The 922,746-nt window shown below is 41.6% G+C and carries 647 protein-coding genes, 8 tRNA genes, 11 pseudogenes and 1 riboswitch (2 of these 667 only partly in view); of the genes and pseudogenes, 327 read left to right on the forward strand and 339 right to left on the reverse strand.

From position 1 onward, the window contains the following. A protein-coding gene (locus IPJ86_14880; protein ID MBK7888507.1) for a putative DNA binding domain-containing protein crosses the window boundary here: on the forward strand, positions 1–280 show its 3' end. Its footprint begins 1,049 nt before the window's first position; only the last 280 of its 1,329 coding nucleotides appear in the window; its start codon lies beyond the left edge, outside the window; the stop codon is at positions 278–280. Between the two features lie 231 nt (positions 281–511). Further along, positions 512–3,400, forward strand: coding sequence for a DEAD/DEAH box helicase family protein (locus IPJ86_14885; protein ID MBK7888508.1), 2,889 nt, complete (start codon positions 512–514; stop codon positions 3,398–3,400). A gap of 169 nt (positions 3,401–3,569) precedes the next feature. On the opposite strand, the gene IPJ86_14890 is transcribed toward IPJ86_14885, so the two are convergent. After that, a complete protein-coding gene (locus tag IPJ86_14890; protein MBK7888509.1) occupies positions 3,570–3,911 on the reverse strand; it encodes a hypothetical protein in 342 nt (113 codons plus the stop codon). Between the two features lie 880 nt (positions 3,912–4,791). Here IPJ86_14890 and IPJ86_14895 point away from each other — a divergent pair. The 47 genes and pseudogenes from IPJ86_14895 (at position 4,792) to IPJ86_15125 (ending at position 48,527) form a co-directional block, all read left to right on the forward strand. Continuing rightward, positions 4,792–6,540 (forward strand): hypothetical protein, encoded by a 1,749-nt coding sequence (locus IPJ86_14895; GenBank protein ID MBK7888510.1) that lies wholly within the window; start codon positions 4,792–4,794, stop codon positions 6,538–6,540. Positions 6,541–6,827: 287 nt separating this feature from the next. Beyond that, the gene (locus tag IPJ86_14900; GenBank protein ID MBK7888511.1) at positions 6,828–7,523 is read left to right on the forward strand and encodes a hypothetical protein; all 696 of its coding nucleotides are present in this window, start codon (positions 6,828–6,830) and stop codon (positions 7,521–7,523) included. 462 nt (positions 7,524–7,985) lie between these two features. Next, positions 7,986–8,495 (forward strand): hypothetical protein, encoded by a 510-nt coding sequence (locus IPJ86_14905; GenBank protein ID MBK7888512.1) that lies wholly within the window; start codon positions 7,986–7,988, stop codon positions 8,493–8,495. Positions 8,496–8,549: 54 nt separating this feature from the next. Then, positions 8,550–9,755, forward strand: coding sequence for a DUF4407 domain-containing protein (locus IPJ86_14910; GenBank protein ID MBK7888513.1), 1,206 nt, complete (start codon positions 8,550–8,552; stop codon positions 9,753–9,755). Further along, positions 9,745–10,704, forward strand: coding sequence for a DUF4407 domain-containing protein (locus IPJ86_14915; GenBank protein ID MBK7888514.1), 960 nt, complete (start codon positions 9,745–9,747; stop codon positions 10,702–10,704). The genes IPJ86_14910 and IPJ86_14915 overlap by 11 nt, the downstream gene beginning before the upstream one ends. After that, positions 10,697–12,331 carry a hypothetical protein gene (locus IPJ86_14920; protein ID MBK7888515.1) on the forward strand — a complete coding sequence of 545 codons (1,635 nt, stop codon included), beginning with the start codon at positions 10,697–10,699 and terminating at the stop codon, positions 12,329–12,331. Before IPJ86_14915 ends, IPJ86_14920 begins: the two co-directional genes overlap by 8 nt. Beyond that, on the forward strand, positions 12,328–12,831 hold the full coding sequence (locus tag IPJ86_14925) for a hypothetical protein (protein MBK7888516.1): 504 nt from the start codon (positions 12,328–12,330) through the stop codon (positions 12,829–12,831). The genes IPJ86_14920 and IPJ86_14925 overlap by 4 nt, the downstream gene beginning before the upstream one ends. Positions 12,832–12,985: 154 nt before the next feature. Continuing rightward, a complete protein-coding gene (locus IPJ86_14930) occupies positions 12,986–13,477 on the forward strand; it encodes a DnaJ domain-containing protein (GenBank protein ID MBK7888517.1) in 492 nt (163 codons plus the stop codon). A gap of 5 nt (positions 13,478–13,482) precedes the next feature. Then, positions 13,483–14,208 carry an SH3 domain-containing protein gene (locus IPJ86_14935; protein MBK7888518.1) on the forward strand — a complete coding sequence of 242 codons (726 nt, stop codon included), beginning with the start codon at positions 13,483–13,485 and terminating at the stop codon, positions 14,206–14,208. A 982-nt stretch (positions 14,209–15,190) separates the two neighbouring features. Then, the gene (locus tag IPJ86_14940; GenBank protein MBK7888519.1) at positions 15,191–15,421 is read left to right on the forward strand and encodes a hypothetical protein; all 231 of its coding nucleotides are present in this window, start codon (positions 15,191–15,193) and stop codon (positions 15,419–15,421) included. A gap of 5 nt (positions 15,422–15,426) precedes the next feature. Next, on the forward strand, positions 15,427–16,176 hold the full coding sequence (locus IPJ86_14945) for a hypothetical protein (protein MBK7888520.1): 750 nt from the start codon (positions 15,427–15,429) through the stop codon (positions 16,174–16,176). A 34-nt stretch (positions 16,177–16,210) separates the two neighbouring features. Further along, a complete protein-coding gene (locus tag IPJ86_14950) occupies positions 16,211–17,560 on the forward strand; it encodes an SPFH domain-containing protein (protein MBK7888521.1) in 1,350 nt (449 codons plus the stop codon). A 20-nt stretch (positions 17,561–17,580) separates the two neighbouring features. Continuing rightward, positions 17,581–17,940 (forward strand): DUF4339 domain-containing protein, encoded by a 360-nt coding sequence (locus IPJ86_14955; protein ID MBK7888522.1) that lies wholly within the window; start codon positions 17,581–17,583, stop codon positions 17,938–17,940. 1,121 nt (positions 17,941–19,061) lie between these two features. After that, positions 19,062–20,435: a hypothetical protein gene (locus IPJ86_14960; GenBank protein MBK7888523.1), complete on the forward strand. Its 1,374-nt coding sequence runs from the start codon at positions 19,062–19,064 to the stop codon at positions 20,433–20,435. Between the two features lie 11 nt (positions 20,436–20,446). Beyond that, entirely contained in the window at positions 20,447–20,845 is a 399-nt protein-coding gene (locus tag IPJ86_14965) for a hypothetical protein (protein ID MBK7888524.1), read from the forward strand. Position 20,846: 1 nt separating this feature from the next. Next, a complete protein-coding gene (locus tag IPJ86_14970; protein ID MBK7888525.1) occupies positions 20,847–21,035 on the forward strand; it encodes a hypothetical protein in 189 nt (62 codons plus the stop codon). Positions 21,036–21,394: 359 nt separating this feature from the next. Then, on the forward strand, positions 21,395–23,002 hold the full coding sequence (locus tag IPJ86_14975; protein MBK7888526.1) for a type I restriction-modification system subunit M: 1,608 nt from the start codon (positions 21,395–21,397) through the stop codon (positions 23,000–23,002). A gap of 106 nt (positions 23,003–23,108) precedes the next feature. Continuing rightward, positions 23,109–24,173, forward strand: a complete 1,065-nt coding sequence (locus IPJ86_14980) for a virulence RhuM family protein (protein ID MBK7888527.1) — start codon at positions 23,109–23,111, stop codon at positions 24,171–24,173. Positions 24,174–24,232: 59 nt separating this feature from the next. After that, positions 24,233–24,379, forward strand: a complete 147-nt coding sequence (locus IPJ86_14985) for a hypothetical protein (protein MBK7888528.1) — start codon at positions 24,233–24,235, stop codon at positions 24,377–24,379. Positions 24,380–24,602: 223 nt separating this feature from the next. After that, a complete protein-coding gene (locus IPJ86_14990) occupies positions 24,603–24,920 on the forward strand; it encodes a hypothetical protein (GenBank protein ID MBK7888529.1) in 318 nt (105 codons plus the stop codon). Between the two features lie 12 nt (positions 24,921–24,932). Next, on the forward strand, positions 24,933–25,151 hold the full coding sequence (locus tag IPJ86_14995) for a hypothetical protein (protein ID MBK7888530.1): 219 nt from the start codon (positions 24,933–24,935) through the stop codon (positions 25,149–25,151). 42 nt (positions 25,152–25,193) lie between these two features. Continuing rightward, a complete protein-coding gene (locus IPJ86_15000; protein ID MBK7888531.1) occupies positions 25,194–25,421 on the forward strand; it encodes a restriction endonuclease subunit S in 228 nt (75 codons plus the stop codon). Positions 25,422–25,544: 123 nt separating this feature from the next. Further along, positions 25,545–25,897, forward strand: a pseudogene (locus IPJ86_15005) (four helix bundle protein). Positions 25,898–26,219: 322 nt separating this feature from the next. Further along, the gene (locus tag IPJ86_15010) at positions 26,220–27,764 is read left to right on the forward strand and encodes a Fic family protein (GenBank protein MBK7888532.1); all 1,545 of its coding nucleotides are present in this window, start codon (positions 26,220–26,222) and stop codon (positions 27,762–27,764) included. After that, positions 27,765–30,639: pseudogene (locus IPJ86_15015) on the forward strand (type I restriction endonuclease subunit R). A gap of 194 nt (positions 30,640–30,833) precedes the next feature. Continuing rightward, positions 30,834–31,718, forward strand: a complete 885-nt coding sequence (locus IPJ86_15020) for a T9SS type A sorting domain-containing protein (GenBank protein ID MBK7888533.1) — start codon at positions 30,834–30,836, stop codon at positions 31,716–31,718. Positions 31,719–31,879: 161 nt separating this feature from the next. Beyond that, positions 31,880–32,329: a GNAT family N-acetyltransferase gene (locus tag IPJ86_15025; protein MBK7888534.1), complete on the forward strand. Its 450-nt coding sequence runs from the start codon at positions 31,880–31,882 to the stop codon at positions 32,327–32,329. Positions 32,330–32,617: 288 nt separating this feature from the next. Continuing rightward, a complete protein-coding gene (locus IPJ86_15030) occupies positions 32,618–33,061 on the forward strand; it encodes a hypothetical protein (protein MBK7888535.1) in 444 nt (147 codons plus the stop codon). A 224-nt stretch (positions 33,062–33,285) separates the two neighbouring features. Further along, positions 33,286–33,816, forward strand: a complete 531-nt coding sequence (locus IPJ86_15035; protein MBK7888536.1) for a transposase — start codon at positions 33,286–33,288, stop codon at positions 33,814–33,816. 821 nt (positions 33,817–34,637) lie between these two features. Then, positions 34,638–35,423, forward strand: coding sequence for a hypothetical protein (locus IPJ86_15040; protein MBK7888537.1), 786 nt, complete (start codon positions 34,638–34,640; stop codon positions 35,421–35,423). Positions 35,424–35,504: 81 nt separating this feature from the next. Beyond that, a complete protein-coding gene (locus IPJ86_15045) occupies positions 35,505–36,080 on the forward strand; it encodes a helix-turn-helix transcriptional regulator (GenBank protein ID MBK7888538.1) in 576 nt (191 codons plus the stop codon). Positions 36,081–36,582: 502 nt separating this feature from the next. After that, positions 36,583–36,807 carry a hypothetical protein gene (locus tag IPJ86_15050; protein MBK7888539.1) on the forward strand — a complete coding sequence of 75 codons (225 nt, stop codon included), beginning with the start codon at positions 36,583–36,585 and terminating at the stop codon, positions 36,805–36,807. A gap of 80 nt (positions 36,808–36,887) precedes the next feature. Beyond that, positions 36,888–37,454, forward strand: coding sequence for an NfeD family protein (locus IPJ86_15055; GenBank protein MBK7888540.1), 567 nt, complete (start codon positions 36,888–36,890; stop codon positions 37,452–37,454). 10 nt (positions 37,455–37,464) lie between these two features. Then, positions 37,465–38,994, forward strand: coding sequence for a flotillin family protein (locus IPJ86_15060; GenBank protein ID MBK7888541.1), 1,530 nt, complete (start codon positions 37,465–37,467; stop codon positions 38,992–38,994). Positions 38,995–39,218: 224 nt separating this feature from the next. Then, positions 39,219–39,614, forward strand: coding sequence for a DoxX-like family protein (locus IPJ86_15065; GenBank protein MBK7888542.1), 396 nt, complete (start codon positions 39,219–39,221; stop codon positions 39,612–39,614). Beyond that, positions 39,611–40,345, forward strand: coding sequence for a DUF2071 domain-containing protein (locus IPJ86_15070; protein MBK7888543.1), 735 nt, complete (start codon positions 39,611–39,613; stop codon positions 40,343–40,345). The genes IPJ86_15065 and IPJ86_15070 overlap by 4 nt, the downstream gene beginning before the upstream one ends. Then, positions 40,336–41,091, forward strand: a complete 756-nt coding sequence (locus IPJ86_15075; protein MBK7888544.1) for a methyltransferase domain-containing protein — start codon at positions 40,336–40,338, stop codon at positions 41,089–41,091. The genes IPJ86_15070 and IPJ86_15075 overlap by 10 nt, the downstream gene beginning before the upstream one ends. After that, on the forward strand, positions 41,075–41,470 hold the full coding sequence (locus IPJ86_15080) for a hypothetical protein (GenBank protein ID MBK7888545.1): 396 nt from the start codon (positions 41,075–41,077) through the stop codon (positions 41,468–41,470). The genes IPJ86_15075 and IPJ86_15080 overlap by 17 nt, the downstream gene beginning before the upstream one ends. A 194-nt stretch (positions 41,471–41,664) precedes the next feature. After that, complete coding sequence (creD, locus tag IPJ86_15085) at positions 41,665–43,050, forward strand: cell envelope integrity protein CreD (GenBank protein ID MBK7888546.1); 1,386 nt, start codon at positions 41,665–41,667, stop codon at positions 43,048–43,050. Between the two features lie 194 nt (positions 43,051–43,244). Beyond that, positions 43,245–43,943, forward strand: a complete 699-nt coding sequence (locus IPJ86_15090) for an SDR family oxidoreductase (protein ID MBK7888547.1) — start codon at positions 43,245–43,247, stop codon at positions 43,941–43,943. 28 nt (positions 43,944–43,971) lie between these two features. After that, entirely contained in the window at positions 43,972–44,688 is a 717-nt protein-coding gene (locus IPJ86_15095; GenBank protein MBK7888548.1) for a DUF2071 domain-containing protein, read from the forward strand. Between the two features lie 10 nt (positions 44,689–44,698). Beyond that, the gene (locus IPJ86_15100; GenBank protein MBK7888549.1) at positions 44,699–44,968 is read left to right on the forward strand and encodes a TIGR03643 family protein; all 270 of its coding nucleotides are present in this window, start codon (positions 44,699–44,701) and stop codon (positions 44,966–44,968) included. Between the two features lie 210 nt (positions 44,969–45,178). Beyond that, on the forward strand, positions 45,179–45,919 hold the full coding sequence (locus IPJ86_15105; protein ID MBK7888550.1) for a hypothetical protein: 741 nt from the start codon (positions 45,179–45,181) through the stop codon (positions 45,917–45,919). Between the two features lie 249 nt (positions 45,920–46,168). Next, entirely contained in the window at positions 46,169–46,531 is a 363-nt protein-coding gene (locus IPJ86_15110; protein MBK7888551.1) for a hypothetical protein, read from the forward strand. A 17-nt stretch (positions 46,532–46,548) separates the two neighbouring features. Beyond that, the gene (locus tag IPJ86_15115; protein ID MBK7888552.1) at positions 46,549–47,055 is read left to right on the forward strand and encodes a hypothetical protein; all 507 of its coding nucleotides are present in this window, start codon (positions 46,549–46,551) and stop codon (positions 47,053–47,055) included. Between the two features lie 137 nt (positions 47,056–47,192). Further along, positions 47,193–47,924, forward strand: coding sequence for a hypothetical protein (locus IPJ86_15120; GenBank protein MBK7888553.1), 732 nt, complete (start codon positions 47,193–47,195; stop codon positions 47,922–47,924). A gap of 96 nt (positions 47,925–48,020) precedes the next feature. After that, the gene (locus IPJ86_15125) at positions 48,021–48,527 is read left to right on the forward strand and encodes a hypothetical protein (GenBank protein MBK7888554.1); all 507 of its coding nucleotides are present in this window, start codon (positions 48,021–48,023) and stop codon (positions 48,525–48,527) included. Positions 48,528–49,191: 664 nt separating this feature from the next. Here IPJ86_15125 and IPJ86_15130 read toward each other — a convergent pair. From IPJ86_15130 to IPJ86_15170, 9 genes are all read right to left on the reverse strand, one after another. After that, positions 49,192–50,847, reverse strand: a complete 1,656-nt coding sequence (locus tag IPJ86_15130) for an SBBP repeat-containing protein (GenBank protein ID MBK7888555.1) — start codon at positions 50,845–50,847, stop codon at positions 49,192–49,194. Positions 50,848–51,049: 202 nt separating this feature from the next. Then, complete coding sequence (locus IPJ86_15135; GenBank protein MBK7888556.1) at positions 51,050–52,636, reverse strand: O-antigen ligase family protein; 1,587 nt, start codon at positions 52,634–52,636, stop codon at positions 51,050–51,052. Positions 52,637–52,757: 121 nt separating this feature from the next. Then, complete coding sequence (locus IPJ86_15140; GenBank protein ID MBK7888557.1) at positions 52,758–54,452, reverse strand: S41 family peptidase; 1,695 nt, start codon at positions 54,450–54,452, stop codon at positions 52,758–52,760. A gap of 10 nt (positions 54,453–54,462) precedes the next feature. Then, on the reverse strand, positions 54,463–54,684 hold the full coding sequence (gene yidD, locus IPJ86_15145) for a membrane protein insertion efficiency factor YidD (protein ID MBK7888558.1): 222 nt from the start codon (positions 54,682–54,684) through the stop codon (positions 54,463–54,465). Further along, the gene (locus IPJ86_15150; protein ID MBK7888559.1) at positions 54,665–55,075 is read right to left on the reverse strand and encodes a ribonuclease P protein component; all 411 of its coding nucleotides are present in this window, start codon (positions 55,073–55,075) and stop codon (positions 54,665–54,667) included. Before IPJ86_15150 ends, yidD begins: the two co-directional genes overlap by 20 nt. Before the next feature lie 8 nt (positions 55,076–55,083). Beyond that, positions 55,084–55,884, reverse strand: coding sequence for a uroporphyrinogen-III synthase (locus tag IPJ86_15155; protein MBK7888560.1), 801 nt, complete (start codon positions 55,882–55,884; stop codon positions 55,084–55,086). Between the two features lie 51 nt (positions 55,885–55,935). Then, entirely contained in the window at positions 55,936–56,823 is an 888-nt protein-coding gene (locus tag IPJ86_15160) for a DUF4271 domain-containing protein (protein MBK7888561.1), read from the reverse strand. A 112-nt stretch (positions 56,824–56,935) separates the two neighbouring features. Then, entirely contained in the window at positions 56,936–57,499 is a 564-nt protein-coding gene (locus IPJ86_15165) for a YceI family protein (GenBank protein ID MBK7888562.1), read from the reverse strand. Between the two features lie 149 nt (positions 57,500–57,648). After that, positions 57,649–58,374: a YdcF family protein gene (locus IPJ86_15170; protein ID MBK7888563.1), complete on the reverse strand. Its 726-nt coding sequence runs from the start codon at positions 58,372–58,374 to the stop codon at positions 57,649–57,651. Positions 58,375–58,569: 195 nt separating this feature from the next. On the opposite strand from IPJ86_15170, the gene IPJ86_15175 reads away from it, so the two are divergent. The 5 genes from IPJ86_15175 to tnpA (IPJ86_15195) all read left to right on the forward strand — a co-directional run bounded on the left by IPJ86_15175 (position 58,570) and on the right by tnpA (IPJ86_15195) (position 62,514). Beyond that, complete coding sequence (locus tag IPJ86_15175) at positions 58,570–60,426, forward strand: M1 family metallopeptidase (protein MBK7888564.1); 1,857 nt, start codon at positions 58,570–58,572, stop codon at positions 60,424–60,426. A 464-nt stretch (positions 60,427–60,890) separates the two neighbouring features. Further along, complete coding sequence (locus IPJ86_15180; GenBank protein MBK7888565.1) at positions 60,891–61,190, forward strand: hypothetical protein; 300 nt, start codon at positions 60,891–60,893, stop codon at positions 61,188–61,190. A 16-nt stretch (positions 61,191–61,206) separates the two neighbouring features. Next, positions 61,207–61,755: a hypothetical protein gene (locus IPJ86_15185; GenBank protein ID MBK7888566.1), complete on the forward strand. Its 549-nt coding sequence runs from the start codon at positions 61,207–61,209 to the stop codon at positions 61,753–61,755. Then, the gene (locus IPJ86_15190; protein MBK7888567.1) at positions 61,752–61,958 is read left to right on the forward strand and encodes a hypothetical protein; all 207 of its coding nucleotides are present in this window, start codon (positions 61,752–61,754) and stop codon (positions 61,956–61,958) included. The genes IPJ86_15185 and IPJ86_15190 overlap by 4 nt, the downstream gene beginning before the upstream one ends. 112 nt (positions 61,959–62,070) lie before the next feature. Next, positions 62,071–62,514 (forward strand): IS200/IS605 family transposase, encoded by a 444-nt coding sequence (tnpA, locus tag IPJ86_15195; GenBank protein ID MBK7888568.1) that lies wholly within the window; start codon positions 62,071–62,073, stop codon positions 62,512–62,514. Between the two features lie 317 nt (positions 62,515–62,831). On the opposite strand, the gene IPJ86_15200 is transcribed toward tnpA (IPJ86_15195), so the two are convergent. After that, positions 62,832–63,617 (reverse strand): M48 family metalloprotease, encoded by a 786-nt coding sequence (locus IPJ86_15200; GenBank protein MBK7888569.1) that lies wholly within the window; start codon positions 63,615–63,617, stop codon positions 62,832–62,834. A gap of 95 nt (positions 63,618–63,712) precedes the next feature. On the opposite strand from IPJ86_15200, the gene IPJ86_15205 reads away from it, so the two are divergent. Beyond that, positions 63,713–64,702, forward strand: a complete 990-nt coding sequence (locus tag IPJ86_15205) for a bifunctional phosphoglucose/phosphomannose isomerase (GenBank protein MBK7888570.1) — start codon at positions 63,713–63,715, stop codon at positions 64,700–64,702. A 1-nt stretch (position 64,703) separates the two neighbouring features. Then, a complete protein-coding gene (locus IPJ86_15210; GenBank protein MBK7888571.1) occupies positions 64,704–65,132 on the forward strand; it encodes a DUF4907 domain-containing protein in 429 nt (142 codons plus the stop codon). Positions 65,133–65,669: 537 nt separating this feature from the next. Here the strand turns inward: IPJ86_15210 and uvrC are convergent. From uvrC to IPJ86_15235, 5 genes are all read right to left on the reverse strand, one after another. After that, positions 65,670–67,469, reverse strand: coding sequence for an excinuclease ABC subunit UvrC (uvrC, locus tag IPJ86_15215; GenBank protein MBK7888572.1), 1,800 nt, complete (start codon positions 67,467–67,469; stop codon positions 65,670–65,672). 7 nt (positions 67,470–67,476) lie between these two features. Beyond that, positions 67,477–68,571, reverse strand: a complete 1,095-nt coding sequence (locus IPJ86_15220; GenBank protein MBK7888573.1) for a glycosyltransferase family 4 protein — start codon at positions 68,569–68,571, stop codon at positions 67,477–67,479. Next, entirely contained in the window at positions 68,568–69,323 is a 756-nt protein-coding gene (locus tag IPJ86_15225) for a glycosyltransferase family 2 protein (protein MBK7888574.1), read from the reverse strand. The genes IPJ86_15220 and IPJ86_15225 overlap by 4 nt, the downstream gene beginning before the upstream one ends. A 156-nt stretch (positions 69,324–69,479) precedes the next feature. Continuing rightward, positions 69,480–72,500: a PKD domain-containing protein gene (locus IPJ86_15230; GenBank protein MBK7888575.1), complete on the reverse strand. Its 3,021-nt coding sequence runs from the start codon at positions 72,498–72,500 to the stop codon at positions 69,480–69,482. 245 nt (positions 72,501–72,745) lie between these two features. Beyond that, positions 72,746–74,221: a hypothetical protein gene (locus tag IPJ86_15235; protein MBK7888576.1), complete on the reverse strand. Its 1,476-nt coding sequence runs from the start codon at positions 74,219–74,221 to the stop codon at positions 72,746–72,748. A 94-nt stretch (positions 74,222–74,315) separates the two neighbouring features. On the opposite strand from IPJ86_15235, the gene IPJ86_15240 reads away from it, so the two are divergent. From IPJ86_15240 to IPJ86_15275, 8 genes are all read left to right on the forward strand, one after another. Further along, positions 74,316–74,999 (forward strand): T9SS type A sorting domain-containing protein, encoded by a 684-nt coding sequence (locus IPJ86_15240; protein ID MBK7888577.1) that lies wholly within the window; start codon positions 74,316–74,318, stop codon positions 74,997–74,999. 314 nt (positions 75,000–75,313) lie between these two features. Then, complete coding sequence (locus tag IPJ86_15245; protein ID MBK7888578.1) at positions 75,314–76,321, forward strand: hypothetical protein; 1,008 nt, start codon at positions 75,314–75,316, stop codon at positions 76,319–76,321. Between the two features lie 25 nt (positions 76,322–76,346). Next, on the forward strand, positions 76,347–76,541 hold the full coding sequence (locus IPJ86_15250; GenBank protein ID MBK7888579.1) for a hypothetical protein: 195 nt from the start codon (positions 76,347–76,349) through the stop codon (positions 76,539–76,541). Then, positions 76,538–76,978, forward strand: coding sequence for a hypothetical protein (locus tag IPJ86_15255; GenBank protein ID MBK7888580.1), 441 nt, complete (start codon positions 76,538–76,540; stop codon positions 76,976–76,978). Before IPJ86_15250 ends, IPJ86_15255 begins: the two co-directional genes overlap by 4 nt. Then, positions 76,953–78,230: a radical SAM protein gene (locus tag IPJ86_15260; GenBank protein MBK7888581.1), complete on the forward strand. Its 1,278-nt coding sequence runs from the start codon at positions 76,953–76,955 to the stop codon at positions 78,228–78,230. The genes IPJ86_15255 and IPJ86_15260 overlap by 26 nt, the downstream gene beginning before the upstream one ends. A 514-nt stretch (positions 78,231–78,744) precedes the next feature. After that, positions 78,745–79,146, forward strand: a complete 402-nt coding sequence (locus IPJ86_15265) for a hypothetical protein (GenBank protein MBK7888582.1) — start codon at positions 78,745–78,747, stop codon at positions 79,144–79,146. Between the two features lie 149 nt (positions 79,147–79,295). Continuing rightward, positions 79,296–86,306: a T9SS type A sorting domain-containing protein gene (locus tag IPJ86_15270; protein ID MBK7888583.1), complete on the forward strand. Its 7,011-nt coding sequence runs from the start codon at positions 79,296–79,298 to the stop codon at positions 86,304–86,306. A gap of 8 nt (positions 86,307–86,314) precedes the next feature. Next, entirely contained in the window at positions 86,315–87,850 is a 1,536-nt protein-coding gene (locus IPJ86_15275) for a T9SS type A sorting domain-containing protein (GenBank protein ID MBK7888584.1), read from the forward strand. 167 nt (positions 87,851–88,017) lie between these two features. On the opposite strand, the gene IPJ86_15280 is transcribed toward IPJ86_15275, so the two are convergent. From IPJ86_15280 to IPJ86_15385, 22 genes and pseudogenes are all read right to left on the reverse strand, one after another. Then, positions 88,018–88,665 carry a DUF2238 domain-containing protein gene (locus tag IPJ86_15280; protein ID MBK7888585.1) on the reverse strand — a complete coding sequence of 216 codons (648 nt, stop codon included), beginning with the start codon at positions 88,663–88,665 and terminating at the stop codon, positions 88,018–88,020. A 69-nt stretch (positions 88,666–88,734) separates the two neighbouring features. Next, positions 88,735–89,268, reverse strand: coding sequence for a GNAT family N-acetyltransferase (locus IPJ86_15285; GenBank protein ID MBK7888586.1), 534 nt, complete (start codon positions 89,266–89,268; stop codon positions 88,735–88,737). A gap of 20 nt (positions 89,269–89,288) precedes the next feature. Continuing rightward, the gene (locus tag IPJ86_15290; protein ID MBK7888587.1) at positions 89,289–89,657 is read right to left on the reverse strand and encodes a hypothetical protein; all 369 of its coding nucleotides are present in this window, start codon (positions 89,655–89,657) and stop codon (positions 89,289–89,291) included. Between the two features lie 368 nt (positions 89,658–90,025). Continuing rightward, positions 90,026–90,241, reverse strand: coding sequence for a hypothetical protein (locus tag IPJ86_15295; protein ID MBK7888588.1), 216 nt, complete (start codon positions 90,239–90,241; stop codon positions 90,026–90,028). Positions 90,242–90,273: 32 nt separating this feature from the next. After that, positions 90,274–91,425 (reverse strand): IS4 family transposase, encoded by a 1,152-nt coding sequence (locus IPJ86_15300; protein MBK7888589.1) that lies wholly within the window; start codon positions 91,423–91,425, stop codon positions 90,274–90,276. A 547-nt stretch (positions 91,426–91,972) separates the two neighbouring features. Further along, positions 91,973–93,733 carry a T9SS type A sorting domain-containing protein gene (locus IPJ86_15305; protein MBK7888590.1) on the reverse strand — a complete coding sequence of 587 codons (1,761 nt, stop codon included), beginning with the start codon at positions 93,731–93,733 and terminating at the stop codon, positions 91,973–91,975. 235 nt (positions 93,734–93,968) lie between these two features. Continuing rightward, positions 93,969–94,397 carry a ribose 5-phosphate isomerase B gene (rpiB, locus tag IPJ86_15310; GenBank protein MBK7888591.1) on the reverse strand — a complete coding sequence of 143 codons (429 nt, stop codon included), beginning with the start codon at positions 94,395–94,397 and terminating at the stop codon, positions 93,969–93,971. Positions 94,398–94,776: 379 nt separating this feature from the next. Beyond that, the gene (locus IPJ86_15315) at positions 94,777–95,388 is read right to left on the reverse strand and encodes a flavin reductase (GenBank protein ID MBK7888592.1); all 612 of its coding nucleotides are present in this window, start codon (positions 95,386–95,388) and stop codon (positions 94,777–94,779) included. Between the two features lie 48 nt (positions 95,389–95,436). Beyond that, complete coding sequence (locus tag IPJ86_15320; GenBank protein MBK7888593.1) at positions 95,437–95,826, reverse strand: hypothetical protein; 390 nt, start codon at positions 95,824–95,826, stop codon at positions 95,437–95,439. A 225-nt stretch (positions 95,827–96,051) separates the two neighbouring features. After that, positions 96,052–96,930: a T9SS type A sorting domain-containing protein gene (locus IPJ86_15325; protein ID MBK7888594.1), complete on the reverse strand. Its 879-nt coding sequence runs from the start codon at positions 96,928–96,930 to the stop codon at positions 96,052–96,054. Then, positions 96,906–97,481 carry a peptidylprolyl isomerase gene (locus IPJ86_15330; GenBank protein ID MBK7888595.1) on the reverse strand — a complete coding sequence of 192 codons (576 nt, stop codon included), beginning with the start codon at positions 97,479–97,481 and terminating at the stop codon, positions 96,906–96,908. The genes IPJ86_15325 and IPJ86_15330 overlap by 25 nt, the downstream gene beginning before the upstream one ends. A gap of 143 nt (positions 97,482–97,624) precedes the next feature. Beyond that, positions 97,625–98,098, reverse strand: a complete 474-nt coding sequence (locus IPJ86_15335; GenBank protein MBK7888596.1) for a hypothetical protein — start codon at positions 98,096–98,098, stop codon at positions 97,625–97,627. Between the two features lie 126 nt (positions 98,099–98,224). After that, on the reverse strand, positions 98,225–98,665 hold the full coding sequence (locus IPJ86_15340; protein MBK7888597.1) for a hypothetical protein: 441 nt from the start codon (positions 98,663–98,665) through the stop codon (positions 98,225–98,227). A gap of 19 nt (positions 98,666–98,684) precedes the next feature. Next, positions 98,685–99,080, reverse strand: a complete 396-nt coding sequence (locus IPJ86_15345) for a DUF255 domain-containing protein (protein MBK7888598.1) — start codon at positions 99,078–99,080, stop codon at positions 98,685–98,687. Between the two features lie 196 nt (positions 99,081–99,276). After that, positions 99,277–102,553, reverse strand: a pseudogene (locus IPJ86_15350) (glycosyl hydrolase). Between the two features lie 248 nt (positions 102,554–102,801). Then, positions 102,802–103,437, reverse strand: a complete 636-nt coding sequence (locus IPJ86_15355; protein ID MBK7888599.1) for a carbonic anhydrase — start codon at positions 103,435–103,437, stop codon at positions 102,802–102,804. An 11-nt stretch (positions 103,438–103,448) separates the two neighbouring features. Continuing rightward, a pseudogene (locus IPJ86_15360) lies at positions 103,449–104,470 on the reverse strand (multidrug transporter). Between the two features lie 77 nt (positions 104,471–104,547). Beyond that, positions 104,548–104,949, reverse strand: a complete 402-nt coding sequence (locus tag IPJ86_15365; GenBank protein ID MBK7888600.1) for a hypothetical protein — start codon at positions 104,947–104,949, stop codon at positions 104,548–104,550. Between the two features lie 36 nt (positions 104,950–104,985). Then, positions 104,986–105,582 (reverse strand): TlpA family protein disulfide reductase, encoded by a 597-nt coding sequence (locus IPJ86_15370; GenBank protein MBK7888601.1) that lies wholly within the window; start codon positions 105,580–105,582, stop codon positions 104,986–104,988. Positions 105,583–105,681: 99 nt separating this feature from the next. After that, entirely contained in the window at positions 105,682–107,412 is a 1,731-nt protein-coding gene (locus tag IPJ86_15375) for a M4 family metallopeptidase (GenBank protein MBK7888602.1), read from the reverse strand. Between the two features lie 5 nt (positions 107,413–107,417). Continuing rightward, complete coding sequence (locus IPJ86_15380) at positions 107,418–107,966, reverse strand: hypothetical protein (GenBank protein MBK7888603.1); 549 nt, start codon at positions 107,964–107,966, stop codon at positions 107,418–107,420. Positions 107,967–107,986: 20 nt separating this feature from the next. Then, the gene (locus IPJ86_15385) at positions 107,987–109,588 is read right to left on the reverse strand and encodes a hypothetical protein (protein ID MBK7888604.1); all 1,602 of its coding nucleotides are present in this window, start codon (positions 109,586–109,588) and stop codon (positions 107,987–107,989) included. Between the two features lie 132 nt (positions 109,589–109,720). On the opposite strand from IPJ86_15385, the gene IPJ86_15390 reads away from it, so the two are divergent. Then, on the forward strand, positions 109,721–111,682 hold the full coding sequence (locus tag IPJ86_15390; protein ID MBK7888605.1) for a histidine kinase: 1,962 nt from the start codon (positions 109,721–109,723) through the stop codon (positions 111,680–111,682). Continuing rightward, a complete protein-coding gene (locus IPJ86_15395; protein MBK7888606.1) occupies positions 111,679–112,431 on the forward strand; it encodes a response regulator transcription factor in 753 nt (250 codons plus the stop codon). Before IPJ86_15390 ends, IPJ86_15395 begins: the two co-directional genes overlap by 4 nt. A gap of 18 nt (positions 112,432–112,449) precedes the next feature. Here the strand turns inward: IPJ86_15395 and IPJ86_15400 are convergent, their stop codons facing one another. Next, positions 112,450–113,667 carry a TCR/Tet family MFS transporter gene (locus IPJ86_15400; protein MBK7888607.1) on the reverse strand — a complete coding sequence of 406 codons (1,218 nt, stop codon included), beginning with the start codon at positions 113,665–113,667 and terminating at the stop codon, positions 112,450–112,452. 124 nt (positions 113,668–113,791) lie between these two features. On the opposite strand from IPJ86_15400, the gene IPJ86_15405 reads away from it, so the two are divergent. Further along, a complete protein-coding gene (locus IPJ86_15405) occupies positions 113,792–115,489 on the forward strand; it encodes a hypothetical protein (protein ID MBK7888608.1) in 1,698 nt (565 codons plus the stop codon). Between the two features lie 27 nt (positions 115,490–115,516). Next, positions 115,517–117,298 carry a T9SS type A sorting domain-containing protein gene (locus IPJ86_15410; GenBank protein MBK7888609.1) on the forward strand — a complete coding sequence of 594 codons (1,782 nt, stop codon included), beginning with the start codon at positions 115,517–115,519 and terminating at the stop codon, positions 117,296–117,298. An 84-nt stretch (positions 117,299–117,382) separates the two neighbouring features. Here IPJ86_15410 and IPJ86_15415 read toward each other — a convergent pair whose 3' ends face one another. The 4 genes from IPJ86_15415 to IPJ86_15430 form a co-directional block, all read right to left on the reverse strand. After that, positions 117,383–118,024: a DUF1579 domain-containing protein gene (locus IPJ86_15415; protein ID MBK7888610.1), complete on the reverse strand. Its 642-nt coding sequence runs from the start codon at positions 118,022–118,024 to the stop codon at positions 117,383–117,385. Positions 118,025–118,111: 87 nt separating this feature from the next. Beyond that, a complete protein-coding gene (locus tag IPJ86_15420; protein MBK7888611.1) occupies positions 118,112–118,456 on the reverse strand; it encodes an MmcQ/YjbR family DNA-binding protein in 345 nt (114 codons plus the stop codon). A 19-nt stretch (positions 118,457–118,475) separates the two neighbouring features. Further along, positions 118,476–119,303 (reverse strand): cytochrome c, encoded by an 828-nt coding sequence (locus IPJ86_15425; GenBank protein ID MBK7888612.1) that lies wholly within the window; start codon positions 119,301–119,303, stop codon positions 118,476–118,478. A 254-nt stretch (positions 119,304–119,557) separates the two neighbouring features. Continuing rightward, entirely contained in the window at positions 119,558–120,820 is a 1,263-nt protein-coding gene (locus IPJ86_15430; GenBank protein ID MBK7888613.1) for a DEAD/DEAH box helicase, read from the reverse strand. A 432-nt stretch (positions 120,821–121,252) separates the two neighbouring features. On the opposite strand from IPJ86_15430, the gene IPJ86_15435 reads away from it, so the two are divergent. After that, positions 121,253–123,448, forward strand: a complete 2,196-nt coding sequence (locus IPJ86_15435; GenBank protein MBK7888614.1) for a T9SS type A sorting domain-containing protein — start codon at positions 121,253–121,255, stop codon at positions 123,446–123,448. 97 nt (positions 123,449–123,545) lie between these two features. On the opposite strand, the gene IPJ86_15440 is transcribed toward IPJ86_15435, so the two are convergent. The 6 genes from IPJ86_15440 to IPJ86_15465 all read right to left on the reverse strand — a co-directional run bounded on the left by IPJ86_15440 (position 123,546) and on the right by IPJ86_15465 (position 131,938). Continuing rightward, positions 123,546–124,499, reverse strand: coding sequence for a T9SS type A sorting domain-containing protein (locus IPJ86_15440; GenBank protein ID MBK7888615.1), 954 nt, complete (start codon positions 124,497–124,499; stop codon positions 123,546–123,548). Positions 124,500–124,737: 238 nt separating this feature from the next. Then, on the reverse strand, positions 124,738–126,945 hold the full coding sequence (locus IPJ86_15445; protein MBK7888616.1) for a T9SS type A sorting domain-containing protein: 2,208 nt from the start codon (positions 126,943–126,945) through the stop codon (positions 124,738–124,740). A gap of 164 nt (positions 126,946–127,109) precedes the next feature. Further along, positions 127,110–128,033: a family 20 glycosylhydrolase gene (locus IPJ86_15450; GenBank protein ID MBK7888617.1), complete on the reverse strand. Its 924-nt coding sequence runs from the start codon at positions 128,031–128,033 to the stop codon at positions 127,110–127,112. Positions 128,034–128,036: 3 nt separating this feature from the next. Next, a complete protein-coding gene (locus IPJ86_15455) occupies positions 128,037–129,308 on the reverse strand; it encodes a beta-N-acetylhexosaminidase (GenBank protein MBK7888618.1) in 1,272 nt (423 codons plus the stop codon). A 198-nt stretch (positions 129,309–129,506) separates the two neighbouring features. After that, positions 129,507–130,952 carry an MFS transporter gene (locus tag IPJ86_15460; GenBank protein ID MBK7888619.1) on the reverse strand — a complete coding sequence of 482 codons (1,446 nt, stop codon included), beginning with the start codon at positions 130,950–130,952 and terminating at the stop codon, positions 129,507–129,509. A 470-nt stretch (positions 130,953–131,422) separates the two neighbouring features. Then, on the reverse strand, positions 131,423–131,938 hold the full coding sequence (locus IPJ86_15465; protein MBK7888620.1) for a transposase: 516 nt from the start codon (positions 131,936–131,938) through the stop codon (positions 131,423–131,425). A 209-nt stretch (positions 131,939–132,147) separates the two neighbouring features. Between IPJ86_15465 and IPJ86_15470 the strand changes: the two genes are divergently transcribed. From IPJ86_15470 to IPJ86_15490, 5 genes are all read left to right on the forward strand, one after another. Further along, positions 132,148–133,419 (forward strand): ATP-dependent DNA helicase RecQ, encoded by a 1,272-nt coding sequence (locus IPJ86_15470; protein MBK7888621.1) that lies wholly within the window; start codon positions 132,148–132,150, stop codon positions 133,417–133,419. After that, entirely contained in the window at positions 133,412–133,747 is a 336-nt protein-coding gene (locus IPJ86_15475) for a RecQ family zinc-binding domain-containing protein (protein MBK7888622.1), read from the forward strand. Before IPJ86_15470 ends, IPJ86_15475 begins: the two co-directional genes overlap by 8 nt. Positions 133,748–133,819: 72 nt before the next feature. Continuing rightward, on the forward strand, positions 133,820–134,356 hold the full coding sequence (locus IPJ86_15480; protein ID MBK7888623.1) for a dihydrofolate reductase: 537 nt from the start codon (positions 133,820–133,822) through the stop codon (positions 134,354–134,356). Between the two features lie 122 nt (positions 134,357–134,478). Next, positions 134,479–135,189 (forward strand): hypothetical protein, encoded by a 711-nt coding sequence (locus tag IPJ86_15485; GenBank protein ID MBK7888624.1) that lies wholly within the window; start codon positions 134,479–134,481, stop codon positions 135,187–135,189. A 272-nt stretch (positions 135,190–135,461) separates the two neighbouring features. Then, positions 135,462–136,304, forward strand: a complete 843-nt coding sequence (locus IPJ86_15490) for an OmpA family protein (GenBank protein MBK7888625.1) — start codon at positions 135,462–135,464, stop codon at positions 136,302–136,304. A gap of 155 nt (positions 136,305–136,459) precedes the next feature. Here IPJ86_15490 and IPJ86_15495 read toward each other — a convergent pair whose 3' ends face one another. From IPJ86_15495 to IPJ86_15505, 3 genes are read right to left on the reverse strand one after another with little or no spacing between them, the layout of a single operon-like run. Further along, positions 136,460–137,767 (reverse strand): TolC family protein, encoded by a 1,308-nt coding sequence (locus IPJ86_15495; protein ID MBK7888626.1) that lies wholly within the window; start codon positions 137,765–137,767, stop codon positions 136,460–136,462. Further along, positions 137,764–140,844, reverse strand: a complete 3,081-nt coding sequence (locus IPJ86_15500) for an efflux RND transporter permease subunit (protein ID MBK7888627.1) — start codon at positions 140,842–140,844, stop codon at positions 137,764–137,766. Before IPJ86_15500 ends, IPJ86_15495 begins: the two co-directional genes overlap by 4 nt. A gap of 2 nt (positions 140,845–140,846) precedes the next feature. Then, positions 140,847–141,905 carry an efflux RND transporter periplasmic adaptor subunit gene (locus IPJ86_15505; protein MBK7888628.1) on the reverse strand — a complete coding sequence of 353 codons (1,059 nt, stop codon included), beginning with the start codon at positions 141,903–141,905 and terminating at the stop codon, positions 140,847–140,849. Positions 141,906–141,971: 66 nt separating this feature from the next. Here IPJ86_15505 and IPJ86_15510 point away from each other — a divergent pair, with 66 nt between their 5' ends. Then, a complete protein-coding gene (locus tag IPJ86_15510) occupies positions 141,972–142,229 on the forward strand; it encodes a hypothetical protein (protein ID MBK7888629.1) in 258 nt (85 codons plus the stop codon). Between the two features lie 487 nt (positions 142,230–142,716). On the opposite strand, the gene IPJ86_15515 is transcribed toward IPJ86_15510, so the two are convergent. The 3 genes from IPJ86_15515 to IPJ86_15525 form a co-directional block, all read right to left on the reverse strand. Continuing rightward, positions 142,717–143,418, reverse strand: coding sequence for a twin-arginine translocation signal domain-containing protein (locus IPJ86_15515; GenBank protein MBK7888630.1), 702 nt, complete (start codon positions 143,416–143,418; stop codon positions 142,717–142,719). Positions 143,419–143,590: 172 nt separating this feature from the next. Then, positions 143,591–144,556 (reverse strand): NAD(P)-dependent alcohol dehydrogenase, encoded by a 966-nt coding sequence (locus IPJ86_15520; GenBank protein MBK7888631.1) that lies wholly within the window; start codon positions 144,554–144,556, stop codon positions 143,591–143,593. 103 nt (positions 144,557–144,659) lie between these two features. Then, positions 144,660–145,142, reverse strand: coding sequence for a biotin/lipoyl-binding protein (locus IPJ86_15525; GenBank protein ID MBK7888632.1), 483 nt, complete (start codon positions 145,140–145,142; stop codon positions 144,660–144,662). A gap of 112 nt (positions 145,143–145,254) precedes the next feature. Here IPJ86_15525 and IPJ86_15530 point away from each other — a divergent pair, with 112 nt between their 5' ends. Further along, positions 145,255–148,956, forward strand: coding sequence for a GHKL domain-containing protein (locus tag IPJ86_15530; protein MBK7888633.1), 3,702 nt, complete (start codon positions 145,255–145,257; stop codon positions 148,954–148,956). 56 nt (positions 148,957–149,012) lie between these two features. Here the strand turns inward: IPJ86_15530 and IPJ86_15535 are convergent, their stop codons facing one another. Next, on the reverse strand, positions 149,013–149,465 hold the full coding sequence (locus IPJ86_15535; protein ID MBK7888634.1) for a MarR family transcriptional regulator: 453 nt from the start codon (positions 149,463–149,465) through the stop codon (positions 149,013–149,015). 194 nt (positions 149,466–149,659) lie between these two features. Between IPJ86_15535 and IPJ86_15540 the strand changes: the two genes are divergently transcribed. Then, positions 149,660–149,881: a (4Fe-4S)-binding protein gene (locus IPJ86_15540; GenBank protein MBK7888635.1), complete on the forward strand. Its 222-nt coding sequence runs from the start codon at positions 149,660–149,662 to the stop codon at positions 149,879–149,881. 185 nt (positions 149,882–150,066) lie between these two features. Here the strand turns inward: IPJ86_15540 and IPJ86_15545 are convergent, their stop codons facing one another. Next, on the reverse strand, positions 150,067–150,945 hold the full coding sequence (locus IPJ86_15545) for a fructosamine kinase family protein (protein ID MBK7888636.1): 879 nt from the start codon (positions 150,943–150,945) through the stop codon (positions 150,067–150,069). Between the two features lie 74 nt (positions 150,946–151,019). Here IPJ86_15545 and IPJ86_15550 point away from each other — a divergent pair, with 74 nt between their 5' ends. The 4 genes from IPJ86_15550 to IPJ86_15565 all read left to right on the forward strand — a co-directional run bounded on the left by IPJ86_15550 (position 151,020) and on the right by IPJ86_15565 (position 154,778). Next, positions 151,020–152,183: a methionine aminotransferase gene (locus IPJ86_15550; GenBank protein ID MBK7888637.1), complete on the forward strand. Its 1,164-nt coding sequence runs from the start codon at positions 151,020–151,022 to the stop codon at positions 152,181–152,183. 78 nt (positions 152,184–152,261) lie between these two features. Continuing rightward, entirely contained in the window at positions 152,262–153,071 is an 810-nt protein-coding gene (locus tag IPJ86_15555; protein ID MBK7888638.1) for an amidohydrolase, read from the forward strand. Positions 153,072–153,375: 304 nt separating this feature from the next. Next, positions 153,376–154,002, forward strand: a complete 627-nt coding sequence (locus tag IPJ86_15560; protein ID MBK7888639.1) for a hypothetical protein — start codon at positions 153,376–153,378, stop codon at positions 154,000–154,002. Between the two features lie 398 nt (positions 154,003–154,400). Further along, positions 154,401–154,778: a hypothetical protein gene (locus tag IPJ86_15565; protein MBK7888640.1), complete on the forward strand. Its 378-nt coding sequence runs from the start codon at positions 154,401–154,403 to the stop codon at positions 154,776–154,778. 248 nt (positions 154,779–155,026) lie between these two features. Here IPJ86_15565 and IPJ86_15570 read toward each other — a convergent pair whose 3' ends face one another. After that, positions 155,027–165,973 (reverse strand): gliding motility-associated C-terminal domain-containing protein, encoded by a 10,947-nt coding sequence (locus tag IPJ86_15570; protein MBK7888641.1) that lies wholly within the window; start codon positions 165,971–165,973, stop codon positions 155,027–155,029. 523 nt (positions 165,974–166,496) lie between these two features. Then, a complete protein-coding gene (locus tag IPJ86_15575) occupies positions 166,497–167,486 on the reverse strand; it encodes an NAD(P)H-dependent glycerol-3-phosphate dehydrogenase (protein MBK7888642.1) in 990 nt (329 codons plus the stop codon). A gap of 151 nt (positions 167,487–167,637) precedes the next feature. Here IPJ86_15575 and IPJ86_15580 point away from each other — a divergent pair, with 151 nt between their 5' ends. Then, positions 167,638–168,639 carry an SRPBCC family protein gene (locus IPJ86_15580; protein ID MBK7888643.1) on the forward strand — a complete coding sequence of 334 codons (1,002 nt, stop codon included), beginning with the start codon at positions 167,638–167,640 and terminating at the stop codon, positions 168,637–168,639. Positions 168,640–168,776: 137 nt separating this feature from the next. Here IPJ86_15580 and tatA read toward each other — a convergent pair whose 3' ends face one another. Continuing rightward, complete coding sequence (tatA, locus tag IPJ86_15585) at positions 168,777–168,983, reverse strand: twin-arginine translocase TatA/TatE family subunit (protein ID MBK7888644.1); 207 nt, start codon at positions 168,981–168,983, stop codon at positions 168,777–168,779. Positions 168,984–169,393: 410 nt separating this feature from the next. After that, on the reverse strand, positions 169,394–170,386 hold the full coding sequence (locus IPJ86_15590; protein ID MBK7888645.1) for a hypothetical protein: 993 nt from the start codon (positions 170,384–170,386) through the stop codon (positions 169,394–169,396). Between the two features lie 138 nt (positions 170,387–170,524). Here IPJ86_15590 and IPJ86_15595 point away from each other — a divergent pair, with 138 nt between their 5' ends. Continuing rightward, the gene (locus IPJ86_15595; GenBank protein ID MBK7888646.1) at positions 170,525–172,291 is read left to right on the forward strand and encodes a hypothetical protein; all 1,767 of its coding nucleotides are present in this window, start codon (positions 170,525–170,527) and stop codon (positions 172,289–172,291) included. 265 nt (positions 172,292–172,556) lie between these two features. Beyond that, positions 172,557–173,198 carry a response regulator transcription factor gene (locus IPJ86_15600; protein MBK7888647.1) on the forward strand — a complete coding sequence of 214 codons (642 nt, stop codon included), beginning with the start codon at positions 172,557–172,559 and terminating at the stop codon, positions 173,196–173,198. Here the strand turns inward: IPJ86_15600 and IPJ86_15605 are convergent. The 7 genes from IPJ86_15605 to dut all read right to left on the reverse strand — a co-directional run bounded on the left by IPJ86_15605 (position 173,179) and on the right by dut (position 178,650). After that, the gene (locus tag IPJ86_15605) at positions 173,179–173,319 is read right to left on the reverse strand and encodes a hypothetical protein (protein ID MBK7888648.1); all 141 of its coding nucleotides are present in this window, start codon (positions 173,317–173,319) and stop codon (positions 173,179–173,181) included. The two genes, IPJ86_15600 and IPJ86_15605, sit on opposite strands and share 20 nt — an antisense overlap. Further along, entirely contained in the window at positions 173,301–174,539 is a 1,239-nt protein-coding gene (locus tag IPJ86_15610) for a peptidoglycan DD-metalloendopeptidase family protein (GenBank protein ID MBK7888649.1), read from the reverse strand. Before IPJ86_15610 ends, IPJ86_15605 begins: the two co-directional genes overlap by 19 nt. Next, on the reverse strand, positions 174,523–174,699 hold the full coding sequence (locus IPJ86_15615; GenBank protein MBK7888650.1) for a DUF4292 domain-containing protein: 177 nt from the start codon (positions 174,697–174,699) through the stop codon (positions 174,523–174,525). The genes IPJ86_15610 and IPJ86_15615 overlap by 17 nt, the downstream gene beginning before the upstream one ends. Then, positions 174,700–175,359: a DUF4292 domain-containing protein gene (locus IPJ86_15620; GenBank protein MBK7888651.1), complete on the reverse strand. Its 660-nt coding sequence runs from the start codon at positions 175,357–175,359 to the stop codon at positions 174,700–174,702. Beyond that, complete coding sequence (locus IPJ86_15625) at positions 175,352–177,106, reverse strand: tetratricopeptide repeat protein (GenBank protein ID MBK7888652.1); 1,755 nt, start codon at positions 177,104–177,106, stop codon at positions 175,352–175,354. The genes IPJ86_15620 and IPJ86_15625 overlap by 8 nt, the downstream gene beginning before the upstream one ends. A 2-nt stretch (positions 177,107–177,108) precedes the next feature. Beyond that, a complete protein-coding gene (locus tag IPJ86_15630) occupies positions 177,109–178,110 on the reverse strand; it encodes an NTP transferase domain-containing protein (protein MBK7888653.1) in 1,002 nt (333 codons plus the stop codon). A gap of 108 nt (positions 178,111–178,218) precedes the next feature. Further along, positions 178,219–178,650, reverse strand: a complete 432-nt coding sequence (gene dut / locus IPJ86_15635) for a dUTP diphosphatase (GenBank protein MBK7888654.1) — start codon at positions 178,648–178,650, stop codon at positions 178,219–178,221. 210 nt (positions 178,651–178,860) lie between these two features. On the opposite strand from dut, the gene IPJ86_15640 reads away from it, so the two are divergent. The 4 genes from IPJ86_15640 to IPJ86_15655 all read left to right on the forward strand — a co-directional run bounded on the left by IPJ86_15640 (position 178,861) and on the right by IPJ86_15655 (position 184,443). Continuing rightward, complete coding sequence (locus IPJ86_15640; GenBank protein MBK7888655.1) at positions 178,861–179,712, forward strand: T9SS type A sorting domain-containing protein; 852 nt, start codon at positions 178,861–178,863, stop codon at positions 179,710–179,712. 400 nt (positions 179,713–180,112) lie between these two features. Continuing rightward, on the forward strand, positions 180,113–180,856 hold the full coding sequence (locus IPJ86_15645; protein ID MBK7888656.1) for a polysaccharide biosynthesis/export family protein: 744 nt from the start codon (positions 180,113–180,115) through the stop codon (positions 180,854–180,856). A 2-nt stretch (positions 180,857–180,858) separates the two neighbouring features. Further along, positions 180,859–183,159, forward strand: a complete 2,301-nt coding sequence (locus IPJ86_15650; GenBank protein ID MBK7888657.1) for an AAA family ATPase — start codon at positions 180,859–180,861, stop codon at positions 183,157–183,159. A 9-nt stretch (positions 183,160–183,168) separates the two neighbouring features. Continuing rightward, on the forward strand, positions 183,169–184,443 hold the full coding sequence (locus IPJ86_15655; GenBank protein MBK7888658.1) for an oligosaccharide flippase family protein: 1,275 nt from the start codon (positions 183,169–183,171) through the stop codon (positions 184,441–184,443). On the opposite strand, the gene IPJ86_15660 is transcribed toward IPJ86_15655, so the two are convergent. Continuing rightward, the gene (locus IPJ86_15660) at positions 184,440–184,739 is read right to left on the reverse strand and encodes a hypothetical protein (protein MBK7888659.1); all 300 of its coding nucleotides are present in this window, start codon (positions 184,737–184,739) and stop codon (positions 184,440–184,442) included. The two genes, IPJ86_15655 and IPJ86_15660, sit on opposite strands and share 4 nt — an antisense overlap. Positions 184,740–185,045: 306 nt before the next feature. Here IPJ86_15660 and IPJ86_15665 point away from each other — a divergent pair, with 306 nt between their 5' ends. From IPJ86_15665 to IPJ86_15675, 3 genes are read left to right on the forward strand one after another with little or no spacing between them, the layout of a single operon-like run. Next, positions 185,046–185,459 carry a hypothetical protein gene (locus tag IPJ86_15665; GenBank protein MBK7888660.1) on the forward strand — a complete coding sequence of 138 codons (414 nt, stop codon included), beginning with the start codon at positions 185,046–185,048 and terminating at the stop codon, positions 185,457–185,459. Between the two features lie 20 nt (positions 185,460–185,479). Next, positions 185,480–190,750: a T9SS type A sorting domain-containing protein gene (locus tag IPJ86_15670; GenBank protein ID MBK7888661.1), complete on the forward strand. Its 5,271-nt coding sequence runs from the start codon at positions 185,480–185,482 to the stop codon at positions 190,748–190,750. Further along, complete coding sequence (locus IPJ86_15675) at positions 190,713–192,170, forward strand: hypothetical protein (protein ID MBK7888662.1); 1,458 nt, start codon at positions 190,713–190,715, stop codon at positions 192,168–192,170. Before IPJ86_15670 ends, IPJ86_15675 begins: the two co-directional genes overlap by 38 nt. A gap of 367 nt (positions 192,171–192,537) precedes the next feature. Here IPJ86_15675 and IPJ86_15680 read toward each other — a convergent pair. The 3 genes and pseudogenes from IPJ86_15680 to IPJ86_15690 form a co-directional block, all read right to left on the reverse strand. Then, positions 192,538–193,265 (reverse strand): annotated as a pseudogene (locus IPJ86_15680) (ATP-binding protein). Positions 193,266–193,276: 11 nt separating this feature from the next. Beyond that, positions 193,277–194,059: a hypothetical protein gene (locus IPJ86_15685; GenBank protein ID MBK7888663.1), complete on the reverse strand. Its 783-nt coding sequence runs from the start codon at positions 194,057–194,059 to the stop codon at positions 193,277–193,279. Then, the gene (locus IPJ86_15690; protein MBK7888664.1) at positions 194,053–194,769 is read right to left on the reverse strand and encodes a transposase; all 717 of its coding nucleotides are present in this window, start codon (positions 194,767–194,769) and stop codon (positions 194,053–194,055) included. Before IPJ86_15690 ends, IPJ86_15685 begins: the two co-directional genes overlap by 7 nt. A 513-nt stretch (positions 194,770–195,282) precedes the next feature. On the opposite strand from IPJ86_15690, the gene IPJ86_15695 reads away from it, so the two are divergent. The 14 genes and pseudogenes from IPJ86_15695 (at position 195,283) to IPJ86_15760 (ending at position 213,226) form a co-directional block, all read left to right on the forward strand. Further along, the gene (locus IPJ86_15695; GenBank protein MBK7888665.1) at positions 195,283–196,398 is read left to right on the forward strand and encodes a glycosyltransferase; all 1,116 of its coding nucleotides are present in this window, start codon (positions 195,283–195,285) and stop codon (positions 196,396–196,398) included. 17 nt (positions 196,399–196,415) lie between these two features. Beyond that, positions 196,416–197,717 carry an O-antigen ligase family protein gene (locus IPJ86_15700; protein MBK7888666.1) on the forward strand — a complete coding sequence of 434 codons (1,302 nt, stop codon included), beginning with the start codon at positions 196,416–196,418 and terminating at the stop codon, positions 197,715–197,717. Beyond that, on the forward strand, positions 197,671–199,035 hold the full coding sequence (locus IPJ86_15705) for a phosphotransferase (protein ID MBK7888667.1): 1,365 nt from the start codon (positions 197,671–197,673) through the stop codon (positions 199,033–199,035). The genes IPJ86_15700 and IPJ86_15705 overlap by 47 nt, the downstream gene beginning before the upstream one ends. After that, a complete protein-coding gene (locus IPJ86_15710) occupies positions 199,032–200,336 on the forward strand; it encodes a hypothetical protein (GenBank protein ID MBK7888668.1) in 1,305 nt (434 codons plus the stop codon). Before IPJ86_15705 ends, IPJ86_15710 begins: the two co-directional genes overlap by 4 nt. A 24-nt stretch (positions 200,337–200,360) precedes the next feature. Then, positions 200,361–201,116: a class I SAM-dependent methyltransferase gene (locus IPJ86_15715; protein ID MBK7888669.1), complete on the forward strand. Its 756-nt coding sequence runs from the start codon at positions 200,361–200,363 to the stop codon at positions 201,114–201,116. A gap of 84 nt (positions 201,117–201,200) precedes the next feature. After that, positions 201,201–201,851, forward strand: a complete 651-nt coding sequence (locus IPJ86_15720; GenBank protein ID MBK7888670.1) for an acyltransferase — start codon at positions 201,201–201,203, stop codon at positions 201,849–201,851. 15 nt (positions 201,852–201,866) lie between these two features. Continuing rightward, positions 201,867–203,123, forward strand: coding sequence for a glycosyltransferase (locus tag IPJ86_15725; GenBank protein ID MBK7888671.1), 1,257 nt, complete (start codon positions 201,867–201,869; stop codon positions 203,121–203,123). Further along, on the forward strand, positions 203,124–204,035 hold the full coding sequence (locus IPJ86_15730) for a glycosyltransferase family 4 protein (protein ID MBK7888672.1): 912 nt from the start codon (positions 203,124–203,126) through the stop codon (positions 204,033–204,035). It abuts the gene before it with no gap. Further along, a complete protein-coding gene (locus IPJ86_15735; protein ID MBK7888673.1) occupies positions 203,981–204,229 on the forward strand; it encodes a hypothetical protein in 249 nt (82 codons plus the stop codon). The genes IPJ86_15730 and IPJ86_15735 overlap by 55 nt, the downstream gene beginning before the upstream one ends. A 252-nt stretch (positions 204,230–204,481) precedes the next feature. Further along, positions 204,482–205,675 (forward strand): DUF1972 domain-containing protein, encoded by a 1,194-nt coding sequence (locus IPJ86_15740; protein MBK7888674.1) that lies wholly within the window; start codon positions 204,482–204,484, stop codon positions 205,673–205,675. Further along, on the forward strand, positions 205,672–208,620 hold the full coding sequence (locus IPJ86_15745) for a gliding motility-associated C-terminal domain-containing protein (protein MBK7888675.1): 2,949 nt from the start codon (positions 205,672–205,674) through the stop codon (positions 208,618–208,620). The genes IPJ86_15740 and IPJ86_15745 overlap by 4 nt, the downstream gene beginning before the upstream one ends. After that, positions 208,617–210,719, forward strand: a complete 2,103-nt coding sequence (locus IPJ86_15750; GenBank protein ID MBK7888676.1) for a PorP/SprF family type IX secretion system membrane protein — start codon at positions 208,617–208,619, stop codon at positions 210,717–210,719. The genes IPJ86_15745 and IPJ86_15750 overlap by 4 nt, the downstream gene beginning before the upstream one ends. Before the next feature lie 7 nt (positions 210,720–210,726). Next, positions 210,727–211,815 carry an undecaprenyl/decaprenyl-phosphate alpha-N-acetylglucosaminyl 1-phosphate transferase gene (locus tag IPJ86_15755; GenBank protein MBK7888677.1) on the forward strand — a complete coding sequence of 363 codons (1,089 nt, stop codon included), beginning with the start codon at positions 210,727–210,729 and terminating at the stop codon, positions 211,813–211,815. Between the two features lie 80 nt (positions 211,816–211,895). Then, positions 211,896–213,226: pseudogene (locus IPJ86_15760) on the forward strand (M20/M25/M40 family metallo-hydrolase). Between the two features lie 1,236 nt (positions 213,227–214,462). Here the strand turns inward: IPJ86_15760 and IPJ86_15765 are convergent. Beyond that, complete coding sequence (locus IPJ86_15765) at positions 214,463–216,403, reverse strand: TonB-dependent receptor (GenBank protein ID MBK7888678.1); 1,941 nt, start codon at positions 216,401–216,403, stop codon at positions 214,463–214,465. Between the two features lie 25 nt (positions 216,404–216,428). Next, positions 216,429–216,623, reverse strand: a riboswitch (cobalamin riboswitch). 190 nt (positions 216,624–216,813) lie between these two features. On the opposite strand from IPJ86_15765, the gene meaB reads away from it, so the two are divergent. From meaB to IPJ86_15790, 5 genes are all read left to right on the forward strand, one after another. Then, positions 216,814–217,740 carry a methylmalonyl Co-A mutase-associated GTPase MeaB gene (meaB, locus tag IPJ86_15770; protein MBK7888679.1) on the forward strand — a complete coding sequence of 309 codons (927 nt, stop codon included), beginning with the start codon at positions 216,814–216,816 and terminating at the stop codon, positions 217,738–217,740. A gap of 132 nt (positions 217,741–217,872) precedes the next feature. Beyond that, entirely contained in the window at positions 217,873–220,239 is a 2,367-nt protein-coding gene (locus tag IPJ86_15775; GenBank protein MBK7888680.1) for a glycoside hydrolase family 2 protein, read from the forward strand. 174 nt (positions 220,240–220,413) lie between these two features. Continuing rightward, a complete protein-coding gene (locus IPJ86_15780; protein MBK7888681.1) occupies positions 220,414–223,329 on the forward strand; it encodes a GH92 family glycosyl hydrolase in 2,916 nt (971 codons plus the stop codon). 237 nt (positions 223,330–223,566) lie between these two features. Continuing rightward, positions 223,567–224,559, forward strand: a complete 993-nt coding sequence (locus IPJ86_15785) for a N(4)-(beta-N-acetylglucosaminyl)-L-asparaginase (GenBank protein ID MBK7888682.1) — start codon at positions 223,567–223,569, stop codon at positions 224,557–224,559. 86 nt (positions 224,560–224,645) lie between these two features. Next, positions 224,646–225,329: a copper homeostasis protein CutC gene (locus tag IPJ86_15790; GenBank protein MBK7888683.1), complete on the forward strand. Its 684-nt coding sequence runs from the start codon at positions 224,646–224,648 to the stop codon at positions 225,327–225,329. Between the two features lie 32 nt (positions 225,330–225,361). On the opposite strand, the gene IPJ86_15795 is transcribed toward IPJ86_15790, so the two are convergent. From IPJ86_15795 to IPJ86_15815, 5 genes are all read right to left on the reverse strand, one after another. Further along, on the reverse strand, positions 225,362–226,237 hold the full coding sequence (locus tag IPJ86_15795; protein ID MBK7888684.1) for a virulence RhuM family protein: 876 nt from the start codon (positions 226,235–226,237) through the stop codon (positions 225,362–225,364). A gap of 30 nt (positions 226,238–226,267) precedes the next feature. Beyond that, positions 226,268–227,155 carry a T9SS type A sorting domain-containing protein gene (locus IPJ86_15800; GenBank protein ID MBK7888685.1) on the reverse strand — a complete coding sequence of 296 codons (888 nt, stop codon included), beginning with the start codon at positions 227,153–227,155 and terminating at the stop codon, positions 226,268–226,270. Between the two features lie 133 nt (positions 227,156–227,288). Continuing rightward, the gene (locus IPJ86_15805) at positions 227,289–227,765 is read right to left on the reverse strand and encodes a hypothetical protein (GenBank protein ID MBK7888686.1); all 477 of its coding nucleotides are present in this window, start codon (positions 227,763–227,765) and stop codon (positions 227,289–227,291) included. Between the two features lie 75 nt (positions 227,766–227,840). Then, positions 227,841–228,071: a hypothetical protein gene (locus tag IPJ86_15810; GenBank protein MBK7888687.1), complete on the reverse strand. Its 231-nt coding sequence runs from the start codon at positions 228,069–228,071 to the stop codon at positions 227,841–227,843. Positions 228,072–228,173: 102 nt separating this feature from the next. Beyond that, entirely contained in the window at positions 228,174–228,833 is a 660-nt protein-coding gene (locus IPJ86_15815) for a murein L,D-transpeptidase catalytic domain family protein (protein ID MBK7888688.1), read from the reverse strand. A 356-nt stretch (positions 228,834–229,189) separates the two neighbouring features. Between IPJ86_15815 and IPJ86_15820 the strand changes: the two genes are divergently transcribed. The 5 genes from IPJ86_15820 (at position 229,190) to IPJ86_15840 (ending at position 233,368) form a co-directional block, all read left to right on the forward strand. Beyond that, positions 229,190–229,411: a hypothetical protein gene (locus IPJ86_15820; protein ID MBK7888689.1), complete on the forward strand. Its 222-nt coding sequence runs from the start codon at positions 229,190–229,192 to the stop codon at positions 229,409–229,411. Further along, positions 229,412–230,623 (forward strand): hypothetical protein, encoded by a 1,212-nt coding sequence (locus IPJ86_15825; GenBank protein ID MBK7888690.1) that lies wholly within the window; start codon positions 229,412–229,414, stop codon positions 230,621–230,623. Positions 230,624–230,767: 144 nt separating this feature from the next. Further along, a complete protein-coding gene (locus tag IPJ86_15830) occupies positions 230,768–231,295 on the forward strand; it encodes a hypothetical protein (GenBank protein ID MBK7888691.1) in 528 nt (175 codons plus the stop codon). Between the two features lie 35 nt (positions 231,296–231,330). After that, complete coding sequence (locus IPJ86_15835; protein MBK7888692.1) at positions 231,331–231,852, forward strand: hypothetical protein; 522 nt, start codon at positions 231,331–231,333, stop codon at positions 231,850–231,852. A gap of 4 nt (positions 231,853–231,856) precedes the next feature. After that, on the forward strand, positions 231,857–233,368 hold the full coding sequence (locus tag IPJ86_15840) for an amino acid adenylation domain-containing protein (GenBank protein ID MBK7888693.1): 1,512 nt from the start codon (positions 231,857–231,859) through the stop codon (positions 233,366–233,368). A 72-nt stretch (positions 233,369–233,440) separates the two neighbouring features. Here IPJ86_15840 and IPJ86_15845 read toward each other — a convergent pair whose 3' ends face one another. From IPJ86_15845 to IPJ86_15940, 20 genes and pseudogenes are all read right to left on the reverse strand, one after another. Next, positions 233,441–235,207 carry a VWA domain-containing protein gene (locus tag IPJ86_15845; GenBank protein MBK7888694.1) on the reverse strand — a complete coding sequence of 589 codons (1,767 nt, stop codon included), beginning with the start codon at positions 235,205–235,207 and terminating at the stop codon, positions 233,441–233,443. A gap of 5 nt (positions 235,208–235,212) precedes the next feature. Continuing rightward, positions 235,213–236,040, reverse strand: a complete 828-nt coding sequence (locus IPJ86_15850; protein ID MBK7888695.1) for a CbbQ/NirQ/NorQ/GpvN family protein — start codon at positions 236,038–236,040, stop codon at positions 235,213–235,215. 8 nt (positions 236,041–236,048) lie between these two features. Next, positions 236,049–237,380 (reverse strand): annotated as a pseudogene (locus tag IPJ86_15855) (hypothetical protein). A 4-nt stretch (positions 237,381–237,384) separates the two neighbouring features. After that, the gene (locus IPJ86_15860; GenBank protein MBK7888696.1) at positions 237,385–237,981 is read right to left on the reverse strand and encodes an SCO family protein; all 597 of its coding nucleotides are present in this window, start codon (positions 237,979–237,981) and stop codon (positions 237,385–237,387) included. Beyond that, positions 237,978–240,131, reverse strand: a complete 2,154-nt coding sequence (nirK, locus tag IPJ86_15865) for a nitrite reductase, copper-containing (GenBank protein MBK7888697.1) — start codon at positions 240,129–240,131, stop codon at positions 237,978–237,980. Before nirK ends, IPJ86_15860 begins: the two co-directional genes overlap by 4 nt. 28 nt (positions 240,132–240,159) lie before the next feature. Next, a complete protein-coding gene (locus IPJ86_15870; GenBank protein ID MBK7888698.1) occupies positions 240,160–241,500 on the reverse strand; it encodes a cbb3-type cytochrome c oxidase subunit I in 1,341 nt (446 codons plus the stop codon). A 6-nt stretch (positions 241,501–241,506) separates the two neighbouring features. After that, on the reverse strand, positions 241,507–241,947 hold the full coding sequence (locus IPJ86_15875; protein ID MBK7888699.1) for a cytochrome c: 441 nt from the start codon (positions 241,945–241,947) through the stop codon (positions 241,507–241,509). A gap of 60 nt (positions 241,948–242,007) precedes the next feature. Further along, complete coding sequence (locus tag IPJ86_15880) at positions 242,008–242,442, reverse strand: Rrf2 family transcriptional regulator (protein MBK7888700.1); 435 nt, start codon at positions 242,440–242,442, stop codon at positions 242,008–242,010. A gap of 446 nt (positions 242,443–242,888) precedes the next feature. Next, positions 242,889–243,452: a hypothetical protein gene (locus IPJ86_15885; protein MBK7888701.1), complete on the reverse strand. Its 564-nt coding sequence runs from the start codon at positions 243,450–243,452 to the stop codon at positions 242,889–242,891. A gap of 30 nt (positions 243,453–243,482) precedes the next feature. Continuing rightward, on the reverse strand, positions 243,483–243,896 hold the full coding sequence (locus IPJ86_15890) for a DUF4907 domain-containing protein (protein MBK7888702.1): 414 nt from the start codon (positions 243,894–243,896) through the stop codon (positions 243,483–243,485). Positions 243,897–243,948: 52 nt separating this feature from the next. Beyond that, positions 243,949–247,239, reverse strand: coding sequence for a hypothetical protein (locus IPJ86_15895; protein MBK7888703.1), 3,291 nt, complete (start codon positions 247,237–247,239; stop codon positions 243,949–243,951). Positions 247,240–247,320: 81 nt separating this feature from the next. Beyond that, positions 247,321–250,224, reverse strand: a complete 2,904-nt coding sequence (locus IPJ86_15900; GenBank protein MBK7888704.1) for a hypothetical protein — start codon at positions 250,222–250,224, stop codon at positions 247,321–247,323. 778 nt (positions 250,225–251,002) lie between these two features. Then, positions 251,003–252,547: an AMP-binding protein gene (locus tag IPJ86_15905; protein ID MBK7888705.1), complete on the reverse strand. Its 1,545-nt coding sequence runs from the start codon at positions 252,545–252,547 to the stop codon at positions 251,003–251,005. Beyond that, on the reverse strand, positions 252,531–253,331 hold the full coding sequence (locus tag IPJ86_15910) for a hypothetical protein (protein MBK7888706.1): 801 nt from the start codon (positions 253,329–253,331) through the stop codon (positions 252,531–252,533). The genes IPJ86_15905 and IPJ86_15910 overlap by 17 nt, the downstream gene beginning before the upstream one ends. Next, positions 253,300–253,536, reverse strand: a complete 237-nt coding sequence (locus IPJ86_15915) for a hypothetical protein (protein MBK7888707.1) — start codon at positions 253,534–253,536, stop codon at positions 253,300–253,302. Before IPJ86_15915 ends, IPJ86_15910 begins: the two co-directional genes overlap by 32 nt. After that, entirely contained in the window at positions 253,533–254,225 is a 693-nt protein-coding gene (locus tag IPJ86_15920) for a phosphatidate cytidylyltransferase (GenBank protein ID MBK7888708.1), read from the reverse strand. Before IPJ86_15920 ends, IPJ86_15915 begins: the two co-directional genes overlap by 4 nt. After that, complete coding sequence (locus IPJ86_15925; protein MBK7888709.1) at positions 254,222–255,313, reverse strand: DUF3419 family protein; 1,092 nt, start codon at positions 255,311–255,313, stop codon at positions 254,222–254,224. The genes IPJ86_15920 and IPJ86_15925 overlap by 4 nt, the downstream gene beginning before the upstream one ends. Then, positions 255,310–257,922, reverse strand: a complete 2,613-nt coding sequence (locus IPJ86_15930; GenBank protein MBK7888710.1) for a phosphoenolpyruvate synthase — start codon at positions 257,920–257,922, stop codon at positions 255,310–255,312. Before IPJ86_15930 ends, IPJ86_15925 begins: the two co-directional genes overlap by 4 nt. Continuing rightward, positions 257,919–258,893 carry a UbiA family prenyltransferase gene (locus IPJ86_15935; GenBank protein MBK7888711.1) on the reverse strand — a complete coding sequence of 325 codons (975 nt, stop codon included), beginning with the start codon at positions 258,891–258,893 and terminating at the stop codon, positions 257,919–257,921. Before IPJ86_15935 ends, IPJ86_15930 begins: the two co-directional genes overlap by 4 nt. Further along, positions 258,890–260,167, reverse strand: coding sequence for a hydroxymethylglutaryl-CoA reductase (locus tag IPJ86_15940; GenBank protein MBK7888712.1), 1,278 nt, complete (start codon positions 260,165–260,167; stop codon positions 258,890–258,892). The genes IPJ86_15935 and IPJ86_15940 overlap by 4 nt, the downstream gene beginning before the upstream one ends. Positions 260,168–260,585: 418 nt before the next feature. Here IPJ86_15940 and IPJ86_15945 point away from each other — a divergent pair, with 418 nt between their 5' ends. After that, positions 260,586–261,185: a hypothetical protein gene (locus IPJ86_15945; protein ID MBK7888713.1), complete on the forward strand. Its 600-nt coding sequence runs from the start codon at positions 260,586–260,588 to the stop codon at positions 261,183–261,185. 198 nt (positions 261,186–261,383) lie between these two features. Here the strand turns inward: IPJ86_15945 and IPJ86_15950 are convergent, their stop codons facing one another. The 25 genes from IPJ86_15950 to IPJ86_16070 all read right to left on the reverse strand — a co-directional run bounded on the left by IPJ86_15950 (position 261,384) and on the right by IPJ86_16070 (position 295,480). Then, entirely contained in the window at positions 261,384–264,611 is a 3,228-nt protein-coding gene (locus tag IPJ86_15950; GenBank protein ID MBK7888714.1) for a putative metal-binding motif-containing protein, read from the reverse strand. Between the two features lie 280 nt (positions 264,612–264,891). Next, complete coding sequence (locus IPJ86_15955; GenBank protein ID MBK7888715.1) at positions 264,892–270,066, reverse strand: T9SS type A sorting domain-containing protein; 5,175 nt, start codon at positions 270,064–270,066, stop codon at positions 264,892–264,894. A gap of 490 nt (positions 270,067–270,556) precedes the next feature. After that, positions 270,557–270,985 (reverse strand): hypothetical protein, encoded by a 429-nt coding sequence (locus tag IPJ86_15960; protein ID MBK7888716.1) that lies wholly within the window; start codon positions 270,983–270,985, stop codon positions 270,557–270,559. Positions 270,986–271,015: 30 nt separating this feature from the next. Beyond that, the gene (locus tag IPJ86_15965) at positions 271,016–271,558 is read right to left on the reverse strand and encodes a hemerythrin domain-containing protein (GenBank protein ID MBK7888717.1); all 543 of its coding nucleotides are present in this window, start codon (positions 271,556–271,558) and stop codon (positions 271,016–271,018) included. Positions 271,559–271,572: 14 nt separating this feature from the next. After that, complete coding sequence (locus tag IPJ86_15970; GenBank protein MBK7888718.1) at positions 271,573–272,508, reverse strand: FAD binding domain-containing protein; 936 nt, start codon at positions 272,506–272,508, stop codon at positions 271,573–271,575. A 2-nt stretch (positions 272,509–272,510) separates the two neighbouring features. Continuing rightward, a complete protein-coding gene (locus tag IPJ86_15975) occupies positions 272,511–275,306 on the reverse strand; it encodes a molybdopterin-dependent oxidoreductase (protein ID MBK7888719.1) in 2,796 nt (931 codons plus the stop codon). Positions 275,307–275,393: 87 nt separating this feature from the next. After that, the gene (locus IPJ86_15980; protein ID MBK7888720.1) at positions 275,394–275,729 is read right to left on the reverse strand and encodes a hypothetical protein; all 336 of its coding nucleotides are present in this window, start codon (positions 275,727–275,729) and stop codon (positions 275,394–275,396) included. Between the two features lie 32 nt (positions 275,730–275,761). Further along, entirely contained in the window at positions 275,762–276,190 is a 429-nt protein-coding gene (locus IPJ86_15985) for a hypothetical protein (GenBank protein ID MBK7888721.1), read from the reverse strand. 153 nt (positions 276,191–276,343) lie between these two features. Beyond that, complete coding sequence (locus tag IPJ86_15990) at positions 276,344–277,078, reverse strand: SDR family oxidoreductase (GenBank protein ID MBK7888722.1); 735 nt, start codon at positions 277,076–277,078, stop codon at positions 276,344–276,346. After that, positions 277,044–277,868, reverse strand: a complete 825-nt coding sequence (locus IPJ86_15995) for an XdhC family protein (GenBank protein ID MBK7888723.1) — start codon at positions 277,866–277,868, stop codon at positions 277,044–277,046. Before IPJ86_15995 ends, IPJ86_15990 begins: the two co-directional genes overlap by 35 nt. Continuing rightward, a complete protein-coding gene (locus IPJ86_16000; GenBank protein ID MBK7888724.1) occupies positions 277,861–278,481 on the reverse strand; it encodes an NTP transferase domain-containing protein in 621 nt (206 codons plus the stop codon). The genes IPJ86_15995 and IPJ86_16000 overlap by 8 nt, the downstream gene beginning before the upstream one ends. After that, positions 278,478–280,478, reverse strand: coding sequence for a 3-hydroxyacyl-CoA dehydrogenase/enoyl-CoA hydratase family protein (locus IPJ86_16005; protein ID MBK7888725.1), 2,001 nt, complete (start codon positions 280,476–280,478; stop codon positions 278,478–278,480). Before IPJ86_16005 ends, IPJ86_16000 begins: the two co-directional genes overlap by 4 nt. After that, positions 280,475–281,263: an enoyl-CoA hydratase/isomerase family protein gene (locus IPJ86_16010; GenBank protein MBK7888726.1), complete on the reverse strand. Its 789-nt coding sequence runs from the start codon at positions 281,261–281,263 to the stop codon at positions 280,475–280,477. The genes IPJ86_16005 and IPJ86_16010 overlap by 4 nt, the downstream gene beginning before the upstream one ends. Further along, positions 281,260–282,357, reverse strand: a complete 1,098-nt coding sequence (oah, locus tag IPJ86_16015; GenBank protein ID MBK7888727.1) for a 6-oxocyclohex-1-ene-1-carbonyl-CoA hydratase — start codon at positions 282,355–282,357, stop codon at positions 281,260–281,262. The genes IPJ86_16010 and oah overlap by 4 nt, the downstream gene beginning before the upstream one ends. Positions 282,358–282,377: 20 nt before the next feature. Then, positions 282,378–283,436, reverse strand: coding sequence for a 6-hydroxycyclohex-1-ene-1-carbonyl-CoA dehydrogenase (gene had, locus IPJ86_16020; protein MBK7888728.1), 1,059 nt, complete (start codon positions 283,434–283,436; stop codon positions 282,378–282,380). Then, a complete protein-coding gene (locus IPJ86_16025; protein ID MBK7888729.1) occupies positions 283,433–284,701 on the reverse strand; it encodes a thiolase family protein in 1,269 nt (422 codons plus the stop codon). The genes had and IPJ86_16025 overlap by 4 nt, the downstream gene beginning before the upstream one ends. A gap of 11 nt (positions 284,702–284,712) precedes the next feature. After that, complete coding sequence (locus tag IPJ86_16030; GenBank protein ID MBK7888730.1) at positions 284,713–286,524, reverse strand: 2-dehydropantoate 2-reductase; 1,812 nt, start codon at positions 286,522–286,524, stop codon at positions 284,713–284,715. Beyond that, positions 286,521–287,741 carry a 2-hydroxyacyl-CoA dehydratase gene (locus IPJ86_16035; protein MBK7888731.1) on the reverse strand — a complete coding sequence of 407 codons (1,221 nt, stop codon included), beginning with the start codon at positions 287,739–287,741 and terminating at the stop codon, positions 286,521–286,523. The genes IPJ86_16030 and IPJ86_16035 overlap by 4 nt, the downstream gene beginning before the upstream one ends. Before the next feature lies 1 nt (position 287,742). Then, positions 287,743–288,153, reverse strand: a complete 411-nt coding sequence (locus tag IPJ86_16040; protein MBK7888732.1) for a hypothetical protein — start codon at positions 288,151–288,153, stop codon at positions 287,743–287,745. Then, on the reverse strand, positions 288,131–289,501 hold the full coding sequence (locus IPJ86_16045) for an AMP-binding protein (protein ID MBK7888733.1): 1,371 nt from the start codon (positions 289,499–289,501) through the stop codon (positions 288,131–288,133). The genes IPJ86_16040 and IPJ86_16045 overlap by 23 nt, the downstream gene beginning before the upstream one ends. Before the next feature lie 88 nt (positions 289,502–289,589). After that, the gene (locus tag IPJ86_16050; protein ID MBK7888734.1) at positions 289,590–290,432 is read right to left on the reverse strand and encodes a benzoyl-CoA reductase subunit D; all 843 of its coding nucleotides are present in this window, start codon (positions 290,430–290,432) and stop codon (positions 289,590–289,592) included. A 64-nt stretch (positions 290,433–290,496) separates the two neighbouring features. Then, complete coding sequence (locus tag IPJ86_16055) at positions 290,497–291,918, reverse strand: benzoyl-CoA reductase subunit A (protein MBK7888735.1); 1,422 nt, start codon at positions 291,916–291,918, stop codon at positions 290,497–290,499. 11 nt (positions 291,919–291,929) lie between these two features. Then, positions 291,930–293,231 (reverse strand): benzoyl-CoA reductase subunit B, encoded by a 1,302-nt coding sequence (gene bcrB, locus IPJ86_16060; protein MBK7888736.1) that lies wholly within the window; start codon positions 293,229–293,231, stop codon positions 291,930–291,932. A gap of 22 nt (positions 293,232–293,253) precedes the next feature. Further along, entirely contained in the window at positions 293,254–294,417 is a 1,164-nt protein-coding gene (gene bcrC, locus IPJ86_16065; GenBank protein MBK7888737.1) for a benzoyl-CoA reductase subunit C, read from the reverse strand. 925 nt (positions 294,418–295,342) lie between these two features. Then, a complete protein-coding gene (locus tag IPJ86_16070; GenBank protein MBK7888738.1) occupies positions 295,343–295,480 on the reverse strand; it encodes a hypothetical protein in 138 nt (45 codons plus the stop codon). 1,052 nt (positions 295,481–296,532) lie between these two features. Here IPJ86_16070 and IPJ86_16075 point away from each other — a divergent pair. Together IPJ86_16075 and IPJ86_16080 are read left to right on the forward strand one after the other, a co-directional pair. Beyond that, complete coding sequence (locus IPJ86_16075) at positions 296,533–298,758, forward strand: hypothetical protein (GenBank protein MBK7888739.1); 2,226 nt, start codon at positions 296,533–296,535, stop codon at positions 298,756–298,758. Positions 298,759–298,952: 194 nt separating this feature from the next. Then, positions 298,953–300,527, forward strand: coding sequence for a T9SS type A sorting domain-containing protein (locus IPJ86_16080; protein ID MBK7888740.1), 1,575 nt, complete (start codon positions 298,953–298,955; stop codon positions 300,525–300,527). Positions 300,528–300,732: 205 nt separating this feature from the next. On the opposite strand, the gene IPJ86_16085 is transcribed toward IPJ86_16080, so the two are convergent. Beyond that, entirely contained in the window at positions 300,733–301,962 is a 1,230-nt protein-coding gene (locus tag IPJ86_16085; protein ID MBK7888741.1) for a DEAD/DEAH box helicase, read from the reverse strand. Positions 301,963–302,051: 89 nt separating this feature from the next. On the opposite strand from IPJ86_16085, the gene IPJ86_16090 reads away from it, so the two are divergent. The 11 genes from IPJ86_16090 (at position 302,052) to IPJ86_16140 (ending at position 319,171) form a co-directional block, all read left to right on the forward strand. Beyond that, on the forward strand, positions 302,052–302,351 hold the full coding sequence (locus tag IPJ86_16090; protein MBK7888742.1) for a hypothetical protein: 300 nt from the start codon (positions 302,052–302,054) through the stop codon (positions 302,349–302,351). Positions 302,352–302,571: 220 nt separating this feature from the next. Further along, entirely contained in the window at positions 302,572–303,159 is a 588-nt protein-coding gene (locus tag IPJ86_16095) for a nitroreductase family protein (GenBank protein ID MBK7888743.1), read from the forward strand. A gap of 188 nt (positions 303,160–303,347) precedes the next feature. Further along, positions 303,348–303,929, forward strand: a complete 582-nt coding sequence (locus tag IPJ86_16100; GenBank protein MBK7888744.1) for a PhnA domain-containing protein — start codon at positions 303,348–303,350, stop codon at positions 303,927–303,929. A gap of 368 nt (positions 303,930–304,297) precedes the next feature. Beyond that, the gene (locus tag IPJ86_16105; GenBank protein ID MBK7888745.1) at positions 304,298–305,248 is read left to right on the forward strand and encodes a hypothetical protein; all 951 of its coding nucleotides are present in this window, start codon (positions 304,298–304,300) and stop codon (positions 305,246–305,248) included. Positions 305,249–305,297: 49 nt separating this feature from the next. Then, positions 305,298–307,163, forward strand: coding sequence for a T9SS type A sorting domain-containing protein (locus IPJ86_16110; GenBank protein MBK7888746.1), 1,866 nt, complete (start codon positions 305,298–305,300; stop codon positions 307,161–307,163). A gap of 664 nt (positions 307,164–307,827) precedes the next feature. Next, positions 307,828–308,847 (forward strand): hypothetical protein, encoded by a 1,020-nt coding sequence (locus IPJ86_16115; protein ID MBK7888747.1) that lies wholly within the window; start codon positions 307,828–307,830, stop codon positions 308,845–308,847. Positions 308,848–308,914: 67 nt separating this feature from the next. Continuing rightward, positions 308,915–317,095 carry a thrombospondin type 3 repeat-containing protein gene (locus IPJ86_16120; protein MBK7888748.1) on the forward strand — a complete coding sequence of 2,727 codons (8,181 nt, stop codon included), beginning with the start codon at positions 308,915–308,917 and terminating at the stop codon, positions 317,093–317,095. A gap of 348 nt (positions 317,096–317,443) precedes the next feature. Then, a tRNA-Asn gene (locus IPJ86_16125) sits at positions 317,444–317,517 on the forward strand. Positions 317,518–317,709: 192 nt separating this feature from the next. Further along, positions 317,710–318,003, forward strand: coding sequence for a GIY-YIG nuclease family protein (locus IPJ86_16130; GenBank protein ID MBK7888749.1), 294 nt, complete (start codon positions 317,710–317,712; stop codon positions 318,001–318,003). A 166-nt stretch (positions 318,004–318,169) separates the two neighbouring features. Then, positions 318,170–318,559, forward strand: coding sequence for a GIY-YIG nuclease family protein (locus IPJ86_16135; GenBank protein ID MBK7888750.1), 390 nt, complete (start codon positions 318,170–318,172; stop codon positions 318,557–318,559). Between the two features lie 21 nt (positions 318,560–318,580). Beyond that, positions 318,581–319,171: a heme-binding protein gene (locus IPJ86_16140; protein MBK7888751.1), complete on the forward strand. Its 591-nt coding sequence runs from the start codon at positions 318,581–318,583 to the stop codon at positions 319,169–319,171. A 294-nt stretch (positions 319,172–319,465) separates the two neighbouring features. On the opposite strand, the gene IPJ86_16145 is transcribed toward IPJ86_16140, so the two are convergent. Further along, the gene (locus IPJ86_16145) at positions 319,466–320,380 is read right to left on the reverse strand and encodes a sterol desaturase family protein (GenBank protein MBK7888752.1); all 915 of its coding nucleotides are present in this window, start codon (positions 320,378–320,380) and stop codon (positions 319,466–319,468) included. A 493-nt stretch (positions 320,381–320,873) separates the two neighbouring features. After that, positions 320,874–323,990 carry a glycosyl hydrolase gene (locus IPJ86_16150; GenBank protein ID MBK7888753.1) on the reverse strand — a complete coding sequence of 1,039 codons (3,117 nt, stop codon included), beginning with the start codon at positions 323,988–323,990 and terminating at the stop codon, positions 320,874–320,876. Between the two features lie 84 nt (positions 323,991–324,074). Between IPJ86_16150 and IPJ86_16155 the strand changes: the two genes are divergently transcribed. The 10 genes from IPJ86_16155 (at position 324,075) to IPJ86_16200 (ending at position 337,750) form a co-directional block, all read left to right on the forward strand. After that, positions 324,075–324,236: a hypothetical protein gene (locus IPJ86_16155; protein MBK7888754.1), complete on the forward strand. Its 162-nt coding sequence runs from the start codon at positions 324,075–324,077 to the stop codon at positions 324,234–324,236. Between the two features lie 347 nt (positions 324,237–324,583). Then, complete coding sequence (locus IPJ86_16160; protein MBK7888755.1) at positions 324,584–324,796, forward strand: helix-turn-helix transcriptional regulator; 213 nt, start codon at positions 324,584–324,586, stop codon at positions 324,794–324,796. Beyond that, positions 324,786–325,121 carry a HipA N-terminal domain-containing protein gene (locus IPJ86_16165; GenBank protein ID MBK7888756.1) on the forward strand — a complete coding sequence of 112 codons (336 nt, stop codon included), beginning with the start codon at positions 324,786–324,788 and terminating at the stop codon, positions 325,119–325,121. The genes IPJ86_16160 and IPJ86_16165 overlap by 11 nt, the downstream gene beginning before the upstream one ends. Continuing rightward, positions 325,121–326,062: a HipA domain-containing protein gene (locus tag IPJ86_16170; GenBank protein MBK7888757.1), complete on the forward strand. Its 942-nt coding sequence runs from the start codon at positions 325,121–325,123 to the stop codon at positions 326,060–326,062. Before IPJ86_16165 ends, IPJ86_16170 begins: the two co-directional genes overlap by 1 nt. A gap of 204 nt (positions 326,063–326,266) precedes the next feature. After that, a complete protein-coding gene (locus tag IPJ86_16175) occupies positions 326,267–327,190 on the forward strand; it encodes a sugar kinase (GenBank protein MBK7888758.1) in 924 nt (307 codons plus the stop codon). Between the two features lie 169 nt (positions 327,191–327,359). After that, entirely contained in the window at positions 327,360–328,673 is a 1,314-nt protein-coding gene (locus tag IPJ86_16180) for a carboxypeptidase-like regulatory domain-containing protein (GenBank protein MBK7888759.1), read from the forward strand. A 382-nt stretch (positions 328,674–329,055) separates the two neighbouring features. Beyond that, the gene (locus IPJ86_16185; protein MBK7888760.1) at positions 329,056–329,445 is read left to right on the forward strand and encodes a hypothetical protein; all 390 of its coding nucleotides are present in this window, start codon (positions 329,056–329,058) and stop codon (positions 329,443–329,445) included. Between the two features lie 30 nt (positions 329,446–329,475). Then, positions 329,476–330,711 carry a hypothetical protein gene (locus tag IPJ86_16190; protein ID MBK7888761.1) on the forward strand — a complete coding sequence of 412 codons (1,236 nt, stop codon included), beginning with the start codon at positions 329,476–329,478 and terminating at the stop codon, positions 330,709–330,711. Further along, on the forward strand, positions 330,708–336,776 hold the full coding sequence (locus tag IPJ86_16195; protein ID MBK7888762.1) for a T9SS type A sorting domain-containing protein: 6,069 nt from the start codon (positions 330,708–330,710) through the stop codon (positions 336,774–336,776). The genes IPJ86_16190 and IPJ86_16195 overlap by 4 nt, the downstream gene beginning before the upstream one ends. Then, entirely contained in the window at positions 336,776–337,750 is a 975-nt protein-coding gene (locus tag IPJ86_16200) for a T9SS type A sorting domain-containing protein (protein MBK7888763.1), read from the forward strand. Before IPJ86_16195 ends, IPJ86_16200 begins: the two co-directional genes overlap by 1 nt. An 810-nt stretch (positions 337,751–338,560) precedes the next feature. On the opposite strand, the gene IPJ86_16205 is transcribed toward IPJ86_16200, so the two are convergent. The 3 genes from IPJ86_16205 to IPJ86_16215 form a co-directional block, all read right to left on the reverse strand. Beyond that, positions 338,561–339,694, reverse strand: a complete 1,134-nt coding sequence (locus IPJ86_16205; protein MBK7888764.1) for an efflux RND transporter periplasmic adaptor subunit — start codon at positions 339,692–339,694, stop codon at positions 338,561–338,563. Position 339,695: 1 nt separating this feature from the next. Continuing rightward, entirely contained in the window at positions 339,696–344,057 is a 4,362-nt protein-coding gene (locus IPJ86_16210; protein ID MBK7888765.1) for a CusA/CzcA family heavy metal efflux RND transporter, read from the reverse strand. A gap of 112 nt (positions 344,058–344,169) precedes the next feature. Then, entirely contained in the window at positions 344,170–344,562 is a 393-nt protein-coding gene (locus IPJ86_16215) for a hypothetical protein (GenBank protein ID MBK7888766.1), read from the reverse strand. Between the two features lie 237 nt (positions 344,563–344,799). On the opposite strand from IPJ86_16215, the gene IPJ86_16220 reads away from it, so the two are divergent. From IPJ86_16220 to IPJ86_16230, 3 genes are all read left to right on the forward strand, one after another. Then, positions 344,800–345,207 (forward strand): cobalamin B12-binding domain-containing protein, encoded by a 408-nt coding sequence (locus IPJ86_16220; GenBank protein MBK7888767.1) that lies wholly within the window; start codon positions 344,800–344,802, stop codon positions 345,205–345,207. A 90-nt stretch (positions 345,208–345,297) separates the two neighbouring features. Continuing rightward, a complete protein-coding gene (locus IPJ86_16225; protein MBK7888768.1) occupies positions 345,298–346,077 on the forward strand; it encodes an enoyl-CoA hydratase/isomerase family protein in 780 nt (259 codons plus the stop codon). Between the two features lie 89 nt (positions 346,078–346,166). Further along, entirely contained in the window at positions 346,167–346,328 is a 162-nt protein-coding gene (locus IPJ86_16230; protein ID MBK7888769.1) for an acylphosphatase, read from the forward strand. A 396-nt stretch (positions 346,329–346,724) separates the two neighbouring features. On the opposite strand, the gene IPJ86_16235 is transcribed toward IPJ86_16230, so the two are convergent. Then, on the reverse strand, positions 346,725–347,435 hold the full coding sequence (locus IPJ86_16235; GenBank protein MBK7888770.1) for a hypothetical protein: 711 nt from the start codon (positions 347,433–347,435) through the stop codon (positions 346,725–346,727). A 157-nt stretch (positions 347,436–347,592) separates the two neighbouring features. Here IPJ86_16235 and IPJ86_16240 point away from each other — a divergent pair, with 157 nt between their 5' ends. From IPJ86_16240 to mnmD, 8 genes are all read left to right on the forward strand, one after another. After that, positions 347,593–348,591 (forward strand): OmpA family protein, encoded by a 999-nt coding sequence (locus IPJ86_16240; GenBank protein MBK7888771.1) that lies wholly within the window; start codon positions 347,593–347,595, stop codon positions 348,589–348,591. Continuing rightward, positions 348,578–349,681, forward strand: a complete 1,104-nt coding sequence (locus IPJ86_16245; GenBank protein MBK7888772.1) for a hypothetical protein — start codon at positions 348,578–348,580, stop codon at positions 349,679–349,681. Before IPJ86_16240 ends, IPJ86_16245 begins: the two co-directional genes overlap by 14 nt. 9 nt (positions 349,682–349,690) lie before the next feature. After that, positions 349,691–350,275, forward strand: coding sequence for a hypothetical protein (locus IPJ86_16250; protein MBK7888773.1), 585 nt, complete (start codon positions 349,691–349,693; stop codon positions 350,273–350,275). Further along, positions 350,226–351,350, forward strand: coding sequence for a hypothetical protein (locus IPJ86_16255; protein MBK7888774.1), 1,125 nt, complete (start codon positions 350,226–350,228; stop codon positions 351,348–351,350). Before IPJ86_16250 ends, IPJ86_16255 begins: the two co-directional genes overlap by 50 nt. Positions 351,351–351,680: 330 nt before the next feature. Then, positions 351,681–352,748: an undecaprenyl/decaprenyl-phosphate alpha-N-acetylglucosaminyl 1-phosphate transferase gene (locus IPJ86_16260; protein MBK7888775.1), complete on the forward strand. Its 1,068-nt coding sequence runs from the start codon at positions 351,681–351,683 to the stop codon at positions 352,746–352,748. A gap of 296 nt (positions 352,749–353,044) precedes the next feature. Then, a complete protein-coding gene (locus IPJ86_16265; GenBank protein ID MBK7888776.1) occupies positions 353,045–354,694 on the forward strand; it encodes a LysM peptidoglycan-binding domain-containing protein in 1,650 nt (549 codons plus the stop codon). 235 nt (positions 354,695–354,929) lie between these two features. Next, positions 354,930–355,005 (forward strand) — tRNA-Gln (locus IPJ86_16270). 1,042 nt (positions 355,006–356,047) lie between these two features. Beyond that, positions 356,048–356,713, forward strand: coding sequence for a tRNA (5-methylaminomethyl-2-thiouridine)(34)-methyltransferase MnmD (mnmD, locus tag IPJ86_16275; GenBank protein MBK7888777.1), 666 nt, complete (start codon positions 356,048–356,050; stop codon positions 356,711–356,713). A gap of 24 nt (positions 356,714–356,737) precedes the next feature. Here the strand turns inward: mnmD and IPJ86_16280 are convergent, their stop codons facing one another. After that, a complete protein-coding gene (locus IPJ86_16280) occupies positions 356,738–357,061 on the reverse strand; it encodes a thioredoxin fold domain-containing protein (protein MBK7888778.1) in 324 nt (107 codons plus the stop codon). Between the two features lie 169 nt (positions 357,062–357,230). Continuing rightward, positions 357,231–358,691, reverse strand: a complete 1,461-nt coding sequence (locus IPJ86_16285) for a polysaccharide biosynthesis protein (GenBank protein MBK7888779.1) — start codon at positions 358,689–358,691, stop codon at positions 357,231–357,233. A 646-nt stretch (positions 358,692–359,337) separates the two neighbouring features. On the opposite strand from IPJ86_16285, the gene IPJ86_16290 reads away from it, so the two are divergent. Beyond that, positions 359,338–359,820 (forward strand): hypothetical protein, encoded by a 483-nt coding sequence (locus tag IPJ86_16290; GenBank protein MBK7888780.1) that lies wholly within the window; start codon positions 359,338–359,340, stop codon positions 359,818–359,820. Positions 359,821–359,924: 104 nt separating this feature from the next. On the opposite strand, the gene xth is transcribed toward IPJ86_16290, so the two are convergent. Then, a complete protein-coding gene (gene xth / locus IPJ86_16295) occupies positions 359,925–360,698 on the reverse strand; it encodes an exodeoxyribonuclease III (protein ID MBK7888781.1) in 774 nt (257 codons plus the stop codon). 113 nt (positions 360,699–360,811) lie between these two features. Between xth and IPJ86_16300 the strand changes: the two genes are divergently transcribed. Continuing rightward, positions 360,812–364,309, forward strand: coding sequence for a hypothetical protein (locus IPJ86_16300; GenBank protein ID MBK7888782.1), 3,498 nt, complete (start codon positions 360,812–360,814; stop codon positions 364,307–364,309). Between the two features lie 529 nt (positions 364,310–364,838). Here the strand turns inward: IPJ86_16300 and IPJ86_16305 are convergent. Continuing rightward, positions 364,839–365,756, reverse strand: coding sequence for a hypothetical protein (locus IPJ86_16305; protein ID MBK7888783.1), 918 nt, complete (start codon positions 365,754–365,756; stop codon positions 364,839–364,841). A gap of 523 nt (positions 365,757–366,279) precedes the next feature. Between IPJ86_16305 and IPJ86_16310 the strand changes: the two genes are divergently transcribed. From IPJ86_16310 to IPJ86_16320, 3 genes are all read left to right on the forward strand, one after another. After that, positions 366,280–372,057 carry a SprB repeat-containing protein gene (locus IPJ86_16310; GenBank protein MBK7888784.1) on the forward strand — a complete coding sequence of 1,926 codons (5,778 nt, stop codon included), beginning with the start codon at positions 366,280–366,282 and terminating at the stop codon, positions 372,055–372,057. A 330-nt stretch (positions 372,058–372,387) separates the two neighbouring features. Continuing rightward, positions 372,388–373,653: a hypothetical protein gene (locus IPJ86_16315; GenBank protein ID MBK7888785.1), complete on the forward strand. Its 1,266-nt coding sequence runs from the start codon at positions 372,388–372,390 to the stop codon at positions 373,651–373,653. After that, positions 373,638–382,973 (forward strand): right-handed parallel beta-helix repeat-containing protein, encoded by a 9,336-nt coding sequence (locus IPJ86_16320; protein ID MBK7888786.1) that lies wholly within the window; start codon positions 373,638–373,640, stop codon positions 382,971–382,973. The genes IPJ86_16315 and IPJ86_16320 overlap by 16 nt, the downstream gene beginning before the upstream one ends. An 82-nt stretch (positions 382,974–383,055) precedes the next feature. Here the strand turns inward: IPJ86_16320 and IPJ86_16325 are convergent, their stop codons facing one another. Both IPJ86_16325 and IPJ86_16330 read right to left on the reverse strand, forming a co-directional pair. Next, positions 383,056–383,694: a response regulator transcription factor gene (locus IPJ86_16325; GenBank protein MBK7888787.1), complete on the reverse strand. Its 639-nt coding sequence runs from the start codon at positions 383,692–383,694 to the stop codon at positions 383,056–383,058. Between the two features lie 70 nt (positions 383,695–383,764). Further along, a complete protein-coding gene (locus tag IPJ86_16330; protein MBK7888788.1) occupies positions 383,765–386,902 on the reverse strand; it encodes a hypothetical protein in 3,138 nt (1,045 codons plus the stop codon). Between the two features lie 619 nt (positions 386,903–387,521). Here IPJ86_16330 and IPJ86_16335 point away from each other — a divergent pair. The 3 genes from IPJ86_16335 to IPJ86_16345 are packed head-to-tail and all read left to right on the forward strand — an operon-like array spanning position 387,522 to position 396,629. Further along, entirely contained in the window at positions 387,522–389,978 is a 2,457-nt protein-coding gene (locus IPJ86_16335) for a hypothetical protein (protein MBK7888789.1), read from the forward strand. Further along, a complete protein-coding gene (locus IPJ86_16340; GenBank protein MBK7888790.1) occupies positions 389,975–390,433 on the forward strand; it encodes a hypothetical protein in 459 nt (152 codons plus the stop codon). Before IPJ86_16335 ends, IPJ86_16340 begins: the two co-directional genes overlap by 4 nt. After that, positions 390,363–396,629, forward strand: a complete 6,267-nt coding sequence (locus tag IPJ86_16345) for a hypothetical protein (protein ID MBK7888791.1) — start codon at positions 390,363–390,365, stop codon at positions 396,627–396,629. Before IPJ86_16340 ends, IPJ86_16345 begins: the two co-directional genes overlap by 71 nt. Before the next feature lie 87 nt (positions 396,630–396,716). On the opposite strand, the gene IPJ86_16350 is transcribed toward IPJ86_16345, so the two are convergent. Beyond that, positions 396,717–396,902: a class I lanthipeptide gene (locus IPJ86_16350; GenBank protein ID MBK7888792.1), complete on the reverse strand. Its 186-nt coding sequence runs from the start codon at positions 396,900–396,902 to the stop codon at positions 396,717–396,719. A 459-nt stretch (positions 396,903–397,361) separates the two neighbouring features. Between IPJ86_16350 and IPJ86_16355 the strand changes: the two genes are divergently transcribed. From IPJ86_16355 to IPJ86_16375, 5 genes are all read left to right on the forward strand, one after another. Continuing rightward, positions 397,362–398,513, forward strand: coding sequence for a cystathionine gamma-synthase (locus IPJ86_16355; GenBank protein ID MBK7888793.1), 1,152 nt, complete (start codon positions 397,362–397,364; stop codon positions 398,511–398,513). 534 nt (positions 398,514–399,047) lie between these two features. Beyond that, on the forward strand, positions 399,048–402,092 hold the full coding sequence (locus IPJ86_16360; GenBank protein MBK7888794.1) for a hypothetical protein: 3,045 nt from the start codon (positions 399,048–399,050) through the stop codon (positions 402,090–402,092). Between the two features lie 66 nt (positions 402,093–402,158). After that, positions 402,159–402,809, forward strand: a complete 651-nt coding sequence (locus IPJ86_16365; protein ID MBK7888795.1) for a response regulator transcription factor — start codon at positions 402,159–402,161, stop codon at positions 402,807–402,809. Between the two features lie 382 nt (positions 402,810–403,191). Further along, positions 403,192–406,620, forward strand: a complete 3,429-nt coding sequence (locus tag IPJ86_16370; GenBank protein ID MBK7888796.1) for a hypothetical protein — start codon at positions 403,192–403,194, stop codon at positions 406,618–406,620. Positions 406,621–406,849: 229 nt separating this feature from the next. Continuing rightward, complete coding sequence (locus IPJ86_16375) at positions 406,850–407,869, forward strand: T9SS type A sorting domain-containing protein (GenBank protein MBK7888797.1); 1,020 nt, start codon at positions 406,850–406,852, stop codon at positions 407,867–407,869. A gap of 214 nt (positions 407,870–408,083) precedes the next feature. Here the strand turns inward: IPJ86_16375 and IPJ86_16380 are convergent, their stop codons facing one another. From IPJ86_16380 to IPJ86_16390, 3 genes are all read right to left on the reverse strand, one after another. Continuing rightward, a complete protein-coding gene (locus IPJ86_16380; protein MBK7888798.1) occupies positions 408,084–410,540 on the reverse strand; it encodes a ribonucleoside-diphosphate reductase subunit alpha in 2,457 nt (818 codons plus the stop codon). A gap of 462 nt (positions 410,541–411,002) precedes the next feature. Then, the gene (locus IPJ86_16385) at positions 411,003–413,492 is read right to left on the reverse strand and encodes a hypothetical protein (GenBank protein ID MBK7888799.1); all 2,490 of its coding nucleotides are present in this window, start codon (positions 413,490–413,492) and stop codon (positions 411,003–411,005) included. Between the two features lie 185 nt (positions 413,493–413,677). After that, positions 413,678–414,658 carry an aldo/keto reductase gene (locus IPJ86_16390; GenBank protein MBK7888800.1) on the reverse strand — a complete coding sequence of 327 codons (981 nt, stop codon included), beginning with the start codon at positions 414,656–414,658 and terminating at the stop codon, positions 413,678–413,680. Positions 414,659–414,742: 84 nt separating this feature from the next. Here IPJ86_16390 and IPJ86_16395 point away from each other — a divergent pair, with 84 nt between their 5' ends. The 3 genes from IPJ86_16395 to IPJ86_16405 all read left to right on the forward strand — a co-directional run bounded on the left by IPJ86_16395 (position 414,743) and on the right by IPJ86_16405 (position 421,406). Continuing rightward, positions 414,743–415,984, forward strand: a complete 1,242-nt coding sequence (locus tag IPJ86_16395; GenBank protein ID MBK7888801.1) for a PKD domain-containing protein — start codon at positions 414,743–414,745, stop codon at positions 415,982–415,984. Positions 415,985–416,155: 171 nt separating this feature from the next. Further along, positions 416,156–420,235, forward strand: coding sequence for a M4 family metallopeptidase (locus IPJ86_16400; protein MBK7888802.1), 4,080 nt, complete (start codon positions 416,156–416,158; stop codon positions 420,233–420,235). 82 nt (positions 420,236–420,317) lie between these two features. Beyond that, entirely contained in the window at positions 420,318–421,406 is a 1,089-nt protein-coding gene (locus IPJ86_16405) for an AI-2E family transporter (protein MBK7888803.1), read from the forward strand. Between the two features lie 617 nt (positions 421,407–422,023). Here the strand turns inward: IPJ86_16405 and IPJ86_16410 are convergent. The 11 genes from IPJ86_16410 to IPJ86_16460 form a co-directional block, all read right to left on the reverse strand. After that, positions 422,024–422,779: a hypothetical protein gene (locus IPJ86_16410; protein MBK7888804.1), complete on the reverse strand. Its 756-nt coding sequence runs from the start codon at positions 422,777–422,779 to the stop codon at positions 422,024–422,026. Between the two features lie 11 nt (positions 422,780–422,790). Then, a complete protein-coding gene (locus tag IPJ86_16415; protein ID MBK7888805.1) occupies positions 422,791–423,876 on the reverse strand; it encodes a M20/M25/M40 family metallo-hydrolase in 1,086 nt (361 codons plus the stop codon). A gap of 826 nt (positions 423,877–424,702) precedes the next feature. Beyond that, positions 424,703–426,424: a lysine--tRNA ligase gene (lysS, locus tag IPJ86_16420; protein ID MBK7888806.1), complete on the reverse strand. Its 1,722-nt coding sequence runs from the start codon at positions 426,422–426,424 to the stop codon at positions 424,703–424,705. A 474-nt stretch (positions 426,425–426,898) separates the two neighbouring features. Further along, positions 426,899–427,528: a hypothetical protein gene (locus tag IPJ86_16425; protein ID MBK7888807.1), complete on the reverse strand. Its 630-nt coding sequence runs from the start codon at positions 427,526–427,528 to the stop codon at positions 426,899–426,901. Between the two features lie 348 nt (positions 427,529–427,876). After that, positions 427,877–431,611 carry a tail fiber domain-containing protein gene (locus IPJ86_16430; protein ID MBK7888808.1) on the reverse strand — a complete coding sequence of 1,245 codons (3,735 nt, stop codon included), beginning with the start codon at positions 431,609–431,611 and terminating at the stop codon, positions 427,877–427,879. Positions 431,612–431,623: 12 nt separating this feature from the next. After that, a complete protein-coding gene (locus IPJ86_16435; protein ID MBK7888809.1) occupies positions 431,624–432,616 on the reverse strand; it encodes a T9SS type A sorting domain-containing protein in 993 nt (330 codons plus the stop codon). 210 nt (positions 432,617–432,826) lie between these two features. Further along, positions 432,827–433,030 carry a response regulator transcription factor gene (locus IPJ86_16440; GenBank protein ID MBK7888810.1) on the reverse strand — a complete coding sequence of 68 codons (204 nt, stop codon included), beginning with the start codon at positions 433,028–433,030 and terminating at the stop codon, positions 432,827–432,829. Positions 433,031–433,632: 602 nt separating this feature from the next. After that, positions 433,633–435,165, reverse strand: a complete 1,533-nt coding sequence (gene rpoN / locus IPJ86_16445; GenBank protein ID MBK7888811.1) for an RNA polymerase factor sigma-54 — start codon at positions 435,163–435,165, stop codon at positions 433,633–433,635. A 391-nt stretch (positions 435,166–435,556) separates the two neighbouring features. Continuing rightward, positions 435,557–436,942, reverse strand: a complete 1,386-nt coding sequence (asnS, locus tag IPJ86_16450) for an asparagine--tRNA ligase (GenBank protein MBK7888812.1) — start codon at positions 436,940–436,942, stop codon at positions 435,557–435,559. Positions 436,943–437,063: 121 nt separating this feature from the next. Continuing rightward, on the reverse strand, positions 437,064–437,633 hold the full coding sequence (locus IPJ86_16455) for a nucleotidyl transferase AbiEii/AbiGii toxin family protein (protein MBK7888813.1): 570 nt from the start codon (positions 437,631–437,633) through the stop codon (positions 437,064–437,066). Between the two features lie 20 nt (positions 437,634–437,653). Continuing rightward, the gene (locus IPJ86_16460; protein ID MBK7888814.1) at positions 437,654–437,914 is read right to left on the reverse strand and encodes a hypothetical protein; all 261 of its coding nucleotides are present in this window, start codon (positions 437,912–437,914) and stop codon (positions 437,654–437,656) included. A 133-nt stretch (positions 437,915–438,047) separates the two neighbouring features. On the opposite strand from IPJ86_16460, the gene IPJ86_16465 reads away from it, so the two are divergent. After that, positions 438,048–439,973, forward strand: coding sequence for a 1-deoxy-D-xylulose-5-phosphate synthase (locus IPJ86_16465; protein ID MBK7888815.1), 1,926 nt, complete (start codon positions 438,048–438,050; stop codon positions 439,971–439,973). A gap of 365 nt (positions 439,974–440,338) precedes the next feature. Then, positions 440,339–441,853, forward strand: coding sequence for a T9SS type A sorting domain-containing protein (locus tag IPJ86_16470; protein ID MBK7888816.1), 1,515 nt, complete (start codon positions 440,339–440,341; stop codon positions 441,851–441,853). 142 nt (positions 441,854–441,995) lie between these two features. Here IPJ86_16470 and IPJ86_16475 read toward each other — a convergent pair whose 3' ends face one another. The 3 genes from IPJ86_16475 to IPJ86_16485 all read right to left on the reverse strand — a co-directional run bounded on the left by IPJ86_16475 (position 441,996) and on the right by IPJ86_16485 (position 443,136). Beyond that, entirely contained in the window at positions 441,996–442,568 is a 573-nt protein-coding gene (locus IPJ86_16475; GenBank protein MBK7888817.1) for a phosphoribosylglycinamide formyltransferase, read from the reverse strand. 60 nt (positions 442,569–442,628) lie between these two features. Next, positions 442,629–442,862, reverse strand: coding sequence for a hypothetical protein (locus IPJ86_16480; GenBank protein MBK7888818.1), 234 nt, complete (start codon positions 442,860–442,862; stop codon positions 442,629–442,631). A gap of 103 nt (positions 442,863–442,965) precedes the next feature. Then, on the reverse strand, positions 442,966–443,136 hold the full coding sequence (locus tag IPJ86_16485; GenBank protein ID MBK7888819.1) for a hypothetical protein: 171 nt from the start codon (positions 443,134–443,136) through the stop codon (positions 442,966–442,968). Between the two features lie 232 nt (positions 443,137–443,368). Between IPJ86_16485 and IPJ86_16490 the strand changes: the two genes are divergently transcribed. Next, a complete protein-coding gene (locus tag IPJ86_16490; protein MBK7888820.1) occupies positions 443,369–443,923 on the forward strand; it encodes an HNH endonuclease in 555 nt (184 codons plus the stop codon). 140 nt (positions 443,924–444,063) lie between these two features. On the opposite strand, the gene IPJ86_16495 is transcribed toward IPJ86_16490, so the two are convergent. The 3 genes from IPJ86_16495 to IPJ86_16505 all read right to left on the reverse strand — a co-directional run bounded on the left by IPJ86_16495 (position 444,064) and on the right by IPJ86_16505 (position 446,733). After that, complete coding sequence (locus IPJ86_16495) at positions 444,064–444,837, reverse strand: nucleotidyltransferase domain-containing protein (GenBank protein MBK7888821.1); 774 nt, start codon at positions 444,835–444,837, stop codon at positions 444,064–444,066. Between the two features lie 23 nt (positions 444,838–444,860). Further along, entirely contained in the window at positions 444,861–445,631 is a 771-nt protein-coding gene (locus IPJ86_16500; GenBank protein MBK7888822.1) for a PorT family protein, read from the reverse strand. A gap of 907 nt (positions 445,632–446,538) precedes the next feature. Further along, on the reverse strand, positions 446,539–446,733 hold the full coding sequence (locus tag IPJ86_16505; GenBank protein MBK7888823.1) for a hypothetical protein: 195 nt from the start codon (positions 446,731–446,733) through the stop codon (positions 446,539–446,541). Between the two features lie 138 nt (positions 446,734–446,871). Here IPJ86_16505 and IPJ86_16510 point away from each other — a divergent pair, with 138 nt between their 5' ends. The 3 genes from IPJ86_16510 to IPJ86_16520 all read left to right on the forward strand — a co-directional run bounded on the left by IPJ86_16510 (position 446,872) and on the right by IPJ86_16520 (position 449,109). Further along, positions 446,872–447,108, forward strand: coding sequence for an acyl carrier protein (locus IPJ86_16510; protein MBK7888824.1), 237 nt, complete (start codon positions 446,872–446,874; stop codon positions 447,106–447,108). 21 nt (positions 447,109–447,129) lie between these two features. Next, positions 447,130–448,383, forward strand: coding sequence for a beta-ketoacyl-ACP synthase II (gene fabF / locus IPJ86_16515; GenBank protein MBK7888825.1), 1,254 nt, complete (start codon positions 447,130–447,132; stop codon positions 448,381–448,383). A 63-nt stretch (positions 448,384–448,446) separates the two neighbouring features. Further along, the gene (locus IPJ86_16520; GenBank protein ID MBK7888826.1) at positions 448,447–449,109 is read left to right on the forward strand and encodes a ribonuclease III; all 663 of its coding nucleotides are present in this window, start codon (positions 448,447–448,449) and stop codon (positions 449,107–449,109) included. A 648-nt stretch (positions 449,110–449,757) separates the two neighbouring features. Here IPJ86_16520 and IPJ86_16525 read toward each other — a convergent pair. Continuing rightward, positions 449,758–451,389, reverse strand: coding sequence for a T9SS type A sorting domain-containing protein (locus tag IPJ86_16525; protein MBK7888827.1), 1,632 nt, complete (start codon positions 451,387–451,389; stop codon positions 449,758–449,760). 329 nt (positions 451,390–451,718) lie between these two features. Here IPJ86_16525 and IPJ86_16530 point away from each other — a divergent pair, with 329 nt between their 5' ends. Both IPJ86_16530 and IPJ86_16535 read left to right on the forward strand, forming a co-directional pair. Beyond that, positions 451,719–452,237 carry a hypothetical protein gene (locus IPJ86_16530; GenBank protein MBK7888828.1) on the forward strand — a complete coding sequence of 173 codons (519 nt, stop codon included), beginning with the start codon at positions 451,719–451,721 and terminating at the stop codon, positions 452,235–452,237. A 99-nt stretch (positions 452,238–452,336) separates the two neighbouring features. Further along, entirely contained in the window at positions 452,337–454,544 is a 2,208-nt protein-coding gene (locus tag IPJ86_16535; protein MBK7888829.1) for a TonB-dependent receptor, read from the forward strand. Between the two features lie 214 nt (positions 454,545–454,758). Here IPJ86_16535 and IPJ86_16540 read toward each other — a convergent pair whose 3' ends face one another. Beyond that, entirely contained in the window at positions 454,759–456,345 is a 1,587-nt protein-coding gene (locus IPJ86_16540) for a sodium-dependent transporter (GenBank protein ID MBK7888830.1), read from the reverse strand. Positions 456,346–456,471: 126 nt separating this feature from the next. Between IPJ86_16540 and nhaD the strand changes: the two genes are divergently transcribed. Beyond that, positions 456,472–457,743 (forward strand): sodium:proton antiporter NhaD, encoded by a 1,272-nt coding sequence (gene nhaD, locus IPJ86_16545; protein MBK7888831.1) that lies wholly within the window; start codon positions 456,472–456,474, stop codon positions 457,741–457,743. Positions 457,744–457,793: 50 nt separating this feature from the next. Then, positions 457,794–458,795, forward strand: a complete 1,002-nt coding sequence (locus tag IPJ86_16550; protein MBK7888832.1) for a sodium:calcium antiporter — start codon at positions 457,794–457,796, stop codon at positions 458,793–458,795. Between the two features lie 206 nt (positions 458,796–459,001). On the opposite strand, the gene IPJ86_16555 is transcribed toward IPJ86_16550, so the two are convergent. The 7 genes from IPJ86_16555 to IPJ86_16585 all read right to left on the reverse strand — a co-directional run bounded on the left by IPJ86_16555 (position 459,002) and on the right by IPJ86_16585 (position 465,523). Beyond that, on the reverse strand, positions 459,002–459,523 hold the full coding sequence (locus tag IPJ86_16555) for a response regulator (GenBank protein MBK7888833.1): 522 nt from the start codon (positions 459,521–459,523) through the stop codon (positions 459,002–459,004). A gap of 7 nt (positions 459,524–459,530) precedes the next feature. Then, positions 459,531–459,893 (reverse strand): Hpt domain-containing protein, encoded by a 363-nt coding sequence (locus IPJ86_16560; protein MBK7888834.1) that lies wholly within the window; start codon positions 459,891–459,893, stop codon positions 459,531–459,533. A gap of 124 nt (positions 459,894–460,017) precedes the next feature. After that, positions 460,018–461,595: a response regulator gene (locus IPJ86_16565; GenBank protein ID MBK7888835.1), complete on the reverse strand. Its 1,578-nt coding sequence runs from the start codon at positions 461,593–461,595 to the stop codon at positions 460,018–460,020. Positions 461,596–461,941: 346 nt separating this feature from the next. Continuing rightward, positions 461,942–462,631 (reverse strand): hypothetical protein, encoded by a 690-nt coding sequence (locus IPJ86_16570; protein MBK7888836.1) that lies wholly within the window; start codon positions 462,629–462,631, stop codon positions 461,942–461,944. Beyond that, complete coding sequence (locus IPJ86_16575; GenBank protein ID MBK7888837.1) at positions 462,624–463,007, reverse strand: response regulator; 384 nt, start codon at positions 463,005–463,007, stop codon at positions 462,624–462,626. Before IPJ86_16575 ends, IPJ86_16570 begins: the two co-directional genes overlap by 8 nt. Before the next feature lie 18 nt (positions 463,008–463,025). Continuing rightward, a complete protein-coding gene (locus IPJ86_16580; protein ID MBK7888838.1) occupies positions 463,026–464,987 on the reverse strand; it encodes a tetratricopeptide repeat protein in 1,962 nt (653 codons plus the stop codon). A gap of 275 nt (positions 464,988–465,262) precedes the next feature. Further along, a complete protein-coding gene (locus IPJ86_16585) occupies positions 465,263–465,523 on the reverse strand; it encodes a hypothetical protein (GenBank protein ID MBK7888839.1) in 261 nt (86 codons plus the stop codon). A gap of 333 nt (positions 465,524–465,856) precedes the next feature. On the opposite strand from IPJ86_16585, the gene IPJ86_16590 reads away from it, so the two are divergent. Beyond that, positions 465,857–466,720: a sigma-70 family RNA polymerase sigma factor gene (locus IPJ86_16590; protein MBK7888840.1), complete on the forward strand. Its 864-nt coding sequence runs from the start codon at positions 465,857–465,859 to the stop codon at positions 466,718–466,720. 459 nt (positions 466,721–467,179) lie between these two features. After that, a complete protein-coding gene (locus IPJ86_16595) occupies positions 467,180–468,160 on the forward strand; it encodes a ribonucleotide-diphosphate reductase subunit beta (protein MBK7888841.1) in 981 nt (326 codons plus the stop codon). Between the two features lie 243 nt (positions 468,161–468,403). On the opposite strand, the gene IPJ86_16600 is transcribed toward IPJ86_16595, so the two are convergent. Then, positions 468,404–469,102 carry a hypothetical protein gene (locus IPJ86_16600; protein MBK7888842.1) on the reverse strand — a complete coding sequence of 233 codons (699 nt, stop codon included), beginning with the start codon at positions 469,100–469,102 and terminating at the stop codon, positions 468,404–468,406. A 185-nt stretch (positions 469,103–469,287) separates the two neighbouring features. Next, positions 469,288–470,442 (reverse strand): cysteine desulfurase, encoded by a 1,155-nt coding sequence (locus tag IPJ86_16605; protein MBK7888843.1) that lies wholly within the window; start codon positions 470,440–470,442, stop codon positions 469,288–469,290. A gap of 211 nt (positions 470,443–470,653) precedes the next feature. Between IPJ86_16605 and IPJ86_16610 the strand changes: the two genes are divergently transcribed. Continuing rightward, entirely contained in the window at positions 470,654–472,216 is a 1,563-nt protein-coding gene (locus IPJ86_16610) for a glycine--tRNA ligase (protein MBK7888844.1), read from the forward strand. A gap of 345 nt (positions 472,217–472,561) precedes the next feature. Here the strand turns inward: IPJ86_16610 and IPJ86_16615 are convergent, their stop codons facing one another. The 4 genes from IPJ86_16615 to IPJ86_16630 form a co-directional block, all read right to left on the reverse strand. Beyond that, positions 472,562–472,873 (reverse strand): type II toxin-antitoxin system RelE/ParE family toxin, encoded by a 312-nt coding sequence (locus IPJ86_16615; protein ID MBK7888845.1) that lies wholly within the window; start codon positions 472,871–472,873, stop codon positions 472,562–472,564. 5 nt (positions 472,874–472,878) lie between these two features. Beyond that, entirely contained in the window at positions 472,879–473,115 is a 237-nt protein-coding gene (locus tag IPJ86_16620; GenBank protein ID MBK7888846.1) for a hypothetical protein, read from the reverse strand. Positions 473,116–473,450: 335 nt separating this feature from the next. Then, positions 473,451–476,216, reverse strand: a complete 2,766-nt coding sequence (locus IPJ86_16625) for a T9SS type A sorting domain-containing protein (GenBank protein ID MBK7888847.1) — start codon at positions 476,214–476,216, stop codon at positions 473,451–473,453. Positions 476,217–476,404: 188 nt separating this feature from the next. Beyond that, a tRNA-Pro gene (locus IPJ86_16630) sits at positions 476,405–476,477 on the reverse strand. Between the two features lie 227 nt (positions 476,478–476,704). Here IPJ86_16630 and IPJ86_16635 point away from each other — a divergent pair. The 5 genes from IPJ86_16635 to IPJ86_16655 all read left to right on the forward strand — a co-directional run bounded on the left by IPJ86_16635 (position 476,705) and on the right by IPJ86_16655 (position 483,769). Then, positions 476,705–478,792 (forward strand): DUF349 domain-containing protein, encoded by a 2,088-nt coding sequence (locus tag IPJ86_16635; GenBank protein ID MBK7888848.1) that lies wholly within the window; start codon positions 476,705–476,707, stop codon positions 478,790–478,792. Positions 478,793–479,011: 219 nt separating this feature from the next. Beyond that, positions 479,012–481,117 carry a T9SS type A sorting domain-containing protein gene (locus tag IPJ86_16640; GenBank protein MBK7888849.1) on the forward strand — a complete coding sequence of 702 codons (2,106 nt, stop codon included), beginning with the start codon at positions 479,012–479,014 and terminating at the stop codon, positions 481,115–481,117. An 81-nt stretch (positions 481,118–481,198) separates the two neighbouring features. Beyond that, positions 481,199–482,230, forward strand: a complete 1,032-nt coding sequence (locus IPJ86_16645) for a hypothetical protein (GenBank protein MBK7888850.1) — start codon at positions 481,199–481,201, stop codon at positions 482,228–482,230. Next, positions 482,199–483,278: a T9SS type A sorting domain-containing protein gene (locus IPJ86_16650; GenBank protein MBK7888851.1), complete on the forward strand. Its 1,080-nt coding sequence runs from the start codon at positions 482,199–482,201 to the stop codon at positions 483,276–483,278. Before IPJ86_16645 ends, IPJ86_16650 begins: the two co-directional genes overlap by 32 nt. An 83-nt stretch (positions 483,279–483,361) precedes the next feature. Continuing rightward, positions 483,362–483,769, forward strand: a complete 408-nt coding sequence (locus IPJ86_16655; GenBank protein ID MBK7888852.1) for an SRPBCC domain-containing protein — start codon at positions 483,362–483,364, stop codon at positions 483,767–483,769. Positions 483,770–483,825: 56 nt separating this feature from the next. On the opposite strand, the gene IPJ86_16660 is transcribed toward IPJ86_16655, so the two are convergent. From IPJ86_16660 to IPJ86_16680, 5 genes are all read right to left on the reverse strand, one after another. Beyond that, the gene (locus IPJ86_16660) at positions 483,826–485,619 is read right to left on the reverse strand and encodes a carboxypeptidase regulatory-like domain-containing protein (protein ID MBK7888853.1); all 1,794 of its coding nucleotides are present in this window, start codon (positions 485,617–485,619) and stop codon (positions 483,826–483,828) included. A 96-nt stretch (positions 485,620–485,715) separates the two neighbouring features. Beyond that, positions 485,716–487,458 (reverse strand): carboxypeptidase regulatory-like domain-containing protein, encoded by a 1,743-nt coding sequence (locus tag IPJ86_16665; protein MBK7888854.1) that lies wholly within the window; start codon positions 487,456–487,458, stop codon positions 485,716–485,718. 36 nt (positions 487,459–487,494) lie between these two features. Then, a complete protein-coding gene (locus IPJ86_16670) occupies positions 487,495–488,577 on the reverse strand; it encodes a hypothetical protein (GenBank protein MBK7888855.1) in 1,083 nt (360 codons plus the stop codon). Between the two features lie 57 nt (positions 488,578–488,634). Then, a complete protein-coding gene (locus tag IPJ86_16675; protein MBK7888856.1) occupies positions 488,635–489,258 on the reverse strand; it encodes a carboxypeptidase regulatory-like domain-containing protein in 624 nt (207 codons plus the stop codon). A 47-nt stretch (positions 489,259–489,305) separates the two neighbouring features. Then, a complete protein-coding gene (locus IPJ86_16680) occupies positions 489,306–490,526 on the reverse strand; it encodes a hypothetical protein (protein ID MBK7888857.1) in 1,221 nt (406 codons plus the stop codon). A gap of 108 nt (positions 490,527–490,634) precedes the next feature. On the opposite strand from IPJ86_16680, the gene ispG reads away from it, so the two are divergent. The 3 genes from ispG to IPJ86_16695 all read left to right on the forward strand — a co-directional run bounded on the left by ispG (position 490,635) and on the right by IPJ86_16695 (position 493,328). Continuing rightward, positions 490,635–492,623, forward strand: a complete 1,989-nt coding sequence (ispG, locus tag IPJ86_16685; protein ID MBK7888858.1) for a (E)-4-hydroxy-3-methylbut-2-enyl-diphosphate synthase — start codon at positions 490,635–490,637, stop codon at positions 492,621–492,623. Between the two features lie 72 nt (positions 492,624–492,695). Beyond that, positions 492,696–492,920, forward strand: coding sequence for a hypothetical protein (locus IPJ86_16690; GenBank protein ID MBK7888859.1), 225 nt, complete (start codon positions 492,696–492,698; stop codon positions 492,918–492,920). A 33-nt stretch (positions 492,921–492,953) separates the two neighbouring features. Beyond that, positions 492,954–493,328, forward strand: a complete 375-nt coding sequence (locus tag IPJ86_16695) for an energy transducer TonB (GenBank protein MBK7888860.1) — start codon at positions 492,954–492,956, stop codon at positions 493,326–493,328. 313 nt (positions 493,329–493,641) lie between these two features. Here IPJ86_16695 and IPJ86_16700 read toward each other — a convergent pair whose 3' ends face one another. Together IPJ86_16700 and IPJ86_16705 are read right to left on the reverse strand one after the other, a co-directional pair. Continuing rightward, positions 493,642–494,808, reverse strand: coding sequence for a T9SS type A sorting domain-containing protein (locus IPJ86_16700; GenBank protein MBK7888861.1), 1,167 nt, complete (start codon positions 494,806–494,808; stop codon positions 493,642–493,644). Positions 494,809–495,618: 810 nt separating this feature from the next. Continuing rightward, positions 495,619–495,861 carry a hypothetical protein gene (locus IPJ86_16705; GenBank protein ID MBK7888862.1) on the reverse strand — a complete coding sequence of 81 codons (243 nt, stop codon included), beginning with the start codon at positions 495,859–495,861 and terminating at the stop codon, positions 495,619–495,621. Positions 495,862–495,923: 62 nt separating this feature from the next. Here IPJ86_16705 and lipB point away from each other — a divergent pair, with 62 nt between their 5' ends. The 5 genes from lipB (at position 495,924) to IPJ86_16730 (ending at position 502,701) form a co-directional block, all read left to right on the forward strand. Beyond that, entirely contained in the window at positions 495,924–496,691 is a 768-nt protein-coding gene (gene lipB, locus IPJ86_16710; GenBank protein ID MBK7888863.1) for a lipoyl(octanoyl) transferase LipB, read from the forward strand. A 133-nt stretch (positions 496,692–496,824) separates the two neighbouring features. Then, positions 496,825–497,970 carry a serine hydrolase gene (locus IPJ86_16715; GenBank protein MBK7888864.1) on the forward strand — a complete coding sequence of 382 codons (1,146 nt, stop codon included), beginning with the start codon at positions 496,825–496,827 and terminating at the stop codon, positions 497,968–497,970. Positions 497,971–498,225: 255 nt separating this feature from the next. Beyond that, positions 498,226–498,636: a hypothetical protein gene (locus IPJ86_16720; protein MBK7888865.1), complete on the forward strand. Its 411-nt coding sequence runs from the start codon at positions 498,226–498,228 to the stop codon at positions 498,634–498,636. A gap of 345 nt (positions 498,637–498,981) precedes the next feature. Further along, positions 498,982–499,719, forward strand: a complete 738-nt coding sequence (locus tag IPJ86_16725; GenBank protein ID MBK7888866.1) for a 3'-5' exonuclease — start codon at positions 498,982–498,984, stop codon at positions 499,717–499,719. A 168-nt stretch (positions 499,720–499,887) separates the two neighbouring features. Beyond that, positions 499,888–502,701 (forward strand): DNRLRE domain-containing protein, encoded by a 2,814-nt coding sequence (locus IPJ86_16730; protein ID MBK7888867.1) that lies wholly within the window; start codon positions 499,888–499,890, stop codon positions 502,699–502,701. A 6-nt stretch (positions 502,702–502,707) separates the two neighbouring features. Here IPJ86_16730 and IPJ86_16735 read toward each other — a convergent pair whose 3' ends face one another. Then, complete coding sequence (locus IPJ86_16735; GenBank protein ID MBK7888868.1) at positions 502,708–503,064, reverse strand: diacylglycerol kinase family protein; 357 nt, start codon at positions 503,062–503,064, stop codon at positions 502,708–502,710. 29 nt (positions 503,065–503,093) lie between these two features. Then, positions 503,094–503,660, reverse strand: coding sequence for a MarC family protein (locus IPJ86_16740; protein ID MBK7888869.1), 567 nt, complete (start codon positions 503,658–503,660; stop codon positions 503,094–503,096). Positions 503,661–503,829: 169 nt separating this feature from the next. Here IPJ86_16740 and IPJ86_16745 point away from each other — a divergent pair, with 169 nt between their 5' ends. The 3 genes from IPJ86_16745 (at position 503,830) to IPJ86_16755 (ending at position 507,386) form a co-directional block, all read left to right on the forward strand. Further along, positions 503,830–505,605: a T9SS type A sorting domain-containing protein gene (locus IPJ86_16745; GenBank protein MBK7888870.1), complete on the forward strand. Its 1,776-nt coding sequence runs from the start codon at positions 503,830–503,832 to the stop codon at positions 505,603–505,605. A gap of 124 nt (positions 505,606–505,729) precedes the next feature. After that, on the forward strand, positions 505,730–506,212 hold the full coding sequence (locus tag IPJ86_16750) for a hypothetical protein (protein ID MBK7888871.1): 483 nt from the start codon (positions 505,730–505,732) through the stop codon (positions 506,210–506,212). Next, on the forward strand, positions 506,187–507,386 hold the full coding sequence (locus IPJ86_16755) for a T9SS type A sorting domain-containing protein (protein MBK7888872.1): 1,200 nt from the start codon (positions 506,187–506,189) through the stop codon (positions 507,384–507,386). The genes IPJ86_16750 and IPJ86_16755 overlap by 26 nt, the downstream gene beginning before the upstream one ends. A 187-nt stretch (positions 507,387–507,573) precedes the next feature. Here the strand turns inward: IPJ86_16755 and IPJ86_16760 are convergent, their stop codons facing one another. Continuing rightward, on the reverse strand, positions 507,574–508,011 hold the full coding sequence (locus IPJ86_16760) for an SRPBCC family protein (protein MBK7888873.1): 438 nt from the start codon (positions 508,009–508,011) through the stop codon (positions 507,574–507,576). Positions 508,012–508,117: 106 nt separating this feature from the next. On the opposite strand from IPJ86_16760, the gene IPJ86_16765 reads away from it, so the two are divergent. Beyond that, entirely contained in the window at positions 508,118–513,238 is a 5,121-nt protein-coding gene (locus IPJ86_16765; GenBank protein MBK7888874.1) for a gliding motility-associated C-terminal domain-containing protein, read from the forward strand. 501 nt (positions 513,239–513,739) lie between these two features. Here IPJ86_16765 and IPJ86_16770 read toward each other — a convergent pair. From IPJ86_16770 to IPJ86_16805, 8 genes are all read right to left on the reverse strand, one after another. After that, complete coding sequence (locus IPJ86_16770; GenBank protein MBK7888875.1) at positions 513,740–514,252, reverse strand: YdeI/OmpD-associated family protein; 513 nt, start codon at positions 514,250–514,252, stop codon at positions 513,740–513,742. A gap of 262 nt (positions 514,253–514,514) precedes the next feature. Beyond that, positions 514,515–515,852 carry an acetyl-CoA carboxylase biotin carboxylase subunit gene (gene accC, locus IPJ86_16775; GenBank protein MBK7888876.1) on the reverse strand — a complete coding sequence of 446 codons (1,338 nt, stop codon included), beginning with the start codon at positions 515,850–515,852 and terminating at the stop codon, positions 514,515–514,517. Between the two features lie 368 nt (positions 515,853–516,220). Then, complete coding sequence (gene accB / locus IPJ86_16780) at positions 516,221–516,703, reverse strand: acetyl-CoA carboxylase biotin carboxyl carrier protein (GenBank protein MBK7888877.1); 483 nt, start codon at positions 516,701–516,703, stop codon at positions 516,221–516,223. A 271-nt stretch (positions 516,704–516,974) separates the two neighbouring features. Then, entirely contained in the window at positions 516,975–518,924 is a 1,950-nt protein-coding gene (locus IPJ86_16785; protein MBK7888878.1) for an Omp28-related outer membrane protein, read from the reverse strand. Positions 518,925–519,264: 340 nt separating this feature from the next. Further along, positions 519,265–520,254 (reverse strand): ketoacyl-ACP synthase III, encoded by a 990-nt coding sequence (locus IPJ86_16790; GenBank protein ID MBK7888879.1) that lies wholly within the window; start codon positions 520,252–520,254, stop codon positions 519,265–519,267. Position 520,255: 1 nt separating this feature from the next. Continuing rightward, a complete protein-coding gene (gene plsX / locus IPJ86_16795; protein ID MBK7888880.1) occupies positions 520,256–521,209 on the reverse strand; it encodes a phosphate acyltransferase PlsX in 954 nt (317 codons plus the stop codon). A gap of 56 nt (positions 521,210–521,265) precedes the next feature. After that, on the reverse strand, positions 521,266–521,451 hold the full coding sequence (rpmF, locus tag IPJ86_16800; protein ID MBK7888881.1) for a 50S ribosomal protein L32: 186 nt from the start codon (positions 521,449–521,451) through the stop codon (positions 521,266–521,268). A 32-nt stretch (positions 521,452–521,483) separates the two neighbouring features. After that, positions 521,484–522,023: a DUF177 domain-containing protein gene (locus tag IPJ86_16805; GenBank protein MBK7888882.1), complete on the reverse strand. Its 540-nt coding sequence runs from the start codon at positions 522,021–522,023 to the stop codon at positions 521,484–521,486. Positions 522,024–522,264: 241 nt separating this feature from the next. On the opposite strand from IPJ86_16805, the gene IPJ86_16810 reads away from it, so the two are divergent. Then, complete coding sequence (locus IPJ86_16810; GenBank protein ID MBK7888883.1) at positions 522,265–525,882, forward strand: T9SS type A sorting domain-containing protein; 3,618 nt, start codon at positions 522,265–522,267, stop codon at positions 525,880–525,882. A gap of 287 nt (positions 525,883–526,169) precedes the next feature. Further along, positions 526,170–529,784 (forward strand): T9SS type A sorting domain-containing protein, encoded by a 3,615-nt coding sequence (locus IPJ86_16815; GenBank protein MBK7888884.1) that lies wholly within the window; start codon positions 526,170–526,172, stop codon positions 529,782–529,784. A gap of 70 nt (positions 529,785–529,854) precedes the next feature. On the opposite strand, the gene IPJ86_16820 is transcribed toward IPJ86_16815, so the two are convergent. The 8 genes from IPJ86_16820 to IPJ86_16855 form a co-directional block, all read right to left on the reverse strand. Next, positions 529,855–531,342, reverse strand: coding sequence for a glycosyltransferase family 39 protein (locus IPJ86_16820; GenBank protein ID MBK7888885.1), 1,488 nt, complete (start codon positions 531,340–531,342; stop codon positions 529,855–529,857). Positions 531,343–531,354: 12 nt separating this feature from the next. Further along, entirely contained in the window at positions 531,355–532,668 is a 1,314-nt protein-coding gene (locus IPJ86_16825) for an agmatine deiminase family protein (GenBank protein ID MBK7888886.1), read from the reverse strand. Beyond that, positions 532,655–533,104: an agmatine deiminase family protein gene (locus IPJ86_16830; protein MBK7888887.1), complete on the reverse strand. Its 450-nt coding sequence runs from the start codon at positions 533,102–533,104 to the stop codon at positions 532,655–532,657. The genes IPJ86_16825 and IPJ86_16830 overlap by 14 nt, the downstream gene beginning before the upstream one ends. 90 nt (positions 533,105–533,194) lie before the next feature. Continuing rightward, positions 533,195–533,617, reverse strand: coding sequence for a response regulator (locus tag IPJ86_16835; protein ID MBK7888888.1), 423 nt, complete (start codon positions 533,615–533,617; stop codon positions 533,195–533,197). Between the two features lie 231 nt (positions 533,618–533,848). Then, positions 533,849–537,577, reverse strand: coding sequence for a response regulator (locus tag IPJ86_16840; protein ID MBK7888889.1), 3,729 nt, complete (start codon positions 537,575–537,577; stop codon positions 533,849–533,851). 6 nt (positions 537,578–537,583) lie between these two features. Beyond that, positions 537,584–538,141 carry a YfiR family protein gene (locus IPJ86_16845; GenBank protein ID MBK7888890.1) on the reverse strand — a complete coding sequence of 186 codons (558 nt, stop codon included), beginning with the start codon at positions 538,139–538,141 and terminating at the stop codon, positions 537,584–537,586. Between the two features lie 15 nt (positions 538,142–538,156). Then, positions 538,157–540,145, reverse strand: a complete 1,989-nt coding sequence (locus IPJ86_16850) for a TonB-dependent receptor plug domain-containing protein (protein ID MBK7888891.1) — start codon at positions 540,143–540,145, stop codon at positions 538,157–538,159. 102 nt (positions 540,146–540,247) lie between these two features. Continuing rightward, the gene (locus IPJ86_16855; protein MBK7888892.1) at positions 540,248–545,719 is read right to left on the reverse strand and encodes a gliding motility-associated C-terminal domain-containing protein; all 5,472 of its coding nucleotides are present in this window, start codon (positions 545,717–545,719) and stop codon (positions 540,248–540,250) included. Positions 545,720–545,854: 135 nt separating this feature from the next. Here IPJ86_16855 and IPJ86_16860 point away from each other — a divergent pair, with 135 nt between their 5' ends. Beyond that, the gene (locus IPJ86_16860; protein MBK7888893.1) at positions 545,855–547,114 is read left to right on the forward strand and encodes a geranylgeranyl reductase family protein; all 1,260 of its coding nucleotides are present in this window, start codon (positions 545,855–545,857) and stop codon (positions 547,112–547,114) included. Positions 547,115–547,320: 206 nt separating this feature from the next. Further along, the gene (gene nifJ / locus IPJ86_16865; protein MBK7888894.1) at positions 547,321–550,896 is read left to right on the forward strand and encodes a pyruvate:ferredoxin (flavodoxin) oxidoreductase; all 3,576 of its coding nucleotides are present in this window, start codon (positions 547,321–547,323) and stop codon (positions 550,894–550,896) included. 378 nt (positions 550,897–551,274) lie between these two features. Here the strand turns inward: nifJ and IPJ86_16870 are convergent, their stop codons facing one another. From IPJ86_16870 to IPJ86_16925, 12 genes and pseudogenes are all read right to left on the reverse strand, one after another. Further along, positions 551,275–551,658 carry a hypothetical protein gene (locus tag IPJ86_16870; protein MBK7888895.1) on the reverse strand — a complete coding sequence of 128 codons (384 nt, stop codon included), beginning with the start codon at positions 551,656–551,658 and terminating at the stop codon, positions 551,275–551,277. Positions 551,659–551,674: 16 nt separating this feature from the next. After that, positions 551,675–553,063 (reverse strand): NADH-quinone oxidoreductase subunit N, encoded by a 1,389-nt coding sequence (locus IPJ86_16875; protein ID MBK7888896.1) that lies wholly within the window; start codon positions 553,061–553,063, stop codon positions 551,675–551,677. Positions 553,064–553,097: 34 nt separating this feature from the next. Next, positions 553,098–554,600: an NADH-quinone oxidoreductase subunit M gene (locus IPJ86_16880; protein MBK7888897.1), complete on the reverse strand. Its 1,503-nt coding sequence runs from the start codon at positions 554,598–554,600 to the stop codon at positions 553,098–553,100. A 6-nt stretch (positions 554,601–554,606) separates the two neighbouring features. Further along, positions 554,607–556,544 carry an NADH-quinone oxidoreductase subunit L gene (nuoL, locus tag IPJ86_16885; protein MBK7888898.1) on the reverse strand — a complete coding sequence of 646 codons (1,938 nt, stop codon included), beginning with the start codon at positions 556,542–556,544 and terminating at the stop codon, positions 554,607–554,609. Positions 556,545–556,561: 17 nt separating this feature from the next. Next, positions 556,562–556,876: an NADH-quinone oxidoreductase subunit NuoK gene (gene nuoK, locus IPJ86_16890; GenBank protein MBK7888899.1), complete on the reverse strand. Its 315-nt coding sequence runs from the start codon at positions 556,874–556,876 to the stop codon at positions 556,562–556,564. After that, complete coding sequence (locus tag IPJ86_16895) at positions 556,873–557,394, reverse strand: NADH-quinone oxidoreductase subunit J (GenBank protein MBK7888900.1); 522 nt, start codon at positions 557,392–557,394, stop codon at positions 556,873–556,875. The genes nuoK and IPJ86_16895 overlap by 4 nt, the downstream gene beginning before the upstream one ends. Continuing rightward, positions 557,391–557,861, reverse strand: coding sequence for a 4Fe-4S binding protein (locus IPJ86_16900; protein MBK7888901.1), 471 nt, complete (start codon positions 557,859–557,861; stop codon positions 557,391–557,393). Before IPJ86_16900 ends, IPJ86_16895 begins: the two co-directional genes overlap by 4 nt. Before the next feature lie 20 nt (positions 557,862–557,881). Then, positions 557,882–558,957: pseudogene (gene nuoH / locus IPJ86_16905) on the reverse strand (NADH-quinone oxidoreductase subunit NuoH). Between the two features lie 236 nt (positions 558,958–559,193). Then, positions 559,194–560,309 carry an NADH-quinone oxidoreductase subunit D gene (locus tag IPJ86_16910; GenBank protein ID MBK7888902.1) on the reverse strand — a complete coding sequence of 372 codons (1,116 nt, stop codon included), beginning with the start codon at positions 560,307–560,309 and terminating at the stop codon, positions 559,194–559,196. Between the two features lie 2 nt (positions 560,310–560,311). Then, entirely contained in the window at positions 560,312–560,767 is a 456-nt protein-coding gene (locus tag IPJ86_16915) for an NADH-quinone oxidoreductase subunit C (protein MBK7888903.1), read from the reverse strand. Between the two features lie 14 nt (positions 560,768–560,781). Then, on the reverse strand, positions 560,782–561,318 hold the full coding sequence (locus IPJ86_16920; protein ID MBK7888904.1) for an NADH-quinone oxidoreductase subunit B: 537 nt from the start codon (positions 561,316–561,318) through the stop codon (positions 560,782–560,784). Next, positions 561,309–561,659 carry an NADH-quinone oxidoreductase subunit A gene (locus IPJ86_16925; GenBank protein MBK7888905.1) on the reverse strand — a complete coding sequence of 117 codons (351 nt, stop codon included), beginning with the start codon at positions 561,657–561,659 and terminating at the stop codon, positions 561,309–561,311. The genes IPJ86_16920 and IPJ86_16925 overlap by 10 nt, the downstream gene beginning before the upstream one ends. A gap of 482 nt (positions 561,660–562,141) precedes the next feature. Here IPJ86_16925 and IPJ86_16930 point away from each other — a divergent pair, with 482 nt between their 5' ends. The 7 genes from IPJ86_16930 (at position 562,142) to IPJ86_16960 (ending at position 569,262) form a co-directional block, all read left to right on the forward strand. Continuing rightward, positions 562,142–563,284 (forward strand): ATP-binding protein, encoded by a 1,143-nt coding sequence (locus tag IPJ86_16930; protein MBK7888906.1) that lies wholly within the window; start codon positions 562,142–562,144, stop codon positions 563,282–563,284. Positions 563,285–563,434: 150 nt separating this feature from the next. Beyond that, positions 563,435–563,998 carry a YeeE/YedE family protein gene (locus IPJ86_16935; protein MBK7888907.1) on the forward strand — a complete coding sequence of 188 codons (564 nt, stop codon included), beginning with the start codon at positions 563,435–563,437 and terminating at the stop codon, positions 563,996–563,998. Positions 563,999–564,008: 10 nt separating this feature from the next. Then, positions 564,009–564,524, forward strand: a complete 516-nt coding sequence (locus IPJ86_16940; protein ID MBK7888908.1) for a YeeE/YedE family protein — start codon at positions 564,009–564,011, stop codon at positions 564,522–564,524. A gap of 10 nt (positions 564,525–564,534) precedes the next feature. Then, positions 564,535–566,256 (forward strand): 5'-nucleotidase C-terminal domain-containing protein, encoded by a 1,722-nt coding sequence (locus IPJ86_16945; protein MBK7888909.1) that lies wholly within the window; start codon positions 564,535–564,537, stop codon positions 566,254–566,256. Positions 566,257–566,405: 149 nt separating this feature from the next. After that, complete coding sequence (locus tag IPJ86_16950) at positions 566,406–567,347, forward strand: c-type cytochrome (protein MBK7888910.1); 942 nt, start codon at positions 566,406–566,408, stop codon at positions 567,345–567,347. Positions 567,348–567,418: 71 nt separating this feature from the next. Then, positions 567,419–567,874, forward strand: coding sequence for a DsrE family protein (locus tag IPJ86_16955; GenBank protein MBK7888911.1), 456 nt, complete (start codon positions 567,419–567,421; stop codon positions 567,872–567,874). Beyond that, positions 567,847–569,262, forward strand: a complete 1,416-nt coding sequence (locus IPJ86_16960; protein ID MBK7888912.1) for an outer membrane porin, OprD family — start codon at positions 567,847–567,849, stop codon at positions 569,260–569,262. Before IPJ86_16955 ends, IPJ86_16960 begins: the two co-directional genes overlap by 28 nt. Before the next feature lie 254 nt (positions 569,263–569,516). Here IPJ86_16960 and IPJ86_16965 read toward each other — a convergent pair whose 3' ends face one another. From IPJ86_16965 to IPJ86_16990, 6 genes are all read right to left on the reverse strand, one after another. Then, positions 569,517–570,656 carry a T9SS type A sorting domain-containing protein gene (locus tag IPJ86_16965; protein ID MBK7888913.1) on the reverse strand — a complete coding sequence of 380 codons (1,140 nt, stop codon included), beginning with the start codon at positions 570,654–570,656 and terminating at the stop codon, positions 569,517–569,519. Between the two features lie 155 nt (positions 570,657–570,811). Next, on the reverse strand, positions 570,812–572,725 hold the full coding sequence (locus IPJ86_16970; GenBank protein ID MBK7888914.1) for a tetratricopeptide repeat protein: 1,914 nt from the start codon (positions 572,723–572,725) through the stop codon (positions 570,812–570,814). Between the two features lie 373 nt (positions 572,726–573,098). After that, on the reverse strand, positions 573,099–575,519 hold the full coding sequence (locus IPJ86_16975; protein ID MBK7888915.1) for a T9SS type A sorting domain-containing protein: 2,421 nt from the start codon (positions 575,517–575,519) through the stop codon (positions 573,099–573,101). Further along, the gene (locus IPJ86_16980) at positions 575,500–579,123 is read right to left on the reverse strand and encodes a hypothetical protein (protein MBK7888916.1); all 3,624 of its coding nucleotides are present in this window, start codon (positions 579,121–579,123) and stop codon (positions 575,500–575,502) included. The genes IPJ86_16975 and IPJ86_16980 overlap by 20 nt, the downstream gene beginning before the upstream one ends. 218 nt (positions 579,124–579,341) lie before the next feature. Further along, positions 579,342–579,881: a DUF4199 domain-containing protein gene (locus IPJ86_16985; protein MBK7888917.1), complete on the reverse strand. Its 540-nt coding sequence runs from the start codon at positions 579,879–579,881 to the stop codon at positions 579,342–579,344. A 23-nt stretch (positions 579,882–579,904) separates the two neighbouring features. After that, positions 579,905–582,073, reverse strand: coding sequence for a SpoIIE family protein phosphatase (locus IPJ86_16990; protein MBK7888918.1), 2,169 nt, complete (start codon positions 582,071–582,073; stop codon positions 579,905–579,907). Between the two features lie 493 nt (positions 582,074–582,566). Between IPJ86_16990 and IPJ86_16995 the strand changes: the two genes are divergently transcribed. Continuing rightward, positions 582,567–583,127 carry a hypothetical protein gene (locus IPJ86_16995; protein ID MBK7888919.1) on the forward strand — a complete coding sequence of 187 codons (561 nt, stop codon included), beginning with the start codon at positions 582,567–582,569 and terminating at the stop codon, positions 583,125–583,127. Between the two features lie 18 nt (positions 583,128–583,145). Then, a complete protein-coding gene (locus IPJ86_17000) occupies positions 583,146–583,523 on the forward strand; it encodes a DUF1987 domain-containing protein (GenBank protein ID MBK7888920.1) in 378 nt (125 codons plus the stop codon). 1 nt (position 583,524) lies between these two features. On the opposite strand, the gene IPJ86_17005 is transcribed toward IPJ86_17000, so the two are convergent. Both IPJ86_17005 and IPJ86_17010 read right to left on the reverse strand, forming a co-directional pair. Next, positions 583,525–586,560, reverse strand: coding sequence for an ATP-binding cassette domain-containing protein (locus tag IPJ86_17005; GenBank protein MBK7888921.1), 3,036 nt, complete (start codon positions 586,558–586,560; stop codon positions 583,525–583,527). 66 nt (positions 586,561–586,626) lie between these two features. Next, complete coding sequence (locus IPJ86_17010) at positions 586,627–587,502, reverse strand: hypothetical protein (protein MBK7888922.1); 876 nt, start codon at positions 587,500–587,502, stop codon at positions 586,627–586,629. A 310-nt stretch (positions 587,503–587,812) separates the two neighbouring features. Between IPJ86_17010 and IPJ86_17015 the strand changes: the two genes are divergently transcribed. Further along, complete coding sequence (locus IPJ86_17015) at positions 587,813–588,205, forward strand: SRPBCC domain-containing protein (GenBank protein MBK7888923.1); 393 nt, start codon at positions 587,813–587,815, stop codon at positions 588,203–588,205. Positions 588,206–588,376: 171 nt separating this feature from the next. On the opposite strand, the gene IPJ86_17020 is transcribed toward IPJ86_17015, so the two are convergent. From IPJ86_17020 to IPJ86_17040, 5 genes are all read right to left on the reverse strand, one after another. Next, entirely contained in the window at positions 588,377–588,529 is a 153-nt protein-coding gene (locus IPJ86_17020; protein MBK7888924.1) for a hypothetical protein, read from the reverse strand. Further along, positions 588,529–588,834: a hypothetical protein gene (locus IPJ86_17025; protein MBK7888925.1), complete on the reverse strand. Its 306-nt coding sequence runs from the start codon at positions 588,832–588,834 to the stop codon at positions 588,529–588,531. Before IPJ86_17025 ends, IPJ86_17020 begins: the two co-directional genes overlap by 1 nt. 144 nt (positions 588,835–588,978) lie before the next feature. After that, on the reverse strand, positions 588,979–589,332 hold the full coding sequence (locus tag IPJ86_17030) for a hypothetical protein (GenBank protein ID MBK7888926.1): 354 nt from the start codon (positions 589,330–589,332) through the stop codon (positions 588,979–588,981). Positions 589,333–589,763: 431 nt separating this feature from the next. Beyond that, on the reverse strand, positions 589,764–590,645 hold the full coding sequence (locus IPJ86_17035) for a hypothetical protein (protein ID MBK7888927.1): 882 nt from the start codon (positions 590,643–590,645) through the stop codon (positions 589,764–589,766). A gap of 461 nt (positions 590,646–591,106) precedes the next feature. Next, positions 591,107–591,177, reverse strand: a tRNA-Cys gene (locus IPJ86_17040). A gap of 208 nt (positions 591,178–591,385) precedes the next feature. Here IPJ86_17040 and IPJ86_17045 point away from each other — a divergent pair. After that, complete coding sequence (locus IPJ86_17045) at positions 591,386–591,739, forward strand: TerB family tellurite resistance protein (protein MBK7888928.1); 354 nt, start codon at positions 591,386–591,388, stop codon at positions 591,737–591,739. A gap of 252 nt (positions 591,740–591,991) precedes the next feature. Here IPJ86_17045 and IPJ86_17050 read toward each other — a convergent pair whose 3' ends face one another. The 15 genes from IPJ86_17050 to IPJ86_17120 all read right to left on the reverse strand — a co-directional run bounded on the left by IPJ86_17050 (position 591,992) and on the right by IPJ86_17120 (position 605,630). Then, positions 591,992–592,261, reverse strand: coding sequence for a type II toxin-antitoxin system RelE/ParE family toxin (locus tag IPJ86_17050; protein ID MBK7888929.1), 270 nt, complete (start codon positions 592,259–592,261; stop codon positions 591,992–591,994). Continuing rightward, the gene (locus tag IPJ86_17055) at positions 592,261–592,455 is read right to left on the reverse strand and encodes a hypothetical protein (GenBank protein ID MBK7888930.1); all 195 of its coding nucleotides are present in this window, start codon (positions 592,453–592,455) and stop codon (positions 592,261–592,263) included. Before IPJ86_17055 ends, IPJ86_17050 begins: the two co-directional genes overlap by 1 nt. A gap of 322 nt (positions 592,456–592,777) precedes the next feature. Continuing rightward, positions 592,778–593,956, reverse strand: coding sequence for an acyl-CoA dehydrogenase family protein (locus IPJ86_17060; GenBank protein ID MBK7888931.1), 1,179 nt, complete (start codon positions 593,954–593,956; stop codon positions 592,778–592,780). Positions 593,957–594,086: 130 nt separating this feature from the next. Continuing rightward, positions 594,087–597,404 carry a T9SS type A sorting domain-containing protein gene (locus tag IPJ86_17065; protein ID MBK7888932.1) on the reverse strand — a complete coding sequence of 1,106 codons (3,318 nt, stop codon included), beginning with the start codon at positions 597,402–597,404 and terminating at the stop codon, positions 594,087–594,089. A gap of 215 nt (positions 597,405–597,619) precedes the next feature. Continuing rightward, positions 597,620–598,048, reverse strand: coding sequence for a hypothetical protein (locus IPJ86_17070; protein MBK7888933.1), 429 nt, complete (start codon positions 598,046–598,048; stop codon positions 597,620–597,622). 134 nt (positions 598,049–598,182) lie between these two features. After that, entirely contained in the window at positions 598,183–598,833 is a 651-nt protein-coding gene (locus IPJ86_17075; protein MBK7888934.1) for a hypothetical protein, read from the reverse strand. 62 nt (positions 598,834–598,895) lie between these two features. Beyond that, positions 598,896–599,342, reverse strand: coding sequence for a hypothetical protein (locus IPJ86_17080; protein ID MBK7888935.1), 447 nt, complete (start codon positions 599,340–599,342; stop codon positions 598,896–598,898). 156 nt (positions 599,343–599,498) lie between these two features. Continuing rightward, complete coding sequence (locus IPJ86_17085) at positions 599,499–599,930, reverse strand: hypothetical protein (GenBank protein MBK7888936.1); 432 nt, start codon at positions 599,928–599,930, stop codon at positions 599,499–599,501. A gap of 354 nt (positions 599,931–600,284) precedes the next feature. After that, the gene (locus IPJ86_17090) at positions 600,285–600,911 is read right to left on the reverse strand and encodes a phosphoribosyltransferase (GenBank protein ID MBK7888937.1); all 627 of its coding nucleotides are present in this window, start codon (positions 600,909–600,911) and stop codon (positions 600,285–600,287) included. Positions 600,912–600,936: 25 nt separating this feature from the next. After that, positions 600,937–601,572 (reverse strand): alpha/beta hydrolase, encoded by a 636-nt coding sequence (locus IPJ86_17095; GenBank protein ID MBK7888938.1) that lies wholly within the window; start codon positions 601,570–601,572, stop codon positions 600,937–600,939. Positions 601,573–601,708: 136 nt separating this feature from the next. Continuing rightward, positions 601,709–602,302 carry a CDP-alcohol phosphatidyltransferase family protein gene (locus IPJ86_17100; GenBank protein ID MBK7888939.1) on the reverse strand — a complete coding sequence of 198 codons (594 nt, stop codon included), beginning with the start codon at positions 602,300–602,302 and terminating at the stop codon, positions 601,709–601,711. 8 nt (positions 602,303–602,310) lie between these two features. Next, positions 602,311–603,156 carry an Omp28-related outer membrane protein gene (locus IPJ86_17105; protein MBK7888940.1) on the reverse strand — a complete coding sequence of 282 codons (846 nt, stop codon included), beginning with the start codon at positions 603,154–603,156 and terminating at the stop codon, positions 602,311–602,313. A 57-nt stretch (positions 603,157–603,213) separates the two neighbouring features. Then, a complete protein-coding gene (locus IPJ86_17110) occupies positions 603,214–603,867 on the reverse strand; it encodes a hypothetical protein (protein MBK7888941.1) in 654 nt (217 codons plus the stop codon). A gap of 101 nt (positions 603,868–603,968) precedes the next feature. Next, entirely contained in the window at positions 603,969–604,853 is an 885-nt protein-coding gene (locus IPJ86_17115) for a hypothetical protein (protein MBK7888942.1), read from the reverse strand. A 273-nt stretch (positions 604,854–605,126) separates the two neighbouring features. Beyond that, positions 605,127–605,630 (reverse strand): TlpA family protein disulfide reductase, encoded by a 504-nt coding sequence (locus IPJ86_17120; GenBank protein MBK7888943.1) that lies wholly within the window; start codon positions 605,628–605,630, stop codon positions 605,127–605,129. A gap of 457 nt (positions 605,631–606,087) precedes the next feature. Here IPJ86_17120 and IPJ86_17125 point away from each other — a divergent pair, with 457 nt between their 5' ends. Together IPJ86_17125 and IPJ86_17130 are read left to right on the forward strand one after the other, a co-directional pair. Then, positions 606,088–606,813, forward strand: coding sequence for a T9SS type A sorting domain-containing protein (locus tag IPJ86_17125; GenBank protein ID MBK7888944.1), 726 nt, complete (start codon positions 606,088–606,090; stop codon positions 606,811–606,813). 177 nt (positions 606,814–606,990) lie between these two features. After that, positions 606,991–609,288 (forward strand): NADP-dependent malic enzyme, encoded by a 2,298-nt coding sequence (locus tag IPJ86_17130; GenBank protein ID MBK7888945.1) that lies wholly within the window; start codon positions 606,991–606,993, stop codon positions 609,286–609,288. Positions 609,289–609,488: 200 nt separating this feature from the next. Here the strand turns inward: IPJ86_17130 and IPJ86_17135 are convergent, their stop codons facing one another. Next, positions 609,489–610,931, reverse strand: coding sequence for a gliding motility-associated C-terminal domain-containing protein (locus IPJ86_17135; protein ID MBK7888946.1), 1,443 nt, complete (start codon positions 610,929–610,931; stop codon positions 609,489–609,491). A gap of 418 nt (positions 610,932–611,349) precedes the next feature. Between IPJ86_17135 and ruvA the strand changes: the two genes are divergently transcribed. From ruvA to IPJ86_17180, 9 genes are all read left to right on the forward strand, one after another. Further along, on the forward strand, positions 611,350–611,937 hold the full coding sequence (gene ruvA / locus IPJ86_17140) for a Holliday junction branch migration protein RuvA (protein MBK7888947.1): 588 nt from the start codon (positions 611,350–611,352) through the stop codon (positions 611,935–611,937). Positions 611,938–612,057: 120 nt separating this feature from the next. Further along, complete coding sequence (gene sprA / locus IPJ86_17145) at positions 612,058–619,326, forward strand: cell surface protein SprA (protein MBK7888948.1); 7,269 nt, start codon at positions 612,058–612,060, stop codon at positions 619,324–619,326. Positions 619,327–619,361: 35 nt separating this feature from the next. Further along, the gene (gene gcvH / locus IPJ86_17150; GenBank protein MBK7888949.1) at positions 619,362–619,742 is read left to right on the forward strand and encodes a glycine cleavage system protein GcvH; all 381 of its coding nucleotides are present in this window, start codon (positions 619,362–619,364) and stop codon (positions 619,740–619,742) included. Then, positions 619,714–620,145 (forward strand): VanZ family protein, encoded by a 432-nt coding sequence (locus tag IPJ86_17155; protein ID MBK7888950.1) that lies wholly within the window; start codon positions 619,714–619,716, stop codon positions 620,143–620,145. The genes gcvH and IPJ86_17155 overlap by 29 nt, the downstream gene beginning before the upstream one ends. 201 nt (positions 620,146–620,346) lie before the next feature. After that, positions 620,347–624,297, forward strand: a complete 3,951-nt coding sequence (locus IPJ86_17160; protein MBK7888951.1) for a VCBS repeat-containing protein — start codon at positions 620,347–620,349, stop codon at positions 624,295–624,297. A 116-nt stretch (positions 624,298–624,413) separates the two neighbouring features. Next, positions 624,414–626,321, forward strand: a complete 1,908-nt coding sequence (locus IPJ86_17165) for a hypothetical protein (protein MBK7888952.1) — start codon at positions 624,414–624,416, stop codon at positions 626,319–626,321. A 318-nt stretch (positions 626,322–626,639) separates the two neighbouring features. Further along, positions 626,640–630,743: a hypothetical protein gene (locus IPJ86_17170; GenBank protein ID MBK7888953.1), complete on the forward strand. Its 4,104-nt coding sequence runs from the start codon at positions 626,640–626,642 to the stop codon at positions 630,741–630,743. Positions 630,744–631,554: 811 nt separating this feature from the next. Further along, positions 631,555–637,029, forward strand: coding sequence for an HYR domain-containing protein (locus IPJ86_17175; GenBank protein MBK7888954.1), 5,475 nt, complete (start codon positions 631,555–631,557; stop codon positions 637,027–637,029). Beyond that, entirely contained in the window at positions 637,022–638,518 is a 1,497-nt protein-coding gene (locus IPJ86_17180) for a putative metal-binding motif-containing protein (GenBank protein ID MBK7888955.1), read from the forward strand. The genes IPJ86_17175 and IPJ86_17180 overlap by 8 nt, the downstream gene beginning before the upstream one ends. Before the next feature lie 141 nt (positions 638,519–638,659). On the opposite strand, the gene IPJ86_17185 is transcribed toward IPJ86_17180, so the two are convergent. The 11 genes from IPJ86_17185 to IPJ86_17235 all read right to left on the reverse strand — a co-directional run bounded on the left by IPJ86_17185 (position 638,660) and on the right by IPJ86_17235 (position 657,193). After that, the gene (locus IPJ86_17185) at positions 638,660–639,739 is read right to left on the reverse strand and encodes a branched-chain amino acid aminotransferase (protein MBK7888956.1); all 1,080 of its coding nucleotides are present in this window, start codon (positions 639,737–639,739) and stop codon (positions 638,660–638,662) included. A 254-nt stretch (positions 639,740–639,993) separates the two neighbouring features. Beyond that, positions 639,994–640,683 carry a T9SS type A sorting domain-containing protein gene (locus IPJ86_17190; protein MBK7888957.1) on the reverse strand — a complete coding sequence of 230 codons (690 nt, stop codon included), beginning with the start codon at positions 640,681–640,683 and terminating at the stop codon, positions 639,994–639,996. Beyond that, the gene (locus tag IPJ86_17195; protein MBK7888958.1) at positions 640,631–641,563 is read right to left on the reverse strand and encodes a hypothetical protein; all 933 of its coding nucleotides are present in this window, start codon (positions 641,561–641,563) and stop codon (positions 640,631–640,633) included. Before IPJ86_17195 ends, IPJ86_17190 begins: the two co-directional genes overlap by 53 nt. Positions 641,564–641,862: 299 nt before the next feature. Continuing rightward, positions 641,863–645,408: a T9SS type A sorting domain-containing protein gene (locus IPJ86_17200; protein ID MBK7888959.1), complete on the reverse strand. Its 3,546-nt coding sequence runs from the start codon at positions 645,406–645,408 to the stop codon at positions 641,863–641,865. 31 nt (positions 645,409–645,439) lie between these two features. Further along, the gene (locus tag IPJ86_17205) at positions 645,440–646,927 is read right to left on the reverse strand and encodes a T9SS type A sorting domain-containing protein (GenBank protein MBK7888960.1); all 1,488 of its coding nucleotides are present in this window, start codon (positions 646,925–646,927) and stop codon (positions 645,440–645,442) included. Between the two features lie 303 nt (positions 646,928–647,230). Next, positions 647,231–647,566: a bacillithiol system redox-active protein YtxJ gene (ytxJ, locus tag IPJ86_17210; GenBank protein ID MBK7888961.1), complete on the reverse strand. Its 336-nt coding sequence runs from the start codon at positions 647,564–647,566 to the stop codon at positions 647,231–647,233. Positions 647,567–647,679: 113 nt separating this feature from the next. Further along, entirely contained in the window at positions 647,680–649,167 is a 1,488-nt protein-coding gene (locus IPJ86_17215) for a SusD/RagB family nutrient-binding outer membrane lipoprotein (protein ID MBK7888962.1), read from the reverse strand. Positions 649,168–649,433: 266 nt separating this feature from the next. Continuing rightward, positions 649,434–652,352, reverse strand: a complete 2,919-nt coding sequence (locus tag IPJ86_17220) for a SusC/RagA family TonB-linked outer membrane protein (protein MBK7888963.1) — start codon at positions 652,350–652,352, stop codon at positions 649,434–649,436. 152 nt (positions 652,353–652,504) lie between these two features. Beyond that, entirely contained in the window at positions 652,505–653,770 is a 1,266-nt protein-coding gene (locus IPJ86_17225) for a HipA domain-containing protein (protein MBK7888964.1), read from the reverse strand. Next, positions 653,754–654,089 (reverse strand): helix-turn-helix domain-containing protein, encoded by a 336-nt coding sequence (locus tag IPJ86_17230; protein MBK7888965.1) that lies wholly within the window; start codon positions 654,087–654,089, stop codon positions 653,754–653,756. The genes IPJ86_17225 and IPJ86_17230 overlap by 17 nt, the downstream gene beginning before the upstream one ends. A gap of 503 nt (positions 654,090–654,592) precedes the next feature. Further along, complete coding sequence (locus IPJ86_17235) at positions 654,593–657,193, reverse strand: T9SS type A sorting domain-containing protein (protein ID MBK7888966.1); 2,601 nt, start codon at positions 657,191–657,193, stop codon at positions 654,593–654,595. 407 nt (positions 657,194–657,600) lie between these two features. Between IPJ86_17235 and IPJ86_17240 the strand changes: the two genes are divergently transcribed. Further along, positions 657,601–660,030, forward strand: coding sequence for a T9SS type A sorting domain-containing protein (locus IPJ86_17240; protein ID MBK7888967.1), 2,430 nt, complete (start codon positions 657,601–657,603; stop codon positions 660,028–660,030). Between the two features lie 171 nt (positions 660,031–660,201). On the opposite strand, the gene IPJ86_17245 is transcribed toward IPJ86_17240, so the two are convergent. Both IPJ86_17245 and ppsA read right to left on the reverse strand, forming a co-directional pair. Then, positions 660,202–660,286 (reverse strand) — tRNA-Ser (locus IPJ86_17245). Positions 660,287–660,686: 400 nt separating this feature from the next. Next, positions 660,687–663,068, reverse strand: coding sequence for a phosphoenolpyruvate synthase (gene ppsA / locus IPJ86_17250; protein MBK7888968.1), 2,382 nt, complete (start codon positions 663,066–663,068; stop codon positions 660,687–660,689). 314 nt (positions 663,069–663,382) lie between these two features. On the opposite strand from ppsA, the gene IPJ86_17255 reads away from it, so the two are divergent. Further along, on the forward strand, positions 663,383–663,802 hold the full coding sequence (locus IPJ86_17255; protein MBK7888969.1) for an OsmC family protein: 420 nt from the start codon (positions 663,383–663,385) through the stop codon (positions 663,800–663,802). 439 nt (positions 663,803–664,241) lie between these two features. On the opposite strand, the gene IPJ86_17260 is transcribed toward IPJ86_17255, so the two are convergent. Both IPJ86_17260 and IPJ86_17265 read right to left on the reverse strand, forming a co-directional pair. Continuing rightward, on the reverse strand, positions 664,242–665,246 hold the full coding sequence (locus IPJ86_17260; protein ID MBK7888970.1) for a type I asparaginase: 1,005 nt from the start codon (positions 665,244–665,246) through the stop codon (positions 664,242–664,244). Continuing rightward, a complete protein-coding gene (locus tag IPJ86_17265) occupies positions 665,243–666,010 on the reverse strand; it encodes a TatD family hydrolase (GenBank protein ID MBK7888971.1) in 768 nt (255 codons plus the stop codon). Before IPJ86_17265 ends, IPJ86_17260 begins: the two co-directional genes overlap by 4 nt. Between IPJ86_17265 and IPJ86_17270 the strand changes: the two genes are divergently transcribed. Next, positions 665,990–667,039 (forward strand): glycosyltransferase family 9 protein, encoded by a 1,050-nt coding sequence (locus IPJ86_17270; GenBank protein MBK7888972.1) that lies wholly within the window; start codon positions 665,990–665,992, stop codon positions 667,037–667,039. The genes IPJ86_17265 and IPJ86_17270 overlap by 21 nt on opposite strands. Before the next feature lie 99 nt (positions 667,040–667,138). Here IPJ86_17270 and IPJ86_17275 read toward each other — a convergent pair whose 3' ends face one another. Continuing rightward, positions 667,139–667,660, reverse strand: coding sequence for an acyl-CoA thioesterase (locus IPJ86_17275; protein MBK7888973.1), 522 nt, complete (start codon positions 667,658–667,660; stop codon positions 667,139–667,141). Positions 667,661–667,892: 232 nt separating this feature from the next. Here IPJ86_17275 and IPJ86_17280 point away from each other — a divergent pair, with 232 nt between their 5' ends. From IPJ86_17280 to IPJ86_17290, 3 genes are read left to right on the forward strand one after another with little or no spacing between them, the layout of a single operon-like run. Further along, positions 667,893–668,540 carry a cupin-like domain-containing protein gene (locus IPJ86_17280; GenBank protein MBK7888974.1) on the forward strand — a complete coding sequence of 216 codons (648 nt, stop codon included), beginning with the start codon at positions 667,893–667,895 and terminating at the stop codon, positions 668,538–668,540. Then, positions 668,540–668,773, forward strand: a complete 234-nt coding sequence (locus IPJ86_17285) for a hypothetical protein (GenBank protein MBK7888975.1) — start codon at positions 668,540–668,542, stop codon at positions 668,771–668,773. Before IPJ86_17280 ends, IPJ86_17285 begins: the two co-directional genes overlap by 1 nt. Before the next feature lie 36 nt (positions 668,774–668,809). After that, positions 668,810–669,598 (forward strand): FkbM family methyltransferase, encoded by a 789-nt coding sequence (locus tag IPJ86_17290; GenBank protein MBK7888976.1) that lies wholly within the window; start codon positions 668,810–668,812, stop codon positions 669,596–669,598. A gap of 81 nt (positions 669,599–669,679) precedes the next feature. Here the strand turns inward: IPJ86_17290 and IPJ86_17295 are convergent. Continuing rightward, positions 669,680–669,752, reverse strand: a tRNA-Arg gene (locus tag IPJ86_17295). Between the two features lie 303 nt (positions 669,753–670,055). Between IPJ86_17295 and IPJ86_17300 the strand changes: the two genes are divergently transcribed. Further along, positions 670,056–671,687 carry an ATP-binding cassette domain-containing protein gene (locus IPJ86_17300; protein MBK7888977.1) on the forward strand — a complete coding sequence of 544 codons (1,632 nt, stop codon included), beginning with the start codon at positions 670,056–670,058 and terminating at the stop codon, positions 671,685–671,687. 191 nt (positions 671,688–671,878) lie between these two features. Next, a complete protein-coding gene (locus tag IPJ86_17305; GenBank protein ID MBK7888978.1) occupies positions 671,879–673,801 on the forward strand; it encodes a hypothetical protein in 1,923 nt (640 codons plus the stop codon). Positions 673,802–674,034: 233 nt separating this feature from the next. On the opposite strand, the gene IPJ86_17310 is transcribed toward IPJ86_17305, so the two are convergent. Together IPJ86_17310 and IPJ86_17315 are read right to left on the reverse strand one after the other, a co-directional pair. Further along, entirely contained in the window at positions 674,035–674,619 is a 585-nt protein-coding gene (locus IPJ86_17310; GenBank protein ID MBK7888979.1) for a DUF3109 family protein, read from the reverse strand. 170 nt (positions 674,620–674,789) lie between these two features. Next, the gene (locus IPJ86_17315) at positions 674,790–680,303 is read right to left on the reverse strand and encodes a T9SS type A sorting domain-containing protein (protein ID MBK7888980.1); all 5,514 of its coding nucleotides are present in this window, start codon (positions 680,301–680,303) and stop codon (positions 674,790–674,792) included. Between the two features lie 426 nt (positions 680,304–680,729). Between IPJ86_17315 and IPJ86_17320 the strand changes: the two genes are divergently transcribed. From IPJ86_17320 to IPJ86_17440, 25 genes are all read left to right on the forward strand, one after another. Then, the gene (locus tag IPJ86_17320) at positions 680,730–682,112 is read left to right on the forward strand and encodes a hypothetical protein (GenBank protein MBK7888981.1); all 1,383 of its coding nucleotides are present in this window, start codon (positions 680,730–680,732) and stop codon (positions 682,110–682,112) included. Between the two features lie 33 nt (positions 682,113–682,145). Next, positions 682,146–682,631, forward strand: a complete 486-nt coding sequence (locus IPJ86_17325; protein MBK7888982.1) for a hypothetical protein — start codon at positions 682,146–682,148, stop codon at positions 682,629–682,631. A 76-nt stretch (positions 682,632–682,707) separates the two neighbouring features. Further along, positions 682,708–683,385 carry a response regulator transcription factor gene (locus tag IPJ86_17330; GenBank protein MBK7888983.1) on the forward strand — a complete coding sequence of 226 codons (678 nt, stop codon included), beginning with the start codon at positions 682,708–682,710 and terminating at the stop codon, positions 683,383–683,385. Positions 683,386–683,462: 77 nt separating this feature from the next. Then, a complete protein-coding gene (locus IPJ86_17335; GenBank protein ID MBK7888984.1) occupies positions 683,463–686,393 on the forward strand; it encodes a histidine kinase in 2,931 nt (976 codons plus the stop codon). A 60-nt stretch (positions 686,394–686,453) separates the two neighbouring features. Continuing rightward, positions 686,454–687,182 (forward strand): response regulator transcription factor, encoded by a 729-nt coding sequence (locus IPJ86_17340; protein MBK7888985.1) that lies wholly within the window; start codon positions 686,454–686,456, stop codon positions 687,180–687,182. A gap of 183 nt (positions 687,183–687,365) precedes the next feature. Next, complete coding sequence (locus IPJ86_17345; GenBank protein ID MBK7888986.1) at positions 687,366–689,333, forward strand: hypothetical protein; 1,968 nt, start codon at positions 687,366–687,368, stop codon at positions 689,331–689,333. Between the two features lie 344 nt (positions 689,334–689,677). Next, complete coding sequence (locus IPJ86_17350) at positions 689,678–695,113, forward strand: PKD domain-containing protein (protein MBK7888987.1); 5,436 nt, start codon at positions 689,678–689,680, stop codon at positions 695,111–695,113. Further along, positions 695,067–702,980 (forward strand): T9SS type A sorting domain-containing protein, encoded by a 7,914-nt coding sequence (locus IPJ86_17355; GenBank protein MBK7888988.1) that lies wholly within the window; start codon positions 695,067–695,069, stop codon positions 702,978–702,980. Before IPJ86_17350 ends, IPJ86_17355 begins: the two co-directional genes overlap by 47 nt. Before the next feature lie 474 nt (positions 702,981–703,454). Then, the gene (locus IPJ86_17360; GenBank protein MBK7888989.1) at positions 703,455–704,093 is read left to right on the forward strand and encodes a response regulator transcription factor; all 639 of its coding nucleotides are present in this window, start codon (positions 703,455–703,457) and stop codon (positions 704,091–704,093) included. A 103-nt stretch (positions 704,094–704,196) separates the two neighbouring features. Further along, on the forward strand, positions 704,197–706,263 hold the full coding sequence (locus tag IPJ86_17365; GenBank protein MBK7888990.1) for a sensor histidine kinase: 2,067 nt from the start codon (positions 704,197–704,199) through the stop codon (positions 706,261–706,263). Between the two features lie 275 nt (positions 706,264–706,538). Then, positions 706,539–708,593: a sensor histidine kinase gene (locus IPJ86_17370; GenBank protein ID MBK7888991.1), complete on the forward strand. Its 2,055-nt coding sequence runs from the start codon at positions 706,539–706,541 to the stop codon at positions 708,591–708,593. Between the two features lie 41 nt (positions 708,594–708,634). Next, complete coding sequence (locus IPJ86_17375; protein MBK7888992.1) at positions 708,635–709,306, forward strand: hypothetical protein; 672 nt, start codon at positions 708,635–708,637, stop codon at positions 709,304–709,306. A 326-nt stretch (positions 709,307–709,632) separates the two neighbouring features. Then, entirely contained in the window at positions 709,633–711,348 is a 1,716-nt protein-coding gene (locus tag IPJ86_17380) for a T9SS type A sorting domain-containing protein (protein MBK7888993.1), read from the forward strand. Positions 711,349–711,557: 209 nt separating this feature from the next. Continuing rightward, complete coding sequence (locus tag IPJ86_17385) at positions 711,558–716,591, forward strand: M4 family metallopeptidase (GenBank protein MBK7888994.1); 5,034 nt, start codon at positions 711,558–711,560, stop codon at positions 716,589–716,591. A gap of 412 nt (positions 716,592–717,003) precedes the next feature. Then, complete coding sequence (locus IPJ86_17390) at positions 717,004–718,452, forward strand: hypothetical protein (protein ID MBK7888995.1); 1,449 nt, start codon at positions 717,004–717,006, stop codon at positions 718,450–718,452. A 35-nt stretch (positions 718,453–718,487) separates the two neighbouring features. Beyond that, the gene (locus tag IPJ86_17395; protein MBK7888996.1) at positions 718,488–719,912 is read left to right on the forward strand and encodes a T9SS type A sorting domain-containing protein; all 1,425 of its coding nucleotides are present in this window, start codon (positions 718,488–718,490) and stop codon (positions 719,910–719,912) included. Between the two features lie 55 nt (positions 719,913–719,967). Continuing rightward, positions 719,968–720,162 carry a hypothetical protein gene (locus IPJ86_17400; GenBank protein ID MBK7888997.1) on the forward strand — a complete coding sequence of 65 codons (195 nt, stop codon included), beginning with the start codon at positions 719,968–719,970 and terminating at the stop codon, positions 720,160–720,162. Between the two features lie 5 nt (positions 720,163–720,167). Beyond that, positions 720,168–721,658, forward strand: coding sequence for a peptidoglycan DD-metalloendopeptidase family protein (locus IPJ86_17405; protein MBK7888998.1), 1,491 nt, complete (start codon positions 720,168–720,170; stop codon positions 721,656–721,658). Between the two features lie 119 nt (positions 721,659–721,777). Next, positions 721,778–721,861 (forward strand) — tRNA-Leu (locus IPJ86_17410). A 547-nt stretch (positions 721,862–722,408) separates the two neighbouring features. Continuing rightward, positions 722,409–724,118: a multicopper oxidase domain-containing protein gene (locus tag IPJ86_17415; protein ID MBK7888999.1), complete on the forward strand. Its 1,710-nt coding sequence runs from the start codon at positions 722,409–722,411 to the stop codon at positions 724,116–724,118. Positions 724,119–724,230: 112 nt separating this feature from the next. Continuing rightward, a complete protein-coding gene (locus IPJ86_17420) occupies positions 724,231–724,863 on the forward strand; it encodes a DUF2202 domain-containing protein (protein MBK7889000.1) in 633 nt (210 codons plus the stop codon). Positions 724,864–725,145: 282 nt separating this feature from the next. After that, positions 725,146–726,081, forward strand: coding sequence for a ribose-phosphate pyrophosphokinase (locus IPJ86_17425; GenBank protein ID MBK7889001.1), 936 nt, complete (start codon positions 725,146–725,148; stop codon positions 726,079–726,081). Between the two features lie 14 nt (positions 726,082–726,095). Beyond that, on the forward strand, positions 726,096–726,674 hold the full coding sequence (locus tag IPJ86_17430; protein MBK7889002.1) for a 50S ribosomal protein L25/general stress protein Ctc: 579 nt from the start codon (positions 726,096–726,098) through the stop codon (positions 726,672–726,674). 118 nt (positions 726,675–726,792) lie between these two features. Further along, positions 726,793–727,356, forward strand: coding sequence for an aminoacyl-tRNA hydrolase (locus tag IPJ86_17435; GenBank protein ID MBK7889003.1), 564 nt, complete (start codon positions 726,793–726,795; stop codon positions 727,354–727,356). A 48-nt stretch (positions 727,357–727,404) separates the two neighbouring features. Next, complete coding sequence (locus IPJ86_17440; GenBank protein MBK7889004.1) at positions 727,405–727,767, forward strand: T9SS type A sorting domain-containing protein; 363 nt, start codon at positions 727,405–727,407, stop codon at positions 727,765–727,767. Positions 727,768–728,373: 606 nt separating this feature from the next. Here IPJ86_17440 and tnpA (IPJ86_17445) read toward each other — a convergent pair. Next, positions 728,374–728,844, reverse strand: coding sequence for an IS200/IS605 family transposase (tnpA, locus tag IPJ86_17445; protein ID MBK7889005.1), 471 nt, complete (start codon positions 728,842–728,844; stop codon positions 728,374–728,376). An 887-nt stretch (positions 728,845–729,731) separates the two neighbouring features. Continuing rightward, positions 729,732–731,486, reverse strand: a complete 1,755-nt coding sequence (gene aspS / locus IPJ86_17450) for an aspartate--tRNA ligase (protein MBK7889006.1) — start codon at positions 731,484–731,486, stop codon at positions 729,732–729,734. A gap of 39 nt (positions 731,487–731,525) precedes the next feature. On the opposite strand from aspS, the gene IPJ86_17455 reads away from it, so the two are divergent. Next, positions 731,526–733,940, forward strand: a complete 2,415-nt coding sequence (locus tag IPJ86_17455; GenBank protein ID MBK7889007.1) for a hypothetical protein — start codon at positions 731,526–731,528, stop codon at positions 733,938–733,940. Between the two features lie 16 nt (positions 733,941–733,956). Here IPJ86_17455 and IPJ86_17460 read toward each other — a convergent pair whose 3' ends face one another. From IPJ86_17460 to IPJ86_17470, 3 genes are all read right to left on the reverse strand, one after another. Then, positions 733,957–735,036 carry a hypothetical protein gene (locus IPJ86_17460; protein ID MBK7889008.1) on the reverse strand — a complete coding sequence of 360 codons (1,080 nt, stop codon included), beginning with the start codon at positions 735,034–735,036 and terminating at the stop codon, positions 733,957–733,959. 2 nt (positions 735,037–735,038) lie between these two features. Beyond that, the gene (locus IPJ86_17465) at positions 735,039–736,448 is read right to left on the reverse strand and encodes an MBOAT family protein (protein ID MBK7889009.1); all 1,410 of its coding nucleotides are present in this window, start codon (positions 736,446–736,448) and stop codon (positions 735,039–735,041) included. 109 nt (positions 736,449–736,557) lie between these two features. Then, positions 736,558–736,740, reverse strand: a complete 183-nt coding sequence (locus tag IPJ86_17470; protein MBK7889010.1) for a hypothetical protein — start codon at positions 736,738–736,740, stop codon at positions 736,558–736,560. 57 nt (positions 736,741–736,797) lie between these two features. On the opposite strand from IPJ86_17470, the gene IPJ86_17475 reads away from it, so the two are divergent. After that, a complete protein-coding gene (locus IPJ86_17475) occupies positions 736,798–737,781 on the forward strand; it encodes a hypothetical protein (protein MBK7889011.1) in 984 nt (327 codons plus the stop codon). A gap of 90 nt (positions 737,782–737,871) precedes the next feature. On the opposite strand, the gene IPJ86_17480 is transcribed toward IPJ86_17475, so the two are convergent. The 4 genes from IPJ86_17480 to IPJ86_17495 form a co-directional block, all read right to left on the reverse strand. Further along, positions 737,872–738,387, reverse strand: coding sequence for a hypothetical protein (locus tag IPJ86_17480; GenBank protein ID MBK7889012.1), 516 nt, complete (start codon positions 738,385–738,387; stop codon positions 737,872–737,874). Next, positions 738,380–740,782, reverse strand: coding sequence for a DUF3458 domain-containing protein (locus IPJ86_17485; protein MBK7889013.1), 2,403 nt, complete (start codon positions 740,780–740,782; stop codon positions 738,380–738,382). Before IPJ86_17485 ends, IPJ86_17480 begins: the two co-directional genes overlap by 8 nt. After that, positions 740,694–740,999, reverse strand: coding sequence for a hypothetical protein (locus tag IPJ86_17490; protein MBK7889014.1), 306 nt, complete (start codon positions 740,997–740,999; stop codon positions 740,694–740,696). Before IPJ86_17490 ends, IPJ86_17485 begins: the two co-directional genes overlap by 89 nt. Before the next feature lie 211 nt (positions 741,000–741,210). Further along, the gene (locus tag IPJ86_17495) at positions 741,211–742,023 is read right to left on the reverse strand and encodes an energy transducer TonB (protein ID MBK7889015.1); all 813 of its coding nucleotides are present in this window, start codon (positions 742,021–742,023) and stop codon (positions 741,211–741,213) included. A 211-nt stretch (positions 742,024–742,234) separates the two neighbouring features. On the opposite strand from IPJ86_17495, the gene IPJ86_17500 reads away from it, so the two are divergent. The 5 genes from IPJ86_17500 to IPJ86_17520 all read left to right on the forward strand — a co-directional run bounded on the left by IPJ86_17500 (position 742,235) and on the right by IPJ86_17520 (position 747,543). Next, positions 742,235–742,693, forward strand: coding sequence for a cytochrome B (locus tag IPJ86_17500; protein MBK7889016.1), 459 nt, complete (start codon positions 742,235–742,237; stop codon positions 742,691–742,693). Positions 742,694–742,820: 127 nt separating this feature from the next. Continuing rightward, a complete protein-coding gene (gene hflX / locus IPJ86_17505) occupies positions 742,821–743,975 on the forward strand; it encodes a GTPase HflX (protein MBK7889017.1) in 1,155 nt (384 codons plus the stop codon). 735 nt (positions 743,976–744,710) lie between these two features. After that, positions 744,711–745,409 (forward strand): ComF family protein, encoded by a 699-nt coding sequence (locus IPJ86_17510; protein ID MBK7889018.1) that lies wholly within the window; start codon positions 744,711–744,713, stop codon positions 745,407–745,409. A 23-nt stretch (positions 745,410–745,432) separates the two neighbouring features. Beyond that, positions 745,433–745,936, forward strand: coding sequence for a GAF domain-containing protein (locus tag IPJ86_17515; GenBank protein ID MBK7889019.1), 504 nt, complete (start codon positions 745,433–745,435; stop codon positions 745,934–745,936). Beyond that, positions 745,933–747,543 (forward strand): Ig-like domain-containing protein, encoded by a 1,611-nt coding sequence (locus IPJ86_17520; protein ID MBK7889020.1) that lies wholly within the window; start codon positions 745,933–745,935, stop codon positions 747,541–747,543. Before IPJ86_17515 ends, IPJ86_17520 begins: the two co-directional genes overlap by 4 nt. Before the next feature lie 58 nt (positions 747,544–747,601). Here the strand turns inward: IPJ86_17520 and IPJ86_17525 are convergent, their stop codons facing one another. The 5 genes and pseudogenes from IPJ86_17525 to IPJ86_17545 form a co-directional block, all read right to left on the reverse strand. Then, entirely contained in the window at positions 747,602–748,018 is a 417-nt protein-coding gene (locus IPJ86_17525; protein MBK7889021.1) for a RidA family protein, read from the reverse strand. A gap of 157 nt (positions 748,019–748,175) precedes the next feature. Then, positions 748,176–748,931, reverse strand: coding sequence for an ATP-binding cassette domain-containing protein (locus tag IPJ86_17530; protein MBK7889022.1), 756 nt, complete (start codon positions 748,929–748,931; stop codon positions 748,176–748,178). Next, positions 748,928–749,799 (reverse strand): annotated as a pseudogene (locus IPJ86_17535) (ABC transporter permease). Before IPJ86_17535 ends, IPJ86_17530 begins: the two are co-directional and overlap by 4 nt. Positions 749,800–749,902: 103 nt before the next feature. Next, positions 749,903–750,880: an ABC transporter substrate-binding protein gene (locus tag IPJ86_17540; protein MBK7889023.1), complete on the reverse strand. Its 978-nt coding sequence runs from the start codon at positions 750,878–750,880 to the stop codon at positions 749,903–749,905. 163 nt (positions 750,881–751,043) lie between these two features. Next, entirely contained in the window at positions 751,044–752,537 is a 1,494-nt protein-coding gene (locus IPJ86_17545; GenBank protein MBK7889024.1) for a hypothetical protein, read from the reverse strand. A 104-nt stretch (positions 752,538–752,641) separates the two neighbouring features. Between IPJ86_17545 and IPJ86_17550 the strand changes: the two genes are divergently transcribed. Both IPJ86_17550 and IPJ86_17555 read left to right on the forward strand, forming a co-directional pair. Beyond that, a complete protein-coding gene (locus IPJ86_17550; protein MBK7889025.1) occupies positions 752,642–755,680 on the forward strand; it encodes an amidohydrolase family protein in 3,039 nt (1,012 codons plus the stop codon). Then, positions 755,673–756,980 carry an amidohydrolase gene (locus IPJ86_17555; protein MBK7889026.1) on the forward strand — a complete coding sequence of 436 codons (1,308 nt, stop codon included), beginning with the start codon at positions 755,673–755,675 and terminating at the stop codon, positions 756,978–756,980. The genes IPJ86_17550 and IPJ86_17555 overlap by 8 nt, the downstream gene beginning before the upstream one ends. Positions 756,981–757,058: 78 nt before the next feature. Here IPJ86_17555 and IPJ86_17560 read toward each other — a convergent pair whose 3' ends face one another. The 3 genes from IPJ86_17560 to IPJ86_17570 all read right to left on the reverse strand — a co-directional run bounded on the left by IPJ86_17560 (position 757,059) and on the right by IPJ86_17570 (position 758,781). Next, the gene (locus IPJ86_17560; GenBank protein ID MBK7889027.1) at positions 757,059–757,349 is read right to left on the reverse strand and encodes a transcriptional regulator; all 291 of its coding nucleotides are present in this window, start codon (positions 757,347–757,349) and stop codon (positions 757,059–757,061) included. 11 nt (positions 757,350–757,360) lie between these two features. Next, positions 757,361–757,966, reverse strand: a complete 606-nt coding sequence (locus IPJ86_17565; GenBank protein ID MBK7889028.1) for a hypothetical protein — start codon at positions 757,964–757,966, stop codon at positions 757,361–757,363. Between the two features lie 143 nt (positions 757,967–758,109). Further along, complete coding sequence (locus IPJ86_17570; protein ID MBK7889029.1) at positions 758,110–758,781, reverse strand: hypothetical protein; 672 nt, start codon at positions 758,779–758,781, stop codon at positions 758,110–758,112. A 612-nt stretch (positions 758,782–759,393) separates the two neighbouring features. Between IPJ86_17570 and IPJ86_17575 the strand changes: the two genes are divergently transcribed. Further along, complete coding sequence (locus tag IPJ86_17575) at positions 759,394–760,638, forward strand: T9SS type A sorting domain-containing protein (protein ID MBK7889030.1); 1,245 nt, start codon at positions 759,394–759,396, stop codon at positions 760,636–760,638. A gap of 149 nt (positions 760,639–760,787) precedes the next feature. On the opposite strand, the gene IPJ86_17580 is transcribed toward IPJ86_17575, so the two are convergent. The 8 genes from IPJ86_17580 to IPJ86_17615 all read right to left on the reverse strand — a co-directional run bounded on the left by IPJ86_17580 (position 760,788) and on the right by IPJ86_17615 (position 768,547). Further along, positions 760,788–761,123 carry a DUF86 domain-containing protein gene (locus tag IPJ86_17580; GenBank protein ID MBK7889031.1) on the reverse strand — a complete coding sequence of 112 codons (336 nt, stop codon included), beginning with the start codon at positions 761,121–761,123 and terminating at the stop codon, positions 760,788–760,790. Beyond that, entirely contained in the window at positions 761,116–761,409 is a 294-nt protein-coding gene (locus IPJ86_17585) for a nucleotidyltransferase family protein (protein ID MBK7889032.1), read from the reverse strand. The genes IPJ86_17580 and IPJ86_17585 overlap by 8 nt, the downstream gene beginning before the upstream one ends. Before the next feature lie 208 nt (positions 761,410–761,617). After that, positions 761,618–762,571 carry a tryptophan 2,3-dioxygenase gene (locus IPJ86_17590; GenBank protein MBK7889033.1) on the reverse strand — a complete coding sequence of 318 codons (954 nt, stop codon included), beginning with the start codon at positions 762,569–762,571 and terminating at the stop codon, positions 761,618–761,620. A gap of 105 nt (positions 762,572–762,676) precedes the next feature. Then, the gene (locus tag IPJ86_17595; protein ID MBK7889034.1) at positions 762,677–764,656 is read right to left on the reverse strand and encodes a hypothetical protein; all 1,980 of its coding nucleotides are present in this window, start codon (positions 764,654–764,656) and stop codon (positions 762,677–762,679) included. 328 nt (positions 764,657–764,984) lie between these two features. Continuing rightward, positions 764,985–765,665, reverse strand: coding sequence for a zinc metallopeptidase (locus tag IPJ86_17600; protein ID MBK7889035.1), 681 nt, complete (start codon positions 765,663–765,665; stop codon positions 764,985–764,987). A gap of 120 nt (positions 765,666–765,785) precedes the next feature. After that, positions 765,786–766,856: an ABC transporter permease gene (locus IPJ86_17605; GenBank protein ID MBK7889036.1), complete on the reverse strand. Its 1,071-nt coding sequence runs from the start codon at positions 766,854–766,856 to the stop codon at positions 765,786–765,788. A 303-nt stretch (positions 766,857–767,159) separates the two neighbouring features. After that, a complete protein-coding gene (locus IPJ86_17610) occupies positions 767,160–767,924 on the reverse strand; it encodes an ABC transporter ATP-binding protein (GenBank protein ID MBK7889037.1) in 765 nt (254 codons plus the stop codon). A 302-nt stretch (positions 767,925–768,226) separates the two neighbouring features. Further along, on the reverse strand, positions 768,227–768,547 hold the full coding sequence (locus IPJ86_17615; protein MBK7889038.1) for a hypothetical protein: 321 nt from the start codon (positions 768,545–768,547) through the stop codon (positions 768,227–768,229). A gap of 245 nt (positions 768,548–768,792) precedes the next feature. Here IPJ86_17615 and dprA point away from each other — a divergent pair, with 245 nt between their 5' ends. Continuing rightward, on the forward strand, positions 768,793–769,899 hold the full coding sequence (gene dprA, locus IPJ86_17620) for a DNA-protecting protein DprA (GenBank protein ID MBK7889039.1): 1,107 nt from the start codon (positions 768,793–768,795) through the stop codon (positions 769,897–769,899). Positions 769,900–770,177: 278 nt separating this feature from the next. Here dprA and IPJ86_17625 read toward each other — a convergent pair whose 3' ends face one another. The 8 genes from IPJ86_17625 to IPJ86_17660 all read right to left on the reverse strand — a co-directional run bounded on the left by IPJ86_17625 (position 770,178) and on the right by IPJ86_17660 (position 785,523). Next, complete coding sequence (locus IPJ86_17625; protein MBK7889040.1) at positions 770,178–771,785, reverse strand: T9SS type A sorting domain-containing protein; 1,608 nt, start codon at positions 771,783–771,785, stop codon at positions 770,178–770,180. A 219-nt stretch (positions 771,786–772,004) separates the two neighbouring features. Further along, on the reverse strand, positions 772,005–775,499 hold the full coding sequence (locus IPJ86_17630) for a T9SS type A sorting domain-containing protein (GenBank protein MBK7889041.1): 3,495 nt from the start codon (positions 775,497–775,499) through the stop codon (positions 772,005–772,007). 253 nt (positions 775,500–775,752) lie between these two features. Beyond that, the gene (locus IPJ86_17635) at positions 775,753–777,189 is read right to left on the reverse strand and encodes a hypothetical protein (protein ID MBK7889042.1); all 1,437 of its coding nucleotides are present in this window, start codon (positions 777,187–777,189) and stop codon (positions 775,753–775,755) included. Between the two features lie 147 nt (positions 777,190–777,336). Then, positions 777,337–777,822 (reverse strand): tetratricopeptide repeat protein, encoded by a 486-nt coding sequence (locus tag IPJ86_17640; protein MBK7889043.1) that lies wholly within the window; start codon positions 777,820–777,822, stop codon positions 777,337–777,339. 325 nt (positions 777,823–778,147) lie between these two features. Continuing rightward, positions 778,148–780,412 (reverse strand): T9SS type A sorting domain-containing protein, encoded by a 2,265-nt coding sequence (locus IPJ86_17645; protein MBK7889044.1) that lies wholly within the window; start codon positions 780,410–780,412, stop codon positions 778,148–778,150. A 227-nt stretch (positions 780,413–780,639) separates the two neighbouring features. Then, positions 780,640–781,773 (reverse strand): T9SS type A sorting domain-containing protein, encoded by a 1,134-nt coding sequence (locus IPJ86_17650; GenBank protein MBK7889045.1) that lies wholly within the window; start codon positions 781,771–781,773, stop codon positions 780,640–780,642. 108 nt (positions 781,774–781,881) lie between these two features. Further along, positions 781,882–784,227 (reverse strand): MMPL family transporter, encoded by a 2,346-nt coding sequence (locus tag IPJ86_17655; protein ID MBK7889046.1) that lies wholly within the window; start codon positions 784,225–784,227, stop codon positions 781,882–781,884. A gap of 1,104 nt (positions 784,228–785,331) precedes the next feature. Continuing rightward, positions 785,332–785,523, reverse strand: a complete 192-nt coding sequence (locus IPJ86_17660) for a hypothetical protein (protein ID MBK7889047.1) — start codon at positions 785,521–785,523, stop codon at positions 785,332–785,334. 450 nt (positions 785,524–785,973) lie between these two features. On the opposite strand from IPJ86_17660, the gene IPJ86_17665 reads away from it, so the two are divergent. From IPJ86_17665 to IPJ86_17710, 10 genes are all read left to right on the forward strand, one after another. Beyond that, the gene (locus IPJ86_17665; GenBank protein ID MBK7889048.1) at positions 785,974–786,276 is read left to right on the forward strand and encodes a hypothetical protein; all 303 of its coding nucleotides are present in this window, start codon (positions 785,974–785,976) and stop codon (positions 786,274–786,276) included. Beyond that, positions 786,276–787,679: a hypothetical protein gene (locus tag IPJ86_17670; GenBank protein ID MBK7889049.1), complete on the forward strand. Its 1,404-nt coding sequence runs from the start codon at positions 786,276–786,278 to the stop codon at positions 787,677–787,679. Before IPJ86_17665 ends, IPJ86_17670 begins: the two co-directional genes overlap by 1 nt. Next, on the forward strand, positions 787,585–791,496 hold the full coding sequence (locus IPJ86_17675) for a PKD domain-containing protein (GenBank protein MBK7889050.1): 3,912 nt from the start codon (positions 787,585–787,587) through the stop codon (positions 791,494–791,496). Before IPJ86_17670 ends, IPJ86_17675 begins: the two co-directional genes overlap by 95 nt. A 198-nt stretch (positions 791,497–791,694) precedes the next feature. Continuing rightward, positions 791,695–792,894 carry a glycine C-acetyltransferase gene (kbl, locus tag IPJ86_17680; protein ID MBK7889051.1) on the forward strand — a complete coding sequence of 400 codons (1,200 nt, stop codon included), beginning with the start codon at positions 791,695–791,697 and terminating at the stop codon, positions 792,892–792,894. Between the two features lie 66 nt (positions 792,895–792,960). Then, a tRNA-Ile gene (locus IPJ86_17685) sits at positions 792,961–793,034 on the forward strand. A gap of 335 nt (positions 793,035–793,369) precedes the next feature. After that, positions 793,370–798,664 carry a hypothetical protein gene (locus IPJ86_17690; protein ID MBK7889052.1) on the forward strand — a complete coding sequence of 1,765 codons (5,295 nt, stop codon included), beginning with the start codon at positions 793,370–793,372 and terminating at the stop codon, positions 798,662–798,664. A gap of 15 nt (positions 798,665–798,679) precedes the next feature. Then, complete coding sequence (locus IPJ86_17695) at positions 798,680–799,525, forward strand: T9SS type A sorting domain-containing protein (protein MBK7889053.1); 846 nt, start codon at positions 798,680–798,682, stop codon at positions 799,523–799,525. A gap of 199 nt (positions 799,526–799,724) precedes the next feature. Continuing rightward, positions 799,725–801,812 carry a T9SS type A sorting domain-containing protein gene (locus IPJ86_17700; protein MBK7889054.1) on the forward strand — a complete coding sequence of 696 codons (2,088 nt, stop codon included), beginning with the start codon at positions 799,725–799,727 and terminating at the stop codon, positions 801,810–801,812. Between the two features lie 121 nt (positions 801,813–801,933). Continuing rightward, a complete protein-coding gene (locus IPJ86_17705) occupies positions 801,934–802,566 on the forward strand; it encodes an HAD family phosphatase (GenBank protein MBK7889055.1) in 633 nt (210 codons plus the stop codon). A gap of 405 nt (positions 802,567–802,971) precedes the next feature. Then, positions 802,972–804,969, forward strand: coding sequence for a T9SS type A sorting domain-containing protein (locus IPJ86_17710; GenBank protein MBK7889056.1), 1,998 nt, complete (start codon positions 802,972–802,974; stop codon positions 804,967–804,969). Positions 804,970–805,261: 292 nt separating this feature from the next. Here the strand turns inward: IPJ86_17710 and mce are convergent, their stop codons facing one another. From mce to IPJ86_17730, 4 genes are all read right to left on the reverse strand, one after another. Beyond that, a complete protein-coding gene (gene mce, locus IPJ86_17715) occupies positions 805,262–805,663 on the reverse strand; it encodes a methylmalonyl-CoA epimerase (GenBank protein ID MBK7889057.1) in 402 nt (133 codons plus the stop codon). An 87-nt stretch (positions 805,664–805,750) separates the two neighbouring features. Further along, positions 805,751–806,818 (reverse strand): rhomboid family intramembrane serine protease, encoded by a 1,068-nt coding sequence (locus IPJ86_17720; GenBank protein ID MBK7889058.1) that lies wholly within the window; start codon positions 806,816–806,818, stop codon positions 805,751–805,753. 103 nt (positions 806,819–806,921) lie between these two features. After that, a complete protein-coding gene (locus tag IPJ86_17725) occupies positions 806,922–807,365 on the reverse strand; it encodes a T9SS type A sorting domain-containing protein (protein MBK7889059.1) in 444 nt (147 codons plus the stop codon). After that, complete coding sequence (locus IPJ86_17730; GenBank protein MBK7889060.1) at positions 807,353–808,669, reverse strand: hypothetical protein; 1,317 nt, start codon at positions 808,667–808,669, stop codon at positions 807,353–807,355. Before IPJ86_17730 ends, IPJ86_17725 begins: the two co-directional genes overlap by 13 nt. A 162-nt stretch (positions 808,670–808,831) precedes the next feature. On the opposite strand from IPJ86_17730, the gene IPJ86_17735 reads away from it, so the two are divergent. Beyond that, the gene (locus IPJ86_17735) at positions 808,832–809,734 is read left to right on the forward strand and encodes a WD40 repeat domain-containing protein (protein ID MBK7889061.1); all 903 of its coding nucleotides are present in this window, start codon (positions 808,832–808,834) and stop codon (positions 809,732–809,734) included. Between the two features lie 162 nt (positions 809,735–809,896). On the opposite strand, the gene IPJ86_17740 is transcribed toward IPJ86_17735, so the two are convergent. The 4 genes from IPJ86_17740 to IPJ86_17755 all read right to left on the reverse strand — a co-directional run bounded on the left by IPJ86_17740 (position 809,897) and on the right by IPJ86_17755 (position 822,949). Next, the gene (locus IPJ86_17740; protein ID MBK7889062.1) at positions 809,897–814,585 is read right to left on the reverse strand and encodes a T9SS type A sorting domain-containing protein; all 4,689 of its coding nucleotides are present in this window, start codon (positions 814,583–814,585) and stop codon (positions 809,897–809,899) included. A 463-nt stretch (positions 814,586–815,048) separates the two neighbouring features. Further along, the gene (locus tag IPJ86_17745; GenBank protein MBK7889063.1) at positions 815,049–815,690 is read right to left on the reverse strand and encodes a hypothetical protein; all 642 of its coding nucleotides are present in this window, start codon (positions 815,688–815,690) and stop codon (positions 815,049–815,051) included. Positions 815,691–815,718: 28 nt separating this feature from the next. Beyond that, on the reverse strand, positions 815,719–816,495 hold the full coding sequence (locus IPJ86_17750) for a putative metal-binding motif-containing protein (GenBank protein ID MBK7889064.1): 777 nt from the start codon (positions 816,493–816,495) through the stop codon (positions 815,719–815,721). Positions 816,496–817,234: 739 nt separating this feature from the next. Continuing rightward, positions 817,235–822,949: a hypothetical protein gene (locus tag IPJ86_17755; protein ID MBK7889065.1), complete on the reverse strand. Its 5,715-nt coding sequence runs from the start codon at positions 822,947–822,949 to the stop codon at positions 817,235–817,237. A gap of 343 nt (positions 822,950–823,292) precedes the next feature. On the opposite strand from IPJ86_17755, the gene ruvB reads away from it, so the two are divergent. Beyond that, positions 823,293–824,327: a Holliday junction branch migration DNA helicase RuvB gene (gene ruvB, locus IPJ86_17760; GenBank protein ID MBK7889066.1), complete on the forward strand. Its 1,035-nt coding sequence runs from the start codon at positions 823,293–823,295 to the stop codon at positions 824,325–824,327. A gap of 50 nt (positions 824,328–824,377) precedes the next feature. Then, positions 824,378–825,316, forward strand: coding sequence for a tRNA epoxyqueuosine(34) reductase QueG (gene queG, locus IPJ86_17765; GenBank protein ID MBK7889067.1), 939 nt, complete (start codon positions 824,378–824,380; stop codon positions 825,314–825,316). Here the strand turns inward: queG and IPJ86_17770 are convergent. The 3 genes from IPJ86_17770 to IPJ86_17780 form a co-directional block, all read right to left on the reverse strand. Continuing rightward, positions 825,282–825,473 (reverse strand): hypothetical protein, encoded by a 192-nt coding sequence (locus IPJ86_17770; protein ID MBK7889068.1) that lies wholly within the window; start codon positions 825,471–825,473, stop codon positions 825,282–825,284. The two genes, queG and IPJ86_17770, sit on opposite strands and share 35 nt — an antisense overlap. Positions 825,474–825,572: 99 nt before the next feature. Then, a complete protein-coding gene (locus IPJ86_17775) occupies positions 825,573–826,139 on the reverse strand; it encodes a UbiX family flavin prenyltransferase (protein MBK7889069.1) in 567 nt (188 codons plus the stop codon). 5 nt (positions 826,140–826,144) lie between these two features. Further along, on the reverse strand, positions 826,145–826,804 hold the full coding sequence (locus tag IPJ86_17780) for an outer membrane beta-barrel protein (GenBank protein ID MBK7889070.1): 660 nt from the start codon (positions 826,802–826,804) through the stop codon (positions 826,145–826,147). A gap of 114 nt (positions 826,805–826,918) precedes the next feature. Between IPJ86_17780 and IPJ86_17785 the strand changes: the two genes are divergently transcribed. The 6 genes from IPJ86_17785 to IPJ86_17810 all read left to right on the forward strand — a co-directional run bounded on the left by IPJ86_17785 (position 826,919) and on the right by IPJ86_17810 (position 836,635). Next, on the forward strand, positions 826,919–827,314 hold the full coding sequence (locus IPJ86_17785) for a hypothetical protein (protein ID MBK7889071.1): 396 nt from the start codon (positions 826,919–826,921) through the stop codon (positions 827,312–827,314). A 10-nt stretch (positions 827,315–827,324) separates the two neighbouring features. Then, positions 827,325–827,597, forward strand: a complete 273-nt coding sequence (locus IPJ86_17790) for a hypothetical protein (protein MBK7889072.1) — start codon at positions 827,325–827,327, stop codon at positions 827,595–827,597. Continuing rightward, positions 827,531–831,733, forward strand: coding sequence for a hypothetical protein (locus IPJ86_17795; protein MBK7889073.1), 4,203 nt, complete (start codon positions 827,531–827,533; stop codon positions 831,731–831,733). Before IPJ86_17790 ends, IPJ86_17795 begins: the two co-directional genes overlap by 67 nt. A 66-nt stretch (positions 831,734–831,799) precedes the next feature. After that, positions 831,800–832,180, forward strand: a complete 381-nt coding sequence (locus IPJ86_17800) for a hypothetical protein (GenBank protein ID MBK7889074.1) — start codon at positions 831,800–831,802, stop codon at positions 832,178–832,180. Between the two features lie 19 nt (positions 832,181–832,199). Further along, complete coding sequence (locus tag IPJ86_17805) at positions 832,200–834,113, forward strand: hypothetical protein (GenBank protein MBK7889075.1); 1,914 nt, start codon at positions 832,200–832,202, stop codon at positions 834,111–834,113. Continuing rightward, positions 834,002–836,635, forward strand: coding sequence for a T9SS type A sorting domain-containing protein (locus tag IPJ86_17810; protein ID MBK7889076.1), 2,634 nt, complete (start codon positions 834,002–834,004; stop codon positions 836,633–836,635). The genes IPJ86_17805 and IPJ86_17810 overlap by 112 nt, the downstream gene beginning before the upstream one ends. 21 nt (positions 836,636–836,656) lie before the next feature. Here IPJ86_17810 and IPJ86_17815 read toward each other — a convergent pair whose 3' ends face one another. Both IPJ86_17815 and IPJ86_17820 read right to left on the reverse strand, forming a co-directional pair. Further along, positions 836,657–837,916, reverse strand: a complete 1,260-nt coding sequence (locus IPJ86_17815; protein MBK7889077.1) for a M20/M25/M40 family metallo-hydrolase — start codon at positions 837,914–837,916, stop codon at positions 836,657–836,659. Next, a complete protein-coding gene (locus IPJ86_17820) occupies positions 837,913–838,659 on the reverse strand; it encodes a hypothetical protein (GenBank protein MBK7889078.1) in 747 nt (248 codons plus the stop codon). Before IPJ86_17820 ends, IPJ86_17815 begins: the two co-directional genes overlap by 4 nt. 470 nt (positions 838,660–839,129) lie before the next feature. Between IPJ86_17820 and IPJ86_17825 the strand changes: the two genes are divergently transcribed. From IPJ86_17825 to IPJ86_17865, 9 genes are all read left to right on the forward strand, one after another. Beyond that, the gene (locus IPJ86_17825; GenBank protein MBK7889079.1) at positions 839,130–841,355 is read left to right on the forward strand and encodes a TonB-dependent receptor; all 2,226 of its coding nucleotides are present in this window, start codon (positions 839,130–839,132) and stop codon (positions 841,353–841,355) included. Continuing rightward, positions 841,352–842,374, forward strand: coding sequence for an HmuY family protein (locus IPJ86_17830; GenBank protein ID MBK7889080.1), 1,023 nt, complete (start codon positions 841,352–841,354; stop codon positions 842,372–842,374). The genes IPJ86_17825 and IPJ86_17830 overlap by 4 nt, the downstream gene beginning before the upstream one ends. A gap of 83 nt (positions 842,375–842,457) precedes the next feature. Continuing rightward, the gene (locus IPJ86_17835) at positions 842,458–843,318 is read left to right on the forward strand and encodes a hypothetical protein (protein MBK7889081.1); all 861 of its coding nucleotides are present in this window, start codon (positions 842,458–842,460) and stop codon (positions 843,316–843,318) included. Further along, the gene (locus IPJ86_17840) at positions 843,299–843,643 is read left to right on the forward strand and encodes a T9SS type A sorting domain-containing protein (protein MBK7889082.1); all 345 of its coding nucleotides are present in this window, start codon (positions 843,299–843,301) and stop codon (positions 843,641–843,643) included. Before IPJ86_17835 ends, IPJ86_17840 begins: the two co-directional genes overlap by 20 nt. 135 nt (positions 843,644–843,778) lie before the next feature. Next, positions 843,779–844,381 carry a thymidine kinase gene (locus IPJ86_17845; GenBank protein ID MBK7889083.1) on the forward strand — a complete coding sequence of 201 codons (603 nt, stop codon included), beginning with the start codon at positions 843,779–843,781 and terminating at the stop codon, positions 844,379–844,381. A gap of 9 nt (positions 844,382–844,390) precedes the next feature. Then, complete coding sequence (locus IPJ86_17850; GenBank protein ID MBK7889084.1) at positions 844,391–846,886, forward strand: bifunctional UDP-N-acetylmuramoyl-tripeptide:D-alanyl-D-alanine ligase/alanine racemase; 2,496 nt, start codon at positions 844,391–844,393, stop codon at positions 846,884–846,886. Between the two features lie 80 nt (positions 846,887–846,966). Continuing rightward, positions 846,967–847,509 carry a hypothetical protein gene (locus IPJ86_17855; protein MBK7889085.1) on the forward strand — a complete coding sequence of 181 codons (543 nt, stop codon included), beginning with the start codon at positions 846,967–846,969 and terminating at the stop codon, positions 847,507–847,509. A gap of 26 nt (positions 847,510–847,535) precedes the next feature. After that, positions 847,536–848,132 (forward strand): hypothetical protein, encoded by a 597-nt coding sequence (locus IPJ86_17860; protein ID MBK7889086.1) that lies wholly within the window; start codon positions 847,536–847,538, stop codon positions 848,130–848,132. Between the two features lie 36 nt (positions 848,133–848,168). Next, on the forward strand, positions 848,169–849,347 hold the full coding sequence (locus tag IPJ86_17865) for an amidohydrolase family protein (GenBank protein MBK7889087.1): 1,179 nt from the start codon (positions 848,169–848,171) through the stop codon (positions 849,345–849,347). On the opposite strand, the gene IPJ86_17870 is transcribed toward IPJ86_17865, so the two are convergent. The 8 genes and pseudogenes from IPJ86_17870 to IPJ86_17905 form a co-directional block, all read right to left on the reverse strand. Continuing rightward, positions 849,348–849,908, reverse strand: a complete 561-nt coding sequence (locus tag IPJ86_17870) for a DUF4468 domain-containing protein (protein MBK7889088.1) — start codon at positions 849,906–849,908, stop codon at positions 849,348–849,350. Positions 849,909–849,940: 32 nt separating this feature from the next. After that, a complete protein-coding gene (locus tag IPJ86_17875) occupies positions 849,941–851,563 on the reverse strand; it encodes a LysM peptidoglycan-binding domain-containing protein (protein ID MBK7889089.1) in 1,623 nt (540 codons plus the stop codon). 213 nt (positions 851,564–851,776) lie between these two features. Then, positions 851,777–852,439: a 2-C-methyl-D-erythritol 4-phosphate cytidylyltransferase gene (locus tag IPJ86_17880; GenBank protein ID MBK7889090.1), complete on the reverse strand. Its 663-nt coding sequence runs from the start codon at positions 852,437–852,439 to the stop codon at positions 851,777–851,779. After that, positions 852,439–853,492, reverse strand: a pseudogene (queA, locus tag IPJ86_17885) (tRNA preQ1(34) S-adenosylmethionine ribosyltransferase-isomerase QueA). The gene IPJ86_17880 and the pseudogene queA overlap by 1 nt, the downstream one beginning before the upstream one ends. Positions 853,493–853,675: 183 nt before the next feature. Beyond that, positions 853,676–854,392 carry a tRNA pseudouridine(55) synthase TruB gene (truB, locus tag IPJ86_17890; GenBank protein MBK7889091.1) on the reverse strand — a complete coding sequence of 239 codons (717 nt, stop codon included), beginning with the start codon at positions 854,390–854,392 and terminating at the stop codon, positions 853,676–853,678. Positions 854,393–854,396: 4 nt separating this feature from the next. Then, a complete protein-coding gene (locus tag IPJ86_17895; GenBank protein ID MBK7889092.1) occupies positions 854,397–855,191 on the reverse strand; it encodes an undecaprenyl-diphosphate phosphatase in 795 nt (264 codons plus the stop codon). A gap of 5 nt (positions 855,192–855,196) precedes the next feature. Then, positions 855,197–855,433 carry a DUF3098 domain-containing protein gene (locus tag IPJ86_17900; GenBank protein MBK7889093.1) on the reverse strand — a complete coding sequence of 79 codons (237 nt, stop codon included), beginning with the start codon at positions 855,431–855,433 and terminating at the stop codon, positions 855,197–855,199. Positions 855,434–855,490: 57 nt separating this feature from the next. Beyond that, positions 855,491–856,363, reverse strand: a complete 873-nt coding sequence (locus IPJ86_17905; GenBank protein MBK7889094.1) for a cell division protein FtsX — start codon at positions 856,361–856,363, stop codon at positions 855,491–855,493. Positions 856,364–856,472: 109 nt separating this feature from the next. On the opposite strand from IPJ86_17905, the gene IPJ86_17910 reads away from it, so the two are divergent. From IPJ86_17910 to IPJ86_17925, 4 genes and pseudogenes are all read left to right on the forward strand, one after another. Further along, positions 856,473–858,386, forward strand: a complete 1,914-nt coding sequence (locus IPJ86_17910) for a leucine--tRNA ligase (GenBank protein ID MBK7889095.1) — start codon at positions 856,473–856,475, stop codon at positions 858,384–858,386. A gap of 468 nt (positions 858,387–858,854) precedes the next feature. Further along, positions 858,855–859,450: pseudogene (locus tag IPJ86_17915) on the forward strand (class I tRNA ligase family protein). Positions 859,451–859,520: 70 nt separating this feature from the next. Further along, positions 859,521–860,252: an SMC-Scp complex subunit ScpB gene (scpB, locus tag IPJ86_17920; GenBank protein ID MBK7889096.1), complete on the forward strand. Its 732-nt coding sequence runs from the start codon at positions 859,521–859,523 to the stop codon at positions 860,250–860,252. Further along, the gene (locus IPJ86_17925) at positions 860,249–861,031 is read left to right on the forward strand and encodes a DUF3108 domain-containing protein (GenBank protein ID MBK7889097.1); all 783 of its coding nucleotides are present in this window, start codon (positions 860,249–860,251) and stop codon (positions 861,029–861,031) included. Before scpB ends, IPJ86_17925 begins: the two co-directional genes overlap by 4 nt. Before the next feature lie 91 nt (positions 861,032–861,122). Here IPJ86_17925 and IPJ86_17930 read toward each other — a convergent pair whose 3' ends face one another. Then, on the reverse strand, positions 861,123–862,133 hold the full coding sequence (locus IPJ86_17930; GenBank protein ID MBK7889098.1) for an aspartate-semialdehyde dehydrogenase: 1,011 nt from the start codon (positions 862,131–862,133) through the stop codon (positions 861,123–861,125). 155 nt (positions 862,134–862,288) lie between these two features. On the opposite strand from IPJ86_17930, the gene IPJ86_17935 reads away from it, so the two are divergent. From IPJ86_17935 to IPJ86_17950, 4 genes are all read left to right on the forward strand, one after another. After that, entirely contained in the window at positions 862,289–864,874 is a 2,586-nt protein-coding gene (locus tag IPJ86_17935; protein ID MBK7889099.1) for a lamin tail domain-containing protein, read from the forward strand. A 12-nt stretch (positions 864,875–864,886) separates the two neighbouring features. After that, a complete protein-coding gene (locus IPJ86_17940) occupies positions 864,887–865,504 on the forward strand; it encodes an ORF6N domain-containing protein (GenBank protein ID MBK7889100.1) in 618 nt (205 codons plus the stop codon). A gap of 112 nt (positions 865,505–865,616) precedes the next feature. Next, positions 865,617–866,645: a hypothetical protein gene (locus IPJ86_17945; GenBank protein MBK7889101.1), complete on the forward strand. Its 1,029-nt coding sequence runs from the start codon at positions 865,617–865,619 to the stop codon at positions 866,643–866,645. A 578-nt stretch (positions 866,646–867,223) separates the two neighbouring features. Next, positions 867,224–868,282, forward strand: coding sequence for a SpoIIE family protein phosphatase (locus IPJ86_17950; protein ID MBK7889102.1), 1,059 nt, complete (start codon positions 867,224–867,226; stop codon positions 868,280–868,282). Positions 868,283–868,386: 104 nt separating this feature from the next. Here the strand turns inward: IPJ86_17950 and IPJ86_17955 are convergent, their stop codons facing one another. From IPJ86_17955 to IPJ86_17965, 3 genes are all read right to left on the reverse strand, one after another. Next, positions 868,387–869,949 carry an Rne/Rng family ribonuclease gene (locus tag IPJ86_17955; protein ID MBK7889103.1) on the reverse strand — a complete coding sequence of 521 codons (1,563 nt, stop codon included), beginning with the start codon at positions 869,947–869,949 and terminating at the stop codon, positions 868,387–868,389. Positions 869,950–870,240: 291 nt separating this feature from the next. Then, positions 870,241–871,077: a tetratricopeptide repeat protein gene (locus tag IPJ86_17960; protein MBK7889104.1), complete on the reverse strand. Its 837-nt coding sequence runs from the start codon at positions 871,075–871,077 to the stop codon at positions 870,241–870,243. Between the two features lie 6 nt (positions 871,078–871,083). After that, entirely contained in the window at positions 871,084–871,389 is a 306-nt protein-coding gene (locus IPJ86_17965; GenBank protein MBK7889105.1) for an integration host factor subunit beta, read from the reverse strand. Positions 871,390–871,488: 99 nt separating this feature from the next. Between IPJ86_17965 and mutY the strand changes: the two genes are divergently transcribed. The 3 genes from mutY to IPJ86_17980 all read left to right on the forward strand — a co-directional run bounded on the left by mutY (position 871,489) and on the right by IPJ86_17980 (position 873,783). Next, entirely contained in the window at positions 871,489–872,541 is a 1,053-nt protein-coding gene (mutY, locus tag IPJ86_17970; GenBank protein ID MBK7889106.1) for an A/G-specific adenine glycosylase, read from the forward strand. Between the two features lie 116 nt (positions 872,542–872,657). After that, positions 872,658–873,080, forward strand: coding sequence for a single-stranded DNA-binding protein (gene ssb / locus IPJ86_17975; GenBank protein ID MBK7889107.1), 423 nt, complete (start codon positions 872,658–872,660; stop codon positions 873,078–873,080). A 127-nt stretch (positions 873,081–873,207) separates the two neighbouring features. Then, a complete protein-coding gene (locus IPJ86_17980; GenBank protein ID MBK7889108.1) occupies positions 873,208–873,783 on the forward strand; it encodes a gliding motility lipoprotein GldD in 576 nt (191 codons plus the stop codon). A gap of 372 nt (positions 873,784–874,155) precedes the next feature. Here the strand turns inward: IPJ86_17980 and IPJ86_17985 are convergent, their stop codons facing one another. Further along, positions 874,156–874,920 carry an alpha/beta fold hydrolase gene (locus IPJ86_17985; GenBank protein ID MBK7889109.1) on the reverse strand — a complete coding sequence of 255 codons (765 nt, stop codon included), beginning with the start codon at positions 874,918–874,920 and terminating at the stop codon, positions 874,156–874,158. A gap of 41 nt (positions 874,921–874,961) precedes the next feature. Between IPJ86_17985 and IPJ86_17990 the strand changes: the two genes are divergently transcribed. The 3 genes from IPJ86_17990 to IPJ86_18000 all read left to right on the forward strand — a co-directional run bounded on the left by IPJ86_17990 (position 874,962) and on the right by IPJ86_18000 (position 877,854). Continuing rightward, positions 874,962–875,432, forward strand: a complete 471-nt coding sequence (locus IPJ86_17990; GenBank protein MBK7889110.1) for a GNAT family N-acetyltransferase — start codon at positions 874,962–874,964, stop codon at positions 875,430–875,432. Positions 875,433–875,516: 84 nt separating this feature from the next. Continuing rightward, complete coding sequence (locus IPJ86_17995) at positions 875,517–876,797, forward strand: aspartate kinase (GenBank protein MBK7889111.1); 1,281 nt, start codon at positions 875,517–875,519, stop codon at positions 876,795–876,797. 19 nt (positions 876,798–876,816) lie between these two features. Further along, positions 876,817–877,854, forward strand: coding sequence for a COX15/CtaA family protein (locus tag IPJ86_18000; protein MBK7889112.1), 1,038 nt, complete (start codon positions 876,817–876,819; stop codon positions 877,852–877,854). 51 nt (positions 877,855–877,905) lie between these two features. Here IPJ86_18000 and bstA read toward each other — a convergent pair whose 3' ends face one another. Then, positions 877,906–878,439 (reverse strand): bacillithiol transferase BstA, encoded by a 534-nt coding sequence (bstA, locus tag IPJ86_18005; GenBank protein MBK7889113.1) that lies wholly within the window; start codon positions 878,437–878,439, stop codon positions 877,906–877,908. Positions 878,440–878,660: 221 nt separating this feature from the next. Between bstA and IPJ86_18010 the strand changes: the two genes are divergently transcribed. Beyond that, positions 878,661–879,275, forward strand: a complete 615-nt coding sequence (locus IPJ86_18010) for a DUF3267 domain-containing protein (protein ID MBK7889114.1) — start codon at positions 878,661–878,663, stop codon at positions 879,273–879,275. An 89-nt stretch (positions 879,276–879,364) separates the two neighbouring features. Further along, positions 879,365–881,443, forward strand: coding sequence for a thioredoxin family protein (locus tag IPJ86_18015; GenBank protein MBK7889115.1), 2,079 nt, complete (start codon positions 879,365–879,367; stop codon positions 881,441–881,443). A gap of 35 nt (positions 881,444–881,478) precedes the next feature. On the opposite strand, the gene IPJ86_18020 is transcribed toward IPJ86_18015, so the two are convergent. From IPJ86_18020 to IPJ86_18050, 7 genes are all read right to left on the reverse strand, one after another. Next, positions 881,479–882,246: an ABC transporter permease subunit gene (locus tag IPJ86_18020; protein ID MBK7889116.1), complete on the reverse strand. Its 768-nt coding sequence runs from the start codon at positions 882,244–882,246 to the stop codon at positions 881,479–881,481. A gap of 153 nt (positions 882,247–882,399) precedes the next feature. Beyond that, positions 882,400–883,137, reverse strand: coding sequence for an ABC transporter ATP-binding protein (locus IPJ86_18025; protein ID MBK7889117.1), 738 nt, complete (start codon positions 883,135–883,137; stop codon positions 882,400–882,402). Then, positions 883,137–883,718: a fasciclin domain-containing protein gene (locus IPJ86_18030; protein MBK7889118.1), complete on the reverse strand. Its 582-nt coding sequence runs from the start codon at positions 883,716–883,718 to the stop codon at positions 883,137–883,139. Before IPJ86_18030 ends, IPJ86_18025 begins: the two co-directional genes overlap by 1 nt. After that, positions 883,715–885,043 carry a nitrous oxide reductase family maturation protein NosD gene (locus IPJ86_18035; GenBank protein ID MBK7889119.1) on the reverse strand — a complete coding sequence of 443 codons (1,329 nt, stop codon included), beginning with the start codon at positions 885,041–885,043 and terminating at the stop codon, positions 883,715–883,717. The genes IPJ86_18030 and IPJ86_18035 overlap by 4 nt, the downstream gene beginning before the upstream one ends. Before the next feature lie 10 nt (positions 885,044–885,053). After that, positions 885,054–886,079 (reverse strand): nitrous oxide reductase accessory protein NosL, encoded by a 1,026-nt coding sequence (locus IPJ86_18040; protein MBK7889120.1) that lies wholly within the window; start codon positions 886,077–886,079, stop codon positions 885,054–885,056. Positions 886,080–886,244: 165 nt separating this feature from the next. After that, entirely contained in the window at positions 886,245–888,242 is a 1,998-nt protein-coding gene (nosZ, locus tag IPJ86_18045; protein MBK7889121.1) for a Sec-dependent nitrous-oxide reductase, read from the reverse strand. 39 nt (positions 888,243–888,281) lie between these two features. Then, complete coding sequence (locus IPJ86_18050) at positions 888,282–888,746, reverse strand: cytochrome c (protein MBK7889122.1); 465 nt, start codon at positions 888,744–888,746, stop codon at positions 888,282–888,284. Between the two features lie 244 nt (positions 888,747–888,990). Here IPJ86_18050 and IPJ86_18055 point away from each other — a divergent pair, with 244 nt between their 5' ends. Beyond that, positions 888,991–889,428 (forward strand): Rrf2 family transcriptional regulator, encoded by a 438-nt coding sequence (locus IPJ86_18055; GenBank protein ID MBK7889123.1) that lies wholly within the window; start codon positions 888,991–888,993, stop codon positions 889,426–889,428. 112 nt (positions 889,429–889,540) lie between these two features. On the opposite strand, the gene IPJ86_18060 is transcribed toward IPJ86_18055, so the two are convergent. The 5 genes from IPJ86_18060 to IPJ86_18080 form a co-directional block, all read right to left on the reverse strand. Beyond that, positions 889,541–891,229, reverse strand: coding sequence for a T9SS type A sorting domain-containing protein (locus IPJ86_18060; protein ID MBK7889124.1), 1,689 nt, complete (start codon positions 891,227–891,229; stop codon positions 889,541–889,543). A gap of 213 nt (positions 891,230–891,442) precedes the next feature. Then, positions 891,443–892,849, reverse strand: a complete 1,407-nt coding sequence (gene lpdA, locus IPJ86_18065; protein MBK7889125.1) for a dihydrolipoyl dehydrogenase — start codon at positions 892,847–892,849, stop codon at positions 891,443–891,445. 57 nt (positions 892,850–892,906) lie between these two features. Next, on the reverse strand, positions 892,907–894,505 hold the full coding sequence (gene lnt, locus IPJ86_18070) for an apolipoprotein N-acyltransferase (GenBank protein ID MBK7889126.1): 1,599 nt from the start codon (positions 894,503–894,505) through the stop codon (positions 892,907–892,909). A gap of 117 nt (positions 894,506–894,622) precedes the next feature. Next, positions 894,623–895,714, reverse strand: a complete 1,092-nt coding sequence (locus IPJ86_18075; GenBank protein ID MBK7889127.1) for a glycosyltransferase family 39 protein — start codon at positions 895,712–895,714, stop codon at positions 894,623–894,625. Between the two features lie 247 nt (positions 895,715–895,961). Continuing rightward, on the reverse strand, positions 895,962–897,149 hold the full coding sequence (locus tag IPJ86_18080) for a PQQ-dependent sugar dehydrogenase (GenBank protein ID MBK7889128.1): 1,188 nt from the start codon (positions 897,147–897,149) through the stop codon (positions 895,962–895,964). 69 nt (positions 897,150–897,218) lie between these two features. Here IPJ86_18080 and IPJ86_18085 point away from each other — a divergent pair, with 69 nt between their 5' ends. From IPJ86_18085 to IPJ86_18130, 10 genes are all read left to right on the forward strand, one after another. Beyond that, a complete protein-coding gene (locus tag IPJ86_18085; protein ID MBK7889129.1) occupies positions 897,219–898,265 on the forward strand; it encodes a dipeptide epimerase in 1,047 nt (348 codons plus the stop codon). 72 nt (positions 898,266–898,337) lie between these two features. After that, on the forward strand, positions 898,338–898,823 hold the full coding sequence (locus tag IPJ86_18090) for an N-acetyltransferase (protein MBK7889130.1): 486 nt from the start codon (positions 898,338–898,340) through the stop codon (positions 898,821–898,823). Between the two features lie 46 nt (positions 898,824–898,869). Next, positions 898,870–900,246, forward strand: a complete 1,377-nt coding sequence (gene radA / locus IPJ86_18095) for a DNA repair protein RadA (GenBank protein ID MBK7889131.1) — start codon at positions 898,870–898,872, stop codon at positions 900,244–900,246. A gap of 79 nt (positions 900,247–900,325) precedes the next feature. Beyond that, positions 900,326–901,369, forward strand: a complete 1,044-nt coding sequence (gene rlmN, locus IPJ86_18100) for a 23S rRNA (adenine(2503)-C(2))-methyltransferase RlmN (protein MBK7889132.1) — start codon at positions 900,326–900,328, stop codon at positions 901,367–901,369. A 108-nt stretch (positions 901,370–901,477) separates the two neighbouring features. Next, on the forward strand, positions 901,478–902,281 hold the full coding sequence (locus IPJ86_18105; GenBank protein MBK7889133.1) for an MOSC N-terminal beta barrel domain-containing protein: 804 nt from the start codon (positions 901,478–901,480) through the stop codon (positions 902,279–902,281). A gap of 115 nt (positions 902,282–902,396) precedes the next feature. Beyond that, positions 902,397–902,792, forward strand: coding sequence for a VOC family protein (locus tag IPJ86_18110; GenBank protein ID MBK7889134.1), 396 nt, complete (start codon positions 902,397–902,399; stop codon positions 902,790–902,792). Positions 902,793–902,935: 143 nt separating this feature from the next. Then, entirely contained in the window at positions 902,936–903,892 is a 957-nt protein-coding gene (locus IPJ86_18115) for a phosphotransferase (protein MBK7889135.1), read from the forward strand. A gap of 45 nt (positions 903,893–903,937) precedes the next feature. After that, positions 903,938–904,432, forward strand: a complete 495-nt coding sequence (locus tag IPJ86_18120) for a DinB family protein (GenBank protein MBK7889136.1) — start codon at positions 903,938–903,940, stop codon at positions 904,430–904,432. Positions 904,433–904,617: 185 nt separating this feature from the next. Continuing rightward, the gene (locus IPJ86_18125; GenBank protein MBK7889137.1) at positions 904,618–905,169 is read left to right on the forward strand and encodes an MFS transporter; all 552 of its coding nucleotides are present in this window, start codon (positions 904,618–904,620) and stop codon (positions 905,167–905,169) included. Beyond that, complete coding sequence (locus tag IPJ86_18130; protein MBK7889138.1) at positions 905,160–905,813, forward strand: MFS transporter; 654 nt, start codon at positions 905,160–905,162, stop codon at positions 905,811–905,813. The genes IPJ86_18125 and IPJ86_18130 overlap by 10 nt, the downstream gene beginning before the upstream one ends. A gap of 33 nt (positions 905,814–905,846) precedes the next feature. Here IPJ86_18130 and IPJ86_18135 read toward each other — a convergent pair whose 3' ends face one another. Then, positions 905,847–906,431: a riboflavin synthase gene (locus IPJ86_18135; GenBank protein ID MBK7889139.1), complete on the reverse strand. Its 585-nt coding sequence runs from the start codon at positions 906,429–906,431 to the stop codon at positions 905,847–905,849. Between the two features lie 139 nt (positions 906,432–906,570). Between IPJ86_18135 and IPJ86_18140 the strand changes: the two genes are divergently transcribed. Next, entirely contained in the window at positions 906,571–908,724 is a 2,154-nt protein-coding gene (locus IPJ86_18140) for a S9 family peptidase (protein ID MBK7889140.1), read from the forward strand. 258 nt (positions 908,725–908,982) lie between these two features. Here IPJ86_18140 and IPJ86_18145 read toward each other — a convergent pair whose 3' ends face one another. The 3 genes from IPJ86_18145 to IPJ86_18155 form a co-directional block, all read right to left on the reverse strand. Then, positions 908,983–910,293 (reverse strand): deoxyribodipyrimidine photo-lyase, encoded by a 1,311-nt coding sequence (locus tag IPJ86_18145; GenBank protein ID MBK7889141.1) that lies wholly within the window; start codon positions 910,291–910,293, stop codon positions 908,983–908,985. Further along, positions 910,283–911,179 carry a TIGR01777 family protein gene (locus tag IPJ86_18150; GenBank protein MBK7889142.1) on the reverse strand — a complete coding sequence of 299 codons (897 nt, stop codon included), beginning with the start codon at positions 911,177–911,179 and terminating at the stop codon, positions 910,283–910,285. The genes IPJ86_18145 and IPJ86_18150 overlap by 11 nt, the downstream gene beginning before the upstream one ends. A gap of 101 nt (positions 911,180–911,280) precedes the next feature. After that, entirely contained in the window at positions 911,281–912,276 is a 996-nt protein-coding gene (locus tag IPJ86_18155; GenBank protein ID MBK7889143.1) for a hypothetical protein, read from the reverse strand. Between the two features lie 43 nt (positions 912,277–912,319). Between IPJ86_18155 and IPJ86_18160 the strand changes: the two genes are divergently transcribed. Both IPJ86_18160 and IPJ86_18165 read left to right on the forward strand, forming a co-directional pair. Further along, positions 912,320–912,658, forward strand: coding sequence for a hypothetical protein (locus tag IPJ86_18160; GenBank protein MBK7889144.1), 339 nt, complete (start codon positions 912,320–912,322; stop codon positions 912,656–912,658). A 62-nt stretch (positions 912,659–912,720) separates the two neighbouring features. Next, positions 912,721–913,611, forward strand: a complete 891-nt coding sequence (locus IPJ86_18165) for a MerR family transcriptional regulator (GenBank protein MBK7889145.1) — start codon at positions 912,721–912,723, stop codon at positions 913,609–913,611. 155 nt (positions 913,612–913,766) lie between these two features. Here IPJ86_18165 and folE read toward each other — a convergent pair whose 3' ends face one another. After that, complete coding sequence (gene folE, locus IPJ86_18170; GenBank protein MBK7889146.1) at positions 913,767–914,498, reverse strand: GTP cyclohydrolase I FolE; 732 nt, start codon at positions 914,496–914,498, stop codon at positions 913,767–913,769. A gap of 272 nt (positions 914,499–914,770) precedes the next feature. Between folE and IPJ86_18175 the strand changes: the two genes are divergently transcribed. After that, positions 914,771–915,298: an RNA polymerase sigma factor gene (locus IPJ86_18175; protein ID MBK7889147.1), complete on the forward strand. Its 528-nt coding sequence runs from the start codon at positions 914,771–914,773 to the stop codon at positions 915,296–915,298. A 177-nt stretch (positions 915,299–915,475) separates the two neighbouring features. On the opposite strand, the gene IPJ86_18180 is transcribed toward IPJ86_18175, so the two are convergent. After that, positions 915,476–916,471 (reverse strand): AI-2E family transporter, encoded by a 996-nt coding sequence (locus tag IPJ86_18180; GenBank protein MBK7889148.1) that lies wholly within the window; start codon positions 916,469–916,471, stop codon positions 915,476–915,478. Positions 916,472–916,537: 66 nt separating this feature from the next. On the opposite strand from IPJ86_18180, the gene IPJ86_18185 reads away from it, so the two are divergent. After that, a complete protein-coding gene (locus IPJ86_18185; protein MBK7889149.1) occupies positions 916,538–918,241 on the forward strand; it encodes a S41 family peptidase in 1,704 nt (567 codons plus the stop codon). A gap of 18 nt (positions 918,242–918,259) precedes the next feature. Here IPJ86_18185 and pheS read toward each other — a convergent pair whose 3' ends face one another. Next, the gene (gene pheS, locus IPJ86_18190; GenBank protein ID MBK7889150.1) at positions 918,260–919,306 is read right to left on the reverse strand and encodes a phenylalanine--tRNA ligase subunit alpha; all 1,047 of its coding nucleotides are present in this window, start codon (positions 919,304–919,306) and stop codon (positions 918,260–918,262) included. Between the two features lie 93 nt (positions 919,307–919,399). Continuing rightward, on the reverse strand, positions 919,400–920,080 hold the full coding sequence (locus IPJ86_18195) for a peptidylprolyl isomerase (GenBank protein ID MBK7889151.1): 681 nt from the start codon (positions 920,078–920,080) through the stop codon (positions 919,400–919,402). 79 nt (positions 920,081–920,159) lie between these two features. On the opposite strand from IPJ86_18195, the gene IPJ86_18200 reads away from it, so the two are divergent. Further along, complete coding sequence (locus IPJ86_18200; protein ID MBK7889152.1) at positions 920,160–920,558, forward strand: hypothetical protein; 399 nt, start codon at positions 920,160–920,162, stop codon at positions 920,556–920,558. Positions 920,559–920,973: 415 nt separating this feature from the next. Here IPJ86_18200 and IPJ86_18205 read toward each other — a convergent pair whose 3' ends face one another. Continuing rightward, positions 920,974–922,746: the final stretch of a hypothetical protein gene (locus IPJ86_18205; protein MBK7889153.1), read on the reverse strand. It continues 3,255 nt past the right edge of the window; only the last 1,773 of its 5,028 coding nucleotides appear in the window; its start codon lies beyond the right edge, outside the window — the gene reads right to left on this strand; the stop codon is at positions 920,974–920,976.

Consider the following 922,746-nt stretch of genomic DNA (forward strand, 5'->3'; position numbering starts at 1 on the left):
AATAAAGGAATTTCAAGGCGGTTTTTTGGTAACCCTTTTCAAAGACAATTTAACGGGAGACCAATTAGCAAAACTTGGACTGAATGGCCGACAATTAAAAGCAGTGAATTTTGTGAAGGAGAAAGGGAAAATTACGAATAAAGAATATCAGGAATTAAACGACTGTTCAAGAAATACCGCAAGTAACGACCTTGGGGATTTAGTTCAGAAGAATATTCTTCTTGGTAGTGATATTAAGGGAGCTGGGGCATTTTATCAGCTAAAATCAATTGCACATTAATTGCACAAATTGCACATTGATTGCACAATAATTGCGTCACAATTGACCCAAAATCGCGCCAATTGCCAAGTAATCGACTGCTATAGAGAATGAACCAAGACACAACCTATTCTTCAAACTTCAATGACCGCAGCCACACAGCAGGAACAAATAACATTATTCCGGTCTTTATTCAAAGGCAGGGAAGATGTGTTCGCCATCCGTTGGGAAAAGGAGAATAAAGGCGGCTATATGCCCGCATATTTTTATGACCCTTATAGGTTAAAGGCGCATAAAATGAAAGGCGGAACTTTCCAGAATTTTACCGAGAAGAAATATTTACCCTTTACCGATTTAGAGCTTTTGAAACACCTTGCAGGAGAGCAGTTTGCCGGAGTTTATCCTTTAATGCCGGATAACACTTCTTGGTTTATTGCTGCTGATTTTGACAAAGATAACTGGCTGGAACAATGTAAACAGTTTCAGTCTGCCTGCGAAGCAAAACAAATTCCGGCATATTTGGAACGTTCCCGTTCCGGAAAAGGAGGACACGTATGGATATTCTTCGATCAACCTTACCCGGCTTTCAGAAGCAGAAAAATTATCATATCCATTTTAGAACAGATAGGTCTATTTTCAATATTTGACAAAAGTTCAAGTTTTGACCGGCTATTTCCGAACCAGGATTTTTTATCAGGTAAAGGCTTCGGGAATTTGATCGCACTTCCTTTGTTCAAAAAAACGCTGGAACTTGGTAATAACTGCTTCATTGATCCGGAAACTTCTGAACCTTATAAAAATCAATGGGGATTTCTCGGGAGCATCAGGCGAATTTCAACAAAAACACTGGATGAATTATATCAAACCTATTCCGGTTCAGATGTAGATTTTAAATCGAAAACAATTTCCGGAAAATTGACCATAAGCCTGAACAATTGTGTACGCTTGAGCCGCGAAGGATTAACCACACCTTTGATAAACTTTTTAAAGGAAGAACTGAATTTTGCCAACACGGAGTTCATTATTAAGAAAAAGGTCGGTAGAAATACTTTCGGAACAGAACGCTATTTTAGGCTCATAGAGGAAACAGAGGGTGAATTAATAATTCCCAGGGGATTTGTCGGAAAGTTGATACGATTCTGCAAAATGCATAACATTGAATATGAGTTTCAAGATGAGAGGGAAAAACATAAGGAAATTCCTTACTTGTTCAACACCAATTTAAGAGAACACCAGCAAAGCGTAATAGAAATAACCAAAAAGAAAGACCTTGGAATTATCGTAGCTCCTCCCGGATCAGGTAAAACAATTGTAGGGTTAAAAATAATTGCCGAGAAAAAACAACCAGCCCTGATCATTACACACCGCAAACAAATTGCCGAGCAATGGATTGAAAGAATTCAAACTTTCCTGGGTATTCCAAAACACGAAATAGGGAAAATTGGACTTGGGAAAACAAGGGCCGGAAAAAATGTAGCAATCGCTATGATCCAAAGTCTGGCTAAGGAACTTGAAAAACCTAATAGCGAATTCACAAACGCCTTTGGACTTGTCATTATAGACGAATGTCATCATATACCAGCGGAGACTTTTCGGAACACGGTTAGCAAGCTAATGACTTTTTATTCCTATGGCCTAACTGCAACACCTTTTAGAAAGTACAATGACGTAAAACTCATGTTCATTTATTTAGGTGAGGTGATCAGCGAAATAAAACAGAATGAAATCAAAGATTCCGGGAAAGCCAGGATTGTTATACGAAATACGGAATTAGATATTCCATTCAATCCAAAAACCGATCAATTTGAAACTGTTTCTAAAATACTCGTGCATGATTCGACTAGAAACAAACTGATTCTTTCCGATGTAATCACTGAATTGAAAGCTGGCAGGAAAGCGGTAATAATTACTGAACGAAAGGAACATATTGACACTCTTTATCAATACCTCAAACAGTCTTATGAAACTGTTACACTAAGTGGCGATGATTCTGAAAAGGATCGCAGTACCAAATGGAAACTTTTGAGGGATGGAAATTACCAAGTTTTGATACCCACTGGTCAGTATTTTGGAGAAGGAACCGACCTGCAAAATGTTAATTGCCTGTTTCTCGTTTATCCATTTTCATTCGAAGGCAAGCTGATTCAATACATAGGCAGAGTTCAACGATCAGAAATAACGCCCACAATTTATGATTACCGTGACATAAAGATAGACTACCTGAATAAAATGTTTCTGAAAAGAAATACGTACTATAAGAGGATTGAAAAACAATCAACTTTGTTTGACGACCCAATTGAAGAAGATATTTTACCTACAAAGACTTTTGCTATACAACGAAAAGTAAAAATACCATTTGAAAATCTTGAATTCCGTTATGGAAGCATCGCATTCATTTATCTCATACCCGAAATTAATAAGGAAATAGAATTTGATATTGAAAATCTTGAGATCAGACCTGAGTTTGAAGTTTTAAAACCCTACTTTTTAAAGATACTAAAGCTGAAAAGTGTTGAAGCAGAAATTCAGGCTGAATTTGAAGATGGGAACCTACTTTCTCAATTAGCGAGCTCGAAGGATATTCAAAAAATAAATCGAGAAGTAATTGAGGGTGTAAAATTCAGATTTATCACAAAGAACTTTCTTAGCAAGTCAAATACTGAGCCACAGAATGGTTTGCAGGATATTCGCCAGTTGCAAACGGGGAACGACAAAGTAGTACAACTTTATAGCTCCGGGGAAGACTTATTGAATGATTTTATTAAGAAAAAAAATTATAAACACCGGAAGCACTTGCAATACCTGGCATTGAGACATACAAGAGCAATTATGAAAATTCGATTTGTTTTGAGCCCGTTTTCTTTTGTGTTTTTACTAACCGGTAAAGATCATTTTCACATTGTAATGGAAACTCTGGACACCGAGGAAGCTACTTATGTTTGGCATATCGAAAATGACATAAGGAAACTTCCTGACAATTTGAGATTGGTTGACCAACATTTAAACTTAATCAGAAACAAGGGACGTCAGGGATTTCTTGAGAATAGCCCGGACAATTTCAGCAGAATAGTTCATGACTACTCAGACGAAAGGAAGGGATTTATATTATGGAAACACCTACTTGAAGAAAGGCTGACATAGCCTATGTGCCCAATTTGTAAAGGGAGAATCAGGGGAAATTCGCTGCTGTCAAAATTCTTCGCAATCACTTCCAAAGACGGTACCTTAATGTGGTAGTGTAGGAATAGGATTTATGTAGTCTTTCATTTAGACACATTAAATACGCCTGCTTTTCCAACTTCATATGCTATCAACGATCATTATGCCATGATAATAAATACATTGCTGTTAATTTATTATTCTCTGGCAACTCCAACATTTGACATTTACCTCCATTTTCTGTCTTTTGTTTGATTTCAAGAATAGCAGCCTGACGCATCGCGATACGGAAAGCCTCCTCGGCGGCGGTGAAATCGGCAAGGTGGTGGAGATAAATGCTTCCCAACATCGCCTGCGCCTTCCCTTGCTCCGGATAGCGGGCGATGATCACCTGCAACTCAGCCCCACCTTCCCTTGCTCCAAGAGCTGCTGAATGACGAGTAACTGCGTTGCGATATTGTCTGACATTGATTAACGATCCCTTCGGACCCACTTCCTCTCCTGCAAAAATGCGGTGTTCTCACTCCATATCCCCTCAGAAGGTGGCGAAAATAGATGAATTTCGGGTAAGAAGGGCAGGGGGGAGGGTGAAAGGGGTGGGGGGAGAGGGTTTGAGGGGAGAATAGGAGAGATGTGGGAGAAGTTGGAGTGTGTGAGGGGAGGAGATTTTGGAGGGGAGGAAGGTGTGAGAAGATTTGTGCAGGGAGTGAAATATAAGACTTTGATTAGCATATTTATACGCAACAAGATGTAAATTTAGGTGAGTTTCCGATTTTTTAAAGAAGTGGGGAGAATTGTATTTCAAATAATTTAATATATTTGGTAAGACGATTCATGGTTTAGTGAACTATTTAGAGTACATAAGTTATTAAATATATCAGTTTATTGTTTCGAGATCTTTAGTCATGTAAAATATAAATCCTGATTCTAAGTGATAGAGCATTTAGGTTGTTGTTATGCAAAAACAGTGCGACAATAAGTTGCGAGTCGAAAAGCTTGTCGCATTACTTCAATAGAATATAACTAGCGCTAATACTAATACTGCCCAATTAGGAGAGTGTTGGAGTTAATTTTAAGGCTGCGAGTTACGCAAAAAAGAGACCGTTAGCAGCAACCAAGTATTTAAGAAGAAATATTAAATCAACTAAGATGAAAAATTATTTACATAAAAAATTAAAATGTATTTTGATTTTACTGCTTTTTACGACCACTACTTTTGCACAATACGATGAAGTATGGGAACAAGCATTTCCAAGTGATTCGATTTCCAACAACTCGAATGGAGCACGTAGCATTAAAAAGATGCTGCCGGAAATATTTATGTTACTGCTAGATCTTACTATGCTCCTATTAACAATCACTCTGTTTTTGTAATGAAATACGATAGCAACGGGGTTTACCAATGGAAAACAAATTTTTACCATCCGAGTAGTCATACAGGTCCTTACAATGTATTTCAGGTGGACCCCTTTGGCAATTCTTACATGATCTGTAAGGGAGTCGGATCTAATAATACCTATTACCTTATTAAGGTTGATCCTAATGGTGTTATTAGTTGGCACATATCACAAACTGCGTACCAGTACACGTGCATTGCATTAGATCCTAATTACAATATTATTATTGGGAGTAATAATTATATCATGCCTCCCGGCAATGATTGGATTTATAACACTAACCATAGTGTAATAACAAAAGTGGCCAATAATGGAGTTACCATGTGGGAGAAATTCGATCATCAGCTTTTTTACTTTCCTTATTCCTTTTACAGCAGTAACATCAGTGATATTGCCACTGATAATAATGGAAATATTTATACTGTTGGTAATGAAACTGTAGGCTATCAAAATACGGGTTATCAATCATGGTCTCCTCTATCAAGAAAATTTACCATGAAATGTGATGGTAATGGGGTCTTTTTATGGAATCAATTTGATCCCTTAAATGGTACGATTAACGCTGATCAAGCACGAAGAATTATTGTTGCAAACAATTTGATTTATGTTGCAGCAAGTAATAGTAGTAATAGTAATGGAGTATCGGTACATTCTTACGATTTGGCAGGTAACCAACAATGGATTGTATCTTCACTTGTCGGCTCATTTGAAGAAATGGTGGCGGATGGTTCTGGAAATATTTATGTGGCCAGGAGCTTTTATATTGCAAAAATTTCTTCTGGCGGAACTATACTTTGGAACAACCCAGTTAATCCCAATATCTCCAGTGAAACATTGCACTATCAAGGTCAACATTGTATAGCGCTGAGTGATGGAGGGCAGCTTTTTGCAGCAACTTATAATGCAGGATATCATATTAATAAGTACAATGCTTTAAATGGTCAGTTAGAATTAGCTATTAATAATCCACTTGGTTCCGGCAGTCAAAGTTACTCCAAATTGTTAGGAGGGAGCTTTGCAAGTTTTTATTTTTTCTTTATGAACTATCCTTCACAAGTTATTACCGAGAAATATATGCCCTGCACCACAGCAACACCGTTTGTTATTATTGAGGCACTGGCAGGTACAACTATTTGCAATTCTGATAGTATAAAATTAAAAGCAATTCCAGTTTTAGGTGGGCTGCATCCAACTTACAACTGGTACAAAACCTATTATTCAATGGGCATACCTTATTTCGGCTATTTTGCCACAGGCGAAACCATAAAGTATCCTGCTTCATTTTTTACTAATAATGACACCATTCAATGCCGCATGTTTAGCAGTTACGGTTGTTCTTCTTTTGCACCAAATATCCCTGCCATGGATAGTGCGGTAGTAAAAAAGGTTTCCTATTGTTCCATTACTGTTAATTTAAATACAATCATCGAGGGCTATTATATTGGTAATGGGTTAATGAGGGCAGTAATTGACCCCCTCAATCATCCCCTTTTTTGTGACAGTATTGTTCTTGCTCTCGCAGATACCTCGGTCGGGTATGAAATAAAATACAATTCAAAAGCGATTTTAAATACCGATGGCACATCAACGTTTACATTTCCTCTTGGTGTATTAGGTAAATCATATTATTTAGTCATTCGTCATCGTAACTCCATAGAAACATGGAGCAAGTATCCTGTACTATTCACTAGCGAAACATTATCCGCCGATTTTGTTTCTCCATAGAAAGAAAAAATATGTTTCCTTTAATGGCAGGTGCTATCAACTAAGATTACGTTGTTGAGAGCACGAACTATTAAACCACTGTTGCTCGGAAGTCCGAAAGACCATTTTATGGGAAATGAATAGGGTTATGATTGTTCAATCCGATTTAAAGGACAGAGAATTCAAAGGAAAATTAGTATTAAAAGCACTTAATTACTCTTGTGATTTTCAAATAGAATAAATTTTATCGTAGTTGTGTTGTAAAGCAAAGAAGCTTTTAAAAGAGTTATTGCAAACTAAACCAACTCATGAACCCACCCACCGAAAACGACAAACTCACCTACCGCCGTATCCGCTCTGCAATAGGTATATTGGGAATGGGCTTGCCGGTAGTTCTTTTGATTTTGCCTCTGATTCCTTTCTTTGAAACAAAAGTTCAAAATTCAATAAGTCATTATTACTATACGAACTTCCGGGAGTTGTTTACAGGAGTTTTGTGCGCGGTGGGATTATTTTTAATACGGTACAAGGGCCATAAAAACCCGGTGTTTTGGAAGAATGATAGTCTGCTCACCAATATAGCCGGAGGTATGGCATTTGGTATTGCATTATTCCCTACCGATCCCGATGATTGTCTGCAAAAGATTTATACGATTATACCGGTATGTCATCCCTACCTTGGTACAATACACTATGTTTTCGCCGGGATGTTCTTTGTGGTTTTAGCCATAGTTTCCATCAAGGTATTTACGATAGGACAAGAGGAAAATGTAGATATTCCCGTAAGTATGATTAATGAAAATAGGATCTACAAAATCTGTGGGTTCCTGATGCTGTTCTTCATTCTTCTTGTTCCAATACTGGCGTACACCGGGCTTCCCTATACCACACTTATTTGTGAGGCCCTAGCCTTATTTTCCTTTGGTACTTCCTGGCTGATAAAGGGCCGGGCATTAGGTGATAAAGGGAAGATGGGGGAGAAGATTTATAGGGAGAGGAATTGAATTTGATTTAAGACTATTCCGGATTCCGATAATTTGATTCCGTCACCAGTGAGAAGACCATAGATTCCGGTGAAAGGACCGGTATGGAGCTTGACTTACTGGTGTATATGTACCACTTAATTAGATATGGCTTGATTGAAAATAGTGAATCAGGCAAGGTTTTAAATTATTAATACTTTGATAAACAGTTGTTTGCAAATTCCTTTTGGATAGTCTTTCAATTGCCGCTGCTTTATTTTAAGAATTGGGTTGGCAATTTTTGTTTGTCAGAAAATTTTATATTTTTGAAAGGACGATTCATTGTTTAGTAGAACTATTTAGAGTACATAAGTTACTTAGTATTTTAGTTTATTGTTTCGAAATCTTTAGTTAAAAAAATCAAGTACTCTTCTATTTGTAAGACCAATTGCAAAACTTTATGCAACATCAGGGCAATAGCAACTTTCAGTTAGGAATGATTCAATGAAAAGGAAAGCATCAATACAAATTAATAGAGCATACAAAAACTTAGGCTTACAAGTCCATTGCTTTATTTTGCTATTGAAAAACTTGTTACTTATTAGGATGTTACGAGTAAAAGATGTTTCACTTTTAGATAGCATTGTAATTGAAGGAAACGAAGCAACATTGTTTTGGCGAGTTATAGGCTGTCATAGAATTAAAATTGAAGGAATTGGATCAGTAAAAGGCAACGCAAGTGGAATCAAATTCAGAATGCAAGATATTGACAAATCTATTCAGGTTTGCTTTTATGGAATAGCAAGAAGAAGAACAGTAAGCCTTTCGTTTAATGGATCAAAGGTTAGTTTGCGGAATAAATTTTATTCAGATTCGGGTTTGCAAAAGAAACTAGGAAGTAAATATTCAAGAACACTCTTGAAAGTCAATTTTCATTATCAAGACTGGAAACCAATTTTGATAACATCTCTTGTGAATTTGATTTATTTGACCAAGACAAATATGAACCTCTAAATACTAAACAATGACAAAAGAGACTTTTACACTACGCCAAAATCAACTCCACTAATGAGATTCCTTTGGAGTGCATCGGGAGGCGACCGATTCATTTTGGAGCGGGCTACATACTCTGACCAAATCAAGTATATGTGTTTAGGTGGAATCATTGCGGCTACCGGTCTGATGGCCGGTATTGCAGGAGGTTATGCTTTCTACACAATCTTTGAACCACGAGGATCGGCAATTGAAAGTGTTTTTAGTCCAACCGTTGCATTAATCTCAATTGTATTCGGATGCATTTGGGGGCTAATGATTTTTAATCTTGACCGCTTCATTGTTTCAAGCACTGGTAAAGGAGACGGAACTGAAGCTATTACAATGGAAGAATTCAAAGGAGCAATTCCAAGAATCCTTATGGGGGCAATAATTGCACTTACCATTTCAAAACCTGTTGAAATACGTATGTTCAAAACGGAGATTGATGTGGAACTTCATAAGGCTCAAATGGAAAAGCAAAGAGAATATCTGTCACAAATAGATTCTATATATATGGGCAGAATAGAGAGTGAAAAGGAGAAAATTGAAACATGGGAAATTGAAATTCAAAATAAGGAAAAACACTATGTTGAACTTGAGAAGTTATTTACTGATGAAATGGCTGGAAAACATGGCGGAGATCCAGGGGTAGGTAGTCAAGCAAGAGAGATTCAATCACAGATGCTACGCCTTGACAATGAAATTTCATTGGTAAAACAAAATAACGAACCTTTGATAAGAGAAGGATATGAAAACTTAAGAAAGTTTGAATCTAAGAAACAAAGAGAAATTGAAAATGGAGAAGTTGTTGCAGCAGGACTTGATGGACTTCTAGAACGAATTAAACTCTGTCATCATATTGCAGGTTTTTGGATTTCTCTTTTCATCACCTTGCTTTTTATGGCTATTGAGTTGACACCAATTTTCTTTAAGCTGATGTTAGTAAAATCGCCTTACGATTTCTTGAAAGACAACGTTGAGGAGATGATGAAAGCTGAACAAGGAATACACATTGAATACAATTATCACAAAGACAAGGAAGGACAGGAAAGAGATTTGATTACACATTTGAATAAAGAGAAATTGATAGTTGAGAAGAAGGAACTTTATGATGTCCAGAAAAGATTAACGCAATACGCTATTTCAAAATACGAGGAGGAAATGAAAAGGAAAATCGATGCAGATCCCAATGAATTTATAAAAAGTCAGAACAACGCAACCTTAGAAAATGAATCTTAGAAAATTTCTTTGTACATTGTCGGGAGATGATTATAGTATTATTAGCCAATGCGATAATGCGCAACAAAATCGCTTTGCAGCAATTGGCGGGTTTGTTTTTTGCATTTTTGTTTTATGCTTCTTAAGTAGTTATATCACTTTCACGATGTTGTTTCAAAATTATTATATTGGAGTTCTAGCATCAATTTTCTTTTCCTGGATGATTACCAATATTTATTTATTATTGCTTTATACATTAACGAAAAATGTTTTGCCACATTTAAGAAACGACAAAGCACGGGTTTATTCAGCGGGAGTAAGATTAGGTTTTATTTGCTTTCTTGCAATAGTTGTTTCAAAACCATTAGAATCTTGGCTTTATTCAGATCAATTGGATATCGAAATTTCTATTTATAAGCAAGCAAAAATTAAGAAGTACACAAAAATCACTTCTGATTATTTTGAACAAGAAACCGAGCAGCTTAAACTCATTATAGATAGGCAGACGAAACTATATGGCAGTAGTCCTACCGGTAAAGTTGACCTATACGTGAAACTTCTTGAAAAGAAGGAAGATCAAAGACAAGAATTAATTGCCCGAATGGAAAATCTGGTTGAGCATTCCAACTTCTACATTAGAAGTATAATTATGCTCAATACAAAGCATCCTTCTTGTTGGTTGTTTACTTTTGTAAGTATTATAATTTTTATGATCCCTGCTTATCTAAAGAATTTTTTAGGCGAACAAAGTTCTTATTACGATTTAAAAAGGAGAATTGAAATAACGCTGATTCAGCAGGAATATGCTACGTTCAAAAGCCATTACAACAGGATATTACAGTCACTCCATAGTACGAACAAAACATTTAGTGAGTGTTATATTGATGCACCTTTCAATACAATCCGTAAGAAGGACGGTCGACAATTCTTAAAAGAAGATGATTTAATTTCCGAGTTGTATAATGACTGAATATGTAACAATACAAAGGCAAATTGAGCGTAGGACTTACCTAAAAGGTATGTTTAAAGGAAAATTTGTTGGCTATCTTGATTACGTAAAGTCTGATATCAAACACGAAAATTTTTATGACCTTGAAGTTTTAAGCGGAGAAATAAGTACAAGTAGATCAAATTTTAAAATTTGGAGAGAAGGGGACGAGTTTGAAGAATATATTGGAGTTGAAAAGTTTCTAACTAAACTTCCTGATTCATTACCATGCGAAGTTTTATATCCGGATGGAAATATTAAGCATTTTCAAGTAAATTTAAATGAACCGAAACTTAGTAACTATACACTTACAAATCAGCATTATGACGGCAGTAAAATCTATGGTGATATTGTAGGAGAAATTTCGGGATACTTAAAACACTATGACATTGAAGATCATGAAATAGAGGTTAACGATAAAGAAGAGCCAGATGTTAAATTAATTTCCATTAAAGTTAAAACTGATAAGCAGACAGGAAAGACCGAAGCAAAGGGAGAATACAAGCGATGGGAATATTATTATGCCGATAAGTCAACCTATTGGGGAGATTGGACACATCAAGGCAGAACAGATACCGGTTTATCTTTTTGGAGCATCATTTTAGGTTTATTGCAGTTTGCCTTGTTTTTGTTGTTTCTAATCCCAATTATTGTCGCAGGTTGGCAAATTATTTTACCACTGCTTATAATAGGAGGAGCTTTCTATTTGTTTTCAGTTCTACAATCACTTTTACCTTTTATTTGGAAAGGGTTGATTCGTTTATTCAGTTATGCTTTAGTGTTTTCTTTTGTTTTTGGAATCATTTCACTTTTCCGAGATCCTATCAATACAAATGTAAAGAAAGAATTATCAATTGATTCCGCAGATGAAATTCAAACACAAATAAGAGACGAAGAAAATATTACTGACAGCATTATTTCACATCATAGAGTTTGGGAGGATTACAACAACAATATTTACAGTGGCGATATTGAAGTTAGAGTTTCACACTTAAAAAGTGCAAGTATTTTTAGAAACAATCTTTCTTTTCCTGTTCAGGAACCTTCACAATATAATTACCTTGTTTCAAGAATTACCGAATTTGATAAAGGCAAGTTGTCTAGAATCTACAATATGTTTGATTCTCTCAAAATGAGCAACGCAATGACTGAACTTGAGTTTGCGCAAGTTATTACGTGTTGTATTCAGGACATACCGTATACTTTAATTTTAGACAACGCATGCGATTCAAGAAAATACAATGATGATTTTATTCGCAACTACTTAACTGAAGGAGGAAAATGTGAGGGCTATATAAAGTTCGGGCTTCTTTCACCGATCGAGTTTATGGGAAGTTTAAATGGTGATTGCGACACAAGAACTTTATTACTCTTTACTATTTTGAATCATTATAACTTTGATGTAGCAATGTTAGGAAGTGAATTATATAGACACTCCGTAATTGCAATTAACTTACCCTTTACCGGATTGTCAAAAACAATAAATGGAAAGCAATATGTAATTTGGGAAACAACAGAAAAAGGGATTCGACCGGGAGTTTTACCAAGAGAAATATCAGATATGCGTTTCTGGAATGTTAACTTAATTTCAAACAATCAATCAATATGACACTAAACATCATTATTCTTGTAGCAGTTATAATTAGTGGTATGCTTACTGTTTTCCTTCTCAATTCGATTGTGAATGCAAGAATGAAGGGAAAAATTGCAGACAACGAGCACCCAATTGCAGGTGACATTTTGAAAGGAATTTTGTTTCTATGTGGAGGTTTGATCTTAAGTGAAGTTGTAATTTCTTTCCAGACAATAACAAAGGTTTTGCCTTCAAGTTTTACCGGAAACGACTTGCTCTTAAAGGATGTAATGTATTACAGCATTTTCTTTGGAATTGTATTATTGATATTGATAGCGAACATATGGCTTTCAGCAATCATGTTTAGTATAACTTCCAAAGGGAGAAGCATTTTCATGGAGACAGCCAACAATAATCTTAACGCCGTAATTATTTTTAGCGGAATTGTTTTGGCGTTGACTCTTGCGGCCAAAGCAGGTCTAGCTCCATTGCTTGACCAATTTATTCCATATCCGACAATGCCAGTTTATCATTAATCTTCTGAAAAGTAAATATAAATTAACTAATACTTCTATGTCAAACAAATTGCTCCAATTTCGTCCATATGGATATATTTCGCGAAGTCATATTGTGTTGGTGTTGCAGAAATATAACGGTGTGATGAACCCTTTTGGACAGTTGTGATTTCAAATGAAAAATTATTACGAGATATTGCAAATTAAAAATTTCGCGACTAACGAAGAAATTAAGAAATCCTTTAGGATGCTTGCCATTAAATATCACCCTGACAAGAACAAAGGTCGAAAGGACTTTGAAGAAAAGTTTAAAGAAATTGCCAATGCCTATGAGGTTTTAACAGATTCAATTAAAAAAGGAGACTTTGATTTAAGATTGAGTCGACAAAACCTAAATAAAAAAGCAACAGAACCAACAACACGGACAAACTATTCCGAACCAAACCGACCAACATATACCGAGGGTAAAAAAGTTGAAAAAAAGGAAGAAGGATTTAAAAACTCAATATTTTGGATTGTCGCCATTGTCATATTTATTATTTACTTACTAAGCAACTCGAATTCTGACAACAAAACGACAACAGGAAACACTAAGGCTGATAAAGAACTTGAAAAAAGGGAAAACGCGAAAAAGCCAAAGACAGGAGAAATAGACTTTAAAAAATAAGTAATATGAAAATTTCAGTAACACTTATAGCAATATTAATGATGTGCTTCAAAGTTTCTGCACAAACCGAAAAATATACGGTAGTATCAGAAGTATTAAATGTAAGAAGCGGACCTGGAACTCAATTTCAAGTAGTTCACAAACTGACGGCAGGAGATGAAGTTGAAGTAGTCGAAAGAAATCAAACAGGTTGGTGGCAAATCCAGTATGTAGACATTTCTGGGTACGTTTCAGCTAAGTTCTTAAAGAGGGATCAATATGCAGACTGGGAAAAAAGAAATTATTCAAGTGGGACAACTCCAGACTGTGAAAATGTTACACCTGAGTATGACTACAATCTGGACAATCACCTGAAGATTCAGGTTGGCTCAAATACTGACGTGGTAGTGAAAATGATGCGAAAAACTGGTTATGGAGATAAGTGCATAAGAGTTGTATATGTAAACAGCGGTGACACATACTATATGAAGAACATTCCTGAAGGAGTTTATTATTTGAAAATAGCCTATGGAAAGGACTATAGACAGAGTATTATAGACGGCAAATGTTATATCAAATTTGTTAAAAGTGCACAATACGAAAAAGGAAAAGACATAATGGACTTTAACCTAATAGAAACTGCCCGAGGGACAAGTATACCATATTTCGAATTGTTTCTTGACGTAATTACAACTGCAAGAACAAATGAGTTTAAAAGTGGAGACATTTCAGAGGCAGAGTTTAACCGCTAAAAGTGGAGAATACGCGCAAAGAACCCCATTCATTCCGCATACAACAGGTCCACCCATTCATCGGCAAAGTGACCCGCCTATTCCGGGTCAAAGTGACCCACCTATTCTGCGGTAAAGTGACCCCCTATTCCACGGTAAAGTGACCCCCTATTCCATTCAGCTCCACTTCACCACTTTCAACCAATAATAACGCTTCCCCGGGGGTCAGTCGCGTAGTCTCCTTTAGACCGGAATCTCCGGATGATGAGCCGGCCGGGTTTTGTGAGTAGAGAAAATGAGGGCAGATGCGGTTTTGCCGGGAGGCGGGGAGTTTAGAAGCATCCGGTGGAGGGGTGATTTTTAAGAGATTGATTTACAGTTTTTGCTTTAAAAAATGATCATTTAGATTAGAATCTTTGGGCAAAGTTCTTTTTAAAGAAGGGGATTAAAGATAATTTTATAGTTTTGGTAGGACGATTCATTATTTGGTTGAATTATTTGGAGTAAATAAGTTATTAGGTATATCAGTTTATTGTAATGAGATCTTTAGTTAAAACGTAGTTCCCACTGCTATTTAAAAGAGAATTCCGGAATATTATAATACAACATCGAACCGGCAACATGCCTTGCAGTAGGATTGGCGTAAGTCTGCAATTACCGGAAAGCTGAGTCAAGGATATTGGGTTGTGGGAGTTGGGTGAAATTTGGGAGGAAGGTGGGTTGCACTAAAAAGAAGTTGTCAGCAACTCGACAGTTTCGATTGAAGGATACAACTAACTGAAAAAAATGACGGCAAAGCCGATTGGCCAACGCTTCGTAAAAATGAAAGAGCTACATTCTCTACTTATTTTAAAATTTGGTATGCAGCACCTTCATTTTTACCCCTCCGCGCCCGCCCGATTAAGTATTGCGCACTAAGGGTACTTTTAATGAGAATTTCTATATTTGCCTTCGACGTATGGAAGAAACATGTTTAAGGGCGTTAAAAAGTTTAAGCGCGAAATTGGGAAATCAAAAGAATGCATTGGAAAATGCAAACGCAGTTTTAGATTTAAAGGAAATTTTAGAACTATCGGAAAGTATTAAACATAGGTGCGCTAAGAAAAATAAAGAAATTCTTCCTTTGGCTGAAACGCTTGAATATTTTAAAAAAGATTTGAATGCCGAAATTCAAAAAAGACTGCAAGCAGCAATTGACAATGTTGATACGATTATAAAAAATAATGAAATATAGTTTTTATGAATCCTGAACTTGAAAAATTTATTGACTTGGCTCTTGCTACTGGAACACTTTCCGAAAAAGGAAAGCAAATACTTTACAAAAAAGCAAAGGAGCTTAATGTTGATATTGATGAATTAGAATTGGTATTAGAAGGTAAATTGCATCTCCGCCAAAAGGAAATGCAACAATCCTCTAATTTGGATGTTGCAACTTCAAGCCCGCCACCATTACCAATACAGCAACAATCAAATAAAGAGGGAAGTATTAAAAAATGTCCTTCTTGTGGTGCTTCAATGGGAGCATTCATTAGTAAGTGCAAAGAATGTGGACATGAGTTTAGAAATGTTGAAGCATCAAATTCAATTAAAGACTTGAATAAACAGCTTCAAGATGCTGCTGAAAAAGTGAGAGTCGAAAAGGAAAAGATGGTTGTTACATGGAAAAATGCTCACTTAAAGCATCCCGCTAATATTGACAAGGAAATATCTAATCTGCAAGTAAGCATTGTAACTTCTTTTCCTATTCTCAACACAAAGGAAGATATACTTGAATTTTTAGCTACAGCAGTACCCCAATCGAATATTGAAATAAGGAAGTTTGGACCATTTAATCAAATTTACCCAGGCGAAGAAGGAAAAGTAGCTTTGAAGAACGCATGGCGTTCCAAATGCGAGCAAATAATAATGAAGGCAAGGTTTCTTTTAAAAGACGACCCTAAAACGTTAGAGGATATTGAGCATTATGCAAAGCAATTGGGTATAAAATAATAACAGGAATATTATTAGCATAAAAAAAAATATCATGGGACTATTCAGCAGTAAAACCGAAGGCGGATTAATGGACGTAATCCGTTGTGATGAAGAAGAGTATTTAGTTTGGAAGTGGAGACCAAGCGGAGAAGCTAACTCAACTAAAAAGGAAAACTCAAGTCGTTGGGGAAGCAGTTTAAGAGTGAAAGATGGCGAAGTAGCCGCTTTTATTTATAAACAAAAAGATGGAACAATGCAAGATTTTATTGAAGGCCCTTATGACCAAACAATAAAAACTGCAAACTTTCCAATCTTAACAAGTTTGATAGGACTGTTTTGGGATGGTAAATCTCCGTTTCAGGCAGAAATATATTATATCAATCTCTCGGGGAATATCCAGATAAAATTTGGTATTCCATACTTTGATGTCTTTGACCCACGATTTCTGGATTTCGCTGTACCTACGGCAGCAAGAGGTTCTATAACATTTAATATTACTGATTACAAAGGTTTCGTCAAGCTACATCGCATGATAAACTTTGAAATGGAGGATTTCAAAAATCAAGTTAAAGATGCTGTATCAAAATACGTAAAAGGAATTATTACGAATGTCCCTGCTGCTAATGGAATGCCGGTTTTACAATTAGAAAGAAAAATTTTGGAAATAAATGATTTGGTTCAACCCAAAATTAAGGAAGCGTTAGAAAATAGTTTTGGAGTAAATCTAAAAAGATTTGATTTATCGGTTATTGAGGTTGATAAAGAAAGCGATGGCTATAAGGAACTGAGAAAAATAACAGCGGAACAACAAACTAAAACAATCGAGGCGCAAACAATTGTTGGGATAAAAAATTTAGAAGACACTCAACAAATAAATGCTGATAATGTTGCAGAAAGTTTACGAGTACAGAGAGAGGAAATGCAACGGAACCAGAAACTGCAAACAGAAACGCAACATCTCGATGCATTTAAAGTAAATGTACAAGGTGACGTTTTAAAAACTGCTGCTGAAAACTTAGGCACTATGGGTAATATGGACTTAGGTAGCGGAGGAGGTGGCGGTGGTGGTTTAAATCCTGCGGGCATGATGACGGGAATGATGGTTGGTGGTGCGATGGGTGGTCAAATGGCCGGAATGATGGGTAATATAATGAATCAGCAACCGAATCAACAAACTCCTCCGCCTGTGCCAACAATGGCTTATTTTGTTGCAGTAAACGGACAGCAAAGCGGGCCATATAATAAGGAACAATTACAGCAGTTAATTCAAAGCGGTCAATTGAAACAAGATTCGTTAGTTTGGAAACAAGGTATGCCAAGTTGGTTGGAAGCAAAACAAGTGCAAGAGTTAACAAATGTATTCAATGTAGTTCCTCCACCAATTCCGCCGCCATTACCTTAATAAAATCTAAATAATTTACAATGGAAGATAATAATTTCATTTCCGTAGATAAGCTCATTGAGTTCGGAATGAGCTTAGCAATAGCTCAACAAATGGTTAAAACCATGAATGAAGCTACAACCAATATGAGAACGTCCGGGACATTTCCGGATTTTCTACAACCAAAATTATCACAACTCTATGTAGCAATTGATGGAAAACAAAATGGGCCATTTTCAGAACAAGAACTAATTAAGTTAATTCAAGATAAAAAGCTTACCAAGCAAACCTTTGTTTGGAAGCCAGGAATGGCTGCCTGGGAAATTGCGGAAAAGGTAACTGATGCTTTAAATTTATTTTCAATGTTACCGCCGCCTTTGCCATCGACTATTAAAAGCTAATCGCATGAACTTAAAGATTAATTTCGTTACTTCATTAATCGCCGTCGCAATAAGTGCATTGATTGCTTACGGATTTTATTCATATTGTTTTGATTCACATTCAATCCATCATACAATAATAGTCAGTTCTATATTTTTTTATTCTTCAATTACACTTATCGGAACTATAGGTGCAAATTTTGAAACAAGTCGAATCACAACTGTTATCAGAACTGTTTCTATCACATTTTTTCTTGTAGGTCTCATTGCTACTTTTTTCTTGAATGTCTTTACATTTAGCCTTCCATTATTTATAATCATAATGGGAATTTTATTCTTGATTTTCCTTCTGGTTATTTATTCTGTGTCCAAGTCAGGTCAATAGAATCATTTTTATAGCTATGAAAGCCAACGCACATTGCAATCACAAGACAAGCGTAACGGGAGACATGCTAACTCGACACGCCACCACCACGAACGAGAGACGAGTATGCTGACAACAAACAGATTTAATGAAAGATTTTTTTGAAGGGGTTTTATTGGTTCATCAAGTGATGTGCTATTTATATACATATATGGTAGGTGAAAGAGTATAGCTATCTAATCCCTTCAAAAAAATCCTTCATAAATCTGCCAAATGTCAGACTGTGCAAAAACCGTTGATAAATCAGCCGAGTATAACTTTGATTTTCTTTTCTGTTGTTTTACCTTTCTGCTGAATTAAAAATATAATTACATGGCTTACGTTTCCGGATTTGATCGCACCCAGACAGCTCTTTTCCCTGTGACCGTTGATGAAATGATTGATGAGAACAATGTGGTCCGTTTAGTGGAGCTATACATCAATGGTCTTGACTTCTAAAAGAAAAAGAGCAACGGCGAATCTGAATTAGCCTTCCTATTTACAAATTTGACCGGGCATTACAGATGTTAGGGCTTTCGGGGCTAAAAAGCGCCTGGAGAGGAGTTTTTTGATCGTTTTGAACCTTTGGCGCTCTATTGAGGCTATTACAAACCAATTATTTTATTCATCCTATCCGGCTCCATAGATCGCAATAGGATAAATCCGAATTTGTATATTTGTTTTTGCAGTGCCTACCTCGCAAGTCGGGGAACTGTCGTTACCCAACATATAAAAACGAATGAGTATAATACGACCAAGATTGACAGATTTTCACAATATTCCTTTAACACAAGAGGAAGTCGATTTTGCTATTCCATTTATTGACGAGGACATACCTCTATATGTTGACCCTTTTTTGCTTTGGAAGTCCCCATCAATCCAAGACAATTCTTTACACCTTTTAATTACTAATAGCTTTAATCATTTAGGATATTTATTTACTAGCGGTAGAGAAAAAGAAGCCTTAGAATTGCTAATAAGTGCTTCGGAATGTAACGAAGTTGGACTTGGAAATTCTAAAAGCAAAACAGGAAAAAAGATTGGTGAGAAGTTGGCAAAAAATATATTAAGCCCTTTTACTTTAATTCCTGAATTGAAGAAAAGTGGCTTTACTCATTTTGAAGAAATCCAGCTATTGATTGATAACTTTTCAAAAGACCGAGTTAGTGATATTGCTTGTAATTTTATTCAATCTTTCTTAATTGACTTTACAATTGAACAATCTGAAAAATATGGGATACCAATAGAAAAAGTTACACTTAACAATATTTATAATCCCAAAACTTATATGTTTAGTGAGGAAGTCACTGACTTACCTGTTAACCCAGAAACCCAATCACCAATTCTATTTGTGCCTAAACGATGGTTAAAATATATTCCTTGGATAAACACAGATGATTATTTTACTGACTATTACATTAAAAATATTCATAATCCAAATGAGGGATTTCCGGACAGAGTAAAACTTTTAAATTTCAATCGGCATAATTATGACATTGTCAAAACTTATACAGCAATAAAGGAGAAGACTTTTGACAATTGTAAAAACGATCCATTATATAATCAGATACCAATAACTTCTGCTAAAAGAAAGATATCCACTATAACGAAACTACCTACAGGAAAAACAGATAATGCCGATAGAAAATATGAAGATAATGTTTGTCCATTAATGGCATCTTTATTTTACCCTCATTTAGATTTCGCACAGGAGCAAAGCAGAACAGATTCAGGTGTGCAAATAAGAGATATGATATTTTATAACAATATTACAAGTGACTTTCTAAAAGAAATTTATGAAACGTATGATTGCAGGCAAATTGTTATGGAATTAAAGAATGTAAAAGAAGTAAAGCAAGAGCACATTTTACAGTTGAATAGATACCTTAAGGAGCAGTTTGGAAGATTTGGAGTAATTATTACTAGAAATCCACCTCCTGCTAAAGTTGCAAAAAATATTATAGATTTATGGTCAGCTCATAGAAAGTGTATTCTTATACTCGATGATTCTGATTTAAAAATGATGACGAGTGTATTCGAGAGTAAACAACGAAATCCAATTGAGGTATTAAAGAAAAAGTACATAGAATTTACTAGAGCTTGTCCATCCTAAAAAGCATAGCTATGACAAAAGAAGATGTGAATAAATTCGAAAAAGTACAAAGCCAAATAGAAGGGTTACTACTTGAGGTGACTAATCTTGTAAAAAAATCTCCTAATGATGCTGTAAACAAGTTTAAATTAAAATTTATAAACGAGATATTAATAGAGGCTAATGCGGTACTTGGCAAGACTTACAAGCCCTTAAGTTCCTTTGAAAAATTTGATGAAGATGATTTGCCATCAAATAGTGATGTGTCATTCATTTTATCACAATATTTAAGTTGTTTTGAGAAACTTAGAGCAGACAATATTTTTCGTAAAAAAGAATATGATGGTAACAAATATTTCTATGAATGGTATTGGGTTATTGGTAACTCAGAATCTACAATAAAAACAGCTCCACCGAAGAAGATTAAATAAGATGGCAAAAGAAAAAATACCGACTGATGCTCAAATTACGAAATTTGAGATGTTGAATGAGCTTACCGATTCAATTTACACAGAAATGAAAGAGTTTTCGAAGAAAAAACCTGATGATGCGTTGAACTCTTTTAAAGTGAAAAATGTGAATAGAGTATTGACCCAGATTAAAGAATTTTTTAAAAGATGAATCTACGATTTCGTTTTTAGATTTACTGGATGATGAAGCATTGCCATCATATAGTGATGCAATTTTAATTATAGGACAATTTAAGGCTGCAATGGGTAATTACAGAAGGAAAATACAGACGGTTACAGAAGATGGAAAACTGTAGAGAATCTGGAAGGGAAATCAAGAGAATAAAAAACTAAAAACGTTGGGTGGCAACTAAGGTTTAGTTGCGTATGACATCACGTCTCGTTAGGAAATGACGAGCCGGTATACCCCCTACCATCTCCACCCCGCATCCTGCTATAGAATCCGTTTTTTAAAGTTCAATAATAAACCCCATCCAAAAAACCCCTATTTTAGCCCCGACCCCACCCACCATGTCCACCGACAAAAAACAACCCATACGCCAGGCGCAGGGCAAGCAGCTCGAACAAAAACTCTGGAACATTGCCGATACCCTGCGGGGTAAAATGGATGCCGATGATTTCCGCGACTATATCCTTGGCTTTATTTTCTACAAATACCTCAGCGAGAAGATGCATAGCTATGCCAATGCTATCTTAAAGCCCGATAAAATTACTTACGATCAGGTGGAAAAGCACAAGGAGAAAAAAGCATTGCTGGCCGCGATTAAGGACGAAGCCCTGGATAAACTCGGTTACTTTCTCTTGCCCTCTGAACTTTTTAGCGAAATGGCGCGCAGAGGGACATCGACAAGCTCAGTCCAGGGTAATAAATTCATTCTCGATGATCTCTCCAGGGTGCTTACCCATATAGAGCAAAGTACGATGGGCAGCGAGAGCGAGGAAGATTTTGGAAACCTCTTTGAAGACCTCGACCTCACCAGCAGCAAGCTCGGCAAAACCGAGACCGACAAGAACGATTTGATTGTAAAAGTGCTCTCTCACCTGAATGAAATTGATTTCGATTTGGAAAATACCGAGAGCGATGTCCTGGGTGATGCCTACGAATACCTCATTGGAAAATTTGCCAGCGGCGCCGGTAAAAAGGCCGGGGAGTTTTATACTCCTCAGCAGGTAAGCAGCGTGCTGGCGCGATTGGTGACCGTGGGCAAAACAAAATTGAAGAGTGTGTACGACCCCACCTGCGGCTCGGGCTCCCTGTTGTTGCGCGTGGCTAAGGAAGTGAAAGAAGTCGGCGGTTTCTACGGACAGGAAAGCAATCCCACCACCTACAACCTCTGTCGCATGAACATGATCATGCATGATGTGCATTATAAAAAGTTCGACATTAAAAATGACGATACCCTCGAGCGCCCACAGCATCCTGACCAGCGCTTCGAAGCCATTGTAGCCAATCCGCCTTTCTCGGCCGAGTGGAGTGCCAGCCCCTTGTTCATGAGCGACGACCGCTATGCCCCCTACGGACGTCTCGCACCCAAGGGCACTGCCGACTTTGCCTTTGTGCAGCACATGATCCACCAACTGGCCGACAATGGCACCATGGCCTGCGTATTGCCCCACGGTGTATTGTTCCGGGGCGGAGCAGAAGGACATATCCGCGAGTATTTGATAAAAGATAAAAACCAATTGGATGCGGTGATCGGTTTACCCGCCAACATCTTCTACGGCACGAGCATACCTACTTGCATTTTAGTGTTGAAGAAAGACCGACACAAGGACGCTGAGCGAAGTCGAAGTGTATTGTTCATTGATGCCAGCCGGAATTTTGAAAAAGTAAAAACCCAAAACGTATTGCGGCCCGATGACATTAACAAAATCATCAGCACCTACAAAGCCCGCACTGCCGAAGACAAATACAGTTACGTAGCTCCTTTAGATGAAATTGCCGGGAATGACTACAACCTGAACATCCCCCGCTATGTGGATACCTTTGAAGAAGAAGAAGCGGTGAACTTAAAAAACGTAAGTAATGAACTCCGCGCGGTGGCTGAGGCTCTCGAAGCCACCGACAAAGAAATTGCAAAGTACTGTAAGGAGTTGGGGATAGATACTCCGTTTTAATTGAAGGAGATTCATTAAAATTGTAACCGTTATCATTTGTCACGGTTTGGAAAATGGGAGTTAACGGAAGATTTAATTTGAATAGTGAAAAGATGGCCTTCAAACAATGAGTGCAGAAAACAATATCATCATCTACAACGCTCCGGATGGCAAAGCCTCTGTATCCTTAATGGCCAAGGAGGGCAAGGTATGGCTGAACCAAAACCAACTGGCGGAACTTTTTGACACCTCTGTACCCAACATTAGCATGCACATTACTAACATTCTAAAAGAGAATGAGTTGGGATCAGATTCAGTTATTAAGAATTACTTAACAACTGCCGCTGACGGGAAAAAGTATGATGTAACATTTTACAGTCTTGACATGACCCTCGCCATAGGCTTCCGCGTGCGCAGCAAACGAGGCACGCAGTTCCGCCAGTGGGCTAACCAAAACCTGAAAGAGTTTATGGTGAAGGGTTTTATGATGGATGATGAACGCCTGAAAAACCCCGATGGCCGCCCTGACTATTTTGATGAACTCCTTGCCCGCATTCGTGATATACGCGCATCTGAAAAGCGGTTCTACCAAAAAGTGCGCGATTTGTTTTCCCTGAGTAGCGACTACGATGCAACCGACAAGGCCACCCAAATGTTCTATGCCGAAACACAAAATAAATTGTTATTTGCCATAACGGGTAAGACAGCAGCCGAATTGGTGATGAGCCGTGCCAATGCCGGTGCTCCCAACATGGCGCTCACTAATTGGAAGGGAACTGTTGTGCGCAAGCAGGATATATACATCGCAAAAAATTATCTAAACGAAGATGAACTGGACAGCCTGAATAGATTGGTTACCATATTTCTGGAAACAGCCGAACTCCGGGCTAAAAACAGGCAAGATTTTGTAATGCACTTTTGGCGCGAGAATGTAGATAAAATCATTGCCATCAGCGATAAGCCATTGCTTGCCGGTGCCGGTAGCGTGAGCCATGCCCAAATGGAAGAATGGGTGGACGCGCAATACAATAAATTTGATGTCGAACGAAAACGATTTGAAGCCGAACAGGCCGATGCTACCGACCTCGAAGAACTCAAAGCTTTGGAAGAAAAATTAAAGCCATGCCCAAAACAAAACCAGATGCGCAATAGAAATACAATTGAACTCCCGGGATTTTGGGAGTATTTATAATCCGGATTTTAATTATGGCGAATTCGCTATAATTAAACCGTTTCATCCTTATGCGAAATATGAGCAATGCCATAACAAATACCGAAAAGGAAAAAGGACTTGCTCCTAAATTGAGGTTTAAAGAGTTTGATGGAGAATGGAAAACACAAAAGCTTGGAGATGTAATTAATAATAAGTCGTCAAAATATAATCCCGAAAAGATATGATTAGATCATGTATTTAAGAAGTTAGAACATCTTTCAAACACAAGCCTGCTTTGCAATTTAAATAGTATTAGTTCAGCAAGCATCAAAAATAAATTTGAAAAGGGTGATGTTCTATTTGGTAAACTTAGACCATATCTTAGAAAATTTCTACTAGCACCATTCGATGGAGTGTGTTCTTCAGAAATTTGGGTGTTAAAAGGAGAAGGAATAAAAATGATTTTCTTTGTATTGTTCAAACGAATTTTTTATTGATATAGCAAATCTACTGGGTCAAGAAGCCGGAGAGCAGATTGGAATGTGGTACCAAAGAATCTTTCATCCCCACCCTCCCGAACAACAGAAAATCGCCTCCTTCTTATCGGCCATCGATGAAAAGATACAGCGGCTCACGCGCAAAAAAGAATTGCTGGAGCAATACAAAAAAGGGGTGATGCAGCAGTTGTTCCCTTCGGCAGGCTCAGGGCAGAGTTCGGGGAAGTTGAGGTTCAAGCATGAGAATGGAAAGGCGTATCCGAAGTGGGAGGAGAAACTTGGGAGGTAAGTACATTTATAAATGGTAAGGCATAAACAGGAAGAGTTGTTGAAAGAAGGATATGTATCGGGATTACGTGTTGGCAACCTTATTATTAACAATGAATGGTATTTATCTGATCTAGAATTAGAGGAAGAGAAATATATTGAAAAGGGTGATTTGATTTATGCATGGTTATTAATTTGGGCCGAGATTCTGGGTAGAATGAGAAGTGATTTAATTATCATATTTGGAAGCTAATCAAAACAAAAGTTGATAATAGGTCTATCTTTTTATGCTTTTATGTATGATGTCGAAAGGATTAAAGGCAGTTTGCTCAAGGTGGCACCATGTTCAATATTAACAAAGGGGAATATCAAAACTATAAAATTCACGATTCCATCTATTGAAGAACAACAAAAAATCGCCAACTTCCTCTCCGGCATCGATACCAAAATAGAAAGCGTGGCCAATCAAATTGCGCAAACGCAAACGTTTAAAAAAGGGCTGTTGCAGCAGATGTTCGTTTGAAGTTAGTTGTTGTTAATGGTTAGTTGTTAATGGGTAGGTGTTAATGGTGGGGTGTATTGTTTATGTGAGAGTTCAGTTTAAAGGAATTATTATAAAATAGGAACTTGAAAAAAGGACAATGTAATTAAGAACAAGAGTTTTGCTTTCGCGGTGCGTGTGGTGAAGCTGTATAAGTATTTGGCAGAGGAAAAAAGGAGTATGTATTGTCTAAACAATTATTGCGTAGTGGGACAAGTGTTGGTGCGTTGGTTCGTGAAGCAGAGCATGCTGAATCAAAAAGTGATTTCGTTCATAAAATGGCAATAGCACAAAAAGAAATTAATGAAACTATTTATTGGCTTGAATTACTAAAAGAAACAAATTATTTATCTGAAATTGAATTCGAAAATATAAATATCGATGCAGTGGAAGTGATTAAATTAATTACCTCTATAATCAAATCAACCAAAGCAAACCAATTAATGGTTAGTTGTTAATGGTTAGTTGTTAATGGATAATTAAGCTGAATTAACAATTAACCATTAACAATTATCCTCACGCAATCTATAATACAACCAAAGTGAATGGAATTAACAATTAACAACTAACAATTAACCATTAATAAAATACCTGTTTTTCACCGCATAGGATAAAAAATACCTGTATTTCACGTAAAATACCTGTTTTTCACTATTCGGCAGATAGATTTTACCCAGACCTTTGCGCCTATTTATTTTTAAAATGCCTGAAATGCGCCTATTATTTTAGAAATGCGCCTGTTTTTTTGTTATATTTGAGCATCAATCCGATTGAGAAGCAATGGCGAAAACCACGTTTTCTATTCAAGTTACCAGCTTCCATGGCCGAACAGTACCTGAAAAAGGTAAAATAGTTGGCTATGGAGCGATAATAGAAAGCATGCGTTTACCGGTACCCATACCCGATACCTTAGCTTTAATTCAGGAGAAAATTAATAAATACAATATAAACGGTTGGCGCGTTTTTTCTCCGGCTTATCAGCCTGAAGAAAGCTTATATAAGCAGTTAGTTTTTGCACTTAAGTACGAGGGAATAAATCTGTTGGTTTTTAAAGCCTTATTTAAAAAGCTTTCTAAAAAAGAAATTAAAGCACTTTTACAAATTGAACCATCGGGGATGTATAGCCGCAAAATTTGGTTTTTATATGAGTGGTTAATGAATGCTGAAATTGATTCAAATGTAGATTTAAAAAAGAAAACATATGTACCCCTGCTTGACGAAAAAATTCAATTTACTATCAGCGGAATTGAATCTCCTCGTCATCGCATCATCAATAATTTACCGGGCACGGTAGATTTTTGTCCCCTGATTTTTAAAACCGAGAAATTAAATGAACGTATAGCAGGTAATTTATCCGAACAACAAAACAATTATTTAAAAAAGGTGCATAAGGATGTGTTGCAAAGAGCTTCCTCATTTTTACTATTAAAAGATTCAAAAGCATCCTTTACCATTGAAGGGGAGAACCCGCCAAACGCAAGAGCTGCCCGCTGGGGAAAAGCCATTGGACAGGCAGGAGGCAAACCCTTAAGCACCGAAGAGCTGAACCGCCTGCAACAAATAGTTATTGAAAACGGACGCTTTATGGAAATGGGCTTCCGAAAAAAGGGAGGCTTTGTAGGGGAGCACGACAGAACAACAGGCGAACCCATTCCGGAGCATGTTTCAGCCAGATGGCAGGATATTGATCAACTCATCACCGGTTTATTAAAAACGAACGAATTATTAGAATCAGAAGATGATTTTGATGCCGTATTGGCAGCAGCCTTGATTGCATTCGGCTTTGTTTTTATCCATCCTTTTGAAGATGGTAATGGCCGGTTGCATCGCTACATTATCCATCACGTGCTTGCAACCAAAAAATTTACGCAACAAGGTGTTATTTTTCCTGTCTCCGCTTCTATACTTGATAAAATAGATGATTACAGAAGAGTATTGGAATCGTATTCTCACCCGCTGCTTGATCATATAAAATGGAAAGAAACCCCCGATCATAATGTAGAAGTATTAAATGAAACGATTGATCTGTACAGATACTATGATGCCACCAAACAGGCTGAGTTTTTATACGATTGTACGGAAGACACCATTAAAAGAGTTATTCCGGAAGAGGTAAATTATTTGATCCAATACGATGCATTTAAAAAGTACATGGATAACCAATTTGAAATGCCGGATAAATTGATCGCCACATTGGTTCGTTTTTTACAGCAGCATAAAGGTGTTTTTTCGAAAAGGGGCAAAGAAAAAGAGTTTAATAGGTTAACCGAAAAGGAAGTACTTAAAATAGAAAAAGCATTTAAAGAAATTTTTACAACTGAATAGATGAGCCATCAAAGCGAAGCGATATTAGAAAGCAATCTCATCAGGCAATTGATCAGCCTCGGCTATGATTCTGTTCAGATTCATGATGGCGATGCTTTTGTTTCTAATCTTAAAACACAATTAGAGGCCTTCAATAAAACTAAATTCACTGCCAAAGAATTTGATGCCATCCTCAATCACCTGGCCAAAGGCAATGTCTTTGAAAAAGCGAAAACACTCCGAGATCGTTTTCACTTGGCAAAAGAAGACTCAACTTCATTTTATGTACGCTTCTTCAACAATGAAGATTGGTCTACCAATTTATATCAGGTCACCAATCAGGTGCAGCAGCAGGGTTCGTTTCTGAACCGCTATGATGTAACGCTATTGGTGAACGGTTTGCCCTTAGTACAAATTGAATTGAAACGTTCGGGTATTGAAATTAAAGAAGCGTTCAATCAGATTAATCGGTATCAACGTCATTCCTTCTGGAGCAATCACGGCTTGTTTCAGTATGTGCAATTGTTTGTCATCAGCAATGGCGTGAATACAAAGTACCTTGCCAACAATCGCCTGCAATCTGTAAAACAAACGTTCTTCTGGGCGGATGAAAACAATCGCAACACCACTGAGCTAAGTGCATTTGCCGCTGCATTTCTGAATACGGATCATCTGGGTAAATTCATTGCACATTATGTGGTCATGAATGAAACTTTTAAAAGCATGATGGTGCTGCGCCCGTATCAATACTTTGCCACCGAGGCCATCATCAGGCAAGTCAGCACCGGTAATGAGAACGGTTACATCTGGCATACCACCGGTTCGGGAAAAACATTAACCTCTTTTAAGGCCAGCCAGATCATCATGGATTTGCCCCAGGTCCACAAAGTAGTATTTGTGGTCGATCGCAAAGATCTGGATTACCAAACCATGCAGGAGTTTAACAGCTTTAAAAAAGGAAGCGTTGATGTTACCGATGATACCCGGTCCCTGGTCAAACAACTCACCGACGATACCAAACTGGTGCTCACCACCATTCAAAAACTGAACAACGCCATCACCAAAGCGCATTATGAAAACAAACTGGAGCATTTAAAGGACAAGAAAATTGTTTTCATTTTTGATGAATGTCACCGCAGCCAGTTTGGAGAGACCCGCGAACGGCTCACCAACTATTGTCACAAGAGTCAGTTGTTCGGCTTCACGGGCACACCCATCTTCGCCGACAACGCCAACAAAAACGAATTCGGAAAGCGCACCACCAGGGATTTATTCGGTAACTGCTTGCATAAATACGTCATCACCGATGCCATCCGCGATCAGAACGTATTGCGCTTTGGTATCGAGTACGTCGGCAAGTACAGACAAAAAGGAAATACGTTTATAGATATCGATGTCGAGGATATTGACAAAGCCGAAGTATTGAACGACACCAAACGCTTAGAGAAAATTGCCGATTACATCATTGCCTACCACGGACAAGAAAACATTTAACAAAGAATACTCCGCCCTCTTTGCCACCACCGGCATTGATACCTTAATCAAATACTACGAGATCTTCAGACGAAAAAAGCTGGCTGGAGAACACGACTTACGTATCGCCACCATCTTCACCTTTGGCACCAACGAAGAAGACGATGCGGCACAGGATTATTTACCCGATGAAGAATGGTCGATGGCTGCCCACTCCGATCCGGTTTACAAAGCAAGCCATACCCGTGATAAGTTAGAAGAGTTCATTGACGACTATAACAAACAATACGGCACTGCCTTTTCTACTAAGGACAGTCAGGCTTTTGAGAATTACTTTAAAGACATCAGCAAACGGTTAAAAGAACGCGAGAAGGAAAGTTTCAACGATGAAAAAGATCGTCTGGATTTAGTGTTGGTGGTAAACATGCTCCTCACCGGTTTTGACGCGAAGAAGGTCAATACACTTTACGTAGATAAGAACTTAAAATACCATGGATTAATTCAGGCCTATTCCAGAACCAACCGAACACTAGGCGAACAGAAATCGCAGGGCAATATTTTATGCTTCCGCAATCTGAAAGCAGCCACCGATACAGCCATCACACTTTTCTCGAACAAGGAAGCGATTGAAGAAATCATTCTGCCTCCGTATGCATCTATAGCGGAAAAGTTTAATGAAGCCTTAAAAAATCTCTTAACGATAGCGCCCACCTGGCAAAGCGTGGCGGAGTTGGTGACCGAGGAAGAAGAGTTGGCATTTGTGCAGGCCTTCCGCGCATTATTGCGGGTGAAGAACGTATTGGCCTCCTACACCGATTTCACTTGGGAAAGCCTGGGCATTGATGAACAAACCTTTGAAAACTACAAAACCAAGTACCTCGACTTATACGAAAAGGTAAAGCAAGACAACGCCAAACAAAAGACCTCCATTTTAGACGATATCGATTTTGAACTGGAACTCATTCACCGCGACCTGGTCAATGTCGCATACATCATCAAACTGCTGGCCAAGCTGAAGCAAACCAAAACCAGCGATGCCCAGAAGCAAAAAAATGAAATCCTGAAATTATTAGGTGGCGAAGTGCAACTGAGAAGCAAACGCGAGCTGATTGAAAAATTCATTGAAGAAAATCTCCCAAAGATTGACGATGCCGACAACATCCAGGATGAATTCGAAAAATACTGGCAGGAACAAAAAGTATTAGCCCTCGCCAAACTCTGCGAAGAAGAAAGCCTGGACAAAGAACAATTTAATGCCCTCATCGAAACCTACATCTTCAGTGGCCAAACTCCATTGCGGGATGAAGTATTAAAGTGCTTAGGCAACAGACCAAGTATTTTGCAGGCACGGGAAATCGGCGAGCGGATTATCGCTAAGATGAAAGAATTTGTAGAAGTGTTTGTGATGGGGATGGTGGCGTAGATTCTTTCCTATATCCCCGTATGGGCGACCCTCAGTCATTTAAAATGAATAATGAAAAGGAATTAATATATTTACAAAACAGGAATACAGAGAATATAAATACTAAAATAGCCACTTATGTTTTCTGGCACTTTTCCAAAGTCTCATGAATCAAAATAATCCTATCTTGCAAATTACTTCAACCTCCTCTACCAATGAAAATCCTATTCTCCCTCTCCCTCTCCCTCTCCCTCTCCCTCCTCCTCCTCGCCTTCCATCTCCCCGCCACCGCCCAGCAGATCAACAATGGCGGTTTAGAGTCGTGGCAGACATTTACCAATTTCGAGGTGCCGGATTCTTTTTATACGTTTGATCAGAACATTTTTGTTGGAACTGCTACCACCAGCAAAACTACGGATGCGCATTCGGGTCAATATGCGGCATTGCTTCAAACTCAGGCCGGGCCGACTTCTACCAACTTCTCCGGCACGATGAGCTATGGTTCGTTTTCGGCGGGTCCTGTTAATTATTTTTACGGGTGGCCATTTGCACAACGTCCCACAAAATTGAAGTTTTGGTATAAGTACATCAACCCGGGGAATGATACAGCCCTTTGCGGTATATTTTTATCTAAATGGACTGGTTTGCACACTTCCATTGGCTCAGGAATATTCTATCTTTCTGCCAACACTCCTAACTATACCCTCGCAGAAATACCTGTCAACTATACTTCCGGAGTCCTACCGGATACTTTAAGCATTGGATTTATGAGCAGCGTTAATGCTAACCCCACCTCAGGCACCATGCTCTACATTGACGATATCTCGCTCGATTATTCCACGGCACTTGAAAGTAATCCGGCGATAAATGCCATCCGTGTTTATCCTAACCCGTGTAGCAATGCTATGTACATCACCATTCCCTCGCCGGGCAATCATCACTTAACCATTAGAGATGTATTGGGGAGTACCGTTTATCAGAAGGATAACTACAGCAGTCAACTTGCCATAGATTGCAGTCTGTTCAATGCTGGGGTCTACACGATTCATCTTGAAAATGGTGCTTCGACGTTTACAGGAAGGGTGCTGAAGATGGATTAAAGAGTTCGCTTTCCTTCCTGGACGCTGGTATAGTTCCTGTTACCCGGCAGGAAGCTTCAGAAACTTTCCATGTTGCATTCAAGAATCAATTATCATTCAGGTGGTTTTAACTTCCTTTGTATAAGATTTTACAGGCAATCTTGAAAAACGAAGTACCAACAATGATAACATTAACACGAACGAATTCCGAAAACAAAGATTTCCAACGGCTGGTTATAGCACTCGACAAAGATCTGGCGATAAAAAATGGAACCATGAATGATTTCTTTGTACAATTTAATAAAATCGATTTAATCAATAATGTTGTAATTGCTGTAAGCAACAATGAAGCGGCGGGATGTGGTGCCATGAAAAAGTACAGTCCTTCCACCATGGAAATAAAAAGAATGTTTGTGCCGGTAGAAATGCGTGGCAAAGGAATCGCTGTAGCCGTTTTAACGGAGTTGGAAAATTGGGCAAGAGAATTGGGTTTTGAAAAATGTATTTTAGAGACAGGCGATAAAATGCAGGAAGCCATCGGATTGTATAAAAAGTGTGGGTATCATATCATACCTAATTATGGTCAATATGAGAAGGTAGAGCGTAGTATATGCTTTGAAAAAATGCTATGATTTTTGTTAGCCTGCATTGAAATAAAAAGCGTTGCTAACATTTGATTGACAAAAAATTTGTAACAAAGTACATTGCCGGATAAACATGCCGGATGAATTTAATTATTTTTGAATGACGACTAATTGTACTATCACACGGTGGCACTTGTTACGAGCAGGTATAAAATACCATCCCTGCAAAGAATATAAAATTACTAAAGTGGAGACCAGAACCCACTCCAACAAACGGGGCATATACTCAACAGCCATAGGAGTAGAAAAAATTAATACAACGACCATATGAAAAAAATGAAAGGACTATTCATTGTAATGAGCTTAATGGCTACCTTGACTGTTTCAGCACAGGAGTACAAAGTGGTAACGATAGTGGAGTCAATTGTGCCAATGGGTTTAGGACGTTCAAGAATTGTGGATGCACAGGGCACCATGGATGTGAATGCTCTTACTACCGTTCGCGAAGGAAAAAAATCGAAACAAGATGAGGTGGACAGAGAAGATGTGAAGGAAGGAGGATTGAACCTGAAGGAAACAAAATTGTTAAACTTCTACAGCATGATGGGAATAAATTTTGGTAATGTGGCATCCAACGACGCGGTAATTGCAGCAAAAATAAACGAAGTAGTGAAAGAGGGTTGGTCCGTTGCATTTATCACAAGTGGTGTTGAATCCGACGCAGGAAAAGACGATAGTAAAGGGATATTTATAACGAGAATATTTTTTGTTAAGAAGTAAGATGTAAAAGAGATCAGCCAATCGCGGGAGTAGGAATTACATTTTTTTGTATTCATAGCAGTAAAATCAACTCACCGTGTCAATTCATAAACTCACCAACGTTTTCCAAAACCACATTTAGTAACCGTGAACGTGAACCGAAATTCCGCAGCGAAGATTATAGCCTGGGACATATCCTGGTGAAGGGATTCACCCGCATTGCATATCACCACAAGTAAAGTACTATGCCCTACATTCCACACCTCCATCATCGTAGAAGCATCCGGCTGAAAGGATATGATTATTCGCAAGAGGGATTATATTTCATTACCATCTGCCAGCAGGACAGAGAATGTTTATTCGGCGAGATTGTGGATGGCGAAATGCTATTGAATGATGCCGGAAAAATGGTGGATGATGTATGGCTAAAAATCCCGGAGCGCTTTCCCCATGTGCTCTTGCACGAATACATCATCATGCCCAACCATTTCCACGCCATCCTGGAAATCCTGGGCTCTGCCCCCGCCGTACGGGCAACCCTTGTGGTAGCCCCTGATAAGGCCGCGGCTCTCGGAGACATTTTAGGCGCCTTTAAATCTATTTCAACAGTGGAATATATTCAAGGTGTAAAAAAATGCGGATGGCCCACCTTCAATGGCAAATTATGGCAACGCGATTTTTTTGACCATATCATTCGTAATGAACGATCCTTTCATCGGATATCCAGATACATCCTCAACAATCCCAAAAATTGGAAGGGAGATAAATTTTATTGATGCATTAGCATTCCCCGTACGGGCGACCCATGTGGTCGCCCTTTTTGTTGGCACCCCACGATTTTTTCTGCACCGGGCACCCCCATTTATCGCCGGATATGGCTGCAAAATTCTCTCTATGCATATCCCTCTTTCTGCAAAAGGGGCGACCACAAGGGCCGCCCCTACCAAATCCCCGTACGGGCGACCCTTGTGGTCGCCCTTTTTATCGCCGCCCCATTTATCGCCGCCCCCATTTATCGCCGCCCGATTTATCGCCGCCCGATTTATCGCCGCCCGATTTATCGCCGCCCGATTTATCGCCGCCCCCATTTATCGCCGCCCCATTTATCGCCGCCCGATTTATCGCCGCCCGATTTATCGCCGCCCGATTTATCCCCGCCCCATATATCCCGCCCCATATATCGCCGCCCCCTCTATCGCCGCCCCATTTATCGCGCCCGATTTATCCCCACCGATTTATCCCCACCCGATTTATCCCCACCCGATTTATCCCCACCCGATTTATCGCCGCCCCATTTATCGCCGCCCCATTTATCGCCGCCCGATTTATCCCCGCCCCATATATCCCGCCCCATATATCGCCGCCCCATATATCGCCGCCCCATTTATCGCGCCCGATTTATCCCCACCCGATTTATCCCCACCCGATTTATCCCCACCCCATTTATCCCCCCCCCATTTATCCCCGCCCCCTTTATCTCCCCCCCATTTATCGCCGCCCGATTTATCCCCGCCCGATTTATCCCCGCCCCATTTATCGCCGCCCCCATTTATCCCCGCCCCGATAAATGAATCTGATACACTACATTTGTAAAAACATGAAATATCTCCCCTCCCTTATCACCCTCACACTCGTGTACCTCCTTGCAGGCTGTTCAAACGGAAACCTTGATGAAAAAGGATTTCAGGTGAGCAAAATTACAGACGATACAGACAGTCCGGATACACTTGGCTTGAATCGCGATTCTTTAAAGATAGAAACTAAGCCCAGCAATGTATTGTTGACAGGCATACCTCATATACGGCTGACCACAATCTACAAAGTAAATCTGAACAAAAGGGATAATTCTACATTCATTGGTGGAAACAATTTTCATAATGGATACGAAGAAGCTGATGTGGTTTCAGGGAACAATTGGAATTATAATATCATTCCCGGACTGGAAGCTGTTTATGGGTATAATATGGTAAACATCTCCCACTACACTATCATCGAAAACAAGCAAAAGAATTTTTTTGAAAAACCGGTCTTGATCAAGACGTTATATTATCCGACATTTTCCAATGATACCCTGAACCATATCCCTGTACATAGATCCTTTTTTATTGTTACTGTCTACAATGATGACACCAATAAAGACGGTTTTATCAACACAAGGGATCTTCGTCGCATTTATCTCTTTAATATCAATGGCGAAAGACAAATGGCATTGGTGAATGAAAATTATTCGGTATTCAAGTCCGAATACGATGCTGCTAACGACTACATGTATTTGTTCGCTCAACTAGACAGTAATAACAATGGACAAAAGGAGGAGGGTGAACCCATTCATATTTTTTGGGTAGACCTGAAAGATCCGGTTAAAACGGGCAGGTTGTATTGAACCAGAGGGAATACAATTTTTAATTGTTAGTTACATTCAATTCGTCTCTATCTTTGCTTACTAAACAGATCGCCCCCTTTTATGACGCCTCATCTTCTTCTTGTTAAAAACATGGTCTGCCATCGTTGTGTTCTGGCAGTTGAAGATATTTTAACAAGAAATCATATCCCTTTTCTAAAGGTAATTTTTGGAGAAATTCATTTAGTAAATAAACCGGATACCCGGCAAAAGGAGATCCTTTCCAAAGCTCTTGAAAATATCGGGTTTGAATTGATCGATAACCATATGAGCGGGTTGATCGAAAAAATTAAACAGTATGTTATCCGGAAGGCCAGAAACGAAGAGAGTAGCGAAGAAAAAAAAATAAACCTTTCGAATTACCTTTCTAATCATCTGAATTATGAATACACCCACCTCAGCAGTTTGTTCTCATCAGTAGAAGGACGTACAATAGAGAACCTGTACATCGAGCAGCGGATTGAAAAAGCAAAGGAATTGCTGATCTACGGTACATTGACATTATCTGAAATTGCTTTTGAACTGAATTATAGCAGTACAGCGCATCTTTCCAGTCAGTTTAAAAAGGTAACAGGTCTTACACCTTCATATTTCAAAAAGGTAGGTGCTTTAAAACGTAAAGCGTTGGATAAGATTTAAACCCAAAATTTTATAATTCTTACCCAAAGTAGTGTAACACCAATGATCGGTGTCGGCTCTACTTTTGTAGTATCAATTTCAATTAACAGATAAACAAAATGAAAACAAAAATCGCAATGAGCCAAAGCGCTCAAAACAGCAACAATTCTTGCTCTAATCCAAACTGTACATGTAGTCCATGTCATTGCACATCAACATCAACATGTGGTGCATCAACCAGATGCGAAAATTGCAATTGCGGAACCGCATGTAATTGTAAAGAAAGCTGTAACTGCTAATCCCGAGAGCCACTCTTTCGGGGGTGGCTCTTCATTTTAATTAATTTGTTCAATACAGAGCATTGATTCAAAATCGACTATTTTGAGATATTGAAGGAAATAAATATATTCCAAAGTACTACCTGAAAATCCGAAGCCACTAAGATGTTAATAGCATCCTGGTGGCTTCGTTTTTTTTAAAAACAGGAAAAGGAGCCTCCATTTTTTAGTGTAGCAAGTATTTTATGAATACTGCCTGCAAGAGCGCTCCCTCAAGAGTTCCGGTAAGTATATTTCACGATGTTTCGGAATTTGAAGTGGAAATTGAAGCGGTTCAAAAGCGAATGAAAGTAGTTGCAACTGACCCCTCTCCTACACGGATGGCTGCTGAAGATTTGGACATCATTGATGAATCGGTATATTTGTCAAGTACAGAAAACCGATTGAATAGAGACTGTTGTGGCCCATAGCCCATTAGGAGAACCTGAGCCGGTTGTTCGGTAGAAAGAAGGTATAGAAATATTTAAAAAATCATGTAGATTTGACAACTATGGAAATATTCGAAAACTTAGAACCCTTGCTCAAATCCTTTTGGTTTGTAGCAATTCCGGCCAGTTTAATTTTTGTCATTCAAACAGTTATGACCTTTATGGGGACAGACTCTTCCGATGGATTGAGTGCCGATTTTGATGGGGACCTGAGTGGAGGCGATGCGCCCTTCCAACTCTTTTCCTTGAGGAACCTGATAAATTTTCTTCTGGGGTTTAGTTGGACAGGCATTTCGCTTTATACTGCCATTCCTAACAAACCGGTACTCATCATTATTGCATTTTTTGTGGGAGCTTTATTTGTCTTTTTGTTTTTTATCATCATTCGACAAGTACAAAAGTTAGCGGAAGATAATTCTTTTAAAATCGCAAACACATTAAATAAAACAGCCGAAGTTTATTTGACCATTCCTGAAAACAAAAAGGGTAAAGGAAAAATAATGGTAAGCGTTAAAGGGGCATTTCATGAATTGGATGCTATGACTGAAAAAGATAGAATACAATCGGGTTCAATAGTAAAAGTTGTAAAAATCGAAAATAACAATATCCTCATCGTAGAAACAATCTAATTAAAAAAGTATGACCCCCATATTCATTATTGTCGTTGCAGTAGTAGTTGTTTTCGTTACCATATCAGCATTAATTTCCAGGTATAAACGTTGTCCTTCCGATAAAATATTAGTCATCTATGGACGAACAGGTGGTACCTCCGCACGATGTGTCCACGGCGGCGGTGCTTTTATCTGGCCCGTGATTCAGGATTTTGCATTCCTCGATTTAAAACCCTTATCGATTGAAGCCAATTTGACCAATGCATTGAGTCGTCAGAATATACGGGTGGATGTCCCCTGTCGATTTACTATTGCAATTTCTACAGAGCCGGACAGTATGAATACTGCTGCCGAAAGGTTGCTGGGTTTATCGTCAGAGCAAATTCAGGAGCTGGCAAAGGATATTTTATTTGGTCAGTTGCGTTTGGTTATTGCTACCATGACCATTGAAGAAATCAATTCGGACCGTGATAAATTTCTGGATAACATTTCGAAAAATGTCGACAGTGAGCTGAAGAAGATCGGTTTGAAATTGATCAACGTGAATGTCACAGATATTAAGGATGAGTCGGGGTATATTGAAGCGTTGGGTAAAGAAGCCGCGGCAAAGGCGATCAATGAAGCCAAGATAAGTGTGGCGGAACAAGAGAAAATCGGGGAAACCGGAAAGGCATTGGCCGATCGGGAAAAGGATACACAGATTGCTGAAACGCATAGAGACAGAGATGTAAAAATTGCCATTACTCAAAAAGACAAGGAGATCAGCATTGCTACTGCGGTAAAAGATGAAACCATTGGTAAAGCCGAAGCACAGCGGGATACACGGGTGAAAACATCTGAAGCCAATGCCATCGCCATCAAAGGAGAAAATGAAGCAAGAATCGCCATTGCACAATCAGAAGCCAATCGAAGAGAGAAGGAAGCGGAAGCGTTGAGAATTGCATTGGCATCCGAAAAAGTGCAACAGGCAAGAGCTTTGGAAGAATCCTATCTGGCAGAGCAAAAAGCAGAATTGGCCCGTTCGGAGAGAGAACGCTCCACGCAGATTGCCAATATCGTTGTGCCTGCTGAGATAGCCAAACAGCGAGCTATCATTGAAGCACAGGCTGCTGCGGAAACGATCAGAGAAAATGCAAAGGGGGAAGCAGATGCTATCTATGCAAAGATGGAGGCTGAGGCAAAAGGATTATTTGAAATCCTCACGAAACAAGCAGAAGGATATAAGGAAGTAGTTGCAGCTGCAGGAGGGGATCCAAACAAAGCCTTCCAATTATTGCTGATTGAGAAATTACCGGAACTGGTGAAGACGCAAGTGGAAGCAGTGAAGAATATTAAAATTGATAAGATTACCGTTTGGGATTCAGGAAACGGTCAAAGTGAGAATGGCAATTCTTCTACTGCAAATTTTGTTGCCGGTATGATGAAAACTGTTCCACCGCTCAACGACTTGTTTAATATGGCGGGATTGAACTTACCTGCCTATTTAAAAGGTCCTGACGATGAAAAAACTACCGGAAAATCAGAGAATAAAAAAGAAGATCCCGGCACCATCAAATAAAGTCACGGGTTGATCGTAAATGAATTTTCCGCTCCGAAAAGCCAGGAAAAAGATCACCTGTCCTTCACTGTGAGGTACTATCTTCAACAGGAAAAATAAGACAAGTGATGCATTGAAAATTCCATCCGGTGAGAGGGAATAGTAGGGTAGGGTGCGCTACCGGTTTAAAAGTGAAATTGATTTACAGTTCCTGAAGTATGGAGTGAAAAGGTGACTCAACAAGATTGACAGCAAGCCATAAACATAGCGCCATCACCCTTTTAATTGCGACAGTTTGGCTCGCGAATGGACTTTTATGTAAAGTGCTTCATCTTGTCCCTCGACATGAGCAAATTGTTGCAAGAATTTTAGGAGAGGAATATTCAAAACCATTGACGGTCTTCATCGGTGTTTTAGAAATTGGAATGGCGATATGGATTTTGACAAAGTACAAATCGACATTGAATGCGATGGTTCAAATACTAATTGTCGCGACGATGAATGGTTTAGAATTTAGTTTGGTTCCGGACCTGCTGTTATGGGGACGGTTCAATTTAGTTTTCGCTTTACTGTTTATTGGAATGATCTATTACAATGAATTTGTTTTGATGAAGAAATTAATTCAACAACGCATACAATGAAGTGCTTAAAGAATCACCCCTTCGCCGTGGATGCATTTTTTGAGCGTTCACTCGTGCTGACATTTGCGGTTCCTAAAGAACAATTGCAACACCTGATACCTGAATGCCTGGAATTGGATACCTTTCATGAGAAATGGGGGTTTATTGCAGTAGCCATGGTGCAGACAAAGGATTTACGTCCGGCAGGATTTCCAAAATTTATGGGCAACGATTTCTTTTTGATCGGCTATCGGATTTTTGTACGCTTCACCGGCAAGGATGGAAAATCAAAAAGAGGATTATACATCATTAAATCCGAAACCAACAAAAAGAAAATGGAGTTCTTCGGAAATATATTTACCCATTACAATTATACCACTACCGATATTCATCAGCGTACCGAAGGAAATTCGCGAATCATCTCCTCACTAAAGTCAAATTTTCAAATAGCGATAGAACAAACTACAGGAGAAGTCCATCTTCCTGATCACTCGCCCTTCACCGATTGGAAAGAAGCCCGAAGATTTGCCGGACCATTGCCCTTTACTTTTACTTACAATGCAGAGGATAAAAACATATTGATCATAGAAGGTGTACGGCAGAATTGGAAACCGGAACCGGTTAAAGTCAGCAATTACCGCTTTGAATTTTTAGAGGCACTACATCTGAAGGAGATCGCACTCGCCAACGCGTTTGAAATTGAGAATGTCCCCTACTACTGGAAAAAAGGTGTACTGGAAAAATGGAACTGAAACGGAAGCCCTTTCAAGGGGTATTGAATATCATTCGTTTTAATTGGCATTTTTATGTGATGGCCGGATTGGTTTTACTTGCAGTGTTCTTTTTCAAGAATTATTTACCGGAGCAAATTCAGGGTTTTGTATTATTGATTTCAATACTGGCAGGCTTGTCTATCATCATCTCATTGCTCACTTCATTTTATATTTACGACCTATCGAACCTCTACCAACTCCAATGGCTTCCAACACCGGGGAACAAGCGCATCTTAACCATCAATGCAGGCTTTGATGAGACGACAGAAATTATTAAAAGCAAATTTCCAAATTGTAACATCACGGCATGTGATTTTTATGACCCTTCCAGACATACCGAAGTATCCCTTCAGAGAGCAAGAAAAGCTTATCCATCTCCACTGAATACCATTCAAATTAATACAGACCGGCTTCCCTTTGCGGATAATTCCTTCGATTATACTTTGACGATCTTTTCTGCACATGAAATCAGAGCTGAGCAAGAGCGGATAGATTTTTTTAATGAGTTGCATCGGGTGACCAGCGTCTCGGGAGAAATATTCGTGACGGAACATCTGAGAGATTGGAATAATTTCTTCGTTTATACACTTGGTTTTTTTCATTTTCATTCCAGGAAAAGCTGGATGCGCACTTTTAGTCAGGCTAACCTGAAATTAATTCGTGAAATAAAGTCCACCCCATTTATCACCACATTTATACTTACCAAAAATGGAAATACACTATAAGATCATCGGAATATTGCTCATGCTATTGGCCTTGATTCATATCATATTCCCGAAGTACTTCAACTGGAAGGACGAACTGAAATCGCTGAGTTTGATTAACAGGGAGATGATGACGATTCACACTTTATTTATAGCTGTGGTTGTTTTTCTGATGGGTTTGCTTTGCCTGACTTCTGCCACTGCACTTATTGAAACCGATCTCGGGAAAAGGATTTCTCTTGGTCTGGGCATTTTTTGGGGATTACGACTCCTCACTCAGTTTTTTGGATACTCTTCTGCATTGTGGAAAGGGAAATCCTTTGAAACGACGGTGCATATTTTATTTTCGTTATTTTGGACCTACCTCACGTTCGTATTTATGTATACAGCAACATGTTGATTTAACAAAATTTTAAGAAACAGAAAGCACAATTAGTTCAATGCGATGTCCGTTTGTAAGTTTCGATTACGTGAGAAGAAGGAATGGCTGATAGAAATTCACCTGGTAAACTTCTCAAGCTACTGTACCCATCATTGCCACTTGAAGTTGTTACTACCTTAAAAATTTACCAAATTAAATAACCCCACCACATAATGACAAACATCCCCTCATTTTTCGAACGAGCAAATATCTGGCTCAAGCAATCCATCACCATCAGATTGTTCACCATTGGAATACTCATTCTACTATTATTGATTCCGGTTTCTATGGTAGAAAGTCTGATCCGGGAGCGGGAAGGCCGACAATCGGAAGCCATGGTGGAAGTAAGTTCTAAATGGGGTGGACAACAAACCATCACAGGGTTGTTGCTTACGGTTCCCTATAAGACCTATGCTAAGGTCTATGAAGGAGAGAAGACGGATAAATTTAAATTGGTAGAATCCAGAGAGTACGCACACTTTTTGCCGGAAGAGCTGAATATAAGCGGGGAGATTTCACCGGAAGTGAGATACCGTGGGATTTATGAGGTGATCGTATACAATTCAAAAATAAAATTGAATGGAAAATTCTCTCCTCCGGGTTTTGAAGAATGGAAAATCGACAACAATGATGTGATATGGGAAGATGCCTTCATCTCATTAGGTCTTTCGGATTTAAGAAGTATTCAGGAAAATATTTCGGTGAACTGGAATGATAAGCAGTATTATTTCAATCCCGGCATTGAATCAAATGACGTCATTTCAACCGGTATCAGCTCTCGTCTTCCTGTTCAGCATTCAGATTCCTCAGACACTCAAATGAAATTTTCGCTGGATCTGAATTTTAACGGGAGTACCAGTCTTAATTTTATTCCATTGGGGAAGATGACAAAAGTGGATATAAAATCGAAATGGGAGAATCCGAGTTTTATAGGGGCCTTTCTTCCTGACAACAGAGTAATTGATCATTCCGGATTCTCTGCCAATTGGAAGATACTTCATCTTAATCGACCCTATCCGCAAAGTTTTAAAGGCGCGGTACAGGGAATTAATGAATCTTCTTTTGGCGTAAATCTGATCGTACCGGTGGATGAGTATCAGAAAAGTATGCGTTCAGCAAAATATGCAGTTATGTTCATTACGCTCACTTTTTTGATTTTCTTTTTTGTACAAATTTTGAATGGAGTAAAAATTCATCCCATTCAGTATATTATTGTGGGTCTCGCACTATGTGTTTTCTATACCTTGTTAATTGCATTATCAGAACACATTGCGTTTAAGTTTAGTTATCTGATCTCGAGTCTTTCCATCATTAGTATGATTACACTTTATGCGAAGACCATTTTCAACGATAAAAAACTAACGACACTGATTGGTGGGATACTGTCTATTCTCTATCTGTTTATATTTTCAATTATACAGATGGAAGACTATGCCTTGTTAATGGGTAGCATTGGTTTATTTATCGTATTGGCAACCATTATGTATTTATCAAGGAAAATCAACTGGTATGCGATAAAGACGAAAGGCGAAGATAATTCCTCTTCCACCACTGTATAGCCTCGGATTTATGTGATGCGATTAGTGATTGCAGCCTGCTATTAAGGAATCTTCTTAGAATAAATCAGGTGGAGGGACGAATTACAAAAGCGAATAGGGTACATCATGCAGGAAGGAATGGAAAAATCTCGCTGTCAGGTATATTTAACAAATTGCTGAATATATTGTTGTAACTCTGTATAACAAAATTCAGCATGCAGCATTACTTAATTATCGGAGCTTCCGGAGGAATTGGGAAGGAAATAGCACTACAACTCGCCAATTCCGGAAAGCAAGTGATGGCTATCTTTAATAAGAACACTCCGGATTTCGTGCATCCAAATATGCGTTTTCATCAATTGGATGTACTGGAGGAAACCATTTCTGTAGATGATTTGCCGGAGGAATTAGCGGGATTTGTGTATTGTCCGGGGAGTATTACGCTCAGACCGTTCGAAAGAATGAAACCTGCGGATTTTGAATCCGACTATAAACTCCAGGTAACCGGAGCCATCAAACTTCTTCAATTGGCCTTACCTCGTCTGAAGAAATCTTCAACCGCTTCCATTGTTTTATTTTCTACGGTGGCTGTCCAAACCGGCTTGCCTTTTCATACGCAGGTCAGCGCGTCTAAGGGTGCTATCGAAGGCTTGACCCGGGCTTTAGCCGCGGAATATGCTCCGAAGATCAGAGTCAATTGTATTGCACCCTCTTTAACCGATACACCTCTGGCAGCTTCCCTTCTAAATACGGAACAAAAGAGAGAAGCCAATGCCTTGCGCCATCCGCTAAAAAGAATTGGTACTCCTGAAGATATCGCCAATATGGCCACATTTTTACTTTCCGAAAAATCAGGTTGGATGACCGGACAAGTTTTACATGTAGATGGAGGAATGTCTTCCGTCAAAATTTAAAGGCTTTTTTTTAAGATGATGAAATATCATGACCGATAATTTTCTTTCCGCCCGTTGGGAAAACCTGATTATGGCAAATTATGCCATCGACCCGGATATTTTAAACCCTTATCTCCCAAAAGGTGTGGAGTTGGATTTTTATGAAGGCAACGCCTATGTGAGTCTGGTGGGATTTATGTTTAAAAAAACGAGCTTGTTTAATATTCCGATCCCTTTTTTAGGAACCTTTGAAGAAATCAATCTTCGTTTTTATGTGAAGAGAGTGGAAGGAGAGACCATTAAGCGCGGTGTGGTTTTTATTAATGAAACTGTGCCTTATAAATTAGTAGCATGGCTGGCCAATAAATTATATAAAGAACATTACATCGCCATTCCAACAAAGAATCAAATTGAAGTTACTCCTCTTTCCAGAAGTGTAAAATATTTATGGAAGACCAACGAGGAATGGAATCATATATCCGTAAATACCGCCGTTGAAAAGGAGGGGATGTTACCCGGGAGTATGGAAGAATTCATCTTTGAACATTATTTCGGTTATACTAAAGTAAATGATCAGATTTCGCAAGAGTATGAAGTCAATCATCCGCGGTGGCTGGTGAATAAGGTACATGATTATTCTATTCACTGCGATTTTACCGCCATGTATGGCAGTGACTTTTCATTTTTGAATACTCAATCACCGGATTCAGTAATCATTGCTGAAGGTTCACCGGTGACAGTTAAATGGAAAAGAAATTCATTCTAAAAGGATACTAATGGAGGCAAGAGAAATTGACAGAATCATTGAAATGGCATGGGAAGACCGCACTCCTTTTGAAGCAATAAAAGCGCAGTTTGGTTTTTCAGAGAGCGATGTGATTGCCATGATGCGAAGAGAATTAAAGCGCAGCAGTTTTAATCTTTGGCGTAAGCGGGTAAATAGTGGCATCAGCCAGAAACACGCGCAAAAAAGAAATCCCGACATCACGCGATTTAAATGCAGCCTGCAAAAATCCATATCCTTGAATAAAATCAGTAAGCGATAAATGGAATTGTACTTTCTAACCGACTGTACATCGAAGTGAATACTGAAGCGCGAATTCCGGCTTAAAAATCGACAGGCTGATCTTAAATTATTATATTTGTAATTAATCGATGGGTCCGGAGGAAGAGAAATCAGCCTCAGTTTTACGAGACTGACGTCCTGATCATCGAGAAAGATTTTCAAAGGTGTATGGATGAAAATATAATTTTAGATGTCAATCGTGTTATCAGAAATCATAGAACAATCCTACTCACTTTTTGCAAAATACCATCCGTCAAGACCTCTTGACATATGTACCGATTGCTGTATGACACCTGAAGAGGAAGGTAAATTGGCGGGATTGCCGGTGAGAGAAATCCCCCGGGATCTTTTATCCTGCTATAACGATGGCGCGAAACCCGAAAAGACAAGGATTGAAGAAATTAAGCATTTCCTGCCACGATATTTGGACTTGATCGGACATTTTCAATTTCCTACGCACTCTACTGAATTGTCATTCTCCAGACTTATACCCTTTGAAAAGAACGAATGGTCAAAGGAAGAGCTGGATTTGCTCCTTCGCTTCAATAGTAGCTTTTTTAAACATTGTCTTACAATATACCCGATACCTTCTTTTTCGGATGAAATCGACACCATTTTAATAATGTTTTGGAGAGCCGGTTTTAACATTGCGGATTTGCTTACAATATGGGAAAACGATAAAACAGTAGTTGGCACATTGCATTTTCGCGACTTGTACTTTCACGGTTTTGAAGAATACAACCCTACAAAACTCTCCAGTGCGTTTGCCGATAAAGAACTTGCGGATATCTTGTTGACGTGGCGCGCTTCCGATAAAGTCAAACAAAACTTTGCCGGAAACATTGAACAAATAATAATCGAAAAGAATGATCTCGATATCGACGATCTTAATGAACTGAATTTACTCTATGATATACTTCGTGCAAAGTAAATAGAGTTAAATTTAGAATTGCATAAGTTGAAATGTCAAATCGGGAGTATATCGCTACCGGAAAGCAAGAATTTGGAATGAAAAATATACAATGATGAAATTATGATTTTAAGTTCGTTTCTCTTTCTGATAATTCCTTTGATTGTCCTGTTGCTTATAGGCTATTTAGTGATCAGGGCATATAGCAGGAATGCTGACGCGATCTTAGATCGGTTGTTAAAGCAGACAGCCCACCTGAGACACGTTGATTTGAAGGATATACACCTTACCTATCATGTTTCCAATGGATCAATGATGTATCCTTCAATTAACAACAGTGCGGATATCTACCTCTTTGATAATTTTATGATTTTAGCAAGAAGACAAAATTTTATTGTACAAATTGATTTTAAACCAACCCTCATCAGCAAGGACCCGATAGAAATCCAACAATTTTTGGGCCTTATAGATATTGATAAGATAGAGAAAGTATCCGAAGCTATTGAAAAAGGAGAATTTAAAATTCATCTAACCGCCCTTCATTTCAATTATTATAAAACGGTATTGACCTTAAAAGGCCTGACTGTTGAACAACTACAGCAACTCTCACACATTAAAAATTGGAGCAATTAAGTTATACTTACAATTTTATGAAGCAAACACCGGGGATTGAATTATTTAAAAACAGAAGTTTAGTTGTTGGCATTCTCATACTATTTATATTTAGTTGTCAGACGCATACAACCATCGAATACCGCCTGGATACGAGTCAGGAGTATATAAGGCAAGATGGCTATGCTTTGAGTTGCCAAGTAGACGGAGATGTGCTCGTTGTCGGCACCTATACTCCGGAAAGTTGGGGTCCGGGGTTTTATTATGATTATTTAAAAGGAAAGAAGTCAGAAAAAAGAATTAAAATCGTCAATGTGAAAGTGAGTTTTATAGAGACGGCGGATACTCTGAAATTAAAAGAGGTTCGTAAGGAGAGAGAATACATTTTTTCAGAGCAACATTTGGCAGACATCATCAACAACAATAAGCAGCTGCAGCTTACCATCTATTTTAAGGAAAGTGATTCACCCATCATTGTAGAAAAGGAATTTACACTTGTTAGATTAAAAAATACGGAATCGACCGGTACAATGCCGCATTCATAAAGAAGTTTCATTCCGGATGGGTATTGTAAAGGCAGGTTGGCAGGTAGGGCGGGCGATTAGCATACGTTCCATTGAAGTACGAAGCACCGGCTTCCGTTTTTTGGTTAACTTTGGGATATGTTATTAAACGCAGAAGTGTGAAAAATCTTCTCTTGATTTTCTTTCTTTCAGTTTCGCCACTCGTGTTCGCGCAGAAGTTTATGATAAAGGGAGGAGATACGCTCCTATATAAGGAAACAATGGAAATTCGTGAAAATGGAGATACCCTCTACCTTGGTGCCTGCCGGACATTTGAAAAGGTGAACGATAGAATAATAAACCAATCGGATGATCAATGTTTACGACAAGGACTTTGGGTGATCACCGATTCTTCGGGAAATTATTGGTCAGGAAATTATCACAACAACCATCAAGTGGGAATCTGGAAACACTTTGACAGGAAGAATACACTTCTCAAAGAGACAGAAAAAGTTTCGATTGGCAAAGAAACGTATAAGGTTAAGGAGATTGATTATATAAATGGAAAACCTGTTATTCGGGTGGACAGGAAGTTTTTAGCTTTCTATATAAAGAATCTTGTCGCCATCATGGTAATTTTCTTCGGTACATTTTTCGGACGGGTATTCGTCAATAGCCGCATTTATAATTTAGAGAATGGAACAAACTTTTCTCCAATTGTTGTTTATTTTCCAGGATTTAACAGAGGTAATTTGAAGCATAGCCTGCTTTCTACATTTACATTTTGGTTCTATCACTACAAACCTGAAAGCAGACCACTAGTTTTAATTAGCAATTCCATGTCAGCAATTGCACTAACCATATTCATCGGGATTATTGCGGGACTTATAATTAGTGGAGGTTTAAGTTAGTGCTGTACGTATGAATCACCAAAGACAAGATCAATATAAACTTAGTTTTACCCATTGCATAGATTTACCGTACCTTGAAATTCTGTATAAAATTAAATGCTAAAATTGCTTCGAAATATTTATTCAAATTTTTCTTCCCAAAAGGATAGGCTGAAGTATGGATGGCTTTCAGCACTCTTTGCTTTTATGTTCGGGATCTATGGCTATACTCTTTCATTTGCCGGAGAACATATCTGTTTTTTTATACCGGCGCCGATAGCAGCATTTATTGTAAACTACCTGCTATGGCATTGGACATTTAAAACAAAATCAGATTTTAAAATGGGAAATGTGGTCAGCATTGGAATTATTGGTGTCCCTGTCATTCACTATTTCACTTTTTTACTTATGGGTTTCGGCAGAATTATTTGTTATCGCCTCACCGGAAATTGTACGGATTATACCGGTCAACCGGACAGCATTCCAGGGGTGTTGGGTTTTAGTGTAGTACAGATGCTCATCGCTATTTATAAAACAGGAATTATTACCATTCCAATGGGGATCGCAATCGGTATTTATGTTTTAAAAACGTCGAAGGTGAAGAACACTGAAATTTTGAAATGAAAATCTGCTCCGGATGGATTTTTACTGTTCTTCGTTAACTCTTGTCACCAAAAAGAGATATTCAAATCAAAGGCGATCTAAACTTCAATCTTCAGAATAACGTAGTAAAGCTATGAATTGTAGTTTTATATCACAAATAAAGATATATAAGATCAGTATACGGAAGACCTAATTATTTAAATACTTTGAATAAGGATATGTTTCCTTTTTATGTATCTTAAATTTATAAGAGGATACTGGACAACGCCCTCAGCGCTAACCAGACTATTTGCTTACTTCCGCATTAGGAATTCTACACTAGCGCTATAAAGGCGGTATCTCTGTAACCTGACCCTTTCCTGACTTCCGCTTTGGGACTTCTACAAAAGCCCTGTAGGGGCGGTATCTCTGTAACCGACAAACTCTCCTCTCCTTTCAACCGCCGGTACCCGACCTAAGGTCGGGTACCGGCATTGGTGGGAGAAGAGGATATCCTTTTTTACAGAGATGCCGCCCCTACAGGGCTCTAATAATTTGTTACGCATACTCGTATTCTTTCTGTAAAGGAAGATTTACAAATAGTTAAAAACATCCTTATCTATCTGACTCTTTCAAATAGAAATCCTCAATTCAGGACCGGTCATTTATGCTACAACATTGCCCTATTGCGGATTTCACCTGCACATCACCAACGGTTCACCACAATTTTCTTCACTGCCTGCTGCGCACCGGATTTTACATGGATAAAGTAAACGCCATCCGAAGCATTGAGTGTAAACGTTTCAGTCGAAGAAGAAGCTATGGATGATGAAATTATCTCACCAACAAGGTTGTACACGGACACCGTGGCATTCATTGATAAACCGGATATGGTAAATGTTTCATTCGAAGGGTTAGGAAATACGTTTATACCATCAGAGAAACTACTTTCTTCCAATCCAGTCACCTGGCTTAATTTTGCTATGAAAATATCTGATTGAACTGAATTAGTAGGTGCTGCTTTGGTAAGTAAAGTTGATCCAAATGAAATGTTAGGGGAGAAGAAAGATCCTGTAATATACACATTGCTATTCGTATCAGTTACGATATCATATCCTTCATCCCTTTTTATTCCTCCTGCACTTGTAGCCCAGATATGATTTCCGCTTGAGTCATATTTCGCAATGAAAATATCATTAATACCTGAATTGATAAGTGTAGTTGAACCAAAGGTAATGGTAGAACTCCAAAAATACCCTGTTACATATACATTCCCGGTCCCGTCTGTAGTAATGCTGTTTCCATTCACTTGACTTGCCGCCCCCTCACTTTTCGCCCAAAGAACATTTCCATTTCCATCGTATTTCACTATAAAAAGATCCCAACCTCCTGAATTGATGAGTGTATAAGCACCAAAAGTAATGGAGGAGCTCTGAAAATAACCCGTTGCATATACATTTCCACTACTGCTGTCCACGGTGATGCTCATCCCCTCATCCATATTGGTTCCTCCGGCGCGTTGTGCCCATAAAACATTTCCATTGATGTCATATTTCACTATAAAAAAATCAGAAATACTATTGCTGATGGCATTGGGTAATGTTATTGAGTCAAAAGTAACAACAGGTCCATCAAAATAACCTGTTATATATACGTTTCCACTCCCGTCTGCCCCTATACTATGGCCTTTCTCATAATCTAATGCCCCTCCTCCTCCGGCGCTTTTAGCCCATAGCACATTTCCATTGGTATCATATTTCACTATAAAAATTTCAGGAATACCGTCAAAGCCGGTATTAGTAAGTAAGGTTGGACCAAAGACAATTGAGGCACTCTCATAATATCCCGTTACATATACATTTCCGTTAATGTCTGAATCGATGCTATAGCCTGCAGCTCTATCCCACCCTCCTGCGCTTTTCGCCCAAAGCATATTTCCATTGGTATCGTATTTGGTAATGAAAACATCATGGGGACCTGTACCGGTGAGCGTGGTTGAACCAAAAGTAGTATTAATCCAAAAATAACCTGTAACGTATACATTTCCGCTTCCGTCTGTGGTTATACTTAAACCCGCATCTGAATAAATTCCGGTCGTTGTTCTAGCCCAGAGAACAGTTCCATTAGCGTCATATTTCACTACAAAAAGATTACTAGAAGAACTTCCATAGAGAGTTAATGTCCCAAAGGTAATAGAGGGATCATCAAAATACCCTGTTACATATATATTGCCGTTTCCATCAATGGCCATGCTTGTACTAGCATCATAGGTTGTTCCTCCCGCGCTCTTCGCCCATTGCCAGGTTTGTGCGTTTGTAATCATTGAGACAATGAGGAAGAGGAAAGTAAGAAATTTCTTCATAGCAGGTAATTTTAAATTAAAAGCAAAAGGTTGAATACAGTTGGTAATTCAACTTTTTGCAGAAATAAAGATATGGAATTATAATATATATCTAACCATTATGGTCTTAAAAAATACGTTTGCGAAAAAACATAATTTCATATCAATAAAAGCAAACATTTACAGAAATTACTTAAAAGTATCACCGGCAAAAGTTTCCGGATTAAAATTCCTTTTCTTTCCTAAACAAAAACATCCCATTCAAAAATGCATAAAACGTTACTCCCGCCTGTGTTTCCAGCGTATCTTCGTTTAAGAAGGATCCTGCGGCGATCAAAAGGAAGGCGAAGTACACGAGATCTCTTCTTTGAAAGGAAATTTTGAAGGTGTAGAGGAGTACAACGATGAAGAGTAACATCCCCGGCCAGCCAAAGGCTACACCTAAACTCAGGTATTGGTTATGGGCACGAAGCCTCCACTCTTTGGTGAGCGAGGAGTTGCGGCTTTCATAAGCCTCCTGAAATGCCGACGGAACATCTCCTGTTCCTACACCGGTGAAGGGATGTTGGGTGATGATCCAATAAGCCGTTTTCCAGTATTCGAGTCGCTGTGCCAGGGTATGTCCGCTGCTGACATTATTGAAGTAGTAGTTGCGGTATTCTCCACCGAGTTCTTTGAAGCGAAACAAAATGTTATTTTCTCCCCGTACGTATTCGGGAGTGGGATATCCGGCTTCTATGTTTTGCACATCAGCAGCACTTAACTGTTCCACACCTGCTGCATCTTTGCTGTATCCTTTGTAAGTCAGATAACGCATCAACGTCACCAGTTGCATCCGGCCCCGTCCATCACTGTACCATACCCGTTGCTTGCTTCGCTTCATCCAGGCCGTATCTATTTCCAGATCGTTGTACTGTATCCAAACGTATCTTCCTTCTTCAACATCTTTCCGGTCCCAGTCGTTTTTGCAGGTATTTCCTCGTGCTGTAAGGTCGTGTAACTGTTCCTTGTGAATGACCGGTTCTTGTATGGATTGAATGAAAATGTAATCATAGATCTTCCATCCCGAGAAAATGAAGAGCAGCAACACTAAACCGGCGAGACTACGCCCTATGTTGTTGGTGGATGTAAGGACAGCATATATTAATCCCGCTACGAGTAAAATACTCAATAGAAAGATGCCGGTAATGGATTGAAGTAAAAGTAAAAAGTATAAACACCAGCAGATAAATGCGGTGAACAGGATTTTCTGCAAAATAGATTTGCTCTGAGAAAGAAGATAAAAAGCCATCACCAGCGCGACATCAATCAGCAAACTCAAACGAATATGTGAAATAAATATACTCAACTGCCGGTAGTTGGTCACCGGTTCGCCCATCAATCCCCATCGGGCAAACATCCCGGCTCCTGTCGATAGAAGTACGCCCACCATTAAACCGTAAAATAATTTACGTAACTGCTCAGCCGTTAGTAATGGTCCGGCCGCGAAAAGTAATGGCATTAACAAAAGAGGAAGCTTGACACGAATGTCTTTAGATGCATACTTGAAATCTTCCGTATTCCATAGCCCTGTAAGATGCACCAGAAATAATCCCGTGAGTAACCAAAAGACCGGTTGCCGGATGGCGTTGTGCAATCTTCCTTTCAGATTCCCGGCCATCAACCATCCGCCTGCCATCACAAATTGCCCCAGACTCATTCCCAGGTTCCAGAGTGGCAAGGAAAAAGCAATCAGCAAGGCTCCGGCAAAAAAGATAATCTCTCCGGCACGATGGATAGACGATATTCCGGTTTTAAAATTATTTTTCAAGAGATGCAGGTTCCTCCGACCTAAGCTTAGCCGGATTATTATTTATAGATGACTGAAATAAACATTCAGAAAAAACGGATCAACCGTCCTTGTTGTATTTTTCCGGATGGATATATTTTCCTTAAGGCTTATAACTCCTGTTCAGGATCGCCTGATAGACATTTTGATCTTTCAATGCTTTTACCGCTAAAAGAATATCCGGATCATCATCAAAGCTGGTTTCAATACGGCCATTCTGATAATAATAGCGGGAGACGATTTCATTTTCCAGAAGTTCCTTTACTTCTTTCTTGTTCAGGCGAAGATCAGTGGCTTTATCGTGCGTAAGCAATGTTTTGACTTTTTCATACTCCGCCTTGATATGATCAAAATATTTTTCCTTCTCGGCTTTTTCTTTCAGCTCTGTCAATTTCTTTTCACTGTCAGTGATGTATTCATACTTCTTATCATTCTGCCAGGCAATGAACTCTTCGTATTCGGCATCTGAAATTTTAAAGTCGCGAGCGCCGGCAATGACAGGATGCTTGATTTTATACAATGTAGCGAAATCAAAAAGGATGTAGTTGTTGATGAGCGACTGTGAGATGCTGCTGATGTCAGGTGTCTCGGTCGTATAGTCCGGATTGACACCGCCACCGTCGTATACTTTTCTGCCGGCACGGGTTTTAAATTCAGAGATCAGCGAGTCGGGGACTTTGCCTACACTGCCATCCGGATTGCGGTGTGAGTAATCCAGGGCCTGTATGCATCGTCCACTCGGAATATAATATTTCGCAGTGGTGATTTTTAATTGGGTATTGTAGGTCAATGGTCGCGTGGTCTGTACAAGTCCTTTACCAAAAGTGCGTTGTCCGATGATAACGGCGCGATCCAAATCCTGTAATGCTCCGGAAACAATTTCTGCTGCTGATGCAGAACCGCTGTTGACCAACACGACCAATGGGGTTTTTGTATCTACCGCAGGATTCAGTGAACGGTACATCTTATCCCACTCTTTCACCTTGCCCTTGGTACTCACTACTTCTTGTCCCTTATCTACAAAAACATTGACAATGTTCACCGCTTCGTTGAGTAAGCCTCCGGGATTTCCGCGAAGGTCGAGGATGATGCCGGTAACATTTTTCTTCTGTACCAGATCTTCTACCGCACGTTTCATCTCCTGACCCGCATCATCTGTAAAACCTCCTAAACGGATATAGCCAAGATTATTACTCAGGGTACCGTAATAGGGAACACTGTTGATGGTAATCTCTTCGCGTGTCAGTGTTTTTGTAACTGGAGCAGATTCGCCCATACGCTCCACCGTTATAGTGATGGTCGTATTCGGTGCGCCCTTTAACATCTTACTGATCTCATCGTATTTTTTCCCCGCCATCACTTTCCCGTCAATCGACCGTATGATGTCGCCCGCCTGCAAACCGTTTTTCTGTGCCGGAAAACCCTCGTAAGGATCGGTGATGATCACATTTTCATCCCGCTGTCCGATCAGGGCACCGATGCCACCATATTGCCCGGTAGTAATGAAACGGTAATCATCCGCTTCTGCTTCGGGAATGAACTGCGTATACGGATCCAGACTCTCCAGCATGGAGTTAATGCCCTCCTCCACCAGCAACTTGGGATCAGTGGGATCTACATAGTAAATGGTGAGCTCGCGCAGTATGGTGGTGAAGATGTCAAGGTTGCGTGATAACTCAAAGTAATTATCATCCGGACTTCTGAACGAGAAAATGCCAAGACCGGTGGCGAGTGCCATGATCCAAAGGGTAGCCGCCTTACCAAAGCGACGAAAGTAGTGAGTCAGTTTATATTTCATATTTTAATTTTCAGGGAACAGGATCATACCCATGTCCGCCCCAGGGATTACAGGAGAGGATTCTCTTTAGGGTGAGCCAACCGCCTTTAAAGGGTCCGTGTTTTTGAATGGCTTCAATGCCATATTGCGAACAGGTGGGATTATAACGGCAGGCAGCTCCGAGATAGGGTGAGATCGCATTTTTATATAAGCTGATCAGGGCAATCATAAATTTACTGAGCAGCTTTTTCATGGGTAAGAATTAGTCGATTCAAAAGTAGAATAATTTTCTCTTCAGTAACGCTATACACGGCGGGGGTATTGCTTTGAGCAATCAACAGGAGGGCGAAACTTTTCTGCTCCTTCCGGCACCAGTCCACCAAGGCATGTTTGTTCTTCCTGTACCCTTCCCGCATCAATCGCTTGGAACGGTTGCGGTCATGCGCCAGCTTCATCCTTCGCTTGGGGGCACTGAAAGCGATCTTTACGGGATAAATGGTGTCAAATTCAACTTCTTTAAACACCAGACGGAAAGGAGCAGCAACCAACGCCTTTCCCTCTTCAAATAAGGAATCCAATAGCTTCCGGCTCTTCAGGCGTTCGTTGGCCGAAAGGGTGTTTTTGGGAGCGGGTGTAGTTGACATTGAGGCGATTAAGGAGTATCAGCTCTCCCGGAAGAGAAACGTAGCCCCATAAAATTAACAGAAGAGGGATTACTTATTCTTTTGATGTAATTCTCTATGCTCATGGTCATAGATGGCGCCTCCGGAACAGGTGCCTGAATATCAAGTCGAAGTCCGGCTTCCACCACGGCCTGCGATGTTTGTGAACCGAAAGCGGCAATGAGCGTGGTATTCTGCTTAAAATCAGGGAAATTCTTAAACAAGGAGGTGACTCCGGCCGGACTAAAAAACACGAGCATATCGTATTTCACATCTGCCAGATCGCTGAGATCAGAACAAACCGTTTTATAGATGATGGCTTTGGAAAAGTTAATTCCCTGTGTGCTAAGAACATCGGCTATCTCCTGCTTGGCAATGTCCGAACAGGGAAGCAGAAAATTTTCCTTTTTATGTTTCTTTAAGACTTCCAGAAGGTCATTCATGTTTTGCTTTCCGGCGAAAATTTTACGCTTGCGGAAAGTGATGTACTTCTGCAGATAAAAAGCCGTGGACTCTGAAATACAGAAGTACTTCAGCTCTTCCATATTTGTAATTCGCATCTCGTTACAAATACGAAAAAAATGATCGGCCGCGTGACGGCTAGTTAGAATAACAGCAGTGTGATCAGGAATATTGATCCTGTCTTTTCTAAAGTCTTTGGCAGGAATTCCCTCGATATGGATAAAGGCCCTGAAGTCAATTTTCAGGCTGTACTTTTTCGCTAGATCGTAATAGGGAGACTTCTCTGACTCTGGCTTCGGCTGTGTAACTAGTATGGATTTTACTTTCAAGGGCTAAGTTGGGATATGGTAATTTCCAAACAGTTTTTCGATCCTGCATCGCTACAGAGTAGCCGCCTTCCAAATGATCAGAAGGGGTGCTATTTCGAAAGCGCAAAGGTATAAAAACAAATAAAACAGTGAGAAGCCCGGAATGCCTGTCCAGATTAACACCGCTCTGACGATCCTGTACAGGAATAGCAGGCCGATAACAGCAATGGAAATGACGACTACAATCTCCCTGATAATCCCCGGTGAATAGGCTAGTAATATATTGACAGGCAATAGTAAAAGCCCTATCATCATGACCATCAGGAAGACATTAAAAATGTAAATGGCCACCGATCTTTCCTGATCAAAGATGACACTCAGAAAGCGCAGAAAGATCATTTTTATGGAATAAGCAGCGGCTATCGCCACGGAAAACATGACGAAACGGAGGAGTCCGCCATCCAAAATACCTGTATCCCAGTTAAAAATCACGCTCAACTGGTAGACGAATAAACCCATGAGCAGGTAAGAAATAATGGAAAGCACCAGCGAGGCGCGTTGCAGCAAGACACTCTCATCCCTCACAATCTGGTTAGTGGTGGTGGTGTTAAAGAAGGCTGAAAAAAGTTGCCGGAAGATGCGATAGTAGAAAAAACGGAACCAGGTGAAAAGGGAGAGTAGAATGAGCAATGAAATCGTGAACCAGTCGCCCATGTTCGGCACAATGGGTTGGGCCTTCGATTGCCTGACCTGTAAGAGATGTCCTTTGAAGATGCCCGGGCCTTCGAGCGATTGAGAGTTAATCGTGATCGTGTCAGAGGATGTGGTTCCGGAGATTTCTTCTTCTTCCTCATCTAAAAAGCGAAAAGTGGAGGGTTTTTCCTGCACAGGAGACGCGGCAACACTGCTGTCGGCAAGTGCTGTTGTTGGTGTTGAAGTGTCCTGTGGAGTGACTGACATTTTTTCGATGGCGCTTTCGATGCAAATTTAGTAAATAGGGTCTCGTCATTACTCATCTCGTCTGCGACGATTTGAATCTGACGAGATGGGGAGGAGACTGCTTGTTTGTGCCTTATTTACTTTTTTTGACGTAGGGAATGTAATCACAACTCAGATCAATTTTGATGTTTTCGGCTATGCTCTTCGTTACAATTTTCGGGATATCGATGTTGTAGTCTTTCAAGGCAATGGTAAAACTTACCTCGAGGCGGATTGTACCTTCTTTGATAGTGATTTTTCCGGTTTCAGAAATAGCCTTTGTCACACCATGCAGATTAAAGTCGCCGCTGGCGGTAACTTGCATCACCGTATCCACAGTCCAGTTGAGCGTGTCAATGACTTTTCCTTTGAAAGTTGAAGTGGGATAGCGTTCACTTTCCACATAATTTTCATTGAAATGTTCCTCCATCAAGGCTTTCTTAAACTTAAAAGTACGAACAGGAACAGTGAAGATGATGTCGTTATTGCTTGTGTTTAAAACCGAGGACATACTTTCGGTATGCGCATCGATGTTTTCTACAGGTGTCTCAGAGAAGAAACTGACTTTGCCTCCGGTGGCAATATAAACATGTTGTGCATTGACCGGTGCAGAGATACACAGGATAAGCAAGAGTAATGCGGGAAGGAACATTTTCATAGGAACAAATATGTTGAATACCGGGAATGGTATAAGCAAGACCTTAACTTACTTATTCAGTCACTATTAACAATGGCCACTTCTGTTTCTAATATGAACAGTGATTGGAGTCTCTCTTGATATACTTTTTTAATGACCGGGGAGAAAGGCTATATCCACCCTTTCACTTTGTACCACATTAATCCCGCCAGTTCCCGGTAACAAATCACCTGATAACGGAGATGGTTCCAGAATTGATAACGCAATTGAACGCTGCCACCTACTTCCGGTAAAGGCATGGTGTTTCCTCCCAGTTGCCCGTCTTTATAATCCAGATCCACCGGACCGGAGGCATTGAAAGTAGACTCTCCGCCCACCTGTTTAAAGCCCATCTTCCGGAATGTAAGAACAGCGCGCCGCATATGTTCCGGTGCGGTGATGATGAGGCAGCCTTTGTTGGGCGCATCCGGAGCAATCTGAATCACTTCCATCGCTTCCTGACGGGTATTTCTTCCTTTAATTTCCAATAGAATGGCCGTGCTATCCACCCCGCGCAACACCAGATCATTTCTGATGGCCCATGCATCACTGAATTCCGGTCGCACACAAACAGCAGAGGGTTGAGTAATGATCACTGTTGCCTGCGGATAGGTATGCCATGATCGCGCAGCATACCAGGACCGCATGAGGGAAGATTCACTCGGGTGACCTGCTCCTCCCATGATGATAATATACTCCGGCTTGAATTTATAGTCGCTGACACTTGTCCCCAGCCAATGATAAATCCAAAAAGGTCCTGTCGTGAATGAAAAGAGAACAACCAGCATTAAAAATACAGAGAAAGTATAAAAGAGAATTTTGGTTGCTAAAAGTATATACGAGAGCAGTTTTTTCATAAGATCAAAATTATTCTTTGTATTCATCAGAATAATCCCACGCGGAGATTTTTTCAACAAACGGAGATGGAAATGTATTGGACCCGAAACCCAATTTTACCTGAAGGGCAATTACCTAAATGGGGGAACGTTCTGTAGATAAAGTAGAAGAAATTTTTTCTATAACAATTGAAATACGATTAACTTCGCCCTCCTATGCGTACCTCTGTCCTCTTTGCAGTAACATGCCTCGCACTATTGATAAATTATAGCTGCAACACCTCTGATAAAACCCCCGAAAATATGCCAGCCAAGGATCACCATTCTTTTGCCCATCCCGAAGAAGCCATAGTGCGCCATTTGGATTTAAATCTCCAGGTGGATTTTAAAGCGCAGCAACTGTCGGGTACCGCTACCCTACATATCGATAATCTGACAAAGGGCGATAAGCTGCATCTCGATACCCGTGACCTGCGCATTGATTCCATCTTGCTGGATGATGGCAGTGTGGCGAAGTATGATCTGATGCCTGCCGTTCCTTTTCTGGGAAGTGAGCTGATCGTTCACATAAAACCGAATACGAAGAAAGTCAAGATTACATATACCACTTCTCCGCAGGCAGCAGCATTGCAATGGCTGACCCCTGAACAAACTGCAGGAGGAAAGCAACCGTTTCTTTTTACACAAAGTCAGGCGATCCTGGCCCGTACATGGATTCCGCTGCAGGACTCTCCTGGAATTCGATTTACCTATAAAGCAGAAATCAGTTGTCCGCCCGGCTTGATGGCGCTCATGAGTGCAGAAAATGACACTATCGTACATCCTGATGGCATTTATAAATTCAATATGCCACAGGCGATTCCTTCTTATCTGATGGCACTCGCTGTAGGGGATCTGAAGTTTAGCGCCTACGATAACAGAAGCGGTGTTTTCGCAGAACCGGTAACGTTAGATAAGGCAACCTATGAATTTGTTGACCTTCCGAAGATGATTAAGACGGCTGAAGAATTATATGGTCCTTATGCCTGGGGAAGATATGATGTGCTGGTATTGCCTCCGAGTTTTCCTTTTGGAGGAATGGAGAATCCGCGTCTGACTTTCGCGACACCCACTATCATCGCCGGCGACCGTTCGCTGGTAGCCTTGATAGCGCATGAGCTGGCACATAGCTGGAGTGGCAACCTGGTGACGAATGCTACCTGGAACGACTTCTGGCTCAATGAAGGTTTTACCGTTTACTTCGAGGCCAGAATTATGGAGAAGCTTTATGGAAAAGATTATGAAGACATGGCGACAGTCCTTGCCGAAGGAGAGTTGCGCAAAACTGTGGCCGCCTTGGGTGAAGATAATCCCGACACCCGCCTCTATTTAAATCTCGAAGGCCGCGACCCTGATGATGGCATGAGCGACATCGCCTATGAGAAGGGTAGATTTTTTCTCCTGAATATTGAAAGAGCGGTAGGGCGTGAACGTTGGGATACCTTTCTGAAGCAGTATTTTGCCGAGCATGCCTTTCAGAGCATTACGACGGAGCAGTTCCTGAAGTACCTGGAAGAAAATCTGATTGAAGGCGACGGAAAATTACGCAATACAAAGATCCGCGATTCCAAATGGGTTTTTGGTACAGGCCTGCCCGATAGTTTTCCGAAAGTGCATTCTGTAGAATTGGAAAAGGTAAAAGCATTGGCCATTGAATTTGTAGAGGGCAGAACCATCGCTCCTCCCGGAAATTGGACGACACATCATTGGGTTTATTTTCTTCGCCAGCTCCCGCAGCAATTATCGCTTCCGCAGATGGCACAACTCGATCAGCAATTTCATTTCACGGAAAGTGGAAACAGTGAGATCCTTTGTCAGTGGCTGGAATTATGTATTCGCAGCAATTATACGGCGGCGGATACTTCACTGGAGAAGTTTCTAACGTCGGTGGGTCGCCGAAAATTTCTTAAACCGCTGTATGCCGCACTCATTGAAACTCCGGCCGGCAAGGAAAAAGCAAAGGCCATCTATGCCAAAGCACGCCCGGGCTATCACTCCGTCTCTTCGGGAACGATTGATGAGATGCTTCAATAGTGAATTCACGATTTAGATTCATTTCTGAAATTGAAATTCCAGCTCGTATGCCGGGCGAGATGTTCTTCGCATTTTATGACTGATAATTTTTTAATAAAATTTTTCATTCCCAACCTGCCTGAGCTGGCGATCGCTTAATTAACAGTGACCTGTTTAAAAGTACAGGCAGTTGGTAATGTATTCCGTAAGTTATGCCCATACTTTCGTCACCAGCAATACCGCTCAGCGCCGTAACGCTCTTTTTCATTCAACACTTGCTGACCAATTTTAGCCGGATCAACAGAACCCTACGAACGGCAACTAAAAAAACAGCGAGATGTATATGATCCACACTTGTGCCCCGGCGCATTTCAACCCATTATCTTCAGGATAGTACCCCACCGATTCGTCGGTCCAGCATTATTTCTATTCACATCATCACGCCGCTACTGCGGAGTAAAAATCTATTGCCTAATAAATCGGATATGCCTAACCGTTATATATCAACATGCATCTTCTTCCTTTTATCACTGCAATGCGCAGGGAAGGGCGATTCATTGTTGACAAAAACCCGGCTGGTGCGATTGGATCTGAGCGGCAGTTATACCACCGAAAAATCATGGTGGAACGATCGGCAAAGTTTTGTAGTGGTGAAAGGCCTGGCAGAGTCCAGATGGAGGACCACCTATGCTTCGGGCTGGAAAAGAAATCACTATGTATACAGTCAGGTAGGCTATACCATCTTCACCGACTCCTTCACCACGAAGAGTGCCGATGCCTTTTAAAATTCAGTTGCGATGGATGGAGAAAGGGAAGAGAAAACTAACACATACCTATTCCATCAACATGCAATCGCAATGGCTCAACAGCTGGTACAATTACGGTGATCATCAGGAGTGGAGAGGAGGATTTATGAACCCCGCCTTTCTGGAAGTGGGATACAGTTTCACATGGGAATTTTTAAGCAACAGTAATCTGATGCTCACACCGGCAACATTGCAGGTAAATGTACAACCCAAAAAAATGCAGTTGAGTCATCTCAGTGATAGTCCACTATTGACCTCTCGACATAGTCATATCTATTCCCGCTACGGCTTCAGCGGTTACCTCACCATCGATGAAAGTTTTTACAAGGAGCTGATTCTGTTACAGCATCAATCGCATCTCTTCTTCAATGCACTTACGGCAAAGCATATTCAATTTGATATCACCAACAGGGTTTGTATCCGCTTTTTAAAATATCTGCAATTACGATTGGAAACAAGCCTGATGTATTTCCCCGACCAAAGTCTGCAACTACAGTACAGGCAGGAAGTGTTACTGGGGATCTTCTACGAACACCGGAAATGACGCGCTACACTTTTTCAAAGCCATTTTATTCTGCGCTTTCAACGTCATTGGTTTTTCTCAAAATCCTTTTCGAAGATCCCCGTACCTGCTGGTGGTTGTATACAGTGGATATACAGTGGATATACAGTGGTGATAGAGGGGAGATGCAATGGAGGTGTGGTGTAGGTGCAGGAAGTACTGTTGAGGTGCGGTGCGAACCCTGAAGGGGTTCAACATCCCTAACGCCGGGTGAAACCCGGGGTTAGGGGGCACCCACCGCCAACAACCCCAACGGGGTTGAACATCGAAAAAGCAATATCTAACCAATAAACACCAATGAGCTACACACAAATTCTATATCAGATTGTATTCTCAACGAAAGGTCGCATCCCTTGTCTGATAAAATCAAATCGCGACACATTGTTTAAATACATTACAGGTATTATCCAGCAAAAAAATTGCTTTTTGTATATTATAAATGGCGTTGAAGATCATGTCCATATATTAATGGATTTGCATCCGGGCGTTTGTCTGGCAGATATGGTAAAGGACATAAAAGTATCCTCCAGTCGTTTTATTAAAGAGAACAATTTATTTCCGGAATTCAGAGGTTGGAATACGGGTTATGGTGCATTTACCTATTCGATCAGAGAAAAGAAGATCTTAATAAATTATATTCTTAACCAGGAATCTCATCATCACAAAACTAGTTCTACAGAGGAGATGGTTTATCTTCTGAAGGAGCATAAGGTTGATTTTAAGATGGAGTATTTGCCGTGAATAGCGATTTTCAATATTCAACCCCGTTGGGGTTGTGGGTTTTTTGCGCTACGCTACCCCGAATTGCATTCGGGGTTAGGGAGGTTCAACCCCGTTGGGGTTGTGGGTTTTTTGCGCTGCGCTACCTCGAATTGCATTCGGGGTTAGGGAGGTTTAACCCCGTTGGGGTTGTGGGGTTTTTGCGCTACGCTACCCCGAATTGCATTCGGGGTTAGGGAGGTTCAACCCCGTTGGGGTTGTGGGTTTTTTGCGCTACGCTACCCCGAATTGCATTCGGGGTTAGGGAGGTTTAACCCCGTTGGGGTTGTGGGTTACGATTAGGGGGATTGGATGTTGAGATTTTTCTTTAGTGTATTATATTCTTCTTTGTTGACCTTGCCTTTTTTGCTGCCTAGTCGTTTCCATTCGGTCATGATATTTTTTACGCGGTTTTCGGGGTTGGGATGGGTGCTGAGGAATACCAATGGTCCCAGGGATTCGCCGCGCTGCTCCATCTTCTCAAAGAACCGGGCAACACCGCGCGGATCATATTCCGTATCATAGAGATAGCGCACACTCTGAAGATCGGATTCCGTTTCATCATCGCGGCTGAAAGTTAATCCCGCAAGTCCTCCGGCAATGGTGCCTAATAATGTACCATCACCGAGGAAAAATTGTATGGCCAAACGCAAACCGTAATTTTTTGTCATCTGCTCTGTACTATGGCGCAGGTCGGCATGTGCAATTTCATGTCCCAAAACTCCCGCCAGCTGATCTTCGCTATCCAGATAATGAATGAGTCCGGTGTAAACATATATATAACCACCAGGAGTACAGAAGGCATTTAGTATGGTGTCATTTTCAAGAATCCTGACTTCCCAACTGAATTCTTCCTTGTGCAACATGGATTCGCTCTTGAGAATTTTACTGACCATGCCCCTGACTTGCTGATAAGCAGCCGCATATTCCACTTCATCCAATACGGGAAACTCCCCCGGCTGAGCGAGAATTTCCGTATTGTATCGGGCGCCCATATCCACATCATCCTCAGGACTGAAGAAATTCAGATCGCCATCTTTACTGGTGCAAGAAGAAAACAGGGAAAGAATTAGGATACTTATCATCAGGCGATTGAAGATAAGTTGTTGCCCGAATGTAAACATGGATGTGGTTTGTTCGTATATATTTGTCCTAACAAAAATAAAACATCCTTCGTGATATGTTAATGAAAGATTTAGTAGCCGCATTTACTCAGCATGTGCGTGAAGCCATGGAAATAGGCAGTACTGCCCAACATACAAAGTCAGCGCATCCGATTCGTAACGTATTGGTCACCGGCCTGGGTGGTTCGGGTATTGGTGGAACCATCGTTGCACAAGTGACCGATAAAGGCATGAAAGTCCCTTTGCTGGTGAATAAAGATTATTTCCTGCCGGGATTTGTGGATCAACATACTTTGGTAATCGTTTCTTCTTACTCCGGAAATACCGAAGAAACCCTGCAAGCACTCGATGCTGCAATGGCGAAAGGTGCAAAGATTACCTGCGTCACTTCAGGTGGAAAAATCGGTGCGATTGCGAAGGAAAAAGGTCTCGACCTGGTGACCATTCCGGGTGGTATGCCTCCTCGGGCTTGCTTCGGATATTCTTTTACGCAGATACCTTATATCCTCCAATTCCATCAACTCATCGACGATAGTTTCCGTCAGGACTTGAAAGATTGCGTGGCTTTGTTAGATAAAGAAGAAGAATCCATTAAGAAGGAAGCGAGAAGTATTGCCGAGAAACTTGTCGGGAAATTACCGATCATCTATTGTGAAGCCCGCTACGAAGGTGTTGCCGTGCGTTTCCGTCAGCAGATCAATGAAAACAGTAAAATGTTGTGTTGGCATCATGTTCTGCCCGAGATGAATCACAATGAATTGGTAGGCTGGACAGAGCCACATCCCGAAGCAGTGGTCCTTATGTTCCGTTGTGAAGATGATTATAACCGGACGCAAAAGCGTATGGAGATTTCACGCGATGTAGTGAAGAAACATGGCGCAGGTTATATCGAAATGCAAGGAAAAGGAAATAGCCAATTGCAACGTTCGTTGTACCTGTTACATCTTGGCGATTGGGTGACCTGGTACATTGCAGAAATTAAAAATATTGATGCGACAGAAGTGAACGTCATCGATTTTTTGAAGAATGAATTATCAAAGATGTAAGATGTGCAGACTCGTCTTCTGTTTTTCCGCCCTCTGGTTGTTGGTTTCCTGCTCAAGTCCTGAGTCGAGACAAGCAACAGAACTACCTACTGATTCGTTGCCCGGTGCACAAATGTCAACCGATCAACAGGGAGTTACAGCTACTACAGCAGCAGATAATATTGCTGATCCCCTTGCCGGAAGTAATGATTTTTCAATCGATGTGTTTGAGAACAAGGATGGCACAGGTGGATTTGGTTATGATCTTTTAAATGGTGGAAAGGTGACCATTCACCAACCTCATATTCCCGCCGTGAGCGGAACATCCGGTTTTTCATCAAAAGAAGATGCTGAAAAAGTGGGAAGCCTCATGTTAATGAAAATCCAAAATGGCATAATGCCGCCAACTATTACCGTTGAAGAGTTAGATAGTTTGGGTATTAAACATTGATGTACGTTGAGATACATTGGGATACATTGGGATACATTGAAATACATTGAGATACGTTGAGATATATTGAGATAAATTGATATGTTTTGATATTAATATTTATGAGAATTGTGATCTTGTAGCGAGGAAGTTTTCGAATCTGCGCCTCCCTTCTTCGGACTCCGAAGCTTTAGCGAAGGAGTCTTTGCGTCTCTCTCTGCGTCTCTGTGTCTCTGCGTGAAACCTTGTGGGTCTAAATTATCAATACCAAATTTTATTAAATGGCAGGTACTTACTATCTCAAGGTAATTTCTAAAGACCATGCTCTATTTACAACGTAACGACTATATTATAATCCTAAATTTCAAGGGTGTCTCGCAGATCCCGATAACTATCGGGAGCGGAGCCGCAGAGAAAATGAGAGACGCAGTATGTTTTTATTAGGCTATTCATCTTTTAAAAAGTACGATGGGAAATTAAAATCAATCCTATGCATTAATGAACCTTTAACGAAGTTGTTCTTATGGTTTCATAGCTTTTGCGAAGTAGTCCCTTGGACTACGTAGCTTCAGCGAAGTAGTTATATACAATTTTCGCTTTCGCCGTTCCGATGATGGCGGTGAGTTCGTCCAGCTTTGCTTCACGGATTCTTTTTACAGAGCGGAAGTGTTTGAGTAAAGTCTCACCTGTTGCGGCACCAATTCCTTTGATTTCAGAAAGCTCGGTTTTAATCAGACCTTTACTGCGTTTGTTGCGGTGATGCGTTATTCCAAACCGATGAACTTCATCCCGCAATTGCTGTATGATCTTTAAGGTCTCACTTTTCTTATCCAGATATAAGGGCAGTGGATCGCCGGGATAGTAAATTTCTTCCAGCTTCTTCGCTATTCCGATGATGCTGATTTTACCTCTTAACTCCAGTTTCTCCAAACTCGTCAATGCGGCCGATAATTGTCCCTTCCCTCCGTCAATAACGATGAGCTGTGGTAAGGGCTTCTCTTCATCCAGCAGCCTTTTGTATCGGCGGAATACTACTTCTTCCATCGAAGCGAAATCATCCGGTCCGGTGACGGTTTTAATATCGAAATGCCTGTAATCACTTTTGGAAGGTCGGCCGTTTTTGAACACACTCATAGCAGCGACGGCATAATCACCCTGAAAATTTGAATTATCAAAACATTCAATATGATGCGGCTTCACAGGTAAACGAAGGTCTTTTTGCATCTGCGTCATGAGACGGTCGATGCGATGTTCAGGATTGAGTTTGTCTGCTTGTTCCAGTTTGTCTTTCATGAAGTAGCGGACATTCTTCTCTGATAACTCCAGTAGTTTTTTCTTGTCACCAATTTTAGGCACTACAGTTTCTACGCCGGGAATCTCTTGCTCCGGTTCAAAAGGTGCAATGATTTCCTTGGCATCACTTTGATAACGTTGACGCAGTTCCGCTATCGCCAGACTCAGTAATTCTGCCGGACTTTCTTCCAGCTTCTTTTTCATCTCCAGCGTAAACGACTGCACCACGGCGCCACTCATCACTTTCATATAATTGACAAACGCTGAATTATTTTCATCGACATACGAGAAGACATCTACATTGTTGATGGTAGGGTGTACAATTACACTTCTTCCCTTATATTTTTCAAGAATTTCTATCTTTTCCTTACTCATCTGTGCCCCTTCAAACTCAAAGGCGGCGGCCTGCTTCTTCATTAAATCTTCCAGATGCCGAATGACGTTATTGATGTTTCCCTTGAGAATATCCTTAATGCCATCTATGGACGTATCATAATCGGCTTTCGATTGCAATCCTTCACAGGGTCCAAAGCAATTACCGACGTGAAATTCAAGACAGACCCTGAATTTTTTTTTGGCAATATTGGCCGGAGAAAGCACCAGGTTACAGGTGCGTAGCTTGTATAGGGTATTAATCAGTTCCAGCATGGTGTTAATCATGTACACCGATGCATAGGGACCGTAATAGGTGGAGCCGTCCTTGATATGTCTGCGGGAGTAAAATACACGTGGAAAATCTTCTTTCTTAATAACAATCCATGGATACGTTTTATCATCCTTTAAGCTGACATTGTACCGTGGCTGGAGTTTTTTAATGAGATTATTTTCTAAAAGCAAAGCATCGTACTCCGTTTCTACGAGGATGGTTTTGATGTCGGCAATTTGTCGCACCATCATCGTGATGCGGGAACTATCATGCGATTTATTAAAATAACTGCTGACCCTTCGCTTGAGGTTTTTTGCCTTGCCAATGTAAAGCAACGCCATCTCATTCGTATAAAATTGATACACTCCCGGTGTTTCGGGTAATGACTCTACGATATGTCGGATATTTTCGTTGGTAATAGCCACTTCAGGATCTCAATACTTCTTCATAGACCTTTCGCGTTTTCTCTGCCGTCGCCTGAAATGAAAAAGTATTCACTTTTTGACGGGCATTGTTCACCAGAGTGTTTCGCTGTTCAGGATCTGCAAAAATACGAAGTACAGCGTTCTTCAGTGCATCTAAATGACCAATACCCGCCAGTAATCCGGTTTTTTGATCTTCCACCAGTTCCGGAATTCCACCGGCGGCAGTTGCTACTACAGGCACGCCGGCAGCAAAAGCTTCCAGTACAATGGTTCCCAAGCCCTCGGTTCGTGAGGTGATCAGGAAGAGATCGAGCGATTTCATCAGCGCCGGAATATCTTTTCTGAAACCCAACAGGTGAATTCTACTTTGCAACTGATGCTTGCTGATAAAGGATTTTATCCTATGTTCCTCAGCTCCATCTCCGGCAATAACGAAATGAAAGGGATGTCCGGCTTCCAGGAGCAACCGGGCTACTTCCAGGAAAGTAGGGTAGTCTTTATGATCGGCCAAAGCGCTAAAATTGCCAATGATTTTTTCTTCCGGCTTTATGGAAAGTTCTTTCCGCAAAAGGTTTTCTTCCGGAATAAAATCATAAGCGTTTACCGCTATGCCGGAATGTATCACGCAGAGCTTTGATTTATCTTTTATGGCAGGTGCGGTAATTTTTTGAATCATCTCTGAAACGGAAATAATCTTTTTTACCGAGGCATGATTGTATTTCCAGGAGGAGAACAGGTGATTCGAAACCGGAAAATCAACCCTTCTGCTGACAACTATCGGTTTCGCATTACCGAAAATGGTTGCAGACAGAACCGCTGCACTATGCGCGTGGGAATCGTGTGTATGAATGATGTCGAAATTATTTTCGCTGCACATGGAAGCTATTTTTTTTGCCAGTAGGAGATCCAGTACCCCACGTTTGGAATAGGTAAATACCGGAATGCGGGCATTCTCCATCTTTCCTGCTAAAACAGAACCGGCAGGACAAACCACAGCGACTTCAATGCCGGCGGACTTCAATGCCATCATCAGAAAGGCTGCCTGCTGTTCTCCACCTCGCCACGACATGGGTGTTGACACATGCAGAATTTTCATATCGATTTCCCTTTTTGAAGATAATAAAGGCGGAGATATTTCAGGAAGACGGCATGTGCACTATTGACTCCAATAACAAATCCGGTCATGCCATCCATAAATCCTCTGCGCAAAATATAGTTGCGGATAAACCGGGCAATGGGTTTATAAATCATTTTCAGGATGCCGGAACGTTGTCCTTTTTGAAAGAGTGCCGTAGCACCTATACTGCTGAAACGATCAATCTGCTTCAAATGGTCGGAAATGCTATTGTAAGAATAATGCAGGATGTCGCCGTTGATATGTATAGCAGGAAGTTTGTCGTTTAACAGAAAGCGGTCGTGTGGATTTACTCCTGTCCAGGTGCCATATCCTCTATGGTAAAAACGTAATTTGGTATCGGGGTACCATCCACCATAGCGTACCCATGTACCACAGTAATTCGTGAGACGATTCATGGTATATCCCCTGGCTTTCGGGTCGCTGATAATAGCAGAGAGGGAGATTTTCAACTCCGGACTCAATGCTTCATCGGCATCGAGGCAAAGTATCCAATCGTTTTTAGCAGAAGCAGTGGCGAATTTCTTCTGTTCAATGTATCCTAAAAAATCCTGCTGAATAACAAGAGCGCCCATCTCCTTCGCAATGGCTACTGTGGCATCCGTAGAGCCGGAATCCACAACCAGAATTTCATCACCAAGTCCCTGTACGCTTTGAATACAGCGACGAATGTTTTGTTCTTCATTAAAAGTGATGATGATGACGGAGAGCATGGAAGTGATGGTCCTGCAAAGTAAAAGGATTTTAGTCAATCTGCTGCTTCTACGGCGAATGTTTACAATAACAGCAGTTTACGGGAGTTGCCGGTGGCAAAAAAAATGGCCGCCCCATAATAGAGACGGCCATCCGCTTTCCGGTCAACGTGGATTTTAATGCTGAATGATAAAACGAGAATTGGTTTGTTGTTCAGCAGTTCGTAGGCGGAGTATATACATTCCGGCATCCCACATAGACGGGTCAAGGCGTATTTCGGATAGGCCTGAGGGATAGTCCTGTTCTATGTGGTGGATCAAATGACCCTGTATACTCAGAATGTCAATGTTAAGAGATGTGGCGGCTTGTAAGTTGAAGCGTACTGTGATCGGACCGCTGGAAGGATTCGGGAAGATGGTAGTGGGAATCGCATTGCCGGGATCGGACAATCCGGTTGTGCCACCCAAACGGAAGGCGTACACACTATCGCACCAGGTAATGGTATTTCCGAAACTATCAAAGGCCGTAACACATACATAATACCAGCCGGTAGCATTGTATTGGTGGATAAAGGGCCCAACGCCGCTACCGTTAGTGCTGTCACCAAAGTCCCATATATATTGCCATCCGTTGCAGGAATTAAATACATAGAAAGTGACATTGCCATTGCCAAAGACAGAATCAGGAACGGCATAGAATTGCGGAATGCAGTTAACCCCCGATCCAATCACTATGGAATCACAATAGGAAGACTGACAACCGTTGTTATTAAAGACGGTGAGGCAAACGATATACGTGCCCGAAGAGGTATAAGTATGATTCGGGTTAAAGGAGTTGGAAGAAGTTCCATCACCGAATGACCACGTAACATTGGTGTAATTTCCCTGCGAAAGATTCGTGAAAGCAGTAGCAAAAGTGGTTGTATCCACTGAATAAGAGAAGTACGCCTGACATCCTGCCCCACTTCCGATAAAGATGGAATCGCACCAGGTATCGGAGCAGTTATTCAGACTGTCATAGATAGTTAAACATACCGCATAGCCTCCCGGGTTACTGTATATATGAGATGGGTTCGCTGCATAGCTGATCATTCCATCTCCGAATGTCCAGTAGTAATTATAGTTAGGACTACCATTCGAAAAGAAATAGAAGGTGTTCAGGCTATCGAAATACTGGAATTGCGCATTGCAGTTACCAATTATATTTCCAATGGTTACAGAATCGCAGTAAGTAGCCGTGCAGCCGAAAGCTGAATCAGTAATGGTAAGACAGACGAGATAAGTACCGTTTTGTGCATATTGATGAACCGGATTCATCTGCGTAGAATTCGCTGAACCATCACCAAAATTCCAGTAATAATTTGTTGGATTACCTACAGATTGATCGGTGAAATACACGGTATTGTTAGCTCCTAAATTAGAAGTAAAGTAAGGTTGACAGGCACTGATGGGTCCTGCAATATAAACTTGCTGACATGTAGAATCTGTACAACCGTTTGCGGTGGTAATAAATAAGCAAGCGGTCCAGTAACCGGAGCTCGGGAAGGTATGAACCGGATTTTGCCCTGTAGCTGTTGTGCCATCACTGAAATACCAGGCCCATGAGGTTACATTTCCGCCGGTTGCAGAACCTATGAAGGTACCGGTACCATTGAATGACTGATAGGTAAAGCTGGCATTGCAATTTGCGCTTCCTGTGATAGTAACGATATTACAAACTGTATCAATGCAGTTGTTATAAGTCACGATGGTAAGACAAACCGTATAGGTGCCGGGAGAAGCATATACATGTGAAGGAAACTCTCCGGTACCGCTGGTTCCATCACCAAAATCCCAGGAATAGGATTGTATGCTTCCTGAACCAAGGTTATAACCGTAGAAATATCCGGTTCCATTGCTTTGCTGGTAAGAAAATCCTGCCTGACAACCTGTAGGAGGAAGATTTGAAACCGAATCACAATATGTATCGAAACAATTATTCGCAGAATCAATTACAGTAAGACAAACCAGGAAGGTGCCAATGGTATTGTATTGATGAATAGGATAAGGTTGTGTGGAAGAATTGCCATCACCGAAATTCCAGAAATAATAATAGTTGGGATTATAGGAAGTAGGTTGGAACCATGTCATTCCTGAACTGTCAATCGCAGTAAATCCTGCATTGCAATTACCTGTTCCCTGAATAACAATTTGGGTACAGTACGTGTCATTGCAGTTACCTGAAGTATCACTCACTGTTAAGCAAACCGTATAAATTCCGGGTTGTGAAAACTGATGTGATGGACTGGTAAGCGTAGAAGTAGTTCCATCGCCAAAGTCCCAGAATACTTGTGGGGTAAGACCAGTTGAAGTATTGATGAATTGCACATTATTTCCCTGAATATTGGGAACGAAACCGGCCACCCAAGTGCCCGAACTGTTTATGGTGATCGAATCGCAATAGGTCGACTGGCAACCATTCAGACTATCAGAAATTGTTAAACAGGTCATCCAAATTCCCGGACCAAATGTATGTGTCGGATTTGAAGACGAAGAAAAGGTGCCATCTCCGAAATCCCAGAACATATTCGCGTAATTTCCGCTACTTGAATTGGTAAATGCTACGGTAGATCCTGATTGAAAGGTAAAGTTATAATCTGCAACACAAGGAGATCCGTTCTGTATAAAAACTCCTCCGCAATACGTGTCAGTACAACCGGTCCCTGTAGTAATTGTTAAACAAACTGTATAGGAGCCGGGTTGCTGAAAGGTGTGAATGGGATTTGCAAGAGTAGAGGTGTTCCCGTCATCAAAATTCCAGAAAAAAGTAGCATTCGCACCTACCGACAAATTGTCGAAATAGATCATATTGTTACTTAAATTATTTGGTGAAAAATAAGCCTGGCAACCGCTGGTATTGGCGATGACCAATGTGTCACACATATAGGACTGACATCCGTTAAGGCTATCCCAGATCGTTAAACATACACCGTAAATTCCGGGTGCATAAGTATGTGTTGGATTAGCAGCAGTGGAGGTGCTTCCATCCCCAAAGTACCAGCTTACATTTGCAAAGGTTCCTGTACTTGTATTCGTGAAAGCAACCGTTGTGGCGGTTTGCTGCGTCATTGTAAATGAAGCAGTGCATTGTGCCGAAGCATTTTGCCAAAAGCCGGATACCATCAGGGCAATCAGCAGGAGTAAATTTTTAGTTTTCATAATAAATGCGTGTTTTGGACTGTCAACGAAACAAAAGTACCGTTCTGTTACGTACCGGTAAAAGGCTTTTTAATAAAATATTACGTGTTCAATTTTAGAAATTGTCGACTTCAATAGAAAACTTCTGATTTTACCACGGAGATACAGAGGCACAGAGGTTCACGGAGACATTATTAAAGAATTTAATTTAAATATAACATTATCAAATATATATAGGTGATTCTTGAAGAAGTAGTTTGAAAAAATCAGGTTTTTATGGATTTGGGGAGTTTGGAATTGACCCAGTTTCCGTAATCGATGATGACAGCATCTTCACGGGAATTATTACGTGTCCAGTCCACAAATGACTTCATCTTTTCGAGCAGTTTGGGTTCGTTTTTATAGTCTGCCGTATTGAGCATTTTACGGAGGATGTCCAGAATTTCCTTTTCTTCCCGATGGCTTTCCTGCAGTAGAAGATTTTTATATTCCTTTTTAAGGCGTGTCATCTTATATTCAATCACGTCGCTTTGTTGCAATTCATATCTGTTGAGCAATTCACCCACAGAAATCTTTAAGCGAAGGGAAGGATCCGCGCTCTTAAATCCGTCCAGCAAGGCTAATTTCCCGAAATGCCGGATCGCCTCCTTATACTGTTGCTGGTCGAAGTGGAGGACAGCCAGATTCAGGTACACGAACCAATGGTAATAATCATTGGCCTTGATACGCGTCTGATCTTTCAAATCCTCCAGAATGGAGATGGCCTTTTCGGGTTCCAGCACGGAGTAATTTATCACCAGTGCATTGTAATAAAAGAAAAAGTACTTATCGAACAAGAGCTGATTGAATTCATCCATCGCCGTTTTCAAACGTTCTGCCCATTGCAGACTTTGCCGCAACTTATCCGTCTTAAACAGGGTGTTTACAATATAAGTGAGCATCTGAAGTTTGGTATCATGATTGCCACGATTAAACAACTTGTCTTTTTCGAATTCCTTGTAGGTTTTGAGCAGGTACTGTTCGAGAGGTTTATACTCGTGGCGTTGCAGCAATACCTGACTAACGGCTCGGTAGATACGAAAACGGAGTAAAGGACTGTTTTTAAGATCACGGTTCTTGATAAAATCATCAGTGGATTGCTTCAGCAGATCCAGGAGCGGGTTGGTGTCGTGAGAAAAATTTTGTGTGGTTTTCAGACGAAAGGTCACTACTGCCAGCAGGTCATCGATGGCACGGAGGTCTTCCAGTCGCCGCCGGTTTTCCTGCCGTTTTTCAATATAGACTTCCGGGTTGATTTGTAAAGATTCATGCGAGAGGCGGATGTACTCCCCGTAAATAATATCCAGCAATTCATAGTTCTCGATGGACCCGGCACTGCGTTCAGCACGACGCAGGTAATAGCGCGATTCCTCGAGGAGATTGCGTCCGAAGAAATGCTTGTATAGGGCCAGCATTTGACTGGCATGTATAAAATCATCTTCCTCATAATGCAGTACGGAAAGGGATTTATTTATATCGGAGAGCAAGCGGTTGCGCAATCGATACCAGACATTTTTAGACTCCACCGGATAGAGTTTTTGCAGAAAGAGTTCCTCCTGTTCCGGGCTTTTCTGAAGACGTAAAAAGTCGAAGAACCGAACATCCTTTCGATCGAAGGCTTGTTGTGTACGCGCGGCAAACAGCTTGTAAAAGCGAACCTCTTCCTTGTTCAAGGATTTTACCAGTTTGGCTAAATGATCCATCTTCCTTAGTTTGGACGCGTAAGATATTAAAAAAAATTGTTTTCACATACCATATCTTGTCCTTAGTTTTGATTTATACTTTACAAAACCAATTATGAAACGTCTGCTGAATCTCATTTGCTTAGGGCTGATCCTACTGTCAGGACAGGTTATGGCACAGCTTCCTCATTTGAGGGTGAGTGCACTTAACAACTGGCCGGATACAGTATATAACAATCAAAATGTGGCGGTCAGTGCCGTCGTGGAGAATATAGGCACCGCGGCATATCAGGGTCCGTTGCAAATCATCCTGCAAACAGATAGCGGGACGTTCTCCTATTTATATTTCAACCAAAGTACATCCGTTTTAATCTTACCGGGTGATACCATTGTCTTCTCCCCGCCTAACGGTTATATTTTCGACAGCACGGTTTTTCGTCCCGGAAATAATGTGGTGGTGGTTTGGCCGCATAGTGCACAAGCCATTCAGGTGGACACCTTCCTTGTGGATACCTATTTCATACAGAGCTTGTTCCAAGGAATTAATGACCCCAAGCCCATCCCCGGATTGAAATTATTCCCTAACCCTGCGCATAATGAAGCGGTAATTACCAGTCCTGAAATTGGGCTTGAGGGCGTAAGAATTTTAAATAGCTTAGGCAAGGAAGTATGGTCCTTAAGAGGAGAAAATATGTACAGTATAGCACTTCCTGTAGACCAATTACCTGTAGGGTTATATATGATAGAAATTATCGGCAACGAAGGCCGGCGTTCCGGATATAGATTGTTGAGGCAGTAGTTAGGTTAGATTACTTTTCAGTTTTAAAAGAGCCGTGGACGCCCCACACAGAGGTGTTCCACGGCTTTCTTGTGTTATTTTATGAAATGTTTCGAATATTTCTTATTTTTCGGGGATAATGGATTGAAGAATTAACCCGGTTTGAGTAGATCATGCTGTTCAAACCAATAAATTTTGCAAAATGAATTTATTTTGAGTTCAGCCTTACGCTATTGAAATGATCCAACAATTATTATTTGAAGACTTAATATCCTTTTTGGAAATGATCAAAAATGCGATTGTTCAGATAGATCCATCATTCAATTCAACAACTCATGAATACATTCCTTAGAAAAGTCAGGATTCCGGTATCACTGTTTTTGATTGCTGCAATTCTTAATTTAAGTATTGGTTGCAATTATTACAAAGTCCGGAGTATTGATGAACTAACGGCTTCCTTGAGCAAGGAAAAAATACAATCGTATCAAAAGCTGAACAAGTACATTATATTGCATACAGCTGAAACGAATTATCATATTACGGATATCAGCATTGACAGTACGAACAATTTCATGAAAGCGAAATTGCTTCCATTGGCTCAGTATCATATGCTCTACAGTAGTCCCTCCTATGCAAAGGGTAGATATAAATCACGAAAAGAACGCCAGGTACTTGATGAAGTCCATTTGTTTATTCAAAACAATGTTAAAGCAAATGAAGATGGCGAGATTACCATACCACTTACCTCTCTGGTTCGTATGGATATCGTTCAACCGGATTATGGAAGAACTATCGCCAGCTATGTATTTGGTGCGATTGGAATTACAGTTGGCCTGCTGGCCATTATATCAGTAATTATTTTACTTACGAAATCTTCCTGTCCTTTTGTTTATGTTGATAACGGTAATGGATATACGTTTATCGGGGAGATGTATGGCGGTGCTATTTTCAAGCCCCTTCAGCGGGATGATTATATGCGGCTCTGTACCGGCTCTGATACTACTGCCACTTTAAAAATTAAAATTGCAAACGAGCTGAAGGAAGTACAGTATACCGATCTGGCGCAATTGATTGTAGCCGAACGTGTGGATAATAAAGAAACAGTGATAGATTCGAAAGGTCACCTGTTTACGCTGGATCAGCCGGTCCTTCCCCGGAAAGCGATGTTGAATGAAAGGGAGAATGTTACCTCTTCCGTCACCTCCCTGGATAGTTCTTTCTGTCTGTTCAACGATGAATCTAAGGCGGACTTGCAGAATGATCTCCACTTGTCTTTTCGCGAAGCCGGATGCGGTTACTTCCGGCAGACTGATACTAAAAGCAAAAAATTCATGGTGGCTTGATTTCGCCTTTACCAAGTTCACCGAATTGTTTGGAAGCTACTATCCCACGTTTGTAGAAAAGCAACGTGCCTCTTCCCGCGAAAAGTTAATGAAATGGTCTGCGGATAACGGCATTCCACTTTCCGTTTATATCAAGACAGGTACAACATGGGAATTACTGGAGCAAATACCCACTTCCGGACCCATGGCCTTGCGCACATTTTGTGTCCCCTTGATTTGAAAACACATAAAGGGAATACGGTAGAGGTAAAAATAAGTTGTGGATTCCTCAATTGGGAATTGGACGAGGTCTCAATGGATTATTCAGAGCAACAACCTGTGGTTTATCATCAATTGAATCCGGAAAGTGCCATAGATCAGGATAATATAAATTGTACAAAGCAGTTGTTGAAAGCAGATCAGGACTATCTCGTACAACCACTGCCGGGACAGGAATGTGTACTCACCTATCAATTGCCCGCGTTAAAGAAAGGAGCTCACTACGATGTGTATTTACACAGCAATGGCTACTACGAACATGTAAGAGAATATACCGGTATCCCTGATCGGAAGTTACTGGAATCTTTTAAAGCTCCGGCCGCATTCAATAAATTTATGCATCTATTGTATAAGCAAATGGAGGCCAATCACCATGAAAGCATTGCAAATGTCCGTTAACGAGCAACAAGAGTCGACCATGGTCATTGAAAAAAGCGAGCTGCAACAATCCGTTTCAGATGTTATAGCTGATAAAGTATCCACTGAGCCGTTCCGGATTCCATCAGGTCAACACCATGTACATGGCTGGAACCTTTTTCTGTTGAAAAGAAAATTCCGCCTTCAATTCGCAAAGATGGTACTGCAACGGTATGGTTTCAGCAGAAAGGCAGTTGCAGTCATACGCAACCTAAAAAAGAAGAACATACAAATACACGGACCAACGGCATTTAGAAAATGGGTCCATGCTTCAGGGAAAAACTATTTCTACCTGTATGCTGCCGGCTATCCATCAGCGTCTCTTCAACGCATGATGCAACAGGAGATGGACCGACTGGATCAACCGGACACACTGCAGTTGCGGTTTGCGTTTTTGGCGATCACAAAAAAATGTGCGCTACGCTGTGAGCATTGTTTTGAATGGGATAATATTAACCAGAAGGAAGTATTGTCGTATGCGGATTTAAGAAATATTGTTTTGAAGTTAATCGATGCGGGAATAACGCAACTGCATCTGAGTGGAGGAGAGCCCTTACTCCGGGTAAAAGAGATCGTTCAACTGGCAAAGGAGTTTTCCTCTGTCCTTGATATCTGGGTCTTGACTTCCGGTTTTAATGGTACGGCTGAGAACATAGCACTTCTAAAAGAGTCCGGAGTGTGCGGTTTTGCTGTAAGTATTGATCATTATTTACCGGAAGAACATGATCGTTTCAGGAAACATTCAGGTTCTTTCGAACAAGCAACACAAACCATACATTTTGCCCGCGCACTGGACATGCCGGTAGCTCTTTCGGTTTGTACAACGAGAGCATTCTGTACAGAGGAGCATCTGCATAACTATCTCGAATTAGCAAGACAGCTAGATGTTTCCTTTGTTCAAATCCTGGAGCCCAAAGCTGTAGGAAATTATTCCGGAAAAGATGTGCTACTTCAAGAGCATCATATTCGCCAACTTGAATCTTTTTACCTGAAGTACAACAGAGACGTACAGTATAAGAACTATCCCATCATCGTTTACCACGGCTATTATCAACGCAGAAGCGGATGCTTTACATCTGGCAACCGGGCATTATATATTGATACCAATGGCGAAGCAATGAGTTGCCCTTTCTGTCACTGTTCTTCCGGCAATTTGTTAAGAGAAGATGCCAAGACGATCATCTCCAGGATGCGAATGAAAGGATGTTCTTCCTTTGGTACAAGTACTATTTGATTCGTTGACCATTGATGATTTGATGATTTGATCGCGAAGCCTCGCGATTTGATGATTTGAAGATGGGATGATAGGCTATTCAATTTGGCGGGAGACAGGTTTGATCTCTATGTCGCGCGATGGACTATTTTGCGAAAGCTACGAAGTCCGAAGAGGTCGAAAGACTTATCTTAAGTTAATCATAATCATCCCTCCTTCGCTGACTTTGTGCGCCAAAGCTTTAGCGACGGAGCAAGCTTTGGCGCACACAGTAAGCGATGGCGTAAGCTACGGAGGGCAAGCATAATACATCGCTCCTTCGCTAAAGCTACGGCGGACAAGTCTGTGGCCAATCAAGTTTGGATGCAACTGTCAATTTGTTATTACTGTTGGGTTCTATGAAAATCGGGATTTGAACTCCAAAACCAATCCGAAAACCGCTGATTTATCATTTATCCTTTAAAACTTAACATTAAAAATATTTTGTTATTCGAAATTTAATTCTACTTTTGATTCAATCTAAACTTTATTACCCATGAAAACTCAACACTTTCACCATGGTCTTTTAACAGTATTTCTCTCGGCAACGACACTCCTTTTACAGGGACAAACACCTTCTGATGCGTATGTGCTGATTTCACCTGATACCGGTAATAATGTAAAAGGTTTCATGCATATCACTTTACCGGATACCAATAACATTGCAGCCATAGAAGTAAAGTTAGGCAGTACCGATGGTGGCCACGACTTGGCGAATTATACTTTTAGTTATGATGTTACCGGATCATTGCCTGCGGGATATGTATGGATGAGAGATGGTTTTAAATTGATTCTTTCGCTTGGCTCTTATCCTGTCAGCGATCTTCAGTTTGGACGTGTGCGTTTGCAAAGGAGTGATGGTGGATGGGGGGATGAGTTTGCCTTTGTTAGGAATTGAGTTAATGCCTTCCCAAGACGTGAGATGGGTTTCAGGAAATTGAATAGTTGGCCGGCTCTCAATGGAGGTCGTCAGTTGATTATCATCATTAGTTTGTAATTGTATGTTCTAATACGTAATTGATATCACCCATCAAAAACATTTAACCCATGAATCATTTCGTCTCTTTCTTAAAAAAGACCTTGTTCCAAAGTGCTTTGAAATTTCTTGCTTGTGTAATTCTTTTGTTGTTCTTTTATGCTTCATTATTCGCGGGCAACTACTCCTGGAACGGAACGACTAATAATAACTGGGCCACAACCACCAACTGGTCACCCAATGGTACTCCCGGGGCTAACGACACCATCACCATCAATTCCGGAAAACCGAATCTTGAACTGGATCAGGATCGAACTGTGAACAGGATTGTTCAGAATGGAAGTACTATCGATTTAGACACCAACCAACTTTATGTGACCCAAAGAGCCAGCTTTAACGGGGGTGATGTCATAGGAGAGTCATTAAAATTACGGGGCACATACGTATATTTTCAAGGAACCGATTTTAATTGTACCTTAGATGTTGTGGTAGGACAAATAAAGTTTTCCGGCGGTACATTTGACCAGACCGGTTCCTTCGAGCAAAACGGAGGGGCCAGCGGTTGGGGTGCGGGCGGCTGTGTTTTTAATGATTCAGTAACTATTAAAAACTCGGGGGCTACCTATCTCCGTATGGGAGAAACTACCGGTGATATCTTTAACGACAAGGTTACTTTTATCAGTTCCGGCGTGTATGCCTTGCAATTGTCGTATGGCGATACCAGCAGGTACAATGGAAATGTATTTATTAATTGCACCGGCAATGGCGGCCTTAGCTTTTGTGCAGGAACCAATGCTGCTGCTATCATCGGTGCGGGGAAGACACTTTCAGCAGGAAGCAGTGGATTGACAGCCGGAGTGATTACACTTAAAAATATTGTGCAATCCGATTCAACCACCCAATCCATCGTCACTACCGGCACCAGTACATTAAGTATGCAGGGCTGTTCAATTACCGGGGCAATTACTGTTTCCACCCCGAGTCTGTTGGTGAAGACCAGTACTTTTTACAATGCAGCCACTTTCACTAAAACCGGTAATGCTACCAATCATTGGGAAGGCGGTAATGTGTTTTATGGAACCACCACCATCAACAACAATACTACCGGATCAGGTATACTGCGCATGGCATTGCAGACGGGTGATGTGTACGCGGAAGATGTGACTTTTAATACCAGCACAGGCTATATTCAGGTGGCCTTTGCCGATACCAGTACTTTTGGCGGAGATGTGACCACTAACAATTCAAAAGTGGGCTTCAGTTCAGGCAGCGGACTTCTGCAATTTAACGGAGGCGAAGATCAGGCCCTGACCACAGCAGCCATCATTTCTGCTCAGAAATTCATGTTAACAAAACCGGGCGGCCTGCTCACCACCAACCGACAAATTACCATCGATAGTGTACTCACCCTTAACGGAGGAATACTAAGTACCGATTCGCTTATCACATTAAAAGCACCGGCAATTGTAAATGGTGGCAGTATCGTGAGCCATATTGACGGACCCGTGAAAAAAATCGGGAATACGGGATTTGTTTTTCCAGTGGGAGATCAGGGGCAATGGAACCCCATTGAAATTTCAGCACCAACTCAAACTACGGATGCATTCACCGCCCGTTTCTATCTGGAAGGACAACCCTATGGTAGTGCAGCAGATACCACCATTCGTTTATTAAATACATGTAGTTATTGGAATTTAACCCGCACAACAGGCTCTAGTAATGTAAATGTGTCGCTTTACTGGGACAGTATTGCCTGCGGTTTATACGATACAACAGGTTTAATTGTAGCTGCATGGAACGGATCAGCCTGGAAAAATGTAGGTAAAGAAGGTATCACCGGAAATGTGATGTCAGGAAAAGTCAAGAGTCTTACGCTGACGAATTACTATGAAGCTTTTACTTGGGGCTTAACTCCGGCGCTGGGTCAACCTGGCATTATTCCCATCAATCCTGCCTTGAATATTAGTTCTTCTGATCCATCGTGGAATCATATCATCTCTGAAGATTATTTTGGATACAATGGTTCCAGTGTATTAGATGAAGGACAATATTGGTCTGATCTTTCTTCCAACGCTGTTTTATTGCATAATGGAATCAGCAGCATTCGGCATAATGGCGGAACCAATGGTAATTACTGGGATTGGCGAACAGGATGGTTTATTCCGGAAAATGAACTGCCCAATGATTGGTTTTACCTGAAACGATCGAATAAAAAACCGTTTCCTGATTTACTTCCCGATGGAACTTTTGTAAATGAGATGCAGTATTTTAAAATATGTAATGATGCGGTTGCCGGGCGACCCATTTTCCAATTCAACAATCTGACATCAGGCTTTAACTACGAACTGGCCAGCCTTTACAGAGCGCATGAGTTGAATCTACCGGTCAGGTATGTAGAACTTGGGAATGAATTTTATTTAAATGACGAGCAATACAAAGAAGTTTTTCCTTCTTCCTTCGATTACATTAACTATGCTAATGCATATACAGATGCTTTAAAAAGCATTGTACCTTTCGCAGCTATTCAGGTGGCAGTTGTTGGATCATCATTCAGTGAAAACTCAGCCGGACGTAGATCACTCTGGTTGGAAACTATTCTCTCAAATATCCATAATGTAACACACCGTCCTGATGCCATCACCATTCATGAATATTATTCCAGCGGACTAAATGAACCGGTACTATCCACATTTGGGAATGCAAACATTGGCAAAATGTTTATTAAGCCTTTTAATAAAGGAGATGATCTCATTGCAAATGAACTGAAGGCTGTTAATGACAGAAGTACAGCTTTAAGTTTGAATCCGCCTTTAGAAGTCTGGCTCACCGAATACAATATGAATGATGATGCCAGTAGTAATGTAGGAACATGGGCGCATGGATTGTTCAATGCGATTCAAACATTGAAGTATTTGGAATCACCGCTAATTACTCATCTGAGCTCACATGCAATGACGTCTGACGCGGTATATGGAAATATTTTTGAATCTGATCATGGATTCTCAAATCTTACAGCAGGACAACTTCCCTTTAATATTGGAAATCCAGCAACCTTTCTAACAACAAAGTATGGCTTTACAGCTTCCGGTGCCGCACAAAACGAGATCGCACTGGCTATGAAAGGTGCAAATGTGGTAGCCCATCGGATTGACTTTAGTGGTGATGCGACTGATATAGGAAATATAAGCTACTATGAAGCAAATGGAAGTTTGACTACGAGTATTAATTTGCTGAATTTATACGGATGGTCATTTGAAAAAGAGGAAGGCTTTGAAGCCATCATCTTAAATTTGGGCAATCTTGAATACGATATATCAGATGCTTGTAGCCTCGGCATTTTTTCAACTTCATCCAATTGCCCTCAGAGCATAGTTCAATTAAAAGCGATAGATCCCACAGCAGGGATAGGTTCCATTGATATTTTACCTGTTGGCAGCCTTAAGCAAGATAGATTGTATACTTCAGGAGAAATTCCAATTGCCATTCCTAATCATGTCTCCATTCCACCTTACTCGCTTACCCGAATCATCTACAGAAATCCCGGTACAATCACACTGCGTTTAACCGATGATGAAATCTGTAAAGGGACAACTACCTCTGTACTGGTTCAAGGAGCAAATTTTAATTCAACTATTACATTGGAGGTAAAACAAGGATCTACAACCGTTTATTCTAATAGCATTTCTGATTCACTCTTCAATCTTCCTACTAACCTGGATCCGGGTACATATACCCTTTTCGCCAATGATGGCAGTGTCACATCCGATCCTGTAAATTTAATTATTTATCCGGCAATGAGTGTAACTGCAGCTATTACTTCAGGAAATAACATTCCTTGTTTAGCAGATCAGGATATCACTTTAACTGCTGATATCAATACTACCAGCACTGCTACTTATTCCTACCTGTGGGTTCCTGATAAACATATACTCGATAATAATCCTTTTCAACAAAGTATAGTATTGGATAATGAAAACCTGACTACACAAGCCTATCAGGTTTTTGTATTTGATGGTCAATGCTGGGCAAGTAGTAATTTGATCACTTTTGACAGAGGGCCTTCTAGTGTTGATTTAGGTGATGATTTCACGGTTTGTGACAATAATGTAGATTTTGATTTGCGAGCGATAACTACTTATGCTTTTGTTGACAATAGTCTATTTCATTACAGGTTACTTCAAGACAATACAGAAATCGCAACCGGTCAACTTTCTGATTTTAACGTTCCGAATCCCGGAGTTGGCAATTGGACATATAGGGTGGAAGTATGGACGGACAATGGTACAATTAGCTCCGAAGATTGCCCCATCTGGGATGAAGTAGTTGTAAATGTAGTAGCTTGCTGCAGTTGCTCCAGTGCAATTGCATTAAGTCCTACTCCTCATGTTGTCGTGAATGAACCTGTTAACAATTATGCTGATGAGGGTGAGTTAATAGATCAGGCGATGGCATTAGGGAATGATTTTACTGTATTTCCTTCAAATGGCGATGCAACTACCGTCACAATAACTCAAGATGATCCTGCCTATAGTATCTGCATCAACGGTGAATTTTGGATCAGGAATGCTAATCGAGGATCCAACAACTTAGAAACGCTGGTTCTACAGAAATGTACGCTCCGATTGGGAGAAAATGGTAAAATAAAAATAAGAGGCAGAGTAAAACTGGTATTCAAAGGCTGCCTGGTTGAATCCTGCAATGGCACCACCATGTGGGATGGTGTCTATTCAGATATTACCAACCAGGCGATAAAAGAGCCTGAAATTGAAATAACAGATTATATCTCCACACGCACGATCATACGCCACGCCAGAAATGCCGTTGTGCTACGAAGGGATTCACCATTTATGATTGAAAAGTGTGATTTTGATAATAATTATGTGGATGTGCTCATGGAGAAGTATAATAAATCCATGAGCCAGGACAGATCTGGCAATGGGGTGAATGCCTTTTCTCAAAAAAACTATATTAGAAGTTGCAGTTTTTCAAAAACAGGCGCCTTGTTAGCCCCTTATACCGGCATCCAAAAACTGGCCGGAATCCGCTTACGTGATGTAGAACGTGTTGTGATTGGGGACAGTTCCATGCACTCAAGTGTTTCGGCGAATACTTTTTCCAATGCGAGCTATGGTATTATGGGGTACAATGCCGGTTTTGAGTGTTATAATAATACATTCAGCAATATAAATTATGATGTTGATGGAACGTCGGCAGAAGAAAAACATAAAGGATCCTGCATTTATTCCTACTCCGCCAGCGATTACAACGATCGTAAAACGATAATCGGCTGCAAGAATTTCAATGCAGGAGCACCGGCATCGCATAAAAATATTTTTACTTCATCTGTTAATGGCATTGTTTCAGTTGGAGAGATGAATCTGAAGGTGTTTAATAATGTGTTTGGTAGTGGTAGTACCAATGAACGACTTGTAAATTATGGAATATGGACACATGGTAGTAATAAAAAATCTGCTTACATCACTCGCGGAAATGAGTTTTATGATTACTATGTTGGCATCAGGAGTTTTGGGATTCATCCGGATGGTATCTATCATATAGGATTTAATAATTTTTTCAACGCCTATATCCCAAATTGGAGTGTAGTGAATTCTTTTCAGGGTACAGCTATTCATATGTCGAATAGTTATGTACCACCATCTTTTATTGGTCAATCAGAAGTTCCTCCAATTAATATTTACAACAATGAAATTGGACAAATAAATGATGAAGCTGAAATTGAACCAAGAATAGGGATTTTCACCTCTAATATTTATCAACCTATCATCCAAAACAACAATATTTATTATTTCAGAGCAGCACAGGTGTCTAAACCGCATAGCATTGGTATCTGGGCACAAAACTGTATTGCACCAAGAGTAGCAGGGAATTTAATTTTGGAGCACCAAAATATTAATCAAGGTTATGGTGCTAACCTCATTGGTATGAAGTTCGACCGAAATATTAATCCTTGTATTGGCAGCCAAAATATTACAGAGAATTTAGGCTACGGATTAAGTTTTTGGGACAATAACGGTCAGGTGGCCTTATCTACCAATCAATTTACAAACTGCGACAATGGCGTAAATTTAGACTGGGCAGAAATTGGCACTCAAGGTGACCCCGACAGAACCGATGACAATGGATGGACGGACAGAAATGTAAGTCCTGTACTTAACAGGGTGAATGGTCTTACTCTAAGTAATCTTCCGATTCGATGGTATTATCAACCTACACCTGCCGAATTTTCACCATTGCCTAGTGGTAGTGTAAACGCAACAATAATAAATTCACCCGGAAATCCTCCGATCGATTGCCCCATTATTCAAAATGTAGCCTCACGCAACCAGACATTCGGATATGTTATTGGCGACTCCGCCCGCTATGAGGAGAACTATCAGCCTAGTTTTAGCTATAGTGCAAAAATGATTACCCATAAAACACTGAAACGGGATACTTCACTTATGTATATGGATGATGAAACGGATGAATCGTTTATCGATTTTTACAATGCGATGAGTCAAAGCAATATTGAGAAATACGATTCCGTTGCGCTTTTAATTACACAAGGTGAGTTTGCTGTTGCTGCTGCATTACTGGCAGGTATTGAAGATACCAATGACCAGGAAACCTTCCTTACAAATTTTTATACACTCTACCTGACAAAAATTGTGTACGATTCTTTGCTGAGTAACGCAGATAGTTCATTGCTCATTGAAATAGCTTATTCACATTCACTACTTTATGGAGATGCTGTTTATTTGGCCCGTAACGCATTGTTTCTGGAAATACATGATGAAACACTCGAAAGCAATTTAAGAAGAGCTGTTTTTAGAAAACAACCGATTGAAAGAAATTTATCAGCTCAACCAAATCCGGCTTCTGAACGAACTCAAATAAAAATGAATGCTGAAGATTATTCAGGCAGAATGCAATTGCTGGATGGACATGGCCGGTTGATAATAGATCGAAACCTCCAAAATGGATGGTTAGACGTAAAGAGTTTGAATCCTGGAGTTTACTTTATAAAAATACCTGAAGAAGACTCTTCTTCGATACTATGCAAACTGGTTATTATCCGATAAGAAAGGTGATGAGAAAAGTTGTCATAATTGTCCTCTTACTTTTAACCTCCGCTTGTTTGTATGCCCAAAAATACAAAAGGGATGTATGGTGCTTTGGTGATTCGACTGGAATTGATTGGACAAATCCTTCAAATCCTTCTACATTTATTTCAATGAACAGAGGAAGAAGCGGAACGGTAAGTTTATGTGATAGTTCTAATCAATTATTAATCTATGGAGGATTCTATGCAAATGGATTAACTTCACAAATAAAATGTAGGGTTAACAACAGATTTCATACTAAAGTTGAGAATGGCGACTCAATCTTTTTAGAGGAATGGTACCATTCTTTAATTTTAATTCCAAAACCAGGTAATGATTCTGTAGCATTTTTATTCACAAATATTGTTGTAAATGCATTAGATCCTTACGGTCTATATTATTCAATTATAAATTATAAAGCGAACAATGATTCCGGAATTGTTACCCAAAAAAATATACAACTAAACAACCTGCCGGCATTTGATGGTTTAGCTGCTTTAAAGCATGGAAACGGCCGGGATTGGTGGGTAGTATTTAAAGAATACGACCCTACACCTCCTTACACTTTAACCAGTAAGTTTTATATTTATTTGGTTAATGAAACCGGGCCTGCACTTCATCATACACAAACAGTAGTTACTGTCTTTAGTGATGGAGGTGGGCATTCACTTTTTAATATAGATGGCTCTAAATTTTACTTGTGTACTTGGGGGGGCGTTATAGAGTACTTTGACTTTGACAGATGCACCGGACTATTTTCCAACCCTGTAGTAATTGAACCAACAAGAAGCGCTCAGCCTTATCCTTTTTATAATTCATTGGCATTATCTCCTGATGAAACAAAGCTATATGTGTCTGCTTTTTCTCAATTAAGCTCATTAGGAGGAACGGATTCTTTGTACCAGTTTGATTTAACAGCGGCTAATATTTCAGCCAGTAAAACACATATTTATGGAGCTCCTAATACCTATATTGGATTGGGAGGATTAAGAAAAGCACCGGACAATAAAATTTATCTTGCCGCAGCATATGAGAATTATTACCCATATCAGGACACCTCCTACAATGTCTATAACACCCACCTCTCCGTAGTCAACCAACCCGATTCACTCGGCCTCGCCTGCGATTTTCAGCCCTTTAGCTTTTACCTTGGTGGTGCCAGAACCTATTACGGTCTCCCCAACAATCCCGATTACGAACTCGGTTCGTGGGTGGGTTCGCCTTGTGATACGCTGAGCGTTGGGGTGGATGATAATGTAACGGAGCAGCAAACGTTCTTTCAAGCCTGGTATAATAGTGAGTGGAATATGATTCACGTCAACGCTTCTAAACTCAAAGGAAGAGCGGGGAGTTTACGGTTGTTTGATATGGAGGGAAGGTTGGTGTACGAGAAGAAAATTGAGGTGATTGCTGGAGGGTATGTGACGGGAGAGATACCGATGAATGGGGTGGCGAAGGGGGTTTATCTGGTGAATTTAATTTCCGATTCGGAAAGTGCCTCATCCAAGATTATTAAATTTTAGGTGGAGTTGAGATCCTCGTCTTGATAGAAATTATCCTTTTTACCACGGAGGTCACAGAGAGTTCACGGAGCAACACGGAGGAATTATCTAAAAAAACAACTCTATATTCATTTAAAACATTCATCAATTCATCAACTCATTAATTCATCAATTCCCTTTTGTGGTTTCTACTTCTCATACACATTAAAAACTCTTTTCACCACGGTCACAATTGTTGTCGCAAGTATGGCACCCGAGAAGGCCAGCATGATGTCTTTTTGTGCATCCCAGACATCTCCTTGTGTGCCGAGATAGGCATCGCCCTGTGCTTTGAAGAAGACATCGGCTACGGCCCATTCTATTAACTCATAGAAGGCGCTGATGGATAAGGTGATTTCGATGGGCAATACCCACGACACCCATTTCGGATAGGACAACCAGCGTAAAAACATCTCCCGCATGGGATACGCCAACAGAAATCCGAAACTAAAATGTACAATTCGGTCGTAATGGTTTCGTGAGCTGTTGAATGCTTCCTGTAACCAGTAGCCAAAAGGATTTTCGGCATACGTGTATTTTGATCCGTACACGTGCAGGCAGAGATAAATACAAAACAGCAGATAGCTGACATCGCTGAACTGGTAGCGTTTGTAGGTGATGATCAGAAAGGGGAGAAAGAGAAAGACCAGCACGTTCTCGAGAATCCAGTTGCTCATATCCGTGGTGCCAACAAATGTGCTGATCCAGATTAAGCCGAAGACCACTAGAAATAGTTTTAGCCAGATGTTTTGTCCGAAAGGAACACGTGTTTTGGAGATGGCAATAGTGAAGGGCATAATACAGCAGATTTTTATAGCGGTAATATTAGTAAAATCCTCTGGAATAGCAATGGTAACCAAGGGAAGTTAGCTTACTTCGCTCCCGGGATGAAATTGTATGGCATATTGCAATAATTCTTCACCGGTATTTTCATAGATGATACGCTTTTCATAGGACAAGCCGAGCTTTTCCAGAAGCCGGATAGAAGCCTTGTTTTCTTCCAGGGTGATTGCAATGATTCTTTCTAAATGATGTCTTTCTTTTCCATCAGCAAGGACTGCTGCAGCGGCTTCCATCGCATAACCCTTTCCCGTAAATTGTGGAAGAAAAGCAAATCCGATATCCGTCTCTTCCCAGTGATCACGCCGGATTAATCCACAAATGCCCACGGGTGTTTCTGTTTCTTTCAATGCAACAAGATACAGTCCATACCCATATTTTTGATAACTGCTTACGGGTCCGTTGTGAATGTACTTTACCGCATCCGCTATTGTGTGAACATGCCGGTCGCCAATGTAACGCAGCCATCCTTCGGTGTTTAAAAGTTCTACTATGAAGGGCGCATCATTTTCGTTCAATTCGCGAAGAAAAAGTCGGGTGGTATTTAAGAGGATGTTCATCTCAGAAAGGCTCACCGCATTTAGTATTCAATAAACAGTACCAGATTTCTACCACCCTCCCGGAACGCCGCATTCTTCCAATCATAATTATTTACGCCTGAATAGAGTAATGAATCGTTGCCGGGCTGTACCAGAGTGACTTGAAAAGTAGAAAAGAAATTGCTGGGTAATACATGTCCTCCCGAACCTTCAATCGCCGTAAAAATAAAGGTGGTGTCGAAGGGTGGAATGGTGTCCTCCGTTAATAAAATGGGGTTACCAATATAGGAAGCTTCCAGGCGAAGGAATTGATCTCCCTTGTTCACCACATAGTAATAGCCGGTAGTGACCGGTTCCTTGATGGTGGTACAGGCGGAAAAGATCAGTAGGAGTAGGAGAACAGGTTTCATTTTTCTTGCAGACAGTTCTAAGAAGTGATGAAAATAATAAAATTAAAATGAATATACCTTATTTTTCTACAGGTTTTTAAAATTGAAATATCGGAGCAATCCGATGACCAGGTCCTGACTTGTACCTGCATTCATGGGTGAAATTATAAGTTAACAGAATTCAGCCTTTTAGTAAATGGTTTTCTACTTTAACCGCACTAAGAGTAGATACAAAGGAAATTAGAGTAATTAAAACGCCATCCAGAGTAGTAACGATTCCAAACTTAAACTTACCTATGCTGAAGCTTCGGCAGGCAGGCGCTGCGTTCGCGGCGGGTTCGTGGCGGTCGCTGCGCCTGCCTGTCGGCAGCTACTGTTTGGACACATCTTTAAGTGTAATTTGAAGCCAATTTCCATCCTTCATAAATATTCTCAAATTTTTCTACGCCTTTTAGTAATATAATTGGGCCTGGTGGTCTTTGATTTGGATTTCCTTTCCAACCACCCAATCTTCCTATTATCCATGATGCCCATGCTAGTACTTTAGGAGAATATGGGTTTGTTGTGGCTTCAGTTACTTTTAATTTTTGCTCGATTTTTTCCAAGCATTCTATTTCTTTCTCGTCGAAGACGTTTGTTATGGGCTGGCTTTTTCCACTCCATATGCAAGGTAGAGTTGCATCACTTTTAGTGCAGATGCCAACACCAACAGATAGAGTTTTCTAATACCCCATCCATTTTTAAGTTGGGTTTGCTCTATTTTAAATCCTTGCTTCTTAGTCAATCGAAACAACTGTTCAATATACCATCTTTGTTTATAACGTTCAATGATTTTCTCTGCATCTTCACCTGTTCGTACTTCAATTGTAGTGAGAATTCGCCAGTGTATCGGATCCTTTATTTTTACATTACTTTTTTCCTGAACATTTACTACAAATAACTCTTTTGACTTTGGTAATTCCTTGTTAATATATTTCCCATGTGGTCGTTCTAACTCTACTTTGCATACTTTAATTTCGGCTTGTGCTATCCTTGCAATCTTTTGTTTTCTTAAATCTTTAATTATCGGAATGGATAATTGACCGAGCGACTTTGACTTTTTAATGGTTTCATCCATTGAACTTCCATCTGCAAGTTTCCTGTCACTTCTGCTTCTAATTATTAAATCAGTCCGGTCATCCGGCACAGTGCAAAACTGATCATAAATGTCACCTTCACGATCTTCTATTATCGTGATTGTTGCTGCTTCTGATAATATAGCTTTTGAGCTTTCACTCGCTTTTATCCACTTATAGGACTCCTTTTCTTCAATGGGTTGTTGCTTATAAATCCGTGTTGTATTGTTTGACTTATCTTCTTTTCGATGCCATAATTGTACATCGGAATAGCCCAACAAATCTTCAGTTTGGGCATCAAGTACCAAGCTAATATGAGTTAAAAAGCCTAACCCCATTTTGTTGCCAACTAATCCTAAACCGCTATCTTCTTCTATGCTTTCCTTTAGATGCCCTAAACCATAAGAACTACTATCTTGAATTACTAATACATCTTTTCCTTGAACATTTCTTTTACATCGTTTCGTTAGAGAACTGATGAGCTCTGCCTCACTAACGTTTTCATTATCCAAAAACCTGTAAAACCCTTTTTGATCAGCTTCAGTTAACGTGCTACCGTGAACAGAACTTGTTCGAGAAATTACTAAGGCTGAAACAACCTTTCTTGCCCTGTCTTCTAACCTTTTATCGCTCAGTTCGCCTTCGAAATCAATTATATAATTTGGTTTCTTCATAAGGCTAATTTAATACATTTGTGTCCAAACAGTAGCTGTCGGCAGACAGGTTTAAACAGAAGATTTAATTATCAGAATATTCATTTATTCAAAACTAAGATTATTTATAGTCGAAAAATAAAGTTGAATTTCCGGGAAAAACTGATTGTATTCATCTTCAAAAGCTGAGTATTGTTTTCTGCCCTCTTTGCAACCCTTGGACTTCGAAGCTTTAGCGAAGTAGTCTCCATATTACCCTTTGGACATCGAAGCTTTAGCGTAGGTGGGTTAAAAGCCGTAAATATTTTGTTCTTGTCAATCTAAATCCATAAGTAAATTGAAATTGATAACACTGCACTAAAGGTAAAAGTCAGGAAATAAAAATGTATTCATCTTTTATTACAGGTTTTTAAATGTCGTTGCCGGAGCAATCCGTTGACCAGATACCATGAAGAGTCTGCCAATAGATGCTCTGGATTTCGTACATTCATTCGGGCTTGAAAAAGCACCACCCCTTACAAATGATGTTGCAAGGGGTGGTAAGAGGTGTTTGTGGTGTATCCGGAATCTACTCGATAACGACCAGCTTTCTGGAAGTGGTGCTTCTGCCATCATTCACTTTGAGAATATAGATGGCCGGTGAAAGCATGGAAATGTTGATTTGATTGGGTGTTCCGGGATCGGTTGCATTTAATGTAAAAGCTTTCATGAGTTGGCCGGAGAGATCAAAGATGCTGATGTTATATTCGCCTTTTTCTTCAAAGGTGAGATAAACTTCCTTATTTGCCGGGTTGGGGTAGACATCAAAATTATTTTCCGGTTTGGTGGTTTCTTTCTCACTAATGCGGGGTGTACAAGGGCCGGTGATGAAAGTGGTTAGACTGGAGAAGGGAGAAGTTACATCCACGCCGGTCGTATCACAAACCGTGCGCACCTGCCAGATATAAGCGGTATTGCATGTCAGATTATTGATAGTAGTTTTTTTGTTCGTGGAATTCACGAAACGCTTTCTCCAATTGATGGCGGTGGTTTTTTTATACCATACTTCATATTGATCTGCTCCGGGTACAAAGTTCCATTGGAGTACTGCATTCGTAGAAGTGATATTGATGGTGCTGTTTCCGCCAGGACTCACACAGGGTGCAGGTTGATTGATTCTGGCAGTAGCGCCTCCTACAACATAAACATTGTAATCACTGCCCAATGCAAAAGCGGAGGAGTTGCTGCCGGCGGTGACGATGCTCCATGCTGAACTCCCGTTACTATTGACTTTACAAACGGCCATGCCTGTCAATACACCGGCTGCAAGGTAAGCGTTATTGTAACTATCCATCATCATCTGAGCATGGAGGAGAAAATTATAGGTGCTGTCGGCATTTGGATTTGCCCAAAGTATTGCACCGCTGCTATCCGTTTTGAGAAAGGAGGATCCTCCACTCCCTGTATTCGGGAAACCACAGGCAACAGGAGAATTGTCACTACCCACTTCAACACGGAAAGCAGTAAGCGGATAGTTGGATAACCAAATTTGTCCACCGGCAGGATTTAGTTTTCGCAATGCTGTTGAATTTGCAACGGTAGTACTCGCTGAAACCACATAAGTATTTCCGAAAGCATCGCCTGCGGCATCACCAACAGTAAGACTGTTTACACCTGCCAAACTCCATTTATGATTTCCGGATTTTGAAATCTTTGAATAGCCATTGATGTTTCCTGTGATTCCACGGCAAATAATCAGGATATTGTTATCAGGGGTAAATTTAAAATTTAGGGGAGCTCCAATACCGGCTGAATCCAGATAGGTCCAAAGGGTACTACCGGTGGGAGAGAATTTCTTGACTTTGGTTCGCTGGCCTGCAGCACCAATTCCAATACCCAGGACATAGATATTGCCTGAACCATCAATCAAACATTTCTTAGTGTACGATCCATCAAAACTATTTTCATATACATTTCTCCAGAGTAAAGTTCCTGCGGTATTAAATTTCATTACAATACTGGCAGCATTCACGGGATTGGAATAACCGGAGCGTGATGTTCCGGTAACGATAATATTTCCCTGTGGATCTACGGCCACCCATGTCGCTACTTCGTGACGGGTATTGTCGAGGTTGTCAAATTTGGCATCCCATTTAAAATTCCCATTGGCATCACGTTTCGTTAATGTAATGTCGCCGGCAGGATTATAATCCCAGTCAACGGTGAATACATTGTTGTATTTGTCGAGAGCAATACTCACCCCTCTGGTAGGTTCATTCCAATCCACTGCAGCTTGTGATTGTGCAAACAATGGACTCATCAGGATCAGGAGACTTAAGAATAGTTTCATTTGACGGTTATTGGTTAATAATTTCCCGCAAGATACTTGTTGAAACATATTCCGGTCAATGATTCAAAGCTGAATAGGGGTGATAAATATCAGATCGGGTGAAAATACCATCTGAACGGATTATATAAAGGCAATAGTAGCCCTGTTTTTCCAATATTTATTACAACTGCACAAGTATGCAAGAAGGATATGAACTAAAAGGCCCGGTATTTTTTATAAAAGCATGCAATCAAAATTAGCAGGCAATCTTATCCACGCGTTTTTTATGCCTGCCGCCTTCAAATGCCGTAGCTAAAAAAACAGCTACCATTTCCCTGGCGACATCTTCAGAAACAAATCTTGCTGGAATACAGAGGATATTGGCATCATTATGCTGACGGGCCAGTGTTGCAATTTCAGGTGTCCAGCAAAGTGCAGCCCGGATGCCTGCATGCTTATTGGCAGTCATACAAACGCCATTCGCACTACCACAAAGTAAAATCCCCTTGCCATTTTCTTCTGCTTCTACGGCCGATGCCACTGCATGCGCGTAGTCGGGATAGTCTGTACTTTCAGCGTTGTACGTTCCATAGTCGTGGAAGCTGTGGCCAAGGGTGGAAAGGTAGGTTTTTACTATTTCTTTCATTTCGAAGCCGGCGTGGTCGGAGGCGATATTAATCTTCATAGGTTACGAATATACGAATGTCCCATGAAGTGTGATTAGAAAGATGAGCCTTCTCATCTTTCTAATCTCTACTTCATGGGTACGAATATACGAATTGCGAATTGCACGAATACCCGAATAATACGGAAGTACGAATAATACGGAAGTACGAATAATACGGAAGTACGAATAATACGGAAGTACGAATAATACGGAAGTACGAATAATACGGAAGTACGAATAACCCGAAATTACGAATAATACGGAAGTGCGAATAATACGGAAGTACGAATCGTACGAATATTACTGAAGTACGAATTGTGAGTAGAGTGAATGATTGTGGATATGGGAGGCGAGCCTTTGTGCGGGTTGTTAGATAGAAATAAAACGGGTTAATAAATTATGGCTTTGCATAGGGGAGCCTTTTGAGGAAATCGGTTTTGTAATAGGCATCAATACCTAGTGAACAAATACTTCCCGCCTGTGTGAGATGGAGGAAACCATCTTCTTCCATTATTTCGGGAGGAAAGAGGAGATGTTGAATGGACCCGATTATTAAGAAAGTACTGTTGTGTTTGATGGGGATGATTTCCACTAACCCGAGACTATATTTTACTTTGCTTTCTTTCACAAAGGGCGCGGTAATTTCCGGTAAGAATTGGGGAGTGAGACCTACGGCATCAAATTCACTGATATCCTGAGCATATTTCGCACTGGTTTGGTGTGCTTTTTCTATGATGTCTTCCTGGATATGGTTGATGGTGTAGCTGCCTGTAGCTTCAATATTCGCCAGGGTATGAGGAGCTGCTTCTCTTGGACGATTTATAAAACCGACTAGTGCAGGATCCGCTCCCAAATGAATGATATTACTGAAAATGGCGAGGTTGGTATTTCCGTTTTTATCACAGGTTGCAATTAAACTTGCAGGCTTAAAACCACTGATGGAGTTGATCAGGTTGGCACGGTTAAATCGTGAAAAATTATTGAGGTCCTTTAGGGTTATAGTATGCATTCCGAAATGCTGAAACACTTAGATGACGGAATTGTTTCAGTGATAAGATTAATTATGATTACTATAGAATCCTGCATCAGTTGTAGACCCTACGTTCCCCGGCAACTTGATTAATTCAACATAGGGATGCCCTTCTCCTAAATGAGTTAGAATATACCGGTAGGCATTATTTGCTAACTCCGGTGGAAAACCGGTTACAACGCGAAGTTCAACGTGCGTCGTATTATCTTCTTCAGTTTCGATGAAGGCATATACCGCTTCGTAACCTGCAGGCAATTGAAATTCACTGAAGAAATTTTTTAATCCAACAAACTTCTCCCATTGAGCATCATTGGCATGAATGAAATTCTGATTATCACTGTTTTTTACTAACATAAAATGGCATGTCGCTATAGGATAATAGCAATTTTTAATTAAATTAAAGTAGTTCTTTTTCATCTCCGCTGTGTTCGGAGATTTGGATCCTTCCACACCAAAGGTATTAAAAATTGTATAGACAACAAACAAAGTGTCATAAAAGCAAATTTATTTTATAACTGAATATAAGACACTTGCAAAAGTCTCTGTGTCTTTTCCATTCCGAAGCCGAACGAAGACGATTAATCAGAATTGGTGAATGGTGATGGCGTTTACAGGTTAATGATGCATGAAACAAGTAATCGACTACTCTACTAGAAATTTAGCAGAAGAAAATTTATTGCCATTTTTTAGTTCAAGTATGTAGTATCCTTTTTGAAGACCACTAACGTCGATGGGGATACGAAGAACTGCAGACCATGATTTATTGTCTGTATAAACTGCTTTGCCGGTCATATCCCGAACAATAATCTGTACATCTTCCTTAACAGCTGATTTAATATCTGCATATACAAAATCAGTTGCAGGGTTCGGATAAATCGCAGTAATCATATCAGTTAATTCAAGATGTTGAATACCGGTTGCAGTGCCTGTAAGAAAGGTGAATTTCGTAGAATAATATCCGGCAATAGACCCGGTATAGCTTCTGACTCTCCAGTAGTAACGGGTGTTCGCATTCAATGCAGGAATTTGCTGTGAAGTATTCGTTAACCCACTCTGGTTATAGACAATACTGGGAAGAATAAAGGTAGAGGCGGTGGCTACCTGCAGTTGATAATTGTCGGCACCGGGGACAGCCTGCCATTCAAAGACGGGATTGATAAATACATTAACAGAAGAATCAGGAGGGGAGGTTAATGTGGCTGCTCCTGCAACAGTAGTAAATTTCCAGTAAGGGGAGTATACACTTTCATGTCCTCCATTATTTGATTTTACTCTCCAGTAATAAGTGGAAGAGCCGGGTAATGCACTCGCTGTACTGGAATTGGTGCCGGATGTTCTGGATAATACAATATTCGTGAAAAGTGAATCCGTTGCAAATTCGGCGGTGTAGAGAACAGCATCGGCCACCGTGGTCCAGCTAAAAGATTGAGTGTTGGAGATGTTCACAGAATTGTCAGCCGGCGCTGTTAAGTTAACCGGGTCCGGTATCGTATCATTCACCCCTGTAGAAGTGATGAACATGGAAATTTTTGCAGCGGCACATCATTCACATCCCTCGGCGAAAGTACAATGGTATCCACCACTGACATGCCGTTGGTCACCTTGCCGTAAACGGTATAATTTCCATCTAAGAAGGTTGAAGAAGCCACACAAATATAGAATTGCGAGGTGGCGCTATTGGGGTCCGTGTCACGCGCAGCTCCGAGGATTCCGCGCAGATGACGTACCGCGTTGAATTCGGCAGGAACAGTAGGTTGCCACGGTTGGCCCTGTCCCCAGGTGCTGATAGGCCCACTAATAGAGTTGGGGTCACCTCCCTGAATGACGAAACCGGGAACTACACGATGAAAGGCAGTACTGTCGAAAAAATTAACACCCGCCAGACTATCAAAATTCGCTACATGCAGTGGCGCAATCAGCGGGAAGAGTTCAATATGGAAGCTGCCTAAAAAGGTGGTGTCGCGGTAGGTATCAATCCGGTAAACAGGCTTGTCAATGCCGGTTTGAGTGAAGGCAGGTTTTGAAAGTGTAGAGAGAAATAGAATCGCGAGAATGCATTTTAGGTAATTCATGTGCAAGTAATATTTGTATCAAATATATACTTTTATTGGATAGGATGGGTATGAAAAGACCCTTCTGGCGTTCCTTTGTAGTAAAAACCATACGACTTTGTGAATGATTTCTTAAGTTGAAGCAAGTATTTGTTGTAAGATGTTTATTCTGCCGTCAAAGTACCGTCTCCTTCTTTTTTGATAGAAATTAACTTTATTAAATAAGGTTTTAATTTATATTCGTTTTCGAATAGTTGAAACTCAAAAGTCAGTTTGGGGTAGTGGATTTTTTGTTTCGAAATACCTTTTTCGAAATTATCCATAATTGAAACCGGGAATAAATGATCATAACCGGAATAACTTGCTTTTGCCAAATGTATAAGCGTGTCGGGATATAACTGCAATATTTTTGAGGCTAAATCTAATTGTTGGGTCATTGGTTTCCCATTAAAGTTAACGTTCGTAGGGGCTTCCGCATATCTTATATGTGCGATAGGTGTTTTATTCTTTATTTTAGTTATTTTCTTATGGACAGTATCTTGAGATATTTTTTGGTAGGTTATTGCAGTGTCTGCAGACACCGCTTGATTTACTATTTTTATACTAGTATCAGATGTATTAAAAGCAGTTTCATTCACTTTGTCCGGTGTTTGTGCACAAGAGTAAATTAGAAGTAAGGTTGCGATGCAGAGTATTCTCATATGTATTTTGTTCTCAAATTCTTTGCAAAAGAAATCAGATCGAGACAAAGTGATGTTTCACTTTCACTTCTCTTTACTTTTCTCTTTCTGAAAATCAGCCCAGCTTTTCTTTTTATAAATATCGTCTCCGTAAAAGGTGAGGATATCTGCTAAAACAGTTGCGGTAACAAAGAAAGGTATAGCATCAATTAAAACGCCTTGCTCGTCTAACAAGGTGACGGTTGGGAGTATAAAGTTGTTCTTCGTAAATTCGAGAGTGAGAGGGTGAAAAGGGAATTTATCATCCGGTAGTTTTTGATAGAGTTTGTTGTTCCAATATAGAGGTTTTGTATTTTCAGGATTGAAATCAATCAGGGTGAATTTCTCCAGAACTTTTGTAAGTACGGTATCGGTGAACACGGCCCGCTCCATCACTCTGCAGGAATTGCACCAGCCGGTATGCAGGAATACCAATGACTTTTTTGGTGTTTTAAAATTACCATCAAAGACGGCTTCCGGTTGCATCCATTTTAATTTTAAAATTTTATCGTTGACTGGTGGGATACATCAGTTTTCCCTGTAGTAATTTTATGGCCAGGGGATGCGCAGTTTTGGGTTTGGGTGAAGAAGGTACAAAGGTTTCACCTTCAAATGTAATCGTGTCCTTCCCCTCCGCATCAAATTTAACAGGATAGTAATTCTGATTGATGTATGCAGATAGCCCCTGATCGGCATATGTCGTAGCCATCATGCGCTTGCACCAACCACACCAATCAGTGTAAAAATCGAGCAAAATGGGCTTCGGTTGCTGCTTCACCGCTTCCACAGCTTCCTGCAAACTCATCCATTTTACCAGACTCCCATCCTTGTTCTGTGCGAAAGATGGTGAGCCCATTAAGAGGGACAATATTAAGAGAAGGATTTTTCGGTAAGGGGTCATTCTTTGTCTGATTTCTGAAACAAAGATATAAACAAGCTTCGCTTTTGGAAAATCAAAGTTTTGTTCTTTCTGACAGGAAGTTAAACCCTTCACCTTTAAATTTTCTTAAATCCGGTTCAGAAGCCAGTTGGTATAAAAAAAATCTCATCCACCCGCGAAGGAGTGAATGAGATTTTCCCAATTGTTCTTGTCTGAATTATTCCAGATTCCTTCCCGGTGTCCAGGGTGCCTTTAGAGCGTCCAATTGCTTTTCAATAGCAGTTATGTCAGCAGCAATGGATTTCAATTCAGCAATGGCACTTTGCAGTTGTTTGGCTGCAATATCAAACGATTTCATATACGTACCGGTAGGGGCCGTAGTGGTACTCCACATTCCCGATTCAATATTACCTATACGATCATTAATAGATGGTACAGTTTCGAATTCTCTTTTTGCCAAAGCACCATCACCGAAGAGTTTTACGGAAACATTGTTGATCTTTTCCTGAGCTCTCTGTACACTTTCTGTCAGGGAGGAAGGAGCAGCAGGTGTTTCAAGTAGCGCAGGTCGGATGTACTTGAGTTTATGGTGCAGCTCGTTTCTGAATTCAGAGGCAGCGCCTGCATTTCTGCGCAATTCGTTTACTTTTTTGCAGAAGTCATCGTATGCTTTTTATCCGTTGCGGTAAGTGTATTGAGGTTGAGCGAACGGAGTGTGAAGGGTTGTGCCGGGACCATTTCGGTAATGACACCATCTTCAAATTTCTGAATGGATACGGTGTAGTTGCCGGGCAAGGCCAATGGTCCGGGAGAAAGCTGATCCCATGGATTATTCGGGTCGGGAGTATAGAAGGTGATGGGTCGTAAAGGGGAATAACGGAGGTCCCAGGTGAGTCGCTTCAGTCCTTTTTTCCCCGCAGTTTTAATATTTCGTACAGGCTTACCGTTAGCATCGGCGATAGTGAAGAGAAGATAGGGTTCCGGTTGGTTGTCTTCCATACGGATGCTGTCCGCTGACGGATAATAAACAGGATCTCCTTTTTTGATTTTTTCCTTCTCTTTTTCCTGTCGCTTTTCCTTGATGGTTTTAATGTCTTCCTTCAGATAATAGGTGAATACCGCACCGATTTTAGGATTGGGTGTAGCGAAGAAACTCTCTCCGAGAAATCCCTTAAGCGGAAATCCATGCTCCTGATATTCGATAAACTGAAGTCCTTCTTTAACAGGAAAAAGTACAGCCGGACGGTTTACATCATCAGCTTTCAAATGACGAAGGGGAGTATAATCATCTAAAATATAAAACCCGCGTCCGAAGGTAGCCAGTACCAGATCATTTTCACGTTCCTGAATGGCAAGATCTCTTACTGCAACGGTAGGCAATCCTCCTTTTAACCGTATCCATTTCGCTCCACCATCAATACTGAAATAAACGCCAAACTCGGTACCGGTGAACAACAAATTTTTATTGACATGATCCTCGCCGATGCAATAGGTGCTTCCACGTTGCGGTAAGTTCGCAGTAATGGAAGTCCAGCTTAAACCGCCGTCGTTGCTTTTGTAAATATAAGGTTTGAAATCGCCATAACGGTGATGGTTGAACGTGGCGTAGAAAACATTTTTATCATGGCGGGAAGGAATGATTTGATTGACATACGTCCGCTCAGGAACGCCGGGAAAGGAGTTCGTTTTGGTCCATGTTTTTCCACCATCTTTAGTGACCTGAATGAGACCATCATCCGTACCTACTACGAGATGGTTTTCATCGAAAGGAGACTCGGCAATACTAACCAACTGTCCGTAGAAATCCGTAGATTGATTTTTCGCTACCGCATCCATGCTCCATACTTTACCCATAACAGGGATCTTATTGCGATCGATTTGAGCAGAAAGATCTCCGCTGATTGCTGTCCAGTTTTCACCGCGGTCATCGCTGCGAAAGAGTTTGTTGGCACCGAAATAAAGTCGGGTATTGCTGAATTTGGAAATAATCAGGGGTGCATCCCAGTTCCAGCGCAGGGCAGGTTCATTGTCTCCTTCGATGGGTTTGATGTCGAGGTTCTCTCCGCTTTTTTTATCGTAGCGCACGAGTCCACCGTATTGCCATAAGGAATAAACGATATTGGGATCTTTCGGGTCTACCACCGTCTCAAAGCCATCTCCACCCACGGTGAAATACCAGTCCATGTTATGAATACCATTGGCGCTCTTGGTACGTGAAGGCCCGCCAAGGGTATTGTTATCTTGCGTACCTCCATAAACGTTATAAAAGGGCTCTGCATTGTCAACAGCAACCTTATAAAATTGGGTGACCGGAAGATTGGCTTTGAATTCCCAGTTGGCCGCTCCGTCAAATGTTTCATAGAGTCCGCCATCACAACCGCTCAGCATATGATTGGTGTTGGAAGGATTCACCCACAGTGCGTGATTGTCGACATGTTTATACCGCTCTCCAATGGCTTTAAATGTCTTTCCTCCATCTACAGAAACATTGATCCAGAAATCCATATAGTAGAGTTTGTTTTCCTCTTTAGGATCAGCAAAAATTTCCTGATAATAATTTCCGGAGGTACTGACATCGCTTCTTTTTTCCCAACTTGCACCGCGATCTACCGAACGATAGGTGCCACCTTTTTTATCGGAAGCCTCAATCATACAATACAAAATGTCGGGATTAACCGGTGATATGGCCATGCCGATACGTCCCATATCAACTCCGGTAGTCCTTTGTGAATTTTATTCCAGGTGGCACCGGCATCGGTACTTTTGTAAATGGCAGATTCCGGTCCACCGCTGATGTATGTAAATACCTGCCTGCGTCGCTGATGAGCAGTCGCGTAAAGAATATTGCTGTTACGCGGATCCATATGCACTTCATTGCAGCCGGTGTTTTCGCTTACGTTGAGTACTGCAGTCCATGTCTTGCCTCCGTCGGTTGTTTTATAGATGCCCCGGTCACCGCCTGCACTCCAGAGCGGACCATAAGCAGCTACATAAACGATGTCAGAATTTTTTGGGTCTATAACGATCATCCCTATGTGCTCGGAATTCTTCAAGCCCATGTTCTTCCAGGTCTTCCCTCCATCTTCCGATTTATAAACACCATCTCCATAAGCTACACTGCGCTGGTTATTGTTTTCTCCGGTACCTACCCATACCACATTGGTGTTGTTAGGGTCAATGGTAACACATCCGATAGAATACGATCCTTCTTTTTCAAAAACAGGTTCGTAGGTAATACCCGCATTCACGGTTTTCCAAACTCCACCCGATGCAGCAGCTACATAATATTCGCTGGTGTTTTTTGGATTGACGGCAATATCTGCAATACGCCCTGAGGTAATCGCAGGACCAATAGAACGGAAGGTGAGTCCGGCAAAGGTGGTATCCGAAAAGAGATTTGGAGCAGAGGTACTTGTTTCAGCCTTTTTCTTTTGTGCGAAGGCGGATAGGGTGATGGTAAGCAGGCAAGCCAACAGGAGGTAATGTCGTTTCATAGTTTATTCTTAAGGTTGGTAAAGATGTATAAAAATACTTTTTAAAAATGGGAGGAAAAGAATCAAAACGACATTCGGTTGAAATTCATCGACAAAAGACGTCAAAAGAGCTATTTGCAATTGCAAAATTTGAAAAGAAGAGAGTTGTAAAAGGAAAGTTGATATTTAGTCAGGAAGGAATTAAAAAATTGAAGAAAGTCGAATACCGGCTGAAACGGTTTGCTGCGAGCAATATCCAAGACGAACTTCTAGCCCAAAGGCCGCAGGTCATAAATATTCCTGATAGATGAGAACTCCTCTTCCATCTTCAACTCCAGATCTTTGATTTTTCCGGTATGTACATCAAACACCCATCCCCATATTTGTGGATAGCCGGTTTTGTACCAGGAGCGTTGTACGTGATATATCTTAATGATATTGATGCATTGCTCCCGGACATTGAGTTCTACAAGACGATCAAACCGCTTTTGTACATCGGTAATGGCATCCAGTTCGCGTTGATGCAGCCGGTACACATCACGCAACGTTTGCAACCAGCTATTCAACTGTCCCATATCACTGGGATTTAATGCAGCCTTAACGCCACCGCATTCATAATGTCCACAGATGATGATATGTTTTACCTTTAAATGTTCAACAGCATACTGCACGACGGCATTTATATTATTATCCGTACTCACTACAAGATTGGCAATATTGCGATGAATAAAAACTTCGCCGGGTTCTACGCCCATCAGGTCTTCGGCAGTAACACGGCTATCAGAGCAACCGATATATAAGTATTCCGGATGTTGCCCTTGTGCCAGTTTGCTGAAATAGTCGGGGTCTATACGTAATTTATCAGCCACCCATTTTTCATTGTTCTTAAAGATCTTTTCAAACATGTTTGTTTCGCTTAAAGTAATATATTGTTTACGGGTTTCAAGGGTTGGGGAATATCAGGCATTTGAAACATCTCTTTTAAATCGATTTCAATGCTTCTGCTGATGGCTGTAATCGGTACATCGTTCGCGCTGCCTTCAAAAGGACTTTCCGTTGATTCCCCTATTTTCTCCATGGTGGTAAATATCCACGTTGATAATGCACTGAAAGGAATAGAAAGCCAGATCAGATCTTCACCCATGGAATCAAATTCTTTCAGCATGCCCAGTGGGACGAGCGCTACAAAGATGCGAATGAAGTATAAATTCAAAGTGGCAAATTGCCGGGGGTAGGGAAAATTTTTAATGCGTTCAGAAACGCCTTGCTGGTTATAAAATTCTACCAATAGCTTTTGCAATTCCATGTGTCGGAAATCTTCAATGAGTCCGCGGTCAAGCAATTCACGCAGGTGATCGGATTGTTTAGCTATCAACTGTGCTGCACGATTGGACGTCGTCATCACTTCTTCTATTTCTTCGTTGCTTAGGTAGTGTTGCAATTCTTCCTTCAGCACTTTATTATGTTCTTCCACGATGAACCACTGATCTTTGTACTCCTGATTGTGTTTTTTGTAAAAGCTTCCCATACCCGAGCCTCTCTCAGTTGGAAACGCAACGCTGTGAGCCATGCAAAATGATAGTTCATCAACCTGAATTTTAAAAGTTGAATTTCTTTTTCAGAGATTGCATCTTTCGCATGTTTATTCGTCACAAAATCTTTCACCATTATTCCCCAGCTCCTGCTGCCGTTGGTAATCGCGCCCCAGGCTTTTCGGGCTTCCCACATGCGATCATAGGAGGCGTTATTTTTAAAACCTACCACAAAAGCTACGGCAGTACCCAGCAATGCAATCGGCAACCAGGGAATAGAAAGCCATTTCCAATCCAACAATTCATATAAAACGACCGGAATGGCAGATATCAATAGTAGACCAAAGATGTCCCTTCGGGTCCAGTATAAAACCTCCTTTAACGAGAAGTTCTTTCCGCTATGCATAGTACTCTTTTTTTTGCGAATGTAGAAAATATGAATTACAAACCATATAGTGTACGGGTTAACATTTTTGTAAATCTTTACTGCTTACAATTCCTTTTAAAATGAGTACCGGCCATCATCAGCCATACACCCGAACCCAGACAGAAAAAATGGAGGAAATTAAAATCTCTGACCATAATGATTTGAATGGCAATCCAGCCGGTTAAAAGAAATCCTTGTAAAATGACGAACTGAGGATAATATTTAAACTTGAAGAGCATGGCTAACAAAGCCAAAATATTCATTACACCATTTACCCAAAAAAGGACGAGACCCGGAATCCAATAGTCGTTGAAAGGGGAGTAGCGCAGATATTCAATGGTAAGACCAATACCTGCCCCGGAAGGATCAGTCATAAAACTATAACCTGCGGGAAGAGCACTGAGTCCAATGATGGCCAGCACAAGAATCGTGAGTACATTCCACCACTTGTTTTTCATGATCGGATCATTTTTTGAAACACGCTATCGGTATCCTCATTTCAAATATCCATCCACCATCTTCACCATCTCCTGAAACGTCTCTTCTGCATTTTCTCTCATCGGGAATCCTTCTGTCGTCATCAGGATTTCTCCTCTTCCATTGATGATAAAGGAAGTGGGATACGCATTCACGCCAAACAATCGGGAAAGTGTAAAGCAACGGGATGCATTGCCGGAAGTGCTTTCATCGGTACATTCAGGTAGAATATCGTAGTGGATTTTTTCCGTTCGGTATCGGCTGATAATTTCTGTATTGGAACTATCTCCCGGATCAAATACTGCCAGTTGAGCCGGCGGATGTGACCCGATGGCGAGCAATTGAACCGGCTTCCCTGCATAATGTTTTTGAAGTCTGTTTAGAACAGGTATTTCTCTCATACAAGGCGCGCAACCGATATAAAAGAAAGAAATCAAGGTGAGTTTATCTTTGAAATAAAGACTATCTACGGGTTTATTGTCCAGCGTTTTTCCGGTGAAGGAGGGAATTTTAAAAACCGATTGAGCTGTAACTGTATTTATGCCGGTACACCAAATGAATAGATACAAGATGAGCGACAATACTAATTTTATTTTCAAGGGATCAGCACGCATACTTTCGGTAGTTTCTAAGTTGGTGTAAATATCTGAAAAATAAAAAACCCGACAAGAAAATTTCCTGCCGGGTTCCATTATTTAAAAAATCGGATTGTTTTATTTCATTTTTATCACTTTATTTCGGGCAAGTCGTCCGGTAACATGACTTACTTCCAGAAAGTAAACACCATCTTGCAGGAGCGATAACTCAAGGAGTTTCGAGTTCTGACCTGTGCTGATGGCTATATTTTCTTCTTTATAGACAATTCTTCCGTTAAGGTCGAATACGGTAATCGTAGCATCGTCCAGGGAAGCGTCGCTTTCGAAATCCAGGCGTAACATTTCCTTAAACGGATTGGGAGATGCAGTTATCTTTAATACCTCAGTCGTTTCTTTCACTTTTTCAATGGAGGATGGCATAACAGCCGGTGGAGGAAGAGTTCGCAAGGCAGTGTGCAAGGTGATGGAGCAGGGATTGATGTCCGCTAAAAAAGCAGTTCCACTGGCTGCGGTGAATCCCACATTTAACGTAACATCTACACCTGCAAGGAACCGTGCTTCGAAGAGGCTCCCGGATGTGGAAACAATTTCTACAGTTCCTGTTGTAATTACACTTTCAATGGCCTGATTGGTAGCATCAGCCACCAGCGCCACGATCGTGCCCATAACTAATTGTGTATTGAAAGGACTCTGCGCTCCTACACCCACGGCATACCATGCATTGCCGGTCTGAATAGCCTGACTGGAGCATGAGCCATAAATATCGCTTGCGGCCTCCAGCCATGCATCGCGTCCGTCGATATAATCTGCCGTTCCCCAAAGATATTGGTGAGCGAGAAAGGCGATTTCTTTGGCATCCGCAATACCTATGGCCGACACGTTGTAGTAGTCTCCATTGCTGTTGTAACCGCTTCCGCCTTCACACATCAGGTAGAAGCAGTGGTTCTGCACACCGCTATTCGTATGTACACCACCGTTATCATTTGATCCGGAGTACCAGTTGGTACCAAGATAGGTATCGGGATCGCCGAAGCTGATGGGATCGGCCATATTCCGTATGGATCCGGTGCTTTTATCGTTTCCGACTTTCCAGGCAACGCCTGCGGGTTGAGTGCCTTCTGTATAGACTTCCACCACTTCACCAAAGATATCTGCGAAGGACTCATCCATCGCACCCGACTCATCCTGATAATCAAGATCGGCTGTATAATCATCCACTCCATGCGTAAACTCGTGACCCACGATATCCAGTGTTGTGTAGGAATCAGTAGCGTCAGTTCCTGAAGTCCCATATCCAAAATCAAAATCTTCATTGAAAGAATCGTAACTGGCATTGTTACCTGTAGGATTTCCATTGTCGTCGGTGAATTCATATTTAATTCTGCAGTCGAGTGATCCACCGGCATCGTCATAACTGTTCCAGCTAAAATAGGAAAGGAAGAAATTATACGTTTTTCTCATTCCAAAATTTAACTGCATACCATCGCCTGCTCCGCCGGTATTTACCGGCCATGTATTGGAACTGCTGCTGTTACATATCGGCGTTTCGGTGCCGCCAAAATTATCATCGATGATTTCTATCAGCACACCGCAATCATCCGTCAATTCCCAATATTGAGAGTTGTTGCAAGTGTTTCGCTGCGACGTGTAGATCGTTTGCACACCGTTAAAGGGAGTAGTAACATTGGTGGGTCCACAGCTATGCGTAAGCGGTAGTTTGTTGATGATACTGGCATCCTCTGCATCTACAAAGACCGTATACGATGTGGATCTCGTCATCGGCACATCAAATTTCCAGCAAAGACGATAGTCTTCTGCACTATAACCCGAACGTTCTCTTTTATACATAAACATTAATTCACCGTGAGGCGAGGGTCGGCCGCCGGATCCTTCTTTGATTTTCTGTAGCGTTCAACATAGCGAATGTCGGTCCAGCCATAATCAGTTGCCGGGAGATGGGCCAGCGCTGAAGCCAGTGCTTTATCTTCTCCAATGGACGGGATGATGTTTTTATGGAGATCATGTACCAGGCGTCCGTTTGCTTTTACTACGATTCCATCTTTCAGGTAGAGATTGGCCACCGCACCATGCACTTTTATATTCTTGTAATATTGCTGGTATTTGTACTGTTGCATACCGGTAAGGTGCATCTCCATACTTCTGTCGAACCGCATTTCATCATCCGCATTTAAAGCAAAGGCTTGCTTGTGCTGATGAAACAATGCTTCCGGAGTAAGTTGCAGGTTGTCTTTAAAATAAATCCAGCCTGTAGCAGGATTGGTTTTTGTAATGGCAGCAAGTTCCGCACGGGGTCCCTTGCTCAGTTGAGCGCTGGTGATATGTGTTGACAGCAATACTATTCCGAATAGTAAGAGGGCTGCGCTATAATTTTTGTTTTTCATGGAGTTACGTTTTAAAAGGATTAATTCTTTTTTAACGCATCCAGTTCTGCTTTCAATGCTTTGTTACTGTCATTTAACTGAATGATATAGAGTGTAAGTTCTTCCACTTTTTCCAATAATTTTTGCTGCATTTCACCAACATGGTAGCTGCCTTCTTCTTCTATTTGAGAAGCGGAAGGGAGTCCGGGAAGATGATGGTTTTCTTCAACATTTTTCGCCAGCTCATCAATACTCATCAAGTTGTAGTTATCGCTGAACACATAATCCGGCCAGGAGTTTTCGAGACGAACGCGCAACTCTTCGCACATGACCTTACCTGCTACAGAGAGCATATATCCGCTTGCGGGAGAGTTGGTGCCAATCATTACATCACCATCTTCGTTGATACGGAGCGCATCCCCGGCATTTGTTCTGAAGATCAGATCGCCTGTGGTGTTTCCTGATGCGGTACCAATCTTCAAATCTGCAGTTGTAGACTGTATAAAACTCACTGCAACATTGCTGTTATTGTAAAATTGAAGGAAAGCGTCCGCCCCTCTTAATCCGATTGCTTCTGCATTGGTATGAATTTGCAATTTTGCAGTCGGACTTGCAGTACCTAATCCAAAGTTTCCATTATTCATCATCGACATTCTCACCACATTGTTGGCATAGAAGTACATGTTACCACTCGTATTGTTTGCACTTAAACCCAGATTCAGATTTCCCTGATCGCATTGCATAAATGCCTTTGCTACGTTGGAGTTATGAAAGGTCATGGAGGGAGCTGTAGCATTGAGGCGCAGTAGTTCACCGGTACCACTAAGATGAAGTTTCACCCCCGGAGACTGGGTGCCGATTCCCATATTACCGGAAGAGTTTACCAGCACCTTAGTAGTACTGTTTACTGATATACGGAAGGGACTTGTTCCTGATCCGGTATTTATATGTAACATGCTACTTGGATCCTCAATACCCACACCTAAACGGTCGGAGTAATAGCCACGTCCGTTGAAATAGGCTGCCCAATCTCCCGCTCCGCTTGCATTTCCATACACCCCAATATTTTTATAGCTGCCCATCGCAGATCCATATACACCGATATTCCTGTCCGTTAGAGCAGCGACACCACTGCTTATTCCTGTTGCCATACCATATACACCATAGTGAATATTTCCTGCATTGGTGTTTTTATTCCAACCCATGACACCTGCACCAACACTGCTATCATCTTCTTTTACACCGAGGACACCGACATACTTTAAACCCGTCGGAAAAGTGCCGATGCCTAATGTCGCATTGCAAAATGCACCTAAGTATCCATTGGCAGCGAGTGTACCGGTGGAGTTGGAGAAACGGCCGGTCACTGACCCATAGATCAGGTTCTGACTGGTGGCCAGAGGCAATTGATCGGCTACGAGTAGACGATATTTCGTATCAATACTCGTATTAATACCCAACTTACCGGTAGCGCCTACAGTTAATCTTGTACTGTTATTGGTTTTTATGCGTAGATCAAGATTGTCGCTGGTACCCAGATATTGGGAGGCGGTTGTTCCTGCATTCCCCGAGAGGGACCAGGACTGTGCATTTACAGCGTTCGACGCCAGTATTAATGCAGTGAATAGAAGTAGGTTTTTCATAGCTGTTTAAATTATTGTTCAAACTTATCCCTTTGGCCCGGCGATTTCACCTAACTTTTAGGGAACGGTATTTTGTTTGAGGAAACGGTCGGGTATTGCTATTTTTTGTAATTTGGGGAACTGCACAGCGTTATGAAAATCCGATTCCAATTGCTTGTTTTCTTCCTCAATCTGTTCAGTTTATCCTTTTCTCTTGCCGGCGAAGTGTTGCAGGAAAGACCTCAGGCAGCGCAGGAATCGCGTTGGAGCAAGGCATTGCTGGAGGCAAAAATGGATATCTATAAAAATGCCTGTGATGACGCCCTAAAGATTTTTCTTGAGCTCAATGCTCTTCCCTATCCTTCAAATGAGGAACGCAGTATCTTGATTCAAGTATTCAAAAGCGATTTGCTCTACTGTGCAAAAAATGCTGATTCCGCGCGCACTGTTTTTAATGCCATTCAAAAATATCAGGGCAAGAACAGGCTGGTAAACTATGAATACTTAATGCTGCAAAGTAAATTTCTGTTTGATGAGTTTAAAATCAAGGAAGCGAATCAACTGCTTCAGAAAGCTTTTAATCTGGCTCATGAAATGAAGGATGCTGTTCGGAAAAGTCTTTGCGCCAACATGATTGCAAGAAATCTTACTGCACTTGATTTTTACGAGGATAGCTACAATTATCGAAAAATAGCATTGAAATTTGCGGACGGAGACTCGCTGATGCGCTCTGTTGCTTATTCCGGCATTGCGAATTATCATTATGTGCATACACATCAATATGATTCGGCGATTCACTATTACAAGATAGCCAGAAAATTTTCACCCGGAAATAATAAAGTTTTAGAAACAACCGTGTTACTCAATTCGGCGGCCGCATTGCTGGAGTTGGGAAAATGGAAAGAGGCTGAGCAACAAGTTCGGGAAATAGAGAGTAGTCTCCCGTACCTCACTCCATTGATTATCGGAAATTATTACAATACACTTGGGTTTATTCTTATCTCTACAGGGCGAAATGGAGAAGCGATCGAAATTTATAAAAAGGGTCTTGCCTACAATGAAGAACATAAGGATTTGGATTTGCAGGTACAGTTGCTAGGATTTATCAGTGATGCCTATGCTGCATCGGGTAATTATAAAGACGCCTATCACTATCATTTTCGCTTAGAGCAAGCGAAAGATAGTCTGCGAAAACTTCAGACGGATGAACTGCTGATTGAGAAAGACAAGGAATTTCAAACGTCCATTAAGGAAGAGGAAAACGCACGTTTGACAGCCGAAAATGATCTGCAATTGCTCACCTTAAAAGCGAAGAACCGGCAGCTGATAGGCGGATCTGTATTGATCGCATTATTGTTTGTCTTGTTAGCGATGGTTTTGAATAATTACCGAAACAAGCAACGGCATATCAAAGCACTTGATGCACTTAACGGGCAATTAACGGAACAGCGCGATGAGATTCTGCGCATCAATCAACTGTTGCAATTGAAAGTGTTGCGTACACAGATGAATCCGCACTTCATCTATAATTGCCTGAACTCCATTTTACATCTTGTTCAGCAGGGAGAAAAAGAAAAGGCGGCCGATTATCTCCTTCGGTTTGCAAAGTTATTGAGACAAGTGCTGGATTTTTCGGACCGACAGTTTATAGAATTGGAAGAAGAAATCCAGTTCCTTAACCTGTATCTATCTCTTGAAAAAATGCGACTTGGCGATAATTTTAATTATTCGGTTACATGTGATATGGATACGGCTGAAGAAGAAATTTCAATACCTTCACTGGTCATTCAACCCTTCGTAGAAAATGCCGTTTGGCATGGATTATCTACTAAGGAAAATGATAAAAGAATTGCTATTCGTTTTTCTATGGTTGAAAATCATCATCAAATGCATTGTATTATTGATGACAATGGAATAGGCAGAGCGATGGCAGCACAAAAGAAAGAGAATACCTCTAAGCATGTTTCAAAAGGAATGGCTATTACCGAGGAAAGGTTGCAATTGTTACGGTATAAACTCGAGGATCATCAGACAATTCGTATTATTGATAAAATTCCGGAAGAAAATAGTAGTGGTACCATTGTAGAACTGACATTACCTGTGGCGCAATTATGATTAGAGCATTGATATTGGATGATGAAAAGGCATCACTGACCCAACTGCGTGAAAGCATTGAGCGGTATATTCCCGATATTACTCAGATATGGGCTACCTCTGATCCTGCTGAAGCGATGATGCTGATCAATGAACAACATCCGCAATTACTTTTTCTCGATATCGAGATGCCACAAATGAATGGGTTTGAATTTTTGGAAAAGATAAAGGAACGAAATTTTGCCGTTATTTTTACCACAGCATTCAGTCAGTACGCGATCAAAGCTTTACGTTTTAGTGCACTGGATTATCTCTTGAAGCCGGTTCAGGAGGATGAGCTAAAGAAGGCCGTAGAACGATTCCGTGAACAGCCCGTTGCATTGGAACAAATGCAAAAGTTGTATGAACAATTATTTGAAAATGTAAAAAGTGGTCATGAAACCGGTTTCAAATTATCATTGCAAACCGGGAACCGTATTTATTTTATTGCACCGGACGAGATCACCTGGTGCAAAGGTGATAATAACTATACCTTGGTGTATACAAAGGATGGCAGAGAGTTTACCATGAGTAAAACGTTGAAGGATGTTGACGAGATGTTGCAACCTTTCGGCTTTCTTCGGTCTCATAAATCATCGCTGGTAAATGCAAAGGAAGTGACTGCTCTTGACAATGAAGAACTGGTTTTAAAAAGTGGAGTACGCATTCCTGTTTCAAGACGAAGAATGGAGGATGTAAAATCTTTTTTGAGCGGAAAAGGTAAAGAATGAAAAAGAATTCATGGTGTTTCATTTCGAAAATCTTCCTGACAAACTACGCCAGGCCATAAATCCGCTGAGTGTAACCAGTAGTGACCCTGCCAGAAAGGCAGCACCGGGAAAATAAACGGGAGCATTTTCCCCTGTAAAGAAAGCGAAGAGGTTCGTCATCAGGAGTGGTCCGATGATAGAAGTGATGCTGATGAGACTTGTCAATGCCCCCTGCAGTTCTCCCTGCTCATTAGCCGGCACCTGATTGGAGATGATCCCTTGCAAAGAGGGTCCTGCAATTCCACCGAGGCAATAAGGAATTAAGAAGGCGAACATCATCCAGCCCTTTGTACTGAATGCAAATAAGGCGAGCCCGATGGCATATAACATCATTCCCACATATACGGAGCGGCTGGGTCCTAGTTTTGGATTGATGACGCGAACAAGTCCTCCCTGCACAATGGCGACACAAAGGCCGGCCATCCCCAGCGAATATCCTACCATGGCTTCGTTCCATTTGAAACGTTCCATTGTAAAGTAAGACCATGTGCTTTGTACTGCATGCGCTGCGATATAAACAAATACCAATGATGCTACTAAGCCAAGCACTACAGGGTAGCGTCCAAGATTTTTCAGCGATCCTATCGGGTTGGCCCTTTTCCAATCGAAAGCACGACGATTTTCAACCGGTAAGGATTCTGGCAGAATGAAATAACCATAGAGCCAGTTGAGAAAGGTGAGTCCTGCCGCAGCGAGGAAGGGAACCCGTGAACCAAATTGTCCTAATATTCCTCCCAGCACGGGACCGATAATAAATCCTATACCGAAAGCCATTCCAACGATTCCGAAATTTTGTGCACGCTTTTCCGGAGTGCTGATGTCAGCAATATAAGCAGTAGCTGTAGTGATACTGGCACCGAAAACACCGGCCAGCAAACGACCAAGAAACAGCCATGTGATAGTGGGTGCAAAGGCAAGAAAAAGATAATCGAGTCCAAAGCCAAAGAGAGATAAAAGCAATACGGGCCTTCTCCCATAGCGATCACTCAACCCACCAATGACGGGAGAGAAAAGAAATTGCATGATGGCATAGGAAAACATGAGCCATCCGCCATATGTAGAAGCTTCACTGATGGTACAGGATGTTAATTCCTGGATGAGCTTTGGTGTAACCGGAATAATGATACCCAATCCGATAATATCAATCAACAGCGTAATAAAAATAAAGGAGAGGGCGGGTGTTTTTGAACGGATCATTTTCTGTGAGGTCAAAATTATCATAAATATCTATCAATGAGTTAGGAATATTCACCGCATTTGGGGGTTGCACATGATTTATACGTTTTGTAGTTTGCGCCCCTAATCATTTAATCAACCTACTATGAAAAAGCTATTAATAGTGATGATGACAGGAGGTCTTATGACGCTTTCCGTCAAAACGAATGCGCAAAGCTGGTCGCTAACAGGTAATGCCGGAACGAATTCCGCGACCGATTATATCGGAACAAGCGACAGTAAACCTTTAAAAATTAAAACCAATAATCAGGTCAGGATGCTGCTCAAGACCAATGGATACGTCGGTATTGGTACACAGACACCTTCAACCAGGCTTCATGTGAATGGGGTAATTACTGCTACCGGTGGTACATCATCTGATTGGAACACTGCTTTCGGTTGGGGTGATCATGCGCTGGCAGGATATCTAACTTCATTTACTGAGTTGGATCCAAAGGTAGGCGCTAATGTGACCAATTTTGTTTCCAAATGGGATGGGTCGGCATTAGTAGGAAGTAATATTTTTAATTCAGGAAATAATTTTGGCTTGAATACTTCTACCATGATAGGATCAGCAAATTTTGTGGTGCAAAGTCCAAATGCAAGTGGTTTTGGTGGAATGTATGTGAATCAGACAGGAGCCGGTTTAAAGCCATTTTATGGATATGCTGTAAATGGGGTAGGTACTTGTTGGACTTCATTCGACCAAACAACAGGTAACTGGGGTGTTTTTAATGGAGGAGAGAGGTTGGTTGTAGATAATGCCGGTCAGGTGGGAATAGGAACATCTACTCCGGGTTATTTTCTGGATATTCAGGCCGGAACCGCATTGAGGGCATTAAATGCAGTTTCAAATGTGGTGGGAAGCACAGGACAAATTATCAACTTTGAGCGTACCAGTGCTCCTGCTTCAGCTAATGACATTGTTCAAATTAAAGTCCCTGCCGGCTCTCCAAATGATTTTCAGTTTATAGAAGCAGATAAAGGTGGATCTAATCGTTTTCAGGTGGATGGAGATGGAAGTGTGGGTGTTGGATTCAGCACATTGAGCACTGCACGTTTAAATGTGGATGGCTCCAATCCTGATAATAAAAAAATATATGGCATATATGCTTCTGCTGATAGCGCATCTTCTGTATCAGCCGCAATTTATGGTGAGCATACAAGCGCAACGAGCGATGGTCGCGGTGTTTATGGAAAGAGTTCTGGTGGTGCCGGTATTGGTTATGGGGTTTTTGGAGAATCCGGCTATATTGGTACAAGAGGCTTAGCTTCCGGTTCAACTTACACAGGCACTGCATATGGTTTATATGGTACAGCATCAGGTAGTACAGCCGGAACCCGAATTGGTGTTTACGGGTCAGCCAGTGGTGCGTCAACTGCAGAAGGCAATTGGGGCGGATATTTCCCTACAAAAGTATATACCTCTCAAATTCGCGTTGGAACTACAGGTGGCGCTACAGGATTTATTGCATGTATAGGTGGAAAGCTGATAGCAGAAGAAGTTCGTGTGGAATTGGAAGCAACATGGCCGGATTATGTTTTTGCAGACGGATATGATCTGATGCCGCTGGAGCAGTTGAAGAAAGAAATTAATCAGCATAAGCATTTGCCCGGTATTCCTTCCGCTGCTCAAATTGAAGAACAAGGTGGTGTGGATCTGGGTGCAATGCAAACCAAATTGGTGGAAAAAGTAGAAGAGCTTACACTCTACATCATTCAATTAAAAGAACAAAATGACAAGCTGCAGGATTTAAATGAAAAATTGCAAGTGCGTATGTCAGCGATTGAAAACAATAAGTAAACCGGTTAAACCCTCAATTCTTACTCTATGAAAAACAAACAACAAGTAAGGAAGATGGTGTTTAGCGGATGGATAGTGTTGCTGCTGATCTTAAACGTGTCACTCGTTTCTGCACAACAATTCATTCGTTATCTTGACCGTCCTCTGCTTACAGAAAAACAACAGCATCATGCGAATGCGCTTATACATGACGAAACAACAGCAGGGTACTGGTATATAGAAGTAGATGCTTCACTGATAAACAAGAAGAGCACCTCTTTAAACTTATCATTGCCTGATCATTCCAATCTGCTGATTGATCAGATGACCTATACCCAAAGTTTCGCTTCGATGGTTTCCGGTTCCGGAAAATTTGAACCGGGTGGTGATTTCATCGTTACCGAACACAATGGCATGATTACTTCCCGTATCGGGAATAATCAATACAGCTATATGATTTATCCGTTATCAGGTGATAAACATATTTTAATCCATCTAAACGTACAGGCTTTTCCGCACGATGAGTCTGATGAAGGTTACCAGCATATGCTGAAAGAAGGGCAGAAAGTAAAAGAGAGAGAGCACGTTGATCCCGAAACCGGTGAAGTTATTTTCGATGGTTCTCCCGAAGCAGGAAATTGTAAAGTACGTTGCCTCGTTGCCTATACGGATGATGTGGGTACTGCACTTGCAGATCCTATTGGTTTTGCGGAATCCTGCATTCAGGCCAACAACACGTCTTTCACAAACAGTGCTGTGAACTTTCAGGTGGAACTGGCCTGTGCCTTCCAAACCACCTATGCAGAAAGCGGAAATTCATTTACGGACAAAACAAATTTCCGTACTAACGGAGATGGTATTATGGATGATATATTTGACTGGCGCATTTATTATGATGCTGATCTCTGTCATTTGCTGGTGAACAGCCTTTCAAATGGTTGTGGTGAGGCTTGGGCAGTTTCTGTTTCTGTTTACGCAGATGCGTTCTGCGTTACGGATAGAACCTGTGCTGTAGGAAATTTGACTTTCCCACACGAGTATGGTCATCTGTATGGATGCCGTCATGATGTGTTTGTGGACAATACCAATACCCCTTATGCTTACGGGCATGGAAAGACAGTAACAGGAAACTATCGTACTGTAATGGCCTATTCGGATGCGTGTGGTGCTTCCGGATGTACCCGGGTGGCTTATTTCTCTAATCCTGCAATTACTTATAATGGTGTATCAACCGGAACGGCCGGATCAGCAGATAATGAAAGCGCGAGTGAAGCCTCACGTGTTGCTATCAGTGGGCTGGAGGTTTCCGGAACGAATAAGGCTTTCCCTTCCTGGACACATGATGATGGAGAGTTTGCCGATGTGTTGGCAATTAACTCAGTGATAAACAATACCACCTATGTCATGAATAGCGGCTCAGAAGTAGTTTGGAGAGCGGGTACGTTTCACACTTTGAATCCGGGTTTCTGGGCAAAGAGTGGTTCTAAATTCGTAACGGTGTTTGATAACTGTACAGTACTGGCACTGGCAGGAAATGTGGCTTCAAAGGTCAATGCTTCAGAGAATACCTTTGCATCTGTACGTGTCCAGCCCAATCCATTTAGTAGCCGCTTCGATGCTATCGTAGAAATGAAGGAAGCCGGCGCACTTAAACTGGAACTGCGCGATGCTACAGGAAAATTGGTTCAGGTAGTAGCCGAACAAAATGATGCAGAGAAAGGCAATTATCAATATTCCATTGACATGAGCGAGAATGCCGAAGGAATGTACTTCATGGTGGTGCGAATGGGAAATGAAATGAAAACGGTGAAGTTGATTAAAACAAAATAGGAAGATTTATCTAAATAGAAAAAGGCAACCTGGTTTATAGGTTGCCTTTTCTATTTTCAAAAGGAGATAAAATTTATTTTTAGCTTATTTCGTCATTCGAATTTCCATGCTTTTAAACTCTTTCCCACCGGCAGGAGTATTGTACATCTCCATAAAATGTTCGCTTTCACTTTTTACTGTATACACTTCACGAACTTTCATTAATTTTCCGGTTGTAGGATCAGTTTGCTCGCCAAAGAACTCTATACCACCCACTTTAGGATTGAAGGTCCCTGTACTGAATAACACACCGGTTCCCATATTGTCTATCCACGTAGAAACATATTTTTTTAATGCTTTATCATACCCGGTTATTCCTTGTCCATGAAAAGGCATACCGTTAAAGTCACCCTGATGAATAGACATTTGATAGCGTCCTTCTAAAATCATGCTGACCACAACAGTTGCAGTCGATTGCGTGGGCTCTGCGTCAGGTGACATCCACATTTTAATTTCTTCTTTCCAGTCTCCTTCAGCAGCAGCCAGTTGAGCATGTTCCTCACCGGGAGTCATGTATTCCATCCAGATTTTTTCTATTTCTTCCGGCGACTTGGCAGGTGCTTTTTCATTAGTAGCTGCTGCACGTGGTTTAGCCTCTGCCGGTTTTGCAGCATTTTCTTTTGTAGCCTGAGCCTGGGCTCCAACAAACCAGGAAGCAATGAATAGTGTAAGTACAATTTTTTTCATTTGATATTTTTTTGAGTATTCGAAGATACTAAAAATGAATGTATCTAATTTTGAAACAGGTGTCAATCATTTGTGCCGGATCTCTGCTCATATTTTATTCAGATGCTTTTCAGCAAGTTTCAACGGAGCTACATGACAATAGGCCGTGGTAAGTGCATCCAGAAACATTTCCTTAGGTACTTTTTTAAGATTGATTAAAGTCCAGCCATGTTTCCCCCAGGCATTGGGTACAGGATAGATGATGAGCGGATTATAGGAACAAAATACACTTTGATCAATGGCAGAAAGTTTGACACATGCACGATGATGCTCTTTGTTCAATGTGATAAAGATTTTATTTTTTACTTTGAAAGCAATTTTCTCAAAATGGGGAGTTTCTGTTGTTCCTTCAAACGATAGAGCCAGTTTACGAACCGTAGCAATGTTGATCATTTTCAAAAATACAATTAAATTATTTTACACTGACCAGCACCGGACCGGGGTCATTGGTTACAGGTGGAACGGTTTTCAAGAAACGGTAAATGGCTCTCAGGTCATCATCCGCTAATCTGCTGAAAGGTCCCCAGGGCATGGTGCTTTCATGAATCACTTTACCTTTTCGGAAGCGTTGCAAAAAATCATCTTCCGTCCAATTCGCCAGCTTGCCTGTTGTTGCATCAGAAGTAATGTTTGGAGTAACTACTTCCAATGATGCATTCACTTCACAAGGCATATGGAAACCTCCGGCATAGGGAGTGCCGATGTATTTCCCGGTTTTTAAATCACGTTCGGTATGACATCCTCTGCAATTCGCGACAGATTCCGCCAGGTATTTTCCATATTCGACCGTAGCACCTTGCGCCACATGTTTTGGAATTTCAATGGTGGGGCCGGTAGGTTCTATGACCAATGCTTTCAATACAGTGCCTAATAATTTCCATTCCGTCTCAGGCACTTTATTTTTTACAGGAAGTACTGTTTTTAAATAGCTGATGACAGCGGTGAGATCAGCATCACTCAAATGCTGGAAGGGCATAAAGTCGACGAGTGCACTTCCGGCATGTCCTACACCGTAACGAAGGGATCGGGCAATCACACTATCCGGCCAGGCGCCAATGCCTGTTTCTTTATCGGAGGTGATATTGGGAGTGTAAATTTTAGCAGGAGGGATATCGAATATATGTCCACCTGCCAATGGAACTATTTCCCCACGTTCAATAGCGTCCAACTCGGAAATGGGAGCATGGCAATGGGCACAATGCGCCGCACCATACACCAGCTCTTTTCCTCTCGCGATCACAGCAGAATCATTTACTGCACTTATTTTCGGATAGGGTGCGTCAAAGGTTCTGTCTTTTTTGCAAAGACAACAATACTTAAAATAAAAAGGAACAGTATCACTAAGAGACCTGTTCCTTTTATAATTTTCAGTGTAGTTTTCATGTGAATGGATTTAACACATGAAAAATAATTAATTTTCCATAATTACTTCCAATTTCACCAAAAAAAGCTAAACTTTTTAATTAATTGAATTACTATAAAATAGCGATTCGTTTACCAGCGCGAGCCACTACTTTTTTTACCGAATGAGGAGGATCGTGCGGGTTTTGCAGCCGGTGCAGGGGACGAAGGTCGCTTAAATCCGGGTCCGCGTTTGGGGGCATGTGCCGGATCAGGAGCTACCAATACACCATCGGGAAGGTGGGCATGTGATCGGATAATCTCCAGCTCGGCACCATACTTTTTTATGAGTTCCTTCTCTACATCTGTATCATCATAACCACGGAAACTGACAGAGACACCTGCTCTTCCTGCACGCCCTGTACGGCCAATGCGATGGACATACGTCTCGCCGTCTGCCGGCATATCGTAATTGATCACCAAATCCATTTCCTTGACATCAATTCCTCTGGAAGCAAGATCTGTAGCAACGAGGATTTTTAATTGTCCGGCTTTAAATGCTTTCAATGCTTTTTCCCGTTGACTTTGTGATTTATCTCCATGAATAGCGGAGGCAGAATGTCCTTCCTTTGTAAGTACTTTTGAAAGACGATCAGCACCACGTTTTGTACGGGTGAAGATGAGGGCCTGTTCAGCAGGTTCTTTTTCGATCACATCCAGCAATAAATCCTGACGACGATCACGGTTAACGTAGTACATCCGCTGACTGATTTTCGGAAGATTTTCTTCGTTGGTGACAATCTGCACTCTAACGGGATCGGACATGTGCTTTTCAGCCATCGCCCGGATATCGTCCGGCATCGTCGCACTGAAGAGCAGGGTCTGGCGTTCGCGGGGAAGAAGTGCGAGTATTTTGTTCAGGTCACGCGCAAAGCCCATGTCGAGCATACGATCACATTCATCCAGTACCAATGTGGTTATCGTGTTGAGTTTAATATGTCCCTGGCTGTAGAGATCAAGTAGTCGTCCCGGAGTTGCAATAACAATGGCAGGATGTTTTTTCAAGGCTTGTTCCTGTGGATTTTGTCCGACACCACCATACAACAATGCCATTCTGAAAGGAAGTGTTTTCCCATAGGCGCTGAAGTTATCGTGGATCTGTATCGCCAGTTCCCGGGTGGGTGCCAGTACCAATACACTGATACCCTTTGCAGGAGTCATTGTGCCGAGGCGGTGAAGAATAGGAAGAGCGAAGGCCGCTGTTTTACCGGTGCCTGTTTGTGCCAGTGAAAGTACATCACGGCCGCGCATTACCGCAGGAATGGTTTGTTCCTGTACGGGTGTGGGCTCGCGATAGCCCTTTTCGTGCAATGCTTCCAGAATTTGTGGGAGCAGTTGTAAGTCATTAAATGTCATTATTTTTTTAATTCCATAATCGTTTTTAGCCCATGGCAACATGCCACGACTGCGATACAGATGATCAGGCGTATGAAAACCGGTTTAATGTAAAACTGGATTCCGGATAGCCTTGATGTAATTTCTATTAAAACCGGGAGGGTTGCGTGTGACGCGTATAAGAACGCTGATCAACGATAGAAACCACGCTTTGATGGTACAAAGGTAGACTATTTGCCTTCCTAAACCAAGAGATTATTTTATCAAACGGTTTTGTAAGCGAAAAGTTACACCAGTATTCAGGTTCTCAATCACTGTATTTTGTTCTGCATACTGTTGATAAATAGCATCTTAAGAAAATGTAAATAGCGCTTTACACAACCGGTCGCCGTTGCTTTTTCTGAAACAAACCAAGCGGGTTTACGTATCTATGACGTAATAAAAAAGCCAGTAATGTCATACCGTTCAAAGAGGAGAAATTTACGTCAGGTTCAGAAGCAAAGTATTTCCATGAGGAAAGTGGTCTTGGCTTTTAGTTTTGCAGCGATTGCCGGTGCTACATTTTTTATCATTAATAATCTGGGCACTTCCGAATCCGCTTTAGCCAATCCCGGGAAGGATGGAACAAAAACGATTACCGCTTTAAATACAATAGTAAACGAATACACTACTCTTTCCTCCAATGTATCTGCAGGAGGTACCAGTTTGACTGTGGCATCATCTACATTGAATGCTAACAGTCGTTTTGCAGGTTCGCTCGCAGCGGGTGACCTGGTGCTTATCATTCAAATGCAGGGAGCTTCCATTTCCACATCTGATAATTCATCCTATGGTAGTGTTTCCAATTACAATAATTGCGGTCGTTATGAATTTGCAAAAGTAAGTGCACGACCTAATTCAACTACCATTACATTGGCCAATGGATTGAGGTATGGGTATACTTCTTCCGGCAAAGTGCAGGTGATTCGTGTTCCGCGTTACAGTGACTTGACCATTAACAATGGAGCCAGTATTACTTGTCCCGACTGGAATGGATCAACCGGTGGAATCGTAGCAGTAGAGTCTGCCAATAACATTGCTTTGAATGGTAGTGTCAATGTTAATGGAAAAGGTTTCAGAGGCGGATCAATAGAACAAAATTCAAATTTACCCGGCAATGCTTCCAAACGTCGTTCTTCCGATTCAAATGAAGGTGCCGAAAAGGGAGAAAGCATTGCAGGTCTTGCATCCGCTCTTAGCAGTGGTGCATATTGTAGAAATGCACCGGCTAACGGTGGCGGAGGTGGGAACGCTCATAACTGCGCCGGTGGTGGTGGAGCGAATGCAGGAAGTCCGGCAGCATGGAATGGAAATGGAAATCCGGATAATTCAGTAGCCAACTGGACAACAGCATGGAATCTTGAATCGGCAGGCTTTGCCAACAATACATCTACAGGTGGCGGAAGAGGAGGATATTCGTATTCTTCGAATGATGGAAACGAACTTACCAGGGGACCCGGTCATTCTGATTGGGGTGGCGACAACCGTTTAAATGGCGGTGGCTTTGGAGGACGTCCTTTGGATTATAGTGGAGGAAGAATATTTATGGGCGGCGGAGGTGGTGCCGGAGATTCCAACAATGGAACAGGCACTCCCGGAGCTGATGGTGGAGGAATTGTTTTTCTCCTTGTTAAAAACAATGTGAGTGGAACAGGATCCATACTCTCCAATGGAGATGCAGCACTGACGACAACAGGTCCCCAGGGGCGCGATGGAGCAGGCGGCGGCGGTGGTGGTGGTGCGGTGTTGATTTACAACCATACAGGTGCAACAAGTAGCATCAGCATTGAAGCGAAAGGAGGTGTTGGCGGTAGTCAGAATCTTACTACAGATGCTGAAGCAGAAGGTGCAGGCGGTGGCGGTGGCGGAGGTTATGTGGCCATTACAAATCTTCCGGCCATCAGTATTAGTGTTGCCGGTGGAGCGAACGGAACGTCTAATTCTTCTTCAGTAACCAACTTCACTCCAAATGGTGCAACGAAAGGTGGTCCCGGTGAAACGGCGACACTGCTCAGCACATTTAATCCCTACAGTGCGGGAAGTAGTCCACTGCCAGTAGTACTTACTTCATTTTCGTTAACGCCGGAAGAGAATGTAGTAAGAGTAAAGTGGACCACCTCCTCCGAAATCAATAACGACTTCTTTAAAGTGGAACGCAGTTGGGATGCATATTCTTTTGAAGAGATTGGCAGAGTGAGTGGAGCAGGGAATAGTTCTGTCGCCCGCTCTTATACCTTCACCGATGATGAACCTTTCAACGGCACAAGCTATTATCGCCTCATACAAATTGACTATGACGGACAATCAGAAACTTTTGCTCCGCAGTCCGTCACCCGTACAACAGTTTTAACAGAGTTGAAAATAAACACTATCGGTCCCAATCCTTTTATTGATGAGTTGAGTATTCTCATGGAATTTCCGGAGTCCACCACTTTGCGGGCGGAATTGTTTACACAAGATGGAAAGAAAGTATGGGAAACCATGCAGGAAGTGAGTCAGGGCCGGCAATCTTTCACGTTAACACCGGATGTCACTAACAGTGGCGTCTATCTGTTACGCCTTACCGACAGCAAGGACAATACTGTAGTGACGAGGTTGGTGAAGAAGTAGATTTCTACTGGATGAAAATCAATAGCACAGGAAGAAATGGGTTTTAGGAAACTGCAGGTTAAACGTTGAGAAACTCGAGTTTTTTATGGAGATCTGGCTATTCACGGATTTTTATACATTTATATATTGAACTATTGCGCCCATTAATAAATGTTGCGAAATAAATACCTTCGGAAAGTGTTTCCATGCCAATGCTCCCTTCTTTCGAATCAGTGGCCACGCTAAATAGTAGTTTTCCCATGTAATCATACAATCTGATTTCTTCAAAGCGTTGATCAGATTTATAGTTTAAAAATCCCTGAACAGGATTTGGCCAAATGTTCACTTCAGCAGGTGCACTGTATTGGATTCCTGTCCATGTTTCGTTATAAAGCGAATCAGTGGTTACACATACATCATCTATAAAATAATAACCGGCGTTCGGAAATCCGAAAACCACGGTGTCGGTATGCAATGAATCATAAAAATTTCCAAGACAGATGTACTGATAGGCAGAATCGGCAATGAACGAACCACTCAACCGCTGCCAGTTGATGGAATCAGTAACAATGGTATCAAATTTTAAATGAGCGAAGTTATCAATGGGCGCCGGATTAGCAATGGAATAAGGGTTTGTAAAAAGTCTTATTCCTAAATTATTGGTGAGGTATCCTGTACCAAACTCCGTTGCAACGGTATAAAAAGACAGATAATATGTTGTTCCGATTTGCAGTGGAGAGAGTAATTGAGCACCACAAAATTCTCTGTAATTATTAGTAATTACTGACGTGTTGTTATGATAAGTTGCTAATCCGATATACCCTATTCCATTGTGCGGAACCTGATTGCCAAATTGCACTTTTGGCGGAGATAAATAGGGATTGGTACTGCATTGATGGAAAAAATCCGGTGATGTACTGTAGGAAGACCATCCTGTGGCTTTATGCGTCTCTCCCAAATTAACCGGACATACTACATAATTCTCAAAACCCGGATTAGGAACAAGATTTGTTTGTGCATTTGCACAGCGATTGAAAACAACCAAACAGATAAAGATCACCAGGTTTTTCATAATTCAATAATACCTATACTTCAAAGGTACAACAATATCAGTAATGATGACCTACGAATACACTCTATACTGTTTCACTAACGTATTATATATTCCTGATTGCCACTTTATAAGAATCATCAGTTAACAATGCTTAAAGAAGTGTAAAAAGGGAATGCCTTTTAAAAACAGGAATCCCGCCTCCGGGAAATAGAGGCGGGATTGAAACCTGTAATCTAACCAATAAACAATAATTATACTATCTTACCAGACGACCGCTCCAGGCATTCTGTTCGTTTTGTACAATGATCATATAGGCCCCTGGTGCAAGGTTGGATACATCCATTGTAATGGCTCCTTGCTCTATGTTTTGCAGGGTCTCTTTTTTAACTATTCTTCCTTGTAACGTGTACACCTGTACTTCAAAATTTCCCGCTGCTGCTGATGGAAGACTGATATTGATGATGTCTTTTGCAGGATTAGGACTGATGTTTAAGGATGGTCCTGCTGTACTCAGTAATTCGGCTATTCCGGTGGTGGTGTTGCCAATCATCACTTCTGCCATTGGAGTTAAAATAGGGAGGTTGTTGTCGAAATAAATTCTTGCTTCATTGGAGATGAGCGTACCTACCGGAAGAGTTGGATAGGGCGTTGCACGCAGGATGATGTAACCCTTGCTGTTCACGGGATCAACACTATTTGGTGTGAGGTTGATGTTATTGAAGGAGAATTCTAACTCACGTGGGTAGAATATTCTGCTGGAATAACTATGACTGGAGGCAAGTACTTCAACCGTGTTCAGCATTAATTCGGTCGGTAAAACATCGGTAATGCGTACCGTTAGTGCATTGGCGGTTCCGGTATTTTCAAAGTCAATGCGGTAGGTGATGGGTTCCCCGGCAATGACGGAAGATTGTGGAATGGTGCCACTTGGGAATGCTGATTTTATATTGGGGTCGAAGGAATTAATAACTCGTGCCCAGCCATCTGACGTATTGTTCGAGATGTCAATATCTGTTCCCGGTGTTACTGTAAGTCCTGCCTGAAAATAAACAGAATCACCAATCACGAGTCCACTGTCTGCTTTTACATAAACGATGATGTCATAATTTTGTAACGGAAACAAAGTGGGCAATGTCCAGGTGAGTGTGTTTCCACTAACTGAAGATGGAGTGATGGAAGTACTATCCACCGCTACACTATCGGGCATGATAAAAGTAACCACCCCTCCGGCATTATCACTGCCGTTATTTTTTACATCGATGTTCACCAATGTGCGGATGGTGGGGCGAACGGGTGCCGCGTTCAATGTGATCTCCATTTCAGTGGTTCCCGGAACCGGCACTAGCGCAAAATCATTGGCATTGGAAATATTGCCCGCAGCACTAAAATTAAAATTATACGAATTCGGATTCACAGTAAACCATGCAGCGATATTTGCCAAATCCACCGTATGTGGTCCGGTGCCAATGTACATGGAGTAGAGTCCGGTGGGATCAGTGATGTTATAGGCGTAAAAAGGATTGGACTGCACAAACTCATTCGCAACGCCGTATTCATTCACATCCTTGTTTCCGTTATTATTAGCATCTACGTATACGGTACCCGTTACAATGCTGGGGTTGTTGATACCATCTACAATCATCACGTTGATGTCACGCATGGTGGTACCAATCAGCACTCCGTTTCTGTATTCAGAAGCCAGCACGACCAAAACACCCTGTTGAAGAAGAACGGGTGTGAATGAAGATACGCCGGTGGTTGAATCAAAAAAGATGGGTGCATTGGTAGCAATAAATTGATTCGGGGAGTAAGGCCCAAAATATCCAATGGGGAAGGGGTTATAACTGGATACGTTTTGATTATCCCTTGGACCAATCAGAGAATACACAATACTGTCTCCGTCTGGTTCAATAGCGGTGTTCGGATAAACTGCTGGCTGGTTGAGGCAGAAAATCGGAACATTCAATGTGTTGAAGTCAGGCAAACTATTCGTCGGATAATTGAGATTATCCAACGTAGCTTCGCAAAAGGCACCGGCACTAGTAGGATTATTAATCGTGCTTATGGCCGCGCTCCTGCAACATTCGGAAATCCAGAATTTCCAGTTGTCACTGGCATTGGGAAGGACAATGGTATCCGCAAATTCAGTGATCTGAATGCCAAAGCCATTCGAACAAAGGAAAGGAACGGTTGGCGCACAGGTAAAGACCGGCATGATCTGCTGATTAACGATCGGCAGAGTAACCCAATAGAGCGAGCTTCCGGTTCCCACTGAGTCTGAATAGAAGACTTGAAGACTGGTCGGAGAAGGAATCCCGGCACAATCGCGGTACATGTAACCCTTTAATACGTAGGTGTTTGGGCTACCGGCATACTGGAGCGTAATCGACTGACAGAGAATGTGTGAGGCATTGGCTTGCCAGCTTAATAGCAATGCCAGAAGAAGGAATAATTGTTTTTTCATAGGTGTTTTTTGGATTTTGGTCAACGTATAAGAGCAGATGCAAAATCTCCCGAAATGGTTGCATGTGATGTAAAATTCCCGTTAAAATGAAAGAAAAATCATATTAATCATTGTAAAGTACAAGAAGAAGTCTCCTGTTCCCGGGATCTAATCCAAGACATTCTCTAATACACAAGTATTTCCGAAACAAACATCCATCCGTCTTCTCCGGCTCCTGCACTGCCTTCAGGGTTCTTCCCAATGCTTTGGATAGTAAATTTCAGAAGTTGTGCTTCTCCATCCACCGGAATAACGGCTCGATTGACAGCTTTGTCTTTCGTGATTTGACGAAACTGCACTTCTTCCTTTCCAATGTTGTATAGAATAGCACCGGGAGCATGTATCCAACTCACGGGATCATGCAGGTAGACGAAAACAATACTGTCTATTTTTTTTGTGCTGCCCAGATCAATTTCAATCACTCCGTCTTTACCAATCCAGCCTACCCAGTGCTTTCCTGTCCAGGGATAATCGCCGGTGATGCCATCGCATAAAGTAGCTGCCGGATTTGCATAATTGCGATCGCCTTTTACGAGCAGTTGTACATTTGCACCGGTAGATTTTGAAAACTCAAAAGGAAAAATCAGTTCATGGGTTTTGTTTTTATAGCTGCTTCGCACAATAAAATCTCCACTCTCCTGAATGATCACCGGTTGTTGATACTTTTTAAAAGTCGTTAATCCATCACCGTTACGAAAGGCGGTTTCGATATCCTGCTGAATTCTTGAGACCAGACTTAATTCAAGAGAGGGTTTGTTTTTCCCGGAGGATATCTTCAAGGAGGGTCGCATCCAGGTGGTGGAGTAATTTACGTGAAACTGATCCAGCAAGGATTGATGGGATAACAATCTTTTATAAAATTTAGCTTCATCATGAAAGACCGTATCGGTCCAGAGGACTTCAGAGAGTGCACAAAGACGGGGCAAGAGCATATACTCCACCTGCTTTACATCGTACAAATACTCAGACCATAAATTTGCCTGCGCGCCGAGGATGTACTTTGCTTCTTCTATATTCAATGAATCGGGGATGGGGCGGAAGGAGTACACTTTTTACAATGGGGTGAATCCACCGAATGCCAATGGTTCTGATGCCCGCTCGCCCTGATAATGATCAAAATAGCAATGTGTGCCCGGCGTCATGATAGCATCATGTCCGGATTTAGCTGCGGCGATACCACCGCTGATACCCTGCCAGCTCATCACCGTGGCATTGGGTGCAAGGCCGCCTTCCAAAATTTCATCCCAGCCGATAATCTTTCTTCCTTTACTGTTCAGAAATTTTTCGATCCGCTGAATAAAATAACTCTGCAATTCATGTTCATCACGCAGGTTGTTGGCATAGCGCGTCTCGATGCATTTCGGACAGACCTTCCAGCGCGTTTTCGGACATTCATCTCCACCGATATGAATGTATTTTGATGGAAACAGTCCGATCACTTCCGTGAGAATATCTTCCAGAAAAGTAAATGTGGAATCTTTCACACAAAAGACATCGTCAAAAACACCCCATCCTTTGGCGACCTCTTTCACATCTCCTGTACAGGAATATTCAGGATAAGCTGCGAGTGCCGCCCTCGCATGTCCGGGCATTTCTATTTCCGGAATGATGTTGATCTTTCGTTGTTCCGCATACGCCACCACTTCACGGATATCATCCTGCGTAAAAAAACCACCGTATCGCAAGCTGTCGAACTGCTGGTTGCGGTAGGGGCCTACCATACTTCCGTTCCTCCAGCCACCGATTTCAGTCAGCTTCGGATATTTTTTAATTTCAATCCGCCAGCCTTGATCATCGGTGAGGTGCCAGTGAAAATTGTTCATCTTGTGCAATGCGATCAGATCGATGTACCGCTTCACAAATTCCTTCGGCATAAAATGCCGGCATACATCGAGGTGCACACCACGATAGGCAAACTTCGGTTGATCGACAATCACCAGACAAGGAATTTTATTTTCGGTTTTCCCGGCATGAAAGAGCAATTGCAGGAGGGTAGAACTGCCGCGCACAAGTCCTGCAGCACTTCCTTCCAGTACGATTCCGTTTTTCTTTACGGCAATGCGGTACTTCTCTGTAGTATCTTCTGCAAGAAGGGAAATCGCGATGTAATGATCTTTACGTCCTACTGTTTCAACTATCGGTAGTGCATAGCCGAGGGCCGTCTTCATCCAATCGTTTAACAGGACTGCAAATTGTCTGGATGAACTACTGCTCGCCAATAATTTTGTTTCCGGAGCTATTTTGAAGTGCCCTTTCTTATAGGCAATGCTGTTAGGAAGCGGTATTAAGTTTACTTTCTCTCCGGAATAAACTTTTGTATTCATGAGTACGAAAAGAAAAGTGACTGTCCACAGAAAACAATGAGAACTTCTATTTAATATTTCATTACACATGGTGTTTTATTTAACGCAACGTTCGCTACGGTAGAGCAGCGGACGCAACGGGTAGTTGGTATGTTTAAACCTGCCGGCAGGAAGGCGCAACGTGCTTTTCGGTAAAGCAGCGGACGCAATGGTTATTTCTTAATGTGATGCCTTAGCAGTGTCATAGTGAATTCCCCGGGCAGCGAGAATATGCTGTACTTTCCATCCATAGAAGGCGAGATAAGCAAAACAAAGAATTCCTACTATATAACTCCATTGAATCCCCAGCAGATCATCTGAAGCCAGCCATCCCTGCAACAAACTCACAAATCCGCCACCCATAATCATCATGATGAGGAAGCTGGAACCTTCGTTGGTATGTTTACCGAGTCCTGCTATCGCCAGCGTAAAGATACAAGGCCAGAGGGTAGAACAAAAGAGACCAACGCTGATAAAGGCATATACACTCGTGAGTCCGTCGCTGAGAATACCAATGAGCAAAGCGGTTATTCCGCAGAAAGAGAAAATCAACAATTGGCGGGCAGGATTACCTTTACTCAACAGATCAGCAATGATGATGATGATAATGACGAAAGCATACACATAAAATGGCGTAAGATCATTATTCGCGATCCTGTTGGCGAAGAGGAAGACACCGAAAGCGGCATAGGGAAGAATGAAATTCAGAAAGGTGCGGGTATTCTTCTTCAGATCAAATGCTCCTACTGCGCCTGTCCAGCGTCCAATCATCAGACTCGCCCAGAACAAGGAGACATAGGGTGCGATTTCGTTTGTAGGCGTATTCAGATGGATGCGCATGAATTCAGGAAGGTTAGAAGCTGTTGAAACTTCCACTCCCACATAGAGGAAGATCGCGATCATTCCCATCCATAACTGTGGGTAGGACAATGCGGATCCGGCTTCCTTCGCCGATTTATTTTGCACATCGGGAACTGTCTCTTCATGATGAATTTGATTCGGCAATGACGAGAAACGAAAAATAATGGCAACAATTACAAAGGCTGCACCCAGCATAAGGTAAGGTCCTTTCACAGCAGAAAGAGATTCCAGATGCTCCCCTGCTTTCAACGAACCGAAAATCGCAAAGCTCACGATGATGGGTCCGATGGTTGTCCCGATATTATTAATCCCACCGGCCAGACTCAACCGTTGCGCCCCTTTCTTAGGATCTCCAATGGTGATGGCGAGAGGATTGGCGGCTGTTTGTTGTAAAGAAAAACCCAATCCTACAATAAAGAGACCGGAAATCATCAAGCCAAAAGAAGAAGATTCCGCAGCCGGGAAGAACAACAAGGTGCCCAATGCAGAAATAACCAACCCCAGTGCAATGCCATTCTTATACCCAATGCGATTTAAAATATCACCCCCTGTCGCTTTCGACATAAAATAATAAATCAGCGATCCCACGGTATAAGCAACATAAAATGCAAAAGAAATCATCTGACTCTGCCATTGCTCCAGATTCAGTTTCTCTTTAAATACAGGAATCAGAATATCATTACTGGCGGCCACAAACCCCCAAAAGAAGAAAACAGAAATCAGAATAGGAAGGGCAGCAGCGGAACGGTTAGGTTGGTTATACATAATAGGTTTGAGGTGCTGAAAATAGAAAAAAATCTGTAATGACAGGTCGCGACCTGTCACCACACGACCTGTCACCACACGGCCTGTCACCACACGACCTGTCACCACACGACCTGTCACCACACGATCTGTCACCACACCCACGACCTGTCTCTACAACCACGACGTGTCACTACACCCCGGTCATCATCGTAAGGACAGGCCGCGACCTGTCCCTACAACCACCACCTCTCCCTACAACCACGACGTGTCACCACAACCACGACCAGTCACCACAACCACGACCTGTCCCTACACCCCGGTCATCATCGTAAGGACAGGTCGCGACCTGTCCCTACACCCACGACCTGTCCCTATAATGACCTGTGACCACCATCCTGATCATCGTTGTAAGGACAGGTCGCGACCTGTCCCTACACCCACGACCTATCCCTACACCCACGACCTATCCCTACACCCACGACCTGTCACTACAACCACGACCTGTCACTACCGCGACCTGTGACTACTGCGGCTTGTGGTATTTTTTCCATCCACCGTTTCGGATTTAACCGGATATAGTTTTTCATACAAATAAATGCTGATTCGTTTCGGACGATATGATCATGAAAGGAACGATGCCATTCAAAATCATGTACACCAGCCAGATGAATATATTTTGAGGTAGTGGTTTTATATGCACCCATCAATTCGGACAGGCTTTTGATCTTTCCCTGATAGGAAGGTTCATCGGTAATTTCAAGGATTCCATGAATATGATCGGGCATTACTATGAAGCCGTGAGATTTGAGGTAAGGGTAAGTTTTAAGCAACCAATCCCATTGCTGATCTACTATATGACCATAATCCGATAATACCATTTTGCTATCAAACACATTACCAAAGTAAGGCTTTCTGTATTTCACTATGGAAGTAATGAAGTACCGATTGCATGATGAATAGTCGAATCCGGGTAGCCGATTCTTTTTACGGGTGAAATATTTCATTAAATGGTTTTTATAAAATTGGTTTCGTTAAATATTAAATATGGATCTGTAAGTTTCCGTTGCAAAATTAATTGCGATTTCATGCAAATCTACCCTCCCTACCCCCACTTACCCTCCCACAAACGAATACAAATGTTTATTTCGGCTTATCCTGTATTTACTGTTATATATTTGCCTCATTCATTTTAAACACCTTTAAAATAATTGATATGAACAGGAAAGAGGCAGAAGTGCAATTGAAAAAGATTTTTGGATTTAATCATTTTCATGATGAACAGTGGACCACGATAAAACATGTATTGCATGGTGATCGGGTGTTGCTGATTGAACGAACGGGTTTCGGAAAGTCGCTCTGTTATCAGTTTCCGGCTGCAGTATTACCGGGAATTACGATCATTTTTTCACCGTTGATTGCCTTGATGCGCGATCAGGTGCAGAAATTGAATAGTTTAGGTATTGATGCCCGCTGCCTGAACAGTGAACAGAATTCATTAGAGAATTCAAAAATCCTGAAGGAAGCGAAAGAGGGTAAAATCAAAATATTGTACATCGCTCCCGAGCGTATGGATAATGTGGCCTGGGTGAAGACCGTAAAACAGTTAAACTTATCCATGGTGGTGGTGGATGAAGCACATTGCATTTCTGTTTGGGGTCATGATTTTCGTCCTGCTTTTCGGAGGATTATTGAATTAGTGAAAACATTGCCGGTGGGTATTCCTGTCCTGGCAACGACTGCTACTGCTACGAAGACCGTGGAGGAAGATATTATTCAACAGATGGGTGGCAATGCGAAGTCCATTCGGGGAAAATTGATGCGTGATAATTTGCAGTTGCAGGTGATTCAGGTAGGATGTCAGGATGATAAACTGATCTGGCTGGCTCAACATCTTGAAAAACTGGAAGGATCAGGAATTATTTATACAGGTACGCGAAAAGATGTTACCCGTTATACGAATTGGCTGAAACAAAATGATATTCCCTGTGCCGGATACCATGCCGGTTTATCGCCTGCAGAGAGGGTGAAGATCGAGAAAGGTCTCATGAACAACGATTGGAAATGTGTCATCTCTACTAACGCTCTGGGTATGGGAATTGACAAGCCCGATATTCGTTTTATTATTCACACTCAAATTCCGCAATCTCCGATTCATTATTATCAGGAAATTGGTCGGGCCGGACGAGATGGCGATACCGGAAGAGTGATTTTACTGTATCACTTTACAGATGTTAAGCTTCCGCAGATGTTTATCAATTTCTCTAAACCTGCTGTGAACAGCTATATGAAAGTTATTCAATTGTTGCAGGAGAAGCGATTTACAGAACAAGAACTATGTAAGAAAACAAATATTTTCGATGCAGCAATGCGTTCTATAAAAGCAGATCTTATCGAACAGGGACTCATTGCGGAAAAGCAAGTGGGACAAAAGAAATATTTGCAAATCATTACCAAGGGCACCACCCATGGATTTCCGCATGATTGATAAACTGCGTGAAATCCGGATGGCAGAACTGGATGAAATGGTGGCATACGCGGAGACCAGAGAGTCACGAATGAAATTTCTGTGCAGGTATCTGGGTGATGAGGAAGATAATTTATTTAAAAATTGTGACAACTCCGGTGTTAAACCCTTAACTTTAATGCCGGATTTGCGACTCGAGTCTGTACTCAGAAAATTCTATGGCGATATGCCGGAGGAAGAAATGGTTGAGAAGGCGATAGCAAAAAATACATTAGGTATAAAGATGAAAGGGATTGAAAGAATTAAACGAAAGGTTGTGGATAGTAATCTCGAAAATCCTTTTGGATAAGTGTAGAATATTTTCGGGCAAGTAGGGTGTTCCGACTATTAGTTTAAAGAAATAACATATAAGTAACAATGGATGGTGGGCAGAAAAGTAATAGTATATATCGCAGTTAGTTTAGATGGCTACATTGCCAAACCAAATGACGATCTTGGTTTTCTTTCAATTGTGGAGGAAGAAGGACAAGACTACGGCTACGCAGACTTCGTTGAAACTGTGGATGCAGTTATAGTTGGGCGTAAAACATATGATAAGGTACTATCCATGGGTGTTGACTTTCCACACGCGGATAAAGACGCCTATATCATTACAAGGACACCAAGGCCAACCATAGGATCAGTAAAATTTTACACCGGTAATCTTAAATCACTTGTTGACCGGCTAAAATCAGAGAATGGGAAAAATATTTTTTGTGACGGTGGTGCCGAAGTAGTCAATGAACTTCTAAAAGATAACCTTATTGACGAGTTTATTATTTCCGTTATTCCAATATTAGTGGGTAGCGGAACACGGCTTTTCAAAGATGGAAGACCGGAACAAAATTTAGAACTTGTTTCGGTAAAAAAGTTTGACAAAGGGTTAGTACAACTTCATTACAAGCGTTCAACTAAGTAATTAAAACAAAATTGAAGTTCAAAAATTCTAACTGCTAGCGATTTTGCAAAACGTCAGAAAGTAAGGTGACTATGTAGAGATGAGAGAAAGTTGCAAGAATGTTAAACATTAAAATTTAAAGTATGAATCCCCACAAACAAATAATTGAAGCCTTACTCAATGGCTGTAATCCTGTGACCGGTGAAGTCTGTTCTGATGAAATTCTGAACGAAGAGTCGGTTAGAAACATGCTTCAATGGGCATTGGCGAAAGCGGATGAGGATGATAATGCGTTATCCTCAGTTTCCGGAGCAAGTCTTGTGAGCACTGAGCAAATAGAAGAATTGAGAATGTTGATCAAAAACCAGGGATTAAAGGCATCCTCCGCCATGGTGACTAAATTTCTGCTGGGAAGTCACGCGGCAAAATTTAATGATATCAAAAACCACCACCTCTTTCAAAGTATCGATAGAAAGTTCAGAAATATTCTTCGGGTTCAGATCGATGATTATTTTGAGAAACATGTGGAGGAGGATTTCGGTGTTGATGTATCTGAGCATCCCTTCTTCAATCAGGCCGCTTACAATAAGCTATCCGATGCCGCGGTTAGAAGATTGGAAGAACTGATATTTTCAATTGGTATTATTAAGAAAGGAAATGATTTGACTCCTGCGGTGATGAAAATTCGTAAAGAACATCCCCGGTCGCATGAGCCCTGGTCGGAGCAGGAATTGGATCTTTTAAATACCTCACTCGCCTATACCAACGACCTTGATTTCTTATCCAAAACATTTCAGCGGGGACGAAATGCCATGTATTTGAAATCGCAGTTGTTATTGGAGAAGGACGAATAGGTTACTCCTCAAAGGACAAAGTGGTGTTTTGGTTTAATGTTTTATGGTGGTAAATCGATGCAACTATTCCGACATTTCTTAATTCAATGAGATTAATCATAGGGTCATGGTAGTGTTTACTCCTTTGATTTGTTTGTTAATTCTTGTTATAAAGGACTGTTTTGTAGTTTATTGAAACATTGCTTTGCTGTTGGTTTTTAGTTGAATTCATTTTGCAAAAGATGCTTTTCATTGTCGTAACTTTGCATTCTGATTTAAAAACCAAAAAAATTATGTTACGAATAGTATCAGTATTTATCCTCGTTGCCATTATGGCGTCCGGATGTGTAAGTCGTAAGAAATACAACAATCAAGTAGATCAATATACTAAATTGAAAGCAGATTTCGATACGACCGAGTCAAATTTACAGCGCTGTTTAGCGGAAAAAAACAAACAGATTGGTGATTTGCAGAAATTGGAGAAGGAATTGGCGGATGCAAAAGCAAATAGCACCACCATGTTGAAACAATTGAGCGATATGTCAGTGATCAGCGCATCACAGGCGGAGAGTATCCGTAAGTCACTGGAAAATATCAATTCAAAAGACACATACATCAAGGATTTACAAACAGCGATGGCAAGAAAGGATTCTTTGAATATGGCTTTAGTTTTGAATCTGAAAGGAGAACTTAAAGATGTTAATGATGAAGATGTAAACATTAAAGTAGAAGGAAGCGCGGTATTTATAAGCATTTCCGATAAAATGCTCTTCCGTAGTGGTAGCTATGATATTATGCCGAAAGCAAAAGAAGTACTTGGAAAGGTAGCTACTGTTATCAAAGGTCAGCCGGATGTTCAGTTTATGGTGGAAGGTCATACAGATAATAAATCCATCTCTACCGCCGCTATTAAAGATAACTGGGATCTCAGCGTTTTAAGAGCCACCGCTGTAGTGCGTGTGTTGCAGAAGACTTATGGTGTTGATCCTACCCGTATCATTGCTGCAGGTAGAAGCGAATACATCTCCGTTGCACCGAATACAAGTACCGATGGCCGTGCGAAAAATCGTAGAACGCGTATCGTTATTCTTCCTCAACTGGATCAGTTCTTTAAGCTGATGGAACCGAAGCAATAAACTTATTCTCATTTGAAAAGCCCTGTACACAATGGAGTGCAGGGCTTTTTCATTTATAGAATGCTAGTTTAAAAATTTTTCAGCACTGCAACAGAGTTCATCATGCTTGAAAATTAAAAGTTGTAATAATCCTTAAATGCATAACTTTATTGAAGTTATTTTAACAATTCACCTTTTAATCGTAAAATCTCCGTCTCTGCTATTTTTGCATTATATTTTGCTGACAGAAGTCTGCCAACCGCATCCTGATAACTGCGCTGTGCTTCCTGAATTTCGAGGGAGGTGCTTAGTCCTGAGCGTAATCGTTCCAAGACAATGTTAAGATTTTCAGCGGCCAGGGCACTGCTTTGTTCTTCCAATGCAATCATGCTTATCCGGTCATTGTATTCCCGCATTAATTTTTTCTCAGCTTGCTGGCGAAGACTTAATGCTTCCAGTTGTCTGGTTTCGGCAATCTGAAGGGTTAGCTGTGCATTCCTGATGAGTCGATCTGTTCTAAAACCATTGAAGATATTCCAACGAAAGTTTAATCCTATTCCGGGACCATAATTTTGATTTTCCAATAGAAAGCCTGCTTCATTTTCCGTTTTATTGAAACTATAATCTGCATTTAAAGTCAATACAGGCCATCGTGCTCCTTTGTTTTCCTTGATCCATTGAAAGGCGGTTCGTTTCTGCTGTTCTGCAAGTCGAAGCCGAAGATCATTGTTGCGGGAACTTTCATCTAAAGTAATGGATCCAACACTAATGCTATCTGTTGCAGTGAAGAGGGTGGAGGGATCTCTTCCAAGGAGGAGGTTAAGATTTTCCATTTGCGTTTGCAAAGCAGATTTTCTCTCTAGCTGTTGTGCCAGGTGGAGATTCTGCTCCAATTTGGCTTGCAATACAGCCGGTTTCGATCCATTGCCTGCTTCCAGACGGGCTTCAGCCAGAAGTACGCGAATGCTGTCTACTTTCAACAGGGCCTCTAAGGTTTTCAAATTTTCCTGTTCCACTGTTACTGCAAAATAGGCGGTGATCACCTGCTGAATAGCCCCTTCCATTTGCAATTTCATGGTGAGCCTGGATTCTTCAGCAAAGCTGCCGAGTCGTTCCTTCCTCGCGAACATGGTCAATCCATCAAATAATATCCAGTTCAGTCCCGCACTTGCATTGTATAACGTTGACGCAGCCCCGTCACGCTCAATCACCCTTCCATCTGCAAGTTTCTGTTTTAAATTAAGGTCCGTCTTGTTGTAATTACCATCCACAGTCACCGCCGGAAGCATGCCCGCTTCGCCCGCCGAATTATTTATCTCCGCTTGCCGGGTGGTCAACTTCGCTACCTGAACATCATAATTTTTCTCCAATGCTATGGTTATGGCATCTTTCAGTAGCAGTGATTCCTGAGCGTGAACAGTGGTGCCGCAAATGAACATGACTAGCAATACTGTTTTTTCGATATGTCCTTTTTTGTTCTTCATAAAATATAATTCCTAGCTATTTGACACATCTTTTTTCTACTTAAGTATGTATAAATTACCGGTATGACATAAAGGGTTAATATCAGTGCGAACAGCAGGCCACCAATGATCACCACGCCCAATGGGATTCTGCTTCTTGCCCCTGCACCTAAAGCCAATGCAATGGGTAGGGCGCCCAACATTGTAGCTAGACTTGTCATCAGAATTGGTCGCAGACGTAAAGCAGAAGCTTCAAGGATGGCCTCCATTTTACTTTTTCCGGATTCACGGATCTTATTCGCGAATTCCACAATCATAATTCCATTCTTGGTCACTAAACCGATGAGCATAATCATGCCTATCTGGCTGAAAATATTCAAGGTTAGATTAAAATACCATAAGGAGAAAACGGCACCTCCTAAAGCCAGTGGTACGGTAAGCATGATGATGAATGGATCAATGAAACTTTCAAATTGTGCGGCAAGGATGAGATAAATAATTACGAGTGCCAGCATAAATGCATAAAGGGCATTGGATGAACTTTCCGCATAGTCCCTGCTGGCACCGGTAAGTTCAGTACTAAAACTTTCATCCAGTACTTTCTCTGCAATTCTGTTCATGGCTTCAACACCATCGCCGATGGTACTTCCGGGCGCAAGTCCTGCACTGAGTGTGGCGGCCTTAAAACGATTATAGTGATAGAGTTGTGGAGGACTGCTTTGCTCTTCCAACTTCACCACATTGTCTAATTGTACCAATTCTCCTTTGTCGTTGCGGAGATAAATCATACGTAGATCAGTAGGCTCATCCCTGTTGGCGCGGTCAAATTGTCCGATCACCTGGTATTGTTTTCCCTGTCGTTGAAAATAGGCGAAGCGCTGTCCGCTGAACGCAAGTTGTAATGTTTGCGCAACATCCAGCATGGATACCCCCAGCATGCGTGCCTTCTCCCGATCGATACTCACCTGCAATTCCGGTTTGTTAAATTTCAGGTTGACATCACTGCCCTGAAATACGGGATTGCTATTTATTTCTTTCATGAACACCGGAATCACCGCTTTCAGTTTTTCAAAATCAGAATTTTGGATGACGAACTGAACGGGAAGGCTACCTCTCGGACCACCTCCTGCTGATAATGTCTGCTCCTGAACAACGAATGTTCGTGCTGCGGGAAAAGACCGCGTGAAAGCACTGACCTGATCTACTATCTCCTGCTGACTTCGCTTTCGTTCATCCGGAGTAGTGAGTACGATACGACCAAATCCCGTATTCACAGCACCTGAGCCGGCAAATCCCGGTGCAGTAACGGTAAGGCATATACGTCTTTCCGGAACAGAATCCATGATCATATCCGCAACGGAATTCATGAATTTGTCGGTGTACTCGAAAGAGGCACCTTCAGGAGCCGTTACGAGCAATCTAAACCAATTCCTGTCTTCCAGCGGGGCCAGCTCTTTCTTTAACATCCCGCCGAAAAGAAATATCATTCCGGTCACCAGGCCCAATATTACCCAAGCCCTATACCGTTTCTTCATGAATTGTTCTAAAGAATTCCGGTAGTTGTCATCCAATTTACGGAAAAAGGGTTCCGTCATTTCATAAAAACGACTATGTTTCTGGTTTTTACGAATGAGACGCGCATTGAGCATAGGCGTCAACGTGAGACTTACAAAAGCCGAAATCAACACTGCGCCGGAGAGAACAATCCCGAATTCACGGAACAGCCTTCCCACAAACCCTTCCATGAAAATCACAGGAAGAAATACGGCGGCTAATGTAATAGAGGTGGAGATGACCACGAAGAATATTTCAGCCGACCCTTTATGAGCGGCTTCCACGGGACTCATTCCTTTTTCCACTTTTTTGAAAATGTTTTCTGTAACTACTATACCATCATCAACTACTAATCCTGTAGCGAGAACAATTGCCAGGAGGGTGAGTACATTGATGGAAAAACCGAAAAGGTACATGATGAAGAAAGCACCAATCAAGGATACGGGAATATCAATCAGCGGGCGCAGGGCGATGAGCCAATCGCGGAAGAACAGGAAAATAATTAACACAACAAGTAAAATGGCGATGAGCAATGTTTCTTCTACTTCCTTTACAGAATTTCTGACAAAGCGGGTATTATCAAGCGCAATTCCCACTTTTAAATCGGAAGGAATATCTTTTTTGATTTGTTCCAGCCTTTTGTAAAATTCATCGGCTATTTCAATGTAATTTGATCCAGGTTGAGGTACAATGGCGCAGGCTATCATGGGAATACCATTGTTCTTCAAAATAGTTTCCTCGTTTTCGGGTCCCAAAGTAGCATACCCTACATCCTTGAGCCGGATAATGTTATTCCCTTCGCTTTTAATAATCAGGTCATTGAATTCGTCTTCAGAAGTGAGTCGACCAATGGTTTTCACAGTAAGCTCGGAGCTGTTTCCAACCACTTTACCACCCGGAAGATCTACATTCTCTTTTTCCAATGCATTTCGTACATCCAGAGGCGTTAGACGAAAAGAAGCAAGGCGAGCAGGATCCAGCCATAAGCGCATGGCATATCTCTTCTGTCCCCAAATCTGGATGGTGCTTACGCCGGGTATAGTCTGCAAGCGTTCTGCGATCACATTCTCTGCAAAATCACTTAATTCTAGCACATTTCTGGTATCGCTCTGAACTGTAAGGGAGATGATCGCATCGGAATTGGCGTCGCTCTTCGTTACGGTCGGCAATGCGTCAATATCCTGTGGGAGGTTGCGAACGGCTTGTGACACTTTATCGCGCACGTCATTGGCGGCAGCTTCGAGACCGACTTCCAGATCAAATTCTACAGTGATTACACTGTTCCCGAGATTACTGGCAGACGAGATGGTACGAATACCTGCAATCCCATTGATGGCTTTCTCCAGCGGCTCTGTTATCTGCGACTCCACCACATCCGCATTGGCGCCGGCATAACCGGTACGTACGGTGATAACAGGTGGATCAATAGACGGATATTCGCGGACGCCAAGGAAGTTAAATCCAATCCCGCCAAATAGAATAATCAACAGCGACATCACTATCGCAAGCACGGGACGGTTAATACTAAGTGAAGGCAGGTTCATATCTAAAGCGTACTCTTATTTCTCAATTTAATTTCGCTTCCCGGACGAAGCTGAAGAAGTCCTGTGATAATAACGGTATCCCCCGCAGTGAGCCCGCTAAGAATCTGAATGGCTGTATCATTCCTGACTCCTGTACTTACGCTAACGGTATCGGCTTTACCCGATCTTACGATAAAGAGTTGCTTACCCTTAAGTACAGGTACGATAGCTTGTGTGGGTACCAACAGGGAATTCGAAGAAGAAAGCCGGAGTTTTATGCGTGCAAAGGCTCCAGGCAGCACTTGAGTAGAGGAGTTGGAGCAATAGGCACGGATGTTTATACTTCTGCTTCCGGCATTCACAACAGGTTCAATGGCATAAACTGTTCCGATGTAGGAGGTGGTTTGTCCGCTAAGGCTGTATGTTACGGTATCTCCTGTTTTCACTCTGCCTAAATAATTTTCAGGAATGCTGAATTCCAGTTTAAGCGGATCTAATTGTTGTAAAGTAATAATATCCTGTAGGCTGGTGACATAGGCTCCTTCGCTAATTTGTTTTAATCCAAGCACACCATTGAAGGGAGCGCGTATTTCTGTTTTATCAATTTGAGCAAGGATCACATCTTTCTCCGCTTTAAGCGATTCCACTTCTGTTTGCAGAACATCGTATTCTTCACGACTGATTCCTTCAATCGTCAATAGTTTCTTATTGCGTTCTAATCGTTGCTCCGCCAGTTTTAAACCGGAGGCTACTTTTGAAAGTTGAGCACGAAGTTCAGCATCGTTAATTTTAACCAGTAAATCTCCTCTGTTTACTTTTCCACCTTCTTTGATAAGCAATTTGGTAATCCGACCTGCTACTTCTGCTTTCAAAGTCACTTCTTCATTGGCAAGAATTGTTCCGGTACTTTGCACCACTTCATCGAAAATCACTGGTGTAATGATCTTCACATCCACCGCCACCGGCGCACCTCTTCCCTGACCACCACCGGCCGGTGTTTGTTCAGATGGAAGCAAAAACTTCTTAATAAGGAACAAAGCCCCGATCACGAGTAGGATGATGATAAAAGTTTTGGCACGCATAATTATTCGTTTTGGCTAAGATAAGGAGAACAGGGGAAAAAAGTACAATGAAATACTTGGATATAAATGGATATACTTTGGGATACATGGATATACTTGGATATAATTGGGGATACCTGGATATACCTGGATATACCTGGATATACTTGGATATACTTGGGGATATTTGGGGAGACTTGGATATACTTGGGGATACCTGGATATAATTGGGGATACCTGGATATACTTGGGGATATTTGGGGAGACTTGGATATACTTGGGGAGATATGGATATATATGAGGAGACAAAGGGATAGATGGATTTATATGGGAGACAAGGGATAGATAGGGATATATGGAGAATCATAATGGAACTTTGGAAGACCTGAGGATTTATAGAGGTACCATGGAATACATGGAGGTGAGTGGTATAAAGTATAAAATGAAAAGTACATCCATGATAAAATATAAATATGTTTCGAAGTACCCGAACCTTTATCTGCAAACCCACACTAATGCACGCCAAGTATATTAATGTACATCGAACATCAACGAAGATCAGGGTATCTCAAGTATATCAATGTATCTCAAGTATATCAATGTATCTCAAGTATATCAATGTATCTCAAGTATATCAATGTATCTCAAGTATATCAATGTATCTCAAGTATATCAATGTATCTCAAGTATATCAATGTATCTCAAGTATATCAATGTATCTCAAGTATATCAATGTATCTCAAATATATCAATGTATCTCAAATATATCAATGTATCTCAAATATATCAATGTATCTCAAGTATATCAATGTATCTCAACCAACACCCACTCCTACATTCTTCCCGCCACTACATTCCAATTCACTACGTTCCACCAGGCGTTAACGTAATCCACACGTTTGTTTTGATATTTTAAATAGTAGGCATGTTCCCAAACATCAAGTCCAAGAATAGGCGATCCCTTAAAATCAGAAATGTCCATGAGTGGATTATCCTGATTCGCAGTTGAACCGATGGCCAATTTGCCATCAGGGGTTTTTACCAGCCATGCCCATCCGGAACCAAATCTGCTTTTTGCAGCCTCATTGAATAACTCCTTGAATTTATCGAAGTCTCCGAATGAGGCATTTATTGCGTCAGCAATTCTTCCTGTTGGTACTCCTCCGCCGTTAGGTTTCATCACTGTCCAAAAAAAGGAATGATTCCAGTGTCCTCCTCCGTTATTACGCACACCGGCCGGGAATTTTGAAATATTTTTTACAATATTATCCAATGAAGGATCATGAATATGCAGGTCACTGCATAGTTTGTTGAGGTTGTCAACATATGTTTTATGATGCCTGGAATGATGGATCTCCATGGTTAATGCATCAATATGGGGTTCGAGGGCTTTATAATCATAAGGAATTAATGGCAATGAAAAATTAGGGTCACCATGAGGAGTGGCCATTAGTCCTGATCCTAAAGTGACAGCTCCTGCAGTTGCAGCAGCGCTAATCTTGATGAAATCCCGACGGGTGAAGTTGTTGTCCATAATTATTGTTTTTTTATGTTTTGTTGTATAATTGGAATATTGTCGTTTTTGTTTTTTGGTAGTTTTGAAAGCCCGGCAGGTTTTAATTAAAGAGATGATTTTTCTAACTTACATTTTTCTTCATTCAACTCCGGATAGACGAATGAATGAATTACCAAATAAGATTCATCTTTCAATTGGTAACAATTAAAACTACGTTTCCGGTTTTTTGTCCACTTTCTACATATTTATACGCTTCTGTAATTTGTTCTAATGTATATTTTCGGTCAATGACAGGTTTGTAAATTCCTTTTTCAACCAGATCTTTTAGTAAACAAATGATTTCTTTGTTCATAGAGGGCAACGGGAACAGAACTCTTTTCCCTCCCATGAAAGGTGTGGTGAGGGCAAGAAAAACATTTTCTCCGTTTTTCCCCAGCTCTGTTGATATGTAAACGCCTTTTTCGGTTAACAAAGGCTTACATTGTCCAAATGAACTCTTGCCCACCGCGTCAAAAATGAAATCAAATTTTTTGTTTGTCATAGTAAAATCCCGGGTTTGATAATCGATGACAACATCTGCTCCCAGCGAAGCTACCAATGCTACATTTTTTGTATTGCAAACTGCTGTTACATTCACGTTAAAATACTTTAATAGTTGTACAGCAGCTGAGCCTATAGCGCCTGTTGCCCCGTAAACCATCGCCTGTTGTCCGCTTTTTATTTTTGATGCTTTTATACTGCAGAGAGCATAGTGGGCACCTTCGGTTATTGGTGCAGCTTCATCAAACGGTAGGTTGGCAGGTATATGAGCAATCGCATCATTTTCTGCAATAGTCAAGTATTCGCCATGACCACCAAATGATTTGTCATTAAACCCGAATACCCTGTCTCCTTTCTTGAAGGCACTAACATCCCGTCCAATTTCTTCGATACTTCCGGCAAATTCACATCCTAATATTGGATATTTTGGTCGTAATAGTCCGCTCCAAAAACGCGAAATGAAATATTCGGCACTGCGGAAGCCTGCATCTGTGCGATTGACGGTACTTGCATAAACTTTCACTAATATTTCATTGGCCTTTGCCACAGGCTTTTCTACTTCGGCCAGTTGAGCAACTTCCGGTGGTCCATATTTTTTATAAACTACCGCTTTCAATTTTAATATAGATTTAAATTATTTTAGATGAGAAGCTAAGTTTGTCATTTAAAAGGAGGCGGGCATTTAGCAAAAAGGGAGGTGGATTTTCAAGATAGATAGATCAGCACTTCATTTTTTCTACCGCTTGTCCCTTTTTTACTACAATCTTTTTTACTGTTGCGTCTGCGCTTGCCTTCAGGGAATTTTCCATTTTCATTGCTTCGAGAACAAGAAGAGTATCGCCTTTAAGAATGCTTTGTCCTTCTTCCACAGGAATATTCACCACAAGTCCGGGCATGGGTGCTTTGAGATCGCCGACGCGTAGAGCAGCTGAACTATCCATCCCTAACTCTTTTAGCAATTCATCGTATTTTGTTCGGAGATTAACTGCAACTTTTTTCCCATTAACTTTAATGAGAAATTCTTTATTGGCCGTATCACTTTCCAATACTTCCATTTCATATGAAACGCCGTTCAGTATAAGGTGATAAGATCCGGATTGAACATGATTCAAATCAAATTGCTGGATTTCACCATTTATAACTAGTTGCGCCCCCTTGTTTTCAATTTGCCATTCCGCGGCACCGTTAATGATTGCTTTCATAATGAAACAAAGGTAAATTATCCTGATGGAATTACATACTCAAACATTAATTCGTTAATAAATTCAGTCTGATTCCGGGATATCCATTCCCGGAGTGCCTACTTTCGCTGTAATGTCCTATAAACGCCGCCTACTTCTGTTCAGTGTGCTTGCCCTCTGTTTTTTATGCACAGGACTGTCATTACAGCTTTGGCAGGAAAATGCAGCGCAATCCATGGAAAAGCCGGCTCAGAATGCCGAAATTGCTTTAAATAGACTGATCAGCAATTTAAATTCAACGCTTGATCAACTTCAACAGGAAATGGAAGGTCCTCGGTTTAACGACCGGGCATTTTCGATGAAGGTGCAGCATATGGATCTGCCTCCTCTCTCCTGTATATTGGTATTTGAAGCCGGCAATCTCCGTTTTTGGACGGAGAATCAGGTGCTGCCGGATTCAGCAAAGATCAGCACATTGGAACCCGGTAAGATACATTTTGTGGGGAATGGCTGGTATTTTCTCCAGACAAGAGCGGTTGGTGATCGATTGCTGGCGGGTCTATTGCTGGTTCAACATCAGTATGTATTGCAGAACAAGTATCTGAATAACCAATTTCATCCTGCCCTCGAGCTACCGGAAAATACCCAATTTGAAACAAGTCCCGGTCCGGTGGGTTTTTCAATTAAAGATGAAAAGAGCGTGGAGTTGTTTAAGGTTTCTTTCAGCAAAACTGATATTGAAAATCGTTGTCCGCATTTTATTTCACTTTTATATGGTTCTTCCATTTTATTCTTATTGCTGGCTGCCTTTGATGCCTTACGACGATTAGGCAGGAAGAGATCAGTGTGGGGAATAATTTTGCTATTCGGAATAATAATAATTCGTTTTCTGATGGCATCCTTCCACTGGCCGGATGCATTATATGAGAGTGATTTGTTTAGTTCTACTTTTTATGCGAGCGGATTTATGCTGAACTCGCTGGGGGATTTGCTCATTTCAGTTGCTGTTGCTTCATTGATCATTATTTTCACCTATGCCTGGCTGTTACAAGGGAAGAGATTCAAGGAAGGTGTATTCAGCAGGATGCTGATCATATTGGTATTTTATAGCACTTTTTTGTTTTCAGTTTTAATCAATTACCTTTTAAGCGGATTGATCATCAATTCGCAAATATCCTTTGATATCAGTAATATATTTCAATTGACTATCTATACCGGAATTGGGATGTTGATAATTGGTATGCTGCTCGGTACTTTTTATCTGCTCTGTGACGGTGGTGTGCAGTTCATCCGTAAAACAGGTTTGAAGTTTTCCAACGTGGCCATATTATTTCTCATTTCGCAGGGAATTTTCCTGACTACATTATTGGTATATCGCGAAGATGATCTGTTCACCGACTATGGTGTCAGTGCTTTCCTCATGGCTAATATTTTGATATTTTTTATCGGTTATATCAGGAAAAGTGAGTTGCAGTTGTATTCATTATCCCGAACAGCATTGGTGATTCTGGTTTTCTCCTTGTACGCGGCACAGATTATTTACAGCTTCAATGAAATCAGAGAACAGCAAAAACGTCAATTGTTGGCAGCCCAGCTTGAAAACGAACAGGATGTTGTCGCGGAATTTCTCTTGCAGAATATAGAGCTGCGTTTACGAAACGATAAATCACTGATCCATCTCCTTTCCCTTTCCCGGCAGATTGTGATGAATTCACCGAATCTGATTGAGGACATTAGCAGACAGTTGACACGTCAGTATTTTAGCGGGTATCTTGGTCGTTATGAAGTGCGGTTTAAATATTTCAATTCCTCCGATTTACCTGTAAACAGAGCAGGGGATCCTTCATGGAATATCGACATTATTAATAACAGAAATCTCAAAGAAGGGAAACCTGTTGCAGGTAATAGTTTTTATTATTTCAGTGGAGAAAATGGAAGGGCAGAGTATGTTGGGCTATTGAAACCTGGCGGAAATGATGCTCCGGTGGGAACATTAGTCATTGAATTGAGGGCCCGTTCATCACAAGAAGAAAATGGCCTGCCCGAATTGCTTCTCAACGATAAAGTAGGCAGGACAAGAGATCTCACCAACTATTCCTATGCCAAGTATCAATTGGGCAAGCTGGTGAATCAATCGGGTGGGTATAATTATTATTTAACGGAAGCACCTTACCTGCAGTACATGAGAAACCTGGATGGAATGCGCTTTGTTTCTTTCGATAATCATTCGCACCTGTTTTACAGGTATGGTCGAAATCTGATTATATTGAGTACGCCGCGTCAGGGTTTATGGGTATGGGTCACTTTGTTTTCATACCTCTTTACTTTCTTTACATTCCTGTATATTTTTCTGGATATTTCTATTCGTCTTATTAGAGAGGGACTCCGGTTACAGTTGAATTTTAACAGCCGTATCCAGCTTACTATTGTATTAATTGTTATCGGAACACTTACGCTGATTGGTGTTGCCACGGTGACATATATTGTAGATAATTACGAGAAGGCGCAGACCACCAGGATAAGAGAAAAGATGAACAATGTAAGAGTGTTGGTGGAAAGTCAACTGAGATCCAGAGAAGAACTCGGATTTAGTATTACTGATGATTTATTGTATTCTTTCAGAAATCTCTCCGGCACTTTGAAAACTGATTTCAATCTGTACAAACCGAATGGAATATTGTTTTTTTCATCTCAGCCCGGTATATATGAACAGGAGATCATAGCGCCTGTGATGAACCGGACTGCATTTACCAGTTTAACTACTAACCAAAAGGCACATTTTATACAGAGTGAGAATATCGGAAATCTCAAGTATATAGCGGCCTATGAACCTGTGCGTAATGCCGAAAGTAAGGCTATCGGTTTTTTAAGTTTACCGTATTTTGACCGTGATACAGAGTTAAAGAGAGATATTTCCGGATTCCTCGTCGCGTTAATAAATCTCTACGTGCTTCTGTTTAGTATTTCAATTTTGGTAGCCTTTATTATTTCGAACCGCATCACTCAACCCCTTCGGATTATTCAGGAGAACCTTAAACGTACCACGCTTGGTTCCGAAAGTCAACCCATTATATGGAAGACAAAGGATGAGATTGGAGCATTGATTGGCGAGTACAACCGCATGCTGGATCAATTGCAGAAGAGTGCCGGCCTGCTTGCACGATCAGAGAGGGAAAGCGCCTGGCGGGAAATGGCCAAGCCAGTAGCACATGAAATTAAAAATCCGCTAACACCCATGAAATTGGGAATTCAGCACCTGCAACGGGCGATGGACGCGAAGCATCCTAATATGGATGAACTTGTCAGGAAAATCAGTACCACCTTGATTGAACAAATAGATACCCTCTCCAATATTGCAACGGAGTTTAGTCATTTTGCCAAGATGCCTAAGCCGGAATATACACGTGTAGAGTTGAAGGGAGTTTTGATTCATGCTTGTGATTTATACAATGAGGCAGGAAGTGCGACTGTCGTTTTTGAAGATAGAGCAGGAGAATTGTTTGTTCAGGCAGATAAGGACCAGTTGATAAGAGTGTTTGGGAATCTTATTAAAAATGCACAGCAAGCTATTCCGGATGATAGAGTAGGAGTTGTTAAATTGCGAATTGAAGAGAGTAGCAACGATATCACAGTGAGTGTAGAAGATAATGGTGTCGGCATACCGCCGGATCAGCTGGGGAAAATATTTGTTCCGAATTTTACTACCAAAACCAGCGGAACAGGACTGGGGCTCGCTATGGTAAAAGCAATGGTGGAAGGTATGGGCGGACAAGTGTGGTTCAATACCAGAGAAAACGAAGGCACAACTTTCTTTTTGAAGTTGATTAAAAATTAAACTGAAGTTTTTAATTACTAATAAACTGGCTATTCAGGATAGTTTCCCTGATATTTTTATCCCCTCAAGCGATCCAAAAGATCACAGAGTTGTCCGGCTTCTGCTTTAGATATTCCCTGTAATTCTTTAAGCCATTCATCCGCTTTCGCATCTAACTCTGTCAACAGATCTAAGCCTTTTTGCGTAATCCAAATATCCACCTGGCGACGATTATGTTTGCAGATCTCTCGTTTGACCAATGATTTTTGACGTAATTTTTCCACCAAACGTGTGGCGTTGGAATTTTTGTCAATCATGCGTTCTGTAATATCACTCAGACGGAGTGCATTCGGAAAAGAACCACGTAAAATGCGGAGCACATTAAACTGTTGCGGAGAAATGCCAAAAGGTTTAAAGCGTTGAATATTGTAGCTGTCCAGCCAACTGGCCGTGTAAAGTATATTCACTACGACTTTTTCGTGCTCGTTATTGAATTTACTTTGTTTTATGGCCTCCTCAATCGTTCCCATGGGTCAAAGATACAATTTGCAAAAGTGGTTTGGGCCAATAAATGACGAAATATCATCCTGTTCTTTTTCACTGATCCTTAATATAATCCATCAATAGATGTTCATTTTCTATTTCAGAAGCATAAAGGTTTATTTTCTGTGCAAAATTCGTATTTTAGCTCATGTTAATTCGTTAACCCCATTTGTCTGAATATATGAAAGAGATCACAAAAAAGTACTCGAACGGTGAAGTAACCATTGTTTGGAAACCCTCCTTATGCATCCATTCTGCCATTTGTTTCAAAGGCCTGCCTGCAGTTTTTGACCCGCGTAAACGCCCCTGGATCGAAGCAGAGAACGCCGGAACTACAGAAATAGTTGAGCAAATAAAGAAATGTCCTTCCGGGGCATTATCCTATATTCTTCCTTCCCCATAATTTTATAGAGAATTTGATTTTTAAAATCCTCATTTTCTTATTTCTCCCCTTCCCCCTCCCCCCAGAGAGCGTAGAGAACGATCCTCCCCGCCCCCTCAAATCTCCTCAGATTCATCTTGTCGCTAACAAGACGAGTAATGACGAGACCTTCCTCCAATCTCGTCAGTTGACGAGAGTTCCCCTGCTTATCGTATATATTTCCTAACGATGCTTCTCGCCTCCTGCACATAATGTCCTCCAAAAAGATTTACATGTACCAACAAGGGGTAAAGATTCCAGAGATCCATACGTTGTTCCCATCCGGTGAGAAGAGGATATGCTTGGTGATATGCTGCATAAAATTCCGGTTCGAATCCTCCAAATAATTTAGTCATTGCCATATCCGCTTCGCGGCAATTGTAAGACACTGCAGGATCTATCAGCCAGGCCTTACCGTCATTTCCGGTAATGTAATTTCCATTCCAAAGATCACCATGAATCAATGAGGGTTGCTCATTAGGAAGAAGATGTACGATTTTTTTGATGAGGTCTTTGAAATCTTTTTCATCCCCTTCGGTAAGTAAACCTTTTCGTACAGCTAATCTTAGTTGTGGCGTTATGCGGTGATGGATAAAAAAATAATGTAGTGATTTTTCCTGTTTATTATCTTGTGGAAGTGAGCCGATATAATTGTTGAAGGAAAGTCCAAATGTTTCCGAAGTATGACGATGCATGGCTGCGAGTTGTTCTCCAAAATGACTGTAAAAATGCTTTATACGAGGTGCCGGTTCTATGTATTCCAGTATTAAAACCTGATGCTGTTTTAATGCTGTAACCGCCACTATTCCCGGAACAGATACACTTCCTGTTTCCATGATCAATTGCAATCCTGCCGCTTCCCCTTTGAACATACCCGGATATCGTGACAAAGAATTCATCTTCATCACGAAGTGTCCGTCTGTAGTCTCTATTTTATATACGCTGTTAATACTTCCGCCTCCAAGCGGATGAATGGCAACCACATCAGCAAAGCGATGAAAGCATTCTTCCCAGGCCAAACGGAAGGCATCAGCAGGATTCATCATTTTTTTTAGGTGAGGATCAATGGCATCCAAAGATACTATTCCGGGATAAGAATGAATGCTTAAATTCGTCGGATATGCCGGAATTTACAGGAAATATACGCAGCAAACTCCCTAAAGCCGGGACAACCATTTTTGCCATAATGTCCGGTCTTGCCAATGAAGTGGGAGCTATCAATTTGAGTCAGGGCTTTCCCGGTTTTCCGGTTTCGCCGAAACTGATTGAACTTTATAACAGCGCCATGAAGGCAGGGCATAACCAATACGCTCCTATGCCGGGCATCCTGCCACTACGGGAGCGCATAGCCGAAAAGATGCAGGAGCTCTATTCTTCTGCCTATAACCCTGATACCGAAATCACAATCACAGCGGGCGGAACACAGGCACTTTATACGGCCATCTCTGCTTTCATTCATGAAGGGGATGAAGTGATCGTTCTCGAACCCGCCTACGATAGTTATGTGCCCGCCATCAATATGGCCGGAGGAATTCCGGTGCATGTACATCTTAAACCACCTGCTTATAAAATACCCTGGGAGGAAATAAAAAAGTTGATCAACCAACGGACACGGATGATCATCATCAATACACCACAAAATCCTACCGGAACTATTTTGACTGCTGCAGATATGCTCCAGTTGGAGAAGCTCACGGACGGCACTGATATTATTGTCCTGAGCGATGAAGTGTACGAACATATTATTTTTGATGGTTACGAACACCAGAGTGTAGCGCGCTTTCCAAAATTAGCGTCGAGGAGTCTGTTGGTATATAGTTTCGGGAAAACATTTCATGCCACAGGATGGAAGACAGGTTACTGCATCGGACCCGCCAACCTCATGAAGGAATTCAGGAAGGTGCATCAGTTTATGGTTTTTTCCGTCAATACACCCCTGCAATATGCTTTAGCGGAGTACATGAAGGACAAAAGCAATTATCAGGGCCTGCAGCAATTTTATGCCGAGAAAAGAGATTATTTTCGTCAACTCATCAACGGATCGGCCTTCAAAATACTTCCCTGTATGGGTTCCTATTTTCAGCTACTCGACTACAGCGGTATTTCAAAAGAGAAGGATACTGATTATGCCATTCGGCTCACCAGGGAAAATGGGGTGGCCTCCATCCCGGTTTCTGTATTTTATCATATACCTCAGGATTATCATCTCCTTCGCTTTTGTTTCGCCAAGGAAAATACAATGCTCGAGCAGGCAGCGGAGCGACTTTTAAAGATTCGTCCGTAAGTAATTACAGGTCGCGACCTGTCATTACATTACGGACGAAAATACCTATATTCGTCATCATTTCTAAAAAATCGGATTATGCCAAGAAATCTAAATATTACCCTCGTTCAATCTACCCTTGCATGGGAATCACCGGTAGATAATTTCAAAACCTTTAATAAATTACTTTCTAAGATTGGAAAAGGAGAGAGTGATGTTATTGTATTGCCGGAGATGTTTAGTACAGGATTTAGTATGGAGGCAAAGAAACTGGCTGAGGAAATGGAAGGTCCGTCTATGCAGTGGATGTTTGAAACTGCAAAAGGATTGAAAGCGGCAATTTGCGGATCGCTAATTATTAAGGAAGAAGGAAAATTTTATAACCGATTTATCTGGATGGAGCCGGATGGGCATTATGATCATTATGACAAGCGCCATCTTTTCAGAATGGCAAAGGAGGAGAAAACTTTTTCAAACAGTGCCGAAGGTTTGGTCATTGAATACAAAGGCTGGGGTTTTTGTCCGATGGTATGTTATGACCTGCGTTTCCCGGTATGGAGCCGTAACCGCATCATTGGAAAAGGCGCGAAAGCAAAGTATGATTACGATGTGCTGCTCTATGTGGCGAACTGGCCCGGTGCAAGAAGCTATGCCTGGAAGCAATTACTCATTGCCCGCGCTATCGAAAATCAAAGTTATGTGGCAGGTGTAAATCGTATCGGAAAGGATGGAAAAGATATTCCGTATAGCGGTGATTCAGTTGTCCTCAATCCACTGGGGGAAAGTATTAGTAATATCAAGCCCAACAAGACCGGAGTTGAAACGATTGAACTCAACTGGAAAGCGCTGCAGGATGTGCGCAAGAAATTTCCGGTGCTGTTGGATGCAGATAGTTTTGGGTTGATGTAGTGGGAAGGATGGAGCAGGTGATTGTTTTTTAAAAGTATGTTGAGGCGAAGAAATATTTTCTGATGGACATTAATTTTGAAAGTTGATATTGCCATGTTAAAAGCAATGTGTTTAATTTGCCGTGGAATTTATGCGGATTTAAGTACCTTGATGATTTAGCTCATTAAAAGATCCTGATTTAAAACTCTTATGCGTTAATTATATGTTGGCTGTTATTGGCATCTGCGATAGAGAGCATTAATGAATTAAAAAACGTGTCCCACTTACTTCTCTGTTTGGATGCGCTTAATGGAGGAACACAGATATGAAAAATACGCGACAACTTGGTTTTCTTTCTTCTTTAGGACTAGTTATAGTTGGAATGACATATGCTATAGTGGTAGGGTTCGGAATTGCACAAGTTGGTCTCGACAAACCAATCATTGACCCGACTCTGGCTGTGATGGAGGCTATTACCTTAGTTTCCGCACCGCTTATTGTTATTTTACTTGCCGCAGTAAGCGGCCTTGCCAGCCCAGAACGCAAGGTGTTTGGAGTACTTGCTCTAACGTTTGGGGCAATTATGGCAGGCTTGACAAGCGCCGTGCATTTCGTGACGCTTACTGCGGGGCGTCAGATGAACTTCACAACATTAGATTGGCCATCCACTTTATATTCTGTCGAACTCCTCGCTTGGGATGTCTTCCTCGGATTGGCTCTTGTCTTTGCTGCTCCCGCAGTCACCGGACGAGGGCATAGCGCCCGTGCCCGCTGGGCTCTTTTTGCAACGGGTGTTCTTTGTTTGCTTGGCGCTATTGGACCAATGGTGGGGAATATGGCTATTCAGCGAGTCGGAATCCTTGGTTATGGTATAGTCCTGCCGATCTCGTGTATTTTCCTTGCTCTAGTTTTTCACGAGGGAAAAGGGCACGAAAAGGCGGAAACACTATGAATGTTGAGTTTGAAGTACAACAAACGCCAACAACAACAGACAAAGGCTAACATCAAGAGGGCAGCTAGTAGTAATTTGAAGTGTAGTACAGCAAATAAACTTCATCGTAAGTTGACAGTAAAGTGCTTCGAATTGCCCGCAGGATTATAGCCTCAACCGTTTCAGGCAACTGCCATCCGATCCGACAGAACATTCTGTTAACCCAAAAACTGACACATCCTTAAAGTCAGCAAAGCCGATTTGCTATCACTTTTATAAAATAAAAAATGACAGGAATCATAAGTATTAGTGAACAGTGTCATTAATTTTCTAGTTGATGACATTCAATTTTACATTGAAAAATAATTAAACTGCAAATCATGAAAAAGTTAATTTCAATTTTACTTGCCATCGTAATTATTACCTTCTTCGGGGGATGTGCTTCAACTGGTCTTACGGCTTCGGCCCATCTTACCAATGTTGGTTTAACAAGCAAAAACTATCAAATTGTGGCCACAAGTATCAGTGGTGAATCCTCAAGTAAAGGAATCTTGGGCGTGAGTTTTGGCATTGGTTTGGGTGGAGGTCAATTCTCAATTATCCCATTATCATCCAATCGTACACTCTATAAGAATGCTATGGAAAACCTTTGGGCAAATTTTGAGGCAAAGAATGGAAGTGCTGTTGGACGGACGCTGGCGTTGACAAATTTGCGCTATGATTCAGAAACTTTCAATATGTTATTTTACACAAAAATTAAAATTGTAGTAATAGCTGATGTCGTGGAGTTTAAATAGATCCCAAGCCATTTAGCAAATGGCAAGGAGAGTACATCATTATTGGTCTTCTCTTACTGAATAATCCCGATATAGAATTAATTAGTGCTACCGGTGCCCTATTGATGTGCTCAGGTTACATTCCATGGGGAGTAAATATGCTAAAGAACTAGCGAAATGTTCGGATGCCATACAGAATAGTAGCATAACCTCAACTGCACTATTTCCACGTGCCGGTTTTGTAAAATTATCGAATGAATAATTTATGTCTATCTCACCAACGTCACCTTGCCCGAAAACTCTAACGGTGCCGGCTGTCCGTTGAATACCTTGAACAAATACACATAGGTGCCTTCGGGACACTCATCGCCGCTATTTTGATAGGTGCCATTCCAGCCCTTTTCTAAAGTATTTGACTGATAAACGAGTTTTCCCCAGCGGTCAAAGATGAAGAAATCCGCACGGATAATGCCGATGCCATAGCCGGTAAATGTTTCATTGTTGCCATCATTATTGGGAGTAAAGGCATTGGGAATGTAGAAAGTGGTTTCTCCTTTTACAATGATTTCATTATAGAAGGTATCTACACAACCATCGTTGCTGATCGCGATAAGTTCTACTTTGTAACGACCGGTATCTCCAAAAATATGTTCAGGCGACCAATCGAATGTCGCATTCGTTCCATCTCCAAAATCCCAGTGAGATGTAGCCGCTCCGGTGCTTCCGTTGATAAACTGAACGATGGGATGAAGTATACTTACCTCTTGCGGATCGCTGGTATAAAATGCTACCGGTAAGGGGAAGACAGTAACAAGGTTCGTTTGTGTCAGCGCATTAACACAGCCGTGTTGGTCAGTAACCTCCAGACTCACAGCAAAGGAACCGTCTGTTGTATAGGTGTGGGCAATGGCACTTCCGTTACCATCACTGTTATCACCAAAGTCCCAAATGTAAGTAGCACCCGGCGTCGTCTGACTGGTTGAAACGAAAGAAACTGTTACGGGATTACATCCTTCTGCAGTCAGAGGAGTAAAACTCACTATTGGTAATGGATGTACCACGACATATTGCTGTGCCACTGGTTCGAGTACCGTGCAGGCATCGCTGATGCTTACTGTATAGAGATAACTGCTATCAGGTGTTCCGGTAAAACCACTAACATTTCCCGAATTGGTGTTCCAGGTATACGTATAGGGACCACCGTTACCTCCACCTGCAATGGCACTAAGAAGAGTGCTTTCCCCCTCGCATAGGCTATCATCGGAAACAACGAGATAAACGGATAAAGCAGAATAAACGGCTACGTTGATATTATTTACACTGAGATTACATCCGTTGGCATCGGTAATGGTGAGTGCGTAAGAGGATGTAACAGCAGGATTGACCTGAATGGAATTGGTTGAATTACTATTGCTCCATTGGTAGCTGTAGGATGGAGTACCTCCATTAACAACAGCATTCAGTACTGCAGCTTGTCCGATGCAGATAGTATCCGGATTGGCCACTGCGGCTTGCAATGCGCTTGGTTGAGTTACAGTGTAAGTGGTATCGAAGACACAATTGTTCGCATCCGTTATGGTGATGGAGTACGTACCCGGAGAAAGTGAGGAGATCGCATTTGTATTTGCCCCGTTGTTCCAGACATAACTATAGGGTGCCACACCTCCTGATGTGTTAACAGTGATAGCGGCATTGTTCATCCCGAAGCAGGGAATGGTGTTGATGGCAGATTGAATACTGATCGCATCCGGCTGCAAAACACTCATCGTTCTTGTTTCAGTACAGGAATTCGCATCAGTCACTGTAACTGTGTACGCACCTGCCGCCAAATTGTTAAGCACCGCATTGGTACTTCCTGTTGACCATTGGTAAGCATAAGGTGCCAGCCCTCCTGAATTACTTACTGAAAGCTGGCCGTTATTACCATTAAAACAACTTACATTGGTGATGGATGGAGTATTAAAGAGGATAGCATCAGGTTCAGTGATGAGAACCGATGACGTGGTAACGCATCCTTTGTCATCGGTGACAGTAAGGTTGTAGGTGCCGGCGCTGAGTCCGGAAGTGTTTGCTGTTACTGCGCCATTCGACCAGCTGTAAGTATACGGAGCGGTTCCACCGGCAGCAGAAAATGAAGCCGTACCATTTGATTCGCCATGACAACTCACCATCGTTAAAGTTTGTTGTGTTGTTGTAAGCAAAGCAGGCTCAGTGATGACCGTATTTTTTATTTCGGTACAGCCATGTTGATCGGTGATGATGACAGAATACGTACCCGCAGCGAGATTGCCAGCAACCGCAGAAGTAGTTCCATTTGACCAGGAGTAGCCGTAAGGAGAAGTGCCTCCATTGGCAAGAGCTTCAGCATTTCCGTCACTACCTCCAAAACAGGATACCATGTTAACGGGTGTTGCAGTTAAACTGAGGGCGGAAGGTTCCTGAACATTGAAAGGTTTTGCGTCTGAACAACCGAAATTGTCCGTTACAGTTACTGTATAGGCTCCTGCTGCAAGTCCGCTGGTGCTTCCACCGGTACTTCCGTTGGACCAGCTCAACGTATATGGAGCACTTCCGCTGGAATACTGCACCTGTGCGCTCCCGTTAGCTTCTCCGAAACAGAGTGCATCAGTAATGGCTACATTATCAATCGTTGGACCGGGTAAGCCGGAAACGGTGAGGGTGCTGCTGGAGGTGCAGCCATTATTATCCGTGACAGTAACCGTATAATTGCCAAAAGTAAGACCGTTCACAAGATCAGTGTTGGCTCCTGTGCTCCAGTCATAGCTGTAGTTTCCGGTTCCACCACTCACTTGCACCTGTACGCTACCGTTAGAAGCATTACACTGTGTAGGTGTAGTAATGCTTTGCAGATTTAGCGCAGCAGGCTCCTGAATGATAATAGCCTGTTGTCCGGTACAACCATTCGCATCAGTGACGGCAACAAAATAATTTCCGGCACTGAGTCCGACAGCGTTTGCTCCATTGCCTCCTTGTGGACTCCAGCTGTAAGTAAAAGGTCCGATTCCGCTGTTCACTGCAATGCTTGCGCTTCCATCCGCAAATCCGAAGCAGGAAGCCGGTGTTACATTATTTACCGCAAGCAAAGGTCCGCCTGCATTGGAAACTGCAAGTGTAGCTACAGCAGTACAGTTATTCGCATCGGTGACTGTAACAGAATAATTTCCGGCATTAAGTGAATTAATAGCATTGCTTCCACTACTACCATTCGACCAGTTATATTGATAAGCTCCTGTTCCACCGTTAACAATTGCAGTTAACGTGCCATTGGCATTACCACAAGTGGCAAGTGTACTGTTGAGTTGAATGGCTAAAGCAACAGGTTCGTTAATGATGATATTGACATTCCCCACACAGCCATTGTTATCAGTGACGATCACCGTATAGTTGCCGGCAATTAAACCATTTGCCTGAGTACTTGTTCCACCGGCAGGTTGCCATTGATAAGTAAAGGGACCATTGCCGGAATTGACGATAATCTCAGCACTTCCGTCATTACCACCTGCACAGCTGACATCAGTATTGTTTTGTACTGTGGCTTGCGGACCACCAAGATTAGAAATATTAGCGATGCCGGTGGAAGTACATCCGTTTCCGTCGGTAGCGGTTACTGTATAGGCGCCCGCGGCAAGAGCGTTCAATGAAGTGGAAGTCTGTCCGCTGCTCCAGAGATAACTTAGCACTCCCGTTCCACCGTTACCGTTCAGCTGTACGCTACCGTTAGCTGCACCACAGGTAGCATCAGTAGTGTTTATAAGAAGATTGATTGCCGCTGCCTGATTCACATTTACCACGTCGATGAATGAACAGCCGCTCAAATCAGTGACGGTGACAGTATATGCTCCGGCGGGAATATTATTTATTTGCGAATTGACATCTCCATTGCTCCAGAGGTAGGTGTAGGGAGCACTTCCTCCATTCACATTTACAGAAGCACTGCCATCATTGCCGTTAAAACAGGTAGCGTCGGTTGATGCATTTACTACCGCAAGCGATGAAGGTTGTGTCACACTCGCGGTTGCATTGGAAGTGCATCCATTGGCATCCGTCACAGTTACATCATAATTACCTGCTGCCAGGGCATTGGCGGTAGCAGTAATATCTCCATTGGACCAGACATACTGATAGGCACCTGTTCCTCCATTAGCAATAACGGTAGCTGAACCATTGGCATTGCCACATGTAGCTTGTGTGCTGTTTGTTTGAAGAGCTAAAGCAACGGGTTCATTGATGATGATGTTTACATTACCGATACAGCCATTGACATCGGTTACAACCACTGTATAATTGCCCGCACTTAAACTATTTGCCTGAAGAGCATTGCCACCTGCAGGTTGCCATTGATAGGTAAAAGGACCACTACCGGAGTTGACGATAATCTCTGCACTTCCGTCGTTACCGCCTGCACAGCTTACATCTGTATTGTTTTGCAGTGTCGCCTGCGGACCACCAAGGTTAGAAATATTGGCAATACCGGTTTGAGAACAACCGCTGGCATCAGTAGCTGTCACGGTGTAGGATCCTGCGGCAAGTCCGTTCAGCGAGGTAGAACTTTGTCCACTGTCCCAGAGATAACTGAGTGCTCCTGTTCCTCCATTTCCATTCACCTGTACGCTGCCGTTAGCTCCACCGCAAGTCGCATCTACAGTATTTATGACCAAATTTATTGCCGGAGCTTCATTTACATTTATCACATCGATGAAAGAACATCCGTTTGCATCACTTACAGTTACCGTATAAGCTCCTGCGGGAATATTATTTAATTGAGAGGTGATATCTCCGTTACTCCAGAGGTAAGAATAGGGGGCATTTCCACCATTTACATTCACGGAAGCACTACCATCGCTTCCGTTGAAACAAGTTACATCCGTTGAAGCATTTACCACAGCAAGGGAAGAGGGTTGTGTAACGCTTACCGATGCACTTGTTGAGCATCCATTGGCATCCGTCACCGTAACATCATAATTTCCTGCTGCCAGAGCATTTGCAGTGGCCGTCAAATCTCCATTCGACCAGGAATACGAATAAGCACCTGATCCCCCATTGGCAAGAACAGTAGCAGAACCATTGGCATTACCGCAAATGGCTTGTGTAGAAGAAAGTTGCAGTACAATGGAAGCGGGTTCGTTAATTGTTACGTTCAGTGTGGAAAGACAACCATTGATATCAGTGACATCCACCGAGTAAGCACCGGCAGTAAGTCCGTTAGCGGCGCTGGCATTTCCACCGGAGGGCAACCATTGATAAGTATAAGGACCGTTGCCACTATTCACGGTGACTTCTGCATTTCCATCGGCTGAGCCAAAACACAATGCATCTGAGGAATTTAAAAGACTGATCGTAGGGCCGCCCATATCCGCTACAGCAGTAGTACCGGAGGCAGTGCAGCCATTGGCATCGGTAGCTATAACTGTATAAGCACCTGAAGAAAGGTTAATAATACTTGTTCCGGGGGTTCCGGTTGACCATTGATAGGTGAGTGCTCCGGTCCCGCCGTTTCCGTTCACCTGTGCACTGCCGTTAGCATTACCGCAACTGGCATCGGTGGCATTTACAACCAGATTGATCGCTGTTGCTTCTCCCACACTTACAGTTTCTTCCTGTGTGCAACCGTTGTTGTCGCTAATGGTGACTGTATAAGTTCCTGCGATGATATTTGAAAGTTGTGTACCTGTGGAGCCATCATTCCAGAGAAAGGTATAGGGTGCAGTACCACCGTTCGCGACAATGTCAGCACTTCCGTTTGTTCCCCCGAAACAGGTGGCGTCAGTCGGTGTAAGTGTTCCTGCTACTGCAGATGGTTCCGAAACAATTGCAGTAGTAATTTCTGTACATCCTTTACTATCAGTGACCGTTACATCATAATTGCCGGCCTGAAGATTAATTCTGTTTGCTGTTAATATTCCTCCGGGAGACCAGTCGTAGCTGTAAGGTAAAGTTCCTCCCTGCGCATCGATGTCTGCAGTTCCGTTATTGCCTCCGTTACAGGAAGCAGGCGTAGTAAGATTATTAACTACTAATGGATCCGGCTCTTCGATATCAAAATTTAAAGTGGTACTGCAACCGTTGATATCTGTAACACTGACTTTGTAATTTCCCGGTGTGAGCCCTGTAGCATTTGCCGTTATACCTCCGTAGGGAAGCCAGTCAAAAGTGAAAGGCCCATTTCCGGAAGAAACAATGACAGCAGCTGTTCCGTCCGATCCTCCTGCGCAACTGACGTCCGTAAATGGTCCCGCAGCAAGAACAGGTCCTCCGGCACTATTGATAATTGTACTTTCCGAAACACTGTAACTCCACAAATAAGAATATGGAGCAGTTCCACCGGCAGGGGTTACCGTCGATGTGCCGTTGGCATTTCCACAGGTAGAAGTAGTGTTGTTAAAAGCAAGCAGGATGGCGGCTGGTTCTGCTACTGTTGCCTGTAACGTAGAGGTGCATCCGAAATTATCAGTAACCGTTACAGTATAAGTCCCGGCAGATAAAATGGGATTTACAGCCGCTGCGGTTCCATTGGACCAGAGATAAGAAAACGGTGCATTGCCATTTACGGTAGCAACACCAATGCTTCCATCCGCGCCTCCGTTACAACTTACATCGTTCAGCGAAGCTACATTTAATGTTGGGCCTGTTTCATCCGGAATGTTGATAGAAGTTTGAGCTGTACAGCCATTGTCATCGGTTACCGTCACCGTATAACTACCGGCAGGCATAGCCGAAATTGTATTATTTGTGGAGGTGCCTGTTGACCAGGAATAAGAGTAAACAGGTACACCGCCATTTACAAGAACTTCAGCACTTCCGTCTGACTGTCCGCAGTGAGCAGTGTAGTCATTTCCGATGAGGGTCAGGGCAGTCGGCTCATTGATGACAGCCACTACGGTGGATGTACAGTTATTCGCATCAGTAACGGTGACCGTGTAATTACCGGCACTTAGGTTAGCGCCTGAAATGCCACTACCACCGGATGACCACACATAGCTATAAGGTGCTGCACCGCCATTGACGGCAATGGTAAGATCTCCATCATTACCTCCGAAGCAACTAACGTCGGTGGAGATGAGAACAGCAACAGAAGGCCCATTTGAGCTGGGAACAGTCACGTTGGCTTGCTCTGAACAACCGTTGTTATCTGTAACCACTACGGTATAGGCTCCTGCCGGAAGAGCTGCTGCATTGGCACCTGTACCTCCGGAAGGAATCCACGCATATTGATAACCCGGAGTTCCACCATTTACAACGACACCTGCACTTCCATTGCTGGAACCACAGGTCGCTGAAGTGCTGTTGGTAACCAGTGCCAGGGGTGCCGGTTCATTGACAGTAGCTTGTAACGTTGCTGTACAGCCGAAAGCATCAGTCACAGTAACGGTATATGTTCCGGAGGAGATATTATTGTTAAAATTTCCAACCACTCCATTTGACCAAAGGTAGGCATAGGGTCCTGTACCTCCGGCGATGTTGACGCGAATTCTTCCGTCAGCAAGACCAGGACAGGTGGCATCCAGGAGTGTATTGATACTTAAAACCGGCGCAGCGACATCAGGAACAATCCCCTGACTTTCGGCCGTACAGCCATTTGCATCTGTTACAGTAACTGTATAAGTTCCGGCTGTAATTGCACTCAGTTGATTCGTGACACTTGCACCATTTGACCAGACATAAGAATACCCCGGAGAACCTCCATTTACGAGTACGGATAAACTGCCGTTCGCTTGTCCGCAATGAGCGGTAACCGGAGTCATGTTAAATCCGAAAGCGGCAGGTGCTGTGATATTTACAGATAGAGCAGCAGAGCAATTGTTATCATCGGTAACTGTGAGTGTATAAATACCGGCAATGAGATTAGTAATAGTAGTTCCTGCCGCACCATTCGACCAGTTATAGGTATATGGAAGTGCACCACCATTCACAGAAATATCAATACTTCCATTAGTGCCACCCGGACAGGTGACCATTGTACTGGTATTTAGCGTAAGGATAGGTCCATCTGCACTGGGCACGCTGGCATTTCCAATGGCTACACAACCATTGGCATCCGTTACAACAACAGAGTAGTTTCCTGAGCCCAGACCTGAAGCAGTAGTTCCACTTCCCCCTGTTGGATTCCAGTTATAGGAGTAGGGTCCGGTGCCACCACTCACCGCTACACTTGCCGTTCCATTCGTGCTTCCACAAGTAGTTCCTGTAGAGGACATATTTAAAACCAGGGGTGTTGGAGCAGTAATGTTGGCTATGGTAACGGAAGTACATCCATTCCCATCCGTAACAGTAACCGTATAGTTGCCCGCTGCAAGTCCGGACACTAGTGTGCCTGCAGTTCCATTTGACCAAACAAAAGTATAAGCCGGTGTTCCTCCAACAGCTTGAGCAGTGGCACTTCCATCTGTTCCACCGTTACAGGCTGCAGGGGTTGTGGCACTTATGGAAGCCTGAAGTAAAGCAGGTGCAGCAACAGTAGCGCTTGTTGATGCTGTACAGCCATTTGCATCTGTCACAATAACGGTATATGTTCCCGGAAGAAGATTGTTGTCGGTTGCATTCACTGATCCGCCGCTCCAGGCATAACTATATGCCGGAACACCCCCATTTCCCTGGGCCGTTAAAGATCCATCATTTTCATTGCTGCAGGAAGCAGAAACGTTTGCGGTTACAGTGGCCGTTAGTTGAACGGGTTCTGTAATGATGACAGATGCGGAAGATGTACATCCGGAACCATCACTGACGGTGACTGTATAATTTCCTGCTGTCAGGTTTTGCGCAGTAACTCCTGCACCACCGGAGGGTGTCCAGTTGTATACTACAGGAGCAGTTCCTCCTGAAACATTTACGGTAGCATTTCCGTCAGCACCTCCAAAGCAGGTAACATTGCTGCTTCCCGAAATACTGGCAGTAGGACCGCTTGAATTGGTAACCACAACATTTCCCAGAGCAGTACAACCACGGCTATCCGTAACCGTTACATTATATCCACCGGCGGTGAGCCCGTTTGCTAACATAGCACTGCCACCGGAAGGAGACCAGGCATAGCTGTAAGCAGGAGTTCCTCCCAGTGCATTCACCGTAGCAGAGCCATTGGCATTTCCACAACTGGAGGGGGTGGAAGATAAATTAAGAACAATAGCAGTGGGTTGAACAATGGCAACTGTCATAAAACCGGTACAGCCACGGCTATCCGTAACCGTTACAGTGTATGCCCCTGCACTTAATCCGCTGATGGTGTTCCCTGCTGCTCCATTGGACCAGGCATAAGAATAAGCCGGAGTGCCCCCAACGGTAGTAACAGTTACCGCACCATCTTGTCCGCCATTGCAGGTGACATCCGTTTTTGATGAAACGCTGGCATTCAGAACAGCCGGTTGAGTGATCACACCGGTGGCTGTTGCTGTACATCCATTGGCATCAGTCACCGTAACGGTATAATTTCCTGCAGAGAGATTATTTGGATTATTTCCGCTACCGGAAGGAGACCATGTGTAGGAGAAAGCCGGTGCACCACCGTTTACTACAACTGTCGCAGTTCCGGTATTGTTTCCGTTGCAGGTAAGATTTGTTGTATTCATCACTGCAGAAAATGGTGCCGGTGTTGTGATGTTAATGGCAGCATTAGCAGTACAGCCCGTATTATCAGTGACACTTACAGTGTAATTTCCGGGTGCGAGGTTGTTGAGAGTAGATGAACCGGAGATATTGTTCTGAGTTAAAAGTATGGCACCCCCTGCATCACTCCAGACATAATCCCATGGACTTGCACCCATTCCCTGGGCTGTTGCACTACCTGTGTTCTGGTTAGGGCAGTCCGGTTGGGTGATATTTACGGTAGGTGCTTCACAGCAGGAAAGCGTTGCGAAAAAATTAGTGATCGGATCTTGTGTACAAGCCAGAGATCCCCATGAACCACTTTCTCCATCACCGAGTGTATTGATGTTGATATTTAAATTGGTGCCCTGTATGCAAGCACTTGGAGGCAGCGTATTGATGGTCCAGCAAAATGTCCAGTCACAGTTGTTGGTGCCATTGTTATCTCCAAAATTGTTTCCCGGATTACCATCAGCAACTGCGAATGGATTTCCAAAGGGAGATTCATAGTAAAAACCCGGACCTGTCACATTTCCGGTTGCAGAGCTGGTAATGTTTCCGGGATACCAACTCCAGGTGCCATCACCGGAACAGTCTGTTACCGCTGCCGGTGAAAAGGTACTCATGTCCCAGCCGGCACCAAACGTAGGAACAACACCGTGAAACCAGTTGGCGGATGTTTGGTTGTAATCGGAAACCGTATAGCAGAATGTTACGGATTGTCCTGCAGGATAAGAACCGTTTACAGGAGGAGGATTTGCTACCAATGTACTTTGAATGACGCAACCGGCACAATCGTAATTGTTTTGCAGTGTTAAGGTAAAATCACATTGATCGGCGAGATTATCTCCACTTACCTGTAGATAATAAGTACCTGAAGCTAATCCGCCAAATGTGGTATTTAATGATCCGTTACTACCAATTGCACAACCTCGTGGAATCAATCCCGCACAACTGGCGCCCTCGTATAGTCCAACATTCGGCGTGTTGATACCGCCTGAAATACTAATGTTAATACTCGGTCCTGTAATCGAAAACCTGTACCATACATCTGCAGCAGGGGAAGCCATGTTACCGGCCGGTTGACATCCGAGTAAGGAGGAATAAGGAGTAGCAGCAGTAGCACAAAGATTGGTGGTATTCGTAACGGATAAAGCACCTATTCCCCCCGGACAAGCGGCTGGTACAGGAAGAAGTCCTAAATTTTGTGCGCCGGTGCATTCATCATTTGCGGGGGGAGGCCCACCATTGCAATTGGTAGCACAAGTTCCTGTAGCGCAATTTACACAGGAGATAGTTGCTGCCCATCCCGGCTCGTTGAACACTCCATTTGATGTAAATACTACTGTGAGACAACCACTATTCGCTGTAATTAAACCCGGACTGTTATTTCCGGTAAACACTCCGATTAAGGGAGAAGCGGCAGATGGTCCATCATAAATTGTCATCTCATCAAAATTTGTTTCAAGTTCAAAACTTGTGAACAATAGTCGGACACAATTACCGGGCACCGACGAACAAAAGGTCATGGTCAAATTTTGATTGTTGCCATAGTTCCCTGCATTTCCACCATTATCATAAAAAGTTCCGCCGCAAGTATTCACAGACGAATTATTCATGGTGTAAACCTGCGATTGCCCTTCAGAAAAAACAAAAGCAATCAGCGCTAGTACTAAAAATATATTTCTTCTCAGCATCGTCAACGTTAGTAAATTATTATTGTCGGCAATTCACCCCGTATATTCCAGGAAGAACACTGCCGGCAAATTTTGGTGTTTGTTTTGGTGTGCCGATAACTATCGGCAGGTAAATGTAGTTATTATAATAGTAATAATAATACGTAAACGGCTGATTTTTTTAGGTGAATGAAGTTTATTTTTGGGTTAGGGAATGAAAGCTGTTTTTGAAGATGTATCCTTTGACCATAGATAGCTTCGGCAGTTCTAAAAATATGGGCTTTAAAAGTTCGAAAATTGGTCGGTTTGGGAGATGGAAGGGAGTTCACCTACGACTTTAGACCGATATTAGTGGACCCTTCCCTGATATTTGTAAGGCGGAAATCAGAGCAAAATCGTCCATGAATAGGAATATTCAAAGAAAAAGTTGACTTATTAATATAATTTATCGGATGAGGGCTGAAATTTAACTCAACTTCTCAGTCAGTAACTTCATTTCCAGACGGGCGGAAATTTTCTCATAAAGTATGTTGTAAACTGCCGAACAAATGGGAAGATCAGCCTTCAGTTCTTTGTTGATTTCATGAATACAGGCCACGGCATAATACCCCTCAGCGATCATATTCATCTCCAACTGCGCACTTTTAACCGAATAACCCTTTCCAATCATCGACCCGAAGGTTCGGTTTCTGCTGAATTGAGAATAGGCAGTTACCAATAAATCTCCCAAATAGGCACTGTCGTTGATGTCCCTTTGAATGGGATAAATGGCGTCCACAAAGCGTTTAATCTCACGGATGGCATTCGAAATTAATACCGCCTGAAAATTATCTCCGTAACCCAGACCATGGCATATTCCACTGGCGATCGCCATAACATTCTTGAGAACCGCGGCGTATTCCGTGCCGAAAATATCGTCTGATTCCACTGTTCGTATATACCTGCACGTTAGTAAAGAGGCCATTTTTCGGGAGATAACATGGTCATGGCAAGCCACCGTCAGATAACTCAGTTTCTCGAGCGCCACCTCTTCTGCATGGCAAGGTCCCGTGATCACACCCACTTTTTCATACGGGATATCAACAACTTTGTGCATGTAATCTCCAACAATCATATTGTGCTCCGGCACGATGCCTTTGATGGCAGAAAAAACAATTTTATCTTTGAAAATGGAGGGATGAATACCTGAAAGTGCAGTTTTTAAAAATGCAGCAGGGATAGCCAGGAGTATCATTTCCGATTGGAGAATGCATTCTTCTAAATTGGCAGAAGGTATAACTTTTTTCAAATCAATTTCAACATCACTCAGGTAATTCGGATTGTGCTGATACTGATTAATAAAGGCTACTGTTTCAGGATTTCTCAGCCACCAGTGAATGGTATCCGCATTGTTGCTGAGAATTTTCACCAGGGCTGTGGCCCAACTACCTCCTCCTACAACTGTGATTGATTGCATCCAACGAAAGTAAAGAAATTTTTATCGCGACATTTTTACAATTGGGGAAGGGGGAGAAATATGTCAGAAAATAGTTAAATGTTTTTCAATTTGTATTTGATTTGAGAAAAAGTTATACTTTCATCCTACAAACCTAAAAAACCTATTTAAGATGAATGTACTTAAAAAAATTCTGCTGGTCTTGCTTGTGTTGATAGTGGTAGCAGCAGTCATCGGCTGGATGATGCCTTCACAATTGCACGTTGAAAGAAGCTTAACAATGAATGCTCCGGTAGAGAATATTTATGATCAGGTTAATACTTTGAAGAATTGGGAAGGATGGAGTCCCTGGCAAAAAATGGACCCGGAAGTGAAGATCACCTATAACAATGTTCCTGCAGGTGAAGGTGCCAGTTATAGCTGGAATGGACCGAAAACCGGAGAAGGGACAATTACACTGACAGAGTGTAAGCCCAATGAACTGATTAAAATGGACCTCGCATTTAAAGGAGAAAAGCCGGCTTCCAGCTATTTTACATTTGCACCTGATGGCAATGGCACTAATGTGACCTGGGCTTTTGATAGTGAATTGGGAGCAAATCCCTTTGTCAGGCTATTTTGGTCTTTAGGTAAAAGCATGATGACAGATGCATTCGATCAAGGCCTTGCTGGTATTAGCGAAATGGCAGACAAAGCTCCCGTTGCATCGGCACCTTCTATTCCGGTAGAACTGAAAACCATGCCCGCCATGCAGTATCTCTTTATTCATGATTCGGCAAGTATTGCTACCATCGGGATGAAACTCGGGATGAACTATGGAAAAATTATGGAAGCCATGAAGAAGCAAGGTTTAGAGCAAAGTGGTGCACCTTTCGCTATTTACTATACAGAGTCCACTACGAATTGGGAAATGGATGTTTGCATCCCTGTAAACAAAGCCGGAAAAGAAGATGGCACCATTAAAGCAGGAAATTATGCAGGCGGGAATATGATAGTTGCTTCACATTACGGACCCTATCAGAATACCCCTGCGGCACATGAAGCGGCCGGAAAATTTTTGGAAAAGAACAACAAGAAATCTACCGGTGCTCCCTGGGAACGCTATATTACCGACCCAATGGTGGAGAAGGATTCTACGAAATGGCTGACTGAAGTTTGCTACCCGGTAGAGTAAAGTTCTCGACCAGGATTGAACTTTTCATTTGTTTAAAAATTGAATTCTATCCCTACTTTACCTGCTTCAAAATAGTATTTAAAAACATAAAAGAGGCTGTCCGGTAATAAGACAGCCTCTTTTAACAAGAAATTTTTTTATTTTCTTTCCTCTATTTTCTTTGATTCATCTTCACCGGCTACTCCTTTAGAAGCATCCTTGAATTCTTTGATACCTCTGCCAAGTCCTTTTGCAAGTTCCGGTATGCGCTTTCCTCCGAAAAACAAGAGGATAACCACAATTATCATAATAATTTCTGTTGTTCCCATGCCTCCAAGAAATCCAAGTAATATTGTTAAGTTCATTTTCAATTTATTACAATACAAAGATATTCATTTTAATTGCAAATTGAAGATAAATGATGAACACCCTTGCTTTATATACTTAATAATCAATACTATATATAAAAACTTAATTTTCCTGGTCAGTAGGAAATATGAGAAATAGCCTAAATAAAGAAGCGCTGAACACCCAAACCCAAGTGAACAGCGCTTTTAAAATGTGATGAAGTATATATTACTTCCGACCAAAGAAGTCTATATAGAATTGACTCTACAAAGATCGGTACTCACGTAACTGTAATCAATCCCCAATAGTGGTGGTATTTATCGCATCAAACAACCAATATTTGCCACCGGAATCAGGTTGACAAATTTTAAATCGCTGTTGTACACAGTACGCAAAGAAAATCCAAGCACGACATTGTTATTTATTTTCAGATCCCTCCATATGCAAAGATGAATCCTTCATTAACCACTTTAAATTTCTCTTGTAATTCATTGACCAGTTTATCCTCGGTTTTCTCATATATCGCCTCAGTAAAAAAACGAAACTTATTACTGCCATATCTGAAATTAATACCGTATTGCTGTCCGGTTTGTGTATCAGTGAGTTTCTGATATTTCACCAGTCCGCTGAAGAAAGTTTTTTTTCCTGCTCCGACGCCTCCTGTAATCCAAATACCATATCCTCTTCTGCTGAGGTCGAGACTATCCAGACTTTCGTTGATATAACTATAGGACTGTCCGAAAGCCAAATCAATACAAGCCGAATTCCAGTAACTTCTCAGGTACATTTCTCTCAATTCTTTTACCCTTGCGCGGGTATTGGCTCTCATGTTGATAATCTGCGACTCTGTATTCAGGATCTGGTTTTCTGTTTGAATGCGCTGATAGGTATCTGTGATGGTATCGAGCCCTTTTTTCATCTCTTCCATTTGTTGTTTAAGCGCGTTTTCCTGAGCCAGAACTTCCTGCATTCCCTGGCTCATGTATGAGGAATCCGTTAAGGGGTCTCTGCTTCGGAACAAGTTCATTTTAAGGGCATAGGCCACAATTCGAACGGTATCTAATTGTAAAGTTCCCAAGGAAACACTTAGGGTAGATAATTGCCTCATGAATCTTCCTGCTTTACGGTAAGCGGTTAACTCCGGCCGGTCATACGCAAAGAGAAAGATGGGTTGAGCTTCCACAGAAATATTAGGGCTTAAGCGGTAGGATCGAAAGGACCAATCCACTTTAAAGTCGCGGAGGACGCCCGGCATGGATACCAAAGCGGGATCGGCCCCCATCAAAGCGAAGGCAGGAGAGACGGGAACAGAAAATTCTGTTGCTTTAATTTCTTCCTTGGCCGCTTGTTGAGCCGGGAGGTTTTGGTAAATTAAAACTAGAAAAACGATGAGGAGCCGGGGAACGCGCTGAGTTTTCATAACTTATTTTGGTGGGGGAGGTGAGTTTTATCCTCTTCAAAAATGATGACATCACTTCAAAAATCCAATCCCCGAAAATAGGGATTTCGCTATTCGAAGTTTTTAAACTATTTTAGTTGAAGAATGAAATGGTGGGAGATGTTTGCTCGTTCGTTGTCGGAAACTATCCGTCTGACTTTAAGCGGTATACTGATCTTATTGCCAACTTTGACATTTGCTGACACTCTTTCTACTCGTTTTTTCTCCAAAGTGGCGGGAATTGAAATTTCAGCTCCATTGATACTTATTGACTCAGGAGGGAAGTGCAATTTTTTGAATTACAAAAGTGCAAGTCCTGTTTCCGTGTTGGACTCCTTAAAGGAAAATGGTGAAATCAATGAGGTCATCTGGATTAGTTTTTCGTTGAGCAATACATCCGACACGAAGCGTAAAATTGTCCTTGAACCTCCTTTGTCCGATTCTTTACTCTTTCTTCTAAAATATCCTGCCGGCGATAGCCTGAAGATAGCCGGACGTAATATCAATAATTCCGACCATCAGTTAAATACACAACGACGGACAACAGAGGTATATATTGGTAGAAAGGAAGTGGTTCACGTTATTCTTAAAATGGTTCCTACTTTAAAACCTATTGCCTATGATGATTTATTTGTTTTAGTAACAACAGAAGAAGATTTTTTGAAGGAATCGGTTTATGCTTATTTCAAGATAAGAAAGACGATTACTATAGCTGTCATTTTTTTAAGCATGTTGTTGTTTCAAGTGCTTTTTATCGGAGTACAGGGACTCTACACCCGGCGCATTGAATATCTATATTATTTGCTGTACGCATTCAGCATCGGAATGTATTATTTATCCAAATATGAACTTGCCTTAAACTGGGACATCTTTTTTACTTTTTTTCCGTCGACCAATTTTGTAAGAAGTAATATACTGCTGTATATACCCTACTTTTTTTATTACCGTTTTGCCCGTCATTATTGTGAAATCGAAAAGCATGAGCCAAAGCTGGCAAGGAAGATTAAAGTAGCGGAGAAAGGGGTATTAATGATTTGTATCTTGCTGTTCATTTGTATTTACTTAAATGCATCATTTGCTATTTTTCAATTCATCTTATTTTTTGGATTGATATCCTTACTGATAGCTTCTGTTTACTTCATCTTTAAAGTCTATTTACTCAGGAACATACTTTCCAGGATTCTGGTGGCCGGAAGTGTTCTGGCACTTTTCACGAGTTTGGTCGCCAACTTCGCTACGTATTCGAAATGGCTTTATGATTCGCTGCCTGTAACTCCGTTGGAGTTGACCATGATTGGAGTGATTGCGGAGATGATTGTTTTTAATGCCGGATTGGTAATTAAAGCGCGCCTGCTGGAGCGGGAGCAACGCATTTTTCAGGAAAAACTACACCAGGAAGCAGAGGAGAAACGTCGTTTGATTCTCCAGAATATTGAGGAGAGAGATCGTATTGCTGCGGATCTGCATGACGATATCGGTGCCACACTTAGCAGCATCAGTATTTACAGCGACTCCGCTGCACAAAAGTTGCGTCTGGGCGATCATCAACGGGCAGCGAAATTACTGGAGCAAATCGGAACCAATGCCCGCACAACGATGAATACTATGAGTGACATCGTTTGGGCTATCAATCCTGTCAATGATGATAACCGTCATTTAATTGCCAAGATGGAATCTTTTGCCAGCACGCTTCTTCAATCAAAAGGTATTGAATTCGATTTTAATATTACCAAAGTAAATCCATCAGGCGAACTACCCCCCGGTGCAAGAAAAAGTATTTTTATGATATTTAAGGAAGCGATAAACAATAGCACCAAATACTCCGGTGCTACGCGCGTTAGTGTGGAGCTGGAAGAGGATGAAAAGGGCGTGGATGATGAATATTAACGACAATGGATGCGGGTTTAATCCGGACGAGGTCAAATCAGGCAACGGACTTCGGAATATCAGAAACAGAGCTAAAGAATCAAGAGGAATAATTTTTATACATTCTGATAGTTCGGGTACGGTTGTATCTCTTAAAATCCCCAAATAAGGGGATTGTTTGCATGGATCAGATCTTCGTCCTTTGTATGTATATTTATTTCAAAAGGTATCAGCAGGCAAATAATTCTTTTTGTTTAATATCTTTCCAACGAAAAAAAAGCAATCCATGTCCGTTCGTGTAGCCATCTTCGATGACAATGCTCTCTTCCTCGATTCCATGTCTCTTCTTATCGAGGATGCACCGGAATTTTTTCTCTGCGGAGCCTATACCGATTGTGAAAATCTGGAGGATAAAATCAACACCAGCGAGCCCGATGTGGTCATGATGGATATCGAAATGCCAAAGGTGAATGGCATTGAAGCCGTCAAGATGATTAAAAAATCATTTCCGAAGTTAAATGTCCTGATGCAGACTTCCTTTGAAGATGATGATAAAGTCTTTAATGCCATTTGTGCAGGTGCTTCGGGCTATATTTTGAAAAACACCTTGCCCGCACGCATCCTTGAGTCTATCATCGAAGTGTATCAGGGTGGTTCACCCATGAGTCCTTCCGTTGCCCGAAAGGTGCTCGGATTTTTGCAGGCCCCTCCCGTGGTGAGCAAGATCATTCCCGATTATAATTTATCGAACAGAGAAAAGGAAGTTTTAAGTTGCCTCGTGAAAGGGATGAGTTATAAAATGATTGCAGATACCTGCCATATCAGCTATGAAACCGTTCGTTCACACATGAAAAATATCTACGAAAAACTTCATGTCGCCAGCATGACGGAGGCGGTGGCGAAAGCGATTAATCAGGGGTTGGTGTAGTAATGACAGGTCGCGACCTGTCACCGGCTTCTAATGACAGGTCGCGACCTGTCATTACTGAGACGGCGTATTCTGTGGGTGACAGGTCGCGACCTGTCATTACTACCGTTTCGCCAGCCAAACTTTAGGATCCAGTTTCGAGGTGTTTTTCCAGATCTCCAGGTGAATTTCTCCTCTTGATTCTTCGGAAGAGGTGCCAATGGTACCTATAGCTTGCTTGGTACTGACTTTGTCTCCGGAACTAACGGATACCGATTCCATATTGGAATATACTGTTAAGTAATCGCCATGCCGGATGATAACGGCTTTCCCTGCACCGGGGATGGAAACTATACCACTCACAGTTCCTTCAAAAATAGCGCGGGCACGTGCACCTTTTGCCGATTGAATATCTAAGCCGTTATTTTTTATGACAATATTTTTAAATTCTTTATGCGGATGTTCACCGAAAGTTCCTGTGATGATTCCCTGTTCCACAGGCCAGGGCAGGGCGCCTTTATTTCCGGAGAAGCTGTTTGAAAGTTTCGCGGCTTCAGGAGTTAACGTAAAGACGTTGCTGTTAGTAACATTTTTCTTTCCTGCAGCAGTAGCTTTCTTCTTCGCAGCTTCTATTTCCTTTCTGATAATTTTTTCGATGGCCCGGTCCAGCTTTTGTTTTGCCGCTTGCTTATCGGCTAATTCTTTGCGAAGTCGCTTTTCACGATCGGTGAGGTTCTTGAGTAATTTATCCTGATCCTGCTTTTCTTTGAGTAATGTGCTTTTCTGCTTTTGTTCCGTGTTTCTCAGACTTGTCTTCTCCTCCTTGCGTTGTTCCAGTTCGGTTTTCTTTCCGTTGAGTTGGTTTTGCGTGTTGGTGATTTGATCTGCCTGTTGTCTGCGGTATTCTCCATATTGCTGGAGGTATTTCATGCGCTTATACGCCTGATTGAAATCATTGGCGGCGAAAACGAACATGAGTTGCTGATAGACATTCCGGTTCTTCCAGGCGTAACGGATCATGCTCGCATATTCATTTCGAAGTTGCTGCAGTTGTTCCTCCAGATTATTTATTTCCTTACCGGTAGAAGCAATCTCCCCACCCAGGACTGATATTTCCGAGTTGATGGTTCCGATCAAAGCTTCCCGCAATTGAATCTTTTTTCTCAATGCACTGAGTTGTTCCGCTGTTGCATTTTTATTTTTCTCAACAATCTTCAGTTGCTTGTTGGTGAAGTCGATTTCCTTTTGAAGTTTGGCTTTTTTGTTTTCAAGCTCCTTTTTGTTTTGAGCAAAAAGAGTGCTTCCCGTCATCAATAACAGGATAGTAAGTAGAATAGAAAATTTCTTAACGAACGCGCTCATAGTTGGAAGGAACCGTGAAGGGGAACTCCTGCTCTTGTCCTACATTTAATTTTCCGTATTCGATTTGTATTTCAAAATCTTTTTCGGCAGTAATTTTTGTTTTCGATTTAAAGGGAAACTGTCCGGCATCTGTTATCCGGAAATCATCATACTCCGTCAATTAAGTTTTGCCGATTTTCTGATCTTCTACCGACATTTTAATTATTCTATAATACCCGCTGTTAATATAAACATCCTGTATCACCGGCTTGTTCAGATCTTTTTCTTCAAGAGAACGTTTCAGTTTTTTCTTGTTGAGAGAACTCAGGATATAATATTTATCTTCCAGATAAACGGAATTAAAGCGATTTTCATTTTTCTTGTACGCGAAGAAATTACCAAACATCAGTGCCTGTACGATTTCAAAATTCACTTTCAGTTGCAGGAGCTTGTTGATGGTTTCAAAAGTGTTTACCTGATACTTGCTGTGCAAACGGTCCAGGAATTTTACTGAATCGGCTGTAATGATCACCCTTGCGACTTCAATACCCAATAGGGGAGAGATGGAAATCCAGATGATACTGTCACGCTTTGCCCTTAAGGAAATATTGAAGGATGTTTCACTGCCTTCCTGAATGGTAGTGACACTGGCCTTTGCATTTATCCATTTCGCATTAAAAGCAGAGGAGTCAAGTCGATTCATGAGTTCCGCTACCGATTCATTCTCCATGGGTCGGACAGCCGTTCCGGGAACTGCAGGAAGTTTCTGCCTCGATTTACATGAAGCGGCCGTCAGCATAATAATGACTGCCAGCATGTGCAGCCACCGGTAATTACTCATAGAGTTTTTTATCGTTGATTTTTTTATCAAGAAGTTCCGTATGATCGCCGGTCTTCTTTGCGCGTGTCCAGTATTCGAGCGCCTCTGTTATTTTTCCGAGTCGGAAAAGAGTATCTCCATAATGCTCGAGAATAGTTCCGTTTTCCTGTCCTCCCGCCACTATCGCTTTATCTAACCAGATGAGCGCATCAGCATATTTCGCCTGCATGTATAGAATCCAACCGTAAGTGTCGAGGAAGGAAGGGTTATTCGGACTGAGTTCATTCGAGCGCTTCGACATTTCGGCGGCTTTCTCGAGTTGTTCATTTCTCAGACTCAGGTAATACGACCAGTTGTTTAAAACATACACATTATTCCCGTCTATGTTGATCGCCTTCTGGTAGTACTTATCCGAGTCTTCAAATTTTTTCAGTTTATCGTAAACATCTCCCAGATTCGAATAAAATTCCATGAGCTGCTGGTCATTGTCCACGACCAATTTACTTCCACTCAACAATTTCTTCGCTGCCGTTTCATAATTTTTATTCTGACTGGCAGCAATGCCACTGAAGAGATACAATACACTCTGATCCGGAAAGAGACCCAGTGCTTCTTCCGCTTCCTGCTCCATCGCTGCATAATCTCTCAACTCTGATTCTATGATCAGCAATTGTTGCCAGGCCTGCAGATTTTTCTTGTCGATAGCTAAACTTGCTCTGTATAATGTTCGCGCCTCACTGTATTGTTTATTGATATTTAAAAAGTCAGCGTAAACGGATTGTGGATTGGCTTCTGCCGGATGAGTTTGACTCAGCAGTTTACTTAGCTCTAACGATTGATCCATCATCTCAGGACTCGTCTCCACCAAGGGAAGATAACTGGTAAGAATTCGAATTTTTACTTCACTTGCCAACTGTGGAGAAGCAAATGCCTTTTTAAGTTGTTCAAAGGATGCGGCGCGATCGCCTTCACTGCGGAATTGCTCCGCCAGGGCAAGCGCAATACCAGGGTTGTCCGGATCAATCGCCTCCATTCTCTTGATAGTTGCGCGTGCTTTCTCCGGTTGATTATTGACTTGCCAGAGTTCTACCAGCAGTGAATAATTATCAAGATTTCCCGGCTCCGATTGAATCAGCTTCTCCAGCTCAGCCGCTGCCTCATTCACTTTTCCCATCTTCAGGTAGAGCCGCTGCTTTTGCTGAATCATCTCCCGGTTCACTCCAATTTTTTCTTCAATCTTATCGTAAAGTTTAATCGCCTCGTTGAGTTTGCCCTGCATGAGGTAGGCATCAGAAGCATTGAAAAGATATTCTACACGGTCGGGATGTAATTTGTAGAGCTGTTCATAGATGACAACTGCATCATTGAACTTGCCGCTTTTTTCGTAGGTATTGGCAAGCAAAAGTTGATACCATTCGTTTTTCGGATCCAGCTCAGCCGCACTTTTTGCAAAGAAGAGGGCATCACTGATTTTTGATTTTTGATTATAGATCGCCGCCAGCTCAAACATGGCTGCATGGTTTTTTGGATCTATCCGTAAGCATTGCGCGAATTTCTCTACTGCCTTCTGTTCATTACCGGTGACCTTTTCCTTTTGCCCTTCAAAAAATGCATAAGTAGCGTTGATCTTGTCGGTTTCCTTGAGATTGCTCCCTCCTTGCTTCGGAGCGGCCGCACTGCTTCCTGAAGTTTTTTTAGTCGTCCCGCATGCTGTCAGGAACAACAAGGGCAAAAGGAGCAGTAGGTAAAGATTTCGTATATGCTTCATTGTTATGATTCGGTGGTGTAGTCACCCATGCTTAAGTCACGGAGAACACCTTTATAATGAACGTGGCTCCCTATCAGTGAATTGTTGATGGCTGCTTCTTTTATCGTGCTGTGGTCGCGGACAATACTGTTTTTAACCAGACTCTGCTGTATCTTACTGTGCGCGCCGATACTGGTATGCGGTCCCACTACCGAAGCCTCAATCACCGCACCATCGCCGATATAGCAGGGTGGAATGACAATGCTATTGTGCACTTTGGCCGTGGAGGAGATGTGATTGTTCGGATATTTAATTTCAAGTACACGCAGGTTAGTAAATACGGTAGCATCCTTATTTCCGCAATCGAGCCATTCATCCACTTTTCCGGCTTTGAGTCGCTTTCCTTTGGCCTTCATGTTTTCGAGGGCATTGGTCAACTGATACTCCCCTTTATCCTTGATGTTATTATCGATCAAATACTGGAGTTCGTTGCGTAAATTTTCTCCATCTTTCAGATAGTAAATGCCAATAATAGCGAGGTCAGAAACGAAGTCTTGCGGCTTCTCAACAAAATCAGTGATGACTTCATCTGCACCTGTTTTCACCACACCAAATTGACGGGGATCTTCTATTTGCTTTACCCATATAACACCATCGCAGTCAGCGTCCATGCGGAAATCAGCACTGAAGAGTGTATCTGCAAAAGCTACCACGACCGGACCGCGAAGAGCCGATTCGGCACAAAGAATGGCATGCGCAGTTCCCAGAGGAGTATCCTGATAATGTATCGTTCCTTTTGCGCCCAGATCTTCTGCAATTTTGATCAGATTTTTCTCTGCCTCCTCTCCAAAATGTCCCACTACATAGGCGATTTCTTCCACTTTCTGATTGCACATGCGAATGATGTCCTCTACCAGATGCTGGACGATCGGTTTCCCGGCCACAGGTACCAGCGGCTTCGGTGTAGTAAGTGTGTGAGGACGCATGCGTTTGCCCATGCCGGCCATTGGAACAATAATTCTCATAGAGGGTTTAGTTGCGTGAGTAGTGAATTGAGCTGTTTTTCTTCAAGCGATATTTATATAATTCGAAAGCAATGATGTTTTTAGAAATCTGCTAATGCGGAAGATGCCTTATCGACCTGTGGAGCCAAATCCGCCTGCTCCTCTGCTTGTGTCTTGTAAATCAGAGGTTTCCGACCATTCGACTCTTTCGTGTTTTGCGATAACCATTTGGGCAATTCGCTCTCCATTCTTTATTTCGAAGGGTTCCTGGCTGAGATTGACAAGAATCACTTTGATTTCGCCCCGATAGTCGGCATCAATAGTTCCCGGACTGTTGAGCACGGTAATACCATGCTTCCAGGCCAGGCCGCTGCGTGGACGAACCTGAGCTTCGCAACCGACAGGCAATTCGATGAATAATCCGGTGGGTATGATTACTCTTTGCAGAGGAGAAACCATGACCGGTTCCTCTATGTTTGCACGAAGATCCATCCCCGCTGAGGCGATCGTTTCGTAAGCAGGCAATGGATGGCCCGATTGATTAATGATTTTTACTTCCATGGTTCGGGCAACGAAATTAAGGCTTTTCAGCGCAGCTTTATCACCTGAAATAAGGTCTTTTCCTGCCCCAATTGTTAAAAAACCTGCTTTTCAGCAGGGAGAGAGGAGAATAAACGGGAGATAGCATGAAAAAATGTTTTGAGGATGCATTAAGAATAGTACTTTTGAATTACAGTTTTAGCAAGATATTCCACTCTAAATCATATCACCATGAAATCAATTTTACTCAATCTCTGCTTAAGCCTTCCTCTATTTGCACTCGCACAAAATCCCGTCCCTAATCCGGGAATGGAAACATGGACGCAAGTTAATCCGAATAACTGGCTCACGAATAATGTAGTGGGAACAGCTATTCCGGTTACCCAAACAAGCGATGCACATGGGGGGTCATTAGCTGCAAAACTGGAAGTGTTATCTGCATTTGGAAATCCATTTCCCGGTCTGCTGACTTGCAATGCCGGAGGAGCAGGCTTCCCTGTGAGTCAGTCTTACGGTAGTTTAAGGTATTATTATAAGGCGGATCTGCTTGCAAGTGATTTCTTCAGTGGAACAGCGATCTTTTACGATGCCGCTTCCGGTACAACCGGTGGAGGATCCGGAACAATTACGGCAGCAAATAATTCAAATGTATATGTGCAGGCTGTGGTGCCCATCACTAATATTGGAGGAACACCTGTTACGGCAGCACTAAGCCTGACGATTTCTTCATTGGCGGGTTTAGCAACTGTAGGTTCATTTGTGCAGATAGATGATATCCTCCTCAGTACAAGCACGGGTATAGGAGAAGAATCCGACGTGATCAGACTGGATCTGTCAAGCCCTCAACCCAATCCCGCTTCCGGCATTTCATTATTGCCATTTTCATTGGAGGAACAAGGTGAAGTAGAGATCAATGTATATAATGTTCAAGGTGTTTTAGTGCAAAAGGTACTTCAGCAAGAGATGAATGCCGGCCGCTATAAAGCTGAAATCGATGCCCGTTCACTGCCCGCAGGTATTTATAATTGCGTCCTGAAAACCGGTGGTCAGCAACGGAATACCAGATGGGTGGTGAAGCATTGATTGGTGCTGTGAAGGGTAGCGCGCTCTTTATTTTCCGGGATGAGCGATAGGGGCATTATTAAATAATACATGGAAAAAGGAGCTGATGTAATCGTTACATGAGCTCCTTTTTTTGCGTCTAAACCGGTGCATTTTTTCCGGGAAATGCTGTAAGGTTCGGGTAAAATGAAGTCTTTACTGCTGAAACCTTTATCCGTTTTTTACGTTGTCTGACCTGGAAAAACCAACAGCCATTTTGATGTATATAATTAATTATTAACTATTTATAGTGTTTTATATGCCTGCTGCTTTGTAGGCGATCGCGTAATGTTATTTCATGAATTGAAACCCTTTTCCGCACAATACAGTTTAATTGTGATAAGAGTGTACCGTTAAGCGGAAATCAATCATTAAAACCACCATGAAAGTAAAAACCGATTTTTTTCTGAAAGCAGCCCTCCTCTTCGTTTCGGGGATGATCATGCTGCTGCTATTTAGTTCCTGTAACCGCTATGCCTTGTACCAGACGGCTGCCAAGCCCGGTGCTAAACAGGAGACTAACGTTCAGGCAGTGGAGAAAACACTGAGCTTTGGTGATAAAATCTCATTGAGCATCTGGGGTCATGACGATTTGAGCGTAGGTTCCATACATACCGTTTACAATTCGCCTGAAGAATCCGGAAAATGGCTGATGATTGATGAGAAAGGTGAAGTGAATCTTCCGCAAGTAGGAAAGGTAAATCTGGATGGCTTGACACTTCGAAAAGCAGAAGAGAAATTAATTGGCCTTTATAGTCAGTTCCTTCAAAAGCCGGTGTTGAATCTGCGCTTGCTGAACAATCAGGTGACCGTACTCAGTGAAGTACAGCGCCCGGGAAATTATGTTTTCCATACCGACCATGCCCGCCTCGTTGACATGCTCGGAAAAGCCAATGGTCTCACGGACTATGCACGAACTACAGAAATCAAAATCATCCGCGGAACGGAAACAATTAAAATAAATCTGACCGAAGCCATCAACAATGAAACGCTCGTCTACCCGCGCGACGTCATCTATATTCCTCCCGGCCGGAACAAAGCCTTCGACCGCTTTGCTTCCAAACTTATTCCTCTCGCCAGTCTGCTGACAGCATTAGCACTGGTTTATAGTGTATCAAACGATTAATCATGCGCAGCCCAGGTTCACTCCAGTCTATCCTCTATCCATTGCAAAAGCGATGGTATCTGATTGTTATCTGCATCCTCCTCTCCGGAATTGCGGCTACGCGTTACCTTTATATGGCCACAGCTCAGTACCAGTCAACGGCTACTTTGCGCATTGAAGATGCTCATGATGGGATGTCGGGCAGTAATTTATACCGCGACTTTGACGTATTTAAAGTTAACTCGAAAGTTCAAACAGAAGTGGAGGTGTTAAAGTCCCGCTCCCTTTTCGAAAGAGCCCTCGACCGTCTGGATTTCTATGTTGAATATTATCGTCAGGGTGAATTGAAGAAAGAGGAAGTGTATCATGCCGCTCCTTTCTATGTTGATTTCACTATCGCCGACTCTTCCTTCCGATCGCTTTCTTTTGATTTCAGATATGATACAGGAGAGAAATTTAAAATCAGCTATGAGTCGGGAGGACGTTCGATTGAGAAGGAAGGTCAGTTCGGTCAGCCGCTATGTGAGAAGGGATTATGTGTGACCATTAAGAAAGATGAGCAGCAATGGAAGTACCATCGCAGCAAGATGAATGAGCCCTGGAGTTTTACTGTGTATTCCCGCTCCGCACTCTCGGCTAAATTGATGGGCCCGCAATTCCTGGTGAAGGCCATTGACAAAGATGTAAATATTGTTAAGTTATATTATACGCATCCGGTTCCGGAAAAAGCATCCTTGCTTGTGAATGCCATTGCTGAAACGTATATCAGTCAGGGAATCGCCGATAAGCAAGACCTGGCAGGCAACACTGTCGATTTCATTAATCAGCAGATCGCTATCGTAGGCCGTGAACTGGAAGCAGCCAGAGATGCGATAAAAAGTTATCGGATAAAAAATGAAATTGTAAATATTGCGCAGGAAACCGAAGCGACCTATAAAACGTTGGGGCAACTTGAAATTCAGAAAGTCGATATCGGTATGCAACTGACTGTATTGGAGAATATGAGTGACTATCTGCGAAAAAATAAGGAGATAAAATTTTCCGGCCCTGAGTATGGAACTGTTATCGATCAATTATTTTCAGAAAGTGTCAGTCGCCTAAACGGCAAAATGCGGGAGCGCGATGACCTGATGCGAAAATATACCGCCGATAATGACAGGGTGCGAAGTGCTGAAGCAGAAATCGTTCAGCAGAAAGCGTATTTGGTGGAGAGCATTAACAATACCCGACGCAAACTTTTGCTGAAGCAGGATGACTTGTACCTTGCCATCGATGATCAGAAAGCCACCTTCAAAGGGCTTCCGGAGAAGGAAAGTACCTTACAGGAGCTCAATAGAAATTATTTCCTCTTCGAAAAAGTATATAATTTTCTCATCGAAAAGCGCACCGAAGCCATCATCACCAAACAGGTAAATGTTTCCTTCAATCGCATTTTAGAATCTGCCGATGTTCCGATCGAAGCCGTTGCGCCACGGAGAGATGTGATCTGGGGTGTGGCGCTCTTCCTCGGACTCATCCTTGGCGTTGTACTTGCCTACTTCCGTCATTATACCAAACCTTCTGTCAACACTCCGGAAGACTTGGGTAAAGATTCTACTATTTCGGTTATCGGACAAGTGCAACAGTTTAAAAAAGATGAACCGGCTTACAAAGCATTCACCGCATTGAGTACACGTATCCTGATGAACAAGCCGATGGACCAATCACTGGTCATAACGGTGACGAGTACCCGCAAAGGTGAAGGCAAATCCTTCATCGCTGCACAATTGGCACGTACACTTGCTGCTCAGGATAAAAAAGTCATTCTCCTCGATCTCAATACCCACTTTCCTCGTTTGGGAGAATGGTTTGATACCCGCAACAGCAATGGAATGAAGGAAATCTATCTCCACCAAAGTTCGCTGCAGGATGCCATACAGTTGACCTCCATTCCGAATCTGGATGTAGTTTCAGCAGGAGAATCGGATAAACCTATCGGACATTTAATTGCTACCACGCGCACCAGAGAAATCATCTCCGAACTACGCACACAATACGACGCTGTCATCATCGATACCCCTGAAGTAGGAGAGTACACCGACGCCATTCCGTTTATGAAGTGGAGCGATCTGAACTTATATGTAGTAAGAGCGGATAGCGATCGTACCGAGTTGGTAGCGAATGCGGAAATGGTAAAAGAAGAATACCGTCTCGAGGAAGTGTACTATGTCCTCAATGCCATGAAAGAAAAACGCAATCATACCGGATACATTTCGCCGGCAAAAGTGAAAACCATCAAAGGAAAAAAAGTACCCGCGCAACTGACGAACCTGTTTATGTGGTAAGCTGATTTTATGCAAATAAGTCTCACACGCCCGAAACAGTTCCTCCGCAGCGGAACGGCCATTATCTATGCTGATCAGGCATTGGTGAGCGGGTTGAATTTTTTATCAAGTGTGGTACTGGCGCGTTATCTGGGTTTAGAAGGATTTGGTATTTACAGCATCGCCTGGTTAGGTGTGTTGATTGCAAGCAGTATCAATCAGCCCTTCATCATTTCACCCATGCAAACGCTAAGTGGAAAAAAAACAGCGGAGGTACAGAAGGCCTATTTGCAGACTCTCGTATTTAAGCAGCTATTATTCGCCGCCCTCATGGGTTTTTTGGCATTCATGGCGGTAGTGGTCATGAGTTATATTTTAGATAAATGGAAAGTACAAAGTATCATTCTTGCTTTCCCGCTCGCGGTATTCTCTTTTTTATTGCAGGATTTCTTTCGTCGTTATTTCTTTGTCATTGGGAAACCGTATAAATCATTTTTAATTGATGCCATTGCTTATGGTGGAGTCTTGCTCAGCGCATTTGCCATTCACTTTGTACGCACCATGGATGCACAGTTCGTCTTATTGCTCACGGCGGTTTTCTTTCTCTATGCCTCGTTGGTAGGACTCTGGTCGCTGGATCAATTGCGATTCAATACCCGATTAATAAAAGCATCTGTCCTGGAACATTGGGATTTCAGCAAGTGGCTAACGGCTACGGCACTCCTCCAATGGTTTAGCGGCAATCTGTTCATCATCGCTGCCGGTGCCATCATCGGACCAATTGCAGTAGGAGCCACACGCATGGCCCAGAACATTGTCGGCATTACGCATGTGCTCTTTCTTGCCATGGAAAACATCATTCCGATACGGGCGGCAAGTCATCTGCGCACAGGCGGGAAAAAACAAATGTTCAACTACCTTAAGGGCTTCACCTTGCGCATGGGATTTTTAACCTTATCCTTGCTGGCGCTTATCGCCTTCTTCAGCAAGCAAATCATCTTCATGTTTTACGGTGCGGAGTTCATCGGCTATCAATACATGCTACTTGGTTTCTGCGGCTTATATGTCATCATCTTCATGGGTTATCCTTTGCGTTATGCCATCCGTACCTTAGAAAACACACGCCTCATCTTCATCTCATTCATCGCCAGCAGCGCCTTCAGCATCCTGTCCGCTTATCCCATCATCAAAGCCTTCGGTCTTGCAGGAGTTCTCATCGGTTTATTACTCACCCAACTCATCACTCTTTGCATTTATTTTGTGAGTTTAAGGCGAGAGTGGAAGGAGGGGTGGGGGGGTGATTAAAACTTTTTATCTCGCAACTGTGGTTTTAGCAGATACGCCTTTTGCGGAAACGCGATCTCTTTTTTTATTTGACCGCTCTTCATATAGGATTCAGCCAGACCGGAATAGGATTCGGCATAGTTGGACTTGTATTTGATAGCCTGTTCAAATAGCTGGATGGTGGCAACATACTTTTCTTTTTTTAGTCCTAAAAGATAATATGTTCGATAGTTATTGGGATTTACATTGATGGAATTCTCTAATGCAGCCAATGAATTGAGATTGTCCGGTCTAATCCGTAAAGAATTGGTTTTCAATACATATTAATTTTTTCAAACATGATGATTCAATGAATTTTTCATTTTACATTTGCTTTTTACAGAGTAGCGTTTAGTCGAATAATTTTGGTGTCAATAGTTTAAGTTCTGTTCAAAGCAATCGTTTTAGTGTTATTTATGCAGTAATGTAAGAGGTGAGATTCTATTTAAGGTAAAATTGATTATCATTAAATAAACCTTTGGTTTGGTGAAGTAAATAGGACAGATCGATTATGTCATTCGCTTTAATGTCTTAATGTATAATTAAACTACATATTATTTAACTAGTATCAATTTAAATGCTTTATGAAAAAAAAGACCCTAATTCTATTGTTCTTAACATTAACAATGTTTAATGTAGGAAATTCAGTCGCGCAACAATATGACCTGACTGATGTCTCAATCAATTTTACCAATTCGCAAGCTTTTGCAAATAAAGCTAATTGTAAATGGATAGTTGATTTTGAGGGATTGACGAATATAGAGAAAATTGAATTTAATCTTGGATCAACACCTTTAGAGAGTAATTTGATTAATCTGGAGGTAAATTGTATTGGAAGCAATTCATTACCTTTTAATTGTAGCTATTCTAGTCTAAGTGGGAATTTAAAGCAGCTTGTATGTGACAATATAGATTTAACATCTACTTTTTTTGCAAAGGTCCGAGTAAAAAACACTTCCGGAGTTTGGTCTAATTATTTTGAAATTGTTGTGAACTAAATCTTTTAAACTATATTATTATGAAATCAATAGCTAAAATTTATCTATTATTCCTGCTTGGATTTATATCGTTTAACAGTAACCTATACGCTGGTTCTTATACTTGGACAGGGGCAACTTCAACTTCGTGGAATACAAATTCTAATTGGAGTCCTAGCGGAACTCCTGGTACAAATGATACTGTTTCAATATCTAATCAAACGAACAACCCGGTTCTTGGAGCAAACACAACGGTTAAAAAGTTTACAATTAATTCCGGCACCTTAAACTTAAGTACTTACAGCCTTACTATTTCAACCGGTCTTGCAAAATTTTCGGGCGGTACTATTAGTGGTTCTGCTGCTTTAGCATTGAAGCCTCGTGGTTCTCGTGCTACGTTTGAAGGTACAGTTTTTGATGTGCAAGTGGATGCAATTTGTAGTGATATTCAACTAAACGGAAGTACTTTTAATTATAAAAGTGTATTCGAACAAACAGGAACAACTTCTGGCGTTGGACAAGGCAATAATGTATTTAATGATACGGTGACTTTTATAAATAGCGGTAGTGGGTTCTTTTTACTTGCCGATACATATGGTAATACGTTTAATAGTACTGTTTATTTGAATTGTAATGCGAGCAAAGAAATTGTTGCCTCAAAAATGAAATCATATTTTAATGGAAATATCTTTGTTTCTTCCACTGTTTCCGGCGGTGGAATTAATTTTGGAGCAGCTGATGGAGATACAACTTTCCTTGCAAGTTCAAAAACTTTAAATATTGGATTAGGTGGCTTTAGTGATGGGACACTTGCTCTCAGAAAGTTCTTTAAACAGTCTGATGACCCAATTAGTCTCACATTAAGCGGAAATGCTGTTTTGAATATTCAATATTCATTTTTTGAGGGTACAGTTAATGGCCAAGCCTCTTCAGTTGTTGTTAAACATACAATTTTTAATGATTCGCTTACATTGACTAAAACAGGAAACTCCGCATCATTAAGCGGAGGAGGAAATGTGTTTAATGGCCCTTCAGAATTTATAAATACTAGTACCTCGCAATGGAGGCTTGCAAATGATGTAGGTGATACGTTTAATGGCAATGTGAGATTTACTACCACAAGTACTGGACAAATTAGACCCAGTTATACAGGAGATACTTATTTTAATTCCAATATCTTATTAACTGGTAGTAAGATCAGTTTTGTTTCCGGTGACGGATGGTCTATATTTAATGGAAGTTCGAATCAAACAATAAATTCAAATTACCCAATTACATTAAATAAACTTAAAGTTAATAAGGCAAGTGGATATGTGAGTTATGATACTACCTTCACAATTGTTGATACATTGCAGTTCATAAAAGGTATTTTAACTGCTTCAGATTCTAATTTATTAGTTATTGATTCTTTGGGTAAAGTATTTGGAACTAGTGATTCTGGATATGTTGAAGGTTCGGTGAGTAAAATCGGCAGGTATGGATTTGAATTCCCTGTTGGTGAAAATGGCAAATATTATCCAATCTATATAGACGGACAAAAATCTCAGAATGATAATTTTATTTGTAAGTATATAAGTGAAGGTCAAAACATAGATACATTAATAGACAGCACTTTGGAATATATCAGCAGTTGTAGGTTTTGGTATTTAAATAGATTGGCTGGAAATTCTAAAATTAAAGCTTCATTTAATTGGAGGTGGGATGATTGTGAACTTAATAACCCAATAGATCTTCGCGTCGTAAAATGGGATTCATTAGTGTGGACAAGTTTAGATTCAATAAATTACTCTGGAGATTTTTCAATTGCAAATATAACACCAGTAGACTCTATCAATAATTTTGGTTATTTCACAATTGGTTCGGTACTTAAACCTTATACATGGGAAAATTATTGGATGAACGATGCTGTGGAAGCTGCGCCCTCTACAAGTTCAGTTTGCACAAACAATTCTACAGCATTTTCCACTAAATATAATCAGAATAGTTGGCACATTCCAGATGTAACTGATCCAATTAAAACAGTATTGGTGAATTTAATTATTATTCAAGATGCTAATGGACTTGGGAATTTTGATCCTTGGAACTCATTGAACCCACAACAAGCACAGGTCGATAGAAATCGCTTAAACAGTATAATGGGCTGGGTTAATACTGCGTTTTACTCAAACCACTGGGTGCATAATCTCAATCCGCCTAATGTAACCCCGCAATTTATTGACGATACAAGAATTCGTTTCGAAGTGGCTGGAATTTATGAATACAAGGATGCTACTATGTTTTTAGCAACTAATCAAAGTGCATGTGTTAATTGGTTGAATTCAATTGATCCTGATAAAATGAATCAAATGAATATCTTTTTTGTTGGTTCAAATGTCGGCAACTTAAGCGGTGCTGCCATGTTTCCAAGTTTTACTAATATGAATTATAATACTGGTATCATAATATATAACAAATATTTTGGAGGTAATCCTGTTGGTGATTTTAGCACAGCGGCGTCACTTGCTCATGAATTAGGGCATAATTTGGGTCTATATCATTCATACGGACCTACAACATGCACTGAGTCACACAAAGATTATTTATGGGATTTATTTGGATATAGTAGTGTGACTCCTCCCCTTAGTAGTTTATGCCCATTTCCCACTGGTGCATCCAATGATCTCATGGGTAGTCAGCAGGATTGTAGATACACAAGCGCACTTCAAATGGGATGGATGCATAGGGCATTAGCTTTGAGTAGTGTGAGAAAATATGTAAAATGTGATGTAAATTATGGAGGAGAATTTGAAATCACCACTGCAGAAGATTGGGATTTTGATATTAGAGTTTATAAAAACATAAGAATAAAGTCAGGAGGAGTAATGAATTTAACATGCAACTTAGTTATGTCGGAGAACTCTAAAATATTTGTTGAAGAAGGAGGAAAATTGAATGTCGATGGTGGTAAAATTAGTTCAGTATGTAATATGTGGGATGGCATAGAAGTTTGGGGCGATAGATATGCAAGTCAACTCCCGTTTATATCAACCACCCAAGGCGTGGTTGAGTTTAAAAATAATGCTGAAGTAAGCGATGCTCATGATGTTGCAACTACAATTAAATATGACCCTAACACTGGTAATTGGGATTGGGACAAAACAGGAGGAATCATCAGAGCAGAAAATTCATCTTTTTTCAATAATAAGAGGGGTTTTCAGTTCCTTTCTTACCATAATTTTAGACCTGGATTTAATCAAGCTAGAAACAATCTGAGTTATATTCACAATTGTACTTTTGAAGTAAACAGACTTCTACTCAATCCATACAAAAATCATTATGCAGATATAACAATGTATGATGTACATGGAATTTCCATTAAAGGAAATACATTCAGGAATACCGTTTCGGAAAGTGTTTATTATAATCAAAATTATAGAGGAGCTGGAATTATTTCAGTCGACTCCAGATATTCAGTTGTTCCATTAGGTTCAGATCGAAATAGTTTTGAAAACATGTATTATGGAATATATGCGGCAAATTCTAATTCCTTAAATCCCTTAATCATTAATAATAATGACTTTATAGGATGCTATAATACAATTTACGCCAGTAATATCAGTTTTTTAAACATTTCAAAAAACAATATTGAAGTTCCTGCCAGAGGACCATTAGGAAGTGCTGGAACTGCAACATGGGGGTTATATCTTGATAATTCACCATATTATTTGGTTGAAGATAATATTTTTGAGTCAGAAAATGTTGCGGATGCTGACTATGGTATTCAAGCAGTCAATTCAGGCAATGCATTAAATTATATTTATAACAATGTTTTTGATGGTTTTAAAGAGGTAGCTGTTTATGCTATTGATGACAATGATGGTCCCTTTATAAATGATGGGCTTTTAATTAATTGTAATGATTTTGATAATCAAGTATTAGATGAGATTTCTGTAGATCTTAGTCCAACAGGAACATCACATGGCATTGGTGAAAACCAAGGTACATGCGGCAATACTTTTATGACTTCTAGAAATAGATTTTATTCTAATGTTTGCGGGGGAATGGGATTGGAATTAAAAGTTAAAGCATCTCCTCAGCCTCTGTCTATTATTAATTATGCGTCAAGTAATTTAAATGCAGATGCAGTCTTAAGTTGTTCTACAAGCACGTGGGTAAATAATACTTTATGTACGTTAGATTTTGATAAAGATGCTGATTGTCCTCCTTTTGCCGGGAATTCAACCTCCCAGTTGCGAGCCATACTTGCAAGTTATGATGAGGAAATTGCCGATTACGAAAATGAATTGAATTCAGGATTAAGCAGTGATTTGGAATATATTATCAGATCAGTTGAATTAGATAGTTTAACATTAGCAGATATCATTAATGAATCTCCTTATATAAGTCAGAATTTGTTAATTGCAATTCTTGATCACATCGAAGAGTATGCTGAAGCAGGACTTCTTAATCAAATAAAAACACTCTTTATTCAAAATTGTGAATTAACTTCTGGATTATATAATTATTTAGCTTTTTGTAGTAATAATTCTGAATATGCAGGAGCAATAGTGGATACGGTTTCATATTATATGACTGGGGGCAATGAGGCTTTTGAAATAATCACTGGGTTAGACAATGCAATAAGCATGAGAGAATTTTATCTTTCACAGTATTTAAATTCTTGTTCTAGTTCTGATGATACCTTGTACCAAGCATTTTTTGCTGATACCTGCATTTCACTTCTTAATAATCAGTCAGGTTATTTATTAAAGCATGATTCATATCTTTTAAATGGCGATTTTACCAATGCACAATTAATGTTGGATTCTTTGGATACTTTAGGATTAGATGAAGGTTTTTATAGTTTTATTCATACATTAGATACGATAAACGAAAGATCTGGAACATACTTATTTGGAGCGAATCAGATAATTGAAGCACTATATACCAACAAAGACAATTTTACTAAAACTGCAGCAATTTCAAGGGGACTACTAACATTATTAAATGATTCAATTTACGAACCTCCAGTATTAGTGGAGGAGAGTGAAGAACGCATTGGAAATCCTTATACTTTTGTGGAAGGTGAATCATATATGGCATATTTATTCCCAAACCCAACATACAATTTATTAAATGTTACTGTTGTTTCATCAAAAGAAATTTCAATTCGTATGTTCATTTTAGATCTAAACGGACGAGGAGTATTAAATCAAGCCTTGTCAAATCCACTAAACATTATAGACGTTAGTAAACTCAATCCGGGTGTTTATATTGTAAATTTAACAGATGAAAATGGGAAAGTTAAAAATGAAAAGTTTATTAAGCTTTAATTCCATCCAGTTGGCGATTACCACCAGGAAAGACTTATTTTTTCTGGTGGTAATGATTTTTTCCTTGATTGACAATTGTAAGTCTCAGACTTGGGCAACAGTAGATACAACAGAGTTTGAATCTGTAAGAATCACATATTATGATTCTGTAACGTCCACCTATATTTTAGGTGGTAGATTTGATACTCTGTTTAATGTTGACGCTAATAATATTATTGCTTATGATGGGGTAAACTGGTTTCCCATGGGGGACGGTTTTAATAGGGTCGTCACTTCAATTATAAGATTCAATGGGGAACTTTTTGCTGCTGGTGCTTTTGATAGTTCGGGCAGTGTTCATTTGAGAGCACCTATCGCAAAATGGGATGGTGCGAATTGGGTTCCTGTTGACACATTGAGTCATTATGATGATAAATCACATGCCATAGGTCAGGTACCCAGTATTCAAGATATGTGTATCCATAATGGAGATCTATATTTGTGTGGTGATTTTTTGGCTTATCCCAACTTTTACCATCCTATGGGATATGCTGATTTAGCCAAGTATAATGGAAATTATATTGAAAGCGTGCTGTTTCATTATTTTGAACTTAACTGTTCAACCTGTAATATAGAATCTTTTAAGGGAAATTTGTATATGGCAAAAAATGCTGGTACTAAAGATACATGTTTAGGAACTCCTGTCTCATTTCCTACTGGATTATTAATTATGGACACCTTATGCTGGACTTTTAAACCAGTTGGTCAATGGCCAGTAACACGATTGTATGGAATGCTCGCAACAGATTCAATGTTATATATTGGGCTTGATTATCCTAGCACTACTTTCGGAAATTTTTTTACAGGTTATGATGGTGCAAATTATCACAATATCGGTGGTGGGTTAAATGGACCGGTTGGATATGTTCATACATACAATGGAAAAATACTCGTTTCAGGCGCTTTTTCTGCTGATTTTAACAATACTGTAAGTTTATCAAATTTTGCACTTTTAAATGGACTAAATTGGCAACCACTTGGTAGTACATGTAATCTAAATTATGGTCTCGGTTATGTATCTGTTTTAGATTCTTTCATTTTTGCATCAGGTTTTTTTGATTCTTGTGGTGTTAATCCTGTTGGTTACATGGTAACTTTCCCTAATTCTATTATTACAAGCATTAATGATGTAAATATTGAACCTCCCAACCCAAAAGTCATTATTAAAAACGGATATTTAAGTGTCGAATTTGATGCTTTCGAATATTCTAGAAAAGCGAAACTTTTTTTGTATGATGCGATGGGCAGAATGATTTCCGGAAATAATTGCTGTTCTATAAATTTAAATCCATACGGCCTTGTCAATGGAATTTATTTTTTAGAGATTATTGTTCCGGAGGAAAATTTTAAACGAGGGGTTAAATTTGTTGTAAATGATTAAGTAGGTACTCAACCAGGGTGTCTAAATGGTGATTTTATTTAGGAGAAATTGATTTTGAATCCTAGGGAATTCTGTCAAATTTAAGGCTGTCCAGGCTCAACTAGCAATCCTTCAAATAATCTCGTAGTATTTTAAGGATCGAGGATAAATTGAAGTTTCACGAAAAATTGTCCTCCAACTTCCGCATTGAATCTCCCCCCCCTTCTCCCAGCGAAGCAATCCTCCCAATCTCGTCAGATTTAGCTCATTGGATATTCCGGTGAAGCTGACCCCCTATTCCGGCGAAGCTGACCCCCTGAGGTAAGCTTAGATTACGAAGGAACAAAAGAACGATGGGATTAATAATACAAAGATACATTTTGTCAGTTTACGCTTCCATTTTGCGTAATGATTCTCCTTTTAGGTCTAGGCGGACTGCTTTTGCAGTCAATCTATCCATGATGGCATCAGCTACAGTAGGGTCATTAAGATATTCATGCCATTTGGCGACCGGTAGTTGGGAGGTGAAGATGATGGACCTTCTATTGTAACGATCTTCCAGCATTTGGAGTAGTGTCAGCCGAACATTTTGATCGATTGGTTGTATGCCAAAGTCGTCAAGAATGATAAGAGGTGTCCGATCCAGATGAGTGAGTAATTTTAGGTATGACCCATCCAACTTGGATAGTGTGATTTTTCAATGAATCGAGTCATGCTATAGTACTGTGTTCGATAACCTTGATGACAAGCCTGATGAGCTAAAGCACAAGCCAGATAACTCTTTCCGCATCCTGTTGGACCAGTTATCAAAACAGGTTGACCGTTCTTAATGTAATCGCCTTGCATGAGTACCGCCAACTGTTGCTTGGTCAGGTTACGTGCGGAACTGCATTTTACTTGTTCGGGTGTTGCGGGAATGCGCAGCTTTGCCAATTTAAGGTAATAGGATGTTCGCTCCTGCGATCTGGAAGATAATTCTGAATGAGTGAGCTGGGCAACCATTTCATGGGCCTCCAGGTGTTGATCCATTGGCAGATCAAGTTGTGCTTGATAGGCCATGGCCATGCCACGTAGTTTTAGTTCTGATAGTTGATGTAGTGTTTCTGATGTGTTCATGTTTTTAGATGTTATTGATAATGTTGTGAACCTCGTATGTTTTCATGGAAGAGTGAAGCTTGTTGCAATGGTGTATCCTGAAGTTTATCCATGCCGTTAAGCAGTATGTTTTTAATAAGTGTGTAATTCACCCGACTGCCCTTTAAAACCCTGCTACATGCAGCCTCTATTCGTTCTGCACCATATTTTTTCACCAGCATGAGTACTCCATTGCACGATTTAAAGTTTTGTTCAGGGTAGAAGGATGATTGAAGGATGAGTTGGATAGCCACTCGTGTTGATGGTCCGATTTTCTCGGCCCGAAGTAAAAATTCGTCTTGGGTAAACCCGCGTTGAGAGGCCACATGCTGATGGTTGGGTGGCATATGTTCCCCTTGCGTATGATAACAACTGCCCTGACCTGTACGATGATGAATGGCGATGCGTTTGTGATTGAGGTAGATCTCGATGGTTCGCTGATCATATAATACGTCCACCTTCTGGCCTACATGTATGTAAGGAACGCTATAATAATGATGATCCTCGCTCAACTGAACATGATAATTGCGTTGTACTTTCAGCGTTACTTTGTTTTTCATTACAAAAGCCGCTTGCGGGACTGGGATCATAAATTCTTTCTCTCTTTCCAGATAGATGGACCAGCGACATTGCGAACTATTTTTATAGGGCTTGTTATTGAGCTTTTCAATGTGATCCCGTAGAGCGATATTGAGTTCTTTCAGGGAATAAAATGTTCTCTTTCGAAGTGGTGCATATACCTGCTGATAAACGATCTTGACATGACCTTCTACCATGGCCTTGTCCGGGGTTTGGCAGGACGGGTAGCCTGAAAGACATTTCCATAGTGGGCACTTAGCTGATAACACAAGTCGGTAAAAAGAGGCTCATACCGATTGCTGCGTGTGACGAGTGTTTTCATATTATCACTCAATACTATTTTACTCACTCCGCCAAAATACCTTATCGCTTCACCGATTCCATAAAGCACATCCTGGAGGCGTTGGAGTACCGTTGCTATGCAAAAGGTAAGCCCACTATAAGGGAGCGTAGCAATAAAAACATTACAAGTAATTATCTCGCCCGTCTCCATGTCAATAAAACACATTTTGTCACCGGCATAGTCGATCATCATTTCCTGACCAGGAATATGTTCAAGATGCATCACAACATCTTTGCTATCAAGAAAGGTGCGCAGATGCTCACAATACTGGCTATATTCATACCCTTGAGGATGTGATTCTTTGTATTCAAGCCATAAAAGCTGTCGGGTTACACCAGTCTCTTTGAGCTCTGTGCTACAACTTTTGAAGTGCTCAATAAGTAGCTGATGACGCTTACTTTTAAGATCGGTATAGTCATTTTCATAAAGCAACTCAGCAAGCTCCAATGGAGACAAGGAGTCGATTTTGCGACCATTTAAACGGCGCAAATATTTTTTTATAGTGTTACGGGCTACGCCTGTATTCCGTTCAAGTACTTTGATTTTGTAGCCTAATTCGGCCAACTTTAGAACCTCCAGTAGGGTGTCCATTGATTTAGGTTTTGAAGCCATCTATTTGCTCTTTTTAAAAGCAAATGTTCTTCAGTTCCTGTTGCAATCAAACTCTTAGGGGGTCAAGATGTGCCGGAATGACACCCATAAAGGGGTCAACATACGCCGGAATGACAGCCCAAATTTAGGGGGTCAACATGTGCCGGAATGGCAGGCTCATTTTACCACTAGTAGCTTGCTCAGCCCCCTTGGTGGGGGTCAGCTTGGCCGGAATAGGGGGTCAACATGAATCGGAATCGGGGGTCAACATGGTCCGGAATCTCCAGCTCATCGAAGCCGAGATGAGTAATGACGAGACGTCAGTTTCAAATCGGCGAAGCCAAGATGAGTAATGACGAGATGATCCCCCAATCCCGTCAGTTGACGAATCACTCCCAAAATCTCGTCAGTTTCAAATCGGCGAAGCCGAGATGAGTAATGACGAGACGAAACCTTACATCAATCTTACACGTAGAAAGGTCATCTATGAAAGTGATCCATCTTGTTTTGGGTAAAGCCAATCCTGAACGCATGAACGGCGTGAATAGGGTCGTGCACTTTTTGTCGATGAGCTTGTATGAGAAAGGGGTGAATGTAGAAATCTGGGGCATTACTAAAAATGTGGAGGATACCGTTTACCCGCGTCCATTTCCGACCGTCCTCTTTCGCGCCCAACCCTTTTACCGCGACCTGGATCCGCAACTCATGCATCGCATTTCGAAACAGCAGAAAGGAACAATATTTCATATCCATTGGGCTTTCATCAATGATTTCTACAAAGTAGTGAGTTTGCTAAAGGACCTGAAAATTCCATTTGTGTACACTCCTCATGGCGCTTTTAACAAGGTGGCTTTAGAGAAGAACAAGTGGGTGAAGAAGGTCTATTTTAACCGTTATGAAAAGGTGATTCTGAAGGAAGCGAAGAAAGTGCAGTTCCTGGGTCAGAGTGAGTTTGACAATATGGCCAACCTGATGCGACTACAGAACAAAGTGGTTGTTCCGAATGGGCAGGATTTTAAAGAACTGAATTTCGAATTTCATAAAATGCAACGTCGCCAATCGCCGGTGTTTGGTTTTTGCGGGCGATTGGATATCTATTATAAAGGATTGGATTTGTTGGTAGAGGGTTTTGCCGCCTACTGTAAGAAAGGCGGTGAGGGGGAACTATGGCTGATTGGTGATGGTCCTGATCGTCCCAAGCTGGAAGCGCTATCAAAATCATTACATGTGAATGATCGTATTGTTTTCATGGGTGCCCGATATGGAAAGGATAAATTGAATCGCATTGCTAACATGGATCTCTTTTGTCATCCCTCCCGTTCAGAGGGTTCTCCTACAGCAGTATTGGAAGCAGGCGCTTTGGGGATAGCCCTTATGGTGAGTACTGCTACGAATGTCGGGCAGGAAGTGGAACAGTATGGTGCAGGATTACATCTCCGGAAAAGTACATCTAAAACAATTGAAACCACGTTGTCTACATTTCATGATCTTTATTTATCAAAGGAATACCTGAAGATGGGTGAACGTGCCCGTGAAATGGTGGCTGAAGAATTTAACTGGAATGCTATCGCGGGCAGAATGCTGGAAATTTATAAAGCCTGATTTACCAAACTCCCTCCATGAAACCGCAAAGTGTATTACGTGAACCGGCAAGCGGTTACAGGAACTTCCTGATCGCGCTACTGATTTTGCGTATTTGCTCTTATTTTATGCTGTCGGACTCCATTATGGTGGTACAGGCTATGAAGGCGGGATTACGTGCGGGATTGTCGCTGGTGATGCTCGCAGCAGTATTGTATCATTTGAGGGAGCACAATAAACAGACCTTTCGCATGCATCAGCCGGTAAGCGTGTGGATGTATGGCGTCTATTTAATATTCGGTATGGCCTCGCTGTTATGGACCAGCTCCTTTGATGTTAGTCTGCTGCAACTATTAATGGATATAGAAGGCTTTGCGTTCTCTTTTCTCTATATTTACCTCATAACGATTTACCGTCAACGGCATCCCGGAGGTTATTTTGATTTGCATAAATTGCTTGCGCCGGCTATCCTTTTTATCGGCTTGGGGTTTCTTGTCGGATTATTTCTCGACCCCGACCGCTTCTACCGCCTTACCCATGGTGGTGCTGTTAGTCGATTGGGAGGATTTATCATTAATCCCAACGAATTGGGGATGCTGCTTGTCATCGGAATTGCTTGCTACCTTCCTCTACTTGTGAAGGAAGGTCGTGTGCGGGTTTCAGTCATTCTTTCATTGTTATTGCTGATTCAGTTGCTCCTGCTTACCGGTTCGCGATCGGCATTCATCGGATTGCTCGCTGTAGTACTTGTTTATGGGTTAACCAATGGTAGCCGCTCACAACGAACTTTGATTTTTCTGGGTGGAATTGCACTTATCCCCTTGGCAGGCTGGTCCTTCTTTGTAAAACAGGATCAGTTAACGGAGATCTATACGCTCACCGGCCGACTTCCCTTTTGGAGGGATCTGCTGACCTACAACTTCCCACGTGAAGCATGGTTCGGATATGGTTATATGCGTATCGACTATGCGGATAAATTTGAGTCGTTGAATGCATATGCGGGTGCGATGACACACAATACATTTCTCCAGGTCCTCCTTGGCTTGGGAATGACAGGTTTGCTGCTTGTTCTTATTCAACTTTCTACTTTTTTATGGACCATAAAACAGGTGGCCGATAAAAAATACAGAATGGTGGTTGGGTTAATTTTCATTCCCCTTTTTGTGAACTCACTCACTGAATTTGGCATTTTCGGTGAGACGAATTATGGTATATTATTTTATTTATTCTTAGTATTTACTGCTGCTCTGGAACCTCAGACGGGTATTGAACGTAAAAACGCTTCCATCTCTAATGAAACCTCCGAAGCTATACCTTACCGATCTCCGGCTTTTACGTGATTTTTTCGCGGAGGGAAAAGAATTGTATTTGCTGGATAAGAATAGCAGAATTTCCGGAAATATAACAGAAGGTTCGTTGGTCAAGCAGGAAAACGTCATCGACCGTGATTATCCGGCTTGCATTGTTGAAGTACATAAAGCCGGTTTTGATATATTCCTGAATACTGCGTCAGATCATCAATGGGTCAGCTTTGATTACATCAACAACCCTGATGGGAGTATTCGCTGGTTCTATGGTTCCAATGGGGAACATGCCGGTCACTTGGATTTGTACAATGCTGCTACCACTAAGGCAAAGCTCTATAAAACGATCACGCGTCTGGTCTGGAAAGCAGGATATTCCCGCTTATTGGCTTCCGGGACCTTCAGAGTGCAACAATTACTTTTTGAAACAGTACAAAAGAGTTACGGAATTGATGCGGACGAGGTGGTGTCCTTCTTTACCGGTACCCGAGGAATTACGCGGAAGATGGTCATGGAAGTTCACAGACACCATCAATCGCAAGGATTTATTAAAGTGGCGTTTACAGAAGCAGCTAAGCTTTTGATTGAAAACGAATATAACATGGTCAACACACTGAATAAGTATGACTTTACCAGTCTGAGCATTCCAAAGATCTCCAAACGTATCAATGGTCATGCGCGACTTTCCAATATTAAACCTGCAGTGATTATTCCAGCTGATCGTATAACGTCGATCCATATACGTGCTTTGGCAGAGTTGTATGCCCTGAGCCGGGAGAAAAAAGCTGTAGCAGATACGGCGGCCTGGCAGAGCATTCTTTCCAACATGGATTTTCTAACGAAAGAGCTGGTTTTTATCAATGAGCTCGATAAGGAAAGTACCCGTCATCTGGTTCAACTCCTTAAGAAGTTATTTCAGGTGATTCCTGTCGGGGAATCCGTTCCCGTATCTGTTTCGCATGGCGATTTTACGCCCTGGAACATGTATTGCGATGAACAACGTCTCTACGTTTACGATTGGGAAATGGCCCGCAACGGAATGCCCATGTTGTTCGACTTATTCCATTTCACCTACCAGAGTTTAATACTTCAGCAACGGAAAGGTTATGCTGAAGTGAAAGATACCATCAACCAATGGACCATTCAACCTTTAGTACAGCAACTCGTGAAGAAGTACAGAATACATCTCTCGCTTCATCACGCCCTCTATCTCTTGTTCAATGTAAGTCATTACCTGCGTCAGTATCTCAGCGAACGCGAACCGCTGATGCAAAGTCAATGGATGATGCACGCCTGGACATTAGCGATAGAAGATTACCTCGAATCGACACAACGAACTGTAGGAAAATCATGAATCAGCGAAAGGCATTTTTAGCATATTTCTTCAAAGCGATAAAGCCTTTCCGCTATGCCTTGCTTAAGTTTATACATGAATCCATTGATGCACTCCCGGAAAATTCCGATGTGGATATGCTGATTGATGAGACGGAGAAACCGGCATTCCTGCAAATAATTCGCAAAGGACCCGGCATTGAACGCGTCCGTCTTCACCGAAAATCATTTGTCACTTTTGTAAGTATTTTCTTTCAGGATGGTTCCTACCTTGAAATTGATCTCATCAATCGCTTCGACAGAAAAGGAGCTATCTATCTCGATTCCGCCGAAGTGCTGGATCATGCGTTTGAAGATGCAACAGGACTGAAGCGGGCCGCGCATCACCATAATTTTGAGTATATATTATTATTCTATCAGTTAAATAGTGCTTCGGTACCCGAACGCTACCGAAAGTATTTTGCAGGATTCAACTTCGAACAACGGACAACCATTTTTACACATGTAACCGGAAAATACAAGGTGAATATTAATGTCCTTGATGAGTTATTCGACATGAACACACGCTTTTCAAAGCGAATTATCAGTCATGTCAAGGGCTTGAGCGTAAACCGTTTTCCCTTTAAACAAATGCATGCCTTACGGTATTGGAAAGATGCTACCGGTGATTTGTTGAATCATCGTGGTATCACCATCACCTTTAGTGGTGTAGATGGAGCCGGGAAATCAACCATGATTGCCGAAGTGGAATCTGCATTGCAACATAAATACCGTCAAAAGACGGTCGTTTTACGTCATCGCCCTTCTTTGTTTCCTATCCTGAGCAGCTTTAAGCATGGTAAAGTTGAAGCCGAGAAGAAAACAAGGGATAGAAATCCACGTCAGGGAACGAATACCAATACGATAAGTTCGTTTCTTAGATTCCTATATTACTACGTGGACTATCTCTTCGGCCAGTATTATATTTATTTCCGCTATACGCTGCGTGGCTATACAGTATTGTACGATCGTTATTATTTTGATTTTATTATTGACTCCAAGCGATCAAATATACTGTTGCCGAAAAGTCTGATGAAGCTGGGTTATCTCTTCATTTTTAAGCCACAGGTGAATGTATTCCTCTTTGCACCCACAGAAGTAATTAAGAGCCGCAAGAATGAACTTTCAGAGGAAGATATCAACGAACTTACTTCCGGTTATAAAAATCTGTTTGATGAATTCGGAAAATCATACTCCGGTCAACATTATTTAGTATTAAACAATATCAATTTCGACGAAACATTCAAACGTGTAATGAAGGAATGCGTTTCGGCAACTATTTAAAACGTATAAACTTATCTTGTTATCATGAATCGTAAAGCGCTTACTCCGCCCAATAAGAATAACATCACCGCTCGCTATGAAAATCCGGTGATTGATAAAGTGCTCGGCAGAACAACACTGGAATGGACCTGTGACGATGGAAGAAAGGAAGCGCTTAAAGCCAGCCTTCGCCTGACCGACTATGAAGGATATCGTCCATCATTGTATAGTGTTTTGCGATTACCCTATGTCATGAAGACCTGGATGCAGACCCGCACTTCGCCGATTTTAGATCAACCGGTCCCATTTATTGTACTTGACGCGATCCGGTTTCTTGAAAATATTGTTAAACCGGGCATGCAGGTACTGGAAGCAGGCGGTGGTAATTCTACATTGTGGTTTCTTGAACGAGGAACCCGGGTAACGACTTATGAGCATAACGAAAGCTGGGCCAACCATGTACTCAGTACCGTGAAATACAATCCGCTGCGCTACCATGAAAAAAATATTCGCATGAAGGTGTTATGCGGAGAAGCAGCAACGGGTGATATGTCCCTGATACCTGACAAGAGTCTGGATGTTGTTCTCGTGGATTGCATGAATGATTTCACAAGACGAAATGATTGCATACGTGTTTTGATGAGCAAAATTAAGCCCGGCGGTTGGTTGGTACTTGACAATAGCGACAATCCTGTCAATTGGGTCGGCGCTGAGTTACTCGAAGGAAAAGAAGTGCATCGTTTCAGCGGATTCGCGCCCATGGGACTGTTTGTGTGTCAAACTACTTTTTGGAGAATGTAAAAAATGTTGCGTCAACTCATCATAGCTCTTGCCCGTCGAAAGAATCCATCCTTTACACTCGACTCCTCCGTGAAGAGTAGGGTGATGGCCGGATTTTTATGGGCGAAGGTGAAAGCCTGGTGCCGTGCGCTGAAGTTTATTTCTTCAAACCGTTCGGTTCTTCTATTTTGTGGAAGGGATGTCCGCGTGGAAGGAACAAGTAATGCTCATTTCGGTAAGGGAGTACAGTTAGGAGATTCCTTGCATATTTCTGCCTGGGGTAGTGAAGGTTTATCGATTGGTGATTACTCATGGATCGGAGGTCACTCTTATCTGAAAGTGTCCTTTTCATTCAATGACCCGGGTAAGTTCATTCGTATCGGCCGTAATGTAGGTATTGGTGAATTCGCGCATTTAGGTGGAGCAGGTGGACTGGAAATTGGGGATGATTGTATCATTGGTCCATATTTCAGTTGCCATCCGGAGAATCACCTTTTTCCGGAAACGGATAGATTGATTCGGCTTCAGGGAACAGAACGAAAAGGAATTCATATTGGAAGAAATTGTTGGATAGGAGCAAAAGTGACCATACTGGATGGCGTGGAGATAGGGGCTAATTCTATCATCGCCGCCGGTGCTGTTGTGACGAAGAGTATGCCCGACAATGCCGTGATCGGCGGAGTACCTGCAAAGGTGATCAGATTACGGGAGAAAGAAAAACCGGAAGAAATATCACCGGGAAAAATGTTTGCCTGAGTAATCAATAGGAATATGGATACAAAAATAAATACCACTGTTTTACTGAGCGCCTATGCTGTGAATCCTTACCATGGTTCAGAAGATGGTATGGGCTGGAATTTTATCATGCAAATTGCACGATTCAATAAGGTGATTGCTGTGACACGAGAAAATACCCGTAAGGATATTGAGCGCTATATGAAGGAGCATCCTTCCAATTGCTATGGTAATATTCAATTCGTCTATTACGATTTACCCTACTGGGCACGTTTTTGGAAGAGGGGTGGACGTGGTGCCATGTTGTATTATTATTTATGGCAATTTTATCTTCCCCGATTTGTAAATAAGCGAAAACTCAAATTTGATATCGTACATAATCTTAACTTTCATAACGACTGGACGCCGTCTTCACTTTGGAAATTAAAGAAGCCATTTGTATGGGGACCCATAGGACATCATCCACGTATTCCTAAAGATTATGTACTTCATGTTTATGGTCTTGGATCGTATATCGCTGAGGAAATGAAATGGCTGATGAAGAAATATTTTTGGAAGGTGGATCCATTGCTGCGACAAACAGTGAATCATGTTGACACGGTTCTTACAATGAATTCAGGCGTAGAGCGGGTACTTCATCTTCCTAAAGACAAGATTGTACACATGACTTCGGTAAGTACCGAGGCGCCTTCAGAGTTAAAGGAAATCCGGAAAGGGCAGGGATTTACGATTCTCTCTTCCGGCAGATTCGTTCCTTTAAAAGGATTTGATATTACCATTCGTTCGTTCGCACGGTTTTACCATCAACTTCCTGCACATTTGAAACCCTTTGTTAAGTTGGTTTTAGTGGGAGATGGTCCGTATAAGAAATATCTGCAAAATCTGGCAAAGGAAATGGAGGTAGAAAGTCAGGTTAATTTTATCGCGTGGCTGCACAGAACAGATTATAAAAAACTCTACAAAGAATCGGATGTGTTTTTATTTCCAAGTCATGAAGGTGCTGGTATGGTGGTAGCGGAAGCATTGTCTTATGGTCTCCCTGTAATATGTTTCCGGAATGAAGGCCCCGGTGAATTTGTAAATAAGGATTGCGGTATAACGATTCCCTATAGCCGTTACAATACCAGCGTGACGAAATTTGCGGAATCACTGCGCCTGCTTCATGATAATACTAAATTGTATGCACAGCTTTCAGTGGGTGCCCGTAAGGCGTTCAATGAACGTTTTAATTGGGATTTGAAAGGCGAGGAATTAAAGAATGTCTATGATCATTTGTCGAGAAAAGCAGGGTAGATGATTTCCGGGGAAAAAAGTAAAATCGTTGCTGTTCATCTGTTGAATGATTTTAGCGGCAGCCCGCTCATCTTCATGCAGGCGTTGAAAGGCCTTCAAATGGCAGGACATGAAATAATAGTGCATACCAGTAAGAGCAGGGAAGGATTTCTGGGTCGACTGAATGCTCCTTTCGTGTATTTCCCCTATCACTTCTTTTCAAATGCCCTCTTAAGACTCTTCGCTTTTACTGCGAGTCAGCTCTTTCTCTTTTTTCAATTGTTGCGTTATCGGAAGGAGGATGTTGTTATTTATGTAAATACATTGCTTCCTTTTGGCGCGGCTCTTGCCGGAGCATGTATGGGAAAAAAGGTAGTTTATCATGTGCACGAGAGTTATATCAAACCTGCATTGCTTAAAAACTTTTTAAGATTTATTGCTGCAAAAACAGCGGATACTGTATTGTATGTTTCCCACTACCTGATGAATGAAGAGCGGATTAATGGAGTGAAAGGTCAGGTCATTTATAATGCCTTGCCCGATGAGTTTACAGCGCAAGCCGGAAAATTCAATTATCATGCTATTGCCGGCAATTCGTTTAATGTTTTGATGATTTGTTCATTGAAAAATTACAAAGGCGTACCGGAATATCTTCAGTTAGCAAAACGTCACCCGGGTATTCACTTTGAATTGGTTCTGAATGCTTCCTCTAAAAATATTGAAGATTATTTCATGAAAATGGAAGTTCCTGTTAATCTTCACATTTTTCCTGTCCAAGAAGATCTGGACCCCTTCTATCGTCGTGCAGGTCTGGTAATGAATCTTACGAATCCGGAATTATGTATTGAAACGTTTGGGATGACCATTCTTGAAGCGATGTGTTATGGAATTCCGGTCATCGCACCCCCCTGGGTGGACCTGCAGAACTGGTAGAAAGTGAAAAGAATGGCTTTTCAATAGATGTCCGCGATGCCGCTACATTGGATTTCCGTTTAGAATATCTCGCTTCAAATCCTGAGTTTTTAAAGAAATTATCAGCCGGTGCACGCGAAACTGCGCAAAAGTTTAAATCAGAAAATTTCAGGAATGCCGTTGTTCAGTGCGTTCAGGGTGACAAGCATCTGTAAGGTTTTAGTACATTTTGTCCAATTTCATTAGAGGGTTAAATTCTAATTGGTTTCTTTTCAGCCTTCTGGAATTGATTTATGCTGCAATTCTGTTTTTACGTCAATTTCAGAGTAGGCTTGACTTGCAAGGAGTGTCCCTTTCTTTGTTCCGTTTTCGCTAAACCTTAGATGTAAGATGTCGTAGAAATTGATGATATACCCACTGTGGTATGATGTAGATTAATGAATTCAGCAATAGAAAGGGAATTGAGTATGTCGAAGAAGCGTGTGGCAATTATCGGAACAACGGGTCTGCCTGCACGGTATGGCGGATTTGAGACGTTAGCACATCATCTGGTGGATCAGTTGGGAAGCAGATATGATATATCGGTGTATTGTAGCAGTAAGTATTTTGCGGACCGTGGCAAACGTCTTTCAGTGTATAACGGTGCCCGATTGATTTATCTTCCGTTGAATGCGAATGGATATCAAAGTATTCCCTATGATATTTTTTCCATCATTCATGCCATCCGTAAGAACGATGTTTTATTATTACTCGGTGTTTCCGGTGCAATATTGCTCCCCTTCCTAAAACTGTTTACTAACAAACCCATTCTGGTGAATATTGATGGACAGGAGTGGAAACGTCCGAAGTGGAATTGGCTTGCGAGAAAAGTGCTGGGCTTTAGTGAAAAACTGGCCGTAAGGTTCGCCGATGAAGTGATTGCCGATAATAAAGTTATTCAGCAATATGTAGAACAAAGTTATGGTCGTGACAACGCACGCCTGATTGAATATGGTGGTGATCATGTATCGAAACGTCCGCTTACAGATAAGCTTTTAGAAAAGTATCCCTTTTTAAATCAAAATTATGCTTTCAATGTCAGTCGCATTGAACCGGAGAATAATATTCATCTCATTCTTCAGGCATTCAGCAAGGCACCGCGTCATCAACTCGTTATGGTAGGGCTGTGGAGTCATGGTAAATACGGCATGAATCTGAAAGCACAATATAGTAAATATCCGAATATTCATTTGCTCGATCCCATTTACAATCAAGATGAGTTAAACGAAATCCGATCTAACGCCGGTGTATATGTGCATGGGCACAGCGCGGGAGGTACAAATCCGGGGTTGGTAGAGGCCATGTGTCTTGGTCTTCCCGTGGTGAGTTATGATATCAGTTATAACCGGGAGACAACAAATCACCGTGCCCGTTATTTTAAATCCGGAAGTGATCTCTTGTCCATTCTTGATGTACTCGATCAGAAAGAAAGAATGCGCATGGGTTATGATCTGGAACAGTACGGTCGTCAGTATTATTCATGGAATAGAATTGCAGCACTCTACGCAACAGCATTCGACGGTGATGATGATTCAACGGGTCGGTTATTGTACCGGTCCTCGCAGAATTTTGTAGAACAAATTCAGCTGTTAACAGGTGGTCAAAAAGTTAAGATAGCATGAGGCGAACACTTACCGGCTGTATTTTATTTCTTATATTTCAAGGTGCACTCTTTGCGCAGCAGGTGAGCACTGTGGCCGGTCTTGCAGGATTGACGGGAAGCGCGAATGGTACAGGGAGCTCGGCCCGCTTTAATGAGCCTCATGGATTGACGGCTGACAAGAATGGTAATATCTATATCGCAGACCGAATAAATAATTTAATCCGAAAGATTACGCCTTCAGGTACGGTTTCAACCTTTGCAGGTACAGGAGCAATTGGTGCAACGGATGGCCCCGCTTTAACAGCTTCTTTCAACGAACCATGGGATATTGCCTGCGATACACTTGGTAATTTTTACATCGCTGATACGAAGAATTATAAAATTAGAAAGATAGATGCGTCAGGAAATGTCACCACTCTTGCCGGTACAGGAGTATTCGGGACCAGTAACGGTCCGGGTGCAACTGCTCGTTTTGGAACCCCTGCAGGAATAGCAGTGACCAGGGACGGTCAAAAAATTTATGTCTCCGATTACAACACACATACTATACGTCTGATTGACGCCGGACAGGTCTTTACACTTGCAGGTACGGTATTTTTATCAGGTAGTGTTGATGGGAGTGGAACCGCGGCATCCTTCAATCATCCGTTTGGATTATCTCTGAATGCATCAGGCGACCTGTTGATTGCCGATGAATGGAATCATAAAATTCGTAAAATGACTCCGGCAGGAGTGGTATCTACCATAGCAGGAGATGGTAATCCTGGCACCACTGATGGAACTCCACTTACAGCCCGATTCAATTTCCCTGTTGATGTGGCTACTGATACAATAGGAAATATCTTTATTACCGATGGACAGAATCATACCATAAGAAAATTCTCTTCACAGAGCGGTCAGGTGACCACCTATGCCGGCTATGCAGGTCAGCCTGGAGCTGTTGATGGAAATGGATCTCTGGCACGGTTTAAAAATCCGGCCGGAATAGTATACAACAGAGCTAATCGCGCCCTTTACATTGGAGATACAGGAAATAATACAATACGCAAGATAGTATTTACTTCAAGTGTTACGCTGACTGTTGCACTAACGGGTAGTCCTACCGTTTGTGCCGGCACTCCGGTTACTTTTACGGTTACCCCCTCCGGTTTGAGCAATTATTCGATTACGGAGAATGGAAATATTTTGGGATCTTCCACCACTCCGTCAGTTATACTAAATAGTTTAACGCCCGGTAGTCATACCCTTCAGGCCACGGCTATAGATGCAGGTGGTGCCACCGCTTTTTCGAATACGTTATCACTAACCGTCCTGCCAGCTTTCATACCTGTCGTCAGCAGTAACGGTGGAACGGCCATATGCAATGGCGCCTCATTAACATTAACAGCACAAAGTGGTTCTAATTATCTCTGGTCAGGTGGACAAACAACTTCCTCAATTGTCGTTTCATCTGCAGGTTCATACAGTGTTTCCGTTACAAATGGAAGCGGTTGCCGGGGAACTTCTCAGCCGTTTGTCGTTACTGTACAAGCATCCCCGACTGCAGTCATCACTGCACTTACTGATACCGTTTGTCCCGGTGCAACCACGACATTAACCGCATCTGCAGCGAATACCTGGCTCTGGTCAAATGGTGCAACCACACAAGCAATCAATGTAGGTGCAGGAAATTATTCGGTCACTGTGAGTGGTGCCGGAGGATGTACCGCTACATCTCAACCAATGCCGATAAGTTCATATGTTGTCAATACACCCGTAGTGAATCCATCCGGAAGTGTAAACATCTTGCAAGGTGATTCCATTCTGCTTCAGGCCAGCGGAGGTACAAGTTATGTTTGGTCTACCGGTGCAACAGGAAGCAGTATCTATGTAAGCGCTACCGGAAATTATTCTGTTGTGACTACTGCTTCGAATGGTTGCACTTCATCATCAGCAATTGTTCAGGTGACAATAATTAGTTCTTCTACAATACTGACAGCACAGGGTGTCACTTCATTTTGTGATGGTGGCTCCGTTGTTTTGAGTTCCATTTTTTCTTCGGGAAATCAATGGTTTTACGAGGGAATGCCGTTGCCCGGTGAAACAGCACAACAATACACTGCGCGTGACAGCGGATGGTATTATGTAGGAGTATGGCTGAATAATAGCTGGATGTATTCTGATTCTGTATTAATTAAAGTGTATAGCGCTCCCGAAGTTCCCATGGCAAATGATACCGTCGCTTGTAAGGGTTCGTCAATAGTTTTATCTCCCGTGATTGTATCCGGGGTGAGCTACAGGTGGTACGATAGTGCGTTCAATGGTACGCTTTTGTATTCCGGAACGCAGTTTCCTACTCCGCCCATCATAGCCAATACCACTTATTATGTGGAGGCGGTGAGTATAAACGGCTGCCCCTCTGCCGGAAGAATGAATCTCAACGTGTCGCTGTTCGATATTCCGAAGGCGGCATTTACGTATTCGGTAACCACACAAAACGGATTGTATACCGCCAATTTTAGTTGCACGGCTGTGAATCCCTATAGTGTTACCTGGATTTTTGGAGATACTACTGTTGCGGGAAATGTAAGTTATAGTAATGATACCGTATTCACTTATTCTTCTGCCGGAACCTATGAGGTTATTTTAATTACTTCAAATGCGTTGGGTTGTACAGATACTTTGATTAAAAAAGTGTACATCGGTGCGAAGTATCCTGCATTTGTGCCAACTACATTTACTCCGAATGAAGATGGCAAGAACGATATTTTCCGAGTGAGAGGAGAGCAAATTACGCTGCAGGAAATGAAAATTTATGATCAATGGGGAACATTGATCTATACTACCGATAGTGCATTACCGCAATGGGATGGCAGAGTCAATGGCAAAGTGGTACCGAATGGTACGTATGTCTATCGGATTGTCATCCTGGATGCAGATAATATTTCAAAAGAAATGACCGGACCGGTTACCGTAATAAAATGAGGAAGTGGAAGGGATATCTGTTTTTATTACTGGCGATTTTATCGACCGGAAATGATCTCTTTGCGCAAGATCCGCACTATACACAGGCGCACCGCATTCCTTCCTGGTATAACCCTGCAGCAGCCGGTCATGGTGTAGAACATATTCGTTTGACTTTGCTCTACCGCAATCAATGGTCTTCGGTGACAAGTCCGTTTAAAACAGAAGGATTGTTTTTTGATAAGCAGGTGAGCAAGGTGGGCTTCGGTGCAAATTTGGTGAATAATTCAGCGGGAGAAGCCGGCATACGTCAGTTGTTCCTGAATGGACAATTGTCTTATAGGCTATCCTTCGGAAAAAATATGCTCGCATCCGGTGTGCAAATTGGATTAATACAGAAGAGTTTTGATCCTTCAAAAATGTCTTTTGATGATCAGTATACTCCCGACCAGGGATACAATCCTGCTAACCCTACCGCTGAAACTTTTTCATATACTAAGCTAACCAGACCTGATTTCGGTGCCGGTTTTTTATGGACCTATGGCAAAGCAGGTAAAGATAAATTGTTACCCTATGCCGGGTTGTCGGTCCAGCATATCAACCAGCCAAAGGAAAGTTTTATAGAAGTGAATAATACTATCCCTCGAAAAATTACAACTCAAGCAGGTGTCGGAATTCGCTTAAAGGAATCGGTCACCATTACCCCAATGTTTGTATATGCCAGTCAGCAATCAGCAAAAGAACTGATGGGCGCTGTGATGGTGAAGCTGCCGTTGGATGGAAGGGACAATGTGGAAGGCGGAATCATCTTCCGCAATAAGGATGCGGTGGCACTCTATGCCGCTTATCAATGGAACAGTTTTATGATGGGCATCAGCTATGATGCAAATATTTCAGGATTAACAGGAGGACCCGGTGCTTTTGAGCTCACGTTGACGTATATACCAAAAGCCAAAGTGAAAAAGGCGCCGGAGAAAAAGAAGGAGAACGACAAGAAGAAGGCACCTGAAGTGAAGAAGAAAGCTCCTGCAGCCAAAATTCCGGTATCCGACAATAAACCAAAAGTAGCTGTCCCTGTTGTCACTCCTGCACCAAAAGAAAAGCCGGTAACCGTGAAACCTGCTGCTCCGGAGGTGAAGAATGATGCAAAGGTTAAAGCAGTTCCATCTCAACCTGTGCCGGCTCCTAAAGCAAATGTACCAATACCGGCAGCGAAGAACGAGCCACCGGTTGACATTAGTACCGCGACTCCACGACCTCTTCCTGTTGGAGTAAAACAGGAGCTTTCGAAACCCACGCCTGTCAGAAAAATTGTAAATAAACGTTTGGGCTTGCCGTTGGAAATTAAGGAACCTGAAGCGCCGGTTGTTGTTGCAGTGATCAATGAAAATATTGACAAAGCGGTCGTTAAGCCACTGCCAACAAAAGTTAAATCAGAAGTAAATAAACTCATTCCGCAAAAGAAATCTGAAAATGCAGTTGCAGGCTTACCTCTAAATAATCCTGATCCGGATTCTGTTTCTGTTCCTGTTCCTGCTCCAGCTCCCGTTCCCGTTCCCGTTCCTGTAGCGGATGCAGATGGTGATGGAGTGGCGGATGCGAATGACCCTTGTCCTTATATTAAAGGAAGTGCGAAACATAAGGGTTGTCCGGACACTGATGGCGATGGAATCATTGATAGTAATGATGCTTGTCCATTGGAGGCGGGTACAAAAGAAACCAATGGATGTGCAGTGAAAGGAACGTTAACAGAGGAGGGTTCGCCCATCACACAGCATTTCGGAAATATTGAATTCAAAACATCAAGTGCAGAGGTGCATGGACTCTATAAGCTGGATATTATCGAACCCGCTATTGACTCCCTCTTCGAGCATGATGATTTGATGCTGGTGATTACCGGACATACCGATAGTGAGGGCGATGCACTTTTCAATATGAATCTTTCACAAGCCAGAGCAGATGCCGTTAAAGCAATCTTTATCCGAAAGGGTCTTCCGGAAGAAAAAATACAAACCGTTACTTACGGGGAAACAATGCCTTTGAAAGAAAACGAAACGGAATTGGGTCGTCAGCGTAACCGCCGTGTAGAAATTCATGTAATACAGAAAAAGAACCCGTAGATAAAATATGCTTTCAAACTCCCTGCTCATACTTTTATGTAGCCTTGTAGCCTTGGTCATTACCGCCATACTGATTCCATATTGGATAAATGTTTGCGTGAAATGGAATCTGTTTGAAAGAACAGATGATCGTAAGAAACACAAGACCAACATTCCTACCATGGGTGGTATAGCCATCTTTGCCGGAATTGTGATCAGCTTTCTTTCTTTTCAGGGCGTGCTGGCCGGTCATAATATGAATTTACTTGTGGCTGCTTCTATTCTGTTGTTTTTTACAGGATTCTTTGATGATCTCATTGACCTACCCCCATCCTCGAAATTAATATTTCAGTTTATTGCATCTGTACTTGTTATTGCAGCCGGTTTTAGAATCGATAATTTATTTGGACTGGTTGGCGTACATACCTTACCGTTAGTCATATCCTGGGGTGTAACGATTTTCTTTATTGTAGCGGTTACCAATGCTTTAAATCTGATCGACGGATTGGATGGTCTTGCAGGCAGTTTAACGCTGATGTCAAGTTTGATTTTCGGAATGCTATTTCTTCAGGCGGGAAACTTTACAATGGCCATGCTTTCAATGAGCATTTGTGGTGCTGTGTTTGGATTTCTTTTGTTTAATTTTCATCCGGCCCGGGTATTTATGGGTGACACCGGTTCATTGGTGCTCGGTTTTCTGCTCTCCGTACAGGCGATAGCTTTAATTCAACAATACTCCGGTGGGCAAGCTGATATTCCTACGCTCACACCAACTTTAGTCATCGCAGTACTTTTCGTTCCCATGTATGATGTCTTGCGCGTTTCTGTGATTCGTATATTGACCGGATATTCCCCCTTTCATCCCGATCGAAATCATGTGCATCATATGATCACAGGACAAGGATTCGGACAGCGAATAACTACGGTGTTGATTACAGGCATCAATTTGCTATATGTAGGAATTGCCATCGTTTTTCCGGAGATGGGTGTGAACAGCTTTTTGATTCTCTCGGTTTGTCTGGGGATGTTACTGATGAATACGCTGAGTATGTCATGGCTGGCACTCCTCTACGGCCGGCTAGGTGGCAGACTTTACGACCGTACAGTAAAAGTTTAGCGGACGCATTTGGCACGTAAAAGAAGATAGTATATTTGAGGCGTGAAAAATACATCCATGTATTATTTCCGAAACGCCTTATGAAAAAAATCGCTTATTGTTTCTTCCTCTTGTTCTCTTTTTCCGTTACCGCGCAGCAAAATGACTCCCTGACTATTCGTCGTATTTATGACGAAGCGCTTACCGGTAGTAAATGCTATGGCTGGCTGGATTATTTAAGTAATAAAATTGGCGGTCGGCTGAGTGGCTCAAAGGAAGCCGCGCAGGCCGTCAATTATGTGCACATGGAATTGACAAAGCTTTCACTGGATTCGGCTGTACTGCAGGAAGTCATGGTTCCTCATTGGGTACGCGGCGCGAAGGAGCAGGCCTGGATTGAAACAGGAAGCAGAAAAGTGATGTTGAATATTTGCGCACTCGGTGGAAGTATTGCCACTCCGAAAGGTGGTTTGGTTGCTGAAGTGGTGGAAGTTTACGACTGGGAAGAGATGGAGAAATTGGGAGCGGGGAGATTGAGTGGTAAAATTGTCTTCATGAATCATCCAATGAAACCGGAGTTCATCAATACTTTTGAAGCATACGGTGAAGCGGCTAAGTATAGATACGGAACGGCTATGCGTGCAGCGAAATACGGAGCTTTGGGTGTAGTCGTTCGTTCGATGACATTGGCCATGGATGATTATCCGCATACCGGGGCAATGGGTTATGTAGATACTATTCCTAAAATTTGAGCAAGATGTTAAAGAAGGAGCCGGCTGCAAAGTTCGGATTCTCCATGGCAACACAAATTTTGCCGGATACCCTTTCCCATAATGTTATTGGCGAGATCCGCGGAACCGAATTTCCGGATGAGATCATTGTTGTTGGGGGACATCTTGATGCCTGGGACAATGGAGATGGGTCACATGATGATGGCGCCGGTGTAGTGCAATCCATGGAAGTACTACGCATTTTTAAAGCGCTAAACATTCGACCGAAGCGAACCATTCGTTGTGTCGCATTTATGAATGAAGAGAATGGGGGGAAGGGAGGAGAGAAATATGCAAAGGCCGCGAAGACTTCAGGAAGAAAGCACATCGCCGCGATCGAGAGTGATGCAGGGGGATTTTCTCCGAGAGGATTTACTTTTAAAGGGAACAAAGAAGCGATGGAAAAAGTGATGTCATGGAAGGAACAGTTTTATCCTTATCTTTTAAATATCTGGCGCCCGGGATACGGAGGGGCAGATATCAATCATTTAGAAGATCAGGGAACATTATTGATTGGTTTTAGTCCCGACTCTCAACGTTATTTTGATTTACATCATGCCGAGACGGATACTTTTGATAAAATCAACAAACGCGAACTCGAGTTGGGCGCAGCCAGTATGGCCGCATTAGCCTGGATGATTTCGGAGTATGGAGTGAAGTAGTCTCGTCATGCTCATCTCATCTGCGATGAGTTGATTCTGACGAGATTGAGGTGACAACTCCTCTGGGGGGGACGCGGAGAATCGTTCCCGCCGTAGGCAGGATCTGCTTCTCCGCTTGGAGGAACGCTACGTTTGGGTAATGAGAGAAACGTCTCGGCAATAGTGATCTCTCCTGCGTCGGGTAGCTGCTAGCGAAATTGGAAGAGTGGAGGAGGATTTTAACTACGCTACAAATTCCCATGTTGTGAAAAGATGATTTTGATCTACCTCGACAATTTCAATATTCACGAACCCTGAAAGGGTTCAACCTTTGTAACTCCGGGTGCAACCCGGAGTTACAAAGCACAAGCAACCCCAACCCCAACGGGGTTGAATATGGAAGTCATAACCCGCAAAGGAATTTCCTTCATTAAGAGTATTTCATCTCTAAGTAGTTGTTCGCTGATACAATCGATTTTTTCGCTAAAAAAGAGTCGTTTCAAATCGGAACCCTGAAAGGATTCAACCTTTGTAACTCCGGGAGGAACGTTCTCTTGTCATTTTTCATTTCATCTTTGATACAATGAATCTGACGAGATCACTGGGAGGAACGTTCGCTTGAGAGTTGCTTCACTGAAATGATTAATCGCATGGCGAAAAAGTAGTATATTCACGATCGGAACCCTGAAAGGGTTCAACCTTTGTAACTCCGGGAGGAACGTTCGCTTGTCATTTTTCATTTCATCTTTGATACAATGAATCTGACGAGATCACTGGGAGGAACGTTCGCTTGAGAGTTGCTTCACTGAAATGATTAATCGCTTGGCGAATAAGTAGTATATTCACGATCGGAACCCTGAAAGGGTTCAACCTTTGTAACTCCGGGTGCAACCCGGAGTTACAAAGCACGAGCAACCCCAACCCCAACGGGGTTGAATATGGAGGTAATTACCCGAAGCAAAAGTTAGACAGTTAAATAGAATATTATCCGGATGATAAGAAATTGTATGCAGCAATAAAAATCCTATCCACACATCCCCGCCACCGTTAGCCTCATCTCCACTTTCATCAAGAGCGGTGCAGTTTCACAAAACGATAAATACTTCTAACAATAATAAAAAGAATTACCGCCGTCAAAAAGTACTGCATCTTCAACGTAGGTAGCGGTTGTAACCAGATTTTTATACCCGCAACAAGCGCAACTCCTGCCAATAATAAATGATAGTATTTATTCGAAAGAAAATTCATTTTTCAGATTTATTTTCCAAAAGTAAATAATAATCCACCATGAAAAGATCTTCCCGGCATCGCTCTCCAGGCAATGACCTGATAATTTTCTTCGTAAAGATTTTTTATTCCTCCCGTTAATGTCAAACTCCCTTTTCCTAAAGTACCCGTCCATGCCAGAATGAGTTCTGCACAATCGAACGGGTCCAGGTAATGTGCATGGTCAATGGTCGTATAACGGTAGCCGGTATAATTATGATAATAGCGTATGGAGAAAGTATGAAAAGTAATTTCTGCTTCAGATTTGTACATCAACCGCGGGGTGTAAATCATTTGTTTCCCGATTCCTGAATCGAAGGAAGGATCTGTCTTTGTGATTTTGGATGACACAACCGGAGTCGTCAGTCTTGCCCGGAATTTCCATTTTCCCGTGGTGTAGGCAAGATCAACTTCTCCCTCAAAACCTTTGCTTTCCATTTCATGGATGTTCTCAGCTGCATAAATTCCGTTTAACCCCGGGAGCCATACGATTGCTTTTTCAAGCTCTGAGAAAAATACGTTCGCCTGCATCTTCATGCTAAACTTTTCTTTTTTCAATAGCCATTGGATTCCTGTAGACGACGAAAATCCTTGTTCCGGTTCAAGATTTTTATTTCCTCCGGCTATCCAATAGCGATCGTTTAGGGTTGGTACACGAAAGACACGTGCTACATCTGCTTTCCACGACAATGTGGGTACGAAGTTGTACCGTAAATTCACCGCCGGCAGAAAGGGAATCATCTCCTCATCAAATAAACCTTGTCGTATGGAAGCATTGATATACCATTTATGATTTTCAAATACTCCCTTCAGCCCAAGCGACCATTGTTCCTGCTGTTGCTGAGTAGCATAACCTTCGCAATTGGCTAAAGCATGTATAGTAGCGAATTGAGATATAAGTTTGAAGTTTTTAGAGAAATGATGGCCGAGCTCCGCGGTAGCCTGAACAGTAGTAGCGGTGCTGAGTTCATCAAGTCTGGCTTCCGGATCAGTGTATTTTATTTCCTCACGATTTATGCCCCCGTTTATGTTCCAAAACCATTTATCGTGACTTACTGCCCATTCAGCCACTGCACGAAGCGATTTATCCTGCTGCTCTTGTAAACTCAGCTGTGCCAGCATATGTGGAGGAATTTCCCTTTCATTTTCAAGGTACCAAAGGTGCAGGTCAAGGTGATTGTCCTTCCTGCCGAAACGGATGTCTTCTGTAATACCTAATTGCCGAAAGCGGGCATGTGACTGTATTTTCGATTGTCCTTCAGGAGTTGTAAAGGAAAAATTGTTTTCTGCTCGTTGTGTATAAATTTTTGTTTTCGTTACCAGTTGACCGTTAGCGACCACTATCCCGGCGCCATATTGTTGCTGTCCAAAGCTTCCATAGCCCGTCATCACTTCTCCTGAAACACCCTTGGTAAACTCCGTTCCTGAATTCATATAAATAGCACCACCTACAGCACCTCCTCCGGCCAAGGGACCATTCCCCCCGCATTGAATGGAAACTTCATCGAGCAGGAATACCGGCAATAAAGAAAAATCATATATACCGTTCATGGGTGAATTTAGCGAAAGTCCGTTCCATAGTACTGCTGTATGCGCCGCTCCGGTGCCACGAAGAGAGAGCGTAGACAGGCTTCCCGGACCATACGACTTCATGAACAGCATCGACTCACGCCCAAGCCTATCCGCAAGTGTATATCCGGTTAGTTTGGAAATTTTAGAAGTATCGAGCGCATGTACCTGCATGCCGGGATCTGTGAAATGAAAACGCTCCGCACGGATATCCACCGGTTTCATCCAGATGATAGTATCCCTTTGCGCATGAGCAAGCGAAACAAAGAAAATATTGAAGAGAAGGATGACGAATCGTGACATGTTGTTGAAGCAGGTGGAAGAAAATAACAACAAGCCGGCGGAAATAGATCGCGCTGACATGTTCTCTTTCTTTTCACCGAAGACATTGAACTTATTTTCACCGGGCAGGTCTTCTGACTCACGATTGCCGCGACCCCTTCCCATCCTTTGCATTCGGACAGTGGTTAGTATCGCTCAACGGAATTTCCGTTATCGTTTACAGCAGCGGGAACTGTTGCCGGATTGCACGGCATTCCCTTTTCATCCTTCCGAAGAAGAAACCTGATGAGGGTGCAAAAGTAAGCAAATCAGCATTAGGTGATGGGAGTAGAGGCCATTTTATTGGTGCTCCGACTTCTATTCTAGAACTTGTAAATCAACTGTTTATTGAAAATCTTTCTCGTGATCTGTTATTCCGGTGGTAAATCTTTACTAAAAGCTTCTTTCTTCCGAAACAGGCCGTATTGAACATTCCTGACTATTTTCGCCGGGTGGAAATAGCGCAACTTCTTTCAGGAATTCAACAAGGTGATCGGCGGCTGATTGCCAAAGCGATCACCCTCGTGGAGAACGATCAGCCCGGTTATGAGGAATTGCTCAGCCGATTGACCTATGAAAGAAAGACACCGGTCATTGGCATTACAGGTCCTCCCGGTGCCGGAAAGAGTACATTGATCAACGCTTTGATTCATGAGTTGACACGGAAAACTAACGGTGAAGGATTACCGAATCAGGTCGCTGTGATAGCAGTTGATCCCAGTTCGCCTTTTACACATGGTTCATTGTTGGGAGACCGGTTGCGGATGCAGGAACATTTTAATAACCCTCATGTTTTTATCCGTTCATTGGCAACAAGAGGTGCGCTGGGTGGACTTTCTGCAAAGACAATTGAAATTTGTGATGTGTTGCGAAGTGCGCCCTTTGATTATATTTTTATTGAGACCGTAGGAATGGGACAGAGTGAGGTGGAAATCATCTCCCTGGCGGATACGGTAGTGGTTACCCTGGTTCCTGAAGCGGGAGATGAAATCCAGGCACTCAAGTCCGGCATCATGGAAGTCGGAGATATTTTTGTGGTGAATAAATCTGATCGTGATGGCGCAGATAAATTCGCCGCAGGATTGATTAAGACCTTGCATGAACGCCCGGCTTCGGAAGGTTGGAGTATTCCCGTTGTGAAAACAACAGCGAGTCGAAACGAAGGTGTTGAAGAATTATTGACAGCCATTCACCAACACCATCAACATCCTTTGCCCGGAAAAAGGCTGCAGCTGACAGCACAACGCGCTTACCGGCTTCTTCAACAGCAAAGGATGAAGGGAATTACCGTTCGTCAGTTGGAAGATAGGTTGAAAGCCCAATTGGCAATGCCGGAATTTAATTTGTACCGGTTCATAAAAGATTTCCAGGAGAAGTGATGTTGGCAGAGATACACCTGTATGTTTTTTCACTGCAACGGTTCGCGCCATAGTTATTTTTAAAGTGTAATTTCGGAGGCCATACATCCAATGATGAATACGGATCAGAAAATATTTCATAAACTAATAGTGGTGTTGCTATTCGTAGTAACAATGCCTGCTCTTACGATAGCACAATCATTAGTACTTACCGACTGGTCTTTTCGCCGGTTATCAAGCGATAAATGGTTGCCGGCTCGGGTTCCGGGTAGTGTGCATACCGATTTATTGCAGAATGGAATAATTACCGACCCCTTCAAAAATGATCATGAGAAAAAAGTGCAGTGGGTAGGAGAAAGTGATTGGACCTATCAATGCAAATTTAGTTGTCCCGATTCCATGTTGAACAAACCGCAACTGGAATTGATCTTTGAAGGTCTCGATACATATGCAGAAGTACTACTGAATGATGCGCTTATTTTACAAGCCGATAATATGTTTCGCTCCTGGAAAGTGGATGTAAAGAAGCTGATTCAAAAAGAAAATGTATTGCTGGTTCGGTTCAGCGCGCCGGAAACAGTGGCATCTGCAGCAGTTCAGAAATTGTCCTACACCTTGCCGGAGGGTTTTCGCTCCTTTACAAGAAAAGCACAGTATCATTATGGCTGGGACTGGGGTCCGAAAATCCTCTCTTGCGGAATCTGGAAACCGGTGAAGTTAACAGCCAGCGAGCCTTGTACAATTCTTTCTTTTCGTGTGGTTCAGGATCATCGCATAGACAAGCCAACCGGAGCTATTGCGTATGTAAAAATCAGATCAGAGAAACAGAGGAAGACGAATGTCACAGTGAAATCGGCTGGATTTCCAACTCAAATTATTCAGGAGGTGAATCTGCGTCCGGGAATTCAAACCATTCAGATTCCTTTTCTGTTTCCGGATCCAAAGTTATGGCAACCTAACGGTAAAGGAGAACCGAATCTCTATGAGTTCAGTTGTATCCTTGACGAAGATCGAAGTCGATCTTTAAAATGTTCAACAGGCTTTCGAAAAGTGGAGTTGGTCAGAGAGAAAGATGCACAGGGAATGAGTTTCGGATTTCGGGTGAATGGCAATGAACTCTTTGCGAAAGGTGCGAATGTCATTCCACCGGATCTGTTTTTATCCCGTGTGACTGACAACGAGTACGAGCAACTGGTGTTGAAGGCGAAAGTTGCAGGAATGAATTTGCTTCGGGTTTGGGGTGGAGGCGCTTACTTGCCTGATGTATTTTACGATTATTGCGATAAGCATGGCATTATGGTCTGGCAGGATTTTATGTTTGCCTGCAGTATGGTTCCGGGGGATAGCGCTTTCTTGGAGAATGTACGACAGGAAGCGATAGAGCAGGTAGAACGATTATCTCATCACCCTTGTCTTGTACTCTGGTGCGGAAACAATGAAAGTGATGAGGGGTGGCATAACTGGGGATGGCAGAAACAATTTAATTATTCTGTTGCCGATTCAATGAAGATTTGGAAGGATTATCAGCGCATCTTTCATTCGGTAATACCAGCTGTTATAGATTCACTGGATCCATCCCGCCCGTATTGGCCCTCTTCTCCTTCCATCGGGTGGGGACGTAAAGAGAGTATGACACAAGGCGACAGTCATTACTGGGGAGTATGGTGGGGAATGGAAGATTTTGAAGTGTACAAAAAGAAAACGGGACGATTTATGAGTGAGTATGGCTTTCAGTCTTTACCGGATGTGTCGCTTTGGAAGAATGTAGTGGATACCATTTCGCTTTCGTCATCGGGCTCGCAGTTGCAACAAGCCTATGGAATGAAGATGGCCATGGATGCACATCGGCGGAATTTCCCATATTGCCGGGGAACCCTCTTCTGGCAGTTCAATGATTGCTGGCCCGTGATTTCCTGGAGCGCCCTCGACAGCAAAGAGCGGGAAAAGCTCTTTTACTTCGAAGCGAAATGTAGTTTTGATTCACTGTTTATCTCCACTGTTGAAACGGAAAAGGGCCTGTCTACAACCGTGCATGTGGATGGGGTGGCCGATAAGTCGATCACCCTCCGGTTATATTATATTCGTACAGACAAAAATGCAGAGCCGGTGCTGATAGCGGAAAATTCTTTCAAGTTATCTCCGGATAGTATTATTCATGACGCCCTCGTTTTTCCAAATCTTGCCATGAGAAATCTGGATACTGCCAATGTGGTTTTTGTCACCGAAGCGGAAGATAATTTTACATTCAGAATTCTCAAAAGAGAATATTATTTTCGCTGCCGTCCTAAAAATCTCCTCTTGCAACCTGCGCAAATCCAAATGCTACAGCGCGATAGTACTACAATAACGCTTACTGCTGATGTATTTACTTATGGCGTGTATCTATACGATGATACCGGTGAATGCTCTTTCAATGATAACGGCTTCCATCTGATGCCCGGTGAAAAAAAGACAATTAAGTATACAGGTGATTTTTCGAAGATTAAAAGTAGTTCGTTTAATATTATTAAGAACCGGTAGGTGATTTATAAATACTGACAAGGATAATATTCTTAAAAACCGGAGTTGCGAACAGTTATTGATTCAACCTGTTCCTGTTATTTTAATACAAGTAAATCATAACAAATCTTAATAATCTTAATGAATCAGCGGCCCATCCCTCGTTTTATTCTCCCCAATTATTATTTTTATACCATGATTAAATATATAGTAATTATTTCGTGTTTATTTCAGACGATCGTTTCTGCTCAGGATCTCACCCGTTATGTAGACCCGATGACCGGCACAGGAGGAGTGGGGCATACCTATCCGGGCGCTACGGTTCCCTTTGGAATGGTGCAATTGAGTCCGGATACCCGTCGCGATGCCAGTTGGGAAGGATGTGGTGGATATTATCATTCCGACACGGTCATCTATGGCTTTACACATACCCATCTCAGTGGAACCGGTTGTTCGGATTACGGAGATATTTTACTGATGCCCGGCAACGGAACAGCTTCTTTCATCCCTGAACAGTATGGTTCAGCTTATAGTCATGAAAGTGAACGTGCTGAGCCCGGCTATTATGCCGTTTCTTTAACGGATGATCAGATAAAAGCGGAATTAACTACTACCATTAGAGCCGGGATGCATCGGTATACTTTTAGTAAAAAAGAGGAGCGCTACCTGATGCTCGATCTGCGTCATCGGGATAAAACACATGGCGCCTCGCTGCGATTTGTAAGTGATACCCGTCTGGAAGGATACCGGCACAGTGAAGCCTGGGCCAAGGACCAATACATTTATTTCGCAATGGAGTTTTCACAACCTATTGCCAGGATTGTTATCGACGGATTAATCCCTGAAATGAAACCGGAATCGGCAATCGAACAGAATGAAATTGCAGCTGCAGTGTATATCGGTGGCGGTAATCGGGAAACGGCTATGCCCCTATTGGTAAAAGTGGGAATTTCCACGGTGGATGCGGCAGGAGCACGTCGAAATCTGGATGCTGAAATGTCGGACTGGGACTTCGAAAAAGTAAAGTTGAATGCAAAGAATTCCTGGAACAAAGAGCTGTCAAAGATTCAGGTGTTTGGAAAGAAGGAGAAAGACCTGGTAAATTTTTATACCGCGCTTTATCATACGATGATTGTTCCAAATGTCATTTCGGATACGGATGGCCGTTACAGAGGACGTGATAATTTGATTCATAACGCGGAAGGCTATACTCAATATACGGTTTTCAGTTTATGGGATACCTTCAGAGCTGCTCATCCCCTTTATACACTCATCGACAGGAAACGTACACTGGATTTTATCAAAACTTTTCTTGCACAGTATCAGCAGGGAGGACGATTGCCGGTGTGGGAGCTGGGCGCCAATGAAACCGATTGCATGATCGGCTATCATAGTGTTCCCGTGATCACTGATGCCCTGGTGAAAGGGGTGGGTGGATTTGATACTTCCCTCGCCTTTGAAGCCATGAAGAAGAGTGCCACCTGGAAACATTTGGGACTTCCTGCCTATATGGAGCGTGGATATATCGGAGTAGAAGATGAACACGAATCCGTTTCGAAAACGCTGGAGTATGCTTATGACGACTGGTGCATTTCGGAAGTGGCGCGTATGTTAGGCAAGAGCAGCGAGCAGAGCACCTATCTGCGTCGGGCAGCCTCTTACAGAAATGTATATGATCCGCAAACAGGATTCATGCGCCCGCGTCGTAACGGTGACTTCATACCGAACTTTGATCCCCGCGAAGTGAACAATCATTATACCGAGGCGAATAGTTGGCAGTATTCCTTTTTTGTACCACAGGATATTCCGGGACTGGTGAAGTTAATGGGCGGTGATCAGCAGGCGGAGGCGAAGCTGGATGGTCTCTTCTCTGCCTCTACAAATACTACCGGAAGAACGCAGGCGGATATCACAGGTCTCATCGGACAATATGCACATGGCAATGAACCCAGTCATCATATGGCTTATTTATATGATTATATCGGCAAGCCGTGGAAAACACAGAAACTGGTCCGTCAGATTATGGATAGTCTCTACCATAAAGGTCCGGAGGGTTTGCCGGGTAATGAAGACTGCGGACAGATGTCGGCATGGTTCGTATGGAGTGCATTGGGTTTTTATCCTGTCACTCCCGGAAGTCCTTATTATGCGCTGGGGAGTCCCCTCTTCGATTCGGCGATGGTGAATCTTGAGAATGGTAAAACGGTACGATTGATTGCTAAAAACAATTCACTCACGGCCGTGTATGTACGAAGTTTAAGTATCGATGGGGTGGTACAGGATGTAAATCTCATCACACATGATCAGCTCACGCAAGCGAAGGAAGTGGTGTTTGAGATGAGCGAAACGCCTGCGACGAATCGGGGTGCTGTACCTGAAGTCAGAGGGACAATGAGCTTATATTATTTTTACAGGACACCGGTGATTAAAGCAGAGAGCAGAGTATTTGATGATAGTCTTCTGGTGACTATTGAATCTCCCGACGGCGGTATGATTTTGTTCGGTCCGCATCAGGGATTGATGATGATGGGGGAATACTACCGCGAGCCTTTTTACATTCATCAAACTTCCACTATTTATGCGCAGTGTGGTGATCAGAAAGGGAAGAGCGGAACAACGTCGGCAACATTTTACAAACGCCCCAATAACTGGAACGTGGTATTGCATACCAGTCCGGGAAAACAGTATTCAGCGGAAGGACCATTGTCAATGATTGATGGCATTCACGGCACCGACAACTGGAGGAAGGGAGATTGGCATGGTTATCAGGACGCGGATATGGATGCAGAAATTCAATTCGGAAAGGAAGAAAAGATTAGTTCGGTTACAGTCGGATTCCTGCAAGACAGTCGTTCCTGGATTCTCATGCCGAAGGAGATGATAGTGGAAATTTCATCTGACGGAAAAAAGTGGATCGCCGTGGGCCGAAAAGAAAATACGATTCCTGATAATGATTTGAATGTACAGACACAGAAGCTCACGATTGAATTTAAACCGGCAAAGGCTAAATTTATCAGAGTCAAAGCCGTAAACTATGGCACTTTACCGAAATGGCATCAGGGCGCAGGGTATGAGGCGTATATTTTTTGTGATGAGATAGAGGTGAAATAATAATTAGATTTATGTAGGATTGTGAATCTTCTTCCATGAAGTTAAACAGTTGTACATAATCAAAGGTCATTAAAAGGAAAATCTTTTTTGCAAGCTAAAAAACTATTCGCTCTCACAAAATCCGGCCCCCGCAATTAGGTAGAAGAGCTTAACTTTAATTTTAAGAAATATCTATATATTTAGGCCATTCTTTTTTGTCCCGCTAAACGAACAACAAATAATGATAAATCGTAGAAAATTTATAAAAGGCGCATTTTTTACACTGGTGCGTTATGGGCTGCATCACGAGTGAAGGGCGCAACATTTCCGGGCATAGATTCTCAGTTTCCACTAGTCATCTCTACCTGGGCTCCTAACGTCAAGGCGAATGCGGCGGCATGGGAAATACTAAGTAAGGGCGGAAAGGCGCTAGATGCGGTGGAGAAGGGCGTGATGGTGCCGGAAGCTGATCCGGAAGATACCAGTGTAGGTTATGGCGGACTCCCTGACCGTGACGGACGTGTTACTCTGGATGCCTGTATCATGGATGAACAGGGTAACTGCGGATCCGTTATGTGTCTGGAACATATTATGCATCCGATTTCAGTAGCGCGGCAGGTGATGGAAAAGACACCCCATGTGGTACTCGCAGGCGATGGCGCATTACAGTTTGCTTTAGCGAATGGATTCAAAAAGGAAAACCTGCTCACAGCAAATGCTGAAAAGATCTGGAAAGAATGGCTGAAAGAATCGAAGTATGATCCGATGGATACCCTGAAGCACATGAAGACGAAACGTGGCGCAGGTACTAAAGATAATCACGATACCATTGGCATGCTCGCCATCGATAAAACCGGCAATATCAGCGGTGCCTGTACCACCAGTGGAATGGCCTTTAAAATGCATGGCCGCGTAGGAGATTCTCCCATCATCGGCGCCGGACTATATGTCGATAACGAAGTGGGAGCTGCTACCGCTACCGGTGTAGGTGAAGAGGTGATACGGATTTGTGGTGCGCATACTGTAGTGGAAGCCATGCGCTATGGCAAATCTCCCAAAGATGCCTGCAAACTAGCCGTTGAACGCATGTACAAACTCCGCAAAAATAAAATCGAGGATAAACAAATTGGATTCATCGCCGTAAGCATTACTGGTGAAATAGGCGCTTATGCACTCCGCGAAGGCTTCACTTACACCTACCGTCTCGGCGATGGAGTGGATGTCATCAAATCTGCAGACTTTCTCATATAATCTTAAATAATCATAAAAATCATAATAAATCTGCGGCCCATCAATATTAATGTATTTAACAGCTTTATGGGCCACCTGAAGTTTGTATGCAATTAGAACTTGCTTGCTTCAATTTAGAATCTTCTCGTATAGCCGCTGCCGTGGGTGTCCACCGCCTGGAGTTATGCGAAGATTATCCCTGCGGAGGACTCACCCCTTCCATAGATTATTTCCTGGAAGCCCGCAAAATATTTCCACGAGACATCTTCGTCATGATCCGCCCCCGTGCCGGTGATTATATCTTCAGCGATGCTGAATTCAACCTGATGTTGCAAAATGTAGAAAAATTCAAATCCGCCGGAGCCAATGGTTTTGTAAGTGGATTCTTTACTGCATCCGGAAAAATTCATGAAGAGCAATTGAAACGTTTTATCCAGGCCTGTCATCCCTTACCGGTTACCTTTCATCGCTCCTTTGATCTCTTGCCCGACTGGAAATCCGGACTCGATCTGCTCATCCAATGCGGCTGCACGCGACTCCTCACTTCAGGAGATGGATCAACAGCGTTCGAAGGAAGGCTGCGATTGAAAGAGATGATGGACCATGCAGGAACAAAGCTCATCATTTTACCCGGTGGTGGAATCCGCTCTTCCAATATCCGGGAAATCATTCACACCTGTCACCCAGCAGAAGTGCACAGCGCAGCATTGAGTTCCACAGGAGTTTATAATAACAATTATACTGCTGACGAGAATGAGTTGGAGAGGTTGTTGGAGATTTTGGAAGGGTAGTGAGAAAGGGTGGAAATTATAGATTTTTAATTTTATTTGCCGTTCAGCTTTTTTATTTTCTCAATATCGTTTTCAATTTCTTTTAAACTCTGTTCTTTTTGGATTTGCTTTTTGTTGGCCTTGAATTTTTCAAATTCCGTTCCCGATTTTTCTAACGCCATTTCGTGACTTATCTTTCCGGCATGACTGAGTAATTCCCTACCGTTTAATTGTAAAATCGAATCTAATCGGCTAATCCAGTCGGCCATATACATAGGTGTTCGTTGTTGAGCCATTGTTTCGGCAAATGCTAAATACTGCTCTACCAATAAGCCCAATAATTTTATTTCATCTTCGTTCAGGTAATTTTTGGCAATACTTACATCGGTCTTTTTAACGGACGGTGGGTTCTTTTTACCTGCCTTGCCGGCAGGTGGGTCGAAAGATTGCATTCCCAACAATGGCAAGCTTGCGTCTACTCTGCGATAGACCAATTCGGCCGCTGTTTGCTCGCTAATAGCCCAAAGCAATTTATTTTGTACTACTTTAAAAAACTCAATTGTCTTTTCATCTTTAGCATCGTAATCAATACTGGTAGTATAAATGTCCTTTATTAGAAATTGTGTGCCTTGAGGCGATTTAACCCTGTAGCCTACTGAAATTATTACATCAAGATTGTAGTGGTCTATTTCTCTTTCTACTTCTCTATTACCTTCTTGCCGAACCTGTCGGAATTTCCGACAAGTTCGATTTTGCACCAACTCACCTTCTTCAAACACATTTCCGATATGCTCAGCTACGGTGCTCCTGCCTTTTCCAAACAAGGTTGCCATTTGGTCTTGCGTGAGCCAAACGGTTTCATCTTCCAGCCGCACATCAATTTTGATGTTGCCGTCAGGGTTTTGATATATGATGATTTCGCTGTTCATTTCTAACTCAATATAAGTGTGACCTACACATTAAAACTTACTCAATTTAATTTGCACTACTTCTTTCGGCAGTGTTACATTGAGTAAATACATGCCGCTTTCATACGATGTTAAATTAATGGAGGATGTTCTCCCTTTTAATGCGCCTTGTTGTATCAACTGTCCTTGTATAGAATACACAGTGTAGGTATATCCTTCTTTAGGAAGTAGATCCTGTTTTATATTAACTGTGAAAAGACCTGACGAAGGATTGGGAAAAACCATTAAAGGGATATTATCTTTTATTTCATTTAAGCCCACTGAAAGTGTATCGCATATGCTCCCGCTCAATGCGCCTAATGCCAAATTAACATCGTTAGGAAGACCCACATAAGTTCTAAATCCATTTAGGAATTGCCCCAGACCAGCATAATTACATGCCAGTCCAAAACTATCGGGTTGGTTAATGACACTTAAATGAGTGTTTACAGGTACATAAACCGAATCCAAAAATGGATAACAATTCCATCCATTTTGACACCACCAATTAGAGCGATATATTTTCCCATTGGGGGCTAAGCGGATGGCAGAACCTGTATTAATTAATGAATCAATGGAATCAATAACTATTTTGTTTTGATAGGCATTTGGATTTAACAAGTCAATCTGAAAAACATATTCAGGAACACCAATGGTTGTAACGTATAAAAATCGATTGTTCGGACTGATTGCTCCATCCCAAAAACTAAATGGTGGGCTCCCGGTTCCGTTATAAATTACTAAATGATTACCAAAATTTCCCGTACACCGGTCAAAAGAAAATTTTTCAATAGAAATAGATGAATTGCATAAGCCAACTATAGTACTTCCATCGGGTGAAGGAATTAATCTATAGAAGCCTCCGTTTGAGAAAGAAAGTCCAATATTCTGAGTGCTCACGGGACTCAATCCCTGTGGGGTAAGTAATATTTTATAAATAATATTATTGGTAAAACCTTTTTATACAATATCCACCAATCTCGCCCATTACCGTGCCTGATAGCAGTTATGCCATCGGCAATGTTTCCGGTATCTATAATTGTATTTTTATCAAACACTTTTCCCAACCCGTTATTATAGGAAAGATCAACTTTAGAATATGATATTTTCGTTCCGAGGTTGCCATACTTGAAATTACCATAAATTTATCAACACTATCGGGCCAGGGTAAAATGAGTAGTTCTTTATACCAATTGGAACAAAAAAGCGAATCACCATTCTCCATTTTAGCATGTTGTTTGTTATATACTCTTCCACGGTTTATCATGGTTGGCATTTGATACAATTCAAGATCGGGTGAAGCGACATAAAACAACAAATTTCCACTTGAGTGACTAATTGCTGCACAAGACACTCTAGCATTTACAGAAGTACGATAAATGGAATCAATACCAGTAGCGTTAAACTTTATTCCACAGCTATCACCAAATGTCCAATTAACATTTGTGAATTGTGCATTTAATTCAAGAAAACTTAAACATATTAAAATCGATACTATTAACTTTTTCATTGCTAATCATAAACTTTTATACAATCACCCAAATATAAAATTAAAGTTTGAACTTAGCTTTCTAAATTTATATTCTTAAATATTTTCCACATCATCTCTCTCACCATCGCCTCTAAAATAAAGTACATTCTCATTCGGCACCTCTAATTCCTTCTTATAACGCTCCATGATAAAAGCTGTCACATTTTGCAGGTGTTGTATACCGGAAATTAAGGCATTCTGACGGGCTTCATATTCTGCCGCCTCTTCAAGTGATTTGAAGACTTGAATATTTTCCTTCTTGTAAGGGTCGGAATTTTCTGTCACGGCTTTCTGAATTAGTGTTTGCTTTTACAAAGATAAATGAAATCAAATGGATTCACTGCATCAACACCGAAAGGCCATTCTCACGAGAGCGAAAAATATCATTCAGCAGGTACCTACACCCCCCGTATGAACATACAATAAACTTCCCGGAGTCAAAAGATGAATCGCTTTCGCCATTTCTTCTCTCGGCAATGCCGGACAACCATGACTTCTTCCGCAGCGGCCATGTTCTTCAATAAAGGATTCGCTTACATAATCAGCACCGTGAATGATGATTTCACGTGCACGTGCTTTGTCATTTAAACCTTTCTCGAGTCCCTCTAACAGCAAGGCAGGTCCGTGCTTGGGTGAAATGAATTCTTCACCGATACTATAAAATCCTTTGCTGCTCATGTGCGAAGCATCCTTGTTCGAGAAATGAATGGCGAAATTATCACCTGAGTTTTTACCGTGGGCTACCCATGTTTGCAAAATGACTTCTTTCTTTTTCAAATCAATAATATAAAAGCGTTGCTTCTCGGATCCCTGCGATAAGTCAGCAATCGCCAGCATGCGGGCATCCGGGTTCCATTTTTGTACTCCCTGATAAGCGATGTAGAAGGCGTCTTTTTTAATACATCCCTGCAATTGATCGAAGATCATGTCGGCATCATTCCGATGACTTTCAACTATCCTTTTATCTGTAACGGGTAATTCAGCGAGCCCTTCTCCAATAAACAATGATTGCACGTAGAAGAAGATGTGAATGACGAGTAGCACCATGCTTTAAGGTTTCAATAGAGGTTTATTAAACGGTAATTATCGGGATATGTTATTCAATTATAATTTTATTGGGAACGCTGATTAAACGGATTTAAGGGATGGTCACGGATGTTATGGTTGATGGTCGCGGATTTGTTTGAGGGACACATTGATTTCAACTGGAAGCGTGAATTCCGGCGGATGGTACTTTCACTGTATTTCAGGAACACTTACTTTTGTCCCTCTCATCTCAAAGATACAACAGGAATCAGCCATTCTATGTAACAAATGTTAGGGAGAGATGCTGAGAGAAATCAGTAGGCGATTCAGTTAAGTGTTTGGTATATAGTTGTTTAAATTTATTCCCGTTAAAAATCATGGAAGATCTTCGTCCTTTCTTACAGGAAACCATTGCCGACATGGCCTTTAAAAAGGTGGGTTTCGGGGATTCATTGATCGAATCAGGATTGCTGGATTCTATCACCCTCGTGGAGGTCATCGTGGCCATTGAGGAAAAATCGGTAAGTCGGTGCCCCAACATTTACTGCAATGAGAACTTTGAAACGATCGATACCATTGTCGATACGATTTCAAAATAGATGCCTGATGCGCCGGATTTTTACTTTATGTTTGATTCCTTTTTAATTGCAGTTTTTACTGTTGCCCTTTTATCACGAATTCCGGAAGTTAAATTTTTTCTCGATAAAGGTTTTGTTGTTCCCACACAGCACGAGGAGGATCTTCGTTACATCTACAATTTTCACGGCAACAAATACCTGGAAGATGAATTTTTAAAGCAACCCGATGATTCGACTACTATTTATTTACTCGGTTCTTCTGAACTGACCTCAGGCACTAAATATCTTTCCTATCATTTTATCAGCGATCGTTTTCCGGTGAAGGTGATGGGCGTTGGACATGAGGGCAATCAATGTTTCTCCATCTATTGTCAGTTGCTCGCGAAGTCAAATGTGCTGGAAGGAGCGCCGGTCGTGATTATCCTTTCTCCGGGATGGTTTGAAGCGAAACCGGCACGAGGCACCACCTCCGCCGTTTTTCTCGAATATAATTCAGAGGCATTTATAAGAGGACTGCATCACTACACTGTGGAAGATCGGTTTAAACAATATGCGTACGCCGGTATTTCACACTTTTATGATGAACTGAATGCGCCCTCAGCCGCTTACCGAAAAGCGAATATCGCCTACCGTTCTTCACTTTCGTTTTACCATCGTATTTGGTGTTCCCCCGTTTATACATGGAATACGATGATCGATAAAATAAAAGATTCTCCTACGCAGTATGCACCTCATCTTTATTATGGCAGAGGGTCTTTTGAAATTGAAGTTGAGCCGGTAGCTTGTGCCATTAACTGGGATAGTCTGCTAACGATCACGAAGGATTCCACATTGGCTCACGCAACAAACAATTCACTCGGAATTGAGAATGAATATTACTCCACCTACATTAACGGAAAGAAAGGAAAAATTCAACCGGTAGCAGAGCAATACAATACCGAGCTGAAGGATTTCCGCATGTTGGTGGAATTGCTAAAGAGTAAGAATGCAAAAGCCTCCTTCATCATCTCTCCGTTGAATCCATATTATTTTACCACACTTCCAAAATTGCAACCTACAGTTGATACGCTCGCGGCAGTACTGCAACGAAATGATTTTCCGGTGCTGAATCTATTCACGAGTGATACTACTAACTATAATAAGGCCCTCCTCAGTGATGTGATGCACATGAGCGATTATGGATGGCTACAGGTAAATAGATTTATCATCAACACCTACGGACTATGCAAATAAAATCTGATCGGCTACGGTATATACTTCGCCTCGTCCTGCACGTAGCGATTGGGGTGATGTTGTACGCACTGTACTCTCCGCATAACCCGCATCCCAATAATCAAACAGGGTCTTCCATTCAATTCGTTTACCAGCAATTCTGATATGATCCCTTTCAGCAGCAGCGATTTCTTTTTGGTGATGGCGATCTTCATCGCACTGCTGGCGCTGGTGAAAAAGATTGCACCGGAGAAAACCTATCGTGAATGTCTCTTTGTACTCAATGCCACTTTCCTGCTGGTGTTTTATCCCGATCCCTTGCTCTATTTTTCGTTCATCGTCTACTCGTATGCCATCACCTGGCTCTTCGGTAAGAAGTTGCATTTGCCCTTGAAAATATACGGTATCCTTGCCTTGTTGTTGCCCATGTTGCTCGTGAAGTTTAATATCCGTTTCTCTGCTTATCCTTTTGAATTGAATTATATCCTCTCCTTCGCCGGACTCTCTTATGCCAGCTTCCGTACGATGAGTTATTTTATGGATAAGGATCCTAAGGCAGACATGGCAGATCCGGTTTCCTATTTTAATTATTTATCATTTACGCCTACGTTACTGATCGGTCCAATCGATCGCTTTGCGCATTTCAAAGCATCACAGAACAAAGGATTCTCATTATTGACCGTTACTGGCTGAATATTTTTCCTGCTGATAGTCGTGCACTCCCGCACATGGCCAGCACAATGTATGCCTACTACGCCTATCTCTTCTTCGACTTCGCCGGTTATTCCTGCATGGCTATCGGTATCGGTAAGATGATGGGGATGCAGGTGCCGGTCAACTTTACGAATCCCTTTCTGGCCGTGAATCCCCAGGATTTCTGGAGAAGATTTCACATCACACTGGGTGCATGGTTAAAGGATTATTTCTTTACACCGCTCTTCTTGTGGCTAAGTCGTTTTAAATCATTGAAGAAGTATTCGCTGGCGAAACAAAATTTCACACTCACCATGACCTTCCTGCTGATGGGTTGCTGGAATGGGTTTAAGATGAATTTTATTCTCAGTGGATTACTTTTCGGGCTGTACTCCGCTTTTCATAACTGGTATCTGGTCACCTGTAAAAAACGCGGAAAAGATATTATCTTCGGTCAGTTGAATCCAACGGCGGTCAGGATACTCAGCATCTTCATCATGATTCATCTGGTTGCTATATCCTTGTATATCTTCAGCGGACGATGTCCCTATATTTAAACGCATGCGCTTCGACTTCCATCAAAGTAAATTCATAGAGACGGAGATTGCACCGGAGAAGCTTGCCTTGTCGGGCAGCGATGCCGATTGTTCCTGGCAGCAACTCTATGAAGAAACTGAGAAACTTTCAGAAACTCTTTTGCTGTTAAATATTCCCGCGGGTGAGCCGGTCATTATCTACGGTCATAAGGAGGCGTGGTTTGCTATTGCCATGCTGGCTTGTTATCATTCTAAAACCACCTATACACCAATTGATAAAATTTATCCGGAGGAAAGGGTAAAGCGCATCATGGAAATTACCAAGGCGCAGGTCGTCATCAACTGTACCGGTACTGCCTTACCGTTAGCATTGCCTTGCGCGATTGAGATCAGCACGAAGGGAGAAGTGATTCCTCATAAGTCACCGCAGCATAATCGTCCGAGGAAGGAGTTTGGCGAAGATGTACTCCAATACATCATGTTTACTTCCGGCTCAACAGGCGAACCCAAAGGTGTTCAGATATTGCGTTCTTCCGTGCTTACTTTTGTAGATTGGTCGACCACCGCTTTTGGTTTTAGCAGTAAAGATGTTTTCCTGAATCAGGCGCCGTTTACCTTCGATGTTTCCTTATGTGATTTACTCAACGCCTTTGCTTTGGGAGGGACCCTGGTATTAAGTGCGGCAGAGTTGACAAAGGATCAGGATGCATTTTTAAATCGGGTGATTCATTATAAATGCACCGTCTGGACCAGTACACCTTCCTTCGTCTTTATCTATCTCCGCCATCCCTTCTTCACCAGTGGTACCATGCCTGATTTACGCACTTTTCTTTTTATGGGAGAAGAGTTGCCTTCCCGTACCTGCACAACCCTACACACAAAATTTCCGGAGAGCAGAGTGCTCAATGCCTACGGACCTACAGAAGCCACCATCGTCACCACACTCGTCGAGATCACGCCGGAGATAGCTACACAGCAAGCATCAGTGCCTATTGGTTTTCCTATGCCGGCGAGTACATTGCTGATCGATAACGGTGGCGGAGATATCAGGGAAGGAGAACTCATCATTGTCGGACCCCATGTTTCACCGGGTTATTTCAACAGGGAGGATTTAAACGAGAAGAAATTTTATATGCATGAAGGTCAACGTGCATTTCGTACGGGTGATGTCGCTTATTATGAGCAGGGGATGATTTATTTTCTGGGAAGAAATGACGATCAGGTAAAGCTGCATGGCTTCCGTATTGAGCTGGACGAAATTTCTCACGTCTTATGTGAGCATGCAGAAATTGATGAAGCTGTAACCGTTCCATTGAAAAGAAACAATGAAGTAAAGAAGATCATCAGCTTTGTAAAGTCATCCAAACATACCATTGGCGTTGATCTCAGAGAAACTGTTTTACCGATGCTTTCGAGTCGTCTGCCCTATTATATGATTCCTGCAGAAGTGATCGTCATAGATGATTTTCCGTACAACGTCTCCCATAAAATTGACAAGAACAAGTTGGTGGAGATGTATATGGAAGGTTTGAGATAATATTATCGGTTGGATGGGACAGGTTACCAACAAGTACAGGGTATATTCGAAATATTTTATTTAAAGTAGTTGCTACTTCAACTCCTTAATACGCTCATACAATTTCACAAGTGAAGTGAGTAGTTCTTCAGTGGAGGATAGTATCTGGTAATGGTTCTGTCCGAACATTTGAGGGAGATAATATTTCGCCACAGCTTCTATGGCCAATGCATAGGAGTTGATGTTTACTGCGTTCAGTTCACGGAGGGATTGTTTGATATCTTCTATACCGTATTTACCTTCATAGCGGTCATAGTCGTTGGGTTTACCATCACTAAGAAGAATCAGCCATTTGCTTTTGGACGATCTTTCTTCCAGTAGTTTTCCTGCATGTCGTATTGCTGTGCCGATGCGTGTAAATCCTGCGGGTTCAATAGCGCCGATGTTATTCCTGGCTTTCTCCCAGTTCTTTTCAAATCCTTTCAATACCTGAAAGCTGGAATGGTTTCGCGTGTTAGAGTGAAAGGCGGAGATGCAGAAATCAATTCTGAATTCATGCAATATTTCGCCGAACAGTATGGAGATTTGTTTTTCGATGTCTATAACTCTGTTGCCATCCACATAACCATCACTCGACAGACTTGTATCCAACAGCAACAGAATTGAAATTTCTTTTTCTTTCTTTCGGTTGGAGAGATAAATATTTTCAGATGGGGTATGGCCGGAGATGATGTCCGTGAAAAAGTCAGTAACGCTGTCTATATCGAGTTCATTGCCCTGAGGCTGTCTGCGCTGCAACTGATACCTGTTGTTGACATTGCTGAGCATTTTACGCAGTCCGTTCAGGATCACCCTGTAGTCATGTATGGTTTTGTGGTAGTAAGCTTCATCAGCTGATTGTACCACTTGCGGATAAAGTTTACAAAACCCTGATTTGTATTTCTTCTTTTTATAATCCCATTCATCGTAAAGTATGGATTCGCTTTCTTCGTTATCAGAGGCACTTTCTGAGACATTAGTATTTTCTAAAAAATCCGATTGATAGACAGAGTGTACCATGTCATCCACACGAATTGTAAATTTGAGATTCAGTTCATCAAGTGCATCCTTATGACTCTCCAGCTCATCTTCGCCGTCAAAGTCACGCCAGGTACCGTTGAATTCATCCGCTGTATCTACCTTTTCAAAATTATGGGTCAGCACATAGTCTTCCTGCGCTTTTTTATCTACTGTAATTGTTTTAATTTCTTCTACCGCTTTTGATTTAATGATGGTTTGCGGTTTAACCGTTGTAGCACTCCGTATTTTATCGGGTAAATTCTGAAGCAGGTTTTTGTCGGTATTTTCTTCTTCATTGCGCATCAATCGTCCATAGAGCCAGGAGGTATCTATGACGTTTTCTCTATCAGCCTTTGCAGTCAGAATGCGTAAAAAATCACTATGCATTGTTTCACATACCGGATATTCTGAAAAAAGAGCGGGAAGTATATTTTCTGAGGATTTCAATGCTATTTGTCTTTCGTCGGTAACAACGGCATCTGTAAAAGTATGCAGGTTGACTTGGAGATGTTGCTGCACGGATAAATACAGTACCCTGAAATAGTAAAAGGCGAGGTTGATTTCTTTGTCGTCAAACAAGTCGCATTTAGCAGGAAGAAAGAAAACATTATTTTTATAGCCACCTTCACGCTCAGCAGGCAGGATTTCGACCGGATTTCCACTCACCGCTTTTGCGATTAAAGCCAGGCGAATATGAATCCGGTCGAGGTAAATAATGCGGTCACTGCGCGTTTGCTCATTCAGTTTTTTCAATCTGAAATACCTGCTGATACGCCCATAAAGAAATTCATCGAAGGCCATCGTACTTAGATCATCAGATTGGCAAGGTCACATAATGCATCAACTACTTCACGATCATCGGAGAGTGGTTCTATCATGGCCACCTTTACGGAGAGCCTTTTTGGGAGTCCGCTATGAATGAGTTTCGCACTATCAACCAGCAATCGGGTAGAGACAGTTTCTGTCAGCCCCATTTCTTTGAGGTTACGGATTTTATTCGCGATAGCAACGAGCTTTTTGGCACTGTCGGGGTCGACGTCGGTTTCCTGAGTGAGTATTTCCGCTTCCATATTTTCATCGGGATAGTTAAAGTGAAGCGCAACGAATCGTTGGCGTGTAGATGGTTTCAACTCTTTAAATCCCCTTTGGTAACCCGGATTGAAGGAGGCTACCAGCATAAAGTCTTCGTGTGCTTTAAATGTTTCTCCCAGTTTATCGATGAACAACTCACGTCGGTGATCGGTCAATGGATGTATAGCGACGATAACGTCAGGGCGCGCTTCGGCTACTTCATCCAGGTAGAGTATCGCGCCCTGTTTTACAGCAGTGGTCAACGGACCATCCAGCCAAATCGTTTCTGCTCCTTTAATGATAAACCTGCCGATGAGATCAGTGGAAGATGTTTCTTCATGGCAACTGATTGTGATTAATTTTTTCCCTAGTGTGCTTGCCATATACTCTACAAACCTGGATTTGCCGGATCCCGTAGGTCCTTTCAGCAAGACGGGAAGTTTATTTTTAAAAGAACTATTGAATACCTCGACTTCCTTTCCGGTCGATTTATAATACGGTAATGTTTTGATGTTGTCCAATGAGATAGGTGTAAGGAGTGCTTTTGAATCTATGTAATGCATATGAAGTTTTATTGAAGTAGTCCAATATATTTCTTGTCAGAGTCGGGTCTGATGATGAGCATCAGGTATGCCCAGTTCTGCAGGTTCTCAGCGTTAATTGTTTTGTGTAAAAATTCTATCGTTTCAGTGGATAAATAATGACTATAGCCACCCTGAACGGATACCGCAGAATTGATGATGAAACCAAAGCTAAAATCAATTTCATTACCAAGATTGCCGCTTAATTTTTTACTGCTTTTATATATGGCAGCATTGGCCGCGAAGGAATGCACATCAACGGAAGTAAAGAAGTTGACATTGATGTCAAACCGTAAACGAAAATAAATATCATTTAATCCTACAGATTTTTCATGACGACCTCCTACAAAAAAATAGTCCATGTACCCGTTGTGTGCATGATTAGTTCCATACATTGGTGAGAAGGATGATTTTTCTTTGGTCGTATCATTGTTATCTGTTCCACTTATTATTTCTATACCTGCAGTTAATCTTAAACTTTGTTTATTTATTTCATTCAACTTGAATAGATGGCTGATTTGGAAGTTGGCATCGTAGGCGCTTACATCATTATCAGCGATATCTTTTCCGGTTTGGTAATAGGCAAATGAAGAAAACGTTGTATTGGATAATTTGTATTTGAGGGTTGGGATACCGTAGGTTTGGGTCTACCGGACTTCTTTTTTTGTGATTTTGCTTCCTGTAGAATCATAAGCAACATATTGAAGACCATTATTCCAGAATAGCACCGAAATCTCCATCTTTGAAAGTTTTTTTTCATATCGGGCGAAGATGGCGTTCTTATATTGATTGGCCATCAGGTAAGTATTCCCTGAAAGGGCTTCTCCATCTTGATTGTATCCTGCACCAAAATGAAGTGCTGACGAATTTCGTTCGTATTTTATAAGTGCGAAATCATGCGCCCTTCCCTGCAAAGCCCAGTCAAGATTTCCGAGGAATCTTGCGTTGTCATAATTCAACTCCTGCCTTCCGAGTTTAAATGACCAGGAGCTGTCAACTTTTATTTCTCCCCATGCTTCGTGTACGGATAGGAATCCATCGCTAAGTTTGATCTGTGGCGTATTTCCCCAGGTCCTGATATCCTGAATGCTCATATAGAAGTTTAGATGATCCAACTTATATGAACCCTGCAACCGAAGACGTTGGCTGATGAATGTAGAGGGGCTTAGTGAATCTTCAATTAGTTTTCCATAGCCATGCCTGTATTCACCTCGTTGTACGAGCTGACCACCAATGCGAAACTGCGCAGTAGCGGTTGTCGATACCAATGGAAGGAGGAGAGCTGTTATACAAATTATATATAGACGAGAATAAATATTCATAAGTTTAATTTTTCACTGTTTCAATAATTTTATTGATCGTTTCTTTGTTATTTACTCCCAATCCTTCCTGCTGAAAGACCATTTCACCACTTCTGTCAATCACGCTGATTATATTTGAATGTGAAAAGTCAAGTGGTGAAATTTCCTTGTATTTTACTGCCATCACATTTGCAAATTCGCGGGTATCGCTTTCTGTTCCTTGCAGGAAAATCCAATGTGACGCATCCATTTTGTTGGCTTTTGCAAAACGTTTTAACCTTCCCGGTTTGTCGGTTTTTGGATCAATACTAATTAAGACAAAGGTTAGATCATTCAGATAGTTTTTTGGAATTTGGGATTCAATATCTCTCATGTCGGCTACTAGTCGCGGACAAGCCGCCTTGCAGGAAGTGTAAATCATCACCATGACCAGCACTTTTCCTTGCAGATCTCTTAACTTAATTTGTGAGCTATCTTGCGTATTCCATACGGTTTGCAAATTGAAAATCGAATTTTCACTAAGTTTCTTATCAATGTTAGTATTTGAATCATTTTGTATTTTACTACAAGAGCAAACTAATGCAAAGTAAAGCAAGACGAGTAAATAGTTTTTTGTTCTCATTTTGTGATAAGCGTATCTTTTACACATCTGAATCCAAGATTCTGAATGGAGTATTTTGCTTTCAAACTTCCACGGAAAGCGTAACGCATAAATGCAGCGTAATTCATGAGATCATTGGCTCCTTCTGATCCCGAACCACAGAATAGGAGGGGGTCGTTAGTAACATCTTTTCGTGACTCACCGGAGATCATTACGGAATTAAAGTCCATCGTCCATTCCCAAACTAAACCATGCATGTCATAAACACCCCAGTAGTTTTGGAATGTGCTTCCAACCTTCTTGGTATTTGTGCGTGGTTTTTCATACCAGTCAAGGATATACTGATTGAAGGTCTTCAAAGCTCTGGCATCGGGCATATCCTGATTGGCCATGGCAATATATTCCCATTCATCAACGGTTGGTAATCTTTCGCCACGACATTCACAATAAGCTTTTGCTGCAAACCAGGATATATTTGTTACCGGAGAAGTACTGTCAGTCATAAAGGGAAGAGTGGTGTCATTAGGCCATTCCACAAGGTAATTCTCATCACCATAAAGGGATTTTAATTTCGATTTGCGCCAGCGTTTATTTTTTTGGACATGTTCCAGAAAACGGATATTCGTGACCGGATGTACATCTACCAACAGATTACTGACATGTACAGTAATCGAATCTTTTCCATACAACGGAAAGTAGTCGCCGGCAGTAACTAGAACTTTTGCGCTGGAGGAACCGGCTACAGTTTTTTTGCTATTGCTCCAGGAGCTATAGACATAAGTCAACACATTGGCGATTTCTTCGTCGCTTAATTCCTGCTTGGTCATTACGCTGTTGTATTTTTTCCCATTTACAGTTATTTCACCGGTTTTGCCATGAAGAACAATATCAATAGCGCGTTCAACATCTGCATTCAGATAGTCGGAACCGGCAAGAGGAGGGAAGGCATTGGGTAAACCTTGTCCTTCGGCCTGATGACATGCGAAGCACGTACGCATATATGCTTGTTTTCCCATGGCAATTCGTTCTGTAATATTCGCTGCTTTTTTCGTCTCTGCCTTACCGTTATCAGATGGCATGGATTGAATGGCGCTACCTTCAGGATTGTAAATACCTTCCTGCTGTTTACCGGAGTAGAGAATTTTATTCTCATCACCACTTACTTTCAGCATGCCCAATGAGCCTTTATTAAATGTTCGGAAGATGGAGTGATCTACAATGATGAATGTGCCCGGTACATCTACTTTAAAATCAACAATGGCTGATCCTCCTGCAGGAATTAAAGTCGTTTGAACATCTTTGTTGATAAGTGTCCCTCCTTCAACATGTACATTATCAAAGATTTCTCCAATGACGTGAAAGGAAGAAACAAGATTTGGTCCACCATTACCCACGTATAGTCGTACACGCTCACCCACATTTGCAGTGATGGCTTTATCACCGGCAAGAGCTCCAACACTTCCGTTGAAGACCACATATTCAGGTTGCTCTTTTATTGCCTTCTTCATATCAAAAGATTGCAGACCGCTTTCACCATTTTCACCCTGCGTATAAAAATCGCCTTGCATGATATAATATTCCTTATCCACTTTTGGAAGTCCACCTGCAGGTTCAACCAGAATAAGACCATACATGCCATTTGCGATATGCATTCCGACCGGTGCTGTGGCGCAGTGATAAACATAAAGACCTTCATTGAGCACTTTAAATGAGAACACTATTTCATGACCGGGAGCGACAAAAGAAGAGGCAGCTCCTCCACCTGGTCCGGTTACAGCGTGCAAATCGATATTATGCGGTAATTTGTTATCAGGGTGGTTCTTGAGATGGAATTCTACTTCATCACCAATACGTGTACGTATAAAGCTACCGGGTACCGTGCCGCCATATGTCCAGTAGATGTAAGTAACACCGTCGGCCATTTGACCTTCTTTCTCCACGATTTCCATATTGACAATCAATTTCGTCGCTTCTCTGTTTCCAACAGGCTTTGGTACCAGTGGTGGAGAAGTCATTTCCGCTTCTGATTGACCAACAACCTTAATGTTTGCAGGATCCGGTTTGATTAATTCTGAATTTTCTTTTTGCGTACAACTGAAGAGGAACAATACTGTAAGCACTGTCATTGCCCTTAGCAGTTGATTTCTATTTACGATTGAATATATTTTCATATAATTTGGATAGGGGCTGAGAATGAACTTATTGTTTAACTATTTCAAGTGCTTCGTCGTTGGGTTGCCCGTATTTCACAAATTCAATAATATATAGAACAATACCGGTAGTGAACATCGTGGCGCAACAGACAAGAATGAAAAAATGCACTTCAATTTCCTTTTGTACCTCACCAAATTCTACGCCCATGATACGTTCCATATACACTTGCGCAACGCCTGCAACTCCAAATGCCACGGTCATTCCAAGCATACCGATATTGGATAGCCAGAAAGCGAGTACACCACGGTTGCTGTCGAATAATTTCCTTCCTGTGAGATTGGGCATACTGTAGCTGATAATCGCAAGTACGATCATGGCATATGCTCCCCAGAAGGCCAGATGGCCATGCATTGCAGTAACGAGTGTGCCATGGGTATACATGTTAACCTGTGGCAAGGTATGCGCAAGACCCAATAATCCTGCACCAACAAAAGACGTGATCGCCGTTCCAAGTGTCCAGTTGAGTGCAATTTTATTCGGATGTTTTTTTTCACCCTTTCTATACATCGAGATAGCAAATAGTGCCATCCCTAAAAATGCTAGCGGTTCGAGTGCGGAGAAAATACCTCCAACAATAAGCCATGTTTTTCCTGCTCCGATGTAGTAGTAATGGTGTCCGGTTCCAAGAATACCGGAGATGAATGTGAGCCCAACAATCACATACAGCCATTTCTCAATTACCTCACGATCAACCCCTGTTATTTTAATCAGAAGGAAGGACAATATGCCGCCCATAATTAATTCCCAAACACCTTCCACCCATAAATGCACCACCCACCAGCGAAAGAAAGAATCCATGGTTTGATTGTCAAACCAAATCATACCAGGGAGATAAAGTAAAGCCGCGAAAACTAAACCCATTGTTAGTACCATAGCTGTGGTTGTTCTTTTCTTGCCTTTGAATAGTGTGGCGATAATGATACCCAGAAAAGTAAGCACGTTTACGACTACCAGCCAGTCAAGTGGGCGGGGTATTTCAAGAAATTTCCTTCCTTCCCAGTAGTTGAAGTGGTAGCCGACAATGGCAATAACGCCAACTACTGCAAGTGAAATAAGTTGTATGTAGGCGAGTTTAACATTTACCAGTTCTTGTTCCGCTTCCTCGGGTATAATATAATAGGCCGCTCCCATAAATCCGGAAAGAAGCCATACAACCAATAGGTTGGTGTGAACGGCTCTGGCCGTATTAAATGGGATGAAATCATGTAAATTATCATAGCCCATATGTGCAAAGCCCATGATAAAACCATAGATGATCTGAAGTGACAGCAATAGCATCGACAGTGCGAAGAACCAGTAGGCTACTTTTTGTGATTTGTATTTCATAATTCTCTATTTTGAAGAAGGTGAAGTGTTGTATTTATGTTTTGCCGGGAATCCGTTTAAGTCTATTTCGCCGATCCATTTCAGGAAGGCGACAACATCTGTAGCATCTTCTTCGGACATATTATAGGCTACCATTTTTCTACCGCGTGGAGACCAGGGAACGGGTGACATTAATGCGGCTTTGATGTAGCCTTCACCCCTGCGTTCATAGACCTTTGTCAATTCAGGAGCATAGTAGGCGCCTTCCCCTAAAATGGTATGACATCCCATACAGTTGTTGGCTTCCCAGATTTGCTTTCCTCTAATGACCGAAGGTGTCAGATTTTCTTCATGGGTTCGCTTGGGAACCTCCTGGCTGAGCGTATTCCAGGATAAACCCAGGAATACGGCAAACGTTACCACGGTGCCACCGAGGAAGAACGTTTTTGCTTGACTTTTTGATAGCATTTTTTATTGGGTTAGGTAGTTAATAAGGACAAAAATGTCCGAAATAGGTTTAAATTTTTTTCAGGGTTTTATGAAAGTATTTAACATAGATAAATCGGTTACGACATCTTTTAACAATGTCTGATGTAAGAAGGCAACCAAGTCATTCCGTATGGGAAGAAATTTATGATGAACCGGGCAAGGGTGTGAATCTGTACACTTTTCCAGACCCAGAACGCAATGCGTCAAAACAGAACGACCATCAATGGTAATTACGATTTCCGCCAGCGAAGTTTTGTTTATTTTACGATTGGTTATTTCGAATCCGCCACGTGGTCCTTTTGTAGAAATAATTATTTCACCTTTAGCGAGTTTTTGCAGTATTTTGGCTGTAAATGCAACGGGAGAGTTGATGCCGTTTGCAATTTCATGTAAGTTCGCCCGTTCACCCTGAGATGATTTATCGGCAATGAAAATCACCGCTCTAATAGCATATTCACAGGCCTTTGAAAACATGGCATTGAAATTTTGAGCAAATTTAAATTATTTTACGATATTCGGACAATTTGGTCCGAATAAATGAATATGAGATTTGTCATATTTAATGAAAAGTAAACTCTAAAAATATCAGTGAAATAAAACACGTGATAAGTACTGAAGATGAGTCAATTAGTGCTATTGCATTTTCTTAAGATGAAGTAACTTTTATATAAAACCGAGAAATGGAAAGGCGCACCGTGTCGAATTTAATTTCCAACATGTGATAACGCTGCCGAAGGTGTGCGATTATAAATAGATATTCAATACATAAGAATTGAAGTTTGTTTTAGAGAAGAGTTTTAATGCCGGATTGATCCTTTTATAAAATACAAAAGTTGCAGCACTTGATAGTTGATTGAAACAAACAACAATAGTAATTTATTCTAAAACTCTTTACGGGCTTCTTATGGATTTGTATCGGATTAAGGCGCAGTAAAATCAAAACTAAGTATATTTCCATTAAACAGCAACGGTACTTTACTCCAGGTTTCAATGGAGTTGCGGTGTCGAAGTACAATGTAATAACTATCCTGTGGGACCGTGTTTGGGAATTGGACCAAAGCTGACCCGTCCGTGAGAAGCACCACATTTTTTGAAATCACAAAACCGTAGGGTGAACCGGAGTTATGCAATTCCACGCTCACGACATCACAGGAATTCGGTGGATAGTTCAAGGGGTCATTGTTGTGGAGGACGGCAGTCATTTGTCCGCCACCGATGTAGAAGCCTTCAATAAAAGCTTTCAGATTTAACAACCGCAGATTGATGTACGGCTGTTGTTCCCCTTGTGTGAGGATAATATTTCCGGCCTGGAGCGTGGAATGGCAAGTCTCACCAAGGGTCCATGAGAGCGAGCTCCCCCCTGCATTATAATAGCCTCCATCGGTTGTAATAGCAGCGGGACTTAGCGATTGACAGTAGATAGGGCTTGTTTCAATGAGCCAGGAGCCTGCCATAATTATCAAAATTCTATAGATTATTTTCATTGGTAGTTGGATATAATACGTGGAAATTATTTATTCTTTTGCAGTTGATATATGTAGTTGATTCAATTCTTCAATGGTGACTGAAGGTGGCATTTCACCCGCTTTCAATTTCGTAATAACAAGTCCTGCTACTTTAGTGGCATCTTCTCCATTTTTGAATCCCATCTTCCCTCCTACAGCAGGAATAGAACGTTGCTCTATGACCATATCACCGTCAATAAAAATGTAGTAACCATAGTTATTTGAATCGGTATGAATAATCATGTGGGTAATGTCTGAAGATGAAAGTTTCAATGCCAGTTCCTTTCGCTGATTTTCACTTGCTATTTTCAATGAATCAGCATGATTTGTTTGTCCAGGATCAGCTTGAGTTTGAGCATTGCTTTTTGTTAAGGAGCAAAGTATGAATAAAATTATTAGTGTGATACTGATAATTTTATCCATACTGCTCTCCTTCCCTAAATGATTTAGTGTATGGTTTATCATTTAATGAATATTATTGTATAGCAGTTATAAATAAATTAATTCCCGAATTCAGAGTTATACCTGCTCCTGTGGTGTTACGGTACGCGACTTCCACCGTTCCGAGAGCGGATACACGTGCATAGGCTATGATTAGTCCCGCATTTATAGCTGTTGCCGGTGAAACCAATACTGAGGCCGTAGTCACAGTATTAGAAATCGTATACGTTTGAACACTTGTTGTATTGGCAGGAATTAATAAAGAAGCTGTGGACACTGTTTCTTTAATCACAGCAGCAAGTACCGTTCCCGCACTTCCAAACTTCACTGTTCCATTTACATCCAAAGCAGCGAGAGGTTCAGCAGCATTACTATTGATACCAACATTTCCTCCGGAGTTTTGCAGAAAGAGACGGGAAGGTGCACCGTTATTGCGCGACATAATTTCATTGTCATCAAAAACCAGATTTGTAGTTCCGTTATTGCCAATCGTAAGATATCCTGAAGTGTTTGTAAAATCTGCATCAGTCCCACCATCAATATGTATTTTAGTCTGAGGTGAATTGATTCCGAATCCGGCATTACCATTTGCGTTAAAAACCATTCTTGAAGTCTCTAGCCCAGCTGTAGCTCCCGGTGAGAAGATGATATCACCATATTCACGGAACTCCATTTTGTTTTCAAATCGTCTGAATAGAATCCGATGGTTATTACTATAGCTACTGATTTCTCCATTGTCAGTAAACTTGATGTTTCCGTTTACTTCCAGTTTTTGGGAAGGAATATTGGTTCCAATTCCTATATTGCCATTATTTGACAGGAACAAAAAGTAATTCCCCGAGCCACTTGGGTTGGGATTTGGTTTCCAAAAATTCAATCCTCCATCAGTGGGTTCATATTCAATTCCCCACATACCGTTATAATCTGCGCCCGGGCCGGTAAGCGTGGTTCCTCCGCCAAACAAAATCATCGGACCTCCAATGGAAGTGCCACCTGTAACCATAAAATTTCCATTGTGTACATGAAAAGCGTGCAGGGGATCGGCAGTTCCTATACCGATTTTAGAACCGTTATCATGCATTATTCCATCCGTTAAACTACTTCCATTCCATTTTGGAATTTTATTTACTGAAAGTGTTCCAACTTTAGGATCGGTTTCAAGTGAATTTAAATTTGCCCATGAAGCCAATCCTGTTGCATCCGATTGCAGAATATAACCCAATCCCTGAGTACCATCTGTTAATTTTAAATTACCTGTAATATCCAGAGTTGCCGTGGGGGAAATAGTGCCGATACCCACATTACCGGAATTTAAAATAGTCATTGCCATTGGAGAAACTCCAACTGTAGCATTGCTTTTATAAAAATTAATTCTGCTTTGCGGCCGGAGTTCCAGTGCTCCTGTTCTGTAAGGGTAATGAATATCTTTTGCAATCTGACCAATAAAACCTGTTGATTCAACACTTAAGTCATCAATGGCTTTTAAAACCAGAATGGGTCCTGATCCAACATTAGTCGGGTTAGAACTGGATAGGGTAAGCATGTTATCCAAAAAAGATTTTATGGATAATTTGGTTTCCGGTGTAGTGGTACCTATTCCAACATTTCCATTATTACTGTTATATATATCGTTGTTGGAAATGGTCCAGGCGCCGTCAGAAAAAGTACTGTTCTGTCCGGTAAGAACTGTAGAAGAATAATTTATTCCAGTTACATTGTCATCCATGTATTCCCAGAAATCTATATAATACGTACCAGCTCCATTGTATCCACCTCCAATATATCCTTTATTGCCAATTGAAAATCCTATTGCTTTTAATCTGGGTATTCCACCAAAATTTGCTTTTTGAGTCCACCCATCATTTACAGGGTTGTATTCCCAAAAATCATTCATTGTAACAAAGCTATATCCTGTCCCGATGTATCCTTTATTCCCTATTGAAAAGCCAACTGCTCTTGATCTCGTGCCACTTGCAGTAAAATTGGCTTTTTGCGTCCAAGTATTTAAGGTCGGATCAAATTCCCAAAAGTCAGCAGGACTTATATTGGATCCCGTTCCAATATAACCTTTGCTACCAATTGAAAAACCAACGGCATCAGCGCGTGCCCCGGTCGGAAGACTTAAGCGAGATATCCAACTATCGTTGGTAGGATCGTACTCCCAAAAATCAGTTAAATAAATGCCACGATAACCTGTTCCAATATATCCTTTATTATTAATGGAAAACCCAACTGCTTTTTCTCTTGGTCCGGCAAGTGCAGGCAACGGAGCTTTCTGTGTCCATGAATCTGAAGTTGGATTGTATTCCCAAAAGTCAGACTTATAAGTACCATCATTTCCTGTCCCAACATATCCTTTGCTTCCAATAGAAAAGCCCACAGCGCTCATTCGGGCACTACCTCCAAAATTAGCAATTTGAGTCCATATTCCTGTAGTTGGATCATATTCCCAGAAGTCAGTTTTATATCCTCCGAAATTGAAATATCCTGTTCCAATATATCCTTTGTTTCCTATTGAAAAACCTACGGGTTCCAGTCGTTCTCCACCTCCGCAATTTGCTTTTAAAATCCAGCTATTGGGGGTTGGATGATTGGGATCAATGGTGGTGCTTGTGACTCTTATTCCACAATTTTTTATCCAGTCTGTACCATCATAAATATCTACACATTGATCATCTAAATTAAAAATTTGTAATCCTAATGCAGGTGATGCAATAGCATTGCGCTGCACCGTTGTCATTCTTGGCATGAGAAAACCTTTTGTTGTGGACGTTAAATCTAGAGTAGCAGATGAGCTTGGTGCTGCTGTTCCAATGCCAACATTACTTCCTGTATTCGTTACTGCATTATCTGCAATCCAGGTTGTTCCGTTCCATCGCAACGTATTTCCGTTCGCCGTTCCATCCGGAAGGTTTGCTGATTTCCCTGAATATAAAGCATAAGGGACACTGAGCAATTGCTGCGTGCCCATATCCGTGTAAGTAACTCCTGCACCGGTTATATCCAATTCTACCTGCAAGAATTTTGCATTGGTGCCCCAGTTGATGGCCGGGAAGGTACCTGTCACAGGAGTCCCTTGTCCGATATTTACTGTAAAGAGTCCAAGTGTATTAGTAGTTGCAGGTTGTGTTTCAGAATAGACAGTGGCCCCTCCCGCGCTAACATCGTGTATGCTGAAGCGGAGAATTATCGACTGGCTGATGTAAGGATTTCCAGTCAGGTCTCTTGCTACCGCCTGATAGGGGATGGCTTGCGGAACTTGTGCATGTAGCGTTTCAAAGGTGATACAGAGAAATAGGAGTAGTTTGATGATGGTAGATTTCATAACCTTATATTTTAATTAATTAGTATAGAATTATTTTTTATCTTAAAATTGAATTTATGAAACAAATCGACAAAATTGGTACTATTGAATTACGGTGATGTGATAATTCATGAGAGGAGGATCTATAGCTGCACCGGTGATATTTGTGAATTTTACTTCAACAGTATTCGCGACGGATACCCGGCAATAAGCTATCAATAGACCATTCCCCAAAGCTTGTTCAGGAGAAACAAATGCTGTTGCTCCAATGCTGGCGTTAGCAATGGAAAATGTTTGAATGTAGGTGGCGCCTGCTGCTATAGAAGGGATTTCCATAGACTGTGATTGTTTAATCAGGTTATTTATCACCGTACCAACGGTACCTAACTTCACTGTTCCATTTACATCCAAAGCAGCGAGAGGTTCAGCAGCATTACTATTGATACCAACATTTCCTCCGGAGTTTTGCAGAAATAGTCGGGATGGCGCACCGTTATTACGTGACATGATTTCATTGTCATCAATAACCAGATTTGTAGTTCCGGTGTTTCCAATCGTAAGATATCCTGAAGTGTTAGTAAAATCTGCATCTGATCCACCATCAATATGTATTTTTGTCTGTGGTGAATTGATACCAAAACCGGCATTACCCGCTGCATTAAAAACCATTCTTGACGTTTCTAAACCTGTTGTGGCACCGGGTGAGAAGATGATATCGCCAAATTCACGGAACTCCAATTTGAATTCAAATCTTCTAAACATAATACGATGGTAATTGCTGTAACTGCTAATTTCTCCATTGTCAGTAAATTTTATATTTCCGTTAACCTCGAGTTTTTCTGCAGGAGAAATAGTTCCGATACCTACATTGCCGCCATTGAATAATCCATCACCATCAAATCTGAATCCGCCCGATTGATCAGTTGCTGTTTGATTCTGTATATAACCACTGGCGCCGGCTGGAATATCGCTTGCCGTCAGGTTTGTGGCAATAGTAGCGCGCCCTGTGGCATCCACCGTAAGTTTAGTATAGGTACCGGCTGTTACACCACTATTGTCTAGACTAATTGTGCCGGAACCCGTAATAGGTCCACCTGTTAATCCTGTACCGGTGGCGATATTGGTAACTGTACCAAGACCTAACGTTGATGGAGGTACCCAATTTGCATTTCCACTTGCATCGCTTATGAGCACGTGACCATTTGCCGGTGTAGTGGTCAGTTGAAAGTTAGTGGTTCGTGTTGTTCCTGCTACGTCAAGTTTTTGAGTTGGTGAACTAGTTCCGATTCCAGTGTTTCCTGAATTGCTATTGTAAATGGTGTTTCCAAACGTAATCCAACTCCCATTATTTATGGAAGTGTTGTTCATAGTAGTTGGTATACTTGAATAGGTGGTTATTTGTTGACTTGGAGAATATTGCCAAAGCTCTTTTTTATACAACGAAAAAAATCGACCAGTACAATAGTATCCTTTCCCGGAAATTACAAAACTTATTGGGATATCAATATTTCCCCCACCCAAATTAGCTTTTTGAGTCCACACATCTAATGCAGGATTGTATTCATGAAAATCGGAGTAATTATATCCTCCTCCAAGATAACCTCTATCTAAAATTGAAAAGACTACCGGCGAAGATCGAAATACTCCTCCGGGAGTTCCAATGAAACTTGTTTTTTGAGTCCATGCATTGGTTAAAGGATCATACTCGAAAAAATTAGGATCTGAAAATTGAACCCATGAAATAAACATATACCCTTTGTTTCCAATTGCAAATCCCGCTCCATAATTGTTAGGAGATGATATAGGAACATTTGCTTTTGCACTCCAACTATTTAAAATTGGGTCGAACTCCCAAAAGTCGGTTGGTGCATTATTTCCACACCCTACATATCCTTTATTTCCTATTGGAAATCCGACAGCGGACATTCTAGCTCCTCCGGGGAAATTAGCTCTGATTAGCCAGGTATTATTAATAGGATTGTATTCCCAAAAGTCATTATAATAACCAGAGTTTCCGAATCCTGTACCTAAATAACCTTTTCCATTAATACTAAAACCGGCAGCATAATGCCTGGCCCCTCCGGGAAAATTTGCTTTTTGAGTCCATGAATTTGAAATTGAATTATACTCCCAAAAATCATTTAGAAAATTTGAATTAGCATCATTCCCTGTACCAATATAACCCTTATCTCCTATACTGAAACCAACTGCAGCAGATCTGGCTATACCCGTTAAGTTCGTTTTCTTAACCCATTCGTTGCTTCCGGATCCTGTTGGACTAGCTACTGTACCCGTTTGTTTGAACCCGCAATTTTTTATCCAGTTTGTTCCATCATATATATCTGTACATTGATCATCCAGATTAAAAATTTGTAATCCTAATACAGGTGATGCAATAGCATTGCGCTGTGTAGTTGTCATTCTTGGCATGAGAAAACCTTTTGTTGTTGAGGTTATGTCAAGTGAAGCAGAAGCATTTGGTGTCGATGTTCCAAGACCAACATTACTTCCTGTGTTCGTTACCACATCATCTGCAATCCATGTAGTGCCGTTCCATCGCAACGTATTTCCGTTCGCCGTACCATCCGGGAGGTTTGCTGATTTTCCTGAATACAAGGCAAAGGGTACACTGAGCAATTGCTGCGTGCCCATATCCGTGTAAGTAACTCCTGCACCGGTTATATCCAATTCTACCTGCAAGAATTTTGCATTGGTGCCCCAGTTGATGGCCGGGAAGGTACCTGTCACAGGAGTTCCTTGTCCGATATTTACGGAAAAGAGTCCAAGTGTATTAGTAGTTGCAGGTTGTGTTTCCTTATAGACAATTGTACCTCCCGCGCTAACATCGTGAATGCTGAAGCGGAGAATTATCGCCTGATTGATGTAAGGATTTCCAGTCAGGTCTCTTGCTACCGCCTGATAGGGGATGGCTTGCGGTACCTGTGCCTGGAGAGTTTCAATGGTTATGCTTAAGAATATGAGTAATCTGTAGAAGATAGATTTCATAATATGGTATTGAATATTTGATTTATTTGAAAGTGATTTTTAATGGATGTAAAGAGGCGTTTTTATAGAGTGAAGTAATTTAGTTGGATGCTTAATCTTGAACAGAATTGTTATGGTATAACTCAAAATCGGACGATCCATAGTAACATAGGGGGCATAACTGTTTTTTTCTAAATTATTTGTGTCTTATACCGGGGATCGTGTATTCATTATTTCATTTGTCAGATATTTCATGTTGTCCGGATGTGATTTCATATCGACAGTGAACGCAACAGGCTTGTGAAAAAATCAGAATCAGGAGTTGTAGTAAACAGGTTATTTTAATTACGTTTTTCATACGCTTAAAGAATGAAATGAATACAAACAGTTTAATACCTAAAGAATAATAACGCAAATGGTCAGTCAACTAAAAACGAAAAGCAGTAAAGAATCTGTGGTGCAATGCGCTGGCGAACAATATAAATCTGAACAAGGATATTAATAAATTGTTAATTCTGCAAGCTTTATTTTTTTATTTTGAAAAAAATTGTATGTTCAAAGTTAAAATTTATGATTTAACCATCATAACGATGATATATTTATATAAGGATGAATGGCTTTGACAACATTTCAAAACTGACAAGGATCATTTTTCTTCCGCAAATTAAAATGAATTATTATTCATCCACTGCCGAAATATGGCGATAGAATGTGAACAAAAAGGATTATGAAGGTTTGTATAAAACAGTCGGTAGTCTGAAAAATGGAATACTATTTACTATTACCGATTTACTTATTTTCATTTTACTAAGCACAGCTTAAACAATTTCGCATAGTCAATCTTCGAATTATGCCTTGGATCACGTGGAATTTTATTCATGAAAAGGATTTGCTCCGGCGGAATGGGGTGTTTGTGAATTTCCTGAGTGATCAATTCTTTATCAGCGAAAGAGTTGGCTTCGATGATCGCATAAAACCTTCCTTCCTTCAACATGATGGTTCCTGTTTCTACACCATTTATCGATAAGAAATAATTTTCATAAACGAAGGGTGCAAGCAGTTGCTCTTTAATATGTATCAGCGAATTGCATCTTCCCGTGAGATAGAGGTTTCCCTCGTCGTCCATAAAGCCACTGTCTCCTGTGCGATGCCAGCAAGTCCCCTGAATGAATATTTTATTTCGTTTTAATGCTTCTTCGTTGTTGATGTATTCTCTTAGTACATGTTTCCCGCTGACTATGATTTCGCCAATTACATAGGGCGGGGATTGCAATTCAGATAATTCTTCGTCAGCGTGCAGGTGAAGAGAAGCATCAGTGACCGGAATGATTTTTACAGAAGTGTTTTTATCAACTCGTCCGACAGGAAGTCCGCGAAGGGAATTTTTATTGTTTTCTTTTATTAATTGAAATGCTGAAATGGAGCTGATGGGTTCTGATTCGGTGGAACCATAAACGATTTCTATTGTAGCATCGGGAAACGCCTCACAATAGATGGTAGCTTCAGCCATAAATACCGGTGCTCCTCCGGTGATGATTCGCGTTAAGTTGGGTGTTTTTGCTTTTGTAGAAATAAGATGTTTGGCGATCTGTTTAATAAAGAAAGGAGAAGCAATTATTCGTGTCACCTGATATTTCTTTAGCTGTTTCAGAATGTTTTCAGGTTGTAGTGTATCCGGCTTTCGTGCATTGAAATCAGCAATGACAGAGGTGGTTCCTGTTCCAAAATTCATCAGTAAAACAATAGGAAGAACCGGCATGTCGATTTCATGGTCGTGGGTTTGTATCTTCTGAAGGAGTACATCAAACTGAGCCCTGAGAAAACCATGGGTTCGCTTCGCTGCTTTGGGAATGCCGGTGCTGCCTGTCGTAAAAGTGATAAGCGCAGTGTCGTCAGCCGTGGTCAGGGGTACTGCATATTTTTTCTCCGGTTGAACATACTTCGCACTTAGCATAATGGGTATTTTTCTTAATTCGGATGAAAGTAAGGAAAGAAGTCTTACTTTAAATCTACCTATCAATGCTTTGCACGGCGCTACCCGACAACAGGCTTCCATTCTGCTCTTGCTGACCCATTCATCCAGAAATACAGCCGTAGCTCCTATGCTGAAGATGGCAAGAACAGTTCTGTACAAATCTATACTCATCGGCAGAAACACCATCACCCGATCGCCTTTCGAAATACCTTTGCTTAATAAATATTGTGCGTAATCCGTTACTTGTTGCTCAAGCGCTGAAAAGGTGATGGCGTGGTCGCGATAGTGAAGTGCGGTTTTAGAGGGATGTTTACCCGCAGAGCTGTAAAATAGTTCGGTAATGTTAAATGCGTCAGAGTGCTTTTCCATACAGCGCATAATGTTTGAATCTTTCTCCGTTGAAATTCTTCGTGATACCAAGAGACGAACCTTCTTCATAAAGGAAAGCATGAATGACAGATTGAAATTGTTTTTCTTTCGCTGTTTCACTAACGATGTTGTACAGCGCATGTGCCAACCCTCGCCACTGTTGATCAGGATGTCTGGCCGCCGTTTTTATGATCAGCCTTTTCTCTGCGGGATAGTAGAAGTCTTCAATGCTGAAGAGGTAACCCATCAAATTTCCCTTCCGGTCTTCCGCCATCATGATCAATTCCGGTTGTATTATTTGCTGTATCGGCCGGTATTTGTTTTTAAATTCTTCCAACGTTATCGGCGTGTAAAGGAAATTATTTTGAAAGGCGAGTGTATTTAATGTGTAAAGCTTTTCCAGTTCCGAATCAAAATGATGGGGATCAATAGCACGAAAGGTGATCCCTTTTGCTTCAAATGCACTTTTTCTTTGATGGAAGTCTTCCGGTACCGGCTCAAGATGCGCCATACTGGAAAAATACTTTCCAATAACATGAAATCCTGCTTTCAGAAAATGCCTGTTATAATAGAGCGGATGCCAGGGTTCAAGGAAAAAATTCGGATGGTTATGGTCTGTACTAAAGCGATAGTTTTCCCAGGTGCTGCCGTTCATTGGTCCTATCAGATATTCCGATCCTGACGCCTTCGCATCTGCTTCGATTTGCTGCAATAAAGCCAGGCCATATTTATCGTCCTCTACCGCTTCGTAATTACCTATACAGAGTGATTTTTTTATGATCATAACTTAATAGGGGATTATGATACAAGGCGGCTCTGCATTTTACTTCTTCTCCCTCCATGAACAGATAACAAGCTTCAAGGAAATTACCGGGTTGCTTTTGGGCCTGTTTTAGCCGGATACTTTCAGCCGGGTATATTTTTGCAGGAAATTGCTCGTATAAATAAAACAATGGGTCTCCCGGCAACATACGTATGACGCGATTCATGTGAGTGCTATTAAAGTGAGCAATACGGATACCGGTATGGTGATATTGTCAAGACCTTTACTACTGATCGCCTCCGCAATACCTCCAATGATGGCTAACGGCAAGGATAGGAGAAGAATGTCACTTCCGGTTGTACCGGTTGCTGAGAAGGAGTATAGAACACTGGAAGTAATGATCAATGAGGAAAGAAAGAAGGCGGTCAATCCTGAAAGTGATTTTGTTCCACCCCAGACTTTGAATTTTCCATACGGAAAGTGCTTTCCGGCATAAGCCGCCATCGGATCACAAATCGCGAGCGTCAGAATAGGCAGATAGTAATAGAGAAGGGGATTGCCAATATGAGTTGTTTTTGATGAATAGAATTCATAGACTAAAAAGCAAAGGTACACCGCTATGGGATAACAAATACTTCCATGAGATTTTCTATCAATAGCGTTGATGGAAGGAAGAAAATTAAATCTAAGGCTCGCTAGAATAATTACCGCGAAGGAACCGCAGAGCATTAAAACATACCAGTGATGGATAAGGAGTAGTGGGAAAAGAAGTGTGAGAAGTCCGGTGCAGATATGGACCATTTTGCGCGTCAGCTCTGCCCGGATATGTTGCTTGTGGTAAAGATATTCAGCAAGACCAAACAGCACCAGAAATGAAAGTGCTAAGAGTAAGGAGTATTTTAAATCCGAATTCATGATTTACTATCGACTATAAATTGTTTGTAGAAAAACCCTTTGTCTATTTGACTTAATGATGATGATAGTTCCTGTTTATATTCAACCGTTCCTGATAGTAGAGCAGAAATCCTGCGGGGCACCATCAAATTCCAATAGGCCAATCGTCCGCCGCTATTGCTTCCGCTTATTAGGGCCTCAGCAGTTTCGCGAAAGAGTTGCTCATCCATGTATTCAAATATATTGGAAAGATTCATTCCATGAAACCTTCCGTAAGTACTGATGGCATCCTGTGCATAACCCTGCATGATTTTTAATCTTGAAATGTTTGAACGAATGAGGTCATAATTTTCTCTTTGAAGATAGTGCGGCAGTAAATGACCAAAATTTCCATTCAGGTTGAAATGAAGTATAAAATTCATTTGGGCATTTTTACTTTTTAAATGTAGTCCTGCTTTATTGTAAATATAATCTGCCACCGGCACATTTACCTCTTTTAAAAACGCGGGATCTCTCCCTAACTTGCCCATCACGTACTTGCTGAAAAACAGTTTGAACAGCAGTCGCCAGCGAAGTGTGTCCCATTTCTCTTGATAGAATATTTCCTGTTCCTGTTCCGTTTTAATTTTAAATAATTCATGTACCTTCTTTCGTGAATGAATCAATGGTAAGATGCGTTTACTGAATAATATAAAATATTTTTCAAATTTACCTGCGTAGATGATGCCATTGCTGATCAATTCCGGATTTCTTTCCCAATAGTTTCGTGCATCACCTGATAGTTCTTTTTTTATCTTTTGGAAAATAAGATCTCTATCTGTCGAAGCAGTGAAGCCGAGAAAGGAAATTGTTTCTTCGTATTCCAGTTGTTCAAAACAGCATTTTTTGAGTGCTACTACATAGCCCTGAATTTTATTGACGTCAACGGCAACAACGATTTCGGGATTTTGTGTGAGCAATGAAAAGCTATTGTCTCCTGCAGAAGCAATGGACAAAATTTTCTCACCGGGAGTAATGGCCAGACCTTTCAAAAGAATGTCAGCATCTTCCCAACAGTTCGCATATCGGATAAGATCAAAGTTGACTTTTTCAGTAAGCGTCTCACTCATGCAGTAATAATATTTATTAATCCCGTACTTCCATCCATTTCGATCAGATCGCCGCTTTTTAAGGTTTTTAAGAGGCCGGTCACACTAACTATACAGGGAATTCCCATTTCGCGCGATACGATGGCGGAATGACTCAGTAAGCTTCCCCGTTCTACAATGATTCCGGATGCGCTGGGAAAGAGTGTTACCCATCCCGGATCAGTACTTGTCGTTACAAGAATATCGCCATTCAACGAAGAGGTCTCACCCGGATCTGTGATGATTCTCACTTTTCCTCTGACTTTTCCCGGACTGCATCCAATTCCTTTTAAATCTCCCGTATGTATTTCCACTTTGGCGGTGCTGTAAAAGTCGTTGCCGTTGTAGACAATCCCATACGTCGCGAATCGTTCTGCTGGTGCCTCTTCTTTCTGATATCCTTGAAACTCATTCTTTCGGAGGTTTATCAGCTCCTTTAGATTTGTTGTAGCAGATGTCCCTTCAATATATGAGAAAATTTCTTCCTTGGTAAGATAGAAAATATCCCGAGGATGTTCAAGGACATTCCTGGATTGCAAGGCATGGCCCATGGCGGAGAAGATATTGCGCACAATTCCGAAAGCACGGGTTCGTTCGTAGCGTAAATTTTCACGTGCACTTACCATTGTTCTTGTTCGACGCAACGTCTTTTTAAGCATCCATAATCTGAAGGGTTGATATTTTAATCCCGCTTTCATCTCCTGCTCTGCTGTTTGTCGAAGCAACGCTTCGGTTTTGCCTGAAAGCATTTCACTGGTAGTCCCCGACTCCACATACGACTTCAGGATTTGGATGAATTTCACGGGATCCTGGGTATACGATACGGTTTCAAGTTTTAATTCTCCGATACAGCGTTCACCGAAATCGGAAATGTAGCCATCAATTTCTTTTTTTAATGTTTGTAGAGTAAATTCTTTTCCGGAAGAAATGATTTTCCAAATTTCAGTAGCACTGTGACCTGTAAAAATATTTTTTAGATCATTATTCGCTGCAATGGTTGTCGCTATTGCCATGCTTCTATGAATGGGCTGAGTAGAAATAATATCACTGCTGCCGCACAACAGATCATTGTGAATATTCGGATTCTTGCTAAAGGCGTATTTTTTACAACGCTTTTGCAGAAGCCCAAACCAGATCATCGCAAAAAAATCATTGATCAGGGGCGCTTTCCATTCTTTAAGGAGCGTACTTTCAAAACGGAGATACAAGTGCATCAGCTCTTGTGCGTCCTTTTCTCGGAAGTTGATTTCCTTATAGGATGAAATGGTCTTCTCCACCAATTGCATAAACGCTATGCGCTTTGATGGAAGTGTTATGAACCGAATGTACATCAACACCACCATCTTTATAATGCTCCACCAGGCTTTTCCTTTTGAAAGACGAAGGGATTCCGGAATATCAAAGCGTTCCTTTACACCCATCATGCTCTCCATAAAACGGGCATTGATACTGTAACCGGGAAGCATGGCCAGCATATGATACCATGTTCTGAGATTATAATATACCCTGCCCTTGATCAGGCCCAATGTATTCGCAAATACCCGTTCATTACTTTTAATGACGGAGGAAGACACACCCATATAGCTGCAAAATATTTTATAGGCCTCTTCATATGAACTGCTGATGAATGAAAAAGTGAGTGGCGTAGTTACACCGGGATAGGATTCTACGATGTTGCTATTGTCCCATAAGATGTATTCACCATTCGGAGTGTTCCTGGTGGTAGTAGTGGTTACCGGACGTGTTTGTAATAAGTAAAGTGTGTTATTCTTATAGGCGAATTCAATATCCTGTGGATGCTGCAAGGCTGTATTTAAAAGATCTAATAATTTTCCGATTTCAACTACCTGTTGATCGGATAGCGTAGGTTTCAGTTGAAGTTCCTTTTCTACATCTTTTAAAAGGGTTCCATTGCCGGAATGTTGGTCGAAGAGTACCTGTTGTTTTTTTTCAGCCAATTGAGCAATGACTTCCCCGTTTTTTAGAATAAAGTTATCGGAGTCCAATAGTCCGGAAACTAGCCCTTCCCCTAAACCATAAACTGCACTGATTACTTTTTCATCATTTTTGCCATTGACCGGATTTATACCAAAAGCTACGCCGGCTACTTCCGAGTCGATCATCTCCTGTACAATAACAGCCAACCCGAAATTATTATCCAGATGATTGGTTTTTCTATAGAGTAAAACCCGCTCAGAGAATGCTGAACACCAAACAGACTTTATTTTTTCAGCAAGGTCAGCTCTTGTAACATATAAATGACTTTCAAATTGTCCGGCAAATGAAAAAGCTGCCCCATCTTCGTCAATGGCAGAGGATCGCACCGCATAATATCCTTTAGAGGGGAATCCTTTAAGCAATTCCTCAATTTCTTCCTGACTGATGTGAATATCCCGGATAAATTTGCGAATAATTTCAGGATCGGAGTTGCGAATGCTTTCCGGAATAGAGTGGTGTAAAACTTCCTGAGGAATTACAATAAAGCGAGGCACATTTAACCCAAGTTCTTGCAAACGGAACAGATTACCGGCTTTTCCACCAATATGGAATCGCTGAAGGTCTGACTTATTTTCAGATGAAAGAGAAATCATGTACCGGAAAATAATTTAGACAACATAGGCGCCGCGCCCAGGGTCAGATACATGGCAATCGTCCAGATGCCGGAAGCTTTTTCAATCATTTTCGCAAAGCTTGCCGTTTTGTTTTTCAGGAAGAGCAAGGCCGGTGTTGCGCAAAATATGAAAACAATTCCCAGCACGATGAAGGCGGTGGTTCCAAATCCTGCATAGTTACAAGCGGCAATGCTTAAGAGCAAAGTGACCATTAGTGAAGTTAACCAAAGAAAAACACCACGATTCGTTCCAAGCATCGACGTATAGGTCAGTACACCTTCTGCTTCGTCTTCCGGTCGGCGTATTTTTCGTCCGGTTTCTATTACAATTCCGTTCATATAAGATACGGCAAAGAAAAACAATAATCCAACGGGTGCTTCTACACCTTCCAATAGCCAGTCAAGACCACTGGAATAAATATCGATCAGCGGAATGATAAACATATGAGAGGTTACATACCAAAATTGGTGTTTCTTGAGCCAGCTGGCAGCAAAAAACTCCTTACCCATCAATGAGAGGTAGGCAATGATGATAAAATAGATCAACAACATCTTTGGCAGGAAAATGAAGTTGATCGTGATTTGTAATAGTATCAAAATAGCACCTACAATTCCCAGTTCTTTCAGAGACACTAATCCCCTGGGTACGGGTAGATTTTTACGGTACTTTGCATCATCTTCCGCGTCTTTGAATTCATCAAAAATCCTCACGAGCAGGAAGAGGCTAACGGTGGTGAATATACCAATCAGGAACGTCGGCCAGGGAATAAATCCAACAGCTCCCCTGCAGAGCCTGGAATAGGCCGTAGCGGAAAAGCTAAAGGCGCTCACCAATAGGCCATGTCCAAGCAATGGAAATCGTTCTTTCTGATAGATGTAAAATCGTCTACCGAATGAAGCCGTGTTTTCAGCATGTACACTAAACTCATTCTGCATTTTATGGCCACTCATTTCTTTCTTCCGAATTTTTTATGAGCGGAAGTAAAATGACCGGCGGATAAAGCTGCTGCAATTGACAATTCACCTGCGAGAATCAATGCCCCGCAAATCTCCGCATATTTTCGGGCATTGCCCACACCATAACAATCCATGAGCTCCAGACATTCTTTTTGAGTAGGCAGTCCGGTTCCGCCACCCACAGTACCTACAATTAAATTTGGAAGGGTTACACTCGCATATAGATCTCCTGCAGCGGTGACTTCCATTCTGGTGATACCTATTGAAGCTTCAGAAACACAGGCTACATCTTGACCGGTAGCAAGAAATAAAGCGGCCAATCCATTCGCATAATGTCCCTGTGCACCGATAGCACCACTTTGAATAATGCCCAGTGTGGAGGAGATCCAATAAGCTGACATGGCCTGTGGCGAGGTCTTCAATACTTCAGTTACAATTTTTTCTGAAAGCGTAATCTCTGCGGTTACTTTTTTTCCTCTAACGTTACTGAATGACCGCGAAGTCGCTTTCTTATCGCCGGAATAATTGCTTTCAATAAACCAGAATACAGGCTGAACAGGGCTATTCTCAATGATATACTGGCAGATCGCATCGGTACACATCGTCACCATGTTCTGTCCGGAAGCATCACCGGTATGGTATTCAAAGGTGAGAATAAGTTGATTGCCTTCGATATTCGACTGCATGTCTGTCAATGACGCATACCTGCTGGTACTTCCAACGATTTTTTTGAATTCCTCCATTTGTGGCAAGAGCCAGATGAGAAACTGCCCGAGTTCAGCGATATTTTTAAACTTAAACAAAGGGCTTCGCTGTACACCTTCCACCAGACAAATAGAAGTAGCCCCTCCCGCAAGGAAGCAAGCTTTCGCCCCGCGGTGATAAGAAGCAACAAGAGCTCCCTCGCTCGTAGCAAGAGGAACATAGTAATCCCCATCTGCCGCTGAACCAATCACCCGCAATGGACCAATTACTCCGGTAGGTACCATCGACATGCCAATATAATTTTCAATATTGCCATTCAATTGTTCCAAAGAAGAAAATTGATTTTTGCCGCTGAGGTAAGTGATTGCTTTCCCTGTTTTATTACGGAGAAATTCATGACGGCTTTGAATACCTTCTGCTGAAGCAGACAATTCAACAGGCAAGGATTGGACAGTTAATTCCTGATCCGCCTTATGTTGAATTTCTTCAATCAATGTAGCCGGATTTCGCAAGGCTATGATGGCCTTTAATGCTGCGGTTGTTTTATCGGTAGAAGATGACATAAAATTAATTTGGTTGAAATGAATGGATTTTTATTAACTTTCGGATATGAATTGTCCGGTAAGAAAGAACGGAAAGGGACGAATGTTTTGACAATAACGCTTAATTCATCAGTAAATTTATGTAAATTTGATGAAAGCCGGAATTCAACGATCAATAGCATTGATTATCCATCACTAATATTTTGGAGAATCCTGTAAAGTATTTATTTTGTTAATGTCCAACTTTCTTTAGGGCCATTTAGTAGACGGATATAAATAGAAGAATATTAGCACCTAACAGAAAGGTTTTATGGTAAATTGCGCGATGTTATCCGATTTTAATGATGAATTTAATAGTTTGTATACTTTAGCAGTAATGAAATTTGGAGCAACTGAAGGAACTCATTCCAGTTTAAAGTACATTTAAATGAAATAACTTATGAAAAGGCGTACATTTAATCAAGTTCTATGTATTTTTTCCGGCTTCTTTATCCTCTCCATTTTTTCCTGTGAAGATGACACCCCGCCCTATTATCAAGTGGATGAGTCCATTTATGTGAAAGTAATAGAATTCCATACGGGTAATCCCATTCCCGATGCTAAAGTGGTGGTGAAAGGGTATTGGGGAGGAGGTTTTGGAACAGCGCCCTATGAAGCGAGGATTGATTCTTTTTACACGGATTCATCGGGTTACTGTACTTTTCTTAGAAAGAAATATATTGAACTTATGGCATCTACCTATACATCAATAGGTGTTTGTTGTAATGTGCCGAATATGCCTTACAAAGAATCCTGCAGTAGTTTAGGCGTGACTGGTTTACCCGGTATTGAAGTCACGCTACAACCCACCGGATGGCTTTGTCTTTATATCAATGATGTGTTGCCACTCCACCCTGAGTTTACACCTATTTCTCTTTCAGTAAAAGCATTTGCAACCCATTGGCCGTATTTAATTTTCCGGATAATTATGATCCGGAAATCGGTTCTGTTATGCCGCTGGATGGATATAAATTATCAGAAAGGAAGGCAACATTTTTAACTGAAAACGATGGCATCACGGGAAATGACATTGATTCCCTTATTTCCGGGATTGTCAACGGATTGGATACGGTGGATGTGAATATAAATTTTTGAGTATTTATGACATATGAGCTTAGGTTTAATGGAATTTCACTCCATTAGAAGTAGTATGACTTTTACACCGGAATAAGTTTAGCTTTTTCAAGACTTAGATTAATTAATCAGTAAAATCATAATTTAATACAGGGGAATCAAACAGGATAGGTAGCTTTGACCAGGTTGCAATGGTGTTCCTGTTAATTACTTCAATATAATACAATTGATTGTTTACTGCAGCGGGAAAGTTAAACACACCATTTCCATTGATATCGATGATGGATGATGTAGAATGAATGGGGCTGAAAGGTGCTATGGGTTCACGTAAAACAACGGTGATACTGTCACATATATTGGGTAGAGTAAATGGGTCAAGAACTGCGGACATTACTCCATTTCCCAAATAATAACCTTCAATATAGATTTTTAAGTGTAATGTTATACTTGTAAATTCATCCGTATTTCCATTGCAATTATCATCAATTCCATTGTTGATTTCAGAAGCGAGTGGATTAACACCCGGATTGGTATCATCACAATCGGTGGAGTCTGTTACATAACCTATAGGTGCTGTACAGGCAAATGTGCTTAAAGCCGGATTTCCGAAATTGTCCCCATCATTATCCGCAAAATAAATATTAGGAATATCCGCAGTTACTTGCATAGTATCCGTTGTTTGACAACCTTGTGGTATGGAGGTGATAGTTAAAATATATGTTCCATCAATCAGATTATTGAAGAATGTGGTCACTCCTGAAGTGTTATAAATGCTGTACAATAAATTCCCTGCACTATCCGATAAATTAGCAAGATGACCATTGCAGCTATTCGTTATTGAAGTGGAAGCTAAGATGGAAACCCCGCAACCACTAACAATGTTGTAAGTTGTTTGAATCGAACAACTCGGAGCAATATAGACAGAATCCCAAATATCGCAGGAGATGTATTGGCCATAGTAATTGGTATAACCTGCAGTTGCATTGAAGAAATACCATCCGGGAGGCAGTCCGGGATAATTGAATTCTTTATCAGGGTAATTGGCTAAGTACAGATAGGTGTAATAATTCTGCTTGTTGAATTGATAGATGCTAACTGTAGAAAAATTAGTGCAGTTTGTCGTCGTATCTCGGATAGTAAAACTTCCATCGTAACAGCCATATCCGCTTGCCGATGTAGCAGAGATGGTCCAGGGACTTACACAAGGAGCGTCGGCGATGGTGAAAGGGATAATTTCTTCGCAGAAAGTATCGTAGAAAGGAGATGTTCGGATGCGTAATAGATAGTTTCCGGGAGGAATGGTATTCCAGCTAAGTTCAACGCCGCTTGCTGCAGCTTGCTGGGCAAAGATAGTGGAGCTGTCAGTGGTACTTAAAATATCGGCTGAGTACCCATAACAGGCATTGGTAGTGGCGGTGACTTTTATCTCACCATTGAAGCAACCGGCCACGCTGGCAGGTGAAGTAGAATAGGTGGCTGTGAGGATGCAAGCAGGTTCAATGTAAATGGAATCCCATATATCGCAGGAGATGTATTGGCCATAGTAATTGGTATAACCTGCAGTTGCATTGAAGAAATACCATCCGGGAGGCAGTCCGGGATAATTGAATTCTTTATCAGGGTAATTGGCTAAGTACAGATAGGTGTAATAATTCTGCTTGTTGAATTGATAGATGCTAACTGTAGAAAAATTAGTGCAGTTTGTCGTCGTATCTCGGATAGTAAAACTTCCATCGTAACAGCCATATCCGCTTGCCGATGTAGCAGAGATGGTCCAGGGACTTACACAAGGAGCGTCGGCGATGGTGATGGGAATAATCTCTTCACATAGGGTGTCATAAAAAGGATTGGTTCGGATGCGTACTAAATAATTTCCGGGCGGAACAGTGTTCCAGTTAATGGCGACTCCACTTGCTGCAGTTTGTTGTGCAAAGATGGTAGAGCTATCTGTTGTGCTTAAAATATCGGCCGTATATCCGGAACAGGCATTGGTGGTAGCGGTCACATTAATTTCTCCGTTCGGACAACCGGTAACACTTGCAGGTGAAGTAAAATAGGAGGTAGTGAGTATGCAGGAAGGTTCAATATAAATAGAATCCCAAATATCGCAGGAGATGTATTGGCCATAGTAATTGGTATAACCAGCAGTTGCATTGAAGAAATACCAACCGGGTGGCCATCCGGGATAATTGAATTCTTTGTCGATGTAATTGAATAAGTACAGATAGGTATAATAATTTTGCTTAGTAAATTGATAGATGCTCACTGGAGAGAAATTGGTGCAATTCGTTGTAGTATCTCGGATGGTAAAACTTCCATCGTTACAGCCATATCCGCTTGCTGATGTAGCAGAGATGGTCCAGGGGCTTACACAGGGAGCATCGGCGATGGTGATTGCATTCCATCTGGTACAGGAACTGAGCGCATATGGATAATCTGTTGTTTTTATTAAATAATTTCCGGGAGGTAAAAACAAGAAAGAACAAGTATCACCGGAAACAGAAATGCATGAGGTTACCGTGACACTATCAGTGGTCATCAATGTGGACTGATAACCCTGGCAATTGTTTGTAATGGCACTGATTTTTATTTCGCCATTATTACAGCCAGCTATAAGAGGGTTATTAACAGAAGTACTAACATCCATTTGGCAATTATTTTGTCCAACGATGATCGAAGTTGTTGCTTGACAACCTCCGGGGTTGGAATAAGCCGTAATCAAATACGTTCCATTTTGAAGGCCACCCAGTGTAGGGTTTGATGAGTCTACATAGCCACTGAATGTCTGAGGGCCGAATTCATCATTTAAGCGTTCGATAAATGCATACCAACCATTACAGGCATTGGTGGAGGCGGACACTGTTATTGATCCAGGGGAACAGCCAAGACCAAAGCCGGATGCATCTGTTTTGGTTGCACTTACAGATATGTTACATATAGGCGCACTACCTGTAGTTACCTGCGTAGTCTGTTGTATTTGATAAGAGGAGGTGTTGCAATCGAGACAGTATTGAATGCAGTTGTTGTTAATATCCCAGTCACAGCAATATTGAAAGGGGCTCGAGGAATAACAAGTAGAATACAATGTAGCGCAATAGGTAGTATTGAAATCCGCTGAAAAAGTAAAGTTATTGGTATACCATGGCCACCAACCCCCATTGCAATCATAGGCATATTCAAAAGCAGCCTGAAAAGTTACCTGATAATTTTCTCCATAACATTGAGGTACATAACTGATGAAATAACCGCCGCTGAGTGGATTGCAACCGGAAGGACATTGAGCGTTGGAGGCAGCAGGCATTAGAATTAAGGCAGTAAGCGAAACAAAGAGTAGGGTGCATTTCATGTTCATAATGATAGGATAATTAAAATAGTGTAAACTATTTTTCTGATTCAGATTCGAAAGTTATAGGTTAAAATTTAACAATCAAAGGAAAGATATCAGAAATAGTAAGTAGCCACTATTCATTGGTTTTTTATTTTGTTTTATAACGAAATACTCTTGATTACTATAGCAATGTATGAAGACCCGATTTTTAGTTTATTTATTTTGGCGATAGAGTAAGAATGGAATGACCATACTTACCATTTATTTTGCAAGAAAGAGCGTGTTGATTTTTGATCAGGTGATTTTATTCTATCAATAGTTTACCAATTTGCGCAGATCGCTGTGTGTGTAATTCTACCATATACCAACCTGTTGTCAGGAAGTCATTAAAGAACTCCAGCTTGTTATCTCCTTCTTTGGAATAGGCAGAATGGGTAAACAAAGTCCGGCCACTGACATCACTGATTTTCAGCAAATAGTTATTTCGTTCAGTTGAAATAAATTGGATGATGAAATGATTTGAAGCCGGATTCGGATATATTTCCATTGGGAGAAGTGTATTCGCTGCAATAAATCCATTCATCTTAGCACCACAATAAGCGGAATCAATGGATATGCCCGACAGACTTCTCCATGCTCCCGTTCCACATGAATTGATACCTCTCACGGAAATAACCTGACTTGTTGCCGGAGTTGTGCTGTAATTTACGGTGAGGAATTTAGTTCCTTGTCCTCCTACAATGGCAACACCACCGGGCACGACCCATTCATACGTACTCGTGGAGGGCACAGTGGCCACAGCGTATAGTTCTCCACTTTGCCCCGGACAAATCGTAATGTCTCCCGAAACGACAGAGGGTTTGGGCGGTGCTCCAATACTATTTAATGTTCTGGATGTTCCGATCCCGCAGGCGTTCATTCCTGCTACAGTGATCGTCCCCGTTGTAAAAGAAGGTAAGGCGTCGACTGTAATGGTAGCAGTTCCTGCGCCTCCTATAATAGTTAGTGCAGGAGGTACTGTCCAGCTATAGGAAGTAGCACCGGATGCCCCAACAGTTGAAAACACAGCACCACTGATTCCGCAAAGACCCGCAGTAATGCCGGTGATGGGTTTTGGTTGTAAAGGCAAATTAAATAAAAGTGTTTTAGCCCTTGTCGGACTCTGTCCGCAGCTATTCGTAGCCGTTACATATAAAGTTCCGCCGGTATAAGATGGACCGGCTGCAGCAGAAATAATATTGGCATGCTCATTAGAAAGAAAAGTCATCCCTCCCGGAAGATTCCACTTGTATTGATTCGTACGAAAAACAGGAGCAATTGAATAGGTGGCTATATCTCCCGGACATAATTTGGATGGGCCGCTGATAGAGGGAGGTGTAACCGGGATCACTGAATTAATATTTAAAGAAATACAACTTGAAAGCGTATCGTAACAGGCTCCGGTAGCGGTGACGCACAGTGGTCCATTAATCCCATTCGCGATTGCTGAAGAAGTATAATTGACAGAAATTAGCCCTGTCCCCTGCCCACCGGTAATGACAGCTCCTACCGGTGCCGTCCATAAATAAGTTGTTCCTGTGGTTGAAGGCAAAACGCTGTAACCTATAAGAAGTGTCGAAGTGGTACAAATGGAATCAATGCCCGATATTAAGAATGGGGTAATAGAAGAAACAGCTGTGATCACAATAGAAGCGCAGGATGTGGTATCACAAACTCCTTCTGCACGTACATAATAATGATGCGCTCCGGCGGAGACAGGAAGGACGGAGATGGAATTCCCGCTACCAATAGGCAGGCCGGAGCCGCAACCGGATTTATACCATTGCCATGAAGCACCGGAGCCCAATGAACCACTATGAACTGTGAGTGTCACTGAATTTCCCGAACAAGCCGTATTGGCAATGGCATCACTTGTAACCGAAGTTGGAGCTACAGAAACCGAGAATAAAGTAGAAATAATAGAAGTACAGGAAGCCTGACAGGAATTGTTATCGGTTACCATGTATGTATAGGGACCTGGTACAAGATTGTTAAATGTTCCCGTACCTCCATAAGGGGCGGTGCCACCGGTAGCTGTTACAACTATTTCACCATTCGCATCACCGGGGCAGGATTCATCAGCAGTAACAGTGCACATAGCAATCAATGTATCGGGAGCTGTAATTATCGCTGTGCAACTGTCTATGCAGTTATTGGCATCACTAACAACAACTGTATAATTTCCCTTGACGAGCCCGGATATTCCCGGTGTTGTATTTCCATTTTCCCAATCATAAACAAGAGGAGTAACTCCGCCTGTGGCCAACACGAATGCAGTACCGTCATCGTCATCACTACAGAGCAGATCACTACCTGTACAATTTAAAACTAGTGCATCGGGTTCATCTACCGTATAACTGCAGTTGCTATAACATCCAAATACATCATAAACCGTCACGTTATAGATTCCGGGAGCGAGGGAACTAATCCCCGGACTTGTACTTCCTTCCGACCACGCATAGGTGTAAGCAGGAGTACCACCGGATGACAGCACAAAAGCCACCCCATTCGAATCACCATGACAAACTACATCTTGTCCTCCACAGGCAGCAATTAATTCAGGTGGTTCAGCTATGGAAATACTGGAAACACCAATACAACCTTTTGAATCTACAATATTATAAAAATGCACTCCCGCCGGAACTCCGCATAAAGTTACCGGGAATGGATAAGGAACATATGGCGGAGTACCTCCGGTTGGTGTTATATTGATGCAGGTGGTATTGCCATGACAATATATGGGAGCGAGTTGTGTGAGCACCAGTGAAAGCATACTGGGTTCCACTAAATCCACACCCACAGGTAAGGAAGCGCAACCGGAAACGTCGGTTACAATGATATCATGATGCCCGGCAAAGAGGCCGCAGAGCGTACCCGTGTTGGAATAGGGTGGAATACCACCGGAAGCACTCACCATTACACAACCATGCCCTCCAGCACAAGGAATGGGATCAATGCCTAAAATGGTTGCAACAATGGGAGGCGGAGCACTTACCGTAGTACTGCAGGATACGGTGCAGCCATTTATATCAGTGACAATAACAGAATAGGTTGAGGCCATCAAAGCATCTGCAATGGCTGTAGTATCTCCATTGCTCCAAAGATAAGAATAGGGGCCGGACCCTCCGCTGGTGATAGAGCTGCAATTTCCATCTGCCAGATAAGAGCAGGTAGCTGCTGTCGAAGTACATGTAGTCATTAACAACGAAGGTTCGGTAATATAATAGGAGATGATGTGTTTTTCATCAAAACCATCTTGTATGGTATCGGTATAGAAGCCGGGAGCTAACCCACCGATGTCTTCCGAAATGGCACCATTACTCCAATGATGTGTAACCGGAGGAAAGGCCCCACTGATAGTTTGGTCAATAGTTCCGTTACCGAGACCAAAGCAGGAGACAGGAGTAACTATAGCCGATACTGCTATAGGGTTGTTTATAATTGAAAAATTCTTATTGGAGATATCGAAGAAGATATTTCCAACCGATTGAACTTTGATTCTGGCTTTATCTGTAAGCGTATCAAGCACAAGCACTGCTTCAATGCCATCATTTAGGATATGTGATTTTAGCAAATAAGGATAGGTATATCCGCTGTCCACAGAGAGGTAGATGTCAACCAGGGCACAACTGACAGGCGCAACAATGCTGATGCCCGGGTTCCATTTCACAGTATCTATACTTTCTGCTTTCCAATTCATGGAAACATTTGGGACCATGACATGAAAAGGACCTCCTGTTACTAGTGAAACTAATTTGGGAGCATCATTATACGTTACGCCACTTCCGCCTGCCCGGTTATCTCTCACCGTTAGTCTGAAATTCAATATTCGTGCATAGGAAGGAAGTATTTCACCAATATAGGTGGTGTCACGAACTAGTGCTTCTATTTTTGGAAATATTCGGACCGAATCTGCTGTTGGTAAAAATGATCTGAATGCCGGAGCATTCCCTGAAGGCATATTCCATACACCATTTGGGCCGGTGTCAATTTCTTCCCAACAATACGTGATGGCATCGCCATTAGCATCTGAACCTGTTCCGCTCAAAAAGAAGGGTGTCTCAGTCGGAATACTGTAGTCAATACCGGAAATTAGTGCAGGAGGAGTGTTGCCTGTGGCAATGACGGAAGCACAGGTATTTCCGGAATCTGTTTGTGTATAAGTAATGATTTCATCGAAACTTCCGGTATGGAAATGAGGATCACTGTTTAGCTGAAGATTAGCAGCACTACATATGCCGGCATAACTCATGATCGTACTTCCGCTTCCCGGTTCAAAGGCAGTGGCTGATATCCATTGGCCAATCACGCAATTTCCTGAAATCTGATTATAGGTATGATGTGCGTTCATTTGATGCCCCATCTCATGACAAACATAATCCACAAAAAAGGCATCACCTACCGGTATAGGACGACCGGTACCCCCTTGTGCCTTCCAACCGGGACTGCATGTGACGCCATGGTAAGCTAAACCTCCGGTGCTTATTGTGAAATAATGGCCGATATCGTAATTGGCAGTACCAATAATGGAATCAGTAATTACCTGATTTCTTAAAAGTGAAGCGGTTGTTGGAGCACCCAGCCCAAGTGGGGGATCTAAGAATAATTGATCGTTATTGCCGATGATAATAAACCGAATATCAACTTCAGATTCATACACTTGATTCACCCGGTTTATAGCAATTACAATATTGGACATAATGGCAGAATCTGTATTGCCAAAATAATTGCAGTACGAGGTGTCTGCTGTCATTGCAAGCCGATATGTTCTCAGCTGAGTGCCTGAACTTCGTTCCTGATTTTGATGAGGTTCTTTTTCAGATGATTTTTTATTTTTTCGATTAGTTCTAATATAATCATGCCGGTTCATTTGTTCGTCGTTCAAACATCGCGATAACACCGGAGAAGCAGGAAGCTCTTTTCTATAGTAAGAGTAATATTGGTTTCCACCTTTTGATGAACAGGGATCAATATATGCAGTTCCATATTCAGATGAACTTATCATAGCATGGAAGCCCGAGGGAGTAAGATCAAATCGCATGGTAGCATCTGTAGACGTGGCGATATATGTTTTAATATAGGGATATTTTTCCGGTCGCTCCAGGATCGGTGATTCCATTACGCTGAAAAGCACATTTCTTCCGTCCGGCATGGGGAATTCGATCATCAGCTTTTCAGCTTCTGCATTTGCCGAATACTCAAGAGGAGCTTTCCTTAATATCGTTTTAAGGAAGGGGAGGTCAAGCTCTACCAGCCGAAATCTAACAGGTGTGACGGTGTTTTCTTCCCGTACAAAATTTTCAGACAAAGCGTCTTTCCATGGTTGAAGCTGGGCGAATACTTCATGTATGGGTCCGGTTAATAGCAACAGGAAAACGCCTATCAATTTAGTTTTAAAGTTCTCCCGGCACATCTTTCTGAAATATGTTTGTGCTTTCATGTTGTTTTATTTAGTGGATTATTACAATGGTAATAATTTTAATTAAATAGCTATGAGGCCTGTTTTTCTAATTGATGTTGACTCTTTATAAAAAAATATTGGCATTGAAAAATGGAATAAAAAATTTTAAAAAAGAACTAAAAGGCAAAACCTTTCCACCACAACTTGTTCACAGGGAGTCGAGCTTTCTGAATTAATAAGAACCCATCTAAGGGATTTCAACGCGAAATATGGGAAATATTATTGAGAATTGCAAGATCTATTTTTATGATTAATATCACCCGGGGTGAAGGGTGGATGGTTTTAGAATTTACATTAAGTATAGAGGTTGTCGGTTGCCGATTGCAGTTCTTTCAAAGGGAAAGCTGAAAATGAGGAGGGAGAATGATTCATGAAGAGTGGATATTAAAACCTTGCTCCAAGAAGGGATGTGGAGATATTTTTTTGATTATTGGGCATTGGAGTCGGTATCAGCAATTCTTTAAATGCTTCATGCCCTTTTCCAATGCAGTTTTTTTCCGAATCCCAGAGTGTTGTCAGTCATTTTAATTTCAAGGAGACGAATAGCCCAAATTACACCATGATGATGGATGGCATAGGGGAATTTACTGTAATAGATTTCCTGAAAAGAGGTAGTTTGTACATCTGTAATCTGTTCCGATGAAATCAAATATCCTTTGAATTGTATTCCGCGTAGTGCTTTAATGTTCAGCATGTCGGGAAGGATGGTGCCGGCTAATAGTGGATTTTTAAGTGCAAGTTGTATGTGCAAAGTCTGTGGGTCAGATTTAAACACTAATGTCGTATTTTCTTCGCAGAATGCGTAAAAGCAGTTTGCACAATGCGGTTGATTGTTAACTGTCACACACAAAGTAAGGTTGGTGTTTTCACCAATGAAGCAAAGGATGTTTTCATCCATCGAAGGGAATTCGTTTATTTGTAATGTGGACTATTCTGCCATGTGTAGTTTGCCTCGCAGTGATTCCACCCATTCTTCCCATTCCGCTTTTAAGCCTGTTCCCAACTGTCGGTCCGTATCCTGAAAATCGAAATACATTTTTTCTAGCTCCGCATCTGTTAACAAGGATTCAGCAATCATAAACACTTCTTCGTTTTCAACTGCAATATGATCCAGTAGTGCATCTGTATACTCCACCAATAGTTTATGGCTGATTTCGAAATTTCGTTCGTTCAGTGATTTTTCAATGTTGGATATCATCTCCCTGAATTCTTCGTGCTGGCTAAACATCTCTGCCACCACGCCTTCGGCAAGTAATTCATTTTTCTTGTTCATCAAGGGAAAGAGAATGATCTCTTCTTTGTGATGATGATAGCCATCAGCATATTTCCGGAAGAAGTGGAGGAGCTCTGTGGTCAGTTCATAAAATTGATTGGGATTTGATTGAATCATTGGCTTGATTCGGTTAATACTATCAATGGCATTCACTATTTTTGAATGTTCTTCAAACAGCATTTGTATGGCTTTGTTCATAGTATTGAATATTTTTAGTTGATATTTAATTCTTTAAAACTTCGTTGAAGAAAAACACGTATCATTTCTTTTCGGTATCCTCTTGTGTAATAGTCATTATCCACAATCCTGCATTTCTTGACTGCGACTTTAATGATTTCCTCTGAATTCATTGGTAAGGCAGCTTCAATGAGCACCGGACCGGGATCTACTCCACCTAATACAATGCGTATTTTTTCTTTATCATCGATAGATACTGCAGTTGTTAATGAAGTGAAATCAACTGCTTCCCGTGGCCTAAGTTTTTTAAATACACAGTTGATATTTTGTTTAAGTTTCAAGTGTATGGATGTAATGATAGAATGATTACTGATTTCACGTGGATTGATTCCATTGCCGGTGTAAAGTTGTTGTAAGGGCACCATTTTTATTCCGTCCTTTTCAGCGATTTCAATATGCGCATTCAAGGCAATCAAAACAGGAGCAGTATCGGATACAATTTTTGAGAAACAGTTTTTTTTACCGCCTGTAGCTATGCAAATGTCACCATCACATTTAAGGCAGAATCCAACTGCTTTTCGCCACCATTCACTCTGATTGTAAAAAACACATCGGTTTTCACATAGTAAATTTCCACCTAAAGTTGCTGTTTTTCTGATGACGGGTGAAGCGACAGATTTTGCCGCAGTAATCAAAGCAGGGAAGTGGGCTACAATTTCGGAAGTATCCGCTAATTCATCCAAACGGACTAAGGACCCGATACGAATAGAATCACCGGTAACATTTATCTCCTTTAGCTCTTTAATTCCGGTAAGGTCGATCAGGCAAGGCGCAGTTTCATTTCCTTGAAATTTATTTACGACCACATCTGTCCCACCCGCTAAATAGCGGAAGGAAGAAATGTGTGCTAATCCGATTTCAATCGCTTCCTGCACCGAAGTGGTTCGTATATATTTCTCCTGCTTTAACATATTCAACTTATTTCACGTTGAGCAATCTCGTTTTTCTTCATCAGATGCAGTACGTCTTCAGAACGTATAGGTAACCGTGTGATGCGAACTCCTACTGCATCATATATGGCATTGGCTATTGCAGGTATAACCGGATGCAAAGCTCCTTCACCGCATTCTTTTGCACCGAAAGGTCCTTCCGGATCAATTGATTCTATAATATTCGTACTGAATTCAGGGGTGTCAAGTGTAGTGGGAATTTTGTAGTCGAGGAAATTATTATTAACAAGCAGGCCATTAAAATATTTCATCTCTTCACACATCGCCTGTCCAATACCCATATGCCAGGAACCTTCGAGCTGTCCTTCCACAGCGAGAGGATTCAAGGCCTTGCCACAATCATGCGCACCCCACACCTGTAATAGTTTGACATGTCCGGTTTCCAGATCTACTTTTACCTCTGCAACACAAGCACCAAAAGAATAGGAGGGACTCAATCCGGCACCTGCACCTTTGAAATCGCCGCCCAACTTTGGTGAAATATATTTACCGCTTACATTGACTGCTCCTTGGCCGGCTGTAAGGATTTCAATGGCTTCAAGCCATTCCATGTGGATGGACTTATCATTGCTGAAAATGCAGTTACCGGAGAAGTTCAGTTCTTCCGGCGCTATTCCTTTTTTCACGACAATAGCACTGATAATTTCTTTTTTAAGGTTTTCAGCTGCATCCTTCGCTGCATTGCCGGCCATGAATGTTACCCTGGAAGAATAGCTACCCAAATCAACAGGTGTTAAAAGCGTGTCTGCAGCCACTACAACTATTTTATCAGGAGAAATGCCCAGGACTTCGCCTACAATGATGGCTAGCATTGTGTCGCTTCCTTGTCCAATATCATTGGCACCGGATGTGATCAGTACCCTTCCGTCAAAATCTACTTTTAAGTGCACCGTTGATTGCGGAAGTTCATTCCAAATAATAGGCAACGCACTGCCGCTGATAAAGAATCCGCAACCCACGCCGAGGCCATGGCCGTATTCCATTTTCCCGTGACGCGTATCCCATGAAGATTGTTCTGCCACTTTTTGAAGGGACTCGCGGCTGCCGTTGGATGTTATTCGGTACTGGCCTACCGTTAGTGTATTTGAATTCAAAAAATTTTTCATGCGTATCTGTACCGGATCCATCTTGAGCCGGTGAGCAATATCGTCGATCAGACTTTCTACAGCAAAACGGGAATTAACAGCTCCATGTCCACGCATTGCACCGCATTGCGGTTTGTTGGTATATACACGAAAAGTTCTAAAGCCGAAATTGTCGAGTTTATAAGGCGCCTGTAATAAAACACCATTATAATAAGAAGTAACTACACCGAAACTTCCGTAAGCCCCTCCATCAATGGCGATATCCGCATCGAGCACTTTAAAATTACCTTCTTTATCTGCACCTAATTGTAAAGTTAACCGGGATGGGTGCCGACCATGATTGGTCAAAAACACCTCTTCACGGGTTAGCTTCACCCTAACCGGCTTTCCTGTTTTACGAGCGATATGTGCTACAATAATTTCATGAGGAAAAGGATCTCCTTTACCTCCAAATCCGCCGCCTACATGTGGTTTGATTACCCGCACTCTATGAAGTGGAACTTCAAGTGTTTTTGCAAGTGTACGGTGAAGATAGTGCGTTACCTGAGTGGAGGAAACCATTGTCAGTCCATTTTCATCCCACCAGGCAACAGCAGCATGTGGTTCTGTAAATCCATGGTTGACACCTTCCGTTTCAAAACTCATCTTACTGATGATTTCTGCCTCCTCTAATCCTTCCTGCTGATTTCCAAAACGGAGCTCTGCTTTTTTATGTATATTATTGTTTAGTTTACCATAGGAATGTATTCTTTCATTTTCACCGGCATCTGCTAATGAATCGTCGATGGTAAGATAGGCTTTGATAGGATCGTAATGCACTTCTATCAGACGGCAGGCTTCTTCGGCAATTGATTCAGTATCTGCTGCTACTGCGGCAACTATTTCACCAATGTATCTTGTTTTTTCTATTGCCATTGCCGGCTCATCCTGTGAGATGGGTAGCACACCGAATTTTACCGGAAGCTCTAGGCCAACAGCAATGTAACGTACTCCATTAATATCTTCCGCTTTATCAGTATCTATTTTCTTTATGTACGCATGAGGATATAAACTCCTTACAAATTTTACATGTAATGCATCTTTTACCATGTAATCATCCGCATAATCGGCAGTTCCCTGCGCCTTCCTGCCGGCTTCAATGGAAGGACGACCCGTTCCAACTCCGTGTGTGGAAGGGGCTTCCTTATTCAGATTGTTGGATTGTATTTCCTTTTGCAAATCCTGTACATACGCGGTCACCGCTTCAACTATTTTTTTGTATCCCGTACATCTACATACATTTCCGCTTAACGATTCCTTTATCTGTTCCTTGGTTGTTGAAGGATGTTTATGAATGTAATCTAACGAGGTCATAATCATTCCGGGTGTGCAAAAGCCACATTGGATGGCGCCCTTTTCTACAAATTTCTCTTGTAATGCATGAAGTTCCCCGTTTTGTGATAAGCCTTCTATTGTGGTAATTTCCGCATGGTCGAAGCGAAAGGCCGGTGTTATACAGCTCAGTACGGCTTCGTTATTCACGAGTACTGTACAAGCTCCACAACTTCCTTGTGAACAACCAATTTTGGTTCCTGTAAGTCCTATTTTCTCCCTGATGACAGTTGACAGCATGTCATGCTCATTCGCAATAACGGTGTACTCTTTGCTGTTAACGGTGAGGTGAAGAATTTTCATTTTACGGAATGTTTTTGGCTTATGTTTTTTATTTGCTTATGGCATCACTCAAACGGAATAGGATTACTTTTTTTACTTTCAGTGTAATTAATTATTCAAACGTTTTGCAGATTTACGATGGGTGGGATTTTCACCACAAATGTTTATTCGGAGACCTGTACTTCCACTTTGTACAAATGTGACTGCGGACCACGAAACCCCGCCTATTGCAAATCTGCTGTTGTTATGCGTAGATTTATTTTTTCCGTCTGTAATATAGACTTTTATTTGTCGGTTAAGGGAAATTCCAAGTTCATTTGCTTTTGAACGAATTACATATTCGCTTCTGCCGAGTTCGTAAGCAATTAGTCCTGTTGGTCTGTTGCCTTTTTCCATTTTCTCTAATTTAGTAACACCATTGACTGTCCATTGTGTAAGTACCATTATTTTTTTGTGTCTTTGCTATAATCTCTTTTTTAATTTGGATAAAACACCCAATTTCCATTATACTCTTTCTTATAGGTACCTAACTTATTTCCGTACTTGTCTTTTTTAACAATGTTACCATTATAGTCTTCTGATAATGTGTATAAAATATTTCCAAAAGAATCTTTTACTACTTCGTCTCCATTATAATTAGTGGATTGCGTACTTTGTCTATTACCGTAATTGTCTTTAGTAACAGTGTTTCCATTGTAATCTTTGGATTCTGTTTTAATAACATTTCCGTACTTGTCTTTCCAAACAAAATCACCATTGTAATTAGTTGAACCTGTCGCAATAATATTTCCATATTGGTCTTTTGCAACTGTATTTCCATTATAATCCTTTGAATAGGTTATGTTTTGACTAAAACCAACAATTGTTGTTAGCGTCAATAGAAGTGTGATAATTATTTTTTTCATTTTTCAAAATTTTAAATCAATGCTTACTCTAAACAGTTTTCAGCGTCCCTTTGCCTTCTCTTATTTGGTGTCGGTTTATGCATTTCCGACTTTGGGTTGGTCAGCCCTTTTGACCGATACTTCTGAGAATTTACGCATAACAATTTCTTCTCCTTAAATTCCTGCACCTATACTTTTGCCGCCATCAACATACATGGTCTGGCCGGTAATGAAATGTGTTTCCGGAGAAGCCAGAAAGGCAACGAGATGGGCAACATCGTTTACATGACCAATACTCTTTGTGGGTTGTGCTTCAATCAGTTTTTGCAATACTTCCGTTTTCAGCGTTCGCGTGAGTGGTGTATCAATTAATCCCGGTGCCACAGCATTTACATAGACATTGTATTTTCCAAGTTCTAAGGCAAGTACCCGCGTCAAGGCAATAACTCCTGCTTTGGAAGCGGCATAGTTAGATTGACCGGGGTTACCCAACCAGGCTCGGCTGGCAATATTTATAATTCGTCCCTGCCGTTGTTCCTTCATAATTTTTGAAACCGATCTGCACATGAGCCAGGTGCCTTTTAAATTTACATCAATTACCTTATCAAAATCTTCAGTACTCATTTGCCAGATGACATGGTCTCTGATGATACCTGCATTATTAACCAACACATCAATTTTATTATTGCTCTGAACGGTATTCGATATTAATTTTTCAACAGACACTTCATCAGTAATATTACAATAGATGAATGTACAATGTTCCTTGCCCCATTCATCTTCCAGTAGACGTCCTTTGTTTTCATCTTCATCAGCCAAAACGACAAAGAAACCATCACATTTTAAGCGCCAGGCAATGGCTTTCCCAATGCCACTAGCCGCACCTGTCACTATCGCTATAGGTTTCATGATGATTTTTGTTTTGTGTAAATGAATTTAAAGACTTGCCATTTGCAGTAGCAAGAATTTTGGCGATGATACCTAACGCAATTTCCGCCGGATTGTTTTGTCCCAGATCGTATCCCATTGGCATATCTACCTTGTTCAATTGCTCCTCGGTACATATGGCTTGTTGCAGGAATTGTTTTTTGGTAATAATCACTTTTCGACGACTGCCAATCATACCCAGATAGGCATGTGGCTTTTGGATACAATAGGACAAAATAGCCCGGTCATATTCGTGCTGATGTGTACAAATTACGATGTAGGTATGTCTATCAAACACCAGAAGTGGTAATGCCGCTTCATGCGATAAGGACAGTTTTGAAGCCGCCGGCAATTGTATGGAATTGATAAATTCATCGCGTTCATCAATCACCATCGGTTGAAAATGCAGTTTGTTTGCAAAATCTATGATATGTTTTCCAATATGACCTGCTCCGAAAACCAGTAGTTGTCGATTAACAGGTAGGGAGTCGATAAATATTTTCATAGTTCCACCACAGCACATTTTTAAAGCAAGCAAATGGTATTCTTTTGTTTCAGACTTAGCATGTGAAATGAGTTGAACAGCATCATCGATTACTTGTTTTTCAACATTTCCTCCTCCAATGGTTCCATAGCTCCTTCCATCCTGCCATACTAAAAGTTTAGCGCCGGGCTTCATGGGTACTGAACCAACGGTTTCAACAACTGTGCACAGGGCAATTGCTTCGCGGCGTTTTACAGCTTGATCAGCTTTTTCCAAGACATCATTCATGTTGAAAGTATTTCCCGTATTCTTCAATGGTGTTGATATTGGCAAGGATTTGTTTGTCGTCAGTCTCTACTGCTATGCGTGAACTTTTTGGTAAGAGCAATTGCATATTTGCATTCATATCCTTTTCATTAAACAGAAGAGATGCCATTTCAAAAGAGAGGAGAACAGGATGTCCGTTTTTACCATGGTAAACAGGTACGATATATTTTCCTTTCCGGTTGGCATTCATCATTTGCTCCAGTAAGGATTTTGTAGTAAATGGATTGTCCGGATTTTGCAAAAAAATACTGTTGCCTGATTGGATGGCCTTTATACCAAGAAGTACACTGGATAACTTCCCTTGATCTGGATGGGTGTTTATTAAAATTGTAACTTCTTTTGTCACTCCAATTTTCGCAATCTGCTCTTTTGTCTCATGAGCAATACGATCATTGATAATTAATAGGATTTCAGTAATTCCGGCAGCGATATATTCATTCACCAGTTTTTGCAGGAAACTTTGGCTTGAATTGAAATTTAGAAAGGCTTTAGTCTTTCCAAAGCGTGTTGAATTACCGGCCATCAGGAAAATGGCTGAAAATTCAGGTGGATTCAAACGCTCATTCGTTTTCATTGTCCGGTAAATACAACTTTGGTCCCAATTGAACTGAGTCCCAAAAGGGCGTCGTTTGTACTGAAGATGGAATTCAATTTGTCAAGTTCGGACGAAGGTCCCATTCCCTTTTCAATAAGTTCTTCAGCAATGTGCATGGCGATAGGTGCTTTATATCCCATCAGTTTACCAATATGATTAAGTTCAGTTTGCTCTATCCTACTATTTTGGCATTGGTGGGATATGATGGAGGTGAATGAATTTTCGGAAAACAAATCGGCATATGCTTTCCATTTGGCCGGTAAAGTCCTTATCATTTTGGTGGGAATCGGCTTTGTTCCTTCTGTAATATCAAACAAATCTTCAGCGGAAATAATAGCATCAACTATTCCAATCTCTTCCGCTTCTTTGGCAGAAAGCGTCTTGCCTGTCAAGATCATATATTTAGTGAGTCCTTTACCAATACGCTTCTGTGTACGTTGGGTTCCTCCTAAGCCCGGATATATTCCAATTCCTGTTTCAGGGAATGCCATGGTTGCTTTATCCACAGCAAGTATAACATCACCGCAAAGGGCGAGTTCAAGTCCGCCTCCAAGTGTCAGCCCATTCAAGATGACTACGACCTTTTTTGATGAAACATCTATTTTTTCGAATACAGAGTGCCCGAATCGGGTAAAATCTATGATTTTTTCCAGTGAATGATTTTTAATATTCTTTACGAAAAATTTAATATCAGCACCTGCCACAAAGGCCTTTCCGGTCCCGGTAATAAATATCGTGTGAATAGAAGGATCCCATTCGGCTTCTGAAAAGCAAGCCTCCAACTGTTTTATTACTTCTTCATTGAGTGCATTGAGCTCCTCTGGTCTGTTAAAAGTGAGAATGGCATGCCCTCCGATTTTATTAATTAAAATGAATTCTTGTTTCCAAAGATCTGAAGATACAATGGGTGGTTTAACACCATATTGTCGTGCATAAGTATCCACGATCTGTTCTACTTCTTTTGTGCCCGCTTTAATCATTAAATCAACCGGCCCTTTCCTCCATTTAAGTCCAATTTTTGCACCCTTGTTAAGATCTGTAGCAGAGCAGACACCCTCCTCAAGGATTTGAGAACAAATAAAAAATACTACCCCTGTCATTCGTAAAACCACTTTCCGCTCAATGTCTTCGTTAATTATTTGAGTCCTTGCAGCCGGAATATTCCAATTCAGTTTTTTCTTCACTTGTTCTACCAGTAAAGCGGACACCTTGTAGGATGTTCCAAATGCTTCCAATGTTTTCTGTGCATGTAGTGCAATAGGTATTCCTGTAACATTCATCAATTCAAAAGGTCCCATGCCTATTCCAAATGTCTTTTTACAGATCGTGTCTATTTCAACGATCGTACCTATTCCTTCCTCCAGAAGTTTCACCGCTTCGTTTAACCAAGGCACAAAAAATCGATTGATGGCAAATCCATATTTATCTTTAGTAATAATGGCATCTTTTCCGGAAAGAGCACTGAATTTTTTTACACTGTTTAAAGTGGCTGGATGAGTATGCTTACCGGGAATTATTTCAACCAGCCTGTTTTTTGCAGCATGATAGAAGTAATGTAAACCGATGAAGCGTTCCGGGTATGATACAAATGCTGACAGATCTGTAACGGAAAACGATGATGTATTTGTAGCAAGTATGGTTGTGGGTGAAACAAATGAACTTAGAATTTTAAGTAAATCGCACTTTGCGTTAAAGTCCTCGTAAATAGCCTCAACAATGAGGTCACATTCTTGAAGTTTGTCAAGTGAGGTGGTAGTGGAGATGCGGTCAAGGAAAGTTCGAACCTGTTCTGTTGTAAAAACTTTTTTCTTTTCGCCATCCGACAACATATCCGAAATTCTTTTCAGCCCCTGCAATACATAGGTTTCATCCCGGTCAGCAAGGATGACTCGGAATCCTTCCTGAATAAATTTCTGAGCCAATGCAGAACCCATAATACCGGCACCAACTACTCCAACGGTGTGTATAGCTTTCATTTTATTTCAATTTTATAGGATTCCCATATCGGATTTCTTTTCTCAAGAAAGGCCTGAATGCCTTCATTGGCATCCGGCGTATTCATGAGTTGATTTACATATAAATTTTCTAATTGCGGAAGGAAGTTCGATAATACATGATTGAATTTCACTCTTGCAGCCCTCACAGCATACCGCAAGGAGGTAGCGCTTTTTGGTATGAAATTAGTTTCAATCCATTTTTCGGTTTCGGTCAGCATACTTTCTTTATCTGCAAAAACTTCATTTAGTAAGCCCATAGCTTTCGCTTCATCAGCCGTTACAGTTTTTCCTGTAAGAAGGAATTCTTCTGCTCTTGCCAGCCCTATTTTTTCCGGTAGTATAATAGAAGCGGGAGGAGGAAATACACCTAAGATAATTTCCGGTTGACCCAGTTTTGCCGTTTTATCTGCAAACATAAAATTGCACATTAATGCCAATTCAAGACCACCGCCCAGACATTGCCCACTGATGAGACAGGCTGTTGGAATGGCAAGGTCACGCAACGAGTAAAACAATTGATGAAATCCGCGAAGCATAGTAGGAGCCATTTCTTTTGTGTGCTCTTCTACGCTTGCACCAAAAGAGAAATGTTTTCCCCCACCTTCAAAGAGTATTAGCTTGAGTTCCGGTCTGTTCTTATAGTCGTTTAAGAGAGTCTGCAATTCCTCCATCATGAGATGATCAAGAATATTTCCTTTACCATCGTTCAGAAGGATTCGGGCAACCGTATTTTCATGCGTGTACCGGATGAGTATTTTGTTCATGCTTTTTCAGTTAAATATTGTGGAGAGATTAATTGATGCATTTCATCGTCCCAAACTTTACCCTTGGCTAGCAATTGACGAAGCTTAATAAAGTCAATTTCCCTGTTGTTTTTCGGTCCTTCGTTGAAAGCCTTGAAGCCCGCTTTTGCCTCAGTCATCATGTTCAATGCAAGCCACTCGCGGCTACTCTCTTTGTTCTTGTCCCAATGCTCGAGTTTAAACTTTCGGACTTCGGAAATGGTTTTCATTGTGCAGTTTGGAAAAGTATGCAGTATTTTTAAAGTTAAACTATGCACGGCATTATCCAACAAGCTCAAATCAGTTTCGCACGTGGCGATAAGTTCTTTTGCTTTTTTCAACTCGTCACCTGATTTTTGATTGCCAAAAATGAGCTTACCATATTCATCAGTCAACCGGTCTGTTATCACCATGGGATTAGCAATAAATTTTCCATTGTGTTTAAGTACAGGCACAATATCACTTACCACACCGAAGTAATATGCTTGATGTGCTGAATAGGGTTCGCAAAGCGTGAGAGAACCCATTGCTCTTTCAATACCCATAAACAAAGGTAGAAAGTCGGTAGCCCCTCCAATCGGGGAGCTGCCATGTTTTGGACCCGCTTGTCCGAATCTGGCCATATCACTGCTAACGCTGAAATCACAGGCCATACCAATTTCTTGTCCACCACCAATACGCATCCCATTCACGCGGCAGATAACAGGCTTTTCACATTTTAGTATGGCACTGACCATATCGTTGAATAACCGCATATATTGTGAGTATTCCTGCGGATTGCCGGAATAGTACTCCGCATATTCTTTTGTGTTGCCGCCGGTGCAAAATGCTTTGTCACCTACAGCAGTAAAAACAACAGCAACTACACTTCGGTCATTAGAACTTTCTCCGAATGCAAGTATTATTTCTTTAACAGCATTCGTTGTGTATGAATTAAATTGAGCAGGGTTATTTAGTATGATCCATGCATTGTATAATCCATCGATCGCTGCACCACTAGCATTCAAACAAGGGCGCTTTTCAAAGAGGATATCCTTGTAATGAGTTTCAGTAAGATTGTGATTTTTTAGCTCCATTTTGATTTTATTTGGTGAGATTAATCCGGAACAAGTACCGAACGGATTTTGTATTTATTGTCGAGTGTGTTTTTGAAAACAGTATTTATTTCTGATAAAGGAAACGTTTGCACAAACTGCGATAAGTTCAGTTGGTCGTTTTGAATCAATTCAAGCACTTCTGGGTAGAGTTCGGCGCGACAGCCCCAGGTTCCAATGATTTTAGCATCAAAAGCCATTAAATTACTCAATCTTACTTCGATTTTGTCCATGGTGAATCCGACAATGGAAACTGTAGAGGTGTATGTGATCAGGTTAAAGGCAAGTTCCTGACCGGCTTTCGTTCCACTGAACTCAAATATTTTCCAACCTAATTGCGGAGCATTTAACTCGCTCGCTAATCTTTTCACCTCCGCTTTTATCGATTTTATATCTAAATCTTTTATATTGAGAATAGCATGCACGCCACAGGCGTAGGCAGTGTCCAGTTTTTGATCATTGACATCTAGTGCAATTACTTTTGCACCAGTAATACCGGCGATGAGCGCTCCATAAATACCCACACCACCTACACCGATCACAATGGCAAGATCTCCTTGATCAAGTTCCGATTTTTTGATCACCTGATAGGGTGTAGAAATGGCATCTGCTACTACAGCGAGGTGTTCGAGTGGGAATTTTTTCAAAATGTCGTCAGAAACCTCACAAAGAAAGCGGGCAGGAACAACAATATGCGAGGCAAAGCCACCATGAAAGTCATTGCCCGGCATTTTTTGATTTCTGCAGATATTGCTTCGTCCTTTTTTACACAATTCACAATCACCACATGGTAAAACTGCCGGGATGATCACTTTTTTATTCAGCCAGTTCTTTTCACCGGCTACAACAGTGCCACTGATTTCATGTCCCAGTGTTAGTGGTAATGAATGTTTGGTTTGTACTCCTTGATGCCAGAAACTAAGATCGGTGTGACATACTCCACACCCCGCAATTCTAACCCATACTTCTCCCACCTTCAGTTCCGGAATCTCCTTCGTTACTTTGCTGAAAGGTACGTCAGCACCGGTCATTTGCCATTGGTAAAATTGATCGTTTCTCATGATTTGTATTTCATATTTTCAATGAGTACAGCAGTACCTTGTCCTCCTCCAATGCATGCAGCAGCTATACCATATTTTTTATTTCGGCGAATCAATTCTTTATAAAGGGTAAGTGTGAGTCGCAATCCGCTTGCTGCAAGTGGGTGTCCTATAGCAATAGCTCCTCCGTTCACATTCAATTTATTTCGGTCAATACCCAGTTCTTTTTCGCAACCGATTACCTGCGCGGAAAACGCTTCATTTATTTCAAATAGTCCGATATCTTCAAGCAAAAGTCCGGAAAGTTCAAGCAGCAACCGAATGGCAGGTACAGGACCTAACCCCATGCGTTTAGGATCAATACCACAACTGGAAGCGGCAACCAGCTTTATATTTAGTTGTATGTTTTTTGTAAGTGCCGTTTCCCGGTCAACAATTAACATGGCGGCAGCGCCATCTACTATACCACTACAATTTCCTGCTGTCAATACCCCAACTTTGTCAAAAACTGTAGGAAGTTTAGATAAGGATTCGTATGTTGTTTCTCTGATATGCTCATCGTTGCAAAATGATTCATTGCCCTTTGGCAACTGAACTTTTCTTGGCTTTAACCCATCTATTTCAAATTTAGTGGATAACATGGGTACGATTTCCTCACGGAAAATATTTTCTTCTTTTGCTTTTAAGGCTCTCGCAAAAGATAATGCTGCAAATTCATCGCATTCTTCACGACTAATATTAAACTCTTTCGCAATATTTTCAGCAGTGAAACCCATAGGATAGCCGGCTGCGGTATCGTCAAGTGCTTCCCAAAGCATATCCTTGAATAGTGGTCGTCCTAACGGATATCCCATCCGGTTACCAAAACAGACGGTGGGAGATAGAGACATGTTTTCGGATCCAACACAAAGTACTTTTTTCGCCTTACCTAAAGTTATCTGTTCTGCACCTGTAATGATGGATTCAAAACCGGAGCCGCAAATACGTTGGACCATCAACGACGGCACGCTGATAGGAATACCGGAATACAAGCTGATATGTCTCGGTAGAAAGTAAGCATCAGCGGAACTCTGACCAATGTTGGCTGTTATCACCTGGTCTATCTCGGCTGCACTTATGTCGTTATTTTCAAAGACACCTCTTGCTGCATATATCCCCAGGTCAGTAGGTGATATTTGTGCAAGTGTGCCACAGTATTTGCCGAATGGTGTTCGCACTCCTCCTGCAATGAAGATATCATCAAAGACGATCCCAATTCCTTTTTCTGTATGATGATAACCTTTCATGAATAGAATTACTATGTTTTAGAATTTTGTAAAAAAGCTCTCACGGGCATTGCCTGATAAAGATCTCTCGCAATTAAAGCAGCACCCTGAGATACCACGTGTTGCGGATGATCAAGAACAACAATTTTTAATCCGTATTTTTCATCCAGCAGCGTTTTCAGATACGGATGATAAGCAATGACTCCACCCAGCATGGCCAGAGGGACGGAAGAATTAAATCGCATTTTTGCTAATCTGTTACATATAGAGAGATAAATACCTTTTGCAAGATTTTCAATGGGTTGTCCTTCAAAAATCCAGTTCATAATTTCTGTTTTTGCAAAGACAGTACAAAAGCTGTTTAATTCCTGCTTGTAATCACTTTGAGCAGCCAGACGACTCATCTCTTTGATATCAACCCCTGCACGCTCTGCAATTTCGGTCAGAAAAGCACCCGTGCCCGCAGCACATTTATCATTCATGAAAAAATTTTCAACTTTCCCCTCTTCATCACAGTGAATCATTTTGATATCTTCACCACCTATATCTAGAATATTTTTAATCCCGGGTAGCATTTCATTGGCAGCGATGGCTGCGCAATGGATTTCAGTTTTCACAGCATCCGCATCCGGAAAATTCTTGCGACCATAGCCCGTTGCGCAACTGTATTTGATAGGAAACTCTTCGTTCAGGGCGGCGATAATGTGTTTTGAAGCTATTTTATCGCGATTCAATGTTTTTAAAATATACCGAAAGACAACATTTTTTGCTTCATCAACAACTGTAAATTTTGTATAAGCAGAGCCAAGGTCAATTCCTAAAAAGCAGGATCCTACCGGATCAAATTCTTTTTTAATGTAAAGAGCTGCTTTACGCGAACCGGTTCCGGATAAAGAATATTGTAAATACAGATTCTTTTGGGTAATTGATTTGACCATGTTTACCATGGAAAGATTCAATGAAGTGCGTATATAATGCTTTCGGCCATACTCCACGATTTTACCGTTCATGTAGTCGATTTCAGTCATACGGTTATTCATCAGATCTCCGGCCAGAGAAGGATAGTGATTCCCTCCCTTTTTCAAATAGCGAAGACAGCTTCTGATAAAATCATCAGGGAAATGGATTTTTTCAGCCTGTGCGACTTCTACTGACTCGGCGATGATCTGTTCAATAAGTTCAATAGAATCAGGAAATGCCATCGCTTCAGCCATGGTGAGGCGGCCGATTCCGCATAATGCACTGAGGGATGCATTCAGAATTGTTTTTTCCCATACACGTTTGGTAAGTTCAAAAGATGAAATCGGTTCTGTATCCAGCGCTGTTGAATTAAGAAAATTCGCAATTTCAATGGCATTTACAGCCCCAGATTCTTCCAGGGCGGCGATATAATTAGGCGCATTGAAGAAAGTTATTCTGACCGTGTTCGGTTCGGTCATGTTCCCTGCAAAATTGATGACCATTCTCATCACCCTGCTTTCACCAAAATGGGCAGTAATGATATCTTCAACATCTATTCCATTTTGTGCACAAATAAAAACGGAAGTATTTTCCGGTGGGACATCTTTGATTATTGCATCTACTTGATAGGTCTTCAATGCTATTATGACATAATCAGGATTCGTTTGAAGTAGTTCGGCAGCGGTTGAATAAATAGTATTGAACTTTGCTTTACGATGGATTACGTTTTCCAAAAGAATACCTTCATTGCGAATGCGATTTGTTTTGATGGGATCATTGTCGCAAATGATCACATTGCAACCTGCATCCTGTAAATGAACAGCCAATGTCATGCCCACGGGTCCCAACCCGATAATTCCTATTGTTTTATCAGTGGTGTTCATTCTCCTTTAGCATTAACACTCTCCAACTGTTCAATAAAAGTTTCTATTTTAGTAATACTTTGCCCTTCAGAAAAGAAGCGCAGATCGCATAGGTCACCTTCAATAACCAAATATGGAATATTATTTTCGTTTTTTAACCGTTGTGGCAATCCGAACCGCGCATTGGAATTATTGAAGCATGTTTTTGAGTCATGATAAACAATTCCATCGCATTGAAATTCTTTTAACCAGTTGTCAAGCATCCTTCTTTTAGCTTTTTCACTACGGTTAATAAAGATGTTTGTGTATGCCAGTGCTGATGACTCAAAGGGATGTCTTTCATCAAAGTCATCAAATACCCAGCTGTTGCAATAAGTAGAAGCAACAACAACAGCATTATTTTGTGTAAACAGGTCACTCAACATTCTTATTCGTCCCCAAATGGGCATTCCGTCCCAAAATATTCTTATCTGTTCTTTTTCAACAACCCCGATTCCAATTCTCATATTTTCTTTCAGCTCCGCCAAAAGGTGTTCATAATAGTCAATAGCCTGTTGTGTTCCTCGCAGCACAACGATAGGACCCATATGAATTACGCCATCAAAAAAACTGAGGGGTGCCGGAGAAACCATTGCTGTTTTAAGTACCTCCTGCCATAACAAGGTAGCTTCCTTACTCAACCGTAAGGTCTCACGAAAAGCGTCAATATCAAATTTATTCCCGCTTGCTTTTTCACAAGCCGGTATAATTTTCCGATGCTGACTGATAACCAATGCGACTTCTTCTTTAGTAACCTCATCCATATGTCGGGGAGAGTGTATTCCCGCAATCGGACAGTTAAATTCTTTTGCAAAAAAATTAAACCAGTCCTGGACTTCACGGCATTGATTGGTATTGTAAACGATGAGATCGGGCTTTGGAATACTTTCAATTCCGTATTGCCTTTTTAGTGGAGTAGTTTTATTGAGATAGGCTCCAATATCGCTGGTGGTATAGGAGCAAACATGTCCGGAATACCCTGCCTTAATAGCGGATGGAATGCAATCGGTAGCCAGTCGTGATGCACCAAGAAGTGCTCCGTGATTTTCAGGAAAGTAGACTTCGAAATTAAAGGAACGTAATAGCTCGGCAGGTCCTACACTTGTACACCATGCGATTTTTCTGCCCGGATTTTCCAGTGAAGAAAAGTAGGTTTTCATGACGGATTTTAGAAGTAGGGTGGATTTCAGATCATACATATTACATTTCCGTTTTAACCCTTGATACTAAATTATCTGTGTCCAGTTTTATCAGATAAACTTCTTCGCTGACAGATTTCCCATTCCCATAAATATTTTCGATTTGTGCTTTATAGGCATCCATAACTTTTTTTGGTGCCATTTTCATTGATGGTGTTAATGTATTATTTTCAATACTTAATTCATCGTCGATGATCAAAGCATATTTGATTTTTGAAAATTTTTGTGCAAGACTGCAATTGGTATCGTGCAAACAACCTTGTAAACATTTCCGAAGTTCACTTAGGTCACGAGGACAAAAACAACCCTCTTCAGGAGAAAGTTCGTAGTTGGGATTGGTGAGCATAGTTTTATTCGGGAATAAAATAGCCACCGGGTATTCACTACCATTACCTACCACAAGCGCATGCATGACGTAATGGCCTTTTGATTGTATCAGATTTTCCATTTCGCCCGGAATGACTTTTTTCACCATTGGTGAGTTTGAAAATCCTGTCTTTTCTGGAAATGAGTTTTACTCCATTTTCTGTTATATCACCAATATCTCCTGTACGGTACCAGCCGTCGGTAGTAAATGTATCTTTATTCGCTTCATTGTTATTAAAATATCCTTTCATAACATTGGGTCCCTTCACCTGTATTTCCCCTTCATCATCAATACGAATGGTTATTCCCGCAAGGGGCTTACCTACTAGTCCGTTTTCTCTTTTAAGGCTGTGATCAGTTAAAGTGCAGCAAGGTGCAGTCTCTGTTAAGCCCCATCCTTCTATCACAGGGATATTTCTTTTTTCAAATTCGTCTGATATTTTTTTCGGCAGAGAAGCAGCGGCTGTAAATACAAATTTTAAGTCCGGATGAAACAATTGATCCCAGGTATTAGAGTTTCCTTTTGCGATTTCAAGTAATGATTGATAAATTTTAGGGACAGAGAAAAATAAAGTGGGCTGAACAATTTTCCAGTTTTCAAGTAATGTTTCAGGACTTTTTCCAAATCCCGATTCAAGAAAAATGGTGGAGCCATGATACAATGCCGTAAATCGTTCAAAGATTCCACCAAAGCTATGGTGCCAGGGTAAATAGGACAAAAACCTGTCATCTGCATTCAAATGAAATTGACGGGTCCATGACTGATTCAAGGCAGCCTGTTGTGAAAGGATATTTCTGTGTGTGAGTTGAACACATTTCGGCGTACCCATAGTTCCCGAAGTGTACATGTTCAGGCATATTTCATCCGCATCCGCATTATAATTTAATGAGTAATGACCGGTAATCGGTTGTGTCAATTCAGTAAATGAATGAAGGTTTTTAAATCGAGGATCTTCGACCGGATCAAATACAAAAATATGTTTTACAGGAAGATCCGGTGAAAGGCGACTCAGTTGTAATATCCCTGCAACAGTGATGAATTTTGCAGCAGAATGCCGGATAATCATTTCTGCAGTTTCTTTGTGGAAGTAGGCAAAGATGGGAACACTGATTCCTCCGCAACACATTACAGCTATTTCAAGCTCCAACATTTCCAGCCGATTGGGAGAGAAAACGATCATTTTATCACCGGATCGAAAACCGAATTTGGATAGATTCGCGGCAATACTCTGTATTCTTTTATAAAAATTTGACCAGGAAATACCACGATATTCACCATCAGTTTTTTCACAAAGGATATCCTTTTCAGAAAATTTTGCAGCATTGTGCTGCATCAGTAATGCGATATTGGGAATAACTTCTCCGAGTGTATATTCTGACTCCAGAATTTTCATTTTTTTATTCCTCCGATTAATTTCCTGTTGCTTATCAGAAACACTAGATTTTTTGCATACAAATCTGCGAGCATGATTCGAACCTTAATTATTTTTCCACTTCAGCTTTTCGCTGCATAAGTTTAAAATGACGGTATCCACCCCATAATGCTGCACCAATGGCTCCGGTATAAATGGCGTCAGGGTCGGTGACAATGATGAATTTTTTTCCTGTCTCCTCCAGTTGTTCACGAATAGCCTGCAGCATTCCGCTGTTTAGTGCCATACCTCCTGAAAGAAAGATAGGCGATTCCGCTTTTAATGAACTGAGCAGTTTAATGATTCTGTTTGCTATGGACAGATGAATGCCTTTTATTATATCAGGTGTTTTAATTCCACGCGATACCATATTGATAACATCCGTTTCTGCAAGTACAGCACAGATGCCGGACGAAATTTCAGGAGCAGTAGCGGATAAAGACACCTCTCCAACTTCCTCAATGGATAAACCCAGATATCGGGATATGTTTTCAACAAACTGACCGGAACCCGATGCACATTGGCCTGTCATTTTATAGTCCTGTACTCGGGCATCTTCGGATATCTTTATTGCTCTTACATACAAGGCTCCCATGTCGACGACAGTTCTTGTTTCACGATGAAAATAGTTTGCTCCTTTCGCATGTGTCGTCATCCCGTAAAAGTGCCCCCTTTTTCTTTTAACAAGGTCTCCTTCACCGGTCGATGCTAAATAGGAAATATCTTCAAATTGAAGATGATGTGTACGAAGCATGGCTTGAATCATTTCATCAGCAACCTGTGTAGGGTTTCTTTTTCTTATTTTCTCTGTTTGCTTGTCGAGAAGAATTGGAAACGCTCCATACTGCATTAAAACCAGTTTAATGAAATTACTTCCCACATCTATACCCATGGTCATGATGGGTTCATTCATGTGGGTAGTATCGGGTAATCCGTTTATCGTACTTACTTCGTTGATCTTTTGCATTTTTTACGGTTTAAGCATCTACTTCTTTTTTAGCTATTGGCTGCAAGTTAGTTGCTGCATTTCGTCTGGCAAACATAGCCCCTCCAAGCGCTCCCATAAAAATGGAATCAGTATGGATATTTATTTTTATTTCACTTCCATAATTTTCTTTTACCAATTGTCCGAGGTATTTAATAACCGCAGGGTTTCTTGCTACACCACCAGTAAATGTAAATTCGTTGTATACGCCTCCCGATCTTGCGATCAGCGACATGGCTCTCATGATGATGGCCTTGTGTAGCCCTCCAAGTATGTCTTCACGCTTTTCTCCCAGGTTGGTAAGTTCACGCAATTCGGCACCGGCAAATACGGTACAGGTGGAACAAATAGTAACTTCTTTTTCAGCTTTCATTGCCATAGGTCCAAGTTCATTCAATGAAATACTCATCTCGTCAGCGATATAACCGAGATAACGTCCACAGCCAGCAGCACAGCGGTCATTCATTTGAAAACTGGTTACAAGTCCATATTGATCGACCTGAATCGCTTTGGTGTCCTGACCACCGATATCAAGCACTGTACGTGTATCCGGGAAGACTGCATGTGCACCAAAAGCATGACATAAGATTTCTGATCGGATACAATCCTCAGGAAATGGAAGCAGAGCCCTGCCATAGCCTGTACCGGTCATATTTGAAATATGAAAATCCAATTGTGCTATTTCATCGATATGTGATCGCAAACTTTCAGAAACATGATCGAAGTTCCCTTTAAGTAAATTGATTTCTGCGTCAAAATTTACACTCTCGTTTTCATTTAGTGCATCAGGCAGGTTTTTGTATTTGTTGCGAAGCTCCTCCATTGCCTGATGAATCAGTTCCTTGAAATCGAACTGTACTCTGACGTTTTCCGCGGGACTTATACTTTTATCCCAAACAGTCATCAGAGGTTCGAACAGTGACATGTCCAATTTGTTGACTTCTTCATTGTATTTCTCAGAGACAATGTCACGGAAAAACTGATTTTTTGATCCGAGATTGTTAAAGAGATAATCATGTTTAATGGTTGGCTTAAAAGCTTTGCGGATGTTTCGGAGGTGGTTTAAAATTTCTGTTTGCTTGGTTTCATCTTTGAAAAAGGTTTGGCAAGTTTTCAGTAACTCTTCCCCCAACCGATCTAAACGCACTTTAAATTGCTCATATTGAAAAACGCTTTCCAGGTCATCGATGTATTTCCGGTATTCCGGATTTACCATTTGTTCCTCCTCCAATTTTTTCTTTAATACCGAAAAGCGTGCATTGTAAACTGCTTCGTCACGTGCAATGTCAGCTGCCACTGAATAGTTGGAGCGTGTATTGGTAATACCGCGACCGATGATTTCATCATTTTCATTAATGATGACTGCTTTTGAAGTTGTGGAGCCAAGGTCCACACCGAGATAATATTTATTCATTGTTGTGCATTTTAAGCGATCACACCTTCCTGTTTTAAAATAATTTTACGCTGGTCAAGCATTTGGAAATAGGACTCAAGTCGGTTCTTGATATTGGCGTAAGAGAAATATCTTGGATCAACCAAATCGCTTTCTATAAATCCTACGGGTACACCGGTGCGTTGTTCAATTTCACGCATGATCATCAGTTGACCGGCGGAGAAGGAGTTACAGGATTTAATCGAGTTGATAAGAAATCCATCCGCTTTGTATTCTTTCACATAATTTTCGAGCATACCAACACGTTGAGGTAGATTTAAATTGGTATAACATCCCATACAGTATCGTGATAAAGACTCCAGAGGTTCATTGGGGTCATGACGAAAGCCCATGTCATACACGCCACCTACTTTTGTATAACTGGAGGCAACAATCACCGCGCCCATATCATAAAATATTTTCCAGAATTCACGGAAGTTGGTCCAGTTCGGCGGCCCCTCTACTACGAGACGAAATTTCTGTTCTTTTATTTCTCCTTCCGGTGTAACGGGACCAAGCCCAAGTCGTATTCGTTCCTGTACTTCATCCCAAAGTTCCTTATAGTAATCAACCGCTTCAGTAGTGCCACGAAATGCTGTAAAAATGGGACCGATATAATAAACTCCGGCAAAATAGGCATCTATAGGTGTGGGAACTGTCTTTGCGCTTTCCAGAATTTTTACAAGTAAATCTTCAGCTTTTGCGGAGTTTATCATCATGGCAGATAATTTCTCCTGATCATATTTTTTCCCTGATACTTTTTCCATCTTAGGAATAACATCATCTTTCAACTGCTTTACCATGTATTCAATTTGATCGGTAGTTATTTTTCCGTCTTCTTGATATGGAGTATGAAGCATCGCTACCGGAACACCGGGATAGAGCCTCTCCAGGTTTTCAAACCATTTTAAAAAGGTAAAACAGCCGGTATAACTTAAAAGTAATAAATCAGGTGATGGTAGTTTTTCACCGGTGGGGCCGATATTCCCATTTAGCATCATTCCAATGTCACATTTTACATAAGTGCACACATCTTCCGAAAAACCCATCTTTTCGGCATCTTTAATGTAAGATGCCGACTTCTTCCTCATACCACTTTGAAGGGCATTTATTTCCGGATAAACCGGAAGCATATCAAAGGATAGAATAAGCTCGGTGAGATTTCCGGGAACAAAAGTGTATACTACCTTTTTGCCGGTTTCATTTGCAGTAGAGAGTTCACGAAATTGTTTTGCAAGCATGTCTTTTTGAAGATTCATGCTTTTCTCTTTTATTACTTCTTTGATTTCTGTCATCGCCTGATAAGTTTATTTGTTCCTATGCCCAAAGTTTTATTGAATCTGAGAAAGTGCCGGCCTGTTCCTTAATGACTTTAAATTGGCCTGTATTTTCATGGTATTGGAAATTTATATGAGGGATGCCGGCTTCATCACAGTCTTTTTGCATAAGCGGACGGTCAAGTAAGGCCGGATCACAAAAACTAGCCGCAGAGAAAATAACACCATCAGCATTACGGCTTTTAACAAGTTTTACAAGACGTAGCCCTTTTGGGTTTCCTACATCATAATAGGCAGATGAAAAAGTGCTTTGATGAATATAAGCATTCATTAATTCTTGTAGTGGATCATCAGAATCATCGCGAATATCTCCTTGTATCCAGCGTGACCCTAGCATGAAGTCATCATCTACAATATAGCATCCTGCCATTTCAATGGATTTAATCAGCCCGATAGGAGGTTGTTCACAAAAGGAGCCCGTAATAACAACACGTATATTATCCATTGGCTCGCCTCTTTCTTCACGAATACATGCTACTACCTGTTCCAGCATTTCATTGTGTTCGGTCACTGGTATTGTAAGACCGGCCCGTAACAAATAATAGGTTTCTGTTGCGGACAAACGCCATGGAAATTCCTGCCGAATATTGTAGATTTCTTCAATCAACCTTCTGTTTATATTGTATAGGGTGATGGCAGCGTTTAATTTTTCATTTGTAACTGCAACTCCATTAATTAAATACATGTCCTGTATCACTTTCTCCATCTCTTGTTGATAAAAACTTCCTCCTATACCGGGCTCGAAATTCTGCGGATAGTCAAAATAACGTTGAAATTGCCCTTTTTTAGAAAGTTTGAACATCCCTGAAAGATTTCGGACGCAATCACAAATAGCCGGAAAGAGAAACCCGTCAAATTCGTTGAGGTTGGTGTCTAATGCCATTTCAATAATCCCTCGTGGCAAATGACAAATGTAGGATTGATAATAAGCATCTCCTTTGATGATTTGTTTACGATCACCGGCCCCCATAATTCCTACGGGTAATCCATTAGCGGCATGAATTATTTCCCTTGGTATGTATATTGGAAGATAACCTACCAGTATCCTTCCTTTTTCTGCACTTTTCCAGTTTTTCGCTGCTGCAAATTGCAAATCAAAGGATAATGTTTCTGCCGTTGTTAGAATAGTATCGATAACTTCCATGTTAGCTGCAATTTATGACACCATTTAAATCACCTGTTGTTTTCAAAGATGAAATATTGGTATATTCAAAAGTAAAAGGATGATTTCATGCAAACTATGACCACGGTCAACTTTTTCATGTAAAAAATTAACGAATCATGCAAGAATAAACCCTTTATTGATTTATTACAGAGCATAAATTGATTTTTAATTTTTTCCAATTAAAATTTATGATTGAAGTCAGTTCAGGTAAAATATTAATAAATTAACTCGCAAAATCGGTAATAGGTGTTCCTTATATTTTCTATGAATTTAATCAAAAGTGAAAGTGCTCAACGATAAATTGAATAATAAGTATATGTTTATGAATAGAAATTTATTGATGAAATAGACTTACAGGGTTGCACCCGAAGACGCAGAGTTAAAAGAGAGAGTAATCGAACGGGCAGTAGAACCCGGGAAAAGTTAATAGGACGTAGTAATAATTTGGCTCTTAGTAAAACCAAACTGCATCCCCCCCCCTTCGGCGTCTACGCAATTCCTTCAAACTTATAAACTTTAGCGAAGTAGTCTGTGCAACACCTTTAAAATTAGATTTAGAATAGGGTTAATATCTTGTAAATGTACTTACGTAATTAGATTGTAACATCGCCTCTTCGTCTTAGAATAGTATTTATTGCAATTAATTCTGGCTGACATGGGATCATTAATTTATTATCTTATTTGAATCATTGAGCAGTTTGCAATAAAATAGGAAAGAGAAAAATTCTGTTATCTCGTATACTGAAATGAGTTAGTCTTACGGGTTTTGGATGAAAAAAAGCAATTGAATTATTTTGATAATTTGAATACCTAAAATGTCAAGACTATTTTAGTTATTTATGAATAATTTTTGAAGCAAACCTTAGTGTGAAAAAAGCTTTAAAAAATAAAGCTATTCTTTTTTTCATTTTCCCGGATCAATTCGTGGAGGACGCCCCCCTTTCTGTATTCCGCCAGAAGGAGCCTTCTTATGCGGCTTCCTGCTCTTCACCGCTGCACTCACATCAGGAGAAACACCGATGTTTTCAGGTACTACTGTCACTTCCAGCTTATGCCTGTGCAAACACCATAGTGGGGATGAAATGGCTTGTCATCCTTGTGGATAGCGCTTTTTAAAACGCAATTTCACTGCAGCTGAGGTAAGTTGAGTTGTGCCTTTACACCCTTGATAAGTGTATTTTTTAAATGCAATGGGTAAAAGGGTGCCTGCGATGATGCTTATGAATTTCCCTTGTTTCTGATAATGGGAATTACCGGGGTCGATGCAATTACGATTTCATACTTAAAGCCATTTATCCTGCTCTCAGATCCTTGTTTCTGGCTTTTTCTAAAGTCTAGCCACGCAAATTAGCATGAGTGTTTGATAGTAAGCACCTTAAGTACTATATAATGTAAATATTGCTTGCAACCTTATAAGAGGTAGATTCGTCTTACCTGTAGAGAGAACAAGAGGATTATTTACGTTTCCCGGACTTCTTTAGTAATTATTAATTAGTTCAAAGATTCTTGAATTACACGAGTTAAACTTGGAATTGTATGCAACAAAAATTTAATTGTAACTGTTTTCGAATCTTTAGATCATTAAAAGGTAAATTAAAACTTATACTGTTCATTGCTATTTTATATTTCAATGCATCTTCTAATCTTTTGATGGCTTCCGATTATTATTGGGTAAATGGAACAGGTAAATGGAGCGAATTTACTTTGCATTGGGCCACATCATCGGGCGGTTCTGTTTTTCATACGCAACTGCCCGACACAAATGACAATGTTTTTTTTGATGCAAATTCCTTTGTTGCACTTTCAGATACATTGGACATTGATCTTGATAGTGTTTTTTGCAATGATATGAATTGGTCCGCTGTAACAAATAATCCGGTGATATCCTATAGTAATACTTATTTTGCTTCGTATCCATTTATTACGATAAAGGGCTCTTTATTTTTGAGTCCTCTTATTCAGTGGAATTTATTCGCCGTTTTTGATTTTAATTCAAATCAGTTGGGAAATTCGATAAATCTAGCTGGTCTCGATTTATTGAACGGCAATACTGTCGCAGGATTTCAATTTAAGGGAGCGGGCTCATGGCAACTATTGGAAGATTTAATCGTTTATAATATTTCTTTTTATAGTGGGACGTTTATTTCTAATGGGAAGTCGATTAATTCCAGCATCTATTCCCCACAAACCCAATTTGGTGATACTACTTTTTTGTATTTAGGAAATTCAAGAATATATGGCGACATTAGAAGTCAAAACCCCAATTTATTTTTTGACGCCGATAGCGCATTGTTTAACGTAAGAAGTTTTATTATCAATTCTCCCGCTTCCTTCGATACCGTTATATGCCAAGAGGTTTTTGATTGTAAGGGTACTATTATTAATACGTTGATTTGCCATCAAATGGCAGGGGATAGTAATTTGATACATAAAGCTGAATTTCTCACTGATACATTTTGTATATCTTATCCTAGCTATTGTAATTATATATATGGTAATGGAAATTTCTTTGATAAAGTAATTATTCACTCTAAAGATTTCGATATTAGTGGTAATAATTCATTCGACACACTTATATTTACTAGTATAGGTCAAGAGCTTATTTTGCATGGAGATACGATTATTATTTTTGATGAATTAATTTTAAATAATTCGTGTGGATATATCACAAGTATTATATCAAAAGAGGATACATCAATGATATCGTTCCCAAATTCTTTTTCAGCATTGAATAATTATTATTTTCAAAATGTAAAGAATGGAGCTGGAACAACTATTACACTTAGCAATAGTATTGATGCCGGCGGAAATTACGGTTGGAACTTTAATCCGCCAACAGCTAAAACTTTATTTTGGGTAGGAGGTTCAGGAAATTGGTCCGACCCTAATCATTGGGCAACTACCAGTGGTGGCGTAGGTGGCAACTGTGTCCCTACTAAGTTGGATAGTTTATTTTTTGATGTGAATTCCTTTTTGGTTCAGGGAGACACTGTTGTTTTTGATTTGTCCAATGCATATTGTCGATATTTTAATGCACTGGCTACAGTAAACTACCCAACATTTTTCGAAAAGACAAATATTGCTAAATTGAATGTGGATGGGTCCTTTTTATTGAGTTCAAACGTAAACTGGGACGAAGGGCCAGATGTAAATTTGTATTCTCAATCGATTGGAAACATCATTCAAACTTCTGGTGTTTTAATAGGGTCTCAATTGGCATTATATGGATCAGGAGCATGGGAAATTCAATCAGATTTTAAAGTTAGAAGTTTATTACTATTCGGTGGCATTATAAATACAAATGATTTTTCAATCACAGGAGATATCTCTACAAATCATACTGCGAATGGTGTGACAATTAATTTTGGGACTTCTTCGGTTGTGGGCAATTTCTATTATTTAAATCAAGGAAGTAATGTAGTTGTCGATGCGGATAGTGCCGAATTCAATTTTAATGAGAATTTATTTTCATCAAAAGGCGTAAATTATTTGAGTGTAGTTGCAAGGGTAGTTTATGTTGACTCATGTACTTTTAAAAAAGTAACTTGCAATGTATTTTCCGGATTAAATAGCTTTGTGGATGAAATGGATTCTGTCACTTATATTGGAGGCACAAATTCTACCTGTAAGCGAGTGAAAGTCTCCACGAAAAGTTTAAATGTAGATGGGGTAAGTCTCATCATCGACTCGTTGATATTTACACAGCCTGGAACCGATATTTTTATTAGTGCGAATTCATTTTTAAACGTTACAGAATATACTAACTTGAACGGAACCTGTGGTGACTTTGCAGCTTTAATATGTAATTCAGGAAATGCTATTTTTAATTATTCGGGTGGTTCTATTGTATTAGATTATGTTAAATTAAAAAATATTCAGGCTTTAGGATCAAGTACTTTTACTGCGAATAATTGTCTTGATTTAGGTTCAAATACTAATTGGATAATAAACACAATTTCACCCCGCTCTTTGTATTGGGTAGGTGGAAGTGGAAGTTGGATGGACCTCAATCATTGGTCTTTCTCGAGCGGAGGGCCGGGTGGAGCTTGCGTCCCCAATTACATGGATGATTTGTTTTTTGATGCAAATTCATTTTCATCCATAGGAGATACGGTATTTTCCGGAAGCGAGGAAGTTCAATTTCATACATTGGATGCTCGAGGAGTCTTAAATTTTCCTTCACTATTTATAGAAAGCAATTTTGTTAGAGTTTTTGGTTCTTTCTTTTTAGGAACCAATATGAATTTTAATTTGGGTGGTTCTCTTGTTTTTGTTTCCAATAGTATGGGGAACATTATCCAAACGAATGGTACACCCTGACCGGCGTATTTCCTACGGCTAACGTTTATTTTTCAGGGCAAGGAAGTTGGGAATTAGGAAGTGATTTTGTTACGGATTATATATATCATGAAAAGGGAACGTTTAAAACAAATAATTACGCAGTAACTGCACATGAGTATAAACCAAGTTGGAATGTCAATCAAAATGATAGTTTATTTTTAGGAACATCAATTTTGCATATTGACATAATTGATTTTAATAATCAGGATATGTATGTAGATGTTGATAGTTGTACCTTTATTTCAAAAGATTTTAGAAATTCTGTCAGCACTTTAAATTTTAATGAAGTATTTTCAGATTATATCTATTCGAGCAACGGCAATTATAAGTTTGTAGAATGCGAAAGCCTAAATGGTGGGTTAAATTATATTGATAATGTCAATTTTATAAATAATGCATCAGTTTGGGGAGATTTTCACTTTGAAAAGGTCATACTTACAACCGATCTCATTATTAGTGGAAACTTTAATGCCGATACATTAATTTTTAATAACCCAGGACAAACGATTCATTTTTATTTTAAAGCAGAAATTAATGTTAACAATTATTTACAAATTCAATCCAACCCCAATACTCCTACCACACTTCGTGGTGTTAATGGAGAAATTGGAAAGATTTTTCTTCTTTCTGACACTTTATGCACCGATCATATTGTTTTGCAAAATATACAAGCCATTGGCCCGGGAGTTTTTTATGCCGGTTCAAGCTCTTTAGATCTTGGTAATAATACTGGATGGAATTTTAGCAGTTGTGCCATTGATTCCAGTACTGTATGGCCTGGTGATGCGAACTCCGATTTGATTGTTGATAATCTGGATTATTTATCAATTGGTATTGCCAATGGATTTAGTGGAGGTGTAAGACCAAATGCTTCGCAGCTTTGGACACCACAGCCTTGCTTAGACTGGAATTATCAATTTGTAAGTGGAAAAAATTATAATCATTCAGATGGTGATGGAAATGGAGCGGTAAATAGCAATGATACATTGTCCATTATTGCGAACTATGGATTAACGCATCCACTTCGTATGCCGGGTGTCGATCAAACTAACCAGATAGGTCTACCTTTAACTTTTGAAATGCCAACGTCCAACTTAGTGCCTGGAACTGTTGTGAGTATTCCGATTAAATTAGGAACATCATTGTTTCCGGTAAATAATATTTATGGTATTGCATTTACAATTAACTATGATCCGTCGTTAGTACAGGCAGGAACAATGCAATTAGATATATCGAACTCGCGGCTTGGTGATATCAATAATTGTATTCATCTTGGTAAGGATGATTTTGTAAATGGCCTGTATGATGTGGGATTTGTACGGATGGATCATCAGAATATTTCTGGAAATGGAATGATTGCAACCTTGTCTTTTACGGTGGCCTCCGGTGCATCAGGATTATTTAATTTATCTTTTAGTAAAGTCCTGGCCATTGATAAATATGAATATTCCATACCGATACAATCTTTTTCTTCATCCATTTATACTTCACTTTTTGGAAATGCGATGCTTGAAGAATTGGTATCCGTCTTTCCTAATCCGGCAGCTTCGTACGTCACGGTGACGAGCCCAACTGTAAGCATGACTGCAATTACTTGTTTAGATCGCATAGGAAAAGTGTTGTTTTCTATCAGCGTAAATAGTAATATACAAGAGATAATTACCCACACGTTGTCGGCCGGAATATATTTCCTTAAAATTGAGACGGCAAAGGGCCTGCTCTATAAGAAAATTATTATTGAGGAATGATTGTTCCTGAACAGCTAAACGTTATTTGATCTATCTAATTGAACAGCCATGAGTCATAATGTTCCGGAGTGAACGGGAATGCCATCGACGACTCACTGCATATTTTATTTACTAAATCAATCCTTCATTGGATGTTAGAGTTTGAAATAACAAAAAGTGCCAAAACACATTCAAAAATTATACTGCTAAATAAAAGCAACCCTATTTACCCTTTCCCTGTCCCTGATCCGTTCTGCCTCGGATTACCCTTGTGAGGACTTTTTCTCTGCGGCCTTCTGCTCTTCACCGGAGCACTCACATCAGCCGAAACTCCGATGTTTTCAGGCACAGCGGTCACTTCCAGCTTATGTCCGATTAGTTTCTCTATCCGCTGAAAGCGCTGACGATCGTGGGTATTGACAAAGGTGATAGCGACACCGGAATTCTCGGCACGTGCTGTCCGGCCCACACGGTGAATATAATCTTCCGGATCAGGAGGAACATCGAAATTGAGTACCAGACTGATTCCTTCTACATCAATGCCCCGCGACAAAACATCCGTGCCCACCAGCACCTTCGTCTTCTTACTTTTGAAATCACGCATCAGTTGTTCGCGTTGCAATTGTTCCAGGTCAGAGTGAAAAGCGGATGTTTGTAAGCCCGCTTTTTGTAAAGCAATATTCAATCGTTTTACATTTTCTTTCGTGGAAGCAAAGATGATCGCAGATTGATATTCCGGGTTTTTGAGAATATCAATGGTCATCGGTAACTTCTGATCGTTGTTGATATAGTAAAATTCCTGTCGTATTTTATCTGCCGGACGTGAAACAGCGATACTCACTTCTTTCGGTTGGTTCAGAATTTTATTGGCCATCGTACGAATGCGGGGCGGCATGGTAGCGGAAAACAACATCGTCTGACGTTTTGCAGGAAGCATTTTAATAATGCGAATGATATCTTCATAAAAACCCATGTCGAGCATACGGTCCGCTTCATCCAGCACCAGATGTTGCAAGTGACTAAAATCAACATCTTCAGATCCCATCATGGAAAGTAATCGTCCGGGAGTGGCGATAATCATATCTGCCCCTTCGCGCAATGCTTTTTTCTGTTGTTCCCAAATCATCCCATCTCCACCACCATAAATAGGAATAGAGCTCACCGGTAAAAAGTAGCTAAAGCCTTCAATCTGCTGATCGATTTGCTGGGCCAGTTCCCGCGTAGGAGCGATGATGAGCGTATTCAGGTGACTATGGTCGGAGCGGGCGATGCGGTCGAGGACGGGCAATACATAAGCAGCGGTTTTGCCGGTTCCGGTTTGTGCACAGGCAACAAGATCATGGCCCTGGAGAATGATGGGAATAGCCATCTCCTGAATTGGAGTTGGGTCGTTGAAGCCCATGGCATCGAGGCCTTCCTGGAGTGCGGGGACGAAGGAGAAATCAGAGAATTTCATGTGGAATGTATTCGGGACAAAAGCCGTTATACGGTGTGAAAGTACGAAATTTTATAGGAATTGAAGGCGAATACTGAACAAGCCGGCGATTGCATCGTTTCACCCGCTCCCGTGATGCCGATTTCAATTCAAATTTCCGAAACAAGTTAAGCATCGCATATAGCGGTATCAGAAAATTCACACCAGGCATCTCTTATGAATTATTTCATGGATTAAGTGATGGAGATTTTCTGGAATGGCAGGACTGGAGGTTTGTTATCGACGGAGAGTATAAAATCAATAAGCGGAATTTTATCGGTATAGGTTATTTAATTCAACAGGAACTACGACCAGGTATTGACCAACGGGATAGAGTAGTGTTGCTGAGTTATAAATATGTTTTGGAATAATTTTAGTTGTTTCATTGAATCGGGAATTTATTCTTTCTACAATGGTCGATTTAATCCCTTACCTTCGTTTGGTAATTTATCATGTATGTATAGCCACGAGTTTCAGGAAATAGTTGCCTTTCGTCGTTCCAACCGAAAGTTTGACCCCAATGTTGAAATTCCGGACGATGTCATCAGAAGAAGTTTATAACGTGCCGTCTTATCGCCAAATAGCAGCAATATGCAGCTCTGGGAGTTTTATTGGCTTCGTTCGGAGGATATGCGGAAGAGTTTTGTGCCCTTATGCATGGACCAACAGGCCGCAAAAACAGCAAAGCAAATGGTGGTCTTTGTGACGCGCCGTGATAAATGGAAGGAGCGGGCCGCGTGGAATTTGAACAGAATTAAGTCAACAATCAAAGGAGAGCCCACATCCATTCAGAAAAAGGCATTGAAGTATTATGGTGTGATTATGCCCTTGCTCTACCGACAAGATCCGCTTGGAATTCTGAATGGTGTGAAAAGAATCATCAGTTTTTTCATTGGACTCACACGTCCTTTTTTTCGTAGTGGGGGTAGTGCACAACAGCGCATCATGGTGCATAAATCCTGTGCCCTCGCCGCTCAAACATTTATGTTGAGTATTGCCGCCGAAGGTTTTCACTCTTGTCCGATGGAGGGTTTCGACGAAATCCGTGTAAAGCGAGCCTTAGGATTATCCCGGGGAGCGGAGATCAACATGATCATTTCTGTGGGGAAAGGCACCGAGGCCGGCATTTGGGGACCGCGATTCCGGGTGCCGAATGAAGAGGTGATATTTGAGAGATGATTTAGTCAGGAAATTTTAAATGAGTAGAATGAATTATCAAATTAATTGATGCATCTGTTTACGATGTTCAGTCAAATTTTCTTGTTGAATAACTTCTTGCCGCGTTTAGAGATGTCGTTTACAGTGAAGTGGTATAGCCTGTCGAAATTGAATGAAATTCACTACTATTGCGGAGAAATTCAATTAAAATGAGCGTAATAGACGTACTAAAAGAGAGAAGCGGTAATTCCTGTGAGTTATGCAAAGCGACAGAAAATCTTTCCATTTATAATGTACCACCGCAGGGAGAATCCTATGGAGATGCCGCAATCCTGATTTGCAAAACATGTCTGGATCAGTTGGACAAAAAAGAAGAGCTCAATGCCACGCATTGGAACTGTTTACGCGATAGTATGTGGAGTGATGTGATACCGGTGCAGGTGGTTTCCTGGCGCCTGCTGAACCGATTGAAAAACGAAACCTGGGCGGCAGATCTGATCGATCAGATGTACCTCGATGACGATACGATGGAGTGGGCGAAGGCCAGTGGTGATCACCTGGAGTCGGATGCCGGAGATATGCACCGTGATTGTAATGGCGCACTCTTGCGTACCGGAGACACTGTGTCGCTTATCAAATCCCTCGATGTAAAAGGGTCGCAAATCAATGCCAAAATAGGAACGGTGGTAAAAAATATCAGGACTGTTTCCGATAATACGGAGCAGATAGAAGGTAAAATAGAGGGACAGCAAATAGTGATTTTGACAAAGTTTGTGAGGAAATCTTCGTAATTTCTTACGTCTTTTATTTTTTTGAAGTCTGATTTTTTTGTGTTCTCCTTTTTAACTGCGCGAAGAATATCGTAATATCCATCCGCAAACACCTTATTATCAGCCAGATCAAATTTCTTTCATGTTTTTCGAAATTGAAGTGAGTTTTAATTTTATTTTGATCGTATGATTAAATTTTGTAGTATTGAATTGAAATTAATTGTCCCGGTTTATTTGAGGAGTTCGTTGGGTTTATTTTGAGATGTATAATTTAATGGGAGCAGATACTCTAATGTGTATTGTGCTCATGGTAAAGCTTTACATTTTAAAGTAATTTCAGACTCCATTTAACGATATAAATGAAACTAAAAAATATATATAGAATTCTTATGAAAAAAACAAACATTAAATTAATGATTGCTGCGAGTCTGTTTCTTGGAATCTTTCAGGCGCAAACTGTAAATGCACAATGGTCATTGACCGGAAATGCGGGCACAGTTCCCGGTACAAATTTCCTAGGCACTACGGATACCAAAGCTTTGTATTTTAAAACCAAGAATGCGACGCGTATGGTCATTAACAGTTCCGGTCGTGTAGGAATTGCGACATCAACACCTCAGAACAGATTAGATGTAAAAGGCAATCTTTCTATAGGTTCAGCCTATGCCGGTACTTTTGCAGCTCCTATTGATGGGGCTATTATTCAAGGCGCGGTGGCAATTGGAAGTAATACTCCGTTTACAGGTATTGCAAAATTCCATGTGAAGGATGATGGAGGTAATTTCTTTAATGTGTATAATAATTTTGGAATCGGTAATGGAATGCGACTTGTTGGAGAGTTTTCTTCAGTAGGAGGAGCAGGTGCTATAGTACGATATTCAGGTGTAGGTTCTTCGCTTGTTGATATTGGTCAGGGTGCAGGAGGAGGTTTTGTGGTAAATGGAAACTTTAGTAATTTAATGACAATAAATCAAAACGGGAATGCAGGTATCGGCGCCAGTCCTTCTGCTACCTACAAATTAGCAGTAGGAGGTAAAATAATTTGCGAAGAATTAAAAGTACAATTGCAGCCCTTCCCGGATTATGTTTTTGAAGCAGGCTATCCGCTCAAATCAATTAGTGAAGTAGATGAACATATTCAATTGCATGGACATCTGCCGGGCATGCCAAGTGCGGAAGAAGTGGAGTCGGCCGGAATGAGTGTGGGAGAAATGACAGGTAAAGTGGTAGAGAAAGTAGAAGAGAACACCTTGTACATCATTCAACTGTATAAAGAAAACCAGCAGTTGAAAGCTACATTAGAAGCTATGCAAAAACAAATTGATGATCTGAAGAAATAATTTTTTGACCCCATTTCATTTCAATAAATTATTTAATCAATCAGATATCATGAAAATAAGAAAACATATATATATTACGCTGTTGGCGTGCTTGACCTTCTGGTCAGCCTACGGACAGCTATCAGATAGTCGTCAATGGCCCGCGCAAACTTCTATTGATCAATTGCAATTACAAAACGAAGTCTTTTATCCTGCCGGAATATTCAGTACACCCGTAAATCAAATCGAAGAAGGCATTGGCCCCTATGTATCTATGAAGATGGATGATGTGGGGTTGAAAGAACTCTTTAATGCCAATTACAAATCGATTCAACTTAAAATACCACAACCCGGGGGTACTACAGTGAATGTACTGCTTACACAACACCGGATTCATGCGGAAGATTTTGAATTTTCCATAACAGATGCCTCAGGAAAACATCCAGTGACAATGAATAAAGGCAGATATTATTATGGTGTAGTAGAAGGAAAGCCTTCCTCTCTGGCGGCAATATCAATATTCGAAGATGAAATAAGTGGTGTAATCAGTGATGAATCGGGCAACTGGAATTTAGGAAGACGGAAAAACAATCAGGAAGAATATGTATTTTTCAATGATCAGACCTTCCGTTTACCTATACAATTCAAATGTGAAACAGCCGATAATGATCAGCAACAACATAAGGGCATCCAAAATAACTTAAACACATTTGGAACGCAATTTAAAGGAAATTGTGCGAAGATATTTTTTGATTGTGCGTACACATATTACCAAACTGCAGGGAACTCCACCACGAATGTGACCAACCATACAAATTCTATTTTCAATGTAATGTCTTCCATTTATGGAAATGATAGCATTTCATTGGCAATAGGTTCAATTCACATCTGGACAGTAGCAGATCCATTTGACTACACGAGCAATGGGACAGCCTTAAATACATTTCAGACCTACTATAATACCAATGGTTATACCGGAAATATTGCTGCCTTACTTTCTACTCAGGATACATTAGGGGGAGGTGTTGCATATGTGAATTCTATATGTGGACCTTTTTCCTATGGATTTAACCGTATTAATTATGGAAGTATAAGTGGCTTTCCCACGTATACCTGGGATGTATTTCTGGTATCGCATGAAAGCGGACATACCCTGGGTTCTCCACATACGCATTGGTGTGGCTGGACAGGTGGGCCTATAGATGGTTGTAATACCTGCTTTGGTATAAGAACAGATGGAGGATGTGCAAGTAGCAGCGTTATACCGGCTACAGGAGGTACGATTATGAGTTATTGTCATGGATGTGCAGTTGGCATTAATTTTACGAATGGTTTCGGCTTTCAACCGTCCAGCAAAATTCGGGATGCGATCGCTGCTGCTTCGTGCATCACGGTATGTACTTCCTGTAATACGAATTTAGCATTGTCTGGAGGGCACATGACAGGTAGTAGTACAAGCTGGTGGGCAACGAATGAAATTGTTGGTAGTTTTATTAATCAGCAACCCAATAGTTATCTGAACTTCAATGCCGGTGTCAGTGTTCGCTTACTTCCCGATGTGGAAATCCTTGCAGGAAGCACTTTTCATGCCTCTGTTGGCTGTGCTCCGATTGCAATAGCTGCATCACCCGGGCTGAATTCTTCTCCATATACATCCACACTGAAAAAAGCCGGCTCCGGAAACGAGCTTGTTGTTTATCCCAATCCATTCAAGGATCAGGTGAAGGCAGCTTTCGATCTTCCGGATGCAGCAAGTGTTAGTTTAAGTGTTTATGATCAGGTGGGAAAAATTGTTTTTACAGTGTTTTCTAACCGCATGTTGGAGAAAGGAAGAAGAGAAGAGCTCATCAATACGGAAAGTTTAGAAGAAGGAATTTATTATTTGGTGGTTCAAATCAATGAAGAAAGAATAACCAGGAAATTGATAAAACTCTAAGGGTTTCGAAAGATAGATTGAAGGGAATTCTGCCGGGCAGGGTTCCCTTTTTTATTTCTATTTTAGTAAGAAGTGAAACCATTAAATTCTATTTTATTTCTTTTTGTTGAAGTACAGAATTAGCTTTGAAAGCTCCGGAATTTTTAAAACAGTAAGTTCATTTAATGGATAAGTATTTTATTTTTTAATCAAACGTACTGCCTTTGGAATAGTAATCGAAATGAAATATAAAGGTGAAAGTCGAATATAGTATTATTATAAGAAATGAGAATTCAGATGGTGTTTTTCTGTGATATAGGAAGAAAGTTGTTCTTTTCTCATGCCTTCAGAAATTCAGAAACTGATTGGTTTGAGTTTTATATTCGGTCGTTTAATTTTATTTTGTACTGTATATCAAAGTGTTTTCAATTTTGTAAATGGTAGAAATTATCCAAAGTTGTCAGTGGATAAATGAAAGAATATTCCTTGTTTGAATGCTATGATTTTCGTAACTTGCCAATAGATTCAACACTGGTTAAGTGATTGAAGAGCTATTGTTTATAGCTAACAATTCAATAATGTTTGCGTAAACAGGCTCATACTAACAAAACGTAGGAATCTGCTACAGATATTAAGTTAGTACCAAAATAGAAGTGATCCTAATAGATACAGAAAAAAATAAGATATGAAAAAAATTTGTCTTTCCCTGCTTGTTGCTTTATTGCCAATATGCGCTATAGCCACAGTCCATACAGTGAATAACACGGGTGGTGCTCAATATACCACCATCCAAAGTGCCGTGGTTGCAGCGGCTCCCGGTGACACCATTTATATATGTGGATCCTCTACCGGGTATGCAGGTCCTACAACACGAAAGTCCGATTTGACTTTTATTGGCACCGGATTTAATGTGATGAAACAAAATGCAGTGAAATCCTTTATTAACACATCATTCTCTATAGGTAATAATAACAAATGTTTTGGCATCGAGTTTCAAGGTCAAATCTTGTATATTTCTGGCAATCCTTATCTTTATTTCAAGCGCTGTCGTATTTTGGGGCCTATATCCACTGGATTTGTGAATTCCACCTTATATTCACTTGAAGTTGATGAATGTATTTCACTTAGCGGTCTCTTATCCTCTTCACTTCATACAAGTTTAATAATTCGTAATACATTGTTTTTTTCTGAAAATGGTAATAGGCCTTTTATGGGGCTTCCTTATGTTGGAAATATGTTGATCGATCATTGTACCTTCGTCAATGAAACTACTCTTGTAATTGATCTTTTTTCTGGAAATTTACCAAGTACACTCGGAATCACTATTAGCAATTGTGTATTTTGGAGAATTACACCCAATGCTTCATCGCTAACCTCTTATTTTAATAATTACGCTGCTTCTACTGACCTCAACAACTATGGTAGCGGTAATATTTCCAGTTCAGATTGGCCATTTGTAAGTACACAAGCAGCAGTCACCACCGTCTTTAGTTACAATTATGATCTTAATGTATTAGCTACCTCTCCGGCTAACAATGCCGCAAATGATGGTACAGATATGGGAATGTATGGCGGTTTAAATCCGTATTACGCAAGCGGCGAGCCCCCCATTCCTCAAATAGATAGCATGCAAGTGGTCGGCACTCAGTTTAGTCCCGGTGGGAATATGAATGTGAAATTTTATTCTGTAAAAGGTAAACCTTAATTCTGAAAGTACATATCCAACTCGTTTTTATCAAACCCTAAAGACTATCTCATTAGACTTCTTAATTATGAATAGATTTTATTTACTGCTCTCGCTATTATTTCTTACTTTGGTAAGTCATATAACATACGGTCAAATATATCGTGCCGAATATTATTTCAATACGGATCCCGGTCACGGGAATGGAACAGCAATTGCATTTACTCAAAGTGATACGGTAAGTTATATCGGAAGTATTCAAGTACCTGTTAGTCTCCCTGATGGTTTTCATTATTTGTATATCCGTACCCGGGATATTGATGGAAAATGGTCGCATGCTGAACGTCGCAATTTTTATGTGAAAACCTTGATACCGCCTGCCGATCCATTAAAAATTATTGCCGCCGAATTTTTCATCGATACCGATCCCGGTGTTGGAAATGGAACGGCAATACCTGTATCTCCTTCCGATTCTGCTGTAAATGTGAATGCAATCATTCAGCTTCCGTCCTTTGGTAATGGTACCCGCAAGTTATGTATTCGCACACAGGATAGTAATGGTATCTGGTCTTTGCAAGAGATCAGAACCTTTGCCGGGATTACCACTCCGGATGTGACAATAAGTCCCGTGGGTCCCATTCCGAATTGTAACGGTACCGGAGTAACGCTTACTGCGGATACCACCAATGGTCCGTGGACTTTTAAATGGTATTTTAATTCCGTTCTTATTCCCGGAGCAACTTCTAGAACCTTCAATGCCGTTCAGCCCGGGCAATATACTGTTCAAATTACAAGTGGAGGAGATAGCCAGACCGCCACCGTGACCTTACTGCCACCGCCTGCATTGAGCAGTACACCTGTATCGCCAATTTGCCCCGGTGTACCGATTCAGTTATCATTAAACTTTCCCTTGCAAAGCGGAGCCTGGTCTACCGGAGATACGCTACAATCTATTACCGTCTATGCCCAAAGCGATACGAGTTTTTCGGTTGCCGGTATAGATACCAACGGTTGTTCTATTAATCTAAGTGTCTCCATTGATACATTGGATGCTCCATTGGTGGGGACGTCCATTCCGGTATTGCCGGTAGATGGAGATAACGGCGTGATGACCCCTGTGACTTTATCGTGGTCACCTTCACTCAACAGTTCAGCATATGAAGTCTTTTTATGGCCATCTTCTGCAAGTCGACCTGAAAATGGTGCCTTAAATGGATTAACGCTGACAAAAACCTATACCTCCTTGCTCCCTTATCAGGAGTATTTCTGGCAGGTGCGAAGCAGCAATGTCTGTAATGCGGTTTTTAGCGATACAGCAGTTTTTACAACGAATTTCCCCGACCTGATTGTAGATTCAGTGGCTGTTCCCCCATTGGTTTACACCGGAACTTCCATTCCCGTGCTTTGGAAAGTAAAAAACAACGCTGCAACTGCTAATACCGGCAGCCGCACCTGGCGAGACCGCATCTGGATTTCGCTGGATACGATCCCCGGCAATGGTGCCGATGTTTTATTGGGGATGTATACCAATCAAAGTTATTTAAACGCCGGTACATCCTATATTCAACAACGTGCAATTACTATTGGTAATAGTTTTAATGGTCTATATTATATCATTGCACAAACAGATGCGCTCCAGGAACTAAGTGAAGGTGTTGAATCGAACAATTATCATTTTGATAGTATTGTCATACAGCCGGCTCCTGTCCCTGATTTAAAGGTGTTGACACTTGCTAATCCGGGCAATGCCTTCAGCGGAGATAGTATTACAGTGACCTATACCATCGAAAATGATGGACAAATTCCTACGGATACAGTACAGTGGAGAGACGAAATTTTCATCTCCTCTTCTCCAACTTTTAATAGCAGCGCACTATCTCTGGGGACTTTCAATAGTTATAATTTTAATCTGATCCCGGTTTATTATTTCCATCCGGACAGTGGAAACTATATTCATCATTACGACCCACAAGTCTATCCCTTAAAGGAAGATTCTACCTATCTCGCACAAACCCGTGTACGTATTCCCACCACCTTAAATAGTGGAAACTATTATATTTTCGTTAAGACAAATACGTACGGCGAGGTAGACGAAGGTCCGTATGCCGGAAATAACACGACTCAAAGTAGTGTCACGCTTCAGTTGACCCAATTACCACCCTCTGATTTAGTAGTGGATACGGTGATTACTGCATTGAATGCAGGGTCGGGTTTGCCCTTATCTGTTTCCTGGACAGTTAGAAATCAAGGTGCAGCCGTTACCATGTTGAGCTCATGGACCGACAAAATTTATATAAATACCGCTCCAACATTAACAGGCGCTACCTTAGTAGGAAGCAGGTTGCGGCAGGGTGCATTAACAGTTGGCAGTACTTATACAGCGTCGATGAGCGTGAAATTACCGAATGGTATTTCCGGAGCTTATTATGTGATGGTGAATACAGATGATCCCGATAATATTTATGAGTTCATCTATGAAAACAACAATTTGGATTCAGCCGCACACCTGGTCACGGTTGCCCTGTCTCCTTCACCGGATGTAATCATCAGCAGCCTGAATATTGTGAATGATACGATGGTGGTAAGCACGCAAACGGATATTCTTTATACAATTCGAAATAACGGTAATGCAGCTACGCAAGGGGTTTATAAAACATTTTTGTACGTTTCTGACCAGCCACAAAATGGTACATTCTATGCTAAAATTGCAGAAGCGATTGAGTCTGTTGTTCTGCAACCCGGCGACTCTATTCAGCGAAATCTTCGCTTTTCTGCCTATGGTGCAGTGGGTAATTATTTTTATTTCCTCACGACTGATGCCAACAATAACTTTTACGAACACAATGCCGAAAACAATAATACATCAGGTCCGGATTCTCTTGTTAGTGTATCGCCATTATTAACGTTTTCAGATCTGGACGTAATTAATAGTAGCCTTCCTGCAACAGTATTTACCGGTGTTGGATATCCGATCACCTATCAGGTCATTAATAATGGGCCTGATGCCAGCTATACAAGTCAATGGTTGGATAGAGTTTACCTTTCTTCCGATGCCATCCCGGATGCTAGCGATGATAAAGTGTTTGAACGTATTCATGGTGGTACACTCTCAACAAGTCAGTTTTACACAGTCAATGGCACAGCGCTGATCCCCAACGGAAAACCAAGTGGAACCTATTATCTGATCGTAGAAACGGATGCGCTGAATGCCAACATCAATGAGACTCTGAATGCAAACAACATACATGCTGAGCAGATTTCATTGACACTCACATCCCCACCTGACCTGGAAGTGATTGATGTCGATGTGAAAGATACAGTTTTTGCCAATGAGATTACCTGGCTTTATTATACAGTAAGGAACAATGGTCCCGGTAGTTTTAATCAAACACTGATCGCTGACCGTGTATATTTTGGCAATACTCCTGTTGCTGTTATCAGTTCTTCAGGAGGAATAAGTCGTAACCGAGCGCTTGCTGCAGGTGCTACTTACAGTGATAGTATTCAAATTGCTATTCCTTCGTATGCTTTTGGCTATTCTTATTTAAATGTTGCCACTGACAGATTAAATGCAGTGTATGAAAATCCAAATGAAGGAAATAATATCGGGTCGAAAGTAGTTTATGCTTCCCAGTTCAGTAATATAGATTTGTCGGCTGTTTCGCTCACTTTTCCAAAGGATAGTTTTCTGCTTGGAGAGTCTACTACTATCAACTACAGCATTACAAATACAGGTACACGTGCTTTATCGGCAACAAATCGGGATGCAATTTCCTTAAGTGTAGATTCTGCTTATGATGGAGCTTTTGATTATCTTCTTGTGGAGAAGGAAGAAAGATTCATTCTTCAACCCGGTGATACGTTACAACGCACACTGAATACAACAATACGTGACGCACTTCCTGATTGGTACAATGGTGTTTTGCGAACGAACACGACACGGACTTATCCGGATGATAATTTCCTGAACAACCTGCTTTTCTCGGATAGCATTTTTGTTGATGCGGAAGAACTTTTTGTGGATGTTCCCGATACTTCAGTATTGTGGTATGGAACCGATCAGTATTATAAAGTAACAGTTCCGGCAGGGCAGGATATGATGGTGACTTTGAAAAGTCTTAACGGCACAGGTCAGAATTCTATACAAGCCAGTCATGCTGTAATACCTACTGCTGCTGCATCTGACTATTTTATCAGTGATGCGGCAGAGCAGGATCAACGTTTGCTGATTCCCGGCACCATGGCAGGAACTTATTATTTGCTTGTAAGAAATTATGTACCTGCTCCCGATAGTCAACAGGTTGAAATTAAAGTGGAGTTGCTGCCATTGACTATTTTAAGTATCAATACCAACGAAGGCGGACAGGACATTGTAACAACAACTTTGAAAGGGGCTAGTTTCAGAGATACTTCTGTTGTTCAACTTCGACAAGGTGCTGTAAGTTTTGCATCCGCCACCATTATCGACTATGTGCATTCAATGCAAATGGAGTTGCGTTGGGATCTGAATGATGTTCCTCTTGGTGTGTATGATGTGCTGATTCGAAATGGAGAAGATTCCGCAATGCTTGCCGGAGGATTTACGGTGGAAAAATCAGAATCGATGAAACCCGGTTTGTCTGTTTTCAGATCCGGGTCTTTTGTCATGGGAACGCCGTTTACCATTGGCTGTACATTTACAAATATCAGTAACATTGATATCCCGGTGGTGCAGGCCAACGTGATGTTGTCGGATGATTGTCCGATAACAGTTTATGACGGTCCGGATTTTATTCTTTTAAAAGAAGTGATGGCCGGTTATGATGATTCATTAAACACGTTTGATAATAGAAACGGATATAATATTGTTTCAGGATATATTACAGATTTAAAGCCCGGAGAAACTGTATCGCTCAGATTGGAATCCAGGGTGAGGGGGGACAAGGACCAGCCAATCGGTTTTCATGTCGCAGCAAAAGGAATGACGCGATTGGGTTTTGCACGAAGAAATTATTTTGAGTATGAGGAAGTACGTGAAATTGTCAATGAATTTGGATTAGATAGTTCTCCACAAATGATGATCTTTTCATTGGAGAAGAACCTTTTCCATACTGCCTTAATGGGACCTTATATTGATAGAAACATTACCACTTTGGCTGATGTTCAAGAGGTTTTGGACGATACGAATTATGTATTTGTAGATTTTGATCCGGGAGAAGAAGTTGGGAAACTCGTTGACGGTAATCTTACATTAAAAGGAGAAGATGTATATAAATGGGAAATCAATGTACCGGAAACAACATTGGGTGCAGCTCCCGGCAATACTATAGGTTGGGATTTTATTCATTCAACAGGTAGTATTGATATCAGCGCAAATGCTTCTAAACAGTTTATCATTATTCCTGTTCCACGAAATCCTTGTGACAATGCGTTCAGTAATCTTACCACCTGGGAAGCATGGCATGATTATAAATGGCCGATTGCTTATGCCGAAAACGGAATAACCGGTTTCAGTCCGGATGCCTTTGAAGTAGATGTTGAATTTTTTGAGCAAGCGAACAATCTATATGGTGGTACTTTCGAAGTCTCGACGTCCGGTGATACATTATACCTTGAATTTATTCATCGCGTGCCGGTATGTGGTGATCTGGCCGTGAACGGCGGTCCGGGTCTTTGCGGCTATCCGGGTGGTGATGGTGGTCCGGGAGTGTGTAATGGTGCAGGCGGTGATGGTGGTCCGGGATGGGGTGCAAACAGCGGCGGTGGTAACGGAGGCAATGGCGGTGGCGGTGGCGGCTCCGGCGGTAGCAGCGGTGGAGGTACACCCGGTACACCAGGCACAGATACTGATCCGGATGGTGATGGTGATGGTGCAAATGATGCGAGTGATAATTGCGATAATGTATTTAATCCCGGACAAGCAGATACCGATGGCGATGGAATAGGAGATGCATGTGATAATAATCCGACGCAGCCTGATCCGGATAATGACGGTGATGGTGTACCGGAGGCCAGTGATAATTGTCCGGGAGTTTCAAATAGAAGCCAGGCGGATACCGACGGAGATGGAATTGGCGATGCCTGTGACAGCGAAGATGATAGAGATACTCCGGATTGTATTGCGTTGGGGACATGTCCTCAACCTCCCGGTTGTCCCGATAGTCCATACTGTTCTCCTGATAATCCTCCTGATCCCGGTGGACCCCCTACAACACCACAAGAACCAACGGCACAAGATGTATGTGATAAAATTCTGAAGGATTTAGGATGTCTGACATCTATCAAAGGGTGTATGGAAACCGCATTGGAAACAATTGCTTTACTTGGAGGCAGTCTTGATCCAAGAACAACTGTAGGTGCTGCTAATTTGAGAATCTTAGCCACCGCAGTGGGAACCTGTACGCTGGATCTGTTAGAAGGATGTTTTGATATTAATGTAGATATTCCGGGCGGACCTTGTTTAAGGGCGTTGAAAGGCCTTGGTAAGAGTTTGTCAGTTTTATCGACAAGTGTAAATGAGGCGTCCGGAGTTCTCGGTGCTGCCAGATCAGCATTGGATGATTGCGCCGGAATTGGTTTTGATGAGCAAGAAATTCTTTGTTTGGGAATTACCAAATTTCTCCCTGTGGATCCCAATGAAATCAAAGGACCTATGGGTGCAGGTGATACAAGTATCCGTTGGGTATCTAAATATCAACCCATGAACTTCTCTATATTCTTTGAAAACGATTCAGTGCTCGCATCTGCACCGGCCAGCAGAGTAATGGTTACCCAGGACCTACACCCGAATATGGATCCGCTTAGCTTCAGATTGGGTAGTGTTAATTTCGGCAGCTATTCGTTCCCGCTTCCATCACTTGCGAATTACAGTGGTGTGCTGAATCTCAACGACACGTTGGGATTTGATGTAGAAGTAACAGCAGGACTTGATATCGTTCAAAACCGCTTGTTCTGGATTCTGCAAACGGTAGATCCGCTGACCGGGCTTCCTCCCAATACCATCAATGGCGGATTCCTTCCACCAAATGATACGCTTAGTAACGGTCAGGGCTATGTGACTTATACAATTGCTGCTGCCGGGGTTGTGGTGAGTAGTGATACTGCTACAGCAACCGCAGAAATTGTATTTGATATCAATGACCCAATTATCACCAATACATGGATCAATACCTTTGATGCAGGATATCCGGCGAGTAGTATGGATAGTATTCCGCCGTTCATATTAAATGACAGCCTCGAAATTATTGTACATACTTCCGATGATACTTCCGGCTCAGGAGTGGAATTTGTTTCGCTCTATATGCAGGCCGAAGGTTCCGGTTTTACACATTATGCCAGTGTTCAGCAAGAGGATACCATTCGTTTTCCGGGAATAGATGGAACGGAATATGGATTTTATACAATTGCAGTTGACTCGACGGGAAATCGTGAACTGCCTAAGACATCGGCACAATACGTAACGCATTTCGGTTATCCCGATAGTTTGAAATTTATAACACCGCCTTCGTTCAGCTCCTATTGTACCGGAGATACTGTATTTATACAATGGGCCGCTCTGCGCAGTGATTCTATTCGCATCATTGTGCATGAACCTTCCGCAGACACACTCCTGAATTCACCCTGGATTTCCTCTGCCGATTCGCAGTATGCCTGGGTTGTACCTGTAGTGCCTGCCGGAGATACGCTGATTCTGACTATACAGGATAAAGACGATGCGGATCTCCTCGATCGTGATACTATATTGCTTCTGAATGCCTCTACCTGGTATCTGGACAATGATAACGATGGTTATTATTCAGGGTTACCTGTAGTGAGTTGTCAATCACCTGGCGCAATGTATACGACAACAATTACCGGTGGAGATGATTGTGATGATGCCAGTGCGACCACCTATCCCACAGCGCTGGAATTGTGCAATGTTACGGACGATAATTGCAATGGAAATGTGGATGAAGGATGTCCGAACAGTATCAACTTAAGGATTTACATCGAAGGGCTATACATTGGAAATGGGAATTTAATGCCGGTGTTGCATTACAACGGAGTAACGGCAAATCCACTTATTAGTGATTCAGTTATCGTTGAACTTCGTGATGCGACAAGTCCGTACTCACTGCTACAATCCGAAACATTATTGCTCAACGTCAGCGGCGAGGTGACAGCCCATTTCCCTGTTCCGATGATCGGTACTCCGGTATATGTAGTCATAAAGCATCGAAACAGCATCGAAACCTGGAGTAAAGTACCTGTCGTTTTAGGGCCGAATACTATTATTGATTTCAGGTATTGATAAGAGGATTTTAATTTAATGTACTGATATTGATAAATTCCTGATTCTTGAGTTCCTGAACGTGAATTTGGGCGACTATGAGTTTCGTGAGCCCGGTTTTCCTTTCCAGAATCCCTGAATATCATTAAAATATTCAATATCAGCAATTTAATAAATAATCAAACCCTTTGTAAATTGCCAATACCTTCATTATTTTTGCAACCCCGATTGGAATTCGAGCGTTTGAATTCCTTTCGGACGTTCTTCTCCAACTGACCCACCACGTGTTCTAGTCTCGTCATTACTTACGAGATGGCTCGAGTGAAAGAGAATCTGGTCCTCTCCCTGCAAAAACAGAGAGAGGATTATTCCTCCTTAGCTCAGCTGGTTAGAGCACATGACTGTTAATCATGGGGTCCCTGGTTCGAGCCCAGGAGGGGGAGCGGTGCAGCAGAGCGCAAAGTAGTGCGGAGCACACTTTGCCCACGCTGCACCGCCGGGCTGTGTGAAACGAGCTTTAGCGAGTTTCTCTACAGCCTGGCGGGATATAAAAACTAAAAAGGTCGGCAAACGCCGGCCTTTTTAGTTTTATGAAAGGTATTGATTTTTCAGCCTACATTTTAATAAAACAATTTATGATTAAACACCCCGAGTATGCCGTATATGTACTGCTAAGTTTAAAGGATCAGCAATTTTACATTGGGTTCACTTCTGATTTCAAACGAAGAATGGAAGAACATGAGGAAGGCAAGTCAAAAAGCACTGCTTGTCGAAGACCATTTATCTGCCTGTTTGTGGAGTATTACTTTAGTAAAGCAGATGCACTTAGGAGAGAAAAATATTTCAAAACTTCCGGTGGAAAACGTGTGTTACGATTGATGCTAACAGATAGTCTTTTGGAATCAAGCGAAGCCCTGCAGTGTCAGTGAAGTAGTGCAGAGCACACTTCACTGTCTACTGCAGGGCGAGTTTCTCTACAGCCTGGCGGGACCCTGAAGTAGACCATGCAGCGTGCTTCGCTCTGCTGCATGGACACTTCAGGGTTTTTTTATGAAAGGTATTGATTTTTCAACCTGCATTTTAATAGGACAATTTATGATTAAACACCCCGGGTATGCAGTGTATGTACTGCTAAGTTTAAAAGATCAGCAATTTTACATTGGGTTCACTTCTGATTTCAAGCGGAGAATGGAGGAGCATGTAGAAGGCAATTCGAAAAGCACTGCTTGTCGAAGGCCATTCATCTGCCTGTTTGTGGAGTATTATCTTAGTAAGAAAGATGTGATGAGACATGAGGAGTATTACAATACTTCAGCAGGTAAAAGTATTTTGCGTTTGATGTTACCAGAAAGTCTTTTGGAACAGAGAAGAAAAATCCACCTGATAATCAAAGTCCACGCAAATAAAAATTTCTCGATTACGTCTTCTGAATATAGATACTCGAAAGATCGAAGTCTGGCGGATGAAGCTTCAAAAACCTTTTAACGGCTGGCGTGTTTATGAAGTATGAGAAAGAAGAAAATGATGATCTATATTTCAATTGTTTTAGTACTCATCGTACTGTTTTGGCAGACCGGCATCAGTAGTGGTACTGAGCAACGTTCCTATGTAGTGGAAAAAGTGTACGACGGCTTTGAAGTCCGCACTTACACTTCCGTTGTAATGGCTTCCGTTGAGCAGAATGGTGAGATGATGGAAACCGGAAACACGTCCTTTCGTACTCTGGCAGGCTATATTTTTGGCGGCAACGTCGGGGGCAAAAAAATAGCTATGACAGCGCCGGTGGTCATGCAGCCCGGAACGGAGGCCTCTACCACACGCATGAGTTTTGTTATGCCCAACGGTTATGACCTTTCTACACTCCCTGCCCCGCAAACATCCTCTATTCGCTTGCATGAAGAAGCCGGTTACCGGATGGCCGTTATCCGATTTGGAGGCTTCGTTTCGAATAAGGATATTAAAGAAAAGGCCGACAAGCTCCGCCAACAGTTGAAAAAAGAAAATATTGCTTTTGTGGATGTCGTAATTTATATGGGATACAATCCGCCTTTTCAACTGATCAACCGCCGCAACGAAGTAGGTTTTATTCTGAAATAATAATCTGCTTCTCTCCACCACGGAGAATAACCTCGACATTGTCTGAATGCCGACCCTCTCTCCATTCAAATGAAGTGGATTCTTCTGCTACTGCCATAAACCCATTAATTTCAGTTAAGCACTAAATTCCGGAATAGTTTCTTACCGGATTCATCAAAACTTTTGGCTCATTTTGATTTATTACTCGTGAATGCTGTAAAGAGGAATGGATGATTATTGATGCTGCTTTCCCCTTCAAATGAAAGCACTAAATCTTTTCAGTATGTGATTCCTGATGTTCAGCACTCGGCAATTTTATTTTCTGAATTTCCTTTTTAGCTGCGCAATATCATTAGGGTCTCCAAACAAATAGAAGAATTTTAATCTCCACGTGGGTGCATTTCTCATGTCATTCCATATGTCTACTACTTCGTGAAAATTGATGTAGACCGGATTTGCTTTATTTTCAATATTAGTGGTCACACCATACAGGACCTGTTCTTCTTCTTTCTGATAGGTGTTGAACAGGCGGTCCCAAAAAATGAATGTAGCCGCGTAATTTTTATTTATATATTTTTCTTGTGAGCCATGGTGTACACGGTGATTGGACGGGGTGGCAAATATATACTCAATAACAGGGTGTAAGCGACCGATGTATTCCGTATGCACCCAGAACTGGAAAAGCACGGCTATCTGATTTGCAACGAAGAAAATAATTGGATGAAACCCGAGTAGGGCAACCGGTATAAAGAATACTAATTTTAAATGTTGTAACCAGCTCAGTCGAAAGGATACACTGAGATTATAATGTTCCCCGGTATGGTGTACGACATGGGTAGCCCACCATATGCGTTGCTGATGGGAGATTCTATGCGCCCAATAGCTGCAAAAATCGAAAATAATATAGCAGGGTAAAAACGACCACCAGCTAAAGTGCATTCTCCAGGGCAGTAAATTATATACCCATATCACAAGAAAAAGCAGACTAAATTTAAGTGCAAATCCAATAGCAACATTCCCGAGTCCGACTAAAACTGAACCAATAGTTTCAGCCTTTTTATAAAGTTCCTTGTTCTGTTTGTATGAAATAAACCATTCCAGCAAAACAAAGAAAAACATGAAAGGTGCTGCCCACAAAATGATTTCAGGCGAATTACTGGAAATATCATTAATTTGAGAATAGAGTATTTTTGGTGCGCCAAACATCGAATTAATATTCAATATAGTCATATGGAAATAATTTGAATCCATTCATTCATTTTAATAAGAGAATTAGCGGATTTTTCAACGGAGCATTCTCTGTCCTCTTTCTTTTCTAAGCCGGGTACTTCCGTGTTTGTAGAAGTGAAATGCACTTTCATAAGCTGTAATATCATTTGCACCCCGTGTCTTTACATGGGCAAACATAGTATAAAAGTTGCACATTCGTGAATAACATAGCTTTTTATAATTCTATTTTTAAGGTTACAAAAGTCGCTCAATACAAGCTGCGATGCCTTACACAATTCCGGAAGGATTTTATATAATTCACGCATTTTCATAAACGATTAAAAAGCAGAGTGCCTTTTTCACATTCCCGATTGCATAAAAATCCGGCGTTAAAATCAATTACCCTATTTCATTGTTAACTGGCATTAAATTTCATTTAAACGAGTAGAATGAATTGCCGCTATCGCTGCACCGCCATTTTCAATTTACGCAGTGTACTTCATCACATCCTTTATCACTCTTTTACAAAGATCACCGGCACCTTGTTGCTTATCATCAGCTCATTAAACCTTTTGACATCCGTGTTCAGCATTTGTTTTAAAAGGTTTAGCTGATGATCGGCTTTCAATGCCAGTTGCTCAAAAACTTCATAGCTCTGTTTGGTCGGCTTCGTGCTGCCGGAGTTGACAATGTCATACACACCCGCCAGTTTATCATTGAGCTGGATGGGATAATTCAGGATGTCCTGATTGGCTTTTAATTTGGTCTGATATAAAGCTTCTTCGATGGCTGTTATTTTTTTATCGATGGTATCTTTTTCTGTACGCAACATTTTCTTTAAAGAAGAATCTTTCCCGGCTTTCTCAACGGATGCATTCAACTGACTGCGTATGCTTCTGATGTTTCCTATTGCTTTATGTACCGCGCTTATTTTATCCCTTATCTTCATAGCAAGATCAAACTGCTCTTTCAGGTCGGCATCGGAGGCGGAAACGTTACCCGGTTTGCGCAACAAGAATGTCTGTAGGATCGAATCATTGCCTACGACCAATTTGACACTGTATTTTCCGGGAGGTGCCAATGGACCTCTCAACCCGTCATTCCACAGGATGATGCCATCCAACTTTTCAGCATCCGGATAGCGCATATCCCAACTCATGGTATTCATGCCGCGCTTTATTTTCAACTTAATGCTGTCTTTATCCGTGTTGGAGTAAAATGATTTGATCAACTTGTTATTTTCATCAAGAAATTCCATGCGTGCCACTGTGTTGCTGTCCGGTTTTTGTTGCAAGTAAAATGTTACCGAAAGTCCCGGTGCAGGGTTTTCTCCGACTTTTTTCTTTTCATTTTTTGAGCTTTGAATACACCAGGTGGTTCGTGGTTGAAAGAGGTGAAACTTTTTATTGGTGATGGATTCGTTCCACTGATGAAGCAGCGAGAGGTCATCCAGCACCCAAAAGCTTCTTCCTTGTGTGGCAGCTATAAGATCATAATCCTTAATTGCAAGATCAGTAATAGGAACCATGGGTAAGTTCAATTGCCATTTCTTCCAACTCTTTCCGGCATCATTGCTTAAGTACATCCCGTATTCCGTACCGCAGTACAAGATTCCTTTCTGATACGGATCTGCACGCAGGCATCGTGTGAAATGATCCGATGCAATTCCAGTGGTGATTTTTGTCCAGGTTGCCCCGTAGTTGTTGGTGTAATAAATGTAAGGCGTATAATCGTCCAGCTTGTATCTTGTTCCAACAGCGTAAAGTCCGCCCTTTGTAAAGGGATCGGGTTCCAGACAATTAAACATCATCCATTCCGGCATACCCTTCGGTGTGACATTGCTCCAGTTTTTTCCGCCATCTCTCGAAACATGCATCAGTCCATCATCACTTCCGCACCACAGCAAATCTTTTTCATAGGGCGATTCACAAGCTGCGAAAATGGTGGCATATGTTTCTACGCCGGTGTTGTCTTTTGTGATGATTCCTCCGCTGGCCTTTTGTTTGGATTTATCATCGCGAGTAAGATCAGGTGAAATTTGTTTCCAGGAAATTCCTTCGTCTTCCGTATAAAATAATACATTGGCTGCAGCATACAATCGTTTCTTCTCATGCGGTGAAAAGAACAGCGGGAAGTTCCACTGAAAACGGTAGCGTGCACTGTCGGCACCCCGGCCAATATTGGCATCGGGCCATACGGAAATATTGTTGTTCTCTCCTGTTTTATGATTCAGCCTGCCGATGAATCCGTCATAATTTCCTCCGTAAACAATATCATCATTCAACGGATCAGCAACAATATGTCCGCTTTCAAACCCTGCTGTAGGCTCCCAGTCTTCCTGTGTAATACTTCCTGAGGTAAAGGAGCGATGGTTGATTCGCAGACTTGAATTGTCCTGCTGTGCACCGTAAATGCGGTAAGGAAAATGATTGTCAGTACTCACCCTATAAAACTGTGCAGTGGGCTGATTATAATACGTACTCCAGTTCTCACCACCATCAAAGGTGATCTGTGCGCCGCCATCGTCAGCAACAATCATGCGTTTGTTATTGTCAGGGTCGATCCATAAGTCGTGATGATCACCGTGCGGTGTGTTTATAGACTTGAAAGTTTTACCACCATCACCGGAGCGATGAAAGGCAACATTTAAAACATATACTGCATTCTCATCCTTCGTATCGGCATACACACGGCTGAAGTACCAGGCCCGCTGACGAATCTTACGTTCATCGTTGACTCTGGTCCAGGTGACTCCCGCATCATCACTTCGCATCAATCCGCCATCCGCTGCTTCCACCATGGCAAATAATCTGTCCGTGTTTACAGGGGAGACGCTTACGGTGATTATTCCCAGCGGACCTTTGGGCATCCCTTCATTTTGGGTGATGTCCGACCATGTTACACCGCCGTCCGTAGTTTTCCAGAGGGTAGAACCCTTGCCTCCGCTTTCCAGTGAATAGGGAGTGCGTTTCACATTCCAGAAAGAGGCATAGAGTACAGAAGGATTTACGGGATCCATGACAAGATCAGATGCCGCAACAGAATCATTTAAAAATAAAATTCGTTTCCATGAGTTACCGCCATCCGTTGTTTTATAGATGCCGCGTTCATTATTTTTTCCGAACAAATGACCAAAAGCACATACATAGACCACATCGGGATTTTTCGGATGGATGCGAATGCGAACAATATGACGCGAATCAGTAAGACCCATATTCTTCCACGTATTCCCTCCATCAACAGATTTCCAGATACCATGCCCTTCACTCACATTTCCTCTCATGGTTTGCTCTCCCTCTCCTACCCAAATAATATCGCGATCCGAGTTTGCAACGGATACGGCACCAATACTACCGCCAAAGTATTTATCAGAAATGTTACTCCAGTTGCTGCCGCCATCGGTTGTCTTAAAGACGCCGCCGCCTGTTGCCCCGAAGTAAAAGGTATTGGTTTCCTTCCATACGCCGGCCACCGCACCACTTCTGCCTCCTCTGGCCGGACCGATACACCGCCACTTGTAGGAGGAGCTGAGCATAGAATCAGCAGGACTTGCTTTTACGGGATCAGCTTTTCTTTGTGCATAAAGAGAGATGTTTCCAATTAATAATAGTGTAAGAAGAATTTTGTTCATGTGTGATTTTAATAACGGCGGTAAGATATTGAAAATTTATATTCATCACTTTTTTCTGCTGCCAACATAGATGCTTTTGAATAGGTGATCCTGAATATCAACGGTACCGCAGTGGTGCCTTTTCCCAATTCGCTGTACGGCAATGCCTACTATGTTTGTGTGAAATCCCGCAACGTTATAGAGACCTGGAGCAAACTTCCGGTCACGATGACGAATACGACGAATGTTGATTTTACGATTCCGTAACTAACGGTTGGGCAGTAGAGAAATACTTGCCTGCACCGGAATAATTAATCTGTAATACCCTGAAGCGTCAATGAAGTAGAGCGAAGTACACTTCATGGATGGCCTTAGAGCATTTTGCAGATATTTTTTAAAACACCATCCATGCTTAGGAGCATTATTTCAAATTTTTATAGACCCCCTATTATAGTAGTAGTTGTTTTTATTTTATACCCAAAGGGGTATTATTTTTTCATAAGTCGCAATATTTATACCCGAAAAGGTATAAATATTCCCTTTTTTATATATTTATACCTTTTCGGGTATAAATATATAAATTTTTGTATATTTATACCCGAAAAGGTATAAAAATGAGGCTAAATGAATTTGTAAAGTTGAAAAGACATTCAGTTCACTTGACACAACCGGAGTTAGCGGAAAAGGCCGGCATCGGCTTACGCTTTATTCGTGAATTGGAACAAGGTAAAGAATCCTTAAAACTCGATAAAGTAAATAAAGTACTGAATTTATTCGGTTTTGAAGTGGGCGCAGTTGAATTAAAGAACCGGGAAAATGATCGTTAAAAAGGCTGAAATAAGATACAATAAAAGCAAAGCAGGTATTTTAATTCAGGATGAGAATGGATATCATTTTACCTATGATGAAGCTTATTTAAAATCTTCATCCGCAGAGCCGGTAAGTTTAACTTTACCGTTAAGAAAAGATAAATATAGTGCTCAGGTATTATTTCCATTCTTTGATGGCTTAATTCCTGAAGGATGGCTATTGGACATTGCAGAAAAAAACTGGAAGCTTAATCCCCGTGATCGAATGGGGCTTTTACTGGCATGCTGCAAAGATTGCATAGGAGCTGTTAGCGTTCATCCTCATAACGATTCCATCGGATGATGAGAAGATGTTTGTATTGTTATAAACCTCTGGCAGAAACCGACAACGACTTTCATGCAGCGTGCAGCAAGAAAATGTTTGGCGATACCAGGACTCCACTTCTACCGTACACAGAAAATGACCTGGAGAAAATGGCTGAAGAGGTCATTAGAAGTCATACCTCGGTCACCGGGGTTCAGCCCAAATTATCACTGCATTTAACATCCGGAAAAGATACGGATTCTACTAAACGTTTTACAATAGCCGGCCTTTGGGGAGGATTTATTCTTAAGCCGCCTACACCACATTATCCTCAATTACCGGAGGTGGAGGATTTAACGATGCATTTGGCGGAAGTTGTAAAAATAAAAACTGTACCCCATAGTTTAATCAGACTTCAGTCCGGAAATCTGGCCTATGTGACGAAGAGAATTGACAGGATAAATAAAACAAAGTTGCATATGGAAGACATGTGTCAACTTACAGAACGGCTCACAGAAAATAAATACCAGGGAAGTTATGAGCAGATAGCAAAAGCGATTCAAAAGTATTCATCCCACCCGGGACTTGATGTGGTGAATTTTTTTGAAAGCGTTGTATTTTCCTTCATCACCGGCAATGCAGATATGCACTTAAAGAATTTTTCGCTCATTCGATTACCCAATGTTGGAGTTGTTTTATCGCCTGCATATGACTTAGTATCTACAACTATGGTGAACCCGGCGGATAAAGAAGAAACCGCTTTAAACCTGAATGGTAAAAAGCATAAAATAAAGAAATCTGATTTTATCAATGCTTTCACAGCATTAAAACTGGAGAAAAAGCAACAATTAAATATTTTGAATAAAATGCTGAGCGCAGAACAAGCCTGGATGGATCTTATTAAGATGAGTTTTATCTCCGAAGAATTTAAAGAGAAATACATTCATCTCATTAAAAATCGACTGGAAATACTCCAATAAATTGTTTATGCCAGCTAACCTATAGTATTGGAAAGTGTTTATAATCTAAAGGATGGGATAGAATTTAATAAAAAGCGGACATTCCGGCTTAAAATTTCTTTTTATTCACAAATCCTGTAAACATTCTCCAATTTTAGCTTGCAGATATGCCGTTCCTGAGTAATTTCGCAGGCGGCAAAAAGCCCTAAAGTTAAACCTCCTCTCATGAGTCTCCTCGTAATCGGTACCGTCGCCTTCGACGCCATTGAAACTCCCTTCGGTAAAACAGATAAAATCATCGGCGGGGCTGCGACCTATGCTTCTATGTCCGCATCGTTCTTTAAGAAGAATATCAATCTCGTTTCTGTGGTGGGAGAAGATTTTCCGGAAGAAGCCATTGCGATGATGCAAAACCGTGGTATCGATACACGTGGTCTTCAGATTAAAAAAGGTGAAAAAACTTTTTTCTGGGCGGGGAAATACCACGAGGATATGAATTCGCGTGATACACTCGATACGCAACTGAATGTACTCAGCACTTTTGACCCGATTATTCCGGATGAATACCAGGATTGTGAATTCCTGATGCTCGGTAATCTGATGCCAAGTGTTCAGATGTCGGTTTTGCAACGGTTGAAGAAACGTCCGAAGCTGGTGGTCATGGATACCATGAATTTCTGGATGGAAATCGCTTTGAATGATTTGCTGAAGATGATCTCTATGGTGGATGTCCTTACGATTAATGATGCGGAAGCGCGTCAGTTGACCGGTGAATACTCGCTGGTTAAAGCGGCGCGGAAAGTCCTTACCATGGGTCCGAAATATTTGATTATTAAAAAGGGAGAACATGGTGCATTGTTGTTCCACGGAAATAATGTGTTTTACGCACCTGCCTTGCCGTTAGAAGATGTTTTCGATCCGACGGGCGCGGGAGATACTTTTGCGGGCGGATTCATTGGTCATCTCCATAGCTCCGGCGATATTTCTTTTGAAGCGATGAAGCGGGGTGTCATTTATGGCTCCGCGATGGCTTCTTTTTGTGTGGAGAAATTCGGGCTCGAAAGAATCGTCGGTCTCACCGATAGCGAAGTGGATGAGCGGGTACAGCAATTTATCGACCTCGTGCAGTTTGATATTACCTTGGTGTAAGCCATTGTTTAGAGTCGATGGAGAATTCTTGCAGAAGGCGAGAATCATATTGATTCACCTTCATGTTTCTGTTATTCAAATGGGGTTGATAGGGCTGGTCTAATCGTCATAAAGATTCAGAAGTAAAATTTATTGCTTATTTTTAGCAGGAAGAATAGCTCTAACAACAATGATGTCGAATAAATGTAAATTAATTTCGCTCCTGCAAGCCGGTATTTTTTTCCTGATTTTGGGAGGAAATTATCTTCTTGTCGCACAACAAGGAAAGGTGTTGAGCGGAACCGTTTCTGATGCTTCTAATAAGGAGCCGATTCCCTTTGCAACCGTGACATTAAAGAAAAGTCTGGTGGGCACTACTACCAATGCCTCCGGCGAATTTGAATTGCATATTCCTGATTCTAGTGGGGTGGATTCGGTGTTGATTACATTTCTTGGTTATTCCTTTACATCCTTTTCGCTGGACGCCGTTCAATCGCCCTTGCAAGTTTCTCTAACGCCAACTTCTATCGACCTGAAAGAAGTCCTTATTCGTCCGTTGCCGCCTACCTATTATATCAAGCTGGCAATGCAATCGCGTAAGGCAAATTATCCCGTCGATCCCTTTGAATCCACCGCCTACTATAGAGAAATTATTCAGGAGAATGGTAGTTTCCTGCGTTCGCATGAAGGTGTATTTAAAACGTATTATCCCGCCTTTCAGGATAGCGTTAAGAATCAAAATCAATTGATGCTCTTTCGGAAAGCAAATGATTTGACAGAATTGGCTTTTATGAAGAAGGAGCGTTTAAAGGACGAAGCAAAAGATAAAAGGAGAGAAGAGAAAGCAGTGAAAAAAGGGAAGGCAGTGAAAAAGGAAAGTTCGAAGGAGGATAAAGACAGTCTAAAGGTCGGTGAAGTATTTGGAGGACCGGAGAATTTGCTGAAGATGGCTGATATTTTTAAGGACCCGGATAATTTTCTCGACAGCAATGAATTTAAAAACTATACCTATGCATTTGCCAAATCATCCAGCTATAACAATGCGGCCCTGATGGTTATTCAGTATAAATCGAAAGGCAAGGTGGATCGTGTTCGTGAAGAAGGATTCATCTATCTCGATATCGCCAGCAATGCCATTGTAAAAATCGAATCGAAAGGCAGCTATTCGATTCCAACGTTGGTCCGCCCTGTGTTATTTGTGATGGGAATAGGAGTTGAAAATCCAACATTTAAAAGTTCCATCAGTTTTCAGCAGGTCAATGATAGATGGTATCCCAATGCCATGCAATTTAACATGAACATTCAGGTGGAGAAGAAAAGAATGTTTTCAAAGAATGATAATTCCAGTTTTGATATCGAGGGCGTATTGGCGATAAACAAATTGAAAACGTCTAACTCAACACCTGTCGAAACCGCAAAGCGTTATACCACGAAGAAGCGTCCCGAGCAGCAGGTTTTTAATGATCTGAAGTTGAACTGGTCGGAGATTAATGTGATTAAGTGAGGCGGTAAAGTATTATTAAAAGGACTACAGTAATTGTTTTTCTTCATTTAGGAAAGGGTTAATTTTTTTTGCATTTCACAAACGTATGATAATGAGCACTATATTGAATTACTGTTAATTCGAAATATTTTTAGCAATTCAACGAATCTTTTTATACTTTTGGTTTATCAAAGTTTATATTCGTCCTTCCGGTTTGAGAATTTGAGTCAATTATTTAAGGAGTTTTAGTAGATTATTTTGAATGAATTTCTATCGATTATTTCACAAGGTAGAAGTTGTGGTGAAGTTTATTTGAAGAAGCAGTAAAGTTATTTTAGTCGATTACGATTACAACGAATACTATTTAGTCTTATTTTAAAAACCAACCTAATCTTTTATACCCATGAAAAAGTTCGCTTCCCTATTCCTATTGGTACTAAGTTTTACCATTAGCTATGGTCAATCCATTACCGACATTGCATTTAAAACGGACACAACTTCTACACCGGAAGTTGTATCGTGTAAATTCATCATTCATTTATCAGACTCCACGCAAATCGATGAGATTGATATTGATCTTGGGGCCATGGAAGGTTCCTCTGATTTGATTGATTATAACTTCGACTTTGATGTTTCTTCCGGTCTTCCTACCGGTTTTTCCTATGTCAGAAGTGGCAATTCTGTCAATGTAGAAACCGGAACCATCGCTGAATACCCTACTTATTTTGGAAGGGTCAGACTGAAAAAGTCTAATGGACAGTTTACTGATTATTTCTCCTTTACCTCCAACTAAATTTAAATTTTAATGTAAACTCTTACTTCCATGAAAAAACTCATCGGTTTAACGTTGATGTGCCTGTTGGTACATGCTATTTCATTTGCCGGCAATTATACCTGGACCGGCACCATTAATTCTTCCTGGGATAGTACCGGGAATTGGAATCCTGCTGGCGTACCAACATCAAATGATACGATCAATATCAATTCAACTACAAATTCACTTGCGCTGGATGGAAATCGAACTGTTCGAAGAATTGTTATGAATTCTGATACTTTGGACCTGGGGGGTGATACTCTTACGATAACCGTATCTGCCGGAATGAATGGAGGGTCCATTAACAATGGCGTTTATAATGCTAATTGCAGCGGACTTTTAAATTTTGCCGGCACCACCTTTGGAGCGGTAGTGGTAGCAAAGGGACAGATTAAATTAAACGGCTGTATATTTAACACTACAGCTTCGTTTGAACATATTGGCTCCGCAGCTGGTGTAGGAACAGGAGGTAATACATTTAATGGTGTTACCACTTTGAAAAACACAGGAACTACGACCTTACGTTTAGGTGGGACCAATTCAGATACATTTAATGATGATGTATATATAATTAATTCATCAGCCATGGTTGGGTCCGGAAGTTTACAACTTTCATACGGAGCGACGAGTTATTTTAATGGAAATCTCATAGTTAGTTCTACTACTGTTTTTGGTATAAGTTTTAGCGGAGCGGGATCAGGTAGTTCTGTTCTTGATACCGGAAAGACAATTACAATAGGCAGTGCCGGCTTTGGAGGAACGTTACTTTTAAGAAATTTTACTCAGTTACACAGTACCGCTCAAAGTATGACTTTATCAGGTGCTCTTAATTTGGTGAATTCAACATTTAATGGTCCTCTAACTTGTACCTCTGGTAACATTTTATTATCCGGAAATAATTTCCATGGCGCAACCAGTTTTACCAAAACTGGTCCTTCATCTGATTATTCTGCTGGCGGAAATCATTTTTTTCAAAGTGTAACAGTCAGTAATAATACCACCAATTCGGCTATTGTCCGTTTTGCAGCAACTTCCGGTGATATTTACTATAACGATGTTGCTCTTAATACCAATACAGGGTTTATTCAATTGGCATATTCAGACACCAATGAATTCAAAGGGGACTTAACCATTAATAGTTCAAAAGTAACGTTCAATAACGGTAATGGCATATTACAATGTACAGGCGGGAATGCACAGGAGTTTGGAGGGATGCTCCCTTTGTGGTTGGAAAGCTATGGATGAATAAGTCCACAAGTACCCTTACCTTGCAAAAAGCGGTGACAATTGACAGTTTATTGACATTAACATCCGGCATTGTATACGCGGATTCAACAAATTTGTTAACTTTAAAAGCTGGTGGAGCAACTTCCGGAGCAAGTGATTTAAGTTTTATTGATGGACCGATGAAGAAAATTGGAAATACGGCTTTTGTTTTTCCTATCGGAAATTCGAGTTATCATTCACCAATCAAAATAGGAAATTCTTCAAGCGCCACCAATGCATTTTATGCACGTAATTATCATTTAGAACCCGCATATTCAGAGTTTTCTGATTCATCAATTGATTTTGTGAATCCATGCGAATTCTGGGAGCTAAAACAAATTATTGGAAGTGATTCTATTAGCCTTGGAATAGCACATGATTCCTCAAGATGTTTATATTCTTATTCGGGAAATTCAACTGTTTTAAGAGAGCTTAATAATAATTGGGTAGATATTGGGAATAGTCTTGATAGTCTGGGATTTCTAAATTCCATTTACAAACAAACAGGAAGTATTATTATTACTAGTGGATTGAAAAGTTTATTTAAAAATAGGATTAGTTTATTGGACAATTATGCAGTGATTGGCAAAAATTCAGTCCAATCTGATAGAGATATTAGAATAGATGGGAATATTTGTTCGGTTGGAAGTATTTCCAACGTTATTCTTTCTAGTGATTCTGTTTTTTCAATTGGAGATTGCGCCCTTACTGTATCATGCTCTGATAGTTTAATTGAAATGATTAGAAATTTTAAAGGCAAGAATTTAAATGCCTTAATAAATGGAAATAGTTTTACTCATGGTATTTATTATTCAAGCACATCAATCCATTTGGATTCAACAGTACATTTAATTGGCGATTCAAATTCAAAATTTATTTTTATTGCCAATGATTCTATCATTTTTGGTGGAATGGCATCAATTAATTTTGGAAATGTAAAGCCATACAATGTTGTATGGGTAAGCAATTTGGGTACCAGAATTTCGACACCTGTATATTTATCAGGACTTTTCTTCAGTAAGGAGTCGATAATAATTGAAGACCGAGCTAATTATTTCATAAGTACATATTCTAGTAATTCAGTTATTTTTAAGGGTGTTAGTTCATTGAGGTATGATTCTTATTTTTATGACTTAAATATTACTTCTCCAATAAAATTTAAAGAGGCAATTAACAATACTTCTGCTACTAATTTACCAATTTGTCCGAACATAATTAATGACGGCTTTACCAGTGGCTCATATTCAGCTTCTGCCGGTCAAAGAGTAGTTGTTTCAGAAAATGGTGATACATACGTTGCGGGTTATTACAGGGGTGTTTTAACTTTTGGCAATACAACTATTTCAAATCTAAACCAAGGTCTTTTAAATCAAGGAACTTTTGTTGCAAAGTACGATGATTGCGGAAATCTGATATGGGTTACAGGTCCGACTGGCTTTTACTCTGGAGGCCCCACAGGTATTACGATTGATGAAAACCGGGGGATTCTTTATGTCTTAGGTCAATATATTGGTGCAAATACTGGAAGTAACATGAATTTTGGTTCATGTGCGACATGTTCCATCATAGGAAATGATATCAATGGAGTATATCTTGTAGCGTATGATATTGCAAGTGGTAACGCTTTATGGGCTAAGACTATAAATGCAACATATGGAGCGAATTCGTACAATGCAGTCGTCGATCATTCAGGAAATTTAAATATTAATTTTGCTTGGTTTCTAAACGGAGGTTCAAATGGTGCAATTGGTACTGTAGACGGATCATCAATTCCCCCTCCATTAAACCCGCTTAGTGCATCCCATCACATAGCTCAATTCGATCCAAATGGAACACTTAGCTGGATTAATCTAATTGATGGAAATTTATTTCTGAATAGAAATAATCCTCGCCAAGGTTTAGCTGTTGACAATCAAAATAATATTTATGTAGCAGGAATCTTTGGTGATTTTTTAAACGCAGGACCTGTTAATTTAACTACTACTTCACAATATGACATTGACTTGTTCTTTTATAGTTGTGGACAAAATGGAAGTTTTAGATGGGTAAACCAGATAGGAAGTCAAAGTGTGCCAAATTTTGGATATGAACTAGAAGGGACCAATCATCTGATTGTTGACAATGAAAATAATGTTTTGTTATACACCAGCTTGCTAACAAATGCCTTTATCCCAAATTCACCCCTCTCATTGCAAGGGGTTACTTTAACGAATTCCGGTTTGTTGGATTCTTATTTATTAAAATTCGATATTAATGGTAATCTTATCTATAATACCGGTCAGGCTTGGATAACAAATTTTTTTGATTCAGGACCGAATGATAGAGTAACTATTGGGAGATTTGTGCAAGACCAGGGGCAAAATGATTATTATACTTTACTAGGCTATAAACTGGCCGGTAACTTAGTTTCAGTTAATGATTGCATAGGTTGCCTTACCTCCACCAATACAGCTCAAAGTACTAGCCCTTTTCTCACTAGAATTGATAAGTCTGGTGTTTTAAGTTTAGCTACAACTTTAGGTAATAACAACGGCGCATCGTGGAATGATTTAGGCACCTCAATGGGAGGATATTATAAAGTTACAGGTGGATTTGTCGGGAACATGACTTATTTGAATACGAGTTTGACTTCTTCATTACCTACTAATCAAAATATGAGTTTAATTGTAAATCAAATTCCGGTTATTAATACTTCGAACAATTCAAACGCACAGTGTGTGGATTTTCCCATTACTCTAAGCACTAATCCCGGAGTTAGCTATTTGTGGTCAACAGGAGAAACGTCGTCCACCATAGTTGCAGAAAATTCTGGCACATATTCAGTCACCATAACACAATATTGTGGATGCACGTCAACTGCCTCAATAGTATTACATGGAATTTATGTTGAACCTTTAGTTACACAACAAATTAGTTGCATAAATTCTACAGGCGCAGCACAAATTAATATTATAAATGGTACAGGGCCATTTACTTATCTTTGGAATCCCGGAGGAATAACCACTAATTCAATAAATAATTTATCTACCGGAACATATTTTTGTACGGTTACAGATGTAAGTGGATGTAGCGTCACAACATCAATTAATATTGGTAATTATATTAATGGAGTGCCGATAACTTTGAAGGGTGATATTTATGAATGCAGCTCGGATGACATTTATAGTGTAGTGAATCCGATTCCCGGGGTTCCATATAGCTATGAAATAATTGATAATAACGGCAGTACTGTGAGTAACACTGGTAGTTCGGTAACTATTCCGCAAGGTTCAGTCGCATTACCATTTACAGTAACATTCTATTCTTATGCTGGGACCCAATGTGAAAAAAGTGCTAGTCTTGATGTTTATCCCTGTTGTTATGGAAGCATAAATGCAGATGAGCCGGGATCAACTTTAACTTTTACTGACATTAAAGCAAGCGACCTGCTCACACTTCCAAATTTATCATTATATTTTACAGGGGGAAATACTCTAACTTTAAATCAAACCACAAGTCTTACTGATGCGATTGCAATTAATGGTACATTTACTGTTGACATGGATTTTAATTTTGCAAGTTGCCATATTTTAATGGGGCCAAATTCTAAAATTGTAGTCGAGAGCCCTTATCTACTGACCTGTGTAAACAGAGTGTACTTTCACTCTTGTGGTAGTTACATGTGGAAGGGAATTCATCTGGAATCAGGAGGTGCAAACATGAAAGGAATTGATTGGTATATTGAAGATGCAAAAACCGCGCTTTTTGTAGGCACTGGCTCTAATTATTTGTTTCAAGACACTTATTTTAATAAAAACTGGGTGGCTATTGATTTGGAAGCAGATATGGATAAAATATCAAACCTAACAAGTTGTACGATTGAATGTGTTGATCAATTATTTTCACCCGGCACATTTTATCTAAACCCAACACCAATTCCCTCTACAATCCAATTGCCTCCACATGTGAATCAACGCAGCTTTATTGGAATTGATGTAAAGGATGTTGTGGATGATATTAATTCTGCAACGACTTATGTGGGACTTCAAATAGGTGCGGAATCTTGGCCAAATAATATTGGTGGGAATAATCCCTATCTTGGTTGCAATCCTTGCAGCTCAAATACTTTTTATCATCTCGATATTGCTATTCGAGGTGTTAATTCTGATATGCTAATAATCAACAATAATTTTAAAGGGATAGACAATGCAAGTAATCCTGTAGCTGAAGGTACACATTTGCATTTACAACCCGGGACTGCTATTTTATCAAACCATTCTAATAGACCAGAACCCAATAAGCTTTATATTGGAACGGATAATAATGGAGCATTTAATACGCTATATAAAAATACATTTGAAGATGGGAAACGAGGCGTTTTATTACTAAATAATGTTAATGGTATAATAAAATTTAATACTTTTACAGGAATGACAGGCTCCGGCGTTCAACTTCGAAGTGGAATCAATCAAGACCTGGAAATCTTGAATAATACTTTTATTGATTGCTCGCGAGGGGTGTTTTTGCGTAATGCCTCCAATTTGAATGGAAGTACAGAACTAATAAAAGTGGAAAGTAATATATTTGACTATTCATGGTCTTCAAACCTGGGCGTATTGCCCGGGACTTCATTACCTATGTTTGCTTTAGTGACAGCGGGATCAGCTAAACCAATAAATCTATTGATTAAGAATAACAACATACAAAGAGCCAAAACAGGAATATCTCTTAATAACTATGGCAGTAAGTTATTTTATCTCGAAGTTAGTAATAATACAATTGGCTTAGATAATGACATAAACAAAAGTCTATATGGAATAAGGTCAGTAAATTGCAGGTATGTTCAAATAAAACAAAATGGTATTGGCAAATTAGGAACAAGCACCGGACTTACCCCAATAGGTATTAGTTTAGAAAGTGCTTTAAAAAATCAATTATATGAAAATACACTTTACAGAATGGGCTCCGGCATTGGAGCATTTAATTCCGTAATGCCTAGTACGTTACAATGCAATTATATGGATGATAACGAAACCGGTGTTTATTTTCAAAATAGTAATTTAGGGGTACAAGGTAGTGCGAATTTGCCAAGCGATAATCAGTTTGTAAGTTCAAACTTTAGCGATATACAAGCAAACAATTCATCTCAGGTACAAAATACTTGGTGGACAAGGTCAACAGTTTTACCTTGGGCGAGTTCGAATCAAATCCCTACTTTCCCTTCCAATCCAATTAATTTTAATTTAGTTTCGATATCCCCTATTCCTGCAGAAAATTGTGATAATCCTTGTATGGGTCCCGGTTGTGATCAAAATCGTTTATTGTTTATTGTTGAGAATGACTCTGATTTTCAGCAACTTAGTGCAGAGGCTCAATACTTGGCAAAGCTCAATGCCTTTCGAATTATTCAGGAGGATACAAGCATTTTCAATATGAATTTGCCCTCCGATTCTCTCTACAAAATTTTTTATGATAGCATGATTCAGGTTAATGCTGGCTACATTCAGTACGTAGAGCACTCAATTCAGGAATTAGACACAGCCGAAGCAAGAAATTACAATGAGTTTATTACTCCTGACAATGAAATTGAATATTATTTGAAAATTGTAACTCAAATTTATTTGGATACATGGGCTCGTGGAAATTTTGATCTGGATTCTACAACTACTGAAATCCTAATGGAAGTATCTCATTTGTCGCCTGAATATTTTGGCGAAGCCGTTTATCTTGCTCGAGCCTTATTGGATGAATATTTAGATGATTATCCTTATGAGGAAGGTTCAAATAGGATGTCATTAAGCAAACATAAAAAAGATGCAGGATTTTTCATTTTTCCTAATCCAAGTATAAGTGGAATTTTTACGATATTGAATAATGGTGAGGTATTAAGAAATTGTACATTGACAGTTTATTCAATGGAAGGACGATTAATTCATTCACAGTTAATTTCGAATTATGACAAATGGCTTCAAGTAGATTTATCAAGTCAAAAGGCGGGAACATTCTTTGTTAAGATCATCTCAGGGGAGAACATAATGATTAATTCAATAATTAAATTGGAGTAATGAAAAAGGTCATTTGGTATATCTTCCTGATGGTCGTTCCAATTAATGTGTCGGCTCAACTTAATCTTGTTCCTAATCCTGGTTTTGAGAATTATTCATCATGTCCTCATTTTCCTCCTGATGGTAGTATAGTTAATGCAGTTCCATGGTTTCAACCTTGGACATCTTTAAATTCATCTGATTTTTTTCATACTTGTGATACAGTTGATCAAATGGTTTCTGTCCCTATTAATTTTGGAGGATACCAATGGCCACATTCAGGATATGGTTATGCTGGAATATTATGTTATTTTTCCTCAAATCCTAATCCACCTATAAATAGTCGAGAATATTTGGAGGTTGAATTGTTAGATACATTAATGGCAGGATTAGTGTATAATGTATCATTCTATGTTAATCTTGGTGATACATCACAATATGCATGTAATAATATTGGTGTTCATTTTTCAGATTCGATTATTTTATTTAACCCATTTACATCTCCACTTCTTTTGCAAGTTCCATTTCATGTTTATACTCAAACTATTATTTCCGATTCAGTAATATGGTATTTGATTTCAGGAAACTATACTGCAAATGGTGGAGAAAAGTTTATGGTAGTTGGAAACTTTAAACCTGATACAGCAACTTCAATTCAACTGACGGGTTTTGGAACAAAGCCTGCTGCATATTATTATTTCGATGATTTCAATGTTAGCCTTGACAGTTCTACATCAGTGGAGGAATTGAATATAAGGGATGTTATTATTTCACCCAATCCATCATCGGATGTATTTACAATTTCAACTGCACAAGGGCTTCCACTTATTGGAAATTTTACAATTAGTAATTTGCAAGGGCAGCAAATTGTGAGTGCAGTAATTCACAGTGAGAAACAATTCACAATAGATTTAAATAATTATGCTAAAGGTGTATATCTATTAAAAATGCAAATGGGAGAAGGTGTTTTAATACGGAAGTTGGTGAAGATGTAAATAAGTATGGATACATTAACAAATATTAAATTGGCTGGCGTTTATTTTCAATTTTTAAGTTGAGGTATGCGAGGCTATCCTAATTTGGCCTCCGATACAATCTTTATAAGTTTTATGATAGCAAGTTGCTTGTTAATGTCGGCTACATTCCTTACGCTCTTGCTCGTAGCCCGCAAGGTGGTCTTGCAGGTAAATGGTATCTTTATTCTAATGGAGCGATGTTCTGAGTGGGTTCAATCATTGTTAAAGCTAGCTCTTCATCAGGCATTTGAAGAAGCTGTTCATAACTGATTGCTAACAATGTTATTTTCTCTAGGTAACCCGCGATTGTCTTCCGAATTATGCCAAGTGATTTGCTGATCATCCAGCTGGAAGGCCGTTTTTTAAGTGATGAGTAATAAGTAGTAGTTGTTGCATGGCAATAGTTTTTGCGGCCATTAGTGATTTTTGTTACAAATATCCAAGACCTTTTAAACCGTACCTTTTAAACAACTCAAAGTGGTAGTTATCCGTCGGAATAGCTCAGTTAAGATGGCGCCCTGTTGCCGGAATGGCGCAAAGAGCAACTGGTCCCCTATGCATCGGAATGGCATCAATAGTGTGGTACCCATTGTGACGGAGTGGCACAACCAATAGGTGGTACACTATGCACTGGTGTAGTCAGTATTGCTTTAACCACAATAGATTCATACCGTACCAATTATTATGGCCAATATGTTCTTGTGGTTGAGAAAAAGGCCGGAAATTATATGGAATGCTTAAATTAAAATTCCGGTATTTTATGGTTACTCAGAAAATTGCTGTCAGGCTTTATTCCTCCTCCTTATTCATCAATTGCATGAGCAATGTGTATGCTTGCTCTGTGACAATATTTTCCGGCAGGCTTGCTTTTTCATCAATAGGAAGAATTTCAATATATCCTCCGTCTTTTATCCCCGTGCGAACCGGTACCATGCTGTATTTTCCTGCAGCTTCTTGTTGAAAGATGTAATTTTTATCCTGATAACTGACAACAGCCCCTTCCGGAACAACATCTGTTTCTTTTTCTTTGATCTGTATTTCCGCGTTCATGAACATGCCCGGTAAAAGGTTTTTGTCATAGGCTTCAAAGTGGCAATGTACTTCTACGCTCCTGTGCTCATCCAGCTCCTTGCCGATCAAAATTATTTCACAGGGGAATTTCTTTCCCGGATCAGAGTTGGTCCATGTCATGACCTTTTGTCCGATGGAAACATATTGAATGTCCTTTTCGAAAACAGTCATGTTGAGATGTATGTCTTTGGGATCAACCAGCTCAAACAGGACATCCGACGGATTCACAAATGCGCCTACATTCACTTTCACCACGGCGACATAGCCATCAATGGGAGAGCGTATGGCGACGCTGCGGGAGATGTTGTCATCGGTCAGGCCTTCCGGATTGATGCCCGCCAGCTTCAATTGCTCGGAGAGGGAACGGATCAATACCTTGTTGGACTTAAACTCCGCTTCCGCCTCCTGAAAGGATTTATCACTGCTTGTTTTGGTGACATTTAATTCCTGCTGCCTGGAGTATTCCTGCTCCAATTGTCGTCCTTTTATTTTTGCGGTCAAGTAGTCTTGTTGAAGTTGGATGAGTCGAGGGTCTTCCATCACCGCTAACTCTTCTCCTTTACGGAGATGCATACCCGGTAGTAGTTTGGTTGATTTCAGATAACCACCCAAAGGAAAAGTTATGGAAATCATGTTCTGTGGTGGTACATCAATGATGCCATTGACCTGTAAACGCGCGGCCATCTTTCTTTTTTCTATCCGACCGGTTTTTATGCCCGATCGCTGAACTTGTTCGGGAGTAAGCTGAACGGCATTTCCATTTACCGGAGCTGCTGCTTGTTCAGCATTTTCTTTGTTACTCGTGCAGGCGATGGACTGAACAAGTAGTATGAGGAGGATTATTTTTTTCATGTTATTTGCTATTTCCGGTTAATGTATGGATGCGTATAAGCGCATGCCGGTACAAGCGCTCGGTTTCATAATATTGTTGTTGGATGTCAATTGATTTATTCATAAACATAACCCACTGCATATAGTCGATGTCTCCATTCTCGAGCCTCTTTCCGGCATCTTGGGTAATCGTCATTGCACCGGTCAATCCTTTTTCTTTATACCAGCTTAAACTTTCACGATAGGAATTCAATTCACTTAAGGTGGTAGTGTAGAAAATATTTAGTTCTTCTTCCGCCGAGCGTGTATGTTGTATAGCAATGGCCTCTTCAATTTTTCCGGCGTTCACCTTGCTGGCTCTGAAATTCCAGAAGAGCGGGATGCTGAGTCCAACCTGTATGCCATCAAACCGATCATTCCCATCAAAGAATATTTCAGTATCCCCTGACCGTTGCCAGCCTTTGATGGATTGGTTGAAATAGCCAATGCTGATTCCGGGCCAGGCTTGTGATTTCTCCAAAAGCGTTTTTGAATGCGCCAGTTTTTCTTCCTGTTTCATGGCCAGGAGGGAAGGATGTTGTTGAAGTGCGGATGGATCGGGTGTCCCGGGCCATGTAGTCTCGGGATTAAAATCACTAAGGTCGGCAGTTACCGGTGCAGTGGTGTGGAGGAGGATGTTCAATTGCTCGTTCAATTTCTTCAGCTCGGACAATTGATGTTGATAGGCCATTTTCCATTCCCCTTGTATCAGTTCTGCATAGGCCTTGTCGCTTCCGGTACTGCTTCCTTTTTCCAGCATTAACCGGCTCCGGTCTGCATAGACGGAATAGATGCTGTCGGCTGTTTTTAATAAGCGGACCTGTTGTTGGGTAGTATAGATGTCCGTAAAGAGCATCCATATTTTAGCGGTGATCAGTTGTTCTTCTTCTTTTAACTGCCATTGCGCCAGACTAATTCCATCTTTACCTAACTGTGATTTTCGGATATACGTAAACGGTAGTTGGAATTCCTGACTGATGATGTATTTTTGATCGTTGTTTAGGCTGTTCACCTGTCCAAATTCACCACTTACTGTTGTCGCTCCCGGTTCCCAACTGCTTTGCTTCATTTTTTTGAAGTAGTCTATGCGCAATGCTTTTGCGGTGACGGAAGGATTTTTCATGGCTGAATCCAGAGCAGCTTGTATAGAAATTTGCTGTTGTGCATTCGCCTGTATCGCGGGAAGAACAAGAAGGAGAAGAAGGGTCCCTTTGCGAAGATTTCTTTTGTTGATCCAGGTCTGCCTGTGGATATAAAGCAAGGGCACAAGAAATAGCGTGAGGAAGGTAGCAGATAGTAGTCCGCCGATAACCACAGTTGCTAATGGTTTTTGTACCTCTGCACCGGCACCATTGCTCAGCGCCATCGGAAGGAATCCCAGTGACGCAACAGCAGCGGTCATTAACACCGGTCGCAATCGGGTCCTGGTTCCTTTTCTAACAATCTCGAGCGGGTCAAGAAGCCCTTCTGCCCTCAGCTTATTGAATTCGGATAACAATACTATGCCATTTAATACCGCCACACCGAAGAGGGCGATGAAACCAATACCCGCACTAATACTAAAAGGTAAGCCGCGTAGCGAGAGGGCGATAATGCCTCCAATCGCTGACAAAGGAATAGCACTGAAGATGAGCAGGCCCTGGCCCAATGATCCGAAGGCAAAGTACAAGAGCAAAAAGATAAGCCCCAATGCCAAGGGTACGGCTATGCTTAACCGTTGTTTGGCTTCGATCAGATTTTCAAAGGCACCACCGTAAGTAATGTAGTATCCGGGAGGCAATTTAATTTTATCATTGACCTTTGTTTCCAATTCATCCACTATACTCTGTACATCTCTTCCTCTTACATTGAAGCCAACAATAATTCTTCTCTTCGCATCTTCACGCTGTATCTGATTAGGTCCGTCTTTCACTTCTACCTCTGCGACCTGATAAAGCGGTATTTGCAATCCGTTTTTTGTGGGGATGAGTAAGTTGCTTACATCATTCTCATCTTTCCGCAACGCCAGATCTAAGCGAACGACCAGATCAAATCTGCGTTCTCCTTCAAACACCTGACCGCTGATTTGTCCGGCGAAAGCAGCATTGACCACTTTATTGACTTCTTCTACCGGTACTCCATATTGCGCCAAGGCCTGACGGTTGTAGCGAATAACAATCTGTGGCATTCCTGTCATGCTCTCTACATAGAGGTCGCGGGATCCTTCTACTTGCTGCGTCAATTTCCCTAAGATGTTTGCATAACGCGTGAGGGTATCCAAATCTTCTCCAAAAATTTTGCAGACCACATCTTGTCGTGCTCCCGTCATGAGTTCATTGAAACGCATTTGTACCGGATATTGAAATCCTGCCGTGATACCCGGAATTTTCTGAAGTTCGGTACTCATTTTCTCGGTCAACTCATCGAAGGTTTTGGCGGAAGTCCAGTCTTTTTTATCTTTCAAAATCACCATCATATCACTCGCCTCAATGGGCATGGGATCGGTTGGAATTTCTCCGCTACCAATTTTAGTGACGATCTTTTCTACTTCAGGAAATTTCTCTTTCAAAAGTTTTGCCGCTTCTGTAGTCGCTTTAATGGTCATGGTCAGACTGCTTCCTGTCATCACCCGTGTATCTACTGCCAGATCGCCCTCCTCTAACTCCGGAATAAACTCTCCTCCCATATTCATCAGCAAAAGCATACTGACGACAAACGCAACGATGGATCCTCCAATAACAAGCATAGGTTTACGGACAAACTTCTCCAGCCAACGACTGAATAAATGCTCTAATTTCTCCATCATCTTATCAGAGAAATTTTTAGTATGACTGATTTTCTTACTCAGGAATAAGCTGCTCATCATGGGGATATAGGTAAGCGACAGAATAAATGCACCCAACAAAGCGAAAGCTACGGTTTGTGCCATGGGCTTGAACATTTTTCCTTCTATTCCTTCCAACATAAAGATGGGGAGGTATACAATCAGAATAATCACTTGACCGAATACCGCACTATTCATCATTCGGGTAGAAGAAGAAATGACTTCATGATTCATTTCTTCCTGTGTGAGTACTTTTCCTTCACCCAGTTTTCGGCTATGCATCAACCGGTGCATGACGGCTTCCACGATAATCACTGCACCATCCACGATGAGACCGAAGTCAAGCGCTCCTAAACTCATCAGGTTGCCACTCACTCCAAATGCATTCATCAGTATCACTGCAAATAACATCGACAAGGGAATGACCGAGGCCACGATTAAACCGGCACGAATATGTCCGAGGAATAGCACCAATACAAACACAACGATCAATGCTCCTTCCAGCAAATTTTTCTCTACTGTACCAATGGCATTATTCACCATCTTGGTACGATCCAGAAAGGGTTCTATGATGACTCCTTGCGGAAGGCTCTTGCGAATCTGCTCAATACGTCCTTTCACAATATCGATCACTTCGGAAGAGTTGGCCCCTTTCAGCATCATGACGATACCACCAGCTACCTCTCCGTCATCATTGTAGGTCATGGCACCATAACGGTTCGCCTGTCCGAAACGGATTTCAGAAACGTCTTTCATCAAAACCGGTAAACCATTGGGAAGATTTTTAACCGCAATTTGTTCAATGTCCTTCAGTGAATTGACAAGACCTTCAGTTCTTATGAATAATACGGAAGGACCTTTCTCAATGTACGCACCGCCCGTATTGCTGTTGTTGTTCGAGAGTGCTGTGAAAATATCGCTGATGCTGAGTCCATAGGATTTCAGTTTCCGGGCATCCACTGCAATCTCATATTGTTTCAGTTTGCCGCCAAAGCTGCTGATATCAGCGATACCTTTTACTCCTAGAAGTTGCCGTCGTACAATCCAGTCCTGAATGGTACGTAGCTCCATCGCGTTGTATTGCTGCTCATATCCGGGAGCGGGGCGCAATACATACTGATAGATCTCTCCGAGTCCTGTCGTTACAGGTGCCATTTCCGGTGTTCCTAAACCCGGAGGTATCAGGCTTTGCACTTGTAACAGTCTTTCGCTTACCTGCTGCCGGGCCCAGTACACATCCGTTTCATCGGTGAACACCAGGGTGACCAGAGAAAGTCCGAAACGAGAGAAACTCCTGATTTCTTTCAGCCCCGGAATATTGCTATTGCCCTGTTCAATGGGATAGGTGATGAGACGTTCCACATCCGGAGCGCCCAAAGCGGGTGAGACGGTTATTACCTGCACCTGATTATCGGTAATGTCAGGAACAGCATCAATGGGCAGTTTTTGAAGGTCGTATAATCCAAACAGGACCAACGCTACCGTCAGCAAACCGACCACCAACTTATTCTTTATTGAGAATTTGATGATTGCATTTAACATAAGGAAGAATTCTTAAATGAAGGATGAATAAAAAATCATATCGTTATCAGTGCATGATACGATAATTGAATGATCAGCGCATAGACTGATCAGCACATGAAATATATACAGTTTAAGATTTGGGCGGATTCCAAATATCCGTGAAATAGGAATTGGGGGGTAGATTGTCTTTTGAAGGGATGGTAAATTCCCTGCAATCGTTCATTCCAATAGTTAAATTCCCCTCAGCATGTTTGCGCTGATAAAACTTCAGATAATCGGTATGCTGTGAGCAGTCATGGTTCTTAAAAGGAAGTTGAGGATGGTGATTCAGATCGTCTTTATGATTTGCCAAATTCGAATTTAAAAAATGCATTTCCAGAAAAACGGAAAATGACAGATCAGGGTCTTCGGTGCGATGTTCCAGAAAATGAGTGAAGAGAACGGGCATCTTAAATACCTGATCCAATCCCGTGCCTGAAGCGGCAAAGGAAAATATCAATAAGTAGCCTACTATTTTCTTCATTCAACACAAAGATAACAATAACTCGTTGAAGTCCATATTCGCCCCTCTTTCTACCTGACTTCCAAACGATGTCCATCTTCCGTCGCTCCCCATCCCCCCCCAGTCTCGTCAGATTCAAATCGTCGAAGACGAATTGAGTAATGACGAGACGATCCCCCCGGTGATCTCGTCAGACTCATGCATCGAAGATGGAATGAGAAATGACGAGAAGAACGATCGTTTTATTACTTTTGCCCCATGCAACGCCCTATCCGTGTTCTCATTGCTAAAGTCGGCCTCGATGGCCATGACCGTGGCGCCAAAGTAATTGCCTCCTTCCTGCGCGATGCCGGTATGGAAGTGATTTATACCGGTTTGCGACAAACTCCCGAAATGGTAGTGAATGCCGCTGTCCAGGAAGATGTGGATGCCATTGGCGTCAGTATTCTGAGTGGTGCTCATATGACTGTTTTTCCGCGGATCCTTCATTTGTTGAAGGAGAAAGGAATGGATGATGTGTTGCTGACCGGTGGTGGAATTATTCCGGATGATGATATGAAGAAGCTGGTAGCCATGGGTTGTGGCCGGTTATTTCCTCCCGGAACAGAAACTTCGGAAATTATCAGCTATATGACGGAAGAAGTAAAAAGATTGAAAAAAATCTGACGTTCAACCGGTACCTGAATTAGCTGAAAAATTATTCTTTACAACACTCGCTAAACGCGTGAACCCTTACTACCAAACACGAATCACGATATGAACTATACCAACATCCTTTATACTGTAGAAAATGCGATTTGCACGATTACCATTCATCGGCCCGATAAGTTAAACGCATTGAATAAAGATACCATCGCTGAAGTGGGGAAAGCGTTTCTTGCTGCTCAACAAGATGATCATGTTCGCGGAATTATCCTGACCGGTAGCGGTGCAAAGGCTTTTATTGCCGGTGCTGACATCAGCGAGTTCGCTTCTTTTAGTCTGGAAGAGGGGATGGCCTTGAGTGCTCACGGACATGACGTATTTAACAGCGTGGAGACATGCAGTAAGCCTGTTATTGCTGCGGTGAACGGATTTGCTCTCGGTGGAGGATGTGAATTGGCGATGGCTTGTCATATGCGAATTGCTGCAGAAAATGCAAAGTTCGGACAGCCGGAAGTGAAACTCGGACTCATTCCCGGTTACGGAGGTACGCAACGTTTAGCCCAACTCATCGGTAAAGGCAAAGCGATGGAGTTATTGATGACGGCTGACATGATCGATGCCAATGAGGCGTATCGTCTGGGACTCGTTAATTATGTTGTTCCTTCTGATCAATTGTTGGATAAGTGCCGAGAAGTATTGAATAAAATCATTGCGAATGCTCCTGTTGCCATAGCCGAAATAGTACATACTGTAAATGCGCATTATGACAAACAATCGGATGGCTTTAAAGAAGAGATCGCGCGTTTTGGTGCATGCTTTACAACAAATGATTTTAAAGAAGGCACTGATGCTTTTCTGAATAAAAGGAAAGCTGTTTTTACAGGGAAATAGTTTCACGAGAAAGAATTATGGCGGTTTGATAGCTTCCTGTTTTTCAGGTAAATTATATTCTGTCTTATTCTTCAAAATTATTTTAAAAGATGGTCGCGGTTCGAATCATTGTTACCGGTAAAGTACAGGGTGTATTTTTTCGTCAATCTGCACTCTCTAAAGCACTTGATTTAAAGCTCAGGGGATTTGTGATGAATCAGCCCGATGGATCTGTATTAATAGAAGCTATCGGTGAGGAAGAGAATATCTAAAGTCTCTTCGAATGGTGCCATCGGGGTCCTCTTCCTGCTAAAGTTGAAAAAGTTCATAAAGTTCAAATTGATTTTTTTGCAGGCTATGATACTTTTCTAATCAAGAAGTAGCTACCGGCTACCGGCTACCGGCTACCGGCTTCTGGCTGCTTGCCGCTTGCTGCTTGCTTGATTTTGACCGTCCCTGATAAATGCAAGTAAAATAATTTCAATGTATCTTATCGTATCTCAAAGTATCCCAACGTATCCCAAAGTATCCCAAAGTATATCAACGTATCCCAAAGTATATCAGCGTATCCCAAAGTATATCAACGTATCTCAATGTATCTCAACGTATCTCAATGTATCTCAACGTATCTCAATGTATCTCAAAGTATCCCAAAGTATATCAATGTATCAATGTAAATATTTCACCAACGTTCTTTTCGCCAGTGGCAACAAGGTATCTTCCAACGGCAATGTCAACTCCGATTCAATGACGTAGGTAGCAGGGTTTGGTAAATTTTTATTGTAGAGAAGTAAGTCGTGCTTTATATTCTCGTAGGTATTGCGAAGCGTTTTTTCATACGAGTTGACATATTGTAATCCAATCGCTCTGTACCGTTCGTTGGGCTGATCGTAAATCGTAATCTGATATTCGAACACTACGGTTTCAGTAAGATTGCCATTCCGTAAAAACAAATAGCCGGCATCTGTATGCAAGGGAACAATGCCGACGGGATAAATATTCAGTTTGGATTCGATGAAATCATAAATTTTCTTTCCTTCGGCGAGATGCTGTTCAAATTGTGGGATGCTGAAGGCAATGATATTTTCAATTTCCCGCATGAGTTGATCATCATCGCAAAGTTTTTCATAAACGAGTTTAAAATGCTGGAAATCGGTTTGGCTGAGTTTTTCCGGGAAAGAGTCGAAAAGATTTTTCTTTTGTTCGCGCAATGCGACCAGATTACGGTAATGTTTGACGAGTTCGCTGAGTGCGGGGTAGAGCCGGGTTTCTTCAAAACGCTCACTTACATGTTGAAGATAGGCAAGTAGAAGGTACTTTTTATACTCGAAATCAATATGTTGTTCGGTAATCCAATTGTCGTTCAGTTTCTTTTCCATAGGTAATGATATAGTAACTACTAATTTACGAACGTATTGTACAACTTCAATATCGTGCCGGAAGAAAATTTGTTTCAACAGAATTGTGTTGAATATTACATAAATACCTTGCCAACCGTCTTGGTGGGCTTGTTAATTTAGACCATTCAAAGAAATTATGAAACGTTTAATCCCTCTGCTGATCCTGATATCAGTTATTTCGATCTCCTGCGTGCCCTCCCGCATGCACAATGAACTAAAAGCGAAAAAGTCGGCTTGTGATAAGGAAAATGAAGAGCTGAAAGCCGCCAATCTCCAGTTAAATACCCGTCAGGGGGAACTCAGTGCTATGGTAGAAGACCTGAAAATCCGAATCAAGGCATTGGAAAGCGACACCACAATAAAAGGTCAGGAATTACGTGATCTGCGTGGCAATTTTGAAAAACTGAACAATACCTACCAAACCTTACTGAAAGATGGTCCCAATGCGGCCTCAAATACGGAAGCTACACGACAGTTGATTCGTGACTTGCAGAAAACGCAGGAGCAATTGCAAAAGAAGGAAGACGAATTGTCCAGGAAGGCAAAGATGTTATCCTTGAAAGAAGATAGCTTATCTTTGATTAGCGGAGAGCTTAGCATGAAGAACCGCCGGCTGGCTGAACTGGAACAAATTCTGGCCAGCAAGGATTCTGCCGTGAAGGCGCTGCGCAATTCGGTGGCCAAAGCTTTACTGGGCTATCAGGACAAAGGGCTGAGTGTGGAGATGAAAAACGGGAAGGTATATGTCATGATGGAAGAGCGTTTGCTTTTCGCGACCGGGAGCACTGTAGTGGATCCGAAGGGCGTGGAGGCGATCCGCGATTTAGGAAAAGTGCTGGAAAAAAATCCGGACATCAATATACAAATAGAAGGTCACACGGATAATGTTCCCATGCATGGCACCGGAGAAATTAAGGACAACTGGGATTTGAGTGTTATGAGAGCCACATCGGTAGTGAAAATTTTACTTACAGGAAGTACAATAAATGCTATACGAATTACAGCAGCAGGAAGAGGGGAGTTCATGCCTGTTGACAAAGCCAATACGACAGAGGGCAGGAAGAAAAACAGAAGAATTGAAGTGATACTATCTCCGAAACTGGATGAAATACTGAAGCTGCTTGAAACACACTAACTTATTTTTAATACTCCTTTGCCTGCTGGTTATTCCTGTCCGGGCAGGGGAGGATCAACCCACCTTCCTTCACGGCTATCGTGATTTTCGGAACTTCCTCTATATTTTCGAAAACGGTACGCCGCGACAGTTAGAACAGCAAGTCGTCCGTTCCTTTAAAGCCAAAGGTTCCATGATTGCGTATGCCAACAATGCCAATGATCTCATGGTATATTACAAGGGCGAAAAGTTTAAATTAGGAGATATGACGGCGACCAACTACGAACTGACGCAGAGTATGATGTATTTTCAGCGGGATCTGATGTTGAGTGTTTTTGACGAAGGCAAGGTGACACAACTCACTTTCTTTCTTCGTGATTTTAAAGTCAGTGATAGCCTCATCGCCTTTCGCGATCGCAATGTGGATATCCTGCGCGTTTATGGGCGGGGACAATTGCACGACCTTGAAGTCACCCTTACCGGGAGTCTGATCGATTATAAAATAGGAGAGAACTCGGTGGCCTATGTCAACAATACCGGATTTTTTAAAGCCTACCTGAATGATCATGTTTACGATATTGATAATGTTGCTCCGGTAGCTTATGAAGCAGGCGGTAATCTGATTGCCTATGTAGATGGACTTTATAATTACCTGAAAGTATTCTACAACGAAAAAATTCTGGTGCTGGAGCGATTTCAACCCCTCTCCTTTCAGGCCGGTGTGGATATGATTGCTTATGTGGCGGATGATAATTCATTCAAAATTTTTAACAGAGGAAAATTGGTAAAGGCAGAAGCTTATCCTCCCGACTTTTATCAGGTACGGGATCGCTCGGTGCTGTTTTTCTTCAATAATCAGTTGCAGTTACTTCAGGATGGAGTTCGCTATGAGCTGGACGAGTTCAGGCCTCTGAACTATCAGATGAGTGAAAACAATATCGCATGGATGGATCAGGCCAATCGGCTGCATATGTTCACAGAGGGGAAATCCTACGAGGTAAGTATGGAAAGAATTTCTGCTTATGAGTTAAACGGGAACACCCTCAAGTACGACCTCCCGGACGGTACTTCCCGAATATGGTACAAAGGAAAAGTGTTTGGCAATAACTAAAAGAAATTTATGAAAAGATATTCATTTATTATACTACTGCTACTTGCTGCATCAGGAATACTGAAGGGGCAAAATGCATTTCTTCCGCTGAGCAATCAGGTAGAACAGTATTTTACAAAAGAGATGAATCATGTCGGCAACGGTCTGCATTCTTCCTTTAAACCCTTTTTACGAAGGGATGCAGTGGATGCGATGTTGTTTATTACCGATAGTTTGCCTGCCTCTAAGCGGATGGTGTCGGACTATGGAAGGCAGTATGATTCACTCATCAGCATTCCCTTAAATCCCTCAAAAAAATTTAACACCACGCTGGTTGGGCGAAAATTATTTTCGGAACATTTGCTCAAGGTGGAGGAGGAGGATTATCGCATCTACCTCGACCCTGTTTTTGATTTTACCGGCGGGATAGATCAGGAGAATGATGATTCGTATTATTATAATACACGAGGGTTGTGGGTCAATGGTTCTATCGGAAAGAAATTCGGATTTAATGCTACTTTTTATGAAAATCTGAGTTCATTTTCCGGCCTATCTGGATTCAACAGTGCGAAAGACAAGGATTGTTCCCGGACAAGTAAGTGTGAGAAAATTTGATGATGCCAGTTTTGATTATGCATTTTCAACCGGCTCTATTAATTTCCAGCTGAACAGACATTTCACTTTTGAATTCGGACAGGACAGGCATTTTATAGGAGATGGTTATCGCTCATTATTACTCTCTGACAATGCATTTCATTATCCGTATTTTAAAATTATTACTGATGTTTGGAAGATCAGATATGTAAATCTATTCATGGAGCTGAGAGATTTGACGCGCGAATATCTGAATGATCAGTCCCCTTTTGATAAAAAATATGCTTCCATGCATTATCTGGATATCAATATTGGCAAGCGGGCCAGCATCGGAATCTTTGAAACAGTCATCTGGCATGCAGACAGTGGTGGTGCACGTGGATTTGATATGGGTTATTTGAATCCTTTCATCTTCCTTCGCCCTGTTGAATTCAGCATTAATTCCCCGGATAATGTATTGATGGGAATCAACGCTAAATTTATGATCAATAGCCGTAATCTTTTATATGGTCAGTTGATGCTGGATGAGTTCCTTCTTGAAAATGTGAAATCCGGCAAAGGATGGTGGGCCAATAAGCAAGGGGTACAGGCAGGGTTTAAGAGTTTCAATGTACTTGGCGTGAAGAATTTGTACTTGCAGGGAGAGTTGAATTATGTTCGTCCGTATACCTATCAGCACCGTGATGTGTTGGGGAGCTATAGTCATCACAGGGCACCGCTGGCCCATCCTTTAGGAGCTAATTTCTGGGAAGCAGTGGGTATAGTTCGCTACAATTATAAGCGCTGGCATCTGGATGCAAAGATGAGTATAGCCGAGGTCGGGTACGATACGGCAGGACGTAACTATGGACAAAATGTTTTCCTCAGTTACAATGACCGGGAAAGTGAATTCGGAAATGAAGTCGGGCAAGGATTGAAAACAACCATTATGTGGGTTGATCTCAACATAAACTTCCTCATTAATCCGGTTTACAGAATGAATCTTTTTGCAAACATCGCCATGAGAAGTTCAAAGCAATCCGGTGAGACGATTAATGCCTTGCTGGTTCAGGGAGGAATTCGAACCAGCTTATTTAACCGTTATTATGATTTTTAAAATTTAACGTTCTGTTTGCATTTATGTCTTGAATCTGGTTTATTTGTTCAGCCCTTCTTTATTTAAATTACTGATAAACATTCTTTTATATGGTTTTTACGGTCAGGGGAGAGTAAAATTGAAGTGCATGAAGAATCACCGCTAATGGGGATAAAATAACTTGCTTTGTATACGTCCTGTGCCTTAGATTTGCCTTAAGTCTAATGCGAAAATAAGAGGTAGAAGAATTGGGAGATTAAAATAATTCATTCCCGTAGTACTTAAGATCATTCACCATATTTATAAAGAAGACCAAGTATATAAAGTTAATTTTGACTCAAATAATTTCCAATGTTGAACATAACATTTGCCTGTATTACAGCTTTCCTGATCACCTTTATGGCGATACCGTCAATTATTCGGGTATCGGTAATTAAAAGTTTGTTTGATGAACCCACAGAAAGGAAAGCGCATAAGTCAAGTATTCCTACGCTTGGTGGTTTGGCCATCTTTGCGGGAGTTGCATTTGCCTATACGTTTTGGTCAGCCGGGTTGAACACAGGATCCACTCAGTACATTGTTGCTGCAATTATTGTGATGTTCTTCATAGGGATAAAAGATGATATCGTTGAATTAACCGCTCATAAGAAACTGTACGGACAATTATTTGCTGCTATCATCATTGTGTTTTTTGCAGATATCAGAATCACCAGCATGTGTGGTGTATTTGGTATTTATCAGATTCCGTATTGGGTAAGTAGTGTTATTACTATTTTTACCATACTTACTATTATTAATGCGTATAATCTTATTGATGGTATAGATGGACTTGCCGGTGGAGTAGGAGCTATTGCTGCCTTTACTTTCGGCTTATGGTTTTACAACTATGGACAAATTGCCCTCTGCATACTTGCCTTTTCTCTTTTCAGTTCATTGCTGGCCTTCCTTGTTTACAATTTCTCTCCTGCCAATATATTTATGGGGGATACCGGATCGTTGGTTGTCGGGTTAATTCTTTCTGTGCTTTGCATCAATTTTGTTGAGCTCAGTTTTGAATCATTGCCCTATGCGTTTCCGTTCCGTTCTAGTCCGGCGATGGCCATAGCCATCCTTATCATTCCGCTGGCAGATACCTTAAGAATATTTATCATCCGACTGTTAAATGGTCGATCACCCTTTCATGCCGACAGGAACCATATCCATCATCAGTTACTTGATTTAGGATTAACGCATCGTGAAGCAGCTTTGACACTCTATTTGGTAAACATTGGATTTATTGTAATAGCATTAGCTCTTAGAAATATTTCGAGTCTGAAGCTTCTTTATATTCTGACTATTATGGGTGTAGCTTTCAGTATTTTACCTTATTATTTAAAGGTATGGAAGGCGAAACCGGCTTCTATTAAAGTGGCAGAATAACACTTCTTCACCCAACTTTCACCCCATTTCACCCTAAGTTTTTAAATTTGCGAATCAGGAAAACAGCGATTCGCCCAAATGATTTATTGTTTTGAGCAAGAATTGAACGATTTTTAGACCTTTAAGAGTAACAAATCAGCTCTTTATATCGTTTAATCTCTCTGATACAATAAGTTATCAATAATCGATGTTTTGTAAAGAGTGAAAGAAAGTGGAGGAGTATACTTCACTTTGAATTAGTTTTAACCGATCTTACCAAAGTATCTGTGTAGCATCATTAAACCCCGAGAAGAAATATGAAAATTACGACCCGTCTCCTTCTGTTAATATTCATATCCATATTAAGTTTTACTTCGGTAAATGCTCAGGATAATCGTGAAATTAGTAGTCCTAACGTCACAGAAGAAGTATATGATCCCATCTCAGCATTGCTGGACAGTCTGGTGACTTTAACGCATGTTGTGAGATATAACCAACAGGATGCCAATTGTTTTGATCCTAATGCGGTGGTACCCGGCTCTGTTCCAACCTTTTCTGACGAAGTCTATGCTCAACGGATTTCAGAAATTCTGTCTCCAATTCCCATGTCTTATAATGAACATGTGAAGGGCTTTATTGATTTATATGCTGTCAGAAAGAGAGGGTTGACGCAAAGAGCTATGGGATTATCGAATCTTTACTTTCCCATGTTTGAAGAAATTCTGGATAGAGAGGGATTGCCCCTGGAGTTTAAGTACTTGTCAGTGGTGGAGTCGGCATTAAATCCAATTGCTGTTTCCCGTGTTGGTGCTACAGGGATTTGGCAATTCATGTATAATACCGGTATAATGTATGATTTGAAGGTCAATAGTTATACCGATGAGCGGAGAGATCCCTTGAAGGCAACTTTTGCAGCTTGCCAATATTTTAAAGACATGTACAAAATTTACGAGGACTGGTTACTGGTGATCGCAGCTTACAATTGCGGGGCCGGTAATGTGAATAAGGCGATTAAAAGATCCGGTGGAAAGAAAAACTTCTGGGAAATCATGCATTATTTACCTGCAGAAACCAGGAGCTATGTACCGGCCTTCATTGCAGTTGCTTATGTTATGAATTATTCCCGTGAGCACAACTTGTATCCTGTCTCTCCGGCTTATTCTTATTTTGAGGTGGATACAATTACTGTAAGTAATGCCATTAATTTTAAGGTGTTGTCAAACACATTGGATCTTCCGGTTGATGTCATTTCGTTCTTAAATCCCATCTACAAAAAGAATATTATTCCCGATGTAGGTTCAGATTATATTTTAAGATTGCCTACCAATAAAATGGCTATCTTCATGTCTAGTCAGGAGAGTATAATGGCACAATCTCTCCCACCGGCTCGCCCGGTGATGCCTGTTTATGCCGGCAGAAGGAGTTCGAGAGATGCTGCTGATGAAGGCAGTACAGCCTATGAAACCATCACAAAGCGTGTTAAGAAAGTGCATACTGTCCGTCGTGGAGAAAATCTTGGGGTGATAGCAGGTAAATATGATATGTCGGTACAGCAAGTGAAAAAGATGAATCGTTTAAAGTCAAGTACCTTGCGTTCAGGACAGAAATTAAGTGTTTATGCTTATGTGAAGACGAAGGTCCCGGTAAAATCGGCTCCTGCAGTAGAAGTTGCTGTGAAGAAGGATACCGATGCTCATGATTCCGCCAATGTGAATCGTGCTATAAACGGAGAAGAATCTGCTGATCAACAAAGTCAGGCTCAGGTTTCTGCAGATACAGATGACAACGAAAGAGTGGTGGAGACCTCTCCGAGATATATTTATCATGTTGTACAACCAGGAGATACTTTGTGGAATATTGCTAAACGCTATGAAGGTGTAACTGTTGAGATGATCAAGGATATCAATAATCTGAATAATGCTACTCTCAAGCTGGGTACAAAGTTGAAAGTCATTGTAAACAGTTAAATTTTTAATCGACATTCATCAGCAGGTTAACTGCAGATGTAAATTAAGGAACAGATATAAATCCATATTCGAAGGCACCTTATTCAAATTAAGGTGCTTTCGCATTTTTAGTAAAATGCAGGAATTAAGATTATACGTTTACGCCGTAGTTATTTGCATTTTAATCTCGAATCCTTCTCATATTTCCCTTTTTGAAAAGGAGAAATTTAATAAATTTGCAGCGCCAAGTACGGATTGACCGATGGTGTAACTGGCAACACATCTGATTTTGATTCAGAAAAGTCCAGGTTCGAGCCCTGGTCGGTCAACCATTTAAAAGGGGATACTAAATGTATCTCCTTTTTTATTTTGAGGAAATTCGGTTCAGTGATTTGGCTTTTCAATTGCCCTATCATCCATTTTACCTAATTCTTCCGTTCTATTCCGGTCCGCGAAGTTTAAGACCTCGCGGGTGTTAGACCTCGCGGGTGTTAGACCTCGCGGGTGTTAGACCTCGCGGGTGCATATGGAAGTGTTAAATATCAATGACTTAATTTTTCAGGGAGACCATTTTCTTCATCTTGGCCAATTTCTGTCCCTTTTTAACCAAAATATAAAGTCCTTTCCGTGTCACTTACGGTCCGCGAAGTTTAAGACCTCGCGGGTGTTAGACCTCGCGGGTGCATATGGAAGAGTTAGATATCAATGACTTAATTTTTCAGGGAAACTATTTTCTTCATCTTGGCCAATTTCGCTACCTGTTTAACCAATAAGCAATGTCCTTTCCGTACCTCTTACGGTCCGCGAAGTCTAAGACCTCGCGGGTGTTAGACCTCGCGGGTGCATATGGAAGAGTTAGATATCAATGACTTAATTTTTCAAGGAGACCATTTTCTTCATCTTGGCCAATTTCGCTACCTTTTTAACCAATAAGTAATGTCCTTTCCGTACCTCTTCCGGTCCGCGAAGTCTAAGACCTCGCGGGTGTTAGACCTCGCGGGTGCATATGGAAGTGTTGAATATCAATGACTTAATTTTAACTCTTGACCATTTTCTTCATCTTGGCCAATTTCAGTCCCTTTTTAACCAATATGCAATGTCCTTTTTGTACCTCTTCCGTTCCGCGAAGTTTAAGACCTCGCGAAGTTTAAAACCTTGTGGGTGCTTGACCTCGCTGGTACTTATAGAAATGCATTTTATCAAATTGGAATACATTCCTCACAGAGCTGCCTCAAATTGTAGGTTGACGGAAGATCTATTCCATAGTTCTCAAATAAATGAAATCCCAGGTGAAGGAGCCGGCCGTAACACTTACTGAATATGATCTCGAGATAAAATCCTACTTTTGAATAAACCATAATACTTTTTATCAGGATGGAGAATCAAATTACCTCTGATAGCTCTGCATCGGTTTTGACGGAGTTGAATGATTATTACCATTCATGCCACGGTGCGATGGCTGAGTCTCGAAATATCTTTATTCAAGCCGGACTCAAAGAAGCGTTCCTCCGTTTCGGATTAAAACTGAATATTCTTGAAGTTGGATTTGGTACCGGACTTAATGCATTGCTCACTTATCAGGAAGCCGGAAAACATCAAATGGACATCTGGTACACGGCTATCGAATTGCATCCGGTTTCGCCTGATCTGATAAATTATCCCATGTATGCGAAGGCAAGCGGATTTCCGGAGCATGAAAATGTATTGCAACGCATGCATGAACTTCCTTTTAATGTAGCAGGGGAGATAACTCCAACTTTCGTTCTTGAAAAACGTTTCATTGATATTCGGGAGTTTTCGGATAACCCCTACCGTTATCATCTGGTCTATTATGATGCCTTTGCCCCCGAAGTACAACCTGAAATGTGGACCAAAGAAATTTTTTACCGCATTCATGCCACAATGGCTCCCAAGGGAATTCTCGTTACAAGTTCAACAGAAAAGTTGGTGCAACGAAGTCTGAAATCAGCAGGGTTCTCTGTTGAAATAATCGATATGCTCCCGGGCAACCGACAAATGCTCAGAGCAATCAGGAATTGATTTTTAAGTAGTAATGCTGATTTTCTAAATAAACTTTATAATTTCTTCCTCAAGTTCATGTACCATCTTGAAGCCAGCCATTCGCCACTTCAGTTCCCCGTTTTTGAAGATCATCAAGGTGGGGACACTCCTGATCTGAAAATGCTGTGACAATTCCGTTTGTTCATCTACATCCAGCTTCATGATGGTCGCCTTTGTACCCAGACGAATTTCCAGCGCCGTAAGAATTTCATCCAGATAATTGCAGGGCTCACACCAGGTAGCATAAAAGTCTACCAGTACCGGTTTTTCCGATTTCATTAATTCCAGAAAGGTAGGTGCATCAAGTTGTGGAGCGGGGTATTCCATGCGACAAAGATATCAGGATGTGACTTATTTCTATTTAATGATCGTTTAAAAATTCTCATTCATCACCCATTTCTCTAACCATCGAAATCATTCTGTTGTGTTAAAGCCTGGAACAGAATCGAATTATTCTTTTATCCCGATTGAAGGATGTTACGGAACGAAAGTAAAATTATTTTTTTCTCTTGAAGAGCGGCAGTTGCTCTTTCCCTCCAAGATATCTCCACATGCTTCCGAAATAAGTAAATAAGATGACAGCACTTATTCCCCACCATGCGTACATATTCAACGGGAAATAAATTTTACCTTGCTCAAAGATTTGCCAAAAGAGCGCCGCACTCCCCATCATGAATACTAATTTACCGATTTCATAGGGAACCGGAAAAACCTGCTGTCCTTTTAAGTAGGATAAAAGCATCATCGAAGTATAGCAAATAAAGGTAGCCCACGCTGCACCAGTAAAGCCCATCTCAGGAATGAGCCATAAGTTAAAAACAATCGTTATCAATGCCCCGAGTATCGACAACCAGGCGCCATAACCGGTCTTGCCGCTTAGTTTATACCAGATGCTCATGTTGAGGTAAATGCCAAGGAAAAGATTTGCGGCAAGCAGAATAGGAACCACATTTAATCCTCCATGATATTGCTCGCCGATGAAGTGTTTAATGATGTCCATGTAGAACATGACACCAAGAAATATAAAACATCCCGCCAGGACAAAATAATTCATCACCCGGGCGAAAAGCAGCTTACTGTTTTCTTTATGATGTTGTGAAAAATAAAAGGGATCAGCCGCATAACGGAACGTCTGTACGAAAAGTGTCATGAGTATGCTGAGCTTGTAACAGGCACTGTATATTCCTAACTGCTGCATCGCGATGGATTTATCAGTGATCAGATATTTTAGAATTGCCCTGTCTAAAGTTTCATTGATCATCCCCGCAAAGCCTGCAATCAGGAGCGGAAAACCGTAAATGAGCATTTCCTTTACGAGGGGAAAACTAAAGGAACCGCCTTTCATCAATCGCAATTCGGGGAGGAGGAAAAGCAGGGTGACTCCACTGGCCACCAGGTTTGCGATAAAGACATATCCAATACCTGAAACAGCGGGAGCAGGGTTATTCTGAAGAGAAGGCAAGACCAATAAGAAGAAAAGATTCAATCCTATATTAATAAAAATTCCAAGCAGCTTAATGAGTGCAAAGCGCATGGCTTTATTTTGTTGTCGTAATCTGGCGAAGGGTAATGTCGATAGGGTGTCGAAGGCAAGTATCCAGGCAAACCAACGTACATAATCGGCATGATCCGGATAACCGAGGGCGCTTGCAATCGGAGTCGAAAACAGCAATAGAATGATGGTGAAGAAGCCGGTTGTACAAAGTAGGGTGGTGAGCCCATTGCCATATACATTTTCATGACGCTCTTTTTTATTGGAGAAATGGAAAAATGCAGTTTCCATTCCCAATGCATACACGACCATCAGAAAAGTGATGTAAGCATAAAACTCCGACACCACACCGTATTCAGCAGGTGCGAAAATGCGGGTATACAACGGGACGAGCAGGTAGTTGAGAAGCCTCCCTACGATGCTGCTTAATCCATAAATAGCTGTTTGCCCGGCCAGGGCGCGCATTTGGCTCACGTAGTTAGCCCCGGTATTATTTTCAGCAAATCTAATAGATTGGAATGTAAATAATAATTATTTTTCAATTATAGATTTCAGAAAGGAAAGAGATGGTGGGAATATTGCTATCGGCTTCCGGCTGCCAGCTACCAGCTTCCGGCTGAAGTTAAATATGAAAATAATTTTTACTTCGAAGAGGGAAATAATAATTTTCAGCCGGATGATTTTAACTCATTGCTCATATTCCAAAACTCATAATACCAGGTTCATAGGTCATAGGTTTGGCACCCACCGTGACATCGCCATGCCCGCCATATTTTCGTAGCTCTCGTTGCGATCGAGACTTCGCGACGTTGCGCCCGCTGCGTTTAAACAATGTCCTATCCGAAATCAAGTCTCTATAGCATTTAAATTTCAAGGTATTCAGAAGTGCGACCGATTGTCTAAAGCTCTCAGCCCATGTCCTCAGACATAACTCACAGACATTAACCACCAGGTCGTAGCCGCTTGCCCTTTGCTTATAGCTGGTAGCCGGAAGCCGGAAGCTCATAGCTGGAAGCCGGCAGCCGGCAGCCTCCTTTATCGAAGCAAAAATCTCAACCACAACTGAAATTTAATTTAAAATATAAATTATCTTTGTTTCAAACTAAAAATCATGAAAAAGTTCTTCCCCTACCTGATGTTCGTGTTTAGCTTACTATTTATGGGTTGTCCTTATGGATCAGAAGTAGCTATCGATGATGGTAAAACTAAAATTGATGAGAAGCTACTCGGCAAATGGGAATCGAAGAGCTCCAGCGATTATGATTATATCGTTTCTAAAATCGATGATACCACCTATAAGATAGAAAAGAAGCCTCGTGGTGAAGGCGAGGTAACTGTTTACATCGGATTCCTCTCTGCCATCGGAACCACGAAATTTTTAAATGTTTGGGAAGAACAAAATACCACCCGCACCTATTATTTTTATAAAATGGATATCTCCGGAAGCGGTGCAAAACTGACCTTGTCTCCGGTGACAGATAATATCAAGGAAAAATTTGAATCCTCCTCCGAGCTGAAATCCTTTTTTGAAAAGAACCAGAACCTCAGTTTCTTTTACAGTAAGGATGATGAAGTGTATATCAGGGCGGATTGATGTAACGACTGGTCGCGAACTGTCATCCATCACCCCTCTCAGTAGCCGCGTGACATGTAACGCGGCTACTGAGAGGGGATAGCAAACATGAAACACCCTACTCACTACATCTCCACCTCCAGCAACACCGGACAATGATCCGAATGTTTGGCCTCTGGCAAGATGACACATCGCTGCAAATTTTTTTCAAGATTTTTTGTGGCCATCAGGTAGTCGATGCGCCAGCCTAAATTTTTTGCGCGTGCATTGAACCGGAAACTCCACCACGTATATTGATGTGGCTCCTGATTATAATAACGAAAAGTATCAATGAATCCGCTCTTAAAAAATTGCTCCATCCACTCTCGCTCTTCGGGCAGGAAACCGGAAGACTTCGCATTGCTGACCGGATTATGAATGTCAATGGGTCTATGGCAAATGTTGATGTCGCCTCCTATGATGAGTTTACTTTTCTTTTTCTTTAAGGTAGCGATATAATCTTCAAACCATTTCAGCCATTCCATTTTATACTCTTGCCGGTGTTCGCCGCTGGACCCCGAAGGCACATAGACACTCATCACTGATGTTTTCCCGAAATCCGCTCTGATGATTCTTCCTTCTTTATCAATTTCGGGATTTCCTGAACCAATTTCCACATGATCCGGCTCTTGCTTGCTGAAGATGGCCACTCCACTGTATCCCTTTTTCTCCGCAGGATGCCAGTAATTAAAGTAACCGTCATTGTCGAAAACAGGAAGATCGAGTTGTCCGGGTTCCGCTTTGATTTCCTGCAACAAGACGATATCGGGGTTAACTGTCCGCAGCCATTCCATCCAGCCCTTGCTGAGCGCAGCTCGAATGCCGTTTACATTGTAGGTGATTATTTTTCTGTTTGCCATTGTTTATGATTCAGCGAATGTATTATAGCCGCGGGAATTATTCACAAAGAAAAGACGTAAAAAAGATTTATAGCGTTAAACAGATGTAAAATCCTCTGTATTTTTAAGCGCTATTGGATAAGAAAGTATTTAAGGTCATTGCAGCCGTCTGTTGTTGCCTGTCGTTCAGCCTGTACAGCCAGGATTTGAGCAATGCCCGTTTGCGTTATATCGTCCCGACTCGTGATACTATCCGGCTGGATTCCCTCAGCGTGATCCCCGGTTCGGTGGAAGTGCGTGCCGGAGATTCGCTGTTACCTGCACGATATTTCTCCCTGGACTTTTCTAAATCACTGATCTGGTTTGAGCCCTCCCTGTTGAAGGAGCTTGATTCCATCAGCCTGCGGGTCTTCTTCAGAGTGTACCCGATTTCATTTGAAGCGCCATTGTTTTTAAGGGATCGGCGCTTGTTGGAGAAGGCTTCTTCTACACCCGGCGCTGCTCCCTATACCGAGCGTCCGGCAGAGAAGAATGCCTCGCTGTTCGGGTTGGAAGGATTAGCACGTTCGGGATCTATTTCGCGCGGACTTACCATCGGCAGTAATCAGGATGCGGTGGTGAATTCGAGTTTGAATTTGCAATTAGCCGGTCGCATTAGTGGAAATATCGAAGTACTCGCCGCCATTACCGATGAGAATATTCCGGTGCAGGCAGAGGGGAATACGCAGCAATTGCAGGAATTTGATAAGGTCTATATTCAGTTAAATAACGATAAGCATAAACTGGTGGCCGGAGATTATGATGTGCGAAACCCGGAAGGTTATTTTATGCGGTATTTTAAGAAGGCGCAGGGCGGATTGTATAGTTATACGGAAGTGATGGAACGCAAGAATAAATCTCCGCTCACGCTCGCCGCAGGTTTGGGTGCCGCCGTTTCCCGGGGGAAGTTCGCCCGAAATATCATCAATGGAATTGAGTCCAACCAGGGGCCCTATCGGTTGCGCGGTGCAGAAAATGAATTGTTCATCATAGTGATGTCGAATTCGGAAAGAGTGTTTATCGATGGACTCCTTCTCGAACGCGGTCAGGACAGAGATTATATCATCGACTACAATACCGCTGAAGTAACTTTCACCACGCGCAGGTTGATCAACAAGGATATGCGGATTACGATTGAATTTCAATATGCCGACCGTAATTATGCACGTACCTTGCTGACCGGTTTCGCCGCATGGAAGGATAGCCGGATGCAGGCCGGTGTTAATCTCTACTCCGAGCAGGACAGTAAGAATCAACCCTTGCAGCAGGATCTCACCCCGGCCGACAAAGCAATTCTGGCAGCAGCAGGTGATAATCTGGGAGCCGCTTTCAAGGAGAGTGGCGATAGTGTCGCTTTTAACATCAATGAAATTTTATATGCGCGGATAGACACCACCGTGAGTGCTGTTCTTTATCCGGATATCTATCTTTATTCCACCAGTCCTGATAGTGCTTTCTATCGTGTCTCCTTCAGCAATGTCGGACAAGGCCTTGGCAATTATGTTGCGGTAGATGGGTTGGCGAATGGGAGAGTGTACCAATGGGTGGCGCCAATAAATGGTATTGCACAGGGAACCTATGAACCGAAGATCTTATTGGTATCTCCCAAACAACGGCAAATGGCAACGGGATTTGTAAAGTATGCACTGGGTCCTCTTACAAAAGTAGGCGCGGAGTTGGCGGTGAGTAAGGACGATATCAACCGTTTTGCAACGAAGGATAAAGCAAATGATGACGGTCTCGCGGCAAGAGTGACCTTCGAACATCAACAGCCACTAAACAGAGAGAAACCGGAGGGTTGGAGTTTTGTCGGGCAGTTGCAGACGGAAGTGAACGATGAGTTTTTTCGTCCGGTGGAGGTGTACAGAGCAGTGGAGTTTGTCCGCGACTGGAACACGGGATTGTTAAATTCCTTCGATAAAGAATTGCTCTCGAATGTGCAGGTGGGAATCAGGCATTCGAAAACGGGAGATATGCGGTATAGCTTTAAGTCATTGTACAGAGGAACTACTTACCGCGGATTAATGCATGGGCTCAACGGAAACCTGCAGGGAGGAAAGTGGACGGCGAGATGGGATGCCAGTTTCCTCAACACCGATGGAACTAACGGTAATAGTTCTTTTTTGCGCCATAGAGATGAGCTCACACGAAGGTTTGGTTCCTGGATTCCGGGTGTAAGATTTGAGCAGGAGCGGAATGAACAAACGAGACCGGGTAACGATAGTCTGGCCATTAGCGCTTTTCATTTCAGAATTGCAGAAGTTTTTTTCACACGACCGGATACAGTGAAGATCACCATGAAAGGTTCATTTAGTCGCAGAGAAGATGATGGAATTCGCGGAACCGATTTTATCCATGCGACCACAGCAGATATGGCTAATTTTCATATCGGATGGAACAAAGGACTGCGCCAGAAAGTATCGCTGATCTTAAATTACCGGAATCTGCAGATCAATGATACACTACTCACACTTGTCAAACCGGAAGAGAGCGCTACAGGCAGGCTCGATTATACACTGAATGCAGGAAAGGGCTTGCTCAGCCTCAACACCTTTTACGAGGGCGGAACAGGAAGAGAACCACGGCGACTGTATTCCTATATTGAAGTCGCGCCCGGGACAGGAAATTACAGTTGGAACGATTATAACGTTGATGGAATACCGCAATTGAATGAATTCGAAATCGCCGTATTCCAGGATCAAGCCAACTACATCCGTATCTTCAGCAGCACCGATGAATATGTAAAAGTGTTTTTCAACCAATTCAATGCTGTTATTAATTTTAATCCTGCGGCAAAATTCACAGGGGCTACTAAACCCTTCTTCGCGAAATTCAGCGTCTTGTCCTCCTTTCGTTTCGACAATAAAATTACAGGGAATGCCAATGATATTAATAACTGGAATCCGTTTCCCGGCATCATTCCCGATACGGTTTTGTTAAGCACCCAATCTACCGGGCGACATACTTTATTTTACGACCGTACCGGCTCGAAGTTCGCGGCCGATATCAGCTGGCAGGAGCAACGCATCCGGCAATTGCTGGCTAACGGTCTGGATACCCGCACTTCGAATGGATTATCCACAACGATCCGATGGAACATCACGCAATGGTTGGCGCTGCAGGAAAAAGTGGAATTGAGTGAGCGAAGGAGCGAAGCTGAAGCATTTACCACACGAAATTTTTTCATCACCGGTCGCGAGACAGACAGCAAAATCAATTACCAGCCGGGAAGTGTCTATCGGATTACGGTCTCCTATCGTTACAAGGAAAAACTAAATGAGTATGCTGAAGGTTTTGGAGAGAAGGCTACTATCAGCGATGCAGGATTGGAGTGGAGATACAATTCCGTGAAGAAAGGCTTGCTGACTACCCGCTTTAATCTTGTAAAAATTTCTTACAATGCCGAATCAAATACCTCTATTGCTTTTGAGATGCTGGAAGGATTGAAAGAAGGAACTAATCTCACCTGGGGAGTAAATATTCAGCGCAACCTGGGAAGCAGTCTCCAGCTCAGCATCAACTACGAAGGACGAAAACCAGCCGGACTAAAAACAATTCATACGGGCGGCGCACAGGTGCGAGCGTATTTTTAGGATCGATCACTGCGCTCACCGGGAGGATCGTTCTCTCGTCATACTTCTTCCATCTTCGATGCAATGAATCTGACGAGATCACCAGGAGGATCGTCTAGTCTGCGACGAGCCTTGGGGGAACTTTAGTCAATTGACGTGGGGGAACGTTCGCTATACCCACCGAGCGGATCATTCAGCGCACCCATCGTGTGGATCGTCAATTGATTGGTTATTTCTCCGGAACCCCAAAGGGGTTCAACATCGCTAACCCCGGATGCAATCCGGGGTTAGCACACCAACCACCCCCCCCCAACCCCAACGGGGTTGAATATTGAGGATTATGAAACGTAGAATAAATTATTTCTTTTAAACGAACGCTTCGCTTGGAGGAAAGTCTCGCTTAGAGGAACGCTTCGCTTGGAGGAGGGGAGGAACGCTTCGCTTGGAAAAGCTTGAACCTTGAACCTTTCCCGTCAACACAATCCCGATAGCTATCGGGATGACGGGATCACATCGCCCGTGGGCACGTGGCGAGTGAAAACCTTAAACTCTATTTCAACGTCAGACTTGCTACACCGATTTGATTGCTTTCGCAATAAAGTTCAATCGTATAAACCCCGGAGCTATAATCGTTGCCTTTTTCCCAATACACGCAGAGATCGGTATTACGATTTTCGTACATGATCGATTCCTTGGTGGTATAAAGTGTAGCCTGGCCGTTATAGATGAAAGTTTCGCTGGTGGTAGACATCACCGCGCCATCGGGGCTGAGCACTCTTACAAAAATATCCTTTGGACCTTTTTCTACAACAAGGTTTTCCATGATGGTAAAACAGGTCTTGATGCGGTCGGTACTTTTGGCTTTGGTGGTTTCTGACTCCTTGCCGCTCGCTTTATAACGGACACCTAATGCTTTCAGATTGGTGGTCTTTAGTACGGAAGCAATCGCCACTTTATTGGCAAGCACGCTATTCTCCTGTGTTAAGGAACTTACTTTTGTATTTGCTGAAGATAAATTTTGATTCAGAGAGACATTTTGCTCCGATAGCATCTTGTTCGCAATATTTAAAGAATCAATTTGAGCTATATAGCGCTGGTTGAGTTCTTTTAATGAGGAAAGTTCCTCCTTTGCTTTTCTCAACTGTGTAGCATCGCCGGAGTTAATCAGTTTTTGGATTTGAGCAATTTTTAATCGGATCTCTTCATCCTTGGCAGAAAGTTGGTTCTGAAGACTCGCATTTTCCTGATTTAACTTCTCATATTCCGTTTTTACCCTTTGCAATTCGGCGGAAAGGGATTCTTTCTCTGCCATAGTGGTATCTAATTCACGGCTTACCTGCTCCAAATGCGTTTTCTTATCAAAGAACTGCCAAAGCAATAAAGCATTGACTCCTAATAATATAGATATAACAATGATGACGATGACCTTTTTAGAATCCTGGTCTTTTTCCTGTTCAGGGTTTGTCATAGGGTAGCTTTTAGAGAGAATTAGGTGTAGGCGTAGGCTTCGAAATTATAATATTTTTTTTGTGATGGGGCTATTTTGAAGCTAAGTTTTTCACCATGGCTGGTTTATTCAGAATTAAACCATGATTTTTTACCTGAAAATATCGATAGATTTAACGGACTCTTACTCTAAAAGGTTCTGTTTCCACTTTGCGACGATGAAGCTTTGGTCCCATAATCGTCTCTCCGAAAATGGACAATGTCTGAATGTTGGCATGTTGTAAGCATCTTTTAATCAGTTTGCTACATTGAATTTAAGTGGTAGTGTGAATAAAACACCTGCATTATTAAAATATTAACAATGGGGGGAATAGCGATCAATTATCTTGCTTCATAAAGGGTCAAAGAGTAACTTGCAGTCCGGTTTTTCAGAGAATGAAAAGCTATGTTCAATTTATTGTAGTTACCGTTAAAGATTCCCGATCTGATCTCACCAAATCAAGAATCAGGAATCTCCATCATTAAAAACTAAAATCAACCCCATAATGAATCATCTCTACACCCCCCTCATCCGAGTAAATAAGAAGACCGGAGAAGAAAAGAAATCGATGAGCAGGAGCCAAAAGTATGTGCTTATGCTGCTTCTTCTTTTTACCGGATTACTTTCTTCCTCTACCATCTTTGCCCAAACATTGATTGCCGGTTGGGATTTTCAAACGACCACTACAGGAGGAACTGCTGTACTTGCATCTCCGAACACCCCCAAAGTGTATAATGCGAATTTTGGTTCAGGAGCCATTTATTTAGACGGAACCAATAATTCAAGCAATTGGTTTGTTCCACTGACTGGAAGTACGAATACTGAATTAAATGCCTTTGGCGGAACTGCTGTCAATGCCGGAACTGGATTTTCTGTTGTCACCTCCGGTGCATCTTCCTTAGCTTTAGTAGCAGGAGCTGCTCAGGCTGCCAATGGGAAATTCGCCATTTTTAGTTTTAGTATGACCGGTTATATTAATCTATCAGTGACGTATGCATCTCAAAAAACCAACACTGGTTTTAGCACGCAGATTTGGGAATACAGCACCGATGGAATAAACTGGACTCCATTATCTACAGTGACGACAGTAACCACAGCTTTTTCCTTAATTACATTGCCTTCTACCGCTGGATTAAATGGAGCTTCTACTGCCTACCTTCGTTTCTCCGGAACCGGTGCCACTGCATCAACCGGTAATAACCGTCTTGACAATATTCAACTCAACGCAACTCCGGGTGTCACTTTTAATACGGATCCGGTTACCGGTTCTCCCTTCTGTATCTCTGATGATAACAGTGCTTCCGTGAATGTTTCATTTTTCTATGCAGGAACACCTAATCCGGCAAATATTTATACGGCAGAATTAAGTTCATCTACCGGAAGTTTTGCATCTCCTGTCGCGATCGGATCACTCGCTTCTATTGCAAGTACAGGCACTATTTCAGCCACTATTCCAGCCGGAACAATTTCCGGAACAGGCTATAGAATTCGTGTGACCAGCAGTGATCCTGTTGCGGTAGCGAATGACAATGGAACCAATCTCGTCATCGATAAAGTGGTGGCGACTGCGTCTAATAACAGTCCTGTATGCGCTGGCCTTAGTCTTCAATTATTTTCGGGTGGAGGCACTACGTATTCATGGACCGGACCCAATGGTTTTGCTTCAGGTGTTCAAAATCCAACAATTCCGGTAACTGTAAATGCTGACTCCGGTGAATTTATCGCCACCGCCATTTCAACGCTCGGATGTACAGATACTGCTTCTACTCTTGCTATCGTTCAAACTTGCAGTTGTATTCCCCCGACTATCACTTCCAATTCAACCATGCCAAGTTGTAATGGTGGAGCCAATGGTAGTATTGATATCACTGTTAATGGTGGTGTGTCTCCATACACTTTTACGTGGAGTACGGGTGCAATTACAGAAGATGTTACAGGACTTACAGCGGGAATTTATTCCGTCATTGTAAGCGATGCCATTGCCTGTACAGATACCTTTTTTGTAACAGTAAATGAACCCACCCTCATCTCTTCTTCTACCACGGTATTTCCTCCGGGATGTCAGGGATTCAGTAATGGCAGCGTTGATTTGTCAGTAAACGGGGGTACGCCAGGCTATACTTACCTTTGGGATAACGGTGCTACAACTGAAGATATCAACGGTTTGATAGCCGGCTTATACAGCGTAACCATCACGGATGCCAATGGATGTGTGCAAAATAATTTCGCAGTAGTTACAGACCCGGGAGCGTTTACAGCAACCACAATTGGTTTTGATGTTACCTGCGCCGGATTGAATGATGGCTTGATTGATTTAATAGCATCCAATGATACCGTCTCTTCAAACCCGGGTGTACTTATCTCCGAGTTTTTGGCAAATCCTGCAGGTACTGATTCTTCAAAAGAATGGGTGGAGCTGATTGCCGTTAAAAATATTGACTTTGCTGTTACTCCTTATACGGTGATCGTTGCCAATAACGGAACAGCTACAACAAAGGGATGGGTGCAAGGTGGCGTTGCTTCTGCAACCACCAATGGAACCTTCGCATTTCAAATCAGCTCCGGCAAAGTAGTTCCCGGGGAAGTGTTTTATGTGGGTGGATCAAATATGGTGGTCACAGGTAGAAAGTTGAGACTGATTGATGTTGCTACTACCGGTGGAGATGGTGGAATTGGTCTGCCAACCACAGGAGGAGTGCTTGGAAATGGTACGACGAATGCCGACGGTATTGCGGTTTTTAATCTTCCTGCAGCGGCGTTGGATTCAAATTCAGTTCCGGTAGATGTCGTTTTTTATGGGTCAGGAATGGGATCTGCAGTAGTAAATGGTGGTGTAGATGGATTTACCTTGCCTCTAAATGATAATTATATCGGTGGAAGATTGCAAGCGACAAGTTTCAGAGCTGTAGATCCGGGTGCACTTTCCGTGAAAGCAACCGGAACTTATTACAAATTATCCGGAACGTATACTCCCATTCGTGTGTGGACAACTGATACCACTATTTCCGGTGACACTTCTTCTGTGACGTTGATGAGTGGCAATAGTTATCTCTGGTCAAATGGTGCTATAACAGAAGATTTGAGCGGGCTTTCTGCAGGCACTTACTCTGTAACAGTTACCTCTCCGACAGGATGTACAACTACCGGATCTGCTACCATCACTGCTCCGGTTACGCTGGCGGTTACCGGACAGATCTTTGACGTAACCTGTTTCGGATTAAACGATGGGGGTATAGACATCACCGTTAGTGGTGGTGTGATGCCTTATACTTATCTGTGGAATGATGGCGATATCAATGAAGATAGAAGCGCACTGGTAACCGGTACATACATTGTTACCGTAACTGACGCCAACGGATGTATCGTTATTGATTCATTTTATGTCAACCAGCCTAATGATATTACCTATACCACGTTGGTTACAAATACCTCCTGCTTCGGTGCTTCGGATGGAGCAATTGATTTAACCGTGAGCGGTGGAACTCCGCCTTATACCTTTAGCTGGTCCAATGGCGCTGTGACGGAAGATATCATCAATGAACTTGCTAATTTCTATTTCTTCAATATTACAGACGTTAACGGTTGTGGTGCAGGAGGAATTGAATTTATCAATGACCCTAACCCTATCATCATAAATAGTTTCACTCCTGCTACCGGTGGTGCCGGGGTTTTGGTGACCATTAACGGTAGCGGATTTACAGGCGCAACTAATGTAACGTTTGACAATGTATCAGCTGCTTCTTTTACTGTCATCAGCGACTTGCAAATTGATGCTGTAGTTCCGCCGGGTGCAGATACCGGTTTTATAGCAGTATATACTTCACCTGCTTGTTTTACTACATCTACCGATACCTTCTTCTTTAATCCTGTTGCATGCCTTCCTCCATCATTATCTGCAACAACCATTGGTGCGAGCTGCTTCGGAGCTTCAGATGGAAGCATTGATCTTACCATCAGTGGCGGTACTTCTCCTTACACCATCAGCTGGAGTAATGGAGCTAATTCAGAAGACATTGCCGGATTAACGGCCGGTGTTTATACCGTTTCAGTCGTGGATGCATTCAATTGCCCGAACACATTAACAGTAGCTGTTTCAGAACCCGGACAACTTACCATTAGTGGAATAGTGGATAGTGTAAGTTGTAACAGTGGTGCAGATGGTAGCATAGATATAACAGTAACAGGCGGAACCTCTCCCTATACTTTTAGCTGGAGCAATGGTGCATTAACAGAAGATATCATTGGTCTTACAGCAGGATCTTATACGGTTACTGTTATCGATATTTCTTCATGTGCCGCATCGGCCAGCTTCGATGTATATGAACCTTCTGCTTTAAATACGAATGTGAGTACTTCAGATCCATTATGCACAGGGCAGGCGTCCGGATCTATTAATCCGAATGTAAGCGGCGGTACGGCTCCATATACTTATCTCTGGAGCAATGGTGCTACAAGTGCAACTTTAGCCGGGGTAATGGCCGGACTTTATACGGTTGATATCACTGATGCGAACGGATGTCTGATATCCGCAAGTGCAACATTAACCGATCCTCCTGCATTTACATTGAGTGTTGTTTCAGCAACTGATGTTTCCTGCCCCGGTGGAAATAACGGAGCGATAGACATCTCCGCTTCTAATGATCCTCTTGTACCACCTGTAAACCCCGGGTTGTTAATATCAGAATTTTTAGCAGATCCGGCCGGCACCGACAACCCTTTTGAATGGGTAGAGTTGATTGCCACCAAGTCCATTGATTTCAGCGTTACGCCTTATACTGTTGTTGTTGCCAATAACGGTACGGCGAATGTCAAAGGATGGAGAGCAGGCGCTGCATTAACTTATGCCTTCCAAATTAGTAGTGGTGTAGTAAATCCCGGTGATGTGTTTTATGTGGGTGGTTCATCGATGGCACCTACAGGAACAAAACTGAGAACTATTAATACATCAACTACCGCCGGTGATGGTTTTGGTAATGTTGGTATTGGCATAGGTAATGGTGGTGCAAATGCAGATGGTGTTGCGGTATTTGATATGCCTTCTTCAGCAATTGATTCTTCAAAGGTTCCTGTAGATGCCATTTTCTTTGGTACCGGTCTTGGAAGTGCAATTGTCAATGCAGGTCTGAATGGATATACCTTGCCAACAAATGATCGCTATGCAGGCGGATTATTATCGGCCGGTGCATTCACCGCTCCGAATAGTGCATCCGGGTCACATCATGTGGCTACTGGAGGTTTTAATATTTCTACCGGAACATATACTTCAATCAGAAACTGGACCCTGAGCCCGACATTCACGGATGGTACTTCTGCCATTTCAATAAGTGTAAATAATACCTATAGTTGGTCGACTGGTGCAACATCACAGGATATTTCAGGACTTACAGCCGGCGCGTATACTGTTACCGCAACCAATACTGATGGATGTACGGCTACGCTAACCCTTAACGTCAATCAACCAAACGCGCTTTCTGTAACAGGATTCACTCCCGGATCAGGTAATACCGGTACCGGTGTAATTATCAGTGGCACCGGTTTTACTGCTGCAGATGAAGTTTGGTTCAATGGAGTACCTGCGGTATTCATCATTGATAATGACGGACAGATTTCAGCAACGGTTCCTGCCGGAGCAACTACCGGACCTATCACGGTTATCAATGCAGGTTGTGATACAGTTATTTCAGGTGGTACGTTTACAATTAATACGAATGCTACCTTCAACCTGACTATGCTGATAGAAGGTTTGTATGATGGAGCAGGCGGATTGGTGCCGGCCTTATTGAATTCAGGAGTTGGTCTTAGTGCAACTGAATGTGATACGATTTATGTGGAGTTACGGGATCAGTTGAATACGTTAACGGTATTGGCGAGTGGTACTGCGGTATTGAATACCGGCGGACAAGCAACTTTTACCTTCCCCGGCTCAGTGATCGGTCAAAACGGATATATCGCAGTCTTCCATCGTAATGCTGTACAGACCTGGAGTGATCTTGTTACCTTCACTGCTACAACGAATTACAACTTCACCACTGCTGCTACTCAGGCTTATAGCTCCAATATGATTGAAGTGGATCCGGGCGTATTCGCGTTCTACAGCGGCGATATCGCTCCACAGGATGAAGTGGTGGATATTACCGATCAGGGGTATGTAGGAAATGACATATTAAACTTTGCTTCCGGCTATGTACCAACAGATGTATCGGGAGATGGAGTAGTGGATATCACCGATCAGGCGATTGTAGACAATAACATCCTTAACTTCATTGGATCAATTCACCCTTAGGAAGTAAGATTTTTATTAATAAGGAAAAAGGGCAGTGGGTAAATTTTACTACTGCCCTTTTTCAATTCATACTTTAAGTGATTTTTGAGCTGGTTAACGTTGGTTCATATGCCTTATTCTTATATGTTGCACAATAGCAGCCGCTTACAAGAATTTGAATGACATAATGTCAATGTAAGAAAGTGAATCATTTCACCCACTATTTCGTTTAATTCATAAAAAAATGAGATTTAACACTTGAATTTTAATTTATTTTTTGCAAATTGCAAGTTCGTTCATATCATTTTAGGAAGTTATAAAAAGTAAAAAACTAAATAATAATAATATATCATGAAGCAATTCTACTCAATCACAAAGGAGAAATCGAAGTATTTCAAGTTGGTATTTCGTATTTTCATCTTAGTTTTTATTAGTTGCACGGGAGTTTTCGCCCAATCAACAATAAATACTGCCATTGCTCCCATTACAAACAATAATGGTAGTGGTACTGTTACTTTTAATTTCCAAAATACTAATCCCTATGGTATAATAATTACCGACATTGAAGGGATTGTTGGAACTGCAGGGCTAACTTCTGCGGATTTATGGATTAAAACAACACCGGTAAGTGCAGCACCTGGAGCAATTTCTGTTGCTAATGGATGGACTTTGGCTGCTACCGGCACTTTTACAGGAGTTGCTAATACGACGACGCTTGTAACTCAGCCAATGTTAACAGGAATAAGTGTTGTTATTCCTGCAGGAGTTACCTATGGGTTTGCAATATCAGCATATAGCGGTACTGCCGGCCGGCAACGATATCATACCATATTAGTAACAGATCCGACTACCTTTTCAGCAGGCGGTTGTAATATTTTAATGGGAGCAAATATCAGTTATGCGGGTGGAGCACCACCCACAGCACCAACAAATACTCCCCGTGGATGGATGGGAAAGTTAACCTTTATACCTCAAGCTCCTTGTGTTGACCCACCCACCCCCGGAACTGCAATAACAACTCCTTCAACGCAGATTTGCCCAAATTCAGCATTGACATTAGATCTAACAGGTAACAGTGGTGGTTTAGGTCAGACCTATCAATGGCAAACAGGCCCGACTGCTTCAGGTCCATGGACCAATATAGGTTCCTCGTCCGGCGCTCCATCATTAATAATTAATCCAACAGCTTCAGCTTATTACCAGTGTCTGGTTACCTGTGGATTAACTACCCTTCCTTCTACTGCAGTCTTTAATGATGTTGCCACTTTGTTCCCTGGCGGAACATATACCATAAACAGTGCACTTCCTACGGGCGGCGGAAATTATGCGTCTTTTAATGATGCGGTTGCAGCCATTCAATGTGGTATTGCAGGTCCTGTAATTTTCAATTTTGCTCCGGGTAGCGGACCGTATGTTGAACAGGTCATTATACCTCAAATAGGTGGAACTTCAACGACGAACACAATTACCTTTAACGGAAATGGTGTCTCCATGATAGCTGCCAGTGCGAATACCAATCAACGAGAGGCCATACTTTTAAATGGAGCGGATCATATTACCATTGATAGCATTCTCATTGATGTAAGTGGGGGTACCTATGGATGGGAATCCGGTTAACCAACAGCGCTGACAGTAACGTTATTTCAAATTGTCAGATCAATACATTGGCCAATAGCACATCTTCCAACTATGCAGGAATTATTATGAGTGGTTCTGCAACTGCAGCCACTACTGCCGGAGACAATGGAGATGGAAACTTGTTTATCGGAAACACTATTATAAATGGATACTATGGATTTACTTTATGTGGCAACAGTACGGCTCCGTTTGCCGCAAACAACAGTATCATTAATAATGATATCATAGATCATTATTTTTATGGGATCTATGTGGTGAACGCCGAGAACTCCATTATCAGTGGAAATAGTTTACATCATGATTCGCGTGCCACCACTACTACCACCTATGGTGTTTATTTAACTACTAATTGTATAAGTACTCAGGTATCAGAAAACAGAATCTACAACTTCTTCCTGGGAAATGCCCTTTCTACTTCCACTAGCTATAGTATTTATGTGGCAGGAGATGGAACTTTGGGCACAGAAAATAAATTGTTTAATAATATTATTTATAGCATCCGTGGTAATGGAGCTCAATATGGAATTTATAATACTACCGGTGATTACATGCAGGCGTATCACAATACGATCTCTTTTGATGATGCAGCAGCTACTTTAGGTGCAAGTTATGGTATTTACCAGACAGGTGCTGTTACAAGTGTTGATATCAGAAACAACATCATTTCAATTACGCGTGGTGGTACCGGAACCCGATACGGATTGGGTTTTGTGACTGCGGGTACGTACATCACGAGCAACAATAACGATATTTATTTAAATTCAGGTGGAACGGATAGTATTGGTATTTATACAACACTTCCTTTTACCACATTGGCCAACTGGCAAACTGCCAACGGAGGCGCTTATGATGGATCCAGCGTAAGCTTAGATCCATTATTCGCAGATCCGGGTAATGGAGATTTTACTCCTGCAAATCCGGGTGTAAACTCAAATGGAGCGAATGTGGGTGTAGCTGCTGATATTTTAGGTAACCCGCGTACGTTAGCTGCTCCGGATCCGGGTGCCTATGAATGGACTCCCTTGGGTGCGGATGCCGGGATAACTTGGGTGTCGCCGTTGCCTCCGGTTGGTTTGGGTAATCAGACGATTACCGTCCAGATCACCAATGCACAAACTGCCACCATTACCAGTCTTGATCTTGCGTATACGGATGGCGTGAGTACGGTTACAGAAACTTTCAGTTCATTAAATATTACAGCCGGTAATAATCAGCAATTTTCATTCACCACTCCCTATAACTTAACGGGTAATGCGGATTTAAGAGCATACGTCAATTTGGTGAATGGTGCTATTGATGATAACCAGGCGAATGATACCACTGCGGTACAAAACTTTTGTCCTGCGCTGAATGGAGTATATTCCATTGATTCGGCTTTACCTACTTCAGGTACAAATTTCCAGACATTTACAGATGCCGTAAATCAGATGATCTGCGGTGGCGTGGTGGGTCCGGTTACACTAAATGTTGTTGCCGGTTCAGGACCCTACAATGAACAAATATTGATTCCTGCCATAGTAGGTGCTTCAGCTACCAATACCATCACCTTTAATGGTAATTTGGAAACCCTCGCTTTTGCCAGCGCGAATACCAACCAGAGAGCTGTTATTACGTTAAGCGGAGCAGACCATATTTATATTGATAGTTTAACTATTGATGCTTCCGGTGGAACTTATGGTTATGGTGTTCATCTGATCTCTCAGGCGGATTCAAATAAAATCACGAACTGCGTTGTAAATACAACAGCAAATCAGACCACCACTAATTTTGCCGGAATTGTGATGAGTGGATCTCTTGCTTCTGCAACTACAGCCGGTAATTCAGGAAACGGAAATGAAATCAGTGGCAATACCATTACAAACGGATATTACGGTATAACGGTTGTTGGTACTTCAGCCGCACCATTTATTAGTGGAAACCGTGTAGTGAATAATTCCATCACCGACCACTATTTATATGGTGTATATAGTCTGGGAAATACAGGTACTGAGTTTGTTGGAAATAATATCAGACAGTTGAATCGTACGTCCACATCTACTACTTATGGATTGTTTTTAACTACAAACACCATAGGTGCTAAAGTTGAACGAAACAGAATACATGACTTCTTAGTTGCAACACCAACTTCCACTTCTACAGTTTACGGAATTTATGTAGCCGGAGATGCGTTGTTGGGCAGTGAAAATAAACTGGTGAATAATTTGATTCATACACTCGGAGGAAATGGTGTTCAATATGGTATTTACAATACAGGTGGAAATCACATGTGGGCCTGGCATAACACGATTGCATTGGATGCTGCTGCTTCAACGCTGGGAACTACCTATGGAATCTACCAAACCACAGTTGCAGATTCTCTTCAGTATTATAACAATAACATTTCAATTACGCGTGGAGGAACCGGAGCCAGATATGGAATATTCTTTAATACAGCCGGTACGTACATAAAAAGTAATTACAACAATATATATGTTAATACACCGGGGGCAGATAGCATTGGATCATATGCAGCAACAGCCTTTACTACATTAGCCAATTGGCAAACGGCAAATTCATCTGCATACGATCAACAAAGTATAAATTTTGATCCCCAGTTTGTAGATCCGTCACTGGGCAACTATCAACCTTCAGTTGTTGCTTTGAATAACGCAGGGACTCCACTTGGTGTTACTGAAGATATTAATGGTGCAGTTCGAAATTTAACAACTCCTGATATTGGGGCGTATGAATACCTTATAGCTACTGAGGATATAGGTGTGACGTTATTGATTACTCCTGCACCAATAGCAAGTGCCTGTTATACGGCCAATGAAACGATTACACTTCGGATTAGAAATTATGGTTTAAATGCCATCGACTTCTCGTTAAATCCTGCTACTATCACTTGTAATGTGACCGGTGCCACAGTGGCTACTTTAACAGGTACTCCAAGCGGCATTTTACCTATCAATGGAACATTAGATGTTGTGATGTCCACTACATTGGATATGACTGCAATCGGTATTTATACTTTTAATGCAACCGTTTCAATGACCGGTGATGGTAATGCTGCAAACGATGCAATGACCCCAACAACAAGAACTACCGCAGCTTCTTTAGGTAGTATTAGTGCAGATGTAAGCACTATTTGCGTAACAGGAGCTCCGACACTTACATTAACAGGAGCAATCGGAAATGTGCAATGGCAAGAATCATTAATAGGAAATACTGGGCCTTGGACAAATGTAGGCACTAACAGCAATGTCTATACTCCTGGATCTTCTATTACGGATACCACCTGGTATCAGGCAGAAGTAACTTGTAATGCATTTTCCGGAACAACCAATGTGGTTCAGGTAGATTACCTGCTACCCCAAATTTTAAGCACAGTGAATGATTCCGTTTGTGGTCAGGGAAGTGTTACCCTTAGTGCTACAAGTACCGGTCAGGGAACTATTAACTGGTATGACGTGGCAACAGGCGGTACTGCGCTCGGAACAGGTAGCACCTTTACAACGAATATCACAGGAACTACAACTTTTTATGCGGAAGAACAACTTTCCGGTGGTGGTGGAAGTGCTGCTGCCATTCAAATTACAGAAATAGATTTAGGCGCCAGTGATCAGTTGGAAATTCAAAATGTTTCACCCAATACTATTAATGTTACCGGTTGGAAAGTAGCTGTTAGCAATAGTTATACTGATATCACCTCCGTCAATACAATAGTTCAAACTTTGAGTGGCAGCATGACCCCCGGTCAAACGATGACCTGGACGGATGCCACTGCAGGTCCGAATTATTGGGGAAATAATTTATTCTGGAACCCCGGTGCATTTCCAAGTTTTTCAGGTTGGGCAGCCATACTTGATAACAATAATAATTTAGTGGATGTATTATTTATGAATTGGCCTTCAGCTAATATTCAATCAGCGAGTATTTCTATACCAAGTGGTCCAACTATTACTATAGGCTCACAATGGAGTGGAGACGGAGTGAATATCTCAACTGTTGCAGCCACTCAAAGTGTGTCGCGTCAAGGTACTTCTGATAACAATGCAGCTACAGATTTCTCCATTATCAACTTATCAATTGGAAGTACTAATCCGGGAATGACGATTCCATTTACCGGTTTCGGCTGCTCAAGTACCCGTGTGGCTGCGTTGGGAGTGTCTACTTCTGCACCTGCCATTACAGTTACTCCCGGAAATGCGCTTTGTCCAGGTGATTCTATTGGCCTACAAGTAAGCAGCATTAATGATCCAAATTATGAATATACCTGGACATCAAATCCCGGTGGCTTTAACCAAAGTGGTAATGGTCCATTCTACGTGACACCATTAGTGAATACTACTTATTATGTATCTGCTCTCGATACTTCTTCGGGAGGTACAGGAGGTTGTTTTATTACGGATAGTATAGTTGTTATTCCACTTGCATCTTTTAGTGCAGGTACAGTTTCTGCGACAGGACCTTATTGTATTACAGGGGAACCTACCATTTCAGTTGCAGGAGCATCCGGCTTTATTCAATGGCAGGAATCAACTGTAAGTGGAAACGGTCCGTGGACTAATGTCGGCATTTCCAATAGTAGTACTTATTTACCGGGAACCGTCACACAAACTACTTATTACAGAGTGATAGTGAGCTGTATTTCAACAACCGACTCTTCAAATGTAGACACGGTGTTTGTATACAATCCACAAGTATTGACGGCTAATGGAGATACTCGTTGTGGTCCGGGAACTTTAAATCTTACCGCTACAACAGATCCGGGCTATAACTTAAATTGGTATGCAGATTCAACCGGTGGCGCTCTTTTAGGTACCGGAAGTCCGTTTACTACACCACTGGTTCTACAAACGGATACCTTTTATGTGGAATCAAATTCCGGTACCGGCAGTTCGGATAGCCTTCAAGTACCACTGGCTTCCGGAGGTACAACAGGGGTTTATCATCATATGTTTACTGTGAGTTCGCCTAACGGAATGCAGATTAATAAAATTGGTATCAAATGCAATAATACCGTGGGTACACTCACTGCCTGGGATATCTATTACCGCCCGGATGATTTCAAATTGGTAGCCGGAGCGAATACATCCTCAGCCGGTTGGATTTTAGTCTCAACAGTTACAAATGTACCTTCTCAAGGCGCAACTGCTTATACAACCATTGCAACAGGAATTAGTATTGATATTCCTGCCGGTGCCACTTATTCCATCTATGTAGCTCCTGCTACCGGGGCGACACACCAATATGGTACCAGTGTTGCCGGAACCGTGGTTGGAACGAATGCCGTAGGTTCGGTAATAGCCGGATACAGAGGCAGTGCTTTGTTTAATTGTACTACCACTTCAGGATTCCCTGTGGTAAGTCTTGAATACAGCGTTGGCTGTCCTTCGACTCGTGTTCCGGTTATCGCAACTGTTACTCCATCTCCAGCCGTTCAAATTGCCGGGAATACTACAATTTGTCAGGGAGATTCAACAAACCTAACTGTTGTTGCAGGCCTACTCGATTATACAAATTTTAACTGGTTTCCCACAACAGGTCTGAGTGATACCGCCGGTACAAGCATTTATGCTTTGCCTACGGTGACTACTAAATACTATCTGCTGGCTTCCGGTAACATTAATAATTGTCAGGCTGTCGACAGTATCACCATAATTGTAAATTCATTTAATTTAAATGTGAGTGTCAATAATCCAATAGTGTGTGGTGCATCTGATTCATCGCAGATTACAACAACAGTAAGCGCAGGAACTTATACGTATTTATGGACTCCTTCAGCCGGTTTATCTGCAGATAACATACCTGATCCGAAAGCACGCCCAACCGGAGCCAGTGAAGTGTATACATTAGCGGTGACCGATTCCTTAACAGGTTGTACCAAGTATCAAAGTGTGACTATTTATAAATCATCGCCCGATGTTTTAACCACAGTAACTGATACCGTTTGCGGAATAGATCAGGTGACACTAACGGCAACGGGTACCCCCGGAGGCGAAATTAGTTGGTGGTCTGCCGCAACCGGAGGAACACGGTTAGCCGTGGGGTCTCCATTTACTCCAACCATTGGAACAACAACAAACTTTTATGTTGAAGTGAGAGACACGATCACACAAACTCCTGTCAGTACCGGATTTAATGGTGCTACAATAGCTACTGATCCGAACGCTGCGGGAAATATGTTTGATATAACGGCGATTAATAACGTGAGAATTTCAGGATTTGATGTGCATCTGAATAATGATACATTGGCACCTTCTGATATTAGCGTCTATTATAAAGCAGGTTCGTATTCAGGTTTTGCCACAAATGCCGGTGCATGGACACTTGCAGGATCCGCAACGGGTGTTGTATCTGCGGGAAATGGAGTTCCAACAAATTTACCTATGAATCTTGACGTTTATATTCCCGCAGGACAAACCTATGGCTTCTATATTGTAGTGACTAATCTGGGTAGTTCTAATTCCCTTGTATATAACGCGAGTGGAATTTCTCCTGCGCAGTTCGCAGTGGCTGCATCAGATTTTAATGTACAGGTTAAATCGGGAACAGTTGTTTTCGGTCCGTTCACGGGTCAGGTAGCCGCTCCACTAAATCGTTTATGGAATGGAAATGTGAAATATTCCATCGGATGTATAAGTGCTAGAGATACAGTAGAAGCAGTATCGCTTACAGCTCCTTCTATTTCACTTACGACCTTACCCAACGATACCATTTGTGCCGGAAGTAGTGTGACGTTGCAAGCAAGTAGCGCAAATGATCCGAATTATTCCTACGTATGGAATCCGGGTGGACTACCCGGAGCATCGGTGTTAGTTTCGCCAACTGCAAAAACGAAATACTATGTAACAGCTACAGATGTTTCCACAGGTGGTACAGCAGGTTGTATTACCGTAGATTCTGTCACAATTAACGTTAGTCCTTTGCCATTAATTGATGCTACACCAACGTCTGTTAGTGTGTGTGGAGGTGGAACAGCCAACTTGAGTGTAACTAATCTCACTCCCGCTGAAACAACATTTGGAACACAGGCTAATCAAAATACTTCGACCACCTATCCGGCTCCTTATTCTGTTTATTATGGAGCACAAAGAATGCAAATGTTGATTACCGCGGCTGAACTTTCAGCTGCAGGTTATAATGCGGGATCACCACTGGCGGGTATTAAATTTCCTGTAGTATCCTTAGGTCCAAATTGGGGAGTAAGTTTGACGTCATGTAATTCATTCCAAATGAGTATCGGAAATACCGCCCTTACTACGTTAACTGCTTTTCAAACAGGTTTAACGCAAGTAATTGCCCCCGGAAATTTTACTCCGGCAGTTGGGTATGGTAATACACATACATTTAATACTCCATTTGTTTGGAATGGGACTTCTAATATTATTATAGAAACTACTTTCGGAAATAATATTGCAGGAGTAGCGAATGATCATGTCATTCAATATAACACCGGAACGAGTTATCAAAGTACAATTGTGTATAGGGCAGATAATGTTACAGCCGCCGCTGCAGCAGTCGCCACTACGGTTAGTTTGTCGTTTAGTGCAAGACCTGATTTTAAATTTGTATCTAATACGGCTCTCACTTATCAGTGGAGTCCGGTTACAGGATTGAATAACCCTACTTCAGCAACTCCCGTATTAACTGTTCCTCCCGGTATGAATCAGTATTATTATGTTACTGCAACCAATCCATCTACAGGATGTACCGCTATGGATTCTATTTTGGTTTCAGCAATTTCTAATCCAAAACCAATCATCGCCGATAACGACACTACCTTGTGTAACCCTGATTTCATTTACGTGAATGTAGTGGATACCGGTCTTTATGTAGGTGGGTATCCTGCAGGTACTAACTTTACCTGGAGTGCTATCGGAGTTCCGATTCCTGATCTGGATTCTATCAGTTCAAGCAATGGTTCTTCTTACTCAGTTATCGTAACGCTGCCCAGCGGATGTTCTGCAAGTTCCGATACCGCTATTATCCTGACCAAGTCAGTGGCAGTAGTAGATGTCATTACTCCTGCAAGCTGTACCGGTGGTGGTTCTATTGCTGTTACCGTAACCAGCGGATTACCAAACTACAACTACATCTGGTCAACTGACCTTGCTCAAACCAATATCATCAGCAACGTAACGAAGGCGAACAATCAGGATACATTAAGTAACCTGACCGCCGGTACTTATTACCTGCAGGTATATGACGAAGCGGGCACTCCTGCCTCATGTAACTCCGGAGTATTGACGTATGTTGTTTCGGGATCCTCTCCGATCGTGATCGATTCAGTAGTAGGTACAGATATTTCCTGTAATGGATTCGCTGATGGATCAGCCACCGTTTACTGGACCGGAGGAACTACCCCATACAACATCTTGTGGAGCGATGGAAATACCAACGCTACGCGTGCAGTTACTGCCGCTGCCAGCTTAACGGTGATTGTATCGGATAACTCCGGTTGTGCAGATACGTCATCCGTCACCATCAATGAGCCTGCATCAATTACCCTGACCCTTTCATCTACCAACGAAAGCGCCCCGGCTGCAAACGACGGTACAGCTTCAGTGGTAATAGCAGGTGGAACTCCCGGCTATATAATTGAATGGTACGATGCATTATTTACGCTGATTGGTAGCGGTACTCCAATTACAGGTCTTACAGGTGGAACGTATACCGCTGTGGTAACAGACACCAACGGTTGTCAAGGTTTTGATAACGTAGTGATCACGACTAACACCAACGCTATTCTTAACCTGACCATGCTGATTGAAGGTATGTATGATGGAACAGGCGGATTGGTGCCGGCCTTACTGAATTCAGGAGTAGGCGTTAGTCCGACAGAATGTGATACGATCCGTGTAGAAATCCGTGATCAGTTGAATACGTTAACGGTTTTGGCTTCCGGAACAGCAGTACTTGGCACCAATGGCCAGGCGAGCTTTACTTTCCCGGCTGCCATTAATGGTGCAAACGGTTACATCGCGGTGTTCCATCGTAATGCAGTGCAGACATGGAGTGATTTACTCACCTTCTCTGCTACAACCAACTACAACTTCACCACTGCGGCTACTCAGGCCTTCAGCTCCAATATGATTGAAGTGGATCCGGGTGTATTCGCCTTCTACAGTGGTGATATTTCTCCACAGGATGACGTGGTGGATATTACCGATCAGGGTTATGTAGGAAATGATATCTTGAACTTTGCTTCCGGCTATGTACCAACGGATGTATCGGGAGATGGAGTAGTGGATATCACTGACCAGGCGATTGTAGATAATAACATCTTAAACTTCGTGGGATCGATTCTCCCATAAGAAATAATTCATCTAATAATAAAGGGCGATATCGTTTGATATCGCCCTTTATTATTATAACTATTGTATTAGTGACGGAGCATTAAATAATTTTCTGTTCCAGTGCAACCGAAATTGCTTCTGTTGCAGAATGTACATGTAACTTCTCATATATTTTCTTGAAATGAGAGTTTACAGTATGCCAACTGATACCGCAAGCATCAGCAATCATTTTATAGCTGGAGCCTTTAACCAAATGAGATAATATCTCCAGTTCACGTGGCGTTAAATCAAAAGTGGAATTTTTAATTTTTGAATTCGTTTTATTTTGAAATACCTCCAATACTTTCTTCGCTACGGATGGAGTCATAGGTGCACCACCTTCCATCACATCTCTTATCCCCTCAATTAATTTTAAAGGGGATGTTTTCTTTAAAAAATAACCATGCGCGCCCGATTTAACTGCTTCAAAAATTTTATCTTCCTCTTCAAAAACGGTTTGCATGATGACCATCACGTCGGGCATAGATTTACGAATTAACTTTAATCCTCCTATACCATTTAAACCCGGCATATCGATGTCCATTAAGATTACATCAGGTAGCAATGCTTTGGCTTTTTCAATAATACCTTCGCAATTGACGAAAGTACCTACACACTTCATGTCATCATACTGATTGATTAATAATTCCAGGCTTTCCAGCCTTCCCTTATTATCATCAAAAACCATTACTTTAATCATAATTCAAATATAAGTAGTTCGATATAATTTATGTATCACTATTATTAGTCAGATATTGATAAATTCAGAATTAAAGATCAAATACCAGTTTAACGCTCGTTCCTTTACCCGGCAAAGAGTCAATAGTCAGGACACCTTTTATTTCCATTGCTCTTTTTTTCATATTGACCAGCCCATTTCCTCTTGTATCTTCCAGTTTAAAGCCTCTTCCGTCATCTTTTATCATCAGGGTAATCATTTTATCGTTTTCATATAAATCAATCCAAACGGATTTGCATTGGGCGTATTTTAAAATATTGTTCAGACTTTCTTTAAAAATCAAATACAGGTTTTTACGCTGCTTCATATCAATCTTTACATTTTTCAATCGTTCATCAAGATTGAGGTGGAGGTGAATTGGGGTAGAACCAATGGTTTCCGCAGCGTGAGTCCGCATTTTAACGAGGATGTTTTCGAAGCGATCATTCTTACTGTCAATCATCCAAACAATATCGTTCATTGCTTCCTGTGAAATTTGCGTGTATTCACCGATTTTATCCAGCACAGGAATAACATCGTCTTTTTTTCTGCTGATACTTTCTTTAGCCACCTGATTAAAAATGGAAATAGAACTAAGGTTAGAGCCGATTTCATCGTGTAAATCTCTGGCGATATTCTCCCGGATGTTTAAGAGTTTTCGGTTTTGTCGGTTCTTATAGAGCATCCAACTGTAAATCAAACCTGCCAACGTCAGCAATAGTAAAATATAAAAATAGTCGGATTTGTACCAGGGGGTACTTATGGTAAAAGGAATAGACAATTCCTGATCACTCCATTCTCCATGGGGATTAGAGCATTTTACTTTAAAAATGTATTCTCCCGGATCCAGATTTGAATAAGTAGTGAAACGTCGGGTACCACAATTTATCCAGTTTTGATCCAGCCCTTCCAGCTTATAAGCATATTGAATCTCTTCATTCCTGAAAAAGTCGAGTGAGGAGAATTGAAAGGTGAGATTGTTTTCAGTGTATTGAAAATGAAAGCTGGAGTCCAAAGGCTGAATTTTATTGTTGCATAAAATTTTTGTAATTACAGGTGGAGGACTGAGTATATGCGCTGAAACGGTATCCGGATGAAAAATGACGAAGCCATTGATTCCACCAAAGGCAAGTCTTCCATCGGTCAGACTACAAGCTGCATTCGTATTGAATTCCTCAAAGAGCAGTCCGTCTTTATTGGAAAAAGTTAAAAAGGAATTATTTCCCGGAATGAATTTGCAAATTCCTTTATTGGTTCCCATCCAGAGATTACCTGTTGCATCCATCAGCAGACTATAAACCGAATTGTCCGAAAGACCTTCTTCTTTTCTAAATTGCCTTATCGTTTTTTTAATAGGATTATAACTGAGTAAACCGTTTCCGTTCGTGCCAATCCAGATATTCTCTTTATCACGATAAATTATACTCCGAATATCTGATGAGAGAAGTGGCAGTTGATTGTTCAACGGCATAACTTCCATGGTGTTTTTATCAATGGTAAATATTCCCTTGGCTGTACCTAGTAATAACCTGCTATTTATATACCCGGTAATACAGAATATACTTGCTCCCTTCAGGTGTTCCTTGCCCTGTTTTAAGTCAAGGTTTTCAGGTGGAGGTATTTCCTCTCTTGAACGAAGGCGAAAAAGATGTCCGGACGAAAGCCCAAAGTAAATAGATGAATCTGCGTCCACATATGCGGAACGAAAGGTGAACCGATCATTTTGCAGGAGAGAATCATAAGAAACATGCAGTTTATATTCACTTTTTTTATAGTTCAATTGATGGAGCAACGGCGTATTCCAACCGGTGATCCAAATGTTGTCGTTTTGATCCTTTATTATAGTGCTGTAAGGATTTTCGTTGAAAAGCACTTTGTTAGTTGTGGGGTGTATTATCCGCGTAAGGCTACTGTCAACTATATTAAATTGTCGAACTCCATCCAGTGAGGCAATGAAAAGTGAATTCTTCCCGGTTTCGCAAATGGAACGTATATTTCTGCTTAAAGAGTAATTGTTGGGATTCGCTTTTCCGTCTGTTACAAAAGAATTGAAGAGCGTTTTATTTCTTTCACATTTGACCAATCCTTTTCCCGCTGAAAAGAACCAGGTAATTTCATTGCTATAATCCAGAATTAAGTTACAGTCATTGGTTGGGTTTTGAGAATTACCTGTATGAAGATGGGAGAGCAACAACAGCGAGTCATTTGCAATGGCCATTTCAATTAATCCACCATTACTATTCTGCAACCAGAAATTATTATTTTTCCCTTTCACAAAACCACTGAATGTAAAATCCGCTCCAAATTCTTCCTTCAGTTTTATTAAAAGGGACGATTTGCCGGATTTGCCGGTCAACATATTGTGAAACTCAATTTCACCCTTCGGTGAAAGAAGGATCAGGTAATTGTTTATTAATTTTTCAAAATTGGGTTTTGATCTCAAAGGTGTTGTTTCTGAAGATCGGGGGAGGATTTCTTTGAAAGTTTGAAGTGTAGGTTCAAATACGAAAAGATGGGAAATACAACTTACATAGAGATCCTTATCCTTAATAAAGAAATAGTTTGGTTGAGCACACAATGAAATGCTCGCTTTCTTATTCAATCCGATAGGATCCAGTTTCTTGAATTGATTTGTTGTCAGGTCAAAACCGAAAAAGCCATTTCCTGTAGCAAAGAGCAATTGATTATTGAAAATTTCAGCATTAACCGAAGAGGCCTCCGAAATAAGTGCCGGAAGTAGATATTTTGTAACAAGATTCTTTGAAAAGTTAACTTTATATAACACCTCCTCCGCCAAAAAGAACGTAAACGGCCCATAGAAAGCGATTACTTTAACATCTTTTCCGGAAGAAATTGGGAGAATAGATTTGAAAGTTTCTGTCCTGTATGAGTAACTTGCAATTGCCCGGGAAGTAATAAAGAAGGTATTGCCTGATGCGTCACTATGACCGGAAATAACTGTTGAAGAAGGCAGACTTGAAGGATCCGATGGGTTATTTCTATATTCTATAAATTCATTCCCATCAAATCGGCTCAATCCATTTTCAGAAAGCAACCACAAGAATCCTTTAGGATCATCCCATAATCCGGTTATGGTACCTGCCGGAAGTCCTTCCTGTGTGGTATATGACTTAAAATATACCGTTTGCTGAGCAGAGAGGCTCCACAGATTTCCGATAAGGAGCCCCACGAAAACAAGGAACTTTTTTCCGGTAGAATTCAATTTTAACAAGCAGATGGAGGTTGAACGATTTTCATAGGGTGGTCATAAGAGCAGCTTTCTATAACTAGCGGAGAAGGGTAATTGGAATGCTTCAACACTTCAGCCCTAATATTAGGGGTTTACGAAGGCATAAAATTAACGAAATTGCGTGAGATTAGATCTGGGTAACACCGAAACCAAAACAGTAAGGTTGTTTATTAGAATGGAAGGAAATAGCTGCTGAGAAATTGGCAGCTTTTTCTTTCATTTCCATACTTAAAGCGTTTTTATGCAGCCCGCTATGATTTTTATTGTTGCAGGGAATACACAAAATAGTTATCAATAGTTGATGGGTAACAAACTGATCATTGATTAAAATCAGCGATGTTATCCTCTTATTTCAGCATATTTTACCCGAAGGGATGGTTAAAATATGCTGAAATAAGAGGATAGTCCTGATTGTATATGGCGCTAATGGTTTTGCGACCACCTAATATTAGGCATTGGGAAATGGAAGTTTATCCCGAACTTGCTTGATTATATTCCGTGAAAAATTCATGCTACAATGATCACACGTCGTGTATTGATGAAAACAAATAACCAACATATGAAAACAATTACCAGTTCACCAGGTTTGAATAAAGTCAGACCTGTTTATTTTTTGCTACTCTTTACTCTCAGTTTCATGACTTGTTTTGAGTCGGTAGCACAAGTTGCTTACAATTGGACGTCAACAACAGGTGGTACTTATACACAATTATCCGGAGGAGGTATAACAGTGATTAATGCCAATGCCGGATTGTCATCAGGTCTGTCTAATAGTCAGGATGACGGAGCAGCTCTTGTTACACTGCCCTTCACATTTACGTACATGGGTAATCCGTTCACTGAGGTTACTTTTTGTACGAATGGCTGGATAGGAATGGGTAATCAGATGACCATTTCCGCCAGTAATTCGAGAGTTGGTGGAAACTTATTTACTGCAACCGCTCCCGTTAATACAATTGGTGTATGGTTTAAAGATATGGGCGCCAATTTTCCTGCCACTCAGCCGGGAACAGGTCCGGGTAGTATGCGACATGGTTTAACCGGAACAGATATTTATACCTTTCAATGGGATCAGGCTGTCGGCAGCAGCTTCAGCATTACCACAGCTAACCTTATCAGATTTCAAGTTTCTATCCATGGACCTGCTTCAGCCACGCCCGGCCGGATTGAATTGTTATATGGAACAACTACCGGAACTATAACTGCCACAGGAGCAGCTATAGGAATAGAAAATGCAACCGGAGGAACCAATAATTATATCAATGCATTAAACGGATTACAGAACTCAACAACTACTTCATCCGCATGGCCGGGTAATGGAAACGGATGGCGTTTCGATCCGCAAGCTCCCTGTGTCATTCCTGCTGATCAACCCACCGCATTAACATTAACCCCTGTTTCTACCTCTCAAATTGACGGTTCATTTACTCCGGCAGGCAGTACGCCTAATGGGTATTTAGTAGTGCGTTATCCTAATGGTGCGGCAACTACAAATCCTGTAAATGGCACTACCTATATAGCCGGGCAATCTCTTGGTTTGGGTACCGTTGTTTCGTTTGGAGCAGCTACAAGTTTTAGCACTACAGGTCTTACCGGAAGTACCACCTTTGATTATTACGTTTACGCCTATAATAATTTACTTTGTTCAGGAGCACCTGCCTACAATACGACGATTAACGCCGGACAAAATTCAGGATCAGCTTCAACAAATGCCTGCGGTGTAATTGCATCTCCAATAACTGTCGGACCTACAGGAACCTATCCTACTTTAAGCGGACCGGGTGGCGCCATTGCCGCTATTGCTACAACAGGTATTTCATCTCCACTGGTTATAGAAATGCAAAGCACTTATACCGGAGCAGGAGAAACCTATCCGATAACGATGTCTTATGATGCATGCATCACTGCTACTAATAATGTGACTATTCGTCCGGAAGTGTCGGCCACTTCTGCCATTTTAATTACCAGTAATCATGCGACTTCCACCATTGATATGAATGGAGCCAGTTTTATTACTATCGATGGCCGCCCGGGCGGATCTGGAACCGATAAATTTTTAACGATAGAGAATACCGGTACCACCGGTCAGTCGGTATTATTGAGAAACGAATCTTCTAACAACACACTTACCTATCTGGATGTCCGCGCTGCGAATGCGAACGGAGCGAACAATACAACTACAGCGTTGGCAGGAAGTACCATTCCCGGAGCAATTGCTATTGGTACTACTACCGGAGCAAATGGAAACGATAATAACACCATTTCATTCTGTGATGTACACAGTATTACCTCCGGTGGAAACCTTGGTGTCTGTATCTATGCTTATAATTCAACCGCAGCAGGTACAGCTTCCAATAATGATAACAACAGTATTATCAATAATAATATTTATGATTTCTTCCTTGGTGCTTTGGCTTCAGCAGGTATCAATGTTACTCCGGGTAATAATAATTATAGTATTGCTAACAACCGTATTTATCAGACATCTTCCCTGACTTATACCGGCACACAAACGGTTCGTGGTATGTGGATCTCACCTAATACAGGATCTTTAACCTCGGCAAGCGGTTATGTGATTTCAAACAATAGTATTGGTTACAGTACTTCTGCGGGTACGGGCACTTATACAATGACCGGTACAACCGCGTGGTTGTTTAGTGGGATGGATTTATCCTTAGGAATTGGTACTGCTTCTTCTGTTCAAAATAACACAATTACCAATTTTAATGTGACATCCGGTAATACCGGCTCCACTGCTTTTGTTGGAATTAACGTCGCCAATGGTGTAGTAGATATTGGAACAGTTACAGGGAATTTAATCGGATCAAACACTGTAAATGGTGCAATTACTTTTACTGCTACCGCTAATACCGGAGGAGTTCTTGGTATCAGAACAGGTGGTGGAAGTTTAATCAACATAGCCAACAACCAGATTTCAGGAGTAGATTTGCTTTCATCTGTACTTACCGTAACACCCATATTCAATGGTATTGCCGTTTCCGGGGTACAACAGTGAATGTGACAAATAATACTATAGGTAGTTTAACGCTTGCCAATAGTATCAATGCCGTTTCCGCATCTACTTCTACATCGATTCAATCGATTCGAGGTATTACAGTGAATAGTGGCGCAACTGCCAGAGTTGTTACCGGTAATATCATTGCCAATATGAATACGAATATTGCAGCTGTCGGAACACAGGCAACATCTATGCAGGGTATTCAGGTGACTGCAGGTACCGTTACTGTTTCTAACAATACAATTACCAACCTCAGTTCAAGTACGCAAACTACTTCCGGAGGTAATACTTCTGCTATTGTGGGAATTGCCTATTCCTCTACAACAGCACCTGCAACGATCAGTGGTAATACCCTTCATACATTGCGATTAACGAGTCCTCTTGCAACGGGAGCAACAACTTGTCAGGCGATTACTTTTTACAGGACCTACGACAGGAACCAATGTTATTGAAAAGAATAACATTCATAGTTTATCGCTGGCTAACACGGCAAACACGTTAGGAGTTTTGTCGGGAATGGATGTTGGATCAGGTCTGGTAACGATAAAAAATAACATGATTCGTTTGGGGCTTGATGAAAACGGAAACAGTGTAACTGCGGGCATCTTGATTCGCGGTATTTCAAGTAATTCTACGACTCAGAACATATACAATAACAGTATCTATATTGGTGGAACAGGAGTAGCTTCGTCAACTGTTAATTCAACCTGTTTTCAAAAGACAGGGGCTGTCGTTGCGGATGTCCGGAACAATATTTTCATGAACGACAGAAGCAATGCTGCCGGAACAGCGAAACACTATGCAGTTAATTTAAACAACTCGACTTCACTCACATTAAATTACAATGATTACTACGGAACAGGTACAGGGTATGTGTTTGGATTTAACGGTACAACTGACTTTGCAACGTATTCATCCGGTTGGGTGGCGAGTGATATCAACAGTCAGGCGGGCAATCCTGAATTTATCAATCCGGCAGGTACAGCAGCAACCGGAGATTTACATATTCATCCAACTAATCAAACCATCATCGAACAAAATGGAACGAACATCGCTTCGGTAACAGATGATTTTGACGGACAATCACGTGCCGGATTCACTCCAGATGATATCGGTGCTGATGCAGGAAATTTTGCCGGATTCTTCTGCTCCGGTCCTCCCTCTTCTGCAACGGCTACCTTAGCAATTCCTGGTCAGGTGTGTGGTAATGTTACAAAAACGATGTTCCTCTCCGGATTTACTGCATTGCCGGGTTATACTTATCAGTGGCAAGAGTCAGCTACAGGTTTGCCGGGTTCATTTGTTAATGTTACCGGAGGTACAGGCGCAAATGCTATTAGTTACACTACCGCAATATTAAATGCCTCCATGTATTACCAATGTGAAATTGGTTGTTCATTTGGAGCAGGAACTACTACTTCAAGTTCGGTTTTTGCAGACATACTTCCTGTACCAGTAATAACTGCTACACCGACTACCGGAACCAGCGTATGCAGCGGGGCTAATGTGGATTTATCTGCCAGTGGTGCGAATACTTATACCTGGACTGTAAATCCGGGTGTGGCAGGTTATCCGGTAGTATCCTTGTTAACCACAAGGAATAATTTAGCTAATGTAACCTCAAGGCCAACTTCTACGCTTGCATCAAGTACTGCCACTCCTCCGGCCACTGTTGCAACTCCAACATGGACTTATACAGTAACCGGAACTGCATTGAATGGATGTACATCGCAAGCTGTGGTAGTTTTAAATGTGGTCACATCACCGGTTGTTCCTGTTCAGTTAACCTATACTTATTCACCTGACCCCGTATGTGCAACCGGAACGCCTGTAACCTTTACAGTAAATAATCCGGGAACTATTGGTGCAGGAAGCTGGGTGTACAATTGGTATGATCAATCCGGAACAACATTGCTTCAAAGCACTACCACTGCATCCGCTACAGATAACTATACCCCTACAACACCAGTTGCTAATGGTAATTATATTTATCAGGTACGTGCGAGCAATACGGAGTGCCCTGCATCGTATGCAGTAGCATCACCTTCGTATTTTGTTGGTTATACTTCATTGAATGTTGTTTCGGACGCGAATTGTGGTGATAACGGAGTAGCGACCGTTTATCCGGAAGGACAAAACAGTTTCACAACATGGTATTCGAATAATTTTGCTACCGGCCTACAAGGACCTGCATTCGATGCATCCTTCGGTAATACCAATTTTACAAGCGGAAGAGCCAATATCACCAATCAGGCAAATGGCCAGACCGGTGCTTTGGTCATCAGAAATTCTGCGTTCATCAATACAAACAATTTGCAGGTTGATTTTAAAATGTCAACAGGCCCCCGCGGATTTGCCTTTAATATATTAGGAGCAGATGGTATGTGTTGGAGTTATGGTGGAGATGTTACTGTAGGAACAGTGACAACAGGAGGACAAGGTGAAGGAGGGTCAGGTACAGGACTTAAGCTTGCATTTGATGCAACGGCAAACGGGCCGAACAATCAGCCGGGTTGTTACCTCATGTTTAATTGTACAGTAGTAGGGCAGGGTCCCGGTGATCCCGGAGTACTTGCTTATAAGTTAGGATCCTGGTGGCAGGGACTGGTGGATGCACCTGTTGCGATCATCATCAGTCAGAATGGATTTGTAACAGTAACCGTAAACAATGAGGTGATTTTTGATCATGTACCCTTGCCGGCCTCTTATCTCACCAGCAATAAAAGCAACTGGATACATTCGTTCACTGCACGTACGGGTGGTTCAAACCAATTACATGCTATTGACGATTTAAATATTCGTTATAATAGTTACGAGTATAGCAACAACAGTACGACCGGTTTAGATGGAACATGGCAATCTTCAAATACCTTCTCAGGACTGGCAGCAGGTACCTATCCGTTATGGGTACGTAATCCTGTAGATCCTACCTGCGTTTCGAATGTGGGTAATGCCATTATTGGAACCAGTCCTTCGCCTTCATCAGCCATTACTGTTGCTGCGCCTGGTTTTAATACAACCATTTGTGCAGGAAGCAGTACTGATTTAACTACGGATGTTTCTATTCCGGGTGCTGTCTTTTTATGGGAAACAGCCGCTTCAGTAGGAGGTCCTTACTCGCCGGCACCGGGAGTAAACAATACCGCCATCTACTCGACAGGTACTTTATTGGCGAGTGCTTACTATCGTTGTACTTTTACTTGTCCGAGCTCTTCTCCTGTGACCTCTACACCTGTATTGGTAACCGTTAACAGCGGAACGATTACTTCAACGAATTCACCTCAACAAGTAAACTGTCTGAACAGTATAGCTACTGTTACCGCTAACCCCGGACCGAATACAACAATTGTTTGGTATGCCAGTCCAAGTGGGGGTTCACCATTGTTTTCAGGAAACAGTTATTCCGTCACCCCTTCATCGTTTCCTTCGACGTACTATGCGGAGCCTGTAACAACAACTTTTACCAATCATTATGATTTAGGAGGGGAAAAATCTGTGGGTGGAAATTTAAATGGCGGATCTGCAGCCGGTATCAATATTTCAAGTAAATTTAATACGACGGCAAGTATCAGAATTGACAGTATTAAGGTGCTTCCAAATGCTGCCGGTACACTTACGGTTGCCTTACAGAATGCAGGATCTGCCACTAATATTTCTTCGTTTAATCAAACAATTTTAGCAGCGCAGGTGGGAACCTTTGTAAATGTTCCGGTGAACTTTGTGGTAACCGGTTCAGGAAATTACCAGTTGACAACAAGTGGAGTAACCTGTTCCTATAATCCTACTTATCCTCCGGCCAACTATGGCCTTTCTTACATGAATCTGGGAGGAGTATTCTCCATTGTGGGTGGTTCAACAACACCAACAGGTGCTACCAGTACAAGTGTATATGGAACTTCGTATAATTGGAGTATTACTACTTCCTGTCCGACAGGTGGTGCCAGAGTACCTGTGGTTGTGGATATAAACCCTGCGAGTCTGGTGACCGTAAATCCATCATCATCTACTTTCTGTGTGGGAGGTTTTGCACAACTCGTAGCTTCCAGCCCGACAGTATATAGTGATTACGGATGGTCTCCGGTAACTAATCTTTTCATTGATTCCCTGGGAACAATTCCATATACCGCAGGAACCAATGAAGATACTGTTTATGCGATTCCTGCTGCGGGAGGTTCAATCACCTATACTGCTTCTACTGCTGTAACCGGATGTACCAATACTGCTACTGCTGTTGTTACAGGAAACCCTTCTCCAATAATAACGGCTACAACTACTACGCCTGTATTATGTAATGGTGATACAGCTCAGATTTCTGTAAACATCACTTCGCCGGTTTCTGTTAACTATTCCGTTACTTCTATCCCTCATGCTCCGTTGGATCCCACCGGTTCAAGTGATTGGGGAGCCGGTCCTTCCGGTGATGATTCGCAGGTAGCAACTACTCTTCCGTTTCCTTTCACGTATTTCGGAACGGCGTATACAAATGTGAGTATTTACTCAAATGGATTCATTCAGTTTGGAACCAGCAGTAACTCTACTACTGTATATGGTGCAAACATTCCAAGTGCTGCTAACCCAAATAATATTGTCGCTCTGGCCTGGGAAGATTTTAACGTTGTATCTCCGGATAGTATTCGTTTCTATACTGTAGGTGCTGCTCCTAACCGTCAGTGGGTAGCCGAATGGGTGAACGTTGACTTCTTTACTACAGGAGGTAATGTCAGTGGACAGATTGTTTTAAATGAGGCGGACAACACGATCGATATTTATCATACTAATATTGATAACAATGGTAATCAGACGGCTTGTGGTGTTGAAAACAGTAACGGTACCGCCGGTTTTACACCTCCGAGCCGTAATTTCTCGTTATGGACTCCTAATCCGGTTGTGAATGAAGCCTGGAAGTTTACGCCTCTTCCTGCCACAAATATCAGTTGGTCGGGTGCTAATATCATTGGCTCTTCCACTGAAGCGAATATTCAGGCTAATCCTCCTTCTTCCGGTTACTTCACTGTCACCGTCACAAATCCGCTCAATGGATGTACAAGAGCTGATTCAGTATTGATTAGTTCAAGTGTGAATCCTAAACCTGTCATCACTGACAACGACACTACCTTGTGTAACCCTGATTTCATTTACGTGAATGTGGTGGATACCGGTGCATTTGTTGGCGGCTATCCTGCAGGTACAAACTTTACCTGGAGCGCTATCGGAGTTGCGATTCCTGATCTGGATTCTATCAGCTCAAGCAATGGTTCTTCTTACTCAGTTATCATTACACTGCCTAGCGGATGTTCTGCAAGTTCTGATACCGCTACTATCCTGACCAAGTCGGTGGCGGTAGTGGATGTGATTACTCCTGCAAGTTGTACCACAGGTGGTTCAATCGCTGTAACCGTAACCAGCGGATTACCGAACTATAATTACATCTGGTCCACCGACCTTGCTCAAACCAATATCATCAGCAACGTAACGAAGGCGAACAATCAGGATACATTAAGTAACCTGACCGCCGGTACTTATTACCTGCAGGTATATGATGAAGCGGGAAGTCCTGCCTCTTGTAATTCCGGTGTATTGACCTATGTTGTTTCGGGATCCTCTCCGATCGTGATCGATTCAGTGATTGGAACAGATATCTCCTGTAACGGATTTGCTGATGGATCAGCCACCGTATTCTGGACCGGAGGAACTGCGCCATACAACATCTTGTGGAGCGATGGAAATACCAACGCAACGCGTGCAGTTACTGCCGCTGCTACATTAACGGTGATTGTATCGGATAACTCCGGTTGTGCAGATACATCATCTGTTACCATCAATGAGCCTGCATCAATTACCCTGACCCTTTCATCTACTAACGAAAGCGCCCCCGGTGCTAACGACGGTACAGCTTCAGTAGTAATAGCAGGTGGAACTCCCGGCTATGTCATTGAGTGGTACGATGCATTATTTACATTGATTGGTAGCGGTACTCCAATTACAGGTCTTACAGGTGGAACGTATACGGCTGTGGTAACAGACACCAACGGTTGTCAAGGATTTGATAACGTAGTGATCACGACTAACACCAACGCTATTCTTAATCTGACCATGCTGATTGAAGGTATGTATGATGGAGCAGGCGGATTGGTGCCGGCCTTACTGAATTCAGGAGTAGGCGTTAGTTTGACAGAATGTGATACGATCCGTGTAGAAATCCGTGATCAGTTAACCCCTGGCAATATTCTGGCTTCCGGAACAGCAGTACTTGGCACCAATGGCCAGGCGAGCTTTACTTTCCCGGCTGCCATTAACGGTGCTAACGGTTACATCGCGGTGTTCCATCGTAACGCGGTACAGACATGGAGTGATTTGCTCACCTTCTCTGCTACAACGAACTACAACTTCACCACTGCGGCTACTCAGGCCTTCAGTTCCAATATGATTGCTGTAGCGCCGGGCGTATTCGCGTTTTACAGTGGCGATATCGCTCCACAGGATGACGTGGTGGATATTACCGATCAGGGCTATGTAGGAAATGATATCTTGAACTTTGCTTCCGGCTATGTACCAACGGATGTATCGGGAGATGGAGTAGTGGATATCACCGATCAGGCGATTGTAGATAATAACATCTTAAACTTCATTGGATCGATTCATCCATAAGAAATATAATCTAAATTAAAATAAGCGAGGTTACCAATAGGGTAGCCTCGCTTTTTCAATTTGATATAATTTGAAATCTTAGTCAAATTATTTCACAACAACAGGGCAGTTTCTGCGTGTAGAACAATTGGAAACGTTGCAACTGGTCAGCGAAGTGGGAGAGCCGCAGAAGTAGTCAGATTTTTTTCCTCCTACTCTTTGATGCATTTCAGATTCATTTAAGTTGGAGATGGTCATTTTGTTTAAGCTGAGTTTGTTGATTGTTTTTTTCATGATGTTTGTTTTTTATAGTTTTTATTTTGTTTGATAAGTCAAAAGTATATTCATCTTGTCCGGTCTGTATGGAACTTTATAGAGACGGTCACTTTGCTTTGTAAATGGTCTTGTCCGGCGTGTATTTGTCAAATAAGGGAGAACCCTATGTTGAACAGGATGAAAAAAAATGACCTTATATAATGGATTGGAACTTGAAAAGGTGTTGGAAATGATATCCTAAACTTTTCTTTTGGTTATATACCAACTGATGTATCGGGCGATGGAGTGGTGGATATCACTGATCAGGCGATTTTAGATACTAACGTCTTAAATTTCGTTGGGTCTATTCATCCGTAAAGAAATTGGAGCCTACATCATATCAGACTTTGTTGTCCCTGCCATTTTCGGAGGGACTTTCGTTCCGTTTGATTGATTTGGCTCTAATTATCTATTTTTGTCATTCAAAATTATAGAAAGATGAACGATAATTCCGGTTTCGGTACCAAAGCTATACATGCAGGTCAGCATCCTGACCCCACTACCGGTGCTATTATGACACCTATTTACCAAACCAGTACCTATGTGCAGGAATGGCCGGGTAAGCACAAGGGTTATGCCTATGCCAGAGGGAAAAATCCGACCCGTTCCGCCTTGGAGCAGTGTATCGCAGCCCTGGAGAATGCGGAACATGGATTATGTTTCAGTAGCGGACAAGGGGCCAGTGATGCAATTATCAAAATGCTGCGTCCCGGTGATGAAGTCATTGCGACCAATGATTTGTATGGCGGTAGCTACCGGATGTTCACTAAAATATTTGAACCTTTTGGAATAAAATTTCATTTTGTAAACATGTATGACGCGAATAATATTCGCAATCATATCAATGATAAAACCAGAATGCTCTGGGTAGAGACACCTACTAATCCTACCATGCAAATTATTGATATAAGAGCATGTGCTGCTATTGCGAAGGAGTCAAAGCTCATCCTGGTCGTCGATAATACTTTCGCTTCACCTTATTTGCAGAATCCACTTGCCCTGGGTGCTGATATTGTAATGCACTCTGTCACGAAATACCTCGGTGGACATAGTGACGTGGTGATGGGTGCTATCTGTACCAACAACAAGGAATACTATGATCAATTGGCTTTTATCCATAACAGTTGTGGAGCTACTCCGGGACCAATGGATAGTTTTTTAGTATTACGTGGTATAAAAACATTGCACGTGCGCATGGAGCGCCATTGCAGCAATGGAAAAGCAATAGCAGAATATTTGAGAGCACATCCTAAAGTAGATAAAGTGTACTGGCCCGGTTTTACTGATCATCCTAATCATCATATCGCCAAAGCACAGATGAAGGATTTCGGAGGGATGATTTCGTTTACACTTAAAAATGCTACCGTGGAAGAAACATTTACTATGGCTTCGAAAGTTAAAGTATTCTCTTTGGCTGAATCACTCGGTGGTGTTGAGTCGCTGTTGAATCACCCTGCTACGATGACTCATGCATCTATACCAAAAGAAGAAAGAGAAAAGGCGGGCGTAACCGATGGCTTGATTCGTTTAAGCGTAGGCATTGAAGATATTGAGGACTTGTTGGAGGATTTAAGACAGGCGATAGGTTGATATATTACGAATTACGAAATTGTACGGAAGTGCGAATTACGAAAGTATACGGAAGTGCGAATTACGAAATTGTACGGAAGTGCGAATTACGAAAGTATACGGAAGTGCGAATTACGAAATTGTACGGAAGTGCGAATTACGAAAGTATACGGAAGTGCGAATTACGAAATTGTACGGAAGTGCGAATTACGAAATTGTACGGAAGTGCGAATTACGAAAAATGGCTGAAAGCGCGGAACCGGCCTACCGGCAGGCTGGTTCGAAATGGACGAAATGCGAATAGCGAAATATGGAATAAAAGGAATCAACACCCGAATTTCGTTTGCGTAGAAAGCCGGACTTCAATTTATCATTGGATTTACCATTTTTAGGCAGATTATTGGTTTTTATGTAAAGGAAGGGTGTAGATTTTTTCATTTACCGGATTAATTTTGTAAGTTTGCTTATAGCACGTACTGATTTATTATTTATATCATGAGGACAGGTCTTCCTTTTTAAGGATTTTAATCCCCGGTGATAGGTGATGGACACAATATGAGAAGACTTTTAACCATATCTCTTTCTGTTTTATTGTTTCTCCATGCGGCGATTTTAACAGCGCAGGAGAAATCAGTTTACCTGAAGTCATACCATGCTGTCGACGGTCTTTCCGATAATAATGTTACCTGTATTGTTCAGGATAAGTATGGTTTTATTTGGATAGGTACAAAAGATGGCTTGAACCGGTTTGATGGAAAGGAGTTTCAGGTGTTTCGCAATGATCCAAAAGATTCTGTTTCGCTTTCTTCTAACAATATCACCTGTCTGGAAATTTCCAATGACTCTATATTGTGGATTGGAACAGCAAATGCAGGTTTTTGTTCTTATGATTTCAAGTCAGGGCATTTTCGACGATTTACTATAGAATCAGCCGGATTACTATCAAATTATGTGAATTCACTTTCGTTTGATCAGCGTAAAAGTGGATTATGGGTAGGTCAGAATAACGGAGGATTGAGTTTTCTTGATTTCAAAACGAACCGAGCTAAAACTCTAATTGACAACAAGACCTATTTTGATATTGCTGTGATGGATGACCATGTATATGCTGCTGCAATCGGCAGATCCATTCGACGAATTCAAAAATTAGATTTGTATGACTCCAGCACTGCGAAATATGCAAGCACTGTGAATACAATATTCCGTTCTGATGACGGTAAAATCTGGTGCGGTGCCTGGGACAATGGCCTGCATTTATTTGATGGAGTGACGAGGAAAGCTTCTTACATTTTTGACAATAATGGTCGATTGAGTTATAACGGCGATGAAATACTATCTATAGCTGAAGATGAACAGCAGCTACTTTGGCTGGGCACCCGAATGTCAGGGTTGAGATTCTTTGATATGAAGTCCCGCACTTTTATACCACCCTTTCGATTTTCCGAGGAAGTGAGTGGCCGGGTGAATAGTTTGTTCAAGGATAAGAATAATCGAATCTGGATTGGTAGCGCAGCCGGACTATATCTTTACGATCCCTTGCTGAATCAGTTCAACGTAGTGATGTTAAACGATGATAGATCAGATGTTGATTGTCCGGTGAATGGAAGATTAATAACAAAGAGTGGTTTGGATCTTGTCATTTCACCCTGCGGACTCTACTTTAAGCACAAACAAGAGAACCGGTATAGTTTTAAATCTTTTGTTGAAGATAGTATAAAATTACAATTGGTATCTATTTTTAAAACCAGTTCAAATAGGATTTTAATTGGTACAAATAAAACAGTATATTTTTTAGATACTGTAAATATTGCTTTATCTCCCATTACAAAAATCAATGGAAATTTTAAGAATCATTTTCATTCTATATATTCATCGCGCTTTAACGCGATGTCACCTTTAAGAAAAGAGAATGATAGTATGATTTTTATTGTGGCATATGGTCATGAAATGTTTCTATTTAACAGGAACACAGAACAAGTGATTAATATTGGATTTGGGAAGGATAGTATTTCAGATATTTATATTGATAATCTTATTCGCAAAATTGTTGTCGATAAAAGGAACAGAATATTTTTATGTGGCGCATCAAGAGGCCTTCAGCAGTTTTTTATTAAGGAGCAATTTAGGTTCGATAATTATTTTTATAATGACAGCTTGAAGTTTATTAAAGAATGTTCCTGGCGCACTTATGCTAAGCTGGATGAAAATACGATCAATGATATTTTCGATATGACTGAACTGAGTGATGGATCATATTATGCGACCAGTCAGGGCAATGGCTTACTCCGCTTTCATCCGGATGATATTGATCGTCCTTTTGTAACTATGAATGCTCCTGTTAAATCGACGATGGGTATTTCGGCGGTTAGTGATTCCTCTATATGGATGATTACTTCTAAAGGTATTTTAAATTATAACATCAATACGGGCAGGTATATACTCTATTCGGAACTACATGGACTTCCATCCGGAATGACGGGTTATTTTTATAAAGATAAGGACGGACAACTCACGGCGGGTTTTGGAAATGGGTTTGTTAGTTTTTATCCGGAACGAATTAAAGCTCATGCGGAGAAACCAACTTTATACCTGACAAAGTACTGGGTCATGGATGAGCTTCAGAAGGAGAAAATCAGTAGAGAATTGGTGATGAAACATGATCGGAACTTTGTTCGATTCTATTTATCCTCAAATTGCTTTTCTTTCAATGAACAAAATGAGTATCGGTATTTTCTGGAAGGGATTGATCAGCAATGGAGAAGTAATGGCTCTGATCCGCTCATAACATACACGAATTTACCACCCGGAGACTATACTTTTCGTTGTATGGTTTTAAATAGTAGCGGAATCGCCAGTGATCAATTGAACATCCTCATTACAATAATTCCTCCGTTTTATACAACATGGTGGTTTTATTTATTGATAGCCGGGTTTATTGCTGTACTTATTTATGCGATGTACCGGTATCGGCTTCTTCAAATTCTTAAACTGCAAAATATCCGTAACCATATCGCCAGAGACTTGCACGATGATATTGGATCTACGTTGGGAAGTATTCAAATATATAGTCAGGTTGCGAAGGTGAAGTTAAATGGTGAAGCCTCAGAGACCATCGGCCCAATACTTAAGAAAATCGAGGATAATGCCAAAGAGATAATAGAGAAAACAAGTGATACCGTATGGTTTGTTAAATCGTCCAATGATAGTTTCCATGAATTGTTCATTCGAATGGAAAGTCATATCGCCGGATTGTTACAACATAGCCCTATTCGTTTCAACATTGTGGCTGACCCAACATTGTTTACGCTTAAGCTGGATATGACATCCAAGCGAAACCTCTTTCTTATTTTCAAGGAAGCTTTGCATAACATGGTGAAGTATTCAAATGCAACAGAGGTGGAGGTGAAACTTGAAGTTAGAAATTCGAAGTATCGGCTGGTTATTCGTGATAATGGCGAGGGATTCGACAGAAGCAAGTATAGTAATCCTTTAAATGGAAATGGATTGGCAAATATGGAAAATCGGGCATCTGAAATGAAAGGAAATCTTCGAATTGATGCAGCTCCCGGAAAAGGAACAGTCATTGTAGTGGAATTTTGAATTTCACCAGAATTGGTGGTATTTAATTTTAAATTTACTCCTTACTATTGTAAAAGTTATTGAACGATGATCAAAATTATTTTATTTGACGACAACCGTAGCATTTGCGATTCTATAGGGTTGCTCCTTTCTACGATAGATGATATGAGGTTAGTGGCCACCTATCATAATGTAGAAGATGTAATTGACAGAGTGCGTAAGGCTAATCCGGATGTAATTTTGATGGATATTGATATGTCAGGGATTACAGGTATTGAAGCGGTAAGGCAACTTCGCTCAAAAAATATTACCATTCCTGTTATCATGCTGACCGGTTTTGAAGATGCCGATAAAGTATTTGCCTCCATATGTGCCGGTGCTAACGGCTATATTTTAAAAAGTGCAAATATGAATGAGTTGGTAGGTCATATTAACGATGTCTATCATGGCGGTGCACCTATGACTCCCATTATTGCACGTAAAGTGCTGGACCGCTTTGTGAAACTTCAGGCAGCCCCTCATCCGGAAGAAGACTTTAATTTGAGTAAAAGGGAAGATCAGGTGTTACAACTTCTGGTGAAAGGAAAGTCGTATAAGATGATCGCCGAAGAGTTGAATATAAGCTATGAAACTGTCCATTCTCACGTACGGAGAATCTATCAAAAACTACAGGTGAATTCAGTGAGCGAAGCCGTTTCTAAAACCCTCTCTATGCGGTTTTGGGGATCGTCCACCTAGATGCTTTTGATGACTATCTTATTTTTTGCTTAATAAATGTTATTGATTTCTTAGATTGGTAATTGTTTATTGTCTTAGATTAAAGGCCAGGTTCAATGGACATATCTCACCATTAGATCATAGTTTTTCACGCTGCATCTTCAGGCCGGGGAACTTGTTCCATATATTGATTATTAATCATTTATTTAAAAGTTTAATGTGATTGCTGATAGCGGCGGTTGAAGGTAATTCACCATAATTGGTTATTTCCGTTTCGGAACCTGTTTCGCAACTTTGAAAATATTGCCCTTGAAGGATGGATGGACTTCTACGAGTTGTTTATCGCAGGGAGCATTTGCCACATTATTCAAAACCAAGAATATAAAATATAAAAAGATTCATTATGGATATTAACATCACTTTAAAAGCGCTGCCCAAGAATCAATGGTTTAGAAAGCTAACGTTGTTTCTGCTTTTATACTGTTTGTGCACAATTCAAGTAAATGCTCAATTGTACACGCGTACTACCTTCAATGCAGCTTATGTCCCGATAACTACTGGCGGAGGAGCAACCATCTCTACAGCAACCGGAAATGATGCTAACCAAACAGGTATTTCGCTGGGCTTTACGTTTGCCTATGCGGGAAATAACTACACAACTTTAGGTTTAAATACCAATGGATTTTTATTTTTTGATGCAGTAGCTCCCGCAGTCAACACAGAGAATAGTAGACTATTTAGTACGTTTGCCCCCAACTTATGCGTCACAGCCTGGTGGAATGATTTAATTGATGATGCATCTTCAGATATCTTATACCAAACGCAGGGCGCACCGGGAAGCCGGACTTTTACTGTGCAATACACCAATTATCCGAATAATGCAGGGGTCAACGGAAGCAATGTGCGCATCAATTGTCAGGTGAAGTTATATGAAACTTCCGGGATAATTGAATACCACTATGGCCTTGTAAACATCTCCGGAACCATTGGTGTTCATGCAGGAGCCGCTATTGGATTGGAATACGGTGCCGGAGGTAAAGGAAATTTTATTGATGCTGTTACAGGTTCAAAGGGAACCACAAATAGAATGTTAAGTGCCGTCACCTCCTGGCCGGCGGTGAACTATCGATTTACACCCGGTTCTCCATCGCCTGTGGCTGGTGGAACATACAACGTAGGCGTTGGACAAACCTATTCTAATCTTTCATTAGCCGTTGCTGATTTGAATCACAGAGGAATTGTTGGTGCGGTTACTTTAAATCTCACCGATGACAATTATGATACAACTGCAGCCAATGGCAGCAACCGGTTTCCAATACTATTAGGACCCGTAGCTGGTAGCAGTTCGATAAACAGAATCACTCTTTCAAAATCCGGGACTCCTGCTACAATATCATACCGCGGTTCTAATGCTGTTGGGAATATAGGTAGCTTCGGAAGTATTGGTGCTTTCGGTTGGACAGAAGAACCCATTCTCGGTGTAAGTTCTTCGTTTACCACGGTAAGCAATATTAATATCATCTCGCATGGAACTTCTCCCCACCTGGTGGAAATTGGCTTGTTGGTTTTTCAAGCCGATGCAGCATTAGGTGCACAAAATAATGTGTTGGAAAAAATTAATGTAAACCTCGATCGCACCAATACCAATACCATCGGAATCGCATCTAAATGGACAACAGGGACTAGTGGTTTTGGTGGCTCTAATTCCTATAATACTTATAGAGATTTTACCATTCGTGATTGCAACAGAGGAATGGATTTTGAAGGCGCCGGTGGTGCAGGCAATACGCCTGATCTCAATACAAAAATTATTTCTTCTGCCTGTAATGTATTTAATTCAATCGGAGATCCTGCCGTTCCCAATGATATTGGAGGAACTACTGCGTTAACATACGGAATTAGAATGCACAATCAAAAAAATCCGCTCATTCGAAATTGCATTATCAGAAATGTGACCACCACCCATCAATCCAGTCAAGTAGATGGAATTTTCATGCTGACTTTTTCAGGAACCGGAGAAATTAGTAATAATGTCATACGGACAATTTCCAGAAATAATGCCGCATCAAATCTGCATGTATGTGGAATTCGTATTACCACGTCAGGCAATGTTATTAAAAACATGAGAGTGTTCAATAATAGCGTTTCTGAAATTTTATCTTCTTATTCCGGAGTAGCTACCGCAAACCGCCATATTAAAGGTGTTTTTATTGAAGGTTCCGGTAATATCGGTAAACAAAATGTTCATGTGTGGAATAATAGCGTGAGTATAAATGGATCCGGTTCTCCAAATTTATCCAATACCTGCTTTGAAATTTCAAGTCCTGCCTCTGTGAATCATGTCGTACAGAATAATGTTTTTGCAAATTTTACCCCGGCACAAACGGGTGTGGCCAGCCACTATTGCTTTGTGACTCCGGTAGTGGATAGAATAGGTTACACTTCTCCTTCTTCATCGTCAGATTATAACGATTTGTATATTGCAAATGATCAGGGAACATCCGGGCATGTGGGCTTGGGCAATACAACCAATTATTCTGCACTAGCAGCATGGCAGACGGGAATTACCTTTAATCCGGGTACGGATGCCAATTCAATTTCCTCGAATCCATTCTTTGTAAACAATAACAGTGACCTTCATGGTACTGCTTTGTCATCTTCTATTAATGGAACCGGAACAACTCCACCCGGCTATACTACTTTTGATTATGATTGTGAAGTAAGAAATTCTCCCTTTGATATAGGATTTGATGATATTTCCAATGTGGATACAATCAATATAGTGAGTTCCTTCAATCCTTCCGCTACCGGATCTATTTGTGGCTTAGGATATGATCCTGATTCATCTCATTTGTGGGTTTATGGCTGCAGTGCGGCTACTATTCAACGGTATTCTACTACGGGTGTTCTGCTGGGTTCAGTGACGGTTGCAGGAGGTACTGCGAATGACGTGGATCTTGAAGTGGCTCCTGAAAATCTTACGCTTAACACAGGCAGTATTTCAAAAGGGCAGTTGCTCCTTGTGAATGGAGAAACCGGAGTGGCCAATATTTTTGCCTATAGTAAATCAACCGGATTAGTAACGGATACTTTAATCACATCCTTCGGGAGTAGTCATGTAGTAGGAGGTGCTTATCATGAATTACGAAACACCTTCTTTCTTCTTCAGGATAATGTGCCCGGTGTGGCTCTTGAAAATATGGTGGCGGAAATTCATCCTGTAACCGGTGCTACATTGAATACATTTCAAACCACCGGGGTTTTTGACATCTCTTTTGGCGATATTGAAGTTGGAACGAATGGAAATTTATTTATCGTGAGTAGTATTCAAACCGGTATAGCGGAATATACACCTACCGGGACGTTGGTTAAAATTCATAACCTTCCGGCAGGTGTAACTGATCTCAGTGGCATTGCCCTCGATTGTAATACCAATCAAGCCTGGGTATGCGGTGCCGGTGTCGTGTATCAATTGGGTCAGTTTCCGTGTGGTACAGTTCCTTCAGTGAGATTAGACCTGAGTTTTTTTATTGAAGGATTTATAACCGATGTAAATGAAATGAAACCGGTGCTGGCCAATAGCAGCATCAGCAGTAATATGCTTGAATGTGATTCCTTGACAGTGGAATTGCGATCACCAATAAGCCCTTATGGCGTGGTGACTTCCTATCAAAGTATTGTCAGAACAGATGGTGTTGTGTCATTAAACTTGCCCAATTCCTTTTTAGGAGGCAGCTATTATATTGCAGTGAAAGGAAGGAATATTATTGAAACATGGAGTAAAAATCCTGTCACCCTGACGGCATTTACTAATTATAGTTTCAAGGAATAATGGTGTTACTGGCACTGTTAAAATCAGAAGAAGCAGATAAACTTCGTTGGTTCTTGGGCGGACACTGTTTAGTGAACTGATGATCGCTTTCACATTGAAGGGAAGTCATTCCGGAGCTTGCGGAATTTCTATTGCAAACTATAAAAGTAGAAAGTAAATATGCCGGGTAGATCAACCTGCTTACTTAAAATCCAATTCATATCTTTAACACATGAAAAATAATAAATAAATGAAAAAAATATACTTCTTATTGCTCTGCCTCGTCGCTCAGGCATCGTATGCGCAGCTCACCCTCTCCGGTTCTTTTAATCCTGCAGGGATCTCTTCATTATGCGCGCTGGGTTATGATACCGTACTTCAAAAAGTTTGGGTGTATAATTGTAACGGCGACAGTATCCATTGCTTTGATCCGACGGGGGTGCCACTAGGCGCCATACTTGCACCCGGAATACCTGCAAACGATGTAGATGTGGAGATCGCTCCGGTGGCATTTAATATGGGCGGTACTGCTATTCCACAAGGGACTTTGTTGTTTATACATGGTGAAACAGATTCAGCCGAAATTTATGCTATCGATCCGCTTACCGGTGTAATACTTGATACGCTTCTTACCTCATTCGGCAATAGTCATGTGGTAGGTGGTGCTTTTAGTCCGGGAACAGGATCCTTTTTCTTAGTGCAGGACAACGTTCCGGGAGCAACTTTGGAAAATTTGATCGGCGAAGTAAACCCGCTGACCGGTTCCCTTATTCAAAGTTACCAGATCACTTCTTTGTTTAATGTTTCATTCGGTGATTTGGAAGTCGGTGAAAATGGAAATTTATATGTGGCCAGCAGCGCGGAGGATAGTATTCTGGAAATAACCACTCAGGGTCAATTGGTTCAAATGCATGATATCCCGAATACTGTGGGCCCTATTTCAGGTATGGATTTGAATTGTGGCAGTGCTACCGTTTGGGTATGTAGTACAAATGGAAATGTGTATAGCCTCGGGCAATCTAACTGCAATACACCAACAGGTATCGCTGTAAATGAAATTCAAAGCAGTTTTGCTGTATACCCTAATCCATCTACTGCGATGTTTTACTTCGATAAGGATGTAGATATATTAGGCGTCTATAATCTGTATGGTGAAAGAATTTTACCGGCAAATCAAAAAGTAAAAATGATTGACCTAAACAATTTCTCGTCCGGAATTTATTTTCTTCAAACAGTTGACGGAATTGTAAGTCGCTTAAACAAACTTTAGAAACACGAATTTTATTTCAAACTCCATCGGAGCGACAGCAATGCAGCTCCATCGGAGCGACATTATTATAGCGACATTATTATTACACCCTGAAGTGCTATTGTATTCCAATTCATAATCGGCAAGCAGCAAGATGTAATATCCATTTCCAAAATTTTCATCAAACTAAAAAAGGCTGCCCTATCAAGACAGCCTTTTTATGAATAAATTTTTATCAACTACCGCACATCAAACACCCATCCGGATTATCCAACGAGCAGGACAATTGATCCGCTACCGATGGATTATCATCCGTGAAATGCGTCACCACATCGTTTGCAGAGGGTGTAGACGAGATCACCGTAGTGGTAGTGGTAGTAGCAGTGGTCGCCATCACCACTTCATCTGCGGTATGGGGTGTCATCTCGTACTGCTTATCTACAGTAAACTTAATCGCTGAAGCAGCAGGTTTCGTGCGCAGATAATACATGCCTGTTTTTAAACCTTTCTCCCATGCGTAGAAATGCATCGACGTGAGTTTGGCGAAATTAGGATCAGCAATGAAGAGATTCAAGGACTGACTCTGACAAATATAAGCACCTCTCTCCGCAGCCATGTCAATTACCGTACGCTGTTTGATTTCCCAAACGGTTTTATAAAGTTCCTTAATCTCTTCGGGAATTTCATTAATACTTTGCACCGATCCGTTGGCAGCGATAATTTTATTTTTCATATCGTTGTTCCAAAGATTGAGGCGGACAAGATCCATCAACAGATGTTTATTTACTACGATGAATTCTCCGCTCAATACACGACGTGAATAAATATTGGTGGTGTAAGGTTCGAAGCATTCGTTGTTGCCGAGGATTTGTGAAGTAGATGCAGTAGGCATCGGTGCGAGCAATAGTGAATTGCGTACTCCGTATTTCTTCACTTCTTCACGCAACACATCCCATTCCCATCTGTCTGTCGGTTTTACATTCCACATATCAAACTGGAAGATGCCTTGCGATACCGGTGAACCTTCGAAAGTAGAGTAGGGGCCTTCCACTTTGGCGAGGTCCTTCGACGCTGTCATCGCCGCGTAGTAAATGGTTTCGAAAATTTCACGGTTCAGTCGGCGTGCTTCTTCACTCTCGAAAGGATAGCGCATCAAAATAAATGCATCCGCCAATCCCTGTACACCAATACCAATCGGGCGATGACGCAAATTGCTGTTCTCCGCTTCAATGATCGGATAATAGTTTACATCAATGATACGATTGAGATTCTTTGTCGCCACATAAGTGATCTCAAACAAGCGCTGATGATCAAATTGTCCGTTGATGACAAAGCGTGGTAATGCAATGGAAGCAAGGTTACACACCGCTACTTCATCGTGTGCAGTATACTCTACAATTTCAGTGCAGAGGTTGGAACTTTTTATTGTTCCCAGATTTTTCTGATTGCTCTTCTCGTTGCAGGCATCCTTGTACAATATATAAGGAGTACCGGTTTCAATTTGTGATTCAAGTACAGCGGTCCAGAGTTCACGTGCCGGAATGGTACGGCGGGCTCTTCCTTCTGATTCATATTTTGTGTAAAGCAACTCGAACTCCATGCCATAGCAATCGCTGAGTCCGGGAGCTTCATTGGGGCAGAATAAACTCCATTCTCCCTCTTCTTTCACACGCTTCATGAAGAGATCCGGAATCCAGAGTGCGAAGAATAAATCACGCGCACGCATCTCTTCCTTACCATGATTCTTTTTCAATTCTAAAAATTCGAAAACATCAGCATGCCAGGGCTCCAGATACATGGCAAAGGAACCTTTTCGTTTTCCACCACCCTGATCTACATAACGCGCCGTATCATTGAAGACACGTAACATCGGAACTATACCGTTGCTGGTGCCGTTGGTGCCGCGAATGTAAGAACCTGTCGCGCGAATATTATGAATGCTCAGACCAATACCTCCGGCACTTTGTGAAATCTGTGCACATTGCTTCAACGTATTGTAAATGCCATCGATACTATCCGATTGCATCTGTAAAAGGAAGCAGGAGCTTAACTGTGGTTTCGGCGTACCTGAATTGAATAAAGTAGGTGTTGCATGCGTGAACCAGCGCTCACTCATGAGGTTATACGTTTCAATGGCAGCATCAATATCCTTTTTATGGATACCCACTGCTACACGCATGAGCATATGCTGCGGACGCTCCACTACTTTCCCTCTGAGTTTCAGCAGGTAGGATTTCTCAAGCGTTTTGAATCCGAAATAATCATAGCCAAAATCACGGTCATATATAATAGTAGAGTCCAGCAAATCGGCATGCTCTCGTATGACCTCCATCACATCATCAGCGATCAATGGCGCTTTCTTTCCCGTTTTGGGATCAATATACTCATAGAGGTCGGTCATTGTCTCTGAAAACGACTTCTTTGTGTTTTTATGTAAATTGGAAATAGCGATCCGGGACGCCAGAAGAGCAAAGTCCGGGTGACGCGTAGTAAGAGATGCCGCTGTTTCCGCCGCCAGATTATCCAGCTCTGTGGTGGTCACACCGTCATAAACGCCTTCAATCACTTTTTGTGCTACCAATATGGCTTGCACATGCTCCGGCGAGAGGCCATAGCAAAGTTTTTGCACGCGTGCGGTGATTTTGTCAAATTTCACCGTTTCCTTCTTCCCATCTCTTTTGAGTACGAACATAGTTTTTTTGTGTTTTTGGGTTAAAAATGAGGTTGCACTTATATAATAGAGTCAATTCTTTCAATTTATCTTCAAATTGGAGAGTCGATTACTCCTGCAACGTGAAGACGTTACTTTTAATTATCCGGTATATTCAGATGAGTTTGAAAACCAGCTTCTTTCTCTTAATAAGGGATGAGTCGCTTAACCGGTCACAAATCACGTTAAAGATATCGTTAGCAACAAGTAGTATTTTTTCACATTAGCCCTCATTTTTCAACAAAATCAAGGTGCGTAAAAATAGTTGCTCAAAAACTTTGATTCCATGAAAAATACAGTATATAGAGAAAAACTATACATAAATACTACATGTTTGAACGCGGATCACGCGGATTTATCTGATTTCCGCAGATAAATTTACTGCAATAAAACAATCCGCGATCATCCGCTAAATCCGTTTCATCTGCGTTCCTTACAAAATTATTATTTAAGAATTAATTTATAAATGAACGAAGATTGTTTTACATCGGTTCGTATGAAGTAGAGTCCTTTGTTCAGATGATTCAGTTGTATGCTCCCCCCAATTCCTGGCAGATCCTGTATATAACGTCCAAGGATATCCGTTAAATATATACGCTCCACCGGTTCCATCACTTCAAGATGGAATTCTCCATCGTTCGGATTTTCGAAACGCAGCAAGTGATTGTTCTTCGTTTCTTCTATTCCTGCCGTATTGTTGGTTGATTTAAAAAGCCCGCCTCCAAATGTGGTGACCCATACTTCTGAAGGCAGTCCCGGTTTATAAAATATGCGCTCCGGATGCCGGAACGGAAAAGTGGCATCCCGCTGAAAAACCGGATTGCTCGTATGAAGCCCCGTACATCTCCATAATCCTTGTGTTTCTGTACTCATCCATGCTGCTCCTGTTGTAGCAGGATCCATGGTGATGGAAGTGATTCTGTCGGCACCACTGAAGATGCGTGTCCAGCTTTGTCCTCTGTCCGTTGTTTTGTAGAGTCCTCCTAATCCATTCGGCGCTCCTCCCCAGCCACTCCAGACACCCGTGTACCATGTGTTCTGCTGAGGATCTCCCGGATCAATGACGATGTCTTTCGTGTAATACTGCATGCCTGCATCACTGCGGTCGATCCAGTTCGTTGCTCCGGGCGGTAAAATAAATATTCCTGATGATGGGGTGAAGGTTCCTGCTGCATCTCTTCTTCCAGAATAACTCGCAACAAGTGTTCCGTCATTGAGGACATGTATATTGAAAGGATGTCCTTCGGTGCGTGGAGGATTGTTGAGTTTTACCCAAACGCTTGCACTCCCTGCAGAAAGGTTGTCGGTTTTCCAGATGCCTCCTTCTCCCACACCATTGGCATAGTGAATCACTGAAGCATACATGCGGTTGGGGTTGTTAGGATCTGTCGCGAGCCAGATGACAGGATGATTGAAGTCGTGCAGCGTCTGCCAGGTGCTGCCGTTGTTGCTGCTGTAACGGATCATACCTTGTCCGGGATCAATGCGGGAGTCACTGAGATAAGTGGTTTGATAGAGGTCATGCACCGTGCTCGTGGCAGCGTAGAGGGTATTGCTGACAGCATGTTTCAATACATAGTACGTGGTGTTCTGCGTAGTGGCTGCCATCATCCTCCATTTGTTGCCGCCATCATCACTGCGGATGCCGTTGATGTCAGAAGCTGCGGAATATAGTTGTTGCGTAGTGTTCCAGCAGAGCCACCAATGACTCGTGTTCTCCAAGCCATTACCGTTATAGGCTTTGAGGATGGGCGTGTTGGAAGCTGCACCGTTTTGATCTGCACTGTTCACATAAGCCTGTTTCCAGGTGGTACCTCCCGTCTCCGTCACATGCACAAAGCCCAGATCCGTAAAGGCGACACGATTGACGTCGTTGGGTGCTACGGCGAGGCCAAGGACATACTCTCCATAGCCCCAGCCTCTGTCGCCGCCATCTCCGTTCCAGCCGGTGGAGATGTTATTGTTGAGGGTTGTTTGAAAAACGGAGTTCCATAATGCGCCGCCCGTCACGCTTTTATAGATAACAGGATAGCCGGCATTCATATCACCTCCGCCGGCGTAAACGGTGTTGACATCGTTCTCCGGACAAGCTACAAAGAATATTTTATCCGATGGAGCGATGCCGGTCGTGCGTAATGTCCAGGTGGAAGAGGTTCCCGTGCAGGAATAGATGCCTGTAGATGCGGTATAGTCTGCGCCGGTGATGCCTGCGTAGAGATCCGCCTGAGGCATCAGGGCAGCGTAGAGGCGGACATTATTTCCGTTTCTCGCCCCGGCAAAGGAACTCATCCCCATTCCCGAAGGCCATCCGCTCATGATGACCGGAATAAAGAGGGTTCCCATATTTCCCGAGTAGATCATTCCGGCTGAGGTCCCGAGATAGATATCATTCCCGTCAAAGAAAGCCCCTGCCATATGGATGCCATTTCCGTTGTTGTTAAACGTATAGACCATCTGATAGGTCGCCCCGCAGTTGTTCGTGTACCAGATCCGGTCCCATCCGGCGAGAAAGTAACGCGTGGTGGTGTTAGGATCGGCGTAAATGGTATAGGCTTCACCGTTAGATGGGTCAGGCAGGGGATCCCAACTCTGACCTCCATCCGTACTCAGCACCGGGCGACGTTGGTCTAATCCATTTATAGATGAATGATCAATGGCGTAGATGGAATCGGGATCAGCGGTAAAAGCCAGAGAAACAGTATTTCCTCCCTGTACTACTTCAGCATGCTGTAATTGCCAGTCTTCACCGAAGTTATTGCTCCGGTAAAATCCGCTCATATCACTGCTCACCCAAAGCTCCTGCGGTGTATGCGGTGAAATGACGGGACTGTAGAAAGCTCCCCCGCCGCCGATACCCGCTGATGTCCATGTTTGAGCAGGTAAAACTCCAGGCAATAGCATTATCAGCAATGGAATTCTCAGCCTTAACATCATTCAAATATAAGGTCACAACAAAGCAGAAACGCCTGAATATTCAACTAAAACTTACAAATTGATATTTGACCGGGTTCACCACTAAGTCACTAAGGGCACTAAGAGGCACTTAGAAGTTCTAAAAAATTTATGGATGCTCTAAGTGTTCTAAGTGGACTTAGTGTCTAAGTGGTTATCATTGACGATCAATACTCCGGCAGCACCGGTTTATTCCCCATGATCTGATCTATTTTTTCCATGATCTCGTTCGTAAGCAAGGGCAAGATCTCCGGTGATTTGATATTTTCTTCCAGTTGCGAAACCTTACTGGCACCGAGTATCACTGTACTGACATGCGGATTCTTCAGACACCAGGCAATGGAAAGTTGCGATAAACTAACGCCCAGGCTATCCGAAATATTTTTCAATTCCTTCACCTTCGCCAGTTTTTCAGGAGTGATGTTCCGCTCACGGAGCCAGTCGAGGCCCTGCATGGATAATCTTGTTTCTCCTGCTTCACCGAGATATTTCCCGCTCAGTAATCCCGAGGATAAGGGTGACCAGATGGTGGTACCCAAACCCTGATAACGGAAAATGTGGAGATAATCATCTTCCATTTTTTTTCTTTCAAAGAGGTTGTACTGTGGTTGTTCCATCACCGGTGCGATGAGATGATGTTTCTCCGCTTCGAGATGCGCCTGCAGAATTTCGGGGGCACTCCACTCGGAAGTTCCCCAGTATAGTATTTTCCCCTGCTGGATGAGCGTGTTCATCGCCTGCACGGTTTCGAGAATCGGTGTTTGCTTATCCGGTCGATGACAGAAATACAGATCGATGTACTCCACCTGCAAGCGCTTCAATGCGGCTTCACATCCTTCTAAAATATGCTTCCTGCTCAATCCCCGTTGATTCGGCTTGCTTTCCTCGTAACCGAAAAATACTTTGCTTGACACCAGATAGGAGCTACGTGTCCAGTTTAGGTTTTTTAACGCCTTCCCCATTACGATTTCACTTTGTCCGCGTGAATAAATTTCCGCATTGTCAAAAAAGTTAATGCCGGCATCGTAGGCTTTTGCCATGAGCGTTTCGGCGATATTGTCTTCAATCTGCTTGCCAAATGTCAGCCAGCTTCCCAACGACAATGCGCTGATCTGTATTCCTGTGTTTCCGAGTTTGCGGTATTCCATGATGTGGTGGTTATTGAGTAATTTGACAAATGTACGACAGACAACACAGTAATTGGATTATTTAATTTTATAATTTTGATCTATATGAAGAAGTGCTTATTACCTATACTGTTGCTCTGTCCTTTTATTATCGTCACAGCCCAAACCACCAGCGTCCTTTTTATCGGCAACAGCTACACAGCGTCCAATAATCTCCCGCAATTGTTTTCAGATCTCGCACTGAGCATGGGTGATACCGTCATCGTGGATTCAAATACACCGGGCGGTTATACTTTTCAGGGGCATACCACCAATGCTACCACGCTGGCAAAGATCAATACGCAGCCCTGGGACTTTGTATTTTTGCAGGAACAAAGTCAGCTTCCTTCTTTTTCTCCGCCGCAGGTAGCCGTGGATGTGTACCCTTATGCAAGGATGCTCGATTCCCTCATTTATGTAAATGATAGTTGCACCGAAACCGTTTTTTACATGACCTGGGGTCGCAAGTATGGGGATGCGGGCAATTGCGCGAACTGGCCACCGGTTTGTACATTTACCGGGATGCAGCAGCAACTACGGGATGCCTATGTGCAAATGGCCAATGATAATAATGCACTCGTGGCTCCCGTCGGACAAGCATGGAAAGAAAGCTGGTTTACCGATACTACCATTAATTTATGGGTGGGCGATAACAGTCACCCTGCTGTTGCCGGTTCTTACCTGACCGCCTGTGTGATGTATGCCACCATTTTCAGAAAGGCGTCTTCTATCGCTACCTTTTATGCCGGACTTCCCCCTGCAACAGCCCAATATCTGCAACAGATCGCCGATCAGGTGGTGTTTGATAGTTTGCCGGTGTGGAATGTTGGTGACTTTGATGTGCAATCGGATTTCATTTACAACGCGAATAACCTGCAGGTACAATTCACCGATCAAAGTCTGTTTGCCGATTGGTGGCAATGGGATTTTGGTGATGGAAGTGTTTCTGCATTGCAACATCCCCTGCATACCTATTCATCTGATGGAGTCTATATCGTAAAACTGTTAAGTGGGAATAGTTGTGAAGCCGATAGTGCGTTTGAGCAGATCGTGGTCACCACTACCGGTCAGGCAGAGGTGGAAAAGAGTTCCTGTTTGCAGTATCTGGGTGAAAATACCTTCCTGATAAATTGTGGGGATGTCATCAACGCGACTGTTTATTTCCCTGATGGTCGTCGGGTGATGGAAGTAAAAGGAGTGATGTCAGAAGGCAGGATCGATTTAAACACCTTGCATTCAGGCATTTATTTGATTGAAATCACCTTCTCAAATAGAAGCAGGGTGAATTTGAAGTGGCATAAAGACTAGAATAGTTGCCCCTTTATTTTTCTTCAAAATATTTTCGGGAACCACTTTCACAGTATAAATGTATTCCGTACATTAGCAATCCTTGTCGTGCAGGCTGCGTGAAAACTCACTTCCCTTTTCAGCTTGTGTGATTGCCCTCTACGAATAACCCAAAACAATACCTTAACACTTATGAAAAAAATCTTACTGGGATGTATGCTTGCCCTTGGTATGCAACCTGTATCAGCACAAATCCTTTCCGGCGCGGAAGCTGTGAAAGTACATCCTGCAGCAGCGGAAGTTCGCTACAGCCATCGATCCATCGCTCCCCTCTACATTGGCTTCCGTGCGAATGCCTTTGTAGCCGCCTCGTCCGGGATGGAGGTGCTTCAATCTACACTCGGTGCAGGTACTTCAGATACCTGGAAGCTGATCCGCACAGATCGTGATGACCTTGGAATGTCACATCAGCGTTACCAACAGTATTATCAAAATGTACCGGTGGTGACAGGAGAATATATCCTGCATGAACAACAAGGTCGTCTCTTATCGGCCAATGGTCATTTCTTCCGTAACCTGAATGTGAATACAGCTGCAGCACTTGATGAAAAATCAGCACTGGCAGCAGCTTTAAATGATATTGGTGCAAGCAAATATTTATGGCAGACTTCAGAAGAAGAGCAACATGCGCGCACGGGACATGATCACGGTGATGTCTATCCGAAAGGTGAGCTGGTGGTCTTGCCGGCAATAGGCATAAATAAAAGTAAAGAAGCCGCCCTCTGCTGGAAGTTCGATGTGTATGCCACAGAACCGCATGAGCGCTGGGCGATTTTTGTAGATGCACAAACCGGTCAGATACTTTTTAAAGAGAATAAAATCTGTACGATTACCGTAACCGGTACAGCAGTAACAAAGTACAGCGGTACACAATCCTTGAAAACAGACAGCATTAGTCCCGGGAATTACCGCTTGCGTGATTATTCCAGAGGCAGTGGTGTCGAGACCTATGATTGCAATAATGGTACAAGCTATGCAGGTGCAGTTGATTTTACCGATACCGATAATTTTTGGAATACTACCACCAACCAGGACGATGCTGCTTACGATGCACATTGGGGAACTCAAAAGACCTACGATTATTATTTCTTAACACATGGCCGTAACAGTTATAACAATGCCGGTGCAGTGTTGAAGTCGTATATTCACTATAGTTCTAATTACAACAATGCCTTCTGGAACGGATCTGTGATGACCTACGGAGATGGTGATGGTGCTACTTTCTCACCACTCACGGAAGTAGATATTATAGCCCATGAGTTGACACATGGCGTAACGAGTTTCTCCTCCAATCTGGTGTATTCCTACGAATCCGGTGCGCTCAACGAATCTTTCTCTGATATCTTCGGAGTGACTGTAGATTTTTATGCACGTCCGCTCACGGCCAATTTCCTGATCGGTGATCAAACCTATACGCCCGGCACTCCCGGTGATGCCTTGCGTTACATGAATAATCCAAGTATTGCCGGTGATCCCGATACTTACCTCGGACCAAACTGGTACACGGGTGCAGGAGATAACGGTGGTGTACATATCAACAGTGGTGTGCAAAATTTCTGGTACTACCTGCTTTGTCAGGGTGGAACCGGAACCAATGATTTAGGTTTTGTTTACAATGTAAACGGGATCGGAATGAATAAAGCGAGAATGATTGCTTATCGTAACAATACCTTTTATCTTACCTCCGGATCACAATACGATGATGCCGCGTTTTATGCATTGAAATCCGCAAACGATTTATACGGCAACTGTTCTCCGGAAGCGTATTCAGTTAAAAATGCCTGGGATGCAGTAGGCGTATACGGTTTGCTGATCAATACCAATGCAATTGCTGCTATTTCGGGAGGTGCTTGCGCAGGTTCAACGATTCAACTGACTGCCTCGGGAGGAACTACCTTCGTATGGTCGGGACCGGGTGGATTTAATTCCTCAGCCGCTAACCCAACTATACCGAATGCAAGTGCAGCAAACAATGGCTTATATTCCTGTTTGATCACTGATGCCAACGGTTGCAGTGGAACAGCGTCTGTTTCTGTCGCGGTGAGTGTTGCTCCGGCAGTATCAGCAACAGGGGGCTCAGCCAATTGTGGCGGAGGAAGTGTGCAACTCAATGCCAATGCTTCTGTGCCGGGTCAGGGTGGAAATAATGCGAGCAATAGTACTCCGCTGAATCTTCCCGATTATCCAAATCCCGGGGTGACATCATCGTTAGCTATTTCCGGTAGTTCTAACGCGAATGCACTTATTGCTATTAAGATCGATTCCCTTACACATACCTACGATGCTGATCTTAGAATTGAACTCATTGCTCCTAACGGTTCCGTCATAACGCTGGCCAGTGGAGTGGGTGGTGCAGGAGATAATTTCATCCGCACTCGTTTTACTACCACCGGAACCGCTATTACCAATGGTACGGCTCCTTTTACCGGAAACTATACCCCGCAGCAAGCATTTTCAAATCTTACAGGTACCGCTAATGGCACCTGGGTTTTGAGAATTACTGATCTGGGTGGTCAGGATATCGGTGTACTCTGGAAATGGTCGCTTGAACTACCCGGCAATTCAATTGTCTCGTATCAATGGACGCCTGCTACCGGTTTAAACAATGCGACCATTGCGAATCCTTTGGCATCGCCCGGAAGTACAACCAACTATGTCGTAACAGTTACAGATAATAATGGCTGTACTGCTTCTTCTTCCACCACCGTTACAGTAGGTACGTTGAGCGCGAACACGAATCAAACCAATGTGAGTTGTTTTGGATCGAATAATGGTTCTGCCACTGTTTCTGTTGCAGGTGCAACCGGTAGTCCGGTATACAACTGGTCCAACGGTGCAAGTTCTTCTACTGTGAATGGACTGAGTGCCGGAACCTATACGTATACAGTAACTGACGGTTCAGGATGTACTGCTACGGGCAATGTAGTCATTACATCTCCCGCGCAATTGCAGGGATACCTTACAGCACAAAATGCAAGTTGCGGAGCGAATGATGGATCTGCTTACCTGACTTTTTCAGGTGGTGTAGCGCCGTATAGCTACCTATGGAATACCGGTGCGGTTACTTCCAATATTTCCGGATTAGGAGCCGGTACATATACAGTGACAGTGATGGATGTGAATGGTTGTTCATTCAATACGAATACAACTGTTCTATCTAACGGTACCGGAGCTCCGAATACACCCGCCTCGGTTACCGGAAATAAAACCGGTGTTTGTCCGGGAGTAACAAAGAATTATTCCTGTCCTGCTGTAAGTGGAGCAACCACCTATACCTGGACACCTCCCACAGGAGCTACAGTAGTGAGCGGGCAAGGAACAACCAATGTGGCAGTACTGTTTCAGGCCGGATTTACCAGTGGAACTTTGAAAGTGCTGGCTTCAAACAATTGTGGAAACAGCGCTCAGAAAAGTGTGACCCTTCGAAGTCTTGCCAATAAGCCTGCTGCGATTACCGGACCTGCAACCAGCAACGCTTGCGGTTCAGTAAGTACTTATACTATTCCGGCTTCTACTACAGGAGCAACTTCACATGCATGGTCAGTAACCGGAGGCGGAACTATTCTGAGTGGTCAGGGAACGACTTCTGTTCAGGTGCAATGGCCGGTTGCTGCAGTAAGCGGTGCGGGTGTTTGTGTTACGGCAAATAATACTTGCGGAAGCAGTGCAGCGAGATGTATCTCCGGTATTACCACATTGCCCTTGAAACCCGGGGTCAGCGGTGTGAGTTCAGTTTGTGCCAATCAAACCAATTTGAATTATAATGTTACGAATGCGCAAGCCGGTGTTAATTATCAGTGGATCGTACCGGGAAGTGCAACTATCGTTAGCGGTCAGGGCAGTCCTGCCATTAATGTAAACTGGGGTGGTGCGACAGGATACGTTAAAGTAACCGCCAGCAATAACTGCGGTGCTGCTGTACAGAAAAATTTTAAAGTTACTGTAACCTGCCGCGAAGGCGTTGAACAAATGAACGATGTGACTTTATTCCCGAATCCGGGTAACGGTCAAACTAAAATTACCTTCAACACTGACCCCGGAAATTACAATGTAACGGTCTCCGATGTATTGGGTAAAGTGGTGTTTACAGGTCAGGGAAGTAGCGATACTTATGAGTTGAATCTGATGGAAGAGCATGCAGGTATGTATTTTGTATCTGTTCGCTTTGATGACGATCAGCAAAAAGTGTTGCGGATGATTATTAATAAGTAATCAAAATATAAATGATAAGAATCAAGCCCGGAAATTATTTCGGGCTTTTTTCTTATTTATCAAATAGGTTTATCTTTACTCTATGAATTCCGGTAAACCGATCTCTGCTTCTTTTGCATCTTACTTCTATTTTACCGGAGCTTTACTTTTTACCGGAGTATTGCTTAGGCTGGGAAGTTCATTGTTTATTCCATTGGCTTATGCTTTGTTTATAAGCATCGTGCTGTACCCTGTATGTCATACAATGGAGAAAAAGGGAGTGGAGCGCAATTTATCTATATTAATCGGACTTGTTTTGATTACTGTATTCATTGCAGTACTTATTTTGATTTTTGGATGGCAGTTACAGTCAATTTTTTCTGAGTGGCCGCAGATTCGAGAAAAATTGAATGAGCTTTTACTGGCCATAGAGCAATATTTATCAGAAAAGTTTGGTCTGACAAATGAGGAAATGATGCTATGGCTGCAAAGTGCTGTGGATAATGTCATGGGTTCATCCACAGGTGGAATAGGTACAACACTTCAATCATTGATGGTTAATCTCGCCATGCTATTACTCATTCCGATTTATGCATTTCTCATTTTGCACTATCGGAGACGCCTGGTAGAAATGCTATATCTCCTGCTACCGGATAAACAAAGAAACCGGGTAACAGAAGTCATACATCTCGCCATCAGAACCTATTTTAAGTTTATTAAGGGAATGGCATTGGTATATATAATTGTGGGAACTTTGAATTCTATCGGTCTATGGCTGATGGGAATTCCGTATCCTTTTTTGTTTGGTTATATCACTGCCGTTATGACTTTTATTCCGTATGTAGGTATCATTGTCGCCGGAATTATGCCTATCACCTATGCCTGGATCACTTATGGTGTTATCTGGTATCCGTTGGGCGTAATCTTTCTGTTTACGTTTGTGCAATACCTTGAAGCCAATATCATTTTTCCCTGGGCTGTGGGTCAGCGGCTTGAATTGAATACACTGGCAACATTGATTGTTATTGTGGTGGGAGGTATTATTTGGGGGGCTTCCGGAATGATACTTTTTATTCCTTTCGCAGCCATTTTAAAACTAATTGCAGATCGTATGCCCGGATGGGAGGCCTTGTCTATGTTTCTTGGAGTGAAAGGAGTTTCTAAAGAGGAAAAGACCGGGGAATCATTATAGTATTAATAATTCCTGACTTCCGCATTGGGACATCCTAAATTAAAATTCGAAGAGTATTTTGACTATCTTCAGAGTAGTTTTTGCAGAAGACAGAAAAAGAAATAACCTCAGAACGGAGATGGATATTTCTTCCATATAAGCCCTGTAGGGGCGGTATCTCTGTAACCGACAAACTCCCCTATCCTTTTAACCGCCGGCAGCCGACCTAAGGTCGGCTGCCGGCATAGGTGGGAGAAGATGTGATTCTTATTTTACAGAGATACCGCCCCTACAGGGCTTCTAAATCTCAAGACTTCTCAGTTATGTTTTATCACCCTTAGGACACCCTAAAACACCCGTTAATTTGCTGCAACAGATTGAATTAGTATTACTTTTAAAATCAACTGTTTTTTTCTGCGGAAGTCAGGACTAATTGCAGATCGTATGCCGGGATGGGAAGCCTTGTCAAAGTTCCTCGGCGCTTGACCATGTAAGAAGACGGGGAGTTGTCAGATGGAAAAAATTTATAAGCGATAGTAACACTTTCTTTTTTCGACAGTAGCAATGGAAAATGGAGGTGGATTGTTTGCAGAAATGATGGAATGAAAATCAGATCCGGTAAAAATAAGACCGGCTTCTTATTGCTCCATATAATTATAATACTTCTCTTTGATATACACCGCAAGCTCATATTGTGTGAGCGACTTCATCAAAAATTCGCTTAGTCCGAGGTAATCAATAAAGGCATTGTATTCATTGTACTTCATTTCGATTAATCCCGCCCTGCTGTAGTTGGCCAAAATTTCACGCAGCAAATCTCTGCGCCGGTCTTCATTCATGAGTTCGGCCACTCTGCGCTTGCTTCTTTCTTTACGGCTGAATTCCTGATACAAGGCAGTAATCGGACTCTGCCAGGCGTCCACTCCGCTGAGACGATAATCTTTTGAACTATAGCCCAGTTTCTTAATATCTTCTTCAATGCGGCTGAGGTCGCGGGGGATAAAGATGGTGGCTTCTTTCAACGTGATGCTGATCTTTTTTAAAGGGACGATGATGGTATAGAAATCCTTAAGAACAGAATCACGGAAACAGATCTTATCAGATCGGTAACCCAATGCCGTTATAACCAGCGTGTCGTTTTTTTCAATCGAAATGCTGAAGCTATTGTCGGCGTTTCCGAAAATTCCCTGCTGCGTGCGGAGGTTAATGACCATTACCTGCTCCAGTAAAAAAGCAGGATGATCTTCATCCATCGCCTTGCCATTGATGGTGATGTACTGTTGAGCGAATGTGTTAAAAGAAAATAAGAATACAAAAAGGATCATCCATAAAAATCGCAAAGCAGGGAAGTGAATGACCGCCCTGCTTTGTATGAATGATGGAATGTGAATCATCAAGAATTCAATTAAAATTCCACATCGATTTTCTTTTCTTCCTTTCCTCTGAGGAGCGTAACCGTTGCTTTTTCACCTTTATTGAACTTTCCCAATGCTTTCATATAACTCATCATGTCGAGGACTTTATGATCGCCAATTTGTTTTACAATATCCCCGGCAAGCAATCCGGCTTTGGCAGCAGGCTTTCCATCGCTGACCCCATCGATGCGCATTCCCTCTCCTTCAAAAGCATAATCAGGAACAACACCGAGGGTGACTTTAAATCGGGGGGCATCTTCGTTCTGCTCTTCTTTTGTTTTTATAAATGATATTTTTCCTTTATCATCCAATTTATCAATCAGGGTAATCATGTAATTTAAAATATCCAGCTCGCCTTTATAATTGATCAAGGCTTCGTCATCGGAAGGTTTATGATAATCATTGTGGGTGCCGCTAAAGAAATGCAATACCGGAATGTTCTTCAGGTAAAAGGATGTATGGTCAGAGGGGCCAACACCCGATTCGGTGGTTTTGATTTTCATGCCGGACGGTTTGATAAAATCCATGGTGATTTTCCAGGCATCAGAAGTGCCCACACCACTTACTATCAAGGTCGGCTCTTCCGGTTTCAAACGTCCGATCATATCCATGTTCAACATGTAGTTGACTTTTTCAAGATCAATGGTAGATTTTTTGGTGAAATGTCCGGAGCCTAATAAGCCCTTTTCCTCTCCCGAAAACGCCATGAAAAGGTAATTGTTGTTCTTCGGACCCTTTTCCTTGATATAGCGCGCTAACTCAATCACACCTGCCACACCGCTGGCATTATCGTCAGCGCCATTGTGCACTGCCGGTTCTCCACGATAAAGGGATTCGTCTCCGCCATGTCCCAGGTGATCGTAATGTGCGCCGATAACAATTGTTGTTGCTGCTTTGTTGTCGAGATACCCCATCACATTATTACCGGTGGCTTCTTCTTTGATGATTTCCGCTACCATATCCATTTGAACAGGTGCGGTGCCATTTAGAATCGCTGATTTTGCCCTGACCATATAAAGCACAGGAATAGCGCATGGAGTAATTCTCATCTTGGCATTGAGTGTGGGCTCCTTCATTTCTTTATCGGAAGTGTAAAACAATACACCTGCAGCACCATACTTAATCGCGGTATCAATCCTTGATCTCAGATCAGCAAACTCAGCAAACTTTGAATGAGGTCCGTCTTTATCAGGAGTAGCGGCATCAATAATAAAAATTTTGCCTTTGAGATCGATCCCTCTCAGGAAATCACTGGTATAATCATTATGACCTAACTTAGGAGCATTAATACCATACCCCACTTTAATCCCCTGACCTTTCGCAGCAGCATTCGCAGAATAAGGTAGAGGGTAAAATGCATGACCGGCACTTAGAGGAGTAGTTCCAACAATCAGTTTTGATTTCGGACCCACCTGGAGACTTTTCGTGAAGTTGAAAGGTTGCAGGAAGCCATTTTCTCCCTTCGGACTTAAGCCAATTGCTTTAAATTCCTTAATAATATAATTGCGCGCCAACTCTTCTCCCTTAGTACCCGGCTCACGGCCGCCGAATTCATCAGAGGCTAAGGTGGAGATATGTTGTTTAATAAGAGGGTGCACCCTGGCAGAGTCCAGTTGAGCAAAACCGTTCAACGAGAAGAGGAGGGCTATTACCGATAGCGGTAAGCGCATCTGTAAGTTGTAATTCATCATAAGTTTTAATTGCAAGTGCAAAAATAGTGTAAAAGAAGCCCGTTTCGGGAATTTTGTGTCCGATACGAGTCATATTTAACCAAAGGATTTAGGTATACCATGAAGCGTTTCGCTTTTCTCGATTCTGCTTCATGGTTATATCATTGCGGAAAATTTCCAGGGTATAAAGGAGTTGTTTAAACTATGATCAACGTGACAAAGAGCCAGTCAATCAACCTGCTACCCACGTCCGTACCTCATCGATACTTGGCATGCTGGCTTCGAGTTTGAGTTTCTTCCGCATTCCTCCCAGGTCATTGAAGAGCTTATTGGCATTGACCGCCTTGAGCTGATCCCGGGTTTGTATGCCCATTTTGCGAAGTACATCGTCCCAGGGAGCAGGAATGCCCTCCAGGTGAGCCGTCTCATGCTCGAAAGAGGAGATCGCTGCTTCCGGACGCATCTGCGGGAAGAACAACACATCCTGTATGGAAGCCGAATTGGTCATGATCATGCTGAGACGGTCGATGCCGATACCGAGACCGGCCGTGGGTGGCATACCGTATTCGATGGCTCGTAAAAAGTCTTCATCCAGTTGCATCGCTTCTTCATCACCGCGTTTCCCCAATTCTAACTGCTCTTCAAAGCGCGCCCGCTGGTCAATAGGATCATTCAGCTCCGAGAAGGCGTTGCAGATTTCCTTGCCGTTGCAGATGGCTTCGAAGCGTTCCACGAGACCTTCCTTGCTGCGGTGTTTCTTCGCCAGCGGACTCATCTCTACCGGATAGTCGGTGATAAAAGTAGGTTGTATCAGTTTATGCTCACAGTGCGTACCAAAAATTTCATCGATCAGTTTACCGCGTCCCATGGTATCATCTACCTCCACACCGAGTTTCACAGCCGCAGCCCGCATTTCCGCTTCAGTCATTTCTGTAATATCTACTCCGGTAAAATGTTGAATAGCCTCATACATAGTGTACCGTTTCCACGGACGTTTGAAGTTAATAACGTTATCGCCTACCCGAACTTCGGTGGTGCCGTGAAGATCCATCGCCACTTTCTCTACCATCTCCTCCACGAGTTCCATCATCCAGTAATAATCTTTGTAGGCCACATATAATTCCACCTGTGTAAATTCAGGATTATGAAACCTCGACATCCCTTCGTTGCGGAAGTCTTTGGCAAATTCAAAAACACCTTCATAGCCGCCTACGATTAATCGCTTCAGATAAAGTTCGTTCGCGATACGCAGGTACAAGGTCATGTCCAGGGTATTGTGGTGCGTCTTGAATGGACGGGCCGCTGCTCCACCATACAAGGGCTGCAAGATGGGCGTCTCCACTTCCAGATAACCGTTGCCGCCCAGATAGTGTCGTATGCTGTTCACCAGTTTGGTGCGCTGAACAAATGTTTCACGGACGTGCGGATTCACAATCAGATCTACATAACGCTGACGATAGCGCTGCTCGGCATCACTGAACGCGTCAAACACCTCTCCGTCTTTTTCCTTCACCACTGGCAAGGGACGCAATGATTTTGTCAGCAAGGAGAATTCAACCACATGCACAGAAATCTCTCCGGTTTGCGTTTTGAAGACATAGCCTTTCACCCCGATAATATCACCGGTATCAATCAGTTTTTTAAATACAGTATTGTAAAGCGCCTTGTCTTCTCCGGGACAAACATCATCTCTTCGGATATACACCTGAATCCGTCCACCGGCATCCTGCAACTCCGCAAATGAGGCATTGCCCATAATACGACGGCTCATGATACGTCCTGCAATCACCACTTCCTTAAAAGCGTCAGGATTCTTCTCAAAGCCCTCGTGAATAGCGATGGAATTGGTATTGATCGGGTATAATTCAGCCGGATAAGGGTTGATACCCAGTTTATAGAGCTCCTCAAGGCTCTGGCGGCGAAGGACTTCCTGTTCGGAGAAATTGTGACTCATGGGAGCAAAAATAAATAAAAGACGGTAGCAACGGAAATCCTGGGTGAGAAGAAATTGGTCTTTAACAATTGGTTATACTAAAATCTAAAGGGGGACAACGAAATACGAAATTTTGCGAAAATACGAAATACGAAATATGAGGTAGCTTGCTTTCCATCGCGAGCAACGCCTCGCGACGAAAGGGCGAATCCGCGAAGGCACGAAAGTACGAATATGCGACTGTACGAATATGCGACTGTACGACTGTGCGACTGTACGAATGTACGAGTAGGCGAATGCGCGAATGTTCGAAATAGAGAAGTGGGAGCAGGTCTTTTTTCCTTTGGGAATACCACGTTGAGACGAAAGTACGTAATGTGGGAGCGGTTGTTTAAATGCCAAAGGGTGTATGCATGAAAAGCGAAAGTGTGATCGTGCGAAATATTGTAGAAAACAAGTTGATTTATTTATTGTATTTGGTAGAGGAAGTTTTAATCATGCACCAATCAAATAATTCGTAATAAAAAACACAAACCCAAACTCCACTGCGAAACCGGTGATGAATCCTGCGTAGACCTGAGTGCTGGTATGTGTACTGCTATGAAGGCGGGCGAAGGCAACAACACCCGCGATGGCTGCAATGAGCATGAGGACATTAAGGGACTCCAGATGAAAGTATCTCCCGAAACCATAAAACAATCCCATCATCCCGCCAATGCCAATCATGTGAATGCTGATTTTCCAGCGAAGGTTGATGAGGAAGGATGTGAGTATAGCCAAACTCGCGCCCATGATCGTCAATGCAAACATGCGGGGTATCGGCAGACTGAATAAAAGATAAATGCCGGCGATGTAGCAACTCAATGTAAGAAGATAGGGCAAGTGTCGTTCCTTTCGTTCTTCCATTTCCATGTTCGTAATCCATCCCTTTTGCCACATGATCCAGGTTATTGCAGCCGGTAACAAATACGTACTGATGAATACTACGATGTAGAGGAATTGCTGTAACTTGGGATGAACGGCATAACTTAAATAACTACCGCTGTGCAACAAGAGCCACGTTGCGTAGAGAGGCATAAATAGGGGATGAAACAGTATCGAGATAAAATGTGTCGCTTTGTTCATGATTTTTGATGGGAATAATTATTTAGCTACGGATAGCACTTTTTGATATGAAGATTTGATCGCGAAGCTTCGCGATGGGTTGATTTGAAGATGTTATGATGAATGGGTTTTTGATGTGGTGATGTGATGAATGGATTTATACGTTGATTGGAATGGCCGGCTGGAGTTTAGGATTTTTTTATTGTGGTTTGACTGGGAAGTGCCATTGATAGATGTTTTTTTGAATTTAAAAGTATCTCTGAGAGTTAAATTACCCGCTACTTTCCAATGATTTATCTATTAGTGTGTGTTGAGGTTGTGGGCGTGAGATCACCACAGCAAGCCGCGGGGAGGTTCAATTATTTTTTACTATTTGGCTTTAATCATTTTCTTTGAGTCAATTATCTTTCCGTCAACAACTAATGTGTATGTGTATACACCTGAGGAAAGCTTGCTGCCAAATACTTGCACTTCTCCGTAACCTTGTTGATCAATCTTAAATGTATTAATTTGACTACCAGAATTATCAAAAAATAGAATATTTGCATCTTTGAAATCGGTTGGAATTGACCAACGAACCATGCTGTTTTCGCCAAAAGGGTTGGGGTCGTTCTGTTCAAGTTGAATAGATTTTAAATTTTCGAGTTCAATACTCCCCTTGATTGAATTAATGGAACCAGTTTGACTTGGATTGGTAATAAGTAAATTACAACAAGAAGCAACAAGTTGTTCTAAGATCGCCAATCTGTTTTTTAATGTATCAAGAGTGTCTTTAAGGTTCTTGTTTTGGTTCCACAGGATAGGAATAAATTCATTATAATTCAGAGCCTTATAAGATAACTCTGGTGTGATAAGGTTCCCGGAAGTATCATATTCTGCCTGATGAACAAATTGTTTTACCATGTTGGGAAATACGGCAGCAACTTGTTGAGCAATGAATCCATAATGTTCTCCATAAGCCATATTTAAATACGGGTAATTAGTATTATCATAAGTAAAAGAATAAGCTGTTATAGTGTTTATTAAACTGTCCATAGTAGGTAGTGGAATAATGCTGTCCTTCAGAATAGAATCAGACACAGCATATTCGATTCCTGTGTAAGCTAAATCACCTTGGAAATATCCTGCTGCATTAGCGCATGAAGTGGTATTACAAGAAGTGCCTACTTGTGGAGTAGTACCTCTGACAGCATAATTAACTAAACCTAGAGAAGCAGTAAAATCACCCCCGACATTTGTTGAGTTGGCATGAGTAAAATCTGCATTTCCTCTAACTGCAATGTTACCTGAATTGTTTCCCTCTGCTTCAAAAAGCCCACCTATATTTTCAGACGCAGCTAATGTCCGTACAGCAGTGCTGCTTCCATGAACACCTATTTGTGGATGCCATGAAGACGTACAAGCCCCGTTGTTATTGCCCCAAATTGCACTTGCCATTTGGCAGTTTTGGGAGCCGTCATCTTCTACATATAATTTTGCTCTGAACCATAAAGAGACATTTGAACCTGTAGTTGAAAACGTGTTTTTTATGACCGTGTTTCCATTGACGGGGTTGGTTGCGAAATATTCCTGATTTGAATTCAATCCTCCTATACCTGAAATAACTAAGGGCGAGTTATCACCTGAGGGCATGCTTACTGTATTTATAAATGCATGATTAGGAGAATTGGCATCTGTGTGACTTGTCATGAACATCCTGAACCTGTCTGTAAATGTAGGATGATCATTGTAAATCACAAACGCCTGATTTGCGTCTGACATTACACCTAAGGAATAGTTGTTTGTATTATAAGTGGGTAGGGAAGCAGAAGGTATATTGGTAGTTTTTGTAAACAACGCCCTTCCTGCATTTTGAAAAGTATAAAATAATGGTTGGGCAGGATTTGCTACATTGGTGTTAATACCAAATCGAGAGCCATCATCAAAGGCAATTGTCGAGCAAATCTGGTTAGGACTGTAAGAACTCCATTTAGAAACAAAATTTACATCTGCATTCGACAATGTGTTGCATGCGGTTATATCGCCAGTTCCGTTTCCAATATCATCGCGCCAGAAAACTTCTCCGTTTCCATTTGAAACTAAAAATTTATTTATGGTGGCTGAACCATTTGCATTAAAAGGGGCAGTAGGTAGTGTCCGAATTCGTAAATTGCCGTTCACATCTAATGTACGCGTCAATACACCTGTACCATTATTGATTCCTACCATTGCCGCATTGCTATTGTTTGAATTATTAATGTGCATGTCGCCATTGTTCATGGTTTGAAAATCTGTCCAGATACCCAACGCCGGATTAGTATTGGGTGTAAATGTTAATCGTAGCTGTGGATTATTTTGCGCTTGATCAAGCAGTTCTAATCTTCGTGCCGGTTCAACTCCAATGATATTAAAATTTCCAATTCCTGCATTTGCAACTACACCAGCATTTTGCGGTGTAACTATCAGATTACCCAATCCGGTGGTTTGGAAATCTGTATTAATCCCAAGAGCTACATTTGCGTTTGGGATAAAAGTAAGTCTTAGCTGCGGAGCGGGACCAAATTGAAGTGCTAAAGGGAAATTACTATTCTGTACATTCTCATCATAAATTTCTAATCTGCGCGAAGGGGGTAGAGCAGAGCCATTAACTGCATCAAAATTGCCAATTCCCACTCTTGCAAGAGGAGTAAACCGCATTACTTCAAGTCCTTCTACTGTACCGGCATCTCCATTAGCAGCAGCTTGAGGAGTCGTAAGTATAACTCTTAAATTGTCTGCTCCTTCCTGTCCTTGTATGTTGTCTCCCCAGTTAATTACAGCATCCATATTAGGAGTCCATGGAAAATTAGCGCTATTAGTTGCTTCTTTCATGCCTGTATATAATTGGTCACTACGGGCACACGTATAACTTCCGACATCCATCCATAAGCGATGTCCGCCTGCATTTGGAACCCAATGATGTCCTAGATGCAGCAGTGAGACGGGAGGATTAGCAGAATAAGGGGCATTGTAAAGATCATTTTCAATAATTTTCATACGTGTAACTTCGTTTGCGAGATATACTTGGTTTTGTAGTTGAATTCGTCTTAGTTGCGTACCATTATTATCATTTGATGCAAAATTGAATTGCCCGTTGTTTTGCCAGTTTCTAAACCAAACATCAGAACGATTAGCCCCTACTATAAATTCAATTCCCATTCTGAATCCGCTGAAATTGTTTCCGCTGCCCGTGTTTCCGTTTGTAAATTGATGGAATACATTTGCATTACTGTTATCATGTTGATGCAATAAACTGCGAGGTGTAAAGGTGGTGTAATCACCAATTCCTATAAAACCGTTTGCGCCAAGAATTGTGGCACGTGCAGTAGTGTTGGTTAAAAAGTGCATATCAACGGTGTTGTTCATCAAGTTAAATTCTCCGTTTGCGTTTGCATCAATACCCATCCTAAAACCATCAGTTGCAAGTATTCCGGTTATAGGAATGGTAAACTGGTGAAATGTTCCACCATCATTGTTTACATGCTGATGCAATTGGTAGTTAGGCAGAAATGCATCATAATCTCCAACACCTACATTGCCATTATTGCCCAGAATACGCATACGAGGTTGTGAAAAATTATTAGCAAGATTGGTTCCACCAGTGCCGGTATTGAATCGAATATCACCCCATGCCCCTGTTTCATCATCAATAGCTGAAGATTGTAAGTAAAAGTGCGTTCCTACACCGGTTTGTGTATTAGTGTAATCATCATTGCGACTCAAACTGTAAATGCTTCCATATTCCGTATCGTTTCCATTTTGTACGCGCCACAAGCGCCAATATGTTGACATATCTTCTGGGCAATTGGTTCTGAAAACTTCTCCTAAATTCGTGTAGGATGGATTTGCATTAGGACCGAAATAAAGATTTGTGTTAATCTCAAATGCGGATCGAGGTTGAAAGCCTCCAGTAATGAAGTCGCCTATGCCAATACTTTCAACATCAGGAAAATTATTATATTCAGGCTGATGCCATGAATTAGTTGTACCCGTAGTGTTTACCCATTCCTGTGCTGATACGAATGGAATAGTGGAATTAAAAATAATTAAAACAGCAATGTTAATGACTATAAATTTCTGTTTCATGGTCTTTAAGTATTAGTATTTGATTAATTTTAATTTGATTAATTTGCTATTTGTGAATATTTCTAAAACATATATTCCAGTTGGATGCTTTTCAAGATCAATAAATATGGCTTCATTTGTTCTTCTATAAATATCGGTAACAAGCCTGCCAGTTGCATCAAAAATATTTATGTGTTCAATATATAATTTATTCGTTTTTAAAATGTAGGTTCCATTTGAAGGATTAGGGAAAACAATAAATTCCTCATGATTAGAGTCAACTTCATTAACTTCCGTTAGAGAATCGCATGGTGAAATTAAAATATCGTCAACGTAATAGGATGCATAGTTCCATTGACCATAACCCTTATATGTTGCAACTGTAGATGCACTATCTTTAAAATTACCAATTACAATAAATTTTTCTCCGCCTATTGCTATATAATTGCCAGATACTAAAGTCCATCCGTTATCACTATTTAAATTATTGTTTGAAGAATTTTCAAATTGCGGAATATATGAAAGGTTACACGGTAGTTGTCCCGGACACGTATCCTGAATTTTTACATTTGAAAAAAATATGCCCAAATCATTTGAAACATATTTAACAGAATCAACAGAACTTACATAAAAGCGAATACAGTAATCAACACCCGCAATAAGGGTATCCGAAAGTTCGGTTTCAACATATTCTCTCCAATGATTATGTAGGGGATTTGTTTGATTAGTTGCATAAGTAATAATCAATGCATAACCATTTCCTGTGTTTGCATATTCAAAACCAAAACTATTATCAGGAACACCTACTGGGCTTGGTGCTGAATCGCATGCATTCATATAATCGGGTGTGCTCGGATATAAAGGATCAATCCAAGGAATTGCAAAACGAACTTGATCTCCCCCAAACGGGCAAGTATCAAAAACTTCAAATGACGGATTTGGGACAAGATTAAACTGGGCTTTTACAGAAGAAAAGCAAAAGGATACGATAGTCATTGTCAGGAATGATAAGATAGTTCTTTTCATGGCTTTAAATTTTAAAAAGCAAGGTAGGTAATATTTATATTAATAAATGTTTAAATATTTTTAAATCAAGACAATTTTCTTTATATGCTTTTCCTAAGCACCAATAATTATATAGCAAAATTGAAAACTAAATTTCAGTTTAACAATCGTGACTTGTAACTACGTAACTTGTTGGGTGGTTATAAGTAACTGCTTTTAGCAATGGAAAAGTTATTTACTAATATAATCTTTTGCAAAAACGATCAACTCGCCCCATAGGTGCGTTTTGGTTTTAACATGCAAATTGTGGATGTGATCATCCACTGTATAAATAGAAATTTTAAGTTTACTGGCAATTGTTTTTCGCTGTTTTCCTTTACTTATTTCACGGAGGACTTGTAATTGCCGCTTAGTAAAATTGTATTCGCTTTCCATTGGAATGATGTATAAAGGAGTAATAATTTTAATGTAAATATTCCCTATCAGTTAAGCCAGATAAGTTGTAAAACGGTTTTCCCTAGAGCGGTGATGACTCGCCTAAAGAAAAATCACTTAAAAGTAGTATCATTTTACGTGAACCGTTAAGAATCCTTGATTAAAGTTTTCAACAATTTTAGCACAAAGGTTAAGTCGAAGGGGGGTGCGATTTTTGGGCAGAGCATTATGAAAGTGCAACAAATTAAAAAAAATAGACCTTTGAATTTTATATTGTGAAGAGAGAGGCCAAACGGCTTGGACTGCTTTCGGAAAAACATGGAACTCGCTTATTGTTTGATCTAAGTGAATCGGGTTACATATTAATTCCAGGAAAAGTCAAACCTGTCTCCCGCCATGGAGATCAACACATCTTCAAACCTGTCTCCCGCCAGGGAGATTAACCCATCTTCAAACCTGTCTCCCGTCAGGGAGATCTTCAAATCATCCCATCATCGATCATCCCATCATCGATCATCCCATCATCGATCATCCCATCATCGATCATCCCATCATCGATCATCCCATCTTCAAATTAGCACATCTTCAAATTTTCAAGTTGACTAAACTTCTTTTCTCAGCCGTGCAACAGGTATATTCAATTGCTCTCTATATTTCGCCACCGTTCTTCTCGCAATATTATATCCTGCTTTATTCAGAATCTCGGCTAATTTTTCATCGGGCAATGGATGTTTTTTATCTTCATTGCCGATATGATCAGTGAGAATCTTTTTTATTTCTCTGCTGGATGCTTCTTCACCGGTATCGGTTTGCAGACCTTCCGAGAAGAAGGATTTTAATAAGAAGGTGCCATAAGGTGTTTCGACATATTTGCTGTTGGCTACTCTGGAAACAGTAGAAATATCCAACCCCACCATGTCGGCAATATCTTTTAGAATCATCGGCTTCAGTTCCGTTTCATCGCCTTGCATGAAATAGTCTTTCTGGAAATTCATGATGGCTGTCATGGTGCTGAGCAAGGTATGTTGTCGCTGTTTGATGGCATCAATGAACCATTTGGCGGCGTCGATTTTTGATTTGATGAAAGTGACGGCTTCTTTGAGATCTTTATTTTTTTTGTCCTTGGAATAGGAGGAAAGCATCTCCTGAAAGGAACGACTGATACGCAGATCAGGATCGTTTTTCGAGTTGAGTGTTAAGTCCAGTTGATTGTCGCTCACCGTAAGAATAAAATCCGGAATGATCTGCTGACTCGTGCGTGTATCTTCCGCGGAACCTCCGCCCGGACGAGGATTCAACAATAGTATTTCGTGAATGGCTTCTTTCAGCTCTTCGTCATCTAAGGATAAACCTTTTTGAATTTTCTCATAGTGCTTCTTCGAGAACTCTTCCATGTATTCTTTCAGAATGCGGTAAGCCACATCGTTAGGAGCCTGGTCGTGGTGCTTTCTTTCCAACTGCAACATCAGACATTCCCGCAAATCACGTGCGGCAATACCGGGAGGATCCAGCGTCTGAATGAGCTTTAATGTATCTTCCAGTTCTACAACCGTCGTTTGAATATTTTGCGTGAAGGCGAGATCATCTACTATGGCTTCCAGCTCACGGCGTAAATATCCATCATCATCTAAACTTCCGATAAGATGTTGCGCCAGCATGTAATGATGATCATCGAAAGGTAACATACTCAGTGTGGCGAGCATATTGTCCTGGTAAGAAACGCTGACAGTGATCGGTGTCTCCGGCCGTTCATCATCGGCAGAAGAATTATTGGCATTCAGTTTATAATAGGGAACATCATCGTCCACAATATAATCCGCTATATCTACATCTTCATTGCGTATTGCTTCCTGCAAGGCATCTGCCTCCGCTTCTTCGGGACTTTCGTTGCGTTCTTCTTTCTCGCCGCTATCTTCATCTACTTCGTTGAATTCATCTTCCGCATCGTCCTCTTGCTGTACTTCCTCTTCTGCAATATCGTCGGGACTCCCTTCTTCCAGAGCAGGATTGATTTCCAATTCTTCCTTAATGCGTTGTTCGAGCGCGGCTGTAGGCACTTGCAACAACTTCATGAGCTGAATCTGTTGCGGAGATAGCTTCTGTAGTAACTTCTGATGTAATCCTAATCGTTGCATAATTTTCTGACTTCGAAATTAGATAAAGAAGATGGAAAATGGATGGAATTTCAGTAAAACCATACAAAGTGGCTGTAAATGAGAACACGGATGATCCGGATTGAGCTGATCTGCGCAAATCCGATGAATCCGCTGTACTTGTTTCGGGACGAAGTAACGAGATCTCCGCCTGCCAGCATTCAGTTTTCGCATTTTACTCCTTCACATCTCACATCAGTTCATTTCACATCAGTTCATTTCACATCATCACACTTTCGTCACGAGGCGTTGCTCGCGATGTGAAGCAAGCTTCCTCATATTTCGTATTTTCGAAATTTACGTACTTCCCTGCCGACAGGTTTCGCATTTCGTATTTTCGAAATTTTCGTATTTCGTATTTCGTTTTTCGTAATTAGAATTCCGCGTTCTTCGGCGTCCTCGGAAAAGGAATCACATCCCTGATATTCTGCATCCCCGTCACAAAAAGGACCAATCGCTCAAAGCCGAGACCAAACCCTGCATGCGGACATGTTCCAAACTTCCTCGTCTCCAAATACCACCATAAACTTTCCTCATGAATGCCCATCTCCTTGACACGCGCTAAAAGTTTATCGTAATTTTCTTCCCGCTGTGAACCGCCAATGATTTCTCCGATCCATGGAAACAGGACATCCATCGCGCGCACCGTTTTACCATCGTCATTCTGCTTCATGTAAAATGCTTTGATATGCTTCGGGTAATCAGTGAGAATAACAGGTCCTTTAAAATGTTCGACTAAGTAATTTTCATGTTCCTTTTGTAAGTCCGTGCCCCAATCAACTTTAAATTCAAAATCCTTACTTTTTGGCTCGAGTATAGAAATGGCATCAGTATAGGTCAATCGCGTAAATGGTTTTTCCACCACCGACGATAAGCGTCCTAGCAATTCCTTATCATACATATTATTCAAAAACTCAATATCGTCTTTGCAATGCTCCAGTGCATATTTGACAAGATATTTCAGCATGTCCTCTGCAAGATCCATATTGTCCTGAATCTCGTGGAAAGCCATCTCCGGTTCTATCATCCAGAATTCGGCGAGATGTCGCGGTGTATTGGAATTTTCCGCTCTGAATGTCGGTCCGAAAGTGTACACTTTTCCCAATGCCATCGCTCCGAGTTCTCCCTCTAATTGTCCGGAAACAGTGAGGTTGGTTTCCTTTCCGAAGAAGTCCTGGGCGTAGTCGATAGCTCCTTCGGGAGTACGTGGAGGAGCGTTGAGATCAAAATTCGTCACATGAAACATCTCTCCTGCACCCTCTGCATCGGAACCGGTGATGATAGGCGAGTGGAGGTAGAAGAAGCCGCGGTGGTTGAAATATTTATGAATGGCAAATGCTAAGTGGTGGCGAATCCTAAATACCGCACCGAACGTATTTGTCCGTGGACGCAGGTGAGCAATTTCGCGCAAGAACTCGAGGGTATGACCTTTCTTCTGTAGCGGATAGGTTTCCGGATCTGCTTCACCATACACCAGCAATTCTTCCACCTGCATCTCTGTCGCCTGTCCTGAACCTTTCGACTCCACCAATGCTCCTTTCGCACGGATACATGCCCCGGTACTGATAGACTTTAACAACTCCTCACTAAAAGCGTTAGGGTCTATCACCAATTGTAAATTGTGAATTGTGCTTCCATCGTTGAGTGCGATAAAAGCCACATTCTTATTTCCCCGTTTTGTCCGCACCCAGCCCTTGGCAATGGCGTTTTTTCCGATGGATGAAGCGTCAAGTAAATCTCTAACTGCAGTATGTTCCATAATCTAATTTCCTGAAATAAAAGCGTTTAGCAGATATAGCCATCGCTTTTTCAGCCCTGCAAAGGAAAGCGTTTTTGAGCATGGAATCAAGGCGAATTTCCAAGTAAAAGAGAAAATCAATTTATAAGGAAGTTATTGCCTTATGAATGCTATGCTTTATTTCATCCCAGGAAACAGTTTCAGAAACATAAACGACATCAGGATCTGATTCCGCATCATCAAAAAAACTCAAACTCCGCACGACCATCAGCTCATTTCCATCAAAGAACCTTCGTGAATAAAATGCGATGATTTCTTTCAGACTAAATCTTTTCAGGAGAAAAAATAAATCAACGAAATCTCTTCTTCTTCCTCTTCCGGCAATTGCATGCAATTTCATGGCAGCAATATCTTTCAAACCGGAAAGCCGGAGGTTTTGTTCTAGTGTAGGGGATTGTATCGAAGGATAAGGATGCCTGATGAAATCCACTTTAATATTATTAATTAGCAATACCAGAATGCGTGGAGATTGAGAAACTATTTCAATTTTTCCTGTATTTTCAATAGCCTGCAGAATCATTTCATTGGACAAGTCGCCTTGCAAAAAAAAATCCAAATCGTATGAAATCCGATGACCAATTTGCAGTGATAAAGCCGTACCTCCTGCTAAAGTGAAATTATTGAGCTCTTGAATGGAAGACAGTTTTTCCAATAAACTCAAAGTTTCCGGTGCTAGGGTTTGTTGATATAGCATTTGAATTCATTTAAAGGAACATTCAAAACCAGACTTAGGAAATGCACCGACTTAATATCCAATTCCCGTTCATTTTTCATTTCTTCAGCAATGCGGTCCCGACCATAATAATTCAAAACTTCCTTCCATTCCAACCATCTCCCAAACATAACAACCCTTGAAATAATATATCGGGCATGCTTGTCATAATCAAGTTTTTGAGGGTCGGTATCCCAAAAAAGTGCGGTATTCAGGTTCATGGTCAAAGATAGAATTTAGTCACTAAAACTATTTTCCTAAAGATTTGTTAATTCCTTCAACTCCATATCATAAAGAAAGAGTTGAGCCGTTCCCTTACAATTCCTTAACTTTGTGACCATTCCCCCGATGCCCATGCAACAGGTACAAGCCGGACCATTACTCGATAAAATAGTACTTCCTTCCGATCTTAGGAAACTTTCCGAAGATCAATTGGAGTTGGTTTGCAAGGAATTGCGGCAGTATATCATTGATATTGTTTCGGTTAACGGCGGACATTTTGGTGCAAGTCTGGGCGTGGTAGAGCTGACAGTGGCCCTGCACTATATTTTTAATACCCCTCAGGATCAGATTGTTTGGGATGTCGGTCATCAGGCTTACGGGCATAAAATTCTGACCGGCAGAAGGAGTCTTTTTCATACCAACCGTATTTATCAGGGCATCAGTGGTTTTCCGAAGCGTTCGGAGAGTGAGTACGATACTTTTGGTGTTGGTCATAGCTCAACTTCCATTTCTGCGGCCTTGGGTATGGCAGTGGCTTCCCGCTTGAAAGGCGATAAAAAACGTCAGCATATTGCCGTGATCGGCGATGGTGCCATGACAGCAGGATTGGCGTTTGAAGGCCTCAACCATGGCGGCGTGGAGGATTCCAATATTCTTGTCGTTCTCAATGACAATTGCATGAGTATTGACCCCAATGTGGGCGCTCTGAAAGAATATCTCACCGACATCACCGTGAGCCGTACCTACAATAAAATGAAGGACGAGGTGTGGAAGATGCTCGGAGTTATTTCCAAGTTTGGACCCAATGCGCAAGCGATCGCTCAGAAAGTAGAAAATGCCATGAAGAGCGCCTTGCTCAAGCAGAGCAATATGTTTGAGTCGCTAAAGTTCAGGTATTTCGGACCTATCGACGGACACGATGTGAATCACCTGGCGAAAGTGCTGAACGATTTAAAAGAAATTCCCGGACCTAAAATTTTGCATTGTTTAACGGTGAAAGGGAAGGGCTACGAGTTGGCCGAGAAGGATCAGACCAAATGGCATGCGCCCGGACTCTTTGATAAAATTACCGGCGAGATTGTAAAGCCGACAGTAGAAAAACCCCAGCCTCCAAAATATCAGGATGTCTTCGGACATACCATTGTGGAGTTGGCGGAGATGAATAATAAGATTGTGGGGATTACTCCCGCGATGCCGTCAGGGTGTTCGCTCAATATCATGATGAAGGCACTTCCCGATCGTGCATTCGACGTGGGTATTGCCGAGCAACATGCTGTCACTTTTTCGGCAGGGATGGCTACTCAGGGTATGATTCCGTTTTGTAATATCTACTCCAGTTTCATGCAGCGCGCCTATGATCAGGTGGTGCACGATGTGGCCTTGCAGAATTTGCACGTGGTTTTTTGTCTCGACAGAGGAGGATTAGCGGGTGCGGATGGACCTACACATCACGGAGCCTTTGATCTGGCTTTCTTCAGATGTATTCCCAATATGGTGGTCTCTGCCCCAATGAACGAGCAGGAATTACGCAACCTGATGTATACCGCTTCTCATGCGGGCATGGGTCCGTTCTCTATTCGTTATCCGAGAGGAAATGGTGTCATGGTCGATTGGAGAAAACCCTTTGAAGCTATTCCGGTAGGCAAGGGAAGAAAGATTCGTGGGGGAGAGAAGGTGGCCATTCTCACCATCGGACATCCCGGAAATTTCGCTGTAGAAGCATGTGATAAACTTGCGGAAGAAGGACTTTATCCGGCGCACTTTGATATGCGTTTTGTGAAACCACTCGATAGTGCATTACTCCATGAAATTTTCAGCGAATTTAAATCCATCATTACAGTGGAAGACGGCTGTATTCAGGGCGGATTTGGAAGTGCAGTCGCTGAATTTATGATTGACAATCATTATCAGGCGCAAATCACCAGACTTGGTATTCCGGACAAATGGATTGAACACGGAGAGCAAAAAGAACTTTACAGAGAGTGTAATTTTGATGCGAAAGCCATTATGGAAACGGTGAGGGAGATGATGCCGGAAAAAGAACCTGCCGGCCGTTAGACAAATTTAGAATTTAGAATTAAGAATTGAGAATTAATTTTTTTGCAGATGATTTTTGGTTTACAATTAATTTTGTTAAGACGATGATAAATTAATTATCGTTGCAAATAGTTCGAGAAATATATTTTTATTTTCATTGAAGTAAATATTTTATTGAAGTGTTAGAAAGAAAAGAGTAAATTTGATTTCACTTAATTTTAATCCCAATGAAAAACCAATCTACCTCCCCATCAGGTAATTTACGATTAAGCTTTTATTTGAAGAGTGTAGAATCGTTGCGTTGATTTATCAGCATATTCCCAAATTGGGTTTTATCGGGTCACATCGGGTAAGTGTTATAAAACCGGAAAATGGATACTTGCAAAATGAAGTTGTTTAAATATGTAATTTGTTGCATATTATTTTCATGCTATTCTTCGAATGCCCAGTTCACCAATTTGAACTGGGCGTTTGGAGATAGTTGTGGAATAAAATTCAATAGCGCAGGTATTGATTCAAACTATATCACTTCTGTAAATGCACGTGGTACCTGTGCTTCCATTTCAGATGCAAGTGGTAATTTATTATTTTATTCTTCTTCTCCGGATTATAATACGTATGTTTCAGGTTCATCTAATCAATTTGGCGTCATCTTTAATAAGATCGGTTCAGTAATGCAAAACGGTTTAAATTTAATGTCGTCAGGATGGTATCATGAAATGGTGATCCTTCCTGATCCGGGAAATGCTAATGAATTTTATATATTTACAGCAGGGGTTACATCAACCACGAATCCGGGATTGCGGTATTCAAAGGTGGATTTAAGTCAGAATGGTGGGTTAGGAGCCGTAACTCAAAAAAATATTTTACTATACCCTAATCCAATAAATGATGGCTTGATGGCAATAAAACATGGGAATGGTCGTGACTGGTGGTTAATTTATAAGCATTCCGATTTTCAAAGTGATACGATACAAACATTACTTGTAACTCCAAATGGTATTACAATTACTGCGGGTCAACCATTGGGAGCTTTTATTGAGTCCGGCTTTTATCGATTTGCGATGAATCCCGGTGGAACTGTTTTAGCAGGAATAAGTATTCGGAGTGTCATCGAATTATTTGACTTTGATCGTTGTACCGGATTATTAAGTAATCACAGATATATTAGAAACAATATTGGTTCCACGGATTTGAAGGAGCGATTTTGGAGCGTGGATTTTAGCAGTAGCGGGCGATACCTTTATGTTGCAACGGCGGATTGGACCAGCTACTTGTTTCAATTTGATTTGCAGAACGCACAACCCTGGCAAAGCAAAGTGTTGTTAGATTCTATAGATGTCCCGCTAGCCCCTGCCAGTACTATTCGCAGAGCCCCCGATAATCGTATTTACCGCTCCATCGCCTGGAACAATGGAACGAGTTTTAATTATCCCTATCCGGATACAGCATGGAATATATACAACACCCATCTGAGTGTTATTAATTCTCCCGACAGTGGCGGGCTGTCTTGTGATTATCAGCCTTTCAGTGTGTACCTCCCTGGGTGCCGAACCTATCTGGGTTTACCCAATAATCCTGATTATACCTTAGGTCCGGTTATCGGAAGTTCCTGTGATACGCTTTCAATTGGGATCGGAGAAAATGAATCGACTGAACAACTAGTAGTTTCACCCAACCCTTTTAGAGATCAATTTACAGTGAGACCGATTTATGGTGTTTTTTCAGCAAATACGAATTATGAAATGTATGACATGCTTTTTAAGAAAGTGGGAGAAGGAAGAATTGAAGCCGAAAACAATGCGATGATTCGTGCAGAGAATTTGTTGCCGGGGGTTTATTTGCTGAAATTATTTTCCGGAGCTAAACCCTTCCGGGTCAAAATTGTTAAAGCGGAATAATTAACAAATTTATCTGCGAACTATGTTTATAATAATCTTTCAGAAGAGTATGATAGTCTCATTCAATAATTGATTTGAAGAGTAACAGATTTTTCCAATAGGCAGTACTACTGAGTTGCTAAATAACAATATAAACTGTTTTTTATATAGCAGATGCTATAGTTTTCTCCACCACCTCCGGAAAATGTTCCGCTTCCAGTGTTGCAATTTTTTCGGCTATGCGTTGCGGTGAGTCGGATTTCTCCAATGCAACTTTGAACTGCGCGATGATATCCCCTTCATCATACCGCTCATTCACATAATGAATGGTAATGCCGGTTTCAGTTTCACGGGCTTCGGCAACGGCTTCGTGTACATGCATGCCATGCATTCCTTTACCGCCGAACTTAGGCAGGAGTGCAGGGTGGAGGTTGATGATGCGTTTCGGATAGGCGTCAACGATAGCTTTTGGAATGAGGCGCAGATACCCCGCCAGCACGATAAAGGTGATGCCCTGATCCTGAAATAATTTCAGTAATGCCTGTTCGTCCTTACGGAGTTCATTCGTGAGATGGATGGCCGGGACCTTGTGCGCCCGGGCTATGTCGTAAACCCCAGCCGTTGCGCGGTCGCATGCTATGAGGCGTATGCGAGCGGATGGGTGATGTTTGAAGTATTGGCAGAGACGATCCGCGTTGCTTCCCTTTCCCGATGCCAGTATGGCGATTTGCTCCATGATGCAAAGCAATGAAGCTTGATGTCAATTCCAAAATGCGACGACTTAGTTTTTTCATAATTAGTTGGTGAGTATTGATTTGATAACAGTTACAATATGAACGTTGTTCTGAACGATATAGCTTGCAGTCGCTTTCTCGGCCGTATCCGCCTTCGCCCTCGGACCTACAATCAGGAAGATCACTGATATGAGGATGAGCACAGCAATGAAGATTCTTTTGTGATTGTGCTGGTGTTTCTTCATAGTATTTTCTTTGTTGAAGGCAAGATAGAGCCGCATCCACTTTTTAGTCATCTCCCTTTGATGAATGCAGTCTCACGGATGGTGAAAATGGAATTAGCAGGTACGAACGGAGGATTTAATGATGTGTAGGCTTGCAGTTACAAGAATTAGCTTCTTATCCCTTCGTCGAAGAAGGGGAGCGTCCGGATAAGTGCCGGAGGAATGGAAAACCGGAAGGGAAATCCCTCATCTTTTGCATTAAAATGAGAGTAGATTTTTTTCCTTGCTGATGAGGAAGGAGTAAAGAAGAGGAGTCGGGTTTAATGGTATATGATGATTTTGCCATTCCTTCTATCATCGACTTCGCAGAATCATGAAAATAAGCCGATTAGGAGCACGTTTTAATTCAGCCAGCTGATTTTGGGCCAGATTTGGAGCAGCAAAGATCGATTATTTATTTTACAAGTAACAGATATTCAATGAAATACATCAGACTTTAACCGAACGCACAATAATTTGAACTAACGTATGCCCTATACTAAATTTTTATATTTTAGTCCTACCTAAAAATCAACCCAATGGTTAAGCCTCTAAAAAATGAAAAATGGAAAGTGATCAATTTCAGCAAGGGTATTTTTCGCTGCGAATATGCCGTTTCCGATCACGGACGACTTGTAAGTTATACCTCCAGTATTCAGGATGGTAATCTTTTGAAAGGAACCCTTATGGGAGGTTATCCGACTTTAAAATTAAAACCGGAAGGGCGGAACATGACCTTGTTTATTCACCGTTTAGTGGCCGAGGCTTTTATTCCGAAAAGAAGCGAAAAATACGAGTTTGTCATTCACCTGAATTACAATAAAGAAGACAACCATGTCCGCAACCTGCGTTGGTCGACCAAGGAAGATATGGAAAAGCACCAGCAGAAAAGTCCTGCCGTCCTGGCCTATCGATCCGTCAACCGTAAGAAAGGGCATAAGCTCACAGATGTCGTCGTGAAAAAAATCAAGCAAATGATCAACGACAAAAAGCGTGTAAAAACCATGAAACAAATCGCTGATCATTTCGACATCAGCGAAATGCAGTTATACCGTATCAAGAGCGGTGAAAACTGGGGACATGTAAAAGCATAGAACGAAAAAAGCCGGCTGTTCAGCCGGCTTTTTTCGTTAGGGCTGCTAGCTGCTCGCTTCTGGCTGCTTGCTTTTTTTTGACAGTTCGAAGTATTTCAATCTCTTTTTTCATGTATAGGTAGCCTGCGTTTGCATCAGCCTTACTTTTCCCAAGCTTCATAAATGGTCTCTTTAAATAGTTCGTCAAGTTTGGCGGTATCCGGTGGGGTATTCTGAACGATCGATTTGACATAGTTGTTGTAAAATTCAATTTTCTGTTCAAGGAAGTCGTTAAGGATTTGGATTTTTGGTTCTACATTAAATTCTTCACCTGCCATTTTTCTTTTCAAGAGCTTTTGGATTTCCGTCTTGATGTTCATATCACTCACTTGATTGTCGAGGAGTTGGTGAAATTCCATAGGGGGCATTGAATTTGTTTGTTTGATCCAATCGCATGCAAGTATGGGTCGTAATACATAAAAGTATTTTTTCACAAGTACATTGTCCCTTTGTAAATAGTCTTTGAAATTACCTTCTGCCATATGAAGGTAATGATGAAGGCAGGATTTAGGGTTGAAAAAATCTTTTGTCAAACTACGAAGTTTATCAACGGTTGAATATTGTTGCATGTAAACGATTGGACTTCTTAGCCATTCTAACAGGGGTGGATTAGATTTTCTAAAAAGTCGTAAAGCCTTTTTTAACTCCCAACCGGCAAGGTCAATGTCATTTGGTAGAATTTCCTCTTGACTATCTTTCTTATCATCGATTTTTAAATACCAGTCGAGTTTATGAATGTAAATGTACCTTACGTCCCAGTCACTGTCAGATGAAGCAAATCCCCAGGCTCGACTACCACTTTCAACAGCAAACAAAATTTTTATTTCTTGTTGTAGTTCAAGTTTTAGAAGTTCCTTTTTTATTTCGTCTGTCATTGTTATGGTGATTCACTATAAATCTACTTCAACAAATAATAACAACTAAAATTCAATCCCGCGCTCCATAAAGTGGCGGTGACCGGAGTATCAGTTATTTTAAGCAATCCATAGCGGAAGGTGGGTTCTGCTCTTAAATTTATTTTGTTGTTGATTTTATAATCGATACCCACACTGATGGTCGGTGAAATGTTGAACGGATTGAAGTCATAGGGCTGATCATAGGTTTGCCGTTTGGCATCTTCATTCCCGTATTTGACTACACTGGTCATCGTGGCATTGAGTAAAATATTTGTGGTAATTCCAACACTCGTAACAAAATGTAATCTCTTTTTCCCAAAACGATAGAGCACTCTTACCGGGACATCCAGATAATGATGATGATAAACAATCTTCGCATAAGTGGGTGCCGCCGCTCCGTTAGAAGTGTATATAAAACCATAGCGTGGATCAATCATATCCCCAAACGTCAAAGCAGAATTTTTGAATTCATAACCCTTGTTCGAATATTGAATACCTATCTCAACGCCCCAATTCTTCGAGAAGTTGTAGCCTGCATTTAAGCCTGCCGTATAACCCAACTTCGGACCTTCGCTCTCGTCCCTCAAATCAATGATCATGTCACTGGTAGAGTTACCATTATTATTTTTCAAAGTCCGATAGCAATAATCAGGGGAAATATTGACGCCAATTGTAAGTCGTTTGAATTCGGATGTTTCTTGCAGGGTTAGGGTGTCCTGGCCGATGGCGGAAGAGGAAAACAGGATTGCGGTTATTAAAGTTAGGTACTTCAAGTGAATACATTTAATTGCTTGTGCGTTGTTCGAAGTGAAAGATAATAAATTCCATGCATATAATCTCTTTAATTCAAAAACCCGCAAATCTTATAAGGCTTCAGTAGGGCGAAACATTTCCGATACGTTTGTAAGCTGGATTCAATTTCATTTACTGCATTGATGGACATTTATGTGTTCCGTACGTGCAGAAAACGCAACAGTTCCCGTCTTTCGGTCGCATTTCAGCATTACACTTTTCGCAATTATATTTTATTACGCAAACATCTGTGGGCATTGTCTCCATTTTTCTGTATCCGCATTTAGGACAAGTAATTTCTGATACCATAGTAACTGTTCCTCCTGCGTTTGCTGAGTCGTTAATACAACAAGAGTCTTTGGGATCCTTTTTGTCTGAAGTCAAGGTATCATCTTTTGTAGGGGTGGAGCAGTTAGCAAGTAATAGTGTGCCGATTAGTATTAAAAAATGTTTGATTGTCTGCATATGTTTTTGTAGTATAGAATTGTTTCGCACTTTTTGAAGGTGTTACTGTTCGTTCTATTCACAAGTGTTTAAAGTTCGCAACATTATTTGTATGAAGTTTATTGCCCAGGTTGCTGTTCATTCCAATACCAATTAAATGCGTTAGTAAATTTTTTCGTTCACTTTATTAGTTTTTAATTTCTTTCTATTAGAAGATTATAAGGTAGCATTGTCCATAAACATAGCATTTAACACCAGTAGGAGAGCTGCCGGAAAAAATTCTCACCTACCGGCTAATTTACTTCAAATAAACAGATTCTTAATAAAAGTGAAACCCAGCAAGCAGCCAGAAGCAAGCGGCAAGCAGTCGCGAGGCTTCATCTCCTTACAGAGATTTTTGCTCGCGATGGGAGCGGCACCTCCCCACCATAAGCCCTCAACCTCTTATCCAATTCTCAACACCAATATAGCCTCTCTTCCTCCAAAAAAAGCAAAAAGCCAGAAGTAAACGGCAAGAAGCAAATATCCAACAATAGCCTCCCCTACACCAAAAAACAAACAAGCAGCAAGCAGCTCCGACCTCAGCCGGTAGCCCTCATCCCAAAGCCGGCAGCCGGCAGCCGGCAGCCGGAAGCCCAAGACATTTTCTCCTAAAATCGACCAATTTCAATGCCCAAATCAATATTTGCAATTGAAAATCAATAATATAAAACAATAGTGGCTGCGTTGTCATTATTTATTACTTTTGCCCCCTGTCTAAACCAATTCTACAGAACAATGTCTGACATTGCATCACGTGTAAAAGCCATCATAGTTGACAAATTAGGCGTCGACGAAAGCGAAATTACTAACGAATCTAGCTTCACCAACGATCTTGGTGCTGACTCTCTCGATACAGTTGAACTGATCATGGAGTTTGAAAAAGAATTTAATATTGCTATTCCTGACGATCAGGCGGAGAAGATCTCCACTGTGGGTCAAGCCGTAGATTATATTTCGGCTAACGTAAAATAATCTGTTTCCTAACAGGCGCGCATGGAACTGAAACGCGTAGTCATCACAGGAATGGGGGCGCAAACCCCGCTCGGAAATAACGTTGCTGATTACTGGCAAGGTCTTCTCTCCGGCGTGAGTGGTGCTGCTCCTATCACCCTTTTTGATGTTTCCCGATTTAAGACTCGCTTTGCCTGTGAGGTAAAGGACTTCGATCCGGGAAAGTATTTTGACCGGAAGGAAGCCCGGAAACTCGATCGTTTCTCTCAACTGGCCGTCGCGGCTTGCGAGGAAGCAGTGATCGATGCCGGCCTCCTCGAGAATAAGCCTGATCCTGACCGTACCGGAGTGATCTGGGGCTCAGGCATCGGTGGACTCAGAACTTTCCTCGATGAAGTGATGAGCTATGCGCGTGGCGATGGTACCCCTCGTTTCAATCCTTTCTTCATTCCAAAGATGATTGCCGATATCGCAGCCGGTCATATTTCGATGCGCTATGGCTATCGCGGTCCTAATTTCTGTACGGTTTCTGCCTGTGCCTCTTCTACCAATGCCATCATTGATTCTTTCAACTATATCCGATTGGGTATGGCGGATATCATTCTCTGCGGTGGTAGTGAAGCTGCTGTGAATGAAGCCGGTATCGGTGGATTCGGAGCGATGCATGCCCTCAGTGAGCGAAACGATGATCCGGCTACGGCCTCTCGTCCTTTTGATCTGGACCGGGATGGTTTTGTGCTGGGTGAAGGTTCCGGATGTCTGATCCTCGAAGAACTGGAGCATGCCAAAGCCCGCGGTGCAAAGATTTATGCCGAAGTCGCCGGTGGTGGAATGAGTGCAGATGCCTATCATCTCACAGCCACTCACCCCGAAGGATTGGGTGCCTATAACGTAATGCGCAATGCATTGAAAGATGCGGAGATGACTACGGCCGATATCGATTATATTAACGTGCACGGAACTTCTACTCCGGTAGGTGATCCGAGTGAAGTGAAGGCGATATGTAAGCTTTTTGGGGAGGATGCCTTCAGATTGAACATCAGCTCTACCAAATCCATGACCGGTCATTTGCTGGGTGCTGCAGGTGCCATCGAAGCAATTGCCACAGTAATGGCGGTTGTTACCGATGAAGTACCACCAACCATCAATCACTTTACCGATGACCCTGCCTTCGATCCGAAACTCAATTTTACTTTTAATAAACCGCAGAAGCGTACCATCGATGCGGCCCTGAGCAATACCTTCGGTTTTGGCGGACACAATGCTTCTATTATTATCAAAAAGTATAAGTCCTGAGTTTTGGCAGTTCGTACCCTGATCCGGTATTTTCTAAAAGCGGACGCACAGGAAAAATCATTTATCCTTTCGCTGCATAGCCTCCTTGGATTTTATCCGGGTAATCTCTCCTTGTATAAGCTGGCCTTCAGTCACCGCTCCCTGGCACTCGAAACCGTGGGCGGAAATCGCCTGAGCAATGAGCGGCTCGAATATCTGGGCGATGCCGTACTCGGTGCTGTTGTGGCCGATCTCCTCTTTAAAAAATATCCGTTCAAGGATGAAGGTTTCCTAACGGAGATGCGTAGCCGAATTGTGAGTCGTGAGAATCTGAAACAACTGGCAGTGAAGATTGGTATTGATGAACTCCTGAAGAAAGATGCCGGTCCGGGGAGTTATCGGAGTATGTACGGAGATGCCTTTGAAGCTTTCATCGGCGCCATTTACCTCGATAAAGGCTATGCATTAACGCAGCAATATATTCTCGCCCGTATCATTCGTCCGCATGTGGACCTGGAAGAAATTGAATCTACAGAAAAGAATTTTAAGAGCCTGATTTTAAACTGGGGTCAGCGGGAAAAGCACCAGGTCGCTTTTGACACCGTGAGCGAAGACAGCAGAACCCGCCTGATTACCATCAAACTCCTTATTGACGGAGAAGAGAAAGCCCTCGCCACAGATTACGTAAAGAAGAAAGCCGAACAAATTGCCGCACAAAAAGTCTGCAAGGAACTCGGACTTATATGAAAATATTTAAATACGTTTAAGATATTTTGTACGACATCTCTTTAGAATGCAGTTAGTAATTTAAGCACTTAATAATGTATCTGACCAACCTTCTGACTTCCTCGTTGGGTAACCTTAATTTAAAACCCGAGGAGACCTTTGATTATTTGCTGTTCGCAAGTTAGTATCAGGATATGAGTTATCAGTTCAATGTTTAACTTTAGAAAGCTTATAGTATAAACTGCGAATTTTATCCTTATAGCGATATCTTCAAAATAAGTTTTCTGCAAAAGACAGGAATAGAAATGACGCCAGAACGGAGATGGATATTTCTTCAATAAGCCCTGTAGGGGCGGTATCTCTGTAACCGACAAACTCCCCTATCCTTTCAACCGCCGGCAACCGACCTAAGGTCGGTTGCCGGCATAGGTGGGAGAAGATGGGATTCTTATTTTACAGAGATACCGCCCCTACAGGGCTTATACCTCGAAAAACTCAGGACATGTCTCAGGTATAACTTAACACCCGTGAGACATCCTAAGACACCCGTTAATTTACAGCATCGAGCTGATTTTCTATTCCTTGTAAAATCAACTGTTTTTTTCCATGAAAGTCAGGAGATTGCAGTTAGTAATTTAAGCACTAATACTATTTACTTAACCAACCTTCTCATTTTACAAACTTCATTACTTCATTACCTGCTTTTAAAATATATACTCCCGCCGGCAATGCTGCGATTGAAAAGGTTATGGAATTCATATTTGGGGTCACAGATTTCTCTATTTGCAGGCGACCGTTTATATCAAATAGTTGCACCCATCTTACCGAGCCCCATCCATTGGTTTGCTCTAATGTGATAAAATCCTCTGCAGGATTTGGGTATAAGGCAAATGAAGTCTTGACCGGAATTTCTTCCACCGCTACCGGTAATACACAGGCAGTATGATTGTACTCAATATAAACGTTGTTTAAACTGCCGGACATATTGGTGAGCAGGAAACATATTCCTCCCTGAGGCATACGAATGAGATAATTATCGATGACGGGCGTGAATCCGGGTGAGGAGAGATCGAAGCCGGAGGGCGTACAGCGTTTATTTCCATTCCCATCTATTACTTGTTTCTTTAAAATGTAATTACTGGTATAAGAACCCCAGTAAACATGGAGTCCATTACTCAAAAGTAGGATTCGGGGAAAAACATATTGCGGTTGCTGTAAGGTATCTATGGCTGTTGGAATTGTCCAGAGAAGGTTCCCTGTCTGACTTACTTTCTGTACATAACAATTAAAGCCCACGCCTGAGCGAAAATCTCTCCAGGTAACATAGGCATTACCGTTAGTGTCTATTTCCAAATCCGGCAAGTCTTGATTGTTGATGGTGTCGAATACGGTTACAGGAGTATTGCCCCAGCTTTTTACTCCGGCCGAATCTATTTTACTCAAATAAATGCCGGTGAAGAGTGAATTCGTTCCCCCATCCCAACACACATAATAACTGCTCTGAGGACCCTTTTCGAGGATACTTCTTCCTTCCCCTGTTGGTTGACCGGTGTTTAACTCTATGCCGTTTGCAGACCATAACAGATTACCGATGCCATCCAGATGTTGCACACGCAGGTATTGATTTATGCTGGAAGAATATCGTGTAAAGAGGACGGTCAATCCTCCTTGTCCATCCGGCAGACAAGATCGGTTCTGGTATTCATTCGCGGATGGAGATACTGCAATGCCGGTCGTATCCCAGAGCAGATTCAAATTTAAATCCAGTTTTTGGGCATAGACCTGTTCGTTAGTTGCGGGCTTTTCAAGAGTCATCGTGCAGAATAAAAACTGTCCGTCAGTGACCATCGACAAATCATCCCAGAAGTTGCTGATATGGGAAACGAGCTTTCTTCCTCGTCCGGGAAGTAAGGGTAGTCCATTTATATCATAATGTTGTACGAAAGCCCCGTAAGGAGCATTGTCATCAAAATAGGCGAGATAACAACCACCGCTTCCATCCGGAAGTACTACCGGATTTTTTTGTGTATTGGTAGATGGAAGTACCTGCACACCTGCGAAACCCCACAGTAAATTACCAGAAGAATCCATCTTTTGTATCCATATATCCGACCCGTTTATGTTAGGTTCGTGCGTGGCGATAAAAATTGCTCCATTGGCATCTATTGCTTTTGAAATGGAGTTTTCACTCAGGTGACCGGCATTTATACCTGTCCAGATCGGTGAGGATGGGGTGGGCCATTGGGCATTGCAGCAATGTGAAAATGCAAGGAATAGGAGGATGGAAATTAATTTTTTCATGCTGTCAAATGTAAGGAGTATAAATAGAACTTTTGAAAAATATAGCATCGTGGTAGCTGTGCAACTCTTATCTTTTCATAAATATTTAAAAAACTGCCCGGTAACATAAAATTGAATGTTTTAGCGTCCCGGCAACTTGTAAAAGGATGTATGCCCGCTAAGGCTTCGGGGATTGTGTTTTAAATTTGGAAATGAAAATTAAAAATTCTTTGCAAAATAGGATCAGAAAATTCAATTCCGGAAAGGCGAATTGAATTTCGTGTTTAGATAAAAAGTACATTTGTATACATTGATTTCGCTTACCCGTGAAATAATTGAAAATAAATAACTTGAAACGCACCCTCTCAGTTTTCCTGTTTCTGCTGTTGGCTTTCCAGGCCGGAGGTTTATTATTTATCTATAGCGTTCAGCAGCACTATATCCAACATAGTATGCTTAGGGCGCTGAGTGGGAATGATGAAAGACTTGAAAAATTAATTTTGACAAAAGAAGTGTACTATGCTTCAAAAGTGAATCATTTTGAGATTTGCCTGGACGGGAAAATGTACGATATTAAGTCGGCAGACATGCAGGAAGAAACAGTAGAACTCCTGGCCATTCATGACAAAGAAGAGGAGAATGTTTTAGTAGAAATTCGAAAATTGATATGTCATAGTTCGGATAAACATTTACCCTACCCTCACTTGTTAAATAAATTACTGACGGTCTTTTATGATCAGGTGACTTTTGAAATGATCGCTCCTGAAATATTATCATTAGTAGAAAGCTCTTTACCACAAGATGATTTAAAGATAGCTTTGGGAATACATGTTGTTGCGACTCCTCCCCCTGAAAGCTTTTTTTGTTGATTAGTTATATCATTCGCTTATCGTCTTTGAATTTGTACACGGTCGTGAAACTCGTGTATTGATCGGGGCATCAATTTAACTTACCTTAAAATTAAAATTATGAAACAACAAGTACTGCTTGTAGTAGCAGTGTTATATACGCATCTCTCCTATAGCCAGTCATCCTCTCCCGATACCAGCATAAATTCGCTGAATGAGGTGATTATCTCAGCCTCTAAAGGAGAAGAAACCCGGAAAACAGTTTCTCAGCAGGTGCAACTGATGACAGCGAAGGAGATCAGAGCAGCTCAATCTCAAACCACAGCAGATCTTCTCTCCAATACCGCGGGCATCTTTGTGCAGCGTAGCCAAATGGGAGGCGGCTCTCCTGTGTTGAGAGGATTTGAAGCCAGCCGTATCCTGATTGTAGTAGATGGTGTGCGGTTGAATAATCTGATTTACCGCAGCGGACATCTTCAAAACATCCTTTCTCTTGACAATAATAGTCTGGATAGAGTAGAAGTGCTGTTCGGTCCTTCTTCTACGATGTATGGCAGTGATGCATTGGGAGGTGTGATTCATATGTATACGCAACGTCCGGTGTTCGCCGAAGAGGGAAGCAAGCAACATCTGAAAGTGAATGCCTTTACTCGTTTTGGAACTGCCAATGATGAATTTACCGGACATGTGGATGTAAATATCGGCGGTAAAAAATTTGCATCCTTTACATCGTTCACTTATTCTTCTTTCGGTGATTTGCGTGGAGGAGAAAATCAAAATCCTTTTTACGATAAGGAATTTGGTGTACGTCCATTTTATGTGGATCGTATCAACGGTGTGGATTCACTCGTGAAAAATGATGATCGTTATCTGCAAGTGCAAAGCGGCTATAGTCAATATGACCTGGTACAGAAATTTGCATTTAAACAAAACGATAGAGTGACACATGGTCTGAACATTCAGTATTCAAATACCACCGATGTGCCGCGTTACGATCGTTTAACAGATCCCGATGGAGATGGATTGCGAAATGCAGAGTGGTACTATGGTCCGGGTGAACGAATGCTGGTAGCGTATGATCTGAATGTGAATAACGGGATCGGTTTTTTTCAATATATCCATGCCGGACTGAATTATCAGGCGGTTGCCGAAAGTCGTCATCAGCGCAGGTTTGGCCTCACCGGACTTCAGCATAGAGTGGAGGAAGTGGGAATAGCAGGACTGAATTTCGATCTGAAACATATCGCAGGGAATCAGGTCTTGCAGGTGGGTGTAGATGCACAGTACAACACCTTAACATCTACCGCTGAAGAAGAAAATATTGAGACAGGAGAAATTTCGGCACTGGATACCCGTTATCCGGATGGTGACAATACCATGAGCAATGCGGCCGTGTACCTCTCCCATAGCTGGAAAATCAATCCACACCTCACCTTAAATGATGGAGTACGTGTGGGAATGAGTCAACTGAAATCGACCTTCGTGGATACCTCTTTTTTTAAATTTCCATTCAGCGAAGTCAGTCAGAACAATGTGGTGTACTCGGGTAGTATCGGATTGATACATATCCCCAATGATGATTTGAAATTCTCGGTATTGTTGAGTTCAGGCTTCCGGGTTCCTAACGTGGACGACTTATCGAAAATATTTGAAACGGCACAGGGTACAGTGGTCGTCCCTAATGAGGATATTGAACCTGAGAAAACCATCACCGGTGAAATCGGTATCACTAAAATCTATAATGGAAAAACGAGTTGGGAGAATACACTCTACTACACGGGATTTTTTGACGCGATTGTCACCGATGTGTTCAGTTATCAGGGAAAAGATTCGATTGTATATGACGGTGTGTTGAGCCGCGTACTCGCCAATCAGAACCGGGACAAAGCCTTCATCTATGGTTTCTCCACAAGTTTCCGCACACGATTGATGGAAGAGTTACTGTTGAGCCTGAGTGCAAGTTATACCTATGGCAGGGTGAAAACGGATAGTGCTGATGTACCTCTGGATCATATTCCTCCATTCGTGATGCGCATGGGTATCAATTATACTTTTAACAAATTCAGCTCCGATTTTTATGTCAATTACAATGGCTGGAAAAGGCTGAAGGATTATTCATCCAGTGGAGAGGATAATTTGCAGTATGCTACTCCGGAAGGTATGCCCGCCTGGTTTACCATAAATCTGCGAGTTGCTTATCGGTTACATAAGCTGATAACGATTCAGGCAGGTGTAGATAATGTCTTCGATACACAATACCGGACCTTTGCCAGTGGGATCAATGCGCCGGGAAGAAATGTGTTCGGGACTTTGAGATTTCACTTCTAAAAAATTTAATGGTTGAAAAGTGGCAATGACAATCAACACAGCGTTTGCAACAGGATCGTTACAAACGCTGTGTTTAACTGAATTATAAACTAATTATCAGAATAGGAATCCGGCTCTTTCTTCTTGGGCATGGTGAGTACGCGCCAGAAGAAGTAAATGGTCACCACTGTGATGATACTTTCTGCTCCTACCATCATTAGAATTGCATCTGCGTTCATACGGTTTTCCTCCCTTCTTTTAAGCGTTTTTTGTAGGCAATATAAACAAGATAACTAACGGCTACGAATATGCCCAATAATAATACACGGCTACCATTCAGATAAGCCATTTGTTCATTGATGGCATCTATCCTCAGCGGATCAGTCGACAGGGCCAATTCTGCTTTTAGTGCCGTATTATTAATCTTGTTCCAAATGTCCGGCAAGCTGGCAACGAAAACCCATCCTAAAATCAATGGCGTAATAAACTGAATGATGAAACGGAAGACAGGAGGCACTTTTATATCTGCACCCATATTGATCTCCTTCCATCCCTTGTCCATGCCAAATACCCATGCGAAGAGAATAATTTCGGCTAGCGCGAAGACAACGAGTGAAACGGTTCCCGCCCAATAGTCGTACTCATCAAAGACACCGTGGTTAAAGAATAAAACTGTGGGTAATCCTAAAATAAGAATGGCGAGACCAAATGTCCATGCTGAGCGCTCTCTCTTCCATCCGAATTCGTCCATTAAAAATCCCATACAGGGAGTGCCCATAGCGAGTGATGAGGTAATACCGGCAAAGAATAATAATCCGAACCAAAACACACCGGCAACGGCAGCCAATGTATCTCCCCATTGCTGAAAGAGATAAGGAAGAGTCCGGAATCCTAAACCAAGTCCACCGGATTGTGTCATCTCCACTACTTTGTCAATGCCCAGATATCCGATTGCAATAGGAATCAGGATTGAGCTACCCAATACTACTTCCACAAATTCATTCATCCATCCTGCGCTCATCGCATTCAATGCAATATCATCTTTAGATTTTACATAAGACGCATAACATTGGATGGATCCCATACCAACAGATAGTGTAAAAAATATTTGTCCCGCTGCCGCCAGCCATACTTTCGCCGACCATATCGAATCATAATTAGGTGTCCAAAGGAAATTTAGTCCAACAGTTCCGTCGAAAATAGCACCCTGCTCTCCTGCTTTGATGGTTACCCCTTTTATTGCCAATAAAATTCCGAAGAGGATTAGCAAGGGCATTCCGATTTTCGCTACTTTCTCCACACCGCCACTGAGTCCCTTCGAAAGAATCCATGTATTCAATGCCAGACAAAATAACCATACTATAACAGGCTCAAATCCTCCTCCTTGTAAATTAACATAATTATCAAAAAAGGAAGCAATTTGAGCAGAAGTTTGTCCGCTAAAAGATCCACTTATAGAATGCCAGATATATGCAAGTGTCCAGGATTCAAGATAACAATAATAAGCTGCTACTGCCAGATTGGTAAAAATTCCAAAAACACCAATATATTTCCAGATGACTCGTTTGGGATCCATCGAATCGAGTATAAATGGAGTACTATGGTGACCATGTCTCCCTCCGAAACGGCCCATTGACCACTCCACAAATAAGAGGGGTATCCCCATCACGAGAAAACAAACCAGATAGGGAATGATAAATGCTCCACCGCCATTTTGGATAGCCTGAACAGGGAAACGCAGGAAATTACCCAGCCCGACAGCATTCCCCGCCATGGCTAAGATGAGTCCAACACGTGAGCCCCAGTTTTCTTTATTGCTCATATAGATCCGTTCATATTTCTTCAAACATAGAAATTATTTTACAAATAGCAAATCATTTCACATTTGGCGAGATATTCCTCCGGGTATCGCCCTCATACGATTGAAATTATTTATTTTGCAGTCATTATGGAAGCGATTATTGTTACGATATTTATTCTGGGATATGCAGCGATTACCTTAGAGCACCCACTGAAAATCAATAAGTCAGCATCAGCTTTGCTAACAGGAGTGTTGGTGTGGACCATCTGGATCTTATGGAGTCCGGGCAATGTATTGGAAGTGGAGCAGGAGTTGTCACATCATCTCAGTGGGGCTGCAGCTATCATTTTCTTCCTTCTGGCCGCCATGACCATCGTTGAATTAGTTGATGCCCATGATGGATTTACGATTATTACTTCTGCTATTCATACGCGTGATAAAGCAAAATTGCTGTGGATCATCTGCATGATATCCTTTTTTCTTTCAGCAGTACTGGATAATCTGACGACCACCATTGTTATGGTTTCTCTTGCCCGGAAAATTTTAAGAAACCAGGAGGACCGGATGATGTTCGCAGGGATGATTGTGATCGCTGCCAATGCGGGCGGTGCCTGGTCGCCTATTGGGGATGTAACTACAACGATGCTTTGGATAGGCGGGCAGGTGAGCGCCTCAGCAATTATTCAGAATCTCTTTGTACCATCCGTTGTTTGTTTGCTTATTCCGCTCTACTTTGCCGGCAGAACGATGAAAGGGAAGGTGGAGGAAGTGGTGACTGCAGAGGAAGAAGTCTCCATCACTACACGTCGTGAAAGAAATACTATTTTCTTTGTGGGAATAGGTGCTTTGGTTTTTGTACCGGTTTTTAAGACGATTACTCATCTCCCACCCTATATGGGAATTTTATTTGGTCTCGGATTTTTATGGGCCGTAGTGGAGTTCATTCACCGAAGGAAAGAAGATGAGCAAAAAGAATACTATTCTGTATCGAAAGCCTTGCAACGCATCGACACGCCCAGTGTATTGTTCTTCCTCGGAATTTTAATTGCTATCGGTGCATTGGAAAGTACCCATATTCTAGGTCATTTGGCGCAATGGATGAATGATGAAATCGGGAATCTTACGCTCATCATTACAGGTATTGGATTTTTATCTGCCATTGTAGATAACGTTCCGCTGGTAGCGGCAAGTATGGGAATGTATGATCTAGCTACTTATCCCATGGACGATTTTCTCTGGGAATACATGGCCTATTGCGCGGGAACAGGCGGCAGCATTCTCATCATCGGTTCTGCAGCAGGAGTAGCAGCCATGGGTATGGAGAAAATTTCATTTATTTGGTACATTAAAAAAATTAGTCTGTTTGCAATGATTGGATATGCAGCGGGTGCGTTAGTATACGTTGGATTAAATATGTAATGAATGTGTGAGAAAATGGTGTGGAGAATTCAAATTATATATTTAATCATATGAAAACTTTATTTACTGATAGTTTCCTCTTTATAATATGCGCGGCAATCATTTTTTTTGCCGGGAAACGAATATCCTATTATGGCGATATAATTGCAGAACTCACCGGATTTGGAAAGGCCTGGATAGGTTTAATTCTGATGGCAAGCATCACCTCTTTACCGGAACTAATGGTGGGTATTAGCTCTGTAGCAATTGTAGAATCGGCTGATCTTGCAGTAGGAGATATTTTAGGTAGTTGTGCTTTTAACCTGGGCATTCTTTCAGTATTAGATGCTTTCACCCCTAAAAATAAACCATTGTTTTCACAGGCTTCGCAAAGCCATGTGCTGGCAGCGTCTTTTGGATTGATTTTACTTACCATGACAGGATTAGCTTTGTACCTGCCTGTCGATTTTATTTTAACTCCGGGGATTGGAATAACAAGTATACTTTTTATGGTTGTTTATTTGCTTTCCATAAGAATAATTTTTCAGTACAACAGTCGCCAGCCAAAGAAAGATGAAATTGCACATCCTCATGAACAATTAACTTTGCGCCAGGCCGCATGGAGATATGCCGGATTTGCGCTGATTATCATTGGCGCAGCTTTGTTTCTTCCTCATTTCGCTGAAAGAATTGCCGTTCATACCGGTTTGGGAAAATCATTTGTGGGTACCTTATTTCTGGCCATTTCAACTTCTTTACCGGAAATTGCAGTTTCAATTGCTGCACTTAGAATTGGAGCAGTGGATATGGCCGTTGGAAATCTTCTTGGTAGTAATATTTTTAATATCCTTATTCTCTTTATTGATGATCTGTTTTATACGAAGGGGCATTTACTGAAAGATGCATCAGAAAGTAATTTAACATCTGTGTTTGCTGCAATACTTATGTCGGCTGTAGTAATTATTGGACTCACGTACAGATCCATTGGTAAAAAGCATCTTCTCGCCTGGGATACGATGGTAATCCTTTTGATTTATATAGCTAATATTATATTACTCTATAAATTAAGCTGAATTTCGCGGCGGGGTTTCAACAATAAGCCGCTGGCTTCCGGCTACCAGCTGTGGGTTGAATGCTTAATACTATTTCCAATGTTGGAATTTTATCTTGCTATGAGAAGCAACTCCTCTCCACTTAGAGGAAAGTTCTGTAATATGTAGAAAAGATTTCATCTAATTTAAAATAAGCCGGTAGCCGGTAGCTCACAGCCGGCAGCGAATCAATACCAACTCGGACTGGAACGAATCAATCCTTTTGTTTGAAGGATGACAACAACGGCAATCATGATGAGCATGCCTACGCCAAAAAATATCATCAGCTTTTTATAGCGACTGGCATCACCTGCCATTTTATGATAGCGGTAAATATTAAATACGGTTTTTTCCGCTCTTAAAAATGCTCCTTCCCCTTTAACAATATAGTCAAAAGCACCATATTTCATGGTGTTCACGGCTACTTCAATCTGATCCTGGCCGGAAATCATCACCACTTCAATTTCGGCGCTGATTTTTTTTAGTTCTTTAAGGATATCGATACCGTCCATGGCATCCCGCACTTGCGAATTTAAATTGTAGTCGAGGAAAACGATAGAGGGAATTCTAACCTGAGATGCAGCTAAACATTCTTCTCCGGTAGGGAAAGCATGTATTTCATAAGCCGGCATTTTCTCCAGATTATCTTTGAGCAATTCGCGCTGCATAGGTTCGTCATCGACGATATAAATAAGCGTTTTCTGTGCCATGGCGGGATTAATTACCTAAATCACGAAGTGCCTTCTCTAATTCAGCACTGATGATTTCATATTGTTTTTTGAAGTTTTCAATTTGTACAGGAATGCGATCAAGATTGGATTGCTCACCGGCCATTTTCTCAATGTCTTTCACCAGTTCTTCTGAACCTTTTGCGCCAAAATATCCCAACTGTGGTTTCAGTGCATGTGCCGTTTGACGCAGACCCGACCAATCCTTACTCATCGTGTATAATTCCATCTGCTGGATGCTGATCGGAGCTCCGGTCAGAAACATGCGAATGTATTTTATCATTTTATCATTCGCTCCTCCGGTGAGGCTGCGCAGATAGCTCAGGTCCGTAATTTGGGATAGTTGATCCATGGGGTAAAAGTATATTATTTATAGGGAAAGTTAAAATTTAACAGGGTTATCATCATAAGAATTAGCGATATTTTAAGCGATATCCTCAAGGATGACCTGTTGTACCGTGAAAGAGATACGAGTATTACCCCACCAATTGAATGACTATCTTTTTCAGTTTTTCAGGTTCAAAAGGTTTGGCCATGTGCATGTTCATTCCCGATTCCAGGCATTTGTCAATTTCTTCCTTTACCGCATTGGCAGTCAATGCCAGAATAGGAGTGGAGGCATTGATATTTCCGGAGCTTCTGATCAGTTTGGTGGCGGTATAACCATCCATCACCGGCATATGTACATCCATAAAGATCAGGTCGTACTTTTGTTCCGCCGACTTGTCTACTGCTTCCTGTCCGTTGTTGGCCACATCGATTTTGATGCCCTCAAACATTCCTTCCAGCGTATCGATGGCGACCATCTGATTCATCGGCTGATCTTCCGACAGTAATACATGGATGGGTCGTGATAAGGTCTCGGTTTCCTGATGTTCTGTTTTCTCAATGGGTTTGCCCACAGGATAGGGGAGAAGAAACCAAAAAGTAGTTCCCACTCCTTTCGTACTCGATACCTGCAGGGTTCCTCCCTGCAATTCTACCAGTTGCTTACTGATACTTAATCCTAATCCGGTACCTCCGAATTTACGAGTCGTTTCGCTGTTCTCCTGTGAGAAACTTTCAAAGATTTTATGAATCTGGTCGGCGGAGATTCCTATTCCGGTATCTACTACTTCAAATTTCAGCCATACAGGATCAGTACCTTTTTCCTTACTGATTTGAATGGTGATCGTTCCTCCTTCAGGAGTGAATTTTATCGCGTTGCCCGTTAGATTGATGAGAATCTGAGTCAAACGGGTCGGATCGCCTTTTATCCATTTTGGTACTTCATCGGTAAAGGTGTAGAGGAGATTTAATTTCTTCTCTTCCGCACGGAGATGCAGGGTCTGATAGACACTATCCACCGTTTCGGTGAGATCAAAGTCGATTTCTTCGAGGACAATTTTCCCCGCTTCTATTTTTGATATGTCCAGAATGTCATTAATGATGTTGAGCAAATTTTTACTCGCTTGTCGCATGGCGTTCAGGTAGCGCAACTGATCTTCCCTCGGACCTTTTTCAAGCAGAAGATTGGTCATACCCACGACCGCATTCAATGGTGTTCTGATTTCATGACTCATGTTGGCCAGAAATTGTTGTTTGAAAGCTGCACTTTGCAAAGCGACTTCTTTTTCTTCAACAGCCTGATTTAAATTCTCCTTTGCCTGAATTCCTTCAATCAATAATTGAAGATCATTAATGGTTTTTTGCAGCGTAGTTTCGAGATCACTGAAATCGATGGGCTTTGTTACAAAATCATAAGCCCCGCGATTCATGGCTGTCCGGATATTTCCCATATCACCATAAGCCGAGGCGACAATTGCACGAGTAGGACGTTGGACGGCTTTTAACTCGTTCAGAAAAGTCAATCCGTCCATGATGGGCATATTGATATCCGTTACAATAATACCAATGGAGGGATCTTCCATAAGCTTACCCAATGCGTCCTCTCCGTTTTGGGCAAAGCTGAGTTTAAAATTCCCTTCTTTTACCTGCTTGCGGAACCGTTGCTTGACCAGAATTTCCAGATCCGGTTCATCGTCAACAAAGAGTATATGGGTGGAGGAAGACATTTTATTTTTAGTGTTTAATGTGTTTTTACTTTCTTAATATTTACGCTGCAAATCCGGGTTTTTTAATTCAGAATTCAGAATTCAGAATTCAGAATTATTTTTCTTTTTACTCAATCTTTAATCTCAATCTTTAATCTCAATCTTTAATCTCAATCTTTAATCTCAATCTTTAATCTCAATCCTCAATCCTCAATCCTCAATTCTCAATTCTCAATTCTCAACCCTTTATTCTAAATTCTAAATTCTGAATTCTGAATTCTGAATTCTGAATTATCACTTTGATCGCTAATATACTAAAAAATATTCTTTTTAACCAACAAATTGAATGTGAACTAAGTTAATTGCTCTATTTAACATAGATGGTTAATGGTTCAACAACGATCTGCTCTTCTTTTGGAAAGAGGCCATTGATGTTACGAAACACAACGGTGTAACCGCTCTCCGCTTTTTTCAATTGTTCTTTTAGTTCTTCGCTGAAAGTGTTTTTTTCCATACGAAGGGATTTTATTTTCTTTCGGTCTTTATTATATATTTCAACTGTAAACCCTCTGTTTGCGGGAATAGGTTTGTACATAGAGCCGGTAAAGTAAACTTCCAGTTCATTTGCTGCCAGGATAACAGCGACACTCGCCATCGAATCGCGAAAGTTTTTTAGTGCAGCCACAGGTTTTCCCAATGGACGTACATCATATATTTTTTCCAGGATCATTTTTTGATCGTTGTATACCCGAATAGTATCACTGCCTTTTTCACGGTAGACAAGTCTTGCACGGATCGCTGTTCCTGCTCTCATTTCAATGGGGCCACCGGTTCTTTCCAAACGGATGTTGTCACTTTCTGATATCCCTTTAAGGACGAGCGTGTTCGTTATCGCTGTGTACATCACCGCTGAGTCGGGTGAGGTGAGGTTTGCATTTATTAAAACGGGAACCGATTGGGCATTGAGATTATTTAATCCGAAAAGTACCAGGACGGTCGTCAGCAGAAAAGTGCTGCTCCTTACCCGTGGTTGAATATTCAATGGATGGTTATTCATTATTGTTGGGATATAAACGTAAACGCGATTCCAGTTCTTTGAAATCAACAGGTTTGGTAATGAAATCATCGGCGCCCAGATTTTTCGCCTTTGTTTGATGTTCGTCATCACCGTATGCTGATATCATCATGACTTTTAATTCAGGGAAATCAATTTTTACTTTTTGCAACAGCTCAAACCCTGACATCCCCGGCATATTAATATCAGAGAGGATCAATGCATAATCCGCCCTATCCGGATTTCTCAGAAAACTCAAGGCATCTTCTCCCGAGAAAGCAAATTCAAGTTCTACCAACCCTTCCCGAATAGCTTTTCGGAAGCGTTGCCGGAACAATAGCTCCACATCTTTTTCATCGTCAACAATCAGAATTTTAATAGTCATTTTTGAAGACATTTATCCTTTAATAGGAATGGTAATTATAAATTCAGTATATTCATTTTCCCTGCTGTCTAATTGTAGCGTTCCCTGATGCCTGTTTTTGATGATGTCAAAACTCATGCTCAGTCCTAACCCCGTCCCCTGACCGCTGGGCTTTGTAGTGAAGAATGGTTCAAAAATTTTCTCGGCAATGGTTGTAGGTATGCCGGGACCGTTATCTCTTAATCTGATTTCAATTTTATTATTCTTCAATACAGTAGAAATTTTTAACAGGCTTTTACCCCCATTTTCTTTTTGCACTTTCTCACGCATCGCATAAAAGGCATTATTGGCTAAGTTCAGAAACACGCGGTTCATATCCTGCTGTACAACTTCGGCTTTGGGTAAATCAGCTTGCAGGTTTTCTTCAATCGCGCATTGAAAGTCTTTGTGATTAGCACGCATACCATGATAGGCCAGATTAACAGCCTCATGCAAGAGCTGATTGACATCGGCGATTTCTTTTTCATCAGAGCCCTGCCGGCTATGTTGTAACATGCTTTTTACAATGCGTTCCGCTCGCTTACCGTGTTCATGAATTTTACTCAAACTCCCCTTTAATTCATCGGCAAGTTCTTTTCGTTCTATGGGATCTTCCGTCGAGGTAAATTCATCAATCACTTCCAGCGCCCCTTCCGAGAAATTATTTACGAAATTCAAAGGGTTTTGAATCTCATGCGCTATGCCTGCTGTCAGCTGTCCCAGTGAAGCCATCTTTTCACTTTGGATAAGCTGATCCTGGGTGGCGTGCAAACGTTTCAAGGTATCTTCCAGTTCAGAGTTGGATTGTATCAGTTTAACGTTCGACTTCTTCTTAAAAGTATAACGGTTATACAACAGGAGTACAAAGAAAATGGCGCAGGCAGAAAGAATAATCAGCAGGTTTCTGAAATTTTTTTGCTTACTGATCATCAATTCTTTCAAAGCCAGATCCCTTTCACTGATGGCTTTTTCCCTGGTAAGTTGCTCCACTTCTGCCGTTTTTTCCTCGAGAGCCTGATCTTTTTCCTGTAAAGCAATGTCTGTTTTGGTGATGATCTGACTGAGCTCAAGTTGTTTGGCATTGCTTGCCAGGGATTGTTCCTGATATTGTTTTTGTAAGAGGTCAATTACCCTTTCCTTTTCTTCAAGTTCTGTTTTTAAAGCAATTTTTCCGGATGGAGTTTTTTTGGCAGCGGTACTAAGAGAATCTTTTAAATCGCGATACTTTTCATGGTAGAAATCTGCTTTCGTAAAATTATCGCTGAAGCTGAAATAAGTGAACAATTGCAGATAGGAGTCCTTGATCAGTTTATGTATTATTAATTGATTTTCATAGCTAAGACTTTTATGAAAATACTCTAATGCCATCTCAAAACGGCCGCGCTTAAATTCTGTTAAGCCCAGATTTCTATGAAGGAGACCTTTTAGTTTGGGTTCTTTCTCTGTAGCAATGATCGTTAAGCCGGTGTTGAAGTTTTCCTGAGCATGTTTAAAATCATTTTGACGTAAGTAAACTTCACCGATACTATTGTAACAAACCGCAGCTTGTGGATTCATCTTCAACGTCGAATAGGCATTTGCCGCTCTTCTGAAAAACATTTCCGCTTTTTCATATTCTCTTAAGGAAACATGACATTGCCCGGTCTGCGCAAGGATAAAAGCAGTCACTTTGGGTAATTTACCCTGACCATTTACTGTGGAGGATTCAGTGTAAAGGGAGATGGCGGTACTGAAGTTTTTAAGTTCCTGTTGGGCCAAAGCACATTGAAGAAGGGCAATACCGATTGCTTTTTGACTATTGATCCTCTTTGCTGCCTCCAGAGATGTGTTAAAATAATTGTAAGCTGTGGCAGGTTCTTCCTTTTTTAAATAGAGAAGCCCCAGATTCCCCGAGCTGGCTACTATAGCTTTGTCGTTTTTGTTGGTTATAGCCACCTGCAACCTTTTTTTGTTCACAGTTTCGTTACCGGCAAAAGGAAGTAAACGGTTCGAGAGTTGTGGCTTAAGAAACTCGTTAAGGGAGTTATTTTCAGATAAAAACTGGTAAAAATCTCCATCTTGACAATGAACAGGAGAAAAAATAGACAACAACATAAAAAAAGGAAGAAGGAAAAGTCTGAATCTTTTTACTGTAAAATATTGGTGCAGACTTACTATTGAGGAAACTCCCGTCATCGGATTGAGAATGAATTTGAGCTCCGTAAAATAGTGAAAAATAAGTAGAAGGATATTTATCTTCTTCCGGCTAACTTCACTACAACCTTTTCACGGTCTTTCTTTTCAGACATGCGTCTGGAAATTTCAAAAACCTGTTGACGGCTGGCAGCCTGATGAAAAGCCGCATTTCGCTGTTGCTCAGAAATATCAGGGAAGTTCTTCATTTCAAGCAGATCGTCAAGTATAAATCCGGACTGCGTCGACAAGCGTTCGAGTTGATGTAGGTTCATCTCGATTTTCTTTAATTCCTTTTGTTGATCTCTTTTAATTTTCATTTAAAAGTTGGTAATGAGTGCATGGCTAATTTAGCAAGTACTTGATTTGAAATCGAGAACTTGAATATTGGTTTTCAACAAGCCATGGTTTATTAAGTTGGATGGACAGTTTCGAACCCTCTTAACTAAATTTAGGTATACAAATACTAACTTGATATGCTATCCGTTTGATTTTCGCTGAGATGCCCAACATTAACATCAGTTGGTTAGTTATTTTATCAGAACATTAAGAAAAGGTATTGACAAAGAGAATATATTATGTAACTTGCACCCCTGTTTGAAAGACATCTCTGCGGAGTTTTTTGTGCGTAAAGTATTAATAAATAGAAAGATATGCGTCAGCTAAAAATCACGAAATCCATTACCAACCGCGAAAGCGCCTCTTTTGAAAAGTATTTACAGGAAATTGGAAAAGAAGAACTTATTACTGCTCAGGAAGAAGTTGTACTTGCTCAGAAGATCAGAACAGGTGATCAACGCGCTTTAGAAAAGTTAGTACGGGCCAATCTTCGATTCGTTGTATCAGTTGCAAAACAATATCAAACTCAAGGCCTTAGCCTTCCGGATCTTATCAATGAAGGCAATCTGGGCTTAATAAAGGCTGCAAAGAAGTTTGATGAAACCCGCGGTTTTAAATTCATCTCTTATGCCGTATGGTGGATTCGTCAAAGTATCATGCAGGCATTAGCAGAACAAGCTCGTATTGTTCGATTGCCACTCAATCAATTAGGTGCTGCCAACAAAGTGAAAAAGGCATTTTCTGAACTGGAGCAAAAATTTGAACGTGAACCAAGTCCGGAAGAATTAAGCGCAGTACTTGACCTGCCAATGGACAAAGTTGCGAATACCATGAAAATGCCCGGAAAGCATGTTTCAATGGATGCGCCACTTGTTCAGGGAGAAGATTCTACTTTATTGGATGTACTTGAAAACGGTGATAGTCCGGGTGCCGATTCTGCATTAATTAACGAATCCCTTCAGAAAGAAATCAACCGTTCCCTGGCTACTCTTAGTGAGCGTGAACAAGATGTCATCAAAATGTTCTACGGAATTGGCATCCAGCATGGCTTATCTTTAGAAGAGATCGGCGAAAAATTTGACCTCACCAGTGAACGTGTACGTCAAATAAAAGAAAAGGCCATCAAAACATTACGTCAAAACTCCAGAAATAAGCTCCTCAAAGCTTACCTCGGTTAATAAATATTTTACACAAAATAATAAAGGGTTCGCATCAGCGAACCCTTTATTATTTAAATTAATAAATAGTTTTCTATTTACTATTTAACCTAATCTTAATTCAATCCACAATTCCACAATTCCACAATTCCACATTTCCACATTTTCACATTTCCACAACTCCACATTTCCACAATCCCACCCTTCTCACCTGTATTTCAATTGTATTCCTACTGTATTCCAACTGTATCTCAACTGTATCTCAACTGTATCTCAACTGTATTTCAACTGTATCTCAACCGTATCTCAACTGTATCTCAACCGTATTTCAACCGTATTCCAATAGTATCAAAATTGTTCAAAACACCGCCGATTCTGTTCAAAAGATAAAGCCACTTTCTTTGTCTAAGGAATTAGTTTTCGCTTCTTTTGTACTGCTAATCTCATTTCATTTATACCAATCAAAATAAACAAAATTTCATGGGCGACAACCATTACAACGACGAACTCCTGTTGCAGGAAAACAAAGAACGCTTCGTTTTATTCCCGATTAAATATGACAAAATCTGGGCAATGTATAAACAGGCTGAAAATAGTTTCTGGACAGCAGAAGAAGTTGATCTTTCTGTTGACCTGAAAGACTGGGAGCGCCTGAATGATGGAGAACGTCATTTTATTTCTCATGTCCTTGCTTTTTTCGCAGCCAGCGATGGTATCGTGAATGAAAACCTGGCAGTGAATATGATGAATGCTGTTCAGCTTCCGGAAGCCCGTTGCTTTTATGGCTTTCAGATTATGATGGAGAATATTCACTCGGAGATGTATTCACTACTCATTGACACTTATGTGAAAGATCCTGCTGAAAAAAGTAAACTCTTTAATGCGATTGAAACAGTACCTTGCGTAAAGAGAAAGGCAGATTGGGCGCTTCGATATATTGACAATGGTTCATTTGTTCACCGTCTGGTTGCCTTTGCTGCTGTAGAAGGGATTTTCTTCAGTGGATCCTTCTGTTCTATCTTCTGGTTAAAGAAACGCGGACTGATGCCGGGATTAGCCACATCCAATGAATTCATCTCACGCGATGAAGGTATGCATTGTGAATTCGCCTGTTTACTTTATGGTATGCTGAAACATAAGTTGACGGAAGAAGAAGTCACTACTATTATCAGGGATGCGGTGGTGATTGAACAAGAGTTCGTGACCGATGCATTGCCGGTAAATTTAATTGGTATGAATGCAAAAATGATGTGTCAGTATATCGAATTTGTTGCTGATCGTCTTCTTAACTCCCTCGGCTATCCGAAAATCTATAATAGCGATAATCCTTTCGATTTTATGGAAACCATTTCTCTTGAAGGTAAAACCAATTTCTTTGAGAAGCGCGTTTCCGAATATAAGAAAGCCGGTGTAGGCGTTGATCGCGCCGATCAGGAACTGAAATTCAACGAAGATTTTTAATTCCCGCCAACATTAAAAAGGAAGCCCCGTTGCATGCAACGGGGCTTCCTTTTTAATGTTTAATGTTTAATGTTTCAAAAGTTGTTCATTTCAGTGTTCTATTATTTGCAATAGCAAGTAGCAAAAAGCCGGAAGCCGGAAGCTGGAAGCCGGAAGCCGGAAGCTGGTAGCCTGAAGCCGGAAGCCGGAAGCCGGAAGCAAAAAAAGGGAAGCCCCATTGCATGCAACGGGGCTTCCCTTTTTTTAATTATTCTTCAACCTTCTTAAAAATTCCTCCTGCAGAAAATTTTCAGTGACTTTCATCTTGGGCAGAAGTACAGTGTCTTCAATCAGTCCATGGACAGTTAAATCGCGTTCAAAATTCTGAAGCTGATGTAAAAGTATTCTGTAGGGAGTTTTATTTGTTAATGGCGGATCATACATCAATATCGTTTCACGGATTTGCTGCAAATCCTTTTCTGTATCATCATGATGATCTTCTTCAAATTCCTGAAGTGAATAGCGATCGCTTTTTTGATAGAAATGATATAAATTGAAGTAGTTATTCTCCGCGTGCAGTAAGAAATCTATATAAGGTAACAAATGCTGCTCCTCTTCGCATATATGCAGGGTCAAATTGACTTTATAAGAAGAATAAAAATCTAGTAAGATGGAGAGCAATGGGTGGTCCACGGAATAATCCTGTAAAAGCAAATGAATACTTTGTTCCATTTCAGGAAGCTTCTTGTGAATGTAAAGACGATGCGTTTTGCGGATATAATCCAGAATTAAATCAACCGGAAAATGCATGAATGATTTCGGGTTGAATTCTCCCGGCAATTCAAAAGCTACCGAAAGTTCATGAACCAGGTCGTTGAATCCGCGTCGCTTTTCCTCCTCCGTAATGATATTCGGATAAGGGTAGCGCTGAAGAATTTGTCCGGTATACTGTGTCGGAAACATGGGTGGAAGAATAATAACTGTAGATGGGCAAAGGTAGGGATGAAATGGTAATTTATATATGGTTTTTATTAACCTTCCTTACGAATTATAAACAAACGGGAATGGCAATGAGTTGATAAATAGTAATTTAGAAAATCTGTTCATCAGGATACATGAACTCAAGGTCAAGATGGGAATCCGGTGACTTAGATTCCCTTTTTAGCAAGAAGTGTATCTAACGTTGCGCCTATCCGAAATATCGCATCTCGTATTTCTGCTTCAGAAGTATCTTTTCCTATACTGATTCGGATGCTCCCATCTATTTCAACATCCTTTAAACCCATCGCCCGAAGTACATGACTGGGTTCAGGTAGGGCAGAGGTGCAGGCGGAGCCCATGCTGAAAGCAATTTCAGGTAAGGCTTTGATGAGCTGTTCACTCTTTAAACCGGGAAAGTGGAGGTTCGTGGTGTTGGGTAAGCGTGATTTAATACTGCCATTGATGTAGCCGCGCTGATGTAGCGTGAGCTGTTGTTCGAGGAGCGTGCGCCAGCGCGAAGTATGGATCCCATAGTCCCATAAATTTTCTCCGGCTAACCGACAGGCTTCTCCAATTCCAACGATGCCCGGAACATTTAAAGTGCCTGAACGAAGTCCCTGCTCATGTCCGCCTCCGGTGATTTCAGCAATTAATTTTACACGTGGGTCTTTCCGTCTTACATACAATGCACCAACGCCTTTTGGTCCATATACTTTATGCGCAGAGAGGGTGCAAAGGTCCAACTTATTCTCATTCACATTCACTCTGATCTTTCCAATGGCCTGCGTTGTATCACTGAGATGCAACACTTTTCGTTCTCTGCAAATCTCACCAATCCCCCGACTATCTTGCACCACCCCTGTTTCGTTATTCGCCATCATCACAGCAACCAGCACCGTATCTTCACGAATTAATTTTCTTAACTCATCCGGATTGATGATGCCTTCCCGGTCTACCGGTAAAAAACTCGTTTCAATATTTTTAAATCCTAAATCTTTCGCGGTGTCTAAAACAGCTTTATGTTCAGTAGCGCAAACAATTAAATGTCGTCCCTTTTGTGCATAGGCTTCCATGGCGCCACGAATGGCCAGATTTAATGATTCCGTTGCTCCCGATGTGAAAATTATTTCCGAAGGTTCAGCACCGATGAGTTCGGCCACCTGTGCGCGGGCTTTCTCCACCACAGCAGCGGCAGTCCATCCATACGTATGCGTCTTGCTGGCAGCATTCCCGAATTTCTCGCTGAAATAAGGCAGCATGGCTTCCAAAACGTTGGTGTCGACCGGGGTAGTGCTGTTATGATCCAGGTATATTGAAGGCATTCTGCAAAAGTGCAAAAATGATTATCGTATTCTATAAAATTCTACAATAGATCGCGGATGACGCTGATTATTATGATTTTCACGGATTTGTTGGCAGGGTCTTTTCGGGATCCGGTTTGGAGGGCTCTTTTGTTTGTAGTTTATGCTTTTTGATATCACCTTAATCCTTATACAATCTCCCGAATCTTTAGAATATGCTATTTTTGCCGCTATGTCTACAGTTACGATTAAGAAGCTTACAGGAGAAGAGCTGTTCAAGAATATTATCAGCCATTGCAAGGAGTATGGATTTATTTTTCAGTCCAGTGAGATCTATGACGGACTCAGTGCAGTCTATGATTACGGCCAACAGGGAGCTGAGCTGAAGAAAAACCTCCGCGATTATTGGTGGAAGTCGATGGTGCAGCTTCATGAAAATATTGTGGGTATTGATGCTGCTATTTTTATGCATCCCACTACCTGGAAAGCTTCCGGACACGTGGATGCATTTAATGATCCGCTCATCGACAATAAAGATTCAAAAAAGCGCTACCGTGCGGATGTGTTGATTGAAGAATACATCTCAAAAATAGAAGCTAAAATCCGTAAGGAAGTAGAAAAGGCGAGTGCGCGCTTTGAGAATTTTGATGAGACGATGTTCCTCTCCACCAATCCACGTGTGCTCGAGAATCAGAAGAAGATCGACGAAATTAATGTCCGCTTTAAATCGGCACTGGAGGAGAATAATCTGGAGGAAGTAAAACAGATCATCATCGACCTTGAAATTACTTGTCCGGTGAGTGGTACCCGTAACTGGACCGACGTGCGTCAGTTTAATCTGATGTTCAGTACTCAAGTAGGTTCTGTGAGTGAAGATTCGAGTACGATATATTTGCGTCCGGAAACAGCGCAGGGAATTTTTGTGAATTTTTTAAATGTGCAGAAGACCGGCAGGATGAAAATTCCTTTTGGTATTGCACAAACCGGCAAGGCATTTCGTAATGAGATTGTGGCGCGTCAGTTTATTTTCCGCATGCGGGAGTTTGAGCAGATGGAAATGCAGTATTTTGTAAAACCCGGAACAGAACTCGAATGGTATGAGAAGTGGAAGCAAACACGCATCAACTGGCACCGCAGTCTTGGTTTCCCGGATAATAAATATCGTTTTCATGATCATATCAAACTCGCCCATTATGCCAATGCGGCCTGTGATATCGAGTTTGAATTTCCATTTGGATTTAAGGAACTGGAAGGAATTCATTCCCGGACAGATTTCGATTTAAAGAGTCACGAAGTGTTCAGCGGTAAAAAGCAACAGTATTTTGATCCGGAGGACAATGAAAACTACATTCCCTATGTGGTTGAAACGTCCATCGGTTTGGATCGTCTCTTCTTAGCTACACTTTCACAAGCGTATGCTGAAGAAATACTGGAAGATGGAAGTTCACGTGTGGTATTGCGGATTCCTCCCTTTCTTGCTCCCTATAAAGTCGCCGTACTTCCCTTGCTGAAAAAGGACGGACTCCCTGAGAAAGCACGCGAAATTTTAGATCGCCTCAAATTCGACCATCTCTGCATTTACGAAGAGAAGGATTCTATCGGTAAGCGTTACCGAAGAATGGATGCCATCGGTACACCGCTCTGCATAACGATAGATCATCAGACACTCGAGGACAATATGGTGACCATCCGCGATCGTGATACCATGCTGCAGGAACGGATCTCCATTGAGCAATTATCAGCAAGGGTGAATGATAAAGTGAGTTTGCACAATCAATTGATGAAGCTTTGTTGATTTGAGAGGATTGTAAAAGGGAGAGCGTGGGGGTTGCTATGGCGGGGATTAACTTAAATTATTATTAATAAAGCTACATTTCAAATGTAACTAAAGTTTGCCGTCCGAAATGATATGCTGTAGCTTGTCGCGTCTCCTCCTTTCATGACGATATATGGTGGTAGAGTATCTCAATCAAAGTTTACCACCGCGATCAAAGTTTACAACAGTGAGAAAGAGCAACGCTGCCTCGTGACAACAGGATTGTCAGAAATATCTTTAGCGAATGCTGATATTTTATCGTTCCCAATTCTTTATAATGCGCAGGCAGAGAGGGCTACCCTGTTAGGGGCTGGACAACTACTTTTAACCAGGATGTAATTTCATTTTTTGTGGATTTTGTCTGCAGTCAAAAATGTCCACAATGTAAATTTCATCATTAATTAATCTATAAATAATTTTATAGTTGCCATCAACCAGATAGCGATGCCCTTGTTTAAGTTCTGTTAAATTCTCTTCTATGTGGCCAAGTAGAGGATTTTTAGAGAGTTTTTTAGTAGTAAGGAAAATAGATTTTTTTATCTTGTCTGCAACCCTTTTATTAGCTACTAATTTATAGTACAGGTAAATATTTTTGAGCTCTAATGTTGCAAAATAGGTCCAGATAATTTGTGCCATTCAGACTACCAGTTTTTAGATTGCTGCTCTAATTCTTTTTGAGTTAAAGTGTGCCCTTTTTTTATTTGCTTGTTAGTGAATTCTACTCTTTCGATCAGGTCGTTTTTGGTGAACACAACATCGCCTGGTTTCACATTTTTAATGCTTTTTTGAATGGTCGATTCGATTTTATCAAAAACTTTTTCGTCTTGAACACCTAGTAGGTATTCAATAAGGTTCAATTTTCTTAACTGGAGGCTCATTGATTTCATGGTTTGAAACTTTGTCTAAAGATAAGAACATTGAAGCGTTGTGCAAAAAAGTTCTTTTATTGGAAGAAATTTGCCTTAAGTTTTTATATGGCATTTGCCTAGCCCTGCCGCTCCCGGCAAGTCCCCGCCTGGCTAGACCGGCTACCTTCTTGTCAGGAAAGACGAAATAGGAACAAGCCCCCATCACAAATAAGCAATAGTTTTTCCTGTTCAACCAATGCTTATTCTTATCTTGTCTTTCTTTTTTAATTTCGACATACTTCCATTTTCAGTATCTAGTTAATGAATTTATAAATAGTTGCTTCCTGTGGCCGGCTTATCTTAACCTACTTCTTCGTAAAACCTCTCGCCAATCTCTTCCCGTTTTGTTCCAGTATCAGATAATAAATTCCACTGCGAAGTGCTTGCACGGGAACGGTGAATTTTCCTTCTGATGAGGGAGTGGGTGAGGATTGCCAAACGTTACGTCCTAATTCATCTGTGATACGTGCCTGTAATGGACCGGAGTTGAAAGAGGTAGGAAGTAGAACAGCTATTTCTCTGGCTGCCGGATTGGGAAAAAGTTGAAACGTCTCTAAATCGTCGGTTGAATTCAAGGAGGTGATATCGTTGAGGGAAGTAATATTTGCACTGTACATTCCATTTCCATGTGTAGCCACCGCCACCAATCCATCTGCATAACGCGCTGCAATCATATTCACAATGGAGGTGCCTATATTCCCTGCGCCTTGTTGTATCCAGACAGTGGATGTATTGTTCAGCGTTGTCGTTGCATACAATCCTGTACTTCCTCCGGCAAAATATACCGTTCCGCCGCTCTGCAATGGTAATATACTTGCCCAACGCATAGAGGGTCCATTGCCGGTACCTGAAATATTTGCTTCCAGATTCCCACCCGCTTTTGCCCATGTAGTGCCTCCGTCTGTTGAATGCCACAGACTATACACACTGTAGTTACTAAAAACCACCATCAACTCATCGGCGTTTTGAGGGTTCACGGCAATGCAACTCACATATCCTGAAGCGGGAAATAAATTAGAAGTAATGGTAGTACGAACCGGTGTTCCGGTATTCGCATTGTCCAGACGGTAAATATTCTTTCTGTTAGTGCCATAATAGAGCCGATGTGCCGGAACCGTGCTGATGCTGACCGCTGTGATCACCTCTCCTGCTGTAATAAGCGTGTCGGGAAGCTGTGTCCAGTTGATGGAGATGGTATCAAATTCATTCGTCAACGGAATTCCGCTGAGATCATCATTGCGCCAGATGTATTCTCCGGCGGCCAGATACATGATGTTTTGATTGTTGGGATCCAATACGAAAGGAGCGATGAATTGATAGTTCGTGGCACCGATAGGATCTATTCTTCGATAGGAAGTAACATTTCCGTTGGCGTCAAGCAATGTTTTATACACACGTCCCTGTTGTTTTGAGAAATAATAATCCGTGCTGTTGCCGATGGCAGAATAAGAACCATCACCATCAAAGGAATGTACCCATGGATCAAGAGGATTCACGGAGTTCGTAGTGTAGGTACCGTTATCTTGTAATCCACCTAAAATTAAATTGCTTGTCGTATTCATGTCCAATGTCACCGTATAAAACTGTGAGGAGATATAGCTGCTATTCTTATCATTCCAAACTACATTTGATGCTGTATTGTCGTCGCAACGGGAGATACCACCATCACAAGCCGAATACATGATATCCGGATTGGAAGGTAGAAAGAAGAGTCCATGCTGATCAGGATGGTGACCCGGATATTCATCTACAAAGGGCAATGCCGCGCCGATGGCGTACCCTCCAATAACAGTTGTATTTAATGAATCGTTGAATCCGGAAGTGGATCGAAAAATATTAGTACCGCCAAGGAAAATTATATTCGGATTACCCGGCTTAACTTTTACTACTACATCGTATCCTCCCTGTGTATTCATCCCGTTGAAAACATCAATATTTCCCGGGAGATTCTGTGAAAGATCTGTCCATACTCCACCTGCTCCTGCACCGGTTCCTGATACATATTCATAACGCCACAAACTATTGTATAAAGTGTCGCCTTGAAAGTCGGTGCTGACTCTGCCGAAGCCGGGAGTAGGTCCGAAAAAGTAAACTGTATTTTCATTGTTGGGATCAATACCGATCACTTGTCGGTCATATACTGCCGGAAAGTTAGGCGGGAGAATATTGGTCCAGGTAACGCCATCGGGTGACCGCCAGATGCCTTTTTGAGCAACGGTTCCATCACTGCTGACAGTGGCAAATACAACTCCTGTAGGCGAAACGGCCACATCGGTGAAATACGCCTGCAAGGATTGTGTACCGGCATTTCCTTTTACCAAAGACCATGAAGTACCCCCGTTGACACTGCGGTAGATGGCATCATACATGGCAGCATACACTTCTTCTTGTGTGGTATTGGATGGATCAGTGACAATATTCCAGGTCACATCCCAAACATTATCGAAGGTTTGTGGTGTATTTGAAGTAGTAGATGCCAGTGAGTTCCAGGTTAAGCCTCCATCCGTAGATTTATAAACTCCATTTCCCAGATAAAATGCAGCTCCTCCGCTGGCAGAAGTACCATAAGCCTCACCGGTCAGGTAATACCAGGTATCGGTATGTCCGGTGCGGGTATCCTGTGCAATGGCATTGATGCCTTGATAACTTGCCACAGAGGTGACTCTGTTCCACGTATTCCCGCCATCGCTACTCTTCCAGAGTCCACCGGAAACAGCTCCGGCGAACAGTACATTTTCGTTGGTGACATCTATCGCAAATGCCCTTGTGCGACCACCCAGATTAGATGGACCACGGAATTGCCACGGAACCTGTTGCGTACTTGTTCGGGCGGCCGAATAATTTCCGGGAAGTGTTGCCGCAAAAGCCTGCTCCTTTTCTTTCATCATAAAAGGAATCTTTCCTGTTTTCGGATCCGCCTGACGTTCCAGCTCCCATAATTTCCTCGCACTCAGATTCTCTGAAGATCCCTCTCCGCTAAATTGTTGTTTTCGTACAGCCGCTGTTTTTGTGGATTGACACGACGTCATGACCATGACGGCCATCGCGAATAGAAATAGAATTTTTTTCATTTTATGGAGGGTTGATAAAACGAAGATAATCATATTGATGAAATGAAGATCGTGTTTCCGTTAAATTGTAAGAATGATCACTGCGCCGCGGTTTTTAATTAGAGATGCAGCCGGTTTAAGAAATGGAAAATTATACTTCCGGATTTTAATAGAAAGATTTTAGCAAACAGGAAGTTGTGGGAGTTAAGTCGAGGTGAGAGGACTCGAACCTCCGGCCCCCACGTCCCGAACGTGGTACGCTACCAACTGCGCCACACCCCGTATATTTAGTTAAAAGCTTAAAATTAGTACTTATTATTTTCGAAATACAAAAATAATGATACCATGACATGAAACACTTGCATTGGGCTTTTTTTTGAAGTATATTTGTACAAGCTCCCAATAAACGGGGAGCTTTTTTTGTCATGCATGAACGAGGACTAAACTCTATTAAATAAGTATTGATCTATAGGTTCGCAGAAACAGCGAACAGAACTCACACAACAAAAATGGATAGCAAGCCAACTAACCCGGAGGAGCAAATGAATCCGGAAATCACAGCAGACAATTCAGCTGCTTTATCAAATGAAAAGTCTGAATTACAGGAAGAAAACAGCTCTTCAAATCCCGAGACACCTAATGCAGTTCATGCAGCATCGGAGGTGCAAATCACGGAGGAGACGGTAAGCCCGGTAACAGTGAAGGCCGAGACCCCCGTCGCGGAGGTAGCAGATACTCCGTTAGAGCAACCGGTGAAAGAAGCTGAAATTCCTGCTGAAGAGACGCTTGTGCCTCATCATGAAGAAGAAATAGCGCATCTTGATGTCATAGCGGAGCACCATGAAGAAGTGGAAGCTTTGCCATTAGAGAGCTTCGGGCATATGTCAAAGGAAGAGCTCGTGACTAAAATGGAAGCGCTTAGTAAGGAGAATGACCTGAATGCTGTAAAGAATAGTGTGTATGCTGCACGTGAAGCCTTTTTAACCATTTTTAATCAGGAAAAAGATCTTGCCTTCGCCTCTTTCATAGAAGCAGGTGGAGTGAAAGAAGATTTTGATTATAAAGATGCGCTGGAAGAACGCCTTTCAGAAGCCTATAAATATTTCCAGAAACGTCGCTCTGAGTTTGTGCTCGGTCAGGAAAAAATCCGCACAGAGAATCTTCGACAAAAGAATGAGATTTTGCAACAGATGAAAAACATCTTGCAGAAAGAAGAAGATATGTCGAAGGCTTTTAATGAATTTCATGACCTGCAGGCGAAGTGGAGAAGTATCGGTCCCGTGCCTCCGCAAAACGTGAATGATTTATGGATGACCTATAAACTCTACAGCGATCGGTTTTATGAGTTTATCCGTCTGAATCGGGAGTTGCAGGATCTCGAGATGAAGAAAAATCTCGAAATGAAAATGCATTTATGTGAAAAAGCAGAAGAATTGCTGCTCGAGCCATCTTTGAACAAAGCCCTGCAGGATATTCAGGCCTTGCAACATAAATGGCGCGAAATAGGTGCTGTCCCAAGAGAGAAGAGAACGGAAATATGGGTGCGATTTAAAGCAGCTGTCGATAAAATATTTGAAAATAAGCGTTCTTACCTCGACTCGCAAAAGAAATTCTTTGATGATAATTTCAATGCGAAGAATGAGTTGGTTGCTAAAGTGGAGGAGTTTTTAAAGGAGAAGTTTGATAAACATCAGCAATGGCAGGATGGATTGAAGCGATTGCTGGAACTTCAGGGCGAGTGGAGAAAAATTGGTCCCGCCGGGAAGGAGCATAACGATTCCATCTGGCATAAATTCAAAACTTCCTGTGATCAGTTCTTTAAGAATAAGGATGAGTTTTATAAGAGTAAAAAGCAGGAATATGCTACGAATCTGCAAGCCAAAACAGAACTCTGTATTCAGGCAGAAAGTTTAAAGGAAAGCAGCGACTGGAAAAATACGGCCAATGAGTTGATTCGCCTGCAACAGGAATGGAAGAAATTAGGACCTGCCGGGTCGCAGAATGAAAAGATCTGGCACCGCTTTAAGGCAGCATGTGATGATTTCTTCGGTCGTAAAACAGCTCATTTCTCGGATCAGGATCAGGCGCAGTCCGGAAATCTGGAACAGAAGAATGAATTGATAAAAGCTGTTGAAGAATTCGCACTTCCGGCTGATCCTAATGAAGCCATCGAGCAATTGAAGACATTCCAGAGGAAATTCACTGAAATCGGATTGGTTCCTCTAAAGCAGAAAGATGATATCCAGCAACGTTTTCGTGCAGCGATTCAAGTGCATTTCGATGCCTTAAAAGCCAAGCCGGAGTACAAGCAATCCTACCGTCAGCGTCAGGATCGTCCGGAGCGCAATGAGCGTTCAGAACGTAGCTATAAGCCACAGCATCAGGATGGTGGAGGAAATGACGAGCAGCGCAACCTCTTGAGTAAAGTCAATAAGCTGACCGGTGAAGTGCAATTATGGGAGAATAATCTGGGATTCTTTGCGAACTCAAAAAATGCTGCGGCTTTGCGTCAGGAGTATGAAGATAAGATTCAGCAGGCTAAAGATGAAATAAACAAGTTGAAAGTCAAGCTGCAGGAACTGAAGAGCGCTTCCTAAAAGAGTCATATAATTGTAAATAATCAAGGTTTTGTAGCCCTTACTGAAGATTTTTTTCAGTGAGGGCTATCTTTTTTATAATTTATCTGTTTCGTATTCAGGCAATTTATAAATTCGCATTCCCGTAACGGTTCAGCTACTGCAACTTATGTAACCTAAAAACGAGGTATCTTATCCGTATCTTAGTGCTTCCAAAACAAAAAAACGAATTCAAATAGCATGAAAAAAATTATAACTATAGTAATGTCGCTGCTTGTAAGTGCAGGCGGTAGTTTGTTTGCCCAGGAAAAGTGTCTTACTGAAATTATGTTTCAGGAGGCTGCTGCAAAAGATCCTCAACTTTTAAGAAACAGAGAGGCGATGGAACTGTGGACGCAACAGTATCTCGAACAACAACAAAATCAATCCGCCACAGAGAAAGGTGCTGCGGTAGTAAAAGTTATTCCGGTAGTAGTGCATGTGATCCATTTTAACGGTTCGGAGAACATTTCAAAAGCACAAATTCAGAATCAGATTGATATTCTTAATGAAGATTTTAATGCGTTGAATGCAGATACAACAAATTGTCCTGCCGTTTTTCAACCCTTGATTGGAAATACACAAGTTGAATTCCGACTCGCGCAGTTGGATCCAAATGGCAATTGTACCGATGGTATCGTTCGTGTTTATTCTCCTTTAACAGTGAATGCCCGAAACAATGTGAAAGCATTGAGTTATTGGCCAAGCAACCAATATCTGAACATGTGGGTAGTCAACAGTATTGAGAATTCAGGTGGTTCGCCCGGTCAGGTAATCGGTTTTGCGCAGTTCCCCGGTACAGGATCCCCATTGACAGATGGTGTGGTGATTAAACATGATTTTATGGGCAATATCGGAACTGCTGCCGGTACAGGGAATGCAGGAAGAACGGCGACACATGAGGTAGGTCACTGGTTAAATCTTCGTCATATTTGGGGAGACAATACCTGTGGAAATGATTTCGTTTCTGATACCCCTCCTCATTATGAGGCCAATTTATCTATCTGCCCAACATGGCCCTATCTAAGCAGTTGCCCGGGTAATGCTCCTAATGGCGACATGTATGTGAATTATATGGATTATACCAATGGCGATTGCCAGAATATGTTTTCTGTTGGACAGTCTGCCAGAATGAATGCAGCATTGGCCAGTGCCACCAGCGGAAGAAATAATTTATGGAATGCTAATAACCTTGTCTTAACGGGTACGGATGGCTCACCTGCCGTCCTTTGCGCACCAAAAGCGGATTTCATTCCCCGCCCTCGCTTGATTTGTGAAGGTGGTTCCACTCAATTTGTTGATATTTCATGGAGAGGTGAAGTGGCTTCCAGGGTATGGACATTCCCTGGCGGATCTCCGGCAACAGATACATCAAGAAATCCGCTGGTAGTATATAATACTCCCGGTGTATATGATGTTACTTTAACTGTAACTAATGCTTCAGGAACAGATTCTAAAACGGAAACCGGAATTGTGATTGTCAGTCCGAATAATGTGACGACCTCTGTACCTTACTCTGAAGGTTTTGAAGGTGGATTATTTCCAACTGCCAACAGTTGGGTAAATATAAATGCCAATGGCGGTAGCGAATGGGAAGTAAATAATGTAGCCGCAGCCACCGGTCAATATTCCATCAACCTTTATAATTTTTCAAATAATGATAAAGGTCCGGATGAGTTTATAACGAATGCATTCAACTTCACGGGTGTTACCGGAACCATCATGACTTTTGACATGGCTTTTGCTTATCCTACTTCAACCGGAACCAATGACGATAAACTGACTGTGTATTTCTCTTCCAATTGCGGACAAACCTGGATGCCGCGTTATGCCAAGCAGGGCGCAAGTCTTGCAACAACTACAACTGCTATCGCAAATGACTTTTATCCATCTTCTACTCAATGGAGAACGGAAACAGTCAGTCTTACACCAACCTCCATCTCTACCCGACCCAATATCAGATTCCGTTTTGAGTTTAACCACGATACCGGAAATAATATTTTCATTGATAATATCAATATCAACGGTACAGTGGGGATAGACGAGGTGAATGCCGACAATTCTAACGTTATCGTCTATCCGAATCCTTCTTCATCTTTCACCTATGTGGATTTCAACATGACCTATACCGGTCTTGTGAAAATTGATGTGACAGATGCTCAGGGACGTTTGATCAGCACGTTCACTGATGAATTACCCGCAGGAGAACACCAGTACACCATGAGTCAGGATCTGGCCAAGGGTGTATATTTTGTTCGATTGACTTTCGGTGATAAAGCAGTAACAAAGAAAGTAGTAATAAAGTAAGCCATCATTTAGTTAAGGTTTAAAATAGCGCCCGGATATTCTGTTCGGGCGTTATTTATTGCATAAATTGAAAAAATCAACATGAAAAATATCATTGGAATAGTTATAGTTTTCTCGCTGTTTATCACGAGGGTGAATGGTCAGGATATTCCGTTTCGGAGTTGTGATACGGATGTAAAGTGGTTGGAGGCAGTAAATGCTGATCCGGATGCAGCAGTTCGTAACGCTGCGTTGAGGTCCTTTAGAAGTGAATTCTTGAAACAAGCCAACCGGTCCATCTCCACTGCAGGAACTGTGATTTATAAGATTCCTGTAGTGTTTCATGTGATTCATACTTATGGAACAGAAAATATCAGTAAGGCGCAGATTTTGGATGCGGTGGATATTATGAATAAGAGTTTTCAAAAGCTGAATCCTGACACGGGAATGGTGATTCCTTTATTCCAACCCATTTTTGCGGATTGTCAGATTGAATTGGTGTTACCGAATGTGGATCCCTTCGGGAATTGTACGGATGGAATTACACGTACCTATTCTCCGCTTACGGCATCTGCCAGTGACAATGTGAAGGCACTCGTCGGTTGGCCGTCTAATAAGTATTTTAATATTTGGGTGGTAAAGAATATCGAAAGTGGTGCCGCAGGGTACGCCTATTATCCCGGAATTTCTGCAGCTATTGATGGTGTGGTGATCCGGCATGATTATGTAGGTGGTATAGGTACCAGCAGCGGATCAAATTATACGGAGCGTTCACTGACGCATGAAGTCGGACATTGGCTGGATCTGCCGCATACCTGGGGCTCTACTAACAGTCCGGGCATTGCTTCCAATTGTAATTCAGATGATGGAATTTCAGATACACCGAACACGATCGGAACGAGTGATTTTTCCTGCAATACCGCTCAATCGACCTGCGGTGCCATTGACAATGTTCAGAATTATATGGATTATGCCAGTTGCCATTATATGTTTACAGAAGGTCAGAAAATGGCGATGCATGCTGCTTTGAATTCTTCGATCGGTAACCGGAATAACCTCTGGACCAATTCAAATCTGATAAGTACCGGAACCAACACCGGACATGTCACTCCAAACTTGTGCTCCTGTTGCTGATTTTAATGTACAGAAATATGCTATTTGTCAGGGCGGTATCGTGTATTTTAAAGATGTGTCCTGGGGAGGAACGGTCACTTCAAGATCATGGCAGTTTCCGGGAGGAAATCCAGCTACCGATACTTCGGCTAACCCCATAGTGAGTTATAGCACACCAGGCGTGTATGATGTGACTTTGACAGTATCAAATGGTGTTGGTGGAGATGTAATTACCAGAAACGGGATCGTAGAAGTATTCCCAAATCCGGGAACTAATCCTGCACCCTATGCTGAGAGTTTTGAATCCATTTCATTTCCCGGAGGCGAATGGTCTGTTGAAAATTTCGGGAACACAAATGCATGGTCGTTGAGTACACTTACGGGCGCTACAGGAACAAAATCACTGCGTTTAACAAACCAAAGTGGTAATCCGGGTGGAAGTGTTGATGCTGTCATTACACCAACGCTTAACCTTAACGGAGTAAACGGAGCGCAGGTGAGCTTTAAATATGCTTTTGCATCAAAGAATAATAGCGATAGTAGTATGCTGCGGGTCTTCGTTTCCACAAACTGCGGCTCATCGTGGCAGATGAGGTATTCGTTTCAAGGTGCAGCATTGCGAACTGCGCCAAATACAAGCAGTAATTTTATTCCTTCATCTGCAGAATGGAATACTCTGGTTGTAAACCTGCCCAATGCATCCAACAGACCCTCTGTCAGAGTGAAATTTGAATTTACCAATGTGAATGGGAATAATATTTATATCGATGATATTAATGTGTCGGGTGTAACAGCTGTCAATGAATTAACAGCTCAACAGTTCGGTTTTGAAGCCTATCCGAATCCTGCTCAGGGAAAGATGAATGTTAAAATGGATTTGGAGAAATCGGCCCCGGTACAATTGGAAGTGCTGGACATGCAAGGTCGCTTACTTCAGCGCGTAGATCTTGGAAACAAAACAGGGCAGATGGTGTACGAATTAGATGGTGCAGCCTACCATGGTGTCTACCTGTTGCGCATGACCGTAGATGGACAAAAGTTCACTCAAAGAATAAGTTTTATTCAATAGAAGATCGTCTTATAGATAATCCGGCTTACGATAATCTGAAGAATTCCGGTAAGCCATGCAACAATTAATTTAGCAGACATACAATGGCAGCATTTACATTCAGAACAACCTTTGTTGTTTACGCCACACCCGATGAGGTGTTTGAAGCGATGACAGATCCCGGCATCATTGCCGCATGGGGTGGAGGACTCTCGGTGATCGAACCAAAACCCGGTGGACATTTTGAAATGTTTGACGGTTGGGTAAAAGGAGAGGTTAGGCATTTTGTTTTCGGCAAAGAGCTCGGCTTTACCTGGAAGCCTACAGAATGGGAGAAGAAAGCAAAACCCTCTTCCGTGCACATGCGATTCATTGCACATGCTGCCGGTACTGATGTGGTTTTAATTCATACCGGTTTTCCTTCACAGGAAGAAGCCGACAAACATGGCAATGGCTGGATCGATTATGTGTTCGATCCGATGAATGATTATTTTACGCTGGACAGAGAGTGATGGCCTTTTCTTCTGAAGTGTTCTCTATAAAACGCACCATCCAAAACCTCGACATCCTATTGTTTCCTGATAAACGCCAAATACACATCGTTGAGCGTTCCCGTTCCTAATAAATTATTGGCACTATCGTAAATAGTACATGGCCCATTGAAATGTACTTGTGTTAATGTCCCGACTGCTCCGGCATTGAGAATGGAAAGATTCGCCGGAACTTGTGGCCGGATAATATATTCCGTTCCATTTAAATAATAAGTGATTTTAGCATTAAGGTATCCGGGTGTATTTGAAATGGAATGTACTCCAATGTAATTGGGAACTTCTTCCAAAACAATTTTCATGGCGGTGTCGGGCGGTGGTACTCCTCCGATATAGGGCCAGCTATAGCAAAAGGCATCGAACTTCGTCTGTGTAGAATCCCAGACCTGATACAGGAGAATATTCTCTTCAGCTAAAACAATATTGCCGGTCACAGTGCTGCTTAAGTCTACGCGCATGATCTCCGTGTTTGGATATAAATCGCCACATACTTTTATTGGACCTGTTAAATTAACTACCGGTACCGGTTGAATATTTAAATTACGTATGGTGGATGCAGTTCCATTCATATTGGTTGCCTTTACGGTAATAGGTCCTTCCGGACATGGAGTGTTTAATTTCCCATTTTGCGCAACAACAAAAGAAGAATAGCCCAATGCAGTAATAGTAACATAAGCTGTAGTCAGTTGATTGTTACAATTGGTGAATTCAGCTTCCAGAATACCAACATTGGTACACGGGACAACCATGTCAGGGAAGGTTTGGGCAGAGGAACCGCCTGATGTTAACATCACGGTCATGGGAGCTGTGGTATTATCAGAATAAGTGGCAGTGATAATTAATGGAACATTTGCAGGCATGTTTCCTGAAAATATTCCGGCTTGATTGGTCCAACCGGATGCAACACTTGACATGGCTCTGATGGTTACCAATGCATTTGCTACAGGTCTTCCAAGACAATCGGTCACTTTTCCTGAACCAACCGCAAGGTCTCCCGGCCAATCATAATTCCACCAGCTGAAATGACTGACTTCACCAATGTAATTACTTCCTAGTCGTGTAGCCAAACCTTCTTCTTTCCATAAATCAATGTTCTCATCAAAATGCCACAAGGGTAGTGTGGAAGGTGCGCTGGTCAACTGTACCGGATCAATAGGCATGGAGATGGTTGCTTTCTTTCCGGACATTAATTGCAAGGGGTTCCCCATGTTATCCTGAAGTTCTACACCCAACATGCCAAAGCTGATCAATACCTTTTCTTCTCCGGCCGTATTTTCTCCAAGAAAATCTCCACCGGGAGTCAGTTCACTGAAGTTAGGGTCGCTGATGCCAAGATAATGAGAAGCAATTTTTACGACGCCGGTATAAGGAGAACCATCTGTTTTTGCAAAAGCATTGGCAGGAAATGTTACAGTAGCACTACCAACTGATAAGTTCCCACCGCTGATGGCAGATGTGGTTTGATTAAATTGTTTCAACGGCATCACCAGATTACAATAATGAATGGTTTTATCGGATGGTATAAATCCGCTGCTGCGGTTCCAGTAGCCGTTCTTTGAAGCCTTGACGACAGCTCTTTTCTTGCCGGTCAAAGCATTTTCAAATACAAACAATCCTTGTACATCTGTCAGCGTACTGAAACTCCCTACCCGAACAGCTACTCCTTCCAACGGATTTCCTGATTCATCCAACACTCTTCCATAGACGGTGATGGAAACATCACTCCCGGAGGATGTAGTAACCTTTTCATCTTTGGCACAGGAAGAAATGGTAAGAACAAAGAGCAGGCAGAGGTAATTTAAAATAGTTTTCATGGTGGATGAATTTGGTGAAGGTTTTTTCAATAATGAATTTAATTTTATTATGAAGCTTAGCAACCAATACCTTCAGTTATTAAATATAAAATCGGTTTAATTCCTAATGCATTTAATTTTTAAATTGTTAATTATTCCTTGTTCCTCGTTCCCAGTAGAATTATTCATTATTGTTACGTTTCCCTGAATAGAAACCTCCATAGTGTCACCAACTATCCCATTCTTTATAATAGTTAAGTAAAGATTTGGCAGAGTAGTATCCGCATAAATAAAGTAATAGCTGCTTGGACCATAGTAATCAATAAACAAGTTATAGCCTTGCAATAAATAGGTGCCTGGCTGGTAAGGGAAAGAGCCATTTATATTAAAGTCCATAGACTGTATTGCATTATATGAAGTTATTTCAAAACTATTTGGTGATACATCATACAAACCAAACACATTGACTGTATCTAAATAGCTAATATTTAGCGATGGACTTGAAAGATCAAATTCACAGGAGCCATCATTAGCACTTGCAGTATCACACATTACAATAGTTCCCAAATCTAATGAATCAGGAAAACAAGGTAATGCAACTAAGTTGACATATTGTGAAGTTAAATAATTCGCAATAATGGTAGCGGTTCCACAGGGCACCAATGTATTAATTGATCCGTTGATGGGTTGTATATAACTATAACCAGCGCCATTAGATATGTATACCATTGGGTTAACTGGCATATTATTGCAATCAACAAATTGCATTTTTAGTTTACTCATGCTATCACAACTGAAGGTGAAATCAGGCACATTATATATTTGTCCGGCTGTGAGTGCCGGAATGCTAACGATACCGGATGTTATCGTACCAAATCTTGCAAATACTGTTGACGATAGGGTGGAATTGATCTGTCCGGAGTAAAATCCGTTTTGATTGGTATAAACTGATCCATTATTATTATGGTAAATAGTGACGTTTGCCAGGGGTAATCCATTGCAATCATAAACATATCCCTGAATAGTTGCCGGAGGAAAAGGTTCATCACAATTCCACCAGGAAAAATGCGCTACTTCGCCAATGTATTTATTTCCTTGCTTGGTGGCGAATCCCTCTTCTACCCACATGTTTTTGCTTTCATCAAAATACCATAGAGGGATCGTAGCAGCAGCGCCGGCTAATTGCCCTGCATCAATAGGCAATTGAATAGTTGCCAGTTTTCCGGGAGCCAATTGCAAAGAATTGCCAAGATTGTCGCTGATCTCAACACCGATCATTCCGTAACTTTCTAATTTAACAATGTCGCCGGAAGTTGATTCCGCCATTAAATCACCACCGGGAATCAATGCCCCGAAATTCGGATCATTAACAGGCAAGTGTTTCGCTGTTACCGTAACCATTCCTGAATAAGTACTTCCGCTAGAAGTCACAAAGGCATTGGGCGGAAAAATTAAAGTCGCCCCTGAAATAGTTAACGTACCACCGGTTGCACTTTGAAAGGCAGGAGAATTCGTTTTGAGCGGCATCACGAAGTTGCAATATTGAATGGCTCCTGTGTTAGGAATAAACCCAACCGCTCGATCCCAATATCCGGACTTGGTTGCTTTTACAACTGCTCTGGTTTTATTCACACTCACTTTTTCAATGAGGAAAATTCCGTTGTTGTCCGTTTGAGCAGATTTATTACCTACTTGAATAGATGCATTGACAAGCGGAAGGCCATTCTCTCCTTTTATCTGTCCGGCAATAGTGATCGTGTAAGAGCCGGAAGCATCGGGCGTTTCATTGTTTTCGTCCTTGTTGCAGGAAAATGTGAAACCAATTAGAAATGATAGGAGAACTAAAATTATTTTTTTCATGGAAAAAAGATTTAGAAATGAGTAGAAATTCATTAATTAATTGTTTCGATAAACATCGAAGGAAGCAGATAAGGTTCCCTGAATACCTGCACCGCCCAGCAGTACAGGACCACTAAATGTTCCGACAATGTTTCCTCCAACTGCCGGAGTCTGATTTAATGTAGTAGATCCTCCGGAACCATCTTGTTGTACAGTGTATAATAATCCTCCATAATATACATTACCGCTAATTGTTGAGGTGGAGCCATTCCATGGATAGTTACCATTCGCATAGAGAGGTGTTCTGATCAAGAATACTGATGAATTGCCACTGGCACTGTCGGTGTAAGAAATGTTGATGTCATAGCTACCGGAAACCAGGTTTACAACACAACTGGATACTTCCAATGATAAAGGAATATTTCCAAGCAGGGGACTTATAAAATTCATTATAACATTGTTATTTATATTAGTGGTATCACAAAGCGAAAGTGTTCCAACATTTAAGTTGAACCCTGTGCCAAAATTTGACGTAAGTGTGTTTGAATAAATACCTTTATAGGCGAGTATTTGAATGGATTTATTGCCGGGATTTTCAATCTTAACATTAAAGTTGCCGGAAGTTGTGAATTGATAGCAGATGAGACTATTATTTTTAATCAATAAAACCGTGCCTGAGCTGGGTTGTCCTGAGCAATCGTTAAGCGTTCCCGAAACGGTATAACAATTTATATTGTTGAATTGAAAGTCAGGTACAATATATGATCCTGACAAAGGCTGCGCCGGCATAGCATGTATACCCGAAGTATAAATTTGACCCGAATTCGCATCAGTATATTGTGCATTGATGTTACTAGCCACCAGGGGTGCTATAAGGCCATTCCAATCTCCGTTTAAATCACTCGTTGCTCCATAAAATCCATTGGCTAATATGTATGCATCCGCCAGGGGATTCAGATTGCAATCTAAAACACGTCCGCTTACAATAACTCCACCCGGAGCATCACAGTTCCACCAGCTAAAATGACTGACTTCACCTGTATAATTACTTCCATTGAAAATGGCGGTCCCTTCTTCTTCCCACATAGCTGTGACTTCATTAAAATGCCAAAGAGGAATGCTGGAGGGTGCAGAAGTCAATTGCTCGGGTATAACCGGTAACGATAATGTAGCTGTTACCCCATTCTTGAGTCGTAATTAGTTTCCACTGCCATCAAAAAGTTTTGCACCAATCATTCCATAGGAAATTAAATTTTCTATAGAGTTGGTTAAGCTTAATCCTTTGAAATCAGTCCCCGGTACTTTCAATGAAAATAAAGCAGCATTTCTTGGTAAATGGTGAACTGTCAAAGAGACTATTCCTGAATAAGAAGACCCATCCGTTTTTTCAAAGGCATCAGCCGGGAATTGAATACTTGAGCCATTCGAAGTAACTGTTCCTCCATTAATGGAATTTAATGTATGTGTAGTCGTTGAAGTGAATAAACAAAGATCAGCTGTAGAACTTCCACTTGTTTTGGGTTTAAAAGTTCTCACCTGGTTCCAAAAACCTGTTTTCGTCACAGTGATGAGTCCACGGTCTTGTGCTACCATCGCATCTTCGATAACATAGATGCCCCAAATATTGGTTGTCGCCGATTTGTTTCCAATGATAACATTAGCATTAGAAAGGGCATTTCCGTTTTCATCAAAGACTCGACCTATTATGGTCGTCTTCACTGTAGATGAATTACCGGGCAAGGTTTCATTGTTGCCGTCTTTTGTACAGGCACTTACAGTAAAAAGTAAAGCATAGATCAAACATTTCAAAGAATTTTTCATAAATTACAAGGTTAAATAGTTACAATTTGAATGAAGATAAATTAACGTTAATCCATTTGCACAAACCGATAAACTCCGGTCTTCCCACTAGCCGTACGTATCACCACCTGATACATGCCGGCTCCAACATCCTCTTTATTCCAGCGGACTTCATTACTAGGACTCGCTTTTCGGTCAATCAGTTGCATGGCGGCATTAAATATTTCTATGCTTTGGATGTTTTCTCCGCTTTTCAGACTAATAATGAGTTGAGATGGCTCGTTCCTGACTAAGATGTCTTCTGCAGCAATTTCAATGATGCCAACACCGGCAATGATGTAAGGGCTGGAAGTAGCAGTACAGCCGAGACTGTCAGTAATGGTTATCGTATAGCTTCCGTTGGCTACTGCTGTCCAGCTTTGTCCTGTTGCATTCAGTATAGGATTGCCATTTAAATTCCATTGGTAGGATACCGCTGTAATGCTGGAGGTAAGTATAAATCCATTCGGGAAAATAGTGGGCATTGCAGCCGTTTGGTTGAAGGGGACCAGCGTGCTCCATACTGCCCCGGCTAAAGTGCCATCGTTACCATTACTTGTTTGATCAGTGACGGTAGTTCCGGTGCCATTGTTAAATCTCCAGTAGCCCACTAAACCGGTTTCCAGTATAGGATCCAAGTGGGTCAGGCGTTTCGCGTTTATCTCCGCTGTATCAAGTGCTCTTTCCCAGATACGTACTTCGTCAATTTGTCCGGTCCAGTAGCGCGTTTGAAACTGCTGCGTATCAGAAAGCCTGCCAATGGCAATAGGATAGGCCAGACCTGCAATCATTCCGTCAGGTAATGCAATAGCTCCCTGTTGAACACCATTGATGAAAACTCTGACAGAATCCCCGTCATAAGTACCGGCTACGTGATACCAGGTATTGAGAGACATCACCCCGGAAGGTGAAGACGCAGTGATCCAACTGATAGAGGTACCGAAAGCATCTTTCCCGCATACCGTGAAATCCAGCTGACCATTGTTGCCGGCTCTTAAAACATAGCCTTGCTCACCCAGACTCCAGCTGTGTTTACACAGGATGGTGCCATCGAAAACATTAAAAGCCCAGCTGGTAGCCCTGATCCAGGCTTCTACAGTAATGGCAGAGTCAGGTCCAAGATTGGTGTCGGTGGTAAAATTCACCGATGCCGAGTTAAAGCTTAAGGAGTTGGTGTTGTTGATACAGGGTTGTGCCAATAGGCTGCCTGAGATTAAAATGAAGGTGAGTAGGGTGGATAGGTAACGCATGTTTTTTGATTTATATGACGAATATATGGATTTTCAAGAATTTATAGTATCCACGAACCTTTTTCTGACCGAATTGTTACATGGTTCTCTGCTGTATCTTTGTACCCGATGAATCATCCAACCCTTCAAGGTCTTTATTGCAATAGCCTGACCTCCTATCAACGTTTAGTTACCCGCGAGGTGAAGATTGGAGATGTGCCCATGGGTGCCCATCATCCGATTCGTGTGCAAAGTATGACCACTACGGACACCATGGATACGTTGGCTACCGTTGAACAGTCTATTCGTATGATTGATGCAGGATGCGAGTATGTACGGATTACAGCTCCCAGTATCAATGAAGCAAAGAATCTGGCGAATATTAAAAAGGAATTAAAGGCCAGAGGGTATACCACACCCCTGGTAGCCGATATTCATTTTACTCCCAATGCGGCGGAGGTGGCTGCACGTTTAGTGGAGAAGGTGAGAATTAATCCGGGCAACTTCGCAGACAAGAAAAAATTTGAGTTTATTGAGTACGATGATGCGGCCTATAATGAAGAGCTCGAGCGCATTCGTGAACGCTTTGTCCCCTTGTTGAAAATTTGCAAGGAGTATGGCACTGCGATGCGTATTGGTACCAACCACGGTTCATTGAGTGACCGGATCATGAGTCGCTATGGTGATACGGCCCATGGAATGGTGGAGTCGGCGATGGAGTTTTTGCGAATTGCCGAGGAAGAGAATTATTACAATATCGTACTCAGCATGAAGTCCAGCAATCCTCAGGTGATGGTGCAGGCCTATCGTTCGCTGATCTACCGGATGTCACTCGATGGAATGAATTATCCGCTGCATCTGGGAGTAACAGAAGCCGGCGAAGGGGAAGATGGAAGGGTGAAGTCCGCTGCCGGAATCGGCACATTGCTGGAAGATGGTATAGGCGATACCGTTAGAGTGTCGTTGACAGAGGATCCCGAATTTGAGATACCTGTCGCAAGGGCGCTGGTGGACCGGTACAATCACCGCGCCGGTCATGCTCCGGTGAAGGACTTGCCCGGGATTTCGATGAATGCGGAAGGACATATCCTGTTAAACACCGGTAAGCCGTTTCCCTTTCATCCCTTCGAATATACCCGTCGGCATACTACAGAAGTATTGAACATCGGTCACCATCAGGTACCGAGGGTAATCGCTGATTACAGTAAGGTGGAGAAATTGACAGCCGCTTCTTTTTTTGCAGTAGGGTATAACTACCATGTGCCGACAGATAAATGGAACCTGAGTGATCAGGCCTGTGATTTTATTTATACCGGATCAAGAGCTATTGATTTTGAAATTCCGGGTACGCTTGGAATAATTATGGATGCTTTGGCCTGGAGCGCGCTTTCGGAGGTTGAACAGATGTATCCGTTGTTTACTCCGGAAGAATTTGTTGCCGCTGAAAAAAGATCAGCACAGTTGAACTTTATTTCAATGGATGCTGATACACTAAGCGAAAATCAGTTTAACATTGAACTACTGGATCATACTTGTGTGCTCCTTCTGGAAACTTCCAATGCTCATGCTATGCCTTCTCTGCGAAGAGCATTTCTTACCCTTCAAATGAGAAACAGCAGTTTGCCGGTGATTGTGAAGAGGGAATACAGGGAGATGGGGGACGAGGACATTCAGTTGTATGCTTCTACCGATCTGGGTGGATTGTTACTGGATGGCTTCGGCGATGGGGTGATGATCGCTGCTAACGGTGAAGTATCTCCGCAAAAGTTGAACAGTCTTTCGTTTAACATTCTTCAGGCCGCAAGAACCCGTATTTCCAAAACCGAATACATCTCTTGCCCCAGCTGCGGCAGAACCCTCTTTGACCTGCAGGAAACCACCGCAAAAATCCGCTCCCGTACCGATCATCTCAAAGGCTTAAAAATCGGTATCATGGGTTGTATCGTAAATGGTCCGGGAGAGATGGCTGATGCGGATTACGGTTATGTAGGTTCCGGTCCCGGAAAAATTACCTTGTATAAAGGAAAAGTAGTCGTTCAACGAAATATCGAAGCAGAAGGAGCGGTGGAAGCGCTTATTCATTTAATCCGGGAAAACGGGGATTGGATAGAAAAGTGATTAATTTGAAGATTTGAAAATGGGATGATTTGAAGATTTGATCACGAAACCTCGCATTATGGTACATTTAAAATGAAACTACAAATAGCAGTCATATTATTGATCTTAAGCCGACAATTAATTTTTGGACAGTCAGACTGCAATAAAGCTAAGGTGAATGCTCTAAAAGACTTTGAAGAGGGAAATTATATTTTTCATTCATTAGAATTTCAGCCAACAGAAAGTACTTACCTCTTCTTGCTTAATGAAGATTACAATATTCAATGGAGATTTACCGACCAAGACTCTTTGGACTAGTATGGCTGCTATGATTCAGCTATGACCTTGAATTTGAAGGAAAAATATGGACACGATTTTTTAAAAAAAGCAACGGCAAAGGCTGATAGTTTAGAGCGTACGGAAAATTGGAGAAAAGAACCAGAGTTTCCAGGTGGAAATACAGCAATGTTTAAATTCATTATGTCCAGACTGACAATTGAGCAGGGTGATTTCGGAGAAAGAATTCAAACTAAGATTTTTATTTCATTCGCAATTACAGAGAAAGGGGCACTTGAAGATATAAGAGTTTTGAAGGGGATTAGTGAAAAGGTTGACAGCAAAGTTGTACAGATTTTTAATGAAATGCCGACATGGATACCAGCGTATTTGTATGGGAAGCCTATAAGAAAAAGCTATTCATTGCCAATTCAACTTGAATTTAAATGAAAACGCAAAATAACAGCACCTACCCAATTCATTGACCCACTTTACTGTTTAATCACTATAAAATTATCCAGCTATCCTACACCCTTTATTTTTAATATCCATCTAATAATCAAACCATCCCATCTAATAATCAAACCATCCCATCATCAAACCATCCCATCATCAAACCATCCCATCGCGAGGCTTCGCGATCAAACCATCCCATCATCAAACCATCCCATTTTCAAATCATCCCATCGCGAGGCTTCGCGATCAAATCATCCCATCATCAAATCATTCCATCTTCAAATCATCCCATTTTCAAATTTTCAAATTATTTTATAATTTGTTGAATAATCGTCTTCTCTTTGCTTCTCAGTTTGAGCAGATAGCTCCCGTTGGGGATTTGGTTGAAGGGATATATTCCGGAGTGAATTTGTTCTCTTAGTAAAACTCTCCCCAGATGATCTTGAATTTCAAGTTGGCCGGCGAATGGAAGGTACAGGAAGTCGTTGAAAGGATTCGGGTAGATGGGCTGTTGAAGAAAGGAGGGTTCATCCGTTGCGGTGATATTAAAACACTTCCAGGATTCTGTGGTGCGTGCAGGAGTGGAAACAAGTCCTGTTGTACAGTAAAACACGTTGTTGTGCACACAGGCCACGTATCCTTTCCGGGCAAGAGTGGGTATACCGGAGGCAGGTACAAATGCGAATAAGGAGAAGTCAAAACGCCAGAGATAATTCAGAAACACATTTCCGTTTTCAATGCCGCCATAAAAAAGTAAGCTGTTGTTATATGGGAACATTTGCGTATAGGCGAATCCGTTACCCGGAAATTGAGTTAATATGGACCAGGTATCATTCCCGGGATTATATTTATATATGAAATTGCTGTACTGTCCGGTACTGTCAATTCCCCCGTTTAAATAACCATTGCCATTGAACGCACATCCCGCAGACCGCCAAAGAGCCGGAAAGGGAAAATCAGTGAGCTGTTGCCAGGAATTCGTGGCGATAGTATATTTCCAGTTTTCGCGAAGGGCAGGTTGCGCTGCATTGTTGCCTCCGCAGATAAATACTTCTCCACCTATTACAAAAACCGCAGACCCTTTCCTCCCTGCAGCCGGCAGGGAGGTTAAACTTTGCCAGGTCATCGTTATGGGATCAAATCGCCAGAGATCATTCAAATAATTATTCCCGGGACCCACACCTCCGAAGATATAGCCGTAATTCCCTTCATTAAATCCTGAAGCATACTGTCGCTCCATTCCAACAGGTAATGAAACACCGGTTGTCCATGAAGTGGTGGTAAGATCCATCGTATAAAAATCTCGTTCAGGATTAAAGCCGGAATTAAGTCCGGTCCCCACATAGAAATTGTTTCCAATCACAAAACCTGCCGCATCGTCTCTTGCCGAACCCGGGAAATCGGCCACTTGCATCCAGTTTTGTGCCCGTGCAGTACCAACCAGAAGAAACAATGCAATGAGTAGAATTCGCATGCCCAAAGATCAAAATAAATTATTTAATAAATTCGCATCCATCAGGAAACCACCCTAATCCGCATATCCGCCCTTTCGTCCTCTTTCGTACTTGCCTGCCACAAGGTAGGTTTCGCTCTTTACCCTATAAACATCTGTCGATGCATATACTATTTATCAATACATTAATATTTTTTAAGGAACGCAGATGACGCTGATTTTTTAAGATTTTCGCTGATTAGATTTCGAAGGTCTAAACATTTTCATCTTCATTCGTCTATTCGTATTTCGTACATTCGTTGATTCGTAGATTCGTCCTTTCGTATTTCGTATATTCGTACTTATTCGTACCTGCCTGCCGGCAGCTACTGTTTGCCGTGTGGCCAATTCCCTCATAAATATTCTCAAATTTTTCTACGCCTTTAGTAATATAATTGGGCCTGGTCTTTGATTTGATTTCCTTTCCAACCACCCAACCCTATACCATGATGCCCATGCTAGTACTTTAGGAGAATATGGGTTTGTTGTGGCTTCAGTTACTTTTAATTTTCTCATTCCTCCCTCGAAGACTTGGGCGGCTTTCCCCAGCAGGTGTTGCCCTTCGCCACCCCCCCCTTTTTCTAACTAGAGGATAATTGCGGCGACTTCTTTTTAGGCGCTCCGGTTGTTGCTTATAAATCCGTGTTGTTGTTGCTTTGGCCTGTGGAAAGCCCAACAACTTCAGTTTGGGCCGTACCAAGCTAATAGAGTTAAAGCCTACCCCTTTGTTGCCACCCAACCGCCATCGCTTTCCTTGATGCCCTAAACCATAAGAACTACTATCTTGAATTACTATACATCTTTCCTTGAACATTCTTTACATCGTTTCGTTAGAGACGATGAGCTCTGCCTCACTAACGTTTTCATTATCCAAAACCTGTAAAACCCTTTTTGATCAGCTTCAGTTAACGTGCTACCGTGAACAGAACTTGTTCGAGAAATTACTAAGGCTGAAACAACCTTTCTTGCCCTGTCTTCTAACCTTTTATCGCTCAGTTCGCCTTCGAAATCAATTATATAATTTGGTTTCTTCATAAGGCTAATTTAATACATTTGTGTCCAAACAGTAGCTGCCGGCAGGCAGGTTTCGTAATCAAATGCAAGTAGTTCACTACCACAATCTCCCCCAAATAGATTTCAAGGATGCCTGGGATTTACAAGAAAAAATTCTTGCCGAAACAGTGCGTCAAAAGGTGGAGAACAGATCCTTGCCGGCCGACCAACAATTTCCATCCCGGCATTTCCTGCTATTTTGTGAACATCCACACGTATACACCCTGGGCAAGAGTGGTGCAGAAGCTCATTTACTGGCGGATGAGCGTTTGCTGAAAAGTATTGGTGCAACGTACTATAAAATTAATCGGGGAGGCGATATCACCTACCATGGTCCCGGACAATTGGTGGGCTATCCTATTTTCGACCTGGATCATTTCTTTAATGATATCCATAAATACCTGCGGCTGCTGGAAGAAGCCATCATTCTGACATGTGCTGATTACGGTATCAAAGCAGGTCGCATTCCCGGATTGACCGGAGTTTGGTTGGATGAAGATGATCCGATAAAAGCCAGAAAGATTTGTGCATTTGGTGTGCGCTGCAGCAGATGGGTGACCATGCATGGTTTCGCTTTTAATGTCAACAATGACTTGTCCTACTTCAACAAAATTGTTCCTTGCGGAATCCCTGATAAAGGAGTAACCTCACTGCAAAAGGAATTGAATCGTGAAGTAAATATGGAGGAGGTGAAAGCGAAAGTCTTGCTTCATATGCAAACCTTGTTTCCCTTTAGTGTTCGCTCCGGTATGAATGAAGAACTTCCGATGGCCAGCACCCCGTCATCCGCGAAAATCCCTTCATCCGATTAATCCGTGCTTGCCTGACGGAAGTTAGGTTCAAAACTACTTGTTTAGAACGCAGATAAAACTGATTAAGCGGATTTACACGGATTTGTTTATTGGTAAATAGCTACTTTCGGTTCCAGATTTAAACATTCTGCTTATGAGGAAAATACTCAAATTAATTGGCAAAATTTTCTTGTTTGCTCTAATTGCCTTTAATGTCTGGATATTGGTCAGCGGTCAGACATGGATCTATAAAGCACTTGTATATAATTTTGTTGACATTGACGACAGAGCGATTTTCACCCAACGCCAGGTACCAAACGGCACTCCTCGTCCATGGCCGCTTGCTGCTAATTACAATAAAGTAAAACCCGATACCGCCACTGAAAATGAATTGATACGGGAGCGCAGTGTCGCCTGGCTGGTGATTCATAACGATTCGATTTTGTACGAAGCCTATTGGGAAGGTTTTGGTGATTCAGCTTTATCGAATTCCTTTTCCATGTCGAAGAGTGTGATTGGTGTGCTTACCGGTATAGCATTGAAAGAAGGTGCGATTAAAAATCTTGATCAGCGTGTTAATGAGTTTATTCCCGAATATAAAGACGATAGTAAAGGCAAGTTAACGTTACGTCATCTCATTACCATGTCGGCAGCACTGAGCTGGGATGAAGCCTATTCCAGTTTGTTTAGCGTGACGACCGAGGCCTATTATGGCAAGGATCTGAAAGGATTGATGGATGGTCTCGAAGTAGTGGGTACTCCCGGCAAGGACTATTATTATCAGGGTGGAGCAACACAACTATTGGCGATGGTTATTATGCGTGCAACGGGAAAAAATCTGAGTGAGTATTGCTCCGAAAAACTATGGAAGCCGATAGGAGCCGAGTACCCTGCTGAGTGGACCATCGACCGTGAAGGAGGGATGGAGAAAGCGTCCTGTTGTATCTATTCCAATGCCCGCGATTTTGCGAGGATAGGTGCCCTCTATCTACATCTCGGAAATATGTACGGAAATCAATTGGTAGATACCGCCTTTGTTTTGGAAAGTGTTATGCCCGCACCTTTACTGAATGAAGGCAAACCAAATCTGGAATATGGCTATCAGTGGTGGATATCCGAAGTGGATGGGAATAAGTTCTTTTATTGCCGGGGAATTCTTGGACAGTACATTGTTGCAGTACCTTCAAAAAACATAATCATGGTACGCCTCGGTCATCACCGCAATCAGGCACCGGATAAATCCCTGATTGATCTACCCATTTATGTTCGTGGTGCAATAAAGATGGCTGATCTCAATTGAATACTGCTCCTCATTTGTCGAAAGTAAAATCCGCGCAAATCCCTCCTTGCCAAAAAATCAGCGTATGCCCAAAGGGCATCAGCGTTCTAATAAAGTATTGAACAACCAAAAAATTGCAATGGCAAAGATTATTCATAATTCATTGACAAGTAAGTATTAAGCATTCGATAAATCTATATGTTAAATACCGTTTTTTTGGCCGTATCTTTGCAACAAATATTGTCGAAATTCGTTTCAAAATAAGAGCAGAAAAATATGTTGAGAGATATCCAGCGTGTGGCCGTAGAAGACATCGCCATAGCCGTTGTTCCGAAAGATTTAATTGCTGATGAAGAAGGACCTTTATGGGAAGTCTACATCCTGAATCTCAAAAAATATCCCATCGAAAATGTAATTGTTGCCAGCAAAGGCTATGGTGTTTTTAACGGAGAAGATGTAAAAACTTCTACTTTGCGCCATTATTTAGGTGATATGCCTCCGATGAGTTTCATGCTCATTGAACCTATTCAGGAAAAAGTGTTCGGTTTGAACAATGAGTACTGGCTCAGCTTTTACATCAACCGTGAAATCTTCGATAAGAAATATATCTTCCTCCCGGAGTCCATTAATGAATCTTATTTTACGATGATACCGCTGCTTGAGAAACGGGGAGTCATGATACGATGATAATTTTTGGTTTCATTGAACTGACGGGAAGTGTTAGATTTTATCCTCTATATATTGAATTTAGGGAATTGATGAATTAATGATTGGATGAATTGATGAATGTTTATTAATCTTTCGTTGTGAGGTGGATGGATCATTTTAAAGTTTTTTTTACGCTTAGAGGCAAGCCAATTAAATTAAAAGTGAATTTTTCAAATCGATAGATGCAGAAGCCGGTGGATTCAAAGCACCTGACCGGAAGCCCGCAGCCGGAAGCCGGAAGCCCAATGCATAGTTCTAAATATTTATATCCGTTTAAATTCGACTAATAGATCTTCTCGCAATTATATTTGTAAAAAATGTACAATGTTAAATAACATTCAACTGGAAGATGTTTTATGTCTCGATATTGAGACCGCTCCTCAGTACCCTTCTTATGATGAGGTGCCGCCGGAATTTCAAAAGCTATGGATGCGTAAAGCAGCGAATCTGAAACAGGAAGAAACGGCAGATGAAAACAAGACATATGAAAGGGCCGGCATCTATGCAGAGTTCGGAAAAATAATCTGCATTACCACCGGTTTTTTGTCTCATAAAGATGGGCAACGCATGTTCCGATTAAAGTCATTTTATGGCGATGATGAAAAGGTGTTATTGGAGAATTTTGCGGAGTTGTTGAGACAAATTTCCGAACAAAGGAAAAAGACCGGGCGAGCTCCGATGATTTTATGCGGGCATAATGCCAGGGAATTTGATTTCCCCTATATGTGCCGGCGAATGGTGGTACATGGAATCGAATTTCCTCCCCAACTGGATCTCTACGGGAAAAAACCCTGGGAAGTGCCGCATCTGGATACCATGGAACTCTGGAAATTTGGCGATTATAAAAACTATACTCCGTTAAATTTACTGGCCTATATATTGGGAATTCCTAGTCCGAAGGATGATATCGATGGCTCGCAGGTAGGTACGGTATATTGGAAGGAAAAGGACCTGGAACGCATTGTCACCTATTGCCAGAAGGATGTGGTGACGGTAATGCAGATATTACTTCGTTTGAAAAATGAGGAATTATTGCTTCAGAAGGAGCTCGTTATTGCTTAATTTACCTTTCAAAAAGGAGGTTTTATCAAAAATTCAGATTTTTTTATGGCGGTTATCCATTTTATTTTTACTTTTCCCTACCTAATTCATCCGCAAGGGTGAAACCAAAACTATTATCCAATGCATCAACTTCTTCCAGCCCACACCTTTAAGATTTTTTTGGCATTTATGTTATTGCTAACCGTTCAATTGAAGGCACAGTGGATTCAGGTCTCTCCCAACGCGACGGATTTCTGTACCTCACAAAATGTGACGTATACCAATGGGTTTGTTGACCCCAATTATACCTATGAGTGGTACATTGAAGAGTTCCCTAACTTCGACTTTACAGGTGAACCGGTTGTTACTGGGCCGGGCTTCGGAACATCTTTTAGTATAAGTACCGGAAGTTACAGTTCAGGATGCAGGATTCGATTGAATCAATATGATATGAACGCTAATTTGGTTGGGTCATCTTCTATGCCAATGTTATCCAGCGTGGGCAATGCACTAATTCCGGTATTTAGCAGTTATACAGGTTGTGGGGATTTGCAGGTGCCATCCATCTTCGAACCCTTTTCATTCAGTCCGCAAAGATGGGCGATGTGGTATAAGAACGGCATAGCAACCGGTGTTCAAAGTTACATTTTGCCTGGACCATTGACTGATTCCGCAGTATATGAATTTAAAACGAAGTTGATTTGTGGCGATACGTTAACTACGGGACCTATCCCCATTACGCGACCGTCCAAACCTACTGTTTCCGTACAAGGTTCCACTACCATTTGTCAAGGCGATACGTTGATAATTACAGCAGCAAGCGGGATTACAATTCATAACTGGACAAAGGATAATGTAGTGATTCCGGGTTCTTCCGGATTAACAAGTATTAAAGCGACTCAGGCGGGCAGTTATAGGGTTCAGGGCCGATATTCCAGCGGAGGAGGAACTTATTGTTATTTATTTTCTGATCCTATTGTCATTTCTGTCAACCCGGGGGCATTCATTACTTCACCCATCTATCAGGTGTGTAATGGCGACTCCGTTTTATTGACGTGTACTCCGGCTAACAGTTATGTCTGGAAGAAAAATGGAAATGTGATTGCAGGTGCGAATAGTCAGACATTATGGGTAAAGACCTCCGGTCAGTACAGGGTTCTCACAACAGGACTCGTATGTAATACCAGTCTGATAAAGGATATTACATTTTTTAATAACCCTACTATCACGGTTTCTCCCAATGGAAGTGTTTCACTTTGTTCCGGTGCTGCTGCCACCCTCATTGCATCCGGCTCGAATATTTCCTCTTATCAATGGTATAAAAACGGAACTGCGCTTGCAGGCGGCGTGTTATCAACGTTGACGCCAACAAGCAGTGGTAAGTATAAATGTACAGTTACTAATGTAATCGGTTGTGCAAAATCCTCCTCTAATGTCACTTTTACTGCTCAAACTTCTTCGTCCACCTTACCTGTAAAAACCCTCACACTTAAGCCGTCTTCCGATGGAAGAGACGCTTATATTACTACGGCCTTTGGTTCTTTTGGTACTAATTTCGGATATACCCCATCTATCGAAGTGTCCAATTGGTATAAATACTTCCGGACTGCAGAAAGAGGGTTTCTTGATTTTGATCTTTCTTCAATACCTGCGAATAGTCCGATTATAAGTGCTACATTAAAATTATGGGTAGACACCATTGATACCAAGATATTGGGTTATCCACCGAATTCACTGTACTTTAAAAGATGCATTCAACCCTGGCAGGAAAATACAGTCACCTGGAATCATCAAATTCTTGCAAATGACTATCAGGCTTCAGCAATACCTTGTTCTACGATTCAATCTAAAGCTTATTTAAGTGTAAATGTGGCCAATCAATTGAAGCACTGGTCATATGTTCCCGGTGAGCGATTTGGTTTTATGATGCAGTTTAAAGAAGAAAATCATGCCTTGAGTTGGGCCAGCATCGCTTCTTCTGACAACCCTACCGCTTCACATCATCCTAAATTGACCGTCAAATATTATTATGCCAACATTATTCCAAACGGTCCTATGAATCTCTGTACCGGTGGAAATGTGACCTTTACTACTAACGTTGGTCCCTATACGTATAAATGGTATAAGAATGGTGTTGCGATTGCCGGCGCTAATTCAAATGCCTATACCGCAACTTCTGCGGGTACTTATTTTGTAATGTTGACCGATGCTGCAGGATGTGCAGTGAGCTCTATAGTCAGAACAGTGACGATGAATGCTGCTCCCGTTGTGAATCTGACTCCGTCGGGAGTAATCAATTATTGCTCAGGCGATACGGTTGTGCTCTCCGCTGATAGTTTGCCGGGATATACATTTCAATGGAAGAAAAATAATGTGAACATTGCAGGAGCTACTTTGAGAACATATAAGGTGACCCAATCCGGTACTTTTTCTGTCAAGGTGACCTCTTCCTGTGGACCTTTCTCTGTTGATTCTGTTGTATGCAATAAGAAGTTTAATCCCGCTGCTACAATTACTGCTAATGGTCCGGTTACTTTTTGTCAGGGTCAAACAGTTACTTTAACTGCGAACACCTTCAATGGCGTTACCTATCAATGGCAGAAAAACGGCCTGAACATTAATTATACCACCCCATCATTGACAGTTGGAGCTGCAGGTTCATGGGCTGTACTGGAATCTGCGAACGGGTGTACCAGACTTTCTAATACGATTGTTACGACCATTAATTGCAGAGAAGGATTGGAGGAGGCGCGCGCGATTGATGTGCAGGTTTTTCCTGTTCCTGTAACGACGGAGTCTGTGATAAGACTAGATGGGATAGATAATTTTGAAGAGATAATGTTCGATTTGTACGATATCAGTGGTAAGAAGTGGAGCAGTATTCCCTGTACAGGAGAAGTAACCATTCTGAATGATCAAAGCATCAGCAATGGTATTTATCTGCTGCGTACCATGAAAGGAAAGGAACAATTGTCAGTTACGAAGGTTGTATTTGCGAGATAAATGCGGTTAAAAATAAGCAAACAGCGCTTTTCCGAAAATAATGCATCCAATAATGGCGGCACCTATGGCCGTTAATAAAACAGCTCCTGCAGAGAGGTCTTTGATCTTTTCTGCAAGCTGGTGGTGATCCGGTGAAATAAAGTCTACCAATTTTTCTATGGCAGTATTGAAGGCTTCTGCAACATGCACCATAGTCATGGCCAGAACAAGTAAACACCATTGGATGAAGGATACATCCAGCCACCATCCTGCAAAGATGACCATTACGGTAGCCAAAATGTGAAGAGGTACATTGCCTTCGGAAAGCAAATAAATCCGAATCCCTTTCAGCGCAAACCTGAAACTATGAATTAGTCTGGTCATATGTTGTAACAAGGAGGAGGAACATGAAATTAAAAACCAACATTGGTTCTGAATAATTTTATGGAGATGGCCATGAGTACAATCCCAAATACTTTTCGAATGATACTGATACCTGCTTTGCCCAATAATCGCTCTAACGGTTCCACCAATCGCAATACGAAATATACAATGACCATATTTACAAAAATTCCTATAAGAATCGTTTGTGTGGAATATTGAGATTGTAACGAGATGAGTGTCGTCATGGTACCTGTGCCAGCAATCAACGGGAAAGCGATGGGAACAATAGAGGCGGTTTCCGGCACTTCATCCCTGTAAAGCCGGATACCCAGAATCATCTCCAAAGCCAGGAAGAAAATAACCAGCGAGCCCGCAATGGCGAAGGAGGATACATCGATGCCGATTAATTTCAGAATACTCTCCCCTAAAAACAGAAACAGTACCATAATGACCAAAGAGGCAATTGTGGCCTTTTCCGCATGGATGAACCCTACTCTTTTCCTCGTTTCAATGATGACAGGTAAGGAACCGATGATGTCTATCACCGCAAAGAGGATCATTGTAACAGACAATATTTCTTTCATTGACAGATTCATGCGCAGCCTTTAGTGGAGGCAAAGGTAGGTTTCGTAGTCGAATAAATGACCTGGATCAGTTGATAAATTTATATATTTAATTCTTGTAGATGAAAGGATATTTTTTTACATTTCAGGGTTGAAAACATCTGCATTCAACAGGACCTCTAACCACCAAAAAATAATTGTCATGAAAAAATTTATGTTTCTACTGCTGCTATCGTTAGCAGGAATGTCTGCGTCGGCTCAGTACGGTCATCGTACCTATTACATCGACTCCCTTACCAACGAGTGGTTCAATGACGGTTTGATCACTGATCAGTTTCTCGCCGGCGGGTTGCCCGTTTATGTTGCTTGTGGTAAGGCGAAATCTATTGTAGCAGGTGCCACCGAAAGATCGCGCTTTATGCGTGCACGGTTTTCCGGTACTACACAGCAAAACAGGTTGTATTATATATTTAAAAATGGAGCGGAATTGCCCTCCAGGTTAAACAGTATTTGTGAATCAGGGAATTCTTTTGTGATGTCAGGATCCGCTAATTCCAGCAATGCCTCAACCCCGGGAGGTGGAGATATTATGGTCATGAAAACAAGTGCATCAGGTATTCCAAGTAGTTTGTGGAAAGTAGATCTCAATAATGGTTTTGATGAAGCGCTCTGTACACGTCGCTCGAAGTATAAGGCCAGCAATTATTTTACCTGCGGCTATAGTTCAACACCCAATGTTTCCAGTGCCTTTCTGATGAAACACAATAGTACCATGAGCACTATTTCATGGGTCAGGAAGTTCAATATTCCTTGCGGATCCTTAACAGTGGGGAATGCGGAAGCGACTTCGGTAATCGATGATGGAACTACCGGAAGTGTCGTCGTTATAGGGAATATTAAAACAAATGTGGTTCCCGTGAATTGTCAATCTGCTTTTATTGCGAAGTTCAATGCCGGTGGTGTGTTGCAATGGTTCAGGACAATCGGAGCCGCCAATACCACTGCAGTGAGCTTACAGAGTATTCGGGAAACAGATGTAAATGGAGAATATGTCATTACGGGTAGTGTAGGGCTTTCCGGATCGGGAGACAGGGTATTGCTCATGCGCGTCAATACCAATGGAGCAGTATCGGTGATTGTTTTTGCACGTGGTCTGCTCTCCGCGGGTCCTTCACCTAATTTCCCGGTTTCGGCACAGAATGGATATGATGTGGTGACAAGAAAAGATTCTAATGTAGTAGAATATTACGTAGCGGGTTCCACAGGGTATACTTTCGGGCAAACGGATGGTATGTTGTTAAAGACGAATGGAGCCGGTATACCGCTTGCACTCCGTTTGTACATGGGCAATGGAAGTGAAGCACTGTATGCTATAGATCAAACTAATCAGTACGGTACTCCCGGAGACGGTATTGCAGCATTTGGACGTTATGACAGAACTTTTGCTTCCGGAATTGCTCCTGCAAACAGAAGCTGGTTGGCGAAAAGCTATTTTAATCTGGTGACCGGTTGTAACGAAATTCCTGATAATCCAACTTCTGTAACACTGAACATCAGTTTCACGACGTTTACTCCTTCCTTTACTACCACGTTTACTAAGGATAGCCTGCAATGGCAATATGGAAATGCTCTTTCGAATGTCGTTTGCTGGGCGACAAGTGTGGCTGGGGGTTCTAATTTGAGAAGGGGTGCTGAGGAGAATGCAGGGGTTTCTTCAGATGATCTTTCCGTGTCGGTCTATCCGAATCCGGTTGCAGGAAATTCCCTGCAATTGCACCTTGTTTCTACTATGGAAGATCTGGTTACGGTGCGAATCATAGATGCAATGGGAAGGTTGATGGATGAGCATAGTTTACTGGTTCAGGAGGGCGATAACGAAGCCGGGATTGACATCACTGAGATGCGGAGTGGTGTTTGCATCGTTCAGGTCATTACTTCGACCGGAAAGTCGAAAAATATCCGTGTGGTGAAGCAATAAGCAGTAGATTACTATAAAACCCGTCAGATGGTTACTTTCTGACGGGTTTTTTCATGTTCCTTGCAAATGAAAAGGAAAATACCAGTACTTTCACCTTTACATTTGAATCCAAACCAAAACAACCATGAAAAAAATTAACTTATTATTGATGATATTATTTTCATCAATATCCCTGCAAGCCCAGTACGGCAACAGGTGTTACTACGCTGATTCCGCCAGTAATGAAACATTCAATGACGGAATCATTACGAATTTTGTTCTTACGAACGGTACGCCTGTGTATGCAGGAACCGGCCGAACGATCACTGCACCACCATCCAACTTTGAAAGAGCGCGTTTTGTCAAGACCCGCTTAGCTGGAACTGTGCAGAATAACCGAAAGTATTTTATTTTTAAAAATGGAATTGAGCTCGCTGCGCGGATGAATTCCATTGGTGAAGGCACGAGTTACTTTATGATGTCTGGTGCAACAACAGGTGCTGCATCCTCTCCGGTACCCGGTGGTGCCGATATTTTACTGATGAAAGCATCTGCTGCCGGCGTACCTTCTCATCTGTTTAAAATTGACCTGAATTCCGGATATGATGAAGTGGGTACGTACTTTTAACCTGAAATGTTTGAATGGACAAAACGGTAATGCAGAAGCCACTGCAGTGATTGATGATTCCGCCAGCAATACTGTAGTGATTGTCGGGAATGTTAAACCTGTAACAGGGGGTGCCACTTGTCAGAGAGCATTTATTGCCAAATTTAATGCTTCAGGTACACCGATATGGGTGCATTTTGTTAGTTCAGCCAATGCAACTGATCTTGATTTCCAGTCTATAAAAGAAACAGGTGTTGCTCAGCAGTATGTAATTACCGGTAGCCTCGGACTTCCCGGCCTGAACAGAAGAGTGCTATTGTACGTTGTGAATACTTCCGGTGCTGCTCCGGTCACTGTGTTGGCAAGAGGATTGTTTTCAACCGGACCTACGCCAAATTATCCTGTCGCGAATCAATATGGCTATGATGTGGTGACTCGAAATGAGCCGACTAAGAAAGAGTATTTTATCTGTGGCGCAAATCAATATACAACCGGACAAACCGATGGTATAATTTTTAGGACTGACATTAACGGTACACCACTTGGTCAAAAGATATATAATGGTGTAGGTAAGGAGCAATTTAATGCGATTGATTTTGTAAGCAACGCGGGTGCAGCAGGAAATGGTATTGCTGCATTTGGAAACAATGTGAGGATATTAGGTCCGGGGATTCCTACAAGGAGTCTGGCCTGGTTGATGAAGACTTATTTTAACCTTGTCTCGGGATGCAACGAGGTGTCGGATAATCCGCAATCCTTAACCTTAAGTTTACAGTATACTTCACAAGCAATAACGACTGTAAAAACCTTTACAAAGGATAGCCTTACCAGTCAGAATTCAACAGTCTTGGATAATAAAATTTGCTGGGCAACTACTATTGCAAGCGGATCAAATACGCGTGTAGAAGGATCAGCGGAAACTGATGAAGCGGGTAGTTCAGTAGACTTGAGTTTTTATCCTAATCCGGTGGCTGCTGATCAGGCTACGTTGGTTGTTAATTCCATGGTGGAGGGAAATGTTTCGATTAAACTTTTTGATGCTACCGGAAAATTGAGCGATGAATTTACATACTACGTAACTGAAGGTAAAAATGAAATTCAAATGGATGTGGCTGATTTGATTTCCGGAATATTTCTGCTTCAGGTTTCTGATGGAAAAGGAGAAACTAAAACTATTCGATTGATGAAATTGTAATTTAAAATTGATGCAATTCCGCAATAGAAATTTACTACTATTGCGGAATTGCATTTTTTATAACGTAAGTTATTGTTTCCACCATGAGGTGTAGTACTCCGTCCGAATGTTTCAACGTGAGCTTTTGATTTTTCTGCTGTTCTTGCTTTACCATACAGGAAAAATTGAAATGTTCAGATGAAATATTTTATCCTTCCTCCTCTGCAAATTTCTTAAACCGTTCCAGATACCCTTGCGAGGTTTTTATGAATGCTCCCTTCATGAGAAAACCGAAGACACGCATGACACCTTTAAAATGAAAAGTGCTTTCGGTCAAGTATTTCGTCTTGTCAGGACCCAGTGGGATAAATTTATTTTTTACTTCATTGTAAACATTTTTCATTTCGTAGGTGCCGGAAAATTCATCGGGAAGTTGGCGAACAGTTACCGTCTCCGTCATTTCCATCATTCTTTTTCCCATTTGGAATTTGAGTTTTGCCACGGCGCCCGGCTGACCCGGAATACCACTCACCGGTTCAAAACTGATCAGTCCGGGCATCCATTTCTTCAGATTCTCCGGATTGTCAAAAAGGAGAATTACTTTTTCCCTTGGTAAATTGATTTCAATTTCATTGGAATAGGTCATTATATAAGGTTTTTTTGTCGTTTTTTTATAAAATTTCATGTAAAAATGAGCATTTTGAAATTCATTTTAAAATATTTTCTAATTTAAGAGTCTCAAAACACACGCCTTGACTATCCGCATCCACCTCCTCTTATCCTTTCTTCTATCCGGCTTCCTGGCTCTCGGGCATGGAAGTGAAGAAAGATCGTCCATTGAGTTCAAAGAAAATAAGGGCCAATGGCATCCCAATGTCCGGTACCGGGCCGACCTCCCCGGTGCTACCTTCTATCTGGAAGAAAAGGGCTTCACGTATTCTTTGTTTAATCCTGAACGCTTTAATGAAATTCATGAGGTTGAACATGAATACAGTCCTGAAAAGGCCCGAAAAGAAATTATTCATTTTCATGCATTGAAAGTAAAATTCCTGAACGCTGAGGAAAATAACGCGAATGGAAGTGAGCCATTGTCAGGATATAGCAATTATATTATCGGTAACAATCCCTCCGGTTGGGCCTCCCGGGTAATGGGGTATAGGCATGTCCGTTATAGTTCTTTGTATCCGGGTATTGATCTTGAAGTATATACTGAAGAGAACAATGCGAAGTATGATTTTATTGTTAAGCCCGGCTCCGATTATAGGCAGATTCGTATGCAGTACGATGGAGCAGATGGAATTCAAATACGGAAGGACGGAGCACTTATCGTTAAAACTTCTGTTTTTGATTTTACGGAGTTGCGTCCTTTTGCCTATCAGCTGATAAATGGAGAGAAGAAATCCGTGGCTTGCGATTTCAGGAAGGAAGGAAATGTGATTTCATTTAAAGTCGGTAAGTACGATCAGTCGCAGGAACTTGTTATTGATCCCGTCGTTGTCGCCTCAACCTACTCCGGATCGAATCAAACTACCTATGGTCATAGCGCTGCTTATGATGATTTGGGAAATATTATTACAGGTGGGAGATGCTTTGGCGTTGGTTATCCCATCACTCCCGGAGCTTTTGATGCAACTTTCGGAGGAAATGTAGATATCGCTATCACGAAACTAAATCCAACGGGTAGTGCCAGAATTTATTCCACCTATATAGGCGGAACTTCGGATGAGTATGTTCACAGTATGTTTTCATTGGCAAATAATGATCTTCTTATTTATGGATCCTGTTCTTCGTCCGACTATCCTGTTACTCCCGGTTGCTATGATGCAACGCAGAATGGCTCTTATGATATCATTGTTACTCGTCTCAACAGCACAGGTTCAGCATTAGTGGGGTCAACTTATATCGGCGGCTCCGGAAATGACGGGCAAAATGCGATCCCTTATAATTATGGTGATACGTACAGAGGGGAAATTATTGCAGATGCTTTGGGAACGGTATATATCGCGAGTTTTACCTCTTCCAATAATTTTCCGGCTACAGCGGGGGTCTTCGATGCCACTGCCAATGGAGCGCAGGATGGAGTTATCATTCGCCTGAATCCTTCGTTTGCTACACTCGACTGGGCTACCTATGTGGGAGGTTCGGGAGATGATGCCGCTTTGGGATTGAAATTGGATGGCTCCGGTTTTGGTTTATATATTGCCGGTGCTACTTCAAATGTTAACTTTCCGACGCAGGGTGGCGCAATTCATCCGGCATTTCTGGGAGGAGGTATGGATGGATGGGTGATGTATCTGGCATCAAATGGTATTTTTACACTGGCTTCTTCCTATATCGGAACTTCCGGGTATGATCAGGCCTATTTTCTGCAATTGGATGCCGCTAACAGTGTTTACCTATATGGTATTACTGAGGGAAATATTCCTATCACACCGGGTTGTTATGGCGTGAATAGCGGAAATATTTTTATCATGAAGTTTCCGTTTAACTTCGGTTCGGTCATTTATCAGACTTGCCTTGGCAGTGCAACCGCCTCTAATTTCTCACCTACTGCATTTCTTGTTGATAATTGTAATAAAGTTTACATCAGTGGTTATGGCGGTGTGGCGGGTTTTGCTACTACTCCCAATGCCATTCCGAGTTCAGGTTCTTTCTATGAAGCAGTAATTGATCAGAATGCCACATCACTTGTGTTTGCTACCTATTATGGATCTCCGGGTGATCATGTGGATGGTGGGACCAGCCGTTTCGATAGCCGTGGTATGATTTATCAGGGCGTTTGCACCGGTTCAAATACCTTTCCTACTCTTCCGGGTTCAGTAGCTACCATCAAAGGTGCAGGCGCCAGTTGGGATATTGCCGTCTTTAAAATTGATATGCAATTGGTAGATGTTACCGCGGCAGTGACAGCTAATCCTGCTACTTCAGGATGCGTTCCCTTCACAGTGAATTTTACCAATCAAAGTGTTAGCGGGACAACGGGAATGATTTATTCCTGGGATTTCGGTGATGGAGCAACGTTAGATAGTACTAAGAACCCTTCACATACCTATACCACACCCGGCGTATACGATGCCTGTATGGTGGTCTTTGATTCGCTGACCTGTAATCTTCGGGATACCATTTGTGTTCAAATCACAGTGCTTGCCGGTCCTATAGATCCCTTCCCGCAAGATACACTCCTTTGTCCCGGAACTAATATCACTTTAGATGCCTTGAATCCGGGTGCGACCTATGCATGGAGCACAGGTGCAGCTACGCAAACGATTAATATCAGTACAACCGGATTGTATTATGTTGACATCAGCTATACAGGTTGTAGCCGCAGAGATAGTATCAATGTCAATACGCTGAGTTCTATTTCTATTGGTCCTGACCTTACCGTGTGTGATACAGCTACTATTTTGCTGGATCCCGGAGTAGGAGGGGCTACTTATTTATGGTCAACCACTGCCACCACGCAAACGATAAATGTTACCGCGAGCGGAAGTTATTGGGTGCAGGTCAGCAGTGCCGGATGTCAGTTGCGCGATACGATGGTGGCTAACGTGTATGCCATACCGCAAGTGAATCTGGGAAGCGATACTACCTTGTGTCCCGGGAATGTGTTGGTGCTGAATGCAGGAAATCCCGGAGCTACCTTTAACTGGTCAAATAGTACGTCTGCACAAACCTTAAACGTTTCTTCGGCCGGTACGTATTGGGTGCAGGTGGAAAATAATATTTGTCTGAGTAGAGATTCCATTGTCGTTGCCTATTCGCAGCCGCTATCCTCCTCCAACGACACTTCATTATGTCTCGGTCAGACGTTTACTATTCAGGCCACCGGAACAGGAACCTTGCTTTGGTCCGATGGTTCTTCAGCAACTTCACTTGTTGTCAGTACCACGGGAACCTATTGGGTAGAATCCAATGATAACGGCTGTGTTCAACGGGATACTACTATCGTCACCTTTGCAGCATTGCCTTCCGTTAATTTTGGTGCGGATGATGTACTTTGTCCCGGAGATACTATTGTACTGAATGCGTTCAATACAGGAGCTTCCTATACCTGGAACACCGGCGCTACCACCTCTCAGTTGGAAGTGACCACTGCAGGTACATTTATTGTGCAGGCCATGGTGGGAAGTTGCAGTTCAGGCGATACAATTATTATAACCACAGAGCCGGAATTAATCCTGATGCCTGATACCAATTTATGCGAACCGGAAACCATTTCGATTTCGACGGGCCTCGCCGGAAGTTATCTCTGGTCGACGGGCAGTACCCTTTCGGCTATCAATGTCACCCAAACTGGTAATTATGTGCTAACACTGACCACCTTAAATTGTGTGCAAAGAGATACTGTGGTCGTTAACGTACAGGCCTTGCCGATAGTTGACTTTGGGAATGATACCACATTATGCCCGGGTGCATCTTTGTTATTGGATGCTACCAATGCAGGAGCAGTGTATGCCTGGCAGGATGGAAGTACTCTTCCTGATTTTACTGTATTGAGCAGTGGATTGTATTACGCGGATGTCTCTATTGGTCGTTGTGCCGATGTTGATAGTATTACTGTAGATTTTATCCCGCAGTTGACATCCTTGCCGGATTCCAATCTCTGTGAACCGGAGACCATCACCCTGAGCGCCGGAATTAATGGTTCTTATAATTGGTCGACAGGCAGTACTGCAGCCTCGATCACCGTTGGTCAGACCGGTTCGTATATACTTACCGTTACAAACAGCAATTGTATTCAGAGAGATACCATTCAAATTAATGTCAGTGCCTTACCTCTTGTTGATTTTGGCGGTGATACCACACTTTGTCCTGCTGAGATTTTGGTCTTGGATGCCACCAATGCCGGAGCTACCTACAGTTGGCAGGATGGAAGTATAAATCCGGTATTTACGATTAACGGAGCCGGTACGTATTGGGTGAATGTTTCTTATGGCCGTTGTTTGAGCAGGGATACCTTAGTGGTAGATTATGAACCCTTGCTTGATCTCGGTCCCGATACTTCCATTTGTGCGGATCTGAGCTTCTCGCTATCTTCTCCTATTAGTGGATTATCTTATGTCTGGTCGACCGGTGCTACTACTGCTGCCATAAATATTACGCAAGACGGAAATTACGCATTAACGGTTACAACAGCGAATTGTGTTCAAAGTGACGCTGTTCAACTAACGGTGCTGGAGATACCCGAAGTGGATCTTGGTCCGGATACAGTACTTTGTGAAGGAGAAAATATCACCCTTGATGCCGGGAATCCGGGTGCAAGCTATACCTGGTCACAGGGAAGCGGAGGACAAACCTTATTTGTTACTTCTACGGCTACCTATAGTGTTCTGGTTGATGATGGCTTCTGTGTAGGCTCGGATACTGTGAAAGTCACCGTGGCGGAATTTGATAATCTGCAATCCACCATTTCTATCTGTAATGAATTTGAAGTGATACTACAGGCACAGAAAGGTGGTACCAACTTCCTTTGGTCAACAGGTGCCACCACTAACGCTATAACGGTTGCGGATACGGGTATTTATTGGGTAGAGACGAAGATAGGTCGCTGCTCAGTCAGAGATACCATAACAGTAGAAGGTGCGCCGGGATATAGTCAGGTTTATTTACCGCTGGCTTTCACACCCAATGGAGACGGAAAGAACGATGCTTTCTTTGGATTAGGAGAACGTTTGGATGTTTACAGTCTGCGCATTTACAACCGCTGGGGACAGGAAGTTTTTGAAACCAACGATGCTTCCAAAGGATGGGATGGCAAATTCGACGGACAGGAAGCCCCTTCAGATCTCTACGTGTATAAAGTAAATTATCTCACTCCCTGCTCACAAAACCGCACTACGGAGAAAATGGGTACGGTGATGCTGATGCGATGAGATACGTGGATATACTTTGCGGTACGTAGATATACTTTGCGGTACGTGGATATACTTTGCGGTACGTGGATATACTTTGCGGTACGTGGATATACTTTGCGATACGTGGATATATTTTGCGATACGTGGATATATTTTTAGGTACGATGATATACTTTTAGGTACGTTGATATACTTTTAGGTACGTTGATATACTTTTAGGTACGTTGATATACTTTGCGATACGTGTATATATTTTTAGGTACGTTGGATATACTATACGATACGTTGATATACCTTTATGTACGCGGATATACTTTGATGGTGGTTGATGTGTAATGGTGAAGTTGGTATGTTATATTTACTTTAAGATTGAAGAGAATTCTCGTAACTTTCTTCCTTTCGTATATTCGAGCTTTCGTATATTCGAGCTTTCGTGCTTTCGTATATTCGTATTTCGTATATTCGTGAATCTTTCGTATTTCGTAACCCCCCTCTAACAAATATTATTCTCCGACAAATTTAATTCCCATAAAAGATTGCACGCATCGTTTCCTTCCCCTCCTTCAATGCTTTTAAATTATTAATCAGTTTCAGCGCGCGGTCAATACGTAGTTGAGAAGATTTTACACCACTTACAAAATAGATAATGTTTCGTTGCTTGCCGGGGCTGAGTTTTAAAAAACGGGCTTCTCCTTCCGGATCCTGTTTTAATAATTCTTCGAGTTCTTCAGGGACTTCCATACCAAATGTACTCGTGTCCGGCTCCAGAACAACATCAATCATGGATCCTATCTTTAACTGTAAATCAGTCATTCTTTTTTTATTGATGCTGATATAGGCCCTGCCTTCGCTCAATGCCATTAGTCCGCAGGAGTAGCGCACTTTTTCGTTGATGCTGCAATACAATCGTTGTTTATTTAATCCGCCGAGTTTCTTGACAATATGCGAAGGGACTTCTACGTAATGCATACCCAATAAATAATCGAGCTTACCCACACGCGTTGAAAAAGAAATTTTCTTAAAAGATGACATTTTTACTTCGGCTAGAAACTATCGTTGAACACGGATAAAACGGATCAATAGGATTTACGCTGAATTGATTTATTGCCCATTCGTACTAGTTCGTACGATAAGTATTCATTTGCAACTTTCCCTTTAATCGCGCTCTTCGCACTTTTAATACTCTATGCACTCTATGCACTCTTAGCACTCTTCGTCATCTTCTCGATCTTCGTACTCTCCGTGCATTCGTATTTCGTATTTTCGGGAATATTCGCAGTTCGTATTATTCTCCCTATCGTATTTTAAATGACTCCATGAATTTGGTCGTATAATTCCCTTTTCTGAAATCTTCATTCTGCAACAACTGCTGATGAAAAGGAATGGTTGTCTTTACACCTTCAATTACGAATTCGCTCAATGCACGCTCCATCGTTTGCATTGCCTCTTCCCGTGTTTGTGCCACGGTAATCAATTTAGCAATCATGGAATCGTAATAGGGCGGAATGGTATAACCGGCATAGATATGAGAGTCGACGCGCACACCATGTCCGCCGGGTTGATGTAATACAGTTATTTTACCCGGACTTGGACGAAAATCATTGTATGGATCTTCAGCATTAATACGGCATTCGATGGCATGCATGGTAGGGAAATGATTTTTGCCACTGATAGGTACACCTGCTGCAATTTTTATTTGCTCTTTGATCAGATCATAATTGATGACTTCTTCCGTTACCGGATGTTCTACCTGGATACGGGTATTCATCTCCATGAAATAAAAATTCTTGTGCTTGTCAACGAGGAATTCGATAGTACCTACCCCTTCGTAATTGCTGGCAAGTGTAGCTTTGATGGCAGCTTCTCCCATTTGCTCACGCAGCTTCTCGGTCATAAATGGACTAGGCGTTTCTTCCAGCAATTTCTGGTGACGTCGTTGAATAGAGCAGTCGCGTTCACTCAAATGACAAGCCTTGCCATATTGATCGCCTGCAACCTGTATTTCAATATGGCGGGGTTCCTCAATGTATTTCTCCATGTACAGACCATCGTTGCCGAAAGCAGCCGCCGCTTCCGTCTGTGCATTTTCAAAAGCTTTTTGCAACTCATCTTCTTTCCACACAATACGCATTCCCTTTCCGCCACCTCCTGCTGTTGCTTTTACGATAACGGGATAGCCCATCTCCTTCGCTACCTTCTTCCCATGTTCCACATTCTCCAGCAATCCATCGGAACCCGGAATAGTAGGCACACCGGCCTTCTTCATGGTATCCTTCGCATTGGCTTTATCACCCATTGCATCGATTTGCTCAGGAGTAGCACCAATAAATTTAATCCCATGCTTTGAACAGATGGCGGAGAACCTCGAGTTCTCACTCAGGAAACCATATCCGGGATGAATAGCGTCAGCATTGGTAATCTCTGCTGCAGCAATTATGCGGGGAATATTAAGATAAGAGTCACGGCTCGGTGGTGGTCCGATGCATACAGCTTCATCTGCAAAGCGAACATGAAGACTTTCTTTGTCCGCTGTTGAATAAGAGGCCACAGTACGTATCCCCATCTCTTTGCATGTACGAATAATGCGAAGTGCAATTTCGCCCCTATTGGCAATCAGTATTTTTTTAAACATATATTCTATTTAGTCATGACCTCACACATGAGAGGCAGAATTTTCATATCGCGTATAGTTTATGATTCTAAATCCAGGAATTCGAAATCTTGCTGAATCCTTCAACAATTTTTCCAAACCCTATACTCAAACTTCAAACCCTATTCTCAAACTTTAAACTTTAAACTTTAAACTTTAAACTTCAAACTTTAAACCTGTCTCGTCGGCACAAGGCTGGATACCTATCGGCCCGCTAGCAATCGGGCTGCAGAGGTCATCTCGTGTAACACGAAACAAGAATTAATCGCCCGTAGTCACCTGGTGAGTGAAACTTTAAACTTTAAACTTTAAACCTTAAACCTTAAACTTTAAACCTTAAACCTTAAACTTCAACTCGGATCAACAAGAAACAATGGCGTATCATATTCCACCGGTTTTGAATTATCAACGAGTACTTTGACAATTCTTCCTGACACTTCCGATTCGATTTCATTGAACAACTTCATGGCTTCAATGATACAAAGCACTTGTCCTTGTTTAATTTCATCCCCAACATTTGCTAAAACAGGCTTGTCGGGCCCGGATGAACGGTAGAAAGTACCGATCATCGGACTTTTAATAGTGATGTATTTAGCATCATCGGTAGTAGATGTAGGCGGTGGTGTTGTACCTGCGGGGGCCGGGGAAGGAGTACTTGCGACTGGTGCCGCGGCTGCCATAACAACCGGAGGAGCTATCGTTTGTACAATTTGTTCCACCTTAGGCGGACTGTTTTTAATAGTGATCTTAAAGTCTTTCAGTTCGAGGTTCACTTCACTGACTCCGGCCTTGGCTACAAACTTGATAAGTTCTTCGATTTCCTTTTTGTTCATAAGGATGTTTATTTTGAATCGATAAAAATAGAAGAAATCTTCAGAAATCAAGAAATATATCCTCATTTCTTTAAAAAATGAGCATTTTTAAGGGTTTTTGACTGATTTTAAGCGATTTTAAATGAATGGAAAAATCTTATTCCGGGTTCCGCTTTGTCGAAGGAAAGTGAAAAGTAAAAAAGGGGCAACCGGTATTTATGTTTAATAAGAAGTCCCGGTTAATTAAATAACCGGGACTTCACTACTAATTATGAGAAACTAAATCCGTTCTTTATTCTTTAATAAATTTCAATGCTGTTCTTCCGGTAGAAGTAGTTAATGTCATATGATACATTCCGGCAGACAGATGATTAACATTCCAAAACATTTTGTTCTCACCTTTGCTGATCGTTCCCAAATCCTGAGTCATTACAACTTTTCCAAGTACATCTGATACTGTCAATAACACGTCAGAGGTTTCCTGAAGATGTAATGCAAGATTGATAATATCAGAAGTTGCAGTAGGATAAAGATAAGAACCAACCAAAGGATTGTTTTGATCATTCAAACCTGTAGTAATTACAACCGGGAATTTGTTCGCATTTAAAACTGCGCCGGTTGATGTGTTAATTACAACAGCTGCAATCCATAATTGGCTTTTATCCCAGGCCGCATTGGCAGTTGTTGTAAATTGATAATTATAAGCACCACCTGAAGTGATAGCACCAGGGAGACTACCGCTTTGTCCTCCGAAAGTATTTAACAACGCACGACCAACAAAATTATAATTCATTGAAGCAGCGGGGACCGTTGTGCCGAAGTTTTCAAATCCACCCATTGGTCCATTTGCACCATTACCATATGAATTAGATTGATTGTATGCTGCAGTAGTTCCGGTTACGCTATCTTCAACAACTACAGCAAGGAAACGGTAATCACCATTGAGTGCCTGACTGAACGTGCCGGTAAGATCAACAGTAATTTGATTGTTGGCCAGACTAACTGTAGAAACACCTGAAATCACAACAGGAGGAGCTAATACTATATTGTTCATGAAATTGCCTTCAAGTTCTGATGGGTCAATTTCAGTTCCGCGATTGGGTACAACGCTCGGATAACCACCAATCAAAGCGCCAATTCCGGCATCATAAGCAGCCAATGTCATCGAATCTGCATTGTGTACAGCCACACCTACAAATTGTGAAGGATAGGTTTCAGTCATATAATCCATATAAACAGCACCGCGAGGACACCATTGGCACCATGTCCCTGTACCTTCTTCTGCAAAGTATTTTTTATCAGGATGCGGAGTTACACCTTCAATATTAAATGATGCAGAATTATTGGCAGTACTAATTTCAACAGCTCCATTGTTAATGTTTGTGATGGTAGTGGTGATGGTTTGTGGTCCTGCCAATGTAGTGTAAGGAACAGCCGCCGTTAAGGTATAACTGGAAAGAGGGGCAATAGTTAAACCGGTAACCGTTTGGTTGTAGGTGTTCACGCCATCTGACCATGTAAAATCAAAGGAGGTAATAGGTGTAGTAGCAACATTCGTTAATATCGTTTGTACCGTGAGAGGCAAATTAGTGATATATTTTGAATAAGGAGAAAAAACCGGACGTGCATCATCTTTACCAACTACAGTGCTGCTCACAGCCAGATCCACACCCGCTAATGGTTCATAGATAACTACATCATCAATGGCCCAGCCGTATAACCAGCCGCCTTTGTCATTATATTTAAATCCAATTTGAACATTGGCATTTCCTGCTACACTTGATAAATCCACAAGATTTGACTGCCATCCGTTTCCTGAATTTGCAGATACCACTTGAAGATCAGTAAATGTCACGCCATTATCGGATGTAGCAACAATTTTCGCTTCTTCCACTAACCCTTGATAGGCTAAATTAAAATAGAAGCATTCATAACTCATGAATACAGTTGAAAATGTTGTCAGGTTCATTGGTGGAGTTAGAAAAATATCATTGCTTTTATTGCAATTGCACTTATCGTCATTGGTTGCAGCCATTAAGGTATGTGCAGGAATAGGAAATGATGTGGATTGCACGCTGACATTGTTACCAACGACCCAGCCACCATCGGTTGCCTGAGTAATATTAGACCAGCCGGCAGGAACGGATCCTCCTTCGAAATCTTCAGTTAAGATGTTTGTTTGTGCTTGTGCTATTCCGAGAGAACCGGCAACAAACAACGCCATTAGTAGTTGTTTTTTCATTTTTTAATTTTATGTTTATATTGATTTAATTTTAAGTGAATTCAAAGATGCTTCAAAAGTAAGGTTTTTAGCTGTTTAAACAATTATATTATACCCATTTTAATGTATGACTTTTGTAAGGAAATTTTTGCGACAATAGTAATAGGATATTTGTAAAGTATTAATTGTCAGATGAAAATGGACTGCGAATTTGGAGGATCGTTCTCTCGTCAAACTTATTCCATCTTCCATGCAATGATTCTGACGAGATCACTGGGAGGAGGGGAGGATCTTTCGCAAAAAAGTCAACCTATTTCAGGCAAGGACAAACCTTAAACCTTAAACCTTAAACCTTAAACTTTCAATACGCCCATTTCACCCAAATAGCTCCCCAGGTAAAACCACCTCCGAAAGCAGCAATGATGATGTTATCGCCTTTTTTGAATTTCTTTTCCCATTCCCATAAGCAAAGTGGAATAGTGCCATTGGTGGTGTTGCCGTAACGCTCTATGTTTAAAGTGACTTTTTCATCCGGAAGTCCCATGCGGCGGGCAGTGGCGTCGATAATGCGTTTGTTGGCCTGGTGGGGGATGAGCCAGGAGATGTCTGAGCCGGTGAGATTATTCTTCTCCATGATTTCAGCACTTACATCTGCCATTTTAGTAACAGCGAACTTGAAAACAGTCTGACCTTCCTGATAAACGAAATGTTCTTTAGCTGCAACAGTTTCTAACGTTGCCGGCTTAACGCTACCGCCAGCTTTCTGGTGCAGAAATGCACGCCCTGACCCATCCACTCTCAAAATCGAGTCCATGATGCCGTTACCTTCTTCGTTGGGCTCTAACAGTACCGCACCCCCGCCATCTCCAAAAATAACGCAAGTTGCACGATCGGTGTAGTCAATAATACTCGACATTTTATCTACACCAACCACCAACACTTTTTTATGTGTACCCGTTTCGATGAATTTAGTGGCTGTTGTTAATGCGAAAATAAATCCGGAGCAGGCGGCGTTGACATCATAACCCCAGGCATTCACGGCACCGATTTTATCTGCAATGATATTGGCAGTAGCCGGAAACTGCATGTCGGGTGTGGTGGTCGCACAAATGATGAGTTCGATTTCATCGGCACCAATTCCCCGTTTCTTTAATAAAGGCAAAATAGCCTGAACAGCCATGTCGGAGGAGCCGAGGCCTTCCCCTCTCAGGATATGTCTTTCTTTTATACCGGTACGCGTCTCAATCCATTCTTCATTGGTATCGACGAGTTTCGTAAGGTCGTGGTTGGTGAGCAGATCGGGTGGTACCCATGCATGCACCGCGGTAATCGCAGCTCTAACTTTGGTCATCTTATTGGGTGATGCTTTCGTGTACCGCCTGAGCGATTTTTTCCGTCAGACCGGCAGCGGTAACTTTCCGTGTTATGTGAATCATGTTTTTGATCGCACGGGCATTCGAAATTCCGTGAGCAATGATTACGGGTGCGTTTACACCTAACACCGGCGTACCTCCGTAATTCTCAAAATTAAACCGATCAAAATATTCGTCTTTTATTTTTCTTCTTCTGATGAGGCTGTAAAAAGATTCGGCCAGCTTCAGAATAACATTGCCTGTGAACCCATCACAAACAATAACATCTGCTTTATCATTGAATAAATCACGGCCTTCAATGTTGCCAATGAAATTTATTTCCCTGGTATTTTTCAATAATGGATGAGTAGCCTGACAAAGCATATTGCCTTTTTCTTCTTCTTCTCCAATATTCATCAAGCCCACTTTGGGATTCGGCACTCCATACACATGTTCCAGGAATAGACTACCGAGGATGGCGAATTGTTGCAGGTGTTCAGGTTTACAGTCGGCATTGGCACCGGCATCCAGAAAAAGTCCCCAACTTCCATCTTCCTTCGGAATAACTGAACTAATGGCGGGACGCAAAATTCCGGGAACAGTTTTTACACTGAACATGGCACCCACCATCATCGCCCCACTGTTACCGGCAGAAGCAAATCCGTCAATCTTACCGGCTTTCAGGTGTTCAAAGCCGCGGGAAATACTTGAATCGGGTTTTCCGGCAATGGCTCTGGTGGCTTGTTCATCCATCCCGATCACTTCGGTCGTATGAACAATATCCACCAAGCTGATATCGGCATTCTCACGACTGAAAAGGTCTTTTATAGCTACCTCATCACCGAAGAGTACCAATCTGGTATCACCCTCCAATTCGGGAAGTGACTGAATTACACCCAGAACGACTTCGTTCGGAGCATAATCACCACCCATAATATCAATCCCAATTTTCATCAAGGCCTGTCTGTAAGAAGAGTTATTGTTAAAGGTTAAGAATAGCTATGAGACCATTATGCCTCACGTTCCATTACAATTTTGCCTTTATACATTAACTTTCCTTCGTGCCAGAAGGCGCGATGCCAAAGATGGGCTTCTCCTGTGCTGGCATCAATGGCCAATGTAGGGGCAGTTGCTTTGTAATGTGTACGGCGTTTATCCCTTCTCGATTTCGAGTGTTTGTGTTTAGGATTTGGCATGACTTATTTTTATTTAATTAATTAATATTCAATTAGTTTAATTTAATCTTTCGAAGCACGGACCAACGATCATCCCCTTTTTCTTCCTTCTTTTCTTCCTCTTTTTTATTCAACTGTTTAATATGCTTCAGAATCTCCGGATTGCAACCGGGTAATCCATTGGGCAGGTCCTCATGCACAGGGCTGTAAGGAACTTCAAGTGTAAGGAAGTCGTAGAGGTGATTTTTAAGGTCAATTTCATACGCCGTTTTAGCAATATGAATGGCATCGATATCATCTTCTTCAGGTGTAGGTGTTTCCACCATACGAACAAGAAGCACTCTGTCAATTTCAATAGGAAGTACAAATGCTTCGAGGCATCGCATACAGTCTACAGTGACTTCGCCTTTCATTTTTAATTCCAGTTGCATAGCACCGGAACTTTTATGAAGAACAACATCTACTTCTATAGAAGCACCATGTATAATAGTGCCTTCCCGATCTTTAAAGAACGTATCGTCAATCCGGAATGTGTATTCATGCTGCCCGGTTGGCAACTGGATAAACCGGATAAGATATGGAGACTCAGCCATCTCAGAACGATTATTATTACAGCCGTTTAGGATTAGCTGCAAGGGGTGCAAAGGTAAAGAAATTAACAATTATGTGGAAATATGTTAGTCAGTAAATTTCAAAAGGGGAAGAATTGGCTTTGTTTTATTTTGTAATGACCTGATTTTACCCCGGATTTACCATTATTAACGGAAATTCAAGGGTTTAGATTTTGGATATTTGAGAAGTTCTCCTACATTTGGTTAACCAAAATCCCATACCATGAAGAATTTTTTCATCCCAATTGCTATCGTCCTTTCGGCTTTATTCTCTTCATCTCCCGCTCAAAAGTTCGAAAGCAGCTACAATTTGCCCGGAAATGAGCTGGGCAATGATATTGCCGAATTATCCGATGGCTCAATTGTCACGGTTGGTCAATCTACTTCTTATGGAGCCGGGTTGAATGATATGTTCGTGATGAAAACCACGTCAAGCGGAAGCCTGCTCTGGATAAAATATTTTGGCGGTAGCGGTGAAGATGCTGCAAAAGCCTTGACTATTGGTCCCAATGATGAAATTTATGCTGCCGGTTTTAAGACAGTAGGAAGTTTAAAGGATGGAATGCTGGTGAAGCTGGATGCCAATGGTGTGGCTTTATGGACGAAAACTTTCGGTGGGGCCGGTGCAGATGAAATTACCGATATCGGTTACCGTGGAAACAGACTATACATGACAGGTTATACTGCAAGTGCCGGAGCCGGAGCAAAAGACATCTGGTTTTTAAAAACCGACACTGCGGGAAATAGTATTCAAAATAAAACCCATGGTTATAGCGCCGATGAAGAAGCAAACACCCTGACTTTTACTACAGATGGCAATTTGGTGGTTGCAGGCAGAACGGCAAGCTTCACCGGATTCAATGTGTATACCGTAAAGTTTAATCTTTCAGGCGATACCTTATGGACGAGGAAATTCAATCTGTATCTGAACGGTGGAAACAGTACAACTCCGTCGGCCAGAGGAATTGCGGAACTAACAGACCAAAATTTAGTGATGACAGGATTTGGATCGGATGGGATCGGTAATTATCCAAGTGCTTTTCATTTGCGATTAGATGCCAATGGAAATACGGTTTATCTGAAATGGTCTAATTTACTCTCTGAAGGTGGACTGGATGTTGCAGCTGGAAAGAGCGGGAGCTATTATCTGTTAATTTCATATGGTAATTTTGGAGAGCGGATCGTTTTGAAGAAGTTTAATCAGGCAGGGGTGGAGACGCTCTATAAAAATTATCAATATCCGGGAGGTAATTCTTACGCCTATTTTTCTGAACCTACACGATTAAGGGTGATCAGCGGTGCGAGGCTATTGATAACCGGAGGTAGTTATTTGCACGAGAACAATCGGGATGTATATATTGCTAAATTAGATTCCGGTGGAGTAGCTTATACGTCGGTTGCACCGGTCATCACTTCTTCCGGATCTCTTTCTTTTTGTGCAGGAGGAAGTGTTATATTGAAAGTGCCTTCCGGTTATACACGTTATAGCTGGGGTAAAACACTACCAAATCAACTTTCTTATATGAATGTTGATAATGATTCGTTGTTGGTTACTACAAGTGGATCTTACTTCTGCACAATGTGGAATAGTGGAGGTATGCGGACTACAGCTATAGTACTGGTGAGTGTAACACCACAACCGACCGCTTCGATAACAGCTTCCGGTCCCACTTCATATTGTGCAGCCCTTGGCCAATCGGTAAGTTTATCCACCCCGACCGGCTTCACCGGTTATCAATGGAATCTCAATGGCAACCCCATTTCCGGTGCAACACTTTTTTATCATGCTCCTTCACAAGCCGGTACTTACACTGTCACCGCTAGCAATACTTGTGGAACTTCTGTTTCCACACCCGTTGTAATTAATACCACCACTCCTCCTACTGTGAATATTACTTGCAATTCCGACTATTGTTTCTCCGGGTCAGGAAGCTGTTTATTATCTATGCCCGGGATAGGAGCATTGCAGGTACCCGCCTATTCAGGAGCTACCTATGACTGGTTTGTGAACAATAGTTTATATGCCTCCGGCAATAATGTATTGTTGCCTCCCTATCCCACCGGTGATTATATCTGTAATATTACTACAGCCTGTGGAATGATTTCTACACCTGTATTTAATGTTGCAGGCAGTTTCTATGGGGGGAATGCAATTGAACATTCTGGCGCTGTAACCGGATGCGGAGTGGGATCTTCGGTTGCGCTTCAGGCACCTCCAATTTCTACAGGAAGTTATCAATGGTATTTAAATGGTTTTGCAATTGCAGGTGCTACATCAATTGTGTATACTGCTACTCAAAGTGGTTCTTATCAGGTTAGTTATTTTGATACATATTGTCAGGGTAATCTTTATACAATTCCTTTAGAAGTAACTCTCAATACAACTGCACCGGCTATATCAGCTCCGGGAGGTGCTTCCAGTTGCTCAGGTGGCATTCAGCTTTCGGCAACGCCTGTAGGTCCCGGAATCACCTATACCTGGTATCTCGGAAATTCCATCGTAAGTACAGGCTCATCTTCCACCTTTGTTGCCAATTCATCCGGAGCATACAAATGCTATGTCACTAACCCGGCTTGTGGAAGTAAATTTACACCGGCTATCAATATCAGCATTGGTAATCCGAATGCAGTAGCATCTATCCAGAGTTCAGCAATTTGTTCAGGGAGTACGTCAACCCTTACATGCAGTCCATCATTGACCGGGGTTTATTCTTTTCAGTGGAGAAGAAACGGAAATGCAATTAACGGTGCAATATCGCCAACCTACAACGCCAGCCTTCAGGGTTCATATACCTGTTTAGTTACCAATGCCTGTTCTTCTGTTGTGAGTAATGCCGTTGCCTTAACCGTAAATCCTGTTCCATCCGCAACCATTCAAACTCCTTCCTCAACTGTAGTTTGCACACCCTTATCAGTAATCCTGAACGCGAATAATGTTGCAGGAGCGACTTATCAATGGTATAAGGGTGCTATTATCAGTGGTGCAACACAGTCTTCTTATACAGTAACAACAGCAGGCTCTTATTCGGTAAGAGTGACAGCGAGCGGATGTTCGGCTACAAGTTCACCTGTGGTTCTAACCTCTTCTGCCGGACCTGTTGCTACGTTAACTTCCAGTGGTTATCCTCAAATTTGTAGCGGAGAATCACTCACGTTGAAAGCGCCATCCACAGCCGGTTTTACTTACCAATGGAAGAAGAACAATGCCAATATTTCAGGTGCCACTGATTCCGTTTATAATGCTGTAAGTGCAGGGTCGTATACAGTTGTGGTAACAAATGCCTGTGCTTCGACTACTTCATCTGCTCTGGCGGTCAATGTTAAATCCAAACCATCAGCAATAATTACTCCTTCAGGACCACTCTCCTTTTGCGCCGGTGACAGTGTTACCTTGCAGGCCAATACCGGATCCGGTTATACCTATTACTGGAAGAAGGGTGTAAATAAAATTGCAAATGCCATTAGCTCATTCTACGCTGCAAAAACAGCCGGAAATTATAAAGTGGGAGTTACCAGTAAGTTTGGCTGTTTAAAGGAGTCTTTAGGGGCAATGGTGACTGTTCCTTGTCGCGAAGAGGGAGCAACACCGGAGTTCGTCACTCTAAACGATGTACTGATTTATCCTAATCCTTCTTCAGGTACTTTCAATTTAGATTTTACCAATGTTGTTACAGAAGATGTACGTATTGAATGTACGGATATGCAAGGCCGTTATATAGAAATCTCTTTAGACAAAGTTTCTTCTGAGCAATATACCATTGGTGGAATGGCTGCAGGAGTGTATATGTTGACATTTCGTTCAGGAGAACATGTAACTACTAAACGGATCGTTAAATTATAATAAGCTTTGTGAACTCTACATGTCATATGTTATTTCTTGACTTTTTTCGCAAGAATTTTGGGTGTATTAATCGGAATTAATATTGTGATATTTTGACACGCGATACATGGTGTTTGAAAATACGCGGAGAAAATGGAATAATGAGAGTGGGCTAATATTGGGGTTGGCAGGTTTAACTTTTTATATCCTTTTTTACCCAAAAAAATACTGTATTAACGGAAATTCATAGAGTTATAGTTGTGCATCTGGAAATTTCTCCTACATTTGGTTAACCTAAAACCACCATCATGAAGAACTTTTTACTACCTATTGCTATTTGTCTGGCTGCATTATTTAATCCGATCCTGGCTCAAAAGTTCGAAAACAGTTACAATTTACCCGGCAATGAGCTGGGCAATGATATTGCCGAATTATCCGATGGGTCAATTGTCACGGTTGGTCAATCTACTTCTTATGGAGCCGGGTTGAATGATATGTTCGTGATGAAAACCACATCAAACGGAAGCCTGCTCTGGATAAAATATTTTGGCGGTAGCGGTGAAGATGCCGCAAAAGCCGTGACTATTGGCCCCAATGATGAAATTTATGCTGCCGGTTACAAGACAGCAGGAAGTTTAAAAGATGGAATGCTGGTGAAGCTGGATGCGAATGGCGTGGCTTTATGGACGAAAACTTTCGGCGGGGCCGGTGCAGATGAAATTACCGATATCGGATACCGTGGAAACAGACTATACATGACAGGTTATACTGCAAGTGCCGGAGCCGGAGCAAAAGACATATGGTTTTTGAAAACCGACACTGCAGGAAATAGTATTCAAAATAAAACCCATGGTTATAGCGCCGATGAAGAAGCAAACACCCTGACTTTTACAGCAGATGGCAATATGGTAGTGGCTGGCAGAACGGCCAGTTTTACGGGATTCAATGCGTATGTTGTGAAGTTCACTTTAGCCGGCGATACCATTTGGACAAAGAAATTCAATATATATGCCAATAGTGGATTCAGTTTAATTCCTGCAGTGCGAGGAATTGCTGAATTGTCAGATCAAAATTTAGTGATGACCGGATATGGCTGGGATGGATTGGGAAATTATACGAGTACATTTCATCTGAGATTAAACGCAAATGGTAGTACAGTTTATTTAAAATGGACGAGCCTGCTTTCTGACGGAGGAGTAGATGTAGGCGCAGGAAAAAATGGCAGTTATTATGTCTTGCTGTCTTATAGCAATTTCGGATCAAGGATCGTCTTAAAGAAATTTGATCAGGCAGGTACAGAGACATTGAATAAAGCATTCCAGTACCCGGGTGGACAATCTTACGCCGCTTTTTCAGAGCCCGTCAGATTAAGGGTCATTAGCGGCGCAAGATTATTGCTGACCGGTAGTAGTTATTTGAGAGAAAATAATTCCGATATTTTTATTGCAAAACTAGATTCTAACGGCGTAGGCTATACGACACCTGCCCCTTCCATTACTGCTTCAGGGCCGCTTGCTTTCTGTGCCGGCGGAAGTGTTATATTAAAAGTGCCTTCCGGTTATACCCGGTATAGCTGGGGTAAAACGCTTACAAATCAACTAACATATATGAATGTTAATAATGATTCATTGGTGGTCACATCCAGCGGACATTATTTCTGTACAATGTGGAACAATAATGGAATGCGTACAACAGGGATGGTCTCCGTCAATGTTACACCTCAGCCACTCGCCACTATAACAGCTTCCGGCCCCACTTCGTTTTGTGCTGCCGTTGGGCAAACGGTGAGTTTAACGACGCCTACTGGTTTCACAGCATATCAGTGGAATCTGAACACTAACCCCATTTCTGGTGCAACAAATAGTTCGTATATGCCTACCCAGTCAGGTTCGTATACTGTCACTGCCAGCAATACGTGCGGAACTTCTGTTTCAACCCCTGTAGTAATAAACACCACTACTATTCCTCCTGTAAGTATATCTTGTGATTCATGGTCTTGTTTTTCTGGATCAGGTGGTTGTTTTAGTTCCCCTGGCACATTAAGTGTACAACCCTATTCAGGTGCAACCTATAGCTGGTATGTGGATAATGTTTTATATAATTCAGGAAGTAGTAATATCGTTTATCCACCTTATCCACCTGGTGATTATACTTGTACCGTGACCACAGCTTGTGGAAGTACAACAACAATTCCTTTCTATGTGTATCCCGGAGGTACATCCGGAGGAAGTGTCATTGAGTATTTCACACTTGTAAATGGTTGCGGAGTGGGCTCATCCGTCGAATTATATGCACCTTCTTTTTCTTCCGGACCTTATCAATGGTATTGGAATGGTAGTCCTCTCGCCGGAGCTACGTCTTCTCAACTTACTGCAACGCAGAGCGGGTACTATGAAGTAAATTATTATGATGATAATTGCATGACATTTCTTACCACCGATCCCCTACAAGTAACGCTTAATACAACGGCGCCCGGGATATCTGCTCCGGGAGGCGCTTCCAGCTGTGCGGGAGGAGTCCAGCTTTCTGCAACACCTGTAGGTCCCGGTATCAATTATTCCTGGTATCTCGGAAATTCGATATTAAGTTCGGGACCATCGGCTACATTTACAGCAAACGTAACAGGTGTATATAAATGTTATGTGACTAACCCTGCCTGTGGAAGTAAATTTACCAATACTATAAATATTAGTATTGGTATTCCAACTGCTGTGGCATCTATTCAAAGTGCAGCAATTTGTTCCGGAAGTACCTCCAATGTGAGTTGCAGCCCTTCATTGACGGGTGTTTATTCTTATCAGTGGAGAAGAAATGGGACTGCGATTAGTGGGGCCACCTCTCCATCATATAGTGCAAGTCTTCAGGGTTCCTATACTTGCCAGGTTACCAATGCCTGTAGCTCAGTGGTGAGTAATGCAGTTTCTTTAACTGTGAATCCTTTACCTGTTGCAACTATTCAACCTCCTGCATCTACAATAATTTGTACTCCTTTGTCAGTTACATTGAATGCATCTCCGGTTGCAGGTGCATCCTATCAATGGTATAAAGGCAGTTTAATCAATGGTGCTACCCAGTCTTCTTATGCCGCTACCTCAGCAGGCTCTTATTCGGTAAGAGTTACATCGGGAGGATGTTCGGCCACCAGCTCTCCGTTGGTATTAACGGCGTCTTCCGGACCGGTAGCTACAATAACCTCCAGTGGTTATCCTCAGATTTGTAGCGGAGAATCACTCACGTTGAAAGCGCCATCCACAGCCGGTTTTTCTTATCAATGGAAAAAGAACAATGCCAATATTGCAGGTGCCACCGATTCCGTTTATGGTGCGACAGCTAATGGTTCATATTCGGTAGTCGTTACAAATGCATGTGCGTCGGCAACCTCATCCGCTATTGCTCTTACAGTTAAATCGAAGCCGGCGGCGGTGATTACTCCTTCAGGTCCGCTCTCGTTTTGTTCCGGCGATAGTGTAACCTTGCAGGCCAATACCGGATCGGGATATACTTATTACTGGAAGAAGGGAGCGAATAAAATCGCAAATGCGATAAGTTCATTCTACGCTGCAAAGACGGCCGGCACCTATAAAGTAGGTGTCACCAGTAAGTTTGGTTGTTTAAAGGAATCCTCAGGAGTTATTGTGACTGTGCCTTGTCGGGGAGATGGAACCTTACAAGAAAGCTTTAGTCTGAATGATGTATTGATTTATCCAAATCCTTCATTCGGTAATTTTACCATTGATTTTACCGGAGCTCCTATAGGAGATGTTCGCGTGGAATGTACGGATATGCAAGGTCGTTATATAACAGTAGCTGTAGATAAAATTTCTACGGATCGATATTCTATCAGTGGATTGGCTGCTGGAGTGTATTTGGTGACCTTTGTTTCACAGGATCAAACAACAACAAAGCGAATCATAAAACTTTGATGATTGCTGAAAAGTAAAAACAGCTTATTGAAAAGTATCCGGCACTTTGTGGCTTTAGGGTGACATGTACTTATTGGATGACCTTGTAAATTTCAAAGTCTCCGATACTTTTTTGTAGTGTTATCCCTGACGGTGGCTGAGTTGGATCGATGATTTCTCCCTTTCGGATATACAACCATTTCCCTCCTCGCTTGAGTGCTTCTTTATAGGCTGTTGCTCCATTGTTTTCTTTCTCAAAGAATTCTTTGCTGTTTCCAAAGGAAAACCCCTTCTTGTGTAGGAAGTACAGCCAGATGCAACCTGAATTATCCGGTCCGGTGATGACGAGATCTTCAGAAGGAACTTCTTTTATGAGTAGCTGCAATTGCTTTTGGTCTGCAAATTGTGCCGGTATACCTAAATCTGCTTTCATCCAACGTGCGGGCATAATACGAATGGATGCCAGTGCCGGTTGAATCATGAGAAGTGCCCATGCAATCAAATGGTATTTACGTTCAAGGCAAAAGCGGATGCCTTTAAGAATGATGAACGTCGTAATTAATAATGCCGGGAGAAGATAGTATTGATGAACACGCATTTGTTCCAGCATCATAAAATACCAGACCAGGAAGGCAAGACCTGCCACAAAAAAAGGAGAAGCATAGAATCGTCTTAAAGATGTTGCACGAAGGAGTAATACGCTTCCAAGCATGAAAAAAATGAAATTGGAGTAGTTTAGCAAGAGTTCCGGAAAATCACTGATTACATTTCTCTTTATGGTAGCGTAAATTATTTCAGGATCCGTGATGGGCCGAATGTTAATGACATAGTCATGTAATCCGGATAATTCAATTAGCCGGTTCGCATAAATATACCATCCGCAAATTAGGGTGGTGGATAAAATTCCGGGCAATAACCAATGTTTCAAGATGGAGGTAGAAGAAGTCAGCTGATTTCTACTTTTTATAAAAAGACTCACAGCCATGAATATACCAAAGAGTCCATATTGTATTTTAACAAGACCTGCAAGTGTGATGAATAAAAATGCAAGAAGAAGTGAAACATGCTGCGGTCTGTTGATCCATTTATAAGTAAAATAGAGTGCAGCAAAAGCAGCAGAAAATGCAAGTATATCCGGTAAAGCGTTTATGCCATGGTAAAATAACTCGGGCGACCAGCAGATGACCCATGCGGCTACGGCGCCAAAGAAAGCGTTTCCGGTTAATAAGCGAAAGAATCCGGCTGCGGCAAGGAGGCCCGCTGTGGTCAGGAGCAATGAAAATAATCGATGGACATAATAATGTTCTCCTGTGATGAAATATATTTTTGAAAGGAGCCATTCATAGGCAGGAAATTGCATGCCGGTCACCCCGTCTGTATCGAATCTCCTGTCAACACGGGGCTTTAGTATGTCATCATCTTCTTCATGAAAATTTCGGGCTACTGCCAGCGTATTGCATTGCCTCCATACATGAATACTGCACGGCGGAAGGTGAATGAAGGGAAGATGTAAAATAATATTTAATGCCAGAGTGATGACCAGAAAGACACGAGGTTTTTCCTGAAGATAATGTATCACTCGTTTAACAGGTTAGTGTTGAACAACTATTTTTCTGTAATCCAGTGTATGCTCCGTCCGGATGCGAATGAAATATACACCGGCAGCAAGTTGAGATGCATCGAAGAAGAATTTATTGCTTTCTTTTTTTAATGCGCCTGTGGAAATGAGCTGCACCATTCTTCCGGTAGCATCGCATAGCATGATATCCGCCGAGGATAAAGGTTTGTTTTCAATGGAGATGCAGGTGATGCCACGACAAGGATTTGGGAATACATCGATCTTCATTCCGGAACCATTGTTTTCTGTCAGGGACGTAGTACCTGTCACTTCAAACCTCCAGTTACCCGCGGGGGCAGGCAAGGGTCGAACTTGTGTTTTACCACTTACGGCAGTCGCACCTATATAATAGTATACTTTAGTTCCAACTGTCTGTGCCGGAATTGCTCCGTCCCACATGAATGTTCCAGCGGGATTCATGCTCACCGATTGCCAGGGCTGAAGCGTGTCTGTACGCCAGTAGAGTGTAGCAGTTGAGATTCCACTGCGATGCTGAATACGTGCGGAGACAGTATAACTGTTAAGCGTATCCGTTGTATTGGGTAATGCCTGATGGCTGATCAACAGCGGGTCGTTGGTACCTACTTCTTTCGTGATGCAGTGTAAAGCCCCTAATGCTCCGATCATGGAGATGCAATTAATAGGTACAATGGTGTATCCCGGAAGACTTTCTTCGTAAATCCTGACCGCCGTTGTATCTTCAGAAATGCCGTAAACTGGAAGGATAACCGTTTTATTAATAAAGGAGGAGTTCGTATACGTGAAATAATCCCCGCCATTATTAGGATATAGATTGTTATCATCCGGCATAGGTATACGAATCACTTTATATGGTGTACCATAGACCGAGTTGTAATTAGCAAGTACAAATTGAAGATTGGCTTCGATCTGTGGTCCATCAGCCACTCCGGGTGGATATTCACCCACCAGCAAGGTTTCCTCATCGAGCAACTTCATGTGCATATCAATATGATGAATGACATCATAAGGCAGCTTATCCATAATAATGTAACGGTTGATCCCCATGAATTGCTTCATGATCGTATCTACCTCCGCCGGGGTATGGTTAATTCCAAAACCACCGGCACTGGAGTTTTCTTCCAGCACTAACTCTGATGAAAACCCTGTACCGAATCCATCGGTCATGAAATTACCGCCTGTATGAACAAGATTCCATGGAGCCGTTGTGGTTTGATAAAGTGGGGTTCCAATATAATTAGATACGGCAACAGGAACAGCATCATCCGAAGGACGCGGTCGGTTATATATCCAGTCAATGGTGATCAAGGAGTCTACGTCGTTTGTGTAAGCACTCGGGGCCATAGTCGCGTGCCCAAACAGAGTTAACCGGAGCCGCGAGAAAAGTGACATTTATAGTGTCAACACCTCCGGAAGCAAGATAACTCGTGAGGGAAGTAGGATTATCCGGTGTAGCATAAACGATTATAACCCTTGTTTCTGCCTTTGCCGCAGCAACAATCTGTCTTAAGATGGTTGGATAAGATTTCCATCCTACTACTAATGCCTGTAATTCTTCCCATTCCGCAATAGTCCGCACCGGACTCGAGGGAGGAGTAACGGCAGCAGTGGATTCACCGGAGCGCGTGGATATATACCCGGGCATTAAAGCTCTCTCCGCAGGAGACAAAAAGTGATCTTCCTGAGCAGAAAGGTTTCCAATGATGGTCGTTAAGAGTAGAAAGATTAAAAGATATTTTTTCATAGCATGTTTCACAGTTCACTATAAAAGTAAAAAAAAAGCCTTCCGGATGAACAGGAAGGCCGTAATATCTTGACAGATAAGGTTTAAAACTTATTTCATCTGGTTCTTAGACACCATTTCATTCTTTCGGGATAAAGATTTTTCTTCGTAGAAACTGGTTTTATTTCGGGTTAATTCAATGTCAAGCGGTTTGTAAATGATTTCAATAGTGCCGGCTTCAAAATCTTCCAGGTGTGGACTTTCTCTTTTCGATAAGGCGGTAACGAGTAAAATGGGAATATGGGAAGTTTTAGGCTTTAATCGCAGTGCTTTTGCTACATCTATTCCATTCATATCATCCAATCGGTAATCCAACAGAATCAGATCGAAATCTTCCAGTTCTGTCATTAAAAGTGCTTCTGCACCACTGGTCGCTGAAAGAAAGTGGCGGTGATCTTCTGCAAGTATGCTTTCAAGTGTCAGCAAATTTTCCGGTCTGTCATCAACTAATAATATCCTGATCTTATTATCCATATATTCGTTCTCCCGAACGGAACTTTGTACTTTTAGTTTTTGAAATTGTTCTGTTTATAAGTCTTCATTTTGAAGAATTATTACAGAATAACTATTATTAGGGAGGACATAGCGGTCGTATTTTCCAAACGGATTGACCTTTACCTATCGAAGGGAATTTCAGTGTTGGAGCACCTTCTTTCCATTTTGTACAAACCTGCTTCTATAATTTTTTTCCATTAAAATACAGCATTATTTATACAACCAAACTTTCATCAGCGAGATCAGTTGATCTACCTGTATGGGCTTGGTCAGATAGTCAGATGCGCCGGATTCCATACATTTTTCGCGATCTCCCGTCATGGCTTTTGCAGTGACAGCAATCACGGGTAAATGTTCCCATTCCGGATTTTTGCGGATTTCCCTTGTCGCTTCATAACCATTCATATTGGGCATCATGATATCCATAAGGACCATGTCGATATTGTTGTTTTCCTTTAGAAGTGCTATCGCTTGCTCCCCGTCATATGCACAAAGAACCTGAATACCTTCTTGTTCCAGTATGTTAGTCAGAGAATAGATGTTTCGCATATCGTCATCGGCGATAAGTACAACTTTTCCCAGAAGCATATTCTCCATGCGCTCTTTTACCTCGGAATATTTGATGCTCCCATTTTCGACTTGATGGAGAAATGACTTAGCATTGTCAAGTAGTTTTTCTTTTTCTTTATTCGGATCTAACGTCACTAATGCTTCCACCTCATCAAATAGGGATGTGTCATCATTTTCAAAAACAAGGGTGGGTATGTTTTTCAAACTTTCAAGATGTTTGGTTTTATCCAGCCAGTTGGAATCAGTGATTCCTGTTCCGATGATGAAACCCGAATAATAATTGTTCTTGGCGAGTTCTGCACATTCTTCAATCGAAATGGCATTTTTAATTTCAACTTCTTTTTCTCTCTCCTTAAGTTTCTTAATGATCTTCTCGATTTCTTCGTTTTTGCCTCCCAGGAACAGTAATTTTTTGACTGGTTTTATTAAGGGGTCAATGCCGATAATAAGATCTTCCATTTCTTGTTTACCCGCAGGCTTACTCAGGTAACTACTTGCGCCCATGTCAAGACCCAATTGTCGTTTATCTACTGAAGAAATAATGTGAACGGGAATATGCTTTAGTTGTTCATTTTCTTTGAGACTTTTGAGGACTGTCCATCCATCCATTACCGGAAGTCTTAGATCAAGAATGATGGCAAAGGGTTTATAGCGTTGTGCATAAGTGAGTCCCTGTTCGCCCTGGAGCGCAATGACGGCTTTATAATTGAATCGATGACATTGATTCATAAACATGCGTGCAAAAACATAATCGTCTTCAATGATCAATATTGTTTTATCGCCCTGTTGTAAATTATTGCGGTCATCCCGAATTTCATCTTCATTGTATAAATTGTTATCTTTTACAAGGGACACTGCTTCGTTTCGGGAGTCATTTACAATAGTTGTATTTGAATGTGTATCGATAAAATTGGCTGAGTTTTCATTGTCTGCCACAGGGAGAAAGATGGTGAATTTGCTGCCCGCGCCTTCTATGCTTTCAAGAGTAATTTCACCACCCATCAGATTGACAAGTTCACGGCAGATGGCTAATCCTAATCCGGTTCCACCAAATCTTCTGCTTGTCGATCCATCTGCTTGCTGAAAGGCTTCAAAAACTTGTTTTTGCTTATCCTCAGGAATTCCAATTCCGGAATCTTTAACAGAAATGCTTATCACCTTATCCGATTGAAGCAACGTTTTTTCTTTGAATATCGTATCGGAAGGCGCATAATCAATTTTGAAATCAACAGTACCATTTTCAGGAGTGAATTTAAAGGCATTGGAAAGAAGGTTTTTCACCACTTGCTCTAATCTTACCCGATCTGTGTAAACGCATAGCCTTTCATCCGTTTCTGAAACATTGAAATTGATCCGCTTGTCTTCGGCATAATCTCTGAAAAGTAAGTGAATATCTGTTGCAAGATTTTTTAATACCAGCTTTTCATTCTCAAATTCTATTTTACCTGCTTCAATTTTTGAAAGGTCAAGGATATCATTGATCAGGTTGAGTAGATCGTTTCCGGATTTATGTATGATTTGAGCATGTTCAATTTGTTTCTCATCCAGGTTTTTCTTTTTATTATCAGACAATAATTTGGCAAGAATGAGAATACTGTTAAGAGGAGTACGCAATTCGTGACTCATATTTGCCAGAAATGCCGACTTGTATTTATTACTTTGTTCAAGTTGTTCTGCTTTAAACACAAGACTTAATCTCGCATCTTCAATTTCTACATTTTGTTGTTGAAGGAGCTGCGCTTTTTCCTGAAGTTGGTTATTAACCTCTTTCAGCTCCTCCTGTTGAGACTTCAATTCTTCTTCGGACTGACGAAGGAGTTGAGATTGTTTAGTCAGTTCGTCATTAATTTTTCTTAACTCCTGTTCCTGATATACCAACTCTTCTGCTTGCTTGCGTGATTCTTCAAGTAGCTGACTGGTGATAAGATTAGCTCGGAGACTGAACAAACTTGCTGCTATGGGCTCAGCCATCTTTTCCAGAAGTTCTTTCTTCTCTGTTGTAAATGGATTTATTGAAGCAATTTCAATCGCGCCTACTACTTTTCCGCTGGTCGCAAGGGGTATAATGATAATATTGCAGGAGGAAGATTCAGTGATACCTGTATCTATGGTGAAATAAGGGTCGTGAATATCAGAAAGACAAATGGTTTTATTTGAAGCGATCGCCTGTCCTATCAAACCTTCTTTAAGTTCATACCTTTTACTGTTTATGATTTTGTTGTTCAACGCAAAATAGGAGCCCAGCTGAATATGAAGATCATTTAAATCATCATTGTGAAGCAGGAAAATGGCCGCTTGTTGCACTTCCAGCCGATCAACAATGTTTTCAATAATTTTATCCAATAACTCGTTAAAATCACCCGTACCTGCACGCATGATTTCATTTAACTCTGCAAGCCCTTCTGCCATCCATGCTCTTCGCATTTCAATTTCGGAGGCTTCCTTCAATTGATTGCGCATGTGCAGGAGCGCGTGACCCTGAACATCATTCGAGCTTAGTGGCTTGTACGGTTGATCAAAATTGCCTTTGCCGATTTCTTCCACAAAGGTTGACGTGTGACGAAATCCGTCTACCATAAATCGTAAAGCCTGCATCATTTCACCTACTGCATTGGATGGAAATTTCATCTTGAGCTCAGGTAATTCTCCTTTGCCCATTTGCATAATTATACTTCGTACCTGCAGGATAGGAAAAATAATAGAACGGCTTATCACAAAACCGGCAAATAAAATGGAGCAGATAATTAAAAGCGCAATTCCAAGCACGATGACCATGAGCGTGTTGAAACTGTACAACATTTGATCTTGTTGCTGTGCCGCCAAACCTGATCTTGCGGCCAGAATCTCTTTTAGTTCTTCTGTAATTACTTCTGATCTGGGTATTATTTCTCTTTCCAGAATTTCTTCTGCAGCAAATCTTTTTACCGGATCCTGATAGTCTTCAAAAGTAATCAGTTGTCTCATGATTTGTGAATGATACCCGGTCAGAATATCATATTCTTTGAAAATCCGATCCATTTTTGCGACATGTGCAGTGTCTTGCCAATGTGTCATTAGCCCTTTTAACCGGCCTCTTAGTTCGATATAGGAATAGTTGTTTAACTGCTTAAGACTGTCTTTGTCGGATTGGTTGTTTGGCAGATACACCCAGTTCGTAGCCAGCATTCTCGAGCGCGTAACGAGAAGATTGAAACGCGATATGGAGTTCAGGGAGGGATTGGTATTGTTTACCAGTTCGCTCGTGATATTATGACTTTTCTTTATCGTGTACGTGCTGAACACAGCATTTACAATCGCAATAGCAATGACCACGAAAAATACAATGTAAATTTTCTTGTCAATTTTTTTAAAGGACCTTGGCTGTTTCATAGTTATTTAGCGGCTGTTGTTTGCAAGATTAATAAGGTGGTTTGAAACCTTAAGTCCCTGCTTTTTTAAAGCGGAGTTGTTAAGTTCAAATCTTAAGTGATTATCTTTTTCAATAATATTTATTCCGGATCCTTTTCCAATCATTCCTTTGCCCTCAGAAATAATGAGTAGCCCTTTGTCTGAATATTGGTCTAGAATTTTATTTATTTTGTCACTGTTGCTTGCGGGAATAAAAAGAATGTGGCTGCTTGTAATTTCAGATAAATCATGAATTACTTTTATTTCAACTGTTCTGTCGAACACTTTTCGGCCCTTCATAATTTCTTCCAGCTTTTCTTTGACAGGCGAATTACCAATAATACCAATGGTAAATTTTGAATGCTGCTGCATATGCGTAGGCCATTCAATATGTTTAGTGAAGTTATAGATGAAAAGCGCCTTGAGTGTATTTTCATCAGAGGTACTATTGTTTTGAAAAGGTATACCGGCCCCACAAAATACGATCATAGAAAACAGCAGAAAGGCTATTTTTCTAATGAAACGAATTGGAGGTGTGGTTTGCACGGGAAGAATTACTTTTTAGAAGTTCTGGTAGGTAATGCGTAGTTGATATTCACGTTGCATGCCCGGTAAAGGCGCGTGATTGCTATTGTAGGGTTGGATAAACCACTCTTGCTGATCCAGAATATTCCGGACACTAAACCTTGCGCTTAAGCCTTTGATTTTAATGAAACGATATTCAAGATGTGTATTTACAAGATGAAATCCGGGATAGGTTTTATATATCGCCTCCTGGCTGGTTTCATCAACAGCATGGATTCCATACCTTTGTGATATCCACGAATAACTTCCGCCAATTTGAATGGCAGGATGAATCATATAGTTGAAGGAAGTGTTGATTTTGTATTTGGCCAGTCCGGGATGATAGCCTTCCTGCCCGGGTACACTGTAAATATCCACTCCATTTTCATTATTGGCGGTATAGAAAGACGAGTTGAATTGAATTCCGCCCCATTTTTTCTTGAGCTGAATAACGGATTCAAATCCACTTGTTCCGGTAGAGTTATAATTAGTATAGGCATCACTGTTATAGAGTGTATCGAAGTAGTAAACAATCGGATCATTGGTTGTGATGTGGAAGGCATTTAAAGTGAAGTATATATCACTGGTCAGTTTAATGCCCGCTTCCAATTCGTAAACGTTGGTGTATTCCGGTTGAATATTTGTTGATAGATCTATGTTTTGTGTACTAGGGGCTCTGAATGCCCGGCTGTATAGTGCTTTTAAATGGAATTTGTTAAATTCACGTGTAATTCCAATGCGGGGCACAAATGAGTTTTCATAGCGCTTGTTATGATTGAAACGTATGCCTGTAATGATATTGGCCCATGTTGCTGCATATAGTACCTGCCCATAGGCTGCAAGATTATCATTGGTGAATTGATGGGTTCCGGTGGTTTGAAAAATTTCACCTTCCAGTTCATTGGTTGATTCGTTTCTGTTCCATGTGATACCTCCTGATAAATTCAATTCTTTGTTAAAGTCATACGAAGTATTTAAAGCAGCCTGATATCCAATGGTAGTAATCAGAAAGGGTTCGTTGTAACTGTTTACTTTGGAAGTGGGTGTGCTCCAAGGGCTTTGCCGGGAAATTTGAATACTGGGGATTAACTTGAACTTATTTCCTTTCTTCCATTCATATTTAGTTTCAATAGCGTTGCTTGTGAAGTTCATCCATTCAGCACTTTCGCCAATTTCGATGTACTCATCTCTGCTCTTTACCTGATAATTGTCGCTGATAAGACGAACATAGAGATTCCCAATATTTCCACCGGCATTGAGAAAGTAACTTCGGATATTACTTTGTCCCTGCATAGAATAGGAGGAACCATAAACATCACTATAATTCTGATGACTTCTTTGTGACTCGGACCCATTGAACTTTATTGAAAATGCACCCTTAGTTCCTGCATGGCCACCATATAAACTAAAAGTTTTCCTTCCAAAATCTTTTGCAGTGGTGCTCTGATAGGCCGTCGCTGATGTTTCAAATTTCGTTTTTGGATGGCGTGTGATAATATTTATGACAGCATAAGCTGCAAATCCGCCATGCAAAGCGGAGCCCGGGCCTCTGATGATTTCTATCCTTTCAACGTTTTCGACGGGATAATGATTGCCAAATTGGAGTGTGGAGTAAAGACTCTCGTTCATCTCCCTGCCGTCAATGAATAAAACTACCTTGCCCTCGTGTGCCCAATTCCCTCTTATTCCCAGTCCAACTATTCCCTCTACATCGGCACCAAATTCAAATCCGGGTACCAAACGCAATACTTCCATAAGGTCGCGGGCTCCCTGATTTCGGATATCCTCAGCTGTAATGTAAGTTACGATTCCGGGCGATTGCCGTGGTGTCAGTTCTTTTATTGAGGCCACCGTGATCTTGATGTTCATCAATTCCTCCAAACTCAGTGAATCAAATGATGGTGACATAACCGCTTGATTCTGACCATGAGCAGGTTGGTTAAGCAGCAGTACTAGCAGGGCTAAGAAGCGATAGAAATGAATCATGGAGTTGATTTTAGCATTCCCTGTTTACGATGAAAAGGAAGAAAGGTTATAAAAGAAAAGGGCCCTTTTCGGAGCCCTTTTTCAAATACATTTCTGAGTGTTTTACCTGAATAAGGTAATACTTCCTTTAAAGGAGGAGTCTACGATTTTTAACACATAAAAATAAGTTCCGGTAGGACATAGTTCACCATCAGAATCCTTACGTCCATTCCAGCAATGTTGTGACCCGGTACTCTTAAAAACCATCTCCCCCCAGCGATTGTAAACGTACCAGGTGCTGCAATCCGTAAAATTCAATTTCTTTCTCAAATCAAAGCATTCATTGATATCATCTCCATTCGGACTAAATGAATTAGGAAGCCCTTTCAGATATTCTTCAAGTTCATCAAATTGCACCGGCAACAGAAGTGTGTCTGCACATTGGTTATTCTTGGCAATTAGGGTGATGTTGATGTTAGCACCAAAGGGATACAAGTACCCCGGTTCAAAAGCTGTGCTGGAATTTCCATCTCCAAAATTCCATTGATAATTCAGAGCATTTGTACTAAGGTTGATCGTTTTAATTCGTACACCGTCACAATTAAATCTTGTAAATGTGGTATCCAGTTCAAATAATGCATCCGGTTGATCATTGATGGAAATGAACAGATCATCTTCATCCGTGCATCCATTTATATCTGTAACCGTAACCGTATAAGTAGTGGGTGAACCCGGAGTGGCAATAGGATTGGCTATCGCGGGGTTATTCAACCCTGTGGCCGGTGACCATTGATAGGAGACACCACCTGATGCCTGCAATACAATACTACTACCGTTACATATTATTGTATCTGCTCCTGTTTGTGCAGTAGGAAGCGGGTTGACTGTGACGAGAACCTGATCACTGTTTTTACAGCCATTGGAGTCAGTTACAAGAACAGTATAAGTAATTGTAGTGACCGGGTTAGCAGTAGGAGTTGAAATAAAGGAATTGTCAAGTCCTGTATTCGGGCTCCAGATATAAATACTTCCTCCGGTGGCATTTAACTGGGTGGAACTGCCAATACAAATATCAACATCACTACCGGCAGAGACTATCGGTAATGGATTAACGAAAAGAGTAACAGTATCGGTGTTTTTACATCCATTTCCATCCGTTACCAGCACCGTGTAGGTGGTCGTAGCAGAGGGTATAGCAATTGGATTTGCTATGCCGGGATTGCTTAACCCCGTAGCCGGGCTCCATTGATAAGAGATGCCGCCTGATCCATTTAGCAGTGTGGAATCACCTATACAAATACTGTTATCGCTACCCGCGTTTGCATTGGGAAGCGGGTTCACGGTGAGAGAGTAGGTGACCGGTGCTCCTGTACAGCCAAAACTGTTGGTTTCCGTCACAGTAATTATGGTTGTTCCTGATGTGTTCCAGTTTGCACTGACAGTGTTAGAGCCGTTGCCACTTAAAATGGATCCGCCACTATTGGTCCATTGATACGTAGATCCGGAAGTGTTGGTAACACTGAAGTTACCGGTATCGCTTTCGCAGATGGAAGTATTCCCGGTAATTGCACCTGTTGCAGGAACGGGGTTAATGGTGATATAAATGGTATCCGAAATTCCAAAACAAACGGTATCCACAGTTGTACTCGTTTCCTCGTACCATAATGCAACAGTAGCGGGACCCGGTGTGGTCCAGTCAACTGTTACGATTCCTGTACCATTTCCGCTTATAATATTTCCGCCATTAGCAAACCAATTGTAAACAGAGCCCGGAGTATTCAGACTGGTATAGACTTGCCCTTGTGCCTGATTCGCACATAAAGTAGCAGGACCTGAAGGTGCAGCAGGTGTCAGAATGATGTTGATACTTACATTTAATACAATTGGATCAGATAAACATCCGCGATCAGTAATTTCCACAACGGTGATTGATCCAACACCTGCGCTGTCCCAATCTACCGATACAGTATCGCTACCTTGTCCGCTTTGAATGATTCCATTAGTAATGCTCCAGTTGTAGGTGCTGTTAGGATTTGGATTCAACACCCAGTATTGAACACCTGTTACGCCCGGGCAGAGGGATAAAGAGCCAATGATTGTACTGACAGTTGCAGCCGGGTTGACAGTAATATCAATGGTATCGGTATTGCTGCAATTGTTGGCGTCTGTACCTGTAAGGATATAGCTGGTGTTCGTCGATGGACTGACGGAGACAGATGATCCGGAGCCAATGGTTGTCCCTGATGTACTCCACGTGTAAGTACTCGCGCCACCGGCATTGAGTGTTATGGTATCACCGGAGCATATGGTATCACTTACAGCGGTGATGGAAACTGTGGGCAAGGGTATAACGGTTACTGTAACCGAAGAAGTGTTGATGCAATTGGCGCTGCTCGTTCCGGTTACCAGATAAGTGGTGCTGGCAACAGGTGTCACAGTTATTGTATTTCCGGTTCCAATACTGGTTCCGGGAGCAGTGGAGATTGCCCAGTTATACGTACCGGCTCCACTTGCAGTTAGTGTTGTACCGGTGCCCGCACAAATTGGATTGGAAGAAGCTGTTGCTCCAACAGCAGGAAGCGGGTTGATAGTGAGGGTCACACTATCTCTGCTAGTACATCCGTTCCAAAAAGTGTTTACGGTATAGGTTAAAGTGAGAATGCCCGGACCCGGATTGGAAACAGTTACTAAAGGACCGGAGGAGGTTGTACTGCTTAGTCCTGTGCCGGGCGTCCAGTTGTATGTATATCCGGCAGTAGGCGAAGTGCCTAACGTTAATGTATCACCGTCGCATAAACTTGTATTTGTTCCTGCTTGTGAAACAGGAAGTGGCTTTACAATAACCTGTATAGTGTCACGGTCGATGCAGCCAAACCAGTTCACGCTCATTACATAAGTACTGGTGTCAAATGTGGTGCCCGTATTGATGAGAGAGAGGTTGGGTTGAGCACTTGTTGTATTGCTGATTCCCGTAACAGGTAACCAGGAATAGGCATACCCGGTTACAGATGAAGTCCCGACAACTACAGATTGCCCGGAACAAAAGGTCACATCATTTCCTGCAGCAGCCACCGGTACCGGACTCAAAATTATTTGAACCGTGTCTCGATTTGTACAGCCATTCAAAGTAGTCACTACTACATAAAATAAGGTGTCCGGATCAGTCGCCGTTGAATCAATATTTAAATTAAGCGTGGGATTAGAAATCGTGGTATTGCTTAAACCTGTGGAAGGTGTCCAGCTGTAATTATAACCGGAAGTAGAGGAAGTGCCCAGATTTAATGTATTTCCCGAGCATAGCAATTGATTACTCCCGGCATTGGCTGTTGGGATAGGTCTGACAATGACGTTAACCGTATCTCGGTCAATACACCCAAACAATGTTGTCGTAATAATGTAGGGTACAGTATCATTAGTGGTTAAAGATGTGGTAAGACTCACTGATGTATTGCTGCCGGTACTATTGCCCAACCCTGTTGCCGGATTCCAGCTATAAGCATAGTTGGCCGTTGCTGATGTTCCTATCGTACCCGAAGCGCCTGAACAAAAACTGATATCATTACCCGCATTGGCAGTAGGTATTGGTCGAACGATTATCTGCACGGTATCACTGTCATTGCAACCAAAACTATTTTGAACAATTACAGCATAGAATAACGTATCCGGAGTGGAGTTGGATGTAGTAAGTGTGATAACAGGGTTCGCGATACCCGGATTACTGATCCCTGTTGATGGAAACCAGGAGTACGTAAATCCCGCAGTGGGCAATGAGCCAACCGGAGCACTACTTCCGGAACAAATGGATACATTATTTCCGGCATTCGCAACCGGGAAGGGGTTAGTGGTCACGACAACAGTATCAGAATTTATACAACCATTCAAGGTGGTAGTCAAAATGTACGTAGTAGATTGCGGTGACCCTGTACCGTTAGTTACGGTGACTGTTGGATTCGAAATAGTCGCGTTATTTAATCCGGTCGAAGGACTCCAGGAATAAGTTACTCCTGCCGTTGAAGGACCTCCTAATACTGCGCTTCCTCCGGAGCAAAAGGAGATATCATTTCCGGCAACAGCTGCGGGAAGATTTCGGATAAAAACGGTTTTACTTACTGTATCGGCCGGACATCCGAAAGGATTAACAGCGATGACAGATACTGTTGCTGTTCCATTATTTGTAAAATTAACACCTATTGATCCTGTGGTGCCACCGCTTGACTGACTCCCGTTTGTGATAAGCCAGTTATAAGTATAGCCTGCAGTTGTACTTACCGTATAGCCGATACCGTTAGCTGCATTCAGACATAGTGTGTCAGGTCCGTTGATGATAGCGGGTTGTTGAGCCGGGGTGACATTGATGGTGTAAACAATATTTGTTGTTTTGGCAGGACATCCATTGTCTACCACTACTGCACTGAATTGGTAAGGCGTGGTTCTTCCCTGATCACATGAAGTGCTCCAGCAAAACTGACTGGAAAGACTTCCAATTCCGGATGTTGTACTCAGTGTAGCAGTTGGCACAGTAATGAGTGGATTAAAAATATCTCCGTTTCTGCTTAGAAATAAACTATCTCCGTTTGCATCATTAAAAGCAACATTGAAACAGAGAGTCTCTCCTTCCTGAATGGTATAGCTAGTGGTAGTGCTTCCCGGAGCCAGATTAGGCGCAGGATTAACAGGGCAGTTGATAATAATGAGTTGAATATCCCTTCTTGTAATCCCAATTAAAACGCCGTTTCTGTATTCTTTAATTTCAACTGCTACTACATAAAATCCCTGATTGGGTGCAACATAAGAAGCAAGTCCTGTAGTTGTATCAATATTGATATAGCCACCAGCTCCAAATGGACTCGCAGCACTGTATCCAAAAGCATAAGTGACGTCGGGTATGGGCCAGGTATAGCTGACAGGAGGTCCGGGATTTGGATTTGCATTATTCGAAATACCACCATAGGGTGTGACAAAATTATAAATCAACAAATCACCATCTGCATCGAAAGCTTGATTTAATACACTCACTGTATCTCCTGAACATAAAAAAGGAACCGGAGCCACGGCAAAAGTTGGTGCATTATTTACAATCGTGGGAGGAGGAACCTGCGCATAATACGCTTGCCCTGTTCCACCCGGATTATCAAGGTTGGCAATATTATTATTTCTACAACATCTGTCAGCAATAAAATAGTAGCCTGTTGAATTGGAAGGTACGCTGATTATTCCCTGATAGATTCCTTCTTCGACACAAACACTGGGTAGAAATGTGCAGGAGTCATTGGCATTGGGCGGGGTAATAAATTGCTGACTGATGAGTGGCATAGAAATATCTGAAAGCAGAATTTTATTTCCTCCCGGATTTCCCGGATTGTCCTGATAAGCACCCAGCAACATTGTTCCCGGCAACTGTGAACTTCCGGGATCGCAAAGCCGATAAATATTTAATGTTACTCTGTAATCATAATTCCCGGTACTGCCATTCAATCCAAGGTATTCATAGCTTAAATTCCCACCCATGAGGTGACTCGCCTGAGTGGAGTTCATGAAGAATAAAGAGAGGAATAGCCATGCGTAGCGTTTCACTACACGTTGTAGGTTGTTCATAATTTATAGGATTAAAACTTGTTTTGGTCGTTGGGTGTAAATAAAAAAGTAATAATATTTTTCAAAGTAACCCATTCATTATGAATTTTCAAAGGCAGAGATATGTATTTAAACAGTATTTAATAGTCTTTTTCGATGTTTAAACTCCTCCGTATATGCTATTTTTCGCCTGTGGAATACTCTCCGATTACCATCATTGGCGCCGGTCCTGCAGGATCTGCTACCGCCTTAGCGCTCTCAAAAAGAGGAATTCCATCGTTACTTATCGATCAGGCAGAGTTTCCCCGGGATAAGGTTTGTGGTGATGCGTTGAGCGGGAAGGTTGTCCTCAGCCTTCGGAGAATAGATCCCGCCTTAGTGCAAGAGCTTGGAGAACAGCAAATTACCATCGGTTCTCATGGAGTTATTTTTGTAGCTCCCAATGGTAAGGAACTCAAAGTACCTTTCCGGAGAGAAGAAGATCCGGCCAATCCTCCCGGTTATATTGCGCGCCGATATGATTTTGATAATTGGTTATTTGAGAAGGCTGCCGGTGCTCAAGGGGTGACAACCAAAACAGGACTCCGGATTGAAAAGTTCCGGAGAGAAGGTAAGGATTGGTTGCTGAGTGATAAAGATGAAAAGATAATCATACGGACTCCCCTTGTTATTGCGGCGGACGGAGCTCATTCCCGCTTTGCAAAGGAGGTAGGTGGTATTGTGATGGAAGAGGAGCATTATTGTGCAGGTCTTCGTGCGTATTATAAAGGGGTGAAAGATTTAGATCCAAATGGTTTTATTGAACTTCATTTTGTGAAAGATTTTTTACCGGGTTATTTCTGGATTTTTCCTCTTCCCAATGGTTATGCGAATGTTGGGGTGGGTATGAGGAGCGATGTGGCCGGTGAAAAGAAAGTGAATCTGAAGGAGGCCATGCTGAAACTCATCAGGGAATATGAACCGCTTCGCCGTCGCTTTGAGGGAGCAGAACCGGAAGGACAAATTCGCGGATATGGATTACCGTTGGGTTCTAAGAAAAGACCTTTGTCCGGAGATGGTTTTATGTTGCTGGGAGATGCCGGTTCTTTGATTGATCCCTTCACCGGAGAAGGTATCGGTAACGCGATGATTTGCGGAATTAAGGCAGCAGAAACTGTGGCTGCCGTAAATGGCGATTATTCAGCAGTGCAACTACAGCAATACGACGCGTCGGTCTATAAACGCCTATGGCCGGAATTAAGCCTCAGCAAAAAAATGCAGGAGCTCGTTAAATATCCCTGGCTGTTTAATCTCGTTGTCAATAAGGCCGCAAGAAGTAAAACATTACGTGAAACCATTTCCTGTATGTTCGAAGACCTGGATTTGCGCGGACGGTTAAAAGATCCCCGTTTTTATCTGAAAGTGCTTTTCGAATAAATTGACTTGCTACCGGCTACCGGCTACCGGCTACCAGCTACCAGCCTCCAGCTTATAGCTTGCCCCGCATCCGAAAGCCGGTAGCCGGAGGCTGGTAGCTGATCATACTGATATCAATTCCGTTACTTGCTGATTTTAATCACCCCGCAGTTGATTACTAAATTTTAATTTCCACTCTTCAAGATATACGATCTAATAACAAGATTATGGAGACACCGCTCGTCAATACCGGTCAAATAAAAGCAGAAGAAAATTCGCAATTGAAATTTGAAATCAAGGACGGAAATGAAGCCGCAGCTTATGTAGCTTACCGCACCAACGAAATTTGTGCCATCTATCCGATTACCCCTTCCTCCGCGATGGGTGAATTTGCAGATGAGTGGAGCGCCTCCGGGATAAAAAATATTTTCGGAACTATTCCCACAGTGATTGAAATGCAGAGTGAAGCCGGTGCCGCCGGTACTTTGCATGGTTCATTGCAGGGCGGGGCGTTGAGTACAACATTTACCTGTTCTCAGGGATTATTATTGATGATCCCGAATATGTTTAAAATTGCAGGTGAACTTACTCCGGCAGTTTTTCAAATTGCAGCGCGTGCTCTGGCCACACATGCACTTTCTATTTTTGGCGATCATAGTGATGTGATGGCAGTACGCTCTACCGGCTTTTCTATGCTCTTTGGCAATAATCCACAAGAAGCAATGGATATGGCATTGATTGCACAGGCTTCAACTTTACAATCACGCATTCCCTTTCTCAATATATTCGATGGCTTTCGAACATCACATGAATTGAATAAGGTGGCCATGATTCCGGATGAAGTGATGATCGCACTTATAAATCCTGCCGATGTCAGTGCACACCGTAATCGCGCATTAAATCCGGAACATCCTTTTATCCGTGGCACCGCACAAAACCCGGACGTTTTCTTCCAGGGTCGCGAAGCCTCCAATCTTTTTTATCAGCAAGTACCTGAAATCGTAAAGTCGACCATGGATCGTTTTGCCCAACTGACCGGACGTCAGTATCATCTCTTTGAATATTATGGAGATAAAAACGCAGAGGATATCATTATCATCATGGGTTCCGGGACAGGAGCCGTAAGTGAAACAGTAGATTTTTTAAATAAGACGGGTCGTCGGACAGGTGTACTTGCCGTGAAGTTGTATCGTCCATTCTCAGTGAAAGATTTCATTCACGCCATTCCTTCTACTGTAAAGCATATTGCTGTTCTTGATCGCTGCAAAGAAAGTGGCGCTATCGGTGAACCGTTATATATGGATGTTTGTGCTGCTCTTCGTGAAGACTTCCATGGAGTTCAACCTTCGGTAATAGGTGGCCGTTATGGACTTGCATCTAAGGAGTTTAATCCCGGCATGGTGAAAGCGGTGTTTGATGAATTACAGAAGCCGCAACCTAAACAACATTTTACAATTGGTATTCATGATGATGTGAGCCATACCAGTTTGCTATGGGATGAAGATTTTAATCTCGAAGAACAGCATCGGTTCCGTGGACTCTTCTACGGGTTGGGGGCAGATGGTACAGTGAGTGCGAATAAAAATTCAATAAAGATTATTGGTGATTGTACGGATCAGTATGTTCAGGGGTACTTCGTGTATGATTCCAAGAAGTCAGGATCACTAACGGTATCGCATCTCCGCTTTGGCGAGCAGCCTATTCGTTCCACTTATCTTATCCAATCCGCTAACTTTGTAGCTTGTCATCATTTTTCATACCTGACAAAGTATGATGTACTGAAATATGCCGAGAAGGGAGCAACTTTTTTACTGAATGCACCATTTGAAACGAATGAGGTTTGGGATCGTTTGCCCGACACCATTCAGGAAGAGATCATTAGAAAGGAACTTAAATTCTTTGTGATCAATGCATCCGCTGTCGCCCGGGAAACAGGGATGGGTTCCCGTATCAACACGATTCTTCAAACTTGTTTTTTCGCTATCAGTAATGTTCTTCCCCGGGAACTGGCGATTTCTAAGATTAAGGAAGCCATTTATAAATCGTATTCCCGAAAAGGAGAAGCCGCTGTTCAAAAGAACTACCATGCGGTGGATGAAGCACTGGCACATCTGCATCAGATTGATTATTCTAAAATGAAAATTGGAGAATTAAAGCCGGAAGCACTTGTTGCTGATCAGGCTCCTTTATTTGTGAAGAATGTTTTAGGTGCAATTCTGGCAGGCGAAGGAGATCATCTTCCCGTTTCCGCTTTTCCTGTTGACGGTACCTATCCATCCGGTACAACGCAATACGAAAAAAGAAATATTGCCGATAAAGTTCCCGTTTGGGATGCTGACCTCTGTTCGCAATGCGGAAAGTGTTTTATCATTTGTCCGCATGCAGCCATACGTTGTAAAGTGTATGATAAATCAGAAGTAGATAAAGCTCCATCAAACTTTAAGTTTACCGCGCCGGTCGGTAAGGAATTCGACAGAGAAAGTGAGGTGTATACGCTGCAGGTAGCGGTGGAGGATTGTACCGGATGTAATCTTTGTGTGGAAGTATGTCCAATAGAAAGTAAAACGGAAAAGGGTCATAAGGCCATTAATATGATGGACCAATTGCCACTCAGAGAACAAGAGCAGCAGAACTGGGATTTCTTCCTCGGACTCCCTGACCTGGATCGTGAAAGAGTGAATCGTAATACCGTAAAGGGTACTCAGTTTTATGAACCCTTATTTGAATTCTCCGGTGCCTGTTCGGGCTGTGGAGAAACACCCTATATTAAATTGTTAACACAGCTCTTTGGCGACAGAATGATAGTGGCAAATGCGACGGGATGCTCTTCGATTTTTGGCGGGAATCTTCCAACAACACCATGGACTACGAATAAAGAAGGACACGGGCCGGCTTGGGCGAATTCTCTTTTCGAAGATAATGCTGAATTTGGTTTGGGGTTGAAGTTGGCTACCGATAAGAAGAAAGAAAATGCCACACAGTTGTTGCATCGGATTAAGAATTTAGTAGGTCCTGAATTAGCAGAAGAAATACTTACATCGCCCGAGACATCGGAAGGTGATTTTAAAAACAGACGAAAGCAAATTACAAAACTCAGGGAAGTGCTGCGTACACTGGACCATCCTCATGCAAAGGAACTACTGCAACTGACCGATTTCCTCTCTGATAAATCAGTGTGGATAATCGGGGGAGACGGATGGGCCTATGATATTGGCTTCAGCGGTCTGGATCATGTTTTGTCGACAGGAGAAAAAGTAAATATTCTTGTATTGGATACAGAGGTCTATTCGAATACCGGTGGCCAAAAATCCAAGGCTTCACCAATGGGTGCCAGCGCGAAGTTTGCGATAAAGGGAAAGCAAACTTCTAAAAAAGATCTGGCTCTTCAGGCTATTGCTCACGGTAATGCCTATGTGGCACAGATTGCCATTGGAGCAAATGATCTGCATACCGTCCGTACATTGCTGGAGGCAGAAGCTTTTCCCGGCCCATCCATTGTGATTGCCTACAGTCATTGTATAGCACATGGATATGATATGGCAAAAGGTGCCGAACATCAAATCAATGCGGTGAAATCGGGATACTGGCCGCTCTTCCGTTATAATCCGCATAAAGCGAAAGGCGAACGTTTCAGTCTGGACTCCAAGGATGCATCAATACCGGTGGAGGATTTCCTTTACAAAGAACAACGATTCGATGTCATACGCACGAACAATCCGGCAAGAGCAGAGGATTTTCTGCATCGTGAAGAGCATGAAATCGACAGTCACTGGGAAAAATTATTGACACTTCGAAATTTGTAACGATTTGCTTCTGGCTACCGGTGGGGAACGACGCTCCTCATCGCGAGCGAAATCTCCAATAGGAAATAGAGCCTCGCGGCTACCGGCTTCGAGCTACCGGCTACCGGCTACTTGCCACCTTTGGGGAGTCGCCGTTCCCCATCGCGAGGGGGGCCTCCCGGAGAAATGTAGCCTCGCGAATTCTACCTGCTAGCTTATTTTTTGAGTAAAATTTTTAGTTCAGAATGTTTTTGAGAATTGAAAGTCTCCTCATATTACTTTCAAAAAGCTAAAGACAAATCGGCAGCATATAGAGTCTAAAATAATTCAGAGAATTAATTCATTACATAATCCAGCGAGCAGCCAGTAGCAAGAGGCTAGGAGCAAAGGGCAAAATAATCACTTATTAAATTCAAAATAGGGTACTTCATCATTGGAAATGATTTCGTTTTGCTTCCAGTAGGCAAGGGTAACGACATGCCCTTCTTTTGTGCGTAACAATCTTCCAAAAATGGCATTGATGGTATTAAAGGTCATATCTGTTACGCCCACTGTAAATTGGGTGGGTGCAGGAGGAGGTGATGGTGGTGCAGGGGTTTCGCCATCAGCAGGAGGAGGCACAGGTGCAGCTTTTGGAATAATTCCACTAACGACTACCGTATACCCGTTTCCTTCTAAAAGAGTTTTTAAAAACTGAGCACGGTCCGGAGTTACTGCTCTTTCAACAATACAGCATTTCACGCCGTCTAATTCTTCAAATTCGTGATTTTTATTGATGGCCATGGTTGATATTTTTTTTTCAGATGCCGCTGCTCAGCGTATGTATAAAACTGTATATGCCTCCGTAGAATCCTGTGATCAGTATTCCAACCAGACAAATCACCAATGCTATACCCGGAACTCTGTTCATTGTCAAAGAAGCAATAGGTGTTTCGTTTGGATCCATGAACATCGCCTTTACTATGCGCAGATAATAATACATGGAGATCACCATGTTGATAGAAGCAAAGCCGGCAAGGATGTAATTGCCGGTAGATGCCCCTGCAGTAAGTAGAAATAATTTTCCAAAGAAGCCTGCAGTAGGTGGAACGCCTGCGAGTGAGAAAAGTGATATAGTCAATATCCAGCTCAGTGCAGGATTTGTTTTATAGAGACCTTTATAGTCATCGATATTTTCTTTTCCGGTGGCGGTACTGATGATATTGGCCACACCAAATGCACCTAAGTTGGAGAAGAGATAGATGAGCAGGAAATAGATGACTGAAGCTTCGCCTTCCTGTGATCCCGCAGAAATACCAATAAGGATGAATCCTACTTGTGCAATGGAAGAAAATGCAAGAAATCGTTTTATGTTTTGCTGTCGTATAGCGAATAGATTTCCGATGCCTATCGTAAGCACTGCGGTGAGAAACAAAAGAAAATACCAGGTGGTTGACAGTCCACCGAATACATGATAAAGGACGGATACAAATACGAAGGCAACTGCAGATTTTGAAACAACCGACAAGTAAGCGGTAACAGGTATTGGAGCCCCTTCATAAACATCAGCCGTCCAGAAATGAAAGGGAACAACCGATAGTTTGAAAGCAAAGCCCGTGAACAATAGAACAAAGGAAAAGAGTTGTAAGGGTGAGCCGGTTAATGAAGTACTGATTTCAGAAAAGGATAATGCACCTGTGGTACCATAAAGGAGTGATATTCCCATCAGCAGCAATGCAGAACTGAAAGCAGACGACATGATCATTTTCATGCCGGCTTCCGATGATTGTCTTTTGTTAAGATTGAAGTTTGCCAATGCTGCCATTGGAATTGTAGATAACTCCAGGCCGATGTAAAAGAGTAGCATATGTCCTGATGAAATCATAAAAAACATCCCGGTTAAGGTAGAAAGGATCAACATATAGAACTCAGGAAGGTGTCTGTGTGTTTTTATCCAGGGGTAGGCCTGTAGCGACACAATTAATAGTCCCAGGTTCAGAATGTTCTTTTCTAATTGTAGCAGGTCATTCGTTTTAAACATGCCATTGAAGAGTTCACCGCTGCTATTGAAAAAGAATCCTGCTACAAAATTCAAAGTGAGCAATACATTTATGATGAGCGTCCAGTTTCTATTCTGGTCATTGCTTTCGCTTATTTTTAAAATGAGCACGGCAAAAAGCAACCCGCAGAGCAGGAGCTCATGTTTCATTAATAGAAGAAATTCATAGATCATATGCTCGTGCTTAAAATGATAAGGTGCGACCAATGTTGGTCATGATTCCGTTTACGCCGGGTGTGATAAGTTGAGTCAGCCAGAAGGGGGCAATACCAATGACAACAATTCCGCTCAGGAGTAATACTGCTGCCAGCTTTTCGTTCCATGCGGCATCACCAAGATGAAGATGATGTTCATCGGCGATTGGTCCCATTATGGCTTTTCCTGCTGCTCTTAGTATATACACCGCCGTTACTACAATGGAGGCGCAGGAGGCAATGGTAGCGGCGCGGTACCAAAGATCTGCATGTTGCCAGGCACCCATGAATATGGTCATCTCTGATACAAATCCACTGAAGCCGGGTAAGCCGAGTGAACAGAGTCCCGCAATAACGAAGATGGAAGAGATAAACGGCATTACTTTCAGCAATCCGCCCAGCTGTGCCACCATGCGGGTATGCGTGCGTTCGTAAATCATTCCAATGGCGGCGAAGAAAAGGGCTGTCATCAGACCATGTGATACCATTTGCATCACCGCTCCGGTAATGGCAGTTTCATTAAGCATACCGATGCCCAGCAATACAAATCCGCAATGGCTTACAGAGGAGTACGCGTTGATATATTTGAGATCTGTCTGCATCATTGTGGCAAAAGCACCATAAATAATTGCAATAGCGGATAACAGGATAATCAAAGGAGCATATTCATGAGCGGCTTCAGGCATGAGATAAGTGGCTACACGCAGGCAACCATATCCTCCCAGTTTCATCGAAATACCTGCGAGGAACATCGACGCTGCTGTTGGCGCCGAACTATGTCCGTCAGGAACCCAGGTATGGAAGGGGAACAAGGCGCCAAAAATTCCAAAACCAACAAAAGCCAGCGGGAAGAAAATCATTTGCGCTGATAAGGGGATAGGCCTTGCCGATAGTTCGAGTAAGTCAAAAGTATAATGTCCTGATGCATCAGCACTATTGAAATACATGCCCAGCAACCCAAGGAAGACAAAAGCAGATCCTGCCATCAGCATCAACGCCAGTTTCATTGCACTGTATTCTTTTTTGCCGCTACCCCAAACACCAATCAACAGAAATTTGGGAATTACAGCAATTTCCAGAAAGAAGAAAAGGGTAAACAAATCCAGCGATATAAAAAATCCATATGCACCGGCACTGAGTAACATGAGCAGGAAGAAGAATTCCCGTGAAAGTTTTTGCATCTTCCAGGATACCAGAACACCGGACACCACCACCACAGCTGCCAGTAATATCATTGCCACAGAAATTCCATCAACGCCCGTTGTATAGGCAATCCCGAGTTGTGGAAACCAGGAATATGTGGAGTAGAAGAGCATAGGAGCAGTATTTCCGGCTGCTCTTTCAGCGGTGAAACTTGCCAGCAAAATAAAACTCAATACAAGTTGGATGGCCGATCCTATAAATGCAATCATCCGAACCGTCTTTAGCTCTTTGGAGATGAGCGTTGCTAAAGCCGTAAGTGCCGGAAGGAGGAGAAGTAGATGGAGGTTCATGAGTGTTTAGATGGAGAGATAGATGGCCAATACAGCTAATCCGAATATGCCCGCGTAAAAGTAAAGTGCATAATCCTGTATTTTACCCGATTGAATTCCTTTGATAAGATTGGATTTCCAAACTACAGCAGTGGCCAATCCGTTCATGGTTCCGTCTACAATAGTCTTGTCAATCCACGCGGCCGGTTGTCCGATGAGTGGGAAGATAATTTTTTTAGTGACGAACAGGTAGACTTCGTCGATATAGAATTTTCGGTAAGCCGTGGTATATAGTCCGCTGAGCGACGTAGCAATTTGATCCGGTTTTTCATTCTTTTTAAAGTAGAGAAAGTAGGCAATGCCGATTCCCGTGAGCGCGACAACAACAGGAAGGATGGCGGAAGTGATTTCAAAGGGTATATGTAAATGATGTCCATCAGCTGATACATAATTGCCAAATGGAATAAATCCGGCACCAATCGCTCCGGCACTTAAAATCAGCAATGGTATTTTCATGGAAAGTGTTCCTTCGCCGTGGTCATGGCTGTCGTGATGAGCATTCGTCGGTTCCTTCGACCAGAAGATATTGAAGTACAGTCTGAACATGTAAAATGCGGTAATACCTGCCGTTAGTAATGCGATATAATAAACTAACATGTTGCTGTTCCGGGCTGCAGTGAGTATTTCTTCTTTACTGAAGAAACCGGCAAAGGGAGGAATACCTGAAATGGCCAAACAGGCAATCAGAAAAGTAAATTGAGTAACGGGCATAGATTTCCGAAGTCCACCCATATCCTTCATGTCGTTACTATGAATCATGTGTATGACAGCACCGGCACCAAGGAATAAAAGTGCTTTGAAGAAGGCATGCGTGAACAGATGAAACATGGAAGCAGTATAACCTAGTCCATCAACGCCATGAAAACCGGAAACGCCAAGCGAGAACATCATATAACCGATTTGTGACATGGTGGAGTAGGCCAGCACCCGTTTAATATCGGTTTGGGTACAGGCAATGATGGCAGCAAAGAGTGCGGATATCGCACCTACCCACATGACCAGTTCCAGCGCACCCGGACATGAAATTGAAAAGACAGGAAATAATCTTGCTACCAGAAAAACACCTGCTACCACCATGGTAGCGGCATGGATCAATGCGGATACCGGTGTTGGACCTTCCATCGCATCTGGCAACCAAATATGTAACGGAAACATTGCACTTTTTCCCGCTCCGCCGATAAATACAAGAACAAGACCCCACGTGAGTGCACTTAATCCTAAAAAGGAGGAGGTGATCGCGGAGTTGAGCCAGGGTGAATCATAGGTGGTGAGGCGTTCGATAAGCGTTGGAAAGTCGAGTGTGTGAGCATGATAAGAAAGCGCCAGTATACCGATAAGAAAGCCCAGATCAGCAAAGCGGGTAACAATAAATGCTTTTTTGGATGCAGCAACGGCCGAGGGTTTGTCGAAGTAATAGCCAATGAGCAGGAAGGAAGAAACACCTACTAATTCCCAAAACATATAAATCTGGAAAATATTAACGGATACCACAAGGCCAAGCATCGAAAAGGTAAATAAGGAAAGAAAGGAATAGTAAGTGGCAAAGCGATCCTCCCCTTTCATATACCCCAGACTATAAATATGCACCATCAGGGATACCAGCGTCACTACCACAAGCATCATCACAGAAATCGGGTCAAGTAGTATTCCTATGTCAATAGATACTCCGGGTGAAAAGGGGAGCCATGTCATCTTCCAGGCAACGATTTGCGTATATGCATCTCCGATAGGATGAGCAAAATAGTTATAGGCCGTTTGCAGAGAAAGCAGGGATGAAATGAAAAGGGACGTCGTGCCAATAATTCCGGCTATATGGCTAAGATATTTCCTTCCAAAGATGCCCAACAGTAAAAAGGTGAACAGCGGAAGTAAGGGTATCAGAAGTAAATTCATCGGTAGGTTCATTCGCTCGGGATGGATAATCAATATTTCAATTCGTTTGCTTTTTCGGCATCAATGGAACGGGTATTCCTATACAGATTAATAATTATGGCAATAGCTACAGCAGCTTCTGCAGCAGCAATGGCTATGATGAAGATGGTAAATCCCAGTCCATCGATATTATCCGGGAACAGGTATTTGTTGAAAGCAATGAAATTTATGTTTACGCTGTTCAGCATTAATTCTAAAGAGATAAGCATGGCGATCATATTCCTGCGGGTGAGGAATCCGTAAGCTCCGATAAAGAAAAGTATGGAACTCATGCAAATGATATGTGTTAAAGGGACAGCGCTCATTTTTCTTCAGGTCTTGATTTTATGGCAATGACAATACATCCTATCATCGCGGCAAGCAATAATATGCTCACCACTTCAAAGGGCAATACATAGCTTTCCGGCGAATTGTCTACAAGTAGAAAGCCTATTTTTCTGACAGAAGGATCAAATGTTGAACCATCTCCCGCCTTCCAGCTGTTCTCCGCTATGAGCAAACAAGTATATGCTGCACCGGCCAGCCCGGCCAATGCCCCAAATACCGATCTTCTGGTAAAGGGGGATGGCATATGATTGCCTTCTTCGCTGGTGAGAAAAATGGAGAATATAATAAGTACGACAATGCCACCCACATAAACAATAATCTGTACGGCAGCGGCAAATTCCACCTCCATCCAGAAGTAGAGCGCTGCGATTCCGATGAGTGAAAAAAGCAAACTAATTGCCGAACGAAACAAATTGGAATTGGTAACGGCAAGCAGCCCCGTCATCAGAATAAATGCGGAGATACAATAGAAAGCAATGGCGGACATATTCATCATTCTACACCCTCCATAATTTTAGAGCCGGGCTTATTCAGGACTTTCGTGAATTGCCGGCGATCATATACACTATGCTCGAAAGCGTTTGACATGATGATGGCGTCGGATGGGCAGGAAATAATGCAAAGATTACACATCGTACAAAGTTCGAGTCGGTAAACAAAAGTGTCAATTGCCTTTTTCTTTTTTCCTTCAGCATTGACTTCGCTTTTCGTCACAATTTTTATCGTACCATTCGGACAAGCCAACTCACAGGCCGTGCAGCCGGTGCAACGATGTTCGTTGTTTTCATTGTGTGGCATAATCACCTCTCCCTTGAATCGCTCCGCCAGTACAGGTTTTACTTCAGGATACTGCTCTGTAATAATTTCCTTAGGATGGGTAAAATAGTAACCTGTCAGCTTCATGCCTTTTAGCAGGGAGCCCAGGGTACTCACAACTGTTTTTATATAATCTGTAAGAAACATTTCTTCTTTTAATTATTGATTTATAAATGCCATCCCATGATTGCAATTAGTGTAACAAGCAATAGATTTACCATGCTGATGGGAAGCAGGTATTTCCATTCCAGATTCAGTAACTGATCCACACGGAGACGGGGAAGGTCCATCGAAACCACATGATCAGGAATATCAGAAACATCGTTTTGCCAAGGAACCAGAGCGAAGAAGGAATATAATCCATCACCTGATTGAATCCCTCCCAATTCCCAATGTGAAAGGGCATCCATCCTCCTAAGAAGAGCGTAGCACCAATTGCACATCCGATAAAAATATTGATGTACTCGGCGAGGAAAAAGAGCGCGAACCGCATACCGGAATACTCCGTGTGAAATCCTGCTGTTAACTCCGATTCTGCTTCAGCCAGATCGAAGGGTGCGCGATTGGTTTCAGCTGTTACTGCAATGAGGAAAATAATAAAGGCAATGATGGCAGGAATATGACCTTTAATGATCCACCAGCCATTTTCCTGAGAGTAAATGATATCACTTATTTTTAGACTACCGGTGAGTACTACGATAGCAAGAATGGATAATCCGGCAGAAAGTTCATAGCTTACAATCTGCGCAGCACTTCTCATAGCACCGAGTAGCGAATATTTATTATTACTGGACCAACCGGCCATTAAAATACCGATGACAGCTACTGAAGAAATTGCAGCGACATATAAGACACCAATATTCAGATCCCAGATTTGAAAATTTCGGGCGAAACCAATAGGAGCCAAAATAAGCATGGCGGCAATCATTACCATGAAGGGCGCAAGATTGAAAAGAAATTTATCCGCACCATCGGGTGTGAGTCCTTCCTTCATTACTAACTTCAACGTATCCGCACTCGTCTGGAAAATTCCTTTTGGTCCCACACGGTTAGGTCCGATTCGTATCTGCATAAGCGCCGCCACTTTCCTTTCCATATACACCAATGCCAGTCCCAACACTGCAAAAAGAGTAATGGCTGCAATTCCCACGATAACGCAAACAATAAGGAATGCCCACGGCTCTCCCAATGTTGTCTGCAACCAACCTTGCAATCCTTGTGTTATATTTTCAAGACTTATCATTCCATCTTTAATTTTATTTTCCAACCCTCGTCATCCCTCTACTCCCATCCATTTTATGTTCACCTGCTAAATCAATTCTAAATAATCCCATTTGAAAATTAAATCACATTCTATCCTATTCTATAACCTTAAACCATGAAGCAGAATCGCGAAAAGCGATACGCTTCATGGTAAACCTTGAACATTGAACTTTAAACATTGAACTTTAAACCTTAAACATTGAACATTAAACCTTTTCAACGATCAATATCCGGTATTACCAGATCTAACGTTCCCATCGTAGCCATCAGGTCACCAATTTTTCCTCCGCGCACCATATGATCAAGGGCGCTTAGATTAGAGAATCCGGGTGATCTGAATTTGATGCGGTAAGGTGTAGTTCCACCTTCGCTGATAATGTAAACGCCTAACTCTCCACGTGCTGTTTCCACTCTGCTGTAGAAGTCCCCCTTAGGTAATTTCAATACCGCTTTAGTCTTTGCCTGTATTTCACCTTCGGGAATATTATCAATTAACTGGTCAATAATATGCATACTTTGAATCATTTCACCGATTCTTACTTTATATCTCGCAAAGGAATCCCCACCATGTTCTACTACTTCATCAAATTGCAAGGTGTCATAAACTTCATAGGGATAAAGTTTGCGTATATCACAACTGACGCCGCTCCCTCTGGCTGTTGGTCCACTGCAGCCATAGGAAATTGCATCTTCTTTTGAAATTACTCCTACATTTTTAGTGCGGCTTTGAAAAATTATATTTCCGGTTACCAACTCATCATACTCGTGAATTTTAGAACGGAAAAGCCGAAGAAATTCTTTCACCTTACGTTGGAAATCCGGGTGGAGGTCCATCATGAGTCCGCCGGGAACAATATAATTCATCGTTAATCTCGCTCCGCAGGTGTCTTCCATGATCTCATTGATCATCTCCCGCTCACGGAACGAATAAAAGAAGGGAGTAAAGGCTCCAAGATCCATGGCGAGTGCGCCCCACCATAGTAAGTGTGAAGCCAGGCGGGTGAGTTCATCCATCAACACACGGATCACCTGAGCTCGTGCAGGGATTTCCAATTGTAATCCTTTTTCTACACAAATCGCACAGGCATGATTGTTAATGTGAGAGGAGAGATAATCCATACGACTGGTAACATAAATAAATTGTCTGTAGGATAAACTCTCGCACATTTTTTCTATGGAGCGATGTATATAACCGAGATGTGGTTCAACTTTTTTAATGGTTTCACCATGCAAGGTAATGACCAAATGCAATACACCATGTGTGGATGGATGTTGAGGTCCGACATTGATGATCATATCACCCTGGTCGTTGGTGCCGATTTCTTCGAGCATAATCAGAGTTTAATCATATTAACAGGGTCCTCATAGTCTTTTCGCAGGGGGTATCCTTCGTGGTCTGGAGTTAAAAACAGTCTCCTCAGGTCAGGATGATCGGTGAAGACAATGCCCATCAAATCATAGGCCTCACGTTCATGCATCTCCGCAGTTCTCCAGATAGCGGAGAGGGTATCCACAGCAGGTTCGTTTTTATCCAATTTTACTTTTACCACCAACGTATGACGGAATACTGTAGACGAAAAATGATACACCATCGAGAAATGGGTTTTCCAGTCAACAGCCGTCATGCAAAAGAGGTAATCGAAAAGGATATCTTCCCGGTTTCTAAGCTGCAGTGCAAAATTTTTGAATCCTTCCGGTCCGGTATTTAGTGTAAGCCACTCGGTACCTTCTTCAAAAGATGCACCGGGCAGCAGTTCTTCCATTATTATTTTCAATTCCTCTGTTGTCATTTCCGGCACATTGCTTATTGCGGTTTCTCCTCTCTGATTTGTTCACGGGTCATACCACTTTTTATTTTTTCCTGAAGAGCGATCAATGCATGAAGGAGTGCTTCGGGTCGTGGAGGACATCCAGCTACATACACATCCACAGGGATCACATGATCCGCGCCTTTAACTACGGAATATGTGTTATAGAAAAAAGGACCTCCGCTTATCGCACAAGCACCCATGGCAATCACATATTTCGGGTCGGCCATCTGATCATAGAGTCGCCTCAGTACAGGTGCCATCTTGTTAACAATTGTTCCGGCAATGATGATCACATCTGCCTGACGCGGTGTTGCTCTCGCCACTTCGAAACCAAAGCGGGAGAAATCGTATTTAGCACCTGCCACTGACATCATTTCGATCCCACAACAACTGGTAGCAAAGGTCAAAGGCCATAGGGAATTCGAGCGAGCCCAATTGATGACATCGTCAAGTGTACTCAATACAACACCTCCTCCGGGCACCTCATGTATGGTTCCCGGGAAATTGGCAGTATTTTGTTTTACATCCATTTTAATGCTCCTTTTTTATGGGCATACAGAAATCCCAGAAAGAGAATGAAGAAGAAGATGAGAATATCCACGAATGCCATCCATCCAATCTCTTTTACTACTGTTGCCCAGGGGTAGAGAAATACTAATTCCACATCAAAAATCAGGAATATCAAAGCAAAGAGGTAATATCCCACCTGAAATTGAAGCCATGTTTGTCCTGTAGTTGGAACACCGCATTCATAGGGTTGCCCTTTTCGGGGATTTACAGATCCTTTCACAAAAAATTTTGAAACAAGAATTCCACCTGCAGAGAAGGCTATTGCCGCAAGAGTAAGTATAAGTAATGACGTTGCGCCCATAGATTGGCTCAAATTTAATTCTATTTTGATATAGAGGGCTTATTTATGCCTTCATTAAAAGTTATTTTATTCAAAAACAGTAATGTTGATCTGCTCAAAAGTGGGATAGACTTCCTGTTTTTTAAATATTTAACTCCCGAATTTGTACAGAATAAATAGTGGAGCAAATGCTTTATTGCAATTTTTCCGGGCCTTGACCAGGAATTGGCCTGTATCTTATTTTTTCCTTTTTCTGCAAAATGTTGCAGTATTGACAAGGAAAACCCTGGTATATATTCAAATCCTATGCTGCTTTTTCATTGAAATCAATTCGCTGTTAAATTTATAAACAATTGGTTAACAACTAAAAATGGCATCTCATTATTGGTTACCATATAGTAACTTACAAAAAGGTAACTTACCATAAAGTAACTTACAAAATGATAACTTATTCTTCAGTAACTTTGCTAATTGTTGTAAATTTGCAACTGTAGAAATGATCCATGATTACACCATTTATTTTTGGTAAATTGGCATTTGGTTCGGAGTTCACCAACCGGAACCAGGAGCTTTTCCGTTTAAATCAGAATTTTCAGGGTGGGGTAAATACGATTATCATTTCACCCAGGAGATGGGGTAAATCTTCGTTGGTGAAAAAGGCAGCGGAAGAAGCAGGAAAAAAGAAGAGCAATCTTGTTTTTTGTTTTCTTGATTTATACAATACCCGTTCAGAGGAGGAGTTTTACCGGTATCTGGCTCAGGAAGTTATAAAATCTACTTCTTCAAAATGGGAAGAACGTCTGTCGTTTACCCGAAAGTTTATCAGCCGGTTTATACCCTCGGTAACTTATAGTCCTGAACCCAATAATGAATTTAGCCTGAGTCTGAATTATAAAGAGTTGATGAAAAGTCCTGACGAAATCCTGAATTTGGCAGAGAATATAGCAGCGGCTAAGAAAGTGCATCTGATCTTGTGTATTGATGAGTTTCAGCAAATAGCAGACTTTAAGGAAACAAAGGCTTTTCAGAGAAAACTGAGAGCAGCGTTTCAAACACAGCGTCACGTGACCTATTGCTTGTACGGAAGTAAAAGAAGTATGATGATGCATGTATTTACTGCTGTATCTATGCCTTTTTATAAGTTCGGTGACATTATTTTTCTTCAGAAAATAAGTGAGAATGATTGGAAGAAATTTTTAGTGGATCGTTTTGCACAAACAGGCAAAAAAATTACAGAGCAACAGGCGGTAATGATAAGCAGTATGGTGGAAAATCATCCCTACTATGTTCAGCAATTGGCGCAATTGTCGTGGCTGAGAAGTGGTAAATCCTGTACCAACAAAATTATTGTTGAAGCTTTTGAATCCCTGACCTTGCAGTTGAGTATGCTGTTTCAGAACCTGACGGATAGCCTGAGCCCTAAACAAGTGAATTTTCTTGCGGCATTGGGGGATGAGTCCCAAAAGTTCAGTTCTCGGGAGATGTTGGAGAAATACAGGCTGGGTACCTCAGCAAATGTGCTTAAAATCAAATATGCGCTGCAACAGAAGGAGATAATTGATATTGATGGTGGGAAGATTGAGTTTCTGGATCCGGTATATAAAAACTGGCTGAATAATTACTACTTTAAACGGATTTCTCAATAGGTAAACAAAAGATGGTCTTCTGTATGGATTTTCATTTTTAAAAATAATTTGATTGTAACAAAGGTTGCAAACTGAGGAAGATCACTATCTTTATTTTTGCAAAACCTTAGATGACCCGTTGAACAACTAAGGAAAACGTAAAACTACTATATGATAGCTTCCATCTTACAACCCTGGCCCTGGTACATCGCCGGACCCTTGATCGGTCTCACTGTACCGGCACTACTCCTGATTGGTAACAAGGCCTTCGGGATCAGTTCTTCCCTGAGACATATCTGTGCTGCGTGTATTCCGGCAAATATTCCTTTCTTCAGTTATGACTGGAAAAAGGAAGTCTGGAACCTCTTCTTTGTTGCGGGAATTTTGTTAGGAGGATTTCTGACCGTCCAGTTTCTTGCCAATCCTGATCCTGTTCAGTTGAATCCTAATCTTGCTTCAGAATTGAGTACGTATGGAATTACCGATTATTCCGGACTTGTACCTGCAGATATTTTTAATTGGGAATCTCTGCTTACCCTGAGAGGTTTTCTGATGATAGTGGTTGGTGGTTTTCTGGTGGGGTTCGGAACCCGCTATGCCGGCGGCTGTACCAGTGGTCACGCTATTATGGGACTCTCTACATTACAATGGCCGTCTCTGATTGCTACCTGTTGCTTTATGGCAGGTGGATTCCTGATGGCCAATCTGATTCTTCCTTTTATTTTAAACCTCTGATAGAAAAAAAATGAAAAATAGCCTCGTTGAAAATAAAACAATAGTCAAGTCTGATATCGATATCCGTTCTCAGCAAACGATTTGTGTAAACAGTAGTGAAACACCTGCAAAATGGTACAGTAATATTAAGTATCTTATAGTGGGTATCCTCTTCGGAATTGTTTTTGTAAAGGCAGAAATCATCAGCTGGTTCCGTATTCAGGAAATGTTCCGTCTGCAATCTTTTCACATGTACGGTGTGATTGGCAGTGCTGTCGCAGTTGGTATGCTTTCCGTCTTCCTGATTAAGAAGTTCAATTTAAAAACACTCAGTGGTGAAACGATAGAATTTCAACCCAAGACTTTCAATAAGGGAAATGTATATGGTGGATTGATTTTTGGTTTCGGTTGGGCGATTACAGGGGCTTGCCCCGGACCATTATTTGCTCAAATTGGTTCAGGCGCCACCGTTATAGTCGTTACTTTATTGAGTGCTGTCGCCGGTACTTGGGTGTATGGTTACTTCAGAGATAAATTACCTCATTAATAAATACACTATGAATAAGGATGATAAAACCGGCAGTAACTCCGGCTCACGTCGTGATTTTCTCAGGAAGTCCGCAGCACTGGGACTCGGTGCCGCAATGATTCCGCTTACACCCTTGCATGCGGATGTTTTCAAAGATACCGCAGAGCTCCCGGAACCGGTGGTGCCCAAATCCTTAACGCAAAAAATAACAATTTTATATACTTCCGATATTCATGCGCAATTGCATACACATGATGAATTTTTCTGGGAAGAGGGCAAGCCTGTTTACAGAAAACGTGGTGGATTGGCTGTTTTGAAAACGATGATCAATTCGTTCAGAAGTAAAACTCCGGATCAGACCATTCTGATAGATGGTGGTGATTATTATCACGGGCATGCCGTTGCATCACTCACTGAAGGAGAAGCGATGATTCCCGTTTTTAATAATATTGATTTTGATTTGATGCTACCCGGAAATTGGGAGGTAGTGTATAAGAAGAAGAAAATGTTGTATGATATGGGGCATTCAACAGCGGCGAAAATATGTGCGAACATGTGGCATAAAACCGATGACGATGCCAATGGTGAATTGATTTATCCACCGTATTGGATAAAGATGATTAACGGAATCAAGCTGGGTTTTATTGGTTATACAGATCATCTCATCCCCAAACGCCAGTCTCCGGCATATAGTGAAGGTATCCGTTTCGAACATGCAGAGAAGAACGTAGCGCGCTATGTAAAACTACTGCGTGAAACAGAAGGATGTCAGCTGGTATTTCTTGTGACGCATATGGGCCTTGCGCAACAGGTGGGTCTTGCCAATAATCCCGTTGTTGAAGGTGTTGATTTTATATTGGGGGCAGATACCCATGAGCGGGTGCGAGAGCCTATTCAATGTAAGTACACCAAAGTGTTGGAATGTGGTGCTTTCGGTTCCTTCCTCGGAAAGCTGGAGTTGATATTGGAAAAGGGCGTTTTGGTATCCTATAATTATCAATTGCTGGATGTGGATCCTGAAAAATATTCACCCGACCCTGAATTGCAACAACTCATTGAGCAGGTAGCTGCTCCATTTGAAAAGGATTTAAAGAAAGTAATTGGTTATTCCAGCACACCTCTGGTGAGATATTTTGTGATGGAAACACCCATGGATAATATGCTGACCGATGCGATCATTTGGAAATTTAAACCGGATATCGCATTGAGTAATGGTTTCCGCTTTTGTCAGCCCTTGAATGTGGATCCGAAAACAGGAAAAGCAGCTATTACCAAGGAGTTTTTGTGGAACATGCTGCCCGTTGATAGTGAAGCGAAAACCGCAATGGTTACCGGAAAACAAATTTGGGATTGGTTAGAGAAGGAATTGCAGAATGCTTTTGCCAAAGATCCATCAAAGCGTTTTGGTGGATGGTTTGTTCGCTTCGCCGGTATGCAAGTGAATTTTACCATCAATAATGAATTCGGTAAGCGCGTCAATTGGGTTAAAGTAAAAGGTAAGTCACTGGATCTTGAAAAGGAATATTCAATTGTTGCCTGTGAAAGAGAAGGTGATCCGGAGGATGTGTTGTGTCGTATAGAGAAAGTGAAGTCGCCAAAGAAATTGGGAGTCCTGATGCATGATGTCATTGAAGAATACCTCTCCTTTAAAAAAGTGGTGTCCCCGAAAATAGAGGGAAGGTCAACTGCGACAGATTTTCCGTCTACGTTGCTGACTCAATTGCAGGGAACCACCTATGAATTCAGATAATTATTAAACAGATGTCGTCGGCTGTAAATAATTCGAATGATCTAAGTAAGGCATTACTGCTTGCTATCAAAGCGCTTGTCAGCATCGTGGTGCTGCTGTTGTTTACAGTATTAGTAATTGTATTTTATAATAACGTAGGTCCGGAGAAGATGAAAGCGCTTTTAAAAACCGGAAGTAAAACAGAAGAAACAGCGGTAAAGAAAAATCCTGTTAAAGTTATTGTTGAAGAAAAAGGATTATGGCTTGCTCCGGATATTGATGACGCCGTCACGGAAGAAATTGTTTACGGTCGTGATCTCATTGCGAATACAGCTTTTTATCTCGGACCAAAAGGTAAGGTGGCTTCTATTACAAATGGTATGAATTGTCAGAATTGCCATTTGGATGCAGGAACCAGAGCCTATGGTAATAATTACAGTGCCGTAGCTTCCACTTATCCGAAATTTCGTGCACGCTCCGGTGCCATCGAAAGTATTGAAAAGCGCGTAAATGATTGTTTGGAAAGAAGTCTGAATGGCCAACCTTTACCGGACGATAGTAAGGAAATGAAAGCCATGGTAGCGTATATTCATTGGCTGGGAAGCGAAGTGAAGAAAGGAGAGAAACCAAAGGGTAGCGGTCTGTTGGAACTTGCGTTTATGGATCGCCCGGCAGATCCGGAAAAGGGAAAGGGTATTTATGAGCAGAAGTGCAGGAGTTGCCATGGAGCTAACGGTGAGGGATTGCCGAATCCGGAAGCTACAGCCTATACCTATCCTCCTCTTTGGGGAAATAGTAGTTATAATCATGGTGCAGGATTGTACAGGCTATCCCGATTTGCAGGGTATGTGAAGGCGAATATGCCATTGGGTGCTACGTATAATAATCCGCAGTTGACTGATGAAGAGGCCTGGGATCTTGCTGCTTTTGTGAATTCACAGCCTCGTCCTAAGAAGGATTTAAAAGGCGACTGGCCGGATATTTCTAAGAAGCCCATAGATCATCCTTTCGGACCGTTCTCTGATCAATACTCAGAAGCACAGCATAAATACGGTCCGTTTGAACCGATAAAGAGCGCTATGGCAGCGCAGGCAGAGAAAGTGTCAAAGTGATTTTATGTTTTGCATTTTAATAAATAGCTATTGCATAAATTGTAACTAAATAAATTTAAAACTGGATCAAGATGAAAAAAATTAAACTCTTATTCGTTGTTGTTTTGATAAATACCTTCTCGTCGTTTGCACAAACTTCCGCTTCAGGGAAGACTGAAATATCAGGGAGTAAAACAGCTCAGCATCGTGTCATCATGCAATTGGTTTCCGGAGATACGCTGGCGCATAAGGCATTGATGTTTCAACTCAAAAATCTGAAGGAGGTTTGGGCAGATAGCGTTGAAATTGAAGTGTTGATTCAGGGGCCTGCTTTAGATATGATTATTGCCGATAAGACGACACAGCAAGAGGGAATTTCTAAGATGAAACAGAAGGGTGTCCGGTTTATAGCCTGTGAATTTTCAATGCGTCAACGAAAGGTGACAAAAGAAGAACTTTTGAAGGATGTTGAATCCGTAAATTATGGGTTAGTCGAAATTATTACTAAACAAGAGCAGGGATGGTCCTATCTGAAAGCAGGTTTTTAAAAATCATTATAGCGTTTTTCTTTTTTATAAGTTTCTATTCTGCATCTTTTGCTCAGGAGCATGCTTCATCTCAGGCGGAAAAAGATACCAGTAGCTTGCGTTATAAACTTTTAACAAAGGGAGTTTTTCACGCGCATGCAAGGAGTTTCTTTATGGCAACGGATAATCAAGACGCACTCACGGATTATTATGCATTGGCGTTTGGTGCCGGCATCAGTTATGAAAGTTATAAAATCCATGGATTTCAGTTTGGGCTTACAGGCTTTTTTATCTTCAATCTCGAATCATCAGACCTGGGTACAATCGATCCGTCTGCTAAATCAGGGAACCGTTATGAAATTGGATTGTTTGATTTAAGAAATCCAAATAACAAATCCGATCTTGATCGGTTGGAGGATTTATACCTTCGCTATAATTGGAGAAAATCTAAAATTGAGGCTGGACGATTTGAATTAAATACGCCGTTCATCAACAGGCAGGATGGAAGGATGCGCGGGACGATTGAGGAAGGAGTTTGGGCGGAATTCAACGAGGTGAAGGATTTTAAAATTGAAGGTGGATGGATTCATCGTATTTCTCCCCGATCTACTATTGAATGGTATAAAGTGGAGGACTCTTATGGGGTCTATCCGGGGGGACTCAACGAGTTCGGAAATAAATCCGATTATGCCGGAAATATAAGATCTGCAGGTGTTGGTTTGTTGGGCCTTACTTATTTGAAGAAGAAAGTGAAGATTCAATTATGGGATCAGTTTGCCGAAAATGTTTTCAATACAGCTATGGTTCGTGCAGATTTGAATTTGCCGGTTGGATCAATAACTACTTTGCAGCTGGGAGCGATGTATGTTCGACAAGATGCATTGAATTATGGCGGGAATGAGGATCAAACGAAAACGTACATCAGCAAAGGAAGTTATTCAACGGTCATCAGTACGAGTGCCGGCCTTAAGCACGGTAATCTGGAGGCATCTTTGAACTACACCCATATTCCCGAAGGAGATCGTTTTCTAATGCCACGGGAATGGGGGAGAGAGCCCTTTTATACTTTCATGCCACGGGAGCGCAATGAAGGTTATGCGGATGTGAATGCTGCTGTTGTAAAACTTTCGTATTCGTTTTTTAATGGCAAGCTCAAACCTTCGTTGGGTTATGGCCATTTTTATTTACCTGATGTGAAGGACGTGGCTGATAATAAATACGGTTTACCCTCCTACAATCAGTTGAATGCCGATATCCGATATAGCTTTGCAGGGTATTTGAAAGGACTCTCCATGCAAATGTTGATGGTCTACAAAGGTGCATTGGGAGAAACATACAATGAATCAAAGTATGTATTCAATAAAGTGAATATGGTAAATTGGAATGTAGTTGTGGATTATACTTTTTGAAGAAGTGGTTTTTTCTCAATTTTCTCAGGGGCAACTATTGTTTGGAAACAGTTTGTGATAGAATAACCATGTTTAAGACCCTTCATATAGCCCGTCATTGCAATGAAGAAATAGGATAACGTAAACTGATTTGCATGCTGAAAATTTAGATTGCAATTGGAAGAAATTTAAAAACCCTGCTTCCTATTAATGGAAGCAGGGTTTTTAAATTTATAGATCAGATTACTTTACATATCCGTATTTAGTAATTTCTATTAGTGGTTGACTGAAATCTTCAAGTATTGTTCACCCGAGCGAACAATATACAATCCGTTTTCAAGCCCTACAATTGATAATTCTGCTACAGGAGCAGCAAAAGTTTCCCGGAATACCAATGTGCCACTCATAGAATAAATTTCAACCATTTCTTCGTGACCACCAATGAAAATCTTGTCAGATGCAGGATTAGGATAAGCAGTTAACTGAGCATCATAAACCATGTCGTCTCCTGCACGTAAAACGATCTTTTCTTTAATGGTAATAAACTTATTGACGTTACAATTACCTGCGGCAACGGTATGTTGCATGCGAACCCTGTAATTACCGGTATCAGGCCATAGAACAGTATATTGATTTGAGGCTGCACCCGGAATTATCACTCCGTTTTTAAACCATTTATAAAATGCTACAGGGTAATTGGAGGCAGCAGTTAATTTAGATTGTTGCCCGGGAAGAATTTTTCTCTTTGTAGCGGTAAGTGTATAAACTCCCGGTTGCGGAAAAAGACTCATGGAAGACTTTCCGTCCTTGCATCCTAAACTATTTTTTATAACACAATATTGGGCAGAGCCCATTCCACCAAGACCTGTCCAAAGTACGGATGCATTACTTGTAAATCCGTTATAATTCCAATCATAAGTGTTGCCGGTTCCGGATGGATTATTTCCGTCAGTTGCGGTAACAAGTACTCCGTTACATTGGTTTGTTTTAGTGATATTCACTAATGGAGAGGAATTAACAGTTACCTGACTAATTATTGTATCAGTACACCCTGTGCCCGCTTCGATAAAAATAACCCGGTATTCTCCGTTATTTGCTGTAGTGAAATCAGCATATTCAATTGAATTAAAATTGTTGTTCCCATTCCAACCTGCAGGGAGTGATTGAAAAGGTTGTCCATTATTTGCTCTATATGCCCAAATTAAAATTCCGTTTTTTACACCATTCCGCATTACACTTAGAACAGCAATATTCGGGAAGCTGATAGTTGCAGAACAATTGCTTCCTTGGCCCGACGGGCCTCCACCATTTATGCTTTCCGATATACCCAATATTTCACCGGCAGTGCAAAGGGTTTGTGCATTTACATTAACTCCCAGTGCCAGAGTTAGTAATGCTAGTAGAGTTTTTTTCATTTTTGAAAGATTTAGTTATTTAAGTTAAAGTTAGATTTTTAAGCAATTTAAATAAAAATACATTACAAGCAAAAAAAATTCTAATTTTTTCAATTCACTATAAATCAAAATGTTAGCAGAATGCATTTTAATTTATGACTTATACAATCTACTTATTAGACAGGCCTTTCCACAAAATACATCTCGATCTGCCCTTTGTTCTTCGCCTCAATCATTCCGCGATGCGTACAAACAAATTTATCCTTGATGAGATTATAGGTGAATCCGCTGATATTTACTTTACCTACAGCACCGCTGCTTTCCATTCTTGATGCTGTATTTACAGTATCCCCCCAGATATCATAAGCGAATTTCTTTATTCCAACAATACCTGCAACAACAGGGCCCGTATGAATTCCAAGTCTTAATTCAAAAAATGGTTGACCTTCCTTTTCCCTTTTCATTTTATTCTGAGCTATAAATTCCTGAAACTCCAGTCCCGCTCTGACTACATCTTCCGGATGGGTTGAATTAGGAACAGGCAATCCACCGGCGCACATATAGGCATCACCAATCGTTTTAATTTTTTCGAGACCATGCTTGGTAATGATCCGGTCAAATTCACTGTAACATAAATTAATTTCAGCAACCAGTTCTTCAGCAGAAAGTTTTTCACTGGCCTGGGTAAAGTTTTTGAAGTCGGTAAACATTACCGTTACACTATCGATGCTTTTTGCTTTCGCGGTTCCGGTGGCTTTCAATTCTTCAGCGGTTTCTTCCGGAAGGATGTTCAGCAATAATTCATCACTTCGCTTCTTTTCTTTTGCTATACGATTTTTCTGTGCGAAAAATGTGGCGGCAAATAAAAGAACGATGGCAAATCCTCCGATGAAACTATTACGAACGACTTTCTGTCGTCTCAATTCCTGATCCTGAATTTCTTTGTCCTTTGTTAAAAGACTGATTTGTGATTCTTTCTTTTCAAGATCGAAACCGAATTGTAAAGTTCCCAGTTTCTTTTCAATGTCAAGGTTGAATAATGTATCTTTAATACTCAGTAATAAATTTTGATATTTAAAGGCCTTTCCGAAATCTTCCATTCTTGCATAGGTGCCGGCCAGTCCCTGATAGGCTTCCTTCAATTGATAGTTCGCTCCAATTTCTTTAGAGAGCTTTTCAGCTTCTGTGAAATACTCAAGGGATTTTTTCAGGTTGTTGTTTTCACTGTACGTTTCTCCCAGAGCAATGAGTGAAAGAGCGATGTCATTTTTTGCATCAAGGTATTTCGCATAATCATAGGCCTGTGACTGGAAAAGAATAGCTTTGTTAAAATCCTTTCTGTATCGGTATACTTTTCCGATATTGATAAGTGTATATGGTAGGTTTTCCGATCCTTCAAATGCTTTCAGCGATTTTTCAAAAAACAAAAGCGCTGAATCGAGATTCATCCGGTCAAGATAGATTTCACCGATATTAACGGAAACAGTTCCGATCGCATCGTTATCACCGTGTGACTCACTCAGCGGCAGGGCGCGAAAGTAGAATTCCAGTGCTTTTGCTTTGGTCGCTTTTTTATTGAAATAGACAGCGCCAATATTTATACAAGTGGTAATGATTCTCAAGGTGTCATTGAGCTCTTCGGCCTGCTTGAGTGATTTAAGATAATATTCCAGGGCACTCGCGTCATCACCCTGATTAAAGTAAACAGCTCCCAGATTACTGAGCAAATTCGCAACTCCGGGTTTATCACCAATCTTTTCAAAAGCAGTTAATGATTGATTCCAGTAACCTAGCGTTTGAATATAATCTCCCTTCATGTAATTTGCCAAACCCAGATTTTTTAGCGACATAGCAATTCCTTTTCCGTATTGCAGTTTTTCTGAAAGTTCTTTCGCCTGATTGGCATAACGAATGGCAAGATTGGGGGCATCACTGAAATTTACTTTACATAATTCCAGTAAGAGCTGAACGCGTGTCGTATCTTCCTTTGCATTTTTAAGTAAACCCGCTAAACTATCCGCTGCATTGTTTTGTGCAGTCACTTTCAAAGTAACCAAAAGGAGGAGTAAAAGAAGTTTCAGGTATTTCATCCGTGAATCAGCACGTGGAGTTCATTGAATTATGGAATTCTATAAAGATATATTATTTTGCTTTTTGCTATTTCTTGTTTGTAGAGTAGTTTTTAAACACTTCTGGCAGGTTAATTTGTTAGTTTAATTCGCAATCCCAGAATGAATAAGAAGTCAGCTTAATTATAAATAACTGATATATAGTAAGATACTTTCTTATTGGGCAAAGTCGTTCCCCATTTGATAAAAGGGTTGGTCACTTTACAATAGACGTGGTTGATGCCTGTTGGTTATGGCACGCCATTCCTTTTTATGGGTTTTCTTTACGGAAGGTAAATAAAATAGGCTGTCCGAAGTTTCGCGACAGCCTATTTTTATTTAATCAGGAAGTGTTTTATTCTTTTACAAATCGCAAATTAAATCCTTCAGATTCGGTTTGAATTTTTACGAAATAAACGCCGGAAGTTAAGCTGCTGCAATTTATATTCAAATCACTTCCTTGCCCTACCACCTGAACTTCGTACCTGCGTCCTGTTAGATCCCAAACAGTGACCATATTCACCATCAACTCAAATCCTGAAGAATGCAAGTTTACAAATCCTGAGCTAGGGTTAGGATACAATTCAATCCCGGTCTGACTTATTTGGCTCAAGCGAAGATTACCTGAGTTACATTTGTTGGAAGTAGAACTTGCTTCACTTGCAGAGGAAGATTTCTGTGTACCATTATACGTTTTGATACTCCAAGTAAGTTTTAAACCATCGAAGAAAATATCAAAAGTATATGAACCCGGCAGGAATACTACCGGAGGATTTCCCGAATAATTTCCAAGAGCCGTAATGAAGTTGTCCGCACCTAAGGGAACATAAACAGGGGTATTGTTGTCATTCTCATAACGTAATTTAGCTACATAGTTGAATCCTGACGGATGATTAATTAATGTATCTACACAGTCCAAAACCGGTTTGACTTTCTTAGCTCCTCCACCTTTCGGATTGACATACAACAGCCCGGATTGATAAGTAACATTATAATTTGTTATTGCCGGGAAACTTAAGCAACAAACCGTAATGTTATATACCCCGGCATTTTGGTTGCAACCGGGAGGTACACTGTAGGTGGGTCCGGAAGTGATAGTGGTTTGTTCATTGTTTTTCCAGCCGGTGATCGTACTGGTAAAAACAGGCAATGAACTTCCTCTTTCTATGAACTGTAAGTCAGCTTCAACAATTAAGCTGGCTTTAGTAATCTCAAGATTACCATCTGTTTTATTGATCTCATAGTTATCAGAGGATCCCCCGGTTAATGTTATTGCATAGTTTCCAAAATTCGATGTTGGATTCGCTGAGGTCGCTGCTGTTGGAGGTGTAATAGCTGATACACCCTCTCCATTAACAAATCCTGAATAGCTGATAGTGAAAGTTGGATTGAGGTCACCATACACTCTGGTTTTATCATCGGCTGTAGCTGATAATGAAGCTTTATTAATGGTTAAACCACCATTAAAATAATTCACCATGTAGTCGGAAGGAGCGAGGAGTCCAAGTCCGCCCGGAACCACAGTGTAATTTCCGGCAGCATATGGAGGAGTAACGGGTAGCTGGTCATTATTCAGCACAGTATATTGTATAATACCATTCGAAACTCCTGATAAACTGTCGTCAAATTGAAGTCCACTTACAGCAGATGTAAATGTGACCGGGTTGCCATAAGTTTCAGTGATGTTATTCGCATCCACAGTTAATGTAGCCGGTAAAATATTCAACGTTCCCAATCCATAGGAAATATCAAAATTATTAGAGAGATAAGCTGCCGGTACAATAGCATGGGTACCCGCATTGATACCGGTTATGATGGTTATACCATTAAATGTGGTGAGCGTATCGTTCGCCGGAGCGTTTACATCATCTTCGTCGATAATCACCGCAACGTTGGCATTGCTGGTACTGCTATCATTGACATTCGAGCTGTTTACAATCGGAGCACCGTTCACCAGCGCCCTGCCATTTACAAGTGCTCGTGCATTTACTAACGCCCGCGCATTAACCAATGCTCTCGCATTAACCAATGCCCTTGCGCTTACCAGTGATGTGGTATCCGGGTCGTCCTGATAATTAAAAACAGAAGCAGTGGCAACATCCACCAGGTTTGTAGTATCGTAGGTAGTCGTACCATTCACCAATGCTCTCGCATTCACCAGTGCTCTTGCATTCACTAGTGCGCGGGCACTCACGAGGGCACTCAAATTGGCCAGATCAGCGTTGACAAGCGCCCGACCGTTCACCAATGCCCTTGCATTTACTAACCCCAGGGCATTAACGATATTTTGTTGATGGTCGGCTTCGAGACTACTCAGGAAGGTGGTTTGATCAAGCGGATCAATTTCGCTATCGTCGTATTGATAAATGAATCCGGGTATTTCAATTTTATCACCATAGACCAGTGTCGTGTCTTTCGGAGTGATAACAAGCGGCATTTTTTCGATGGTCAGCAATCCGTTCACAAATTCATAATTAAAGAAAGTGTTATACCCCGGGTCACTTACTGTAGCTATTGGTTGAATGAAGTAAATACCTGCATTACTTGAACCGGAAGCAGGGGTATTGAATGTAATGGGTGACAACCCCAGATCTGCATACGTCAGTCCGGACTGTGCGAGAGGAACACTGTCGACAAGAATGGTTGCTGTAAACACGGGAAGTTTTTCACCGTACCGTTTGGAGCTGTTATCAGCAATTACCTGCACATTTTTCTTGATAGTTGAAAAGAAATACAAGGTGTCGGAATTTCCGCCATCATTGAGGAAGGGTACCAATGGAGGTGTGTAGACATAGGCCGTTAAATATAATTACAGATGAAGTGGTAAAGTAGCTACCTTCAACAGCAGCGGTTAAGACAACAGACCCGGGAACGATCGTGGTGTCAAAGATCAACGCTCCTGCTTGAGGTGTTGGTGCTGCGAAAGTCAACATTGCATCGAAAGGCTGAATGTAACCTTCGCCTGTGCTGAAGTCAAAGCCGGGAGATGCAATATCAAGTGCGGTGCTCGTTAAGAGATTTTTTACTTGTGCAGCGCTGAGATCTTCACCATAAAATTGCTCTCTGGCACTAATCAGCAGTGCTCCGACAGCCGCGGCATGGGGTGCTGCAGCAGAAGTGCCGAAGAAATTCGGGAACTGATCTCCATCGACATTCGGACCGCCTAAAGCAACGGTGGTATTTCCGCCATTTGGTGCGATAAACTCAGGTTTATTTCTAATACTATTATCTACAGGTGTGCCTCCTCTCGATGAAAAATCCTGAACAGTAGGGGGATTTACACCATATGCCGGTGTGTTGAAATAATTAACTGCACCGACTGTGATAGCGCTCTCTGCATTGGATTGTCCAACAATGGTAGAGGTGCCTGTTGCATATTCATTAAAGGATAATTCTCCACGGAAGACGATCAGTTTAACATTGGAATTGATGGAACCGGCTGCACGAATAATGGTAATGTTGGCTTGTACCGGATTTGTACCGGGGACGATAAATGGCAGCACCTCCAGTGGATCTCCTCCAAGATTGTTCCTGTTAAATCCAAAATACTGAGTACCGTACTGATTGGTCAGATAGATATCGTAATCGGTAAGTGAACCGGTTTGTGTTTGACCAAGCGAATAAATAGAATCCTGCCATTGTAATACGATGGTATAACTTCCCGGAGCAAGTGTAACGCTCAACAGGTTATCGCCATTTCCGAAATTATGCGCTGTTCCTGATAGTCCGAATGGTGCGGCAATAGGATTGTAAGTATTTTGATACGATTTAGAACCGAAATTGCCGGCAGCAACAAAATAGGAAACGCCCATGGCACTTACAGAATCTACAGCTTTCGCCAGTACACCATCCTGAAAGTATGGAGATGTGACCCAGGTTACGTCATCTGCAATTACATCACAACCGCTTTGAGCACATTGAATGATTCCTTCAGCCATATCTCCTTCACTGATTGTTGCGGTACGGAAACCAAGTGTTGCTCCCGGAGCGATGTCATGTACCAGTTGTAACATGGCGCGACCTTCGTCACTCCGTGTCCCATAAGGGAATTCTTTAATCACATCAACCGGTGTGGGGTGATTTTCAGGATTTCCAGTGCCGGGTAAATCACCGTTTACAATGTCTGTATTTGCCGGGTTGCCAAGAATGGTATTATAACTGTCAGAGAGTACACAAACTTTAACACCACTGCCATCGATGCCAAATCCATCCCGAACGTCGTTAGTTCTTTGAGCAATATCACCCTGTGTTACCGTTACACCACTGTTGGTGATGGACGGGTAAACGGGACGTACATAATTGATGTAATTTGAAGCAGGTGGATTGGAGAGATTGCCTAAGTTGGCAATCGGATATCTTCCTGTAATAATGAGAGGGTTGAGACCATTAGGAATAGTATCTGTGAGTCCATAACCTGTTGTATTGTAAATAAGGTTAAAGAGGTTTTGTGTCTGCCCCTGCAAAGTGATAATTTCAATATATACACTATCACCGGCAAAGAAATACACATCGTTTATAGTATCAGAACCCACCACATAATTTTGAAAAAGGGAACTTAATTCACAACCCAATACTCCATTGAATTTACCGCCCGGACAAGGTGTATAGTAAGGCAAAATACATGGACCTTCTTCAATAACAACCGAGTCGGTGGCAGTACATCCGCTCGCAGGGTCTGTTACTGTAAGATAATATGTTCCGATTCCATTAATCATCGGCGTTGCGGTATTGGCACCATTAACAAAACTACCGGTACCCGATGTGGTCCAATTAAAACTTGCACCTTGTACAGAAGAACTTCCTGTTAACTGGATTTCAAGTATTGTGCAGGTAAGTGCATTGCCCGGACCTGCTTCAGCGGTAGGAACAGAATAGTTGGTATTCACTGAGGTTTGCGCGGAAGCTGTACAACCATTTGATGGATTGGTTACAACTACTGTATATGTTCCGGCTGCATTTACCATCACAGATGCATTGCCGGAATTTGACACTATTCCCGGTCCGCTCCGTGCGAAAGTTGCGCCGGAGGTAGAAGAAGATGCAGTCAAAGAAACAACACTCGCAGCACAGGTAAGTGTAGCAGATGAACCGGCATTTGCATTGGGTGCTCCTGTATTAATGGTAACCACCGCCTGATCGGTTGCAGTACATCCGTTGTTATTGACCGTTAGTGTATAGGTTCCGGCAGCATTTACCACTGCATTGGCAGAAGTAGCACCGGAAACAATACCGGGCCCCGCCCAGCTATAGGTAACTCCCGGAGTTGTTGAAGTTCCGTTTAGAGTAACAGATGAGTTGTTGCAATCAATCACTTTATCAGGGCCGGCATTCATTGTTGGAGTAGTACATTGTGTTGCAGGAGCCACATAATTTACAGTTACACCACTTTGTAGTATAACCTGTGTTCCACTCCATAGTGAACCGGAAAGGGAGGTGCTTCCTGTTCCTGATCCGATATTGATAGCTCCGTAAGGTGCATAGATGTTTCCATCGAGACGTGAAGGGGAACTGCTTGAACCGTTTACGATCATAAAAGCATTCGTTCCGGTTCCGTGTGTTTCATAAAAAATTCTAGAAGCATGACCGCCATTTATGAAAGTTGAACCTGACTTACCCAGGTTGGCATTGCCATGGATGTATATTTTAAAAACACCGGTGCTGTTATTCTGAAAGTTAAACCTGAAGGTATTCGTATTTCCGGAATTGTTTACAGAGGCAAAAACATATGTCCCCGGACCATTAAAGGTTATCGTTTTTTTACCTCCCAATGCCATGTTTCGATAGGATCCGGGAGAAATGGTTGTTGTCGTAGTTATATCGGTTGTACCCGCAGCAGGGAAAACAACCGGAGTAGGTAAAGCAGGTAATCCGGGTAAATTGGGGGTGCCGATAGTATTTCCTCCGGTAGGTACAGGTCCGCTATACGTAGATCCTGCCACACGGGTAACAGATCCATTTACCGATCCGCCACCAATCGTGATATTCCCATTGGCATTGATATTACCTGTGATCTGAGCATTCGACCCGGTTTGAATACCGTTTCCGGAGGGTGTGACGGAATTCTCAGCCGACATGTCCCCGAACACAGTGTTACTGTTAGAAAGGGTGATTTTTCCTTTTGAATACATTCCGGCGCGAATGACCGAGGTTCCTGTTGTGCTGATGAGATGGGAGCTTCCAATAAATCCATTGCCGTTGATGGTGGTGGAAGAAGACAGCTGAACAGCGTACCCCGGTGCAGCCGGCACCGATGACGTAGCGCCGGGAATAGTTCCATTTCCATTGTAAAGAACGTAATTGTTTATGCTCTGCTGAGCTTTCACATTTAGAAGGAGCGTGCAAAAAATCGCTGTAATTAACAGTTTAGTAGATTGTTGCATGTTTTTAGTAATTTATCCGAATAGAATAATCTTTAACATATTCTATCAGCGCAATTTATAAATTTAAAGATTGCAAAACAAGACGAGTTATTAAGAAATAGTGATTTTTTCTCTCAACGTTTCTTTTTTTACTCCCAATACAAATAAAAAATGGGTGAAAATTCCTTTATATATTCATATGACTATATAAACATGTCAGAATGAGGAAATAAATCGAATCAATAATTTTCCATTACAGTCTGCTCTTCTCTTTCTTTTCTGCAAATAGGCGCGACAACCAACGAAATAATTGCTCCAAAAAAGGCTGAACCCAATACTCCGGCTCCAATAATCAATGCCGGGTATTTCATCATCAGTCTTGTTCCCTGCATTTGAGAAGCAATTTCTTCGGGCTCCAAATCTTGTTCTGCGAGTTTTTGTTCTGCTTGTTTCATCAGCAGTTCTCCGGTTTCAGGGGAAATGTATGTTTGGAAGAGGGCACTGAAAGCACTGAAAAGTGTTCCTGAAATAAGTATGATCAGAAAACTGATGTTAAAGGCTCTCTTAAATGATAAATATCCTTCGCCATATGTTTTCCTGAATTTCATGACAAAGTAGATCGATAAAACCCCGATGATTAAATAATAAATCAAGGTCCAGTAAGGGTCACTTAACCAATGAGCAAAATAGCCCAGCATGTAATAGGCGATGGAAAAAATTCCACAAATTAATCCGGATATTATAGAATATTTAAATAGGGATAGTTTATTGTCTGTCATAGGAGTGATTTAATAACTGATTCTTAAACTTTGATACCAATTACCAATACATCGTCGACTTGTTCATGCTGACCTTTCCAGTTGTTAAAATAGTTTTTGAGTGCTGTTTCTTGTTCCCGCATAGAAAGGGCTTGAATGGCGATGAGCTTTTCCTTGAATTTTGTAGTCATCATTTTCTTGCCGTTCTCACCTCCAAACTGATCTGCATAGCCGTCAGTGAAAATATAGATAGAGTCGTTCTTCTGTATTTTTATACTATTATTTTTAAAGGACCTGTCAGCAGCCATTTGCAAGCCACCTATAGGGAACTTGTCGGGTTGTGTAACTAAGATGGACCCTTCACGAACTATCCAGAGCGGACGATTTGCGCCTGCAAAATGAAGTTCGTTAGTACTGAAGTCGAAGGAACATACCGCGACATCCATTCCATCATTCGATTCACTTTCGCTTTGACGAAATGTTTCTATGACAGCGCTGTTGAGCTGATTTAATATCAGATGGGGTTCTGTAATTCCATTTTCGATGATTAGCCGGTTGATGAGTGATACTCCAATCATGCTCATGAAAGCTCCTGATACACCATGTCCGGTACAATCACCTGCAATGATTAATGTGCGGTTGTTTTTCTCAGCGAACGTATAAAAATCCCCGCTTACAATATCTTTCGGATAATAAATGATGAATGAATTCTGGAGCGATTTATAAATGAGATTGATGTTCGGTAATATAGCAGACTGGATGCGCCGGGCATAATTCATATTGTCCGTGATCGACTTGTTCTTTATTTCAATCTCCTCTTTCTGAATCATTACCTCACGGGTTCGTTCAAGGACTTTTTTCTCCAACTCGAGTTTTTGTCCTTCCAAAATGCGCTTCTTTTCTATTTCTGTCTGTAGATTTTCTTCAGATAATTTTTGAATGGAGTGAATTAAGTTTAATAATTGCTTTTGATTATGACCATTCTTTTTTCCTAACACAAAGGCTGCAGAAAGCGGATATAAACAGAAGGCGATATTGGATAGATATCTGACAAGGTTACTGATGGTATCTTCATTTGAGGGCGTAATGTTAGTTGCCAGGATTAAGTTTACAATAAATAATAAAGTGGCTACTGAACATATATAAACGATACTTTTTGCTTCCCATCGCTTTTGTCCAAATCCTTGAATCAAAAAGTACAGTGCATTAAAAAACGTGTAAAACAAAATCAAAATAATCAATATAACAACCAGCCATAATAATGGACTTCCCGTACCATCCGCACTAAACCCAATATGATTGGAGGAAAGCATAACCTCCACGAATGGTAAATTTGAAACTATGGCTAGTACCAGTAATAGAAGTAATGGGATTTTTGATTTTTCCTTGTTCACAAGTATTTTGGCAAAAAACAGTGAAAGGAATTCAATAGAAAAAATAAAGAAAAAAGCTTGTAAATTTCCGGGGAGTTCAAATGCTATCTCATCCACCAGAAATGCTAAGGATGCCATTATACAAAAGGCGGCAAAGTATAAATTTTCACGAATGACGTTATAAAATAAGAATAACAGCAGGAATACTATTCCAAAGGCCATATAGTAAAAACCTAATGCAAATGAATCCTGTCCGTCTTCCACATTTTCTTCGATTTTCTTTTCTGACCAGCTTGTTTGACCAAGGGATAAATCGAATTCATACTCTTCGGCTAATGGGATATAAATTACTTCAAAATTCAGAATACTGTCTTTAATGATGAAATTCAGATATTCCGATTGTGAAAGTCGATTTAAATCTTTGTCGTCGTTTTTAGCAAATTGCCCTGTAGAAACTAATACTTCGTTATTTATTTTAATAATAGCCGAACCTTCCAGTGAATACTTTAATGAATATATTTTATTCAGGATTTTAGGATGGAAGTGAAAAGTGGAGGTGTAGGTAGATTTGATCGCTTTAAATTCTTCCGGCTCCTGAATGGTATCCCAGCGATTGGTGCTGTATTGCTTTGTTCTGCCCTCTTTATCAGTGCAAGTAATTTTCCAATGATATTTATAAAAAACATCGAAATGCCTGGTAGTATCTTGCCCCGGCTTTAAGGCCTTTTTGGGTAATACACCTATATAATCTATCTTGTTTACGTCCGAAAATGCTGCATCAGAACTCAAAATACTGAACCAAACAGTAAGCAATAGAATCGAAAAAAAGTTGCCGTACATAAGGTGTATTTTTTTGCATTGGTTCATGATAGACATAAGCATACGCAGGTTCAGAGCTATGTTTTGATAATGAAGAGAGGCCGGCCTTTTCACCAGGAGATATTCGGGTATTTTTTTAGAGGTGCTTCTACTTAAATAAAGTGTCGGATGATGATATGATCTGTAATTTTTAATGCAATAATCGGATGAAAGTATAAAAAAAGTAGGAAGGTAACACTCGTCAAATCGTTTTCGGGGTGAATTAATACATCTATATGTCGGAAGTTCCGAAAAATCGATCTGTTTTTTTTGTTAGTTGCCTGAATTGAAAATCAATCGGATTGCACTAAACCGGCAGAATGGAAATACAGCGGATTCTTCAAAAGGCGCTTCCGTAATCATCAGTTAATCAGGCTAATGTAAAGAAGTGTATTTTGAAAAGCATCCACCTTGTATCACTAATTCGTATCTCGGATATTTCCATTATATTTGGTACTCGAATCTAACACATTTAATGTCAAAACTCAAGCTCTACGATATCTACCGGAACATGGAGAAGGAAGATATTATCCTTTCTTTTAAAGGGGATGTTACCAAGGACCTGCTATCTTCTGTTTATCAGATCATGGAAATCCGAATTGAGAATGAAAATGAAGACATCCGTCGGAAAAAGAAGTTTTATAGTGTACTGGTAGAGTGCCTCCAGAATATGTATCATCATATGGAGTCCTTACAAATTGCAAATGGGACATTGGGTGTAGATCATCCCGGTGGTGCCATTTTTATCATTGCTAAAAATCGTGAAGGAAGTTATAAAGTGTATACCGGGAATTTTATTTTAAATTCGAATGCAGAGCTGCTGAAAGGCAAGATAGATAGAATAAATGCCATGAACCCGGTTGAATTAAAGGCGCATTATCTTGAAACGCTCGGCTCAACGGAGTTGTCAGATAAAGGTGGCGCAGGGCTTGGAATGATAGAGATTGCCCGTAAGTCAGGCGGACAAATGGATTATGACTTTGAAAAAATATCGGAGCAGCATTCCTTTTTCACGCTTTCCGTAGTAGTAAATTAAAACGCACAGCAAATTATGATTGAAGATTTAATAATTTCCGGCACGAATAAAACACCAGAGGTAAAACTATTGGCAGGAACAGGAGTGATTGAAATTTCCGGAAAATCTATCCCCGAAAATTCAGTAGAGTTTTATCAACCTGTTTTTTCCTGGATGGAATCCTATTTTGAAAATCCACTGCCAAAAACTGAAGCACGTATCATTCTTGAGTATTTTAATACCAGTTCTTCTAAATGTCTGCTGGATGTATTACGGAAACTGGAAACCCTTAAAAGTTCTGGTAAAAGTGATGTGGTTGTGCTATGGCACTATGAAACAGACGACGAAGATATGATGGAAGCAGGTCAGGATTATGACGCTTTAGTTGATCTTCCGTTCCAGCTGATTCAAATTTGATTTACTTTTCAAAAAGTCGACGCAATACATCTTTGTACAACGTGAAGTAGAGCAGGATCGTCATGATCCAGATAATAATCATATTGTAAGTATAGGTCGCCATCTCCGTTCCAAACCATGTTTTGCTATGCGAGTAAAACGGTGCGGAGAAGAAACTATCCTCGTAAGTACTGGCAAAAACAGGTTTGAATCTTCTAACAATTTTATTGTCGGCAATGATGACCTGATTGTCGACATCATTAATATTCAAAACAAAGTCTTCCAGTTTTTCGCTGTGATTTTTTCTTTTAAATGCCATGAATTTTTCAGAAGACCCCAGTTTGGCACTCAAAAGAGTGGTCATCCGGTCTTTATCTTCATTAGCAGCATTGTATTCTCTGATAAAATGTTTTTTCGTGGAATCCATACTTACTTTCAAGGCGAAGAGGTATTTCGCTTTGTCAGATTGTAATGAATTTTGAACGGCTGTTGCTTTGCGGATTTCCGGAAATTCTCTCTGAAGTGTATTCATCTCTGAGAGGAAAAATGAATTTAAAGCTTCCAGCGAATCGGGGTCAGGGTTATTTTTTTTCAAGAGATCTTCAGCTTGGCTGATTTGAATATCCATCTGCTGTACCCAAAAGCTCTTTCTGTAATAGGCATTGTTCGCCCTCTTTTCAATTTCAAAGTATTCCTTACCAAAATCATTGTTTTTATATTGTTCCACCGCCAGACCTTCATAAGCCCATCTCGTCGCCATGATGTTGCCTATCAACGGTGATCCGGATTGATTGCCGACCACCGGGTTCAGGTCTTCAAATTTTACCATCACCCCACTCAGCATAATTTGTGGAATCACTAAAAAGGGAATGAGGATATATACCGCAACTCTGGTTTTCATTCCGGAAGAAATATTCAATCCCAGTAAATTGCCGAAACAGGAAACAGAGAAGAGCACAAAGAAGTATTGAGAGAAGAGTCCGGGGAATTCAAGAATGGTGTTTCCCGTAATCACGTAGAGAAAGGATTGTACCGCAGAGACAAAAAACAAAAACAAAATTTTAGAGAGCAAATAACTGTTTCTGCTCAACTGAAGAAAAGATTCCCGTTTGAGAATTTTCTTGTCCTGAATAATTTCTTCTGCACTGGTAATAAGTCCGAGGAACAGCGACACGATCGTACAAATGAACATGTAAACCGGGATGTTCGGATTGCTGCCAAAAAGATATTCCTTCCCCACCTCATGTGATCGCAATGCAAGTGCAAGAATAAAAGCTAACAATGGCCCTTCAATGAGCGTAATGGCCATGTATTGTTTGTTGTTAACTTTAGAAAAGAAATTCCTCTGAAAATAAACCAGGAATTGAATGAGCGGATTCGAAACGATTACATTTTGCCTTTTTGAATCTCCCGCAGGGCTGTTGTTAGTTTTCGCCTTGACAAAATTTTCATTGTATAATCGGTACCAGTCCTCTGAATTAATTTTCCGTTGTGTGGTAGCACGCCCGAATTCATCCACCGTTTTAGATTCCATGATCCTGAATATTTCTTCAGGATTGATATTTCCACACTCCGGACATTCACTGTATTCAAAATCAACAAAGCTCATCTGCTTTCTGAAATAACTGAGTGAGTCCACAGGATTTCCAAAATAGACGGGATAACCACCGGTGTCGAGAATCAGCAATTGATCAAAAAGTTTAAATATTTCAGACGAAGGTTGATGGATAACTACGAAGATCAACTTGCCCGTTGAAGTCAGTTGTTTGAGCAGGTCCATGACATTTTCCGCATCATTGGATGATAAACCGGAAGTAGGTTCATCTACAAATAAAATGTCCGGCTCACGGATGAGTTCGAGCGCAATATTTAGTCGCTTGCGTTGCCCGCCACTGATATATTTATTCAATGGATCTCCTACCAGAAGATCTTTGATTTCTAATAATTTTAAAGATTCAAGGCAGATGTTTACTTTGGCTGTAATCTCTTCGTCTGTCAATCCGCCAAAAAATAATTTGGAACTATAAAATAGATTTTGAAAAACACTCAGCTCTTCAATCAACAGATCATCTTGTGGGATATTCCCGATCAATCCACGAAGCTGTTTTTTATTGGAATAAATTTCTTGTCCGTTAATCAGAATTTTTCCTTTGGAGGGCTTCACACTTCCATTGAGCAGATTCAGCAAAGTTGTCTTTCCGGCTCCGCTGTTCCCCATGATCCCTACGAGGTTCTTCGAAGAGGTGGTGAAGTTCAAATCGTGCAATCCAATCTTGCCTTTCTTGAAGCTATAGCCAAGGTTTTCGATATGGAAAATTAATTTATGTTCATCACCGTCTCCGCTGATATTGTGAATGACATCGTTGTAGTAAACCGGTGAAAACTTCGGACTTTTTATCAATGAACCGGGCTCAAAGACCTGCACGGCATTCGGTGCAATCTCGCGACTATCCATCACTACGGTGTCGGTACCGGTATAGGTGAAAACGATGAGAAATGGGTCAGCGATGGTTAAAAAAATCAACTTCCCTCCAATGCCTTCCCGCTGGAGATGACGATACGGAAAATTCTGAGGAGCGTTCCTGTCAATCACCAGAAAATGATCTCCTGAATCGACACTCGTTTCTTCCAGACCTTTTACAAGGGAAGAAATATTTCCTGTGTCTCTCTTATCTATTCCAAAAGTCTCTGCTACTGAATCCAAAAATTCCCGATGCTGTTCAACGATAGAACCCGTGGCGGTATGGATAAATTCAAAAAGGCGGATCAGTACAATGATCTTTTGTTTCTGCTCGAGTTCCTTGTTGATCTCTGTACAGATACGTAAAACTTTTACAGAGTTAACAGAGGTTCTCTTTCTGACCTTACCTTCTTCCGTATTCCCTTTGAGTTTATTCAGGAAGTCATCATAGATGCTTAAGTAATGTGCAACAAAACTACTGGCCAATTGACGCCGAAGAAAACGCTCGACAATTTCACGCCCTTTAAGTCCAACTTCGTCCGTATTCGCCACAATGGCAAAAAGCTGCATCAATGCCCGAAGTATACTATCGCTCATAATAAGGTTGTAGTTTAAACCTGGGTATTAGAAATACAACACGAAAACCAATAAATGTCAATTGTCTTAATTGACCAGACCACTCCTCAGCTTAGTGATGAGCACGATTGCTTTATCAACATTCGCAGGAGTTAAATCGTCCGGTGACTTAATGATGGAATCGTATTCTTTTTTATACGACTTCATGTTTGCCAGCAATTCTTTCGAGTCTTTGTCGGTATACTCTTCGTAAAGATTTATCAAGTGAAAAATCCCTAGATTTTCATTGTAGATCTTCTCATATAAAACAGCGTTTTCAGCCGTCTTCGGAATCTCTTTCAAAAGATTTATACTGATGAAATTCACTTCAATTATTGCTCCTGCCATAATATGACTGGCTACGAGGTAGCGATCATTTTCGCGGAGGTAGGCATCTGTTTCGTTGAAGATATTATCAACGATAGAGACGAGTGAATCCTGATTGTCAGAATTCGACTGATACCTTTCTGCATATTGATTGAAAACGCTCTCAATGTTCAGGTCTTTCGCTAAGCTCTGAACCGCTAAAAAGTACTGAACGGTTTTCTGGTTTTGATTGTAGAAGTTAATGTAAGCCAGATCCACTCCTAAAACACCAAAGTTGATTTCCTTCTTATACGATAAAAGATACTTTTCTGTGTTAGAGGCTGGATTTAAAAGTTCCGCTTTGAATGGAGCTTTGTATTTTGATAAATCATTTACCACTTCAAAGGGTGATGGCAGATTGGCCAGTGAGGTGAAGAATTTAAAATCGATCAGTTCCTTTTTTTCCTTGCTCAAAGAATCAATGCGAAGGGAGTCGGACAATAATGCTTCCGCATCCTGTTGTGATTGTTCGGAAGGAGGATTATTGCAGGAAGTAGAAAGGAAAAACATACTGGCTACAGTTAAAAGTGCAATATTCTTAGCGGATAATTTTTTCATACAAGAGTGATTTTGACAAAAATATGTATAAAACCCATTCAAACAAAAACTTGAAAATAATTCAATCTATTGAATAACAGACGTTTTGATGATTGATTGTCAGGGATAGGTTATATTATTATTAAGCAAAATCAGAATTGTGATTGCTGCTATTCCTAAACCGGAGTAGGCTTATAGCCTTTGTTGCCGTTTTAATTAGGAAAACCGAGGCTCAAAAGGAGGTCTTAGAATGGCTAAAGGCAATCCGCAAGTAAATATCTTTGAATTCTTTATTTTTAATCTCCGATTGATGATTTAAAAATCTGTACCCATGAGCGAATTTAAAAATTACAAAGAATACTTCATCATTCCAACTGCACCTTCTGATGTATATGCAGCGATCACTAATCCGCTCACCATACAATTATGGACCGGGGAGGAGGCGATCATGTCCACCATTCCCGGCTCAGAGTTTTCAATGTGGGAGGGAAGCATAACAGGAAGGAATCTTGAATTTGAAGAGAATAAAAAGATTGTTCAGGAATGGTACTTCGGAGATCAGGAGCCGGCATCTGTTGTTACAATTAAATTGCATCCGCATAAGCAGGGTACCTCTGTGGAATTGATGCATACCAATATTCCTGTGGATACGTATGATGACATCGTAGAGGGTTGGAGAGAATCCTATTTCGGGGAGATTGCTAATTTTTTTGAGGAAGAATAGGAAATGTCCAAACATCAGGCATACTTGCTTTTCAAAATGCTTCGACCAGACATTTTTTCATGTAGCAGTATTCGATCTTGTTGAAAATATAAAGCCCCCCCTATTTTATTAAATGAATCGGGGGTTTCCGTTTGAAGAGAAATAGCAAGAATTCACCAAAAGAAACACTCGTTAATATGTGATATTAAAAGTCCCGTTGCTGATCGTGTACGATACAACCGGGCCGGTAATTTCCTCAACGGTATAATTAAATGTTCCAATGATAGTATTGGTAGAGGTATAGTGTGTGGTGTTATTAAGTGTTCCGGAAGCTGAAATACCCATTAAACCCATGCTTGGGCTATAATAACCCGGCGCAACACCGCCACCACCTTAAAAATAAGCACCGGTGGTGATCGTTTCGGGCTTTTCCAAAGTAACAGACCTGGTACCTGTTGTATTTGTCCCGTCAATGACGATTTTACCGTTAACTGCATCTCCAATGACGTAACAAAACCGGCTAAGTTCCCGCTGGCAAATCCCGGGTCATATGTTCCATTAAGCGTGATAGTCTGCATGACCGAAAATAAAATTCCTGTTGAATCAGCAGCCACTCCCGAACCAATGGAAAGATGGGCGTTTGAATGCATGAGAATGAAATGTAGTTAAGCTGTGAATAGTAGTTAAGAAATGATTTACACGAGCTACCGTTTTCAACACAACATTATAGTGTGAGATAATGCTGATCCTATAAAGGAAAGGCATATTCACAAGAAGCAGGATATTGAATCTTATCAGGCTGCTTTCAGAATTCCTTGATTAAATTCAGGGAAGAAACCGGATTCTTTAGTAACAAATTTATACAAGGTATCCAGAAATTTTTCTTCAGCTAAATTTTCCTGAAAGCGTTTGAAGATGCTTTTCTTAACTAATTTAGATGTGATTTTAATGTGAGATGAGTCGTCTGCTATTTCCATTACATTAATTTCGATCAACACTTTTGGTTCAAAGAATCCATTTCCGGTTGAAGCCTGAATAATTCCCCGGTTGCAGTCCGAATTTAGAATATTATAATCCCTTTTTCTAAGTGCTTTTAGACAAGAATTGAATACAGATTTCTGCTGGTAGAGAAACGATTGGTTTTTCATGATGATGTTTTTAGTGGGTTAATTTTTATTAAACATAGTAATAATCAACATCGGTCATTCAAAGTCTGGAAAAAAACCATTTCCTAACGCAATTTATCGGCTATATGAGCCATCTTCCGGATATCACATCTTATAATTTCGGGATGATTATAATTCCTGGAATTTATTTGGAAAAAAGAGAAAAGATCGACGATATTTTTTTTCAAAAACTTATTGCTTTTTTTCGATATAGACAGAAATTTGATCTTTCTGTAAAAGAAAGATCAAATTACCTGAACACTTTATGGCCTCCGGTGCAACTTTTCATTTTTTTAACAGTATTAGCACCACCCTGGGGTAGATGAACAGCAAAAACCCCCGATTCATCCATTTTTTGAATCGGGGGTTTTATACGAGAAATCATCACTTAGAATTTCTCGATTTTTCACTCGTTAATACGTGATATTGAATGTTCCGTTGCTGATCGTATACGTAGCTGTTGGACCGGTAATTTCCTCAGCGGTATAGTTAAATGTTCCAATGATAGTATTGGTAGAAGTATTGTGTGTGGTGATATTAAGCGTTCCGGATGTTGAAATGCCCATCAGTCCCAAACTTGGGCTATAATAACCAAGCACACCAGCATTGCCATCTAAAACATAGGACCCCGGAGTAATAGTATCGGGCATCTGCAAAGTAACAGACTTAGTGCCTGCAGAATTTGTAGCGTCAATTACTATATCACCGTTAGAGGCATCTCCGATAACGAGGTCAGGTACCCAATTTACATTGTTGATTTTAACGGTGAAGGTATTATTCCCACCGCCTCCTGTAGATCCGGTTGAGTAGGCCACATTAGTAAATACGCCAACCGTGATCTCTTTAAATGAATTGTCCGAATTGCGGTACCCTTTAAAGGAAAACGTTCCTGACATTCGTTTTGATGTCGTATTTAATGCAGTAATAGTGAGGGTACCGGTACAGGTGGCATTACCACTGGAAACCCAGGGGACAGAGCTTCCTGTCGTAGCAAAGCTGGCAACGTTGCCACTCCCAAATCCCATGTCATAGGTACCATTGAGCGCAACGCTTTGCATGATAGAAAATGAAATTCTTGAAGAGTCTGCAGCAATTCCTGAACAAATAGAGACATTGCTAATTATACTTCCTCCTGTTAAACTGCCCAGCGAAGTCCAGTTCACACCATCCACCTTGGCAGTCATAAGGTTAGAAGTGCCGGGAGTAGACGATCCTCCATCTGAATCGTCTTTTTTACAAGAGCTAAATCCAAGGAATGCAATTCCAATAATTAAAGTTAAAATTCTGATTTTCATAATTGATTTTTTAGGTTGGAGTAAATGTAATTAAAATAGAAATGTTCCAATATCTGGTTGGATTCCAAACATGATGCAAATTAGTTTTTAAAGGTTTATTAATGATTGTATAACGAGGTTCTTACAGGCAAAAAAGTTAGAACGCCCTGAAGGGATTTTATAAAGAGAGTAAGGAGGAAGGGTAAAAAACAAAACCCCCGATTCAACTTTCGTTGAATAAGGGGCTTTTCGTTGAGGTTCTTTAGATGGGGAGCAAGGCCTCCCTACGCGAGCAGATTACCTCAGTCGCGGAGCTCCCTCGGTGATCTGCAAAGAGATGTAGCCTTCAACGAAAAGCCCCTTCAAGCCTTCGGCTTGCCCGGGGGTTTTTCTTTTGTATGTCCATTTGCAAGCGAGCTTGCATGTCCATAAAAAAGAAAAACCCCCGCTTCAACATTCGTTGAAGAAGAGGCTTTTCGTTGAGGTCGCGAGCAGATTCGAACTGCTGTACAAGGTTTTGCAGACCTCTGCCTAACCGCTCGGCCACGCGACCAATTGCGGGTGCAAACATAGTGAATTCTGTTGCTTTCCGCGGTATTATTTTTTTTCGCTTCAGTCACCTTAACGCCGGGAGGGGGTGAAGGTTGCGCTTCGGCATTAAAAAATGGCATTTTGTACTGATCTTCAACAGAAAATGATGTTTTTTGATCCGTTGCCATCTTGATTTTCGTAACTTAGCTACGATTTATATGTTATCTGTTATGATGAATAAAGCGGTCGCCGGTTATCACCTTCTAATGATTTTATCTGCTGTTGATGAACAATTTAACGGGAAAGAAGATAAGGTTATTAAGGATTACCTCATTGAAAATTTCCCCGTTAAAGTGAACCTCGATGCTGAAATGGAGGTCCTCAGTGTTATGGATGCCGCCGATTATCCGATTCACTTTAATAATGCCATGAATGCCTTTTACATCGACTCCACTCCGGCAGAACGCTCTCATTTCCTCGATTTCGCTGTTAAACTGGTGGCCGCCGATAAAAATGTCACCCCTCTCGAAAATCTCTTTTTAAATGAGCTTTATAACGCCTGGGAAGAGAATTATTCCATCTGATAATTTTCTTCCGGAGCTAAATTTTCGATGCATTTGATTTTTATGCCCCTATAAACTTTCTTGCTACCAGCCACCGGCCACCGGCCACCGGCTTCCGGCTTCCGGCTAACGACTTCCATCGATTTGCAGACATAAAATATTTGGGCTTAGAGCCACAAATTTGTCTCTTAAGAGCCTCAAAAAAAAGTAGGAAAATTAAACACAAACCACAACACCCAAATATCTTATGTTCTCTGTTATAGCCAGTGGTGATTATGGGAAAACGTTATAAACATCCTTTCTATGAGCAATTATTATTAGTCTTAATGTGTTTTTAGAAATTTGTTCAATACCTATTCTATAGTCTCCAAGTCGGTATCTATAATATACTTTATATCCGATTAGTTTTTTAACACTAGCTATCTCATTTAATGAACTGGTTTTTTCTAGTATTGAAATTACTTTTTCAATTTTTGGAAACAATGACTTGTCCTTCAATTTGTCTAGGGACTTATAAAAAGATTTATCAAATTCTACGATCATTAAGATCTAAGTTTTTTTAAAATTGATTCTTTTGAAACTGTCTTACCAGTTTTAACTTTATCCATTAAGTTTCCAAGCATAAAATCCTCAAACTGGTCATCTTTCATGTCAATTACATTCCCACCAAGCCTTTTGGCAAGTTCTGCAAGTATTTTACTGCTTCGTTTGTCAGTTTTTATAAGGATAGTACTCATGTTGTAAAAATAGTGAAATTAATCAATTAAGGAAAATTTCTGCACTCACCATTGGCCATAACATGTGGCTTTGGGCTACAAGCTTTAGTATTCAGATTCTTGCTACCGGCCACAGGCTACGGGCTACCGGCTGTGAGTGGGGAGGAGCCGCTACTAATCGCAAGCGTTACTCTCTATGGGTTGGTGGAATCTCTTAGTGCGCTTCCCTCAATGCAAGAACAATGGAATACGCTGAACTTTCGCAAGCAACAAGCATCCTGAAACTTAAAGCTGGTAGCTGGTAGCTGGCAGCCGGAAGCCCGCAGCCGGAAGCCGGAAGCAATTAATTAAATGCATTGAAACCGGTCACATCCATCCATGTAATCAACAGGTGAATATCATGTGTTCCTTCATAGGTGACCACACTTTCGAGGTTCATCATGTGGCGCATGATCGGATATTCGCCGGTAATGCCCATGCCGCCCAGCATCTGTCGGGCATCGCGGGTAATTTCTAATGCCATGTTGACATTGTTCCGCTTGGCCATGGAAATTTGTCCGGGAGTTGCGCGGTTTTCATTTTTGAGAACACCCAATCTCCAGGTGAGCAATTGCGCCTTGGTGATTTCGGTGATCATCTCCGCCAATTTCTTCTGCTGTAACTGGAAGGCGCCTATGGGTTTACCAAATTGAATCCGTTCCTTGCTATAGCGTAAAGCGGTATCGTAACAATCCATGGCGGCACCGATGGCTCCCCAGGCAATGCCAAAACGGGCCGAGTTGAGACAACCAAGTGGTCCTTTAATTCCTTTTACGTTCGGGAAAATATTTTCTTTCGGGACTTTTACATTGTCAAAAACCAATTCGCCGGTAGCACTCGCGCGCAGCGACCATTTATTATGTGTTTCCGGAGTTGAAAACCCTTCCATGCCGCGTTCCACAACAAGTCCGCGGATATCTCCCGCCTCATCCTTCGCCCATACCACGGCGATATCTGCAAAAGGTGCATTGGAAATCCACATTTTAGCCCCATTCAGAATCACATGATCACCGGCATCTTTGATGTTCGTCAGCATGCCCGACGGATTGGATCCATGGTTAGGTTCGGTTAATCCAAAACAGCCCATCATGTCGCCTGAAGCCAGCTTTGGAAGATATTTACGGCGCTGTTCTTCAGAGCCATAGGTGAAGATAGGATACATCACCAATGAACTTTGAACGGATGCCGTAGAGCGCACTCCCGAATCACCGCGCTCTATCTCCTGCATGATCAGGCCATAGGAAATCTGGTCCAGACCGCCACCGCCATATTCTGTGGGGATATAGGGTCCAAAAGCACCGATACCGGCCAGACCTTTAATAATCTGTTTAGGGAATTCAGCCTTCTGTGCATACTCTTCAATGATTGGAGATACGTCGCGCTTTACCCATTCCCGAACCGAGTCACGGATAAGTCGGTGTTCTTCAGTCAATAATTCATCCATGAGGTAATAGTCATGGCCCTGGAAACGATCTTGTGGCATAATGTTTTGTTGATTCGAATAGTCAACAAAAATAACGAATACAATGTTATGATTATCGGCGAGAATCTTTTTAATCCCATCGAAGAAAGCAACCTGCCGAATGAAAAACCGAATAAATCCGCCTTTTTAGCTACTGTTTAACAAACTTTGCGACAGCTTTAAAGTCAACATTATTGCTGATTTGAATCAGATAAAATCCGGCCTTTAATGCATCAATTGAAAAAGTTGGATTTTGTTCGGTGGTAGTCCAGCTTTGTATGATTTTTCCTGAGATATCAATGAGCGTAACGACGTAAGCCGTGTTTAAAGGTTGATCAAAGGATAGGTTGAAATAAGTATTCGCAGGATTTGGATAAACAGAGATTTTATGTTTACTTTCCTGAAGTTGATTCAATGCGGTAGTCGGAAAAGTAGTTACCAGGGTGTTGAAGACTTCGTTCGTTAATATATAAGGGTTTCTATCAAAAATAATCAGGACTTTGTTTTTCACCACTGTAAATTCGGGTAAGCCGGGCAAGGGTAAAATCGAAAACTGTAGGTAACCCTGACTTTCATCAAAATTAGCGCTCTCCCATAACAAATTAATATCATCAAAAACTACTTTTAAAACCCCATTTGAATCAATAGTTACTATTCCGTTATGACTCATGGAAAGCAATGTGAAACTTTCGATATCTAACAAGGGTGAAATAGTATCGATGAGGGTAACGGTATATGCCGTATCATTTCCTGTATTCTGAAACAAGAGGGTGTAAACAAGGGTGTCAGAAAAAAGAGTGTAATGCGCCGTTTCTCTTCCAACAGGACTTACTTGTTTTTCGTTGGGGTCAAAGGAACAAGCTATATTTTGGTAAATAGTGTCGGTGGTGAACAATGTACTCGTTGTGGAATCATAAATATAGGTGTCAAAGATGGAGCTTATTGAATTAAAGCTTGCAGATGGTACAGTATAAGTAACACCTATATTTTTTGAACTTAATAGAGTAAGCGAATCAATTTTCCAGAAGAAAGTAGTTCCCGAGGTGGAATCAGGTGCTTGACTAAAACTTAAAACGGAACATGCAGCATCCGGAGTGAAGGCTGCCAAAACATTAATGAATGAATTTCCATTATTTTGAACTATATAAGTAGCGGAACTTTGAAAGTTACAACGTGCTCGTGAAGTTGCAAATGAAGAAACAGACAATAATGTATCCGCAATTGATTTCAGGGCAAAATCAAGAGAGTCAATGGCGGTGGAATCTATATTTACGGTATAAGAGGTAGAGTCGCAGGATAGAACCAAATAAGGATAGGGCGCAGGTTGAATTACGCGTTGGCCCGGTCGTTCTAAGAATTGATAATAGCCTTCAAAATTTGAATAAGTATGAACTCCTTTATCGTTTCTAACCCGGATAAAAGGCAGGGCATTATCTACACTGTCAATAGCACCATTTGCATTCAAATCATGATAAATATTTCCGGTAATATTATATTTCTCATAGGAGGAATTGGCCATAATGGAATCAAAACTTATTCTGATGAAACTTCCATCTAATCCCATCATCCAGTATTTGCCATCATTTGTTATGCAAAAACTGCCTTGATCGTAACTAAAACTGACATCAGAGTTTTTCCAGTTAAATTTGGTAATACCTGTTGAATCGATCTTCAACATAAGGCTAGGATAGATTAACCAGTGACTTTGATGCAAATTGTCATAAAATCCACCACAAAGATTAGGCGTGATTGGAGTCTGACCTGCGAAATGAAAATTAAAAATCGTCCAAATGCCATTAGCATCTCTTTTTACAATTTTTTCATAATTACTGAACCAGCTACTTCCATCGTTAAAATGTTTATAAGCATAAACATCTGTCAAAATGCTGTTCGGCACTCCCGTATTACTAAAATTTAGTTTATACCAGTTATAATTACCATCTCTCATCCAATAGTATTTATTAACGCTTTCCCGAAAAAATAATTCTCCTGACTTATTCATTGTAATATACCCTGCTCCTAGACTTCCAATAATTGAAATGCCCCCGTTATTAACATGGTGGGCGTAAATTTTACTGCCATAATAAAAATAGAGAGAATCACCACCTTCGTAAACTAACTCGACATTATAGGAATAAGTGAATGGCAGTTTGGTTTTTAATAAAATTAATCCGTTTTTATATTTAATAATAGAGTCGTTTCTTATAAAAAACATCGTATTTCCTGAGTCTATTACAAAATTGTTAGTTACAGTAGCAAAGTCTGACACAGATACACCATCATATAAAATAGCTTTTTGAGTATAGGAGTTATAAGTTAAAATACTTGAATCATACATTGGATAAATTTGCTGATAGAAAGAAGCTTTATTCAAAGGATAAGGAAGTTGATAAAATGTTTGAACTCCATTCGTATCAATTTTTGATAAAAAAGAATTAAATGAAGAATTATAGATACTATTTGGATAAAGTACAAAAAGGTTTCCCACTTCATCAAAATGAGCCGTCGAAATCCCAATTGGAATATTTGAAAAAGTGGTTAATGTTTGGATTGAACCTGTGGAATCTATTTTAAGGTGAGGATCGGAAGGTCTTCGCGATAACAAATAGACCTCATTAGTTTTTGGATTTAATACCGGACATTTTTTTTCGGCAACAGGTGAAAAATTTACTGAATCTATAAATGTCCCACTAATAGTGTATCGTAACAATACATTGGAATAATACACAATTGATCCAACGTGACTAAAAAAATTGTAATAATAAATCATTGTGTCTAATAAGAAAATATTACTATAATCATGCTGAAAGTAGGAACCAGAACCGGGAACAACAGATGCACGATAAACAGGAAAACTCCGATTAAATACCCCATTCTGGAAATGCTTAATTGTCCGACCATTTAAAGAGTCAGCTAAAATATATACTCCCAAACTGTCTGCTGCGAAACAAGATTTTTTAAGTAGATCCGGTGAGTTATAAATAGAAAGGGAGGTAGAGTCCCGAACAACAATCTTAAATGTGTCAGGAACAAAGTCATGATTTTCATTATGTCTGAAATGATAGATATTTCCAATTTGATCTACTTCTAAAAATGAGTTCCGCTGATCTTGAATATTTAAAAATTTGGTTCCGTTATCTCTGGAAATAAAAGTTTGATGGTTGTATTCAAATACTTGCCCTTGATTATTAATAAACCAAATGTTCCCTTTTTTGTCTTTTTTGATATTGACAAATATATTTGATCGGAAATCTAATTCGTTGGTGCTATACCATTTGACATTATGATTGATTAAATTTATCCTGAGAATGCCGTTCTGCATTCCAAGCCATGCCGTATCTCCATCTACTAAAATGCAATGAGAGGCACCAATATTTCCCAAAAGTTCAGACTTGAATCCTTGAGCCACGATGGATGTGCTAATAGAACTTAGCAAAATAAAAAGAAGAATAACAATCCGTTGTTTCATGACCGTATATCAAATGTAATGAGAATTTAGCATATGGTATACAAAAAGTTGCTATACGCAGTATATATAGAGCTAGCTATCTGTAATCATTGGATTAACAATTGTTTATATGCCGGGTTGCATTAATTTTACTGCCAATCAACAAGCTTCAGAGTATCGCATTTCATAAGATAAGTAGGCTGAATAGGAATAAAAAAGTCATTACAAGTACTGCATCATTCCTCCATCCGACAAGGAATAATGAAATACTCCTCAGTAATGAGCATCGGATACTGTCCGGGTACCAACGCAATTTCATCATGCAGTCCTGCTTTGCGGGCGATCTCCAGAGGGATGATGGTGCCGGCTACAATGGGGAATGCACTCAGCCCCATTAATTCATTTTCGAGTTGTGGATCAATTTGTGCGCGGCTGATATAGATGTTAAGTGTATTACCAACTATTGTGAGGCCGGCGTTTACCTCCCTGACTTTTAACGAGACGCCGGTGAAGCATAAACCAAATCCACTATTGCAGTCTTGTCGGGGAGCGGCAATATTGAAGTTGAATGTCACAGTAAGTCTTAAGGGTTTTTCAATCTGTGCGTAAGTGTCATTGAAAATACCAGATAATACAAGAGTTAATAAGAAGAATGTTTTTTTCATGATGATGTTTTTTAAAGTGTTTTATTGAAATGAGTTTGTGAAATATTTTTTTGAATAGAATGTACAATAGAAGTATTCGTATGAACTGTTTTTCGAAAAGCGATCTTACGGGATCGGTTTAGGGTGAAACAGATTTATTGCTTTTCCATTTCGGCGAAGGCAAAGATGTTGTCATTGTTGATGTAGAAAATCCGATAGGGGACACCGCTGTTTTTTAAGTTTTGTTGCACGTATTTATTAAGTCTTTTGGATTGTCTGAATATAAACCGGTTCCAGATAATGACAACAGTATAGGGAGTGGCAAGGCTGTTGTCGGGGATAGAATTTCCTGCTAACGGTATCGTAAGTCCGAAAAGTTGTTGAAAGGAGAGGAGTGAATCAAGAGGCACCGGTGATTTTGGTGGGAAAGTGCCAAAGGCATTATCTATATTCCAGTTCAGATTCGGAATTCCGGGTGCATAGCAATTGATGAACCAGGCCTCGGGATAAGGTTGATGTCCGAAGTAAAGGGCCTGAATCGGTTGAGCATGATTTTTCTTTTGTAATCTACTGTTCACAGTGTCCTCCAGATTAAGATAGTTGATATAGTTGGTGTCAATCAGGAAGGCATGTTCATAAGACGCTCCCATTTTCCGGAGTAATCGTTTATGTTTCTTTTCAGAGAGCACCTGGTAACTCCTGAATCCTACGAGTTCTTTCGCGATGAAGCTGCAGGAGCTGAACAGAAAGCAGGTTAAGAGGAGCAATGTTGTCGATTTCATGGAATAGCAATTCGGATTTTTCATACTCAATTTTATTTAAAGCCGGCAGGAAGCTACTTGCCTGCCGGCCTTGGATGTGTTAGATATTATTTAAATATGGCGATTAACTGTACAGTACCCAACCTGTTTTTTCTTTTGTCCAGTGGATATTCTCCTCTTTTGATAATGACACTTTCATAGCCCAGTTCTCTTGCCGTTTCAGTTGGAAGAACTTTATCTTCATGTACATAGAATACATTTTCTTCCGGACCCGCGGGAGATGGATCCTGAACGATATTAAAATTGATTCGTCCATTCACTTCCGATACTTCTGCAACACCCACGTCACTCATTACTTTATCTTTAGTGTTGAAGATGAAACAAGTTCCTTTGTCTCCTTCACAACCTTTGCCATCGGCGGAAGGCCGGGATCGTGTGCCGAAGATGACGCGAATTCTTTCATTGGTTTGAGAAATGGATTGCAGGGTGGTGATCATAAAGATCCCGATTAAAAATAGTTTTGCATTAAAGGTGTTGGTTACGGGTGTTTTCATTTTTTGACTTTTTAAGTGAATGAATTGATTGTTTCTTGTAACGTTTAGGCGGTTACCTTGCCGTTCAATGTCGGACACTATGTCTTTCATGAACCGGTGTTTTTGATCTATCCCTGCACCGATATTACTGTTACTCGTGTAGCGGGCTTGTCGGGCTTATTCATATTTTATTTTTATTGGGATTAGAAAGTATTCGTCTTGTATGATAATCGGGTAGTTCCCGCCTATGAATGTTATGGTTCCGGCAACTCCCGACCTTAATGGTGATTCATTCTCGTATTCCACGTCATGCGGAATTGGAAATAAGGCAGCAGTGGATAGTTCGTTTGACAATTCTTCATCCATACCTTCACGTTGAAGGTATAAATGATCTTTTCCATTTATTTCGCATAGGAATGCAGTGACTATACGTGTGTATGGTATTAAATTGATGCAAACTCCCAATCCGTTTTTGCAGTCACTTTCTTCCTTTGCAATTTTGATTTTGATTTTGAGTTTGTGCGTGAAATCAGGAGGAGGTTGTCCGTTCATGGTGATTGTTGAGAGTTGGATCATTGCCAGTACAAACATTACTATTGCTGTTTTCATAATTAATGGATTAAATGGTTTTTTATAAAGTTTGATGTATAGTCATTTCAATACCCTGTACGGATTTTTCCGGCGAAGATTTACTGCGCACTGCATCCAATGGATACAGTACACTAATTGGAATAAGATTTCAGCTTTCTTTTGCAGAAGGCATGTTCACAGTAAGGGTTCTGTTATTCCTGCCTTGCACTAGTTGTTCACTTTATAAAATCGGGACGAATACTTAATAAATTTTGAATGTCCGGAAGCAAATGTAGGGTTGGAAAAGTAAAAACGGAAATTTATTCTTCAAAGAAATGAACAACCAAATGTTAATCGCTAAGATGTGTAGATAAGGAGGTCAGAGATTTATTATTAATGCTCCCTTCTTGATTTATTTAGAATGGATAACACCTCGTCATCGGTAACTTCACTGAAGTTATTATAAAATTGTCCAACACCTTCGAAGTTATCCGGTTCTAACAGGCAAATGTATTCATCAGCTATTGTTTTAAATTTCTCAGCTGCTTCAGGTGGAGCAACAGGAATGGCAATTACAATTTTCAAGGGATTCATCTTTCTTAGATCGCAGACAGCGGCCATCAAGGTTTTACCGGTTGCAATACCATCATCCACCAGAATAATAATTTTACCTTTCACATTCGGAGAGTACGTTTTTCCGGTAAACAATGCATAACGTCGACTGATTTCTTCCTGTATTCTCCTTCCTTCTTCTATGATGTATTCCGGATCAACATCTGTGAAATGTGGATCAGTGGTTATTCCCGATAAGGTTACTGAACCAATAGCATATTCCCGATTCATGGGATGTCCGATTTTCTTTGAAAGAAATATTTCCAGCGGAAGGTGTAGAGCATGTGCGATAATGTAACCCAACGGCACTCCTCCTCTGGGTATAGCGATAACAATTCCGTTGCAATCTCTATATGATACAAGTTCCTTACTAAGTTGGACAGCAGCATCTCTCCGGTCAATAAACATGGGTTATGTTTTTTAGTCGATTCACCTACAAGTGTTTTTTATACCAATCGCACGCTATTTTTCCTACCTGCTCCAAAGTGCCGGCTTCTTCAAAGAGATGCGTAGCGCCAGGGATAATGGAAAGTTTTTTTGTACATTTTAATGACTGAAATACCTGATCATTTAATCTTAGAACTTCAATGTCCCTTTCACCAACAATAAGCAATGTGGGTGCAGTTACTTGTGTGAAAATTTCAGGTACCAGATCCGGACGACCACCCCTTGACACAATAGCTTTGATACAATTGTTTAATCCAACGGATGCTTTCAAAGCCGATGCTGCTCCTGTACTTGCTCCGAAGTATCCGGTTAGAAAATTCTTTAGTTTTGAATGCTTCAATATCATTGTTGTTATCTCTGTCAATCGTGATGTCAGTAATTCAATATCGAATCTGTTGTCTTCGTTTTCATCTTCTTCAGGGGTTAATAAATCAGGGAGAAAAGTAGATATACCTGCCTTGTTCAATATTTCAGCGATGAAATTATTTCTTGGGCTGAAACGACTGCTACCACTTCCATGTGAAAAGATAACCAATGATTGAGATCCTTCCGGGATACATAGATGGCCTTCGATATTACTATCGTTGATGTTAAATATTATGTTTTCTTTGGATATATGCATTTTCTAAAGCAGGTCTAAATTAAACCCTGTTTCTTTAGCAATTCATGACTGGTATTAATTCTGGAATTGATCTGTATCAGGGAAGTTGAAATGAATCCTGTATACATATTCGGGAAAAAGTGCTTCTGTGTTGAGGTTATTGACTGTCCGGTAAAGATGATTTTTTATTCTTTAATACCCAGTAAATTCCTTTCACATTTATTTTCCATTCCCGCAGTATAAATACCAGAATTATTTCTTCAACCAGGTCAAGGAATGTTACTAATGCTGCTGCGTAAAAAAGAGGGTAAATGGGTTCCGGTAAGAGAAATAAAAGAATCATAAAACTACCTTGAAGTATCGCAGCCAGTTTCGCTAAAAGTGTATGGAAGCTGGAGATCTTTTTATAGCGAATCAACGATGCGCCAATCTGCAGGAAGAAAAAACCAAGCAGCGTAAGCAGGATATAGCGCTGTTCAATGAGGAATTCATGTTTAAAGAAATACATTCCTGCCATTCCCGCAAGTACAGTTAAATCATCACCGATGGAATCCAGAAAAGATCCCGCAACACTTGTGACCTGGAATTTTCGGGCAAGATATCCGTCAATTAAGTCCGTAAAAAAACTGACGGCCAACAACCATTTGAATATTTCCGGATGTCCGGCGTAAATGAGATAGAAGAGTAGAAAAGCACTAACAATTCTGTACAGCGTGATTCCGTTGATGATGTAAAACGCTGTCCGTTGCATTAATTCATTTATTGAAGTTTGACCTCTTCTACCTGGATCACTTCCTTCGTTACGTTGTTAGTCAGGATGGCAACAATGTAAATATGTGCTGCATCTGCATCTGCAGGGATAAGCTGTCCGGTATAACTTTTCGTCAGCTCCGTTCCTGCTGTTAAAGGGCCCAGATCTTCGCCATAAGTTCCGTTTAAAGAACCTCTCAACACATGCCGATGGATGTAGTTTTGTACATTGGTAGAACCATCTTTTTGCCAGTTGACAATGCTGTCTTCTACAAAGTAAACAGCCAGACTAACAGGGTCTGTGAGATCACTGACTACTTTTAAATCGATATCTGCTGTAATATTCTTAGTGCCGTTGTCGTAAGATGTACTGATTTCTATTCCGGCTTTTGCTACAGTATTGATCCATTGGTCCACCTTGCTTTCCCATCCTGCCCAGTCGAGAATAAGTTGATCGCTGGTACCCGGATTCAGCATTCGGTGAACCATTCCTTTCGGGAAAGGTTGTCCGATCACGTTGAAGTCGGTAGCAATGGCAGTGGCGGTTGGATTACGAAAATCATAAGTAAAATAGGGCGCTCCTGCGGGGTACGGGTCGGCCCAGAAATCAGCATGTAAGGCCAGAATAATTAATCGGTCGCCATATATATCATGGAGCCTTGTCGCTTCACGGTGTGCATTCGGGCAAGCCTGACAAGTATGTCCGGTGAAATCTTCCAGCAACACATTTTGAACGATGGTATCTCCGCCTATCGGACCTCCTCCGTTATTCGTACCATAGGGGCCTTCTATTTTATCACACCCTGAAATCAATAGAGCAGTTATTGCGGAGAGGGCCAGTTGATGAAGTTTCATGTTGTATATTTTTTCTTAAATTCAAAGGTAAGGATGAACAGATGTTTTTTGCAAGAATTAAAAGCGACTGCTGACGGTTAGTGCAAGTCCGTTACTGGCAGGTACAAAGCGGCAGACACCACCTACACAAAGCAAACCAGCACGTTGACGAGCCCATGATAAGCTTAAGCGGGTGCCACCTTTCACATAGTTAACGCTGCCATTGAAATAATGGAATCTTTTTTTGCTGTCATCGTTTCCATAATTCCATTCGTCAAAGACCGTGAGTGTCCAGTGTGGGGCCATATTGAACTCCACTAAAGCCATCGCCCAGCTTCCACGGTCTTGCTCCGTGTACAAATGTTCCAGATCAAAACGAATACTGTTGGTAGAGGAGAACTTATAGGTGTACTCAATCACCCCTAAATGAGAGGTGACTTGCTTCTCGGCGATTTTGCCTTCAATTTTCACCCGGTCATAAATCTGATAGAGGTAGCTGACGATCACCTTACTTTTCTTCGATAATTTTTTTGTGACTTCAAAGGTGACTTCCTGATAAAAGCGATCATCACCTATCGTTGTAAAATCAGAAACGTAGCCGAGCGTATCATCAAGATTTTTTCTGTCAATATCACTGACTCCTGCAAAGTTGGTCATGATGGTGGTGCCATATTCTCCACCGAGAGCAGACTTAGGCTTAAAGGTATAGTAGATTTCTGTAGATCCACCCATCTCGCCCAGCGCCTGCGTAGCGTAAGGATATAGTGTGGCCAGTCGATAGGTTTGCTGACGGTTTACAGCCGGGAGATAGTTGATGAGTAATCGTGTCCCGGTTACCCCCGGTCCGAACGATAATCCATATTGTCCACACGTTTCGCGCTGAGACGAATGCCCAATCCTTTTTGCGTATACGTCAAATTGGCAAAGAGTGCTTCCCCGTAGTTATAGGTAAAGAGATTGGCTTGAGAAGGGTCATTGATTTTATAGGCATACTCCGCATCAAAGGCGAGTTTACCATAGCGGAGATTGATTCGTCCGGCATAAGCACCCACATTTTCGGGGAGGATGAGTGAAGGCTTATCGTCTTTCTGAAACTTGCTGACAAAGCTACCGCCAAGGCCTATCCGCAATTTCATTCCTGATAAAAACGGAATCGCATCATTGATCTGAATATCTCCGTCCACTCCTCTCACCACATTCTCCGGATAGGTGAAGAAATCCCGCTGGCGACCGATCACTCCTTTTAAAGTAATACCGGGCTTTGGGGTGAAGACAGCTCTTAATCCATCCATTGAATTGTCGAGTCCAAGGTTAGGTTCCCAGTAAGAGCGAAACACAAGCCCACTGCCGAATTGCTCATAAAAATTACCTGCTGTCACGCTCAGGATGTCATTCGTATAGGTGATATATCTGTTCGTGATACCATTCCCTTTATAGCTGGGGTCAAATCCCAGTAAGGTGTTGAGATAACTTTCATAGCGAATGCCGGCGCTAAGGCTGCCATAGTTATAACTAAGACTCATGAAACCATTGTTCAGCCATTTTTCGCGTACCTCCGGCGCATCAATCGCCGAATCTGCTTCGTAATATTGACCGTTCGCTTCAAAATAACCGGAGAAATTTCCGGAGTTTAACGCTTGTTGTGCCTGGATGCCCGGACTGAAAATCAGGAGGAATAGGATAGAGGAGGTAATCAGTCGGAATCGTTGGAGGAACATAGAAGACGGTTGGCTATTTGAGGAAGGCTAAAATAATTTAAATCTTCGTATCCGGAGCTGATTCGTGTCAATATTTTATGGGCTGGCAATCCTTCCTTCCTTTGAAAATGCGAACATGCCATTGGGAACCATGGTAAAGAAAGTGATTGATATAAAAGGATTTATCGTTATTTATATACTAATAACGTGGAGTATAAGGAAGGGGATAGAAAGGGCATGTAATAAGAAAAGGGTCCATCAAGTGACAGACCCTTTCTAAATAGTTGGAATGAATTATTTGCCGGACAATTTTTTCAGCTCTTCGTACATTTTTTCTTCGTCACCGGGAGCATAAGTATTTCTTTGTGAAACGATCTTTCCTTGTCCGTCAATTAAGAAAGTATGAGGAACATTGTTAACGTTCATCGCTCTTCTGAAGTCGGAATTGGAGTCAAGAAATATATCAAATTCCCAACCTTTTCCTGCTACAAAGGGAGCCACAGAACTCATCGTACGGGTATCATCTATTGAAATGGCATAAATTTTCACCCCTGTTTCTTCCTGCCATTGTGCATAATTTTCATTCATGCCATTCAGGGAGGCAACACAAGGCTTGCACCAGGTAGCCCAAAAATCAACGATCATGGGTTTGCCTTCATTTTTAAGTTCCGCCGTACTAAATGGTTTTCCGTCTATATCTTTGATGGTAACGACAGGGATATCAGATTTTTTTGTGTCCTGTGCCTGAAGGTTTGAAAAAGTTAATAGTAATACAATAACAAGAATTGCGTTTTTCATATTGGAGGTTTAAATAAGAATGTTAGTTGTTCAAAAGTACGAAAATTATCATCATTTCTAAATTCCTTTATCGCATTTCATAGAATCATCATTTCGCTAATAGGATGAAATCGGATCTTTTGTATGATCCCTTAAATTAGGGGGTTGAATGGGTGTTTTGGTATTTATTCCCGTGCTTAAGGCTGATCGAAAAGCCAAAAGTCATTGTAAAGCAAAACATAATGGGGGATTTGACTTTGAAGTAGTAGGTTGGCTTTTATCTGAAAATAGTAGCTAAATCTTTGATATACAATATGTAGTGGTGAAGGAAGTTAGGTTCTTCCCCCGATAAATGACCATCAGAACGTTGATTTTAAATGGATTTGTAAAAATTCTGCAAGAAAGGATACTGGTATCCTGTTAAATGAATTTTTTTTATATCTTTAACCCTCCTAAGCACAATAAAAAAGAATTAGATATGAAGAAATTTACAATCTTAGTGATGAGTTGTATTGCATTACTGAACGTTCATTCGGTATCAGGTCAATCATTTAATCTTAGTAACGTTACTCCCATCACTGTAATCAGTGATCCATGGGTGGATGTTGATTCGCATGTTTATATAGAGAATACCACCAGTGTCTCCAAGCAAGTGAAAGTGGATAGATTTCTGAATGTGCTCGCAACAGGTCATTCTGAATTCTTTTGTTTTGGTACAGGAGCTACCGGATTATGTTATCCTCCCGGAACTGATTTTTCAAATGGAAATGATATCATTCCCGGCAGTACAATAGATCAGTCTTTCAAAGCAACTGTCCGACCACTTGGTAATTTCGGATATACCTCTATTCATTTCCGTTTCAGTGATACCAATAATCCAGCTGATTCTGTTGGTGTTGATCTGGGATGGAATTTTACCACTTCCTTGAATGAAAATCAGCAGGTATATGGTTTATCCAAACCTTTACAAAACCCGGCCGATGCATTTACAGTTTTCTCTTTCAATCTGCAAAGCAATGATCAGAATGATAAACTGATCGTTTTCAATATGCTTGGGTCGATAGTAAAAAGTATGGATGTCCCCGGAAAATCAGGTACATTGGTTATGAATACTTCTGATCTTAAAGCAGGAGTATATATGGTGTCTTATATCAGTAATGGCAAGGCCAAAGACAGTTGTCGTCTGGTTGTAAATCATCAATAATCTAACGGTTATCACTATACGAAAAAGGGGCTGGATGGCCCCTTTTTTGATTAATGTCAGTGATCAGGAGTTGTTTTTTCTTTCGAGGACATACTTATTTCATTAAATTTGCAATACCAAACAATAACCCTCCACCTTTATAAATTTAGAAAGCAGAGGTGGTTAAATCATTAAGTTATGCCAGATAACCATCAGGAAGCACTCGACTATCATTCGTTGGGTCGCCCGGGTAAAATAGAAGTAGTTCCTACTAAGCCGACCAGTACTCAGCGTGATCTCGCCTTAGCGTATTCGCCGGGCGTAGCTGTGCCCTGCCTCGAAATTGAAAAGAATCCGGAAAGCGTTTATAAGTACACCGCCAAAGGAAACCTCGTAGCTGTAATTTCCAATGGCACCGCAGTACTCGGTCTTGGAAACATTGGTCCTGAAGCGTCGAAACCGGTGATGGAGGGAAAAGGTCTTCTCTTTAAAATATTTGCTGACATAGATGTTTTTGATATCGAAATTAACCAAACGAACGTCGACGATTTTGTTAAAACCGTGAAGGCAATTAGCCCGACTTTCGGTGGTATTAATCTGGAAGATATTAAAGCTCCGGAATGTTTCGAAATTGAACGTCGCCTGAAGGAGGAGTTGAAGATTCCGGTGATGCACGATGATCAGCATGGAACGGCGATCATTTCAGGTGCTGCCGTTATTAATGCATTGGAATTGGCAGGAAAAAAAATTGATGAAGTTCGCTTCGTAGTGAATGGCGCCGGTGCTTCTGCGATTTCCTGTACTGCACTATTTGTTTCGCTTGGTGCTAAGCTGGAGAATATCGTAATGTTAGATAGCACGGGTGTGATCCGTCACGACAGAGAAAATCTGGATATAAATAAAGTCCGTTTTGCAACGCGTAGAGATATTCATACCCTGGAAGAAGCGTTGGTGAATGCCGATTTATTTGTGGGCTTATCTAAAGGAAATATATTGAATGGGGATCATATCCGAAGCATGGCGGCTGATCCGATCGTATTTGCCATGGCGAATCCTGATCCTGAAATTACCTATGAGGAAGCTGTTGCCGCCCGTCCGGATATTATTATGGCTACAGGTCGTTCCGATTATCCCAATCAGGTGAATAATGTGATCGGCTTTCCTTTTATATTTCGTGGAGCACTCGATGTACGGGCCACTCAGATCAATGAGGCAATGAAACTTGCTGCGGTGCATGCTATCGCTCAACTGGCGAGAGAACCGGTCCCTGAAATTGTCAACCTGGCCTACAATCAAAAAAATATCACTTTCGGTCGTGATTATATTATTCCCAAACCACTCGATCCACGTTTGATTCATACAGTGGCCCCGGCAGTTGCCAAAGCAGCAATTAGTTCAGGCGTCGCTCAGAAACCGATTACTAACTGGGAGGCCTATGAGAACGAATTGAAGAAACGTCTCGGCCTCGATAATAAGCTGATTCGCGTGATTACCAGTAAGGCGAAACAAAATCCCAAGCGTGTGGTTTTTGCAGATGCCGATACCTATAAAATTCTTAAAACCGCTCAGGTAGTCCGGGAAGAGGGTATTGCTATTCCTATTTTGCTTGGAAATAAAGTGAAGATTCAACGACTCATCGAAGAGCATAGCCTGCGGATTAGTGATATCACGGTGATAGATCCCCGCGAGGAAAACCAAACGCTGGAAGAATTCGGAAGAATATTCTTTGAGAAAAGAAAGCGTCGTGGTTATACCCTCTACGAAGCCAAGAAAATTATGCAGGAGCGGAATTATTATGGTGCAATGATGGTGGAAACCGGACAGGCAGATGCAATGATTTCAGGCCTTACACGTAATTATGTGGACACCATTAAACCGGCTTTGCGCATTATCGGGACAGAATCCGGTGTGGACAAAGTGGCAGGGATGTATATCATGATTACTAAGGATGGTCCCGTGTTTTTTGCTGATACCACTATAAATATTGACCCCACTGCGGAAGATATTGTTGAAATCACATTGCTAACGGCGAAGGCTGTACGTCAATTTAATATTGCTCCCCGTATCGCACTTCTTTCTTATTCTAATTTCGGATCCTCTAATACAGAGAGCGCTATGAAAATGCGCAGGGCAGTAGAAATACTTCATGCTAAGCACCCTGATTTACTCGTGGATGGTGAAATACAAGCCAATTTTGCTTTCAATCCTACTATGCTGAAGGACAATTATCCGTTTAGTGATCTGGCCGGTATCGGTGCAAATACATTGATATTTCCCAACCTGGATGCCGGTAATATTGCCTATAAATTGATGCAAACCATGGGCGGAGCAGAAGCCATAGGTCCGATTTTACTTGGTCTTAAAAAGCCGGTGCATATTCTTCAACTGGGATCTTCCGTTCGCGAAATCGTGAATATGGTGACCATCGCCGTTGCAGATGCACAAGCCCGTCAATCTCATCAGGAAATTTCGAAAAAAGAAAAAATAAAACACTGATTAATTTGAAAATTTGATGATTTGAAAATGGGTTGATTAGGTCACGAAATCAGGCGTGGTCGGTTCAATGAATAAACTTTCGTACCCCCTCCAAGAATGTTTCGCAATCCGCAAAATTTCGCAATTCGTACTTTCGTAGAATTTCGTATTTTGTATTTATATCATATAATGTTATTGAATAAAAGATTAGATTTCTTTGATTAACGCAACAAATGTATGATTTGTCTGATTTCTTTTTCGCGGATACGGTCTTCGTCATAGCCTTCATAATGAAGTTTGGCTATGTAAATGCCTTCCGGTGCGTCTTGTCCGTTGTATCTGCCATCCCAGTTATCTGCTAACGACGCCGATTGGTAAACTTCCTGTCCCCAGCGGTTGTAAATGGATAATTTGTACAATTTTAAAATACAGTCGCTGATCGCACCAAAAGTTTCGTTTTTAGAATCGCTATTGGGTGTAAATGCGTTGGGTAGCCATACCTCACAAGGACATTTTTCAAATTCTACAGCTAGTGTATCCGTTGCAAGTCCACATTCATTTTCTGCTTTCACTATATACATTCCGGGAGTGCGGATGATGATGGAAGAAGTGCTCTCACCGGTCGACCAAATCACAGGACTATTGCTTACCGATTCCAGCATTTTTTCTACACCGAAGCAAACAACAGTGGTGTCAGCAATAATTTCCGCTGTGGGAGGAGCTAAAACGCTGATGTAATCTTCTTTTACAATGGAATCACGTCCGCATTCATAAAGAGTGACGAGTGTAACATCATATCTCCCCGCATTGGCGTAACAAATGTTCGCCGGAGAACTATCGTTTGACTGTGGCGTATCCGCGCCCTCGAAATACCAGGTTCTGTAATAACGGTCAATGGAAGATATGTCTTGAAAATTGAGGCATTCATTTTCGCAAATTTCCAGTTCGTTTGCTGTAAATCCACTAATCCCCGGTGGAGGATCAGCGATTTTTGTGAGACTAATATCATCTACATTAAAATAATCCGTCTCCCCCACTTGCAAACACGTTGGTGTGGTGGTGCTGTCATTACAGAAGATTCCGATCATCACCGCATCGTAACAGCTATCTGCAGTGAAGTCGATGGTGAAATCAGCATAACTGCTGACCGGAACCAAGCTCGGGTCAATTTGAACCTGTGGCCGGAATGTTGCACAACCCCGCAACGGTGCATTCGGCGGATGGATAGATTTGAAGAAATAAAATCCTAATGAAAAACAATTCATCGAAGGTGGAGGAAGGTTGGTAGTAGGTTGCAACCAATGCGAAGTAACACGATATCTTGCTCCCGGAATCAGCGTTTGTGTCAACATCCCTTTAAAAGTTTCTCCATACCAATCCTGACCGGGATTGAAAATAAAAGGTGCAGCGCAAACCAGACCAATCACCCCTGAGCCCGTTCTTGGCACACCATAAACACCAAGGGTAGTTGGAGCATAATATCCGCAATGATAAAAGTCAGCGGTACCCACCGCCGAATCCCAACCCGTACAGCGATTGATTTGAGAAGTATAAGTAGGACATTGACTAAATAATTCAAAACCCGGATTTGGAAAAAGGTTCTGAGCACCACTCATTGCCGGTGTGGCTATTAAGAGAATTAAAAGCAATAAACGTAGAAGCATATCGTCAACTGAATAAGTACAAAGTTTATTTTTAATTTATTTAATCAGGTCAATTATTTGTCAACTTATGGTTTTTCTTTCAGGTGCGCTCTTTCGTTTGCAATCCTCTTTTTCTACATTGATTTCTCAACCGAAATTAGGGGAAGGTAGAAAAAAATCCAATAAATTTATAGTGTATTCGGGTATTTCCAACCTGTAGCCGCGTTTCATGAAACGCGGCTACAGGTTGGAAAACCACAACATGAAACGCGGCTAAAGGTTGGAAAACCACAACATGAAACGCGGCTACAGGTTGGAAAACCAAGACGCTAAACAAGATGATGCATCAAGATATTTAACAAATTGTCAAGCAGCAAGTGGCAAGCAGCAAGCGTCAAGAAGCAGAAAATTGGCATCAATAAACTTTTAACTTTGCCCCATGTCCGATTACTTTAATGGAAAAATCGCTTCGTTAGACCCAACTGCTGTGACCATCGAATGTGGTGGCGTTGGCTATCATTTGCAAATCTCCCTGCATACTTATGGACAATTAAAGGACAAGTCTACCTTTCGGCTTTTTGCACATCATGTGGTACGGGAGGATGCACAGCTCCTGTTTGGATTTGCGGAGGAAGGGGAGCGTTATATGTTCAGGGAGCTATTGAATGTCAGTGGAGTAGGAGCTTCAACGGCACGAATTGTTCTCTCTTCGATGACGGCCGGACAATTGCGAAATGTGATCGCCTCCGGTGATATCATCAGCCTGCAGAAAGTAAAGGGGATTGGCGCCAAAACCGCTCAAAGGATTGTAGTTGACCTCCAGGATAAGATGAAAAAGGGCCAGCAGGAAGTAATTATTAATTCTTCCGGAGGACACAATACAGAGAGTAATGAGGCGTTAAGTGCTCTGTTAACGCTGGGATTTGCCCGTGTTAATGCTGAAAAAGCTATCTTACAAGCTTCGAAATCATTGGGTTCAGACTCCAAAGTGGAGGATATAATTAAGGTGGCTTTAAGTTACCTCTGAAACATTTGATTTCTATGCTCGTTAAACCTTTCAGAATGGAATCTCTGTAGGATTCGGTTCTTGCAGGTTTTGTGCTATTTTTGGCCGCCTGTATTTATTACCTAATAACCCACCTGACTGTTGAAGCGTTTCCGTTCGTATTCAATTCTTGCATTTTATTTCTGCTCGCTGATGACCATGGTATGGGCAACAGGTCCGGAATCGGTGATAGATGTTTTCCCGTCAATGCCCTTGCTGGTTCCCGGTGATTCGGATACAACAAACATCATTTTACCCTACCCTTTCGAAGATCGCTGGGCGGATCCTTATAACTCGCAGGCTCCATCCAGCCCTTTGTATATGAGTGACCCCTCGAATATTCAAACGACGATCCAGTATAATCCCGATGAACGTCAATACGATATTTCTGAGAAAATAGGGGATGAGTTTTTCAGAAGCCCCAGCTACATGACTTTTGAGGAGTTTAAGGAAGCGGAGTTTGAGAAAAGCACGAAGAACTACTGGAAACAAAAAGCAAATTCTGATAACCTCGATAAACGGAAAGGGGGCTCGCCCAGAATTTATGTGGGTGGAGAAGCCTTTAACAGAATTTTCGGAGGAAATACCATCGATATTCGCCCGCAGGGATCTGCTTCCCTCGCCTTCGGATTAAATATCAGCCGCTATGATAACCCGACCCTGCCCGAGCGTCAGCGTCGTATTACCACTTTCGATTTTCGTGAGCAGATTCAAATGAATGTGATTGGTAATATCGGTGAGAAGCTGAAGATTACCACCAATTATAATACACAAGCCAGTTTTGATTTTGAGAACCAGATGAAACTGGAGTATACCGGTTATGAAGACGAGATTATTCAGAAGATAGAAGCCGGTAACGTAAGTCTTCCGCTGAATAGTCAGTTGATTCAGGGTAGTCAGAGTTTATTCGGAATAAAGACACAATTGCGTTTTGGTCGCCTTATGGTCACCAGTTTGCTTTCTCAACAAAGAGGGCAGGCCTCGAATATCGAAGTGAAGGGCGGTGCCACTACCACGAAGTTCGATATCCCCTGTGATCAGTATGAAGTGAACAAACATTATTTTGTGGGAGGATACTTTAAAGATCAGTATGATATCTCACTTGCCGATCTGCCTTTCATTAACTCCCTCGTCGCCATCACCCGTATCGAAGTTTGGGTGACCAACCGGAATAACAGTACGGATAATACCCGTACAATTCTTGCAACGATGGATCTGGGGGAAAAGAATTTTTTTAATACCGACTATATTAGTCCATTGTCAAATTCGCCATATCCTGATGATTCTAGCAATACACTTTATGATCAGTTAAATGCAATTCCGAATTTGCGTAATGTAACCCAGGTTCAGAATGAAATTGCGAGTATCACTCAGTTAAGTCCTTCCCGTGATTACGAGGTGGTACAGAATGCACGTCGTTTGGCTACCACTGAATATACCTTCAATCCTCGTCTGGGATATATCTCCTTAAATCAGGCGCTCAACGGAAATGAAGTACTGGCTGTAGCCTATGAATATACCATCGGCGGACAAGTGTACAGAGTCGGTGACCTGACCAATACCGGTATTGAACCACCCAATGTGATGTTCCTGAAACTGATCAAAGGCCGTGTGAACAATACCAAGCTTCCTACCTGGGACCTGATGATGAAGAACATCTATGCCCTCGGTGGTTTCCAGATCGACCGTAAGGATTTTAAGATGGATGTACTGTATTATGTGGACACCATCGGTAACCGACTGAATTATATTCCTACTTCTCCTGCCCAACCTAACGTTTATGCCAAGCCGCTGAACAGATTGTTTAACCTGGATAAACTGAATTCAAACAACGACCCTCGTCCGGATGGTGAGTTTGACTTTATCGAAGGCGTGATGATAAACAGTGCGAACGGAAGAATTATTTTCCCGGTGCGTGAACCATTCGGATCCTATCTGCGAAGTAAATTCACCGATTCCGTTTCCGCCGAACCCTACGTCTATCAGGCCCTCTATGATTCCACACGAATTTTCGCGATACAGCAGGCCGAGAAAAATAAATTTAGTCTGAAAGGAAGTTATATCAGTAAGTATGGTTCTGATATTCCTCTTAATGCCATCAACATTCCACAGGGATCTGTAAAGGTAACTGCAGGTGGCGCGCAGCTGGTAGAGAATGTGGATTATACCGTAGACTATAACCTCGGTCGCGTAAAGATCATCAATCAGAGTATTTTGAATTCCGGTACAACGATCAATATCGCACTCGAAAGTAATACCCTCTTCAGCATTCAATCTAAAACACTCTTCGGTTCACGATTTGATTATACCGTGAATAAAGATTTGGTATTAGGCGGTACCTTACTTCGACTCAATGAACGTCCCATCACTCAGAAAGTAAATATCGGTGATGAGCCTATTGCCAATACGATCTGGGGAGTAGATGGAACCTGGAGAACGGAGTCGCGGTGGCTGACCCGCATGATCGACAAACTGCCGGGCATTTCAACCAAGGAACCCTCTAACATCACGGTTGCCGGAGAATTTGCAAATCTTATCCCGGGAAATAATAAGGCGATCGGTAAAAACGGTACGGCATATGTGGACGATTTTGAAGGGAGCCAAAGTACCATCGACCTGCGAAATGTGGGAAGCTGGATCATCGCATCTACACCAAACAATGGCTTATTCCCGGAAGCAGATAGTATAACGCTGGCGTATGGCCGAAACAGGGCAAGATTCAACTGGTATATCATCGATCCGCTCTTCTATCGCGATATTCAGGATGTAACCCCTCCGAATATTGATGACAATGAAATTTCGAATCACCTGGTGCGTCAGGTGCCTGAGAAGGAAATCTTCCCGAACCGTGATGCGCCACAAGGTCAGACCGTCGTACTTCCTGTTTTCAATATGTCCTTCTATCCGGATGAACGTGGACCGTATAATTATGATGCTGATCCTTCATTTATTGATCCTGCTACCGGTAGATTTACCAATCCTGCAGACCGCTGGGGTGGTGTAATGCGTCGTATTGAAACAACAGATTTTGATGTAGCCAACGTGGAGTTCATTCAGTTCTGGATGATGGATCCCTTTAACAGCAATACGCAGAATACCAATCAGGGTGGAGGAGATCTTTATTTTAACCTGGGTAATATTTCTGAAGATGTATTGAAGGATGGAAAGCTCGAGTATGAAAATGGATTACCGAGTGATGGTGATACCAGTCGTGCTACAAGAGGGGTATGGGGATTCACGCCTCAAACGCAACCTCCTATTATTTACGCCTTTGATAACAATCCCGATGCACGTCAGTTTCAGGATGTCGGTTTTGACGGATTGAGGAATGATCTGGAAGGTTCATTTTTTCAGGATTACCTCAACCAAATGCAGAGTATCGTTACGGCGCAGGTGTATCAGAATCTGACGACGGACCCCTCTTCCGATAACTACCATTATTACCGCGGGACCGATTATGATAATCAGGGATTGGGTATCCTTGACCGTTACAAGCGGTTCAGTAATGGAGAAGGAAACTCGCCCACCGATAATCAGTCTCCGGAAAGTTATCCCACAGCAGCCACAACCATTCCTGATGTAGCCGATATCAACAAAGATTTTAATCAGGAGAACAGCGAACAGTTTTACCAGTATCGTGTTTCCCTGCGTCCGGGAGAGATGAATGTCGGACAGAATTTTATCGTCGATAAAGTAACCCGTACCGTCAATCTGCCGAACGGCAATAGCGATCAGATCACCTGGTATCAGTTCAAAGTACCTATTCGCGAAATCAATGGAACAAATCCTAACATCACCCGCGTTGGGGATATCGAAGGATTCAATACCATCAGTTTTATCCGGATGTTCATGACCGGATTTGAACAGCCCATGACATTACGTTTTGCGCGACTCGAATTATTACGCGGGGAGTGGAGGAAATATAATTACGATTTAAGATCAACAGGAGATGTTATCGGTACGGATCCTAACAATGCCACTTTCGATATTTCTGTTGTGAATATTGAGGAAAACGGAAAACGTACTCCTGTGAACTATGTTATTCCTCCCGGCATTTTGCAGGAAGTGAATATTGGCTCCACTGTATTACAACGTTTGAATGAGCAATCACTCGCATTGAAAGTTTGTGATCTGGAAGATGGAGATGCACGTGGTGCATTTAAAAATCTGGAACTGGATCTTCGCCTTTATGAAAAGATTAAAATGTTTGTTCATGCCGAAGCGAGTGGTGATGAAGATGCATTGAAGAACGGCGATCTCAGCGTATTCCTGCGGATGGGTAATGACTTCAACGAAAACTACTACGAGTATGAAGTGCCGCTTACCGTAACCGGATGGGGCGTAACGGCATCAGATGCGATCTGGCCGACATCGAATAACATCGAACTGGAGTTGGAGAAATTTGTTGACCTGAAGTTGCGAAGAAATAAAGCGGTGGATAATTCCGGTGGTGCTTTAAATATTACGAGTGTCTATTCGGAATTGGAAAGTGGCTCTAACCGAAAGTTTACTGTAAGAGGTAATCCCTCTCTCAGTTCTGTGCGATCCATCATGGTAGGAATTCGTAATCCGAAGCTGGATCCGCTCGCGCCCGGAGGTGATGACGGACAACCCAAGTGCGGTGAAGTCTGGGTGAATGAATTGCGATTAACTGACTTTAGTAAGAAAGGAGGTTGGGCCGCTAACGCCCGCGTCAATGCGAAACTGGCAGATATCGGAAATCTTACTGTCGCCGGACAACATAAATCAGCCGGCTTCGGACCACTGGATCAAAAAGTAAGTGAACGACCGGTAAACAGTGAAACAACATTCAACGTTACATCATCCCTCTATCTCGGAAAATTCCTTCCGGCAAAAGCCAATCTGGATATTCCGATGTATGTGAACTATGGAACGATTGTCCGTAATCCTGTTTATGATCCGCTGGATCAGGACGTGCTCTTCACCAAGTCACTCGATGAAGCCGAAAGTAAAAAGGAAAAGAGAGAAATTAAGAAACGCTCACAGGATTATACCCAGAACAAGAGCATTAACTTCACCAATGTTAAAAAGAACAGAGGTGCCGGGGCAACAGGAAAACCAAAAGTTTACGATATTGAAAATTTCAATTTCAGCTACGGCTATGACGAGATCTTTCACAGAGATATTAATATTGAATACGATTTAGTAAAAACCCATCGGGGAGCTATTGGTTATAATTACAATACTACTCCTAAATACATCGCTCCTTTTGCAAAAACACAAGCGATGAAGTCCAAGCACCTGAAGCTGATTAAAGACATCAACCTGAATCTTATTCCGACCAGTTTAAATTTCCGTACCGATGTTACCCGCATGTACGGGGAGAAATTATTCAGGAACAATACCGGTTACAGCGATATCATTCGCGATACTTTCTTCAATAAGAATTTTGAAATGCGAAGACTCTATGACTTCAAACTGGATCTGACCCGCAGTATCAAAATTGACTTTAATGCCAATAACTACTCTGTCGTTGATGAGCCGGAAGGAAAAATAGATACCAAGGAGGACAGAGATTCTATTCAGAGTAATATCTGGGGTAAGAACTTCCTCCTGGGACGAAATAAGAACTATCAGCATACCGGAAATGTATCCTATCAGGTGCCATTGAATAAATTCCCTCTCCTCGACTGGATATCAGTGAATGCCCGTTACGGATTTAACTACAGCTGGACCGCAGGCCAATTCCTGCGAAATTCTGCCGGAGCCTTCACCACAGATCCTCGTACAGGAAATACCATTCAGAATTCGAATACAAAACAGTTGAATGGGAATTTCACCATGACCACACTGTATAATAAAATACCGTTTTTAAAGAAAATTAATTCCCCAAAACCCAAGCCTGCACCAAAGCCAAAAGCGGAGGTAAAAAAGGATATCAAGAGTGAAATGCCTGATTCATTGAAAGCACAGCTTCCGGATTCACTCAAGGGAAAGAAGCCGCCAAAAATCAAACAGCCGGGTCAGATTCCTGATGCCGTTCGCTTCATCGGCAGAATGATTATGGGTGTGAAGACGCTTGGATTTACCTACAGCGAAAATACAGGTACTACATTGCCCGGCTACGTCAATTACTCTGACGTGTTGGGGCAGGATCTGAACAACAGTTCTCCGGGTTATGGATTTACTTTAGGATCACAAAAAGATATCAGAGAGCGCGCGGTGAGAGATGGATGGATTACATCCGATTCCACGCTGAACAATCCATTGACAAGAACGTACTCTTCTAATTTTTCAGGCAGGGCTTCAATAGAACCCTTCACAGGCATGAAAGTGGAGCTCACGATGAACAGGCAGTTCAGCAGGAATAACTCCGAGTTTTTCAGATACAACGGTACTCGTTTCGAATCGCAGGGAGTAACGGAAACGGGTAACTTCAGTATCTCCGTGATAGGTTGGGGAACAGCCTTCGTGAAAGATGATAAGACAACGTATTCCAGTAAGACCTTTGAAAATTTCAATGATTTCCGGAAGATTATCTCCGAACGATTGGCAGCAGAAAACCCGAATTCGGTGGGCTTTGGTGATCCTGATACTTTCGGTGTAGTGTATAACGCCGGATATGGTGGTGTACAGCAGGAAGTATTGGCCCTGGCATTTCTTGCCGCCTATACCGGGAAGTCACCTACAGGTGTTGATTTAAATGTGTTCCCTAAAATCCCTCTGCCCAACTGGAGAATTACCTACGACGGTTTAAGTAAATTGCCGCTGTTTAAGAAGTTGTTCAATAGTGTAAATCTTTCGCATAGCTATAGAGCGACCTATAATGTGAACTCCTTCCAGCGAAATATTACGTATGTAGATGCCCCTTTCCCGCTTGTGAAAGATATCTCCGGAAACTTTATACCACGACGGGAGCTGGCTCAAATCTCCATGAGCGAACAATTTGGTCCGCTGATAGGAGTAGATGTTACCTGGAAAAACAACATGCAAACAAGGGCGGAATTCCGTCGCGACCGCAATGTTTCATTGACCTATGCCGGTGTTCAGATTACGGAAGTGAAAGGAAATGAAATTGTATTGGGATTCGGCTACAGAATGCCCAAGTTCCGTTTGCCCTTTGGCATCTCCGGTAAGAAAAAGGTTTCCAGCAATAGCCTCAACCTGACCGCAGATTTTTCAGCGCGTCGTAATATTACCATTATCCGTCGTCTGCTGGAGGGTGTGAACCAGCCAACAGCCGGTTTAAATGTCTATTCCATCAAAGGAGCGGCGGACTATGCCGTCAATGAACGATTGAATATTCGTCTTTTCTATGAACAAACGATAAATACTCCTGTGATTTCCACATCGTTCCCTACTTCCAATATCCTCACCGGCGTGGAAGTCAGATTCTCGTTATCGCAGTAATCAATGAAAATGTTAATTTTGAGCAAATAAAAATTATGAATATTCCAGCAGAACTTAAGTACACCAAGGATCACGAATGGATCAGGGTGGAAGGTGACATCGCCACCATTGGTATCACAGACTTTGCACAAGGCGAATTAGGTGATATCGTTTATGTAGAAATTGAAACAGTGGGTGAAACGGTAGACAGAGAATCCATATTCGGAACTGTGGAGGCTGTGAAGACGGTCTCTGATCTTTTTATGCCCGTAACCGGAGAAGTGCTGGAGCTGAATGCAAAATTAGAAGCGCAACCTGAACTGGTCAATAAGGATCCTTATGGAGAGGGATGGATGGTAAAAGTGAAATATTCTGATGCATCACAATTGGCGGATCTTTTAAGTGCTGATGCCTACAAAGCATTGGTCGGTGCCTGATTCTCTGAATAAATCATTCCTAAAGTATAACTGGCCCGGCATTAGCTGGGCTTTGTTGATTCTTATCCTGAGTACAATTACACCACCTTCTTTTACCATTCCACAGCTTTTTGATTTATTCGCACCGGATAAAGTCGCACATTTCGTTTTTTATGCGGTATATGTAATACTCTTTACTTATAGTTTTTCTAAAATGCCTGTTGAAACGAGGTGGACCAGAAATCAATTCAGCATTCCTCTTTTTTCCGGGGCCATTTATGGAGGACTGATTGAATTGTATCAAGGCTATATTTTAAGTGATCGCATTGCTGACTGGGTGGATTTCCTTGCGAACAGTATTGGTGCTTTGATGGGATGGATAGTGATGAGAATCTGGTCCGGGTTTCAAAAGAAAGCGGGATAGTTTTTAATTCCTTATTTCCTTCCAAATCTCCTGAAGAATTCTTCTAGCCTCTGGCATCGGAAAATTGGCTGACGGAGGATCATCCTGAAAAATATTATCCATGATTAGGTGAACGACGTTTTTTCGTTGGTGAAATTAAGAGTCAATCCCAAACAAAGTGATAAATTTGAAAATAGGCTTATCCCTCAATCATCTTCGGAAATGAAAAACAACGGTCATCACTACACGTATGGTAATCTTTTCATTTATACCCTTCCATCAAAATTTAAACATCTTCAACCGCTCGTTTTTTTCTTCTTGCTTTTTCTAACTACGGAAAGCCGTTCTCAGTGGCTGAGTTGGGAGAATGCTTCAACCACAAGACTTACGGTAACCTCCGTGGCAACAAGTGATGGTGAAGAAAAAGATATGTGGGCGGCTGATCTGAATAATGACGGAAGAGAGGATTTGATCGTAGTACGTAAACAGCCTTTCTCCAGTCCTACACAACCCGGAAAGTCGACATTGTTGCTGATGAATATCAACGGTATCCTGACGGATCAAACAACGCTTTATGCTCCTGAGTTTATTAGCACGGTGAGTTTTGCCAGAGATGTTTTTGTTGGAGATTTTGATGGAGATAACTGGAAGGATGTGGTGATTGCAAATACTTTTTTACAACAACCGCAATATTTCAGAAACCGTGGTGCCGATTCATTGGGCAACTGGCTGGGCTTTATAGATGAGTCTTCCACGCGTTTTCCGGCATTAACAGAAGATCCTGTGCGCTTTTGTGCTGTATGGGGCGGTGATGTGACAGGCGATAATCACATGGATATTTATTTTGTCAATTACAGACAAAGTGGTTCGGGAGGTGTATCGCAGGATTATTTGCTGATCAATAACGGCACAGGCTATTTCACCAATGAAAGTGCAGTACGTTTAGGTAATCTGAGAAATTCAGCATTCGGAACGGCTTGTCAGATCAGAGATATGGATAATGACGGCGACAATGATATCGTTAAAAATTCTACACTCTATAATGTGGCACCCTGGAATGCCCGCGGTGTATTGGTGCTTTTCAACAATGGAACAGGGAATTTCACCAACTGGCAGAATCTGGTTCCGACCAGCGCACCCTATATGTTTGAAATTGCGGATTTCGATCTGGATGGTAAGCTCGATGTTTTTGTGGTGGATGATGGCACCGACTATTTATTGAGGACAACGGCATTCGTTCCCAATGTGAGCCTTACCGTCACTAAAACCAATCTTAACTTCGGTTCATCAAATGGTTTTGGCGGTAATGTACATGCTGCCGACCTGGATTTGGATGGCGATCTCGATATCGGTGTAGCCGATGTGGATGTAGATATTCCGCCATGTAACAGTAGTCGCAGAATGGCGATTTATCGTAACGATAATGGCGTGTTCGTTGATGTATATGGATCCACCATCTACCCCTGGGCCGATAATAATTATGACTTTGCCTGGATCGATATCAACAACGATGGCCTCAAGGATTTTGTGTCCGGCTGGTGTGCAGGCTACGGCGTATTTATGAACGATAGTTGTGAACTTGCTCCTACTCCTTCAGATTATGATCAGGATGGATTGGCGGATGCCTGTGATCCTTGTCCTACAAACCCTGATCCGAATTGTGCGCCCTCTTCGGCTTACCCTACCGTTAGTTTAAACCTGAACGTCGCCCGCCAGTGGAATGAATTATTATTGGCGTCCATCCGTAAGGATTTTGCAAGACCTACCGTACACGCCCGCAATCTCTTTCATCATTCCTCCGCCATGTGGGATGCATGGGCAGCCTATGATAACAATGCCATAGAATTTCTGCTTGGAAAAACCGTAGGAACCTATACCTGCGCATATACCGGGATTCCTGCTTCGGCAGATGTGGAGGGTGACCGTCGAAAAGCCATTAGTTATGCATCGTACCGGTTGCTCAGGCATCGCTTTGCAGGATCACCACAAGCTTCGTTATTGATGCAGGCTTATGATGTTCATATGGATTCATTTGGCTATGATAAAGCCTTCACCGGAACTAACTATGCCTCCGGCGATGCACGCGCACTTGGCAACTATATCGCTGCTTGCTACATTGCTTTTGGTTTACAGGACGGTTCGAATGAACAGAATAGTTATGCCAATACGAGTTATGCTCCTGTCAATCCTCCTCTGAATGTAGATGTTCCGGGCAATCCGAATATGACAAATCTGAATCGCTGGCAACCGCTCACGCTGGATCTTTTTATTGATCAGAGCGGTAATCAAATTCCCGGCGCTACACCACCTTTCTTAAGTCCGGAGTGGGGACAGGTAGTTCCATTCGCACTCTCGCCAAATGATATGGTCGTAAACCAGCGCAATGGATTTAATTATAAAGTCTATCATGACCCCGGCACTCCTCCTGAACTTCAGATGGATGGATCAGGAACCTCTTCGCAATACCAATGGGGACATGCACTGGTATCGGTTTGGTCATCTCATCTCGATCCTGCCGATACAACGATGTGGGATATCTCTCCTGCAACACAGGGTAACCGGAATGTATTGCCGGCTAACGCTTCCGCCTATCCGTCATTTTATAATCTGATTGGTGGAGGAACAACGAATGTCGGACATGCCGTAAATCCCGCTACCGGATTGCCCTATGCACCTAATATGGTTAAGCGGGGTGACTTTGCCCGTATCCTGGCCGAGTTCTGGGCAGATGGACCGGAATCTGAAACACCTCCCGGACATTGGTTCACCATTTTCAATTATGTTTCAGATCATCCGCTCGAGACAAAACAGTACAAGGGGGCCGGTCCGGTACTGGATGATTTGGAGTGGAGCGTGAAAGGATACTTTGCATTGGGTGGCGCTATGCATGATGTCGCCGTTTCCATCTGGGGAATAAAAGGTTGGTATGATTCCCCCCGACCTATTTCTGCTATCCGTGCAATGGCTGAGTTAGGACAGAGTACAAATCCTGCTGATTCCAATTATCACCCTGCCGGTTTACCGTTAATAGCCGGTTATATAGAAGTGGTGCATCCCGGAGATCCTCTTGCAGCGGGAGGAGTGAATGTAGGTAAGATAAAAGTAAAAGCCTGGCGGGGACATACCGCAATAAATAATGTAGATACTGATGTAGCAGGCGTGGGTTGGATACTCGCTGAAAACTGGTTACCCTATCAGCGTCCATCCTTTGTTACACCACCATTTGCGGGTTACTTATCCGGGCATTCTACCTATTCCAGAGCTGCTGCAGAAATATTGACCGACTTCACCGGCGATAATTATTTCCCGGGCGGAATGGGAGTGTTTCATGCTGAAGGAGATGAATTTCTGGTTTTTGAAAATGGACCGAGTGTGGATATTGATTTGCAGTGGGCGACGTATCAGGATGCCGCGGATGAATCCTCTTTGTCCCGGATATGGGGTGGTATCCATCCTCCGTTTGATGATATTCCCGGTCGTAAAATTGCTATTGAAGTAGCCGCAGATGTTTTTACTAAAGCAGAAACGTATTTTATAAATATTGCTAACGATAGTGTTTTTGATGTGCCGGGTTGCCTCGATCCTCTCGCTTGTAATTATTCATCGCTCGCAACACAAAGTAATGGATCCTGCACCTATGGTCTCACCTATTATTATGATGGTGATAATGATGGTTATGGAAGTACGGTAATAGATACCGTTAGTTGCTCAGCAATCAGTGGTTATGTTACGAATAAAGGTGATTGTAATGATAATGTAGCGGGACAGAACCCCGGTGTAACAGAACAATGCGCTAACGCACTTGACGATAATTGTAATAATATCATCGATGAAGGTTGTGGTATGGGGACTGTACAGGTGAAAGTGATTATAGAGGGACTCTATACCGGGAATGGTTATATGATTCCGACATTATATGATAATGGAATCAGTTTGAATGCAGAGGCCACAGACTCACTGACAATAGAACTGCATCAATCCGTTTCTCCATTTGGATTGATCAGCGCTCAAGCGGTAATTCTGCTGAGAAATGGGTATGCAGTGAGAGGGAATTATCCACCCAACGGAAACTATTATATTGTGATAAAACATCGTAATGGCATTGAAACATGGAGTAAAAATCCGGTTTCATTCAGTGGTCCAACGGTATTCTACGATTTCTCCAAACCGTAATTGTCATCGAGGAACTGATCTCCTGATTGATGGATATTTAGAGGTGGATCAGACTTCCTCTTACGAAAGTGTAAACTGGTAACCGAAAGAGCGAATTATAAATTGGTAATCGAATTATGAAAGCTAGGGTAAATATAAAAAAATCAGGTTGGGTTTTTCAACTTGGACTCCTGGCTGCAATGTTTTATTCTTTGAATTGCCCTGCTCAGGTTGCAACCATTAACATTAATAATGTTCATACGAATGTTATGTCCAACACAAAGCTCTTGTTTGGAATCACGTTCGATTCAAGAACTAGTCTTATGGGAAATTCATCGACTGGTCTGATTGGATATTATGACTCCAGCGGTGTTGTTATTCCTCCTATTGACTCTGTTTTTAGTGATTTTCCAATGAGTACATTGCGTTATCCCGGGAACGCTATAGGGGTTGGGTATAATTGGAAAAAGGCAATTGGTTCGCCTAATTTAAGAGCCCATCAAAATTTGTTGGGGAACCTGGGCTCGCCTCAACCTGTTAAATTTGGTTTCGATGAATTTATGAATATGACTGCTGCCAGAGGTGTGCCCTCGTCTGAAATTCAAATAATGGTTCCTATTTATGATTCAGCTTCAACAGGATTATCATTGACTCAATCAAGAGCAGCCGTTCCAAATGTGATCAGCCATAATGCCGATTGGGTGGAATACTGTAATTCTCCCAATGATAGTACGAACCCCGGTGGTGGAATGGACTGGGCCGCTGTAAGAGCCGGAAATGGTCATCCTGATCCCTACGGTATAAAAATCTGGAACATAGGAAATGAGCCGTGGTCAAGTTTCGAATATGGAAGTTCATTTGATAGTTGTAATTCTTATTTGGCTGCTGTAACACCCATTATCAATGCGATGCTGGCCATCGATTCAACTATTAAAATAACAATTCCAACTATCGGTAATCCCACTAGTACTTTGAGTTGGGCCTATGCTGTATTAAATTCCACCCTGATATCCTCAGGTAAAGTATATGCGCTTTCTCAACATTACTTTCCCAGTGAGAATACGTCGGCGCAATCCGTTTTAGCAGCCAGTAACGCACTTAACACCTTAATAGGGGTGGCAGCAACGAAAGGGGTGAAAGTATTTGTTGGTGACTATGCACATTATATCAAAAGCCCGAATGCAACACCGGCCCAAAAAGATTCTGCTATGCAGTGGTTGGCGGCGAATCTTGAAGCTGATTTCTTACTTATGCTTTCACAAAAGTCTACCATAGAAAGAGCGAATTTTTGGGTGTATGGTAATGCCATAGCAGAATGGCACCCCATTCGCAAAAATTCACCGGGTAATTACACTTTAATGCCGGCAGCAGCTATCTATAAAATGTTGTTCCCGGCTTTTTTAGACAATTCATTACAGGTTACAACTACATCGCCTAGTGCCAGTGATGGCAGATTATATGCTGTTCGGTCTAATGCATTCATCTCAAATGATACGAACTATCTCAATGTTATTGCGGTTAATCGTGACAAGATGAATACAGTCCCACTGCAGGTTGGCGGCGTGACCGGTTATTCGCTAAACAAGGCCCGACTACTTTCTGCCGCATCAAATACATCAGAAGAAATTATAGAGACAACGGCCGGTATGGACATTGCCGGAAATTATATTATGCCACCCATGAGTGTGTTGATTTTAGAGTATCATAGCCCGACTGTAGGTAATCTAATCGTGAAACTCTTTATAGAGGGAATGTACACCGGGAACGGCTTTATGATTCCGAACTTATATAATAACGGTCTCACCACAAATGCGGAGGCGACTGACTCACTGACTATAGAGTTGCATCAGCCCGTTTCTCCATTTGGTGTGATCAGTACGCAATCCGTAGTTCTGCTGCGCAATGGTTATGCAACGAGTACTAATTATCCTCCCACCGGAAACTATTATATTGTTGTAAAGCATCGCAATGGATTGGAAACATGGAGTAAAACCCCGGTTTCTTTCAATGGTTCATCAGTGTTTATTGATTTTACAAATCCTTAGAGGTGTGGTGAGGATTCGAAAGGGAGGAGACAATATAAATAGGTAAGTGACCCATCTGGTGGCGGAATCTCATCTGTCAAAGAATGTAAGTGGTGAAAGCAACCACTTGTGCGGTGAAGGATGGAAGTGAAAATTTGCATACCTAACGAATATTTTGTAACTTGTCACTGGGTGTTTTTCGTATAAATGCAGATGAAATGACGAGGTCAGCTTTTTACTGAAGCAAGTTCATCTGTTGAAAGAATCAGATAGCTGAATATTCCTACACGCGGTGTAGACATAAGTCGATAAAGTAAAAAAGTTAAAGTGAATAGTAATATGTGGAAAGTTAAAAATAGAATAGCTAAAGAAGTTCCCAATCTAAAATCTAAAGGGTGCAGCGTACTCCTGCTCTTGCTCCTTTCTATTTATCTGAATCCTGTCTATAGTCAGTTTACGCCCGGTAAGCTGGCTGTGTTGGTAGTGGGAGATGGTAGCGGAACATTAACATCTGCTGCCACTATAGTTTCTGTTAAGGAGTTTGATTTCACCTCCGCATCTCAAACAGGCACACTCGTAACGGCATTGCCTTCCACCGCGGTGGCGGGAACCGGAGTGGTGGACCGGGCATTGACACAAAGCGGAACAGCCACTTCAGAGGGGTTTTTGAATTTATCGGCCGACCGTCGCTTTCTTACACTTGTTGGCTATAACACCGGCGCCGGAACAGCAGCTGTGACAAGTACCAGTGCAGCCACTTTCCCTTTGAATACGCGTGTAGTAGGTAAAATTGATGCAAATGGTTTTGCAGATACCAAAACAACACTTTTTACAGCGCATTCCGGCACAGCCATTCGTTCAGCCATAACGGTAAATGGATCTTCTTACTGGACAGCCGGTGCTCCGGGTTCAATTGGTATTGGATATGTTCAGCAAGGTAACGTTAATGCAGCTACGAATTTATCGGCAGTGAATTCCAGAGGAATTGGTATTTTCAACAATCAACTGTACACTACCACCGGTGCCGGAAGTAATCGTCTGGCGAAAGTGGGCAACGGATTACCTGTTTCCGGAACGCAGGCCCTCGTTAATCTCCCCGGCTTTCTCACGACTACCGGCGATCCCTATTCCTATGTGTTTATTGATCTCGACGGAAACGGAAGTCCTGATGTGCTCTATGTCGCTTCATTCAATACGGCTCCCACAGGTTTGCTGAAATATACATCTTCTGATGGAGGAACTTCATGGACAGCGCGTGGTAGTTTGTCAGGAAATGTTTTCGGTGTCACCGGACAATTTAATCCCTGTACAGGAAATGTTGATTTATATATCACAGCAAATACCATCAATGCAAAACCCAATAAGCTGTATAAAGTTACCGATCAATCATTAAATATCTCAGCACCTGCAGCTATCACTGGCGATGGTTCCGCTTTAAGCGCAGTAGGGACACTTCTTGCCACCGCTGCTTCAAATACCTCCTTTGGTGGAGTTGCGTTTACACCGGGAACGTTGGCGCCTCTAATCGTTCCCGCTATTACGTGCAGTGGAAGTATAATATGCAGTGGAGCCAATAATGGAACAACGACTGCTACAGTAGACAATAGTTCATTGAAACTTAAAATTACTGCGCCCGGATATTATTCCTTTGCTATTGGTCAGGCGCTGTTTGGTCCCGATGTGATTTCTAACCCTGTTACAGGTGACATCATATATTTTTCCAATCCTGATTTTGGATGTAATCCATATCCTGCGGGAACTTTTGCAGGGAAAGTAGCGTTGATTGACAGAGGTACCTGTTTCTATGAACTCAAAGCGCACCACGCTCAAAATGCAGGTGCCGCTGCCGTAATTATCGTGAACAATATCCCCGGTGCGCCAATAAACATGGGTGCTGTAAACCAATATGCCATTTCGATACCGGTGGTGATGATAAGCGATGTGGATGGGGCGACTATTAAAAATTTAATTGCACAGCCGGCTACTGTAACAGGACATACCACCAACTATTCGTTTTTATGGAGCAATGGAGCAACCACATCTGCAATTTCAGGTTTAAGTAGCGGTACATATACTGTCAGCGTGACTGCCGATGGTAGCTGTATCAGCAATTGTGAGACACAGGTTATCGAACATTTGCCTGCTCCGGTGAATATCATTGCTGAAGATACCGGTAGTATTTTATGCCAGGGAGATTATTTGAATTTATATGCCGATCCGGTGAATCTTGCCGGACAATTTAATGGCATCAATCAATGGTTCAACCTGAGTGCGGACATTACAAATCTCAACACTGCAAGTTTTACGCTTGAAGCATGGGTCAGGACTACCGGATCTGCGGAAGGTGTTCTGGTAAGTAGCGACAATGATGAAATTTGGGAAGCGGGAGAGCGAGCCTTGTATATTGATGCCAATGGAAATCCTGCTTTTACAGGCTTTGGAAATTCCACCATCAGTAGTTCCGTTTCAGTGAATGATGGTAACTGGCATCATATCGCAGTGGTCAGGGATTACAGTACATTACCGGGCACCGGTAGAATTTATATCGATGGGTTCAATAGAACTGCCACATCTTCTTATGTTGCTAATGCTTTTCCAAATGTTGGTTCATTTAGTATCGGCAGACCGAATTATTCTGAAGCACCTGATTTTTTCACCGGTGATCTGGATGAAATGCGAATATGGAACGTGGCCAGAACTGCAGCTGAGATCCAATCGGGACTTGTAGATTCCGTTTCAGCATCCACTCCCGGCTTACTGGCCTATTATCGTTTTGATGAGATGAATTATCCGCTGGTGAATGAAGTATCTGCATTGTATTCCGGAACAGCCGTGAACAATCCTGCTAAAGAGTATGCTTTCGGTTTTCATTGGTTACCGGGAGGAGAAACCTTACCTTATATTTCCGCTGCTGCAACCGGTAATTATACGGTTACCGTGAGTGATTACCTCGGTTGTACAAGTAGTAGTGCGCCGCATTATATCAAGGTGATTGAAAATCCTTCTGTACCGGTTGTTTTAAGTGACGCGTCATTTTATTTCTGTTCAGGTGATTCAGTCATGTTGTATACTGATACCACCGGTGCGATTGCCCAATTACGGTATGGCGTATCCGTTACAGGTTTCAGTTCAGAATTTTCTTCAACCGACAGAAGTGCGAATCAGGTCCTTGGAGCACCCAATGTATATCCTGCTTATGGAAATTTGCCGGGAGCATGGTCCGGTTTTGATCCGGATATACAGAGGGAGTATATTCAAATTCTTTACAATGAACCGGCGCCCGTTAATTTTATCGATATTTATGAAACATACAATCCCGGCGCGGTAGATACAGTGTACGTAAAAAACCCGACGACCGGATTGTTCGAAGTGGTGTATACCGCTACCGGCTCTCCGCAATTGCCGCAGTCAGGGAAGTTGCATATTTCATTTCCTGTGACCACCTACAATGTTGCTGAAATCAGGATTGCAATCAATTCTCCTGCTGTATCCGGCTGGAATGCAATAGATGCGGTGGGTATTGGTATAGAGCAAACCTACCTCTGGTCAACAGGAGCTACAACTGCTTCCATCATCGCTACTACGGGAGGAACCTATAGTGTTAGTGTAAGCAACGGATTCTGCGAATCGGTAAGTGTTCCGGTGGTGGTGACTGTATTGCCTGCTCCCCTACTATGGAATGTGGATGCGGATGGTGATACGTACGGAAGTACCGCTGATGATTCTTTATCCTGCTCACAACCTTTGGGCTTTGTTTTAAATACAAGTGATTGTGATGACGCTTCCGTCACGGTTTATCCAGGTGCCAGTGAGGTTTGTTACAATGGGATTGATGATAACTGTAATGGATTGACGGATGAAGCCTGTAATGGTACCTTAAACCTGTCGTTGCTGATAGAAGGGTATTACAATGCAGGGGGAACGATGGTACCGGCTTTATTCAATGCAGGAGTGGGTTTTAGTACTTTAGAATGTGACACAGTGACCATTGAACTGCATAAAACTTCATTACCTTCAGTCCTGCTTTCAAGAACAAAAATGGTTATGAATACAATGGGGTCGGTCTCCGTCAGTTTTCCCGATTCAGTCATCGGGCAAAATGGTTACATCGTCATCCTTCACCGTAATGCCGTTCAAACATGGTCAAACCCTGTTACATTTACTGCTGCTACCAACTATAATTTCACCACCGCGGCCTCACAAGCTTATGGCTCCAACCAACGTGAAGTGGAGTCGGGTATATGGGCCTTCTATAGTGGCGATATTGCACCACAAGATGAAGTAGTGGATATTACCGATCAGGGATTGATTGGAAATGATATTATAAACTTTGCTTTCGGCTATGTACCCACTGATGTTTCCGGCGATGGGGTTGTGGATATCACGGATCAGGCGATTGTAGATAATAACATCTTAAACTTTATTGGAACGCTTCATCCATAAATTAATATTGTAGCGCAACAAAATAGAGAAATTGTTATTCTAATACATTTTCTTTTTTTGGATTGTTTACACTTTTTAGCGTATTCCGGACTTCCATGATTTTACCATCGGGAGGTAGAGGGCTTAACTCCATCGATACAAGTTTGATCGTTGAAGCGATTTCATTTTTATTTGTTTTTTCGGTAGGTGTATTGATTTACTTTATTCAATTAAAATTCATACATACAAAAAATACGTTTTTTTGTCAACTGTTATTCTGCTTTCTTTAAAATGGTCTGTAAAGACAGCGAAATGTCGGATGTTTTACCGATTTGCCATGAAAACGGTAGATAAAAAATATAGTATTTAGGTTACCCAAAACAGGAAAAAAGGAATAGAACTATTTTCAGGTATATTAGGATTATTCTAATAATGGATAGGTGCTTTTAGTGAGTTCCTTGCAGGATAAATATCTTTTCAGTAACATTATAACAATTGATCTAATTAACCGGGCACATACTTCATTAATCAGAAACAGGCTTCAGGACTATTTTATGAACTTTGATAATTTACATGAGGCTTTATTGTTTTTAATCCGGGTCTTGTTATTCGCTTGTTTACTTCTGTTGGTGGTTGATTCTTACACCAGACATCTCAAAAAGGAAGATGAGAATGATTCTTCATCGAAGCCGTTTCCCACAATTGTTTTGTTTTTTTTTACTTCAAAATTGGTCTTTCATTTCAAGTATGGACCATCATTGTTTAATGAATGATAACAACAAATCTAAAATCATACTATAACCTGAAAAAAACGATTGTTTATATAATTATTATGAGAAAATTCTACCCCACCATGCATCGTTCAGTTCATCAATCTCGCTTAAAATTAGTTTTATTTTTTGCAATAACACTTCTGAATTTCGCGCCAATTTACGCTCAGTTCACACCGGGCAAGTTAGCTGTGTTAGTCATTGGAGATGGCACCGCGCCTCGTACCAGTGCAGCAACACCACTTTTTATCAGGGAATATAATCTTTCTGGTACATCCCAGGCGGGTAACTTGATTACGACTTTACCTGCAACAGCTGTTGCCGGAACCGGATCTGTGAACAGAGCTGTGACGCAAAGTGGTACGGCCGGCTCAGAAGGTTTTTTGAATTTATCAATGGACAGGCAATTTCTTACATTAACCGGATACAATACCACAGCAGGTACAGCTGGCGTATCCACAAGCTTAGCTACTACTTTTCCAACCAATACCCGCGTCATTGCAAAAATTAATGCCGGTGGTGGATCAGATACTAAAACAACTTTGTTTACTGCGTATTCAGGAACTGCTTTACGTTCAGCTGTCACAATAAATGGATCCGCTTACTGGACAGCCGGCGCGCCGGGTACCATTGGTGTGGGTTACGTGCCACAAGGTAACGTTGTTGCAGCTACGAACTTGGGCGCCAATAATACCCGTGGAATCGGCATCTTCAATAATCAATTGTATGCTTCTACCGGATCGGGAGGTAACAGATTGGTAACGGTGGGTACCGGTCTTCCTGTATCAGGTACGCAAACACTTGCGAATCTAAATGGCTTCCTGACAACTACCGGTGATCCGTATTCGTATCTCTTTCTTGATTTAGATGGCAATTCCAGTCCTGATGTCTTGTATGTAGCTTCTTTAAGTATCGCACCAACAGGATTGCTGAAGTATACTTCTTCGGATGGTGGTGCCACATGGACGGCACGTGGTAGTTTAACCGGGAATGCTTTCGGTGTGACGGGTTGGTTCAATGCGTGTACGGGTAATGTGGATTTATACATTACTGCAAATACCAGTGGTGCCAAGCCGAATAGTCTTTATGCGTTTTCAGATGTAGGTGTCAATGCTGCTAGTCCTGCAGATATTACTTCCAATGGTTCCGCCTTAAGTACAACCGGAACTTTACTGGCAAGCGCGCCGACCAATACCGCTTTTGGAGGTGTGGCTTTCACTCCGGGAACACCTGCAGTTTATTCAGATCTTGTTCCACCGGTTGCTGTTTTCGTTCCTGCAGATACGACAATCAGTTGTGATAGCCAGGTGCCTGCTGATAATGCTGTTTTTACTGATAATTCTGATGAGTTCATTGTGGTTTATTCTGAAAGTATCGTGAATGGAATATGTGATGGTAATTTTACAGTATATCGTACATGGACGGCTACTGATAACTGTGGATACGTGACATCAGTCACTCAAATTATTAATATAATTGATAACACTGCTCCCGTGTTTGATAATGTTCCAACTGTCTTCAATGCAAATTGCAGTGATGATATTTCGCCCGGAGCTATTGTTGCGCCTTCTGCAAGTGATAATTGTGATGCAGCTTTAACTGTAGGCTATTCGGATTCTGTTTTATATTCATCCGGTTTATTTAATTATGTCCTGAATCGCACCTGGACGGCCACTGACCATTGCGGAAATACCACTGTTTTAGTGCAGACCATTAATCTTTATGATTCAATTCCGCCTGTGATCAATTGTCCGCAAACGATACGGATTTGTACTGCTAATCCAACTGTAGTAAACTATAACGTCACCGCTACTGATAATTGTGGACTTTCTCCGTTGAACTTACTGACTAATCCGGGCAATGAATCCGGGAATTTAAGCGGATGGGTTATCACGCTTAATGGTGGAGATGGTTGGGCGAATACCGGTGCTTATGGAGAGGTGCGTTCCGGAAATTTTAGCTTCAGTGGTTCGTATTGGTGGGAAGAAATGGCTCAGGAAGTAGATTTAATTGCAAAGGGTTACAGTACTGCATATCTCAATGCTGCCCCTCCGATTCATGTAAGTGAATGGTACCGGGCATCCTCTTGCTGTTCTTCAACGGATGAATATTATTTCAAGTCGGAATTACTCGATTCAGCAGGCATCGTATTAACTTCATATAATTTAGGAAGTATGGCTGCTCCGGTGCAATCAACTCCGGTATGGCAGCAAGTCGTGCATACATTTACCGGATATCCGGCAGGTGTTACTAAAGTAAGAATTACACATGGTTCAAAGGATAATGAAGGATGGGCAGGTAACTACGGAACCATCATTGATGATGCCCTGGTTTCCATAGATACACTTTTAGTAAATCCACCATCAGGAACTGTTTTCCCAATGGGCATAACTCCGGTTACTGCTACAACTATGGACCAGGCGGGTAATATATCTACCTGTACATTTAATGTTGTTTTATCCAATGTGCCCGGTCCGGCTTTAAGTTGCAGCGGAAGTTTCGTTTGTCAGGGTGAAAGCAATGGAGTTGCCACTGCTACAGTCGATAACACATCTTTAAATTTAAAGATTACAGCACCGACGCCACAGCAGTTTCCGGTTGGAGTTGCTGTGTTTGGACCAAATGTATTTGAAAATCCTGTCGCAGGTGATTTCGTTTATTTTTCAAATCCTGATTTGGGTTGTGATCCTTATCCTCCCGGTTTTTTTACAGGGAAGGTGGCATTGATTGACAGAGGAACCTGTTCCTTTGAACAAAAAGTGTACAATGCACAAACTGCCGGAGCGGTCGGAGTGGTGATTGTAAATAATATCCCGGGCCCTCCTGTTAATATGGGAGCAGCGAATATTTACGCAATTACTATTCCTGTTGTAATGGTGAGTGATGCAGATGGGTTAACCATTAAAAATATGCTTTCCACGCCGGCAACTGTTACAGGAAATTCTACTATTTATTCTTTTCAATGGAGCAATGGAGCTACAACAGCTATAATTTCCGGATTAAGTGCTGGAACGTATACGGTGAGTGTTTCCGCAGATAACAGTTGTGAAAGCAGTTGTAGCGTACATGTACTGGAAAATATTGCGGATTCAGTTACTATTATATCGTCTTCCATCAATAATACTATTTGTCAGGGAGATTTTATTGAACTTATTGTTAATCCAATTAATCTTGCCGGTAATTTCAATGGTAATCAGCAATGGGTTGATTTGGGTGCAGACATCACAAATCTCAACGACGCAAGTTTTACCATCGAGGCCTGGGTACGTACAACGGGCACAGGAGAAGGAATAGTGGTTAGCAGCAATAACGATAATATTTGGGAATTCGGAGAACGTGCTTTTTATATTGATGCGAATGGCGCACCTGCCTTCGTAGGTTTTGCCAATCAATATATACTTAGTAATACAGCTGTTAATGATGGAAGCTGGCATCATGTAGCGGTGGTGAGAGATTATAGCACGTTGCCCGGTACCGGAGCTATTTATATTGATGGCATCAACAGAACCTCTTCTTCTACCTATTCAGCTAATGCCTTTCCGAACATTGGATCTTTCAGTATAGGCCGACCGAATTACGCCGAAGCACCAAATTATTTTACCGGTGATATGGATGAAGTGAGAATATGGAATCTGCCCCGAACTGCAGCTGAAATACAATCAGGAATACTATCTCCTGTTTTGCCTTTTGCAGCGGGATTACTGGCCTATTATAAATTTGATGAAAGGCCTTTCCTGCTGATGAATTACGCATCACTTCTCTTTTACGGAACCCCTGTGAACAATCCGGAGAAGGTCTTTGCTTTCTCTTATCTCTGGTCACCGGAAGGTCAAACAACACCCTATATTAACGCTACATCAACCGGTAATTATAGTGTGACGGTGACAAATTATTTGGGATGTTCAACGACCAGCGCCCCCTATTATCTGAATGTAATACCGGTTCCTTCCGCACCGGTTATTGTGAGTAGTCCCTCTCCCTATTTTTGTACCGGGGATACCATCACGCTCTCTGCAGATACCGCGAATGCAATAATTTATTTACGGTATGGCAGCACCGTTACCTCATATAGTTCGGAGTTTAATCTCAATCCTCCGGGCTGGTTTGCAAATCAGATTCTGGGTGCACCGGATGTATTTCCTGCTTACGGAGATATAGGTTTTGCATGGGCTCCTCTGAGCACTGATGACCAACGCGAGCATATACAAATTGCTTACACTAATCCGGCACCCATCAATTTCATAGATATTTATGAAACGTTTAACCCCGGTGCAGTGGATACGGTGTATGTGAAGAATCCAAACACCGGGCTGTTCGAAGTAGTTTATACCGCTACCGCTGCGCCGCAACCTCCGGTTTCAAGGAAATTGCATATTACCTTTCCTGTAACTGCTTTTTCCGTTTCTGAAATCAGAATAGCGATGAATTCACCCGCCGTCCCTGACTGGAATGAAATTGATGCTGTAGGAATTGGATTGGAGCAAACGTATCTATGGTCAACCGGTGCAACTACATCTTCTATTTACGTAGGTAGCGGAGGATATTACGGTCTTCTCGTTAGTAATGGTTTATGTCAGTCACCAAGTACAGTAATACAAGTGTATGAATCATCCACACCTTTTTCATGGTATACAGATATCGACCAGGATGGATTTGGAGTAGAAGGAATAAGCACTGTTTTACTTGATGCTGCGAGTGAAGTGACAACCGCATCTGAAGTGGTATTTAATGATGGATTTATGGAAAATCACCTCGCTCAAACCTTCACCGCTTCGCAAACCGGCATGTTTAACACTATTCAGTTTAATGTAGATTTTTTGAGTGATGGTAGTTTTGATGCGCTATTCGAATTGTATTCGGGAAGTGTTCCGGGAAGCGGGACATTACTCAATACTCAAGCTTTGACGATTAACACATTGGGATGGCAAACAGTAAATATTCCAAACAGCATACCGGTGCTTGCAGGTAGTTCTTATTATTTTGTAATCAAAGGAGCAGTACCTTCTTCAGACTTTATTAGGCTCTGGCGCAGCAATGGTGCAACCCCCGGAGCTCATGCCGGTGGAGATCTTTATTATTATGATAGTTTTATGGCGATATGGATGTCGAGTTCTATTGATGATCTCGATTTCAGAGAGTATGTCAGTGTAGTTTCCGGTTCCGGCCCTGCCATCATTTCCTGTACGGATCCCGGTCCCGGATATGCGATTAATAGTAATGATTGTAATGATATTAATGGTGCAGTGAATCCAAATGCCGTTGAGATTTGTAATAATTTGATTGATGATAATTGTAATGGTATTATTGATACAGATGCAAATCCCGGACCTCAGAACTGGTATGCAGACATGGATCAGGATGGATTTGGAGTAGAAGGTGTCAGCACTGTTGTACTTGATGCTGCGAGTGAAGTGACAACCGCATCTGAAGTGGTATTTAATGATGGATTTATGGAAAATCACCTCGCTCAAACCTTCACCGCTTCGCAAACCGGCATGTTTAACACTATTCAGTTTAATGTAGATTTTTTTGAGTGATGGTAGTTTTGATGCGCTATTCGAATTGTATTCGGGAAGTGTTCCGGGAAGCGGGACATTACTCAATACTCAAGCTTTGACGATTAACACATTGGGATGGCAAACAGTAAATATTCCAAACAGCATACCGGTGATTGCAGGTAGTTCTTATTATTTTATAATCAAAGGAGCAGTACCTTCTTCAGACTTTATTAGGCTCTGGCGCAGCAATGGTGCAACCCCCGGAGCTCATGCCGGTGGAGATCTTTATTATTATGATAGTTTTATGGCGATATGGACGTCGAGTTCTATTGATGATCTCGATTTCAGAGAGTATGTCAGTGTAGTTTCCGGTTCCGGCCCTGCCATCATTTCCTGTACGGATCCCGGTCCCGGATACTCGAATAATAATTTAGATTGTAATGATTTATTGAATACTGTTTATCCCGGTGCCTATGAAAATTGTACCAATGGAATAGATGATAACTGCAATGGCATCATCGATACAGATGCCGTTTTCTATACCTATTATCAGGATCTGGATCTGGATGAATATGGTAATCCTGCAGTGAGTATATCTTCATGTCTTCCACCGATATTTATGACCGGTTACACACTGGATAATACCGATTGCGATGACAATAACTTTTTCGTTAATCCCGGATTCACGGAATGGTGTGATTATATCGATAATGATTGCGACGGCTTAGTGGATGAAGGTGTAATTGATATCTATTATCCCGATGTTGACGGAGATGGTTTTGGAAATAGCGCCTCACCCGGAATAGCTTCCTGTACCCCTAATGGATTCTCTTCATTGAATAATCTGGATTGTGATGATTCCAACACGTTTGTTAATCCAAATGCCGCTGAAGTATGTAGTAACGCCATAGACGATGATTGTGATGGTTTAACGGACGAGGGTTGTACAAGTGGAACAACGTTTAATATTACTGCCCTGTTCGAAGGATTTTACGATGGAGTTTCAGGAATGCAACCTGTTCTACTTAACTCCGGTTATGGCTTCGGTTTAACAGACTGCGATGTGATCTACGTTGAACTGCGTGATGGTTTATCCACGACTACTGTACTAGCCGCCGATTCAGCAATTATAAATACCAGCGGACAGGTTTCAATTACGTTCCCTGTAAATGTGACCGGCCAAAATGGTTATATTGTCATCTATCATCGAAATGCAATTCAAACCTGGTCGAACCTGATCACGTTTACAGCACCTACTAACTATAATTTCACCACTGCAGCATCACAAGCCTTTGGCTCTAACCAACGTGAAGTAGCTCCCGGTGTATGGGCCTTCTATAGTGGCGATATTGCACCGCAAGATGAAGTAGTGGATATTACCGATCAGGGATTGATTGGAAATGATATTTTAAACTTTGCTTTCGGCTATGTACCCACTGATGTTTCCGGCGATGGAGTTGTGGATATCACGGATCAGGCGATTGTAGATAATAATATCTTAAACTTTATTGGATCGATTCATCCTTAATGAATTAATGCAATGAACAAGAAAGGCGATATCACCCGATATCGCCTTTCTTGTTTTGGCTATTCTTACTTTTTTGAATGTTGATTATCGTCGAAGGTACAGGAATTGTCAGAGCAATAAAATTTTTGCCGGGTATGAACGCTAATCGTTATTTCCTTTGATGATGGTGTTCCATTCAAAAATATCCGGAGTATCACCGGTTCTTAATGCGGTCATTTTTTTTTGCAAACGAACACATAAACTGTTTCCATCAGTTACAGGGATTTCAATAATTTTTCCTTTTACTCCGATGGTGGAGATGGCTGCTGTCACCGCCGCGGTACCCGCACCAAATGCTTCCTGTAGTTTTCCGGATTGATGTGCAGCGAGGAGTTCACCGGCAGCTATTTTACGTTCTTCAACAATTACTCCTTCGTGTTTAGCAAGCGCAATAATAGCATCACGCGTTACTCCTGCTAAAATAGTTTCAGAAAGAGGTGGAGTGATGAGTTTATCATTGATCAGGAAAAACACATTCATTGTTCCTGATTCTTCGATGTTTAGTTCATCAGATAGGTCGGTCCATAAGACCTGATCAAAGCCTTGCTCCCGTGCTATTTTAGTGGCATAAAAAGATCCTCCATAATTACCGGCGCACTTCGCAGTTCCCGTTCCACCTTTTCCGGCGCGACTATAATGGTCTTCAATTTTTACGCGAATAGGTTTAGGGTAAAATGGAGGAACAGGACCGGTCATGATGACGAATAAATACTCTTCAGAAATCTTCACTCCAAAACGTTCTTCCGTAGCAAAGAGCAATGGACGAATATACAATGAACTTCCCTCCGAATCCGGAACAAATTGTTGATCCAGTTGAATCAACTGTTTTAATCCCTCCTCAAAGAGTGAATAGGGGAGTTCAGGCATGCACATTCTGTTCAACGTCCGCTGCAGTCGCTCAAAATGTTTTTGAATTCTGAAAATTGAAATCTTTCCATCCTTCATGCGGAAGGCTTTCATGCCTTCAAAAACACTTTGCCCATAATGCAGTGCGAGCATGTTGGGAGATAGTTGCAAAGGACCATAAGGTACTATTTCTCCCTGACTCCATTGCCCATTGCTGTATTTTGCAACCAGCATATGATCAGACATGTATTTTCCAAATTCTAATTTTCCAAAATCAATAGCCGCAATTCTGCTTTCCTTAATTTTTTGAACCGGGATTTTATGTATTGTCGCCATATTTTCGTTTTGGCTGTTCAAGCCGTCCAACGATTGTTTTATTATTGATTAAATTACTCTTTTCTTACACCAATTTGCTACTGCAACCTTACCGTCATAGATAAATGTCTCTTCCTCTGCCCATCCCCCACACACCTAAACAAAAATCCCAAACAACCTGACTCCTCTATTGTCACAGAACACCTCTGATTTTGTACTCGTAATTCCTAATTCTGAATTCTGAATTCTGAATTCTGAATTCAGCCGGCCGGTTCTCAATTCTTTACCACCTTCAATCCCTTTTCACCCTCTACATTGATAAAGTAAACCCCGGCAGGTAAGTGCCCCGTATCCACCCTGTTCATTCCCGGAACAAGTTGAACGTTCAACACCGTGCGCCCGGAAATATCACTCATCTGAGCAGCGGATTCAAAACGACTCACAACTATTAATTCATTAGTAAATGGATTAGGGTAAGGGCGAATGCTTGTGTAGTTATTTGGTTGTTGAATTCCGGTGACCAGTACAGGCTTCACGCGAAACACGCCAATGTCTTCATTAACAGCCGAGCTAAAAACTATAGTTCCCGTCATCATAATTCTTCCATCATTCATCACCGCCATGCCGTTGCCTTCTTCATCAATATTTCCGGCTAACACCGGTTGCGAGACAAATCCAATGGTATTAAAGCTAAGATCAATAGTGCCTCCGGTATCGATTCTGGTGATCATAAAATTATTGGCCTGTGCCGTGTCGAGGTTGAATCCTCCCAATACAATTTTATAGTCATTTTGGATATGCATGGACGTTATAGTGCTCGCAGCGCCCCCAATGTTGAAAGTGTATTTACCGTTGAATCCATAATTATTATCAGGTGCACCTGTAGGCAGGAATCGGGCAGTGGCGATATTGCTATTGCTGGTGTTGAGTTTTCCGGCAATTACTATGCGACCCTGAATTATCAATATCCATGTCGCCCATGTCAGAGCTCAGTTGGAATGCAATGTTTATTGTTCCGGTAGTATTGAAGGTAAGGTCAAGAGTTCCGGTGGTATCAAATCGCAAGAGATACATATTGGCGCCTGCATTCCCTCCTAAAACTATTTTCCCGTCATTCTGAATTTTAATACTGCGTCCGTATTCGGCTAATCCACTTGGATTAAATAATTTTTTTCCATCAGTATCAAACGATGAGTCGAGTTGTCCGTTCACATTTATTTTTACAACGGCGAAGTCATTGTCCAATGGAGATGTACCTGTACGCGTGACACCTGCTGCATAAATATTGCCATTGGCATCGATGTCCAGGGCGTTCGCCTGATCAGGTTGTGTATTGCTGCCGAGCATATCGATGAAAACAACACCCGTACTATTGAACGTAGTGTCTAAATAGCCATTGGTGTCCAGGCGGCAAATCATCATATCCTGGCTCGCTCCTCCCGTTGCCCTTCCCGAGTTAACTACAACAATTTTACCATCAGGTGCAATTTTCACTTTGGGTGTCATTCCGCCAATCGATTGTTGATTGCCCATCGAAACAAAACAATTTCCATCCGAATTGAATGTAGTGTCAAAATCACCGTCTGTCAGGAGACGGGTTATGCAAAGTTCAAAAGATCCGGTTGCAGGATTTTTACTGAGACCGGTCATTACTAATTTTTCATCGGGTTGTAATGCACATCCGTAGGAACGATCAATATTGTTGAAGTAAATAAAGCTCTTCAATCCATTGACATCAAAAGTGGAGTCAGGGACATAATTGTATGTTTGTGCAGTAGTGGAAGTCGTAATTCCCAGTAATACTACCAGAAAGAGGAAGACTTGAATAGGGTGGATGTTTTTCATTGCGTGGTTTTGTATTGGACGACAAAGTAAGGAAAATTTTACCGTTGGGGAGGAAGGATGAGGTAAATAATTTAACTTCAAATTGTTAACTAGGCATATGCGATGGCATGATGTGCTTCACCCAAGTGTTGGCTAGCTTCATTTATAAAAAAATGCCCACCGGACTTTTTAGTAAGGTGGGCATTTTTTAGAAAGCTAAATGATGGGTTTTCAACAATTATTCAAGGCGCCATACAAATGAATAGCACACTTTAAAACAATTAATTTCAACTTCTGTTTTACCCTAAGGTAGAATTGAATTATTGAATACCAATCTTTGCAACTCCTGTTCCACTTTCGCTGAGGACACGTATGAAATACAATTGATGTGTAATATTTCCCAGGTCGATCTCAGTTTGATAATTCTTTCCGTTAGCCATGTCTTCTTTTTTGAAAACTATTTTTCCTTGTACATCATACACCTCTATGTTCATCTTACCACTTACTCCCGATACCTGAATAGTAAATTTTCCATTGTTAGGATTCGGCATGATGTGGAGTCCTATAGCAGAGACGTTCTCGTTTATGCTTGAAATTTGGAAGATGGTTTTGGTGGCCACATCATCGGATGCATTCGCATCGTCGCCGGCAGTAACGAGTGCGTGCAGCGTATAATCGTTCTGTACTGACATATCTGCAGTTTGCGAGAAGGTATGTTCTATACTGTCACCCGGTTGGAGTGTAATAAATAAAGTATCGGTTTGTAAGCGGATGCCATTGAGAAAATAACTGAAGCGCGGGTTTGTCATCGGGATTGAACCATTGTTTTTAACGATGGCTTTTACAATTTCGTTGGCACTTAAAGTGGGTGCACCTACGGGAGAGGTGATCCGGGTAGCCGTTGCATTCGTGAAATCACTGAAGCCTTGTGCCGAATCACTGCTTTCGATTAGGTAAGCGTGTATGCGGTAGTAAGGTTCGGTATGGCTGGATCCATTGTAGCCGGTATTGAGCAGATTGGTGTAGGTCTGTAGCGTGTATCCGATAGTTGCAGTGCTGCCCGGAGTAACATTTCCGGTGAGATTGTTAACGATTGGTGTTACGCCTTGTCCCGGGCACCATCCTGCTCGTGATAAGGTCCACGTACCACTTTGGTTGGCACAGGTGTTGGAGCCACAGTTCGATTTCCAGAGCAGATGGGAGAAGGCATTTGAACCATTTACATTCAGCTGATGTGTCATCTGACTGAATTCAGCGGCATTGAGTGTGTTTCCTTGTCCATGTCCCGATAGTGTCATGCGGGTCGAAACGGTGTTGCTCTTTGCATCAACAGGTATCGTGATAGTAGGAAGTGTATACGGAATGTTAGGATCACCATAGATATGATAATCGGAATTCCATAATGGTGTTATTTTCTGGAAGGGATTCGCAGTCGGTGCAGCGATGAATTCAAAAGTTACGGTAAGCATCCAACCAGACGGTCCCCAAACCTGAATGAAGGACTGGAGTTTTTGTTTGCCGGTCAGTAATGTTTTGAAATCTGTGACATCAATATCCCAGGGGCCACAGGCTTTACCATAAGGCGTAACAAATCGGCCAAGTTCGTATTCGCGTCCTTCTTTAAAGAGCGATATTTTTCCCGCCTGATCCCATGGATCGCATCCGGTCACCGGACAAGCGACAGAGACATGCATAATGATCTGACTCCAGTTTTCCGGTCCTTCAGGAAATAGTACATCACGGAAATGCGTTTGTCCATTGCCGGCAAAATCATGCTGTACCCCGTTGAAGGCAACGAGAATATTTCCGGCAGTTGGTTTTGTTAAAGTAGCTACTGCAGAGTCGTTGCGGATATCCATATCGTTAGTGAAGGCGCTTCGAACGGCAATGTTGGCAGAAGTCAATGCCGACAAATCTTCCACTTTATTAAAGTTCAAGGTGTAAATTTCGTTAACTTGTAAGGTGGTCAGGATGGTGTCGGTATAAGAAGCGCCATTGTTAATACTGTAAGAGACGGGAATTCCGCTGACAGCATTGAACCCGGTATTTTTCACTTTTACTTTAACCCGGCTTGCCCCGGAAAACGCATTCAGGTTATTCGGCGATTCTAACCCTAAAACCGTTATGTCATTCAATAATTGTTCATATCCGCTTACCCAGGCATTCGCCAAAACGAAATTATTTAATGTCCCGTTGTTAGAACCGGAAGTGGCATCGTTGACAGTTGAATTGCCCAGACCTTCGTCTAATTTATAGTAGGCGGCAAGTCCGGGTTCTGTACCGGCGAAAGAGGTCGCCATATTGCTTTGAATATCATTTTGAGAACGGGCAATGTTCCAGATGCGGATTTCATCCATTCTTCCGTTGAATGTTCTTCCGCTCCATGTCGGACTTTCTCCAATTAATAAATCAGTCGGTGAAACGGAGAGTGCAGCAGCAGGGGTGCGCGCGATCATTTCTCCGTTGATGTATAGGATGACATAGCTGCCATCGAATACGCCGGCAATATGATACCATCTGTTCGTCAGCATTACAGAGGGTGAGGCAGCCGATTTCCAGGAGCCGTTATCTGAAATCATAAATTCGATGCTACCGTTCTTCCCGCAACGAAGTACATATCCGCGGTTGGGCGCATCAATGTCTTTGGCAATGATGGAACCATCCGCGATACTATTGCGCCAGGTGGTGGCGTTAATCCAGGCTTCAACTGTGATAGCAGTTGTTGGATTTAGTGCTGCGGCATCAGCAATGGTAATTCTATCATCAAGTCCGTCGAAGTTTATACCGAAATTAGTTCCCACCGCGAAATTGCTGACTGTTTTTACCAGCGTATCATTGCTGGCAGATACATCACCTGCGAGACCGGTATAGGTTTTAAAGGAGTAGTTTTGATAGGAGGAGAGGTCAGCTGTTTGAGTAAAGGTATACGTGTATGTTCCGAAAGGTGGAACAGGGTTGCTGACAGTTTCTGTGACCGGAGTATTGTTTCCAATCTGATAGCTCACAGGAAAACCACTGATAGGGTTGGTGCTATAGTTAGTGATGGATACACTCACTTGTTCCGCGTTGGTAAGATTGAAATTTGAAACAGGTGCTACCAATGCTCCTGCACCGATATCCGGACTGCTTAATGTACAATTATAATCACCGCTTACCCATACTGATCCGATGGATGCATTGATGAGTGTTCCGTTGTTACCACCTGCAACTGAATTGACCGCTGTAATTGTTCCATTGGTAGCATCGAGTTTCCAGTATCCGGCGAGTCCGGGTTCCGTTCCTGTAAGAGACGAACAAATGGTGCTCGTAATCTCACTCTGCGTGCGTCCGTAATTCCAGAACCGTACTTCGTCGATGCGGCCGCTGAAAGATCTGCCTGTCCATCCCGGTGATTCTCCTATGTTGAGGTTGCCTGTTGATGGTATCATCCCTCCGCTTACAATGGTCAATCCTCTCAATACTCCATTGATGTAGATCATCACCGAATCTCCGGAATATACTCCGGCAAGATGATACCATGTGCCGGTTTGCATAATGGGTGCAGAGGTAGCCGTTACCCAGTTGCCGGCAATACTGAGGTTGAACTCTGCAGTGCCATTTTCCGCTGCTCGTAAATCAAAGCCGTTGTTTTGTCCGACATTATTTCCGGTGCAGATTACGCTGCCCTTGTAAATAGGAGTCTTCCAGGCTGTGGCGTTGATCCATGCTTCTACAGTGACTGCTGAAGCACCTTGCAAAGAAGGATAGGAGGTGACTCTGACATAGTCATTGACTCCGTCGAGATTTAGATGATACTGTGCATTGACAGAACGGCCTGTAAAAATGAGTAGGAGCAGGAGTAGATGTCGAAAGTAGAACTTTTTCATTGTATGGTGGTGGTGTTGAGTGTCGAGGTTATTATTTTTGAATGATGAATTGTTTTGTTGTGGATTCACGGTCTTTAGTGATTTTCAAAAAGTAGCTGCCATTTTCGAGCGTGCTCACATCAAAATACTGTTGTAATTCGATTCCTTTCCATTGCATCACTTGTTTCCCTACTGCATCGAGAACCTGCAACTCAGCTCCGGCAATATTGGTAATGGTAATGCTGTGTTGTGCCGGATTTGGTAAAAGAGAAATGAGTTTACTCCATTCCGGTGTTGCTGGAACAGCAGCAATAGCAGTACTTCCTACGCCGATGCAATAGTATTTATTTTCAAGGTTGATCCCGGTAAATTTTACCACCGTTCCACCGGCAAGCAATGTGCTCGCTGCAGCCACCGGTGTAAATAGCTGATTGGTCGAATCACGTGACAGTAAGGTGTAGTTCTGTACCGCTAAATTTTTCTCGAGTGAATCACCACCTGCAGCGGCGGTTGATAGATTAAAATATAAATCAGCACCAATATTGCCTCCTTTTTTGAAATACCATTCACGACTCGTGCGCTCAAAATCGATCGGAGCAGTAGCGGGAAGGAAGGAAGTGGAGATCCCGGAAGAATCATTGTGGCCGTAAACCGCATAATCAAATGCTTTTGGTTGAATATTGGCAATGATGTTGAGTCCGTTGGTAGTAGTGGCATAGTTGTATAACGTTGCATCCTTACCGAACCAGACGGCTGCTACATCCAGCATAGCATAAAGTGGTCCATCGCCTACAGCTGCGTAGGAGGGTGACCAGGACCAATAAGCAGCAGTAGGACTGATCGTACCATTGTTTCCATTACCGGAAATATCAGGAAGATTTCCACCGGCGCTTTGGTTAAAATCATAGTAAGCGACTAAACCGGGTTCATTACCTTGCAATTGTTTATGCATGGTGGATTTAATATCATCCTGTGTACGCACCACACTCCATAAACGCACTTCATCAATTTGTCCGAAGCTTTGGAAGTTGGTGAGATCCCAGGGAGCAATACCAATAATAAAGGGATTGCTGCTGGAAGCGATGGCATTTCCGGTTAATGGTAGTCCGCCTACCTGTTCTCCATTCACATAGCAAAGCATCTGCCCCCCTGACCCGAAAGTGGTGGCGAAATGTACCCAGGCAGAATCAACAGGGGTGCTTCCCGCCTGAATAGTATTCAACGCAGGATTCCAGATCTCGGAATAGTTTTGTCCGAGTTGCATCCCCATTACATATCCATTATCAAATGCAGGAGTTACTTTTCCCATGATCTTCTGATTCCAGGTGGAGTTGTACATGCGTACCCACACTTCCATCGTCAATTCATTACCTGTATTCAAGATATTGTTGGTTCCGCAATTGAAATACACAGGAGGTTGTGTTCCCGCATTCCAACTCGGATAATCTATGTAAAAGCTGTTGCCGGCCGGGGTTTGCCCATGACTATTGGTTAAAATAAAGATAAATAACAGGAGAAGAGGGGTGAATTTGAGTTTCATAAGCGATGAACAGACTTTAAGTGTTTTTGGATAGAGATGCTTAGGAGCGTTTTGAAGTTAGGGCAGAGAGTTATAGTTCGAAGATAGTTAAATTATATTGCAATTCGTATAATGTTATTTTTATTGAATCGTGAGAACATTTACTTGATACTGAAGGTGATGATTTAGTGGAATCCGTGGTTCAAGTAAATATTTACTTCGAGTGGTTAAGTTTTTATTCGCGGGATTGAATTGTTTTTGATTAGCATCAAACAGTAGTTTACATGTTCCTCAATTACATTTATTGAATTATGAATTATTATCTTATAAATATTTTACAATTTTCCCGGGTTGAATAGAATGATGTGAATCACGATACACTACTTTTTTATCTTTTATCACGATGATTTGTGGCGATTGATGGGTCACGTCGAGTTCACTCGAAATAAAATTTGAAACGTCACGAAAACGCAATAAATCTAAATAATTAAATTCAGCTTTTTCTGCCAGTAGATTTGATCCTTCCGCTAACCTTTCTTTAGCATAGGCACTGATTCCACAACTATGGCTGTCTTTAAAAATAATTTGGGTTTTTAGAGTAGAAGCATTAATAATATTTCTAACATCCTCTTCACTTGTAATCGTTTTCCAGTTCTTCATAACGTCGTATAATTCATATTTATAATTCTCATTCCTCTATCCACAATTCTGAATTCTGAACCTGCCTGCCGTCAGGCAGGTTCAGAATTCAGAATTTGCCGGCAGGCAGGTTCTTAATTCATATCCCACCAAACTTTAGTAGAAGCAATATCAGGGCCCTGTACAGAAACAGCAGCATTATAATTTACTGAATTTAGATTAAGTTCAGTAGCGGGATAAGTAAATCGATTAGGGTAGGTAGAGATATTAATCGCATTGCCATTGTAATCTTTTAGAATCGGAAAACCTGTCCGTCGGTATTCTGCATAAGCTTCATATCCGTTTTGATAAGTGAAGGAAATCCATTTTTGTGTAATAATATTTTCCTGATTGACCAGCGGAAGTGAGGAAATGTAGTTGGTGATTTGAGAAGTAGTTATTCCGGAACCGGTATAGGATTGCAGGTTGGCGGTCACTCCTTCTTCGTATAACTGTTGCGCATTACCGTTCCACCAGCCATTTAAGGCGGCTTCTGCTTTCAGGAAGCATACTTCTGCATAACTCATCAATACACCGGGTGCATCCTGTTTCAAAAACCATAGTCCAATTTTAGAAACATCCGATGCATCGGTATTGTAATTGCTCCAGACCGATGATCCGGCAGGAACAAGATTTGGGACACCCTCATGATCGGGAATACCAATGATGATGGACTCGGTTGTGTATTGAGCAAATACGGGTAGCCGGGGATCATTCAGTGATTTTAATTTGTCAATGAGATATTTGCTTGGATAAGTTTTCCCACCGCTTTGTCCGGTTTGAATCAAATCAAAAAGTGGATTCCGGATTTCTCCTCCATAGGGGAAAATAGCATTGTCGCTGTTGGAGCTAATGAATGGTTCGTTTTGAAGTGCAGCGATTTCCTGTTGCGCTTTTACCGGATCCACAATACTCATTCGCATCGCCAGTCGTAGACGAAGTGAGTTAGCGAACTGTTTCCATTTGCTGACAGACCCTTTGTACAACGGATCAGAATTTCCGGGAAAAACCGCCTGATTGGGATCCATAGCAGCAGATGCCTGTTTGAGTTCGTTAATCAGAGCGTAATAGATGTTTTGTTGCCTGTCATACGTTGGTGTGAAGTTGAGTGATGAAGCTCCTGTTAATGCAGCAGAGTAGGGGATGTCCCCGAAAAGATCTGTAAGTTGTGAAAAAAGATAGGCCTGCCAGATGCGGGCAATGCTGTTTTTGTTGATGAGATAATTGCTGCCTGCGGTGAGTCGCTGCACTTCGCGGGCATTCATTAAGGCTTGTGCATAGTGCTCTGTCCATAACGCATCCTTGCCATCGTTGCTGTCATATTCTTTACCGGCATCTACACCTCCCAATGTGGCAAAATACATGTTCCAGTTCATGGTGAGCCAGTAATGTACATTGGCATTGGTGATGTAACTGTTCATTCCTTTTACAACCGAGTAAGTGAAAAGATAGTCCGGATTGACAGTGACAGGTGCATTGGGATTGACATTGAGTTCATCCATGCTTTTCTTGCAGCCTGTGGTAAAAGGCACAATCAGACTGAAGGTGAAAATAACGAGGTAGAGTTGGGTTTTCTTTTTCATGGAAGAGATGATCATAGACTGATTTTAATGTTTATCCCAATACTTCTTCTTGTCGGCCAAGAGTAGATCTCATAGCCCTGACCGTTACCATTGGTATAGGATGATTCCGGATCAATATTGGGTACACCGCTGTAGATGAGCCAGAGGTTTCTTGCGGTGAGCGCGACACTCAGTCCTTTCAGGTGTAGTTTGTCGCTGATGCGGGAGGGGAAACTATAGCCCAGCGTTACCTCTCTCAGTTTTACGAAGCTGGCATCATAGATGAACTATTCGTGTATTTCATTGGTCCATGAAGAAAATTGTCCCCAGTACAGTTCAGGGTTGACATAAACTGCATTCGGACTACCATCTGCCGTAACCCCCTCTGCTAAAAAACCTCCGGTGGCTATCCAATCTTCCGGAGCAACACCTGCTGCAATGCGATCTGCCTCTGAAGCATACCATCCTTCTCTGCCCTCCAACGTGCTCTCCAGATTTCCGGAATAGCCGCTGGCGTACATATTGGTGCCACTAAACATTTCTCCACCCACCCGATAATCCACCAGAAACGACATGCTGAAGTTTTTATAATTAAAACCATTTTGTACACCTCCGGTAAAATCCGGGTTGTAGTTGCCCAGGACTTTCGGTTTGCTGTCGCGGATATACATACCGTTATCATCTACCAGCTTGTTGCCATTGCCATCCCGTTTGATGCCATACCCAACGATATCGCCATAAGCATGTCCGGGTCGGGCTTCGATGGTTAAGTTCCATTGGTAGAAGAGTTGATACGTTTCCAGTCCATCGGTGAGTGAAATGACCTCGTTTTTATTATGCGCAAAATTGATATCCAGGTTCCATTTAAAATTTTTGCCTTCAATGGGTCTTGTCTTCAGTTGCACTTCGATTCCTTTATTCAGGATTTCGCCACTGTTGATGATGGCACTCACAAATCCGGAGCTGGCCGATACACCGGCAGGTAAAATCTGATTGCGGGTGTTGGAACGATAGTAAGTAAAGTCCAGACCAATTCTGCCGTTGAAGAAGATCAGTTCTGTGCCTAATTCGATATTGGAAGTAATTTCGGGTTTTAAATTCAGCAAAGGAATGGAGGGATCCAGTTGATACATGGGAGCGCCATTGAAAGAACCGGCGGAAGGATATGAAAAATTAGTCCTGTAAGGATCTGTGTCGCGGCCAACCTGCGCCCAGGAAGCTCTGATTTTGCCAAAGGAGAGTAGCTGTTGTCTCCAGTCAAATGCTTCTGAAAAAACAAATCCTGAGCTGATGGAAGGATAGAAATAGGAGCGGTTGGATTCCGGTAAGGTGCTGCTCCAGTCATTGCGGGCAGTGAGATCTGCAAAGAGCCATGTCTTGTATCCGAATTGTGCGAAGGTGTAAAGCGCATTGGTTCTGCTTTCGCTGAGATGATAACTCACCGATGGACGGTTGACGGAGTTCTCAATGCTGTAGAAGTAGGGGATGGCCAAACCACCATCTGTACGTTCCGTCGTTTGTTCGTCGCGTTTTTGCAAAGTGCTGCCACCGATGTTGACGGTGTAAGTCAGATCTTCCGTAATTTTATTATCGTAACTAAAAAGAAAATCTCCCTGATATTGTTTGTAGGTGGACCAACCGCTGGTATAAGAACCAAGTGAGTTAGAGATACCGTTTGATGCTTCCTGCTCATTGTTTCTCCTGAAATTGAAATCAGCGTTGGAGCGGATCATGCCTTTGAGATGAGGGCTTATCTGATAGAAGGCCGATACCACACCGATCACACGGTCACGGCTATCCGAATTTAATTCGAATTTCCTTTGCCAGTAGGGATTGGTCATCCAGTTCCAGTTGGTAAACCAGGTGGTTTCTTTCCCACTTGCATCCATCATTGAACCTTCCAAAGATTCGGCAGTTATGTGCCGGGGCATCATCACATAATTGCGGGGAGCGCTGAAACTATTGGCAAGTCCCAGACGATTTTCTGCCTGCTGATTGCTGTAAGTAGCAGAGATATCAATACTCAACTTTTCGGATAGGCTGGCCGTAGTACGTGCGGTGACATTGGTACGGTTCAATGTGGTATTGGGCACGATGTCCTTGGTGGTAAAGTTTCCGGCTGAGAGACGATAGGTCATTTTATCATTTCCACCTTGCAGGGAAACATTGTTCACCGATGTGATTCCGGTCTGGAAATAGGATTTATAATTATCCGGCTGTGGCGTGAAGGAGCGAAGTTCACCGTTCCAGTCACGAATCGTTTGTCCTTCCATTTTCGGACCCCAGCTTCCAAAGGCGGTGGCGCTTGCCGTATTGTAAGTGTTCACACCGTCGATGAGTTCCCATGGACCTTCAAATTTCCCATTTCTGCCGGCTCCGTATTTATCCTGAAACTTAATATGAATATAAGGCAATTCCACGGTGGTGGAGCTGTTAAAAGTCACACCGATTCCTTTCGAAGCACTTCCTTTTTTAGTCGTGATCACGAGTACGCCATTCGCCGCAAGTGATCCATAGAGGGCAGCAGCATTCGCACCTTTCAACACGGTGACAGATTCAATATCATCCGGATTGATATCGCTCAACCCATTGCCGTAATCTCTTCCGCCCCATTGCGTCGTGGTGTTGGAAGTGTTATTTTCTACCGGAACACCATCTATAACGATCAAGGCCTGATTGCTTCCACTGAGAGAAGTTACGCCTCGTAAAACGATTCGGCTCGATGAACCTGGTCCGCCCGTGGTGGAGGAGATATTTAATCCCGCTACTTTTCCCGAGAGCTGATTGATAAAACTCGCATCTCTTGCTGTTTGCATCTCCATCCCTTTGATCTCCTGTACTGCATAGCCGAGTGCTTTCTTCTCGCGTTTAATACCCAATGCAGTGACTACTACTTCTTTTATATTTTGACGGTCAGCTTTCAGCTCTACATTCATCGACGATTGGTTGTTGATCGCGATGACCTGTGTTAACATGCCGATATAAGAGAATTGCAATGAATCATAGGCAGAAGCACTTGTAATGGAAAACTTCCCATCCATGTCGGTAATGGTCCCCACCGTTGAACCCTTCACTACAATACTAACTCCGGGAAGCACTGATTGGTCTTCGGCTGACCGCACGGTGCCGGAAATCGAAATTTGTTGCGCATTGAGATTCAATACTAAATGAAAAAATAGCAGGAGCAGCAGGTATCGGTTTGGCATGTGGAAAGATATTAAAAACTATAAATCTAATCCTTACAAAGCCTTGAAATATTATTTAAGTAGCAGATTACTGATCAATGGACACTCTTTCAATTTTTCACTTAATAATAGAGTGGAGCTATCAAAGCATCCGTTTAAAACAACAGATAGAATCAACGAAATGCTTTACCGATTACCTGCCTTTCCTTCTTCGGAATTCCTAACTTTTGGGCAATATCATTCCATGTCGAAATGATCGCTTTCATTTCACCAAAGATTGAATTTGATTTTACTTCGTCCAGATTGAAATAACCCGCTACACTCATCACCAAATCGATAGACAATTCATTATCATTTTCAGAGATATTCAATGTGAGCCCTGTCCCGTTTTCATTCGGATTCATATCATAAGCAGGGGAAAGTCTCCATCCTCGATCAGTTAATAGAAACCCATGGTTGCGTAAGTGATCATCTGTATTGGAAACAAAAACGTTAAAGAGAATTCTCTTCCATAGTTGCACTAAATCTTGCACAGGTGAAGCACCGAAACGTTGAATTATTTCCACTAATTCAAGATAGCTTACGCCTTCATCATGACTTGCTCCATCCCGGTAACCCAATAAGGTCATTGCGGAGGTAAAATGAATTCTGCGTCCTTCATGGTTTCTGTCAAACCTCCGCGTTAAAAAGGTATGGTGCTTACTTCCGAACTGCAGCAGACGAGCATCCGGAACAACAATTCCGCAAGCCTGAGCCAATTGATGTAACACCATCTCCCATGCACCTGAATCCCTGTCATCATTTAAACTGGGAAATTTCGCGATCCATAAATTGCCTTTCTCGTCTATGACTCCTGCTTTGGGTCTGGCACCACCTAAAGATGATCCGGGATCAACCAGCAATGAAAGCCATTTCATATAGTCCGGATCTTCCCCTGCATCTTCACGCTCTAATTTTAAACTTGCATTTTCCAATTCACCGAGAGAAGTCCATGGGGGAGAGGCCAATGACTTGTTGTTATTCAGGAATTCACTACCAGGGTCAATTTTAAATCTGATTCCACCCATGCGATGACCATCAAAAACACCAAGTAGGTAATCTGTTTCAAAGAGTGTATTTTCTTTTCTGTTTTCCTTTCTAGCAAATGCTGCTTCTCTACGACGCATCAGTAACCGTCCCCATCTATCCGGAGAAGAATCGAGGAAAATTCCAAAATTGGTTTTATCGTCAGGTAGGTACTGTCGACCACTGTAAAATTCAAGGTTAGGATCCAAATAGAGATTGTAACCGGATTTTAACCATAACTGATCGTACTGAAAGGAAAATAGTTCCTTCCCCCGAATTCGACTTACATGGAGTTTGCCCATCAATGTGGGGCCCGGCAAACCTTCCCAGTCGGCATACACTTCAATTATTTTATTGTCAGATCGGATCTCCATCGTTTTTCTTCTTCTGTTTTGGGGCACGGTGCTTTACAATAAGTTTAGCATCCTGTATTTTCCTGCCCAAAGGATCATTCGCACCAACTTGTGTCAAATCGTTTTCTAAACCCAGGATAAAAAGCACCTGGAGATAATTACCAATTGCAACAACGGGAGAGCCCATTTCAATTTTATATAAGGTCATACGTCCAATACCAGCCCGCTCTGAAAGCTGTTCAGAACTCATCTTTCTCCTCAGTCGGGCCAGCCGTATATTTTGACCAAGACCTTCCAGAATTCTAAGGTTTTTTGGTAAAATGAACCTTGACTTTTCCATTTAATGTATATTATAATATACAAATATAACGTAAAAAGTACTTTTTAGGATACATTAAGTTATTTTAAAAGAGACTGAACGGCAAATTAACACATATTACTGATTTATAATCAGATATTTGCCTGAGGGGTGTATTTTAATCTTTCCAAAGTGATATAAAAACGCAACCGGCTACCGTTTGAATAACGTTTGATAGAGTTCGAACCCCTTTATATCCAATTGTGAAATGTATAAGCAGGTCAAGAACGGATAAACAAATCCAATTTCTTTTTGAGTGCCACCACCTTGGCAATTTCTAAAATTACCAGGAGTTTAGCATAGAAGTGTCCAGCCAACTTAGCAACAAATTTCGTAGCTGCATGCCGTTAGGTAAGTTTCTTAATTTTCGTACCTACCTGCCGTTAGGAAGCTTTCTTAATTTTCGCACCTGCCAGCCGTAAGGCAGGATTCGTATTTCGTAATTTCGTACCTGCCTGCCGTTAGGCAGGTTTCGTAATTCGTATTTACTGTTTAATCCATTTCACCTGCGAAATACCACCCTGATGTTGAATTCTTAACAAATACATTCCTTTAGCAAGAGAACTCACATTTGTTTTGATCGACGATGAATGGGAATAAGTTCCCTTATAAACAGTTTGGATATGTTTACCCAAAAGGTCTACGATTGATACATCGATCAACCCGGAAATTTCGAAGCGGGGCAGTATGGTTAAATCTTGCGATGTTGGATTTGGATATACCAAAAGCTCCTCATTCGCTGCTGGTTCTGAAATACCGGCCAGGGAGGTTTGCATCGTATTCAGTGTAGTGTTCGTAATCACCGGCTGGTTGAAGTCGAAGTAAATAGCGGCTACATTTTCAATGGTTGTGCCATCGGCAAGTCCGGGTTTAGGCGAGATGCTGTACTCAATGAATCCATGACTCAACGGTTCATTGGTATTGCTGTCAGGCAGGTTGATGTTGAAGAAGCGCCAGGTGAGAATGTTTCCATTGATCACCAGATCGTAGTTGTGACTAGCTCTGTGCATCACAAAAGTGTTGAGATCAAGTTCGCTGTCGATGGTGTCCATAACGAATACATTAATGGCAGAAGCTGTACCGGTATTCTGAAAGCGAATACGGTAATCAAAACGGGTATTGTGTAAGACATCTCCTGTAGCCCCAAGACCTTCGGGCGTAACTTGTTTATCGTTCGGATCGAAGGAGCCTATCACCGTTTTAAGTAGACTACTTGTGTTGTCTGAAAGATCGTATTCAAGAGTTCCCGGTGTTCCTGTAATAGTTGCGCTATTGGATAATAGGGTGCCTAAAGGGGTTGAAGCCGGGAGATTGAAAAAAGCATTATAATGAACGGAGAAACCCGGAGGAATGGAATCTGTCGTCCAGGTGATGGTATTTGCAACAGTATTAATGATCCCATTGGCGGGGTTAGTGCTAAGAGGCGTCAATTGCGGATCATAGTTTAAAACAAGATCACCCTTGCCTTTGAGATAACCGGTATTATTTATTCTGCAGGTCAGGTACATATCGAACCCGGGTCGCGCATCATCGGCAGTGAATAACTGCAGGTGAAAATCAGTGGGCACCGGACTCCTGAATCCAAAATTGCGATTGTTATAAGTGCCTCCTGTTCCTCCGGATACAATCAGACTATCCGGGGTAAAAGTGGCGCTGTCGAGAGGCCAATTGACAGGTCTCACCACAAAATTTCCGGGAGGCAAGTCGAAACAATAGCTTCCGTTTGTACCTGAAGAATTATGATAAACAATTCCGGTTATTGTATTGGTAGCAGTCAACATCACCGCCGGCAACGAACGATCGCTGGAATTATAAATACTATCATTGTTATCATCAAGATAAGTGCGTCCGCAGATATGAACGGATAGCGTGGATAATCCGAAATCATGACCGGTATGCATAGTGCCGGAAGAATAATTCACATTATAGTAATTCGTTCCTGGATAGGTTAGCGTATAAGCGGTAGACATACCCAGTGTTACCTTCACGCCATAATGTGGAACATGAATGTAGTAATAGCCGGCAGTATCTGTGGTCGTACTATATCCGGCCTGAACAGTTGAAAAACTTTCGGCATTACACGATGTAGAAATATAAATGGTGACGCCTGCTATTCCTGGTTCGCCGGGTTCTTTGATTCCATTGTAATTTAAATCATCAAATACATATCCGCTTGCGGTGTCGGGGATGATCGTACAATCATTTAATTTAACCAGGTATTGAGTATAGTCATAGGATGAGCCGGCAGCGCCTCCATCAATTCCTATAAAGTCATGTCCCGGTACATCTATCATATTCACATGAACATAATTTCCATTCACCGGTGCATTACCGGCAACACTGAAATTTTTATTGAATGATCCGAAAGTGAAGGCGGGCGAACTTGATGCTGATACACGCACCGAATCACAAATGGTCTGATCTTGAATGAAACTGAATTCTAAATTAGATGCTCCGGTTCCGACATTTATATCCCTGCCCACCTGACTATTTGCTACACCTCCTGTAGTAGGATTATTCATCTGCACATAGAGGTATACTGTTTTTAATCCCGCATTCGCATAGGTATGAGATTCATTAAAAGAGTTGGAGGACGATAGTGTGCCGTCACCGAAATCGTACATAACAGTACTAGGAGCCCCAAAGAATGGACCTCCTTTGTATGTACCGGTAAAAGTGACGGTATTACCGTTCACGCTAACATCAAACTCCGGATAGATGGCGTCTCCTGTCGCCTGATAGACGTTGGTGTATTCAGCTATACAACTGTCGCCGGTAGTAGTGTTCGTGCCATATACAATCAATTGTAAACGGTTAAAACCGGCTCCCAGCTCATCATACATAATAGTGGGAACTGAATATTGAGTAATGGGTGGTTTATCATTAATTTTCCATTGATATTTATACCCGATCCATCCGGGCTGATAACCGGCAGTATCGGCAAAATAACCACAGGTGGCAGTACCACCTAATATGGTGATTTTCGCTTCCACTCCGCAGGGCTGTGCGAATGCTACAGTTGACAGTAAGCATACTCCTGTAATAAGAAGCAGCAAGGGTTTGAGGAGGTTGTAAAAGTGGTTCATGTTTGGTGTATTAGGATGGAAAAGTAATAAGATTTTTGATATAATGGCATGTGGGAGTATGAAATTTGGTGAATGAGACTTATTTATAGGTAATCAAATAGCATGAATTTATCGATTTCCTATGATCAGTTATACATAAATAAGGGTGCGCTACCCATGGCCCTTTATCTGATTCCGCTATATCAAATGCCCAAATCTCGCAACTGGATTTTTTTAAACTTTTAAAATATTTTTTGAATGAAGCATTTTGTTTGTGAGCCCATTTAAATAATTTTCAGTGGTGGTAGGGTAAGTTTATGAAAATGTTCTATAGCTTAATTTTAAGTTATAATTATTAACTCAAGGTTTACAAGGATGAATATAAAAAAATAGTATATTTACATGTGTAAAATTTTAATCACAACAAGATGAATTACGTAAAACTTAAAGTCATTATTTTATATTTACTATTTATTTCAACTTTAGCAGTTAAAGGACAATCGTGGATGCCGGTTGGAGGTGATTTTACAAATTGGCCCCAGGTAAATCGATCAGTGTCTCAAAACATGGCAATTGACAATAATGGTTTTCCCATTTCTTGTACTTACGAATATGGACATGTTTTAAGGAACTGGGATGGGGTAAAGTGGAATTACTTAACATCTCCGGCTCCTATTTTTCAGTATGGAGGTAATGGCATAATTAAATCAATGAAAATAAATAGTATTGGACAGCCCTATATATCTTGTCTTCTAAATGCAAGTAATCATGAAGTTAAAGTGTTTCGATGGAACGGAATTGCATGGGATTCTATCGGGGGGCAATCATTTTCACAGCTTTATGGAGGAGGTTTTATGGTTCTTGATTCATTGGGAAATCCAATTGTTGTTATGGGTGACGATTTAATTGATTCGGTTGTGGTAAAGCGTTGGGATGGTATATCATGGCATAATATGCCTTCCACAAATCTTGACCGGTGGTCAGTACCCGTGGCAATGGAAAGAAATCATTCAGGTGAAATATACCTGGCTGTCACAAATAATCAAACTCAATCACTCAATATATTAAATTGGAATGGGAGTACCTGGCAAACGATTGGCTCACAACTAAACCAGGGGCCTTATATTCATCCTTTTATGACTCTTGATAGTTCAGGTCTTCCTCTGGTTTCCTATCTGGACTTGACCGGAAACCTAAATTTTAAGCAATGGGATGGAATATCATGGAATTCCATAGCAAGTATGTCCATTGGATCAAATATTTTTGCTACTAGTCTTGTGATAAAAATTGACAATAGAAATCAACCAATAGTTGCATACAGAGATAGTCTTACAAATTACAAGTTAACAGTTAAAAGGTGGAATGGATCTAACTGGGTGGTTATAGGTACAGATGGTATTTCATTCGGACCAGTAATCGAAATTTATTTAGGCATTAAAGATTCCTCCAATATCTATGTTCAATATAAAGATGTAGGGCAGATGAATAGGGTTTGTGTGCAATATTGGAATGGAATAGAATGGAATTATGTTGGAGATGGAGGAGTATCAAAAGATCTGGCAAAATACAGATCCATCGCATTGGATAATTCTGGAAGACCTTTTGTAGCCTACTCTGATTTAAGTCGTAGTAATAAAATCACTGTTCGCCATTGGAATGATACGGTATGGACTGATGTAGGCAATGCAGGTTTTTCTCCTTCCGGAGCCGGTCATTTAATCATGACTCTGGATTCTTCAGATTTTCCAATTGTTGCATTTCAGGATTCTTCAATTGGCAATAAGTTATGTGTACAACGATGGAACGGAAGCACATGGAATTATGTTGGTGATAGTACCGGGCTATCAGCAGGAGAAGTAAAATATATTGGACTCACCATAAATAACCAAAACCACCCCGCAATTGCATTTCCGGATAGCATTTCAGGAGGTATAACTATTGTAAAAGAGTGGGATTGCAGCGTATGGAATCAGCTGGGTATATCGTCTGATTTTTCACCGCAAAACAAATATCAATATTTGACTGTTGACTCCCTTGGCAATATATGTATAGTTTATTCTAACGGAAACGGAAATTCTTTTGGTCGGCCTGAAGTTAAAAGGTGGAATGGAAACACTTGGACAAATATAGGTCCACCAACAGTAGTAGGGTCTGCGGCGGCATATCAAACTCATATGATATTTGACAATCTCGGCAATCCTATTATTTCATTTATTGCCTGGGATTTACAGCTTAACTACCAAACAGTCATAGTGCACCAGTTTAATGGTATTAACTGGAATCGAATTTCATCAGGCTATGGAGTAAACTATGGGGCTGCTGATGATCCAAATTTAGCAATTGACCATGCAGGTAATCTTTACGTCGCATACTTCAATAATGAAGTACCCCGAAAAGTAGAAGTTAGGAAATATCTCGGTACTTCTAACTGGATAAAAATTGCGGAGGAAAGTTTGCCACCGAGTGTTGATAAAACTTTCAATAATAATCGCTGGTTTGAAATAGATGACCAAGGTAACATGTTTATTGCGTTTAATATTGGGTTCCCATACGTTTTGAAGTTAGGTAATACTCTTACCGGAGCCGGTTCAATTCCTGTTGAAGATTTTAATTTTAATTTATATCCGAATCCGGCAAATGATAAAGTTACAGTCGTTTACTATGATATCGAACAAAGTCTATATGACTTGTCCATCACAGATATAAATGGTCGTGTTTTATTGAGGCAAGGTGGAACATCTACTGCTGGTGAGAATAGTGTTCAGATAGAAACCAGGTTCTTGCCTAATGGTATATATTTAGTCAAATTATTTTCAGAAGGAAAACAAATAATAAAGAAGTTGATTGTAATGAATTGATAATTCAGGCAAAAACTAGGTTGTTTCTGGTAAAAGTCAAACAAGAAATAAAATCAGTTTTTTATAACATATAATAATTTAAAAAATCGAGAGCGAGGTGGAGAGCGAGAGAGCGAAGAAAAAACAGAGCTAAGAAACTTCGCTCTCGCTCTGTTTCTCGCTCTGTTTTTGCGGAGAGGGAGGGATTCGAACCCTCGGTACCTTGCGGTACACACGCTTTCCAAGCGTGCTCGATCGGCCACTCTGACACCTCTCCTGTTTAATGATCAATCACTTCCCAAGATTGTATCAGCCACTCCACCTTCGCTAAAGCTTCGGCGGACAGGTCTGACACCTCTCCTCCTTATCCGGCGGCTTCCGGGGTACTATGATGTCAAAAAATGCTAAACGGAGTGCGAAGGTAGTGATTTTATACTTTTTCAGATTAGAAAGGTAAAATTGTAAGAGGACAGGTAAAATATATTACATAAATTTATGATATACAGCTTTTTGCATAGGATTTAGCTTTTAAAATAATAAAGCGACCTAATTCAATTGTCAAATTTTTAACCCGTAAACTTTAAACCTTGGGGGTCGTTCGCAACACTCGCTGGGAAACCTTAAACCTTGAACCATGAAGCAGAATCGCGAAAAGCGATACGCTTCATGGGAGCCCCTTAAACCTTTTCCGCTTCCAACATATTCTCAATCCCCCTAATCAACGCATCCGGATTAAAAGAAATACTATCAATGCCCTGATCAATTAAGAATTTGGCGAACTCAGGAAAATCACTTGGTGCTTGTCCGCATAAACCAATTTTTACACCTGCTTTTTTAGCTTTCTGTATGACATCTGAGATCATGGATTTTACCGCCGGATTGTTCTCGTCGAAGATGTCGCTGAGCAATGCGCTGTCACGATCGAGGCCGAGTGTGAGTTGTGTGAGGTCGTTGGAACCGATGGAGAAACCGTCGAATACTTTAGCGAATTCTTCAGCGAGGATGACGTTACTCGGGATCTCTGCCATGACATATATTTCTAACCCTTCGTCTCCGCGCTTCAAACCATATTCTTCCATTAGCCCGACTACTTTTTTACCTTCTTCAACAGTACGGCAGAATGGAATCATGAGTTTAACATTCGTTAGTCCCATTTCATTTCGTACTTTTTTCATCGCTTCACACTCTAACCGGAATCCTTCTTTATACCGCTCATTATAGTACCGCGATGCTCCTCTGAAACCGATCATCGGATTTTCTTCTTTCAGCTCGAATTCTTTTCCACCGATCAGATTCGCGTATTCATTACTCTTAAAATCGCTCATGCGTACTATGACGTCTTTCGGATAAAATGCGGCTCCTATGGTAGCCACCGCCTGAGCCAGTTTATCCACGAAGAAATGTGTCTTTGTGTCGTAACCTGCAGTGATTTCATCAATTTCTTTTTTTACAGTTTCATCTTTTAACTCATCGTATTTTACGAGCGCCATTGGGTGAATTCTGATGCTGGATGTGATGATGAATTCGAGTCGCATGAGTCCGATGCCTTTGTTGGGATAAAAAGAAAAACGATAGGCTTTATCCGGATCGCCGAGGATGAGCATAGGCGCTGTGCGTGGCATCTTTATGTTACGGAAGTCGAGTTTTTTTTCTTCCCAGGGGAGAATGCCATCATACACCACACCTGTTTTTCCTTCTGCGCAGGAGATGGTGATTTCCTGTCCGTCTTTTATAACGGTGGTGGCATTACCTGTTCCAACAATAGCCACTGCACCAACTTCTCTTGCAACAATTGCCGCATGACTTGTCCGGCCTCCTTTATTGGTGATGATGGCCGCTGCTTTTTTCAGAATGGGATCCCAGTCGGGATTGGTGATGTCGGTAACGAGAACATCTCCTTGTTGCAATAAATGTGCTTCTGCAGGAGAAGATAGAAGACGCGCTTTACCGCTGGCAATTCCGGAACCTACAGCGTTACCTTTTACCAATACGTTGCTTTTGCTTTTTAATGAATATTCCTTCATAATCAAAGGGTCCTTCTGCGAATGCACCGTCTCCGGTCTTGCCTGTACGATGAATAGTTTACCGCTCTTTCCATCCTTCGCCCATTCAATATCCATCGGACATTGATAATGGTCTTCAATGATCACCGACCATCTGCCAATCGTTTCAATCTCATCGTCGTTCAGCACAAATTCTTTTTGCTTTGCAAGCGGTGTTTCAATATTACGTAGAGGATTACTCCCCTCATGCTCTTGTGAATAGATCATCGTTTTCGCCTTGCTGCCCAACTTTTTAGAGATGATCGCATTTTTTCCGATTTTAAGTGTAGGCTTGAAGACATGAAATTCATCCGGTGTTACTGCTCCCTGCACAATATTTTCTCCCAATCCCCAGACTCCGGTGATGACAACCACATCCCTGAAACCGGATTCGGGTTCCAGCGTAAATGCAACTCCCGCACAGGATAAATCAGCACGCACCATCAACTGTACGCCGGCAGATAGCGCGACGTGAACATGTTCAAACCCATTGTCGATTCTGTATTTAATGGCCCGGTTATTATAGAGCGAGATGTAGCATTTTTGCACCGCCTTTACCACATCTTCTTCACCACGCACATTTAAAAAAGAATCATGTTGTCCGGCAAAACTTGCTGTGGGGAGATCTTCCGCGGAAGCACTGCTGCGAACAGCTACTTCTACCACACTTCCGTTTTCATCACATAGTTTCTTGTAAGCTGCAATAATTTCAGCTCTCAGACTTTCAGGTAAAGTTGCTTTTGTGAGTAGTGCTCTTGCTGCTGCGCCCACATCGTTTAAATTTGAAAAGTCAGCAGTGTCCAATCGTTTGAGAATTTGAGAAAGTTCTTCGTTTAATTTATTTTCATCCAAAAACAATCGAAAGGCATCCGTGCTTGTAGCAAAACCATCCGGAACTGCAATGCCCTTTCCGCTCAGTTTGCTGATCATTTCTCCGAGTGATGCGTTTTTTCCTCCAACCTTTGCAACGTCGCCATAGCTGATATCTACAAAGGGAATGGTATAGTTATTTTTCATAATGATGGGTAATCCTCAAATGTAACATTTAAATGCAGTTTCAATACCTGATTCATTCTAACGTCATACCTGATAGTTGTCAACTTTTTATTTCAAGTACTTTGTAAACGTTCATGCCTGTTGGTTCAACATCTGTATTAAGATCTTTTGTTTACAATAACTCCTATATCATTCTTAGTGCCCCTTAGTGCCCTTAAGTGCCTTAGTGGTTATTGACGAAATTATTAACCGAAGCTAAATTTGATTTCATTCGACAAAGGGATGAAAATTTTAACATCGGATTCACTATCTTTGCTCCGTAAAAAATTTACTATATGAAAATCATCAGAAGAGCCTCAGCCATCTGGAAAGGAACAGGCAAGGAAGGATCAGGAACAGTCAGCACACAAAGCACTGTATTAAATAATGCACAATATTCATGGGAGACCCGTTTCGCAGAAGGCGTTGGTACCAACCCTGAAGAACTCGTTGGCGCTGCACATGCCGGTTGCTATAGTATGAAACTCAGCTTCCTTATCGTTGCTGCCGGGTTCGTAGCCGATTCGATCAACACTTCAGCCAAAGTAACGCTGGAAGATGGAAAAATTTCCCACGTACAACTCGATGTAACCGCGAAAGTTCCCGGAATGTCAGCCGAGCAATTTGAAACTGCTGCACAGGAAGCAAAATCTACCTGCCCTATCTCCAAATCCCTTACCGCTGAGATCGGCCTTAACGCCACCCTCGAAGCTTAATTGCTTTTAATAACGCTGCGGTCGCCACTCATCATCGCGACCGCAGCGTTATTAATTACCTTGTCACCCAAATTGTCATCCTAATCTTTAACAAGGTCATGTTCGTGATATTTCGCGACTACTTTCGACAAACCTGTCTCAAACACCTTTTACACCATTTATTTTCAAACCTGTCTCCCGCCAGGGAGATCATCTCATCTTCAAATCTTCAAATCATAACATCTTCAAATCCACCCCATTTTCAAACCTGTCTCCCGCCAGGGAGATCATCTCATCTTCAAATCTGTCTCCCGACAGGGAGATCATAATATCTTCAAATCCACCTAATTTTCAAACCTGTCTCCCGCCATGGAGATCATCTCATCTTCAAATCTTCAAACCTGTCTCCCGCCAGGGAGATCATCCCATCTTCAAATTTTCAAATCACCGCATTTTCAAATTAAGAAATCTCTCCACACAATGAAGTTATCATCATCTTCTTCACTTTTTTACTATCCTTCGGATATTGCCCTAAAAGTACCATCAGTTTCGTCAAAGCTGCTTCTGTCGTTAAATCCGCTCCACTAATTACTCCAATCTCCTTAAGCAGTTTGCTCGTTTCATATTTCCCCTGTTCTACACTTCCACCTGAACATTGTGAAACATTGATCACTATCAAACCATTTTTTATGGCTGCCGCCAAAGCGCGTATGAATTTCGGATCTGTTGGCGCGTTGCCGCTGCCATAGGTTTCCATCACCAATGCTTTTAAATCCGGGACACTCAGGATATGTTCCATCCAGGCTTCCGTTATCCCGGGAAAGAGTCGTACGAGTCCGATATGTGGTTCCAGGGTGGTGTGGACAATCAATTTTTTGGTTGAAGGTTTTGACAAGAGGTCGAAGTCAAATTCTACATTTACGCCTACCGTCGCAAGTGGAGGACAATTCAGCGATTGAAAAGCGTCAAACATGGAAGAAGTAAATTTCTCTGCACGGTTTCCTCTGAAAAGTTGGTTATTGAAATAAATGCAGACTTCAGGTATTATAACTTTACCTGCAGCAATTTCTACGGATGTGATCAGGTTTCTTTTTGCATCCGTTCGGATAGCCCCTAACGGTAGTTGTGATCCGGTGAAGATGACCGGCTTGCTGAGATTTTCGAGCATGAAGCTCAGCGCGGAAGCTGAATAAGCCATGGTGTCCGTGCCATGCAGGATGACGAACCCATCGTACTTCGCAAAGTTTTTCTCAATAGTTTTTGCCAGCTTCACCCAACAGTCCGGAGTGACATTCGAACTATCTATGAGTTCCTCAAAGGCATGATGCGCTAATTTGCAACCCAACCGGTTTAATTCCGGTACCTGTTCACTGACTTTTCCGAAATCAAATGGTTTCAGTGCGCCGCCGGCATCGTGTTGCATGCCGATAGTACCACCGGTATAGATGATGAGAATTTTTTTCATATTCGGAAGAGTTTCTTTGCGTTGGCGGAGGTAATTTCTCCGGCTTCTTCAGGAGTGATGTTTTTTATTTCAGCTAATTTTTGGGCAACATGCAAAATATACCCTGGCTGGTTTCTCTTCCCACGGTGAGGCACTGGAGAAAGATAGGGGCCGTCGGTTTCAAGAACAATATGATCAAGAGAGAGTTCAGCGACGATCTTATCTACACCCCCATTTTTGTAAGTAAGGACACCACCGATACCAAGATAAAACCCCAACTCAATCATCGCCTTCGCCTGCTCCGGACTCCCACTAAAGCAATGAAAGACTCCCCGAAGTCCGGAAAGATTTAAATCCCGGAGAATGGAAATTACTTCATCATTGGCGTTTCTGGTGTGCAAAGCCACGGGTAAATCCAGCTCATACGCCCATTTTAATTGGATGCGAAGTGCCTCTTCCTGTTGAGATATATGGTCGAGTTCCCAATAACGATCCATCCCGATTTCGCCGATAGCAATGTAATTTCCGGTCTTCAGTTCCTTTTCGACAATCGACAGCTCTGTTTCAAAATTTTCTTTGACATAACAAGGGTGCAAACCCATCATCGGCAAACAATAATTGGGGTAATCTTCAGCCAGTTGCTTCAATCCGGCAATGGAGCCGGAATCAATATTGGGCAACAGCATATGAACCACTCCGTCATGCTTTGCAGCGTCAATCAAGGCCTTGCGGTCGGCATGGTATTCTTCCGCATAAAGATGAAGATGCGTATCGATGATTTGCATGCTGCGAATTTAACTAAGTTTGAGGCGTCAAAATACCGGGCCTTGCCTAAATTCCTCCTTATCCGTTTCAGTTCTATTGGCGATATCGTCCTTACCTCGCCTGTTATCCGTTGCCTCAAAGAGCAGGTGCCGGGGGCGGAAGTGCATTTTCTGACGCGATCGAATTTTAAAATGGTGCTTGAACATCACCCTCAGATCGATAAGCTCTGGACCAGCGATGGCAGCCTGGATGATGTAGCTGAAGATTTGAAGAAGGAGAAGTATGATGCTGTCATTGACTTGCACCATAATGTCCGGACACTCAAATTGAAAAGGCTGTTGAAGGTAAAGTCTTTTTCCTTCCGGAAATTGAACATAGAAAAGTGGCTGCTGGTGAACCTGCATATCAACCGCATGCCTCCGATACATATTGTTGATCGGTACCTCGAAACAGTGGCCTCTTTTAATGTAAAAAATGATCAGCAGGGACTCGATTTTTATCCTGAGCCCGGGGCGGAGAAAGTATTGGATCGGCTACCCCCTTCTCATCAAAATGGTTTTGTTGCTATAGCGATAGGAGCACAACATACGACCAAGATGATGCCCAGTGAGAAAATTGGCAGAGTAGTAAAATTACTTAAAATGCCGGTGGTGTTGTTGGGAGGGAAAGAGGATAAGGTACGCGGCAAGCAAGTGGAGATGGCTGCCGGGGCAATGGTTTGGAATGCCTGCGGACTTACTTCACTGGGTGAATCGGCGGAACTATTGAAGGCCGCTAAAGTTGTTTTAACGCATGATACAGGTTTGATGCATATCGCTTCTTCATTTAAAAAACCTATCGTCTCAGTTTGGGGAAACACAGTGCCTGCTTTTGGAATGTATCCCTATCTTCCCGGCCATGAAAATTTGTCGAAGATCATGGAAGTAAAGGATCTTAAATGCCGGCCATGTACCAAAATCGGTTTCGATAAATGTCCTAAAGGACACTTTCAATGTATGAGAGGAATTGAAGAAGAAAGAATTGTAGAGGCGATAAAATCTTTTTTATAGAGATGTGCAGTGACTGAATGACACTTCCCATTTACCTTTCTGATTTCTAAAAGTTCCACAGATAAGATTTTCAACAGGTGATCAATAAAATCGTTTGGATCAGATCTTCTCTTCAATAAACAATGCTTTTAATGCCGTTGCATCTTTCGCTTTCATCTTTCCTGCAAGAATCAGCGATAATTGTCTGCGTCGCAAGGCCCCTTCATAGCGTTGTTTTTCTTCATCTGTTTCAGGGGTGAGTCCGGGAACCTGTATCGGATTTCCAAGCTGGTCTACGGCCACGAAAGTGTAGATCGCCTCATTGCATTTGATCTTTTTGTTGCGTAGATTATCCTCTACCCAAACATCAATAAATACCTCCATGGAAGAATTAAAAGAGCGGGAAATTTTAGCCTGTAAAGTCACGATATCGCCCAGTTTAATGGGTTGACTGAAGGCAACGTTATTCACGGAAGCGGTAACCACAACGCGGCTGCAATGACGATGAGCAGCAATGGCGGCAGTGATGTCCATCCAGTGTAACAAACGACCCCCCATCAAATTTCCTAATGTATTTGTATCATTTGGCAAAACGATCTCGGTTGAAATGGCGATGCTGTCTTTTGGTGTTTTGGCTTGCATGGTTCTTGGTTCGTTCGCAAATTTAAGCATAAGTACCTGACTTGCCGGATGAGCTTATCGCAAAATGCTGTTTTTTTGAAATTTAAGAACTTTTTTTAGTAAAAACCTTTTTTATAATTGGGTTTTCAACCATTTGGGTGGAATTTGAAAATTACTAAAAAAATTTGCAAGGGATTATGTATTTTTTTAAATTTACCTTGAGTAATTGAGTCTTACTTTAATATGTTTTCATATGAACACTAAAACATTTAGTAAAAGTGTTTCTATAGGTACTATAGACAAGCGAAAAAACATCTCACGAAGGGAGTTGATTGAAGAGTATGTTATCCCCGGTATTCCCGTAGTACTTTGCGATGGGACCAATGACTGGAAGGCAATGGGAAAGTTAACTCCCGAGTTTTTCAAAAGTAAATACGGAACTCTTGTCAAGGAAGTAAAGGGAAAATCCTATACTATAGAAGACTTTGTGGACTTAATGTTAAATTCTACCGAAAGTAATCCTGCGCCCTATCCCTTTAATTTGAACGTTGAAGACTATTTTCCCGAATTACTTTTAGATTTTAAGCCGGAGATATTGTATGCCAAGTCAGATCGGGTTCATCATCCTTTATTGCCTAAGTTTATGTTGAAAGGCACTGAGGTATATGAAATATTTTTAGGAGGAAAGGGATCATCCTTCCCTTTTTTACATATCGATGCTTTATTCCTACACACCCAGATTACTCAAATTTATGGATCAAAAGAATTCATTTTGTATCCACCTGAACAAAGTGAATTCATGTATCCAAGAGAAGATAATCCTAAACTTTCGCAGGTAGATCCTATTCATCCCGATTTCGAAAAATTTCCTCTTTTAAAAATGCTAAGCCGATTAAAGTAATGGTCCATCCCGGTGAAACAATTCTGTTTCCAACCGGATGGTGGCATATTACGCAGATGTACGAACCTTGTATATCATTAGGCAGGATCCAGCTGAATGCAGCGAATTGGGATGCATTTGTGGGTGATAATTATGAGCTCTGGAAAAAATATAAACCACTTATGGCAAAACCGGCGCTTGTTTATTCTAAGATGCTTGGTGGGCTCATGAACCTGCAGGAGAAGTTTATGTAGTGGTGTTTGTTGCAACAAATAGTCTATTTTTGCAACATGCTTCCACAAATTTTTAAATCTACAGTAAAGAAAGTGCTCGGTATTGATTCACAATCGGGTGTTGAACCAATACAAAATCTTCACAAAGTGGGTTCCAATTACCATGGTTATTTTATACCTGCTGATTTTCTAAAAAGTGATTCTATCTGTTATTGTATTGGTGCCGGAGAGGACATCTCTTTCGACACAGAGCTAAAGATACTCTATGATGCTCAAATCTACATATTTGATCCGGCACCGGAAGGGATAGAACATTTTAAGAAATTGGTCGATGTAACAGCAAGGGGAGAGCAGCTTTCTATAGGTAAGAAACAACCTTTCACCTACAGAATTAATGCAGCACAGTTATCACAAATAACTTATATCGATGTAGGGGTTTGGGAGAAAGAAGCTATATTAAAATTCTATGAACCGGATTTAGAAAATTATGTTTCGCATTCGGTGCATTTATTCAAAGATTCCGGAAAATTTATCGAAGCGCCGGTAGATCGATTGAAGAATTTAATGAAGAAACAGAATCATTCTGCAGTAGATCTTGTCAAGATAGAAATTGAAGGGGCGGAGTATACCGTGATCGACACGATCATTGAAGATAAACTCGACATCAAAGTGATTTTAGTAGAATTTGATGAAGTATATCATATGAAAGGTTTTAAGCATTTATTTCGCATCAAGAATTCTACCAATAAATTGCGCAAAGCCGGGTATGTGCTTGCTCATTCCACTGATCACTATAAAAGACTTTTTGTGCGGAGGGATGTGTGTCATCAACTCGGAAAAAATTAGTCGCAAAATCAAATTAAACGTTGAAAAGTACTTTATAATATAGAAGCCGTAGCGTCAGTTGCGGCTTCTTGCATTTACCAGTGCACTCGGCGGGACTCGAACCCACAACCCTCAGAATCGGAATCTGATATTCTATCCATTGAACTACGAGTGCAAATTGTACTAATACTCTTTTTTAATCCGGTAGCGTGCCGTTAGCGAAGCGATGGCTCTGCTACCGGGGAACTACGACTGCTAATCAATTCTTGCCCGGTAAGCAGAACAAGCGCCGCAAAAGTAAGAATTGTAAGCAAGACACTTTTCTGAATGCTACAAGTGTCAGGTAATCAGCATTATAATTGGTTTGTTAAATCCCGCTTGGTTCAATTCTGATCAAACCTGCCTGCCGGCCATCGGATTCTTCATTTTTAATTTCAAATTAAAACCCTACCTTCGCAGGCCCAAAAATATCCTTAAAATGATCTCAGTATCAAATCTTTCCCTTCGTTACGGTAAGCGTGTCCTTTTCGAAGAAGTTAATCTCAAATTTGTTCCCGGTAATTGCTACGGCGTTATTGGCGCAAACGGTGCCGGAAAGTCGACTTTCCTGAAAATTTTGTCCGGTGAGATCGATCCTTCTACCGGTCAGGTTTCTATGAACCCCGGTGCCCGTATGAGCGTTTTGAAGCAGAATCACTTTGCTTTTGATGAATTTCAAGTGCTCGAAGCGGTGATGATGGGTAATATGAAGTTGATGGAAGTGATTCGTGAAAAAGATGCCGTGTATGCAAAACCGGATTTTAGCGAAGCCGACGGACACCGGGCAGCGGAACTGGAGATACAATTTGCGGAAATGGGTGGATGGGATGCAGAAAGTAATGCAGCCAGTTTGTTAAGTGATTTGGGCGTGAAGGAAGATTTGCATCAGAAGAAAATGTCGGAAATAAGCGGTAAGGAAAAGGTCCGCGTTTTATTAGCCCAGGCGCTTTATGGAAATCCTGATATTCTGTTGCTGGATGAGCCAACGAATGACCTCGACGTTGAAACGATTACCTGGTTGGAAAACTTCCTCGCCGATTTTCAAAATACGGTGATTGTTGTAAGTCACGACAGGCATTTTCTGGATTCCGTTTGTACGCATGTCGCTGATATCGATTTTGGAAAGATGAATTTATATTCCGGTAACTACACGTTCTGGTATGAATCCAGTCAGCTGGCTTTGCGTCAGAGGTCTGACCTGAATAAAAAAGTAGAAGACAAACGGAAAGAACTGCAGGATTTCATCGAGCGATTTAGTGCCAATGCCTCTAAATCGCGTCAGGCGACGAGTCGTAAAAAATTGCTCGAGAAGTTGGTGGTGGAAGATATACAGCCATCTACCCGTAAATACCCCGCCATTATTTTTAAAGCGGAACGAGATTGCGGTGATCAGCTTTTAAAAGTGGAGGCCTTGAGTAAAATTTCGAATGAAGGTTTACAATTTTTTAGTGATATTACTTTCTCTATTGCTAAAGGCGATAAGATTGCGGTTATCTCTAAAGAACGTCGGGCTGTCACTGCTTTCTTTGAAATTATTACCGGAAACGATACTGCTACGGGAGGAACTTTTGAATGGGGGACTACCATAACCAGATCTTATTTACCCAATGATAACTCTACTTTTTTCAAAGAAGAAATGATTCTCATTGATTGGCTCCGTCAGTTTTCTAAAGAGAAGGAGGAAACTTTTGTCCGTGGTTTCCTGGGGAAGATGTTGTTTTCGGGAGAAGAGTCATTGAAAAAATCAACCGTGTTATCCGGAGGGGAGAAAGTGCGTTGTATGATTTCACGAATGATGTTGACCAATGCCAATTGTCTCATCCTCGATGAACCCACCAATCACTTAGATCTCGAATCGATTACAGCATTCAACAATGCCATGCAGGATTGGCGCCATATCGCCCTCTTCAGTTCACATGACCATGCCTTTACACATTCTGTCGCTAACCGCATCATCGAATTAACTCCATCTGGAATTATCGACAAACGCATGACCTACGATGAATACCTGGAAGACGAAACCGTAAAAGCCGCTCGTGAGAAGATGTACGGCGCGATGGTGACAATCTAGTTGTCTTAGATATCTGACTTTTATTTAGATCGTATTTTCAGGTGTCATATCATTTTTTAATTCAGAATTCAGAATTCAGAATTCAGAATTGCCCCACCCCCCTTACAGGCTGCATTCTTAATTCTGCATTCTTAATTCTGAATTCTGAATTAACTCCGTATCTTCGATAGAATGAATCCGGTTATCAACCCATGATTTCTTCACCGCCTATCCGTTACTTTATCTTCTACTTGATGATCGGCGTGTTCCACTTTATACCATCATCGGCTCAGCAGCTCCCTCCAAATGCGGACGACTCTGTTTTTGTAAAAGCCGGACTTCTGGTAATTATGCGGGATACCTTTTTCGTTACTTCTACGGATACGTTATTCGCCAGTGAAGGAAGAACTATCCGCCTGCGTCGTGATCCATACGAAAGATCAAAAATGTTTTATGATTCGCTGGCGGTAAAAACAGGTAAGCATAAAATGATGAAAGGGCTCTATCGCCTGCTGGTGAGGGATGTGAACCCGGTCATCATCGTTGCAAAGAATGATAAACCCAGGGATAGTTTTTTTAAAAAGTACAATGGTAAAATAGTAAGAAACATCAGCACTTTACGTATACCGTTGCTGGAAGGAGATGTAAATGATACCCTTTGGGGCGAGTTTAATAAGTGGGGACGTATCCTGAACTGGCATCCCCAAACAAAGAAAAGTCTGATTATTGGATCAGGCCTCGTGATGAAAGGGGATAAGGTAGAAGGTACTGTTCTTGCAGATATGGAACGCCTCGTGCGTGAGATGAGTACGATTCGTGATGCAAAATTGTATGTGCGGCCTGTGGTGGGTACCGACTCTGTTGATTTGGTGATGGCAACACAGGATTATTTTCCAATTAGCGCAAGTGGTAATTATCAATCGCCGGAGAGTTTTACCGCAAGAATTTCCGACCGTAATATCACCGGATCAGCAGTGGAGATTGGTCTTGTTTATCAAAGAAATGCTTCATTGGATCCTGATGATGCCTATAGTGTTTCAGTACAGCAACCCAATCTGTTCAGACGTTTCATTTATGGAAGAGTTTATGCGCAGGAGCGGGGAGCAAGAGCCGAGCAAGGCATAGAATTCAGCAGGGGATTTTTATCAGAAGCACTTCGTGATATAGGCGGAGTTTTTTTTAGAAACATCACGGACAGAAATGTGCCCGATAGTGCAAGCAGCAAGTTCCGCACTTTAAATGGAGGATTCTGGTATGGTCGTGTATTGAAAACGAGGTATGAATGGACACTCATTCCTGCTATATCGTATGAATTTAATGTTTTTCCGAAACCACTTCCGGGAAGCGTTTATTATTCCTATCTTAAACAAGAAAGGCATATCATGTTGGCGAGTCTGAATTTTATTCAACGTCGATTCCTCAGAAGTGCATTAGTGAAAGTTTTTGGAATATCTGAGTATATACCTGTAGGTTTTTCATTTAAAGTAATTGGCGGAGTAGAAAATACTTCTGTCTTCGCCAGAAATTATGTTGGCGGTCAGGCTGAGTATGCCACATTTGTCAACGATGTTGGATATTTCTCAGCAAGCGTAGTGACCAGTACCTTTTTAAGATTAGGGGATGTTGAAGATCAACTGAGGGCCATCAATGGTACCTATTATACTCCGCTAATGAAACTTGGCCCAACACGATGGAGACAATTTCTTGATGTGGATTATAAAAGCGTTGAAAAACCTGCTACTTCCGGATTATTTACTTTGAAAGGTCCGTGGTCAGATTCACTTGGCATAAATCCACAAGGTGACGAACTCTATCGCATTGGATTAAGAACTGTTTTTTTTATGCCCTGGTATATTTATGGATTTCGCTTTTCTTTTTATGATGGTTTCGAGTTTAACTGGATTAAGTCGGAAGGAGTGTACGAAAATGAGAAGAGGTATTTCCCCACCTTTCGGTTAGGCTTACGCTTGCAGAATGATCTGCTAACCTATACTGCATTTTCGTTTCAGGCAGCATGGTCTCCAAGTGCAAATAATTTTGACCCCTATTTTAGTTTAACTTTAAAAACGTTCGTCCTTCCGTTGTTCAATGGATTGAAAGTAGATCGGCCGGTGTACCTCAGCGCCGGTGAGTAGCTGCCGGCTGCCGGCTACCAGCTGCCGGCTTCCAGCTGCTCTACTGGCTATTTTTTTATGTCATTGGCTATTGCTGAACAAAAAAAATTAAACTCTTTAAACTTTCGAATCTTATAAAACTTTAAAGCTTTAACTTTAACTTTAAACCTTAAACTTTGAACCATGAAGCAGAATCGCAAAAAGCGATACGCTTCATGGGAGCCCCTTAAACTTTGAACTTTAAACTTTGAACTTTAAACCTTAAACTTCTCTTTCCTATAAGCTTCTGCAACAACCTCAAGTTCATTGTACCACTCTTCACCGTACTTCCTGATTAAAGCTTCTTTTAAAAATTTATAGACTGGCACCTTTAGATTTTTTCCAAGTGTACAGGCAGCACTGCAAATGCTCCATCGGTCATAATTTACAGCATCGTAGTCTTTTAATTTTTGAATGCGGATAGGATAAAGGTGACAGGACACCGGTTTCCGGAAAGTAATTTTTCCTTCAAAATAGGCTTTTTCAAAGGCACATTTGGCGATTCCGTTTTCAAAAATTGTATAAACACATTCACGGTGACCATCTATTATTGGAGTGACAAGATCGCCGTCTGCATCTTTAAGATACAAGCCTTGTTGTTCGATACTTTGAAGTGCTTCTTGCTGCAGGTAAGATTTAATAACCGGAAAAGCATTTTCTATTTCCTTCATTTCCGACTCTTCCAGAGGTGCACCGGAGTCGCCGGCAACGCAGCATTCTCCTTTGCATTTTTCAAGATCACATACAAATTGATTTTCTACAAGGTCAATAGATACCAGTGTTGTTCCTATCTGTAGCATGTATTTGGATTTTGTTAATTCGTGGAAAATTTTTGGAATAGTGCACGCGAATGCAAAAGTAAGATTATTTTGAAGTGTTTTGTCATAGAGGAAATGCTGATTTTCAAATTTTGTGGAAAAAGCAAGGCCCCGTCATTGACGAGGCCTTGATCTAAAACCAATAAACTACTTTATTCCAAAATGATTCGAATAGTTTCGGAGGCATTTCTTCCTCTTATATTCATAGTGTAAATGCCTGAAGCGAGATGGCTTATGTTCACTGGGATCAGGTTTTCCCCTTCTGTTCCTGAAATACTACGTTGTAAAACTTGTCTTCCGGTTACGTCAGATAGGTTCATGTCGATTTGCTGATCTGCATCTAGCGTTATGGCTACGAAAAGATTTTCTGAAGCAGGATTCGGATACACCTGTAGGGTACTGAAAGCGGTACCTGAACCTATGCGTGGACAAACAGAAGTACTGATGTTCTCCAATTTCCGGAGAGAGCTGCTACCGCAACCGTTTGAAGCTTTCACTGAAATGGTAAAGCTTGATACCGGATTGAAGCCCATCATTACATTTAGAGTTTTAGTGCCTTGTCCGCTAAGAATCTGCACGAATGAAGGGACAATCCAGGTATATGCCGTAGCACCTGTCAATGCCTGGACTTCGTAGGTGTAAAGTTGATTCGCGCATGTAATGGTAGATCCTGAAATGGTGCCCGGTATTGCAGGCGCTCCGATAACGGATAAAGTTCTGGTAGCACCACCGCCACAACTGTTTATTGCGTAAACACTAATTGTTCCACCGGTAAAGGCTCCGCTATAGTCAACGGTAATCGTACTTGTACCTTGTCCACTGGCTATGCTGGCTCCTGCCGGTACTGACCATTGATAAGAAACTGCTCCAGGTACTGCTGCACAGGTGTATCCCACTCCCAGTGCACCGCAAACTCCTTTATTAAGTCCATTGATAGATAATGGAGCCTTCAGGATGTTTCTTGAAATTGAACGAATTCGTTCCGGACTGTTTCCACAACCATTTGATGCAATTACAGAAATGTCTCCACCTAAGAAGTTGGCATCATAGAGTACGGTGATGATATTAGTTCCCTGTCCACCTTGAATTGTGGCACCTGCAGGAACTGTCCAGGTATAATTTGTTGCTCTTGAAACTAACGCTACAGAATATACGAAGTTGTCGCCGGCACAAGCCTTGTTTGATCCTGAAATGCTCGCTGGTCGAACCGGTTTGCTTAATTGCAGTGCAATAGAAAGGCAACTCGGCGTACTGATGCCACATGCCGCCGTATAGCTGACGCATATATCTCCGCTTAATCCACTATGAATAACAGAGAATGGCCATTTCACTACCAATGTATTTGATCCCTGACCACTTAAAATGATAGTGCCTGCCGGAACAGTCCAATTATAAGAGGTGGCTCCGGGAATTGCAGCAATACTATAAGTAATCTGTTGGCCGGTAGGTGCACACATTTGCGCTGGACCACTGATCGGACCCGGTGCAGGACAACCTGTACAACCATCATCTGTAAGACCATCGCAATTATCATCCAATCCATTGCAGATTTCTGTAGCTAGAGGATTTATTGCAGCATTGCTATCGTCACAATCATCATTGTTGAAAACATAATTCCAGTTCGGTGCAAGGCAACTGTCAACATAAACATTTCCATCTCCATAACCATCGTTATCTGCATCAGCAAAATATGTGGTTATAGTCAATCCTTCATCAATTGTGCCACTGCAATTATCATCCAGTTCATTGCAGATTTCTGTTGCAGCAGGATTTACCGCAGCATTTCCATCGTTGCAATCGTTATTGTTGAAGACATAGCTTCCGGCAGGAGGACTACATGCATCAATATAGATGGCACCATTTCCATAACCATCTCCATCTGCATCTGCAAAGTAGGTGATAAATGTGAGTCCATCATCGGTAAGCCCATTGCAATCATCATCTATAGTATTGCAGATTTCTATAGCAGCAGGATTTATCGCAGCATTACTATCGTTGCAATCATCGCTATTGGTAACATATCCGGAGGGAGGAGTGGGGTTTGATCCCGTGATGAATTGCGTCGCATCTCCATAACTGTCACCATCTGCGTCAGCATAATAGGTGTACGTACCACAACCTTCGTCGGTAGTTCCATCACAGTTGTCATCTATACTATTACAAATTTCGATGGTACCCGGATTTATTGTGTTATTGGCATCATTGCAATCAGTACTATTATTTACATAGCCCGACGGAGCACCATCACAGGTAGTTTGACTTAATGCAGATGATCCATAGCCGTCAGCGTCAGCATCGATGTAATACGTAAGGAAGGTTAATCCATCATCTGTTAATCCATTACAGTTGTCGTCAATTGAATTGCAAATTTCTGCAACTCCGGGATTGATAGCTGCATTTCCATCGTTACAATCGGTGTTGTTTCCAACGTAGCCAACAGGTGGAGTTGGACTAACAATGGTTACACTTACAGAAGGATTTCCATAAGTATCTCCATCACTGTCTTGATAGTATGTAAATGTACTGCAACCCTCATCCGTTTGCCCGTCACAATCATCATCAATGGCATTGCATTGTTCTGCTGCACCCGGATAGACAAAAATGTTTAGATCATCACAATCTGTGTTATCAGCTACATAGCCGGATGGTTGATTACAATCCTGGACAGAAGAGGTTGGGTTTCCGAAATTATCGCCGTCATTATCCGCATACCAGGTTAGCAGAGGATTAACTGATACGGTTGAGGCGAGAGATGTAGCACTGCAATTATTAATATCATATACCGTAACTGTATAAGATCCTGCAGTACCGGTTACAATATTTTGACTCGTTTCACCGGTTGACCAGAGATACGCATTAGCAGTACTGGCACTCAAAGTGGTAGTAGCTCCCTGACAAATTGTAGTACTCAACGGTGTGATAGTTGGTGTAGCCGGATTCGTAAATACAGTGACGTTAACCGGAAGAGAATTTTCAAAACATCCCGCCGCATTATATACAGTTACTGAATAGCTGCCACCGGATGATACAATAATACTTTGCGTTACTTCTCCGGTACTCCATAAATAAGAAGCTGCTGCATCGCTACTAAGTTGAACAGATCCACCCTGACAAAAACTCAATGGTCCGCCTGCTGTAATGGAGGGCACTGGAGGTGTCGAGAAGACAGTGTTTGCTGAAACATTATTACATGTACCGGATGCACCGAAAGAATAGGAACGTGCATAATATGTTCCGGTGGGTAAACTGCTGAAGGTAATTGCAGAATTTGTTACCTGGGGTGTACCATAAGCGATATTGTCTTTGTACAACTGAACAGTGTAAGGGGCTAAACCACCACTTACAGAATAATCAATTGTTCCCAGACAACCGGGTAATTGTGAAGAGGAAGTAATAGAAACAACGTTGGCGCAATTTTCCGTGTATTGGGCAGTCAATTCATAAGCTCCAAACGTAGAGAATGCAGGGAGCAGGCGCAAGTAGTAGTTTCCTGCTGAAAGTCCGGTTAAGTTTAATGAATTTAATGCCGGTCCGGTCCATGCGCCACTTGAAATATGAGTGGCATTTGTATCAGCGTATAGTCTATAATTGAAAGTGGGATAAGCCGTATTGAAATGATTTTGTTCAATGGCGGCATTGATGGTCATTGCGCCGGAACCGTCATACCCTATAACCCACCAGTCAATATTATCTTTGTCTAAATTGTAGTAGAAGTTTAAATGGCCGCTCTTTGCTGTATTGGCAGGTAAGAGTGTAGCAGTAGTGGGAATATCATTGTTTGCTGCGTCTTCTGCCGGAAAATTCATTGGTTCGAGTGATGTAGTCAACGTATAAGGCGTAAATTCATATGCATAGTAATTTCGAATGCGGATATAGTACGTCCCTGCAGCCAGATCATTCGCAGTTTGACTTAGAATAGAATTACTGTATCCATTGAATAAAACAGTTGTTCCGTTATTGTCCAATAAAGTAGCATAAGTGTATTGGCCAAGCTCCGGATCAATGGTAACGGTTAACTTCCCATCTACAGGAAGTGTTAAAGCATAATAATCATTCAGATCATCATAATCGTTATAAAAATAACCTATATGTCCGGTGACACTTGTATTTACAGGGAGAGGTAGAGCAATTTCAACACTATCATTTAGCTCAGCATCATTAGCTAGTGGGGCGACATTCAGGTTTACAGTGAGATCGTATGGAGCAAATTCGCTAAGGTAGTACGTTTTAACTCGAATAAAATATGTTCCCGCTGCCAGGCCGTTTTTGTTGAATGTTGCCGTTGTTGTGGTATAACTTCCTGCAAGGTCTGTGACACCATCATTGTCAAACAATTCAGCATACACATTTTGAGTATTCAAAGAATGAATCTTGAAAACAATTTCTCCATCAGCATTGGTAGTCACCTGATACCAGTCATTCACATCGTCATAACTCATGTACGTGTATCCAATATGCCCGGTAACTGAATCGCCCGGATTCATAACCACAGCGGTTGCCGGTGTATTATTGTTTTCAGGATCATCCGGAACGGTGGGCACAAGATTCAAACGGATAGCATAGGGTGCCCACTCTGAATCATAAAAATTTCGTACTCTTACATAGTAAGTTCCTGCAGCTTTTCCATTTATAGAATAAGTTGCTCCGGTAGTCGTATAACTTCCGGTGAGGATGCTAACGGTGTCTCCGTCAAAAATTTGTGCAAATACATTTTGACCATTGAAGACATCTAGTTTTATAAAGATATGTCCGTCTTCAGTTGTTGTAAATTTGTACCAATCTCTTAAATCATCGTTACCATTGTATCTATAACCAATATGTCCATTGATGGAGTCGTTTAAGTTAATATTTGTGGCATTAAGTGCAAAATCATTTGAAATACCCGATTCCGTGGTGTTAGGCGGAAGTACAAGATTATTTTTTAATTTATACGGAGCAAATTCTTGCGGATAAAAAGTTTTCACCAGTATATAGTATGTGCCGGGAGCAAGACCGTCTTCACTGTATGTGTTAGTAGTTGTCGTATAGCTTCCTGCAAGAATTGTCGTTCCATCGCCATCATAAAGTAGCGCATATACATTTTGACTGTTTAAACTTGTGATGGTGAAATCCAATCTGCCATCAAGGTTTACTGTAACAGCCCACCAGTCATTGAGATCATCATACAAATTATGATAATAACCGATATGTCCGGTAACAGAATCATTCAAAGCCAGTAGGGTTGCCTGTGTATACACATCGTTTGTTGCGGGATCATTGGGTACACTAACTGCAGTAAAAGTGGGTGTAAAACTGTAGCTAGTCACTTGACTAGTATAATAGGAATATAATTTTATATAGTAATAGCCGGCTGCAAGTCCTGTTGCGTTAATACTGTTGGTGGTGCCGGTGTAACTTGAAGCAAATTGCAACACACCCAAAGTGTCGTAAATCTGACAATGTATATAATTTCCGTTTAAGGATGTCCAACTTAAAGTTAGTGTTCCGTCATCAGGAATGGAAACGGTCCACCAGTCATCTTCCTGCGCTAATCCTGCAGTTCCGGTCTCCGTTTGTCCTAATAATACTGTGTTCGCAAGATCCCACGTATCGTTGGGCTCTGTTTCCGCTTTTGCATATCCTGAAAACAGGATTAAAAGCATGATCAATGTAGCTAATTTTTTCATGGTTTTAGAATTTTTTCAAATGTCAATGAATAAATAATGTGCTGCAATACTACATTTGGGTTATTTTGTAGTATTAATTGGTAAAAATTTCAAGTATTTTCATGGGTACTAATATTATCTTGTATTTCATCGGAATAGTGACTATGTTAAGGCATAGTTAACACTTGCTTTTTGCAATGAGATTCGAGTGTATAGTTTTAAAAGGAACTGTTGCATAGAAATTAGATCCATTTTAAGAGTTTTGTTTACACAATACCTCAAATGATTTAATTTAATTGAATTTAAATCGAGTATTCAAAGATGAAGGTTGTCTCATTAGGGTGCAATCACCAATTCTGGTTAATTTAGAAATTTAGATAGTGGACAATGTGGAAAATTGTTGTATATTTTTGTTTACCGTATTGCGGAAATGAGTATCTTTAAATCATGCGAACTAGCGTGAATGTTATATCTCTGCTTATCCTATTCAGCACTTCTTTATTTGCTCAGACTGAGCGGTTAAGTGTCTTAAAAAACCGGGTCTACAATGAAACGGGTTCGAATTTGTACGCTGCTTTGTTGGCCTTAATGGAAGAACGGAATTCAATTCCGGTTGATTCTTTTAAACAGTATATTCAATTCGTGGATTCAATAGCAGGCGACACTATTTCAACAAACACTAAATTTCTGTTGAATTACTATAGAGCTATTGTATTGCAAAACAGTGCTGCAGGTCCTGAAGTGATGAATTTTTGCGATTCTAATATCAGCGTACTTCAAAAAAAGGAAATGGTGGATCAGTTTCTTTTTAGGTTTTTGCATTTGCGGGCCGCTCAGTATGTGCGTATGGGACAATATAAAGAGGCCATGAAAGCCTATTTTGATGTGTTGAAAAAGGCAGAGCAACAAGGGAATGTTGAATTTATAATTGCCGGTCGTAATGGTGTGGGTTGGGTGCACATGGAAACGGAAAATTATAAAGAGGCTATTCTTTGGTTTTATAAGGCGATGAGTGCTGCCGGTACTACTACCAACCTCGGACAATATCCTGTAGTTCCTCAAAATCTTGCTGCTACCTATAACTCCATCGATCAAAATGATTCAGCATTGAAATATATTGATTTGTCAATTCAACTGGCATTATCAGGAGAAAATCTGAGGTCTATCGCTAATGGATATGCTATTAAGGCAGACATCCTCATTGATTTGAATAGGAAGAACGAAGCTGCGAAGTTATTGAAGGATGCACTTGAAGTGCGTAAGCAAATTGGTGATGTCTTTTATATCCTGTCAGATATGTACCAATTGAGTGTGTTTTACTCCACATATGGTGAATGTGAAAAAGGAATCCTGATCTGCAAAGAAGCGCTGCAGATGGCGAAAGATTTTAAAATTAAATCGAAGGAGTTGATTTTACATGAAGGCTTGGCTGAAAATTACAAAGCTTGCAGTGATATGCTGAGTTATTCGAAAGAGTTAGAACGAATAATGCAACTAAAAGATTCTATCAATAAAGTTGTCTCCGCGGATGCCTTAGCTGAAATGACGGCGAAGTACGACTTGCAGAAAAAGGAACAGCAAATTGTCAGACAGGAGCTGTTGCTTTCACGAAGGAATTACATTATCTATGGTTCACTTACCCTTTTTATCTTGATTGGCGTAATCGGAGTTCAGTATTTTAATCATTACCGGCAGAGGCAGGGAAGCATGGCTCTGATTGGAATGGCGAAGGCCCGTGAAGAAGAACGTTCCAGGATTGCAGCAGAGCTACATGATAATATTGGGACGCAGTTGGGGTTTATTAGCCGGAAAATCGATATGTTTCGCTAAGGTTTGAATGATGCGAAAATGGGTTCTCCAATTATGCTTGATGAAATTAATATCGCTTCCCGACGAACAATCGCTGATTTACGGGAGACGATCTGGACATTAAAAAAGGAGAAAGTGGCGTTTAGTCAATTAGCGGATCGATTAAAAGTTTATGCAAAGAAGCAGTTAGAAGATGTCGAGAAAGCAAAACTCGAAATTGTGGAGGACATCTTACACGATGTGACGTTGTCACCGGTGGATTCACTCAATGTTTTCAGGATTATTCAGGAAGCGGTGTATAATGCTGCCGTTCATTCGGGAGCTAATTTAGTTTCAATGAAGTTTAAGGCATTGGAAAAGGGGGAATGGTCCATTGAAGTGCATGATAATGGAATTGGTTTTGATACCTCATTGGATTATGAGAATCATTATGGTTTAGAAAATATGAAGCAACGTGCCGCCGAATCAGGATTGAAGATCAATATTGATTCGGAGAAAGCAACGGGAACTGTGATCATTTTGAGTTTTAATGATAAATAATGAACCTGGATCTTATACTACATTTGAGTTATTGTTTGTTGTTTGTGAATGGTTCACTTTTGATTTCTAGAACACTATGAATATTCGGATAGCAATAGTAGATGATAAGCAACAAAACCGGTCCACACTGAGGGATGGTCTGGGTGCTTCTGAATCACTTCAAATTGTGATGCTCGCTAAAAATGGAAAGGATTTTCTGGAGCGGATGAAATTGCTGAATGCCGAAGAAAGACCTCAAGTCGTGCTGATGGATATTGAAATGCCTGAAATGGACGGAATTTCCGCAGTAACCGCCGCGAAAATATTATACCCGGATGTGAATTTTTTAATGCTTACTATTTTTGATGATGAAGATAAAATATTTGAAGCAATACGTTGCGGAGCAAATGGATATTTGTTAAAAGACGAAAAAGTTGAAGTAATTGAAGATTTTATTCGCCAGATTATGGAAGTAGGTGGTGTTCCGATGAGCCCCTCTATCGCCCGAAAAGCAATGAATATGCTGGCACGATCATCACCCGTTAATTCGACAGAAAATACAGGAGCGGCCGGTGAAACCGAATTGTCAGAACGGGAATTGGAAGTTTTGCGACTTTTAGTGCAAGGTCACGATTATAAGATTATTGCCGATAAATTATTCCTGAGCGCACATACAGTCAGAAAGCATATTGCCAATATCTACAGTAAACTTCAGGTGAGCTCTAAAGCACAGGCCATTAATCTTGTGCACAAGAAGAAGTGGTTTGACATTTGATTTCCATTTAGGTCCGGCACGGAGCGCTTTTTTATTGTTTAAGTTTTCACTATTTTTAGTCAGTTATTTTTAGAAATATGAAGCATTGGCTGGCAATAGCCTCCTGTTATCTTTGTACTGTCTTTCTTGCTTCCGGGCAAGGTAGCAAGCCTTTGTTTTTTCATTTTACTCCTCAAAATGGTTTGCCCTCTTCTCAAATTTATCAGGTTTTGCAAGATAAAAGCGGGTATTTATGGTTCGCCAGTGATCATGGACTTGCAAAGTATAATGGGTACGAATTTAAAAAGTTCACATCAGCCGATGGTCTGGAAGATAATACAGTATTCAAGATGGTGCTGGATTCCCGAAACAGAGTGTGGCTCCAAACGTTTTCCGGACGTCTGTTCTATGTGGACAACGACAGTATTTATAATTATAAATTCAATCCGGTAATTGTGAATCTTGTTAAAAACTATGTGCCTCTTAATTTTTATGTGGATAGTCTGGAAAATGTAACATTTTCCTGTAGTCATTTAGGGGAATACAGGATTCATGTAAATGGAAAAGTAGAGCAGCTCTTTAGCAGTAAAGTGAATACCGAATACAATAAAATGTTCTTCGATGAAATTGCTCCTGGAAGATTTGTTTCTTCAGCGAATTCGTTAGCAGATTTGCAAAAGCCCTCCTGGTTTTATTTCAGAAATAGTTTAGGTGTTTATGATTCCTTGTCACTTACGAGGGAACAAAGTGGGCCTGTATTCGTTCGGCGACTTCATGACAAAAGATTGATTATTTCGATCTCTAACCGGTTATACAATTTCTCCGGAAATCAACTGCAATTGTTAATGGAATTGCCGGTTACAATTAATCATATTTATGAAGATACTGATCATAAGCTATGGGTGGCTACCTACAATGGCATTTATTTGTTCAGGTATGAACAGGAATTGACGAAGGAAGCTGTTTTTTTGAAGAACGATTTTGTCACCTGTTCACATCAGGATTTTGAAGGCGGCTTTTGGATATCAACAGTGAATAGTGGTGTGTATTATCTGAATGACTTGCGCATTAAGTCATTCCGGTTTGAAAATGATAGCTTGCTGGAACCCCTTTGTCTGACTGCAGACAAATCGAATGTATATGCCGGTTTCTGGAGCGGAGGGGTGGCAGCATTTAATGCAGACATTTCTAAATGTATCTATCCACTGGGTGCCGGGGATTATGTAACAGGGGTCTTCGCAGATTCATCTTCAAATAGAATTTATCTCGCAAAGAAGTACCCCGGCTACCTTTATAACAAAAAGTTTTTTTCGTTAAAGAGTGATGGTACTCAATCATTGAAAGGACGATTTATTAGGCGAAGAAACGGTGATTTCTTAAATGCTTCCATTAATGCCGTATATAAAATTGATGGGGATTCGTTGTTTCTTTTTACCTCAATATATAACAGAACAAACTGTGTATTTGAAAACGAAGATGAGAGTCTTTATCTAGGTACGAATAGCGGAGTAAGTGTTTTGAATAATGAAATGACGGAAAGTCGACTCCTCCATAATGATTTTGAAGATGTCAGAGTCGATGATATTGCTCGCTTTGATAAAATTCTATGTTTCGCAACACGTGGAAATGGATTAATGTTGATGCGGAATGATACAGTATGGTCAATAAAAGCAAAAGATGGCTTATGTAGTGATATCATTCACCGGATTGCTATTGGGAGAAATACGATCTGGTGTAGTTCTTATAATGGTTTATCGAAGGTAATTATAAAAGATTTTGAAAAAAAGGAAGTTGAAATACGGAATATCAGTATCAACGAGGGTTTGCCGGATAATGAAATCAATGATTTAATTATTAAAAACGATACAGTTTGGCTCGCCACTAAAAGTACAGTGTCGTTCTTTAATGTGAATACGGATTTTCTAAATGCAGTTTCCCCCTTATTGCATTTTACAAAACTGTCTGTAAATAATAAGGATACTTCCTTTGTGAAGGAACTCAACTATGATGAGAATAGCATTAGTATCGGATTTGAGGCCATTTCCTACAAGAGTAATAAGAGGATTTATTATACCTATTTTCTGGTTCACAATTCGGATACGTTTACGTCTGTCACCACCAACCGGCATGTGGAATTTCTTTCACTGGAGCCCGGTAAATATTTTTTTAGTGTTTCCGCCAGAAATAGTACAGGGACTTTAACAGAGAATCCGATTACCTATCAGTTCACCGTCCTTACGCCTTTTTGGAAGCAATGGTGGTTCCTTGGTTTATTAGCAATGATTACGTTGGCATTGGTTTATTTGTTCACTAGAAGTCGTATTCGCAGTATTAAAGAGAAGGAGCAGTTAAAGACTGATTTTAATAAACAATTACTTTCATTGGAGATGAAGGCGCTAAGAGCACAGATGAATCCGCATTTTATTTTTAATGTAATGAATTCTATCCAGGATTTTATTTTGAAGAATGATACAAAGTCTGCACAAAAGTACCTTACGAAGTTTGCTCGTTTGGTGCGTATGATTCTGGATAATTCATTGGAGTCGGAAGTGTTGCTTAACGATGAAATTAAAGCGAATTGCCTGTACGTAGAGTTGGAACAACAGCGTTTTGGAGGCAAATTTGATTTTGTTCTGGATGTGGATGAAGAAATTGAATCACTATCTCTGCGAATTCCTCCGATGTTGATCCAGCCTTTTCTGGAGAATGCTATTAAGCATGGGATTGGTCATCTGGAAACACATGGCCGCTTGCTGTTACAAGTAAAAATTATTGGAAATGATTTGCATATTGTCGTCGAAGATAATGGCGTAGGGCGCAAAGCCGCAATGGAATGGAATATTCATAATGTCAGAGATCATAATTCCTTCGGCTCTGTACTTAGTGTAAAGAGGGTAGAAGTGCTTAATGCGATTATGCATACGAATATCAGCCTGGAAATTAAGGATCTCTTTCATGAAGATGGTCTAGCTGCCGGAACCAGAGTTTCGTTGTTATTTAGTGAACTACTGCAACAGGAAAATGTTTAATCTCTAATATTTTGGATGATATCATTAAAAATCTATATTTGACAGGAAAGGAGGGATAGGATGAAAGCGATCATTGTAGATGATGAAAAAAGTGGAAGAGAGACGTTGCAGCGTCTTCTGGAGGAAAATTGCAAAACTGTTCAGGTAATCGGGCAGGCTGATTCAGTGGATACAGCAGAAGCACTAATTGGGCAGTTGCAACCCGATTTGATTTTTCTGGATGTGGAAATGCCGCGTGGAAGTGGCTTCGAACTCCTCAAGCGCTTCGAGAGACCTTCCTTTAAAACCATATTTGTCACCGCACATCAGCATTATGCCATCAAAGCCATACGTTTTTCTGCTGCTGATTATTTATTGAAACCGGTTGATGTGGATGAATTGATAGCTGCAGTGGAACATGTGGAGTCAAAAACTAATGATAACTCCGAACAGTATGCCCAAATTGTTCGAAGTATTGACGAGCGTAAAACGGATAAACTGGCAGTTCCGGTAAAAGATGGGCTTTCCTTCATACCTGTAGAAGAAATTATCCGCCTGCAAGCCGATGGAAGTTATACACATATCTTTACTGCTAAGGATAAATACACCGCCTCCCGTAACATCAAAGAGTACGAGGAGTTGCTCCAGGATCAACAGTTTTTTAGAGCGCACCATTCGCATATTATCAATCTTCGTTTCGTCAGACATTTTAGCAGAACGGAAGGGTATTTTGTCACCATGAGTGATGGCTCAGTGGTAGAGGTCTCCAGACGTAAAAAGGAGTTGTTTCTTCAATTGATGCATGCATGAAAATAAGTTCATAAACTATTAAATAAGTTCATAAACTATTATAAATTAATAGTTTAAATCAGATTAATCTTGAAATCAGTTGCGGTCAGTCATCTTTTAAATGAACAAATTTATCTTGCAGGCGTATAAATTATTCTATAACTTTGAACAAGAATCTTTATAAATGCTATAAAAGTGTAGTTAATGAGGTTTTTAATCTTATTTCTTTTGGTATTATTGACATTTAAGGATGGGCTGATGGCACAAGGATATGTTTGGTCCAGAGGTCTTTTTGGTTCTGTCAATAATTATGCATTCTCTGTTGCGCACGATGCTGCCGGGAATGTTTTCGTAGCCGGTCATTTTGGAGGAACAATAGATTTGGATCCCGGTGCCGGAGTTGTTAATGTGACCTCTTTTGGATTGACAGATGTTTACGTTTGCAAATTTACTTCGGCAGGTGTATTTTCCTGGGGGAAAAGAATCGGAGCAACTTTAGCTGACCGAAGCTTTTCAATGGACATCGATCCGATGGGTAATGTAATTATTTCAGGCGATTTTGAAGGCACTGTAGACTTTGATCCGGGTGCAGGTGTCTTTAATTTAACTTCTACCGGAGGTTCACATTTATTTATTCTGAAATTGTCAAATGCCGGAAATTTTGTTTGGGCTAAAATGCTTGCCGGTGATGGTGATTATATTTACGGGCTGACTACTGATGCTTCTTCAAACATTATTTTTGGTGGTAGGTTTAATGGTACCAAAGATTTCGATCCGGGGGCTGGTATTTCTAATTTAACTACTGCTTCGCCGGTTGGTTTTTTTAATGCTTTTGTGACAAAGTTAAATTCTTCCGGAAATTTTGTTTGGGCCAGAAGATTTGCCGGGGTAGAAAATGTAGAAGTCTTGAGTATAGCCGCAGATCCGTCTGGGAATATTTATACAACAGGGCGATTTTCAGGAACGGTTGATTTTGATCCCGGTGCCGGTGTGTCAAATTTATCGTCAGGAGGTGTTTCATTTAATACCTTTATAAGTAAATTAAATAGTGTTGGGAATTTTATCTTAGCTAAGAAATTAAATAATGTCGCTGGTTCTGAAGGGTGGGGGATTAATGTTGATGCTACCGGTAATATGTATATAGCCGGTTGGTATTATACATCAATAGATCTTGATCCAAATGCAGGTGTAGCAAATAGAACAGCTGTGGGTAACAGAGATGCGTATTTTTGCAGGCTTACTTCATCAGGAAATTTTTCCTGGGGTTATAGTTTCGGATCTACCGGTATTGAAGAAGCTATGTCAGTTGTCGTTGATGCTAATGGAAATTCTTACTTAACCGGCAGGTTTGGTCTAACCGTTGATTTTAACCCGGGGGCACCGGTAAATAATTTGACTACGACAAATCCCGGGGGCGAGGTTTTTGTTGCAAAATTTAGTTCGGCCGGTACATATGTTTGGGCGGTTTCTACGAGATATATTAGTGGCGCAATTATAAGTAGAAAAATTTCCCTTGATGGTAATAATAATATTCATATTGCCGGATATTTTGCGGGAGATTTTGATTTTAATCCGGGAGCAGCAACCAATATCATGTCCAGTACTGTATATAATACCTTTGTTTTAAAGTTAAACAACCCTTCTCCACTTCCTGTTGATTTGCTCTTTTTTGAAGCAGCTCAGGTCGGTAATGATATTACTTTGGAATGGGCTACAGTCGTTGAAATTAACAATGCTTTTTTTACTTTAGAACGAAGTAATGGCAATAACGATTGGGTTTTTATAGAGGAAAGAGAGGGCTCGGGAAATACCAATGAAATGTCAAACTATATCCATCACGATCTCCCTCCGCAGGAAGGCGTTTGGTATTATCGTTTGCGACAAACCGACTACGATGGTTCTGAAACTATGCTTGGAACGGTATCCGTAAATTATAAATTGGAAAGGATGAAATTTTCCGTATTTCCGAATCCTACCACCGGATGGCTAACCGTGAAGGTGTATGATGTTGACCCGGCTGAAATTAAAATTCTTCGTCCTGATAGTCGGCTTGTGGAAGAGTTCCCATTTTATCCGCTTCAGGATGGTGCTCTGCTTGATCTTTCTGCTTTGCCCAAAGGAGTCTATATCATTCAGATAGCTGGCTATACGGAAGAGGTTATTTTGATTTGATAACCGGGCCATCTTCATTAATTTATTTAAGCGATGCTTAATATTTTAGATGGGGAATTGGGTAAGGGTTTTGGTCTTAAAAACGAAGGACTTCCGTTTCCCACTATACTGATTTACCCCACTTTGAAGGATGTAAATTTACCAAGTATCGCCCCATTCCTGCCACTTGTTGGCTGGTTCTCCCTTGGGTGAAACAACTTGTATTAAGTGCATTTCTTTTCTTTTATTTGACTTAGTTTCATAACTTGTCGGCATGGAAGGTCGGCTTGAATTGGACCATTTCATTACCATAGAATTCTACCTAATCGAGGTTTCAACCTCTGCCAACCTTAATTATACCTGCCATGAAAACATCAAGGACTCACTTCAGCCCAACTCCTTACAGGCATCTCTTTTTATTTTTAATCGCCTGCTTTATTCACCTGACAAGTCTGGCTCAGGGGCCACTTACGGCAACTGTAGATCCCCTCTGTACCACCAATTGCTGTAGTTCATCTCAACCATGTAACTGCACTGCCGGCGTATTGGTGACAGGTGGAATCCCGCCGTATTCGTATACGGTTTGGTCGGGAACAAATCCTGTTGGCTATGCGGCTTGTGTTCCTAATTTATGTCCGGGGACCTATGTTTTTGAGATCAGGGATGCTCAGAATAATCAAATAATTTTTCCGGTGACAGTGGGCCTGACCTGCTGTACATTGAATTGTGCAGATACCACCATTTGTTTTGAGATCCCAGACTCTTCAGTCGTTTTGCTTCCTCCAAGCTATACAAAGGGAGGTACAGGAGTAGGAGGGGGTACAGGTCCGGCTAATCCCGATACCTGTGGCTATGATTCTATCTGGAGTAATGCACCCGGAATTTATCCTGTAGGTACAACTGTAGTAACATGGTACGTTTCCAGAAATGGTCAGGTGGATTCCTGCATGCAGAATGTGATTCGAAATCCTCCTACCGTATATGCCATTAATTTCACAACTTCTCCTCCTATTGTTGCAGGCGTGATCAATATTTGTAATGGGCAGTCGATTACCTTCAATGATAATTCAACAGGTACAACAGGCCGTCTCTGGAATTTCGGGAATGGTTTCTATTCTACCAACGCAGTTCATACGGAACCACCTGCTAATTATCCCCCGGGCACTTATTATGATACATTGACAGTTTATGATGCCTGTGGTTTCGCTCATGATACCGCTTTTGTGGTTATAGTCGATTCGGCATCCGGGCCCGATATTTTTTGCATCTCTGTGGTCTGTCCCGGAGATACCGTTACTTACCATACCAATGCGAATTGTACTACTTATAACTGGAGTGTGATCGGTGGAACTTTTTTTCCTGTTCCTTCCAGTACCAGCGATTCAGCTACCGTCATTTGGGGTGCCGGCCCTCAGGGAACTATTTCATTGAGTGTTTCCGGATGTACTCCTCCTTTAAATTGCCCTTTTCCCACAACGAAAACAGTTCACATTGTTCCGGCTACCATGCCGATTGCAGGAGATACTATCGTTTGTGCCGGTTCAGAGAGCTGCTATGAAGTAGAGTGCATTCCCGGGAATTCTCATTCCTGGGAGTTGATGCCTGCAAATGCAGGTACAGTAACGGGACAGGGAAAGTGCAGAATTTGTGTGCAATGGGCTCCCGGATTTTTTGGTCCGGTTACCATACAACTGAATTATCAAAACGTACTGACCGGTGCAGGTTGTACACTCCCCGGTGAATGTACCAATGACCCCGGTTGTGGAGGAGTGGCAACCATTACTGTGGATGTGCGTCCGATATTCGGTATTTCCGGTCCGGCGAAGGTCTGCCCGAATGCTGTCAGTGCTCCTTTTAATGGAATGAATACGACGAACAATACCATTGCTGCGGGTGTTTCCTGGAAACTGGTGACTCCCGTTCCTTCCATTATAAATTTCCCGAATACCGCCGCTTTAAATGCTTATACATGGAGTGCAGGACCGGGCATCTATAAACTAACAGCCTATGCTCCACCAAATGTGTATTGCAATGACTCCGCTGTGATGAATGTGGAAGTGGTGAATATGCTTGTGCCGAATGCTATCTCAGGTCCTGATACAGTTTGTGCCAATGTATCTACCATTTATAGTGTTGCTCCAAATATGGCCGGTGTAACTTATGTATGGAATGTCATTGGTGGAGTAATTGTCGGACCAGCCAATGGTAGCAGTGTGACCATTCAATGGAATCCGGGTGGTGGAACTGTTTCTGTGGTGCAGATGTTGTCAGCGGCGCCCTTCTGTGCATCCGCCTCTTCTCCCGTATTCAATGTAACCACCTGGCCGAATTTCCCGCTGCCTGTGGTGACGAGCAGCAATCCGATCGTATGTATGAACAGTACGATCACTTATTATATTCCTACGCCACTTCTTAGTAATGCCACCTATACCTGGTCCATCGTTCCTGCAACGGCCGGAAATATTCTTTCAGCAAACGGTACCGATTCTATTGTGATCAAATGGATCAGTGCGGCGATTACTCCGATTTTCGTGAAACTGAAAATATCCCGTTGCTATGAGGATTCAGTGATGGTGCCGATTAATTTATTGCCCTTACCAACTGTTCCGAATATCACCTATTTCCCCGCTAATCCATGGGTAAAGACACCTGTTAATTTTTCTACTCTAAATCCCGGTCCATTATGGAACTGGAGCTTTGGCGATGCGGGAACTTCCATCGTTCAGAATCCATCGCATATCTATACTGCAGCAGGAAACTATAATGTCCAGTTATATGTGACCAATGCCTCAGGTTGTTCTGATACAGCAACAACAGCAATAACGGTTGAGGATATCCCCGTTGTGCCTGTGATCACCGGTCCGGATAGTGTCTGTATCAATGCGCTGGCTTCGTATGGCTTTTCTCAGCCCTTGTTCCCTGGTGCATATTACTCCTGGTCATTGTCCAATTCGCCGAAAGGAATTATTTCTTCATCAGGAAATAATTTCATGAACCTGAAATGGACAGTTGCAGGAACAGATACCGTAAAAGTGCGAGTGCAGGCGAACTGTCTGGATACAACGATTAAATATGTAGTGGTAATTAGCCCCTTGCCCACACCCGGCATTTCAGTGGTATCTCCAGCCTGTCAGAATTCAAATGTAAACTTTACAGGTAGCGGTGGCGGAACGTATTCATGGTCATTTGCCGGTGGCTCACCCGGATTTTCTTCTTCATCGAATCCCGTTGTGACCTACGCTCTTCCCGGAAATTATAATGTGTCATTAACAGTAGTGAGTGCCGCCGGTTGTGCTGCAACAGCAACCACTACGATGTCGATTAATCCGGAACCAATCGCTATCATCAATGGACCCTATTCAATTTGTTCTTTCCCCGGATCAGTGACGATGAATGCGGTAGCTCAACCGGGCTATACATTCTTATGGTCGCCGACAGGAACAACCGGCCCGTCTGTTACAACAACCATCAGTTCTCTGGCGACATTTAGTTGTGTGGTGACAAACTCATTCGGATGTACCAAGCTGTCGAATGCAATTACGGTAGATACGGCTTCATGTACAACGATTATTGATTCCTGCCAGGTAAATGATAGTATTGATTTTACCTATACACCACCCATCTGCCTGACGCAACAGTATACTAAAATTTATACGGGTACACTTACAGGCTGGAATTTCGGTGCCGGTGGAAGTGCAGGCGCTGTCTCTCCGGTTTCGGCTACATATCCTTATCCGGGTGTGTTCCCGGTTACAGTAGTCGGTGTTGCATTAGGGACTTATCCTGATGGATCTCCATGTAATAAAAATATCAGCAGAACCCGAAATGTAACTATTCCGTTTGATCCGGATTTTGATTTCGACTATCAGTGCAATGGTTCAAATGTGATGCAGGTGGTTTTTACAAATACTTCACAGTATCTTGGTCTGGCGACTGCTTATAACTGGACATGGTTTGATGCTACTTATGCTGCTACTCTTTCAACAAATCCTTTCCCACCTGCATTAACGTTAGCTCCCGGTACACATGTAATTAACCTGAGTGTATTTGATCCTGCCACCGGCGCTTCCTGTACGATTACCAAAACAATAAATGTTCCTTTACCGATTGTGGCATCTTTTACGGTGTCAAGTCCATTGTGCGTAGGAGCTCCAAATACATTTACCAATACATCTGTGAGTCTTGCCAATCAGGCCTCCATGTTGTTTAATAACGGCAATGGTGGTACTGCAACAACATCTCCTGCAAGTATTCCATATGCGGCTTCGGGAAGTTATACAGCTTCTCTTGCCGTAACGGATATATATGGATGTACATCTTCCGCTTCTCAACCTGTAACTGTTACCCCTGCCGGTTCAGGTACAATAACAGTTGGCGCTTTAGCTTGTGACTCTGTTTCTCTTACCGCATCCGGCCCCGGCCCATTTACATGGAATGTGATTAATCCTCCACCTGTTCCTAACAATCCCGCCTATGTGAAAACAAGCGGATTTTACAGCGTGACAGGAATCGGAGTTAATGGTTGTCCGTATACCGCCGGACCTGTACAGGTGACCGTGAACAAATCTCCGCAGGTAACTATAACAGGAAGTACACAGTATTGTCAGGGTGAAGCTTTGAATATCAAAACATCCGCAGCCGGTGTAAACTATGCATGGATTCGATTGCCCTCAACTCCGGTTGGTGGTAATTCTCCGAATCTGAATATTATTGCCAATACCCCTGGTACTTTTACCTATCAGGTGACTGTAACAGCTGCCAATGGATGCACCGGTTCAGCAACGTATACGATCAATGTGGATCCTGTACCCGGCTCAGCTGTTATAGTTGCATCCGGTCCTTTAACTTTTTGTGACGGCGATTCTATAAAACTGTCGGTGACTCCTCCCGGATTTACTTACCTCTGGTCTAAATCTCCGGCTCCTGCAATTCCTTCTCCTCAAAATGCAAATCCGGACTTGTGGGTAACAACGAGCGGAACCTACTCCGTCATCGTTCAAACAGCTAACGGTTGTGCCTATCCGGCAATTGCTCCGGTAACCGTTGTGGTAAATCCTAAGCCACCGGTTGCGATCACAGGAAATACCACGCTTTGCGAAGGAAAAACATTAACGCTCCAGACTACACCAGTGGGTGGCGGTACGTACCTCTGGATAGGTCCAACAGGTACCGGCGTGACGAACCCATTTGTCCTGGCTAATATTCAGTTGGCAGATGCAGGACCCTATACAGTAGTGGTGACCAATGCATTTGGATGTACAGCGACTGCTACCGTAAATGTGGTGGTGAATACATCTCCTGTACCTCCTATAATTGTTTCTAATCCCGGTGGAGTATTGTGTCAGGGACAAATGTTTAATTTGAGTGTTTCAAATCCATTCGGACCTCCAATAGTTTATAACTGGAGTACAGGTCAGATGGGTACGAATATCAATGTGGTTTTGCCGGCAACATATTCTGTTACCGCTACGAATCAATTCGGTTGTAAAGCTCCTTCAAATGCGATCACGTTGCATCCACGACCAGATTTAAGTTGTGTGCCTACCGGCTGTTATGAATTCTGCGATGAATGTGACTCAGTAAGTATTCCCGGTCCTTCCGGTCTCTTCTCCTATAACTGGGAGGTGCTGGTTGGAAATGTTTTCACGTTCTACAGCGGTTCACAAAATTTGATGGTGTATCCTCCCGGTGGAAAGTTCCGTCTGATGGGAGCGAATCAATGGGGCTGTGCCGATTCAACAGATACGTTGGATATTGAATTTAATAATTGTTGTCCATTGCCGGATACAACTTTGGGATAATACCTTGCAAGGATGGCAGCCGTTCCCGGGAGCGCCAAACGTTGGACTTTTCGTTACCAATAGTGGCTCACAGGCCGGACCAACGGACTTTTTCGTGATGGCATCCGATCTTGCAGGTCCATCTCAACTTGAAACCGGATATAATCTGCGCGGCAAGTGGTGTTGCGGTGAATTCTGTTTCGATTATAAAGTATTTGACGATGGAGTTGCCGGAGTAACCAATGTGAATCCCACTTTCAGAATATTAAATGGCTCACTTGGATTCGTCTTCACTTCAAGTACCGTTGTGAATGAAACAATGGGTTGGCAAAATATATGTGCGCCTATTACGGATTGTAATCCTCCTCCTTCATCACCTGCAGGTGTATGGACTCCGATTGCCGGTACTACACTCAGCGATTGGACAACAGTGCTGTCAAATGTGACGAATGTGTTATTTAGAGTAGATTTTTCTGCTGCTGTAGGAGAAGCCTCCGGTTTCGATAATGTTTGCATAAATTCTAACGTGCCTTCTATCGATGCAGGTAACGATACAACAGTTTGTGCAGGAAGTGTTATTTCTCTTCATGTAGAAGGTTGTTCAAATAACCCTGAATGGTATGCCATCTCCGGTGATACATTGATTTTCGTTGGCAATGGTCCTCTAATCGATGTAGCTCCCACCCAAAACACATGTTACATTGTTACTTGTTGTGGTGTTGGAACATGTTGTTGCGATACGGATACGGTTTGTATTAATGTAAATCCGCCTCCTGTCTTACAATGGACTTCAGTTTATCCTGATGTTTGTCTGAATTCTGCACCGATTGTATTGGATTCATCACAGATTCAGGTTTTTGTAAATGGAAATTGGGTGTCGATTAATTCTCTTCCGGGAAGCGGATTCTTCAGTGGAGCAGGGGTGACAGGAAATATTTTTACTCCATCAATAATTGGTCCGCATACTATTTGCTATACGTATACGGATAGTGTGGGCTGTACTAAAACAATTTGCAACACGATCAATGTGATCTTCTGTTGTGATACGAGCTTCCAGATTTCCGCAGGCAACGATACCACGATTTGTCACGGAGGAGTAGCCGTACTGACAGTGAGCGGATGTAACGGAGCAGCGACCTGGTATAAAATGAGTGTAGAAGGCCCGATCGTTATCGGTCAGGGTCCTTTGGTGGATGTTACACCAACGCAGAACACCTGTTATATGGTGGTCTGCTGTGACCCGCTTTATCCGGCCTGCTGTGATACCGATACCGTTTGTGTATTTGTAAACGAACTTCCGATCCTGCAATGGAATACGGTCTACCCAAGCGTCTGTCAGAACTCTGCGCCAATTGTGCTCGATTCATCACAGATTTTAGTATTTGTAAATAACAACTGGGTACCTGTATCGAGTTTGGGCGGCAGTGGTGTCTTCTCGGGACCATTTGTAACCGGAAACATCTTCACGCCATCCACGATAGGCACTTATACTATTTGCTATACTTATACCGATAGCGTAGGTTGTAGTAATCAAATCTGCAATACCATCAATGTGATCTTCTGTTGTGATACAAGCTTCCAGATTTCTGCGGGCAACGATACCACAATTTGTCACGGAGGAGTAGCAGTACTGACAGTGAGCGGATGTAACGGAGCTGCGACCTGGTATAAAATGAGTGGACAAGGCCCGATCGTTATCGGTCAGGGTCCGCTGGTAGATGTTACACCAACGCAGAATACCTGCTACATGGTTGTTTGTTGTGATCCGCTTTATCCGGCTTGTTGCGATACAGATACTGTTTGTGTGTATGTGAACGAGCTTCCGATCCTGCAATGGAATACGAATTACCCAAGCGTCTGCCAAAACTCCGCGCCAATCTATCTCGACTCTAACAATATCCTGGTGTTTGTAAATAACAACTGGGTACCTGTATCCAATTTGGGCGGCAGTGGAGTATTCTCCGGACCGTTTGTAACAGGAAATATTTTCACACCATCCACGATAGGCACTTATACTATTTGTTATACTTATACGGATAGTGTAGGCTGCAGTAATCAAATATGCAATACGATCAATGTGATCTTCTGTTGTGATACAAGCTTCCAGATTTCTGCGGGCAACGATACCACAATTTGTCACGGAGGTGTAGCGATACTGAATGTATCAGGATGTAACGGCGCAGCCACATGGTTTAAGCTGGGCGTAGAAGGTCCGATCGTCATTGGACAAGGTCCATTGGTGGATGTTACGCCAACACAGAATACCTGTTATATGGTTGTTTGCTGTGATCCGCTGTATCCTGCCTGTTGTGATACGGATACGGTTTGCGTGTACGTGAACGAGCTGCCGATCCTGCAATGGAATACGGTGTATCCAAGCGTCTGTCAGAACTCAGCGCCGATTTATCTGGACTCAAACAACATACTGGTATTTGTGAATAATAACTGGGTGCCTGTATCAAGTCTGGGCGGTAGTGGAGTCTTCTCAGGACCATTTGTAACCGGAAACATCTTCACGCCATCCACGATAGGTACTTATACCATTTGCTATACATATACCGATAGTGTCGGTTGCAGCAATCAGATTTGCAATACCATCAATGTGATCTTCTGTTGTGATACAAGCTTCCAGATTTCTGCGGGCAACGATACAACGATTTGTCACGGAGGTGTAGCAGTACTTACAGTGAGCGGATGTAACGGAGCTGCGACCTGGTATAAAATGAGTGGACAAGGCCCGATCGTTATCGGTCAGGGTCCTTTAGTAGATGTTACGCCAACGCAGAATACCTGCTACATGGTTGTTTGTTGTGATCCGCTTTATCCGGCTTGTTGCGATACAGATACCGTTTGTGTATATGTGAACGAGCTTCCGATCCTGCAATGGAATACGAATTACCCAAGCGTCTGTCAGAACTCCGCACCGATTTACCTCGACTCTAACAACGTGCTGGTGTTTGTAAATAACAACTGGGTACCTGTATCTAGTTTGGGCGGCAGTGGCGTATTCTCGGGACCATTTGTAACCGGAAACATCTTCACGCCATCCACGATAGGCACTTATACTATTTGCTATACTTATACCGATAGTGTAGGTTGCAGCAATCAAATCTGCAATACCATCAATGTGATCTTCTGTTGTGATACAAGCTTCCAGATTTCTGCGGGCAACGATACAACGATTTGTCACGGAGGTGTAGCTGTACTGAATGTATCAGGATGTAATGGTTCTGCAATATGGTACGCGCTCTCTCCAAATGGTCCTGTGCCTGTTGGTCAGGGTCCTATTTTGGATGCCTTGCCACAAACATCTACCTGTTACATGGTCGTCTGTTGTGATCCGCTCTATCCTGCCTGTTGCGATACAGATACTGTTTGCGTGTACGTGAACGAACTTCCGATCCTGCAATGGAATACGAATTACCCAAGTGTCTGCCAAAACTCTGCGCCTATCTACCTCGACTCAAATAATGTACTAGTGTTTGTAAATAACAACTGGGTGCCTGTATCAAGTCTGGGCGGCAGTGGAGTATTCTCCGGACCATTTGTAACAGGAAATATCTTCACGCCATCCACAATAGGCACTTATACCATCTGCTATACTTATACAGATAGCGTAGGCTGCAGTAATCAAATCTGCAATACCATCAATGTGATCTTCTGTTGTGATACGAGCTTCCAGATCTCTGCGGGCAATGATACAACGATTTGTGCAGGTGGTGTAGCTATATTACAGGTTGATGGATGTATGGGTACACCAACCTGGTATATGTTAACCGGGGAAGGTCCGATTCCTGTTGTTCAGGGACAAATATTTGATGTGTTTCCGCAAGTAAATACTTGTTATATGGTCGTGTGTTGCGATACTATGTATCCTGCATGCTGCGATACGGACACCGTATGTGTCTTCGTTAATGCACCACCGGTATTAACTTGGCCAACAGTTTATCCGGATGTATGTCAGAATGGTGGATCAATTACGCTGAACCCTGCTGATATCTTCGTTGATGTTAACAATACATGGGTGATGTCACCATTTGCTGGAGGCACCGGTGTCTTCTCAGGAACGGGTGTAGTGGGCAATACATTCACTCCCGGCGCTCCCGGTCTATATACGATCTGCTTTACCTATACAGATAGTCTGGGCTGTAGCAATACGATCTGCAATACGATCAATGTCATCTTCTGTTGTGATACGACTTATAACATCTCAGCAGGCAACGATACCACCATTTGTACGGGTGGCGTAGCGATACTGACCGTGACAGGTTGCAATGGTCCGGCTGTATGGTATGCATTAACAGGAGAGGGTCCGATTCCGGTTGGACAAGGTCCGATCTTAGATGTGCTTCCTCAGCAGAGTACTTGTTACATAGTGATCTGTTGTAACCCGCTCTATCCGCAGTGTTGCGATACGGACACTGTATGTGTTTTCGTTAATGCACCACCGGTATTAACATGGCCAACGGTTTATCCTGATGTATGTCAGAATGGAGGACCGATTACACTGAATCCTGCAGATATTTTCGTTGATGTTAACAATACATGGGTGATGTCACCATTTGCTGGAGGCACCGGTGTCTTCTCAGGAACGGGTGTAGTGGGCAATACATTCACTCCCGGCGCTCCCGGTCTATATACGATCTGCTTTACCTATACCGATAGTCTGGGCTGTAGCAGTACCATATGCAATACGATAAATGTCATCTTCTGTTGTGATACCTTAAGTACAGTATCCGCCGGAAATGATACGACAATATGTGCAGGTGGAGTAGCTATCTTAACGGCTACCGGTTGCACAGGAAATACCACGTGGTATCAGATGGGAGTAGAAGGGCCATTTGTAGTGGGTCAGGGTCCTGTATTCGATGCCTTGCCACAACAAAGTACCTGCTATATGGTAGTATGTTGTGATCCTTTGTATCCTGCGTGTTGCGATACGGATACGGTTTGCGTATTTGTGAATCCGTTGCCGGTATTGTCATGGCCAACTATCTACACGGATATCTGTAACAATGGCGGACCAATAACATTGAATCCGGCAGATGTGTTTGTAGATATTAATAATACCTGGGTGATGTCACCGTTTGCAGGGGGTACAGGCGTATTCTCAGGCCCCGGTGTTTTTGGAAATACATTCACGCCTCCCGGCATTGGTTCTTATGTGATCACATTTACTTACACGGATGCTAACGGCTGCGTCACTACGATATCCAATTCGATTACAGTCATCTTCTGTTGCGATACGTTAAGTACGGTGTCCGCCGGAAATGATACGACGATATGTGCAGGAGGAGTGGCCATCTTAACGGCTACCGGTTGCACAGGAAATACCACGTGGTATCAGATGGGAGTAGAAGGGCCATTTGTAGTGGGTCAGGGTCCTGTATTCGATGCCTTGCCACAACAAAGTACCTGCTATATGGTAGTATGTTGTGATCCGTTGTATCCTGCGTGTTGCGATACGGATACGGTTTGCGTATTTGTGAATCCGTTGCCGGTATTGTCATGGCCAACTATCTATACAGATATCTGTAACAATGGCGGACCAATAACATTGAATCCGGCCGATGTGTTTGTAGATATTAATAATACCTGGGTGATGTCACCGTTTGCAGGGGGCACAGGCGTATTCTCCGGCCCCGGTGTTTTTGGAAATACATTCACACCTCCCGGCATTGGTTCTTATGTGATCACATTTACTTACACGGATGCTAACGGCTGCGTCGCTACGATATCCAATTCGATTACAGTCATCTTCTGTTGTGATACGTTAAGTACGGTATCCGCCGGAAATGATACGACGATATGTGCAGGAGGAGTGGCCATCTTGACGGCTACCGGTTGCACCGGAAATATAACGTGGTATCAGCTGGGAGTAGAAGGTCCATTTGTAGTGGGTCAGGGTCCTGTATTCGATGCCTTGCCACAACAAAGTACCTGCTATATGGTAGTATGTTGTGATCCGTTGTATCCTGCGTGTTGTGATACGGATACGGTTTGTGTCTATGTAGGCAGTCAGCCTGTGTTAAGTTGGCCTTCCTCTTATCCTGAAATTTGTCAGAACGGAGGACCAATCACATTGAATCCTGCTGATATCTTCGTCGATATCAACAACACATGGGTGATGTCTCCATTCGCAGGTGGTACAGGTGTCTTCTCCGGCACTGGTGTGGTGGGCAATACGTTTACACCGGGAGCACCAGGATTGTATACGATTTGTTTCACCTTTACAAATCAGGCGGGATGCAGTAGTACAATTTGTAAAACCATCAGCGTAATCTATTGCTGTGATGCGCAAATTAACATCTCTGCAGGAAATGATACTACTATCTGTTCGGGAAGTACGGTGACCATAGCGGTAACCGGTTGTTCTTCTCTTGCATCATGGTATTGGTTAACTGCCGGAGGACCTGCATTTGTAGGATCAGGACCTTCTATTCAGGTGGGCTTGACCGGAAATACAATTCCGGTTACTGCGTGTTATATGGTTGTATGCTGTGATCCTGTCTATCCGCAATGTTGCGATACAGATACCGTTTGTGTTACCATTCTTCCCGTTGTGAGTGTCGGTCCAATCACAGGCACTCATCTGACAGCTTGTTTACCAGCCATATTTGGAGGAAGTACCTACTCTGTACCTGCTGTTTCGGGTGCCACTTACCAATGGACGGTGCCGGCAGGAATGTCTATTAGTAGTGGGCAAGGAACGCCAACAATAACTACTACGTGGACGAATCTTGCCATGAATGCTGGAATCAGCGGACAATTATGTGTGTATCAAATTACACCTTGCGGAGTACAGCTAATATGTACCCCGATTGACTTGAATGCCGTTGCTCCTGTAACGCCTCCGTCCATTAGCGGACCGGCTAAAGTTTGTCCGGGTAATATAGTGACATACTCTGTTGCAGCAGTGGCAAGAGCTACCTCTTACAACTGGACTTTGCCTGCGGGTATGACGATCACAAGTGGAGCAGGAACGAACGTAATAACAGTAAGTGTGGGTCTGGGATTCGTTGGGGGAACTATTGTATTGACTGCATCCAATGCATGTGGAACAAGTCCTGCAAGAACGAAAGCGGTTATGTTAAATCCACCTTTAACACCCGGACCAATCAGCGGACCTTCTACCGGAGTATGTGGTACTAACGGTGCTGTATATACTATAGTCCCGGTTCCCAATGCTGTAAGTTATCTGTGGACTGTTACGAATGGAACTATTGTAGGAGCTAATACCGGAACATCAATTGTAGTGAATTGGAATACTTCATTCACATCAGCGGTTGTCACTGTCCGAGCTGTCAATGGTTGTGGAATGGGAGCGATCAGGACATTGAATGTTTCCGGTGCACCTGCTACACCGGGACCTATCACCGGACCGGTTAATGTGTGTTCCGGCGCTACCTATCATTATTCTACCGCTACTGTTGCCGGAGCTTCACAATATACATGGGTAACTCCGGGTACAATTGTGAGCGGGCAAGGAACAAAGGATATCGATGTGGTATTTAATACAGTTCCAGCCGCCAACCAGGTTGTTTCGGTAAGAGCTTCTAATCCATGTGGTAACTCAGCGATCAGAGTCCTCAACGGAATTACCATCTCCTTCTGTATAAGAATGGATAATTCGGATTACGACCTGTTATCCGTATATCCTAATCCTGCTCATGAGCAGTTTGAAATTAATTATATTACCATGAAGGATAGTGAATACCGGATGGATATGATTGATGCTGAGGGACGCGTAGTATGGAATATGAAACGTACAGGTGATGGTGAGTTGCTGAGAAAGCAAGTGGATGTCACAGGTATTGCTCGCGGATTATACCTCATCAGACTGAATGACGAGGAAGGAGTAAAACAATTGAAGATTATTATTAACTAACTTTTCCTTCCATTTTCTAAAAGGCTGTCTCGTTTTGAGGCAGCCTTTTTTATTGATATTATAGTGGTTGTGTCGACTAAACATGGGTCTATAAATGGTGTTATTCGAGATAACTTGGATTTTCCATTTAACATAAGGTTCTTTGTCAATTCCGGTTTTTTATATTAATTTGCAGGTAAGAAACAGGTGATTGTGGTTCTTGCTCAAAGGTCTCATCACCGCAATTGCTTCTCATAAAGGCAAGTGCTTGAAGAGGGGGGTGTTTTAGAAGTCGAGGGTTCAATCCCAATAGCAGCTAAAGTTTAATTCATTGTCAGAAATGTTCAGAATGTATCTGTTAGAAATATTAAAATATGGAGGAAGTTAAGGTTGAATCATAAGACTCACATATTTATGTAGGTACAGTGTCGGACTTTTATCAGTTATTTTGACCTCAGCGTTGTAATGAATTAATATATTAAAATACAGTTAAATATGAATTTAATTCGAGTGATTATTTTTGAAGATAATCTGGATTTCGTGGACAGCATGAGTGAGTTAATTCATAATGCGGAAGGAATAGATTTGGTTGGAGTGTTTCATAATTGCAAGAACGTTGTTAAAAATGTACAGCATCTCCAGCCCGATGTGGTGTTGATGGATATTGATATGCCTGTTGAAAATGGCTTGCAGGGCTTGCGGAAATTGCGAGCGGAGGGCAGTGAAGTAAATGTTTTAATGTTAACCGTTTTTGATGATAACGATCGTGTTTTTCAATCGATTTGTTTTGGGGCCAGTGGTTATATTTTGAAGAATACATCTCCCGAAAAGATGATTGAAGCCATTCATGAAGCGCATACAGGAGGGGCTCCTATGACACCATCTGTAGCAAAACAAGTGTTGAAACTCTTTTCGCAGCCTTTCCAAAATTCGGTTGAAATTCAAGCGCTCACGCCACGAGAACATGATGTACTGTCCTTTTTAGTTCGAGGCTATAGTTATAAGATGGCCGCTACTGAAATGAAAGTTAGTATTGAAACCTTACGATATCATATTAAAAATATATACACAAAACTGCATGTAAATTCAAAAAGCGAAGCAGTGGCAAAAGCAATACAGAATAAAATGATGTAATGCTTCCATTATTTTTTTGATTCAATTGAATTATCTTTCAGGTTAATTGAACGCTAAGAGGGGTTAATTGATTGGTAATATTAAGTTCACAATAGTTTCTGCGATGAAAAAAATATTAATTATTCAATTTGGTTGTTTGTGTCTTATGATGGGCGGGGTGTCTGCCCAAGACGATGTGAGAAATAGAATTTTGGATTCACTCTTCACAGTTTTAAAAGTTCACAAGACTGATACGGCAAAGGTAAATACGCTAAATGCCATTGCTTCTGAATTCAGAAATAATGATCCAGACACTTCAATTTATTTTGGTAATAAGGCGCTAGAGTTAGCTAAATCGATTAATTATAAAATGGGAATTGCCAATGTGTACTTGCAGTTGAATATTCCAACTACGAATATTGGAGATTATGAATTAGCGCTGAAATATTGTAACCATGCTTTACAATTATATGATGAACTACTGATCACCGAAAAATCGACTCATAGACCTCGAATCCTGACTCAAAAAGGTAGAACTTTTAATAGCATGGGAATCATCTATTGGTATCAAGGAAATTTAACAGAATCGTTGAAGTATCATTTACTTGCTTTAAAAGTCAGAGAAGGAATTAAGGATAAAAAGGGAATCTCTTTTTCTCTTAACAACATAGGACTTGTTTATTCGAATCTGGGTAATTATCCCAAAGCATTAGAGAATTATTTTGCCGCTCTAAAGAGTTTTGAAGAAATTGGAGATAAGGAGAGTATTGCCGCTTCGTACATCAACATCGGACTTATTTACAGAGATCAAGGCAATTTTCAGAAAGCGTTAAATAATTATTTTACTGCTTTAAAAATCTTTAAAGAATTAAGGGATAAAAGAAACATTGCTGGTTCTTTCAACAACATAGGTGCAGTTTATGATGATCAAGGAAAGTACGATGAAGCATTAAAGAATTATTTTATGGCTTTAAAAATTCAACAGGAAATTGGGGATAAACATAGTATAGCTAATTCTTATGAAAATATCGGTCTTATCTATATGTATCAAGATATTTATCAAGATGCTTTGATGTATTTGTTTAAGTCCTTAAAAATAAAAGAGGAAATAGGCAATAATCAGGGAATTGCGGTTACCTATAACAACCTGGGCAATGCTTATCGGCTTCAGAAAAATTATAGCGCAGCGAGCCAATATCTGCGTAAGGGCTTATTGATTGCAAAAGAGAATGGTAATATTCAAGATATAAAATTTAATTATCTTAGCTTAGCAACGTTGGATAGTGCGCAAGGTAATTTTAAGCAGTCCTTAGATCATTATAAATTGTATATTACCTATCGCGATAGTTTGGACAATGAAGAGAATACAAGGAAATTAGTTCAGCAGCAATTGCAATTTGATTTTAGTAAAAAGGAGGCGTTAATCAAGGTAGAGCAGGAGAAGAAGGATGTTGTCAACCAACAACAACTTCAAAAGCAAAAAGTAATTCGAAATTCATTTATTACCGGATCAATCTTATTGCTTCTCCTCATTTTTGTGATAATTAATAGAAATAAGTTAAAACGCACAGTGGAAATGGAACGTATGCGAAGTAAGTTAAGCCGCGATTTGCATGATGATATTGGGAGCACCTTGAGTAGCATAAATATTTTAAGCAGAACAGCACAAAACAATCTTAAACAATCCGACGCCGAAAAAACAAAAGCATCGTTAGAAAAAATTAATGAACGTAGTCAGCGATTATTAAATAATATGAGTGATATTATCTGGAACATTAATCCTGGTAACGATACTATTGAAGAAGTAATGAGCCGAATGAGAGAATATGCAACTACAATACTCGAAGCTAAAAATATAGAGTACACTTTTAATTTCCCCAAAGAAAAAATGGATTGCAAACTTACAATGGATGTTAAAAATAATATGTACTTGATTTTTAAAGAAGCGGTTAATAATCTTTCAAAATATTCAGTTGCTTCACAAGTTAACCTGTCATTAACATTTGATGAGAAAAGTATTCACTTGAAGGTAGAAGATAATGGAATAGGCTTTAATGAAGATGAAGTAAAGCACCGTGGAGGCTTACGCAACATGCAACACCGTGCGGAGGAAATTAAAGGCGAAATCAATATAAGTTCTTCGCCTCATAATGGGACGAAAATTGAGTTGATTATGCCGCGATATTGTTAAATTTGTTGATAGATTGGCAATCGTTAAGTTCGTGCCCGTTAAATACTGCTTCTATAGGGGTAACATCGCCCCAGATCCCATGACGAGTTTATGGACTATAGTTGAGAATTGTCATTGAGGGCAAACGAATGTACTAACGAAAAAAATTAATATAGGGATTTATTTTCAAGATGCAACGCGAATCCCGGATAGCCGTCAAAATTATGTCAGTATTCAGGATAATGAGTGCCGTCGAATCAGATAAGTTAAATGTTCGAAAATAGAAAATTCAGTTTATGGTGAAAAGAATTAGTATTTTGTTAATTGTATTGATTTTCCAGCATCCTTCTTTTGGACAAAACAAGCACTTGATTGACTCTATTATTTCCGGTTTAAAAGGAGGTAAGAAAGATACGAGTCGTGTGAAAACCCTAAATTACTATGCCTATGATTATTTGGGTAAGGATCCGAATGCTGCAATTTATTTTGGCAACGAAGCCCTCAACCTTGCAAAAAATTTGAATTATAAAATGGGTATGGCAGAAGCGTTTCTACAAATGAGTTCCGGTAAAATAAACATTGGAAGTTATGAAGAAGCGTTAAAGGACTGTCAGTCTGCATTAAAGTTATATGAGCAGATGCTCAATTCAGGAAATCCGCAGGATACTTCTTTTATTCTTAAACAAAAAGCATATACTTTACATAATGTCGGAACTATTAATTGGCATCAAGTTAATTATTTGGAGGCGTTGAATAATCATAACGCATCTTTAAAGATTAGAGAAGCAATCAGGGATAAACAAGGTGTGGCGATGTCTTTGAATAACCTGGGTATTATTTATACGGAATTATTTAATTATCCCGAAGCGCTGAAATATTATTTCGCAGCATTAAAAATTCTGGAGGAAGTTGGTGATAAGGGAAATACTGCAGTTTCATTCATTAATATTGGAATTATTTATGCTGAACAAGAGAACTATCCCGAAGCATTAAAAAATTTCTTCTCAGCTTTGAAAATCTTTGAAAGTTTTGGCGACAAAGTTAATACTGCTTATACTTTGAATAACATTGGAACACTTTATAATGCTCAGAATAATCAGGTCGAAGCGTTGAAAAATTATTCTTTGGCTCTAAGCATACAAAAGGAACTCGGGGATAAACGTGGTATAGCATCTACATCCGAAAACATAGGTGTTATTAATTCTTTACAAGGCAATTATTCCGAAGCTATGAAGAATTATTTCGTTTCTTTAAAAGGCAAAGAGGAGATGGAGGATAAATCAGGTCTCGCGATAACTTATAATAACATTGGGAATGTGTTTGTTTTGCAAAAGAAGGTAAAAGAGGCAAATCATTACATTACTATGGGATTGTCGATTGCCATCGAGATTAATGATCTTGAAGCTATTAATTGTGGTTATAATAGTTTGTCGGAACTCGATAGTTTGCAAGGAAATTTTGAGGAAGCATTGAAACATTATAAATTATATGTTATTTATCGTGATAGTGTGAACAAGGAGGAGGATAAGAGAACCTTGCTGCAACAGCAATTGCAGTATGATTTTAGTAAGAAGGAAGCTATCTCCAAGGTAGAGAGGGATAAGGAAGATGCACTTGTTCAACAACAACTTCAAAAGCAAAAAGTAATTCGCAATTCATTTATTGCCGGATCAATCTTATTGCTTCTTCTCATTTTTGTGATCATTAATAGAAATAAGTTAAAGCGCACAGTGGAAATGGAACGTATGCGAAGTAAGTTAAGCCGCGATTTGCATGATGATATTGGGAGCACCTTGAGTAGCATAAATATTTTAAGCAGAACAGCACAAAACAATCTTAAACAATCCGACGCCGAAAAAACAAAAGCATCGTTAGAAAAAATTAATGAACGTAGTCAGCGATTATTAAATAATATGAGTGATATTATCTGGAACATTAATCCTGGTAACGATACTATTGAAGAAGTAATGAGCCGCATGAGAGAATATGCAACTACAATACTCGAAGCTAAAAATATAGAGTACACTTTTAATTTCCCCAAAGAAAAAATGGATTGCAAACTTACAATGGATGTTAAAAATAATATGTACTTGATTTTTAAAGAAGCGGTTAATAATCTTTCAAAATATTCAGTTGCTTCAAAAGTTAACCTGTCATTAACATTTGATGAGAAAAGTATTCACTTGAAGGTAGAAGATAATGGAATAGGCTTTAATGAAGATGAAGTAAAGCACCGAGGAGGCTTACGCAACATGCAACACCGTGCGGAGGAAATTAAAGGCGAAATCAATATAAGTTCTTCGCCTCATAATGGGACGAAAATCGAGTTGACTATGCCGCGATATTGTTAAGCCAGTTTTTATAATCATTTAAATATTTAATCAAAAATAGCATGAGATTAAATCCAATAATAGTCCTCTTCTTTGTTGCATTTCTGTTTTCTTTTGTGGGTTTAATTATATCAATAGTGTTACCTAAGAGCGACATTTCAGATGTACTAATGAATTTTTCATTGTACATTTCCGGGACTTCCGGGATTGTGGCTGTGTTATTTTCAAAGAAGCTGACCAGTAGTAAGCAATGGAATTATGTGTTGCTCGGTGGAGCACTTGTGGTGATCAGTTTTGTAGTTAAGTTTTCCGGCTATTATTTTGCAGATGCAGTCTTAAAAGTCTCCGGCGGAACGATTGTTATTACCACGTTAGGATATTATGTTTATTTAAATCGGTCAGACTATCGAAATAACAAATGGATATGGTTGTTGCCTTTGATTTTATTGGGATGCCTTTTTAAATATATGCAATGGAAAGGAGCCAATATTATAATTTTCTCTGGCTTATTGGTGATATCAATAAATGCTATTATACAATTGTTTAGGTTTAAAAAGTACACAAGAGTTCAATTTCTCCTTTTTACCATACAGCTTGTTATTTCTGTTTGTATAGCGGTATTTTATTTTCGCTTTATTAAATTGGATTCGATTATCATTGGCTATTTATTTACATGGATTGCACTTTTAGATGTTTATCTTCAACAGGAAAACAGATTTCCAGAGAGTATTTAAGCCGATTAAGAGCTCATTTAGCATTTTCGAAGTATTAACTCGGCGACTGAAAACCATGAAGCAGAATCGCGACCATGAAGCAGAATCGCGAAAAGCGATACGCTTCATGGTAAACCTTAAACCTTAAACCTTAAACCTTAAACCTTAAACCTTAAACCTTAAACCTTAAACCTTAAACCTTAAACCTTAAACCTTAAACCTTAAACCTTAAACCTTAAACTTTAAACCTTAAACGCTCATCCCCCCTTTTTATGTAGGGGAAAGCTCATTTATAAATGCGAATTTTACAGCGGAAGTAAATCTAATCGGACTAACCTAAAATGAAATTGGAAAAGCACATACTCAAACTCACCTTTTTATTTCTTACATCCTTATGTTACTTGAATTCAAACGCGCAAACTCCTAATTGGCAATGGGCAAAAAGTGCAGGCAGCACAGGAGATGATGTGGGCTTAAATATAGCCACTGATACTTTGGGCAATGTTTACACAACAGGCTATTATCAAGGAACTGTGGATTTTGACCCGGGTCCGGCCATATTTAATTTAACGGCCGTTGGAGGCAACGATATCTATCTTTTGAAATTAGACTCAACCGGTGGTTTTATCTGGGCAAAATCAATGGGAGGTCTTTCTAATGAACAGGGTTCATGCATCGCCTTTGATAATATGGCTAATGTTTACTTAACTGGTTATTATTTCGCTACCGCAGACTTTAATCCCGGCACCCCTACGTTCAATTTAACTTCTGCAGGTGATTACGATGCATATATTTTAAAGTTGGATAGTTCCGGCAATTTTATTTGGGCGAAATCATTGGGAGGAATAGAATTTGATCAAAGCCAGGCCATAACTATTGACGATAATAATAACATCATTACATGCGGTTTTTTTCTCTCAACAGTTGATTTTGATCCCGGAGTTGGTGTCTTTAATTTAACGCCTACTGGTTTGGCTGATGCATATATTTTAAAGTTGGACAGTTCCGGCAATTTTATTTGGGCAAAGAACTTTGGTGGAATCAATTGTGATGCCTATGCTACGGCATTAACTACTGATGACTCCGGCAATGTTTATTCTATCGGATCCTTTACTGGTACAGTTGATTTTGATCCGGGCGTTAATAGTTTTAACCTGACTGCTCCGATAGGTGCAACCAATGCTTTTATTTCTAAAATGGATAGCTCCGGTAATTTTGCATGGACAAAAGCGTTAGTTGGTCTAGCTGCAATAGATGGTACTTCAATTATTTTGGATGCTGCTAAAGATATTTATTTCTCAGGATTTTTTTTAGGAACATTTGACCTCAACCCGGGCACCCCAACAGTCATAGTTAATTCTTTTGATGGAGAAGAAGATGTGTTAGTTTGTAAACTCGATAATTCAGGAAATTATTTGTGGGGAAAAACGTTTGGCGGCCCGGGTACCGATCTTGGCAGGGGGCTCTCATTAGATAACGCTGCTAATGTTTATATAACCGGCACGTTCCGCTCTACCTTCGACTTCGATCCGGGTCCCGGAGTATTTAATATGACACCCTCAGGTTTTTTCGGTATTTACATTTCTAAATTAGATAGCGCAGGCAATTTTGTATATGCTATTGAAGCAGGTGGATCCGGTGGCGACGGAGCATTATCCGTATCAATTGATCCTACAAATAATGTGTACATAACAGGACGCTTTGGCAGCCCTGTTGCCTCTTTTGGCCCCATCGCGTTAACGAATATCTCCGCTTCAGGTAACTGGGATATGTTTGTTGCCAGGCTCGGTAACACTTTAACAGCTTTAGAAAGCACTAAGGAGCCAAACAATGTTTCCATTTATCCGAACCCGGCTGATGATTATTTTATCATTAATCTAAATGAGATGTATACCAAATCCGAGATAAAAATTGCGGATGTTACCGGAAAAATTATTTATCCTACGACAGCATCAGTTGCTCAAAGCATAGAGGTAAATACAGCACTTTTTGCAACAGGAATTTATTTCTGTATGATAAATGTGGATGGACAAAGAATTACCCAAAAATTGATTAAAAACTAGCAGCCGGTTACAAATACTGTTTTTTCTCCTTAGGCTGAGTTCAATACTCACCTATAGGTGAGTCTGCTATTTTAGGATGTCCTAATAGCCGAGGTAATCAATCGGAGCAGTGCACCCCACATATTTATGTGGGATCGAAATACCGTTATCCCACTTATTTTTGATTGCTTTCATACCTAAATCCGATGAAAGGATTATATCCAATCAATATGCGTAAAAAAGATAACATCTGCCTGCTATTCCTTCTGCTCCTGCTCTCGCCAAGTGTAGATGCGCAACAAAACAGAAATCAAGAATTTCTTTCCATCACGGACTCCACTTCAGAGTTGGAATTCTTTACCATCAAAAATGAAATCAATATTACAGCGGAAGAATTTCTGAAAAACTATCTTTCCGTACTTGACCTGGCACCTAACAGCGAAATGCGCTTAGTCCGCGCCGAGCAAGATGAATTAAACTTTACTCATTCCCGCTATCAGCAATTTGTAAATAATTACAAAGTAATGGAAGGCGAAATGATAATTCACGAAAAGGGAGGCCGGGTACAGTACATCAATGGAATGTATATGCAGGTAAATCCGCAAAGTTCCATTGTGCTAATCAACGAAAACCAGGGACTCCAAACTGCTTTAAAAGAAATAAAATCGGTGGACTATTTATGGTTAAATCCCGAGGCAGAAGCGAACTACCGGAAAACAAAAAAAGATTCGTCAGCAAGTCTTTACCCCAAAGGCGAATTAATGTATATTGCCTTACCCGGACATACGAAAGAAAATAAAGTGTACCGCCTTTGCTGGAAATATAGCATTTCGGTAAACCCTGCAACGGAATCTTATGATGTCTATGTTGATGCAGCCAGCGGAGCAATGGCAAACAAGATACCCTTGACTTTTGCATGCAATGCAGGAAGTAGCACCACCTTATGGAATGGACCCCGTACGCTTTATACATATTTGTTTTCAGGCAATTATTTATCATTAGGCGATTGTAACCCGGCACAGGTTCAAACATTAAACGGCAATGGAAATGACAATGGTACAGGCGCTGTTTACTATACCGATGCAGATAATAATTGGCCCAATACACCACTTGGACAATACATCGCTCAAGCTCATTTTAGCGGGCAACAAGTCCGTAATTATTATGCAACCATACATGGCAGGGAAGGATATGATAATATCGGGCATGACTATAAAACATACTTAAATCCCGGCTATACGGGAAATGCATTTTATAGAAATGCTACACAAGCAGTTTCATTTGGTGGCAATGCAGATGGCAGTAGTCCATACATTACCTTGGATGTTGTTGGTCATGAGCATACGCATGGCATGGTTCATTTTACCTCCAATCTTACGTATGCCGGTGAATCAGGCGCATTGAATGAATCGTTTGCGGATTGCCTGGGCGAAGCCATTGAAGCTTGGACATTAGGTTCACCGGATTGGGTATGTGCCGGAGAATTAGACACTATCAGAAGCTTTATTAATCCTAATGATAAAGGTCAGCCCGATACTTATTTAGGAACTAACTGGTATCCTGGACCCGCTTGTACACCATCTGGCGGCAATGATTTTTGTGGTGTGCATACCAACAGCGGTGTTCAGAATTATTGGTTTTACTTATTATCAGTGGGTGGTGCAGGTACCAATGATCTCAATTTTCCGTATTGCGTAGAAGGAATAGGTATTAACAAAGCGCGGATGATCGCTTATAGATGTATGGTTAATCTTACTTCGGGTTCCGGTTACGGACTTGCCCGTCTGGCTTCTATTCAGGCAGCAAAGGATCTGTATGGCGTCAACAGTAACGAAGCTTTACAAACTGCCAATGCCTGGTGCGCAGTAGGTGTAGGCCCTGCACAAAACCTGCCACCAACCCCTACGGTTTCCATTTCTGTTTCTGCCAACAATTTTTGTGAGGGTACGGTACAGATGGTTACTTTTACAGCTACACCTGTCAATGCAATCTCTCCTGTTTATCAATGGATAGTTAATGGCACAACTATACCTGGTGCAAATAGCAGTACCTATTCAACAAGTACATTGAACGATGATGACAGTATTCGTTGTGTCATGGTATTTACACCGGCATGTTCATTTTATGCGAATAGTACGAGTTCTGGTAAAATTTATATGTTCATTCACCCTCCCTATAATGCAGTTATTAATACGAATGTAACACCAACAATGATTTGTGAAGGCAGCACAGCCAATCTTACAGCAGCTGTTACTTATTGTCAACCAAATTATTCTACCGGCACTTCAGCGGGTGATTATATAGGAAGAGTAGTTATATTAAATGATAATTTGAGCCCGACCGGTTTTGATAATATTACCACAGGGGCACCCTATCCTTATTATACCCAATACCCTGCCAGTGGCAACACAACTACTACCTTAGCGGCAGGACAATATTACAAGTTAAGATTAGCTGCGGGAACAAATGCGTCTTCCAATTACCTGGCCGCATGGATAGATTATAATAGGGATAGTTTGTTTACTGATAATGAAAAAGTAAAACAAGTGGGACCCTATGGAGCCTATCCCGATTTGGGAGCAACCAGTGGTACTATTTGGATTCCATTCTTTGTTACCAATGGTTTAACCCGTATGCGTATTCGGGAAGTACGGGGAGGTACCAATATTTCACCCTGTGATACAGAGGTATATGGTGAAACAGAAGATTATTTCATTACCCTTTCCAATGGTCTGCCGCCAATACCGCTTGTCTTCAATTGGTCATCAGGAACTTCGCCCTCTTCAGGTGCCTCTGTCTCAGCATCACCGTCATACTCACAACAATATACTGTCACCGTTAGCGATGCATTTGGTTGCACTGCATCTGCTAAAACAAATCCTGTAATTGTAAATTCAATGAACATCACCGCAGCTGCATCACCCGTTGTAGTTTGCCCGGGTGGGGCCACTACACTTACTGCAAATGTGGGTTCTGCTTATTGCAACCAGTTTTTTTATGGCGCCGGTACTAATATGGGTAATTATATGTCCTCTATTCAAATAAACGATGTTACGCTGGGTGGCTTTGGTACCATTGTTATGCTATTTTCAAGCGGCGCATCTTCCACCCCGTATTATACGCTTTTCCCGGCATCAGGCAATTCAACTGCAACCCTAATCGCAGGGCATACCTATAAACTATTTTTAAAGACAGGTACGGCGGGCAACAATATGGTAACCGCCTTTATAGATTATGATAATAATATAAATCTGAATGCAGGTTTAGAAAAAATAGGAGAAAGAACAATAGGTGCTTCTACTTCAAGTTTTATGACCTTTATTGTTCCACTATCTGCAAAAAATGGTGCTACACGGTTTCGTATTCGTTTATCCGGCGATGGCTATTATCTGGCATCCTGTGAACTTGGTGGTTCGGGAGAAACAGAAGATTACACCATTACCATTACCGGAGGTGTAAATAATGTATCGCCTGCTTACACCTGGAGTCCTGCGACTACTCCGGCATCAGGAAGTTCCGTAACAGCTAATCCAACATCATCTGTCAATTACATCGTAACAGCTACCGATGTGGATGGATGCACAGCTACTGCAAGTGCACCGGTAATGGTTACTCTACCGCCTGCACTTACTGCGACTGCAAGTCCTACTTCAATTTGTGCAGGGGGGTCAAGTAATCTTTCTGTTAGTGCGGATGCAATAAATTATTGTCAACCTGCATATACTTCGGGGACAAGTGGTGGCGATTATATCAGCAGTGTTTACATGTTTAGCACCTCATTAAGTAATTTAACCGGAGCGGCTGCACCTCCATTTTACACTTTATTCCCACAATCAGGTGGAACTACAGCCACTTTAACTGCAGGCAATGGGTATTACCTCACGATTAATGTTGGCAGTTTTACATCATTTAACAATGTGGCTGCCTGGATCGATTACAATGGTGATGGAACCTGGTATGGTCCCTTAGAGAAATTGGGAGAATCAGGTGATATCAATACTGCATTCGGTTCGGCATCCTTACTTTTCTTTGTGCCGACATGGGCGAAAAACGGAACATGTCGTTTGCGCATCAGGGAAGCATACAGCACGTATAACTTGGACCCTTGCGCAACCTATACCTTTGGGGAAACAGAAGATTATAATATTACCATAACGGGTGGTGTTACACCAATCACCACAACTTATGCCTGGTCTCCCGCAACTTCACCTACCACGGGCAATTCAGTAACCGCGTCTCCCACATCAACAACCATGTATACCGTTACAGCAACCGGTAATTATGGATGTACAAATACGGCAACCACCACCGTAAATGTGAATACAATTGCAACCTGGTATCTCGATTTTGATAATGACCAATACTATACCAGCTCACAAAGCGCTTGCACGAGTCCCGGTTTAGGTTGGCATCCATCACCTGTAATTGCCCTTGGCGATTGCGATGACTTTAATGCGGCGGTAAATGCGGGCATCCCTGAAATCTGCAATGGAATCGATGATAATTGCGATAGTCAAACAGATGAAGGCTTTAACCCGGTTACGTATTATTATGACAATGATGGCGACAATTATGGCAACATCATATTTCCACTCACAACCTGTGACCCACCACCCCCGAATTTTGTGACTACCCCTGGCGATTGCGATGATAGTAACATCAACATCTGGCCAAACGCGTCCGAAATAAGTAACTGTATAGACGATAACTGTAATGGACAAATTGATGAAGGCGTAGTAGCTACAATCTGGTATTTTGATAATGATGGGGATAATTTTGGTTCTTCGCCAACCATACAAAGTTGCGCACAACCTCCCGGGTACGTATTAAATGGTGGTGACTGCGATGACAATAACAACATGGTCTGGCCCGGCCAAACCGAGATTAGTAACGGCATTGATGATAACTGCAACGGACAAATTGACGAAGGATTTATGGTCCTCAATCTCAAACTTTTTATTGAAGGATATTATTCAGGTGGAGGGTTGATGCAACCCGTATTATTCAATGCAGGAGCAACTTTATTGAATACCTCTTGTGATTCTATCACCGTCGAATTACATGATCAGTTTTCATTCACTACTATTGTTAGCAATAGAGTCATGTTAAATACAAGCGGGTTGGCAACCGTAAATTATCCCAACTCAATTTTTGGAGGAAATTATTACATTGTCGTTCGTACGCGCAACACCATCGAAACCTGGAGCAAGCTGCCGGTTACATTCAATAGCTCATCTGTTTTTTTCGATTTTAGTTCTCAGTAAGTTTGTTCTCTCGTCATTTCTCACTTCGTCTCGTCATTTTTCAAATCGTTAAGGGTGAAGTGAAAATGACGCGAGATGTGAATCTGACAAGACTTTAGGGAACCCCTGGCTGTGGGAAATTAGCCCCTAAATTTTAGACTTTAACCTTATACCATGCGCGTCAGATAAAAGTCCGATGGATAGGGGGTAATGGGATCATCTCGTATATTAAGAAACAAGCATTTATCTCCCGCGGTCACGTGGCGAGTGAAACCTTGAACTTTGAACCTTAAACCTTGAACCTTAAACTTTAAACTTATCATCCCACCTTTTTATGTAGGTGTGGGCAACAAAACAGGACGCTAATATTGTAGCGTAATATAACAATTTATATTAATCTAATCTTCAAGTATAACTGCATAAACTAATCACTATGAAATTAAAATCACTCTTCACAGCAGCTTTGATCATTTCAGGGCTCCTCACTGCAAACAAAGTATCAGCGCAAACCTGGAATGTAACTGGCAATGCCGGAACCAATCCGACTAACCAATTTCTTGGAACGACGGATGCAAATGATTTAAAAATTCGTACTAATAATGCAGTACGTATGACTTTTAGAAGTAACGGTAAGGTGGGGATAGGTACATCCTCGCCTACAGCATTATTTCAGGTGCAGAAGAATACGCTGTCGGATGTATTGATTAAATCAACCGCTGCCGGTGCGCAACTTTCTGTTGATCGGGCTGCAAATGGTTTTGAAGCTGTAATAAAATATATGCAGACCGGAGTTCCTCAATGGAAAACGGGACTGACAGTAAATGCAAATGGAACACCCGATTATGTTATCAGAAATGAAATAAGTAATTCGGATGTATTGACAATCAATAGTGGAAGTAATTATGTGAATATTAATTCAGGTAATTTCACACTTAACGGTATATCCTATTTATATAATACTGCTAATGATCTTAACATTCACGCTTATGCTCCTTCAAATGCATCACCGTTTACTGCCGGAAATATCTTGTTGGCCTATCCGGGGAGTTTTCAAAAATCCGGAAATGTAGGTGTAGGTACAAGTGATCCGAGCAGAGCTAAGTTTGTTGTACAAGGTAATGTGGGAAAAACAAATGCTATTTTCGGACAAGGGTCTTCTGGAATTGCATTGGTTCAGAACTGGCCCGGTATCGGATTTAATTCATACGTTGCGTCAAACACCTGGAAGTCGTTAGGTGCTGGTTATGGAGCACAGATTTCTCTCGACCCGACTTCAGGAGTCATGCATTTTGCTTCATCAACTAATGCAACTGCCTCAGATCAGAATGTATCAGGCACTACAGCTCTCGTAATTCATCCAACAGGAGCTGTCGGAATCAATTACACAGCCGCATCAAGCACTTTAGATGTAGCTCTCAAGCCTGGTACATCAACCACAGCAAGCTTTTGGGGTACTAATACAGGTTTTGCTTCCCACTTTTGCAATGGTGCAAACGAGAATACTTACATAAGAGGTGGACAGACCGGTTCAAACGTAATTCTTGCCGATGTAGGTACGCAGCTTGTCGGAATTGGAACGTCAAATCCCGCATATAAATTGGATGTCTGTGGACCAATGCGTGCTAAGGAAGTACGGGTTTCCACCGGTTGGTGCGACTACGTTTTTGCTGATGATTACAAGTTACCTGCATTAAGCGACGTCGAGGCATTTATAAAAACAAACAAACATCTTCCTGAAGTAACACCCGGGGCCATCATAGAAAGTGAAGGATTGGAAATTGGTAAAACATCAGCACAGATGATTAAGAAAATTGAAGAATTGACATTGTACGTAATTGATTTGCAAAAGCAGGTGGATCTATTGAAACAAGGAAGTAAATAATCGCTCCTATTCATTATTAAATTTAATAGAAGACTATGAATAAGATTATTTTAGTATCAAAAAAGCGCCGTGCCTTAGCATCAGTATTACTGTTTATTATATGCTTGATATCTGGCATAAATATTAAAGCACAAAATGTTCAGCCTGAATTACTCGATACAAATCAAAATGTTCAACCTCTGCAAAATCCAAAAGGTTGCGGTGAATATGTAATTGATAATGCAGCATTAACGCAGGCATTGAAATATGAATCTTCACATCAAAATATGGATGTGGTTACTGTATTCACAATAAGAGTTTACTTTCATATTTGTCGCGATAATGGTGGGATGAATGCTGCGGCAACGGAAGAAGAGGTTAAAGCTGAATTCAATGAATTGATTGCTGATTTTGCACCAAATAATATATGCTTCATCAGTATGGGATTAGATTACATTGATAATACAATTGTAAATAATAGCCCAACCTCCTCCTTGCTTACTCCGTACTTAAAGGCTGATTGCTTGAATATCTTTTATCATTTTAACATCCCCGGATTCGGGGGTTATGCATGGTCCATCCCAAATACATTTTGTTCCATAGCCAAATCTAACTTAGCTGCAGCTCACACGACTTCTCATGAAGTCGGACATTGTTTTGGATTGCTTCATACTTTTGAACCAGGTAATGGTAATGAGATGATAAACGGATCAAATTCCAGCACATCGGCTGATCTGATTACTGATACTCCTGCAGATCCCTGGGCCTATAAGGGTCAGGCTTGCTATAGCACTTCAGGATGTTTGTATACTGGGAATTGTACAGATCCGAATGGCGCATCCAATTTCACTCCCCCTTATACAAATACTATGTCCTACTGGCGAGGCGCTCCATGCTATCCAAATTTTATTTTCACTTCAGGCCAATATTCCAGGGTAAACAGTTTTTTATTTACCAACGGACCATTAATTAATTGTCAATCACTGTCTAATTACTCCCAAGGTGCTGTTACATGGTCGTCAGGAAATTATTGGAGAACTGCCATTAATACTGTAACGGTTAGTGGTAATGTAAATATAACCGGTGCTGCTGTAGCAACATTTGGTGGTAATTTAGTAGTGGTGCAAAATAATTTCGTGGCTACTCCAACCGGAAATGGTTTGGTATTAATTCGTCCTTCCGCTTGCAGTGGTGGTGAAGGTATTCCAAGAACTAACTTACAGGCTGATCTTTTATCTGAAGATGCTTTATTAATATTTCCGAATCCCGCCAATGAATTTATTACTATTAAAACAACAAACACTGATTCAAATACAATAATAAGTATCTATACTAGCACCATGCAGTTGATTAAAACGGTCAATTTTGAAGCAGGAATTGAAAACATTGTTTCTACAATAAATTTTTCACCCGGTATTTATTTTATTGATGTACAAAGCGGAGATCAATCCTATCAAACAAAATTTGTGGTGAGCAGGTAATTTAGAGTAATATGTCAAATGCAATGATGCTAAATATTTTAAATCATCAATGAAAATGAAACAAAAAGGAAAAGTGCCCCCATTTTATTTTATACTGTTATTGCTTGCAGTATTAATTATAAAAGCCAATAGTTTATATGCACAGGCGGATGCTAAATGGTACAGCAGCATGCTGAGACAGCACGCATGGCATATGAAGAAGCAAATAGAAATAAAGATAGACTCATTGCTGAAGGGAAGTGGAACTTGAATAAAATGCCGGGAGTAGTTTATCTGCGCACGCCATTAGAAGCCATGCCAAATATGCGTGATTATAGTTTTTTTCATATACCCTTTACGGTAGATGATGACCCTACTTCGGGTTGTTCAGATGCCTGGGGTCAGCATTGTTATTATCCGTACGAAATACGAACTTTTGATGGATGCACCGGCACTGAGTTTCAGTTTGGTCGAAGAGGGTTCAACGTCATGGATGAAAAAATTGCACGAGTAACTGCTGCTGCGGATGGAATTATTGTTGCTAAAGTCGATGGTAATTTTGACAGGAATTGTTACGGCGTTACCGGTCCTGAAAATTATGTCGCTTTAGAGCATAGTGATGGAAGTCGAACCTATTACTATAATTTAAAAAATGGTGATTTGAATCCCAAACCTATTGGAGGGTATGTTTCAGAAGGCGAATTAATTGGATATCCGGGAGCCTCGGGCATCGGGTCAGGAATCAGCTTTAATGTTAATTTTGATGAAAGAGTTAGCTTATTTTTTGAACTTAGAGATAATGCCAATACCGTTATAAATCCTTTTAACGATGTGTATAATTTTGGTAGGCCTTCCCGTTGGAGAGACTCAACATATCTTTACTTTAATTACACAACAGATCCGTCAGTAATTCATTTAAAAACCTTTAAACATGCTCCTGTAAATTCTGATAATTGTGGAACTACACTCCCAACCTACAATGATCATTTTAATCCGGGCGATTCCATTTATTATGAATTTGCTTTGAAAAATTATGATGTGATGCTTGATAGTTTCCTGTTAGATATTTATAACCCGATAGGCGTACCGGTTATGCCTACCTATGTTCGAAATAAAGGATGCGCAACCTGCAGTGCGCTTCGAAAAAAATTCATTAATTATTATTTGGGTTTTCAGTTACCGGCAAATGGTTTAATGATACCAGGAACTTATAAAATAATCTTAAGTTTACATACAGTGGGTGGGAGCGATTATTTTTATAATCACTACATCACTGTTGGTTGTCAGTCTGATTATTTTCCAACCGCTAATATTTCAGGAGAGTCAGGCTTAATAGCAGGCAATAATATTGTGACTTCCCAACAATTTTATAATACTTCCAGAGTAAAGTACGTTGCGGGTAATCAGATTATATTAAATCCGGGATTTGTTGCTCATGAAGGGAGTGATGTATTTCTATATAATGAGCCATGCGTAGTGCCCCCTCGTTTGAGCGATGAAGACAGCGAATCTCCGGATCAGGAAATGGAAAAGCTATTAATTGCTCCCAACCCTGCACGCGATTTCATAACAGTTAAAATCAAAGATTATAATTCAAAGGCAACCTTTAAAATCTACAACAGCACCTTGCAATTGGTTAAAGTGCTAAATGTTGAAAATGCTGCCGGGCAGATAATTTCATTGGCGGAGTTTGAAAACGGTATATACTTTATTGATGCACAAGCAAACGAATGGTCTTATAAATCTAAGTTTGTAGTAAATAAATAGACGATCAGTAAGAGACAGTAGGGTGATATTTCAGTGCCCCATGAAACTTTACAGCGTGTTGGTATTTTGAAATCCGGTCAATTCCATTTTTTTATATCTTTGCCCTCCCTATAGGGAAAGCCCGGATGGCGGAATTGGTAGACGCGCTGGTCTCAAACACCTGTGCCTTCACTGGCATGCCGGTTCGACTCCGGCTCCGGGTACACTGAAAATGAGGTAGTTATAATTTTATTAATTATCTCATTTTCTTTTTTTTCCTACCCAAAAGTCGACGTGAATAATCCAATGAACAGGTTTTTTCATTCCAAAATAGTTTATTGCTCAAATCCTTTTACATTGTTTGATATTAATAGCGTATGTCCGCTAATTCCTTCTCCTATTCACTATATTATTTTTCTTTATGAAATGATTTGAGAACCTTGCCAAAGTGGAAAGTAATGCCGGTTCTTAAGGAAGCTCATGAATTACTTCAAGATGTCAATATCCACTGATTATATCGACCTCTCTCCTGTAGCAAAGGCAAATGTATCATGTATAAAAATCGAATGAGTCTTTCATTGGAATATTGAATTAGACATATAGTTTTTTAAATCGATACTCATCTTATCAAAGTAGATGTATGTAACAAATGTTTCAGAAGGATACTTCTGCCGGTGCTACTTTTGTAGAGGTAGCTTGATACCAGATCTTCTTGAATTACAGCTTCCAAATTCATAGAACCTCTAACCCCCAACGATGACCATGAAGAAAATGAGCGCTATATTTCTGATTTTTTTTAGTTTTATCTACTCTTCAAAATCTCAAAATCTTTTGGGAATTCCTGATACACTTTCAGGATCAAATATCATCTTGAATATTTACGATACGAGCCATGTGTTTTACCCCGGATTCACAACAAATACTTTTGGTGTCAATGGCAGTTACCTGGGTCCAACGTTATTGTTGAACAGGGGAGACTCAGTAAGTATTAATGTTGTAAATAATCTGATGGATACCACCACTATTCACTGGCACGGTATGCATGTGTCGGCAATGAATGACGGTGGTCCGCATATGGTAATTCCTCCCGGAACGATTTGGAATCCGGGTTTTACTGTCCGGGATCATGCGTCTACGTATTGGTATCATCCCCATTTACATATGATGACCAATTTGCACGCTTCGTTGGGAGCAGCGGGTGTGGTTATTGTTCGGGACTCAGTGGAGAGTGCACTTAATCTGCCACGAACTTACGGTATAGATGACTTTCCGTTGGTGATTCAATCCAAATGCTTCGATGCAGCGAAACAGATAATTGTAAATAATGCTTCGGATAGTGTGATGATGGTAAATGGAACTATCGATCCATACCTCCCCGTTCCTGCGCAAATGGTTAGGTTTCGTTTGCTGAATGCCTCTTCAGAGCGGGTTTATAATTTGGGTTTGCAGGGAAATCAATCCTTTTATCAAATAGGCAGCGATGGAGGTTTGTTGGATGCTCCGGTAATTTTAACCCGCCTGCGACTTGCTCCCGGAGAGCGGGCAGAAATCCTAATTGATTTTGGCGGTATGTTGGGTCAATCGGTTTATCTGCTCAGCTATGCAAATGAACTTCCCGCTGCGATTTATGGGGCGACACAACCGGGAATGGGGCCCGGACAAACGATTCCGGGATATACTTCAAACGTTTTAAACGGTGCAAATTTTAACATCATTCAATTTAATGTGGTCGCTCCAACTGCCTCACCAATTACAACAACTCCCTCCACTTTGATTCCCAATACACCCTGGTTGGTTGCATCTGCAAATGCATTTAAGACACTCACTTTTTCACCTGTCAATATGGGACCTACTGCCATTCAGGGACCATTTCTGATTAACAATACTTCGTTTGACATGAATGTGGTCAATTATTCAATACCACTTGATAATATTGAAGTATGTACTTTGACGAATCAATCTCCAATTGCTCATCCGTTTCATATTCATGATGTGCAATTTTATATTACAGAAATAAATGGACTACTTCCTCCTGTAAATTTAGCGGGGAGAAAGGATGTCGTTCTTGTTCCTGCTATGCAAACCATAAAGTTCATTACGAAATTTGAAACATTCTGCGATTCAATGGCAAGCTACATGTATCATTGTCATATGTTGCCACATGAAGACGAAGGAATGATGGGGCAATTTATCGTGAGTTGTCCGGCTACCGTTGGAGTGAATGAGATGCAAGATAATAGCGAAGCGGTTTCTTTATTTCCGAATCCTGCTATTGGTAATGTTTCCATTAAAACCAATTCTGTCTCAAGAATAGAAAGAGTGAAATTGTACGATTATTCCGGGCGATTGATTATGCAGTTTGAAGAAATTAATAATGAAAATTATTCATTGGATATTAATACAATTGATGCAGGGATTTACGTAGCTGAAATCAGCACGAACCATCATACATTTATAAAGAAACTTAGTGTGTTAAAGTAAAGCCATTGAGGAGAAGATGAAATGCATTGATATTAATCATCTTTCAACTGTAACTGAAGTAACATAAATCCGGGCGTGCTCATGGTACTTTTATGAAATAAAATTCTTGATCATGAAAACACTACTTATTATTGCAACTGCCGGGCTGATGGGTTTCAGTTCCTGTAAAAAAGATGACAATGAAAATAATAATGTTTCTGCCGTTTCAATTAGCACGCAGGAAAAATCAGATTTGATTTTCCTGAGGGAAGAAGAGAAATTGGCACATGATGTTTATGTGTATGCATTCAACAAGTATGGTGTAACTGTTTTCAATAATATTAGTGCAAGTGAAGCATCGCATATGTCATCGGTTTTAAATCTATTGAATAAATATTCTATTGAAGACCCGGTTAAAAGTAATGGTCCGGGTGTTTTTGTAAATACAACTCTACAGCAGTTGTACAATGATCTGATCTTACAAGTAGATGTATCACTGATTAAGGCATTGGAAGCAGGTGCAACAATTGAAGATCTCGATATCTCTGACATCCAAACCTTTTATAGGAATACATCTAAATCCGATTTGATTCAGGTGTATGATGCACTGACCTGCGGATCAAGGAATCATATTAAAGCTTTTACCTCTCAATTGACCAGTCAGGGTGTTACTTATATTCCGCAATACCTGACCCAATCAACTTATGATTCCATTTTAGCGCTTCCTCATGAACAATGCGGTAATGGAATGAGATTTAGAAAATAGTTGAAGGCTGATCCATTGCGTTTAGAAAAGGGGGCTGTAGAAATCAGCCTCCTTTTGTAATACTACGGTCCGGAATCGTACGCAGTTCATGGTTAAAGCTGAAGCTAGATTAATATCAAAATAGCTAATTTACAATCAATTACATTAAGAAATTTGAAGTTTAAATCCTGATTTTATAGCGAATTGGAAACTTTGTAATATTTTCAACAGGGGAATGTTTATTCATTTTGATAAACGGGTTATTTTTAGTTTCTTTGCAGCCCTTTTAAGGAAAGGAAAAACATGGCGCGGCAGGTAAAAATATTCTCAGGAACAGCTTCACGATATCTCGCTGAGCAAATAGCAGATTGCTATGGTGCTCCGCTGGGTGATGTAAAAGTGGCCCGATTCAATGACGGTGAGTTTTCTCCCTCATTTGACGAAAGTGTTCGTGGTTGCGATGTTTTTATAATCCAAAGTACGTTTTCACCTACCGATAATCTTTTTGAATTACTTATGCTGATTGATGCAGCCAAACGTGCCTCTGCTCATTATATAACCGCCGTGATTCCTTATTTCGGTTATGCCAGAAGTGATCGAAAGGATAAACCCAGGGTAGCTATTGCTTCTAAGTTGGTAGCCAATCTTTTAACAGCTGCCGGTGTGACCAGGGTAATGACCATGGATCTGCATGCACCACAAATTCAGGGCTTTTTTGATGTTCCTGTGGATCATATGGATGCCTCCGCCATTTTCGTCCCCTATATGAAGAGTCTTAACTTGCCCAATATTATGATTTGTGCTCCGGATATGGGCGGTGTGCACAGGGCTCGTACCTATGCATCTTACTTCAGTGCCGACATGGCGATTATTGATAAGCACCGTAAAAGGGCCAACGAAATTGAAGGAATGCAATTGATAGGGGATGTCTCCGGTCGTGATTGTATTCTTGTAGACGATATTGTAGACACTGCCGGAACACTCACCAAAGCCGCCAGTTTGCTGATTGACAATGGTGCTGCAAGCGTTCGTGCTTTCTGTACACATCCTGTCCTAAGCGGTCAATCCTACGAACGAATTGCAGACTCTCATCTAACTGAAATAGTCGTTTGCGATACCATTCCACTTCGCAAGCCTGCTGTAAAAATTAAACAACTCCCTACGGCTGCACTCTTCGCTAAAGCGATTCAAAGAGTGTATTCCTATGAATCCATTAGCTCACTCTTTGTTAAAGCATAATACAATACCTAGCAATGAAAACGATTGAAATCAAAGGTTCAAAACGGTCAGATTTGACCAAGCAATCTGTAAAAGCACTTCGCAACAGCGAACATGTACCTTGCGTACTTTATGGTGGAGCAGAACCTGTACACTTCTCAGCCCATCTCGCTGACTTCAAACATCTTGTTTATACACCCGATGTATACCTCGTGAAACTTATCGTTGATGGTAAGGAATATATGAGCATGATGCAGGACATTCAGTTTCATCCGGTGAATGACATCATTCAGCACATCGACTTTCTGGAAGTTACGAATGATAAGCCGGTAACTATCAATATTCCAATCAAATTCAGCGGAGCTTCTGAAGGTGTAAAACAAGGTGGTAAGTTGGTAACCAAAGTGCGTCGCTTGAAAGTGAAAGCATTGCCAGCAGCCCTTCCTGACTTTATTTCAGTTGATATTACTCCTCTTAAAATAGGTGGTAACATTCGTGTGCGTGATCTCACTACTACAGGCGTTACTTTCCTTGATTCTCCATCTAACGTGATTGTTGGAGTTCGTATCACACGGAATGTGGCTGCTGCTGAAGCTACTGCTGAGAAGAAATAATACCCTTATTTAACCCTTATCCATTCCATGAATATGTAAGGGTTGGAAGATAAAATTATAATCTCAACCAGGAGGAACCCTAAATAGGTTCCTTTTGGTGTTTAATATAGGTTACAAAGTGAAATACCTCATAGCAGGACTCGGAAATATTGGTCCCGATTATATTCATACCCGTCATAATATTGGTTTTGATGTGGCAGATAGCTTGGCTAAGTCACTGGAAGTCAATTTCTCCAATGATAAGAAGGCATGGGTTGCAGAAGCGCGTTATAAAAGCAGGTCCTTGGTCATCATCAAACCAACCACTTTTATGAATCTGAGCGGAGAAGCTGTAAGATATTGGTTGACAACTCAAAAAATCCCCCAAGAAAACCTTATCATTGTAACAGACGATATTGCCTTACCGTTTGGAAGTCTTCGGTTAAGACCTTCCGGGGGAGCAGCCGGTCACAATGGATTAACAAGTATTATCGATTGTTTGCAAAATGAAAAATTTGCCCGTTTGCGGTTCGGAATTGGGAGTAACTTTCCCAAAGGGAGACAATCTGATTATGTATTAGGGCATTGGACAGGAGAAGAAGCAGCAGTTTTACCCGAAAAGATAAAGCTTGCTGAAGAAATTGTGAAGGGTTTTGTCGCTATAGGTATTCAGCAGACCATGAATATATATAATAATAAGTAACGGCAGGATATTTGCGACGTACACATAACATATAAAACAAGGATGCCCATGAAACGCATCATCTACGCTCTGCTTCTTGGAAGCTTCTTAATTCTACAAATCAACACAGCTTTCGCACAAGCGGATGCCGGTGAACAGCGGTTGGCTACCAATCAAAAGGAAACTTCAATTTCTTTATTTCCGATGCCAGCCAACGGAACATTGCACATTGCATTTAATAAAGCCATTGTTGAATCTCCATCCGTTGTGATTTATGATATGATTGGAAACAGGATAGAAAATATTTCTCTCGAGCGTGAAGCTACCGGTTCCTTCACCATCAATCTCACCGGTAAACGCCCCGGATTTTATTTCATAAAAGTACAAACCGGAGAGGAAACATTTTCACGACGTATAACAGTTACGCCATAACGAAGAAATTAAAATTCAGTAAAAGTCGTACCGAATAGTGCGGCTTTTTTATAACTTATTTCTATTGCAATAAATCACTCAAATCTTGGTAAAAAAGTCTATTGTAATCTTCATCAAGGCAACATAGTTCCAGCCCCATAGGGGCGCCATTATTATAGCCCCATCAAGGCAACATAGTTCCAGCCCCATAGGGGCGCCATTATTATAGCACCATCAAGGCAACATAGTTCCAGCCCCATAGGGGCGTCATTATTATAGCCCCATCAAGGCAACATAGTTCCAGCCCCATAGGGGCGCCATTATTATAGCCCCATAAGGGCGTCATTATTATAGCACCATCAAGGCAACATAGTTCCAGCCCCATTGGGGCGCCATTATTATAGCCCCATAGGGGCGTCATTATTATAGCACCATCAAGGCAACATAGTTCCAGCCCCATAGTGGCGCCATTATTATAGCACCATCAAGGCAACATAGTTCCAGCCCCATAGGGGCGCCATTATTATAGCACCATAGGGACGTCATTTAATATGAATGAACAGGTTTTCCCGTCAAAAGAAATTTCAATGATTTTTTAAATGATTGATCGGGACAATAATTTTTTTTCTATTCATGTTCTTCTATCCAGTTAAAAAGATACTTCTTATCATGTAAAATATTGTGTTCATGTAAAAGATTTAAATATTCTTCTCTAAATTTAATATTCTTATGATGCAATTCCTGATTCAAGATATAATTATAGACGCGTTCAATTTGCGAATGATTATATGAAAAGGCCCCAAACCCTTCTTGCCAGGAAAATTTTCCTTGAATATAATTTCGATCATTGATAAAATTTGTAGAACAAGCTTTGATATCCCTGACCAGGTTAGATATTGCCATACTTGGTTTTAGTCCAATAAAGGCATGAATATGATCCGGCATTCCGTTTACGATTATTGATTTTTGACCATTTCCTTCAATGATGCCGGAAATGTATTTGTTTAATTCATCCTTCCATTCTTTTTTAATTAAATTTTTTCGTGCTGAAACTGTAAATACAACTTGAATGTAGATTTGTGAATAGGTGTTTGCCATAAATTTTAATTTGATTTGTTTAATAATACTAATCCTGTCGCCTATAATCCTTTCGCCCCTATGGGGCTACTTGTTGATGGTGACTATCATCTATAATCCTGTCGCCCCTATGGGGCTACTTGTTGATGGTGACTATCATCTATAATCCTGTCGCCCCTATGGGGCTACTTGTTGATGGTGACTATCATCTATAATCCTTTCGCCCCTATGGGGCTACTTGTTGATGGTGACTATCATCTATAATCCTTTCGCCCCTATGGGGCTACTTGTTGATGGTGACTATCATCTATAATCCTTTCGCCCCTATGGGGCTACTTGTTGATGGTGACTATCATCTATAATCCTGTCGCCCCTATGGGGCTACTTGTTGATGGTGACTATCATCTATAATCCTGTCGCCCCTATGGGGCTACCGTTGTATCGGATCTACGATGCTATAATCCTGTCGCCCCTATAATCCTGTCGCCCCTATAATCCTGTCGCCCCTACGGGGCTACCGTTGTGTCGGATCTACGATGCTATAATCCTGTCGCCCTTACGTTTTACGGTGTATTTTTATGGATTTTGCAAATGTATTGTGCCTAAAAGGGTTATTCGATTAATAAATATTTATATTCGGATACAAATGATTAACTCAAATCTTTAAATTGAAATATTACACCAGTCTGCTTAGATGCTCTTAACAAGGAACTTTATTAAAATTGGTTTAAAATATTTAGATTTTCCTGCTAAGCCTTCATACCAAAGCTAAACCTCATTTAAAGTAAAAAGGTTGTCATTATTTTGACAACCCTTTTATAAAATTCGAAATAATTACTAAAATTTTCAATCTTGTGTGAATAGAGAAACTGGCATTCATATCAAAAAATATTCTGCGAAAACTCCCTCTACTTATCTCCCCCTTTCACATCAATTCCCAATTCTTTTAATTGTTCCGCATGTATGACCGATGGTGCATCGATCATTACATCTCTGCCGGAATTGTTTTTTGGAAAAGCAATGAAATCCCTGATGCCTTCCGCTCCTCCGAATAATGAACATAACCGATCGAAACCAAATGCAATTCCTCCATGTGGTGGTGCCCCGAATTCAAACGCGTTCATCAAAAATCCAAATTGTGCCTGTGCATCTTCATCGCTAAACCCGAGAATGCGGAACATTTTTTTCTGCAGGTCTTTGTTAAAAATCCGAATACTTCCACCACCCACTTCAACACCGTTGATCACCATGTCATAGGCGTTGGCCCTGACTTTCCCGGGATTACTTTCCAGTAAAGCAATATCTTCAGCTAATGGACTGGTGAACGGATGGTGCATGGCAAACCACCTGCCTACCTCTTCTCCATACTCGAGCAAAGGAAAATCTAAGACCCATAAACATTGGAAGTTGTCTTTGTTTCTTAATCCGAAACACGTACCCATCTCCAATCGTAGTTCACTTAAAGCTTTCCTTGTTTTATTGGCTTCACCGGCAAGGATTAACAAAAGGTCTCCCGGTTCTGCTCCCATCGCTTCCGCCCATTTCTTAAGGTCTTCCGGAGCGTAAAATTTATCTACACTGGATTTAATGCTTCCGTCAGCTCCTATTTTAGCATATACGAGACCGTTAGCTCCTACCTGGGGCTTCTTCACAAAATCTGTTAACTCATCGGTCTGCTTGCGGGTGTATTCCGAACAGCCTTTTGCACATATTCCCACTACCAACTCTGCATCATCAAAAACCTTGAAGCCTTTTCCTTTTACGCGTGCTGTCAGCTCACAAAACTTCATCTCAAAACGAGTGTCCGGCTTGTCGTTTCCATAATTGGTCATGGCATCGGCATAACTCATCCTCGGCAACTCGCCCAAATCAATGCCTTTTACCGTTTTGAAAAGATGGCGTACCAGTCCTTCGAATGTATTCAAAATATCCTCTCTTTCAATGAAACTCATCTCACAATCAATCTGTGTAAACTCCGGTTGTCGGTCAGCGCGTAAGTCTTCATCACGAAAGCATTTTACGATTTGGTAATAGCGATCGAAACCCGCTACCATCAGGAGTTGCTTAAACGTTTGCGGGGATTGAGGCAATGCGTAAAACTGTCCCTGATTCATGCGTGAGGGCACCACAAAATCTCTGGCTCCTTCCGGCGTTGATTTGATGAGAACCGGCGTCTCCACTTCCAGAAATTTCTGTTTGTCGAGGTAGTTTCGGGTTTCAATGGCCATCCGATGGCGAAGTTCCAGATTGGCGCGTACATTGTTTCGGCGCAAATCCAGATAACGGTATTTCATCCGCAGGTCATCACCTCCATCCGTTTGGTCTTCAATAGTAAAAGGTGGGGTGGAGGCAACGTTAAGGACTTCTACATCATCAACAATTATTTCAATGTCTCCGGTCGGCATTTTGGCATTTTTACTCTCCCGTTCTTTGACGATTCCTTGTATTTTGATGACATATTCGCGGCCTAGTTTACGGGCAGCTTCACAAATCACCGGGTTGGTTTCCATGTTGAAAGCCAATTGGGTAAGGCCGTAACGGTCACGTAAATCAATGAAAGTCATGCCTCCCAGATCTCTGGATCGCTGTACCCATCCACAAAGTGTAACCCGGTTGCCGTTATCGCTAAGTCGTAATTCTCCGCAAGTATGTGTTCTAAGCATAAAGATTTTTCTTTAAGGCTACGAATTTAGCAGGATTCAATGGATCATCCATCTGTTTCCACTATAAGTTATCTCTCATTTTATGATCTTTGGCTTGCAATAATTGACCAATCCGGGAGTTATCTTAGCTCCAAGACTTGTATGACCCGATTTACACTATCCGTTATCATCCTGTTTCTGACGCGATTTACCGCTTCTTCCCAGCCTTTTGCAATTGGTAATTGGCAGGAACATCTTCCCTACCTTGCCGGAAAAGCCGTTGCAGTATCTGATGCCCGGGTATATTGCGCCACAGATGATGGTCTGTTTGCTTATCAGAAAAGTGATCAAAGTCTGGTCCGTTTTTCACGATTATCCGGATTAAATGATTTTGGAATTCGTACGATAGCTTATAGTAAACAGTATAAAGTCTTAATCATCGCTTATAACAATACCAATATTGATTTGCTGTATGACGATGACCACATGTTGAATATGAGTGATATTAAGCGAAAAAATATTCCCGGCGGAAAGGTGATCAATAAAGTGAGTATTGATGGTCGTTATGTTTATCTCTCCTGTGGTTTTGGTATCGTGGTCATTGATCTCGAAAGAAAAGAAATAAAGGATACATATTATATTTCAAATGCCAGTGCCGCGCCGGAAGTGTTGGACGTAGCTGCTGACGCGAGTTGGTTGTATGCTGCTGCAGAAGATGGAGTGTACAGAGCAGCCATTAATGATCCGCTGCTGTCTAACTACAGTGCATGGACGAAAATCATTAGTGATACGGGAAATGCAGGTAGTTTTAATCAGGCTGAAATTTTTAATACAATTCTTTTTGTCAATTATAGTAAAACAACCGGAGATACATTGCTCGCCTGGAATGGTGCATGGGGCGTTGGTCTGCCGGTAGAATTACAGCAACCACAGGCAAAGCGAAATATTTTCACTGATAATGGACGGTTATATGTTACCGAAGCCACAGCGTTAAGTGTATACGACAATGCGCTGGTTCGAATTAAGTTAATTGATGGAACGACCATTCCCAATCCTGATTTTAGTGATGGCATGGAAGATGCTGCCGGTGATGTGTGGCTGGCGGAGAAGACCCGTGGACTTTTAAGTGTTAACGGTACTGGATATGAGAAGTTTCTTCCTGTTGGACCAAATTCTTCCAGAATCACAGCTATGCAGGTGGTGGATGGAATGCTTTGGGTCATGCATGGTCCACGTACCCGCGGATGGCGAAATGGGTACCAGTACGATGGTTTCTCAAAGTTTAATTCGGGTTCATGGCTTTCATTTGATGGGAAGGCGGCTCAAACTCCATTTATCTTCCAGTATAATTTATATGATAATTTAAGTCTGGCTGTTGATCCTTCCGATAAGAATCACCTCTTTATAGGGTCGGCAGGTTCGGGTTTGTTTGAGTTTAAAAATGATCAGGTCATTGCTCATTATGATACCACCAATTCACCACTGCAGGGACAAGTGGGGAATTTACCGCAATGTCGTGTGCATGGTATCGCCCTCGATAAAGATAGAAATCTCTGGGTGTCGAATGCGGGAGTGGCAAATGTGCTGAAAGTGTTGAAGAATGACGGCACCTGGAAATCTTTTTCGTTTTTAGGAGCCATTAATAGTTACTCTTTAACAGGCGATGTGCTTGTGGATAACAATGGGTTTATATGGATGATAGTTTTTGAAAATACAGGTGGTAAGGAAGGGATACTGGTGTTTAATCCAAATTTTACAATTGATAATACCGGCGATGATCAGTTTGAAATTGCTGAGTTCGGCTCGAACAGGGTGCGTTGTATGGCGATGGATAAAGAAGGAACGATCTGGGCAGGGACAGAAGGTGGTGTGTATGTATTTTATCCTCCATCCACAACACCCCAACAGATATTGATTCGTCAGGATAATTCCTACCAATACCTTCTCGCAGCGGAAACAGTAACTGCCATTGCTGTAGATGGCGCGAATCGTAAATGGATCGGAACAGAGAACGGAGGTCTCTATCTTTTTACTGCCGATGGTCAGAAAGAGGTTTTGCATTTCACGACGGAGAATAGTCCGCTGTTTTCAAATAATATTACGTCTCTTGCCATTGATGGTAAATCCGGTCAGGTATATGTAGGGACCGACAAAGGCCTCATGAGTTATCAGGGAGATGCGCTGGATGCAGGGGAACTGATAGTGGGTTGTGAAGATGTGTTGGTTTATCCCAACCCGGTGAAGAAGGAATACGATGGACCGGTAGCAATTAAAGGAGTAGTGCCCAATGGCGTTTTTAAAATCACTGATATCAATGGTGGACTCGTGTATCAGTCCACAGCGCTTGGTTCACAGGCCATCTGGGATGGGCGAAATTTGCAGGGAGGAAAAGTAAGCACAGGCGTCTATCTCGTTTTTTCATCCGACGCTACCGGAGAAAATACCTGCGTTACGAAGTTGATGTATTTCAGATAAAAATAGTGGTAAATCTTCACAAGGATTTATCCGGATTCTTCTTAAGTATGCTCTTAAGTTCAGTATTGGTTTCGTCAAGCCAGGTTTGTAGTCCTCTAGAATTCCAATGTGTATCGTTAGGTGCATAATACTTTTTGGGGTTGCTTTTGAAGAGGGTATATACGTCGATCTTTTTAAATAGAGAACTATCAACATTGCTTAATAATGGCATGAGCTGATTGTATGCCCCCATGCCGGGATTCACCACGCTTACGGGATTTGGCACAAAGGAGAAATATACTTCATCAAAACCATGGTTCTTATAATGCTCCCTTGTTTTATTTAAAGTGTTGACTATGCGTTGGAATTCCGAACTGTCCATCGGAAAGAAGGCATTTGTTTTATGGTCACCGCTGACCGTTGGTTTATAATAGAGAAAGTGATGCTGTTCATCTACGTATACATCTTTGTTTGTTCTATGAAAAAATTTATAGTTGATATCGCTTTTAATTTCCTTTATGGGATTAAATATTTTGTAGCTGAACAGATTCAGTTCTAAATTTGAATTGATATTCGGATTAAAGAAATGGTCGTTCAGGAATTTGTTTTCCTCTTCTTTTTTATCAGGAGTATTATCGGTTGCTTTTTCCTGTTCCAAATCAGACCTGAAGGTCAAGGGTGCCGTCATTAAACCTATGTCTGCACAGGCATCCCTAACAAACCGTTCTGCCATTTCAATAAGAAGTATGTTCTTTTTTGACGCGTCCGGTTTTTCAATCTTTTGATAGGAGGCATTGTCCCACCATTTTATTTTAATCAGGGAGTCTGTCCCATAAAAATGTTCTTTTTCAACGTGACTGATGAGATAGCTGTCGCAGAAGAGAAATAGTCGAATCTCCTTTTCTTTTGATTCCACTTTCCTGAGGTTGTATTCCAGTGGCATATTGTATGCAGACAGGAAACTCATATTATACAAATCACCCAATCCCCGGTGAGCAACATTAAAAGGACCACCGGTTCGGTACGAAGTAAATGTCTCGGTAATATTGGGGTTGTTGCTTCCATAGTAAACCAAACCGGAGAGCAGTACAATGAATAGTGCGATGGTCTTTTTCATGGCTAGAACTGGAAATAGATGAATTGTTGCAAATTGAAGACGCCAAAGAAATAGCAGAGTAAGAGCAGAATAAAATTGGAAAGGAAGAAGGTGTAGTTGTTCCTCATGGAAGGTGAAGGAAGATATTTATCTTTTATCGCCAAAAGAATAATCAATAGTAAGGAAAAATATATTTCATTGGAGTGAAGGCCGAGCTGTATCACATCAGTCGTCGATATAGAATGGAGTTTCGCATATATCAATCCGGCATCTTCAATACTCCTGGCACGGAACAATACCCAGCTCAAACAGACCAGTGTGAAAGTAATCAGGATAGAGATAGGCTGAAGAAATGAGGAGGTGGAATGCTCAATGCCCATTCTATTTATGAGTTTGTTCTTAATGACAGCCATGCAAAGGAAGAGTCCATGCAAGATTCCCCATGCTAGAAATGTATAATTCGCACCATGCCAAATACCGCTAATTGCGAAAACGATAAGGATGTTTCGCAAATGTTTTCCCATTGAAACTTTATTGCCTCCCAATGAAAAATACAAGTAATCTTTGAACCAGGTCGACAATGAAATATGCCATCTTCGCCAAAACTCTGCAATTGAAGATGCAAAATAGGGGTTTCTGAAATTGTCCATCAGTTTAAATCCCATGATCCTGGCCGAGCCAATCGCAATATCCGCATACCCTGAAAAATCACAGTAAATCTGAAATGCATAAAAAAAAGTTGCCAGTAGTAAGGACAAGCCGCTTTGTTGCGCAGGATCACCATACGCCACATCAACGGCCATCGACAATCGATCTGCAATCACCACTTTTTTAAAAAGACCGAAGAGGATAAGACTTATTCCACTTTTGAATCGTTCAAAATCAAAGTGGTGTTTCTCGTAAAATTGATGCAGTAGATTTTGAGGGCGCTCAATGGGTCCTGCTACCAATTGAGGGTAGAACATGACATACAATGCATATATTCCGAAATGACGTTCTGCCTTTTGATTCCCTCTGTATACCTCAATCGTATAACTCATGGCTTGAAAAGTATGAAATGATAAACCAATAGGTAAGAGAATGCTCAGTGCCGGAAGCAATACCGTTTGATTGGAATCCTGCAAAAGAAAATTTATTTGACCGATGAAAAAGTTGTAATACTTGAAAATGGCAAGGACGCCAATGTTTGCAACAAGACTTAAAATAAGAAACTGCTTTCGTTGTCGCCCGTCAGATTTTTCTATGAGTAAACCGGCAAAGTAATCAATGACAATCGTAAAGGCGAGAATAAAAATATACTCAGGAATAAATGCCATATAAAAAAAGCAACTCGCTGACAGAAGAAGAATCCATCTGTTACGGTGAGGAATGACAAAGTAACACGTAGTTACGAAAATGAAATAAACGAGAAATTGAAGCGAGTTAAATAGCATTTAAACTTTCCCTTGAGAGAGCTAAAAATAGGAATTGCACGGGTAGAGAAACAAAAAAGAGCAGTATCTTTTCAGATATTGCCCTTTTCTTTGAATTATTTTCAGGATTTTAGCCTTTCTTTGACATGTAGTTGACTCCACCACGTCTTACATTTGCATCATACCATAACCAATAAATAGTTCCGATGGTGATAGCAATTCCAAAAAACCAATTGGTCAGATTTCCAATATATGGAAGGATGGAGAAGATGGATTCTGAAGCTTTCGCGATTCCGTTGAAGATAGCGGTCATATTTTCATTTAATTTGCCACAAAATTAGTTAAAAAATACACCCAACAAAGAATTTAGATGCTGATCCGCGCTTTCAAAACCTCACGACTTTTCCCGCTGATACTGCTGGTTATTTTATCAGCAGGGATGTGGATCATCTCTAAATCAGTTAGTTATCGTGTTGTCGAGCCAAATGGAATGCCACTTTATGATCTGGTCACTTATGCCCTGGGCTTTTTGCCGGATTGGGCCGGACTTTTTATAGGTTTTATTTTGGTCACCACCCAGGCTTTTCATCTGAACCTGGTTTTAAATAAACATGAGGTGCTCTATAAGTCGAGCTGGTTGCCTTCACTCCTGTATCTCTTCATGGCCGGCTTGCTTCCCCCTTTTCTTTGGATGCATCCGCTACTCTTTGTCAACAGTATTCTCATTTTTGTATTGGATCGTTTGTTTTCACTGTATAAGAATCCGTCGCCCTTGTCACTTGCCTTTGATAGTGCTTTTTTACTTTCCTTATCGGCATTGTTCTACCTGCCCGCGGTAATTCTGTTTTTATTCTATTTTCTCTGCATGATTATTTTGCGTCCGTTTTCCTGGCGGGAATGGATGGCGGGAATTATGGGTATGTTTCTCCCATTCTTTTTTGCCTTTTTATATTACTTCCTGAATGATGAACTCTTGTCTTTTTATGAACGCGTTTTTATCTCCGGCATTAAAAGACAAATCGATCTCAGTCATTTTTTTAATGTGGAGTATACCTTGAGTATTTCTCTTGTGGGGATATATTTCATTCTTTCCATGCTACGTTTACAGACCAACTACTATAAAAATGTTACCAAAGCCCGACTCGTACAACAGTTGTTGGTTTTAATGATTCCCGTTTGTCTTTTATCAGTTCTTGTATCACGCGATGAATTGTTGTTTCGCTTCAATACACTGGCTATCCCTTTTTCTGTGTATCTCTCCTATTATTTCATGTCCGGTAAGAAGGCATGGGTGATGGAGTTGATGTTTTTGCTCCTGGTGGGAGGGTGGGTGTATAACTACTTTGTGGTTTGACAACCTTATTTTGGTTATTCTTAAGTGAAGTAAATCCGCTGAAAATAATACTACTGCTCTGTAAAATTATTACAATACCTGGAGTGTAGATTAGCTCCGGGAATTATAGGCTCTTAAAAAATCCTTATTGTCATCCGGACTAACGACGCAAGGTTTGTCTTTTTTTCTTTCAATAAGAATGAATCGATCTTTTCTGCTGCAATACCATAACATGTTACCGATATGTTTAGTGTAAAAATGTCCGGTGTATCCAAATAAACCACCGTTTCCAAATTTGCGCAGAGGCCAGTTCATTTCTTTCTCAGTAGGTATGCGTATTGATTTAATGCTTTCGGCTTTAATGATTTTATCCCCAAAATATCTGCACACCACGATATCTTTATTTTCAATTTTATACCCTCGGGGTGAATAACCGAAAGTGACAATCAATAAAATGACCATGGGCACTCCCGTTAATAATCCAACCAATAATTGGTTTTCATGGAAATTAAATAATTCTGACCCTGACAGAATAAATGTTGAAAGAGTGAATGCAATAAGAAGAAAAGTGATAATTTTTGAAAACTTATCATAACTGCAGGAGAAGGTTTGTTGCCGGTCAATCATTTTTTTTGGGATTGTAAATTTTTAAAAGCATCTCATTCTTCTCATTCTTCTTGAGTTCGTCCAGATATTTTGCAGCTATTTCACCATAAGCATTCCAATTTTGTTCGGAGGTTTTGTCATTTGCTTTTGCCGCAACGGTCGCTTGTTCAAAACTGAAATTCCCATATTCAGCAAGCGATTGAACAGCCGCCAATCTTATTATCCAGGGTTCCTCTGTCTTGCCATATTGATGAATAATTTTTAATCCTTTCTCAATATTATTTTTATCCTTACAACGCTGCATGAATTTGCCAAATTGTTTCAGTTGAGAGTAGGCCCCAACCCCTGCGCTATTGTCAAGTGCCTTATTCATATAATTGAAATGAGTATCATTTCCATGCTTTGCATAGAGGTTGCCGAGAATCCTGTACACTTGTTCGTGATCGCTGTTTTCTAATTCGGAGCCGATGAGTAATGCTCCATCTTTATCTCTTTCTGCCAGCGCCTGAAGGGATGATGACATGACCGAGAAAGAACTATCTGAAATGGTGTTTTTAAAATAGGGGATAAGATCCTCGTCCTTGTAATGATTGTCAAGTGCGGAGATGGCAGCTTCACGAACTTCAGCATATTTATCTTTTCTTCCAATGGACATCAACATTTTTTTCACTTCATCCTTGCGGTCGGAGTTGGTCCAGGCTTCAATCTTGTTGATGGCCACTTCACGAATACGTCGGTTTTTATCTTTTAACGCTTCCAGTACAATTTCAGCACCCTGACTTCCTGCTTTATAATCTGCAGTAATCGCCAGTAATGCATCCATCCGATCCTGAAAAAGTGGCCCCTTGCGATACATGGTCATCCACTCCTCACTGCTGTGCTTATCATTGCGAATACCTGTGATCATCTTCTCGGCATCCACATTGATTAAATCAGGCTTCGTGGCACTTTCGAAGTAAAAAGTTTCCTCTTGTTTGCTGATGACAATAGCATGTCTTTTAATTTCATTGCCTTTATAAATATCCACAGCAACAGGAATGCGAAAAACCGGACTTTCATTCAGGTCTTGCGTTTGTTTGATGGTGACGGAGGCCGTTTTTGTGGTTTCATTGTACTGATAATTCATCTCGAGGATAGGATGACCTTTGGCATAAAACCATTGGTTGAAAAACCAGTTCAAATCTTCGCCGGTAATTTCCTCAAAAGCGATGCGCAACTGATGTGCCTCTACCGGTTTGTACTTATTCGTCTCCAGATATAATTTCAAAGCAGCATAGAAGGCATCATCTCCAACATGTTTCCTCAATATATGAAGAATAGTTCCTCCCTTTTGATAGGAATGTCTGTCGAACAGGTCTTCTCTTTTTTCATAATAGAAGCGGATCAGATTTTCCTTCTTTGTTTTTGATTCTCTCAGATAAGCATTGAGGTCATAGAGTCGGTAAATATCAGCGTCATCTCTGCCATATTTATATTCGTTCCATAAATATTCACCATAGGTAGCAAAGGATTCATTCAATGCAATATTGGCCCACGACTCACAAGTGACATAATCTCCAAACCATTGATGAAAGAGTTCGTGGGAGATCACATCTTCATTGGTGCCATCCAACAGTTCCCTTTCATCTTGTTGCAGAAACTCGCCGTGTACAGTCGCTGTAGTGTTCTCCATCGCTCCACTTACGTAATCTCTCACCACCACCTGATTGTATTTCGCCCATGGATATTCCACTCCTGTAATTTTAGAGAAGAAGGTGAGCATCTCGGGAGTATTTCCAAAAATTTTACGAGCTACCTTTTCATATTTTGGTTCTACATAATAACTGACTTCTTTCCCTTTCCATGTATCTTTCACAATAGCGTATTTTCCAATGGCCATCATGACAAGATAGGGAGCATGCGGTAAATCCTGTTTCCAAGTGTCGGTTCTGGTCCCGTCATTATTCTTCTTGCTCTGCACAAGGAGTCCATTCGACAAAGTGGTATAGGAGCTGTCAATGGTAATTTTAATTTCCTGCGTCATTTTTTGATTGGTCGCCTCTATCGTCGGAAACCAAACGGAGTTCGCTTGTGTTTCGCCTTGTGTCCAGATTTGCATCGGCTTATTCTTCTCCTTGCCTTCGGGATTGATGAAATAGAGACCTTTGTCACTGCTGATGGCCGCACTACCACCGAGATTTTTTAATTCATCCGGTTTAGCAACATAGTCTATAAAAATTTGAAAGCTTTCCGACAAAGTATATGTTTTATTCAGATTTATTTTGAGACTATCATGGGCATATTCAAAAGTGAGCCCAATGGTATCATTATTTTGCAGGAGCGCTACTTTATTTATATCCATCCCTCGTGCATTTAACCATACATAATCGCCGGGGTAGAAATGAGGGCGCAAGGTGAGCGTTGCCTTTCCTATCAAAGTAACGTTTCGTCCAGTCAAAACGCACATCAAGGGCGGTATGTAGCAAATCATAAGTTTTAGGATAAGATCCCATGTATTGCGGAATGTATTCTTCTCCCGGGACTACAGTGATTTCAGGAAGATTTCGAACTTCTGTCCCTGTATTTTTACTTGTTTTACAACTATGGAAGAGCAGAATGGCTGCGAGAGGAAGGATGTATTTGTTAAATGGCATTTTAATAGTTTAGTATTCCAAAATTAGATTTTTAATTTGATCTCCATGAAATATTAGACAAAGTCTTGATTTTAAACGACAAGCACATCCTGTTGCAGAAGATTTAAGAAGAGAATAATCGTCGAAACGCCATGGAAAGCTTTTGTATTCAAAAACGAAGAGCCCGGCTTTATTATGCCCGGGCTCTCCTTTTACACTAATATTTTAAATACTATTTAATTCGAAATGCTACAGGAAGCATGTACTGAACATTTACCGCTCGTCCGTTTTGTTTTCCAGGTTTCCACTGCGGCATCTTTTTTATCACGCGAATTGCCTCTTCTTCACATCCACCTCCGATTCCTTTTACCATTTGGATATTGTCGATTTCGCCATTTCTGTCAACTACGAAGCTGATGTAAACAATGCCGGTGATATTTTCTTCTCTTGCAATGGCTGGATAATGGATATTTGTAGACAAGTACTTTAGCATGGCTGCTTCTCCACCGGGAAAGTTCGGCATCTCCTCTACCCATGAATGTACTTTATTGGTTCCCCCGCTATTTGTAGGCTCCGGATCCGGAAGTTCTTCTTTGATGGTAGCAGAATCGGATTTGTTGGTTTTTGTGGCGAGCGCTGTTTTAAGTAACTCTTCCTGCGTCAGCATATTTTCCAGGCTATCCTTATCCGTTACAATAAGGTTGGTAAATTGTTGAGTAGGTCCACTTGGTTTTTTAAACAAGGCCTCTATTTTATTAACCGGGGGAATAATTTTTTCCGGTAATACAACATCTGTAAGATCAAATTTCCCCTCCACAGGTGGTTCAATAATGAGTTTTTTAACCGGTTGAAAGTAGTTGATGATTGCCGGCAGCGAGAGAATGGTCATCAGTAAGAGGGCTGTTGCGAAAAACGCCTTCAGTACAGCCTGATTATAATCTCTTCGGATCACATAGGCGCCATAATCATGGTTTCTATTGTTGAATACCAATTCCAGGCGTTCTTGGGAGATGGGGTTGTCCCAGTTTTTTCTGAAGTTTTTCATACGTTTCTTTGTTAGGTGTTAACCTCTAAACGATGCAGGCAATGGGATTATTCCATAAGCCGGTCACGAAATTGTCAAACTGATAATAGTGCATTGGCGTGGAGTTGGATGGGTTACTTGTTTAAAAGTCCTGCTTTTATTGTGAAATTATCGATCCCTATAAATTAAATGACAAGAGATTTTTAGTAAATTTGCGATCAAACCATTAAATATGTTCATAGGACTACTTCACTTCCATAGCCTCTTGCGCTGGGTATTACTTCTCCTCCTGATTACCGTTATAGTTAAAGCCTTCCAGGGTAGGAGTGGTGGAAAAAAATTCGAATCCGGCGATAGAAAATTATCGTTGTTTACCATGATTACTGCTCACCTTCAGCTGATATTAGGCGGGTTTTTGTATGTGATTAGCCCTACGGTCCAAAATGCGCTGAGTGATATGGGCGCTGCAATGAAAAATGGAGAATCCCGATTCTGGGCGGTTGAACATATCAGTTTGATGGTGATTGCCATCGCTATACTTACTGTCGGACATATTAAAGCCAAGAAAGCAGTGGGAGATCAGGCTAAATTTAAAGCGCAAGCGCTCTATTTTACCATTGGATTACTCCTCATACTGATTTCGATCCCATGGCCTTTCCGTGAAGTAGGGATGGGACGTGGTTGGTTTTAATATCATTCCTGAGTTTAGAATTAATTTTACTGAAATAAATTAAGTACAATTGTCGAACACACCACATGACCTGGCTATAATCCCTGAACGTGTCATCCTGATAGGTCTTGCTACCCGACAGCAGGATATGGATCAGGTGAATGAATACCTGGAGGAATTGGCCTTCCTCGCTGAAACAGCCGGAGCGATTACAGTAAAACGTTTTACCCAAAAGCTGGATCATGCCGATACCCGTACTTTTGTAGGAAAGGGGAAGATGGAAGAGATCATCACTTTCGTGAAGGCGAATGATATCCAGATTGCCATTTTCGATGATGAACTAACGCCATCGCAGATACGCAATATAGAAAAAATCATCGGTTGTCGTGTGATTGACCGGACCAATCTGATCCTGGATATTTTCGCGAAACGTGCACGTACGGCCCAGTCTAAAGTACAGGTAGAACTGGCGCAATACCGGTACATGCTTCCCCGTCTTACGCGGATGTGGACCCATTTGGAGAAACAGCAGGGTGGTATCGGTATGAGAGGTCCCGGAGAATCGGAGATTGAAACCGATCGACGCGTGATTCGTGAAAAGCTGGCCCGCTTAAGAGAACGCCTGGCCGAAATTGATAAGCAGAACAGTACACAACGAAAAAGAAGAAGCGAAGTCGTACGTGTTGCTCTCGTGGGTTATACCAATGTAGGCAAGAGTACCCTTATGAATTTGCTGAGCAAAAGTGAGGTGTTCGCTGAGAATAAATTATTCGCCACCTTAGATACAACAGTGCGTAAAGTGGTGATCGAAAATATTCCCTTCCTGCTTTCCGATACGGTAGGTTTCATTCGTAAGCTTCCTCATGATCTCGTAGAATCGTTCAAGTCGACTTTAGATGAAGTGCGCGAGGCAGATATTCTTGTACACGTCGTCGATATCTCACACCCGAACTTCGAGCAGCATATTCATGTGGTCAATGAAACGCTCAATGATCTGGGTGTACTCGACAAACCTATACTTTTAGTGTTTAATAAAATTGATGCGTTCAAATACACGGTGAGAGATGAAGATGATTTGACCGAACCGGGGCCTGAACATCGCAGTCTGGATGATTTGAAAAGATCCTGGATGGCACGCGGTGCATATCCTTCTATTTTTATTTCAGCTGCTCAAAAAATAAATATAAGTGAGTTGCGTGCTGCTTTGATGGGTCTCGTAAAGCAAATCCATTTCATTCGTTATCCTAACACCCGTCCACCCGAAGATTGGGTCGAGTTTCAGGATGGGGAACAGGAGGTGTAGGTGAACCTGTTTTTGATAAAATCAGAGTTGTTATCCGGGTAATATAGGACAGTCAAGTAGTTTTTCAACTTCATTTCAATACCATCATTTTTACGTTAAGCATTTGTATTCGTTTAGCTGACGAGTAATCGTTTTGGCTATAGTATTTTTGTCCGGGAGTTGGCAATGTAAAAATGGGAATGGATAGCAAAAATCGACAACACTCTTCATTTATACCGGAGGACACCATGTGCCGACATCCTCAAAGAACATATAGCGAAAGCTATAAAGAGGCGATTCCATCTTATTGAATTCTACATTCTCACCAGGGTGGATGGAGGCTGATATCAGTTGCAGAGGTGACGCCACGCTGTGGCTATAATAATGACGCCACGCTGTGGCTATAATAATGACGCCACGCTGTGGCTATAATAATGACGCCACGCTGTGGCTATAATAATGACGCCACGCTGTGGCTATAATAATGACGCCACGCTGTGGCTATAATACTGTCGCCACGCTGTGGCTATAATAGTGTCGCCACGCTGTGGCTATAATAATGACGCCACGCTGTGGCTATAATAGTGTCGCTCCTACGGAGCTTTGGGAAATGAAATCTGCTTTGCTAGGATACTGACGCCACGCTGTGGCTTTTGCATCATAACTTTAAACCTTTATCTCTAATCTCTAATCTATAAATTTTAAACCTTAAACCTTAAACCTTAAACCTTAAACCTTGAACTTTAAACTTGTAAAATGTTTTTAAAAACACTGGCTATTGACTTACTCGACTTCTTCTTTCCCAACCTTTGCGCCGGTTGTGAAGGTCAGTTGGTGAGAGGGGAGGAAGGCTTATGCATTGGCTGTTTGCTGACTATGCCGGTGACGGGTTTTGAGAAGGATCCGGAGAATCCGGTGATGAAACAATTTTGGGGTAAGGTGCCAATTGAGGCGGCGATGGCTTATTGTCATTTCAGCAAAGGGGGAAAGATGCAGCGTTTGATACATCATCTCAAATACAAGAACCGACCGGATATCGGAGTGAAATTGGGACAATTATGTGCACACCAGCTTCATGGGGCAACAATGTATTCTTCCGCTCAGGTGGTGGTTCCCATTCCGCTGCATCCCAACAAACAGCGCTTGAGAGGATACAATCAGGCGGCGAGTTTCGGGCAGGGATTGGCGCAGGTACTTCGAATTCCACATCTGGAAAATGCCCTTCAGCGACGAAAGAACACTTCGACGCAAACCCGAAAGAGCAGATTTGAGCGTTCACAGAATGTATCGAGTGTATTTGAAGTGCAGGATATGAAGGCATTAGAAGGGAAAAACATCATTCTGGTTGACGATGTGATCACAACAGGTTCAACGCTGGTGGCTGCAGCTGAGGAGTTGATCAGAATACCCGGAGTGAGAGTAAGTATTGTGACCATTGCGTTTGCCCGAGGCTAAAGAGCGATTATCTTTGTGCCTGCATGGCGGAATCTATTGAATTTCCTTTATCAACCGTTTCTAAACAAGAGCGGTATGAATTGTTGTTGCCTCAATTGCATCATTTGGTGGAGGATGAATCCGATTTGATAGCGAACCTCGGTAACTTAATGGCGGCATTGAAGGAGGCCATGGGCTTTTTATGGATTGGCGTTTATTTCGTCAGAGCAGAGGAATTGGTGTTGGGGCCGTTTCAGGGTCCGCTGGCATGTACACGTATTGCCTACGGGAAAGGTGTTTGCGGAATGGCCTGGAAGGAAGGGAAGACGATACTTGTTCCCGATGTAGATCAATTTCCCGGACATATCGCCTGTAGTTCTTTGTCGAAGTCGGAGATTGTTTTGCCGGTTTTTAGCAATGATAAAGTAGTGATGGTGCTGGATGTGGACAGTGACCGCCTTGCTGATTTTGATGAAACGGATGCTGTAGCACTCGGAAAAGTAACCGGTATTATTAGTGGTCTTCTTGCTAAAGCACCTGCACGTTGAAAAGGATATTTCATTTCGTCCTGCTGCTGCTTATCAGCGCATGCGCCAACCGCGTGACTCCTACAGGCGGTGATAAGGATGTGAAACCCCCGCAACTTCTTGTTGCTGTTCCTGCTGATAAAACTGTGAATTTTAAAAGTAAGGAAATCCGTCTCTACTTCGATGAATATGTGCAGTTGGTAGATTTGCCCGGGCAGCTGCTCATCTCTCCGTTAACCGGCAAAATGCCGGTGGTGAAGGTCTCTAAAAAATCGATCGTCATTACCTTGCCGGATAGTTTGTTGCAGAATACCACGTACACCATTAGTTTCGGTAAAGCTATTGTGGATGTGCATGAATCAAATCCTTTAGTGGATTTCCAATATGTTTTTTCTACAGGAGATTATCTGGATTCGCTGACATTGGAAGGAGTGGTGAAAGATGCAGCGGTATTGACGGGCGTAAAGAATATAACGGCGTTGATATACCGAAAATGGAAAGACGTGTTACCCGATTCCATGGTGTTTAAAAATCGCCCTGATTATTTTGCAAGAACCAATGAGAACGGTGAGTTCAAAGTAAGTAATATGCCGCCCGGTGAATACAAGGTGTTCGCTGTAGATGATAAGAATAACAATTATAAATGCGATAACCCTTCTGATGAGGGATTGGCATTTCAGGAGCAACTTATTACGCTGCCCGGACTTCAGTACTCACAACTGAAAATTTCCACTTTGGAACCTGCCGGCATTCGCTTGCTGAAACCATCGGTGATGGACCGGCATTGCGCCCTGATATCTTTTAATAAGCCTCTTGACTCCATTGAAATAGTAGATTTTTCAGGAAAAAAATGGGAGGGCAGATATTATCAGAGCGCATTCAAAGATTCTTTATACCTCTGTCAACCCGATAAAAGTAAAGATTCATTGTCGTTGTTAATTTATAATGCCGGACAATTTGTCGATACCGTGATGATGTCATTGGCTCCCGCAAAAGGCAGTAAGGAAGGAGCAGACCGTCTGCGCATTTTCCTCCGTCAGTCTCCTACCGGATTTGGACCGGAATCTCCTTTGATCCTCAATACAAATCATCCCCTTCTGGCAATGAATGATTCAGCAGAGATTGTAGAGGATAGTGCGAAGGCTGTTTCTGTACCATTGGTCATCATAGATTCATTGAGAGGGTATTTCAGCATCACCTATCCCTGGCAAAGCGGAAAACGATATAATGTAGTAATGTATCCCGGAACGATTAAGGATATTTACGATTACAGCAACGACACCACCAAAAATGAGTTCCTGGTTCCGGGACTGGAGAGTACAGCGATCCTCAGCGTGAAGACAGAAGGTTTAGTAAATGGTAAAAGTTATATCCTTCAACTCTTAAATGAAAAGTATGAGCTGCTGCGTGAAGTCAAAACTACAATTGATTCACTACATACATTTGCTTATTTAACACCCGGCTCTATCCGCTTGCGAATCATTGAAGACAACAATCACGACGGACGCTGGACCTATGGCAATTATGGAAAACGCCGACAACCCGAGCCGGTATGGATGTATCAGGAGGCTCTCACATTGCGTTCGAATTGGGAGTTGGAGGTGGTTTTTAAGGTGTTTACGGAGTAGTAATCCACGAAAATCCGCCTGAAAGATTGATTTTTTATAAGCAGAAAAAAATGCTGATTTACACCGTAGCAATCACCTTCAGTTCAATCCCAATCGGCGTCGGCAGACAATTAATTTCTACAGTTGTGCGGCAAGGTTGGTTGTCTTTAAAGTACTCCGCGTAGATGCGATTGTAGGTTTTGAAATCGTCCTTCATATTGGTTAGAAATACGGTGACGTCAACAATTTTATCCCAACTGCTGCCGGCGTCTTCAAGTATATATTTGATATTTCGAAAAACAGAATGGCATTGGGCTTCGATATCATAGGAGATAATATTCCCTTGTTCGTCCAGTTCAACACCGGGGATTTTCTTCGTGCCTCGTTCCCGTGGTCCGACACCCGATAAGAACAAAAGATCTCCCACACGACGGGCATGCGGATAGAGTCCTACCGGTTCAGGGGCTTTAGAAGAGTGTATGGGTGAATCAGACATGGGTTTAGATTTTAGGTGAATAGATTACTGATGCAAATATATTATTTTACCACTTCGCAAAAGTGTTTTTCATTTGATTCCAGATGTGATTAAGGTTAGATCTTCTAGCTTTTTTAATGTTGGATGGATTTAATAGAAAACTCGAACATGCTGTCGATTAATTCCCATCAAACCAACCATAAAGTTCTTCCACCCGGAGTGCTTGCTTTTCGGTAGCGCTAATCGCTTTGTTAATTCGCCCTTCCTTCATATGAATCACCCTTGTACCGTATTGAATACAGTCTTTCATCCGGTGAGTCACCAGCAAGGCAGAAAGGTTTTTTTCTTTTATCAATTGGTCGATGAGTTGCATGATGAGTTCAGCACTTCGCGGATCCAGGGCGGCGCTGGGTTCATCCATGAGCAGGATTTTACAATCATCCATGGTGCTCATGAGGAGGGTAAGCGCCTGTCGTTGTCCGCCGCTGAGTTTGCCCATGTTCTGGTCAAGTTTTTTTTCCAGTCCCATGCCCAACCGGCTGATACTATCGGCCACGCGTTGACGAAATGGTTTGTTAATGCCGATGGTGAATCCTTTCCTGCTACTTCGCAATGCCGCTAAGCGGAAATTTTCCAGAATACTGAGATCCGGTGCTGTACCCTGTAATGGATTTTGAAAGAGCCGTGCAATATAGGGACTGCGACGGTGTTCAGGCATGGTATTGACCACCATTTTATCAAAGTAAAGTTCTCCCTGATCAGGTGCATAACTGCCTGCTATTATGTTCAGCAGCGTTGATTTCCCGCTCCCGTTGGCTCCTATCACCACCACATATTCCCCACTGCCAATGGTTAAACTAACATCCTGCAATGCTTTTATCTGCATCGCTTCGCCGGGATGAAAGGTCTTGCTGATATGTTGGAGCTGGATCATGCGCGTTCTCTTTTGCGAAGTTGTCCGACAGCGATGATGAGTAATACAAACATAGCCGTGATGAGCCGGAGATAGTTCGGGTTGGCTCCCGCCGACAATGCTCCTGCGATGACCAGCCGGAAAGTAAGTCCGCCAATACAAATGGCGAGTAAATGATAGTAGATACTTCGTTGAATGATCTTCCCGAAAATTGTTTCACCGATCATAACGGCCCCAACCCCGAAATCACGATGCCAATGCCCATGTTGATATCGGCGAATCCCTGGTATTGGGTAAGAAGTGATCCGCTGAGCGCGATGCAACCATTTGCGAAAGCCAGTCCGATGATTTTCATGGTGTCCACATTCACTCCCATGGCCCGCACCATCCCTTCATTATTTCCTGTCGCCCGCATCGCAATTCCAAAGTCCGTGCGGAGAAGATAGCCTAAAAGGAAATAAAGAACGACTACAAATAAACATAAACTAATTACGGATTTCGACAAACCGGATCCAAAGGGGATGATCGTTAAAAAGGATGCCGTATCCATTAAGGGAAGATTAGGTCGCCCGAGGAGAATGAGATTGACAGAATAGAGCGCCGTCATGACCAGGATTCCGGAGAGCAGCGCATTCACTTTCATTTTAGTGTGGATAAGTCCCGAGCAGACACCTGCCATCATTCCCGCCACCATAGATAAAAACATGGATAGCAAAGGATGCATTCCCGAAGTAAGCGTAATGGCTGTCACCACTCCGCCTAATGTATAGCTCCCATCGGTAGTAATATCCGGAATATTAAAAATGCGCAGCGACAAATAAATACCATATCCAAGTCCCGCAAATGCAAGCCCCTGCAATAAAGCCGTAAGTATAAATGTCGCATTCATGGCTCCTGAGTTTCTGTTTCGTTCGGAAAAAAATCAGCGAAAATCTGCTTTATCCGTTTCATCCGTGTTCTATTAAGTTTGCATTGTAATTAACAAATTACTTCTAAGGAACGAGTGTATAACTGCTATCCGGCGTAATCATAAACTTCTCCGCAACACTCTTACTCATCACCTTCTTCCTCACTCTCACCATCTCCGGTTGTATCCCCTCTGTACTGCCACTCTTCAACAACTTCACCGCCTGTATTCCCGATTGGTATCCCCATTGATACATATCCGCTCCGAAACTCGCCAATGCCCCCCGGCTCACCAGTCCCGCTTCACTCGTCAGTACCGGAATGTTTTTATCATTGCAGGCTTTTACAATCGTCTCAAAGGAAGAAAAAATAACATTATCCGGCAGCGCGAAAAATACATCAATATCCTTTGCCAATATCGACTGTGTGATCAACTGTGTCTCTGACGAATTGCTCACCGGAATCGCCTCCAGCACAATACCTGCTTTTTCACATCCTGCCTTCAACCTGTTCAACGCATCCACACTCTGTGATTCCGACTGACTGTATATCGTTCCAGCCTTCTTAGCGCCGGGAAAAAGCTGACGAATCAGGGTGACGGAAGTGTCGATATACTCCAGCGTTTCATAGACTCCGAATAAGTTCGGCGGATTGTTGCCGGCTTTATCTGTAAGACCTGCAATGTCGGGACGAGGAGCCACCATCATAAAGACAGAGATATCACGGTTACGCTGTACCGTAGTAATGGTGGCAAGCGTGGTGTTGGTCGCAATTAGTGCAGGTTGTTGGGCAATGACATAGTCTGCCGCTTGCAATAGGGTGGGCTGATCTCCCTGTGCATTGCGGTAAAGGATGGAGATGGTATTGCTGTCCTCGCTGAAGCCGGATTCCTTTAATGCATCACAGAAGCCTTGCTTTTCCTGTGCTAATGTGGCATCTTCTACATAATCGATGAAGCCGATGAGGGGGATAGTCTTTTCTTTCTCTGATTTTGTTGAATTGCAGGAGATAGAGCAGATCAACAAGAGAGTGAGGATCAAATAATGGAGGAAATGTTTGTGCATGGAGAATGACGGCTTTCGAGAGAAACAGATTTGAGGAGTGAAAGTTAAAAAATTGTATTTAGATGATAATATCTTGTCCAAATATTTTGTTATTACATGATTTTATAACAGGAACACGGATTAAACGGATTTAGGGGGTTTGCGCGGATGAAAAGAATAAGATTTACTTAAGGCCTGAGACAGTTTTGCTTTGTGCATAGGCTTCTTTCATGATGGCTCCGCAAACGGAGGAATAGAAGGGTTCCTTCATTTCTTGAAGCAAGAGGGCAAGTCCGGCGGTATCTTCTTTTTTGCGGGATTTGCCGAGCAGGGAACAGAAAAATTTATTCATCAGATACCAGGGATGATCTTGTTGCTTTTTGCGATGGGATTTTGCTTTCTCAAAGCAGGGTATAGCATCCTCGTAATCTTTGTTAATGAAATGCTGCAGACCTTTCCATTCCTGAAGCATGATAGAAATTTCATGTCGGTGCCGGCCCATATCTTCTGCCAGTTGGCGCATATGATTCAATTGATCGGCTTGAATCTCTTCTTGCTTTAAGGCTTTTAATGTAAAGATCAGGGTACGTAGCTCTGATAATTTAATCCAGTTATTTCTTGCGGCCAGACTTCGGGAAGAGGCTTTATAAATCAGATGCTCTACTTCGTTCAGACAACGCAGCGCTGCATCAAGGTCACCGTAATCGGCCTCAATCTGACAACGCACGAAGCGCAATGCCGGCCGTTCATCATGGAGTTCATGCAAGCGGGCTTCCTTCTCTGCTTCATCCAGCCATTGCAAACGTTTTTCCCGCCCCGCCTGTAGCTTGTACTGCGCCAGTATGGTAAGCACCCTTCCTTTCGACTCCGGATGATAAATTAAGAGCTGATTCAGGGATTCTTCCAGATAGTCAAGATAGGGTGCTAAATTTCGGGAGGGCGTAGGCGTTAGTACAGCAGCACGGAGTATCTTGAGAAGGAGGCTGTATTTATGAGTCGCGTTCTTTTCAAGTGTCAGCAGTTTGCCCAATTCCTGTAATACAGCATTTATCTTTGTTTCATCCGAGAGTCCCTTGTCCGCTGCTTGTTCAAGTTGGATGAGTTCAAAACCGATGCGAAATTGTTGCTGCAATTGTTGCTGCCGTTCTGTTATTCTATCATATTTCTTTAGAAAGCCTTCCGGTCCTTCCCTGCGATACAATTCTTCAAGAAAGGCAGATTGTTGTCGATATAAAGTCAGGATTAAATCTTCCGCCTCATGGGTCTCACATTTATTTTCAAAATCTTCCAGCTCATCGGTGAGGGACAAGGGTGGATGCAACTGAATGCTCTCCGCAAGTTCCAGATAGGCTGCAAAGAGCGGGGCGTAATCGGATTGCCGGGTGATCTGTTTTTTGTATTCCGTTGATTGCAGCAAGAGACCGATTTCATGGTCAATCTCCAACAATGTTTGGCGGAACTCGGCCGCTTTTAATCTTTTAAACCGGGCTTTCGACATGGCAAAAGGATCGAAGCCTGTAGAGGTACGGTACATGTTCAGCAAGGCTTCCAGGAGTTCATGCCGCTCCGGACTCGCACCTTCTCCCAACTTTTGCAGTACATAGTCCAGCACCGGCCTTTCTTTGGGGAGGCGGAAGAGCTGAAAAGCAGCTTCTGAAGCAGGTCTGTTTTCGGACATCGGTGCGTTTATGTTCTACAAAATCAGGGCATTTAGATTCCCCGGCTTTTCTGAACGGTCACGGTTATAAAACTATTACCTTCGTCGTCCAGCCTGAAATGGAAATGAGAAAAATACTAACATTGTTATTCACGTTATTTTTTGGTCTTGAAACGGTGAATGCCCAGACCACCAAACCCGTAACCGGATTGTCGGATGAGCGGTCAATACCCATAGCTTTCCGGAACGCAACGCTCGTAGTGGATGCGAAAACCGTGATCAAGGGTGCCACGCTATTGATTCGAAAGGACAAGATTATTGCTGCCGGTACAGGAGTCACTATCCCCGCTGATGCCGTGGTGTATGATTTGAAGGACCGGTATGTCTATCCTTCATTTATTGATCCGTTTACCGATTATGGGCAGCCGGAATCTAAACCACCCACAAGAGCCAATCGCCGTGAACGCGGTGCGCAGGTGGAAAGTGCGACGCCGGGTGCCTATCACTGGAATCAGGCTATCCGTTCCGAAACTGAGGCGTATATGTATTTTACAGTAGATGAAAAGCGGGCCATGGAACTGCGGAAGCTCGGTTTCGGTACTGCGTTGTCGTTACAGAAGGATGGGATTGCCAGAGGAACTGCTGCATTGGTCCTCCTGGGAGAAGAGGAGGAGCGAGCCATGATTTTGAAAGACAAAGTAGCAAATGCGCTTTCCTTTAATAAGGGGTCTTCCACGCAAGATTATCCATCTTCCTTAATGGGTTCTATTGCATTGCTTCGTCAAACCTATCTGGATGCACAATGGTATGCGCAAACAACGAACAGGGAGATGGATATTTCTCTCGCAGCATGGAATGCCAACAAGGGCTTGCCTCAGATTTTTGAAGTGGGTGATTATCGTTCTGCGCTTCGGGCGGATCGGATAGCCAAAGAATTTGGTGTAAATTATATTTTGAAAGGCGGCGGAGATGAATACAAACGCGTGGAGGAAATACGTAAGACCGGTTCGGCATTTATTATCCCATTGAATTTTCCGAAGGCATATGATATTACCAATCCTTTCGATGCCCTGAACGTGAGTTTGGGAGAGATGCTTCATTGGGAGATGGCTCCTGCTAATGCCCTGATGCTTCAAAATGCAGGAGTGCGATTTGCCTTTACTACCGATGGATTGAAGGAGAAGAAGGAATTTTCTGCTGCATTACTCAAGACAATTAAATGCGGACTATCTAAAGAAGCAGCTTTGAATGCACTGACTACCGTTCCTGCCTCTCTCCTGGGTTGTGCCGATAAACTGGGTGCATTGCGTTCCGGCATGATTGCAAATTTTTTCATCTGTACAAAGGATTATTTTGAAAAAGACAATGTCGTTCTGGAGAATTGGGTCGCGGGAAAACGCTACGTGATCAAAACATCCGATAGCATTGACATAAGAGGAAACTACAGCTTGAAACTGGATACCTTGAACAACTGGAATCTTAAGGCAAGCGGTGATATGAATGCACCCGAATGGACGTTGCAACGTGATTCTACTAAAGTAAAAGTGGAAGCACAACTATTCAGTTCGCAATGGACTTTCCGATTTGAACCGGTGAAAGGCAAGGGCGCTTATCGTTTGAATGGAAGTTTGGATGCATCCTTCAATTCCATCTCCGGTCAGGCGCAGACACCCGATGGGAGATGGCTCCTCTGGACGGCCACAAAAACGGGTCCTGTCGAAGCAAAAAAAGATACAACGAAAAAGGATAGCCTCTTCGTTCTTCCACAAGTATGGTATCCGAATATGAGCTATGGCTGGAGGGGAAAAGAGAATTTCCCAAAGGCATCAACAGTATTAATCAGGAACGCTACCGTATGGACCTGTGAGGAGCAGGGTGTGTTGCAGAATACCGACGTCTTAATTCGTGATGGTAAAATAGCCATGATCGGAAAGGCTGCTGCTGAGGTAAGCAAGGATCTTTCCGCTGCTGAAATTATCGATGGTACAGGTATGCATTTAAGTCCGGGCATTATTGATGAGCATTCGCATATTGCCATCGATGATGGCGTCAATGAAGGAACACAGTCGATCACTTCAGAAGTGCGTATAGGCGATGTCGTTAATTCTGATGATATCAATATCTATCGTCAGCTATCCGGAGGCGTTACTACCTCGCATTTGTTACACGGAAGTGCCAATGCTATAGGCGGACAATCTGCCTTGATTAAGTTACGATGGGGACATGCTGCCGAGGAGATGAAATTTAAAGGTGCCGATGGATTTATAAAGTTTGCCCTGGGAGAAAATGTGAAGCAGTCCAACTGGGGCGATAATAACGTTAGCCGCTATCCGCAAACACGTATGGGCGTGGAGCAGATTTATATGGATGGGTTTACTAGAGCGAGGGAATATGACAATGTCCATTCTAAATCGAAACCTGCCTCTGGAAAGAGTGTTTCACCCATGCCCCGGAGAGATCTTGAGCTGGAAGCCCTGGCGGAGATCCTCAATAAAAAGCGCTTCATCACTTGCCATAGCTATCAGCAGGGAGAAATAAATATGCTGATGCATGTGGCGGATACTTTTGGGTTTACCGTGAATACATTTACACATATCCTCGAAGGGTATAAAGTAGCGGACAAGATGAAACAACATGGTGCAGGCGGTTCATCCTTCGCGGATTGGTGGGCGTATAAGTATGAGGTGATTGAGGCCATTCCGTACAACGGTGCGTTGATACATAAAAATGGAGTCGTAACTGCATTTAATAGTGATGATGCAGAAATGGCGCGACGACTCAATCAGGAAGCAGCAAAAGCAGTGAAGTATGGAGGAGTCTCTCCGGAAGAAGCACTTAAATTCGTGACGCTGAACCCTGCTAAATTATTGCATGTAGATAAAAGTGTGGGAAGCATAAAGGTAGGGAAGGATGCGGACCTGGTCTTGTGGAATGGTCCGCCGCTCTCGGTGTATTCAAAGCCGGTCAAGACTTTTGTAGATGGTGTTTGCTATTATGATTTAAAGAAAGATCAGGAAGCACGTATAGCCATCGAAACAGAACGTCAACGCCTCATCAAAAAGATGATGGATGAAAAATCATCCGGAGGCGCCATGCAGAAACCCACGGCTACGGTGCAGGAATTATATCATTGTAACGATATGGAACATTTACCCCATGAATAGTATGAACAAGAAATTAATATTCTATTTACTCCTACTCGCCAACGTTAGTCTCTTCGCCCAGCGACCTGTTCCGGCGGATAGCAGCAACACCCGCATCCTTCTCATGGGGGCTACTGCTCATATTGGTAACGGGCAAGTCATTGAGATGAGTGCGATAGGCATTGATAAAGGCAAGTTAAGTTTTGTAATGGATGGGAAAGGATTCAAGCCGGACCCCCGCTCCTTCGATACCATCATCTATGTGAACGGGAAACATGTTTATCCCGGCTTCATAGCCATGAATACCAATCTCGGGTTAAGTGATCTGGAATTGGTACGTGCGACCAACGATTTCAGGGAGAGTGGAAGTATTAATCCAAGTGCACGCGCGCTCATTGCCTATAACACCGATTCAAGAGTGATTCCTACGGTGCGTGACAATGGAGTCCTTATGGCACAAGTGGCTCCGCAGGGAGGGTTGTTATCCGGAAGTTCCTCGGTAATGCAATTGGATGCCTGGAACTGGGAGGATGCTGTCATTAAAGCCGACGATGGGATCTGGGTAAACTGGCCTTCCATGCGGATTTTTAAGGCACCCTGGGCCGATTCGGAGGAGGAACAAAGGGAACGAAATGAAAAGGCTTTGCAGTCGCTCTATACATTGTTCAACGACGCCTCCGCTTACGCGAAATCAGTACCGGCAGTAAAGAACCGGCATCTGGAAGCGATGAAGGGATTGTTCGACAAGAGCATGACGTTGTATGTGCGCTGTGAATTTGCCCGGGAAATTTTGGAGGCGGTGAACTTTGCTGTAAAGTATAATCTTCGGATAGCCATAGCCGGTGGTGCAGATAGTTGGAGAGTTGCTGATGTATTGAAGCAACATAAAGTGCCTGTAATAATCACCCGAACGCATGCCTTGCCACAGCGGGAGGATGAAGATGTTGATCTTCCCTATAAGCTGCCATATCTCCTGAAACAAGCAGGGGTAGATTTTGCCATTGCGGATGAAGGATTCTGGCAACAACGGAACCTGGGATTTCAGGCGGGCACTGCTGCAGGACATGGATTAACAAAGGAAGAAGCGTTGATGGCAGTTACCAGTGCTCCGGCTCGTATTTTGGGAATTGATAAGCAATGCGGGACACTGGAAGATAATAAGGATGCTACATTATTTATCTCCGGTGGAGATGCACTTGACATGACCGGCAATAAAGTGGAAATGGCTTTTATACAGGGGAGAAGGATTGATTTGGATAATTATCAAAAGGAATTGTATAGAAGATATCTGATGAAGTATAAGCTCAGTGAAGAAAAGTGATTGGAGTTTGCTACAGGCGGGTATCATCAAAAGCAGTATATATAAAAGCGGGATCTCTTTTTGAAGATCCCGTTTTATTTAAGGTTGTGGTTTTAAATAATCCTGTAAGGCCTTCACGTATTTTTCAAAGGCTTTACGACCATTGTCGGTGATGTTACATTTTGTTAGCGGATAATTATCGCGAAAAGATTTTTTTACTTCAATGTATCCTGCCTCTGTCAGCTTATTGATCTGCACACTCAGGTTACCGGCAGTAGCGCCTGTCTTCTCCCGAATATAAGTGAATTCCGCCTCCTTCACATGCATCAGCAGTGACACCACCGACAAGCGTAGTTGCTGATGCAGGAGAGGATCCAGTTCACTAAACATTGCTTTATTGCTCATGCCAATACAGCCGTACTGTTTTGAATCGCTTTGTTGTAACGACTACCAAGAATATAACCCGGGATAATATAGCCGAGCAACACAGCCAACGCAAGCAGCAGAAGTTGGGTCTCGAATCCGACAAAGAAGGCGGCAATGGTCAATGCCCAGTTAATAATTCCACCCACCTGCAGCGGACGGAAGTTGATAACGCCACCACTGATAAATAACCAGAATCCGTACACCATCATTACCATCGGATACGTGTACAATTGCAACTTCGACATAAATCCAAGTACAATGAAGAGAGATACCAGGAAAGCAATCAACACATATTTCATGAAATCATCAATTTGTGTTTTTACTTTTTGTTGTTTCTCTTCACGCATACCTTTGAAAACACTGATTACTCCGCCCAACGGCATCAGCATCCAGGCAAGGTAGGGCTGGTCAAAGCCAGTTTGCAATAATATATAATGGATAGCACTGGCGAAGAATACCAACCATCCCCAGAGCAAGAACCAGGAACCATTGTCGCGTAAATCCTGTTTGGTGGATTCAATCATTGAACGGATAATGGCGAGACTCTCTTCGCTCGTCATGTTTGATTTTTCGTTTTTCATGGGTACAGTTGTTTATACTTGGATGTACATTGATATACGTGGGGATACTTTGATATACGTTGATATTTGTTGAGGTGCGTAGGAATACTTTGGAAAGGTTAGGGGATGTGGAAGGAGGTGTAGACAGAGCGGTTAAACGATTACTATTTGCTTTTTTCGAGATCGGCAAGGAGTTGTTTGGCTCTGTCCAGGCCCCAGGAAGGCCAGGCGGGATCATCGTGTTTATCGTTGGCGTATTTAGCAATGGCTGTATTTAGATATTCCTTTGCTTTCTTTTTTCCGCCACCTGATTCTTCCGGCATATAGGTGAGGGATTCGCCAAGGACTAACCATACGCGCGGGTTTTCTGCGTTTAACTTCTTCGCTTTTTCATATTCTGTCATCACCGCGGGTCCGAGTTTTTCTCCGAGTGCGGGATTCACTTTAATGCGCATTCCATTGATCATCGCTTGTAACAACACGATCTCTGATTCATCTTTTTGCAGGGAGTCGGCACGCTTAATGTAGTAAGCGGCTTTGTCAAGCATTTTGTTAGCCATTGCGGTATCCTTTTTATTCACACCAATTACCGCATTGTAAAAAGCAGCATGGTATTGTGAAATCCAATCGGTGACTGTTGCATTGGCCACCATTTCGATGCCTCTCAGAATAACTTCTTTCGAATCGCCTTGACTAGAATCAATCTCCGCCATGTACTTCAGTAAGAAGCGACGGGTCTTTTCTTTAGGTTGAGTTTTGGCCGGTTGAGCGTTTACCTGGCTTGCGCAGAGGAGCAGCAACCAGGAGAAGAGTAGAGATAGAAGTAGTTTTTTCATGTTTTTTAGAAGTATAAGGCAAATGTAAAGTAGTTTATAGTATAAACCTATTTATAATTTATTATTTCATTTAAAGTGTTGATTATTAATATTTAAATTTCTAATTCAGATCCAAGTTTGTTGAAGATTTGGGCAATTCGTACTTATTTATTCTTGAAATGAATTTTGTGAAAGGTCTTGCTAGTCATTGTGATGGGCCGCGCATCATGTTCCTTAAAGTTAGGACAGATCGCGACCTATCATTACTTTAACCACTTAAAAATTTCAGGAAATCTAAATTCCTATCTTTATACTATAGAATTAAACATCCATCAGTTCATGATCCGTAGAATCTTTTTTCTTTTCCTTTTCATCCGATTCTGTTTTTCCGATGTACAGGCGCAGTTTACTGATAGATATTGGGCTTTCGGTGATAGTGCTGCCATAGATTTTAAAAATTTGATTAATCCACAACCAACCTATAGTGTTTTACAATCTAGGGGTACTTGCGCAAGTATTTGTGATAGCAATGGAGATCTTCTATTTTATTGTGGAACTCCTTATGTTTACCAATGGAGGTTACCAACATTTAATTATACCTATGGCTACGTTGTAAATAAGGCACATCAATTAATGGATAAAGGTGATTCAATTGTTGGTACTCTCTGGTATCAAGAAATGGTAATAGTACCGGATCCTACTAATATTAATCGCTTCTATGTTTTTTGTGCTGGTGTAACGAGTGTCACACCAGGTCTATATTATTCAATTATTGATTTATCATTTAATGGTGGATTAGGAAAAGTAATACTGAAGAATGTTCAGTTAAGAACTGATCAAATCTGTGATGGAATAACAGCAGTTCGTCATGGAAATGGACGCGATTGGTGGGTTATTGCCAGAAGTTGGGATTTTGCCCCAAAAAATGACATTACTGCTTATTTAGTTAGTCCAACAGGTGTTGCAGCTAATCCAACACAAAATATCGGAATTCTTGCAACTGCAGAAGGTACATACAGGTTAAAATTTAACTCTGGAGGGAATCATTTATACAATGTAGCCTCAAGAGGTATAGTTGAGCGATTTGATTTTGATCGGTGCAATGGAATTTTTTTGAACCAAATTACTTATAATAATTTAGGAAGCCCCTTACAATGGTGCTGGGGTTTTGAAATATCACCCAATGAAAGCAAATTGTATATTTCTCAGATATATCAAACGTTTAATCAGGATACAGGATACCTGTATCAATTTGATTTAAATGCAACAAATTTTCTGGCCAGCGCAGAAACATTGGCAACATTTTTAGCTCCTGATCTCCCAGGTTTATTGGAGATTGGTCCAGATGGCAAAATATACCATAGTGTTACTTGGGCCGGTCCTGATTCCTGTTTTGATTATCTATATTGTTACGGAACTGTTAATACAACTAATTCTAACCTATCAGTAATTAATTACCCGGATAGCGCAGGCATTGCATGTGATTACCAACCATTTTCATTTTATCTTGGTGGACATAAGGCCTATACTGGCCTTCCCAACAACCACAACTATGAATTAGACACCTTACATGGTAGCCCATGCGATACACTCACTGCTGTAGGGCTACCAAACTTATTCCATAAAAACAAAGAGTTGAAACTTTATTATGATAAATCCTGGCAAACGGTTTTTACTAACGCAGAAGATTTACAAGGAAGACAAGCCACATTAGAGTTTTATAATATTAACGGGCAGATAATTGATCGCATTTCTTCCGGAACAGATGGAAGTTATTTTAGCAACAGTAGTTCATTTTCGTCCCAACCTGATGGTGTGTACATTGTTCGGTTAAGTACCGAGAAGGAAGTTTTAACAGGGAGATTTGTTAAATGGTAGCGACAACTTATACCCCAAACTGATTACAGAAATTGATAAACCCAATAGCAGAAAGCATGTAGCAAGATTGCGTGTGGACGGTCTACTTTTGTTGCAATATTATAAAGAGAAGCAGCTTATTAAGTATCCGCTAAGCAACGTAAAATTTTTTATAAATCAATTTTTTTAATCTTAACTATTGTATCAGGAAGAAACGTTTCTTTAATTATCCAAACGATGTTGAAGTCAATTCCAAAATAATCATGAATTATTCTATTCCGAAATCCCCGGATTTTATGCCCGTTTATATTCGGGTGCGCTTCTTTAAATTCATCCGGTAGCCGATTTGCCGCTTCTCCGATGATTTCAAAATTCCTACTGACAGCATCAACCGTTTTGGAGTCATTCACAAACTCTTCAAAAGAAATTCCATCAGTATATTTTATAATTTTCTGTCCACTTTCAAGAATATCTTGAACTAACAATTTAGGCGACCTCTTAGACATAAATTATTTCTCGTTCAATTTCTTCAAAATACTTTGCTTTGATTCCGTTTTTAGACACTAAATCAACTTTCCTTTTGATTTGGTCTTCAAGATAGTCTGCTAAATCGATAAATTCAATTCCAATGGGTTTCGAGAAGTCGACTACAATATCTACATCGCTGGTTGTCGGGGAGAAATCATCGCGAACAATTGAACCAAAGAGTCCAATAGAGGAGACATTGTACTTGTCAACTAATTGAGGTTTGATTCGCCGGATCGCTTCGATAACAGTATTTCTTACAGACATATAGCAAATTTAATGAAATTTATTTGATGAATCTCCGAACTCTAAGCTTAGGGAGGTTATTTTGTACCGCTCAACAAGAACCGTATGACTCCCTGACCCGATCACCTCTGCATATCATCTCCCCCTTATCTCATCTACCCAGGGCCTGGTCTTGGAGGTCAATGACAGGTCGCGACCTGTCATTACATGGGGGGCCTGTCATAACAGATCATCTCCCTCTCACCTCATCTACCCAACCTTTTCCCCAGTTGTCCATTTCTTCGGAGCTCCAGAGTTCGGGATAGAAAATTCTTTTTTGGAAACGGGGAGGTAGGTATTTTTGCCAGTTGGTGCCGCCGGTTGCTGCGATGTCGGCAGGGTTGGCCTGGAGATATTTTGCTGCTGATCTGTAGTGTACCAACGGCCAATTGATGTTGACATTGACATCTAACTGGCGCATTGCAATTCGTAAATCGTCACGTTCCTGTTCTTCGGGAGAGAGGGATTTATAAATTGACCACATATTACACGATTGCAATCGCTCTGCTGTTTCAATCAACTGCCGGGAATATTTTTCTTCGAATTGTCGCAGTGTAAGTGTTTTCTTGCCGGTGGATAGTTCGGTGGCTCCGGCTTTCCAGTAAATATGTTCGAACATTTCTTCCAAAGTGGCTTTCTTGTTTTCAAAAGAAGCACGGACATCTTTATCTACTAACCGAATAAAATCAGTTGCATAAATTTCTATCGTTCTGTACTGCGCACTTTGAAAACCACTGGCGGGCAATAAACTCATTCTGAACTTTTGAAATTGCTCGCGTTCCATACCATCGCCCATGATATCGAAAGAACTGGTGAGTACCGAGAAGTACCGGTTCACCCGTTGGAGTCGTGCGGCCATAAAGGTGGCATCAGGTCCTCTCTCTACAATTTGCTGCAGTTCATGTAAGGCTAACTTGAAGTACAACTCCGTGACCTGATGATACATGATAAACACCGATTCGTCCGGAAACTTAGTCCGGGGTTGCTGGAGGCTCAGTAGGGTATCGAGATGGATATAATCCCAGTACGTGCAGACATCGGCATATAGAAGGCCATCAAGGTAGGAGAGAAGGTCCTGGCCCATGGCAGTGTATTTCTCTTCAAGCAGCTTGATGCGGTCAATGATAGGTTGTGGAAGACTCATTGAGCAAAAATAGTGATTCAAGTGACTGATAAATATCAATTCAGGCCATCATTTCGAATCATGAAATTCCGGACAGGAAATAGCTGTTGCTTTAATGAAGGAAGGCTATAGATGAAAATGCTTGTAGGTAGTTGAAATAGTATTGCAACTGACTCTTATATAGATCAATTGGGAAGATACTCCGGCAAGGTCTATTTCAGCCGGCAATGATAGTCGTGACTTATGCTGAAGGATACATCCGTCAGGTGTAAACAATTCTACGGATACTGTTTCTGAGTTTTGAGCCGACCAAAGCAGAAGAGCTTGATTGCCTTGCAAAATAGAGAAATGAATCGTTTCCGTGTCTTTATCGCTATAGCGAACCGCCACCACCTCTGACAATGCTGAATGGCCATTGAAGTCTGTCTGTCGAATACGGTAATAGAGTATTCCCTCTACTGGAGAGAAATCGTCATGAATATAATTAATTGCATGATTCGAATGACCATGACCATCTTCTATTCCGATAACAGTCCACAGGAATCCATCTAAACTTCTTTCAATTTCAAAGTAATCATTATTGATCTCTGATAGTGTTGTCCAACGTATGACCACTTTGTTTGCAACAGGAAGTGCATCCAGCTGACCCCATTCTACCGGCAGAGGACTTCCGGCATTGAGCTTAAAAAAGAAACCATTTCCTGTGCCAGGAACACTATTCGTAATCGAAAATACGCCGGGGCCCATTAATAAGTCGATCGATCCGGCGGTGAATCTTCCCATAAAGAACGCATGTCCGGCAGTAGAAATGGTCATAGCGAATAGTTGATCAAAATCAATCGCTCCCTCAGGGTCCAGGTGCCATTCGTAAGCACCGTTTTGATCAAGTCGCCGCACAAACGCATCGGTTTGAATATTGCCGGAAGTTACGGATACGACTCCGGGACCCGGATCAAAATCCACGGTTCCTTTAAATGAACCGGCAAGAAATATTTTTCCTGCAGTAGTAATATCCACTTGCGTTGGAATCATCGAAAATCCGCTAAATTGTTGTACCCATAAAAAGTTTCCGGCACTATTGAGTTTTAATAAATATCCATTCATGGATGTCGGTGTGAGCACATTCGTACCGGGTCCGGGATCAAAATCCAGCACATTATTAAATCCGCCCACCACCAATATTTCACCGGTGGAAGTAAAACAAACATTCTGAGAAAAATCGAAACCGGCACTTCCCAGAGATGAAGACCATAGAAAGGTGCCAAGAGCATTGAGCTTGACGAAAAAGATATCAGAAAAGGCAACAGCCGTCATGGTATATACACCGGCGTTAGGGTTGAAGTCGCCTGATCCGCTGAAAGATCCGGTAAGAATGATATCGCCAGAACTGTTTATATCCATTCCCGATAAAGCTTCGGAAGATGTGGTTCCAAAGGATACCGCCCATAAGTGATTTCCGGACGGATCCAGTTTAAAAATACAAACATCCGCGCCACCGGTGGCTGTAAGAAGGGATGTACCGGGTCCGGAATCAAAATCAACACTTCCTGAGAATAAACATCCACCATAAATATTTCCGGAAGCATCACAGCCAATAAATAAACCCTCCTCATTGGACACTCCTCCCATCGAGATGGCCCAAATAAGATTTCCGGCCGGTGATAATTTAAGAATCACCAGGTCATTTCCTCCATTCGATGTTAAAGAAAAAACCCCGGGTCCCGCGTCAAAATCTACAGTTCCTCCAAAATGTCCAATGGTATATAGATTCCCGGCGCCATCAATCGTTAATCCGTTTATCTGCTCCCAGCTCCCGCCGGTATAGTTTAATACCCATAAAAAATTACCTGCAGGGTCCAGTTTCTGAATGAAGGCATCGGTAAATCCATTGGCTGTAAAGCTGCTGACACCGGCAGTAGGATCTAAATCCGTAGTTCCCCGATAGCGCCCGGTATTGTATACATTTCCGGTGGCATCAGTAATATTATCCTGGGGAAACAGATCAGTATTTGACGGGCAAACACTTGCCCATTCCAAGGTATACGCGCACAAATGATGTGATAAAAACACCAACAAAAACAACAATGACCCGATAGTCCTCTTCATATTACAAATATGAGGCGATTAGCCTACGTAAGTCAATAACGCATTTGTAGTATATGTAAATCATAACATGAAATTTCACTCATCTTTTTCGGAGTCAAATAAATACTCAAAAAGGCAGTAACTATTGTACTAAAAAGCGCATTCCTTTACACTAACCACCAAAAAAAATGCCCCACGTTTCCGCAAGGCATTTATAAGTTATCGACTGAAATATTATACTTCCTGAAAAAAAGCAAACAGTCGCGAGGCTTTCATCTCCTAACGAAGATTTTCGCTCGCGATGGGGAGCGGCATCTCCCCACCAGTAGCCGGTAGCCGGTAGCAAAAGTTAGTCGCGTCTTCCCATATAAATCATCACATAATACATCAACGTCGCCAATGCAGCCAAAGCAGCCACCACATAGGTCATCGCCGCCCACCAGAGCGCATCTTTTGATTGGGTATGTTCCTGCGGAGTGGTAATGTTGGCACTTTCTAACCACACTAAAGCCCGCTTACTGGCATCAAACTCTACAGGGAGTGTAATAAAACTAAAGGCAGTAGTAACGGCAAAAAGTGTGATTCCTACGAGTAAGAGGCTGGGGAAGGTATTCACCATAAATATTCCGGCTAACAATACCCAATGCACCCATTGTGATGCGAAACTAACGACCGGCACTAACGCAGAACGGAGTTGAAGCATACTGTAGGCGCGTGCATGTTGTACGGCGTGTCCGCATTCATGTGCAGAAACTGCCGCCGCCGCCGCATTGCGTCCGTAAAATACATCGTGACTCAAATTTACCGTTTTGTCGAGAGGATTATAATGGTCGGTGAGTCGACCTTCTACCGAAATTACTTTTACATCGTGAATATTGTTATCGCGAAGCATACGTTCTGCAATCTGCTGTCCGCTCATTCCTGAACTGATTGGTGTCAATGAATACTCCTTGAATTTGCGCTTCAATTGCATACTTACCAACCAACCGATCAGCATAAATACTATCGAAATCAAATAAATTCCCATCATGGCTATTTTCCTTTTTTTGTTTTTCTTGTTAGGGTACTAACGGTTATCCCGTATGAATGTTTTACAGCGACACCCGCTATCAAAGAGGATGCCGCAGCAAAGGTACTGTCATTCCGTCATTTATTCCCAGCGAAAAAATTTCACCGCCAAAGCATAGATGATGATGCCCCAAAGCGTGATGATGCCCAGCGGTAAAAGTAAGCGTTCGAGGCCGGCGCCTTCATAGGCTACCATGCGCATGGCATCATTTAAGTAGGTGAGTGGCAATATTTTACATAATGGCTGTAACCAGGCCGGAAAATTCTCGATTTCGAAAAAAGTGCCGGATAGTAGAAATTGTGGTAGGGTAACGATGTTCGCCAGTGGAGGAATGGTGCTCTCACTTTTTGCAATTCCGGATACTACAAAGCCAAATCCCATAAAAACGATAAGGCCCAGGGCTGACAAAAGTAACATGGTAGCGAAGGTGGCAAAACCGTGAATGAGGGTAAAACCGAACGCGAAATGTCCGATGAGAATGAGGAAGGCTGCTCCCAGCAATGCAAAAACCAGACGACTGATGGCTTCTCCGAGTACGATATAAGGTTTGCGAATAGGAGTCGCGAAAAATCTTTTAATCACCAGCGTTTGCCTTAAATTGAAAAAGACGAATGCTGTTCCGAAGACCCCTGAACTCAGCAATGAAAATCCCAATTGTCCGGGCAGAATAAAATCAATCGTTTTATACTCGCGCACATTTACTTCTTTCGTTTTTAATTCCACCATTTTATTTTCGGCCTGTGCAGCATTCAGGTTGGCCTTATCAGCGAGATGTTCAAGCATGGAACGGATAATCACCCCCTTTTCCCGTGCAGCTCTGCTGGTGGTGACTTCGAGTGAATAAGACACAGTATTATCCGTAAGTGTTTTTTGAATATTGACAATAGCATCAATATCTCCCTTTTGCAGTTTAACCGGAAGTTCTTCCTCCGCAATACCCGGAATAAGATGTAAGCCCTGCAACGAGACAATACTATCAAAGACCGGATTCCTGGTATCACTCCTTCCATCCAGCGCTACATCTAAACTCAATCCGCCACCATTGATGAATCCAAAGACAAGAATAAATATCAAAGGGAAAAGCAACGTAAACACCACCGCAGAAGGACTCCTCAGTATCGACCTGAAACTCGCCCGCGCAATAGCCAGCATCGCTTTTATTTGCGAGTAATTCTTCACGAAGTAATTTTAACTAATAAATTAAACATACTAAAATAACTTATTTTATTTTGTTTCTTCCTTTACTATCACACTAACAAGTTCCATTAAATACCATTTCGAATTATTCATCATAGCATTGATCAACATCGTTTATTATAGTCTCTCAAAACAGCTATTCAACTATATTACTTCATATTTATTCATCCAATCTTTCATCAAAGTCATTCATCTTATCATTCATCATTCATCAACCCATCTTCAAATTTTCAAATTGAATAATTTTCAAATTGAAAATTATTCTTCCCGCCACTCGTGTCCTGTCAATTGAAGAAACACATCTTCCAGATTCGCTTTCTTCACTTCTTTTTTCCTTTCAAACCCTGTCGCCACCAATTTATCTATAAGTGCATCCGGTGAATCCAGGGCAATGATTCGTCCGGATTCCATGACCGCCACTCTGTCACAGAGCTGTTCCGCTTCATCCATATAATGAGTGGTGATCACGACTGTAGTACCTGCATCGCGAATTTCCCGAATGAGGTCCCAAAGGTTTCTGCGTGCTTGCGGATCCAATCCGGTAGTCGGTTCATCGAGGAAAACGATAGCCGGTTGGTTGATCAGTGTGGTGGCAATACTGAATCGTTGCTTTTGTCCGCCACTGAGTTCTTTATACTTCGCCTTATGTTTTTCCCCCAGCCCCACCTTTTTTAGCATCGACATCGGATCTGCAGTAACGTTATAGAGTCCGGCAAAAAGTTGAATGAGTTCCGTAAGCGTCAGACTGGGATAATAGCCTGCCGCCTGCAATTGCACACCGATAATTTGTTTGATGGCATTCGCGTCTTTGTCGATGTTATATCCGGCTACAGTGACTTCACCGGAACTTTTTTCCCGTAAAGTTTCAATGATTTCCAGGGTCGTTGTTTTTCCTGCTCCATTGGGACCCAGCAAGCCAAAAATTTCCCGCTCAAACACATCAAAACTGATACCCTTCACGGCTTCAAAGGAGGCGTAACTCTTCTTTAAATCCTTTACAGTTATTACCGGACCGGCGTTCATTGTCGCAAATATAGTCGGTACAATAGCATCTGGACGCATTACAAGAGAATTATTTACTATTGTTCTTTTATTGAGCTTTGATCCAAGACCTCCGGTTTTCGAATGTTTTTACAGTCCGCTACCTATATTCTGATAACGTTGACAGACCAAATGTTAAAGGTAAAATATAAAAATTCCGATCCGCGATCTCTTTTTTATCTCTGCGTCTTAGCGCCTCTGCGTGAAACCTTCTGAGGATAATTCTTTAAAATAAAAATCTCTAGATCAAGACAAGTAGTGGCAATTTGTAATTCTATAAGTTCTTAGTTTCCTAAAAAACCCCAGAACTTTCTTTTCTTCAGGTATTCCGGATCTCCATCATTCGCGTAGGCTTCTCGTTCAAAAATAATAGACCGGTAGGCTTCATGGTGGTTATTTCCGGTCAATCTCCTGTAGAGATAATCGACGATATACCAAAAATAAAAGGGAAGGATAAGCAACTCCAACTGCTGACGAAGATGAATCCGCTCATGATTCAGCAGTTGCGGTGTATGCGGAAGATCTTTTTTCCTTAGCAAGATAAAAGGAAACAAGGCCATGCCCGAAGCGGGGAGACGACGCAGAATGATGAGAATGCCGTTCATGGATGCCGGAGGTTGAAATTCAAAATGGATAGAACAAAGGTATTGGCTTTAGTATTATCCGAATGAATATTTTAAAATGATTATGAAATCCGGACAGAATTTATAATTCTTAAGGAGAGAAACAGTGTTTATCAAATTTAAATGTTTGTACATGAATAGTCTGTACGTAGCGTTTATTTTTCAGTTTATATTTGCAAAGTCCCCATCGGTGATTTTATCAGCATTCCCGGACAGTAATTTTAGGTATGATATCAGAACAGGAAATTCTCCATCGTATAGCATTGAGTTTGCTGCCAAATGTCGGTCCCGTAATTGCGCGGGCATTGTACCAGCATTGTGGCAGTGCGGAGGCCGTGTTTCGGGAGAAGAAATCATTGTTGACTAAAATTCCGGGCGTTGGTGCCAAGCGGATCAAGAAGGCTTTCAGCACTCCGGTAATGGATCAGGCAGAAAAGGAATTGCATTTTACGCAAAAGCATAAAGTACTTCCCTTGTTTTTTACCGATGCAAATTATCCCAAAAGGTTGGTGCAATGTCCCGATGCGCCGGTTTTACTTTATTACAGAGGTCAGGCGGACCTGAACGAAGGACGATTTGTAGCTGTTGTGGGAACGCGTTCGGCTACTCCTTACGGTGAGGAGATGACGAAACTACTTGTAGAGGGTTTGAAGGAGGAAAATGTGACCATCGTCAGCGGCTTAGCCTATGGAATAGATATCACTGCCCACGAAGCGGCCCTGAAACATGCTCTTCCAACAATTGGAGTTACGGCACATGGCATGGATAGAATTTATCCTCATCTCCACCGCAACACCGCGGGAAAGATGATGAAACATGGCGGACTCCTCACGGAATATCCCAGTGGCACCAACCCCGACCGGGAAAATTTCCCGACTCGAAACAGGATTGTGGCCGGCATGTGTGATGCGATTGTAGTGGTGGAAGCCAGTGGGAAGGGGGGAGCGTTAATCACTGCAGATTTGGCGCAAGGTTATAACAGAGATGTATTTGCTTTTCCCGGAAGGACGACGGATGTTTTTAGCAGAGGATGCAATGATTATATCAGAGAGAATAAGGCGGCGCTCATCACTTCTGCCGATGATTTACTGTGGATGATGAGCTGGACAGATGATAAAGTGAAAGAGAAAGCCGCATTGCAAACTTCGCTCTTCGTTGATTTAAATCCCGATGAAGAAGTGGTGGTGAAAATCATCAGAGAAAATGGCGAGTCGGGAATTGATATGATCTCCGCCACCTCCGGTATGAGTTTTTCGAAATTAGCAAGTACCCTTTTACAATTGGAGTTTAAAGGAGTGTTGCGGTTGCTTCCGGGAAAGAGGTACAGTTTGTAAGGTGAATTAAAATAAAGACAATATCTATTTCTGATTTTAGAGTATTAGTGTTTCATAGAAAAGCAGGTATACTTCTTCTTATCAAAGTATTCGTGACGAAAATATCCTCCGGAGTTTTCATAGATTCCGGAGGTTTAAACGAATCGTTGGTTCACTTCATTACCTGCATATTGGATAAGTGCTAATGATATTCTCTATTAATTTAAAGTATAGTTTTTCGTGTTTTTTATATTGGTACTTGAGGATTTTTAACAACCCTCTCATTTAGATGAATAAATTTATTCCTTCACCAACTTAACAGTATTGTATGCTCGGGAAGAACTGCTTTTCAGGAAGTAAATCCCGGGTGATAATGAATGCAAATCAACAAGAGTTTTTTCCCCGTTAGTTTTTCCGGTTAAAACTATTTTACCAACTGCATCTGAAATAAAATATTCTGAATTTACTTTAGCAGTGGGTGTTGCTATTGTAATAGTTTCATTTGCCGGATTGGGGTAAACGGATATACCATCTAAATGATTTTCGGTTGCAATACCAGCTGATGCAGATATCCCTCCAAGAAAAGCATCATAGGTATTGGTTCCGTTATTGGAAATTGGTATGCCTCCAAGTGTAAGGCTTGGACCTTTGAAATAGCCGGTGATATAAAAGTCATCATTCGCATTTACTGCAATGCCGGAAATCATATCATCGTTATTACTGCCAAAGGCATCCGACCAAATAATATTTCCTGCATTGTCATATTTAACAATGAAAATATCTGAAACCGTACCTTGATTAGTATAAGTGTTGGTACCTATCGTAATTGAAGTACTTGAAAAAACTCCTAGTGTATATACATTGCCGATCTGATCAATTGATGTACAATATCCACTAAGGTTACTATTTACGTCATCTCCTTTAATCCAAATTGCATTTCCCGAAGTATCAAATTTGGCAATATAATAACCAAAACTTACAATGCCCGGATTTGAATTTATCCATGACTGTGGTCCATAGGTTATTGTATCACTATAATATTGTCCTGTAATTGAAAAATTATCATCGTCATCCGCATACAAAGCATAAATGATACCTCCGGTTCCGGTTTTTGCCCAAACTACGTTACCCAATGAATCAAATTTTAAAAGATAGCTTCCGCCACTTAAAGTCAGGGTATCAATGGTGATTGTGCACGAAACACAAAAATTTCCGGATATATATGTATTGCCACTATTATCAGTAGAAATATCGCTTACATCAGAACTTGACGGTCCTGTAAAGTGTTTTGCCCACATCAAATTACCTGCAGGATCATACTTTATTAAATATGAATCATTTGAAGATGCTTGAGTATTAGTGTACGTCGTGCCTCCAATCGTAACAGATGGACTTAGTGAGTTAAAGACAACATAACTGTTACCGGCAGCATCTGCAGACACACCTCCGCTTTCAGAACTTGTTCCTCCAACACTATTGGCCCATATTACATTTCCCGCTTCGTCATATTTTACAGTAAATATATCAGCAAAGCCGGGGCCGGGAATAGCATTTCTGTAAATGGTAAAGTTTCCAAAAGTTGTGGAGTCTGAAGTAAATGTTCCGCATACAATCACATTATTATTTCCATCGGTACTAACAGTTGAAGGAAATGCATTTCCTGAAGATGGATTTCGTGACCAAAGTACATTGCCCGATGCATCGTATTTTATCAGGAATGTTTTAGGATTTGAAATATCAAAAGTGCCGGCTAAAAGAACATTTCCGTTTAAGTCTGTAGTAACATCTCTTCCATTATCATTAGTAGTTCCACCTATGGATTGTGCCCATGAAAACTGCGGTAGTTGAGCATAAATGTTAGTTAGGGAAATGGATGCAAGCCAGGTGAACAGGATTAGTTTTTTCACAATGATATTTTTTTAAATTGTTATTATGTTTTTAGAATTTCAATAATTAATATTTCAGTGTGTCAATTCTTCACCGCCCGCAGCTCCATGTTTAGACTAAAAAGTTTGAAGAAGTTACCGGCCACACCATTACCCTACTTCAAAAGTGGTAATGGTGTGTAGCCCTTGCAAGGGATGGCGAGCTTTCTTAACAAGAACTGTTAATGAAGAGGACCTGTTTTATTCCTTTACAATTTTAACTACCTTGTTAGTATTTAAGGAAGTAATGTGCAGAATATAAATTCCCGATGGAAGGTTTTCGTTCACATCCACTTTGATGGTATTGATGCCTTCTGTTAATGGTACAGTTTGGGTATGGATCAATTTACCACTGATGTCTGTTATTTTTAATGTAGTGGATTCATCTGTTTCAGATACGAGTTGTGTTGTAAATGTACTGTGGAAAGGATTGGGGTACACTTGCATTTTTGTTGTGTTTAATTCGGATTGATTGCTCAATTCATTTTGATTTCTTAAAGGACTCGTTAATGTAGCCAATGTGTAATAGGTGTATGTTCCGTAATTCAATTGTGGCAAAGGATTACTGGCTGTAACCGTATTGGTAGTAGTGTTTACACTTGAAGGAATTAATTGCCAAACACCTGGAAAATCCTCTGAAGATCTTCTGAAAATATGAAGATCACTTTCATTTAATCCCATCAATTCGCTATCATCATATTTAATGCTGATATTCGCATTTAAACCTGTTATAAGCCCGGGGTTTTGAATTGCATATTGACGGTTGATTGATATTCCACCGTTTAATCCGGTTTCTGATAAGGGCTGTCTAAGTATTTTAAGGTAATTTAAAGGAGTACTGCAGGAAATAATAAATCCAAGTCCACCATAGTTTTTATTTGTTATGGCATTTGTTACATTTTTTTCAATATATAGGTATGGAACTGTTGAAGGCGGGTTTACAGTGCTTATAAAAGTATTACCGGGGGTTTCAATTATTCTGGCAACATTAGTTGTGCTAATTAAATTATCTGCCGTTAATTGAATACTTGAGCCCTTTAAGTCAAAATCACCTTTAGTTAGTTTCAGTGTTCCATATAATTTCATTCGAGCATAACTATCACTCAATGGCGTAATATTGTATGCATTATTAAGTTCAACACCGGCAGGATTGTTTACAGTCATGTTGTTCAAATCTTTTGCAGATAATACATAAGCAGGAGTTGCGCTATTGCCAAGCAAGGTTAATGTGCCCAGTGCACCTGTTGAACCAAGTGAATCAACATCCAGAAATCCGATACTGGTCGTAGTTTTTCCGATGGTCAGGTTTCTTCCTGCCAAATTAAGAAAGCCATTAACTTGTAACGTATCTACGGATAGTGAGTTTACAAGAGCAACATCCAGATTAGGCATACTCATGCCGCCCGGGGGAATAACTTTTAAAGTTCGTAACCGGTCAATCTTAATAGACTGCGGAGTATAATCATATACATATTCTTCAGTATTATATATCACAATTTTTCCAGCTTTCGGCTTAGTGTTTCGAATTCTAAAATCATTATTAAAGTCAGTATCGTAAACTATTTTTCCATATATAAAAAGTGTTTTTCCGAAAAGATCAAAGTTGGCCCCTACGTACAAATTATACATATAAATATTATGGGCACTGATAAATTTGGCATTTTCATTATAGATGGCAACGTTACATTTTACCTCTGCAATTCCTTGATTTAAATCGAGGTTGTTAATAGTTATATTTTGCTGGTTCGGATAGCCCCCAAAATTAAGAGTAGGATATTTTGTATGATCTGTTAGTGGATTGTTAAAATCAACATAACCAATCCTGCCAGCAGAAACACTACAGCTTTTTGCAAAATTCATATTGACATCTTCGCCTAATACAACTTTCGGTAATTCGGGAGCTCCAGTGCTTTCCATTTTAAAGTTGCCATAAAAATTATTCGAACCCTGAAAACGGTAGGTGTTTTCCGCTTCAACATCAGTAGTGTTTTTTATTGTAAGATTATAGAAAAACATATCTGGCGGAAAATCGCTTCCATGCATCAATACTAATGTGCCACCCGTAACTCCCGAAGAGGAGAGATTAAATAAATGAAATTGCGATTGATTGTTTGCAAGTATTCTTCCATACACATTTAATGTGCCGCCCGTCATTGATAACGTGCCTCCCGTTTGAATTTCTAATTTGCGACAAGACGCTGTACCTGTTGTAATAACCGGATAGTGCGGTCTCCCATCCGGTATTTTAACATTGTCATCTTCCAAAGGCATTTGTTGTGGTTCCCAATTGGTAATGTCATTCCAATTGGAGGAAGTGTTTCCGGTCCAGACAATAGGGTTTAAAGCTTCGATGTAATACACTTCCCTGCCAATCAGATTGTCATAGACAGCATCATAGTATAATCTTTCACCAAAAACGGTGAGATTTAAAGGAAAGACGTTGGTGCTATTACTGTTTGTTGGTTTTACTTCTTCTAATGTTGCCAGATCCTCTCCTGTCCTGTAAAGAAAGGTGCCTGAACCTCCAGCAGGAGTGGCACTGAAGTATAATTCATTGTTAAAGGCGGTAAAGAGTGTAATGTTGTTAAAGGCAGGGGTGGTAGTACTGCTAAGAAACAATTGGGTACCGCCAACTGTCCCATCAGTAACCCATAATTCTTTAACAGTAGGTGTTACCTGATTGAAAAAATACATTTTGCTACCTACAATGGTAAAGCTTGGATTGGATACTATATTTATATTTCCAAATAATTGTGTGCCGCCCGCAGTACCATCGCTGATCCATAATCTATAGGTACCCCCGGGTGCTCCGGCTGAGAAAAACATATGATTATTAAACTCAATGAAATTTCTTGGGTTGCTACCGGCTGACCCGGGTACCAGGTCTGCAAAGAGGTTTGTGCCTGCTGCTGTCCCATCAGAAACGAAAAGTTCAGTACCGTTCGTACCGTCAGTCGCGGAGAAAAACAATAGCCCGTTGTATACGAAAGAGTGGTCAAACTCACCAAATTGAAGAGATCCTATAAAGGGATCGGGGTTTAAATCCTTTACCAGGGATGCGATTGTACCTGCTGTGGACCACAATTCTCTAGCGCTGCCTGAAGGGGGGCCATCTGCTGCAAAGTATAATTTATTATTATAGACGATCAGGTGATCCGGGTTAGAGGAAGCCGTACCCGGCTTAATATCAAATGAAGTTATGAATCCTGAGGCGTCTGCAGCATATAACTCCATTCCTGTTGATCCTTGTGCCCGAAAGTAGGCCTTCCCGTCATATTCTGTTATAACTGTTGTGTTGGACTGACCGGAGCTACCGGAGAATATATTCGAAAGACCATTTGTTCCAACTTCAGTTCCATCAGAGGACCATATTTCATTGCCGGCAGCACCATCATTGGCAAAGAAATATAATTTTGGTCCTATTGCTATCAAACTATGAGGTGAGCTAGAGCCCGTACCGGGGCTTATATCCTTTAGCAACCGGGTACCTGCTTCCGTGCCATCGGTCACCCAAGGCTCGACTCCTGTTACACCATCAAAGCCAGTAAAGTAAATCTCTCCATTAAATTCTACAAAGGGACCACCAGATCCACTACTGGTAGGGTGGATGTCTTTGAGCAGCACCGGTTCCTGCGAATAAACATTTAAATTCAGCAAGAGAAACAAAATCAGAAGGAAGGGAGACGTGGTTTTCATATGGTTTTAATTTAGTTGCCAGTTTTAAAGTTTAATTCGATCAACAAATGTAGAAGGCTGTTTTCCAACTTTAATCCCCGAAAAAGGGTAGATTCGACACGATGGCTAGGGGAATAGGCTGAGGTCTCACCCGATTGGGGGAGAAGATCAGGATGAAAATCACTCGTTAACTCAATTGAGCAAAAGCTTAAAAATATTTTAGGTTCTTAGTTTTCGCGGATTCGGGGAATAAATACCAACTCATAAACGAAATTTAAGCAGCTAAAGGAAGGGATAAACTTATTTTGGTGCCCTTTTCCATGCTTTGAATGTCTATTGTTCCGTTTAATTCACGGGCCCTTTCCTGCATGTTTCTTAAACCATTGCCCGTGGAAGATGATTTTGTATCGAATCCTACACCATCATCACTAATAGTCAAGTTCATCATCTTTCCGTTTTTTCGGATATCCACTTGCACGAGTGTTGCCTGCGAATATTTAGCGCAATTATTGATGGCTTCTTTGAAAATGAGAAACATGTTTTGTTTCATCTCAATAGAGTAATGAATAGCATGGAGTGATTTGTCACTGGTGAAGTTCAGCTTAATTCCTTTGGATGAAAATAAAGAGAATGCGAACGTTTCCATTCGATTGAATATAACTTCACCACTATCATTTATCGGGTTAATGCTCCAGACAATGTCACTCAGATTGGAAATGGTTTCACGCGCATTTTCTCCGATTTTATTTACAAGATCCATTACTTTATCGGTTTCGTTATGCATCAGTTTGTTTTTAATGGCCTCACTGTAAATACTGATGCTGCTGAGCGTGCTTCCTACATCATCATGAAGGTCCGCGCTGATGGACTTACGCTGGCGTAATATGGCTTCTTTTTGCTCCAGTTGTTTTCTGAGTTTTAATCGGTTGAAGAACAGTAAGCCGATGAGGAGTAAGGCCAATGAGCCGGTGGTAGTAGCTCCTCTCAGTAATTTCTCTTTTGAAAGTTCATTGTTCTTCAGGTCCCGCTCTTTCTTTGATAATTGAAGTTGGTAGGCCTCTGATTTTGATTTCAACAGTTGTTTTTCAAGTTCTTGTTGTGTGCCGGAGAGTCGTAGTTCGGTAATTGCACTCGTGGTATTTAATAATTCTATTTCTTTCTGGTTTTTTTCATTACGCAATTTTGAAATGAGTAGGGCGGAGCGTTGCTCTCTTAAAATAATGTCTTGTAACTCATTTTCTTTGTTCAGCAAAGTGATTTTATTGTCTTTTTTATCAGTTTCATATTGGATTTTCAATGCTGCGATTTGCTTGTCGTTTTCTTCGTTTACCAGTTCAGATTGTGCCTTATAGGATAATTTAAGATAATTTAATGATTGTTCAGTATGAAAGAGTCTGGTAGATATAGAAAAACTAGTGTCGGCAGCCATGGTACTGTCTAAATCAGAAAGGTTGCTGTACACTTCCGGCAGATATCTTTTATTACCCATTTTCTGTAGAATAGCTAGGCTCTCGTTTAGCTTAATCCTGGATTCATTATATCTATTTTGTGCATTGTATAAAATACCTAGGTTGGCGTAGTCTACTGCTATGTTAATATTTTTTCCGGCTTCCAGTGACCGCTCTAAGCAAAGCAGATAAAGTTTTTCAGATTCTAAAAAGTAATTTTCAGCAACTGTATTGTTCTTATTAATCAGTGCGGTTACGCCCATTTTTTTTAAAAGATGCGCAAGCGTTCTCGAGTTGACAAAGTATCCACCCTTCTCTTTTTCTTGACTAAGGCTACGGTCATTTCCTTGTTTTTGGAAGTATTCATTGGACTTTTTAAAACTACCAGTGCAGAGTCTTCCTTTCCTATTTTATTGAATAGCATTCCTTTGTTGGAAAGAACAGAGGCCATTCCTCCAAAGTTGCTTTTTTGCATAATATACCTCAGCAAGGGAATAATAATTTAAAGCTTCATCTGTTTTATCCTGATTGGAAAACAGGTTTCCCAAATTCATATAAGTTTTAGCTATTCTTGAAGAGTCAGCTGTTTCCTCATACACTTTCAAAGCATTCAGTTGATACTTTACCGCTTCGGTATAATTTCCTTCATCTTTGTAGGTAAGACCGATATTTTCATTCATTGCTGCTATCGCTCTTTTTTTGTTGAGTGAAACAGTTAGTTCTAAACCATTGAAAAATAACTCCCTCGCTTTGGTATAATTTTCCAGATTATGATACAATATACCAAGTGAATAGTACATTTTAATTTGGCCGGATTTATAATTCAGCTTTTTTGCCAACTGTAAACCTAAATTACCACTTTTTAGCCCCAACGCTGTTTCTTCAGCTTTTATCATTTTTTCTAAGAAAAGTGACAGTGAATCAACCTTAGCAGAGTCGTTTTCCAGTCTGAGTATTCTTGCAAGGAATTCCTCATTGGATTTTTCATTTTGCGCCAGGATATTTTCTGAATAAATAAGCAGCAGGAGGAGAGAAGTTATGAAAGAATATGATTTATTAAGTTTAACAACCATAGGTTATTTCGGATTGTAATTTATTTGAACAGATTAGATTTGTTGGGTTGACTGAAATTATTATAGATAAACGATAGGGAATGTTTTTTGCTAATCTTCGATCATTGATTTTCTTTCTGTATCAAGATGAATTTAGTATTTAACGTGCTTAAAACATTTTTATTAATTTATTTACCTCTTCGATGTAGCCATCATTATAAAAAAAATGATAAATTCCATTTTCTAATTCAGACAGGTCTAGCGTAATGTTTTGCCCGGAAAATTCGTATTGAAAAGTTACTTCTCTTCCTGCATTGTCAACTATTCGAATAGTTGGAACCTCAGCTTGATTATTTTTTATACGAATATAAAAAACTCCTGTTGATGGGTTTGGGTAAATACTCAACTTGTTTTCATCATGGGTTTCTCCTTCTCTGCAAGGAACATTGATCGTAACATTCGAAGATTTTTTAACACATCCATTCGTGTTAGTAACATCCACCTTGTATTTACCTGCCGTTGTGGCCGTATAGTTGATACTTGAAGCTCCTGAAATTGGAAAACCATTTTTACGCCATTGGTATGTCAGTCCGGCACCACTGTTCGCCTGAAGCGTAACATTTCCGCCGGCACAAAAGGTAGTAGGTCCTAGCGCTGTGACTGTCGCCGGTGGCAGAGCGATAGCGCTTACCGTGACAGTATTTCCTGATTTAGTGCATCCGGTAATGGTATTGGTTACAATGAGTCGATATTTACCGCTTTGTTTTGCGAAATAGGTAGCAGAATAGGCTCCGCTAATGTTTAATCCATTTCGCAACCATTGGTAGGATCTGTTTGCGGCAGCCACACCATTTAGCTGAACACTGTCGCCGGTGCATATTGTCGTGGTGGATGTAGCCGATATGGACGCTGAGGGCAAAGGCTTCACCGTGATGGTTACTAAGTTGGAAGTATCATTGCCGCAGGCATTACTCTGTACACAAGCGTAAGTTCCGCCCATTGAAGTAAAATATGTAGAAGCATTTGCTCCACTTACTACATTGCCATTTCGAAGCCATTTGTAGGTATTGCCGGGAGTGGCGTTGGTGAGGAGTGAAATACTATCTCCTGAACAAATAAAAAGTGAGGAGGAGGTGATGACGGATACCGGCGCGGTGCAACTGCAAATGGTGTTCATGACACCACCCGAGGAAACTGCGGCGGGACCGTTGACCAATGTTAAATTTAATGGAAAAGTATTGTAATTTATAGTGTTTGATACTCCACCGGTTGTACTGCTTCCGGCTGAAGTGTAATTTCCACAGGTGTTGCCATTGTCATCCAACTTTACAAGATAAATTTCACCGGCATTTCCATAGGAGGTGGTTCCTCCCGCAATGATAAGACTGCCATCGTTGAGTTGCGCTGCTGTATTTCCTTCTTCAAAAGCATTTCCTCCCAAAATATCTGTCCAAAGTAAATTTCCACTACTATCTAATTTTGCCACATAAGCATCGGTAGTATTGTTCGCTTTATAGGTTGTTCCGGTAACAATATAGCTTTTATCAGCTAATTGGATGATGGAGTTTCCATAATCATCGTTTGGGGTGCCAATCGCCTTCGACCAAAGCAATATTCCGGAAAAATTTAGTTTTATAACATACATGTCGTTTCCGCCTGATCCGTAGGAGTTGGTCCATCCAATATACGCATAGCCGTTATCGTTAGTACGGATTATTTTAGATCCCGGTCCCGACATTTCCGCACCGGGTCCTCCGATGCTTCTGCTCCAGGCCACCGCTCCTGTACTATCTACTTTTGTGATGAGTAGATTTCCCCCTGATGCCGATGACATGCCGGCTAACACATAGGAAAGATCACTTGCCTGCACGAGGGAATATGCACCATCTGTGAAACCGTAATGGGCCGTATTCCATTCAATGGATCCGGAACTGTTAAGTTTGATCAGCAATCCCGGGTAGGAAAGTCCTCCCCCACTTCCTCTCGCTGCAATGGCATATCCTCCGTCGACCGTTTGAATGATCGAGTATCCCTGATCAAAGAGTCCGGAGTTTATTTTGTTACTCCATTGTAAATTACCTGAACCATTCAAATTTACGACATAAATACCAAATTCCCAGTAACCGGTCCTTCCGGTGATGATATATCCGTCATCGTTGGTTTGAATGATGTCTGAAGCCGCGTCATAACTCGGACCTCCAATAGTTTTCGTCCATTGTATAGTGCCGTTATTGTGCATTTTTACGACGTATACATCGCCCGAGTCTTGTCCATAGCTGTAGGTAGATCCTGCCAGGACAAATCCGCCATCCGATGTTTTTACCATGGCACGAGCCGATTCTGAACCTGCTCCACCAACCCTCTCCTGAAAAAATTGTTGCGCATGTGCCGTAGTTAAAAATAAAAGGAGGAAAAGAGTGAGTAGAAGTTTCATGGCAATTAAATTAGGTTTAGATGCGTGAGTTGGCGTCATCTGATTTAAGATTTACCGGACTTGATGAGATGGATAAAGTAAATATCTGAAACAATTCTGAATTCACCAAAGGAAAGTTAAGGAAGATGCAGAACTAAGAAAACAGGACGGGTGAAACCACTAAATATATGGGTTAAGGTAAGGTGACTCTACATTACAGCCCTGGTTAATTCCTCACCAAAAAGTGGTTAATGAGCCAGCAATAACTTTTGATGGAAAGTAGCTTTTCCTGTTCTAAGTTGTACCTGATAAATACCGTTTTGCAAATCGGAGGTGTTCAATTGAATGCTGTAAAATCCTTTCGGTAGAGCCGAATCTTCATCAATTGTTTTTACAAGTTTCCCGGTCAGGTCAAAAATACGTAAGGAGATATTTTCAGGTGTCAGTTTTTCAAATTGCAGTACTGTTGTTTCCTGAGCAGGATTTGGAAAGAGTGAGAAGTTTGAAAGTGCATCGGGTTCAACCAGCGCCGTTGTACTCAGGCTTGAAATGGTAATATCAGCAGTGTTCAATACTTTTCTGTCAAATTTATTTGCACCATGATTCGCCACGATAGCCACAATTTTTAAGCGATTAACATTGTAGGTGGTTGGAATCGTAATGGGGTTTGAAGTCGAATAGGGAAAGTTGATTACCGGGACCGATGCAATGACAGCGGGCGTTCCCCAGGTACCTCCTGCCAAAGGAGTTCTTTGAACATAACGATGTGGGTATTGGCTGATATAGGTTGTGCCGGCGTTATACTGTCCGGGATAATATAGATTGGCGAAATTGGCATCGTAACATTTCTGATCCCAGCCCGGACCACTTCCTATCACACTGTCTTCAACAAGATAAATGGAAATCCTTCTGTCAGCAGCCGGCAGGGTTTGAAAAAAGGTTGCTGTTGTGGTGATACTCAGTTGTCGTGAAGATGCATTGTAACTGCCCGAAATGTCGATACCTACATCAGGTACATTTCCGGCAACGCGCTGTGCAATGGTGTCAAAACAATTCACCGGCATGTAGGGGACAGTATCTACACCGGCATAAACATCGCGGTCAATCATGATTGCAGGCGCAAAACCAAAGGTGCTGGGTTGAAAGTAGGAGGCGAAGGTAGTAGCGGAGACATTGGTCATAGAATCTACACCAAAACCGGCATGATGCGTCATGAAAACTGAATTAGAGGTGTTGTTTTCATAATACACCTGAATATCGTGCGACTTGGGTGGACAAAATCCGCAAAGATTGGTGGTAAATTCCTCCAACAGGACTTTTTTTACCTGTGCAGAAGCGGGTAAACTCAAGATGAACAGGAAGTACAATAGAAATGTTTTCATTTTCATTTTTTGGGTAAGTCAAAAATAGCAATAAATCCTCTATTTAAGAAATCAAACCCATTATTTCCTCTTGACCTGATGGTATTCCTCTGACATCGTTTCTTCCCTTCATTCTTCCATTTCTATTAAAGGCGTAGAGAGGATTTCTTTTTTACTGACATATTTATCAATGGAAAGAAGTATAGCCGGAAGTAAAATCAAATTTGTACAAGTGGATACCAATAGGGTGATCGAAATTAAAATGCCCAGGGCCACTGTCCCGCCAAAACCTGATGCAGCAAAAATGGCAAAACCACAAAAGAGAATGATAGCTGTGTAAATCATACTAATGCCGGTCTCTTTGATAGTGATCGATATGGCTTCCGAAATACTTCGTTTATGCTTTTTCAACTCGTGCCGGTATTTGGCCAAGAAATAAACTGTTCCGTCAGAGGAAATACCAAATGCAATACTGAAAATTAAAATGGTAGAAGGCTTAAAACGAATGCCGAGATATCCCATGATACCCGCCGTTATCACCAAAGGAATCAAAACCGGTAGTTTGGAAAGAAGAATGATCCGGAAGGAACGAAAGAGTGCAAATCCGACAATGGTAATGAGTAGTATTTCAATAATTAAGCTTTCAAAAAGATTTTTCAGCAAATAATCATTGCCTTTTAAAAACATCAAACTATGCCCTGTGAATTTTACGTTAAATTGTTCCGGATGGAAGATAGAATCTACACGCGGTTTTATTTCGTTTAAAATTTCTTTAATTCTTACCGAACCTACATCAGCCATCTGCAAGCTTACGCGTGTGAATTGTTTTGAGGTGTCAATAAAGTTGGCCAGTTTGTTCTCCTGGCCGGCTTCGGTTGAAAAATAGTTGTTTAATATTTTCAAGTCGGCTGCTCCGGGTAAAACATAATACTTAGGATTTCCATCATGATAAGATTGATATGAAAATTTGACACCTTCCACTATGGAGAGTGGTCTTGAAAATTCAGGATAATTCAGAAATATTTTTTGAAGTCGGTTTATTTTATAGAGCGTGTTTCCGTTGTTGGCAAAAATACCATTTGGAGATTTGGTGTCTATAAATATTTCAAAGGGTAAAACCCCATGGAAGTGCTGTTCAAAAAATATCAGACCGGTATGTATAGGGTCTTTTTCAGGCATGTCATCTACTACAAAACCCTCTATGTTGATCTTACTCATTCCAACCAGACCAAGTATAGAAAGAAAGATAATGCAGATATAAATGGCATTGCGGTGATGATGGACAAGATAATCAATTTTAATCAGCAATTTGTTGATGCGTTTGCCATCCAGATGTTTAAGGTTGTTGGAGCTTGGAACCGGCAGAAAGCTAAAAATGATCGGAATTAAAATTAGTGTAATGACATAGGTGATCATGATGTTAATCGCTGCGATCACTCCAAATTCAACGAGTAAGGAGCTGTTTGTGAAATAAAGCACCCCAAATCCTATAGCCGTGGTAATGTTGGCAAGAAACAGCGTCACACCAACAGTCTCTATGGTTCGCGTCAAAGCTTTTATTTTATTCCTGTGGATTGAAAATTCACTATGGTATTTGTTTATAAGAAAGACGCAGTTCGGGATGCCGATAACCATGATCAACGGAGCTATTAGTCCCGTGAGCATGGTTATCTTATAATCGAAAATATGAATACATCCCAATGACCAACCTACACCAATCAAAACGACTATTACAGAGAAAAAAACAGAAGTTAATGAACGGAAGAAGGCCCATAAGATGCCCGCCATGACCAGAATGGCAAGAATTAAAAATAAAGACATTTCCTGCGAGACCTTTTGCATTAAAGCGGTGCGGATATAGGGCATGCCGGAGTAATGCAATTGTATATGATGTTTAGAAGCAAAGGCGTCGGCTTTTTCTGTGACCTGTTTTACTATTTCAATGCGATGCCTGGTGTTCAGATCTTTATTGGTAAAAGTGATCGCCATTAAAGTACTTCCGGTGGTTTTATTGTAAACTAACCCATCATAAAACGGAAGGGTCAGGATGCGGTCTTTTAAGGCTTCTAACTCATCTTGATTTTGAAGGGGCTGTAGAATAAGCGGAGTAAATTGGAATTTCGTCAAACTGTCATTGCGAATTAAAGTGTACAAATTCCCAATGGACAGCACTTCTTTTACTCCATATAACTTTTTGATTTCGGAACCCAGGATATGCCAGTCGTTGAACTTGTTTAATTGAAAAAGATCCTTGTCCTGAAATCCTATGACCATGATACTGCCATCTTCTCCAAACATTTCCTTGAACCGGTAATATTCAATATAGGTGCTGTCGGTATCGGGCAATACATTTGCAAATTGATAAGACATTTGGATCTTACTCGCAAAGTAGATCATTGCTGATGAAACTACCCCTAGTACTATCAGAAAGGCGATTCGATTACGAATTATTTTACGGGCAAGAAATTCCCACATGTTTTTTGATTTAATCGATGTTTTTTTTCATTTCTTCTTTTACCTGTTTCATTGTATTCTTCCCAACGAAAGTAGACAAAAAACCTGTTTCACTTTGTTTCATTTAAGAGAGGGGTACATCTTGTTTTTGAGACATAAGATGCACCCCTTTATTGACTGGAATTAACCTAAAAAGAGTTTTAATGCGATCATGAATAGGATGACAGTTCCAATGATAGTGATTATAAATCCAATACCACCCTTGCTGTCTGTTTTGTTTTCTGAGTTAAAATCTGTATTTTCCATCGTTTGTTTATAATTTTACTAATAGATTTTCTTATGATACGTAAATACCGGACAGGACGTACTGTATCCAATACATCAGATGCCATGTAAGAAAGAAGAAATCAAATTAATAAACTACGATAATGAATATAATAGGGAGATGTTTTAATCCCATTCGCACGATATGAAAAGAATTGGGAATAACTAAATCTCGAATAAAGTGTAGGTATAAATTGCGCACCTGTAAAATGATTCTTTTTACAACACTTTAATTGTTGGAGGGTAGGGTTATTGTTTTCATTAACTTTTAGTGAAAGTTGTTTGATCCCCGGATAGTTAGAAAAAGTATAATTATTATTAATAACTGATAGTTCAGAAATATCTCCAATGCATTCGTTTTGTTTTTCATGAAAAGGAATGGTGTTGCATTGGCCTTTCGAAGGCAACAATGCAAACAGCGAAAAGAGGAATAGAACAAATGTTATTTGACGGATCATTCAGTGCAAAAGTAATGGTTTTATTGGAATTGATTTTTATTTGTTCTTGGATAGGGTAATAGTGTCCTGTTTAATGAGTGCAAAGCCATTAGTTCTTTGAAAAAGGAAAGCCAATGTTTTTTAAAGAGTTTAGTGTTTATAAATATTGCCTTGCATTGCTATTTAGTGTTTTATAGGGCGGTTTTTCAATGGTTTTCGATTTAGTTAAAAATCATGTCTGCAAAAACTTGTGGTTTTGTTTTACGAATAAAGATTGCACGAAATTAATTACTCCATTTTCCATATCGGGGCTAATTAATTTCCCCAAACTTTTTTCGGTTTTAATCTCTATCCTGTTGATGTGTTAATAGTTTTTGAATTGAGGTTTATCAAAATCCAGACTTGAGCCCGGACCGTTAGGGGGTGGAGGTGGAACAGGGAGTTCAGGATTTGCAGGAGTTTTAGGGGGTGTTGCGGGCACAGGATGCTCAGGTGGAGAAGGAGCAGTACCGGGTTCGGGTTTAAGAGGTCGTTCAGGAATAGGTTGTTGTGACATGCTCGTTTGTTATTTCTCAAAGATACAAAGGATTCGTAAGGATTCATTGTTCAAACTTAAAGTTCAACATTTGTCTAATGAGTTACCCGGAGAAGATCCTGTTTATGTATAAATACAATCCTTGCTTTTTCCGGAAGTGATTTTTTCATCTGTAACCGCCTGCTGATACTTGAAAATATGGACAGCAAGAATAATTGTTTTACATGTGGTATGAATTGAAACTGAAAAAGGATTGATATTCAGAGATATGAAGTCCGGAAGATGTTAGCAAATTTATTACCTCCAATTTTACTAAACACTTGTAACTTAAGGTAAATACAACTAATTTGCGGAATATTTAGAGCCTTGTATCCTATAATTTATAAATATTTAATACCGTTTAATCTTATTTGATCATTCGAACCTGCGCAAGAGCAATTCAATCTGATAAATCGCCTAACCCAATTGTATATGAAAAAAAAATTACACATCATCTCCCTTTGCTTTTTTGTATTATGTCTCCTGAATATTCCCCGTTCTCTGGGCCAGGAATCCATTCCAACAGTACCTTCCAGACAAACTGTTGCAAAGGAAATTGAACGCGAAAGAGCACTCGCACGTGAAAAACGTGGCGACAAGAGAACAAAATTTGAGAGAAAAAGAGATGGAGCGTTGCAAGCTATTCAGCGCGACGTGATGATGATGAAAGATCCTGCTCTGGGAATTGTTCCCGGCGAACGAATTCTTGTTGCTAAAAATACAAAGATCAATTGATGCAATCTTCTGCCAATCTGGGACCGCTTACAGGAGTCTCGTGGGATGAGCAAGGCCCAAATAATCAGGGCGGTCGTACACGTGCTTTGATGGTTGATCCGAATGATGTGAGCGGAAATACTGTTTTTGCAGGAAGTGTAAGCGGAGGTTTATGGAAGACGACCAACATCAATGCAGCATCTCCGGTATGGACGCCTGTGAATGATCTTCTCAGTAACCTGGCTGTTATTTCTATTGCTTATGATCCGACCAACACACAAGTCATGTATTTCTGTACAGGAGAAGGCTATAACAATATTGATAATGTCAGAGGACTTGGTGTTTTTAAAAGCACGAATGGGGGAGTGACCTGGACACAGATTGCATCCACCAATAATGCAACATTTTATTACTGTCAAAAAGTGGTAGTGAATAGTGCGGGGGTGGTTTTTGTTGCCACTTCTTCCGGTGGATTGCAACGTTCGGCTAATGGTGGAACCACCTGGACAAAGGTACTGGGATCGGGTCTTTTAATAACAGGTGCTTCGAGTAATTTTTGCTATGATGTTGAAATTGCCGCTGACGGTGATGTGTATAGTTCCTTAGACGGTTCTGTACATAAATCCACGAATGCAGGAGTTACTTTTGGTGCTGCTCAAACAATTGGAGTAGCCGGAAACAGAATTGAGTTAGCTTGTGCACCCAATGATTCGAATTATTTGTATGCTGTTGTTGAAGCTGGTGGTGTTGTTGCCGGCATTACCCGAACAATTAACGGTGGAACTTCATGGACAGTTAGAACTGAACCGGCCGATGTTGATCCCGATATTCTTGCTGCTGATTTTTCCAGAGGGCAAGCATGGTATGATTTAACTGTTGCAGTTGATCCAAATAACAAGGAAAGAGTATTCGTTGGTGGTATCGATCTTTTTGTGAGTACAGATGGTGCCGGAACATGGTCTCAGGTGAGTCATTGGTATGGAGGGTTTTCACTTCAAAATGTACATGCTGATCAGCACAATATTGTTTTTCAAAATGGAAGTTCCAGTATTGCTTATTTTGTGAATGATGGTGGAGTTTATCGTAGTACCAATGCGAATGTTGCTGTTCCCACTATTGTTGATAAATCATCCAGTTATCGTACTGCTCAGTTTTACGCCTGTGCCATGCATCCTACAGCCTTAACACCTTATTATCTCGCAGGTTCTCAGGATAACGGAACACATAAATTTGTAGCTTCAGGAATACAGGCCACCACACAAGCAACAGGTGGAGACGGTGCTTTTTGTCATATCGATCAGAATCAACCGCAGTTTCAATTTACACAATATGTCTATAACGATTATTATCGTTCTAGTGATGGAGGAAATACGGACCAACGTAGTCACCGCCGGTGGTTCATTTATCAATCCTTCCGACTATGATGATGCAAATAATAAAATGTATGCAGCCAGTACAACTAATCAATTTGTCAGATGGGATGATCCACAAACAGGAGGTACATTTGTTACCGTTGCCGCTGCTGCATTGAATGGATGGGTTTCCGCAGTGAAAGTATCTCCAAACACGGCGAACAAAGTTTTCTTTGGAAGTGATAATGGTCGTGTGGTACGGGTAGAAAATGCCCATACCGGTGCACCAACTATTACTAATATCAGTACCGGACTACCTGCAGGCGCTTATGTTTCTTGTGTAGAAGTGGAAACCGGAAACGATAATCACTTATTGGTTACGTTTTCCAGTTATGGTGTGAACAGTGTTTGGGAAAGTACCAATGGTGGTACCAGCTGGACGTCTGTAGAAGGGAATTTGCCGGATATGCCCATTCGTTGGGCACTCTTTAACCCAAACAATAATGATCAGGTACTTTTAGCTACTGAATTGGGTGTATGGAGTACGGATAATCTAAATGCCGGTGCAACAGTATGGGGTGCTACCAATTCCGGTCTGGCTAATGTCAGAGTAGATATGTTGCAATTGCGCCAAAGTGATAAGTATGTTATAGCTGCAACACATGGAAGAGGATTATATGCATCTGATTTATTTACTGCCGCTACAGCTAACTTTCATTCAGATATTCAATTGTCTTACATTAATAAATCCATTCAATTTATCAGTGATAGTTATCAGGCCACTACATGGTCATGGAATTTTGGTGATGGAACTCCTGCATCTGCTCTTGAAAATCCAACGCATAGTTATGCTGTTGCCGGTAAATATAATGTTACACTTACCATCAATGGCGGCGCTTCGGTATTAACAAAAAATTTATACATTCATATTCTTCCTAACAGAGGAACTCCATATGTTGTCGCTTCAGATGGCGGTACATTTGAAATTAATCCGAACGATTTTGGTGCGCAATCCATCAGCGGAAATGTGAACAAATGGGAGAGGGGAGTGCCGGCAAATGCATTGGTCACGGTGAACTCTCCGGTGAATGTTTGGAAAACTGATTTAGATGCGGATGTTACAGAAGGTGATTATGCATGCGCTTTGCAAACTCCATCTTATAACATGACAGCAGCCGGAACCTATACCCTGCGATTCAGAAGAAGCATGGAAGTGATTTTTTGTAATGCACCCATTGCAGTTCAACTTCAATATTCAACAGATAGAGGAGCCTCGTGGACCCGATTAGGAGTAGATGCAGATGCCAATGCTACGAATTGGTATAACAGAGGGCCATCATCAGGTTGTCCGATTGATGCAGGTATTTTTGCTGATCAATACGGATGGACAACAACTTCAAATAATACGTTGTGTACTTATAATTTAACAACCGGTGTTCCTGCACTGGTGGGTCAGGGAGAAGTGACTTTCCGTTTTGTGTTGTCTGTTAAACCCGGATACGGTGCAAGTTCTTATTTAGCAGATGGATTTATGGTGGATGACTTCGAAATTCTTGGACCTGTAAATAGTCCTTTCGGTGGTGGCGTAGCAAATATTATTACTTCTGGCACACTCACTCCATTTTCTGCATGTTCCGGGACAGCTTCTGCGCAACAATCCTTTACGGTTTCCGGATCAGGACTTACTACCAATTTAATAGTAACACCACCCACAGGATTTGAGGTTTCCTTAACTTCAGGCAGTGGATTCGCGAGTTCGTTGTCGCTCACACCGTCATCAGGAAATGTAAGCACTACTACCATTTTTGTGAGAATGGCATCAACTGCAGTGGGAACTCCTTCAGGAAACATAGTTTGTTCAACAACAGGAGCTACTCAAAATGTATTTGCCAGCGGTACGGTGAATGCTTTGCCGACACCATCTATAACTGGTAGTTTAACATTTTGCACCGGCGGTTCTACCACGTTGAATGCAGGTTCGTTTTCAAGTTACCTTTGGTCGACAGGCGCAAATACTCAAACTATTGTGGTGAATACAGCAAATACGTTTACTGTAACTGTCACCAATGGGAATGGATGTACCGGATCTGCAAGTGCAACAACTTCAATCACACCTATTACTCCACCAACAATTACTTCATCCGAAAACTTGGTGTTAATGTCCCAGGATTTTGAATCAGGCGCCTTACCTCCCGGATGGACAGCTACGGGATTATGGCATATAACCAATGCATGTGTTACCGGAGCTCCGCCTAATCCCACCCGTTGGGCCTATTATGGAATTGATGGTTCCTGCACATTTAATAATGGTGGTACTCATTCAGGAAATCTGACTTCAAATACAGTCGCTATTCCTGCTGCTGCAACTTCAGCAACATTAAGTTTTAAATATGCTTATAACGGAGAAGGAGGGGCCTATCCATCGGGATATGATAATTCTGCTTTGCTGATCAGTGTGAATGGAGCTGCCTTTACACCCATTTTTAATTTGAGTACCACAGGATCCGGCGGTAATTGGCTGAATGCATCTGTAAATCTGGCACCTTATGCCGGAAGTACAATTGCATTGCAATGGAATTTTAATACGGTCGATGCTATTGGTAATAGTTTTCTGGGATTGCAATTAGACAGTATTTCCATTAAAGCAAACAATGGTTTCACATTTTGTAGTGGGGGATCCGTCAGTCTTAATGCTGCTGCAGGGTACAGTAGTTATATCTGGTCAACAGGTGCTAACACATCCGGAATTTCAGTAGCAACTGCAGGAAATTATACTGTCACTGTTACTTCAGGCTCCTGCACTTCAAGTGCGACAGCAATAGTTACCGTTAACCCCAATCCGACTCCGGCGATCACTGGGAACATTGCACAGTTGTTATTTTATGAGAATTTTGAATCGGGTAGTTTGCCTTCCGGATGGTCTGTAACCGGCCTCTGGCACGTAACCAATGCCTGCGTCTCCGGTACTCCGCCAAATCCGAATTATTGGGCGTATTATGGACAAGATGGAACTTGCAACTTTAATACAGGTGTAACGAATTCAGGAAATATGTATTCTCCTCCTATTGTTGTTCCTTCCAATGCTGCCGATGTTAAACTGCGATTCAGATATGCTTATGCCGGTGAAGCAGGTATCCCTCCCGGTGGATGGGATTGGGCAAGCGCTAATATTAGTGTGAATGGCGGACCGTATACATTATTAGGCTATTTAAGTAATACAGGGTCAAATGGAAGCTGGCTTGCAGCGCAATATAACCTGAGTAGTTATGCCGGAGATACTATAGTGATAAATTGGAATTATAATTCGGTAGATGCCGTTGCAAACAATTTCCTCGGCATGCAAATCGATAGTATTGCTGTGGTTTCCAATTCAAGTGTTAATTTTTGTAGTGGAAGTAATGTGGTCTTGAGCGCGGGATCCGGTTCGGGAAATTTCCTGTGGTCAACAGGTGCAACAACGGCTACAATTGCTGTAACTGCTCCGGGGAATTATTCAGTGACCGAAACCAGCATCAATGGATGTTCCGGAACTGCTGCCACGAATTCGCTGATGTACATTTGTCCGCTTCAACTTAATTTAAAAGCGTTTATTGAAGGATATTATATAGGAGGAGGTTTGATGCAGGCTGTTGTAAATCCTTCCCTTTATCCCACTTTAGTAGATACAATTACCGTTGAACTGAGAAACAGTATCGCACCATATGCACTGGAGAAAAGCATTAAAGGAACGTTGAATACTTCCGGAAACGGACAGTTTATCTTCCCCGGGAATTTACTTTCACGACAATATTACATCGTGGTGAAAACCCGTAATACAATTGAAATCTGGAGTAAGCTTCCTGTGTTGATGGATATTCCCGTCGAAATGTTTGACTTTACCGCACCATAGTAAATCAGATTGTATGTCGTAAAAAGGCTGTTACTGTATTAAGGTACAGCCTTTTTACATTAAAGTAAACAGGAGTAGTTGAGAATAATTGTCAGGCCAATAATGTTGGTTTGTAATTTATTTTCACTCCGGAATTCAAAGAGGGATGCGAAAACGGAAAGGGTTTAATTTGTTAACTTTGCCTGTAAATTGACCACTATGTACACTACCCTTCAACCCGTACTCGCTAAAGAACTTCAGGAAATTAAGGATGCAGGACTTTATAAGCAGGAAAGAATAATCACTACTGCCCAGGGAGCCGACATTAATGCCAATGGATTAGAAGTCATCAATTTTTGCGCGAATAACTATCTCGGACTTTCTTCTCATCCTAAAGTGATAGAAGCCGCCAAACACGCCATCGATACGCATGGATTCGGCATGAGCAGTGTGCGTTTCATTTGCGGTACGCAGGATATTCACAAAGAATTGGAATCGAAGATCTCTTCCTTTCTTGGAACAGAAGATACCATCCTCTATGCCGCGGCCTTCGATGCCAATGGAGGGGTATTTGAGCCGTTGCTGAATGAGCAGGATGCGATTATTTCCGATGAGTTGAACCATGCTTCTATCATTGATGGTATCCGTCTCTGCAAAGCACAGCGTCATCGCTATAAGCATAACAATATGGAAGATCTGGAGGAGCAGCTTAAAGCAACCCAGCACCTTCGTCACCGAATGATTGTTTCGGATGGTGTTTTTTCCATGGATGGAACGATTGCGCAACTGGATAAAATTTGTGATCTGGCCGATAAATACAAAGCACTGGTCATGATCGACGAATGTCATGCTTCCGGTTTCATGGGCAAAACAGGCCGCGGAACGCATGAGCATACCGGTGTGATGGGACGTGTGGATATCATCACCGGAACCCTCGGTAAGGCACTGGGTGGGGCAATGGGTGGATTTACCTCCGGCAGAAAGGAAATTGTGGAGATGCTTCGTCAACGCTCCCGGCCGTATTTGTTCTCCAATTCTCTGGCTCCGGCTATCGTTGGAGCTTCTATTGCCGTCATTGATATGCTGACTCAAACCACGGCTTTGCGCGATAAACTCTGGGAAAATACCCAATATTTCCGCGAGCAAATCACCCTTGCCGGTTTCGATATTAAGCCCGGAACACACCCCATTGTACCCATCATGCTGTACGAAGCGAAGCTAGCTCAGGATTTCGCAGCCCGGTTATTACAGGAAGGAATTTATGTCATAGGGTTCTTCTATCCCGTTGTGGCTAAAGGGAATGCACGCATACGGGTCCAGCTGAGCGCCGCCCACGACCGCCATCATATCGATAAAGCCATCACCGCTTTTACCAAAGTAGGAAAAGAATTAGGTGTTTTGAAGACTGTTTCAGCATAAGTAGTATTTTTGTGCTCCTTAAAAAAAGGACAGGTCATTCATATTTATATGAAAAAACCTGTTTCCGGGCCTATAGCTCAGTTGGTTAGAGCGCCGGACTCATAATCCGTCGGTCGTAGGTTCAAGTCCTACTGGGCCCACCCCAGAAGTAGAAAAGCCAGGAATTATTTCTTGGCTTTTTGTTTTTTCTTCGGATGGGGGATTGTTCTTAACTTAAATTCACTTTGGCTTTACACTTCTGGGCTGTGCTAAAGAAGTAGAGAGGCAGGAGATATCTTCTGCCTCAATGCTTTTAGGGGTGTTTCTAATTTTGATACGCCAGTTATTTTTAGTGCCTCACACTTCCGGGCTGTGCTAAAGAAGTAGAAGAGTCAGGGATTATTTCCTGGCTTTTTGTTTTTTCTTCGGATGGGGATTGTTCTTAACTTAAATTCACTTTGGCTTTACACTTCCGGGCTGAGTTTATAGAGAAGGTTTGCAAAGCAAGCAGCAAGCAGCAAGCAGCAAGCAGCCGGAAGCCGGTAGCTGGCAGCCGGTAGCCAGCAGCATGAAACAAAACTCCATTTTTCCATATCTTCGACTTTCCAAAATAAATCTCTTTATGAATTATTTACGTCAGTTAATCTTAGTGCCGATCCTGCTTCTATTGAATTATTCTTCATTTGCTCAATGGACGCCTCTTACAACAGGTACTAATGATAATATATCCTGTGTAAGGTATGCCTCTACCGGTCAAGTATGGGCCGGAACATGGAATGGTGTGCTCCGCTCCTCTAACAGTGGTGCTGCATTTAATTTTGTTTCCGGACTCAATGCCACACTCGGAAATTCCCAGATCATTGGCAGCTTTGATGATCTCTATGTGACCGGTCCTTCAAGCGCAGTGGGTATCGGATTCTTTTATCTCGGCAACGACCTAATTGTCTTCGGAACATCCAATAATGGCACTTCATGGAGTCATAATTACTATTCTAATTCGGGTAGTTTATTGCGCTATTTGGAGGCATTTGATTTCAGTAGCAGTGGAAATGGGGTTGCCGTAGGGGATGTTGGACGGGTTTTACGCTCCTCCAATAGTGGAACTTCATGGATAACCTCTACTACAGGAATTACCAATACACTTTACGATGTGTCGTGGGTGAATGGGAGCAATTGGGTGATGGTGTCCGGCAGCAATATTTATCGGTCTGTAAATGATGGAGCGAACTGGACTTCAGTGCTGAGTGGTTCGGGTAATTTTGAGAATGTGTCTTTCGCTCATGGTACCAATACAGGATACGCGGGTGGTTCGAATGAACTGAAAAAATCTACCGATGGTGGTCTTACATGGGCTACAGTCAATATCCCTCCAATGAGTATTCGCTGTGTGTATACCGTGAGTCCCGATACCGTTTACCTGGGTACTTATGATGCGCTTTATCGATCCATCAGCGGTGGCTTGTATTGGGAGCGTTTTGATTTGCCGGACTTTCAGCGTATCAATGATATTAATTTCTACGATGCCAATAATGGTATGGTGGCCGGGGATAGCGGATATGTGGCAGTGACTGCTAACGGTGGCGGTGTACCGATACCTGCTGCACATTTTGATCTGCTCAGCTTTGCTGCTTGTCAGGGGGATGTTATTGTACCTGTTAATTACGGCGATCCTTCATGGACCTATCAATGGCTGTTAAATGGAACTGTCGTCAGTACGCAGTTTTCTCCGTCGATTACGCTCAATACAAGTGGTTCCAATTCCTTAGAACTAATTGCAACCAACAACAGCGTTTCCGATACCTTTTCTTTGGGGGTGAATGTGACCCCCATACCTGTAGTTACTCCATTTACAGTCATCAATGATACCATCTGTCAAAACGGACAAGGGCGTTTTCGCATTCCCAACAGTCAGATTTTTGTGAATTACGCGCTGTTTGATGGTAATACCTTTGTGACTTCTACGGGTGGTAACGGAGATACCATCTCACTAGCTACCACTACCAATCAGTCCGTTGTGAAACCTTATCGTATCCGCGCCATCTACACCAACTCCTGCGGATCAGATACGCTGGAAGTAATAGATTCTTTATGGATTGCGACACCGAATGTCAATGTTTCGGCTAGCCTTTACCGTGATACGATCTGCACAGGGGACACCACTTCGATGTTGATTTATAACTCAGAGCCCGGTTGGGATTATTATTGTTCTAATGCTCCATTTACCAAAGTAGATGGTACAGGTGGAACTATCATTATCCCGGTTGGTCCTGTTACCTCCGGTGTTACTATTACCGTAACTGCAAGATATAAAGCACTTAATTGCCTTAAAACGCTACCCGGTTCATTCCCGATCACTTACCGTGCAACTTCTGTTGCTGTCCCCGGAACATTACAAGCCGGCGTGGGACAACCTCTGAGTGTGAGTGCAACCTCTTCCGGTTTCAATGCATGGGATTGGGATTTTGGTCCGAACGCAAATCCATTAACTGCTACCGGATTGATTCCGGTAAATCCTGTTTTTTCTGTGGCCGGGATTGATACCATTACCCTCCTTGCGCGACTGGATTATACGTGCAGTAAAATCATTCGCAAGCCGGTTTATATTTACGGACCTCTGCCTGGCTCCAGCACTGTTTCGTGTGATGTGGATACGTTCATCGGCACCATTCCTACAAGTACCTACAAATATTGTTTGGATGATTTTAATAATTTGCATGCTGTTGGCTTCAATGCACAGTCGTCTAATTTTGCCTTTATCCCATACGTTTTACGTCTCGATTCAAATGGAATCAGGAAGCATTTAACCACCTTTAATTCATTGGGAAATAACCCCGGTGCTCAGGGATTAATCAATGGTATTACTTCGGATCGGATGGCCAGTACTTACTTTGCAACGCATTATGTGGCTCAGGCACGATTTGATGTATTGGGTAATTACATTCGTAACAAAAACGCGATTGTTAAATTGAACGACAAAGGTGAATTTAAATGGGCCATAGAAGCTCCACTGGCCGATTTTTCGGATATGATCACCATCGACAATCGCATTTTTGCCGTTGGTATAAATGCATGGAAAGGATGCGAATTTCAAACGCCTGATGGTCTCTATCGCTACGTGCCTTCCATCAACAATAAAGGAGAAGCTTTTATCATGGAGATGAATGAAGACGGAAAAATACTTAACCTAAATGCTTTTGGAACTGTTGGTTCAAGTAGTTCTAATTATCCGGCTAAGTTCAAGGTGAAATACCCATTGGTGAATCAATTTTTTGATTACGATACCTTGCGTCAGAATCTCATGGCTCGTAAATCTCCCTCAGGTGATTTGCTCCTCGGAGGATTATTAGATGCGTCTACGATTGGATCATCCATTTATTTTAAGAATCAACCACTCTCAAATTCTTTACCGATAGGAACAGGTTTAGAAAAATGCCTTTTCATTAGCCGATATAATTTGAACACCGGATTTACAGATGCGGTAACACTGATGAGTGGTCAGCCTGAGTTTATCACCGACTTCAAGGAAACTTCGAATGGGCATTTTGTATTTGTAGGTCGCGCAAAAAATAAATTGATTACCAGCAATGGCACGCTTACTTTCCCGGTTACGAACAGCGAATACCAATTTGCAGCTTCCTTTACTGCTGCCGGTGTACTCAATTGGATCGTTTATGCAGATGCAATGAAGTTTAATGGCGTGGGTGTAAATAGTGATGGCTCTGTGAGCGTACTCGCGGCAATGTCATCCAATTTTTTAATTGTGGATGGCCAAAACAATCCTTTTAATGTTTCTCCTACGCCTACTATTGGATCTTATTTATTGCGTTTCGGCTTAAATGGAGAATTGTTAGGTGCGGATCGTACTTCTAATTTTACAGGAGTTACCTTGCAGCAAGATGCATGTGGTAATCATCAGGTGTTTCATTCTACAGGCACCCCAACACAATTTAGAGCGGTGAGAACTATTCACACCAACAACGGAAGTTGTGGAAGCAATTGTTATGAAGCGTATGATCCTAATCTGTTGGATGTAGAGATGGATTCTGTAATACTCAGTGATATCACTACTTCCGGTCCGGCTGTACGCAATATTCGAATGAAAGTGAAAAGTAAATCTGTAGTTCCGGTTACTGCTATGGAATTAAAGTATCGCATCAATAACGATCCCGTGCAAACTATTACCTGGAATGGGAATATGATCACCGGCGACACGCTTTCTTTTTTTGTGAATGGATATAACTTTAATAGAACCTATAATCGAATGAAGGTTTGGGTGCATCATGTCAATAGTATCTCCGATAATTTTCAGGAAAATGATACCATCATAAAAAGTCAAATTATTTGTACAGCACCACTGGCAGGAACCTACTCAGCCGGATGTGATACCTGTTATTTTGATAACATACAAGCCTCGGCGACAACTCTAAAAACGTGCGGCGTATCTGGTCCGGTTAAAATTGCTATAGAGCCGGGATCTTATCTGGAACAGATCCGGATCGATTCTATTCCCTTTGCCAGCGATATCGACTCTGTTGTATGGACATCCCGTACCGGCAATACAGAGGATGTAGTTGTTTCGTTTAATACAGATTACAGTTATTACCGTACATTGTTCCAGCTTGCAAACGCTTCTTATTGCAGTTTTGAGTACATGACTTTGAATAACCATTTGCCCAGAGCATATGATGCCATGCAAAATGATGCCGGTTCGAGGTCTGTATTTTACCTGCTGGTATCACACGACATTAACGTGCGCTATTGTAAATTGAACGGTGTTGAGTCAACAGGTTTAGCTATCGGAGCGTCCAATTTGTTTTATAGCTATCAGGGGTATAATCTGCGCATTCAAGACAACCAATTCAGGAATGGAGGTATGGCCGTTAGTGTGGGAGGAAATATTCCACGGGTCCGGAACATCGTTATTACAAACAATGAAGCGAAACAAACAAACGGATTTCAGTTGGTGAAGACGGATAGCCTGATCATCGATGGGAATCGAATTGAAGCCATTGGCGATGACGTGAAATCGTGGATACAGATCAACCAGTGTGATTCATTCCGGATCACCAACAATAGTGTTACGTCGGAAGTTTGGGGAGATGAGGTGCTGAATGTCTATTGCGATTGTCCTCCCGCCAATCATTGCCTGATCGCTAATAATATTTTCTCGTCTGCTCCCTTTTGGCTGCCGGTAGCGGGAGCATATATTAATGGAACTAACGTAGATGTCATTAATAATAGCTTTGGGCACGGTATTCAGATTTTTACCAATGGAGGGTTTAATTTCGTGAATAACCTGGTGCGTTCAAATGGTAGCTTCGCTATCGAAATAAGCTCACCGACTTTTTTCAATTCGTTCAATTATAACAGGTATCAATCAGTGGGTTCACCGATCAATTTTAAGAACAACGGCAGTGACTATACGCTGTCCGGCTGGAGAACGGTTACCGGTTTTGATGCTCAGTCAGACTCTGTTTCTGCAGAATACACGACTCTTACGGATATGCACCTCCGAAATTCCATCACCATGCCGGGAACTTCCTGGCCGGGAATCACGACCGATATTGACGGTGATGCACGGGGAGCTAATCCCACCATCGGTGCTGATGAGTATAGTTTCAATCCGCTTATTGGAGAAGTATGGCCCGGTGATTGTGACAGCACTAAAAATGTGGATAATTTCGACCTCCTGCCGATCGGACTTTATTATAACCGTTTTAGCACATCACGTCCGAACGATCCTTCCACCACATGGGTGGCCCAGCCTTCACTTTTATGGAATGATTTGTAATCGAACGGTAGCAACATGCACCACGCAGATGCCAACGGCGACGGATGGATTGATCAGGACGACACTACAGTAGTGATCTCCAACTACGGACAGTCCCATCCGTTAGCCAATCCTGATCCACAGAGACCGGCCGCCGGTCCGGACCTCGCTGTAGTTCCTGTTGGGTCGGTCTTTGCAGCCGGGGATACCGTTCATCTGAAAGTGATGGCCGGAAACAATGTTCTTCCGGTGGATTTGCTTTCTGCGATTGGCTTTAAAGTAGGTGTGCCGCCCGGGTTGATTGTTCCCGGTTCTTATGAAGTTACCACTGTGAACAACTGGCTCTGTCCTGATAGTAACTGCATCATGTATCATCGTGCGGATGAAACAAATGGAATTGCAGCTGTGAGCCTTGCGCGATTGGATGGAGATCAGGTGTCTGCTTATGGAGAATTAGCTGATATCAGTTTTGTAGTGAATGCCGCTTATACCGGAAGTCCAACGGTCACTATCAGTTTGAATGACTACAGAGCCTTCGATCCGGAGGTAACACCAATTTCACTTTCACCGATAGACGGAATTATTCAGGTGACCAATACTTCAGCAGAAGAAATAGCTGCCTTTGATGGTTTGAAACTTTATCCGAATCCTACAGGAGGAGAAGTGAATTTGCTTTTTAACTATAGAGGGCAACCAAATGAAGGAGTTCAAATAGAGGTGTTGGATATTGCCGGACGGGTGGTTAAATCATTCAATGCTGTCCAACTTCGAAACGGGGTACAGCAAATTCAATTGGATTGCAGTGACCTGATCAATGGTATGTATTTTATTTCAATTCAATCGATGAACGAATGGGTTACGTTGAAGTTGGTAAAAAACTAAGAAGTGCCAATAGGATGCAGATGGTTGTGTTTAGATATACAGGTGTAATTTTCTTTTTAATATAAAGGATTTATTTTGTACTATTGTTAGTTGAATTGATTATTAGTAATTGCTATTCGCAGTTAATGCTATAAGGATGGAAACCTATAAAGGCTTATTTAGAATATTGCTAATGGTACATTTGTGTTGGATAAATTCAATGTCTTTCGCCGTCGTTTACACTGTAACCAATACCAACGATGCCGGTCCCGGCTCTTTGCGGGATGCGGTCACCATGGCAAATGCTTCCTCAGGAGCAGATGTGATACAGTTTCAAATACCCGGTTCAAGCTGGAATATTAACATTCTTACACCACTGCCACCACTTAATGACTCAATCTCCATTGACGGGAATACACAGCCTGGCAGCAGTTTTCCACTTAATCTTGTGACTATAGATGCCTATTCATTAAATATATCGCATGGAATAATGCTCCATTCTAATAATATTTCTATAAGTGGATTGAAGTTCCGATCTTTCAATGTTGGAGCGGGCATTTTTTCTGATTATTTGGGTTTTGGGAATTCTACTAATAATAACCTGCTAATTTCCGGAAATGTTTTCCAGGATTCTAAATACGGTATTAGTATAAAACATTACGGTTTTCGTAATGTTATTATTTCATCCAATAAGTTCTGGAATTGTACGGATATTAATATTAATTATACGCCGAGGTATTATTCTAAAGATGTTTCCATCTTTAACAACGAATTTATCGGACATAATACTTCCTCTTTTTCGGTAGCTGTTGTTTTATGCGAGTTTTCTTTTCCATACGGAAAGGTAACTAATATATCAATTCTTGGGAACAGTATTAGAAATTGTGTATCCGGAATTGTAGTTAGGGGATTTACTAAAATCGATACCTTGAGCATTATTGGTAATACCATTGATGCGATGCGCGGAGGAGTTGGAATTAACTTCGGCGATGGAAGTGGTAATAACGACTCTTGCAAACATGTTTTAGTGGAGGGCAATGTACTCGATTCCTGTGGCGGGATCAGCTTCTGGTGCTTGGCGTCAAGTGATACATTAGTATATAAGGATATAACCATTAGAAATAATAGTTTATATGGAACACTTGCTTTTGCGCTTACCGGTACATCTCCTCTGTCCACTGAATTGTTTTCAAATGTATTGGTGGAGAACAACAATATACCTTACGGAATTTATATTGAAGCAGGCGGAACAGGATTGGTTTATGCCACTATAGACAGTCTCTCGATTATTGGAAACACAATGACTGAAGTAAATAACAATGGTATCCGTTTTTTTTGCCATGGAACCGGATCTTTCTGGAGTAGTGTTACTAATGTCCTTCTCCGGCGGAATACCATTTCAAATAGTTTTGACAACGGTATCGGCATTTCCTATAGCGCCATATCTTCTGCAAAAACAAATATTAGCAATTTCGTAATTGACAGTAATGTTATTAGCCAGTGTCCCGGTAATGGAATAAGTATTAACGCTTATGGAAATAATGGTGGAAACAGGTTGATTGATGATGTTTTTATTGGTGATAATGAAATATTCAGCAATACCGAACATGGCATAAACCTGGAGACCAGCAGCACAAATCCTTTTCAAGGGGTTCATATAGTACGTAATAGTATTTCTGGAAATGGTTTGACAGGAATATTTGAAAGTCCCACTTCTATTTATGCAAACCCGAAATTACCTGAACCTATCCCCGATTGGGTCAATGCACAAACAGGGACTTTGGCGGGCCATGTAATAACACAACCATTTACTGCTTATGATATTCAGTTTTACGCCAATAATGTCCCCGGTAACAATGGGAAAGGGGAGGGTAAATATTATTTTTCCACACAACCGGTCTTCACCGATGCTACCGGGTACGCCTCTTTCCAGGTTAGTATTCCTGTGAACCTTTCTAATCTTTATTATTCTTCAACAGCCACAGATGTAGCATTGAGTTCAACTTCTGAATTCAGTAACGCGATTGATTCATCTGTTGTGCAAACTGTGAAAGAAGAAATGATGGCGGGTATTCGTGTTTTTCCGTTACCGGCTGATGATAACTTGTTTATGAGCCGGGAGATCACCATTGACATTGGTAAAGTTTCATTGATTGATTTAACAGGGCGTGTCTTATTTCAGAGAAAATATGAAGCTTCAGCTAATTTACTGATGATCGATGTTTCTTCTGTCCCTGATGGATGTTATATTTTGCAATATGAAACAGAAAAGGGAATCTTTTCTGATAAAGCCATGGTACAACATTAATTGGTATCCTTTATTTTAATGTTCTTTCTTGTGCAATTCAGCTTCCTGCTTCCCTGTTATTTTTCTAAAATTTATTGTTGGGAGTTATCTTTGTATTTTATTTAGCTTTGTTGTTACTCTAATGAAAACATTTGAAAACATCATCTTCGACCTCGGCGGCGTCATCATCAATCTCGATTACAATCGGACTGCACAAGCCTTCATTGATCTCGGACTAAAAAATTTCAATGAGATCTATTCAAAGGCGCAGCAATACCACCTTTTTGATGATTTCGAAAAAGGAATTATGCCTCCCGAAAATTTCCGTGCGGAACTGAGGAAATATCTCCCTTCCGAAACAACAGATGAACAAATTGACAAAGCCTGGAATGCCATGTTGCTGGACATCCCGGTACACCGCGTGGAGTGGCTGCGTAAAGTAGGGGAGAGGTACCGTATCTTTTTACTAAGTAATACCAATACAATTCACGTGGATTCTTTTACTAAAATGGCAGACAACGTATATGGACAAGGGGAGTTTGAACGCGTTTTCGAAAGGCACTATTATTCCTGCCAAATGGGCATGCGCAAACCCGATGCGGAGATTTTTGAGAGAGTACTACAGGAAAACAATCTGGATAAGTCAAGAACTCTTTTTATTGATGATAGTATTCAGCATGTGGAAGGGGCCATACGAACAGGATTACATGCCGAATTGTTAAAAGTGGAGTCAGGAGAATTAGTAGAGGTTAAATATTTATCGATTATTTCGTAGGCTGTCCGACTTATACCAATGGATAGAACCATTGCAGAAATTTAACTGGTCAGGAGATGGGAACTTGTAATAGGGTATTTTTATTTGTAATTGATAATTTTATTTTTTAATTTCGCAATAGATATCATATTTGATATTACATACATTAATTAATTTGTGACATGAAGAATCTTATTTTTAAAATATGCTTTCTTATATTTTTTGGACAACATTCAAATGCTGCAATATTTAACGTAACCAACGACCTAGACATAGGGCCCGGTTCATTAAGAACAGCACTTACCCTTGCAAATACTACATCGGGGAAGGACACTATAAAGTTTAACATTATTGGTATGGGCTCATGGTCAATAAATTTAATGACTAATTTGCCTGATATTACCGATTCACTTTTTTATTGACGGCTTGAGTCAGCCATTTAGTCAATTCCCAATCAATGTTGTTAGGATTAATGGAAGTCCATTATCTTCAAGTGTTTTCATTGTAAAAAAACCAAACATCCAAATTTGCGGACTGAGAATTGTTTCTAACCCGAGCCAGCATGGAATTCATTTCCCGATTTTATCAAATCAGATAATCTCAAATATATTATTTAAAAATTTAGTATTAGAAAATTGTAATATTGGGATTTATGCCAGATCAGCTACTTACATTGATTTAACTGTAGACAGTAACATTTTTCTAAATGTGGAACTCGGATTAGTTTCTGAGTTGAGTGATTCTTCAAGAGATTTTAGATTATTGAATAACAGCTTCAATGGTAATGGTTCGGCATTTAGTCGAGCTTGTGCTATTGTAACTGAAACCCGTGTTGATACGAATGTTATAAAACTTCTTTTTAAAAATAATCAAGTGTCCAACTTTGCTTACGGTTTTCTAGTCATTTGTGGGGGGCAATTAGATTCAATAAAGGTTGAAAATAATTCGTTTAGAAATATATTTGTTGGTTGTGTTTCTTTGTATAATAATGGTTCTAGTAGAATTAATAGCATTAAAATTAGTGAAAACTATTTTGATAGTACAAATGCTGGTAGCGGCATAGATTTAGACCAAAGTGGGCCAGGTATTGTGAAATTTAAGAGTATTACTATTTATAGAAATATTATTTACAGTTTAAATTCTTACGGTATTTTCATTTTTCAAAGTGGAAATGGTGTTGAGCGATGTCGAATAAGTGATTTGCAGATTCGACAAAATGAGATATATTGTATTTATGGTATTCAACTTTATTCAGGCGGTACCGGTAATTTTCATGGGAGAATTAGCAATCTGGAAATTGATAGTAATGTTATTATGGGAGCTAATCAATTTACAGGAATTGAGATTAGCGTTGGTGGAACAGGATATGCTATTTCAAGAATTTTTGATTTTATTATCCGAAGAAATGTAATTTCAAACTTCGGGAATGGAGTTATAATAGAGAATCGTGGAACAGGGAATAGAAGAAATTATATTTATAATTACTCTATAGAAGAAAACACCATTCAGAATTGTACCTTTAGTGGGATTAAAGTAAGTGTGGGAGGGCCAAATGCGATTGAATCGTACATTTTTAATGGAAAAATTATCCGAAATCTTATATCAAATTGTGTTCAAGATGGAATAAACATTTCCGCAGGAACGTCTTCATTTCAACCTTTAATATTTCAAGTATTTAACCATACAATTAAGGAAAATAGCATTCATGATAATGGTGGTCATGGTATCTATGTTTCGAATTCAAATAAGGTAGTTACAGGGATTTCCATCCGTAGAAATATTTTGTACAATAACGACTCCTTAGGTATTAAAACTTTTGACTATCAAAACGGATACGGAAATCCTGTTATTCCTTCACCTATTCTGGACTCAATAGTTTTTTCAGGCGCTCAGGCATTATTGTATGGGCATTTGTTTGCAAAACCCAGTAGCGGGTATGCCATAGAAGTCTTTTCGTCTGCTGCACCAGATCCATCGGGATTCGGTGAAGGAGAAAAATATTTGAGAATGAGTAGTCTTCTTTCGGATACAACTGGATATGCAACTTTTGTTATTCCTTTGGTGAATGTTTCGTCGTTAGATTATTTTTCTGCTACAGCCACTGATACACTGATCAATACAACTTCCCCATTTAGTAATACTATATCCGCATTCACAACTTCACTCAATGAAGTATCAGATGAGGGGATGTTGATTTACCCAAATCCTGCCAATAATTTGGTGTATATTTCACTTGCAAAATCAAGTTGGATTAAACAAATTGAACTTGTGGATTTGACAGGTCAATTAATTTCAAAAATCGAAGTCAAGGAAGGTGACTCTATTCTAAGTTTCTCGACATCGGATTTTCCCTCGGGTTATTATTTTTTAAGAGCGTTGGGAGAACATGTTATGGTGAGTAAATTGATCATACATCATGATTAAGAAAGTATAGTAGCAATCTCAATCTTACTATTTATTTGTAAACATAGCCACTATTATTTCAGCTCATTGTTTTAGATGCCAAAAACTTAACCTTATCTCCATGCATATGAGATCCTCAAACCTTTACTTAAGATGGCGAAATAATCAACCACCAATCAGCAATCTCAATCCTCAATACTCGACCATTAATCACCTACAATCAACCATTAATCATCAATTATAATTCATAAAATAATTCTAATCTGCACCTGAATATTGGATTTTCAAATCAACCCATCTTCAAATTTTCGAATCATCTAATTTCCTGACAAAGTTCCACCAAAACCCCATTCGTGCTCTTAGGATGTAAAAAACAAATGAGCTTATTATCCGCACCGGGTTTAGGTTCTTTGTTAAGTAGTGTAAATCCTTCTCCTTCGAGTCGTTTCATCTCGGCATAAATATCGTCTACTTCAAAGGCGATATGATGAATTCCTTCCCCTTTCTTTTCAATGAATTTCGCAATGGGACTTTCGGGATTTGTGGCCACCAGGAGCTCAATTTTATTGGGACCTACCTGGAAGAATGAAGTCAGTACTCCTTCCGATTCCACTTCTTCCGATTTATAGCTGGGTACGTTAAATAATTTTGCGAAAAGTTCGTTCGACGTTTCGAGCGATTTTACTGCAATTCCGATATGTTCAATCTTAACCATATAATGTATATAGAAGTAACCACTAAGGCACTAAGGACACTAAGGAACACTAAGTTTTAATATAATACTTATCTGAGGCTTAAATTTCTATCTTTTATCCGAATCCTTGGAACTTGCATCATCAGCGCCTGCCTGCCGACCGGCACGGTTCCTATCCTCATCTTTTTTCGGCTCAATATACTCATAAGTAATCTTCGGCGAAGAAAGATCAAATAAATCCTGTCCAACGACTTTTTCACTTTCCTTTAACTCCTCACCATCCTCTAACTTCATTTCCTCTTCCCCATCTTTCAATCCTGACTCATTATCATCCCCCCTCTTCAAAACACTCACCTCGCCCGTTCCATGTTCAAACCTGTCTCCCGCATAGGGAGATCCTCCCATTTTTCGCGAGGCGCCATCTCCTTCCGGAGATTTTTGCTCGCGATCGGGAGCGGCTCCTCCCGACAAACCTGTCTCCCGCATAGGGAGATCTTCAAATTCATCCATTTTCAAACCTGTCTCCCGCATAGGGAGATCTTCAAATTCCCCCATCTTCAAATTTTCAAATTCATCAAATTCATCAGGTTCATCTTCCCACTGATATTTGGTTCGTTGTGGTCCTTCTTTTCGATAGACCCATGATAATAGTAATCCCGCCAACCCGCCAAATAAATGTCCTTCCCAACTTGTTTCTTTAAACCAGGGAAAAATCCCCCAAACCATTCCTCCGTAAAGGAACACCACGATAAAACTCACCGCGAGCATTCTTCGTTCTCTGCGCCAAATACCGCTGAAGAAGATGAAAGAAGATAAACCATAAACCAGTCCGCTGGCTCCGATATGGTAAGAAGCACGACCTCCCAGCCATAACCATAACCCTCCAAGTATCCAGGTCAGCAAAAAAACTTTTAAAGAGACTTCTCTATAGAAATAACGGAGCATGGCCATCAGGATGAATAACGGTATGGCATTGGAGAAAAGATGATCGTAATCTTTATGAATGAGCGGGAAGAAAAGGATTCCCCGGAGATCTGGGATTGATCTTGGAAACAGGCCGTAGGATGCGAAGCTGGTATCCGTCTGTACTTCGTAGTATTTAATTATACTGAGTAAAAGAATCAGGATAAAACCCGGAATGAAACTGTAAAGGATGCTCTTTATTTCGGGTTTCATGCAGCAAATCTACTTCAAATTAACAATTCTCAAATAAATGCTCACGCCATTCCTCTTCAGGGAAACCCGGATATTTATAATTTAGGAATTGGAGTGATTTAACTTAATATTTCACCACTCTTTGAGAGAAAGCTTTGTTTCCGTTACGTATTTCTATGACATACACACCGGCATTTAAACTTTCTCCAAAGGAAAAGACGTTTGAACTTTTGTTATATTTTTCATCAAGCAAAAGTTGACCTTTTATATTGAATATCCTGATCCTTGCTTCCTTAAGGTCCGTTTCACTGAAATCAATGCTGCAGTTTTTCGTGAAGGGATTCGGAAATACTTGAATTCCTTTGATCATTCCTGCTTCTTGTAAACCGGTTGTTGTGAAACAGTCATCAAATAAGGATTGAACCACATCAGATGCCGATTGCAATTCTGTTACAGAGGGCATATTACTTCCTGCAGTAGAAGTCCTGGTCCAGATCACAGCATCACTCATATAATTTACTTCACCGGGTTGCATCGTAAAGGGTCCTGATCCCATTAAAAAGCGCATGTCGTTCGGTTGAATGCCCGCGGTTCCCATTGTCCAGGAGTAGTGAAAAGGGAATTCGTGTTATCAGGAAACATGAAAGTAGTTGGTGTGGTGGTAGCGCCCGGTCCGGTGCCTCTGCCATCTCCTCCATACGTAATGGGTAAACTGTCCAGCCAGTTGGCAGATAAATATTGGTAATAGTCCACAGTGTTTCCGGGATTTCCATTGGGGACATTGTTGGTGTTGGTATAATAAAGAAAAGAGCTCATATTTATACGTTCGCCCGGTTCATCCATAATACCGTCACGGTCATTGTCGATGGTGTCGTTTACATCTGCAAGTGGCCCCCTCAGTAAATCTACTCCTGCAGCAGGAGGTAATAATCCATACCCAAAAGTGCCATCGTCATCAGCATCTCCATTGTAAACATAACCCAGATTACGGGAAACATCGCATCCAACAAAATCATCTACACCATTTCCCAGGTCAGGGTCCACCCAGATACCGGCATGTGTATCAAAAAGTGTAATGCTACCGCGGTTGATGATCTGGTATTTGTAAAATGTTGTATTGTTTATAATGGTATTCGATGAAGAATAGGCGAAAGCCATAGCGCGGATTTCAAGGCCGATACCGGCGCTGTTGGTTTCTGTTTTTATATTTCCAATATCGTTGAATACCCACCAGATAGCTTTGTCACCGAATACATAATCATCGCAAAGTGGTTCTCCGCTAAAAGGGTCAGTTGGATAACTGCCGGTAAAATTGAAGTAAGGGTAATCTCCATTCTGAGGATCATATTGTCCATCGTTATTCGCATCAAAAAAGGGAGCAAGATTAGGCAATTGGAAATTTGAGACGTTTCCGTTACCCGGCCAGTTGTTGATATTGCTTGTTGCAGGTCCTCCACTGATGAAACTGAGGACTTCCGCTTTCGTGATTGGAAAGAGCATGTCGAAATCACTACATACAGTGTTGGAGACCGATATTGCCCCTGAAAAGGGGTTCTTGCTGATGGGGCCGGGCCAGAAGTCATTCGATGCTTGTTGCCGGTAAGTTTGAGCAGCAACATAAACCTGGTTGCCTGCATCTAATCCGCCAATCCAGAAACTGCCGGCATAGATGGCATTCTTGCCACTGCCAATCGGAACCTCATAGAGTGGTGTTTGTTGTACCGGATCATTCCAGAGATCTCCTCCATTCAATATCTTCGCTCTGACATTGTTGATGTCGAGATCCATTTGAGCAGTGGGTGGCGGGCAATTTTGAGCTAAAAGAGAGGAGGAAATAAGCGCTAAGAGGGAAAGTGTAAGAAGATTTTTCATGTTAATTAAAATTAGAATCAGATTATAAAAGTATAAAAAATAAGATTCCGACGAATATAATTTTGTCATATTCAATTCATCTTCACCACAATTTGTCAAGTTGACCATGCTCCTTCTTCCTCGATCGAGGGCGGATATTTTCGTATAGACTATTTTTGTTCCATGCATTATTCACTTTTACATCGATTTACCGGCCATACCGGCTCTGTCTATAGCCTTGAACCCGGGCCTGAGCCTGATACTTTCTTTTCCGGAGCCGGGGATAAAGTGGTGGCGAAATGGAATTTAAATCTAAAAGCCGATGGTGACCTCATTGCCCGGACCAGTGATGCTGTTTACACTATGCGGTATTTGCAGGTCAAAAACCAGCTCCTGGTGGGGCAGGGCAAGGGAGGAATTCACGTCATTGACCTTTCTGAAAACAAAGAGGTGCGTCTGCTTCAATTGCACGATGGCCCGGTGTTTAGTATCGGTTTTAGCGAGAAAAATCATTTGTTGATCTCCTTAGGAGGAGATGGAGTGGTCGCCATTTTAGATGAGAGCGATTTTTCGGTGGTGCAACGGCTACGGATTACCGAAAAAAAGTTGCGTTCGGTGGCCATCAATGCATCTGAAAATATAGCATTAATTGCCTGCGGAGATGGTAGTATTGTTCTGATGGAATTACCATCTTTGAAATTACTTGAACGATTTCAGGCACATCAACCGGATTTTTCTGTGAATGCCCTTTGCTTTTCTCCCGATGGAAAGTATTTTTTAAGCGGACCACGTGATGCGCATCTTCATTTATATGATACAGGTTCTTTGAAGCTATTGGAAACTATTCCCGCTCATAATTTTGCGATTTATGATATCGCGTTTGATCCTTCCGGGCAGTATTTTGCTACCGCCAGCCGCGATAAGACTGTAAAGACATGGAACTTCGGTACGATGGAAGTGATGGAAAGATTAGAAGGTAACGATGGTAAAGGGCATATCAATTCAGTCAACAAATTGCTGTGGCTGGAAAATGGCATACTCCTTTCTGCGGGAGATGATCGTGCAATTCAAAGCTGGGGAAAATAGTTCTTAGTACACTGATCAATTCCCTTCTTGAAAAGTTGGATGCTGAAAAAAGCAGCCTTCCAATGTATTTTGAATTGTCGCGCTTTATCAATTGAAGGCAGTTAGAAATAAAAAAAGCCCCGCTGAAAAAGATCAACGGGGCTTTTAATTTCAATGAACAATTTAATTGACCATTAGGATTAACTGTTGTTGTTTACCCTGCATTTCTACTATTAAATGATAGATGCCGGCAGCGTAATGTTCAATGTTCACCTGATCTATGTTTTCACCGATAACCGATACACCTTCTTTGAAATACATTGTTCTTCCTGTAACGTCGGTAATGCGTAAACGGTAGTCGCTGCTTTCGAGGGCATCGAATTTCACAGTCACCTGTCCGTTGGCCGGATTCGGGAACATATTCAGATTGATCACATTACTGGTGTTGTCAAACCTTACACAATTATTGATATTGATACCACTCCGACTTCTTATCGGACTGTTTCCACAATCATTGGAAGTGACAAGTTGTAACACCTGATTGGTCATAGGTGTGCCTGACCACTGAACAGAGATGTTCTTGGTGCCTTGTCCAATGGCCACCGTGCCGCCACCGGATAATGTCCAGTTGTATACGGAAGCACCAGTCACTGTTGGCACACTGAAATCATCCATGGTGTTTGTACAGACATTCAGTGAACTATAGCTGATCGGCGCTGCTTGTGCAGGATGCCCAGTTACCGTAATTGTCCGTGGAGCACTCATGCCACAACTGTTTACAGACCGCACTGTAATAACAGAAGTAGAGAAAATGTTAAAGTCAGCTGCTATGGTGGAGGTGCCTTGTCCGGAACTGATAGATCCATTACTGAGCGTCCAGCTATAGGTGTTAGCATTCACTACGGATGGAACGAAGTAGGATGATCCGGTTGTATTGCAGAGACCGTTTTTAAGTCCGGATATGGTGGTGGGCGTTCCGGGCAAGTTGAGTTGTAGGGTTTTCAAACGCAGAGGACTTGTTCCGCAAGCATTGGATGCAGATACACTCATTGTTCCTCCGGTATAGCCTGCATTAACCTGCGCGCTGACGATATTAGTTCCTGAACCTGACGTAATACTCATTCCTGCAGGAGGAGTCCACGAGTAAGAGGAAGCTCTTGCAACAGGGGCAATGGAATAGGTGATGACGTCACCCGGGCATAGTTTTCCGGCTCCTGAAATGGATGGAGGGGTAACCGGAGCAGCCACCTGTAAGTCAATAGTACGGCATGCACTCGCACCCGTTACACAACCTGAGGCCCCATATACACAAGCCTGACCACTGATACCCGCCTGTATACTAATGTTGGTCCAACTCATCAGAATATTTCTGGTGCCCTGACCTGCAGTGATTATACATCCCGAAGGAACTGTCCAAACATAGGAGGTAGCACCCGGAATAGAATCAACACTCAGTACAACAGCACCGTTAATACCGCTCTGACATCCAACCGTTGCACCACTGCTGCTGATAGGGCCGGCAGATCCAACAACTACATTGGACGCGCTACTCACAAGATTTCCATTGACATAGCTGACTAAATAATTGGATGGTTGTACCATCTGTAAGTTGGAGGGAACAAGGGTGTAATTACCTGCAGGAATCGTTGGTGTGTTAACAACCACATTGTTGTTGTCAAGAATGGTATAGCTCGGTCCGCCGGTTACCAGATTGCTGTCTAGATCATTGTATCTGTAACCATCAATGGTTGAAGTATACACCGGAGTTGCACCGCTGCAATCAATACTGGTATCATTTGCAGTAACTGTTAATGGCGCAGGAATAATCGTCAATGAACCGAGTTCATAGGTCACATCGAAATTTTCCGAGAGCAATGCCCCGGGAACAATGGAGTGTACGCCCACATTTATTCCCGTGATCATACTGATTGAATTAAAAGTCAGTGAATCTCCTTCCGGGGCATCCACATCATCTTCATCAATAATGACTATTAAATCATCTTCAGTGGTGGTATCAGAAACTGTTTCGCCGTTCACCAATGCTCTTCCATTAACGAGGGCACGGGCATTCACTAACGCTCTTCCGTTTACCAAAGCTCTGCCATTTACCAGCGCTCTGGCATTTACAAGTGCACGTCCGTTTACTAACGCCCGTGCATTAACGAGAACTGCGGTGTCCGGATCTTCCTGGAAGTTGAATATAGAAGCAACAGCTACATCTACAACCCTTGCTGTATCGATCGTGAAAGAACCATTCACCAATGCTCTTGCATTTACCAATGCACGTGCGTTGACCAATGCTCTCGCACTTGCCATACAACTTAAATTTTCAATATCAGCATTTACCAATGCGCGACCGTTCACCAAAGCTCTTGCATCAACAAGTGCGATTTCACTGGCGAGATCAATTTCGTGTGAGGTTTTGAGATTATTGAAGAAGCTCACTTGTTCTGCCGTCGTGATAAGCGAATCAGGATAAGTATAGGTGAAGTTTACTGATTCAATCCGATCGCCATAAGTAATGGTTGTGTCGTTTGGAGTAATGATAACCGGCATTTTCTTCACTTCAAGCAAACCGTTTACAAACTGGTAATTGTAGAGCGTCTGTAATACTTGTGATGCTGGTAGTGATAAGTCGGTAACATTGGAAGCGGCCTGAATGAAGTACAACCCTACATTACTACCTGTTGTTGCAGGACTCGTGAATGTAATATTGTTTTCAAGACCAAGATCAGCTAAGGTAAGTCCGGCTTCCAATAAGGATTGACCATTAACAGTAACCGTTGCACTGAAATCCGGTATTTGTTCACCGTACTTTTTCGACTTACTATCGGCGGTAATCACAACATTAGAAATGGGAGCTCCGATGAGATAGATAGTATCTGATACACCACCATCAAGGCCACTTGGGCTGATTGGCGGATTGTAAAGTCTTAAAGGAGGATTCCCCAGGAATGGAGGTATGATCACACTCAATGTAGTAGACGACAATGTTGTTGCAGGAATGGTATCATACTTAAAGATGACAGCGGTGTTATCATTGAAGTATTTACCTCCGATGATGACTTCAACCGTATCCGTGCCGGGAACTAATGCATTATTGGACAGGTCGTGCGTGAGAAGAATAGGAGACGGTGCAGCTAAAGTTTTCAATGCCGTATCCGCCTGAATAAATCCATATCCTGACTCTATATCATATCCTGCTCCATACATGTCAATAGCTGTAGTTTGTAATACAGTTCTCATCTGTTCAGGAGTAAAGGTGGCACCGTTATGGAATTTACTCTTTGCATTCACCAGCAAGGCGGCAACTCCGGCAGCATGTGGTGCAGCACAGGAGGTTCCAAAGAAATTCGGGAAAGCATCACCGTCAATATTCTGACCACCTAAGGCAACCGTTGTGTTTACTCCATTTGGTGCTGTGAGATCCGGTTTATTACGGTCAATTCCATTAATTAAATGTCCTCCTCTGGAAGAGAAAGATGCTACCGTTGGTGGGTTAACGCCAAATACAGGTGTGTTTGAAAAAAGAACTGCACCAACAGAGATTGCTCCGGTAGCATTAGATTGTCCTACAATAGTAGAAGTACCCTGATTATGCTCATTGATGGTGGCATCACCACGGAAAACGATATACTTAATCTTAACGTTTCCGGTTCCGGTTTTTCTTGTGATCATAATATTAGCTTGAGTATTACCGCTCACAGTGAACGGAAGTACTTCAAAAGGATCTTTCCAATGATTGTTACGGTTGAATCCAAAGAGAATAGCTCCACTGTTATTTACAAGATAAATATCAAAATCATTTAATGCACCGGGTTGTTGTCCCAAGGAATAGAACGCATCTTCCCATTGCAACACAATCGTATATGACCCGGCTTTCAGGCTGACATTTTGATAGAGGTCACCACCACCGAAATCATGAGCGAAACCGGTAAATCCTGATGGTGCAGGAACCGGATTAAATGTCCCCTCGTAAGAAGCACTTCCGAAATTACCGGCAGCTGTGAAATAGCTTACTCCATTAGCCGCAACTTCATCTACCGCTTGAGAAACCACTCCGTCAGTGAAATAAGGCTCAGTAATAAAGGTGACATCGTCAACGATGATATCACATCCTATGCTGTCGAGTGCCTTAATACCTTCTGCAAAATTTCCGGGACTTATAAATCCGGAATGGAAGGCAAGCTCTGCCTTAGGAGCAATGTCATGTAGAATCTGTAACATCGCTCTTCCCTCATCCGTTCTTCTTCCATAGGGAAATTCTTGTAGAACGGTGATTGGTTTATTATTATTTGGATTACCCGGTCCCGGTAAATCATAGTTGTCTACATCCGCATCAGCGGGCGATCCAAACTTTGTATTGTAAGAATCAGAAATCACACCAATTTTTACTCCTTCTCCAAATACATTCCACGCCAATCTTGCCGTATCTGATCGCATGGATTTATCTCCCAGCGAAGAAGTGAGTCCGGTATTGATGGCAAGTTCCTGCAGATCTAAACTGGAAACAGCCGGATAGTTTGGTCGTACGTAGTTGATTAATGTAGGTAAAGAATCCAGTTTTGTAAGATTCATAATCGGAATTAATCCTGTTATGATGAACGTGGTATCTCCGTTGTCAATAAAGTCTGACATGCCATATGCCGGTGTCTGAAGAAGCGCAAACAATGTGTCATAATAGCCAATGTTGGCAATAACTTCAATTAGTACTTTAGTACTGTCAATCAGGTAAACGGTATTGTTAGTCGTTACGGTATCCGCGATGGTTGAGTCTGTAGCCAATTGTGTAAGCTCAGAGCCGATAATGTTCGGTACCTCACCACCGGGAGGAGGTGTATAGTAAGGGATAATACATGGGTTAACTTCCATGACAAGCGTAAACGATGCACTGCTGAAGCAGGTGTTATTCGCATTGTTTGTAACTGTTACACCATAAGTGGCTATTACTAACCGTCAGTAAATTCTCCTGTTGCCATTCAAGTCCAAAATCTAATAATCACCGGAAGTGGGAGTAGACAAGGTGACATTGCCACCATCCGGACAAAGTAGGCTGCTGGCAATGATAGTTGCATCAGGTAATGAATCCGTAGTAATGGTGAAGCTGGTATCTGTTAAACAACCGTTAATCAGTTTAGAACCAGTGTATAATTTCCTTCTAGACCAATGAAATAACCTAAATTATTTCCTACATCAAATCCATTCGGTCCATGTAAATTAAAAAATCATTGATGCCCTCAGGTCCATTTCCTTGAACTTCTCTCACCATGAAACTAACATCAAGAATGAGCCATACCTTCACCCGGACAGGTTGCCGGTGAATTGCCAAAATTGCTCAAATCAAATGGAGATGAAAAGAATAAGGTAACATCATCGAGTAGTTACAACCAAAGTTGTCAGTGACCGTTACCGTATAGGTGGTTTGTACACCGGGACTTACCGTAATACCTTGTGTTAAATCCCCGGTACTCCATTGATAAGAAGAGAAACCCGGACTTGCGTTAAAGGTAATCGTATCCTGACAAGTGATCCAGTTGAAGCTTGGACCGGCTGCAACTTCCTGTAAGTAAGTATTGACTTGATTGCTGGTGCCGCTACATCCGTTTTCAGAAACGGTCACATCAAATGTTCCGAGTGTATCTACCGATATGGTTGGTGTAGTTTCACCTGTTGACCAGGCATAGGTATCATACGTGTTTGTATCTATTACTCCAATCGCAATCGCATCAATTTCGTTCCAGTCAAATACAGCAGGAGAATTTAATGCAACACGCACTTCCGATACCGGGAAGGCTGTCATTGGGAATTCGATATGAAGTTGATTAATACGGTCAGGTAGCGATCCCGCTGTTCTGTTATAAACAGGTTGGAATACTCCGGTATATGGGTTTTTTACATATACCGTATCCACTGAGCCTGTTGAATAGGTCTCATAGATATCAATGAAATTAATAGGAGCTGCTGTGGCAAATCCCACTTCAATATATTCCCTTTGATCATCCTGACTAAAGGGTGACCATGCATTTGCATTGTCTCCATAATGCAGCTACGTCAGGAGCTCCTAAAACCTGAGTCGCAGCAAAGACAGGATTGCTGTATTCGCTGCTAAATGAAAGGACACTACTTGCATATTCTATAGAAGTGAGTTTGGCAACGCTCAATTCTAATGCTCCACCGGGACATGATGGAATATTAAAATTATTATTGCTCAGAATAACAGCAGGAGCATCTAATCCTGCTACTTCATCGATTTGCTCATCACAATCATCATCAATACCATTGGCGCAAAGCTCAGGAGCTCCGGGATAGGCAGTAGCAGCAGCGTCATTACAGTCGTCGGAGTTTAATACATATGAAGGGGGCTTCGCATAAGATAAAGTGAAAGAGTTAAAATCTCCAAATCCATCGCCATCAGCATCCGCATAATAAGTTTGATCAACAAGACCAGCCGGGAAATAGTTGTTAATTGAATTCACTCCGCCAAATGCACCGGCATCATTCCGGGTTCCATTCAGGTCGTTGTATAATGAATTCGGATCACCGCCATTGATGGCATCACTATTGTCAAGCAAAGATCCGTTTAATGCAATGGATGATGTTGATGTATGTTTATTCGTAGTGTCTGCAACGAAATTAGTAAATCCACTTGCGCCTTGCGTAGTGTAGTTGTACTGGAAAGGATCAAAAGTGACATCACCGGGATTCCACAAACCGTATTTACTATTAATACAAAGATTGTTTCTTACTTCAATAAAGAAAGCCGGTCCAATCTGGAAAAACATTCCGGCCCCGCCTGCATCATCATTGATGGTGTTATTGATACATGAATTTTTACCAGGACCTCCTTGCTTCAGGCTTCGGAAATAGAGTATAGCATTGGTATTACCATGAGTTCTCAGAAAGTTGTTCGCAATATGCAGGTATTGTGTATTTCCCCAAAATGCAATAGTACGTCCGCCGCCTTGCACATCAAAGTGGTTTCCGATAATGTGAATACTGTCGTCCGTCGCGGTATTGGAACTAAATACGTTTGTGATTTCATAATAACCCGCAACGGTTTGTTGTATATAGTTTCCAATCCAGGCACCTCGATGAAGTGTCATCATGGTTTGTCCGCTGAAATTGAAGATCGAATCATTTTCGACCCTTAGATTTTGATTGATGGCCGTACCAAGAATTTGTCCTGTTATTTTACTGTTAGCAATGCGTTCTCCAATCACACTGTTACCACTGTCGGAGACGGTACCTGTGATGTCGGCTTCAAGAATTTCATAGCCGTTTACCAAAGTTACATTTCCCTGTACCGCGTATTTAGTACCCGGCGTTGCACTGTGAAAATGAAGGTTGATTTTTGAAGGAGCGTAAATATCTTCTACAAAGGGTAATCCGCCTGAACGAGGGTAAATTAAAATGGTATCACCATCTGTAGCTGCAGTAAGCGCAGCATTGATGGTGGTGTAAGCACCGTTTAATCCGTTTTCTTCAACGATTAAACAGTAAGGGTTTATTGAACAGTCTAAACTAAAGAATGGCACCGGCATCTTTACCTGCACCCCAATTGGTATTAGAATAAGAAACATTATCAACCTGTATACAAGTTAACACGGGATTATTTAATGCTAAGAACCCGGTAAAATTTGTGTTGTTGCCATTCTGTACATTCAATGAGGTTAATTGATTTGAATTACAATTCAAAAAATAAAGGGCTGTGCTTGCAGAAAAATCAAGGCTTGTTATATTATTATTGTAACAATCTACATATTGTAAGGATGTATTGGTTGAAACATCCAAGGTAGCAATCTGATTACTTTCGCAAAATAGAGCTGTTAATAAGGTATTGGTGGAAATATCCAATATTGTTAACTGATTGCCATGACAGTATAGGTCAGTTAAGGCGGTGTTTGCAGAAACATTTAAACTGGTAAGCTGATTAGCTCCGCATCTTAGCAGAACCAATCCTAAATTGTTACTTACATCCAAACCGGACAGTTGGTTGCTTGTTGCATCAAGATGTGTTAATAATGTATTGCTGCTTACATTAAGAGTGGTTAAAGCGTTGCCCGAGCAATTTAATTGGGTCAATAATACAAATGCTTCAATACCTGTTAAGTTTGATATACCCGCATTAGATACATCGATCGTTCCTGTATAAGTAGCTGCTTCAGAACATTGAATTTCTAAATCACTGTTTGTATTGATTGCCACATTGCTAAGTAATGCATTTTTAAAGTTTGCATCGGGAATGTTGACTACACAAGGAGGACAAGCAGTACCTGTAACTACTCCTCCCGGTGCCACCCAGTTTGAACTTGTACCATTCAAGGCAAAGTTTTGCAATGTTCCGTTGTATCCATTTGCAGTTGCATCTGTTAAAATATTTTCAGATGAATTATTTACTCCATCATTACCCTGGTTGAAATGATATGCAGCAGCTAAACCAACCTGCGAAGAAATTTCGCAACTCATATTGTTTAATACTTCCTGTGCTGAAAGCGTACGCGTCCAAACTCTTAATTCGTCAATATTACCATTAAATTCATTAGTGCCCCATGCATTATCCCCAATAACAAGATTAGTATTCCCGCTGCCAATAAAAGCATCAGGCGAAATATCTGAAGCAACTAAAACACCATCACGGTAAATCTTTCTTGCTTTTGTAACATTATCAAAAGTGCAGGTCCAATGATGCCAGTTAAAATCAGCGGTTACACTAGCATTTAAATCATTATAAGCAAAATTGAAAAGAAAGGTAGTGCCACCAGGATTAAATCCAATATGAAGCGTTTGGTTTGGCAACCCGATTCCTCCTTGGGAAAAAGCAATATCATAATCGGTATTACCGGCTTGCTTTAACCACATTTCTACAGAGAATGATTTATTAGAAAGATCTACGCTATTGGTTACAACTACTTTGTCATCTGCTCCATCAAAGTTTAATGCGGATGCCGGGTTGGGTATTGGGCAAATAGTACTATAGGTAGCGCCAGCATCTTTTGCTGCACTATAGTTGGTATTCATATATGTGGGATTATCCACTTGAATACAGGTAAGGGAAAAATTTTGAACTGCATTGAAATACGTTAAACTGGCATTGTTGCCGTTCTGCATATTAAGACTGGTCAATGCATTGGCCGCACAGTTAAAATGAGTCAATCCGGTATTGGCAGAAACATCAAGACTTGTGATGGAATTTAAATGACATTCAAAGAAAGTCAATCCTGTAAGGCCCGATACATCTAAACTGGAGAGCTGGTTCAAACTGGCGTTTATATTGACAAGTTGTGTGTTGGTAGATAAATCAAGGTTGGTTAGTTGATTGCCGCCACAGTTCAGAATGCTTAAGCTTGTACATCCTGTAATATTCAGACTGGTGAGGTTGTTCAACAAACAATATAAAGTTTGTAACGATGTGTTCGCACTTACATCCAGGGTGGTTAAAGCATTTTGACGGCAGTCCAATGTAGTCAGCGCGGTGTTGCTGCTTACATTTAAAGTGGAGAGAGAGTTGCCGTTGCAGATCAATCCTACAACAGATGTGAATGCTTCTATGCCGGTCAAATCGGCAATTCCAGCGTTCGGAACATTTATAGTTCCATTAAATGCACTCGCTTCATAACACTCTATTTCTCCATTTCCATTTGTATTAACTAAGGCGTTACCGACTAATGCTGATTTAAAATTAGCATCCGGAATACTTACAATACATTCACAACCCGTACCCGGATAGATGTTGACGTTGTTATCATCGCAATCGGTATTATCCGATACATATCCTGTTAAAAAGCAGGCAGAAGTTGTCGTAGTGGAGTTGTTCGGATTACCAAAACCATCTCCATCGGTATCTGCATACACAGTTCCGGCATATCCGCCACTCCAGTTGGAAGTAGCTGTTGTTAAATCAATATTGTTTAAAGTACCGGGGTTGGTATTTAGCACAAGGTCCACAAGAACAGTTACTCCGGTATTTATTCCACTGGACGTTCCCTGATCGAAAGTATAATAGGTGGTTAAATTCGCAGCGCCGTATACATATGCGACTCTGGTTTGCTTGATTTGAGCCAGCGTTTTGGCTACATTCCAAACACGTACTTCATCAATTGAACCTTCGAAATAGTTTAAACCAAAATCAGGCCATCCGCCAATACGTCCAATGTTGTTACCGGTTGTAATATTTCTGACTAAAACATCGTTTGTAACAACATCTGCCTCACCGTTAATGTAGAGCGTGAGCGCAGTACCGGCTCTTGTTACTGCCACATGTGTCCATTGATTCATGGGAAGTGTCGCATTACTTTGCACGTAAAATGCACCTGGTCCTCCTGCCTGAGCCATTTCGAAAATCAGGTTGCTGCCGGCGGTAAAGTTGAACCAATTGCCGGGTGCGTTATTTTCAACGGTTCTGTTACTAAGAATATATCCATTGTTGGAGCCGGTGCGGAAAATCCATGCCTCTAATGTAAAATCAGAAGTGCCCAGATTGAAGTCATTCATCTGCACATAATCATTCACACCATCAAAATGGAGTGAGTTGTTTTCATCCAAAATTGCGTTGCAATTCTGATCCACCGCATCGCAAATTTCCACTGCGTTGGGATTTACAGATGCATTATTGTCATCACAATCCAGGTTATTGGTAACGTAATCAAATACCGGATTGCAGGAACTAATCGGCGTAGCGAACTGATCACCGAAATTGTCTCCGTCAAAATCAACATAGTAATCAAGGAAGGTAAGGCCATCATCCGTTAACCCATTACAGTCATCATCAACCCCGTTACAAACTTCGGGAGCGCCCGGATTAACGGCAGGTTCATTGTCGTCGCAATCGTTAGTTACAGTAGCGGTACCACAAGCAACAGGTGATCCCACACCAAAACCATCCAGATCATTGTCCACATAGGTAATCAGGTTGTCATTACAATCTGAATTATCCGTGATAAAACCCATCGGTGCGCCATCACAAGTGGAAATAACGAAGAAAGGATCGCCAAATCCATCCCCATCACTGTCTTGATAATAAGTGGTGAAAGTCAGTCCATCATCTGAAAGACTATTACAGTTATCATCAAGACCGTTGCAGACTTCCGTTGCAGCAGGATTTATCGTATAATCGTTATCATCACAGTCTGAATTATTGGTTACTCCACAAGCCACCGGTATACTGCTCCCATAACTGTCAAAATCTGCATCCAGATAGAGGAATTGTGTGTCATCACAATCAGTATTGTTATCAAGTACATAACCTAATGGCGCACCATTACAAGTACTTTGGGAGACTGCGGGATTACCAAAACCATCTCCGTCCATATCCTGATAATACGTGTCGAAGGATAAACCGTCATCCGTAACAAGATTACAGTTGTCGTCAAGGTTATTGCAGACTTCTGTAGCAGCCGGATTTATTGCTCCATTGTTGTCATCACAGTCGGTATTGTTCGAAACCCCGCAGGCAATAGGAGCACCGGTTCCATAAGTATCACTATCTGCATCCAGATAGAGCAATTGTGTATCATCACAATCAGTGTTGTCCAGAATAAACCCTGCAGGTGGCCCGTCACAAGTGTTTTGCGAAACCAATGGATTACCAAAACCATCTGTATCCAAATCTTCGTAATAAGTGACGAATGTTAATCCATCATCTGTTAAACCATTACAGTCATCATCAATCGCATTACAAATTTCAGTTACACCGGGGTAAATACTATTGTCGTTATCGTTACAGTCATCAGCATTCGCTGCTAATCCTCCCTGTACCACACAAGATGATATTATAAGCGGACCTGCCCCATAGCCATCTTCGTCATTATCTGTATAATAATCAAGTGGTATGGAGATAATAATATCACTGCCGTTATCTGCACTTGTCACCGCAGGATCACTACTCACTATTTTAATTCTAAATCCTGTTCCGGAAATAGCTGAAGGTATGGTGCCATTGATTGTACCTGAAGCTTCCGTCTCCAGCTCTCCGAGATAAGTTTGAGAAGCAAAGCTACCGTTTGCATCACTCAGATAGGCTGTGAAAATGTTACCGGTATTGTAGGTTCCCGTAGCAATGAAAGGAATCGAAATGGCATCATCTGAACAGAAAGGTCCGAATGTTCCGGTGACATCAATGGTGGGAGGAGGAAATGCTTCACCAACAGCAAAACTACTGAAGGAGGTGAGCCCTGATAACCATATAGAGGTAGCTGAGCTGCCTATTATGCTAGGATAAGTCCAGGATGCCCCATCGTATTTAGCACCAATAAAGTTTCCTGTATTTGCACCTCCATCTACATCTGCAGCCTCCCAGTTGAATAGGGCAAAAGCTGTCGTAAATGTTGAACCATTATTCGTGATGGTCCAGTGACGGTTCACCGTTTTGGTGGGGTCTATGTTTGATGTGGCAAGATTGGGATGTTCTGTATTACTTGTTGAAACGGTAAATCCACCCACACCTGCATTTCCGGAAACAGACAATTGCATGGGGCGATAACCACTTGCATCGCCAATATGATAAGTTAAACCAAATCCACCTGCCGGAAAATTGATTTGCAGATTCCCATCAATATACATGGGAGGATTTGCATTGTTTTGGATATTTCCTACAGAAGAGATAATTATTTTATTAGAACCTGTAATGATCCGACCATAATTGAAGTTAAGTAAATCTACAATGGTCTGATCTCCTCCTAAGGTGACACCACTGGCATTAAACATCAACATACTCCTGATCGTTCCGGTTCCATTCAGGTTCTGTCCCGATGCCCCGCCAAAAAATCCTAAAGTTCCACCGGTAAATGATCCGTTGTTGATTAAGGTTGTGCCGCCGAAACTGAAATCAGAACTTCCGCCGACTTCTGCTCCGCTCTGAACGTCCATGTTGCCGGCTAAGCCTGCCCACCATTCCAGTGCACCATTAATCACCAAATCCACACCTGTTCCATTGTCAATAGTTAATGTTCCGATATTAAATTTAACCACACCTCCCGATTCAATAACGGTTTGATCAATAGTTAAGGAACTGTTTACATCTATCGTATGCGTGTTACGTATGGTAATTGCGCCATCTGTAGAGGAAGGTGGCGTAACAGCAGGATCCCATGTCGACCCGTTAAATACTTCCCATGTTCCGGGTGCACTCCAATCACCTGATGTAAAAGTTCGGTAATCTGATTGCGCGGTTAGCAGTTGAGGGAGGAGCAGAATTGCAGCAACCAGCTTCATGCATGAGGTAACAAATTGATTTTTCATGGGTCTAATGGTGTAGGTTTTGTTTATCATTTCCGGTAAGGATAGAATTTTCCAAATTTCCCGCAACTTACAGAATTCAAATGAAATATCCAACATTTTTGGTTAAAATCCCCGAATTTGGTAGGGGAAAATTATTGAACGAATGGTGAATAGTTGATACGCTTTTTGTCGTTTATTTTTTGTGAAAAAACTATAAAATTCTCCCAAGCCTTCTCTTTGGATCGATTTGCTGATGAAGTTGATTGTTGGCGATTTCGTAGAGGAGACATTGAATTTTTAATTCAAACGATCCAAATTATTGAAATCCCTTCTGTATCAATCCCGATCTTAGTACATTTGCTTAATGCGAAATGCAAATCTGAATAACGATAAAGAACAATTAACACCGGCCGAAAGGGAGTTGGAAAAGGCCTTGCGACCCTCCGATTTTGGGGATTTTACAGGTCAGGAAAAAGTAGTAGAGAATCTTCGCATTTTTGTGAAAGCTGCCGCTCAACGTGGTGAAGCCCTCGATCATGTCCTCTTGCATGGACCTCCCGGATTGGGTAAGACAACTCTGGCTTATATTATTAGTAATGAGTTGGGTAGTAATATTCGAACCACCTCAGGTCCGGTATTAGATAAGCCCGGTGATCTCGCCGGATTATTAACCAACCTGGAGCCCAACGATGTTTTATTTATCGATGAAATTCATCGCCTGAGTCCGATTGTAGAAGAGTACCTCTATTCGGCAATGGAAGATTATCGTATCGATATCATGATTGAAAGTGGCCCCAATGCCCGTTCCGTCCAGATTAAGCTAAACCCCTTTACCCTTGTAGGAGCCACAACCCGTTCAGGTCTTCTCACCGCTCCTCTTCGTGCCCGATTCGGAATTACATCCCGCTTAGAATATTACGATGCCAAGCGTTTGCAATTGATTGTTTTAAGGGCTTCTGAAATTTTGAAGATGGAAATTGAAGATGCCGCCGCCTTTGAAATTGCCAGCCGTAGTCGTGGAACTCCCCGAATCGCAAATGCACTTTTACGTCGGGTTCGTGATTTTGCCCAGATTAAAGGCAATGGTTCGGTGGACATGGCCATTGCAAAATATGCGTTGAAAGCGTTGAATGTGGATGAATTTGGTCTCGATGAAATGGATAATCGTATTCTTACAACTATCATCGACAAGTTCAAAGGTGGGCCGGTTGGAATTAATACGCTGAGTACTGCAGTAGGAGAGGAAGCCGGAACGTTGGAAGAAGTTTACGAACCATTCCTGATTATGGAGGGATTTCTGATGCGTACTCCCCGCGGCAGAGAAGTGACCGAAAAGGCCTATAAGCATCTCAATAAAACCTATCATAAAAATACAGGTACGCTTTTCGAAGAGTCTTGATGTCCTCCCTTCCTGTTTTATCATACGTAATTAAATAAACAAACGACCTTTTGAAGAGCAATCACAGGGATAGTATTAAATCCGAAGCTTTGCGTTTGGGCTTTTCACATGTCGGGTTTTCAAAAGCCGGTTTTCTGGAACAGGAAGCCCCTCGTCTGGAACGTTGGTTATCTCAAAATATGCACGGTAAGATGTCGTATATGGAACGCTGGTTCGATAAGCGATTGGATCCGCGTTTGCTGGTAGATGGTGCAAAAACAGTCATCAGTCTTTTGTTAAATTATTTCCCGGAAGAGAAACAGCGTGATGCATCCCCGCAGATTTCTAAATATGCCTATGGTCGGGATTATCATTTTATTATTAAGGAGAAGCTACAGGAATTGATGGTGTTTATCCGCACAGAAATTGGAGAGGTGAACGGACGTGCTTTTGTTGATTCTGCACCGGTTTTAGACAGAGCCTGGGCCCGGAAAAGTGGCCTGGGTTGGATCGGGAAGAATGCAAATCTGATCCATCCCAAATCCGGCTCTTTTTTTTTCATCGCCGAACTTATTGTCGATTTGGAATTGGAGGAAGATGCGCCGATGAAAGATTATTGCGGCACCTGTACCCGTTGTATCGATGCTTGTCCGACCAATGCTATTGTACAACCACATGTAGTAGATGGAAGTAAATGTATATCCTATTTTACCATTGAATTAAGAGAAGCTATCCCCAACCGTTATAAAGGAGAATTTCAAAACTGGGCTTTTGGTTGCGATGTGTGTCAGGATGTTTGTCCCTGGAACAGATTTTCGGTCCCGACCTCTGAAAATGATTTTCTTCCCAATGAAGAGTTGATGTCAATGAAAGAGCGAGATTGGGAAGAGATGACAGAAGAGGTTTTTAAGGAGCAATTTAAAGAGTCTCCACTCCTGCGGACAGGATTAAAAAATATGAAAAGAAATATTCAGTTTATTTCACCACATGGCGAAAAGTCTGAAGAATAACATCTGCATATTTATGACCAAAGGTGGTGAGACACCATACCATCAGCATTTTTCGTTCTTCTTTTTTTAACCAGGAGATCGCCTTCCTGAGTTCTTTTGTAAAAAGTGATTTATCGAAGCTAACTTTGGTAAGGATCTCTTTGGAATACTCAAACATGGTCTGTCGTTTTTTAGCTGCGAAGGCTAATTTAATAATGTAAAAACTCAAAATGCAAGAGATATTGTAAAATCTTACAATATTTTTGGTGGATAACTTTTAACTCTCACTCCATCTGTATGTTACATTTTCTAAACCGGCCAAATCCAAAACCCGGTCCACTACCGTCGCCGCCAGATTTTCAAGACTTTCGGGCTTGCTGTAAAAAGATGGACTGGCCGGTGCAATGATTCCCCCTGCCATCGTGATGGTTCGCATATTATCAATATGAATGAGGCTCAGCGGAGTATCCCGGGTCACCAAAATCAACTTACGCCTCTCCTTTAAGATGACATCGGCAGCACGCGTAATCAGGTCACCGGAAATACCATGCGCAATGCGGGCCATGGTACCCATGGAACAAGGGCAAATGATCATCGTTTCAAAACGGGCTGAACCACTGGCAAATGGTGCCATGAAGTCGCCCTTATCATATACTTTAAACGGAAGACGGGAGTAATCTTTATGTCCAAGTTCGTACTCCCATACATCCCGTGCATTATCACTGAATACAACTGCAACTTCCAGAAGCTGATCTTGCAAGAGGGTCAACTTTTCAAGCAATATTTTTGCATAGATAGCTCCACTGGCTCCTGTAACACCGACTACTATTTTATGTTTTTTCACGTTTTCTATTTTAATGAAGTACCGGATTCCTGCTCTTTTTCAAGCGACTTCCTGATTGTATAAAGTACGCTAAAACTAATCATTGAAGAAAACTGACCTCTGTTTAAACGGTAAACGGCTCCACTGCTATGTTCCCGGATGGGTAATATAGATTGCCAATACCCAAACATAAAATCAAAATTTTTATTCAATTGATATACCAGCGAAATGTTAAAGTTGAAATCCCAATCGTAAAAGGGTTGTCTGAAATTTAACTCTCCGTTTTCATCCTCCTCATAACTCTTAATAAGGTAGCCGAGAGAAGGCCCGGCCTCCAGACTGAAATTTTTAGTAGCATGATAGCGAATAGTGAATGGAAGTTCAATATAATTCAACCTTAAAAGATAAAATGCGGAATCCGTACCATCATTTTTCAGAGGTTTCCTGCTTCCTTTCTGCAGATAAAGCATTCTGAAGCCTGCTTCCGTTTTTTCGCTCAGGTTCGTTCTCACACCAATTCCAGCGAGCAGACCGGCTTTATTGAAACCTCCAAGTTGATCGCCGGACACCTGTGAACCTACTATACCGGCAGTCATTTCAGCTCTGAATTGCTGAGCATGTACCCCTGGTGTAAAGCAGATGCAAATCAATGCAACTGTCATTTTAATACTATCTATAGAGTTCATCAGTTTAAATGTAGGCTATTCGTTTTGCTTGCTGCTAAAGGTATAAAAGTATCTCCATGATTGATTATAAATCGTTAGCCGGGATAAATTTTTTCGAATAATTTAGGCCCATATATGAATATTCTTTATATTTACGGTTACCAAAACAATAATATGCTACAAAAAGTTATTCTTTTTTTTGTAATTAATCTGTTTTTTAATCTGTCTGCCAGAGGGCAGTCAGGTGGCGGGCATTATATAGATAGAGTAGTAGAGATTCAGAGTTTTTCCAATGCTAAACATGTTACGTTTTTGACGCAGCTGTTGCAGGATTATTCCGGAAACTCAGCCATAGTGCTTACTTGTGAAGAACAGGGTTGGGTGGTCTTTAAAATTGACCTCGATGAAATTTCCGGCGATGATCAACTGTCTGCCATATTAAAGTCCGCCGGGTTGCAGTTTCTGATAAAAGAAGGTGCTGTTAAAAAGGATGTTGTAAACGCTTGTAAAGGAGAGCTTCATAAATTTTAAAAAGGAAAACATGAAAAAGATCCGACTTCTTTTAATGATTTTACTCTTGATTACGCTTTACCATTCAGGATATACACAATGTACTGGCGGTACATCCGGCGGTGCAATTACTCCTGGTTTAGCCTGGCAATCTGTAAATACTGTTGGAATTAACGGTGGGACATACCGGACATTTAATGCAACTGCAGGTCAGACATTTTATTTTAGCTTTTGCGGGTGGACGGTGGGAGCTCCACTTACGATACGCAGATTTCGATTCTGGATAATGCAGGTGTTCCTGTAGCCGGTGGGTATAATGACGATTTTTGCGGAGTTCAATCTTATCTCGCCTGGACTTGTCTCACTACAGGAACCTACCGAGTTCTGGTCAACCTTTATAATTGCGCTGCTCAAACAAATCTTGGTACGCTCGTTTATAAAAATTCCGCTGCGTTAACTTGTCCGGGTAACCTGGGAGGTGGTGTGACGAACGTTGCAGCACTACCCTATGCATCCGGTGCCGGCACAACCTGCGGTTCAGGAAATGACCTTACTGCAAGTAATGTGACCGCCTGTGGTAGTACATCTTATCTGGGTGGCGAAGACAGAGTATGGATTTTTACGCCTGCGGCTACCGGTACCGTTAGCATCAACCTCACTTCAGGCGGTAGCTGGAATGGTTTAATGCTTTATCAGGGTTGCCCGCTGAATGGTCAGGGTGGAACTTGCGTTGCTGTTTCACAAGGTTCTGCAGGCAATCAGGCGCTTTCGGCCTGTTTAACAGGTGGTATAACCTATTATCTGATCGCAGATGTATTTCCTTCTCCTAGCTGTAACGCCTATACGAATCTCACCATTTCCGCACCGGTTCCCGCCGGTGGTTGCCCTCTTGGAACAGGAGTAGTAAACGTACCCGCCTTACCCTATACATCTACCGGAAGAACTACCTGTGGGAAAGTCAATGATCTGACGGCTGCCAATACCCTGATATGCGGTAACACAAGTTATCTGACCGGCGAAGATGAAGTCTTTGTTTTTACTCCTGCAACAACGGGAAATATAACGATCAGTTTAACTTCAACCGGTAGCTATACCGGGATTATGTTATACAGAGGATGTCCGGTAACTGCTTCCTGCTCCGGAACAGCCAGTACCTGTGTGGCCTTTGAACAGAGTTCTACCGGGGGGAAATCCCTTTGTGCCAATGTCACCGCCGGACAAACCTATTATCTTATAGTTGATTCCTGGACCGCACCTTCCTGCAATCCTTATGGTATTTCAATTACTGCTCCAGCATCTGTTTTGGGTGGGGCAACTTGCGCCAATGCCGTAAATATCCCGTCGTTGCCCTATACTGTTTTAAATGAAAGTACGGCCTGTACAGGAAATGATTATACCAACGCGAGCACCGGATCTTGTGGTACCTTATATGAATCCGGAGAAGATAAAGTATATCAGTTTACTTCTGCCGGTTCGGAATGTATCTCTATTACCTTATCCGGAACAAGTTCTAATTCTATCGGCTATCAGGTTTACAGCGGATGCCCGGGAACAGCAGGAGCAACTTGTATTGGAAGTAACGGAGGTGCAAACAGCGGTTCGCTGACAGGTTCTGTGGTTTTGCCATCCGCAGGTACTTATTATATTGTTATTGATAGTTGGGCACCTCCTACAAATGTATCTTATAATATTTCCATAACATCTTATGGTAGTGGCGCTTCAAATGATTTGCCTTGTAATGCAACACCCGTCATTCTTGGAATTCCTCTGTCTTCTGCTAACAACTGTTCAGGAGGAACGGGTGAACCCAATCCTACATGTTGGATAACACCAAATGTCAGAAATACAGTTTGGTTCTCCGCACAGGCTCCCGCATCCGGGCAGCTCCGTATAAGAGTTATCCCGGGTTCCCTGACTAATCCGCAGGTAGCCCTTTATTCCGGACCATGTGGTGTAGCAATGACGCAAATTGGATGTAATGATAATGCCACAGCCTGTGGTACCACAACGAATTATAGTTCTGAATTATTGGTTACCGGACTTACATCCGGCCAAACCTATTATATCGTTGTAGATGGTTATGCTAATCTTACCGGTGCATTTTCGGTATTGGCAATGGATGGTACTTTGCCGATTCCGCAATTATCAAACGGCCAGGATTGCGGAACCTATCTTCCGGTTTGCGATACCACAATGAGTTTTGGAGATCCGGGTTTTCAATCTTTCGGAAACATCTGTGATTTTACCGGAGGTGGTGCGAACTGTTTGCTGAGCGGCGAAAGAGGCTCCGTATGGTTTGAGATTCCAATTAATGCAAACGGTTTTTTAGAGTTTTCAATTATACCTAAAGACTGGCCCGGTGCACCTAGTACTGCAGGAACAGATTATGATTTTGCAGTGTGGCGTACGCTCGGTACAGGCGCTGTTACCTGTGCTCAAATTGCAACAGGCGCAGCTCCTGTAGCGTGTAATTTTAATTTTCTTGGATTGACCGGATTGTATAGCGCAACAGCTAATACAGCTCCTGCTCTCTATCCCGGTTTTGGTCCTGCCTTTAATACCCGCTTGCCGGTGGTAAATGGCGAAAGATATGTGTTGGTCGTAAGTAATTTTTCTAATAGTACCTCCGGATTCGATATCATTTTCGGTAATACATCACCGATACTTTATGGTTCTTCCGGTAATGCTTCTGTGTGGTCGGGTGGAGTAGATATTGACTGGTATAAAAAAGATAATTGGGGCGGGTGTCCTGTACCCACATGTACCAGAGATGCGATCATCAATGGTGGTATTGTTTTACAACCAACTGTTACCGGTATTGCCACATGTAAATCAATTCTCATCAACCCCGGTGCAGTACTTACCATTCCAACCGGACAAACACTGAGTGTCTGTGAGAATTTTACCAATTTCGGAGTACTTTCGGCAGCTACCGGTTCAACAGTTTATTTTGGAAATGCAGCCGTCAATCAAATTATTAATGGTAACCTCAGTGGAAGCAATGCTTTTGGAAATCTAACCATTACTAAAACCGGTGGTATTGTATCGATGCTTCAGAATACTGATGTGAAAGGTATATTTAATAACAGTCTTGCTACTTCTACTTTTAATGTGAATGGTAAAATTCATAAAGTAGCCGGTAATTTTAACAATGCAGGAACTTACAATCCCGGTGGAGGTACACTGGAACTGAATGGAGCACTGGCGCAAACGTATTTTAATGCCGGAGTGATTAATAATCTGGTGATGAATCATCCCGGCCCGGGAGTCAGCCTCCTTACAAATATGAATATTGGGAACACCGGTGTTGTTACACTAACTAACGGTAGAATTATTACAACTGCAGCTTATGAAGTCAGTGTAAGCAATCGCACGCCTGCTGCCGTTAGCCCCGGAAATGTAAGCAGCTTCGTGCAAGGGTTTTTGAGAAGATATATTAATGCAACCGGTTCCTATGACTTCCCTGTAGGCGAAGCAACAAAAGGTTATCAGTTGGCGAATATGAATTTTGCCTATCCCGGAACGCCAACCAGTATTGATAATTTAAGAGTGAATTTTAATCCTTATGCGGTATTACCGACACCGCTGGGTATTGCAGAGTGTGGAGTTACCTATTCTATTAATGCATTGAACAATGGCAGATGGACTTTTGTAGCTTCTAATAATCCTACATCGGGTAATTATGACCTTACACTGTATAATACTAATTATTCAAATGCTGCAAATGCCTGGACGATCATGTCGAATAATGGTGGCGGATGGGCATTGGCGAATGGAACATGCGTTGTTTCTCCGGTGACTGCAGTTAGGAGAAATAATATGAATAATATGTTTGACTTTGGTACGGCTCAGGGACCAAGTGCTTTGCCTGTGGAGTGGTTATCATTTACTGCAGAGGGGTATTCGGATTATAATACTATCAAATGGACTACAGCCAGCGAGACAAATAATAGTGGTTTTGAACTTCTCCGATTAAATGAAAGCACTAAATCATTTGAGCAAATTGCATGGTTGGAAGGCGCCGGCACAACGAATAAATATGTGCATTATGAATGGAAGGATTATAACGTTTTACCCAATACTGACTATTATTATAAATTGCGTCAGCTTGATTTTGATGGAACTTACAACTATTCAGAGATAGTTCATGTCCGCTATGATTTCACAACCTCAGGGAGTCTGGAAGTAATTCCCAACCCTGTTTCCTCTGATGCTAAATTGCGTTTTCTATTGACTGGCGATTCGGATGTTCATATTGTGCTGATGAATGAGTTGGGTAAAATTGTAGCGGATAAAGAATTTACAGGGTTGAAGCAGGGGGCTAATGAGATGAACCTTTCTCAGATTCAAAGTCATTTGGAATCCGGTTTGTTTACAGTAAAATTATATACTAATATTGCTTTTTATTCCTGTAAGATGCTGGTTATTAATATAAAATAGGGTTTTTTCTTTTTAGGCTAAACCTTACATTTTACTTTTCGTATGAGTGGTATCAACCCACCATACATGAAACCTGTTTACCAAATTATGCTTGTCTCCCAGCTCTTACTGGCCGGAAATTCATTTTCCCAGAGTTTTGATACTATCGGAATAAAAAAGGCTGTTCGGGATAGGGTGCTGGAAGTGCCCAAAATGGAAGCCGTTAAAACGCTCTCGATTTTTAAAAGTCGTATCCGTGAACTAAATGAAGTGAGTTTTGAAGGCTTTTGTGAAAGTCGCCGTCTGCTATTTTTAAAAGCGAGTGATGCCGCCTTTGCTGTTGTTGAAGAAGAGCTTTTAAAAATGAATATGACTTATTATTTAAAGAAAGGAGCCTCCTTGCAACAAGCGAAACAGGCATGTGATAATCAGTCAGAAGTGGAGAATAGTTTAATCATTACCGAATAATCAAACATTATTAGAATTTATGTGGAAGAACATCATCTTAACGATCAGTATATTCTGTTTCGTTTCTCATTCGGAAAAGGCAAAATCGCAATGCATTGGCGGTACGAATGCCGGCGCAATAAGCCCTGCGGCAGGTTGGCAAACGGTTGCTAACGTTGCCGGAGGTACGTATTATACTTTTAATGCCACCGCCGGTAATGTATATTATTTTTCTTTTTGTGGATCCGGTGGAGGCTCTTTTTATGATACTGAAATAACCATCTTAAATAATTTTGGCAACCCGGTTCAATATGGTTTTAATGATGACTATTGCGGAGCAGCTTCCTATGTCGCCTGGAATTGCCTGAATACAGCATCCTATCGTGTGCTTCTTACAAAATATCAATGTGCATTGCAAACAAATATGGGGACACTCGCTTATCGTGGAGGTGCCCCTGCCTCCTGCCCAACCGGCTTGGGAACAGGTGTGGTCAACGTAGCTTCCCTTCCTTACACTAGCGGAGCAACATCTACAAACGCTCAAGTAAATGATATTACCTCTGAGAATATTAATTATTGCGGATCTGCCAACAATTATGGCGGTCTTGATCGCGTGTATGTCTTTACCCCCGCTACGGGAGGAACCGTAACAATAAATTGTAATAACAGTGCCAACAGAGCCAGTTTGTCGGTTTATGAAGGATGCCCGTTACTCGGTAACAATTCAGTTTGTGTAGGCTCTTCATATGGAAACGGAAACAGATCGGTAGTGGCATGTTTGAAGCAAGGTGTTACTTATTATGTGGTAGTGGACTCCCGTCAACCCACAAATAATTTTAATTATACACTAACGATTTCAGCACCCGTGGTAGCGGGCTCCTGTGTGATTGGCACAACTGTGCCTGTTGTGTCACTTCCCTATTCATCTACCGGTCGTACGACTTGCGGAAAAGCCAATGATATTACTGCAGCAAATGCAGAACCTTGCGGAAATAGCGCTTACCTCAGTGGTGAGGATGAAGTTTTTGTTTTCACGCCTTCCAGTTCCGGAAGAATTACTTTTTCACTAAGTTCTTCCTCTACAAATACAGGAATGTTTTTAATTCAGGGTTGTCCTCTCACCTCCTTTTGTTCAGGAACAGGGAATGTATGTATTAATAGTGAAACAAGTACTTCCGGAAATAAAACCATGTGTGCCGATGTTGTAGCGGGAAGAACGTATTATCTTATTGTAGATTCATGGGGAGGTTGTAAGCCCTATAGCATCCAGATTTCTACTCCTTCTTCCAATCTGACCGGCGCTACCTGCGCGCAACCCGTTGTGATACCCTCATTACCTTATGCCGCTAATGGAGAAAACACCGCTTGTATGGGGGATGATTATAATAACTATAGCGTGGTGACCTGCGCTTCTCTTTTTGAGTCAGGTGAAGATCGTGTTTATCAATATACAGCAAGCCAGGCGGAATGTATCAGTATTTCGATTTCCGATGCAAGTACTAATAATATTGGCTATCAGGTGTACAACGGTTGTCCCGGTACCGCCGGATCCGTTTGTATTACCTCCGGTGGTGGTGCGTTTTCAGGAGCATTATCCGGGAGTATAACTCTTCCGGCAGCAGGTACTTATTATATAATAATTGATACCTGGGCAGATCCCCGAAATACTGAATACAATATCAGTTTTAATTCATTTACAAATGCTGTACTAAATGATTTGCCATGTGATGCGATTGAAGTGTCAGTGGGTGCGAGTATTTCAGGTGATAATAGTTGTTCCTCCGGTAGCAATGAACCGGCTTCTGCATCCTGCTGGACAGTTTCCAATACGATGAATACGGTTTGGTATTTTTCACAGCTCCGGCTTCCGGTTCGACTATCGTACGAACACTTCCGGGTTCTTTACGCAATACGCAAATCGCTGTGTACTCAGGAGTGTGCGGCAGTACGATGAGTCTTGTAGCCTGCAATAATGATGCATCACCTTGTGGCAATATGATATACAATACCCCAACGTATATGTCGCAAGTTTCACTGACAGGATTAACGCCAGGAGTTAAATATTATATTGTTGTAGATGGCACTGCTGCCTATACCGGGACATTTGGGTTAATGGTAGTAGACGGTATCTCTGCATTACCACCGGTTGTAGGTCAGGAATGTGCAGTGCCCTTGCCCGCATGTAACGATACAATCACAGTGGGAGATCCCGGCTTTCAGTCTTTTGGAAATACCTGTGATTTTCCGGGAGCAGGTTTCAATTGTTTGTTAACCGGTGAAAGAGGATCAGCCTGGTATGAACTTCCGATTCTTTCAAATGGAACATTAGATTTTAGTATTGTCCCTAATGATTGGCCCGGTTCACCAAGTACGGAGGGAACGGATTATGATTTTGCGATATGGAAAATTTCCGGTACCGGCGCGACCTCCTGTAGCGGCATTGCCGGTGGAGCAACTCCACTGCGATGTAACTACAGTGAGTTAGGTATTACCGGCTTGAACGGTGCCTCAAATAATATTGCTCCTGCACAATATCCCGGATTTGAAGCCGCTTTTAACGCAGCATTAACTGTAACTGCCGGTGAGAGGTATGTACTTTCAATCAGTAATTTCTCCAACAGTATTTCCGGTTTTACGCTGGTTTTCGGTACGGCAGCGCCGATAGATTTTGCAGGGAGTCCTGCTACAGTCTATTGGCCAGGCGGTGCGGATAATGATTGGTTCAAAGCGGCCAACTGGGGCGGCTGTGCTATTCCTTCCTGTACCATAAATGCCGTTGTGCTTTCTGCTACTGCTAATCAACCATCCATAGATGCAGCAGGTGCTGTTGCCCGTTCACTTACCATTGAAGCCGGTGCCACACTTACACTCAATACCGCTCAAACGCTGGAAGTATGCGGAGATTACCAAAACAAAGGTACATTTAATGCAAGACCAACATCAACAGTAATTTTTAATGGCAACGGCACTCAAACCGTAAGCGGAGTGCTGACCGGAGCAAATGATTTCGTAAACGTTGAAGTGAATAAACCCTCCGGTGTAGTAAATATTGCTGATAATTTGGATGTGTCCGGAAATTTCTCAATAACCGGTGCTAACAGTAGTTGTAATGTGCAGGGAAATTACATGCGCCTTAATGGTAATTTTTCTAATGCTGCAGGTACATTCACTCCCGGATTGAGTGGATCATTAGAATTTATCGGTACTGCCGCACAACAATATACCAATATCAACGAACTTGAAAATGTGATTCTGAATAATTCCGGTGCCGGTGTAAACCTTTTATCGGATATGGATATCAGTACCACAGGAACATTGCAGTTGAATCTTGGAAAAATCGTTACCAATGCCTTTGAAGCAAATGTCCTGAATGATGCATCAGCTGCTGTATCCACCGGAAATGTGTCCAGCTTTGTACAAGGATTTCTGCGTCGAAAACTTCCTTCAGCAACTTCATTAAATCGTATACTTGATTTTCCTGTCGGACATAGCGCCACAGGGTTTCAGCGAATTAATCTCTCTACTTTTAATGGTAGTGATCCTGCTATTCAATCCTTAAGAGTTCATTTTTCTCCATTTGTATCTACATTACCTCCCGCTCCCGGCCAGGATCCTTCCTGTGCGATTGCTTACAACAGCACTGCATTGGATAATGGATTCTGGACGGTTGATCCGCAAGGTTCAGGAACGGCTGCTATGCATATTACGTTGTATAATCTTTCCTATACCAATGCGCAAAGTTCCTTTACGGTGTATCGCCAGGAAGGTGCAGGCGCCTGGACAATTCCTGCAATAACAAATGGTGGCTGTGTTTCTCCTCCTGTTACTGCAGTATTGCGCAATGGCATTAGTCAAACTTTCACTGCCGGAACCACTATCCAATTGGCAACAGCACAGGGTACATCGGTTTTGCCCGTTAGTTTGATTTCATTGGAAGCTGAACCAAATATTACAAACATAATTTGTTCCTGGTCTACAGGTTCAGAAGTGAATAATAAAGGCTTCGAAGTACAACGTGCCATTCATCCCGAACATTTTACAACAATAGGCTGGGTAGAAGGAAAGGGAACAGTGAATACATTATCCGATTATAAGTTTGTGGATAAAGATGTGAAAGCAAATACAGTTTACTATTATCGTTTAAAACAGCTAGATTTTGATGGACAGGCAACCATGTCTGTTATTGTGGCAGCCGTTTTAAAAGATCAGGGCGTTCTGGTGTTGGAAGCTTTTCCAAATCCTTACAAGGAAGTGACAAGCATAGGTTATATTTTATCCCGTACCTCTATGATTACCATTGAAGTCAGTGATATGAACGGGAAGTTGGTAAAGCGATATCTGCAAGGGCTACAGAGCCCGGGTCAATATACAATGCCATTTTCTGCAAAGAGCAACGGTTGGTCTGCGGGAACTTATATGGTGACCGTATGGTGTGATGATCAACGCTATCAGTTGCGTATAGCCGAAAACGATTAACGTTTCTAAAACATTCTTCTTTTATAGAGTTCGTAGAAATGCGTCAAAAAGCAGGAAGACCTCTTTGAATTTCGTTAATGGAAGAGTTTCCGCTCTGTCGTAAATATCATGATAGAACGTGACTCCTCCTAAGGTATAACAGAAAAATCCCGGAACACCAGCTTCTGTAAACCAGTAATGATCACTGTTGGCGGCCTTGCCTCTTTGTCCGAGTTTTGGAAGATAACCGTGAATAGTATTAATGGAATCCAATGTCTTAAAGGAGGATGGGAATTCAGTAGCATTAACCACCATCATGCCTTCATCGCCGGTACCCATTAAATCCAGATTAAGCAGGAACCGTATGTTGCTCAACGGAAGAACAGGATTCTCAGTATAATATTTAGAGCCGACAAGACCGGCTTCCTCTCCGGCAAATGCTACAAATACCAACGTGTAGGGCTGTTGATTTTTTTCCTGTGAAAAATGCCGGGCCAGATTCAATAACATCGCAATTCCTGATGAATTATCATTGGCACCGGGAAAATAAGCGGTTGATCCCATCCTCCCCAAATGATCGTAATGCGCTGTTAAAAAAATCAAAGAATCTTTTTGCTTGTTTCCTTCGATCATACCAATGACATTGGCTGTTTTGTAAGAGGAAAGATGCTTTGAACAAATGTTAACCTGTATAGTATTTACATCTTTTTGCAAACTGGATTTCAAAACGATAATCAAAGGAACAGTATTTATATCCTGACTGACGGACCACGTTAATTTTTTTGATGTCAGAAAAATTATTCCTTCTCCTCCTGAAGGTGTTTCCGTAAGCTTTCTGCAATCTTCGTGTGTAATTTCATTTCCGGCAATGCTGGTATCAATCAGCAGCCATTTTCCTTTCAATTCATCTGCAGGATATAACCACGGACTCTTTGTAATTCTTTTAACGGGATAAGTACCCTTGCAGGTTGATGTTCCCGGATCAACAATAAAATCCTGTCCCGGAATTAAAGCTTGGTTATTTATTGAAACATCCATACACCCCGGAAAAGTATTTACCGGAAATGAAAAATTCTGAAAGTAACTTTTTGAATTTAGTGGTTGAAGCCCTGCTTTTTTGAATTGACCGGAAATATATTTTGCAGCATTTCGGTCGCCATTTTTTACATAACCTCTTCCGTGGTATTTTTCCGAAGTGAGTTCGTGAATGACTTCACGGGCATATAAACTATCCTGTGCACAAAGGAGTGAATAAGGAGTAGAAGTGAATAAAAAGAAAATCAGCCCCGGGAAAAATCTCATGCGTTAAATCTTCTTTTGATCAACTCTTCAAACTGACGGTATCGGGAAGAATCTTTCTCCCATTGAAACTTTACTGCAAGTGTTTCAGAAATCATTTTTTCCGCTTCTTTATACTCCAACATGCTATTCAACTGATCAATACATTGGTGGTAGAACTGCTGATTGCCTTGAAAAAGTTCATTGATAAATGAAAATCGTTCGTTGATACCAATAGATTGTTTTAAATCTCCTAAAGGTTGATGTTGTAATTTTTCACCCAAACTTTTCTCTGTTCTTGCACGGGTGATCTTATCACCAATGGTTTCTGTGGCGGCATATTTATTCGCAATAGTGGAGGGCTCATCATACAAAGCCGCAGCTCTTAATTGCTGAATGCGTTCTTCGATGGTCTTGTGCTCAATAGCCTTGCTTTCCTGTTGAATAACTTCAGGATGGTCGTTGGTTGATGACTCTATTATATGAACCGGAATTTCAACTTTAGAGTTAAAATGGTTTTCATTCGTTTCTTTGGTTTCATCCAATGTTTCCGTATTTGTCAGCTTACTAGTTGTCGATGAAATTATTTCCCTGGAAGGTTCATGTTGTGAAAATTGATTTCCCGTCATCACCGATTGAATTTGGGAGATCAGGCTGTTTTGTGCAGCTATCGAACTTTTAATTGAATTTTCAATTACCGGAATTGCTTCTTTTTCCGATTGGCTATCTGCCTTCACACCACTGTCATCCATTCCGGGTATAGTCAAAAATTTTAAATAGATTTTTCGCAGGGTCTCTTTGATAATATCCTGTTCAATAGAAGGAAACTCATGTCCGTGCTCCGGTAGGCGATTGACCAGAAATTGGAGTTCATTAATTAATTGAAGAATTTCTTTTTTTCAACCTGCTTATTTTCAGACATATGTTTCGTTTATATTATTATAACGCATCCATGCGTTTCCGTATTTACAAAAATGCAATATTTTTTTGCGTTTCTCTTTTTTTCAGCAAAGAGTAATTAACAAACTACTAATGAATTTCCATCATACACTAAAACTAGCTTCAGTCGCTAAAAATTGTATGCCTGGGATTTTTTATCGAACAACACAGCACTAAATTGGATTTTTCTAAGATGCTATAAATGTCATTCAATTGTCAGATTTGTATTATTATGACATTGCTCACTTCAATCAGATCAATTCAACAGGCATGAGCACTGTACTTTTGCCAACGGGATATGAGAAAGATTTCATTTATCATTATTTGTTGCTTGCTGGGAAATTTGTATTTTTCTAATGCTCAGAATGTAAAGTTGACAAATACAGAACGAAAGCCGTTGGAAGGTGCTATCGTTCAATTCTCCTCATTGTCACAACCGGAAAAATCCGCTATAGTCATTTCAAATTTTAAAGGAGAAGCCTGGGTGCTTGGACTCCCTTTTCCTCTTCTTCGAAGAATTAATCTGATGGGTTTTTTGGAGCGGGTAGACACTATTCCATCCGCAACCGGTATAGCTGTAGTAGTGCTTACTTCCGCGCCTAGTCAATTGGGAGAAGTGACAGTGACCGGGAATCATTTGCCCGGATATCAAAAAAATGCAGTGGTGCCCGTTCAGGTGATTCGTCGGGAAGATATCGAAAGAAGGGGGGCTGTCACGGTTCAGGATTTATTGACCCAGGAACTGAATATGAGAATTTCGTTTGATCCTGCACTGGGGAGTAGCTTAACCTTGCAAGGTACTGGTGGCGAACATATTAAGATTCTTGTTGATGGTGTGCCGGTGATTGGACGTCAAAATGGAAATATTGATCTCGGACAATTGAATCTGAGCAATATAGAGCGTGTGGAAGTAGTGAAAGGTCCTATGTCGGTTTTATATGGGACAGATGCATTGGGGGGAGTGATTAATCTCATAACCAAAACACCATCTAAAGAGAATTGGTCTCTTTCAGGTGGTTCATTTTATGAAAGTTCCGGTCAGTACAATGTTGAAGGTAGCGCCAGCCTGGGCTTGAAATCAACGGCCATTTCTTTGAACGGCGGAAGAAATTATTTTGATGGTTGGGATCCTGTTGATGAAAGTGGCAGATCCTTTCTTTGGAATCCGCGGGAGCAATATTTCGGTTCCCTTAAAGTAACTCAACGGTTGGGGGGTCTTAAATTGACATTAAATTCTTCTTATTTTACGGAAGAGATTATTAATAAATCTGAACCTACTGTTACTCCATATGTCGCTTATGCCACGGATCAGTACTATACTACAACCCGTTGGAGCCATCAGTTGATAGCAGATAAAAAATTTAACAACTTTTCTCAACTCAACTTCACCGGGGCTTACTCCAATTATAAATATGTAAAAAATACGTATCGTAAAGATTTAGTAGCCCTTTCTGAACAACTGACTGCGGATAATCTGGATGATGATACCACAGTTTTTAATGCCTTCTTTACCAGAGTAAATCATACCCTTTCCGGAAAAAATTTAAAATGGAGTCTGTTGTCAGGATTGGATTTTAATTATGAGCAAGGTAAGGGTAAAAAAATCGACAATAGTGAGCATGCCATGTATGATATCGCTTTTTATTCCAGTTTCGATTATAAGCTTTTCGACAAACTGACACTTCGTCCTTCCTTCAGAGCAATTTATAATTCTCAATTTGCGGCACCTATCATTCCTTCCTTCAGCCTGATGTATGCTCCCGGGAAATTTATGACGGCAAGAGCCTCAGTCAGCATGGGCTATCGTGCACCATCGTTGAAGGAACAACATTTGTATTTCGTAGATAATGGAATTCATAATGTGCAGGGTAATCCTGACCTGATTGCTGAACGATCTAAGCAGGCCATGGCTTCCGTGGAATTCAAAAAGCCAATCGCTGATTTTGTATTTTCTGTTGAGCCCGGTTTCTTTTACAATGAAATAAAGAATAAAATTTCATTAGTGCAGTTTGATGCCAACAGTACACTTTATACCTATGTCAATCTGGACAACTTCAGTAGCAGAGGATTTGAACTTAAATCCCGACTTTCCCATAATAAATTCAGTGTGCAGGGTGGTGTCGCTTTCACAGGTACCCTTGGAACATTTGATGGAGATGTGGAACAACCCGAAGTGGCCTGGTATCCCGAAGTCAATGCCTCCGCTGATTATAAAATTTCAAAAAGTAAAACTACACTATCCGTGTTTTGGAAATACTTCGGTCAAAGACCAGTGTTCCTGATGCAATCCGATGGTGCATTGGCTCGTTTTTCAAATGAATCATTTAGCATGATGGATGCATCACTACAGCAACCAATTTTAAAGGATCGAATCGCATTGACTCTCGGTGCCAGAAACTTACTGGATGTTACCAATGTGCGTTCGGTGATGACAGGTGCTGCACACAATGGTGGCGGAGATGGTCAATCGCCCGTAGGAATGGGGACAACGTATTACGTGAAACTTAATATTACATTTAAATGAAGCAGCTGACACTACTTCTTGTGTTACTTGCTCTTGTTTCTGTCTCCTGCCAGAAAGAAGATGAAGCGATCGTATTGCCTCTTCCCGGTGATGTCTTGCAACTGGTTGCTCCCATGGGAAGTAACTATGATGATCAGGTCTACGTGAGTTTATCGAAAGGGAAAATTCATGTGATGCCCTATCGTAACTATGACCTGGCCTTTGAAGCTTCCACTCAAGGATTTCATATTTACCTCAATGGCGCTAAGTATATGTTTGCCTCTAAAACAACCACCTCCGACTTTTTTCTGGCAGACTCCTCCAATGCCAATTGGTGTGTGGATGCAGAACAATTGTACGCTGATAGTACTGCCATCGGAAACTGGTGGGTGCAGTCCGCTGCGAATGTGACGGGTTTAAGTAATGTATTTATCATTGACCGGGGAAGAATGGATCATAGTGGAGCCGGCCGTTTTCGGAAGTTACAAGTGATGGCGGCGGATGATGTGCATTATGAAATCCGATTTTCAAATTTGGACAATTCGAATGTAACGGTGATGAATATACCCAAAGATCCAGCGTATTCTTTGATGTATTTTTCCTTTGAGAATAATGGTACTGTGGTTCAACAAGCTCCTCCATCGCAAGATTGGGATTTCGTATTTACAAAATATACCCACGTGTATTTCGATGAGCCCTTAAACAGCCCGTATCGTTATTATCCGGTAACCGGCGCCGTGTTGAATATCTGGAATCAGGTTTCCGGGTCTGTGATGAAGAAAGACTCCACGCCCAATTATGTCCCATTTGATCAGTTTAAATATGATCTTGTTGCAGGAATGCCATTTACGACCAATGCGGATGTGATTGGATTCGATTGGAAATCTTATGATTTTAACAGCAGCCGTTATTTTATAACCCCTGATCTTTATTTTGTCCTGAAAGATAAAAATGGATACTATTTTAAAATGAGAATGATTGATTTCTACGATGGGAGTGGAAATAAAGGAACAATAACTCTTGAATACCAACGCATATAACAAATAGCACAATGAAAATATTTAAAACAACTATCTTAATTATTACACTCCTAATAGGGTCCATTCAGAGTAAAGCCCAGGTGGTGTCAGATCTAGTGTCTATACAGCAAGGATATACCAATCAGGTTTTCTATAGTATGGGAAATGGTGAGTTGAGTAATGTGTCCAATACCGATTGGGATGTGGCCTTTCAGATCAGAGGATTTCCTGCCTCTGTTCTTATCAACTCAAAAAACAATGTTCGCCTCTGGAAAGCAAATAAGGATGTGTCGCAATGGTCAGCAATGTCCTATGCAGATACAACGGGCATCGTGAGCAATCCTGCCTATGAATTACTCAATTCAGATACCAGTTGGGACTATGGTGCGTTCAATATTACCAACGATACGGCAAATGATTTTGATCTGGGTTGGGGTACGTATGATCCCTTCTCGCACATTGTAACGGGAGACTCCATCTATTTTATTAAGATCGGTGCAGCGGATTATCGTAAATTAATGATCATTTCACTCAGTGGAGGTGTTTATAATTTTAAATGGGCCAATCTCGACGGAACAAATGAAATTACTTCAAGCCTTGCCAAATCGAACTTTACCGGAAAATATTTTGGCTATTATTCGTTGGTAAATAATGTCTCTATTGATCGTGAGCCGGTATACAATACCTGGGACCTGACTTTTTGCCAATATATGGCGGTATCTCCGGTTACATATAAAGTTACAGGAGTCCTGAGTAACGATAGTGTTTTTGTAGCGAAGGCCTTTCCCGTTGACACGGCCATCTCCGGTGCAGTGGGTTATACATTTAATGAGGCTATCAATACTATAGGTTATGACTGGAAAGCGTTTGATTTAAATTCCAGCACATGGATGATCTCGGATTCACTTGTGTATTTTGTGACCGATCGTCAGGGAAGTACGGAAAATGGTCTTCACCGGTTTTGATGGATCCAGTACAGGAATTTTCTACTTCAACAAAGGACCTGCAACGACTACCGGTTTGTTTGAAACTTCGGCGGTGAAGTCTTTTGGCGTTTTCCCGAATCCTGCCCGTGATTTCGCAACAATGATCCTGCATACAGAACAAACTGAAGAAGCAATAGTCAGTATCATCGATCTGAATGGTAAAACGGTCCACCAGTTTAGCACGAATTTGAATGCAGGTCTGCAGAATGTTGGTTTGGACTTATCAAAATGCAAGGCGGGTCTCTATCAGGTGGTGGTCAGACAAGGCGATCAGTTTCAAGTGAACAGATTATTAATTGATTAGTTATAAGTTGTTTTAGCAAAGGGCTGTCGGAATTTTCGATGGCCCTTTCTTTTTTCAACTGAATTGAAGAGGTTATTAACAATTTGCCGGACATGATGGCTACAAGCTTTAAATTAGTTGCCGATATACTGAAGAATGTTTCTTGAACAAACCAAACGCGATCTGCCCAAAAGAGGTTGGATTGAAGTAATTGCCGGCTGTATGTTTTCCGGAAAAACGGAAGAACTGATACGTCGGCTGAAAAGAGCAAAAATTGCCCGTCAGCAAGTAGAGATTTTTAAACCCTCTATTGAATTGCGTTACGATGAAGTAAATATTGTTTCTCATGATGCCAATGCGATTCAAAGTACTCCGGTGCCTGCTTCTTCCAATATTCTTCTCTTAGGGCATGAAGTGGATGTGATCGGGATTGACGAGGCTCAGTTTTTTGATGATCAACTGCCCTATGTTTGTGAAACACTCGCCAACAGCGGGACACGTGTTATTGTTGCCGGACTGGATATGGATTATTTGGGAAAACCTTTCGGACCAATGCCTCAGCTTTTAGCAATAGCTGATTATGTTTCTAAAGTACATGCTATTTGTATCTCTTGCGGTGACCTTGCTACTCATTCTCACCGCCATGTGAAAGATTCTTCATTGATCCTTCTGGGGGAAAAAGAAAGTTATCTTCCGTTGTGCAGATCGTGCTTTGTTAGAGAACAAAAAAACATCGCCATGGAGAACCAAATTGCTTAGTTCATAAGAATGTCGCATCGTTTATTTCAGTTGGATGAGATTGCCGCTGTTATGCATGCGGAAGCTGTCCTTCAATTACCGGCCCACCCCGGAATTACACAGCTAATTACCGATAGTCGTAAAGTAGTAAGCGCTGATCAGAGTCTTTTCTTCGCTATAAACGGTGATCGGCATGATGGGCATGAATTTATCGCTGATTTATACGGCGCCGGTGTCCGCTCATTTGTTATTACCCGTAAAGAATCAATTCTCCCCGGTGTTGAAGCCAATTATCTTATTGTAAAAGATGCATTGGAAGCCATGCAGGAACTTACTGCCTGGTACCGGAAACAATTTCAGGTTCCGGTGATAGGTATAACAGGCAGCAATGGAAAAACCATTGTGAAGGAATGGTTGTATCAATTGCTCCGGGAGGATTTTAATATAGTGAGGAGCCCTAAGAGTTATAATTCTCAGGTCGGTGTTCCGCTCAGTGTTTGGCAAATTACTGCTGAAAATAATCTCTGCATTTTTGAAGCCGGTATTTCAAAGGAAGGGGAGATGAGTCTCCTTGAGAAAATTATTCATCCAACAATTGGTGTTTTTACCAATATAGGGACGGCCCACGATGAGAATTTTTCTGATCTGCAATTGAAGATCAGAGAGAAGTTAAAACTTTTTAAACAGGTAAGCAAATTAATTTACTGTCGTGATTATGCCGGTATACACGATGCCGTTTTGAATGATGGTATACTGGAACCTTCCGTTTCTGTCTTTACCTGGTCCAGAAGGAGTCGTGCTGATCTTCAGATAGGTCGCGTAAACAGAAAGGAGCACGAGACAGAAGTTCAGGGGATTTTCAGGAATGAGTTTATCAGTATCAGAATCCCCTTTACCGATGATGCTTCCATAGAAAATGCCATCCATTGCTGGTCCTTAATGCTCTTCCTGGAAGTAGCGCCCGATGTGATTACCGAAAGAATGGAATTGCTTAGCCCGGTAGCAATGCGACTGGAAATGAAAGAGGGAATTAATAATTGCTCTGTTATAAATGATTCCTATAACTCGGATCTTGGTTCATTGACCATTGCACTCGATTTCATGAATCAGCAAAAGCAACACCGGAAGAAAACAATTATTCTAAGTGATATTTTACAGAGTGGTAAGGATGAAAAATTTCTTTACAGACAGGTCGCAGATTTGTTGCAACAGAAAGATGTGACGCGCCTCATTGGAATAGGAGGAGCAATACAACGACAGCAGGAGTTTTTTAATCTGGAAAAGCAGTTCTATAAAGATACCGACGATTTCCTGGCAGAGTTAAACTATGGGGCATTCAACAATGAAACCATTTTAATTAAAGGGGCACGTTCCTTTGGTTTTGAAAGAATTTCCCGGGCATTGCAACAAAATGCGCATGAAACAATACTCGAAATAAACCTCAATGCCATCATTCATAATCTGAATCTTTTTAAATCTCGCCTGAAACCGGAAACAAAGCTGATGGTGATGGTAAAAGCTTTTTCGTACGGCAGCGGTAGTTTTGAAATTGCCAATGTTTTGCAGTTTCACAGAGCAGATTACCTCGCTGTAGCTTACGCTGATGAGGGAGTGGAGTTGCGTAAATCAGGAATTACTTTACCGATCATGGTGATGAATCCGGAAGAGCAAAGCTTCGATGCCATGATAAGTTATAAGCTGGAACCGGAAATTTATAGTTTCAGAGTACTGAATCATTTTACAGAAGCACTCCGCCGCCGTGGCGTAGATCCGGGTGCCGGTAGATTTCCTGTGCATCTTGAATTTGATACCGGTATGAAACGCCTGGGATTTGAAGAAAGTGAACTGAATGAATTGATTGTTCGGTTGAAAAATAACAAACTGATTCGCATTGCCTCCGTGTTTTCTCATTTGGTTGCCAGTGATGAGCAGGAACATGACGTATTTACCAGAAATCAAATTGACTTGTTTAAAAAAATGAGTGAGTCGCTGATTTCACATTTTAATTATCCCGTGTTGCGTCATATCCTTAATTCTTCGGGTATCCTTCGCTTTCCGGAGGCGCAGTTTGATATGGTACGGTTGGGCATAGGATTACATGGTATTGCCGCCACAGTTCATGAACAACGTCAGTTGCAAATGGTAGCAACTCTTAAAACTACTATTTCTCAGATTAAACAGGTGAAAGCCGGTGAAACGATCGGTTACAGCAGGAAAGGCGTCGCTTTGAAGGACATGACCATTGCTACTGTCGGTATTGGTTATGCAGATGGATTAAGTCGAAGGTTGAGTAATGGTGTCGGGCGAATGCTCGTACTTGGTCAATATGTACCTGTCATTGGAAGCGTTTGTATGGATATGACAATGCTCGATATTTCGGGTATCCCTGCCCGTGAGGGAACTGAGGTGGTTGTTTTTGGTCAGGAACTTTCTATCCTGGATATCGCCGGACAAACAAATACAATCCCTTATGAAGTGCTGACAGGCATTTCAGAAAGAGTCAAGCGCGTTTATTTCCATGAGTAAGTCATTTTCTGAAAAATGGATGCCTGAATTTCTTTAGTTTTCAGGGATAGATTTTCTACATTTGTCTAAATACATCTATTTTGCCGGGAAAAGAATTTATCGAAGGTCATACCGTAAGACTCATTCATGGAGGAGAGGAATATTTTAACACCCTTCTCGAGCTTATTGAATCTGCTAAAACCGAATTGCATTTACAGGTGTATATCCTTGATTACGATGATACCGGTGCCGTTGTTATTGATGCCTTGCGCGAATCAGCAAAAAGAGGAGTTAAGGTCTACCTGGTGGCAGATGGATTTGGCTCGATGAATCTGGGAAGTGATTTTAAAGACGAGATGAGAAAATACAGTATTCACTTTCGTTTTTTTTCACCCTTACCTTTCCCCGGAATATTTCAGGCTGGCCGGAGATTGCATCATAAAGTTTGTGTAGCGGATAGTAAACGTGCTTTAGTCTCAGGAATTAATATCGCTGATAAATACAGGGGTCTGAAAATGAACCTGCCTGGCTCGACTATGGATTGCTGGTGGAGGGGCCGGTATGTCAGGAGATCACTGGTGTCTGTGAACGAATTTTTAGCCGTCGCTTTTATCAAAAACAATCCGGTGTCTTTAAGAAATTAAAACTAAGTTCAGCAGGTGAAGCCGGAATGAAAGTTCGCATTTCCATTAACGATTGGTTTCGGAGAATGAATGAAATTTCAGCAGGCTATAAGAAGGAGTTGAAAAATGCTCAAAAGGAAATTATCATTGTAGCCAGTTACTTTACTCCATCCAGAAGATTACTGAAGATTTTGTTACGCTCTGCTAGTAGAAATAGAGATATTTACATCGTGTTGAGTAAGTATAGTGACGTGCCCTTTATGAAATCAGCAATGAAGTTCCTCTATGGAAGGCTGCTCCTGAATAAAGTACGCATTTTTGAATACCGTGAGTCAGTACTCCATGCTAAGGTATGTGTGGTTGATAACAAGTGGGTGAGTGTAGGCTCTCATAATCTGAATCATCTTAGCGAATTCCTGAGCATAGAAATGAATATGGAAGTGCTGGATAATAATTTTGCATCAGGCGTAGCAACAGAATTGAAGAAATTAATGTTTGAAAAATGTAATGAAATCCTCCAGGATGAATTTATAGCTTCCGGAACTTTCTTTGAAAAGATTAAGAATTGGCTTTCGTATAAAATCATAAGCCTTTCGACCCGAATTTTATTATTTCTGAATTTTAAATCAGATAAAGGCGCTTAGCACTTATACAAGTCTTTATTTGTATAATTTTGAAGGATGAAATTATTACATGCATCTTTACTTTTTACCAATGATGGACCTCCTGTTGTAAATGCGGATTTGACGTTAACAGATGAAGGTGTCATTGTGGAAATTGGTTCCGGTGGTGCAAACAATAAGAATGATTATCGGGATGTAATTATTCCGGCATTTATTAATGCGCATTGCCATCTCGAACTTTCACATCTAAAGGGCCTTATCCGCGAAAGAGAAAATGGGATGACAGGATTTATTCGTCAGTTGCTTTCACAACGTTTTCTCTTTTCAGATGCGGTGCAACAGGAGGCTATGCAACTCGCTGACCAATCCATGATGGAAGAAGGTATCGTCGCCGTAGGTGATATTTCAAATTTTACTTCATCAGCAGGAATAAAGAAGAATAGCAAGTTGTATTACCATACCTTTATTGAACTTTTTGGTTTAGAAAATACGAAGGTGGAGGAGATGGTGTTAAATGGGATTTCGATGGTAAATGAATTTAGAGGTGCTGCTCATCTTTCCTCCAGCCTTTCACCGCATGCACCTTATTCGATGGTTCAGGATTTATTTAAAGAGATTTCCAGAGTGGTTCATCCCATTGATCCATTGACAATACATATGCAGGAATCAGAAGATGAGATACTCTTCTGTAAAGATAAGTCAGGACCCTTAGCCGAATTTTTCGCGTCGGCGGGTATTTCTACTACCGATTTTATTCCTTTTGGTGATGTTCGCCCTTTGCGTCAGATTCTACCCTTGATTCCGCGTGCCAACCGGTTACAATTGGTGCACAATACTTATACAGCAGAGGAAGAAATTGTTGCAGCCTTGAAGCGAAGACCTAAATTATCTTGGTGCCTTTGTCCTTCCGCGAATTTGTTCATTACAGGAGATCTTCCACCCGTTGAAGCACTTTTTAGAAATGATGCGCATGTTACCATTGGCACAGATAGTCTGGCGTCTAATCAAAAGCTATCAGTGCTAAACGAACTTAAAATAATCAGTAAGAATTTCCCAATGGTTCCCTTTGCAACGTTGGTGAAATGGTCCACGCTAAACGGTGCAGAGTTTCTTGGGGTTGCCAATCGCTTTGGAAAAATAAAACCCGGAATGAATCCCGGGTTAGTAAGTTTGCATGGACTGAATCACGATGAACTTGTTTTGCATGAACAGGTCACTTGTAAAAGAGTAGCCTGATTACCAATCGTCAGTTTTTGCAGAAGGTGCTGTGGAAATACTTTTCTCAAGACTCTTTAATACCTCAACGGCAGTGCTGTTCACCTGTTGCAAATAATAGTCAAACTTCGGTTCATAGGAAGCTTTGGTTTTATCCATCCATCGCTCACAAGCGTAATACGACTGCTGTTTCCAGTTAAAATCCGTGAGTTCGTAACGGTAACGCCCTTCCTTAAATTGCAAGGTGAGGGTATACATCACGTTGCCGGCATCAGTAGCTAATCCTTTTTTGTCGGCAGGATTCATTACTTTGAATCGCGCTTTACAAACCATTTTTCCGGCTGTAGAATCCTTTTCTCTTATAACATCCGTTGGGTTTTTGTAAAAAGTATTTGCCCATAGCAATGCGCGTTCGTAAAGAGTTCCAGGAGTAGTGCCCTTCACTTCAATAACTCCGGTATAATTAATTTTCTCACCCTTTTCATCCATGGGCAGCTTAGGTGCCTGATTGACTTCTTGTGATGAGGCAAGAAAAGGTAGAAAAATGGTAAATGCAATGAAGGTGGATTTAAATATTTTCATTTTTGGGAAGACATTAGTGTAAGTGAAGCAACTCAACCTCCATTCAGCGGGACTTTTATGCGGGTGCCGCTTCGAAGATTTTTACTGTTGTTGATATTGTTTAGTTTTTTGATCTTGTTAATGTCAGACTGGTACCGTTGTGCGATATTCCAAAGGGTGTCACCGGGCTGCACGGTATGGTAGATGAATTTTGATTTAGGCAGTGGAGTTTGTGTTTCCGAAGTGACCTTTTTTATTTCATGATCTTTTTTGTTGACCGTATCGGTTTTTACCTTTACATCTTTATGCGATGTATGATCACTTTGCGTTTCAGTTTCACACTCATCCGTGGTGTCTTGCGAAGGTTGCATATCTGCAATGGATTCTTCCGGGTCAACAACAAGCTTAATGGGAATTCGTTTTTTTACTGTGGAGTACACATAAATTCTCTGCCCTTTGCGAATAACAGTACCACGTAAACCGTTCCATTTCTTCAGTTCATTTACACTTACATTGTAGCGTTCGGCAATCTTCCCGAGACTTTCACCACTACGCACGGTATGTGGCTTCTTTATTTTTTGAGTAACCGTTTTATAGGTGTAAGCGTAATTTTCATCACTACTGTTCTCCGGAATTTTTTGTTCTATATTCGGTTCTATGCGTGCGATACCCTGATTAACACTATCTAGAAAAGCCCTGGCTATCTGGGTATCCGGTACGCTTTCACCCAGTCGCCCAAGTTTAATGGATTCGTAATAAGTGTTCATCATAGAGGCCACTATTCCATTTCGAATCCATGGACTCTTGCAACCAAATACAATACTGATCAAACGATGTTCTCCCCTTTTAGCAGTAGCCGCTAAACAAAAACCGGCCGCTTTGGTGTAACCCGTTTTAAGTCCATCTACTTCTAATCCATAAGTGATTACGAGTCCATTATGGTTTCGGAAGTTAATATTTCCTTTCCCATTGTAAATATTAGCGTAGGGGATAGAGGATATATCAACCAATTTAGGATGTTTCAAAAGTTCAAGTGATAAGATAAGTTGGTCTCTGGGGGAACTGCTATTATCCAATTCACGAATAATCGCAGGCAAACCGGAAGGATTCGAATATTGGGTTTTTGTCATTCCCAATTCCATTGACCGACGGTTCATTCTTTCTACGAAAGTTTGTAAATCACCGGAACAATGTTTGGCTATCCATACAGTACTCTCATTGTGAGAAGCAACAAGAGCCATCTTCAATAAATCATCAAGGGTATATCGCTCCTCAACGGTGTATGTAGTATATCTTCTTCGGCGGATTTTTTTCCTATATGTACGGGTAACGGTGATATGGTCGTCTAAACAAACCGTTCCGGCATTAATATCTTCTATTGCCAACAAACAAACCATCATTTTCGTCAGGGAAGCGATAGGGTAGGCATAATCCATATCTTTTTCCCAAACTACTTTACCCCGTTCCACATCGTACAATAAACCCGCACGGATTTCCCTTTCGTTAGCAACCAGGCCTGTAATGGTATCCAGTGGAAATGAAAATGTCGGAATATGAGGTAATGTATCCGGACCGTTTGCAGAACTTGTAAAGCCTGAAAGTAGAAATCCACAGCAGAACATAACAACGTATTTGTTAAGTGAAGCTTTTCGATTTCCTTTCTTCTGCAATCTCATGCTATGCAATGATAGTTTTTTCGGGGACTTCATTCTGTCTCCTATCTCCTGACTATAAACAATTCCATGTTAATTTTATTGTACGAACATTCCGGCGCAGTGTTTCATCCTCTGGTCTCCTCATTCCATTCAGATTCTCTCCCCTTTTAACAAAAATAATAAAGGATGGGCCAAAAGTGGTCAAATTTATGACCAATCATCTCAGTTTTTACGTCAGATTTCCTTTAGAACAGCCTCTGCCACTATCAAATCCGATGGAAATGTAATTTTAATGTTACTCTCCTCCCCGGCTTCAAGATGAACTTTGTGTCCTGCGGCTTCAAAAAGGGAAGCTTCATCCGTAAAGTGTTCGAAATCGGGAAGTTTGAATGCATTTTTTAATTTTTCAATATCAAAAACCTGCGGTGTTTGAACCGATCTGTAATGCTCTCTGGGGACAGTTTTACTACCATCCGGAGTCAGAAGTCTTAACGTATCTCTGCAAGTGATCACCGGAACGGCGGAACCCTCTTTTGCTGCAGCATTGTATAATCTAAAAATAAGTTCACTTGAGCATAAAGGACGAACGGCATCGTGAACAGCAACCCATCCTTCATCCGGCAGTTTTGCGAGTCCGGCAGCTACAGATTGTGCTCTTGTCTTTCCTCCGGGCACTAAAGTATGACGGGGAATATTTTCAAGGTTTTCACAAGTCTCTTCCCAATAGGAGAGATAGTCAGCATGCATAACAAGAAAAATTTCAATGTCGTCCTGATTAAAACGGCGAAGGGTATGTGCAAGAATGGGTTCGCCGGCAAGAGGTAAAAACTGTTTGGGTAGGGTTCCCTGCATACGGGTACCCTGCCCACCGGCCACAAGTAGGGCAAACCTTCTCATTAATCCAGAATCAGCATGGCATCACCATAACTGAAGAAACGATATTTTTCCTTTTGGGCCACTTTATAAGCTTCCATGATTAAATCATATCCGCCAAATGCAGTGGTCATCATCAGCAGCGTAGACTCCGGCATATGAAAATTGGTGATCATCATATTGGCAATACTGAAATCATACGGAGGGAAAATAAATTTATTGGTCCATCCGGAGTTGGGTTTTAATTCTCCCATCGTACTCACAGAGGTTTCCATAGCTCTCATGGCCGTTGTTCCTACTGCACAAATATTCTTTTTAGCAGCTTTCGCTTTGTTGACAATATCCACCGCTTTTTGATCCACTGAAAATTGCTCGGAATCCATCTTATGCTTGGTGAGATCTTCTACCTCAACCGGACGGAATGTGCCAAGACCAACATGTAAAGTGACTTCAGCAAGATTAACGCCTTTAAGCTCAAGTCGTTTTAATAATTCACGACTAAAGTGTAGTCCCGCAGTTGGAGCAGCTACCGCACCTTCGTTTTTCGCGAAAACTGTTTGGTATCTCTCTTTATCGGCAGGTTCTGCTTTACGCTTAATGTATTTGGGGAGTGGGGTATGACCCAATTGCTCAATAACATTTCTGAACTCATCTGAGTTGCCGTCGAATAGGAATCTTAATGTTCGGCCACGAGACGTAGTATTGTCAATTACTTCTGCTACGAGCATATCATCATCTCCAAAATACAATTTATTTCCAATACGGATTTTGCGTGCAGGATCAACAAGTACATCCCATAACTTGCTGTCAGGATTTAATTCCCGGAGAAGGAAAACTTCAATTTTAGCTCCGGTCTTTTCTTTGTTTCCATATAAATCGAGCAGGGAAAACTTTGGTGTTATTTAAAACAAGAACATCGCCATCATCAAAATATCCCAGAATATCACGAAAGGTTTTATGTTCGATTTTTCCGGTCGTACGGTGAATCACCATTAACCTTGATTCATCGCGATTAGCAGCAGGATGTGTGGCAAGCAGTTTCTCATTGAAACCGAATTTGAATTTAGATAACTTCATAGCTTACGGGCCGGTGGTATTAAGTTAAAGTTGATAATGAAAAATCATCTTTAACATAGTTAGAATTAATGTAAGGTTCCGTTATTTCGGGATGCGAAGATACGCTTTTTAAAGGCCTGAACGTTAAAGTGCCAATGGTAATGTGCTGTAAATCAGCAAGTAAAAACTTTAATTGAATTTAATCTATTGGTTTTCAGTATTTTGAGTAGCCGTCAGGTTTTCTAAAGATTTGTTTTTAGGATACTTGGCTTCCAGATCTGCGATGGTGAAGGCATCTGTAAGAAAATAAGGTCCTATGCGGGTTCTGCAAAGTGAAGATAAATGCGCTCCAACGCCAAGTGTTTCACCAATATCTCTGGCTAAAGCTCTGATATAAGTTCCTTTACTGCATACAATCCTAAAATCAACCTCCGGAAGTTCGCAACGGGTTAACTCAAATTCTTTAATAAAAAGCCGACGCGATTTTAATTCAACATGATCACCTCTTCTTGCAATTTTATAGGCCCGCTGTCCCCCGGTTTTAATAGCAGAATGCATGGGTGGAATCTGATCGATATCACCGGTAAACTTCAAAAAGGCTTGTCTCACATTTTCCTCTTTCAGATGTTCAATTGGAAATTCCCGGTCGCGTTCAGTTTCAAGGTCGAAAGACGGAGTGGTTGCTCCGATGTAAAATGTGCCTGTATATTCCTTCTCTGCATCCTGAATTTCACTAATAGTTTTGGTTTTCTTCTCCGTACAAATGATTAAAAGTCCGGTGGCGAGTGGATCAAGAGTGCCCGCATGCCCTGCTTTTTTAGCTTTTATGATCCACTTTACTTTTTTCACTACATCAAAAGAAGTCCATTCGAGTGGCTTATTCATTAACAAAACAATTCCTTCAGGACCGGGTTGATTCATTGTCTTAAACCAGCTTCAGATCAACACCCATGATGTATAAAACGATAATTCCTACACCAACAATAATACGATAGTATCCAAAGAACATAAATCCATGCTGTGTGAGGAAGGTGATAAATGACCGGATGGCGATTGCGGCTACAATAAATCCTACAATGTTTCCTATGATAAGCAAATTGATCTGTTCATCTGATACCCCAAGACCTTCTTTTGAAAATTTATATACTTTGAAAATGGTTGCAGCGAACATCGTAGGGACAGCAAGAAAGAATGAAAACTCAGCAGCGGTTTTTCGGTCAAGTTTGCAATAGAGTCCTCCGATGATAGTAGCTGCAGATCTGGAAATGCCCGGTATCATCGCAATACATTGAAACATTCCGATTTTAAAGGCTTTATTGTAAGTTACCTGTTGCGCAGAATTTCCGGTGCCGCCTTTTATCCAGTCATCGATGAAAATAAGCAAAACCCCTCCTGCCAATAATGTGAATGCCACTACCAATACATTCGATAGAAGCATATCAATTAAATCATCCATCAAAAAACCAAGAACAGCAGCAGGTAGGAATGCAAGAAATAGTCTTTTGTAAAAAGCTATACTTTGTAAAAACCGTTTGTAGTACAAGGCAACAACGGAAAGTATTGCTCCAAATTGAATAGATACGGTAAATGTTTTGGTAAACGGTTCTTCAGCAATCCCCATGATAGAAGACGCAATAATCATATGTCCGGTGGATGAAACCGGAAGAAATTCAGTGAGACCTTCAATAATGGCCAGTATAACAGCTTGTATTGTGGTCATGGCGTTTAGTCCGCCTTTTTCACAATGGCATAAATGGCAAGTGCATAACCCATCATGACAACAATAGGTGCAAGGGTTATTCTTCTGAAACTAAAAACCTCTTCATTGAATACATTCGGATTTTCTGCCTTTCCTCCTGCCATGAGGAAATAGCCAATCAGCAATAGTCCAATGGAGATGAAGAGTAAAATGTAATTTTCCTTCCGAAAGCAAAGGCGGCTTCGTTGATATTCTCTTTTGATACAGCAGTTTTAGCACCGGCGGGCTTTTTATCACTCAGGTTTTTTGAAATATTTGGATCAATATAGATTCTCTGTTCGGTAACGAAGATATTTATTCACGGCAAACCAGGTGCATATCAGCGAAAGAAATACGCCTGTTAGTATTAATCCAATCGCTACAATACCCATCAGGCGGTAATCGCGGATGAGGGTGAGCTCAGGTATTTTTAATAAGGCCAGATACATCAGACCGGATAAAAGGAAGATGGAAACGAATCCGCCTATAAGCCCGTTCCAGATGCTCAATGTGAGAAAAGGGGTACGAATGAAACTCTTTGTGGCTCCTACCAGCAGCATGCTTTTGATCAGGAGTCTGCGCGCGTAGAGTGAAATTCTAATCGTGTTGTTTATTAACGCAACAGAAACAATGATTAACAAAGCACTAAAGGTTAACATGATCCAGGTGATCGTTTTCAGATTTCGGTTGATGCTTTCTACAAGCGAAGGTTGATACTGCACTTCCTTTACAACCGGATGAGCTTTGACAGAGGAAATAAAGCTTTCAATATTCTCTTCATTCGCATATTCCGCTTTTAAACGGACGTCTAGTGTTGGATACAAAGGGTTGTACCCTAGAAAATTGAGAAAATCTTCTCCCAGATCCTTCTTTAATGTCGCTGCAGCCTCGTCTTTTGTGATTAATCGGGTGCTCTTTATAGAATTATTGGATTGAATCCTTGTTATTAAATCATTGATGGCCAGACTATCAGCTTCCGGCTTGAGGATCAGGGAGACCTCAATATTTTCTTTGACATACGTGCTGAGCTTATCGGCATGTAAGAGCATAATTCCCAAAGCACCTAATAAAAAGAGAACCAAGGAGATACTCACCACCGTGGATAGGCGGGAAGCTTGTTGGGTTTTTCTAACCAGTTTTTTTTCCTCTGTCATTGATTGCTGCAAAAGTATAAAATTATGGGTGGGGTGATTCTGCACTTTTATAAGAATTATTCACCCCCTCTTTTTACTAACTTCGTACCCCCTCATTGAAACCTGTATTATGGATTATAATTTCCGGGAAATAGAAGATAAATGGCAACGCTATTGGCGGGCAAATAGCACTTATCGCACTGTTGAAACGCCGGGCAAGAAGAAGTATTATGTGCTGGATATGTTTCCTTATCCTTCAGGTGCCGGCTTACATGTTGGTCACCCCTTAGGTTATATTGCCTCTGATATTGTGGCCCGTTATAAACGCCTTAAGGGTTTTAACGTGTTGCATCCGATGGGCTACGATGCTTTCGGACTTCCTGCCGAGCAATATGCTATTCAAACCGGCCAGCATCCTAAAATTACAACAGAGCAAAATATCAAACGGTATCGTGAACAGTTAGATAAAATTGGTTTTTCCTACGACTGGTCAAGAGAGATCCGAACCTGTGAACCGGAGTATTATCGCTGGACACAATGGATTTTCATAAAATTATTTCATTCCTGGTTCAATTGTTTGACGGAAAAGGCTGAGCCCATTGAAAATCTCATTCGCCTTTTTGAAACGGAAGGATTTAATTGTAATCAACCTCAATATCTCACCGGAGATATCGAAAAGAATGTCCCTTCCTTTTCTGTTGCAGACTGGAAGGAAATGTCTGAAAAGGAACAATCGGACATTCTGCTGAATTTTCGTCTGGCCTACCTCAGCGACGCCTGGGTGAACTGGTGTCCTGCTTTAGGTACTGTATTGGCCAACGATGAGGTGAAAGATGGTGTCTCAGAACGCGGAGGCTATCCGGTAGAGAAAAAGATGATGAAGCAATGGAGCCTTCGTATCACCGCTTACGCCAATCGTCTTTTGCAGGATTTGGATAATCTGGACTGGCCGGAGTCAGTGAAGGAAGCTCAACGCAACTGGATTGGAAAATCGGAAGGAACATCCATTCGTTTTAAGGTGGTGGATCACGATGCGTGGATGGAAGTGTTTACCACCCGTCCTGATACGGTGTTCGGCGTTTCATTTGTTACCCTGGCTCCAGAGCACGATCTCGTCAACAAGATAACGTTGCCGGAGTACCGAACTGCAGTGGAGGAATATGTAAAACATGCTACCAATAAGTCCGAGCGGGAACGACAAGCGGATGTAAAGAAGGTAAGTGGTCAGTTTACCGGTGCCTATGTTTTACATCCTTTTACTGGTGAACATATACCGGTTTGGATTGGAGAATATGTGCTTGCAGGATATGGTACCGGTGCCGTAATGGCAGTCCCCGGACATGATCAGCGCGATTTTCTTTTCGCCAAACATTTTGATTTGCCTGTTAAGGAAGTAGTGAGTGGCGGCGATATCTCCATGGAAGCCTATACACCCAAAGAGGGAATTCTGGTCAATTCAGGATTTCTCAATGGATTAGCTGTAAAACAGGCCATCAAAGAAGCAATACTTGAAATTGAAAGACTTTCTATAGGTCAAGGCCAGGTGAATTATCGCCTCCGGGATGCAGCATTTGGTCGCCAACGGTATTGGGGTGAGCCCATTCCGGTCTATTACAAAGACGGTATACCGCATACGTTAGATGCTTCGGAATTGCCATTGGTATTGCCTGAGATCGATAAGTTTCAGCCTACGGAGAGTGGAGAACCCCCACTGGCAAGAGCAATAGACTGGAAGTACAAAGGAGAATATGATTACGAAAGTACAACCATGCCCGGTTGGGCCGGCTCCAGCTGGTATTTTTTGCGCTATATGGATGCCAATAACAAAAGTGAATTTGTATCGAAAGAGGCCGTCAATTACTGGGAGCAAGTAGATTTTTATCTCGGAGGCGCTGAACATGCCACCGGTCATCTCCTCTACGTGCGCTTCTGGACCAAGTTCCTCCATGATCTGGGATTGATTCCTTTCGGTGAACCCGCAAAAAAGCTCATCAATCAGGGGATGATTCAGGGAGTGAGTGCGTTTGTAGAATCAGAGTCCTAAATGGCATCAAAAAAAAGAAATTTGGTTTATGATTGCTGTTGGAGACCTTGGTAAGAATCACCATGTTTATTGAAATCTAGCTTGTTTAAAATTATACTACTGAAGGATTACGAGATACAGTAAGTAATTGCCTGCAAATCTTTATTTATTGAATTGATGTGTCCTGATGGTAATTATGGAAAGCATTCTTTAAAAGGGGGGGGGCGAAAGCCGACCCCCCCCCCCCCCCCAAGCGAAATAGGGGATTTCCCTAGGGGTTAAATTGGGGACAAAAACAATTGTGGCGTGTTTAATGGTAATTTAAAGAGGCAAAGGTTTGGGTTACACCGAGGTTGAGAAGATGCAAAGTCTAAATTAAATGGTCATAAGTCGAGATGATGTAAGGAAGGGGATTTTGAAAGAAACTATAAGTTTAAACAAGATGACATCATCGAAGAATACGGTGCCGACACATTACGTCTTTATGAAATGTTCCTGGGGCCGCTGGAGCAAAGTAAGCCCTGGAGCACGCAAGGTATAAACGGCGTCCATAATTTCCTGCGTCGCTGGTGGAGGATGTATCACAGTAAAGAAGGGAATTTCATGCTGAGTGATGAAGCTCCTTCTGCTGCCGAATGGAAGATCCTGCATAAGACCATCAAAAAGGTGGAGGAAGATGTGGAGCGTTTTTCATTCAATACCACCGTGAGCGCTTTTATGATTTGTGTGAATGAATTGACCGATCTCAAATGCAACAAGCGGGCGATACTGGAACCATTGGTCGTGCTTATTTCCCCTATGCACCACATTTTGCGGAGGAATTATGGCAGTTGCTGGGTCATGCAGAAAGTGTAACCCTGGCGGCATTTCCCGAATGGAAACAAGAGTATTTGGTGGAGAATGAGTTTGAATATCCGGTCTCGATCAATGGGAAAGTGAAATTTAAAATCAATCTTTCTTTGCAGTTGAACAAGGAAGAGGTAGAAAAAAGCGTTCTAAGCTCAGAAGAAATGAGTAAATTTATCTCGGGAACGCCAAAAAAGGTGATTGTTGTCCCCGGCAGGATAGTAAACGTGGTGACCTAATCATCCTTTGTCAGGTCTCCTCATAAGGTCAATTATTAGTTTTAAATAAATAAATAGAATTTAGTCAACCATGCAACTCTTACTTCAACATATAGAAGCACTCATTTTCGCCTCCGAACAACCAATAACCGGAGATGAAATTTTGTCATGCCTGAAATCCGTTTATGGCTGGGAATTGAAAAAAGACCAGTTTCATAGCCTCATTTCTGAATTAAAGGAGAAATATTTATCAGAAGACTTCTCTTTTGAGCTGATTGAGATTGCAGATGGCTACCAGTTCCTGACAAAAAAGGAATATCATCATGCCGTCAATACGCTGTTACAGATTAAAGCCAGACGTCGTTTAAGTACTGCTGCGCTAGAAACATTGGCCATAATCGCCTATAAACAACCTCTTTCTAAGTCAGAGATAGAGCATATTCGTGGTGTTAACTGCGATTATAGTATTCAAAAGCTGCTTGAGAAAGAACTAATAATAATCAGTGGTAAAGGTGACGGACCCGGAAAACCCTTGCTTTATGCCACAAGTAAGAATTTTATGGACCATTTCGGACTGAAATCCGTGAAGGATCTCCCGAAGCTCAAGGACTTACATATTGCTGATAATGAAATAGGTACACCGGCAGATTTGATGGATCATATCGATGTCCCGGTGGATGAAGAACCCGGAGCAGCCGCTTTCGAGGAAGATGAATCCGGAACGTTTCACATCGAAGGTACTGTTGATCCGGAAGCTGCCATGGGATCTTTGGAACAGGATTTGCAAGATGATAGTGACCCAAACAACACAAAACAAGAATGAAAAAACTCATCATCGCTACTTTACTCGCACTTACCCTGCCGTTTTTTACAGTAGCGCAAACACCATTACGCAAAGTTGAAAACCGTGCATTTGGTCCGAGTGAAGTATTAGAATATAGAATTCACTACGGATTTATTGATGCCGGAGTAGCAAAATTAGAAGTAGATCCTGTTGTAAAAACCGTAGGAGGACGTCAATGTTACCGCGTCGTTGGAACCGGAAAATCAGTGGGAGCATTTGATTGGTTCTTCAAAGTGCGCGATCATTATGAAAGTTATATTGATGCGGAAGCCATGATTCCCTGGCTGTTTATTCGCAGAATTGAAGAAGGTGGCTATTCGAAAAAACAAAATGTCAGCTTCAATCATTTCAAATCTACAGCTACCAGTGAGAAGAAAACGATAAGTACTCCCGGACAGGTTCAGGATCTTATTTCTGCCTTCTACTATGCACGAACTATTGATCTGACACATGCCGCGGTCGGAGATACCTTCCAGATTAACTGTTATCTCGACGATGAAGTATTCCCGATGGTAATTAAATATACCGGTAAGGAAAAGGTGAAAACCAAGGCAGGCACATTCAATTGTATTGTATTCAAGCCTTACCTGTTGGAAGGACGTGTGTTTAAAGAGAAAGAAGGTATGACCGTATGGGTGTCTGACGATAAAAACAGGATCCCCGTTTCAGCAAAGGCAGAAATCCTGGTTGGATCCATTCGAATGGACCTTACTAAATATTCGGGATTGTCGAATCCGGTGGCCTTGCTGGGGAAGTAGTGACAGGTCGCGACCTGTCGCTACTTCTCCGTAACGACAGGTCGCGACCTGTCGTTACATATACCCGGTAACGACAGGTCGCGACCTGTCGTTACGGGGTATGTAGCGACATACCGATAAACTTGTTCTTAATCAACAATTCTGCAATCTGAATCGCATTCGTTGCGGCGCCTTTTCGCAGGTTATCGGCAACGATCCAGCAGTTGAGCGTGTTGGCCTGCGTTTCATCCCGGCGGATACGTCCCACAAAAACTTCATCATTTCCCTCAGCATACAAGGGCATGGGGTAAAAAGCCTTCGAAGGATCATCCTGAACGATAATGCCGGGGGAGTCGCTGAGCAATTGGCGGAGTGATGTCAGTTCAAAATCTTTTTCAAATTCAATATTGACACTTTCTGAATGGCCTCCTATCACCGGAACGCGGACAGCCGTTGCCGTTACACGGATGCTGTCGTCTCCCATAATCTTGCAGGTCTCTTTTACCATTTTCATTTCTTCCTTGGTATAGCCGTTATCCTGAAATACATCGATCTGAGGCAAAATGTTCAAATCTATCGGATGCGGATATACCCTGTTTGCAGGCTGTTGGTTTCGCTCGGCCATCAACTGTTCTATGGCTTTGGCTCCAGTCCCGCTTACAGACTGATAAGTAGATACAACTACCCTTTTTATTTTATATCTGTCATGAAGGGGTTTAAGAACAAGTACCATTTGTATGGTGGAACAATTCGGATTCGCAATGATTTTATCACTTGCAGTCAATACATGTCCATTTACTTCCGGAACGATTAATTTTTTCCCGGGATCCATCCGCCAGGCTGAAGAATTGTCGATGACGGTGGTTCCTTCAGCGGCAAATAGCGGCGCCCATTCAATGGATGTTTGTCCGCCCGCAGAAAAAAGGGCCAGATCCGCTTTTAATGAAACAGCCTCTGCCGGTGTCAAGACCGCATATTCTTTTCCCTTGAAACTTACTTTTCGGCCAATAGATTTTTCAGAAGCCACCGGAATAAAGGTCTTCACGGGAAAGTTTCTTTGTTCCAATAATTGTATCATTCTGGTGCCAACCAGTCCTGTAGCTCCAACAACTGCAACTTTCATGTTTAATTATTGATATTGTTTTTCAGTGAATTAAATCCTGTAGCCGTTAGTAAACGGGTATAAGCGTTTATTATACGACTAGGTCCCCGGCACCATACGTCCTTTGTGCAACAAAAGTAATGAAGGGATCGATCGCTTGCCGGATAATGTTGAGTTTGTTGAGCTTGTGCTTGCCGGGTACGGTGATGTCACAGGTGGTAGACGACTTCAGTGATGGGGATTTCAACAATGGGAGGTTGTGGACCGGAGATTCCGCAGCCTTTGTGGTGATGAATGAAGTGTTGAAACTGAACAGCACCGGCAGCGACTCGTCCTTCCTTATAACAGACGGTATACAAGTACTGGATACCATGGAATGGAGGTTTAAGATCCGGCTCGATTTCGCTCCTTCCGGATTTAATTATGCTCGCTATTATCTCTGTTCCGATTCTGACGATCTGAAAAGTCCCTTATCAGGATATTTTCTGCAATTCGGTGAATCGGGTTCGGCAGATGCAGTAGCCTTATATAAGCAGATAGGAACGTCTATCAGTCTCATCACACGTGCAACAGATAGTCTGATCGCATCTCCTTTTGATATCCGGATAAGGGTGCTGCGGTTGCCGTCGGGACAATGGGAATTATGGGTTGATTATGCCGGAGGGGAAGCATTCTATTTTCAGAGTAGTGGATTGGAGAATAGTATTCAACCCGGACCTTATACCGGCTGGAAATGTATCTATACCTCCAGCAATGCCGATAAGTTTTTTCTGGATGATGTGTACGCCGGGGCTTATTTATACGATACGATCCCGCCCCGAATCATTACTGCAGCTATCGGCAGCGATTCTCTTATCTCTGTCATTTTCGACGAAGAACCGGATAGTGTTTCAGCGGTTAATACTCAGCATTATATTATTGATGGGGGGAGTCAGCCGATGTCGGTGCGTGTGGATTCAACAAATTCAAAAACAATTTTACTGTTGTTTTCACAGGCTTTTTCCTCAAACGGTATCTATCAATTGAATGTTCATGGTATAATGGATTCGCATGGAAATGTAAGTCCGGATACCCAATCGATTCAATTGTTCATTGCATCACCTGCTGCCGTTTCGGATCTGGTCATTACGGAAATTATGTCTGATCCTACTTCTGCTCCCACATTACCTCCCTATGAATATCTGGAAATTTATAACAGAAGTCAGAAGGTAATACTTCTATCAGGATATAAGCTCAGCGATGGTAGTACTGACGCCTACCTGCCGCAGGATACCATTTTCCCTGGCCAATATAGAGCTTACACTGAAAGTAGTGTGGTGTCATTTTTTCATGCAGCCGGATATTCGGGAATGAAGGGTGTTAGTGGATTTCCAACGCTGAATAATGATGGCGACCGATTGAAAATTATTGATGCGAATGGAAGTACTCTGGATATTATTCAATATGATGTTTCGATGTACAAGGATCCATTGCGGGATGATAAGGGATGGTCGCTGGAACGTATTGATGCGGATTTTCCCTGCAGTGATAGAAACAATTGGGCCGCTAGTCATGATCCTTCAGGAGGAACACCTGGTCGCGTAAATTCAAAAGCAGGGTTTTTCAGTGATACCATTGCTCCATGGCCGGTCTTTGCTTTTCCTGAGGATAGTACTACTTTGAAAGTTTGTTTTAGTGAAGCCGTAGATAGTGTTTCGTCAAACCATGTTCAACTCTATAATGTAATTGATGGTATAGGAGAACCTTCTTCCATATTTTTCTTGGAAGAACAATCGTGTTTTACTTTAAAATTCAATATGCCTTTTCAACCTGATGTTTTCTATACCCTTTCTTTTGACCCGTCCATTCAGGATTGTGCAGGCAATATAATCAAGAGATGGAATTCACTTCAGTTCTCTATTCCTGATTCAATCCGACCCGGTGATATTATTATAAATGAAATTTTGTTTAATCCGGTTGATGATGGTAGTGATTTTGTTGAGATCCAAAATATCGGTGATCATAGTGTAGATCTTTCCCTACTAAGAATTGCACACGCAGACCCACTTACAGGGATTGTGGATGACATTCTGCCATTTTCATTGGAGTCCCGTTTGCTCTTACCTGGAGATTTTGCTGCGACGACTTCAGATAATTCGGATCTTCTTAAACGTTATTCAATAGGGGATATCAGGCAATTAATTGAAAGTAGTCTTCCTTCATTCAATGATGATGAAGGCATTGTCGTCTTGCTGAATTCTTCATTCAGTGAGCTGGAACGTTTTCATTATAAGGATGATTTTCATTTCAAGCTTTTAAGTGATCCCGAGGGGGTTTCTCTGGAGCGTATCTCTCTTTTGGGTGCGGTAAATGATAGTAGCAATTGGCATAGTGCGGCAGAAAATCTCGGGTTTGCAAGCCCTTGTGCCCTCAATTCACAATATTATGATCCAAAAAAGTTGGACGAGCAATGGCTCAATCTCGCACCTGAGTTATTCTCACCCGATAACGACGGTTATCATGATGTACTGGGCATCTCCTGTAAACCATCACGACCCGGCTACATGGTGGCACTTTCTATCTATAACGAATTTGGAATTCCTGTACGTAAGCTCACACAGCAGGAACTTATAGGTGGTGAAGGGTTTTGGATTTGGGATGGACTTTCAGATCAGGGAGGACTGCAGGGTGCGGGTATATATGTGGTAGTTCTCGAGATGTTCCATATTGATGGAGATACAAGGGTGATTAAAAAGGCGGCTGTGCTGGCAAAGAAAAGTTAAATGAAAATCAGTATGGAAAATAGACAAGTTGAAGAAAACGAACTGATCCGCAGCATTTATATTATTCGCGGATGCAAGGTCATGTTGGACCAGGATCTGGCTACCTTATATGGTATTCCAACGAAAAGGTTGAATGAACAGGTAAAGCGAAATCCTTATCGGTTTCCTGCCGATTTCATGTTCCAACTGACTGAAGATGAGGTAGAATCATTGAGGTCGCAAAATGCGACCTCAATGATTCCTGTAGCATCCGGAAGTCCGCGGTCCCTCGTCAAAAATGCGGGATCGGATGAAATTTCTTCAAAAGGAGGAAGACGGTATTTACCTTATGTCTTTACTGAACATGGCGTTCTCATGCTCTCGAGCGTGCTGAATAGCAAAGTTGCTATAGAGGTCAACATAAGAATTATGAGGGTATATGTTCGCCTGAGAGAAATCCTGAGTGTGCACGAGGAACTCTCTTCAAAAATCGATTTTCTGGAATCTAAAATTGAAAGAAATTCGGAGGAGATCATATTGATTTTTGATGCCTTACAGCAGTTAAATGAAGCACCGGATATCAAGGATCGTGTAAAAATTGGTTTTCATTCAGGTCTGGCAGAGGAAGAGCTTCGATCCTATGCCCTATAAAGTTGTTCTTCCACCTATGTTTTTGAATTATTCAAAGAAATGTCAGTTAATTTATTTAGAACGATGTCGATGGATTGAATAAGGTTTTTAACTTAGAGGCAAATCTAAGGCCATGAAAAAAGGATATATACTATTTGTTTTCTTATTCGTTACTTGTTCCCTTCACGCCCAACAATCGCTGGATATCGGACTTGCCGGAGGGACAACTAATTATTTTGGTGACCTGGGTAATGATGAATTTTTTCAAAAAAGTTCGATGAGCCCCGGTATGGCCATAACGGTTCGCAATTTTATTTCACCCCGGGAAATTACCGGTATGAAGTATTCGCCAATAAATATCGAAGCCCGTTTGAGCTGGCATCGTATTCAATATGATGAAACTAGTCCGGTGGATGGAAAGAGCGGGACGGAATTGCGTAACTATGGGCGAGGATTGAATTTTCGCAATGATATTTATGGTTTCTCCTCTCATATCAGTTATACTTATTATCCCAATCGTCGCCTCCCGCTGCATAAACAGAGTCTTGCATTATTTGCTTACACAGGTATCGGGGTGTACTATGGTCGCCCGAAAGCGGATTTATTCAGTGGTGATATTGATATTGCAAACAGATACCATTTCTGGACCGATGGTACCATACGCGATGCTGCACAGTCTACAGGAAGCGGCAATGTTATCGAGAAGGATGGAAAATATGAAACGGATCTGATCGATTGGCGTAACGAAGGTCAGGGCGCTTATGATGAATCTAACCCTTCAAAGAAAATGTATAGTCCCTGGCATTTGGGCGTTCCATTGGCGGTAGGTTTTCGTTATGGTCTGGATAAGAACATTACACTCTCGTTGGAGTTTGGTTACTATAAATTCTTCACAGATTACCTCGATGATGCCAGTGATGCCTATGCGACTTACAAGCAGATTGAACAGCAATTTCCGGGTGACCCCGTTAAACAGGAACTCGCTAAGTACATCAGTGATCCCACCGGACTTGGAACAGACGGTATGGTAGGGCCCCGGACATCCAGAAGAGGAAATCCCGCAATTACAGATTCCTATAGTTTTATAAATCTCGAGTTCGCATATAAGATCAACTGGAACCCTAAGAAAATAACAGCGTTATTCGCAAAGAAAGGTTTGTGAGTTGCCGTTGTAGGAGCAACTGCTCCTGAAATTTTTTCTGCAGTTATAGTCAGATGCATATGTGCATTTATTGTGTCTGAATATGACCTTGATACGGTGATTTCTTTCCTGCGTTAATTTAGTTTTAAGTGGCCTCTTCTTTTTTGAAATCGGAATCAATATAGCTTCATTTAATACTTTGTTATTTACGGATAATATATAAATAGCACTAAATCAACAGAAGAAACGTAATTGAGGATGGTCGCTATGTGTTTTTATCTATTTTTATTGGTCAAATAGTTCAGACCAATGGCGCCATTAAAGGATGTAGAGATAGATTCAAAGAAGAGTTCAGTCGCACTTGTGCTGATTCCTTCTCTGCTTCTCACTTTTAACTTTCTAAAGAATATTTATAATGAAATAGTGGAGAATGGATCTTTCTCCTTTGAGTCGTTGTTTATTGTTATCATGAATTTGTTTTTGACTTCTGTATTTGCATATTTATCGCTTATTGCACTTAAGAAGTATACTAAAAAGGCCCCGGACTTGTCATCAATAAGCTTGGAATATTAGATAACTCCGGACTGGTTTCAGCGGGAATGATTTTCTGGCAGGATATAATAGAGATCAACAGTACTAAAATTTTATTTTCGGAATGTATCACGGTGAAGGTGAAGAATCCGGATCGCTACATAAAAAATCAACGGACCTTGTTCAAGCGATCATGGCTCGAGTATGAATACAAGAATTATGGCTCCCCGGTGAATATTTCTGTCAGCGGACTTAAGATAAAGTTTAAGGATCTTTTCAGTATCGTTCAGCAGCATTTTCTTTCTACACATGTTGAGTCACGAACACTGGATTTAAAGCGGGAGAAGGAAGTCATTCAAACGGAGAAGAAGGCCTTAGTAGATTCCATTAATTATGCGAAAAGAATTCAGACGGCATTGTTACCCTCACAGCAGAAGATAGAAGAACATCTGGGTGAAAATTTTATTCTATTCCTTCCAAAAGATATTGTTTCGGGAGATTTTTACTGGGTAGAAACATCGGAGGATTGGGTTTTATTCGCAGGATGTGATTGTACCGGTCATGGAGTGCCGGGTGCACTGATCAGCATCTTGTGCATTAACGCCCTCAGCAGAGCGGTAAATGAATATGGTCTGGTCAAACCTTCATTGATCCTCGATAAGGTGGCAGAAATCATAGTAGACAGTTTAGGGATCAGTGGAGAAGTGAAGGATGGAATGGAGGCAAGTCTCTGTGCATTTAACAGGAAGACGCGTGAATTGTATTGGTCGGGGGCGAATTGCCCGTTATGGATTGCCAGAGAAGGTGCTGTATATGAATTAATGGAGTTTAAACCGGACAAGCAGCCTATCGGTCAGGTGGTAAATCGTTTTCCGTATACGAATCATAAAATTCATATTGAAAAAGGAGATGTCATTTATCTGTTCAGCGATGGGTATGCCGACCAGTTTGGGGGCGAACTGGGGAAGAAACTTACCAGAAAGAAATTCAAGGAAATTGTCATGCTGCAACGTGGGAAATCGTTGAAAGAACAACAGGAAAATTTCCTTCGTTATCATAATGAGTACAAAGGAAGGATGGATCAGATAGATGATATTTTATTGATGGGCATTAAGGTGGAGCGGTAATCTCGTCACATTTGTGACCAAATAAGCGTTCCTGAAAAAATATTTTCAATGGTAATTATGGATAAAAGTTGGCAAAAGATAATTTGATAATTATTTATGAAAATCTACAACTTAATCTCTTCCCCCTGCTGATTCAAAAAATGAAATTCCATGATATGATAAGCGGATATGGGTTCAACTTTAATCCAGCGTTTAAATTTCTTACGCCATTGCCATTGGAAGGATTTCATTGTCCAAAAATCTTTTTTCAGAAAGGCTGCGACGTAAGGATGCGTTTGAAGGGTAAGTCCTTTTTCATTTTGCTCCTGGCATAAATAGCGAAGATTGTTTTCAATGTCGTCAAGGAGCAGGAGAGAAGCTTTGATCTCGCCGGTACCATCACAGGCCGGACATTTCTCTACGGTAATGATATCGGTAACCGGTCGTACACGCTCCCGTGTGATTTGAACAAGACCAAATTTTGTTGGAGGCAAAATGGTATGACGAGCCCGGTCCTGCTTCATCTCCGCATTCAAGGTGTCGAAGAGTTCTTTCCGATGGAGCGTATTGCGCATATCGATGAAGTCGATGACAATGATTCCACCCATATCGCGCATGCGTAACTGACGTGCAATTTCCTTAGCTGCCATGAGATTCGTTTGGAAAGCGTTGCTCTCCTGTGAATCACCACTGCCTTTGTTGCGGCCACCGCTGTTCACATCAATCACGTGCATCGCCTCGGTATGCTCGATGATCAGATAGGAACCACCGGCCATATTTACGGTCTTGCCAAATAGGGATTTTATCTGTTTGTCAATGCCGAAGTGTTCGAAAATAGGCATCTTGCCTTTGTACATCTTCACAATATCCACCTGGTCGGGAGCGATACCTCTGATATAGGATTTTATCTCTTCTGCTACACGAACATCATTGACATGTATCGCATTGAAGTTTGGACTGAGAAGGTCGCGGAGGATGGTGGAGGCACGGTCAATTTCACCGAGTAGCTTTGACGGAGGTGCTGATGTTTTCAGCTGCTCATGCAGTGACATCCATTTGGAAGCCAGATCCTGAACATCCCGGTCAAGGTCTGCTACCTTCTTCCCTTCAGCAACCGTGCGTACTATGATGCCAAAGTTGCGTGGCTTGATGCTCGTTGCAAGGCGCTTGAGACGTAACCTTTCGGCGGAACTTTTAATTTTTTGGGAAACAGAAACCACATCCGAAAAGGGTACAAGTACTACATATCGTCCTGCAAAAGATACTTCAGAAGTAATGCGAGGACCTTTGCTGGAGATGGGCTCTTTCGCGATCTGAACGATAATATTCATATTCGGATTAAGGATTTGATTGACCTTACCCGCCTTGTGAATATCCGGTTCGATTTCAAAATTATTCAGCAGCGCTTCAGCCTGGCTTCCGCTCTGCGTATGTTTCATAAACTTAATGAGGGATTGCACTTGTGAGCCCAGATCGAGATAATGCAGAAAAGCATCCTTCTCGTATCCGATATCCACAAAGGCAGCGTTCAAAGAAGGCATGATCTTCTTCACACGGCCCAGGTAGATATCTCCCACAGAGAAGTTGTTTTCTTTCTTCTCTTTGTTTAACTCTACGAGCAGTTTGTTCTCAACGAGGGCAATGTTTACCTCGGAGGTAGACGAATCGATGATCAGTTCGCTGTTCAATGCAGTATGCCTGTTGAAGCGTTGCTGAGAACTGAAATTCTAATAAAATTAAAAAATTAAATTCCAGCAGCTAGCTTACCTTTTTTGAAAAAGCAATAGCAAATATGACCTGCTGTACCTTTTAAAAAGTACAGCAGGTCCTTCAGCCCGAAAAGGGCCTACCTGTTTTTCTTCTTATGACGATTTTTCCTTAAACGCTTCTTACGTTTGTGAGTCGCCATTTTATGACGCTTACGTTTTTTTCCTGATGGCATGATTAAATGTTTTTAGTATTCTAACTTATAGTATTTTTCAGGAAGGTTTTTTCTTTAACTCTTCCACTAATTTAATGACATCTGAAACATCATAATTTGCATTCTTTATGAATGTTTCATAGGAACTCACAGCAGCAGCCGTGTCTCCTTTTTGCAATAACACTTGTCCAAGGAAGAAATGAATTTCATTTCGCTTTGGGTTTATCGCCAGCACTTTATTGAAACGCTCAATGGCCTTGTCAAGTTGTCCTGATTTAACAGAGAGCATCCCTAAATTGTATTGAGCCATTTCGTGATTGGGGTCGGCTGTTATTACTTCCCGTAATAACAAGATCCCTTTCATGGGTTCATTTGTTCCGTCGGCATAACAGGCGCCGAGATCGGTTTTGGCATTCAGATTCGCCGGGTTTATCTCCAGCACCTTTTCATAATTGGAGATGGCCTTCCCTACTAAAATGGATCTGACTACCGTGTCATTTGCCATTCTAAAGGAATCGAAGTAGCGATAAGCGGCATCCAGATAAGACTGCTCACTTTGAACTATTTCCGCTTTTCGCTCAAACCAAATGGCTGAAGCAGCAGGAACTCCGTTGCGATCCCATAAACGACCAATACCATCTAATAATACGGTATCCTTGCCGCCATTCTTTTTGAGAGATGCCTCAAAGAAATCCAAATTCTTTGTCTCATTGCTGTCCAGTGATGTTCTGGCAGATTTTAACAAATCGTCCGGCTGAAACTCATCCCTGCTTCCAACTTTCTCTTCTTTTACTTCCTTTCCCTGTTTATTAATTTGAGACGGAGCGAAATAAAGAGCAACGGAAAGCAGAATGGTGCCTGAAATGAGAAGTACCCTCAGTTGTGCACCTTTCATTCAGGATTATTGAGCAGGTAAGGTTTTCTTGTTGTGCGCATTCTTAACACGCTCAGTGAAAGTCTTCGCAGGCTTGAATGCAGGAATGTAATGTTCCGGAATAATAATCGTTGCGTTCTTGGTGATGATACGTCCGGTTTTCTTCGCACGCTTCTTTACGATAAAGCTTCCGAAACCACGGAGATATACGTTTTCGTTATTGATCAGCGAGTTGCGAACAACTTTCATCATAGACTCAACGGTCTGCTGAACAGCTACCTTCTCGATCCCGGTTTTTGTAGAGATCTCATTTACTAATTCTGCTTTTGTCATCTTTTACTGGTTATTATAATTTTCCTTTTACGGGGCTGCAAAGATATGCTTTCCCGCTGAAATACAAAATATTACTTGCTTATTTTTGTCCAAAATATGATGTTAGAACTGGAGTTTTCTAAGAATTTAAGGGATTGGTACCGAAATAATGGCCGGAAATTGCCCTGGCGCGAAACATCAGATCCATATAAAATCTGGCTTTCGGAAATTATTCTTCAGCAAACACGTGTAGATCAAGGACTTCCGTACTACATTAATTTTGTTGAATCTTTTCCAACTATTGGGGACTTTGCAAAGGCTCCTATTGACAAAATTTTACGATTATGGCAGGGCCTGGGCTATTATTCCAGAGCCCGAAATATGCATACTGCTGCTTTACAGGTCGTGCAGCAATTTGATGGGAGATTCCCGGCCGATTTTGAATCGTTGAAGAACCTGAAGGGAGTCGGGGATTATACAGCATCCGCTATTGCCTCTTTTGCCTTCCATCTCCCGCATCCTGTCGTAGATGGGAATGTGTTCAGATTTTTGTCGCGTCTTTCAGGGTCAGCTGTTCCTATAGATTCCTCCCTTGGTAAAAAGGTTTTTGCAGAAATGGCCGGTGAACTCTTCGACCCGAAACATGCCGCAGAGCACAATCAGGCAATGATGGAAATGGGGGCTTTAATCTGTAAGCCAAAAGCTCCTTTGTGTGAAGAATGTCCTTTCCATATGGCCTGCCATGCCTATATATATAATGAAATCGATCGGCTGCCGGTGAAGGAGAAAAGGGCAAAGGTGCGGACACGTTATTTTCATTATTTTTTCTTCACGCATGGTTCCGATACCTTTATAAGCCGACGCAACAAGAAGGATATCTGGGAAGGTCTATATGAGCTCCCTCTCTTTGAAGCAGATAGGGAAGATATTGATATACAGCATATCCAGCTGCCATTTAAATTGTCAATTGCAGGTAATCAAATCGATGGACGCCCCTCCCGCTTTCGGCACTTACTATCGCATCAGGAACTGATCGTTCATTTCTGGAAAATAAAATTGAATACCGGGATAAAGCCCCGGGGAGAGCTCCGAAGCATTCCACTGCACCGACTCCGGGAATTCGCCTTCCCGCAAGTGATTATTAAATTTCTCAAACAGGAAGACCTGGTGTGATTACCCAAAATACCTGTAGTTCGGTTTTCTGCAGAATTTGAAAAGTGAAGTCAATTACTAACTTTGACCTTGATAATCTGAATTTCTGAATGCGTTAAACTCTAAACTACAAAACTATGTCAGGCGTCAACAAAGTATTTCTCATTGGTAATTTGGGTAAGGATCCCGAATACCGTCACATGGAAGGTGGAATTATGGTTGCTAAATTTCCTCTGGCAACAACTGAATATTTTAAAAATAAGGACGGACAACGACAGGATCAGACCGAATGGCATAATATTGTTTTGTGGCGTGGTCTTGCAGAAGCTGCTGAAAAACTCCAGTTGAGGAAAGGGCATATGGTTTTTATTGAAGGGAAGTTGAGAACGCGTAGTTGGGAGAAAGATGGCATTAAGCGATATGCTACTGAAATTATTGCAGAGAACATGACAATGCTGACTAAAAGAGATGCTCAAAGTGGCGGGCATTCCGGCGATGCGGCAACTCATGAGCCCACTCCTCCTCCTTTGAACGATTTGGGTGGTGATTTGCCTTTTTAACCAGGGATCATAGTTCTCCGGTTCATTGACCTACTCCTGTGTGGAAGAGGTTTGAAAGTCGATTAAAATCTATCGAATGGTCTCGACGTATTCAATCATCAAAAGCAATTAATTCCAAATAAAATTTATGAAAACCGGCCTGCAGGTCATCATTATAAGTTCGATGCTTTCACTGTTCTCTTGTGGAGAAGAAGTGACTACACCGAAGCCAAGAGGGTATTACAGAATTGAATTACCTGAAAGGAAATATTCATTGTTTGATCCGGCCGGCTGCTCTTATAAATTTGAAATCGCAGATTATATTATCCCGGTTCCCGATACCAATCGTTTGTCAGAATCCTGCTGGTGGTACCTGGTAATGCCAAAGATTAACGGTCAGATTTATCTTACGTATAAACCACTGCATGGTGACATTAATAAGTTTCTGGACGATACCCATACCCTTGTTTACAAACATACTTCCAGAGCCAGTTCTATAGATGAACAAGTGATTTCCTTTAGACCGGGCGTGAGTGGTGTCCTCTATACCCTGGGCGGACAGGCGGCTTCCTCTACACAGTTTTATGTCACCGATAGCGTTCATCATTTTCTTCGGGGTGCTGTTTATTTCAATGCACCTCCCAATGCCGATTCTCTCGCTCCTGTTCAAAGTTATGTTAGAGAAGATATTCTTCACATGCTGAAAACATTGGAGTGGAAGTAAGGCAGGTTTAAAGTTCAAGGTTCAATGTTCAATGTTCAATGTTCAAAGTTCAATGTTCAATGTTCAACGTTCAATGTTCAAAGTTCAATGTTCAAAGTTCAATGTTCAAAGTTTAAGGTTTGTTTGGTTTGGTGTATGGATTAAAGTTTTCATAGCTCTGCGAACGCATGCCATATGAAAACCTTAAACCTTAAACTTTAAACCTTAAACCTTAAACCCTAAACCTCACCGCACTCCCGCTATACAATCTTCTTGAATTCTACCAATAGCGTCTATGCGAAATGGCAGGTAGCCGGTAGCCCGAAGCCGGTAGCCTATAGTTTTTAGTATAGAAATTGTTTTTAACAATTAAATTAACAGGAGAAATTGAAATCATTTTAGAAAATGCAATACTTCTTCCAGCAATAATTGCGGTTGTTCCGCGTGCACCCAGTGGCCGGCATTCGGAATATTTACGAGTTCAGCATTTGGATACCATTGTAAAATTTCATTCATCCGGAAGGGATCAATATATCCTGATTTTTCTCCTTTAATAAATAAAACAGGAGTGGAGATCTGATCGCGCGGCCAGGTGGGTTCGCCTACTTCTTCAATCTGTTGATTGATGATGTTTAGGTTAAACCGCCAGGCAAAATGATTATCACCCTTTCGATATAGATTTTTGAGCAAAAATTGTTTAATGCCCGAATCATGAATAGCGTCATCAAGTACAGTTTCCGCCTCTTTTCGGGAGTGGATTTGTAAGATGTCAACAGCAAGCAAAGCGTCGAGTATTTCCCGGTGATGAATAGGATATCGCCATGGTGCAATATCCACTACAATGCATTTTTGAATCAATCCGGGATGGTCATTCAGCAGTTGCAGGCATACTTTGCCTCCCATACTATGTCCTAACACTACAGGTGAATGCAAATGATTCTCCTTAATGAGTCCGGCTATATCCTGAGCCATTAGAGGGTAGGTATGAAAAGGATCGTGTGGGGAATGCCCGTGATTGCGCAAGTCGGGCAAAATTACTTTAAAGCCGTTGTCTGCCAGGCTTCGTGCGAAACTCTGCCAGTTATCACTCATGCCAAAAAGTCCGTGTAAAATTAATATAGGTACACCTTCTCCAAGAATCCGGTAATGTAATTTCATTTTTTTAAGAAGGGACTTCAGAATGATTTACTTTTGCCCCCATGAATATTGTTGTCCGCAAAGGTACAAAAGATGATATGCCCGCCGTTCATGCTTTGATCTGTGAACTTGCATTATTTGAAAAGGCTCCACACGAAGTGACCAATACTATTGAAGATATGCTTGTTGATGGCTTTGGACCTCATCCCGTTTTCTTTTGTCTTGTTGCCGAAGAGAATGGCGTAGTCTATGGAACAGCTGTTTATCATTTGAAGTACAGTACCTGGAAAGGGAAGGGCGTTTATCTGGATGATATAGTGGTAACGGAAAAGATGCGTGGCAAAGGAATTGGGAAACTTCTATTTGCGGAAGTGATCAGAGATGCCAAACGCATGCAGGCGAAACAACTGCATTGGCAAGTGCTGGACTGGAATGAACCCGCTATTCGTTTCTATGAGAAGTATAAAGCAAATTTTGATGCAGGATGGATTAATTGTAAACTAGATCAATCGCAGGTTGAAAATTGGCTGTAGAATTCCGGAGGTACAGTGTTGAGTTACCTTTTGAACGTTTTAAATTCTTAACAAAAAAAGTAATAACGCGAATAAAATTATTCAATGAAAATCTTCAAGTTTGGCGGTGCTTCGGTAAAGGATGTAGAATCTGTAAAGAATGTATCCTCCATTTTAAAATTGTATCCGGGAGAACCACTCGTAGTAGTCGTTTCTGCTATGGCTAAGACCACAAATGCCCTTGAGAAAGTCGTGAAATCCTATTGTTCAGGATCCGGGGAAGCTGGAGCTTTATTGAATGAAGTAAGGAGTTTTCACGTCCAATTAATGGAACAGTTGTTTCCGGATGCTAACGCTGAAGTATATACGAAAGTCAATAATTATTTCGTCGAGATGGAATGGGTGCTGGAAGAAGAGCCCCGTGAATATGATTTTGTTTATGACCAGATCGTTTCCTTTGGAGAATTGATTTCAACCACTATTATCAGCTATTTTCTTGATGGTATGGGAATTGCCAACAGGTGGGTCGATATCCGCGATTGTTTACTCACGGATAATACGTACCGCGAAGGCAAAGTGAACTGGGAGGAGAGTGCAAAGCGGGTGAAGGCCGTCATTCCTGATTTGATCAATGAAAGAAATCCTATTGTCATTACGCAAGGTTTTATTGGAGCTACTTCAGAAAATTATACCACTACGCTTGGTCGTGAAGGATCAGATTATACAGCAGCAATTCTGGCCCATATTCTGGAAGCCGAATCCTTGACGATTTGGAAGGATGTTCCGGGGGTATTAAATGCCGATCCCAAATTTTTTAATGATGCGCAGAAACTGGAACAACTGAGCTATCATGATGCCATTGAATTGGCGTATTATGGTGCTTCGGTGATTCATCCAAAAACAATAAAGCCGCTGGAGAACAAGAATATCCCTTTGTATGTAAAATCTTTTCTGCAGCCTCAGGCAAAAGGTACGGTTATCGGCAAGGACCTTCAAACCAAGCCGCAGGTGCCGTCTTTTATTTTTAAATCAGATCAGGTGCTTATTTCTATAGCGGCCAAGGATTTTTCTTTTATCGCGGAAGAGAATTTAAGTTCTATTTTTTCCTGTTTCGCTGATTTGGGTGTAAAAATGAACCTCATGCAAAACTCTGCTATATCTTTTTCTGTTTGTATAGATGATGATGCATTTAAAACCCCAAAATTGATTGAGTTGTTGAAAAAGGATTATTGGGTCAGGTACAATGCAGGACTCCAACTTTATACCATTCGCTATTATTATCCTTCTACCATTGAGACTTTGAGTCAGGGAAGAGATATATTACTGGAACAGAGAAGCAGAACCACTGCTCAAATTGTTATGAAAGAAGCGGAGAAGCCCGCATAACATTACCTAGAAAAACCGTATGGAAACTTCCAATAAACTACGCTATCAATTAATTGTGTGGTTGCTTAGTGGCTGTTTTCTTGTCTTCGGAATGGTGGTAGTTGGAGGAATTACCCGTCTTACCGGATCAGGTTTGTCTATTACTGAATGGAAGGTAGTCACCGGAACTATTCCGCCCCTGAACGAGGTGCAATGGAATGCTGAATTTGAAAAGTACAAACAAATACCTCAGTTTAAATCTGTAAATGCGCATTTCACACTTTCAGATTTTAAATTTATTTACTTCTGGGAATATATTCATCGCTTGTTCGGTAGAATGATCGGATTGGTTTTTATTATAGGTCTCCTTTATTTTTATGTCCGGAAAGCAATTCCTAAAGGTCTGATGCCGAAGTTGATTCTTATGTTCGTGCTGGGGGGTATTCAAGGATTTTTGGGATGGTATATGGTGGCGAGCGGATTGTCACAAAATATCAGAGTAAGTCATATTCGCCTGGCTATTCATCTGACTTTCGCCTTTATCACTTTTGGATATATTTTCTGGGTGGCGCTAACTCAATTATATAACCGAAAAGTTTCTAACGCTACAGAATTAACGTCGTTTAGAAAACATGCATTCACTTTACTTTTATTGTTGACTCTACAAGTGATCTATGGAGCTTTTGTAGCCGGTACGAAAGCAGGATGGACGTATAATACATGGCCGAAGATGGGTGTGGAATGGGTGCCGGAATCGATAGGATTTGCCTGGACAAAGGACGGAATTTCAAGCCTGATTAATAATCTTGCGAGTATACAGTTTATACATCGTGGACTAGCTTATATACTTGCCTTCTTCATTATCATCTATTCCATAAAACTATTCAAAACAAATTTAAATCCCGGACAAAAAAATGCAGTATGGTTTCTGTTGGCCGGTATTTTTATGCAGGTGCTTTTAGGTATACTCACTTTGTTAATGCAAGTGCCTTTATGGTTAGGCGTCATGCATCAGGCAGTAGCTTTCTTCCTCTTTGCCGGAGTGATTTATCTTCTGCACAGACTAAAGTTTGAATAAGTGCCAAGCAGAAGGCACTGTTCATTTATAGACAGTGCCTTCTGATTAAAACTACCAACCTTTGCCCATTCGATAATTTAAAATATGTGCAAGGTGATGTTGGCTATGCCATGCATATAATCCTAAAGCATGTTCAAGGGAAGTTGTTTTTTTGTTTTCCGGATGATAATAGGTCCTCTTCCAGTCAGTGGAGTAGATATTTGATAAAACGACAGTCCAGCGATGATGCAGGGCTTCAAGAATTCTCAGCGACATCTCTATTTGTCCGTGTCGGGCTTCAATTTGTTCGGCCCACTTTTCTTCGAGGTATGGTTTTATGGTAGGGTTATCTTCTGTTAAAGCTAATTTGAAACGGATGTAGGCATTCATATGACTGTCGGCCATATGATGTACTACCTGACGGATCGTCCAGCCTCCTTCCCGATAAGGAGAATCTAACTGTTGTGAAGTGAGGCCATTCACCGCCTCTCTCATTTTTAAGGGTAGTGATTCAATAATAGCAATCCATTTGCTGATGTCTTCTTCTGTGATTTGTTCAGGAGGATTGAATTTTCCTATGGGATATCTTAAAGTGTCTACAATCATTATTTTGGATTTTTACAGTACAAAAATATCAAAGCTTTTGGTATTTCATGTTGTTTTATTGATAGGTGATTAAAGCAATAAAGTCACCTTCAAAACCGGGAATCAGGTGACATAGCTGCTGAAAGTTTTATTTGATGAATTCACCACAATCCATGTCGTTAAGGGGTGAAGTTGTTGTAACTGCCTTTTCGCAGCACGGGTAAAAACCATAAATTTGGGGAGTGCCAAAACCCCTAACCCCCGATAATCTGGAGCAAAACGGATATGTTTTACATGTTCATCTTGCTCACCTGGACTTAGTGGCCTTTATCAAACAGTACTTCTTTATCAAAAACCCGGTGACCATTTTTTATTTGTTGTTCAACCTTCGTTTGGTCTCTGTAGGAGTCTGTTTTGTTTTTCTGGCAGATTCGGCAGCCGATAGTCTCCTGAAATTCTTCCTCAGTTTTTTTCTGTTTTTTCTGATAGTCCCTGTTCATGAGCTGATTCATGGCATTGGATATAAACTGGCGGGTGCTGAAAAAGTAACGTATAAAGCCGTCTGGAAACAAATGGTTTTTTATGCAATGGCGGATCGTTTTGTGGCCAATAAAAAGCAGTTTGTTTTACTGGCTATTGCCCCTTTTCTGCTGATAAACACGCTGTTCATCTCCTTGTTTTTTTATTTGCCGGAGCCTTTTTCCTGGGTAAGCTATGGAGCCCTTCTCATGCACACAGCAGGTTGTTCCGGGGATTTTGCTTTAATGAGTTATTTTTATAACTATTGGGAAAAGAACCCGGTAACCTATGACGATGTGGCCGGACAGATGTCGTATTTTTATCTGAAGAAGGACTGAAGAAGAGTCGTTTAAGACAATATTCAGGTCATTTATTCTTTATGTTTGATTAACTATCTTTGAAACCTATTCAAATTACTGCGTAGTATATGCGAAACCTAAGAATATTCCTCTCGCTGCTGCTGGTTTTTTCATTTGGCAGTCTGTATAGTCAGATTCAGCGCCCGGTAAAATGGGCATATAGTATTGAGCAAAAAGGTAGTGCAGCCACCTTGGTTTTGAAGGCCAAAATAGACAAGGGCTGGCATTTATACGCTCAGGATATACCGGCCGGTGGACCAATCCCCACTACTTTTAAATTCACTCCCGATAAGAATTATTCACTCGATGGTAAAACAACAGAGCCTTTTGCTGAAGAAGTGTATGACGTCAATTTTGATATGAAAGTGAAGTACTATGGCGAAGAAGCCATTTTTCGTCAGAAGATAAAATTGAATTCAAAGTCAGCCTTTGACGTAAAAGGTTCGCTGGAATTCATGGTCTGCAATGATCAGATGTGCTTACCACCCGAAGAAATTGAGTTTAGTATTCCTGTGAAAGGGGATGCAAAAGCCTCAGAAACAACAGGTGAAACACCAAAACCAAGTGCAAAGGATTCATCCCTGGTGGCCGACACTGCAACCACTTTACCTGTAACTGTTGATACTACACTTCAGAACAATGTAGGAACACCTCCATCTACACCCGGTAAAATTAATGAGCCGAGCGCAGATATCGCAGTACTTGAACCCGGATGCGGCGATGGGACAAAGGAAGAAGCATCTGATAAATCATTTTGGGGGATATTCATCGCCGGTATGATCGGTGGATTGCTGGCGCTGCTCACACCTTGTGTGTTTCCCATGATTCCATTAACGGTAAGTTTTTTTACGAAGCGAAGTCCGACGAAAAGTAAAGGTATTGCCAATGCCATAATTTATGCCGTATCCATCATTTTGATTTATGTGTTGCTGGGATTTCTGGTTACTGTAACGCTGGGATCCGATGCGCTCAATGCCATGGCCAGTAATGTGGTGTTTAATATGTTGTTCTTTGTGATCTTCTTCATATTTGCCTTGTCCTTTTTTGGAGCATTTGAAATTACACTCCCCAGTTCATGGGTGAATAAGGCGGACCAGGCTTCAGATAAAGGTGGGTTGATTGGAATTTTCTTTATGGCATTTACTTTAAGCCTGGTTTCTTTCTCCTGTACCGGACCTATTATAGGAACTTTGTTGGTAGAGGCAGCGCGAGGATCATCGTATCTGGGACCCATCATGGGGATGACCGGATTTGCATTAGCCCTTGCTTTACCTTTTGGATTGTTCGCAGCATTTCCCGGATGGTTGAATTCATTGCCAAAGTCCGGTGGATGGCTCAATTCCGTGAAAGTGGTTTTAGGATTTTTAGAGCTTGCCCTTGCCCTGAAATTTCTCTCCAATGTCGACCTTGCTTATCACTGGGGATTGTTGAAGAGAGAAGTGTTCATCGCGATCTGGATTGCCATTTTTGGTCTGATGAGTTTATATCTTATGGGAAAAATAAAATTTTCACATGATAGTGACATGCCTTATCTCGGTACCGGTCGTCTGATTTTTGCGATACTTACATTGACATTTACCATTTATCTGATCCCGGGTTTATGGGGTGCGCCCTTGCGTATCATTAGTGGCTTCCCTCCACCGGAGTTTTATAAAGAATGGATTGCTCATTCTGATGGAGCAGGTAGTCATTCCGGAAGTTGTCCGCATAACCTGAATTGTTATCATGATTATGAATCGGGAATGGCCTACGCAAAGCAGACCGGAAAACCGGTCATGATTGATTTTACCGGATGGAGTTGTGTGAATTGTCGTAAGATGGAAGATAATGTCTGGTCGCAACCTCAGATCTTAAAAATTCTTTCGGATGATTATGTGCTTATCTCTCTTTATGTAGATGATAAAACGCCGCTCCCGGAAAATGAGCAGTATACCAGCGAATTCAGCGGGAAGAAAATTAAGTCCACCGGTAACAAATGGAGTGATCTTCAAAGCCGGATTTATCAAACCAATTCCCAGCCCTATTATGTATTGCTCGATCATCAGGGTAAACTACTCGCTTTGCCAAAAGGATATACACCCGATGCAGATCAATATAAAAAGTTTCTTGAAGAAGGTGTTTGCCGTTTTAAGAACAGAGTGAATTAGTTTTTTAATATTTCATATTCCACTTGCTCTGATTTTCAGAGATCTCTTCTCTTAAATTTACCTGCCGCAATGGTGAGAGGCAGAATAATCCAAAGTGTCATCACCAATGTAGCTGCAAATACGCCCTGACTTTTCCCCAAAATATCCTGCATCATGGCTCCTGTATATCCCATCAATGCGGAGATGTCCAGCTGCATGAGTACAACAACTCTTGCAAGATCGATCGGATTTAAAGCCACCATAACTAAAGTCACCGTTTCCATCGGGTAATCCATAAAAGCAAACATGATCATTAACAGGAATGCATCGTATAGAATGGTAAAGTAAAACCATAGTAAAATGGAAAGACCGATACCGCGTGCTTTATCACGGGTTAACAGCGCAGACAAAAGTGCGAGTGAAACAAAGGCCATGGTTAAACCGCATGCCGCCAGTAATAAAATGAGGCTTTCGTGTGTGGGTGCGAAAATTAACAGAGGAATGCCTAATCCGGTGATGAGCGATAAGAGCAACGAAATTGTCAAACCTGCATATTGACTATAGAGAATAGTCTTTCTTTGTATGGGTTGTGAAGAAAGTAATTCAATAAACTCATAGGAGTTGTAAAAGTAGATGGTCGCGAAGATGATACTTAACAAGGGTGTTACAAGCAATACGACATTTAGCAAACTGGCTATACCCTTAGTCGGATCTCCGCTGATGGAAAAGAGACCGGTAGAAATGACAAAGAGAAACAGGGCATAAAAAATAACCATACGGTTCTTTAGTATATCCAGCAGGACATATTTAAGCAATCTCAGCATCAGGTATTTTTTACCAGCCTTTGTTTCTTTTGCTGACATTCGTGTTGAAGTGGTTTTACGTAAAGTTAAGTTCTCCTCATCTCCTTGAAGAGAAAGAGCAGGAAATGATTCAATGCGATGCGGACTATTATTGGATGTAAACATAAAAATAATTTATAGGATATTGTCTATCGGAGTGATCAGATTTTGCTCCTGCATAATTCTTGCAATGGCCTTTGAAAGATTTCCGGAACCGGTTTCTTTTTTTATGGCTTCTACTTGTTTGAAGAAGATTAAGCGCCCTTCATTGATGAATGCTACTTCATTTGTTAAGTCCTCCAGGTCGCTTAGGATATGAGATGTGATCAGGACGAGTTTACCTTTTCGTTGTTCTGTTTTCACTTTTTCCTTTAATATCTCTGCAGAGACCGGATCAAGTCCTGCTGTAGGTTCATCCAGTATCAATATTTCAGGATCGAACATAAATGCAAGACAGGCACTTACTTTCTGGCGTGTTCCACCGCTCAGTGTTCGCATGGTTTTATTGCCAAAGGATTTAACATGAAATGATTCCAGTAACTCTTCATCCAATACATCATAAGTTCCTTTTCGAATCTCCTTTATCATTTCTAGCAATTGCATTACCGTAATATTATCGGGATATCGACCTATTTGGGGCATATAGCCAATCCTGCTTCGGTATTGCCATTCTCCTTTTACATCATTCCCGTCAATTTTGATAATGCCGGAATCAGGAATGGCGAGACCCAGCAGGCATTTAATCAAAGTTGTTTTCCCCGAACCATTGGGGCCAATCAATGCTACTGACTGGCCCCTGAATAGTTCAAGAGTTAACTGGTCAAGGACTTTTACCTTACCAAATGCCTTACTGATATTTTCAATGGTAATCACTATTTCTTTTCTTCCAGGAGTACCTGATCAATTACATGGATTATGCCATTGGAGGCATTCACACTGGCAAGGATTGTTGCTTTGCCATTTACCATTGTTTTTCCGTCTTTTACACTGATAGTGATATTTCCGCTATTCGCCATGCCAATTACCTGACCATCACGAAACATTTCAGGTTTGTAAACAGCAACCGCTACATGGTATTGCAATATATCCTGCAACTTCTCTTTGTTCTCCGGTTTAACAAGATCATCAACTGTTCCGGCAGGTAGCAAATTGAATGCATCATTGGTTGGAGCAAAAACGGTGAAAGGGCCTGCATTGCTCAGCACATCTACCAGCTCTGCCGCCTGAACCGCAGCCACCAATGTGGTATGATCCTTACTTCCGATGGCAACTTTTACAACATCTTTTTGTGATTCATCATCTTTCACGGCAGATTGACCGGCATCAGCCACTGCTTCTTCAGTTGTGGCTTCAGTGGTGGTTTCAGTTCCAGTGCTACCTCCGCATCCTGACAAGATGGTCATTGTGGTGAGGGCCATGCCAAGCACACCCAGGAATAATTTGTTTTTTTTCATGTTTTCAAATATTGAATGTTTAATTTAGGTTGATAATACAGGTAGGGTAAAGTTGAACTAAGCGACTTTTTTGTTTCCTTGAATTTTATCATTCTCATTTGAGGTAACTCATCCATGAGATGAATAGGAGTGAGAGATGGTATTATTTTTTCGGCTTTATCCAACAGATAAACCATGAAACTTCGTATAAGGAGTAACGAAGGAGGCAGTTGCTCTATGATCATAGAAAACAGACTTACGGGGCGATAAGGAATATCTCCATAACCATCTTTGTTGAGATCATATCCTTCGTACTTGTCCCAGTAATTGTTTGAAAAATTGTTGAGTTGTGTTTCGCCATTCGTGGAAACATCAAAAGTGTTTCCTGTGAAATTATTGCGGTTGATGAAGTTGTCGGTGCAACTGGCTTGTATGCGGAGTGCCCACCCGTTATTGTAGAAGGAGTTTTGTTCCATTTTAATGCGATTACTTCCCTCCATATATATGCCGGCAGAGTTGTATTCGAATTTATTGAACATTACCTCGCTGTCGGAAATGTCTTTTAGTAGTATACCGTATGCACTGGATCCCCAGTTATGATCAAATGAATTATGGTACATCTTCACATGATGAGAATACATGACGGCTACTCCCGCTCCGTTTTTTGTAAATTGATTATTTGTATACGTATTACTATGCGAAAACATGAAGTGAAGGCCATAGCGCAGATTTTCGTGAGAGAAATTATCGATGATGGTAGAGTTGGTTACAAATTCAAAATAAATTCCATCTCTCTGTCCGGTAGATTCATTTTTTATGATTTGAATACTATCCGCTTTCCAGACATGAATGCCGTTTCCGGTGTTTGGATCCTGGACTACATTTCCTTTTATTCTGTTATTTCTTAATAAACAGTGTTTAGTGTTGGAAAGGTAAATGCCGAAATTACAATTGATCACTATGTTATTTTCCAATAAAATGTTCCTGCATGCCAGTATTTTTATTCCTGCAAGATCCTTGGTGCTCATCACTCCGCTATTCATAATAGTGAAGCCTTTAATACAAACCTGATCGCCGGTTATAGTGAGAATTTCATATTTGTTTTCTCCATCCAGCAGGACGTTTTTTTCTGCCAGAAATGAAATGGACTTTTTGATAAAGAGATTTCCTTGTTTGTAGTGGCCGGTACGAACAATCAGGGTATCTCCGGATTGTGCATTGTCCAACGCCACTTGAATATAGGGCAGAGATGTTCCTTTGCCACAAAAGAATTGTTTGCCTTGCGTCCTTGAAAAATTCAACAGGAATGCAGAAGTTATCAGGATTAAAAGCTGAAGTTTTTTCATGGCTTTCCGATCAATAACTTGTTTTGACTTTTTCCCAGGTTAATGTTTCAGAAAGCGATAGTTGATTTTGAATGGCATCTCTGTCCTGTATAGTGGAAAATGCAGCAATAGCACTTCCCATCGGACTTCTGATTTCTTCGGAGTAAAGAAGTAATGCTTCTGTAACTGGAATAAAATTTCCTGCATTACTGTAGTCTACAATGTAGATTGTTTTTACTTTTTTCTCCACATCCGGATAGGCTTTCAGATAATTCACCAAACAGTTGACATCATCGTATTTGTAAACTTTATTAGTAGTAGTGATGATTTCAGCACCGAATTTCTGGTCAGTTAAAGTCATTTTACAATGGGTGCATTCATCTTTACCAAATTGTATGGGAGAAGGTCCTTGCGCAGAACAGGATGAAATAAAAGTTGAAGCCAGTACTACCAGTGCTATTTTTCCTGTCATGTGCAGCTCGGCTTTTTTTCTTTTTCTGTCAATTAATAGTTCATACACCAGAAGAAAAGTTGCCACAATACTTGCGGCGATAATTATCCATCCTCCGATATCGGGTCCGGAATAGGCAGTAAAGTTCAGTAGGTTTTTGTAACCGATTACAGGAGGCTGATAAGACATGCCAGGTACCTGAATGGCAGCATGTGGATCCAAATTATGCCCATAATCATAACCCCATCTGTAAAAATCATATAAAGCAGCTACGCCGTACAAAACTCCGGTAACTACAAATGCTTTAAGAAGATTGATCTTGCCGGAAATTGAAGTAATCAATCCAAGTGCTATATAAATGCCGATAAGAATTCCAATATACGCGAATTCCGGAAACATTTCATCTTTGATAAGCCGCATACCGATATAGTGGTTAAGGCCATTGATGATATCGAAGGCGCCTCCCAAATGGTTGTGCCATATTTTCATATTTAATCCTTCCGGATATTGTGGTGCCCAAAGCTGTATTTGCCATAGCGGGACATAGTACGTAGCAATCATCGAAAGGGAGGAAAGTGCAATAAGTATTCTGGTAATTGGTTTCATGTTTATTTATTTACTTCATAGAGAGTCATTCAGAAGAACAAACTGCATTAGGTAGTTCGCTCTGGCTGTGGTTTATAATCCGGGACACATCACTAACCCGTAAAACAAACCAGCTGTGAATCTTCCGTAAATGTTATTCCGAATGACCCTCTTGAAGATTAGAAATTATTTAGAAGCTGCCGGTAGTCCTGCTTCAGGAGTTTCACCGGTACTCCATTTCAAAGGAGTTGAAGAACCTGCAGGTGAAACACGTGCGTAACCTTGCATTTCCTGATGGAGAGCAGAACAGAAGTCAGTACAATAGATTGCTTGAACACCCACACGATCCGGTACCCATTTTAAGGTGGCTGTTTCTCCGGGCATGATCAGAAGTTCTGCATTGCCGGCGCCTTTTACTGCGAATCCATGTGGTACATCCCAATCCTGTTCGAGGTTGGTAACATGAAAGTAGACTTCATCACCCAAACGAATTCCTTCGATATTATCCGGAACAAAGTGGGAGCGCATAGAGGTCATGTATACATGGATTTTATTGCCTTCCCGTACCACCCTCGCATCCTTTTCACTCTTGGTGACATAAGCATGTTTGTTATCTTCAATTTTGAAAATCTTGAGTGAGTTGGGGGCTACTAATGTGGCAGGAATTGCTTCTGCGTAGTGAGGCTCTCCTATAGTCGGGAAGTCAAGCAGGAGTTTCATCTTTTCGCCTGATATATCATACAACTGTGCAGATTGCGTTAATTCGGGACCGGTAGGCAGGTAGCGATCTTTAGTGATTTTATTGTAGGCAATAACGTATTTACCATGAGGTTTAACAGTAGGTCCGCCGGGAATACAAAGGTGACCAATAGAGTAGTAAGTAGGTACACGATCTACAACCGTAAGTTTTTCAATATCCCATTTTACAATTTCGGAAGATACAAAGAAAGATGTGTAGGCAAATCCTTTTCCATCAAATTCAGTATGCAGAGGTCCTAATCCCGGCTTCTTAACTTCACCGTGTAGTACGGCATCATACTTAAGTACAGGTATACCATCGTATTCGCCTTCAAAATTTTTGTCACCAATAGCTTTGATAATTTTATCAAATGAAAATACTGGAATGATTGCCGCCAATTTTCCGGAACCAACAATATATTTTCCTGTGGGATCAACGTCACATCCATGTGGTGATTTAGGACAGGGCATGAAGTAGATCAGATCTTTTAATTCTTTCGGATCTAAAGTTAATACCTCTTTAATAATTGTTGATGTCGCACTATGGGTTTCGTCACTATAAGTGTTATGTGCATATTTTACACCCAGCATTTTGCCTTTCCCTGCTTTGGCATATTCTTCACATTTTTTCCAATTGACCGCCATGATAAAATCTTTGTCCTTCTGTGAGGCATTGACTTCCAGAAGCGTATTGGCTTGTTCTGTATTGTAGCAACTGAAGAAAAACCAATCCCGCGAAGGACCTCGTCCTCCTCTTGAAAGGTCGAAGTTGATGCCGGGTAATAACAGTTGAAAAGCAATATTCATGTTGCCGGTTTCTTTGTTGATGGCAACGAAGGAAACAGTGCCTTTAAAGTTTTCTTTATAAGAATTGATCGCTACATCTGTATTAGCCCCTGTATAATCCAATGGGAAGGAGAAGCGTGTTCCTGCAATCGCATATTCTGAATTTTCAGTAAGGAAAGGAGAAGAGTGGTTTCCCGAAGCATTAGGAATTTCTATGATTTCTTCTGTTCGGAAAGTCTTCAGACTTATCCTTGCTATACGTGGTGTGTTGTTTCCATTTACGAAAGCCCATTTGCCATCGTGTTCACCATTGGTCGTAGATAGCGCAATGTGATGTGAGTCATCCCAGGGTGCAAAACCATGTGAAGTCATCAGCATTGGTTTTGTTTCTTCCGAATATCCCCACCCGCTTTCAGGATGTTGTGAGAAAACAGGAATCTGTCGGAATAATCTTCCGGAAGGTAAGCCGTATACAGTTACCTGACCACTAAAACCTCCGGATACGATATTGTAGAATTCATCGTGTTTGCCAGGAGCTACATATACTTTTTCCGCCGCGTCACCTGTGATGGCCTGCGTTGGATTTTTAGGTGCGCAACCGTGTAATGCTACCAGAAAGAGAGGCAGTGTTGCGTAATTCATTAACGAGTTTCTTTTCATAAGTTGGTTGATGTAGATATTTAACTTCTATTTAAAATATTATTTTTCGCCATCATTATGTCGCATGAATTCTATCAATTGACGGGCTTCATCCTGACTGATATTTTGATTGGGCATTCTAACCAAACATTGCTCAAGAAGTTTTTGAGCTTCTTCATCTTCTTCCAACATCATATCCACATTGGTGATCATGTTCATAATCCAAACAGGTTGCCTTCTCTTTGTCACATCTTTCCAACCCGGACCAACCAATTTTTCATCTGTCAGTTTATGGCAGGATAAACACTTGGTATCATAAATAATTTTAGCAGCTTCTACCCATTCCATATTCAATGGATTGGAAAGAACAATTTCCTTGACTTCGGTTCCGTGTTCTTCCGGTTGTTCAATCGCGGCTTCTGCAGGCGAAGGAGATTCTTTAGCAGCTTCTTCTGCTTCTTGTCTGGAAGTGCAGGAAAACAGTGAAATGCTTAATGCACAGGTAATAAGTAGTTTGAGTTTCATGAATAAGTGGTTTAGAGTTTCGGCTAAATTAAAGAGTTTTATGTCTTTTATTTACGTTGCAAACGTACTTGGGAACAATTATTTTGAAAATGACTTTTCTCACATAATTAGATGATAAGAATTTATTATTATTTTGCAACATGCATAAATTCAATTATTTAAGAGATATGCAGCCTCGATAGTTTTAGACTAGTAATGGATCTCAGCGTAATTTGAAATGTTCTGTCCTTAATTTTGCACCATTATGTTATCCAAAAAATTTGCTTACGCATTGAGGGGGTTGACATTTATAGCACTTCATGGTTCAATGGAAAAGAAAATCAGTTTGCAAGAGTTATCAGATGGAATCGATGTGCCTCATTTTTTTCTGGGGAAGATCATGCAGGAGTTGGTACGAAATGAAATCGTAAGTTCGGTGAAAGGTCCGGGTGGAGGGTTTTGGATTGCGGATACAGCGATGAACAGGTCGGCGTTTGAAATTCTAAAGATGATAGATCCTAAGGTGATTGCCAGTAATTGTTTGATGGGAAAGAAAAATTGTGATCATGAACGACCTTGCCCTTTGCATGCGGAATACGTTACTTGTCGGAATACTTTGTTTAATTCCTTAAAGGAGACATCCTTGTTTGACCTGGCAGGGAAAGTGGAAGCAGGAGAATTGTTTTTAGACGAGAAAAAATAATTCAAAGAATGTATAGCGGGTTGTGAATCGAAAGAAGTGATTAGTTGTTCAGGCCCAAAATAAAAGAAGGCCGGTTCCCTGTCGAAAACCAGCCTTCTTCCTTTAACACATACTAATTCACTTGTATTTTCTTTATGCCTTTTTCTTCTCCTGAAGTGATATGGAGAAAATAAATTCCAGGCTTTAAGTCTGATACATTTAATTTTATTTCTGATGTACGATGTGACATTTGATCGGATAATAGCAACGAACCATTTACACCATAAATTTCATAGTTGCTTATAGGCAATGTTTCACTTGTGAGAACAGTGATGAAATCATTCGCAGGGTTTGGATATACTTCGAAAGCAATACCGGAATCAAAGGAGGTGAGTCCGGTGCTCAATCCATCGTAACGGGCCACATACTGACTGGAAATTCCTGAACCGGCCGCAGAAATGGCTGGCAAAGATCCAATCGTCAGACTTCCTCCGAAATTTCCGGCAACAATACAATCTCCATTGGTATCCCAAACAACAGCTTTACCATTGTCATTATTTGTTGCGCCAATTTTTTGCACCCATAATAAAGTTCCCGTTTGACCATATTTTGCCACGAAAGCATCTTTCCCATTGGTTGCTGAAAGACTGGATCCGGTTTGAGAAGTATTTGTAGAGAACACAGTTGTTCCGCTAAATGAGCCGGTAATGTAAGCACTTCCTCCGGGGTCCGTACTGATAGCTGCACTCAATTCATTATTATCTCCATTTATACATTTGATTTGTCGAACCCATTGACAGGTACCATCCGAACTATTGAGTTTAATAATAAAAGCATCTCCATTTCCTGCGGGTTGCATTCCATAAGCTTCAACGATGGTCATGCCGGTACCAAATGAAACAGTACCATAAAAATTACCTGTACAAAAAGGATTTCCCCAGGGGTCCTGACTTACACCATTGATTTGCTCTCCCCAGTTTCCACCGTAATCCTTTACCCATAATTGTGTTCCTTGTTCATCTAATTTAACAATGAACATGTCCGACGAATTATTCACTGCAACTACATTCGTACCACCAAACGTGCCGGTAGCATTAAAATATCCGGCCCAATACACATTGTTATTGCTGATGTTTATTGCCAGAGCACGGTCTTCTGCACTTCCACCACCTTTCTTTCCCCAAACACCGGTTCCGGCACTGTCAAGTTTAATGAGAAAGGCATCATCTAAGGCAGTTGCAGGAGCTGCTAGACTAACACTGCCAAATGAAGCGGAGAGTGTATAGCTTCCGCAGATATAAATGGAGGTGCCTGAAGCTTCAATAGCGGTAATGCGTTCATTGCCATTTCCGGTCAATGATTTTCCCCAGATAAATCCACCGGAGGAATTAAACTTCGCAATGAAACCATCGTTGTTTCCTGCAGGATTTGTTAATACCGTTGTTCCGCCACCAAACGAAACCTGATAACTGAAATGGCCCGCAACATATACATTTCCTGCCGCATCACAGGTAACACCGGTTGCTTCTAAGATATTAGGAAAAGGACCACTGATGGGAATAGTCCATTGTCGGGTACCTGCAGAATTAAATTTAGTGAGATAGATGTCTGAAAAGCCGATAGCAGTTAATGTAGTCACTCCGAAAGTGCGCGTGCCCTCAAAATCTGCCAGTAAATAAATGTTGCCGGAAGCGTCTTTTTCAAGTCCTAAAGTGCCATCAGCATTGTTTCTACCCCCTGAAGCATTTGAATAGGTCCAACTTTGTGAACTACCTGACATAGAGAAGATCAGACCGGTAATTACCAGTAGCAGTTTTTTCATAGTTTATTTTGCGTGAATTTTCTTCACTAAGTTACAGTAAACAGTGCAAATATTAAAATAAGTCAAATTGAAAGGATTGTAAATAATTGATTATCAAATAATAATTAAAAAACAATACAAGGAACTTGTTACACTTATCCTGCCGCATATTGCAAGTTGATAATAAGAATTAGAGTAAAGCATTATGTATTTAAATTAGTATTCCCGGTGAAATTAACTATGGATAGATCGGTTAGCAGTTGCCGCAAGACAAGCTTCTTTAAATGATTCCGTATAGGTTGGATGCGCATGACTCAACCTGGCGATATCCTCCGCAGAAGCTCTGAACTCCATAGCGACCACTGCTTCCGCAATCACATCTGCCACGCGGGGTCCGATCATATGAACACCTAAAATTTCATCCGTTACTGAATCAGCAAGTACTTTTATAAATCCATCCGTATCCATACTCGCTCTTGCACGTCCACTAGCTTTAAAAGGAAAACTGCCGGTTTTATAGGGGCGATTCAATTTCTTTAATTCTTCTTCCGTATAACCTACGGCGGCCACTTCCGGCCACGTATAAACAACACCGGGAATAAGTAAATAATTAATATGTGGTTTTTGTCCTGCGATAAGTTCAGCAACAAACATTCCTTCTTCTTCTGCTTTGTGTGCCAGCATTGCTCCCTTTACCACATCTCCAATGGCATAAATTCCTTTTACATTTGTTTCCAACTGTTCACTAACGGCAATGCGTCCCCGCTCTTCTAAAAGTACACCTGCCTTTTCAAGGCCCAGATTTTCAGTATACGGAATTCTGCCTACTGCCAGCAAGCAATAGTCTCCTGTAAGTTCCAATTCTTTTCCGTCTTTGCCGGCAGTAGCTTTGAGCAGGACATCTTTTCCTTTAACTTCCACCGTATTCACACTGTGCTGTAAGTAGAAAGTGAAGCCAATTTTTTGAAGTGATTTTTGCAATTCCTTGCCCAATGAACGGTCCATGGAAGGAATGATCGTGTCGAGGTATTCTACCACACTTACTTTAGCGCCCAGCCGTGCATAAACAGATCCCAATTCGAGTCCTATAACTCCGCCTCCGATGATTAATAAATGTTTTGGAATTTCTTCCAGCTTTAATGCTTCGGTGGAAGTGATAATTCTTTTTTTATCGATGGTAACGCCTTTCAGCGGCGAGGGTTTAGAACCGGTGGCGATGATCGTATTGTTGGTTTTTAACTCCAGTATGCTTCCATCTTCCTTTGTAACCAGGATAGTGTTAGGATCTTTAAAGCTGCCGTGTCCATGATAAACATCAATCTTGTTTTTTTTCATGAGATAGTTTATCCCATCCACCGTTTGAGATACTACATCGTTCTTGCGTTGTATCATCTTCTTTAAATCAACACTTAAACCTTTTACCTGAATACCATGCGTTTCAAATGTATGCGTGGCCTGATGATAATGTTCGGAAGAGTCAAGTAATGCTTTGGAAGGAATGCATCCTACATTCAGGCAGGTGCCGCCCAAAGCGGTATAACGTTCAATAATAGCCGTCTTTTTTCCCAACTGTGCCAGGCGAATAGCGGCCACATATCCTCCGGGACCTGAACCTATAACAATTGCATCGTATGTTGACATCGTAATTTCGGATTTGAATGAAGCAACAAAATTACATGTAAAAAAGGCAGAAAAAATTTATTTTCTCTTTCTCCTGAACACCATAGCTAAGCAGGTGACAGCCAGGAAGAATCCTGAGGCGATATAGGCTGTTTTTCCAAGAATGTCACCGTTGCGGCTGTAAAAGCTCAGCTGATTGTTCAGATTCAACTCTTTTTTAATAACAGCAGGCACCCACCATCCGGTGGCATCAGATATTTTTCCTTTCTGATCAATGAAGCAGGAAATGCCTGTGTTTGCTGAGCGGGCAATACTGCGCCGGTGTTCAATTGCCCGTAATCGTGCATATTGACAATGTTGTCTGTATCCGGGCGTATCACTCCACCAACCGTCATTGGTCATGATGCAAATGAGATTGGCACCCCGGCGCACATAGTCTCCCACGTAATCTCCATAAACAGATTCATAGCAAATAACAGGAGCCGCCTGAATGCTGTCGCCTTTAAATACCGATGGCCATTCCTGAGTACCAAGACTTCCAGTTGTTCCACCTAAATCTATTGCGAAATTTTCGAGATAACCAAATAGCACCGGGAAAGGCATCTTTTCCACTCCGGGAACTAACTTTGATTTGAAATGCAGTTCAATTGGTCGCATGTTGCTGATTTGCATCGCTGCATTGAATGCATCAAAATGTCCGGGGCCATCTCTGAAAGCACGGGCGGTTACACTCAGCGGTTCACCGGGATGAAAAAATTTATAATATGATAATCCGGTCAGATAACGTAAATCAGGATATGATTTAATGTATTCTTTAATTCTTAATACTTGTGGATGTGTATTCACATCTTCTGACCATATTCCCCCGGGTAATGCTGTCTCAGGACAGATCACTAATCTTGTTTTTTTACTGATAACAGATTGAGATAAAGCAATCATTTTTTCAAGTTGCTCATCACTGCTGCCACTGAATTTTTCATTGTAGGGATCGATGTTGGGTTGCACCACAACAATTTCAACCGGATGTGGCGCCTCTTCATAATTACTCAAAATGAGATACGATAGTACAAGGGGCAATGCAATGGTTCCGAAATAAAGCAGGAGCAGATTTCTTTTAATAGTGCCGGTATACCGAAGAGCGTGGAAGAGTAAAATATTACAGGTCCATATCCATAATGTTCCTCCTTGCGTTCCCGTGAACTCATACCATTGCACCATATCCGCCCATGCTGCAAAGCCATTTCCTAAATTCAACCAGGGCCAGGTAAGATCCCAATCCATATGGAAATATTCGAAAGCCATCCAGTAAACAGCCAGTGAAATATATCCAATCCCGTTGCCAAACTTGCATCGGGTAAGATGAAACAATTGAAAGACCGCAGTCATCAGAAGTGCATTGGCCAAAACTGCACCGAACATTCCGAATGGACTTGCATACCATATCCACCAGGTCGTTAGAAAATTAAATGCGGCAAAGGAGAGATAACTGTAAATGAAAAGTTTCGATTTAACTTGGTTTTTCTTTTGGCGATAAACAATGTCTTCCATCAAAAGCAATGGAAGTAGCGCTAAAAAAAGAATAGGAGCCATCCCACTTGCCGGCCACGCTGCCCAGAGCAATAATGCACTTGCCAGCGCAAGAGTTATCTTATGAATGGGTTTATCCTGTACGTTCATTATTGCAAAAATAGACTTCCATTCCGATATTCAAATTATTTTTAGAAAGTGATCGCTCAATGACGAAGATTTAATGGAGCAAGGTGAAGAATCTTATTGGAATTATACGGTATTCGTTTACTTTAATTCAGCAACTGCATCCTTTTTTCCAACCGGCCATCCTGCCATAGCAAGAACGGCAATAAATGGAAATACAGGTAAGCGGAATCGGGAAGAGGCAGAAGGTCCGGTGAGCACAACGAAGTAAAAGATGATGAATAGTAATAGAAAACGATGGCGGCGTTGAATAAGCGGAGAAAATATTCCTTTAATAAAAAATAGAAAGATGAAGATGGTGCCGGCTATTACCAGAAAATAATAAATGGAATATAAAACCGGCCAGGTTCGGAGAAGGGTAGCGAGTCCGCGGATTCCTTTTTCCTCAAAAGCTTCTTTCAATGATGGAAGTGTACCTGCATGGTCCTTACCATTGAACCAAAGTTCGAGATCCCAGCGCCCGGATTCAAGGAAAAACCGGGGAACACCCAGAGCATGAGTCAGAGAAAAATCGAGAGGGCGTGTAAGCAACGTATTTCGAATAAAGTTATCGGTGTAAACACATTGCATCACATAGGGCATCCCGGTCATCCCATTTTGAACGGAGTCCATTTTATGTTGCGCCACTTCTTCGCCATAAGCCCTGGTAAGTACAGCAGGAATATTGTAATTGATAATCACTTTTCTTCCTATAGAGGTATATTCAGCAATTCCTGTAAGCGCAAAGTTGTTTAGGAAGAAAAAACCTAAGAGTAAAAAATGTCCGAGTCCCAGTAATGTTAAATGTTTTGATCCGCGGTGGTCAGATTTAATGGTGATGGTATATAGAATTAATCCTAACCAGAGAAATAAAGTGATGGGTTTGAATAAATAGGTCAGCGCTAAAAAAAGATGACTTAAGTATAAGGTTTTATAATCACCACTCTTTTCAAAACGAAATAAGTAGAAAATGCTTAGCAAGAGAGCAGTTTGAAACGGAATTTCCGACATGTAGGTGACGGCATAAATAAACTGTGTTGGAAATAAAAGAAACAAAAACACGTAACGAACAAAGGACGCTTTTCCCGTAAAAATCAATTGGAGAATTTTATATCCTATGTAAATGTTGAACACAGAAAGAAAGCATTGAATGAGCAATGCGCCTGAATTAAAGTGAAGAAAAAAAGTAGTCACCAACAGGAATATCGCGTATCCGGGTGGACGGCGGGAGTAAAGTCCGGGATCCTTTTCCTGGTGTTGTAGTCACCGCAATAAAGGGACCCGTGTTCGATCAAATTGCCGGCTTGAGTGAGATACTCTACGGAATCATTCGTGAAATGATGGTTGTTAAATAGGGAATACGTCAGGAATACAATCTGCACCATGATCAATATCAAAAATGGTTTCTTGAAAAACGTATTCGATGTATTGGTGGATTGCATTAATAGCCTAATTTATAGATCACTCCGGTAGGACTTTTTGGACCAAACAGTTTTTGCGTTACCACATAAACGTTACCCGCTTCATCTTCGCCAAAGCTATTGATTTTTCCGTCAATTTCGTTATTGTCCCGACCGGTATAGATGGGCCCCCGATCCCATTCTTTACTTACCTCATTGTACTTCAGGTACCATAATTTGCCGTTCCAGTCTCCGAAAAGATAATACCCATGCAATGAAGGGAACTCCAGACCTCTGTAAACATATCCGCCTATGACACTGATTCCTTCTGTATGATCGTATTCACTTATCGGTAAGGTCAAATTTCGTTGATTGCAATCTTGAGCCGGATCATAGCAATGATTGCCCTCCATGATGCGCCATCCATAGTTTTTTCCTTTTCTGATGATGTTGATTTCTTCATATTTGTTTTGACCTACATCTGCACAAAATAAATTCTGAGTAGCTCTGTCAAACGAAAATCTCCAGGGATTCCTCAACCCACTGGCCCAGATTTCAGGTTTAATGTTGGACAGGTTAACAAAAGGATTGTCCGAGGGAACTTCGTAAGGTTTTTCATGATTGACATCGATACGGAGAATTTTTCCAAGCCGTGTATTCATGTTCTGCCCGTTTCCTTCTTCGCCATGATCATCTCCTGCGCCGCCTCCGTCTCCTAAGCCTATATATAAATATCCATCCGGTCCAAAAGCCAGTTGCCCGCCGTTGTGATTGCTTTCAGGCTGAGGGATCTCCATGATTATTTGCTCGCTTTCTAATAACGCCAGATTCGGATCATTGGGGGATACACGAAAAGAGGAGATCACACTTTTATGATCCATTCCTTTTTCTTTACTCTTTGCAGAATAGTAGACATAGAAGAGTCCGTTTTTTTTATAATCCGGGTGGAAGGCCATTCCCAATAACCCTTTTTCGGAATAAGCTACATTTAAACCATCAAGTTTTGAAGAGATATCTATGAACGGCCTGGGAAGTACTTTGTTTTCTGCAATGATTTTTACCTTTCCACCTTGCTCCATGACAAATAACTTATTGCTCCCGTCAGCAGGTCCTGTTAATCCAATGGGTGAAGTGAAGCCCCTGGCAATTTCAGTCATGCGTAAGCGCAACGGTGTTTGTGCAGATGTAGTAGAGAAGAGCAGCAGCAGAAGGAAGAGGATGGGTTTCATGTCGATGGAATAGGAGATAAAAGTAGATAAATTTATGGGAATGATTTTGTCTTTGTATTTTTGACCGATATGAACGCTCTGCAGCTAAGTGCCCGACATTTCAAACTCCACTTTAAAAGTCCCTTTGGTATTGCACACGGAACCCGGAATTTTACAGACACCATTTATGTAAAAGCCTCTTTTATGGATATTGAAGGATATGGAGAAGCTGCCCTGCCACCTTACCTGAATTACGATGCCGAAACGTTGGTTAAAGATTATCATTCCTATTTCCCTTCACAAATGGATGGAAGTGAGGCGATCCGTATTGCCTTGTTAAAGTTGAATCAATCGGATGTAAATCTTCCCAAACCGCTCCGTACTGCAACGGATATCGCCTTACACGACCTCTTCGGTAAATTGACAGGACGAACAGTGAGAGGAATATTTGGAATTGGAGAGCCAAGTCAGGTGCAATGTTCATATACGCTTGGAATAAGTTCGGTAGAGGTGATGAAAGAAAAATTGAGTGAAGCCGGAGACTTCCGCTTGTTTAAATTGAAGTTGGGTGATCAGCATGACAAAGCCCGAATCGAAGCCTTTTTATCGGTATCAGATGCTGCATTTTGTGTAGATGCAAATCAGGCCTGGGAAACAACCACCGAAAGTATAGAATGGATCAACTGGTTGAAGGATAGAGGTTGTTTGTTTGTGGAGCAACCCATGCCCGTTAGTAAAGCCGGTGAATTTGAACATTTATTCCGGGCCTCTTCATTGCCTGTTATACTCGATGAATCGCTGCAAGGATTGAATGAACTGGAGGAATTGAAGGGCGTTTGTCATGGTATCAATGTGAAGTTGGTAAAATGCGGAGGAATTGAACCTGCTGTTAACCTGGTCCGTCAGGCGAATAAACTGGGTTTGAAAGTGCTGGTAGGCTGTATGTCGGAAAGTAGCTGTGGAGCCATGGCGGCAGCGCAGTTGAGTGCATGGGCGGATTGGGTGGATCTCGATGGACCTATGCTGATTGGCAATGATCCTTTCTCGGGAGCAAATTACCGTGATGGATCCTTAGTGTTGTCACAGCAAGCAGGAACAGGTGCAGTCTTAAAAGATAAGGACTTGTTTTCTAATTGAAACTCAATTCGGAAATTCAATTCTCTTTTAAAGATTTTTAACTGCTACTTATTTGACTAATTTTGAAGAATGATTACCATTCGCCCCGCTGAGGAAAAGGATATTCCTGCCATCACTGTAATTTATAATGATGCTATCCTGAATACCACTGCCACATTCGATACCGAAGAAAAATCTTTGGATGACCGGATCTTGTGGTGGAAGTCGCACGATGAATCTCATCCGGTAATTGTTGCCGAATTGCAAAATATAGTGGTGGGTTGGGCTTCCCTCTCCAGATGGAGTGACCGTTGCGCCTATGATTCAACGGCCGAAACTTCCTTGTATGTCCATAAGGAATTTCGCAAACGCGGTATAGGGAAGGAGCTGATGGAAATGTTGGTGATTGAAGGGCAAAAGGCCGGTTTACATACATTGATCGCCAGAATTACACATGGTAATGAACAAAGTATTTATCTGCATGAGCGTATGGGCTTCACCGTTATAGGTACGTTGCGCGAAGTGGGAAGAAAGTTTGATGTTTACCATGATGTACATCTCCTTCAAAAGGTGTATTGATTTTCATCTCTCATCACTAATTAATTAATTTATCAGAATCTTAGGAATGGCCAAAACCAAAACCGTATTTTATTGTCAGAAATGTGGAGCAAACTCTCCCAAATGGATTGGCAAATGTCCTTCGTGCAACGAATGGAATACCTATGTGGAAGAAGTGATTCAAGCCGAATCAAAGGAGAATCAATGGAGAAATACTACCCGCAAGGAATCAAAAGCAGCAAAACCCCGACTGATTTCTGAGATTGCGCTGGAGCAAAGTCCACGATTAGTTTTGCCGGATGGTGAGTTGAACAGGGTGCTCGGAGGTGGCATCGTTCCGGGATCGCTTATTCTGATCGGCGGCGAGCCGGGTATCGGGAAGTCTACGCTGCTCTTGCAATTGGCAGTTCAATTGAAGGGGAAGAAAATTTTATATATCAGCGGTGAAGAAAGTGAGCAGCAGATTCGCATGCGCGCTGAACGTATCGGTAAAATGCAAAGTGAGTGCTATATCCTGACAGAGACAACTACTCAAAATATTTTTCAGCAAATTGAAGTCCTGCAACCGGAAATGGTGATCGTTGATTCTATTCAAACACTTTATTCCAATATTTATGAATCTGCTCCCGGAACTGTTTCTCAGATTAGAGGTTGTACAGGTGAATTATTGCGTTTTGCAAAGGAGACAGCTACTCCGGTCCTGTTGATCGGGCATATCACGAAGGAAGGTTCTATCGCCGGTCCGAAAGTGCTCGAGCATATGGTGGATACGGTATTGCAGTTTGAAGGGGATCGCCATCATGTGTATCGGATTTTGCGGGCAATTAAAAATCGTTTTGGCTCTACTGCCGAACTGGGTATCTATGAAATGAAGGGCGATGGACTGGCAGAAGTAGCGAATCCCTCTGCTTTATTGCTATCTCAAAGAGATGCAAGTCTGAGTGGTACTGCCGTTGCCTGCACGATGGAAGGTGTACGCCCTTTTCTGATCGAGACGCAGGCATTGGTGAGCTCTGCCGTGTATGGTACTCCGCAGCGAACAACAACAGGATATGATTTACGCAGATTGCATATGATCCTCGCCGTGCTTGAAAAACGTTGTGGTTTCCGACTGGCGGCCAAGGATGTCTTTTTAAATATTGCCGGCGGTATACGTGTGGAAGATCCTGCCATTGATCTTGCCATCATCTGCGCCATACTTTCCTCTGCAGAAGATATTGCCATCGATCCCGCGATTTGCTTTGCCGGAGAGGTGGGTCTCACAGGGGAGATTCGCCCGGTGAACCGTATTGAAGCCCGAATCAACGAAGCAGCCAGACTTGGATTTAAGGAGATTTATGTCTCGGGTTACAATGCCGGTGCCGAAAAGTTGAAGAAGGAAGCCGCGATCAAAGTGGTGCCGGTAGGGAAGGTGGAGGAAGTTTTCGGTCTATTGTTTGGGTAAGACGCTCTGAATACTTTGTAGTTCAGCACTACAAAAAGATAGTGCATAACAAGGTCCTTTGTCGTATCTTTGTCGCCCCATGTCTTCATTGCAAAATATTCGTCACCTAAGCCCTGAACAGCTGAAAGAGTTCTTTATTTCGAAGGGAGATAAGGCCTTTCGCGCCAAACAGGTGGAAGAATGGCTGTGGAAGAAGTCGGCCAGATCGTTTGAGGAAATGACGAACCTCTCCAAAGAAACACGGACTTTACTAGAAGAGTATTTTACCATTAATCCCATCCGGATCGAAACTTCTCAGGTCAGTAACGACCGGACCATTAAAAATGCTTTCCGTTTACATGATGATCATATCATAGAAGGTGTTTTGATTCCAACCGATACCCGAATGACGGCTTGCGTAAGTTCTCAGGTGGGATGTAGTCTTACTTGTAAATTTTGTGCAACCGGTAAACTGGATCGTTTGCGCAACCTCAATTACGATGAGATTTATGATCAGGTGGCTATCATCCGGGAACAATCCGAGCAGCATTATAATATGGCCCTCAGCAATGTGGTGTATATGGGAATGGGCGAGCCCTTGCTCAATTATAGTAATGTGCTGAAGAGTATCGAGTACATCTGTTCCCCGCATGGACTCAACATGGCGCAAAAACGCGTGACGGTGAGTACAGCAGGTATTGCCAAGATGATTAAAAAGTTAGGAGATGATCAGGTGAAATTTAACCTGGCACTTTCACTGCACGCGGCTAACGATAAAAAGCGTGACCGGATCATGCCGATCAATGAAAGCAATAACCTCGAAGTGTTGGAAGAAGCATTAAATTATTTTTATGAGAAGACAGGCACAAGGGTGACGCTGGAGTATATTGTCTTCAATAATTTCAATGATTCCATTGACGATGCCCGTGAATTGGGTGCTTTTGCCAGACGAGTGGTCAGTAAAATCAATTTAATCGAATACAATCCCATTGATGGTGCCGAATTTCAGAAAACAACGGAGCATAAAACCAATGCTTTCATGGCAGAGTTGTGGAGATTAGGACTTGTGGTTAACCTTCGTCGTAGCAGAGGAAAAGATATCGATGCGGCCTGCGGACAACTGGCGAATAAGTCGGTCGTGTGATTTTTATTTATTGATAACAATTGCGTGTTCCCATTCATGCATTGTTTCAAAATTTCAGCAATGAGAATTCAGAAGTAATGTCCGGTACTTATATTTGCAGGTATGAGCATGAAACCGTATCTGCATAGAATTTCCATTTATCCTGTAAAATCATTGGATGGGATTTCTCCGGAAACCGCAGTGGTCTCGGAAAGTGGATGTCTGAAATGGGATCGGGAATTTGCAATTTTTGATAAGGAAGGAAAGTACGTAAATGGAAAATCACATCCCGGAATTCATTTGCTGCGGGCAGAATTTAACATGGATGACCATGAGATGGTATTATCTGGTCCTGAGAATATGAATAGATCATCTTTTCATCTGCAAGAAGATCGCAAAGAAATTGATGCCTGGCTATCTGATTTTTTTAACCAACAGGTGAGCCTGCTTCAAAATCAGGAAGGAAAATTCATGGATGATCCTGATCTGGGACATGTCACCGTTGCTGGAACTGCAAGTTTTAATAGCGTATCGTCCTGGTTTAGTATAACGGATCCGGAAGAGGTACGACGAAGGTTGAGAGTCACTTTAGAGATTTCAGGCTTAGATGCTTTTGCTGAAGATGGGCTGTTTGCAGATAAGGGAAGGGTGGTTCGATTTAAAATTGGAGATGTAAATATGTTAGGTATGCGTCCGAGAGAACGCTGTGTAGTTCCCACACGCCATCCTGAAACGGCGCAGGTAACCCACGCGTTTCCGAAAATATTTGCTGAGAAAAGAAAGGCGTCGCTACCTGATGCTTCATTGCTGGAAAGTTACGGTCACTACTATTATTTTTCCGTGGATGCTGTCATTCCGGGAACAGAGGCCGGCAAATTGATAAAGGTGGGAGATGAATTGACGATTTTGGGAGAGGATGAGTTTCCCTTTTAACCTGTTTCACCATGATCTACTTGCAGCGTTCACTATTAAATTTATACTTTCCACCAGTTCCTTGTAGATGAACCGTGATTTAAAACCTGATAACTATCTAATTAATTATAATTGTATGCATCAAAAAATAGTTCACATAGCACTTGTCGTAAAGGAGTATGATGAAGCCATTAAATTTTACACAGAGAAATTAAATTTTAATCTGGTAGAAGATACGCGGCTGTCAGAGAGCAAGCGCTGGGTCTTGGTTGCCCCTCCCGGAGATGGAAGTTGTGCATTGTTGTTGGCCCGGGCTGCAAATGACATACAATTATCGAGTGTAGGTAATCAAACCGGTGGACGCGTGTTCCTTTTTCTGCATACGGATGATATCGATCGTGATTATAAAAATTATTCAGCAAAGGGAGTTGTTTTTGTTCGGGAGCCGGTGGTGGAAAGCTGGGGAAAAGTGGCGGTCTTCGCTGATCTTTACGGGAATTTATGGGATTTAATTCAACCTGCAGCACGTTGAAAACATGGATTGTATTTCTAAGCTTTGCCATCTTGTGATCAAAGTACCGGCCCGAAATATTGAACACGGAAAATATCGCCTTTAGTTTTTCATTCATCGATCATTGGATGACGTTTAGGAAGTTTAAATTGTTATTTTTGAGTATGAACTTACCCGAATCAATCGATCCCAATTATTTTGATGCTGTTTACCGGTTGGATTCTTCAGAATGGATTTTTGCTGTAGAAGAACTTTGTCAGGAGCATAAAATACCGATAACGGCATATTCCTTTTTTAATGCAGGATCCAACTTGTTAGCAGGAGTCAATGATGAGGTAATCGTTAAAATATTTCCACCCTTTCACCGCCATCAATGGGTGAGTGAATACAAAGCCTTGTCATTTTTCCATAATAAATTACCGGTAGCCATTCCTGATGTATTGGCATATGGTGAACGGGAGGATCAGTGGACTTATGTTATGCTCTCACGGTTACAAGGTGATACCCTCGAAGAGCATTGGTCCGGTTTTGATGTTGAAACGAAGTTGAAACTGATGAAGCATATTGGAGCTATTATGAAAGCGGCACATGCAGTTCCAGTCCATCAGACTATTTCTATTGAGCCCGATTGGAAGCAATTTATGATGAAGCAATTTCACAACTGCTACAATCGTCATCTTAGTTTTGAAATGCCGGAATGGTTCATGGAAGAATTAAAAGAGTATGTGCAAAATCGTTTTGATTTAATTCCGAAAGTATTTACTCCGGTTCTGCTCACCGGCGAATACACTCCTTTTAACTGTTTAGTCCAATATGTGAATGAAGAATGGAGTTTCTCAGGGATGATCGACTTTGGTGATGCCATGATCGGCTTTCATGAGTATGATCTCTTAGGACCCATCTTGTTTCTTGCCGGAGGCGATGGCGCTTTGATAAAAGCCTTACTGGAATCCTATGGTTATGATTATGCCAATGAGTATCCCCTGCTAAGGCAACGGTTGATGTTATTGACAATCTTGCATCGATACAGTAATTTTAATTTTCAGCTCAGGATTGAGAACTGGAAAGCAAAGGCCACCAGCTTTAAAGACCTAGAAAATTTAATTTTCCCATTTTCATAATTGCTATTTGAAAAGTTTTTATCTTGACAAAAATAATTTGATCACATGGCAATCAACCACGCCTTCCTCGCTGAACTCGAAAATGAAGCAGCGAAAACCCGAACACTACTCAGCCGAGTTCCTGTTGACAACCCTACCTGGAAACCTCATGTTAAATCCATGGAATTGCAACGCCTGGCCCGTCATGTCGCGGAGTTGCCGGCCTGGTGTACGATGACCATTACTACAGATGAGTTGGATTTTGCTAAACCTTTTGATCCATCTCCTCCTCTTACTACTGCAGAAGCATTAGTTGCCGAGTTTGATAAGAATGTTGCAACAGCAATGAATGCATTGAAGGGAACGGATGATGAAAAACTACAGGGAAACTGGTCGCTAAGAAATGGAGAACAGATTTTTTTCACCCTGCCACGACATGTTGTATTGCGTGATATGGTTTTTAACCATCTCGTGCATCATCGTGCACAACTGGGTGTCTATCTCCGTCTCCTGAACATTCCGCTTCCGCAAATGTATGGTCCAACCGCTGATGAACAGTAAGCTTTTCCCGGTTACCGATGAGGGTTGAAGGACTGCTTTCTTTGTTCATAAATGAAAGCTCAAGTATTTGGATGACCACGGGTGAGCCTTCACGTTTACCTTGTTGTTCTGTTTTTCGAAGGAAGAAACTTTGAGAGTGGCGGTTGCTGTTCGTCCTGAATTATTTCACATTTTTGTATTTCGTCATGAAGGTTCATTTTACTAAAACAGTTTGGCTCCTGGGGTTGATCAGTCTCTTTGCTGATATCTCTTCCGAATTGCTGTACCCGGTGCTTCCTGTTTATCTGAAGAATGCCGGCTATTCTATGTTGGCAATTGGTATGCTGGAAGGTCTGGCAAATGTAGTGGCCGGTCTCTCTAAAGGGTATTTCGGGCATAAGTCAGATACCATGAAGAGCCGTACTGTTTTTATTCGTTGGGGTTATGGGTGCTCTGCGCTGGGAAAATTGCTGATGGTAGGCGCTCCGGATCTGATGCGGATTTTTACAGCCCGAATGACCGACCGTCTTGGAAAGGGTATACGTACAGCACCCCGTGACGCGATGCTTGCAGCGGAGGCCGGTCCGGAGAACCGTGGAGTGGTTTTTGGTTTTCATCGTGGACTGGATACACTCGGTGCAGCCATTGGTCCCGCACTCGGTATGCTCTGGCTGCATTATCATCCGGGCGACTACAGTACCCTGTTTCCCCTTGCATTTATTCCGGCTGCAATCAGTTTTTTATTACGATGTTTATAAAAGATAAATCATCGGTACCGCCTGCCGTTAGGAAGCAGCATATAGGTTTCTTTTCCTATTTTAAATATTGGAAGACAGGCCCTGCTTCGTTCCGGAAACTGATCCTTCCCTTGCTGCTTCTTGCGCTCGTAAATAGTCCGGATGTTTTTTTACTGATGGCGTTGAAAGAAGCCGGATTCAGTGATACAGCAATGATAGGTGTTTATGTATTGTATAATTTCGGCTATGCCATGCTGGCCACTCCCGCCGGAAGGATCGCGGATCGGGTTGGGAAGATCAAGGTGCTCTCTGCAGGTATGCTCCTCTTTACGATTACCTATGCCGGAATGGCAGGGCTAAACGGATGGCCGGTATTTATGCTGCTATTTTTGATTTACGCTGCAGCGATGTCTTGTCTGGAATCAGTAGCCAAAGCGTATATCTCCGATATTGCTCCACCTGATCAGCGTGGGCAGGCCATCGGTTTCTATACCTCTGCAAGCAGCCTGTCAATACTTTTCGCCGGTGTGTGGACGGGATTACTTTGGCCTTATGGGGGACCTTCACTTGTTTTTTCAATTACAGCTTTTGTTGCAAGCTGTAGTTTATTGCTTCTTTATAAAAACTCAAGGCATGTCTATATTAAAAGTGAAAGCAAGAAATAGTTCAATTCTGCATCAGGAAAAACAGGCTAGCTTTTATCCTCTCATGTATGCTTTAACATATTTTCCAATGATGTCAAACTCCAGATTTACCAAATCACCTTCCCGTAAAAATTTGAAGGTGGTATGTTCATAGGTGTAGGGAATGATGGCCACTGAAAATTGACCGGGCTTGGAAGCGGCCACAGTTAAACTCACGCCATTTACCGTAATCGATCCTTTTTCAACGGTAAGGTGTCCGGAACCGGGATCATAACTGAATTCGAAGAGCCAGCTTCCGTTTTCGTCTTTGATGGATGTACAAAGTCCGGTGAGGTCCACATGCCCCTGCACCAGATGACCGTCAATGCGACCGTTCATCAACATGCAACGTTCAAGATTTACCGTAGAACCCGGCTCCAGTGTGTCGAGGTTACTGCGGCGCAATGTTTCAGCTATGGCAGTGACAATATATCCTTCGGGCCGAAATCCGGTGACCGTCAGACATACACCATTATGGGCCAGACTTTGATCTTCTTTTAATTCACCGCTGAACGGGCAGTCGATGGTGAAGGTTTTATTTCCACCTTCTTTCACAACAGCTACAACGGTTCCGGTTGCTTCAATGATTCCTGTAAACATGCTGTAAATTTAATCAAGATTTGAGAATAAGTAAAACCGGTCTCCATCTGCTGCTTTCGTCGTTTTTTTAGCCGTATCTGTCGATTCTCTACCTTAAAACAGCAGGTAAAGTGTACCTTTGCCGGTAAATTTAATGAAAATGCGTAGTGCTAAAATAGTAATAGTTTCACTGCTGATAACAGCAAGTGTGAATGCTCAGGACAAGAAGTTGACAATTGAGGATGCTGTCCTTCGTCAGAGAACGACCTTGGCACCAAAGCAGCTATCACAATTGCAATGGATACCCGGGGGCAATGATTTTTCTTATGTAGATAAGAGAGCATCCGGACAAGTGTTGGTGAAGTCCAATGCGCTGAAGGAGGGTGTGGTTGATCTGCTTTCCCTGTCACAACTGAACACCCTGTTGAAATCCTCCGGAGCCGATACGCTCCCCGCACTTCCTGCTCATAAATGGACGGATGGAACAACAATGACTTTCGAGTCGGGGAAAAAGATCTGGTCCTATAAGTGGAAAGAAGCGCAGCTTTTACTCAGGGATTCTATCACGCTACCCGAAGAGGCAGAAGTGATGGAAAAAGCCGGGAATGGAGATGTGGCCTATGTCATGAATAATAACATCTGGTTCGAACAAAATCATAAACGTAAACAAATTACTACTGACGGAAGTTACGAGTTAGTGTATGGAAAATCTGTTCATCGCGAGGAGTTCGGTATCAACAATGGATTGTTCTGGTCCCCGAAATCCAACCGACTTGCTTTTTATCGTATGGATCAATCCATGGTGACGGATTATCCCATCGTTGATTTCTCGAAAGTGCCTGCTCTTGAAAAACCGATTAAATATCCTTTTGCCGGTGGAAAGAGTCACCAGGTAACGGTAGGCATATACGATGTTGCTCAGGGTAAAACCCTCTATCTCAAAACAGGAGAACCGGCAGAGCAGTATCTTACAAATATCGCCTGGAGTCCTGATGAGAAATCGGTGTATGTGGCCGTTTTAAATCGGGAACAAAACCATATGCGATTGAATCAGTACAATGCACTCACCGGCGACTTTGTTAAAACCCTCTTTGAAGAACGCGATCCGAAGTACACCGAACCACAGCATCCACTGGTTTTTACCAATGAGAAGGGTGATCAATTCATCTGGCAAAGCAGACGTGATGGCTGGAATCATCTTTATCTCTATGACAGCAATGGAAAGCTCATACGTCAGCTAACGAAGGGAGAGTATGAGGTAACAAATTTCAATGGCTTCGATACAAAAGGAAGTAAAGCGTATTTCCATGCTACAGCCAATACAGGTATCGATCGTGTTTTTTACAGCGTTGAAATCTCTTCCGGAAAAATGATTAAGATTACAAGCGGAGAAGGGGTGCATGTCTGCAAAGCCAATGCTGATAAAACTCTTTTTATCGATACCTATAGTAATGTGAGTTTGCCGGGTATTACAAGAATTGTAAACAGTGAAGGAAAAGAACTGCGTAAATTAGGTGTTGCAGAAAATCCATTGAAAGATTATACCGCCGGCCGTACCCGACTTTTTAACATTAAGGCCGATGACAATACCCTCTTATGGTGCCGGATGATCGTCCCTCATGATTTTGATTCTACTAAGAGATACCCCACTATCGTTTATCTCTACGGTGGACCTCATGCACAAATGATTACCAATTCATGGCTTGGTGGTGCTGATCTATGGTTTCATTATTTGACACAGCAAGGTTATATTGTTTTCACCTTAGATAATCGTGGCAGTGGATGGCGTGGGAAGACCTTTGAGCAAGCTACTTTCCGCAAACTGGGAGATGTGGAGATGGCTGATCAAATTGCCGGAGTGAATTACTTGCGCAGATTACCTTACATCGACGCCAACAAACTGGGATTAAACGGCTGGAGTTACGGTGGATTTATGACCACTTCTCTCATGACCCGCTACCCCGGCATTTATAAAGTAGCTTTCGCCGGTGGACCTGTTATAGACTGGAGCACCTATGAAGTCATGTATACTGAACGTTACATGGACACTCCCGAAGAAAATCCGGGTGGATACAATATCAGCAACCTCCTCAATCATGTTGAGCAGCTCAATGGCAAATTGATGCTGATTCATGGTACCGCCGATAATGTCGTGGTGTGGCAGCATAGTTTAATGTACCTTCAAAAGGCCATCAGCAAAGGTGTCCAACTGGATTATTTCGTTTACCCCGGGCATGAGCATAATGTACGTGGAAAAGATCGGGTGCATTTAAATGAAAAGATCACGAGGTATTTTAATGATTATTTGAAATGATCAAATTGTTTTAATTGCAAAGTGTTTTTTGGCTACCGGCTTCCGGCATATCAAAACAAATCATAATAATCCTAAAAAATCTGCGGCTCATCAAAATATTAAGGGAATATAGATATTCGTCTACATATAAATTTTTCATTTTCACCACTAAGTCACTGAGGCCACTGAGGGGGCACGGAGGACTTTTCTTAAAACAAAGTAGTTTTTCCCTTTCAAAACATTCATCAACTCATCAATTCAATAACTCATCAATTCATTTCATTTGGCAAGAGAATTTTTATAAACCGCGAGGCATCTTTCGCGAGCAAATTTATGATCCACTATCGGTGGTGGGTAGCTGAAATCTTCAAATTCGGGAACCCATTTACGGATGTAGATGAAATGGGGATCGAACTTTTTGGTTTGCTCGTAGGGGTTGAAGATGCGGAAATAGGGTGCGGCATCACAGCCGGTTCCTGCTGCCCATTGCCAGCCGCCGTTGTTGGCACTGAGATCGAAATCAAGTAATTTTTTGGCGAAATAGGCTTCTCCCCAACGCCAGTCGATGAGCAGATGTTTGGTGAGGAAACTGGCAACAATCATGCGCACACGGTTATGCATATACCCTGTTGCATTGAGTTCACGCATGCCTGCATCTACTATCGGATACCCGGTTCGCCCTTCACACCATGCCGCAAATTCTTCTTCATTATTTCGCCACTGGATATGATCATAGGCGGGCTTAAATGCAGCCGTGGCCGCATACGGAAAATGCCAGATGATCATCATGTAAAATTCTCTCCAGCAGAGTTCATTTAACCACGAGAAACTAATCCCTCTTGCTTTTACAGCCATCTTACGAATAGAAATGGTCCCGAAACGAAGATGAATTCCCAGTCGTGAAGTGCCTTCTATACCGGGGATATCCCGGGTAGATGCGTAGTTTTCTAAAATAGCATCCGGCGTGGTATCCGGGGGAAAATGAAATTTACTTTCGGTGAAACCAAGGGATGATATCGACGGAATTTTCTTTATTGCTTGTTTAAAGAAATGTTTAAAGTATTTTTCAGTGGGATAGGAGCTGAGATAAAAGGCATCGAGCTTCGCCATCCATTTTCTGGAGTAAGGGGTGTAGATGGTATACGGCTTTCCATCGTCCTTGAGAATTTCGTTGGTTTCAAAAATGACCTGATCCTTGCAGGTATGGAATTCAATTCCCTTTGCTTTGAAGAATTCAGCCATCTCTGCATCTCTCCTGAGGGCATAAGGCTCGTAGTCGCGGTTGGTAAAAACGTTTTTAATGGTGTAGTCTTTCAAGAGCGCTTCCCAGCAATCATTCACGCTACCGAACCTCACATCTATTGTAGATCCGAACTCTTTTAATTGCTGTTGAATTTTTTCCAGCTCACGGTGAATGAAGAGCACCCGTTTATCCTCCCGGTCTTCCAGTTTGTGGAGAATCGCTGTATCAAAAATAAATACAGGAACCACAGGGAGTCCGCTGCGCAGCGCATGGTACAAGGCGGCATTGTCCTCCAGACGAAGGTCACGGCGGAACCAGAGGATGCTGACGATCGGGTTAGCGGCCATAAATATTTTTTAATGCAGCGGAAAGATCTCTGAATTTAAATTGAAATCCGGTGTGTAGTATTTTATCAGCACTGACTCTGGCACTGTCCAGTACAATCGCACTTTTCTCGCCGAGGAATAATTTCAGGAGGAAGGCCGGCGTGGGAAGAGTAAGGGAATAGGGTGCTATGGTTTTTCGCAAGGTGTGCATGAATGTCTGATGGGTCACCGGAGTAGGTGCAACAGCATTGTAGACGGACTGCAGTTGATTTTCTTTTAGTGCATGTATAAATATCCGGCAGAGGTCATCGATATGAATCCAGCTCATGTATTGTTGACCACTTCCCAGCACCGGACAAATTCCCGCCTTCATCGGCGCGGCCATCTCCGGTAAAGCACCTCCATCTTTAGAGAGCACAATACCGATGCGGATACTAACGGTACGGATAGGTGAATTGGAGTACGCTGATTCCCAATAGGAACAGGTCTCGCTCAGAAATCCGCTACCTGTCGTGCTTGATTCTGTCAGGAGTTCTTCTCCTCTGTCGCCATATATTCCAATGGCTGAAGCGGTCAACAGACATTGCACATGGTGCCGGGTTTTATTGAGGGCATCCAGTAAAGTTGAAGCGACTTGTAAACGGCTTTCAATAATTTTCTTTTTGTAAGACGTCGTCCATCTTCCATCTGCAACACCTGCTCCCGAAAGCGTGATCAACGCATCTGCCTCCATGATAGCCTGCGAATCGATCTCCCCTTTTGCGGGATTCCATATAAAGGTTTTAATATCTCCGCTATCGGAAGCCGACCTGCTCAGCCACATGACTTCGTATCCTTCTTCCTGCAAAAGATGAGTGAGTCTTCTTCCAATCAAACCGGAACCGCCGGCAATAAGGACTTTCTTCATGGCTGAATAACAAAGCAGGATGGATTTAGTTTCTTCAAATTACTCCCCGGTATAACGGAGATGGGGAACACCTGCCTGCTTGCCTTTATTAACATCTTAGATTATTCTACAAGATAAGCAGGATCGAAGCCGGAATCACCCGGATCGAAGTTGAGTATCGGTGCTGCAATTGCTCTTTTCCCAAAGCGGACTTGTACACTCAGGCGAAAAAAGAAACTGGGTTGCTGGCGTGCGGTATAATCATCAATCGTCAATCTTCCTCTGCCCACAATGGCTACCTCCGGTGTAATAACAACATGCCGATACGTATATAATCTACCCACGATACCCACGCGAGGATACCGAAAGCGGTACAGCAGTGGTTCTTCGGTGTAAACACTGTCGGCCTTCAAATAATGATATCCTCCCATATTCTGAATACGCGCGCTCAGACTGAATTTCTTTGAAAAAATATGTGTATAGCTAAGGTTAAAGGGGAAGGTGCATTGAATCTGATCATCGTTCCCCAGCTTGACACCAAAACCCACGAGTGGTAATGGTAAGTCACGGCCGGCAATGGGCGAGTAAATGACACCGAGCGTATGCCACCAGGTATTGTTATGATAAAGTTTCCGCCAGACCAGCGCTCCTCCCATTCGAATATAGGCCGGGCTGAAGGAAAAAGATTGGGAGGGCAGCGAGGCATTTATATTTAGCAGAAATAAATTTCTTAAGCCGCGTGCCATTAAACCGGTTACGCCTATACGCCCCAACGTTAGCAGGCGATCAGGTTCCAGAAAATCCAGTTGACTGATGCGATAGGCAGCGCTTCCCTGAGCAAGTATCGCATAAAAGGGTTTGCCTCCATCTGCCGAGAGCCAATCTTTGCCGGTATATAGTGGAAGACGAAATGAAAATGCGCCGCCGGCAAATCCATTTTCCATTGTGGTATCTTCCACCTGACTGGGCTCGAGATATTCTACATCGGCCTGCCACATGGGCGAAAGAAAGGGATGCGGACGATATCCACCCTGGCCCATAGATTTTAAGGGAAATGCCAGTACAAAAATGAAGAAGACCATCCTCATGTGAAGTGCATATTTTGAGAATTCAAACAAGGGTCGTATTTTCATGTCATTATTAGTCTGACGAAGATAGAACTTGAAAGAAGAACAACTGGAGAAATATCGACATGACCTTGCTTTTTTACGGGCAATGTCGGAACAGGTCGTGAAAGATTTTGAGCGATTCGGCTATACGGTAAATTTTAATGCGGACATGCCGGTGAGCTTTGAACACTACCGTTTGCAGCTTTCCGAACAGCTCCGGTATTGGTGTAAAAATGAGTCCGATCGTATACCCGCATTGTTGTATCATATTGATCTGCCTGAGCATCTATTGCCGGCAGGGTACGGTTGCAAAGAGGTGGACAGGCTGGCGGAATTAATTCTGCAACGTGAATTAATTAAGGTAGTTTTGCGAAAACATTATAGTTCGTAGCTTGTTATACTACCAGATCTGCATGCTTTTCGATTTCAGATATAAAAGAGAAAAAGTAGCAAATGAATCACTTCTCCATTAAAGACGTCGAGGCCCTCACAGGAATCAAACCTCATACCTTGCGTATCTGGGAACAGCGGTATGGTATTCCACAGCCAAAACGTACGGCGACGAATATCCGTTATTATGATGACGATGATATCAAAATGTTGCTGAGTGTTGCGATGCTCAATCGTCAGGGACATAAAATTTCCAAGATTACGAAGATGGGAAGGGAAGAGCTGGACAGATTAGTGATGGAATTGACTTTAGATGCAACGGATCGCATTGTACAGATAGAATCCTTAACAAAGGCGATGTTTAGTCTGGATGAGGTAGCTTTTGAAAAAATACTAGCTGCTAATTTTCTTCAACATGGGATGCAGGATTCTTTCCTCAATTTGGTTTTCCCTTTTTTGGCGAGAGTAGGCATGTTATGGCAAACAGGTTCTGTGCATCCCGCCTATGAACATTTTATTACCAACCTTATCCGTCAAAAATTATTTGTGGCCATTGATGCACAACCTAAAAATATTGCTCCCGGAGCTAAGCGTTTCTTGTTGTTCTTGCCCGCTCATGAACCACATGAAATCGGATTGCTTTTCGCGAACTATCTCATCCGGTCGAGGGGACATCATACCAGTTATTTAGGTCCTAATCTTCCTCTGGATGATCTGAGCCCTGTTATGACCATTTACAAGGCCGACTTCCTGCTCACTGTTCTAACCACCTCCATCGCTGCACATAGTCCTCTAACTATCGCAAATAAATTATCAAAAGATTTTCCGCATGCAAATATTTTAATTGGTGGCGGACAGATTCTTCAGGCCAATATACATTTTCCAAAAAACGTACGCACCTTATCTACTATGCAGGAATTAATCAGTTTGCTTGATTATCTAAAAGTGAATTGAGTTTTTCATTTGGTTTCTCAGATTCCGCGACTAGAATTTTACACGTGGACTTATAAAAGCCTGTTTATTGAAAGAATAAAACAGTAGTGTAGTTCATCTTAATCATACCTGTTTTCTATAATTTTATAAAGCTGCCGGTCAAAAAAAGAGGTGTGTTATTTTGTATATTGTAAGAATTCATTTCGCACATCTCGGTTTTTAAATTTACCGCAATATTCAGCCGTAATCGTCGTGGAGTGTACATCCTGAATTCCTCTGGAAGCAACACAGAGATGAGTGGAATCGATCACGATGGCTACATCTTCTGTTTGCAGGACTTCCTTGAGTGCCTCGGCAATCTGAATCGTTAACCGCTCTTGCACCTGGGGTCGACGGGCATAATAATCCACCATCCTATTAAGTTTAGAGAGACCGATTACTTTACCTGATGAATAATAGGCAACATGTACTTTCCCAAAGATGGGAACCAGATGATGTTCACAGGTAGAATAGAAGGTAATATTCTTCTCTACCAGCATCTGGCTATAGTTGTAATTATTGGTGAATAGCGTTGCCGTGGGTTTGTTTTCGGGATTAAGTCCCCTGAAGGTTTCATTGATATACATCTTCGCAACTCTCAGCGGAGTGTCACGAATACTTTCATCATTCAAATCAAGGCCCAGGGTATGCAGTATCTCTTTTACATGCCCGGCTATGATTGATATCTTTTCATCATTCGATACATCAAAGGCATCTGCCCGAAGCGGAGTTTCTTTATTGCTGAAGTGGTGGTTTAAGATATCGTCCATTATGTCTTTCTCATCCGTATTTAAAAGGATGGCATTAACCCTTGATTTTTCCGTCCGGAGACGATTATTGTTATTACCTGTAGTTGTGCTAGCCTTCATTTATGTTTTGTATTTAAAGTTCAACAAATGGGCTTCCATAGTGTTTAGTAAATATGTATAGTTATTAAACAAAATATGTATTCTTATTGTATTTTTAGGATTCCAGTGTCTATTTAAGTTATTTAAATTCAATATTTAAAACTTTTTACCCTGACTATCAACCGCTTAAGTCTTGTTTAACAAAATGATTAAAAAATTAAACAAAAAGTCTTGCAAGATCCAAATGAAAGCCCTTATCTTTGTTGAAGATTAATACTTAAAACCTAAACAAAATGACACAAATCGAATACAATCACCAGGTAAAAGAGCATTACAAAGCTTTACGCGGTTACGCCCTAAAATTAACTCAAGATCCTGAAGATGCAAATGATCTTGTTCAGGAAACTATGTTAAAGGCTTTTAACAACAAAGAAAAATTTCAGGATGGAACCAATCTGAAAGGGTGGCTTTATACTATCATGAAAAATATTTTCATAAATAATTATCGCAGGATGGTGAATGGATCAGTTATAAATGATGATACCGAAAACCAATACCTTCTTAATCATTCTGGTCCTTCTGTTAAGAATGAAGGCGATGGTCGTTTAGTAATGACTGAAGTGAATGAGGCGTTAGATAGCTTAACAGATAGCCTGCGTACACCATTTATGATGTCTTATGAAGGATATAAATACGAAGAGATTGCAAAATACCTTGCCGTGCCATTGGGTACAGTTAAAATAAGAATACATATGGCGCGTCAAAAATTGAAGAAGATGTTGAGTGCATATGGTACAGATAATTCCTATACCGTTAATTAAAAGGACAGGTAGGTTTTAGGTCGCAGAGGGTCTCGTAGTATACGGGGCCTTTTGCTTTTTAGGCAAAGCGACGTCTGAAGGAAAATAAGATTTCTTTGCAGGTCTGATTCATATCTTCGGGAGTTGCTCTTTGAGGAGTACAGGAGATCGTTATTTAATAGCTGAATGTTGAATCTGCTAATGATATTCCTCTTTGTACATTTTTATCATCAGTAAAAAATAGGAAATCAGCAAAGGGCCGAAAACAATTCCGGTTATGCCAAACCATTTTAATCCGACAATCACACCCAACACGGTGACGATAGGATGTATATCGGCAAACTTCTTCTGTAAAGTAAACCGAAATACATTGTCGATATTGGTGATAACTACTGCTCCGAAAATTAAGATGCCGATTCCCTGCCAGTTTTCGCCGTTCACCAATTGATAAATCCCTGCCGGAATCCATACGATGGCCGTACCGATCAGAGGGATAAAGGACATGAATCCGGTGATAGCGCCCCAAAACCAGGGTTCATCCAATCCAAAAATCCAGTAGGCAAATCCTGCGGTTAATCCTTGTAAAATAGCAAGAACAGGCGCCCCTAATACATTTGAAAATACGGCCGATTCCAATTCTGCTGCAAAACGAATTGCTTTTTCTTCCTCTACCGGCAGGAGTTCCCCGAGTGCTTTTTCGCTTTGTCCAAGATTGGTCAGGAGGTAGTAGAGGATAAAATACATCATACCAAAGGTGGCCAGCATATCTGCAGTGGCTCCCAAAATTTGTGGTATAATATCGCCGGCCAGCTCTTGCAATTTATTGACCATTTCCTCACTCAAAATTTTTATTCCGGTCGTTTCAAAAATATAAAGATCCATCGTTCTCAGACCTTCAATCAATTCCGTGCTGTTGGAAAGTGCATAATTGATTTTAGATGCCAGTAAACCATATAAAGTCCAGACAGGGCCAAGAATCGTGAGAAAGGTGATGATCATAGCCACAACGGTAGCCGGGGTTTTATTCCACCGTCGCTTTACCAGCAGGTAACGCATGAGCGGTTTCATCAAAACATATAAAATGATGGCAGAGAGAAGTGCTGTTAAAAACCCACTTAGCGACCAGGCAAGAAAGATTCCCAGGACGATGATGATGAGCAACGTGATATAGCGCCTGTTGTCGTTAATATTCATGGGCTCTAAAATAATGATTTTGATTACCCGTTGTTCTTGTATCTTTGATCCTTCTGAAATTTAACCATGACACCAATCATTTCTCCTGTTCGTCGCCGCCGGCTTATGCTGCTGATGTTATTGCCCTTCTCCGTTTTATGCTGGAGTTTTGCAGATGACTTCTTCATGATCACCAAGGAAATTGATATTTTTTCAAGTGTTTACAAGGAAGTAAATCAATACTATGTGGATGATGTGAATCCCGGTCAGTTGATGAAGACAGGTGTAGATGCCATGTTGAAAACCCTGGATCCCTACACCAATTATTACCCTGAAGCGGAGATAGAGGATTACCGTATGAAGCATGTGAGTACGGAATACGGGGGAATTGGTGCCTCATCCTTCCGAATGGGCGACAGCATCATTATTTACAATGTGTATGAAGGTTTCCCTGCTCAATTGGCAGATATCCGTGCCGGAGATGTGCTGCTCGCCGTGAATGGACGCAGTATTAAAGGGCTGGCCCCGGAGGAAATTGATGATTTAATTAAAGGTCAGGCCGGTACTACCGTAAAATTAGAGTTCTCCAGATTAGGAGTAGCTCAGCCCATGGAAAAAACGGTGACCAGAGGGGAGATAAAAGTGAAGAATGTCTCTTATTATGGGATGCTGAATGATAGTGTAGGATATATTAAACTCGATAAATTCCTCCAGAATTGCTTCAATGAAGTGCATGATGCGCTGGTCGATCTTCAGAAAAATCCCGGACTTAAATCACTGGTATTTGACCTTCGCGGAAACGGCGGTGGCCTGCTGGAAGAGTCGGTGCAGATGTTGAATCTTTTTATTAAAAAAGGGGAATTACTGGTGACGCAAACCGGAAAAACGGAAGGTTCTAATAATGTCTATCACGCGAAAGTAGATCCGATTGCTCCTGACATCCGTGTGGCCGTTCTCGTCGACAAAAATTCCGCTTCTGCCAGTGAAATTACAGCCGGAAATTTTCAGGATCTGGATAGGGGTGTCGTCATTGGGCAGCGGAGCTATGGGAAAGGATTGGTGCAGCAAACCCGTCCGCTTTCCTTTAATGCACAGATGAAATTAACAGTCGCCAAGTATTTTACTGCCAGCGGGAGATGTGTGCAAACACGTATTTACCATCATGGCGTGGAGGATGGTGGTGCCGTTACCGAAGTACCGGATTCGTTGATGAAGCCTTTCAAGACAAAGAATGGCCGTACTGTTTTCGATGGCTCTGCGGTATACCCTGACCGTTATGTAGCACCCGGCGATACCAGCAATATTGCCAGAAGCCTCTCCCGCAACCTGATTCTCTTTGATTACGCCACACACTTCCGCCAAAAACATGACTCGATAGCAGCTGCCGAAAAATTTGTGTTCACTGACAACGACTTTCAGGATTTTGTCAGCTATATCAATACCCGGAAATTTGATTATTCCACGCAGTCGGAAAGTGCTTTTGCCACTTTAAAGAAAACCGTTCAACGGGAGAAGTATTACGCCGGAATCAGCAATGAACTGGAAGCGCTCGGTAAAGGATTAAATCATGATAAAGCAGAAGATCTCAAGCTTTTTAAAGAGGAATTAAAATCTTTAATCGAGCAGGAAATAGTACCGCGATATCATTTCCAGACCGGAAAATTCAAATACATGTTCAGGCACGATCAGGTGATGAAGGAAGCGCTGTTGGTACTCGGCAATCCTTCATTGTACAATGCTATTCTGAAGGGAGAGGGCGAGTATAACGTCATCGGAAAGCCGAAGAAGTAATTTTCCGGTTGTAGTGTGCTATCTTACCCCCTTGAACTGATCGAGGAAGCGCACATCATTTTCTGAAAATATCCTCAGATCCTTGATGGAATATTTCAACATCGTGATACGTTCAATCCCCATTCCGAAAGCGAATCCACTGTATTTCTCTGCATCGATTTTACAATTCTCCAAAACAGCAGGATCAATCATCCCACATCCTAATATTTCCACCCAGCCGGTGTACTTACAGATATTGCAACCCTTGCCCTTACAAATGGTGCAGCTGATGTCCATCTCCGCACTCGGCTCCGTGAACGGGAAATAGGAGGGGCGCAAACGAATTTTAGTTTCTGCTCCAAACATCTCCTGTGCAAAATAAAGTAAGGTCTGTTTCAAATCGGCGAAGGAAACTTTTTCATCGATATAAAATCCTTCTACCTGATGAAAGAAACAATGCGCCCGCGCAGAAATCGCCTCATTACGGTACACCCTTCCCGGACAAATTGTTCGGATGGGAGGAGGCTGATTTTCCATCACACGTACCTGAATCGATGAAGTATGTGTGCGCAATGCCAGCGGACCCTTATAATGCGCAGGACTTGCCTCAAGATTGATGAAGAAAGTATCCTGCATATCTCGTGCGGGGTGTTCAGGAGGGAAATTCAGTGCAGAGAAGTTATGCCAATCGTCTTCTATCTCCGGACCATCACTAACGTTGAAGCCTATGCGGGAAAAAATATTAATGATCTGTCTTCTTACGATTGTCAATGGATGAAAGGTGCCCGATGACAAAGGATAAGCAGGTAAAGTCAGATCCTGACCGGAGTCGGCAGTTTGTTCTGATTGATCAAATTGTTCCTTGAAAGTATTTATTTTTTCTTCGGCAGCTACTTTCAGCTCATTGACCATCAGGCCATATGACTTTCGTTCTTCCGGAACCACCTCTTTCATCTTTGCAAAGAGATCATTCAGTACACCCTTCTTGCCGAGAAAGCGCAAACGGAATTGTTCCAGTTCCTCCTTACTCGAAGGAGAAAAGGAACGTGCTTCCTCAATTAATGTTTGTATGCTGTTGTTCGACATGAGGGGTACAGGCAATGGGGTGGGAAGAAGAGTCTGCGCGTCAGTGATGACGAAGACTTCCTTTCAACTGTTTATACAATAGGATGCAAGAAATTATTCAACAATTACCTTTACACTCATTCTTACATCTTGCTCGGGGCGATCGCCGGGAAGTGTTTTCACATCAGCAATTTTATCAATCACATCCAGCCCTTCAATCACTTCGCCAAAAACGGTATAATTGCGATCTAACCAGGGAGAACCACCGATGGTCATATAAGCTTGTTTTTGAGTTTCCGTCATTTTAAATCCCATGCGCTGTTCAGCTTGTTCTATTTCGCTAGCTGTCATTGGTTTCCCTTGTACAATATAAAACTGACAGCCACTGGAGGCTTTTTCAGGATTTCCATCTCTCGCTGCCGCAAGTACACCTTTCTTATGATAAAGAGTGTCTACTAATTCCGCGGGAATCTTATACCCAACATCACCAGCCCCTAATGGCTGTCCCGGACTAGCATTTTTCGACTTCGGATCACCGCCCTGAATCATAAAACCTTTTATAACTCTATGAAATAGAAGGCTATCGTAAAATCCTTCACTGGCCAGCTTAATAAAATTGGCACGGTGCAGGGGTGTTTCTTTGTACAACTTTAGCTTCATGGTACCAAGGTCGGTGGTAATCTGGATAAGGGTGTCTTTTGACGATGTTTCGGTCATTTTCTTCTTTTTTTGAGCGAAGGAGCCCTGTGCAAGGGTAGCAACAAGGACCATACATATCAGGATCGCTTTTTTCATATTATTGGGAATTAACTACTTTTGAGTTGTGACAATTGGAATATTATTATTCCGGTTTCTGTTGCAAGTTTAACTAAATTTGAACAATCATTCTACTATTCCCGTAAAAGGAAAAGCAAAACTAACCATGAATCGTTACCTGATCATCCTGACACTGGCTTTAGCCGGACTATTAACCGCTTCATCTTGTAAAAAAACGGAGCCCTGTGAAGCAATAATAACTGTAGTCGACACCTTGGGTCGTCCGGTTTCGGCTGCCAAAGTCGTTCTTCGTCAAGACAGTGTGGTGAATCCGCAAACCGGAGTTCGGGCAGATGTTTTTGATGAAGAGTTTACCACCAGTAACGGGGAAGCCATTTTTAAATTTCAATGGGAAGCGGTGTTAAATGTAGAAGTGACTTCTTTAACACTTACCGCAAAGGATTATATCCGTTTAGAACAAAGTGAAACCGTCAGAAAGACGGTGGTGGTCAAGTAAAGCCTTTTTTAGCAAAGAAACAGAGGGGTAGGCCAACGCCATCGTTACCCTTGTTGGTCTCGAGGGAAGTCGTTTTTCGGTCCAATCCTACGCCAACTTTCTACTTATGTACTCTGTCAGATAGTATTTTTGGTTGCACAACCTTGTGCTATGTTACATCCCTACGGGATGGGAGATGGAGGGTGTGTTGTTGTACCGGTGTTACCGGTGTTACCGGTGTTTCATCCCTACGGGATGGGAGATGGAGGGTATGTGCCGTAGGCACAACCCACAGGTAACCTGGAAGCCCGCTCCCCCCTATAAAACCAACGCAGCCCGAAGGGCTGCGTTGGTGTAGAAGGTAAGAAGGCAGTTTTTTATCATAGTCAGGTAGCTCTATAGGTAGACAGATCCACTTACTATCAGAAGATATCCGCTACCGCATCAGGTACATCTTTCCCCATCCCTTCTTAAAGTAGGAATCCGCAGCTGTAGTTCTTTTCTCTATGTCGGAACCGTTGATGCCGGTGTTCACACGATAGAGGTAAACGCCATTCGCTAACTGATCTCCGAATTCATCTTTTCCATTCCATGCATATTCAGTGATGTTCCTTCCAATGCGTATAGGTCCGAGTTCTTCTTTCATGATTTCACGAACAATTTTTCCACTCACCGTCATGATCTGAATTTTGAATTCAGTGGGCACCTCAGCACCTGTTAATACAAATACAAACCGTGTGGAAGTACTAAACGGATTCGGATAATTAACCACTTCTGTAATAGTACTACGATTGATCACTTCAAATTGTACTTTGTAGTCATTCGCACCACTCAGATTTCCTGTTTCATCTTTCGCTTGCACAGTCAGTTCATAAGTGCCGTCTTCTTTCAAAAAAGGAGTGTAATCAATACGGAAGCTATTGTTGGGAAGCATTGCCGGTGTCCATGCGAGTAACTCGTTTCCGGAATTACTTCCTTGTGCCGGTTCAAAATGCAAGTAATTTAATTGTCCGGAAGGTGTTCTCAAGGTGACTCTGAAATTAGATGTATCGTTGATCGCGATGTAGCGGTTTTCGTCTTTTAATTTGATGAGGATATTGGGTTTGGCCGAAACGATATCTCCATTTAGGATATGTATGCCGTCGAAAGTGACATCCAGTAAGGGATTGGTAATATCAGGCGTGACAACAAATTTGAGATTGGTGATGTTGTTAAAATGGTATTGTTCCGGTTGGTCTTTGTCGGGATTTGCCTCGATCCAAAGTCGGTTAGCGCCTTGCATTGAAATGCTGCTGAAGCTGATATTACACATTATTGTATCTCCCGCAGGTAAGTCACGGTGAAGCCTTACCGAAGATATGTTTCTGCGAATATTGGAGGCATCATAAACAAAATAGTTAACCAATAAAGTGTCCATAGGAACATTGCTGATGTTTTCAAAAGCCATACTCAGATTGATGTTCTCTCCCTCTTGTACTGAATCGCTGTAGAAAGAATAGTAGCTCGTGTTTAAAGCACCTTCCGGAACAGGATCATAATAAATCTGCCATTTGGTAATTTGTGGAGGTGTACGGTTCTGGCTATCCTGCAGATAAGCGTTTAGGCGCAAATAAGGATATTGCTGTGCACTGATCGCACTAAGGTCTGTAGCAGTTGATGTACTTACAATGGAATCAATGAGGAGTACTTCCTGGCCGGTAGAGGCTATTCCAAACACCTGCAGATAGATGCTGTCGGGAGATGGACTGCTTTCCAGGTGTCCGTAATCCCAATGCAACTGTTTCCACGCAGTGGCGGGACCGGCAGCAGAGGAAGATTTAAAGCCTTTATCCCAATCTCGGGTAAGCAAATAATCTATTCGTAAGGAAGAGTCAGGATAAACACCACTTTTGAAGATGAGCGTGGAAGGATCACCCTTCTTCATGAACATCATGAATTTATCGCCCGTATTTAAAGATCCGAATTGCGGTACCCCAATGGCGTTATATGCTGCAGCGAGCTGAGTGAGTGTGTCAAATGGCGCACTGAACGTACACCAGCTGAGCATATAGTTGCCTGTAGGAATCTCGTTATTCATCATGTTGATGAGACTGTTGATTCCTGCCGTAGTCATATCAAAGAGGAAGTATTTATCAGGCCGCGTGCGGAATCCACATCCTTTGTTGGTTAAACAACTATAGTAATTGAAGTTGCCAAAATTACGGGTACA

It is taken from the genome of Bacteroidota bacterium (genome assembly GCA_016713925.1).
Lineage (GTDB): Bacteria > Bacteroidota > Bacteroidia > AKYH767-A > OLB10 > JAJTFW01.

What these genes read in the sequence shown, in the direction of transcription:
- IPJ86_14885 (MBK7888508.1), top strand. Translation starts at nt 512, where the DNA reads ATGCCCGCATATTTTTATGACCCTTATAGGTTAAAGGCGCATAAAATG.
- IPJ86_14895 (MBK7888510.1), top strand. Translation starts at nt 4,792, where the DNA reads ATGAAATACGATAGCAACGGGGTTTACCAATGGAAAACAAATTTTTAC.
- IPJ86_14900 (MBK7888511.1), top strand. Translation starts at nt 6,828, where the DNA reads ATGAACCCACCCACCGAAAACGACAAACTCACCTACCGCCGTATCCGC.
- IPJ86_14905 (MBK7888512.1), top strand. Translation starts at nt 7,986, where the DNA reads ATGAAAAGGAAAGCATCAATACAAATTAATAGAGCATACAAAAACTTA.
- IPJ86_14910 (MBK7888513.1), top strand. Translation starts at nt 8,550, where the DNA reads ATGAGATTCCTTTGGAGTGCATCGGGAGGCGACCGATTCATTTTGGAG.
- IPJ86_14915 (MBK7888514.1), top strand. Translation starts at nt 9,745, where the DNA reads ATGAATCTTAGAAAATTTCTTTGTACATTGTCGGGAGATGATTATAGT.
- IPJ86_14920 (MBK7888515.1), top strand. Translation starts at nt 10,697, where the DNA reads ATGACTGAATATGTAACAATACAAAGGCAAATTGAGCGTAGGACTTAC.
- IPJ86_14925 (MBK7888516.1), top strand. Translation starts at nt 12,328, where the DNA reads ATGACACTAAACATCATTATTCTTGTAGCAGTTATAATTAGTGGTATG.
- IPJ86_14930 (MBK7888517.1), top strand. Translation starts at nt 12,986, where the DNA reads ATGAAAAATTATTACGAGATATTGCAAATTAAAAATTTCGCGACTAAC.
- IPJ86_14935 (MBK7888518.1), top strand. Translation starts at nt 13,483, where the DNA reads ATGAAAATTTCAGTAACACTTATAGCAATATTAATGATGTGCTTCAAA.
- IPJ86_14945 (MBK7888520.1), top strand. Translation starts at nt 15,427, where the DNA reads ATGAATCCTGAACTTGAAAAATTTATTGACTTGGCTCTTGCTACTGGA.
- IPJ86_14950 (MBK7888521.1), top strand. Translation starts at nt 16,211, where the DNA reads ATGGGACTATTCAGCAGTAAAACCGAAGGCGGATTAATGGACGTAATC.
- IPJ86_14955 (MBK7888522.1), top strand. Translation starts at nt 17,581, where the DNA reads ATGGAAGATAATAATTTCATTTCCGTAGATAAGCTCATTGAGTTCGGA.
- IPJ86_14960 (MBK7888523.1), top strand. Translation starts at nt 19,062, where the DNA reads ATGAGTATAATACGACCAAGATTGACAGATTTTCACAATATTCCTTTA.
- IPJ86_14965 (MBK7888524.1), top strand. Translation starts at nt 20,447, where the DNA reads ATGACAAAAGAAGATGTGAATAAATTCGAAAAAGTACAAAGCCAAATA.
- IPJ86_14970 (MBK7888525.1), top strand. Translation starts at nt 20,847, where the DNA reads ATGGCAAAAGAAAAAATACCGACTGATGCTCAAATTACGAAATTTGAG.
- IPJ86_14975 (MBK7888526.1), top strand. Translation starts at nt 21,395, where the DNA reads ATGTCCACCGACAAAAAACAACCCATACGCCAGGCGCAGGGCAAGCAG.
- IPJ86_14980 (MBK7888527.1), top strand. Translation starts at nt 23,109, where the DNA reads ATGAGTGCAGAAAACAATATCATCATCTACAACGCTCCGGATGGCAAA.
- IPJ86_14985 (MBK7888528.1), top strand. Translation starts at nt 24,233, where the DNA reads ATGAGCAATGCCATAACAAATACCGAAAAGGAAAAAGGACTTGCTCCT.
- IPJ86_14995 (MBK7888530.1), top strand. Translation starts at nt 24,933, where the DNA reads ATGGTAAGGCATAAACAGGAAGAGTTGTTGAAAGAAGGATATGTATCG.
- IPJ86_15000 (MBK7888531.1), top strand. Translation starts at nt 25,194, where the DNA reads ATGTATGATGTCGAAAGGATTAAAGGCAGTTTGCTCAAGGTGGCACCA.
- IPJ86_15010 (MBK7888532.1), top strand. Translation starts at nt 26,220, where the DNA reads ATGGCGAAAACCACGTTTTCTATTCAAGTTACCAGCTTCCATGGCCGA.
- IPJ86_15020 (MBK7888533.1), top strand. Translation starts at nt 30,834, where the DNA reads ATGAAAATCCTATTCTCCCTCTCCCTCTCCCTCTCCCTCTCCCTCCTC.
- IPJ86_15025 (MBK7888534.1), top strand. Translation starts at nt 31,880, where the DNA reads ATGATAACATTAACACGAACGAATTCCGAAAACAAAGATTTCCAACGG.
- IPJ86_15030 (MBK7888535.1), top strand. Translation starts at nt 32,618, where the DNA reads ATGAAAGGACTATTCATTGTAATGAGCTTAATGGCTACCTTGACTGTT.
- IPJ86_15035 (MBK7888536.1), top strand. Translation starts at nt 33,286, where the DNA reads ATGCCCTACATTCCACACCTCCATCATCGTAGAAGCATCCGGCTGAAA.
- IPJ86_15040 (MBK7888537.1), top strand. Translation starts at nt 34,638, where the DNA reads ATGAAATATCTCCCCTCCCTTATCACCCTCACACTCGTGTACCTCCTT.
- IPJ86_15045 (MBK7888538.1), top strand. Translation starts at nt 35,505, where the DNA reads ATGACGCCTCATCTTCTTCTTGTTAAAAACATGGTCTGCCATCGTTGT.
- IPJ86_15050 (MBK7888539.1), top strand. Translation starts at nt 36,583, where the DNA reads ATGAATACTGCCTGCAAGAGCGCTCCCTCAAGAGTTCCGGTAAGTATA.
- IPJ86_15055 (MBK7888540.1), top strand. Translation starts at nt 36,888, where the DNA reads ATGGAAATATTCGAAAACTTAGAACCCTTGCTCAAATCCTTTTGGTTT.
- IPJ86_15060 (MBK7888541.1), top strand. Translation starts at nt 37,465, where the DNA reads ATGACCCCCATATTCATTATTGTCGTTGCAGTAGTAGTTGTTTTCGTT.
- IPJ86_15070 (MBK7888543.1), top strand. Translation starts at nt 39,611, where the DNA reads ATGAAGTGCTTAAAGAATCACCCCTTCGCCGTGGATGCATTTTTTGAG.
- IPJ86_15075 (MBK7888544.1), top strand. Translation starts at nt 40,336, where the DNA reads ATGGAACTGAAACGGAAGCCCTTTCAAGGGGTATTGAATATCATTCGT.
- IPJ86_15080 (MBK7888545.1), top strand. Translation starts at nt 41,075, where the DNA reads ATGGAAATACACTATAAGATCATCGGAATATTGCTCATGCTATTGGCC.
- creD (MBK7888546.1), top strand. Translation starts at nt 41,665, where the DNA reads ATGACAAACATCCCCTCATTTTTCGAACGAGCAAATATCTGGCTCAAG.
- IPJ86_15090 (MBK7888547.1), top strand. Translation starts at nt 43,245, where the DNA reads ATGCAGCATTACTTAATTATCGGAGCTTCCGGAGGAATTGGGAAGGAA.
- IPJ86_15095 (MBK7888548.1), top strand. Translation starts at nt 43,972, where the DNA reads ATGACCGATAATTTTCTTTCCGCCCGTTGGGAAAACCTGATTATGGCA.
- IPJ86_15100 (MBK7888549.1), top strand. Translation starts at nt 44,699, where the DNA reads ATGGAGGCAAGAGAAATTGACAGAATCATTGAAATGGCATGGGAAGAC.
- IPJ86_15105 (MBK7888550.1), top strand. Translation starts at nt 45,179, where the DNA reads ATGTCAATCGTGTTATCAGAAATCATAGAACAATCCTACTCACTTTTT.
- IPJ86_15115 (MBK7888552.1), top strand. Translation starts at nt 46,549, where the DNA reads ATGAAGCAAACACCGGGGATTGAATTATTTAAAAACAGAAGTTTAGTT.
- IPJ86_15125 (MBK7888554.1), top strand. Translation starts at nt 48,021, where the DNA reads ATGCTAAAATTGCTTCGAAATATTTATTCAAATTTTTCTTCCCAAAAG.
- IPJ86_15130 (MBK7888555.1), bottom strand. Translation starts at nt 50,847, where the DNA reads ATGAAGAAATTTCTTACTTTCCTCTTCCTCATTGTCTCAATGATTACA.
- IPJ86_15140 (MBK7888557.1), bottom strand. Translation starts at nt 54,452, where the DNA reads ATGAAATATAAACTGACTCACTACTTTCGTCGCTTTGGTAAGGCGGCT.
- yidD (MBK7888558.1), bottom strand. Translation starts at nt 54,684, where the DNA reads ATGAAAAAGCTGCTCAGTAAATTTATGATTGCCCTGATCAGCTTATAT.
- IPJ86_15150 (MBK7888559.1), bottom strand. Translation starts at nt 55,075, where the DNA reads ATGTCAACTACACCCGCTCCCAAAAACACCCTTTCGGCCAACGAACGC.
- IPJ86_15160 (MBK7888561.1), bottom strand. Translation starts at nt 56,823, where the DNA reads ATGTCAGTCACTCCACAGGACACTTCAACACCAACAACAGCACTTGCC.
- IPJ86_15165 (MBK7888562.1), bottom strand. Translation starts at nt 57,499, where the DNA reads ATGAAAATGTTCCTTCCCGCATTACTCTTGCTTATCCTGTGTATCTCT.
- IPJ86_15170 (MBK7888563.1), bottom strand. Translation starts at nt 58,374, where the DNA reads ATGAAAAAACTGCTCTCGTATATACTTTTAGCAACCAAAATTCTCTTT.
- IPJ86_15175 (MBK7888564.1), top strand. Translation starts at nt 58,570, where the DNA reads ATGCGTACCTCTGTCCTCTTTGCAGTAACATGCCTCGCACTATTGATA.
- IPJ86_15180 (MBK7888565.1), top strand. Translation starts at nt 60,891, where the DNA reads ATGCCTAACCGTTATATATCAACATGCATCTTCTTCCTTTTATCACTG.
- IPJ86_15185 (MBK7888566.1), top strand. Translation starts at nt 61,207, where the DNA reads ATGGAGAAAGGGAAGAGAAAACTAACACATACCTATTCCATCAACATG.
- IPJ86_15190 (MBK7888567.1), top strand. Translation starts at nt 61,752, where the DNA reads ATGACGCGCTACACTTTTTCAAAGCCATTTTATTCTGCGCTTTCAACG.
- tnpA (MBK7888568.1), top strand. Translation starts at nt 62,071, where the DNA reads ATGAGCTACACACAAATTCTATATCAGATTGTATTCTCAACGAAAGGT.
- IPJ86_15200 (MBK7888569.1), bottom strand. Translation starts at nt 63,617, where the DNA reads ATGATAAGTATCCTAATTCTTTCCCTGTTTTCTTCTTGCACCAGTAAA.
- IPJ86_15205 (MBK7888570.1), top strand. Translation starts at nt 63,713, where the DNA reads ATGTTAATGAAAGATTTAGTAGCCGCATTTACTCAGCATGTGCGTGAA.
- IPJ86_15210 (MBK7888571.1), top strand. Translation starts at nt 64,704, where the DNA reads ATGTGCAGACTCGTCTTCTGTTTTTCCGCCCTCTGGTTGTTGGTTTCC.
- IPJ86_15220 (MBK7888573.1), bottom strand. Translation starts at nt 68,571, where the DNA reads ATGAAAATTCTGCATGTGTCAACACCCATGTCGTGGCGAGGTGGAGAA.
- IPJ86_15225 (MBK7888574.1), bottom strand. Translation starts at nt 69,323, where the DNA reads ATGCTCTCCGTCATCATCATCACTTTTAATGAAGAACAAAACATTCGT.
- IPJ86_15230 (MBK7888575.1), bottom strand. Translation starts at nt 72,500, where the DNA reads ATGAAAACTAAAAATTTACTCCTGCTGATTGCCCTGATGGTATCCGGC.
- IPJ86_15235 (MBK7888576.1), bottom strand. Translation starts at nt 74,221, where the DNA reads ATGGATCATTTAGCCAAACTGGTAAAATCCTTGAACAAGGAAGAGGTT.
- IPJ86_15240 (MBK7888577.1), top strand. Translation starts at nt 74,316, where the DNA reads ATGAAACGTCTGCTGAATCTCATTTGCTTAGGGCTGATCCTACTGTCA.
- IPJ86_15245 (MBK7888578.1), top strand. Translation starts at nt 75,314, where the DNA reads ATGAATACATTCCTTAGAAAAGTCAGGATTCCGGTATCACTGTTTTTG.
- IPJ86_15260 (MBK7888581.1), top strand. Translation starts at nt 76,953, where the DNA reads ATGAAAGCATTGCAAATGTCCGTTAACGAGCAACAAGAGTCGACCATG.
- IPJ86_15265 (MBK7888582.1), top strand. Translation starts at nt 78,745, where the DNA reads ATGAAAACTCAACACTTTCACCATGGTCTTTTAACAGTATTTCTCTCG.
- IPJ86_15270 (MBK7888583.1), top strand. Translation starts at nt 79,296, where the DNA reads ATGAATCATTTCGTCTCTTTCTTAAAAAAGACCTTGTTCCAAAGTGCT.
- IPJ86_15275 (MBK7888584.1), top strand. Translation starts at nt 86,315, where the DNA reads ATGAGAAAAGTTGTCATAATTGTCCTCTTACTTTTAACCTCCGCTTGT.
- IPJ86_15280 (MBK7888585.1), bottom strand. Translation starts at nt 88,665, where the DNA reads ATGCCCTTCACTATTGCCATCTCCAAAACACGTGTTCCTTTCGGACAA.
- IPJ86_15285 (MBK7888586.1), bottom strand. Translation starts at nt 89,268, where the DNA reads ATGAACATCCTCTTAAATACCACCCGACTTTTTCTTCGCGAATTGAAC.
- IPJ86_15290 (MBK7888587.1), bottom strand. Translation starts at nt 89,657, where the DNA reads ATGAAACCTGTTCTCCTACTCCTACTGATCTTTTCCGCCTGTACCACC.
- IPJ86_15300 (MBK7888589.1), bottom strand. Translation starts at nt 91,425, where the DNA reads ATGAAGAAACCAAATTATATAATTGATTTCGAAGGCGAACTGAGCGAT.
- IPJ86_15305 (MBK7888590.1), bottom strand. Translation starts at nt 93,733, where the DNA reads ATGAAACTATTCTTAAGTCTCCTGATCCTGATGAGTCCATTGTTTGCA.
- rpiB (MBK7888591.1), bottom strand. Translation starts at nt 94,397, where the DNA reads ATGAAGATTAATATCGCCTCCGACCACGCCGGCTTCGAAATGAAAGAA.
- IPJ86_15315 (MBK7888592.1), bottom strand. Translation starts at nt 95,388, where the DNA reads ATGCATACTATAACCCTAAAGGACCTCAATAATTTTTCACGATTTAAC.
- IPJ86_15320 (MBK7888593.1), bottom strand. Translation starts at nt 95,826, where the DNA reads ATGAAAAAGAACTACTTTAATTTAATTAAAAATTGCTATTATCCTATA.
- IPJ86_15325 (MBK7888594.1), bottom strand. Translation starts at nt 96,930, where the DNA reads ATGTTCATCACTTCTACAGGGGTGAATGATACGATACCGGACCCGGTT.
- IPJ86_15330 (MBK7888595.1), bottom strand. Translation starts at nt 97,481, where the DNA reads ATGAATTACCTAAAATGCATTCTCGCGATTCTATTTCTCTCTACACTT.
- IPJ86_15340 (MBK7888597.1), bottom strand. Translation starts at nt 98,665, where the DNA reads ATGCAACCGGAAGCCGTCTTTGATGGTAATTTTAAAACACCAAAAAAG.
- IPJ86_15345 (MBK7888598.1), bottom strand. Translation starts at nt 99,080, where the DNA reads ATGACCCCTTACCGAAAAATCCTTCTCTTAATATTGTCCCTCTTAATG.
- IPJ86_15355 (MBK7888599.1), bottom strand. Translation starts at nt 103,437, where the DNA reads ATGTTTGAAAAGATCTTTAAGAACAATGAAAAATGGGTGGCTGATAAA.
- IPJ86_15365 (MBK7888600.1), bottom strand. Translation starts at nt 104,949, where the DNA reads ATGAAAAACAAGTGGTGGAATGTACTCACGATTCTTGTGCTGGCCATC.
- IPJ86_15370 (MBK7888601.1), bottom strand. Translation starts at nt 105,582, where the DNA reads ATGCGTGCTGATCCCTTGAAAATAAAATTAGTATTGTCGCTCATCTTG.
- IPJ86_15375 (MBK7888602.1), bottom strand. Translation starts at nt 107,412, where the DNA reads ATGTATAAAAGAGAACGTTCGGGTTATAGTGCAGAAGACTATCGTCTT.
- IPJ86_15380 (MBK7888603.1), bottom strand. Translation starts at nt 107,966, where the DNA reads ATGAAAAACAAAAATTATAGCGCAGCCCTCTTACTATTCGGAATAGTA.
- IPJ86_15385 (MBK7888604.1), bottom strand. Translation starts at nt 109,588, where the DNA reads ATGAAAAACCTACTTCTATTCACTGCATTAATACTGGCGTCGAACGCT.
- IPJ86_15390 (MBK7888605.1), top strand. Translation starts at nt 109,721, where the DNA reads ATGAAAATCCGATTCCAATTGCTTGTTTTCTTCCTCAATCTGTTCAGT.
- IPJ86_15395 (MBK7888606.1), top strand. Translation starts at nt 111,679, where the DNA reads ATGATTAGAGCATTGATATTGGATGATGAAAAGGCATCACTGACCCAA.
- IPJ86_15400 (MBK7888607.1), bottom strand. Translation starts at nt 113,667, where the DNA reads ATGATCCGTTCAAAAACACCCGCCCTCTCCTTTATTTTTATTACGCTG.
- IPJ86_15405 (MBK7888608.1), top strand. Translation starts at nt 113,792, where the DNA reads ATGAAAAAGCTATTAATAGTGATGATGACAGGAGGTCTTATGACGCTT.
- IPJ86_15410 (MBK7888609.1), top strand. Translation starts at nt 115,517, where the DNA reads ATGAAAAACAAACAACAAGTAAGGAAGATGGTGTTTAGCGGATGGATA.
- IPJ86_15415 (MBK7888610.1), bottom strand. Translation starts at nt 118,024, where the DNA reads ATGAAAAAAATTGTACTTACACTATTCATTGCTTCCTGGTTTGTTGGA.
- IPJ86_15420 (MBK7888611.1), bottom strand. Translation starts at nt 118,456, where the DNA reads ATGATCAACATTGCTACGGTTCGTAAACTGGCTCTATCGTTTGAAGGA.
- IPJ86_15430 (MBK7888613.1), bottom strand. Translation starts at nt 120,820, where the DNA reads ATGACATTTAATGACTTACAACTGCTCCCACAAATTCTGGAAGCATTG.
- IPJ86_15435 (MBK7888614.1), top strand. Translation starts at nt 121,253, where the DNA reads ATGTCATACCGTTCAAAGAGGAGAAATTTACGTCAGGTTCAGAAGCAA.
- IPJ86_15440 (MBK7888615.1), bottom strand. Translation starts at nt 124,499, where the DNA reads ATGAAAAACCTGGTGATCTTTATCTGTTTGGTTGTTTTCAATCGCTGT.
- IPJ86_15445 (MBK7888616.1), bottom strand. Translation starts at nt 126,945, where the DNA reads ATGAAAAAACAATTATTCCTTCTTCTGGCATTGCTATTAAGCTGGCAA.
- IPJ86_15455 (MBK7888618.1), bottom strand. Translation starts at nt 129,308, where the DNA reads ATGAATACAAAAGTTTATTCCGGAGAGAAAGTAAACTTAATACCGCTT.
- IPJ86_15460 (MBK7888619.1), bottom strand. Translation starts at nt 130,952, where the DNA reads ATGTATAACCAACCTAACCGTTCCGCTGCTGCCCTTCCTATTCTGATT.
- IPJ86_15465 (MBK7888620.1), bottom strand. Translation starts at nt 131,938, where the DNA reads ATGAAATATTTCACCCGTAAAAAGAATCGGCTACCCGGATTCGACTAT.
- IPJ86_15470 (MBK7888621.1), top strand. Translation starts at nt 132,148, where the DNA reads ATGAACAGGAAAGAGGCAGAAGTGCAATTGAAAAAGATTTTTGGATTT.
- IPJ86_15475 (MBK7888622.1), top strand. Translation starts at nt 133,412, where the DNA reads ATGATTGATAAACTGCGTGAAATCCGGATGGCAGAACTGGATGAAATG.
- IPJ86_15480 (MBK7888623.1), top strand. Translation starts at nt 133,820, where the DNA reads ATGGTGGGCAGAAAAGTAATAGTATATATCGCAGTTAGTTTAGATGGC.
- IPJ86_15485 (MBK7888624.1), top strand. Translation starts at nt 134,479, where the DNA reads ATGAATCCCCACAAACAAATAATTGAAGCCTTACTCAATGGCTGTAAT.
- IPJ86_15490 (MBK7888625.1), top strand. Translation starts at nt 135,462, where the DNA reads ATGTTACGAATAGTATCAGTATTTATCCTCGTTGCCATTATGGCGTCC.
- IPJ86_15495 (MBK7888626.1), bottom strand. Translation starts at nt 137,767, where the DNA reads ATGAAGAACAAAAAAGGACATATCGAAAAAACAGTATTGCTAGTCATG.
- IPJ86_15500 (MBK7888627.1), bottom strand. Translation starts at nt 140,844, where the DNA reads ATGAACCTGCCTTCACTTAGTATTAACCGTCCCGTGCTTGCGATAGTG.
- IPJ86_15505 (MBK7888628.1), bottom strand. Translation starts at nt 141,905, where the DNA reads ATGCGTGCCAAAACTTTTATCATCATCCTACTCGTGATCGGGGCTTTG.
- IPJ86_15510 (MBK7888629.1), top strand. Translation starts at nt 141,972, where the DNA reads ATGGATATACTTTGGGATACATGGATATACTTGGATATAATTGGGGAT.
- IPJ86_15515 (MBK7888630.1), bottom strand. Translation starts at nt 143,418, where the DNA reads ATGGACAACAACTTCACCCGTCGGGATTTCATCAAGATTAGCGCTGCT.
- IPJ86_15525 (MBK7888632.1), bottom strand. Translation starts at nt 145,142, where the DNA reads ATGAAAGCAATCATTAACGGTGCCGCGGAATGGCAAATTGAAAACAAG.
- IPJ86_15530 (MBK7888633.1), top strand. Translation starts at nt 145,255, where the DNA reads ATGTCCTATAAACGCCGCCTACTTCTGTTCAGTGTGCTTGCCCTCTGT.
- IPJ86_15535 (MBK7888634.1), bottom strand. Translation starts at nt 149,465, where the DNA reads ATGGGAACGATTGAGGAGGCCATAAAACAAAGTAAATTCAATAACGAG.
- IPJ86_15540 (MBK7888635.1), top strand. Translation starts at nt 149,660, where the DNA reads ATGAAAGAGATCACAAAAAAGTACTCGAACGGTGAAGTAACCATTGTT.
- IPJ86_15545 (MBK7888636.1), bottom strand. Translation starts at nt 150,945, where the DNA reads ATGATGAATCCTGCTGATGCCTTCCGTTTGGCCTGGGAAGAATGCTTT.
- IPJ86_15550 (MBK7888637.1), top strand. Translation starts at nt 151,020, where the DNA reads ATGCCGGAATTTACAGGAAATATACGCAGCAAACTCCCTAAAGCCGGG.
- IPJ86_15555 (MBK7888638.1), top strand. Translation starts at nt 152,262, where the DNA reads ATGCCAAGAAATCTAAATATTACCCTCGTTCAATCTACCCTTGCATGG.
- IPJ86_15560 (MBK7888639.1), top strand. Translation starts at nt 153,376, where the DNA reads ATGAAAAATACGCGACAACTTGGTTTTCTTTCTTCTTTAGGACTAGTT.
- IPJ86_15570 (MBK7888641.1), bottom strand. Translation starts at nt 165,973, where the DNA reads ATGAATAATTCGTCTGTGAATACTTGCGGCGGAACTTTTTATGATAAT.
- IPJ86_15575 (MBK7888642.1), bottom strand. Translation starts at nt 167,486, where the DNA reads ATGCAATCAATCACAGTTGTAGGAGGAGGTAGTTGGGCCACAGCCCTG.
- IPJ86_15580 (MBK7888643.1), top strand. Translation starts at nt 167,638, where the DNA reads ATGAATGTACTTAAAAAAATTCTGCTGGTCTTGCTTGTGTTGATAGTG.
- tatA (MBK7888644.1), bottom strand. Translation starts at nt 168,983, where the DNA reads ATGAACTTAACAATATTACTTGGATTTCTTGGAGGCATGGGAACAACA.
- IPJ86_15590 (MBK7888645.1), bottom strand. Translation starts at nt 170,386, where the DNA reads ATGAAAACTCAGCGCGTTCCCCGGCTCCTCATCGTTTTTCTAGTTTTA.
- IPJ86_15595 (MBK7888646.1), top strand. Translation starts at nt 170,525, where the DNA reads ATGTTTGCTCGTTCGTTGTCGGAAACTATCCGTCTGACTTTAAGCGGT.
- IPJ86_15600 (MBK7888647.1), top strand. Translation starts at nt 172,557, where the DNA reads ATGTCCGTTCGTGTAGCCATCTTCGATGACAATGCTCTCTTCCTCGAT.
- IPJ86_15610 (MBK7888649.1), bottom strand. Translation starts at nt 174,539, where the DNA reads ATGAGCGCGTTCGTTAAGAAATTTTCTATTCTACTTACTATCCTGTTA.
- IPJ86_15620 (MBK7888651.1), bottom strand. Translation starts at nt 175,359, where the DNA reads ATGAGTAATTACCGGTGGCTGCACATGCTGGCAGTCATTATTATGCTG.
- IPJ86_15625 (MBK7888652.1), bottom strand. Translation starts at nt 177,106, where the DNA reads ATGAAGCATATACGAAATCTTTACCTACTGCTCCTTTTGCCCTTGTTG.
- IPJ86_15630 (MBK7888653.1), bottom strand. Translation starts at nt 178,110, where the DNA reads ATGAGAATTATTGTTCCAATGGCCGGCATGGGCAAACGCATGCGTCCT.
- dut (MBK7888654.1), bottom strand. Translation starts at nt 178,650, where the DNA reads ATGGAAGTAAAAATCATTAATCAATCGGGCCATCCATTGCCTGCTTAC.
- IPJ86_15640 (MBK7888655.1), top strand. Translation starts at nt 178,861, where the DNA reads ATGAAATCAATTTTACTCAATCTCTGCTTAAGCCTTCCTCTATTTGCA.
- IPJ86_15645 (MBK7888656.1), top strand. Translation starts at nt 180,113, where the DNA reads ATGAAAGTAAAAACCGATTTTTTTCTGAAAGCAGCCCTCCTCTTCGTT.
- IPJ86_15650 (MBK7888657.1), top strand. Translation starts at nt 180,859, where the DNA reads ATGCGCAGCCCAGGTTCACTCCAGTCTATCCTCTATCCATTGCAAAAG.
- IPJ86_15655 (MBK7888658.1), top strand. Translation starts at nt 183,169, where the DNA reads ATGCAAATAAGTCTCACACGCCCGAAACAGTTCCTCCGCAGCGGAACG.
- IPJ86_15665 (MBK7888660.1), top strand. Translation starts at nt 185,046, where the DNA reads ATGAAAAAAAAGACCCTAATTCTATTGTTCTTAACATTAACAATGTTT.
- IPJ86_15670 (MBK7888661.1), top strand. Translation starts at nt 185,480, where the DNA reads ATGAAATCAATAGCTAAAATTTATCTATTATTCCTGCTTGGATTTATA.
- IPJ86_15675 (MBK7888662.1), top strand. Translation starts at nt 190,713, where the DNA reads ATGGGAAAGTTAAAAATGAAAAGTTTATTAAGCTTTAATTCCATCCAG.
- IPJ86_15685 (MBK7888663.1), bottom strand. Translation starts at nt 194,059, where the DNA reads ATGGTAGAAGGTCATGTCAAGATCGTTTATCAGCAGGTATATGCACCA.
- IPJ86_15695 (MBK7888665.1), top strand. Translation starts at nt 195,283, where the DNA reads ATGAAAGTGATCCATCTTGTTTTGGGTAAAGCCAATCCTGAACGCATG.
- IPJ86_15700 (MBK7888666.1), top strand. Translation starts at nt 196,416, where the DNA reads ATGAAACCGCAAAGTGTATTACGTGAACCGGCAAGCGGTTACAGGAAC.
- IPJ86_15705 (MBK7888667.1), top strand. Translation starts at nt 197,671, where the DNA reads ATGAAACCTCCGAAGCTATACCTTACCGATCTCCGGCTTTTACGTGAT.
- IPJ86_15710 (MBK7888668.1), top strand. Translation starts at nt 199,032, where the DNA reads ATGAATCAGCGAAAGGCATTTTTAGCATATTTCTTCAAAGCGATAAAG.
- IPJ86_15715 (MBK7888669.1), top strand. Translation starts at nt 200,361, where the DNA reads ATGAATCGTAAAGCGCTTACTCCGCCCAATAAGAATAACATCACCGCT.
- IPJ86_15720 (MBK7888670.1), top strand. Translation starts at nt 201,201, where the DNA reads ATGGCCGGATTTTTATGGGCGAAGGTGAAAGCCTGGTGCCGTGCGCTG.
- IPJ86_15725 (MBK7888671.1), top strand. Translation starts at nt 201,867, where the DNA reads ATGGATACAAAAATAAATACCACTGTTTTACTGAGCGCCTATGCTGTG.
- IPJ86_15730 (MBK7888672.1), top strand. Translation starts at nt 203,124, where the DNA reads ATGATTTCCGGGGAAAAAAGTAAAATCGTTGCTGTTCATCTGTTGAAT.
- IPJ86_15740 (MBK7888674.1), top strand. Translation starts at nt 204,482, where the DNA reads ATGTCGAAGAAGCGTGTGGCAATTATCGGAACAACGGGTCTGCCTGCA.
- IPJ86_15745 (MBK7888675.1), top strand. Translation starts at nt 205,672, where the DNA reads ATGAGGCGAACACTTACCGGCTGTATTTTATTTCTTATATTTCAAGGT.
- IPJ86_15750 (MBK7888676.1), top strand. Translation starts at nt 208,617, where the DNA reads ATGAGGAAGTGGAAGGGATATCTGTTTTTATTACTGGCGATTTTATCG.
- IPJ86_15755 (MBK7888677.1), top strand. Translation starts at nt 210,727, where the DNA reads ATGCTTTCAAACTCCCTGCTCATACTTTTATGTAGCCTTGTAGCCTTG.
- IPJ86_15765 (MBK7888678.1), bottom strand. Translation starts at nt 216,403, where the DNA reads ATGTCAGCGCGATCTATTTCCGCCGGCTTGTTGTTATTTTCTTCCACC.
- IPJ86_15780 (MBK7888681.1), top strand. Translation starts at nt 220,414, where the DNA reads ATGATTAAATATATAGTAATTATTTCGTGTTTATTTCAGACGATCGTT.
- IPJ86_15790 (MBK7888683.1), top strand. Translation starts at nt 224,646, where the DNA reads ATGCAATTAGAACTTGCTTGCTTCAATTTAGAATCTTCTCGTATAGCC.
- IPJ86_15795 (MBK7888684.1), bottom strand. Translation starts at nt 226,237, where the DNA reads ATGAACAGCGAAATCATCATATATCAAAACCCTGACGGCAACATCAAA.
- IPJ86_15805 (MBK7888686.1), bottom strand. Translation starts at nt 227,765, where the DNA reads ATGAAAAAGTTAATAGTATCGATTTTAATATGTTTAAGTTTTCTTGAA.
- IPJ86_15815 (MBK7888688.1), bottom strand. Translation starts at nt 228,833, where the DNA reads ATGGTGCTACTCGTCATTCACATCTTCTTCTACGTGCAATCATTGTTT.
- IPJ86_15820 (MBK7888689.1), top strand. Translation starts at nt 229,190, where the DNA reads ATGGAAGATCTTCGTCCTTTCTTACAGGAAACCATTGCCGACATGGCC.
- IPJ86_15825 (MBK7888690.1), top strand. Translation starts at nt 229,412, where the DNA reads ATGCCTGATGCGCCGGATTTTTACTTTATGTTTGATTCCTTTTTAATT.
- IPJ86_15830 (MBK7888691.1), top strand. Translation starts at nt 230,768, where the DNA reads ATGATCCCTTTCAGCAGCAGCGATTTCTTTTTGGTGATGGCGATCTTC.
- IPJ86_15835 (MBK7888692.1), top strand. Translation starts at nt 231,331, where the DNA reads ATGGCCAGCACAATGTATGCCTACTACGCCTATCTCTTCTTCGACTTC.
- IPJ86_15840 (MBK7888693.1), top strand. Translation starts at nt 231,857, where the DNA reads ATGCGCTTCGACTTCCATCAAAGTAAATTCATAGAGACGGAGATTGCA.
- IPJ86_15845 (MBK7888694.1), bottom strand. Translation starts at nt 235,207, where the DNA reads ATGGCCTTCGATGAATTTCTTTATGGGCGTATCAGCAGGTATTTCAGA.
- IPJ86_15850 (MBK7888695.1), bottom strand. Translation starts at nt 236,040, where the DNA reads ATGCATTACATAGATTCAAAAGCACTCCTTACACCTATCTCATTGGAC.
- IPJ86_15860 (MBK7888696.1), bottom strand. Translation starts at nt 237,981, where the DNA reads ATGAGAACAAAAAACTATTTACTCGTCTTGCTTTACTTTGCATTAGTT.
- nirK (MBK7888697.1), bottom strand. Translation starts at nt 240,131, where the DNA reads ATGAAAATATATTCAATCGTAAATAGAAATCAACTGCTAAGGGCAATG.
- IPJ86_15870 (MBK7888698.1), bottom strand. Translation starts at nt 241,500, where the DNA reads ATGAAATACAAATCACAAAAAGTAGCCTACTGGTTCTTCGCACTGTCG.
- IPJ86_15875 (MBK7888699.1), bottom strand. Translation starts at nt 241,947, where the DNA reads ATGCTATCAAAAAGTCAAGCAAAAACGTTCTTCCTCGGTGGCACCGTG.
- IPJ86_15880 (MBK7888700.1), bottom strand. Translation starts at nt 242,442, where the DNA reads ATGTTTTCAAAGGCCTGTGAATATGCTATTAGAGCGGTGATTTTCATT.
- IPJ86_15885 (MBK7888701.1), bottom strand. Translation starts at nt 243,452, where the DNA reads ATGAAAATAATCTATAGAATTTTGATAATTATGGCAGGCTCCTGGCTC.
- IPJ86_15890 (MBK7888702.1), bottom strand. Translation starts at nt 243,896, where the DNA reads ATGGATAAAATTATCAGTATCACACTAATAATTTTATTCATACTTTGC.
- IPJ86_15895 (MBK7888703.1), bottom strand. Translation starts at nt 247,239, where the DNA reads ATGAAATCTACCATCATCAAACTACTCCTATTTCTCTGTATCACCTTT.
- IPJ86_15900 (MBK7888704.1), bottom strand. Translation starts at nt 250,224, where the DNA reads ATGAAATCTATCTTCTACAGATTACTCATATTCTTAAGCATAACCATT.
- IPJ86_15905 (MBK7888705.1), bottom strand. Translation starts at nt 252,547, where the DNA reads ATGGAAAAGCACTCTGACGCATTTAACATTACCGAACTATTTTACAGC.
- IPJ86_15910 (MBK7888706.1), bottom strand. Translation starts at nt 253,331, where the DNA reads ATGATCATAAAAAAATCACTCTGTATAGGTAATTACGAAGCGGTAGAG.
- IPJ86_15915 (MBK7888707.1), bottom strand. Translation starts at nt 253,536, where the DNA reads ATGAATCGCGTCATACGTATGTTGCCGGGAGACCCATTGTTTTATTTA.
- IPJ86_15920 (MBK7888708.1), bottom strand. Translation starts at nt 254,225, where the DNA reads ATGAATTCGGATTTAAAATACTCCTTACTCTTAGCACTTTCATTTCTG.
- IPJ86_15925 (MBK7888709.1), bottom strand. Translation starts at nt 255,313, where the DNA reads ATGAGTGAGACGCTTACTGAAAAAGTCAACTTTGATCTTATCCGATAT.
- IPJ86_15930 (MBK7888710.1), bottom strand. Translation starts at nt 257,922, where the DNA reads ATGATTTCTCTTTCATCTGAAAATAAGTCAGACCTTCAGCGATTCCAT.
- IPJ86_15935 (MBK7888711.1), bottom strand. Translation starts at nt 258,893, where the DNA reads ATGAGTGGCCATAAAATGCAGAATGAGTTTAGTGTACATGCTGAAAAC.
- IPJ86_15940 (MBK7888712.1), bottom strand. Translation starts at nt 260,167, where the DNA reads ATGTCATCTTCTACCGATAAAACAACCGCAGCATTAAAGGCCATCATA.
- IPJ86_15945 (MBK7888713.1), top strand. Translation starts at nt 260,586, where the DNA reads ATGAAAAGGCGTACATTTAATCAAGTTCTATGTATTTTTTCCGGCTTC.
- IPJ86_15950 (MBK7888714.1), bottom strand. Translation starts at nt 264,611, where the DNA reads ATGAACATGAAATGCACCCTACTCTTTGTTTCGCTTACTGCCTTAATT.
- IPJ86_15955 (MBK7888715.1), bottom strand. Translation starts at nt 270,066, where the DNA reads ATGAAAGCACAAACATATTTCAGAAAGATGTGCCGGGAGAACTTTAAA.
- IPJ86_15960 (MBK7888716.1), bottom strand. Translation starts at nt 270,985, where the DNA reads ATGGATGAAAACATCCTTTGCTTCATTGGTGAAAACACCAACCTTACT.
- IPJ86_15965 (MBK7888717.1), bottom strand. Translation starts at nt 271,558, where the DNA reads ATGAACAAAGCCATACAAATGCTGTTTGAAGAACATTCAAAAATAGTG.
- IPJ86_15970 (MBK7888718.1), bottom strand. Translation starts at nt 272,508, where the DNA reads ATGTTAAAGCAGGAGAAATATATACGAACCACTTCGGTGCAGGAAGCG.
- IPJ86_15975 (MBK7888719.1), bottom strand. Translation starts at nt 275,306, where the DNA reads ATGAAAATTCTTCACCTCACCGTTAACAGCAAAGAGTACACCGTTATT.
- IPJ86_15980 (MBK7888720.1), bottom strand. Translation starts at nt 275,729, where the DNA reads ATGGTACTTACACAATGGACAGTCAATGGTGTTACTAAATTAGAGAAA.
- IPJ86_15985 (MBK7888721.1), bottom strand. Translation starts at nt 276,190, where the DNA reads ATGAAAAAAATAATTATCACACTTCTATTGACGCTAACAACAATTGTT.
- IPJ86_15990 (MBK7888722.1), bottom strand. Translation starts at nt 277,078, where the DNA reads ATGAAACCTATAGCGATAGTGACAGGTGCGGCTAGTGGCATTGGGAAA.
- IPJ86_15995 (MBK7888723.1), bottom strand. Translation starts at nt 277,868, where the DNA reads ATGAATGATGTCTTGGAAAAAGCTGATCAAGCTGTAAAACGCCGCGAA.
- IPJ86_16000 (MBK7888724.1), bottom strand. Translation starts at nt 278,481, where the DNA reads ATGAAAACGAATGAGCGTTTGAATCCACCTGAATTTTCAGCCATTTTC.
- IPJ86_16005 (MBK7888725.1), bottom strand. Translation starts at nt 280,478, where the DNA reads ATGAAAGCTATACACACCGTTGGAGTAGTTGGTGCCGGTATTATGGGT.
- IPJ86_16010 (MBK7888726.1), bottom strand. Translation starts at nt 281,263, where the DNA reads ATGAACAAAATACTCATCCGGTACACGCATGAAAATACGGTTGCCCGA.
- oah (MBK7888727.1), bottom strand. Translation starts at nt 282,357, where the DNA reads ATGGAGCTAAAAAATCACAATCTTACTGAAACTCATTACAAGGATATC.
- had (MBK7888728.1), bottom strand. Translation starts at nt 283,436, where the DNA reads ATGAGAAACGATCAATTTTACCAATGGCAAATGACCGGTGCTGACGTA.
- IPJ86_16025 (MBK7888729.1), bottom strand. Translation starts at nt 284,701, where the DNA reads ATGAAAGGTTATCATCATACAGAAAAAGGAATTGGGATCGTCTTTGAT.
- IPJ86_16030 (MBK7888730.1), bottom strand. Translation starts at nt 286,524, where the DNA reads ATGAACACCACTGATAAAACAATAGGAATTATCGGGTTGGGACCCGTG.
- IPJ86_16035 (MBK7888731.1), bottom strand. Translation starts at nt 287,741, where the DNA reads ATGTATGATCTGAAATCCACCCTACTTCTAAAATCCGTCATGAAAACC.
- IPJ86_16040 (MBK7888732.1), bottom strand. Translation starts at nt 288,153, where the DNA reads ATGCATGCGCTTGTGGTAGGTAATGGTAGTGAATACCCGGTGGCTATT.
- IPJ86_16045 (MBK7888733.1), bottom strand. Translation starts at nt 289,501, where the DNA reads ATGAAAATTCTGGAGTCAGAATATACACTCGGAGAAGTTATTCCCAAT.
- IPJ86_16050 (MBK7888734.1), bottom strand. Translation starts at nt 290,432, where the DNA reads ATGAATGAACCCATCATGACCATGGGTATAGATGTGGGAAGTAATTTC.
- IPJ86_16055 (MBK7888735.1), bottom strand. Translation starts at nt 291,918, where the DNA reads ATGAATAAATATTATCTCGGTGTGGACCTTGGCTCCACAACTTCAAAA.
- bcrB (MBK7888736.1), bottom strand. Translation starts at nt 293,231, where the DNA reads ATGACAGAAATCAAAGAAGTAATAAAAGAGAAAAGCATGAATCTTCAA.
- bcrC (MBK7888737.1), bottom strand. Translation starts at nt 294,417, where the DNA reads ATGGAAGTTATCGATACTATTCTAACAACGGCAGAAACATTATCCTTT.
- IPJ86_16085 (MBK7888741.1), bottom strand. Translation starts at nt 301,962, where the DNA reads ATGAAATTCTCTGATTTCTCCTTCGTCCCCGCACTCCAGGAAGGCCTC.
- IPJ86_16095 (MBK7888743.1), top strand. Translation starts at nt 302,572, where the DNA reads ATGCAGCTCTGGGAGTTTTATTGGCTTCGTTCGGAGGATATGCGGAAG.
- IPJ86_16100 (MBK7888744.1), top strand. Translation starts at nt 303,348, where the DNA reads ATGAGCGTAATAGACGTACTAAAAGAGAGAAGCGGTAATTCCTGTGAG.
- IPJ86_16105 (MBK7888745.1), top strand. Translation starts at nt 304,298, where the DNA reads ATGAAAAAAACAAACATTAAATTAATGATTGCTGCGAGTCTGTTTCTT.
- IPJ86_16110 (MBK7888746.1), top strand. Translation starts at nt 305,298, where the DNA reads ATGAAAATAAGAAAACATATATATATTACGCTGTTGGCGTGCTTGACC.
- IPJ86_16115 (MBK7888747.1), top strand. Translation starts at nt 307,828, where the DNA reads ATGAAAAAAATTTGTCTTTCCCTGCTTGTTGCTTTATTGCCAATATGC.
- IPJ86_16120 (MBK7888748.1), top strand. Translation starts at nt 308,915, where the DNA reads ATGAATAGATTTTATTTACTGCTCTCGCTATTATTTCTTACTTTGGTA.
- IPJ86_16130 (MBK7888749.1), top strand. Translation starts at nt 317,710, where the DNA reads ATGATTAAACACCCCGAGTATGCCGTATATGTACTGCTAAGTTTAAAG.
- IPJ86_16135 (MBK7888750.1), top strand. Translation starts at nt 318,170, where the DNA reads ATGATTAAACACCCCGGGTATGCAGTGTATGTACTGCTAAGTTTAAAA.
- IPJ86_16140 (MBK7888751.1), top strand. Translation starts at nt 318,581, where the DNA reads ATGAGAAAGAAGAAAATGATGATCTATATTTCAATTGTTTTAGTACTC.
- IPJ86_16145 (MBK7888752.1), bottom strand. Translation starts at nt 320,380, where the DNA reads ATGACTATATTGAATATTAATTCGATGTTTGGCGCACCAAAAATACTC.
- IPJ86_16150 (MBK7888753.1), bottom strand. Translation starts at nt 323,990, where the DNA reads ATGAACAAAATTCTTCTTACACTATTATTAATTGGAAACATCTCTCTT.
- IPJ86_16160 (MBK7888755.1), top strand. Translation starts at nt 324,584, where the DNA reads ATGAGGCTAAATGAATTTGTAAAGTTGAAAAGACATTCAGTTCACTTG.
- IPJ86_16165 (MBK7888756.1), top strand. Translation starts at nt 324,786, where the DNA reads ATGATCGTTAAAAAGGCTGAAATAAGATACAATAAAAGCAAAGCAGGT.
- IPJ86_16170 (MBK7888757.1), top strand. Translation starts at nt 325,121, where the DNA reads ATGAGAAGATGTTTGTATTGTTATAAACCTCTGGCAGAAACCGACAAC.
- IPJ86_16175 (MBK7888758.1), top strand. Translation starts at nt 326,267, where the DNA reads ATGAGTCTCCTCGTAATCGGTACCGTCGCCTTCGACGCCATTGAAACT.
- IPJ86_16180 (MBK7888759.1), top strand. Translation starts at nt 327,360, where the DNA reads ATGATGTCGAATAAATGTAAATTAATTTCGCTCCTGCAAGCCGGTATT.
- IPJ86_16185 (MBK7888760.1), top strand. Translation starts at nt 329,056, where the DNA reads ATGAAAAAGTTCGCTTCCCTATTCCTATTGGTACTAAGTTTTACCATT.
- IPJ86_16190 (MBK7888761.1), top strand. Translation starts at nt 329,476, where the DNA reads ATGAAAAAACTCATCGGTTTAACGTTGATGTGCCTGTTGGTACATGCT.
- IPJ86_16195 (MBK7888762.1), top strand. Translation starts at nt 330,708, where the DNA reads ATGAATAAGTCCACAAGTACCCTTACCTTGCAAAAAGCGGTGACAATT.
- IPJ86_16200 (MBK7888763.1), top strand. Translation starts at nt 336,776, where the DNA reads ATGAAAAAGGTCATTTGGTATATCTTCCTGATGGTCGTTCCAATTAAT.
- IPJ86_16205 (MBK7888764.1), bottom strand. Translation starts at nt 339,694, where the DNA reads ATGAAAAAAATAATCCTCCTCATACTACTTGTTCAGTCCATCGCCTGC.
- IPJ86_16210 (MBK7888765.1), bottom strand. Translation starts at nt 344,057, where the DNA reads ATGTTAAATGCAATCATCAAATTCTCAATAAAGAATAAGTTGGTGGTC.
- IPJ86_16215 (MBK7888766.1), bottom strand. Translation starts at nt 344,562, where the DNA reads ATGAAGAAAATAGTAGGCTACTTATTGATATTTTCCTTTGCCGCTTCA.
- IPJ86_16220 (MBK7888767.1), top strand. Translation starts at nt 344,800, where the DNA reads ATGCAACGCCCTATCCGTGTTCTCATTGCTAAAGTCGGCCTCGATGGC.
- IPJ86_16225 (MBK7888768.1), top strand. Translation starts at nt 345,298, where the DNA reads ATGAACTATACCAACATCCTTTATACTGTAGAAAATGCGATTTGCACG.
- IPJ86_16230 (MBK7888769.1), top strand. Translation starts at nt 346,167, where the DNA reads ATGGTCGCGGTTCGAATCATTGTTACCGGTAAAGTACAGGGTGTATTT.
- IPJ86_16235 (MBK7888770.1), bottom strand. Translation starts at nt 347,435, where the DNA reads ATGGAAAAGAAACTGAACGACAATTGGATTACCGAACAACATATTGAT.
- IPJ86_16240 (MBK7888771.1), top strand. Translation starts at nt 347,593, where the DNA reads ATGAAACGTTTAATCCCTCTGCTGATCCTGATATCAGTTATTTCGATC.
- IPJ86_16250 (MBK7888773.1), top strand. Translation starts at nt 349,691, where the DNA reads ATGAAAAGATATTCATTTATTATACTACTGCTACTTGCTGCATCAGGA.
- IPJ86_16260 (MBK7888775.1), top strand. Translation starts at nt 351,681, where the DNA reads ATGTTGAACATAACATTTGCCTGTATTACAGCTTTCCTGATCACCTTT.
- IPJ86_16265 (MBK7888776.1), top strand. Translation starts at nt 353,045, where the DNA reads ATGAAAATTACGACCCGTCTCCTTCTGTTAATATTCATATCCATATTA.
- mnmD (MBK7888777.1), top strand. Translation starts at nt 356,048, where the DNA reads ATGGAGAATCAAATTACCTCTGATAGCTCTGCATCGGTTTTGACGGAG.
- IPJ86_16280 (MBK7888778.1), bottom strand. Translation starts at nt 357,061, where the DNA reads ATGGAATACCCCGCTCCACAACTTGATGCACCTACCTTTCTGGAATTA.
- IPJ86_16285 (MBK7888779.1), bottom strand. Translation starts at nt 358,691, where the DNA reads ATGCGCGCCCTGGCCGGGCAAACAGCTATTTATGGATTAAGCAGCATC.
- IPJ86_16290 (MBK7888780.1), top strand. Translation starts at nt 359,338, where the DNA reads ATGAAAAAGTTCTTCCCCTACCTGATGTTCGTGTTTAGCTTACTATTT.
- xth (MBK7888781.1), bottom strand. Translation starts at nt 360,698, where the DNA reads ATGGCAAACAGAAAAATAATCACCTACAATGTAAACGGCATTCGAGCT.
- IPJ86_16305 (MBK7888783.1), bottom strand. Translation starts at nt 365,756, where the DNA reads ATGACAAACCCTGAACAGGAAAAAGACCAGGATTCTAAAAAGGTCATC.
- IPJ86_16310 (MBK7888784.1), top strand. Translation starts at nt 366,280, where the DNA reads ATGAATCATCTCTACACCCCCCTCATCCGAGTAAATAAGAAGACCGGA.
- IPJ86_16315 (MBK7888785.1), top strand. Translation starts at nt 372,388, where the DNA reads ATGAAGCAATTCTACTCAATCACAAAGGAGAAATCGAAGTATTTCAAG.
- IPJ86_16320 (MBK7888786.1), top strand. Translation starts at nt 373,638, where the DNA reads ATGGGAATCCGGTTAACCAACAGCGCTGACAGTAACGTTATTTCAAAT.
- IPJ86_16325 (MBK7888787.1), bottom strand. Translation starts at nt 383,694, where the DNA reads ATGATTAAAGTAATGGTTTTTGATGATAATAAGGGAAGGCTGGAAAGC.
- IPJ86_16335 (MBK7888789.1), top strand. Translation starts at nt 387,522, where the DNA reads ATGAAAACAATTACCAGTTCACCAGGTTTGAATAAAGTCAGACCTGTT.
- IPJ86_16350 (MBK7888792.1), bottom strand. Translation starts at nt 396,902, where the DNA reads ATGAAAAAAACAATCAACAAACTCAGCTTAAACAAAATGACCATCTCC.
- IPJ86_16355 (MBK7888793.1), top strand. Translation starts at nt 397,362, where the DNA reads ATGAACGATAATTCCGGTTTCGGTACCAAAGCTATACATGCAGGTCAG.
- IPJ86_16360 (MBK7888794.1), top strand. Translation starts at nt 399,048, where the DNA reads ATGAGAAGACTTTTAACCATATCTCTTTCTGTTTTATTGTTTCTCCAT.
- IPJ86_16365 (MBK7888795.1), top strand. Translation starts at nt 402,159, where the DNA reads ATGATCAAAATTATTTTATTTGACGACAACCGTAGCATTTGCGATTCT.
- IPJ86_16370 (MBK7888796.1), top strand. Translation starts at nt 403,192, where the DNA reads ATGGATATTAACATCACTTTAAAAGCGCTGCCCAAGAATCAATGGTTT.
- IPJ86_16375 (MBK7888797.1), top strand. Translation starts at nt 406,850, where the DNA reads ATGAAAAAAATATACTTCTTATTGCTCTGCCTCGTCGCTCAGGCATCG.
- IPJ86_16380 (MBK7888798.1), bottom strand. Translation starts at nt 410,540, where the DNA reads ATGTTCGTACTCAAAAGAGATGGGAAGAAGGAAACGGTGAAATTTGAC.
- IPJ86_16385 (MBK7888799.1), bottom strand. Translation starts at nt 413,492, where the DNA reads ATGATGTTAAGGCTGAGAATTCCATTGCTGATAATGCTATTGCCTGGA.
- IPJ86_16390 (MBK7888800.1), bottom strand. Translation starts at nt 414,658, where the DNA reads ATGGAATACCGCAAACTCGGAAACACAGGAATACAGATCAGCGCATTG.
- IPJ86_16395 (MBK7888801.1), top strand. Translation starts at nt 414,743, where the DNA reads ATGAAGAAGTGCTTATTACCTATACTGTTGCTCTGTCCTTTTATTATC.
- IPJ86_16400 (MBK7888802.1), top strand. Translation starts at nt 416,156, where the DNA reads ATGAAAAAAATCTTACTGGGATGTATGCTTGCCCTTGGTATGCAACCT.
- IPJ86_16405 (MBK7888803.1), top strand. Translation starts at nt 420,318, where the DNA reads ATGAATTCCGGTAAACCGATCTCTGCTTCTTTTGCATCTTACTTCTAT.
- IPJ86_16410 (MBK7888804.1), bottom strand. Translation starts at nt 422,779, where the DNA reads ATGATTCACATTCCATCATTCATACAAAGCAGGGCGGTCATTCACTTC.
- IPJ86_16415 (MBK7888805.1), bottom strand. Translation starts at nt 423,876, where the DNA reads ATGAAGGAGCCCACACTCAATGCCAAGATGAGAATTACTCCATGCGCT.
- lysS (MBK7888806.1), bottom strand. Translation starts at nt 426,424, where the DNA reads ATGAGTCACAATTTCTCCGAACAGGAAGTCCTTCGCCGCCAGAGCCTT.
- IPJ86_16425 (MBK7888807.1), bottom strand. Translation starts at nt 427,528, where the DNA reads ATGAACAAAGCGACACATTTTATCTCGATACTGTTTCATCCCCTATTT.
- IPJ86_16430 (MBK7888808.1), bottom strand. Translation starts at nt 431,611, where the DNA reads ATGAAACAGAAATTTATAGTCATTAACATTGCTGTTTTAATTATTTTT.
- IPJ86_16435 (MBK7888809.1), bottom strand. Translation starts at nt 432,616, where the DNA reads ATGAAAAGAACTATCTTATCATTCCTGACAATGACTATCGTATCCTTT.
- IPJ86_16440 (MBK7888810.1), bottom strand. Translation starts at nt 433,030, where the DNA reads ATGGAAAGCGAATACAATTTTACTAAGCGGCAATTACAAGTCCTCCGT.
- rpoN (MBK7888811.1), bottom strand. Translation starts at nt 435,165, where the DNA reads ATGCAACGATTAGGATTACATCAGAAGTTACTACAGAAGCTATCTCCG.
- asnS (MBK7888812.1), bottom strand. Translation starts at nt 436,942, where the DNA reads ATGGAACATACTGCAGTTAGAGATTTACTTGACGCTTCATCCATCGGA.
- IPJ86_16460 (MBK7888814.1), bottom strand. Translation starts at nt 437,914, where the DNA reads ATGAACCTGAATACCGCACTTTTTTGGGATACCGACCCTCAAAAACTT.
- IPJ86_16465 (MBK7888815.1), top strand. Translation starts at nt 438,048, where the DNA reads ATGCAACAGGTACAAGCCGGACCATTACTCGATAAAATAGTACTTCCT.
- IPJ86_16470 (MBK7888816.1), top strand. Translation starts at nt 440,339, where the DNA reads ATGAAGTTGTTTAAATATGTAATTTGTTGCATATTATTTTCATGCTAT.
- IPJ86_16475 (MBK7888817.1), bottom strand. Translation starts at nt 442,568, where the DNA reads ATGGAGCAAATCGCCATACTGGCATCGGGAAAGGGAAGCAACGCGGAT.
- IPJ86_16480 (MBK7888818.1), bottom strand. Translation starts at nt 442,862, where the DNA reads ATGACTAAAAAGTGGATGCGGCTCTATCTTGCCTTCAACAAAGAAAAT.
- IPJ86_16485 (MBK7888819.1), bottom strand. Translation starts at nt 443,136, where the DNA reads ATGGCAAAATCATCATATACCATTAAACCCGACTCCTCTTCTTTACTC.
- IPJ86_16490 (MBK7888820.1), top strand. Translation starts at nt 443,369, where the DNA reads ATGGTTAAGCCTCTAAAAAATGAAAAATGGAAAGTGATCAATTTCAGC.
- IPJ86_16495 (MBK7888821.1), bottom strand. Translation starts at nt 444,837, where the DNA reads ATGACAGACGAAATAAAAAAGGAACTTCTAAAACTTGAACTACAACAA.
- IPJ86_16510 (MBK7888824.1), top strand. Translation starts at nt 446,872, where the DNA reads ATGTCTGACATTGCATCACGTGTAAAAGCCATCATAGTTGACAAATTA.
- fabF (MBK7888825.1), top strand. Translation starts at nt 447,130, where the DNA reads ATGGAACTGAAACGCGTAGTCATCACAGGAATGGGGGCGCAAACCCCG.
- IPJ86_16525 (MBK7888827.1), bottom strand. Translation starts at nt 451,389, where the DNA reads ATGAAAAAATTAATTTCCATCCTCCTATTCCTTGCATTTTCACATTGC.
- IPJ86_16535 (MBK7888829.1), top strand. Translation starts at nt 452,337, where the DNA reads ATGAAACAACAAGTACTGCTTGTAGTAGCAGTGTTATATACGCATCTC.
- IPJ86_16540 (MBK7888830.1), bottom strand. Translation starts at nt 456,345, where the DNA reads ATGAGCAATAAAGAAAACTGGGGCTCACGTGTTGGACTCATCTTAGCC.
- nhaD (MBK7888831.1), top strand. Translation starts at nt 456,472, where the DNA reads ATGGAAGCGATTATTGTTACGATATTTATTCTGGGATATGCAGCGATT.
- IPJ86_16550 (MBK7888832.1), top strand. Translation starts at nt 457,794, where the DNA reads ATGAAAACTTTATTTACTGATAGTTTCCTCTTTATAATATGCGCGGCA.
- IPJ86_16555 (MBK7888833.1), bottom strand. Translation starts at nt 459,523, where the DNA reads ATGGCACAGAAAACGCTTATTTATATCGTCGATGACGAACCTATGCAG.
- IPJ86_16560 (MBK7888834.1), bottom strand. Translation starts at nt 459,893, where the DNA reads ATGGATCAACTATCCCAAATTACGGACCTGAGCTATCTGCGCAGCCTC.
- IPJ86_16565 (MBK7888835.1), bottom strand. Translation starts at nt 461,595, where the DNA reads ATGTCTTCCTCCACCCATATACTCTTTGTTGACGATGAACCGGATCTG.
- IPJ86_16570 (MBK7888836.1), bottom strand. Translation starts at nt 462,631, where the DNA reads ATGAATAACCATCCATTGAATATTCAACCACGGGTAAGGAGCAGCACT.
- IPJ86_16585 (MBK7888839.1), bottom strand. Translation starts at nt 465,523, where the DNA reads ATGAAAATTAAAAGAGATCAACAAAAGGAATTAAAGAAAATCGAGATG.
- IPJ86_16590 (MBK7888840.1), top strand. Translation starts at nt 465,857, where the DNA reads ATGCGTCAGCTAAAAATCACGAAATCCATTACCAACCGCGAAAGCGCC.
- IPJ86_16595 (MBK7888841.1), top strand. Translation starts at nt 467,180, where the DNA reads ATGGGCGACAACCATTACAACGACGAACTCCTGTTGCAGGAAAACAAA.
- IPJ86_16600 (MBK7888842.1), bottom strand. Translation starts at nt 469,102, where the DNA reads ATGTTTCCGACACAGTATACCGGACAAATTCTTCAGCGCTACCCTTAT.
- IPJ86_16605 (MBK7888843.1), bottom strand. Translation starts at nt 470,442, where the DNA reads ATGCCTTCAATATACCTGGATCATAACAGCACTACCCCGGTCGACACC.
- IPJ86_16610 (MBK7888844.1), top strand. Translation starts at nt 470,654, where the DNA reads ATGTCTACAGTTACGATTAAGAAGCTTACAGGAGAAGAGCTGTTCAAG.
- IPJ86_16615 (MBK7888845.1), bottom strand. Translation starts at nt 472,873, where the DNA reads ATGGCACAAATTATCTGGACCTATTTTGCAACATTAGAGCTCAAAAAT.
- IPJ86_16620 (MBK7888846.1), bottom strand. Translation starts at nt 473,115, where the DNA reads ATGAGCCTCCAGTTAAGAAAATTGAACCTTATTGAATACCTACTAGGT.
- IPJ86_16625 (MBK7888847.1), bottom strand. Translation starts at nt 476,216, where the DNA reads ATGAAAAAAATTCTATTTCTATTCGCGATGGCCGTCATGGTCATGACG.
- IPJ86_16635 (MBK7888848.1), top strand. Translation starts at nt 476,705, where the DNA reads ATGGATAGCAAGCCAACTAACCCGGAGGAGCAAATGAATCCGGAAATC.
- IPJ86_16640 (MBK7888849.1), top strand. Translation starts at nt 479,012, where the DNA reads ATGAAAAAAATTATAACTATAGTAATGTCGCTGCTTGTAAGTGCAGGC.
- IPJ86_16645 (MBK7888850.1), top strand. Translation starts at nt 481,199, where the DNA reads ATGAAAAATATCATTGGAATAGTTATAGTTTTCTCGCTGTTTATCACG.
- IPJ86_16650 (MBK7888851.1), top strand. Translation starts at nt 482,199, where the DNA reads ATGTCACTCCAAACTTGTGCTCCTGTTGCTGATTTTAATGTACAGAAA.
- IPJ86_16655 (MBK7888852.1), top strand. Translation starts at nt 483,362, where the DNA reads ATGGCAGCATTTACATTCAGAACAACCTTTGTTGTTTACGCCACACCC.
- IPJ86_16660 (MBK7888853.1), bottom strand. Translation starts at nt 485,619, where the DNA reads ATGAAAACTATTTTAAATTACCTCTGCCTGCTCTTTGTTCTTACCATT.
- IPJ86_16665 (MBK7888854.1), bottom strand. Translation starts at nt 487,458, where the DNA reads ATGAAAAAAATAATTTTAGTTCTCCTATCATTTCTAATTGGTTTCACA.
- IPJ86_16675 (MBK7888856.1), bottom strand. Translation starts at nt 489,258, where the DNA reads ATGAAAAATTCTTTGAAATGTTTGATCTATGCTTTACTTTTTACTGTA.
- IPJ86_16680 (MBK7888857.1), bottom strand. Translation starts at nt 490,526, where the DNA reads ATGCGTTACCTATCCACCCTACTCACCTTCATTTTAATCTCAGGCAGC.
- ispG (MBK7888858.1), top strand. Translation starts at nt 490,635, where the DNA reads ATGAATCATCCAACCCTTCAAGGTCTTTATTGCAATAGCCTGACCTCC.
- IPJ86_16690 (MBK7888859.1), top strand. Translation starts at nt 492,696, where the DNA reads ATGAAACTACAAATAGCAGTCATATTATTGATCTTAAGCCGACAATTA.
- IPJ86_16700 (MBK7888861.1), bottom strand. Translation starts at nt 494,808, where the DNA reads ATGCGAATTCTACTCATTGCATTGTTTCTTCTGGTTGGTACTGCACGG.
- IPJ86_16705 (MBK7888862.1), bottom strand. Translation starts at nt 495,861, where the DNA reads ATGAAGAAACCAAATTATATAATTGATTTCGAAGGCGAACTGAGCGAT.
- lipB (MBK7888863.1), top strand. Translation starts at nt 495,924, where the DNA reads ATGCAAGTAGTTCACTACCACAATCTCCCCCAAATAGATTTCAAGGAT.
- IPJ86_16715 (MBK7888864.1), top strand. Translation starts at nt 496,825, where the DNA reads ATGAGGAAAATACTCAAATTAATTGGCAAAATTTTCTTGTTTGCTCTA.
- IPJ86_16720 (MBK7888865.1), top strand. Translation starts at nt 498,226, where the DNA reads ATGTTGAGAGATATCCAGCGTGTGGCCGTAGAAGACATCGCCATAGCC.
- IPJ86_16725 (MBK7888866.1), top strand. Translation starts at nt 498,982, where the DNA reads ATGTTAAATAACATTCAACTGGAAGATGTTTTATGTCTCGATATTGAG.
- IPJ86_16730 (MBK7888867.1), top strand. Translation starts at nt 499,888, where the DNA reads ATGTTATTGCTAACCGTTCAATTGAAGGCACAGTGGATTCAGGTCTCT.
- IPJ86_16735 (MBK7888868.1), bottom strand. Translation starts at nt 503,064, where the DNA reads ATGACCAGACTAATTCATAGTTTCAGGTTTGCGCTGAAAGGGATTCGG.
- IPJ86_16740 (MBK7888869.1), bottom strand. Translation starts at nt 503,660, where the DNA reads ATGAATCTGTCAATGAAAGAAATATTGTCTGTTACAATGATCCTCTTT.
- IPJ86_16745 (MBK7888870.1), top strand. Translation starts at nt 503,830, where the DNA reads ATGAAAAAATTTATGTTTCTACTGCTGCTATCGTTAGCAGGAATGTCT.
- IPJ86_16750 (MBK7888871.1), top strand. Translation starts at nt 505,730, where the DNA reads ATGAAAAAAATTAACTTATTATTGATGATATTATTTTCATCAATATCC.
- IPJ86_16755 (MBK7888872.1), top strand. Translation starts at nt 506,187, where the DNA reads ATGATGAAGTGGGTACGTACTTTTAACCTGAAATGTTTGAATGGACAA.
- IPJ86_16760 (MBK7888873.1), bottom strand. Translation starts at nt 508,011, where the DNA reads ATGACCTATTCCAATGAAATTGAAATCAATTTACCAAGGGAAAAAGTA.
- IPJ86_16770 (MBK7888875.1), bottom strand. Translation starts at nt 514,252, where the DNA reads ATGTCATCTTTTAAGAAAATTTCTTTTTCAACGCGTGTGGGTAAGCTC.
- accC (MBK7888876.1), bottom strand. Translation starts at nt 515,852, where the DNA reads ATGTTTAAAAAAATACTGATTGCCAATAGGGGCGAAATTGCACTTCGC.
- accB (MBK7888877.1), bottom strand. Translation starts at nt 516,703, where the DNA reads ATGAACAAAAAGGAAATCGAAGAACTTATCAAGTTTGTAGCCAAGGCC.
- IPJ86_16785 (MBK7888878.1), bottom strand. Translation starts at nt 518,924, where the DNA reads ATGAAAAAACAACTACTAATGGCGTTGTTTGTTGCCGGTTCTCTCGGA.
- IPJ86_16790 (MBK7888879.1), bottom strand. Translation starts at nt 520,254, where the DNA reads ATGACCAAAGTTAGAGCTGCGATTACCGCGGTGCATGCATGGGTACCA.
- plsX (MBK7888880.1), bottom strand. Translation starts at nt 521,209, where the DNA reads ATGAAAATTGGGATTGATATTATGGGTGGTGATTATGCTCCGAACGAA.
- rpmF (MBK7888881.1), bottom strand. Translation starts at nt 521,451, where the DNA reads ATGCCAAATCCTAAACACAAACACTCGAAATCGAGAAGGGATAAACGC.
- IPJ86_16805 (MBK7888882.1), bottom strand. Translation starts at nt 522,023, where the DNA reads ATGGCTGAGTCTCCATATCTTATCCGGTTTATCCAGTTGCCAACCGGG.
- IPJ86_16810 (MBK7888883.1), top strand. Translation starts at nt 522,265, where the DNA reads ATGAAGAATTTTTTCATCCCAATTGCTATCGTCCTTTCGGCTTTATTC.
- IPJ86_16815 (MBK7888884.1), top strand. Translation starts at nt 526,170, where the DNA reads ATGAAGAACTTTTTACTACCTATTGCTATTTGTCTGGCTGCATTATTT.
- IPJ86_16830 (MBK7888887.1), bottom strand. Translation starts at nt 533,104, where the DNA reads ATGAAAAAATATCTTTTAATCTTTCTACTCTTAACGACCATCATTGGA.
- IPJ86_16835 (MBK7888888.1), bottom strand. Translation starts at nt 533,617, where the DNA reads ATGGATAATAAGATCAGGATATTATTAGTTGATGACAGACCGGAAAAT.
- IPJ86_16840 (MBK7888889.1), bottom strand. Translation starts at nt 537,577, where the DNA reads ATGAAACAGCCAAGGTCCTTTAAAAAAATTGACAAGAAAATTTACATT.
- IPJ86_16850 (MBK7888891.1), bottom strand. Translation starts at nt 540,145, where the DNA reads ATGATTCATTTCTATCGCTTCTTAGCCCTGCTAGTACTGCTGCTTAAC.
- IPJ86_16855 (MBK7888892.1), bottom strand. Translation starts at nt 545,719, where the DNA reads ATGAACAACCTACAACGTGTAGTGAAACGCTACGCATGGCTATTCCTC.
- IPJ86_16860 (MBK7888893.1), top strand. Translation starts at nt 545,855, where the DNA reads ATGTTTAAACTCCTCCGTATATGCTATTTTTCGCCTGTGGAATACTCT.
- nifJ (MBK7888894.1), top strand. Translation starts at nt 547,321, where the DNA reads ATGGAGACACCGCTCGTCAATACCGGTCAAATAAAAGCAGAAGAAAAT.
- IPJ86_16870 (MBK7888895.1), bottom strand. Translation starts at nt 551,658, where the DNA reads ATGGCCATCAATAAAAATCACGAATTTGAAGAATTAGACGGCGTGAAA.
- IPJ86_16875 (MBK7888896.1), bottom strand. Translation starts at nt 553,063, where the DNA reads ATGAAACATGAGCTCCTGCTCTGCGGGTTGCTTTTTGCCGTGCTCATT.
- IPJ86_16880 (MBK7888897.1), bottom strand. Translation starts at nt 554,600, where the DNA reads ATGAACCTCCATCTACTTCTCCTCCTTCCGGCACTTACGGCTTTAGCA.
- nuoL (MBK7888898.1), bottom strand. Translation starts at nt 556,544, where the DNA reads ATGAACCTACCGATGAATTTACTTCTGATACCCTTACTTCCGCTGTTC.
- nuoK (MBK7888899.1), bottom strand. Translation starts at nt 556,876, where the DNA reads ATGAGCGCTGTCCCTTTAACACATATCATTTGCATGAGTTCCATACTT.
- IPJ86_16895 (MBK7888900.1), bottom strand. Translation starts at nt 557,394, where the DNA reads ATGATGAATATGTCCGCCATTGCTTTCTATTGTATCTCCGCATTTATT.
- IPJ86_16900 (MBK7888901.1), bottom strand. Translation starts at nt 557,861, where the DNA reads ATGTTTCTTACAGATTATATAAAAACAGTTGTGAGTACCCTGGGCTCC.
- IPJ86_16910 (MBK7888902.1), bottom strand. Translation starts at nt 560,309, where the DNA reads ATGCTCGAAGAAATCGGCACCAACGACCAGGGTGATATGATCATCAAT.
- IPJ86_16915 (MBK7888903.1), bottom strand. Translation starts at nt 560,767, where the DNA reads ATGACAACAGAGGAATTGAAAATAATAATGGAAGAACTGCTGCCCGGT.
- IPJ86_16920 (MBK7888904.1), bottom strand. Translation starts at nt 561,318, where the DNA reads ATGGATGTAAAACAAAATACTGCCAATTTCCCGGGAACCATACATGAG.
- IPJ86_16925 (MBK7888905.1), bottom strand. Translation starts at nt 561,659, where the DNA reads ATGGGCGCAACGTCATTACTTATACTTACTCTTGCGGCAATAGCCTTC.
- IPJ86_16930 (MBK7888906.1), top strand. Translation starts at nt 562,142, where the DNA reads ATGATTACACCATTTATTTTTGGTAAATTGGCATTTGGTTCGGAGTTC.
- IPJ86_16935 (MBK7888907.1), top strand. Translation starts at nt 563,435, where the DNA reads ATGATAGCTTCCATCTTACAACCCTGGCCCTGGTACATCGCCGGACCC.
- IPJ86_16940 (MBK7888908.1), top strand. Translation starts at nt 564,009, where the DNA reads ATGAAAAATAGCCTCGTTGAAAATAAAACAATAGTCAAGTCTGATATC.
- IPJ86_16945 (MBK7888909.1), top strand. Translation starts at nt 564,535, where the DNA reads ATGAATAAGGATGATAAAACCGGCAGTAACTCCGGCTCACGTCGTGAT.
- IPJ86_16950 (MBK7888910.1), top strand. Translation starts at nt 566,406, where the DNA reads ATGAAAGCGCTTTTAAAAACCGGAAGTAAAACAGAAGAAACAGCGGTA.
- IPJ86_16955 (MBK7888911.1), top strand. Translation starts at nt 567,419, where the DNA reads ATGAAAAAAATTAAACTCTTATTCGTTGTTGTTTTGATAAATACCTTC.
- IPJ86_16960 (MBK7888912.1), top strand. Translation starts at nt 567,847, where the DNA reads ATGGTCCTATCTGAAAGCAGGTTTTTAAAAATCATTATAGCGTTTTTC.
- IPJ86_16965 (MBK7888913.1), bottom strand. Translation starts at nt 570,656, where the DNA reads ATGAAAAAAACTCTACTAGCATTACTAACTCTGGCACTGGGAGTTAAT.
- IPJ86_16970 (MBK7888914.1), bottom strand. Translation starts at nt 572,725, where the DNA reads ATGAAATACCTGAAACTTCTTTTACTCCTCCTTTTGGTTACTTTGAAA.
- IPJ86_16980 (MBK7888916.1), bottom strand. Translation starts at nt 579,123, where the DNA reads ATGCAACAATCTACTAAACTGTTAATTACAGCGATTTTTTGCACGCTC.
- IPJ86_16985 (MBK7888917.1), bottom strand. Translation starts at nt 579,881, where the DNA reads ATGACAGACAATAAACTATCCCTATTTAAATATTCTATAATATCCGGA.
- IPJ86_16990 (MBK7888918.1), bottom strand. Translation starts at nt 582,073, where the DNA reads ATGTACGGCAACTTTTTTTCGATTCTATTGCTTACTGTTTGGTTCAGT.
- IPJ86_16995 (MBK7888919.1), top strand. Translation starts at nt 582,567, where the DNA reads ATGTCAAAACTCAAGCTCTACGATATCTACCGGAACATGGAGAAGGAA.
- IPJ86_17005 (MBK7888921.1), bottom strand. Translation starts at nt 586,560, where the DNA reads ATGAGCGATAGTATACTTCGGGCATTGATGCAGCTTTTTGCCATTGTG.
- IPJ86_17010 (MBK7888922.1), bottom strand. Translation starts at nt 587,502, where the DNA reads ATGAAAAAATTATCCGCTAAGAATATTGCACTTTTAACTGTAGCCAGT.
- IPJ86_17015 (MBK7888923.1), top strand. Translation starts at nt 587,813, where the DNA reads ATGAGCGAATTTAAAAATTACAAAGAATACTTCATCATTCCAACTGCA.
- IPJ86_17020 (MBK7888924.1), bottom strand. Translation starts at nt 588,529, where the DNA reads ATGGGTATTTCAGCTTCCGGAACACTTAATAACACCACACACTATACC.
- IPJ86_17025 (MBK7888925.1), bottom strand. Translation starts at nt 588,834, where the DNA reads ATGCATTCAAACGCCCATCTTTCCATTGGTTCGGGAGTGGCTGCTGAT.
- IPJ86_17030 (MBK7888926.1), bottom strand. Translation starts at nt 589,332, where the DNA reads ATGAAAAACCAATCGTTTCTCTACCAGCAGAAATCTGTATTCAATTCT.
- IPJ86_17035 (MBK7888927.1), bottom strand. Translation starts at nt 590,645, where the DNA reads ATGAAAATCAGAATTTTAACTTTAATTATTGGAATTGCATTCCTTGGA.
- IPJ86_17045 (MBK7888928.1), top strand. Translation starts at nt 591,386, where the DNA reads ATGATGAATAAAGCGGTCGCCGGTTATCACCTTCTAATGATTTTATCT.
- IPJ86_17050 (MBK7888929.1), bottom strand. Translation starts at nt 592,261, where the DNA reads ATGATCGTAGAATTTGATAAATCTTTTTATAAGTCCCTAGACAAATTG.
- IPJ86_17055 (MBK7888930.1), bottom strand. Translation starts at nt 592,455, where the DNA reads ATGAGTACTATCCTTATAAAAACTGACAAACGAAGCAGTAAAATACTT.
- IPJ86_17060 (MBK7888931.1), bottom strand. Translation starts at nt 593,956, where the DNA reads ATGCCACAAGATCGTTTCCAGGGCCATGACTATTACCTCATGGATGAA.
- IPJ86_17065 (MBK7888932.1), bottom strand. Translation starts at nt 597,404, where the DNA reads ATGAAACAACGGATTGTTATTCTTCTTTTTATTTTGCTAAGTTCTATT.
- IPJ86_17070 (MBK7888933.1), bottom strand. Translation starts at nt 598,048, where the DNA reads ATGAAAAAAACATTCTTCTTATTAACTCTTGTATTATCTGGTATTTTC.
- IPJ86_17075 (MBK7888934.1), bottom strand. Translation starts at nt 598,833, where the DNA reads ATGAAAAATCCGAATTGCTATTCCATGAAATCGACAACATTGCTCCTC.
- IPJ86_17080 (MBK7888935.1), bottom strand. Translation starts at nt 599,342, where the DNA reads ATGAAAACACCCGTAACCAACACCTTTAATGCAAAACTATTTTTAATC.
- IPJ86_17085 (MBK7888936.1), bottom strand. Translation starts at nt 599,930, where the DNA reads ATGAAAACAGCAATAGTAATGTTTGTACTGGCAATGATCCAACTCTCA.
- IPJ86_17090 (MBK7888937.1), bottom strand. Translation starts at nt 600,911, where the DNA reads ATGTTTATTGACCGGAGAGATGCTGCTGTCCAACTTAGTAAGGAACTT.
- IPJ86_17095 (MBK7888938.1), bottom strand. Translation starts at nt 601,572, where the DNA reads ATGCATATATCCAAAGAAAACATAATATTTAACATCAACGATAGTAAT.
- IPJ86_17100 (MBK7888939.1), bottom strand. Translation starts at nt 602,302, where the DNA reads ATGCAACGGACAGCGTTTTACATCATCAACGGAATCACGCTGTACAGA.
- IPJ86_17105 (MBK7888940.1), bottom strand. Translation starts at nt 603,156, where the DNA reads ATGAAACTTCATCAACTGGCCCTCTCCGCAATAACTGCTCTATTGATT.
- IPJ86_17110 (MBK7888941.1), bottom strand. Translation starts at nt 603,867, where the DNA reads ATGGGTGGATCTACAGAAATCTACTATACCTTTAAGCCTAAGTCTGCT.
- IPJ86_17115 (MBK7888942.1), bottom strand. Translation starts at nt 604,853, where the DNA reads ATGTTCCTCCAACGATTCCGACTGATTACCTCCTCTATCCTATTCCTC.
- IPJ86_17120 (MBK7888943.1), bottom strand. Translation starts at nt 605,630, where the DNA reads ATGAAAAACGCAATTCTTGTTATTGTATTACTATTAACTTTTTCAAAC.
- IPJ86_17125 (MBK7888944.1), top strand. Translation starts at nt 606,088, where the DNA reads ATGAAGAAATTTACAATCTTAGTGATGAGTTGTATTGCATTACTGAAC.
- IPJ86_17130 (MBK7888945.1), top strand. Translation starts at nt 606,991, where the DNA reads ATGCCAGATAACCATCAGGAAGCACTCGACTATCATTCGTTGGGTCGC.
- IPJ86_17135 (MBK7888946.1), bottom strand. Translation starts at nt 610,931, where the DNA reads ATGCTTCTACGTTTATTGCTTTTAATTCTCTTAATAGCCACACCGGCA.
- ruvA (MBK7888947.1), top strand. Translation starts at nt 611,350, where the DNA reads ATGTCCGATTACTTTAATGGAAAAATCGCTTCGTTAGACCCAACTGCT.
- gcvH (MBK7888949.1), top strand. Translation starts at nt 619,362, where the DNA reads ATGAATATTCCAGCAGAACTTAAGTACACCAAGGATCACGAATGGATC.
- IPJ86_17155 (MBK7888950.1), top strand. Translation starts at nt 619,714, where the DNA reads ATGCCTACAAAGCATTGGTCGGTGCCTGATTCTCTGAATAAATCATTC.
- IPJ86_17160 (MBK7888951.1), top strand. Translation starts at nt 620,347, where the DNA reads ATGAAAAACAACGGTCATCACTACACGTATGGTAATCTTTTCATTTAT.
- IPJ86_17165 (MBK7888952.1), top strand. Translation starts at nt 624,414, where the DNA reads ATGAAAGCTAGGGTAAATATAAAAAAATCAGGTTGGGTTTTTCAACTT.
- IPJ86_17170 (MBK7888953.1), top strand. Translation starts at nt 626,640, where the DNA reads ATGTGGAAAGTTAAAAATAGAATAGCTAAAGAAGTTCCCAATCTAAAA.
- IPJ86_17175 (MBK7888954.1), top strand. Translation starts at nt 631,555, where the DNA reads ATGAGAAAATTCTACCCCACCATGCATCGTTCAGTTCATCAATCTCGC.
- IPJ86_17185 (MBK7888956.1), bottom strand. Translation starts at nt 639,739, where the DNA reads ATGGCGACAATACATAAAATCCCGGTTCAAAAAATTAAGGAAAGCAGA.
- IPJ86_17195 (MBK7888958.1), bottom strand. Translation starts at nt 641,563, where the DNA reads ATGAAAAACATCCACCCTATTCAAGTCTTCCTCTTTCTGGTAGTATTA.
- IPJ86_17200 (MBK7888959.1), bottom strand. Translation starts at nt 645,408, where the DNA reads ATGAAAAAGTTCTACTTTCGACATCTACTCCTGCTCCTACTCATTTTT.
- IPJ86_17205 (MBK7888960.1), bottom strand. Translation starts at nt 646,927, where the DNA reads ATGAAACTCAAATTCACCCCTCTTCTCCTGTTATTTATCTTTATTTTA.
- ytxJ (MBK7888961.1), bottom strand. Translation starts at nt 647,566, where the DNA reads ATGAAGAACTGGAAAACGATTACAAGTGAAGAGGATGTTAGAAATATT.
- IPJ86_17215 (MBK7888962.1), bottom strand. Translation starts at nt 649,167, where the DNA reads ATGAAAAAGAAAACCCAACTCTACCTCGTTATTTTCACCTTCAGTCTG.
- IPJ86_17220 (MBK7888963.1), bottom strand. Translation starts at nt 652,352, where the DNA reads ATGCCAAACCGATACCTGCTGCTCCTGCTATTTTTTCATTTAGTATTG.
- IPJ86_17225 (MBK7888964.1), bottom strand. Translation starts at nt 653,770, where the DNA reads ATGGAGATCCGATCTGACAATAAAATAATTGAAGTGTATGCCGACTGG.
- IPJ86_17230 (MBK7888965.1), bottom strand. Translation starts at nt 654,089, where the DNA reads ATGGAAAAGTCAAGGTTCATTTTACCAAAAAACCTTAGAATTCTGGAA.
- IPJ86_17235 (MBK7888966.1), bottom strand. Translation starts at nt 657,193, where the DNA reads ATGAACCACTTTTACAACCTCCTCAAACCCTTGCTGCTTCTTATTACA.
- IPJ86_17240 (MBK7888967.1), top strand. Translation starts at nt 657,601, where the DNA reads ATGAATTACGTAAAACTTAAAGTCATTATTTTATATTTACTATTTATT.
- ppsA (MBK7888968.1), bottom strand. Translation starts at nt 663,068, where the DNA reads ATGAAAAATAACTATACCATTCCCTTTGTAGATATCAGCTATGGCGAC.
- IPJ86_17255 (MBK7888969.1), top strand. Translation starts at nt 663,383, where the DNA reads ATGAAAATCATCAGAAGAGCCTCAGCCATCTGGAAAGGAACAGGCAAG.
- IPJ86_17260 (MBK7888970.1), bottom strand. Translation starts at nt 665,246, where the DNA reads ATGAAAAAAATTCTCATCATCTATACCGGTGGTACTATCGGCATGCAA.
- IPJ86_17270 (MBK7888972.1), top strand. Translation starts at nt 665,990, where the DNA reads ATGCGTATCGATGATTTGCATGCTGCGAATTTAACTAAGTTTGAGGCG.
- IPJ86_17265 (MBK7888971.1), bottom strand. Translation starts at nt 666,010, where the DNA reads ATGCAAATCATCGATACGCATCTTCATCTTTATGCGGAAGAATACCAT.
- IPJ86_17275 (MBK7888973.1), bottom strand. Translation starts at nt 667,660, where the DNA reads ATGCAAGCCAAAACACCAAAAGACAGCATCGCCATTTCAACCGAGATC.
- IPJ86_17280 (MBK7888974.1), top strand. Translation starts at nt 667,893, where the DNA reads ATGAACACTAAAACATTTAGTAAAAGTGTTTCTATAGGTACTATAGAC.
- IPJ86_17285 (MBK7888975.1), top strand. Translation starts at nt 668,540, where the DNA reads ATGGTCCATCCCGGTGAAACAATTCTGTTTCCAACCGGATGGTGGCAT.
- IPJ86_17290 (MBK7888976.1), top strand. Translation starts at nt 668,810, where the DNA reads ATGCTTCCACAAATTTTTAAATCTACAGTAAAGAAAGTGCTCGGTATT.
- IPJ86_17300 (MBK7888977.1), top strand. Translation starts at nt 670,056, where the DNA reads ATGATCTCAGTATCAAATCTTTCCCTTCGTTACGGTAAGCGTGTCCTT.
- IPJ86_17305 (MBK7888978.1), top strand. Translation starts at nt 671,879, where the DNA reads ATGATTTCTTCACCGCCTATCCGTTACTTTATCTTCTACTTGATGATC.
- IPJ86_17310 (MBK7888979.1), bottom strand. Translation starts at nt 674,619, where the DNA reads ATGCTACAGATAGGAACAACACTGGTATCTATTGACCTTGTAGAAAAT.
- IPJ86_17315 (MBK7888980.1), bottom strand. Translation starts at nt 680,303, where the DNA reads ATGAAAAAATTAGCTACATTGATCATGCTTTTAATCCTGTTTTCAGGA.
- IPJ86_17320 (MBK7888981.1), top strand. Translation starts at nt 680,730, where the DNA reads ATGCGAACTAGCGTGAATGTTATATCTCTGCTTATCCTATTCAGCACT.
- IPJ86_17325 (MBK7888982.1), top strand. Translation starts at nt 682,146, where the DNA reads ATGCTTGATGAAATTAATATCGCTTCCCGACGAACAATCGCTGATTTA.
- IPJ86_17330 (MBK7888983.1), top strand. Translation starts at nt 682,708, where the DNA reads ATGAATATTCGGATAGCAATAGTAGATGATAAGCAACAAAACCGGTCC.
- IPJ86_17335 (MBK7888984.1), top strand. Translation starts at nt 683,463, where the DNA reads ATGAAGCATTGGCTGGCAATAGCCTCCTGTTATCTTTGTACTGTCTTT.
- IPJ86_17340 (MBK7888985.1), top strand. Translation starts at nt 686,454, where the DNA reads ATGAAAGCGATCATTGTAGATGATGAAAAAAGTGGAAGAGAGACGTTG.
- IPJ86_17345 (MBK7888986.1), top strand. Translation starts at nt 687,366, where the DNA reads ATGAGGTTTTTAATCTTATTTCTTTTGGTATTATTGACATTTAAGGAT.
- IPJ86_17350 (MBK7888987.1), top strand. Translation starts at nt 689,678, where the DNA reads ATGAAAACATCAAGGACTCACTTCAGCCCAACTCCTTACAGGCATCTC.
- IPJ86_17360 (MBK7888989.1), top strand. Translation starts at nt 703,455, where the DNA reads ATGAATTTAATTCGAGTGATTATTTTTGAAGATAATCTGGATTTCGTG.
- IPJ86_17365 (MBK7888990.1), top strand. Translation starts at nt 704,197, where the DNA reads ATGAAAAAAATATTAATTATTCAATTTGGTTGTTTGTGTCTTATGATG.
- IPJ86_17370 (MBK7888991.1), top strand. Translation starts at nt 706,539, where the DNA reads ATGGTGAAAAGAATTAGTATTTTGTTAATTGTATTGATTTTCCAGCAT.
- IPJ86_17375 (MBK7888992.1), top strand. Translation starts at nt 708,635, where the DNA reads ATGAGATTAAATCCAATAATAGTCCTCTTCTTTGTTGCATTTCTGTTT.
- IPJ86_17385 (MBK7888994.1), top strand. Translation starts at nt 711,558, where the DNA reads ATGCGTAAAAAAGATAACATCTGCCTGCTATTCCTTCTGCTCCTGCTC.
- IPJ86_17390 (MBK7888995.1), top strand. Translation starts at nt 717,004, where the DNA reads ATGAAATTAAAATCACTCTTCACAGCAGCTTTGATCATTTCAGGGCTC.
- IPJ86_17395 (MBK7888996.1), top strand. Translation starts at nt 718,488, where the DNA reads ATGAATAAGATTATTTTAGTATCAAAAAAGCGCCGTGCCTTAGCATCA.
- IPJ86_17400 (MBK7888997.1), top strand. Translation starts at nt 719,968, where the DNA reads ATGAAACAAAAAGGAAAAGTGCCCCCATTTTATTTTATACTGTTATTG.
- IPJ86_17405 (MBK7888998.1), top strand. Translation starts at nt 720,168, where the DNA reads ATGCCGGGAGTAGTTTATCTGCGCACGCCATTAGAAGCCATGCCAAAT.
- IPJ86_17415 (MBK7888999.1), top strand. Translation starts at nt 722,409, where the DNA reads ATGAGCGCTATATTTCTGATTTTTTTTAGTTTTATCTACTCTTCAAAA.
- IPJ86_17420 (MBK7889000.1), top strand. Translation starts at nt 724,231, where the DNA reads ATGAAAACACTACTTATTATTGCAACTGCCGGGCTGATGGGTTTCAGT.
- IPJ86_17425 (MBK7889001.1), top strand. Translation starts at nt 725,146, where the DNA reads ATGGCGCGGCAGGTAAAAATATTCTCAGGAACAGCTTCACGATATCTC.
- IPJ86_17430 (MBK7889002.1), top strand. Translation starts at nt 726,096, where the DNA reads ATGAAAACGATTGAAATCAAAGGTTCAAAACGGTCAGATTTGACCAAG.
- IPJ86_17440 (MBK7889004.1), top strand. Translation starts at nt 727,405, where the DNA reads ATGAAACGCATCATCTACGCTCTGCTTCTTGGAAGCTTCTTAATTCTA.
- tnpA (MBK7889005.1), bottom strand. Translation starts at nt 728,844, where the DNA reads ATGGCAAACACCTATTCACAAATCTACATTCAAGTTGTATTTACAGTT.
- aspS (MBK7889006.1), bottom strand. Translation starts at nt 731,486, where the DNA reads ATGCTTAGAACACATACTTGCGGAGAATTACGACTTAGCGATAACGGC.
- IPJ86_17455 (MBK7889007.1), top strand. Translation starts at nt 731,526, where the DNA reads ATGGATCATCCATCTGTTTCCACTATAAGTTATCTCTCATTTTATGAT.
- IPJ86_17460 (MBK7889008.1), bottom strand. Translation starts at nt 735,036, where the DNA reads ATGAAAAAGACCATCGCACTATTCATTGTACTGCTCTCCGGTTTGGTT.
- IPJ86_17465 (MBK7889009.1), bottom strand. Translation starts at nt 736,448, where the DNA reads ATGCTATTTAACTCGCTTCAATTTCTCGTTTATTTCATTTTCGTAACT.
- IPJ86_17470 (MBK7889010.1), bottom strand. Translation starts at nt 736,740, where the DNA reads ATGACCGCTATCTTCAACGGAATCGCGAAAGCTTCAGAATCCATCTTC.
- IPJ86_17475 (MBK7889011.1), top strand. Translation starts at nt 736,798, where the DNA reads ATGCTGATCCGCGCTTTCAAAACCTCACGACTTTTCCCGCTGATACTG.
- IPJ86_17480 (MBK7889012.1), bottom strand. Translation starts at nt 738,387, where the DNA reads ATGATTGACCGGCAACAAACCTTCTCCTGCAGTTATGATAAGTTTTCA.
- IPJ86_17490 (MBK7889014.1), bottom strand. Translation starts at nt 740,999, where the DNA reads ATGCCATTTAACAAATACATCCTTCCTCTCGCAGCCATTCTGCTCTTC.
- IPJ86_17495 (MBK7889015.1), bottom strand. Translation starts at nt 742,023, where the DNA reads ATGAAAAACTTCAGAAAAAACTGGGACAACCCCATCTCCCAAGAACGC.
- IPJ86_17500 (MBK7889016.1), top strand. Translation starts at nt 742,235, where the DNA reads ATGTTCATAGGACTACTTCACTTCCATAGCCTCTTGCGCTGGGTATTA.
- hflX (MBK7889017.1), top strand. Translation starts at nt 742,821, where the DNA reads ATGGATCAGGTGAATGAATACCTGGAGGAATTGGCCTTCCTCGCTGAA.
- IPJ86_17510 (MBK7889018.1), top strand. Translation starts at nt 744,711, where the DNA reads ATGTTTTTAAAAACACTGGCTATTGACTTACTCGACTTCTTCTTTCCC.
- IPJ86_17515 (MBK7889019.1), top strand. Translation starts at nt 745,433, where the DNA reads ATGGCGGAATCTATTGAATTTCCTTTATCAACCGTTTCTAAACAAGAG.
- IPJ86_17525 (MBK7889021.1), bottom strand. Translation starts at nt 748,018, where the DNA reads ATGTCTGATTCACCCATACACTCTTCTAAAGCCCCTGAACCGGTAGGA.
- IPJ86_17530 (MBK7889022.1), bottom strand. Translation starts at nt 748,931, where the DNA reads ATGATCCAGCTCCAACATATCAGCAAGACCTTTCATCCCGGCGAAGCG.
- IPJ86_17540 (MBK7889023.1), bottom strand. Translation starts at nt 750,880, where the DNA reads ATGCACAAACATTTCCTCCATTATTTGATCCTCACTCTCTTGTTGATC.
- IPJ86_17545 (MBK7889024.1), bottom strand. Translation starts at nt 752,537, where the DNA reads ATGTCCGAAAACAGACCTGCTTCAGAAGCTGCTTTTCAGCTCTTCCGC.
- IPJ86_17550 (MBK7889025.1), top strand. Translation starts at nt 752,642, where the DNA reads ATGAGAAAAATACTAACATTGTTATTCACGTTATTTTTTGGTCTTGAA.
- IPJ86_17555 (MBK7889026.1), top strand. Translation starts at nt 755,673, where the DNA reads ATGAATAGTATGAACAAGAAATTAATATTCTATTTACTCCTACTCGCC.
- IPJ86_17560 (MBK7889027.1), bottom strand. Translation starts at nt 757,349, where the DNA reads ATGTTTAGTGAACTGGATCCTCTCCTGCATCAGCAACTACGCTTGTCG.
- IPJ86_17565 (MBK7889028.1), bottom strand. Translation starts at nt 757,966, where the DNA reads ATGAAAAACGAAAAATCAAACATGACGAGCGAAGAGAGTCTCGCCATT.
- IPJ86_17570 (MBK7889029.1), bottom strand. Translation starts at nt 758,781, where the DNA reads ATGAAAAAACTACTTCTATCTCTACTCTTCTCCTGGTTGCTGCTCCTC.
- IPJ86_17575 (MBK7889030.1), top strand. Translation starts at nt 759,394, where the DNA reads ATGGATAAAGGTGATTCAATTGTTGGTACTCTCTGGTATCAAGAAATG.
- IPJ86_17580 (MBK7889031.1), bottom strand. Translation starts at nt 761,123, where the DNA reads ATGTCTAAGAGGTCGCCTAAATTGTTAGTTCAAGATATTCTTGAAAGT.
- IPJ86_17585 (MBK7889032.1), bottom strand. Translation starts at nt 761,409, where the DNA reads ATGTCTGTAAGAAATACTGTTATCGAAGCGATCCGGCGAATCAAACCT.
- IPJ86_17590 (MBK7889033.1), bottom strand. Translation starts at nt 762,571, where the DNA reads ATGAGTCTTCCACAACCTATCATTGACCGCATCAAGCTGCTTGAAGAG.
- IPJ86_17595 (MBK7889034.1), bottom strand. Translation starts at nt 764,656, where the DNA reads ATGAAGAGGACTATCGGGTCATTGTTGTTTTTGTTGGTGTTTTTATCA.
- IPJ86_17600 (MBK7889035.1), bottom strand. Translation starts at nt 765,665, where the DNA reads ATGATGGGAATTTATTTGATTTCGATAGTATTTATGCTGATCGGTTGG.
- IPJ86_17605 (MBK7889036.1), bottom strand. Translation starts at nt 766,856, where the DNA reads ATGCTGGCTATTGCGCGGGCGAGTTTCAGGTCGATACTGAGGAGTCCT.
- IPJ86_17610 (MBK7889037.1), bottom strand. Translation starts at nt 767,924, where the DNA reads ATGAACGCCGGTCCGGTAATAACTGTAAAGGATTTAAAGAAGAGTTAC.
- IPJ86_17615 (MBK7889038.1), bottom strand. Translation starts at nt 768,547, where the DNA reads ATGAACGGCATTCTCATCATTCTGCGTCGTCTCCCCGCTTCGGGCATG.
- dprA (MBK7889039.1), top strand. Translation starts at nt 768,793, where the DNA reads ATGATATCAGAACAGGAAATTCTCCATCGTATAGCATTGAGTTTGCTG.
- IPJ86_17630 (MBK7889041.1), bottom strand. Translation starts at nt 775,499, where the DNA reads ATGAAAACCACGTCTCCCTTCCTTCTGATTTTGTTTCTCTTGCTGAAT.
- IPJ86_17635 (MBK7889042.1), bottom strand. Translation starts at nt 777,189, where the DNA reads ATGGGCGTAACCGCACTGATTAATAAGAACAATACAGTTGCTGAAAAT.
- IPJ86_17640 (MBK7889043.1), bottom strand. Translation starts at nt 777,822, where the DNA reads ATGATAAAAGCTGAAGAAACAGCGTTGGGGCTAAAAAGTGGTAATTTA.
- IPJ86_17645 (MBK7889044.1), bottom strand. Translation starts at nt 780,412, where the DNA reads ATGAAACTTCTACTCACTCTTTTCCTCCTTTTATTTTTAACTACGGCA.
- IPJ86_17650 (MBK7889045.1), bottom strand. Translation starts at nt 781,773, where the DNA reads ATGAAAACATTTCTATTGTACTTCCTGTTCATCTTGAGTTTACCCGCT.
- IPJ86_17655 (MBK7889046.1), bottom strand. Translation starts at nt 784,227, where the DNA reads ATGTGGGAATTTCTTGCCCGTAAAATAATTCGTAATCGAATCGCCTTT.
- IPJ86_17660 (MBK7889047.1), bottom strand. Translation starts at nt 785,523, where the DNA reads ATGTCACAACAACCTATTCCTGAACGACCTCTTAAACCCGAACCCGGT.
- IPJ86_17665 (MBK7889048.1), top strand. Translation starts at nt 785,974, where the DNA reads ATGAAAAAAAAATTACACATCATCTCCCTTTGCTTTTTTGTATTATGT.
- IPJ86_17670 (MBK7889049.1), top strand. Translation starts at nt 786,276, where the DNA reads ATGCAATCTTCTGCCAATCTGGGACCGCTTACAGGAGTCTCGTGGGAT.
- IPJ86_17675 (MBK7889050.1), top strand. Translation starts at nt 787,585, where the DNA reads ATGTCTATAACGATTATTATCGTTCTAGTGATGGAGGAAATACGGACC.
- kbl (MBK7889051.1), top strand. Translation starts at nt 791,695, where the DNA reads ATGTACACTACCCTTCAACCCGTACTCGCTAAAGAACTTCAGGAAATT.
- IPJ86_17695 (MBK7889053.1), top strand. Translation starts at nt 798,680, where the DNA reads ATGCACCACGCAGATGCCAACGGCGACGGATGGATTGATCAGGACGAC.
- IPJ86_17700 (MBK7889054.1), top strand. Translation starts at nt 799,725, where the DNA reads ATGTCTTTCGCCGTCGTTTACACTGTAACCAATACCAACGATGCCGGT.
- IPJ86_17705 (MBK7889055.1), top strand. Translation starts at nt 801,934, where the DNA reads ATGAAAACATTTGAAAACATCATCTTCGACCTCGGCGGCGTCATCATC.
- mce (MBK7889057.1), bottom strand. Translation starts at nt 805,663, where the DNA reads ATGGTTAAGATTGAACATATCGGAATTGCAGTAAAATCGCTCGAAACG.
- IPJ86_17720 (MBK7889058.1), bottom strand. Translation starts at nt 806,818, where the DNA reads ATGAAACCCGAAATAAAGAGCATCCTTTACAGTTTCATTCCGGGTTTT.
- IPJ86_17725 (MBK7889059.1), bottom strand. Translation starts at nt 807,365, where the DNA reads ATGCGCTTTTTAATGGGATCAGGACCCTTTACGATGCAACCCGGTGAA.
- IPJ86_17730 (MBK7889060.1), bottom strand. Translation starts at nt 808,669, where the DNA reads ATGAAAAATCTTCTTACACTTTCCCTCTTAGCGCTTATTTCCTCCTCT.
- IPJ86_17735 (MBK7889061.1), top strand. Translation starts at nt 808,832, where the DNA reads ATGCATTATTCACTTTTACATCGATTTACCGGCCATACCGGCTCTGTC.
- IPJ86_17740 (MBK7889062.1), bottom strand. Translation starts at nt 814,585, where the DNA reads ATGGAAGTTAACCCATGTATTATCCCTTACTATACACCTCCTCCCGGT.
- IPJ86_17750 (MBK7889064.1), bottom strand. Translation starts at nt 816,495, where the DNA reads ATGTTTTTCCAGATTGGACCGGCTTTCTTTATTGAAGTAAGAAACAAT.
- IPJ86_17755 (MBK7889065.1), bottom strand. Translation starts at nt 822,949, where the DNA reads ATGAAAAATCAATTTGTTACCTCATGCATGAAGCTGGTTGCTGCAATT.
- ruvB (MBK7889066.1), top strand. Translation starts at nt 823,293, where the DNA reads ATGCGAAATGCAAATCTGAATAACGATAAAGAACAATTAACACCGGCC.
- IPJ86_17770 (MBK7889068.1), bottom strand. Translation starts at nt 825,473, where the DNA reads ATGTTTGAGTATTCCAAAGAGATCCTTACCAAAGTTAGCTTCGATAAA.
- IPJ86_17780 (MBK7889070.1), bottom strand. Translation starts at nt 826,804, where the DNA reads ATGAACTCTATAGATAGTATTAAAATGACAGTTGCATTGATTTGCATC.
- IPJ86_17785 (MBK7889071.1), top strand. Translation starts at nt 826,919, where the DNA reads ATGAATATTCTTTATATTTACGGTTACCAAAACAATAATATGCTACAA.
- IPJ86_17790 (MBK7889072.1), top strand. Translation starts at nt 827,325, where the DNA reads ATGAAAAAGATCCGACTTCTTTTAATGATTTTACTCTTGATTACGCTT.
- IPJ86_17800 (MBK7889074.1), top strand. Translation starts at nt 831,800, where the DNA reads ATGAAACCTGTTTACCAAATTATGCTTGTCTCCCAGCTCTTACTGGCC.
- IPJ86_17805 (MBK7889075.1), top strand. Translation starts at nt 832,200, where the DNA reads ATGTGGAAGAACATCATCTTAACGATCAGTATATTCTGTTTCGTTTCT.
- IPJ86_17815 (MBK7889077.1), bottom strand. Translation starts at nt 837,916, where the DNA reads ATGAGATTTTTCCCGGGGCTGATTTTCTTTTTATTCACTTCTACTCCT.
- IPJ86_17825 (MBK7889079.1), top strand. Translation starts at nt 839,130, where the DNA reads ATGAGAAAGATTTCATTTATCATTATTTGTTGCTTGCTGGGAAATTTG.
- IPJ86_17830 (MBK7889080.1), top strand. Translation starts at nt 841,352, where the DNA reads ATGAAGCAGCTGACACTACTTCTTGTGTTACTTGCTCTTGTTTCTGTC.
- IPJ86_17840 (MBK7889082.1), top strand. Translation starts at nt 843,299, where the DNA reads ATGGTCTTCACCGGTTTTGATGGATCCAGTACAGGAATTTTCTACTTC.
- IPJ86_17845 (MBK7889083.1), top strand. Translation starts at nt 843,779, where the DNA reads ATGTTTCTTGAACAAACCAAACGCGATCTGCCCAAAAGAGGTTGGATT.
- IPJ86_17850 (MBK7889084.1), top strand. Translation starts at nt 844,391, where the DNA reads ATGTCGCATCGTTTATTTCAGTTGGATGAGATTGCCGCTGTTATGCAT.
- IPJ86_17860 (MBK7889086.1), top strand. Translation starts at nt 847,536, where the DNA reads ATGAAAGTTCGCATTTCCATTAACGATTGGTTTCGGAGAATGAATGAA.
- IPJ86_17865 (MBK7889087.1), top strand. Translation starts at nt 848,169, where the DNA reads ATGAAATTATTACATGCATCTTTACTTTTTACCAATGATGGACCTCCT.
- IPJ86_17870 (MBK7889088.1), bottom strand. Translation starts at nt 849,908, where the DNA reads ATGAAAATATTTAAATCCACCTTCATTGCATTTACCATTTTTCTACCT.
- IPJ86_17875 (MBK7889089.1), bottom strand. Translation starts at nt 851,563, where the DNA reads ATGAGATTGCAGAAGAAAGGAAATCGAAAAGCTTCACTTAACAAATAC.
- IPJ86_17880 (MBK7889090.1), bottom strand. Translation starts at nt 852,439, where the DNA reads ATGAGAAGGTTTGCCCTACTTGTGGCCGGTGGGCAGGGTACCCGTATG.
- truB (MBK7889091.1), bottom strand. Translation starts at nt 854,392, where the DNA reads ATGAATCAACCCGGTCCTGAAGGAATTGTTTTGTTAATGAATAAGCCA.
- IPJ86_17895 (MBK7889092.1), bottom strand. Translation starts at nt 855,191, where the DNA reads ATGACCACAATACAAGCTGTTATACTGGCCATTATTGAAGGTCTCACT.
- IPJ86_17905 (MBK7889094.1), bottom strand. Translation starts at nt 856,363, where the DNA reads ATGACAGAGGAAAAAAAACTGGTTAGAAAAACCCAACAAGCTTCCCGC.
- IPJ86_17910 (MBK7889095.1), top strand. Translation starts at nt 856,473, where the DNA reads ATGGATTATAATTTCCGGGAAATAGAAGATAAATGGCAACGCTATTGG.
- scpB (MBK7889096.1), top strand. Translation starts at nt 859,521, where the DNA reads ATGCAACTCTTACTTCAACATATAGAAGCACTCATTTTCGCCTCCGAA.
- IPJ86_17925 (MBK7889097.1), top strand. Translation starts at nt 860,249, where the DNA reads ATGAAAAAACTCATCATCGCTACTTTACTCGCACTTACCCTGCCGTTT.
- IPJ86_17930 (MBK7889098.1), bottom strand. Translation starts at nt 862,133, where the DNA reads ATGAAAGTTGCAGTTGTTGGAGCTACAGGACTGGTTGGCACCAGAATG.
- IPJ86_17940 (MBK7889100.1), top strand. Translation starts at nt 864,887, where the DNA reads ATGGAAAATAGACAAGTTGAAGAAAACGAACTGATCCGCAGCATTTAT.
- IPJ86_17945 (MBK7889101.1), top strand. Translation starts at nt 865,617, where the DNA reads ATGAAAAAAGGATATATACTATTTGTTTTCTTATTCGTTACTTGTTCC.
- IPJ86_17950 (MBK7889102.1), top strand. Translation starts at nt 867,224, where the DNA reads ATGATTTTCTGGCAGGATATAATAGAGATCAACAGTACTAAAATTTTA.
- IPJ86_17960 (MBK7889104.1), bottom strand. Translation starts at nt 871,077, where the DNA reads ATGAAAGGTGCACAACTGAGGGTACTTCTCATTTCAGGCACCATTCTG.
- IPJ86_17965 (MBK7889105.1), bottom strand. Translation starts at nt 871,389, where the DNA reads ATGACAAAAGCAGAATTAGTAAATGAGATCTCTACAAAAACCGGGATC.
- mutY (MBK7889106.1), top strand. Translation starts at nt 871,489, where the DNA reads ATGTTAGAACTGGAGTTTTCTAAGAATTTAAGGGATTGGTACCGAAAT.
- ssb (MBK7889107.1), top strand. Translation starts at nt 872,658, where the DNA reads ATGTCAGGCGTCAACAAAGTATTTCTCATTGGTAATTTGGGTAAGGAT.
- IPJ86_17980 (MBK7889108.1), top strand. Translation starts at nt 873,208, where the DNA reads ATGAAAACCGGCCTGCAGGTCATCATTATAAGTTCGATGCTTTCACTG.
- IPJ86_17985 (MBK7889109.1), bottom strand. Translation starts at nt 874,920, where the DNA reads ATGAAATTACATTACCGGATTCTTGGAGAAGGTGTACCTATATTAATT.
- IPJ86_17990 (MBK7889110.1), top strand. Translation starts at nt 874,962, where the DNA reads ATGAATATTGTTGTCCGCAAAGGTACAAAAGATGATATGCCCGCCGTT.
- IPJ86_17995 (MBK7889111.1), top strand. Translation starts at nt 875,517, where the DNA reads ATGAAAATCTTCAAGTTTGGCGGTGCTTCGGTAAAGGATGTAGAATCT.
- IPJ86_18000 (MBK7889112.1), top strand. Translation starts at nt 876,817, where the DNA reads ATGGAAACTTCCAATAAACTACGCTATCAATTAATTGTGTGGTTGCTT.
- bstA (MBK7889113.1), bottom strand. Translation starts at nt 878,439, where the DNA reads ATGATTGTAGACACTTTAAGATATCCCATAGGAAAATTCAATCCTCCT.
- IPJ86_18015 (MBK7889115.1), top strand. Translation starts at nt 879,365, where the DNA reads ATGCGAAACCTAAGAATATTCCTCTCGCTGCTGCTGGTTTTTTCATTT.
- IPJ86_18020 (MBK7889116.1), bottom strand. Translation starts at nt 882,246, where the DNA reads ATGCTGAGATTGCTTAAATATGTCCTGCTGGATATACTAAAGAACCGT.
- IPJ86_18030 (MBK7889118.1), bottom strand. Translation starts at nt 883,718, where the DNA reads ATGAAAAAAAACAAATTATTCCTGGGTGTGCTTGGCATGGCCCTCACC.
- IPJ86_18035 (MBK7889119.1), bottom strand. Translation starts at nt 885,043, where the DNA reads ATGAAAAAACTTCAGCTTTTAATCCTGATAACTTCTGCATTCCTGTTG.
- IPJ86_18040 (MBK7889120.1), bottom strand. Translation starts at nt 886,079, where the DNA reads ATGAAACCAATTACCAGAATACTTATTGCACTTTCCTCCCTTTCGATG.
- nosZ (MBK7889121.1), bottom strand. Translation starts at nt 888,242, where the DNA reads ATGAAAAGAAACTCGTTAATGAATTACGCAACACTGCCTCTCTTTCTG.
- IPJ86_18050 (MBK7889122.1), bottom strand. Translation starts at nt 888,746, where the DNA reads ATGAAACTCAAACTACTTATTACCTGTGCATTAAGCATTTCACTGTTT.
- IPJ86_18055 (MBK7889123.1), top strand. Translation starts at nt 888,991, where the DNA reads ATGTTATCCAAAAAATTTGCTTACGCATTGAGGGGGTTGACATTTATA.
- IPJ86_18060 (MBK7889124.1), bottom strand. Translation starts at nt 891,229, where the DNA reads ATGAAAAAACTGCTACTGGTAATTACCGGTCTGATCTTCTCTATGTCA.
- lpdA (MBK7889125.1), bottom strand. Translation starts at nt 892,849, where the DNA reads ATGTCAACATACGATGCAATTGTTATAGGTTCAGGTCCCGGAGGATAT.
- lnt (MBK7889126.1), bottom strand. Translation starts at nt 894,505, where the DNA reads ATGAACGTACAGGATAAACCCATTCATAAGATAACTCTTGCGCTGGCA.
- IPJ86_18080 (MBK7889128.1), bottom strand. Translation starts at nt 897,149, where the DNA reads ATGAAACCCATCCTCTTCCTTCTGCTGCTGCTCTTCTCTACTACATCT.
- IPJ86_18085 (MBK7889129.1), top strand. Translation starts at nt 897,219, where the DNA reads ATGAACGCTCTGCAGCTAAGTGCCCGACATTTCAAACTCCACTTTAAA.
- radA (MBK7889131.1), top strand. Translation starts at nt 898,870, where the DNA reads ATGGCCAAAACCAAAACCGTATTTTATTGTCAGAAATGTGGAGCAAAC.
- rlmN (MBK7889132.1), top strand. Translation starts at nt 900,326, where the DNA reads ATGTCTTCATTGCAAAATATTCGTCACCTAAGCCCTGAACAGCTGAAA.
- IPJ86_18105 (MBK7889133.1), top strand. Translation starts at nt 901,478, where the DNA reads ATGAAACCGTATCTGCATAGAATTTCCATTTATCCTGTAAAATCATTG.
- IPJ86_18110 (MBK7889134.1), top strand. Translation starts at nt 902,397, where the DNA reads ATGCATCAAAAAATAGTTCACATAGCACTTGTCGTAAAGGAGTATGAT.
- IPJ86_18115 (MBK7889135.1), top strand. Translation starts at nt 902,936, where the DNA reads ATGAACTTACCCGAATCAATCGATCCCAATTATTTTGATGCTGTTTAC.
- IPJ86_18120 (MBK7889136.1), top strand. Translation starts at nt 903,938, where the DNA reads ATGGCAATCAACCACGCCTTCCTCGCTGAACTCGAAAATGAAGCAGCG.
- IPJ86_18125 (MBK7889137.1), top strand. Translation starts at nt 904,618, where the DNA reads ATGAAGGTTCATTTTACTAAAACAGTTTGGCTCCTGGGGTTGATCAGT.
- IPJ86_18130 (MBK7889138.1), top strand. Translation starts at nt 905,160, where the DNA reads ATGTTTATAAAAGATAAATCATCGGTACCGCCTGCCGTTAGGAAGCAG.
- IPJ86_18135 (MBK7889139.1), bottom strand. Translation starts at nt 906,431, where the DNA reads ATGTTTACAGGAATCATTGAAGCAACCGGAACCGTTGTAGCTGTTGTG.
- IPJ86_18140 (MBK7889140.1), top strand. Translation starts at nt 906,571, where the DNA reads ATGCGTAGTGCTAAAATAGTAATAGTTTCACTGCTGATAACAGCAAGT.
- IPJ86_18145 (MBK7889141.1), bottom strand. Translation starts at nt 910,293, where the DNA reads ATGGCCGCTAACCCGATCGTCAGCATCCTCTGGTTCCGCCGTGACCTT.
- IPJ86_18150 (MBK7889142.1), bottom strand. Translation starts at nt 911,179, where the DNA reads ATGAAGAAAGTCCTTATTGCCGGCGGTTCCGGTTTGATTGGAAGAAGA.
- IPJ86_18165 (MBK7889145.1), top strand. Translation starts at nt 912,721, where the DNA reads ATGAATCACTTCTCCATTAAAGACGTCGAGGCCCTCACAGGAATCAAA.
- folE (MBK7889146.1), bottom strand. Translation starts at nt 914,498, where the DNA reads ATGAAGGCTAGCACAACTACAGGTAATAACAATAATCGTCTCCGGACG.
- IPJ86_18175 (MBK7889147.1), top strand. Translation starts at nt 914,771, where the DNA reads ATGACACAAATCGAATACAATCACCAGGTAAAAGAGCATTACAAAGCT.
- IPJ86_18180 (MBK7889148.1), bottom strand. Translation starts at nt 916,471, where the DNA reads ATGAATATTAACGACAACAGGCGCTATATCACGTTGCTCATCATCATC.
- IPJ86_18185 (MBK7889149.1), top strand. Translation starts at nt 916,538, where the DNA reads ATGACACCAATCATTTCTCCTGTTCGTCGCCGCCGGCTTATGCTGCTG.
- pheS (MBK7889150.1), bottom strand. Translation starts at nt 919,306, where the DNA reads ATGTCGAACAACAGCATACAAACATTAATTGAGGAAGCACGTTCCTTT.
- IPJ86_18195 (MBK7889151.1), bottom strand. Translation starts at nt 920,080, where the DNA reads ATGAAAAAAGCGATCCTGATATGTATGGTCCTTGTTGCTACCCTTGCA.